Below are 903,179 nucleotides of genomic sequence, written 5' to 3'. Positions count from 1 at the left end.
GCTTGTAGACGATGCGCTCGCCGGTGGACAGCTCGGCGACGGCGACCGAGCGGCCGCCCTGGTGCAGGTCGCCGTGGCCGAAGCGGACGGCGGCGACCTCCCCGCCCACCGCCAGCAGGGCGCGGTCGGCGTGCCAGCGTTCGAAGAACTCGGCGGCGGTCGCGACGGCGCGGCCGGCGCGCTGGGCGAGCAGGCGGGCCAGCACCGGGTACTCGTCGAAGAGCGCCCGGCGCCCGGCCGGGGCGTTGACCGCCTCGATGAACGACCAGAAGCGCTCGGGGCCGTCCTGCCCGCGCAGGTCGCCGCGGACGCGGGCGACGTTGAGCTCCAGCACGAGGACCCGGGCGGCGAGGGAGACCAGGTCGCCGGCGAGGTCGGCGGCGAAGGCGGTCACCACGGCGGCGGACGCGCCCGGGACGCGGCGGGCGAGCTCGGCGGCGGCTTCGCGGGCGAACGGGGCGGTGACGCGGGAGAAGCCGCGCAGCCAGTACGACTTGGCGGGCCCGTCCGGGGTGCCGCCGCCGGCGCCGGTGGCATCGGCGGCGAAGTCCCGCCACCACGGCGGCACCGCGCCGACGCGGGCGGGCGCGCCTCGGGCTCGCCGAGCAGGGCCAGCAGCGCGGGCTCGCCGCCGGGGACGGTGCGCAGCATCGTCTCGTACGCCGGCCCGTGGGCCCGTTTCCAGCGCTGCAGACGGCGCTGGGCGCGGCCCTCCGGCGGATCTGACCGGGCTGGTGGCACTTCCGCTGAGGCGGTCCGTTCGGCCAGGGTCAGCGCCCTGGCCCAGGCGGTTCCGAGGTCCATGCGGACAGAGCCCTCCCGGCGTCAAGTCGAGGACGGCATCAGTGTGCGTCAAATTCGGACCTTGGTCATCACCTGTTGGGCTCTTGTCCAAAGTCATTGATCGATATAAAATTCCGGCAAACAGTTAAGTTTGTTAACTGATTGGGAGTGCACTCGGTTACAGGAGGAGCGAGATGCGCAGACCCGGAAGACTCGCCGTCGGCATCGCGGCCGCCGTGCTGGCCGCCGCCACCGCATGGACGACCGCCACGCTGAACACCGTCTCCGCACAGGCCGCCACCAGCGGAGGCGTGAAGTTCGCGTACTTCACCCAGTGGGGCATCTACGCCAACGGCTTCTACCCCAAGAACCTCGACACCAGCGGCATGGCCGGCAAGCTCGACTTCCTGGTGTACGCGTTCGAGAACATCAACCCCAGCACGCTGAGCTGTTTCGAGAACGACTCGGCCGCCTCGCCGGACGAGAACAACCCCAACGCCGGCGACAACGCCGGCGACTCGTTCGCCGACTACGGCAAGTCCTACGGCGCCGACATCAGCGTCGACGGGGTCGCCGACGTCTACAACCAGCCGATCGTCGGCAACTTCAACCAGCTCAAGAAGCTCAAGGCGAAGTACCCGAACCTGAAGATCCTGGTGTCGATCGGCGGGTGGACGTACTCGAAGTACTTCTCCGACGCCGCCTCGAGCGACGCGAACCGCAAGCGCCTGGTGAGCTCCTGCATCGACATGTTCATCAAGGGCAACCTGCCGTCCCGTAACGGCTACGGCGGCGCGGGCACCGGCGCCGGCGTCTTCGACGGCATCGACATCGACTGGGAGTACCCGGGCGCGCCCGGGCACACCGGCAACCACTACGCCGCGGCCGACAAGCAGAACTACACGCTGCTCATGGCCGAGTTCCGGGCCCAGCTCGACGCGCTGGGCGGCGGCAAGAAGTGGCTGACCGCCGCGGTTCCCGCCGGCCAGGACAAGATCGCGCAGATCGAGACGAACAAGGTCGGGCAGTACCTCGACTACGCCAACGTCATGACGTACGACATGCACGGCGGCTGGGAGGCGACCGGTCCGACGAACCTGCAGGACCCGCTGTACAACTCCCCGAGCGACCCCAGTCCCGTGGTGCCGCCGGGCAACGGGAAGTACAGCATCGACTCGGCCATCAAGGCGTGGACCACCGGTGACTCGGGCTACGGCATCCCGGGCGGGTTCCCGGCCTCGAAGCTGACGCTCGGATACCCGTTCTACTACCGCGGCTGGACCGGCGTCCCGGCGGGCTCGAACCACGGCCTGTACCAGACCGCGTCCGGCCCGGCGACCGGTCACGCACTGTCGGGCAACGTGCCCGGCGTCTCCTTCTACAAGGAGCTCACCGGGTTCGTGAACAACCCGTCGTACACGTACCTCGACCCGGTCACGAAGGGCGCGTACTTCTACGACGGCACCACGTTCTGGGCCGGCGACTCCCCCGCGTCGATCCAGCTGCGGGCCGACTACCAGCACTGCAACGGTCTCGCCGGCGCGATGATGTACTCCCTGGAGGCCCTGGACCCGGCCGCGACGCTGTTCAACGCGGTCGTGAACGCGACCAACGGCGCCACGGCGGGCTGCTCCACGGCCTCGCCGACCGCGACCGCGTCGGTGTCGAAGAGCCCGTCGGCCAGCCCGTCGCCGTCGAAGAGCCCGTCCCCGAGCCCGACCACCGGCACCTGCTCGGCCCCGGCCTGGAACGCGGCAACGGCCTACAACGGCGGCGCGGTGGTCTCCTACGGCGGGCACAGCTGGACCGCGAAGTGGTGGACCCAGGGCGACACCCCGGGCAACAACGGCCAGGGCGTGTGGACCGACAACGGCGCCTGCGGCGGCACGACACCGACGCCGACGGGCGGCACCGGCACCTGCACGGACCTGTCCCCGTGGAACTCGGCGACCGCCTACACCGGCGGCCAGTCGGTGACCTACGGCGGCCACAAGTGGACCGCCAAGTGGTGGACCCAGGGCGACACCCCGGGCAGCAACAGCCAGGGGGTCTGGACCGACAACGGCGCCTGCTGAGCGAACCCGCTGCAAGCGGCGGCCCGGGGTTTCGGCCCCGGGCCGCCGGCCGCGTCCTGGGGCGTTCTCGATGGCGCGGGACTGCGGCTGTGCGAGATCGAGTCGTGGACCGGCCGCAATCTCTGACCGCAGTCAGCTAATGGATGCCGGGCAGGTCATGGTTCGAAAAGGACGTCAGCCCGTGATGCCGCGGATACGCGTGGACAGCGCCGGTGATCTCGACGGTGACGGATGTGCCGATGGCCTGGGTGACGGTGCCGTCAACGCGGGCGTCGACGGTGCTGCTGTCGGCCAGCCGGAGGGTGAGGACGGTGTCGGCGCCGAGGAACTCGGCGGCGGCGACGGTCGCGGGGGTTCCGGTGGCCGCGAGGCGGACCTGGTCGGGGCGGATGAAGATGTGCGCGTCGCCGTCAGGGCGGGGCTGGGCGAGGGGCAGGGCGCCGAGAGCGCACGCCGCCTTGCCCGCGATGACCGTGCCGGGCAGGGTGCTGCCGGGGCCGAGGAGGCGGGCGGTGCCGAGGTCGGCGGGGTGGGCGTACACCTCGCGGGCCGGTCCGGTCTGGGCGAACGTGCCGCGGGCCATGATCGCGATCTGGTCGGCCAGCGCGAGGGCCTCGGCCTGATCGTGGGTGACGAGCAATGTGGTGACGCCGGCGGCTCGCAGCGCGGCGGCGACCGCCGCCCGGGTCACGGCGCGCAGTGCGGTGTCGAGCGAGGAGAACGGCTCGTCGAGCAGGACCAGGGCGGGCCGGCGGGCGAGGGCGCGGGCGAGCGCCACGCGCTGCTGCTGGCCGCCGGAGAGTTCGTGCGGATACCGCCGGGCCAGGGCCTGCTCGAGGCTGACGAGCTCCAGCAGTTCGGCGACGCGGGCGCGGCGGGCCGGGGCGGTCGTCGTGCGCCGGGACAGGCCGTAGGCGATGTTCGCGTGGACGGTGAGGTGCGGGAACAGGGCGCCTTCCTGGGCGACGTAGCCGATGTTGCGCTTGTCGGGGGCGAGGCCGCGGCGACCGGCCGTGACTTCGCGGCCGGCGAGGGCGATGGTGCCGGTGTCGGGGCGGTCGAACCCGGCGACCAGCCGCAGCAGGGTCGTCTTGCCGCAGCCGGACGGGCCGAGGATCGCGGTGGTCGTGCCGTCGGCGACCTCCAGGCCGGCCCCGGCGAGCACGCGGGTCGGGCCGTAGCGCTTGTGCAGGTCCCGTATCGACAGTGCGGTCATGGTGCGGTTCCTTTGGTGGACTGGCGCAGCAACAAATAGGCCGCCGGCACCGACAGCAGGATGAGGCCGACCGCATAGGGCGCGGCCCGCGGGTAGTCGATCTCGGAGGTCGCCGACCAGAACTCGGTGGCGAGGGTGTGGGTGCCGGTGGGGGCCAGCAGCAGCGTGGCGGTCAGCTCGGTGGACACGGCGAGGAAGACCAGGGAAGCGCCGGCCAGGATGCCCGGTGCGGTGAGCGGGACCGTCACCCGCCGGAACGTGGACAGGGCCGAGCTGCCCAGCCCGCGCGAGGCTTCGTCGAGGGTGGCGGGCGCCTGGCCGATCGCGGAGCGCAGGCTCACCATGGCGCGGGGCAGGAACAGCATGACGTAGGCGGCGACCGCGAGGATCGTCGTCTGGTACAGCGGGCGGGCGTAGCGGATCGACACGCTGACGAGGGCGAGCCCGACGACGACGCCGGGGACGGCGCTGGCCAGGTACGTGCTGCGCTCCAGCACGGTGGTCACGCCGCTGCGGTGCCGGACCGCCAGCCAGGCCATCGGAAACCCGGCGAGGACGGCGGCACCGGCGGCGGCGGCGCCGAGCTTCGCCGTGGTCCACAGCGTCGGCAGCAGCACGCCGGGAGCCCAGGCGTCGGCGGTGCTGTACGTGAGCCAGTGCCCGACGCTGTACGCCGGGACGCCGACCGCCAGCCCGAGCAGCCCCAGCAGAGCCAGGATCACCGGTGCGGTCCACATGCCGAGGCGGGCCGGGACCGCTGGGCGGGGTGCGCCGGCGCCGAGCCGGGCGGTGCGGGCGCGGCCGCGCAGCAGCACTTCGAGGGTCACGAACGCCAGGCAGCACAGCACGAGCACGGCAGAGAGGACGTTCGCGGCCGTGGAGGCGAAGGTCGACTGGTACTGCGCGATGATCGCCGTGGCGAAGGTCGGGTACCGCAGCTGCTCAATGGCACCGTACTCGGCGAGCAGGTGCAGCGAGACGAGCAGCGCCCCGCCGAGCAGGGCCGGTCGCAGCCGCGGCAGCACCACCCGGAGGAACACCGCCGCCGGGCCGGAGCCGAGGGCCCGCGCAGACTCCTCGGCCGCGGGGTCCAGGCCGCGCACTGCCGCCGCGACGGGCAGCAGGACGAGCGGGTAGTACGACAGCGTCGCCACGAGCGTCGAGCCGGCCAGCCCGTGCAGGCTCGGCCGGACGGTAATCCAGGCGTAGCTGTTGATGAACGCCGGGATCGTCAGCGGGGCGGACAGCAGCGCCAGCCAGGCCGAGCGCCCGGGCAGCGATGTGCGTTCGACCAGCCACGCCAGGGCGGTGCCGAGCGCCACGCAGCCCGCCGTGGCGGTGCCGCACAGCGCGAGGGTGTTGCCCAGCAGTTCGGCGATGAGCGGGCGGAAGATCAGTGGCCGGATCCCGGACCAGCCGGCCTGGACCGAGTAGAACGCGATGAGCAGCAGCGGGATCGCGGCGAACACCGCGACCGGGGTGCACAGGGCGAGCAGGCGCAGCGGCGGCCGCGACCGGAGCCACCGTGCGGCGGCGCCGGTCGCGGCCTTGATGTGCGGCGTGGTCAACGGCTCAGATGAGTCCGGCGGTCGTCATCAGGTCGACGACCTTCTTGCTGTTGAGCTTCGCCGCGTCGACCTTCGGCGCGTTGAGCTCCGCCAGGGGCTTGAGCGCGGCGTTGGAGGCGACGTCCTTGCCGACCGAGTACTCGAACGAGGTGCCGGCGGCCAGGGCCGTCTGGCCGTCCTTGCTCGTGATGAAGTTGATCAGAGCCTGCGCCTCGGCCGGGTGCTTGCTCGACTTGAGCACGCCGCCGCCGGAGATGCTGACGAAGCCGCCGGGGTCGCCGTTGCCGAAGAAGTGCAGCTTGACGTTGTTGCTGTTCTCCTTCGTCTTGGCCTGGTCGCCGTACCAGTAGTAGTGGTAGATGATCGCGGTGGTGGCGGTGCCGGCGTTGACGGCCTTCATCGCCGCGGTGTTGCCGGTGAACGCCTGCCCGTTGGCTTTCAGCGCGGCCAGCCACGCGCTCGTGGCGGCCTCGCCCTTGAGCTCGAGCATCGCGCTGACGATGGCCTGGAAGTCCGCGCCCTTGGCGGCGGCGCCGTAGCGGTCCTTCCACTTCGGGTCCTGCAGATCCATGATCGATTTCGGCAGGTCCGCCTCGCTCATCTTCCCCGGGTTGTACGCCAGGACGGTCGAGCGCGCCGCGATGCCGATCCACTTGCCGGTGGACGGGGCGTACTCGGCGGGCACCTGCGCCAGCGTCGCCGCGTCGATCGGCGCGAGCAGGCCGGCGTTCTCGACCAGCGTCATCGCCGGCGAGTTCTCCGTGAGGAACACGTCGGCCGGGGAGCCGGCGCCCTCGGCGACGAGCTGGTTGGCGATCTCCAGGTCGCTGCCCTGGCGGATCTGGACCTTGATGCCGGTCTTGGCGGTGAACGCGTCGGCCCAGGCCTTGCCCACGGTGTCGTGCTGCGCGTTGTACAGCGTCAGCGTCACGCCGCTGTCGAGGGTGGCGCCCGGCGGGGCCGAGGCGCCCGCCGGCTCCGGCGTGCTGTCGCCGCACGCGGCGAGGACCGTGAGCACGATCGGCACGGCGAGCGCGGGCAGCAGGCGGCGGCGTACATCGACACGGTTGATCAGCACAGGGGGATCCTTCAGGCAAGGACGGCGCAATAAAGGTTAGGCTTGCCTTATTCACCTTGCCGGTGCTTCCATATGACGCCAACCCCCCAAAATGTGGGGACCTGCGAAGGAGTCGATCTGACCATGCGGTCCGTCGCGCACCGCACGCCCACCAGGGCCGTCCTGCTCGTCGACGACCACCGCGTCTTCGCCGACGCGCTCGCGTTCGCGCTCGACGCCCAGCCGGATCTGCGGTGCGTCGCCGTGGCCGGCTCGGTCCGCGGGGCCCTCGACGCGGCCGCGGCCGGCGACTTCGACGTGGCCATTATCGACCTGAACCTGCCCGACGGCGGCGGCCTCACCGTCGTGGAGCAGCTGCGAGCGCTGCGGCCCGCCGCCCAGCTGATCGTTCTGACCGGTCACGACCAGCCCGGCCTCGCCGAGCGCACCCGCCGGGCCGGAGCCGACGTGTTCCTGCCGAAGGACGACGCCCTGTGCAGCGTGCTCGACGCGATCCGCGGCGGCGACGGACCCGGCGAGCCCGGACCGGACGGCCTGCCCCGGCTCAGCCCGCGCGAGCGGGAGGTGCTCGCGCTGCTCGCCTCCGGCCATGACGCGACGCGCATCGCGGCCGCGCTGGAGCTGTCGGTCCACACCGTTCGGGACTACATCAAGACCCTCCGCGCCAAGCTCGGCGTGCGCTCGCAGCTCGACGCCGTCCTGACCGCCGACCGGTTCGGCCTCGTGGCGCGCGCGGACCGCTTCCGATGACCGAGGTGCCCGTCCGGGCAACGTGGCGCCGGGCCCTGCTGGGGCACGCCGCGCTCGCAGGGATCGCCGCCGTCGTGGTCACGGTCGCGGCGACGGCCGGGGCCTGGCGGACCGGGCGGCAGCAGACCGGCCGCGACGCGACCCAGGTGTCGAAGACCGTCGCGGCCGCGGTGATCGCGGGCCTCGCGGAGTACGACTTCGCCGAGCCGGCCGGGTACAACCGCGCGGCCGTCCTGGACCGCCTCGAGCCGTTCCTGCGCTCCGGCACCCTCCACCGGGTCAAGCTGTGGATCGTCTGCGGCGACAAGGCCCGGATCGTCGTCTCGGACGTCCCCGGTCTGGAGGGCACGACCCGGACCCGGGACGCCGAGCCGCTGCGCTCGATCGGCTCGGGCGGGCTGCGCAGCCGCGACGTGCCCGACGACGGCGAACACCGCTACGAGTCCGACTACCGCCGCGGGCTGCGGGAGGCCTTCGTCGACTTCCGCGACGCCGCCGGCCACACGATGAGCCTCGAGGCGTACGTGCCGGTCAACGCCGGCACCCTCACCGCCCAGGCGGTCGCGACCCAGCTGCCGCCCCTGCTGGCCGGCGTGTTCGGCCTCGCCCTGGCCACCGTGCCGCTCAGCCTGGCCGCGGCCCGCCGGGCGCGGCGCCGCGCCGCGCACGACGCCGCCCTGGCCACCCTGGCGATGACGGCCGCCGAACGGGAGCGGCGCGAGCTCGCCCAGCGCCTGCACGACGGGCCGATCCAGCAGCTGGCGGCGGCCAACGTCGTGCTGTCCGTCGACCCGGCGACCCCGCTGGCCCGCACCATCGTCCGGGACAGCATCCGCGAGCTGCGTACTCTCACCGACGACGTCCTGCCACCGGACCTGACCGCCGCCGAGCTGGCGAGCCGGCTGCCGGTGCTGCTGCGCGCGGCCGTGCCGGAGCCGATCGCGCTCGACGTGCGCGTTGCGGGGGACGAGCACCCGCTGGGCCTGACCGACGCCCATGCGCTGCTCATCGCCCGCAGCGCCCGCGAACTGGTCCGCAACGCCGTCCGGCACGGCGGCCCGGCCACGATCACCGTCACGCTCACCGTCACCGACCGGGTGCGCCTCACCGTCGCCGACGACGGCGTGGGCTTCGACCCGCGGCAGCCGCCCGGACCGGGCCACTTCGGCCTCGCGCTCACCGCGCAGGCGATCGCCGATGCCGGCGGCACGCTCGACATCCGCTCCCGCCCGGACGCCGGCTGCACGGCATCAGTACACCTTCCCTTCACCGCTTAGCGCAGCGACCTCGTTCTACAGGCAGATCCAGCAGTACAGCCGGTCGCCGCGCTCCCGGGCCGCGCGGGCCAGGGCCGCCAGCTCGCGCAGGAAGTCCGCCAGGAACACCGGGTCGGCGTACGGGACGTGCCGCGCCCACGCCTCGGCGACCGATGCGAAACCGTCCGGCGGCGCCTGGGCCAGCGCCCGCTGCAGCTCGTCGGTCACCGCGAGGACGATGTCGTCGCCCTCCGCCGAGCCGGCGCAGTGGCCCGAGCGCGGGCCTTCGACGATCTCGGCGTACGGAACGCCGGTCAGCAGCTCCTCCAGGGTTCCCAGGTGTACGACCGGGTCGATGCCCTTCGCCTCCACGACCGGCAGCGCGAGGCCCGCGTCATACGGCCCGCCGGAGGTGCCCAGCACCGCCGCCGCCCGCTCGTCCGACGCCGCCGCGAAGTAGTCGGTCAGAACGCCCATGGCGGGGAATCATTCCATCACCGATGAGTTCGCGGCGCGGGGGTCGTCTGATCCGGCCGGCCCGGGCTCGCCGTCCTCGGTGCCGGGGCGGCGTCGCGAACGGGGCCGTCAGGCGGCGGTCTGCTGGGGCTCCTCGGCGCGGTGGTGCGGGCCGGTGCGCTCGTCGTAGCGGGTGAAGCCCGGCATCAGTACGGTACACGCGGCGACCGCGCCCACGCACAGCAGGCCGCCGGCGGTGATCGCGGGGCGCAGGCCCACCGCGCCGGCCATCAGCCCGGCGCGCAGCTGGCCCGCGGTCGGGCCGATCGAGTACGACAGCAGCTCGATCCCGGCCAGGCGCCCGCGGAGGTGGTCGGGGATGGTCTGGTTCCAGATCGTGCTGCGGAACAGGCCGCTGACCATGTCGGCGGCGCCGGCCACGACGAGCAGGGCCAGGGCGACGGCGATGTTCGGGGCCAGGCCGAAGCCGGCGACGGCCGCGCCCCAGACGCCGGCGGCGAGGCACACCGCGAGGCCGTGGCGGTGCACGTGGGAGGCCCAGCCGCTGGTGAGCGAGACCAGCATCGCGCCGAACGGCAGGGCCGCGTACAGCAGGCCGAGCGCCCAGCGCGCGTGCAGGGCGTCGGCGACGAACGGGTACAGCGCCATCGGCATCGCCAGGAACATCGCCGCGAGGTCGACGAAGTAGGTGCCGAGCAGCTCCGGGCGCGACCACGCGTAACGGGCGCCGCGCGCGATCGCGGCGAGGCTCGGGCGCTCGGCCCCGGCCGAGGGCGGGACCGGGCGCAGCCGCAGCAGCAGGGCGATGGAGGCCAGGAAGGTGAGCGCGTCCACGGCGTAGGCCGCCGGAACGCCGGCCGTGGTGACCAGCACGCCGCCGGCCGCGGGGCCCGCGATCGCCCCGATCTGGTACCGGATGCCCTGCAGCGCGTTCGCGGCCGTCTGCTCGTCGCGGGGTATCAGCCGTGGGATCATCGCGTCCATGGACGGCCGCTGCAGGCCGTCCAGCGTGGCGACGGCGCCCGCGACGACGAACAGCGGCCAGACCGCCGGGTGCGGCAGCAGCGCGTTGAGCACCAGCCCGCCGGTGCAGGCGGCCATCCCCGCCTCGCACCACAGGATCACCCGGCGCCGGTCGGCCGCGTCGGCGATCGCGCCGCCCCACAGGCCGCTGAGCACCATCGGCACCAGCTCCACCACGCCGACGGCGCCGACCGCGACGTAGGATCCGGTGAGCTGCTTGAGCTGGAACGGCACGGCCACGATGGTGATGTAGCTGCCGAACATCGTGACCACGCCGCTGCCCATGAGCAGCCGGAAGTCCCGGTGCCGCAGCGGCCGGACGTCCATGCGCAGATGCCGCAGCCGTCTCAACACTCCGAGGAGCGTAGCGAGCGCCCGGGAACCGGTCATCCGATTAACCCGTACTCCTCAGCGGTGACGCTGGAGCTCCGGTACGTGCCCTGCGGCGGGCATCGACCATCCCCCGCCGGACGGTGCATACGGCGGCGGGCTCACGGGTACACGGCGGGCATGCTCGCACTGACCGTCGTTCCGCTCAGCGCCGGCTCGGCCGCGGTGAGCGACGTGCCCGACCCGGTTCCCGGGGACGGGCAGCTGCTCGTCGAGGGCGTCACCCTCGGGGTGTGTGGGACCGACCGGGAGATCATCGCCGGCGAGTACGGGTGGGCACCGCCCGGCCGGGACCGCCTCGTGCTCGGCCACGAGTCGCTCGGGCGGGTGCGGTCGGCGCCCGCGGGCTGCGGGTTCGCGGCCGGGGACCTCGTGGTGGGCATCGTGCGGCGGCCGGACCCGCGGCCGTGCCCGGCGTGCGCGCACGGCGAGTTCGACATGTGCCGCAACGGGGAGTACACCGAGCGGGGCATCAAGGAACTGGACGGGTACGGCAGTGAACTGTGGACGGTCGAGCCGGGCTACGCCGTCAAGCTGGACCCGGGCCTGGCCGAGACCGGGGTGCTGCTGGAGCCGACCGCGGTCGTGGCCAAGGCGTGGGACCAGGTCGAGCGGGTCGGGTCGCGGTCCTACTTCGCGCCGCAGCGGGTGCTCGTCACCGGCGCCGGGCCGATCGGGCTGCTCGCCGCGCTGCTGGGGGTGCAGCGCGGGCTCGACGTACACGTGCTGAACCGCACCTCCGGCGGGCCGAAGGCCCGGGCGGCCGCGGCGCTCGGCGCGACCTACCACAGCGACCCGGTCGCCGACGTCGCCCAGCGGCTGCGGCCGGACGTCGTGATCGAGGCGACCGGGGCCGCGTCCGTGGTCTTCGACGCGATCGCCGGCTCCGGGGCGTACGGCGTGGTCTGCCTGACCGGCGTGTCGTCCGCGGGCCGCACCATCTCCGTCGACGTCGGCCAGGCCAACCGCAGCATGGTGCTGGAGAACGACGTCGTGGTCGGCTCGGTCAACGCCAACCCGCGCCACTACACCGCGGCCGCGCGGGCCCTCGCCGCCGCCGACCCGTCCTGGCTGGCGAGCCTCATCACCCGCCGCGTCCCCCTGCGCCGGTTCGCCGAGGCCCTCGAGGCGCGCCCGGACGACATCAAGGTCGTGCTCACCCTGGCGGCCTGAGCCGGCGCGGCTCGATGTCCCGGTCGGGGAACCGGCGCAGGTACTCCGCCTCCAGCTCGGCCGTGCGCTCGTCGTGGTGTACGAGGGCCTGCGGGGGGCCGTGGCGGAACGTGTCGTCGCGGGTCTCGTGCAGGTGGCCGAGCTCGCGCGAGAGGTCCTCGTCGGACAGTTCGGCCGCGGGTATGCCCATGGCCTCGGGCACCGGCCGGCCCAGCTCCGCCAGGGCGTCGATCGCCTCGTCGTGCGCGTACTCCCCCTCCGGCAGCGCGTCGAGCGCCGCGACCGCCTCGGCCGGGGCGTCGGTGGCGACCGCGTGGCGGTAGATCTCGTCGCGGGTGAGCCGCTCGCGACCGGCGTACGCGGCGTCGAGCAGCCGGGAAACCTCGTCCATGGCGGGCCGCTTACCCGCCGATCGCGCCGACCCAACATCTTTCGTCCGGCGCGGCGCCCGTCCGCACCGTCCACGATGGAGGTTCACGGCCCGGCGGCCGTCACCCTGGCGTGAATTCTCGCAGCGCCGGCTCGATGGTCGCGGCGGCGCGGCTCACGTCGGCGCCGACCAGGTCGCGGAGGCGCTGCGGCGGGTGATTCGCGGCGAGGTGCCGGTTGAGGCTCGCCGCCTGCACCCGCCACAGGCCCAGCAGCGCCACCGCGGCGATCTGCGCCTCGGGGGCGCACCGGTCCGCGCCGACGCGGCCGGCGAGCAGTCCGGTCACGGCGTCGGTGAGCCGCTCGACCATGCCGTGCTGGTGCGCGCGCAGCTCCGCCGTGCTCGTGCTGAGCTCCCGGAACCGGCGCAGCGTCGCCGTCGCCCCGGCCGGGTCCGGCTGGGCCGCGAGCCAGGTCGTCAGGCCGGCGAGCTCGTCGTCGAGAACGCCCAGGACGGCCGGCAGCGGCGGGGCGGCCGGGTCGGCCAGGGCCGCGCGCAGGGCGGACAGGGTGTCGTCGAAGCGGTCCAGCAGCAGCGACTCCTTCGTCGGGAAGTGGTTGAAGACCGTCCGCTCCGACACTCCGCAGGCCTCGGCGATCTCGGCGACCCGCACCGCGTCGAAGCCGCGCTCCAGGAACATCCGGGTCGCGGTGGCCGACAGCCGGGCCCGCAGCTCGCGCTTCTTGCGCTCGCGCAGGCCCATCGGGGCGTCGGACCGCCAGGAGACCGCCGTGTCACTCACCTCGCCATCGTACTTCAGTGACTGCAGAATTGCTGGTACCGTGAACTTGCAGCGACTGAAGAAAGTTGGTTACCGCATGACCGGCAGTGTTCTGCTTCAAGCGATCGGTCTCATCCTGGCGGGGATACTTGCCGGGGAGGAGTTCATCGTGCGGTACGGCGTGCAGCCGGCCCTGCGCACGCTGGACGACCGCGCCCACATCCAGGCGCGGGTGGCCCTGGTCCGCACCCTGCGGATCGTCGTGCCGGCCGTCATGCTCCCGACCGTCGCGGCCGCCGTGGCCGTGCTCGCCGTCGCCGACGGCCCCGGCGGGGCGTGGCGGTGGGCGGGGTTCGCCGCGCTGGTCGCGTTCCTCCTCTGCTCGTTCCTGGGCACCGTGCCGATCAACATGAAGGTCATCGACTGGTCGGCCGACGCCCCGCCCGCGGACTGGCGCGCGACCGTCATACGCTGGCAGCGCATCGACGTGCTGCGCTCCTCGGCGGCGATCGCGGGGTTTGCGTGTTTTGCGGCGGCTCTGGCGGTACAACTGGCGTAGTTTGATGTTGCGCTTGGATGGGAACGACCGGAGGAGTTGATCGGCGTGACTGCGGATGCCGATGCACTGCGCGCCGAGATCCTGCGCACCCGCGCGGCCCTGGGCCAGACCGTCGAGGCGCTGGCCGCCAAGGCCGACGTCAAGAGCCGCGCCCGCGCCGCCGCCCGCCGCACCGTCAACCGCGCCGCCGCCCACCGCACCCGGCTGCTCCTGGCCGCGGGCGCCACACTGGCCGTGGGCGCGATCGCTGTACTCGCCAGCCGAATGTTGAGGAGACCATGATGAAGCTGCTACCCATCGCCGCGGGCCTGGCCGTCGGCTACGTGCTCGGAACCCGCGCGGGCCGAGCGAAGTACGAGCAGATCGTGGACAACGCCCGCCGCCTGCGCGAAAACCCAACCATGAGCCAGTTCGGCGAAGCGGCACGCAACCTGACCACTCCCCCGACGACCCCAACCACGCCCAGCCCCACCGCGTAACCCAACCACGCAAACGGCCGGCCCGCCCCCACACGGCGCCGGCCGTCACCTTGCGCAGCCCTACCAGAGCCGACGCGGCCGCCACGCGACACGCTCGGGCCCTCGGCCCCGCTTGACCGCCCGCCGAACAAGTTCCAGAGGGATCTCCGAGCCGGCGGGGAAACCCGCGCATCACCGATCATGAAGTAGCGAGGTGCGGCGCCTCATCCGAGGGATTCCACGTCGCTACATTGAGGTGGTCTCTCCACGAAATGTGCGTAAGTCGGGCCTGTGGCGACACAGGCATGCCGTCCATATAGGACGGTGGTGGAGATTGGGGTGGAGTCCCCGGTGGATGACTTCTCACCACAAGACACCATCTGCCCCATCCCTGCACCAAGCACCCTCACGAAGTGGTTCCGGAGATCGACGCCCCGCCGCTGGGCGGCACGCCACCGAACGGTCTGCCCACCCGCTGATCGCAGCCGAGGATCCGTTGACGCATAGGTCACCGTCCCATCTCGGGAACGGATTCAATGCCTTCTTCTCAGGTCGGGCCATCTGGGCTGGCCCTCCCGGGATCCGACGCAGACAAGTTCGGACGGCGCCCGTACAGCCATGTCAAGCCCCTGCTCTAGAGTTTTGCCTAGCAACCAAATCAGGCCGGACGAGAAGGCGACCATCCTCGCCGAGGCCGTTACATATACGTACGAGTGACTCAACCACCAAGCCACAGGAAACACGTCCTCCTCGACAACCGATTCCACTTCGGCCGCCCCAGAGCGATGCCTCCGCCCCACTCCACCCGGATCAATGAACAATGGCTCCGTGTTGGCGAAATTTGGCCCCTCGCTGTTGATCGGTGCTATCCGCAGACCAGAAAGCGCACTTAAGAAGGCGATCGCCGGCGGATTTCTCCGATAGCCTTCCACGATCAGGTCAGCGATGATCTCACTCACGTCGACCTTCCGGCCCCAGAACCATCCGGATGCCTCAAGAGCAGCGATAACGGGGGACGGAAGCGAGGCGACGTCGAACATTTCACCGCCAGTTGGCACTGATAAGCAGTCCTCTCAAATCCCGGGAACAAACTCCGCAGGGACAAGCAAGGTCACCATGTGCCCCCTCTCGGCCGCGTCACTGACGTGCACCACCGTCATGTGGCCGCCACAGATGGCCGTCCCCCAGAGAGGACTGCTGCACAGACGCCAACCTGTCCGTGCAGCAGTCCCAAGGTCTACCTCTACTTGACCGTCACCACAACTCTTGCGTAGCTAGTCATCGTGATCGGCGCATCGTCGCTCACCTCAAGGATAACATGGATTTTGTCGCCCGGCTTGGCGTCCGCCGGCACGATGATGGAAGCGTTCTTGTCCGTAGAGTTGGCGATTGATACTTCGCCACCCTTGTAGGTGCCCGCCTCGACGTAATTCCACCAAGTGTACTTCAGGTTGTTGCCGTCAGGGTCCTTGGCGGACGCGTTCAGCGGCACCTTCTGCCCCCGCTTCGCAGAGACTGCCGTGGTAGAAACCGACGCTCGCGGGGAGTGGTTCGCGGAACGATATTTCGGCGTCACCGTCCACGCAGCCCGAGCCGCGAAGTCCATCTGGATTGCCACGTTCCATCGGCCTTGTGGCCAGCGGGTGCTGCTTTGATTCACAACATAATCGTTCGCCGCGTGTGCAGCAGATAGGGGCTGGTTGAGGGTGATCGTGAACGGTGCCGCCTCCATCTGAGCACCGACAATTGTGCGCACCTCAGCGGTCGAGCCCACTCCAACGGTCACCACGTTGCCGACGAAGAACATGTTGTAGTTGGCACCGGGCGCCCCGTTTGCCCTATTGGTGTTGAGCGTGAGGGTCGTATCGCCCCGAGCGGCTGCCGCAGCGAGTTGAACGTTCACTAGACCGCCATTCGGCTTCACCGGGCCGACCAGGCTACTGTCGTTTGCAATGTCCATGGCGTTGATCTCAGGGCTGAGGTTCAGGTAGCGCGGTGCATCAACAAACAGGTTGTCGTTGATCTGGACGAATCGTCCACCCCATCCGCCGTACGCGGGGTTGGTGAAGCCATCAAGCCCGTTTGGCACAGCGTGCAGGAATGATGGCGAGTCACCCTCGGAGAACCAGTCGCCCGAGGTGCCGTTTGCCCGCGGATAGCTCGCCATGTATGGCCCAGCCGACAAGTGTGCGTCCAGGAAAGGCTTGCGGAACACGTCGATCTGAGGTGCCGGGTTTCCCGCCCAGCGGTAGGCGAACGCCTCGAACTGATCCTTGTTGACCACCACCGGGAGTTTTGGCCAGTGGACAGCAATGTAATCCTTGTAGGTGGAATCCTGGTCCTGAATGAGGTAGGCCTGCGCCTTTTCAGTAACCTTCTTGTAGATGCTGGCCCATCGCGGGGTGTTCTTATACTGATCCTCGATAGATCTCAGTGCCGCGGCGATGGTGTTGGTCCCACCCCAAGCCTGCAGGCTGACCGGTCGCGGATCATTGTCCAGGAGGATGCTCTTCACCAAGAGCGAGCCCTCCGTGTCTGTGGCCATTTCGCCCACATTGGTGATGTTTCCGTTTTTGTAGACGCTGAGAAGTTGCTCTGGGGTTGGGTACCTGGAATCGTGCACCACTAGATTGGGATACACCGCACGGTAGCCCTCACCAATCAGTTTAGGAACCCATGTCGTTCCCGACCAACTTCTGGTGGCGATGGGCGGATTGGCCGTCGGATCGCCTGCCCAGTGGTACTTGGACGCCGTACTCACGATCGCGGCGATGTCGACGTCGTTGGCATACAAGAGCGCCCGGTGCATCGACGCCTGATCGTCGCCCTCGCCGTCGGTGGTGATCACCCACCGGATTGGCTTCTTATCCGTTGCGGACGCTTTTGCGGTCGAAGCGTTTGAGGACGCATTTGCGGTCGAAAGGGTCGCGGCAGTCATGCCCAACATCAGCGGCATGCCGGCGAAGAGGATCATGCCCCGCCTCACCAGGGGCTTGTGCTTGTCTTTCATTTTCACCTTCCAAGTTCTCGAATGCTGTTGTTCTCAGGGCTTCGACAACGGCCCGAAGCCGCCGTAGCTGTTCCCAACGCACGCCGCTTGCGGCCCGATAGCACCTCCTGACGGATTTGCCAATGCGGCCTGGATAGCCGCCCAGTCGCTGGAGGGGTACTGCTCCTCGGTCGGCTTCAGCGCCCGGGCGATGGTGTTGGTGCCGCCCCACGCGAGTGCGGCAGCGACGAGTGCAGTTACTTTGCGGTTGCACCTCATTCAGAATCTCCGATCGGTGCCGAGTGGGCGGGGACCACCAGCGATGCCCGACTTTCCCGCCCTCGCGGGCGGAAGCGCGTTGCACCCGCTGGCGGCTATCGAAGCCGTGCGGGCTGGAGCAGGAGAGCGGTGATTCTGCGTACGTCGCGCCGCCTGCGGCGGTGAATATCTATTCACCAACGCATATGCATGTCAGGTACGTTACATTACTGCGACGGTGGGATGTCAAGACCCGTACGGCCGGGGCCTTTTGCTGGTAGGTCGACGACGAGCCATCGACTGCGGCTATGCCGAGCCCGGGCAGGGGGCGGGCGGACTGATCGAACTCGGGCAGCGTGATGTCGCCCCGACGATGCGAGGTCGTTCGCCCGTCCAGAGGCGGAGCTTGTACTGTCCGATGTGGAGCGTCAGACGCTGCTGTCGTGGTCTCGTCGGGCGAAGACGGCGCAGGCGTTGGCGTTGCGGGCGCGGATGACCTGTCCAATAGTGAGGTATCGCGGCGGCTCGGGGCGTCGCTTCCGACGGCCGGTAAGTGGCGCAAACGGTTCATCACGCAGCGGTTGGCGGGGTCGCAGGATAAGACCCGTCCAGGCGCCCCACGGAAGATCACCGACACACAGGTCGAGGCGGTCATCGTCATGACCCTCGAAGCGGCGCCGTCCAATCAGGACAGTCACTGGTCGACCCGGTCGATGGCGCGCGCGACCGGGCTCAACCAGACGGCCGTATCACGGATCTGGCGGGCGTCCGGGCTCAAGCCCCACCTGGTGGACACCTGGAAGTTGTCCGCCGACCCGTTGTTCATCGACAAGGTCCGCGACGTGGTCGGGTTGTACCTCGACCCACCGGACAAGGCGATGGTCCTCGCGGTCGATGAAACGTCCCAGATGCAGGCGCTCGACCACACCGCGCCGATGCCGCCCATGATGCCCGGCACACCCGAACGCCGGGGTCGGCAGCGGCCCGAACTGGGAGGCCAGCGGCGTGCGCATCACCTGTACCGTCACCTCCTGCACCGGCACCCGCGGCGGCAACTCGTCCGATCCCCCCAACGGCGCCGGCCGTCGCGATGAAGTAGCGGGAGGCGCCGCTCCCACCCGAAGGATTCCACGTCGCGTAGTTGCGCAGACCCAATGAGGTGATCGCAGCACAGAAATGCGGCGGGTCGGCCCGGTACGAGTATTCCGTCCATAGTGGACCGCGCAGACCGAGCTCCCACCACAAGGACCGATGCGGCAAAGAACTCCACATGATTGCCTACCGTGCATGGTTGACGTGCCCGGGTACCCGCAAGAAGGCCCCGGCATTGACGACCTGGCGGCAGGCGCTGTTCGCGCTGGTCCGGTTCCGCATCACCGTGCTGGCCGCCGGGTTCGAGATCTCCCGGGCTGCGGCTCTGGGTCTCGGTGGTCGAGCCGGGCACCACGGCTATGCCGGCGCCGGCATCGGCGTGCGCACCCCGTTCAAGCAGCCAGTACGTCACCGCCAGTCCGAACCCAACGCGGCCCTGCTGCTCATTCAATTCGAGCACCGCTACGTATGCGGCTGGAGCACCAGGTCGCGCTCGTACCAGGTGCCTGGGTTACCACCGAGGTGGGCCGGGTCGGCCGGGCCGACAGGGACGAACCCGGCTTTGGTCAGCACCCTCTGGGACGCGCCGTTCTGGCGGGCGGTCGCCGCCCGCAGCGTACGCAGCCCATGCTCGGCCACCGCCAGCCGGCACAGCTCCCGGACGGTCGCGGTCGCCACGCCGCGGCCGGAAACATGCTGCGCGACCCGGTAGCCGAGTTCCGCACAGTGCTCTTCGACGTTGTACAGATTGAACCTGCCGAGTACCGAGCCGTCCTCGGCGACGAGCACGTAGAAGGCGCAGATGCCGGCCTCCTGCTCGGCCAGCGAGGCGTTGTACCGATCGGTGAACTGGTCGAAGAAGTCGTCGCCGCGGTCGGAGACCGAGGCAGCGAAGTAGGCGCGGTTCGCCAACTCGAAGGCCAGGACCGCCGGGGCATGACCGGCATGCAGCCGCTTCAGCTCGGGCACTGCCCGACCTTACCCACGTAGTACGCCGAGGCCACCCCGTTTTCCGCCGGCGAAGCACTCGGCGAGCCGCCGGGACTCACCACCGCCGCTGAGACGCCGACCGTCACCGCCCGCCACGGCGCCATCGACATCGCCGGCAACGAGGTGCGCTCCAAGCCGGCCCGACGCAGATCGCCTACGTGCACGACAACACCATGAACGCCGCGGCGGCCTGGCATCAGGTGAGCGATCGGGTCGGTGGCAGCCCGAAGTGGGAGGCTAGCGGCGTGCGGATCACCTGCGCAGCCACCTTCCGCACCGGCACCGGCGGCGGCGATCCGTCCGAGGTCCTGATCGGGACGTTTCGGGAGCGCCAGGCGCGGTACAGATCAAGTCGTGCACGGGTTTGTGGTGGTGGCCAACCGCGTGCCGGTCGACGCGACCCCCGGCGGGCTCGTCAGCGCGCTGGAGCCGATCGCCCGCCGGGCCGGTGGGGCTTGGGTGGGGTGGATCGGCAGCCCGGACGAGCGCGTCGAGCCCTTCGAGCACAACGGCGTGTACATCCGGCCGGTGGCGCTCAGCGACGAGGACGTGGACCGGTACTACGAGGGGCAGTCCAACTCGACGCTCTGGCCGCTGTTTCACGACGGGGTCGAGCCGGCCACGCACCGGCGGGCGTGGCGGGTGGCGTACGAGGCCGTGAACCGGCGCTTCGCCGAGGCGGCCGCGGAGGTCGCCGCCGAGGGGGCGACCGTGTGGGTGCACGACTACCAGCTGCTGCTCGTGCCGGGGATGCTGCGGGCCGCGCGGCCGGATCTGCGGATCGGGTTCTTCCTGCACATCCCGTTTCCGCCGGTGGAGCTGTTCATGCAGCTGCCGCGGCGCGCCGATTTCGTGCGCGGGCTGCTCGGGGCCGACCTGGTCGGGTTCCAGCATCCGCTGGCGGCCCAGAACTTCCTGCGGCTCACCGCGCAGCTGCTCGGGCTGCGGCCGGACGGGGACCGGGTGGAGTACGACGGGCGTACGGTCACGGCCCGGGCGTTTCCGATCTCGATCGACGTGGACGAGATCGACCGGCTGGCCGCCGACCCGAAGGTGCAGGCCGAGTCGCGGCGGCTGCGGGAGGAGCTCGGCGGGGACCGGCGGGCGCTGCTGCTCGGCGTGGACCGGCTCGACTACACCAAGGGCATCGAGCAGCGCATCGAGGCGTACGGCGAGCTGCTCGCCGCCGGCACGATCGGCAACGAGGAGGCCGTCCTCGTGCAGGTCGCCACGCCGAGCCGGGAGCGCGTCGTGCAGTACCAGCAGCTGCGGGAGCGGGTCGAGCGCGAGGTCGGCCGGATCAACGGCGAGTTCGGTGACGTCGGCCGGGCGCCGGTGCACTATCTGTTCCAGTCCCGCTCCCGCGCCGAGCTGGTCGCCCTCTATCTCGCGGCCGACGTCATGCTGGTGACCCCGCTGCGCGACGGGATGAACCTGGTGGCGAAGGAGTACGTCGCCGCCCGGCGCGACGAGCTCGGCGCGCTGGTGCTCAGCGAGTTCACCGGGGCCGCCGCCGAGCTCGACGGTGCGTTCCCGGTGAACCCCTACGACGTCGACGACCTCGAGCGGGCCATCACCTCGGCGATGCGGGCCGAGCCGGTCGAGCTGAGCCGCCGCATGCGCCGGATGCGCGAGTACGTCCGCACGCACGACGTGGGCCGCTGGGCAGCGGACTTCCTCAAGACGCTCAGCGGTTGAGGGCGCCAGCAGGTTGTCGACTCGGGCCGCGACGAGAGCCCCCGGATCTGGGCCCTGCTGCAGCTCGAACTCTGGAACCGCGCCTTCCTGGACAACGGCCCGGCTGCCAGTATATAACTGACTTGTTTTAGAAGGAGTCGGTTATAGATGCAGGCAGACCAGCTGAGCGCGGTGTTCGGGGCCCTCGCCGACCCGACCCGGCGGGCCATCCTCGCGCGGCTCGCCCGGGGCGAGGCGACCGTCGGCGAGCTGGCCCGGCCGTTCGCCATGTCGCAGCCCGCCGTCTCGCGGCACCTCAGGGTGCTCGAGCAGGCCGGTCTCGTCTCGCGGCACGCGCGAGCCACGGCCCGGCTCAGCCGGCTGGAGGCCGCCCCGCTGCGGGAGGCCACGCGCTGGCTGGCGGACTACCGGGAGTACTGGACGCAGAGCCACGCCCGCCTCGACGACCTGCTCGCGGAGGGCGGCGCATGACCAGCACCAGCTTCACCGCCGAGCCCGGCAGCGTGCAGGTCGTCATCGAGCGGCGCTTCGCGGCCGCGCTCGAGCGGGTGTACCGCGCCTGGACCGACCCGGATCTGATCCCGCGCTGGCTCGGCCCGCGCGAGCTGACCACGACGGTCGAGGCGTTCGAGGCCCGCGACGGCGGCCGGTGGCGCATCACGCACCGCGCCGGCGACGGCAGTTCGTTCACCTTCCACGGGCTCTTCCACGGCGACCCGGGCCCACAGCGCATCGTGCGCACCTACGAGTGCGCCGAGCGCCCCGGCCACGTCCAGCTCGACACCGTCACCCTCACCGACCTCGGCGGCGCCACGCTGCTGCGGCAGAACACCGTTTACCAGAGCGTCGAGGAGCGCGACTTCTACCTCGGCGCGGGCGCGGAGACCGGCGTGCGCGACAGCCACGCCCGCCTCGACGCGCTGCTCACCGAGGACTGATTGGAGCACCGTCATGGCCGAGCTCGTGGCCGACCTGTTCGTGAGCGCCGACGGCTTCGCCGCCGGAGAGGATGTCGGGGCCTTCTTCGGCTACGACGGACCCGACCTGCAGGCCTGGATCGCCGAGGAGGCCGCCCGGCCGCAGCACCTGCTGATGGGGCGGGTCACCTACGAGGCGCTGCCGATGCCAGGACCCCGGATCGTGTACTCCAACACCCTCACCGAGGCCGAGCCGGGCGTGCGTATCCTCGGCGGCGACCTCGCCGGGTCCGTCGCGCGGCTCAAGCACGACTCCGACGTCATGATCCGGACCATCGGCAGCCTCCGGCTCGTCGGCGGGCTGCTGCGGGCCGGGCTCGTCGACCGGCTGCGGCTCATGGTCTTCCCGATCACGCTCGGCGCCGACGGCCGGGAACCCGCCTACGCCGGATATCCGCGCTCCGGCTACGACCTCGTCGGGTCCAAGGTCCTCGACGCCCGGATCGTGCTGCTCGACTACCGCCCGGCGAAGTAGGGAACCGACCCCGGCCCGCCCGCGTCCGAGTGGGCATGCGAAGGATTGCGCCGCTCGCCGCCTTGCTCGCCGTGCTCGCCGGATGCGCCCCGAAGCCCGCGGCGGAGGCGCCCGCGGCGCCGGCCGGGCCGGTCGAGGTACGGCAGCGATGGACCGGATGCCCCGCCGACGCCCGGGCCGGCGCCGAGCCCCTGGAGCTGCCCCGGCTGCCCGCGGACTTCACGCCCGCCGAGGTCGTCGTCTGCGCCGACGAACCGCAGAAGCGCGCCGACGGCGGCGAGGACCTGGTGCGCGTCGAGAAGCGCGGGTCCGATGTGGAGGCCCTCACCCGGGCGCTGCGCCTGTCCGACCAGCCCCGCACCACCGGCGCCTGCACCGCCGACCTGCCCGGCGTGCAGTGGTTCGCAGTCCTCGACGCCGCGGGGCGCTGGCTGCGCCCGGGTATCGCCGCGGACGCGTGTGGCAAGCTGCGCATCGAGGCACGCCAGGCGGTCCAGCAGCTGCGGCTGAACACCGTCTCCAGCACCGTGCTGGGCGAGACGATCTCGTCGGCCGCCGCGGCCAGCGGCTGCGAGCAGCACTGGGCCGAGCTGGTGTCGGCCGTCGCGGGCGAGCCCAGCCACACGGAGACCACGTTCGACGCGCCGAAGGGCGAGGTGCGGCTGTGCCTGTACCGTGTGCCGATCCAGGAGCAGGGCACCGGCAAACCGGCCGGCACGTTCGAGCGCGGCGGTGTCCTGGCCCCGCAGCGCTGGTCGGCCCTGCGCGAGGATCTGCTGAAGGTCGAGCCCGCCAAGCCTCCGGCCCCGTGCACGACTCCGGCCGCCCGCTTCGCCCTGATCCGCGCGACGGACGGCGTAGGCGGCGAGATCTACGCCGAGCTCGACGGCTGCCACCGCCTGCTCGCCACCCCGCCCAGCGGCAACGCCCTGCGCCAGGGCGACGCGGCCCTCGCCCAGCGCATCGAGGGTGCCCTCTGACCCCCGGAATCGCTCCGCCGGACCACCGACCCCATGCCGGATGACTTCCGGGCCGCTCGCAGCACCCGCATGGCGGCGGGGCCCAACCGACGCGAGCCCACTGGTAGCCTATGGCCGCATTCCAGCCAGCCAGCCCGCAGCGGCGGAGTGTTAGGAGCACCGCGTGGCCGTCATCCTCCCCGAGGTTTCCCGCACCCTCAACGAGTACCTGCTCGTGCCGAACCTCACCACCGAGGACTGCACACCGGACATCGTCGACCTGTCCGCCCCGATCGTCCGGCATCCCGTCACGGAGCCGTCCCCGCTACGGATCGCGACCCCGCTCGTCAGCGCGATCATGCAGGCGGTCTCCTCGCCCCGACTCGCGATCGCCCTCGCCCAGACCGGCGGGCTGAGTTTCGCCCACCAGAACCAACCGATCGACGAGCAGGCGGCGATGGTCGGCGCTGTGAAGCGGCACAAGGCCGGCTTCCGCCACTCCGACATCAACACCAAACCCACCGCGACGCTCGGCGAGGTCAGCCGGTTGCTGAAGGCCGCCGAGCGCGACATCGCCGTCGTCACCGATGACGGCACCGCCACCGGTGTCTTCGTCGGGCTGATCTCCACCGGCGACTTCCACCCGCAGCGGCACGACCTCAACGACACTGTCGAGTCCCGCATGCGCCCGGCGAGCACGCTCGTCACCGCGCAGCCCACGATCTCGCTGTCGGACGCGAACACCCTGATCTGGGACCGCCGGCTCGATCTGCTCCCGATCGTCACCGGCGACGGACAGCTCGCCTCGATTGTGCTGCGTCGCGACTACGAGCTGCACAAGCAGTTCCGCAACGAGTCCATCGACACCGACAAGCGGTTCCGGGTCGGTGCTGGGATCAACACCCGCGACTACCGCGACCGCATCCCCGCCCTGATCGACGCCGGAGCGGACGTGCTGTGCATCGACTCCTCCGACGGATTCTCCGCCTGGCAGCACAAAACGTTGCGATACGCGGTCGAGGAGCTCGGCGGGACCATCCCGGTCGGTGCCGGCAATGTCGTGGATGGCCGGGCGTTCCGCTACCTCGCCGACGCGGGCGCCGCGTTCGTCAAGGTCGGCATCGGCGGCGGGTCGATCTGCATCACCCGCGACCAGAAGGGCATCGGCCGCGGCCAGGCCTCAGCCCTCATCGACGTCGTCGCCGAACGCGACCGCTACGCCGCAGAGACCGGCGTCTACGTGCCGATCTGCTGCGACGGCGGCCTGCTCGCCGACTACCACATGGCCATCGCCCTCGCCCTCGGCGCCGACTTCATCATGCTCGGCCGATACTTCGCCCGCTTCGACGAAAGCCCGTCCAACCTCGTCAACCTCGACGGGCAGCTGTTCAAGGAGTACTGGGGCGAGGGCTCCCAGCGCGCCCGCAACGTCGCCCGCTACGACCAGGGCGAAACCGAGCTGCCGTTCGAGGAGGGCGTCGACGGATACGTTCCCTACGCCGGCAGCCTGTACGCCAACGTCGCGCGCACCACGGCGAAACTGCGCGCCACCATGGTCAGCTGTGGCGCCACCACCCTGCCGGACTTCCACCGCGACGCGGTCCTCGTGCAGGTCTCGCAGCAAAGCTACGTCCAGAACGGCGCCGAGGTCCGGCTGCGCAGCGGCTCCAGCGGCGGCCAGTAGCCCCGCACGCGGCGGGGGCGTCGTGGGTGACGGCCCCCTCACGCGGTGCTCAGGATCGCGACTCGCGGACGCGGCGGCGCCAGCGGGTGGCGCCGAAGACCAGGACTCCGCTGGGCATCACGGCGCCGGAGCCGGTCAGGGCCACAGGTGGCAGGTTGCCGTCGGCGGTGCCGGTCACCTGCCAGGCCGCCGGAGCCACTCGAGCCGGAGTTCGAGGCGGCCACCACCTGGACGGTACGGGTGAATGTGGAGGCCAAGAACCTGACGCCGCGCCGCGCCGGCCAGCCCCGCGCGGCCGGTTCCCGCCCGGGAGCCCGTGCCTGCCGCCGCGGCCGCGCCAAAGTCCACTGGCCGAAAGATCCACTGACCGGCCGGGCCGCCATTGCGGGGCGTTTGCCGGGGGTGGTCGCCGGGAAGTGCGATGCGGTGACGAGCGACGATGTGGCGCAGGTGAACCGGTGGCGGGCGATGAGCGTGGCGATGGTGGCCGGGTTCATGACGCTGCTGGACGTGAGCATCGTCAACGTCGCGCTGCCGTCGATCCGCGCCGATCTCCACCTTAGCCCCGGCGAACTGCAGTGGGTCCTGTCCGGATACGCGCTGACGTTCGGGCTCGTGCTCGTGCCCGCCGGACGCTTCGGCGACGCGCGCGGGCGGCGGAACGTCTTCATCGCCGGGCTCGCCGGGTTCACGCTGGCCAGCGCCGCCGCGGGCGTGGCGACCGGGCCGATGTGGCTCGTCACGGCGCGGCTGGTGCAGGGCGCGGCCGCCGGCGTGGTCAACCCGCAGGTGTCGGGCCTGATCCAGCAGCTGTTCCAGCCGGCCGAGCGCGGCCGGCCGTTCGGGGTGCTCGGCGCCGTCATCGGCATCTCCACCGCGGTCGGGCCGCTGCTCGGCGGGCTGCTGATCCAGGTCTTCGGCGCCGAGTCCGGCTGGCGGTGGATCTTCTACATCAACGTGCCGATCGGGCTCGTGGCCGTCCTGCTCGGGGCGCGCTGGATTCCCGGGCGCCGGGCCGGGGCGCGCGAGCGGGAGACGCTTGACGCGACCGGCGTCGCGCTGCTCGGGATCGGCGTGTTCCTGCTGCTCCTGCCGCTGGTGCAGGAGCGCGAGTGGCACGGCAACGGCAAGTGGCTGCTCGCCGCCGCGGCGGTGGTCGTGCTGGCCGGATTCGTGGCGTGGGAGCGGCGCTTCGCCGGCCGGGGCACCTCGCTCGTCGACCTGGGGCTGTTCCGGGTCCGCTCCTACGGCCTGGGCGCGCTGGTCGGACTGTTCTACTTCGGCGGCTTCACCTCGATCTTCTTCACGTACACCCTGCTGCTGCAGAGCGGCCTGCAGTACTCGGCGCTGGAGGCCGGCCTGGCCGTGACCCCGTTCGCGCTGGGCTCGGCGGCCGCGGCGGCCCTGGGCGGGCGGGTCGTGAACCGCTTCGGCCGCCCGCTGGTCGTGACCGGCCTGCTCCTCGTGGTCGCCGGGCTGGTCGGCACGATGCTGGCCCTGCACCTGGTCCCCGGGCGCGGCGCCGGCATCGCCACGGTGCTGCCGCTGCTCGTCGCCGGCATCGGCAGCGGCCTGGTCATCACCCCCAACCAGACTCTCACGCTCGCCGAGGTCCCGGTCCGCCGGGCCGGCAGCGCGGGCGCGGTGCTGCAGGTCGGCCAGCGCATCGGCACGGCGCTGGGCATCGCGGCCGTCGGAGCGGTCTTCTTCAACCAGCTCGCCGGCGACGGCAGCTGGGTCCAGGCCTTCCACTCCTCGCTGCTGGTGACGATCGCCTTCGTCGTGGTCGCCTTGGCCGCGGCCGTCACCGACGTCGCCGCCGGCCGGTCGCAGGAGCAGCGACCGACGCGGTAACGGCGCGAGCGGGGGCGCGGGTGTAACGCAACGGCGCCCTCATTCGCCGTTTGCGGGGTGACACCTGTGTTCTTGGATCGTGGGGGGCGCCGGCGGCGGCTGTTCACCGCGCTCGGCGTCGCCTTCGGGCTGCTGTTCACCGCGGGCGCGGCCCTGCTCATCGCCGGTCTGCTGGGCTCATCGCCGGTGCCGATTCCGGGGCTTCCGGGCAATGGGCAGGGCATACTCGAGCCCGGCGGGTTCGGCGGCGCCGGCGTGGCGCCCGCGCCGCCGATGCCGGACACCCGCACGCACACGCCGCGGACCGAGCGGCCGGTCACCGATGGCCCTACTACGCGTGTTCCGGTGCCGGCGACGGCCACGACGACCGAGAAGCCCGGCAACCGCCCCACCGCCAAGCCCGGCAATCCCAGGCCGAGCCGGACCAGGTAGCGCATGAGCCGTCACAAGGCCCGCCGCGAGCCGCGGGCGCACTGGTTGCTGTTCCTGCTCGGCGTCATCCTCGTGATGACCGAGCTGTGCCTGGACGGGTTCACGAGCCACGTGGCCGCCGAGGCGCCGTCCTCGGCGGGATCGCGCATCGCCGCCGCCGATGACGGGCCCGTGCTGCGCTTCGGGGCGGGCGGGGTGCAGGCAGCCCGGCTGCCGGCGGGGACCCTCGCGCTCACCTTCGACGACGGACCGGACCCGCGCTGGACGCCGCAGCTGCTCGACGTCCTGCGGCAGTACCACGCCCATGCCACGTTCTTCGTCATCGGCTCGCAGGTCAACCGGTATCCGGACCTGGTGCGCCGGATGGTCGACGAAGGCCACGAGGTGGGCGTGCACACCTTCACCCATCCCGACCTCGCCGCGCTTCCGGCGTGGCGCCAGCAGCTCGAGCTCGGCCTCACGGCGAACGCGATCGCGGCGGCAACCGGCCGGCGGCCGGTGCTCATGCGGCCGCCGTACCTGTCGATGCCGGACCGCGTCGATGGCTACCTGGCGGTGCTGGCCGACCGCGACACCCGCGACTGGGAGCGGCCCGGAGCGGACACCATCGTCCGCACCGCCCTCGACGGCCAGGCCGGAGCCGGGGCGGTGGTCATGCTGCACGACGGCGGCGGGGACCGGTCGCAGACGGTCGAGGCGACCCGGCGCATCCTGGCCACCAAGGGCAGCCGGTTCGTCACCGTGTCCGAGGGGCTCGGCCTGCCGCCGGCGCCGGCCGCCGGGGCGGGCATGATTGCCCGGGGCACCGCGCTGCGATGGAGTCAGATCGCCGGGCACCTGCTGGCCAAAGCCATCCAGTGGATCGTGGTCGCCGGCACCGGGCTCGCCCTCGTACGGCTCGCGGTCCAGGTCGTAGCGGCGGCCCGGCACGCCCGCCGGGCGCGACGCCTGCGCGGCCGCCGCCGCTACCTCGGCCGGGTGTCGATCATCGTTCCGGCGTACAACGAGGCGGCGAACATCGTCAACACGATCCGGTCGCTGGCCGCGAGCGACTACCCGGACTGCGAGATCATCGTGGTCGACGACGGCTCGACCGACGACACCCCGGCGATCGTGCACGGGCTGACCCGCAGCCTGCCCAATCTGCACCTGCTGCGGCAGGCCAACGCGGGCAAGCCCGCCGCCCTCAACGCGGGGATCGCCGCCGCCCGCGGGGACCTGCTGGTGCTGGTCGACGGCGACACGGTGTTCGAGCCGGACGCCGTCGGGCAGCTCGTGCAGCCCTTCGCCGACCCGGCCGTCGGCGCGGTCAGCGGCAACACCAAGGTGGCCAACCGGGGTGGGCTGCTCGGCCGCTGGCAGCACCTGGAGTACGTGGTCGGCTTCAACCTCGACCGCCGCCTGTTCGACCTGGGCGAGTGCATGCCGACAATTCCGGGCGCGATCGGCGCGTTCCGGCGCGAGGCGCTGCGCGACGCCGGTGGGGTGCCGGGCGACACGCTGGCCGAGGACACCGACCTGACCATGGCGGTGCTCCGGGCCGGGTGGCGCGCCGTCTACGTGGCGGAGGCGGTCGCCTGGACGGAGGCGCCGGGCACGCTCCGGCAGCTGTGGCGGCAGCGGTACCGCTGGTGCTACGGCACGATGCAGGCGGCCTGGAAGCACCGTGGCGCGGTCCGCGAGCGGGGCGGCGGCGGGCGCCTCGGCCGGCGCGGGCTGCTGTACCTCGCGCTGTTCCAGATGCTGCTGCCGCTGGCCGCGCCGCTGGTCGACGTCTACGCGATCTACGGGGCGCTGTTCCTGCCATGGGCCCAGGTCGCCGCGCTGTGGTGCGGATTCACCGCGCTGCAGGTGGCGACGACCGCATACGCGCTGCGGCTGGACGGCGAGCGGCTGGCCCCGCTGTGGAGCGTGCCACTGCAGCAGGTGGTCTACCGGCAGCTGCTGTACCTGGTGGTCGTGCAGGGAACCGTGGCAGCGCTGGTCGGCGGGCGGCAGCGCTGGCAGCCGATGGCGCGGGCGGGCCTGGCCGCGGCGGCGAGATGACCGCGTCGATGCCCCAGTTACGCGATGAAGACCTCACCGACGCGCTGGCGGCCGCCATCGAGGGCGACCCCCGCGGGTTCGCGGTGCTGTGGCGGGCCCTGCACCCGCCGCTGCTGCGCTACCTGCAGGTCGTGTGCGGTGACTTCGCCGAGGACGTCGCCTCGGAGACGTGGCTGCAGGTCTCCCGTGACCTGTCGGGCTTCCGCGGCGGCGCCGTGGCGTTCCGGGTCTGGCTGTTCCGCATCGCCCGGCACCGCGGCATCGACGAGAACCGGCGGGCCTGGCGCCGCCACGAGGAGGCGTACGAGTCCGTCGACCAGCTGTGCACCGCGCGGGTCGAGCGCGACGTCGCCGCCGACGTCGTCGAACTGGACGACACCGACCGCGCCGTGCGGCTCATCGCCACCCTCCCGCGCGAGCAGGCCGAGGCCGTCATGCTCCGGGTCGTGGCCGGGCTGGACGTCGCCGGAACGGCCCGGGTGCTGGGCAAACGCTCCGGCGCGGTGCGGGTCGCCACCATGCGCGGGCTGCGCCGGCTCGCCGATCACCCTCAGGTGCTCGCGCACCGCGACCAGGACGGCGAAGATGGATCTTGACCTGCCGCGCGACCCGCACGTGGGGGCGTTGCTGCACGCGGCGGCCGCGCCGGGCCGTCCGCAGGAGCTCGCCGGGCAGGACGTGGCCGTCGCCCGGTTCCGGTCGGCCTACCGCCCGGCCCGCCGGCGCCGCCGGCTGCTCGTGGTCGCGGCGGCCGCGCTCGCTGCCGCGTCGGTCGGCGGCACGGCGTTCGCGGCCGGCACCGGGCACCTGCCGCCGACCGTCCGCCACTGGCTGACCGGCGGCGGCGAACCGCCGCCGCCGTCGTCGCCGGTCGCCGCGCCGCGCCCGCCGGACCGTCCGCGGGCGACCGCCGCCACCGCGCCGTCCGCTCCCGGCACCAGCGGCGCCGTCAGTCCCTCGGCGGAGTCGGCGGCCGAGGCGTGCCGGGCCTGGACGGCCTTCCGTACCGACCCGCACGCCCGCCCGATCACCGGCGACGAACGCCGTGCCCTGGCCCGGCTCGCGGGCGCGACCAGCGAGCCGGCGATCGACGAGTACTGCCGCCGGCTGCTCGGCGGCGCCACGCCAGCCGCGACGGCGACCGAGAGCAAGGAGCCGCCGAGGCCTTCCCGCACCCACAGCTCCCGGGCGAAGTAACGGCTCGGCCGCCCGCGCCGCCATTTGCTGTATGCGGCGAAGCATCGTGCTCCCGGCGGACATCCGCACCGCGCTCGGCGGCACCCGCGCGAGCACCCTGATCGTCGAGGCGCGGTTCGCCTTCACGGCGGGGATCACGTTCAACGCCGCGGCCCGGTCCACGCTCGACGCCGCCCAGCGGCGCCATGTCTCCGCGGCCGCTCAGGCCACACGTACCGCCTTCACCGCGCGTGGTCTGCGGTAGGTCACGGAAGCCGTCCGGGCCCGGCCCGTGCCAGCCGGGCCCGGACGGGTCTATCACAGCGTCGACGGCCGGCTCAACGCGCGGTGAGCGCGGCCAGGACGGCCCGGGCGTTGGGTTTCAGGACCGGGTCGGCGAGGGTCGCCGTCGCGCGGCCGAGCGGGGTGACGCCCGTGTGGTCGGGGACGTCGGGGTGGGCGCCGTGGGCCAGGAGCCAGCGGATCTGCTCCAGGTGGCTGTCGACCGTGGCCGGCGGGGCGGTGAGCGCGCGGTGCACGGTGTCGTCGAGCGCCGTCTGGCCGTTGATGGCCGGGCGCTCGTTCAGCGCCGCGGCGAAGGCCAGCGGGGGCATGGTGTCCGCGATCTCACGCAGGCACGCGAAGTGGTTGAGCACCGCGGCGCGGATGACCGCGTCCACCGCCATCGGGTGGCGCTCGGGCAGGTCCGGGTCGGCGCCCCGGGCCAGCAGGTCCTTGACGACTCGGACGCGGGCGGCGGCGGTCGTCTCGTCGGGGTCGGTGCCGGTGACCGCGGCGATGATCGGGGTCTGGCCCAGCGGGCCGCCCTGGCGGTTGAGGTCCAGGCCGGGGGCGTTCAGGGCCGCCGCGATCCGGGACTCGTCACGCGGGTCGGCCAGGGCCGCCACGAGCTCGTCGACCGGCGGGTCGGGCTCGCCGGCGATCGAGGCCAGGAGGCGTTCGCGGTACTCGCCCGCGGGCTCCGGCGCCACCGCCGGCGGCAGCAGGGCCAGGATCGGCTCGTTGTGCCACAGCTCCGCCATGGTGCGGGCCGTGTAGCCGCGCACGTTGCAGGCGATCAGCCGCGGGCCGGGGTCGAATGCGGACAGCAGCCACTCGATGAGGTCCCGGTGTCTCGCCGTGCCGAAGAAGACCGCCTGCAGCAGCACGGTGTGGCCGTTGACGCGGCTGATCGCGTCGATGTGCCCGGGGCGGGCGGCCAGCAGGGCGCGGACCGTGTCGACGTCGCCGTGCTGGGCGGCCCAGAAGACGGGCAGGGCGTCGGCGTCGGCGACCCGCTGGTCCGGGTCGGCCCCGGCGTCCAGGAGCATGCGGACCGCCGCCGCCCGGCCGCGCACGGCGGCCGCCGACAGCAGGGTCCAGCCGGCGAGGTCGCGCAGGTTCGGGTCGCCGCCGCTGTGCAGGTGGCGGGCGAGGGTGTCGAGGTCGCCGGTGCGGGCCGCGGCGAAGACCGGGGCGACGAGCCACTCGATAACGCTCAGCCGCTGGTAGGTCTCGTCCGCGGAGCCGTCGACGGACAGGTCCAGCATGAGATCCTGGGGCGGCGGGGTCATCCGCAGCAGGGCGAGGGCGCGCATCGCGCAGTACACGATCCACAGGTCGCCGCCGAGCGCGTGCTCGAGGAGCAGTTTGCCCACAGTGGACGGGTCCCGCAGCGGGGCGCCGGCCCGCAGCAGAGCGCTGACGGCGATCGCGTTCTCCAGCGGGTCCGGGCCGAAGGTGCCGTCGTCGTGTTCGCGCGAGTGGAAGAACGCCACCGACGAGGGCGCGAACGGCGCCCCGCACTCGTCGGCGACGGCGATCGTCATGAAGTGCTCCTCGCGGGTGACGGCCCGCGCCGCCATGTCCGCCAGGCAGGGCCCGAGCCGCTCGGCGAGCGACGCCCGGTCGTCGATCGCCTTGAGTCGCAGCAGCGCACCGGCGAGCGCCGGCACGGGCCCGCCGACCGGCCAGCTGCCGAGGACCTCGTCCCGAACGGCGTCCGGGTGCGGGGTACGGCCGCCGAGCGCCGCCAGGGCCTTGAGCGCGCTGAGCGAATGGTCGCCGGAGAGCGCCTCCAGCAACGAGGAGCGCCGCGAGTCGGAGATCATCGGACGAACTCGAGGGCGGGCTGCCAGCCGTACACCCGCAGGTCCTCCTTGAGCGCCCGCACCATGACCTCGCCGCACAGGTCGCTCTCGCCGACCGATCGGCTGGTCAGGAACGGGTGGTCGAGCACGACCGACAGCTTGTGGCCGACGTTGCCGTGGAAGCGGCCGTGCGGTCCGACGGCGTCGCGCAGGATGTACTCCAGCGCGAACGGCGGCGCCCCGAAGACCAGCGGCGCACCGTTGGCGGTGACCGCCCAGCCGGCGGTGTAGTCGTACTCCATGGTGTGGCCGGTGACGTGCCGGCCCTCGATGATCGGGCGCCGGTCGTCCAGCTCCCGGGCCAGGGCCAGGCAGGTGACGGCGTAGCACTCGGCGGCGATGAGCTTCTCCTCGGTGTGGAAGCCCAGGATCAGGTCGTGCACGCGCGGGTTGTTCACCATGTCGACGATCGGGCCGCTGCCGCCGACGAGGAGCAGGGCGTCGTACCTCGCCACGATCGCGTCCCAGGCGGCCTGCCGCTTGTCGTAGTACTCCTCCATCGCCGCGATGTAGTTGCCGGCGCTGAGGTACGGGCGCACGGGCATCAGGTCGGCGAGGCTCTGACGGTCCTTGAAGTACGTCTCCCAGTCCGTGGTCCGGGCCCGCTCCCCCATCTCCGGCGAGGTGACCGGCCGGCCCAGCGGCGGGTCCACGTAGGAGCTGTCGAGGCTGCCGGCGTCGGGCAGCGGCTGAGCGCCGGTCGGGGTGGCGAAGTGGACGGTGACCCCGGCCGACTCCAGGCGGTCGACGGGCAGCAGCAGCTCCTGGGCCCAGAAGCCGTGCTCCGAGACGACGCACAGCACGTGCTTACTCACGGACGGACCTCCACTGTGGATGCTTCGAACAGGCGGGGGATGAAGATGTCCAGCAGCTGCGGGCAGCGCCGCTGCGGATACGCGGCCAGCAGCGCCTCCCGGAACCCGGCCGGGTCGTCGTGGGCGAGGCGCTGCTCGGCGAAGGCGAGGTAGTCGGCGTTGCGCAGCACCTCGGCGGCGTCGGCGACCGGGCCGTGACCGGCCAGGAACACGTCGGAGCCGGAGGTGGCCAGCACGCGCAGGACCCCGATGGTGTTGGCGGCGGCGCGGGTGACGTACACGTGCGTGCCGCTGTAGACGAGGTCCTGCGCGACCGTGACGCCGTGCCCGGGCAGGCTGATCACCAGCTGCGCGTCGCATTCGGCGTGCGACACGACGTCGAGGCGGTAGTCGACGCCGTCGATGGTGTCGAAGCCGGGCTCGGCGACGTGCTCGGGCAGCACCATCCGTTCGGGGACGAACGGGCCGTACCGCGCGGCCCGCTCGGCCCGCTCGGCCTCCCCGGTGCGGCGCAGCGCCTCGATGGTGGCCGCGGCGGCGTGCACGGGCACGTCGGCGAAGGCGGTGCTGAGCCCGAACCAGTGGTCGACGTGGGCGTGGCTGAGGTACACCTTCCGGATCGGCTTGCCGAGGCCGTCGACGAAGCGGCGGAAGGCGGTCGCGTACGGCGCGACGAACTGCCCGTCGATGACGACGAGCGCGCCGCCGGTCTCCAGCACGTGCGTGGAGTTGGCGAGGAACTCGTCCGGGGCCGTGAACGTGTGCACGGTCAGCCCGTCACGGGTGAACGACGACGTGGAATGCGAAGGAAGATCAGGCATGAGCATTCACCGGCTGCCGGTCGAGGACCTCGACGAGCTTCGCGCCGAACGCCTGCGCCGACTCGACCGACAGGCCGGTGACGAACGGCGGGTCGTAGACGACGCTGGGGTGCTGGCGGGAGGTGGTCGGGTCCGAGGCCACCGAGCCGGCCGGGCCGACCGCGTCCTGCACCATGTACTGCAGCGGGAACACGAACCCGCTGGTCTTCAGGCGCAGGCGCGGGTTGTCGTCGGTGGCCCGCACGACGTCGTACTCCAGGTCCTCGGTGAAGTCCCAGGCGTGCGGGTGCGCGGTGACGTGCCGGCCGTGGATGACGCTGCGCATGCCGTCGTCCGGGTCGCGGGTGAAGGCGAGCGCGGCGACGGCGTAGCACAGGGCGCCGATCGTCTTGCCGGACTTGTAGGCGGCAAGGACGAGCCGGTGCACGAGGCCGTTGCCGGCGACGTCGAGCGCGGAGCCGGCCCCGCCGACGATGACGAGCGCGTCGTAGTCGGCCATGTCGGCGTCGGCGGTGCGGATCGGGTGCGCCCACTCGCCGGTGTCGAGGATCTGGTTGACCCGCGCGAGCAGCTCCGGCGGGTTCATCTTCACCTTCTGCATCGGGTCGACGAACTGCGGGTCCATGCTGATGACGCCGGGCAGCGGGGTCTTGCCGAGGTAGGTGGCGAGGGTCAGGTCGTGCCCGGCCTCCCGCAGCGCGTCCCACGGCCCCTGCAGCTCCTCCGCCCACACGCCGTAGTTCGACGCGATGACGAGGACTCTCACTGTTCCTCCTGCGGTTGGTCGGTGCCCTGCAGCTGGCGGATCGCGGTGCCCCAGTCCTCGAGGTGATGCAGGACCGAGAGCCGCCCGTCGTCGCCGACCTCGTGGACGTCGATGGTCATGATGCTGAACGAGCGTCCGGTGTGCGGCACCATGAAGTCGCCGGCCGGGGTGCCCGACAGCTCGCTGCGCACGGCGATGTAGATGCCGTCCACGCTGAGGTACAGGATCTCGACGTTGATGTCGGGCACGAGATCGAACAGGCCCTCGATGTACGGCCGGGTCGCGGCCTTGGTGCGGTAGCGCCCGTTGGTGTAGTAGGAGCGCCAGTCGTCGGCGAGGACGGCGAACCCGGCGTCCCAGTTGCGGCGTTTGGCGCGGAACAGGTCGTAGAACGGCTCGATCAGCCGCTCGGCGGCGTCGCGCTGCACGGTCACCCCCCGCTCAGACCGGCGCCGGGACGGCGGCGGCGACCCGGTCGATGACGGCGCGGGCGAAGTGGCCGGCCTGCGCGCCGGTCCGCCCGGTGACCAGGTCGCCGTCGACGACGACGTCCCGGTCGACGTAGCGCGCGCCCATGTTGAGCGCGTCGCCGTACAGGTTCGGGTGGCAGGTCACCTCGCGGCCGCGGATCAGCTCCGGGGTCCGCGACAGCAGCCACAGCCCGTGGCAGATGACGCCCTTGACGATCCGCGGCTCGGCGAAGGCCCGCTGCAGCAACCGGGTCGCGGGCGGCAGCTGCGCCAGGTCCTCGCTGTAGCGCAGCCGGTCGGAGACGAAGGCGCTGGGGACGATGACGGCGGAGTACGAGCGCAGCTGCTCGTCGTCGAGGTCCTCGAAGGACCGTTCGCACACGAACGGGGCCTTGTACTCGTGGCCGGTGAACGTGAGCTGTCGCTGGCCCCACAGCCGGGTCAGGAAGTGCACCTCGGCGCCCTCCTCCGGGAAGCGGTAGGAGTAGTACCAGATCTCGTGCTCGTAGAAGTCGCTCTCGATGAGGATCGCGATGCGGTGCCCGGCGAGCTTCACCGGACCAGCTCCTGGTTCAGCTCGCTGTCGCGCAGCTCCCGCTCGACCTGGCCGCCCGCGCCGGTGATGCGCAGCTCGAAGTCGCGCTGCTGCTTGAGCATCGCGAGGTAGCGGGTCGCCTCCGCGTCGAGGTACACCAGCGCGGCCGCGTCGAGCTCGACCCGCCGGCAGCCGTGCTCCAGCGCCCCCTCGACCGCCTCGCGCAGCGTCTGCATCCGGTGCGGGGTGAGGGATCCGGCGAGGCTGATCCTCGCGCTGCCGTCGCCGATGCGCAGCGTGTCCGCGCTGAACGCGACCGCCTTCGCCGCCAGCCGCACCCGGACTGTCTGCGGCTCGGTGCTGTGCGGCAGGTTCACGCTCAGCGCGTCCGCGTCGAAGTCGGCGTGCTCGTGGCCGTCGACCCAGACCTGCAGGATGCGCACCGACCTGGGTGGCAGCAGGTCCGGTGCGACCCGCAGCGTGCCGCCGAACGCGCCCGGGCGCGGCGCGAAGTACAGCTCCAGGGGCTGCTCCTCGGTTTCGAGGTTCTGGTAGACGGCGGAGAGGTAGCACAGCTCGGCGCTGTGGTACATGGCCATCGAGTGCGAGCCCTTGCTGCGCTCGCCGCCGAGCATGAACGGGTTGCCGTCGGCGAGCACGTTGAAGTACACGCCGCCGGCCGTGGTGTCGAGCATCCAGCCGTTGTAGAAGGCCGCGCTCTCCCGGGCATACTTGGCGTAGAGCGGGTGCGCGAAGACCGCGTCGAGGATCTGGTAGGCGAGGATGCCCTGCTCCTGCTGCCACCAGGCCTTGCGGTCGTGCCAGACGAGCCGGTGGAAGCGCTCGCCGCCGCGGGTGTGCCGCTCGACCATGTCGTACCAGCCGCCGCGCTGGCGGTCCATGCCCACGCCGGGCATGACGTCGGCGATGCGCCGGGCGAAGGCGACCCAGCCGGCGTTGGGGCGCAGGTTGTTGACCCGGGTCAGGTTCCAGGCGATCTTCAGGTTGTGCCCGACGATGGCGCGGTCGAGCTGCTGGCCGTACTCGCGGTCCGGGCTCCAGTCCCCGTGGAACTTCTCCTGCACGAACGGGCTGCTGTCGTAGTCCTGGAAGTGCGCGGTGATGATGTCGCACAGCTCGGCGAGCTCGTCGGCGTAGCGCTGCTCGCCGGTGGCGAGGTAGAGGTTGATGAGGTACGCCGGGATGTGGTCGCCGATCGAGTTCCAGTTCTTGCGGTCGCGGTTGGTGCGCGTGCCGTCGTCGAGGGCCGGGCTGTGCGGGTCGAACGTGACCGGGTCGATGTGGGAGTAGTAGCCGCGGCGCTCGTCGTCCTTGAAGTAGTGGTGGAACAGGTTCACCGTCAGGTCGATGATCTCGCGCAGCCGCGGGTCGCCCGTGATGCGGTACACCTGCGTGATGCCGGCGAGCGCGTAGATCTGCTCGTAGCACGGGATCGCGTCGAAGTCGTCGCCGAACTCGGAGGCGAAGACCTTCCGCTCGGTGCCGTCGGGGCTGAGGATCAGCGCGTGGTACCAGTACGCGATCTGCTGCGAGCGGTCGATGCTGCACAGGTGGTCGATCATGTAGTGCGCGCCGTCGGTCGCGGCCCGCAGGTAGCGCTCGCGCCCGGTCATCAGGTAGGCGGTCGCGAGGCCGTACACCAGCCGGGAGATCGTGTCGGTCTCCTGCCGCGCCGCGCCCGCCTTCGTGCCCTCCATCGACAGGTCGGTGCGGTAGCCGCGGTAGTCGAACGTGGTCGCGCCCGGCCCGAACTCGTCGTCGAGGTAGAAGTCGGCGATGCGGGCGATCTGGTCGACCCACCAGCCCGGTGACTCGAACCGGAACTCGTCGGCCTCCTTGCCGAACATGAGGATGTGCTTGGCCTCGAACGCGGTCTCGCCGAGCTCGGTGTCGCCGGGGTAGAAGATGCCGTGCACGTGGACGAGCCGGCCGTGCTGCAGCATCCGGGTCAGCTGGCCGGTCGCGTCGAGGTAGCCGTCGCCGAGGTTGCGCACGAGCTCGGCGGTGGTGGTGTCGGTGAGCCGGATCCGGAACGGGCGGCCGTCGGAGGTGTTGAGCTCGATGGTGCGGCTGCCCTCGTCGTAGCTGATGACGTAGCCGGCGATCAGATCCGAGAAGGTGAAGTCGATGGCGTTCGGCACGGGTCGCTCCCTTTTACGCGTGGGACAGCAGTACGGCGATGCTTCGGCCGGAAAGGGTGTAGTGCGGTCCGGGGACCGGTGGCTCGCCACCCTCGTCGCGCAGGTCGTCGCCGGCCGGCAGGGCGGTGTCGATGGCGCGCACCCAGTGGCGGCCGTCGAGCGGGATCTGGAAGTCCAGCGGCTCCCAGTACATGTTCATCATCAGGTGCAGGTCCGGCCCGCCCGCGTGGCCGCGGATCGTGCAGGCCAGGGCGCGGGCCTGCGGGTCGCCCCAGTTCGGCACGCCGAGCCGCGTGCCGTGCCAGGCGACCTCGTCGGGCGGGTAGAACTCCGCGGCGCGCAGGGTCGCGTGGCGCGCCCGGAAGGCGATCAGGCCGCGCCAGAAGCGCAGCAGGCCGGCGTTGGCCCCGGCCAGGTGCCAGTTCACCCAGCCGATCGGGTTGTCCTGGCAGTACGCGTTGTTGTTGCCCTGCTGGGTGCGCGCGAACTCGTCGCCCGAGAGCACCATCGGCACCCCGCGGGAGAGCATGAGCAGGGTCGCGAGGTTCTTCATCTGCTGTTCACGCAAGGCGAGCACGGCCGGGTCGTCGGTGGGCCCCTCGGCGCCGCAGTTCCAGCTCATGTTGTCGTCGTTACCGTCGCGGTTGCCCTCGCCGTTGGCCTCGTTGTGCTTGTGGTCGTAGGAGACGAGGTCGGCGAGCGTGAAGCCGTCGTGGCAGGTGACGAAGTTGATGCTGTTGGCCGGCGTGTGGCCGCGGGGCTCGTACAGCGACGCGCTGCCGCCGAGCCGGTCGGCCACGTCGCCGACGATCCCGGCGTCGCCGCGCACGAAGCGCCGCATGGTGTCGCGGAACCGCCCGTTCCACTCCGCCCACCGGTAGCCCGGGTATCGCCCGACCTCGTACGCCCCGGCCGCGTCCCACGCCTCGGCGATGATCTTCGTGTCGGCGAGGGTCTCGGACAGCTCGATCTGCCACACCGCGGGCGGCTCGTCGAGGACCGCCCCGCCGGCCCCGCGGGTGAGCACCGCCGCCTCGTCGAAGCGGAAGCCGTCCACGTGCATGTCCCGCACCCAGAACTCGAGGCAGTCCTTGATGAGCTTGGTGACGATGGGGTGGTTGGCCATCAGGGTGTTGCCGCAGCCGGAGTAGTCGTCGTAGTACCGCGGGTCGGCCGGGTCGAGATAGTAGTAGTTGGCGTTGTCCAGGCCGGCGAAGCTGAACAGCGGCCCGAGCTGGTTGCCCTCGTCGGTGTGGTTGAACACCACGTCGAGCAGCACCTCGATGCCGGCCGCGTGCAGGGCCCGCACCATGTCCCGGAACTCGTCGAGGTGCTCGCCGCACTGGGGGCTTCGGCAGTACCCCGCGTGCGGTGCGAAGAAGCCGGCGGTGCTGTACCCCCAGAAATCGCGCCCCGTGTCATCGAAGTCCGCGACCGGCATGAGCTCCACGGCGGTGACCCCGAGCCGCCGCAGGTGCGGGATCTTCTCGACCACTCCGCAGAACGTGCCGGGGCTCGCCACGGCCGCGCTGGGCGAGCGCGTGAAGCCCCCGACGTGCAGCTCGTAGATCACCTGGTCGGCGAGCGGGCGGTTCAGGGGCCGGTCGCCCTTCCAGTCGTACGCGTCCAGGTCGATGGCCACGCAGCGCAGCGACTTCGCGGTGTTGTCGCCCGGCCGGCAGGCCGCGTCGCGGTCCCAGCGGGTGCGGGAGACGCCCCGGGCGTACGGGTCGATGAGCACCTTCTGCGGATCGAACCGGTTGCCGGGGGTGTCGGGGCCTTCGACGCGGTACCCGTAGAAGGCCGGCGCCTTCAGCCCCCGCACATAGGCGTGCCAGGTGGCGAAGGAGCGGTTGGTGCGCGGGTCGAGCCGGAAGGTGTGCGAGGGTTGCTCGGCGTCGTGCGAGTCGAACAGCAGCAGCTCGACCCCGCTGGCATGCTCCGAGAAGAGTGCGAAGTTCACGCCCTCGGCGTCGCATCGCGCCCCGAACGGATGCGCCCGTCCGGGTTCGAGGGTGTAGACGGTCTGGTCAAGCGCCTGCAGGCTCATGGTCCTCCACCTCCGCTTCCCGGACGAACGGTAGCAACATGATCACTCCACGTGATCGGATCGCGCGTTCTCGACCGGGGCCCGCCCGCGGCCGTTACCGTGTGAGCGCGCGGGGCTGTGGCTCGTGCCGCCTATCGCGAGGTGGTCGCCGCACTGTCGTGAAGGTTGCGCATCGCGAGGATCGAGGAGCGCACCTCCTGCAGCAGCTCGGTGGTGCTCAGCGGCCGCCCCCACTCGGTCATCGCCGCGTCGTCGAACCCGACCGTCTCGACGCCGACGCCGTACCGCGCGCCGAGCAGCCGGATCGCGTCGCAGTGCTGATGGCGCACGTAGGGCGAGTTGGTCACCAGCAGCAGCCGCTCCCCCGCCTTCGGCGTCACCACGCGCTGCGCCCAGCCGACGAGCGTGTCGGCGGTGTTGGCCCGCAGCGGCGGCCGCGTGGACGGGGCGGCCAGCACGTGCACGTCGCCGTCCCAGCTGCGGTGCCACCAGCCCGCACCGGCGAGCCTCGTGCTCGGCTCGCCCAGCCCGAGAAACTTGCCGAACGCCTCGGCCATCATGTCGGCCTCGGTGTCGACCGGCCCGAGCCCGAGCCGCGCACCCTCGCGGAACTCCCGGTCGTCGCGCCATCGCAGACTCCCGAGCCCGGTCAGGGTGGCCGTCTTCAGCCCACCGGCGAGCAGCCGCGAGGTGTAGTCGCTGCGCCCCAGCGCGACGCGGATGCCACCGCCGAGCACCAGCACGTGGTCGTACTCCCGGTGCCGCGGCCCGTCGCCGCCGCCGAGCCCGAGCGCGTGGATCAGCCCGCGAATGTGCCGGTCCCGCTCGGGCTCGTAATCGATCCGCGCGGTGTCGAAGCGCTCCTTGGTGCCGCCCCGGAAGTCCCACACCTTGCAGAACTCGACGAGATCGTCGCCGGCCGCCCCGCCGAAGCACACGACCAGCTCGACCATGGCGTCGCAAGCCGCCCACGCCTTGACCGAGTCCACGAGTGCGGCGGGGTCGGGCCCGCCGGGCTCGCACGGGGGCAGGGCGAACGGCTCGATCACCGCCGCAGCCTATCGGGCCGGCGGCGCACAGAAGTGGGCAAGGTCGCACCGCGCCACAGTCGTGAACCCGGGCGCGCTCCAGCAGGCCCGGGGCTGTGACCAGCCTCTCAGGGCGTTTTTCCTATTGACCCGATAGGAAAGGCAGCCTAGCGTGTCGCTTGCGCGTTGAGTATCAAGTTACTTGATTCGGATTGCCACAACTCTCTCTGCCTCCGTAAAGGGATCGCAATGGGCTCCTGCACCTTCCTGACGCTGCGGCGCCGGCTGGCCACCGGCTTCATCTCCGTCGCCTTACTCGGGCTGGCCGCCTGCGACGGCTCCTCCGGCACCTCGGCGACAAGCCCCGGCACCAGCCCGAGCGGCGTGGTCAACCTCGCCACCCAGGCACAGCTCCAACCCTCCTTCACCGCGGACGACAAGTTGCGGGCGCTGCTGCCGCAGGGCGTGCGCGACGCCGGCGTGGTGCGCACGGCCGTCAGCGTCGGCCTGCCCCCGGTCAACTTTCCGGGCGCCACCTCGAGCGAGGTGAAGGGCCTCAACGCCGACCTGATCGCAGCGGTCGAGCAACTGCTGGGCGTGAAGTTCCAGTCGGAGAACTACCCCAGCACCGCATCTCAGCTGCTGGCCCTGGACTCGGGGCGGATCGACCTGACCACGTCCACCAACGGGGACACCAAGGCCCGGCAGGACAAGTACGACTTCGTCGACATCCTGCTGTCCCGCAACGTGCTGATGGTCAAGACGGGCAACCCGGCCGGCCTGAAGTCGGCGCAGGACGTCTGCGGCAAGCGGTTCGGCGAGGTCAAGGGCTCGTTCTCGGTGCTGCCGACGCTGCAGGCGGTATGCCAGAAGGCCGGCCGGAGCAACCCGGAGGTGTCGAGCTTCGAGGACATCCCCTCGATGCAGCTGGCGCTCGTCTCGGGCCGGATCGACACGTACGTGGGCAGCGACTTCAACGTGGTGTGGGACAAGTCCCAGGGCAAGCCGGTGGACTCGGTGGACCTGCCCGAGGCGGGCACGTTGGTGCTCGGCTGGACCGTGCCCAAGGGCAAGGACGGGCTGCGCGACGCCGTCGCCGGCGCGCTGCGGGAACTGCAGCAGGACGGCTACTACGCCAAGGCGTTCGAGCGCTGGGGCGTGGCGGGCAACCGGCTCGACCCCGGGGTGAACATCGGCGCGCAGGGAACGGGATTCAACGGTTGAGCGGCAGCCTGTCCGGTCCGCTCGCCGGCTTCCGGATCATCGACTTCAGCCGCCTGATCGCCGGACCCTGCGCCGGGGACCTGCTCGGGGCCCTGGGCGCCGACGTGATCAAGGTCGAGGACGCCGCCGGCGACCCGATGCGCAACGCGCGGTCGCGCCGTGTCGCACAGGGCCTCACCGCCCCGTCCTTCGCGGCCTACAACGTGCACAAGCGGTCGGTGGCGCTGGATCTGAAGGACCCTGAGGGGCTCGCGGCCGCGTTGCGGCTGTGCGACGAGGCTGACGCCGTGCTGTCGTCGTTCCGCCCCGGGGTGCTGGAGCGGCTGGGGCTCGGTGCCGACGTACTGCTGGCCCGCAACCCGCGGCTGGTGATCGCACGGCTGTCAGCGTTCGGCGAGTCGGGCCCGGACCGCGCCCGGGGCGGGGTCGACATCGTGCTGCAGGCCGAGTCCGGGCTGATGGCCATCACCGGTGCGGCCGACGGGCCGCCGATGAAGGCGGGGGCGCCGCTCATCGACGCCGCCTCGGGCTACGTACTGGCCCTCGGCGTCGTCAGCGCCCTGCTCGGCCGGGAACGCAACGGACCGCTTCGCGAGGTGACGGTGTCGATGCTCGATGTCGCGGTCGCGCTGCAGGCCCAGCCGCTGGCCGAGTACCTGGACTCCCGGCGGGAACCGGAACGGGTCGGCAACCGGGCGCCGTACGCCGCTCCGGCGGACGTGTTCCCGGCGGCGGACGGGACGCTGGTCCTCTCCGCCCACCTCCCGCAGCACTGGATCCGGCTCTGCGAGCTCCTGGACCGTCCACGCTGGATCGACGATCCGCGCTTCGACACGGTCGGCGCACGGGTGGCGAACCGGGAGGCCCTCTCCGCGGCGATCGAGGAGGTGCTCAGCACCAGGCCGGTCGCGCACTGGCTGGAGCTGTTCGCCGCCGCCGGGCTCACCGCCGGGCGGATCCGCGGCTACGGCGAGGTCCTCGGCGAGCGCGGTGCCGACGTCGTCGTCGACGTCGAGGACATCGACGGCAGCACGCTGCAGGTCATCCGCGCGCCGCTGCGCTTCCCGGGCTGGGACGACACCACCCTGCCCCGCCGCATCCCGCGGACCGGCGAGCACACCGGCACGGTGCTCGAGCCAACGCAACCGGTCGAGGCGACGCCGTGACGGAGGATGCCGTGCTGCACCGCGAGGTCATCGACGGTCATGTCGTGGTCCTGGAGATGGCCCGGCCCGAGCGGCTCAACGCGATCTCGCGAGGCCTGGCGGCGGCACTCGTCGCGGCACTGGACGAACTCGCGGCGGCCGGCACCGCCCGCGCGGTCGTCCTCGCCGGGGCCGGCGAACGCGCCTTCGGCGCCGGTATCGACGTCCGCGAACTGGCGCAGCAGACTCCGGCGGAGCGCGACGAGCAGCAGCGGCTCATGCTCCGCCTGCAGCGGACGCTGAGCGACTACCCGCTGCCGACGGTCGCCGCCGTACACGGCATCGCGGCGGGCGCGTCGCTGCAGCTCGCCCTGCACTGCGACCTCCTGCTGGTCGGGCCCCGGGCACGGCTGGGGATGCCGGAGCTCAGCGCCGGGCTGCCCGGAATCCTCGGCGGGTGGCTGCTGCACACCCGCGGCGGCCCGCAGCTGGCCGCCGACCTGCTGCTCGGCGGGCGCTGGCTCGTCGGCGCCGAAGCGGTGGCGGCGGGGCTGGCTGCCCGCGCCGTGCCGCTGGGCGAGGAACGCGCCGCTGCCGTCGAGACCGCGCGGCGCATCGCCGGATACCAGCCGGACGCGCTGGCCGCGACCCACGCGTGGCTGCGCCGCCTCCGGTCGGCGGGGGCCGCCCCGACGTTCGAGGCGGCGATCGAGGCGGCCAACGAAGCCCTGCACGCGGCGAACCGCCGGGACCTGCCCGGAGGGCCGCGATGAGCGGGGCCGCCGGGCTGGACCTGGCCGGAGTGCGGGCCGACCTTCCGGCATTGGGGCGGCTGGTCTACCTCAACACCGGCACCGCCGGTCCGCTGCTGACGCCGGTCCGCGACGCGATGACCGCGGCGCTGGACGCCGACGTGAGTCTGGGGCGCGCGTCGGGCCGCCGGTACGCCCGCATCGGCGAACGGCTCGAGGAGACCCGCACCCTGCTGGCCCGCCTCGTCGGGGCGGACGCCGACGAGATCGCATTGACCACCGGCACCGTCGACGGTATCGCGCGCGTCCTGGCCGCTCAGCGATGGTCGGCCGGGGACCGGCTCCTGATCACCGCGCTCGAGCATCCGGCGGTGCTGGACGCGGCGCGGGCCACCGCGGCCCGCCACGACGTAGCGGTCGTCGTCGTCGCGGGAGAGACGCCCGAGCAGGTCCGGGCGAACCTGGCGCGCGAGCTGACCGGCGGGGCGCGCCTGGTCGTCGTCTCGCACGTGACCTTCGGCGCCGGAAGCGTCCTGCCGATACCGCGGATCGTGGCGGCGGCCCGGCGATTCGGAGCTCGCGTCCTCGTCGACGGTGCCCAGGCGGTCGGCGCGATCGCGGTCGACGTCCGGGCGCTCGGCGCCGACTACTACGCATTCCCCGGGCAGAAGTGGCTGCTCGGGCCCGAAGGGGTCGGCGCGCTGGTCGTCGCCGGCGGCTCGAGCATCCACACCACGTCCGAGTTCGAGCCAGGCACCAAATCGCCGGTGCTCTGGGAGGGCATGCTGGCCGCGCTGCGCTGGCGGGCCGGCCACGGTCATCAGCGGTTGCTCGACGCCGTCGAGGCGGGCGCCGCGCAGTTGCGACGCGACCTGGCCCGGATCCAGCGGATCGAGGTGGTGGATCCAGGCGCGACGGCCGGGCTCGTCGCGTTCCGGCTGCCGGGGATCGAGCCGGCGGGAGTGGCGGCCGCGCTGGGCGCCCGGCGGATCGCCACCCGAGACGTTGCCGAGATCGATGCCGTACGGCTGTCCAACGCGCCGTTCACCACCGACGAGGACCGGCGGGCCGCCGTCACCGCCATCGCCGAGCTGGCGGCTGCGCGATGACGGCAGCCCGTGAACCGCTGCTGCGCGACCGCCTCGGCATCGAGGTGGTTTCGGCGAGCCCGGATCGGGTCACCGCCCGGATGCCGGTATGGGGCAACCGGCAGCCCGCCGGTCTGCTGGCCGGTGGAGCCTCGTGCATGCTGGCCGAGTCCACCGCCTCGCTGGCCGCGAGCCTGCACGCCGCCGAGCTCGGGGGCACCGCGGTCGGCCTGGATCTGAACGCCACCCACCACCGGGCGGTCCGCGACGGGCAGGTCACCGCCGTGGCCACCGCCCTGCGCCGGGGCCGGCGGGTGGCGACCTACGAGGTCGTCATCACCGACGAGGCCGGCGAGCGCGTCTGCACGGCCCGGGTCACCTGCCTGATCGCGAGCGGCGCCGAAGGAGCACCGAATGGCCGTCCCTGACCTGCCCCTCACGCACCACGGCGACCCCGCGCCGCACCCGGACGGCCCGCGCCCGGAAACCCCGGTCCTGACCGGACGGCCATACCGGTGGCGCTGGCTGGCCGGGCTGGCCGCGCTGGCCGTCGTCGCCGCCGGGATCTCCTCGCTGGCCCGCAACCCGGCCATGGGCTGGCCGGCCGTCGCGCAGTACTTCCTGTCGGAGCAGGTACTGCAGGGTCTGTGGCTGACGGTATGGCTCACCGCCGTGGTCACCACACTGGGCTTCCTCGGCGGCATCGGTGTGGCCGCGATGCGCCTGTCCGCCAACCCGGTGCTGGCGGCGATCGGCTGGGCGTACGTGTGGTTCTTCCGATCCGTGCCGGTGCTGGTCCAGCTGCTGTTCTGGTTCAACATCGGTTATCTGTACCCGAGGTTGTCCCTGGGCATCCCGGGCGGGCCGACCTTCGCCTCGGCCAACTCGACCGAGCTGATCAGCGCCACGACGGCCGCGCTGCTCGGCCTCACCCTGCACGAGGCCGCGCACGCCGGCGAGATCGTCCGCGGCGGCATCCTCGGCGTGGACCACGGGCAGCTCGAAGCCGGCGTCGCGCTGGGGCTGCCCCGGTCGCGGATCTTCCGCCGGGTCGTGCTCCCGCAGGCGATGCGCAGCATCGTGCCGGCGACCGGCAACCTGCTCATCGGAACGCTGAAGGGCACCTCGATGGTCAGCGTGATCGCGGTGAACGACCTGCTCTATTCCGTGCAGTACATCTACAACCGCACCTACGAGGTGGTGCCGCTGCTGGCCGTCGCGACCGCCTGGTACCTCGTCCTCACCTCGATCCTCTCGGTCGCGCAGTACTACGTCGAGCGCTACTTCGCGCGGGGCGCGCACCGCACGCTGCCGCCCACACCGTGGCAGCGTCTGCGCGCCCTCGCCGCCGATCGGAGCCGGCCATGACCGTACGCCCCATGGTTCGCGTCGTCGACCTGCACAAGAGCTACGGCGGGCACCGCGTGCTGCGCGGTGTCGACCTGGACGTCGCGCGCGGCGAGGTGATCTGCCTCGTCGGGGCCTCGGGATCCGGCAAGAGCACCCTGCTGCGCTGCGTCAACCACCTGGAGACGCCGGACGCCGGATACGTCGAGGTCGACGGCGAACTCGTCGGCTACCGGCCGGCCGGTCGCTCCCTGCGCGCGCTGCCCGAGCGGCTGATCCGCCAGCAGCGGGCCCACATCGGCATGGTGTTCCAGAGCTTCAACCTGTTTCCCAATCTCACCGTGCTGGAGAACATCGTGGAGGCGCCGCTCGCGGTCCGCCGCCTGTCCCGTGCCGAGGCGACCGCCCAGGCGCGCGACCTGCTCGCCCAGGTCGGGCTGGCCGGCCGCGAGGCCGGCTACCCGCGCCAGCTCTCCGGCGGGCAGCAACAGCGGGTCGCGATCGCCCGGGCACTGGCGATGCGCCCGAAGGTCATGCTCTTCGACGAGCCGACCAGCGCGCTCGACCCGGAGCTCGTCGCCGAGGTGCTCGAGACGATCCAGCAGCTCGCCGAGCAGGGCATGACGATGCTCATCGTGACCCACGAACTCGGCTTCGCCCGGCACGTCGCCGATCGGATCGCCTTCGTCGACGACGGCCGAATCCTCGAACTCGGATCGCCGCGATCCGTCTTCGACGAGCCCCGCCACGAGCGCACCCGCGCCTTCCTGAGCCGCCTGAACCGGACGCACACCCACCGTGAGGAGTCACGATGACCGCCGAACAGCCCGCGGTCTGGTACACCCGATGCCCCGTCCCAACGGCCTCCGGGGTCGCGATCGACATCGGGCAGTTGGCCGCGGCGGGCCTCGTCGCCGCCCCGCTGCACCAGTCCGGGATCACCGAGGCGCACTTCGATCACCGGCTGCCCGCCCTGTTCCGTGAGGGTGGGAACGTGCCCGCGTTGTGGGCCCGGTCCCGCGGTGAACGTACCCGCCTGATCGGGCTCACCTGGGTGCCGGAGATGCAGGTCGTGGTGGCTCGCGCCGACAGCGGGATCACCGGCCCCGAGGACCTGATCGGGCGCCGCCTCGTCCTGCCCACGCACGGCGGCGACCGGGTGGACTTCTTCCGGGCCATGGCGTTGCGCGGATTCGACGCCGCGCTCCGCTCGATCGGGCGGCGGCTCGACGACGTGCGGCTGGTCGATGCGCCGGCACCGCTTCCGCAGACCACCGACGTCGGCGCCGAGGGCTTCTACGGCGCCACCGTTCGCGCGCTGCGCGCCGGCCTCGGCGACGCCGGCTACCTCAAGGGCGCGCCGGGCGCCGACGTGCTTGCCGACCCGGACCTGCGGATCGTCGTGGACCTCGCCGCCCTCCCGGATGCCCGGCTGCAGATCAACAACGGCACGCCCCGCACGCTGACGGTCAGCGAGGAACTCCTGGACCGGCGGCCGGACGTCGTGGCCCGCTATGTGGCCGCGCTCCGCGACGCCGCGGGCTGGGCCGCCCGGCATCCCGAGCAGACCGCGCGGATCGTCGCCGCCGAGACCGGTTCCACCCTCGGCGCGGTCCGGCGGGCGTACGGGCACGGGCTGGCCGCCTGGCTCGAGCCCGAGCTGCGCCCGGAGTGGATCGAACACCTCGAAGAGCAGAAACGGTTCCTCCTCGACCACGGCGTGCTGCCCCACGACTTCTCGATCCACGACTGGATCGACCCCGGGCCGCTCGCCGCGTCCGACGTCCATCGCAGTCCGCACCGTACGGAGGTCAGTTCGTGAGCATCACCATCGGCACCCATCCCAACAATCTCGCCACCTGGATTCTCAGCCACGTCGAGGCGTTGCAGGAGCCGCTGCGCCGGGTTGCCGGTGACGTCCGGTTCCACCGGTACGACGACGGACGGCGCACCACCGGGCTGCTCGTCGACGGCGCCATCGACGTCGGCGCGACCGGCTCCACCCCGCCGATCGTCGCGCAGGCGAACGACCTCGACGTCGTCTACCTGGCCGTCTCCCAGCCGCACCCGGACCCCGGCGGCATCGTCGTCCCCGGGGACTCGCCGATCCAGAGCCTGGCCGACCTGCGCGGTCGCAGTATCGCCTTCACCGTCGGCTCCTGGCAGACCCACGCGCTCGCCGTCGCCGTCGACCGCGCCGGCCTCGCCTGGGACGACGTGACCGTCGTCGACATCGCCGCCACCGCGCAGGGCCGCGACTTCCTGGAGATCGGCACCGACAGCTGGCTCGTCGTCGACCCCGCCTACAGCCAGCTGCGCGACCTCACCGACGTACGCGTCATCGCCCCCACCGAGGAGCTCGTCCGCAACCGCTCGGTGTTCTTCGGCCGCGGCACGTGGGTACGTGAACACCCCGCCGAAGCCGGAGCCTTCGTGGACGCCGTCGCCGCCACCGAGGAGTGGGCCGCGACACACGTCGACGAGGTTGCCGACCTGCTCGCCCACAGCAGCCGGGGCGGAACCCCCCAGACCTGGCTGCCCGCCCTGAACGGACGGCACTGGGGCGTACACGCCGTCGACGAGGAATTCCTGTCCGAGCAGCAGTACGCGGCCGACCTGTTCCACCGCTTCGGCGTGATCCCGCGCGCGATCACCGTCGTCGCGGCGGTGGCGGCACGATGAGCCAGGCGAGGGGACGCGGGCGTTCGCCCGTCCGCGTCCCGTCGCTGTAATCTGCCACCGTGTCGCAGGCCGACGAAACGCAGCTCGACGAGAGCGCGCCTCCGCAGGAGCTTCGGCTGCTGTACGCGATCGGGCGCCTCGACCGGGGAATCACCCGGGAACTGCACCATGGGCTCAAACCGCTCGGGCTCTCGCCGCATCAGTACGCCACGCTGACGGTGCTGCGCGCCCGCAGCGGCCTGAGCAACGCGCAGCTCGCCCGCCGCGCCTACGTCTCGCCGCAGGCCATGATCCAGGTACTTTCGTCGCTGCACGCCGACGGGCTGATCACCCGGAACCCGTCGGACGAGAACCAGCGAATCCTCGAGATCCGCCTCACCGACAAGGGCGTCGCGATCACCGAGGAGTGCGACCGGATCGCCGACGAGATCGAGAACCGGATGCTCACCGGCGTTCCGCCGAAGGAACGCAAGGCACTGCTCGCCGCCGTCCGCGCCTGCGTCCAACGCATCAACGCCGGCCTACCGGGAAACTGAGTGAAGCGACGTCCGTGCCGCGGGTGAGCACGACCGTCTTCACGTCGCCGCGACCGGCGGGAGGAAGATGCCGTTGCTCGCGCTGAGACCGCCGTCGCTGAGCAGGACCTCGCCGGTGATGCAGGACGCGGCCGGCGAGGCCAGGAACCAGATGACCTCGGCCTGCTCGCGCGGGTCGGCCCAGCGGTTGGTCAGCCACGCCTGCTCGACCTGGCCGCCTGCGGCGAGGTGCCCGACGACAACCTTTTCACAACCTCGAGCGGGTTCGGTGACGGCGGCGCGGGCAGGGCCCGGGTGGTCGGATCGGCCGAAGTCGACGCGTAGCGACCCGCGCGGTGCAGCGCGCTGAGCAAAGTATCGTCGATGACCTCACGCTGGGCGTCGCTGCCACCGAGGCGGACCCACTCGCCCGTCCGCCGGGAGATCAGCTCGACCGTGAGCGCGTAGTCCCCGGCGACGTACGCGCTCAACGCCCGGACGAGCACCGCGACAAGGTCGAACGTCGGCTCGGTGCGGCCGGTGGCGTACCGGCGCAGGGCCTCCAGCCGGGCGAGGTCGCCGGCGGCGGCCAGCGCGAGGGCGGCGTGCAGGCCGATGAAGGCGGTCCGCGGTTCGCGCAGGAACTCCTCGGGCACCGCGCCGAGCACCTCGTCGATCGCCACCGGCTGCGGCGATGCGCCGAGCACGTGACACCGCCACAGCAGGGACGCCGAATCGACGAGCGCCCGCACGCCGCTGACCGACCGCGGCGACAGTTGCCCCCGGAGCCGGGCCGACACATCGACCCAGCGTTCGAGGGCGAGCTCGTGCAGCGCGGCATGCCACGAGTAGTGAGCGCTCTGGAACGCGGTACGTCCGGGCCCTTTGATCCAGCCGTCGAGCCATTCGAGCCCGGCGTGGTGCTCGCCGGTCTCGTAGTACACGTGGCTGCGGGCGTGAGCCGCATGCCCGCCGGACGGGTCGGCGACGAGGGCACGGTCGGCGAGGTCGGCGCTCTGCGCCCACCGATGTTGCTCCTGCCGTACGAACGCCAGGAGCCCGAGGTACCACCAGTCCTCGCCGTACACCGGGGCCAGCCGCTCGACGATCGCCCAGGCGTGCTGAGGGACCTGGGTCGCGCCGCCGAACGCGATCGTCGGGACGCAGGCGTTGACCACGAGCGCGTCACGGGGGAACTCGTCGATGTGCCGGAGCAGTCCGGCCGGGTCGTTCGCCCGGACGCGACCGGCGACGGCACGCAGGAGACTGCTGGTGCGGGCGTCGGTGCGCACTCCCGCGGCCCGCTCGGCCTCGGCCAGGGCGGACCACGCGTCGACGCGGATGACCCCCTCGACGGCCAGCAGGGCGCGCACGGTGTGCGCGAGCGCGAAGGACGGGTCCTCGGCGGTCGCCGCGTCCAGCGCCTCCTCCGCGCCCCGTTGCACGCGCAGGACCCGCCGGACCGCGTCGTCGAAGTGCTCGCCGGCCCGCGCGGTGGTGAGGATGGGCAAACCGTACTGGTCCCGGCGCACCCGGTGACCCGGGCCGTGCCGTGGCGACGGCATGTCACGCAAGCGCTCGGCGAGGGCGAGGGCCTGCGCCCGGATTTCCGGCACCGCGGTGGTCTCCAGCAGTTGACCGCGGCGAGTGCTCCCGAGCGTCCAGAGACCCGGCACCGGTTCGCCGTAGGCATCGCGCAGTTGCCCGTCGTCCGTGGTCGCCCAGCCCATGCCCAGTGCACCCGTGGTGACGTAGCCTTCGGCGAACAGCTGCTGGATCAACGGATTCGTCGAGCCGGCCAGGTCCGGGTCGGGCCCGGTGGTGTTGATGATCCAGCTGTCCGGCTCGGCGACGGCGATGGCGACCGACGGGTGCTCGGCGGCGATCGAAAGCTGGCCCGCCGCCCGCAGGCCGTCGATCGCGTCGGCCACCGCGGGCGCCATGCGGTGCCGGGCGTTGTCCCAGCGGCGCAGGTCCCGCCGCAGGAACTCGCGCCGGTCCGCCTCCGCAAGGCCCGACCAGATCGCCTGCGTATGGGGCCGCAGCCCGTCGATCGCGGGGCGCCAGTCACCGGTCGCCGCGATCGACTCGCGCACCCGCTGATGCACCAGATGCCGCAGCTGCTTGACGCTGGCGGGCAGCGCGGTGCCGTCCAGCGGCATGGGCGCGCGAACCTCGGGCGTGTGGGCGAACGGCAGGAGGCCGTTACGCGACGTGGCGATGATCGGTCGCCGGGTCCGCGCCGACAGCGACACGGCGACGTCGACGGCGGTCAGCCCGGTGCCGACGATGAGGACCGGATCGTCAGGCCCGACGCCGTCCAGCGCGCCGGGCCGCCACGGATCGGCGACGAACCGGGGCCGGCCGCGCAGGCGGCGCGGCACCCAGGCCTGGGCCGGCGGCTCGATGCCGATGGCCAGCACGACCTCGGTCGCGAGGACCGGAGCGGCTCCGTCGATGGTGATCGTCCAGCCGTCGAAGCCGCGGTGCACCCCGTTGGCCCGGCCTCGGATCAGGCGCACGTCGGCCTGGTCGCCGTCCGCCGCGTCGTAGACCAGCGAGGCGAGATAGGCACCATAAGCGGCGCGAGGCACGAAATCGTCACCTGTCACACCGCTCCAGCCGTTGGCGGACAGCCAGTGGGTGAAGTGGCCGGGCCGGGCCGGCCAGGCACTCATCGCACCGGCCCGGACGTTGAGCAGGTGCGCCGGGTCCGTAGAACGATACGCGGTGCCACTGCCAAGATCACCCGGCCCGCGGTCGATCAGGGCGACCCGAAGCCGGGTGGCGGCGAGGCGGGTCAGATGCGCAAGGACCAGCGCGCCGGCGGCTCCGCCACCGACGACAGCCACATCGACATCGCTCACAATTCAACCTAGTTTCTCAATCGAGTTACTGGTAACGAGGCTACGGCGCCGGCCCTCCGGGCGCGCAACCAGGGAGTCCACCCTGCCCAGCACACCCACTTCTCCCACTGTAATAGTATGTTTAAGCTCGACCGTCTCCGGGCCGCCCGGACTTCTGATCAGCGGGCGGCGCCACGTCGGCCAGTCGGCGTTCGGCCAGCCCGAGGCGTGCCGCAGGCGCTTGAACTCCCCGCGGAGTCGCGGAAGCTCGGCGCGGGCCGACGCGCCCAGGCGGCCGTCGTGCTCGACACCGGCCGTTGCCAGGCGCAGGACCGTCGCGTCGGCCGCGATCGCCCGCGCGGGGCGACCATGCTCCGCGCTGCGCAGCGGCACGCGGATCGCGAACATCGCCGCCTCGGCACTCCCCCCGTACCAGCATCGTGGGGCCGCCGGGTTCGGCTCCGACCGCGGCACGCTGCCGCGGCCCGCCCGTTTGGCCGTCATCCGGCGCGACGCGTAGGCGCGCAGGTCGGCCAGCCACGGATCGCGGCTCGCCGGGAGCAGGTCGATCGCCCGGAGCAGGGCGGCCTCGTCGCGGCGGATCGGGCCCGCGCGATGCTCCAAGTACGCGAACGTCGCGTGGAAGCCGATCGGCTGGTAGCGCTCGACACAGCCGGCCAGGGCGTTCACCCGGCGGCCGTACGGCAGCGACTCGGCGCGGACCTTGCGGGCCAGCGTGCCGAAGCTCATGCGCCCAGGCTGAGCAGGATCGCCAAACGGCCGTGATGTGGTGGGATGGACCCCATGAACGAGTCGCCCGCCGGGCCGAACGAGGCCGTCTGGTCCGTCGCGCGGGGCGCCGCGCCCGGTGTCAACGCCGTGGAGCCGGCCTCCGCGGGGGTCGTCGTGCCCGAGGCGGTGCGTGCCCGGGGACGGCGGCACGGGCTGGACGGCGGCGGTTCCACGCTACGGCTCCTGGTCACGGGCGCCGATGAGGCCGGGACTGTCGCCGGGGAGATCGCCGGGATGTGGCATCCGCTGCCCGGCGAACAGATTGCCGGCCTGGCCGGGCGCTGAGGTCATCCGATGGAGATCGCATACCTGCTCGTGCACAGCCCGCTGCTCGGCCCGCGCTCGTGGACGCCCGTCGCGCAGCGGCTGCGGGCGGCTGGGGCCGCGGTCGTGGTGCCCTCGCTGGTCGGCATCGGGGCCGGTGGGCCGCCGTTCGGGCCGCCGGTCGGCGAGGCGGTCGGCGCGGCCGCGCGGGAGCTGCCGGCGGGGCAACCGGTGGCGGTCGTCGCGCACAGCAGCGCCGGGCTGTTCGTGCCGGTGGTGGTGGAGGCACTGGCGGGTACCGTCGCCGCGAACGTGTTCGTGGAAGCGGCGCTGCCGGCGCGCTCGGGGCCGACCCGCCCCGCCACCGACGAGCGGCTCGCGGTGCTGCGGGGCATGGCGGAGGACGGCATCCTTCCACAGTGGACGGAATGGTGGGACCCGGCCGGCCTCCCGGCGCTGTTCCCCGACCCGGAAACCTGGCGCGCGGTGTCGGCCGAGCAGCCGCGGCTGCCGCTGAGCTACTACGAGCAGCCGGTGCCAAACCCGCCCGGCTGGGAGCGGCTGCCGTGCGGATACATCCGGTTCAGCCCGGCGTACGAAAAGGTCGCCGCCGAGGCCCGCGACCGCGGCTGGCCCGTGATACACATACCCGGCGCACACCTGCACCAGCTCGTCGACCCGGACGCCGTGGCCGGCGCGATCGTGTCACTCACCGAGGAGCGCCCATGAGAGACCGCCTCGCCGAGGTGCTGCGGGCGGGCGAGGCCGGCCACCTGCACGCCGTCGTCGTGGTGCGCGGCGGGGAGACGGTGCTGGAGCACTACGGGTCCGGCGCGGACTTCTCCTGGGGCGAGTCGCTGGGCGTCGTCGAGTTCGGGCCCGCCACACTGCACGACATCCGGTCGGTCACCAAGAGCGTGACCGCGCTGCTCTATGGCATCGCGCTCGGCGAGGGCCTGGTCCCGCCGCCGGATGAGCCACTGCTGCGGCATTTTCCACAGTATCCCGACCTGGCCGCCGATTCCGGCCGCGCCCGCCTCACCGTCGAGCACGCGCTGACCATGTCGCTGGGACTGCAGTGGCGCGAGGATCTGCCCTACAACAGCCCGGCCAACGCCGAGATCGCGATGGAGCTGGCCCCGGACCGCTATCGATACGTCCTCGAGCGGCCGATCGCCGCGCCGCCCGGCACCGGCTGGAACTACTGCGGCGGCGCGACGGCCCTGCTCGGCAAGCTGATCACCGACGGCACCGGGCGGGCGCTGGCGCAGTACGGCCGCGAAAAGCTCTTCGAGCCGCTCGGCATCGACGACTTCACGTGGATGACCGGCGCGGACGGCGTGGCCTCGGCCGCCTCCGGGCTGCGGCTCACGCCCCGCGACCTGGCCCGGATCGGCTCGCTGGTGCTGGCCGAGGGCGGCCGGATCGTCCCCGGCGACTGGGTCCGGACGATGCTGCGGCCGCGCCTGAGCACCGGCTGGGGCGGGCAGTACGGCTATCAGTGGTACCTCGAGAGCGTCGCCGGCCACCACGTCGTCGCCGGCATGGGCAACGGCGGCCAGCGCCTCTACGTCCTGCCGGACCTCGACACCGTCGTGGCGGTCCTCGCCGGCGACTACGACGGGCCCGAGCAATGGCGCACCCCGCTCACTGTCCTGGAACGGGTGGTCCTGTGATCGTGGAGTTCGAGGCCGAGCTGTGGCTGTGGGACGCGCGCAAGGGTGACAGCTGGACGTTCGTGAGTCTGCCGGCCGAGGCGTCCGACGAGATCCGCGATCGCACGGCCGGGGTGCGGCGCGGCTTCGGGTCGCTGCGTGTGCGCGTGCGGGTCGGCACCAGCCAGTGGGCGACCTCGATCTTCCCCGGCGGTGACGGCGTCTACGTCCTGCCGGTGAAGCGCGCGATCCGCAAGGCCCAGTCCCTCGACGTCGGCGACACGGCCGCGTTCACGGTCGAGCTCGCCGACCTCTGAGCAGCGCACCCCGCCACTGTCGGTTTCCCGCCACGCCACGTACGACGACCCCGCGGCCTGGGTCCGCCGGGTCGCCTGGAAGCTGGCGACCAGCCGGTGGCCGCGCGCCCGGGCGGCCGCCACATTCCTGCAGCGCCAGCGCGAGGAGCACGTCGAGGGTCCGAGCCCGGACCGGGTGGCCCTGACCGCGGCGCTGGCGAAGCTGCCGGCCAACCAGCGCTCGGCGGTCGTCCTGCACCACCTCGCCGACCTGTCGGTCGCCGAGATCGGGCTGCGCGCCGGCAATCTGCTCGGCGGCGATCGGTCGATCGTCGCCGGGTCAGTGCGGCAGTGGCGGGGTTACCGCTGGACCGGCTCCGCCCTCGCCCAGGACGCCGGCCCGACGTCGTTCAAGACCTCGAGCCACGGCGTCACCCTGAACAGCGTCGCGCTGCGCCTGCAGCCCGACTCGGGCAACGGCACGCGCACGGCCCTGCTGACCCTGACCGTCCGCAACGGCGGGAGCGCCGCGGTCCGCGACGTGACCGTGGTCGTGTACATCGACGGCGACACCATGGCGCAGGCCGGCGACTGCCCCGCCGTTGCGGAGGACTGGTTCAGGGTCAACCAATGCACCGCGGGCACGCTCGCACCGGGGGCTTCGAAGACGTTCACGCTGCGGTACACCATCCCCGCCTACATGGCGGCCGAGCTGACCGTTCCGACGGTCACCCCCGCCGGCTACGTCTTCCTCAACCTCGGCGATCAGCACGCCGCCCAGGCCGACCTGCCCCGCGCGACGACCTGAGCGACCGCGGACGGCCGGTCACCCGACCCGGGTGGCCGGCCGTGCGCGCATGTCAGTCGTCGAACTCGAAGCCGCGCTCGGCGGCAAGCGCGACGATCCGGCGCATGCGATCGGCGTCGCCGGCGACCTCGCTCATGGCGGCGCCGAGCTGCTCCAGCGCGGGGCGGTCCGCACCGTACGCGACGAACATCCCGCCCTCGGGGTCGTAGGCGAACCGGCCCTCGAGCTCGGACACCTCGGTCGCGACCAGCAACTGGGCCACACCCTCCCAGAAGTATCCGTTCGGCTCGTGCCCGAGCTCCTCGACGACCTCGTCGACCGCGGTGCTGCCCGCGTTGAGCAGCAGCGAGTAGTTCCCCGGTCGCGTCTCCATGATCTTCAGCGGCTCCACCGGCCCATCATAGAGATCAGAAAGCCAACCAAGCGATTGCTTGCTTCTCGGCGCTCCTCCTGCTAAATCTTTTAAAAGATTTGGTTCTAGTGGAGGTGACGGAAGGTGACTGCTACGACGGACGCCGTCGTCGAAGCGCCGGTCAAGCAAGGTGGCACCGCGGTCTGGTCGCCCCGGGTCACGCCGCCGATCGGCGTCGAGCTCAGCGATGCACAGGCGCTGGCCTGCGCGTTTCGCATCCTGGCGCGGTCGGGGTTCAGCGAGAACATCGCCGGGCACATCACGATGGTCCGCAACGACGACGGGGACATGTGGATCAACCCGTGGGGGCTGTGGTGGGACGAGGTGTCCGCCTCCGACCTCTGCGTGGTCGACCGCGACGGCCACGTCAAGGAGGGCCGCTGGGACGTCACACCGGCGTTCCACATCCACACCGAGCTGCACCGGGTCCGGCCCGACGCGCGGGTCGTGGTGCACAACCACCCGTACTACGTGACCGTGCTCGCCGCCGTCGGCGTGCTGCCCGAGATCGTGCACCAGACCGGGTCGATGTTCGACGGGGATCTCGCGTTCGTGCACGAGTACACCGGCGAGGTCGACGACGCCGAGCTCGGCGCGGACCTGGCCCGGCGCATCGGGGACAAGTCGGTGGTGATCCTGGCCAGCCACGGAATCATCGTCACGGCGCCGACGATCCAGGAGGCGACCTACCGCTCGGCGAGCATCGACCGGGCCTGCCGGCTCGCGTACGACGTCATGCTGCTGGGCCGCGACCCCCTCGCCATCGCGCCGGGGCTGCGGCACGGGATGAAGCAGTCGCTGCTGGAGCGCGGCTCCGACGTGTTCTGGGCCGGCGCGGTCCGCTCCCTGCTGCGCCGCGAGCCCGGCGTACTGGATTAAGAAGCAACGAAAGGACACCCCACCCCAATGGCTTCCATCGACGAACTGCTGCGCAACACCGCCTTCACGACCGCCGAGCGCAACAAGGTGACGTTCCTGCCCGACCCGCCGCGGCAGGAGCGCAAGTACACGTTCATCTCCGTCGACGACCACATCGTCGAGCCGCCCGACGCCTTCGAGGGCCGCATGCCGGCCAAGTTCGCCGAGCAGACCCCGCGCGTCATCGAGAAGGACGGTAGCCACGTCTGGGTGTACGACGGCAAGGAGTTCCCGAACGTCGGGTTCAACGCCGTCGTCGGGCGCCCCGTCGACGAGTACAGCATGGAGCCCAGCCGCTTCGACGACATGCGCCGCGGCTCGTGGGACATCCACGAGCGCATCAAGGACATGGATCTGTCGGGGGTGTACGCCTCCCTGTGCTTCCCCTCGTTCCTGCCGGGGTTCGCCGGGCAGCGCCTGCAGCTGTCCACAACGGACGCCGAGCTGGCGCTGGCCGCCACGCGCGCCTGGAACGACTGGAACATCGAGGCGTGGTCGGGGGCGTACCCGGACCGGATGATCCCGTGCCAGCTGCCGTACTTCATCGACCCCGAGATCGGCGCCCAGGAGATCTACCGCAACGCCGAGCGCGGCTTCAAGGCGGTCACGTTCACCGAGGCGCCGCACATGCTCGGGCTGCCGTCGCTGCACACCGGGCACTGGGACCCCATCATGCGCGCCTGCGCCGAGACCGGCACCGTGGTCAACCTCCACATCGGATCGTCGGGCACCTCGCCGTCGACCGCCGAGGACGCGCCGCCGGACGTGGTCGGCGTGCTGTTCTTCGGGTACTCGATGTTCTCGGCCGTCGACTGGCTGTACTCCCGCATCCCGGTCCGCTTCCCGGACATCAAGATCGTGCTCTCGGAGGGCGGGATCGGCTGGGTGCCGGGCCTGGTCGACCGGCTCAACCACATGCTGAGCTACCACGCGATGTACGGCACCTGGAAGGGCATCGAGCTCACCCCGGCCGAGGTCCTGCTGCGCAACTTCTACTTCTGCGCCGTCGAGGACCCGTCGTCGTTCGCGCTGCGTGACGTCATCGGTGTCGACCACATCCTGCTGGAGCAGGACTACCCGCACTGCGACTCGACGTGGCCGCACACCCAGCGCACCATCGAGGAGGAGATCGGCGGGCTGCCGGCGGCCGACATCCGCAAGATGACGTGGGAGAACGCGTCGGTGCTGTATCGCCACCCGGTGCCGGGCACCGTTCAGCAGGACCCGGACGCCTACTAAGGTCGTCGAGGTGGAGCCCCAGGTGCGCGTCCATCGGCTCGCCGAACAGGTCGCCGACCGCATCCGCGCGCAGATCATCGCCGGCGACCTCGCTGACGGCGACCCGCTGCCGAAGTCCGAGGAGCTGATCCGGCGCTACCCGGTCAGCATGCCGACGCTGCGGGAGGCGATGCGCATCCTGGAGGCCGAGGGCCTCATCACGGTTCGCCGGGGGCGGCTGGGCGGTGCCGTCGTGCACCGGCCGTCCCCGGCGAACCTGGGGTACAACCTCGGCCTGGTCCTCGCCGCCCAGCGCAGCGGCATCGGTGACGTGGCCGTCGCGCTGCGCTACGTCGAGCCGGCCTGCGCCGCGCTGTGCGCGACCCGGCGTGACCGCGCCCGCACGGTGGTGCCGCGGCTGCGCGAGCTGCACGCGGAGTACCTCGAGAGCATCGAGGACCTGCCCACCGTGGTCGGCGTGTCCCGCCGCTTCCACGAGGCCCTGGTCAGCCTGTGCGGGAACCCGCCGCTGATCGTGCTGGCCGGGGCGCTGGAGGCGCTGTGGTCCAGCCACGAGGAGGGCTGGGCGAGCCGCACGGAGCCCCGGGGTGTACCGCTGAGCCAGCGCGAGGCCTCCGGCGAGGTGCACGGGCAGATCCTGGCCCTCATCGAGGCCGGCGAGGCCGAGGCGGTCCACCGCCTGGCCGCCTCGCACCTGGCCGACGCACAGCGTAACCCGAAGCCGGCCGGCGGCCCGTCGATCGACCTCACCCTGCTGCGTGAGCTGATGCGGCCACCGGGCGAGCCGCCGATTCCGGCCTGAGCGCGCCTGCTACGTTCGCGGCATGCCCGAGCTGGTCGCCGATCCCGTGCCGGAAACGCAGCGCGGGTTCCGCTCCCTGGCGCGCAACTCGGCGATCGCCGCCGGCGCCGTCGTCGCCAACGGGCTGCTGAGCGCCGCGATCCTCGCGCTGTGCGCGAAACTCGGGCAGACGGGCGAGATCGCGGCGTACACCGTGATGACCTCGGCCCTGGCGTTCGTCCTCATCTTCGTCAGCGGCGGCTCCACCCTGCTGTACCTCAACGGCACCGAGGAGCAGCGCGCCCTCGTGCGCAGCCAGTGGACGCTCGTGGTCGTGCCCGGGCTGCTGCTCGGGATCGTCGCGGTCGGTGCCTTCTACGCGCACCGGGGCTACGACGTCACCGCCCTCGGCGCGGCCGGCGTGGTGGCGCTGGGCAACGGCCTCGCGCAGCTGCAGATCGCCGACTTCAGCCGCCGGATGCGTTTCCTGGCCAACGCGGTGCTCATCTGCACCAGCAAGGCGTCGTCGCTGGTCATGGTCCTGCTCGGCGTGCCGCTCACGGTGGCGCTGGCCACCGCCGGCCTGGCCCAGCTGCTCGCCGGCGAGCTGGTGCTGGGCAAGCACGGCTCGCTGCGCGGCGACCTGATCCGGGGGCTGTCGTTCAGGCGGGCGCTCTCGGGGTACCGCTCCAGCCGCCAGCTCTTCGGCTTCTCCCTCGGCGATCTGTACGTCGCCCGCTTCGGCACCCTCGTGCTGTCCCTGTTCGCGACCGAGGCGGTGATGGGCAGCTTCGGCGCGATCGTCACCGCGTATCAGGCCATCGGCGGCGTCGTGCAGTCCGCGCTGCAGGTCCCGATGGTCGCCCGCGCCCGCGACCGCCTCGGCATCGAGGCGTCCCGCCACCCGGCCGGTTTCTCGGTCGCGGTCGCCCTCGCCTGCGCCCTGCCGATGGGGGCGACGGTCGCCCTGCTGTCCGGGTGGCTGGCCCGCACCCTGCTGTCCCTGCCGCACCCGCAGGCCGCCACCTGGCTGGCGGTATTCATGCTGGCCCTGCCGTTCATGGCGGTGTCGCGGGCGCTGATGTTCAATTGGATCGGCGACGGGCACTACAGCCGGGCCACGGCCGCGATCGCCGCCGTCGCCGTGGTGCTGACGGTCGCCGTCGCGGTGGCGGTGCCACGCTTCGGCCCGCTGGGCGCGACCGCCGCCGCGGCGGTCGCCGAGGCCGTCGCCCTGGCCGTCATCCTGCTCGTCGCCCGCAGGTTCGCCCGGTAATGCCCGCGCTCACCTTCTACGCCACCGTCGAGGACCGCCCCGCCGTGCTCGAGGCCGTCTTCGGCCTGGGGCTGTTCCGGGTCTTCGAGGCGGACTCGCTGCCCGGCCACGACCTGCGCGAGTTCGCCACCGCCGAGGAGGCCTCCGCCGGCGGCGAGTGGCACCTGGCGCTGCACACCGTCGACGCCGGCCCCGAGCCGCTGGCCGAGCGCATCGACCTCGACGCCGGCGGGTTCCGCTATTCCTGCGAGGGATGGGCGCTGATTCAGCTGTACTTCGGCGACCTCGCCGACGACGGGGGCCTCGCCGCCAGCCGCACCGGCCACAACTCGCAGCAGCGGGCCATGGCATGGGCGGACACGCTGGAGCGGCTGGGCGACCCGGCGGCGTGGGACTTCGCGGCGGTGACGAGCGGGTCGGGCAAGCTGAACCGGCGCATCCGCAGGCTGGCCGTGAGCAACTTCGGCGCCCGGCCGGTGCTGCCCTCGGCCGCCCGTCTGATCGCCGCGAACGGCCTGACGGTCGAGCGCGGCGTGGGCATCTACCCGCCCCGATAGGCGCTACTCGTTCGAGCAGTTTCCGGCGTCCCGCCCGCGACCTACGGTGAGCGATGTGTACGCCTACGTGATCGCCGACGTCTTCACCGGCACCGCACTGGAGGGCAACCCGCTGGCGGTGGTCCCCGACGCCACCGGCCTGTCCCCGGAGCGCATGCAGCGAATCGCCCGCGAGATGAACCTCTCCGAAACGACGTTCGTGCTGCCCCCGACGGCGGGCGGCGACGTTCGGGTCCGAATCTTCACCCCGGTCGGCGAGCTACCGTTCGCGGGCCACCCGACATTCGGCACCGCGGCGGTCCTGGCCGCGACCGCCCATCCGGCGGTCCGCGACGGCGCCCTGCGCATGGAAACCGGCATGGGCATGGTGCCGTTCCACTTCCCCGACGAGGCCACCACCACTCACCCCCGGTCGATCCCGGTGAGGATGCTGCAGCCGATCCCGGTGTGGGAGCCCTACGCGCGGGCCGGCGAGCTGCTCGACGCGCTCGGCGTGCGCGACTCCACCCTACCCGTCGAGGTGTACCGCAACGGCCCCCGGCACGCGTTCGTCGGGCTGCCGTCCGTCGTTGAGCTCTCCGCCCTCCGGCCCGACCTGCGGGCGCTCGCCGAGCACGACGATCTCGCCGCCAACTGCTTCGCGCCCACGGAGGATCCGCTGGTGTGGCGGGCCCGCATGTTCTCGCCCGCCTACGGGGTCACCGAGGACGCCGGGACCGGGTCGGCGGCCGGGCCGCTCGCGCTGCACCTCGGGCGGCACGGGCTGGTGCCGATCGGGGCGACGATCACGGTCCGGCAGGGGGTCGAGATGGGCCGTCCGTCCACGATTCGCGCTTCGGCCTCCATGTGCGGGGGCGCGGTCGAGCGGGTCGAGGTCTCGGGGAGCGCGGTGGTCGTGGCGGACGGCCGTCTCTACGTCTGAGCAACCATCGCGATCGTGCCATCCCGAAATGCCGACTCTCCGTCGGGACGGATCTGTGGCCGGGCCGATGAGTTCGGGATGCCGCGTCGGTCTACCTACCGACACCACCTGACTCGAAGGGACCACCCCGATGGCAAAGGTCATCTCCACCCTGTTCATCTCGGCCGACGGCGTGGCCGAGATCGACCCTGATTGGCACTTCCCGTACTTCGACGAGAACATGGGCCGCGCCGTCGGCGAGGACTATGACACCGCAGACGTGCTGCTCATCGGCCGCGAAACCTACGACAGCTTCGCCGGAGCCTGGCCCGGCCGCGAGGCCGCGGGTGGGGACGACGCACCGTTCGCCAAGCAACTCGGGGACGTGCGCAAGGTGGTCGTCTCGCGCCGGCCACTGGAGTTCTCCTGGCGCAACTCCGAGCTGATCCAGGGCGATCTCCTCGATGCCGTCACCTCACTCAAGGCCGATGCCGACATCAGAGGCATCCTCATCCCCGGGTCGATCTCCGTGGTGCAACAACTGCTCGCCGCGGGGCTGGTCGATGAGCTGCGCCTGCTGGTTCATCCGGTGGCGGCGCGTAAGGGCCGCAGGCTGTTCGACAACGGCGACGCGCCGTACCACCTGAGAATGACGGCGACGGAGGCGTTCCCGACGGGCGTGATCCGCGTGATTTACTCGCCGGCCGCGGCACCCGCCAAGGTCGGCTACGACGAGGTCAAGGACGTGGTACCGGGAGGAAAATAGCCGCCTTCGCAGGGCGGATCGCCGGGACTTTTTCGTCCTGATCCCCCACCTCGGCGTCTGCCGGCTCACCGCGGGCGACAGCTCGCGCCTCGCCCCCGTGTACGACAACAAACGCCACACGCTCAGGGTGGTCCGGCGCTGCGGCCGGGCAGGCGTGTGCCCTGACGAATAGCCCGAGCAGCACCGGGCACCATGCCCGTCGCCGCCCCGTGTAAACCCGGCCGACCACGACGGCCCACCTACGACGTCAGCTCGCTCGATAACCCGGATCTGGCGGCGGCGGCCATGGTACGCAGGACCATACAAGCCGCACGGAACGGATCAATCGTGAGTCTCGATCTCTGGCCCCGGCTGATGGCGCCCGGGCAGCTTCGCTGCGGTGCGCTCGCCGTACTCACCGCCGCCGCTCTGCTGCTGGGGGCGTGTTCTTCCAAGCCCGCACCGAAGAACGAAGACCCCGGCGACCACCACACGCGGGAGGCCATGCCCGGAATGAGTATGCCCGGCATGGCCACGTCCCGGCCGCCCGAGCGTTCGGGCGAGGCTACCGGGCCGGGCGCCGCGCTGCCCGGCATGCCGCCGCTGCTCGACCCGCACGACGTCTACGCCGCGGACCGGCCCGGCGCGCTCGCCGACGTGGTCAGGAACGACCCTGTCCGGGTGTACGTGCCGAACCTCGACAGCGACACCGTATCCGTCATCGACCCGGCGACGTACAAGGTCATCCAGACGGTCAAGGTCGGCAACGCACCGCAGCACGTCGTGCCGGCCTGGGACCTGCGCACGCTGTGGGTGAACAACAACGACGGCAACACGCTGACCCCGATCGATCCGGCGACCGGCGCGTTCGGCACGCCCGTCCCGGTCGAAAACCCGTACAACCTGTACTTCACCCCCGACGGCAAGTTCGCGATGGTCATGGCGGAGCTGCTGCACCGCATCGACTTCCGAGACCCGCACACGATGGCGATCGCGCGATCAGTGCCGGTCAACTGCTCCGGGGTGAACCACGCCGACTTCTCGGCCGACGGCCGCTACTTCATCGCGACCTGCGAGTTCTCCGGCGACCTGATCAAGGTGGACGTTCAGCGTCAGGAGGTGATCGGCCAGCTGCACCTGCCACGCGAGGGGGCGATGCCGCAGGACGTCAAGATCACCCCGGATGGGCGCACCTGGTACGTCGCCGACATGCACACCTCCGGCGTGTGGATCCTCGACGGGGACGCGTTCACCGTGCGGATGTTCCTGCCGACCGGGGCCGGCGCGCACGGGCTGTACGTCAGCCGCGACTCGAAGCGCCTCTACATCGCCAACCGGGGCGAGGGTTCGGTGTCGGTCCTCGACTTCGCCACTGGCACCCTCGTCGCCAAGTGGCAGATCCCCGGCGGTGGCAGCCCGGACATGGGCGGGGTCTCGGCGGACGGCAAGGTCCTGTGGCTCTCCGGCCGGTACAACGGCGAGGTCTACGCCATCTCCACGGACGACGGGCACCTGCTCGCCCGGATCAAGGTCGGCGCCCAGCCGCACGGGCTGTGCTTCTGGCCGCAGCCCGGCCGGTACTCCCTCGGCCACACCGGCATCCTGCGCTGACCACGGCGGCCACCGAGCAGGTGTTTCGGGGTGTACTCAAGCGACGTTGCGGCCCACGCCGGTGCCCGACAACGTCATGGGTTCCTTCCTCCTGGGATGTTCACCGGCAAGGCGGTGGTGCCCGATGATGCGGTCGAGGTGGCGGCAAGTGCGGCGAGATGCGCCTTGACGACCGCCCGGGCGTGTCGGGGGCTTTCGCCGTGCAGCACCATGTGCAGGATGAGCCCGTCGACGAGCGCGTACAGCCGGCGCGCTTCCAAGGGACGGTCGACGTCCGGTCCGGCGATCCGTATGACGAGGCTGGAAAAGGCCCGACGGAGCAGGCGGTGCATCTCGACGCTGAGGGGCCGCAGCGCCGGGTCCACCAGCGACTGCGCGGAGAACGCGAGCCACACCTGACACTCAGCGAGGCGGTCGGCGTCCAGCGGCAACATCTCGGCGATCGAGCGTTCCACGACCCCGAGCTGGTCACCGGTCACGTCGATCGCCTCGATCCGGGCCTGGATCCGTTCGGCGACGAGCCGCATGGCGAACACCGTCAACGCCGTCTGCGACGGGAACGAGTGGCGCAACGATCCGGCGGACAGACCGGCCTCCTGTGCGACGTTGCGGACCGATGCGTGCGCCAGGCCAGCGCGCCGGACGACCCGCCAGACCGCCTCGGCCAGCTCGGCGCGGCGGGCCGCACTGTCGACGATTTTCGGCATGGCTCTTTTTATCACAGTCGTGCTAGCTTGCCGATATGACACAGTCGTACCAGAACACGCTCGGTCAGATCGGCGTCAGCGCGGCCGTGGAGGTCGTGGTGCTCACCGTGATCGTTTGGCTGCTCACCCGGCGCGCCGCCGTCGACGTGGCCGCCCGCGCGCCCACGACACCGATCGCGCGTCGGGAGCTCCTCGGGCTGATGGTGTACGGGTTGATGGCCCAACTGCTCGGCGCGGCGCTCGGCCACGCGCTGGGGTGGCACCCCATCAGCTTTCACCTCGCCGGAACCCTCATCGGCGGCGAGGGCCATCTCGGCCCGGCCGAAGCGCTCGCCTGGGCCGCGTACAACGCCACCGCCTACGCCGCACTGCCGTACCTGTGGTTCCGCCGCCGGTACGACACGACCGCGCTGTGCCTGCGAAGCACGAACCGCCGCCGCGACCTGACCGTTATCGGTGTCGTCCTGGCGATCGAGTCGATCACCCAGCTGCTCGGCCTCAGCTCAGCCATCCTCGCGCTGACCGCGGGACAGGCAGCCTCGGGCGTGCCGTTGACCTTCGTCCTCTACCTGCTGGGCACCGGACTTCCGACACTCGTCTTCGTGCAGGCACTGGTCGTGCCCAGACTCGCCCGGCTCGCCGGACGGGTCGGCGCGGTGGCGCTCGGCGGGCTCGTCTACGCCGCCCTGCACCTCGGCGACGCGTGGACCAGCTACGCGTCTACCGAGGAGACCGCCGCCTCGATCGGCCTGGTGCTGCTCGTGTACACACTGCCGGGAATGTTCAAGGCGTTCCTCACCGTGCAGACCGGCAACGCCTGGGTACACCTGTGGGCCTACCATGCCATCGCGCCGCACACCCTGATCGACACCCCACTCGTCGTACGCGTCTTCCGACTGTGACGGCGAGGCTGCGACCGGCCGGCGTCGCCCAGCCCGCGTCGACTGCGGCGGACGGATCGGCGGCGGACGCGGCAACGAGCAGCCCGGCGCTCCACGAAAGTTTCATTGCGCACCCCCTCGGAGGAAAGCCCCCGCCGACCCTAGCCATACCATGACGATCATCAATGAGGCCGACTGCAACAAACCTGCGAACGCGGAGCCTTGTCGCCAGGAAAACGCTTTCCCTACGATTGGGATCCGTCGACAACAGGCCCCGCCCCGCTCCCCCGCCAGGGAACGCCGCCGAGCGCCTGACCCCGCGCATCCGGGTGCGAACACTCCCGCGCGTGCGCACTCGTCTCTCTCGGAGGATTCATGAATCCAAAGCGCAGGTGGCTGGCCGCGTCGGCCGCCGTAGCGGCGGTGGCCGGCGTGGTGCTCGCCACGCAGGTCGCGTTCGCCGACACGGTGTTCAGCGCGACCTTCGAGGACGGTTCCACCAGCGGCTGGTCGAAGTCGGGCGGCACCTGGAGCGTCGTCACCGACGGCAGCAAGGTCCTGCAGCAGTCCAGCACCGGCAGCGAGAACGCCCGCGAGTTCGCGGGTGACAGCGGCTGGAGCGCCTACACCGTGCAGGCCGGCGTCAAGCCGCTGTCGCTGGGCACGGGCGGCTTCGTCGGCCTGCTCGCCCGCTCGACCAGCGCCACCACGTTCTACCGGCTCGCGCTGCTGCCCGGCAACCAGGTGCAGCTGCAGGCGGTGAACAGCGGCTCGGTCACGGTGCTGGGCACCTCGCCGCGGACCGTGGCGACCGGCACGTGGTACACCTTGGCGCTCACGGTCAACGGCAGCTCCATCACCGGCTCGGTCAACGGCTCCACCGTGGCGAGCGCGACCGACGCGTCGATCTCGAAGGGCCGCATCGGCCTGCAGACTGCGTACTCCAGCGCGAACTTCGACAACGTCACCGTGACGACGGGCGGCACCACCAACCCGACCCCGTCGCAGAGCACCGGCTCACCGACGGCCTCGCCGAGCCCGTCCCGCTCGGCGAGCCCGTCGCCGTCGACGAGCCAGCCGCCGTCCTCGGCGCTGTACGCCTCCCCGACCGGCACCGCGAGCGCGCCCGGCACCCAGGCCAGCCCGACCACGCTCGCCTCGGCGATCACCCGGGTGACGGCCGGCGGGACGATCTATATGCGCGGCGGCACGTACGGCAACTCCTCGACGATCACCATCGCGGTGGGCAACAACGGCACGTCGAGCGCGATGAAGAACATCACGGCGTATCCGGGCGAGACGCCCGTGCTGAACTTCTCCGCGCAGAGCGAGGACCCGGCCAACCGGGGCCTGGCCGTCAACGGCAACTACTGGCACATCACCGGCATCGTGGTCGAGCGGGCCGGGGACAACGGTATCTTCATCGGCGGCAACAACAACGTCATCGAGCGGGTCGTCACGCGCTTCAACCGCGACAGCGGCCTGCAGATCTCGCGGGTCGCCTCCGACACCCCGAAGGCCCAGTGGCCGTCGAACAACCTCGTCATCTCCTCGGAGTCGCACGACAACGCCGACTCCGACGGTGAGGACGCCGACGGTTTCGCCGCCAAGCTCACCATCGGCACCGGCAACGTCTTCCGCTACGACGTGTCGCACAACAACATCGACGACGGCTGGGACCTGTACACCAAGACCGACACGGGCGCGATCGGCCCGGTCACCATCCAGGACTCGCTGTCGTACAACAATGGCACGCTGAGCAACGGCACCGTCAACAACAACGGCGACCGCAACGGCTACAAGCTCGGCGGCGAGGACATCGGCGTGAACCACGTCGTGCAGCGCAGCATCGCCTACCGCAACGGCCACCACGGGTTCACCTACAACAGCAACCCGGGCTCGATGACCATCTCCAACAACCTGTCGATCGACAACGCCGAGCGCAACTTCTCCTTCGACCAGGGCTCCTCGACGTTCCGCAACAACACGTCGTGCCGCTTCGCAAGCGGCGGCTCGAACGACAAGACGATCGGCAACTCCGACAGCTCCAACCAGTTCTGGACCGGCACCAACGGCTCCCGCTGCACCACCTCCAGCGGCGCCCTGGCGTGGTCCTTCGCCTCCGACGGCCACCTCGTGGTCACCCTCGGCGGCCGGACCGTCAGCCTGTAAAACACCGGACCGTCAGCCTGTAAGCAACCGTGAGGGCCGGGGTGATTTCACACCCCGGCCCATTCCCTCGGCAAAAGAGGGTAGAGCCGCGGGATGACGCAGTGCACGATCGGCGACTATCTCCTGGCCCGCCTCAAGGAGGTCGGCATCCGGCACGTCTTCGGCGTGCCCGGCGACTACCAGCTCGAGTTCCTCGACCGGATCGAGGCCACCGACGGCATCGAGTGGGTCGGCAACGGCAACGAGCTCAACGCGGCCTACGCCGCCGACGGTTACGCGCGCCTGGGCGGCATCGGCGCGGTCGTCACCACCTTCGGCGTCGGCGAGCTCAGCGCGCTCAACGGCATCGGCGGCGCCTACGCGGAGTCGGTGCCCGTGGTGTCCATTGTGGGCGCTCCCGCCACGTTCGTGATGCGGGAGCGGCGGGCGGTGCACCACACCGCGGGCGACGGCGACTTCACCCGGGCCGCGCGGTGCGCCGCGGAGTTCACGGTCGCGCAGGCACAGCTGGACCGCGACAACGCGGCGATGGAGATCGACCGCCTGCTCACGCTGTGCTGGCTGCACAAGCGGCCGGTGTACCTCATGCTCCCCTCCGACGTCGCCGGTCAGCGCATCGAGGCGCCCGCGGCGCCGCTGGAACTGCCGGAGCCGACCAGCGACCCGGAGAAGCTGGTGCGGTTCGGCAACGCGGCGCTGGACCGGCTCGGAGCCGCCGCCTCGGTGACGCTGCTCGTGGGGCACGAGGCGGACCGGTACCGGCTCGGGCCGCAGGTCGCCGAGCTGGCCGAGGCGCTCGGGGCGCCGGTGGCCTGCCTCAGCAGCGGCAAGGGCCTGTTCCCGGAGACCCACGACCTGTTCGTCGGCGTCTACGGCGGCGCGCTGAGCGACCCGTACGTCCGCGCGGCCGTCGAGGACGCCGAATGCCTCATCACGGTGGGCGCCCGGTTCACCGACGCGGTCACCGGCGGGTTCACCCAGCGCCTCGACCCCGGGCGGCTCGTCGAGCTGCACCCGTTCGCGGCGACGGCGAGCGGCCACCACTACAGTCACGTCGCGATGCGCGACGCGCTGCGGGTGCTGTCCCGGCCCGGGCAGCGCGCCGGCGACGTGAACCCGCTGCACCGGCGGGCCCGCACGGGCCTGGAGCCGGCGGCGGGCGCACCGCTGGTGCAGGAGCGGCTGTGGCGGCAGATCTGCGGGATCCTGCGCCCCGGTGACGTGGTCGTGGCGGAGCAGGGCACGGCGTACTTCGGCGCCGCCGAGCAGCCCCTGCCGCGCGACTGCGCGTTCGTCGGGCAGCCGCTGTGGGGCTCGATCGGATACACGCTGCCGGCCCTGCTCGGCACCATGCTCGCCGCGCCCGGCCGCCGCCACGTGCTGCTCATCGGCGACGGCTCGTTCCAGCTCACCGCACAGGAGCTCGCCACCGTGCTGCGGCAGGGGCTCAACCCCGTCATCGTGCTGGTGAACAACGACGGGTACACCGTGGAGCGCTGCATCCTGGGCGCCGACGCGGCGTACAACAGCATCACGCCGTGGCGCTACGACCGGCTGGTGCAGGCCTTCGACCCCGACGGCCGCGCGGTGACGACGTCCGTGCGCACCGAGGACGAGCTCGCCGCGGCCCTGAGCAAGGCGCAGGACGACGTACCGGTCTTCATCGAGGCGTTCCTGGACCGCCTCGACGCACCCGAATCCGTCGTGCGGATCGGCAAGGCGTTCGCGGACTCCGACTACCACCACGCGCCCGTTTAGCGCTCGCAGGTGAGGCGATCGGCGCGGCGGCAGCCCACCGTTGGGTTATGACGTCCACGCTTGAGCCGGTGGTCAAGCCCACCGACCCCTCGTTACGGCGGTGGGTGGGCCCGGCCGTCGTCGCGGCCGTCGCCTACGTCGACCCGGGCAACGTGGCCACGAACCTCACCGCGGGCGCCACGAGCGGGTATCTGCTGGTGTGGGTTGTCGTCGCGGCGAGCCTCGTGGCGCTGCTGGTGCAGTTCCAGGCCGCGAAGCTCGGCGTGGCGACCGGCCTGAGCCTGCCCGAGCTGTGCCGCGAGCGGCTGCCGCGGTGGGCGAGCCGGCTGCTGTGGGCACAGGCGGAGCTGGTGGTGCTCGCGACCGACCTGGCCGAGTTCGTCGGCGCGGCGATCGGGCTGCGGCTGCTGTTCGGCATGCCGGTCGCCCCGGCGGCACTGGTGACCGCGGCGGCGTCGATGCTGCTGCTGGAGCTGCGCCGCCGGGGGCGCCGGCGGTTCGAGATCCTGACCGCCGCGGCGCTGCTGCTCATCGGGGCGGGGGTGCTGTACGACGTGTTCGCGGTCGGGCACCAGTCCGCGGCCGGGCTCGCCGGCGGGCTCGCCCCGCGCCTCGACGGCGTCGACAGCGCGCTGCTGGCGATGGGGATCGTCGGCGCGACCGTGATGCCGCACGCCATCTATCTGCACTCCGCGCTGGCCCGCCGCTCCGAGTTCCGGGTCGCGCACGCGGTCGGCGGCCGCACGCCGGGGCTCGTGCGCCGTGCGCTGCGGCTGGACTGCGGCGTGGCGCTGGGCGGGGCCGCGCTCGTCAACGTCGCGATGATCGCGCTCGGGGCCGGCCTCGGCGCGCTCACCGCGGGCGAGTGGACCGGCGACATTCTCGCCGCGCACGGCGAGATCGCCGACCGGGTCGGCGGGGCCGCGGCGCTGGCGTTCGCGGTGGCGCTGCTCGCCTCCGGGGTCTCCTCGTCCGGGATCGGCACGCTGGCCGGCGACTTCGTGATGCAGGGGTTCCTCGGCCGGCGCGTGCCGAGCCGGGTCCGGCGGATGGTGACGATGCTGCCGGCGATCGCCGCGCTGCTGGCCGGGGCGCCGCTGACCGGACTGCTGGTGCTGAGCCAGATCGTGATCTCACTCGGGGTACCGGTGGCGCTGTTCCTGCTCGTGTTCTTCTGCCGGGACCGGGCGCTCATGGGCGGGCTCGTCAACGCCGCGGCCACGACGCGCATCGCGGCGAGCGCCGGGTTCGTGGTGGCCGCGGCCGGCCTTTCGCTGCCGGTACTGCTGCTGCTGTGAAGGTCCTGCCCATGCCCTCCGTCCCGTGCCTGCGCGCGCGGATGCTCGGCTTCGCCGTGGCGTCCGCGCTCGCCCTCGTGTCCGGCGCCGCGCTCACCACCGTGCTGGCGCTGGCCTTCGCCGCGGCCGCGATCCCCGTGGCCGCCGGGATTTCCGATGGTGTACCGCGAGTGCTCGCCCTGTGCGGCCTGCGGTCCCCCGAGCCTTCGAAGGAGCCGACGTGACCAACCCCGAACGGCTGCCCCAGCCCGAGCGCGGGCGCAAGGGCGGCCGCGACACCGGCCCCCGCAACGTGGAGCTGGACCGGCAGAACCCGGACCTGCTCACGCCGCCGGACACCGACAACGGCACCCTGCCCAACCTCAAGTTCTCGATGTCGATGGCGCACACCCGCATCGAGGACGGCGGCTGGACGCGCGAGGTGACCCAGCGGGAGCTGCCGGTCGCCACCGAGCTGGCCGGTGTCGACATGAAGCTCAACCCCGGCGCCTACCGGGAGCTGCACTGGCACAAGCAGTCCGAGTGGGCGTACGTGCTGCAGGGCAGCTGCCGCATCGGCGCCGTCGACCAGGAGGGGCGCAACTTCCTCGAGGACGTGGAGGAGGGCGACCTGTGGTTCTTCCCGCGCGGGGTGCCGCACCACATCCAGGCCCTCGGCGACGGCGTCGAGTTCCTGCTGGTCTTCGACGACGGCGCGTTCTCCGAGAACTCGACCTTCATGATCAGTGACTTCTTCGCCCACACGCCCCGCAGCGTCATCGCGAAGAACTTCGGCTGGACGCCGGAGCAGCTGGACCGGCTGCCGGACGGGGAGAAGTACATCTTCTCCGGGCAGGTCCCCCCGCCGCTGGAAAGCGATCAGGTCATCAGCCCGACCGGCGACGTGCCCCGCACCTTCAAGCACCGCCTGCGCGCGCAGGAGCCGGAGCACTTCAACGGCGGCCACGCCCGCGTCGCCGACTCCACGAACTTCGCCGCCTCCGACACGATCAGCGCCGCGCTGGTCGAGATCGAGCCGGGCGGCCTGCGCGAGCTGCACTGGCACCCGACCGACGACGAGTGGCAGTACTACATCCGCGGCAGCGGCCGCATGGGCGTCTTCGCCAGCTCCGGGCTGAACCGCACCTTCAACTACCAGGCCGGCGACGTCGGCTACGTGCCGTTCGCCTTCGGCCACTACGTCGAGAACACCGGCACCGAGCCACTGGTGTTCCTGGAGATGTTCCGCAACCCGAAGTTCGAGGACATCTCGCTGAGCCAGTGGATGGCGAACACCCCGCCCCAGGTCGCGGCGGACACGCTGAACCTGCCCCGCGACGTGGTGGAGAACATCCCGAAGACCAAGGAGCGCATCACCATCTAGGGCCGCGGTTTCGCGTTGCGCAGCCGGATCCCGCTGAAGCCGAGGGTGCTCGCGATCACCTGGTCCCAGAAGGGCCACAGATTGTCCAGTACCCGCAGCTGGATCCCGGCGGCCGCGTGGCAGTCGAGCAGGTTGCCGACCGGCTCGGGCGGTCCCAGCGGCACGATCGGCTCCTCGGCGACGTGGGCGTGCGGCGCGTCCCCGTCGCCGAACGGGCGGAACGGCTCGGCGGCGAAGCGGTAGGCGTACACCCGCGTCGTGCGCATCGCGTCGAGCCATCCGAACTCGATGGCGTGCACCCGCTCGCCGCAGCCGGCCCCGACGATCCGGTCCCGGTCCGCGCCGGTGGTGCCGGGCCTCACCCAGGCCATCGCACGCGGGCACTGGCGCGGGAACCAGTAGTCGCTCGCCCGGTCGGCGTCGACGGCCCAGACGTAGGCCTCGGGCTGCTGCGCCGTCGCGGCGACGTGCGGCACGAACCGCGTGATCGCCGGGTCCTCGGAGAAGTGCAGGACCTCGCCGAGGCGCGGGCGCATCAGGACGGGTCGCCGTTGACGACGTCGAGGAGGTGCCAGGTCCCGTCGATCCGCGCCGCGGACAGCAGGATCGACCACCCCGGCTGCGCCAGCGCGGCGATCCGCGCCGGCACCCCGACCCGCCGCCCGTCGAACGTGATCGAGCCGTCGCCGACCTCGTCGATGGTGAGGTACTCGTCCTCGATGAGATCCTCGGGGTCCACACCGTCGATCTCGGCGGGGTCGGGCCCGTCGGGGTCGTTCTCGAGATGCTCGCTGAGTTCGTCCACGAACCGCCGCACCGCGCTGCTGCCCTCGACCCGGCTCGCCACGTCCTCGAGCACGTCGGCGCCGGCCCCGGCGGCGATGACCCCCTGCACCTCCAGCCACCCGACCAGCGCGGCGAGCACCGTCCGCGCGTGCTGCAGCTCCCCCGGCGACGCGAACTGCTTGTGCACCATGGTGTTGAAGAACATCCCGAACTTGTCCGGCAGCGAGGCCGCCGGTAGCTCGTCGACGGGCGTGTCGGAGTCCTGCGCGATGCTGTATCGCAGGATCGCCACGACCTCCTCGGTCCGGCCGAACGACCCGGACGCCCGCTGCTCGTCGAGAAACCGTGCGAGCGCCGCGCCCGCCGTCAGCGCCTCGGCCCCGTTCTCCGTGCCCCAGTCCCAGCTGATGTCGTGCCGCCGGACCGCGGCGTCGAGCCGCTGCCAGAGCTCGCCGTCGCCACTGCGGTTGCCGCCCACCCCGCGCCGCACGTACCCGCTGGCGACCCGCACCTCGACCGCCGCCGGCCGCGTGAGCGCCTCGACCCCGTTGACGACGGCGGTGAGCGTCATCCGATCGGCGGACGCACCGGGCTCGGAGCCGTCGAGCTCCCGCCGGTGCCGCCCATGCGTCAGCACGGTGCTCCACACCCCGGGCCCCCCGGTAGCCTGGACAAAGGTCCGCTGAGGTCGATCCACCACGGGGCCATCATCACACACACGGCGCAGGACTCGACCAGGTGCGGGCTGGTCGGGTCGATGCTCCAGTCCCCGCGCTCATCGCCGCGACGCCCAGCTCCACCTCGACCGGGGCCGGCTCGCCGGGTTCCTGCTCGTCCGCGGGCCGGTAGCGCGACGGCGTTAATCGGTGGCCGGGTTCTCGCCGGCGAGGTGGTTTTCGATGGCCTGGGCGATTCCGGCGGCGGCTTCCCGGACGCCACGCGCGTAGCCGATGAACAATCGGTTGGCGAGCGGGACGGCCCAGGCCGCGCGGCGGGCGATGTTGTAGACGCGGTAGGTCACCAGCGTTTCGGCGTCCGACTCGGCCGCGCTGATCTCGCCCCGGTACCACCAATGGCCCTGGAATCCGACGGTGCCGTCCCGGTGGTCGACGTCGACGTAGGCGCGGCCGGTTTCGCCGAGCATCGTCGTGAGCACCCACTCGTCGTCGATGAGCCGCTGGACCTGCGGGAGCGTCGCGCGCACGGGCGCCGACGCCTCGAAGAGCAGCCGCATCACAGGGACCTTCCCGGGTTCTCGGTCATTGCTCGGTGATGAGCTGCTCGATCGCGTGCGCGGAGCGCCGGGACGAGTGCACCCCCGCTACGAGCTCGTGGCCGAATCGCCGCTCGACGACTCGGAGGTGGTGCCGAGCGCGTACACGCACAGCTCCTCGAAGCTGACGTTGTTCTCCCGGGCGATGTCCGCCAGCTTCTGGAACGAGTCCATCACCTCGGACGGGATCGTGCCGCCCCGCTCGCGGGAGAGCCAGCTCGCCTGGTGCTGCAGCGGGTGCTTGCCGTCCGCCGGCTCACCGATATAGATATTGAACGGCGCCTTGGCACCGCCGAAATCGCAGGGAATGGTGAACTTCTTCATCGCTCGACCTCCCGGTGCGGCCAACGGACTACACGGGCAGCATCAGCGTAACCGCCGCGCCGATCGCCGTCCATGCAACGGTCGTCCCGGATGGAGTGGGCGAACGGAGGAGTCCGCGCCATTGTCGTCGCCCGATGCGGCTGGCAGACTGCTGGACGGCGCGATCCACTTGTCATGCTCGACTCGGCCACTGTTGGAATGGTGCGGATGAGCGGTGTGGGGGAACTCGGTCCGAAGGCGATCCGGCTGGGCCGGATCGATCAGGGCAAGGACGGCGCCGGCTTCGTCGCCGCCGACGGCGACCTGCACGTGCTCACGCTCGCGCCGAACCGGTCGGACCGGGTCCGGCACTGCCTGACCCCCAATCTGCTGACCTACCCGGGGCGGATCGCGGTCATCGACCTCGGCGGAGAGGCCTACGCCGCCACCGCGGAGGCCAGACGCCGCATGGGGCACACCGTGGTGCGGCTGGACCCGTTCGGCGTGGCCGGGCCGGGATCGGATGCGCTGGACCCCATCGACCTGCTGCACGACCTGGAAGATCCGGCGCTGTCCTCCGCGTGCCAGGATCTCGCCGACCTGTTCCCGCTGCGCACGCCGTCCGGCGAGGCGGCGGAGTACGAGGCCTTCGGTCTGCTCAGCGGGCTGATCGGCTACCTCGCCGCGATACCGGAAAAGCACTCGTTCGACGAGCTCTACCCGACGATGCACTCCGACGATGTGGTCTACAGCCTCGCGGTGGTTCTGGACACGGCCGGCAAGCTGATTCCGAAGATGTCCTACGCGGAGATCGCGTCATTCCTGGACCAGGACGACCGGGCGCGCAACCGCGTTCTGGCCCGGGTCCGGTCCCAGCTGCCCACGTTCGGCAATCCCGAAGTCCGGGCAACGCTGCGCTCGTCGAGTTTCTCGCTCTCCGGCCTGGCCGCCGGCGATCCGATCACCGTCTATCTCATCCTCCCGGTGGAGCGGCTCGCGCTGCACGCGGCGCTGCTGCGGGTCTGGATCGGCACCCTCCTGCACGGCGTGCTGCGGCAACGCGGCGGCTCCGCGCTGCCGATGCTCTTCCTGCTCGACCACTGCGCGGAGCTCGGCCCGTTTCCGTTGCTCGAGTCGGTTCTGCGCATGGCGCCGCTGGACGCCTGCCGCGTCTGGACCTTCTGGCACGACGCTCATCAGCTGCGCACCACCAACCCGGGCAGCTGGCCGGCGATCGTCTCCGGCTGCGAGGCGGTTCAGGTTTTCGGGACCACCGACACCGCCGCCGCGGCCGAGGCCGACGACCTCCTCGGGCTTCGCTCGAACAAGGTCGGTTCCCTCGGGCCGGGCGAACAGCTGATCCGCCTCGGCGCGGCGGTGCACCGGGCGAGGAAGATCGGTCCGCGCGACACCGACTGACCGGGTCTGTGCCGGCTCACAAGCCGTTCACCTCGAAGATCGCGCGGTAGAGAATCCGGTCGAGACGCTCGACGTGCTGGATCGAATTCAGCCTGTCGCCGTCGCGTTCGTACATCAGGTAGACGTTTCTGGCCCGAAGGGATCGCGTGGCGGTCTCCTGCAGGCCGCGCAGAATCCGGCGGCGGTCGGCGGACGCGCCTTCGCCGCGGGCCAGGCTCACCAGCAGGCGGGCCGTCGACGCGACGACGGCGGCATCCTCGTCATCGAGCAGCCGCAGTAGCTCCTCGGTGAGATCGCCCTCCATGCTGCGGAAATCCTCCACGGAGGCGTAGGCCGCCTGCTGGACCAGGGCGACGTCGTGCATGCACGCGCGCAGGGCGTCGGCGACCCGCCCCGTGACGCGGCGCAGCAGGCCGAGCATGCGCACGGCCGCGAGACGCCCCGGCCAGGAGCCGGCCGTCTCCACGAACTCGGCGAGGATCGGCTCCCAGGTTTCCGGATCGGCGAGCGCCGTGAACGCGTTCGGGGAGACCCGGGCCAGCGCGTCGGCCGCGGTGAGGAGATGGCTGAGGAGGCGGGCGGAGTCCTCCGTGAGGCTCAGGGACTCGATCCACGACAGCAGCAGCCGCAGCGCGTCCTCGTTCTCGGCCAGGTCGGTGGCCGCGTCCTCCGCCTTCCCCCAGTAGCCGTTCGACCCGCGCCGGACGTACAGGCCCTCCCCGATGCTCCTGAGCCGGCCGAGGCACGTCGCCGGGCCGGACAGGCACTCGTCGTCGACCCACAGCGTCGCCGCCTCGATCGACGAGCGCGCGGCGTCCAGGCGGCCCTGGGCGTCGGGCCGGGCGGCCGCCGCCGCCACGGCCGAAAGGCACGTCGCCGGTCCTTCGGGAAGAGACCTCACCTCCCGCCGCACCTGCACCGGAACCGCCGAGACGGCCGTGAGCACCGCGCGTTCGGAACCGTCCAGAACGCCCGCGTAGGCCAGCTGACTGAGCCCGGTGAGCAAGGTCTGCTGCAGCGCCGCGGGGGCGGCCGGCAGGGCGTCCAGCAGCAGCGTCACCAGCGACTCGTCGACCGACTCGATGTTCTTCAAAATCGCGTGCACGGACGAGTCGGGGTCCGCCGCGGCCTCCGCCAGCCACCGCTGCAGCGCGTCGGCGTCGTCATGGTGGATGTCGCACTGCGTCCAGTTCAGCGTGCTGCACACGGAGGGCGCGTAGTCGACCCGGCTCATGTGCCGGCCGATCGCCTCGATCGTCTCGGCGCCCACCCGCGTGGTGGACCAGCGGCGGTTCGGGTTGTCGAGAAAGGGTCTCGGTCCGTGCAGCGCGAGGGCGCCGCGGAGCCGGAGCCGATCGGTGGCGTCGGTGACCAGTTCGACCAGCCGGTCCACGTTCTGCGCGGTCAGGCGTCCGGCCTCCGCCTGCACGAGCGCCTTCCAGCGTTCGGCGTGCTCATCGACCGCCGTCCACCGGGTGGCGATGGCCGTGGTCTGCGCGTCGGCGCTCTCCAGGTAACCCCACAGACGCTCCAGGACCTCGCTGCGTCCCGACTGGACGACCCGGTTGAGCACCGACGCCTCCCGCGCGGTGATGCGCAGCGCGCCGTCGGCCGCGGACTCGATGAGGGCATCCACGCCGTCCTGCCAGTCGGGGCCGAGCAGCAGCTCCCAGTCGGCCGCGTCGCCGGTGGCGGCCGCCCCGAGGGCCCCGACCTCGGCGGCCGTCGCATCCAGATACACCACTGCCCAGGCGAGCCGCCCGGTCGGGTGCGCGTGCCGGTACAGCGCGGCGCCCGTGGAGCCGATCTCCGCCGGGCGCCGCCAGACGAGCGAGCCGAGCCCGTAGTGCGCCTGATGGGTGGCGACGAGACGAGAGCCGCGGCCCAGCGCGAGGTTCGTCAGCCACGCCTCGGGCAGGGATTCGGCGACCGTGTCGAGGGCGGTCGCGAGCTGCGCCGCCCGCCCCATCGCGGACCGGATCTCGCTGATCGTCTCGGCCCGGCGCACGGGATCGGCGATCTGCCCGACGGATTCGGCCACGGCGCCGAGCAGGTCCTCGAGCCGCTCGGGCGCCAGCAGCGCCAGCCGGGACTGGGCCCGCGCGCGATTCTCCGGGTCCTCGATGCACGCGAACAGCCGCACCAACTCGTCGAGGTCGAAGACCTCGCCGACCCCCAGCCCGATCCGCATGTCCGGGATGGTCATCATGAGCCACTCGAGGGCGCGGGCACGGTCGTGGTGGTCGGTGATCATCGCGATCGGATCGGCCAGGTCCAGCCGCACGGCCACGACCGGCTCGTGGTCGGTCCGGCCGGAAAGGCGCCACAGGGCCCGGAACCGCAGGTAGGGATCGGCGATCTGAGCGGCCTGCACCAGCACCGCCACGCTCGCCTTCACCACGACCCCGCCCGCCACCGCGTCCGGGTTGACGCGCCGGCGCAGGATGGCCTCGACGGCGAGGCGCAGGGTCTCGGCCTCCTGCCCGGTCAGGCGGCGGTGGCTCCACCAGCCGACCAGATCGCCGGCCACCGAGGCGTAGGCGGAGCTCAGCACGCGCTCGCCGGTCGCACCGGCGAGGTAGCCCTTGACGAAGTCGGGCCCGCGCAGGCGGCAGACCGCCAGCGTCTCCCAGATCAGCTCGGGATGGCCGCTCAGGAGGGATCCGCACTGGCCGAGCGTGCGGCCCGCGAGAAAGTCGCGCTCCGGGGGCGCCCCCAGGAGCCCGTCGAGCATGGCGAGGTAGTGCTCGACCGGCGTGTCACCCTGGGGGCCCAGCGGTCGCTGCGGCCACGGCAGCCGCCGCCGGGCCAGATGGTTGCGGGCCAGCGAGACCTTGGCCCAGCCGTGACTGAGCCCCCCGGACCGCCCGAGCATCACGGCCATCGGGTCGCCCGCCCCGGCCGGAAGCCCGGAGAAGAGGTACGCCAGGCCCTCGGCATCCACCGCGTCGCGGATCGGCGCCGAGGCCGCGTCCACGAAGCGGAGCGCGGGAATCCAGTCGCTCACCGCGAGCGGGCCGCCGCCGGCCGCGGCCCGGGCCGCGATCACGATCCGCAGCAGGTCGAGCTGGCGCGCCTCGGGGGCCTCGTCGGGCAGCGTGCGGGCGGCCGTCTCCGCGGATCGGATGATCGGCTCCCGCAGCAGCGATCTGAGCCACCGGAACCGGTCCAGCGCCGCACGTGCCGCCGGCCGCCGGTCGCGGTCGGCCAGCGCGGCGCGGACCAGCGGGACGACGTCCTGCCCGAGCGCGGCCAGGCCGACGACCCCGTCCGCGGCGCCGGCCGGGTCCGCACCGCGCTCCCACGCCCGGCGGAAGGCCGCCGCCAGCTCGCCGGACGGCCGGCGCGCGCGGAGCTGGCGCAGCACGGCCCGGCTCAGCTCCGCGTCGGCCAGGTCGTGGACGATGTCGCCCGGGCAGAACTCGATCGGCGGGATCGGCGGCGGCGGACCGGCCGGCTCGTCCACCGGGTCGTCGTCGAGGGACCGTACCTCGTCGATGCGCCGCTTCTGGTATGCCTGGAGCCGCTCCCGGACGCCGACGTGGCCGAGCCCGCCGTACAGCGCGACGAGCAGCCACAGCCAGCCGACGTCCTCGCGCACGAACGCCGTGAGCTCCGGGCTCGACTCGAGCAGCCGGCGCATCGGCAGGTGGGTGGCGACCAGGCGGGAGGTGTTCAGCGCCGGGGCCGGTCGCGGCCACGGCCGGCCACTCGCGGACTGGCCGAGGGCGGCCAGCAGCGCCCAGTGCACCGGCCACCCCAGGTCGGGCTGGTCGCGGTGCACGACCCGCAGCAGCGCGTCGACCGTGCCGGTGGTGAACCAGCCGATGCGCAGCAGGACCTCGGCGGCCGCGCCGGCGTGGTCGCGGGCGGCGCCGTTGCGCTGGATCGCCTCGCCGATCGACTTGGCGACGAGATCGGCCTGCGGCCCGTCGCGCAGCCGCGCGAACACGTCACAGATCTCCTCGCGCAGCCGCTCCGCCTGCGACTGGCGCTGGCTGAACGCGTAACACCCCAGGAGCTGCTCGACGATCCGGGCGACGACGCGGACGGGCACGTCGTCGAGGTTGGGCAGGGCGCTGACCACCAGCATCGCGCCGCGCGGGATCAGCGGGTCGCGATCGTCGCCGACGAGTACGTCCTCCAGCACGCGGGCGCGGGTCTCGGGGCCGCCCCACTCGGGGCTCGCCATCACCAGCCCGACGGCCAGCAGCAGCGGCTCGCGCCACAGCGGGTCGTCCAGCCGCGCCACGATCCTCGCCGCGGCGTGCTCCCGGTCGGACAGCAGGTGGCGCGCGGCGAGGAACTCCTGGAAGGTCCGGTGGAAGAACGCGTAGTTGCCGGAGCTCTGCTCGGCCAGCAGGCCCACGTGGTTGCGGATCGTCGCGAGCAGGGCCTCCAGCACCGGCCGGAACGACCGGTCCGCCGGCCCCGATCGCCGCATGAGGGCCAGCGGCCCCTCGACCAGCTCGGCGATGCGGTCCAGGCCGATCAGGCCATTGGTGCTGCGGTTCTCCTGCATGTCCGCGGCCAGCGGCTCCAGCGCCGCGAGCAACTCCTCCCGCTTGAGCTCCTGGGCCTGGCACTCCGGCCGGTTGAGCCAGATCCGCAGCAGGTTCTCCACGACCCGGTCGTACACGCCGGCGCGCTGGTCGGGCAGGTGTCCGTCGGTCAAGTAGACGGTCGCCAGGATGGTGATGAGCAGCGGGTTGGTCGCGAGCTCCCGGATGGCGGGGCGGGCCTCGTCGTAGATCTCGCCGATGAGCGCCTCGGCGACGGCACCGGCCGGGCGGTCGATGCCCAGCTCCGCGCTGACCGCCCGGGTCCAGGCCCGCGCGAAGTGCTCGACCGCCGGGCGCCGCATCGGCTGGATGCCGAAGTGGGCGCATCCGCTGCGGATGGGCATGAGCTTGTAGCCGACGTACCGGCTGGTGACGACCACCTGGTTACCGCCGGCCCGCCAGGGCACCCAGGCCGCGTCCGCCGCGTTGGGCCGGGTCGCCTTGTCGATGAAGTCCTGGATCTTCAGCGAGACGGTCCGCCGGTTGGCCTCCGGCAGCTCGTCGAGGCCGTCGAGGATGACGACGGCGCCGTCCCGCTCGAGGTGCTGGCGCAGCAGGGCGTTGCGCATCGGCGGGGTGCAGCCGTCGTTGCGGCCGCAGGAGTCGGGGTCGCGGCCGAGGTACTCCTCCAGCGACAGCGCCGGCTTGCGCTCGCGCTCCCGCTCCGCCAGCTCGCGCGCGAAGTGCGCCAGCCGCAGGAAGATCGGCACGCGCGCGGGGCCGAGGTCGACGAGGCGCTCCGGCGCCGGCCCGTCGGAATGATCGGGGTCGATCTGTGAGAGCGGAACGAGAATGTGTACCCCGACGTCGATCACGATCGTGCCGGAGAACGCCGGCGCCGCTGGACCCCCGGCGGTGTATCGCACGTGCGCGTATCGGCCGCCGCACTCATGCCCGGCCGGCGTGAACGTCATCCGGTCGACCTGGTCGAGGGTGACGACCTGGCCGGGGCGGACCGGGCGCCCCGACAGCGCCAGCGTCCCGCGGGCCGGCGGCTCGTCGATGCGGATCGCGCTGATCGCCTCGGCCTGCTCCGGCCCGACGAAGTGGCTGCGGGCGAACGCCGACGTGGTGGCCGCCGGCACGTGGATGCGCGCCTCGTCGGGCAGGGCCGGCCCGGCTTCGGCCTCGACCTCGTGGGGCAGCTGCCGCAGCATCCCCCGGGCCAGCTGCAGCGCGAGCCACCGGCCGAGGGTCGTCTTGCCGCTGCCCGGACCGCCGAGCAGGACCATGCGGCTGTGCTGTTTGAACGCGCCGGCGATCGTCTGCACCTCGGCGATGCCCGCCCGCCGGGCCGCCTCGCGCAGCGGCCGGTAGGTGCGGCGGACGTTCTGCGCGTCCAGCTCCTCCAGCCGGGTCGGCTCGATCAGATCGAGCGCGGTGCCGCCGGCCGCCTCCCGGACCTCCAGGCTGTGCAGGTTCGCCAGATGCCGCAGGTCGTAGTCGCTCTCGGGCTCGGCCGCCAGCGCGACGTACACCTTCTCCAGCTCGATGCGCAGCGATCCGGCCTCGCGGATGCCCTGCAGCTCCAGCCACTGGTAGCTCTCCGCCAGCAGCGTGAGGTATCCGTGCGTGTTGTCCGCGGCCGCCGGCCCGGCGCCGAGCCGCACCGCCCGGTCGCCGGCCGGTCGCCCGGTCACCGTCGCCAGGGCGGCCGGTCCGGCCCCGACCAGCCGGGCGAAGCCCGCGTTGTCCAGCAGGTCCGCGACGGGCACCGCTTCCAGCCGCGAGGGCGCGAAGCCGGTCGGGTCCTCGACGAGCACGCCGAGCACGTGGCTGCCGTCGCCGGTCAGCAGCGCCGCGCCGGACATCCCCGACCACGGCGAGTCGCCGCGGGGCAGGTCGTACGGCAGCGCGCTGGTGACATTGACCGCATAACGCCCGACCCGGTGCGCGGCCGCGGGCATGATGAACCCCGCGATGTGCTCCTCGGCCCGCACACCGTTGCTGGTCTTCTGCACCCGCGGGTAGCCGATGGCGGTGCAGGACACCGGGTGCACGCCGGACAGGATGCCCCACCGCGTGCCGACCCCGTCCCAGCGCCGGGCCGAGGCCCGCACGAGCGCCGCGTCCAGCTCCGGATCGCGCCAGAGCACGGTGCCGCGCAGCTCCTCGTCGCCGGCGATGACCCGCACCTCGGCGTCGTCGGCGACGACATGCGCCGCGGTCAGCACCAGGTCGGCGGCGATCGCGTATCCGGAGCCGCGCCCAGCGCCGTCCCGCAGGACCTCGACCACCCGGGCGTGAACGTCGTAGATCATGCGCCGGTCAGTCGTCGCTCATCTTGAGTTTGCCGCCGGCGCCGCCCAGCTCCGGCTTGAGCACGAGCTTCACGACGTGCGTGGCGCTGGTCGCATGATCGACCCCGCCACCGACCGTGACGACGCTCCACAGCCCGCCCTTGACCTCGCCCTTGCGCGTGTGCGTGACAACCACCTGCAGCTGCACCTCGACGCTTTCGCAGGAGAACGACAGATCCTGCCCCTGCGCCCGCTCGACGGCCACCTTGAGCTGCTCGCGCAGACTCTCCAACGCATCAGCCAGCAGCAGGTCCCCGTGTACGAGTCCGCCCTGGGTCAGCCTCTCAACCGCCTCCACATCGACCTTCATACCGCGTCCGCAACCAGACTTCAGCCACCGTTCGGACAGCTCTGCACCGACCTGCGGCGCGGTATTCAATCAAGCTTTCGTCAGTGGGCGGTGAAGCCGCCGTCGACGGGGAGGGTCACCCCCGTGATGTAGGCGCCCGCATCCGAGACCAGGAGCAGCAGCGCACCCGTCACGTCGGACTCCTCGGCCAGGCGGCCCAGCGGGGTGCGGGCGCGGTAACGCTCGACGAACGACGCCGGCTGGGTGCCGTCGGCCAGCCCGCCCGGCGCCAGGCAGTTGACCCGGATGCCGTGCGGGCCCAGCTGGACGGCCAGGTGGCGGGTCAGGCCGATCATGCCCGCCTTGTCGTACGCGTAGAACAGCGGCATCGTCATGGACGTCCCGGCATACAGGCCGAAGTCGGGCCCGGTGATGCCGTAGATGGACCCGATGTTCAGGATCGCGCCGCCGGCACCGCGCGCGATCATCGCGGCGGCCACCGTCTGGGTCAGCAGGAACAGGCCGCGGGAGTTGGCCGCCGATGTCGCGTCCCAGTCGGCCGCCGACGTCGTGAACAGGTCGCCGCCCTGGCGGTGCACGGCGTTGTTGACCAGGATGTCGACGGCGGTGTCCAGGCGGCCGGACAGGGTCGCGATCGACGACGGATCCGACAGGTCCAGCGCGATGCCCGAGGCCGCGAGGCCAGCCGAGCGCAGGACCGCGGCGGCGGCGTCCGCCTTGGCCGCCGACCGGGAGGTGATGATGACGTGGGCGCCGGCCTCGGCCAGTGTGCGGGCGATCGGCGTGCCGTACAGGCCGGTGCCGCCGGTGACGATCGCCGTCCGGCCGGCGAGCGAGAACGCGTCGAAGACGGTCATGCGAGCAGCTCCGCGAGGCCGGCGGTCCACCGTGGCGGCGGCCCGGGTTCGGTCAGGGCGTGCAGGGCGCCGGTGTCCTTCCAGCCGGCGCCGGTGGCGATGAGCACGGCCCGCGACCCGGCCGGGATACGGCCGGACGAGGCGTCGGCGAGCAGCCCGGCCAGGGCGGTGGCCCCGGCCGGTTCGACGAAGATGCCGGCCCGCACCATCCGGGCGTGCGCGGCGGCAACCTCGTCGTCGCTGACCTCGGTGAGATGCCCGCCGGACCCGGCGACGGCCGCGGGAACGTCGTCGTCGAACAGTGCCGCCACCTGCAGGCCGGAGATGCCGGTGGTGCTCGGCGAGGTCAGGACGCCCGGGCCGCCGGCGAGCGCGTCCCGCACGGTAGGACAACCGCTGGGCTGGACGGCCACCAGCCGAGGCACAGAACCGCCGAGGTCCCGATACCCGCGCCACAGCGACGCATACAGCCCGCCCCCGCCGATCGGCGCATAGACATGGGTCGGTGAGGTCTGCGCGGCCAGCTCATAGGCGATCGTCCGAGCCCCCGTCATGATCTCCGGCGCGTACCGGCCACCGGTCAGGAACGCCAGATACCCCTGCCGCGCGGCGACGTCACGTACCTGCGATGCCAGCGCGAGGGTGGTGCGCGGGTCGTGCCCGAGGCCCTCGACGAGATACACCTCGGCCCCGGCCGCGCGGATCTGCACCAGCTTCTCCGGCGGCGTGGTGGCCAGGGCGAGCAGGATCACCCGGACTCCGGCCCGAGCCCCGTAGGCGGCGACGGCCGCCCCGCCATTGCCCGAGGACGTGCCGACGATGCCGCGCAGCGACCGCTCCCGGACCAGCGAAACCGCCACCGCGGCCACCCGGTCCTTGAACGACCCGGTCGGGTTGAGATGCTCGCACTTGACGTGCACGGTGATGCCGGCCAGGCCGAGGACGTCGGTGACGTCGAGCAGTGGTGTGTCCCCCTCCCCCAGGCTCACCATCAGGCCACCACCCGTTGCGGCGCGGTGGTGCGCGGCAGGGTGGAGACGTCGACCGGGCACACCCCCGGGGTGGCGACCTCGATGGCCAGCGCCGCGTCGGGAAACGCCGAGCGCCACGCGACCGCGCCCTTGGCCACGATGACCGCCACGGTCGCCGGGTCGATGCCCACCGATGTCAGGTGCTCCCGGTGGAACGGCGGGGTCGCGCGCTCGGTGACGACGACCCGCACGCCCCGCTGCCGCAGCACCGCGGTCGTGCCCATGCTGAACGACTGCCCGGTCATCCACGACCCCGCGGTCGTGTAACCGCCATCGGTCACGGCCAGGATCTCGGCCCGCATTTCCACGGGTGTACCGTGCCGATCGTCCGTCTTCCCCCCGACCGCGGCGACGATGCTCGCCCCCGCGCCGAGCGACGCCGCCCGCCGGGCGACCTCGGCATCGGCGATCACGACGACGGCATCCGCGGCGTCGGCGGCGATCAGCGACGCCAGCAACGCCGTCCCGTCGCCGGGGCTCCCGCCGCCGATGTTGTCGGCCACGTCGGCCAGCACGACCGGCCGGACATCGGCACCCAGGGCCTCCCGCACGGCGGCGTCCACGCCGGGCCGGTGAAGGGCGAAATCCGCCGCGTGTACCTCGAAATCGCCGGCGATCTCGTTGGCGACCTCGCGCGCCTCGGCCGCCCGATCGGGATCGGCGACGACGAGGACGCCGATCCCGGCCCGTTCCACGTCGCTGTACGCGAAGCCGGGGGTGAGCGAGACCCGGGCCAGCCCGGCCGCGGCGACCCGGGCCCGCGCCCGCTCGATCAGCCCGCGCATCGGCTCCGCGTCGGTGGACTGGGACAGCGGGCACGTCAGCAGCGGCACCTTGGCCAGGATCGTGGTCAGCGCACGCCCGCCGATCGCCTCCGCCAGCAGCGCGGCCGCCTCGTGCCCGCGCTCGAACATGTCGACGTGCGGATACGTGTCGTAGGCCAGCACGATGTCGCACGCGCCCACGAACGACGGCGACGGGTTGGCGTGCAGGTCGAGCACGGCCGCGATCGGGACGTCGCCGACGATCGCGCGGACCCGCCGCAACAGCACCGCCTCGACGTCGGGCGTCCCGGCCGCGACCATCGCCCCGTGCAGGTTGAGCAGTACCCCGTCGAACGGGGCGGCGGCCGCGAGCGCCGCGGTGAGACGGTCGAGCAGGGTGGCCAGGGTCGCCGCCGGGGCGGGCCCGGACGGCCAGGCGCCGGCGGAGAAGACCGGCACCGGGTCGAGCCCGGGCGCGGCGAGGAACCCGCTGATGACCGACCGGTCGCCGGCGTGGTGCCGGCGGACGTCGTCACCGGCGACGAGTTCGAACGCCTCGAACGCGGCGAGGTCGGCCGGGTTGGGCCCGTACGTGTTCGTCTCGTGCCACAGCCCCAGCACCGCGACCCGGGGCAGCGTCATCGCCGCGACTCCGCGACGTCGGCGGCGAGGGCTCGGTCGAAGCGGTCCAGGGCGTCGGTGAGCTCGGCGGGGCCGTGGGCGGCCGAGACGTACCAGATGCCGCGGCCGGCGACCCAGATGCCGTGCGCGGCGAGGGTTCGGCTGAAGCGGGTGTACCGCGCCAGGTCCAGTGACTGCAGCGAGGCGTGGTCGACCACGTCGGCCGGCGGGGCGCCCTCGGCGCGGAACGAGACGTGGAACGCGGCCGGCAGTCCCTGCACGTGCAGCGGCACGCCGTGACGCTCGCCGATGCCGCGCAGGCCGGTCAAGAGCGCGGCGCCGTGCTCCTCGACGGCGGTGTACGGCTGGGTCTCCCGCAGCACGTCCATCGTCGCCGAGACCGCGGCGGCGGCCATGACCGAGGCGTTGAAGGTGCCCGAGTGGTTGACCTTGCCGGTGCCGAACAGCTCCAGCAGCTCGCGGCGCCCGGCGATGGCCGCGACGGGCCAGCCGCCGGCGACGGCCTTGCCGTAGATGGCGACGTCGGGGGTGACGCCGAAACGCTGGGCGGCGCCGCCGAAGGCGAGCCGGAAGCCGGTGACGACCTCGTCGAAGATGAGCACGGCGCCGTGGGCGGTGCACAGCTCGCGCAGTCGGGCCAGGAACCCGGAGCGCGGCGCGATCGCCCCGCTGTTGCACATCATCGGCTCGAGGATGACCGCGGCGATCTCGCCCGGGTGCTCCTCGAAGCACCGCTGCAGGGCCTCGGCGTCGTTGAACGGGGTGACGAGCCAGTCCGCGAGGTACTGCGGCGGCTGGCCGGCGGAGCCGGGGCCGTGGCGCCCGTCCGGGCCGTGGGCCATGAGGACGGTGTCGAGCCAGCCGTGGTACTGCCCGGCGAACCCGATCATCTTGCGCCGCCCGGTCGCGGCGCGGGCCAGGCGCAGCGCTCCCTGCACAGCCTCGGTGCCGGACACGCCGAGGCGGGCCATGTCGGCCCAGCCGACCGCGGCGAGCAGCTTCTCGACCGCCTCGACCTCCAGGGCGTGCTGGGCGCCGAAGACCATCCCGCGCCCGACGGCGGCGGTGACCGCGCCGTTGACCTGCGGGTGGGCGTGGCCGAGGAACGCGGGGCCCTGGCCGAGCAGATAGTCGACGTACTCGTTGCCGTCGACGTCCCACAGCCGCGGGCCGCTGCCGCGCTCGAAGAAGGTCCGGGCGGTGGCGAGCCGCACGTTGGAGCTGACGCCGCCGGGGAGCACCGCGGCGGCCCGGGCGGCGAGATCGGTGGCGCCGGTGCCGGGGCGCACGGCCTGATCGGCGGTCATCGGGAAGCATCCTCGTCCGCGGGCGGGATCCACAGCACGGCGTCGACCTCGATGTCGAAGCCGGGCAGCGCGACCGGGACGGTGGTGCGGGCCGGGTGCGGCGCGCTGAGGCGCCGCTGGCAGGCCGCATTCCACTCGGCGAAGTGCTCAAGGGTGCTCAGGTAGCAGCCGATCCGGACGGCATGGGCCAGCGATGTGCCCGCCGCGTCGGCGAGGGCGGCGATGTTGTCGAAGACGGTCTCGGCCTGGTCGCGGAAGGCGGGGCCGGCCTGGCTGCCGTCCGGGCGGAACGGGCCCTGCCCGGAGACGAAAAGCAGGTCGCCCACGCGCACGGCGGGGCTGTAGGGGCCGGCCGCCGGACCGATGGCGGGACTTGTCACGGGGGTTGGGTACCGCACGAAGACCACCGTTTCACTAGCTGCAATTGATGTTCCGTTTCGACACCCTAAACGCCGCAGGGCGGGAGCCGTCAACCCCCGCGCGGCGAGAAATGATCACAACGGAACCGGCGGGGGGCTCAGTGCGGCACGTCGCGCACCGCGTCCACGAGCGGCCCCATGTGCTTCTTGAGCAGGTGCGCGACCCGCTGGGCGTCCTCCGAGGCGAAGCGCGAGGCCGGCGCCGACAGGCTCAGCGCGGCCGGGACCGCGATGCCTTCGACGGGCACGGCCACGCACCGCCCGTCGGGCTGGTTCTCGCAGTCGTCGATGCCCCAGCCCCGCTCCAAGGTGAGCTTGACCTCGCCCAGGAACCCGTCCACGGTGGTGATCGTGTCCGCCGTGAACTCGGGCATCCCGGCCTGCTCGAGGATGGTGCGCAGCCGGCTCTCGGGGATCTGGCCGGCCATGACCTTGCCGGTCGCGGTCGAGTGCAGGCAGGCCCGCTCGCCGCGGCTGGCCGCCAGCCGCACCCGCCGCGCGCTCTCGACCACCTCGACGTGCACGACCTCGACGCCGTCGAGCACGGCGAAGTTCATCGTCTCCTCGAACCGGTCGCGCAGCTTGACCAGGTGCGGCAGCACCGCGTCGCGCAGGGCCGCGAGGTAGTCGAAGCGCTGCGGCCGGAACGCCAGGCCCAGCCGATAGGAGCCGTCGCCGGTGTCGCGCTCGACGTAGCTGCGGGCCTCCAGCGCCGAAAGGTACCGCAGCGTGGAGCTCTTCGGCAGCGACACCGCCTCGGCGAGCGCGGCGAGCGACAGCCCGGTCGCGGGCTGTTGCTGCAGGGCGTCCAGCAGGTCGCACACCCGGTCCACGGCGCGGATGTTGTACGCCGCCCCGCCGCCCTGACCTGCGGCGTCGTCAACTTGCATCGTTCCTGGCCTCCGTTCGACGGTCCACTGTCGCCGCGCAGCCCTCTGTGTTCCAAGCCTGTTACGAGGATTGACATGATCCACGCGGACGACTAGAAGGTATACCACGTGCTAAAACGAGAGTTTCATTTCTGTCTCTGCGAGCATACCGACTCGCGGTCGACCGCGGGACGGCCCACTCAGCCGATGTAAGGGAGCCCAATGTGACAGAGGTCGTCCCGCCGCTGATCACCCCCCTCACCGACCGGGGCACGGTCGACCGGCCGTCGCTTGCGCGGCTCGTCCGGCACGTCGTGTCGGAAGGGGCCGACGGCGTGCTGGTGCTCGGCTCGACCGGCGAGGGCGGGCACCTGCTCCCCGACGAGCAGGAGGCCGTCGTGGCCACCGCCGCCGCGGCCACCGACCGCGACGTCATGGCCGGCGTCGCGGCCCTCAACACCCGCCAGGCGGCCCAGCTCGCCGCCCGGTTCGCCGCCGCGGGCGCGCGCAGCCTGCTCGTGCCACCGCCGTCGATGTTTCCGCTCTCGCAGACGGAGCTCGCCCGGCACTTCGCGGCCGTCGCCGAGGCCGGCGGCGTGCCCACGATCGCCTACCACGTCCCGGCGCGCGTCCCGACCCCGGTCGGCGCCGCCCTGCTCGGCGAGCTCGTCGCCAAGGGCGTCCTGGCCGGCGTCAAGGACAGCTCCGGAGACCTCGGCGGCCACCGCGCCGCGGTGCTGGCCACCGGCCGATCGCCTGCGGTGCGCCTGTTGACCGGTTCCGAGACGTGCGTCGACGCCGCCCTGCAGATCGGCTTCACCGGCGCGGTGCCCGGCCTGTCCAACGTCTTCACCGCCGTCCACCGGGCCTTGGCCGACGCGGCGGACGCCGGCGACTGGCGCGCGGCCCGGGATCTGCAGGACCGGCTGACCCACCTGCACCGCATCTACGAGGGCCCGCACGGCGCCGGCTCCTTCACCGCCGGCGCGATCGGCGCGCTCAAGGCCGCCCTGGTCGAACTGGGCGTGATCGAGACCGCGACGCTGAGCGAGCCGTTCACCCCGGTCGGCGAGCAGGCCGTCCGCCACGTCCGCGAGGTCCTCGCCGAGGACCGGCGATGAGCTGGCCCGCCCCGGTCCGGCTCACGGCGCGGGTCACGCTGGTCGGCAGCGGCACACTCGGCTTCGGGCTCACCGACGCGCACGACTCGCACGTGTATCTCGTCGACGGCGGCACCGACGCCGTGCTCGTCGACGCCGGCTGCGGCCTGGCCGCGGACCGGATCGCCGCGAACGTGCGGGCCTGCCTCGGCGCCCGCCCGGTGTCGCGAGTCCTGCTCACCCACGCGCACGCCGACCACGCCGGCGGCGCCGCCGACCTGGCCCGGCTGCTCAGCGCGACCGTCATGGCGCTGCCGGCGGCCGCGGCGATCGTCGCGGCCGGCGACGAGGACGCGTCGGGCCTGCGCACCGCGCGGCGGGCCGGCGTCTACCCGCCCGGGCTGCGCCCGGCGCCGGTGCCGGTGAGCCCCCTGGAAACGGACGAGCTCGCCGTCGGCGCGCTCACGCTCGGGATCCACGCGACGCCGGGCCACGCCGCCGGTCACTGCTGCTTCAGCTTCCGCGACGCCGGGTCGCGCGCCCTGTTCAGCGGCGACCTGGTGTTCGCCCGTGGCCGCGTGGCCGTCCTCGCCACGCCCGACACCGACCTGCGGGAGCTCGGCCAGAGCCTGCGGGACGTGGCGGCGCTGGACCCGGACGTCCTGCTGCCCGGGCACGGCGCACCGGTGCTCAAGGACGCCCACACGCACCTGCGGACCGCGGTCGAACACCTCGACCGGGGCGAACTGCCGCCGGGGCTGCTGCCATGACCGCACACCGTCCGCTGGTGAACAAGGTCGCCGTCGTCACCGGGGGCGCGACCGGGATCGGCGCCGGGATCGTCGAGCGGCTCGCCGACGACGGCGCCGAGGTCGTCCTGGGCGCGCTGAGCGCCGAGGAGGGCCAGGCGGCCGCCGCGCGCCTCACCGGGCCCGCCGGGCGCACGATCGTCGCGGTCGGTGCCGACCTGGCCACCGCGGCCGGATGCCGGGCGCTCGTCGAGGCTGCCGTGCGGCACCGCGGGCGGATCGACATCCTCGTGAACAATGCCGGCGTCACCGGGCCCGCGGCCGCCGCCCCGTTCGGCGAGTACGACGACGCGCGCCTCGACGCCGTCGTCGACGTCAACCTCAAGGCGCCCTTCCGGCTGGCCCGCGACGCGCTGCCGTACATGGCCGCCGGCTCGGTCATCGTCAACGTCACCAGCGTCGCCGCCTTCGCCGCGCAGGCCGACGCCTCCGCGTACGTCGCGGCCAAGGCCGGGCTGGCCGGGCTCACCCGGGCGCTCGGCTTCGAACTGGCCGGGCGCGGCATCCGGGCCGTCCACGTCGCGCCCGGCGACATCCGGGTCCGCCCCGACGGCCCCGCGCCCGGCGACGGCCCCTTCGACCGGGCCACCCCGCTGGGCCGGCGCGGCGTTCCGGGCGACGTCGCCGCGGCCGTCGCCTGGCTGTGCACCCCGGAGGCGTCGTTCGTCACCGGCACCGGCCTGCTCGTCGACGGCGGCTGGACCAGCTACTGATGGGACTACTGATGAGGCTGGCACCATGCTCATCGGCGTGAGCGGGCTCGGCTCAATCGGCCTGCAGCACATCACCGCGTTCGGCCAGGTTCCCGGGGTCCGGCTGGTCGCGTTCGACCCCGATCCCGGCCGGCGGGCCGCGGCGGCCGCCAACCCGGCCGTCGAACGGACCACCGGCGACCTCGGCGAACTGCTGGAGGCCGGCCTCGACGCGTTCGTCGTCGCCGGGCCTGACCACGTCCACCCGGCCCAGATACGAGCCGCAGCCGAGCGGGGCCTGCCGCTGCTGGTCGAGAAGCCGGTCGCGGCGAGTCTGGCCCAGGCGCGGGCGGCGGCCGCCGGCGTCGCGGCGACGGGGACGCCGGCACTGGTGGGGTATGTGCTGCGGCACCGGCTCGCCGTGCAGCGCACGAGACAGGTCCTCGCCGACGGGGAGATCGGCGAGCCGGTGGCGGTCCACGTCATGCTCGGCGCCTACGGGACGATCGAGGCGGCCGTGTCCCGCTTCGGGACGAAAGAGCCGGATCGGCTGTATCGCGACTACTCCCACGAATGGGACTACCTGCGCTGGTACTTCGGCCCGATCGCGCGGGCGTTCGCGGCGGCCCGGACCGTCACCTCCGTCCCCCACGTCGAGAGCCCGAACTGCGTCGACGGCCTGCTGGAGTTCGCCTCCGGCCTGCGCGCCACCTTCCACCTCGACTACCTCGAGCCGCTCGGCACCCGCACCGTGCAGGTCCTCGGCACCGGCGGCACGCTGCTGGCCGACTTCGGCCGCGGCACGGTCGACGTCCGCTCCCGCGCGCACGGCCGCGACCGGACGGTCCGGCACGAACTTCCCGAGCCGGCGGCCGCGGCCCTGGCCCGGCAGGCCGCGCACCTCGTCGCCGTGGCCCGGGGCGAGGCCGAGCCGCTCGTGACCCTCGACGACGGGGTCGCCGCGCTCGCCGCCGCCGAGGCGGTCCGCGCGGCGGCCGAGGCCGCGGCGTGGCGCGACCTGCCGCCACTGCACTGAGACCAAACTGAAACGGCCATGCCGGGCGACGCATGGCCTCCGATCTTGACCGGGCATGACCCACGGTCTAGATTCCCGAGAAATAGAACGCACGACTCACTAGATGAAACGCTGGAGGTTCGGGTGACACAGCTTCGCACCGGCGCCGACGCCGCCTTCGACATCACCGAGACGGGCGTGGTCGTGGACGCCGTCCCGGCGATGTTCCCCGGGCTGACCCGAGCCGGCGGCGAGCTGGTGGCGTCGTTCTCCACCGTTCCCGACGGCTGGCCCGGCGGCACGGTCGGCGTGGTCCGCTCGGCTGACGAGGGCCGCACCTGGTCGGCGCCGCAGATCGTGGCCACCCCCGGCGACGGGCTCGACGCCGTGCTCAACGCGGTCGCCCTGACCACGCTGCGCGACGGGACGCTGCTGCTGCCGTACAACGGCGTGAAATGGACCCCCGGGCAGGGCGTGGCCGGCCGGGTCATCTCCGCCCACCTCCTGCGCTCCACCGACGGCGGCCGCAGCTGGACCGGCGGCGAGCGGCTCGAGCTGGACTTTCACAGCCCCGCCGTCTACGGCGAGATCCTCGAGCTGGCCGACGGCCGCCTGCTGTGGCCGGTCTGGGGCCAGCGCACGAGCGAGGAGCGGTGGCGCTCGGCGCTGCTGGTCTCCGCCGACGCCGGGCGGACCTGGACGGTCGGCTCGACGATCGGCTTCGACCCCGACGCCCGGCTCGCCGGGGCGTACGCCACCCCCGAGGTCGACGGCCTGAGCGCCGACGGCAATCCGGACATCGCCGTCACCAACGACCCCGCGTTCCGCCCGCACAGCCCGATCGACGGGTTCACCGAGACGACCGTGCTCGAACTCGGCGACGGGAAGCTCCTGGCGGTCCTGCGACAGCAGGGCATCGGCGGCGACACGACGATGCGGCTCTTCCGCGCCGAGTCGGCCGACGCCGGGCAGACGTGGAGCCCGTACGGGCCGCTGGGCTTCACCGGCATGTCACCACTGCTGCACCGGGCGGAGGACGGCAGCCTGCTGCTCGCGACCCGCCGGTGCGCGCCCGAGGGAGGCCCCGACGCCCCCGGCGTCGAGGTCCGGCGCAGCCACGACGGGGGCCGGACGTTCTCCGACCCGCTCCCGCTGGCCGACCCGCACGGGTACCGGTACACCGCCGAGTACCAGTGCGGCTACCCCGCCATGGCGAACCTGCCGGGCGGCGACGTCCTGGTCGTCTTCTACAGCTTCGCACCGCATCACGGGCGCTTCGTCGCGTGGAACGAGCTGCGGCTGTCCTAGCCGCACCGCACCCGCCGTGACCTGTGAATTTCCTGTTCTTGTGGCTGATACTGACCCCTGGAAGGCTCATGATCATGCGACGACACACCCGGGCCTTACTCGCAGGCCTGGCCGTGCTCGCCCTGGCCCTCGCCGGCTGCTCCGGCGGCAGCGGCAACGGCAACGGCAGCACCGGCGGCAGCCGCGACGCGACCGTCCAGCTCTACCAGGCCCCGCGCGGCTTCAACCCGCTGCTGGCCTCGATCGGGCCGGACCACCTGATGGAGCAACTGCACTGGGACTCGCTCGTCTCGGCCGGCGCGGACAACACCTACGGCCCGCGGCTGGCCGAGAAGTGGGAGGTCAGCGAGGACGGCAAGACCTGGACGTTCCACCTCGTCCAGGGCGTCAAGTGGAGCGACGGGACGCCGTTCACCGCCCGTGACGTCGTGTTCACGTACAACCTCTACGCCAACGCGAAGAGCGGCAGCGGCTACGCCGGCAAGTTCGCACCCGTCAGCGGCGCGGCGGCGGTCAAGTCCGGCGCCACGACCAGCGTGGCCGGCTTCCAGGCGCCGGACGACAACACCTTCGTCATCCAGCTCGACAAGCCCAACGTCGCGTTCCTCGACGAGCTCGTCCAGCCGATCATGTTCATCCTGCCCGAGCACATCGTCAGCAAGTTCCCGCTCGAGGGGCTGACCGACAACCCGTTCTTCCGCAGCCCGACGGTCGGCCTCGGCCCGTACGTCTTCTCCCGCTGGGTCACCGCGGACCAGGTCGAGTTCAAGGCCAATCCGCAGTACCGCAAGAAGCTCGGCCTGGACCGCGTCTTCGCGCAGTACTTGACCACCGACGCGGCGATGGCCCAGCTGCAGACCGGCAAGCTCGACTACGCCCAGGTCGCGGCCCCGGACGCCAAGCGGATCGAGGGCCTCAAGGGCGTCAAGGTGCAGCGCGCCGAGGGCCCCGGCATCTTCGCCCTGCACACCGCGCACGACTCCGGCAAGCTCGCCAACCCGCTGGTCCGGCAGGCGATCATGTACGCGATCGACCGCGACTCGCTGGTCAAGCAGGTCCTCAACGGCGAGGGCACGGTCGTCGACACGCTGGTGCACGGCCCGTCGTGGGCAGTGCCCAGCGGCCTGACCCATTACGGCTACGACCCGGCGAAGGCCAAGACGCTGCTGGCCCAGGCCGGCTGGAACGCGGCCACCGAGGTGCGCATCGAGCTCACGCCCGGCCAGCGCGACCGCGACACGGCCGCCACGATCATCGCCGGGCAGCTCAAGGACGTCGGGATCAACGCCAAGGTGCAGAATTACCAGGCGGCGGATCTGTCCAAGGCGATCGGCAAGCGCGACTTCGACCTGCTCATCTCCTCCTACGGGTTGTTCACCATCGACCCGGCGTCGATGAACGCGCGGCTGTCGTGCGCGGCGGTCGGCGGCACCAACATCTCCGGCTACTGCGACAAGCAGCTCGACGAGCTGCTGGCCAAGGGCATCGCGACGCGGGACCAGAGCCAGCGGCAGCAGATCTACGCCGACGCGCAGAAGATCGTGAACGAGCGGGTGCCGATCCTCGTGATGTACGTGCCGAACACGATCGCGGCGACCAGCGACCGGCTGAAGGGCTTCAAGCTCAACCCGTCGGTGGTGGACGCGTTCTGGAACGCCGCGGACTGGTCGGTGAGTTGACCCGTCCCGAGATGTCGAGCGGTGCCGCCGCGCCAACCGTGCGGCGGCACCAGCCCGTTGCTCTAGGAGAGTGAGTACTTGATCGCCTTCATCGTCCGGCGCCTGCTGGTGTCCACGGTGGTGCTGATCGGCATCAGCGTGCTGCTGTTCGTCCTGCTGCAGCTCATGCCGGGCGATCCGGCCGAGATGATGATCGATCCGATGTCGTTCTCCGGCGACCGGGACGCGGCCGTCGCGCTGCGGCGCCATCAGCTCGGGCTGGACTCGTCGCTGCCGGTGCAGTACTTCCACTGGGTCGCCGAGCTGCTGCACGGCAACCTCGGCTTCTCGTTCAGCAGCGGCCAGCCGGTCACCGAGGTGATGGCGCAGCGGCTCGGCCCCACGGTGTCGCTCATGGGCACCGCGCTGCTGCTCTCGCTGCTCGTCGGCATCCCGATGGGCGTCGTGGCGGCCCTGCGGCGCAACAGCGCCGTCGACTACGGCACGACCGTGGTGAGCCTGCTGGCCATCTCGGTGCCGAGCTTCTTCGGCGCGCTGCTGGGCATCTACGTCTTCGGCCTCAAGCTGCAGTGGTTCCCGACCAGCGGGATGAACTCGATCGGCGGCGGCGGGTTCGTCGACTCCCTGCACCATCTGGTGCTGCCGGCGTCGATCCTCGGCTTCGCGCTCGCCGGGCCCTACGTGCGCTACGCCCGGGCCGGCATGCTGGAGGTCCTCGGCCAGGACTTCCTGACCACGGCCCGGTCCAAGGGGCTGTCCCAGCGCCGGGTGATCGGCCGCCACGCGCTGCACAACGCGCTGATCCCGCTCGTCACGGTGGTGGCGATCCAGATCCCGACGCTGTTCGCCGGCGCCGTGGTCGTGGAGCAGATCTTCGCCTGGCCGGGCATGGGCCGCATGGCGCTGGACGCCGTCCTCGCCCGCGACTACCCGGTGCTGCTCGGGTTCGTGATGGCGGTCGCGATTCTCGTGCTGCTGTGCAACCTGCTCGCCGACCTGGCGTACGCGCTCATCGACCCCCGGATCCGGCTGTAGGAGGCCCGTACCGATGACTGCCACGGACATCCCGCCGGCCCTCACGGCCGCCGCGCCCGCGGCCGCGGGCGCCGTCTCCCCCGGGCGGCTCGCCGCCCGCCGGTTCTTCCGGCACCGCCTCGCCGTGGCCGGGCTGGTCATGCTCGGCCTGTTCGCCCTCGCCGCGATCGTCCTGCCCTGGTTCCTCGGCACCGACCCCAACCAGGTCGTGCCGACCGCGATCCGTCAGGCGCCCGGCGGCGACCACCCGCTCGGCACCGACTCCGCCGGCCGCGACGTGCTCGCCCGGCTGCTCGTCGGCGGCCGGATCTCGCTGCTCGTCGGGCTCAGCTCGGCGCTGGTCGCGACCGTCATCGGGCTCACGCTCGGCGCGGTCGCCGGCTACTTCGGCCGCTGGGTCGACGGCATCCTCAGCCGCTTCGGCGACGTCGTGCTGGCCTTCCCCAGCCTCATCGTCATCATCGTGGTGGCGGCGTTCGTCGGCCCGAGCCTGCCGACCCTCATCCTGTCCATCGGCCTGTTCGGCTGGCCGACGCCGTTTCGGATCGTGCGCGGCCTGACGCTGTCGCTGCGCGAGCAGGACTCCCTCGTCGCGGTGGCCGGGCTCGGCGCCGGCCCCGCCCGGATCCTGCGCAAACACGTCGTCCCCGTGGTGATCGCGCCGCTCACCGTCGTGGCCACCCTCGCCGTGGCCCAGGCGATCCTGCTGGAGGCCACCGTGTCCTTCCTCGGCCTCGGCGTGCCGCCCCCGACCGCGAGCTGGGGCAACATGCTCAACGACGCCCAGTCGCTGACCATCCTCGAGACGATGCCGTGGCTGTGGCTGCCCCCGGGCATCGCGATCGCCCTGACCGTGCTCGCCGTGAACTTCGTCGGCGACGGACTGCGCGACGCCGCCGATCCGAGGAGGGGCCGATGACCGGCGAACCGCTGCTGCGGGTGGCTGACCTGGTCACCGAGTTCCGCGTGCACGGCGGGCTCGTGCGCGCCGTCAACGGAGTCAGCTTCGACATCCACGCCGGCGAGACGGTCGGCATCGTCGGCGAGTCCGGCTCGGGCAAGAGCGTCACGGTCATGTCCGCGCTCGGCCTGCTGCCGTCGGCCGGTCGGGTCGTCGCCGGGCACGCCCACTTCGCCGGCCGCGACCTGGTCGCGATGCGCGAGCGGGAGCTGCAGAAGGTGCGCGGCAAGGAGATCGGCCTGGTCTTCCAGGACCCGATGACCGCGCTGAACCCGGTGATGACCGTCGGCGCCCAGGTCAGCGAGGGGCTGCGCCAGCACCACCCGGAACTGGGGCGGCGCGCGGCGGCCGGGCGCGCGGTCGAGTTGCTCGCCGAGGTCGGCATCCCCAACCCGAAGAACCGGGCGAAGCAGTACCCGCACGAGTTCTCCGGCGGGATGCGCCAGCGGGCGATGATCGCCATCGCGATGGCCAACCGGCCCCGGCTCATCATCGCCGACGAGCCGACCACCGCCCTGGACGTCACGATCCAGGCGCAGATCCTCGACCTGCTCCGGCGCGTGCAGCAGGAGACGGGAGCCGCCCTCATGATGATCACCCACGATCTCGGGGTCATCGCGGAGATGACGCAGCGGGTCATCGTGATGTACGCCGGCCGCGTCGTGGAGACCGCGGACGTCGACGCCACCTTCCACGACGGCCGCCACCCGTACACCCGGGCGCTGCTGCAGAGCCTGCCGAAGCTGTACCAGCGCGTCGACGAGCTGCCGGCGATCGGCGGGCAGCCGCCGAACCCGCAGCGGCTGCCGGATGGGTGCGCCTTCCGCCCCCGCTGCGCGCGCAGCCACGGCCGCGAGGCCTGCCTCACCCGCCCCGAGCTCGTCGAGACCGGCCCCGGGCACCGAGCCGCGTGCCATTTCCACAACGAGGCCGTGGAGGTGGACGCGTGAGCAGCCCCCTGCTTTCCGTGGACGGCCTGGTGAAGCACTTCCCGATCCGCGGCGGGGTGCTGCAGCGCCGGCGCGGCACCGTGCACGCGGTCAACGGCGTCTCGTTCGCCGTCGAGGCCGGGCAGACCCTGGCCCTGGTCGGCGAGTCCGGCTGCGGCAAGTCGACCGTCGGGCGGACCATCATGCGCTTCCACGCCCCGACCGCCGGGCGGGTCACGTTCGCCGGGCGGGACCTGGGCTCGCTTCCAACCGGGGCGCTGCGCGCCGTGCGGCGCGACCTGCAGTACGTCTTCCAGGACCCCTACGCGTCGCTGCCGGCCCGCATGCCGGTGGGCGAGATCGTCGCGGAGCCGCTGGCCATCCACGGTGTCGGCGACCGCAACAGCCGCCGGGAACGGGTGCGGGAACTCTTCGACCTCGTCGGGCTGCCGGCCGAGGCGATCACGCGGTACCCGCACGAGTTCTCCGGCGGCCAGCGCCAGCGCGTCGGCATCGCCCGCGCGCTCGCCCTGCAGCCGAAGCTGCTCATCCTCGACGAGCCGGTCTCCGCGCTCGACGTGTCCATCCAGGCCCAGGTCGTCAACCTGCTGGCCCGGCTGCAGCGCGAACTCGGCGTCGCGTACCTGTTCATCGCCCACGACCTCGCGGTGGTGCGCCACCTCGCGCACCGGATCGCGGTGATGTACCTCGGCCACATCGTCGAGTACGGCGACGCCGACACGGTCTTCACCCGCCCCTCCCACCCGTACACGCAGGCGCTGCTGTCCGCCGTGCCCGTCCCGGACCCACGACTGCGCGACCCGGACCGGCGCCGGCTGCTCACCGGCGACGTGCCCAACCCGGCCGACCCGCCGACCGGCTGCCCGTTCCGCACCCGCTGCTGGAGGGCCGAGGACCGGTGCGCGAGCGAGCGCCCGCTCCTGCAGGTCCGCACCCCGTCCGGGGCGTCCTCGGCGTGCCACTTCGCCGAGGAGGAGGCGGTGGCGACCCCATGAGTCCACAGTGGATCAGCGAACGGCTGACGGCGGGCGACTGCGGCCCCGGCGTGACCGTGTACGAGCTGGACAGCGGCCGGGCCGGGCCGTCGGTGCTGGTGCTGGGCGGCGTGCACGGCAACGAGGTCGGCGGGATCGTCGGCGCCGGGCGGCTCACCGCCGGGCCGCTGGAGCTTCGGGCCGGGCGGCTGCGGGTGGTACCGGTGACACACGAGGCGGCGTTCGAGGCCGACAGCCGCACCGGGCCCGCCGACGGGGGCAACCTGGCCCGGTCGTTCCCCGGCGACCCGGCCGGCAGCCCGACCGAGCGGCTCGCCGCGCTCGTCGGCGACCGGCTCATCCGCGGCAGCGACGTGCTTGTCGACCTGCACACCTCGACTCCGGCGACCGACATGCCGTTCTTCGCCGGCGGCCTCGACGACGGCGGCCCGGCCGCGACGACCGGTGTCGAGCTGGCCGTCGCGTTCGGCGCGGGCATCGTCTGGACGCACGGCAGCCTCGGCCCCGGCCGGACCCTGACCCTGGCGCGGCAGCTCGGCATCCCGGCGATCTACGTCGAGTCGCCCAGCGGCGGCGTGCTCGACCGCGCCCGGCTGGACGGCTACACCGGCGGCGTGCGCAACGTCCTCGCGCACCTCGGCATGCTCGCCGCCGAGGCCCCGCCCGCCCGGCCGGACCTGTGGCTGCACGGCGACGGCGACACCGACAGCTTCACCGTCACCCCGGCCGCGGGCCTGTTCCTGCCCGAGGTCGCGCTCCTCGACCGCGTCGAGCGCGGCCAGCGGGTCGGCAGCCTGCTCGACCCGCGCGGCCGCGAGCTCGCCGTCGTCGCCGCACCCGAGGCCGGGCACGTGGCCACGCTGCAGCGCTGCGCGGTCGTCGCCGCGGGCACGCCGGTCGTCGGCGTCGCCCCGGCCCGCCCGCCGGTGCTCGACCGGCCGTCCGACGCCGTCCACGCACGGGTGATGGCCGCATGATCGGGGTCGCCGTCCTCGGCACGGGCGCGATCGCCGCCGACCACGTGGCCGCCCTGACCCGGGTCGGCGGCGTCGCGGTCACCCACGTCGCCGGCACCGACCTCGCCCGCGCCCGGAAGATCGCCGCGCTCGCCCCCGGCTGCCGGGCCACCACCGAGATCAGCGACGCGCTCGCCGACCCGGCGGTCACCGGCGTCATCGTCTGCGGCCGCACCGGCGACCACCCCGCCCGGAGCCTGGCCGCGATCGCCGCCGGCAAGCACGTCGTCATCGAGAAGCCCCCGGCGCGCTCCCTCGCCGACTTCGAGGCCGTCGTCGCCGCGGCCCGCCGCGCCGGCGTGCGGGTGATGGTCGGGCAGACGACCCGGTTCCAGCCCGCCGTGCGCACCCTCGCCGCCGCGGCCCGCGCCGGACAGGTCGGCAGTCCGCGCGTGCTGCACCTGGCCTGGTACGTCGGCCACGTCTGGCCCGGTGGCTGGAACAGCTGGCAGCTCGACCCGGCCGCGTCCGGCGGGCACCTCGTCCACAACGGCATGCACCCGCTCGACCTCGCCATCGCCCTTGTCGGCGACCGGCCGGTGCGGGTCTTCACCCGCGGCTGGTGCACCCACGCCCCGGACCTGCCGACGCCGGACAGCTTCCACGTCACGGTCCGCTTCGCCGGCGGCGCGGTGGCCCTCGCCGAGCTCTCCTACGGCCTGCGCCGCCCCGGCGCCATGCTGCGCCGGATGACCCTCGCCGGCGATTCGGGCACGCTCGCCCACGACACGGCCGCCGACGCCACCCTCGGCGGCACGCCCGTCACGGTCCCGCCCGCCTCGATCGCCGACGCCCTCCACCACCAGGCCGTCCACACCGCGGACGTCTTCGCCGGCCGGGCCGAGCCACTCATCAGCCTCGACGATTCCCGCGCCGCGCTCGCCACGGCCCTGGCCGCCCAGCGCTCCCTGGACACCGGCGCCCCGATCGAGGTGACCCTCGATGCCTGACCGCGCCGAGGCGCTGTTTGCCGCCGGAAAGCACGTCCTCGTGCGGCGGCCGTCCCGCGCCGTCGACTGCCGGAGACTGGCCGGCATCGCCGCGGCGCACGGCCGCCTGTGCGCCGTCGTGACGCCTGCCCTCGCCCCGCCCGTCCGCCGCGCCCGCGCGTGGGTCGACGCCGGCCACCTCGGCCTCCCGCGCAGCGTCAACGTCGAGTGCCTCGGCGGCCGTCTCGGTGACGCCGTCGACCTGGCCCGCGCCCTCACCGGCTGCGATCCGATCGAGGTGTACGCCGAGGGCACCGCCACCGCCCTCGTCGCCTCGCTGCGCATGACCCACGGCGTCGTCGCCTCCCTCGTGGTGGCCGACGCGCCGGGCCTGTCCTCGGTCACGGCCCGCCTGATCGGCTCCCACGCCCACACCGAGATCGACCTCGCCGCCCCGGCGGTCCGCCGGCACGGGCCGGACGGCGTGCGCCTGTCACCCGTGGAGGCCACGCCGGAGGCGGCCGCACTCGCCGAACTGCGGGCGGCCGTGCGCACCGGCCGCCCCCTGACCTACACCCTGCACGACGCGGCGGTCGCCGCCCAGACGGCCGCCGCGGCCCACCAGTCGATCGCGACCGGGCAGCCGGTCGCCGTGCCGCGGGAGACGGCCCATGACGCACACCGTCAACGACCTCGTCAACCTCGATGACTACCAGACCCGCGCCCGGGAGTTGCTGGACCCGGCCGCGTACGACTACATCGCCGGCGGCGCCGACGCCGAGGTGAGCCTGGGCCTGCCCCGGCGGGCCCTCGACGCGATCCGCCTGCGGCCCCGGGTGATGACCGACATCACGACCTGCGACCTGTCCACGACGGTGCTCGGGCACCCGGTGCCCGCCCCGATCCTCGTCGCGCCCTCCGGCGACCACGGCATCGCGCACCCCGACGGCGAGCTGGCCACCGCCCGCGGCGCCGCGGGCACCGGCACCGTGATGGTCGTCAGCTCCGGCTCCACGTACCCCCTCGAGGAGATCGCCGCCGCGGCCCCGGGACCGTGCTGGATGCACCTGCCCCTGCTGCGGGACCGCGCCCTCGCCGTTGACCTGCTGCGGCGGGCGGAGCACTCGGGGTACAGCGCCATCTGCCTCACCGTCGATCACAAGGTGATGGCGAAGCGGGAGCGCAACATCCGCAACCGCTGGTCGACCCCGCCGTCGCCGAACTTCCCCGCCGCCGCAGTGCCGCGCGCCGAGTGGGACGTCACCGGCGACGCCATGCGCAAACGCTTCGACGGCCTGCTGGACCGCGCCGCGACCTGGCCCTACGTCGCCTGGCTGGCGGAACGAACGACGCTGCCGATCGTGGCCAAGGGCGTCCTCGCCGGCGCCGACGCGGCCCTGGCGGTCTCCTCCGGCGCGGCCGCCGTCATCGTCTCCGACCACGGCGGCCGGCAGCTCGACACCGCGGTCCCGCCGATCGAAGCACTGCCGGAGGTCGTCGCCGCCGTCGGGGACCGCGCCGAGGTCTACGTCGACGGCGGGTTCCGCCGCGGCACGGACGTGCTCAAGGCGCTGGCACTGGGCGCGCGGGCGGTGCTGCTCGGCCGCCCCGTCATCTGGGGCCTGGCCGTCGACGGTGAGGCCGGGGTTCGTGCGGTACTGCTGATGCTGCGCGACGAGCTGGAGACCGCGATGGCCATGTGTGGCGCGGCCTCGCTGGCCGACATCACGAAGGAGCTGCTCCGATGAGCATCGGCGTCGGGGTTGTCGGATCCGGGTTCATGGGGCGCACCTGGTCGGCGGTGGCCGCGACCTGCCTGCCGGGCGCGCGGCTGGCCGGGATCGCGGGCGGGTCGCGGGCGCCGGAGGTGGCGACGGAGTTCGGGTGCCGGCTCTTTCCCGCGGTACCGGATCTGATCGAGGACCCCGCGGTCGACGTCGTCGTCGTGGCCAGCCCGCCGGCCGCGCACCGCGACCAGGTCGTGGCCGCCGCCCGCGCGGGCAAGCACGTGCTGGTCGAGAAGCCGATGGCGCAGGACCCGCGGGAGTGCGCCGAGATGGTGGCGGCCTGCGACGAGGCCGGCGTGCGGTTGGCGGTCGTGTCGCAGCAGCGGTTCCGGCAGGTGCCCGCCACCGCCAAGCGGCTCGTCGACGAGGGCGCGATCGGACGCGTGACGATGGTCCGGGCGCTCGGCCCCGAGGTCGGCTTCTGGGACACCGCGAAGACCCGCGACGCGTGGAAGCTCGACCCGGCGCAGCAGACCGCCTACGCCTCGTGGGGCGCGCACGCCTGCGACCTGCTGCGCTGGCTCAGCGGAGCCGAGGCGGAGGTGGTGTTCGCGCTGTTCGGCGAGTTCTCGTCCCAGCCGCCGCCGATGCGCAGCGCGATGGTGACGTACGGCCTGACGGGCGGCGCGATGGCCCAGGTGTGGATGAGCTACGACATCCCGCCCCCGGGCCTGGGCAGCGGCCTGCAGTTCCTCGTCGTCGGCGCCACGGGGATGATCGAGTTCGACGCGTACGGCACCCTGCGCCTGGCCCGCGACGGCGCCTGGAGCACGGTGACGCGCCAGCCGGACTTCGACGCGGCGAACCCGCGCGACCCGGTCCGGCTCGGCGCGTACGCCGCCCAGCTCGGCGATCTGCTCGACGCGGTCACGCAGGGCCGTCCGCCGGCGGTGACGGGTTCGGACGGCCTGCTGACCACGCGGATGCTCCACGGCGCCGAGCGGTCGGCTCAGCGCGGCGCGAGCGTGTCGTTGAGGAACCTCAGCGTGTCGGACTCCTGAAAGACCTCGCCGCCCTCGTGCCCGTTGTACGGCCACACGCAGATGTCCTTCGGCCCCGCGTAGTGGTTGTAGGCGGCGAACACCGTCGAGGGCGGGCAGACGTCGTCCATGAGCCCGACCCCGAACTGGCCCGGCGCCGTGGCCCGCGCGGCGAAGTTGACCCCGTCGAAGTAGCTCAGCGTCTCGAAGACCCGCTCGACGTCGGTGCGGCGGGCCTTGAGGTACTGGGCGATCTCCGCGTACGGCGTCTTGTCGGTGATCTCGGTGGCCCGCCGGTAATGGCACAGGAACGGCACGTCGGCGACGATGGCGGCGACGTCGGGCACGAGCGCCCCGGCGGCCAGCGCGAGCCCGCCGCCCTGGCTGCGCCCGTAGACTGCGACCCGTTGCCCGTCGACGCCCGGGTGGGCGCGGACGGCCTCGACGGCGCGGGCGGCGTCGGTCATGATGCGCCGGTAGTAGTACCGCGCGGGGTCGTCGAGGCCGCGGGTCATGAAGCCGGGGTACTGCCCGGTCTGCGGCGCCGGCTCGGGGTCGGGCGTGATTCCGGGCCGCCCCGCCGAGCCCTGCCCACGGCTGTCCATGACGAGGTGGGCGAAGCCGGCCGCGCTCATGAACAGCCGCTGGTGGGCGAGGCTGCGGCCGCTGCCGTACCCGACGTACTCGACGACGGCCGGGACGGGCCGGTCGGCGTTTCGGGGCATGAGCAGCCACGCCGCGATCCGCTCCCCGTTCCACCCGGCGAAGCGCACGTCGAACACGTCGACGGTGCGCAGCCCCGAGTCGACGGCGACGAACTCGGCGGCGATGTCGTGCCGCCGCGCCTCGGCGAGGGTCCGCGCCCAGAACTCGTCGAAGTCCGCCGGCTCGACGCGGTCGGGCCGGTACTCGCGCAGCTCGGACAGCGGCTTGTCGAACATGACCATCGGCGAACCCCGTTCCACTAGATGAAACGCTCTTTCCATTTACGTCTGCGATCTTGCCGCCGCCCGGATGGCGCGTCAAGGGCCGGCTCACCCCCCGCGAGTGTTGAACGGCCCCGGCCGCCGACCGACGCTGAGGCGAACCGCCCTGCGGGCCATCCGATCAGGGCGATGACCGGCGGTCACGCAGCCATGACGCTGGTGCTGGAACGGACGGAACATCGCCGTCCCGGATCACAGGCGGTCCCGCCGAGGCTTCGGTCCGGGGCACTGAACGGAGGGCAGAACATGAGCACGAGCACCGCAGAACGTACGCGCCCGGAGATCGGGGAGCGTGAGGGCGGCGAGGAACAGAGCATCCTTCCCCTGCTGCTGATGATGGGGCGGCGTGAGCGGGGCGAGAACCTGATGGAGCACCCACTGCTCATCGCCGCGCTGATGCGCCGCCGCCGCGAGGAGGAGGGCGAGGAGGGCATCAGCCCGCTGCTGCTCGCCGCGCTCATGCGCCGCCGGCGCGAAGAGGAGGGCGAGGAGGGCATCAGCCCGCTCCTGCTCGCCGCGCTCGCCCGCCGGCGCCGCCAGCGTGGGGAGAACATCTTGGAGCATCCGCTGCTGCTCGCGTTGCTGATGCGACGCCAGCGCGAGGAGGAGGGCGAGGAGGGCATCGCCCACCCGCTGCTGCTCGCGACGATGCTGGCCCGCCGATAACGACACACTCGCGGGCCGCCCCCGGCCGCCGGCCGGGGGCGGCCCACCGGACCCAATGACAAGCGAGGAGGGATCGTGGCCGATCAGGCTTCATCGCACGAACCGCCGAACGACCCGAACGAAGCGTTGATCGACGACCTCATCCGGGACATCTTCGACCAGGCGGGTCAGTCCGCAAGTGCACGGAGCCGCTCTTCGGCGGGCGTGCTCGACGCGGTCATGTCGGCGGTGCCCGCCCGCGGCGCGGCCCACATGCCGATGCTGGAGCGGCTGCTGCTGGCCGAGGCTCTCGCCGCCGCCCTGGCCGACGCGCTGGCACCGGCACTGGCCACGGCGCTCGTACCGAGGATCATGAAGATGCTCGAGCACGAGGGCACCGGCAAGGAGCACGACGAGCACGAGAGCGGCGCCGACACCGCGGGACGGCCGGCGGCCCGGCGCACCCGCAAATCCGACGCCCGGTGACGCCCCGATCGCACGCCACCCAGCGGGTATGACGTGCACCGGCGGCGTCGCGGGCCGGTCTCCCACTCACCTACACGGAGGTGGACACGATGGCGGCCTTCTCGTGGCTTCACCGTCATCCGGCCGGTGCGACGCGCGCCGGCAACGCCGAACCGTTCTGGCACCTTCTGGCGCTCGGGATCGTCACCGTGCTGTTCGGCATCGCCGTGCTCGCCTGGCCGGACGAGACCCTGAACCTGCTCGGCCTGATCGCCGGGGTGTGGCTGATCGTCCTCGGGGTGATGCGGGCGTTCGCCGCGTTCGACCGGCAGCGGCCCACCGCCGCCCGGCTGATGTCGGGCATCACCGCCGTGGTGCTGCTCGCGGCCGGCATCGCCTGCCTCGTCAACGCGGGCACCGGCGTGCTCGTCCTGGCCGTGATCATCGGGCTGGCCTGGCTGCTCAGCGGCTTCGCCGAGCTCGCGGTCGCCCTGCTCGCCACCGGCGCCGTACGGGCATGGCTCACCGTCGTCGCGGTGGTGTCGATCCTCGCCGGCGTGGCGTTCCTCGTGTGGCCCACACCGTCGCTGCGCACGTTGGTACTCCTCACCGGGATCAGCGCACTGCTCATCGGCGCCGCCGAGGTGGCCTCGGCACTACGGATGCGCCGCGGCCGCGAGGTGGCCGCCGCGCACAGCCCGTAACGCGCGGGCGCTGCTGAACCCGATCGCGGGGCTTCTCCCTGGCCGCCACCGCCCTGGCCCTCGCCTCGCCGGCGGTCGCCGCGGCTACTTGATCAGCGGCAGCACCGCAAAGGTGTGGTCCTGCCAGATCAGGCGGGAGTTCTCCTCCGGGTAGGCGGTGGCGACCGAGTGGGTGTCGAAGATCCGCGTGAGGCGCTTCTCGGTGTCGTACGCGGGCCAGCCGGGGTCGCCGTGGGCGGCGAACGTCGTCCAGGCGGTGCGCATCTCGGCGGACAGCGTTTCCGCTTCGGGGGACGGGCTTTCGCCGATGAGCATGGCGGGCTGGCCGCGGTCGAGATTGCCGAACACGAGTGGCACGTCGAGCCCGTGGCAGGCGCCGAACACGCCGCCCATGCCCGGGGCCGGCCAGGTCAGCTCGTAGACGTGAACCCGGCCGCCGCCGGCGATCTGCGCCTGGGCGAGGTGCAGCGTAGGCATGCGGAACAGCCAGTCCGAGTGGACCAGCTCGTACAGTTCGCCGGGGCCGGCGTCCGCGAACGAGTCCCGGTAGCGGCGTTCGCCGTCCGGGCCGGGGGCGAAGACCCGCAGGGCGGCGTCCGCCTGCTCCGGCGTCACCCGGCCGAGCAGGCCGCCGAGGGCGGTGAACAGCCGCTGCTCGTCGCGTGTGTGGCCGACCAGCAGCTCGACGTCCCGGCCGGCGCCGCCGGTCAGTGCCCGCCACGGAGTGACCGGCAGGACGCCACCGTCGACGACCGGGGCGAACAGGATCGAGCGGTGCCCCACCTGGCCCCACCGCGGCGCCCGCTCGGGCATCGTGGCGGTCACCGCTTCGCCGGCGGCGACCAGCTGTGCCGGGTCCACGGTGGCCAGCTCCGCCACCGCGGGGCGCAGTCCCAGCTCGGCGGCGCAGGCGGTGGCGATGTCGGCGGCGAGCTCCGCCGAGAAGAACGTGCCCGGCACGCTCTGTGCGACGGCCCGGCGGAACAGTCCGGCCGCCCGCGGCATCGCCAGCAGCGCGGCGACCGAGCCGGCGCCCGCGGACTCGCCGAAGACGGTGACCCGGCCCGGGTCCCCGCCGAAGACCTGGATGTTGTCGCGCACCCACTCGAGCGCGGCGATCTGGTCGAGCAGGCCCCGGTTGGACGGCGCTCCCGCGATCTGCGCGAAGCCCTCGAAACCGACGCGGTAGTTGAACGTCACCACGACAACGCCGCCGTCCCGCGCGAGGCGGTGACCGTCGAATTCGGGATGGCTGGACGCGCCGATCGTGTAGCCGCCGCCGTGGACCCACACCATGACCGGAAGTTTCGCGCCCGGGCCGGGATCGGGCGACCAGACATTGACCGTCAGCCAGTCGTCCCCCGCGGCCCCCGATTGCCCGTCGCGGCCGAACGCGTCAGGCTGCGGGGGCGGCGGGCCGTACGACACGGCCTCCCGCACGCCGTCCCAGCCTCGCACCGGCCGCGGCGCGGCGAAGCGGAGTTCACCGACCGGCGCCTCGGCGAACGGTATGCCAAGGAACACCGCCACGCCCGTCTCACGCGTGCCGCGCAACGCCCCGGCCGCCGTGCGAACTTCAGACATCGTCACCGTTCCCTCCCGCGCGTCACCAGGGCCCTGCGGGATTGTTCCGCCGCATCGACACGCGTGCCAGCCATTTTCCTGAGGACGGGTGCGAGGATGGCGCCATGTCAATTGGAGAGCCGGATATCCGAACCTGCGGAATGCTGGCGCGAGATCAGTAGCTGGCTCTGCCCGCCGGCCCCACACGGCTCTGCGGACCCCGGCACAGCCGGTCACCGTAGGTAGTCGACGGACCTGCTTGCCCGCGCCGATCGGCGGATGATCGGTCAGGAGGTGGCAACGGCTTTGACCGCAGCGCCCGCGATGACCACCTCGAGACAGTCGCGGAACAGGTCGTCCACGGTGCGCCCGGGTTGAAAGTATTCGGCGACTGCGGCCACCACGGTCGGGTGCTGCTGGGCGAATGTGGCCATGTCGAAGTTTTTCAGCGCCGCCGCGTCCGGGCGGGGGGCCTGTTCCTCGAGGACGTGGCCGACCGTGAAGCGCTCGACGGTCAGGACGATCACGCGGGCCTGTTGTACCGGGATGCCGCGCGCCACGAGGGTGCTCATGGCCAGTTCGGAGATCGCTGCCATGGTGCGGGAGAGCTGGGAGGCGGAGATGACCCGGGCGCCGTCCGGATGGGCGAGCAGCGCTCGGCGCAGCCGCTCGGCCAGGCCGCTCAACCAGTCCTGCCAGTGTTGATCCGGCGCGGGCGGTGACATGTCGCCGAACTCCTGGTCGAGGATCGCGTCGGCGATCGCGGTGACCAGCGCCGCCTTGTTGGGCAGATGCCAGTAGAGGGTCGGTGACTGCACACCTAGCCGCGCGGCGAGTTTGCGGGTCGTCACGCCATCGAGTCCCTCGGCGTCGAGCAGGGCGACGGCCTCGGCGACGATCCGCTGTCGGTCTAGCGCCAACTCGGTACCTCCCATCGGCACTCTACCAGTGCTAGAGTCCCTCTATCACTGGTAGAGAGAGGGAGATGAAGATGACAAACAAACACTCGTTCCGCGGCCTGCTGCGCTGGGCGACACATCGCGTTCCTGGAGTTCCCGCGCATGCCGAGCGGCCGGCCGGGCACCAGGGCACGGCGGTCCACGGCTGCGCGCGGCGCCGGGGCGTCGCCCCTCACCCTTCGCTGAACCACCGGTGGAACCACTCGCCCGCCCGCCCTCCCCGGTTCATGCCGGCCTGGCAGCGCCGGATCGCGGCGTTCTTCAGCTGGGAGCTGTGATGAAGGCGGCGGTGTTGCATGAGATCGGTGGCATCCCTCGCTACGAGGACTTCCCGGACCCCGTGGCCGGCGACGACGAGGTGGTCATTGACGTGAAGGCGGTCGCGGTCGAGAACGTCGACAAGCGCATCGCGGCCGGCACGCACTACGCGAGCCGGCAGTACACCGCACAGTTGCCGGCGATTCCCGCCTTCGACGGCATCGGCGCACTGCCGGACGGCACCCTCGTCGGGTTCGGCAACGCACGTCGACCCTATGGCGCGCTCGCCGAGAAGACCGTGGTGCCCAAGGGCGCATACATGCCGATCGCGGAGGGAATCGATCCGGCGATCGCGACCGTACTCGGCACGGCGATCACCGGCATGTCCATCAAGACTGCCGCCGGCTTCGTGCCCGGCGAGACCGTGCTCGTGCAAGGCGCCACCGGGGTCGCGGGACGACTCGCGGTGAAGGTGGCCCGACTGCTTGGCGCCGGACGGATCATCGCGACCGGCCGCGACAACGACCAACTGCGCGAGGTACAGACCCTTGGCGCCGACGCGGTGATCAACACCGCTGTATCGGACGAAGCGCTGGCACAGGCGTACATCGATGCCAAGGGCGATGGCTACGACGTCGTGCTGGACTACCTCTGGGGCCGACCCACCGAGATCCTGCTGCGATCGCTGGTCCCGCAGACATTCGCGTTCCCGAAGCCGACCCGGCTGATCCAGATCGGCGAGTCCGCCGACGCCGGGCTCGTCCTCGCCGCGGAGAGCCTGCGCACTTCCGGGGTCGAGATCTACGGCGCGGCCAAAGGACTCGACCCACAGACCATGCATGAGGTGTACAGGCAGGTCGTGACGTGGGCGCAGTCCGGCGAGCTGACCTTCGACGTGGTGAAGGTTCCACTGAGCGATATCGAGACCGCCTGGCAACGCACCGATCTACGGGGCAGCAGGCTCGTCATTGTGCCGCGACAGGCAGCTGGTCGACCGGTCCCGATCCGATGCGAACCGGCGACAAGATCAGCCGCATTCTTCTCGGCAGATCAGTGAGGCCCTGCCGTTCAGCGCGCGAACCCTGCATCACATGCACGACCCGCGCGAACCCGCAGGTCAAGCCAAGTCATGATCGGAACGGACGACCTGCGGCCCGGCCGGACGGGTCGAGCGCGACCTGCGACAGGCGTGGAGCGGCCACGAGACCGTCCGGGACTAGGTGGGGCAATGCTGGAGAGCTTTTCGCAGGTCCCCGTACTCCCGCCGGGTGACGGAGGCGGCGACGGTTGCAGCGCCGGCATGCTATCGCCGGTTGTGGTCGTAGCTGGCCCAGCCCTGGTCGAGCAGCCGGAATCCGACGTCGATGGCTGACTCCGGATCGGCCTGTCGGGCCATGAGCGGGATCTGGAGCGCGAATCGCGCGTAGAAGCGGATCTCCTCACTTGGCTCGGCGAGTCCGAATTCGTCGGTGAGCGTTGCGACCAGCGCGTCCTCATGGCGCAGCCACATCTTCTCGGCGTATTCGACCAGGGCCGGGGTGCCTTCCATGAGGACGACGATCCGATTCATGGGCTCGGTCTGCAGTGCGGCGATCTCGGCGAGGTAGTGCGCCTTCAACGCGTCGGAGATCGACGTCCCCGGTGCGCGGCCGCGCACCGCCGCGACGAGCCGGTCATGCCGCTCGCTCTCATCACTGAAGACCAGCGCCTCCTTGCGAGGGAAATGCGCGAAGACCGTCTTGGGCGTCACATCGGCCTTGTCCGCGATCTCGCGCACCGTCACGGCGTCGAAGCCGTGCTCGAGGAACAGCGCGGTCGCCACCTCCAGGATCGCCGTCCGTGTCGCCGTCTTCTTGCGCTCGCGTCGCCCCACGGGCGCATCGTTCACCATCCTCAGACTGTAACCGGAGCGATCACTACATTGACAATATAACTAAACCAGGTATATTAAGAGTCCGGATGGAGTTGGTGGGCCTCGTGCAGGGCGCCGTCCGCGTTGAGGCCCAGGTGCTGACGCCCGCGCTATCGCGCGGCGCGCCACTGATCGTCACCGTCCGCGGGGGAACGCTGCCGCGGACACGGCGGAGGTGGCCAATCTCCGACGGGCTTGTCACGCCAGGCTCACCTCGCACAGCAGAAAGGCAGATAGGCATGACCGAAGAAAAGGAATCGCCGCGGAGCCTCGGCGCCGGCGGGCACTCGCCTGAGCAGCGTCCGAGCGCGGGAGCGCTGCTGATCGCCGGACCGGTGATCTTCCTGCTCGCGGAGTTCGTTGCCGCTATGGCGTGGACGGATCCCGCCTACAGCTACACCCACCACTTCATCAGCAACCTCGGTGTTCATGGGCCCTCGACGCTGTTCGGGCAGTACATGTACTCACCGTTGGCGTGGGTGATGAACACCGGCTTCTTCTTGTTCGGCCTCACAATCCTGGCCGGGACCGTCGCGCTGCGGGATTTGTCGGGGCGGCGCCGCTGGGCCACGCTCGTCCCGGCGGCGATGCTGGCCGTCGGTGGCGTCCTGCTTGCCCTGTATCCCGGATCCGGCGAGGCACTCGACAACGGCACCGGTGAGTACCACAGCATGGGCGCGTTCTTCGGTTTCATCGGCGGCAATGTGTTGGCCATCGTGCTTGGGCGCCGTTGGCAGCGCATCGGCCTCTCCCGGCGCATGGGACGAGCGCTCATCGTGGTGGGTGTGATCGGCCTGCTGTCGATGACTGCCTACCTCGCGCTGATCGTGAGCTCGGGCGACAACGCCATCGGCATCATCGGTCTGGTCGAACGCGGCGCCGTCCATCCGTTCCTGATCGGACTCATCTGCGCCGGAGCAGCGATCAGCAAGCGGCGGGCCGCGAACGCGGCAGCGGACACGCAGCTTTCCAGCAACCGCCTTTCCTGACATACCCCGTCCCGAAAGCAAAGGACGACGAGCATGACCGACAGCTTCGACACCCGTATGGCTGTCGTGGACGCGGTGGGCTGGGTGCGCACCTGGGGCGCCACGGTGTCCTGGACTTCGACGCCGTCTGGCGCGACCCGGCTGACCCCTCCCGCATCCGCGGCGACCTGCACATGGGTGACGACCTGCACGGCAACGACGCCGGCTACGACGCGCCGGCCCGATCCGTCGATCTGTCGCTCTTCGACTGAACCGCTGGCCGGCGTGAGCCGGTCCTGCGGCCCTGTGACGAAAGGAATTGCCGATGCATGACGTGGTGATCGCTGGCGCGGGCCCGGTGGGCCTGTTCCTGGCGAGCGAACTCGCCCTGGCTGGCTGCTCTGTTTTGGTCCTGGAGCGGGACGCTGACCCGCGCCCGCCGCTCAAAGCGCTCCCGCTGGGGTTGCGTGGCCTGAACGCGGGCTCGGTCGAGACGTTCTACCGCCGCGGCATGCTCCAGCCGCTGTTGAAGGCATCCGGCGCCGACGCCGCGAACGTCGGCGCCGACCCCGAAGCCGACGAGGCCCCGGCTCCCCGGAGTTTGAGCCACTTCGCCGGCATCACCCTGGATGCCACCGACATCGACCCGGCCGCTCTGATCTACCGGCTGCCCGGCGCGGCGATGGATGGCTTCATGACGAGCCTGGAGGCGGTCACCGAGGTCCTGGCCGAGCGCGCCGCGACGCTCGGTGTGTCGATCGTGCGCGACGCCCCCGTCACCGCCGTGACCCAGGATGAGGAGACGGTGACGGTGACGGCCGCCGGCCAGGACTACTCGGCCCGGTGGCTGGTGGGATGCGACGGCGGACGCAGCACGGTCCGCGCGCTCGCGGACTTCTCCTTCGTCGGCACCGAACCGCTGTTCACCGGCTATGTCGCCAAGGTCACCTTCGCCGACCCCCACGAGCTGCCTCTCGGGTTCCAGCTGACGCCGACCGGCATGTATCTGCGGACGCCCCTTGCAGGGCACCTGGGCATGATGGACTTCGACGGCGGCGCCTTCGACCGCACCCAGCAGCTGACCCGCGAACACCTCCAGACGGTCCTACGCCGCGTCTCCGGCACCGAGGCGACACTGGAGGAGCTCCATCTCGCCTCCAGCTTCACCGACCGCGCGATGCAGGCCACGACCTACCGCAACGGCCGCGTCCTGCTCGCGGGCGACGCCGCCCACATCCACTCGCCGCTCGGCGGCCAGGGACTCAACCTCGGCATCGGCGATGCGATGAACCTCGGATGGAAGCTGGCAGCGACCGTACGCGGCGACGCTCCCAACGACCTGCTCGACACCTACACCGTCGAACGCCACCCCGTCGGCGCCGCCGTCCTGGACTGGTCGCGCGCCCAGGTCGCGACCATGAACCCCGGCTCCAACGCCCCGGCACTGCAGCAGCTGGTCCGCGACCTGATGGGCACCCCCGACGGAACCACCCACGTCTACCGCAGGACCTCCGGGCTGTTCCATCGCTACGACCTGGGCAGCGAGCAGCCACTCATCGGCTGCACCGCCCCCGACTTCCGCCTCACCGACGACATCAGCCTGGGCGACCTCCTCCAGGAGGGACGCGGCGTCCTGCTCGACTTCAGTCCCCAACAACGCCTGAGCGAGCAGGCCGCGCCATGGAAGAACCGCGTGCGCTACGTCACCGGGCGCCCCAGGAACGACCTGGGCTTCGAGGCCCTCCTCATCCGCCCCGACGGCATCGTCGCCTGGGCCGACACCCCTGCGGCACCGGTCGGCGATGCGCTTGGACACTCACTCGCCCGCTGGTTCGGTCGCTGCTGAAGTCGCGGTCGTACCGGCACCACCTGGCAAGCACCCCCGCCAGCGGGTCGCTGGAGATTTGCTGAAGCTTTTACGGAGGTACGCATGTCCAAGTTGAAGATCATCGTAGGGACGACCCGCCCGAGCCGGAGCGCTGACCGGGTGGTGCCCTGGGCGGAAGCCGCAGCCGCCGCGCACGGGGCGTTCGAGGTGGAAGTGCTGGACCTGCGGGACTGGCCGCTGCCGTTCTTCGCCGAGCACTTCGGCACGGTGGGGGATATCAACGACCCCACCTACTCCCAGCCACTTGTCAAGGCGTGGAACCGGGCCATCCAGGACGCGGACGCCTATCTGGTGGTGACCGGTGAGTACAACCACAGCGTCCCGGGCATCCTGAAAAACGCCATCGACACCGTCTGGCTGTCTCATGCCTTCCGCAACAAGCCGGTCGCCGCCATCGGCTACAGCGCCGGGATCGGCGGCGGGGTCCGGGCGCTGGAGCACCTCGCCCAGATCATGGTGGAGACCGAGGCGGTGCCGCTGCGCAACACCGTGGTGATGCCGTTCATCAACGACGCCTTCGACGGCAGCGGTCAGCCCACCAGCCCGGCAACGAACGCAGCCCTCCAGGTACTCCTGGACGACCTCGCCTGGTGGTCAACGGCCCTGGAACGCGCCCGCGCCGCCGGTGAACTCGTGCCTGGCCGCATCCGCCTGCGAGACCTGACGCTCAAGGCGAAGACCGCCGGCTCCCCCGCAGCCTGACCCCAGCCGCCGCCCTACGGCCGGCGGCCAACATCGCACCATCACGAGAAAGGGCGACACTCATGTCCGACAGCCACTCCCAAGCCTCCGGGCCAGCCGGCGCCGCCGAGCCCGCACCCGCCGAAGCGATGCCCACCCCGCCTTCCGGCCCATTGTTCGTCCAGATCACGTTGCAGGCCCGCCCCGGCAGGACAGAAGCAGCGGAGCAAGCCCTGGCAAAGATCGTCACGCCAACCCGCGCCAACCCGGACTGCCTCGAATTCCGCGTCCTACGGTACCGCGACGACCCACGGGCATTCACGCTGCTGGAGCACTGGACCAGCATGGAGGCCACCGACAAACACGGCGAAAGCGACTACATGGCCGAGTACCTGGCCGCCAGGGACGAGAACTTCGAGGTCCTGTCGGTCGCATTCATCCACGAGCTCCAGCCACCGACCCCTACACCCTGATCCTCCGCCAGGTCCGCTCGAGTGAAGCGTTCGACGGCGTCCTGGACTTCACCGGCCACCTCGGCCTCACGAGATTTCAATGACCTCTCGCTCTTGAACAGGTCCACGACCTGCTCCGACAACGCCGCGGGTATCACCACCGGCGAGCTGCGTCACAGACATGGAACGGAGCATCCATGATCCGCCCCTTCCGCTTCGGCACCGCAGCAAACCCGTTCACGTCGTCCGCTGAGCTCGTCGAACACGCCAAGGCCGCCGAGGACAGCGGATACGACTTGCTGAACCTGTTCGATCTCCGTCCGCTGCCTCGCCGATCGCGACGCTCGCAGCCCTCGCGCAACACACCACGACGTGATGATTCAGCCCGTTCGTGGCGAACGCGGGACTCTGGCGCCCCGATCTCCTCGCGCCTGCATTCCGAACCGCCGATCAGATCTCCACAGGCCGGGTAGAGATCGGCGTGGGCGGTGGCGCGAGCCCCGGCGGCCCGGCCAAGCCGCTGCGCCATCTGCGGGACGCGGTCGCCGCCCTTCGGGCACCGTCGACGCAAGCCACAGGCCAGTCAGGATGGCTGTCAACGCCGCCCTTCCTGATCGCCGGCGCGGGCGACAGGTTCCTACGAGCCGCGGGTGAACTCGCGGACATTGTTGGCATCACGGGACCGTTTCCGCGGCCGACCGAACTCCCGCACGGCCGCATTCCGTTGCTGTCGCCGAGCGCCGCCGAGCAACGGATCGCCGCAATCCGTGCCGGCGCAGGCGACCGATCCGACGACCTCGAACTCAACATCAGCGCAGAGATCCACATCGCCAACGACCGGCGAGCAGCCGGCGAAGCCGCCCAACAGATCCACGTCGCAGCAGCCCAAATGGCGCAAAAGAAAGGTGGAGACAGGCATGAAGTTTGCCAAACTGGCCGTCGTGGTCGCCGTCGGCGCCGGGGTCGCCTGGTGCGCATACCTGAATATCTGGGTAGCGCTGATCGCTCTTGGCTGCATTCTTCTCCTCGGTGTCGCCTACCTGTACTTCGTCTCCTTTGGTCGACCAAGTAAGGTATCAAGCCTTGCGGATATTCGCGACCAGAAATGGCATACAGTCAATCTTACAGGCGCCACGTTGAGCGGAGACGGCTCCGCATTTTCGCTCTTCGTGCGGCGGGGAAAGTCGAACAACCTCCTGATCCAGTTCTCCGGTGGCGGCGCCTGCTGGGACGCCACCACCGCCAGCAAGCCGATCACATTCCTGAGCGTCCTGTGGGGGTACACGAGAGAACTGAAAGCCTACTACTTCAATTCAGTGACCAGGCTGTTCCCGAAGGCTCTTGGCGGCATCGCCGACAGTCACGATGCGGAAAACGCTTTCCGGGACTGGAACATCGTCTTCATCCCCTACAGCACAGGCGACCTGCACATCGGCGACACCACGAACACCTACACCCACCGCGGCAAACCGGTGAGCGTGCACCACAACGGTCGTAACAACTGCCTGGCATCACTGGACTGGGTGTTCGCGAACTTCAACGACATGGACAAGGTGATGGTGTCGGGCGAAAGTTCCGGAGCTTGGGCATCCGCATTCTACGCACCCACTGTAGCCGCCCACTACGCCGGCCAGCGAATCTACTGCCTGTCGGATGGCGTAGGGCTGACATCCGACCGCTGGAGCGAACTGGCGGATACGGTCTGGAAGGCCGACAGCTCAAAGAACCTCGGTTTCACGATCGGAACGGATATCTTCGAAGACGCACTCCTGCGCCGCACGGACTCCGCCTCGTTGAACATCAAGTATCTTCACAGCAATACACTCTACGATGACACGTTAACTCGCTTCAGCGCCGCACTCAACCATTTGCCGATCGACACCACAGCGTTCATCGATGAATGGGCAGCCGGCACCGCGGCTTCCGTGAAGCGACTCGATGGGTCACACTTGGACTACAACTATTTCCTGACCGATTGGGGCCACAATGTCAAAAGGCATACAACGCAGCACACGCTGACCACCAGCGAGTATTACAAGAAATGCACCGCCGATGGATTGTCTTTCGCGGAATGGCTGAAGGTCAACGTGATAGACGACGAGAAGCTGTCGTTGGGAACGAGACTGCTGAGTTGAGAACGTAATTGGCAGCGACACGATGCCGGGGTTCGTGCCGATCGCGAAGCGGTGGGTGGTGGAGCACGTCAACGGCACGTTTGATGCTGCACCGTCGACTGGCCCCGCGAGTACGAGAGCCGACCGGAGTCCTCGGTGTCGCGGACACTGTGGGCCTCGGCGGCCTACCTCGTGCGGCGCCTGACCCGTACCAGCACAGCGTCCTGGCGGGATCCGGCGTGAACACGGCGACCGTTCTTGATCTGATCGCCACCCGTGAAGCTGCCGCGTCCGCTCCCCGCGAGGAGGTACGCGAGCAGATGGCCAAGCTCGCCGACGAGCCGGCCACCATCGAGTCCGAACTCGCCGACCTGGCGACCACCCGCAAGACGCCCAACCTCATTCCTGGGTGTCCGGGAGTTCGCGGCCAGCAGTATCTTCTAGAGGGCCCGGTCGAGGGCTGCGGTCAGTGCGACCGGGGTGACGACGAGGTGGTCGAAGCGCCAGCCGTGCTCGGTGCGGCGCGCCCCGTAGTGGTGGAACCCGGCCGCGACGGCCTCGGTCTTGTCGTCGATGACGAACACGGCGATGTCGTGGGCCCGCACCGTGGCGGTCTCGTCGTCGACCTCGATGACCAGGTTGGACTTGCTGTGCAGGGTGCGGACGTACGTGTCGTGGCCCGAGCGCACGAGTTCGATGAGCGCCTCGATGCCGCGGGCCTCCCCGCGCGGGGACTTGACGACGACATCCTCGGTGAAGAGCCGGCCGGTCTCGCCGTAGCGGCCCTCGTCGACCCACAAGCTGTGGCGGGCGACCAGGTCGGCAAGTTCGGCGCGGTCGGCGAGTGCGCGGATCAGGGTTTCGGTGCTGGTCATGACGCTTCCTCAAGTAGTTGGACAACTAACGTTCGTCTCACTTGATGTGGGTAGTGAAAAACTCGCGGATGTCCTCGGCGAGCAGCTCCGGTACCTCCATTGCGGCGAAGTGGCCGCCGCGCTCGAACTCCGACCAGTGCCTGATGTCGTACAGCCGCTCGGTCAGCGGTCGCACCGACTGCGTGATGTCGTGCGGCAACACCGCCACGCCAACCGGTACCCGGCACGGCTCGATCCGCCCCAGACCCTCGCGGAGCAGCCGCGGTGAGGAAGCTGCGGTGGCGGTCAGCCAGTACAGCGAGATGTTGGTGAGCATCCGCTCGTCACTGATCGGCGAGCGAGGGTCCGTCCACTGTGCGAAGCGCTCGGCGATCCAGACCAGCTGGCCGAGCGGCGAGTCGGTCAGCGCGTAGCCGATGGTCTGCGGGGTGAGGGCCTGCAGAGCCTGGTACGGCGGACGATTCGCCATCAGCTGCCTGACCTTTTCCAGCCGGGCTTCATCCGTTTCGGACAGTTCAATGTCGGCGTCCGGGACCGGCCGGGTCGGCAGGTAGTTGACGTGCACCCCGACGACCTGCTCGGGTGCCACCCCGCCGAGCGCCGTTGAGATACCCGAGCCGAAGTCGCCGCCCTGCGCGCCATAGCGCTCGTACCCGAGACGGTGCATCAGCTCAGCCCAGGCCCGCGCGATCCGGGCGACATCCCAGCCGCGTTCGTGGGTCGGCCCGGAGAAGCCGAAACCCGGGATGGACGGAATCACCAGGTGGAAGTCACGTGACAGCGGCTCGATGACGACTAACGTTTTGTGCCTGAACGATACCGCTATCGTTAGTGGCCCCAACGATTTGTTAGACTTGTCACATGGAGAACCCATCCGAGAAGACGACCGCCAGCTGGGAGGGCCTGCCCAGCTGGCTGCTCACCCAGACCGCCAGCCACGCGCAGCGCCTGGTGGGCGAGGCGTTCTCGTCCGTCCAAGCCCGCGGCTACCACTACCGCCTGCTGGCGACGCTTCAGGAGTTCGGCCCGGCCAGCCAGGCCGCGCTGGGCCGCCGTAGCGGCATCCACCTCAGCGACATGGTCGCGGCGATCAACGAGCTCGCCGATCGCAAACTGGTCGAGCGCGCCCCGGACCCGGCCGATCGGCGGCGCAACATAATCTCACTGACCGCCGCGGGCAAGCGGCAGCTGCGACGGCTGGAGAAGCGGCTGGCCGGATGCCAGGACGAACTGCTGGCTCCGCTGTCACCCGAGGAGCGACAGCGGTTGACCGAGCTGCTGTCCAGGCTGTTGGACCACCACAACCGGCGAACCGGCACCCCCGAAGAGCCATGGCGCTGACTGGGAACGCGCCCAAGAATTCCTCGAAGGCCCGCCGGCAGTAGGGCGGTGGTTTCGTGGCGGGTGCCGGTGAACGCGGTGTACGGGACTTCGGCGACCTGGGCGTCGGAGATCAGCTGCCCGGTGTCCGGGTCGATGACCGCGCCGGGGTAGCGCACGGGTGTGTACTGCTCGTCACCGATGGTGGCGATGGCGGCGTCAACGGCGGGGTTGTGGGTGATCGTGAACGAGAACTGTGCTCCCGCTTTGACGACCGCGGTGACGTTCTTGCCGGAGCAGTATGCGGAGTCGCCGCGGACCAGGATGTTCGCCGGGTCCGCGCCGGCTGATACGGCGGTGTTGAGGGCTTCGGTGACCATGCTCGCCGCGCCCCTGCCGGAGCCGGCGCGTCCGGCTCGTAGCCGGACCGCGGCCAGGACCGGCGCCGCGTTCGGGGTGCTGATGGTGACGGCGAGCGGGGACAGGCCCCGGCGTAGCACGGTTTTGCCCGCGATCTTCGTGTGACCGAACGACGCACCTGTTTGGCGTGACCAGCGCGGTCGACGAGCTGCGCGAGATCGCACGCGGCATCCATCCGGCGATCCTGACCGAGTGCGGCCTCCACCCGGCGCTGCGCGCGCTCGCCCGCCGCTCAACGATCCCGGTCCACCTCGACGTGCGCGCGGAGGGACGGCTGCCCGAACATGTCGAGGTCAGCACGTACTATGTGGTTGCCGAGGCGCTGACCAACGCGGCCAAACGCGCCCACGCCTCGACCGTCACGGTAACCGTCGATACCGCCGACGCCGTCGTGCGCGTCTCGGTCAATGACGACGGCGCCGACTTCACCCGTGGCACCGGCCTGCTCGGCCTCAAAGACCGCGTGCAGGCGCTCGACGGCCGAATCGTGCTCCGCAGCCCGCGCGGGGCGGGGACCAGCCTGCGCGTGGAGCTGCCGCTCACCGCCACGAACGCCGACGCCACCTACGGCTGTCAATAGCGCACCAGTATCGAGGCGGCTGCTGCTGCCGAAATGACGAGTCAGGCGTAAATGGTCTTGAACGTCTGGTAGGCGCCCAACCCTTCGGGACCGAGCTCACGACCGATGCCGCTAGCCTTCACACCCCCGAACGGAGACCCAGGGTCGGGGAAGTACCGGTTCAGACCAACCGTGCCCGTCCGCATGCGTTCTGCGACACTGCGGCCCCGGTCGGGGTCCGTGGTCCAGACGGTACCGCCGAGTCCGTATGAGCAATCGTTGGCGATGCGAACGGCGTCGTCCGTGTCCTCGTAGCGAATGATGGACAAAACCGGACCGAAGATCTCCTCCTGCGCGACCTTGAAGCGGTTGTCCACATCAGCGAGGATGGTCGGCTCCACGAACCAACCCCGATCCCTACCCGCCGGCCGGCCGCCGCCGGCCACGAGCCGTGCGCCATCCCCGAGACTGCTTGCGATGAACCCCTCAACCCGATCGCGATGCTGCTCGCTAACCACAGGTCCGATCTGCGTGCCCGGGTCAAGGGCGTCGCCCACGGCGAGCGAGGACACGAATGCTTCGAACAGGTCAACCACCTCGTCGTAACGAGAACTGGGCGCGAGAATCCGAGTGCACAGATAACACGTTTGACCGTTGTTCAGCAGAGTCGCGGCGAACAGGTTCTCGCCGATGTTTTCAAGGTCCAGGTCGGCGTCGTCAAGAATGATCGCCGCCGACTTGCCACCCAGCTCGAGGGTGACAGGTCGCAGCAACCGCCCGCACACCTCGGCGATCTGCCGCCCCGCAGCGGTGGAACCGGTGAAGGAGACCTTGTCGATCCCAGGATGGCAAACGAGGTACGCGCCAATCTCGCGCCCGGCGGGCACGATGTTTATCACACCAGGCGGGATGTCCGATGCTTCGATCGCTTCGGAAAGCAGAACGGAGTCGAGAACTGTCTCCGGAGACGGTTTGAGCACGATCGTGCACCCTGCGGCGAGAGCAGGAGCGTACTTGAATGCCGCAAGCGACTGTGGGAAATTCCATGGAACGATGGCTGCGACCACGCCGGCCGGCTCCTTTCTGATGATGCTGGTACCGCCCAACAGGTGCGGCCGTTCCTCCTGCAGCGGAGTACTGCGAATCAATTCAGCGAAGTACCGGGTCAGGATCACCGCGAACTGAGATTCGATCTGCTCGGAGATCGTGATTGGCATCCCGTTCTGGGAACTCACCAGATGTGCAAATTCCTTTCCGCGGGCTTCGAACTGAGCGGCCAGGCTCTCCATTGCCGCTGCCCGATCCGCGGGTGACCACGAGGCCCAGCCAGATGGATCATCGAATGCCTTGCGAGCGGCCGCCACCGCGAGGTCGACATCGAGTTCCTTGGCCTCGGGAACGCGCCCCAAGGCGTCCCCGGTGCTGGCCGAAGTGACCGCGATCGTGTGGTCACTGCTGGGTTTCACCCAGCAGCCGCCGATGAATAGATGGTCGTGGTTGAGTGTCATGGTGGGCCTCCACGTCTAGGTCTCGTATGCGCCGATGAAGCACTTGTCGGCACGGCTGCATTTGGCTTGCTGTGGACCAGCCGAACTCGCCACGGTTACGCGACCGGACCGCGGCGCGCCGGAAGTAGGCACCTGGGACCGATGATCAACAGGAGTTGCACTCTGGTCCTGACTCCCGGCCAGCCCATCGCGTTCGAGCCGCACCCGCGGTGCGGGTCGCGAGGCGGGACACGCGGTCCCTTAGTTGTACTGCAGTCTAACTACCTGTGACTTTAGATACGCTCGATCACGCGGTCAAGAGTGATGTTGCAATTACAGCCATGGAGAGCGCGGTTTCCCGCCAAACCCGGAAATTGAGCCGTCACAACGCACTCCACGACAGGCCAGGTCGCAATTTCGAAGGACAAACGTCCGCGCGTCTCAGCTACTGCCCGGTCATGCTGCCGTGATGACATTTCCGGGATTCATGATGCCGCGCGGGTCGAAGGCAGCTTTTACCGCCCGATGCAGTGCCAGCGCGACGGCGTCGCTCTCGCGGGCGAGCCATGCTGTCTTCAGCCGGCCGACGCCGTGCTCACCGGTCACTGTCCCACCGAGCGCCAGCGCCGCGGCCGTGATGTCTGCGAAGGCTCTGACCGCCGCGTTCCGGCTGTCCGCGTCGGCGCGGTCGTAAATGATCGTCGGGTGGAGGTTGCCTTCGCCGGCGTGTCCGAAGACTCCGATCCGGAGCTTGTACGTCGAGGCGATCCGCTGGACCTCGGCGATGAGCGAAGTAATGGACGAGCGAGGTACGGCGACGTCGTCGAGCATCGGATCGCCGAGTCTCTCCAGCGCGGGGAACGCGTTGCGTCGCGCGGCCAGCAACAGGTCGGCCTCGGCCGGATCGGTGCTGGCGAAGGTTTCGGTCGCGTCGCAACTGGAGCAGATCGCGGAAGCTTCACCAAGAATCTCGTCGGCGTCCGGCTCGTCGCTTTGGATGACCAGTAACGCGGCGATGTCCGTGAGGCCCATCCGGGTAAGGGCCTCGACTGCCTGCACCGTCGTGCTGTCCATGATTTCCAGCATGGACAGGCGGAGTCCCGCGCGTCCTAGTGCGACAACTGCGTTTCCTGCCGCTTCCAGCGTGTCGAAGGGTGCGACAAGGGTCGACGGCACCCGGGCTCGGGGCAGGAGTCTGAGCGTGATCTCCGTGATGACGCCAAGAGTCCCTTCCGATCCGACGAACAGCCGGGTCAGGTCATACCCTGCGACACCTTTGACGGTGCGCCTGCCGACCCGGGTCACGCGACCGTCGGCGAGGACCACCTCGAGACCGAGCACGTAGTCTCCGGTGACCCCGTACTTGAGGCAGCACATCCCGCCGGCGTTCGTCGCCACGTTGCCGCCGATCGTGCAGGAGTCGACGCTGCCCGGATCGGGTGGGTAATACAGCCCGGATCCCGCGACGCGCTCGCGAAGGAGCCCAGTCACGACCCCTGGCTGGACGACGGCGAGTCGCTCGATGGCATTGATCTCGAGGATCTTGTTCATCCGGTGCAGGCTGACTACTACTGAACCGTCGGGTGCGTTCGCGCCTCCGCTCAGGCCGGTGCCGGCGCCTCGGGGTACGACGGCGAGGCCGTGGCGGTATGCGACGGTGAGGCAGGCGGAGACCTCGGTCGTCGTGCGCGGCGCGAGCACCATCACCGGTGCGCCGCCGGGGGTGAAGTGTGAGAGATCGCGGGCCCGGCTCGCGACGATGCCCGGATCGAGTTCGACGATGTCAGCCGGGAGCAGGGCAGAGAGATCTTGTAGCGCAGGTGTCGGAGCGGTCATGGGCGCTCCTCCGGAAGGGATGTCTCGTTGCGGATCGCCGACCCGGCTGTGCTGTGCTCAGCTCGGGGCATGGCTGAAAGCGGCGCGCAGTTCGGCGACGAAGGTGTCGGGCACCTCGAGCATCGGGAAGTGACCGCCCTTGTCGAGGACACTCCAATGACGTAGGTCGATGTAGCGATTCTCGACCCATGCGCGGGGGAGCTTTCGCAGCTCTTTCGGGAAGACCGAGACCCCGCAGGGCACGGTGACCGGGGTGGTCATGTCCAGCCCTGGCTGGCTCATCGTCGCACCGCCGGCGTTCTCCCAGTACAGCCGCGCCGAGGAAGCACCCGTTGCGCTGAACCAGTACGTTGCCACGTTGTCGAGAAGCCGACTGCGGGAGACGGCGTTCTCCGGGTGTCCATCGCAGTCGGCCGCATCGTGGAACTTTTCGACGATCCAGGCGAGCAAGGCGACGGGAGAATCCACGAGTCCGTACCCGACCGTCTGCGGACGGGTGGACTGGATAGCGGCATAGCCCATTCCGGTACGGCGGAACTGCTGCTCCTCGTCCAGCCAGCGACGCTCGAGCGGGGTCAGCCGGTCGTCGTCGAATCCGTCCGGGCGAACGGCGTGCGGGACAGTTGTGTGCATCATGGCGACGCGGTCCGGGTGCCGCAGGGCCAGGGTGATGGTGATCATCGCTCCCCAGTCACCGCCCTGTGCCAGGAACCGGGGGTATCCGAGCCGGGTCATCAGTTCCGCCCACGCGTCGGCGATTCGCTCGAGCCCCCAGCCGGTGGACGTGGGCTTGCCGGAGAAGCCGAAGCCGGGCAGCGACGGGAGGACCACGTGGAAGGCGGGTTCGCCGGCGGGCGGATCGACGAGCCCGGGCAGGACGTCGAGGGCCTCGGCGACCGAACCCGGCCAGCCGTGGCTGATCAGCAGTGGACGCGCGTCTTCCCGACGCGATCGGACGTGCAGGAAGTGGATGCTGAGGCCGTCGATCTCGGTGCGGAACTGACCGTGTCCGTTGAGTTCCGCTTCGAGCCGGCGCCAGTCGTGGTCCTCGAGCCACGACCGGCGGAGTTCGCCGACCGTAGTCCAGGGGGATCCCTTGCGCCCACCCTCCGTCGCCGGGCCGGCCGGCGACGGTCTCCGGTTCGGGCAGCCGTGCGCGGAGCAGGCGCTCGCGGAGGTCGTCCAGTTGTTCGTCCGGTAGTGCGAGTACGAACGGTGTCACGACGGCGGTATCGGTCGTCTCGTTGGGGGTTGTCATGTTGTGCTCCTCACTGGGCCGGGTTGCGGCAGCCGGTAGCAGGTGGTGGCCGCGTGGTACAGCAGGTTTTCGATCTCCGAGTCCGTTCGCCCGGCGATGGCGTCGAGGGTGGCGCGGTAGGTGTCCCGGTAGTTTCCGGCGACGAGGGCGACCGGCCAGTTGCCGCCGTACATCACGCGGTGCGAGCCGTACTCGTCCAGGACCAGGTCGATATAGGGCCGGATGTCCGTCGCGAGTGTCCTGCGGACGAAGGTCGCCCAGCCCGAGTACTTGACGTGGACGTTCGGCAAGGCGGCGAGTCGGCGCATCGAAGCGGCCCAGGTCGCGAAGGCCGAACGGTCTCGGAGTCGCGGCTTGCCGAGGTGGTCGATGACGATGGTGAGTTCGGGCAGCCGCTCGGCGATCGCGACCGCGAGGGGAAGTTCGCGGTCGTCCTGGAAATGCAGGTCGAGCGCCAGCCCGCGATCGGAGACGACCCGGCAGGCGTCGATCACACGCGGGTCCGCGAGCACGTCGCCGTCGGGAGTCCAGTGGTGGTTGTTCCGGATGCCCACGAGCCGGTCGGCCCCGGGGATGCCGGCGAAGGAGTCGAGGTCGCGGGCGGTGGCCTGCGGCGAGGTGAGCGTCGCCCAGCCGACCACCCCCCGGACGCTCGGCTCGGTGGCCGCGAGCGCGAGCAGTTGCCGTGTCTCCAGGACATCGGTGCCGGCCTGGACGAGGATCAGCTCCGCCACCCCGGCCTGGTCCAGCTCGGCGCGTAACTCGGCGAAGGAGAAGTCCCTGCGCACGGGTTCCCACCACGGAGGCCGATCGTCGAGCCAGGACATCCACGGGGCGTCGGCCCGCCAGACGTGCAGGTGCGTGTCGATGACCCGGGCGGGCGCGGTCATGCTCGCGCCGGCGGTGCCGAGTGGGTGTGCCCGCATCCCGCGCCGGTGGTCCAGTCTCCGTCGTCATCGGCGAGCACAACTTCAAGGGCCTGCGGAGGTGGGACGGCCGGGAACTGCGGATCCAGCTCCCGGTAGACCGCCAGGATGTTCTGGTAGGCCCGGGAGGCGTGCGGCCATCGGGCGTAGGGGCCCAGGTCGAGCGCCGTGTAGGCCTCGGCAGGCGTCTTCCCGGCTCGGTGCGCGCCGGTCGCGAACTCCAGGAGGTACTCGAAGTAGTTCCGCACGATCATCACGTCCGCCGGCCGCACGACCGGCCCGTGACCGGGCACCACCACACGCGGGTCGCATTCGAGGATGCGGTCGAGCGCTGCGACGCAGCGGGTGACGGGTCCGGCCCAGACGATCGGTGTGGACTCGGTGAAGAGCACGTCGCCGGCGTACACCACGCCGGCTGACGGCACGTGCACGATCGTGTCTCCGCGGGTGTGGGCGGGTCCGACCTCGACGAGTTCGGCCTCCTGGTCGCCGATGACGAGGTGCTCGCTTCCGGAGAACGACTCCGTCGGCAGGACCGGACGCCAGCCGTTGAAGTCGAACGTGGCGATCCGCCAGCCGATGAACCGGCCGAATGCGGTGTCGTCGCGTGCTAGTTCAGCCATACGGTCAGGCTCGAGCCACATCGCCTGCATCTCGCCGACCGTCGCTTCTGACGCGATGATGCGGGCGCCTTCGTACAGCAGGTTGCCGTTCCAGTGGTCACCGTCGGAGTGGGTGTTGACCACGGTCGTCACCGCCCTGTGGCCGGCGACACCGTCAACCGCGGCGCGCAGCGCGGTTCCCAGCGCCATGTCGTTCTGCGTGTCAACGACCAGCACCTCATCCGTGCCCAGGACGACACCGGAGTTGGCGTAGCCCCATCCGCCGGGCGGCTCGAGCCAGGCGTGGCAGCCGCCGCCAAGGTCGTGGAGGCCACGGGTGAAGGGAGGGAGATCGGTCACGCCGTCGCCTCCGGTCCGGGGTACTCGCCCTGGAAACGGACGGTCACCGCCCGCTGGTGGATGAGCCAGCGGCCGTCGACGCGGCGCAGCCCCAGGTCATAGCGGCCGGCGAGGAACGTCGTCCGGACGCGTCCATCCGAGGTCCGGACCGCCACGGCGTGCAGGTCGGCCTGGCACGTGGCCTCGTCGCCGTCGACGTCGATGAGGTGGTTGAACACCATGTGTTGTCCCGCGTCGTATTTCTTCAGCTCGGCGAAGTAGAGGTCGGCGAGCTCCGCGGCCGGGATCTCCTTGGGCTGCCAGCCTTCCAGCACGGCGGACTGGGTGAGCAGGACGGTGTCGGTGAAACAACTGAGGTAGGCCTCGCGATCGAGGTCGTCCTGCGCACGGGCCAGCCGCGCGAGCGTCTTGAGGATATCCAGCTCGTCCCGGGTCCTGCGGAGCTGGGCGAGATCCGCGGCGCCGGGTGCGCCGGTGGGTGATCCGGTCACGGGAGCCTCCTTTCGGTCGGGAGCGGGGTCACGGGAGGTCGTGCTCGCCCAGGAAGCGGATGACGGGTAGGTCGACGCCCATGTCCTCGGCCGACTCCAGGCAGTTGCGACGGTCCTTGCGCGCCATGTCGATCATCGCGGCGGAACTCGGGTCGTCGATGTAACGCTGGGCGTAGCCGCTGTAAATCGGACCGGGGAACAGGGTGTCGATCAGCAGTTCCTTGGCCAGCCGCTCGTCGATGCCGCCGGCCTTCAGGAACTGGAACATCTCCCGCAGCATCTCGACGGTCGTGTGGATCAGGCTGTTGCCGATGGTCTTGACCAGCATCGCCTGTGCGGGCTCGGCCCCGATCCACCGTGGCGTCCCGAGCACGGACAGCAGCGGCTCGACCTCGGCGTAGGCGACGGCCGGGCCCGAACAGTTGATGAGCAGTTCGGCCGCCTCCGCCGCCTCCGGCCTGCCGAAGACCGACGCCGCCAGCAGGTGCTGGCCCCGGGCCTGGTGGGCGGCGGCGAGCTCGCGGGCCAGCGCGGGTGACACGGACGCCATCACGACGTGGATACCGCCAGGTGGAAGCGCTTCGAGAAGCCCGCCGGCGCCGAGGGTGACCTCGCGGGTCCCGTCGTCGTCGAAGACGATACTGATCACGACCCGTGCGGATGCGACCTCGGCCAGGCTCTCCGCGGCCGTGCCGCCGCCGGCGGCCAGCTCTTCGACCGCTTCGGGGCGCCGGTCCCAGCCGACGACTTCCCGGCCGGAGGCCCGGAAATGGCGAGCCATCACCGAGCCCATGTGGCCGAGCCCGACCAGCCCGACGGCCGGCCGCGACTGTGCTGTGCTCACAACGTCTTCCTTCCTTCTGAGATCTACGAGGCCGACGGTTGCCCGGCGACCGGCTGCGTGGTCGGCACTTGTGCCGATGGCGACTCGGCGTCGACAGGGAAGCGTGGTGCGGTGAGCAGCAGCACGGCCGCGACGGCGAGCAGGCCCACGGAGATCACGAGCCCGAGTCGATAGCTGCCCGTCGCGTCGCGAAGCGCACTGATCAGCAGGGGGCTCGCTCCGACGCCGACCATGAACACGGCGTAGAACACGCTGAACATCCGGCTGTAGTGGCGGATCGGGTAGTAGCGCGACGTCAGGTTGCCCGCGAGGTCGACCTCCGCGCCGAGGGCGAGCCCGGCGGCGATCGCGGCGGCGGACCCGAGCTCAGGGCCGCCGAGCAGCAGCGCGAGCAAGCCTGCGGCCGCGAGAGCCAGGACGGCGGCGCCGACCCGTGGCGCGAAGAACCGGTCCACCAGCAGGCCGACTGCGATTCGGCTCACGATCAGGGCCAGCCCGATCAGACCGGCGGTGCGCGCGGCGTCAGCGGCGGAGACGCCGGCGTCTCGCAGGAGTGAGACGAGGAACAGGCCGATCCAGCCCACTGCGATGGACAGCAACAGGAACGCCACCGCCAAGCGCGCGAAAAGCGCCCGGCGCAGCAGGGGAAGGATGCTCGAGCCGGACTTCGCCGGCCGAGCCTGCGGGGGATGCGGCTGCGAGCGCGTCCCGGGTATCAGCACCAGGACCACGAGCGCGCAGACGAGCACAGCCACCCCGATCACCCGGTATCCGACTCGCCAGTGCTGGGCGAGCAGCGTGCCGAGCAGTTCGGGAATGAGGAAGGCGACCACCCCGGCGCCGCTCAGCGAGATCCCCAGCGCGATACCACGGGCCCGGTCGAACCGTTCGTTGACCGCGCGCGTGAACGACACCGCCGTCGAGGGGGAACCCAACAGGTACATCAGTCCGAACAGGATGAAGTACACCGTGAACGACGGCCCGCTTCCCGAGAGCACGAAATAGCTCACACCCAGCACGACCATGCCGAAGACCGACGGCCACCGCACGCCCCAGCGATCGACGAGAAAGCCGACAACCGGGGCGGTCACGATCAGCACGATGGAGGCAAGCAGCTGCAACGACGACAGCTGAGCGCGGCTCCACCCGAACTCGGATCCGAGCGCGGCCACCACGAGCCCGTTCGTGTACGCGGGAACGATGGCGATACCGACACCGATCCCGATCGTGGCAGCGGCCAAGGCGCGCCAACCGCGCCGGAACTCCGTCAGAGCACTCACATTCACCACGCTGTGAACCCCCTTCCCAAAGCGAAATTTGGACCGCAGTCCAACTTTCGTCGGATGGTAGTCCCCTCGGAACTTGCCCAGCAAGACTCGAGTCCAAATTTCTGGCCGCGCGGCGGCAGCCACCGCGCAGCCAGCCCAGGCGCGGCCGGGATCAGGGGGTGCGTGGACGCCCGCGGGACGAGCTGGACCCGGGCGAGATCATTCCGTGAAACACGAGGTCAAGCATGCCCAGCAGGGCCTCGTGCAGGTCAAACGGGGGCGGATCGGTGATCCAGCGCTCCAGGATGGCGAAATAGGAGGTGGCGATGACCAGCCCGGCCTGGGCGGCGTCGATCTCGGCGCGCACTTCGCGGGATCGCTGGGCCCGCTCCACCAGCTCGGTGATCTCCCGGGCAAGGTAGGTGTTACCGAAGGCGTCGGTCGAGCGGATCGCGGATCCGATGAGTGCGACGGTCTCATCACGCGCGCTCTCGCTGCTGTCCGCCAGTTCGATCATGTACCGGGTCAGGACCTCCTTGAGCGAGTGGTCGTCGAGGTGTGCGGCTCGTACCGCGTCCAGGGCGCGCCGGCGCCGGCGCGCGCTCCACTCGTCGAGGAAGGCGGACTTGCGCTGGAAGTGGTTGAAGACGGTCGCCCGGGCAACCGAGGCCCGTTCGGAGATGTCCTCCATCGTCGTACTTTCAAAACCCTGCTCCACGAACAGCTTGATGGCGGTCGCATAGAGGCGCTCCCGCCGAAGGGCGCGGTTGCGGTTCCGGCCATCGCGCAGCGCCTCCGGCGGCTCTGGTTCGGCTTCAACGTGTCGCGGGGTCATAACCGAAGTAAAGCAGCCGCTGGAGCCGCCCCGCTTGACGCGGGTTCCACCGGAGTCCTACAGTCGCGATCTAGTTGGACTGCAATCCAATTACCTGACGCGCTGGGAGGCGCCTTCATGCGGTTGGTCACCTTCGACGCCGGCGCAGGCCCCGAGCTCGGCGTCCTCCACGGCGACCTCGTGGTGCGCCCGGCCGCCGCCCTGCGGGCTCACCAGGTGTACCGCGACGGCCCCGGTACCGTGGCCCGCGCCGCGGAACTGCCCGAGGAGATGGTGGCGTTCTTCCAGACGGGTGCCCACGGACGCGCGCTGGCGGCCGAGGCGGTCGGCCTCGTGGACGAACACGGTGCCCGCGGGGACGAACTGCACGACAGCGGCCGGCCTGTCGCCCATCCGGTCGCACACGTCCGTATCCTCGCCCCGGTGCCCCGGCCACCACGGGTACGGGACTACCTGACCTACAAGGCGCACGCGAGCGGATCCGGTCTCGCGACGCCACCGGCGCTCGCCGCGATGCCGATCTGCTACAAGTGCAACGCCGACTCGATCATCGGCCCGGACGAGCCACTGCTCTGGCCCTCCTACACCGCGCAACTCGACTTCGAGCTCGAGGTGGGCTTCTTCACCTCCCGGGGCGGGCGGGACCTCACTGCGGAGCAGGCGGCCGGCTACATCGCAGGCGTGACGATCTTCAACGACGTCAGCGCCCGCGACATCCAGTTCTTCGAGATGTCGTTGTCGATCGGGCCGTCGAAGGGCAAGGACTTCTGCACGGCGATGGGACCGTGCGTGCTCACGATGGACGAGGTCGACGAATGGGACATCCGGCTCAGCGCCCGCGTCAACGGTGAGACCTGGGCCCGCGGTACCACCGCCGACCGGCAGTTCTCCTTCGCCGAGGTGCTGGCCTGGGCATCGCTCGACGAGGACGTGCGACCCGGAGAGTTCCTCGCGGTCGGGACCGTCGGCGGTGGCTGCGGACTCGAGCTCGACCGGTGGATCCGCCCGGGCGACGTCGTCGAACTCGAGGCGTCCGGCATCGGAACCTTGCGCAATCCGGTGGGTGAACGGCGCGTCCCGCCGCCCGGGGCCGGCCTTCGCACCTATCACGGTGCTCCGCCGGTGCACCTATGAGCCAACTACCCGGAGCGAAACCATCATGCTGCTGAACGGCGACGAGTACCCGGCCGACGCGAACAGCCTGCTCGACCGGCGGGCGGCGGCTTCCCCGACCGCCCCTTTTCTGGTGTTCGAGGACGACGACGGGAACATCACCGAGATCACCTACGCGGAACAGGTACGCCGAGCCGCCGCGACCGCCGAGCTGCTCGCGCGGCTCGGCGTAGGAGCCGGGGACCGGGTCCACCTGATGACCGCCAACTGCCCGGAGTTCCTGGACGTCTGGTTCGGCTGTGGCCGGCTCGGCGCCGTCACCGTCCCCGTAAACCCGCTGTCCACCGTCTCCGAAACCGCGCACCAGCTGCGGGAGTCGCGAGCCGTCCTGTCCGTCGTGGCGCCAGCCCTGCGGGGCACGGCGCTCGCGGCCGGCTCCGTGCCCGTCCTGACCACCGCAGAACTGCACGAGCGGCGCCGGCTGCCGGATTCGGCGGCGCCGCACGCCGCACGGGACGGCCTCGCCGCCATCATGTTCACCTCAGGCACGACCAGCGCACCCAAGGGGGTCCGGGTGACCCACGCGAACTACGTCCGGGTCGGCGCCGCGATGGCCAGGCACCTGGCCATGGACGACAGCGATCGCTGGCTCGTGACGCTGCCGCTGTTCCACGCGAACGCGCAATATTACTGCCTGATGTCCGCCCTGACCGTCGGTGGATCGGTCGCGCTGACCTCGCGGTTCTCCGCGTCCCGATGGCCACGCCAGGCACGGACGCTTTGCCCTACGCTGGCCAGCCTGTTCGCGGCGCCGGTCCGGATGATGCTGGCCCGGACCCGGCCGGCCGCCGCCGACGCCGCGAACAGGCTGCGGCTGGTCCTGTTCGCCCAGAACCTCGCACCGGCGCAGGCCGAGGAGTTCGAGTCCCGGTTCGGCACACTGCTCGTCCAGCTCTACGGCATGACCGAGACCGTGCTGCCTCCCTTCGTCAACCCGCCGGACGGCCGCCGGTCCTGGGACTCGATCGGCCGCCCGCTCCCCCATCTCGGGATCCGCCTTGTCGGCGCGGACGGGCGACCCGTATCACCGGGCACCCCCGGCGAGTTGCAGGTGCGCGGCAATCCCGGGGTGGACATCACCGACGGCTACGACGGGCGCCCGGCCGAGACCGAGGCCCTGCTCTCGGGTGGCTGGCTTCGCACGGGCGATCTGGTCCGCATGGACGCCGACGGTCGCGCCTACTTCGTCGACCGGGCGAAGGACATGGTGAAGCGGGCCGGCGAGAACGTTTCCGCGACGGAGGTCGAGCAGGTGATCGGCACCCATCCCGCGGTACTCGAGGCCGCCGTCCACGGAGTGCCGGACGAGGTCTACGACGAAGCGATCGTCGCGCACGTTGTCCTGAAACCGGGCGAGGAAACCACTCCCGAGGAGCTGATCGCCTGGTGCCGCGGAAACCTCTCGACCTTCAAGATCCCCGACCTTGTGATCGTGCGTGCCGAGCTACCCCGCACCAGTGTCGGGAAGATCCGCAAGGACGTGCTACGCGCAGAGCTCGCGCCCTCACATCATGCGGGCGGCGCCTCGTGAGGTGATCGGTGCCACCAGGCTTGAAGACCGTCTCTCAGAGCATGAATCAGTCCGAAGGCGACGGTGTTGACGGTGACGTTGTAGCGGCCCCACTCCTTGGCCGGCGCTTCGGTCAGGCCGGTGACGCCGGCTTCGGCAACGGCGCAGTTGACCTGCCCGACGTTGCCACCGAGCGCGGTCGCGGGCCGCACGACGCCCCGGACGTGTCAGCGGGCCGCCACGTCGAGCACGTCGGTGGCGAGCAGTGACCAGACCTCGGTGTCGTGGCGGACGCCGTTGTGCGGGTACGACTCGCGCAGCACCCCGTCGAGGCGCATCCCGAGCCGGCGCGCCACGGCGGAGCTGGCGGTGTTGTCGGGCCGGCACTTCCACTCGACGCGGTGCAGCCCCCGGGTGAGCAGCGCCCAGTCGATCAGCACCCGCACCGCCCGGGTGACCAGCCCCTGGCCCTGCCCGTCCGGCTCCAGCCAGACCCCGACCTCGCAGTCGCCGGCCTTGGCGTCGAAGCTCACGAACATGGTCCCACCGACGAGCCGCCCGTCGAGCCAGATCCCGAAGAGCCGCCCGGCGTCGCGGGCGGCCAGGTCGGCGTAGCGCTGCAGCGTGGCCCGGGCCGAGTCCAGGTCGGTGCTCATCGAGGCCCAGCGAATCCACGGATCGACGGTCGCCCGCGCTCGATCGATGTGCGCCAGGAACTCCTCGGCCTGCCACGGCTCCAGGGGCCGCAACTCGGCCCCGCCCCCGAGATCAACGCTGAACATGATTCCGACCCTCTCACACTGGCTGCAGGACCGCCTCCCCGGTGGTCGCTGACGCCGCGGTCGTCACCAGATTGCGGCGGCGGGCCAGCCAGGCGATCGCCGCGGCGTACGCGGGGAGCAGGACCACGTCGATGGCGAGGATCTGCCACGGCGAGTCGGTGGCGGTCCCGTCCGAGCCCAGGTCACCCGTGGCCGCCGACAGGGCGAACGAGACCAGGTTGTTGACCACGTGCAGGGCGATTGCCGCCTCGAGGCCGCCGGTGCGCACCGTGAGCCAGCCGGCCGTGGCGCCGAAGAGCACCAGATCCGCGAAGCCCCACGCGGTGCCCCAGCCGTGGGCCGCGGCGAAGGCCAGGGCCTGAACGGCGATCGGAAGCCAGGGGCGGCGGACGTACGCGCCGACGGCCTGCAGCAGCCAGCCACGGCAGACGTACTCCTCGGCGGCGGACTGCAGCGGCACCAGGAGCAGCAGCGGCAGCATGGTGAGCGCGAACCGGCCGGGGCCGACCCAGTCGCCGCTCAGCCCGTCGCCGGGGATCAGCAGGGCGTCGGCGGCGTACATCAGGGCGAGCGTCGGGGCGGCGGCCAGCCCGCACACGCCCAGCCAGCCCCAGCGCAGCCGAGCCTGCACCGACGACACCGTGCCCGCCGGGCGGCGCTGCACCCAGCGCGCCGCGGCCAGCACGCAGGGGATGAGCAGGGCCAGGGCGAACAGATACACCGCGGTGTCCCCGGCATCGCCCCAGCTGTGCACGCCGTCGGCGTCGGCGGGCCGGCCGGCGATCGCCGCGATGCCCTCCGATGCCGTGTACACCGCCACCATGCCGATCAGGCCGACGACCAGCAGGAGCAGGGTGCCGAGCGGGGGGCGCCACCAGCGGTACGCGTCCGTGCGGGCGAGGCGGTGGAACTCGATGGGCGTCGGCGACATGCGCCATATTGTGCCGCCCCGCCGAGCCGCTCAGAGGGCCAGCTCGCCGGGCCGCGTGACGAGGCCGGACAGCACCGCCACGGCCGCCGCCGGCGTGTTCACGCGGGTCGCACGGCGGCCAGGGACACCAGCAGGCCGGGGTGGTCGGTAGCCTGGGCGAGGTCGAACGGCGTGGTGGCGGTGACGGCGAGGTCGGCGGTGGCGATCACGTACTGCACGGCGCCGTCGTCGGCCCGCGGGTGGCCGCCGGGCACGCACTCCTTCGCCCCTTCGAGCAGGTTGAAGTCCCCGGCGACGACGGTCGGCACGTATCCGGAACGCGCGTGCAGGGACGGCAGCTCGGCCTCGAAGAGGTGGCGGCACTGCGCGTAGGCGACGCCCGGCACGGTGTTGGCCAGGTGGGTGGTGCAGGCCGCGAAGGCGCCCCGCGCGTGGACGCAGAGCCAGGCGCGCTGCTCGGGGTCGCCGGTGTCCTGGTCCGGGTAGAGGCCGCCGCCGGTCACGGGCTCGTCGCGGGGGTCGAGCCGCACGACGAGGCCGATGCCGTACGGCTCCCCGTTCACGCACAGGAAGTCGGTCCCGCTGCGCCGGTCGCCGGCCGCCCGGAACGCGCGCACGACCGTGTCGGTCGGGTACAACTCCTGCATGACGCGCCCGAGGGCCTCGACGTCCCCGGCGCAGATCTCGTTGAGGCTCACGACGTCGGGCCGACCGGCGCGGATCGCGCCCGCGGCGGCCGGGATCGCCCGGCCGGTGTAGCAGCCGGCGAACCCGCTGTCGCACAGGTTCATCTGCAGCACCCGCAGCGGCCGGCGGGTCGCCTCACCGGGTGACGGTGTCGCGCCGAGCACGGCGGCGGCGAGGCAGGCCAGGAACGCCGCCGTGCGCCGCACCCCGCGCCGGGTCATGGCGGGAGTGTACCGTCGCGGGCATGACCATCCGGCGCGGTCCCGCCGGCGCGCTGCTGGTCTTCGGCCGCGGCGTGGTCGCGACCACCGGCGGCTTCGCGCTGACCGAGGACAGCGCCGCCCGGGTCCGGGCCGCCGCCGCGCACGTCGCCCGGTTCGGCGCCCCGTCGCGCATCGTCTTCACCGGCGGCTGGGCCGGCGCCTCGCAGGGCGCGCCGCAGCCGCCGGAGGGCAGCCGCGAGGGCGACCTGATGCTGGCCGCGGCCCGCCGCGACGGCCTGGCCGATCTCGCCCCGCTGCATGCCGAGACCGGCTCGCGCAGCACGCTGGAGAACCTCCTCAACGTCCTCGCCGAGGGCCTGCTCGGCGACGCCCCGTTCACCCCGGCCCGCCCACTGGGCCTGGTGACCCACGCGTGGCACCTGCCGCGGGTGCGCTACCTCGCGGGCAAGGTCCTGCGGCTGCGCGGCGACGCCCTGCTGGACGTCCCCGCCGCCGGCGGGCACCCGCAGTCCGAGCGCCTGCTGCACCTCGGGTCCCGGCTGTGCTTCCTGGGTGCGAGCGGCGACACCACGCTGCGGCGGCGCGAACGCCTGGCGGTCGCCGCGCTGCGGTTCGTCCGCCCGCGCACGGGCCGACCCGCGGCCGGGTATTGACGCCGGACCTGGGCCAGCAGCAGCGCGGCCTCCCGCAGCAGGCGGCGGGCCAGGCGCAGGCGGTCGGGGTCGTCGACGCGGTGCGGGCGGCCGGACCTGAGCTGTTCCGATTGGCCGGGTGGCATAAAGCTGCACTTAGAGTGCCGATTCTTTTGGGACGTTTAGTTCCCGCTTAAGGTTCCCGTGCCGACCTTCCCTGAGCAGCCCAAACAGCGCAAGGCTGGGGGCCGCTAGCGCACGTGATCGGTGTTCGTGGAGGGGTGTTCGGTGGCACGGTTCAAGGTTGTAGGGTCCCGCCGGTTGACGGCGGTCGCGGTGTTGACGGGCGTGATGCTCGTCGGTGGAGTACTGACGGCGCCATTCGCCTCGGCGTCGGTCCGGGGCGGCGACGGGTCCAGCACCAGCCTGTTGCAGCGGTGGTTGTCCTGGTTCGGCGGCGGATCGCAGCTCGCATCCCAGCCGGCCGCCGCGACGATATCCCTGCCGACGTCATGGCCGACCGCGTGGCCCGCCCTGCCGGGCGTGGGCGGCATCGGTACAGCACCCGGCACCGCCGCGCCGGCCACGACGGCCACGGCACCGGCCGCGCCGACCAGCACCGGGGCCCCGGCCGGTAGCGGCAACGGCAACTGTGCCGATGTGGAGATCGTGTTCGCGCGGGGCACCGGTGACCTGCCCGGCCTCGGCGTGCTGGGCACCCCGCTCGTCAGCGCGATCCGCTCCGCACTGCCCGGCCGCACCGTCAACGCGTACGGCGTGAACTACGCCGCCGAGGCATCGCAGGCCAGCGCCGGGCCCGGTGCCACGGACATGAGCCGGCACGTGAACGCCGTCGCGGCGGCGTGCCCGGGCACCAAGTTCGTGATCGGCGGGTACTCCCAGGGCGCGACCGTCACCGACATCGCGATCGGCATCCCGTTCGGCACCACCACCGGCGAGACGATCCCGGCCGGCCTCGCCTCCCGGGTGTCGGCCGTCGTCGTGTTCGGCAACCCGCTGGGCATCCTGCACCAGACCATCGCCCAGCGCAGCTCGGTCTACGGGCCGAAGACCAAGGAGTTCTGCAACGCGGGCGACGCGATCTGCGGCAGCGCCGCCGGCGGCAACGCGCTGGCCCACCTGCAGTACATGAGTAACGGCTCGGTCCAGCAGGCCGCTCAGTTCGTGGCCGGCAAGCTCGCCGGCTCCTGACCGGGTTGGCCGAGACTCTTGGGGTAACGGTGAGCTTTGACCTGTACGTCTGGCACGAGAACCAACCGATCACCGCCGCCGAGGCGCGGGCGAAGCTGGAACGCTGGGGCAACGGCGGACAGGACCTGTTCGCCCCGCATCCCGCCGTCGGCCGGTTCTATGAGGAACTGCTCGATCGCTTCCCGCCGCTGGAGAGTCTCGGCAAGGAGGACATCGACCGGCTCGGAGTGTGGAGCACGACCCCCGAGCGTTCCGACGCGATCGTGGCCGTCTCGTGCGTATGGTCGCGAGCGGACGAGGTCGACACAGCCGTCCTGACGCTCGCCGCCGAGCACGGCCTGGTGTGTTACGAGTCGGGCTACCACGTCGTGAACCCGAACGCGCCGGGCTACGTGGCGCCCTTCACGCTCTCGTCGGAGAACTTGCCGACGATGCCCGACCCCGACGCGCGCCGGCTGGAATGGATCATCGGCCAGGTCGGCAAGGGCAACGGCTACGTGATCCTCGACCGTGCCGACGGATGGTTCGTCCAGGTGGGCTACGGCGACATCGCGGGAGTACCCACCGGGACATACTCGCTGGAGTACCAGGAAGGCTCCCTCGAACGGCACTTCCGCTGTCAGACCGCGGACCGCGAGGCAGCCGTACGACTCCTGCAGGAGTTCCGAGCCGGCGACGAAACCTGGAAACGCCGCCACACGTGGCAACCGCTCTGACCGGTCCCCCAACTGTTCACGTCGGAGCACGCGCGGCAACGGTCCTCTTTGGACGGTTGCCGCGCGTGCTCAGATGCCGAGGGGTGCGCTGATCCGCAGACGCCGGTCCACGGCGGCGATGAGTGGGTCGGCCAGCTCGGGAGCGATGCTCTGCGCCCAGGGACGCAGGGCGGCCAGGAAGCCCACGAGGTCCCCGCGTACGGCAGCCAGAAGTTTCGGCAGCTCGGCACGCGGGACGTCGATGTATTTGTCGGCCGGGCCGGGCAGTTCCCCCGCGAGGAGTTGCCGCTTGTCCTTCCATACGCGCAGCACCGGCCCCCGATGTTCGACCAACACGTCAGGGTCGTGCCCGAGATCGATGACCTCACCGCCGAGCACGCGCAGCCAGTCGCGCCATTCGTCGAGGCCGACGCAGCAGCCCGGGTCGATGACGACGTCGCCGGCGCCGACTCGCAGGCCGCCGGGCGCGAAGTCCTCGTCCTCGCAGGTCAAATACGCCTCGATCGCGTCGGTGGCACCGGCCGCGGTGATGGACAAGTCGTCCGCGGTGACGCTGCGCCCGATCAACGTCCAGACCACCGTTCCCGCCTGCCGCGAAGTCGGCAGACGCGGGACGGCGAAGACGAAGCCGGTCCGGTCGACAGGCCAGAACGGGCAGTCCGCGGACCATCGCTCCAACACCGGCGTCAGCGTGATCATCGCCCGAGGCTAACGGCCAGGAGCGACGCGTGCGACCGCATTGGTCCGTCGCGGGATGCCGTGTACGGTCTGCGATCATGTCACTCAAGCTGCTTCCGGTCGACCAGGTATGGGTGGACCGCATGATCACGCTGGCCGGTGTTCCCTGGGAACGGGCGACGGTCGAGGCGATGTTCGTGGAGTGGGGCCTGGCCCGTCCCGGTGAGGACGTCGAGTGGGAGGGCGGCCCGGGAGCACCGCAGTTCGCCGTCGACGCCGGCGGCGAGCCGTCCGGGTGGTCGGTCGAACTCGGGGCGGCTCCGCCGAGCCCGGACATGTGGGTGCACCTGCCGTGTGCGCTGTACTGGCCGGCGTTCGGAGCGGAGGAGCCGGACGACCCGGACGACGAGGACGAGTACGACGAGGACATGCCGCCGCTGTGGGCTCGGCGGCCGCAGGCAAGGCGGGCCGAGTTCCATGCGGAACGCGATCGCCTCGCCGCACTGATCACCGCCCGTCTCGGAGCGCCGGAGTTCGTGGTGACCGCAGCGTCCGACAGCTACCGGGCGGTGTGGCGACGCGGTGACCGGGCGCTGCTGCTGGAGACGACCGATGACATCCACACATACTCGCACTACGACGTGCTCGGCATCGTGTTGCGACGCTACGATCCGTCGCTCACCGAACTGGACGCCTGAGCTACGGACGGCCGGCCACCGACACGGAGATCACAAGCTCGTGGTTGGAGGAGGAGTCCCGTCCGGCCGATGGCGCGTGACCCCGTTTTCGAAGGTGCGGATGACGGTCGCGGTGATCCCGTGCCGAGGCAGGCGCCCGCTGTCGGCCTCTTCAAGACCGGTGTAGACCATTGCCCAGAGTACGTGGCGGATCCAGACCGGGCTGAGCTCCGGGTCGAATACGCCCTCGTCCTGTCCCCGCCGGACGAGCGAGGTCACCGAGTCCTCCAGCGGTGCGTCGGCCTTGGTCCTCCCGTAGGTCTCCAGCACACGGGGATCGCCGAACAGGAACATCAGCCGGTCGCCGACCTCGACCATGGCCGCCACGAGTCGGCGCATGGCCTCCAGCGGCGGGCCTTGCTCGATCGCGGCTTGCGCGGTGGATGACTCGATCGCCTCGACCGAGTCGTCCACCGCGGCTTTGATCAGCGCTTCGCGGTCCGGGAAGTAGCGGTGCAGAGTAGTGCGGCCGACCTCGGCGGCGTCGGCGATCTCGGCGAGCGTCGCCGAGAAGTTCCGGGCGAGGATGGAGCAGGCCGCGCTCAGGATGGCGCGACGCGTTCGGTTGCGAATTCCCGACTGCGCGCGTGCGGTGCCGCTCATGCCGACCAGCCTACAGTTGCAGGTCCCCTTTTCGAGCTCTAGGCTCCCATGATGGAACATACATGTTCCAAAACAGAAGCCATTAGATCCGAAAGGAGATCCAGTTGATCCACACCGAAGGTCTCACTCGACGTTTCCGGGCGAAGAAGACGACCGTCGAGGCGGTCCGGGGCATTGACCTGGACGTCGGGACCGGTGAACTGGTCGCACTCCTCGGCCCCAACGGCGCAGGGAAGTCCACCTTGCTGCGGATGCTGACCACCCTGCTCCCCCCGACCTCGGGCCGGGCGAGCGTGGCGGGCCGCGATGTTGTGGCCGACCCCATCGGGGTGCGCTCGGCCATCGGCTACGTCGGGCAGCGCAACAGCGCGGGCGCCAACTTCCTGGTCCGGGACGAACTGGTCACCCAGGCTCGCAGCTACGGCTTGAGCAAGGCACAAGCCCGGCGGCGGGCCGACGAGGCGCTCCACCTGCTGGACCTGCAACCGCTGGGTGCCCGCAAGCCGGCAACCCTGTCCGGCGGGCAACGCCGCCGGGTGGACGTGGCCATGGGCCTACTGCACCAGCCCCAGCTGCTGTTCCTGGACGAACCCTCCGCCGGCCTCGATCCACACAGTCGCATTCACCTCTGGGAACACATACTGGGCCTGCGTGAGCAGCACGGCACGACCCTGTTCCTGACCACGCACTACCTCGACGAGGTCGACCGGATGGCCGAGCGGGTGCTGGTCATCGATCACGGCCGGATCATCGCCGACGGTACGGCAGACGGGCTGAAGCGCCGACTCGCCGGCGACCGGGTCGTGGTCACCGTCGCCACCCCCGCGGAGGCCGCCACCGCCGCCGCCATCGCCGAACGGATACCCGCCGCCACCGAGGTGGAGACTGACGCCGCCACGGTTCGGGTGCGGGTGCCGCACGCCGCAGCCGCGCTACCCGAGTACCTGCACACGCTCGACGCCGCCAGCATCAAGGTCGTCACCGCCGAGACCAGACAGTCCACATTGGACGATGTCTTCCTCGCCCTCACCGGCCGCAGCCTGCGCGAAGGCGACGACGCCGACCGGCACGACCAGATCCAGATCGGATAAGGAGAAGCCACAGCATGGTCAAGTTCTTACGGGACACCGCGATCACCTTTTCCCGGGAGTTCACGCCCGAACTGCGCCAGCCGCTCGGCCTGGTCTTCTCGATGACCCAGCCCCTGCTGTTCATGGTCCTGTTCGGCTGGCTGCTGCAAGGAGTGGACAGCTTCGGCACCGCGAACGGTTCCTCCTGGCAGTGGTTCGTACCCGGCATCCTGATCATGATGTGCCTGTTCGGGCCGATGGCCGCCGGGCATGCCTTGCTGGTCGAACTGATCGGCGGGGCAACCGAGCGCATGATGGTCACGCCGCTCAGCCGCACCGCGATGCTGATCGGCCGGACCATGAAGGAGTCGGTGATCCTGCTCGCCCAGGCGACGCTGATCCTCATCCTGGCCCTGCCGCTGGGTTTCCAGCTCTACCCCGCGGGCGCGCTGGCCGGGCTGGCCCTGCTCATGGTGTTCGGCATCGGCCTGGGCGGGCTGTCCTTCGCGCTCGCGATTGCCGCGCAACCCAACGGCACCCTGTTCTGGATCGTCACCCAGATGCTGACGTATCCACTGCTGCTGCTCTCCGGCGTGCTGTTGCCGGTCGAGCACGGCCCGCAGTGGCTCAGGGGCATCGCCGCGCTCAACCCGATCGCCTACCTCGTGGACGCCGAACGCGCCCTCTTCGCCGGCCGGTTCGCCGATCTTCCCGCGCTGTACGGCGTGATCGCCGCCTGCACCATCGCGGCCCTCGGCCTGACGCTCGGCACCCGGGCCATGCGCCGCGGGATCTGACCTCGGCCATTCGTGCGCCCGGACGGGTCAAGCCGGCGCGACGGACGAGGTGCGCCGAGATCGCGCACTTCCGCCCATCACCATGAGTGGAAACCCGCCGGGCGAGATCATGGTCCGGGACGCGCCGCCCGTTGAAAGTTGCAACGTTGCGGGGTCCTGGACCGCGGTGCCGGCCGAGCTAATCGAGCGCTGCTCGCCGGTGAGCAGCACACCCGATGGCACCGCCGTTGCGGTGCGCGCGAAAGGGGTGCCTGGACGTTAGTGAGCCTGGTAGCGTCCTCGGCGAGCCAGGCATGGCAGGTACCGCCGTCGATGCCGCTGTGGCGGGTGTCGCTGCCGTAGCGATCCAGGGAAGTGGATACAGATGGTCTTCGGTGCGGGGCGCGCGGTCGAGGCGAAGCTGCCACACCTGCTGGTCTGCGTCCTGCTGCTGGGCCTTGCCGACTCCATGATCGGGCCGTATCTGGTGCTGTTCGGTGCGGACCGGGCGCACCTGTCTCCGCTTCAGGTAGGTGTATTCCTCTCCGTCATCGCCGTCAGCGGACTGTTCGTAACCCCCTGGCTCGGTCGCCGGTACGACCGCGGTGCCGGCCGGTGGCCGGCGTTGGTCGCCGTGCTGGCTCCGGCCGTCGGGTACCTCGCGCTGAGCACGACCACCAGGTATGCCCTGCTGCTCGTCATCGGGGCGGGACTGCTCGGCGCCGGCCTGGCGGCCTTCTCACAGGTGTTCGCGCTGGCGCGTACCCACCTGGACCGGGCCTCCGGTGACGCGTCGCGACGCGGAACATTGGCGCTGCGGTCGGTGTTCTCGTTGGCCTGGGCCATCGGCCCGATCCTCGGGTCGGCGGCGCTGGCGTGGCGGGGATACAGCGGCCTGCTGCTGCTGACATCCCTGGCGTTCGCGCTGATCACGGCACCACTGCTGCTGTTGGGCGCCACGCCGGTCACACCCCGGACCGCGCCGCCGCCGCGGACGCCACTGCGGTTGCGGCGGCCGGTGCTGTTGGTGGCGGCCAGTTTCACGCTGTTCAACACCGCGATGTGCGCCGGCTCGGTCGCGCTGCCGCTGTACGTCACGCGTACCCTGGCCCGACCCGACCAGGACGTGGGGCTGCTGGCCAGCACGGGCGCACTGGCGGAGATACCGGCGGCGCTGAGCCTGATCCTGCTGCCGGCCCGGGTACGCCAGCAGCGGGTGCTCCTGCTGGGCATGCTGCTGTTCGTGGTGTACTTCGTGCTTGTCCCGGCCAGCTCCAGCCTGCCGCTGCTGATCGCCGCCCAGGTGGCCCGCGGCGTGGCCATCGCCGCGGTCAACGCGCTGGGCATCACCTACATCCAGGACCTGATGCCCGAGGCCACCGGCCGCGCGACCGCGCTGTTCTCCAACGCGTTCATCACCGCATCGCTGGTCTCCGGGCTCGTCGCGGGCGCGACCGCGCAGGCTCTCGGATACCGGGCGGCGCTGCTGCTGTGCGCGCTGATCAGCGCCGCGGGCTGCGTGCTGCTGATCAGCGCCCGGCAAGTGCCGCGCGAACTCCCCGCCACGGCGAACCCGCCGCCGAGACCGGCGGGCGCCCCACAGCGTTCCGGCGAAGAACTGCCGCGAGTGCGGTAACAGCGCAGGCCGTGGCAGCGGCGAAGGGTGACCGCCCCAGACACCCACGCCGCCGACAGTCCCGTGGAACTCACGGCGGCGCGGATCGCCAGGGCGGGAAGCGTGGCAGCGTTGCGAGCACGAGCGCGATCGACAGGCCGGCGGTCCCGCAGATGCCGGCGGCCGAGCCCGCGTAGGCGACGAGGAGCGTCCGGCGGCCGTGCGCGCCCGGAGGTGTCGCCAGGGCCCGCGCGGTCAGCGCCAGCGCCACCGCGCCCGCCGCCAGCAGCACCACGCCCCATGCCGTCAGGATCCGCGTCGCGCGCTGTTCGCCGGGGTCGGCGGGCCGGCCGGGTTCGCCGCTGCGCAGGCAGGCCAGCACCAGGCCCACGGCGGAGGCCCAGCCGGCGACGACGAGGAACGACGCGACCGCGTCGCTCGGCCGGTGCCAGCCGACCGCCACGGTCGCGGCGCCGGTCAGCGCGGCGAATCCGGCACCGAGCAGCGCGGCCGGGCCCCGGGCCCGCGGCGGGAGTACCAGCACGAGCGCCACCGCCACCGACGCGCTGACCGACGTGTGCCCGCTGGGCAGCGTGTTGACCGGCGGCGTCGGTCCGGCCGCCGCGTCGAGCGCCGCGCGGTGGCCGGCGTGCTTGAGCAACTCGGCCGTCGCATTCGCGCCGGCGATGAGAACGACCGCGCCCACGCCCAGGTCGGTTCGGCCGCGCAGCAGCGCGATGCCGGCGACGGCGGCGGTGGCCAGGCCCAGCGACAGTACCGTGATCGCCTCCAGCAGCCCGGTGAGCGGGCCGTCGAGCAGGCCGCGGCCGAGGCGGTTGCCGATGAGCGCCAGCCGGTCGAGCCCCTGGCCGGTGCCCGTACCGACGAAGAACCACCGCACCGCCGCGAACGCGGCGGTCTCGCCGAGCATCGCCAGCAGCGGCCACGCGACGGCCGGACGCATCCACATCTGCCTCAACGTAACCGGGCCGGGGCCGGTGCACCGGCGTTCCGGGCGGCCCTCACCCGGCCGCACCGCGTCGCCCCTCAAGTCACCTCCCGGGGCGCCTTGACCGCCGGTCGCAGGGGTACAGGCGCGCTGCGGACGACGGGAAGGGAACGGTGTTGGTCGACGCGGGGAAACGCAGTGTCATGGGGGTACTCATCGACGTCATCGACTACGACGGGGCGGTCACGAAGGTGTTCGACGCCGCCCGGGAGCGCCGCCCGTTCATCCTGACCGCGCTGGCCGTGCACGGCGTGATGACGGGTGTCTCGGACCGGCGGCACAACGCCCGGCTCAACGCCTTCGACGTGGTCGTACCGGACGGCCAGCCGGTGCGGTGGGCGCTGAACCTGCTGCACGAGACCCACCTTCGGGACTGGGTCAGCGGGCCGGAGCTCACCACGCGGGTGCTGCAGCACGCGGCCCGGGAGTCGCTGCCGGTGTACCTGTACGGGTCGACGCCGCAGCTCGTCGACCGGCTGGTCGCCCGGCTGGCCCGGACGCTGCCGACGCTGCGGATCGCCGGCGTCGAACCGTCGCGGTTCCGTGACGCCGAGCCGGGGGAGATTGCGCGGATCGCCGAGCGGATCAGCGATTCGGGCGCCAGGCTGGTCCTGGTCGGCCTCGGCTGCCCGCGGCAGGAGTCGTTCGTCCACGCGATGCGGCCGCTGCTGTCCATGCCGCTGTTGGCCGTCGGGGCGGCGTTCGACTACCACGCCGGGCGGCTGCGGCCCGCGCCGCGCTGGATGCAGCGGCACGGGCTGGCGTGGCTGTGGCGGTTCGCCCGCGAGCCGCGGCGGCTGTGGCGGCGCTACCTCGTCCTCAGCCCGCGGTACCTGCTGCGCCTCACCACGCAGAAGCTGCGGCTGTGGGAGCCGGTCGTGCCGGTGCCGTCGCACCGGCCGGTGGACCCGGCCCCGGTCTGAGCCATCCCCGGCTCCCCGTTTCCCGATCATCAGGAGGTCACATTGTGCGGCATCGCCGGCATCGCGGTTGCCGACGGGTCACGCGGCGTCGACGAGGAGCGGCTGCGCGCCATGTGCGCCACCCTCACGCACCGCGGCCCGGACGAGGAGGGCTTCTTCCTCAGCGGTACCGCCGGGCTGGCGGTGCGCCGCCTCGCCGTCATCGACGTGCGGCACGGCCGGCAGCCGGTGCGCTCCGAGGACGGCACGGTGCACGCGGTGCTCAACGGCGCGCTCTACAACCATGCGCGGCTGCGCCGCGAACTCGCCGCGCGCGGCCACACGTTCCGCTCCGGCAACGACGCCGAGGTGATCCCGCATCTGTACGAGGAGTACGGCACGGACTTCGCGCGGCATCTGGAGGGCATGTTCGCGATCGCGCTGTACGACGCCGCCCGCCGCCGCCTCGTCCTGTGCCGGGACCGCATCGGCGTGAAGCCGCTGCACTACGCCGATGGTGCCGGGGGCATCGTCTTCGGCTCGGAGATCAAGGCGGTGCTGTGCGCCATCCCCGAGCGCACCCCCGACCTGCAGGCGTTCAGCGCGTACCTGTCGCTCATGTACGTCCCCGCGCCGCGCACGATGTACCGCGAAGTCCGCAAGCTCGAACCGGGCCACACGCTCGTCTGGCAGGACGGCGCCGCCACCGTGCACCGCTACTGGGCGCTCGCCGACGTCCCGCGCCGGCCGGGCCTCACCGCCGACGACGCCACCGAGATGCTGCGCGAGGTGGTGCTCGACAGCGTCCGCCAGCAGCTGGCCGCCGACGTGCCGCTGGGCTGTTTCCTCAGCGGCGGCATCGACTCCGGTACCGTCGTCGCCGCCGCGCGCCAGGCCCGCCCGGACGCCACGCTCAAGACGTTCTCGGTCGGGTTCGCCGACCGCTCCTACGACGAGCGCCGCGAGGCCGCCCTGGTCGCCCGCCAATTCGACACCGACCACACCGACCTGCTCGTCGAGCCGTCCGCGCAGGACGTCGTGGACGGTATGCTGCCCGCGTTCGACGAGCCGTTCGCGGACCCGTCGATGGTGCCGACGTACTACCTGTGCCAGCTCGCCCGCCGGCAGGTCACGGTGGCGCTCAGCGGCGACGGCGGGGACGAGCTCTTCGCCGGCTACCTGACGTATCAGGCCGACAAGTACGCCCGCTACTACCGGCTGCTGCCGCGCGCGGTGACCGACCGGGTCGTGCCGGGCCTGGTGCGGTTCCTGCCGCGCTCCAGCGCCCGGGCGAGCTTCGACTTCAAGGCGCGCCGGTTCGTCGAGAACGCGGTCGAGGACCCGGGCCGCAGCCACTACCTGTGGCGCGTGGTCTTCCGCGAGGCGCGCAAGGCGTGGTTGCTGCAGCCGGACGTGTACGCCGAGCTGTCCGACGCCTACGACACGCACGAGCCGCACTACGGCGCCGGGGCGGGCTTCGACCCGCTGACCCGCTTCCAGTACACCGACGCCCACGTCTACCTGCCCGACGACGTCCTCACGAAGGTCGACCGGGTGAGCATGGCGCACGCGCTGGAGGTACGGGTGCCGCTGCTGGCCACGCCGGTGCTGGAGTTCGCGTTCTCGCTGCCCGGCCGGCTGAAGCTGCCGGGGCTGCGGCCGAAGTGGCTGCTGCGCCGGGCGATGACCGGGGTCCTGCCGCCGCGGACCCTGGCGATGCGCAAGAAGGGGTTCAACGCCCCGCTGCCGCGGTGGCTGCGCGGCGTGTTCCGGCCGCTGGTGCGCGAGTACCTGTCCCGCGACGTCGTGCGCCGCCAGGGGTACCTGCGTTTCGACGCGGTGGACGCGCTCGTCGAGCGCCACCTCAGCGGCGCGGCCGAGCACGCCCGAGAGCTGTGGATCCTGTTGCTCTTCGCCATGTGGGCCGAGCAGGAGAAGGCATATCGCTGACGGCGGTGCCCCGCCCGCCGGCCCTGGAGGTACTTGAATCCGTGAACTACTGGGTGCTGCTCACGTCGAACTACTGGACGCTGCTCACGTCGCTGATCCTGGCGTTCCTGCCCGCCGTCGTCCTCACGTCCTCGGTCCCGCCGCCGGTGCGGGCGTGGGCCTGCCGGGTCGCCTTCCTCGTCACGGTGGCGCTCATCGTCGCGCCGTGGATCTGGTGGCACCTCGGTCACGACGTGCCGCCCCGCGCCGCGCTGATCCTCGTCATCGGGGCGTTCGCCGGCGGGATCGTGCTCAGCGGGGCCACCGCCGGGATCGTGGAGGACAACGCGCCGCCGTCGCGCCCCGTCGAGCTCGCCGTGCAGCGCTACCACGCCGCCGCGGCGACGCGGCCCACCCCGCGCGGCAAGCGGATGCTGGACGTCGCCGGCGCGCTCGCCGGGCTCGCGGTGACGATGCCGCTGTGGCCGGTCATCGGGCTGCTCATCTGGTTCGAGGAGCCGGGCCCGGTGTTCTTCACGAAGAACTCGGTGGGCCGCGGCGGCCGGACGTTCCGGCAGTTCAAGTTCCGCAGCATGCAGCACGGCGCCGAGCGGCTCACCGGCCCGGTCGTGTCGCCCGAGGGGGACCCGCGCACGCTGCGGGTCGGCCGGTGGCTGCGCCGCTGGCACCTCGACGAGCTGCCCGAGCTGATCAACGTGCTCAACGGCACGATGAGCCTGGTCGGGCCGCGGCCGCTGCGCACCGTGCTCGTGCTCACCCACCTGGAGGCCGTCCCCGGCTACGCCGAGCGGCACACCGTCCGGCCCGGCATCGCGTGCATCGCGCAGATCGAGAAGTTCTACATGCCACCGCAGGAGCGGCTGGTGAAGGACCTCGCCTACATCGAGCACCAGAGCGTGCGGCTGGACCTGCGGCTGCTCGCCCGGGCCGTGGTCACGACGGTGCGCAGCGAGCGGTACTACGACGACTCGCTGTTCGCGCCGACCATCCCCGCGCCCACGCCGGCCCCCACGCCGGCCCCCGCGCCGGCACCGGCGCCCGAAACCGCGCCGGCCGGGGAGCCGGACGGGCCGCCGCAGGAGCTCGTGGAGCCGGCGGGGCGCTGAGCGACCGCGTTTCGGGATCAGTCGTAAAACCGTCTCGACGCGATGTCGCGCGGATCGCTGTCGGCACACTGGACGGTATGATCGGGTTTCTGCATGAGCCGGAGCTGTCCGAGGGGGCGCGACGACTCTTCGACGACGACGTGGCCGAGCTCGGATACGTGATGAACGTGTCCCGGCTGTGGGCGTACGCGCCGGAGGTCCTCGAGGGACTCTTCAAGCTCACGGGCGCCGTCGCGGGCGGGCGGCTCGACCTGCGGACCCGCGGGATCCTGGTGACGGCGTTCGCCGGCGCGTTCGGGGACTCCTACTGCGCGCTGTCCTGGGGCGGCAGGCTCGCGGAGAAGAGCGACGCGGCGACGGCCGCCGGGGTCATCGCCGGCACCGACGACACCCTCTCCCCCGCCGAACGGCAGCTCGCCGCCTGGGCCCGCAAGGTCGCCCGCGAGCCCAGCGCCACGCGGCCGGAGGACGTGGAGGCGCTGCGGGAGGCCGGGTTCAGCGACGCCGACATCTTCGCGATCACCGCCTTCGTCGCGCTGCGCATCGCCTTCGCCACGGTCAACGACGCGCTCGGCCTGTCACCCGACGCGGAACTCGCCGAGACCGTTGCGGCACCGGTGCTGAACGCGGTGACCTTCGGGCGCCCGATCGCGGCCGCGCCGAAGGAAACCCAGCCGTAGCGGCGACGGCCGCCCGCGCGGTCCGCGCTCAGCCGTCCAGGGAGGCGGCGGCCTGGCGCAGGCGGGCGGCCGTACGCTGGGCGCCCAGGGCCACCATCGTGTCGTCCAGCGGCGGCGAGACCGGCTTGCCGACCAGCGCCAGCCGGGCCGTCATGAACGAGCGGCGCCGGTTGAGGCCGGACTCGGCGACGACGCGGTCGAGGGTCGCGGTGATCTGGTCCTTCTCGAACGGGTCGAGCTGCTCGAGGTTCTTCGCGAACGCCTCCAGGACGGTGCGGGCGTCCGGGGCCGGCAGGCCGTGCTTGGCGAGGTCGGCCGGGGCGACCGTGACGGTCTCGGCGGCGAGCCAGTCCAGCTGCTCGGCCAGCTCGGAGAGCTTCTTGGTGCGCTCCCGCAGTGGCACGACCAGCGAGCGGACGTCCTGCGGCGAAAGGCCCGCCGGCAGGAACGGGCCGGCCGCGGCCAGGAAGGCCTCGTCGTCCAGGGTGCGCAGGTAGTGCCCGTTGAGCCAGTTCAGCTTGTCGATGTCGAAGACCGGGCCGACGGGGTTGACGCGGGCGAAGTCGAAGGACTCGGTCATCTCCTCGAACGTGAAGATCTCACGGCCGTCGGGCATCGAGTAGCCCATCAGGGCCAGGAAGTTCACCAGCGCCTGGGGGAGGTAGCCCTCCTCCTGGAACCACTTGAGGCGCGCCGCGGGGTTCTTGCGCTTGCTGATCTTCGAGCGGTCGACGTTGCGCAGCAGCGGCATGTGCGCGTAGGCGGGGGCGGTCCAGCCGAGCCAGCCGTACAGCAGCAGGTGCTTGGCGGTGGAGCTGATCCACTCCTCGCCGCGGATGACGTGGGTGACGCCCATCGCGTTGTCGTCGACGACTACGGCCAGGTGATACGTCGGGAAGCCGTCGGCCTTCAGGATGACCTGGTCGTCGGGCTGCGGCGGGGTGATCGAGCCGCGGATAAGGTCGTCGAAGGAGATGCGGGCGTCGTCCGGCACGAGCATGCGGATGACCGGCGTCTCGGTGAAGCCGGGCAGCTCGGCGCGCTCCTCGCGGGTCTTGCCGTAGCACATGCGGTCGTAGCCGGTCGGCATCTTGAGCTGCTGCTGGCGTGTGCGCATCTGGGTGAGCCGCTCGGAGGAGCACCAGCACAGGTAGGCGTGCCCGTCGGCGAGGAGGCGCTCGGCGACCTCCCGGTAGGTGGGTAGGCGCTCGGACTGCCGGTAGGGCGCCGCGGGGCCGCCGACGTCCGGGCCCTGGTCCCAGCTGAACCCGAGCCACCGCAGGGTATCGAAGACCTGCTCCTCGCTGCCCTCGACGTAACGCGTGCGGTCGGTGTCCTCGATGCGCAGGATGAACTCGCCGCCGTGCTTGCGGGCGAACGCCAGGTTGAACAGCGCGGCATACGCCGTCCCCACGTGCGGGTCGCCGGTCGGCGACGGGGCGATGCGGGTGCGGACGGGCGCCGGGGTCCCAGGAGTGCTCACCGACCGACTTTACGACACGCGCGGTGACGGCCCGGCGCGGGGCTCGCCACCGCGCGCCTTGCCGGCAGGGTCACCGCGGTGTGCTCAGCCGATGGTGTACTCGAACCAGACGCGGTGGGTGCCGTCGGCGTCCACGGTCATCCCGCCGCTGCCGGCGATCCCGGCCAGCTCCCCCGTGCCGCTGCCGGCGACGATCGCGAAGAACTCGCCCGTGCGGTCGGCGCCCGACGTCGAGGCCGAGTGCACGAAGTTCAGCGACCCGCTGCGGCCGTCGACGGTGCCCTCGAAGGACTCCATGGCGACATACGTGCCGACGCCGGAGCCCTGGTCGAACGCCGACGTGAACAGGGTGGCGGAGCGGCCGCTGATCGCACCCGCGTATTCCTTCTCCATCTGCGCGATCCCGACCGGCAGCGCGGTCTCGATCGCGGGCTCGGGCGCCACGCTCGTCGGGACGAAGCTCTTCACGCTGAAGGTGCCGTCGGCTCGCATGCCCGCAGCGTACCGCCGGAAATGGGCGTGCGCGGGGAGGCAGGCGGCCGTACCATCGACGGGCCGGGGCGGCTCCCAGGTGCGCTTCCTTCTCTTCCTACTTCGAGGCCGCTCAGCGTTCCGACCTCCCGCCCCGGCCTCTCGACGTCACCCCCCAGCCCAGCGAGGTAGCCGTTTCGGTGACTCCTCCGCCCCGTGAACGGGGCGGCTTCTCGCCCGCTCAGGCGGCCAGAAGGGCCAGTCCGGCCCTGAGTACGTTCGTGGCGCCGACCACGTCCGCGTGTGCGGCGAATCCGCAGGAGACGCAGGCGAAGCCGGCTTGGGTGACGCGGTTCTCCCGCGCGCAATGCCCGCATTCGGGGCAGGTGCGGGAGGTGTTGGCCGGGTTCACCGCAACGACGACACGTCCGGCGCTTGCAGCCTTGGCGTGCAGCACGTTGACGAAGGCCGGGGTCGTCTGGGCCGTACCCTCGGTCCTGAGCTACAACGACGTCCCGTTCGAGTCGCTGGCGGCAGCCTTCGCCGGCTTCTCGCTGCCGCGGCCGCACGACGACGAGCCGTTCAGCGCGGGCCGGGTCATGCAGCACTTCGGCCTGCGCGGCAACGCCAAGGCCCTGACCCCGTTCGTCCTGAACGTGTGCACCGGCGAGGTGATGTGGATCGACACCGCCCTCACCAGCCGCGGCTACGGCCACAACATCGGCTCGGCCGGCCCGCGCCTGGGCCGCATCGCCGCCGACCTGTGGGAGCACTTCGGCGCCGGCAACCGCGCGACGCTGCTGGAACTGGCCGCCTGGCACGCCGCCGCCCGCGCCCGGCTGGTCGTCGTCGCCCACCCGGACGGCACGGCGACGCGGCTCCCGCCCGCACCCCCGGCCGCGACGGTGGCGGCGATCCGGGCGGCGGTAGGTACCGGCGGCACCGTCGAGATCCCGGCGAAGGCGCAGGTCTTCGCGTGCGCGACGGACGCGGCGAGGCTGGCCGCGATCGCGGGCACGGACGTGGCCGACGGCTCGGCGGCCCTGCTCGTCGAGGGCACCGCGGGCGCGCCGTGGACCCCGCTCACCCCGGGCGACCTGCTGTCCGCCCTGGCCCCGGCCGGTTAGTCGCGGCTCGGCGTGGTCGACCACCAGCTCCTGACCCGCGGCGCCGCGGACGTCGACGTGCACGAGATCATCGTGCGGCCGGAGCGTCAGCGGCCGTGAGGTCGTGCGACATGACGTACTCGAGGAGGGACGGGTCACGGGGGTACGGCTGGGACTCGCCGGTCATCGTGAAGCCGTTGCGCAGATACAGTTTCTGAGCCGCGGCGTTGTCGCCGACGACCCAGAGGTCCAAACGGGACAGTCCGGCGGAGCGGGTCCACGCGAGCGCCTCGGTGATCAGCAGATCGCCGACGCCACGACCGCGGTGCGAGGGGTGGACCCACATGCCGAAAAGCTCCGCGGGTCGGTCCTCGGGCATCCACACGCCGACGACGCCGACGGCGCCGACGTCCACAGCGGTCGCCTTGAGGCCCCGGGAAGGTTCCAGCCTCGCGCGCCAATCCGCGTCGGTGTAGGTCTGCTCGCGTTCCAGGGACGAGCCGAAGGCCCGTGGCGCGTCGGCGAGGGCGGCCAGGCGGACGTCGCGCCAGGTCTCCCAGTCGTCGGGGCCGAGGCGTCGCACGGTTGCCGTCACGGGTCCTGACGGTACGTCTACAGCGCCGTGCCCGTCAGCCGGATTCCGGCCGCCTCACCGGGGGCGGGGACGCGAGCGGTCAGCTCCAGCTCGCCGTGCCGGAGCAGGACGAGTCCGTCGTCGCCCTGGAAGCGGATGGACCGCGTGAGCGAACCGGCCGGGACCGCCAGTCCCCGCTGACGCCCGGCTCGAGGCGGGTCTTGCGATCGTACGCCGGGCGGCTACTATGCCCATCATGGCTATAGTCAACCCGGTTGATGTTGCTCCGGTGTGGATCCGGCCGGTTGTCGCGGTGGTGGGCGGGGTAGTCGCGCTTGCCGCCCTGCTGGCCGCCGTCCGCCTGCCGGTGCTGGACACCGTGGCATGGGCGGAGTCCGTCGCGGTTGCCGGCTCGGCGGTCGTGCTTGTCGCGGTGACGTGGTGGCTGGCGGGGAGGGCTCGCGTGCCGGACAGGCGGGTAGTCCTGCGCAGCGGTCTGGGTAGTGGGTTGCTGCTCGGCCTCTTGTGGGTCGCCGAGATCGGTTTCAACAACTTGACTCCGCACACGGTCTCGACAGCGGCCGCCCGCGGCGTTCTGGACAACGTCACCTGGGCTGTCGTGGGGATCCTCACGCTCGTGGTCGCCGCCGCGATCACGGCGCGCACGCGCCGGTGGCGCTCCGGCCTGCGGGCCGGCGTGTGGTCGGGCGTCGGCAGCGGCCTCGGCGCCGCACTGGGCGGCGCCATCCTGCTGGCCTTCCTCCGCGCGTTCGTCGAGGACGATCCGCTGATGCGAGCCGAGTGGCAGCAACGCGGTATGGACGTCGCCCTGCCGGCCTACGTGAGCCGGGAGACCATGGCCGGCGTGGGCGGCCACCTGTGGGTGCTCGGAGTCGGGCAAGGCGCCGTGCTCGGGCTGATCGCATCGTTGCTCACCATTGCGGCGAGCCGGGCCCGCGCCGCCGCGCGGCCGGCGGCGGAGACCGGCAATGGCGCGTAGGACGCCCGCGACTCCAGCGCTCGGTGCGACTGCCTTGCATGTGCTGCTCGCGCTGGCCGACGGACCCCGGCACGGATACGCGATCATGCAGACCGTCGTCGTCGAGTCCGGCGGCGACGTGCGGCTCGGCCCGACCACGCTCTACCGGACGTTACGCACGCTCCACGAAGCGGGTCTCGTGTGTGAGGTGCCGCACGACGACCCGGCAGACGACGCTCGGCGACGCTACTACGACATCACTGCGGCGGGCCGCGCGGCCGCCCGTGAACAGGTGCGCCGCCTGCAGCAGCTCGTCGACACCGCCCGGACCAAGCCGCTGTTCGATCCCGGTCCGGCATGAGTACCGCGCCTGACCCGCCCGCCTCTGACGACTCCGGACGACGCGCGTCCATCGCGATGTACCGCGCGATACTCCGCTGGTATCCGCTCGCCTTCCGCGATCGCTGGGCGGAGGAGACCGCGCTGCTGTTCGCCGAACTGGCCCGGCGACAGCCGCCCGGACCGGCATCCACCGTCGCGTTGTGGACCCGGCATCTGCCCGACCTGACCGGCGGGCTCCTCGCCGAGTGGTGGCGCGAAGCCGGCCGCATGCCAGGCGTCCGGCGCCCCGCCCTGGTCCATGGCGTACCAGCCGGCGCCCTGCTCAGCGTCGCCACGATCGCCGGCAATCTCGGCCATCTCTGGGCAACGCCTCCCGGGTGGGCGGTGTCGTGGCTCACCATCGCGGCGGCGCTGACCGTATCGGCGCTTACCGGGCGGTCTGCCGGCGCCGGTCCGAGCGCGCTGGCGCGAGCCATACGCTCTGGTTTCCTCAGCGGCCTCATCGCCCTCGCCGCCACCAATCTCACCGCCACCGCCGTTGTCGTCATCTTCCTGGACCGGCTCAGCCACGACTCCTTCCAGCTCGCGGCGTTCGCCACGAGCCACGAGACGGATTTCCGGACCTACCAGATGCACGAGCTGCTCGGAGCCTGGACCTACGGAACCGCCGTCGGCGCGTCACTGGCAACGCTGGGGTCCTGCGTCGTCGCAGCCCTGACCCGAACCCGACGCCGCCTTGGGCACGTGGGCCCCGGGTGACGGCCACCGTCGAGATCATCGACGGCCGGGAGAAGGTCAGGTGAGGGCCTGGGCGATGAGGAGGCCGATCGCGGCGGCGCCGAGACCGGCGACGACCGAGGCCAGGACGTTCATCATGGCGTAGAAGCGGGTGCCCGTCTGGGCCAGGCGCAGGGTTTCGTAGCTGAAGGTTGAGTACGTCGTCAGGGCGCCGCAGAAGCCGGTGCCCAGCAGCGCGGTCATCGCCGCATTCGCCGGCAGGCCGGCCACCACGCCCAAAACCAGGGAGCCGAAGACGTTCACCGTCAGCGTGCCCCAGGGGAAGGCCGAGTCGTGGCGGGCCTGGACCGCACGGTCGGTCAGGTAGCGCAGCGGGGCGCCGATCGCCGCGCCCAGCGCGATCAGCAGCACGGTCATCGGGACACCTTCAGGAGCCAGCGGACCACGGCGGAGGCCAGACCGGAGCCCACCCAGACCGCCAGCAACGCACAGATGACCGTCACCGCCAGGTAGGCCAGAGCCGTCCACGGGGAGCCCGCCGAGGCCGTCTGGTGGATCTCCACCGCGTAGGTGGAGAACGTCGTGTAGCCGCCGAGGATGCCCACGCCGGCGAAGGGGCGCAGGAGGCGCCGCTCGGGGGCCACGTCCGTCACGATCACCATCAGCACGCCGATCAGCAGGCAGCCCGTCACGTTGATGAGGAACGTGGACCAGGGGAACCCGCCGCGCGGATGGGGCCAGAGCAGGCCGATGCCGTAGCGGGACAGGGCGCCGATGCCGCCGCCCGCGGAGATGGCGGCCAGGACCGGCAGGGGGCTGGGGCGGAGTTCGACGCGCTCGGCGGGGACGTGGAGATCCACGTCCGGGTCGATCTGGGACACGTCTCGGCTCCTCCCTACCAGGGCGTGCTGCAGCTCACTGGCAGCGCTCGCTGGAAGGGACCGTTGGCGTCGTCGCGGTTCACCCCGGCTCGGACGCGCGGGGTCGGCGGGCCCCACCGCCGTGACCACAGCCTACCAATTCGAGGCCGGCATCCGCACGTCGAGGACGCTCAGGCCTCGATCGCCTCCACGACGACGTCGCCGGCCGGCTGGACCGCGGCCCGCGCCTCGACGAAGGCGAGCGAGCGGGCGGCGCGGCCGCACGGGTAGCCGTACGCCTCCTTCACCCGGTCGCTGGCGATCCCCAGCGCCTGCCGGGTCCGGTCGACGAAGTCGACGACGGGCATCCGCTGCCCGGCGGTGAAGAACTCATCGGCGATCGTCGCCGGTGAGTAGATCCGTTGCGCGGTGCCGTCCGGCCAGCGCACCAACACGTACCGCTCCGCCATGGTGACCTCCACCGGCCCGTTCCACCCGGGAAGGGTGTCCGGCGATGGCGAACAGTCAAGAAAGCCAATGTTTCGGCGAAGATTCATCCGGAACAACTCGGCATGAGATGGTCCTCACGCCCGTCAGCCCCTCCCCTCATGATCCATGGTCGCGGCAAATTTCCCCTGTTGAGAGCGCTCTCTCCAGCTCACGGTACATGAAAGAGAGCGCTCTCCATTGACACGGGTCACATCCCTCCCGGATGATTCGCAAGGACCCGCCCCCCGCCACCTCAACCCGCGGAGTCAATTCATGCGTCTTGCCAGAGGCCGGCCCCTCGCGGCCGGTGCGATCGCCGTCGCGGTCGTCGCCAGCGTCCTGACGTTTCTCGCCCTGCCCAATGCCGAGGCCGCCACGCTCGGCTCCGGAAGCTACGCCACGACCCAGCCGGCCGGGACGACCGGCCCGACCGGGTGCGGCAGCATCGCCACCAACCCGCGCCAGTTCGTGACCAGCAACGCGCCCGCCGGCGCGGTGCCGACCAACGACTGGTGGTCGTCGCTGCTGTTCAAGCGGACCGAATGCAACTACTCGCTGCCCCTGGAAGCGCACCCGATGGCCTTCCAGGCGACCGCCGGCGGGCTGGGGGTGTCGTACACCACCGACGCCGCCATCTCCGGCACGGCGACGGGGGTGGGCGAGTACCACTTCCCGTACACCACCGAGTTCACCCTCGGCGTGACCGGCCTCAACGCCCCGAACACCATGGTCGACGGCTGGACCGACTGGACCGTCACCCCGTCGTGGTCCGACGGTGCCCGCACGCTGAAGACCACCATCGGCCACGGCCTGCCGTTCGTCTACGCGCGCACGTCCGGCGGCAACGCGCAGCTGTCCTTCGGCGGCACCCCCACCGTCTGGTCCAACAGCGCCAACCGCGTCGGCTTCACGGTCCGCGGCCACGACTACATGGCCTACGCCCCGACCGGCGCCACCTGGACCGTCAGCGGTGCGAACATCACCTCGACGCTCGCCGGCAAGGACTACTTCTCGGTGGCGCTGCTGCCGACGACGACGTCCACGTCAGCGGCCGACCGCACGGCCCTGGCCAACACCTACGGCACGTACGCGCACAACCACGTCACCGGCACGAATGTGTCCTGGAGCTACAACCAGTCGGCGAGCACGGTGAACGCCACCTACACGGTGACCACCACGGCCCGCGAGGGCACCGGCTCCGGCACGGTCATGGCGCTCTACCCGCACCAGTGGAAGAACCTGTCCGGCTCGGCGCCGATCAGCCAGACCTACGTCTCCCCGCGGGGCACGATGAAGGTGCTGACCGGCACCGCGGCGTTCACGACGGCCACGAAGTTCCAGGGTGTACTGCCCGAGATCCCCGCCGTCGCGGACTCCGCCGGAGCCGACCTGAGCACCCTCGGCTCCTACCTCGACCAGGTCGCCACCGGCGATCCGCTCGCCGCGTTCGGCAACGACACCTACTGGACCGGCAAGGGCCTCGGCCGCGCCGCCCGCGCCGCCGAGATCGCCGACCAGCTCGGCCGCACCGCCCAGCGCGACACGCTGCTGAATGCGATCCGCACCCGGCTCACCGACTGGTTCACCGCGAGCAGCGGCGAGGCCGAGCGGCTGTTCGTCTACAACCAGGCGTGGGGCACCCTGATCGGCTACCCGGCCTCGTACGGCTCCGACCAGGAGCTCAACGACCACCACTTCCACTACGGCTACTACATCGCCGCGGCCGCGACCCTGGCCAAGTTCGACAAGAACTGGGCGGCGACCAGCGCGTACGGCGGGATGGTGAACCTGCTCATCCGCGACGCCAACAACCCCGACCGCAACGACACGATGTTCCCGTTCCTGCGCGACTTCGACATCTACGCCGGGCACGACTGGGCGTCCGGGCACGCGTCCTTCGGGGCCGGCAACAACCAGGAGTCCTCGTCGGAGGGCATGAACTTCGCCAACGCGCTCATCCAGTGGGGCATCGCCACCGGCAACACCCAGGTGCGCGACGCGGGTCTGTACATCTACTCGACGCAGGCGCAGGCGATCCAGGAGTACTGGTTCGACTCGTCCAACCAGAACTTCCCGGCGAGCTTCGCGCACAACACGGTCGGCATGGTCTGGGGCGACGGCGGGGCGTACGCGACCTGGTTCAGCGCCGAGCCGGAGATGATCCAGGGCATCAACATGCTGCCGGTCACCGGCGGCTCGTTCTACCTCGGCTACCGGCCGGCGTACATCGCCACCAACTACAACGAGATGACGACCAACAACGGCGGCCCGCCGACGGTGTGGCAGGACATCCTGTGGTCGTTCCAGGCGCTGAACAACGGCGACCAGGCCCTCGCCAGCTTCCGCGCGAATTCGGGGTACACCCCGGAGGAGGGCGAGAGCAAGGCGCACACCTTCCACTGGATCCGCAACCTCGCGGCCCTGGGCCAGGTCGACACGTCGGTCACCGCCAACACCCCGCTCTACGCGGTGTTCACGAAGAACGGGGCCCGCACGTACGCGGCGACGAACCTGACGTCCGCATCCGTCACGGTCACGTTCTCCGACGGCCACACGCTGAGCGTGCCGGCCGGTCAGACGGCGACGAACGGGGCGTACACCTGGAGCGGGGGTAACGGCACCAGCAACCCGCCCACCTCCAACCCGCCGTCCTCGCCGCCGCCGACCTCGTCGTCGCCCTCCCCGTCGCCGTCGAACCCGCCGCCGGTGGGCTCGAACAAGTTCTACCTGCGCAGCGGCCCGGCCCTGACCGCGACGGCCGGAAGCGGCGCCACCACGCAGACGGTGACGGCCGCCTACGGCAACTACGACGGCACCCCGCACAACCCGGTCACCTACCAGGTGTGCGGGATCAGCGGCAGCCCGAACGGCGGCGCGACGCAGTTCGCGTTCCACGTCGACGCCGGCACCACGGTCGGGCAGGGCATCCAGGCCCGCGTCTCGTACGACTTCACCAACACCGGCAGCTACGGCCGGGTCGAGACGTACCGCTACTTCGCCACCGATCCGATCGTGGGCACCGAGCAGTACACGCAGGCGGCCGGCCTCGCCTCGTCGTCCGGCACCCTGTCGGCGATGAGCAACGGCTGCGTGCGCCTGGAGCTGTGGAACGCCATCGGCAACGCCCCGACCACGGTCCGGGTCGACGCCACGGCCGCCAACGGCAACCAGTCGACGCTGACCATCCCCTACACCGTCAGCTGACGCCTCAGTCCTGGCGGGGCCCGGCCGCGGGCTCCGCCAGGCGCACGGTCACGGTGACCCGGCCGCGCCCGTCGCGCCGGGCCACCGCGTGCCCGGGCCGCTCCACGCCGTCCAGGTGCAGGGTGAGCGGCCCGCCGTCCCCGGTGAAGTTGCGCCACCAGGACTTCGCGTCGGGAAGCTGCACCCCGATCGTCGCGGTGTCGCCGTCCAGCTTGTACCCCACCGGCGTGCTGAACGTCTTGCCCGAGCGCCGCCCGGTGTAGGTGACGACGGTCAGTCGCCGGCTGACGATCCGGCCCCAGCGCGGGGAGGAGCGCAGCGACAGTACACACGCGTTGACCCGGCCGACCATGCGCCTGGGCAAAGTTCTCTTCACGCGGCAAAGGTACCGCTAAATGGAGAGCCCCGTCCGGTTGACCTTAAAGTGATGGGCATGAGCGCCGCGGCTTCTCAATTGCGCGCCGACGCGCGGCACAACCGGGACCGCATCGTCGAGGTCGCCCGCGAGCTGTTCGCCGCCAAGGGCCTCGGCGTTCCGATGGCGGCGATCGCCCGGCGGGCCCGGGTCGGCGTCGCCACGCTGTACCGCCGCTTCCCGACCAAGGAGTCGCTCGTCACCGAGGTCTTCGCGGACCAGTTCGCGGCCTGCACGTCGCTCGTCGACGACGCCCTGGCCGACCCGGACCCGTGGCACGGCTTCTGCGTCGCGGTCGAGCGGATGTGCGCGATGCAGGCGGTGGACCGCGGCTTCAGCACGGCCGTCATCGCCGCGTTCCCGGACACGGCCGACGTGGAGGCCGGCCGCGCGGTGGAGCTCTTCGCCGAGCTGACCCGCCGCGCCCAGGCGACGGGGCGGTTGCGGGCGGACTTCGTTGCCCAGGACCTCGTCCTGATCGTCATGGCCAACGGCGGCATCGTCGCCGACACCGCCGAGGCGGCGCTGGCCGCGTCCCGCCGTCTGGTCGCGTACTTCCTGGCGGCCTTCAGTTCGGACGCGCCCGGCCCGCCGCTGCCGCCGCCGGCCCCGCTGAGCCTGCGGGACGTGATTCGTCGGGCTCAATGACGCGTTGCCCTGCCGTTTTTTGTCGTACCCCTCGTGCAGAATCCGGGGCGAGGGACTCGAGGCAGGGAGCGTCACATGATCGGCAAGCTGGACATGGTCGTCCTCGACGCCGCCGACGTCACCGGCCTGGCGGCGTTCTACCGCGCGCTGGCCGGCTGGCCGGAGCTGGACACGGACGACGACGGCTGGATCACGCTCGGCACGCCGGACGGCTGGAAGGTCGGCTTCCAGCCGGCCCCCGACCATCGCGCCCCGGCCTGGCCCGGCCAGGAGCGGCCCCAGCAGGCCCACCTGGACCTGCGCGTGCCCGACCTGGAGGCGTGCACCGAGCAGGCGGTGGCCCTGGGCGCGAGAGTGCTGCGCCGCAACGAGGCCTGGCACACGCTGGCCGACCCGGCCGGCCACCCGTTCGACCTGTGCCTGTCCCCCGACGTCCCGGCCGTGACGCTGGACTGCCCGGACGCCGAGTCCCTGGCCGCCTTCTACACGGCCATGATCGGTGCGGATGGCGCCCGGCCGCTGCTGTTCCAGCAGGTGGCGGACTACAACCCGCCGCGCTGGCCCGACCCGGACCGCCCCCAGCAGCTCCACCTGGACATCGAGGTGGCGGACCTGGACGCGGGCGAGGCGGCGACCCTGGCCCTGGGCGCGACCCGCCTCCCGGGCGAGGGCCGGTCCTTCCGGGTCTTCGCCGACCCGGCCGGCAAGCCCTTCTGCCTGGTCGCCGAGCCCGGATCGCCGCAGTGAGGATCGTGTATACGATGTGCCCGTGACGTATCCGGGGGCCCAGCCAGATCCGCAGCAGCCGCACCAGCCTCAGCCGTACGGCCAGCAGCCGGGGCCGCACGGCTACGGGCCGCCGACAGGGGCGCTGCCGTCGGCCGACGGCGGACAGCGCGGCGGCAAGTGGGCGCTCATCGCGTTCGGCGGGCTCCTGCTCGTCGTGCTCATGGTCGTCGGCGGATACTTCACCTTCCAGAAGGTCTTCGTCGACACCCCGACCGAGGTCGTCGAGGCGTACCTGAAGGAGGCCACCAAGGACGATCCGGACCCGGCGCGGCTCGAGCGGTACCTGTGCCGGGACGAGGCGACCAAGCTCCGCAAAGCGCTGTCCAAGGGAGGTTCGTCGAGTTCCTCGGCGGCCAGCACGGTCCTGGACTGGCATGTGACCGGCGAGACGGTCAACGGCAACACCGCGACCGTCTACACCCAGTTCACGATCAAGTCCAGCAGCAGCCGCACCTCCACCAACGACCTGAACCTCACCCTGGTCAAGGAGGAGCGGGCCTGGAAGATCTGCGGCTACGAGGCCTGAGCCCGGTCACCGCGGCGGGCCGCAGAGCGTGGCGCGGGTGCCGGTCGCGTCCAGGATGCGGGCCGGCAGGCCGGTCGGGTTGACCACGCGGAACGCGCAGCCGTGCTCGGCCGCCAGGGCGCGGGCCTCCAGCAGGGCGCGCAGGATGGCCGGGTCGATCAGGGTGACCAGGGCGATGTCGACCTCCACGGCGGCGTGGCCGCCGAGCACGGCCGCGCGCAGGGCGGCGGCCAGCTGCGGGCGGTTGAGGCGTTCGAGGCGCCCTCCGGCGACGACCTGCACGATGCGGGCACGCGGGCGATACCGCGTGGCGATCCATCCGGGCCGGTCATCGACTGCGGTCATGCTCGCTTCCGGGGTGAACGACGGGCGAACGAGGCGGCGCGTGTTCCCCAGCCTGGCCGCGGTCGACGTGAGGCCACTACGCCACAAAGCGAACGATCGCCGCGCATGATTCGCCCGAAAGCGAACTGCGTTTTGCGTACAACGGGTGCCGGGAGTGGATAGCATGCCGCTGCCGGAGGTGTACCGATGCAGACAGCCGCAGCTCGGACGGGCGTCGTGGAGATCCGCACGCGCGAGAAGGAGATGGTCGTCGAAGCGATCAACAACGTCGTCGCGCACCGCGCCCGGATCACGTTGCCGGACCCGGCGCTCGTGGACCTGTCGGTGCGTTCGCGCAGCGGCGGCGGGTTCGGGGCGCTGCACGTGGGGCTGACCGGGGTCGGCTACGCGGCGACGACCGAGCCGTTCGGGACCTACGTCGCCGGGGTCGTCGAGGACGGCGGTGCCGAGATCCGCATCGGGCGGCAGGTCCTCGGGCTCGGCCCCGGCGACGGTTGGCTCTACCCGCTCGGCGTGCCCTCCAGCGGCGAGTACGGGCGCTCGGCGATGGCGTTCCTGAGCCTGCCGGTTCCGTTCGCGGCCGACTTCGCCGCCACGCACACCGGGGTGGACGCCGCCGACCTGCGCTTCGAGGGGCTGCGGCCGATCTCCGAGGCGATGCGTCAGTATTGGGCGGTGACCGCCTCGTTCCTGTCGCGCCGCCTCACCGTGCCCGATGCGGAGCTCCCGCCGCTGATCGCCACACAGCTGTGGCGGGTCGCGGCCGCGGCGATGCTCGCCGTGTTCCCGAACACGACGATGGCCGCGGCGCGGACGCCGTCCGGCGGGCGGGTCGCCCCGGCGGTGGTCCGGCGGGCGGTCGCGTTCATGGACGCGCACCCGGAGCGGCCGCTGACCGTCACCGAGGTCGCCGCCGCGGCCGGGGTCGGGGCGCGGGGGCTGCAGGTCGCGTTCCGCCGGCACCTGGGGCACACGCCGATGGAGTACCTTCGGCGGGTGCGTCTCGAGCGTGTCCACCGCGAGCTGCAGTCCGCCGTCCCCGGCGACGGCGTTACGGTGCGGGAGACCGCACGCCGCTGGGGGTTCGCCAACCCGGGGCGGTTCTCGGCGGAGTATCGCGCCGCCTACGACCAGACGCCGAGCCGCACCCTCCGGACGTGACATGACCACGACGCTGTTCGAGACCACCGATGCCGACGCCACCCGCGACATGCTGGTGCACAACTACGGCGCGATGCGGGTCGCGCTCACCGGCGACCGGGTGCGCGCCCGGGTCGCCCGCAGCCGGCTGGGCCCGCTGGAGCTGCACCACAACGTCTTCACCATGCGGTTCGACATCGACGCCGCCCCGCTGCCGTTCCTCAGCGTCGGCCGGGTGGTGAGCGGCTCGGCGACCTTCTGCACCGCCCGCGAGGACGTCTGCAACGGCCCCGGCGACATCTTCCTCGTCGCCCGGCCCGACGAGCCGTACCGCTCGACGAACGTCGACGTCGAGCTCGATTTCGCGGTCGTCGACCCGGCGCTGCTGGCCCAGGTCACCGACGCCGTGCCGGTCCGCTTCACCGGCTTCCACCCGGTCTCGGCGGCGGCCGCGCGGCTGTGGCTGAGCACGTTCGCGTACATGCGGGACAACGTCGCCGGCGCCCCCTGCGCGCACGAGCCGCTGCTGGCCGGCAACGCCGCCCGGCTGCTGCTCGCCACGGCGCTGTCGACGTTCCCGAGCAACGCGCTGAGCACGCCGACGATCGAGGACCGCCGCGACGCCCACCCGGCGACGCTGCGGCGCGCGGTCGCGTTCATCGACGCCAACGCGCACCGCGACATCGGCCCGGCCGACGTCGCCGAGGCGGCCCACGTCACGATCCGCACGCTGCAGCTGGCGTTCCGGCGCCATCTGGACACCACACCCGGTGCCTACCTGCGCCGGGTCCGCCTCGAGCACGCCCATCGCGACCTGCTGGAGGCGGACCCGGCGACGACGACCGTGAGCGCCGTGGCCGCGCGGTGGGGGTTCGCCAGCCACAGCCGCTTCACCGCCCACTACCACGCGGCCTACGGCCAGGCCCCGTCCGAGACGCTGCGCCGCCGCTGACGGTCAGGGCCGCAGCAGCGCCTTGATCGCCGGCGCACGATCCTTGCCGGAACAGGTAACGCCGGAACCCGTCGGGCGGTCCTGTCGTCTCGACCGGCCTGGCGCATAGGATGGGTGCGTGGCCCGGCTCGTGCTCGGCAAGGCTGACCCGACGGCGGTCGCCGTCGTCGCGGCGATCCACGGCGGTGACCTCGAGGCGCTCGACCGCCTGCTCGCCGCGACTCCCGCCCTGGCCACGGCCCGCATCCGCGACGCGGACGCGCAGCGATCCCTGCTGCACATCGCCGCCGACTGGCCCGGCCATTACCCGAACGGCGCCGCGACGGTGGCGCTGCTGATCGCGGCCGGAGCGGACGTGCACGAGCGCTTCGTCGGCTCCCACGCGGAGACGCCGCTGCACTGGGCGGCCAGCAACGACGACGTGGCGGTCCTCGACGCCCTGCTGGACGCCGGCGCCGACATCGAAGCCGACGGCGCGGTGATCGCCGGCGGCACGCCCCTGGACGACGCGACGGCGTTCGCGCAGTGGCGGGCGGCCCACCGCCTGGTCGAACGCGGCGCGCGGACGACCCTGTGGCACGCGGCTACCCTGGGCCTGCTGGACCGGGTCGAGGAGTACTACCGCGGCCCGGGCCCGGAGGCCGACCGAGCCCTGTGGGGCGCGTGCCACGGCGGCAGCCGAGCCGCGGCGGAGTTCCTGCTGGAGCGCGGCGCCGACCTGAACTGGCTCCCGCCGTGGGAGCGCCTGACCCCGCTGGACGCCGCCGTGCGCTCGGGCGCGACCGACCTGGCGACGTGGCTACGAGCCCGCGGCGCCCGCTCGGCGGCGCTGTGAGTTCACGTCAGGCGGCACGGGCCTGCGCGGCCGCCGTTCCGTTCTCTCCCTGAAGCCTACCCGACCCATCCAAATTCTGGATCATCGACAACACCCGGCGTAACCGGGCAACTACCGCAGACCGCGCGTCAATCGATCCGCACCGACTCGCTGGACCAGTTGCCCAGCGTGCTGCTCTGCAGCAGGGTCTTCGGGGTGCAAACATACGTCGCCGGCTCCAGCTCGAACTGCGAAGGGCCCGAGTTGTTGTACTTCCCGTCGCGGGTCAGCCGCCCGTTGACGCTGGAGGACACCACGGCCTCGTTCAGCTGGCCGTTCTTCACCGCCCAGCGCATCGTCACCTGGCCGCGCTGCACGTCGGTCCACGTCGAGCCCTTGTACACCGCCGTGTTCGGCTCCGACCGGTCGTAGTCGATGATCAGCGTGCCGTCGGCGCGGAACTCGTGCACATGCCCGCCGCCGCCACGGTACTGCACCTTCATCCCGTCGATCAGACCGTAGTTCGCGTTCGACGTCGCCCGCCACCGGCCCAGCAGGCACGGGTCGATCTCGGCCGGATAGCTCGGCGACGGCGAGACCGGCACCGACGGCGCGGCGGACCCCGGTGACGACGACTGCGCCAACGGGCCGGCCAGCGGCGTCGAGGGCCGCTCGGCCAGGGCGACCGCGGCGACGACGCCCGCCAGGACGAGCCCGGTCCCGGCCGCCACCAGCAGCCGGGTGCGCCGCGGCCGGGCCTCGGCGGAGGACCGGATCGGCAGCGGCGTGACGGCGGGCCAGTCGCCGGAAAGGTCCACTGTGGAGGGCTCGGCGCGCAGGCTTCCCTCGGCGACGGCGAGCTCGGGCTGGTCCAGCGTCAGGGGCTCGACGCCGAACGCGCGGTGCAGGGCGGTGGCGACCGCGGGCATCCGGCTGGCCCCGCCGACGAGCAGGATCGTGCTCACCTCGGCGCCCGCCTCGGCCAGGACCGCCCGGGTCGTGTCGACCGAGCGGGCGAGGACGGGCGCGGCCAGCGCGTCGAGTTCCTCCCGCCCGAGCGGTACGTCGGCCTCGACGCCCGGCACGTGAATGAGCGTGCTGCCGGCCCGGGTGAGCGACTCCTTGCCGGTCCGCACGTTGTCCCACAGCTGCGCGCGGGCCCGCCGGTCGGCGGCCGTCTCCGGCGCCTCCAGCCGGGCCCAGGCCGCCGCGTCGGGCAGCGAGGTGCGCAGGTGCGCCACGATCGCGGCGTCGATGTCGAGGCCGCCGGAGTCGGGACGGCCCTGCGTGGCCAGGATCGTGAACGCGTCGCCGTCGCGGCGCACGGCGGTGGCGTCGAAGGTGCCGGCCCCGAAGTCGTACACGACCGTCGTCCCGCCGTCGGGCAGGCGCCCCGCGGCGACCCCGGTGAGGTGGTAGGCGGCGGCGACCGGCTCGGGCACCAGCAGTGCGGCTGACGGGGCCACGGCCTGACGGAGCAATGCCCGCCGTTCGCTGCCCCAGGCGGCCGGATGGGTGACGGCGACCTCGCCGGGCGGCTCGCCGGCGGCGCGCGTCGCCTCGTCGAGCACCCGGCCCAGGACCGCCGCGAACAGCTGGACGACCGTGAGCTCGGTGTCGCCGAGCAGGACGGTCCCGTCGTCGACGCAGCGCTTCGGGTATCGCTCCACGGATCCGGGCGCCGCGATCGCCGCGTGCAGCGCGTCCCGCCCGACGACGAGCCGGCCGGTGGGGTCCAGGCCGACGGCGGAGGGCAGCAGCGGTGAGCCGTCGAACAGCAGCGGGCGCGGGTCCCGCCCGGGCAGCGCGAGGACCGCGACGGTGCTGGAGGTGCCGAAGTCGATGCCCAGCCGGATCGTCCCGCTCGCCACGCGACAAATCTACGCGCCCCGGTCCTTCGATATTCGACGGCCTGAATGCGGCCGCGATACTACGATGCGGCCGTGCTGATTCGGCAGAAGACCGCGATCGATGCCCGCGAGTGCCTCGACCTGCTGCAGCGGATCCACGTCGTCGATCACTACCCGCTGCACATCGGCGCCGACGAGGTGCCGGAGTTCTTCGCGTCCGAGCACGAGGCGGCGGCCTGGGTGGCGCTCGAGGACGGGCGGATCGTCGGGCACGTGGCGCTGCACACGCCCGCCGAGGATCCCACGCTGGAGCTGGCCGCCGGCGCCACCGGGAGCTCCGTGGACCGGCTGGCGCTGCTCGCGCGGCTGTTCGTCGCGCCCGACGTGCGCCGCAGCGGGGTCGGGCGGGCGCTGCTGCGGCACGCCGCGGCGCAGGCCCCGGCCATGGGGCGGCGGGCCGTACTCGATGTCGGGCAGATGCTGCACGCCGCGGTCGCGCTGTACGAGCGGGAGGGCTGGCAGCGCGTCGGGGAGCTGCACCTGCCCCTTGACGATGACATCATCCTGGACCTATGGGTTTACGTGAGTCCGGCCGCGTAGGGGCCACCGTCTTCGCGGTCACGACGTTCGCGGCGGTGGTCGCGGCCGAGTACTTCGCGCAGCCGTGGGCCTGGCGGCTCGGCCCGACGCTGGCCGGCTTCGCGGTCGGGTACGGCTCGTTCCTCCTGGCGGTGGCCGGGCCTTTCCTGCTGTACCTCTGGCTCAACCGCCCGCTGCGGCGGCCCGCCACCTTCCGCCGCGACGGGGGCGCGTTCGTGGCCGGGTACTCCCCGCCGTCGCTGGGCATGATCGCCGTGGTGCTCATGCTCAACGCGACCAGCTGCTTGCCTGCGGAGCGGGTGCCGGACGCGGATCAGGTCCCGCTCACGACCCTGGGCGTCCGGGCGCCGCTGCTCGCCCTGGCCGGCGTCCTGGTGCTGGCCGCCCTGGCCGTGATCTGGGTGCCCCGCGCGCGGCTGGTGCTCACCCCGGCCGGGGTCGAGTTCCGGGGCCGGGCCGTGGCCTGGGGCGACCTGCTGCCGGACGGTCCCTGGCCGCGCCAGTGGTCGATGCCGCTGCTGTACCGCGACGGCGACGGCCGGACCCGGAAGGCGTCGATCCCGACGGCACTGCTCGACATCGACCACGCCTTCGTGGCGGACGCGATCCGGCACTATGCGGAGCACCCGCGGTACCGAAGCGGAATCGGGACCGAGGCGGAGCTGGAGCGTCTGGTCTCAGCCCAGGCGGCGGGCCAGGGCGCGGCGCAGCGGTGGGGTCGCGGCGGTCAGTCGCAGCACCGACCGGAAGGCGGCGCGGCCGGCGCGCGTTGAGGTGGCCGAGCCGCGCGCGTTGCGCAGCGACCGGCGCACCGCGGCGAAGCCGTAGTCGAGCATCTCCCGTTCGTACTCCCCCACCGCCTCCGGCAGCGGCCGGCCCTCGGCGAGCCGGCGGCACAGCAGGGCCGCGTCCCGCAGCGCGGTGTTCGCGCCGATGCCGGCCATCGGCGTCATGTTGTGGATGGCGTCGCCGAGCAGCGTCACGCGCCCGGTCGGCCACGGCGACACGACCGCGGCGCTCCTGACCCGGAACGCGTTGACGGTGCCGGGGTCGCTGCCGGCGACGAGCCGGCGAAACGCGGGCGCCCAGCCGTCGAGCCGCGCCTCGACCAGCCGCTGCAGGGCCTCGCCGGCGAGGGTCTCGACGTCCGGCGGCAGGCGGTCGGCGGCGTCGGAGAAGCCCCACAGCACGTACTCGCCGGGCCAGGGCGCGGTGAACAGCGATCCGCGGCCGCGCGGGACGACGATGTTGGCGCGCCCGGCCAGCAGCGGCGGCAGGTCGGCGCCGGCGAGGGGGTGCTTGCCGGCGATCGCGACGACGCCGGTGTCCTGGCGGTGCGCCCGCGGCAGCAGCTGGGCCCGCACCCGTGAGTTGGCGCCGTCCGCGCCGACCAGCAGATCGGCCTCGGCGGTGCCGCCGTCCTCGAAGTGCGCGACGACACGGTCTTCGCTCACGGTGTACTGCGAGAAGGTGCGACCGTGCCGGACGACGTCGCCGAGCCCGTCCAGCAGGGTCTCGCGCAGCAGGATGCGGCTCACGGCGTAGTGCCGGTCCGTCGGCGCGCCCTCCCGCGGGTTGATCTCGGCCTCGGACAGGCCGAGCAGCTCGGTGCCGCGCTCGGTGAGGAACCCGAAGCCGCCACCGGCCGCCGCGGTATCCAGGAAGCGCCGCCACCCGGCCGGCGGCAGGCATTCGTGCAGTGCCCGCGCGCCGTGGGGGTTGATGTGGATGCGGTACCCCTGCAGCCAGTCGGAGCGCTGGCGCGTGCGCTCGTACACCTCGACGGCGACGCCGGCCCGGCGCAGCCCGTGCGCCAGGGTCAGCCCGCCGATCCCGCCTCCGATGACCATCACCCGGAAATTCGTCATGCACCCACTTTCACTCGAACACATGACACTGTCAACCATTTGTTTGATTGATACAGTCACTGACGTGTCTGACCAGGGAAGATCACGCCGGGCCCCGGCCGGCGACGAACGCCGGCGCGACGCCGACCGCAGCCGCGAGAGCCTGCTCGACGCCGCGCTCGTCGAGTTCGGCGAGCACGGCTACGCGGGCGCGCGCATCTCGGCGATCGCCCGCCGCGCCGGGGTGAACCAGCAGCTGATCTCGTACTACTTCGGCGGCAAGGAGGGCCTCTACCGCGCGCTGACGGCCCGCTGGCGCGAGATGAGCGGCGGCCTGAACCGCGCCGAGGCGCCCCTGTCCGAGGTGGTGGCCGCGTTCACGCACGTCGGGGCGGCCCAGCGGCACTGGGTGCGGCTGCTGCTGTGGCAGGCGCTGGAGGGCGACGGCGAGGAGGAGGGTTCGGCCGAGTACCGGCGGGCGATGGTCGAGGACCTGCGCCACCGCCAGTCCGCCGGTGAGCTCGCAGCCGACCTGGACCCGGCGTTCCTGCAGCTGGCCCTGTTCGGCGCCGCGATCGCGCCGACGCTGCTGTCCGGGTTCGCGGAGGACTTCACGGGGCTGCCCGCGGCCTCGCCGGAGTTCGTGGAGCGATACCGTGAGCAGCTGCGCCGCATCGTCGCCCACCTGGCCGCCGAACTACCGTGACGGTCCGGCTACGGCAAGCGACGCGGGACGCTGAGATCTGGTCGGGCGGCGGTCTCACCGCTGTCAATGGGTCCGGATCTCGGAGAGGTCGGTGCTGCGGCGCAGGAAGATCAGACCCACCCCCGTCGTGAGCAACACCGCCAGCAGCGCCGCGCCGCCGTCGAGGGCCAGCTCCGCCCACGGGAACTCGATCGGGCGGGCGACCTCCGGAAACTGGGTGACGCTCCAGTGCTGCGGATCCGTGCCGGGCGAGCCGGACCGGCAGATGTCCGCCGCGGCCGTGCACGACGTCACCACGGCGCCGCCCGCGCGGACCTCTGCGCCGAACGGCCGCACCAGGCTCACGCCCACGACCAGGGCGAGCAGCACCGCCGGGGCCGCCGGCAGCAGCGCCTGCCACAGGATCGCCCGGCCCAGGGTGGCGCGCGGCACGCCGGCGGCGACGAGCGAGGCGTACTCCCGGCGCCGGCTCACGATCCCCTCCACGACGACGATCAGCATCGCGATCGCGGTCAGCCCGACGCCGGTGAGGATCGCCGCGTTGACGAGGTCCATGGTCCGCACGTAGAACGCGTCGGGCTCGCTCGGCGTGCCCATCTGGGCGTCGGCGAGGCGCTGGGCCTCCTGGAGGGCGACGAACTGGGCGCGGATGCCCGCCGCCCCGGCACCGAAGATCACGCAGATGAGCAGCACCGCGAGGGTACGGCTGCCGCTCCACGGATCGGCCGTGAGCCGGGCGGCGGCGAGAACCGTCGCGGGGCGCCGGGCCCAGCGGGCGGTCAGGCGCCCGGCCGACCAGGTCAGCCAGCCGGTGCCGAGGACCACCCCGAGCCCCGCGCAGGCGACGCCGGCGATCGCCACCACCGGCACCAGCCACTCGGGCGGGAGCGGGTAGTGCAGGTGCCGCCGCAGCCTCGACTCGCTCGCGACCGCGGCCAGGGCCAGGACGCCGGCGAGGATGAACAGGCCCGCCCACGGGCCGGGGCCGCGGGTGCGCCGGACCCGGCGGACGATCCCGAACGGGCTGACCGTGACCCGCCGCATGACCAGCGCCGCCACCAGCGCGGCGAGCACCGGGATGGCGAGCACGGTGACGGCGAGGGACCACACCGGCAGGGAGACGTCGGTCGGCAGCGGCAGCCGCCCGTCGGCGTCGGGCCGGTGCAGCAGGCGGTGCCCCGCGAGGTACACCCCGAGGCCGCCCAGCGACCCCGCCAGGGCCGCGACGCCGGTCTCGGCGGCGGCGATCGCAACGGTCTGGGCGGGGGTGGCGCCGGCCATGCGGATCGCCGCGAGGCGCCGGTCGCGGGCCGGAGCGCCCAGGCGCGTGCACTGTCCGGCCAGCGCGAACACCGGAATGGTCAGCAGCAGCAGGGTGAGCGTCGTGCCGGGGCGCAGACCGGGCTCGCGCAGCAGGGCATTGCTGTACTGCTGCGACCACTCCTCGGAGCTGACGCCGTGCAACATCAGCGGCCCGATGGCCACGACGTTGGCGGCGGCGAGCACCGCGAGGGTCGCCAGAGCGGTGCTCAGGGCCGTGAGGGCGATGCGGACGGTGTCGGTGCGCGAACCGGCGAGGCCGAGGCGCAGCAGGGTGCCGGGCCTCACCGGCCGTGCCGTCCGGTCGGCAGGGCGATGCCCAGGCCGGTCTCGTCGAGCAGGCCGTCGCACAGGACGATCTCGCGGTCGGCGTATCCGGCCACGCGCGCCTCGTGCGTGACGAGCACGACGGTGGTGTGCTGCTCGTGGGCGACCCGCACGAGCTGGGCGAGGACCTGCTCGCCGGTGAGGGTGTCCAGCGCCCCGGTCGGCTCGTCGGCGAAGACGATCCGCGGCTCGGCGACCAGCGCCCGGGCCATCGCGCAGCGCTGCTGCTGCCCGCCGGACATCTCCCCGGGCCGGCTGTCGGCGACCTCGGCGACGCCCACCCGCTCGAGCCAGGTCAGTGCCGCGGTGCGCGCCTCCCTTCGGCCGGCCCCGGCCAGCAGCAGCGGCAGGGCCACGTTCTGGGCGGCGGTCAGGTCGGCGACGAGCTGGCCGAACTGGAACAGCACGCCGAACTCGGTGCGGCGCAGGCGGGACCGGGCCGCCTCGCTCAGGGTGTCGATGCGGCTGCCCCGGTACGCGACCTCGCCGGAGTCCGGGCGCATGATCCCGGCGAGGCAGTGCAGCAGCGTGGACTTGCCGCAGCCGCTCGGCCCGGTGATCGCGAGGATCTCGCCCTCGGCGACGGCGAGCGTGACGCCGCGCAGGGCCGGCGTCGCGCCGTAGGAGCGGACCACCGCCCGCGCCTGCAGGATGTCGGTCATGTCGGTACCCCCGGTGGCAGCGCGGCGACCCGGGCCAGCGTGGTGCGCAGCCAGCCGAGGTCGGCGTCGAGATGGGCGATGGCATAGTCGGCCGCGATGACGTCGGCGAAGCCGGCGGCCGGGTCGGTCTTGACGGCGGTGAGCTCGCGCAGCCGCTCGGTGTGGGCCCGGCGCTGGGCGGCCAGGTAGTCCAGGGCCCGGCCGCTGTCGGGCCACATGAGCGCGACCATCACCTTGGTCAGCAGCGCGCCGGTGACATGTGGGGCGGGCGGCTCGACGGTGGCGACCCACCGCTCCAGCTCGTCGCGCCCGGCGGCGGTGATGGCGAACGCGGTGCGGTCGGGGCCGCCGGCACGGTCCTGGCCGGCCTGGGTGACGAGCCCGTCGCGCTCCAGGCGGCCGAGGGTGGCGTACACCTGACCGAACCCGAGCGGCTTGGCCCGGGGCAGCGCCCGGTCGTAGGCCTGCTTGAGGTCGTACCCGTGCCTCGGCCCACTGCCGAGCAGGCCGAGCAGCACGTGTGGAGCGGACACCGCCTAACTATTCATCGAAGGAATAGTCGCGTCAAGCCCCCGCGCGGGACGGCGGCGGGGCAGGGCCGCGTGCGTCACGCCCCTAACGGCCGGCGAGGAAGGCGTCGGCGAGGCGCTTCGGGGCACGGGAGAGCCAGCCGTCCACGAGGGACTCCTCAAGATCCGGCAGCCGTACCCGCTGCAGCGCGACCAGCACCGCGCAGTATCCGTCGAAGTGCGGGATGGTGAAGAAGCCCGCCCGGCCCTCGGCGAGCACGGCTTCCTTCTCCCCGAGGTCGGCGACCCGGATCGCGAGGATCGTCCCCGGCGGCGGCTGCTCGTCGCCGTACCGCTTGATGTCGGCCTTGCTGAACGGCCGCTCCCACGCGAAGACCTTCCCGCCCACGGCCCAGCTGCGCGAACCGTTCCGGTCGCCCTCGACCACCTCGGGCAGCCGCCCCGCCAGCCGCGACACGTCCTCCAGCCTCACCATGCCCGAACGGTACCGTTCGCCGCCCCGTCAGCGCGCTGGAACCGGCGGCGGGTCGGGCGGCAGGCCCGCCTCGGCCAGCACCGCGCGGCGGCGGCGTTTGCCGAGCCGGTCGACGTACACGAGCCCGTCGAGGTGGTCGCACTCGTGTTGCAGGCACCGGGCGAGGTATCCGGTGCCGGTGACCGCGACCGGCCGCCCGTGCACGTCGAACCCGGTGACGGTGGCGGCGGCGGGCCGGGCGAGCTCGGCGTGCGGCCCGGGCACCGACAGGCACCCCTCGGTGTCCTTGCTGCTCTGCGCCCGCGCGCCGCTCGGCTGCAGCACCGGATTCACGACGTGCCCGCGCTGACGCTTGCCGTCGGCGTCGGGGCAGTCGTACACGAACACCCGCAGCCCGACCCCGATCTGATTGGCGGCCAGCCCAACCCCGTTGGCGGCCCGCATCGAGGCGAACATGTCCTCGACAAGCCGCCCCAGCTCCGCGCCGAACTCGCTGACCTCGGCACAGGGCGCGTGCAGCACCGGATCGCCGTACCGCACGATGCCCCGAGCCCTGCCCTTCGCCATGGGCGCCAATCTTAGGCAACCGCACCGCCGCTCCTCCGGCCGACGGCCCCGTTTGCGTAAGATCGGCGAGTTGACCTCGCACACACGACACAACGCGGCCTGCGACGAGGTCAGGGAGCCATCATGCTGGTCAGCGAAGTACGCATCGAGAACATCAAGGCGTTCCAGGGAGGCGAGCTCGGGGTTTCGCTCAACTTCGAGCGGCCGGACGGCTCGCTGCCCCGGTGGGTCGTCATCGCCGGGCGCAACGGCGCCGGTAAGTCGACGTTTCTGCAGGCGCTCGCGCTGGCCGTGGCCGGACCGTCAGCCGCCCGGACACTTCGCGAGACCTTCGCCGACTGGGTCCGGGACGGCGCCGATGCGGGTGTGGCCGCCGCGCGGCTTCGGTTCTCCGGCGGCGACGGCTCCGCGCCCGAGCGGCCCTCCGATCCGTGGGCCGGCCTGCGCTGGAGGCGGCAGCCGGAGGGTCCGGAACCGGCCATGGAACCCGCCCGGATCGGCACCGAATGGGAGCCGGCCCGCGGGCCCTGGTCGGAGAACCCACGAGGCTGGTTCCTGGTCGGCTACGGGCCGTTCCGGCGGCTCTCGCTCGCCCCGACCGAGGCGCAGCGGCTCATGATGACGCCGGGGCGACCGGCGAGCCTGGCCAGCCTGTTCCGCGACGAGGCCGCACTGTCGGAGTCGATCCTCTGGCTGCAGCAGCTCTATCTGCGGCGGCTGGAGAACGCCCCCGGCGCGGCCGCGATGGAGCGGTCCGTCCTGAGGCTGCTCGACGACGGGCTGCTGCCCGAGGGCATGCGCGTCACCGGGGTCACCTCGGACGGGCTGTGGGTGAGAACGCCCGCGGGCTCGGAACTCCCGCTACGGTCGCTGAGCGACGGATACCGGACGGTCGCGGCGCTCGTGCTCGACCTCGTGCGGCAGCTCTTCAGCGCCTACGGCAACCTGAACCCGATGCCCGGGTCGGACCGCGTCGCGTTCGCGCACGAGGGTGTCGTGCTCATCGACGAGATCGACGTGCACCTGCACGTCTCCTGGCAGCAGCGGATCGGCTTCTGGTTCAAGGAACACTTTCCCAACCTTCAGTTCTTCGTCAGCACGCACAGCCCGTTCATCTGCCAGGCGGCCGACGACCGGGGACTCGTACGCCTCCCGGCCCCGGGCGAGCAGGGCCCAGCCCGAATTCTCGACGGCGAGCTGTTCAACCGCATCGTCACCGACGACACCATCACCGAGCCCGAGAAACAGCGGCTCCGCGAGATCAGGACCGAACTCCCCGCGACCCCATTTCGTCAACCCTTCACGCCCGAGGCGGCTACGCCGCGGACGAAGAAGCGCTGGAAGACGATGAACACGATCGCCACCGGGATGATGGTGAGGATCGAGCCGGCCATCATGACCGGGTAGTCGTAGCTCTGGCCGCCCGCGCCGCCGCGGCCCAGGGTCGACAGGCCGAACGGGAGCGTCCACAGCGACGGGTTGGCGCGGACCACGATGAGCGGGAGCAGGAACTCGTTCCATACGCCCTGGAAGGACAGGATCGTCAGGGTCAGCAGGGCCGGGCGGGCCAGCGGCAGCACGATGTGCCAGTAGGCGCCGAAGATCGAGGCGCCGTCGATGCGGGCCGCCTCCTCCAGCTCGCGGGGCAGCTCCACGAAGAACTGGCGCATCAGGAAGATTCCCATCGCGTCCACGGCCAGGGGCAGGATCAGGCCGGTGTACGAGTTGAGCAGCGTCAGCTCCTTGAGCACCAGGAACCGCGGCACGGTGAGCACGATCGGGGGCACCGCCAGGACGGACACCACGCCGGCGAAGACCAGGCCGCGGCCGCGCCACTGCAGGCGGGCCAGCGCGTAGCCGGCCAGCGAGTCCAGGAATACCCGGGCCAGGGTCGCCACCACGGTCACGAGGATCGAGTTCAGCGTCCACAGTGGAAAGTCGCTGTGCAGCAGGACGTCGGTCCAGGCGCGCAGGTCGACGCTGCGCGGCCACGGGGTGACCGGGTGCGCGGCGACCTCCGGGCGGGACTTGAACGACGTGGCCAGGGACAGGATGAACGGGTAGATGAAGATGACGGCGAAGATCGTCAGCAGCGCCCGGCGGATCATGAGCGCTCCTTTCGCAGCACCAGGCGTTGCAGGCCGGTGAAAACAAGGATGATGACGAACACGATGAAGGCGATCGCCGCCGCCCGGCCCATCGCGGAGTTCTGGAAGCCCTCGCGGTAGACGAGGTACGCCGGGGTCAGCGTCGTCTTCTGGGGCCCGCCCGACGTCATGGCGTACACCTGATCGAAGACCTGCCACGTGCCGATCAGCCCCAGGGTGACGACGAGGAACAGGGTCGGCTTGAGCATCGGCAGCGTCACGCGCCAGAACAGCTGGAACCGGCTCGCGCCGTCGACCGCGGCCGCTTCCTCGACCTCGACCGGGATGTTCTGCAGGCCGGCCAGGAACATCAGCATGAACGTGCCGGTCGTGGTCCAGGTGGCCAGGATCATCACCGAGCTCAGCGCCACGCTCGGCCCCGACAGCCAGTCCCACCACGACAGGTCCATGAACTCGTGCCGCAGCGGGCCCGGCGGCCCGTCGACGCCGACGGCGCGCAGCAGCAGGTGGATGAGGCCGTCGGAGTCGTCGAGCCAGACCAGGCCGACCTTGCCGGGCACGAGCGCCGAGAGCACGGTGTTCACCACGCCGCTGGGGCTGAACAGGAACACGAAGATGAACGCGACCGCGATGGAGCTGGTGACCGACGGGAAGTAGAACGCGGCCCGGAAGAAGGTGCGGCCGCGCAGCAGCTTGGCGTTGACGATGATCGCCAGCACCAGGGCCAGGAACGTCTGGGCGGGCACGACGCCCAGCACGTAGTACGCGTTGTTGCGCAGGCTCTTGGCGAAGTCAGCGCGGACCACGCCGGTGTGGGTGAGCAGGTCCTGGTAGTTGTCCGCGCCGGCGGACGTCGAGCCGGCCAGCGGGGTCAGGCCGCTCCACTCCCGGAAGCTCACCCACAGCGCGAGCAGGATCGGCGCGACCATGAACAGGCCGAGCAGGACGAGCGCGGGCGACACGAACAGCCAACCGGCCAGTCCCTGCCGCCCGCGGATCGGGCTGGGCTTCATCAGCCAAGCACCGACGTGCCGGCCTTCTGCGTGCCGGACACCACCTCGTCGACCTGCTTGTTGCCCTTCGCCAGGCCCTGGATGCCGTCGTTGAACGTGTCGATGACGGTGCTGAAGCCGGGCACGAACACCGACTTCTTCGCGTAGTCACCGCCGGCCACGAACGCCTTGAGCTCCGGCTTGCCGGCCAGCCACTTGTCCGCCAGGGACTTGCGCGACGGCATGACCGGGAACTCCTTGGTCACCGCGAACTGCTCGTCGGGCGAGGTCAGGAACTTCACGAAGTCCAGGGCCGCGGCCTTGTTCTTGGAGGCCTTCGCCACGCCGTAGCAGACCGAGAACGACATGGTGCCCTTGCCGGACGGGCCCGCGGGCAGCTCGGCGACGGCGTACTTGACGTTGGGGAAGTCGTTCTTCATCGCCCCGACGATCCAGTTGCCCTCGACGGTCATCGAGGTCAGGCCCTTGCCGAACGCCTCGCCGCCCCAGCCGGCGCCGACCGCCGCCGGGGTGCCGAAGGTGCCGGCCTTGTGGTTGTCGGTGACGTACTGCAGGGCCGTGCGCATCTGCGACGTGTCCATCGTCATCTTCGTGACGGCGTCGTCGGTCGGCCACGCGCCGGCCGCGGCCATGAACGCGCCCCACCGGTAGAACTCCGGCGCCAGGACCAGCCCGGGGTGGCCGGGCTTGGTGAGCGCCTTCGCGGTGGCGGTCAGCTCGTCCCACGTCGTCGGCGGCTTGAGGCCGGCCGCTTCGAAGTCGGCGGTGTTGTACACCAGCTGCAGCGTCGAGAAGTCCTTGGGCGCGCAGTAGTACGTGCCCTGGTACGTGAACGACTGCTTGAGGGTGTCGTAGAAGTCGCCGGGGTTGTCGACCTTGTCGCCGATCGGCTCCAGGGCGCCGTTCTTGCCCAGGTCCGGCAGCTTGTTGTCGTTGACGTAGAACACGTCCGGCGGCTGCCCGCCGGCCAGCGCCGTGGTCAGCGCGGTGTCGTACTCGGGCAGCACCTTCAGCTCGACGGTGTTGTGGCCCTGCTTGTTGTAGTCCTCGACGGCCTTGCGCAGTACCGAATCCTCGGCCGGCGACGAGGAGAAGGCGAACATGGTCAGCTTGGCGCCGGTCGCGTCGCCCTGCGTGCCGCTGCCGTCGTCGCCGCAGGCGGCGGTGAGGGAGAGCGAGCCGAGGAGTATGAGGGCGAGGGCGGGTCTGAGGTTCAGCATGGCGAGCGCTCCTTGGGGGTCAGGGCGTGGTGCTGGATCCCCGGACGATCAGTTCGGGGGGCAGCAGACGGGCGGCCGGGGGGCCGTCCGGTGGCGGGGGGTTGAGCAGGGCGGCGATGATCGCGTGCCCGGCGGCCTCGATCGGCTGCCGGACACTGGACAGGTCGAGGGCGGCGGCCGTCGGGGTGTCGTCGAAGCCGACGACGGCGAGGCGGGCACCCCGGGCGCGCACGGTGCGCAGCAGCCCGGCGGCGAGCGTGTCGGTCGCGGCGACGACGGCGGTGGGCGGGTCGGGGCGCTCGAGCAGCCGCGCGCCGATCTCGGCCCCCACGGCGAGGGAGTCCTCACCGCGCACGTCGGGGCCGGGGGGCAGGCCGAGGGCGGCGAGGGTGTCCCGCCAGCCCTCGGCCCGCCGGTCGCCGACCGCCGAGCCGGGCGGGTAGCCGGCGAAGGCGATGCGGCGGTGTCCGGCCTCGGTGAGGTGCCGGGTGGCAGCGGCGGTGCCGGCGGCGTTGTCGACGTCGACCCACGGGTGGTCGTCGTCGCCGGTGCGGCCGAACGCGGCGAACGGCACGGCGTTGGCGAGCAGCGCGGGCGGGCGCGGATCGCCGGCGTGCAGCCCGTAGAGCACCAGCGCGTCGATCGCGCCGGCGCGGTGCAGCGCCAGGGCTCCGTCGACCTCGCCCTGCGCGTCGTCGGCGGTGTAGAGCAGCAGGTGGTGGTCCTCGGCGCGGCCGGCGTCGGCGAGGGCGTGCAGGAACCGGTCGTGGATGCTGCCGAGGGCGTGGGGGTGGACGGGCTCGATGCGGTACCCGATCATGCGCGACGTCGAGGCCCGCAGCCCCTGGGCGAGCCGGTTGGGCCGGTAGCCGAGCTTGGCGATGGCCGCCTCGACCCGCTCACGCGTCTCGGGACGGACCCGCTCGGGCGCGTTGAGCACGTTGGAGACGGTCTGCCGGGACACTCCCGCCTCCCGCGCCACGTCCTCGACGGTGGGCTGCACAACTGCTCCTCGATGTCGTATGGTCCTCGTGTTGAACGTTCAAATCTCGCATATCGCGGCGTTTGAACGTTCAACACCGGATGTCCGGACGCTCTCATCCGCTCGTCGGCTTGTCAAGAGGAACGTGATGGCCCAGCCCTACCTGCACGAGCACGTCACCTGTGTCGCGGCCCCCGCGACCTGGCTCTCCAGCCCCTCCGGCGACCTCGCCGCCGACCCGGACGGGATCTACGTCGAGGACCGCCGGGTCCTGTCCAGGCTCGCCGTCACCGTGGCCGGCCGCCCGGCGGTCCCGATCGGCGCGCGGCGCACCGGCGCGGGCACCGCCGAGTTCACCGGCGTCCTGCGCCATCTCGGCGACGACGGGCCGGACCCCACCGTGACGCTGAGCCGCCGGCGCGGCGCCGAACCCGGCGGCGGACACGAGACCCTGGTAATCACCAACGCCTCCCACACCGCGCTGCGGGTGGCCGTCGAGGTGCGCGCCGCGACCGACTTCGCGCGAATGGGCGCGGTGAAGGACGGCCGCACCGCCGAGCTGTCCACTGTGGACCTAGTCGGGCGGGCCGATTCCCCCGACGGCATGCGGGTCGCCGTCACCGCCGAGCCCGCGCCGGACGGGCCGGGGCTGCGCTGGGAGGTGACGCTCGCGCCGAGGGAGACCTGGACGGCGCGGCTGACGTTCACCCGGCTCGATGTAACGCCGTCGGCGGCGGCCTTCGCGCGCAGCGGATTGCGTGTCGAGGCCGACGACCGGCGGCTCGACGCGCTCGTGCGGGCCGGGGTGGAGGACCTCGAGGCGCTGCGCCGCGCGGACGGGCCGGACGTGTACTACACCGCCGGCAGCCCGTGGTATCTCACCCTCTTCGGCCGCGACTCGCTGTGGGCCGCCCGCCTCGGCCTGCCGCTCGGCCCGGAGGTCGCCGCCGGCACCCTGCGCGCCCTCGCCCGCCGCCAGGGCGAGCGCCACGACCCCGACACCGACGAGGAGCCGGGCAAGATCCTGCACGAGGTCCGCCCGGCCGACGCGTCGTACCATCTGCCGCCCGTCTACTACGGCACCGTCGACGCGACCGCGCTGTGGGTGAGCACCCTCGCCGACGCGTGGCGCTGGGGGCTATCGGCGAGCGAGGTGGAGCCGCTGCTGCCCAACGTCGAGCGGGCACTCTCGTGGCTGGCGGGGCACGAGGGCTTCATCGCGTACCGCGCCAACGGCAAGGGCCTGACCAACCACGGCTGGAAGGACTCCGGCGACGGCGTCCAGCACGCCGACGGCCGCATCGCCGAGGGGCCGCTGGCGCTCAGCGAGGTCCAGGCGTACGCGTTCCAGGCCGCGGTCGACGGCGCCGCCCTGCTCGACGCCTTCGGCCGCCGCGGCGACCGCTGGCGCGCCTGGGCCGCCGACCTGGCCGAGCGGTTCCGCACGGCGTTCTGGTGCCCCGGCGGCTACCCGGCGATCGCGCTGGACGGCACCGGCGCGCAGGTCGACAGCATCGCCTCCAACATGGGCCACCTGCTCGGCACCGGCCTGCTCAACGCCGACGAGAGCCGCGCGGTCGCCGAGCACCTGGCGGGCCTGCGCTCCCCGTTCGGCATCCGCACGGTCGCACCGTCCTCGGCCGGTTACAACACGCTGTCGTACCACCTGGGCTCGGTCTGGCCCCACGACACGGCCATCGCCCTGCTGGGCCTGGTCCGCGACGGCCACCGGATTGAGGCGTCCGCGGTCGCCACGGCGCTGCTGAGCGCCGGCGAGCGCTTCGGCTTCCGCCTGCCGGAACTCTTCGCCGGCGACGATGCCGCGACCCCGTACCCGGCGTCGTGCCGCCCGCAGGCCTGGTCCGCCGCGGCCGGCCCGGCCCTGCTCACGGCCCTGCTCGGCCTGAACCCCGACGTCCCCGCCGGCCGCGTCACCCTGGCCCCCCTGTCCCCGTCCCCGGTCGGCGCCTACCGCGTGCGAGGCCTACGCATCGGCCCCGGCGAGCTGGACGTGTCCGTCTCCCCCGACGGCACGCCCACGGTCCACGACGCCCCGGCCAACCTGACGGTGGCGATCGAGCCCCCGCGCACGTCGTGCCGGACACACCAGTAACCGAAGTGGACCGGTGCGTTCGTCAACGGCGGCGGAGCGCCTCCGCGAGCAGCTCGACCAGGTGCTTGCCCTTCTTGGCGGCCAGGTCCTCCGCCTGGGTACGGCAGGAGAAGCCGTCGGCGAGGAACACGTCCTCGGGCGACGCGTCCTTGAGCGCGGGCAGCAGCTGCTGCTCGGCGACGGCGACCGAGACCTCGTAGTGGCCGCGCTCGACGCCGAAGTTGCCCGCCAGGCCGCAGCACCCGCCGAGGCGCCGCACGGTGGCCCCGGCGGCCTTGAGCAGCTTGGCGTCGGCGTCCCAGCCCATCACCGCGTGGTGGTGGCAGTGCGGCTGGGCCACGACCCGGGTGCCCGCAAGCGACGGCGGGGTCCAGTCCGGGGTGCGGGCCAGCAGCTCGGCGACCGTGACCGTGGCCGCGCTGACCTTGCGGGCCGCGTCGGTGTCGATCAGCTCCGGCAGGTCGCCGCGCAGCACGCCGGTGCAGGACGGTTCGAGGCCGACGATCGGCATGCCGCGGTTCACGGCGTCCGTCAGGGCTTCGACGGTACTGCCGAGAATGCGCTTGGCCGCGTCGAGCTGGCCGGTGCTGATCCAGGTGAGGCCGCAGCACGCGGACTTCGGGGTCACCTCGGGCGCGTAGCCGGCCGCGGTGAGCACCTCGACCGCCGCCTTGGCGATGTCCGGGGCGAAGTGGTCGGTGAAGCTGTCGACGAACAGCAGGACGGGCTTCCCGGCGGCCTTCGGGGTGCCGCGGAACCAGCGCCGGAACGTCCGGCTCGCGAACCTCGGGATCGAGCGGCGGGCGTCGACACCGGCCGTGAACAGCGCGAGGTTACGCAGCCCCGGCGCGGCGGTCATGGCATTGGCCAGGCGGGGCATCCGCGACGCCAGGCGCGACCACATCGGCAGCCGGCCCAGCGAGTAGTGCGAGCGGGGCCGGACGCGGCCCTGGTAGCTCTGGTGCAGCACTTCGGCCTTGTACGCGGCCATGTCGATGCCGGTCGGGCAGTCCGACGCGCAGCCCTTGCACGACAGGCACAGGTCGAGCGCGTCGTGGACGGCCGGAGCGCGCCAGTCGGGGGCGAGGTCGCCGTCGAGCATCTCCTGCAGCACCCGGGCGCGGCCGCGGGTCGAGTCCTTCTCGGTCCTCGTGGCCAGGAACGACGGGCACATGACCCCGCCGAGGACCGTGGTGTCGGCGCGGCACTTGCCCACGCCGGTGCAGCGGTGCACGGCCTGGTTGAAGTCGCCGTGGTCGGCGTGGTAGCCGAACGCCAGCTGCCGGGGGACCGGGCGGGCCTGAGCGACGCGGATGGCCGCGTCGACCGGATCGGGGTTGACCAGCACGCCCGGGTTGAGCAGGTCGCCCGGGTCGAAGGCGTGCTTGATCGAGCGGAACAGCTCGATCGCGGCCGGGGAGTACATCCTGGTCAGCAGCTCGCTGCGGGCGCGGCCGTCGCCGTGCTCGCCGGACAGCGACCCGCCGTAGCGCACCACCAGGTCGGCGGCGTCCTCCAGGAACGCGCGGAACTTCCCGGGGCCGCCCGGCTTGTCCAGCGGGAAGTCGAGGCGGACGTGCACGCAGCCGTCGCCGAGGTGGCCGTACGGCATGGCGGACAGCCCGTGCTGCTCGGTGAGCGCGTCGAAGTCGCGCAGGTAGTCGCCGATGCGCGCCGGCGGGACGGCGGCGTCCTCCCAGCCGGCGTGCGCGGGCAGCCCGGACGGGGCCCGCCCGGCCAGGCCCGCGCCGTCCTCGCGGATGCGCCACAGCGGCGCGGCCTTCGCAGTGTCCTCGACAACGAGGGAGTCCACGGCCCCGGCCGCCGCGGCGAGGCGCTGCGCGCGGTCGCGGGCCTCGCCCAGGTCGTCGCCGGCGACCTCGACGAACAGCCACGACGTGCCCCCGGGCAGCGGCGGGACCGCGTCCGGGCCGCGGCGGCTGCGGACCACCTCGACGATGCGCGAGTCGATACCCTCACAGGCGGTCGGGTCGAAGCCGAGAATCGTGGGCACGGCGTCGCCGGCCGTGCCGAAGTCGGGGTAGCCCAGGACCACGAGGATGCGGTACTTCGGATCGACGACGAGCCGAACCGTCGCCTCGGTGACCACGGCCAGGGTGCCCTCGGAGCCGACCAGCAGGCCGGTCAGGTCGAAGCCGCGCTCCGGCAGCAGGTGCTCCACCGCGTATCCGGACACCTGCCGCGGGAAGGTCGCGAACTCGGTGCGGGCGACGGCGAGGTTGGCGCGCACGATCGCCTGGAGGTTCTCGGCGACCGCCTTGGCCCCCTCGATCGTCGGCCGGTCCTTGTCGTCGCGCCCGGTGGACAGCCGCTCCCCGTCGATCGTGAGCGCGTCGAGCCCGACGACGTTGTCCGAGGTCCGCCCGTACCCCAGCGTCCGCGACCCGCACGAGTTGTTGCCGATCATCCCGCCGATCGTGCACCGCGTGTGCGTCGACGGGTCGGGCCCGAACCGCAGCGCATGCGGCTTGGCGGCCGCCTGCAGCCTGGCGTGCACCGTGCCGGCCTGCACCCGCGCGGTCTTCGTGCCGGGGTCGACGTCGAGGACGCGGTCCATGTGCCGGCTGAAGTCGAGCACGACCCCGGGCCCGATGGCGTTCCCGGCGACCGAGGTGCCCGCGCCCCGCGCCGTGACCGGCACACCGAGGGCCCGGCACACCTCCAGGGTCGCCGCGACCTCCTCGTCGGAGCGGGGCCGCACGACAGCGCGGGGGACGACACGATAGAGCGAGGCGTCGCTGGCGTACGCCGCCCGGTGCGCGTCATCGACGAGCACGTCGCCCACGCCCGCCCGCGCGAGCCGGGCCAGTAGATCGTCTGGGGTTTCGCCGGTCATGTCCCTCATGCCAACTCATGCGCTCCCGAGCGGGCCGGCATCGGGCCTCGTCGCCGCCCCGGAACGCTCGCTGGACATCCCCGCCATGGTAGACGCCACCCCACCCGAAGATCCGGACGCCCCCCGGCTACGCCGCCCGCCCGGCATCGCCCTCCACACACGCCAGCGAGACCCGGGCCACGGATTTGTCCGACATATCGCCCCGGATCGGAAACCCTTCAGTGCTTCGGCGTGTTGCCGATGGCAGGCTTGACGGCTACTGGTGCGCTTGAGGACCGGGGGTACGGCGATGGCGCCGAGTTCCATGGGCAGTGCGTTCGACAATCGCTCTCTCGGCACGAAGGTCACCGCCGCGATCCTGATCGCGGCGGTAAGCGGGGTGATCGTCGGCGGGCTGGCCATCGCCGACGTCCGGTCGAACCACCGGGAGGCGTCAGCGGCGCAGCGCACGAGCATCGCCTCGCTCGGCGCGGCCGGGGCGTTCGCCAAGAACATCGAGTCGTTCGGCGGCAACATCTCGGCGCTGCGCCTGTACCCGGCGCTCACCGATCGGATCACCGAGAACCTGGCCGCCAACCAGCGCGCGGTCGAGGACTCCCTCGACAGCATGGCGTCCAGCCTGGCCGGGGCACCCGGCGGACCGGCGACCGTGACCAAGTCGCGCCAGGACTGGAAGGCCTTCACGGACTTCATCGCCGTCGACCGGACCAAGGCCACCCCGGCGGAGTTGGCGACCGCGGTCCAGCAGTACGACACCCTCTACGGCGCGCTCGGCGCGGACCAGACCGCGCTGCAGGACGCCGCGCGGACCCAGGCGGAGGCGAGCATCAAGGCCGCCGCCGACCGCGGCGCGACCGACACCCGCGTCATCGCGGTCGTGCTGGCCGTCGGTGTCGTGCTCAGCCTGGTGATCGGGCTGACGGTCGTACGCCGGGCCCGCCGCGCACTCAACGGGGTGCTGCACATCGCCGACGGGTTGGCCGAGGGCGACCTCACCCGCACCTCCGGGGTGCTCGCGCGGGACGAGGTCGGCCGGATGGCCGCCTCGCTGGACCGGGGCATCTCGCGGCTGCGCGAGGACATGGTGGAACTGGCCGGCAACGCCGCCACCCTCCAGCAGGCGGCGCAGCGGCTCACGTCCGTGTCGCAGGCCGTCGACACCACCGCCGGGCAGGCGTCCGCGGAGGCCTCCAACGTCGCCGCCGCGGCCGGTGAGGTCTCCGGCGATTTGCAGATCGTCTCGGCCGGCTCGGCACAGATGGGCGCCTCGATCCGGGAGATCAGCCGCTCCACCTCGGAAGCCACCACCGTCATCGCCGAGGCCGTCCAGGTCGCCGACACGACCCGCACGACCGTCGCCCGCCTCGGCGAATCCTCGACGGAGATCGCCACCGTGGTCAAGGTCATCACCGCGATCGCCGAGCAGACCAACCTGCTCGCGCTCAACGCGACCATCGAGGCCGCCCGGGCCGGCGCGGCGGGCAAGGGCTTCGCCGTCGTGGCCAGCGAGGTCAAGGACCTCGCCCAGGAGACCGCCAAGGCCACCGAGGACATCGTCGCCCGGGTCGGGGCCATCCAGTCGGACACCACCGGTGCGGTGACGGCCATCGGCGAGATCTCCGCGATCATCGAGCGCATCAACGGCATCCAGGTCACCATCGCGTCCGCGGTCGAGGAGCAGTCGGCCACCACCGACGAGATGAGCCGCACGCTCTCCCGCGCCGCCGACGGCGCGAGCGGCATCGCCGCCACCATCGCCAGCGTCTCGGATGCGACCCGGCGGACCACCGACACCGTCGGCGACACCCGCCAGGCCGCCGATGACCTGGCCGGCATGTCGGCCCGGATGCAGGCGCTGGCGTCCCGGTTCCGATACTGACGCCCGGCGGCCCAGGCCCGCGGGCCCGCGCGCGGCGCCCCGGAACTCAGCCGGCCGCCGGCCGCGTCTCAGCCGAGCAGGCTCTGGCCGATCCAGCCGCCGGGTGGGCAGCCGGGCGGGACGGCGAACACGGCGGAGCCGATCGGGGTGATCCAGTCGTTGAGCAGGTCGGCCTCGTCGAGCTTGCGCTGGATGGGCAGGAACTGCCGGGCGATGTCGCGCTGGAACGACGCGAAGATCAGCCCGGCGTCGGCGGTGCCGTCCGCGGCCGGCGGTTCGTCGTAGTTGTACGGGCGGCGGAAGATGCGCAGGCGGTCGTCGGGCACGTGCGCGCGGGCCGCGTGGGAGAACTCGGAGATGACCGGGAACCCGTTCGGGGTCCTGGCGGCCAGGTCGAGCGGATCGTGCTCCCGGCGGCCGGTGAGCGGGGCGCCGTCGGACAGGCGGCGGCCGACCGCGAACTCCTTGCCGGTCGAGTCGAGGGCATCCCAGGTCTCGAGCTCCGCTCGGATGCGGCGCAGCACCAGCGTCGTGCCGCCGTCGTCGGTCCAGACCGCGTCCGCGAACACGTCGCTGCCGGGCTGCGGGTTCGCCGTGCCGTCGACCTGGCCGAGGAGGTTGCGCTGGGTCACGCCGTCGTCCTGCATGCCGCGGCCCCGCCGGAAGCCGCGCTGTACCCAGCGGACGGTGCCGAACGCGCGGGCATCCTTGACGAGCATCCGCTGCGCGTGCGCGATCGTCACCGGGTCGTCGGCGCACAGCTGCAGCAGCAGGTCTCCCCCGCTCCAGCGCGGCTCCAGCTTGTCGATTCCGAAGCCCGGCAGTGGCTCCGGGCGCCGGTCGGTGCGCCCGGCCGCGTCGAACAGGCCCGGCCCGAACCCGAAGGTCACGGTGAGCCGGGCCGGGACCGCGACCAGCTCCGGCTGACCATCGGCGAGCGGTGCGGTGCCCTGCGTCAGCCGGGCCGCGTCGTCGGTGAGCAGCCGCATGAGCCGCCGCAGCGCGGCCCGGTCGGTGCCGGCCTTCAGGTCGAGGGCGACGAACGCGGCGTGGGCCTGGGCCGGCGTGTCGATGCCGGCCTGGTGCTCGCCGTGGAACGGCACCGCCTGGGTGCCGTAGTCCACTGTGGACAGCTTCGCGGGCTCCGGCCCCGCCGCCGCGGTGACGGCGGCGCCGGCGGCCGCACCACCGACGGCGAGGGCGCCACCGCTCAGCAGGGCTCGCCGGCTCAGGGGTGCGAATGTGCGGTCCGTCATCTCAGCCCATCGTCATCGGGCCGGTGGAGCCGCCGGCGCCCGGCTGGTACGACTCGTTGCCGCCGGCGAAGTCCTTGCCCAGCGCGGTGAACCGGACCGTGCCGCCGTCCTTGAGCGTGAGGGTGACGGTGACCTCGTCGCCGGGCTTCACCGGGGTGGTGACGTCCATGAGCATGAAGTGGTCGCCACCGGGCTTGAACTCGTGGCTGCCCTTGCCGGGAACGGTGAACCCGCCCTCCTTGGGCTTCATGGCCATCTGCCCGTCGACCATCGTGGTCTCGTGCAGCTCCATCTTCGGCGAGGCGGTGGAGGTCGCCGACACCACCACGACGTCCTTGTCGGTGGTGTTCATCAGCGTGCCGTACGCGGCCGACATCCCCGACTCGGCGGTCTTCACCCACGGGTCCTTCATCACCAGCACCGGCTGGGGCGCGGCGGAGGAAGGCGCTGCGGACGGCGTGGCATCGGAGCCGGAGCCGCAACCGGCCAGGGCGAGAACCAGCGCAGCAGACATCGTAAGGCCGCGGGTGCGCAGCGACATCGGACATCCTTCGGTCGAGTGTGGACAGTCATCGGGATAGTCGTCGGCCGCAGGCGGCAAGTTCCCGGCCCGACCCCGATTTCGCGTCGCCGGCCGCAGGGTTCAGGATGGGACGCATGCGACTGTCTGTGACCGTCCGAACGGTGCTGGCCGCGGCCGCCGCCGTGGCGCTGATCGCGCTCCTGCCCGCCGCGCCCGCATGGGCGCACTCCAAGCTGATCAAGACCGACCCGGCCGACGGCGCCACCGTGACAACCACGCTCGCCGCGGTCACGTTCACCTTCAACGAGAACGTCAAGCAGCAGTTCAGCACGATCGTGGTGACGGGCGCGGACGGCGTGTCGTACAGCGACGGCGCGCCGCACGCCGTCGACAAGACGCTGACCCAGGCGGTGAAGCCGCTGCCGCCCGGCCCGGTGAAGGTTTCCTGGCGGACCGTTTCCACCGACGGGCATCCGATCGAGGGCCAGTTCGCGTTCACCAACGCGGCCGCGGCGCCGTCCACCGCCGCCTCGTCCGCCGCACCGGCCGCCGCGGCGGGCACCAGCCCGCCGGCCGCGGCGCCGCCGGGCACCGCGACGACGGCCGCGGCCGACCCGGCCGCCGGCGACGGTGGTTCGAGCGGGCTGCTCTGGGCCGTCGCCGGCGGGGTCGTGCTCGTGCTGCTGGCGGGCAGCGCGGTCGTGTGGCGACGCCGGTCAGGCCCCGGCGGGAGCCGGTGAGGTCGGCACCGGCGGCTTGCGTCGCACCCGGCGCACCGCCGCGACCACGACGTCGAGGAGCAGGAACGCCAGCAGGGTGACGCCGAAGGCGGGCAGCGCCCAGCCGATCGCGGCGGTCACGAGGACGCCGGCGATGAGCAGCGGCAGGCGCAGCCGGCGCCAGGCGCCCCGGGCCGGCGGCGGTCCGGCGAGGGCGCGGCGGCCGGCGCGGGTCGGGCGCCGCTGCCACCACATGCGGTATCCCCAGGTGATGACGCACAGCAGCCCGATCGCGAGCGCGGCGAGCAGGAGCTGGTTGGCCAGGCCGAAGAGGTAACCCATGTGGGCCTGGACGCCGAGCGCGCTCAGCTTGGCCAGCAGCGGCCAGTCGGCGTAGTCGGTCCGGTGCGCCACCGTGCCGGTGCCGGGGTCGACGGCGATCTTGTCGAAATGAACCGGCCAGACGTTGTCGTTCTCGACGACCGACCAGGCCAGGCCCGCCTCGGCCGGCGGCGAGATCTCCATCGGCGCGCTGATGCCGTTGGCCAGGGCGATGCGCAGGACCGCGTCGATCTGGGCCGGGTCCCCGGCGGCCGCGGTGGGGGCCTCGCTGTGGTGTGCGGTCCCGGCGGGAGCGGCTCCGCCCGTCAGGGAGGTCGCAAGCGCTGGCCGGCGGGCGTCCATCTGCTCCAGCGCCGCGCTGAAGTTGCCGCCGGCCCACCGGGACCAGGTCAGGCCGGTGGCGGAGAGGAACAGCAGGCCCACGACGAGCCAGACGCCGGTCGCGGCGTGGAGGCTGCGGGTGCGGCGCACGCCCTTGGCGGCGTTGAGGTCGTACAGCAGCGTGGCCTCGGTGCGGCCGCGGACCCGGCGGGTCTCGGCGCGGCGGCGCCACTGCCGGTTGCACCACAGGATCAGCCCGCCGAGGACGAGGACCCACAGCCAGCTGGCGGCGGTCTCGGAATACGCGCGGCCGACGGCGTCCAGGTGCAGGTTGCGGTGCAGATCGTCCAGCCAGGTCATGAGCGGGGTCTCACCGGCCCACGTCGTCAGCCGGCCGCGGACCTCACCCGTGTACGGGTCGACGAAGACGGTGTGCTGCTTCTCCCCCAGCTCCGGCACGCTGAACACGACCCGGGTCGTGGCGTCCGGCGCCGCCGCGGGGATCACGGTGGCCAGGGTGCCGTCGGGGTGGGCGGCGATCGCGGCGGCGACCTGCTCCGACAGCGGCTTGGGCAGGCCCGGACCGGCCTGGGCGGCGTGGAGCTCCCGGTCGTACACCAGGCTGTCCAGCTGCGGGCTGAAGGCGAACAGCAGCCCGGTGACGGCGGCGACGGCGAGCAGCGGCGCGACGAGGATGCCGGCGTAGAAGTGCAGCCGTGTCAGCAGCGGCACGATCGACCAGGAGCGGTCCGGGCGGGCGGGGCGCTCGGGCAGCTCCTCGGCAGGGGGCGACACGTCGGTGGCGACGGACATGGGAACCTCCGAGGTTTCATTCGCGGACACCGATGGCTGAGGGTGTCAGGGAGTAGTCGGCCCCGGGGGCCGGGAAGTTCCGTCAGACTTTTCCGCCCCGCCCGCTGGCCTCGGCGGCGCGGCGCAGGAACGCGTTGTACCGTGCGAGCTCGTCCTCCTCCCCGGTCGCCTCGGCGCGGTCGGCGGCCCGGTCGAGGCGGCGCTGCTCGCGCTCGTCGGCGCGGATCCAGCGCACGACGAGCAGCAGCAGGATCGCCACGGCCGGGATCTCGCCGAAGCCCCATGCCAGCCCGGCGCCGACGTGCTGGTCGGCGAGCAGTCCGCCGGCCCAGTCCGGATGGACGGAGGTGTACCAGTCCGGCGCGATCAGGCTCCGCGACTGCATGAGCGCGATGCCGAGGAACGCGTGGAACGCCATGCTCGCGAAGTGCACGAGCACCAGGATCGGCGGCGCGACGGCCCGGCGGCCGGGGTCGACGCCGATGAGCACCCAGAAGAACAGATAACCCGACAACACGAAATGCACGAGCATGGCCAGGTGGCCGAGGTGGTACCGCATGAGCACGCCGAGCAGGTCGCTGAAGTACAGCCCGTAGAGGCTGACCACGTAGATCGCGAGGGCCACCACCGGATGCGACAGCACGCGCAGCGCCCGGCTGTGCACGATCAGCAGCAGCCAGTCCCGGGCGCCCCGGACTCGCGGATCGCCCGGCGGCCGCAGGGTGCGCAGCGCGAGGGTGACCGGAGCCCCGCCGACGAGCAGGATCGGCACGAGCATGGCCAGGACCAGGTGCTGGGCCATGTGCGCCGAGAACAGCACGTAGGCGTATCGGGCGAACCCCGCGACGGTGAACGCGGCCAGCAGCATCAGCCCGCCGAGCCAGCTCGCCGTGCGGGCCGGCGGCCAGCGATGCCCGGCGCGGTGCAGCCGCCACACCCCGATCAGGTAGCCCGCCATGCCGAGCGCGACGACGGCGAGGAAGAACCCGTCGAGCAGCGGCGGCCAGAGCACCCGCGCGGCGCTCAGCGGCGCCGGGGCGGTGAACCCGAGCAGATCGGTGACCGGGTCGGTCTCGACCGGATTGGACGGTACGGGCGTCGGCGTCCTCGACAGCGCCACGGCGAGCCCGAGCGTGGCGGCGAACAGCACCAGCTCACCGGCGGCGAGGCGGCGGAACGCCCCGGGCCGGCCCTTGTCGAGCGCCGGCAGGGTCCGCCGCCGGTGCCGGAGCCCGATCGCGCCCGCGGCGAGGAGCGCGGCGGCCTTGCCGAGGACCAGCAGGCCGTACCGCGACTGCCACAGCTCCCCCACCGCCCCGAGCCGGACCGCGGCGTTCGCCACCCCGCTCAGCGCCACCGCGGCCCAGCAGCCCGCCGCGAGGCGGCTGTAGCCGCGCGCGGCGACGGCGAGCGCCCGGTCGCCGCGCAGCGTCAGCAGCGCGGCCAGGCCGCCGACCCACAGCGCCGCGGCGACGATGTGCACCGCCAGGCTCGTCACCGCGAGCTGATGGTCGCCCGCCCCGGCCGAGTGGCCGGTCAGCGCCGGCGGCACCAGGGCGGCGCAGGCCAGCAGCGCGGCAACCGCGGCCCCGGTCCGGGTGAGCACGAGCCGGGACGCGACCGCCACGACCAGGCCGAGCACGGCCTGGGCGAGCGCGGACTGGCCCTGCGCCACCGACCACGCCAGGCTGCGCACGCCGGCGAAGGTGACCTGTGACAGGGGCCGGCCGAGCAGGTCGGACAGGGTCAGCGGCAGCAGGGCCAGCGCGCTGAGCGCCCAGCCGGCGGCCCACCAGCCGGCCCGGCGCAGCATCCGGTAGCCGGCCGGCCCGAGCAGCTGCCCGGCCCCGTTCCGGCCGGTCTCGCCGGTGCCCGGCAGCAGGAACGCGGCGGTCACGGCGAGGCCGACGGTCACGACGCCGCAGACGTCGGCCGCCGCCCGGACCAGCGGCAAGCCCCACGCCGTGACCGGCCCGGGATCCGGCAGGCCGACGATCGCCCGGCCGAGGACACCGCCGCCCCAGCGCAGCGCGACCACCAGGGTCACGACCAGCAGCAACGGCCCGCCGGCGACCAGCAGAAGCCGCCGAACCCCCCATGCCGGAAAAATCATGATTCGTAAGTATTACGCTTCAGCATCACTAAGTTGGTCGGCGCGACCGCCGCCAAAGTTCCCGCGACATGCTCCGAGAGGACCCGAACCGATGCGTCTGACCTCCCCACTACGCGCCGGCGTCGTCGTGCTGGCCGCGACCGCCGCGGCCCTCGCCTTCCCGGCCGCCGCCTCCGCGCACGTCACCGTGAACCCGAACACCGCCACCCAGGGCGGCTACACCAAGATCACCTTCCGGGTACCCAACGAGAAGGACACCGCCTCCACCACCAAGCTCGAGATCGCCATCCCGACCGACAAGCCCATCGCCTCGGTCTCCCTCAAGCCGGTCCAGGGCTGGACCGCCGCCACCGAGACCAGCAAGCTCGCCACCCCGGTCAAGACCGACGACGGGGACATCACCGAGGCCATCTCGAAGATCACCTGGACCGCCGACCCGGGCGCCGAGATCAAGCCGCACCAGTTCCAGGAGTTCGACGTCTCCCTCGGCCCGCTGCCGCAGACCGACCAGATCGTCTTCAAGGCCCTGCAGACGTACTCCGACGGCGATGTCGTGCGCTGGATCGACGAACCGGCCGCCGGCGCCGAGGCCGAGCACCCCGCCCCCGTCCTCAAGCTCACCAAGGCCGGCACCGGGGCCACTCCGGCAGCGGGTGCGAGCGCGGCCGCGCAGGACGCGAAGGCCGTCATGGACAGCGGCGAGGACGGCAGCGACGGCACCGCCGTCACCCTGGCCGTGATCGGCCTGGTGCTGGGCCTGGCCGGCCTGGTCGCCGGACTGCTGGCCTATCGCCGGGCCGGCCGGACCGCCTGAGCACGCCGCCATCCCCCGGGATCCCGGCCCCGACGACCAGGATCCCGGGGCCGGCTCGGTGCGCGCGAGCGTCAGGTGCCGATCGCGGCGGCGCCCAGCAGCGCCTTGAGGTCGCCGTACAGCGCCGGGCCCGGCGTTACGCGGCATGCCTTCAGATCCAGCAGGAGGGCACGCCCGCTGGTGCAGGCCAGCCGGACGTGCACCGGCGCGGTGCCGTGATGGCGGGTGAGGATCTGCTTGAGCTCGTCGACGAGCTGGGCCGTGACCTGGGTGTCGCGCAGCGCCAGCACGATCGGCGCGTCGTCGCCGGTCAGGTCGAGGGGCGTCACGTCTTCGACGTGGATGCTCATGGTCTGGTCGCGGACGTTGATCCGGCCCCGGACGCTCACCACCCGGTCCTGGGCGAGTATCGCTTCGCACCGCTGGTACGTCTTGGGGAAGGCCAGGCATTCCATCGCCGCGTCGTGGTCCTCGAGGGTGAGCACCGCCCACGCGTGCCCCTGTTTGGTGATCTTGCGTTGCAGGTCGGCGATGATGCCGCTCACCTGCACCGGGCCGTCGGTCCGGCCGGAGGTGAGCAGGTCGGCCAGGCCGATGTCGCGGTGCTGGCGCAGGACGTGTTCGGCGCCGTCGAGGGGGTGGCCGGAGACGAACAGGCCGAGCATCTCCCGCTCGTACGCGAGCAGGGTGGACCGGTCCCACTCGCCCTCCGGGACGGCCACCGCGATGCCGGCGCCGCCGAGGTCGCCGAAGAGGGAGTCCTGGCCCAGTGCCTGGTTGCGTTTCACGCCGATGACCGCGTCGATGGCATGCTCGTGCACGGCGACCAGGCTCTTGCGGTGGTGGCCCAGGCCGTCGAACGCCCCGGCTTTGGCGAGGGACTCGATCACCCGTTTCTGGCACACCACCGGCGGGACCTTGCCGAGGAAGTCGGCGAAGTCGGTGAACTTGCCGCGGGCCTCGCGGGCGGCGACGATCGCCTCGACCACGCCGGCGCCGACGTTGCGCACGGCGCCCATGCCGAAGCGGATGCCGGTGCCGACGGCGGCGAAATCGAGGCGGCTCTCGTTGACGTCGGGTGGCATGACGGCGATCCCGAGGCGGCGGCAGTCGGCGAGGTAGACGGCGAGCTTGTCCTTGTCGTCGCCGACCGAGGTGAGCAGCGCGGCGAGGTATTCGCTGGGGTGGTTGGCCTTGAGGTAGGCCGTCCAGTACGACACCAGGCCGTAGCCCGCGGTGTGGGACTTGTTGAACCCGTAGCCGCTGAACGGGACCAGCACGTCCCAGATCGCCCGGGTCGCTGCCGCCGAGAAGCCCCGCTCGCCCATACCGGCGGCGAACCGGTCCCATTCGGCGTCGAGCACCTCCTTCTTCTTCTTGCCCATCGCGCGACGCAGGTTGTCGGCGGCGCCGAGTGAGTAGCCGGCCAGCTGCTGTGCGATCGCCATCACCTGTTCCTGGAAGACGACCAGGTGGTACGTGTCGCCGAGGATCGGTTCGAGGGCCTCGGCGAGTTCGGGATGGATCGGCTCGACCGGCTGCTTGCCGGTCTTGCGCAGCGCGTAGTTGGTGTGCGCGTTCATCTCCATCGGGCCGGGCCGGTAGAGCGCGTTGACGGCAGCGATGTCGGTGAACGTGGTGGGCTGCATCAGCCGCAGCAGCACCCGCATCCCACCGCCGTCGAGCTGGAAAACGCCGAGCGTGTCGCCGCGGGCGAGCAGCTCGTACGTTTTCGCGTCGTCCAGCGGCACCTGCAGGATATCGATGTCGATGCCCTGGTTGGCGCGCACGTTGGCGATGGCGTCCCCGATCACGGTCAGGTTGCGCAGGCCCAGGAAGTCCATCTTGAGCAGGCCCATCTCCTCGGCCTGCGTGAACGGGAACCCGGTGATCACCGGGCCGTCGGCCTTGGGCCGCACCAGCGGGATCACGTCCAGCAGCGGCTCCGCCGAGAGGATCACCCCGGCCGCGTGGATCCCGGTCCCGCGGGTGAGCCCCTCCAGGCCCGCCGCGTTGTCCAGCACGAGCCGGACGTCGGGCTCCTGCTCGTACATGCGCCGCAGTTCGGCGGCCTCGCCGTGGCGGGGATGGCCGCCGTCGTGGATCGCCGCGAGCGGGATCTCCTTGCCACCGGCGGCTGGTGGGAACGCCTTGGTGATCCGGTCGCCCAGCGCGTACGGCAGGCCCAGCACTCGGCAGGCGTCCTTGACCGCCGCCTTGGCCTTGATGGTGCCGAACGTGACGATCTGGCACACCCGGTCGTCGCCGTACCGGCGGGTGACGTACGTGATCATCTCGTCGCGCCGGCGGTCGTCGAAGTCCAGATCGACGTCCGGCATGGAGATCCGCTCGGGGTTGAGGAACCGCTCGAAGAGCAGTTTGTGCTCGATCGGGTCGAGTTGGGTGATGCCGGTGCAGTAGGCGACGATCGAGCCGGTCGCGGAGCCGCGGCCGGGTCCCAGCCCGATGCCCTGGTCCCGGGCGTACTGGCAGATGTCGGCGACCACGAGGAAGTATCCGGGGAAGCCCATCGTATCGATCACGGACAGCTCGTGATCGATCCGGGCGAGTACCTGCGGCGGAGGTGTTTCGCCGTATCGCCGGCGCGCCCCGCGCAGGGTCTCGGCGCGCAGCCAGCTGGACTCGGTCTCGCCCTCGGGCACCGGGAAGCGTGGCGTCAGGTCGCGGTGGGCGAAGATCTCGTCGTAGGCTTCGACCCGCTCGGCCACCAGCAGCGTGTTGTCACACGCGCCGGAGACCTCGTCGTCCCAGAGCGCGCGCATCTGCTCGGCGGACTTCAGGTAGTAACCGCTACCGCCGAACCGGAACCGTTCGGCGTCGGCCAGCTGCTTGCCGGTGCCGACGCACAGCAGCGCGTCGTGCGCGGCCGCCTGATCCTCGGTGACGTAGTGCGAGTCGTTGGTGGCCAGCGGCGGGAGCCCGAGATGCCGGCCGAGGCGGAGCAGGTCGTCGCGGACTCGCCGCTCGATCGGCAGCCCGTGGTCCATCAGCTCCAGGAAGTAGTTGTCCGCGCCGAAGATGTCGCGGTAGCGGGCCGCCGCCGCGACCGCCTGCTGGTACTGGCCGAGCCGCAGCCGGGTCTGCACCTCGCCGGACGGGCACCCGGTGGTGGCGATCAGCCCGGCCCCGTGCTCAGCGAGCAGCTCGTCGTCCATCCGCGGGTACTTCTGCACGTGGCCTTCCAACCAGGCCCGCGACTGCAGCCGGAACAGGTTGGCCAGGCCCCGGGCGTCGGCCGCCCACATGGTCAGATGCGTGTAGAGGCCCCGGCCGGACACGTCACCGCCCGCGCCGGTCTTCTCGTCGGACTTCCGCAACGCCAGGTTGTCGCTGAAGAACACCGGACGGCGATCCTGGCGCGCGCCGGGCGCCAGGTACGCCTCGATGCCGATGATCGGCTTGACGCCCGCCTTGCGCGCGGCGTGGAAGAACTCATGCGCCCCGTGGACGTTGCCGTGGTCAGTCATCGCCACCGCCGGCATCCCCAGCCGCGCTACCTCCTTGGCCAGCGGGCCGACTTTGGCGGCGCCGTCCAGCATGCTGTAGTCCGTGTGCACGTGGAGATGCACGAACGAGGCCACCACACCTCCTGGTTGTAGGCTGTCGAGCGCAGGCATTCGACCAGGTCAGGGGCCAGGGTGTCCAACAATCGACACGCAGAGAACTCACAACCAGAGGTTGTCGAGGCACTCGACTTCGGCTCGGTCAGGGCCTTCCTGGCGGTCGCCGACGACCGCTACTTCGGCGAGGCCGCGACCCGGCTCGGCATCAGCCAGCAGGCCGTCTCCAAACGCATCGCGACGCTGGAGCACGTCCTCGGCGTCCGCCTGTTCACCCGGACACCGAAGGGCGCCACCCTCACCATCGACGGACAGGCGTTCCTGCCCCACGCGCGCGCCATCGTCCAGCTGGCCGAACGCGCGGTCAGCTCCGTGCGGCCCGGCCACCGCGCACTCCGCGTCGACGTGCTGAACCACACGATCGGACCGGCCGGCCTCCTGCGCGACTTCCACCGGGCGCATCCCGGCACCGAACTCGACGTGCTGACGGGCGTCGGATCGAACACGACCGCCGCGATCGCCGCGATCGAAGCCGGCACGATCGACGCCACGTTCCGCGCGGTCACCACGCCGGCGCGGGAACTCCCCCCGGGCATCCAGGCCGCCCGCGTGCTCGACGACCCCCACCAGCTGCTGACCGGCCCCAGGCACCCCCTCGCCGACGCCCGGCGCGTTACCCTGGCCGACCTGCGAGGCCGGCGGATCTGGATCCCCGGCATCGTCCCCGGCACCGAATGGGCCGCCTACTACGACGACCTGAGCGCCGAGTTCCGCCTCACCATCGAGCGCATCGGCCCCAACTTCGGCACCGATCACCTGCTGGACGTGCTCGCCGAATCACCGACCCTGGCCTCCCTGGTCGGCGAGCTCACCCGCATGCTCTGGCCCGCGACCTACGACCTGCGCCGCATCCGGATCCTCGACCCGACCCCGGTCTACCCGCACTTCCTCATCTGGCATCGCGACAACCCGCACCCGGGCCTGACCGAGCTGCGAAGCTATATCCGCTCGGCGCCACATCGCCATCGCCCTGGTGATGTATGGGTCCCGAAATGGGCGGCCCACCCATCGCGGCCCTGACCGATCCAATACCGCACCGGACTGAGGAAGGGCGAGAAGACGCACGTGAAACTACGGTTGACCCCGGACTATCGGCTGCTCACGCTCCGCGACGTTGAGGCCGACGCCACCGACGGCCTGGACCAGGCGGTCGGACGCGCCTCGGCCGACCTGGCCGGCTCGACCGGCTACACACTGCTCGTCAGCGTCGCCCAGGATCTCATGCCCGTCGACGTCCGCCTCGAGGTCCTCGAAACCGAACCCAGGCCCGCATCCGAGGGCGAACGCGAGTTCGACATCGACTTTCCGACAGCAGGCCGCCGAGTCCTCCGGCGACCGCGCCGAGCTGCTGCTGCGGAGTCGACTATCCGGGCTCAGGACTGACTGCGGCCCAAGCGTTCCTCCGTGACCGGTCGCACCTGCCGACCGCGCAATGGCCGGACGAGCTCGCACCGGAGGCAGGGATCGGACACTACCTCTTGTTGCTATGGCGACTCGAAGGCTCGCACCGGAAGACGAATAGATGTCCCGCCACCGGGATCCCGGTCCTGACGACAAGGATCCCGAGTGGTGCACTCACTCGCAGCCGTCGTCCGGATCGACGATCCGCGGCGGGCTCGGCAGCAGGGGCGCCGGGGCGAGGTCGCCGATGTCGAGGCCGTCGCGATGCAGCCGCTCCTGCAACTGGCTGGTGGTGTACCAGTGCTCCATCCCGTACGGGTCGACGGCACGGTTCCACATGCGCTCACCACGGCCGTCCAGGTCGACCCAGCAGGACTCGACCTGCCAGTCCCCGGCGCGCAGCATGGTTCCCACACCCAGCGTCGCCCAGCGTTTCGCCTGGTCAAGGGCGCATGAGCAAGATCACTAACTACGCCCTTGTCATTTCGACCGTTCCTGGACAGTGAGCAAGAGTGAGTCTCGTGGTCACTGCGCCTGCCCCGAACGGTGTTGGGCAGACTGGTCTCCCGCGTTCACGTCTCTGGCGGGTGCACGGATCGTGTCCGTGTTCCGGTCCGGGGCGGGCGGGATTCCTCACGCGCGGGGCCGTCCTGCCGGGCCTGGACACTCCGATGCCGGGCGCCATCACTCTGGTGGCGTGCGGGGGGTGGTGTCCGTCGCCGGGCGGGATTGCCCTGCGCGCGCCGTCCGATCACGAGGCTTGCAGCCTCGTGACGGGTGGTCTTCCGGGTGGGGGTGCTGGTGGGCCTGGCCCAGTGTTCGGCGCCCCAGCGGGAGGTGTAGGCCGGGTCCACGGCGACGATGGTGATACCTGCCTCGGCGGCCATGGAGGCTAGCCGGGACCGCAGCCGCGCGGTCGGGAAGCGGGAGATCAGTCGCCGGAACCGTTTGCGCCGGCCGTGTTGTTCGCGGGTCTTGCTGTCGCCGAAGTCCAGGTTCTCGATGGCGATCGCGTCTACCCCGCATGTCTTCGCCCAACGCAGCAGCCGGGTAGTGGCGTGGCGGATCTGCGCGTCGCGGTGCTCCGCGGTGCCGGACATGGCGTAGTCGAAACGGCGCGGGGCGCCGACCGGATTGCCGTGCGTGTCGAGCTGCCAGGCGGCGTAGTGCTCGTCGTTGGTGTCCACGCCGATCACGCCGGCCGCGAGGGCCGCGTCCAGCCCGATCTGGGTGACGGCCGCAGGCTGCCAGGACGCGGTCAGGTACCAGCGGTCCCGGGCGGGGTCGTGGCGGATCGTGTAAGCGACCGCCTGGTTGGCGTCGATCTGCTGTGCCCATGCCTGGCCGCGGTGAGCGAACACGACGGACCCGGCCAGCGTGTACCGGCCGTGCCGGTCGTTGGCGAGGTGGCCGAGTGGGGCCGGCAGCTTGATGCTGACCTGGCCGTGCGGGCTGACCCGGATCGTCTCATTGCCGTACCTCTTGCCGCCCTCTCCGCCGGCGGACAGGAACATCCGGGCCGCGTCCCACCGGGTGCGCCACTGCTCGCCGTTCAGGCCCGCCTCGTCCAGGTGGTGGCGGGTGTTGGCGAGCCTGCGGCCACCGCGTACCACGTGTACGACCCCGGCCTTCTGGTCGGCGGCGAGCCTGCCCCGCCGGGCCTCCAAGACGGCCAGCCGCCGCGACTTCTGGTGCCACTCCCGAGCCGATCGGTACCCGCCCGGCGCACGTTTGGTGCCCGGCGTGCCGAGTGGCCGAGCCAGCCGCTGCCGGATCGTGCTGATCCCCGCGGTCAGGTTGTCCAGGTGCGCGACCTGTCCGCGGCGGGGGCAACGCCCACTGGTCGTGGGTGGCTTTCGTGATCGACCCGGCCCATCTCGACGACGAGGCGGCGGTCAGCTCCCGCTTGCGGTCCGCCCAGCGGGCGGCGTTGTGGCCCGTGCCATCCGCGCACCGGGCGGCCAGGTCCCGGGCTGCCAGCGAACCCAGATGGGCGCCGGCCTGCCGCAGCACGCTGTCCTCATCGGGAGTAACACGCAGCCGGGTGCGGATCGCCACCCCGGACGGGCCGGGCGCGACGAACGGTTTGTCCAGACAGCGCAGGTCAGCCAAGTTCGGCCGCCGCTAGCGCCTTCGCCGCCCGGTTGCGGGCCGACCCGCGGCCGTACAGCCGGGCGCAGCACGAGGTGAGCACCTCCACCATGTCGCGCACCAGGTCGTCCTGGACCTCACCGCCGTCCAGCACCACCAACCGCCGGCCTGTCGCGGACAGCGCGGCCTCGACCAACTCGGTGTTCATCCGGCCCAGCCGGTCCCGGTGCTCCACCACCACAGCGGTCACATCGGGATCGGCCAGCAGCCGTCGGGCCTTGACCCGGGCGCCGTTCATACCGGATCCGACCTCAGCCTCAATCCGGGCCACCGCCAGCCCCGCCTGCGCCGCCCACGACGACAGCCGGGCCACTTGACGTTCCAGGTCGGCCTTCTGGTCACGCGACGACACCCGGGCGTACAGACCCACCCCGCCCGAGACCTTCGACGCCGCGGCAGCCTCCACGTTCACCAGGATCGTCCGGGGCCCGACCCGGGTCGCCGGAACCGGCAATGTCCCCTCACGGAACCAGCGATAGGCGGTGTGCGGGTGCACGCCCTGCACTTTCGCCCACTCCGTCAAATTCACGCCACGACCGTAGCATGCACTAGCACACACTTACACACACTAGAAGGACGTTAAACGTGAGCAGCACGCGACCCCTCAGCGCTGGACGCGGGCGCTGCCGCCGCGCATCAGTGCCTCCACCTCGGCGAGGCTGGCCATCGAGGTGTCGCCGGGGGTGGTCATCGCCAGCGCGCCGTGCGCGGCGCCGTACTCCACGGCCGTCGCCAGGTCGCCGTCGCGCTCCAGCAGCCCGTAGATCAGGCCCGACGCGAAGCTGTCACCGCCGCCGACCCGATCGAGGATCTCCAGGCCGGGCCGGTGGGTCGCCTCGGCGAACGTGCCGCCGGCCCACGCCACGGCACCCCAGTCGTTCACCGTCGCGCTGTGCACGCCGCGCAGGGTGGTCGCGACGACCTTGAAGTTGGGGTACTGCTGGACCACCGCCTCGATCATCGACTTGAAGTTGCCCGCGTCGAGCGATCCGCCGTGGATATCGGTGTCCGGCACCGCGAAGCCGAGGCACGCGGTGAAGTCCTCCTCGTTGCCGATCATCACGTCGACGAGGCCGGCGAGACGGCGGTTCACCTCCCGCGCACGGTCCTTTCCGCCGACGGCCTTCCACAGGCTGGGCCGGTAGTTGAGGTCGTAGGACACGATCGTGCCGTGCCGGCGGGCGGCCGTCATCGCGGCTTCCACCGTCTCCGCCGCCGTCTGCGACAAGGCCGCGTAGATGCCGCCGGTGTGCAGCCACCGCACGCCCAGCGTGCCGAAGAGATGGTCCCAGTCAACGTCGTCCGGCTTGAGCCGGCTGGCCGCGGAGTGCCCGCGATCCGACGTGCCGACGGCGCCGCGCACGCCGAAGCCGCGCTCGGTGAAGTTCAGCCCGTTGCGCACGCTCCGGCCGATCCCGTCGTACGGCATCCACGTGATGAGGCTCGTGTCGACACCGCCCTGCAGGACGAGATCCTCGAGCAGGCGGCCCACCTCGTTGTCGGCGAACGCGGTGACGACCGCGGTCCGCAGCCCGAAGCAGCGCCGCAGGCCACGCGCGACGTTGTATTCGCCGCCGCCCTCCCAGACCCGGAACTGGCGGGCGGTGCGGACGCGGCCCTCGCCCGGGTCGAGCCGCAGCATGATCTCGCCGAGCGAGACCAGATCGAACCGGCAGTCGGCCTTCGGGCGCGGAGTCAGGCCGCTCATGCCGCACCGCCCGCGATCGCCAACGCCTCGGCCGCGCGGGCGGTGATCTCGTCCCAGCGCTCGCCGGCGATCAGCTCGGCCGGGGCGATCGCGGTCGCGCCGACCGCGAGCACGGCCGGGAGGGCCAGGTACTCCGGCATGAGGGCCGGAGTCACGCCGCCGGTCGGGATGAACCGCACCCCGCGGTACGGCGCCGACAGCGCCTTGATCGTCTGCGCCCCGCCGAGTTGCTGGGCCGGGAAGAACTTGACGATATCGAGGCCGGCATCGACAGCCATCTGGATCTCGGTAGCGGTGGCGACCCCCGGGTACACCGGCACACCGGCGTCCTGGCAGGAGCGGACCACGGCCGGCGCGAAGCCCGGCGTCACGACGAACCGGGCACCGGCCGCGATCGCCGCATCGGCCTGCGCGGCGGTCAGCACCGTGCCCGCGCCGACGACGAGGTCGTCCCGGGCGGCGAGCGACTTGATGGCGTCGAGCCCGGCATCGGTGCGCAGCGTCACCTCGGCCACGGCGAGACCACCGTTGACCAGGGCAGTGCCGAGGGCATCCGCGTGCCGCGCGTCTTCGATGACCACGACGGGCAGCACGCGGCCGACTCGAAGTTGTTCACCCATATGAACGCTAATCATGTACATGACCATACTGGAGGCCTCAGGCGTTCGCTAGAGTTGCGCCGTGCCCACCGCCCACGAGGACTTCCAGCCCGTCAAGTCGGCCGGACGCACGCTCGACCTGCTCGAGCTGCTCGCCGACCAGCCCCAGCCCTGGACGCTGGTGGACCTCGCCCGCGCGCTCGACATCCCGAAGAGCAGCCTGCACGGCCTTCTGCGCACGCTGACCAGCCGCGGCTGGGTGCGGACCGACGACACCGGCACCCGCTTCCGCCTCGGCATGCGCGCCCTGCGGGTCGGGGCCGCCTACCTCGACGGGGACGACACGGTCGGCCTGCTCGGCGGCGTCCTGGACGAGCTGTCACGGCGGTTCGGCGAAACGGTTCACCTCGGACGGCTCGACGGCGACCAGGTCATATACCTCGCCAAGCGCGAGTCGGCCCACCGTCTGCGCCTCTACAGCGCCATCGGCCGCCGCCTGCCGGCCCACGCCACCGCGCTGGGCAAGGCGCTGCTCGCCGAGCATCCGGACCAGGCGGCCGACCGGATGCTGACCTGGCCGCTGCCGCGGCTCACCCCGAACACGGTCACCGACCGCCGCACCTTCCACACCGCCCTGGCCGCGGTGCGCGCGGCCGGCTACGCCGTGGACCGGGAGGAGAACACCGAGGGCATCATGTGTATCGCGATGGCCGTGCCACTGGCGACGCCGGCGGTCGACGCGGTGAGCATCTCCGTGCCGCTGACCCGCCTCCAGCCGGACCTCGAGACGGCGATCGTCGCGGCACTCCGGGAGACGCTCGGCAGCCTCGGCCGGGCCCGCAGCATGCTGACCGCATGACCGCGCGGCCCCCGATGCACTCGAGCACAACGCCGGCCATCGCAGAGCGGCGCCCGCAACTCATGGTAATCCTATGGGATTAATAGACATTCGCCCGCCGGAGTTCTATCGTTGCCTGTGTCAGCCCATCGGCTGACATCACCAACCAGTGTCACGAGCGCCGACGTCCAGCCCCGGCTCGTCGGCCGGCAACCCTCCACCGCGACGGGGTGCCCCGGGTGATGACACGACCACACAACGGCTGTGTGGTAAGGACGCGGCCCGTACCCCGGGCCCCCGGACGAGGGAGTACACCATGCCCACAACCGAGGCACTCGGCGCGACGCGGCTGGAGCACACCGCGCTCTGGCAGCCGGTGGACGGTGAAGGTGCTGCTCGGCGAGCGGCTCGGACAGTTCTCCCCTGGCCGGTTCGCGGCCGGCAGCGGGTTGGCCAGCGGCTTCGCCGCCGCACGGATTCTGGGCTGGGGCGATGACGGACAACGTTGATGTCGTGGTGGTGGGTGGCGGGGCGATGGGCTCCGCGGCGGCGTGGCAGCTGGCCCGCCGGGGCGTGGGCGTGACGCTGCTCGAGCGGTTCGCGGCCGGGCACGCCAACGGGGCCTCGCACGGCGCGTCCCGCATCTTCCGGCTGTCGTACCCCGATGCGGTGCACATCCGCCTCGCGCGCGAGGCCGAGCGGCTGTGGCGGGAGCTCGAGCACGTCACCGGCGCGCGACTGCTCACCGTCACCGGCGGCGTCGACCACGGCGACCACCCGTACCTGCGGGAGCTCGCCGACGGGCTCGCCGCCGCCGGTGTGCCGCACCGCTGGCTCACGCCGCCGGAGGCGGCCGAGCGCTGGCCCGGCATCCGGTTCGACACCCGGGCGCTGTTCCACCCGGACAGCGGACGCCTGCACGCCGACCGGGCGGTCGCCGCGCTGCAGGACGCCGCGGCGGCGCTGGGCGCCACGGTGCGGCACTCGACGCCGGTGACCGCGATCGAGGTGCTCGGCGACGACAAGGTCCTCGTACACACCGACGGCGGCACCTACTCCGCCCGCCGGGTGGTGGCCGCGGTCAGCGCCTGGGCGAGCAAGCTGCTCGGCGGGCTCGTCCCGCTGCCGCCGCTGCGGGTCACCCAGGAGCAGCCCGCCCACTTCGCCGCGCGCGAGCCCGAGGCCGGCTGGCCCAGCTTCGGGCACCGCTTCGCCGAGGGTTCGGCGGCGGCCGCGGAGTTCTACGGCGGCATCTACGGCCTGGCCACGCCGGGCGAGGGCATCAAGGTCGGCTTCCACGGCGTCGGCCCCGAGGCCGACCCGGACCACCGCGACTTCACGCCGGAGCCCGGCCAGCTGGCCGCACTGCGCGAGTACGCCCGCCGCTGGCTGCCCGGCGTCGACCCGGACGAGTTCGCGCCCATCAGCTGCACGTACACCACCACCCCCGACGCGAACTTCGTCCTGGACCGGCACGGGCCGGTGGTCGTGGCCACCGGCTTCTCCGGTCACGGCTTCAAGTTCGTGCCGGCCGTCGGGCGGGTCCTCGCCGACCTCGCCCTCGATGGACCCCGCCCGGACCGGCGATTCGCCTTCGCCCGCTGAGAGGAACCGCATGAGCACCACACCCCTGGCCGTCCTGGATCTGATCCCGCGCAGCAGCGGTGACGACAACGCCACCGCGGTCCGCAACGCCGTCGACCTCGCCCGGCAGGCCGAGCGCTTCGGCTACCAGCGGTACTGGTTCGCCGAGCACCACCTCAATCCCGGCGTGCTCGGCGCGTCCCCGGCCGTCTCGATCGCGCTGGTGGCCGGGGCCACCAGCAGCATCCGCGTCGGCTCGGCCGGGGTGCAGCTCGGCCACCGCCAGCCGCTGGCCACCGTCGAGGAGTTCGGGCTGCTCGACGCGGTGTACCCGGGCCGGCTCGACCTCGGCCTGGGCCGCTCGATCGGGCGGCAGAAGCCGGCCCCCGCGGACGCCAACGGCTCGGGGCAGCCGACGGTCGCCGCGGTGTCCGCGTACACGGCGAACCGCGGCGGCGGGGCGCACGCCACCGAGCAGCGCACCGACAACGGGCTGCTGCTGCCCAAGCAGTACGACTTCAGCCGCCTTCTGGCCTCCTCGCAGGCCAAGGTGGCCACGATGCTGCACCTGCTGCAGCAGCCGGGCGCGTACACCCCCGGCTACGACTCGCAGGTCAGCGACATCCTCGCGTTCCTCGCCGGCACGTACGTCTCCCCCGACGGCGTGGCCGTGCGCGCGTACCCCGGCGAGGGCGCCGCGATCCAGGTGTGGATCCTCGGCGCGTCCGGCGGCTCCAGCGCGACGGTCGCCGGCGAGAAGGGGCTGCGCTTCGCGGCCTCCTACCACCACAGCCCGAGCACCGTCATCGACGCGGTGGAGGCGTACCGGGCCGCGTTCCGGGCCTCGGCGGAGCTGGACCGGCCGCGCATCTCGGTCTCGGCGGACGTGGTCGTCGGCGAGACCGACGAGCAGGCGGCGGTCCTCGCGTCCGGCTACGGCCTGTGGGTGCGCAGCATCCGCGCGGGCTCGGGCGCGATCCCGTTCCCCACGCCCGAGGAGGCGGCCGGGCACGAGTGGAGCGCCGAGGACCGCGACCTCGTCCGGGACCGCGTCGAGACCCAGCTGGTCGGCTCGCCGAAGACCGTCGCGGACAAGCTCGAGCAGCTGCGCGACGCGACCGGCGCCGACGAGCTCGCGATCACCACCATCACCCACGACCACGCCGACCGGGTGCGCTCCTACGAGCTGCTGGCCGCGGAGTGGGCGCGGCGGGGGCACGCGTGAGCACCGTCGACGCGGGGGTCCACGTGCTCGACCAGGCGGCGTGGGCCTCGCTGACCGGCCCGCACGCGCACTTCGCGCTGGGCGCCGGCCGGGCGCGGCGCTACCCCGCCGACGTCTCGCCCATCATGGCGGTGCCGCCCGTGCAGGACGAGCGGGTCTGGGCGGACCTGCACGCGCTGGTCGGCCCGGGCGCGCCCGCGATGCTGGCGGGCGACCTCGCCGACCCGCCCGGCGACTGGGAGGTCGTGTTCCAGGGCCACGGCGTCCAGCTGGTCGCCACGGACGCGCTGGACAGCCGCCCCGGCGACGACCTGGTCAACCTGGGGGCCGCGGACGTGCCGGAGATGCTGGATCTGGTGGCCCGCACGAAACCGGGCCCGCTCGAGCCGCAGACCTACCGGCTGGGGACCTATCTGGGCGTACGCCGCGGCGGCGCCCTCGTCGCGATGGCCGGCGAGCGCCTGCACCCGCCCGGCTGGACCGAGATCAGCGCCGTGTGCACCGACCCGGCGTACCGCGGCCAGGGCCTGGCCACGCGGCTCGTGCGAGCGGTCGCGCACAACATCCGCGCGCGCGGCGAGACCCCGTTCATGCACGCCGCCGGCGAGAACGTCAACGCCATCCGGCTGTACCGGTCGATCGGGTTCGAACTGCGCCGGACCCTGCACTTCTCGCTCCTGCGCAGCCCCGAAAGGACACCACTGTGACCCGGCTTCACCTCGCCGTCGCCCTGGACGGCGCCGGCTGGCACCCGGCCGCGTGGCGCAGCCCGCACGCCCGGCCGCGCGAGCTGTTCTCCCCCGCCTACTGGACCGGCCTGATCGCCGAGGCCCAGCGCGGCCTGCTCGACTTCGCCACGATCGACGACTCGCTCACCATCCAGTCCGCCGACTACTTCGCCCCCGACGAGCGCACCGATCAGGTCCGGGGCCGGCTGGACGCCCTGCTCGTCGCGGCCCGCGTCGCGCCGGGCTCGGCACACATCGGCATCGTGCCGACCGTGACCACGACGCACAGTGAGCCGTTCCACACCTCGAAGAACCTGGCCACCCTCGACTACGTCAGCACCGGCCGGGCGGGCGTGCAGTTCCGGACCGGCGGCATCGGCGGCGAGGCGGCGCTGTTCGGCCGCCGGGACCTGCCACGGCTGAGCCTGGAGCTGCTCGACACGCCCGAGATCCAGCAGGTGGTCGCCGAGCGGTTCGACGAGGCGGCGGATTACATCGACGTGGTCCGGCGGCTGTGGGACAGCTGGGAGGACGACGCCGAGATCCGCGACGTGGCCACGGATCGGTTCATCGATCGCGAAAAGCTGCACCGCATCGACTTCCGGGGCCGCTGGTTCTCGGTGCGCGGGCCCTCGATCACGCCGCGGCCGCCGCAGGGCCAGCCGGTGGTCAGCGTGCTGGCGCACTCGACGGTGCCCTACCGGCTGGCCGCCCGCCAGGCCGACGTGGTCTTCGTGACCCCGCACGACAGCGCGGGCGCGACGCGGATCCTCGACGAGGTCCGCCGGGAGGTCACCGCCGCCGGCCGCGACGGCGAGCTGCAGGTCTACGCCGACCTGCTGGTCTTCCTCGAGCCCGACGCCGCCGCGGCGACCGCCCGCAAGGAGCGGCTCGACGGGCTCGACGGCGCCGAGCTGTTCTCGGACGCACGGATCTTCGCCGGTACGGCCGAATCGCTGGCCGAGCACATCGCGGAGCTGCACGAGCTCGGCTACGACGGGGTCCGGCTGCGGCCGGGAGTGCTGCCGCACGACCTGACCGCCATCGCCGACCGGCTCGTGCCGGTGCTGCAGCGCCGGGGGCTCTTCCGCACCCGGTACGACTCGTCCACCCTGCGCGGCCAGCTGGGCCTCGCCCGTCCCGCCAGCCGCTACCAGACCGCCGCCTGAACGGATCGCCACGATGAGCAGACCCAAGAAGCAGATCATCCTCGGCCACTACCTCGGCGGCGTCAACCACCAGACCGTGTGGTCCGACCCCGCCGCCGGCAGCCAGATCGACTTCGCCTCGTTCCGCCACGCCGCCCAGACCGCCGAACGCGGCAAGTTCGACTTCTTCTTCCTCGCCGAGGGCCTCGCGCTGCGCGAGCGGCAGGGGCAGATCTTCGACCAGGACGTCATCGGCCGGCCCGACGCGATCACGGTACTCACCGCCCTGGCCGCGGTGACCGAGCACCTCGGGCTCGTCGCGACCGTGAACGCCACCTTCAACGAGCCCTACGAGCTGGCCCGGCAGCTGGCCACGCTCGACCACCTGTCGGGCGGACGCGCGGGCTGGAACATCGTCACGTCCTCGGACGCGTTCACCGGCCAGAACTTCCGCCGCGGCGGCTTCCTCAAGCGCGAGGACCGCTACGTGCGGGCCGAGGAGTTCCTGGCCGTCGCCCGGCGGCTGTGGGACTCGTGGAGCACCGGCGACCTCGTGGCCGACCCGGACGCCGGTGCCTTCCTGCGCCGCCCCGACGCCGGCTCGTTCGCCTTCAGCGGCGAGCAGTTCGACATCGGCGGCCGGTTCACCGTGCCCCGCAGCCCGCAGGGACAGCCCGTGATCCTGCAGGCCGGCGTCTCGGCCGAGGGCCGGGAGTTCGCCACCGGCGGCGGCCCCGACGCCATCTTCTCCCCGTTCCACACGCTCGCCGAGGCGCAGGCGTTCTACCGCGACATCCAGCAGCGCTCGGCCCGCCACGGCCGGCCGCCCGGGTCGACGAAGATCCTGCCCGGCGCCGCGTTCGTGCTGGGCGACACCGAGGCCGAGGCGATCGAACGGCACCGCGAGATCACCCGGGCGCAGATCAGCGGCCGCGGCGCGCAGATCCTGCTCGAGACCGTGTGGAACCGCGACCTGTCCGGCTACGACCCGGACGGGCCGCTGCCCGACGTCGACCCGGCGCCGGACGGCCCGCCCGTCATCCAGGGCCGCGCCCGCATCCACCAGAACGCCTTCGAGACCGTCGCCGAGTGGCGGGCGATCGCCGAGGCGAACCGGTACACGCTGCGCGAGCTCGCGATCCACGTCTTCGGCCGCACCGAGTTCATCGGCACGCCGAGCCAGGTGGCCCAGCGCCTCGACGACTTCGTGCAGCAGGACGGCTCCGACGGCTTCATCATCGGCTCCCACCTGACCCCGACCGGGCTGGACGAGTTCGTCGACAAGGTGGTGCCGCTGCTGCAGGAGCGCGGCTCGCTGCGCGCCGGGTACGAGGGCACCACGCTGCGCGACAACCTCGGCCTCGCCGTGCCCGCCGAACGGGTGGCCGTGTAGATATCGGCATTCCCATCGGTTCAGCCGGTTCCTCCGCGGCGCGACCCGAAGGCGCGGCCGCGTTCGCTCAAAGCCGCCCGGATTCGATGATCCGGGCCAGGAACTGGCGGGTCCGCGGCTCCCGCGGCTCGCCGAGGACCTGCTCCGGTGGACCCTGCTCGACCAGTGTGCCGCCGTCGAGGAAGCACACGCGGTCGGCGACCTGCCGGGCGAAGCCCATCTCGTGCGTGGCCAGCAGCATCGTCGTGCCGTCGGCGCGCAGGTCGCGCACGAGCGCCAGCACCTCGCCGACGAGTTGCGGGTCCAGTGCCGAGGTGACCTCGTCGAGCAGCAGCAGCCGCGGGTTGTTCATCAGGGCCCGTACGATCGCGACGCGCTGCTGCTGGCCGCCGGAGAGCCGGTCCGGATACGCGCCGGCGAGGTCGGCCAGGCCGATGCGGGACAGCAGCGCCATCGCCTTGTCGCGGGCTTCGGCGGCCGCGACGCGGTGCACCCGGCGCGGGGCGAGGGTCACGTTGGCCAGCACCGTCATGTGCGGGAACAGGTTGAACGCCTGGAACACCATGCCGATGCGGCGCCGGACACGGTCCGGGTCGGCCCGCGGGTCGGTGATGTCCTCGCCGTCGAGGCGGATCGTGCCGTCGTCGACCGGCTCCAGGAGGTTGATGCAGCGCAGCAGCGTCGACTTGCCGGAGCCGCTGGCGCCGATGAGCGCGACGACCTCGTGCTCGGCGACGTCGAGCGAGACGCCGCGCAGCACGTGGCGGGCGCCGAACACCTTGTGCACGCCGGCGACGGACAGCACCGTGGTCACAGGCTCACCTCCCCGGACTGGCGGCGGGCGGCGCGGACGGTCGCCCAGTCCGTCACCGCGACGAGCGGGATCGCCAGCAGCACGAAGAGCACGCCGGCGACGATGTAGGGGGTGTAGTCGTACGACACCGAGGTCTCGATCTGCGCGGCGCGGATGGCGTCGACCGGCCCCGCGAGGGAGATGAGCCCGACGTCCTTCTGCATCGCGACGAGGTCGTTGAGCAGCGGCGGGGCGACGCGCCGGACGGCCTGGGGCAGCACGACGTGGCGCATGGTCTGGCGGTAGGTCAGCCCGAGCGACCGCGCCGCGGCGCGCTGCGAGGGATGGACCGACTCGATACCGGCGCGGAACACCTCGGCGATGTACGCGCCGTAGGTCAGCACCAGGGCCGCGCCGCCGAGCCACAGCACCGTCGGGGTCCCGCTCAGGCGCAGCCCCGGCACGCCGAAGGCGAAGATATACAGCGTGATGATGAGCGGCAGGCCCCGGAAGGTGTACGTGTAGCCGGTCGCGAGCGCGCGCAGCGGAAAGAACACGGGGCGGCGCAGCGTGCGCATGGTCGCGATGCCGAGCCCGAGCAGCAGGGCCCCGGCCGCGCAGGCCAGCAGCAGTTCGACGTTGAGCCACAGGCCGCGCAGCACCGCCGGGAGTGCCTCGCGGGCCGTGTGCGGGTCGAAGAAGCTCGCCCGCACCCGCCGCCAGCCGGGCGCCCCGGTGACCGCGACGAGCAGGAGCCCGCCGACGACCGCGGTGGAGACGGCGGCGACCGCCACCGACAGGATCGTCTGCCGGCGGCGGTACGCCTCGCGCTCCCGCTGGACCGCGGACCGCTCGAACGGGAAGGCGGCGGCCATCAGGCGAGCGTCGGTGCGCCCTGCGTCGCCGACAGCCACTGCTGCTGCAGCTTGCGCAGCGTGCCGTCGGCCCGCAGCGCGTCGACGGCGCCGCTCACGCAGCCGGTCAGTGCCGAGCCCTGGTCGAGTACGAGCCCGAACTGCTCCGGCGGGCCCGACGTCTGCGGCAGCTGCCCGACGATGACCGCGTCGGTGATCTCCGCGCCGGTGATGTAGAAGGCGGTCGGCAGGTCGACGACGAGACCGTCGATCTGGCCGTTCTGCAGTGCCTTCTTGGCGTCGTCGTTGTTGTTGTACACCGAGGGCTGGGCCGCCGGCTTGACCACCTCGGTGATGGAGCGGTAGCTCGTCGTGCCGACCTGGGCCCCGAGCTTGGCATTCTTGAGGTCCGCGATGCTCTTGGCACCGGCGATCTTCGAGCTCTTCAGCGCGATGACGGTCTGCGTGACGTCGTAGTACGGCGAGGAGAAGTCGACCGCCTTCTTGCGCTCGTCGGTGATGGAGAACTCGTTGATGTCGAAGTCGAACGTCTTCGGGCCGGGCGCGATCGCGTTGTTGAACGTGACCCGTGTCCAGGCCACCTGCTCCTTGGTGTAGCCGAGCTTCTCCGCGACGGCGTACGCCACCGCGGACTCGAAGCCCTGCCCGCTCTCGGGCTTGTTGTCGGCGAACCACGGCGGATACACCGGGTCGTCGGTGCCGACGGTGAGCTTGCCCGCGGCGACGGTCTTGAGCTGGGCCGGGGCGCAGGAGGCCGCGGCGCTCGCCCCGGCGGAGGCGGCGGGTGCCGCGGTGTCGTCGTCGGCGGGTGCGCAGCCGGCGGCGGCAGCCAGGACGGTGGTGAGTCCGGCCGCGACGAGAAGGTTCACGGGACGCATGGCCGCGATCATAGCTACTAACCCGATAGGAATAGCAGGTCTGTGCGGCCGATCACGGGCCGCCGATCCGCCGCCGGCGCGGCCGGCCGGTCGTTGGTGACGTCACGCGGTGCGGGCCTTGGCGAGCATTTCGGCGTGCTGTTGTCGCGTGGCTGGCAGCTGGTACGACTCCGGGCCCCGGGCGGCGGGGTAGCAGCAGCGGACTGGCGAGGATCAGCAGTCCCGCGACCGTGATGGCCGTGCGCGGGCCGGTTGCTTCGGCGAGCAGTCCGCCGAGCGCGCTGAGGACGGCGATGCAGGCGCTGCTGCTGATCGACCAGGCCGATAGAGTACGGGCGATGCAGTCTTCGGGGGTGTGCTCCAGTCGATAGGTCGCCAGCACCGGGTTGAACAGGCTCATGCTGATGATGATCGCGAGTTCGACCGCGATCACCGTCGCGAGACCGGCGACTCCGGGCTGGACGAAGGCGAGGCCGATCAGCCACACCGCGCGCAGCGTGCCGACGATACGAAGGATCCGGTGTTGGCCGTACCTGGCCACGACCCGAGGGGCCAGGCGTGAGCCGATGAGCCCGCCGACGCAGGGCGCGGCGAACGCGAGGCCGTACTGCCAGGGCGCGAAGCCGAGCTCGCCGAGCAGCAGCACGGCCAGCAGCGGCTCGGTGGCCATGATCAGTCCGCCGACGAGCAGCTGGTTGAGGTAGAGCGCGCGCAGGCCGGCATGGCTCAGGAGGTGCCGCCAGCCGTCGAGCAACTCGCCGGCCCGGACCCGGCTCGGGCCGGCGCGCCGCGGATGTTCTTCCCGGCCGCGGATCGCCGTGATGCCCAGCGCGGAGAGAAGGTAGCTGAGGGCGTCGGCCACGACGGTGGTGACCGGCCCGAAGAGGCCGATCGCCGCCCCGCCCAGCGGCGGCCCGACCGCGATGGAGCTCCACGTCGTCGACTCGAACCGCGCGTTGGCCACGAGCAGGTCATCCGGGCGGACAAGGGCCTTGAGGTAGGCGCCGCCGGCCGCGTTGAACGCGATCTTGGCCGCGGCGACCACGGCCGAGACGACCAGCAACTGCACGAAACCGAGCCGGCCGAAGGCGTACGCGATCGGGATGCTCAGCATGACCGCGAACCGGGCCAGGTCCATCGCGATCATCACCGGCCGCTTGCGGCGGAACTCCACCCACGGCCCGAGCGGCAACGCGATCAGTGCGCCGACCGCCGGCCCCACCGCGGACAATGCGGACACCTGAGCGGGGCTGGCCTCCAGCACCAGCACGGCGATCAGCGGCAACGCGCCGAACCCCAGCCCGGAGCCATAGGCGCTGACCGCGTACGCCGCCCACAGCCATCCGAACCGCCGGCCCAGGGATCGTCGCTCCACCAAGCCCCGCACCCCCAGCTTCGACAACTCGCCGTTGACCGCTGCGATCAAAGCAAGGCTGGACAGGGCGGATCAAACAACCGCACCGGCGGCGAGCCACAACCAAATGTTGTGCGAGCGGAACGCGGTGGTGGTGTAGGACAGGTCGGGGTATGCAGGGACGTCGACACATGCGGCGCGCAGAGGGGCCCGCGCATCCGCGAGCCCCTCGACTGCTGGTTGTACGCGCCGATTAGACGTCGGCGTTGCTCGGGCGGCCCCACGGTCCCGTGATCGCCAGGACGTGGCCCGGGCTCTGGATGCCCACGTACAGGATCTTGCCGTCGGCGCTGAAGGTCGGCCCGGCGAACTCGCTGTCGTTGAGCTCGTTGCGGGCCAGTCCGTAGGCCTTGCCCTGCTCGGTGACCCCGACGAGGTGCGAGACGCCGTCACCGTCCTCGGCGAGGATGACGCCACCGTACGGCGAGACCGTGATGTTGTCCGGCCCGTCGAAGTTGTTGGCGTCCGCATCCGGGTCGGGGTTCACACCGAAGATCGTCTTGAGCGTGATCGACTCGGTGGCCGGGTCGTAGAACCACACCTGGCCGTCGTGCTCGTTGACGCTGCCGTCGCTCTCCCGCGCGTAGCTGGCCACGAAGTAGGCGCCGCCATCGGCCCACCAGGCACCCTCCAGCTTGCGGCTGCGGGTCACCTGGTCGTTGGCAAACTGCTTGCGTACGGAGGTGGTGGCCGCGTCGCGGTCCGGCGCGTCGACCCACTGGACCTTGTAGCGGGTGCCGGGCTGCGTCGCCATCGACAGGTCCGGGATGTGCTTGGACCCGAGGTAGGCGGCCATCGCCTGCAGCGTTCCCGCCGTGTCGCCGCCGGGGCTGGTCGCGAGCGAGCGCAGGCTGCCCCGCCCGCCGCTGAAGCCCGCCGGCGGGGTCCACCGGTAGTACAGGCCGTTCGGCCCCGAGGCGTCCTCGGTCTCGTAGATGGCGAAGGTCTGCGGGTCGACGGCGACCGCCTCGTGGGGGTAACGGCCGAGGAACTTCAACGGTACGGGGTTCTGGTTGGCCTGCCGGTCGAACGGGTCGACCTCGAAGACGTACCCGTGGTTCTTCTGCAGCTGGCCACCGGCCCGCGCCTCGGTCTCCTCACAGGTCAGCCAGGTGCCCCAGGGCGTGATGCCGCCGGCGCAGTTGTTGTGCGTACCGGCGAGGCTCACGTATTCACGGATCCGGGTTCCAGCGGCGTCGACGTCGATGTTGGTCGTGCCACCGCGGGCGCCCGGGTCGTACGTCAGGCCGGCCAGCGCCGGCACGCCGAACTTCTCGCTGCCGCCGATCTCGTGGTTGTTGACCAGCGTGGAGCCGGTCGGGCTGGCGAACGCGCCGGTTCCGTCGGTGTCATCCGGAGTCGGCTGTCCCGACTCCAGCACGGTCACGCCGGCCTGCGCGACGATCTTGTACGAGAAGCCCTTGGGCAGCGCGAGGATGCCGGCCGGATCGGGGACGAGCGGGCCGTAGCCGAACGAGGAGCGGGTGGCCGCGGCGGCCGGCCCGGCGATCGCCTCGATGCTGCCGGCGAACACGATGCCGAGACCGCCGGCCGCAGAGGCGCCGAGGAATCCACGTCGGGAAATGGATGACAAGGGGAACACCTTTCGGATTAGTGAGCACGTAGCTCACGCATCCCCCTCCGGTATGGAAGTGTTCCCGCGTGCGTCGACGCCGCTGTGAACCACGGGTGAATATCCGGGGACGCGGCATACGGTGTAACGCCCAGCGGCCGTGCGACGCCCTTTCATTCGGGTGTAGGTGTTCCAGGGATCTCGTCTTTCCCCCTCTGGCGAGATCCCTGGGCCCACTCGGCCCTGGTGTGGTCCCTCCCCCTCCCCCACCAGGGCCGTCGAGTCCCGACAGGAAACGCGGCCCGACGGGTGGCGTGTTCTGTGACGTGCCCGTGGCAACAACCGACGCGGGTTCGTTGCCGTCCCGACACAGTACAAATCAGCGTTTGTTTATAAGGGCTGGTCGTGGTCGCAATTCGATCGCACGCGCATTTCCGACCGATCGGTGTTCATCAATCAGAACCACTCGCGCCCGGACGTCGCGGATCATCCCGGTCATCCGGCTACGCCGTGTGACGGGCGGCTAACCGGGACGCCTGGTCCTGCACGGCCTCCAGGAAGGCGGTCAGGGCGGGGGTCCGCGGGCTGTCGCGGGTGACGACGAACAGGCGACGGCGCAGGTCGGCCTCGGCGACGGCGCGGACGGCGAGGGCCGGGTCGTTCGGGGGCAGGGTCAGCGGCGGCATCAGGGCGACGGCGCCGGTGGCGCGGACGAGTTCGAGCTGGACGTCGGCGTCGTTGGAGCGGTGACGGAGGTCGGGCTCGTAGCCGCCGAGGGAGCGGCAGGTGCCGACGACCATGGCGTGGTGGCCGGTGCCCTCGGCGGCGGCGGCCCAGACGTCGGCGCGCAGGTCGGCGACCGAAACGGGGCCGGCCGGGGCGGCGAGAGGGTGGGCCGCCGGCAGCACCAGCCGCAGCGGCTCCTCGTGCAGCACCTCGAAGCGCAGGCCGTCGGGGCGGGGACGGGGGTGGCCGTCGTACTCGTCGCCGATCACCAGGTCGACCGTGCCCAGGCGCAGGCCGGGGAGTGACTGCTCGAGCTCCAGCTCGTAGATCTCCAGGCGCACCTGCGGGTGCTCGGCCGTCGTGCGGGCCACGGCCGGGATGAGCAGGCGGCGGGCCGCGGACTGCAGGCCGCCGGCCCGGATGGTGCCGCGGACCTCTCCGCTGAGCGCCGCCAGGTCCGCGGTCGCCGCCTCGGCCGCGGCAAGCAGCACCGTCGCGTGCCCGGCGAGCAAGTGCCCGGCTTCGGTGAGCCGCACGCCTCGGCCGGCCTTCTCGAACAGCCGCGCGCCGATCTCCTTCTCCAGGAGGTTCAGCTGTTGAGATACCGCCGACGGGCTGTAGCCGAGCGCCGCGGCGACCGCGCCCAGGGTGCCGCGCTCCTGGAACTCCCGCAGGAAGCGGAGGCGGCGGAGGTCCAGTGCGACCATGCACGAATCCTAACGAATAAGGTCCATGAACCGTCACTGGACCTGATGAGTCGAGTCGCCGATCCTCGACGGCATGGGACCCGCACTGTGTCTGCTCTCGGCGGCGTGCTTCGGCGCGATGGCCATCTTCGGGAAGTTCGCCTACGAGACGGGCGTCACGCCCGCGACGGCGCTGCTGGTCCGGTTCGCCCTGGCGGCGGCGATTCTGGCGGTACTGCTGGCGCTGCGCCCCGGGCTGCGACGGACCGGGACGGCACCGAGCCGCCGTGCGGTGGTCATCGCGCTCGGCCTCGGCGCCGTCGGGTACGCCACACAGGCGGGTCTGTACTTCGCCGCGCTCCAGGTGATGGACGCGTCACCGCTGTCCCTCATCCTCTACACCTACCCCGTGCTCGTCACCGTCGGCGCGGTGCTGCTCGGCCGGGATCGGCTGACGCCTCGGCGCTCGGCGGCGCTGGTGGCCGCGTCCGGCGGCACGCTGCTCGTCCTGCTCGGCGCCGGCGGCGGCAGCTTCCACCCGCTCGGCGCATTGCTGGCCTTCGGCTCCGCGGTCACCTACACGACGTACATCCTCATCGCCGACACCGTCGTGCGCGAGTTGCCACCCCCGGTCATCACCACGCTGGTGATGACCGGTGCGGCCGGCACCTTCGGGGCGCGGGCCCTGGTCACCGGGGATGTCGACCTCGGCTTCCGGGCCGCGGGATGGTGGTGGCTGGCCTGCATCGCGGTCGTCTCCACCGTGCTGGCAGCGCTCGCCTTCTTCGCGGGCCTGCGCCGGAGCGGACCGTCGAGCGCTGCCATCCTCTCGACGTTCGAGCCGGTGGTCACGGCGGGACTGGCCACCCTCACGCTCGGCGAGTCGCTGACCGCCGCCCAACTCGCCGGCGGCGTCCTCGTGCTGGCCTCCGTCGCGGTTCTGCAGACGGGAAGTAGGGACTCCGAGGAGGTCGCGGCACAGACGCCGGGAGATGTGCCCATCGGCGACGGTCATGGCCCACGCGACGCGCGTGGTCGCGTGGGCCATGACCGGCTCGGGCGGCGGTCCGCCGCTGCACGGGGAACTATCGTTCGGGCGCGATCCGAGGAGTTTCGGTGATCGGGACGTGAAGATGGAGCCGCTGCAGCGGGCGGGGCAGCCACCAGTTGCGCCGGCCGAGCAGGGTCATGGTGGCCGGCACCAGCAACATGCGGACCAGCGTGGCGTCCAGCGCCACGGCGGCGAGCAGGCCGACTCCGACCGCCTTGATGGGGGTGAACCCGCCGACGAGGAAGCCGGCGAAGACGACACCGAGGACGAGCGCCGCGGCGGTGACGACGCCGCCGGTGCGCTGCAGGCCCTGGGCGACGGACTCGTGCGGTCCCGCGCCGGCCAGCCAGTGTTCCCGGATGCGGCCGAGCAGGAAGACCTCGTAGTCCATGGCGAGGCCGAACGCGATGGCCCCGGCGAGGACGGGCACGGTCAGGTGGACGTAGCCGAGCCCCTGGTCGCGCAGCAGCCCGGCGAGGTGGCCGTCCTGGAAGACCCAGACGACCACGCCGAGGGCCGCGCCGAGGCTCAGCGCGTTGGTGAGGACGGCCTTGATCGGCAGGAGTACGGAGCCGGTGAACGCGAACAGCAGCAGGAGGGTGGCGGCGACGACGAACGCGACGGCCCAGGGCAACCGGTCGGCGATCATGGTGCGGTAGTCGGAGAGCTGGGCCGGGCCGCCACCGACGGCGAACTCGAACGGCGCGTCCACCGCTCGCAGGGCCGGCACGAGGTCCTCGCCGGTGCCGTCGACGTCGAGCACGGTCACTACCGGCGACACGGGCCGGACGTCGACGGCGACGACACCGGGCAGCGCGGTGACCGTGTCGCGGAGCCGTAGCAGCTGCGGGTCGTCGGCCGCGGCGGAGGCCACGATCTCGGCGCCGCCGGTACGCGCGTGGTCAGGGAAGTGCGTTTCGAGCTGCTCCCACAGCTGGCGGGTCTGGGAGCCGGACGGCATCATCCGCGGGTCGCCCTGCGAGATGGTCATGCCGAGCGCCGGCGCGGCGAGCAGGACCAGCAGGCCGGTCGTCGCGATGAGGACGACGGCGGGCCGGCGCTGCACGAACCGGGCGATGGCCGCGAACACGCCGCGATCGGGCCGGGGCCGCGCAGCGGCGATCCGCCGGCCGGCGAGGGTCAGCAGCGCGGGCAGCAGCGTCACGGCCGCGAGCGCGTCGATCGCCACGACGGTAGCGCCGGCCAGCCCCATGGAACGCAGGAACGGGTTCGGGAAGACGACGAGCCCGGCGAGCGCGACCGCCACGGTGAGACCGGAGCACACAACCGTGCGCCCGGCGGTCGCGACGGTCGCGACGACCGCGCTCGCAACGTCCGGTGCGGTGCGCCGCTCCTCCCGGAACCGGCCCACCATCAGCAGCGCATAGTCGACCGCCAGCCCCACCGCGAGGGTCGTGGTCGTCTGGATCGCGTACAGCGAGACGTCCGTGACGGCGCTGCACAGGTACAGCACGCCGAACGTGGCGCCGACCCCGGCGGCCGCGACGACGAGCGGCAGCCCGGCCGCGACGATCCCGCCGAAGACCAGCAGCAGGAGGATGAGCACGAGCGGGGTGGTCAGCAGCTCGGCCTTGATCACGTCGCGCTGGGCCTGCGCGGTGGTCTCGTGGCCCTGCAGCGGTCCGCCGCCGACCGCGACGCGCACACCAGGCAGCCCGGCGGGGATGCGGTGCAGCCGCGTGGCGGCCGCCTCCGCGACCTCGGAGGCGTCCGTCGCCGGCGTCCCGCCGTCCGGCGCGATCGCGATCCGCACCAGCAGCGCCTGGCCCGTCGCGGTCGCCGGCTCCGGACCGGCGACCGCGGTCACACCCGGCATCGACCGCAGTTCGGCGACCGCCTGGTCCACCTGGCCGCGCAACGCCGGATCGTCGGCCGGTCGCCCGGTAATGACGGCCGCGATCGACTCCGGTTGGCCGCCGGCCGCGTCCACCAACTGAGCCGCGCGGTACGACTCGCTGCCGGGAACCGTCTCGGTGTCGCCGACCAGGCGATCGAACACTCCCAGCCCGAACCCGAAGCCGGCGATGGTCACCGCGACCCACAGGGCGAGCACGGACACGGGTCGCCGTACGGCGAACCGGGACAACTTATGCAACATGACGGCCTCCCCGCCGGCGCGACTACTCGGAACGACACGTATCGTCTCGCATGGACGCCCGTCGGTCAAGACGATCCGTCTCGTCTTAGGTAGACTGGACGCCATGACCGCGGTACACCGTCGCAACGAGCAGGCCAGACAGGCGATCCTGCAAGCCGCCCTCGAGATCTGCCAGGACAAGGGCTACGCCGGCCTGACCATCGAAGGCGTCGCGGCGCGGGCGGGCGTCGGCAAGCAGACGATCTATCGGTGGTGGCCCTCGAAGGGCACCGTCGTGCTCGATGCCTTCCTGAACGCGCTCGGGCCCACCATCGAAGTACCGCGGACCGGCGACCATCTCGCCGACCTCTGCCAGTCCCTGCGCCGCACCGCCGAACTGCTCTCCCATTCCCGATACGGGCCGATGCTGGCCGACCTCGTCGGGGCGCTCCAGCACGACGAGGCACTGGCGAGCGAATTCCAGCGACGCGTGTACGAACCGATCCGCCGGCAGACGATCGACCGTGTCGAACGAGCGCGCGACGCCGGAGCGATCCGCGACATCGACGCCAATCTCGCCGCCGACCTGCTGTTCGGACCGCTGTGGTTCCGCGCGCTGCTGATCCGCCGGCCGCCCGGCACCGACTACGTCGACGACGTCGTCGACGCTCTCATGCGCGGGCTGGCCCGCTGAACGCGGAGCCGGGGGTGACCAGGCCGGTCTCGTAGGCGAGGACGACCGCCTGGGCACGGTCGCGGAGGTCGGCGCAGTGCACGGCCTCAACGCCGTCGCCCTGCTGGCCGCCTCGCTCGTCGCCGCACGCCGGGTGCGGCGTGCCGTCGAGCCGGCGGCCCAGCAACCCCTCGCCGCGGCGACCACGGCCTGAACATGAGACGCAGCGGCGGCTCTGGCCGTACCAGTAGGTGCCGGCGTCCGCCGTCGCGGCGAGGCGCACCCGATGCACCTGCACGGCCATCACGCGGTGGTGCTCAGCGGCAACGGCGTCGCGGCGACCGGCAGTCCATGGTGGACAGACTCACTGGAGGTCGCCGACGGCGAGGCGTACGAGATCGCGTTCGTCGCCGACAACCCCGGCGTGTGGGTCGACCACTGCCACAACCTGTCACACGCGGCGGAGGGACTCCTCGCCCACCTCGCGTACACCGGCGTCGCCACCCCATACCGCATCGGTGGCGGCGGGCACAACCATCCCGAGTGACGGGCCCGCCTATCCCAATATCCGAGTAAGACGATCGGTTAACTATGATAAGGTCCAGGGTATGGAGACCTGGGACGCGCTGTCGGCGCGGCGCAACGTCCGGCAGTACCGTCCGGATCCGATCGCGGAACGAGACCTCGACCGCATCGTCGAGGCCGGGTGGCGCGCCCCGTCGGCGTCCAACCGCCAGCACCGTGACTTCGTCGTGGTCACCGACCGCGATCAGCTGCGAAAGCTGTCGACAGTGTGGCGTGGCGCTCAGCACATCGCCGGCGCGGCGGCCGCCATCGCCCTCGTGGTTCCCGACTCCGACGACGAGCACACGCGGCTGGTCGACCAGTTCGACCTCGGCCAGGCAACGTTCGCGATCCTGCTCGCCGCGGCCGACCTCGGCATCGGCACCGGCCACTCGTCCGTCGGCGAGCAGGACAACGCCCGCGCGATCCTCGGCGTGCCGCCGGGCCACACGGTCTCCTACCTGATCGGCGTCGGCTACCCCGCCGACCGGCCGCTGCGCCCGACCGCGAAGCCCGACCGCCGGCCGTTCGAGGAGGTCGTGCACCGCGGCCATTGGCGCTCGTCATGACCGTCCGGGCCCTGGCGTTCCTGACGCCGGGCAACTTTCCCGACGACGACCCGCACACGGGTCTGGAAGCGACGCTGCAGCTGTTCGAGTACGGCGAGAAGCTGGGCTTCGACGGAGCCTGGATCCGGCAACGTCACCTCGAGCACGGCGTCGGGTCCGCGGCCGTGTTCCTCGCCGCGGCCGGCCAGCGCACGACCCGCCTGCAGCTCGGCACCGCGGTCATCCCGATCGGCTACGAGAGCCCGTTCCGCCTCGCCGAGGACCTGTCGATGGCCGACGTCCTGTCACGAGGGCGGCTCCAGGTCGGTTTCAGCGCCGGCACCCCGCCCCACGCCGACCTCATCGGCGACCTCGTCTTCGACGGGGACTGGCGCTCGTTCGACCTGTCCTACAACCGGATCGCCCGCCTGCGGGACAACCTGCGCGGCGAGTTCATCGGCGGCCCCGGCACCGTCATCCACTCCCCCGGCAACGTTCAGCGCCCCCGCCTGCAGCCGCACAGCAAGGGCCTCGTGGACCGGCTCTGGTATGGCGGCGGCAGCCTCCGATCGGTCCGCTGGGCGGCGTCAGCCGGCCTGAACCTGCTCGCCGGCAACATCGTATCCGGCGAGCACACCGACGACTTCGTGACGGCGCAGCTGGCGCACATCGACGAGTACCGCGCGATCATCGGCAGCCCGGCGCGGATCGCGGTCGGCCGGGTGATCGTCCCGCTGGACAGCGCCGACAGCAATACCCGGCAGCGGTACCTGCGGTACGCCGAGTCGCGCCGCGAACGCACCCGCGGGCCGCACGGCGAGCGTCGCACGCTGTTCGCCCCGGACGTCATCGGCACCAGCGACGAGATCGTGGACCGGCTGCGCGCGGACGCCGCAGTACAGGCGGTCGACGAGCTTCGCCTCGAGCTGCCGTACGAATTCGACCGGGCGGAGTACGAGCAGATCCTGCACGACGTGGTCCACTCGGTGGCGCCGGCGCTCGGCTGGTCGCCCGCGCAGCAGCGGCACGAGTAGCACGCGGCACCGCTCGGCGGCGTCGGCGAGATCGGCGACCTGACCACGGCGGCTACCGGGAGATCTTGTTACGGCTGCAGGGACGGCGGGACGGCGCGGGCCCGGACCCAGACGTCGCGGGCGGGACCGATGCTGCCGTCCGCGCGGAGCTGGACCCCGCGCAGGTGATACCAGGGCTCACCCTTGTCGATGAGGGCCGGGTCGCGGTTGATGCCGTGCACGCGCAGGGTCAGCGGGCCGGTGCCGTAGCGGTAGTCGGCCTCGGTGAGGTGCAGGACAACGGTCTGGGGCGGATCGGCGTTCACGGAGTGCTCGCAGGAGCGCTGTCGCAGTCCAGTTCGAGCACGGCCGGGCAGCCGCTGACGACCGCTCGGAGCGGTTCGACGTACATGAGCATCACCGTTCACGACGGTAGTCGCGGCCTCCCTGCTTCCCCAGAGGCGATCGGTCCGAGCTGGGCAACTGGCGGATGTGGCATCGCCGCCGGTCCGGCTGGCCTTTCGCGGGGCGTCCGTGGTCACCCGCACGGCCCGTCCGCCCGAACGGCCACCGGGACGGTGCTGTGTGGCGGGTCGTCCGGTCCGTTCGGTGCCGGTGCTGTGCCGTCCCTATCGACCGAGAAGGCTGGCCAAGCCGGCCGCGGGTACGGGGCGGGCGAGGAAGCCGCCTCGAGCCCGGTCGCAGCCCAGGTCGTGCAGGGCCTCGTATTGCGCGAGCGTGGTCACGGCAGAGGCGGCGACGGTGTATTCGAGGTCGTGCAGCATGTCGATGATCCAGGCCGTGCGTGTCGTCGCGGAACGGTAGCGTTCGGCGTCCCGGGTCAGGTGCCGGGTGAGCTCCGGGTCGAGATTGACCGTCTGGACGGGTGTGTCGATCAGCATGGCCTGTCCGGCGCCGACGAGGTTGGCGGCCAGGACGACGCCGAGGCGGTGCAGTTGATCGAGGGCGGCCGAGACGTCCCCGGTCGGGCACCGCAGGACTTCGTCGTCGATGGCGAGGTGCAGCCCGCCCGGGGGCAGGGCCGAGGTGTCGAGCAGTGCCGCGACCGAAGGGACGAATCCGGGCTTGCGCAACTGCGCGGAGCTCAGGTCGACGGCGACGAAGCGCGGGGCGGGGCTGTCGTACCAGCGGGCCGCCTGTGTGCAGGCCGTCTGCAGCATGACCGTCTCGACCGCCGGGCGCATGCCGGCCTCGTCCGCCAGGTCGAGCACCGCCCGGCCCTCGATCGTCGTGCCGTCGGGGCTGCGCCAGGCCGGGCTTGCGCTCACCCCGACGATCGTCGAATCGTGCACGCGCAGGATCGGCTGGTAGAGCACATCCACGCTCGTCGCGAGAGCGGCACGCAGTTCGTCGGCCAGTTGCCGGCGGCGTGCGACGCTGTCGCTGCGGGAGGCATCGAACAGCGCCCAGGAACTGGTGTACCGGTCGGTTCGCGCCCAGTGCAGTGCCGTCTTGGCGGCGCGCAGCAACGCCGCGGTCGTAGCGCCGTGCACAGCCTGTTCCACCACGCCGACGAACGCTCTGAACGAGGAACAGCGATGGCCTGCCACGGGTTGCGCAAGGGCCCGCAGCGCGATCTCGGCCGCCTTGATGCCGTCGTCGGCACCGGTCGTGTTCTCGTTGACGAGCACGAACTGTTCGTCGCCGACGTGCGCGACGAAGTAGTCGTGTTCGGTCGCGATTGCCCGCAACCGCGTCGCCGCGTTCCGTACCTCGTGATCGCCGATGGCCGGCGCCTGGCCGCCGGGGCTCGGATGGTCCAGAACGATCCGGCACACCGCGATACGTGAGGCGGGCTTGCCGGCCAGCACCCGGTCCAGGTAGTTCGACAGCAGTACGCGGTTCGGCAGACCCGTCACAGGATCGTGGTGCAGGCTGTACCGGGCCTGGTCCTGCAGTTGTTGCTGATGCTCACGCCATGCTGCTCGTTCGTCGCGGGCGTTGGCCTCCGCCGCGTCACGCACGCGCTCGGTGAGCGCGGCGACGAAGCCCGCCACCATGTCCTCGAGCAGGATCGGCAGCAGCGCGGCCGGGCCGGGTCCCTCGATCCGGAGATCCTGCAGCAGCTGTGATCGCAGGACGCCCATGCTTGCGGTCAGCATCTGCGGGTCGGTCATCGCATGGTGCACGAGCTGCCGCCCGAGCCACTGTCCGACGTCCGGGCGCTCAGTCGTCCCCGTCAGCGCGTCGGCCAGCCGGTCGGTGAACTCGTGCAGGATGCGACGGCGCCGCTCCCGGCCGCCCGCCACGAGCCGGGTACGTGGCAGGGCGTCATCCCAGACACGCGCGAACGCGGCGACAGCCCCGGGGTCTCGTCGCGACGGCCGATCCGGCTCGCCGGCCGTTCCGGGTGGATCTGCTGGCATGTTGTGCCCCGTCCATGCTGGCCGGCGCACAACGTACGACACGCCGCTCCCGGTTGTTCCGACCGCCGACCCGAACACTCCCGGCGCCGCTGCCGGCTGCGGCAGCCAACGCAACTATTGCGAACTCAGTATGCCGTTATCCGAACAGCGGAGGGTCATCCTTGCGGGGGACGCCGAAAAGCCACGGCGGTCAGCCTTTCGGTCAATGCGGCCCGCCGGGGAGCCTCGCATGAACATGCTTCACGTGCCGTACTCGGATCAGATGCCGGCTTGCTTGCGGGCCACCACACCGACGGCGGCCACCGGCCGGCCGCGGCGGTCCTCGGGCTCCGGACGCCAGGAATTGATGGGCACGATTCCGGGTGGCACCAGGTCCCAGCCTTGAAGCCACGTCGCGATTTGTTCCGCCGGCCGGGCCCGGAACGCCGTTGGGGTACGCCGATACATGCGGCTGACCGCGGCCTGACCGGCAGCGGCGCCGACGGCCGGCACACCGTGGGAGATCGCCAGGAAGCTCCCGGAAACCAGCGCATCGGAGAGCTCGCGAATGATCCGCGGAGGTTCTGGGTCCTCCTCGACGAAATGCAGCACCGCGATCATCAGGACGGCAACCGGCTCCGCGAAGTCCAGGACGCCGAGGATGTCGGGATGACTGACGATGTTCTCGGGATCCCGCAGATCGGCGCGCACGGTCACCACACGCGGGTCGTCGTTGAGGATCCGCCGGCCGTGGGCCACCGCGATCGGATCGATGTCGACATACGCGATCCTCGACGTGGGCGCCAACTCGTGGGCGACCTCGTGCACGTTGCCGAGCGTCGGAATCCCCGACCCGAGATCGAGGAACTGCCGCACACCCGCATCCACCAGCCACCGCACCACACGACCGAGATACTCCCGGTTGGTGTACGCCAGTTCGATGACTTCAGGCCACGCGCGCGCCGCCTCCTCCACGAACTTTCGATCGACCTCGAAATTGTGAAAGCCGCCGAGCGCATAGTCGTACGCCCGTGCGGCATTCGGAATCGTGATGTCCACCCCGTCGGAGAACCATTCCGCCAACGCCCCGCACTCCTTCGCCAAACAGGCCCGCCCAGATGTCGCTGCAGCTCGGGCGAGCACCACCTGGACAGTACCCCCGCGTGGCGGCGGCGCCGCTGTCTGCCACGATCTCGGCGACGCCGGGCTGATCGGCGGGGCGAGCCTGCGCGGAGCTCACGTGCATCGACCACGGCTCCGCGCGAGCGAAGCCCGGGTGAGATCGCCTCACCCGGGCTTCGGCCGCTTTCAGTGAAGGATTCTCAGCTCGTTGTTGGTGTCGTCGACGAAGTAGACGCCGCGGTTGTCCGGGGCGACGGCGAGGCCGAACAGGGCGCCCGCGCCGAGGTCGTCGAGGGTGCGGAACGCGACCTGCTTGCCCCGGATCGGGTTGGTCTCGACGATGTTCCCGTCGCCGCCGTTGACGGTGAGCACGTTGCCGTTGGGGGCGATCGCCAGGCCGAGCGGGCCGTTGAGGTGATCGCCCGCGGTGACGGTACGGCCGGTGCCCGCGCTCCTGTTGCGCACGCCCGCGAACGGAATGGCGGCGATGCGGCTGGCGACGGTGTCGGCGACGTACAGCGTGCCGTCCTTGCCCAGGCCGACCCCGGTCGGGCCGATGATCAACGCATCCGGGTCGGTCTGCTCCGTGAAGCCCGAGGCGATGGTGGTGGTCTTGCGCAGGACCGGCGGCTTGCTGCCCTCGATCTTCAGCTCGAGGCGCAGCACGGTTCCCTGGTTGGTGGTGGGAGGCTGGCCGCCGACGATCCCGTTGAGGACGTTCGTGACGAACAGGTTGACCGACTGCCCCCTGTCGTCAGCGGTCATGTCCCACGGGCCGTTGATGCCGTCCCCGGAGAACGTCTCACGGACCGTGCCCGTGCTGTCGAGGACGATCAGGCAGCCCGGCTGGGCCGTCGCGGAGGTACCGTCCGCCGTGGGCAGGCTGCCCACGATCACCCAGCCGGTGCGCAGGGCCACGAGCGCCGTGGTCAGCCCGACGCCGCCCGGGCACGCGCCCGGCAGCTTGGCGGCGTCGATCTGGGCGAACAGGCTGACGTCGCCCCGGGGGCTGATCTGCACGATCGTGGTGCCCTTGCCCTGCTGGTTGTCGGCGTTGTTGAAGTTGCTGACGAGAACGTCGCCCTTGTGCAGCTTGTCCTTGCTGCGCGGGACCACCGCGACGCCGTACGGGTTGACGTCTCCGTTGTCCGGCACCGTCGACGCGACGACGTCGACCTTGTTGAACTGATTGATGAACGGCGCCCCGAACTGCCGTTCGCCCGCCGGGCTGGCACCCGCGCCCGGGGCGAATGCGCCAACCGCCAGCGCGGTCGCTGCCGCGCAGATGCCGGCCTTTGCTAGGAACCTCACGACTTGTGTTTGCCTTCCTACGCTCGTGGATCATGCGACTCGGACGGCCGGAGCCCGCGATGGCACGGTTCTCCGGCCGCCGGGGTCAACCAGGAATGCGCCCGCCTCCGCTCGACATGGAGCGGCTGAGACTTGTGGGTCGCGATGCCGTGTGCTTCCCGGATTCCATCGCCGGAAACACACAATCTTGAGCGTGGATGCGAAATAGGTGGATAGGTCAGAGAATATGCGAGATATTTCTAATGTACGTTTTGTAGCCGCTTCGGCGCTCCAGCCGAGACGCGCTGGTGGCTACCTGGCCCGGATCGCCGCGGCGAGCTGGTCGAACGTGCGCTCCAGGACCGCTCGCCGCTGCGCCTTGTGCTGCGGGGTCGGCTCGAGCCCGTCGATGCTCGCGTCCCACACGGCCAGGAAGGTCGCCTTCCAGGCCTCGACCGTCTCGACCTCGGGCAGCACGACGCCGACCCAGGACTGGCCGGCCAGCAGGTACAGGATCTCAAGATTGCAGGGGACGGCGACGCCCCAGTACTCGTCCGGCTCCAGCTCGACCGGATCGCCGGCCATGGCGTCCTCGACCTCACGCACCAGCCGCTCGGTCAAGATCGACAGGTGGTCCGCAGCCGTGTCGCTGCCGAAGTTGCCACTCCCCCAGGTACCCATGACCACACACTACGGCGGCCGACCTTCATGATCAACAGGTGCGATTACATACCGGCGGCGCTCAGGCCGTAGCCATGCGCTCCCGCGCCCACTCCTCGAACGAGGTGAGCCGGACGCCGAGCGCGCGGGCGAACTCCGGGCGCGCCGGCTGTCCGGCCACGTTCATCAGCTCCATCGACAGGCCCGCGTACGCCGGCATGCCCGCGGCGAGCGCCTCCTCCTCGGTCATGTCGGGCGCGGTGAGCGGGACACCGAGGGCGCGGGACAGGACCTCGGCGATCTCGGTCATCGACAGGTAGTCGCTGGCCAGCTCCAGTTCGACCTCGTGGAACCGCTGCGGCTGGGCCACGGCCGAGGCTACCGTCGCGCCGATGTCGTCGACCGCGACCAGGGACAGCCGCGTCGACGGCCGCAACACGGTCGCGATGCCGCCCTCGGCGCCGCGGGGCAGCAGATACGCCGCGGAGAGCAGGAAGTTCTCCATGAAGAAGGCCGGCTTGACCAGCGTCCAGAGCGGAAAACCCGCTTCCCGCACACGGTTCTCGATGCCGGACTTGGCGGCGTAGTACGGCTCCATGGGCGCCCAGCGACCGGAGGCGTAGCCGGGCGCGGCAGGGAGCCGGTCAGAGCCCGACACCGACGTGTGCACGAACTGCGGCACCCCCGCGGCGCGCGCGGCTTCGACGAGGTTGACCGCCTGGCGCAGTTCGCCGTCGAAGTCGAACGCGCCGTCCTTCACCTCTGGCATCTGGACCGAGAAGACAGCCCGCACGCCACGCACTGCCTCGGCCAGGGAGCCGGGGTCTCGCAGGTCGCCTCGCACGAGGTCCGCACCCAGGGCGGCGACGGACGACGCCCGGTCACTCTCCGGGTCGCGGACCAGTGCCCGTACGGGAATCCCGGCCGCCAGCAGCGCACGGGTGGACGCGCCGCCCTGCTGCCCGGTGGCGCCGACAACGAGAACGGGAGCGGAATCAGCAGACATCAAGGCCCTCCGGGAAGACGGGACAGAAACGGCGACCCCCGCCGTTTCCCCTGCGCTAAGATACGGCGGACCCCGCCACTTATCAAGCGTGTGGAGACCCCATGACCGGCCAGCGCGCGGACGCCCGCCGCAACTACGCGCTTCTGCTGTCCGTGGCCGAGCAGGCGATCGCCGAGCAGGGCGCCGACGCGTCGCTGGAGCAGATCGCCCGCACGGCACGGGTCGGGTCGGGCACCGTACGCCGGCATTTCCCGACTCGCCACGCCCTGCTCGAGGCGGTCTTCCGCAAGCAGGTCGAGGCGCTCACCGACCAGGCGCGGGAACTGGCCGACCGGCCGGACAGCCGCTCCGCGCTCCTGGAATGGCTGGGCGCCCTGCTGTCATTCGCCGCCACCGCCCGCGGCCTGGCCGAGGCCCTCAACCGCGACCCCATCGCCGACCCCGGCGAGGCCCACGAGCACTGCGCCACCGCGCGGCTGACCGAGGCCGGCGACCCCCTGGTACGCCGAGCCGCGGCCGACGGCGTCCTGACCCCGGGCGTGACCATCACCGACCTGCTCAACCTGATCACCGGCATCGCGCTGGCCACCGGGCACCACCCGGACGCCGCCGCGGCGGCGGACCGCCTGCTGCGCCTGACGATCGCCGGCATCAGCCCGGCCTGACGACCTCGCGCACGCGGTGTCAGGTTGCCGGCGGTGCGGTGCTTTGCCGGACCTTGAGCGTCGTTCGTCGCCAGGCCGGGCCCGGTCGTTCAAGCGATCCGCCCTTTCGCGAGGGTCAGGATCTGGTCGGACTGCTTGGCGAGGTGGTGGGAGTGGGTAACGACGATCACGCAAGTGCCGCGCTGGTGGGCCAGTTCCCGGAAGATTTCGATGATCTGCCCGGCGGTGCCGGTATCGAGGTTGCCGGTCGGCTCGTCGGCCAGCAGGATGTCGACGTCACATGCCAGCGCGCGGGCGATGGCGACACGTTGCTGTTGGCCGCCGCTGAGTTGCAGCACGTTGCGACGTGCTTCGTCGGCGGGTATGCCCACCCGCTCCAGCCACTCCAGGGCTCGCGTACGGCCGCCGCGGATTCCGGTGATCTCCATCGCCGCCCGGACGTTCTGGATTCCCGTCAGGTAGGTCAGCAGGTTGTACGACTGGAAGATCGTCGCGGCGTGCCGTCGCCGATAGCGGGACAGGCCCATGTCGCGCAGGTCCTGGCCGCGATAGCGGATGGCTCCTTCGGTGGGTGTGTCCAGGCCGCTGGCGAGGCTGAGCAGCGTCGTCTTCCCGCTGCCGGACGGGCCGAGGATGCTGGTGAACGTTCCGGCTTCGAAGGTGTGGCTCGCCTTCTTCAGGACCCACTTCGGTTTGCGCCGGCCCAGGTAGGCGTGGCTGACGGAGTCGATTTCGAGGACCATCATTCGCCCTTCGTGAGGATGGCGCGGGGTTGCATGCGGACGATCCGGCTGCTCGGGACGGCTACGGCGGCCAGTGCGATGCCGAGCCCGACGAGGCTGATCCTCATGAGGTCACCGGACTGGAGCTGGATGTCCAGGTGGTCGATGGGGGCGAGGGCCGGTGTCTGTTCCGGGCCGGTGCGGCCGGGCGCGGGAGGGGCCGAACTGGGCACCGCGTCGGCCTCTCTGCCCACCAGCGAGTTCGCCACCGTGGGCGAGATCGCCTGGGCCGCCGCGGCGGCGAAGCCGAGCGCCAGCACGGCGACGGCGGTGACCTCGACGATCTGCTGAGCGATCAACTGCCAGCGCCGCGCTCCGATGGCGAGCAGGATACCGAGCTCGCGGCGGCGCTCCCGGGTCCAGAGCGCGATGAGCAGGCTGAGCACGGCGGCTCCGGCCAGTCCGACCATCCACACCGTGGCGGTGGCGAACGAGGCGACGTTCTGGATCGGACCCACCAGCTGCCGGTACTGCTTGTCGTTGACATCGAGCGCGAAGACGTTCATGTCGAGCCCGGCGGCCCGCGCCCGCTTGCGAAAGTCGTCCAAGGTGGACGGATCCTTCAGCAGGTACTTCGCCTCGTTGATCCGCATGCCCCCGTCGAGCCTCTCGTCCGGGCTGAGGCGGCCGATCGCATCGAGCGGAACGATGAGTTTGTTGCCCGGCTCCATCTGTGGCGAGACCCACGACTTGGGCGACTGCGCAGGGTTGCGGTAGACGCCGGCGACCTCGAACTCCCGCGGGTTCTTGCCGTCGGCGGAGGTCAAGGTGATCCTGCCGCCGACGTTCAGGGTGTTGGCGGCGGCGAACCGCTCCTCGACCATCACCACGTCCCGGTCCCGGTCCCGGGCGCTGATCCCACGGCCCGAGAGCATCGTGAAGTGACCGTCGCGGAAGTCTCGCAACTGTTCGGAGTCGAGCACTCCGAGCAGCGGCAGCATCCCGTCGTCGCGCATCTGCTCCGGCAGCCCGGCCGGGGGCGGCGCGGCAGCTACAGCTTTGGCACCCACCGGTACCGTTCCGCCCTCCAGCGTGTAGTTGTAGCCGCTGACCAGGTCGGACCGGCCCAGCTTGTCGGCCGTAACGGTGCTCAGCCGCGCGTTGTCCGGCAGCACCGGCCCGGCGCCACCCTGCGCGAATGCCTTCTCCATGTCCCATTGCAGGGTCGCTTCCGTACCGACCCGCTGCTTGGCACCGTCGGCCGCGGCGTCGGCGGCCCGCTGCACAAGGAAGCCGCCGAGCACCAACGTGCAGATCACGGCGAACAACGCAAGCATGATCAAGGTTCGGCCCTTGCGGGCGACCAGGCTCAGGCCCGCCCTCTTGACGAAGCTCATGACCCCACTGTGACGAAGCCGGCGTACGGCCGGCGTCTGGCGGATTCCATATGCCCGCCATAGGGCAGTTGTGCTGAACTGGCAGCGTGCGGGTGTTGATCGTGGAGGACGAGCCGATGATGGCGCGGGCGATCCAGACCGGACTGCGCCACGAGGCGATGGCCGCCGACGTCGCCGCCGACGGTCGTGAGGCGCTCGACCGGCTCGCGGTCAACGACTACGACGTGGTCGTGCTCGACCGGGACCTGCCGGTCATCCACGGTGACGAGGTGTGCCGGCGCATCGCCGCCGAGCATCCACGGTGCCGGGTGCTCATGCTCACCGCCTCCGGGACACTGAGCGAAAAGGTGACCGGCCTGTCCCTCGGCGCCGACGACTACCTGGTGAAACCCTTCGACTTCCCCGAACTGGTCGCCCGGCTGCGTGCGCTCGGGCGCCGGCTCGCCCCGGCGCTTCCGCCCATCCTTCAGTACGCTGACATCACCGTCGATCCGCATCGCCGGCACGCCTACCGGGCCGGCCGCTACCTCGACCTGACCCGCAAGGAGTTCGCCGTCCTGCTCCTGCTCGTGCAGGCCGACGGAGGCGTCGTGAGCGCCGAGCAGCTGTTGGAGAAGGCGTGGGACGAGCATACCGACCCGTTCACCAACGCCGTCCGCATCACCATCTCGACCCTGCGCCGCAAACTGGGTCAGCCGGGTGTACTGCACACCAGCATCGGGGTCGGCTATTTCCTGCGGGCGCCCCAGTGACCGTCCGAGCCCGGCTGACCCTGATCTACGGGGCGTTTCTGTCCCTGGCCTCGGCCCTGCTGCTCACCATGGTGTACCTGGTGGTGCGGATCGTCCCGCCCTTCGAGGTGCGTCCCGCCGACCCGCCGGACGTCGGACGTTTCCAGGCCGTCGACGTCTCCCGGTCCAACTTCCTCGACGTGCTGCTCTGGGCCTGTGTCGGCGGATTCGTCGTCGTCACCGCATTCGGCCTGATCGCGGCCTGGATCATCGCGGGTCAAGTACTCAGTCCGCTGAGCCGGATCACCGCGGCCGCGAACGCGGCCAGGACCGGCACCCTGCACGAACGCATCGCCCTGTCCGGACCCGATGACGAGCTCAAACGGCTGGCCGACACCCTCGACGGCATGCTGGCCCGGCTGGAGGCCGAGTTCCAAGCCCACCAGCGCTTCGCCGCCAACGCCGCCCACGAACTGCGCACCCCGCTCGCCAGCTCACGCACTCTGCTGCAGGTCGCGCAGGCCAATCCGGCCGCTCATGACGTCTCCACGCTCGTCGAGGAGTTGCTTGCCGCCAACCAGCGCAGCATCGACACCACCGAAGCGCTGCTCGCCCTGGCCAACGCGACCCACGCGCCGCTCGCCCCCGAAGTCGTCGACCTCACCGCCATCGTCGCCGACGAGACCCACTCCGGCATGACCGTCCATCTCGAACCGACCTCAGTGGACGGAGACCCCGTCCTGCTGCGCCGCCTGGTCGCCAACCTCGTCGACAACGCCGTGCGTCACAACGACACCCGCCGGCGGATCGAGGTCACCCTGCACGATGAGACACTGACGATCACCAACACCGGCCCTGTCGTGTCCAACGTGGACCAGCTGTTCGAGCCGTTCTACCGCGAGGCCGGCCGCATCCGAGGCGGCCACGGACTCGGGCTCGCCATTGTCCGCGCCGTCGCCGACGCCCACCAGGCCACCCTCACCGCAACCGCCGACCCGACCGGCGGCCTCGCCATCACCGTCAGCTTCCGTCACGGTCCGGCCGTCTGACGCCGGCCGCCGCTTCCGGCCGAACCCGCATGCGGTGTCCGGCGACGACGGGCCGAGCGACCGGACGTGCGCCACCGTCGAGGAAGCGGTCCCGTTCCTCGATGGTGGCGGTTTCGCCGGCGTGCTGGTCACGGCCCGCGTCGCGGTCACCCGGCCGGCGGCAGGCCGGCGGTGAGCTCGTCGACCCGGCGCCGGTAGCTCACGACGTTGGCGAGCTTGATGTCCTCGTAACCGCGGACCATGTCGGGCAGCGCCGCCAGCTCGACGCATCGCGCGTAGGACTTCTCGCTCAGGCCGGGCAGCAGACCTTCGATCACGCCGCGGTACTCCTCGACGAGTTTGCGTTCGGTGCGCCGCACCGCCGCGAGCCCGAACAGGTCCAGCGGTGTCCCCCGCAGGACCCGCATCGTGCGCAGGGCCGCGAACACCGGACGGAACCAAGGGCCGAGACGCACCTTGCGCTTCATGCCGAGCGCGCGCAGCACGGGCGGATGGAGCCGGTAGGAGACCTTCGCGCCGCCGCCGAACTCCGCGCGCACCGCGGCCTCGAGCTGCGGGTCGAGCGAGAGGCGCGCCACCTCGTACTCGTCCTTGTACGCCATGAGCTTGTACAGGTATCGTGCCACCGCCTCCGACAGGTCCGTGCCGAGTGCGCCGTGCCGCTCGGCCTCGTGAACCCGCGTGACAAACTCGGCGTAACGGCGGGCATAGGCGAGACTTTGATATCCGACCAGGTCGGGAATCCTCGCGCTGACCAGTCGTTCGAGTTCGGAACCCGCCGGAGCGCCGACGGTCTCGACCAGTCCTCGCTCCGCGGCCGTCAGCTCGCGGGCGGGCACCTCGCTCGTCAGCTCGGCAACCGTGGCGGCGAAGGCGTCCGGGTCGGCCACGTACTGCCGCCCGCGCCGCAATGCCTGCAGATTCGGCTCCACCTGCACCCCGTTGAGCCTGATCGCCTCCTCGATCGCGTGCGCCGGCAGCGGCAGGCAACCGGTCTGCAACGCCACCCCCGTCAGGAACATGTTCGCGAACTGGTCGGTGCCGAACAGCGTCACGGACAGCTTGCGCGCATCCACGAAGACCGACTGTGCCGCACGGGTCGCGTCCTTGATCCGCGCGGCGGTGGCATCGACATCCGGGAAGCGGGCGGCGGAGTCGACCACCATCCTTCCGGTCGGGACCTTGGTCGTCGACACGACGGCGACGGTACGGTCCGGGTCGGTGACGGCAAGGTTGCGGGCGTCGGCGGCGACGAGAAGATCGCAGCCCAGGTAGAGGTCACACTCACCCGCGGCGGCCTTGTTGCTCTGCTCGATCGGCGCGGCGCTGATCCGCACGTCGGAGACGACGGCACCCCCCTTCTGGGCCAGACCGGTCTGGTCGAGGGACCGGACCTCGCGGCCGGCGGTCAGGGCCGCTGCGGTGAGGATCTGTGAGAGCGTCACCACACCGCTGCCACCGACGCCGGTGATGCGTGTCGTGTGGGTCGCGGCAGCGAGGTCGAACGTCGATGCCGGTTCGCTGATCGCGTCCGCCGGCAGGGCCGGCGCCCGCCGACGACCGGCGCGCGACTTCAGGTCCGGGACCACCGTCAGGAAGGACGGGCAGTCGCCGGCCAGGCACGAGAAGTCCTTGTTGCACGACGACTGGTCGATCAGGGTCTTGCGGCCGAACTCCGTGTCGACCGGCTGGACGGAGAGGCAGTTCGACTGCTGCCCGCAGTCGCCGCACCCCTCACAGACCCGCTCGTTGATCATGACCCGCTCGGCCGGGTCGGGGGCGAGCCCGCGCTTGCGCTTGCGCCGCAACTCGGTCGCGCATTCCTGATCGTGGATGAGGACCGTGACGCCCCGGACGCGGCTCAGCACCTCCTGGGCTTCCACCAGCCGGTCGCGATGCCAGACCTCCACCGCCGGCGCGAGCCGGACACCGCGGTACCGCCCGGGGTCCTGCGTGGTGACGATGATGCGGCGCACGCCCTCGGCGGTCAGCATCCTCGTCAGCGCCGGGATCGACATCGCGCCGACCGCCTGCTGACCGCCCGTCATCGCCACCGCCGAGTTGTACAGCAGCTTGTAGGTCACGTCGGTCCCGGCGGCCACGGACGCGCGCACGGCCAGGCTGCCGGAGTGGTGGAAGGTACCGTCGCCGATGTTCTGCAGCAGGTGCTTGCGCGTCCGCAGGAACGGGGACATGCCGATCCACTGCGTGCCCTCGCCGCCCATCTGGGTCAGCCCCATGACGTCGCCGACGCTGTCGGGGCCCATCATCAGCACGAGGGTGTGGCAGCCGATGCCGGCGCCGACCAGCGAGCCGTCCGGAACCTTGGTCGAGCGGTTGTGCGGGCATCCCGAGCAGAAGTACGGCGTCCGGGCGGCCAGCGGCAGCGCAACGATCGTGCGCCGCGCCCCACGGCCGGCCGGCCCGGCACCGATCGGGGCGAAGCCCGGCAGGGCACCCAGGCGCCGGGCGAGTCCGGCGGCGACGCCGTCGGCATCGAGTTCGCCGTCCGCGGCGAAGACCGCGACGCCGTCGGGCGCCGTCTTGCCCGTGACCCGGGGGGCGTCAGCGCGCCCGTAGAGGATCTGCTTCACGGCCGACTCGACGAACGGGCGCTTCTCCTCCACCACGATGATCTCGTCCAGGCCGGCGGCGAACTCGGTGATCTCGTCCGGGACCAGCGGATGGATCATGCCCAGCCGGAGCAGCCGGACCCCCCGGGCCCGCAGCGCGGCGTCGTCCAGGCCCAGCATGACCAGCGCCTGGCGCATGTCGAGGTAGGTCTTCCCGGCCGCCACGATGCCGATCGTGGGCCTCGGCCCGAAGTCCTCGATCCGGTTGAGCTTGTTCGCCCGCGCGTAGGTTCGGGCGGCGGTGAGCCGGATGCCGTCGCGGCTCTGCTCCATCTCCGACAGGCCGGGTTGCAGCATCCTGGCGTTGATCCGGTGTTCGAACCGCTCCCCGCGCCACGTCACCTGCGGCAGGACGGGCTCGATGCGGTCACAGTCGACCCGGACCTTGCCGACCCCGTCGGCGACGTTCGTGACGATCTTCAGGGCGACCCAGAGTCCGCAGAAGCGCGACATCGCCACGGCGTGCGTCCCGAGGTCGAGAACGTCCTGCGGGTCGGCCGGGAACAGCACGGGCATCCCCAGATCGGCGAGCAGGGCCTCCGACGCACCCGGCACGGTCGACGACTTCGCCGAGGGGTCGTCACCGACGAGCACCAGCGCGCCGCCACGCGGGTGCGTTCCCATCAGGTTCGCGTGCCGCAAGGCGTCGGTGGCACGGTCCAGGCCCGGGGACTTGCCGTACCAGAATCCGGTGACCCCGCTCACCCTGGCGTCGGCCAGGCCGGCCACGAGCTGGGTGCCCTGCACCGAGGTCGCGGCGAGCTCCTCGTTCACACCCGGACGAAACACCACATCCAGGTCGTCGAGGAGCTGCCCTTGCCGCTGAAGCTCCAGGTCGTATCCGCCCAGCGGCGATCCCTCGTACCCGGAGATGAACACGGCGGTGTCCCGTCCATGGATACGATCGGCGCGCCGGACGTTCATCGGCAGCCGGACCAGCGCCTGGACCCCGGTCATCTGCACGTCACCGGCCTGTGCCGTGTACCTGTCGGTGAGTTCCGCTGTCATTCGCCCTGCCCAGTTCTCGGTCCTGTGAACGTCACCAGACTCGCACGGAGCTGAAGCGCTTCCCTCAGCGCGTCGGAGTTGACGACGTGCGTGGCGAGGACGTCCGGGTCGAGGCGTTCACGCACCGCGAACCCAAGACTTTTTCACGTCGGTCGGCAGCAGACCGGGGCGGTCACCGCATTGAACAGATGTGAGCGACAAGATTCTGCGAGCCGTACGCCGCCCCCGCCGGCTCCTTATGGCCCTCGCCGCATGCGCGGTGCTGGCCGCCACCACGTTGGGGATCGGCGCGGCCACAGCCGGTGAGCGACACGGTTCCGGGCACTGGCCGGGCTGGTCGAGGCCGTCGCGTACGGCTCAGGCGAGCCCCGCCACGAGCGGTCCCGGCTCCTCCCCCGCGTCATCCCGCCCGAGCGCCGCGGCGCCCAGCCCTTCGACGGCCGCGAGCCAGACCCCGGCGTCCACGACGAGCCCGGCGTCCGGGAACGCCCCGCCGCCGAATGCCGGGTTCGACTACCAGATCGGCGGCGGGTACCCGCTGCCCGCCGGCGTCACCGTCGTGTCCCGTGACCACGAGGACACGGTCGCCTCCGGCGCGTACAACGTTTGCTACGTCAACGGCTACCAGGCCCAGACCGAGGCCGCCGGGTGGTGGCGCACCAACCACCCCGACCTGCTCCTGCGCAAGGGCGGCGCGGAGGTGCTCGACCGAGAGTGGAACGAGATCGTCCTTGACATCTCCACGCCGGCCAAGCGCACCGCCCTGGCCGACGTCGTGGGCGGTTGGATCACGGACTGCGCCGCGAAGGGCTTCAAGGGCGTCGAGGTCGACAACTTCGACAGCTTCGCCCGGTCGCAGGGGCTGCTGAGCGCCGACCACGCGATCGCGTACGCCAAGCTCCTCGCCGCGCACGCGCACGGCAAGGGCCTGGCGATCGCCCAGAAGAACGGGTCTGACCTCGCCCGGGCGGGCAAGACGCAGGCCGGGTTCGACTTCGTCGTGGCCGAGGAGTGTGGCGAGTACGATATGGCGCCGGGCGTCTCGGAATGTCAGGCTTACGTCGATGCCTACGGCACCAACGTCATCGTGATCGAGTACGACGCCGACAGCTTCGCCGGCACGTGCGCGAAGTATGGCAGCCGCCTCTCGGTGGTCCTGCGCGACGTTGACGTGAGCAAGCCCGGTTCCCGGTCGTACGTCTACAAAAGCTGCTGATCGCAGGAGTGCCGCGCGATGTCCACCGGGTTCGACGAATTCGTGGTCACCCGCGGTCACGCCCTCCTGCGGTTCGCGCACGTGCTCTGCGGAGACCTGCACCTCGGCGAGGACCTGGTGCAGGAGGTTCTGGCCCGGGCCCACCGCCGGTGGGCCCGGATCGAACAGATGCAGGCGCCCGAGGCGTACCTGCGCAAGGCCATCGTGCGGGAGTTCCTGTCCTGGCGCCGGCGGTTGTCCAGCACCGAGACGCCCGTGTCCAGCATGCCCGAGGGCGTCACCGGCGAGATGGGGGACCCGGCACACCAGCTCGCGGCGCGCGACGAGATGTGGATGTTCCTCGCCCGGCTGCCGCGCGCCCAGCGAGCGGTGATGGTACTGCGGTACTACGCCGACATGACCGACGACGAGATCGCCGCGACGCTCGACTGCGGTGCCTCGACCGTGCGAGCCCACGCCACCCGCGCGTTGTCCCGGCTCCGCACGGTCGTGCCACGGCAGCGGGATCCTCGGCGGGGCGCACCGGCCCCCGCAACCACGGAGGTGAGCGTTGAGCGACCTTGACGCACTCCGGCAGTCCCTGCACGAGCACGCGGAAGCGACGCCGCCCCCGATCGAACTGCTCGCCGCAGTACACCGGCGATCGCGGGGCCAACGCAGACGGCGGGTGGGGGCGATCGTCGGCGCGGCGGCGGCCACCGCGTTCGCGGCGCTGGTTGCCGGCGCCGTGATCCTGCCGGACGCGCCGGTCGGGCGCCCCGCCGGCAGCGGCGCGACCACGACCGGCGGGACCGTTGCCGCGTCCGGCTCCCCGGCGGCCGGCAGCGGCCAGACCAGCGGCGAGGCGTCCGCCAGGCCACCGTCGACGGCGCCGGCCAGGTCCACCACCGGTTCGCCGATCAGCCTGGGCCCCCCGGCCTACACGCTGCCGGCGTTCCCGTTCGAGCCCGGCGTCACACCGGCCGGTGGGCTGGCCCCGCCGGTCGTCACGCTCGACAACGGCCGGCTGACCGCGTACTTCGAGGCGAAGGATCCCCGCAACGGCGCGGACGTCACCATCAGCGTCTCCGCCGAGCAACCCACGTTCACCGGGGCGGCGCACGAGGCGACGACGCGGACCCGCGAGCGGCCCGCGACGCTGCGGACCGTTGCCGTCAAACCGGCCGCGCAGCTGACGTTGTACTGGCGCGAGTCGTCCACCCAGTGGGTACGCATCGACACGGACGACACCTTGACGGCGGAGGAACTGGTCGCCTTCGCCGACGCGCTGCGCCCGGCCGCCGTGCCGGTGCCGATGCCGTTCCGGCTCGAACTCGCGCCGGTCGGGCTGCCGCTGTCCACGGTGTCGAAGTCCACGGTGGCGTTCCGTGGCCCGTCCGGCACGATCAGCTGTACGCTGACCGCCGCCAGTTCGCTGGACGGTGCGACGGTCCGCGTCGGCCCGCACCGCGCCAGGGCCACCCGCACCGCCGCCGGCGTGACGCTGGTCGTACTGCTGGAGGATCGCGGTGAGTCGCTGGTGGTTCAGGTGCCCGCGCCGTACACGATCTCCGACGCCGACCTCGTGCGGTTCGCCGGGGGTGTGAGCCCGGCGGGCAACGCCGAGCCCGCCGGTTGAGCGGACGCCGGGGCTTCCTCGCCGCACTCGTGACAGGACGCTCAGCACACGTGTTCCGTGTCGCCGCACGCGGTGGTGACCGGCCGTCACCGTGTTTCGACCGGGACGCTCATCTCCGTGGGCGAGTCGTCGGCCGTCCGCGTGCGCGGTCCGCGGACCAGGACGAAGACCAGCAGGACGGCCATGACGCCGACGCCGACCCACATGCCCTGCCGCCAGCCGTCGACGAAGGATTCCTTGGCGGCAGTCACCAGCGTCGCGGCCTGAGCGCCGCGCGTGTCGGCCACGGCGAGCGCGTTGGACACACCTTCGCGGGCGGCCGCGGCGGCGTCGGCCGGGATTCCCTCGAGGCGGGGGCCGATCGCCGTGCGGTACCCCGCGGACAGGACCGCGCCCAGCATGGCCACGCCGAGCGCGGTGCCGAACTCTCGCGTGACGTCGTTGAGCGCGGACGCCACACCCTGGCTGGACCGCGGCAGCGAGGAGGTGATGGCCTCGGTGGACGGCGTCATCGCCAAGCCCATACCCAGCCCCATCGTGACAATGCCCGGCAGCACCGACAGGTAACCGCCCTCGACGGACACGAAGCCGGCCATCAACGCCAGCCCGACCGCGCCCAGCGCGATACCCAGCGCCATCGTCACGCGGGCACCGATAGCGGCGGCGATCCTGGGCGCCAGCCCGGAGGTGAGCATCATGAGCAACGCCATGGGCAGGATCGCGACGGTGGCCAGCAACCCGGACCAGCCCAGAACCGCTTGAAGGTACGGGTAGAGCACGACGGCGACGCCCGCCTGGACCCCGAAGACCGCCAGCAACGTCACCGACCCGCCGGCCAGCTCTCGCTGCCGGAACAGGCTGATGTCCAGCAGCGGGCCTTCCCGCCGCAACTCCCAGACCACGAACACCACGGCGCCGAGGACCCCGACGATCAGGCTCACCAGCGTCACCGGGTCGGTCCAGCCGCGTTCGGGCCCCTCGTGCAGCACGAGGATCAGTCCGACGACCGCGACGACGGAGGTGAACGCACCGACGGTGTCGAAACTGTGCGCGAACGCCTCCCGGGAGTTCGGGATCGACCGCACTGCCACCACGACCGCCGCGAGGACGAGGACCACCGGCAGGACGAACAACCACCGCCAGCTCGCGACGTCGACCAGCACCGAAGACAGGAACATGCCGAGCAACCCACCGGCACCGGCGACCCCCGTCCACACCCCGATCGCCTGTGAACGGGCCTGCGCCGGGAAACTCGACGTGATGACGGCGAGCGTCACCGGCATGATCATCGCCGCGCCGACCCCAGCGAGGACTCGCGCGGCCAGCAGGATCTCCGACGACCCGGCCAGACCCGCGGCGACACTGGCGATCCCGAAGATGGCCAAGCCGGTCAGCAGCACCGGTTTCCGGCCCCACCGGTCACCGACCGCACCCAGCGGCAGGAGCAGCGCGGCGAGGGCGACGGTGTAGACGTTGATGATCCACAGCACGGTGCTCTGTGAGATGCCGAACTGGACGGCGATGTCCGGCTGAGCCACGTTCAGCCCCGACACCGAGGCGATGACCGCCATCAGTGCCAGGCACACGCCGAGCATGACCGCGCGTCGCCGCCGCGGATCGTCGATCGTGACCGCACCGGCATCGACCGGCTGCGGGGAGGAGTTGACGTTCAAGACAGTCCTTCGAATGCATGCGTAGGTTCAGGTGTCGGCCACTCCTGGAGGAAAGGAGTTTCTCCAGGTCGTGGGCCATACCGAAATGGTCGGCGGCACGAGCCGGCTGAGCAAGCTGCGTTGCCGAATGGCAAAATGTGGGCATGGACGAGGAGTTCGATCGCACGCTCGACGCCGTGGGGCCGCGGCTCAAACGGCTTCGCCTGCGCACCGAGATGACGCTCGCCGACCTGGCCGCACGGACCGGGATCTCCGTGAGCACGCTGTCACGGCTCGAGGCCGGCCTGCGCCGTCCCACGCTCGAGCAGCTGCTGCCACTCGCCCGAGCTCATGGGGTAACCATCGACGAACTCGTCGACGCCCCGCCCACCGGAGACCCACGCATCCACCTACGGCCCATCGCCTGCACCGACGGGTCGGTGATCATCCCGCTCACCCGGCGCCCCGGCGGCATCCAGGCGTATAAATTCGTGCTCCCCACCCGCAGCGACGACGCCCGGCCCGAGCTGCGGGCCCACGAAGGCCACGACTGGGTCTACGTCCTCAACGGCACCCTTCGCCTGATTCTCGGCGAACATGACCTGCTGCTCGGCGCCGGCGAGGCAGCCGAGTTCGACACCCGCACACCGCATTGGTTCGGCCCCACCGGATCCGGTCCCGTCGAATTCCTCAGCCTCATCGGCAGGCAAGGTGAACGCGCGCACGTCCGCGCCGCACCCAGAGCACAATCGTCCAAGTGAAGCGAGGCGGCAATGCGGCTGGTGCGACCCGTCAGACAGCCGGTGGGCTTCAGGGCTGCTTGGCGGTGTACCGGTAGACCGAGAAGACGTAGTCGGGGCAGACGAGCTGGCAGGCCGTGCAGCCGGTGCAGCCCTCGTGCAGGATCGGGTAGCGGTAGCCCTGCTCGTTCAGCTCGCTCGACATCGTCAGGACGTCGGGCGGGCAGGCGGCGACACACAGCTCGCAGCCCTTGCACTTCTCGGTGTCGATGACCAGCGTGCCGCGGGTGGTCCGGCTCACGCGTCGCTCCCTTCCACGACCCGGGCGGCGTCGTCCCAGCCCGTGTCGTCGTCGTTCTCGGTGCCCTCCGGCGGGAAGACGGCGCCCTCGGGCGGGAAGACGCCGCGGCGGCGCAGGGCGGCGATCGCGTTCGCCGCCGTCACGCGCAGGTGGGACAGGGCCGCCTCGCCGGCCGCGGCCGGGGAACCGGCGCGCAGGGCCTCGTACTCGGCGTGCAGGGCCGCGCGCTCGTCCGGCAGGTTGTCGTCGATGGCGAAGCGGGCGGCGACCGGCACCAGGCCGGAGAAGGTGCGCAGCAGAGCCCGCAGGTGGTTGCCGGCGCCGGCGACGTTGACCACGCGGCGGAACTCGCGGGCCAGGGACTCGTACTCGTCCGGGTCGTCGCAGGCCGACAGCGCCTCGTCGAGCTTGGCGAGGGCCTCCAGCACGGCCGGGTCGCGGCGGCGGGCCACGCGCCGGTTGGTCAGGGCGCTGAGCATGCCGTACAGCTCGAAGGCCTCGCGGACCGTGGCGTCGTCGAACTCGGCGACGAACGCGCGGCGGTAGTGGGCCCGCTCCACCAGGCCGTCGCGCTCCAGCTGGATCAGGCCCTCGCGCACCGGCACGCGGCTCACGCCGAGCTCCTCGGCGATCGCGTCGAGGTCGAGGCGCTGGCCGCTGCGCAACTCGCCCGCGAAGAGTCGGCCCAGCACGTATGCCGCGACGGCCTCGCTCGTGTTGGCCCGTTCGAGTTTCCCCCGCCCGGGCATCACGGCGTGACCAGCTCGCCGAGGCCGTAGGTCTGCTCCATGGTGCTCTGCTGGTAGGTGGGGCCCTCGGCGGTGGGGACGAACCAGCCGGTCGGGCACATGGTGAGGATCTCCACGAGGCTGAACCCGCCGCCGGCGAGCTGGGTCTCGAAGGCGCGCTTGATCATGCGCTTCGTCTGCAGTACCCCACCGGCGGTCGAGACCGCCCCGCGCGCGACGTATCCGACCCCGCGCAGGCCCGCGACCAGGTCCGCGACCGGGATCGGATAGCCGTGCGCGGCGGGGTCGCGCCCGTCGATGCTGGTCTTGGTGCGCTGGCCGAGGACGGTCGTGGCGGTCTGCTGGCCGCCGGTGTCGCCGAAGACGCCGTTGTTGAGCATCACGCAGGTGATGTTCTCGCCCCGGGCGGCCGCGTGCAGCACCTCCTGCAGCCCCTCGTTGGCCATGTCGCCGTCGCCCTGCAGCGTGAACACCGCGACGCCGGGCCGCACCCGCTTGATCCCGGTGGCGCAGGCCGGGGCGCGCCCGTGCAGGCACTGCAGCACGTCGACGTCCATGATGCGCACGAAGCTGCCGTAGCAGCCGTGCCCCACGACGCCGATGCTCTTCTGGACGATGTCGAGCTCCTGCAGTACTTCCAGCAGCACCCGCAGCGCGACGGGCTCGCCGCAGCCGGGGCACAGCGAGTGCTCCCCCAGGATCAGGTTCGGTTTGAAATCGGCGACCTGCCGGGCGTCGCGCACCGGGGGCTGCGAGGTGTCGATGGTCACAATGCCTCCAGGATGCGGCGGCGGATCACGGGCGCGTCCAGCAGCGGGCCGAAGGACAGGCCCGACTCGGCGATGCTGACCCCGCCGATGAACGTGACGGCCTTGCGGTCGTACGCGTGGATGCGCACGTCGTCGAGCATCTGCCCGCCGTTGAGCTCGAACACCAGCACGCGCCGGGCCTTGGCGGTGGCGGCCGCCAGGGCGTCTCCGGGGAACGGCCACAGCGTCACCGGGCGGAACCACCCGATGTCGTGGCCGTCGGCGCGCAGGTCCCCCACGACGTGCTCGACGAACTTGGCGGCCGAGCCGAACGCGACCACGACGGTCTCCGCGCCGGGCTCCCCGGACTGCTCGTGGCGGGCCTCGAGCGCGTCGATGCGGTCGAACTTCTCGGCGATGGCCCGCCAGTGCCCGTCGGGGCCGGGCCCGGGGTCGGTGGCCTTGCCCATCGCCCACGTCCAGACCTGGCGGCTGCGCCCGGTCCCGCCGCCGGTGCCGTCCAGCGCCCAGTCCTTGGCCGGCAGCGGGCCGAAGTCGAGCGGGGCGATCTCGACGCCGACGCGGGTCTGGGCCAGCAGCGGGTCGCCGTAGAGCATCACCGGCGCCCGGTGCTTGTCGGCCAGGTGGAACAGCAGCTGCGTGTGCTCGACCGCCTCCGGGATGTCCTTGGGCGCGAGCGTGATCGTGCGGTAGTCGCCCCAGCCGCCGCCCCGCGTGGCCTGGAAGTAGTCCTGCTGGTTGCGGGCGAGGTTGAACACGACGAACGGCGTCTCGTTGAGGGCGGCCTCGGCGATCGCCTCCTGCATGAGCGCGATCCCCTGCCCGCACGACCCGGTCGCGGCGCGCGCCCCGGCCGCCGCGGCGCCGAGCGTCATGTTGACGCCCTCGATCTCGCTCTCGGCGTTGAGGCTCACCCCGCCGGCCGCGGGCATGCGCCGCGACATCTCCTCCAGCAGGCCGGTGAACGGCGACATCGGGTATCCGGCGAAGAACCGGCATCCGGCGGCGATCGCCGCCTCCGCGATGGCCGCGGATCCCTCCAGCAGCTCCAGCGTCATGCCGGCACTCCTTCCGCAACGGCCGCGCCGGCCGAAAGCGCCCGGGCGTTGGCCGGGGCGTGCTGGCGGCGGTACGGCGGCAGCAGCTCCTCCATCGCCGAGATCAGCGCCGCGGGCGCGACCATCCGGGTCAGCGCGTTGTAGGCGCCCAGCAGCACGAACCCGGACGCGTTGGGCGCCTCGACCCCGCGCGCGACGGCCATCGCGTCCACGGCGAAGACCCGCACGTCGTCACGGAACGCCTCGGCGTCGACCAGCGGCGTGTTGGCCACGACGAGCGCGCCGGGGCGCAACCGCTCCTCGACGCCCTCGCTGTGGCGGTGGTGGGCGAAGATCGCCGACCAGGCGGACGGCAGGATCGGCAGGGCCTTGAGCGGGGCGTCGCCGATGACGACGCCGGCCTTGGACGGCCCGCCGCGCATCTCGCCGCCGTAGTCGGCGGCGAGCATCGCGTATCGCCCCTCCCGGGTGGCGGCCAGCGCCAGCGTCTTGGCCAGCAGCTGGATTCCCTGCCCGCCGATGCCGGTCACGAGCACTTCCCGTTCCACGGCGCCTCCCCTCTTCGCCGCTGTGCGGCGCGCTCCACCGCGCCATGGGCGGGCGGCACCCCGACCTTGACGCGGTTTCAATATTGAATACAAAATCTGATTAGAGCGTCAAGGGAGGTCGCGAATGCGGGCACTGGTTCTGCGCGGTTTCGGCGACGCGGCCGTCGAGGAGGTCCCCGACCCGGTGCCCGGGCCCGGCGAGGTCGTCATCGACGTGGCCTGCGTGCAGCCGAGCGTCACCGAGTGCATGCTGCTGGCCGGGGAGCCGGTCGCCATGCACACCGTGCTGGCCGCGCGGCTCGCGGCCGGGCCGACCCGGTTCGGCGGGCACGAGTTCGCGGGCGTGGTGAGCGCCATCGGACCGGACAATTCGGGTATGTCGCAAAATTTTGCGATCGGTACCCGCGTGACCGCAGTCGAGACCGCCGCGTGCGACCGCTGCGCCGCCTGCCGCCGGTCGCGACCCGACGCCTGCCCCGCACCGCAGGTCCTGGGGTTCACCGGGCCGGGCGCGTTCGCCGAGCGGGTGGTCGTCCCGGCCCAGACGATCGTGCCGGTCCCGGACGGGGTGAGCGCGTCGCACGCCGCTGCGATCCAGCCCCTCGCGGGGGCGATCCACGGACACGCGATCGCGGCCGTGCGGCCCGGCGACAGCGTGCTCATCATCGGTGCCGGGGTCATGGGCGTGCTGCACACCCAGGTCGCCCGGCTCGGCAACGCGGGCCAGATCATCGTCACCGGCCGCAGCGAGGCCAAGCGTGAGCTGGCCAAGCGCTCCGGCGCCGACCTGGTGCCGCACGCCGGCGACGACGTGCCGGCCGCCGTGCTGGAGGCGACCGACGGCATCGGCGCCGACGTGGTGTTCGAGTGCGCCGGCGAGTTCGACCTGGCGTCGCGGTGCGTGCGGCGCGGCGGCACCATCGTCATGGTGTCGGTGCTGCCCGACACCCACCCGGCGCCGCTCGCCCGGCTGCGGGAGCGCTCGGTCGCGCTGCTGCACCCGCGCTCGGGCGCCGGCGGATACGCGCCCGGCCGCAGCGTCTTCGAGCACGCCCTACGCCTAATGGAGCGCGGCGACGTCGACGTCTCGGGACTGATCAGCCACCGCCTGGACGGCATCGAGGCGCTGCCGGAGGCACTGAGGATCACCCGGCACAAGCACCGTTACGGCGCCCTCGGGCCCGCCCAGGTCGACGTCAAGAACTGGAGCCGCGCGTGAGCCTGCTCATCGGGGACATCGTCACGACCGCGGCGCTGACCGTGCCGGACGCGATCGCCGCCACCCTCGGCCCGGCCCAGCTGACGTTCCGCGAGCTCGACCGGGCCGCCGGCCGCACCGCGAACGCCCTCGCGGGGCTCGGCGTCGGCCGCGGCGACACGGTCCTGTGGTGCGTGACGCCGACCCTGCGCTCGGTCGAGGTGTTCGTGGCCTGCGCCCGCGTCGGGGCCGTGTTCGCGCCCGTGAACCCGGGCCTGCCGGGCGAGGAGCGCGACCGCATCCGCGAGTACGTCGACCCGAAGGTCGTCCTGTCCGACGTGGACTTCACCGCCGCGGTGCTGGCACCGACCGTGCTGGACGGCGGCGCGCCGAACTTCGGCAAGGTCCCGCTGGACGACCGGGAGCCGCACATCCTGTACCTCACCAGCGGCAGCACCGGCACCCCCAAGGGCGCCCTGGTGAGCCACCGCGCGAGCTGGCTGCGGGCGGCACCGGGCGGCGGCACGTTCACCAGCGGGCTGCGCGGGGACGGCGGGGTGGTGTGCACCTTCCCGCTGTACCACTATGGGGGCTGGCACTACGTCATGGAGGCGTGGCAGCACCGGACCGCAGTGCACCTGGTGCGCCGGGCCGACGCCGCCGACATGATCGACGTCGTGCAGCGGCGCCACCCCACGGCGCTGTACTGCATCCCGGCCGTCTGGGAGCGCCTGCTGGACCCCGAGCACCGCGGCGCCGACCTGCGCTCGCTGCGCCACGCCGACACCGGCACCTCCAGCGTCGCCGCCGACCTCGTGGAGCGCATCAAGTCGCGCCTGCCGGGCACGACGACCACGGTCCTGTACGGCTCGACGGAGGCCGGGCGCATGGCCGCCCTGCACGACTGGGACCTGGCCGACCGGCCCGGCAGCGTCGGGCGCCCCGCGACCCCCAACGCGCTGTGGCTGGACGAGTCCGGCGAGGTCTGCACCAGCGGCCCGGCACTCATGAACGGCTACCTCGGCGCCGAGCCGCTCACCGGCGGCGTGTACCGCTCCGGCGATGTCGGCCGCTTCGACGAGGACGGTTACCTGTACCTGACCGGCCGCACCCGCGAGGTGATCCGCACCGGCGGCGAGTCGGTCGGCCCGGCCGAGGTCGAGCACGCGCTGCGCGGCCTGCCGGGCGTGCTGGACCTGGCCGTCGTCGGCGTGCCGGACCCGCGCTGGGGCGAGATCGTGTGCGCTGTCGTCGTGGTGCCCCCGGGCGCCGAGCCGCCCACCGTCGCCGCGGTCCGCGCGCACGTCGAGGGCCGCCTGGCCGCGTACAAGCAGCCGCGCCGGGTCGCCGTGGTCGACGCGATCCCGCGCACCCCGGCCACGGGCCAGATCCAGCGCACCCGCCTGCGCGCCCTGCTACCGCACGCCTGAGGTGACGAGCCACTCCTGCAGCTCGGCGGCGTACTGGGCAACGAACTGCGGGTTCCACCGCCCGAAGTAGACGGCGGTGGACAGCGCGTGGATCGCGTTGCCGAGGCGGACGCGCGCCGGCCAGTCGCCGGGCAGCGGCAGGGCGGCGTCGTAGGCGGCCAGGAACCGCTCGCGGCCCGCCGGCCACGCGGCGAAGATGTGCTCGTCGAGCTTGCCGAAGTCAGCGAAGCGGTCCGCGAAACGGCCGTGCTCGAAGTCCAGGACGCAGGCGATGCGACCGTCGCGGAGCAGGAAGTTCGGCCGCCACAGGTCGCCGTGGACGAGCGACGGCGGGGCATCGTCCGGTACGGCATCCACGGCCCGGTGCAGGGCGGCCCCGAGGCGCCGCGAGCCCGCCGTCGTCAGGTCGTCCGGGGCCTTCGCCAGCTGGGCGTCGACGCGGGCGTGCAGGAACGCGCGCGCGTCCGGGTGCCGCTCCCGGCCCAGGACGTCGCCGAACCACGGGCCGGCGCAGGCGTGGATGCGGGCCACCACCGCGCCGAGGTCGGCCGCGAAGGCCAGCCGGGCGGCGTCGTCCAGCCCGTCCCAGACGGCGTCCGCGGGGGTGCCGGCCTGGAACTCCTGGACCAGCAGCGGCCCGCCGAGGCCGGCACTGTGCGGCAGCAGGGCCCGGAAGCGCACAACCGGCACGCCGCCGTCCGCGGCCCGGCGGGTGGCGGCGACGATGCGGCGCAGGTGCTCGGGGTCGCGGTTGCGGATCGGGGCCTTGGCCAGCAGCGGACCCTCGTCGGTGTCGGCGACCCACTGACGGCTGGTGTATCCGGCCTCGAGCGGCCGGACGGCCGCCACCCGCAGGCCCGGGCACGCCTCCACCAGCGCGTCGCGGACGGCATCGAGCCCGAACGTCACGCCCGCCATGGTACCGGTGTGGCTGTCGCGGCGAGGGCAGGGCAGGATTGGCCCGGGATGCCGGGTGATTGGAGACTTACATGAACGTCGGCGATGTGGTCGAGGACTTCACGCTGCCCGACGAGCAGGGCAACCCGCGCTCGCTGAGCGGGCTGCTGGCGGACGGGCCGGTGGTGCTGTTCTTCTACCCGGCCGCGCTGAGCGCCGGCTGCACGAAGGAGGCGTGCCACTTCCGCGACATCGCCGCCGAGCTGCGGGCCGCGGGCGGGCAGCCGGTCGGCGTCAGCGGCGACGAGGTCGAGCGGCAGGCGCAGTTCGCGGCCATGCACAGCCTCGGCTACCCGCTGCTGGCCGACCCGGAGGGCACGGTCCGCGAGCAGTTCGGCGTGAAGCGCGGGATCGGCCTCATCCCGACCCGCCGGCACACGTTCGTCATCGACACCGACCGGCGTGTGCTGGCCGTGGTGAAGAGCGAGATCCGCATGGACGCCCACGCGGACAAGGCCCTGGAGGCCCTGAAGGCCCGCCCGGCCCGCGACTGACCGGCGCGCCGCTACGACCTGACAGCTCGGTGAGCCATGTTCATCGTGGCGCCGAAGGTCATCGACGGTGTGGCAGGCGTATGGATCGAGGTAGGGCTGGAACCTGTCAGGACCGTCGGCCCGCGTCGCCGGTCAGGCGATGGTGTTTCTGGGTCGCTCGACGGACACCGGTTCGCCGTGGTTGGACAGGTTGATCGTCACCAGCGCCACGACGTCCGGGTGACCGTCGGTCAACCAGGCCGACACCCGGTACGTCACCTTGGTGATCAGGTTGCTGGCCTGTGCCACGGTCACCTCGCCGGTCAGTTCGTACGTCGGACCAGCCTCCGGCAACGCGCCCGGCTCGCCGCCCGCCGGGTTGAGTTGTCCTTTGAACCGGTACGTGATCGTGTCGGCGCCTGACGAGGCGGTCTGCTCGACCTTGCCCAGGTCGCGCAGGGTCTGCAGGAACTGGGTCGGGTCGGCCGACAGTGCGATCCGGCCGGTGCTGAGGCTGGCAACGTCGAATCCCGTATGCTCGCCGGGCACCTTCTTCCATACCTTCCCGTTGCCGATGAACAGCGTCCCGTTGATCAGCCGCTGCTCGACGTACGTGCCGTCGGCTTGCGTGGACTTCAGGTAGCCGGTGCGGGCCTTGGGATCGAACGGACCGCTGAGCCGCAGTCGGTCCAGGTGCGAGGCCAGCTTACGTTGCTGCGCGGACAGCTTGGCGAAGTTCTCCACGTTGACCGTGACGTCCTGGGTGAAGCTGCCCCGGCGGTCGCGTCGATCGCGGCGGCCAGTCGCAACTTTGGCGTCTGCGGGTCCGCCACTGCGCCGGTGGCGGCCGGCGGCTTCGGCGTCCCATCCTTCGCGCCGGTCATGGTGGCCACCCAGAGCGATCCGACCACGAGGGCCAGCGCGGTACCGGCGGCCGCGACGGTCAGCGTCCGCCGGTGGCGGGCCCGCCGACCACGGCGCAGCACGGTTTCGGTCGGCGCCACCGGGATCGGCACGTTGCTGCACGAGACCATGCAGGCGGTCACACCGGCGACGATCGACCCTGCGGGCGCCGTGGCGTACGTCGCCGGGAAGACCGACTACATCGGCTCCGCCCACACCGAGAACGGCATCGTCAACCCGGGATTCCACGTCTTTTACCACGACGCCGCGGAGGGCTTTGCCGGGCTGTACACCGTCATCACGGGCAAGATGACGCTGGGGTTCCACGCCAGCAAGGCCGTCGCCGACGCCGTCCTCGGCACCGACCTGCCGCTGATCATGCAGCCCGAGGCCGCACAGGACACACCGTCCGGGCTGCTCGCAGTCGAGCCCTGGGCGTCCCCGGCACGGCTATAGTCGGCACCATGCAAGATCCAGAGCCGCCTATCCTCACCACGGGCGTGACCACGGCGTACGCCAGTCCGTGGATGCGGGTGGAGGAGCACACCGTCATCGACGTGGACGGCAAGCCCGGCATGTACAACGTGCTGCACTGCGGCGACGGCGTCTGCGTGCTCGCCGTCACCGGCGATGACCTGTACCTGATCCGCGAGTACAAGTACGCCATCGGCCGACATATCCTCCAGCTACCCAGCGGCGGCGTCGACAAGGGCGAAGAACCACTCCAAGCGGCCATGCGGGAACTGCTGGAGGAGACCGGACTCACCGCCGACATCTGGACACCGTTGGGGCTGGTCCACCCGTACCCGACCAACATCGCCTCGGCCGTGCACCTGTTCCTCGCACTCGACGCCCGGCCCGTGCAAGCACCCGAGCCGGGCATCGAACTGCTGCCCACGTCGCGTTCGGCGGTGCGGCGGCTCATCGCCGACAACGAGGTCACCCACGCGGCGTCCCTGGTCTGCCTGCTGACCTACCTCACCAACGGCGGGTAGGTCCGCACGACGGGCAGCTGGCCAACGGTCGACTCAGCGGCCGAGGACCTGGTACTTGGCTTCGGTGGCCTCCTTCTGCGGCTTCCACCACCACTCGTTCTGCCGGTACCAGTCGATCGTCGCCGCGAGACCCGCCCGGAAGTCGCCGTATACCGGCTTCCAACCCAACTCGGTGCGAATCTTCGTCGTGTCGTTGGAGTAGCGCAGATCGTGTCCGGGCCGGTCCGGCACATGATCGTAGGCGTCCGGCGCCTGGACCATCAGCTCCAGGATCAGCTCCAGGATCTCCTTGTTGTTGCGCTCATCGCCGGACCCGATGAGATACGTCTCGCCGATCCTGCCCTTCGACAGGATGAGATGCACGGCGGCGTTGTGATCATCCACGTGCGTCCATTCCCGCACGTTCACACCGGCGCCGTACAGCTTCGGCCGGTCGCCGATCAGAAGATTGGTGATCTGGCGCGGGACGAACTTCTCCACATGCTGGAACGAGCCGTAGTTGTTGGCGCAGTTGGACAGTGTCGCGGCCACGCCGAACGACCGCGCCCACGCCCGGACCAGCATGTCCGAACTGGCCTTGCTCGCCGAATACGGACTCGACGGGTCGTACGGCGTACCCTCGGTGAACTGGTCTTTCGTGTCCAACGGCAGATCACCGAACACTTCGTCGGTGGAGATGTGATGGAACCGGCCGCCGTGCCGCCGCACTGCCTCCAGGAGCGTGAACGTACCGATGATGTTGCTGCGGATGAACGGCTCCGGATCATGCAGCGAGTTGTCAACATGGGACTCCGCCGCGAAGTGCACGATCAGGTCCGCCTCGGCAACGAGTCGATCCACGACGGCGGCGTCACAGATGTCACCGTGCACGAACTCCACCCGATCGGCAATCGGCCCCAACGTGGTCCGATCCCCGGCGTAGGTCAACGCATCGAGCACGGAAACCTCGTACTCCGGATGGTTCTTGACCGTGTAGTGAACAAAGTTCGCACCGATGAAACCGGCCCCGCCGGTCACAAGCATCCGTGTCATGTGTATGCATCCTACGGAAGTCCGATCGACGGCGGGCGCGGCCTCAGCCAACCCGTCCGGCAGTGAGGTGGTCTTCGCGAGACGCGCTGCCGTCGAACACGTACCCGAGCGTGTGCAAGAGTGGCGGACGGGTGACCCGCCGCCGGCGGTAGCGCGTCAGTCCTTGCGGCCGAGACCAACCGACTTGGACACCGGCTTCGAGGGTGCCAATCGGGCCGCGCCGGGCACCTGTGGCGACAAGGCGAGCCGACCGTGTGTAATGGTGCCCGACTGGCCCGGGCGATCGCCGGCGCCACCCAGAAGATGCTCACCCAGACGCTGCGGACGCTGCAACGCGACGGCCTGGTGGCGCGATCGGCGACCGATTCGGTGCCGCCTCGCGTCGAGTACCAGCTGACGCCGCTCGGTGAGAGCTTGCTTCCGGTCGTGGACATGGTGACCGAGTGGGCGCAGCGGCACATCGGCGACATCGACACCGCACGCGCGGCGTACGACTCGGCCTGACTCGATCGAGCCGGCTCAGGCGGGCGGGCCGGCCGGCTCGGGGGCGGGGCGCAGGCGCTGGCGGAGCTGGGCCTTGGCGACCTTGCCGCCGGAGCCGCGGGGCAGGTCGTCGACCAGCTCCAGGCGCTCCGGCCAGTTCTCCCGGGACACGCCGCGGGCGTTCAGGTGCGCGCGCAGCCCGTCGAGGTCGAGGGGCGCGCCCTCGCGCAGGACCACGAACGCGCAGACCCGCTCGCCGAACGTCGGGTCGGGCATCGCCACGGCGGCGACCATCGCGACCGCGGGGTGGGTGCCGACCTGGTCCTCGACGGCGGCGGCGCTGATGTTCTTGCCGCCGCGGATGATGAAGTCGGACTTGCGGTCGACCACCCGCAGGAAGCCGTCCTCGTCGATGGTGCAGATGTCGCCGGTGAGCATCCAGCCGTCCGGCGTGAAGAGTTTCTCGTTGGCCTCGGGGTCGGCGAAGTACCCGAGGCAGGTCGCCGGGCCCGCGCACGCCGCCTGGCCCGGCCCGCCGGCGTCGGTCACGTCGGTGCCGTCCTCGGCGAAGAGCCGGACGCGCATCTCGTCGATGACCTTCCCGGCGGTACGCAGCCGCTGCTCGGTGGTGTCGCGGACCGAGGTGCGCGACAGGGCGCCGGTCTCGTTGGAGCCGAAGAACTGCAGCACGCTCGCGCCCGTGCGCCGCTCGAACTCGGCGGCCCGCTCGAACGGCACGGCCTCGCCGCCGGTGAACATGCACCGCAGCGACGACAGGTCGACCTGCTCCAGCACCGGCGAGTTGAGCATCATGATGAACTGCGTGCTGACGCAGCACACGACGGTGACCCGCTCCCGCTCGATGAGCCGCAGCGCCTCGTCTGCGCTGAAGCGCGGCATGACCACGGTGGGCGCCCCGAGCAGCGTGGGCGTGAAGTTCGCGGTCCACTGCGCGAAGCCGTACGGCGCGGGGATGAGCGTCAGGAACACGTCGTCGGTGCGCAGGTCGCCGCAGTCGACGGCGAGCTCGTGGTAGTAGAACCACCGGTTCTGGTTGTGCACGACGCACTTGGGCATCCCGGTGGTCCCCGACGTCGAGTTCAGTAGGTGGATGTCCCCCAGCCCCAGCTGCCGCCCCGCCAACTCGGCCTGCCCGCCATCCGACTTAACCGATAAATCCGACACGCCTTGCATGTCGGATTTATCGCCCGACGCCAGAATAATGTGCTTCTCGATGCCGAGACCCTCGATGAGGGCCGCGACCGGCTCGCCGCGGTGCGCCTCGAAGCTGACCAGCGCCGTCGCCCCGCCGACGGCGAGCAGGTGCCGCACCTCCAGGCGCGCCGCCCGCGGCCCGATCGCGACCACCACCACGCCGGCCTTCATCGCGGCCAGGTACACCACGTGCACCTCGACCCCGTCCGCCAGCAGCACCCCGACCCGCGCGCCCCGATCCAGGCCCGCGGCGACCAGCCGGTGCGCGAACGCCGTCGACCACGCGTCGAACTGCCGCCACGTCATCCGGTCGTCGCCGGCGATGAAGGCCAGGCCGTCCGGGTTCTTCGCGGCGTGCCGGCGCACCACGTCCGGCAGGGTCTGCTCGCCCCACCGGCCGACGTCGGCGAGGCGATCTGCGACGTACCGTTCGTGAACGCTTCCGGCCACGGGCGCCGTACCGGGTGGGAACTGCACGAGCCGACCCCTCTCACATCTACCAAACAAGCGCTTGGTTGTGTCATTCTGTGTCGGTCGGAGAGACCGTGTCAAGGCGGGAGCGCGCGCGTGAAGGACATCTGGCAGGCCCCGGTCGGCGAGCACCTGGACGTGGTGGTGACGGCGGGGCTGCCGCCGGTGCCGCTGCCGGACGACGCCCACGTCGAGCAGCTCATCTGGCACGGCGACCCGTTCACCGGCCGATTGCGGGCCTCGGTCGCGGCCCGCGGCTCGCACACGGTCACCGTGCGCATCGCCGACGGCGAGCGGCTCGTCGCCGACGTGCGCATCCGCCGCGGCCCGGCCCGCACCCCCGGCCCGCACGCCCTGCTGCGCACGGACCTGCGCCCGGGCGCGGCGTACACGCGGCTATTCGCAGTCACCAAGGACGTGACGACCGACCACGTGCCGGGCGCCGAGCCGCTCCTGAGCACCCCGTCGATGATCGCGTTCATGGAAGACACGGCGGCCGACATCCTGCGCGCGCACTTCGCCCCGGCGGCGGCGTCGCTGGGCACCTGGATCGGCGTGCGGCACACGGGCCCGGCCAACATCGGGCAGGCGGTGACGGTCACGGCGGTGCTGGCCGACGTGCGCGGCCGGCGGTACCTCTTCGACATCCTGGCCACGGTCGACGGCCGCGAGATCGGCGACGGCCAGGTCGCCCAGACCCTGATCGGCCGGGCTTAGCCTCCGGCGCGGCCGCCCGGCCTCAGGGGCCGGGGGCGAAGCGCTTCGCGGCGTCGGCGCGCAGGGCGGCCTTGTCCACCTTGCCGCCGGTGCCCAGCGGCAGCGCCGGCAGCTCCACCAGGTGCTCGGGCCAGTTCTGCTTGGTCACCCCGCCCTCGTCCAGGTGCGCCCGCAGGTCGGCGAGGGCGAGCGGGGCCCGGGTGACCACGTAGGCGCAGGCGCGCTCGCCCAGCACCGGGTCCGGCGCCGCGACGACCGCGACCGCCGCCACCGCCGGGTGGGTCGCGACCGCCTCCTCGACGACGAGGGCGCTGACGTTGTGGCCGCCGCGGATGATGAAGTCGGCGATGCGGCCGGTGATGGACAGGTATCCCTCGGCGTCGACGGCCCCGATGTCGCCGGTCAGCAGCCAGCCGTCGGCTCGGAACAGGGCGGCGTTGGCGGCCTCGTCGTCGAGGTAGCCGGGCGTGCAGCCCGGGCCGTTCACGGCGACCTGCCCCTCGTCCGCCTCGGCCCCGTCGGCGAGCAGCCGCAGCCGCATCGCGGGGATGGGGCGCCCGGCGGTGGTGAGGCGCCGCTCGGGCGGGTCGTCCACTGTGGTCACCGAGATCGGGCCGGCCTCGTTGGAGCCGTAGAACTGCAGCACCGCGCAGCCGGTGCGCTCCTCGAACTCGCGGGCTCGCGCGAGGGGGACCCGCTCACCGCCGGTGAACATGACCCGCAGCGAGGACAGGTCGGCCTCGGCGAAGCCGGGGTCGTTGAGCAGCATGATGAACTGGGCGGTGACCGCGCACAGGACGGTGACGCGGTGCCGCTCGACGAGGCGCAGGGTCGCGGCGGCGTCGAACTCGGCGGTGAGGACCGTCGGGTAGCCGTACATGGCGGGGACGACGTGCGCGCTCCACAGGCCGAAGCCGTACGGCGCGGGCAGCACGCTGGCGAAGACCTCGTCGGGGCCGAAGCGGCCGGCGGCGTGGGCGAGCGGGCCGAAGTACTTGCGGTTGTCGAGGGTCTGGCGCACGACCTTCGGCACGCCGGTGGTGCCCGAGGTCGAGTTGAGGAAGAACAGGTCGTCCGGGCCCAGTCCAGCGCCCGCGTACCGTTCGGAGGGCAACGAGTCCAGGTCGAGGACCAGGTGCCGGGGCGCGCCGCAGCGCTCGGCGATCTCGGCGCCCGCCCGGCCGCGGTGCTCGGCCCGGGTGGCCAGCGCCGCGCCGGTCTTGCGCAGCAGGTGGGTGATCTCGGCGTCACCGGCCCGCGGGCCGATGCCGACGGTGACCAGGCCCGCCTTCTGCGCGGCCAGGTAGGCGATGTGGGTCAGCGCGCCGCCGGTGAGCAGCACGGCGAGCCGGTCCCCGGGGCTGAACCCGGCATCCACATAGGACTGTGCCAGGCGGGAGGACAGGTCGTCGTACTCGCCCCAGGTGAACGTCCCCTCCGGCGCGTGGAACGCGACGCCGTCCGGGTCGTTGCGCGCCACGTAGTCGGCGATCGTCTCGGAATTCGGCTCAGACACCGGCCCCTCCGTCCAGGCGTAGCACGGCTCCGGCGGCGAAGCGGGCCTCGGCCGAGCCGAGGTAGGCGATGGCCGCCGCGACCTCGTCCGGTTCCGCGACGGGCGGATCGAGCAGGGCCCCGCCGATCCCGGCGAGTTTCGGATGCGGGTTCGGCACCGGGCTGAGCCCCGCCCGCAGCGGCGTGTCCACGGAGCCGGGGCAGACACAGGTGACCCGGACACCTTCGGGCGCCAGCTCCACGGCGAGGGAGCGGGTCAGCGCGACCACGCCGCCCTTCGCGGCCGAGTAGGCGGCGCTGTACCGCCACCCGCGCACCCCGGCGAGGGAGGCGACGTTGACGATCGCGCCGCGAGCGGCGACCAGGTGCGGCAGGGCGGCCCGGGCGACGAGGAAGGTGCCGGTGAGGTTGATGCCGATGATCCGGTCCCACTCGGCGAGCGTCACGTCGGAGGTGTGCTGGTACGAGGCGACCCCGGCGACGTTGGCGACCAGGTCGAGCCGCCCGCCCCAGGCCGCCGCCTCGGTGACCGCCGCGGCGACCGACGCCTCGTCCCGCACGTCGCACACCAGGGGCAGCACGTCCCCGGTGCGCTCCATCGGGGCCACGTCGAGCGCGGCGACCCGGGCGCCCTCGCGCAGCAGCCGCCGTACCGTCGCCGCGCCGATCCCCGAGGCGGCCCCGGTGACCAGCGCGACGAGGCCCGAATAGCGCTCGCCGGTCACCGCTGCCCGCCGTCGCGCATGGATCGGGCATTGTGACCGGCGAGCGAGTCCTGGCCGACCTCGGCGTTGTGGGCGTGGGCGACGTGGTGCAGGCCGAAGACCGAGTCCATCCCGGCCCGCAGGCCCATGAGGTCCTCGGCCTGGTTGACCGCCTTCTTCGTCAGCGCCAGCCCGAGTCGCGGCATCGCGGCGATCCGGGTGGCGATGTCCATCGTGGACGACTCCAGCTCGGCGCGGGGCACGACCCGGTTGACCATGCCCAGCTGGAGCGCCCGGTCGGCCTTGACGCGCTCGCCGAGGAACAGGAACTCCTTGGCGTAGCGGGGGCCCATGACCCACGGGTGCGCGAAGTACTCGACCCCGGGAATGCCCATGCGCACCACCGGGTCGGCGAAGAACGCGTCGTCGGCGGCGATGACGAGGTCGCAGCACCAGGCGAGCATCAGCCCGCCGGCGATGCAGGCGCCCTGGACCATGGCGATGGTGGGCTTGGGCAGCTCGCGCCAGCGGCGGCACATCCCGAGGTACACCTCGGACTCCCGCGCGTAGCGACTCTCCGCGCCCTCCTTGCCCACGTGGTCCCACCACAGCCCGGCGCGGCGGTCGAACGAGGTGTCGATGTCGCGGCCGGGGGTGCCGATGTCGTGGCCGGCGCAGAAGTGCTCACCGGCCCCGGCCAGCACGATCACCTTGACGTCGTCGTCGGCGGCGGCGCGGTAGAAGGCGTCGTCGAGGGCGTAGGTCATGGCGGAGTTCTGGGCGTTTCGGTACTGCGGGCGGTGCATCGTCACGACGGCGACCGGGCCGTCGGTGCGGTAGAGGACTACGTCGTCACTCATGGGCGGGCCTCCGGGAGGGCGAGGGATGCGGCAAGGCGGTCCAGGCGGGCGCCGGTGCCGGCGAGGGCCTCCAGGGCCCAGGCGCGTTTGACGAACCGGTGCAGCTCGTACTCCACCGTGTAGCCGATGGCGCCGTGGCACTGGATCGCGGTGCGCCCGGCCTCGTGAGCGGCCTCGGCGGCGAGGACGACGGCGGCGTCCACGGCCCGCTCGGCGTCCACGTCGTGCTCGATCGCCCAGGCGGCGGCGAGGGCCTCGGGCGCGGCGAACTCCAGGCCGAGCGTGGCGTCGGCGAGGTGGTGCTTGACGGCCTGGAAGCTGCCGACGGGGACGCCGAACTGGTGGCGCTGCTTGACGTAGGCGACCGTGAGGTCGAGCATCCTGCGCCCCAGGCCGACGAGCTCGGCGGCGAGGGCCAGCCCGGCCCGCAGCCGCGCGGTGCGCACCAGCGCGGGGTCGGTCGTGAGCACGTCGGCACCGGTGGAGACGACCGCGGCGAGCGTGGTGTCCACGGTGGACACCGGCGCCCCGGCGGCGGCCCCGATCCGGGCAACGTCCCCGTCGAGGTGCAGGATCCAGTCGGCGTTCGCCCCGAACGCGGTCAGCCCGTCCGGGCCCGCGAGGGCGATTTTGCAAGAGCCGGCGGCACGCGGGTCGCCGAGCGCGGCCAGCAGCGGGGCGGCGACGAAGGCGGTGGCGGCGAAGGGCTCGGCGATCGCGGCGTACCCGGCCGCCTCCAGCACCCCCACCAGGTCCGTCTCGGCCAGGCCCAGCCCGCCCCGCTCGGCGGGGACGAGGGCGGCGAAGACGTCCATGGCGGCCAGGGCATTCCAGTCGGCGGCGGCGAGCGGTTCGCGGACGGCCTCGGCCAGCTCGATCTGCTCATCCGTCGGTGCGAATCGCACGGCGAGCCCCCTCTCAGGGCTGAATGTCAAGAACGCTGGGATTTTGGCAGGCCGAGCACCCGCTCGGCGACGATGTTGCGCTGGATCTCGTTGGTGCCGGCGTAGATCGGGCCGGCGAGGGAGAATTGGAAGCCGCGGGTCCACGCGCCGTCCAGCAGCGCCTGCGCGCCCAGCAGCTCCAGGGCCACCTCGTGCAGGTCGATGTCCAGCTGCGACCAGTAGAGCTTGTTGAGGCTGGCGCGGGCGCCGGGCGGGCGGCCCTCGACCAGGCCGGTGACCTGGTGCAGGGTGAAGTGGTGGTACGCCCGGGCGCGCAGCCAGGCGCGGGTGACCCGCTCCCGGGTCGCCGGGCGCAGCCGGTCGGGGTTCGCGATCGCCAGGGCGATGAGGCGCTCGGCGGTGTGCAGGAACCGGCCCGGGGAGCGCAGGGTGAGGCCGCGCTCGGAACCGGTGGTCGCCATCGCCACCTTCCAGCCCTGGTTCACACCGCCGAGGACGGCGCCGTCGGGGACGAACACGTCGTCGAAGAACACCTCGGCGAAGCCCTCGTCGCCGTCGAGGCGGCCGAACCCGCGCGCCGTCACGCCGTCGGCGGAAAGGGGGATCAGGAAGTAGGTGAGGCCCTTGTGGCGGGGCGCGTCCGGGTCGGTGCGGAACAGCCCGAAGATGTGGGTGCAGAACGCGCCCCGGGTCGTCCAGGTCTTCTGGCCGCTCAGCCGCCAGCCGCCGTCGGCGCGCACGGCGCGGCTGGCGATGGCGGCGAGGTCGCTGCCGGCGCCGGGCTCGGACCAGCCCTGGCACCACAGGTCCCGCGCGGCGGCCATCCGCGGCAGCAGGGTGTCGCGCTGCTCGTCGGTGCCGAACTCGAACAGGGTCGGGGCGAGCAGGAAGATGCCGTTCTGGGTGACCCGCTGCGGTGCGGCGGCGGCGTAGTACTCCTCCTCGAAGACCAGCCACTCCCACAGCGAGGCATCGCGCCCGCCGTACTCCTTCGGCCACGACACCACCGCCCAGCGGGCGTCGAAGAGGCGCCGCTCCCACTCCAGGTGCGCGGCGAAGCCCTCCCGGGTGTCGCCGGAGGGCAGCGGGGTCGCCGGGACGTTGGCGCGCAGCCACTCGCGCGCCTCGGCCCGCAACGCGGCCTCGGCGGGAGTGTCGGTCAGGTCGACGGCCCCCGTCATCGGCCGAACTCGTCCCGGACGCGGTCGGCGACGCCGGTGAGGTTCAGCTCGAAGGTGAAGCCCTGCTCGTAGCGGTAGCTGCGCTTGGGGTCCCAGGGGTCGATGCCGTTGAGGGACTCCTTGGCGGCCCGGATCACGTTGGGGTCCTTGGCCGCGATGTTCTCGGCGACCTCGAACGCGGCGGCCCGCAGCTCCTCGCGGGGCACGACCCGCAGGACGGAGCCGAACGCGTGCAGCTCGGCGGCGGTCGCGGTGGCGGAGGTGTACATCATGGCGCGCATCTTGTGCTGCGGGACCAGCCGGGACAGGTGCGTGGCGGCGCCGAGCGCGCCCCGGTCGACCTCCGGAAGCCCGAACGTGGCGTCGTCGCTCGCGACGATGATGTCGGCGTTGCCGCACAGGCCGATCCCGCCGCCGAGGCAGAAGCCCTGCACGGCCGCGATCACCGGCACCGGACAGTCGTAGACGGCGGCGAACGCGGCCGCGCAGCCCTTGTTCACCCCGACGAGCGCGCCGAAGTCCTTCGCCGCCTGCAGCTCCTTGATGTCGACGCCGGCGTTGAAGCCGCGCCCCTCGGCCCGCAGGACCACGGCCCGCACGGCCGGGTCGGCGCCGGCCGCGGCGAGCGCGCCGGCGAGGTCGAACCAGCCCTGGACCGGCAGCGCGTTGACGGGCGGGTTGTTCATGACGATCTCGGCCACGCCGCGGTCGTCCACTATGGACTCAATCATCGGTTTCCTCGGTCGCGAAGGTCGCCCAGCCGTACACGGCGACGGTGCCGTCCTGTTTCGTGCAGGTCATCTCGACGTCCAGCAGGGCCTCGCCGTCCTCGCCGGTGCGCCGGCCGGTGACGGTGCCGTCGCAGGCGACGGTGTCGCCGGGGAAGACGCGGGCGGCGAAGCGGACCCGGAAGGCACGCACGTTCTCGGCGCCGAACCGGTCGGTGGCCCAGGTGGCCAGGAACCCGGCCTGCAGCATGCCCAGCGACAGCGGGGCGTCGAGGCCGGCGTCGCGGGCGAAGGTCTCGTCGTGGTGGATCGGTTGGAAGTCGCCCGACGCGCCCTGGTACTTGACCAGGTCGGTGCGGGTCAGCGGGCCGATGACGAGCGCGCTCATCCGGTCTCGACCCCCGTCAGCCTGGCGGTGGCGACGAGCCGCCCGGTCTCGTCGCGGAACTCGGTGACCATGACCGCGAAGGCGAGCGGCCCCGAGCGGCCCTCCTTGCGGGTCACCGACTCGATGCGGGACACCCCGGTGAGGCGGGTGCCGGCGCGCGGCGGCGGGCCGTGGAAGACGAACTCCTGCTCGGCGTGCAGGCCCTTGTGCTGGTCCATCCGCACGGCCTGCCACGGGTCGGCGGGGCCGTGCTGCCAGAAGAACGCGGTGGTGAGGAACGTCGGCGGGACGACCGGGTCCTCGGCGTCCAGATAGGACGGGTTGGCCGAGCGGGTCGCCCGGGCGAACTCGCGGATCTTGCCGCGCTCGACGTCGAGCGTGAACGGCTCACCGACCCGGCCGGCGGCACTGTCGTCAACCATTGCGAACCAACCCCTATGGATGCTGACTGCTGACCGAGACGACCTCGCCGGTCATGTACGAGCTGTAGTCGCTGGCCAGGAAGACGATGACGTTCGCGACCTCCCACGGCTCGGCCGGCCGCCCGAACGCCTCCTGCTTGGACAGCTCCGCGAGCAGCTCCTCGCTGGTGACCTTGGCCAGGTGCGGGTGCATCGCGAGGCTCGGTGCCACCGCGTTGACCCGGACGCCGGCCGCGGCCGCCTCGACGGCGGAGACCCGGGTGAGCGCCATGACCCCGGCCTTGGCCGCGGCGTAGTGCGCCTGCCCCGCCTGGGCGCGCCAGCCGATGACGGAGGCGTTGTTGACCACCACGCCCCGCCCGCGCGGCATCATGTGCCGCAGCGCGGCGCGGGTGCAGCGGAAGGTGCCGGTGAGCGTGACGTCCAGGACGGTGGACCACTGCTCGTCGGTCATGTCGACGATGTTCGCGGTGCCGCCGAGACCGGCGTTGTTCACCAGCACGTCGATGCCGCCGAGGCGGTCGGCGACGGTGTCGAAGAGGTGCTGGACCTGGGCCTCGTCGGTGACGTCACACGGCACCGCGAGCGCGCCACCGAGGCGCTCGGCGGCCTCGGTGAGGCGCCGCTCGTGCCGGTCGCTGATCGCGACCGTCGCGCCCTCCTCGGCGCACCGCTGCGCGGTCGCGAACCCGATGCCGGTCCCGGCGGCGGCGGTGACAAGGACCGTGCGGCCGGACAGCAGGCCGTGACCTGGGGTTTTGCTCACCATTCGATCACTCTACCAAGCGCTTGTTTGGTTCACTGGCCCGGGCCTCGCCCAGCGGTACCGACGTGGAGGCGTCGGTGGACAGCGTCGGCCGGTCCGGCTCGGGCGCGGGCAGCGGCTCGACCTCGCGCAGGCTCGCGCGGCTGCGGGCGGCCAGCTCCTGGTACACCCGCGTGCCGTTGGCCTTCCAGGCGAGTTCCTGCGCGGTCAGGTCGCGCACGACGCGGGCCGGCGACCCGGAGGCGAGCGTGCGTGGCGGGACCACGAAACCGGCCTTGACGAACGCGTGCGCGCCGACGAACGCCTCCTCGCCGATGTCGGCGCCATCCATGACGACCGCGTTCATGCCGACGAGCACCCCGTCGCCGACGCGGCAGCCGTGCAGCACCGCGCCGTGCCCGACGTGGCCGGCGCGGCCCAGCACCGCCTCGGTGCCGGGAAACGTGTGGAACACGCAGGAGTCCTGCAGGTTGGAGCCGTCGAGCATGACGATCCGGCCGAAGTCGCCGCGCAGGCTCGCCAGGGGGCCGACGTAACACCCGGCGCCGACGTGGACGTCGCCGATGAGCACGGCCGTCGGGTGCACGTACGCCTCGGGGTGCACGACGGGGATGACGCCCTCGATGGAGTACGAGGGCATCAGGAAAGCCTTTTCAACGCGGCCTCGGCCTCGGCCATGATGCGCTCGATCAGCTCGGCGCAGCTGGGCAGGTCCTCGATGAGGCCGGCGACCTGGCCGCTGGCCATCACCCCGGCGTCGGGCCGGCCGTCGACCATCGCGTTGCGGATGAGCATCGGGGTGTTGGCGGCGAGCAGCACCTGGTCGTAGCGCAGGCCGTGCCCGCGCATCGCCCGCCCCTCCCGCAGCAGCGACAGCCACGAGCGACCGGACAGCTTGCGAAACGCCCGGGCGCTGCCGAAGGCGCGGGCGAGCCGGCGCCCGGGGACGCTCGGCTTCGCGAGGCTGTCGACGAACGGCGTGCGCAGCACCCGCTGCGGCACGCCGTCCAGCGCGTCGGTGACGACGGTGTCGTTGACCGTGGCGGCCAGGTAGCGGCGCTTGACGTCCTCGGCGATCGGGCTGTCGGTGGTGAGCAGGAACCGGGTGCCCATCGCGATCCCGGCCGCCCCGTAGGCGAGCGCGGCGACGAGACCGCGGCCGTCGTGGTAGCCGCCGGCCGCCACGACCGGGATGTCCACCGCGTCGACGACCTGGGGCAGCAGCAGCGAGATCGGCACCGGGCCGGTGTGCCCGCCGCCCTCGCCGCCCTGCACCACCACGGCGTCGGCGCCCCACGCCGCGACCTTCTCGGCGTGCCGGCGCGCCCCGACGGACGGCACGACCACCACCCCGGCCGACTTCAGCTTGTCGATCAGCTCCGGCTTGGGGGCCAGGGCGAAGGACGCCACCCGTACCCCCTCCCGGATCAACAGCTCCGCGCGGCGCCCGGCGTCGGGGGCGTCGGCGCGCAGGTTGACCCCGAAAGGCTGGTCGGTGCGGGCGTGCACGTCGGCGATCGCGGTGGCCAGCTCGTCGTACGACAGCGTGGCGCTGGCCAGGATGCCCAGGCCCCCGGCGTTGGCGGTGGCGGCGGTGAGGCGAGCGTCGGAGACCCAGCCCATGCCGGTCTGCACGATCGGGTAGCGGACCCCGAACAGCTCGCAGATCGGCGTGCGCAGCGCCGCAGCACTCACCCGGCCACCTCCCGGGCCCGGGCGCCGGCCGGGTCGATCACCTCGCGGATCAGGGTCAGCTCGGCGTCGGTGGGCAGGCGGGTCTCGGGGACGTCGTCCGGTACGACCAAATCGAAAGCGGTCGCGTCCAGCACCTCGGCCACCGTGACGCCCGGATGCACGGAGGCCAGCCGCATGCGGTGGTCCTCGGTGGCGAAGTCGAACACCCCGAGGTTGCTCACGACCCGGCGCAGCTCGTGGAACCGCCCCGCCGCCGGATGCGCGGCCGCCCGGTCGTAGCCGACCCCGCTGACCATGTCGACCGCGGCGACGAACGAGCGCTTGCCGTGCCGCGGCACCCAGTAGCTCGTCGGGTGGCTCACGGTGTTGCCGGGCGCGCCGCGCACGCCGAGCAACTGGCGGGTCGGGCGCGTGAAGTCGCCGATCGCCGAAATGTTGGCGTTGCCGTAGCGGTCGATCTGGCTCGGCATCATCATCACATGCCGGTGACCGCCGTAGAGCAGGTCGAACACGGCCCGGAACGGGAGCCAGCCCTCGACCTCGGGCGGCGCCTCGCCGATCGCCCAGGTGCCCCCGGCGAGCATCGCCTCACCGTCGGACAGCAGCAGGTCCGGGGCGAACGTGGCCCGCGCGAGCCGGGCGGCGATGCTCGGCACCACGCCGGTCGGGCTGGCCAGGATCTCCCCGTCGCCCCGCCACGCCTCCGCGCACGCGACCGCGCAGATCTCGGCCCGTGTGACCTCGCTCATGCCGCCACGCTCCTGGTGTTCACAGCGGCCTGGTAGGTGGCCTCGTCGCCTTCGAGGTATCGCTCGTAGAAGTGCTGCCACCGCTCGGGGTCGGCGGCAGCCTCCGCGTATTCGCGCTGGAACGCCTCGTCGCGGCCGTAGTCCGGCTCACAGGAGGTGAAGTGCGCACCGCCGGGGGCCTCGACCACGCCGTGGACCATCCAGCGCTGCAGCAGCAGACTCTGCACGGGCGCGTCCCGGGTCAGCTCGGCCGTGGGGACGATCCGCTCGACGGAGACGTACGCGCGCTGCGCGGCCGTGCAGAACAGGTCGTCGAAGTACGGGTCCCGGCCGAGGTACTGCGCGTTGCCGTGCACGTCGGCCCGGTTGAGGTGCACCAGGGCCGCGTCGAGGTGCACGGCGGGCATCGCGACGAGTTCCTCGTCGCCGTACGGCGAGGCGACCATCCGCAGCGCCGGGTTGACGGTGAGCACGTCGGAGCCGAGCCCGACGCGGCTGGGCAGGAAGGGCAGCCGGCAGGTGGCGGCGTAGAGCCCCCACCTCAGCATGCCCTCGTCGTACTCGGTCACCTCGACCGCGCCCGCCTGCCGGGCCGCGCGGAAGTGCGGCTCCAGCGGGATCGAGTCGAGCGACACGAACCCGTAGATCAGGTGCTTGACCTTCTTCGCGGCCAGCAGGAGGCCGACGTCGGGCCCGCCGTAGGTCACGACGGTGAGGTCGGTGACCTCGGAGCGCAGGATCGCCCGGACCAGGGCCATCGGCTTGCGCCGCGACCCCCAGCCGCCGATCCCGATGGTCATGCCGGAGCGTAACTCCGCCACGACCTCGTCTGGGGACATCTGTTTGTTCGCCATCGCTGTATTTGGCCGCCTTACTCCCACAGGCTGACTTGCCCCCCGACCGTACCAAGCGCTTGCTTGATTACGCTACACTCGTTTTGTGGCGGGGTCGGTACACTCCCTGCTTGGTTCGGTGGGATATATCTCCTTCTCTGTAAAGGACGACGGGATGGCGCGGGAGTCTGGGGAACGGCGCGAGCGGATTCTCGCCAGCGCCGCGGCGCTGTTCGCCAACAAGGGCGTGGCGGCGACCACGGTGCGTGAGATCGCCGACGAGGTCGGCATCCTCTCCGGCAGCCTGTACCACCACTTCGAGTCGAAAGAGGCCATGGTCGACGAGATCGTGACCTCCTACCTCGAGGACCTGCGGACCCGCTACAAGCGCGTCCTGGCGGCCGACACCGACCCCCGGACCCGCCTGCACGACCTGATCGTGGCCTCCCTCGAGGTGGTCGAGGCGCACCCGCATGCCACCGAGATCTACCAGAACGACGTCAACTACCTGACGCAGATCGAGCGCTTTGGCTACCTGCGCAACGCCGGCAAGGAGGTGCAGGCGGCGTGGCTGCAGGTCATCGAGGCGGGCATCGCCCAGGGCGTGATCCGCTCGGACCTGGACCCCAAGATTCTGTACCGCCTGATGCGTGACGCCGTATGGCTGTCGGTGCGCTGGTTCAAGCCGACGACCGCGTACCCGATCACCCGCCTGGCGGAGGACTGCACCTCGCTGTTCCTGGAGGGCCTGTCCCGCCGCTGATGCGCTCGACACGCGCCCGGACCCGCAACCTGGCAGTCCTGGAACTCCTCAACGCGCCGCTGCTGGGATGGGTGTTCTTCATCGCCCTGCCCACGCCCCGGACCCTCGCGAACGTCCTGGGGCTGGGCCTGGTCGCCCTGCTCCTGGTCGAGGGCGCGGCCTACTGGACCCTGAAGCATCGCCAGCTGACCCTGCGCCACCGCCGCCCGGCGGGAATGGGCGTTTTCCGCGTTCTGGCGCGCCTCAATCCGGTCGCCTTGACGGCGGGCCTGGCGATTATCACGGCCGAGGCAATCCGGAATCCGGCCGCGGAGAGTATCCCGGGTTTGGCGTTCTGGGCATTTGCCGCCCTGGAATACGTGAACTATTTCCACGTCCAACTGATGCACGACACCCGCGCGGACCTGCGCCGCCTGTTCCGCACCCGCCGGCCGCACCGCTCCCACCTCAACGCCGACCTGCGCGCCGCCGCGCGAGTTGCACCTTCCGCGCGTCGCCTTCCGCCCCGCGCACGGTGATCGGTCCCTCCGCACAAGCTCGTGTTCGGACCGCAAGGCGGCGCCGCAACATGCCGAAACCCGGACACAGCGTGGTCAGGGACGCGACCCGGCCGGGGTGTTCGATCGTGACCCGCTGCGCGACCGCCCCGCCCATCGAGGATCCCGTCACGCAATCTGCCGCAAGTCGGGTCGATGCGAGTCAGGGGGTTCGGTGCAGGCCGACCTCGCTCAGGACGCCCACCGCGTCCGCCGCGAAGGCCGCGGCCACCGCCGAGACCGTCCAGGCCGGGTTCAGGGCGCCGTGGCCCTGGACCGTGGGGTGGGCGATCAGTGAAAGCTCGTCGCCGTCGATGCGGACCACCTGGCCGTGCAGGTCCGCGGCGGCGTCCGACAGCAGGTACACCACCGCCGGGGCGTTCTGGGCCGGGGACTTGTTGACGTTCTGGCCCTGGGCCGCCGCGCCCAGGTACGCCTCGTACGTGTCCGCCATCGCGGTGTGCGCGTTCGGGGACACCGCGTTGACCCGCACGCCGCTGCCGGCCAGGTCCGCCGCCCAGCAGTACGTGAGCGACGCCACCGCGCCCTTGCTCGCGCCGTACGCGCCCATGGCCGCCGAGCCCGCGTGCGAGCCCGACGTCACGTTCACGATCGAGCCGGTGCCGCGCGGGAGCATGGCGCGGATGGCGTGCAGGCCGCAGTACGCACTGCCGAGGACATTTACCTCCACGACCGCGCGGAACTCGTCCGGGTCCTGCTCGACCGGGTTGGCCAGGCGGAAGATGCCGGCGTTGTTGACCAGGCCGTCGATCGCGCCGAAGGCCGCCACGCAGGCGTCGATGATGGCGCCGGCGCCCGCCCAGGTCGCGACCGAGCCGGCCGCGGCCTCGGCCCGGCCGCCGGCGGCGCGGATCTCGGTGACCACGGCCGCGGCCGAGGCCGGGTCGACGTCGTTGACGATGACCGACGCGCCCTCGGCGGCGGCGAGGCGGGCATAGGCGGCGCCGAGGCCGCGCCCGGCCCCGGTGACGACGACGGCCTTGCCGGACAGGTGTCCACTCACGACAGACGCTCGAGGATCAGCGCCATGCCCTGGCCGCCCGCCGTGCACATGGTCTCCAGGCCGAACTGCTTGTCGCGGAAGGACAACCCGTTGAGCAGGGTCGTGGCGATCCGGGCGCCGGTCATCCCGAACGGGTGGCCGACGGCGATCGCTCCACCGTGGACGTTGACCTTCTCCGGGTCGGCGCCCATCATGCGGTACGACGGAATCACCTGCGCGGCGAACGCCTCGTTGATCTCGATCAGGTCGATGTCCGAGATGGACATCCCGGCGTTGGCCAGCGCGCGGCGGGTCGCCTCGACCGGGCCCAGCCCCATGATCTCGGGGCTCAGGGCCGACACGCCGGTGGCCACGATCCGCGCGAGCGGGGTGAGGCCGAGCTCGCTGGCGCGGCTCGCGCTCATGACGACCAGGGCCGCCGCGCCGTCGTTGAGCGGGCAGCAGTTGCCGGCGGTGACGGTGCCGTCGGGGCGGAAGACGGGCTGCAGGGTGCTGACCTTCGCCAGTGTCACGCCCGCGCGGGGGCCGTCGTCGCGGGCGAGCTCGGTGCCGCCGGGCAGCGTGACGGGCGTGATGTCGAGGTCCCAGAAGCCGTCGGCCTGGGCCTTCTCGGCGTTGTTCTGGCTGCGCACGCCGAACTCGTCCTGCTCGTGGCGGGTGATGCCGCACAGCGAGGCGACGTTCTCGGCGGTGTCGCCCATCGCGATGTACACGTCCGGCAGCTCCCCGCTCTCGCGCGGATCGCTCCACGGCAGCGTGGATCCGCGCTCCGGCCAGCGGGGGTTGCGGGTGCCGGGCATGCCGTCGGCCTTGCCGGCGGGGTAGTGCGAGACGACCTCGGCCCCGGCCGCGACGAACGCGTGCCCCTCCCCCGCCTTGATGGCGTGGAAGGCCATCCGGATCGCCTGCAGCGACGAGGCGCAGTACCGGTTGACGGTGGTGCCGGGAACCATGTCGAACCCGAGGTGCATGGCGACCTGGCGGCCCAGGTTGTACCCCTGCTCGCCGGCCGGCTGCGCACAGCCCATGATGAGGTCGTCGAGCGTCGCCGGGTCGAGCGCCGGCACCTTCGCGAGGGCCTTGGCGACGATCTGCGCGGCGAGGTCGTCGGCGCGCACGCCGGTCAGGGAGCCCTTGTAGGCGCGGCCGATCGGCGAGCGGACGGCGGAGACGATCACGGCGTCCAATGTGGATCCCCTTTCACTGGGCGACGGTCCAGCCGCCGTCGACGGGCAGCAGGACGCCGTTGACGTACGCGGCGGCGGGTGAGAGCAGGAAGAGGATGGCGGCGGCGACGTCGGCCGGGCGGCCCGCGCGGCCCATGGGGTTACGCTCGATGAGCGACTGTCCGAGCGGGGTGCCGGCGAAGCCGGCCATCCGTGGGGTCTCGATGAAGCCGGGGGCGACGGCGTTCGCGCGCACGTGCGGGGCCGCGCGGGTCGCCAGATGTCTGGTGTACCCCGCGATCGCCGCCTTCCCCGCCGAGTACCACGGCGAGTCGGTGCCGACGAGGTTCCCGGCGACCGAGGCGACGTTGACGACCGCCGCGCCCTCGGGCGGGCCGGTGGAAAGCCACGCGGACGTGACCAGCTCGACGCTGCCGGCGGTGAACGTGAGCCCGTCGGTGAACGGCAGCGGCGGGCCCCCACTGGCGGGTCCGGCATTGTTGACGAGGTAGCGCACCGGCCCGGCCGCGGCGAACGCGGCCTCGACGGCGGCCCGGTCGTAAACGTCCACGATGGACCCGCCGTCGACCGGCGCGATGTCCCAGACCACCACGCGCAACCCGGCCCCGGCGGCCAGCGCGGCGGTCGCGGCGCCGATACCGCTCGCGCCGCCGGTCACCACGACCGTGTCCCCTGTTGAGAATCCGAGCGTCACCGGGCCTCCTCGCGCAGCCTCGTCTTGAGCACCTTGCCGCCGGCGTTGCGCGGCAGGGCCGGCACCAGGACGAACGACCGCGGCAGCTTGTAGTTGGCGAGCCACTCGCGGCAGTACGCGGCCAGCTCCTCGGGTTGCGGCGGCGGCCCGGGGCGGGCCACCACGAACGCGCGCGCGACCTCGCCGAGCCGGGCGTCGGGCACGCCGATGACGGCGACCTCCGCGACCGCCGGGTGCCGGGCGATGACCTGCTCGATCTCGGCGGGGTAGGCGTTGAAGCCGCCGACGATGAACACGTCCTTGAGCCGGTCGGTGATGCGCAGGTATCCGCGCTCGTCGAGCACGCCGACGTCGCCGGTGTGCAGCCAGCCCTCGGGGTCGATGGCGTCGGCCGTCGCGGCGGGGTCCTCGAAGTACCCCCGCATCACGTTGTAACCGCGGACCAGCACCTCGCCGGAGACCTCGTCGACGCGGACCTCGACGCCGGTGACCGGTGCGCCGCAGGTGGTCGAGATCGTCTCGGGGTCGTCGTCGGGCCGGCACATGGTGGCCGTCCCGCACGTCTCGGTGAGACCGTACGCGGTGATCACGGTGTCCAGCTTCAGCTCGGCCCGCAGCCGCTCGATCATCACCACCGGCACGGTCGTCGCGCCGGTGACGGCGACCCGCAGGCTCGACAGGTCGTAGGCGCCGCGCTGGGGATGGTCGAGCATCGAGGTGTACAGCGTCGGGGGGCCCGGCAGGACCGTGATGCGCTCACGCTGGACGAGATCCAGGGTCGCCGGCACGTCGAGGACGGCCTGCGGCACGATCGTCGCGCCCCGCAGCAGGCAGGCGATGACGCCGGCCTTGTAGCCGAAGGTGTGGAAGCAGGGGTTCACCAGCAGGTAGCGGTCGCCCGCGCGCAGGTCGGCGAGCTCGCTCCAGGCGACGTACAGCCGCGTGGTCTGCCGGTGCGTGAGCATCGCGCCCTTGGGCCGCCCGGTGGTGCCGCTGGTGAAGAAGAGGTCGGCGAGGTCGTCGGGGTCCACCACCGCGTCCACGGGCTGCCGGACGGCGAGGAAGGCGTCCCACTCGGCGAAGGTGACGATCTGCTCCAGCGCCGGGGTGGGCGTCTCGGCGGCGGCCGCGGCGAGCGAGTCGACGTAGCGGTTGCCGAGGAAGCCGTCGTCGACGAGCAGCAGCCGGGCGCCGCTGCGGGCCAGGATGTACGCGGCCTCGGGCCCCTTGAACCGCGTGTTCAGCGGCACGAGCACCCCGCCGGCTGAGACGATGCCGAGAGCGGCGACGATCCACCGCCAGCCGTTCGGCGCCCACAGCGCCACCCGGTCGCCCTTGACGACGCCGCGGGCGGCGAGCGCCTCGGCGAACCGGGCGACCTCGGCGGCGAGGTCGGTGTAGGTCAGCCGTACGTCGCCGTCGACGACCGCCTCCCGGTCGCGGTGGTGCGCGGCGCCGGCCCGAACCAGGTCGGGGATCGTGCGGGCGTCCAACGGTTCCATGGATGGCACCTTACCAACCAAGCGCTCGCTTGGTAAGGTCCTGGGCATGACGGAGGCTTATCTGGTCGAGGCGGTTCGCACGCCGGTAGGTCGGCGGGGCGGCGCCCTGTCGGCCATCCACCCGGCCGACCTCGGCGCGCACGTGCTCACCGCGCTGGTCAAGCGCAGCGGCGTCGACCCGGCAGCGGTCGACGACGTGATCTTCGGCTGCGTCGACGCGCTCGGCCCGCAGGCCGGCAACATCGCGCGCACCAGCTGGCTCGCGGCCGGCCTGCCCGAGCACGTGCCGGGCGTCACGGTCGACCGGCAGTGCGGCTCCTCGCAGCAGGCGGTGCACTTCGCCGCGCAGGCGGTCATGTCCGGCACCGCGGACCTGGTCGTGGCCGGCGGTGTGCAGAACATGAGCGCGATCCCGATCTCGGCGGCGATGCTGGCCGGGCAGCAGTACGGCTTCGACGACCCGTTCCGCGGCTCGGCCGGCTGGCACGCGCGCTACGGCACCCAGGAGATCAGCCAGTTCCGGGCGGCCGAGCTGATCGCCGCCGAGTGGGCGCTGACGCGCGAGGAGATGGAGGCGTACGCCTTGCAGAGCCATCGGCGCGCTTTGGCGGCGATCGACTCCGGCCGCTTCGCACGCGAGATCGAGCCGATCGCCGGCGTCGCGGTGGACGAGGGCCCGCGCCGCGACACGACCCTGGAGAAGATGGCCGGCCTGCCGACCCTCAAGCCCGGCGGCGTGGTGACCGCGGCCCTGGCCAGCCAGATCTCCGACGGCGCGGCGGCGCTGCTGGTCGCCTCCGAGCGGGCGGTGCGCGAGCACGGCCTGCGCCCGCGCGCCCGCATCGACCACCTGAGTGTCCTGGCCGACGATCCCGTGTTCATGCTCACGGGCCCGATCCCGGCGACCGCCCACGCCCTGCGCAAGGCGGGCCTCACCATGGACGACATCGATCTCGTGGAGATCAACGAGGCATTCGTACCGGTGGTGCTCGCCTGGCAGCACGAGACGGGCGCCGACCTGGACCGCGTCAACCCCCTCGGCGGCGCGGTGGCGCTCGGCCACCCGCTGGGCGCGACCGGCGCCCGGCTGATGACGACGCTGCTGCACGAGCTGGAGGCCCGGGGCGCGCGCTACGGTCTGCAGACGATGTGCGAGGGCGGGGGAACGGCGAATGTCACCATCATCGAACGTCTCTGACGCTCCCGCCGCGCTCGTCACCGGCGGCACCCGCGGCATCGGGCGCACCATCGCCGCCCGCCTGGCCGGCGCCGGGTATCGCGTGCTGACCTGCGGCCGCAAGGACCCCGGCGACCTGCCCGCCGGGGTCGCGTTCCGCCGCGCCGACGTCCGCGATCCCGACGAGGCATCGACCCTGGTCACGGCGGCCGTCGAGGCGTTCGGGCGCCTCGATCTGGTGGTGAACAACGCCGGTGGCGGCCCGCCCGCGCCGGCCGCCACCGCGCCGCCGAACCTGGTCACCGCGATCGTCCGGCTCAACCTGCTCGCGCCGTTCTTCGTCGCGCAGGCCGCCAACGCGGTGATGCAGGGCCAGGACACGGGCGGCCTGATCGTGAACATCGGCAGCGTGTCGGCCCTGCGCCCGGCGCCGGGCACCGCGGCCTACGCGGCGGCCAAGGGCGGGCTGGAGGTCCTCACCCGGGCGCTGGCCCTGGAGTGGGCCCCGCGGGTCCGCGTGAACACGGTGACGGCCGGCGTCGTGCGCACGGACGACAACGCGGCCCACTACGGCGACGAGGCGGCCCTGGCAGCGGTGGCGGCAACGGTACCGCTGGGCCGCATGGCCACCCCCGACGACGTCGCCGACGCCGTGCTCCTGCTCGCCTCGCCCCTGGCCGGCTACGTCACGGGCACGTCCCTGCTCGTCGACGGCGGCGGCCAGCTCCCCCGCTACTCCGACGTGTCAAAGCCCAAGGAGTAGCACGAACGGCCGGCTCAGGTGCCGTAGCCGCCGTCGACGTCCAATTTCTGGCCCGTGATGAAGCGGGCTCGGTCGCTGGCCAGGAAGCAGACCGCCTCGGCTATGTCCGTGGCGGTGCCGAACGTGCGCAGTGGGATGTTGGCTCGGGTCACCGCCAAGGCGTGTTCGTTCAGGTCGCCGTTCTCCATCAGGCGGGTCGCCATGCCGTCGGTGAGCATGCCGGGGCCGACGCAGTTGGCTCGGACGCCGAAGCGGCCCTCCTCGGCGGCGATGCCGCGCACGAGGGATTCGACCGCTCCCTTCGGTACCGCTGACAGGCCGTCGCGCACCGGGAAGCGTTTCGTCGCCGCGGTCGTCACCGCGACGAGGCTGCCGCGGCTGGCGCGCAGCGCCGGCAGGGCGGCGTGCACGATGTTGAAGCTCGCGAGGACGTCCTGGGCGATCTGTTCGCCGAAGTGCGACGGGGAGACCCGGCTCAGGTGGATCATCGGCACGTGGGGGCCGGCCGCGTGCACGAGCGTGTGCACCTCGCCCGCGGCGTCGATCAGCGCGGCGCACGCCTGCGGGTCGGTCAGGTCCGCGCGGATCGCGGTCGCGCGGGGCAGTTCGGCCGCCAGGGCCGCGGCGGCCGTCGCGTCGGAGCGGTAGGCGAGCACCACGGCACTGCCGCGCGCGGCGAGCATGCGGGCGACGGCGGCGCCGATGCCGCCGGTGGCGCCGGTGACGACCGCGACGCCGGTGCGGGCGGCGAAATCCTGCTGCATGGCGGGTACGTTACCAAGCAAGCGTTTGGTAGAGTACCCGCCGTGGAGCTGAAACTCGGGGTCATGCCGTCCGGCGGCGGTGCCGATCCCGCCACCGTCGCGCGGTTCGTGCGGCTGCTGGAGGAGCTCGGCTGCGAGTCGGTGTGGGCCGTGGAGCACGTGATCGTGCCGGACGCCTACGACAGTTCGTACCCGTACGACCCCAGCGGCCGGATGCCCCTGCGCGGGCACGACGACATCCCGGACCCGCTGCACTGGCTCACGTTCGCCGCCGCCCACACCAGCACACTCAGGCTCGGCACCGCGATGCTCATCCTGCCCGAGCACAACCCGGTCGACCTGGCCAAGCGCCTGGCGACCGTGGACGTGCTCAGCGGCGGGCGGCTGCTGGCCGGCATCGGGGTCGGGTGGCTGCGCGAGGAGTACGACGCGCTCGGGGTGCCCTTCGCCGAGCGTGGGGCGCGCGCCGACGAGTACCTGGCGGCCATGCGCGCGCTGTGGACGCAGGCGCCGGCGCGGTACGACGGGCGGTTCGTGAAGTTCGGGCCCGTGCACTGCCGGCCCCGGCCGACCCGCGGCACGGTGCCGATCGTCGTGGGCGGGCACAGCCTGGCGGCGGTACGGCGGGCGGCGCGCTACGGCGACGGGTGGTACCCGCTCGGCGTACGCGGCGAGGGGTTCGCCCGGCTGCGGGACGCGCTGCGGCGCGAGTGCGAGGCCGCCGGGCGCGGCCCGGACGCGGTCGAGGTCACCGCCCGGGCGCCCGGAGATCGCGGCGAGGTCGAGCGGCTGCGCGCGCTCGGCGTGGCCCGGGTGGTTATTCGTGCGGACCCGAACGATCTGGTCGGGGTACGGGACAGGGTGCGTCGCTACCAGCGGGAGGTTCTCGGGGCATGAGGACGGTCATCATCACCGGCGCCGGGCAGGGGCTCGGCCGCGCGCACGCGCTCGCGTTCGCCGCGACCGGGCACCACGTCGTGCTCAACGACCTCGGCGCGGACCGCCTCGAGGGCGTCGCCGCCGAGTGCGCGGCCGCGGGCGGCAAGGTGACCACCGCGCCGGGCGACGTCGCCGACTGGGAGTTCGCCGCCGCCCTCGTCCAGCGGGCGGTGGACGCGACCGGGCGCCTCGACGCGCTGGTCAACAACGCCGGGCTGGCCCGCGACCGGATGACGACCAACGTCACCGAGGACGAGTGGGACTCGGTCATCCGGGTCAACCTCAAGGGGCACTTCGCCCCGCTGCGGCACGCGTCCGCGTACTGGAAGTCCCTGGCCAAGGCCGGAACCCCGGTCGCGGCGCGGATCGTCAACACCACGTCGGGCGCCGGGCTCATGGGCAGCGCCGGGCAGGTCAGCTACAGCGCCGCGAAGGCCGCCGTGGCCGCCGTGACGCAGGTGGCGGCGGTGGAGCTGCGGCGGTACGGCATCACCGTCAACGCGATCGCGCCCAGCGCCCGCACCCCGATGACCGAGGAGGTCTTCGCCGACGCGATGCGCGCCCCCGAGCAAGGCTTCGACGCGATGGCCCCCGGGAACGTCTCGCCGCTGGTGGTGTGGCTCGCCTCCGCCGACGCCGGGTTCGTCACCGGCCGCGTCTTCGAGGTCTCCGGCGGCACCGTGAGCGTCGCCGACGGCTGGCAGCACGGCCCGGCGACGGACGCCGGCCGCCGTTGGGACCCGAACGAGCTCGGGCCGGTCGTGCGCGACCTGCTCTCCCGCGCGCCTGCCCCGGCGGCCGTGTATGGAGCGTGAGTTCCGCGACGAGGTGCGGGCCTGGCTCGCCGAGCACCTCACCGGCGAGTTCGCGCCGCTGGTCGGCAGCGGCGGGCCCGGCCGCGAGCACGAGCACCTCGAGCTGCGGGCAAGGTGGGAGCGCGAGCTCGGCGCCGGGGGCTGGATCGGGCTGGGGTGGCCGCGTCCGTACGGTCGCGGTGCCTCCATCGCCGAGCAGGTCGTGTTCTTCGAGGAGTACGCCCGCGCCGGCGGCCCCGGGCGGCTGAGCCACATCGGCGAGTACCTGCTCGCCCCGACGCTCATCGCGCACGGCACCGAGGAGCAGAAGGCCCGGTTCCTGCCGCCGATCGCGCGGGCCGAGCAGCTGTGGTGCCAGGGGTACTCCGAGCCGGAGGCCGGCTCCGACCTCGCCGGCGTCCAGACGCGTGCGGCCCTGCAGGACGGCCGCTGGCACGTCACCGGCCAGAAGGTGTGGACGTCGCTGGCGCACATCGCCGACTGGTGCTTCGTGCTGGCCCGCACCGGCGACGGCGTGCGCAAGGCCGGCCTGTCCTACCTGCTGGTACCGATGGACCAGCCCGGCGTCGAGGTCCGCCCGATCGTGCAGCTGACCGGCACCTCGGAGTTCAACGAGGTGTTCTTCGACGGCGCGACCACGGACGCCGACCTCGTCGTCGGCGCACCCGGCGACGGCTGGCGGGTGGCCACCAGCACCCTCGCCTTCGAGCGGGGCGTGGCGACGCTGGGCCAGCAGCTCGGCTTCGCCCGGGAGCTGGCGTCCATCGTGGAGCGGGCACGGGCCACCGGCGCGCTGCACGACCCGCTCGTCGCCGACCGGATCGCGGCCGCGTGGGCGGGGCTGCAGGGCCTGCGCCACCACGCGCTGCGGACGCTGAGCGCGACCGAACCCGACCCGGCCGCCGCGTCGGTCGCCAAGCTGCTGTGGGCGAACTGGCACCGCGACCTCGGCGAGCTGGCGATGGCGGTCGAGGGGGCCGCGGCGACGGTCGCGCGGGCCGCGCCGTACGAGCTGACCGACGCCCAGCGCCTGTTCCTGTTCACCCGCGCCGACACCATCTACGGCGGCTCCAACGAGATCCAGCGCAACATCATCGCCGACCGTCTCCTCGGCCGCGTCCCCCGAGCGTAGGAGTGTCCACAGTGGAGATCGGTACCGCGTTCACCGGCTTCGCGGGCGAGTTCACGCCGGAGCAGGCGGCGCTGCGCGAGTCCGTCCGCGACTTCTTCGCCTCCCCCGGGTACAGCTGGGAGCGCCTCACCGGCGAGCTCGGCCTGACCGCCCTCGCGGTCGCCGAGCAGCACGGCGGCTTCGGCGCGACCGCGGTCGAGGCCGGCATCGTGCTGGAGGAGGCGGGCGCCGCCCTGCTGTGCGCGCCCCTGCTGTCGACCACGGCCGCGATCCTGGCCCTGGAACCGTCGTGCGACCTGCTCGAGTCGCTGGCCGGGGGCGCGTCGATCGGCACCCTGGCCCTCGGCGGCGCCGTCGAGGCCCGGCCCACCGCGCAGGGCCCGGTCCTGGACGGCCGCGTCCACAACGTCCTGGACGGCGCCGCCGCCGACGTGTTCCTGGTCGAGTGCGACGGCGACCTGTACGCGACCGACGCCGCCGTCGTCCAGCCCGTGCCGACCCTGGACACGACCCGCGGCCAGGCCACCGTGATCCTGACCGCCACCCCGGCCCGCCTCGCCGTCCCCGCGGGCGCCGCCCACGCCCGGGCCGTGCTGCAGGCGCTGCTGGCCGCCGAGTCGGTCGGCGTCGCCCGGGCCGCACTGCAGTCCACTGTGGACCACCTGCGCACCCGCCGCCAGTTCGGCGTGCCGCTGGCGACCTTCCAGGCGCTGCGCCACCGCGTCGCCGACCTCTACGTCGCGCTGGAGCAGGCGACGTCCACCGCCCGCTACGCCCTGCGCGTCCACGGCACCGAGGAGTTCGCCGTCGCCGCGACGCTGGCCAAGCTGGCCGCCACCGAGGCCGCGTGGACGGTCACCCGCGAGTCGATCCAGCTGCTCGGCGGGATCGGGTTCACCTGGGAGCATTCCGCGCACCGGTACCTCAAGCGCGCCACCGCCAACCACCTGCTCGCCGGCGACCCGGCGGCCCTGCGCCGCGCGCTGCTGGCGTACGCCCTCTAAAAGGTCCGGCAGTCAGTTGTAGACGAGGTCCATGGTGTCCGTGTGGGCCGGCCAGGTCAGCGTCAGGTGCCAGCAGCCGGCCGCCGGCAGGTCGACGATGGACGGACCCGGGCCACCCGGGACCTGGCGGGTCTGCGACGTCGTGGTGCCGTCCAGACGCGCCTCGATGGTCAGGTCTCCCGGCGGCGGCGCGTCCTTGGCCACCCACAGGATCTTGTTGGCCCGGTCGGGGCGCGGGGTGGCGCTGAGCGGGAAGCCGAACACGGCGCCCACGATCTCGCCGCGGTCGCCCAGCACGTGGGGCATGTCGGTCGGGCCGCTGAAGCCGCCGCGGGCCCACTGCGGCAGCGGGCCGGTGTCCACCGGGGAGCCGCATGCCGTGCGGGTCGGGGCCGGGGTGGGTGCCGGTGACGAGCAGGCGGCCAGGGACAGCACGAGAACGGTCGGCAGCAGTCTCACATCGAGACAGAGTCACCGGCCGCCGGTGACGGTTCCCGGAACAGGCGCAGCCGAGCGGGGACGGCCCACCACTGGTCGGGGCGGTCCACGATCGGGGCCGTCCCGCCGGCGGACTCGACGCGGGCCAGGCGCAGCAGAAACGCGGCGATGCCGGCCGCACCCTGCATCCAGGTCGTGCGCGGCGGCAGCAGCGGCTCCTCGTCGCGGTACTCGATGAACCGCCACCGCGCGCCGGAGTCGTCGCGGATCGCGCGCTCGACCAGGGCGTCGGCCATCGTGCGGGCGCCGTCGAGGTACCGCTGCGAGCCGGTGTCCTGGGCGGCGTCCAGCAGGGCGTCGCCGACGCCGGCGGTGCCGCAGCAGCGGCCGTCGTTGTCCCAGAAGCCGGGGCGCAGCCGCTGCGGCACGCCCGAGGTGAGCACCGAGTGCAGGCAGCGGTCCCGCAGCTGCGCCGGGGAGTATCCGCCGACGGACTCGACGCCGGCGTGGGCCAGGGCGGCGAACAGCAGGGACGTGCCGGTGGGGCCGTGGCACCAGGTGTACGTCACCGGCTCGACCTCCCGCTGCGAGCGCGGGATCGTGTGCTCGAGCACGAACCCGCCGTCGTCGAGCGCGGCGATCGCCAGCAGGTGCTCGGCGCCGCGGCGGGCCGCGTCCAGCAGGTCGGCGCGGCCGAGGGCGGCCCCGGCCAGGGCGAGCGCGGTGGCGACGCCGGCCGTGCCGTGGGAGAAGTTCGGGTTGCTCGAGCGGTACCCGGGCCACATCCGCCAGTCCAGGCCACCCTCGGCGGGCTCGGCCGCCGCGAGCAGCGCCTCACCGCCGGTCCCCAGCAGCCCGGTCCCGCCCGGCGCCCAGGCGGCGGCGAGCATGATCCCGGCGCTGCCGGAGATGACGTCCGACAGCGGGCCCTGGTGACCGAGGTCGAGCGTGGTGTCCCAGCCGGCCGGGGTGGCCAGCTCGGCGAGCCGGCGCAGGGCGACCTCCTCGCGGCCGGGCGCCAGCAGCCGCAGGGCGGTCACGTCCCCGGCGAGCCCGTCGAACAGCGACGGCTCGGTGCGCGCGGCGGCCTGGGCGGCGAGCCGGGAGACGATCCCGTCGGCCAGCGTCCGCTCGGCCGCGGTCAGCTCGCGATACACCCGGATCTCGGCCAGCACCGGCGCGAGCCCGGCGATCCCGGCGTACAAAGAGTCCCGATCCGGCGCGGGAGCGTCCCCGGCCACCTCCGGCACCCACGGGCCGTCCTGTTCCCGGACCTGCCCGAGCACCCAGGCCCAGGCCGCCTCCCCCAGCTCCCGGTAAGTCACCCAGCGACGTTATCGCACCGACGGGACCGCGTCCGGGAAGAGGCGGTCGAAGACCGCCGTGCGTTCGAACGCCATCGCGTAGGCGCGGGCCCGGGACTCCAGCTCGGCGCGCTCGAGCGGGCCCAGCTCCAGCACCACCCGGTCCACGGCCGCGGCGAGGCCCTCGACATCGCCGGGCTCGACGATGACCGCGGTGTCGCCGACGGCCTCGCCGGTGCCGCCGGTCCGGGTCGTGATCACCGGACCGCCGCCGGCCAGCATCTTCTCGGCGAGGGCGATGCCGAACGTCTCGACGAAGTCGGCCTCGGGGCGGGTCGGCAGCGCGTAGGCCGCGCAGCCCCGCATGAGCAGCGGCTTCTCGGCGTCGTCGACGTCGGTGAGGAACACGATCCGCTCGTCGCCGGCGGCCAGGGCGCGCGCGGAGTCCAGGGCCGGGCCGGTGCCGGCGACGACGAGCTTCACCGCGGGGCGGCAGCGCATCCGGGAGTACGCCCGGATCAGGTCGTGGATGCCCTTGGCCTGCGCCACCCGGGACAGGAACAGGATGTAGCCGTCGCGTTCGAGGCCGCGCCGGGCCAGGGCCGCCTCGACGCGGATCGGATCGAGCTCGAGGTAGGCCGATGCGTCGATCGGCGGGTAGCCGATGGTGACGCGGGCGCGGCACTCCTCGGCGAAGCGGGTGCCGCAGCGGGCGTCGACCTGCTCGGCGGCGGCGATGATCTCGTCGCGGGTGTACTCCGAGACGGCGACCAGCTCGTCGTTGCCCAGGAACGTGGTGAACAGGGCGATCGCGGCGCCGAAGCGGTTGTCGCGCAGGCAGGAGCGGATCACGTTGGTCACGTCGGAGCCGACGGCCTTGGCGACGGTGCGCACGTCGGGGTTGAAGCCGGCGGCGCGCACCGCGGCGACCGCGTCGGCGACGACCGTGGTGTGCGGGACGAGGTACATCGACAGGCACGTCGTCGGTACGGGCTCCATGAGCAGCTCGACGAGGCGGCCGGTGAGGCCTGCGAGGTGGCGTCCGTCGGGCACGCGGTAGTCGCCGACCGGCTCGGGCCGCTCCACGGTGATGCCCTCGCTGTAGGGCAGCAGGCGGTCCAGCGGCTTGAGCGGCAGGCCCGCGGCCTGCAGCGCCGGGATCGGCCAGGTCAGCAGCCGCACGTCGTCGAAGCTGCGGGTCAGGGCCACCTCGGCGAGGTTGCGGGCCTCGCCGGAGTGCCCGCAGATGACCGGGTCCGCCCGGACCACGATGACGAGGCGGCGGTGGATGTACGTCACCTGGTCTCCTTCGACGAGCCGAAGTACGGATCGGAGGCGGACGGGGGCCGGACACTGCTCCCCCAGTGCGACGGCCGCGGGCCGAGTGTCACGTGCAGGCGACCGCCGCGGTGCACGTCGGCGGCGCTGATGTGCGTGGCCGCCAGGGGACGGCCGTTGAGGGTCACCGACTGCACGTATTGCGGCGCGGGGTGCTCGTCGAGCCCGTCGGCCCCGATCGGCGTCTGGCGATGGCCGCTGGTCTCGACGACGAACTCGCGGTCATCGACGGTGATCGCACCGCGCTCGAAGGCGGGCGCGTTGACGAGGAACAGGTTCTGCCCGGCGACCGGGAACAGGCCCAGCGACGCCCACACGTACCAGGCGCTCAGGCCACCCGAGTCGTCGTTGCCGGGCAGCCCGCCCGGGCCGGTGCCGAACTGCCAGGTGAGCGCGGCGTGGACGACCTCGGCGGTGCGGTCGGGCCGCCCCGCGTAGTGGTACGCCCACGGCGCCTCCATGTCGGGCTCGTTGTTGAGCCCCTCGAAGCGGTTCAGCGCGTACCCGGCGAGCATCTCGGCGGGCCGGGGCCGGCGCCCGGGCTGGGTGACCGGCTGCGCGCCGAAGCCGAAGAACTGGTCGAGCAGCCCGATGAACGCCTCGTCGCCGCCGCCGAGCGCGATGCGGGCGGTCATGTCGTGCAGCAGCCGGAACGAGTAGTTCCACTTGCCGCCCTCGTAGAACTCCGAGTCGCGCAGCAGCCCGGTGACCGGGTCGAAGGCGTTGATCCAGTGCCGGCTGCGCCGCTCCAGGTCGTCGGCGAGGGACTTGTCGTTGAGCGCCCGGGCGACCTGGGCGGTGCAATGATGGGCGTAGGCGAGGTCGAGGGTGTGGCTGATCGGGTGGACGACGCCGTGCTCGAAGAAGTCCTCGCCGTAGAGCCGGCGCAGGTCGTCGACCATGTGCACGAGTGCCCAGTTCCAGTCCAGCGGCGCGCGACCCAGCGCGTGGGCGTCGGCGAGGACCGTGTGGGCCAGGGCGCTGGCCTGCCGGAAGAACCGGTCGGCGCCGCGGGCCATGCGGTAGCCGATCGGGAAGTTGCCCTCCTCCTCGCAGACCCGGATGAGCGACTCGAGCAGGTCGGCGGCCCGGTCGGGGGCGACGGCCGACAGCAGCGGCAGCTGGGTCTTGTAGATGTCCCACATCGTGCACACGTCGAACGCGAACGGGCCGGAGGCCGGCCAGAACGGGCTCTCGTCGTCGGCGAAGCAGGGCTTGATCAGGGAGTGGTACAGCGCGGTGGCGAACACCGTGCGCCGCGCCGGGGTGCCACCCTCGACCCGCACCCGGCCCAGGTGCTCGCGCCAGCGCTCGGCGGTCGCGGCCCGCACGGTGTCGAACGCCGGCCCGCCGGTGCCGCACTCCCGCTCCAGGTTGTGCCGGGCCTGCTCGCAGCCGCGCAGCGAGAAGCCGAGCCGCACCTCGACGGTCTGGCCGGCGCGGGTCGGGCCCATGAAGAGCATGCCGAACGGGCGCAGCGTGGTGTGCCGGATACTGTCGAAGTCCAGGCGGGTGCCGCCGTCGATGAGGCGGCGGTCGTACCACAGCATCTGCCGCCAGCCGCGACTCTCGACCTCGGCGTGGACGGAGAGCGGTACCCCCTCCATCACCACGGTCCCCTGGACCATGCCGTGGCCGAGGCTCTCGGCGTGGGCGCGCAGCGGCACCGTGCGGCCCAGCTCGATCGCCAGGCCCCCGCACGACAGGTCGATGACGATGCGGGCGTTGCTGTGCTCCGGGAACGTGTACCGGTGCACGGCGACCTTCTCGCCGACGGTGATCTCGCAGCGCACGCCGGTGTCCAGGGTCGCCGCGTAGTATCCGGCCCCGGCCTCCTCGTCGTGCAGCGGCCAGGACTCCCCGAGCGCGTCGAGCTGCTGCACCATCGGGGTGACCCGGATGTAGTTGTAGTACTTGCGGATCGCGCCGGTGCCGGACTGCTGGAAATGCGTGAAGCCGGAGGCCTGGTGGCGCTCGAAGAGCTCCTCGGGCACGCCCTCGGTGTTCTTCGCGTATCGCCCGTAGCCGGTCGGATACGCCCCGGAGTACGCGCACGCGGAGACCATGCCCAGCGGCGAGGTGGCGCCGGGGTGGGTGTTGCCGACCTGGGGCTTCGGCCACCACCACGTGGCGGCCAGACCGTGCGGCGTGGGCAGGTCGGTCGCGGCGGTGCCGATGAAGGGATCAACGTCGTCGAAGATGGCGGGACTCTATCCGGCCTTGATTTCGACCAGATGAAATCCGGGCCGGCCTACCGGTGCGGTGGGCCTGCCCGGTCGGTGCCGCCGGTCAGCCGCCGGTGAACTTCGGCTCGGTGCCGCACTTGGCCTTGGCGTTGAGGCAGATCTTCACGAGCGGGCCGAGGTTCCCGGGCTTCCACGCGTTCATGAAGTCGCCGTGCATCGACGAGGCCAGGCCCGAGGAGAGCGCCAGGCCGTTGCCGCCGAGCGAGTCGTAGTTGACCATGAACGACAGATTCGGGATGGCGACCGGGTACTGGCCCTGGCACTTGCCGTTGACCGCCGGGCCCATGTGCGACTTGTGGTCGGGCGAGTCGATGTGCTTGCCGTCCCAGCAGTCCTGGAAGGTCAGCTGGAAGATGAGGTTGCCGCCGGGGGCGCAGACCGGCCAGTTGCCGTCGGAGCTGCGGCCCGTCTCGGCGCTGCCGGCACACCAGAACTGCCCGCTCGCGCCCTTGGGCGTGGCGACCTGGCGCTTGGCGTCGCCCTGGACCATGACCAGGCCGGGCGGGAAGGGCACGGTCGCCGACGGGTCGGGCAGGCGCGACCCGTAGTACACCCGGAAGCTCTTCATCTTCACCGGCTGACCGTCCTTGAGCAGCTGCGGCACCCAGTAGGCGCTGTTGTCGCCGGGCGCGTTGCAGTTGGTCACGCGGGTGAACAGGTCGGCCGGCTTGGTCTTCGCGTCGACCGGCGGGCCGAAGAAGGTGTGCAGGTGCGAGGCGCCGGGCAGGCCGGGGAAGACGATCGGGTCGTCGGGGGCCTCGCCGGAGACCGAGCAGTCGGTGTGGAACTCGGCGACGCGCGTGGTGCCGGCCGGGACCGGGATCTGCTGGATCTGGTTGAACGCGGCCAGCTCCCGCTGCCAGGCGGCCTGGTCCACGTTCACCCAGCCGGCGGCCGTGTCCTGCGTTCTGGTCGGCGTCGGCGTCGGCGGGGCGACCGTCGCCGTCGCCGGTGGCCGGCCGCCCGAGCCGAGGGTGAACCAGTTGATGTTCACGAAGTCGTACGGCTGGGCGCTCTTCATCACCGCGACGAGCGTCTGCTTGCCGGCCGGGACGGTCGCGGCCGTGGCGGTGACGGTCTTCCACGACTGCCAGTTCCCGGTATGGGCGACCGGGAACGTGGCCAGGAGCTGGCCGGTGGGCGAGCCGAGGTGCAGCTCGATGGAGCCGCCCGCGCGGTTCTGGGCCGCGATGCGGACGCTGAGGTCCGCGCCGTTGAAGGTGACATTGTCGTACCGCATCCAGTCGCCGTTGGCGAGCCAGCCGACGTTCTTGCCCCCGCCGGCGTCCGCGGTGTTCTCGGTCTGCGCGCCGGACTGGGCGGAGTACGACTCGGCCTCGAGCCTGGGCGCGACCTCGTCCGCGCTGGCCGTGGCGATGTAGATGCCGCTGCCCGCGCCGAGCACCGCGACGGCGGCGGCGGCGCCGAGCAACGCGCGGGTCTTGCGCCTTCCAGGGCGGCTCTGGGCGCCGCGCTGAGGTTCACTGCGCATTTCGATCCTTTTCGGGGTCGGGTGCCGCCAGTATTCAAAGCGGCCGTACGCAGGTTCAAGACATCAAAGGAAAACTTAGAGAGCGCTCTCTGGAAGATCGTTGCCAGCCTGGGACAGCCGCTCCGATTACACTTTTGCGAGAGTCCGGTCCTTAAATTTGGCTTTAGCGTGCCCAGCCGGCTCTCTCCACGCCGCGGACAACGCCTCGGCGAGGGTCGTTGTCGGCCACGACGGGCATGTGGCTCCGGTCTCCCGTCACTCGCCGCAGTTTTGTCGGTACTGGACAGGTGGCAGGATGATTCGTGCGATGGGGCTGCCATAGGCCTGGCGGCGGTGCGGTCGCCGGCACCGCGATCCGCGAAGACCGCATCCTCAGCCGCCGCCTCGTCGACCTGTTCGGAATCTGTGTGCAGGCGCCGGCACCCACTACACCGCACCGCCACAAGACCATCACCACATCAGGCCGCAGCTGTGGTTCGCTGCATCCGTGACCCTGCCGAGCAGCGCTCTACGAGCCGCGGACCAGATCGCCTACCTCGACCACGCCGCCGCCAGCGACGCCGGACGCCAGTACAAGCACAAACTCCTCGCGGCACTGGACCCGCGGCCAGGCAACGCGGTGCTCGACGTCGGATGCGGACCAGGAACCGACCTCCCAGCATTGGCCAACGCCGTCGGCGATGCCGGCACCGTCTTCGGCGTCGACCACGACCCCGCGATGGTCGAGCAGGCCCGGCAACGAACCGCGGCATTTCCCGGCGTGGAGGTCCAGGCAGGCGACGCCCACGCATTGCCCCTCGACGACGCCAGCATGGACCGCGCCCGCGCCGACCGCGTACTGCAGCATCTGGCCGACCCGGCGCGGGCCCTGGCCGAACTGCGGCGAGTCGTCCGCCCCGGCGGCCTGGTCGCGCTGGCTGAACCGGACTGGGACACCCTCGCCATCGCCGACACCGACACCACACTCAGCCGGGCCTACACCCGCTACATCACCACCAGCGTCGTCCGGAACGCCACCATCGGCCGGCAGCTTGCCCGGCTCCTCGACGACACCGGGTTCGAGATTGACTCCGTCGACGCCACCGTCATCCTGTTCCGCGACTACCGGAGCGCCGAAACTATCCTGCGGATGCCGTCGGTCGCCCAGCGCGCCTGGCAGGCCGGCGCCCTCGACGAACAAGCCGCACGAGCCTGGCTCGCCCGACTGACCAACTGCCCCTTCCTGGCCGCATTCACATTCTTCACCGCCATCGGCCGCGTTCCTGCCACGGGCGGACTTGTAGCGCCAGGGCTGCCGTCGCCACTACAGGTTGCGGTCCGGGCCGGCGAGCGGGTCCGAGCCGGCGAGCGGGTCCGAGCCGGCGAGCGGGTCCGAGCCGGCGAGCGGGTCCGAGCCGGCGAGCGGGTCCGGCTGGGCGCGGGGTCAGCCGCCGGGGCAGGTGTTGGTGCCGCCGCTGAACGCGACGCACGTGCGTTGCGGCACCGGGTCGTCCGGCACCGACTGTAGCTGCTGCACCCCCGCCAGGCCCAGCAGCACCGCGGGCAGGGCCGTGACGCCCGCCAGCATCAGGTATGCCCGGCGGAAGCCGATCGCGGCGATGAGCAGCGGGCCGGTCACGAGCACGCCGGCGAGGATGAACTCCAGGCGGCCCAGATCGGCGTCGGCGACGGCCGGGTCGCTCGCGAACAGGCGCGCGAGAAGCGCTCGGCCCAGTGCTGCCACGGCGACCAGCCAGGCCGTTGTCAGCAGGCCGCAGATCACGCCGCGCGGTGCGGGCCGCCGTGTCGTTCCTATGCTCCCTACGCTAACCTACCCGACCAAATTCCGCCGCCCCACCTGACGCTGGGCAATCCCACCGTCACGATGCCCGGTCCGGCAGCGACACGACGATCGGGATCGATGCCGCGAGCGGGGCCGTGACCTGGGACGATGCGGGGGCCGGTAGCACCGACAGCTCCAGGGTCGGCGGCAGCGCGGCCACGCCCGGGCCGCCCGCGCGGACCCACTCCACGATGTCGGCGACGATTTCCTCGGCCAGGACCAGGCCGAACCAGACCGGGCGGGCGCCGCGGCGGCGGGCGGCCGGGGAAGGGTGCACGACGAGCACGTTCGACTGGTCACACGTGTCCAGGCACTGGCTCGTGCGCACGCGGTGGGCCGGGGCCAGGGCCGTGCGCAGGCCGTCGAGCTGCGCGGCGTGGTCGACCGCCGGGTGCTTGGCCGGGCTGCCGCAGCAGCAGTCGCGGCAGACGGTCAGCGTGCAGCCCGGGGCCCCGTCGTCGATCACGGCTCCACGGTAGCGGGCCGCCTCGGGTCCGGCCGGGCCGGAGCCTGGGTCAGGGCCGCGTCCAGCACCACGGCCTCGAGGTCGCGGGCGCACCGCTCGATGGTGGCGGGCGCGTAGCGGTGCGTGTCGCCCCACAGGGTGTACGTCATCGTGTCCGGCTCGTCCTCCAGGTGCAGGTAGAACGTGCCGTCGTAGGTGTCCTCGCGGCCGCCCCAGCGCACCGTCGTCAACTCTCGCGCGGCCGCGATCTCGGCCGGCCGCGGTGGCGGGGCGGTATCGTCGCCGGGCGCCTGGCGGCGGCGGTCGTTGAGGAAGCAGCGCAGGTCGACGTCGTCGGGCCGGTCGCGCGCCGCGCCCGCGAGGAGTTCCGCGTGCTGCGCACTGTCGAAATACCCGTGCTTGTACGCCGCGATCGCCGCCGCGAACGCCCGCGCCACGACCTCGTCGAAGGGCACGCCGCCGACGTCGATCACGCAGATGCCGAACTGGCGCAGGCTCGAGACCGACTCGGCGAAGCCGGGGCGGAAGCGGTTGCTGACCACGACCTGCACCACGGCCGTGCCGGCGCCCGTCGCGCGGGCCAGCGCCATGGCGAACGCGGCGAGCAGGATCGGGCCGGAGGCGACCCCGGTGCGGGCGGCGACCGCGCGGACGGCCAGCGCCAGGGCCGGCGAGGAGCACACGACCTCCCAGTGGCGCGGCTCGCCGGAGCCGGGGTCGGCGGTCGCGATCGGCGGGCGGGGCGGGAGGCGCCGCAGCTGCCGCTCCCAGTACCGCAGCGCCTGCTCGCTCTGCCGGCGCGCGGCCGGCGTGCGCTGCCGGGCGGCGAGCTCCAGCGGGCGTACCCCGGCGACGGGCGCGCCCGGGTCGTCGAGATGCGCGAGGTCCCGCACGATCGCGTCGATGCCGAAGCCGTCGACGAGGACGTGGTAGTACATGAGCACCACGTGCGTCGGCGTCCGCCCCGCGCACACGACTCCCATCCGCACCGGCCACTCGCCGTACGGGTCGAAGGGCGTGGTCTGGTAGCGCACGCGCAGCGCCTCCGCGGTGCCGTCCGGGTCGGCGCCCGCCTCGAGAAGCTCCACCGCGATCCGCCCCGCGGCGTGCACCTCCTGTCGCGGCGGCCCGCCCTGGACCGGGCGCAGCCGGGTCCGCAGCGCCTGGTGCCGGCCGACGATGAAGCGCAGCAGCCCCGCGAGGTGCTCGACGGTCTCGCCGGGCGCGGCCGGCACGGTGCCGCCGATGTTCATCGTCCGGCCGGTGCGGCACATGAGATCCCAGACGTCGCGCTGCCCCCAGGTCAGCTCCTCGACGCCGGAGCCCTCCCCCGCGAACTCGACGACGACCCGGCGCGCACTGGTGTCCACGTCGACCGATCATCAGGCCCCGCCGCGGCGATGCTCAACCACCGTGCCCCGGGACGGCGCGGCGGCCCACGTCACGCCGTCCCGGGGACGGAAACTTACACGCCCGGCCCGGCGAGTTGCTCAACCAGCGCGACGAGCGCTCGGACCTGGCGGCGGCTCGCCGGGCGTCGGTCGCGGGCAGCACCCGGGTGAGGCAGCGGGCACGGACACATCACCTCCCAAAGTGGCGCCCTCGTCACCACGCGTGGCGCTTAGCTTCCTCGTGAATTGCCTGCTGGACGAAGCAAACAGGGAGGTTTTATGTCGAGGCTGATGGTTCGGGGGCTGCTGCTCGCCGGCGCCTGCGGAGTGTTGATCACGGCCGGACCCGGCGTGCTGTCGGGGTGGGCGCAGGCGCCAGACCGTCAGGTGACCGCGATGGGCACCGACGAGAGCTGGTGGCATCATCCGACACCGACGAAGACCCACACCCAATCGCCGACACCGACACCGACGAAGACGCACACCACGTCACCGACACCGACCAGGACGCACACCACGTCACCCACCGCCACGGCGCTGCCGGTCACCGGCGGAGCTACGGGCGGCACGCTGACCGGGCTCGTCGTGGGCGGGCTCGCGGTGACGGGGCTGGGCGGCGTGCTGTTCGGAATCGGACGGCGCCGGCGCAACTCCTGAGCCCGGATCCGGCCCGAGGGCGGTGACCCGGGCGAGGCCCGGATCCGGCGGACGTCTAATGGGCGGCGGTCTTCAGGACGCCCATCTTGGACTGGTACACCGCATCCAGTGCCTTGCCGCCGTCCTCGCTCGTGGCGACGACCTCGCCCCGCACCAGGACATAGCCGCCGTCGACCGCGCCGCGGACGGCGCCCAGGGCCGGCTCGGCCATCAGCACCGCCACGCCGTCGCGGGCCAGCTGGGTCACCGTGCGCAGGAGCTCCTGGACGATCAGGGGCGCGAGGCCGGTCATCATCTCGTCGAGCAGGAGGACTCTCGGCGAGCCCATCAGGGCACGGGAGACGACCAGCATCTGCTGTTCGCCGCCCGACAGGACGCCGACGAGGCTGCGCAGCCGGGTCCGCAGGATCGGGAAGCGGTCGATCGCGGTGTCGACGGCGGAGCGGGGCAGCCGCAGCAGCTCCGCCATCACCTGGAGATTGTCGGCGACGTTGAGCTTCGGGAAGAGCTGTCGGCCCTGCGGTACGACCGCGATCCCGGCCCGGGCCCGCGCCGCGGGCTTCAGGCGGCTCACGTCCTCACCGTCGAGGAAGACCTTGCCGGTGGCGGCGACCGAGCCGTACGCGGCGAGCAGGGCGCTGCTCTTGCCGGCGCCGTTGGGGCCGACGAGGGCCGTGACCCTGCCGCCGGGCGCGGTCAGGTCGAGTGCGGTGACGGCACTGGCGTGGCCGTAGCGGACCGTGAGCCCTTCCAGGCGCAGCTCATGAGACGACATGCGGGACGCCCTCCTCGTCGGAGTCGGAGTCGGAATCGGCGGCGACACCGAAGTACACCTGCTGCATTTCGGGGCTTCCGAGGCATGCCTGCGGGTCGCCGTCGAAGACGGACCGGCCCCGGTCGAGCAGCATGATGCGGTCGACGAGGCCGGCGACGAGGTCGACGTTGTGGTCGACGAGGATGACGGCGTGACCGCGGCGCTGGACGGTGCGGATCACCTCGACGATGCCGTGCACGCCGCCGGCGTCGGAGCCGGCGAACGGCTCGTCGAGCAGCAGGACCAGCGGGTCCTGGCCGAGGGCGCGGCCGACCTCGACGAGGCGCTGCTCGCCGAGGGAGAGGTCCCCGGCGGGGCGGTCGAGGCGGTCGATGCCCAGCTCGTCGGCGATCCTGCGCACGGCCTCGGTGTCGGCGCTGGAGTGCGGGCGGAAGGCGCCGGCGAAGCTGCCGGCGACCATCTGCCAGACGGTGCCGTGGCGCCGGGCGGCCCGGCCCAGCAGCAGGTTCTCGGCGACGGTGAGCTCCAGCGCCAGCTGCGGGTACTGGAACGTGCGGGCCAGGCCGGCCTTGGCGCGCCGGGCGGCGGGGCCGGACAGGCGCTGGCCGCGCAGCGTCAGGGCGCCCTCGGTGGCCGGTTGCGCGCCGGAGATGAGGTCGACGAGGGTCGTCTTGCCGGCGCCGTTGGGGCCGACCAGGCCCAGGATCTCGCCTGCGGTCAGCGAGAACGAGACGTCCTGCAGCGCCGTGACCCCGCCGTACCGCTTGGTCAGGCCGGACCCGACCAGCAACGTCTCAGCCACGTCGTCCCCCTACGAGTCGGACCAGCTTGCCGGCGTAGCCGATCACGCCCTGCGGCGCGAGCAGCAGGATGACGAGCACGCCCAGGGCGAGGATCAGCGTGCCGCTGGTCTGCACCGCCGGGAAGTTCAGCGTCAGCTCGACGGCGATGAACGCGCCGAGCACGGCGCCCCACGGGGTCGCGGAGCCGCCGATGAGGGGCATGAAGATGGCCAGGAAGACCAGGTTGAGGGTGAACGTGTCGGGGGTGACGCTGCCCGCGGAGTACGTGAACAGCCCGCCGCCGACGGCCGCGATCGCGGCGCCGATGGCCAGCGACACCAGGTTCATCACCGAGACCCGCACGCCGGCGGCCTCCACGGCGCGGGGCGCGTCGCGCATGGTGCGCACGATGACGCCCCACGGTGACATGCGCAGGCGGTCGAGGAGGAACGCGATGACGCACACGACGACGAGGGAGCCGACGACGATCTGGTAGTGCGAGGGCACCCAGCCGAACACGTTGAGCTTGCGCAGGGAGCCGAGGCCGCCGGAGCCGCCGGAGAGGCCCTCGGCGTCGACCAGCAGGGCGGTGAACGCCATGCCGAACAGCAGGGTCACGGCGGCGAGGAAGAAGCCGGAGAGCCGGCGCGTGGCCAGCCCCAGCAGTACCGCGACGACCGCCGCGACGACGGGGCCGGCGATCCACGCGAGGACCAGCGGCAGGTCCGTGCGCGAGGACAGCAGGCCGACCGCGTAGCCGCCGATGCCGGCGTAGGCGCCGTAGGCCATCGACAGCGAGCCGGCCATGAGGTACGGCACGTACATGCCCAGCGCGACGAGTGCGTAGGTGGCCATGGTGGTGACCAGCGTCTGCTTGTAGCCGTCGGCGCCGACCCACAGCAGGATCAGCGCCGACCCGACGACGCCGCAGACCAGGCCCAGGGAGCCGGGAACGCGTTTCATGGACTGACCTCTCAGGCCCTGATCCGGCGGACGAACAGGCCGCTGGGTTTGAAGGCGAAGAAGAGCAGGGCGACGAGCAGCAGCCCGTACACGTGGGACTGCCCGCCGAAGTAGTACGGGACGAAGACCTCGACGAGGCCGAGCAGCAGGCCGCCGACGAGCGGGGCCCACACCGAGCCGGTGCCGCCGACGACCATCGCCAGGAAGCCCGACAGCGCCCAGCTCAGCCCGGACAGCGAGCTGACGCCGGCCTTGGGGGCGAACAGCAGGCCGGTGATGCCGGCCAGCAGGCCCGAGACGAGGAACGCGATGAGGCGGACCCGGTTGACCGGCAGGCCCAGCAGGCCGGCGGCGTGGGTGCTGTCGCCGACGGCCCGCAGCAGCCGTCCGGTGCGGGTGTAGCGGATCCACAGGGCCGCGAGCACGAACGCGATGGCGGTGAAGGCCAGCAGCAGGACTGTGCTCGGCTGGGCCACGGTGCCACCGATCGGCACCGGGTCGAACGTGAGCAGGGCCTGGCCCGGGAGGGTGGTGTAGCCGAAGAGGTACCCCCCGAGCTGCTGAATCGCGAACAGCACCGCGGCGACGGCGACCAGGGCGGGTAGTTCGCCCCGGCCCGAGCGGCGCTGGACCTGGCGGACGACCGCCAGCTCCGTGACCACCGCCAGGGCCGCGGAGACGAGCACCGCGACCGCGGCGGCGGCCCAGACATTCATGTCCTCGTAGATCACGAGGTAGGACGTGCACAGCCCGCCGACCATCGCATACGGGCCGATGGCGAAGTTGAAGAACCCCGCCCCGACGAGTACGAGGTAGTAGGCCAGCGCGAGCAGGCCGAAGAAGCATCCCATCTCCAGGGCGGACAACCACAGCTGCAACTGGCCCACGACGTCGCCTCCTTGCCTGGTGGGTTACTTGCTACACGGGGGCTGGAAGGTGGCCCAGGGGCCTTTCGGCTTGTTGTCCGAGCCGAACTCGATCAAGGACAGACCGCACGGCCCATCGGCGCCGAGGTGCTTGTCCGCTCCGAAGCTGAGCGTGAAGTTGGCCTGGCCGAACGTGGCCGGGTACCCCTTGATGCCCTGGATCGCCTCGTTGAGCTTCTTGGGATCATCGACCCCGCCGGCCTTCTCGATGGCCTGCTTGAGCACGTGCACGGAGTCCCACGCCTGCGCGTCGTACGCGGTGATGTCGTAGTCCTTGCCGTTCTTCTCCTGCAGGAGCTTGACCAGGTCCTTGGTACGCGGGTTCTCGGTGTTGATCGAGCCCATGAAGATGAGCCCGTTCAGCGCGCCGGGCGAGGCCAGCTTCCACGAGGAGGGCTGGTTGCCGATCGAGGCGAGCGAGAAGCGCTTGGTGCCGGCCATCTGGGAACCCAGGGTGTTCTGGGCGAGCACCTCGAACGCGCCGCCGACGCTGGTCACGAGTACGGCATCGGGCTTGGCGTTCTTCAGCCGCGCCACCTGCGCCGACAGGTCGCTGGCATTCGCCGCGCCCTTCTCCGTGGCCACGAACTCCACGCAGGTCATCTGCGCGAACAGCGCCTTGTCGAGCGCGGCGATCGTCGTGGTGTCGTCGGTGAGGACGCCGAGCTTGGAGATGCCGGCGGCCTTGAAGGCGCCGCAGTACACCTGCGCCCAGTCGTTGGTGGTGTTGGCGAGCATGTAGATGAGCTCGTTGTCCGGCGGCGTCACGAGCGTGGCGGTCACGCCGGTCGGGGCGATCGCCGGCAGGCCGAGCTGGGTCAGCGTCGACTTGGCCTGGAGGATCGCCGCGCTGCCGCTCTGCAGGAACAGCGCCTTGGCGCCCTGGCTGGCGAGCTTCTGCAGCGTCGCCGGCACCTTGGTCGGGTCGGACTCGTCGTTCTCGACGACGAGCTGCAGCGGCCGGCCGAGGACCCCGCCCTTGTTGTTGATGTCCTGGATGGCGAGGCGGATCGTCTTGCCGGCGATGGTGCTGTAGGACGCGCCGGAGCCGGTGCTGTCCTCGTCCAGGCCGATGATGATCGGAGTGCCGGTCGCGGTGCCGTTGCTCGGTTTCTCGTCACCCGCTTTGTCGCCGCAGCCGGCCAGCGCGAGCGCCGTGAGTGCCAGGCAGCCGACGATACGACGAGACCTCGTCGCTAAAACGCCCATGTGTACCCCTGTCGGAATAATACGAATCGTCAGCCTCGGGCGGATTGTCGCTCGATTCGAAACCTAACAAGCGCTTGGTTTTTACATCTTGGCGAGGGTGAACGAGCGTGTCAAGGACACGCTGGACACCTGGACGTAACAGAAGCGTGAAAGTCGGGGCGGCGCTGAGCTGCGATACAGGGCATCATCTCGGTCATGCGGATGCGACTCACCGTGATCGCCGTGATCGTTCTACTGTCGGGCTGCGCCGCTCCGGCCGATGGTTCCGCATCGGTCAGCGACGCCGGGTCGGTCAGCGACGCCGGGCCACTCAGCGACGCCGGGTCGGTCTGGGCCTCGTGCCGTGATGCCTTCGCCCCGGCCGGGCTCCCGTTCACGCCGGCGGACGAGCCGAAGCTGCCGGCCGGCTTCCCCGCCGCGTCGGTCGTGCTCTGCCGCGGCGAGCTTCAGCAGCGGGCCGACGGCGGCACCGACCAGGTCCTCGCCGAGCGCCGCGGCAGCGACATCGGGGCCCTCGTCGACGCGCTGCGCCTGCCCGACGTGCCGCACACGGACCTGCCGTGCACCCTCGACGCGATCAGCGTGCCGTGGTTCGCGCTGCTCGACGCGGCCGGCCACTGGGTGCACCCCGGCGTGCCGGTCGACGCCTGCGCGAAGCCGCGCATCGAGGTCCGCGCGGCGCTGGACACCCTTTCCCTGCAGCCGGTGGCCACGACGATCCTGCGGGAGACGGTCTCGTCGGCCGCCGCGAGCACCGGCTGCGAGATGCGGGCGACCGACATGATCGCCGTGGAGACCGCGCACCCGGGCCTCGGCAGCGCGACGTTCGACCCGCCCAGGAGCGAGGTGCGCCTGTGCCTGTACCACGTGCCGAGCGAGGAACAGGGCAGCGAAAAGCCGGCCGGCACCTTCGAGCGCGGCGCGCGCCTGGACGCGAACCGCTGGACGGACCTGCGCCGCGCGATGCTCCCCACCGGCCCGGCCGTCCCCTGCACCGAGCACGCGAGCCGGTTCGCGCTGTTCCGCAGCGGCGGCGAGCAACTCTATGCCGAGATGGACGGCTGCCACCGCCTGCTGTCCGCGCCCGCGACGGGCGGAGGGGCCCTCCGTCAGGCCGGCGCCGCACTGGCCGACCTCATCGAGAAGGCGGCCTGAGCTGCTACGATCACGCCCCGTGTTGATCCACAATTACAGTTTGGGCGGGTGGGGTACGGTGCATGAAGCGGACGCGGCACCCGGCGCCGCAGTCGTGAGATCGGCGAGCACACGGGCCTGGATGTGGGTGATGAGGCGGAACATGTCAGCGCAGTAGACGGTCGGGTTGCAGAACCCGTCGCCCGCGCGGAAGCGGTGGGCGTAGTGCCCGGCGCCGCAGACGCGATGCACGGCGCAGCCGCGGCACTGCTCGCTCAGCGCGGCCGCGCCCAGCTGGCGCGCAATCACGCCCGGGTGGCGCAGCGCGGCGTCGAGCGGGTCGGCGAGCACGTTGAGGCCGGTGGCGGCGGCGCCCGGGTAGGCTGACTTGAGCGCGTCGACCTGCTCGATCGCCCCGTCGCTCTCCAGCACCACCACGCCGCACGGGCTCAGGCCGGCCTGCTCCGTGCGCCCGCTGCCGCCGCAGATCATGGCGATGATGTCGGAGAAGAGCCGGACGTCGGTCTCCCGCCGCGGCGCCGCGTACCAGCGGTCGAAGATCGCGATCAGCCACTCGGCGTGCCCGGACCGCGCCGGCGGATACGACCAGTTGGCGTGGGGCAGCAGGAAGTCGATCGCGGGCGGGGCGTACGACACCAGCTCCTCGTAGCAGGCCAGCGGGTCCGTCGCCGGGTCGGCGGTGCACAGGATGCCGGCGAAGGCGCCGCGGGCCCGGCCGGAGCCCAGCAGTGCCAGGGCCCGGGCGACGTCCGCGTGGCTGCCCCGGCCGTCGGCGCGGCGGCGGTGCCGGTCGTTGGCCGCCGGCGGGCCGTCCAGGCTCACGCCGACCCGGATGCGGCCCTCGACCAGGCGGTCCAGGACGCCCGCGGTCAGCAGCACGCCGTTGGTCTGCACCCCGAACTCGGCCTCGCACCCGGGCGGGACCGCGGCGCGCACCTCGTCGACCAGGGCCAGCAGGCGGTCGGCGCCCGCGAGCAGGGGCTCGCCGCCGTGCAGGGTGACCCGGATGCCGGGCAGGTCGTGGGCGCGCGCGTGCTCGCCGATCGCCGCGGCGACGGCCCGGACCACTGCGGGCGGCATGACGGCGGGCCGATCGCGCCAGCTGCGGTCCTGCAGCTCGTACACGTAGCAGTAGTCGCACGCGAGGTTGCACCGCTGGTGCACCTTGACCACGAAGTCGCGAAACGGCGTGGGCCGCCAGCCGAGCCGGGCCGCCGCCGGCGCGTCGAGGCCGGCGTAGGGCCACGGGGCGACGGCGGACGCGGGCGGCGGACGCCGTTGACTCACCGGCCCACGATACGACGATCGCGATCATCGCGCCGGTTCGCGGCCCCCGGGGGCGCGACGACGGCCAGGCGGTCGACGGCGGCCTCGATCAGGGCCTCCGTCTCGGCCGGCGTGAAGACGTCCGGCAGGGTCAGGCGCTCCAGGACCAGCCAGTTCACGGCCAGGTACAGCAGCCGCACCGTGGTCGCGTCGCCCGGGTGCGCGGTCTCGCGGTGAAACGCCACGTCGGCGTCCAGGTCCGCCTTGATCATGCCGGTCAGCGTCGAGCGCAGCCGCGGGCGGCGCATCGCCTCCAGACGCAGCTCCACCAGGGCCAGGTATCCGCTCGGGAACGCCAACAGGCGGGCCACCACGTCGCGCGTCAGGGCGACCAGGTCGGCGCGTTCACCGCGAGCCGCGGCCAGCTGGGCGTCGGACGGCCGCAGGCGCTCGTAGACGCGCCCGCCCACCTGGTCGATGAGCTCGTCACGGCCGGCGAAGTAGTTCGACGCGGTGCCCGCCGGGACGCCGGCCTGCGTGTCGACCGCGCGGAAGGTCAGGCCGCGCGAACCCTCCCGCGCCAGCACCTCGATCGCCGCGTCCAGCAGCGCCGCGCGCCGCCCCGGGTTCTGCCGCATGCCCGCTCCCACGTTGAAACCACTACGGACATAGTACTATACCCAAACCACTCCGAACGGAGTGCTATGCGAGCCCTGACCTACTACATCGGCACCACCATCGACGGCTACATCGCCGGGCCCGGCGGCGAGACCGACCTGTTCCCGCTGGAGGAGGACGTGCTGGGGCACATCGCGGCGGAGTACCCGGAGACGTTGCCGACCCACGCCCGCGCCCAGCTCGGGCTCGACGCCCCCAACCGGCACTTCGACACCGTCGTCATGGGGCGCGCCACCTACCAGCCGGCCCTCGACCTGGGCATCGAGCGGCCGTACGCCCACCTGGAGCAGTACGTCGTCTCGACCACGCTCGAGCACGGCGTCGCCGACCCGCTGCCGCTGGTCCGCGAGCTGAAGTCCGGTGACGGCCTCGGCATCTGGCTGTGCGGGGGCGCACGCCTGGCCACCGCCCTGCTGCCGGAGATCGACGAGCTGGTCATCAAGCAGTACCCGGTCGTCGCCGGCGCGGGCATCCCCCTCTTCGCCGGCGGCTATGCCCCGCTGCCGTTCGCGCTGACCGGCGCGAAGACGTTCGGCAGCGGCGCCGCGATCCTCACCTACGCCCGCGCGCGGGCGTAGGTGAGGCGTAGAGCCGGCCGGGTCAGAACTGCCCGTCCGTGTTGCACTTGGCCTTCTGGACGACACAGTCCTTCACGCGCTGCCCCATGGCCGTGTTGTCCCAGGCCAGGAACGAGTCGCCGTGGATGGACGAGGCCAGGCCCGAGGAGAGGGTGAAGCCGTCGGCACTGCCGTGGGTCGGGTAGGCGATGACGAACGACACGTTCGGGATGGCGACCGGGAACTGCCCTCCGCAGCTGCCCGTGTACGTGTAGGCGACGTGCGACTTGTGGTCCGGGCTGTCCAGGTGGATGCCGTCCCAGCAGTCCTGGAAGACCAGCTGGTAGTTCAGCACCGCGGTCTGGGCGCAGATCGGCCAGTTGCCGTCGGCGCTGCGGCCGATCTCGCCGCCCGGACCGGCGCACCAGAACTGGTTCGGCGCGCCGGCCGGCGTCGGCACCTGCAGCTTGGCGTCGCCGGCGATCATCCGGAAGCCCTGCGGGAACGGCTTGGTCTGCGACGGGTCCGGCAGGCGCGAGCCGTAGTACACGGTCACGCCGCTGGGCTCGACGGCCACGCCGCGCTCGTAGAGCGTCGGGATCCAGTACGCCGACAGGTCACCGGACGGCGAGCACGACGACGCGGCGTTGTTGAGCAGGGTGTCCGTGGTCGTGTTCGCGTTGGTGCTGCGGTTGCCCAGGAAGCTGTGCATGTGCGAGGCGCCCGGCAGGCCCGGGAAGACGATCGGGTCGTCCTTGAACGAGTGGCTGTACGTGCACGCCGCGTTGAAATCCGACACGCGCACCGCGTTCGCCGGCGCCGGGTGTGTCGGCAGGGCGTTGAACGCGGCCAGCTGGGCCTGCCATGCGTTCTGGTCCATGTTCACCCAGCCGGCGCCGCTGGAGGCGGTCGGGGTCGGGTTGGTGCCGGCGGCGCCAAAGACCTGGAACTCCCACAGCGACACGCCGTACTGCGTGGCCCGCTTGGTCGTGTTGAGCTTCACGTAACGGCCCGAGCCGCTCACGGTGAGCGTCTGCGTGCCGCCGGTGCCGTTGACCGTGGTGTCGACGGTCGTCCAGGTCGTGCCGTTGGCCGAGGTCTGGATGGTGAAGTCCTTGGCGTAGGCGGCCTCCCAGTTCAGCACGACCTTGGTGATCGTGGCGGTCGAGCCGAGGTCGACCTGCAGCCACTGCGGGTCGCTGAAGCCGCTGGACCAGCGGGTGCCGGTGTCGCCGTCGACGGCGGCGGACGCGGGGGTGCCGCCGTTCTCGGCCGACGAGGCGGTGGCGGGCTTGCCCTGCGACAGAGGGGTCTCGGCCGCGTCGGCGGAGCGCAGCGCGAGGTTGGTCAGGAACGTGCCGACGAGCGCGGTGGCCGCGGCGCCGAGCAGGATCGTGCGCAGCCGTGATCGGCCCGCACGGGCGGATCGGGACATGAAGCATCCTCCGGGGTTGGCGGGTCGGCCGGGGGCGGAGTCCGGTCGATCTTGCCAGAGAGCGCTCTCTGTGGAGGTTCCCACTGTGAACCTCTGGTCGATTCATGTCAATGAGTTCACGAAAATGGGAGAGCGCTCTCCAAGCCAGCTCATGCCCGATGCGATCGCATCCCCCACCTCCATGGATGATGCGAGAGAGCGCTCCCCAGAATCGCCCGGGTTACGGTGGCGCCTGCACGCAGCGCGGCTTCAAGGTCGTCGAGCTGTACGACGACCCGGTCTGGCTCGCCCTGACCGGCGCGACCGGCATCGGCCCGCTGACCGTGGCCCAGGCCGAGCTGGACGGCATGCTCGCGGTCGCCGGAGACGACGCCGCCGCGTGATCTAGGCTCGGACGCGTGCTTGCCGACCTCCTCGACCGTTACCGCCCCGCCGACGCCGCCGAGGAGGGCGACGTCGAGCGGGTGCGCAAGCTGCTGACCGACGCCGAGGACGTGTGGACGCGGGCGATCCCACTGCACGTGACCGCGTCCGCGCTGATCGTGCACCCGCCGACCGGGCGGGTGCTGCTGCGCTGGCACGCGCGGCAGCACGCCTGGCTGCAGGTCGGCGGGCACGGCGACCCGGGCGAGACCGACCCGGTCGCCGTGGCGCTGCGCGAGGGCGCCGAGGAGACCGGCCTTGCGGACCTGGCCCCGTGGCCCGACGCCGCGATCGTCCACGTCGTCATCGTCCCGGTCAACGCCAAGGGGGACGAGCCCGCGCACGAGCACGCCGACGTGCGGTTCGTCCTCGCCACCGCCACGCCGGACGCGGCCCGGCCGGAGAAGCCCGACGCGCCCCTGCGCTGGCTGAGCATCGCCGAGGCGCTCGAGGCGACGAGCGAGCCGAACCTGCGGGAGACGATCTCGCGGGTGGCGCGCCTCATCCCCTGAACGAACGCGAGGCGGATGCCGCCGGCCGCCGTGGCAGAATCATCCAGATGCAGGTCGCGATGCTTGGACCGTTCGAGGTCCGCACGGCCGACGGCATCCCGGCGGACGTGCCGGGTGCCCGCCTGCGCGCCCTGCTGATCGCCCTCGCGCTCGAACCCGGTCGCGTGGTCCCGAAGGCGACGCTGGTCGACTGGATCTGGGGTGAGAATCCGCCCTCCGACGCGGCGAATGCCTTGCAGCGCCTGGCTTCCCGGCTGCGCAAGGCGCTGCCGGAAACGGCGGTCGAGGGGCACCTGGACGGGTACCGGTTGGCGATGGAACCCGACGCCGTCGACGCCTCGCGGTTCGAGCGCCTCGCCGGCCAGGCCCGCAACGAGGAGGAGCCACGGCGGGCTCGGCTGCTGCGCGAGGCCCTCGGGCTGTGGCGCGGCGCGGCCATGCAGGACGTCGGTCTGCAGGACAGTGCGGCGTTCGACGCGGCGGTCACGCGGCTGGAAGGGCTGCGCCTGGCCGCCACGGAGGACCGGTTCGACGCGGAGATCAACCTCGGCCACGGTGCGGAGCTGGTCTCGGAACTGACCGACTGGGTGGCCGCCTACCCCGTGCGGGAGCGGCTCGTCGGCGCGCTGATGCGGGCCCTCGTGGCGGCCGGTCGCGACACCGAGGCGCTGCTGGTGTACCAGCGCACGAAGGAGTCCCTGGCCGACGTGCTGGGCGTCGACCCCGCACCGGAGCTGTCCGCACTGCACGTCGCGCTGCTGCGCGGCGAGCTGCGACGGCGGGACGAGGACCGCAACACCAACCTGCGCGCCGAGCTGACCAGCTTCATCGGCAAGGACGCTGACGTCGCCGCGGTCCGCGAGCTCATCGCCGGGCATCGGCTCACGACCCTGACCGGGCCCGGCGGCGCGGGGAAGACCAGGCTGGCCACGGAGACCGCGCGCACACTGCTCGGCGATCTGCCGGACGGGGCCTGGTTGGTGGAGCTCGCGGCCCTCGACGCGGACGGTGACGTGGCGCGGTCCACGCTCGCCGGGCTCGGCCTGCGCGATGCGCTGCTCGGCGGGGCGCCGCACGCCGAACTGGTCGACCGGCTCGTCGCCGCGATCCGCGAGCGCGAGACGCTGCTGATTCTGGACAACTGCGAGCACGTGATCTCCTCGGCGGCGGCGTTCGCCCACCGGGTGCTCGGAGAGTGCCCGCGGCTGCGAATCCTGGCGACGAGCCGGGAACCACTCGGCATCACCGGTGAGGCGCTGTGGCGGGTCGAGCCGCTGGCCGTGCCGGATGGTGACGCCGGCGCCGAGGAGATCGAGTCCTCGCCGGCCGTACAGCTGCTGCGGGACCGGGCGGGCGCGGTGCGCAACGGGTTCGCGGCCGACGCCCGCACCCTGCCGACCATGGCGCGCGTCTGCCGGGCGCTGGACGGGATCCCGCTGGCGATCGAACTGGCCGCGGCCAGGTTGCGCACCATGTCCCTCGATCAGCTCGCCAACCGGCTCGACGACCGGTTCCGCCTGCTGAGCAGCGGTAGCCGGACCGGGCTGGCGCAGCACAAGACGCTGCGCGCCGTGGTCGACTGGAGCTGGGGGCTGCTCACCGACGCCGAGCGGGTGGTCCTGCGCCGTCTTTCGGTGTTCTCCGGTGGGGCGAGCCTGGAGGCGGCCGAGCGGGTCTGCGCCGGCGCCGGGGTCGAGCGGGAACGGGTGCTCGAGCTGCTCACCTCGCTGGCCGAGAAGTCGCTGCTGCGCACCGGGGGCGGCGGCGCGCTGCGCTACCGGATGCTCGACACGATCAAGGAGTACGCCGGGCACCGGCTCGCGGAGGCGGGTGACTCGGACCTGGCGCGCCGTGCGCATCTGGCCTACTTCACCGAACTCGCCGAGACCGCGGAGCCGCATCTTCGCCGCGCCGAGCAGTTGCAGTGGCTCGCCACGCTCGAGGCCGAGCACGACAACATCGTTTCCGCGATGCGGGGCGCGCTCGCGGCCGGCGAGGCGCAGGCGGCGATGCGGCTCGCGGCGGACGCCGGCTGGTACTGGTGGCTCGGCGGGCACAAGGTCGAGGGCATCGAGCTGATCATCGCGGCCACGAAGACGCCCGGCGAGGTGTCCGACGAGCTCCGGGCCACGGTCCACGGCCTCGTCGTGCCGTTCCTGACCTCCGGGCGGGGCGACGAACGCCAGGCGGCGGAGTGGATCCACAAGGCGTACCGGTACAACGAGCGCAGTGAGCGCCGCCACCCGCTGATGGGGCTCATCGCCCCGCTGGAGCGGCTGTTGCAGGCGCCGGACGCGTTCCTGCCCGCGTTCGAACCGCTGCTGTCCGACGAGGACCCCTGGGTGCGCGCACTGGCCCGGCTGCACCTCGGCAAGATGCGCAGCATGCTCGGCCACGCCGGGCGGGAGGCCGACGCGTATCTCGAGATGGCGCTCGCCGAATTCCGGGCCCTCGGCGAACGGTTCGGGATCTCGTTCGCCCAGACCCAGCTGGCGGACCGGATCGCCGTGCGCGGCGAGTTCGCCGGCGCGTGCGCGCACTACGAACAGGCGATCGCGGCCGTCACCGAACTCGGCGCCATGGACGATGTCGTCCGGCTGCGGGCAAGACAGGCTCAGCTGTACTGGCTGCTCGACGACAAGGAGTCCAGTGCGGCCGCGATGGCCGAGGCGCAACGGTGCGCACAACGGGTCACCTGGCCCGAAGCGCTGGCCGAGCTGGCCCTGGCCCGGGCCGAGCTCGCCCGTTGGAACGGCGACGCCGAGGAGGCGCACCGGCAACTCGGCGTCGCGACCACCATGCTGGGCGACGACGCGCAGCTGGCGCACATCCGCATGGTGACACACGACCTGCTCGGCTACCTCGCCGCGGATCTCGGCGAGGCCCGTGAGCACCACGCGGCGGCCTGCCGGGCGGCCGCCGAGGCAGGGCACGTGCCGCTGATCGCGCAGGCACTCGTCGGGCTCGCGGACCTGGCCCTGCGCCGCGACGAGCACGAGCAGGCCGCGCGGCTGCTCGCGGCGAGCGCCGGCGTGCGCGGACTGCCGGATCGATCCAACCCGGACGTGGCCCGGATCGAGCAGTCCGCGCGGCGCCGCCTCGGCGACACGCGGTTCGCCGAGGCGGCCCGGGAGGGCGCGCGGACCAGCTGGACCCAGCTGGTCGAGGTCACGCTCGCTTCTTGAAGGTGGCGATCGCCCACACGTATCCGACCACGGCGATCCCCACGCACCAGGCGATCGCGGTGATCGCGTCGCTCGCCGACGGTTCGCCGGCCAGCAACCCGCGCAACGTTTCGTTGATCGACGTGAAGGGCTGGTACTCCGCGAATTCCCGCACCCCCGGCCCCATCTTCTCCGCCGGGACGATCGCGCTGCTGAGGAACGGCAGCATGACCAGCGCCACGGTGGACATACCCGCCGATTCCGGGGTCTTCGCCGCCAGTCCCAGCGCGACCGTGAACCAGCCGGCCGCGAAACCGACCAGCACGACGACGCCGGCCACACCGAGCCAGTCCAGGAAGCTCGCCGACGGGCGGAACCCCAGCACGAAGGCCATCCCGATGATGGCCAGAATGGCGATGAGACTGGTGAGCATGCTGGCCACGACGTGAGCGGTCAGAATCGCGCCGCGCGAGACATCCATGACCTTGAACCGGTTGATGACGCCCTTCGTCATGTCGGCGTTCACGCCCATCGCGGTGGCGCTCAACCCGTAGGTGATGGCCAGGATGACCATGCCTGGCGTCGCGTAGTCGACGTAGTCGACGCCGACATTGAACGCGTCGCCGAGCATGTACACGAACATCAGCATGATCACGACCGGGAACAGGATCCCGTTGAACACCGCGGTCGGATTCCGGGCGATGTGCTTGAAGTTGCGGCGCAACATGATTGCCGAGTCCGCCAGCGGTGCTGCGTTCGTGCTCATTTTGCCGTGACCTCCGTGCTCGGGCGACCGGTGAGGGCGAGGAAGACGTCGTTGAGGTCCGGCGTGTGCACGGAGAGCTCCTCGGCGTTGAGCGAATGCGCATCGAGCTGCTGCAGCAGGGCCCGCAGCGAACTGGTCCCGCCGTCGCCGGGGACCCGCAGGATCAGCTCCTCGTCGTCGCGCGTGGAGCCGGCCAGGACCCGCGCGGCCGCGTCGAGCTCGCGGACGTCGGCGAACCGGAGCCGGACGTGGCTGCCGGGGACCTGGCGTTTGAGATCGCTGGGCGTGCCCTCGGCGACCAGGCGGCCCTGGTCGAGCACGGCGACCCGGTCGGCGAGATGATCGGCCTCCTCGAGGTACTGCGTGGTCAGGAAAATGGTCGTGCCGCCGGCCACCAGCTCACGGATGATGTCCCACATCGTGCGCCGGCTGCGCGGATCCAGTCCCGTCGTCGGCTCGTCCAGGAAAATGATCCGCGGGTTGCCGACGAGCGTCATCGCCAGGTCCAGCTTCCGGCGCATGCCCCCGGAATAGGTCGACGCCAGCTTCTGCGCCGCCTCCACCAGATCGAAGCGCTCCAGCAGTTCCGTGATGACCCGCCGGCCCTCGCCGGTGCCCACCCGGTGCAGGTCCACCATCAACTGCAGGTTCTCCTGCCCCGTCAGCAGCTCGTCCACCGCCGCGAACTGACCGGTGACCCCGATGGCCGCGCGCACCGCCTTGGGCTCGGTCGCGATGTCATGCCCGGCGACCCGCACCGTCCCGCCGTCGGCCTTCACCAACGTGGTCAGCACGTTCACCGTCGTGGTCTTCCCCGCCCCGTTCGGACCCAGCAGGGAGTAGACCGTGCCCGCACGAACATCCAGATCGATGCCGTCGAGCACGACCTTGTCCCCGAAAGCCTTTCGCAGCCCCGAGACCGCAATAGCTGAACTCCTCATGCGACGACAATCGGCGCCCGGCCTGACACCTACCTGTCACGCCCCTGACACGGGTACTGACACGGCTTTTCCGCTTCGGCGTGAGCTGCGCTCGACCGCGGCGAACGCCCCGGAGCCCTGCTGCTGCCCTGAATCGCGAGGAAATGCGGCGCCGTCAACCTTGGTTGACGGCGATCGGACTGTCAACTACGGTTGACACATGTCCGCAACGCGCACGCTCATCGCGGCCGCCACCCCGGCCCGGCCGCCGCACCGACCCAACCGCCTGCTGCGCGCCGGTCTGCTCGCAGGGCCGCTGTTCGTCGCGGCGTTGCTCGTGGAGCAGGCGTTCCGCGACGGGTACGACCCGATGCGCCATCCGGTCAGCTCCCTGGCCCTGGGCCCGACGGGCTGGACCCAGATCGTCAACTTTCTCGTCGCAGGCGTCCTCTGCCTGGCCTTCGCGGTGGGCCTGCGCCGCGCCCTGCGCCCCGGCCCCGGCGCGGCCGCCGCCCCGCTCCTGCTGGCGGTGTGGGCCGTGGGCCTGCTCGGCGCCGGCGTCTTCAGCACCGACCCGGTCGGCGGCTACCCGGCCGGCACCCCGCTCGCACCGGCCCCGCCGACCTGGCACGGCCGCCTGCACGACGTGGCGTTCTCCCTGCCCGGCTTCGTCGCCCTCATCGCCGCGATGTTCGTCCTCGCCTACGCCTACGCCCGCCGCCGGACGCGAATCTGGTCCGCGTACTCGGCCCTGAGCGGCATCGCGACACTGACCCTGTTCACGCTCACCACAATCGGCTTCGCCCAGGTGGGTCCGTTCGCGGCCACGGCGGGCCTCCTGCAGCGCCTGACCGTGACGGTAGGCTGGCTCTGGCTGGCCCTGATCGCCGCTCGCGAGACACGAGCCGACCGCTCACCCCAGCGCCCGTAGCGACGCCACACACACGAGCCCGCGCGCCACCGCCCGGCGCGCCGGGTCTGCGGCACCGCTCTCCGTGTTGCCGGCGATCCAGCGACAGCGGCGCCGCGCGTGCGCCGCCGGGGCCGGACTGCTCAGCCGCGGGTGCTCAGCACCACCCGGCGCGCCGGGCCTGTGGCACCGCGCCGCCTGTGTTGCCGGCGATCCAGCGACAGCGGCGCCGCGCGTGCGCCGCCGGGGCCGGACTGCTCAGCCGCGGGTGCTCAGCACCACCCGGCGCGCCGGGTCTGCGGCACCGCGCCGCCTGTGTTGCCGATGATCCAGCGACAGCGGCGCCATGCGTGCGCTGCCGGGGCCGGACTGCTCAGCCGTGGGTGCTCAGCACCACCGCGAACGTCGTCGGTGCGGCCGGGAGGGCATACTGCGGTAGTACGCCGGGGCCGCAGGCGGCGGTGCCCAGACCGTGGTGGGCGTGGTCGAGGTGCAGGTGGATGCGGTCCTCCGCCGCCAGGTCGCTGGTGTGCCGGGCCGCGTCCAGCGCCGCCGTCGACCAGCGGCGCGCGGTGAAGTCGATCCGGGGGCGGGCCTCGACGCGCAGGCCGGTGCCGTCCCGGGCGGTGAGCGTGACCCAGCGGGCGTCGGCGCGGTTGCCGTTCTCCTGCGGGAACACGTACGGCGTGGCCAGGTCGTCCACAGTGGACCGGTAGCGGCCGGTCAGGGCCGCGGTGCGGGAGTCGGGGTAGGCCTCCCCCGGGCCGGCGCCGAACCACTCGACGTCGCCGAGCGTGGCGGGCAGCTCCAGGTGCACGCCGAGCCGTGGCAGCGGCACCGTCCACTCGCCGACCGGCTCGACCTGGACGGTCAGCTCGGTGGCGTCGCCGAGGTCGCGCCACGTGTGCCACGTCAGCAGTGCCAGATCCGACGCCGCCGGCGCCACCCGCGTGGCGACCACCAGGGCCTCCGCGGTGAGCTCGATGCCCAGCAGCCGGTGGGTCATCCGGTGCAGCCCCGTGGCCCGCCACCGGTCCGCGACCGGGTCGGGTCCGAGGCGGTCGTTGTCGATCGGCGCTCGCCAGACGTCCAGCACCGGCCCCCGCAGCGCGAGCCCGCCGAGCCGCACCAGCCGCCCGTGCACCGGCTCGAACAGCGCGTCTCCCAGGCGGATCGCACCGTCCTGCCGTCGCGGCCCGGACATCGCCACCGGGCCCACGGCCTTCAACGGCGCGCCCGCCGCGGCCGGGGACACCGGCGGGGACGGCGGCGCGGAGAACGGCGGCGCCGAGGACAGCGGTGGCGTGGGCTGCGACGGTTCCCGTCCGAACGGGGGCGCCGACGACAGCCGCGATGCCGGGGGCGGCAACAGCGACGAGGGAGTCGCCGCGGCCGGCGGTCGCTCGGACGGATGTGCGGCCGGGGGCGGGCCGGCCAGGACCCAGCCGGGCGCCGGGCGGAGCTGGGATTGGCCGCTGCCCAGCACGTGGCCCGAGGCGTCCACGGCGTGGACGGTGAGGTGGGATTCGCCGGCATCGTGCGGTGCTGACGCGAGGGGAAGGCCGACCACGACGGCCTCGCCCGGGGCCACGGCCGGCACCTGCACGGTGCCCTCGCCCACCGGCGCACCGTCGACCGTCACCGCCCAGCGCAGGCTCACGCCGGCCAGGTCGCGGAACGCGAAGCGGTTGCGGACCGTCGCCTCGCCGGGCCGCACGGCGAGGCGGACCGGGGCGTAGACGGCGGCCAGCTCGGTCAGGCCCGGCGACGGGGTGCGGTCGGGGAAGACGAGGCCGTCGATGACGAAGTTGCCGTCGTGCAGGGGCTCGCCGAAGTCGCCGCCGTAGGCGAAATACTGACGGCCGTCGGCAGCGGTGCGGCGGATGCCGTGGTCGAGCCACTCCCAGACGAAGCCGCCCTGGCAGCGGGGGTGGCGGTCGAACAGCTCCTCGTATTCCATCAGGCCGCCGGGGCCGTTGCCCATCGCGTGGGCGTATTCGCAGAGGATGAACGGCAGGTGCGGGACGTGGTCCTCGCCGCGGCCGATCGCGTCGACCTCGGCGTGGGTGGCATACATGCGGCTGTAGACGTCGACGTGGGCGCAGCTGCGGTCGCCTTCGTAGTGCAGCGGGCGGTCCGGGTCGCGCTCGCGGGCCCAGGTGGCCATCCGGCCGAGGTTGGCGCCGACGCCGGCCTCGTTGCCCAGGGACCACATGATGACGGACGGATGGTTCTTGTCCCGCTCGACCATGCGGCGCATCCGGTCGACGCAGGCGTCGGCGAAGCGCGGGTCGGCGCTGGGGTTGCCGCGCCAGCCGAGCGGCTCGAAGCCGTGTGTCTCGTAGTCGCACTCGTCGATGACCCAGAAGCCGAGCTCGTCGCAGAGGTCGAGCACGGCTGGGTGGGGCGGGTAGTGGCTGGTGCGGATGGCGTTGACGTGGTGGCGCTTCATGAGCTCGAGCTCGGCACGCACGACGTCGGGCGGGACGACGCGGCCGAGGTCGGGGTGGAACTCGTGGCGGTTGACGCCGTGCAGGACGATCCGGCGGCCGTTGACGGTGAGGATGCCGCCGACGATCGCGACGGTGCGGAAGCCCACGCGCAGGGTCGCGGTCTCGGACCCGGTGGTGAGCGTGAGCGTGTAGAGGCGCGGCGTCTCGGCCGTCCACGGCTCGACCGGCCCGGTGTCGTGGGCGACGCCGGTGGGCAGGTCGTGCAGGCCGAGCTCGGGGACGCCGAACCGGGCGCCGGGCGGGGCGTCGACGCGCAGGCGGCCGTGGCCGTCGGGCTCGTATGCGGCGTGGACGAACACGTCGTCGACGCCGCCGGCGGGCCGGCCCAGCAGGGTGACGTCGCGGAAGATGCCGGGCAGCCACCACATGTCCTGGTCCTCGAGGTAGCTGCCGGCCGACCACTGGTGGACGCGGACGGCGAGGACGTTGGGCTCCCCCGGGCGCAGCGCGGCGGTGACGTCGAACTCGTGCGGCAGTCGGCTGCCCTGGGTGACGCCGAGCTCGACGCCGTTGAGCCAGACGCGGCCGCAGGAGTCGACGCCGTCGAAGCGCAGCCGGGCGCCGAGGCCGGTGAACGCGCCGGGGGCGTCGAAGACGAGGCGATGGTCGCCGGTCGGGTTGTCGGTGGGCACGTGCGGCGGGTCGACCGGGAACGGGTAGACGACGTTGGTGTACGCGGGTTGCCCGAAGCCGTGCATCGGCCAGCTCGACGGCACCGGCAGCTCGGCCCAGTCCGAGTCGTCGAACCCGTCCGCCCAGAACCCGTCGGCGGCCTCGGCGGCACTGGGCGCGAGCCGGAAGCGCCAGGTGCCGTTGAGGCTCAGCCGCGGCGCGTCGGTGTCGAACGCGGCGCGCGGCGGGCAGGTTCCGATCGGGCGGCCGAAGCCGGTGAGGTACTCCACGCCGCCACCATAGGCCGGGGGTACGACAAAACACCGGTGTAATTGCTCGACCACTCAATGTGACAACGGACGCCGCAGCGCCTCCGCTGGTTCATCGACAAGGGCGAGATGGATGGCTCGCCGATCCGATGGGGCGGGTGCGGCTACGAGATCGAACCCGACGCGTCCGGTACCTGCTGTTCGCGTATACGTACCGGTACAGGTGCTTCTCCCGTGTTGTGATCGAATCCCGGGCGGGAGGCTGGTGATATCGCGACGGCGTACTCCACGAACCAAGACCATCGAGGTGCGACATGTGTGAGCACGCGCCCTCCTGCCCTCCAGCAACCGCATCCGACCATGCGGCGGCTCGCGTGGTCGCATTCCGCCCCGAACAGGGGTGGAGTCTGCTGTGCAATGGCGTTGTGTTGTTCGACGACACTGGTGAGTTGCTTCCGGACGGCCGAATCATCGGCCCGCACCGGCCGTCCCCGCGCCAGTCCGTGCCGCTCGCCGCCAGGTAGCGAGGTGCGTCGTGTGGGTGCTCACCGGGTCAGGTGTTACACGGGCTATCGGCAGTGGCGTCTCTGAAGCTGGTCCGGGCCGGCTCGGCGTAGGCTGTTGCGTTGGGATAGGTGGCCCAGGCGGGGCCGGTCGATGAGTATCTTGGCGGAACCCTCGATGCGTGAGCGCGGCGGTAACCTTCCGGCCGAGCTGACCAGTTTTTTGGGGCGTCGGCGGGAGATCGCTGAGGTGAAGCGGTTGCTGTCGGAGTTCCGGCTGGTGACGTTGACCGGTGCGGGCGGGGTGGGCAAGACCCGGCTGGCGTTGCGGGTGGCGGCCCAGTTGCGGCGGGACTTTCCCGATGGGGCGTGGTTGGTGTCGCTGGCCGATCTGACGAACCCGGGGTTGCTGCCGCAGACCGTTGCCATGGTGCTGGGCATCCAGGACCGCTCCGCCCAGGGGCTGATGGCCACCCTGGCCGAGTTCCTGCGGGGCAGGCATCTGCTGTTGGTGATGGACAATTGTGACCACCTGGTGGATGCCTGCGCCGGGTTCATCGAAGCGGTGTTGGCGGCGGCGCCGACGGTGCGGGTGCTGGCGACCAGCAGGCAGTCGCTGGGGATGGCTGCCGAGCAGTCCTGGCGGGTGCCGCCGCTGCCGACACCGGAGTTGCCGGAGGGAGCGCCCGATGGGGCCCAGGTCCCGGCGCAGGTGCTGGCCGGTTCGGAAGCGGTGACCCTGTTCGGGGAGCGTGCCCGAGCGGTGCGTCCCGATTTTGCGGTCACGCCGGCCAACGGTATGGCGGTGGCGCGGATCTGCCGGCGGCTGGACGGCATCCCGCTGGCATTGGAGCTGGCGGCAGTACGGCTCCTGGCAATTTCGGAGGAGCAGATCCTGCAGCGGCTGGATGATCGATTCCGCTTGCTGACTCAGGGGAACCGGGCGGCGGTGTCCCGGCAGCAGACGCTGCGGGCGTTGATCGACTGGAGCTACGAGCATTGCACCGCATCGGAGCAGGCACTGTGGGAGCGGGCGTCGGTGTTCTCCGGCGGGTTTGAGCTGGCGGCGGCCGAGCAGGTATGCGCAGGCGGGAACATCGCGTCCGAAGATGTACTGGATCTGGTGGATGCGCTGGTGGACAAGTCGATCCTCAGCGTTGAGCGCGATGGCCGGAATCGGTACTGGATGCTGGAGACCATCCGCCAGTACGCCCAGGACAGGCTCACCGCCTCCGGGCAGCAGAGCGTGCTGCGGCGCCGTCACCGCGACTACTACCAGCGGCTCGCCCGGACAGCCCGCAGCCACTGGTTCGGTCCCGGCCAGATCGACCAGATCGCCTGGCTCGCCCGGCTGCGGGGTGAGCACGCCAACCTGCGGGCGGCGCTGGAGTTCTGCCTGACCGAACCCGGCCAGGCACAGCAGGCCCTGACCATCGCGGCCGATCTGTGGTTCTTCTTCCACAGTGGCCATGTCAGCGAGGGACGCCAATGGTACGAGCGGGCCCTGGCGTTGGCCACCGAACCGGTTCCCGCGCGAGCTGCCGCGTTGTGTGCCAACAGCCTTATGGCGATCAGTCAGATCGACTTTCCCGCGGCCCGGCGCATGCTGGGAGAGTCCCGGGCGTTGGCCGAAGCGCTGGGCGACCGGTCGAGCCTCGCCGTGGCGGGCACCTGGTCCGGCTGGCTGGCTATGAACGAAGGCCATCTACATTCGGCGGTCGCGTATCTCGAGCAGGCGCTCGCCGCGCATCTCGCGCTGGGCGACGTCATGGGCGCGGTCCTTGATCAGCATTTCCTGGCGTTGGCGGCTCTCGAGTCTGATGATGTGGACCGGGCCATGGCGCTGTTCGAGAAGTGCCGGACCGCGTCGGAGGCGCACGGCGATCTCTGGGTGTCGTCGTGGGTCCTGCTCCACATGGGCCGGGCGGCGTGGCGCCTGGGAGATCATCAGCGTGCACGGGCTTCCATCACGGAGTGCCTGCGGATCAAGATCCGACTGGATGAACGTCTGGCCATCGGCCACTGCCTGGAACACCTTGCCTGGCTCACTGCGCCCGACGACCCGGAACGGGCCGCTCGCCTGCTCGGCGCGGCGCACGGCGTGTTGCACGCGATCGGCGCGGCCGTGCTCTCCTATCTGCGTGCTGATCACGACCGGTGCATCGCGGACTTGCGCGCTGCGCTCGGTGAGGAGCGGTTCGCCGCGGTGTTCGAGTGCGCAGCGGCCCTCAGGTTCGATGAGGCCGTCGCTGAGGCGCTGCTGGACGAATCGGTACCGGCGGCGCCGGCGGCATCCCGAGCCGGGCAGCGCAAACCGCCGCCGCTCACCCGGCGCGAGCACGAGGTCGCCGCGCTGATCGCGGAGGGGCTGACCAACAAACGGATCGCCGCCCGGCTGGTGATCAGCCAGCGTACCGCCGAGGCCCATGTCGAACACATCATGACGAAGCTTGGGTTCACCTCCCGCACCCAGATCGCCGCCATGATCAACTGTGGCTCGCACGCGGCGTAGCCGATGCGGCGGCCCATGCGGCGGCGATCTGGCTTCGGCAGGTGAACCCGAGTTTGGTGAGAATATGTTCGACGTGGCCCTCGGCGGTCCGCCGGGAGATCACCAGGCTGGCCGCGATCTCTCGGTTGGACTTACCAGAGGCGACCAGCGCGGCGACCTGAAGTTCCCGTTTGGTCAGCAGCGAGGTGACCGGTGCCTGCGCTGGTGCGCGGGTAGCCGGCGCCGGTGCGGCGCGCTCACCCAACGCGAGGGCGATCACGTCCTGCTGGCTCATCTCCGCGCCCTGCCGGCAGCAGCTGCCGAACCTCTTCTCACCGAGTGCTTCCCGGGCACGCACGCGCGCCTGGTCGCGCCACGCGAGCAGGGTGTGCGTGTCGAACAGTGGTCTGCCGATGAGTTCCCACATCCGCTCCGTGGCGCCCAGAAGCACGGCCGCCCGGTGGGGGTCACCCTCGGCCTCGGCGACCCAGGCCAGCAGTTCGACGCAGCACACGATGCCGAGTCGATCGTCGACTTCCTGCTTCTTGCGCAGCGCGGGGGAAAGGTGAAGCGCTGCCTGGCTGGGCTTGCCTGCCCGCCACCAGCCCAGGCCGACGCCCCATTCCGTCCACGACAGTGCCCAGCGTTCACCGCGCGCGGTGCACAGCGTCTCCGCCTCGCGCAGCAGTGCCATGGCGGTCTCGGTGTCGCCGAGCAGGGCCGCGGACTGCGCCCGCTCCGCGAAGTTCAGCAAGCCGGGAGTGGTCCATCGCCCCGACGCGCGGTGGCGGGCCAACGCCTCGTCCAGCAGCGGCGTGGCCTGGGTGGGCTTGTCGTTCCACTCCAGGGCACACCCGATTGCCTGCAGTGCGTCGGTGAGCGCCGTGTCGTCCCCGAGCTGCGTGGCAAGGCAACGGCTCTGCTCGAGCAGGCTCAGCGCCCCTGCGGCGTCCCCCTGGCAGATGGCGATCCATCCGGCGAGCCACAACGCGCGGGCACGTTCGGGGCCGGCGTCGGTGTCCAGCGCGAGTGCCCGGTCCAGCCAGTGGCGGCCCTCGCGGACGATGCCGCCCGCGATCCAGTAGAACCACAGCGCCGTGCTCAGGCGCAGGCCGGTGCGGATCTCGCCCGGGGTGGCCAGGCAGTAATCGAGTGCGGCCCAGAGGTTCGGGCGTTCCGCGTTCAGCCGTGCGATCCACTCGCCCTGGCGCGGGCCGGTGGATTCGGCGTCGGACCGCTCGGCCAACCCGAGGTAGTAGTCGCGGTGCCGCCGGCGCACGGTGGCATCCTCCCCCGCTTCGGCGAGGCGTTGCCGGCCGTACTGCCGAATGGTGTCCAGCATCCGGTACCGGGCACGCGGCGCGTCCGCCACCCGGGTCAGGATGGACTTGTCGGTCAACCCGGTTATGCCCTGGAACACGTCGTCGCCGGTGAGGCCCTCGCCGACGCAGACGGTCTCGACGGCGTCGAGGTCGAACTCGCCGGCGAAGACCGAGCAGCGTGCCCACAGCAGCCGTTCCGCTTCGGTACACAGCTCGTAGCTCCAGTCCACGGCCGCCCGCAGCGTCTGGTGCCGGGGCACCGCGTCACGCTTACCGGCGCTCAGCAACTGGAACCGATTTTCCAACCGGTTGAGGATCTGCTCCACCGACAGCACGCGCACACGCACCGCCGCCAACTCGATGGCCAGCGGGATGCCGTCCAACCGCCGGCACAACTGGGCCACCGCCGGCCCGTTGGCGGCCTCCAGGGTGAACTCCGGCGACACCATCGCGGCGCGCTGTTCGAACAGCGCCAACGCCTCATACTGCGAGGGCGAGCCCAACGGTTCGTTGGCCGCGGGAACCGATAGCGGCGACACCGGGCAGAGCTGCTCCCCCGGGACGCCCAGGGGTTGCCGGCTGGTGGCCAGGACCCGCAGACCGGGAGCGTTGGTCAGCAGCGTCGTGGCCAGCGCGGCGCAGGCGTCGATCAGGTGTTCGCAGTTGTCCAGTACCAGCAGCAGCTGCCGGTCGGCCAGGTAGTCCACGACTACCGTCGTGGCGTCGCGGACGGTTTGACCGTGGAGGTCGAGTGCGGCCGCGACGGCCTGCGGTACCAGGGCGGGATCCTGTACCTTCGCCAACTCCACCAGGTGCGCACCATCGCGGAAGGCACGCCGCAGCTCCCTGGCGACGTGCAGCGCCAGGCGTGTCTTGCCGACCCCGCCGACCCCGACCAACGTCACCAGCCGCGCTTCGGCGAGCGCCTGCCTCACCCCAGCCCTCGCCTGAAGACGCCCCACGAAGCTGGTCAGTTCGTGCGGCAGATCGCCAGCCCTGTGCACCGGAGCCTGTGTCACGACCTGCTCCCATCGTGCCCACAGCCAATTGTACGAAGCTCACCGGCGCCCAACATCCCACCTGGATGGCGCTGTTCCCGTCTCCGCACGAACGAGAACACGCGTTGCGCTCGCAGTCCTCGAACTCGCGTAGGACATGCAGGAAGCGACGCGGGAGTCAGCGGCCGGTGATGTGCTCTGGCTCGATTGTCAGCAGGAGGCGGACCTGGTCGCGGCCGCCGAACCACGGGTACGGGGTTCCGAGGTAGCGATGGGCCAGGGCCTCGATGTGCTCGGCGGCGCCCTGCTCGGTGACGGCGATGACGCGGCCGCGGACCTGGAAGTAGCGGCGCGGCTGGGCCGGGTCGCCGATCGCCACGGCGACGCGCGGGTCGCGGGCGACGTTGCGGGTCTTCTGGTGGCCGCGGACGGTGTTGACCAGGATGTTCTTGCCGTCGGTGTCGACCCAGACCTGGGTGATCTGCGGCGAGCCGTCGGGCATCAGGGTGGTCAGGTAGCACAGGCCGGCGCCTTCGAGCAGGTCGCGCAGCGGGGTCGGAAGATCCACGCGCCGAAGGCTACTCCGTCAGCGTCCGCAGCAACGCCAGGGCGTACGCGTCCTCGGGGGTGGCGCCGAAGGAGTCCGGGTGGCCGTCCAGCGTCACGCGCCAGCCGTCGCCGGAGCGCTCCAGGGCACGAAACGCCGCCCCGAGCCGGCCGCGCAGCTGGTGCTCGTGCGGCAGCCAGATCGCCTCGTCGCGCTCGATGTCGTCCAGGGCCCACTCGGTGGTGCCGTTGAAGCCGATGACCGAGCCGCCACCGGGCAGGTCGTGCAGCTGGATGATCATGTCGCTGAGCACGAACGCCTGGTCGTCGAGGCCGCGGTCCGGGATCGCGAAGCGGTCGCCCGGCGCAGGGTGCCAGGCCAGGCCGGCCGCGCGAAGCTCGATGGCGAGTTCGATACTGATCACTGCTCCATCGTGCCGCATCGGGGCGGCTGGACTACGGTTGGCCATGGCCCGACCCGAGCCTGTGGACGAACCGCTGAGAGCCACCGACGGGAATCGAACCCGTCACTCCTGCTTGGAAGGCAGGCATGTCACCGTGGACACCCCGATGGCGTGGCGTGCAGCAGGGGTGACAGGACTCGAACCTGCAACCGGTGGTTTTGGAGACCACTGCTCAGCCAATTGAGCTACACCCCTACGAAAACCGTCACGGTCGACGATACGCAGCCGGTTTCCGGCCCGGCAACGCATTAATCGGGCGGGGCGGCGGTCGCGGCGCTCGTGCACCGCGGCGGGGCGGACCAGTGCTCGTCCCGGCCGAACGCCGTCACGGCGCCGGTGAGCGCGTCGAGGCGGGCGAGCACCGCCGCGCCGCCCGGGTCGCCGGCCGCGACGAGTAGCCGCGGGCCGGACGGGGCGCCGATGAAGGACCAGCCGTCGATGCGGCGCACGGTCGCGGCGTCGACGACGAGCTCGCGGACGAGATAGTCGGCGACGCAAAAGCAGGACGTGGAGCCTACATAAGACCTGTAAGGATTGCACCCGCAGGCAGGGCAGCGGGCCGTGAAGCGTCAAGACCGGTTCATCCGGTCAACGTCGCCCGGCAACGGACGACTGCCAATCGTGAGTCACATTTACTCACTGAAAGGTAACGGTCGATGCTGGTGTACCCGTCGAGGCGCCACTGCCGCACCCCGGTGTCGGGTCCAGGGCGCTGATCGCGCCTCCGGTCGCCGTACACAGGACGGGTCCGCACCACCAGATCGGACTGCGGTCCAGGCCGGACTCGCGCCGCCAGCGCAGGGCGCCGGTCGTCAGGTCGTAGACGGCCGCGATGAACTTGCCGGTCTCGTCGACGCCGTCGCCGGAGATGTCGAAGCCGTCGGCCGCGGCGCGGGCTGGGCGAGCCTGCCCGCGCTACGACATCCGCGGTGCCGGCGTCGCGAACCCGCACGGTGCCGTCGGGGTCGAGCTCGGCCACGGCGATGCCGTCCCCGCCGACGGGGACGAAGGAACGGACGGTGCCGGCCGGGACAGTGCGGGTCCATCGCACGTCGCCGGTACGGGTGTCGACGGCGGCGAGGGTATGACCGTCGCCTGTGGACGGTTCGGCGAGAACGAGGCCGGCGGCGCCGGTGCCGACGAGGACGGGCGGGTATCCGGTGCGGCGCCAGGCCTCGGCGCCGGTGGCGGCGTCGAGGCCGAAGAGCGCCTCGGCGGCGGTGCCGTCCGGCTCGGTGACGGCGAGGACGATCCGCCCGGCGCCGGCGGCGACGAGCCGGGCCTGCCGGCCGGCGGGGACGCCGCCACCGTGCATGCGGTACGACTCCAGGACCGTGCGGCCCGCGCGGGTCTGGCGCACCACGTAGACGGTGTCGCCGTCGCCGGGCACGATCACCGGTGGGTCCAGCGGGGGCGGGGCCCGGCGGCCGCGACGACGGCGAGCGTGAGGGTGAGGGTGATCGCGACGGGGCGCAGGCCGCGGTACGGCGGCGGGGCGACGGCTTCCACCCGTCCGACAGATCGACTCGACGACGCGCGAAGCGGCGGCGACGATGCGTCGCAGGTCTGGGGCTCCCCGTCATCGAACCTCGACGTAGCGGGGCCGGTTCACCCGCGCCGCCCGGGCGCCGAGTGCCGCGGTCAGGACCGCCACGGCGGCGAGGAAGATCCGGTCCGGGGCGCTGTGGGCCCGGGCGGCGAGACCGAAGAGCGTGTGCGCGACGAGGGCGCCGGTGCAGGCCGCGATCAGGTGCGAGCGGGTCCAGGCGGGGCCGGCGCTCCAGCGGCTCATGCAGTACACCATGCCGATCACGAGCGCCGTCGCGACCGCCATCGGCAGCAGCGCCCAGGCGCCGTGCGTGAACAGCGGCTGCCGCGCGCCGCCGAAGGGCCAGGTCAGGACGAAGAACAGCAGGGCGGCCGCGCCGGTGGTCACGGCCAGCACGGCCGGTGACGGCGCTCGCATCGCCGCAGCCCGCGGGTGTACCCGCAGTGCCACCGCCACCACCGCCAGCGCCCCGGCCGCGAGGCCCAGCACCGCGCCCAGCGGCATCGTGTAGCCGGGGTCCTCCGACGGCGGCACGCTGACCCGCACGAGCAGGGCGCCGGCCAGCGCGACGAGGCCGGTCACGATGAGCCCGCCGCGGCGCAGGTAGGGTGCCGGGCCGTGCTCGGCGAAGACCAGCTCGACGACGACGATCGGGATCGTGATGCTGAACACCGGGTGGTACACCAGGTTGACCAGCGCGTAGTCGGTGTTGAGGCCGAGCAGGCGCGGGGCCCAGTCCGCGGCGTGGTAGAGGTGCGGGCTGGTCAGGCTCTGCAGCACCAGACCCTCCTCGACCAGGCCGTAGGCGACACCCATCAGCAGCAGGCTCGCCCAGCCGCCGCCGGCGCGCCGGACGACCTCGCGGATGAGCAGGGCGCCGCCGCCGTACAGCGGCGCGAACACGAGCAGGACCCACGCCGTGCGCAGCGGGATCGTGCCCAGCGTGAGCTCGGCGACGACGGGCGCGACGAGCACGAGCAGCCAGGCGGCCCGGCGGTTGCGGGGCCGCTCGTCGGGCACCGCGGGGAAGGCGGCGCGCACGACGGGCCGGTTGACGGCGACGATCAGCGCGGCCAGCAGCGCGAGCTGGACGCCCTGGACGACCCGTAGCCAGGCCGGGTACTCGCCGGACAGCAGCAGCCAGGCCACGGCCACGAACCCGGCGGCCGAGACGATCCGGACCCGCCGGTAGGCGCGGGCCACGCCGGCGAGCAGCTGGCGGGTCACCCAGACGTAGAGCACGGCGACGGCGAGGATCGGGATCGGGCGGGTCCACAGCGTGCGGCGCAGCGCGGCCGGGTCGGCACCGGGGTGCCTGGCCTGCTGGTAGGCGAGCACGTCGTGGCGGAACAGGAGCGTGAGGGCGGCGAAGGCGGCGCTCAGGGCCAGGCCGGCGATGAGCAGCCCGGCGACGAGCCGGATCGCGGTGCGCTGCTGCTGGGTCATGCCTCGACGCTATGGAGTTCGCCGCCCGCTCCTCTTCCGGCGCGGGACGGGTCTTGCGGCTGCGACTTCAGGATGAGGGCCGGGGCCGGACCAGTCCCAGGTCGTAGGCGAGCACGACCGCCTGCACCCGGTCGCGGACCCCGAGCTTGCGCAGGATCGCCGACACGTGGGTCTTCACCGTCGCCTCGGTGACCACCAGCCGGGCCGCGATCTCCGCGTTGGCCGCGCCCCGGGCCAGCAGCCCGAGGACCTCCCGCTCCCGCTCGGTGAGCCGCGCCAGCACGCCGGACGGGGCCGGGGGCGTCAGGTCGGTGGCCATGAACCGCTCGAGCAGCCGCCGGGTGGCGCTCGGCGCGAGCAGCGCCTCGCCGCGGGCGACGACCCGGATCGCCTCGACCAGCTCGGCGGGGCGCACGTCCTTGAGCAGGAATCCGCTGGCCCCGGCCCGCAGCGCGGCGTAGAGCGTCTCGTCGAGGTCGTACGTCGTGAGGATGATGACCCGCGGCCGGGGTCCGCCGGCGGTGAGCCGCGCGGTCGCCGTGACCCCGTCCGTTCCCGGCATGCGCACGTCCATGAGTACCACGTCCGGGTCGGTCCGCGCGGCGAGCCGGACGGCCTCGTCGCCGTCGCCGGCCTCGCCGAGCACCTCGAGATCGTCGCGCGCCTCGAGGATCATCCGGAACCCGGAGCGGACCAGGGCCTGGTCGTCGGCGATCAGCACCTTGATCGTCACGCGTCCGCCCCGATCGGCAGGTGGGCCTCGACCTGGTATCCGCCGCCGCTGCCCGGGCCCGCCCGGAGGGTCCCGCCGAGCAGCGCCGCCCGTTCCCGCATGCCGGCCAGCCCCTGCCCGCTGCCTCGGTTCGCCGACGCCGGCGTTGCCCCGTGCCCGTCGTCGCGCACCCGCACGAGGACCTCCCCGTCGTCGACGCGGACCAGCACCTCGGCCCGCCCGGCCCGCGCGTGCCGCAGCGCGTTGGTGAGGGCCTCCTGCACGATGCGGTACGCCCCGAGCTGCACCGCCATCGGCACCTGCGGTGGATCGTCCGCACTGTCGATGGTGACCGCGACCGGCAGCCCCGCGTCGCTCACCGACCGCCCGAGCCGCGCGATGTCCCCGATCGTCGGCTGCGGCCCGCCGTCGTCGCCGTCGTCGTCCCGCACGGAGCGCAGGAACCACCGCAGCTCGGCGAGCGCCTCCCGCCCGGCCGCCTCGGTGCGCCGCAGCGCCTGCCGGGCCTTGGCGGGGTTGACGTCGAAGACGTCGTCGGCCGCGGCCGCCTGCACCACCATGACCGACACGGTATGCGACAGCACGTCGTGCAGCTCCCGGGCGATGCGCGCCCGCTCCTCCAGCACCGCCTGCCGCTTCTCGGCGGCGTGCCGGGCCCCGCGCGCCCGGGCCAGCGCACCCCAGCTCCAGGCGAGCAGCGCCGCGGCGAGCCAGAGCCCGGCGGGCAGCCACCGCTGCTGCAGCGCGGCAGGCCCGGACACGGCCGCGACGGCGAGCAGCAGCCCGCGCAGCGACTCGGCGGCGGGCCGCAGCCAGGCGTACGTGCACAGCACGACGAAGGCCACGCCGGGCCCGTACACGGGAAACAGCGTCTCGAACCCGGCACTGGCGACCAGCACGGCGACGGTCCCGGCCAGCGGCCGCCGGTCCAGCCACCACAGCGCGACCGCCTGCCCGGCGATCAGCAACCCGGCGACAATCCGCGCGGCGAGATCCCCGAGCACCGCCGGCTGGAGCCAGAGCACCGGCACGGACGCGGCCACCGAGGCGACGACCAGCACGCTGCGCCACCGCGGCGACAGGCGCACCTGGTAGCGGTCCTGCCCCGCCATGGGCCCGCTCACTGCTCCCAGACCGCGACCAGCGGCAGGCCGCGGGCGGTGCGGGCGGCGTCGACCAGGCGCTGGATCACCGCGAACCGCCCGCCCAGGGCGGCGATGGCCCGCGTCGCGTGCGCGGGCCAGGCGGGGTCGTACTCGCTGACCGTGGTCCCCATGTCCGGGGACTGTACCGTCACGAGCGGGCGCGGACCCCGGCGAAGGCGGACCGGGCGTGGATGAGGTTGGCCGACAGCAGCAGGTCGCGGTCGTCGAGCACGGCGGCGGTGGGGGCGTCGGCGATGATGCGGTGGTCCTCGCCGAAGACGACGCAGCGGTCGGCCAGCGACGGCAGGGTGTCCAGGTCGTGGGTGGCCAGGACGATCGTCTTGCCGGCGGCGCGCAGCTGCTCCAGCAGCTCGATCAGCCAGAACTGGGTGCGCGGGTCGAGGGCTGCGGTCGGCTCGTCGAAGAGCAGGACCTCGGGGTTCATGACCAGGACGGAGGCGATCGCGACGCGTTTCTTCTGCCCGCCGGAGAGCTGGAACGGGGCCCGGTCGGCGAGCTCGGCGATGTCGAGCAGCGCCAGGACGTCCTCGACGCGGGCGGTCGCGGTGTCGCGGTCCAGGCCGAGCTGCAGGCAGCCGAAGGCGATCTCCTCGCGGACGGACGGGGAGAACACCTGGGCGTCGGAGTTCTGGAACACGAAGCCGACGCGGGCGCGGAAGCCGTGGTTGAACTGCTCGTCCTCGAGCTTGTCCTCGGTGACCTGTTCGCCGAAGGCGGTGAAGGTGCCGGAGTCGGCGAACAGCAGCCCGTCGAGGAGCTTGAGCAGGGTCGACTTGCCGCAGCCGTTGGCGCCGAGCAAGGCGACGGTCTCGCCGCGCTCGACGGTGAGGCTGACGCCGTCGAGGGCGGTGAAGCGCTCCAGGTACTGATAACGCAGGTCTTCGCACTCGAAGACGGGACTCATCGGGCGTCCGCCAGCAGCAGGGCCGTGGCGAAGGCCGCGACGCACACGACGAACGCGACGTCGCCGGCGCGCACCCGGAAGGCGCTGAGCGTCTGGGCGTTGCCGGTGTAGCCGCGGGCGGTCATCGCCTGGTGCACCTCTTCGGAGAGCTGGTGTGCCTTACCGAAGAGCGTACCGGCGCCGGCGGCCACGAACCGCCGCCCGGCACCCGTCCCGGAGCGGCCGGTGTCGCCGGACAGGGTGCGGGCCTTGCGCGCGGTGTACATGTCGTCGACCGCGTCGAGCAGCAGGAACAGGTAGCGGTAGGCCATGCCGATGATGAGCACGAAGATCTTCGGCACGCCGAACGCGCGCAGCGCGGCGAGCAGCCGCACCCACGGCGTGGTGAGGGTCAGCAGCACGACGAGGGAGATGGAGGTGGCGACGCGGGCCACGATGATCCCGGCGCCGTGCAGGCCCTGCTCGGTGACACCGTGGATGTGGCCGTGCCAGTGCCACAGGGGCAGGATCACGTCGCCGGGGGTCACCACGGACAGGGTGGCGGGCAGCACCACGATCCCGGTGAAGATCGGCACGAACAGCCAGACGCGCTTGATGAAGAAGCCCAGCGACAGGCCGGAGGCGACGGCGAGCGCGACGGTGGCCACGTAGGCGCCGGCCAGCAGCGGCAGCGAGTGCACGAGGGCGACCACGACGAGCAGCCCGACCATCGACAGCAGCTTGACCCGCGGGTCGAGGCGCTGCAGCAGGCCCTTGGCCGCGGCGATGTCCTCGGAGAAGATCGCCTGCCGCATGATCCCGGAGGCGCCGGTGAGGGTCTTGGCGACGTAGCTGCCCTTGCGCCGCTTGCCGATGCACCCGCACGGGCACAGCCCCACCTCGGGGCGCAGCAGCCAGCCCGGTGTCGGCGCGGTCACGACCGCACCGGCGGCGCGTCGAGGTCGGCCGCCTCGCGCTCGCCGCCGCGCAGCCGGCCGATGAGCCAGGTGATGCCGAAGACCAGCGCGGCGACCACCACGATGCCGATCAGGGCGGAGAGGACGTACTGCCACCAGCTGCCGCCGCCGTAGTCGGGCAGCAGGGTACTGCCCCAGAAGTCGGTGTACCGCTGCAGCCCCTCCGGCACCGCCGACAGGTGGTACTTGGCCAGGTCGAGCTCCTCGGGCGCGTCCTCGCCGAACGCGCCGCCGGGCGCGAGCAGGCCGAGCGGGCTGATCACCGCCATGATCCCGAGCGTGACCAGCGCCGCCCGCAGCGGGCTCACCGGCTTGCGCCGCACCTCGGCCTCGGTCAGCGGCACCTCGGGGGCGTTGATGCGCAGCAGCGGCACGTTGGCCCGCTGCAGGTACGCGAGCACGCCGCCGGTCAGCACCGCCTCGACGAAGCCGGCGATGAGCAGGTGGGCGAACATCATCGCGGGGATCGCCTGGGACAGGTGGAACGGCGCGTAGAGCGGGGTGCCGTCGGCCTTGTGGAACAGGTCGGGCTGGATGCCGAACTCGACCGCGGTGGCCAGGGCGGAGGCGTTGAGGCCCACGTAGGCGCCGACCACGGCGGCGAGGACCCGCCGGCGGGCGGTCAGGGCGGTGTTGCGGGTCAGCAGCCGGTAGATCCAGTAGCTGACGAACGGCAGCACCACCGCCATGTTGAACGCGTTGGCCGGGAACGCCAGGACGCCGCCGTCGCCGAAGAACAGCGCCTGGATCAGCAGCGCTATCGACACCGCGATACACGCCGCCCACGGCCCCAGCAGGATCGCGATCAGCCCGCCGCCGACGGCGTGCGCGGTGGTGCCGTCGGGGATCGGGATGTTGAACATCATGACGACGAACGAGAACGCGGCGCCGAGGGCGACCAGCGGCACGTACCGGCTCTTGACGACCTTCTTGACCCGGGCCGCGGACTGCCACCACAGCGGCAGCATCGCGAGGCCGAACACGGCGCTGGTCTGCGGGCTGAGATACCCGTCCGGAATGTGCATGATGCCCCTCCCCTGGCGCGCCTCCCGCGGCATTATCGGCAGTCTGTCGCTATCGCAACTCATATGCAAGAACAAATCAGGTGCGTGAGACGAGATCGTCACCGATGGCCCACTGGACGGCGTCGAGGTCGGCGTAGCAACCCTGCAGGTGGCGGGCCGCGGCGGCGCCGGACGCGGCGAAGGCGGTGCGGGCGTGCAGGACCCGGGTGTTGTCGAAGATCACGCAGTCGCCGGGGCCGAGCCGGAACGTGACCATGCCGCCGGGCCGGTTGAGCACGGCGTCGAAGGCCCGGTAGGCCGCGTAGAACGCGTCCAGCTCGGCGGGCAGGCCCGCGAGGGGCCGCAGGGAGCGGTTGTTGTACCGGATCTCGCGGATCCGGCCGCGCTCGTCGACGCCGATCATCGGCCGCTGCGCCCGCAGCCGCCCCCACGCGAACGTCACCGGCGTCGAGGCCAGCACCGCGAAGTGCTCCGGCTCGGCCTGCCGCAGCAGCGCCGCGGCCCGGAACCCGTCGACCAGCCCCGACTCGCCGCCCCCCGCCCGCCGCGTCGACCAGGCAGTGCAGCAGTTGCAGGGTCGGCACCGGATCGCGGTACGGGTTGTCGGTGTGCGGGGCGATCGCCCGCGCGGTGAACGCCAGGTTGCCGGGGTCGGGCTCCACCCGCACGTCGAACAGCTCGCCGTAGTTGGTGCTCCGCACGTGCCCGAACGCCCGCGCCACGGCAAGCACGGTCCCCGGCTCGACCGGGGTTCCGCGCAGCAGCACGAACCCGGTCCGCCACAGCGCCCGCAGCAGCGGCACGGGATCGGCCCGGAAATCCGCCCACGCCCCCGCCGGCGGCTCGACGCGGTCCCACAGGTCCTTGCCGCACTCGGTGCGCCCGTCGCCCTGCGCGCCGGCGGCCCGGTGCCGGTCGAGCCAGCCCCGCTCGAAGGTGGAGCGGTGCCCGTCGGAGAAGCGGATCTCGACGGTACCCCCGGTGCCTCCCCCGGCCCCGGCGACGCGCACGTCCGCGGGCAGGTCCCCCACCGTGTGCAGCTTCTGGCCACTGCGCGGGTCGAGGCACCCCGCGCACGGACAGTTGTCACGCAGCCACAGCGCCGGAAAGGGCAGCTCCATGGCCGCCGAGCGTGCCACCGCCGCGTGAACGTCACACGGGCCCGACCTGAACAGACGCTCACGCAAACACCGACCGGTGGCGACGCCGCGCCCCGAACCCGGTCACGGCCGGACCCGTCACCGGCGGGGTGGTCGCCGCGTTTCCACGATGAGCGCGACCTTGATCTTCTTCACGGGGGCGGCGGCTGGGCCGGCGTAACGCGGCGACCCGTTCGAGCGCTGATTGATGCACCATGATTCGCACGGGGCACGTGGTATCGGAGGTTCATTTGTCACACCCGGGCTTCTTCGAGGTGCGTACCAGCGACCGCGAGCTGGCCGCCGAGTCGCTGAACCGGGTCATCGCCCACCGGGCGCGGATGCGCTTCGACGATCCCGGCGCCGTCGACGTGTACCTGCGGACCGCGAACTACGACGGGCTCGGCGCCGACGTGATACGCATGGGCGGGCTGCACTACGCCGGCACCGTGGATTCGGCCGACTTCCTGCTGGCCGGGCTGGTCGTCGACGGCACCGGGGTCGTGCACGGCCGCCGCGGCCACAGCAGCCCGGTGCCCCGCCACGGCGGCTTCCTGTACCCGGTCGGGGTCAAGTTCACCGCCGAGTGGGAGGATGCCGCCCTGGCCACCATCCGCCTGCCGATCCCCCCGGTCGCCCAGATCGCCGAGGCCGCCACCGGTGTGCCCGCGGCCGACCTGCGCTTCGAGTCGGTGACGCCGGTGTCGGAGGCGATGCGGCAGTACTGGGCCGCCACCGCCGACTATCTCGTCCGCGAGCTCGCCGCCCCCGACGCCGACCTGCCGCCGCTGGTGCTCGAGCACCTGACCCGCCTCGCCGCCGCGTCGCTGCTGAGCGTCTTTCCCAACACGACGATGACCGCCGCGCGGCTGCCCAGCCCCGGCCGCATCCCGCCGGCCGCCGTGCGCCGCGCCGCCGCCTACATGGAGGCCCACGCGCACGAACCGCTGATCGTGGCCGACGTCGCCGACGCGGCCGGGATCGGGGTGCGCGGGCTGCAGATCGCGTTCAAGCGGCACCTGGAGCAGACGCCGCTTGAGTACCTGCGCCGCATCCGCCTCGACCGCGTCCACCGCGAGCTGCAGGCGGCCGAGCCCGGCTCCGGCACCACCGTGAAGGCCGTCGCCCGCCGGTGGGGCTTCGCCAACCCCGGCCGGTTCACCGCCGAGTACCGTGCCGTCTACGGCCACCTGCCCAGCCACACCCTGCGCACCTGAGCACTCGGCACCAACTTTGTCGATCTTGCCGTCGTTGCTCCCAGGCGGCGGCAGACTGGCGCCATGAGCAGCTCCGTGCTCGCCGAGGACCCCGTACGCGCCCCGGCCATGCTCACCCGGCGCCAGGTGAACGTCGTTTTCACCGCGATCCTGCTCGGCATGCTGCTCGCCGCCCTCGACCAGACGATCGTCTCCACGGCGCTGCCGACAATCGTCGGCGACCTCGGCGGGGCCGGGCACATGTCGTGGGTCGTCACCGCGTACCTGCTCGCCGAGACCGTCGCCACCGTCCTGGCCGGCAAGTTCGGCGACCTGTTCGGCCGCAAGCTCGTGTTCCAGATCAGCGCCGTCGTCTTCGTCGCCGGGTCCGCGCTGTGCGGGGTCGCCCAGGACATGGTCATGCTGATCGGGGCCCGGGCCCTGCAGGGCGTCGGCGGCGGCGGGCTCATGGTCACCGCGATGGCGCTCATCGCCGACGTCATCCCGCTGCGCGACCGGGGCCGCTACCAGGGCGCCCTCGGCGCCGTCTTCGGCGTGACCACCGTCGTCGGCCCCACCCTCGGCGGGCTGTTCACCGACCACCTCAGCTGGCGGTGGGCCTTCTACGTCAACGTGCCCGTCGCCGTGGTGGTCCTGGCGATGTCGGCCCGGGCGCTGCCGTCGGTCCGCGCCGCGGCCAAGCCGATCGTCGACTACGCCGGCATCGCCCTCGTCGCGGCCGGCTCGTCCAGCATGATCCTCGCGCTGTCGTGGGGCGGCAACGAGTACGCCTGGGGCTCCCCCGTCATCATCGGGCTGCTCGCCGCCGCGGTCGTGCTGCTGGCCGCGTTCGTCCGCGTCGAGCTGCGGGTCACCGAGCCGATGCTACCGATGCGGCTGTTCCGCAACTCGGTGTTCACCGTCTGCTCGGCCCTGAGCTTCATCGTCGGCTTCGCCATGCTCGGGGCGATGACGTTCCTGCCGACCTACCTGCAGTACGTCGACGGCGTCTCGGCCACCGCCTCCGGCGTGCGCACCCTACCCATGGTGCTGGGCCTGTTCATCACCTCGATCATGTCCGGCACCCTGATCAGCCGCACCGGCCGCTACCGCGCGTTCCCGATCGCCGGCGGCGCCGTCATGGCCGCCGGCCTGTTCCTCATGTCGACGATGAAGCCCGGCACCAGCCCGTGGCTGGAGTCGCTGTACATGTTCGTCCTCGGCCTCGGCATCGGCCTGTCGATGCAGGTCCTCACGATCGCCGTGCAGAACACCGTCCCCTACCCGGACCTGGGCACCGCCACGTCCGGCGTCACGTTCTTCCGTACCCTGGGCAGCTCGTTCGGCACCGCGATCTTCGGCACCCTGTTCACCAACCACTTCGGCCCCGCCCTGGCCCGCGCCCTGGCCACCGATCCCGGCGTGCCGGCGCCCGCGGCCCAGAACCCCGAACTGCTCGCCAAGCTCCCGCCCGCCCAGGCCGCCCCGATCATCGACGCCTACGCCAGCAGCATCACCGACGTGTTCCGCTGGGTCGTCCCCGTGGCGCTGCTGGCCTTCCTCATCGCCTGGTTCCTGCGCGAGGTCCCGCTGCGCGACAGCGCCCGCGCCGCCGCGACCGACGTCGGCGACGCCTTCTCCGCCCCGCCGGCCGACCGGGTCGGCCAGCTCGAACGCGCGATCAGCGACACGATCCGCAAGACCCGCGGCAGCGACCCGGGCTTCATGAACCGCATCCTGACCGCGGCCGGCGGCGGCCTGAGCCCGTCCCAGGCGTGGGCGGTCGGCCAGACCCACCTGCACACCACGGTCCGCGGCGAGGCGAACCTGACCGCGATCGCCCACCGCCACCGCATGCCGCCCGAGGTCCTGCACCCGACGTTCAACGACCTGTGCACCGCCGGCCTGGCCCGCCTCGACGGCGACACCGTCCAGCTCACCCCGGCCGGCCAGGCCCAGCTCGACCGCGTCCAGGCGGCCTGGAAGCAGTGGCTGGACGCACGGCTGGACGACATCACCCTGGCCGACCCCGACGACCGGGTGCTGCTGGACCGGGCGCTGACGAACATCGCCACCCGCCTCGTCGACGAGCACGGCGAGGTCCAGCCCCAGCCCGCGGCCCGCTAAGCAGCGGCCGTTGACAAGACTTCTTGTGACAAGAAGTCTTGTTACATGAATGAACGACGGGATCTCGCCGGCGATGCCGCCGCGATGCGCGCGCTCGCGCATCCGGTCCGGCTCGCGATCCTGGAGCTCCTGGGTCGAGACGGGCCGTTGACCGCCACCCAGACCTCGCAACGGCTGGCCCAGAGCCCGGGAAACATGTCCTGGCATCTGAAGGTCCTGGCGCGGCACGGCTTCGTGGTGGAGGCACCGGGAGGCAAAGGCAGACGCCGGCCCTGGGCCTTGACCGCACTCGGGCACCGGTTCGAGCCGGAGCCGTCCTCGCAGGACGAACGTCTGGCCGCCGACGCGTTGCTCGCCACCGTCGCGAAGCGCAGCTTCAGCCAGCTGCAGGCCTGGCTCGCGACCCGGCACACGGCCCCACCAGCCTGGAAACGGGCCGCGATGGTCAGCGACTGGACGCTCTATCTCACCGCCGAGGAAACCGAGGAACTCCACAACCAGGTCCACGCCATCTTCGAGGCGTTCACCGACCGGCTCCGCGAACCCGCCAAGCGACCACCAGGAGCACAGCCGGTCAAGGGCATGCTGACCTTGCACCCGCTGCAACTTCCACCGAGCCCGTGAACCGCACCGCGCAACGCATCGACCTGACACTGCTGACGGTGGGGCTCGCCGTGTCAACGGCGGGAGATGCGGCGGCGCTGGTGGCGTTGCTGCTGCGCCTGCGGCCCCACGGCACCGGCTGGGTCACCGGATTACTCGCCGCCGAACTACTGCCGTTCGTCCTCCTCGCCCCCCTCGTCGGCAAGGTCGTGGATCGCCTCGAAACCCGCAGCGTCCTGCTCGTCGCCCTGGCCGGTCAAGCAGCGCTGTGCATGCCACTGGCGTTCGCGAGCTCCCGGTGGATGATCGTGAGCCTGTTCGCCGCGCTCTCGGCGCTGTCCGCTTTCGTCCGCCCGGCCACGGCCGCCCTCATCCCGGCGATCACCGGCGAGGACCGCGCCGAACGCGGATACGCGCTGCTGGCGACCGGCACGAATCTCGGCTGGATCGCCGGGCCCGCCACCGGCGGGATGCTGGCCACCGTATTCGGCGCCACCGCTGCGGTCCTCGCCGATGCCGCGACCTTCGCCGCCCTCGCGCTGGCCTGCACCGCGTTGACGGTCCGCCGGAAACCGACGCACACACCGGCCGACCCCGCAGCGGCGACCCGAGCGGGTGGCCTCCGGCTCCTGCTGGGCGATCCGATCCTCAGAAGCGCGCTCCTGGGCAGCGTGATCGCAGTGTGCAGCGGCGTGATCGACAACGTCGCCGCACCCTTCCGGTTCGTCGACCAACTCGGCGCGAGCGCCACCGGATACGGCACCTACCTCACCCTCTGGGGCGCCGGAGCCCTCGCCGGGGCTCAGATCCTGCCACGCATCAGGCTGCGCCCGCACGCCGCGCTGGCCACCGGAAACCTGCTCGTCGGTGCTGGAATCGCGGGCATCGGCATCGCCCCCAGCCTCACGTGCGCCTTCATCGCATCCGTCGTCGGCGGCGTCGGCAACGGACTCGGTGGCGTCGCCCAGAACACCTTGATCAGTCTGCGCACCTCACCACGTCAGCGCGGCCGAGCCTTCGCCGCCGCGGCTGCCCTCATCCAAACGGCCATCGGGCTCGGCACTGCCGCGGCAGCACCCGTCATCAACGTCCTCGAGGCCGACGGAGCCCTCATCGCCGCCGGCGGGCTCACCGCCGTCACCGCAGCTGGAACCCTCATGCTTGGTCGTGCTCCGTGCTCCCGCCGAAACCGGACAACCGACGGGCACGGCCGTCCAACACCGTTCTTCGCCCGCGACGGAGGGTAGCGACCGTCGTCACCAGTCGTGCAGGGTGCCGTCCGTGAGGCGGTTGACCGGCAGGTACGCGCGGGCGTACGGATACTTGCCGGCCTCGTCCACGTCCAGCGACACACCCAGGCCGGGCTCCGAACCCGGGTGCAGCAGGCCATCCGTGAACGTGAACGACTGGCGGAAGACCTCGTCGGTGCGGGCGCCGTGCGGGTTGTACTCCTGGATGCCGAAGTTGTGCAGCGCCAGCCCCAGGTGCAGCGCCGCCGCCATGCCCACCGGGGAGACGTCCTGCGGGCCGTGCATGCCCGACCTGATCTGGTACTGCGCCGCGAAGTCGAGGATCCTGCGCAGGTGCGTGATGCCGCCCGTGTGCGTCACCGCCGAGCGGACATAGTCGATCAGCTGCTCCCGCACGATCTGCTGATAATCCCACACCGTGTTGAAGACCTCGCCGATCGCCAGCGGCGTCGTCGTGTGCTGCCGGACCAGCCGCAGCGCCTCCTGGTTCTCCGCCGGCGTGCAGTCCTCCAGCCAGAACAGGTCGTACGGCTCCAGGGCCTTGCCCAGCCGCGCCGCCTGGATCGGCGTCAGACGGTGGTGCACGTCGTGCAGCAGCGGCAACTGCGGGCCGAACTCCGACCGGACCGCCTCGAACACCGACGGCAGATGCCGCAGGTACGAACGGCTGTCCCACACCTCCACGTCCCGCGCCGCCGACGCCGTCCCGTAGACCGGCGGCAGCCCGGGCACGCCGCTCTGCACCCGGATCGCCCGGAAGCCCAGCGCCCGGCGCTCGCGGATGCTGTCGAACAGCTCCGGCAGATCCTGCCCCGAGGCGTGGCCGTAGGCCAGCAGACCGTCCCGGCAGGCGCCGCCGAGCAGCTGGTAGAGCGGCATCCCCGCGGCCCGTGCCTTGATGTCCCACAGGGCCGTGTCCACCGCGGCGATCGCCGCCATCGTCACCGGCCCCCGCCGCCAGTACGCCCCGCGGTACAGCAGCTGCCACGTATCCTCGATCCGGTGCGCGTCCCGGCCGATGAGCATCGGCACCACGTGGTCGCGCAGATACGCCACCACGGCCATCTCCCGGCCGTTGAGCGTGGCGTCACCCAGCCCCGACAACCCGTCGTCGGTGGTCAGCTTCAGCGTCACGAAGTTGCGGTCCGGACTCGTGACGACCACTTCGGCCCTGTCGATCAACACAGGACAGAAACCTATCAGCGAGCTCCGCGGCCGGCACCGGGGCGCGCACAGAAGGTCACTGCGCGGGCTCCTCGTCCGGTGCGGCGATGACGTCCGCGAGCAGGTCGGTGCCGTCGAAGTCCTCGGCGCCCGCGTACGGGTCGAAGGTGTCGCGCTCGTCCATGGCCGGGACCGTACCGGGGCCGGCGGCGGCGGTGATCCCGGATTCGTGCCACAACCGCACCGGGCGTCGACCCGGTCACGGCCGCGCGGCGGCGGCTTCGCGGCGGTTGGCGACCAGACTGGTGGCGGTGACGACGCCGAGGGTCAGGATGATCACGACCAGGGACAGCGGGGTCGGGATGTCCGGGACCCAGGACCACACGGTGTGCGCCCAGTGCAGCACCAGTTTGCCGCCGATGAAGGCGAGGATGACCGCGAGGCCGTGGTTGAGGTGGCGCAGCTTCGAAAGGGCGTTGCGCAGCACGAAGTACAGCGCCCGCAGGCCGAGCAGCGCGAACGCGTTGGTGGCGAAGACCAGGTAGGGGTCGCTCGTCACGCCGTACACCGCGGGGACCGAGTCGACGGCGAAGACCACGTCGGTGAGGAACACGGCGGCCACGACCAGGGCCATCGGGGTCAGCGCGCGCCGTCCGGCCCGGCGGACGGTGAGGCGGGTGCCGTCGTAGGCGTCGGTGACCGGCATGACCCGGCGCAGCAGGCGCGTGACGCGCATGTCGCCCGGGTTCACCTCGTGCTCGCCGCCGCGCAGGGCGTCGCGCAGCACCTTGCCGGCGGTGACGATGAGCACGGCGCCGAAGACCAGGAAGGCCCACGTGCCGGCCGACAGCAGCGCGGCACCGGCGGCGATGAAGACGCCTCGCAACATGAGGGCGCCGACGATGCCGTACAGCAGGACGCGCTGGACGAGCTTCGACGGCACCGCGAACGCGCTGATCAGCAGCATGAAGACGAACAGGTTGTCGACGGAGAGCGACTTCTCGACCACATAGCCGGTGAAGTACTCGACGCCGGGCCTGCCGCCGTGGGCCAGCCACACGTAGACGCCGAACGCGGCCGGCAGGGCCAGGTAGAAGACCGTCCAGGCGACCGCCTCGCGCATCGGCACGTCGTGCGGGCGGCGGGTCATGACGAAGTCGAGGGCGAGCAGTCCCAGCAGGACGGCGATGGTCACCGCCCACAACTGGGGCGACGCGATGGACTCGGTCGGCATGGGAACTCCTCGAACGCAGCATTGCTCGTCCGAGGTCTCCCCCACCCGCCGCCGGCGGGTGGCCGCCCGGGAGCCGCGCTGGCGGCTCGTACTGACCGGGGTCGGCCTTGCGGGGTACTCCCCTCAGCCGCCGAGGATACCCGCCCTAGCTGGACGTTTCCTGGAAGCTCGCGGAGGCGGGGTCGGAGGCGACAGCCGGGCCGGACTGCGACGGGGACGGCGAGGCGGTGGAGGCCGACACCGACGGCGAGGGCGAGGCCGACTCCTGTGACGGGGACGGCGACGGCGAGGCCGGCGCGGAGACGGACGCGGACGGGGACGCCGAGGCCGAGTGGGGCACCCGGGGCGAGGTGGTGACCGGCCGGTTCCGGGTGGTGGTCGCGGTCGCCGTGGGGCGCAGCGGCTCGGTGGTGGCCGGGTCGGCGCCGGTCGGCACGACGTCCTGGCCGGTCGGCGGGGCGGCCTCGGCCGGGGCGCCGCCGACCTCCGCGGAGTGGCCGAACCACGGGACCACGCCGGTGACCGCCGAGCCGAGCGCGCCGACGGTCCCGGCCAGCACGACGGCCACGCCGAGGGTCACCGCGGCGGTGCGCAGCGCCCACCGCCGGGGCTGGGTGTGCCGGCGCACCCGGGCCGGCCGGGTGGGCGGGCGCGGGGTCTCGGGGCGGATCGCGGTCAGCACGGCGGTGCGGCGGGACTCGGCGGCCTCGTTGAGCCAGGCCGGCAGGTCGACGGCGGTGCCGGAGACCTCGGCCAGGACCAGGGCGGCCTCGTCGCTGGACGGGCGGGCCTGCGGGTCGGCGCTCAGGCAGCGTTCGACGAGTTCGAGCAGCGCGGCGGGGCGGCCGGCGCCGGCGTGGCCGCCGAGGCAGGCGGCGAGGACGGCGCCGAGCGCGTGCACGTCGGCGGCGGCCGCGGACGGGTCGTAGTCGGCGTCGCCGCGGAATCCGACGATCTTGGCGCCGACGTCGGTGAGCAGGATCTTGGCCGGGGTGAGGGCGCCGTGGGCGACCCACTGGCCGTGCGCGTGGGCCAGGGCCGCGGCGACCTGGGCGCCGGTCCGGGCGGCGTCGCGCCACGGCATCGGGCCGCCGTGCAGGCCGGCCTCGAGCCGGTCGGCCAGGGACGGGCCGTCGGCGAGCTCCATCACCACGTAGGGCGTCGGGCCGCGCCCGGGCAGGTCGGCGACGCCGACGTCGTAGACGGCGGCGATGTTGCCGTGGACGAGCCGGGCGGCGATGCGGCCGCCGGCGAGGAAGCGCTCGGCGTCCACCGGGCCGCCCTCGCGCGGCAGGCGGACCGCGACCGGCCGGTGCAGCAGCCGGTCGGCGCCGTGCCAGATCTCGGCGGTGCCGCCGGCCCCGGCGAGCCGGTCCAGGCGGTAGCGCCCCTCGATCTCCATGATGTTCGGCGATGCCCCCCAGCTCGGCCCGATCGGTGCCACGTGTGCCCCGCCGCAACAGTACCGCTCGCGGACCGGGTCCTGCGTGACGGTTAGGTGTCGATTGGGCCCTCATCATGCAGGTCAGGGGCGTACGACGCCGGTCTCGTAGGCGTGGATGACGGCGTGGACCCGGTCGCGCAGCCCGAGCTTCATGAGCACGTTGGCGACGTGGGTCTTGACGGTGTGCTCGCTGATGAACAGCTCGGCGGCGATCTCGGCGTTGGTCCGGCCGCGGGCCAGGGCCAGCAGGACCTCGTGCTCGCGCGGGGTCAGCACCGCGTTGACGTGCGGTTTCGGCGGCTTCGAGGCGACGAGTCCGTCGATGAGGCGGCGGGTGACGGCCGGGTCGAGCAGGGCGTCACCGCGGGCGGCGACGCGCACGGCGTCGACGAGCTGCTCGCGGCGGATGCCCTTGAGCAGGAAGCCGCTGGCGCCGGCCCGCAGTGCCTCGTACACGTACTCGTCGGCGTCGAATGTGGTCAGGATCACCACCCGGGTCGGCGGGGAGGCGGCCAGGATGCGCGGCAGCGCGGTGAGGCCGTCGTGGCCGGGCATGCGGATGTCGAGCAGCAGCACGTCCGGGCGGTGGTCGCGGGCGGCGGCGACGGCCTCGCGCCCGTCGGCGGCCTCGGCCACGACCTCGATGTCGTCCTGCGCGGCGAGGATGGCCTCGAACCCGGCCCGCACCAGCTCCTGGTCGTCGGCGATGACGACGCTGATCACCGCGGCAGCTCCGCCTCGACGAGCCAGCCGTCGCCGTCGGGTCCGGCGGCGAAGCGGCCCCGCAGCGCGGCGACCCGCTCCCGCATGCCGACGATGCCGTTGCCCGCGCCCGCCGCCCGGAACGATCCGGCGTTGCGCACGCCGACGCGAACGGTGGCGGGCAGGTAGGTCAGCGACACCGACGCCGGTCCGGACGCATGCTTGAGCACGTTGGTCAGCGCCTCCTGGACGATGCGGAACACGGCCCGGTCGACGGCGGCGGGCAGCGGCTCCACCGTACCGGTCACGGTGTGCTCGACCGGCACGCCGGCGGCCCGGACCCCGGCGAGCAGCCCCGGCAGCCCCTCGACGCCGGAGGGAGTCTCCCGCAGCGCGCCGACGAGCTGGCGCAGCTCGGTGAGGACCTGCCGGCCGGCCTCGCTGATCGCGTCGAAGGCGCGCACGGCCGCCTCCGGCGAGCGCGCCAGCAGCGCCGGGCCGGCCTCGGCCTGCACGATGACGAGGCTGACCTGGTGGCCGACGACGTCGTGCATCTCCCGGGCCATCCGCGCCCGCTCGTCGGCGACGGCCCGCTGCTCCAGCAGCACCGCCTGGCGGCGCAGCAGCGCGGAGCGCTCGCCGAGCAGCCACGCGGCGGCGTAGACGACCTCGGAGGCGATGAACCCCTCCGCCGAGGGCCGCTGCGGGTCCAGCAGCATGACCGCCGGCACGACGGCGAGCGCGATGGCCAGGGCGGCGCGGGCGCGGGCGCGGGGGGCGTGCACGGCGATGCTGTACAGCGCGACCAGCGACGCCCACGGCAGGATCGGCTCCGGCACCGGCGACACGCTGTGTACGGCGGTGACGGCCCCGATCAGTAGCCCGGCCGCGAACGGGTGGGTCCGCCGGCCCAGCAGCGGCAGGCACTCGGCGGCGATCAGCGGCCACGCGTACCACGGGAAGGGCCGCGCCCCCGCCAGCGGCGCGACGCTGAGCAGCGCCACGAGCGCGACGAGGGCCGGTTCGCGGGTCCGGCGGGCGAGATCCACGGGCAGCAGTCTCGCCGATGCCGGGGCCGGGCGCCTCCCCCGCGCGAGCGAGTCGCGGCCCGCCCGCGCGCGGGAGGTGCCGGGCTCCCAGCGTCCCTACGTTCGGCGCATGCGATCCGTGCTCGTCCTCGCCCTGCTGCTGGCCACCGTCCTCGCCGCCCCGGCGCCCGCCCGCGCCGGCGACGACTGCCCGGTCGAGGTGCCGCCGGGCACCGTCTGCGGCCGGCTCGACCGGGGCCACGGCGTCGGGGTCCGCTACGCCGTGCACCGCTCGGACTCGCCCGGCCGCCGGCCGGATCCGATCGTGTTCACCAGCGGCGGGCCGGGCTCGCCGTCGCTGGGGCTGCTGTGGTACCTCACGTCGGCCCCCTTCGGCAAGGACCGCGACGTCGTCGTGGTCGAGCAGCGCGGCTCGCGGTACTCCGAGCCGCGGCTTTCCTGCCCGGAGCTGGACCGGGCCCTGCTCGACCGGCTCGCCGGGGCCGGCGAGGCGACGCTGGTCGCGGCCGGGCGCGCCTGCCGCGACCGCCTCGCCCGGGCCGGCATCGACCCGGGCGAGTTCAACACCCGGGCGATCGCCGGGGACGTGGTGGCGCTGCGCCACGCGCTCGGGTACGCCTCCTGGAACCTCTTCGGCGTGAGCTACTCCACGCGCAGCATGCTCGCCGCGGCGGCCGCCGACCCGGGCGGCACCCGCGCCGTGGTCCTGGACTCGTTCCTGCCGGCGAGCACCGCGCAGTACGACGTCGGCACTCTTGATCTTCGCGCCGCCCTGGAGCGCGTCCGCCCGGGGCTCTCCGGCGAGCTCGCCCGGGCCGCCGACCGGCTCGAGCGCCGGCCCGCCCGGGTCGCGGTCACCGACCCACTGACCGGCCGGCCCCTGGTGCTGCGGCTCACCGGGCAGGACGTGGCCGGGCTCGTCGCCGAGGGCATGCAGGACGCCGACTTCGTCACCGCGCTGCCGCCGCTGCTGCGCGCCCTCGCGGCCGGGCACGACGAGCTGCTGCCGGGGCTCGCCCAGGTCGCGGCCGGCAGCCTCGTCTCCCACGACACCGGCGTCTACTACGCGGTGAACTGCCAGGACGAGGTGCCGTTCAACACGTTCGCCGCGGACGCGGGGCCGCGCTCGTTCTTCGCCGCCGTCGACCCCGCCGTGTGCCGCGGCCTCGGCCTGCCGGCCGGCGACGACACCGGCGCGGCCACCGCGGCCCCGGCGCTGGTGCTCGGCGGCGCGTTCGACCCGGCCACGCCGGTCGGGCGGGCCCGGGCCGCGGCCGCGCGGGACCTGCCGGGCGCGACCGTCGTGGAGTTCGCGGGGCTGTCGCACGCGGTGTTCCTGGGCAGCGCGTGCGCCCGCGCCACCATCGCGGCGTTCCTGGACGCTCCGGGCGGGTTCGCGTGGCCGTGCGACCCGGCGGCCTCGCCCTACCGGACCCTCGGCCCGGGCTCGGTCGCGGTCACCAGCCGCGCCTACGACCTCGCCGCCGACCCGTGGCGCCAGGCGCTGCCGGCCGCCGCGCTCGCGCTCGCCGCGCTGGTCACGCTCGGCGCCGGGGCGCTGCGGCGGCGGGCGTGGGCGGCGGGCGCCGGGGCGCCACGGCCGGGCTGCTGGCCGCGGCGGGGCTGCTCGTCCACGGTACGGCGCAGGCCCACCCGGCGAGCCTGCTCGTCGGCGTGCCGTGGCCCGTCGCAGGGTGCGCGGTCGCCGCCGGGCTGATCCTCGGCGGGTACGGCGCCGCGGGCCTGCGCCGCCGGCCGGTCAGCGCGGTGTCGCAGACGGTGATCGCCGCCGTCTACCTGGTGTGGTGGTTCGGTGGCTGACGGGTAAGCTCCGGCGCATGACCGCCCGCGGCGTGTACCGGTGGACGGTGCTGGCGGTCATTGTCGTGTGCGCCGTCGTGTCGTACGCCGTCATCAGCCACCGCCTCGGCGGGCCGGCGGCGCCGAAGCCGGGTCCGCGGCCGGACTTCCAGCTGCCGTTCCCGTGCGGGGAGGTGTGGACGCTCACGACGTACCCAGGCCACGACGACTACGACATCGACTTCTTCGCCGCCTCCGGCCCCACCGGCGGCCGGACGGTGCTCGCCTCGGCCGCCGGAACCGTGCAGTGGGCCGGCTGGAGCGCGACGCTCGTGGACGGCCGGCCGGCGCCGCCGGGCTCCTCGGGGACCCGCGGCGGGCTCGGCTACGGCGTCGTCCTCGACCACGGCGGCGGCTGGTTCAGCGAGTACGGTCACCTCGCCGCCGACCCGCAGGTGCGCACCGGCGAGCACGTGGAGCGCGGCCGGCTCCTCGGCGTGGTCGGCCACACCGGCTCGACGAGCGTCGACCACCTGCACTACGAGCAGCTCGACGACACCCGCGACCCGAAGCGGACCCGAGGCAACGGCGACAAGGTCGAGGCCCTCTTCGACGGGGTGCCGTCCGGCATCACGTCCGACGCGCACTCGCCGGACCAGACCCGCACCAGCCGCAACTGCGCGCTCACATCGGCTCCCCCGCCGGCCTGACGGTCAGCGTCGGCGGGACCCGAAGATGCGGCGCTGGGACTCGGCGATCGGCACGTCGTTGATGCTGGCCTCCCGGCGGGACATGAGCCCCTCGCTGTCGAACTGCCACAGCTCGTTGCCGTAGCTGCGCCACCACTGCCCGGCGGTGTCGTGGCTCTCGTACTGGAAGTGCACCGCGATCCGGTCCCCGCGGAACGTCCACAGCTCCTTGCGCAGCGCGTAGTCGAGCTCCCGCGCCCACTTCGCCCGCAGGAACGCCACGATCTCGGCCCGCCCGGTGAGGAACTGGTCCCGGTTGCGCCACACGGAGTCCTCGGTGTAGGCCGACGCCACCCGCTGCGGGTCGCACGTGTTCCAGGCGTCCTCGGCCGCCTGCACCTTGGCGAGGGCGCCGGCGAGCGTGAACGGCGGCAACGGCGGCATCGAGCTCATACCCGGCCGCTACCCCCGCCACCGCGAACCAACCCTCCTGCGCACCCGCCGGCCCGAGTCCACTGTGGACACGAGGCCGCCTGGTAGCCTTTTACGCTCCAACGCGACGGCAGGGGGTGGGCTCGGGATGCGGTTCGGCGCCCCCGCGCGGTCACTCGCGGCCGGCCTCGCCGTCAGCGTCTGCGCCCTCCTGCTCGGGCTCACCCTCGCCCGCCACGCCGTGCCCGGCGACACCTTCCAGGTCGCGCGGGCCACCCACGCGAGCGTCGCGGCCGGGGCCGACGTCCGGCCCGACACGGCCGCCGTGACGGCCACCGAGGGCATCGCCGAACCGTCGTTCGCCTTCACCGAGAGCACGCCCGTCGCCGGCATCGCCCGGGCCGGGTGGGCCGCCCAGACCCGCGGATGCCGCGGGCCACCCGCCTGCTGAGGAACACCAGGTAACGCTCAGCCGTGGCCCCGAGGGGTCGACGGCCGAGTCCCGTTTGCCCGAAAACCTCAGGAGGTACACCTTGTGAATGCCGTGCTGGCGATCGGAATCTTCACGATCGCGTTCGTGCTCATCGCCACCGAGAAGGTCCATCGCGTCGCTGTCGCGCTCGGGGCGGCCGGGGTCATGGCGCTGCTCGGGCTCGTGCCGGGCAACGACGTCTTCTTCTCCGAGCACGCCGGGATCGACTGGAACGTCATCTTCCTGCTGCTCGGCATGATGATCATCGTCGGGGTCATCAAGCAGACCGGGCTGTTCGAGTTCCTGGCCATCTGGGCGGCGAAACGCTCGCGCGGGCGGCCCTACAAGCTGCTGGTGATGCTCATGGTCATCACCGCGGTGGCGTCGCCGTTCCTGGACAACGTCACCACCATCATGCTCGTGGCGCCGGTGACCGTGCTGGTCTGCCGGCGGCTGGGGATCCCGGCCGCGCCGTACCTCATCGCCGAGGCGCTCGCGTCCAACATCGGCGGGGCGGCGACGCTGATCGGAGACCCGCCGAACATCATCATCGGCAGCCGGGCGGGGCTGAGCTTCAACGACTTCGTCGTGCACATGGCGCCGATCGTCGCGGTGCTGTTCGTGCTCTTCGTGCTGCTGTCGTGGGTGATGTTCCGCAAGCGCTTCGAGTACCACCCGGAGCGCGTCGCGCAGATCATGGCGCTGGACCCGCGGGCCGCGATCACCGACCGGCGGCTGCTGGCGCGCTGCCTCGCGGTGCTGGCGCTGGTCGTGACCGGGTTCGGGCTGCACGCGGTCATCCACGTGGAGCCGGCGATCGTGGCGCTGCTCGGGGCCGGGCTCATGGTGCTCGTCTCCCGGGTGGCGACGGAGAAGTACCTGGCGGAGGTCGAGTGGTCGACGCTGGTGTTCTTCATGGGACTCTTCGTCATGGTCGGCGGGCTGGTGGAGACCGGCGTCATCCACCGCATCGGGGCGTGGGCGACCGGGCAGGTCGGCGACGACCACTTCGCCGCCGCGACCGGGCTGCTGTTCGGCTCGGCGATCCTGGGCGCGTTCTTCGACAACATCCCGTACGTGGCGACGATGGCCCCGATCGTCGAGGACGTCGTCGCCACGACGCCGGACCCGCAGACCGGCCGCTCGCTGTGGTGGGCGTTCGCGCTCGGGGCCGACTTCGGCGGCAACGGCACGGCGGTCGCGGCCAGCGCCAACGTCGTCGTGCTCGGCATCGCCGCCCGGGCCGGGGAGCCGATCAGCTTCTGGCAGTTCACGCGGTACGGCATCGTGACCACCGTCATGACGACCGTCATCGCCTGGGGGTACGTCTGGCTGCGCTATTTCGCGTGACCACCGTCCATTACCACTGAACGGTTTCGGACAGTTCGTCACAAGACTGTCATACCGCCGCGGGACAGCGGTCATATCGATTCGTCAGGGTGGCTGCGGCACTCGCGGGCGGGCAGCGGCACAACGGCTGCCCGCCCGCGTCTTGACCTGTGAAGGAGCGCAACACCGTGGACGTCGAACGCACCGCACTGCCCGGCATCGGCCTGCGACACGAGTTCGTGACCGCCAAGGGCCAGCACGCTGCGGTGGTGTCGCACGTGTCGGGACGGCGGGACGTCGTGCTGTACAGCACCGAGGACCCCGACACCGTGCTCGCGTCGCTGTCGCTCAACACCGACGAGGCCAACGGCGTCGCCGAGTTGCTCGGCACCAGCCGCATCGTGGAGCGCCTCGCCGACCTGCAGCGGCAGGTGACCGGGCTCAAGACGGTGCAGGTGCCGATCACCGCCGGGTCGCCGTACGACGGGCGAACACTCGGCGACACCGCGGCCCGCACCCGCACCGGGGCGTCGATCGTCGCGGTCATCCGGTCCGGGCAGATCCTCGCCAGCCCCCGGCCGGACTTCGTGTTCTTCCCGGGCGACCTGGTCGTCACGGTCGGCACGGCCGAGGGCACCGCCGCCGTCATCGACATCCTCGCCAACGGCTGACCGCCGATGCACGGTGCTGCCGCATTGATCGAGATCGGCGCGGTCCTCCTCGGGCTGGGCCTGCTCGGCGCGGTCTCCACGAAGTTCTCCATCTCGCCGATCCCGCTGTACCTGCTGGCCGGCCTCGCCTTCGGCCAGGGCGGCATCCTGCCCCTGGCCACCAGCGAGGAGTTCACGGCCACCGGCGCGGAGATCGGCGTCATCCTGCTGCTGTTCACGCTCGGCCTGGAGTACACCGCGCCGGAGCTCGTCGGCACGCTGCGGCACAACGCGCTCGCCGGCGTCGTCGACCTGGTGCTCAACGCGGCCCCCGGCGTGGCGACGGCGCTGATCCTCGGCTGGGGGCCGGTCGCGGCGGTGGCGCTGGGCGGCGTGACCTACGTGACCTCGTCCGGCATCACCGCCAAGGTGCTCGCCGACCTTCAGTGGCTGGGCAACCGCGAGGTGCCGGTCGTGCTGTCGCTGCTGGTCTTCGAGGACCTCACGATGGCGGTGTACCTGCCCATCCTCACGGCGATGCTGGCCGGCGTCGGGCTCGTGGCGGGCCTGGGCACGCTCGCGATCGCCGCGGCGACGATCACGGTCATCCTCGTCATCGCGCTGCGCTTCGGCCGCTACGTCGAGATGTTCGTCGCCTCCCCGAACGAGGAGGTGCTGCTGCTCAAGGCGCTGGGCCTGACGGTGCTTGTGGCCGGCGTCGCCCAGCTGCTGCAGGTCTCGGCGGCGGTCGGGGCGTTCCTGGTCGGCATCGCGCTGTCCGGTCCCCTCGCGCACACCGCCCGCGAGCTGCTCAGCCCCCTGCGGGACCTCTTCGCCGCGGTGTTCTTCGTCTTCTTCGGCCTGCACACCGACCCGGCCGCGCTGCCCCCGATGCTCGGCATCGCGCTGGTGCTGGCGTTCGTGAGCATCCTGACGAAGATCGCCACCGGGTGGTGGGCGGCCAAGCGCGCCGGGATCAGCCCGCTGGGCCGGGCCCGGGCCGGCGTCGCGCTCACCCCGCGCGGCGAGTTCAACATCGTCATCGCCGGCCTGGCGGTCTCGGCCGGGCTCAACGACCGCATCGGCCCGCTCGCCGCCGCGTACGTGCTCGTCCTGGCGATCCTCGGCCCGATCCTGGCCCGCTCCCTGGAGCCGCTGAGCCGGCGCATCGCCCGCAAGCGCGGCCTGCCGACGCCCGAGGTGCCGTGATGGCCGCGCCGCTGGACGTGTCGATCGTGCTGCCGTGCTACAACGAGGCGGCCCACGTTCGCATCGAGCTCGACCGGATCTGCAAGGCGATGGACGAGGCCGGGTACCGCTACGAGCTGCTCGCCATCGACGACGCCTCGACCGACGACACCCTGGCGGTGCTGCGCGAGGCCCGGGAGGCGCTGCCGGCCGTGCAGGTGGTGGCGATGCCGCGCAACGGCGGGGCCGGCACCGTGCGGCGGCTGGGCTCGCGGATGGCCCGCGGCGAGATCGTCGTGTGGACGGACGCGGACCTGACGTATCCGAACGAGCGCATCCCCGAGCTGGTGCGGCGCCTGCGCGAGGACCACACCGTCGACCAGGTCGTCGGGGCGCGCACCTCGGAGCAGGGCAGTCACCGGCTGCTGCGGATCCCGGCGAAGTGGGCGATCCGCAAGATCGCCGAGTGGCTGGCCGGGCAGCCGATCCCGGACCTTAACTCGGGGCTGCGGGCGTTCCGGCGCTCGGTTGCCGCGCCCTACCTGCGGCTGCTGCCGGCCGGCTTCTCGTGCGTCACGACGATCACGCTGGCGTTCCTGTCCAACGGGCACGCGGTCGCCTACCTACCGATCGACTACGCGAAGCGGGCCGGGCGCTCGAAGTTCCGGTTCGTCACCGACGCGTACCGGTACCTGCTGCAGGTGCTGCGCATGGTGATGTACTTCAATCCGCTCAAGGCCCTCATGCCGCTGGCCCTGCTGCTGCTCGCCCTCGGCGCGGCCAAGAGCGTGGTCGACGTCGTCGTGCACCCGGTGCGGGTGGCCACGAACACGGTGATGCTGTTCCTGACCGGCCTGATCATCGCCTCCCTCGCGCTGCTCGCCGACCTGATCGTCAGATCCCGCCCGGACGCCTGAACGCCACCGCCACGAGGCCGGGGCCGGTGCCCGGCGCCAGGCGCTGGGCGAGGCGGAACGGCGCGGTGGCCCAGCGGTGGGCGAGGCCGCGCAGCCGCCGCTCGGGCTGCAGCAGCCGCCCGGAGGCCGCCGAGCGCTGCTCGGCCGACGCGGCGTCCACCGTGGCCAGCCGCCGCCGGGCGATCCGGTTGCGGCCGGCCTCCAGCAGGTACCCCAGCGGCATGCCGTAGTGGACGATCTCGATCTCCTCCAGGCCCGCCCCGGCGAGGAGTGCGCGAAGCGCGGCCGGGTCGTAGCGGCGGTAGTGGCCCACGAGTTCGTCGGCCGGCCCGTAGCGGTGCTGGTGGGCCGGCACGGACAGCAGCAGCCGCCCGCCGGGCCGCAGCCGCTCGGCCCACGCGGCGACGGCGGCCGCGTCGTCCTCGAGGTGCTCGAGGACCTCGAAGGCGCAGACGATGTCGTACCGGCCCGGCTCCAGCTCCTCCAGGCGGATGTTGCGCGCCCGGCCGGGGATCCGCCGCGACGCGACCGCGAACGAGGCGGGATCGGGCTCGATGCCGACGTAGTGGTACCGGCGGGCCAGGCGCGCCCCGAACCCGCCCTGCCCGCAGCCGATCTCCAGCACGTCCGCGGGTCCGCCGGGCAGCAGCCGGGCGACGACGTCGAGGCGCAGCCAGGCGTTGAGCGACAGCGGCGGACTCGTGTCCTCACGCACCGCGAATCCTCTCCCACAACGGTCCCACGACCCGCTCGGCGGTGAACTCGCGCTCGGCGAGCGCCCGGGCCGCCGTGCGCAGCCGGGCCAGCCCGGGCCGGTCGCCGGCCAGCCGGTCGAGGGCGGCGGCCAGCGCAGCCGGGTCGCCGGGCGGCACGAACACGGCGGCGTCCCCGAGCGCTCTGCGCTGCGGGGCGGTGTCGGACGTCACCACGGCGCAGCCCGCCGCCGCCCCCTGGAAGACCTTGTTCGGCACGACCCGCACGGCCTTCGGGCCGGTGCCGAAGATGCCCAGGCACACGTCGTGCCCGGCGACCAGCCCCGGCAGCTCCTCCGGCCCCGCCCAGTCGAGCCAGTCGACGGCGGCCCCGGCCGCGGCCCGCCGCGTCTCGGCGCGGTCCTGCCCGGTGCCGACCATCGTGAACCGCACCGGCCGCCCGGCCAGCAGCGCGGCCGCGGCCCCGATCGCCGGCGCCCCCTGCAGCGGCGTGTACAGCCCGAAGAACACCACCCGCAGCGGACCGTCCGCGGTGGACGGCTCGGCCGCGAACCAGGCGTCGGGCGCCCCGACGGCGCACACCACGGCCTTGGCGCGGGCCGCCGGCGGCAGGGCGGCCCGCTGCTCGTCGGTGTCGACGACGAGCACATCCGCCCGCCGCAGCGCGAGATCGTCCACCATGGACAGCACCCGCACTCCCCCGCCCAGGCGCCGGTCGGCGGCCGTGTCCGCGGCGGCGGCCAGGTGGTCCAGCACCAGCGGGGTTCTGCCGAAGAGCAGGCGCGCCAGGTGTACGTCCAGCAGCCCCAGATACCCCACGACCACCGCGTCCGGGGCGGCACCGCGCCGCGCCGAACGGGCGAGGGTCCACCAGCGCCGGGCCAGCCGTCCGGCCAGGGGGATCGCGCGCCACGGCCGCCGTACTGCCGAAACCCGCTCCGCCGTGGAGATCCCCAGCGGCGCGTTGCACTGCGTCACGCTCGCGCCGCGCGCCCGTAGCCCCTGGGCGAGCACGAGCACGCGGGGGTGCGTGCCGGTGTCGTAGGTGCCGAAGAACAGCACGCGCACACCGGCTAGGCTCGGCGGATGCTCCGGGTCCTGCGCGCCGTCCTGGCCGGCCCGTGGGTCCGCTGGGGCTTCCTGGCCGTCGCCGTCATCGGCGGCGCCGCCGCGCTCGCCCCGCACCGGCACGCGATCGCCGCCGCCGCGCGGGACATCGGCGTCGCCGCGGTCCTCGGCGGGGCCGCCGCCGCGCTGGCCGGGCTGGTGGCCACCATGCTGTCGTGGCGGGCAGTGCTGCGCGGCCTCGGCTCCCCGCTGCCGCCGCTCGCCGCCGCGAGGGTCTTCTTCGTCGGGCAGCTCGGCAAGTACGTCCCGGGCTCGCTGTGGCCGATCGTCGCGCAGATGGAGCTGGCGCGGGCCCACGGGGTGCCCCGGCACCGCACCGCCACCGCCGCGCTGCTGACGATGGCCGTCTCCCTCGCCGCCGGGCTCGCCACCGCCGCCGCGACCCTGCCCCTGGCCCTCGACCGGCTCGACGAGCGCTACCGGTGGCTGCTGGCCGCCGCGCCGCTCGCCGCCGCGGCCCTGCACCCGCGAGTCCTCAACGCCGTGCTCGGGCTCGGGCTGCGGGTGACCTGCCGGCCGCCGCTTCCACGGCCGCTGCCGGGCCGGGCCGTGCTGGCCGCGGCCGGGTGGGCGCTGGTGTCGTGGGCGCTGTTCGGGGTGCACGTGTGGGTCCTGCTCGCGCCGTTCGCCCCCGGCCCGGCCGGCGTCGCCGTCGCGGCCGGCGGCTTCGCGCTCGCCTGGTGCGTGGGCTTCCTGCTGGTCGTCGCCCCGGCCGGGGCCGGCGCCCGGGACCTGGTCCTCATCGGCCTGCTGGCGACCCTGGCCGGCTCCGGCCCGGCCGCCGCCGTCGCGCTGCTGTCCCGGGCCGTGCTGACCGGCGCGGACCTGCTCCTCGCCGGGGCCGCCGCGCTCGCCCGGACCGGCGCTCACGGCCGCACCAGCCAGCACTCCAGGCGCCGCGGGTCGGTGCCGGTGGGGCGCCGCACGAGCTGATGCTGGTCCTCGCGCTGGTCTTCGAACACGACGCGGTCCAGCGGCAGGCCGTACGGCAGCAGCGGCAGCGTCGAGGAGGACAGCAGGACGGGGTCGTATCCGGCCTGGCGCACGGCCGCGACGACCATGCGCAGCCGGTCCACGCTCGGGTCCTCGACGGAGGCGACCGGCAGCCCGCACTGGTTGCGCACGGTCGGCGACCACTGGGTGTCGGTGACGATGACCGCGTCGCCGGGGCGCAGGGCCGCGCACACCGCCGCCGCGGCCGCGGGCTCGCCGACCTCGGTGCGCAGCGGCGCGAGCGGCACCGTGACGGCGATCGCCGGCAGCACGGCGAGCGGCACGAGCAGGAGTCGCGGCCACCGGATGCGGATCTTCGCCAGCGCCAGGGTGGCCAGCAGCACGACGGCCGGCAGGACCTCGACGACGAGGCGGCGGTCGGCCCACGGATGGTCGGGGGTGATCGCCGGGCGCAGCAGGGTGGCGGCGCCGGACCCGCCGTACACCAGCAGGATCGGCAGCCAGCGCCAGCCGCGGCCGCGGACCAGCCCGGCGACGGCCACCATCGCCCCGGCCCAGGCGAGGATCAGGGCGGGCCGGCCGAGGTACCAGGCGACCCAGTTCAGGCTCTGCTCGGCGTAGCCGCGGGTGCCGTCGACCGCCAGCCCGAACCGCTGCTGGTGCGAGGCGACGTAGTCCATCGTGCCCGCGGCGGTGATCGAGTGGTCGGTCCAGAACCAGGGCCGAGCGGCGAGCGCGACGCCGAACAGCGCCACGGCGGCGACGGCCGCTCCGGCCGGGATCCGCGCGATCCGCCGCCTGCGCAGGAACACCGCTCCGGCGGCCGTACCCACCACGGCCGCCACCAGCAGCGCCAGCATCAGCCGCACCGACGCCCAGTTCACCTGCAGGTACGGCCACGTGACGAACCGGGCGTCGAGGAAGCCCAGCCCGCCGCCGGCCGCCGCACCGGCGGCGAACGCCCACCCGCCGGGCCGGCGGCGCAGCCACCACCAGCCGAGCGCGGGCAGCACCAGGGCGAAGTCGACGCCCATGTCGAGCCGGACCAGCTCACCGGCGGACAGCACCAGCCCGGCCAGTCCCAGCAGCCGGCGGGTGGCCGCCCCGCGGGCCGACCAGCCGTCCAGCAGCAGGGCCAGGCCGCCGGCGAGCATGAGGGCGGCGAGCGGCTCGGAGTACGTGGTCTGGCTGACCCGCAGCATCGGCCACGCGGCCGCGAGCAGCGCCGCCGCGAACGGGGCCCAGCGCGGCCCGGCCAGCCGCGCGGCGAGCCCGGCGACGGCCAGGATCGCCAGGCCCCCGGCCAGCCCCGGCAGGACGAACATGCCGGTCCAGCCGCCGGCCCAGTACCCGGCCGCGAGCATCGTCGGCCACCCGGTCATGAACTGCGGGACGATCTCGCCGTCGTGCACGTAGAAGCCGGGGTGCGCGAACGCGACCGTGTCCGCGGCGGTGCCGTAGGACTCCGCCGGCACCGGCGTCGTGAGCCCTGAGTGGCCGCTGAGCCACAGGCCGACCTGGGCGTAGGTGCCGGCGTCGCGGTGCAGGACGGCCTGCTCGCTGTGGGTGGCCATCGCGAACGCGGCGAACCCGGCGGCGATGAGCAGCGTGGCCGCCGCCGCCCACCACGGGGCCGGGCGGCTCCGCGCCGCCGCGAGGGCCGGCCACGCCCAGCGCACCAGCAGCACGCCGGCGAGCACCGCCGCGGGCAGCACCGTGAAGCGATGGAAGCCGCCGAGTGCGGCCAGCGGGACGGCGACGAGCAGCCAGGCGGTGACGGCCAGCGCGGGCAGTGCCGATGCCGCGACGAGGATCCGCCCGGCCGTCGCGCTCGGCGGGCGGCGGCGCGGGCCGGCCACGGGTGCCCGCCGGAACGCGCCCACCAGTGCCAGCCCGCCGGGCCGGCGGCCGTCCTGTGCGATCACCGCGGCACGGTACCGCGGCGATATGACAGGGTTTTGACAGTATCTTTCTGCGCCGGCGTGGCGTTGGAGGCGCCGGGCATCAGCTCGTTCCCGCGCGGGCGAAGATCGGCTCCGCCGCTTCCAGTCGCGGTACCGCGACGCCCAGCCGTCGTGCCTCCGCCAGGGTGTCCCGGCAGATCTCCCGCGGCTCCGCGGCCTCGGGGTCGCAGTGCGCCGCGAAGTTCACGCGCGCCGGCGCGAAATGAGCGAGCAGCCAGGCGAGCGCGTGGGCCGTCAGCCAGGTGGGCGCCCGGAACGGCAGCACACCGCCCCGGTGTCGCCGCAGATCGACGCCGCGCGCCTCGAGGAGCGGCAGTAGCTCGCGGCTGGCCAGCAGCGCCTCGCGCAAGTCGCCCGTCGCCCCGGCCAGCTTGGCCAACGAGCCCAGCCTCAGGCCCTGCGAGTGCAGGCCCGCGTCAGACACGAAATGGATCCAGAGCCAGCCGCGGAAGTCGGGCTGCTCCCGGAGCCGGAACCCGGCCTCGCGAAACGCCTGGCGCACGGCCCGCTCACGTTCGGTCGGCGGCCGGCCGAAGGTGCCGAAGACGACCGGCGGCAGCAGTGCCCCGCGCAGCACGCCGTCCTCGCCGAAGCCACCGCCGGCTTGGGGAAAGCCCCAAGCGACCTGGTCGACGGGGAGGGCGCCGATCGCGGCCAGCGGCTCGGCCCAGATGTTGCTGAAGACCAGCACTGTGGCCGTGCCGACGCGCGGCGCCAGGAAGGCCACCGCCTCCGCGACGCGGTAGTGCGGCACGCTCAGCACGATCAGGTCGAAGTTGTGGTCCGGCTCCAGCTCCTCGCGGTAGCGCACCGGCCACTTCTGGACGACGGGCTGCCCCCACACCCGCCGCCGCGCATCGAGCAGGTCGAGGTCGATCGCTTCCCCGTACGTCGCCGCGCGGCCCGGCCGGACGTAGAACTCGACGTCATGCCCGGCCCGTTCCAGGGCCCAGCCGTACATGGTGGCGATCACGCCTCGGCCGAACATCAGGATCTTCAAGCTGCACCTCGTGGGATACAATCGATTTGGAGGTAATCTCCACTTCCGAAAATATGGAGGTAGTTTCCGTTTGTCAACGCGAGATATCGCATGACCGCCGCCAAGCCGCTGCGCGCCGACGCCCAGCGCAACCGCGAGGCCCTGCTCGCCAAAGCCCGGGAGGTCTTCGACACCGGAGACTTCTTCGACCTGCGCTTCGATGACTTCGCCCGCCTGGCCGGGGTGGGCACCGGCACGCTGTACCGCCACTTCCCCACCCGGGAGGCACTGGCCGAGGCGGTCTACCACGAGGAGGTCGCCACGCTGTGCGACCGCGCCCGCCAGCTGCGAACCACGCTGCCCGCGGCGGAGGCCTTGGCGACCTTCCTGCGTGGCATGGTCGACCACATGCATGCCCACCAGGGCCTCGCCCGCACGCTGGCCACGCTCATGGCCACCGGCTCGGGTGCGCTCGCCGAGGGCAGCCGGGCGCTGGAGCAGGCTGTCACCGACCTGGTGGCGGCCGCCGTGCATGACGGCACCGTCCGCGACGACGTGGGTGCCGGTGCCGTCATGATGGCACTGCACGGCATCGGTGCGGCCCATGACCGCCCCGGTTGGCGGGCCGAGGCCGACGATGTCATCACCCTCGTGCTGGACGGGCTGCGCCGGTCGTGCTCGGGCGACAGCCAGCGCGCGCGAGCAGGGTAGTGCGGGCGACTTGAAGTGTTTCTGATCAGGGGCTGTCCCTGGGTCCGTTCGCACTGTCGGTCGGTAGTGACGTCCTCCACCGGCAACCGCGGGTGCCCGCGATAGGCATGCCGGTGGCCCGGGCGGGGTCTTTGGGCCGGTAGCGGCGGGGCTCGGCGGTGGCATCGACGTCCTGCTCCCGGGCCGCCGCGGCGGCCCGATACGGCTTGCTCTCGCCCTGGCCAACGCGCGCAAGGCCGGCGCCACCAACGTTGAGTTGCGCAACGGCACCATCGAAGCGATCCCGTTGCCCGCCAACGCGATCACCACTGGCCTGCCGGTATCCATCAGCCCGACCTGCGAGTCATCGCGCCGAACGCCACCACGAGGACCGCGAGCCGGATCTTCGTCCCGGCCTCGCGATCCCCGACGAGCCCGCGCCGCCGGGGCGATGACTTCGACGGTACGGCTGAGCCAACGTCAAGCCCCGACCTCCACCGAAACGGCCAAACCCGGCTACCGTGCGCCGGCTCAGCCGGCGGGGCCGGTGGCCAGGCGGACAGTGGCGGTGCGGGTCCGCCCGGCGCGGTCGAGCCACGTGATGCGCACCTGGTCACCCGGGCGGCGCTGGTCGATCGCGGCCGTCAGATCGGTGGCCGAGCCGATCGGCGTGCCGTCGACCGCCCGGATCACGTCCCCCGCGGCCAGGCCCGCCCGCTCGGCCGGGCTGCCCTGGACCACGCCGGTCACCGCGGCACCGCCGCCGGAGTCCTTCGCCGAGACGCCGAGCAGGGCCGTGGGTCCGATGTGGACGGTCGCGGAGGCCTCGCCGGCCTGGATGCGCCGGGCGATGGACAGTGCGGTGTTGCTCGGGATCGCGAAGCCCGTCCCGCCGGCCGACTGGACGTCCGGGTCGGAGGAGGCGGCCGTGTTGATGCCGATCAGGCGGCCGGCCGCGTCGACCAGGGGGCCGCCGGAGTCACCGGCGCGGATGTCGGCGCGGACCTGGATCAGGCCGCTGAGGCGCTGGGAGCCGCCGCCTTCGGGGTCCTGGGCGGTGATGGTGCGGTTCAGGGCGGTCACCTCGCCGGTCACGGCGGCCGGGGTGCCGCCCTGGCCGCCCGCGTTGCCGACCGCGACGATCGGATCGCCGACCTTCACACCGCCCGAGTCGGCCACGGCGAGGCGGGGCAGGCCCGACGCGCCCGCGAGCTGGATGACCGCGATGTCGTGGGAGCGGTCGTAGCCCACGACGCTCGCCTGGAACGTGCGGCCGTTGGCGACGGCGACGCCGGTGATCGCGGTGGCGCCCGCGATGACGTGGTTGTTAGTGAGCACCAGGCCGCTGCTGGACAGCAGCACGCCGGTGCCGGCGGAGCGGGCGTTACGCAGGCCCAGGGTGCTGGTGATGTTGACGACGCCGCGGTTGACCGTCGACACGATCGTCGCGGTGTCCAGCGGTGCCGCCGGGGTCGCCGACGGGCCGGCCGAGGGTTCGGTCAGGGCGTCCGTGTCGGTCGCGCCCGGCGGGGCGGCCGGGTTCGCCGCCGGCGGCGCGGCGGCACTCGGGCGCGGGCGCGGCGGCTGCGAGCGGGTCTCGACGATCGCCACGAGCCCGGCCACGCTGACCATCGCGGCCAGGCCCACCAGCATGACGATCCCGACGATCCAGCGCAGCAGCCGCCCGCCACCACCGGTGAACCGGCCGACCGGACGGTCACCGGGCGGAGGGCCGCGCCACTCGGGCGGCCGCGGCGGCGGGACAGGGCCACCGCCCCAGCCGCCCCAGTGTTCGGGCCCCGGCCACGGCTCCCCCTCGCCGGGGACAGCGGTCACCGGGATGGCGGTCACCGGTTCATGCACGTATGCCACGCCTTGGGCGAACCGCGAAGCCGACATCGCAACACCGCCTTCCCGGAGTCTGTCTCCTACCCGCGACTACGCGGACGGCCGGGCGGAGGGTTCAAACGGGTTCGGCCCGAAATGGGTCAGCGGCGCAGCTGCTCGCCGATCCGCCGAGCCGCGGCCGCCTCCTGTGCGCGGCCCAGGCGCTCCAGGGCGGTGGCGCGGTTGAGGTAGTTGTCGGGCGTGTCCGGGCCGTCGTTGATCGCGGCGTCGAGGACGGCCAGGGCCTCCTCGTCGCGGCCGAGCTTGAGCAGGGCCGCGCCCTTCGCGCCGTTGACGTACGCCGTGGCGTGCGGCGTGTGGTCGGCCGAGGAGTCCGCGGCCTCGATGCGCAGCGCCTCCTCGGCCAGCGCCAGCACGTCCGCGGCCCGGTCCAGGTCCAGCAGGGCGACCATCTTGTTGATCATCGCGCCGACGAAGCGGGGCTCGGCTGTCAGGGCCCGGTCGTAGGCGGCGACGGCCCGGGCCTTGTCGCCCAGCGCCGAGCGGACCTTGCCGATGTCGAACAGCGGCTGCGGGTTGCGCGGGTCCAGCGCCGCGGAGCGCTCGAACGCGGCGATCGCCTCCTCGCGGCGGCCCAGGTTGCGCAGCGCCATGCCACGGCTGAAGTGCGCGGCGACGTAGCCGTCGCGCTGGGCGATCGCCCGGTCGAAGCAGGCGAGGGCGGCGTTCATGTCGCCCTCGGCGCCGAGGGCGTACCCCTCGTCGTGCACCCGCACGAACTCGGCCTTCTGCGTGCCGTTGACCTTCTGCCGCTGCCCGCCGTCGACGAGCTTGCCGCCGCACTCGCGGCACTTCGAGGCGCGCAGCATCGCCTTGGGCGCGCACTGGTCGCAGAACGTCTGGTGGCAGTCCGGGCAGATCTGGAACCTGATCGAGAAGTGCTCCGGGTCGTTGCGGGCGACGGGGTTGCCGCCGGGCACGTCGGACACCGAGATCATGCGCTGGCAGCGCCAGCCGGCGCAGGCGAGGAGCATGTCGAGTCGGCCTTCCTTTGTCGAGGGGGCTGTTACAGGTCGTAGTCCCAGTCGAGGCGCCATACGACAGTCCCGGCGTCGCGGGCGGCGGCGTGGGCGGTGTTGCCGTCGGCGGTGACGCCGAGCCGGTCGGGCTCGGCGCCGGCCGGCAGCACGCGCAGGCAGCGGCCGGCGTCGAGGTCCCACACCCGGACGGTGCCGTCGGCGCCGCCGGTGAGGGCGAACCGGTCGCCGGGGACGGCGGCGAGGGTGGTGACCGGCCCGTCGTGGCCGGTGAGCACGGCGGTGGCGGCGCCGGTGGCGAGGTCCCACACGCGCAGCGTGCCGTCGGCGGAGGCGGAGCAGGCGCGGCGGCCGTCGGCGGACATGGTCACCGCACGAACGGGCTCGTCGTGGCCGAGCAGGACGTGGCGCAGCTCGCGGGTGACGACGTCGGCCACCCACAGCGACGCGCCGGTGTGGCTGGGGCAGACCACGCCGCGCCCGTCGGCGCCGATCGCGGTCGCCGCGGCGCGCACGCCCTTGCCCGGCAGCGAGTGCAGGCACCGGCCCCGGTCGGTGTCCAGGACGCAGACCTCACCGTCGTGATGGAACGCGAGCGCCACCGCGCCGTCGGCGCTGAGCGCCAGGTCGCCGATCCAGCCGCCGTGCGGAGTCGCGACCCGGCGGCGCCGGCCCTTCACGAGGTCCCAGACGATGACGGTGCCACGCCGATCGCCGGAGACGGCCGTGCGCCCGTCGGCGGTGATCGCAAGCGACGTCGGCTTCTCCTTGTGGCCGGTCAGCACGTGCCGGGCGGTGCCGGTGGCGAGGTCCCACACGCGCACGGTCCGGTCCTCGCTCACGGTCACGGCGGTGCGCCCATCGGCGGTGAGCCGCAGGGCGAGGACGGCGTCGCCGTGGCCGCGCAGCGTGCCCCGCTGCGCACCGCTCGCGGGGTCCAGCAGCTCCAGGGTGTACTCGAAGTCGCGCCACCGCACCGCCAGCGCCCCGTCGGCGGTGAGCACCGAGCCTTCCGGCAGCCGGCCCGCGACCCAGGCGCCGAGCAGCCCGCTGCGCCGCCCGTGCCGCCCGATGCCGTCCCACAGGGCCAGCAGCGCCGGGTCGCGCTCGAAGCCGGGCACGCCGCGGGCCTCGCGCACCCGGGCGGCGGCCTGCGCGTGTCGCCCACCGCGCAGCAGCGCCGGCGCCTGCTCGATCACCGCCCGCACCATCTCGACGTCGCGGGACAGCTCGACGGCGGCCCGCGGTCGCGCGTAGCTCCACCGGGCGCGCTCGCCGGGCAAGAGCCGCCACACCCGCGCGGTCCCATCGCCGGAGCCGCTGAGCACGAGCGCCCCGCCGGCGAACCCCGCCGCCCGCACCGCGCCCCCGTGCCCCGAAAGCGTGCGCAGGCACCGGCCGCGCTCCACGTCCCAGATCTGCAGCGCGTCGCCCGCGGGGGCGAGCACGAGCCGCCCGTCGTCGCTCGGCACCGCGGCTTCCGTCCACTGTGGACTGTACGACCAGTGCCCCTGCCGCGCCCCGGTGACCGGGTCGACCAGCTCGACGGTGCCGTCGCCGACGAGCAGCGCCGCCCCGGCGGAGGGGCTCAGCAGCACCGTGCGCGCCTCGAGCGGGCCGGAGCGGGTCAGCTCCCCGCCGGCCAGGGACCAGGCGCGCATCCGCCGCGTCCGCGAGGAGTACGCGACCACGTGCCCGCGCCCCACCGCCACCGAGCCGTGCTCGTAGGAGGTGCTCGGGTTCTGCAGGCAGTACAGCTGCGAACCGCTCTCGACGTCCCAGACGAGCAGCCCGGCGGCCTCGGTGAAGCCGGCCAGCACCGCCCCGTCCGGGCTCAGCGCCAGGCCGCGCAGCGCCCCGCCGTGCTCGAGCCGGTGCCGGACCTGCCCGGTCGCGGCGTCCCACACGACCGCCGCGCCGTCCTCGCCGCCGGAGACCACGAAGCGGCCGGCCGGGTCGACCGCGAGCGCCGCGACCCGGCGCCGGTGCGCGGGCAGCACGGCGCGGCAGGCCCCGGTGGCGACGTCCCACAGGCGCACCGCGGCCGGCGGCGCGCCGTCGCCGCCGCAGACCTCGTCGCCGGTGACGACGAGCCGCCCGTCCGGCGTCCCCGCGAGCGCCGTGACCGCCGCCCCGGCCGGCAGCGCGAGCCACCGCGCGGCCCCGCGCTCGGCCTGCACCTGGGCCAGCAGCGCCTCGGCCCCGCGCACCGGCCCGAGCTCGGCGACGACCTCGGCGTCGGTGGCCCGCCCCTGGCGCCAGCGCAACAGCCCGCGGTTGTACGTCGTGTGGCCGTGGTGCGGGTCCGCCAGCAGCGCCTGCTCCCACAGCGCCTCGGCGCGCTCGGGGTGGCCGAGGTCGAGCATCGACAGGGCCTGGTTGGACAACCCGTCGGCGCGAAGCCCCACGGGCTCGGGCCGCCGCCGCGGATACGGCCGCCCGGCGACCTCGGTGTAGACGGCGGCGAGCCGGTCGGCGAGTGCCCCCAGGTCGGCGGGGCGTCGGGCCGGTTCGGGCCGGAAGCACTCGCGCAGCACCGCCACCAGCCCGCCGGGCGGGCGGAGCCCGTCCTGCAGCAGCGCCTCGAACACCTCGCCGGCGATGTGCCCGGCCCGGACCGGCGGTCCGCCGACGAGCATCTCCAGCACGCTGAGCGCCCACGACCACACGTCGGTCGCGGCCGTGAGCCGCACCGGCTCGCCGGCGGCGGCGCGCATCTGCTCGGGCGAGCAGTAGGCCGGCGTGAATCCGCCGCAGGTGACGCCCCGCTCCGCCGCCGGTTGGGCGTCCGGCACGATGACGGCCTTGGCCAGGCCGAAGTCGGTGACCTTGACGGTGCCGTCCCGCTCGCGCATCGCGTTGGCCGGCTTGACGTCCTGGTGCACCATCCCCTGCCGGTGCGCGTGCTCGAGCCCCCAGGCGAACTGGATCGCCGCGTCAAGCACGTCCGGCGGCCGCGCGAGCGTCCCGGCCCGGACCGCCTCGGCGAGGCTGCCGCCGTCGACCCACTCGGCGAACGCGGCCGAGCGCCCGCCGAGCCGCCGCACGTAGGCGCAGCTGACGGTGTTCGGGTGCGCGCCGAGCCGGACCCAGGCCTCCGCCTCGGCCCGGAACAACTCGTCGCCGACGAGCTCGGGCCGCGGCGTCTTCACGGCGAGGTCGATGCCCCATTCGCGGTGGTGGACGCGGTACACCAGCCCCATGCCGCCGCTGCGGACCACCTCGCGGACCTCGTAGGAGTCCAGCATGGTGTCGCCGACGCGGAACACGGAGCGTCACCTCGGAACATTCGGGGCCTTTACCGGCGTCGTGGGCAAGATCACCGCAAGATTAACCGAAACCCGTCAATCGCGCCGCCCCGCCGATCTGCCCTTGTCGCGGGTTTGTCATACCGGCTCCGCGCGGTTGTCGTACTTCGCGTCGAGAATCCACCGGGTGTCCGAGATCGAGCAGTGGCAGTTGGCGCAGGTGGAGCGGGAGATCGCCGGAGACGATCCCGAGCTGGCACGGGCGCTGAGCCGCCTCGAACCGGTGCGTCGGTGGCGGACAAGGCTGTCCACGTGCGCCATGCTCTCGGCCGGGTGCGCGGTGCCGGCCAGCATCCTCGCCCACGACATGCCGCTCGCGGTCATCTCCGCCGGGGCGCTCGGCATCGCCGCCGGGATCTGGCAGCCCCTGGCGTAAGAACCTCAGCGTGCGGTCAGGGCACCTTGCGGAACTCGCTATCGAGCCGGTCCAGGCCGGGGTCCAGGCCCACGGCCTCGTGAAACGGCCCGATCGCGGCGAACACCGCATCGCCTGAGCGCCCCCGCTCAACCGGCGACGATCGCGGCGCGCAGCCGCTCCACCGCATCCTGCCGGGCCCCCGCGTGCGCGGGCTCCTTCGCCTCCGCTTTCCGCAGCGGTACCGCACGAGCCTGCTCCGCCACCGCCGCGCCGATCGCGTCCAGCAGCGCCGGCCCCCACGCCCCGCCGACCACGACCAGCCCGGGGTCGGCGAGCGCGACGATCGCCGCGACGACCCCGGCGACGGCCCGGCCGACCAGGCGCCGGTTCGCCGCCGCGAGGGGCGCGGGGGCGGCGGTGGCGGCCAGCAGCGCGGCGGGATCGATGGCGGTGGAGCCGGGCAGCCGTACCCCCATCCCGGCGAACACCTCGATGAACGGCGTCGTGTGCCCGCGCGGGCCGGCCGTGAGCAGGTGCGCGATCTCGCCCGCGAGGCCCGTCCGGCCGCGGGCGACCTCGCCGCCGCCGACGATCGCGCAGCCGAGGCCCTCGCCGAGGTAGAGGTACGCGAAGTCGTCCCCGGCGTGCTCCCGCTCGGCCCGCGCCGCCCAGTTCACGTCGTTGTCCACGACCACCGGCCCGGCCACGTGCGGTCCCAGCACCGCCACGGGGTCCAGCTCGCCGACGAGGAACGGCGCGTCGGGCAGATGCACGAGCCGCCCCGTGCGCCGGTCGACGGGATCGGCCGCCGACACCACCGCCAGCCGCGGCCGGTCCGGCTGCTCGCGGCCCGCCCCGGCGACCGCGGTCAGCACCGCCGCCACCTCCGGCGGCGCCGCCGGTCGCCCGACCACCCCCGATGCTCGGGCGAGGGTGTCGCCGTAGGCGTCCACGATCTCGGCCGCGATCCCGCCGGGCGCGATCGACACCGCCAGGGCCGTCCCCGCGCGCGGCGACAGCGCGTAGTACGACCCGACGCGCCCCTTGCCGCGGCCTCCGGCCGTGCGCTCGCCGGTGTCGACGACCAGGCCGCGCTCCTGCAGGCGGCGCACGCTCTCCCCCGCGGTGGGCTTGGAGATGCCCGTCTGCGCGGACAGCTCGGCGCGGGTCAGGCGGCGGTGGCGCATCAGGGCGCGCAGCACGTGCTCGTCGGTCACCGAGCGCACGAGCTCCAGGGACGGCCGCGCCGGGTCGGTGTCCATGTGCCAATTCTAGGCAGGAGCCTTGTCTGGAAGCGGGCGGCCTGGGTACCGTCTCCGCATTACAAATAAGGAGACCTTTCTGGAAGGAGTCGCAGTGTCCGCACCCGCCCTGCCGCACTGGGAGGAGACCCCGGCCGACCTGCCGGGGGCGATCCGCGAGATCAAGGCCGCGATCCGGGCCCGCATCGCCGCGTCGGGCCGCTCCGTCGAGGAGGTCTTCGCCGTCGTCGAGCGGCGCGTCGAGGCCGAGGTCGAGCAGGTCGAGGCCGCGCTGAAGCACGGCGAGCAGGTGTGGCCGGTGATCGACTACGCCGACATCGCGGCCGGCACCGTCCCCGCCGAGCAGGCCGAACTGCTCCGGCGGCGCGGCTGCCTGGTGGTGCGCGGGCACTTCGAGCGCGAGCAGGCGCTGGGCTGGGACCGCGGCATCGTGGAGTACGTCGAGGGCAACCGCTTCTTCGAGCAGTATCGCGGCCCCGGCGACGACTTCTTCGGCACGGTCGGCTCGCGGCCGGAGATCTACCCGATCTACTGGTCGCCGGCGCAGATGCAGGCACGGCAGAGCGAGCGCATGGCCAACGTCCAGGCGTTGCTGAACCGGCAGTGGAAGTACGACTCACAGGGCCGGCGCTGGTTCGACCCGGACCGCGACTCGCTCTACCCGGACCGCATCCGGCGCCGGCCCGAGGGCGCGGACTCGGCCGGCCTGAACACCCACCTGGACCCGGGGACGCTGGACCTGTGGATGACGCGGGCCTACCAGCAGGCGTTCCGGCACCTGTTCGACGGCAGCGTCGAGGAGTACGACCCCTGGGACGCGGCCTATCGCACCGACGGCCCGCAGTATCCCGGCACCACCATGTGCTCGGCGTTTCGGACCTTCCAGGGCTGGACGGCCCTGTCCGACATGGACCACGACCAGGGCGTGCTGCACACCGTGCCGATCCCGGCCGCGATGGCCTACCTCATGCTGCGCCCCCTGCTCGCCGACGTGCCCGAGGACGACATGTGCGGCGTCACCGTCAACCGGGTCTTCCCGGCGGGCGAGCGCTGGCACCCGCTGCTCATGCGCGCCCTGGCCGGCATCCCGGACGTGCGCGCCGGCGACTCGGTCTGGTGGCACTGCGACATGATCCACAGCGTCGCCCCGGTGCGGAACCAGCGGGGCTGGGGCAACGTCATGTACATCCCGGCCGCGCCCTGGTGTCCGCGCAACGAGCACTACGCCCCGAGCGTCCGCGCCGCGTTCGAGTCCGGGGTCCAGCCCCGGCGACTTCCCCGAGGAGCACTACGAGCGCACCTGGCCGGACCGCTTCCAGCCCGCGGGGCTCAACGCGACCGGCCGCCGCGGGCTGGGCCTGGACGCTTAGGCGCTCAGCAGTTCCAGGGTGTCGACGACCCGGTTGGAGAAGCCCCACTCGTTGTCGTACCAGGCGACGACCTTCACGTGCCGCCCGGCGACCCTGGTCAGGGCGGCGTCGAAGATCGCCGACGCCGGGTCGCCGACGATGTCGCTTCCGACGATCGGGTCGTCGGTGTAGGACAGGATGCCCGTGAGCGGCCCGTCGGCGGCGGCCCGGTAGGCGGCGAGCACCTCGTCGCGGGTCACCTCGCGCTCGACGGCCGCGTTGAGCTCGACGAGCGAGCCCACCGGCACCGGCACGCGGATCGAGTCGCCGGACAGCCGGCCTTCCAGTCGGGGCAGGACGAGCCCGATCGCCTTGGCCGCCCCGGTCGTCGTGGGCACGATGTTGACCCCGGCGGCCCGGGCCCGCCGCAGGTCGCGGTGCGGGCCGTCCTGCAGGTTCTGCTCCTGGGTGTAGGCGTGCACCGTCGTCATGAACCCCTGCTCGATCCCGGCCAGGTCGTCGAGGACCCCGGCGAGCGGGGCGAGCGCGTTCGTGGTGCAGGAGGCGTTCGACACGACGGTGTGGGCGGCGGGGTCGTACCGGTCGGTGTTGATCCCGTACGCGATGGTCACGTCGGCGCCGGCCGAGGGCGCGCTCACCAGCACCCGCCGCGCGCCGGCGTCGAGGTGGGCGCGGGCGGCCGTGGCGGCGGTGAACCGGCCGGTCGCCTCCAGCACCAGCGTGACGCCGAGCTCGGCCCACGGCAGCTTCCCGGGCTCCCGCTCGGCCAGCACCCGGATACGGTGAGCGCCGACGGCGAGGGTGTCGCCGTCCAAGGTCACGGTCCGTCCGAGGCGGCCGAGGGTGCTGTCGTACCGCAGGAGATGGGCGAGGGTGGCGGGGTCGGCGAGGTCGTTGACGGCGACGACCTCGAGCGGGCTGCCGCGTTGCAGGATCGCGCGCAGCACGCTGCGGCCGATGCGGCCGAATCCGTTGATGGCGATGCGATTCGTCATGCTTCGATGGTCATCGCGGCTTTCGTGCACCGACAGGTGCCGGCGCGCCAGCTCCCGCAAGGATCACGCCAGCTTCGCCGGGCGGGCGAAGGTCCGGCGGTACTCGCTGGGCGAGGTGCCCAGGATCCGCTGGAAGTGCATCCGCAGGTTCGCGCCGGTGCCGAGCCCGACCTGGGCCGCGATCCGCTCGATGGCGAGGTCGCTGGCCTCCAGCAGCTCCCGCGCCCGGTCGACCCGCGCCCGCAGGATCCACTGCGTCGGCGTGTATCCGGTCTCCTCCACGAACCGCCGCGAGAACGTCCGCGCCGAGACGTTGGCGTTGCGGGCCAGGTCGCCCAGCGCCAGCGGCTCGCCGAGCCGCTCCAGGGCCCACTGCCGCGTGGCCGCGAAGTGCTCGCCGACCACCTCGGGGACGCTGTGCGGAATGTACTGCACCTGCCCGCCGCTGCGGTACGGCGCCGCGACGAGCCGGCGCGCCACCCGGTTGGCGAGGGCCACCCCGTGGTCGCGGCGCACGAGGTGCAGGCAGAGGTCGATCCCGCTGGCCGCCCCCGCCGAGGTGAGCACCTCACCCTCGTCGACGAAGAGCACGTCCTCGTCGACGCGGATGCCGGGATGCCGCCGGGCGAGCGCGTGCGTGTAGTGCCAGTGCGTGGTGGCCCGCTTGCCGTGCAGCAGCCCGGTCGCGGCGAGCGCGAACGCCCCGGTCGAGATCGCCGCGAGCCGCACCCCGCGCGCGTGCGCCTTGCGCAGCGCCTCGACAACCTCGCCCGGCGCCTCCTCACGGTCGGGATGCCGGTATCCGGGGATGAAAATCGTGTCGGCGGAGTCGAACGCGCCCAACCCCTCGGCCACGTGGTACGCCAGCCCGTCCCCACCGGCGACCAGCCCAGGCGCGGCGCCGCAGACCCGCACCTCGTACGGCATACCGGCCCGGCTCGTGAACACCTGCGCCGGAATCCCGACATCGAGCGGCTTCGCCCCGTCGAGCACGAGCACCGCCACCCGATGCTTAGCCTCGCCCATCCCCACCCTCCCGTTCCCCCGCCAGCGTCACACCGCCCCCGCCCGCCCAACAGTGGCCAGATCGCCGTGCACCGCAAGTTTCTCGCCAACCCACTCCGCCCCGCACCTCGATAAGTCGCTCTTACATCTTTCGCCAGCCCACGGTTTCCCCTGGTCAGCGGGTTTTGTCGTACCCCTGTTCTAGGTTGTGTCCATGAGCGAGGTGCTGGCCGGGACCGCCGATTCGCAGTGGCGTAGCCGCTTTGACGCGATGCTGGCCGAGAACCGCCGCCGGGTGGCCCACCGCCGTGCGGTCCGCGCCGAGTTCGCCGAGGCCCGCCGCCGCGGCTTGGAGGCCCGCCACGCCGAGCGGCTGGCCCGCCTGGACGCCGAGGCCCGCACCGCCGAAATCACCGCACACTGGGCCGAGCAAGACGCCCGAGCCGCCCGCCGCCGCTCCCTGGCCACGCAGCCCCACCCGGACCGCCCGTCGACTCAATCCAACCCGGGCCGTCCGCCAGCCCAGCCCGACTCCCGCGGTCCGGCCACTCAGCCCGACTCCCGCCGCCCGGCCACCCAGCCCAGTCCCCGCCGCCCGTCACCCCAGCCCGACTCCCACCGTCCGAAGCCCCGACCCGACCCGGCCTATCCGCCACCCCAACCCGCCTCCAGCAACCCGGAGCCCCAGCCCAACCCCCGCCATCCAGTGACTCAGCCCGACTCCCACCGCCCGTCGGATCGGCCCGGCCCGGGCAGTCCACCAAACCGGCCCGACTCCGGCTGTGCGGGGCCTCAGCCCCGCCCCTGCTCCGATCCGTCCGCGCCCACCCTGCCCGGGCCGTCTCGCCCTCAGAACCTTGCCGTCCCACCATTGCAGCCCCCGCCGCCGAAATCTCGTACGCAGTCGCCGAGGCCACCGTCGCCGCCGATATCCCGTTCACCGTCACCAGAGCCTTCGCCAGAGCCGTCGCCAGGGCGTTCGGCAAGGCGCTCGCCGTCGCCGCGCTCCCAGCCCGCACCCGCGTCACCCCGCCTCCAACCGGTCCGGTCACCGGGCTCCCGGTCCGTCCATTCACCGCGTTCCCGGCCAGTCCAGTTGTCGTGCTGTCGATCCGCAGCGTCACCACCACCACCGCAGCGGCCAGGACGTTGCCGTTACGCTGTATCACCGCCGCCGCAGCAACGGCTGAGCCGTGGCGGCGACGCCGCGCCACCGCCTGCCTCCCCCGCCCTGGCACGCGCCGCCGGTCGGCCCGTCGCCGCACCCGTGCATCCCTCGCCGCGCCCCGGCGCGGCCCAGCCGTTGTGTGCTTCTTCCGCGCCGCGTCCACGCACCCGATCTCGCCGGCCGCGGCCTTGGGCTATCAGACGGTCCGATGGCGGTCGCTGGGCGCGCGGCTCGACGACCTCACCATGGCCGACCGCAGGTCTGTCGTTCTCCGCGTTCGGCGTCTTTGGCGGTAGGGGTGGATCAGGAGCACGGTCGCCGCCGACGTGACCGTGGTGTCGTCACCGGGCGGAGCCGCAGCTCCGCTGCTGCCCGGTCACCGGGCGTCACCCGCCGATGCGCGCCGAGACAATGCTGAGCGGGGTGAACTGCCGCGACGCGGGCGCACCGGCGGGCGGGCAAGCTCGTGCACGGGGCCTGTTCGTTGAGCTCCAGGTCGCGACGCGGACCGGCCCAGTCCATTGCGTAAGAGAGCCGTTCATCGGGTAACAGAGCCGTTCCGCGTGGTTCTGGGCATGTCGGGTGCTTCGTGCCCGACTATCCGATTTTTCGGCTGGCGGCGGTTATGCGTGGATGCTGCGGCCGGCGGTGTCCTCAGGCCGCCGCCGTCGCGAGGGCTCGGCGTCGTGCGGTGGTCAGCGGAGCGGGTTACGCTGCCCTCCTCGGCGGAGACCAGGAACATCGGGGTGGAGCATGGCCAGCGACCAGCGATCCGAGCTGCCGCGGGGCGACCGTGGCGCGAGTCTGACGATCGCGGTCGTCGCGGATCCGGGCGGGGTCGCGCTCGAGGTCGCCGGCGCACTCGATTATTCCACCGCGGATCGGCTCAGCACGGCCGTGCTGCACGAGTTCGGGGCCGGGGCCGGGGTGGTGACCGTGGACCTGGGCGGGGTCGGATTCTGCGACTCGTCGGGCGTGGCGGCGCTGGTGCGGGCGCACAAGGCCGCGGTGCGGCAGGGCCGCCGGTTCGTTGTGCGCCGCGCCGACACGACGCTGGATCGGGTGTTCGCGCTGACCGGCCTGGACGCCGTGCTCACGATCGAGGCGTGACGGCCCCGGGCAGCCGGGCGGTGTCGAGCCAGAACTGGTTGATCTGGCGGACCACGCCGACGAACTCATCGTAGCCGGACGGCTTCGTGATGTACGCGTTGCCGTGCGCGCCGTAGCAGGCCACGACGTCCTCGACCGCGCTGGAGGTGGTCAGGACGACGACGGGGATGCTGGCGACGCTGGCGTCGCCCTTGACCTGGCGCAGGACCTGGCGGCCGTCGACCCGCGGCAGGTTGAGGTCGAGCAGGATGAAGTCGGGCCGCGGGGCCTGGGCGTGCTTGCCGCGCCGGAAGAGGAAGTCGAGCGCCTCCTGCCCGTCGCGCGCCACGTGCAGCTCGCTGGACTGTGCGTCGTCCGCGAAGGCCTCCCGGGCCATGAGCTCGTCGCCCGGGTCGTCCTCCACGAGCAGGATCGTGGCGGTGACGCCGGGGTCGGCGTTCGGCATAACGGATTCGCCCCTTTCCGCCGAGCGTCGACGTGCGGCGTACTGTACGCAGATTATTTGCGCGACGGCAAGCACGCAAACCGCCGGCGGGGGCGGGCCGATGGTGTCGAATGCAAGGCATGACCGCACGCCCGCACCTGACCACGCGCGGCCCGGCCGGCCCGGGCGCCCTGGCGCTGCTGCTGCCCGGCGGCCGCGCGCAGAGCCGGGCGAAGGCCACCCCCGCTATGGCATACCTGCGCATGCTGCCGTTCGGGCGGGCGGCGACGGCGGTCGGCGCGGGCATCGGCGTCTGGCGGCTGCGGTACCGCTACCGCGGCTGGAACGAGCCGGAGCGCCACCCGGTGGCCGACGCCCGCTGGGCCCTGGACGAGGCCGCGCGGCGCCACCCCGGCGTCCCGGTGATCCTGATCGGGCACTCGATGGGCGGCCGGGTCGCCCTGCACCTGGCGACCGCGCCGGGCGTGGCGGGCGTCTGCGCGTTGGCCCCGTGGATCGAGCCACCGGACCACGACCTGCCCGCCGACCCGCGGGTGCCGATGCTGCTGGCCCACGGCGCTCGCGACCGGATCACCGACCCGGCGCAGTCGGCCAGGTTCGCCGCCGGCCACGGCGCCCGGTTCGTCCTGTTGCCGGGCGACAACCACGCGATGCTGCGCCGCTACCGCGCCTGGAACCGCCTGGTCACGGACTTCACCCGGGACGTCACCTCCCGCCCGCGGCCCTGACCGGCGCCGCCGACGGCGACCGAAATGCCGGTGAACTGCGGTTTTGTCCACCGGTCGGCAGGGTCCGGCCGGTCGGCACGCATCAAAGACGGCGCATTAGGGTGATCCCGGTCGCCCGGGGAGAAGGCGACACCCCGAGGAGGACTCAGCGTGTTGCGACGGTTGCTGCCCGCACCGGACGGTGGTGAGGGGCGGCTCCGTTTCGGGCTGCGACTGCTCGCCGTCGTGGTGTGCGCGGCGGCGCTGCTGCAGGCGATCCGCCCGGCCGTCTACTCGACCCGGACCGGGGTGCGGACCGTCCGCGACCTCGGCAGCGGACACGAGTTCCGGGAGCAGCTGGAGTACATCGGCGCGGAGCTGGCCCGCCAGGTCCCGGCCGGCACCCGGGTTGTCGTCGCCGACACCACCGACTGGCGCTTCCGCATCACCGAGCTCGCGACCCTGCACGGGATCGTGGTGGTTGCCGGCCTGCCCGCCGCGCTCGAGGTGAGCCTGGCCTGGGACCGGTCCGCCCCGCACGGCGTGCGGGTCGTGACCCGGAAGCCGGCCGCCGCGTGAGCAGCCTCCTCGCCGTCGCCCTGCTCGTCGCCGCCGGGCTGCCGCTGTCGTACTCCCTGACCCGTACGATCCCGCTCGCCCTGGTCTTCGCCCCGGTCGCGGGGGCCGCCGTCGCCACCGCCGCAATCCTGCTCATGCTCGCCGCGGGCGGCCCGCTGCTGGCGTGGTTCGCCCCGGTCTACCTGCTCACCGGGTTTCTCGCCTGGCGGCTGCGGCGGGCCGGACCCGCACCGCACGGGTCCTGGCTCGACGGGGCGCTGCTGACGGTACCGCTGCTGCCGCCCCTGCTGCAGATCTTCCAGCAGCCGCTGCTGTGGGACGCGCACCTCATCTGGTGGCTGCACGCCGGCTACTTCGCCGAGGGCGGCTCGTTCGCCCGCGACTCGGTCGGCAACCCCGCGCTGATCTTCAGCCACCCCGACTACCCGCCGCTCGCCTCCGCCCCGGTGGCGCTGGCCTGGCGGGTGCTGGACCTGCGCGACTTCTACCCGGCGGCGATGGTCAACGGCGCCCTGACCCTGTCCTCGATCGCCGCGGTCGTCTACGCCGTGCGCCGCGTGACCTCGGCCGCCCCGGCGGTGTGGTCCTGGCTCGCCGCGATCGCCGTCGGCTGGTCCGCGTGGAGTCCCCTGTGGATCGTGCCGACCGCGGGCTTCTCCGACGCGATGTGCGCGACCGCGTTCGCCGCCGGCGCCGTGCTGCTGCTGTTCGACCGCGAGCCGTTCGACCGGCGCCGGCTGCCGCTCACCCTGCTTCTGCTGTGCTGCGCCGCCCTGATGAAGAACGAGGGCCAGAGCATGGTGGTCGTACTCGCGGTGGTGGCCACGCTGCGCCACCGCCGGCAGCTGCGCCGGGTCGCGTGGGTGTGGCTGCCGGTCGCCGTGGCGGCGCTGTGGTCCCTGGTCGCCCGGCTGCTCGGCGCCCAGACCGACGTGCTCGCCGGCGGGCACTTCGGCGACCTGCTGCACGGCGACCCCACGATCGCCGGCCGCATCCCGACCGTGTTCTCCACCATGGCCGGCCGCGTCGACCGCGTCGTCGTGCTCGCGCTCGCCGCCGCCGTCCTGGGCGCCGTGCTGCTGCGCCGCCGCCGGGCCGCGTTCGGTCTGGGCGCGGACCCCTGGCTGTGGGCGGTCACCGCGGGCTACTGGCTCGCGGTCGCCCTGATCTACGTCGTCACCCCGAACGACCTGCATTGGCACCTGAGCACCTCCGTCGACCGGGTCATGGTCGCCGTCGTGGTGCTGTCCTGCGCGAGCACCGCCTGCTGGGCGGTGGTGGCCCTGTCCCCCGGTCACTTGTTAGGAGCAAGCCGTGAAGCTGTCCATCCTGATGCCGGTGTTCAATGAGCAGCACCGCCTCGAGGAGGCGCTGAAGCAGGCGCTCGACGTGCGCTACCCCTGCGAGATTGAGCTGGTCGTGGTCGACGACGGCAGCACCGACCGCACCGGCGAGATCCTGCGCGGCGCCACCGACGCCCGCCTGCGCCCGATCTTCCATCCGGCCAACCGCGGCAAGGGCGCCGCGATCAAGACCGCGGTCGCCGAGGCCACCGGCGAGTACATGGTCATCCTCGACGCCGATCTCGAGTACGACCCGAACGACATCCCGCGCCTGCTCGCGCCGGTGCTGGACGGTCAGGCCGAGGTCGTCTACGGCAACCGCGTCTTCGGCTCGCACAGCTCTTTCTCGTTCTGGTACGTGATGGGCAACAAGGGCGTGACGACGGCCGCGAACATGCTGTACAACTGCTACCTCTCCGACCTGGAGACGTGCTTCAAGCTGATGCCGGTCGCGCTGTACCGCTCGCTGGAGATCCGCTCCCGCGGCTTCGGCATGGAGGCCGAGGTCACCGGCAAGCTGCTGCGGCGGCGGGTCCGCCCCTACGAGGTGGCGATCACCTACCACGCGAGAACCCGCGAGGAGGGCAAGAAGATCACCTGGCGCGACGGCGTGCAGGCCCTGTGGATCCTGCTGCGCGAGCGCCTCCGCCGCCCGCCGGCCGCCGCCACCACCACCGCCGTTCCGGCCTGAGCCGCCCCCACGGAAGGCACACTTCTCGATACCATCAGGCAACGGGCCGGCCGGTGCCCGCCACGGGGAGGACCGGACATGCTCAGCATCGTGCGGTGGGTCCTGCTGGGGCTCTGCCTGATCAACCTCATCGCGCTGCTCGCCGTCCGCGGCGGCCTGGGCGAATACGTCCGCGGCGGTTCCCTGACCACCGCACACCTGGGCACCTGCTTCGACGACATCGAGCGGGAGCAGTCCCATGTCACCTGCTCGGCCCGCTGGACCGCCGGCGCCCGCGAGGTGCAGGGCACGGTGACCGAGGCGGATCCGACCGGCGCGGCAGCGGTCGCCGAGGGCAGCAGCGGCAGCCACATCGAGGTCCGGCTCCCCGTGACCGACGTCCGCGTCTTCGCCCACGGCACCAACGCCCGCATGGCCGACCCGGCATCGATGGCCGCCGGCGGTGGCTTCCTGCTCGCGACGCTCGCCCTGCTCGCCTGGGCGGCGGCCGGGCCGGTCCGCCGTTTCACGGCCCGCCGCTGCGTCGCCCGCCCGGAGGCGGTCGCATAGCCGCCCGTGTCAACAGATCGCGCGGCTCGGGACGTTCGTAGGGGGTGACGTTCGAGGAGTACGTGCTCGCCCGGGGGCCGGGGCTGCTGCGGCTCGCGCGGCTGCTGGTCGACGACGCGCACCGGGCCGACGATCTCGTGCAGGACACGCTCGTGCGGGTCTACCCGCGGTGGGAGCGCATCGTCCGGACCGAGCAGCCCGACCTGTACGTGCGGCGTACCCTCGTCAACCTCAACACCTCCTGGTGGCGGCGGCGCTCCAGCCGGGAGGTGCCCGCCGAGATCAGCGCCGACGCGTGGGCGGGCGCGGACGATCCCGGGCCGGCGGCCGACGAGCGGCTGGCGCTGTGGGAGCGGGTCCGGGCCCTGCCGCACCGGCAGCGGGCGGTGATCGCACTGCGCTATTACGAGGACCTCGACGACGAGCGGATCGGGCGGATTCTCGGCTGCTCGCGGGCCACGGTGCGCACCCACGCCATGCGCGCGCTGGCCGCCATGCGCGTCGAGCTGCGCGACCTCGAGGAGACGAGCCGATGACCACGGATCTCAACGCGCTGCGCGACACCCTGCGGGCCCGCGCGGACGCCTACACGGACGCCGGCGAGATACTCGCCCGGGTCGGGCCGGCCTACCGGCGCCGGCGCGCCCGGCGGCGGGCCGGGGCGGGGGCCCTGGCACTCGCGGTGAGCGCGCTGCTGGTGATGGTCGCGCCGCGGCTGGTGACCGGCGGCGGCGGGTACGCGGTGCCCGGGCCGCCGGCGGAGGCGGTCGCCGGGCCGGTCGGCTCGGACCCGCTGGCGGTCCACTTCGACGTGGGCGAGTTCCCGTACCCGGTGAGGAGCACCGAGTGGGCCGTGCTCGACGGCGTCGAACGGCTCACCGTGTGGTCCAATACCGCCGGCACCGGCGGGCGCGACGACACGGCGTTCGTCGCCGAGCTGTCGCTGGCGGCCGACGACGGGTCGCCGGCCCCGTCCTCCACGGCCCTGCCGGTGGCGGGCCCGGGCAATACCACGGCCGCGACCGTGGGCGAGCGGCCGGGGATCGTCGAGGCCGACGCGGGCCGCACCGCCCGCGTCGCCTGGGCGCCGGTGACCGGGGTCCGCGCCGAGCTGCTCCTGCGCGGACCGGCCTCCGTGCCGGCCGAGAAGGCGCTGGCGTTCGCCGGCACGCTCCGGCTGGACCGCGGCCACCGCTGCGAGCTGCTGGTACACCCGACCGTCCTGCCCGAGGGGGCCAGGGTCACCGGCTGTTCGAGCATGGGCGACTCGCGCCGGGGTCAGCTCGTCGTGCGAGGCTCCGGCGGTGCCCTCACCGTCTCCGTGGCCGGCGGCGTCTTCGCCGCCGGCCCGCCCGCCGCGACCCTGCCGACGCTGGCCAACGGCTGGCCCTACCAGGAGCTCGAACCGTCCTCGGGCGCCGAGCCGCAGACCGCGGTCATCCGCGTCCCCGACCCATACCTGTGGATCTCGGCCCAGGGCGGCTACGGCCGGGCGGAGCTGCTGCTGGTCGCGGGCGGCCTGCAACGCTCGTGAACCGCGAGGCGGCTCACGGTGTCGTCGTGCTCGAGCCAGTCGTCGGGGCGCGCCGGAGTGGCCATCCGACCAGTCCTCGGCAGGTATGCATCCCTCCCGCGCGGGCCGCGGGGCGCCGATATAGTCGCGGCATGCTCACGCAGCCCGCACCAGGGATCGCACGCGTGCTCGCCGAGGCGCGGGCCGGGGTCCGGCGCTACACCCCGCACGAGACCGAGGCGGCCCGGCTACGCGGCGCGCTCGTCGTCGACACGCGCACGGAGACGCAGCGGGCCGAGGCCGGTGAGCTGCCGGGGGCGCTGGTCATCGACCGCACCGTGCTGGAGTGGCGCCTCGACCCGGCCGGCGACGCGCGCATCCCCGAGGCGACCGGATACGACCTGGAGATCGTCGTCGTGTGCCGGCAGGGGTACAGCTCCAGCCTCGCCGCGCAGAGCCTGCGGCGGGTCGGCCTGCACCGCGCCACCGACCTGGCCGGCGGCGTCGAGGCCTGGGTCGCGGCCGGGCTGCCCCTGTGGCGATTCGGGAGCTGCCGGGCCGACGTGCGCCGCTGACGGTCACGCGGCCAGGCGGGCCTCGTACTCCTCGACGGCGGCCCGGTGCGCCGGCGCCGGGTGCTCCTCGTCGAGGCGCCGGACGATGGTGAGCGCCTCCTGCCACCGGTGCCGGGCCCGGCCCGGGTGCCCGGCGGCCTCGTCCAGCGCGGCGATGCGCGCGTGCACGGCCGCCTCGGCAAGGCGGGAGGCGAGGTCCTGCGGGTCGAGGGCGGTGCGGCGGCGCCGGCTGGTCAGCGCCTGGCGGCACAGGGCCCGGGCCGCGGCCGGGTCGCCCTGCTCGCGCAGCCAGTCGGCGAGGCGCTCGCGGGCGGCGGCCAGGTCGCGGTGCAGCGCCCCGTTGCGGGGGAAGCGGTGCACGACGAGCTCGGCGACCTCCATGGCCCGTTCGAGGTGGCCGCGGACCTCCTGCGGCTGATCGTTGCCGGCGTGGAACTCGGCGAGCCGGGTCAGGGCGGTGCCCAGGTCCCGCTGCGCGTCGAGGCCGTCGGCGTCGGCGCCGGCCAGGCGCCCGGCCAGCGACAGGGCGCCGGTGAAGTGCCCGGCGGCGCAGGCCGGGTCGCCGGCCGCGACGTCCATCGCGCCGAGGCGCCACTGGGCGGTGAGCATCCGGCGCTGGGCGTCGACGTCGCCGGAGTCGGCATCGGTGAGCCGGTCGGCGATCGTGGCCGCCTCCTTCACCAGCTCCGCGAACGCGTCGGACTTGAGGTCGGCGAGGCTGATGAGGCAGTCGAACTGGTGCTCCAGCAGCGCCCGGTTGTCCCCGTCGTCGGCGGCGAGGCGGCGCCAGATGCCGAGGGCCTGCTCGTGCCGGGGCCGGGCCGCGTCCGCGTCCGCGGTCAGCGCGAAGCAGCGCAGCCCGATCGCCAGGTCCCACTGCAGCCGGGCGTCGCCGGGCTCGCCCTCGGCCAGGGCGCTGCGCAGCCGTAGCGACTCCTCGGCCGCGGATCGGGCGAGGGAGAACTCGGCGTCGTCGAGGGCGACCTCCGCGATCTTCTGGTGGCTCATCGCGAGGTTGCGCCGGTACTGCACGCTTTCGGGCTCCGCCTCGGCGAGCCCCGCGTCGATGGCCAGGGCCCGCTCGTAGGTGCGGCGGGCGTCGGCGAGGCGGCCGAGGCGGTGCAGCAGGCGGCCCTGGTTGTCCAGCGCCGCGCTGAGCCCGATCCGGGCCCCGGTGTCCTGCGGCGCGGCCTTGGCGGCGCGGGCGGCGAGCCGCACGGCCTCCTCGCCCTTCTCGGCGGCCGCGGCGGTGCTGCCGGTCGCCTCCAGCGCGTCGCGCTCCCGCTCGATGAGATCGCCGTACGCCGGGTGCTCGACCGGGAACCCGGGCGTGACCTCGCCCAGGAACGCGGCCACGGCCAGCTCGCCGCCGAGCTTGGGCAGCGTGGCGGTGGCGAACTCGGCGAGATCGTCGACCCGGCCGGCGGCGCGCAGCTGGTACACGGCCTCGGTGACGGTGTCGAAGCCGGCCCGGCCGTCCTCGACGATGCGCCGGCAGGTGGCCGCGGCGAGCAGGTGGCGGCGCACGAGCCCGTCGCCCTGGTGGCGGGCCAGGGCCTCGCGCAGCCACGGCTCGACGACCACGCCGTCCTCGCCGGCCGGGCCGGCCAGGGTCAGGTCGCGCAGCCGGGCCACGTGCCCGGTCATCGCGGCGACGTCCTGCGCCGTGGGGTCCTCGGGGGCGACGGCCCAGGCCAGGTCGGCGGCGGTGACCGGGATCCGGGACACCGCCAGCTGCAGCAGCGCCTCCCGCTCCGCCGGGCTGAGCAGGTCGAGCAGGTCGGTGAGCAGCACGTCGCGGGCGCCCAGCGCGATCGCCTCGCGGGTGGCCGCGGCCGCGTCGGGGAACGTCCGCGCCTCGGTGAGGGTGCGCAGCCGGGCCGTCACCTCCGGCAGCCGGGCACCGCCGTTGAGCAGGGCGTCGACGAACTCGACGAGCCGCGGGTGCCCGCCGACCGCCGCGACGACGGCGTCGCGGTCGGGGATCGGCAGGTCGCGCAGGCCGGGCATGCGGATGAGGAGCCGGCGCAGCTCGGCGTCGGTGAGCGGCGGGACGTCCAGCCGGGACAGGGGTACGGCAACCGGCACCGGGTGGCGGCTGGTGACGAGGAGCTTGCCGCGCTCGGCGGCCGCGCACAGCCCGGCGAAGATCTCGCCGAAGCCGGGGTCGAGGAAGGCGCCGCCGCCGACGGTGAGGTTCTGCTCGAAGTCGTCGAAGACGAGCAGGAGCCGGTCGGTGCGCAGCGCCTCGGCGAGCGCGGCGAGGGCGGCCGCGTCGGCGTCGGGCTCGCCGTCGCCGTCGCGATCCAGCTTCACGCCGGCCGCGGCGAGGTCGGCGAGCAGCCCCGGCGGGTTCCAGGCCCCGGCGTGCACGACGATCGTCCACGGGTCGTCGAGGTCGTCGCGCAGCCGGGTGACGACCCGGCCGGCGAGCGCGGTCTTGCCGATGCCGGCCGGCCCGGTCAGCACGACGCCACCCACCAGCGGGGCGCCGGCGAGCTCGTCGCGCAGGGTCTGGCTGACCACGCGCAGCAGCGGGCGGCGGCCGACGAGGTCGCCGAGCAGCAGCTCCCGCACGCCGTCGCCGCTCGGCAGCTCGGTCGGGTTGGACAGCGGCACCGGCGCGGCGTCGGCGTTCCACAGTGGACCGTCGGAGGCGGCGAAGAGCGCCGGGACCGCGTACTCGGGGCAGCGGGTCTCCCCCGAGCGTACGACCTCCTCGAACAGCCCCGAACGCGCCTCCGCGAGCGCCTCGGCGACGGATGCCTCGCGCTCGGCCAGGGCCCGGTAGACGCGGGTGAGCAGGCGGGTGGCGTACCAGTCGGTGATCGAGGTCTGCATGGCGATGACCCGGTCCGCGCCGTGGCGCAGCAGGGTGACCGCGAGCCCGGCGTCGGCGTCGGCGGCCCCGCCGCAGCTGGAAAGCACGATCAGCGGCAGGGGGCGCCCGCCGCGGCGCAGGGCGCGCACGAGATCCTCGGCGCTGACGTCCACGGCGTTGCCGTCGCGGTCCTCCAGCTCCACGCCGTAGGGCGAGCCGTGCGCCGACAGGTGCAGCACGTGGTACGCGTCGCGGCGCAGCGCGGCGGCGATCTCCGCGGGCCCGGCGACCTCGAGGATGGTGATCTCGGCCCGCCCGACCTCTCCGACGACGGAGACGATCGCCTGCATCTCGGCTTCGACGTCCAGCGGCGGGCTGTCGGTGTGCTCGGGCGCGCCGACCGCGACGAGGATCTTCAGCGGCCCGGGCGCCGCAGGATGCTCAGGTACCCGTACCCCGCCGACCATCCGCGTCGTGCGCACGCCCTCGACGGTGGCGAGGATCCGCTGGTCGGCGAGGCGGATGAGCTCGAACGGCAGCTCGTGCGCGGGCCCGTCACCCTCGAAGACGACGTCGATCACGCAGCCCTCGACAGCCGTGCTCACGAGCGTGGTGAGGTCGTCGAGCGTGTCGTCGTCGAACAGCGCGGCCGACAGCCGCTGGCCGAGCCGGGCCAGGCGGGCCTCGGCGCCGGGCAGGTCGATGAGGTCCCAGACCTCATCGCGGCCGAACGGCAGCGGCTCGTCCCGCTCACACAGCACCGTGCCGGCCAGGGTCACGGTGGCCCGCAGGCGGCTCTTCGCCACCGCGACCGCGATCCGCAGCTCGTGCCGGGGCGCCGCGGCGGCTCCCCACCGCTCGCGCAGGTCCTCGACGAGGCCGGCCGGCCCGCCCGGCGGCGCCTCGGTCAGGTCCCCGCCGGCCGATCCGGTGACGACCGACAGTACCCCGTCCGGGGCGAGGCGGGCGTCGAGGCCGGCCGCGCGCAGCCCGACCCAGACGTCCCGGGCCGCACCGGCGGGGGTGTACGACAGCGTGACACGACCAGACCCGTCAACCATGCGCGACATCATGACAGGACCCGGGCCGGCGGTGGTGGCGGCACTACCCCCTGCGGGATGCAGGGGGATCGATCGGGCGGGCCGGTCTGCGTAGCGTGACGCATGAGAGCACGTTCGATGCTCCGGTCGCCGCTGGGCGCGAGCACCGCCGTGAACCCGGCGACCTGGGACACCGCCGCCACCGTCAGCGCCGGGGCGGGCCTGGTCGCCCTCGGCTGCGTCACCACGCTGCTGAAGCGGTTGCCGCCGAGTTGCTTCCGCGGCGGCCCCGCTCAGGTACTCCCCGCCCCGGCCGATGCGGACCGGGACGAGCAGGGGAGGTGGCATGGCGGGACGGTTCCGGACGGACGGACTCACGCGCGACCCCGTGCTGCGCGGCATGGCCCTGCTCGCGCTCGCCGTGCCCGTGTGGTTCCTCGCCGGGCCGGGCGGCAACGCGCTGTCGTGGGGCATCCAGGCCGGGCTCGACGTCGGCATCGTGTACTTCTCCCGGCGCCTCGCCCGGCTCACCGCCGGCGACCGGCCCGCGCGGCGGTTCTGGCGGGGCATGGCCGTCGCCGGGCTGCTGTGCGCGATCGGCGACGGCGTGCAGACGGCCCTGGTCATCCGCGACGCCGACGCCGAGGTCAGCATCGTGCAGACGATGTGCGTGGTGTGCGCGATGACCACGGTGATGGTGCTGATGCTGCGCCACCCGCTCGGCGACTCCGGGCGGCTGCGGCTGCGCCTGTGGCTGGACGCGGCCACCGTGCTGGCCGGGGTGGCGGTCATCCTGTGGTACTTCTCCATCGGTGCCGAACTGGACAACCCCCGCATCGCCGACCGGGTCGCCTCCGCGGGCAGCTCCGTGGTGATGCTCGTCATCGTCTTGGGCGTGCTGAAGCTCATCCTCAGCGGCACGGCGCCGTTCGGCCGGCTCGCCGGCGTGGCCGGCTGCGTCGGGGTGGCGGGCTCCGCGCTGGGCTCCGCCGCCAGCATCATCGTCACCGGCGGGCCGAACCCGCGTGTGGAGGCGGTGATGTCGCTGCTGTCGTGCATCCTGACTGTGGCGAGCCTGCGGATGCAGGAGGTCCGGGCGCGGCGGCCGCGTGCGGAGAGCGCGGTGGCGCGGCGGCGGTTCAGCCTCATGCCGTACGTCGCCGTGGTCGTCACCGAGCTGCTGCTGTTCTACGCCCTGCGCGGTGCCGGCGCCGACCCGCGCATGTGGGGCGTCGCCGTCGGCCTGCTGGTCATCACCGGCCTGGTGCTCAGCCGCCAGCTGGTCGCCTTCCACGACAACGACCGCCTGCTCACCAGCCTCGACCGCAGCATGCTGGAGCTGCGGCAGCTGCACGAGGAGCTGCGCCACCGGGCGACCCACGACACCCTGACCGGCCTGGCCAACCGGGCCCTGCTCGGCGAGCACCTGGCCGCCCTGGCCGCCGCGGCCCGCCTGAGCATCCTGGTCATCGACCTGGACGGCTTCAAGCAGGTCAACGACGTGTACGGGCACCACGCCGGCGACGAGCTGCTCGTCGCCGCGGCGGAGCGGTTGTGCGCCGGCACCCGACCGGGCGACCTGGCCGTCCGGCTCGGCGGCGACGAGTTCGCGGTGGTGCTGCCGCACACCGACGCCGGAACAGCGCGGCGCCTCGCCGAGACGGTGACGGCCGCCCTCACCGAGCCGTACGAGCTCGGCGGCGGCACCGTGGCGAGGGTCGGCGCCAGCGTCGGCGTGGACACCGGCACCCCGGCGGGCCTCGACGCGCTGCTGCGCAACGCCGACGCGGAGATGTACCGGATCAAGACCGCCCGCAAGGCGGCCCGCACCGCGCCACATTCTTCGATATCCTCATGGACGGAGCCAGCCGCCCACTTGAGGTGAGGTCCGAAGATGCTCGCAGTCGCGCGGTGGGTCCTGATCGGGATCTGCCTGCTCATCGTCATCCCACTGCTCACCAGCCGCGGCGGCCTGGGCGAATACGCCCGCGGCGGCTCGCTGACCACCGCCCACCTGGACACCTGCTTCGAAAACGTCGACCGGCTGGAGCGCCCCCACATCGCGTGCTCGGCCCGGTGGAGCACCGGCGCCCGCGAGGTGCGGGGCGCGGTGACCGAGGTGGACCCGACCGGCGCGAAAGCGGTCACCGGGGGCGGCAGTGGCAGCCACTACGAGGTCCGGGTCCCCGCGACCGACGTCCGCGTCTTCGCCCACGGCACCGACGCCCGCCCGGCCGACGCGACCGCCATGGCCGCGGGCGCCGGCTTCCTGCTCGCGACGCTCGCCCTGCTCGCCTGGGAGACGGTCACGCTGGTCCGCCGTTTCACGGCCCGTCGCAGCCTGCATCACCGTCCCGCCACCCGCACAGACGACCTCGAACCGGCCGTGTAGCCGCCCGCCGCGCGCCGACGCACCCTCCCCGGCGCATGGCCGGTATCGTGCGCCCGTCGCGAGTCGCGGGAAAGGACCGGGCGCCCGCGCTGTGCATGCTGTTGCCGGCGCGCCTCGTGCGCCCGCGATGGTGGCTGCCGGCCGAGTGACTGCACAGCGAAGCCGGCCCGGCCGGGCAAGGCTCGTCGCGGGAGCAGTCAGGCCGGGACCGGCGCGGCGGTCACGCGCAGCAGGTCGTCGGCCGGCATCGGCCGGTGGAACAGGTAGCCCTGGGCGTAGCGGTAGCCCAGCGCGTACAACCGCTCGGCCTGCTCGGCCGTCTCCACCCCCTCGGCCACCGCCATCAGGTGCAGGCCCCGCGCGATCTGCAGCAGCGCCGTCGCGATCACCTGCGGCGGCGCGTCGTCGGCGCAGATCTCGTCGACGAAGCTCTTGTCGACCTTGAGCACGTCGACCGGGCAGATGCGCAGCAGGCCCAGCGACGAGTGTCCGGTGCCGAAGTCGTCCAGGGCGATGCGCACCCCCATCTCGCGCAGCGTGCGCACGGAGGCCAGGGCCAGGTCGTCGTCGAACACGGCGGTCTCGGTGACCTCGATGGTGATCTGGCCGATGTCGGCGCCGGTCTCGGTGAGGATGCGCCGCACCGTCGCCGGGAACTCCGGGTCGCGCAGCTGGCGGGCGGAGACGTTGATGCAGACGCGGACCGGGCCCTCCGGGCGGGGCTCGGCGCGCAGCCGGACCGCCTGCCGGCACGCGCTGCTCAGGATCCACTCGCCGAGCGGGGCGATCAGGCCGGTGCGCTCGGCGACGGGGATGAACACCGACGGCGGCACGAGGCCGCGCTGCGGGTGGTTCCAGCGGATCAGGGCCTCGGCGGCCTCGATGCCGCCGCCGGGGAGGCGGACGATCGGCTGGTACACCATGCTGAGCTCGTCCTGGTCCAGCGCCCGGCGCAGCTCGGCGGCGATGCGCGCGTCCTCGGCCGCGACCTCGTCCAGGTCGCTGGTGAAGCGGGCGACACGGTGCTTGCCACGGTCCTTGGCCGCGTACATGGCCACGTCGGCCCGGCGCAGCAGCTCCCGGGCGTCGGCCCCGCCGGGCCGGTCCCCGTCGCCGCCGAGCGGCGCGGCATCGGTCAGGCCGATGCTGGCCCGGATCATCAGCTCCACGTCGCCGGCGGTCAGCGGCTGCTGCAGCGCCTCGGCGACCCGGGCGACGAGGGCGTCGGCGTCGGCGGGCTCGGCGTCGGCGAGGATCGCGAACTCGTCGCCGCCGAGGCGGACCACGGTGCCGGCCCCGCCGACGACGCCGCCGAGGCAGACGGCGACGGCGCGCAGGAGCTCGTCGCCGACGTTGTGGCCGAGGCGGTCGTTGACCAGCTTGAAGTCGTCGAGGTCGATCAGGATCAGGTGGAGGCGGTGCGGGGGCGTGCCGGCCATCTCCGCCATGCGGCGGCTGAGCATGCGCCGGTTGCCCAGGCCCGTCAGCGCGTCGTGGGCGGCCTGGTTGGCCAGCTGGTCGCGGGCCTCGCGCAGCTGGGCGACGGTCCGGTCGACGGTGGCCAGCAGGCGGGCGTTGTCGCGGAAGGCGTGGACCTGGCGGACCACGACGATCAGGGTGAGCAGGACGGTACCGGCGGTGAGGACCCGGCCGTCGGGGCCCTGGCCGGCGACGAGGAGCAGGCCGTTGGCGACGGCCACGGCGAGGTACGGCAGGACGCTCCACCGCCGCGGTGGCATCGGCGGGGGCGGCGGCAGATCGGCGGCGCGGCGCTGGCGGTCCGCCGCGACGGCGATGAAGGCGCCGGCCAGGGCGACGGTGACGTGCGCGTCGCCGATCTCCGGATAGGGGGCGAAGGCCGGGGCCAGGGCGCCGGCGGCCGCGGCGACGGCGGTCGCCGCCGCGAGGGTCCGCAGCGCGCCACGCTCGATCGCGCCGATGCCGGTCGAGGCGAGCTTCACGAAGACCGCGATCGAGGCGCAGCCGCACACGACCGCGACAACGGCGGGCCACACGGACCCGGCGACCTTGTTCCACGCCTCGGCGTGGCGGAAGGACAAGTGCCAGGCCAGCAGCGCCACGGTGATCATGACGATGCCGGAGTCGAGGGCGAGCTGCAGCGGACCGCCGCGCTGGACCCGGGCGCCCGGCAGCCGCAGCAGGCCCCACTGGGTGATCGCGGACGCGCTCATGAAGCAGCCGAGGGTCAGGGCGCTCAGCCGCTGCGAGGGCACGCTCTGGCCGGCGAGGGCGTCGTGGGCATTGCTGATCGCGCCGAGGCCGAGCATCACGCAGGAGACGGCGACGAAGCGCCAGAAGTTGCGGGCCGGCACCGAGAGCCCGGCCGCCCGCGAGGCCCGCCAGCACTCGGTCGCGGACACCGCGCAGAGCACGAGCAGCGTCAGCCAGCCGACCAGCGGCGCGGACCACCAGCGCAGCAGCACCCCGGTCAGCCAGAGCGCGAGCACCGCCGCGGCCGACGCTCCGGCCAGCAGCCCGGCGGTGGGCCGCAACGGCCGTACCCCGCGGTCGTCGCCAACCACCGAAGTCCTCCCGAAAGACGTGTCGTCCGGTCATCGGCGGGCGGAGCGCCAAGCTGAGCGGTTACCGTACCGCGCGGCCGGTAGCCCGATGCCATGGGACTCCCCGACAGCGACTTCCGCACGACCCACACCGGGCCCGCCGAGCATCACGAGCGCCATACGAACGTCAGGGGTCGGACCGGCCCCTTTCACGTGTCACGAAATCATGAAGTAGCGCGTGGACGTTGACGAACGACCCGAATATCTGCAACCTTGAATTCTCCGTCCGCAAGAAGTTAGCAGAGGTTTGCAACTTCCCGGCAGGCGCACCGCCGACCGCCTGCCACCGACCCCGCACGTGCCTGCAAGACCCGCCCGCACCCGGGCGCGCCTGCCGCCAACGAGCCCGCCCGCCGCGGGCCCGGCCGGCCGGGTCGTGGGGCGGTCCCCGCTGTCGTCCGAAACGGAGCAGAGGACACCCCATGCTGCACAGAAAGCTCCTCGCCGGGGCCGCCGCGGTCGTGCTGACCGCCGCCGGGGCCATCGGCGTCGCCACCGCCACGCCCGCCGTCGCCGCCGGCGGGCCCAACCTCGCGCAGGGCAAGACCGCGACCGCCAGCAGCGCCAACGCGCCGTACGTCGCCGCCAACGTCACCGACGGCAACCAGGGCAGCTACTGGGAGAGCACGAACAACGTGTTCCCGCAGTGGGTGCAGGTCGACCTGGGCGCCGCCACGAGCGTCGACCAGGTCATGCTGAAGCTGCCGACCGCCGGCTGGGGCGCCCGCGCGCAGAACCTCGGCCTGACCGGCAGCACCGACGGCAGCAGCTTCAGCACCCTCTCGGCGCCGGCGTCGCGCACCTTCGACCCGGCCGGCGCCAACACCGTCACGATCGGGTTCACCGCGGCGACGGTACGGTACGTGCGCGCGACCATCACCTCGAACTCCGGCTGGCCCGCGGGGCAGCTGTCCGAGTTCGAGGTGTACGGCTCGGGCGTCCAGCCGCCGCAGCCGCCGACCGCGCCCGGCAACCTCACGCTCACCGAGCCCGGCTCCGGCCAGATCAAGCTGACCTGGAGCGCGTCGACGTCGCCGGTGGGCATCGGCGGGTACACCGTCTACGCCAATGGCACCGCGCGGGCCACGGTCGGCGCGAACGTGCTCACGTACACCGACACCCAGCCCGCCGACGCGACCGTGACGTACTGGGTGCGGGCGCGCGACACCGCCGGTACCGAGTCCGCCGACAGCAACCACGTGACCCGCAACGGCAGCACCCAGCCGCCCGGCGGCACGAACCTGGCGCAGGGCAAGCCGGTCGACGCGTCCTCGTCGGTGTTCTCGTTCGTGGCCGCCAACGCCGTGGACGGCAACGTCGGCACGTACTGGGAGTCGGGCGGCTACCCGGGCACGCTGACCGTGCACCTGGGCGCCAACGCCGACATCAACTCCCTCGTCATCCGGCTCAACCCCGATGCGGTGTGGGGTCCGCGCACGCAGAGCCTCGCGGTCCTGGGCCGGGAGCAGTCCGCGTCCGGCTTCACCACGCTCGTACCGCGGGCCGACTACCCGTTCTGGCCGACCAGCGCCCAGAACAGCATCACGATCCCGGTGACCGCCCGCGTCGCCGACGTGCAGCTGCAGTTCTTCGCCAACTCCGGCGCGCCCGGCGGCCAGGTCGCCGAGTTCCAGGTCTTCGGCACCATGGCGCCGAACCCGGACCTCGTGGTGACCGCCGCGTCCTGGTCGCCGTCGACCGTCACCGAGGCGACCGCGATCACGCTGTCGGCGACGGTGAGCAACAGCGGTACCGCCGCAGCCCCGGCCACGACCGTGAACTTCTCGCTCGGCGGATCGGTCGCGGGCAGTGCCAACGTCCCGGCGCTGGCCGCCGGCGCCTCCGCCACGGTCACGTTCAACGCCGGGACCCGCCCGATCGGCAGCTACCCGCTGACCGTGACCGTCGACCCCACGAACACCGTCGTCGAGCAGAACAACGACAACAACGCCTTCACCACGGCGAGCCCGCTCGTGGTGAGCCAGGCGCCCGGCCCGGACCTGCAGGTGACCGCGATCGCGGCCAACCCGGCGAGCCCCGCCGTCGGCGCCGCGGTCTCCTTCACGGTGTCGGTGCACAACCGCGGCACGAGCGCCGTCAGCGCCACGACGGTCACGCGGGTCGTCGTCGGTACCACGACGCTGAACACCAGCACCGGCGCCATCGCCGCCGGGCAGACCGTCACCGTGGCGGTCGCCGGCACCTGGACCGCCGTCGCGGGCGGGGCCACGATCACCGCCACCGCCGACGCCACCGACGTCGTGGCCGAGACCCACGAGGACAACAACTCGCTGTCGAAGTCCATTGTGGTCGGCCGGGGCGCCGCGGTGCCCTACACCGAGTACGAGGCCGAGGCCGCGAACTACAACGGCACCCTGCTCACCGCCGACCCGCTGCGCACCTTCGGGCACACGAACTTCGCCACCGAGTCCTCCGGCCGCCAGTCGGTGCGGTTGAGCAGCACCGGCCAGTTCGTCGAGTTCACCTCGACCAACCAGGCCAACTCGATCGTGGTGCGCAACTCGGTGCCCGACTCGCCCGCAGGCGGCGGGCAGGACTACACGATCAGCCTGTACGCCAACAACGTCTTCGTGCAGAAGCTGACCCTCTCGTCACACTTCAGCTGGCTGTACGGCAACAGCGACGACACCGAGTCGCTGTCGAACTCCCCCGGCGGCGACGCGCGGCGGCTCTTCGACGAGTCCCACGCGCTGCTGTCGGCGAGCTACCCGCCGGGCACCAAGTTCAAGCTGCAGCGCGACGCGGGCGACACGGCGTCGTTCTACATCATCGACCTCATCGACCTCGAGCAGGTCGCGCCGCAGCTCTCGCAGCCGGCCGGGTGCACGTCGATCACGCAGTACGGTGCGGTGCCCAATGACGGGCTGGACGACACGGCCGCCATCCAGCAGGCCGTGATGGACGACCAGAACGGCGTCATCAGCTGCGTGTGGATCCCGGCCGGGCAGTGGCGGCAGGAGGAGAAGATCCTCACGCCGGACCCGGCCCGCGGGCAGTACAACCAGAAGGGCATCCGCAACGTCGTGATCAAGGGCGCCGGGATGTGGTACTCCCAGCTGTACACCACCACGGAGCCGCAGAACGTCAAGGGCAACATCAACCACCCGCACGAGGGCAACGTCGGCTTCGACATCGACGACAACGCCCAGCTCTCCGACATCGCCATCTTCGGCGGCACCACGAACCGCCGCGACCGCGGCCACGGCCTCAACGGCCGGTTCGGCAAGAACACGAAGATCAGCAACCTGTGGATCGAGCACACCAACGTCGGCGCCTGGGTCGGCCGGGACTACAGCGACACCCCGGCCTACTGGAACCCGGCGGACGGCCTGGAGTTCTCCGGGATGCGCATCCGCGACACGTACGCCGACGGCATCAACTTCGCCAACGGCTCACGCAATTCGAAGGTCTTCAACTCCTCGTTCCGCACCACCGGCGATGATTCCCTGGCGGTCTGGTCGAGCACGTTCGTGAAGGACCAGTCGGTGGACATCGGCCACGACAACCACTTCACGAACAACACGATCCAGCTGCCGTGGCGCGCCAACGGTATCGCCATCTACGGCGGCTACGGCAACGCGGCGGAGAACAACCTCGTCTCCGACACGATGAACTACCCGGGCATCATGCTGGCCACCGACCACTCCCCGATCCCGTTCTCGGGCACGACGACGCTCGCCAACAACGGCCTGTACCGCTGCGGCGGCGTGTTCTGGGGCGAGCAGCAGAAGTTCGGGGCGATCACGCTCTTCGCCCCGCAGGGCGACATCCCGGGCGTGACGATCCGCGACTCGGACATCATCGACTCCACGTACGACGGCATCCAGTTCAAGTCCGCGGGCGGCTCCTACCCGAACGTGGCGATCACGAACGTACGCATCGACAAGTCCAACAACGGCGCGGGCATCCTGGCGCAGGGCAGCGCCCGCGGCAGCGCCACGCTGACCAACGTCACCATCACCAACTCGGCAGCGGGCAGCGTGGTGAAGGACCCCGGCTCGCAGTTCGTCTTCAACGGCGCGCCCAACTGACGTTTCCCTACTGATGGCCCGCCGCCGGTCGACCGGCGGCGGGCCGCCCGGCCGACCCGCGGAGTTGTCCGTTCAGCGTCACGGTTCGCAGGTTTGGCAGCACTGACAGCGGGGTCAGATCCACCGAGTCCGGCAGGGACTGGATGTCGATCTCGGTCAGGCCGGTGCAGCGTTCGATTCCGGCCAGGGAAGTCAGGTCGAATGTCGTGCTTTCGCCGTCCCACTGGGGCCAGCAGGCCCGGACCACCTCGCACGGGATGTGCCAGCGCAGCACCGTCAGCTGCGGGATCAAGCCCGCGTTCGACTCCAGCAAGGTCAGGAGGTCGCCGCGCACGCCGTGGTTCTGGAACTCGTACCCGCAGGCCTCCTGGAAATACTCCTCGCGGTCCTCGTCGCTGTCGAACTCGATGCCCTCGTCCTCGGCGTCCAGCATGATGTCTTCCCAATACAGGTCGCGGTCGTACGGGTTCGCGCGTCTTAGGGCCGCGTAGTCCGGCTCCGGGATCAACCCGGCCGGCCAGATCATCGACTGCAGGACCGCCAGAGCCAGGTTCTCGTCCTCGAAGAGCATCGGCCTACACCATCATGTGGCCGTACTCCTCCGCCAGTGCTCGCAGGTCCGGCTCGCCGTACTCGGCCACCATCTTGGCGAAAAGCTCCGCCTTGTCCGCGCCGAAATCGGATACCGAGGCCGTGTACGTCTCGGCCGTCACGAAACGGGGTGGGGTCGACTTGCTGTGGAACTTGTCGGCGTACATCACCAGGCGCTCGTGCGGGGTCTCCGCCAGGTAGTCTGCCGGCGGGAGCGGCAAGGACTGGCTGTGCACGTCCCCCCGTGTCAGGCCCACACCCGTGTGGTGGGAGCAGAACCTGGCCAGGGTTTCGGGGAAGCCCAGATCCGTCAGCAGTTCGTGGCCGAGCAGGCCGTGGCGGATGTAGGCTTCCGCGGGCCCCAGCCGGTACACCCCGATGTCGTGCAGCAGGCAGCCCGCCCGGACCAGGGCCGGGTCGGCGTCGTGGGCACGCAGCGCCATCAGCTGCCCGGCGATGCGGGCCACGATCTCGCAGTGGGTGTAGACGAGGTCGAAGGCCTCGGGGGTCGGCGCGGCGCGCTCGTGCAGCGCGCGGATCTCGGCGTCCGTCGGGATGCGCATCTCAGGGAAGGTACTGCCTGATCGCCGACGTCACCGAGGTGCGGTTCGCCCCCAGCGTCCGCAGGTCGGCCACCTTCAGCGCCTCGCCGCCGCCGATGACCCGGGCGCGCCAGTCGGGGTGGGCGGCCAGGCCGGTGCCGGGGCGCGGGACGACGAACAGGGTCGGGCGGCGGAAGAAGCCGCGGTTGCGCACCTCCACCCGCTCCAGCTGCGACCAGGCCGCGTGCACCGGGCGGCCGCGGACCGTGATGGTCAGGCCGGCCTCGTCGACGAGCAGGCGGTGGGGCTCGCCGGGCGCGCGGACCATGCGGGTGATCGAGCTGCCGAGCCAGATCAGGATGTACACCCAGATGACGAGCAGCGGGATCATGCCCAGGTTGTCGTTGTCGGTGGTCTCGTACACGATGCCGAAGGCGAAGAAGCTGCCGACGAAGAACAGCAGGCTCCACAGCATCCGGGCGGCGGCGCGGCCGGCGATCGCGCCGGCGGTGGTGCGGAACTCGGCCGGCATCCGGCCGCCGGCGGGGAAGAACGGGCGCAGGGGCGCGGGCGGCGGGGCGACCGGGCCGGCCGCCACGGGCTGCTGCGGGATGATCGGACGCGGCATTGAGCCGGCCGGGCTTACCGGACTTGCCGTAAAAACCGGATTTGTCGGAAATGTCGGGCCACCCGGGGCGCCGGCGAGAAAGCCCGCCGAGGCCGACGCGGGCGAGACGGCGTGCGGCGAGACCGGCGTGAACGGGATCGGGTTTCCCGGAACCGTGTGCGGGGAGACGGGCGTGGGCGAGACCGGGGTCGCGGAGACCGGTACAGATAGGACATGTCCGGAAATATCCGAGACCAGCGCTCCCTCCGCCACCACCAGCTCCGGCTGGTCCAGCACCGTCGGCGTGATGCCCGTGGCCCGGTGCAGTTCGGTCGCGATCAGCGGCATCCGGGTGGAGCCGCCGACCAGGAACAGGCCGGCGATCTGGGACACGGGCACGCGGGAGGCCTGGATCGTCGCGACCGTCACCGCCACCGTCTGGCCGATCAGCGGCAGCGCCCGCCGCTCCAGCTCCTCCCGAGTCACGTGCAGGTCCCGGTCGAGGATCGGCACGAGCAGACCGGCCGCGGACTCGCGCGACAGCCGCTCCTTGAGCATCCGGGCGTCGTCGCGCAGGGTGCGGGCGGCCCGCCGGTCCGGGGTCGTGTGCGGGGCGGTGAGCCGGGACCAGGCAGCCGGGTCGGTGGCGGCGACGACCGCGCCGATCTGCTGGACGACCTGCTCGTCGAGGTCGACGCCGCCGAAGTCGTCCAAGCCGTGGTAAGCCAGGGTCTCGAACCCGGCCGCGGTGCGCCGCACCACCGAGGCGTCGAACGTGCCCGCGCCCAGGTCGTAGACGACGACGCCGGAGCCGGGCGGGACGCCGCGGCCGAGGACGGCGGTGAAGTACTGCCCGGCGGCGACCGGTTCGGGCACGAGCCGCGGCGGCGGGAACCCGGCCCGGCGGGCGGCCTCGACGAGGGTGCTGCGGCGGGCCGAGCCCCACTCCGCCGGGTACGTCATGGCGATCTCCCGCACCGGCCCGCCCGAGACCTTCCGGGCCTCGTCCGCGACCCGGGCCAGGGTGGCGGCGACGGCCCCGACGAGCGGCACGGACGCGTCGCCGAGCAGCAGGTCGGCCTCGTCGACGTGGCGTTTGGGGTTCGGCTCGAAGCGGACCGGGTCGAGGCGGGCACTGTTGATCGCGTCCCGGCCGGTGGCGAGGTGCCCGTCGGGCATCGCGTAGACGGCGGAGGGCAGCAGCGGCGAGCCATCGAACAGCAGCGGCCGCGTCTTGCCGTCGGGCCAGCGCAGAATGGCGACGGTGTTGGAGGTCCCGTAGTCGACGGCCAGCGCGAACTCGCTCACCGCCACGACCCTACGCGACCGCGTCCCGACGCCGAAGGCCATGTCCTACGAGCGGCTCGCGCTGCCGGCCAGCCGGGTGCCCCGAACGAGCGCGGCGGTCCGGGGTGGGCCGAGCGGGCCGCCGCCGCTGCCCGTGCGGCCGGCAGCTCGTGGGCGGAGGTCGGCGCCGCGCTCGGCATGACCAAGCAGTCGGCCCGCGAACGCTTCAGCGGCCGGCGCAAGTAGGGTCGGTCCGGTGCGAGTCATCGTTGCCGAGGACCTGGCGCTGTTGCGCGACGGGATCATCCGCCTGCTGCAGGCCCACGGGTTCGAGGTCGCCGCCGCCGTCGGCACCGGCCCGGACCTGCTGCGCGAGCTGCTCACCCAGCGTCCCGACGTCGCCGTGGTCGACGTACGCCTCCCGCCGACCCTCACCGACGAGGGCCTGCGCGCCGCCCTGGCCGCCCGCGCCGAGATCCCCGGCCTGCCGGTGCTGGTCCTGTCGCAGTACGTCGAGCGCCTCTACGCCCGCGAACTGCTCGCCGACGGCCGGGGCGGCATCGGATACCTGCTCAAGGACCGCGTCTCCGACGTGACCGACTTCGTCGACGCCGTCCGCCGCGTCGCCGCCGGCGGCACCGCCCTCGACCCGACGGTGGTCGCCACCCTGCTCGACAGCCGCGAGCGCACCCTGCCGCTGGACCGCCTGACGCCACGCGAGCGCGAGGTCCTGGCCCACATGGCCCAGGGCCGCTCCAACGCGGCGATCGGCACGGCCCTGTTCATCACCGAGAAGGCCGTAGCCAAGCACACCAACAACATCTTCGCCAAGCTCGGCCTGCAACACTCCGAGGACGACAACCGCCGCGTCCTCGCGGTGCTGGCCTACCTCGAAGGAGCGGGGTAGTAGTACCACCATCGGAGGGGTTCCACTGTCCTCGATGCGAAGGCCGTGGGCGGCGAGGCTGAGGGCATGACACAGACGCTCCCGCGAACGCCCGGGCCGGTGCGCCGGTCGGAGCGGGCCCTCGCCCCCGACCTCGCGCGCGGCGCGATGCTGCTGTTCATCGCGCTCGCCAACGCCGCCAACTTCACCTTCGCCGGCCAGCCCGGCCTCGACCCGGACCCGCACGGGCTTGCGCGGGTCGTGAACTTCTTCATGGCCACGTTCGTCGACAGCCGCGCCTACCCGGTCTTCGCCGTCATGTTCGGCTACGGCCTGGTGCAGCTGGCCCGCCGCAACCCGGACCGGGTGCTGCTGCGCCGCAACACCGCGCTCGTCGCCTTCGGCCTGGTGCACGCCGCGCTGCTGTACTTCGGCGACTTCCTCGGCGCGTACGGCATCGTGGGCATCGTCGCGACCCTGCTGCTGGTGCGCCGCGGCGACCGGGTCCACCGGGTCGTGCTGTGGCTGTGGGGCATCCAAACGGTGTACGCCCTGTTCCTGGCCGGCACCGCGATCGCCGGCGCGCACGGCGGCAGCGCCGGGATCTCCAACAGCCCCAACCCGTCGCTGGCGGCGGACACGTACGGCCGCTCGATCCTGGACCGGCTCGTCGAGTGGCCGGTGCACACCGCGACCGTCCTGCCGTTCATCGTCATCGTCTGGCTCGGCATCTGGGCCGCCCGCCGGCGCGTCCTGGAGGAGCCGGCCGCGCACCGCACCCTGCTGCGCCGCACCGCGATCGTGTCGCTGGGCATCTCGACACTGGGCGCCCTGCCCTACGCCGCGATGTGCGCGGGCCTCGTGCACGCCGACGCCGGTACCGTCGGGGCCATGGCACGAGTCCACGCCGTGACCGGCGAGTACGGCGGCCCAGGATACGTGGCCCTCTTCGGCCTCGTCGCGCTGCGGCTCGCCGGGCGCACGCCCCGCATCCTGGCTCCCGTGGTGGCGCTGGGGCAGCGCTCGCTCAGCGGGTACCTCTGGCAGTCCCTGTGCTGGGTCGCGCTGTTCTCCCCCTGGGCGCTGCACCTCGGCGGCACCTGGGCCGCCGCGCTCGCCGCGCTCGCCGTCTGGGCGGTCTCCGCGCTCGGCGCCCAGGCGATGAGCGCCCGCGGCCACCGCGGCCCGGCCGAAACCCTGCTGCGCAAGTTCGCCTACCGTTGACCCGCCCGCTGATGTGGATCGGCCTGGCCGCGGCGCCCTGCGTCGCGGCCACCGCCGTCTGGGCCGCGCTCGGCCCGTCCTCGCAGTTCTGGCCGCGTTGGGTGTACTTCGCCGTCGCGACCGTCGCCGTGGCGTGGTTCGCCCTGGCCAAGGCCCGGCGGGCGCCCCGGGACCGCCGGCTGCTCGCGGTCGCCGGGGCGTTCTGCGGCTGGCTGGCGGCCGTCGACCTCGCGGTGTGGCTGCTCAGCGGCGGCGGGTACTTCTGGCCGGCCTGGACCATGCTCGGCCTGTCCGCCCTGTTCGGCACGGCCGGGTGGGTCCACCGCCGCGAGCAGAGCCTCGCCGGCCGGGTCGCGGCCCTGACCCGCTCCCGCCGCGGCGCGCTGGAGCGCCAGGCGGCCGAGCTCAAGCGGGTCGAGCGCGACCTGCACGACGGCGCCCAGGCCCGCCTGGTCGCCCTGTCGCTGTCCCTGGGCATCGCCGGCAGCCTGGTGCGCACCGACCCGGACGCCGCGGCGAAGCTCGTCGAGGAGGCCCGCGCCACGGCGGTGGAGGCCCTGGCGGAGCTGCGCGCGGTCATGCACACCATCCACCCGGCGGTCCTGGCCGACCGCGGGCTGCGCGACGCGGTCCGCGCCCTGGCCCTGAACCTGCCGATCCCGGTGACGGTAACCGGCGAGGCGCCGGGCGGGCTGCCGCCGGCGGCGCAGACCGCCGCGTACTTCGCCATCGCCGAGTGCCTCACCAACGTCGTCAAGCACAGCACCGCCACGCGCGCGACGGTCACGTTCGCTCCCTCCCGCACGGCGCTGCGCGTCACGGTCGAGGACGACGGCCGAGGCGGCGCGGACCTCTCTGCCGGCACCGGCCTGCGCGGCATCGCCGAGCGCCTGGACGCCGTCGACGGCACCCTGCGCGTGCACAGCCCGCGGGGCGGCCCGACGACCGCCACGATCACGGTCCCCACCGAGACCCCCGCGAACGCCACCTGACCGATTCGCGACATCAGGCCACAGCGGCGCTGCAATCCGGGCGCAAGTCCGCCCGGCCTTCAATGTCGGTCACCGGTCCGCACGGGCCGGCTCCGATGGATGAAGGGAACGTCATCGTGTTGAAGAAGGCTCCGGGCCGCATCAAGCTCGACCAGCTGGCCCCGGCCGGCGTCGAGCTGCGGGAGGACGACCTGCGTCAGGTCAACGGCGGCATGGCCGGCAGCATGGTCTGCACCAAGACGGCCGGCGGCTGGTCGTGCTCCGGCGACGGCATGAACGACTGACCGAGCGGTAGTCCGTCATGACCGCGCAGATTCTCGTCCTCACGGCCGCCGGCGACGTCACCGCCGACCGGGTCACGGCGCTGCTCACCCCGCGCGGCGCCGACGTGCTGCGGCTCGACCCCGGCTCCATCCCCCTCGGGGCCCAGGTCGAGCTCGCCGCCGGCGGCACGGCTCCGGTGCGCCGGTGGCTGCGCGTCGGCGGCCGGGGCGTGGATCTGGACGGTCTGACGTGCGTGTGGCACCGGCGGCCGGCGGCGCCGGTGCCACCGCACACCGTCACCGACCCGGACGTGCGCGCGCACCTGGCCGCCGAGGTCAAGGGCTACCTCGACGGGGTATGGCGGTCGCTGGCGTGCCGGCAGGTGCCCGCGCCCCGAGACGTGATCGACCGGGCCGAGCGCAAGGCGTACCACCTCACCGTCGCCGTCGGCCTGGGGTTCACGCTGCCGCCGACGCTCATGACCGCCGACCCCGAGCGGATGCTGGACTTCCACGCCGAGCACGACGGGCGGATCATCACCAAGCCGCTGCACCGGGCGGTGCGCGGCACGCCGGAGACGCCAATGGGCCGCTACAGCGATCCGGTCACCAACCGCGATCTCGCGCACGCGGCGACGCTGCGGCACGCGCCGATGATCGTCCAGGCGTACGTGCCCAAGCGCCTCGAGGTCCGCGTGACCGTGGTCGGCGACGCCGTCTTCGCCGCCGAGATCCATTCGCAGGCGACGCAGCACACGCGGTACGACTGGCGCAGATACGACCACGCCGCCACGCCGCTGCACGTCCACCGGCTCCCCGACACCCTCGCCGCGCGCTGCGTGGACCTGGTGCACCGGCTCGGCCTGAGCTTCGGCGCCATCGACCTCATCCTGACCCCGGAGGGGCGTTACGTGTTCCTGGAGATCAACCCTACCGGGCAGTTCGACTGGCTGGAGGCGGCGACCGGGCTGCCGATCACGCAGGCCGTCGCGCGCCTGCTGCTGGACGGGGCCGTCGCATGAACGCGGTACTGCCCGAGGCGGCCACCCTCCTGCGCGCCGCCGTCACCGAGCGGGTCACGCCGGCCCAGGCCCGGCAGCGGGTCGCCGAGCTGCGCCGGCGGCACCCGGGCACGGGGCTACGGCTGCTGTGGCAGCGGGAGGAGTACGACGGCTCCCTGCACTTCGACCTGCTCGTTCGGGCCCCCGGCGACGACGGGGTCGTGTCCGTGGCGTGGTGCCCCGACGACGGGCTGCCGTGGCCGCTGCGGGGTGTGCAGCGCTCCGGCGAGCTGCTGCTGGTCCGGGTCAACGGGGTCGAGCTCGACGTCGCCGACGCGGTCGGCTTCCTCGACCTGCTGTGGCGCTCGGCGCCGCTGCGCGACCGGCTCGTCGACTCCTGCCTCGTGCGGGAGGCGCTGGACGAGGCCGGCATCGACGTCGGCGACGAGGAGCTGCAGGCGGCCGCCGACGCGTTCCGGCGCGCCCGCGGGCTGCTGACCCCGGAGGCGACCCGCGCGTGGATGGCCCGCGAGCGGCTCACCGACTGGCAGTTCGAGGAGCTCGTCGCCCACCAGGCCCGGGTCGCGACGCTGCGGCAGCGGGTCGCCGGCGACGGACCCGGCTTCGACCTGGTGACCCTGGCCCGCGTCGACGGCCTCGACCCCGCCGCGGCCGAGCGGCTGCGCGCGGCGCCGGACCTCGTGGCGGCGGCCGTGGCCGGCTTCGCGGCCGGGACCGGGCCCGCGCCGGCGTTCCAGACCGTGCCGCGCGACGAGGTCGAGGCCGGCCTGCTCGACGGCGGGCCGGTACCGGGCGTCGACGGGCTGTCCGTGGCGGTGGTCCTCGCGACGCGCCCGGCGGACCCGCAGGCCGTGTCACGGCGGCGGTTCGCGCAGTGGCTGGCGGCGCGGCGGGCGGCCGCGCGCGTCGAGTGGAACTGGGGTCCCCGTGGGTGACGGCATCTTCCTGACCGACGCGCTGCGCCGCCACGCCGAGGCCGGCCGGGTCCCGCCCGAGCGCCTCCGGCCGCTGCCGGGCTGGCTGTTCGCGTTGCTGTGGCTCGCCGCCACGCTGCTGCTGGGCGGCCTGGGCTGGGCGCTGTTCGCCCTCGATGTGGAGGCGCGACGGTGAGGCGCCGCGTCCGGGACCTGCGGCAGGTCAAGGCGGCCGACTGCGGGGCCGCGTGCCTGGCCATGGTGCTCACCCACTTCGGCCGGCCCACCGGCGTCCGCGCGATGACCGCCGAGCTCGGCGTTTCCCGCGACGGGCTCAGCGCCCTCGCCCTCGTCGAGGCGGCCGGGCGCCACGGCCTGCGCGCCCGGGCATTCTCCATGACGGCGCAGGAGCTGGCGACGGTACCGCTGCCCGCCGTGCTGTACTGGAACTTCAACCACTACGTCCTGTTGGAGCGCTGGGGCCGCCGCGCGCACCTGATCGACCCGGTCTCCGGCCGCCGCCGCCTCACCCGCGCCGAGTTCGACACCGGCTTCACCGGCGTCGTCATCGCCTTCGAGCCCGGCCCGGACTTCCGCCCCGGCCCGCCCGAGCCCGCCCCGCCGTGGCGGCGCCGCCTGCTCGCCGCGGCCGTGCGCCGCTGCCGCGGGCTGCTCGCCCAGATCGTGCTCGCCTCCGTCCTGCTGCAGGTGCTGGGGCTGGCCGTGCCGGCCCTCTCCGCGGTCCTCGTCGACCGTCTCCTGCCCGGCGGCGCCGCCGGCATGCTCGCCCCGCTCGGCCTCGCCGTCGGGGTCGCCGTCGCCGCCCAGGCGGTGCTCGGGCTGCTGCGCGCGGTGCTGCTGCTCGCCCTGCGCGCCCGCGCCGACCACGACGTCACCGGGGGCGTCGTGCGGCACCTGTTCGCCCTGCCGTACCGCTACTTCGCCGACCGCGGCAGCGGCGACCTCGTCCTGCGCACCCAGAGCGTCGCCGCCCTGCGCGAGCTGCTGTCCGGGCACGTCCTGGCGGCACTGCTCGACGCGCCGCTGATGCTCGGATACCTCGCCCTGGTCGTGTGGCGCGACCCGGCCTTCGGCGCGTGCCTCGCCGGGCTGGCCGCGCTGCAGCTGGCCCTGCTCCTGGCCACCCGCCGGCGCGTCGCCGAGCTCGCCGAGCGCGAGCTGCACGCCACCGCCAAGGCCCAGGCCGAGCTCATCGAGGCCCTCGGCGGCATCGAGACGCTCAAGGCCGCCGGGGCGGAGCAGCGGGCCGTGCGGCGCTGGGAGCACCTGTTCGCCGCCCAGCTCAACGCGGCCACCCGGCACGGGCTGACCCGCGGGGCGCTGGAGACCGGGCTGGGGGCGCTGCAGTACCTCGCCCCGGCCCTGCTGCTGCTCCTCGGCGCCCAGCGGGTCCTCGCCGGAGCCCTGTCGCTGGGCACGATGCTGGCCCTGTGCGCCCTGGCCACCGCCGCCCTCGCCCCGCTGCAGTCCATTGTGGACAACCTGCAGCAGCTGCAGCAGTCCGGCGCCCACCTCGCGCGCCTCGACGACATCCTCGACACCGAGCCCGAGCCGCCGGGCCGCACCCTGCCGCCGCCGGGCGGCCCGATCGCCGTGCGGGGCCTGGGGTTCCGGTTCGACCCGCGCGGGCCGTGGGTGCTGCGCGGCGTCGACTTCACCGTCGAGCCGGGGCAGAAGGTGGCGTTCGTGGGCCGGTCCGGGTCCGGCAAGAGCACCCTGGCCCGGCTCCTGCTCGGCCTCGACCGGCCGACCGAGGGCCGCATCCTGCACGACGGGGTGCCCGCCGACACGCTGGACCCACACGCGCTGCGGCGCCGGTTCGGGGTCGTGACTCAGGACCCGACGCTGTTCACCGGCACCGTCCGGGAGAACATCGCGCTCACCGACCCGGACGCGCCCCTGCACCGGGTCGCCGAGGCGGCGATGACCGCGGGGCTGCACGAGGAGATCGCGGCGATGCCCATGGGGTACGACACCGTGCTCGTCGACGGCGGCGGGCTCTCCGGCGGCCAGCGCCAGCGCCTCGCCCTCGCCCGGGCGCTGCTGCCCGGCCCGTCCGTGCTGCTGCTGGACGAGGCGACCAGCAACCTCGACCCGGCCACCGAGGCCCGCGTCGAGCGGCAGCTCGCCGGGCTGCCCCAGACCCGGATCGTCATCGCCCACCGCCTCAGCACCGTCCGCGACGCCGACGTCATCCACGTCCTCGACGGCGGCCGCATCGCCGAGTCCGGCACCCACGACGAGCTCATCGCCCTCGGCGGGCACTACGCGCGCATGGCGAGCCGGGCGGCCGTACCGACACCATGAGAACCGCGCTCCACGCCGACACCCGCGCGCCGGTCATCGCCTCGAACGGCTCCGCCCGCCGCCGGAACTCGCCGAGACCGGCGGCGCGGCCGGTTCCACCGGCGTGTCGGCGGTGCCGGGACCGGCCGCGAGCGCGACCAGCAAGCGCGTCGCCCGGCATCGCGCGAGCCTTCGCCACGCCTTGCCCGCCGAGCAACGCGGGTACTTGGTGTAACAGTTGCCGTCCAGCCCCAAGGCCCCGTCCGCCGCAGATCCGGGCGCCGGCCGGACCATGGGTGCTGGTCGTGTCCGGCGAGGTGCGACGTCCGGATGCTACGAGTGCTGGGTGCCGCCGGGGCCTGTACGCCGGTAAAGGCCCGCGCCTGGCGGGAGCGGTGGTGCTTCCGGTGCGGGTTCAGGCCGTTGGTGGCCGCAGTCGAGTTCGTTGCCCTCGAGGTCGGTCACCCATCCTTCAGATCCGTTGAAGTGCGCCTGTACTGAGCCGGGGTAGTACTCGACGTCGAAAGGTTCGTCGCGCCTGGTAGTGCCCGGCCAAGGCGACTCAGCGTCAGTCCGAGCCACCGTGTTGATCACGAGCGATTCGCCCGGCTTGAGCCGGTAGTCGCGGCCGTACCACTCGAGGACTACTTCGAGCAGTTCCGTGCTTCGGTTATGAACCGGCAAGCGAGCCAGGGGCACATCCACAACCGCTTCACCGCCTCGAAGAGCACACGTTCCGCCGGACACACTGGACGAAGTGCCCTGGAATTCGGAGGCCGGTACCGCCACCCTCGCCGCGCCCTCGCCGTCAGTGCCGACGAACGTCAGGTGCACTGTCATCGGCGCGACAAGATGCCCTGGAGGCGAGGGGTGCCGGTCACCAGCTGTAGCGCGCGGCGATCGGGCGGTGCACACGGACGGCGGCGTGTGCGTGCACCATTTGACATTATGGCCAGCCGTGCGGGGCAGCGGGTCCGGCTGGATTCTGGGAAAATGAATACATGGGGCAGCTGCAATTGTTGAGCAAGTCTGAATTGGCTGCCATGCGTGACCGGACCAGGTCGCGTCGTTATTCCGCGGCGAATGAGGAGTTCCGCCGGGAGCATGCCCGGCATCGCGCGTGGGGCCTCGCCCAGCGACACGCCGAGAAACTCCGCCGAATACGCGCGAGCACCCCGTCGGCAAGCGTCACCGCCGACGGCCAGGAAGGCTCAGCGAACGAACCGCCCCCGGCCCCGGCCACGCCACCGGCCAAGGCGACCGCCACGGCCTCGGCGCCACGCACGACCACGACCTCCGCACCGCGCACGGCTACGACCTCGGCACCGCGCACGACCTCGGCACCGCGCACGGCCACGACCCCGGCACCGCGCACGGCCACGGCACGGCCGCCAGCCACGACTACGACCACGACCTCGGCGCGGCGGCCGGACACGGCCGCGACGCGACCGCCCGATGCCCCAGCCACGACCTCGGCACCGCCACCGCCCATGGCCACGGCTACGGCGCGGCCGGCTGAGGCCCCAGCCAGGGCCTCGGCACCCCCAGCCAAAGACAGGGCCTCGGCGCCGCCACCGGGCGAAGCACCGCCACCGGCCGAAGCACCGCCACCGGGCGAAGCGCCCGAGCAGCCCGGGCAACCCCGCGACCGATACCGGCCCGGACGACCACGCCACAGTGCCGCACCCGACGCATGGCACCGACCAACCCGGCGCCGCCTCGCAGCGCCGGCCCGCACCCACCGCGTCAGCGCCATCCCACCGGCCCGTCGGCACAGCGCCGACACACCAGCGAGAATCCGCGCCGGCCCACCGACACGGCACCACGAAGAAATACCGGCAAGCACTCCAGAGCTGTTCCCGGGAAATGCCACGCACGCAATCCGTCAAGCCCTATCCAAACGGACCACCGACCAGAAATTCCGAGCGCCACAATAATGACGACGACGCACGAAACACGCGCGCTCATATCAAGCATGAGCGCGGATCGTTGGGTGCGCTCGCTGGCACGCCGTCCGATCCGCCAACGTCGTTCGCCGTAGCCGTAGCCGTCGCCGCTTGGCCGATCCACTCGACGCTCAACGCAACGGTGTTGCCATGCGGCCCGGACCACGACCATCGCGCAAGCCTTCGCCACGCCTGGCCCGCCGAGGAACCGCCTCACCCGCCGAGGAACCGCCTCACCCGCCACAGCGACAAGCCGGCCGAGCGGCGCCACCACGCCCAGCGGCAACAGCTTGAGCGCCGCGGCCCCGGCCGCCGGGCGCCGCGCCCGTCACGCGGCCAGGCCCGCGATCAGGGCGCCGGCCTGGACGCGGTCGAGCTCCAGACCGCGCACGTAGGCGGCCGCGTGGCGGTGGGACGGGGCGCCGTGGCGATTGTGGTGGGCGTTGGCGCGGCCGATGTGCTGGGCGGCGAGGCCCACCCGGCGGCCGATGCCGGTCACCGCGCCCCACAGCAGCGCGCCCGCCTCCCCGTCGCCGGTCAGCGTCAGGGTCCGGGCCAGCGACAGCGTCGTCACCAGCCAGGCGCTCGTCACCGGGGTGTCGGCCAGGCCTCCGGTGAGGGCGAGCGCGGCGCGGCGGGCCTCCTCGTGGCGGGCCCGGTCCAGGGCCACCTCGACGCCGAGCCAGCCGGCGACGATCGTGACCCAGCCGTAGCCGCACTCGCGGGCCATCCGGTAGGCGTCGGCGAGCCGGTCGGCCGCCGAGGGCAGGTCCCCGGCGAGGTAGGCCGCGTTCCCCGCCACCATCGCCGCCTGCGCGCCCAGGTCCGCCCAGCCGCCGGCCTCGGCGGCGCGGTACGCGCGGGCGGCGGCCGCCGCGGCGAACCCGGCGTCGCCGGAGGCGGCGGCGACGAACGACAGGCAGCACAGCGCGTCGGCGCGCAGGAGGTCGTGCCCGGCCTGCTCGGCGGCGCCGAGCGCGGCCCGGGCCCGGGCGACGGCGCCGGGCACGTCCCCGGCGATGGAGCGCAGCGCCGACAGGCCCAGGTGCGCGCGGGCGCGGGCGGCCCGCCCGGCCGCGGAGCGGTCCTGGCCGGGAGCGGCCAGCGCGGCGCCGAGCCACACGGAGCCCTCGGCGGTGGCGCCGTGGTGGAACCAGTACCACGCCACGCCCCCGGCGATGTCGACCGCGGCGGCCCCGTCGTCGCCGTCGAGGGCCCCGCGCAGGGCGGCGCGCACGTTGTCCCGCTCGGCGTCGAGGCGGCGCAGCCACTCGTCGGCGGCGTCGGTGCGCAGCGCCCCGGCCGCCTCCCCGGCGAGCCGCCGCACCCAGTCCCGGTGACGCCGCACGGCCTCGGCGCGTTCGCCGGGGTCGAGCGTCGCCACCGCGTACTGCCGCAGCGCCCCCTCCATCCGCCACCGCGGGCCCGGGGTTTCCGGCATTTCCGAGATGAGCGACCGCCCGGCGAGGCCGTCGAGGCCGTCCAGCCCGGGCGCCACCGAGGCGACCGCGTCGCGCGAGAACCCGCCCTCGAACACCGACAGCCGCCCCAGCAGCGCCACCTCGCCGGTGGTGAGCGGCGCGTCGACCGGCCCGGGGCGCCCCACCGGCGCCGCGGCGGGCGACGGCGTGGCGGGCAGCGACGCGGCGGGGGTTGGCGCGAACGGCAGCACGGGCTCGTGGCGCAGCATCGCCGCCTCGAGCGCCAGCAGCTCCGGCCCCGGGTCGACCCCGAAGCGCCCGGACAGCACGCCCCGGGCCTCCCGCAGCGTGTCCAGCGCCTCGACCTGCCGCCCGGAGCGGTACAGCGCCACGGCGAGCAGTTGCCAGACCCGCTCCCGGGCGGGGTGCTCGTGGGCGAGCCCGGTCAGCTCCGCGACGGCGCTGTCGTGCCGGCCGAGCCCGACCCGCGCGGCGGCCCGGTCGACGAGGGCCTGCACCCGCCGCTCCTCCAGCGGCCGGGCGGCCCGCATGGCGAACGGGGCGTCGGGGAAGTCCGCGTACGCGCAACCGCGCCACCACGCCAGCCCCGCGTCGAGCGCGGCCAGCGCCGCCTCGAACCGGCCGCCGGCGACGTGCTCCTGCCCCTCGGCGGCGAGGGCGGCGAACCGTTCGGCATCCAACGACCCCGGCGCCGGCCGGACCGCGTACCCGGCCCCGGCCCGCACGAGCACCCGGGCCGGCGAGCGCGGCGGCCGGTCGGGCTCCAGCGCGCGCCGCAGCCGGGCGAGGTGGCTGTGGACGGTGCCGAGCGCGCTCGGCGGCGGGTCGGCGCCCCACAGCACCTCGACGATGCGGTGGAACGGCACCTCCCGCCCGCCGGTGCTCAGCAGCAGGGCGAGCAGCATCCGGGGCCGGGGCCCGCCGATGTCGGCGGGGCGCTCGCCGATCGCCACCTCCAGGGGACCGAGCACGCCGAAGCGCGGCGCAGCCATGCACTACCTCCAGATCGGGGACATCGGACAGATGCCCGGCGCCCGCCGGCGGTTGCCCGCGGGAGGTGTCGCATGCCCGACGGCCGGTCTGGTTTGGACGGTGCCGGGCAGGGCCGCACGGCACCAAGATCCGGGACGTCGGACCCTGCCGGCGTGCGCGCGGCGGGGCCACGCTGGAGGCAGGAACGAGCAAGGAGGAACCGATGAACGGCATCGTCGTCGGATACGACGGCTCCCCCGAGTCCCGGCGGGCGGTCGGCTGGGCCGCCGCCGAGGCGCGACGCGCCGGCTGCCGCCTGCAGATCGTCACCACCTACCAGATCACCTGGCCGGGCGCCTACTACGCCGGCACCGCCGAGCAGATCGAGGCGGCCCGGGAGGCGGCCGAGAGCATCCTGGCGGCCGTCACCGAGGAGATCCGGGCCGAGTTCCGTGACGTCGACGTGATCGGCGTCTCCGCGGCCGCCCCGGCCGCGGCGACGCTGCTGGATCTCGGCGAGGCCGGCGCCCGGCTGCTCGTCGTCGGCAGCCGCGGCGTGGGCGGCCTGGCCGGCCTGCTGCTCGGCTCGGTCAGCCAGCAGGTCGCCACCCACGCCCGCGTCCCGGTCGCCGTTGTCCGCGGCCGCCCCGACCCGTCGGTCGGCCCGGTCGTCGTCGGCGTCGACGGCTCCCCGTCCGGCGACGCCGCGCTGGAGCTGGCCTTCGAGGCCGCCCGGGCGCACGGCCGGATGCTGGTCGCGATCCGCGCCGTGGAGGGGCCCGAGCCGCACGAGCACGATCAGGCCGCGCTGGCGGAGTCGCTGGCCCGATGGGTGCAGAAGTACCCGGACGTGCCGGTCGCCAGGCAGGTCGTCGCCGGCCGCGCCGCCGCCGTCCTCGTCGACGCCTCCCGCACCGCGACCCTGGTCGTGGTCGGCAGCCGCGGCCACGGCGGCTTCGCCGGGCTGCTGCTCGGCTCGGTCGGCCAGCACCTCATGCACCACGCGGACTGCCCGGTCCTCATCGCACACCAGCGCGGAACAGGAGCCTGACGATGACCCACACTCACCACGAGGTCGACGTCCACGTGCAGCTGCACCCGGGAATGGAGCCGCGCCTGCAGCGCTACGCCCGCGACAAGGTGACCGCCGTGCTCGGCCACACCGCCCGCCCGGTCCTCTTCGCCCGGGTCCGGCTGGACGCCACGGCCAACCCGGCCGCCGACCGCCCGATCACGGCCCGCGCCGAGATCGACGTCAACGGCCGCGTCCTGCACGCCGAGGCGCACGCCGACACCGGGTACGAGGCCCTCGACCTGCTCCAGGACCGCCTGCAGGCCCAGCTCGACCGCACCTGGGTCACGGCGGCCAGCCGAGCAGCCGGGCACCGAGCACCGCGGTATGCAGGGTGAACCGCTGCGTCGGCTCGCCCGGGTGGTACCCGGTCAGGTCCCTGATCCGCTCCAGCCGGTAGGTCACCGCGCGCACCGACAGGTGCAGCTGCCGCGCGGTGGCGGTGTAGTTGCCCTGCTGCTCGAAGAGCACGGCGAGCGTCTCCAGGTAGGGCCGCGCGCCGCCCCGGGCGGACTCGAGCGGCCCCAGCACCGTCGCCACCAGGTCGGTGATGGCGTCCCGGTCGCGTAGCAGCACCGGGAAGACCAGCAGGTCGGCGGCGTTGAGGACCGGCGCGGTGAAGCCCAGCTTCGCCGCGTGGTCCAGGCAGCCCCGGGCCTCGTCCAGCGAGCGGGCGAGGCCCGGGACGCCCGGGTGGGCGCGGCCGACGGCGACCTGCCACCGGTTCGCGCCCAGCTCGGCCACCAGCAGCCGGGCCAGCTCCGCCGCGATCCCCCGCAGCCCGCCGGCGCTGATGCAGACCAGCTCGCCGTCGCGCAGTGTCGTGAGCGTGTTGCCCTCGCCGAAGCGCGCGGCGAGGGCCGCGTCGACGCGCTGGGCGGCCGCCGGGGTCAGGGCCGCGGCGCGGGCCACCAGCACGACGTGGGTGGCGGAGAGGCGGATGCCGTACCGCTGGGCGCGCCCCGGTTCGACGCGGCCGCTGAGCAGGTCACCGACGAAGGCGGCGCGCTCGGTTTCGTGCCGCGCGAGCTCCGCGTGGTTCGCCCGGGTGTACCCGTCCAGCGCCGCCTCGAGGATCTGCCGCAGCGAGCTGCGGGCCGGCTCGTCCACCGTGGACGCGTCCAGCAGCCCGAGCACGAGGTCCCGCACCGGCAGCCCGTCGTCGGCGGCCCGCGCCCCGAGCCGGGCCGCCTCCCGGGTCCGCCGCCGCGGATCGGGCAGCGCGAACAGCGCCTCCTCGCCGCCCATCAGACCCCGACGTCGCGCCGGTCGAACCACAGCACCCCCGCGGCCGCGGTCACCACGGCCACGGCCACGAGCACCAGCAGCTGCACCGGGTGCCAGCCGGTGTGCAGCGGATCGGTGCCGGAGTAGTAGTGAAACGGCGAGAGCCACCGCAGCCAGTGCCAGCCGTCGAGGAGCCCGGCGAGCGCGTTGAGCATGTAGCCGGCCACCGCGATCCCGCCCCCGATCGCGAGCACCGCCCCGCGCCGCCCGGTCCCGGCCCCGGCGAGGAACGCGACCCCGGTGAAGCACCAGGCGAGCGCGACGAGCCCGGCGCACGCGGCCGAGACGTCGGACAGCGAGATGTCCATGCCCGACGCGGGCACGACCGCCAGCAGCAGCACCCACGGCACGGCCGCGACGGCGGTGACGGCCACGGCGGTGGCGGCGAGGCGCTGAGCGGCGAACGCGGCCCGCGACAGCGGTACCGTCAGCAGCAGCTCGATCCCCCCGTCCTCCTCGGGCCGGGCGATCGGGCGCGCCGACAGCGTGATGGCGCACATCAGCACCAGCAGCGGCCCGAAGAGGCTGAACACGGTCGCCTGCAGGTATCCGGCCGGCGAGGTCAGGTCGGCGATGCCGAGGAAGTCCAGCATGTCCTGCGGCAGCGCGTCCTGCTTGAGCTGCGACGCGCCCTGGAAGTTGCGGTAGAAGGCGGTGTACACCAGCGTGAACACCGCCACGCCGGCCGCCCATCCGGCCAGCGCCCGCCGGTCGTCGGCCCAGCTCTTACGCACCAGTGCGGGCAGCATCGCTGTCTCCCTCGGCGTGGTAGTAGTACGACAGGAACGTCTCCTCGAGATCGGGCTCCGCCGAGAGCAGGTCCACGACCTCGTGCCGCGCGGCCGCCTTGACGAGCGGATCGAGCTTGCCGTCGACGGTGCACCGCAGCACCGGGCCGTCGACGCTGACGTCGCCGACCCCCGGCAGGCCGCGAAACTCGCCGGCGTCCACGGGATCGCCGAAGTGGATCTCGACGGTACGCACGGCCCGCCGCCCCAGCGACTCCACCCGCTCGACCGCGGCCAGCCGCCCGGCCCGCACGATCGCGACCCGGTCCGCGGCCTGCTGTACCTCGGCGAGCACGTGCGAGGACATGAACACGGTCTGCCCGGCGGCCCGCGCGTCGCGTACGAGCCCGAGAAACTCCTGCTGCATGAGCGGGTCCAGCCCGCTCGTGGGCTCGTCCAGCACCAGCAGGTCCGGTTCGTGCATGAACGCCTGGACCAGCCCGACCTTCTGCCGGTTGCCCTTGCTCATGGCGTGCACCGGCCGGGAGAGGTCCAGCTCCAGCCGCTCGGCCAGCTCGGTGACCCGCGCCCGGGCCACGCCCCCGCGCGCCTCCGCAAAGAACCGCAGCAGCTCGCCGGCCCGCCCTCGCCCGCCGGGAAACACCAGCTCGCCCGGCAGGTACCCGATCCGCCGGTGCAGCGCCGCCCGGTCGCGCCGCGGATCGAGCCCGAGCACGACGGCCCGCCCGCCGGTGGGCCGCAGAAAGTCCAGCAACAGCCGGATGGTGGTGGTCTTCCCGGCCCCGTTCGGCCCGAGGAACCCCATCACCTCCCCGCGCCTGACCTCGAGGTCAAGCCCCTCAATGCCGCGATGCGCGCCGTAGAACTTGGTGAGCCCCTCGGCGAGCACAGCGTTTTCGCTCGTCATGGCGTCCATCCTGCGGCCCGTGCCCCGCCGCTCTCCAGGTCGGTTCCCGGACGCGATGACGGCCCTGGATTGCCGGTTCCCGGCAGCGGCGCAAAAATAGACGTCCGGATCCTGCCCGCGGGCGGGATCCGGACGTCGGCGCAGCGTCAGGCGGTGACCTCGATGACCACCTCGGCCGGCAGGCGCGGCGTGTGCGGCGGGCCGGCGTGGTCGGGGTCCGCGGTGCCGAGGCGCAGCACCAGATACGGCCAGCCCGTGTCGCCCAGCATCCGGCGCAGCGCGCTGCGGGTGAAGACCACCTCGACCGGGCTGCTCAGCGGCAGCACGGCCGCGCCGCGGGCCGTCGCGGTCAGCCACAGCTCGCTCAGGGCCTCGCCCGCGGCCAGCCAGTCGGGGCGTTCGTCGCCGTCGCCGTACAGAATCGCGTAGTTGGCGGCGGTGTCGTGGCCCTCCCCGGCGGCGAGGCTGCCGGGGATGCCGAAGTTGCGCTCGGCGACCGTCGTGCGCGGGGTCTCGGCCGGCAGGGCGGTGTCCGGGATGCCGGTGCCCTCCGGGCGCTCGCCGCCGACCCAGTCCGCGGTCTCGTCCCTCATCCGCTCGTCGTGCTGCTGCGCCTCGCCCGAGTGCTCGATCATCACCGCCAGCTGCAGCACCTGGTCGCGGTCGAGCACGTGCAGGCGGGCGCCGGCCCGGCGGGCGCTGGCGGCCAGGGCCTCCAGGGCCTCGGGCGCCACCGGCTCCTCGCTGACCACGCGCCGGTCGGTGCGCCGGACCCGCAGCAGCTGCAGGCGGTGCATGTCGTGCGGATCCGCGGGGTGATGCCCCTCCGCGTGCACGACGGCCAGGGGCGCGTCCGCCGGCGAGTCAGCACCGGCGAGCCGCTCCACCCGGCCCGTCCAGCCGGACGCGGCCAGCGCCACCAGCGCGTGGTGCAGGGCCGCGCCGCAGGACAGGATCATCAGCCGGCCGTCCGGGTCCTGCTCGCGCAGCTGCCGGTCGGGCACGGCGAAGAGCTCCATCCGCTCGCCGCGCACCACCCAGCGCCACGGCTGGGTGTTGTGCACGGACGGCGCCAGCCGGGCGGCGTCCGCCGCGGCGGCGAGGGCTTCGGTGGCGGTGGTCAAGACATGCTCCAGTCCCGCACGTCGGGCATGTCCTCGAGGTGCTCCACGACGTACGTCTCGTGCTCCGCCAGTTTACGCTCGCACCACTGCTTGAGCTCGGTGGCGCCGGGCGGGAGCCGCTTGGCGTTGTTGATGGCGTCCATGACGAGGTGATAGCGGGAGACCCGGTTGCGCACGGTCATGTCGAACGGGGTCGTGGTCGTGCCCTCCTCGACGAAGCCGCGCACCCGGAAGCGGTCCGCGTCCGGGCGGCCGTGCACCAGCTGGTGGATGGCGCCCGGGTAGCCGTGGAAGGCGAACACCACGTCGACGGTGTCGGTGAACAGCTCCGTGAACTGGGTCTCGCTCATCCCGTGCGGGTGGTCCTTGCGCCGCGGCAGGGTCATGAGGTCCACGACGTTGACGACCCGCACACGGAACTTCGGCAGCTGCTCCCGCAGGATCTGCGCGGCCGCGACGGTCTCCATGGTGACCACGTCGCCGGCGCAGGCCAGGACGATGTCGGGGTCGGTGGTGCCGTCGTCGGTGCCGGCCCACTGCCAGATGCCGGCGCCGCGGGCGCAGTGCTCGGCGGCCGCGTCCATCGACAGCCACTGCAGCTGCGGCTGCTTGTCGATGACGATGAGGTTGATGTACGAGCGGGACTTCAGGCAGTGGTCGGCGACCGACAGCAGGCAGTTGGCGTCCGGCGGCAGGTAGACCCGGGCGACGTCGCCGCGCTGGGTCAGCACCACCTGGATCAGGCCGGGGCCCTGGTGGCTGAAGCCGTTGTGGTCGTTGCGCCACGCGGTGGAGGTGAGCAGGACGTTGAGGCTCGGGACCTTGGCCCGCCAGGGCAGGCGCTTGGCCTCCTGCAGCCACTTGCCGTGCTGCACCGTCTGCGAGGCCGAGACCATCGCGAACGCCTCGTAGGTGGCGAACATGCCGTGGCGGCCCGTGAGGGTGTACCCCTCCAGCCATCCGTGGCAGTTGTGCTCCGACAGCACCTCCATGACGCGCCCGTCGCGCCCGATCGCCACGTCGGCGTCGGTGACGTGCTCGGCGAACGCCCGGTCGGAGACCTCGAAGACGGCGCCGAGCCGGTTGCTGTTGGTCTCGTCGGGGCAGAAGAGGCGGAAGCGGTCGGGGTTGTCGCGGTACAGGTCGCGCAGCAGCTCCCCGAGGCGCCGCGTGGACTCGGCGCGTTCGGTGCCGGGCTGGGCGACGTCGACGGCGTACTTGCGGAAGTCGGGGATGTCGAGGTCCCGCGTGAGCAGGCCGCCGTTGGCGTGCGGGCTGGCACTCATGCGCAGCTCGCCCTCGGGCGCGACCTCGCGGATGGCCGCCACCGGCGCGCCGGTTTCGTCGAAGAGCTCCTCGGGCCGGTAGGAGCGCAGCCAGGCCTCCAGCAGCTTGAGGTGCTCGGGGTTCTCCTTGACCCCGGCGAGGGGTACCTGGTGCGAGCGCCACGTCCCGGTCACCTGGACGCCGTCGACCTGCTCGGGGCCGGTCCAGCCCTTCGGGGTACGCATGACGATGAGCGGCCACCGCGGCCGGGAGCCGTCCCAGTCACCGCCGCGCGCGGCCTCCTGGATGTCCCGGATCTTGTTCCAGGCCTCGGCCAGCACCGCCGCGAAGCGGTGGTGCATGCCGGGCAGGTCGGCGCCCTCGATCTCGATGACGTCGTAGCCGTGGCCGGCAAGCAGCGAGCGGACCTCGGCCGGGTCCTTGCGGGCCAGCACGGTCGGACCGGCGATCTTCGCGCCGTTGAGGTGCAGGATCGGCAGCACGGCACCGTCGCGGGCCGGGTTGAGGAAGGAGATGCCCTTCCAGGAGCCTTCGAGCGGGCCGGTCTCGGCCTCGCCGTCGCCGACGACGGCGATGGCGAGCAGGTCCGGGTTGTCCATGACGGCGCCGAAGGCGTGGACGAGCACGTAGCCGAGCTCGCCGCCCTCGTGGATGGAGCCGGGGGTGGTCACCGACACGTGGCTGGGGATGCCGCCGGGCGCGGAGAACTGCCGGAACAGCCGCAGTATGCCCTCCTCGTCCTGCGACACCGCCGGGTACACCTCGCTGTAGGTGCCCTCCAGGTAGCCGGCCGCGACCAGCGCCGGGCCGCCGTGCCCGGGGCCGGCGAGGTAGATCGAGCGCTGCCCGGTCAGCTTGATCAGGCGCGACACGTGCGCGTAGACGAACGAAAGACCCGGGCTGGTCCCCCAGTGCCCGAGCAGCCGCGGCTTGATGTCATCGGCCTCGAGGCCGCGCCGCAGCAGCGGATTGCCCTGCAGGTAGATCTGACCGATCGTGAGGTAGTTGTTCGCCCGCCACCAGGCGTCCAGCTGCGCGATCTCCACGTCGCCGATCTCGGCACGCAGGCGCTGTGTCATGACCCTCTCCCGTCATCGCGGCCTTCAGTCCCACGGTGCCTGCAACGTAACCCGGAACATAGTGCCGGAGGTCCTGAACCGGCCGGGACCTCCGGTGCGACGTGGCCGGTGGACCCTTGGCGCCCACCGCTGACCGGCGAAGAAGGCGTCCGGAGTGGTTCCCGTCACACCCCGGGACGTGGCGGCCGTCAGCTGAGAAGCGCTGCCAGGTCGTCGTACGCCGTGACGAGAATCCCCGCCACGAGCCCCGCCCCGCCGGCCACGAACGCCCCCGCCGGCTCGATCGCCCCGCCCCCGGCCGCGGCGACCAGCCCGGCCAGCGCGATCGCGATCAGGACCGCGTTGCGCACGATGTGCCCGCGCCCCAGCGGCGTGCTCGACGCGCCGAAGCACCGGCACGGCGCCCGGTTCCCGCCGCGCAGGCTGGCCGCGATCGCCGCGGCGAAGACCGCGAACAGCCCGGCCGCGACGACGAACCCGGCCGCGGCCGCCCACCGAAGCGGCAGCGCCAGCAGTACGACCACGGCGACCTCGGCGGCGACAGACCCGGCGGTCGCGGCCGGCACGGCCCGCTCGGGCAGCACCCGCATCTGGCGCAGCGAGGCGGCGAAGGCGTGGTACGCCCGCCCGGAGCTCACCTTCCCGGCCAGCGCCACCACGAACACGGTCCCGACCAGCAGCCGGGCCGCGATCTCCACGTATCCCATCCGCCGCCTCCCCGTCATTCGATCGAGGCAAGCCTATCCGCGGTAGGCTCGCCCGGTGGATCTGCAGGCATACGCACGCGAGATGCTCGACGAGAACCGGTACGTCGTGCTCGGAACCGCCGACGCGAGCGGCGAGCCGTGGGTCTCGCCGGTGTTCTACGCGCTGGACGGATACGCCACCCTGTACTGGCTGTCCGATCCGGCCACCCGCCACTCCCGCAACGTCGCCGCCCGGCCCCGCGTGAGCCTGGTCGTCTACGACTCGCAGGTGCCGATCGGCGCCGCCAAGGCCGTCTACCTGACCGCCCGCGCCGGGGCCGTCGACACCGCGGCCGACCCGGCGGCCCTGGACGCCTACAACCGCGGCTGCCTGGCCAAGGGCGCGTCCGCCTTCGCCCCGGAGTCCACCGCCGACGGCGGCCCGTTCCGGCTGTACCGCGCGAGCGTCGATGCGACCTGGGTCCTCGACCCGACGCTGCCCCGCGACGCCCGCACCGCGGTCACGCTGTAGCCGGCGCGGGCCGCAGCGGCTCGCCGTTGACCTCCAGGTCGTCCGGGGCCGACCACCACAGCTCGCCGTCGCCGGGCAGGAACGGTTTCCAGACCCCGGCGGCGGTGCCGCGCTCCAGCGAGCCGGCGACCGCGGTCAGGTAGGCGCCCAGCGACGGCCACGCCTGGCAGAAGTCGGCGCCGTCGGAGTTCGGCGCGATCCCGACCCGGCCGTGATATCGGCCCGGGCGCAGGTCGATGCCGGTCGCGGGCTGGAACGGCATCCACGGCTCGGACTGCCACGGGTGCACGGCGAACCCGTCGACGTCCGCGGCGACCTCCATCCGGATCGCGCGGAACTCGAGCAGGGACAGCAGCTCCCCCTCGGGCAGCATCGGCCGGCAGGTCCGCCGCCGCGACCGCCGCCGGGTCGGCCGGCGGCGCCAGGGCGGCCGCGCTGACCGGCGCGAACGCCTCCAGCCACCGGTCGATGCGCGCCCCGGCAGACCGTACCGTAGCGCTTGACAGCCGGAGTTTGTTTGTGTGTACTGACTTACATGAGAAGCACCGCCGAGGCCCGCCGGGCCGCACTGCTGGACGCGGCCGTCTCCGTGTTCGCCCGCAACGGGTTCCACGCGACGCCGGTCACGGCCGTGGCGGCGGCCGCCGGGATCTCGGAGGCGTATGCGCTGCGCCTGTTCGCCGGCAAGCTCGGCCTGTTCGTCGCCGCCGTCGAGAGCTGCTACGAGCGGATCATCACCACCATGGAGACGGCCGCCGAGCAGGCGCCCGACCGCGACCCGGAGAAGCTGCTGGAGCACATCGGCGACCGCTACGCCGAGCTCATCGCCGACCGTGACCTGCTCATGCTGCAGGTCCACGCCCAGAGCGTCGCCGACATCCCCGAGGTCGGGGCCGCGGTGCGGGCCGGCTTCCGGCGCCTCGTCGCGTTCCTGCGCACCACCGCGGGCGCCGATGACCGGGCGATCCAGCACTTCATCGCCTACGGGCAGCTGTGCCACCTGATCGTCACCGCCGGGCTCGACCGCGTCGAGGAGTCCTGGGCCGGCGCCATCACCGCCGGCATGTATCACGTGCCGTGACCCGCGCGGCTTTTCCGTGGCCGCAGATGTAAGTGAGTGCACACATACATACAAGGAAGGTGTACGTCATGAGCCTCCACACCACCGAGATCGTCCTGCCCGGCGTCGTCGAGCCCGACGGCCTGCGCATCCGCGACCGCGAGCTGCCCGCGCCCGGCCCCGGCCAGGCCCTGGTCCGCGTCGAGGCCACCGGTGTGTCGTTCGCCGAGCAGCAGATGCGCCGCGGCAGGTACTACGACCAGCCCCCGTTCCCCTTCGTCCCCGGCTACGACCTCGTCGGCCGCGTCGAACGGGTCGGGCCACGCACCGACCCGGCCCTGGTCGGCGCCCGGGTCGCGGCGGTGACCAAGACCGGCGGCTGGGCCACCGCGGCGCTCGTCGACGCGGGCGACCTGGTGGCGGTTCCGGAGGGCGTCGACCCGGCCGGCGCCGAGACGGTCGTCGTCAACGGGGTGACCGCGTGGCAGATGCTGCACCGCATGGCGAAGGTCCGCCGGGGCGGCACGATCCTGGTCCTCGGCGCCAACGGCGGCGTCGGCTCCACGCTCGTCCAGCTCGCCCGGCACGCCGGCATCCGGGTCGTCGGCACCGCCTCGCCGCGCCACCACGACGCCGTGCGGGCACTCGGGGCCGAGCCGCTGGACTACCGCGACCCGCAGCTGCACGCCAAGGCCCGCGCCCTGGCCCCGGACGGCTACGACGGCGTGTTCGACCACGTCGGCGGCGCCGGGATCGTCGAGTCCTGGCGGCTCGTGCGGCGCGGCGGGGCGCTGGTGTCGTACGGTACGGCCGCCACCCGCGACGACGCCGGCAACGCCCGCCTGCCCGTCCTCGCCCTGTTCGCGCGCCTGGCGTGGTGGAACCTGCTGCCCAACGGCCGCCGCGCCGGCTTCTACAACCTGTGGGCCGGTCGCCGCAACCGCGCCGCGTTCCAGGCCCGGCTGCGCGAGGACCTCACGCGGGTGTTCGCGCTGCTCGCCGACGGGTCGCTGAGCGCGCAGGTCGCCGCCCGCATCCCGCTGCGCTCGGCCGCGCAGGCCGTGCGCCTGGCCGAGTCCGGCACCGTCGCCGGCAAGGTCGTCCTCGTCCCCTGATCACGTTCAGCCGTTCCGACGACCGCCGGGCGGTGATGTCCGCGGACATCACCGCCCGGCCCGGCCGGCAGCCTGAGCCCAGCCGCTCGCCCCGTCGTCGCCCATCCACGCCAGGTCAACGCGCAGACGGCGCGGTGTGTAAAATCGTGATCGCCGTGCCAAGGTCGTCCGGCTGCCCACCGCCGCGATGACGCATCGCGGGCGCATCGGTAGCGCTCCGCAGTTCGCCGGCCCGCCTCGTTCCGGCCAACCGGCTGCAACCGCTCGTTCGTCCCGGTGCTCCGGCCGGCGCCACCGGCGTCCACGAGTCCATGAGGGAGACACCAGATATGGCGTTCAAGGCCGAGTACATCTGGATCGACGGCACCCGTCCGACCGCGAAGCTTCGCTCCAAGACGAAGATCGTCGCCGACGGCGCCGAGCTTCCGCTGTGGAGCTTCGACGGGTCGAGCACCAACCAGGCGCCCGGCGACAAGTCCGACTGCGTGCTGAAGCCGGTGTTCACCTGTCCGGACCCGATCCGTGGCGGGGACGACGTGCTGGTCCTGTGCGAGGTGCTCACCATCGACATGGCGCCGCACCCGACGAACACCCGGGCCGCCTGCACCGAGGTCGCGGCGGCGTACGCCGACCAGGAGGCGATCTTCGGCATCGAGCAGGAGTACACGTTCTTCAAGGACGGCCGGCCGTATGGCTTCCCGCCCATCGGCTTCCCCGCTCCGCAGGGCGGGTACTACTGCGGCGTCGGCGCGGACGAGGTCTACGGCCGCGACGTCGTCGAGAAGCACATGGACCTGTGCCTGGCCGCCGGCTTGCACCTGTCCGGCATCAACGCCGAGGTCATGCCCGGCCAGTGGGAGTTCCAGATCGGGCCGGTCGGCGCGCCGCAGGTCGCCGACGAGCTGTGGATCGCCCGCTGGCTGCTGTACCGCATCGCCGAGGACTTCGGTGTCGCCGCCACCCTCGACCCGAAGCCGGTCAAGGGCGACTGGAACGGCGCCGGCGCGCACACCAACTTCTCCACCAACGCGATGCGCGACAACTACGACGCGATCATCACCGCCTGCGAGGCGCTCGGCAAGCGGGTCTCGGAGCACATCGCCGGCTACGGCGCCGAGATCGAGCACCGCCTGACCGGCATGCACGAGACCGCGCCGTGGAACGTCTACAGCTACGGTGTCTCCGACCGGGCCGCCTCGGTCCGCATCCCCTGGCAGGTCAAGGTGGACGGCAAGGGGTACATCGAGGACCGCCGTCCGAACGCGAACTGCGACCCGTACGTGACCACCCGCCTCATCATCGAGACCTGCTGCGGCGCGCTGGCCGGCTGACGTACCGCTGGGGTGGGGTGCTACGCGCGTGGCGGTGCGATTCAGTCCACGACGAAAACGGGATTGGTGAGCGCCGCCACCGCGCCGCCCGGATGGCGTACCTCGACCCAGGTCAGCGCCCCGCCATGCACCCGGACATCGGGCTCGGCCACCCCGCGGACCCGCACCCGCACGCACACCGGCGCCCCGCCGGTCACCAGCCGCTGCCCGGCCCCGGCGACCTTTCCCCCGGCCTCGACGACGACGTCCACCTCGATCCCGGCTCCCCCGGCGATCCAGCTCCGCCCGCCCCGCAGCCCGGCGAGGACCGCCTCCACGGTCAGCGCCTCGGCGAACACGACGGTGTGCGGCACCCCGATCTGCCCGGCGAGGTGCGCGTCGCTCGACCCGACCGCGGGCATCCACCGCCCGGCGGCGAGCCGCTCCCGCCACCGGGTGAGGGCGGCCTCGTTGTCGGCGTTCCACGGCAGGTCGCCGGCCCACCGCCCGTTCCACACCTCGACGAGTTCGAAGTCGTCCCAGGGCCGGCGCAGCGTGCCGGTCGGATAGGGCGCGAACGGGTGCGCGGCGATCCGGACCCCGCCCTCGAGCCCGAGTCAGTGCCCGTCGGGCGTGGTGTGCTCCTGTCCCCGGATCACGAGCAGGTCCCCGGCCGCGGCACGGAACGCCTCGTACGTGTCCTCGGTGTTGTGCTCGGTGACGGCGATGAAGTCGAGCCCGGCCGCCCGGGCCTCGGCGACGACCTGCTCCGGCGTGAGCGCTGCACCGGTGGAGCGGGCGGAGTGCACGTGACAGTCGCCGCGGTACCAGCCCCGCATGCGGGTAGGTTCGAGGGCATGGCTCGCAAAATCGCGACGAACGACCGGGTCGACCGGGCCGCCCTCGTGCAGTTCCTGGGCAAGCGGCATCACGGGATCATCATCACCAGCCGCGCCGACGGCCGCCCGCAGGCCTCGCCGGTGACATGCGGGGTCGACACCGAGGGGCGGATCGTCGTGTCGACCTATCCGGAGCGGGCCAAGGTGACCAACCTGCGCCGCGACCCGCGGGTGTCGATGCTGGTCCTGTCCGACGAGTGGAACGACGCCTGGGTCCAGGTGGACGGCTCGGCCGAGGTACTGGACCTGCCGGAGGCGCTGGAGCCGCTCGTGGAGTACTTCCGCTGCATCTCCGGCGAGCACCCGGACTGGGACGAGTATCGCCGGGCCATGCACGAGCAGGGCAAGTCGCTGATCCGCGTCACGATCGAGCGCTGGGGCCCGGTGGCCACCGGCGGCTTCCCGGCCCGCCTGGCGTGACCGTGCTGCATTGGTTTAGTCGACCCTGACCACGTACTTGCCCCGCACCCCGCCCGCCTCCAGCGCCCGGTGTGCCTGCGCTGTCTCCTCCAACGAGAAGCACCTGTCCACTGCAGGGCGCAGTCCACCCTCCGCCACCTGGCGGGCGAGGTCGTCGAAGAGTGCCCGCTTGGGGTTGCCGCTGAAGAAGCGCACCCGGCCGCCTCCGTGTACGGCGCTGGCGGCGATGTAGCCGAGTGAGGCGGCGGGCCGTGCCGAGTCGAAGGCGATGGTGACCATGCGTCCGCCGGGTGTCAGCAGGCGCCGGAAGGCCCGCAGGTCGGTGCCCGCGGTGTCGAGGACCACGTCGAATCGGCCCAGTTCCCTCGGCGGGACGGTCCGGTGGTCGATGGCGTGGTGGGCGCCGAGCGTGCGGACGAAGTCAAGGTTGGTGGCGCGGGCCAGGGCCGTCACCTCGGCACCATAGGCCTGTCCGAGCTGGACGGCGGCGTTGCCGACGCCGCCCGCAGCGCCGCGTACGAGCAGTCGTTCGCCGGGGCGCAGCCTGGCCTTGTCGCGCAGCGCCGTGATGGCCGTGGTTGCCACCGGCAGTGCGGCGGCTGCCGCCAGATCCAGTCCGTCCGGGACCCGGCCGAGCCGCTCGGCGCGGACTGTCACGTACTCGGCGGCGCTGCCGAATCCGGTACGGCCCACGATGCCCCACACACGGTCGCCGACCGCGAAGTCCGTCACACCGGCGCCGAGTGCGGCGACCTCGCCGGTGAGGTCCAACCCGACGCGCTGCGGGAACTTCCGTCCGGTGACGAGACGGAGGCTGCCGGAGCGGGCCGCCAGTTCGCTGCTGTTGATGCTGAACGCGCGTACCCGCACGAGTACCTCGCCGGGCGCCGGTTCGGGGCGTGGTACCCGGCCCACGTACAGCACCTCGGGGCCGCCGAAGCGGTCGAAAAGTACTGCTCTCATCATGCGGTCGTCCATCGTTCTCACCTTCGCCACCAGTGGCCGTGCGGGGGGATCTGGCCCCGAGCGTAGGCTCTAAATGGACGACATCGTCCGGTTGGACCGGAGGTGAGAAACAGTGGTGGCGGAATCCTCTCGGATCGCGGGCCCGGCCAGGCTGCGGGCCGACGCCCGGCGCAACCAGGAGCGCATCCTCGTCTCCGCCCGCGCGGTCTTCGCCGAGCGCGGGATCGACGCGCCCATGGCGACCGTGGCCCGACGGGCCGGGGTCGGCGTAGCGACGCTGTACCGGCGTTTTCCGACCCGGGATGCGCTGGTGCGGGCCGCGTTCGCGCAGCAGATGGAGACCTGCGCCCGAGCGCTCACCGAGGCGCTGGCCGACCCCGACCCCTGGCGGGGCTTCCAGCGCCTGGTCGAGACGGCCTGCGAGCTTCAGCGGGAGGAACAGGGGTTTCCGGCCGCGTTCGTCGCAGCCTTCCCGGACAGCACGGCGGAACACGCGCAGGCCCGAGAACGGGCCGAGCGGGACCTCCTGACCCTGGTCCGCAGAGCCCAGGCAGCGGGCGCGTTGCGGGCCGACTTCCACCCTTCTGACCTCGCCGTGGCCCTGTTGTCCCACTGCGGTCTGGTCACCGCGCTGCCGCGTGACAGTGCTGCGTCCCGGCGCCTGGTGGCGTACCTGCTCCAGTCGTTCCGCGCTGAGGCGGCTCACGGGGCCCTACCTCCGCCGAGCACTCTGTCGCTGCGCAGTCTCCCGCTCGCGGCCGACAGTTCCCCGGGACAGCGGCCCTCCAGAGCCTGACGCAGAGCGGCGCCTGCCGCATGGCACGCCCTTCGGACGGCAACTCCACTTTCGCAACAGGCCCTCGTGTCCGGAGTCATTGAAAGCTTTATTGATTCGAGTGCAGTTCGGCGGTTTTGGTCCACACAAAGGGTTTCGGGTCTTCGTTCCACGCCGCGATCCAGGCGTTGACGTCGTCTTCGAATTCCTTGACGCTGCGCTGGGTGCAGGTCCAGACCACTCGGCCCGATCGTGCAGGCCCCGGCCCCTCCCGGTCCGGGTCAACGGAGCCCCGAAGGCTCGGCCATTGCCGACTCCGACTTCTCCGTGCGAACATGCATCGATGTATGTAAAACTATTGCATCGCAACAGATCCCGCCTACTGCTGAGCATGGCAGCGGCTGCCATGTCCATCGCATCCCTGGGCTTCGCCACACCGGCATCCGCCGCGGTTCCCGACGGCCACAACTGTTGGTACGTCTCGCCGGACAGCCCGCCGAGCAAGACTGACTCCAAGACCGTCAACTACACCGCGACGGTCCAGTGCGACGGTCCAGTGCGTCGCATCGACCTCACCGTGGAGTTGCTCTATCACGGGCTGGTCGGCGGCCCCGGCCAAACAGTGAACGGCCGTACAGAGGTTTGGCAGAACTCCACCGTGACCCCCCTGTTCGGTCTTGGCGTCGCCAACCCGGGCACGCTCTGCGAGTCGGGCCACTACTCGGGTCGAGCGACCGCCACAGTCCAATACCTTTCGGGGTCTCCGGAGTTCATCACCAGAACGACAGAGTCTCAGCCGGTATCGCTGACCTGCCCGCCACCGGATATTCCCACGCCCCCGCCGAGCGGGGCAGTGACGGTCACCAACCCGGGCACCCAGAGCATGCTCAAGCTGGACAGCGTGGCGCTGCAGATGCGGGCCACCGGCGGGAGCGGGTCGTACACCTGGTCGGCGACCGGCTTGCCTCCTGGGCTGGCCATCCACCCCTCGACCGGCCTGATCAGCGGCTTAGTCCGCCAGATAGGAAGCTACACCGTCACGGTCACGGCCGACGGAGGCGGACAGGGAAGTACCACCTTCAGCTGGCGCGTCAGACAAGAAACCTGCCCGCACTGCTGATCAGCTGCCCCTGCGGGAAAGCTCTGTCAGCAAGGAGACGGCGCGTATCGTCTGCGGTCCCGGGCCAGTCCCCTTCTCCAACCCCGCTCGCTGCGGGTTGGAGAGGAGCAACCCACAGCCGAGGACGGCCGCACCGGCCGGTTCGTCGCGCTGCTGTGCATACCCCGTCGTGCGGCCCTGCCGGGCCGCACGTCGTGGTGTCGATGCCCTTGCCGATCAGGTCGCGGATCGTCGCGTAGTCCCCGTCGTTCCACAGCGGATACGTCCAGCCGATCGAGCACGTGCTCGGCAACTACATCCGCCTGGTCGCCACGCCGGACCTGCCGCCGAGCACCGGAGGGCCGGGAACGCCACGCGCAGCTCGTCACGTTCGGTGGCCGGTCCCGGGGGCGACGCGGCAAGCCCGAACTGGTGAAGCGCGTCCCGGTGTTCCCCAGCACGACATCCGAAACGGATTTCGCCATTCCACGCCAAACCGACGTAACAAAGCCCTACTGGTCGGCTAACGGCTCGCGCTGGGCCAGCCAGGCCGGCGGGATGCCCTCGACGCCGGTGTACGCGGCGACGATCCCGCCCACGATCGCGCCCGTGGTGTCGACGTCGCCGCCGGCCTCGATGCAGGCGCGGATCGCGGCCGGATAGTCGCCGAGGCGGGTCGCCGCCACCCACAGCGCGAACGGCACCGTGTCCTGGGCGAGGACCTGGGAGCCGTTGCCGAGCTCGTACGCGGCCTCGGCGACGCTCGCCCGCAGCAGCCGCCGCGCCCGCCGGACTCCGTCGAGGACCCGGCCGTCGACGAGGTACGCGGCGACCGCGTCGAGCAGCTCCGCCGGCGCCGGCCGGTTGTGCACCAGCCGCGCCCAGCCGGCCTCGGCCGCGGCCACCGCGACGGCGACCGCCCCGAGGATGCCCTCCGCGTGGGCGTGCGTGACCTCGGCGGAGCGCATCGCCTCCAGCGCGGCGGCGCGCGAGTCGCCGGCGTGGAAGGCCCCGAGCGGCGCGACCCGCATGGCGGCGCCGTTGCCCATCGAGCCCTCGCCGCCGAACGCGTCGCGGGCCACGTCCCGCCACGGCTCTCCGTCGCGGATGCGGTGCAGCACGACGACGGCGCCGCCGCCGTATCCCCGATAGGGCTCGAAGCGCTCGGCGAACGCCTTGGCCAGCCGGTCCTGGTCGATGGTGCCGTGGCGGCGCAGCTGCCCAACGAGCGTGCACGCCATCTCGGTGTCGTCGGTCCACGGCCACGACCCCGCCGGGGCCGTGCCGTCGAGAAGGTCCTCAAGTCGCGTGCCGGGAACGAAGAACTGCGCCCCCAGCGCGTCGCCCACGCTCAGCCCGTCCAGGCTGTCACTGCAGCGTCCGATGTCGGTCATGTGTACCCGGGATCTTAGCTGTTGAAAAAATGTCGTACCCGGCCGCTAGCCTGCGGGCGTGAACGTTGTGCAGGAGTTTCGGTATCTGGCCCCGTCGACCGCCGGCGCGTCCGGGGTCGCGCTGCAGACCAGCGGCGGCCCGTCGCCCAACCCGAGCTTCTTCACCGGATTCCTCACCACGCCCCCGGCCGCCGCGGCCGGCCTGCTCGCCGTCGCCGACGTGGCCCGCACCCGCTACTTCCAGCCCCGCGACCCGGCGAGCCTCGACCCGGTCGTCACCGCCGGCACCGACCGCCTGCGCTTCGAGTCGTTCTCCGGCTGCTGCGGCGTCTACGCCCGCCTCGACGCCCTGCCGGAGGCCCTGGACGGCGAGCTGCTGGCCCACGGCACCACCAACGTCGACGTCAACCCGCCGCTGCGCGAGGCGCTGGCCCGCATCGCCGGCCTCGACCCGCTGCACCTGCGCGTCGGCCCCGACGCCCTGACCGCCTCGACGCCGACCGGCACGGTCGTGGAGAAGAAGGTCCCGCTCCCGCCGCGCTGGCTACGCGGCTTCGCCGAGGTCCACGTCCTGTCCTCCGCGTTCGACCTGCGCGCCGAGCTGCCATCGGCGCAGGCGGCCGCGTTCCTGCGCCGGCTGCCGGGTGCGGGCGACCGCTCGGTGCTGTGGGCGGTCCCGGCAGGCCCCTCCCTGCGCCTGACCTCGCGCCCGGTCCCCGGCGCGGTCTGCCTGGCCGGCGCCGGGCGGCTGGCCGCCCTCAACGGGCTGCTGCGCCACGCCACCGCCCTGCGTGTCTACGGCCCGCCGGTCACCGCCGGCTCGCCCCCCGTGGCGAGCGCCTGGGAGCTGACGACGGGCGCCCTGCGGCTGACGCTGACCCTGTCGCCGGAGCCGCACCGGGGCTTCTCCGGGGAGGGCGCCGCCCTGACGGCCCTGGCCGCCGACGAGGTCACCGACGACGCCGACCTGGTCAGCGCCCTGCTGTCCTGGGACCCGGCGATCGACGTCGGAGCGCTGTCGGATGCCGCCGGTCTGCCACCCGCGCGGGTCCGGGCCGCCCTGGCCCAGCTCGGCACCGCGGGCCGGGTCGGCTACGACGTGGGCGAGGCGGCGTATTTCCACCGGGTCATGCCCTACGACGCCGCCCGCGCCGAGCGCGACAACCCCCGCCTGGCCGGGGCCCGGGCCCTGGCCGAGGCCGGCGCCGTCGTGCTCGACTCCCCCACCACGGCCACGGTCCACAGCGGCGAGGAAACCTACCGGGTCCGCCGCCTGCCGGACGATACCCTGACGTGCACCTGCCCCTGGTGGGGAAAGCACCGCGGCACCCGCGGCCCGTGCAAGCACGCCCTCGCCGTCACGATCACCGCAGGGGCCGGCGCATGACCGGTTCCGGAGCGAAGCGGCGCCTTGTCCGGGTCGATCCCCGCGAAGCCTCATCGAGCCGGACTGGGCGGCGCCTTGTCCGGGTCGATCCCCGCGAAGCCTCATCGAGCCGGACTGGGCGGAGGAGGCCGGTCATCATGGGCTCAGTTCGGATGGCATGCGGCCGGAGCGAAGCGGAGGACGCATGACCGGCCTCGACCTCGCCCTGGTCGCGGACGGCAAGGTCAACGACGTCGCCGCCGCGGTCGCGGCCCTGGACGAGCCGGGGCGCCGGGCGGCGGCGAAGGAGCTGGCGGCGTTCGTGAAGGGCCGCCGGCACCACCACTGGCACTACGCGGGCGCGACCGCCCTGGCCGTGGCCACGATCGGCACCGCACCGTCGCCGGCCGCGGCCGCCGCCATCCTGAAGAACCGCTGGATGACCCCGGCCCGCGACACCGCCGCGGCGATGGTGGCCACCGCCGCCGGCCGCGGGGTCACCTGGCTGCCGGAGCTCGTCACCCGCCTGACCGACCGCCGCCCCACCGACCCCGACGACCGGCTGTGGCAGCTGGCCGCCGAGCTGCTGACCGCCACCGGCACACCCCCGCCGACCGGCGACTGGTTCGTGCTGGGCTGGCTGGGGCACCTGAACTTCCCGGTCGAGCAGCGCGAGCGCTCCCGCCCGCTCGCCGAACGCCTGCGCCGCGACCCGTTCCTCGACGACCTGCTCCCGCACCTGTTCACGGTCGAGGGTGCCGGCGAGCGCCTGGTGTTCTGGGAGACGGGCCGCCCGGGCGGGAAGCTGGCCCTGATCGAGGCCCTCGCCGAGCTGGCCGGCGAGTCCCGCCTGGACCGCGCGGCCCTGATCGCCGCCACCCTGTCCCGCCTGCTGCGCGGCGGGCGCCCCAACGCCCAGCGCGGTTACCTGACCCTGCTCACCGCCCTGGCCCCGCGGCCGGACGAGGTGTCGGGGCACGCCGGCGACTACCTGCGCCTGCTGTCCGACGCCCCGGTGTCGGTGGCCACAGCGGCCCAGAGGTCCCTGCGCACCGCCCCGGACCTGGAGCTGGAGGCGATCCTGGAGGCCTCGGCCGCGGTCCTGCGGCGCCCGGACAAGGCCCTGGTCCGCGCCCAGCTCGCCTGGCTCGACGCCCTGACCCGCCGGCATCCGGCCCGCACGGCCGGCATCGCCGCCGTGATCGCCGAGGCCACGACGCACGAGGCGGTGGACATCCGCGACCGCGCCACCGCCCTGCTGGCCAAGCACGGCGCCCCGGTCGCCGCCGCCGCAGCGCCCCCGGCCGCCGTCGCCCTGCCGCCCCGCACGCCGGTCGCCCCGGCGCCCGCGCCGATCGAGGACGCCGACGAGTTGGCCGAGGAGGTCGCCGCCTTCTACAGCGACCGCCCGTTCTCCGCGCTGCTGCCCATGGAGCGCATCCTCGACGCCGTCGTCCGGCTCACCGCCAGCGACGGCGCGGCGCTGCGGGCAGCCCTGCTGCCGGTCCTGAACCGCCACCGCGAGGGCATGGCCGACCACGGCTGGGACCCGTGCTGCCTGTGCGGCACCTTCACCGGGGTGCTGCTGACCGCCACCGACCCCGAGCACGCGCCGCGGCAGCTGTCCGGCTGGGCGGCCCTGCTCACCGCCGCCCGCCGCTTCCTCGCCCTGGGCGAGCCGACCCCCGACCCGCGGGTGCCGGCGATCCACCGCCTGCTGCGCGCCCGCCTCGCCGAGATCGGCCACCACCTCCGCACCGGCGCCGGATCCCGGGCCGGGCTGGTCAGCGCCCCGACGTGGGCCAGCGGCGCGCTCGACACGGCGGTGCTGCTCGACCGCCTCGCCGGCCTCGGCGACCTCGAGCCGTGGGCGTGGGACCTGACCCAGGCCCTGCTGCGCCTGCCGCCCGGCCCCGACGAGCCCGCCGCCGCCCGTGCCGAGGCGCTCGGCACCCCGGCCGGTGCCCTCGTCGCCGCCTGGCTGCGCGGCGGCGGCCTGCCGGCCCCGGCCTGGCAGGTCGAGACGGTGGCCCGGCGCCCGCGCAAGCATCGCGGCGATTACGAACACGACACCCTGCCGCCGGTGCGCGTCCAGGTCACCACGGCGCCGGTCGAGCCGCCCGGCGCCGCACACGGCCTGCTGGGCGCCACGCCGCCACCGCCCGGCCCCGGCAGCGGCGGCTGGCACGTGCTGTGGCCCGGCCTGCTGCCCTGGCACCGCGGCCTGGCCGCCGCCTTCGCCCTCCCCGACGTGGCCGCGACCGCCGACATGGACCAGCGCGGCGGCGCCGCCGTCCTCCCGCTGCTGGCCGAAACAGCGGGCGACCCCGGCCCGGCCCTGCCGATCGCCGTCGCCTACGCCCTGGCTGCCCGCCACGAGCAGGACCGCCTGGCCGCCGTCGACGCCCTGCTGCTCCTGACCGCCGACGACTCCTTCGCCCCCGAAACGGCCGGCCACCACCTGGGCACCCTCGCAGCCACCGGCGCCATAACCCTGACCCGCACGCTCCACCCCTTGCGCGACGCCGCCACCGCCGGCGCCCCACACACCGTGTTCCGCCTGCTGACCGCCGCCCTACCACCCCTGCTGAAGGCCAAAACCCCACCCCGCGGCACCCCCGACCTGCTGACCCTGGCCACCGAGACCGCGCCCAGCATCCCGGCCGCCACCACCCCACCCCGCACCACCGTGACCCCCACCGCTCCGACCAGCACCACCCCAGCCGCCACCACCCTGGCCCCCACCGCCCCGCAGACCCTCGCCCCGCAGAGCTTCCCCCCGGACACCACCGCCCCACAGATGCTCACCCCGACCGCGCAACCCACCACGGCCCCGACCGTGACAGACATCCCCGGCCTGGCCGAACTCGCCGCCCGCTGCGGCTCCTCCCGCCTGATCACCGAAGCCCGCCGCCTGGCCAACACCCTGACCCCCACCACCTGAGCAGACCCTCACCCCGGCCGCCACCGGCCCCGCAGACCCTCACTCCGGACCCACCGCCCCGCAGATACCCACCCAGCCGAGCAACCCGCCACAGCCCTGACCTCGACCGACGTTCCCGGCCCGACCGAACTCGCCGCCCGCCGCAGCTCGTCCCGCCTGATCACCAAAGCCCGCCGCCTGGCCAACACCTGACCCCACCTGAGCAGACCCTCACCCCGGAGCGCCTCACCCGGGACGCCGCCGCCCCGCAGATACCCACCCCAACCGCGCAACCCACCACGGCCCTGACCTCGACCGACAATCCCGGCCCGACCGAACTCGCCACCCGCCGCAACTCCACCCCACCTCATCACCGAAGCCCGCCGCCCAGCCGACACCCCGCCCCCACCACCCGAGCAGACCCTCACCCCGCCCGCGCAACCCACCACGGCCCCTGCCACAACCAACGCTCCCCGCCTGGCCGCATTCACCGCCCGCCGCAGTTACTCCCGCCTGGTCACCCATGGGCCGCCGGCCACACCGATGCCGGGCCTGTCAAGTTAACGGTGGAAATGTTGTTCAGGTCCGAGTTGTAGCGTTGATTGTTGTCTATGCGCCTGGGTTGGAGAGGCGTCCGTCGAAGGTGATGTCGAAGGCGTTGAGTGCGGCTTTCCAGCGGTTGGACCAGCGTTGCCGGCCGCGGCCGGTGGGGTCCAGGCTGATGATGGTGAGGTAGAGGACCTTCATCGCGGCCTGCTCGTTGGGGAAGTGGCCGCGGGCGTTCACGGCCCGGCGGAACCGGGAGTTGAGGCTCTCGATGGCGTTGGTGGTGCAGATGATCGACCGGATGTCGGTGTGGAAGGCCAGGAACGGCACCATCTCCGCCCAGGCGTTGGTCCACAACCGGACGATCGCCGGGTACTTCTTCTCCCAGGCGGCGGCGAACTCGGCGAACCGATCCAGGGCGGCTTGCTCGCTGGGCGCGGTGTAGACCGGCTTGAGCGCCGCAGCGATCGCGGTCCAGTCCTTACGGGCGGCGTACTTGAACGAGTTACGCAGCAGGTGCACGATGCACGTTTGCACCACCGTCTTCGGCCACACCGTGGCGACCGCGTCGGGCAGACCCTTCAGCCCGTCACACACCACGATGCACACGTCCTGGGTGCCGCGGTTGCGGATGTCGGTCAACACCCGCAGCCAAAACTTGGCGCCCTCACCGTCGCCGTGCTCCCCGGCCCACATACCCAGGATGTCCCGATGCCCGTCCACGGTCACGGCCAACGCTACATAGATCGGCCGGTTCGCGACCTGACCATCACGGATCTTCACCTGAATGGCGTCGATGAACACCACCGGATACACCCGATCGAGGGGCCGGGACTGCCACTCACCCATCGAGTCCAGGACCCGATCAGTGATCGTGGAGATCGTCTCCTTCGACACGCTCGCGCCATACACCTCGGCCAGGTGCGCCGACACCTCACCGGTCGTCAATCCCTTCGCGGTCAAGGAGATGACCAGATCGTCCACACCGGACAGTCGACGCTGCCGCTTGCGCACGATCTGCGGCGCGAACGACCCGTCCCGGTCCCGCGGCACGTCCAGCTCGACCGGGCCGGCCTCGGTCAGCACCGTCTTGGTCCGCCGCCCGTTGCGGGCGTTACCCGGCGTGCGACCCTCACGTTCGTGTTTGCCCGAGCCGAGATGCGAGTCCATCTCGCCCTCGAGCGCGGCTTCCAGGACCCGCTTCGTCAACTGCTGCAACAGGCCGCCCTCACCGACCAGGCTCACGCCCTGCGTCCGGGCCTGCCCCGCCAGTCGGGCGATCAACGCGTCGTCGACCACATCGGCCAACCCCGACTCCGCCGCCGGCGCATCGCCCTTCGGTACCGCTGTCATCGTCATCCTGGTGTCCTCTTTGTCCGAGTTACACCGTTTAAATTACAGTCCCCGATGCCGTGACCGATATCGCCTGATCAGGGGCACCTGGCCGTCGGCGTCGGGGGCAGATCGGGAATCGTGAAACCGGGCACTGCGGGGATTCTGCGATTGACGGTGTGCGCTCCGTGGTCGTAGCGTCAGCGCGAACGACGTCGTCAGGAAGCCGGTGCAAGTCCGGCACGGTCGCGCCACTGTGAGCCGCCTGCCCCGCCTGGGGTGGTGGCGAGTCAGACCCTCCGACGTCGGCCGCCGTCACATCTAGAGGGACGCTCGATCCCTGAAGGAGGCTCCACGTGAGCGTGTCGTCCAACCCCGCCACCGGCAGCGTCGCGACGCCCGTCGTCATCCCGCTGTCCCGTTCGCTCGTCTGGCTCGTCGGCACGGCGGCGCTCGCCGTGCTCGTCTACTACTTCGTCGGGGTCGACCAGGGTGCCGTGTCCGTGTTCGGCAACGACTTGCACGTGCACGAGCTGCTGCACGACGGCCGCCACTTCCTCGGCTTCCCCTGCCACTAGGGGGACCGGATGGAGAAGCGGATCATCGCCCGGGGGGCGATCGCCGGGATCGTCGCGGGGCTGGTCGCGTTCGTGTTCGCGCGGATCTTCGCCGAGCCGCGCATCCAGGACGCGATCGACTACGAGTCGGGGCGGGACGAGGCGCAGCACGCGCTGGACCGGGCCGCCGGGATCGTCGTCGGCGAGCACGGGCACGGGCACGAGCTGTTCAGCCGCACGATCCAGGGCAACATCGGCATCGGGATCGGGATGGTCGCGTTCGGCCTCGCGATGGGCGCCCTGTTCGCGGTCGCCTACGCGGTGTGCCTCGGGCGGGTCGGCAACGTGCGGCCGCGGACGCTGGCGCTGCTGCTGGCCGGCGGCGGGTTCCTGGCGATCTACGGGGTGCCGTTCCTGAAGTATCCGGCGAACCCGCCCGCGGTCGGGCACGAGGAGACGATCGGGCAGCGCAGCGCGTACTACCTGATCATGGTGTTGGCATCGGTGCTGTTCATGATCCTGGCGGTCATCCTCGGCCAGCGGCTCCGGGCACGCTTCGGCACCTGGAACGCGAGCCTGCTCGCCGGGGCCGCGTTCGTTGTGGCGACCGGCGTGCTCATGGCGCTGCTGCCGAACTTCGGCGAGCTGTCCTCGAACGTCGCCGAGTACGGCCGCCACGCCACCGAAACGCCGCAGCCGCTGAAGAACGAGGCCGGCAACATCGTGTTCCCGGGCTTCGACGCCGACCTGCTGTACGAGTTCCGGCTCTACGCCCTCGGCGCGCAGCTGCTGCTGTGGACCGTGCTCGGCCTGGTCTTCGCGCCGCTGGCCGAGCGCCTGCTGGGCAACCGCCCGGTTCGCGTCGAGCCGGTCCGCGAGACGACGCCCGCGTAACAGCGAGTCACACCAGACGGCGCGGCGGGGCGACCCGCCGCGCCGTTTGCGCAGCAAAGCTCAGAAGCCGACGCTCGCCACGAATCGGCGCGCCTGTGCAACCGCCCGCGGAACGCAGGTAGTACACCCTCGATGGTCAGGCCACCCGGTGGAGGGAACCGGCTGGCGGCGGGGCGGCGGCGCCGGGGTGGAGCAGCGCGGCGAGCGCCTCGACGCCGTCGACCAGCCGCGGGCCGGGACGCACCACGAGGCCGTCGGCGTCGATCGCCCAGACCGGCACGCCGGGGAACCGCGGGGCCACGAGGGCGGCCTGCTCGGCGGCGCCGTCGAGGTGGTATCCGCACGGCGAGACGACCACGACGTCCGGCCGGGTGCCGGCGAGCGTGCCCCAGTCGGTCGGCACGGACCGCTGCCGAGGCCGCGCCCCGACCGGCTCCCCGCCGGCCGCGGCGACGAGGTCGGGCACCCAGTGCCCGGCGCTGAACGGCGGGTCGACCCACTCGACGACGAGCACCCGCGGCCGGGGCCGGCCGGCGACCCGCGCGGCGACGGCGTCCAGCCGCTCCCGCAGCCGCGCGACGAGCGCCTCGGACCGCTCGGCGACCCCGGCGCGCGAGCCCACGGTGAGGATCGTGCCGAGGACGTCGTCGAGGGAGTGCGGGTCGAGCGAGAGCACGTCGGCGCGGCAGCCGAGGTGCTCGAGGGCCTCCTCGACGTGCCCGGACGGCAGCGCGCAGACCCGGCACAGGTCCTGCGTGAGGATGAGGTCCGGGGCGAGGCCGGCGAGGGCCCCGGCGTGCAGCGTGTAGAGGTCGGCGCCGGCGGCGAACTGCCCGCGCACGTACGCGTCGATCTCGCCGGGTCTCATGCCCCGGGTGTCCTTGCCGCCGACCACGATGACCTTGTCCCGGCGGGCCTCGGCGGGTTCGTCGCACTCGAACGTGACCCCGACGAGCCGCTCGCCGAGCCCGAGCGCGTAGACGATCTCGGTCGCCGAGGGCAGCAGTGACACCAGGCGCATGCATCGACCCTAACTAACCCGCCGACAGCGCCGCCACCCCGTCGCCGCGCAGCCGGTCGAGCGCCACCAGGCGGCCGCAGACGAGTAGCAGCAGCGCGCTCATCGGCCCCTCGACGAGCGGTCCGGTGCCGGTGCCCCAGTCGGTGTCGGTGGCGCGCAGGGTGTAGTGCCGCAGGGTCCGCCGGATCGGGAACGGCCGCGGCCAGTGCATGGTCATCATGCGGGTCGCGGCCGCGGCGGCTGCGTCGGCGGGCATGGCGACGGTGCGCCCGAGCGGGATCGCGATGTCCTGGGTGTGCACGAGGATGTCGGTCAGGGTTTCGTACCTCGTGACGCCGAGGTTGGGCCGCCGGGACCCGATCGAGGCTCGGATCAGCGCGACCAGCTCGGCGTCGCCGGCCTCCCGGGCGCGGGCGACGGCCATGTCGTGGACGGCCCGGTCGAGGTCGCCCTTCGCGCGCAGGATGATCGGCGTGCGGGCGAGCATGTCGCGCAGCCCCATCCGCTGCAGGGTCAGGTGGGCGGCGACCTCGCGGACCGTCCACCGCCCACACAGCGACGGCTGCTGCCAGTCGCCGGGTTCGAGGGAGTCGAGGAGGTCGGCGACGGCGGCGCGCTGGGCGTCCACCGTGGACCAGAGGTTCATCGGGGCTCCTCCGCGGCGATCACGGCCTCGACGAGCGTGCGCAGCTGGCCCGCCGGGTCGAACGCCGGGTCGGGCATGGCCAGCTGGTGCAGGACGATGCCGGTCCAGTGGTTCATGATGACGGGGGCGTCTCGGCCCGGGTCGCGCGAGCCGGCCGCGCGCACCCAGCCGGTGGCCCAGGCGTTGACGCGGGCGCCGGTGGCCAGCAGCTGCTCGCGCAGCGCCGGCCGGATGGCGGCCTCGATCAGGATGGCGTACCTCGCGAGCGTGACCGCCCGCTGCGGCCCCGTGCTCAGGTGCGCGAAGCGGGTCAGCACCTCGGCGAGCTCTTCGGGACTCTCCGGCCGTACCTGCGCGGCGATCCGCTCCCAGTTGACCCGCTCGCGCTCGGCGAACCGCTCGACCACCCCGTCGACGAGCACCTCGCGGGTGCGGAACACGTTGGACGCGGACCCGGCGGGCAGCCCGGCCGCGGCGTCGACGGCCCGGTGCGTGAGCGCCCGGATCCCGCCGCCGCCGATCACCTCGATGGCCGCGTCGAGCAGCCGCTCCCGCCGGGTCTCCACACCGCGAGACTACATCTGTAGTATGCGAACTACAAGTGTAGTTCGCATACCGGAGGTGTTGCTCCGGTACGGCCGGTCGCACGGCCGATACCCGGCATTGCAACAGGTGGCGGACTGTTATCCTCGCCGACCATGACAGCTGCGCGCCTGCGCCTCGGGGTCGACTTCGGCACCTCCACCACCATCGCGATGCTGCAGCGGCCCGACGCGCGCGTGCAGGCGCTGCTCTTCGACGGCTCGCCGCTGCTGTCCTCCGCCGTGCTGCTGGGCCCCGACGGGCAGCTGCACACCGGGCGCGACGCGGCGCACCTGGCCCGCAGCGCGCCCGAGCGGCTGGAGCCGAACCCGAAGCGGCGCATCGACGACACGAGCGTGCTGCTCGGCGACGCCGAGGTGAGCGTGCTCGACCTCATGGTGGCGGTGCTGAGCCGGGTGGCGCGGGAGGCCGGGCGGGTCGCCGGCCCGGTGCGGGACGTGGCGCTCACCCACCCCGCGAACTGGGGCGCCAACCGGCGCGCCCTGCTGACCGAGGCCGCCCGCCGGGCCGGGTTCGCGGGCATCGAGCTGGTCGGCGAGCCCACCGCGGCCGCCACGTACTTCGCGCACACCCGCGGCGGCGGGCTGCCGGTGGGCGCGTGCGTGCTGGTGTACGACCTCGGCGCCGGCACCTGCGACGTCACCCTGCTGCGCCGCACCCCGACCGGCTTCGAGCAGGTCGCCTCCGACGGGCTCAACGACGTCGGCGGCCTCGACGTCGACGCGGCGATCGTCGCCTTCCTGCAGGCCACCTACGGCGAGCTGTGGACGTCCCCGGCCACGCGCCGCCAGCTGTGGGACGACGTGCGCTCGGCCAAGGAGATGCTCTCCCGCGCGAGCCACACCGTGATCGGCGTGCCGGCCCTGGGCCGTGAGGTGCCGCTCGGCCGCGAGCAGCTGGAGGGCCTGACCCGCCCGGTGCTGCGCTCCACGATCTCCATGACCCGCGCCCTGGTCAACGAGTCCGGCGTCGGCACCGCCGCGATCGCCGGACTGTTCCTGGTCGGCGGTTCGAGCCGCATCCCGCTCGTGGCCACGATGCTGCACGAGTCCCTGGGCATCGCGCCGGTCGTCGCCGAGCAGCCCGAGCTGGTGGTGGCGGAGGGCGCGCTGCACGTCAACCGCATGCCCACCGCCGCCGCGGCGACCGCGCCCGCCACGGCACCGATCACCGCCCCGGTCTCGGCGGTCCCGTCCTCGGGCGTGCCGGTGTCCCCGGCCGCCTACCCGGTCACCGGGGCGTTCGCCGCCGCGCCGGTCTCCGCCCCCTCGGTCGCCCCGTCCCCCGTCTCCCCGCCGGTCCCCGGACTCGCTCAGCCGCCGGTGTACCCCCAGCCCCCGGTCATGCCCACCCCGTTCCCGCCCGCCCCGCCACGGCGCGGCCTGTCCCCGCTGGTGCTCGTCGCCGTCGTTCTCGCCGGGGTGCTCGTGATCGGCGCCGGCATCGCGGGCGCGCTGCACTTCCTCGGCGACCAGGACCCCGGCTCGAACCCGACCACGGCCGGCTCCAACGGTGGCACCGGCAACCGGCCGTCCCCGGGCGACCCCGGCAAGTACGACCTGGCGAAGCTGCCCGAGAACGAGTGCACGAAGACCGACGCGACGATGTACTACGACCTCTTCGAGGGCGAGATCACCAAGCCGGCCGCCCAGCGGGTGCCGAACGCGACCGTCAACCAGAGCAGCTGCAGCTATACCCGCTCCCACGCCCTGACCGACGCCGGCAAGTCGCGCACGGCGAGCATCACGTTCAGCGCATCTGCATATAATGACGTGTCGATCGCGTCCTCCGTCCAGAAGTCCGAAGCCGACACCGCCAAGATCGCGGGCCCGAACACCGCGGTGCCGGGCCTGGGCGAGGAGGCCGTCCTCTACGAGACCTCGGACAATGGCGACTCCGCGGCGAAGAAGCTGCAGATCACGCTCGCGGTCCGCGACAGCAACGTGCGCGTGATCGTGTACTTCATCGCCAACCGCAACGACGGCGCCGCCTGGACGCAGAAGGAGAAGGACGACATCCGCGACAAGACCGTCGACGCCGCGAAGTCCGCACTGTCCAAGACGCTGGACGGCATGCGGCGATGACCCGCCGCCGCGCGCTGCTCACCACGGCGGGCCTGCTGGCCCTCCTGGCCCTGTGCGCCGGCGCCGCGGTGGTGACCGATCTGGTCCACTACGCGACGGGCCGCCGCGGCACGATCACGGTCCAGGCGTGCGCCCAGGACCTCGGCGCCCGCAAACCCCGTTACGAGTGCACCGGTGCCTTCGAGTCGGCGGATGGTTCGATCCGCCGCGACGCGGTCGCCTTCACCGAAACCGTCGCCGAGGATCCGGGCGCGAGGGTCCCCGCCACGCTGAACGGCGAAACGGCGAACGAGGTGAGCCCGGCCGCCACGGCCACCGGCATGACGGTGACAACGCTGTCCCTGGCCGGCGTGCTCACCCTGCTGCTGATCCGCCGCCGCCTGCCAAAGCAACCCTGACACGGCGAAGGCCGGCCACCAGGGGTGACCGGCCTTGAGCCAGGGGTGATGGAACGTCAGTTGGCCGCGACGCCGAACTGGCCCTCGCCACCGTGGACCTGGGTGCCCTCGGCGAACGCCGAGTCGAAGCGCGACTGCAGGGCGTCGAGCTCACCGAACTCGGCCTGGTGCGCGTTCTCCGAGCCCTCGGCCACGAACACGTGGTCGTCGACCGACGCGTCGTGCGAGTAGTTGGTGTAGTCGTCGGACTCGAAGTGCACGGCCGCCGGCTGGTCGTACTCGACGTGGTGCCCCTGCGAGAAGTCCGTGGACTCCTGGGCGTGGTGGTCGTTCTCGTACACCCCGTACTGGTTGTTGTAGTCGGCCTCCGAGCCGTGGGCCTGGTGCAGCTGGTCGAGGCCCGCGTGCTCCTGGCCGGCCTCGTAGTGACCGTAGTCCACGTCGTGGCCGCCGTCGTAGCCAGTGTCGATGTCGCTCATGGTCCGTATCCCCCTGGGAAGTCGTTGTCGCTGTTGAGGAAAACGTTACGGGGGTCCGGGACCCGTCGAATCCCGGAAACGTGCCACGAGCCGAACCGGCGCGAGCGGATCGCAGCGTCGCCGGCTGACGGCTTTCCCGCGGGCGAACGGGGGCTGTCCCCCGGGCGAATTCGGGAGCCAACCCTAGTGCCCGGGCGCCCCGCGCCCGGGAGCCTGAATGTATGCGGCTGCTCAAGGCGTTGGTGGTCGGGCTGCTGCTCATCGTCGGCGGCGGGGTCGTCGGCGGCGGGGCGGCCGAAGCGGTACCGCAGGTGCGCGAGTCAGCTCTGCGGGCGGATCCCTCGCTGGTACTTCGCTGGGCCCCGATCCACCACCAGGACGTGGACGCGCACGGCCGCCATTCGGCCGGCGGGCGGGCGGACAAGGTCACCCGGGTCGACTTCGACGGGAACTGGGACGCGCGGGACAACTGGGAGCACGCGGGCGACTTCCCGGCGGCCGCCTACGCGTACGCCTCCGTCGTGCAGACCCGCACGCACTGGTTCCTGACGTACCTGTTCTTCCATTCCCGCGACTGGACGAACCGGCCGTTCTTCGACTCCGAGCACGAGAACGACGCCGAGGGGGTGCTGCTGGTCGTGGCGAGGGACGGCACGCGGTACGGCGAGCTGCGCGCCGCCGTCACCGTCGCGCACGCGGACTTCTTCTCGTACACACCCGCCGGCAGCCCCTGGTCCGGCGGGCGCGAGACGATCGACGGCATCCTGGCGATGCAGCGCTCCACCCGCGACGGGCTCCTGCACCCGGTGACCGCGCAGGAGGCGCACGGGCACGGGCTCAAGGCGTACCGCGGGCGCTCCGGCGGCGTCGTCTACTACCCGGCGGAGGTCGCCGAGATGCCGCGCGGCGCGCACGATCCCGACGTCGGGTACGCGCTGCTCGACATCTTCGCCCCCGGCGGGTTGTGGCAGCGCCGCGGCGACCCGGCGCTGTTCGCGGCGCCGGGGACGTTCGCGGGGGACGCGCCACGGTTCGGGCGCGGCGCGTGCGGGCACGGGACGTTCCGCTGTACGACGAACTCGGCGCACGCGCCGTGGGGCTGGGACGACCACGACGACACACCCGGGCGGGGCGAGATCGCGACCGACCCGGCGAAGGTGGCGGCGGAGTACTTCACGATCCCGGAGCCGTTCGCCCGGGAGTACACCGCGAACGGGTACACGCCGGGCCCGGCCCAGGCGCCGATCGCGGTCGCCCACTCCCCCGGTGCCCAATGAGCCCACAAAGCCGAACGGACGCGGCGCGCCGCCGAAGTCATCGGTTCCGCACGCCGGGCGGAGCGGGCATCATGTGTGCCATGGTCGATCTGCCGCCGGCCCCGTCCGACGACGCCGTGCTGTTCCGCCGCTCGCCCGGGCGCGTAGTGCTGTTCAGTGCCGGGTTCGCCGCGTTCGGCTGGGGGGTGGGCATGGCCGGCGTCGGGCTCGCGATCGGGGCGGTGTTCGGGGCCGGCTGGGCCGCGGTGCGCGTGGCGGCACCGGTCGGCGCCCTCGGGTTCGTGGCGTTCACGCTCCTGTACGCGGGGACCCAGCTGCGGCGCTCGCCGTGGGTGCGGGTCTCGTCGGGCGGCCTCGAGCTCGGCGCGCCGTTCACGCGGGCGGTGCTCGTGCCCTGGGCGGCGGTCGAGGCGGTGCGGGTGAGCCGGACCGTCGGGCTCACCGGGATCGAGGTCGTGCCGAGCGACCCGGCGCTGGTGTCGGTGCAGGACACCGGCGGGCGCGGCGCGATCCTGCGGGTGCGGCCGGGCGGCCTGGGCTACCAGGTCGACACCAGCGCGTTCCCACGCGGCGGGGCGACACTGCTGGCCGCGCTGCGCACCCACGGGGTGGACATCTGAGGCCGCTGCTGTTCCTCGACGTCGACGGACCCCTGATCCCACTGGCGCCCCGCGACACGGGCCGGCACCCGGCGGTCGAGGCGGCGGCCGAGCGCCTCGGCAACCCGCTGCTGGCCCGGCTCGACCCGGCGGACGGGCCGCGGCTGCTCACGCTCGGCTGCGACCTGGTGTGGGCGACCACGTGGGGCGAGGACGCCAACCAGGTGATCGGGCCGCTGCTCGGCCTGCCGCCGCTGCCGGTGGTGGCCTGGGGCGACGAAGTGGACACCGGCGGGCTGCACTGGAAGACGAGGGACCTGGTCGCGTACGCCGCCGGGCGCCCGTTCGTGTGGGTCGACGACGAGATCGGCGACCCGGACCGGGCGTTCGTGGCGGGCGAGGCGCTGCCGCACCGCGTCGACGGGCGGGCCGGCCTCACCGCCGCGGACTTCGCCGCGGTGCGGGCCTGGCTGGCGGCCTACTGCTGATCGGGGCGCAGGCGATCACGGCCGCGCTGCTGACCCGCGCCGCACCGTGCCCGAGCTCGTGGGCGACCGTCGCGACCAGGGCCATCGGCGCGGCGGCCAGGTCGGCGCGGACCGCGCTCACCGCGCGCCCGTCGCGCAGCCGGTAGTGGCCGGCGGCGCCGGACCAGGCCAGGCGGCGGCCCGCGGCGAGGCGCGGGTCGCCGTCGGACTCCTCGTGCTCCAGTTCGATGCTCGCCCGGTCGACGCCCATGTGCCGGCACCGGCGGCGGACCAGCGCCTCGGCGTCGTCGCGGCTGCCCTCGTAGGCGCCGGGGAAGTGCTCGTCGGTCGGGGTGAGCACCTCGCCGAGCAGCCAGTCCAGGGACCGCTCGATCCAGAGGCATCGCGCGCTGCCACCACATCCCCGCATGACACCCGCTCAGGGGCAGCGGCCGGTCAGGACCACCGAGCCGGCGTTGAGGATGTGGTAGGCGTCGCCGGTGACGACGACCTGGGCGTCACCGGTGCAGGAGGCCGGGACCGGGGTGCCGCGGGCGACCGTCATCGTTCGCGGCGGGGCCGCGGGCGCGGTGGCCAGCAGTGCCAGGACCGCCACGACCGCCGAGCGCAGGCCGGGCCGGCGCCGCAGCAGCGCCGGCCCGGACGGTGCGCGCGCGGGGTCGATCTCGGGATAGCGGTCGAGGTCGATCACCCGGCCATGCTACCCGTCCGCGACCCGCCCGGCTCGCTCCACAGTGGAGGGACGCACCGGGTACGGCACGATGGTGGGCGTGCGGAACACGACCCCTACCCCCGGGAGTGAGCGAAGATGCTGAGCCGAGCCGAGCGCGCCGTGCGCGCCGCCTTCCGGGACGGGGCGCGGATCGACGTCGCCGGGGCGAGCGTGCGCGCCGCCGTCATCGCCGAGCTGCTGCTGGCCGGGCCGGCGCCGCGCCCCGGCCGCACCGCCCGGGTCGACCTCGCGGGGGCCCGGATCACCGGGAAGCTGGACCTGACCGGGGCCCGCGTCGACGCGCCGATCCGGCTGCGGCGCTGTGTCTTCGCCGAGCCGGTCGTGCTCGACCACGCCGAGATCGGCTCGGCCAACCTCGACGGCAGCGAACTGCCCGCGATCGACGCCGAGTCGCTGCGGGTGCGACGCTGGTTCGGGATGCGCGAGGCGCGGGTGGCCGGGCCGGCGTGGCTGCACCACGTGCGCGTCGACGGCGGGCTCGACCTGGCCGGCACGCACTTCGGCGGCGCCGTCAACCTGCAGCGGGCCGTGATCGAGGGCGACGCGCGGATCGGGCACGGGGCGCGGTACGGCGCCGGGGTCCGCCTCGACGGCTCCCGCATCGCCGGCGACCTCAACATCGCCCAGCTGACCGCGACCGCCCCGGAGCGCGGGCCGGCGATCGACGCCAACGGGGTGACGGTCGGCGGCGGGGTATGGGTCCACGACAGCGTCTTCGACGGCACGGTCATGTTCATCGGGCTGCGGGCGGCCGCCGCGATCACGCTGCAGCGCACGGTGCTGCGCGCCCCCGGCGACTCCGCGCTGCTGCTCATCGAGGCCGAGACGGCGATGCTGACGCTGCGCCCGGCCGCGAGCTCGGCGGGGACCATCGTGCTGCGCGACGCGCACGTGGGCCGGTTCATGGACAACCCGGTGGAGTGGCCGCAGGCGTGCCGGATCGAGCTGGGCGGGCTGACGTACGACCGGATCAGCCGCCGCTCCGGCGACACGACGCAGTGGTCCGCCCGGCAGCGGCTGGAGTGGATGGCCCGCTTCGACACGTCGTTCGCGCCCGGGCCGTACGACCAGCTCGCCGCCGCCCTGCGCCGCGACGGGCGCGAGCAGGAGGCCCGCGAGGTCCTGCGGGTCCGGGAGCGGCTGCGGCACCGGGCGATGGGGCGCCTCGGGGCGCTGTGGGGCGCGGTGCAGGACGCGACGATCGGGTTCGGCTACCGGCCGGCGCGGGCGCTGCTGTGGCTGGTAGCGGTCCTCGCGGCGGGCAGCGGCTGGTTCGGGTGGAGCGGGCCGCTGGCGGCGGTGAAGCCGGGCGAGGTGCCGACGTGGGACCCGGTGCTGTACACCCTCGACCTGCTCGTCCCGCTCGTCGACCTCGGCCACGAGCACGCCTGGAACCCGGTCGGCGCGGACAAGGCCGTCGCGGTGGCCGTGATGGCGGCTGGCTGGGTGCTCGCCACGACGGTCGTGGCCGGCGCCGGTCGCGCCCTACGGAAATGAAATCGATACAGACAGCAACGTTACTCACCAGTACGATCGGCGCACCCCTGCACTCCTTCGCGAGGAGGATCGATGGCTCGCTCCGGTTACTGGTTACTGGCCATTCCAACGACCGCGCCGCTGCTCACACCCCTGTACGACCGCGCCACCCCCATGCTGTGGGGCATCCCGTTCTTCTACACCTACCAGCTTGCCTGCGTCCTGCTGGCCATGGTGATCGTCGTCGTCGTGCACCTGCGCAACCGCCGGCCGCGGGAGTACGGGCGGTGACCGGCGGGGTCGAGTCCGCCGTCTTCGCCGGGCTCATGGGCGCCATGCTGCTGCTCGGCGTCGGCGCGGCCCGCTGGCGGCGCCCGCAGGACATCCACAACCTGGAGGAGTGGGGCGTCGGCGGCCGCGCGTTCGGCAACTGGACGACCTGGTTCCTGCTCGGCGGCAGCATGTACAGCGCCTACACCTTCGTCGCCGTCCCCGCCCTGACCTACGGCGTCGGCGCGATGGGCTTCTTCGCGGTGCCGTTCGCCACCATCGTCACCCCGCTGTCGTTCATCTTCACCACGCGGGCCTGGTCGGTGGCGCACCGGCACGGGTTCGTGACCCCGTCGGAGTTCACCGCCGCCCGCTTCGGCTCGCGGGGGCTGGGCGCGGTGGTGGCGCTGACCGGGATCGCGGCGACCATGCCGTACATCGCCGTGCAGCTGTCCGCCCTGCAGGCCGTGCTGCAGACGGTCGGCATGGCCGGCGAGTGGCCGCTGCTGGCCGCGGTGACGATCGTGTCGCTGTGCACGTTCCGCTCCGGGCTGCGCGCCCCGGCCCTGCTGTCCATCGCCAAGGACGTCCTGCTCGGCTGGGTCGTCGTCGCCGCGCTGCTGGTCGTGGCCATGTCCGGCGGCTGGGGCACCGCGTTCCGCAAGGCCGGCGAGCACTTCGCGGCGACCCCGTCACCGAGCGACGGGCTGCTGCTCGGCGGCGCGCCCGGGCAGAGCGCGTACGTCACCCTCGTCATCGGCTCGGCGCTGTCCATCTTCGCCTACCCGCACGCGCTGACCACGATGCTCGCCGCCAAGGACCGCTCCACCGTGCAGCGCAACGCCGCCGCGATGCCGATCTACTGCCTGGTGCTCGGGCTCATGGCGATGCTCGGCTTCTTCGCGCTGTCGCAGGGCGTCACGCCGGCCGGCCGCGACCTGAACACGATCATGCCGCAGCTCTTCCACGGCCTCTTCCCGGCCTGGTCGTCCGGCATCGCCCTGGCGGCGTTCGGCATCGCCGCGCTCATCCCGGCCGCGGTCATGTCCATCGCGGCCGCGAACGCGTTCACCCGCTCGATCTACCGCGCCTACCTCCGCCCGGCCGCCACCCCAGCCGAGGAGGCGCGGGTGAGCCGGTGGACGTCGCTGGCCGTGAAGCTCGGCGCGGTGCTGTGCATCCTGCTGCTCAACCCGGCGTTCTCGGTCGACCTGCAGCTCATCGGCGGCGTGATCATCCTGCAGACGATCCCGGCCGGGTTCATCGGGCTGCTGACGAACTGGTTCCACCGCCTGGCGCTGATCGCCGGCCTCGTCGTCGGCCTGGGCGTCGGGGTCGTCATGCTGTACCGCATCCCGCAGCCCGGCCCCGGCGGCAAGGCGCACTTCGGCGGCTCGATCACGACGATCGGCGGCGTCGCGCTCTACGTCGGGGTCATAGCCCTCCTGGTGAACCTCGCCGTCGCCGTCCTCGGCACCATGCTGCTGCGCGCCGCGCGGGTCCGCCCCGGCCGCGACCGCACCCGCCCGGACGACTACGACGCGGACGCCGACGACCCGATGGTCAAGCGCCTCGAGACCCTCCTCGACGGCCTGCCCACCAGCCCCGCCGGCGCCCACGCCGCGACCCGCTACCACCCCCGTCAGTAGGCTCGCAGCTCGTAGATGCGGGTCGCGCCGTCCGCGCCCTGCGTCGGGGTCCCGACGTCGAGCCGGATGTAGCGGCCCGCGACGGCACTGACCGGGTGGGTGGTGTTCGCCGCGGTGTTGTTCGCGACGTTCACCACCCGGGTCCAGCTCGTGCCGTCGTCGGAGACCGAGATCGTGAAGGCCCTGGTGTTGTACGCGGCCGCCTCCCCGCCGGCCTGGGCGTGCGCCACCTCGAACCGGGAGATGCTCTTCGTCGCGCCGAGGTCGACCTGCAGCCAGGCCCCGGCGACCGAGGAGCAGAACTTGTCGGAGTTGCCACCGGCGACGCTGCCGTTGACGGCCTTCTCCGGCCCCTCGGACGCCACGCACGGCGTCGGTCCGGTCGCCGGGCGGCCCTGGGCCAGGTTCGTGCCGGGCCCGGTCGGCGCGCCGATCGCCACGTTGTCGAAGGCGGCCGCGGCGTTGAAGACCCGCACGCCGTCGGCACCGGCGGCATAGGTCGCGTCCGTCACGCTGATCCTCGGGTTGGCCAGGTCGTCGACGTACACCTTGATCGACGAGCCGACCGCCGTGACCCGCAGGTGGTAGGTCGTCCCCACCGCGACGGCCAGGTTCGCGGATCCCAGCTGCGTCCAGTTGTTGGCGGCCCGGCCGAGCACCACCCGGCCGGCGGGGCTGATCCCGGCGTAGTAGCCGTTGTACGCGTCCGTGCCCGTCGCCGCGCCGGTGGCCCGGAACACCAGGCCCGCGTCGCCGCCGCCGGACGTGACGGTGACGTCGGCGTCGTAGCTGAAGTCGCCGAAGTTGGTGTCCAGCAACGCCTTCCCGCCCAGCGAGCTGCCGGCCTCGTAGCGGCCGTTGACGGCGCTCCAGCTGCCGCCGTGGGTCTTCCAGCCCAGCGCGTTGCCGTCGGCGAAGTTGTCCCTGACCCGCATGGTGACGCGCTGGATGGTGCCGTCGGCGTTGAAGTTCATCCGGTCGTAGGCGAGCTGGCGGTGGTTGCCGTCGGTCTCGCTCAGCGGCCGGCGATGATAGAAGATGTACCACGTGTCGGTGCCGGGCACGTTGACCACCGAGTTGTGCCCGGAGCCCTTCGCCACCGCCGGGTCCTGCGCGAGCACCTTGTCCAGCCGGGTGAACGGCCCGGTCGGCGAGGCCGACATGGCGTAGGAGACCGAGTAGTCGGGGCCGGTCCAGCCGCCCTCGGACCACATCAGGTAGTACTTGCCGTTGCGCTTGAACATCTGCGAGCCCTCGACGTAGCCGGCCGGCGTGATCTCCTTGTAGGTGCTGCCGTCCGGGAACGTGCCGATGCTCGTCATGTCGGCGCCCAGGCGGGCGACGTTCGCGTGCCCGTGGCCTCCGTAGTAGATGTAGGCCTGCCCGTCGTCGTCGATGAAGACGTCCTGGTCGATGGGCTGGGCGCCGTTGTAGTACTGCCCGATGAGCGGCTTGCCGAGCGCGTCCTGGTAGGGGCCGGCGGGGTTGTCGGCGACGGCCACGCCGATGCCGCCCAGCGCCGAGTTGTTCTGGATGTCGTTGGCCGCGAAGTACAGGTAGTACTTGCCGTTACGCCGGATCGGGGCGGGCGCCCACATCGCGTACGACGCCCAGGAGACGTTCGCGGTGGTGAGCACGTTGCTGTGCTTGGTCCAGGTGACCAGGTCGGTGGAGGAGAAGGCGTCGAGGTACGTCTGCTCGGAGTAGCCCTTCGAGGTGGTCGGGAAGACCCAGTACGTGTTGTCGTACACGGCGATGTCGGGGTCGGCGTACCACCCGTCGGCGAAGGGGTTCCCCGCCTCCGCCGTGGTGTAGTCGGGGATCGCGGCCGCGGCGGGCAGGGCCGGTGCGAGCGCGGCGATGAGCCCGCCGGCCAGCAGCGCGGCGAGAAGTCGTCTGGACATCGGTGGCGGCTCCGATGGTCGTGTTGGAACGCACAGGTTCCGTAAAGATTGCACACAACTCAACGAACCCGTCAAGGATCGTCGATGCCATCGGAGCCGCCGTTCTGTCGACGAGTCGCCTAACTCGCGGCGGTGTACTGGTTCGAGGTGTAGGTGCGCGCGAGCGTGCCGGGCACGGTGAAGTAGGCCGCGGCGACGCGGGCCGGGTCGGTGGCGAGCTCGCCGCGGGCCGGCACGTCGTTGCCGTCGTCCCAGCCCCACGGGGCGTTGGCCGAGTCGGTGGTGCAGTCCCAGGTGCCGTTGCCGCAGCTGTCGGAGCCCGTGTTGGTGTCGTCGCCGGCGAAGCTGCCGTAGCCGGCGAAGAGGTTGGTGTTGGAGCGCTGGGCCCACAGGCCGCCTGCGGCGAAGATGTCGATCAGCTGGTACTGCACGTCGCGGTCGTTGGCACTGGAGGGCGCCTCGGCGACCGTGGACGGGTAGTACACGACGCCGTCGCCGTTGCCGTTGTTGTCGATGTCGTAGTACGGCCACGCCTTCAGCCCGTGCCCGTGAGTCTCCTGCGCGGTCACCGGGTGCTGGAAGGAGTCGTACGGCGAGGCCTTCAGCTGCACCGAGCCGTCCACCGTCTCCCCGCCGTTGGTCCAGGTGCTCCCCGCCGGGGTGAACGAGTAGAAGTCGCTGTGCGCGACGGTCACCGCGGCGCGCAGCACGCCGTAGGTGGAGCCGTCCTTCTCCACCGCGAACAGCACGCCCTCGGCGTCGTTCTCGTGCTCGGTCTCGAAGAACGGGTGGTCGATCCAGTCCCGCGGGTGGAAGAACATGTACGTCAGGTACCAGTGGGTGCTCGTCTCGACCACCGAGTAGTACACGTAGGCCTTGAGCTGGTAGCTCGGCGCGTGCTCCCAGTTGTTGCGCCCCACCAGGTCGCCGTCGAAGTCCACCTTCGTGATGTAGTCGGCGCGGCCGCCGATCGCGTGCGCGCCGGTCTGGTCGACGTCCTGGTAGTGGATCGGGGCCCAGCGCTGCGCCAGGGCCGCGGGCGTGACCGCCGCGTGCGCCGGGGCCGCCACCGTCAACGCGGCGAGCGTGCCCGCCGCCGCGGTGGCCAGCGCGAGGCCGGCCGCCTTCAGAGAGGTACCGAGCATGGTGCTTGCTCCCACAATGCGTCTTTTGATTGACGTACGCGAATGTAGGAATGATTCGATGAACTTGAATGGCGCCCGGGCGTACGCCGGACGAAGGCTGACTGACGGCTCAGGCGGCCCGGCCCCGTCGATGACGACGAGCTCCCTACCGGGCCAGGCGGGCGGCACCGCGCAGCAACTCGTCGCCGTCAAGCCAGCAGCCGAGGTCGCGGGGCGGGCGGTCGCTGTACGCGTCCGGCTTGCCCGTCACCTCGTGCCCGATGACCGCGTCCCCCCAGGTCACCCACTCGCGGGCCACGTGGTCGCGGGTCGCCGCCGCGCGTAGGCGCCGACGACGTCGTCCGCATGGTCCACGAAGGCGCTGAAGCGGTGCCACTGCTCGGGCAGGAAGCGGGCGACGCCGCGGTAAAGCCAGTCCAGCTCGCCACGGCGCACGGCGTAGGCGAGGATCAGGTGGAGCCTCAGCTCCCGCCGTACAGCAGCCACCGGGCGATCCCGAGATGCTCCCGGAGCCGCTCCATGTCGGCGCCCGGGTCGCTCGCGGGCGGGGTGCTGCGGCCGCAGCCGCGCTGATCGAACTGCACGATGCGGTATCGCGCGGGGTCGAACAGCCGCCGCGCCCCGGCCGAGGAGCCGGAGCCGGGGCCGCCGTGCACGACGAGCGCGGGCGCGCCGTGCGGGTCGCCGCTGACCGCGTCGTACACCTCGTGGCCGTCGCCGACCGCGAGCCGGCCCTCCAGACGGGGCTGGCAGGGTGCGCCCGCCCGGGCCGGTGGCGGCCAGCCCGGGCGGGCACGGGGAGAGCGCTTACACAGTGTTGTACGTCGATATATTACGGATGTCAATGCTGGTCGCCCTCAGTCGAGGACGGCGACCGCGCCCCAGAACCCGCCGATCATGATCAGCAGCCAGACGCCGTAGACGCACCTGAGCGCGATGGTCCACCCGTGCGAGGTGTGCGCGCACGCCTCCAGGCTCGGCTTGTGCGCGCCGGCCGGGTCCGTACGCACCCGGGTGCGGTCGCCACGGCCCGGCCAGGGCTCGGCGTCGCAGCCGATCCAGCCCAGGTCCTGTTCGGTCCGGGCGTCGCTGACCCGGAACTGCCACGAGCAGCCGCTGTCGTTGGCCACACACTTGTTGTCCATCACCACGACGTCCCGCCACTGCCCGGACCGGACCTCGATGTCGACGGTGGTCAGCCAGGTGGTCGCCGCGACCAGGATGAACGCCGGAAAGAGCAGCCCACAGCCGGCCTCCCCGTCGTCGAAGCCGATCAGCGGCACCACCACCGCCAGGGCGACGCACGCGAACATGGCGACCCCGGCCATCAGCGCCGCGCGCCAGAACCCCGCGGCGCCGATGTGCCCGGCCCACACGGCCAGCAGCCCGCAAACCCCGACCGCCGCGGCGGTCAGCACCGCCCGGACGTACCGCATACCCGCTCGCACCTCCCCTCGCCCAGGATATCCACCGGCGGCAATGCTCAGAAGTTGCTCAGCACCGAGACGAACACATCGTCGATGGTGGACGGGTTGCGCGCGTCGTAGGCCGCGGCCCGGGACGCCCGCGCGATGCGGTCCAGCGTCTTGAGGTCCGACTTGTCGCCGAAGGCGATGGCGAAGACCCGCACCGACCGCTCGAGGTCGTCGGCGTTGACGTCGCGCAGGAGCGCGTCGAGGTCGTTGTCGCGCGGATACTCGTTCTTGCCGTCGGTGAGCACGACGACCGCGTTGATCCGGTCGGCCGCGTAGCCCGCCAGCATGCTCTCCTGGGCCGCGCGCACGGTGGTGTACAGCGCGGTGCCGCCCTCCGGGTGCAGCCCCTTGACGGCCGCGGTGAGCGCCGCCCCGTTCGTGCGCATCGGGGCGAAGGGCACGACCTCGGCGTACGGCCGCGGCCCGCCGGCGTCCTCGGTCGAGAACCGCCACAGCGACACCTCGTCGTCCGGATGCAGGCGTTTCAGCCCCTCGGCCACCGCAAGCTTGGCCGCCTCCAGCCGCGTCCGCCCGCCCCCGGCCGACTCGTCCATCGAGCCGGACACGTCGATGACGAGCAGGACGCGGGCCTTCTTGCGCAGGTCGTCCCAGCCCGCCAGCATGCGCGACAGCACGCTCGGGGCCGGCGGGTCGATCAGCGACAGCGGCGGCTGCCCGCCGGGCATGCCGATCGCGGCCGAGAGCGCCGGCCCGGCCTGGCCCCGGTAGTCGCGGAAGCCGACGTCGGCGAAGCGCTGCTGCTGCTCGGGCCGGCGCAGGAAGTCCAGGAAGTCCGCCGCCGCGGCCCGCTGCTGCGCCGTGGCCGAGGCGAGGAGCACGAACGGGTGGTCCATCATCAGCGTGCCGTCCTTCGGGTGTACGGCGACCAGCGGGACCGAGGGCCGGCGCCCCTTGCCGATCCGGGCCGGGTCGCCGTCGGGGGCGCCGCTGTCGTAGAGGTACAGCAGCTGCTCCTGCATGGCGACGGCGCTGACGTAGGAGGTCGCGCGGCCCTGCGCGTCGGCCTCGGCCAGGTTGACGAGGAACTTCACGGCGTCGTCGGCGTAGTGCACGACGCTCGCCTCGACGCCGCGCACGAAGTCGGCCACCCGCGGCCGGCTCAGGTCCGTCTCGGTCAGGTCGCTGGACTTGCCGCTGGCCGCGTAGAACGCCGCCACCGTCGCCGCCAGGCCCGACGTCGACAGGTGCGGGTTGTCCTTGCCGAGCGTGAACCGGCCCCACTCCGGGTGCCCGGCGGCGCCCCAGCCGCGCGGGTCGGACGCCAGCGCCAGCACGTCGGCCCAGCCGAGCGGCTTGTCCGGCCAGCCGAGCGCCTCAGCCATCGGCTTGGGCATGCCGATCGTCAGCGGGCTCTGCGCGATCGAGGGCACGTCGGAGCCGGGGGTGTCGCCCAGCGGCGCGGTGCGGTCGGTGGCCGCGGCCCGCTCGCGCATGAGCCCGAGCCACAGCGACGACGACGGCGTCCACACCTGCGGCGCCGGGGCGCCGTCGCGGGCCGGGTCCCAGCCCGCGACGAGCGACTCCATCGCCGCGCCGGAGGTCTTCTTGTGCACCGCGACGCCCGCGCAGTGCCCGTCGAAGGTCCGGCCCGCGTTGTTGTACCGCGAGGCGAGCTCCGCCAGCAGGTCGCCCTTCTCCGTGGAGGCGCTGACCTCGATCTGCGTGCACTCGCCGCGCCCCCGGTTTCCGTCGGCCTTCTCCGGCCGCAGCCACAGGTAGGTGCCGCCGATGGCGACCAGGCCGGCCACGACCGCGGCCGCCAGCGGCGCCCGGCTTCTCACGCGGGCTGACACCAGTACCTCACATCGTCCATGAGCGAGGCGGTCCAGACGTCCCGTGGCCGCTGGTTCACGCGACCACCTCGGCCATCTCCGGCGCGGCCTGCGGGGCCGGCTCGCGCTCGTCCCGGGCGAAGGCCAGCCCGACGCCGGTCAGCACCAGCGCCCCGGCGACGTAGACGGCCACGCTCGTCGCGGTGCCGGTGGCGGCGACCAGCTTCACGGCGACGATGGGTGCCAGGGCGCCGCCGAAGATGCCCGCGATCTGGTACCCCATCGACGCGCCCGAGTAGCGCAGCCGCGTGGAGAACTGCTCGGCCACGAAGGCGGCCTGGGGGCCGTACATGGCCGCGTGCGCGATCAGCGCGACGGCGACGGCGAGCACGATGGCGGCCCGGTTGCCAGTGTCCAGCAGCGGGAAGAACGCGAACGCCCACACGCCGGCGCCGATCGCCCCCGCGGCGTACACCGGCCGGCGCCCGACGCGGTCCGACAGCGCCCCGAAGAGCGGGATGAGCGCCAGCTGCACACCCGATCCGATCAGTACCGCCGACAGCGCGTAGTCCCGCGGCAGCTTCACGGTGCCGGTGACGTAGGTGAGCACGTAGAGCGTGAACACGTAGAAGGCGACGTCGGTGCCGACCCGCGCGGCCATCGCCACGAGCAGCCCGCGCGGGTGCCTGGTCAGCACCTCGACCAGCGGCATCGGTGACGTCTCGTCCGCTACGGCGCGAAACTGCGGCGACTCCGCGACGGCGAAGCGGATCCACAGCCCGACGAGCACCAGGACGCCGGAGAGCAGGAACGGTACCCGCCATCCCCACGACAGGAAGGCCGCGTCGGGCTGCACCGCGTTGAGCACCCACAGCACGCCGGCCGCGAGCAGGTTCCCCGCCGGCACGCCGACCTGCGGCCACGCCGCGTTGAGCCCGCGCCGCGCCGCCCCGCCGTGCTCCATTGTCATGACCACGGCGCCGCCCCACTCGCCGCCGAGCCCGAGGCCCTGCAGGAATCGCAGCGTCACCAGCACGATCGGGGCCACCGCGCCCCACGTGGCGTAGGTCGGCAGCAGCCCGATCGCGAAGGTCGCGGCGCCCATGAGCACCAGCGTCACGACGAGCACGCCCCGGCGCCCGACGCGGTCGCCGAAGTGGCCGAAGACGATGCCGCCGAGGGGCCGCGCGACGAAGCCGATGGCGTAGGTGGTGAAGGCGAGCAGCGTCGCGGTCACCGGGGCGAAGGTCGGGAAGAAGAGCTTGCCGAAGACGAGCGCCGCGGCGGAGCCGTAGAGGAAGAAGTCGTACCACTCCAGCGAGGTGCCGATCAGGCCGGCGAGAATGACCCGCCGCGGTGCCGAGTGCCGGGATTGTGCCTGGGTTGTCCGCTCTGCCATGGGTGGGCTCCTAACGGATCGTGTGAGCAGGCTCACCGCTCAAGGTAGAGGATTGTTCAACGATTCAGCAATAGATCGGTGCAAGACCATCAATTCCCACTTGACGGAGTGAGTACTCACTCCGTAGCCTCGGGTCCATGACACCGAACCCCGCCGCGGACGCCCCGAGGCGCCGCGCGCCCGGCATGAGCACCGAACAGCGCCGCGAGATGATCCTGCAGACGGCGTTGCCGCTCGTCGCGGAGTACGGCAGCAAGGTCACCACGGCCCAGATCGCCCGCGCCGCGGGCATCGGCGAGGCCACGATCTTCCGCGTCTTCGCCGACAAGGACGAACTGCTGCAGGCGTGCGTCCTGCGCGCTCTGGACCCGACCCACCTGCTGGCACATCTGGAGACGATCTCGCTGGACCAGCCCCTGGCGGACCGCCTGGTGGAGGCGGCCGAGGCCCTGCAGGCCCACCTGAGCAGGATGGGCGCGGTGATCGGCTCCCTGCACGCCACCGGCCACCCGCCGTCGCGCACCGCGCCGGCGTCACCCTCACCCGAAGACCGCTCCGCCGGCCGGGACGCCTCCCAGGCCGCCACGAAGGCCGCGCTCGCCGAGCTCTTCGAGCCCGAGGCCGATCAGCTCCGGCTGCCGGCCGCCACGGCCGCGGACGTCTTCCTGGGCTTCATGTTCGCCCGGGGCCGCTTCCCGGGAACCTCCGACGCCACCGTGGCCGACCTGGTCGACCTGTTCCTGCACGGAGCCCTGCGGTGAGCGCCGCCCGCCGCGCCGCGGCCGTCCTCGGCGCAGTGGCGGCCCCGGCCGCGATCTGGCTGATCGCCGTCCCGGGCCTCGGCCACCGCCTGGTCGTGGCGGACAACCGCGGCGGCCCCCCGCTGGACGTCGGCCTGCCGGTGGTCGTGACGCTGGCCCTGCTCGCGTCGCTGGCCGGCTGGGCCTTGCTGGCTGTCCTGGAGCGCCTGACCCGGCGAGCGCCGGCGATCTGGCCGGCCTGCGCGCTGGTGGTCCTGGCGCTGTCCTTCGCGCCGCTGACGGGTCCGGGCACGCCGATGTCCACCAAGCTTCCGCTGGCCCTGATGCACGTGGCCGTGGCCGCGGTCCTGATCCCGCTGCTGCGCCCGACCGGCCGCCGGCGCCCGGACGTTCAGCGCCCGAAGGCCCCCAGCAGCTGACGCTCGGCCGCGTCGAGATAGACGGCGAGCGCCTTGTCGGCGGCCTTCGCGTTCCCGGCGGCGAGCAGCTCGTAGATCTCACGGTTCGTCTTGAGGTACGGCTCGTGAAACTCCCGGGGCGCCGACATCACCAGGAACACGAGCCGGAGCTCGGCGAGCAGCCGCCGGACGGTCTCGCTGACCCGCCGGCTGCCGGCCAGCCCCGCCACGGCCTGGTGGAACCGCATGTTGGCGGTGCCGACCTCGACCCAGGCACCCCGCGAGGCCGCCTCCTCGGCCGCCTCGACCGCCTCCCGAACCCGCTCGACGGCCCCCGGCGGCGCGAAGTTCACGCCCCGGACCGCGGCCCCTTCGAGAATCCGCCGGATCGCGTAGAGGTCGCGGACGTCGTCGGCGGTGAGCTCGCGGACGAACACGCCGCGGTTGAACTCGTGGGTGAGCAGCCCTTCGTGGGACAGCAGCCGGAACGCTTCGCGAAGCGTGTTCCGCGAGACCCCGAGCGCCTCCCGCAGGGCCTCCTCGCTGAGCCGGGTCCCGGGCGGAAACACCCCTTCGGTGATCCGATCCCGCAGCACGTCGGCGACCCGCTCGCCGTATCCACCCCGATCGAGCTGCGCACGGTCATCGGCCAACCGAAGGGTCCAGTCACCGGTCGCGGCAGCACGAGTCACACCCAGCAGCATCGCACAATGCCGGATCGTTGAACAATCCACCGCCCACCGTCCCGGGCCCGGGGCCAGCGGGGCTCAGGAAGCCGATGTCGATGCGGCATACGCGTTCGGGGCCGGCCAGGACAACGCAGCCCGGGGTGCCTTCCGCGGTGAAGCGGGCCCGCTCGGGGACGTTGGCCGCGTGCCAGGTGGCCGGCGGGCCCGCCGTCGCCAGAGCCGTGTCCAGGACGTCCTGGACCAGGCGTACCGCCAGGCGAGCCAGCTCCAGACCCGGGCGGCCGATGGCGGTGGCGTGGAGGTACGCCGCACGGCACAGGGACTCGTACACCGTGCGTTCGTCGACCTCGTGCAGGCCGGGGACGTCCACCGGGCCCGGGCGGAGCGCGAAGCGGACGCCTCGCGTGGGGGTCACTGGCAGGAGGAACGACAGCAGGTCCGCCACCGCCACCGGGGACGTGGGCGGCGGCTCCTCAGCCCTGATGAAGGAGAAGCGGGTTGTCCGGTCGCCCGTTCGGTGCAGCAGGTGTACGGCCCCGTCCGCCGGGGTCAGCAACAGGATGTCCGGGTCCACCGCGATCCAGGTGACCATCAGGTCGGCGATGCAGGTCAGCAGGTCCCGCACCCGGTGGGAGCCCGGCGGCGGGAGCAGGGTCGCGATCCGCGCGGTCAGCCACTCGGCCAGGGCGTCGACTCTGGCGGGCTGGGTGACGGCGAACCGGTTGGCCTGGTCGCGCGGGAGGACCGTGACCGCCTTCGGCGGAGGGTCGAGGTCGCCGTAGCTCGCGGTCCGCTCCGGGGACGGAACCTCGTCCCACGGGTTGAGCCACTGGATCGGGGCCCGGCCGGCCGCTGCCTCGACATCCAGGGTCGGTGCCCAGCGGCGCAGGACCTCGAGGGCCGCCGGGAGGGGGTGCTGGAGCTCGGCCGGGGTCACACACTGGCCCGCGTTCCATGCCGTTCCATCGAGGCTGCCACGGTACCATCCGAGCGCAGCGTATCGATGACGTTCGGTAGTCGGGATCGGGGAGCCGGGGATGGGTGGGCGCGAGGACGAGGAGCCGTCGCCGTGGGCTCGACCGGCTCGGCACGCGGCCTCTCCCTTCGAGGCGCCGTCGCCGTGGGCATCGCCGCCGGTTCAGCCGGGCGCCGAACCCGATGCCGGCGGGGATGACGAGCCGTTTCCCGATGACGTGTACGCGCCGGCACCGCCTGGGGCGCCCGAGATGTATCCGCCCGAGCCGCGGCTGCCGTTGTGGGGTATGCCGGAGGTTTCGGATCAAGGACCAGGCGCGGGCCAGGACCGGGAGCAAGACCTGGAGCCGGGTCGCGGACGGGGCGCGGCGGGAATCAGCGAGCCGGGCCGGGCGGCGGGCTGGGGGCGAGGCGCCACGGCGGGGCCGGAGCCGGGTCGCGTAACCAGGAGGGAGCCGGGCGGTCGGCGACGGCTGTTGAGCAAAGGGCGGCTCATCGCGGCCGGGATCGTGGTTGCCGTGCTCGCCGCCGGGGGCGTTGTGGCGGTCTTGCGCGGCGGCGGGGAGCGGGACGCCGGCGGTGACTTCGGGGTCGGGGACGCCGTCGCGGGGATCGCGGGCTCGCGCGGTACACATGTGGAATTGACCTTCGGCGATCGTAACGGGACGCTTGTCGATGCCTCGTTCACCGTTGCCGCCTCCGGGCTGGGCAGCGGGACCGTCACCGATCCCGGGGGTGGGCGGGCCGAGGTGCGGACCAACGGGACGCGCACCGTCGTGCGCGGCGACGCCGACTGGTGGTCGCGGCGCGCGCCGGCGCAGGCCTCCGCGCTCGCCGACAAGTGGATTCTGCCCAAGGACGGCACGATCCTGCCGATCGACATCGGGCGGGCGCTGACGCCGAAGGGGCTGGCGGAGTCGGTACGCATCGCCGCGGCCGGGGCGCCGAAGGCCACCGGGAGCCTGCCCTGGCCGGGGCCGGCCGGCGACGTCGACGTGCTCGACAACGGCGACTGGCTGCTCGCCGTGGCGCGGACCAGGCCCGCGAGCGTGGTGTGGTTCGGCGGGCATCTGACCGGGTTCGGCCCGCTGCAGCCGGCGCGGCTGGACGCGAGTCCGGCGTTCGTGGTGGCGCGCCAGCCGAACACGGTGCCGCCGTACGTCGGCGTGGCACTGTCCACACCGGACGACAACGAGCTGGCCCGGGTGACGAAGGCCGTCGACGAGGTGTTCGGCGCGGACCGGCAGCCGGCCACGCAGGCGACGGTGAAGCTGACCGCGCCGAAGTTCTCGGTCCGGTCCGAGGACGGCGGGTGCGGTGGCGGGCAGTGCTCGTGGACCGCGGTGGTCACGAACACCGGCACCGCGCCGTGCGACGTGACGGTCATCGCATCGGTGAACCCGGGCATGGAGCCGCGCTCCGTGCACCTCGGGGAGCTGGCGCCCAACGCGTCGAAGACGACGCCGGTGATGACGTTCCGCACGACGGCGGCCAGGCCGGCCTCCAACGCGCAGGTGTACTGCCCGGCGCTGGACGGCCTCGACCCCGGCGCCCGGCAGCGGGTGGCGGCGCTGCAGTTCGACCCGTCGCTGTCCACAAAGGTCAGTGGGCTCGACCCCGCGCTGCAGGCGGTGATGCTCGACGCGGCCGACGTGCTCACGCGCGGGCGGGCCGGGCTGACGCCCCAGGATCGGGAGCGGTTCCTGGCCGCGCTCGAGCTGACGATCGCCGGGCAGCTGATCCCGGAGGTGCGGGCGATCACCGAGTCCGGGCGCGTGGAGAACCCGGACGCGCTGGTGGAGCTGCTGCGCAACGCGTCCGGCGCCGCCCCGGCCGCGGACCAGCTGGCGTACCGCCGGGAACTGGAGCTCGCCGCGAGCCTGCTGCGCAACGACCCCGGTGCCCGGCTGCGGCTCGACGAGCGCGCCCCCGCGCTCACCGACACGGCGGCCAGGCGCGTCTACCGCCTCGGCTCGGTCGCCGGCGACCGGCTGCTGCCCGACCGGCCGGAGGCGGCGCCCGGTCTGGCCACGGTCCTCATGGTGTACCTCGAGCCGACCCGCCCGGAGCACGACCTGGACCGCCCCGGGTTCGCGCGCCTGCTCCACCAGCCGAAGTACGCGATCTCGGCCTCGACCGTGCTGTGCCCGGGCGGCAAGCCGTCCGTCGACGAGCTGGTGCTGGTCAACCGCCACGGCGAGCAGCGGTGGACCAGCACCCAGTTCCACGAGCTCAGCGACGCCTGCCCGTGATCGGGCCATGAGCTGGGACCTCCTGCGCCCCGCCGGATGAGGGGCCACCGGGCGACCCCCGGATATCCGACAGTGTGGGCCCCGTCGCACTGAGTAGTACGGGAAGCCGACTGCGCCGGGGGCCGCCCGATTCCTACCCTCCTGACGGCTCTACTCAGGAGGACACTTCGCGATGAAACCCATAACTGCTCTGCTCACCCTCACCCTGGCGGCGGGCGCGCTCACCGCCTGCGACGCCGAGATCACCACGACCCCGGGCGGGCAGGCCAAGGCCGTGTCCGCGTCGTCGTCGCCGGTGCCGCCAAAGGAGGCCCTGACCACGGCGGTCAAGGCGCTGGACACCACCGCGTACAACTTCGCCATCAAGCAGGGCGTCATGAGCGGCGGCGGCCGCGTCGACCCGGGCGCCCGCACCGCGGTGCTCGACATCGGCGGCGACGTCGCGGTCGGCGGTGACGTGGGGAGCATCCACGTCTCGGTCGCGTACACGATCATCACCCCCGACATGTGGATCAAGGCCGACTTCGGCGACGCCATCAACAAGCAGTTCAGCATGGACCCGGTCCACTGGATGCACGTCGACCGCAAGAAGATCACCGGGACGCAGATTCCGCTGGACTCGGCGGGCAACCCCGAGGTCGGCATCACCGAACTGCTGGGCGCCCTCGGCGAGGTCAAGCGCACCGACAAGACGCACTTCACCGGCACGGTCGACGTGACCGGCGTCGAGGGCATCATGGCCCCGTCGGACACGGTGCTCAAGAAGGCCGGCGACAAGGCCAGAACGGTCCCGTTCACGGCGACGGTCGACGAGCACGGCCGCCTGACAAACTTCAAGATCGACGGCGCCGCGTTCGACCCGGACCTGGCCATGGAGCTGACCTTCACCGGCTTCGGCTCGGTCCAGCCGGTCACCGCCCCGACCAACGCCATCGAGGCCCCGGACCCGGTCTACGAGCTCATCGGCTGAGCACCACCGCGCCGGAGGAGCCCGGCCGGCTCCTCCGGCCTGGCGGTGAGCACGTTGCGGCTGGTGGGCATGTCGCTCGTAGGCCCGGCCGCCGTGCCGGTCCCCCGGGGTTGCCATGCGGCCAGCCTCGTACAGGGCTTAGGGCGGGCCCGGCAGGGTACAGCCCAGGGTATGGACGACAACACACCGATAATCTCGGGAACCCCGGCCGCGGCGCGCACGGTGGACGCGTTCGGGGACCGCGGCGCCCGCACGGGCGCGGAGCAGGAGTGGACGGCCGAGGACCTGGCGGCGGCCGAGGGGCGCGATCCGACGCCGAGGAACGTGCGCCGGGCCCAGCAGAAGCTCGACGAACTCGGCCCGGCGGCCATCGAGCGGACCGTTCCGTAGCGCCCGGACGGGTAGCGGGCGGCCGGCTCCCTGAACCGGCCGCCCCGGGCGTCAGCAGACCTCCAGGACCTCAGCCGTTCTCCTTTTGCTGTACCCCCATGAGCACCACGCCACGGCGTCACGGATGGCGCAGGTGCCGTCATCGTCGGTGAGCATGAGCAGCTTGAGGCCGGCGCCGAGGGCCGCCCACACGAAGGCATCCGGACCTCGTTGGTCCTCGCCCGCTGGCCGCGTGATCCCGCGTCGGTCGAATCGGTTCGGCGCGGCGGCGCTCAGCGGTGGCGGACCGGGACCAGGCAGTACTGGGCCTCGCCCCGAACGACGAACGGCTGGTTGACGTCCGGGCAGCGCTCCGCCTTCGGGATCTGCTTGGTGATCTCGAACGCGCCGCGGGCGTCGCAGTCGACGACGGTCGCACGGTCGGCGGTCTGGGCGACGCACTGCCCCACCTGAAAGTCCCGCTCGGGCAGCGAGCCGGTCAGTTTCAGGGCGACGACGGTACCGGAGCCGAGCGCGACCAGCGCCACGAACAGCGTGAGCGCCGCGTTCACCGGCGGGCTCAACCGCCGCCGCCGGTGCGTCGAACGCGGGGCCTGCGGCCGCGGCCCGTTCCGGTCGCGCCGCCAGCGGAACGCGCGGGCGCGAGCCTGCTGTCCGGAACGGTCGGCGAGGCTGAGCTTCGGGGCCGGGAACCGCGGAGCCGGCGAGACCGCGACGTCCGACAGCGGCGGCTCGGCCTGCTGCGGATCGCCCCCCTCGGCGTCGGGGTCGAAGGGTTCACGCCCGGCGAGCGGGCCACGACGCGACGACTGCATGTACCGCCGCACGACCCGCACCACCGCCCCGAAGTCCTCCACGTCCGCCTCCGGCTCGACCCGCGTGGCGGTCTTAGGCCGCGCCTCGACAACGGGAGCCTCCCCAGCTTCCGCGACCGACACCGCAACCGGCTCGAGATCGGGCCCTGACTCCGATCCCGGCGCACTGACGGCGCGAAGCCTGGCAAGCAGGTCGGACTCCTCGACAGCCTCACGACCGAAGACGGACGCCCACGGCACGAACCCGGCCTCCTCGGCAACAGACTCCGCCTCCGGTGCTGCCTGTCCGACAGCCTCGGCCTCGACCTGAGGCCCGGGCTCGACCGCCTCGGGATCCTGGAAGAAGCGCGGCTCCTCGACCGCCCTGGGCTCTTCGACCGCCTCAGGCTCCTCGATAACTAAGGGCTCCCCGACGGGCTCAGCCTCATCGAACGAATCCAGCCCTTCGACCGGCCCGGACGCCGACTCCTCCTCGGCATCCGCGGCCGCCTCGCGCTGCTTGACCGGCGCAGGCTCCAGCTCCTTCTCGGCCTCCGTGACCGCCTCGGGCTCCTCGACGGGCTCAGGCTCCAGCACCTCCCCGGACACCGCGAACGCCCCGGACACCTCGACCGGCTCACGCTCCCCGACCGGCCCCGCCCCCAACACCTCCCCGGACACCGCGAACGCCTCGGATGCCTCGACCGATTCACGCTCCCCGACCCGCCCGGCCCCCAACACCTCCCCGGACACCGCGAACGCCCCGGACGCCTCAACCGGCTCACGCTCCCCGACCGGCCCCGCCCCCGACACCTCCCCGGACACCGCGAACGCCTCGGATGCCTCGACCGCCTTGGGTTTGGCGGTTTCGGTTGGGCCGGGTTCGGGCTCTGGTTCGGCCTCGATGACCTCGGGGACGCGGTTCAGGGCCGGGCGGGCCTCCGCCACGCGCAGGGTGCGGAACTTCGTCACCATCAGGTCGAGCTCGGCCTCGAACACGTCCAGCTCGTTGCCGGCCGCCCGCAGGCCGAGGCTCGCGGCCGTCAGGTCGGTCTCGGCCAGGTCCATCTCGCTGTGCAGCGCCGTCAGCTCGTTCGCGACGGAGACGAGGTCGGCCTTGATCGTGCGGTACTGGATCTCGGCCGCCCGGCACTCCGACCGGATGGCCCTGATCTCCTTCTCGAACCGCCACGGCCTGTCCTGCTCCAGCGCCCACAGCTCGGCCCGGATCTCCCACGGCTCCAGCGGCCCGGACCGCACCACCGGCTCGGCGGCGACGGCCGGCGCGGGCGCGGCGAACCGCGTCGACAACCCGCCGCCCGGGACCGGCGCCGCGCCCGGACCCGGAACCGGACCCGCCGGCGTCCCGCCCGCCGGCCCGGCGGACCCGCCCCGCGCCGAGGCGGCGGGGCCGGTGGCGGCCCAGGCGGCCGTGTCGGCCGAGCCGGCCGCCGCCGCGTGGGCGTCGTACAGGACACGGCGCGAGGATCGGGGCGCGGCGGGCGCCTCGCGCTTCAGGGCCGCCCACGAGTCCGGCGGCGCAGCCGGGCGGCGGGCATCGGACGCCTGCAGGGCGGCCCACAGTTCGTTCGGGTCCACACGAGCGGCGGCGGGCGGTGCGGGCTCGACCGGCGGGCGCGGCCGGCGCGGCACCGGTGAGGGATCGGCCAGCAGCGCGCCCTCGGCGACGACCGGGCCCGGCAGCGGTACCGGCGAAATCCCGAGCGTCTCGACCAGCATCTCGGTGGCCAGCGGCGTGTGGGCGAGCCCGCCCGTGAGCAGGACGCCCGCCAGCTGTGGCACCGCGGCGTCGGCGACCAGCGCGGCCAGCGCCTGCATGACGCGTTCCAGCGCCGGGCGGGCCAGGGTCTCGAACTCGGTGCGGGTCAGGGCCATGCCGGACGCGGACCACGGCACGGGGATCGTGGCGGCCTTCGCGGCCGTCAGCTCCTCGCGGCCCTCGCGCGCGCCGTCCAGCAGCGCGCGGTCCGGCTTCCAGCGCCACACCTTGCGGCGGGCGAAGGTCGAGCCGAGGTGGGTCAGGATCGCGGCGTCCAGGGCCAGGCCGCCGGCCTCGGGGACGGTGGCGCAGGACAGCACGCTGACCACCCGGCCGGTGCGCTGGACGATCGCCGCGTCCGCCGAGCCGGCGCCGAGGTCCAGCACGACCGCGGCGGCTCCGTCCGGCAGCGTCAGCAGGCCCAGCTCGTCGGCGTGCAGCGCGGCGGCGGCCGGCTCCGGCACCAGGCGGGCCGGGCGCAGGCCGACCAGGGCGGCGGCCTTGTCCAGCAGCTGCGTCTGCGGGCGGTGCCAGTGGGCCGGGTGGGTCAGGGCGACGCTCGCGACCGGACCGCCGACCACGCGGCGGGCGACGGCGGCGACGTGGGTGAGCACGGCGGCGAAGAGGCTGCGGACCGGGCACTCGACGCCGCCGAGGACGACCGCGCCCTGGTCGAGGCTGCGGCGCGGGTACGGCTCGAAGCGGTCAGGGTTCGCCCCGCCCGCCTCGACCGCCGCGAGGCCCGCGACGAAGTGGGGGGCGTTGTCCAGGCACACCGCCGACGGCTCGAACAGCAGCAGCTCACGCCGGCCGTCCGGCCGGGCCAGCACCGCGGCGGTGCTCGCGGTGCCGAAGTCGATCCCCAGGTGGTATCCCCCCACGCGTACCAGTTAATACGACAAAAGCGGGCTAAAGGCCACAGAACGGTGAGGACCCATACGTGCCCTGCCCGGCAATCGGGCTCCGGTACCGGAACCGGGACAAACCACCGGGTCGTACTTTGGTCGGATCCGCCGCCGCCGGCCTGCCAATACCATGGTGGGGATGCTCGCTCGACTGCGCTCCTTCTGGGATGAGCCGGGCCCCTCCGGCGCCCCCGTCCGGGTGTGGCGTGACTGGGTGCTCGCCGTCGCGTTCTCGCTCGCGGCCGTGGCCGAGGTGCTCGGGCGGCCCGGCCTGCCCTTCCGCTGGTATGCCGGGGTCGTCGCCCTCCTCGTCGTGCCGACGCTGCTGATCCGGCGCACCCGGCCGCTGCTCGCGGTGGCGGTCGCGTTCGGGGCGTGCGGCCTCGCGCCGCTGGCGACCGGGCGCGACCTCGGCCTCAACTCGTTCGTGTTCGTGCTCTTCCTCGGCTACGCCCTGACCCGCTGGGGCTCGGGCCGCCAGGCGGTCATCGGCTCCGCGATCATCGTCGCCAAGCTGCTGTTCGACCTGCTCATGGGGTATGCCGGGTGGAGCGGCACGATCGGCGGCCTCGGGGTGCTGTTCGCGGTCACGGCGCTGGGGGCGGCGGTGCGCTACGGGGCCCGGGCCCGCCATCGCGAGCTGGACCAGGTCAAGCTCCTGGAGCGCGAGCGGCTCGCCCGCGACCTGCACGACACCGTTGCCCACCACGTCTCCGCGATGATCATCCGCGCCCAGGCGGGCCTGGCGACCGCACCGGTCAACCCGGATGCGGCCACCGACGCCCTGCGGATCATCGAGGCCGAGGCGTCCCGGGCCCTGGCGGAGATGCGCGGTATCGTACGCGTCCTGCGCACCGACGAGCCCGCCGAACTGGCCCCGACGCCGGGCCTGGCCGACCTGCGGGGCCTGGCCGGCCGGCACCGGGTCGGCCCCGAGGTCGACGTGCGGATCAGCGGCGACGTCGAGGACCTGCCGGCATCGATCGGCACGGCGCTGTTCCGGCTCGCCCAGGAGTCGGTGACCAACGCCCGCCGGCACGCCCGCAACGCGACCCGGATCGTGGTCAGCATCGTCGCGGACCCGGCCGAGGTACGGCTGCTGGTCACCGACGACGGCGAGACCGCCCCGGCGCGCGGGGCCGGCTCCGGCGGCTTCGGCCTGGTCGGCATGGTGGAGCGGGCGGGGCTGGTCGGCGGCACCTGCGAGGCCGGCCCCGGCCCGGTCGGCGGCTGGACGGTCACGGCCGTTCTGCCCCGGGTCTGACCCTGCGGCCGCCGAAAGTACGGGACAAGCGCGGCCCATGTTCCGATGAAGACGCGCCGCGGTGAGCCGAGCATCGATGGCATGAAGGCGATCGTTCAGGAGCGCTACGGCTCCGCGGAGCAGCTGCGGCTGCGTGACATCGACCCGCCCGCCCCCGGCGACGGCGAGGTCCTGGTCCGGGTGCGGGCCGCGGCGGTCAACGCCCGCGACTGGCACATCATGCGCGGCGACCCGATGCTGGCCCGGCTCATGATGCCCTCGAACTTCGGCCCCAGCGGCCCGCGGCGCACGGTGCGCGGCAGCGACTTCGCAGGCGTCGTCGAGGCCGTCGGGCCGGGGGTGACGAAGTTCGTGCCGGGCGACGAGGTGTACGGCGACCTGCGCGAGGACGACGGCGCGTTCGCCGAGCTGGTCCGGGTACCGCTGGGCTACCTGGAGCGCAAGCCCGCGGGGCTGACGTTCGAGCAGGCGGCCGCGGTACCGCTGGCGGGCACCACGGCCCTCGCCGCGCTGCGCGACGCCGCCCGCGTCGAGCCGGGCCAGCACGTGCTCGTCAACGGCGCCTCCGGGGGTGTGGGCACGTTCGCGGTACAGCTGGCCAAGGTCTTCGGCGCGACCGTCACCGGCGTCTGCAGCACCCGCAACCTGGGCCTGGTCACGGAGCTCGGCGCCGACCACGTCATCGACTACACGCGGGAGGACTTCACCCGCCTCGGCCGCCGCTACGACGTCGTCTTCGACCTCGTCGGCAACCGCTCCCTCGCCGCGTGCCAGCGCGCCCTGACGCCCGAGGGCCGGCTCGTGCTGGCCGGCGGTGGCGTGTCCCGCGGCGGGCGCCCGACGCTCTTCGGCCCCATGGCCCTCGTCATCCGCGCGACCCTGTCCAGCAAGCTCGGCAACCGGCGCATCGTGCCGCTCAACAACGTGCCGCCGAGCGCGGCGAGCCTGGCGACGCTGCGGGAGTACCTCGAGTCCGGCGAGATCGCCCCGGCGGTGGACCGCACGTTTCCGCTGGAGCGGGCGGCGGAGGCGGTGCGGTACCTGGAGATCGAGCACGCCCGCGCGAAGGTCGTCATCACCGTCTGAACCGCCCGGACCTCGGCGCCGGGGTCTTCCCCGCGCCGAGGTCCGCCGGCAGGCTCAGTGCGCGACCGCGACCGCCGCCTCGAGGGGCTCCACCGCGAGCCGCCGGGGCCGCACCACCAGCCAAAACACCAGCGCCGCCGCCGACATCCCGCCGAGCACGACGATCGCCATGGCGACCGCGCCGACGCCGAGGACCCCGACGAGCGGCGCCGCGACCGCACCGGCCCCGAACTGCACGGCCCCGAGCAGCGCCGCCGCCGTCCCGGCCGCCTCGCCGTGCCGGTTCAGCGCCAGCGCCGGAGCGTTCGGCATGGCCAGCCCGACCATGGCCAGCACGATCCACAGCGGGACCAGCACACCGGCCAGGCCACCCACGCCGGTCGCGGCGAGCAGCAGCAGGACCCCGCCGGAGACGACCCCGGCGACCAGGGCGCCGGCGAGGATGCGCTGCGGCGGCCAGCGACGCAGCAGCCGCACGTTGAGCTGCGTGGCCGCGATGAGCCCGACCGCCCCGCCGGCGAAGACGAACGCGAAGCCCTGCTGGCTCATGCCGTACTGGTCCTGGAAGACGAAGCTCGACCCGCTGACGTAGGCGATCAGCGCCGCCATGCCGAGCCCGGCGACGAGGATCAGCCCGACGTACACCCGGTCGGTGAACAGGCGCCCGTAGTCCCGGACGGTCCCGGCCAGCCCGCCCGCGCGCCGCCGCTGCCGCGGCAGGGTCTCGGGCAGCCCGAACGCGGTCACCGCCATGATCGCCAGCCCGGCCGCGAACAGCACGACGAACACCCCGCGCCACTGCGTGAGCCGCAGCACGAACCCGCCGACGGTCGGCGCGAGGATCGGCGCCACCCCGACGACGAGCATCAGCCGCGAGAACAGCCGCGCCGCGGCCAGCCCGGAGAACAGGTCGCGCACGACGGCCATCGCCACGACCGAGGCCGCCGCGGCCCCGAGCCCCTGCAGCACCCGCAGGACCCCGAGCACGGCGAGGTCGGGCGCGAACACGCACAGTGCGGAGGCGACCACGTGCACGCCGATCCCGGCCAGCAGCGGCAGCCGCCGCCCGAGCGCATCCGACAGCGGCCCGGCCACCAGCTGCCCGAGCGCGAGCCCGGCGAGGGTCCCGGTGAGCGTGAGCTGCACCGCCGCCGCCGAGGCGCGCAGGTCGCTGGTGATCGTGGGCAGCGCCGGGAGGTACATGTCGATGGTGAGCGGCCCGAGCGCGGTCAGGAAGCCGAGCAGCAGCACGAGCCGCAGCCGCCGGCCGGCGGGCAGCAGCTGTCCGGGCGTGCGAAGATCGGGATCGGGCGGGGTCAGTGTCACAGTCTCGGCCACGACCGGTGACAAGCCGGCCGCGGCGCGGTTTCTTCCCCGAGGTAACGTCGATCACGCCGGGCGGGAACCCGGGTCCGGCCCGTGGCCCACCGGCCCGGCAGCTCGCCGGGGAGCGGACCGTCGCTGTGAACGCCGGCGACGTGGGCGGCCAGATCCTCGCCGCCGGCCTCGTGGACGAGGTGGCGATGGACGTGGTGCCGGTGGTGTTCGGGTCGGGCAGACGCTACTTCGGCAGCCTCGAAGGGCAGCATTTCCTGGAGGATCCCCATGTGGTCGTCCAGGGCGAAGGGGTGCTGCACCTGAGGTTCAAGGTACGCCCTCAGCGGTAGTCGGCGTGGATGCGCCGCGCGGTGGCGTCGACGGTCATGCGGCCGCCGTGCGGCAGGATCCACTGCGGGCGGGTGTGGCCGAACGGGACGCCGACGCAGATGACCGCCTCCGGGTTGTATCGCTGGACCTGCTCGACCACGCGGTCGCGCTGCTCGTCGCGCAGCCGCGCCCGCTCAGGCGCCGGTGGGCGGCGGGTGCGGTCGCTGACCGGCGGACGGGCCACCAGGACCGCGTCGACCGCGGCGAGCAGGCCCCGCTCGCCCAGGGCACGGACGATCCAGGCCACGTTGCGGGCCGGCAGGAGCTCCTCGGAGGTCTCGAGGAGCAGGATGCCGCCCTGCAGGACCTCGGGCGGGAACGGGAACCGGCCCGCGGTCAGCACCCACTCCAGGACCTCCAGGCAGCCGCCCCAGGTGCGGCCGGTGACCGAGCGGGCCGGGCCGTGCCAGCTCCACGGCTGCGTCGGCTCCCGTTCGCCGTACTGCGTCAGCGCCCGCGGATCCGCCCAGTCGACGCCGACGTCCTCGGACTCGCCGGGGTCGGTGATCTCCAGCCGCTCGCCGGTCAGCAGGGCCGCGCGCAGCGAGCGGGCGTGGATGTCGTCGACGGCCGGACCGGGGCCGAGATGGACCTGGGTCGAGCCGCCGTAGAAGCTCGCGATCCCGTTGGTCCACAGCCACTGGTGCAGGTTGGTGTTGTCGCTGGTACCGAGGAACGGTTTGGGGTCGAGGCGGGCGAGGGCGGGGTCGAGGTGGGGTACGACCGTGATCTGGTCCTCGCCGCCCACCACCGCGAGGATCGCGCGGACGGCAGGGTCGGCGAACGCCGTGTTGAGGTCCTCGGCCCGCGCCCGCGCGGACGCGCCGAGGCGCCGGGTGCTCGGATACTCCACCGGGACCAGGCCGGTCACCTCGCTCAGGCGGCGCAGTGCCTGCTCGTGCACGGCCGGGAACGCGCCGGGCGCGACGAACGACGGCGCGACGACCGCGATACGGTCGCCGGGCCGGGCCTTGCGTGGGTGCACCAGATCAGCCGCCATGGGTCAGATCACAGCACGCCGGGCGTACGGCGTGGGCGGCCTGACCGAATTCGTCGTTGCGGCAGGCCTCAGAAGTTTGAGAGTACGTCGTTGAACACGTTCTGGATGTCGACGGCGTTCTTCGCGTCGTAGCTGCCGCCCCGCGCCGCGCCGGCGATGCGGTCGAGGGCCGCGGCGTCGGCGTCGCTGCCGTACGCGATCGTGAAGACCCGCACGGGCCGTTCGAGGCTGCCGCGGTCCAGCTCGGTGACGAGCCGGCCGAGGTCGTCGTCGGCCGGATACTCGTTCGCGCCGTCGCTGAGCACGACGACCGCGTAGATGCGCCGGTCGGTCTGCGCGTCGCGCATGCGGTTCACGGCCGCGCGGATCGTGGTGTACAGCGCCGTCCCCCCGTGCGCCCGCAGCACCCCGACCGAGTCCTTGTACTTGGTCGCCGACGTCCCCACCGGGCTCAACGGCATGACCTCCCGCCACGGGTCGGCGCTGCGGGTCTGCGGCCCGCTGAACGCCCACAGCCCGATCTCGTCGGTGGCGGCGAGGCTGTCGACGGCGGGCCCGGCGGCCTCCTTCGCCAGCTGCAGCCGACTCTTCCCGCTGTCGCCGGCACCCTGGGACATCGAGCCGGATTCGTCGACGACGATGAGCACGCTCGCCGGCTTGCGGACCTGCCCCCACAGCGCCAGCAGTGCGTCGACGGTCCTGCTGTCCGGCGGCGGGATCGTGGTGTACGCGGGCTCGGCCTTGAGGTTGGCGTCGGCCCGCAGCGGCTCGCCGGCCCGGTCCTCGAAGTCGCGGAACCCGGCGTCGAGGAACAGCTGCGCCTGGGCGGGCTCGTGGACGTACTTGAGGAAATCCTCGGCGGCGGCGGTCTTGTCGGCGCCGACCCAGGGCTCACGCAGTACGGCATAGGGATCGTCGGACGAGATGGTCCCGTCGGCCGGGTAGATCGCCACCAGCGGGGTTCTCGGCGGGGACTGCCGGCCGCCGTCGAGCAGGTTCCCGCGGTTGTACTGGAAGATGACCTGCTCCTCCAGGGCGATCGCGCTCACGTAGTCGAGCCCGCGGCCGTCCCGGTCGGCCTGGTACAGGTTCTTCGTGAAGGTCGACGAGCTGCTGCCGTAGTGCACCGCGGCGAGCTCGAGGCTGTGGACCCGCTCGGCCGCGGCCGGGCCCGGGAATCCCAGCGCCGTGGCGGTGGAGGCGAAGGAGAGCAGCCCGGTCGTCGACGTGTTGGGATTGGTCTTGCCCAGCGTGAACGGCCCCCACTCGGGGTGTCCGCGGGCGCCCCACCCGCGCGGGTCGGCGGCGAGCGCGGCCAGGTCCGACCAGCCGATCTTCGCCTGCGGCCAGCCGAGCGCCTCGGCCATCGGCCGCGGCATGCCGATCACCACCGGCGTGCGCGTCACCGACGGCAGCTCGGCCGCGAGCGCCCCGGGCCGGGCCGCGCGCAGCCGCTCGGTCCACACGCTGGACGACGGCGACCACACGTCGGGCCGCGTGTTCTCGGCGAGCAGGCGGCCCGCGGCGAGCGTGTCGGCGGTGGCGCGGGAGCTCGCCACGATGACGTGCATGTCGACGCAGCGGCCGTTGACCTCGCGGCCGGAGTGGCGGTAGCGATCCGAGAGCTGCCGCAGCACGCCCGCCTTCTCGTCGGAGGTGACCAGGTTCACGTCGAGGCAGTCCCCGATCCCGAAGACGGCCCCGCCGAACCAGCGCGTGTCGGCGTACACGAACGCGGCGGCGGCCACGACGAGCGCGACCAGCACCTTGGGCCAGGTCCGGCGTTTCCTGGGCGGTGGCGGTGCCGCTGTCACCTTCACCGGCCCGGCCGCTTCGACCCTGGGGACGAGCGCGGCTCCCTCGGCGACGACGAGCTCGGGACGCTCCACAGTGGTCGGGGTGATGCCGAGCCGCCGGTGCAGCACGGTCGAGATCAGCGGCAGGCGGGTCCCGCCACCGACGAGCAGCACCGTGCCGAGCCGCTCGGCCGGCACCTTGGCCTGGCGCAGCACGGCCCGGGCCTGGTGCACGGTCCGGTCGACGATCGGCGCCGCGAGCTGGTCGAGCTGCTCGCGCCCCAGCGGCGCGTCCTCGTCGAAGAGCGGCACGTGCACATCGGTGGCGGCGCTGCGCGAGAGCGCCTCCTTCGCCGCACGCGCGTCGTCCCACAGCTGCCGGTGCGCGCGCCGGTCCTCGGCGGTGCGGGGATCGGTGAGCCGCCGCCACGTCGCGGGGTCGCGGCCGGAGTAGACGGCCCCGAGGTACGCGACGATCGCCGCGTCGACCTCGAGCCCACCCGCGTCGTCAAGCCCGGCCTCGGCCCGGACGTCATACCCGTCCTCGCTCCGCCGCACCACGGAGGCGTCGAACGTCCCGGCCCCGAGGTCGAAGACGAGGGCGGTGTCGTCCTGACGGAGTTTTCCGTACCCGTAGGCGGCGGCGACGGGCTCGGCCACGAGCGCGGGATGCCGAATCCCGGCGGCGCGCGCGGCATCGAGCAGCACCCGCCGCCGCTCGGCCCCCCACCCGGCGGGACAGGCGATGGTGACCGCGGAAAGCGCTTCCCCGGCGGCGCGGACGGCCTCGTCGTGGACGCGCCGGAGCACGGCCCCGATGAGCTCGGTGACGGCGACCTCGTGCCCCCCGAGCACCACGGTCCCGTCGTCGATGCACCGTTTCGGACAGGGTTCGAAGGCCCCGGGCTCGGCGCGGGCGGCCCGGATCGCATCCCGCCCGACGAGCAGCGTGCCGTCACCGCCACGGCAGACGGCGGACGGCAGCAACTCGGAGCCGTCGAAGAGCAGTGCCTTACTCGTACCGTCGGCACGCCGCAGAATCGCCGCGGTGTTCGATGTGCCGAAGTCGATTCCCAACCGGTTCCCGGTCACGCCGCCACAGTAGGTCGGCGGCGCAACCGTTCCGCACGCCTAGACCTCGATGTTCACCAATACGTCACCAGGATTTCGGGCCGCTACGGCACGAGCACGTCGACGCTGCGCAGGTCGCGATGCGCGTGGTGCACCGCGATGATGTCGGCCAGCGCGTCGCGGCCCAGCGCCCGATACGCGCCCGTCAGCAACTCGGTGGCTTCGGCCCGGTACCGGTCGTCGTCCAGCCAGTGCAGCTCCCCGCCGGCGAGCAGCGCGGCCGCCGCTCGCCCGGCCGCCAGCTCCGCCCGGGCCGCGGCGATGACCTCGGCGGCCGCGGCGGGATCGCGGTAGGTGTCCAGAGCGGACCGGGCCGAGCCGGCCTCGGCGGGCAGGGCGGGCCCGATGGTGATGGCGGCCCGGATCCGCGGCGCACCGGCCCAGCGCCGCGGCCCGTCAGCCGCCAGCGCCGCCGCGTCCGCCCCGGCGAACGCGTCGAGGGCCGCCGCCAGCGGCTCGAACGGCGGCATCCCCGCGTAGTGCTCCGGGCCGTCGGCCTGCGCGTCGGCGCGGGCGTCGTCCAGCCGGATCCGGATCTGCTGCAGCACGGTGGCGGCCTGGGCCGTCCACGTCTCGGCGGAGTCGCGCGCGTAGTTGTACGCCACGAAGGACGGCAGCTCCGCCGGGTCGTCGTACCACAGGCCGAAGTGCAGCCCGTCGGTGTCGCCGCCCATGACGGTGACGAACTCGGCGGGGTCGCGGCGGAAGCGGCAGTCCAGGCGCTCGTCGAGGCCGTCGCGCGGGGTGCGGTCCAGGCCGCCGTCGGCGAACAGGGTCGTGATGCCCCACGGATACAGGCCCAGGCGCTCGGTCAGGCACGCGGCGGCCGCGGCCGGCAGGGCGTCCCAGAAGGCGGCGAAGACCGCCAGGTGGCGGGGCAGCCTCATGTGGTACACCTGCCGGAAACGCGCCTCGACCGGCCCGAAGCGCTCCATCGCCGTCGCGAGCGACTCGGCCGGGTCCTTGCCCTCGGGCGTGCGGGGACTCCTCATGGGAATCCTTGATAGCAGACGGCCTCGGACCCGGACGCGCCCCATGGCCTGCTGCAGAGCCCCGCCACGGTCTGGTCCACCTCACTCAGCGTGGCCGCGGTGCTACCTGCTGGCGTGGACCGTCGCCACGCGCGCCCCGGCCGGTTGCGGTCAGGGGCGTTCGGTGCGGACCGGGTTGCCGCGGATCAGCTCGTCGTGGATGTGCCAGCGGGCGGTCGTCAGGGCGTCGGCCGCGGCCCGGGCGTCGCGCTCCAGGCGGTCGCGCAGCTGCTGCAGGGCCAGGCGGCGGTTCAGGGCCAGGTGGCGCTCGGTGTCGACCACGACGACCAGGCCGCTCGGGCGGTGGGTGGCGCGGACCGCGGTGCTGACCTTGTTGCGCCGCTGACCGCCCGGGCCGCCGGTGCGGCACGGCACGATGTCCACATCGGACTCCTCGAAGCTCGTGCGCGAGGCCCGCAGGGTGCAGGGCCGGGCGATCACGTACCAGTTCTTACGGCTCGTCCCCGAACGATACGGGCTGGGCGCCTGCCAGCACAGCGTCCCGGTCCAGCCCGCGGCGAAGTCGTCCGCGGCCGAGCCGCCGGGACCGTCCAGGCGCAGCACGACCGAGCGCAGCGTGCCCGGGCGGTCCCCCGGCACGCTTTCCTCGCGGTGTACGGCCACCCCGCGCCGGCCCGCGTCGGCCGTGAGGCGCCGGGTCAGCTCGGCCACGGCCCACGCGCACTCCAGCGGGCCGCGACCGGCCGACAGCATGAGATACACCGTCATCGCCGGCGCCCGCGGTCGGCGGTCTTGTAGGTGACGACCGGGACGGTGACCGCGACCGGCGTGGCGAGGTCGTGCGCGACCAGGTCGGCGATCACCTGCTCGATGCGCTTGTACGCGGTCGGCGCCTCCTCGAACAGCAGCTGCCGGTCGCCGCAGACGACGTAGGACCCGACCGGTGTGCGGCGCAGCTCCTCGACGGTGTGCTTGGCCCGGCCCCGGCGCAGCGCGTCGGCGCGGGACATCTTGCGCCCGGCTCCGTGTGCGACCGAGTGCCCGGCCTGCGCCCCGGCGTGCGCGGCGACCACGTAGGACGGGGTGCCGCGCGTGCCGGCGATGAGCACGTCCCGGCCGTCGCCGGGCGCGGCGCCCTTGCGGTGCAGGTACGCCCCGTCGCGCACCTCGACCAGGTTGTGACACTGGTCGATGATCGGCTCGGCCGGATCAGCGCCGAGGGCGAGCGCGGCCCGGGCGGCGAGCAGGCGCCGGTTGAGCGAGCCCCAGCGCACGGCGTCGTCATGGGCGGCGAGGTACGCGGCCGGGTCCTCGGCGGGGCCGGCTCCGTGGACCTCGGTGTGAGCGCGCAGGATCCGCTCCCCGAGCCCCCGCGATCCACTGTGGACGATCAGTACGTGAGCGCCGGTGTCGAGGCCGAGCCGAAGAGCGTGCGGGGAATCCACAATGGACTGGACTCGGGCCAGCTCGACGAAGTGGTTGCCGCGCCCGACGGTGCCGAGGCCCTCGGTGTGCCCGGCCGGGACGGTGCCGTCCGGCCCGGCGGCGAACGCCCAGGCGGGGTCGTCGGGGTCGGGCTCGAGCGGGACGTCGAGGTCGGGGAAGCGGGCGACGAGCTTCTCGGGCGCCGGCCGCTTGAGGGCGATCGGGAACACGGCGATGCCGCAGCCGATGTCGGAGCCGACGAGGAACGGATACAGCACCGTGGAGCGCATGGCGGCACCGATCGGCGCGCCCTTGCCGGGGTGCAGGTCCGGCATCCCGGCGACGTGCAGCATCCCGTCGAGAGCGGCGACCTGGTGGCACTGGTCGACGGCGCCGGACTCGATCCAGCTGTTCGGGGACGCGAAAACGGAAACGCTGGCAGACAAAAGGAGGGCTTCCTTCGCAGGACGGTACGACGGATGAGGGCGATGGCCTGGGGTGGTCCGTCAGTACGTCATGCCGTCCAGGTTCGCAGCGCCGCCCGCGCGGGGCAACCGATTTTCCTCAGTGCTGGTAGCGCTCGCCCGCGTGCTGCTCCAGCGACTCCCTCACCAGCTGGTCGCCGAAGCCGCTGATGCTGGTCAGGAAGAACACGCTGTAGGGGCGGGACCAGAAGCGCGCCGTGCCGTGGTCGCTGCCCAGCGCGGTGTTGCTGGCCGGGGTGCAGACCAGCCAGCGGCTCGCGCGGTGGGGCCGGATGTACACCGTCGCCATCAGCGACCACGGGAACGTCGTGTCGTGGCCGTCGAGGGTGACCGTGATGCCGTTCGCGTCGATCGTCGTCGGGCGGGTGTCGCGGACGCACAGGGCCCACTGGAACAGCTTCCAGGCCAGGCCCGCACCGCCGCCGAGGATCAGCAGCCAGCTCAGTGCGCTCAGCAGCCAGCCGTCGAACAGGCCCAGGATCAGCCCGAGCGCGAAGACGCCGCCGTAGCGGAAGGTGGCGCCGCTGTGGTGGCGGTACGGGTTGGAGATGAGCTTGCGCTTGTCCTGCGGCCGCCCGTAGGCCGGCGGTGGGGGTGGCGGCGGTGCGAAGACCGTCGCCGGCATCTTGACCGTGACGGACTCCTGGCGGGTCGGCGGCGCGGCCGGTGGCGCGGTGACGACGGGTTCGCGCAGGGTGCTCGGGGTGCCCGGGGTGGAGACCGGCGCCGCGGGCATGGGCACCGTGCGGGCGCGGGGCGGGGGCTCGTTGGCGGCCATCGCGAGGTGCTGCAGCGCGCCCTCGGCCACGACCAGCTCCGGGTGCTCGACCCGTCGCGGCGAGCGCCCCGTCGCCTGCCCCAGCAGCGTCCCGACCAGCGGCGAGCGGGTCGCGCCGCCGACCAGGAACAGCTCGGCGCGCTCGTCGCGGCCGATCCTGGCCCGGCGCAGGACGTGGTCGGTCATCTGCACGGTGCGCTGCAGCAGCGCGCGGGCGTCGCGCTCGAAGTCGCCGCGGGTCACCGACACGTCCTCGTCGACGAGCGGCACCTGGACGCGGGCGACCCGCTCGGTGCTCAGCCGCTCCTTCGCGCCGCGGCAGTCGTCCCACAGCAGCCGGGCCGACCAGCGGTCCATGCCCTCGGGCTCGGTGAGCCGGGCCCACTCGTCCGGGTAACGGTCGCCGACCGAGCGGCCGACCCGCTTGAGCACCACCTCGTCGAGGTCGAGGCCGCCGACGTCGTCCAGGCCGGCCTTGGCCAGCTGCTGGAACGCCTGCCCGGAACCACTGCCGGTGCGCAGGACCGCGGTCACGTCGCAGGTGCCGGCGCCGAGGTCGTAGACGACGAGCGGGTCACCGTCGGCGACCGCCGCGCCGGAGGCGATGAGCTGCGCGGCGGCTGCCTCGGGCTCGCTGACCAGGGACGGCTCGGGCAGCCCGGCATGGCCGGCGGCGGCGCGCAGCACGGCCTGCCGGTCGGCGGACCAGGCGGCCGGGTGGGTGAGCACGACCCGGAGGCGCTCGGTGCCGGCCTGGCGGACCGCCTCGGCGTACACCTGCTGCAGGGTCGCCCCGATGAGCTGGGCGACGTCGAACTCGTCGCCGCCGAGCAGCACGCGCCGCTCGCCGATGCGCCGCTTCGGGTTGGGCTCGTAGCGGCCGGGGTCGAGGCGGGCCGAGCGGACGGCGGCGTTGCCGGTGACCAGGCGGCGCTGCTCGTCGGCCCAGACGGCGGAGGGCAGCAGCGGGTGGCCGTCGAACTGCAGCGCGAACGGCGCCTCGCCGGGGCGCTGCAGGTACGCGACCGTGTTCGTGGTCCCGTAGTCGATGCTCAGCCGGTGTTCGCTCACTGCGTTCCCCCCTGCAGGCTGAAGATGACGACCGCGGCGACGGCCACGATCACGAGCGCGACCCCGGCCAGCACGAGCAGCAGCCGCGGCGGGACCGGCGACACCCGGCCCCGCCCCGGCGGCGGCGCGGCCACCGACCGGGTGACCGTGCCCGCCGAGACGGGGCGCTCGCGCTCGCGCAGCCGGCTACGGCGCTCGGCCAGCAGCAGCTCGGCGCGCTCCGGCCAGATGTCGCCGAGCCCGGCGGCCAGGTAGAAGTCCCGGGCGGCGAGCTGGTCGACCCGGGCCTTGCCCACGATCGTCGGCGGGAACCGGCGCAGGGCGAAGGCCAGCGCCGGCGGCACCTCGGGGGCGTCCTCCCGGGCCAGGAACTTCAGCACGTCGTGGAGCACGCGCCCGTCGTCGGTGGCCAGTTCCGGCCCGAACACGGCCAGCAGCAGCCGGTACCAGCGGTCCTGGGCCACCTGCGGGTCGCCGGGCAGGTACGGGATGCAGTAGATGAGGAAATCGGTGCGCTCCAGCGCCGTCTGGGCCAGGTCGAGCACCCCGGGGTCGAACCGGCGGGCCTCGGCGGCGCTCAGCAGCAGCTCGGTCATCTGCGGGTCGGAGCCGGTGTGCCGGTTGGCCAGTTCGATGAGGTCGGCGAGCGTGATGCGGTCCGTCAGCGCGCGGATGCCGGGCGACTGCAGCGCCGGTGGCACCCCGAACGAGGCGGCCAGCTGGACCAGCTCGACGATCGCGGCCGGGGCGGCGCCCGCGTTGCGCCCGTGCGCGGCCCAGTTGCGCAGGTGGGTGTCGACGAGCCCCGGGTCGAACGCGGAGCGGCGCAGCGTCTCGCGGAGGGTCTTGCTCGCACCGCTGCGCATCGCCCGCTGTACCACCAGCCGGGTGACGACCTGGGCCGCGCCCGGGAACCGGGTGGCCAGCGGCGTGCCGCCCTGCCACGACTGGTACGCCGTGGCAAGGTCGCCGTCGTTGAGCTTGGCCGCCTCCGCCTCGATCTGGCGCACCCCGGCCTCGGTGGTCAGCAGCTCCAGGTGCTCGGGCGCGGCCTGCCCGGAGGTGACCGCCTGCAGCAGGGTCGTGCCCAGGATGCGGCCGCCGACGACCACGTCGCTCTGCCACTGCCGAACGTCCGCGGCCCCGGCGAGGCTGCGCCCGCCGCGCAGCGGGGCGACCTCGGCCGCGCCGCCCTTGCGCCACATGTCGGCCAGCTGCTGGGCGAAGCCCTCGACCCGGTTGCCGGGCTGGCCGGCGTAGAGCCGCTCGCGGGTCGCCGCGTAGCCGCTGCCGCCGCTGACGGCGTCGAGGAACACCAGCCGGGGCAGGTCCGGGTCGGTGTCGTCGTCCTCGTTGGCGGCGAAGGTCAGCTCGCGCGCGTCGCCGAGCACGTCGAGCAGGCCGCGCACCAGCGCGGTGGCGGGCGCGTCGGGCAGCACCACCGTCAGCGGGGCGGCCGGGTTGGCCAGCACCCGGCTGAGCAGCTCGTCGAAGGCCGGGCCGGGGTCGGCGACGCCGCGGGCGTTGACCGCGTCGGCGTGCTCGCGCAGCTCGGCGTAGGCCACGGCGGGCAACCGCCCCGGCGGGTACGCCTCCGGGCCGCTGCGCCCGGCCCAGCCGGGCCAGTGCTCAAGCCCGAGCGCGAGCGGCACGCTGACCAGCTCCGCCGGGCCGATGATGGCGTGCGCGACGGCGGCGCCGGGCCGGCCCTTGTCGTCGCGGGCCGGGACCTTGTGCAGGATCACCCCGTTGCCGTCCACACGCAGGTAGGAAAGCGACGCCCGCTCGTTGCGGCCCGGCGCGCGGGTGATGCGCAGCGCCAGCCGCTCGTCCCACCACGCCACCGCGGACTCCGGCAGCGAGGTGGCGTCGGGGCCGACGCCGTCGTGGCCGCCGGTCGCCGACCGGGCCCGCCAGCGGAAGACGATCTGATCGATGCGAGTGGTCGCCCGGGTCATGTCCCCACCCTTCAGTTGCCCAGCAGCGACCGGTCGAGCACGCCGGTCATGGCGAACAGGGACAGCAGCGGGCGCAGGACCCGCCGCGGGCCGAAGCCCTCGGCCGGGAAGTGCCCGTCCACCGGCGCGACGCCGGCCGCGGAGGCGTAGTGCAGGCTCACGTCGCTGACCCGGTTGACCGGCGGCAGGAAGCGCTCGGCGCCGTTGGTGGCGAGGAACTCGTACACCTCCTCGCTCTCCTCGGCGACGGTGGCCAGGCGCGTGTTGTCGTCGCGGTTGAGCCAGCGCGCCACCTCCGGCCGGCGCGGGGCGAGCAGGTCGGACTTGGCGAGCACCATCGCCGCCGGGATCGGCAGGAACTGGGTGCCGGACTCGCCGCGGACCTCGACGAGCCGGTCCATGACCGCGTTGAACGCCGGGTCGCCGTAGACGGTCGCGGGCTCCCCCAGCGCGGCGGGCAGCGCCTTCTCGGGGTCGACGACGAAGAGGAGGGCGTTGACCGCCGAGAGGAACGACGTGTCGAGGAACCGGTCGCCGGAGCGGCGGCGGCGCAGTTGCTCGCCGGCGACGTCGAAGAACGCCACCGCGAAGTCGCGGCGGGCGTGCGCGCTGTAGACCTTGGCGACATAGCTGAACGCGATCGGGCTGATCTGCGTCAGCGGCAGCTGCTCGCGCCGGTGGCAGAACGGCTCCACGAACCGGGTCATGTAGTTGTGCTCGATCGCCTCGTCGAGCCGCTCGACGCGCAGCCCGAGGTCGGCCAGCTCCAGGTTGTTGCGCAGCGCCTCGACCATCGCGGCCAGCAGCAGCGTCTTGCCGGCGGCGCGGTGCCCGACGAGGCCGATGACGATCGGGTCGCCGTAGTCGCCGTAGCGGTCCGGCAGGTAATGCGTGGTCGCCATGCCGTCGCGCATGAGCGTGCAGGAGCGCTGCGCGCCCAGGCGCCGCTCGGCGAAGGCCTCCCTGGTCTCGTCGGCGCCGCGGGGGCGGAACGGGCGGTGCTGCTGGGTCTCCACGTCGACCTCGACCCGCTGCGCCTTCTTCCAGTGGATCCACTGCAGGCAGATCGGGCACAGCACCCGGCCCAGCAGCCGGCTCGGGCTCGGCAGGCTCATTTCGCTCCTCCCAGGCTCGTCACGACGAGAATGACCAGCAGCAGCGGCACGCCGGCGACCACGACCGCGCCGGCGCCGAGGATGACCTTGCTCTGCAGGTCGTCGCGGCTGTACCACAGCACGTCGAGCAGCTGCCGCAGGTAGCGCCAGGCCTGCTGCTGCGGGACGGCGCGCTCGGCGCGGTATTGCCGCTTGGCCGCCACCAGCCGCCGGAACTCGTCGCGGGCCGGGCTGAGCGGCACCGCCGCCCTCGCCTTGACCAGGGGGCTGAACTGCTGCGGGATCAGCACCGTCGCGGTCGTCGCGTCCGAGGGGTCGCTGCTCTGCCACACCTCCTCGTAGCGGGCGTCCTCGACGCGGCGCAGCAGCTGGTGGGCGTCGGGGCGCTGCTGCGGGTCGTCGGCGAAGACGCCCTCCAGCAGGGCCGAGAGCGCCGAGCCGCCGCCGAGGGCCAGCTCGGCGCGCACCGCCGCGGCGGTGTCCGGGCCGCGCTGCAGGGCGATGCAGAAGATGACCATGCCGGCCTGGTACACGTCATTGGCCTCGGTCGCCAGCCGCAGCCCGTCGGGGCCCGGCGGCGGCTGCCACGCGGGCTCGGCGGCGGCCCGGGCCGGCTCGCCGACCGCGACCGCCTCGCCGAGGTTGACCAGCTGCGCGTGGGTGCCGTCCCAGAGCACGAACTCGGGCTGGATGGCGCCGTGGGTGAGCCCGGCCTTGGCCAGGGTCTGGATCGCGATGAGCAGGTCGGCGAAGATGCGCAGGAGCGTCTCGGGCAGCGGCGCGCCGGGCTGCCCGGCCACCGGCACGCCCCGGTAGGTGCTGGTGACGTGCGGGTCCGGCCCGGTCAGGTCGTGCTCGACGACCCGGCACAGCTGCGCGGGGTACGCCGTGCCGGCCAGGTCGCCCAGCAGCCGTCCGGCGTTGACCTCGGCGTGCACGAGCCGCTGGGCCTCGGCGGTGCGGGCGGTGCGGCGCAGCACCCGCTCGCCGGTCGGCGTGACCCGGCCCCACCGCAGCTCGAAGAGGTCCGTGAAGCGCCGGTCGGGATCGAACTCGATGGGCACTGTCATATGGGCAGTCGCTCCCCGTCGTCGGCGTTGATGGCGAACAAGGTGTATCCGTTGTCGAGGTAGAGCACGCCGTCGCCGAGAACCGGCGCGCGGGTGACGACGATGTCGGGCGCGGACCAGCGGGTGGCGCCGTCGTGGCGCGAGTACGCGTGCAGGATGCCGGCGTCGACCACGTAGACCAGTGTCCTGGTCGCGTGCACGCCCGGCCACACGGCGACCCCGGGCACCCGCCAGTGGAGCTCGCCGTCGCTGCCCAGCGCGGTCAGCCCGCCGGGCTCGGCGACGAAGACGGCGCCGGGGACCGCGTGCGGCACCCCGTCGCCGGGCAGCCGCCAGCGCAGCGCCCCGTCGGCCGGGTCGAGCCCGAGCAGCTCCCCCACCGCCGGCTGTACGACGATCTCGGCGGTCGCGGCCGGCGCCACGCGCGGCGGCAGCCCGGCCCGGCGGAACCGGGTCGCCCCGTCGGTGGCGCCGAGGCCGAGCAACTCCTCGCCGGTGCGGACCAGCACCAGGTCCCCGGCCGCCGACAGCACGCTCGCCGGGGCGGCCAGCTCGCCGTGGCCCCAGCCGCCGGTGCCGTCGGGGCGCCGCTCACGGATCGTGCGGCCCTGCACGACGGCGACCCCGCCCGGGACCGGCACCGGCCGGACCGTGGCCGCCGCGCTGCGCCAGGCCTCGGCGCCGGTGGCGGCGTCCAGCGCGAACAGGTTGCGCTTGCCGGGTCCGAGCACGTGGACGAGGCCGTGGGCGTAGACCGGCTCGCCGTGCGGCGCCACCGGCAGCTCCCAGCGCACGCCCCCGGTGCGCAGGTCGAGCGCGGTGACCGCGGCCCGGGCGGGGCTGACGACGACGTCACCGGCGGCGACGGGCCGGTAGCCGGGCGCGGTCGCGACCGGGTGCCGCCAGCGCACGGTGCCGTCGCCGGCCTCCAGCGCGTGGACGCCGTCGTCGGCGCTGACCAGGACCGCGTCGCCGGCGACCACGGTCTCGCTGCGGGCCATCGCGTGCCCGGCCCGCCACGGCCGGCGCCCGCCCGCCTCGCGCAGCAGCCCGGCGGCGGCCCGGGCCCGGGCGGCGATCGCGGCCAGCAGGGGGCCGGGCAGCCACGCACCGGCCGGCTCGGCAAGCCCGGCGGCGAGGCGTTCGCGGACCTGGCGGGCGGTGGGGCGGTCCTCGGGGGCGGCCTCCAGGCACTTGCGCAGGGTCCAGGTCATGCCGGCGGGGACGCCGACGAGGTTGGGGGCGCTGTAGTGCACGGCGTAGAGGTACTCGGCCATGGTCTTGCCCTCGAACGGCAGCCGGCCGGTGGCGGCGCGCACGAGCACGGCCGCGAGCGCGAACACGTCGGCGGCCGGGGTGCCGGCCTTGCCGGCGAAGCGCTCCGGGGCGATGTAGCCGACGGTGCCGTGGAAGTACTGCGACGCGGTCAGCCGGGGCGCGTCGTCGGGCCGGGCGATGCCGAAGTCGATGATCTTGGTCTGGTCGGTGAGCACGAGCACGTTGCTGGGCTTGAGGTCGCGGTGCACGACCTTGGCGGCGTGGATCGCGGCCAGCCCGTCGGCGAGGGCCGCGCCGAGCCGGCGGACCAGTTCTTCGGGCAGCGCCCCGGCGACCTGCTCGACCTCGGCGAGGGTGAGGCCGGGCAGGTACTCGGTCGCCAGCCACGGCGGCCGCCCGGCCGGGTCGGCGTCCAGCAGTCGCGCGGTGTGCTCGGAGCGGATCTTCGCGGCCAGCTCGACCTCGCGCCGGAACCGCTCGACGAGCTCCTCGTCGTAGCCGGCCGCGAGGTGCAGGGTCTTGACGGCGGCGGCCGCCCCCGAGCCGTCGCGGCCCAGGAAGACCTGGCCCATGCCGCCGGCGCCGAGCCGGCCCAGGATGCGGTACGGCCCGAGCCGGCGCGGGTCCTCCGGCCGTAACGGGTCAACCACCGCTGCTCACGAGTCCATGGTGACCGGCCCGTGCAACCGCCGGATCACCCGCGCCCGGCCCGGGAACGGCTCGGCCCCGTCAGGAAGGTCCCGGACGCGTCAGGGCATCGCGCGCTGGATGGTGATCGTGCCGTACCAGGTGCGGGCGTGGACGCTCACGCGCTCGGCGAAGCCCTCCGGCCCGTCACGGACCTCCAGCAGATTGTGCACCTGGCCCAGCGTCGAGCGGGCATCGACGTGGGCGGCCGTCCCCGCCGCGATGCCGATCTCGACCGAGCCGCGGGCGGTGGTCAGGCGGGCCTCGCCGCGGACCAGCTCGGCGACCCGGATCGAGCCGTTGGCGGTCTTGGCCGAGACGCTGCCGGCCGCCCGCACGATCGTGATCCCGCCGTTGGAGGTCGCCACCTCGACGTCCGCGGCGCACTCCTGCAGCCGCACGCTCGACGTCGCCCCCTGCACGTCGACCGGCCCGGTCACCAGGCCGGCCACGACGTCGGAGCCGGAGGTGGACACCCGCAGGCCGCCGACGTGCTCGAGCTGGATCGGCCCGGTGACGGTGCTGAACCGGCAATCGCCCAGCTCGCCCTCGGTGCGGATGTCGGCGCGGACGGTGTGCACCTCCAGGCCGGAGCCGACCGGCACCTCCAGCTGCACGTCGATGCCGCCGCCGGGCCGCAGGATCGCCCGGTGCGGCGCCTTGATCGTGAGCGCCCCGGCGGCGTGCTCGACGGTGGTCTGCTCGGCGGCGGCCGCGGCGGACGAGCTGCCGCCGGCCGGCAGCACGGCGACCGTGGACTCCTTGCGCTCGGTCGCGACGACCCGCACCCGCCCGGAGTCGAGCACGACGGTGATCGCGACCGGCCCCGGCGTGGCGAACGTCCGCATCCGCACTTCCCCCCTTGGCGCCACTATGGCGCCATCCTAGGCCCACGACCCGCCGGGCGGCCGGGCGGGCCGCCTCCCTCAGTCGGGCGGGTCTTCGATAGCCGGTCGTGTCCCGCTTCGCAGTGCTCGCGGCCGTCGGCGCACGGCTGCAGCGCCTCGTCGAACAGGCCGGCCCAACCGGTGCGTGGTGGCGGTGCCGCTGCCCGAGGACGGGACCGGCCGGCCCATGTGGGCCGGCCGGTGGCCCGGCCGGGCCACCGGCGGGTCCGGGCCCGACGCCGGCCTGATGCGGTGAACTGCACGCGGGCCGCTGTGCCGGGTCGCGGGCGGCGTTTCCGGACTCCGCTCAGGCAGCGTTCCATCCCGTTCCATCAGATCCGCAGTTGCCCGATGGGAGTGATCTTCGCGACCCGGTGACGTGCGTCGCTGACGTACACCGTGCCGGCGCGCTCCACCGCGACCCCCTCGGGCTCGTCGAGCCCCCTCGGCCAGGACCGCTACCGCACCGTCTTGGGCGAGCCGCAGGACCCGGCCCCGGTCCCGGTCGGCGGGGATCAGCAAGAGCGAATGGAGAACAAGGACGGCAGCGACGCCGATGAGGCGCGGCACTCACACAGGGTACGAAATGAATAAAATGGGCAAAAGTCGCTGGCAGGTCACCGACGGCCAGTCGATCACCGTCCGCGAGATCGTCGGCAACGCCTTCGGGCTGGCGTCGGCCCTGTTCGGGCGGCGCCGCAGCGTGTGGGCGTGGCGCCGGCGCGGCAACCAGCGGCGCGACGACGGCCCCGCGGTGCGGCCGCGCTGGGCGAGCGGCCTGGAGCGCACCGCCCTGGTCACGGGCTCGCTCGCCGCCGTGGTCGCGTGCTTCTACGCGTTCCGGGCGGTGGGCGCGGGTTTCCCGGTGCCGTGGTGGTACCACCTCGCCGACTCCTGGATCTTCGTCGGCTCGATCGCGGCGACCTACGCGGTGTACGCGGGCTTCGTGGTCCGGGGTTTCGCGGTGTGGTGGCGCATCTCGCGCCGCGAGCGGCCCCAGCGCCGGCCGGTCGAGCCGGCGCTGGAGCCCGCGTAGGAACTCAGCCGGTCGGGAAGTTGTCCGCGGTGCGGATCCGGCTGCGCACGTACGTCCCGGACTCGCTCAGCGACGAGGGGTTGGTGTACGAGCCGGCGGCACACGTGCCGGGCCTGAACGCCGCGCTGCTCTCGTTCGCGTCGGAGTACGTCCAGTTCGCGTAGCTGATCTTGTTCTGGTCGAGCAGGTCCAGCCAGGCGCCCGTGCTGCCCAGGTCGAGCGCGCCGCCGCCGGTGGCGCTGACGGTGCCGAACTCGGTGACGAACAGCGGCAGCAGCTTCGCGGCACGCGACACGGTGGCGCGGTAGTTGTCCCTGTGCGAGGCCGCGTAGAAGTGGAACGCGTACATGATGTTCGTCGCGTTCACCGGGTTGTTCACGATCTCGGTCTCGCTGGAGCCGTCCGACACGCCCAGCGAGGACCAGCCGCGGGTGCCGACGATGACCACCGCGTCCGGGTCGGCCGCGCGGATGATCGGGATGACCTGCTCGGCGTAGCTCTTGATGCCCTGCCAGCTCACGCCGTTGGGCTCGTTGGCGATCTCGTAGATGACGTTCTTCTTGTTCGCGTTGCGCTGGGCGACTGCGGCGAAGAACGTCTTGGCCCGGTCCAGGTTGTAGTTCGGGTCACCGGGCGTGAGGGTGTGGAAGTCGATGATCGCGTACATGCCGCGCGCCTCGGCCAGGTCGACGTAGTTGTTGACCTGGGCGGTGAAGCCCGACGGGTTCGTCTCGTAGCCCTGCTCCTGCACGTACATCGCGATGCGCAGCAGGTCGGCCTGCCAGTCGTTGGCCAGCGCGTCCAGCGACGAGCCGTTCACACAGGAGGCGAACCACTGGATGCCGTGGGTGCTCATGCCCCGCAGCTGGATCGCCTTGTTGTACTGGTTGCACAGGTTCACGCCACACACGTGCAGCTGCCCGTTGATCGCCAGCGGCGTGGTGTCGGTGGGCGGCGGCGGGGAGCTGGGCGACGTCGACGGGGTCGGGGACTGCGTGGTCGGCGGCGGCGTGCTCACCGAGCCGGTGCAGGTGACGCCGTTGAGCGTGAACGCCGACGGGGTGGGGTTGGCCGACGTCCACGTGCCGTTGAAGCCGATGTTCGTCGACGCGCCGGTGGCCAGCGCGCCGTTGTAGTCGAGGCTCTTCGCGGTCACCGCGGTACCGCTCTGCGTGTACGTCGCCGACCAGCCCTGGCCCACCTTCTGCCCGGCGTCGCCGAACGTCCAGCCGAGCGTCCACGCGCTCACCGGGTCGCCGAGATTGGTGATCGCGATGTTGGCGGTGAAGCCGCCTGGCCACTGGTTCGTGGTGTACGTGACGCGGCAGCCGGCGGACGCCGACGCGCTGACCATCGGGGCAAGGATCAGGCCGCCGGCCACGAGGGCCCCGACCGTGCCGGCCACCCCCAGGGTGCGGCCGCGCGGCAGGCGTTTGAGCAGGCTCATGACGTGGTTCCTCCGATTGCGGGAGTGGGAACGGGATCGTCACGCGCCCGGACTGATCGGCTCAAATGCCACGCGCGCCGATGTCCCGGACATCGGCCCTGACCAGGGGGCTTGCTGCACGGCGCAGATGAAAACTTCAAGATCGAAGCGCTTCGAAAACGTTACGGAGCCGGAACGCGACGGCCTAACCGCCGATGCAACGCCGGGCCCGTTCCTGCACACAATGACGCCGTGCCCGAGCCCGAACTCACCGCCCTGCGCGAGGCCATCCGCTGCCGCGGTCCGGCGGACGTGCCCGCCGCGGCCGCGGTCGTCGGGGAGTGCCTCGGCGGCGTCCTGCACGACGCGGGCGCGGCCGGCAACGAGGCCGCGCTACGCTGGGCGCGCGACCGGCTGCGCCTGTTCATGGTGGTCAGCTGGGGCAACTGGTTCGGGGTGCTGGAGCGGCTGCCGCAGGAGTACCCGCGCCTGCGCGCCGAGTGGCGGGAGCTGACCACCGATCCCGCGCGGTACGGCCCGGAGCACCTGGTGGCCTGGTGGTGGCGGCTGCAGCCGGGGATGTTCCAGCCACTGATCGCCACGCAGCTGCGCGAGATGAGCCCGCCGCTACGCGATGGCGTGGCGAACGTGCTCAAGGAGGGCGGCGACTTCGACACGCGCCTCGTCGACTGGGTGGCCTTCGGAGCGTAGGTCGAAGGTGTACCGCAGCAGGCCGTCCTCGTGGATCGCGGCATGGTTCGGGCCGGCGAGGGCGCGCACCAGGCCCTTGGTCGCCGCATTCGTGCCGGACACGTCGGCCTGAACGGTGCGTACGCCGGCCGCGGCCATCCGCGGGACCAGCGCGCGGATCAGCGTCGTCGCCAGGCCGGTGCGCTGCCACGGGTCGGCGACCAGCACGGCCAGGTCCGCCTCGGGCGCGTCGGCGGGGCGGCGCCCGTACTCGGCCCACCCGCACAGCTGCCCGCCGTCGAGGGCGACCTCGGCATCCCACTCCGGCCGGGGCCCCGCGGCGATGTGGCACAGGTAGAACGCGGGCAGCCGGCCGCCGCTGCCGGCCAGGAACCGCCGATCGATGCTGCGCGCGGACAGGTGCCGCTGGACGGCCTCGACGAGCCGTTCGTCGCCTGCCCGCCAGGGCCGGATGAGCACGTCCTGAGTCTAAGCTTCGAACTCAGCCTCGGTGACCGCGAAGGTGACGGGCCCCACACGCAGCACGCCGTCGTCGAGCGGGACGCAGCGCACGCCGCCGTGCCCGCGCAGCGCCCGCCACGCGCCGGGCCCGACGGTGACGTCCATCCACGCACAGGGGTTGGCGCGCCGCTTGACCCGCAGCCGGACCGGCCCGTCGCCGGAGTCCAGCGTCAGCACCGCGCCGACCAGGTCGTCCACGGCGATGCCGGCGACCAGGATGTTGCGCCGGACCTGAGCCAGGCCGGCGCCGGGCGGCAGGCCCTCGCGAGCGATGACGGTGACACCGGCGTCGCGGTGGGCGGGCCGGGCGAAGTATCGGTCACCGACGATCCCGAGCCCGGCGCGCAGCTCGACGCGCTCGACCAGTTCCCCCGGCGGCGCCGGGGCCGGCCCGTCCTGCGGCCGCCCGACGAGCCGGTGCACCGGCGAGGCCAGCAGCTCGGCAATCGCGCTCACCGGCCCATTGAACACCCACGCGACATCCCCCGGTTGCCGTGGCGTCGACAACCTGAGGTACAACCGCGATCATGCCCGCCGTCGCCCTCGCGGTTCTCGCCGCCGCCATGTTCGCCGCCTCAGCGGCGATGCAACAGCGCGCGGCCCGGCGGGCGGCCCCGGACCTGCACGGGCGCGCACTGCCGGTGCGGGTCTTCCTGCTGGTCCGCCGCCTGATCCGGGACCGCTGGTGGCTGGCCGGCTGGCTGCTGAACGTGGTCGCGTTCGCCGCGCACGCGATCGCGCTGCACCTGGGCTCGCTGACCGTGGTCCAGGCCCTGCTGGTCACCCAGCTGCTCTTCGCGATGCTGACCCTCCGCCGCCCGCCGGTCCGGGCCTGGCTCGGCACCGTTGCCGTCTGCGCGGGCCTGGCACTGCTGGTGGTCGCGCGCCCGGCGGTGCCGCAGAAGCTCCACCGCCAGGACGTCCCGCCCGCGGTGGTCCTCGCCGCCCTGGTGATGATCGCCCTCATCGCCCTGGCCCACCTGCTCCCGGCGCGGACCGAGGCCCGCCTGCGCGGCGCCCTGGCCGGCACCGCGGCGGGCGTGTGCACCTGCCTGACGGCCGTCTTCGTGCTCCTGGTCGCCGACACGCTCGCCACCGACGGCGTGCCCGGCCTGCTGCACGACTGGTCGATCCTGGCGCTGGCCGTCTCGACCACGATGAGCGGCCTGCTGACCCAGGACGCCTTCGCCGCCGGCTCCCTGCCCACGGCCCTGACCGCGATCAGCATCGCGGACCCGCTGTGCAGCGCGGTCTTCGACGCGACCGTCTTCCACGCGGGCTGGCGCAGCGCGACGTGGTGGCCGTGGAGCGCCGTGGCCGTCCTCGCCCTGCTCCTGGTGGGCGTATCCTTCCTGGCATCGGCGCGAGCGGAGACGTCGACCGATCAGCGTGAGCAGCCCATGACGCTGAGCAAGACGGCGGGCTGAAATTTGGACGCATCTGTTAAGGTGGATCAAGCAGCGCGCCACCGCCCGGAATGCCCTCCTGGAGATCGCGCCTCGCAATCAGCGGCTGACAACGGCACGGCAGCGGGGCTGCAGCGGGGCCGTCGCCCGGGATCGCGCCTCGCGATCAGCGGCTGACGACGCCGCGGTGGCGGGGCCGTCGCCCGGAGATCGCGTCCCGCTTCGGGGTCGCGCCTCGCACAGCCAACGATCGCCGCGTCGTGCCCGCCGAGGTGGCGCACGACGGCGGTGACGGCCCGGCCGGCCCGCGTGCGCGAGTGGATCGCCACGTGGGTGAGCCCTGCGGGCCGCTGAGCACGGCGGGGCAGCGGGTCCTACGGGACGCGCTCGCGGCCGGTAGCCTTGGCGAAGACGTCCAGCAGGCCGTCGACCGTCGCCGACCACGGGAACTGCTCACCGACCGCGCGGGCGTCGGCCTGACGGCGCTCCGCCGGCTCGGCCAGCAGCGCCTCGACGCCGTCGGCCAGGCCGTTCGGGGTGCCATCGGTGACGCGGCCCGCGGCCGGGCGCAGGATGAGTTCGCCCGCCGCGCCCTTCGACGGCACCACGACCGGCACGCCGCAGGCCAGGGACTCCAGCGTGGCCAGGCCGAACGTCTCGGCCGGCGACGGCGACAGCGACACGTCCGCCCCGGCGACGAGCTCGGCGAGGCGGCCGCGCTCGGCGACGTGGCCCAGGAAGCGCACCGGCAGGCCCTCGGCGCTCTTGACCAGGCGGCGCTGCAGCGGGCCGGTGCCGATGACGTCGAGGGTGGCGGGGACGCCGCGGCGGCGCAGCTCGCGGAGGGCCTCGACGGACAGTTCGGGGTGCTTCTCCCGGGACAGGCGGCTCACGGTGACGAGGCGGACCTGGTCGCCGCCGGTGCGCGGGGCGGGGCGGAAGGTGTCCAGGTCGACGCCGAGCGGGACCCGGTGGATCTTCGACAGGCCGAACGCGCTGAACTCGGCGGCGGAGAAGGCCGAGGTGAGCACGAGGTGGTCGACGAGGCGGTGCAGGCGGCGGTTGACCGAGGTGGCGGCCGCGTCCAGCGGGAACCAGCGCGGGACCCGGGTGCGCAGGATCGCGTTGATGCGCTCGTGGGAGACCAGCACCAGCGGCACACCCCGGCGACGCGCCCACGGCGACAGCCACCCGATGCTGAGCTTGTCGTTCGCCTCCAGCACGTCCGGCTCGACCCGGTCCAGCAGCTCGCACACCCGGGTCCGCGCGGTGAGCACGCGATAGCCGCCAGTGCCGGGCAGCAGGGGGCTGCGCACGGTGAGGTGGCGCCCGTCCGGCAGCGTGATGTCGCGGTCCTCGGTGCCCGGCACGAGGGTGACACGCTCGTGGCCCGCCGCGATGTACCCACGCCCGGTCTGCTCCACGCAGGTGCGCAGCCCGCCCGAGACCGGCGTGTAGAAGTTCGCGAGCTGCACGATCCTCACGACGCCGCCGCCGCGTCGACGACGGCGCCGTAGGTGGTGGCGCGGGCGCCGGCCTTCAGCGCGCCCTCGATGGCCCGCAGCGTGTCGTCACGCAGGCCGGGGCGGTGCAGGTCGTCGGGGTGCAGGGCGACGCGGACAAGGCCGCGGCGGCGGGCGGCCCAGGCCGCACCCGCGCGCACGACCGCCGCGCCGAGCCGCTCGCCGGTGCCGCCCGGGCGGTGCGACAGCGCGAAGCCGCGGCGCGCGCGGGTGGAGCCGGTCGCGTGGAGGTTCTTCACGCCGAAGTGGTCGGTGGTGTACCGGAACCCGGCCCCCGCCAGCGCCCGCTCGGCGGCCGGCGAGGCGAGCCAGCCCGGCGGCGTGAACCCGGTGGTGCGCAGCCCGAGCCGGTCGAGCACCGACCTGGCCGAGCCGAGGCGGTCGGCCGCCTGCCGCTCGTCGAGCGCCGCGAACTCCGCCGCGCCCCGGGCCACCGCACGGCCGACGGCTCGGCGCAGTGCCCGGCCCTCGGGCCCGGCCTGGTGGCACCAGCCGTGCAGCACCAGCTCGTCGCCCTGCGCCGCGCGAGCGCGCAGCACCTCGGCGTAGTCGGGATGCTCGGCGAGCGCCTGCCCGCGCCACGGACCGGGGATCACCAGCAGCGAGACCGGGATGCCGAGCGAGTCCGCGTCGGCACACCAGCGGGCGGTCTCGCCGGCGGTCGCCGGCGCCACATCGTGCACGCTGACCACCATCAGCGGCGCTCGTTCCACAGGGGTCATCTACGCCTATCACCAGGTCAAGGCGGCGTACCGCATCCACTCGGCTCTGCCTGTCGCCGGACGGTAGCACGTGTCGCCAACCCGCCTGGGACCCTGACCACCCGGCGCCGAGCAATGCGGCGCAGGTCACGATCACATCGATGAACGTCAGCCAACGCCCACATGAACCAGGCGTGTACGAGTATCGGAAATCGGACAAATCGGCGAGCGTCCACGACGGACAATGCCGACGATCCGGGCCGCCGCCGGTACCCCGCGCCGCTCCCCGACACCTTCAGCGCCGTGACGCTGCCGAGCCGTACAATTCGCGATTCGGCCGGACGAACGGACTCCACGGCAGGCACGGGCTTGGGCGAAAACACCGCAGGCGACCGGGGCGCGGGAGCCGGCGACTCGCCCAGCCGGCAGGCGGCCGTCGGGCAGTTCCATGGCAACACCGCCGAGGCCGGGTACGAACTAGACTGCGATGCAGAAATGGCCAGGTCACCTAGTCACCCGAGGAGCGGCATGACCGGCGCGGCGGAGTTCACCCCGGTGCGGCGTTCCTCGGCCGCGACCGAGGCCATGCGCAGCATCCAGGAGATGATCGTCGACGGGCGCCTCGCCCCCGGGCAGCGCCTGCCCGCCGAGCGCGAGCTCAGCGAGATGCTGGGGATCAGCCGTCCCACGCTGCGCGAGACGATCCGGTCCCTGGTCAGCCTGAACATCCTGGAGAGCCGGCACGGCTCGGGGACTTACGTGGCGGCGCTGGACACCGCGACACTGCTGGAGCCGCTGCAGTTCGTGCTGGCCCTGAGCGGCCGGACCGTCGAGGAACTGTTCGAGGCGCGGCTGCTGCTGGAGCCGGCGCTGGCCGCCCTGGCCGCCTCCCGCGCCGACGCCGTCCAGGTCGCGGCGATGCGCGCCGCCCTGGCCGAGCCGGACCGGATCGCCGCCGACGTGACCCTGCACCGGCTCGTCGCCGAGGCCGCCGGCAACCCGCTGCTGTCGACCATGCTGCAGACCCTGGCCACGCTGGGGCGCGCCAGCCGCAGCCTGACCGCGGCCCGCCCCGGCGTCCTGCGCCGCACCGCGACCGAGCACAAGGCGATCGTCGACGCCATCGACCGCCGCGACCCCGACGCCGCCCGCGAGGCCATGACGAGCCATCTGACCCGCATCGCCGCGGCGGCCCGCCGGTCCGTCAGGTAGGGAACGACACCCTGGGATTGGCTTGACCACTTGGCCACATCCCGCTTAACTTGGGCCGCATGAGACTTGCGCGGCTCGGCCCGGCCGGATCCGAGCGACCCGTCGTGGTCGCCGACGACGGCGGATACCTCGACCTGACCGGCCTCACCGACGACATCGACGGCGCCTTCCTCGCCACGGGCGGCCTCGAGCGCGTCCGCGCCGCCGCCGGCGGGCTCCCCCGCCTCGACGTCCCGGACGGCACCCGGATCGGCCCGCCGCTCGCCGGCATCGGCAAGATCGTCTGCATCGGCATGAACTACGCGCGCCACGCGGCCGAGACCGGCGCCCAGCCACCGCCGGAGCCGGTCGTGTTCATGAAGGCGCCGGACACGGTGGTCGGCCCGGACGACGACGTGCTCATCCCGCGGGCCAGCGTCAAGACCGACTGGGAGGTCGAGCTCGCCGTCGTCGTCGGCAAGAAGGCGCGCTACCTCGACAGCCCGGACGAGTCCGCGGCACACATCGCGGGATACGCCATCAGCAACGACGTCTCCGAGCGCGAGTTCCAGCTCGAGCGCGCCGGCCAGTGGGACAAGGGCAAGAACTGCGAGACGTTCAACCCGCTCGGCCCGTGGCTGGTCACCCCCGAGGGCCTCGACGTCCCGGCGCTGCGCCTGCGTTCGTGGGTCAACGGCGAGGAGCGCCAGAACGAGCTCGCCGGCGACATGATCTTCGGGGTACCCCACCTGATCTGGTACCTCAGCCAGTTCATGGTCCTGCACCCCGGCGACGTGATCAATACGGGCACCCCGGCCGGCGTGGCCCTGGGCCTGCCCGACCATCCGTATCTGCGCACCGGCGACGTGGTCGAGCTGGAGATCGACCACCTGGGCCGCCAGCGCCAGCGCTTCGTCTAACTACGGTCTGTTTCGCCAAAATGCGTGCCATCGGATCCGCACTCGTTTACACTAGGGGCCACATGGCCGTATGCCGAAAATCGCCCCGGCACCGCATCATCCCGATGCCGGACCGCGACGGCCGCAGCTCGGCACCAGCCACCGGGCCGGGGCCGGCCCGCTCGGCGAAATGGCCCGGCGCAGCCACTGCGCCGGGCCACACCGGAACGACGAGGTGCACACCCCGAGCTCCAGCACCAACCACGCGCTATGAAGCCGGCCTTAGCGGCGCGGCTTCTGCGCCACGCGCGGCGGACCGCCCATGAACAGGTCGCCCTGGACCGTGCGCAGGGACTTCTTCGGCTGGTAGTTCGCGTCCCACAGGCAGCCGGAGCCCTCGGGCGGGTTCTTGAACCAGCCCGGGATCCACGAGTGCTTGTCGGTGAAGCCCCAGACCGTGAACGACAGGCAGTGCCGGTTCATGAGGCAGGCCTGGAGCAGGACGTGGTAATTGTACGCGGAGGCCTGGTCGCGGGCGTTGAGGTCCTGGCCCGCCGCGGCCGCTGCCGGGTCGGACGCGTTCTTGGTCAGGCTGCGGGCGTCGACCTCGGTGAAGGCGACGGCGAGGCCGAGGTCGGTGAAGCGCTGCAGGGTCTCGGCGACGGCGAGGACGTCGTAGTTGCCGTACTGCGTGCTGAGGTGCCCCTGGCTGCCGACCCCGTCGATCGGCACGCCCTGGGCGCGCAGCTTGCGGACCAGGTCGTAGACGAACTGCGTCTTGTCCCCGGGGCCGCCGTCGCCGAAGGCCTCGATGTTGTAGTCGTTGTAGAACAGCAGGGCCTTCGGGTCGGCGGCGCGGGCCCAGCGGAAGGCGTCGGCGAGGTAGTCCGGGCCGAGCAGGTCGGCGAACTTCTGCTTCAGCGAGCCGGTGTTGCCGCCGAGGTGGATCGCCGACGGGGTCTCCCACGGGTCGGAGACGGCCTCGTTGACCACGTCCCATTGCCAGATCCGGCCGCGGAAGTGCGTCACGACGTCGGTGATGTGCTTGCGAAGCAGCGCGCGCAGCGCCGGCCCGTCGATCGAGCCGTCCTGGATGCCGGTGGACAGCCACCCGGGCAGCTGGCTGTACCAGGCCAGGACGTGGCCACGCACCTGCTGGTGGTTGCGCTCGGCGGCGGCGACGAACGCGTCGGCGCTCGCCCAGTTGTAGGTGCCGCGGGTCGGTTCGAGGCTCTCCCACTTCATGGCGTTCTCGGCGGTGACGGTGGAGAACTGACCGTCCACCATGGACCTGTACTGCGGTTCGGCGGTGTCGGCGTAGGCGGCCGCGTCCACCGCCGTGCCGAAGTACAGGCCCGAGCGTGCGGCGAGGGCGCGCAGGCTCTGGTCCCGCGTCGCCGGCGGGCGGGGTCCGCCGGCGGACGCGGCGACGGCGCCGAGCGTGGCCGCGACCACGGCGGCCAAAAGGCCGGCCGTGGCCATTCTGCGTAATGTCATGAGCGTGGCTCCCGATTGTTTCGAAACAATTCCGGATTCGCCTGGGACATCGACGCTATTCGGCGTGAATCGAGCCGTCAACAATTCCGCGTTATCGAAACATTGCCAATCACTGACCCGAGTTCGCGACCCGCTTGCTCACGATGTCGAAGGCGACCGCGGCGATGAGCACGAGCCCCTTGATGGCCTGCTGCCAGGCCGCGTCGACGCCCTGGATGGACAGGCCCATGTTGAGCACGCCCATGATCAGCGCGCCGATCACGGCCCCGGTGACCTTGCCGATTCCGCCGGTCACGGCCGTGCCGCCGATGAACGCGGCGGCGATCGCGTCCAGCTCGTAGTTGGTGCCCGCCCCCGCCACGCCAGCCCCGGCGCGCGAGGTGGTGACGACCGCGGCGATGCCCGCGAGGACGCCCATGTTGACGAAGATGAGGAAAGTTACACGCTTGGTCTTCACACCGGACAGTTTCGCCGCGGCGAGATTCCCGCCCATCGCGTAGATGTGCCGGCCGAAGACGGTGTTGCCCATGACGTAGGTGTACAGAATGACGAGCGCGCCCACGATGATGAGCACGTTCGGGGTTCCGTCGGTGCTCTCGGCGAGCAGATAGGTGATATACGCGATGAGGGCCGTGAAGACGACCAGCTTGCCGATGAACGCCGCGCGCGGCTCCAGCCGCAGGTCGTAGCGGATCAGCTCGCGCCGGGTGCGCACCTGCATGCCCACGAGGCCGGCGATCGCCACGACGCCGACCAGCAGCGTCATGCCGTCGAGGTTGCCGAGGAAGCCCAGCGCGTTGGGCAGTGAGCGGGCCGCGATCGCGCCGAAGCCCTTGTCCTGCACCGGGACCGTCTGGCTCACCGCGAGCACGGCCAGGCCGCGGAAGAGCAGCATGCCGCCGAGGGTCACGATGAAGGCGGGGATGCCGACGTAGGCGATCCAGAACCCCTGCCAGCAGCCGACGACCACGCCGATGGCGATGGACGCGGCGACCGCCACCGGCCACGGCCAGTTCCAGTCGGTGATCATCAGGGCGCAGTAGCCGCCGATGAACGCCACGATGGAGCCCACCGACAGGTCGATGTGCTGGGCGACGATGACCATGACCATGCCGATCGCGAGGATCAGCACGTAGGCGTTCTGCTGCACCAGGGCGGCGACGTTGTCCGGGTAGAGCAGCCGGCCGTCGGTGAGAATCTGAAAGGTGATGACGATCGCGATCAGGATCGTCAGCATGCCGTACTGCCAAAGGTTCTGCCCCAGGTAGCCGCGCAGCGACGAAGCCTCGGTCGCCTTGGTCTCCGGCTGCGTGGTTTCAATCGTGCTCACCGGGAGACCCCGCTTTTGTCCATGGTCATGTACCGCATCAGGCCCTCCTGGGTCGCCTCGGCGCGGCTCACCTCGCCGGTGATCCGCCCCTGGCTCATCGCGTAGATCCGGTCGCAGATCCCGAGCAGCTCCGGCAGCTCGGAGGAGATCACGACGACCGCCTTGCCGGCGTCGGCCAGCGCATTGATGATTTCGTAGATCTCGTACTTCGCGCCGACGTCGATCCCCCGCGTCGGCTCGTCGAGGATGAGCACCTCGGGCTCGGTGAACAGCCACTTGCTCAGGACGACCTTCTGCTGGTTGCCGCCGGAGAGCTTGCCGGTGAGCACCGCGACGCCGTCGGCCTTGACCCGCATCTCCCGGCGCAGCCGCTCGGCCCGGTGCACCTCCTCGGCGGCGTTGACGATGCCGAGCCGGGACACCGCCGCGAGCTTCGCCGCGGTGATGTTGCGCTTGATGTCCTCGATGAGGTTCAGGCCGTAGCGCTTGCGGTCCTCCGTCGCGTAGGCGATCCCGTGCGCGATCGCCTCGTCGACGCTTCTGACCCGGACCTCCTTGCCGTGCAGGAAGATCCGGCCGGAGATGCCGGTGCCGTAGCTGTGCCCGAACACGCTCATCGCCAGCTCCGTGCGGCCGGCGCCCATGAGCCCGGCGACCCCGACGATCTCGCCGCCGCGCACGCTCAGAGCCGCGCGGTCGACGACGGTCCGGCCGCGGTCGACGGGGTGGTGGACGGTCCAGTCCTCGATGCGCAGCACCTCCTCGCCGATGCGCGGGGTGTGGTCGGGGAAGCGGTGGGCGAGGTCGCGCCCGACCATGGCCCGGATGATCCGGGGCACCAGGTCCGGATCATCCGGGCCATGGTCGCCCCGGATGATCCGGGGCACCAGGTCCGGCTCGATGTGCTTCGCGGGGATCGACCCGGACCTGGCGTCCTCGTCCACCGGCTCGGGGCCGCGCATGTCGAAGGTGGCGACGGTACGGCCGTCGCGGATGACGGTGGTCGTGTCGGCGATCGCCGCGATCTCGTTGAGCTTGTGCGAGATGATGATCGACGTGATCCCCTGGCCCTGAAGCTGGCGGATCAGGCCGAGCAGGTGCGCGGAGTCGGCGTCGTTGAGCGCGGCGGTCGGCTCGTCGAGGATGAGCAGCCGGACCCGCTTCGACAGCGCCTTGGCGATCTCGACGAGCTGCTGCTTGCCGACGCCGATGTCGAGGATCTTCGTGTCCGGCTGCTCGTGCAGGCCCACCCGCGCGAGCAGCTCGGCGGCGCGGCGGTTGGTCCGCGGCCAGTTCACGATGCCGTTCCTCGCCTGCTCGTTGCCGAGGAAGATGTTCTCGGCGATGGACAGGTACGGGCTGAGCGCGAGCTCCTGGTGGATGATGACGATGCCGCGGTGCTCGCTGTCGCGCACGGAACGGAAGTGGCACGGCTCGCCGTCGAAGACGATCTCGCCGTCGTAGGTGCCGTGCGGGTACACCCCGCTGAGGATCTTCATCAGCGTCGACTTGCCGGCGCCGTTCTCGCCGCAGATGGCGTGGACCTCGCCCTCGGCGACGCTCATCGTGACGTCGGCCAGGGCGAGTACGCCGGGAAAGCTCTTGGTGATCCCGGTCATTCGCAGGATGGGGCTGGGCATGGGGCTCCCTATGACGGGTCGCGCGAGGGCCGGGCCCGCGCTGCGGCGGACCCGGCCCCGGCGGGCTGAGCGGTTACAGGCCCAGGTCGGAGGTTTTGAAGAAGCCGGAGTCGACGAGCTTGGACTTCACGTCGTCCTTGGTGACCACGACCGGCGGGAGCAGGTAGGAGGGGACGACCTTGACGCCGTTGTTGTACGTCTTGGTGTCGTTGGTCTCCACCGGCGTGCCCTTGATGATCGCGTCGACCATCTTGGCGACCTGGTCGCCGAGGGTTCGGGTGTCCTTCCAGACCGTCATCGACTGCTTGCCGGCCAGGATGTTCTTGGTGTTGGCGAGGTCGGCGTCCTGGCCGGTGAGGAGCGGCCAGTCGCCGCCCGGCTTGTAGCCGTGCGAGTCGAGCGACTGCGCGATGCCCAGCGCGAGCGAGTCGTTGGGCGAGAGCACGACGTCGACCTTCTTGCCGCCGGTGTAGAAGGAGTTGAGCCGGTTGTCCATCTCGGCCTGGGCCGTCTCCGTCTTCCAGCCGTTGATCGAGACTGTCTTCCAGTCATCGTTGCTGGCCAGCTTCTTGCCGGAGGGGATGACGAGCTTGCCGCTGTCGACGTAGGTCTTGAGCACGTCCCAGGCGCCGGCGAAGAAGAACTTGGCGTTGTTGTCGTCCGAGGAGCCGGCGAACGGCTCGAGGTTGAACGGGCCCTTGCCCGCGTCCAGGCCCAGCTTGGAGACGATGAACTGGCCCTGCAGCTGGCCGACCTTGTAGTTGTCGAAGGTCGCGTAGTAGTCGACGTTGGGGCTTTGGTTGATCAGGCGGTCGTAGGCGATGACCTTGACCTTCTTGTCCGCCGCCTGCTGCAGCACGGGCGCGAGCGCGGTGCCGTCGATCGAGGCGATGACCAGGATCTTCGCCTTGTCGTTGATCATGTTCTGTAGCTGGGTGATCTGCTGGTCGACCTTGTTGTCGGCATATTGCAGCGAGGTCTTGTAGCCGGCCTTCTTGAGCAGGTCCTCGAGGTGCGAGCCGTCGTTGTTCCAGCGCTCCAGGCTGCGGGTCGGCATGGCGATGCCGATCAGGGCGGGGCCGCTGTCGCCGCCACCGCCGGTGTTGTCGTCCGAGCGCGTCTTGCTGCAGGCGGAGGTCGTGGCCAGCAGCGCGGCCAGGGCGGTGGCAGCCAGGAGCCGGAGAGTCTTGGACATCCCCGACGCCTCCTTTCGTATCGGAGGGGGTGTGCGTGCGGGGTTTGTTATGGCCGCGAACATACCTCCCCCGAGAGGTGATCACGTGTAACAGATCGATAACACCACGATCCACTTCCTTGTGGCGCAACGGTTTTCGAAACATTTAGCGATGGACATAATATTAGAGCTAATGTACTTAGTGCTAATGTTCTCTCCGTGAGTGTGGATCTGAGGCAGGTCTTCGACGACCTGGTGCGGTTCGAGACCGACCTGTGGAACGGCATCGACGCGCGGCTGCGCCAGGCGGGCGCCGTCCCGCTCGGCAGCCTCAACGTGCTGCAGGTGGTCGGCCGCACGCCGGCGTGCCGCGTCAACGACATCGCCGACGCGCTGTCCATCACCATCGGCGGGGCGAGTCAGGCGGTCGACCGCCTGGTGGCCCGCGGGCTGTGCGAGCGCCGGCCCAACCCCGGCGACCGGCGATCATCCATTGTGGAGCTCACCGGCACCGGCACGGCGGCGGTCACGGCCGCCGAGGCGGTCTTCGACGAGGAGCTCACCGCGTGGTTCGGCGCCGCGATCCCGGGTAGCGCGCTGCGCAGCCTTGCCCGCACCCTGTCCACCCTGCGCGCGGCAGGGACCGCCCGCCGCCGTTGCACTCCTGGAGACGAGCATGCCTGAGACCGCCCGTGCCGTGCGCTTCGACCGCTTCGGCGGGACCGAGGTGCTCTACGTGACCGACATCCCGATGCCATCACCCGGACCCGGTGAGGTGCTCGTCGCCGTGCGGGCCGCCGGGATCAACCCGGGCGAGAGCGGGATCCGCACCGGGGCCCTCGAGTTTCTGTACAAGACGCACTTCCCCTGCGGCCAGGGCAGCGACCTGGCCGGCGTGGTCACCGCGCTCGGCGACGGCGTGACCGGGTTCGCCGTCGGCGACGAGGTGCTCGGCTTCTCCTGGACCCGCTCCAGCCACGCCACGCACACCGCGGTCCCCGTCACCCAGCTCGTCCCCAAGCCCCCGGCGCTGACGTGGGAGGTCGCCGGCGCCCTCTACGTCGTGGCCTGCACCGCCTACGCCGCAGTGCGCGCCGTCGCGCCGAAGCCCGGCGAGACGGTCGCGGTGTCGGCCGCGGCCGGCGGCGTCGGCACGCTGACCGTCCAGCTACTGCGAGCCATGGGCGTGCGGGTGCTGGGCATCGCCTCACCGTCCAATGAGGACTGGCTGACCGCGCACGGGGTCGAGCGGATATCGTACGGCGAGGGCCTCGCCGACCGGCTCCGCACCGCCGCCCCGGACGGCATCGACGCCTTCATCGACCTCTTCGGCCCACAATACGTCGAGCTCGCGCTGTCACTGGGCATCCCACGCGAACGCGTCAACACCATCATCGCCTTCGAGTCCGCGCAGCGCCTGGGCATCAAGGCAGAGGGCAGCCAGTCAGCGTCCACAGTGGACGTCCTGGCCCACATGACCGCCCTCGTGGCCGACGGCACCGTGGAGATCCCAATCGCGGCGACCTACCCACTGGACGACGTGGCCAAGGCCTACGACGAACTGGACCACCGCCACACACGCGGCAAGATCGTACTCATCCCCTGATCCACTCCGCCCAATCCGCTCCGACCGAGCCGCGCGCGTCCGATCCGAGGCCAACCCGCCACGGCGATCACCCGGCGCAGAGGCGGCCAGCCACAACCATGCCTGGGGCTAAAGGCGTCGACCTCTGCTCACCGAGCTTGACACCTCACCTCGACGCCATTCAGACCTTCCGTCGGAACGGACACCGGGCCGTCGGCCCGGCACGGCGCGACAGCGCTCGGATCGTTGCTCGCGGACGTCGCTGGCGGGACGGCACTCGCCCCGTTCGGCGACATTGACGGGGTCGCGCTTGTTGAGGCTGCCCGGTCAACTCCTGGTGGGCTGCTGGCTCCCAGGTAGGACGGGAATCCCGTGACGTCGTAGCGGCCCGGCGAGATCGTTAGCGTGAACCGGCCGGTCTCGTCGGCAATCGCCTCGAAGACGCCGCCGCCCTCCGCCCGGAACCGCACAACGCCGGAGACGCCTCGAAAGGGTGCCCTGGGAGCGCCCGACGAGAGCCGGAGGCGGCCGCCATCCATCTGGAGCGTGCCGGTAACTGTCACGCTGTCGCCCGCCCCGGCCATCGACGCCGAATGACGCGCGAGCAGCACCGGGACGATAATGGCGCCAGCCGCGAGCACCATGACCCCGGCAACGAGACCGCGCCTCTTGACGATCCGCCGCTGGCGGCGCTCGACGAGCTCGGCAAACGGGGGCAGCTGCGTGGGCTGCTGGCGCACCGCCTCCGCGGCCAGCAGGTCACGAATGTTCGACATGGGGAACCTCCTCCTCCAACAATGTGGTGAGCACTCCACGTGCCCGCCCTAGCCGCGACTTCACGGTGCCGGGCGCAATCTCAAGTGCCAGGGCGATCTCGTTGACACTCAGGCCCAGCAGGTGATGCATGACAATCACCTGTCGCTGCCCAAGCGGCAAGGTCTTCAGCGCCGCTGGCACGTCGATGGAATCGGCGCTGGGCGGCGGCACGTCGGCTACGCGCCCGTGACGCCACGCCGCCTGCACCATGTTGCGCGCCTTACGTCGCCGGTTCGACACCAACCGGAAGGCCACTGTTCGAACCCAGACCTCGGGCGACTCCAGCCGCGACACACGGTCCCACCGACCGAGCAGCCTGACGAACGCCTCCTGGACACACTCCTCGGCATCAGCCCGGCTCCCCGCAACAAGAGCCACGACGCCCACTATCCGGATATAGGACGCCGCATAGAGATCAGCGACGCTGTCGTGCGGCGAAGGCGACTGGTCCATATCTAGTACCACCCCCGAACCGGCACACCGGTTCCCTGGATCCGCACAGTAATTTTCGCGCTTGATCCACTCATGTATGCGAACGTCGCATCAGTCCGGCTGCTTGCTTGTTGCGCCACGCTCCGGGGCTCCTTGCAGGCCGGGGCAACGCTACCGCTCACGCGTGCCCCCAGCTGCTGTTCACGGCGAAGGTCATGATCTCCGCCCCAGAACAACCCCAGCATCATTAACGGCTCGATTGTCGAGCCGGGTTCATCGAGCCGACCGGGCCGCCGCGCCGCGCGGGACGCCGCCGTTGGCCGTGGATCGTCGGCGGCTCAGACCGCATCTCATTTGGGGTTGTTGCTGGGCAGCAAATTCAGCGTGATGGCGCGGCGGTAGCAGATCACAGCGTATGCCAGGCGCAGGAAGCCGAGGAAGTGGGAAGCCTTGCGGTCGTAGCGGCGGACCAGACGCCGGAACCGGCTGGCCCACTCCAGGCAGCGTTCGACGACATACCGATACCGGCCGAGCCGGGTCGAGGACTCGATGCCCTTGCGGGCGGATTCGGTCATCGATCCGCCGCCCGCCACCCTGATGCCGTTTCGGGTGCTCGGGCAGCAACGGCCGCGCGAGGTGCCGCAACGCTTCCGGCAGCACTTCTCTCCGTCACCCATGACCGGACAACGAATGACCTTGCACACCAACAACCCCAAATGAGATGGGATCTAACCCGCCGCGGCGACCGCTCGACGTAGGGCGGCCAGTGACTCATCGACGTCGGCCTCGTCGGTGGACCAGTTGCTCACCGAGACGCGCAGGATCGTCCGGCCGCCCCAGTGCGAGCCGGACATCCAGGCGCGCCCGTCCGCGAGCAGCGCCCCGGTCACCGCGGCCGTGCGCGCGTCGTCGCCGAACGCGGCGCACACCTGGGTGAACACCACGTCGTTGAGCACCTCGGCGCCCTCGATCGCGGCGATGCCGTCCGCGAGCCGGCGCGCGTTGCGCACGAGCCCGTCGACCAGCCCGGCGACCCCGTCCCGGCCGAGCGAGCGCAGCGCGGCCCAGACCGGCACGCCCCGCGCCCGCCGCGACAGCTCCGGCACCTTCTCGAACGGATCGGCCGGGCCGCCGGGGCCTGCGGGTTCGATGAGATAGCTGGCCCGTACACCCATCGCGGCGCGCAGAGCCGAGGGGTCCTTGACGATCGCGATCCCGCAGTCGTACGGCACATTCAGCGTCTTGTGCGCGTCCGTCGCCCACGAATCGGCGCGCTCCAGCCCGGGCAGGAGGTGCCGCAGCCCCGGCGACGCGGCGGCCCACAGCCCGAACGCCCCGTCGACGTGGACCCAGGCGCCGTGCCGGTGCGCTAGCCGGGTGGCCTCGCCGACCGGGTCGAACGCGCCGCTGTGGACGTTCCCGGCCTGCAGGCACACGATGGTCGGCCCGTCGTCGCCGGCCTCCAGCGCCTCGGCGAGCGCGTCGAGGCGGATCCGCCCCTGCTCGTCGGCAGCGACGGGGGTCGGGGCACCGAGCCCGAGGTACCGCAGCGCGAGATCGAGCGTGTCGTGCCGCTCCTCACCGACCAGCACGCGGATCCGCGGCGCCCCGGACAACCCGTCGAGGTCCAGGTTCCACCTGCGCCGCGCCAGCACCTGCCGCCGCGCGGCGGCGAGCCCGGTGAAGTTCGCCATCGTCGCCCCGGTGACGAACCCGACATCGGACCCCGACGGCAGCCCGAGCAGGTCGAGCACCCACTCCCCCGCCGCCTCCTCCAGCGCCGCGGTCGCCGGCGTCGGGTAACGCATCGCGCCGTTCTGGTCCCAGGCGCTCACAAGCCAGTCGGCCCCGAGCGCGGCGGGCAGCGTGCCGCCGATGACCCAGCCGTAGAACCGCCCCGACGGCATCGCCATGAGCCCCGGCTCGGCCGAGCGCGCGAGCAACTCGACCACCTCGGCCGGGTCGGCGCCCTTGTCCGGCAGCGGCCCGCCGACGACCGGGGCGAGCGCGTCGGCGTCGGCGCGGGGCGGCACGGCCCGGCCGGCGAGCGACCCGAGCCAGGCCCGGGCATGGTGGTCGGCCGCGGCCAGCGCCGCGTCGTAGGCATCGTCGTAAGCGCTCATGCCTTCTACTGTGCTGTATGGTCGGGGCAGTGTCGCGGTGCACCCGGCTCGAAGACCGCCGAGGGCATGGAGGCACGGAACCGAACGGGACCCCACCGTTGCACGAGTTCACCCCGCCGCGCCTCGCGGCCCTGGGCAACCAGCTCATCGAGATCCACGACCACCTGCGCGACCTGCTGGACGACGCCGCGGACCTGCCCGCCTTCTCCCGCTCGCTGCGCGCCCACTGCCTGGCTTTCTGCACCGCCCTGGACCGCCACCACACCGGCGAGGAGCGCGGCATGTTCCAGGTCCTCGCCGACCGCTATCCGCAGCTCGGCCCGGTCATCGAGGAACTGCGCCACGACCACGAGCAGATCGCCGAGCTGATCCGCCGCGTCGAGGCCAACCCGACGAAGGACGAGCTGGCGGGGCTCGCGGCCGTCATGGAGTCCCACTTCACCTTCGAGGAGAAACGCCTCGTGGCGGCGCTGAACCAGATCAGTCCGCGAAGCGCTTGAGCAGCACCGCCAGGCGCCGGTCCTGCACCTCGCGCGGCATCCGTCCGCCGCGGGTCAGCGTCACCAGCCCGTGCAGCGCCGCCCACAGCGACTCCGTCACCAGGTCGAGGTCATCGGCTCCGGCGAAGGGCTCGACGGCCTTCGCCAGCGCCCCGAACGCCTCGCGCAGCGGCCCGGGCGTCTCCGCGGACGCGAACGGCAGATCGACGGCACGGGCGAACATCGCGTCATACAGGGCCGGCCGCCGCTCGGCGAACTCCACGTAGGCGGCGGCCACGTTGATCAGCGCGTCGCGCGCGTCCCCGCTCGCGGCGGATCGGGCTGCGGCGGACCGGGCTGCGGCCAGCTCACCGGCCAGTTCCGCGAACCCCTCCACGGCGACGGCCGCCATGATCGCGCCCATGCCCTTGAAGTGGCTGTAGAGCACTGGCTGGCTGTATTCGACCCGCTCGGCCAGCCGCCGGGTCGTCACCGCCTCCCACCCCTCGGCCTCGGCGAGCTCGCGCGCCGCCGTGACGATCAGCCGCTGCCGAGCCGCCCGCTCGCGCTCCCGCCGCCCCTGGTTAGTCACGCTCGAAATTCTAGCACCGCTAGTGCTAGCATCGACCTGATTCCTATCACTGCTAGCAGCAAGGAGTCCCGAGATGACCACCCTCGCCTACGTCCTGGCCACCGTCCTCAACCTGTTCGTCCTGTTCATCGGCGCCCGCTTCCTGCTGCAGCCCCGGGTCGCCGCGGCCGGTTACGGGGTGGCGGCGCGGCCGGACGGCGACCGGGCATACCTCACCGTGAAGGGGCTGCGCGACGCCACCTTCGGCCTGATCGGCCTGGCCGTGCTCGCCGCCGCCGGCACGACCGCCGAGGCCTGGTTCATGCTGGTCGCCGCCCTGGTCCCGCTCGGCGACACCGTGATCGTCCTGCGCAACGGCGGCACGCGCGCGGCGGCGTTCGGCATCCACTTCGCCACCGCGGTGGTCGTCCTGGCCGCCGCCGCACTCCTGTTCGCCGTCTGAGCGGGGCTCACCCCAGGAAGCGCACCTCCGGAAACGCCGGGCTCGGGCCGTCGAGCAGGGGCGCCGGCCGGTGGCGGAGGTGGCGGTCGAAGAACGCGAGCGGGTACGCCTGCTGAATGCGGGTCGCCCGCGCCGCAGGCAGGGTGCCGACCCGCTCGCGCAACTCGTCGCCGCTCATCCCGACCGCCGCGGCCAGCTGCGGGAACAGGATCTGGTAGTCGGTGTAGGACGAGTGCCGCACGCCGTCGGCCCGCACGTCGAGCCGCCGGCCGCGCAAATGGGACCAGAACTGCGCGACGCTCGGCTCGGCAGCGCGGGTGAACTCGGCGGTCATGAGCATGAACGGCCGGTCCAGGTCGGTGGTGATGAGGGGCTGCATGGGTCCGTCGAGGCTCAGCCCCGCTCGGACCCGGCGGTCCGCGAGCATGACCAACGCCGTGGCCGTGCCACCCTTCGACCAGCCGAACATGCCGACGCGTCCGAGATCCAGGTCGAGCTCCGCGAGGTCGCGGACGTGGTCGAGCACGAACCGGATGTCGTCGGCGAAGTCCTTGGGGCCGGCAAAGGGCGGCTCCTCGGACGGCACCACGACCCGCCCGTCCGGGAGCCGGCTGAACGCGTCGCCGATGTGGTCGACGGTGACGACGACATACCCGTGGCTGGCCAACTCCTGCACCGTGATCGTGGTGTCGGCGCGGTGGTCGTGCGCCCCGTGCGAGAACAGCACGACCGGCCACGGGCCGCCCGAGCGCAGCGCCGGCGCCCCGACTCGTCCGGCCGTCAGCGGCGCGGTCACAGCGCCGGCGGGAAACCCGGAGTGGACCAGCAGCTCCCGCGTGACCGCCGCGGACAACCACTGCGCCAGCGGAAACCGCCCGGTTTCCCGCGCCGGGTACCACACGCTCACCATCAGTTCCCGGGGTCGCCGGGCGAGATGCCGCACGACGGTTCCCACGGGATACGGCCCGGTCGGCCCGGGCAGCCGCAGCCGCCGCGGTCCGGACAGGTCGATCGGCGCCGCGACCGCGGCCGCCAGCGCCCCCTGCAGCGCGCCCCGGCGCGTCAGTCGAAAAGCTGCCATGCGCCCACCCTGCCGGTCGCGCCAGGCCGCCGTCGTCAATCCACGGAGCTATATGGAGTGCACGGTGTAGTCCCGCAGATGTACCAGTACCGGACGGGGCCCCGCGGCGAGCAGGGCCCCGTCCGGCAGAACACCGGTCAGGCGATCCGGCGGCGCGGACGGCCGAGCCGGAACAGGCCCGAGCCCGCGATCGCCAGCGCCAGCCCGACGAGGACCTGCTGCGTCACCGCGGCGCCGGTCACCGCCAGGTTGCCGGTGCTCGGGGCCGGAGCCGGGGCCGGGGCCGGGGCCGAGGCCGCGACCGTCAGCGCGAGCGCCATCGAGCGGGTCGTGCCGTCCGGGGCCACGCCCTGTGCGAGGGCGGTGTGCGCGCCGAAGGCCAGGTCCGTCGGGATGGTGATCGGCTTGCTGAAGTTCCCGGCCCCGTCGGTGACGGCGGTGCCGAGGACCTGCGGCGCGGAGTACATCGAGATGACGACGGTCGAGTACGCCGCGAAGCCGGTGCCGACGAACGTGATCGCCTGGCCGGGCTCGGCCTGCGAGATCTGGCCCTGGTCGGTGGTCAGGGTCAGGTTCGTCGACGGCGGCGTGGCCGGCGGCACCGGCGCGGCCGGCGTGACGGCCGAGGACGGGCCGGCCGGCTCCGACTGCGCCTCACCGGCGAGCGCGACCACCGTGACCGTGTAGGTCGTGCCGGCCGTCGCGCCGAGGATGCAGGTCAGCGCCCCGGTCGTGGTGCAGGTCGCCGGGCCCGGGTTCGCGATCGCCTTGTACCCGGTGATGCCCGTCGTGCTCTGCGGCGCCAGCCAGGTCACGGCGATCGACGAGTCCGCCGCCGTGGCCGAGACGCCCGACGGCGCCGGCGGCGTCACCGAGAACGACCGGGCAACGGCCGGCGCGGCCGCGAAGTACCCGTTGCCCGCCTGGTTCGCGGTCAGCGTGCACACGCCCGGCTTGAGCAGCATCACCGGCGTGCCCAGCGTCTCCGGCCGGTGCCCCTCCACGTCGGGCGCGACCGTGCACACGTCGGTCGTGCCGCTGGTGACCGTCACCCACAGTCCGGAGGACGCCGTGGGATTGACGCTGACGCTCGCCGTGCCCGCCGCGACGTCCGCCGGCTGCGCGAACGTGATCGTCTGCGGGTCGGGGATCGCCGGGTACACGTCGATCGTCGACGTCACGATCCCGTTCGTGACGTTGCTCAGCCCGGTGACCGCGTCCGCCCCGGCGATCGTCTTCAGGCCCGGGGTGGCGAACGCCAGCGGTACCGTCATCGTGCAGCCCGCCACGCCGATCGGCAGCTCGCCGGACGCGAGCGACACGCTCGACTGCCCGGCGGTCGCCGTCAGGGTGCCGCCGCACTCGTTGACCGGCGCCCCCGAGCCGACCGTCACGCCGGTCGGCAGCGCCAGGGTGAACGCCATGCCCGACTTCGCGTCGGTCGAGGGCATCCGGTCCAGCGCCAGGCTCAGCGCGGCCGGGTTGCCCGACACGACCGACACGCCGGAGAAGCCGCCGGTGAGCGTGGCGTCGGCCGGCGTCGCCGTCATCGTGGCGCCGAGCGTCGAGCCGCTGAGGTTGGAGCCGTTCCAGAGGTGGGCGCTGACGCCGTACGTGCCCGGCTCGGTGGCGTGCACGTCCGCGGTGAACGTGCAGATCGGGACGATGTTGGACAGTATCGCCTGGCTGACCTGGACCTGGTAGCCGTCCACGATCGTCACGGTCGCGCCGCACGACGTGGTGGTCGGGCCCTCCGGCACGATGCCGGTGGGCAGGTCGATCCAGAACCCGACGCCGTCGGTGGAGCCGGGGATCAGGCCGTCGTACGTCAGCGTCGCCTTCCACTTGAAGGTCTGCCCGACCTTCGCGGTGGCCGGCTCGTACACCGCCGTCAGCGCGGCGTAGTTCGTGTTGATCTCGGCCACGCCCGGACGGCCGGCGACGGTCGCCGTCTGCTTGGCGGCTTTGTCGGTACCGCTGGTGCCGTCCCCGCCCGGCCGAGCCTTCCCGGCCTGATCGTCGGCGTCGACGCCCTGCTTCACCGAGACGTCGGCGCCCTTCCTGCCGACACTCTTGCTGTCCGCGGCCTTCTTGTCCGCGCCTTTGCTGTCGACGCCGTTGCTGTCGGCGGCCTTGTTGTCCGCAGCCCTCGTGTCGGCGGCCTTGTTGTCCGCAGCCCTCGTGTCGGCGGCCTTGTTGTCCGCAGCCCTCGTGTCGGCGACCGTCTTGCCGGCGGCCGTCTTGTCCGCGGCGCGCCCGGCCTTCTTGCCGCCTTGCTTACCTTGCTTACCTTCCTTTCCCTGCTTCCCTTGCTGTTCGCTGTGGCGCTGCACGCCGTCGCCGGCGGGACGCTCGGCGGCGAACGCCGTCGGCGCAGCCAGCCCTGGCCCGGCGACGAGCGCGGCGGCCAGCAGTGCGCCCGCCGTCGCCCACCGGGCGCGGCGGCCCGACCGCCGTAGAACACAAGAACTCACAACACCCCCCGTGGTGTCCGCGGCCCGGAAACCCGGAGCCGTGCACAAAGTACGACAAAACCCACGATGAGGTGATCAAGACCACTAAATTTGCCTTACCGCACATAACCGAAATGTCGGATATGTGCGACGTCCTCAGGTCGGACGGACCGCGAGCAGGGCCAGCTGCAGGGCCAGACGGGCGTCGGGATCGTCGAGCCGCTCGCCGAAGAGCTCGCGCAGCCGGCGGAGCCGGTAGCGGACCGTCTGCGGGTGCGTGTGCAGCGCCGCGGCCGCCGGGATCACCTGGCCCTGGGCGCGCAGCCACGCCAGCAGGGTCGCGGCCAGCGGTCGGCGGGCCGCCGGGGTCAGCGCCCGCAGCGGTTCGAGCACGCGGTCGGCCAGGCGTTCGGCGACGCCCGGCTCCCAGTCCAGCAGCAGGGGCACGAGATGCTCGTCGCAGTCGACGACGCCGTCCGGCAGGCGGGCGGACTGCTGCAGCTGCAGGGCCCGGCGCGAGATGCGGTACGAGCGGCGCGCGTACCGCAGCGGCACCAGCGGACGGACCGCGGCGCGGCGGCCGGACAGGGCCCGGTCCAGGGTGGCCGGGGACGGGCACAGCAGGCGGGTGGCGCCGTCGATGACGGTGGCGATGGCGCCGCCGCCGGCCGCGCGGGCCAGGTGCTCGGCATCGGTGCCCTCGACGCTCACCGCGCGGACCGAGGCCAGCAGCGGCCAGCGGGCGGCCTCGGCGGCGGCGTGCAGGGCCGGCTCGGCGGGCGGGTCGGGCTGGATGAGCAGGGTGATCAGGCGGCGGCGGGCCTGGGCCCAGTCGTGGGCGGCATCGCGCTGCTCGTCGAGGTACCCCTCGGCGGCCGCGCCGGCCAGCGCGTCGACGTAGCCGAAGAGGGCGGCGGCGACGACGTACAGTTCGGCCGGCGGGATCGGGCCCGGCTCGGCGACCAACGCCGCCCAGAACGTCTGGGCGCCGACGGTGAGGATGGAGCGCAGGGCGTCGACGCGGTGGCCCTCGCGGTATTCGGTGCGGCCCAGCTCGGCGAAGACCGCCAGCGTCGGGGCAAGGTCCGCGCCGGAGGTGAACGTGGCGACGGCGGTCTCGACGCCCAGGGTGAGGCCGTGCCCCTGGCCGCCGCTGAGCGAGCGGCCCTGGGCCCGCATCGCGGCGCGGACGGCGGTCAGGACGCGCTCCAGCAGGACCGGATGAAGGTCGCGCAGATGCGGCGGGAGCGCCGAATTTGTCACCGGGGTGACAAGCCCCGCCGGATTTTGTGGTTTGGACACCAACGATTTTGGCACGGTGGTGCCTAGCCTGGTCGGGTGGACGCGGATGTGATCGTTGTCGGGGCGGGGCTGGCCGGGCTGGTGGCCGCGGCCGAGGTGGCGGACGCGGGCAAGCGGGTGATCCTGCTCGACCAGGAGCCGGAGCAGAGCCTCGGCGGGCAGGCGTTCTGGTCGTTCGGCGGGCTGTTCTTCGTCGACTCGCCGCAGCAGCGGCGGATGGGCATCCGCGACTCGGTGGAGCTGGCCTGGCAGGACTGGCTGGGCAGCGCGCAGTTCGATCGCGAGGAGGACCACTGGCCGCGGCGCTGGGCCGAGGCGTACGTCAACTTCGCGGCCGGCGAGAAGCGCGCCTGGCTGCGGTCCATGGGGCACCGGGTCTTCCCGGTCGTCGGGTGGGCCGAGCGCGGCGGCGGACCGGCGGACGGCCACGGCAACTCGGTGCCGCGGTTCCACATCACGTGGGGCACCGGGCCGGGGATCGTGGAGCCGTTCGAGCGCCGGGTCAAGGCCTCCGACCGGGTCCAGCTGCGCTTCCGGCACCGGGTCGACGAACTCGGGCCGGGATCGGTCCGCGGCACGATCCTGGAGCCGAGCACCGTCCTTCGTGGACAGTCGAGCTCGCGCACCGCGGTCGGGGAGTTCGAGCTGTCGGCCTCGGCGGTCATCGTGACCTCCGGCGGCATCGGCGGCGACCACGACCTGGTGCGCAAGGCCTGGCCGGCCCGGCTGGGGGCGCCGCCGAGGCGGATGGTCGCCGGGGTGCCCGCGCACGTCGACGGGCGGATGCTCGCCATCACCGAGGCGGCCGGCGGGCGGATCATCAACCCCGACCGGATGTGGCACTACACCGAGGGCCTGCGCAACTGGGACCCGATCTGGCCTGAGCACGGCATCCGCATCCTGCCCGGGCCGTCGTCGCTGTGGCTGGACGCGACCGGCAAGCGGCTGCCGGCGCCGTGCTTCCCGGGCTTCGACACGCTCAGCACGCTGCGGCACATCACCGCGACCGGGTACGACCACAGCTGGTTCGTCCTGACCCAGAAGATCATCGAGAAGGAGTTCGCGCTCTCCGGCTCCGAGCAGAACCCGGACCTCACCAACCGCAGCGTGCGCCAGGTGCTGCAGCGGGTGAAGAAGGGCGCGCCCGGGCCCGTCGAGGCCTTCAAACAGCACGGCGCCGACTTCGTCGTCGCCGGCACGCTGGACGAGCTGATCGCCGGGATGCAGCGGCTCGAGCCGGACGTGGCGCTGGACGCCGCCGCGATCCGGGGCGCCGTCGAAGCCCGCGACCGCGAGATGGCCAACACCTTCACCAAGGACGCCCAGATCACGGCGATCCGGGGAGCCCGCTCGTACCGTGGCGACAAGCTCATCCGCGTCGCGACCCCGCACCGCCTGCTGGACCCGAAGGCCGGCCCGCTCATCGCCGTGCGCCTGAACATCCTGACCCGCAAGACCCTCGGCGGGCTGGAAACCGACCTGCAGGGCCGGGTCCTGCGCGCCGACGGCACCCCGCTGCCCGGCGTGTACGCGGCCGGCGAGGTCGCGGGCTTCGGGGGCGGGGGGATGCACGGGTACAACTCCCTGGAGGGAACCTTCCTGGGCGGCTGCCTCTTCTCGGGCCGCACGGCCGGGCGGGCGGCGGCCGCGGCCGCCTAGCCTCCCCGCGCCGGGCGCGGGGAGGCGGCGCAGGGAGGCGGGCGGCGGTAGAGTCCGGTCACATGCGACGACCGCCCGTCTCGGGCCTGCTGGCGCTCGCGGCGACCGTCCCCGGCGTGGTCGTCGCCCTCACCGGCCTCGAGCTGCCCGCACCCGTGGCCGCGGTCGTCTACGGCGGCGCGATCGTCGGGGCCGCGTTCGTCCTGGCGTGGGCGGCCGAGGCGGCCCAGGTCGACGTGTCGGCGGGGCTGGCGGTGGCGGTGCTCGCGCTCATCGCGGTCCTGCCCGAGTATTCGGTCGACTTCGTCTTCACCTGGCAGGGCGGGGCGGACACCCGGGAGTACGGCGCCGCCTGCGCGCCCCCGGGCGGCGACGGCACCCCGGCCTGCTCCCTGGCCCTGGCCAACATGACCGGCGCCAACCGGATCCTCGTCGGCCTCGGGTGGGTGCTGGTCGTGCTCATCGCCTGGCGCCGCGGCGGGCGGCGCGGGATCAGGCTCGGGTGCGCCGACGCCGTGCCGCTCGCGTTCCTCACGATCGCGTCGCTGTACTGCCTGATCCTGCCCTTCAAGCGGACCCTCACCCTGTGGGACACCGCCGTGCTCGTGGCGGTCTTCGTCGCCTACAGCTGGCGGGTGTCGCGCGCCCCGGCCGGGGAGCCCGAGCTGATCGGCCCGTCCGCGTGGATCGGCGGCCTGGGCAGGGCGCCGCGGCGGGCCGTCGTCATCGGGCTGTTCGTCGTCGCGGCGGCCGTCATCCTGCTCGCCGCCGAGCCGTTCGCCGAATCCCTCGTCGACACCGGCGAGGACCTCGGCATCAGCCAGTTCCTGCTCGTGCAGTGGGTGGCGCCGCTGGCCTCCGAGGCACCCGAGCTGCTCGTCGCCGGGCTCTACGCGTGGCGGCTGCACACCACGGAGGCGCTCGGCGCGCTGGTCTCCTCGAAGGTCAACCAGTGGACGCTGCTCGTCGGCACGCTGCCGGTCGTCTTCGCCGCCTCCAGCCACGGGTGGTCGGGGCTGCCGATCGCGGCGGCCCAGCGCGGCGAGCTGCTGCTGACCGCGGCCCAGTCGCTGCTGGCGATCGCGCTGCTGCTCGGGCTGACGCTGAGCCTGCGGGCGGCGCTGATGCTGCTGGGTCTGTTCCTGGTGCAGTTCGTCCTCGGCGCGCTGATCCCGCCGCGCTGGCACGACGAGGAGCTGGTCACGCTCAGCGTCGTGTATCTCGCCCTCGCCGTCGTCGCGCTGGTCCGCAAGCGCGACTGCCTGGTGCCGATGCTGCGCGACGGGCTGCTCGCGCGGCACGACCAACTGGGCGACGACCTGCTCTGCACGACCACCGGCGGCGGCCGCCTGCGCCTGCGCACCCGGCTCCGGGCGGTGATGCCAACCCATCCACCCGTTTGAACGGCGGCCGGCAGCGGAGCCGGGCGCTGCTGAGCCGATGCACCGGCTCGGGGACATCGAGCGGCTCCGGACCTCAGGGCCGCCGGGCCTCGCGCGCTGGATCGCTCGCACGAGCGGCGAGCGTGGCCGTCGCCCGCTCCAGCAGCACGAGCGCGGCGAGCTCCAGCCAGCGGCGGCCGCAGGGGCAGCGGCGGTACCGCACGATGCCCTCCGATGTGACGTGCGACGACTCGACGGCGGCCCCCGCCGCCGGCCGCCCGCAGGCGCTGCAGGTTTCCATGTCCACGAGCATGCTGTAATGGCCTTGTGCAATTCAACCATTACGGCGGCTCGGGCACGTTCCTCGCCGCCGACCTGCTCAACACCGGCGAGCTCACCCCCGCGACGCTGCGCCGCCTGCTCGGCGCGCACGAGATGGCGAACCGCGACCTCGACGAGGCCCAGGCGGCGGCGCTGGCGGCGTGGCTCGCCGGCGTCCGCCCGGTCTTCGGCGAGCCCGCCGTCGTCCGCCAGATCGCCCTGGTCAACGAGCTGCTCTGCGGCGCCACGGCCTCGGTGCGCGTGTCGATGCACGACGGCAACGCACCCCACCTGCACTACATCACCGGCACCGACGACCCGGTCGCGCGGATCAGCGCGGCGATCGCCGGCGGGCTCGCGGTCGCGGTGTGCGGGGCGGGCGGCTCGCGGCTCGGGCGGTGCTCGCGCGAGGGCTGCCCCGTCGTGTACGTCGACACGTCCCGCAACGGCCGGCGCCGTTTCTGCTCCACCGCGTGCGCCAACCGGGTCAACGTCGCGGCTCACCGCGCCCGGGAGAAGACCCCGGGGTAACCTCGCCGCCGTGCGGGGCGGGTCAGGCGATCGCGTCGGCCAGGACGTTGGCGACCGCGACGCGGGTCGGGTCCGGGTTGGCCCAGCTCCAGTTCGGGTGGGCGCGGTTGGTCAGCAGCACCAGGACGAGCTTGCGGCGCGGCTCGACCACCAGCTCGCAGCCGGTGAACCCGGTGTGACCGAACGCGCCCGAGCCGGCCAGGCGCCCCATGAACCAGGGCTGGTCCAGCTCCAGGCCCAGGCCGTGGGTGGAGCTGCGGTTCGGGCGGTCGACGTCGGTGGCGGGCAGGCCGGCGTTGTGGTTGGTGAGCATGGTGCGCACGATGGCCTCGGAGAGGAGCCGCTTGCCGTTGTACTGCCCGCCGCCGAGCAGCATCAGCCCGATCACGGACAGGTCGGCGGCGGTGGTGAAGATGCCCGCGGAGCCGGCCACGCCGCCGAGGACGTTGCAGATGTCGTCGTGGACGGTGCCGCGCAGCAGGCCGCGGGAGGTGCGGGCGTCGGTGGCGACGAGCCGGTTGGCCTTGTCCGCGGCGCTGAGCCAGCCCAGCGGCTTGAAGCCGGTGTCGCGCAGCCCGAGCGGGCCGGTGATCTCGGTCTTCACCTGCTGGTCGAGGGGCTTGCCGGTGAGCTTCTCCAGGATCTGCTGGGTGAGCAGCAGGCCGAGGCTGGTGTAGCGGAACAGGGAGCCCGGCGCGACCCCGTCGGCCAGGGGCGTCGAGACGATGTACTCCCACCGCGCCGCCACGTCCGGCTTCTTCGACGTCTCCGGGATCGACGGGCCGACCGGCAGGCCGCTGGTGTGCGTGAGCAGCATCGCGACCGTGACCGCGGACTTGCCCGGGCCGTCGAAGGCCGGCAGGTACTGGGACACGGGCGCGTTGAGGTCGAGCCGGCCGCGGTCGGCCTGCTGGACGGCCAGGATCGTGGTGAACACCTTCGTGACGGAGGCGACGTCGAAGACCGAGTCGGGGCGCATCGCCACGCGCTTGCTCGCCGCCAGCTCAACCGGGCCGGCGCCGTAGCGCAGCGCGTCGCCGACCGCCGCGTGCGTGGTGACCTTGCCGCCGACGTTGACGAGCACGACCGCGCCCGGGTAGCCGGGATGCTTCGGGTTGTCCGACGTCGGCACCAGGTAACGCTTGAGGGTGTCGACGAGCTTGCCGCTGTACGGCGCGGAGAGGATCTGCCCCGCGACCGCCGACGGCGAGGCGCTCGGCGAGCCCGACGCGGCCAGCCCGGCCACGCCCTCCGCCTCGGCGACCGGCGCGTCACCGGCGGCGGAGCCGGCCGGGCCGGACGGGGCGGCCGCGGGGTGGCCGCCGTCGCCGCACCCGGCGAGCGCGGCGGCGGACGCGGCGAACCCCGCGCCGAGCAGCGCGCGCCGCCCGAACCGCCGATCAAGGGACATGCGCCGGATTCTTGCACCTGCGGCGCGGCGTGACCGGCGTCCTACCGGCCGCCTTCCGGCGCCGTTCGGCGGCCCGGCACTGCCAGAATGGCGGAGTGACCAGCGATCGTCCCGGCCTGGCGCGCCGCCTCGGCGCCGGCGCCGTCCTCGCGCTGGCCGGGCCGGCGGTGACGACGGCCGTGCTGGAGCCGCTGCGGGGACACCTGTCGCTGGCGTCGGTCGCGCTGCTGTACCTCGTGCCGGTCGCCGCCGCCGCGATCGCGGGCGGGCTGTGGCCGGCGCTCGCGGCTGCCGTGATCGCCGACGGGTTGGTCAACGTCGGCTTCGTCCCGCCGTTCGGCACGCTCGCCGTGGCCAGCGTCGACAACGCGATCGTCCTGGTGGTGTACCTCCTGGTCGCCGCCGGGGTCGCGATCGCGGTCGACGTGGTGTCCCGCCAGCGCGCCGCGGCCGCCCGGGCCCGGGAACTGGCACAGGTCGACCGGCTGCGCACCGCCCTGCTCGACGCGGTCAGCCACGACCTGCGCACGCCGCTGGCCGGGATCAAGGCGGCCACGTCCAGCCTGCGCAGCCCCGACGTGGAGTTCTCCGCCGCCGACCGCGCCGAACTGCTGGCCACCGTCGAGGAGGCCACCGACCGGATGACGGCCCTGGTGGAGAACCTGCTCTCGCTGAGCCGCCTGCGAGCGGGCGTGCTGTCGGCGACGCCGGAGCCGACGGCCCTCGACGCGGTGGCCGCGGATGTCGTACTGCACGTGCCCGCGACGGAGCACGGCCGCGCCCGGGTCGCGGTGGACGTCCCCGACGACCTGCCCCTGGCGCTGGCCGACCCCGGCCTGCTGGAGCGGGTGGTGGCCAACCTCGTGGCCAACGCGCTCGCGGCCGCCCCGCACGTGCGCGTCACCGGATCGGCGGCCGGCGGCCGGGTGCGCCTGCACGTCGCCGACGACGGCCCCGGCGTCCCGCCCGCCGACTTCGCCGCGCTGTTCGAGCCGTTCCAGCGCCGCGGCGACCGGGGCGGCGCCGGGCTCGGGCTGGGCCTGGCGATCGTGCGCGGGTTCACGGAGGCGATGGGCGGCACGGTCACCCCGTCGCAGACCCCCGGCGGCGGCCTGACGATGACAGTGGAGTTGCCGAGCGCATGACCAGGGTGCTGATTGTCGACGACGACGAGCCGCTGCTGCGGGCGCTGCGGCTGAACTTCGCCGCGCGCGGCTACCAGGTGCAGACGGCGAACACGGCCACGGCCGGCCTGACCGCGGCCGCGCACCACCCGCCGGACCTGGTGATCGTCGACCTGGGCCTGCCCGACCTCGACGGGCTGGACGTGGTCGCGGGCATCCGGGGGTACAGCGGCGTGCCCATCATCGTCCTGTCGGCCCGGCACAGCGGCCCGACCAAGGTCGCCGCGCTGGACGCCGGCGCCGACGACTACGTGACGAAGCCCTTCGGCATGGACGAGCTGCTGGCCCGCATGCGCGCGGCCCTGCGCCGTGCCGCGCCGGAGCCGGCCGCCCCGGTCATCCGGACCGAGGCGTTCCGCCTGGACCTGTCCACGAAGCAGGCCACGGCCCCGGACGGCACGACGATCCGCCTCACCCCGACCGAGTGGCACTTGGTCGAGGTGCTGGCCCGGCACGAGGGCAAGCTGGTCGAGCACAAGCGGCTGCTGCGCGAGGTGTGGGGCCCGCAGTACGAGACCGAGACCAACTACCTGCGGGTGCACTTCGCCAACCTGCGCCGCAAGCTGGAGCCGGACCCGTCCCGCCCCCGCTACTTCGTCACCGAGCCCGGCATCGGCTACCGCCTGGAGGTCACGCCCGCGGGAGGGTGAGGGTCATCGTCAGGCCGCCGCCGGGGGTCGGTTCCGGGGTGAGGGTGCCGTTCATGGCCTCGGCCAGGCCCCGCGAGAGCGCCAGGCCCAGGCCCACGCCGGTCGTGTTGTCGCGGTCGCCGAGGCGCTGGAAGGGCTGGAAGACGCGGTCGTGGTCCTCGGCCGGCAGGCCCGGGCCGTGGTCGACGACGCGGATCTCGACCCGGCCGGCGTGAGCGCTCGCGCCGACGGCCGGCGGGCGGTGCGGCGGGCTGTGGCGCAGGGCGTTGGCGAGCAGGTTGACCAGGATGCGCTCCAGCAGGGCCGGGTCGGCGCTCACCGGCGGCAGGTCCTCGGGCACGCTGATCGTCACCACCGCGTCGAGGTCGTCGGCGGCGCGGGGCAGGGCGTCGGCCAGGTCGACCGGCTCCAGGGTGAGCGCCAGCGCGCCGGCCTGCAGGCGGGACATGTCCAGGAGGTTCTCGACCAGCCGGGTGAGCTTGTCCAGGGACTCCTCGGCCGTCTCCAGCAGCTCGGCCTGGTCCTCGTCGGAAAAGTGCACGTCCGGGCTGCGCAGGCTGCCGACCGCGGCCTTGGCCGAGGCCAGCGGGGTGCGCAGGTCGTGGCTCACCGCGGACAGCAGCGCGGTGCGCAGGCGGTCGACCTCCGCCAGGGTGCCGGCCGCGGCGGCCTGCTCGCCCAGGCGCTGCTGGCGCAGCGCGATCGCGGCGTGGGCGGCGAAGGCCTCGACCAGGCGGCGGTCGGCGGCCGGGAGGGGGTGACCGCGCAGGACCAGGGAGACGTGCTCCTCGATCGACACCTCGGTCTCGCCGTCGCCCGGCGACGTGCACGGGGTGCCGCCGACGGACGCGGCGACGCGCCACGGGGCGTGCTCGCCGTCGCGCTCCAGCAGCGTGACGCAGTCCAGGCCGAAGGACTCGCGGACGCGTTCGAGGAGGGCCCCGAGCGGGTTGTCGCCGTGCATGACGCTGCCGGCCAGGGTGGCCAGGGTCTGGGCCTCGGCGGAGGCGCGGGCGGCGTCGCGGGCGCGGCGGGCGGCCCCGTCGACGACGGTGGCGACGGCGACGGCGACGAAGACGAAGGCCACGAGCGCGAAGAGGTTCTCGCGCTCGTGGATCGTGAAGCGGTTCAGCGGCGGGGTGAAGTACCAGTTGAGCAGCAGAAACCCGCCGACCGCGCAGAGCAGGGCCGGCAGCAGGCCGCCGACCAGGGCGGCGGCGACCGCCAGGACGAGGTAGGCCAGGATGTCGGTCGGCAGGCTCGCGCCGCCGCGCAGGGCATCGAGGGCGATCGTGAGCAGGGGCAGGCCGGCGAGTGACAGGGCGAAGCCGGCGAGGCGGCGCCCGCGGTCGAGACCGCCGGCGCGGCGGGTGCGCCAGGCGAAGCGGCGGGCCTCCTCGTGGGTGACGAGGTGGACGTCGATGGCGCCGGAGCCGGCCGTGGTCGTCACGCCGACGCCCGGGGACAGCATCTGGGCGAGGCGGCCGCGGCGGCTGGCGCCCAGGACGAGCTGGGTGGCGTTGACGCCGCGGGCGAAGTCGAGCAGGGCGCGCGGGACGTCGGCGCCGAGAACCTGATGGTAGGTCCCGCCGAGCGACTCGACCAGCAGCCGCTGGCGGGTCAGGTTGGCCGGGTCGGCGCCGGCCAGGCCGTCGCCGCGCACGACGTGCACGGCGAGCAGATCGGCGCCCTTGGTGCGGGCCGCGACCCGGGCGGCGCGGCGCACGAGAGTGTCGCCCTCGGGGCCGCCGGTCAGCGCCACGACGACCCGTTCGCGGGTCTCCCAGGTCTTGGCGATGCCGTGCTCGGCGCGGTAGCGCTCCAGCTGCTCGTCGACCTTGTCCGCGAGCCACAACAGCGCCAGCTCGCGCAGCGCGGTGAGGTTGCCGACCCGGAAGTAGTTGCCCAGCGCCGCGTCGATCTTCTCCGGCTTGTAGACGTTGCCGTGCGCCATGCGGCGGCGCAGCGCCTCGGGGGTCATGTCCACGAGCTCGATCTGCTCGGCCCGGCGGACCACCGCGTCCGGCACGGTCTCGCGCTGCGGCACCCCGGTGATCGACTCGACCACGTCGTTGAGCGACTCGAGGTGCTGGATGTTGACCGTGGTCAGCACGTCGATGCCGGCCTCCAGGAGCCGCTGGATGTCCTGCCAGCGTTTGGCGTGGGCGCCGCCGGGAACGTTGGTGTGGGCCAGCTCGTCGACGAGCGCGACCTCGGGCCGGCGGGCCAGGACGGCATCCAGGTCGAGCTCGGTGAAGGCCGCGGCGCGATACGTCATCCGCTTGCGCGGCACGACCTCCAGGCCGTCGAGCAGGACCTCGGTGAAGGGGCGGTCGTGGGTCTCGACGAACCCGACGACCACGTCGGTGCCGCGTTCGAGCCGGCGCCGCCCCTCCTCCAGCATCTTGTACGTCTTGCCGACGCCGGGCGCCGCGCCCAGGTACACCCGCAGCGTCCCGCGCGTCGTCATGGCGGTTCAGCTCCGATCGAGGGCGAGGTTGAGTTCCAGGACGTTCACCGCCGGCGCTCCCATGAACCCGAGGGTACGGCCGTCGGTGTGCGCCTCGACCAGCCCGCGCACCCGCTCCGGCGACATCCCGCGGGCCTTCGCGACCCGGGGGACCTGCAGGTTCGCGTAGGCGACGCTGATGTGCGGGTCGAGACCGCTGCCGCTGGCCGTGACCGCGTCGGCCGGCACGGCCGGGTGGTCGGGGGCGCCGCCGCGGATCGGGGTCATCATCGCGGCGCTGTAGTCCTCGCCCTCCTTGGCGCACCGCACCGGCCGGCCCTGGTACTCGCGGACGAACGGGGTGGCGGGGCAGGTCTCGTTGATGCTCACGGCGTGGCCGGGATAGACGGCGAGCACGGCGCCGGCGCCGCCGCGGGTGCAGAAGGGCCGGGAGCCGTCCACGCCCTCGAGCTCCCCGACGGCCTTGCTGCGCCGGCAGACCTGGTTGAGCAGCTTCACGTTCTCCGGGCCCAGGTTGCTCGCCGACGTGGCCTCCGGATCGTAGCCCGCCCCGGCGGCGGAGGGCCGGGACTGGAAGTACTGCTTGAGCGGGTTGCCCTGGGCGTCGGTGAAGGACTGGCCGATGAGGGCGGATCCCCGGCGGCCGATGAGGGAGCCGTCGGCGTTGCCGGCCAGGCCCGGGACGCGGGCGACGGCGACCATGAGCAGCGGGTAGGCCAGGCCGAGCACGATGGTCAGGGCGACCAGGGCGCGCAGGGCGGCGAGGTGCTGGGCGAGCCAGGCTGGGAGTCGCATGTCAGATCCCCGGGATGTTCATGATGATGAGGTCGATGATCTTGATGCCGATGAACGGCACGATCACACCGCCGGCGCCGTAGACGAGCAGGTTGCGGCGCAGCATCGCCGCCGCCGAGCCGGGCCGGTAGCGCACCCCGCGCAGGGCGAGCGGGATGAGGGCGACGATGACGAGCGCGTTGAAGATGACCGCGGACAGGATCGCCGACGTCGGCGAGTGCAGCCGCATGATGTTGATCTTGTCCAGGCCCGGGTACACCGCGGCGAACATCGCCGGGATGATCGCGAAGTACTTGGCGATGTCGTTGGCGATCGAGAACGTCGTCAGCGCGCCCCGGGTGATCAGCAACTGCTTGCCGATCTCGACGATCTCGATGAGCTTCGTCGGGTCGGAGTCCAGGTCGACCATGTTCCCGGCCTCCTTGGCGGCCGAGGTGCCGGTGTTCATGGCCACCCCGACGTCGGCCTGGGCCAGCGCGGGGGCGTCGTTGGTGCCGTCGCCGGTCATCGCGACCAGCTTCCCGCCCTGCTGCTCCCGCTTGATCAGGGCCATCTTGTCCTCGGGGGTTGCCTCGGCGAGGAAGTCGTCGACCCCGGCCTCCTGCGCGATCGCCCTGGCGGTGAGCGGGTTGTCACCCGTGATCATGACCGTGCGGATGCCCATCCGCCGCATCTCGTCGAACCGCGCGCGCATGCCCAGCTTGACGACGTCCTTGAGGTGGATGACGCCGAGGGTGCGGGCCGGCTCGCCGGTGCGGCGGGAGGCGACCACGAGCGGGGTGCCGCCGGAGGAGGAGACGGCGTCCACAATGGACCCGACCTCGCTGATGGGGTGGCCGCCGTTCTCGCGCACCCACTTCATCACGGCCGTGGCCGCGCCTTTGCGGACCTCACGCCCGTCGACGTCCACCCCGGACATCCGCGTCTGGGCGGTGAACGGCACCCACTTGGCGCCGGTGACGTCACGCTCGCGCAACCCGTGATGTTCCTTGGCGTACACCACGATGCTGCGGCCCTCGGGGGTCTCGTCGGCCAGGGAGGAAAGCTGCGCCGCCTCGGCCAGCTCCTGCACGTCCACGCCCTCGACCGGCAGCAGGTCACCCGCCTGCCGGTTGCCCAGCGTGATCGTGCCGGTCTTGTCCAGCAGCAGCGTGTTGACGTCCCCGGCCGCCTCCACCGCCCGGCCCGACATGGCCAGGACGTTGCGCTGCACCAACCGGTCCATGCCGGCGATCCCGATCGCCGACAGCAGCGCCCCGATCGTGGTCGGGATCAGGCAGACCAGCAGCGAAACCAGCACGATACCGGTGACGCCGTCGGCGTTGAGCGCGGCACTGTCCGGGGCGAACGCCTGCACCGCCTTGGAGTAGATCGCCAGCGGCTGCAGGGTCGCCACGGCCAGCAGGAAGATGATCGTCAACGACGCCAGCAGGATGTTCAGCGCGATCTCGTTCGGGGTCTTCTGCCGGTTCGCACCCTCGACCAGGCCGATCATCCGATCGATGAACGACTCCCCCGGCTTCTGGGTGATCTTCACGACGATCCGGTCCGACAACACCTTCGTGCCACCGGTCACCGCACTGCGATCGCCGCCCGACTCGCGGATCACCGGCGCCGACTCACCGGTGATCGCCGACTCGTCGACCGAGGCGATACCCTCGATGACGTCGCCGTCGCCCGGGATGATCTGCCCAGCCTCGACCACGACCACATCGCCCTGCTTGAGCTCGCTCGCCTTGACGGTCCCACCGTCGCGCAGGCACGCCATCGTGTCCTGCTTCGCCCGCCGCAGCGTGTCCGCCTGGGCCTTGCCCCGGCCCTCGGCGACCGCCTCGGCCAGGTTCGCGAACAGCACCGTCAGCCACAGCCACACGGTGATCGCCCACGCGAAGGCGCCGGGGTGCGCAACCGCGAGGACGGTGGTGAAGACCGACCCGATCTCGACGATGAACATGACCGGGTTGCGCCACAGGGTGGCCGGGTTGAGCTTGCGCAGCGCGTCGGGGACCGACTTCCACAGCTGCTTGGGATCCAGCAGACCCGCGGCGATCATGAGCTGCCGAGTCCTTCCGCGAGGGGGCCGAGCGCGACGGCCGGCAGGTAGGTGAGCAGCACGACGATGACCGTGACGGCCACGACCATGCCGATGAAGAGGGGTTGGTACGTCCGCAGCGTCCCCGCCGACGCGGGCGTGGGCTGCTGGCGGGCGAGGGAACCGGCCAGGCCGAGGACGAAGATCATGGGCAGGAACCGGCCCAGCAGCATGCACAGCCCGAGCGCGGTGTTGTAGAACGTCGTGTTGGCGCTGATGCCGGCGAACGCGGAGCCGTTGTTGTTCGACGCGGACGTGAACGCGTACAGCACTTCCGACAGCCCGTGCGGGCCGGGGTTCGCCATCGACGCGCGGGCGGTCCCGGAACCCATCGCGATCGCCGTGCCGACGAGGACGAGGGCCGGGGTCGTCAGCAGGTACAGCGACGCGAACTTGATCTCCCGCGAGCCGATCTTCTTGCCGAGGTACTCCGGTGTCCGCCCGACCATGAGGCCCGCCACGAACACGGTGATCACGGCCAGGATGAGCATGCCGTAGAGGCCCGATCCGACCCCGCCGGGCGCGACCTCGCCGAGCATCATGTTCAGCATCGTGATCATGCCGCCCAGCGCGGTGTAGGAGTCGTGGAACGAGTTCACCGCGCCCGTCGACGTGAGCGTCGTCGCCGCCGCGAACGTCGCCGACTGCGACACCCCGAACCGCGTCTCCGTGCCCTCGCTCGCCGCCCCGACCGCGGTCGGCACCGTCCCGCCGTGGTGCAGCTGCAGCACGTTGATCACGATCACGCTGCCGATCGCCAGGATCGCCATGATCCCGGCGATCGCCAGGCCCTGCCGCTTGTCGCCGACCATCCGGCCGAAGACGCGGGGCAGGCAGAACGGGATCGACAGGATCAGCAGGATCTCGAACCAGTTCGTCCAGCCCGTCGGGTTCTCGAACGGGTGCGCGCTGTTGACGTTGTAGAAGCCGCCGCCGTTCGTGCCCAGCTCCTTGATCACCTCCTGCGAGGCCACGGGGCCGCCGGTGATGTGCTGCGTCGCGCCGGCCAGAGTCGTGACGTCGGTGCCGCCCGAGAGGTTCTGGACCACCCCGCCGGCGATGAGCACCAGCGAGCCCAGCACGGCGATCGGCAGCAGAATCCGCACGCTGATGCGGACCAGGTCGACCCAGAAATTGCCGAGCTGGTCGGTCTTCGACCGCGAGAACCCGCGGACCAGGGCGACCGCCACGGCCACGCCGACCGCCGCCGAGACGAAGTTCTGCACCGCCAGGCCGGACATCTGCACCAGGTGGCCCATGGTCGCCTCACCGGAGTACGACTGCCAGTTCGTGTTCGTCACGAAGCTCACAGCCGTGTTCCACGCCTGGTCCGGTTTCACCGGGGCGAAGCCGAGGCTCAGCCACAGGTGGTTCTGGACGCGCTGGAGCAGGTACAGGAACAGGATCGACACCGCGGAGAAGGCCAGCACGCTGCGGGCATAGACGCCCCACGACTGCTCACCCTCCGGGTTGACCCCTACCGCGCGGTACACGATGCGCTCGCCCCGCAGGTGCCGGACCCCGGTGATCGCGCGGAACATGTAGTCGCCGAACGGGCGGTACAGCAGCACCAGCACGACGATCAGCGAGAGTATGAACAAGGCCCCGGCCATCAGAACCGCTCCGGGAAGAGCAGCGCCGCGACCAGGTATCCGGTCAGCGCGACCGCGAGGACGAGGCCGACGAGGTTCTCGGCGCTCACAGCCGCTCCACCGCCCGCACCGCCAGGCCGAGAACCACGAACGCCGCGATCGTCAGCAGCACGAACACCACATCAGCCACCGGGGATGCCTCCTTCGATATGCCCGACAGCGCCAGTCAAGGCGCGAGTGGAGGCAATGCCCAGAAGCGTTGACGCGATCCCTACGCGGCTCCCGGATTTCTTGACGCGTTCTTAGCTTTAGTTTTAACCTGTGATCTTGGGTTTTGTTGCTGTTGGTTCGTCCGTTGCGGGCTTCTTCTTCCCGACGGGGTAGTGGGTTCGTGGTGGTCGGGTGCTGCCGGTGGGGCGGCCGGGTCCGGGGGCGGTGAATTTTGGTCTACCGGCCGGGGTGCCCAGGTGTCGGCGTAGTTGGCCGAAACCCCGCCGGACCCTGCCCGGGGTGATCGGTGTACCGGTTGGGATCGGTTGCTGCCAGGGCCGGCGCAGATCGGTGGTGAGGGTCCTGGCCAGCCGAAGCTGGGTGTGCGCGGCTATGATCAGCCAGGTCCAGCGCTGCGCCTGCTGCGGGGTGCGGATCTGCGGTGCGGTCCAGCCGAGGGTCTGCTTGAGCAGCCGAAACGTGTGTTCCAGATCGAACCGGCGCAGGTACGTTTTCCACAGCAGGTCCAGGTCGAACCCGGTGCCGGGCGGTGCGGTGTGCCACAGCCACACATCGTCTGGCTTACGGTTGCCGGGGAGGTGCTCGACCTGGATGCGGATGACCGTGCCGGGCACGATCGGTAACACACCGGCGAAGTCGGTCCAGCCGGCCTGCCTGCCCAGCTTCTGGTGCAGTCCATGCCAGGCACTGACCTGCACCTGACCATAGCGTGGACTCTGTGCGGACAACCGCTCATCGGCTGGTGGCAGCGACGCGGGCGTGGACAGTTCGAACCGGTCGCCGTGCCGGCGTGGCCGCCCCGGCCGGCCGTCGACCCGTCCGGCGTAGCCCGGCGCGGCGTAGAACACCCGGTCGCTGCGGACCCGGCCGAGCACCTGCACCCGCGCGCCGCGGGTGCCGAGGAGGTAGCTGATCCTGGTCAGGTCGTAGCCGGAGTCGAACACGAATATCGGGGCGGGCCGCCCCACCAACATGCCGGCCGTGTCCAGCCGCGCGGACACCTCGGCGACCTGCTCGACCGTGACCAGGGTCGGGTCGTCGTGCGGGCCGATCCGTACCGCGTCCAACAGCGTCGTCCACGACGAGGCGCCCCACTGCAGGCCGGCAGCGAACGAGAACGGCCACCCCGGGATCGTCTTACGGGCCCCGTCGCAGCGGCAGGCGGTGTAGCAGTGACACCGTTCCGGGGAAGTTTCCGCGTCCGGACGCGGCCACGACGACACATCCACCGCGATCTTCACCGGCCCGTCGTCCAGACCGTCCCACGAACCGGCAATCAGCTCGCGCAGCGCCGCAACATCGATCACCCCGCAGGCCAGGGCGTCGTACAACGCCCCATGACCCCGCCGGAACGCCTTCTCCAGCGACAGCTCCACCAGCGAACCCACCGGCCCCTGCGCGGTGAGCACCGCATCGACCAGTTCGAACAGGGCATCCGCACGCCTGCCGAAACACCGGTACAGCGCCGCCCGCCACGCGATCAGCCCGGCACGACACACCACCGGCTCAGCCGCGACCACCGCCCGCAAACCTGGCATAGTAGGCCCCACGGCCACCCCACATCCTTCGAAGCTTCAGCACTCCGAATGATCACGGGTGGCCGTACCCATGTCCTTACGACACACCGAAACCGGCCCAAAAGATCAAAGACCTCTGAACCGGCCGGTTAAAACTAAAGCTTAGCGTTTTAGGCTTCGGCAGCGATCAAGGAGGGGCACGACACCCGGGTGCTGTCCCACGGGCGGGCGGCGACCGCGCTCGGTGAGGAGACCGGGATACTCGCTACCTGGCTGGCCGCCCGCCGTCCGTCCGCGGTGCGGCGGCTCGTGGTGCTGGCGCCGCTGTACGCGCCCCACCCCGCGCAGCTTGTCGTCGCTTGACCGATCCACTCGACGCATGACGCCACGGCGTCGGCACCGGGGTTGTGCGGCGGTCATCGGACGCGGAACCCGCTGAGGCCCTCCACCGGCTCGTCGCGCGCCTCGACGCCGGTGACGACCGCGCTGCGGGGGCCCTGACCGACCCAGGCGACCAGGGCGGTGACCGGCTCCTCGACGCCCTCGAACACGGCCTCGACGCGCCCGTCGGGCAGGTTGCGCACCCACCCGGCGACCCCGTGCGCCTCGGCGACGCGCCGGCAGGTGTCGCGGAAGAACACGCCCTGCACCCGGCCCGAGACCAGCACCCGCTTTCGGATCATGCCCCGACCGTACCGCCCGCGCGCCCGGACCCGCCGACGCTACCGCAGGGCGTTCAGGTCGACGGCCGCCATCCGGTCCGGGTCGGCCAGCACGTCGATGGCGACGATCCGCCCGCCGGTCACCGTGAACGCCATGACGAACAGCGGCCGCCGCGGCGAGGAGGCCACCACGACGCCGGCGGCGCCGTTGACCAGGGCCGGGTACACGAACGGCGACAGGCGCGAGGACGCCAGGGCCTGCGTGGCCACCTGCTGCGGGCCGTGCAGGGTGAAGGTGAGCCGCGGGCGGGACGGGCCGCCGTCGCTGCGAAGGATCACGTCCGGGTCGAGCACCTCGACGAGGGCGGCGAAGTCGCCGTCGCGCGAGGCGGCGAAGAACGCCTCGACGACGGCCCGCTGGCGGCTCACGTCCGGGTCCGGCGCGGTCGGGCGGCCCTGGACGCGGCGCCGCGCGCGGCTGGCGAGCTGGCGGGCGGCGGCCGGGGTGCGATCGAGCATGGGGCCGATGTCCTCGAACGGCACGGCGAACATGTCGTGCAGCACGAACGCGAGCCGCTCGGCCGGGCTCAGCGTCTCCAGCACGACGAGCAGCGCCAGCCCGACCGAGTCGGCGAGCAGCGCCTCGTGCTCGGGTTCCACGCCCTGTGCCGGGCTGACGATCGGGTCGGGGACGTGCACCTCGAGCGGGTCCTCGCGCCGCAGGTTGCGCGCGCGCAGCTGGTTGAGGCACACCCGGGCCACGACGGTGGTCAGCCAGGCCGCGGGGTTCTCCACCGGCTCGCCGCCGGCCCGGCTGACCCGCAGCCACGCGTCCTGCATGGCATCATCGGCCTCCGCGGCCGAGCCGAGCATCCGGAACGCCACGGCCCGCAGCCGCGCCCGGTGCTGCTCGAACTGCCCGCTGAGAAACTCGTCCACCCGGCACACCCCTTCTCCGACGAGCAATCCTCCTCCGGCCGACCCGCCGAAGAACACGAACGTGACGGATTCAGTACGCCATGAGCTCCCCGATCTCGACCAGTTCCCCGCCCTGGGGCGCCGCGACCTCGAACCCGCTGCCGTAGGAGAGCCCCCGCCGCACCGCCCCGCCGCCACGGGTCCCCAGCTGCCGGGCGGCCTCGGCCAGCACGATCCCGCTGAGGAACCGATACCGCCCGACGGTCCCCGGCACGTCGACGCGCACCCGCTCGGCCCCGCGCGGCGCCTCCCACCCGTCGTCGGCGATCACGAGCAGCGTCCCGGCCCCGGTGAGGTCGGCCCGGTGGACCGGCGGCCCGTCGGCGCCGGGCGAGCAGACGACGATCCGGGAGTACACCGGATCGGGCCCATCCACCGGCACCACCCGCAGCGGGTTGCGATGGCTGCGCGCCGCGGCCCGCCCCTCCGCCCGCACGGACCGTGGCGTGCCGAACCACACCTTCTCCCGATCCTGCACGGCCACGCTCCCCCACCCGAACGCGGCCGCCGAGCGCAGCGAGCTGCCGGCCTCGACATGGTCCCGCGGCGCGGCGAGCAGCACCCCGGGCCGCCCGGCCCCGCGCCCGCTTCGCCGCCCGCGCGCCCCGAGCAGGTAGTACATCGCCACGGCCGCCGCGGTCGCCACGTTGAGCGTGTTGACCCCGCGCCCCGGCATCGGAATACACACCGTGTGCGCGGCGGCCCGCAGCAGATCGGGCCGGATACCGCGCCGCTCGTTGCCGACCACAATGGACGCTCCACTGTGGACCTTCCGGATCTGGTACACGGACTCGGCCCCGGGCGCGTTCTCGACCGCGACGATCGGCCGGAGGTCCGATATGTCGGGCGCTCCGCGCCGCGACATATCGGAAATTTCGTAAATGCCGGAGTCCTGGCCCGCGCGAGCGCCGCGGAGCAGGCACGCCACGCCGAACATCGCCGCCGCGTCGGCCAGCGCCTCGACGTTGACCGGATTCTCGATCCCGTCCCCGACCAGCCGGTTCACCGCGACTCCCACGCGCGGCGGGCCCGGCGCGCATACGCGTCCGCGCGGCGTTCGTGGTCGGCGGTACGCATGGCCCGCGTACGGTGCCGACGCGCCGCATGCTGCACCACGTGATGCCCCACCTCGTGCATCAGCCCGTCGAACAGCATGAAGTCGCGCAGGGTCGCCCCCGGCCAGTCGACCCGCGTGGCCAGGGCGCCCCGGGACACGGCGGCCCCGGCCCGCTCCAGCCGGAGGACGGCGGCATCGGCGAGCCGGCCGCCGAGCACCCACGGCGGTTCCGGCTGCTCATACAGCAGTACGACCCCGGGAACCCGGAGGGCGGCGACGAGCGGGCGATCGGCGCCCCGCTGCCGCAGCTCGACCCGGCGCAGCCCGTAGGTCGCGGCCGGCCCGAAGAACGTCAGGACCCGAACGATGTCGGCGGGCGCGGCCGGGTGCACGAACCCGGGCCGCGCCGGCCGGGCCCGCACCGGCACCGGGGCGAGGGCCCGGCGAGCAGCGCGCAGCGGGTACGGATCGGTGTGCCGGCTACGACTCAAGAGGCGATCACGCACCGTTGATAACAGCCGGGCCACGCACGCGGCGAGCGGATTTCCGCGCCTTGCGTGGCGGGGCCGCAGTCGTACGACTGAAAATGATCGTGTCCAGCCCACCGCGGTGCACCGGCTCCTGCGCGGCGGCCGGTAGGCCGGGCAGTGACCCGGATCACGTCACATCGCTGCCGGCCCACGGGTCTACAGGGTGAGAAACCCGATGTGAACGGAGAAGGGCCATGACCACACCGATCCTGCTGACCGGCGGCACCGGGACGCTCGGCCGCCTGCTGCTGCCCCACCTGCGCGCGGCGGGCCGCCCGATCCGGATCCTGACCCGGCAGCGGCCCAATGGCGCGCCCGGCGACGTCGAGTACGTCGCCGGCGACCTGGCCACCGGTGCGGGCGTCGCCGCCTCGGTCGAGGGCGCCGCGACGATCGTGCACTGCGCGGGCTCGGCCAAGGGCGACGAGGTCAAGGCGGCCAACCTGCTGCGGGAGGCGGCCCGGGCCGGGGCGAAGCACGTGGTGTACATCTCGGTGGTCGGCGCCGACCGCGTGCCCGTGACGAGCGCGATGGATCGCATGGCGTTCGGCTACTTCGCGGCGAAGCGCGCCGCCGAGGTGCTCGTCGCCGAGTCCGGCATCCCGTGGACCACGCTGCGGGCCAGCCAGTTCCACGAGCTCACCCTGGCCACGATCCGCCGGCTGGCGAAGCTGCCCGTCGTCCCCGTCCCGGCGGGTGCCTGCTTCCAGCCGGTCGACGGCGCCGAGGTCGCCGCCCGGTTCGCGGAGCTGGCGCTCGGCGAGCCGGCCGGGCTCGTGCCGGATGTGGCCGGCCCGCGCGCGTACGGCTTCGACGAGCTCGTCCGCTCCTACCTGCGCGCGGCCGGCAAGCGCCGCCCGATCCTGCCGATGCCGATGGGCGGCGGCGCCTACCGCGCGATCCGGGCCGGGGCCAACCTCGCCCCGGACCGCGCAGTCGGCCGCCGCACCTGGGAGGACTTCCTGGCTGAGAACATCTAGCCGCAGGCCCGCTCACCAGGCGGTGCTGGTCGAGCTGACGCGCACCGGCCGTGTGCAGCCGGCCGGCGGTGCCTGGCGTCGGCCAGCGTCACGAACGGGAGGAAGTTCGGCGCGTCCCGGATCTTCCGGCCGGCTCAGGACTCGAGGACCGCGCGCATCTCCTCGATGGCGCGCTCGACCCGCGCGCGGATGGCCGGCTCGCGGTCGTGGGGCAGCACGTCCGTCACCCACACCAGGCGTGCGTGGCCCCCGTCGTGGGCGATGACCTGGAACGCGGCGTGGTGGTGGGCCAGCGCGAGGCGGCCGGGGCCCTGCACGGAGTACGCCATGCGCATGTGTTCGTGGTCCACCGCCACGATCAGCTCGCGGACCTCGCTCCCGTCGGACATGGTGAGCACGCGCTCGTCGCCCTCCAGACGGGCGGCGGCGACGCGGCCCGGCAGCAGGCGGCGATGCACGTTGCCGACGTCGGCGACCGCGTCCCACACCGCCTCCGGCGCCGCCGCGACGATCGTCTCCACTCGGACCGAAACCACGCCGGCGAGTTTACCAGCGGGCAGCGGGCGGCCGGTGGTGCCGAGATTGTCGGCGCGCTGGCGTGGCTGGGACGCCCGGGGCGCCGACGCGGCCGGGCTGATCGGACGGCTGCGGGCCGCCGGGGCGCCCCCACCGGGCGGGATCGCCGGCCCGGTGAGCTCCGCGAAGAATGCCCCAGCCGAACGGCTGCCTCGAGCCGATTCGCCGGGCCGGCGATGTGCGGGATCCGGTCATGCGCCGCCTACGGCCAGCCGACGTGCCGGGCCGGCGCGGGCACGGCCAGGACCCGGCCGGTTCGTTCGCCGCCGAACGGATTCTGCGGGTTCCACTTCGCCGCCATGATGAACAGGGTGCGGCCGTCGGCGCCGCCGAGCATGAGCGCGAACGGCGCGCGGTCCAGCTCGACGCGGTCGAGGATCTTCCCGCCCTCGGCGACGCGGACGGCCTCGTTGCCGCCGCTGGAGGTCCACACGGCGCCGTCGGCGTCGAGGCAGATGCCGTCCGGGCCGAGGCCCTCGGCGAACGTGCGGCGGCCGGACAGGGTGCCGTCGCCGGCGATGTCGAACGCGGTGAGCCGGCCGGTGAAGGACTCGGAGACGATCAGCGTGCGGTTGTCGGGGGTGATCGCCATGCCGTTGGGGAACGCCAGGTCGTCGTCGAGAACCAGGACCGTGCCGTCGGGGCGGATCAGGGCGATGAAGCCCGGGCGGTAGCCGGGGCGCTCGGTGAGCGGGCGCGGGTCGGCGGGGTCGACGGTGCGGATGAACTCGAGGAAGGGGAAGCCGACGCCGTTGACGTACGCGTTGCCACGCCCGTCGACGACCAGCTCGTTGAGGTCGCCGGGCAGCGAGGCGAGGTCCCCGTGCGGGGCGAGGGTGCCGCCGGGCTCGCGCCGCAGCAACCGCCGGCCCGGTCCGGGATTCTTCGGTACCACGAGCAGCCGCCCGTCGCGCAACCAGCCGATGGTGTGCGGGTCGACGCCCGGGCCGACCGGCATGACCTCGTGGCCGCCGCCGTCCGGGTCGACGGCGATGACTTCGCCGGCGCCCCAGTGGCAGAACCAGAGCCGCCCGTCGTGCCAGCGGGGCGACTCGACCAGGATCAGATCGTCAAGCAATGTCTTCATATCAGTTGTACGAACGGACGCTCCCCCGTTTCGACACCGCTACAGGCCCAGCTCCTCGCCGGCCGGGGACCGCACCAGCACCGCGGTGATGGCGTGACCCATCCGTGCTATCTGCCGGATCTGGCCCGGTTGAGCCAGCGCAGGACCTCGTTGGCGTGCGTGGACGGGGCCGGGATCGGGTGGAAGACGTGTTCGATGCGGCCCTCGGTGACGATCAGCGTGATCCGCTCGTACAGCGTCATGCCGGCCTTGGTGAACGTGGGCAGGCCCGGGGTCGCGGCCAGCGTCAGCCGGGGGTCGGGGATCAGTGGGTACGGCAGGCGGAGGCGGTGGGCGAGCTCTCGCTGGTAGCTCGCCGACTGGGCCGACAGGCCGTAGACGCGGGCGGCTCCGGCGTTGCGCAGCTCGCCGTGGTGGTCGCGGAACCAACGCGCCTGCTCGGTGCCGCCGCGCGCGCCCGGGATCTCCAGCAGGCCGTCGGGCAGATCGACGCCGGGGCGGCCGGTCAGGGGGTACACGAAGAGAATGGTTCTTCCCTGTCCGAAGTTTCGGAAATTTACCGACTCGCCGTTCGTGGCGAAGACCTCCTGGTCCGGGAGGTGTTCTCCGACCAGGCGGTCCGGAGGGGCCTTCGGGGAAATGTCCGGATTTTTCGTGACGTTGACCAGGGCGAGCCGCGCCTACAGGGCGTCCCGCTGGGCCGCGAGCTGGCCGATGCGCGACTGGAGACCGTTGATCGCGCTGCGGTACGTGGCCAGCGCCGCCGCGCACACGTCCTCCTCGTCGGCGCCCGCCGCCAGGCTCTCGACGAACGGCCGCGTCTGCTCGACGCTCAGGCCGAGGGCGGTCAGCTCGCGGATCTGCACGACGAGCCGCTCGGCGATCGGGTCGTACTCCCGGTAGCCGTTGGCGAGGCGGCGCGGGACGACCAGCCCCACCGACTCGTAGTATCGCAGCGCGCGTATGGTGCTCCCCGAGCGCCGCGCGAGTTCCCCGGCCCGCATTCCAGTGACTCTAAACCCGGACCTCAGGGTCCGGGTCAAGGTGAGCGTCATCGCGTCGCCGCGGCCGGGCCGAGCTGCCAGGATCGGCCGCATGACAGCCATCGGAGCCATCGCCGCGCGCCAGATCCTCGACAGCCGCGGCAACCCGACCGTCGAGGTCGACGTACGCCTGCGGGACGGCTCGCTCGGGCGAGCCGCCGTGCCGTCGGGCGCCTCGACCGGCGCGGCCGAGGCGGTCGAGCTGCGCGACGGCGACCCGGCGCGCTTCCACGGCAAGGGCGTCGCCACGGCGGTCGCCAACGCGACCGGGGCGCTGGCGGAGGCGGTCCGCGGCCTCGACGCCGGCGATCAGGCCACGGTCGACGCGGCGCTGATCGCGGCCGACGGGACCGCCGACAAGTCCCGGCTGGGCGCGAATGCCGTCCTCGGCGTCTCCCTGGCCACCGCGAAGGCCGCCGCGGCGTCGCACGGCCTGCCGCTGTACCGTTTCCTGGGCGGCGAGACCGCGACCCGCCTACCCCTGCCGATGATCAACATCGTGAACGGCGGCGCCCACGCCGACAACCCGCTGGACTTCCAGGAGTTCATGATCGCCCCGATCGGCGCCCCGACGTTCTTCGAGGCGGTGCGCATGGGCTCGGAGATCTTCCACACCCTGCGCCGGTCCCTGGCCGCGGCCGGCCACAGCACCAACGTCGGCGACGAGGGCGGCTTCGCCCCGGCGTTCACCACCGCCGACGAGGCCCTGGGCTTCGTGACGGAGGCGATCGCGGCCAGCGGCTACACGCCCGGCACGGACGTGGCCGTCTGCCTCGACCCGGCGGCGTCGGAGTTCTTCGCCGGCGGCAAGTACGACTACACCGGCGAGGGCGTCACCCGCTCCGTCGCCGAGCAGGTCGACCACCTGTCGGGGCTGCTGCGGCGGTACCCGATCATCTCCGTCGAGGACCCCATGGCCCAGGACGACCTGGACGGCTGGCGCCTGCTCACGACCCGCGAGGGCGGCACGACCCAGCTGGTCGGCGACGACGTGTTCTGCACCGACGCGACCCGCCTCCGCGCGGGCATCGAGGCCGGCTACGCCAACGCGATCCTGGTCAAGGTCAACCAGGTCGGCACCCTGACCGAAACCTTGTCCACAGTGGACACCGCCCGCCGGGCCGGCTACCGCGTGGTGATGTCGCACCGCTCCGGCGAGACCGAGGACACGACGATCGCGGACCTGGCGGTGGCAACGGGCTGCGGCCAGATCAAGACCGGCTCGGTGTCCCGCTCGGACCGCACCGCCAAGTACAACCGATTGATCCGCATCGAGGAGGAGCTGGGCGAGCGCGCCGAGTACGAGGGCTGGTAGCGCCATCGCGACAAAATATTGATCCCTCACGACGTCTCGCAACGTACTGCCCGGTGGAGTGCGCCAGCATGCGGAAGGAGACGCCGATGAGCCGACGAGGTGTGGTGCTGTGGGGGACGGCAGTGGTCGCAGCCGGCGCGGCGATCGCCTTGACCGTGCCGGCGATGGCGGACACGCGGCCACCGCCAGGCGGTGCCGGCCAGGTCGGCGGCACCGGTTCCGACAGCGCACCCGAGATGCTCGCCGGCCTGCAGCGTGACCTGCACATCGACGCCAACCAGGCGGGCGCGCGCCTGGCGAAGGAGGCGTGGGCGCGCAGCGCCGAGAGCCACCTCCGGGAGCACCTCGGCGCCGGGTTCGCCGGTGCGTGGCTGACGGCCGACGCCGGGCAGCTCATGGTCGGGGTGACCAGCGACAAAGCGGCCGATGCCGTACGCGCCGCCGGGGCCACTCCCAAGCGCGTCGAGCGCCCCGAGTCCACGCTGAACCTGGTGAAGGACCGGCTGGACCAGGCCGCGGCGAACACCGGTCGGTCGGTGTCCGGCTGGTACGTCGACGTGGCCGACAACCGGGTCGTGATCGTGGCGAAGCGGAGCGGCCAGGCCGCGGCCAACGCGCTCGCCGCCAGGGCCGGCGCGCCGGCCGGCGCGGTCCGGGTCGTGGTCGCCGAGGAGTCGCCGGTGCCGTTGTTCGACGTCCGCGGCGCCGACCCGTTCTTCATCGACAACCGGGCCCGCTGTTCGATCGGCTTCTCCGTGCAGGGCGGATTCGTGACCGCCGGCCACTGCGGGCAGGCCGGCAGCGCCACGACCGGCTTCAACCGGGCCGCGCAGGGCACGTTCAAGGCTTCGTCGTTCCCGGGCAACGACTTCGGCGTCGTCACCGTCAACGGCAACTGGACGCCACGAGCCGAGGTCAACGACTTCAACGGCGGCAACGTGCCGGTGGCCGGTTCGCAGGAGGCACCGGTCGGCGCGTCGGTGTGCCGCAGTGGCTCGACGACCGGTACGCGCTGCGGGGTCATCCAGGCCAAGAACGCGACCGTGAACTACCCCGAGGGCACGGTGACCGGGCTGACCCGGACGAACGTCTGCGCCGAGGCCGGCGACTCCGGCGGCTCGTGGCTCTCCGGCGACCAGGCCCAGGGTGTGACCTCCGGCGGCTCGGGCGACTGCACCCGCGGTGGCACCACGTTCTTCCAGCCGCTGACCGAGATCCTGCAGGTGAACAGGCTGACGCTGATCACGACGGCCGGTCAGGGCCCGAGCCCGAACCCCACCCCGACGCCGTCCGGCTCGGACCGGCCGAACGGGTGCGCCGGTATGACGGCCACCGGCAACGGCTCGCTCGCCGGGACCGGCCGGCAACAGACCCGGCCGAGCAGTGGATTCTTCCGCGCGAAAGCCGGCCGCCAGACCGGCTGCCTCAGCGGCCCGCCCGACGCGAACTTCGACCTGTTCCTCGACCAGTGGAACGGCCAGCGGTGGCGAACCGTGGCCAGGTCGACCGGCCCGCAGTCCCAGGAGCGGCTGACCTTCAACGGCGGTGCCGGCTTCTACCGCTATCGCGTGGTTTCGGTCACCGGCTCCGGCCCGTACACGATCGGAGCCAACGTGCCCTGACCACCGCCCGAGCCGAAACCCATGCCCCGGGTGGTCACAGGGCTCCAACGGCCCACGCATGCGACGATCGCCCGGGTCGGCGACAGCGACCTGAAGGTGTTCCGCACGCGGTTGGAACCGTCGGAGGGCCTGAGAGTCGACTGTGCGGACGCTCCGATCTGGATCGTGGACTCGATGCCGGCTACACCTCGCTGAGGCGCTGACGCAGCGCCGCGGCTCGGGGGTCGTCGAAGTCGGCAAGCAGGCCGAGGGCCTGTTCCCGGTGTGTTCGCGCCTCCTGTGCGGAGCCTGCGTGGTCCAGAGCGTTCGCGAGGTGGTACAGCGTCTGGGCCAGGTTCCACCGGTCGTCCAGGTCGCGGTGGCTGCTGGCGGCGGTGCGGTAGAAGTCCGCGGCTTCTTCGACTCGGCCCATTGCTTCGTATGCCTGGCCGGCGCCGTCGAGCGCGAAGGCTTCCCGGCTGCGGTCGCCGAGCTGCCGCTGGATGGAGGCGGCGCGCTGATAGGAGACGAGCGCTTCGGCGGGTTGCCCGGCGGCACGCTGTACGTTGCCCAGTTCGACCAACCAGTGTGCCTGCCACACCTGGTTTTCCTCGTCCTCCGCGATGCGGAGCGCTTCGTCGATGAAGCTGCGTGCCCTGGCGGTATCGCCGCGTTCGCGCTGCGCCCAGCTCAGCTGAAACAGCGCGTTCCCTTCACTGGCCCGGTCGCCGAGTTCGCGGAACACGGTCAGCGCCTCGCCCAGGATGTCGATCGCTGCCTGCGGTCGTTGTACTTCGCAGAGGGTCTCGGCGAGGTTGCTGCGCATGAGCGCCTCCCAGCGGCCTTCGCCGAGGTCGCGGAACATCACGCCAGCCTGTTCAAAGTACGACCGGGCATCACCGAGCCGGCGGCGGCGCAGACTGATCAGGCCCAGCGTGTTGAGGGAAACGGCCCCCCGAATCGGTTTCCGAGACGTTGGCGGATGGCCAGCGCCGCACGGTGGTTCGCCTCCGCCTCGTCGAGTCGACGGGACTGGAAGTACGCCCGGCCAAGGCTTTCCAGGGCTTCGGCCTGGCCGCTCTGGTCGCTGTCCTGAGCGGCGGAGTCGACGCCGATGCGGCTGGTGGTAAGCCAGTCCTCGAAGGTGTTCTGGTGCATGTAGATGCCGCGCAGGACGGCGGCGAGCCGCCACGCGGTTCCGTGCAGGTTCGCCTCGGCGGCGGCCCGGGTCGCTCCGACAAGATTGGCGCTTTCGATCTGGTACCACCGCAGCGCGGCCTCATACTCATCGAACCCGAGCGGAACCACATCGGCCGGGACCGGATCCGTCAGCTCGTACCGGTCGAACGGGGCGATCCGGGTCTGGGCGGCGTCGGCGGTGTGCAGATACCACGCGAGGACTCGCCGCGACGCCTCGGCGCGGGCTTCGGGGGATTCGAGGTGGCGGACCTGATCCACGGCGTATGCGCGCAGCAGGTCGTGGAATTCGTATCGCTCCGGCGCCGGCTGCTCGAGCAGGTGCGCACCGACCAGGACGTCGAGCTGCTGTCGCGCGTGCACGGCGCTGATCCCGGCGAGTGCGGCGGCCGCATGCCGGCCGAACTCGTTGCCAGGATGCAAACCCAGGAGCCGGAACAGCCGGGCCGCCAGTTCTGGCAGTGCCCGGTAGGACCAGGCGAACACGGTCCGTACTGCGTCGGCGTCGTCGTCCCCCTCCGCGGCGAGGGCATCCCATAGGGCCGATTCATCCCGCAGATCGGCGATCAGCTCGTCGAGCCGCATCATCGGTCGGCTCGCGGCGCGCTCGGCAGCGATACGCAACGCGAGTGGCAGGCGAGCGCAGAGTCTGGCCAGCTCAACCAGTTCGTGACGTTGGTCGCGCCTTCGGTACCGGGCGGTCACGGTCCCCAGTACATCAACGGCATCGTCCTCCGGCAGGATGTCCAGGCCAATCCGGAATGCACCATCGCGCGCCACCAGCCCCGACAGCCGGCTCCGGCTCGTCACCACCACCAGCGAGCTGCCGGTGCCGGGCAGCAGTGGCCGGACCTGCCCGGTGGTCGCGGCGTTGTCCAGGACCACCAGCATCCTGCGGGCAGCCAGCAGCGACCGGTACAGCGACGCCCGGCCCTCGACATGGACGGGAATCGCCGTAGCGGGAACGCCCAAGTCGCGGAGGAACCCGTCAAGGACCTGTTCCGGGAGGACGGGCTGCCCGGGATCGTAGCCGCGGAGATTCACGTACAACTGGCCATCGGGAAAGTGAGCACGGGCGCTGTGCGCCCAATGGAGCGCCAGCGAGGTTTTGCCCACCCCGGCCGTACCCGTGACAACGGTGACGGCGGCAACGAACGGGGCGTCGCGGCTTTCTGCCACCACCCTGGTCAGGGCGGCCAGTTCGGCATGCCGGTTGACGAACCCCCACACGTCACCGGGAAGCTGCGACGGCGTCACCGCGAACCCGGGTCGGACGAATGGAAGTGGATCCCGCCGTGGATGTCCCGGGCCTGGACCACATCGCCTGAGCCGGACGCCTCCAGCCGGTTGACGAGAGGTGTCGTGCCGTCCCGGTGGCCGGGCTCGTCGATCGACATCAGCGTATTCCGGTCAGGCTTCGCGGCGGCTACGGCTGACGGGGCGGCGGAAGCGTCGCCACATGGTCGGCGAAGAACGGCTCCAGGGGCTGAGCGATCTCGTACAGGTCCTCGATGAACCGTTGGCAGCGCACGATGAGGTCGCGGTCGACGAACCGCCGCGCAGACTCCAGCACCCCATCTTGGTCGTAGATGGCCTGGTACATCACCGTGGAGCCGAGGGTGCAGATCTCCGGGAGCGGGCCGTCCGGCTCAAACGCGGCGACCTGGTCCGGGCCTACGATCCGCACGCTGCCGCCACATTGATCCCGGACTCGCAGCGCGTGCAGTTCCCATTGCAGGTACGGAATGATCGGCTCTTCCACGATCCGAACCCGGCGCGCGACAAAACCGTGCTCCTCGACTCGACGGTGATAGTCCGCCATGTCGGCACGGCCGGCCTCAAGGATGCGTAGTGACTCCTCCCACTCGCCTTTCGCGAACGCCTCCCAGCTGTCATATCCGGGCTCTTTGAAGAACTGCTGCCGCTCCAGCTTCCAGAAGCCCAGCTTGCTGATCGCCCAGAAGTTCCGCTCGAAATCGGCGTAGTACGCGTCCAGCTCCATCCGTTCACCGGTGGCGCCGTCGAGCAGGTCACGCATCGGGGATGTCCGCCTTCGCCGCGAGAATGGTCTTCCGCGGGATGACCACCAGCCGTTCACCAGGGCCGACGCTCACGCCGTCGGGGAGCCTGCCATCATACGACGCGGTCAGGTCCGCCCCGATGACCGCGACGTCACCGTTGTCGAGTTCCCAGATATCTGGGCAGCTCGAATTGCCGGACGTTTGCCCAAGTTCATGGGATGACTTTCCCATGCGCCGGAGAAAAGACGCCGAGAAATCTGGTTCCCACTTCCCATTCACGACACTTCTCCCCCGGAAAGCCGCGATCGAAATTTACCCCGAGCGATACTATCATGACTAATAGGCAATACGCAAACACTATTTCATGGGTGAACGCCTATCCCTGCCGATGGCCTCAACACCTGGACGGACTGGCTCCGGCGGATGTCCAGAACATGGGAAGCGGCCGCGGCTGGCAACGATGCCGACGTCGTACTCATCGACGATTGCCGACTGCTCCCGCCACGCGGACAGTAGCAACCCGCAGGATGGCGAACGCCGACCGGTTGTCACATTCCACAGTGATCTGATTTCGGCATGTGCGCGCAGCTGATCGATGAGCTCGTACGACAACAGCTACTGGCAGGACCGCAACGTCATGCGGCTGATGCCGGCGATCGTGGCCAACGAGATCCCGCCCTGGACCGAGGCGGGCTGGTCCGACCTGTTCCCCGGCGGCAACCTCGGTGCCTACGTGGCCGCCCAGAACGCCTACTTCCACCGGCCGCTCAACGCGCCGGTGCGGCCCGGCGACCGGGTCACCGGCCGTTACCAGGCCATCGTCGGCCCGTGGGAGCACCAGGAGAACGTTGACGGCCCCACGCTGCGGGCGATCCGGTTGGCGTGGTTCGACACCTGGCTCAAGGGCGCCCGGACCGGCATGGCCGACACGCGCACGCCCCTGCACCTGTTCGAGAACGGCGCGAACCGCTGGGTCGACCTGGCGGCGTGGCCGCCGTCGCCGAAGACCGGGACCTTCCACCTCGGCGGCGACCACGCGCTGAGCCCACGACGCCCCGCCGGCACCGACACCGACACGCTGAGCTGGGCGCCGGCCAGTCCGACCACCACCCTGACCTACACCGGCGCCCCGCTGGCCCATGCCGCCGTGCTCGACGGACCGAGCGACGTCACCGTCTACGCCAGGTCCAGCAGCACCGACGTCCAGCTGACCGCCACCCTCAACGCGATCGCGCCCGACGGCACGCTCACCAGGTACGCCGAGGGCGTACTGATCGGCAGCCAGCGCCGGCTCGACCCGCGGACCAGCTGGTACGGGGCGGATCACGCGCTGCTGCAGCCGAGCCATCCATTCACCGAGGCCAGCAGGCAACCCGTCACACCCGGCGTCACCACCCGATACGACATCGCGCTGCTGGCCAACTTCGCCCTGCTCCCGGCGGGCACCATCGGACTGTCCGCCAACACACCGTCGTTCATCAACGTGCCGCTGGCCGATCCGGGCATCTTCCGCGCCAGCCGCACGGACTGGGGACCGTCCTCATGAGCGGGAAACCAGCCCACCGCGGTCGAGTGACTGACAAAGATCCTACGGAAAGTCTTCGACTGGGATCAGCGTCCACAGCACAACGCCCCACTGGTCCGCCCACGAGCGCGAACCCGGCGTCCCCGCGCCGGGGTGACCCGACGCGGGGTGGGCCGTGCGGACCGCGTCGGCCGCGCCGTTCGCGGAGATCAGCAGGTAGCGCACGTGGCTGGCGCCCAGGTTGGTGAGGGTGGCCGGGAAGTCGCGGTCCGAGGTGATCACGAACTGCCGGGGGTTCCGGCTGGCGACGATGACGGCGAACGCGTAGGCGGAGTCGGTGATGACGGAGCCCTCGGGTAGCGCCATGGCGTCGAGGTCGCGGGCGACGCGGGTGTTCAGATGGGCCAGTCCCGAGGTACGGGCCGCGCCGGCGTCGGTGAACCACTCCGACTCCTCGCGGGCGAGTCTTGGGCTCTGCAGCGTGGCGACGGTGGACGGCGCCGCGAGCAAGGCGGCGAGGACGGCCGCCGCGGCGGCGACCCGCCGGGCGTGGGTCCGCGCCGGGGTGGCGGTCGTGGTGGCCCGCGCGGCGCCGTCGCGCTGCGCGGAGCGGGTAATCCCGACGAGCAGGGCGGCCAGCGGGGACACGGTGAGGCGCGGGCGCCGTTGCCGGGCCGGGTTGTCCAGCAGTGGAAGACCGGCCAGGGCGGGTGCCGGTCTGTCCGCCGGTGCGGCGAGCAGGATCCCGATGAGCAGGATCGCCAGCGGTACCGCCACGATCTGGAACCGCAGCCAGCCGAACGAGTTCCCGGACAGGAAGGCGAGGTTGCCGAAGGCGAGCACCGCGCCGAGGACCGTGATCGGCGCGAGCATCCGTGGGTCGCGCCGCAGCAGGGCGACTACCGCGGCCACGGCCAGCAGCAGCGGCAGCAGCGGCTGGAGCCCGAGCAACTGCTGGAGGGCGTACACGATCCGGTCGCCGAGCGCGTCGCCGGTGATCGAGTGGATACCGCGCTCGTTGGCCGTGACCTGAGCGGCGTTGCCGTACGCGGAGGAGAATGTGGCGAACCACTGTCCAACGATGATCTTGCTGGCCAGCGCCCAGCCGGCGACGGACAGCGCGACCGGCAGCGCTACCAGTACCGCGTCCGCCTGCGCGGTCGCGTATCGCCATTTCGGCCGGCCGCGGCCACGCCACCAGCTCACCGCGGCCACGACGGCCGGTACCGCCAGGCCGGGGGCGAGCGCCTCGTAGCGGGCCCCGTACGCGAGTCCGAGGCTCAGGCCGAGCGGGACCAGGCGCTCGGCCCGCCCGTCGTCGAACCACCGCAGCAGGGCACGCACCGACAGGACGAGGAAGAACATGAAGCACGCCTCGCTCATGCCGTTGCCCGAGTAGACCAGCATCATCGGGTGCGACGCGAACAGGACGGTCAGCACGATCCGCGGCAGCCGGGAGACCCGCAGGCGGCGGAGGATGTCGTTGCCGGCGGCGACGGTGCCGGCCATGAACAGCGCCGACGAAAGCGCGGCGAGCAGCCCGTCGCGGGTCAGCGCCGGGAGCAGTGACTTCATCGGTAGGACCGGGAGCAACACCAGCGACGGCAGCGGGTTCCACACGAATCCCACCGCGGCCAGGTGCGGGTCCCGGCTGAACAGGATGTAGTAGGCGTTGGCGACCCGGCTGGTCGAGTCGCCGGGAATCAGCCGGCTGTGCCAGAACCACCAGGCGATGGCGAGGTAGCACAGCAGGCTCGCGGCGAAGACGAGCCGGCCTTCGGTGACCCGGATCCTTCGCCGGGTGGCTTCACGAGGCATGGGCCTGCTCCGCGGGCCGGCGCGCGGTGGGCAGGTGCAGACCATGGGTCGTCTTCTCCCAGTACGACGGGTTGAAGACGAGCTGCAGGGCGGCCTTGGCGCCGGCGATGCTCGCCATCGCCCAGTACACCGGCGACAGGAGCGCGGTCAGGAGCAGGTCGGGCCGGCCCATCTGATGGACCGCCAGGACGTTCAGGTAGATCACGACGGCGTTGCCGAACACGAGGCAGACCAGGCCGACGTAGTAGAAGGGCGTGTCGAACAGCAGCTGGACCGTGGGCGGGCGGGCCACGAACCACAGCGCCGTCATGGCCCAGAACACCGTGTTCAGCAACGCGGTGAGGGGGGTGCCGGCGACGAAGAGGTTGAGGCACAGCAGCCCGCGCCAGGTCAGCTGGCGCGCCGACCGCCGCGGCGTGCGCATGTGGATGAGCCAGGTGACCAGGTACCCCTTGTACCACCGGCTGCGCTGCTTGACCCAGTTGATGAAGTCGGAGTTGGCCTCCTCGAGGGTCACCGAGTCGAGCACGCCGACCCGGTGGCCGAGCCGGGCCAGCCGGATGCCGAGGTCGGCGTCCTCGGTGACGTTGTAGGGGTCCCAGGCGCCCAGCTCGCGCAGTGTCCGCATGCGCAGGTGGTTGCTGGTGCCGCCGAGCGGGATCGGCATGCCGAGCGCGACGAGGCCGGGCAGCAGCGACCGGAACCAGGTCGCGTAGTCGAGCGTGAACCACCGGGTGATGCGGTTCTGGTCAGCGTTGAAGTAGCCCAGTTCGGCCTGCAGGCATACGTACTCGGGGCCGAGCCGGTCGAAGGCGACGGCGGCGCGGCGCAGCTGCAGCGGATCCGGCCGGTCCTCGGCGTCGTAGATGGTGACCAGTTCGCCTGTTGCCAGCTGCAGGCCGTAGTTGCATGCCTTCGGCTTGGTCCGCGGGTGAGCCGGCGGCACGGTCACGATCCTGACGTGCGGCCCGGGCAGTACCGCCCGGGCCGCCGCGATGGTTTCCTCGTCGTCGGCCTCGAGCAGCAGCTGGATGTCCAGTTTCTCGACCGGGTACTCCAGCTCGGCGAGGTGCTCCATCAGCATCCCGATCACCTGCGGCTCGTGGTACGCCGGCACGAGCACGGTGTAGACGGGCAGTTCGTGGTCGGGGACCGCGCGGGCGTCCTCGTCGCTCACGCGAACCCGGTGCTCGCGCCGGCTGGCGGCCCAGGTGAGCGCGAGCCGGAAGGTGATCGCCCCCGCGTACAGCACCGTGATGACGGCTATGACGACCTGCAGCGTCACGATCGTCCAGCGCAGCAGCGCCGCGGCCAAGGCGATCGTGACGACGATGAGACAGGTCCGCTGCACCCGTGTCAGCACGATGTGTGCGGACTGGTCCGGCCACAGCTCGCGCAGCCCGTGGATGCTGCGGGTGAGGTGGACGTCGGTCGGTGGCTCTGCTTCGTCGGTGGGGGCGGTCACGGTCGCCCTCCTGCGGTGGTGGCCGGCGTTGGCAAGGAAGTTCTCCGTTTCAGATGGTCGGGTCGCCGGATCAGGCCGGCACGAGGGTCTGGCTGAAGCGGGCCAGCGCGCCGCCGCCGTTTTCGTAGTATTCGACGGTGATGGTGTGCTGGCCGGCCGCGATCGGGATGTCGGCGGTGTAGGTGGTCGGCGAGTGGTCGCTCCATCCGTCGACGATCACGTTCCCGTCGAGCTTGACCCGGATGCCGTCGTCGCCGGTCGCGCTGAACCGGTACGTCCCGGCGCCGAGCTGTGCGGTCCTGGTCCACCGGGCCGAGAAGTGGTCGGCCGGGATGGCCGGGTCCGGTGATCCATCGCCCCAGTCGAAGTCGACCTTCTCGTCCTGGCGGGTCACCGCGGGGACGCCGGCGAGGGTCGGGTTGTCGAAGTACTCGGCGGTGTACCCGTCCTGCGGTATGACGTCGCCGATCCGTTCGTAGTCGAAGCCGACGAGGGCGCCACCGCCGTTCTCGTAGTACTCGATCCGGATGGTGTGGTTGCCGCCGAGCAGGACCTTGTCGACGCTGTACGTCGCGTTCTGGTTCTGCCACATGTCGACCACCGGCACGTTGTCGACGTACACCCGGATGCCGTCGTCGCTGGCGCCGCTGAAGCGGTAGAGGCCCGCGGGCAGGGCATCGGTTCGGGTCCACCGCGCGACGAAGTGGTCGGCGGCGATCACCGGGTCGGGTGAGCCGCCGCCCCAGTCGAAGTTGACGGAGGTGTCCTGGCGCGTCAGGTCGGGCGCGCGGGTGGGGATCGGTGGTGAGTCCGTCGCCGTCGGAGTGTTCCAGAACTCGGCCGTGTAGGCGGAGGGCTGCGGGATGTCGCCGACCTTGAGCCAGGTCAGCCGGGCCACTGCGTCGCCGCCGTTTTCGTAGTAGTCCATCACGATGTTGTGCGGCCCGCTGTCCAGCAGCACGTTCGCGGTGTCGCTCGTCGCGCCCCGGTCGACCCATTTGTCGATGACCCGCACGCCGTCGACGCTGAGCCGCACGCCGTCGTCGGCGGTGGTGGTGAAGTCGTACTCGCCCGCGGTGAAGATCAGGGTGCCCGTCCAGCGCGCGACGAAGTGATCCACGGAGATGCCGTCGGCCGGGGAGCCGGCGCCCCAGTCGTGGTCGATCGTCGTCTCCTGCCGGCTCACGGTCGGCGTGCCGGTCGGCATCGCCGGTGCGGAGCCTGCCCCGGGCGTGTTCCAGTACTGGGCGAGGAACGACTGGGCGGGCTGATCCGTCGTGGTGTCCCAGTCGAGCTTCGCGAGCGCGGCGCCGCCCTCGTCGTAGTACTCCAGCACGATGGTGTGGTTACCCGCGCCGAGGTCGCCGACGTAGTTGTAGGCGGTACCCGACTGGCCGTGCCACTGGTCGATCACGCGCTTGTTGTCGATGTAGAGCCGCACCCCGTCGTCGCTGACCGAGGTGAAGCGGTAGCGTCCCGCGGCGAAGTACTGGGTCTTCGTCCAGCGCACCGAGAAGCCGTCGGCGGGTACCGCGGGGTCCGGCGCGTTTTCGCCCCACACGAAGTTGATCTGCGGGTCCGGCCGGGTGAGCACCGGGGTGCCGGACAGGCTCTTGTTGTCGAAGTACGCGCCGGTGAACGACGGTGAAGGCGCGTACGTCGCGGTGTACGTGGTGTCGGTCTCCGGCGTCGTGATCGTGTGCCGGATGGCTTTGCCGTCCGACCAGCCGGTGAAGTGGTAGACGGTGCCGTCGGCGGCGACCGTGACCGGCGGTGCCGCCAGCTCACGCTGGAAGCCGATCACGCCCTCGACGCTCAGCGGTGTCGCCACCGGGACGCCGTCGAGCATCAGGCCCAGGCCGGCCGGCTCGGTGCGCAGCGTGAGGTGCGACTTGCGGGGATAGATGTTGATCGACTTGCTGGTGGACAGTCCGTTCGTGTCGGTGGCCGTGACGATGATCTCGTACCAGGTGTCGGCCGACGCTTCGCCGGTCGTCGGGATGGTGAACGTCCCCGCCCGGCCCGTCAGCGGCCCGACGAACGGGTGGAAGTGGGTGTGGTGGTGCAGCCGGACCTCGGTCTTGATCGCCGCGTCGTTGAGGTCGAATCCGGCGGCGTCGGTCGCGAACGCGTTGTAGGTGACGGAGTCGCCGGCCCGGTACAGCGCGCCGTCGGCCGGTACCGCGATCGTCACGTTCGGCGGCACGCCGACCTGGATCACGATCGGGTGGGCCGGCACCTGGTCGTGCCCGTCGGAGACGGTCAGCTGGGCCGTGTAGACGCCGATGTTCGAGTACGTCTTGATCGGGTTGGCCTCGGTGCTCGTGGTGCCGTCGCCGAAGTCCCAGTGGTAGGTGAGCGGATCGCCGTCCGGATCGCTGCTGCCCGCGCTGGAGAAGTGCACCTGCAGCGGCTGGAGCCCCTTGGTGACGTCGGAGCCCGCGTTGGCGACCGGCAGGTGCGTGACGGTGTTGTACGTGATGCGCCGCAGCTCGCCCGGGTAGTAGGTGAGGTAGTACAGCGAGCCGTCGGCGGCCTCCTTCAGGTCGACGACGCTGCCGGCAGTGGTGTCGAAGTCGTGCACCGCGGTCACGTTGCCGGCGCCGCCGAGCTCAGCCCGCCGGATGAAGCCCTTCGCGTAGTCGCCGAAGAACAGGTTGCCCTGGTACTCGGCCGGGAACATGGTGCCGTGGTAGATGGGGCCGCCGGTCACCGCGGCGCTCTCGCCGTCATGGTTGTATGCGTAGATCGGGTCGACGAAACCAGCACAGCTGGCGGTGCACATGCCCTCCTTCAACGGCCAGCCGTAGTTGCCGCCCTTGACGATGTGGTTGACCTCCTCCCAGGTGAAGTCACCCACGTCGCCGCCGTAGAGCTGCCCGGTGGCGCTGTCGAACTGGAAGCGCCACGGGTTGCGGAACCCGTACGCCCAGATCGCGTCGAACTTGCCCGGCTGACCGTAGAAAGGATTGTCGGCCGGAATCGAGCCGTCCTTGTTGATCCGCAGGATCTTGCCGTGCGGGTTGGTCAGGTCCTGGGCGTTGCTCGAATACCCGTTGTCACCGACCGCGAAGTACAGCTTGCCGTCCGGCCCGAACCGGATGCTGCCGCCCACGTGCAGGTGCTGCGAGAGCGACTGCGTCTGGAAGATCGTGTACGGCCCGTCCGCACCCACGTCCGTGGACGCGTCGAAACGCACCAGATGGTTCAGCAGGTCCAGCCCCGTGTAATAGAAGTAGACATAGTGGTTGGAAACCCCGAAATCCGGGTCGAAGGCGATGCCGATCAGGCCCCGATCGCCCGTGCCTTCAGACGGAAGATCGGCGAACGGCTGCGCCAGGAGCTGCCCGTTCTTGAAGATTTTGATTTTTCCGGTGCGTTCAAGGATGAAGATCCGGCCGTCCGGCGCGATCTCAAAACCGGACGGGCCGTCCAGACCTGACCCGACGACCAGCGAGGTCTGAAAGCCGGTCGGTGGAGCGGCCTTCGCTGGAGCCGCGACGAGCAGGAAGCCCATCGCAATGCACGCGACGACAAAAAGGGCTCGAGCCTTCACAGTTTTCCGCATAGATGCATGGTCATTGATCAATATGATTCACGCATCACCCGCCCGGGCGACAAGCCGCCGGTCAGCGCCGGCCCAGGATGGAGCCGACGACCGGTGGCGCGGAAGCCGGCAGCGTGAAGCCGCCCAGGCCGACCGCGATCAACGCCAGCGCGGCCACGGCCAGGCGCCCGCGGGGGACGTAGTGGCGTTTGCCGGCTTGCGGCGTGGCGACCGTTCGCGACCACCGCCACACGAAGACCGCGATCGTGGCCGCCAGCACCGCGTCGAGCGCGCCCGTGACGGTAACCGCCCGGAACGCGTCCGGACCGAACAGCCGGCCGACCAACAGTGCGCAGGCGAGGCCGATGATCGCCGTGGCGATCACCGCGGCCACCGCGACCAGCGCCCGGGTCAGCAGGCGCCGGGTCATGCCGAAGCAACACAGCCCGGCCAGCAGCAGGCTCAGCACCGCGCTCAGCAACGCGACCGCCGGGGTCGCCGACGCGGGCAGGACCAGCTGCTGCCCGGCGTACCGGACGGACAGCGACGCCTCGTCGAGCCGGTCGGCGAACGGTGCGCTGACCAGCGCCGCGCCGTTGACCAGCACCCAGTGCCCAGCGTGTTGCATCGCCGGTGTGGGTGTACCGGCCGCCACCAACGGGAGCAACAGCGCCGAGCGCAGCCGGAAGGCGGCCCGGGTGCCCAGCAGCAGCACGACGGCGGCGGCGAGGTAGGCGACCGCGGCCAGGAGCAGCCAGGTCGGTGCGGTCGCGCCGTCCGGCGCGAGCCCGGTCAGGGCCGCCGCCGACACCAGCAGACCCGTCGCGATCAGGCCGTCCACCTGGCGGTCGTGGACGTCCGGCTCCGCGGCGGGCGGCCTGAGCCGGCCCGCCAGCAGCGCAGCGGCCACCGCCAGCGGAACGAACAGCGGCACGTCCGGCCCCCGGCTGCGCAGGTCCGCCCAGACCTGCGCCGCCGTGGCCGGGAACGCCGCCGCGGTGAGCAGGCACGCGAGCACCACCCGGGTCCGCACCGACCGGCGCACGGCGACGACCAGCCGCCCGAGGGCCTCGACGCCCGTCCGGTTCCGCACGCCGTAGATCCAGCGGCTCACGGCGACGTACCGGACGACGAAGACAACGACGATCGCCGCCACGTTGGCGGGCAGGTAGTGCAGGCGCAAGCCCTGCACCAGTACCGCGAGCACCGCGAGATGCACCGGCAGCAGCGCGTTGTTGAGCAGCCAGAAGCGCCCGAGCCGGCGAGCGAAGCCCCGCTCGACGTCCGGCATCACGAGACGGTCGATCAGGGCGAAGTTCCACAGGACGGCGGCCTGCGTGGACAGGATCGCGGCCGCGAGGTACGGCACCGCCAGCCAGGCGGCGAGCAACCACAGCAACGCCGAATTCACGACCATGCCGGATGCTCCCGCCGCAGCGAAGCTCGCCATCCGCGCCAGCCGGGACGACGGACGGGTCGGCATCCGCAGACGCAGCCCGGCCAGATGCCGGGCGAAGCGGACGCCCTCACGCACGGACGCCTTGCTCGCCCCGGCCAGCCGCGGCTGGAAGTCGTACGGGACCTCGACGATCCGCTCGATCCGGCTGCGGACGATGATCTCCAGCAGGATCTTGAATCCGTCCGGACGAAGTTGCGGGTCGACCGCTGCCCGCCGTACGGCGAAGAAACCGCTCATCGGGTCGGTGATCTGCCGCAGCCGGCGCGGGAAGGCCAGCCGGGCGAGATGGCCCGACATCCGCGACACCAGGCGCCGGACGGGGCCGCCGAGGCCGCCGGCATCGCCCGAGCCGTGGTAGCGGGTGGCCACCACGGCATCCGCGTCGCCCGTCTCCGCGGCCTCGATGATCGCGGGCACAGCCTCGGGCGGGTGCTGCAGGTCGCCGTCCATCACGATCACCCAGGGCGCCCGGGCGGCGGCGATGCCGGCCACCACCGCCCCGCCCAGACCGCCGTCGCGCTGCCCGGCCGGGCGGTGCAGGAGGCGGACCCGGTCGCCCCGGCCCGCGCCGGCGGCCCGGACCGCGTCCGGGGTGTCGTCGTCGCTGTCGTCGACGAAGATGCACTCCGCGGGCACGTCGCCCAGCGCCGCGTCGAGCCGGCCGACAATCGGCGCCACGTTGGCTGACTCGTTGCGGGTCGGGATCACGATGGTCAGCCGGGGTACGGGAATCTCAACCGTATCGTTCAGATCATTCGATATTGTGTCCGGCGTCGGCGCCCCGACCTGTGCAGACATGCTCACCAGCCCAGCCGCCGACCAGGACGAAACCGGTGGATCGCTACAAGATTGAAATGCACCATGATGTCGATTTCGAGGATGGTCGCACACGCGTTGCAGCCAAATGACTTGACGTTTTTGATATCAGCCAAGACCGATCTCCGGAGGTAGTGGCACAGCATGGCGAATCGCCGCCAACCGGGCGACGAAGAGGGGTAGGTTCGCGAGTATTTGGTGGAGGCCGGGCAGGATTCTGCTGACGTGCGGTCGTTTCAGCAGTACACCCGCAGCCCGTGATGCCGTTCAGCGGAAACGGTTGTCAAGGCCCGCCAGAGATTCGCCGGCCATGTCCGATTCACGATTGTTCGCCTTGCCCAGAAAGGTAGCCGCAGCCCGAATTGATCAACTCGGCTCGGTCAAATCATGCAATTGAGCCAGGGCTGCCGCGATGAACAATATGTAGCCCTGGCGGGGGTGCCCGGTTCGCTAGAACATCAGGACTGTGATCCACATCACAAAGCTGGCTCTGATGTTTCGTTCGCAATTCCTGTTGTCAGCGAAGGCGATCGGCCCGCGGCGACCGTTTCGCCGGCAGTTGGGGGCGGGCTCCGTACGAGTGACACCCCAGATGACCGTGGCATGGCTCGAGGCCGGCGGCAGGTGGGCCGGTGCCTGGACGGGGCCGATGAGAGCCGGCCATCACCGCAAGCAAGGGCCGAAGGTCATCCGGAACCTCATCTCGCCTCAACGGGCCTGCCGATGACGCCGGTGCTCTGACCCGACTTCGGTTGGTGTACGCCGGGATGCCGGGTACGATCATCGCCGGCGTCCGTCCGCGCCCAACCTCCGCCCGACCCGCCCCAGCCGGGTCGCCCCGGGAGGCAAAGGGAGGCCCACCTCTCGGCCGGGGCCCAATGTTGTCGATCGCGCCCGCCATACCGGTCGCTGGGGATCCGTGGACGGGCCGCGGGAGATGACGATGACCAGGCAGGCTGACTTCAAACGACGGGTCCGCGCCCGGATGGCCAAGACCGGCGAGTCGTATGCGACCGCCCGCAGCCAGCTCCTCGCCGAACGGCCCGGCACGGCGGCCGCCGTCCATGCCGACGATTGGATAACGGCGGCGTTGCACGTGAGCAACGGCGACGCCACGGATGTGCCCGGGACCGGTCTCGCCGAGCGCGTGCTGTACTGGCGCGACGTGCTGCACGAAGGACCGGTGCCCGCGATGGGGGCTGAGGAGCTTGGCCGGATCAGAGCCGACTTCCTCCGTCAGGCCGGCTGTGACGACGCAGCCGAGGGCACCGGGATGTTCGCCGAGCGGGACCGTGTCCTGGCGGCCGGTGCCGACGGTGAGTACGTGCTGTGGTTCGAGGCGGATCTGTACGACCAGCTTCAGATCATCCAGATCCTCGACCGCCTCGCCGGCCTTGGCGTGCCGGCGCAGCGCATCACGTTGATCTGTATCGGCGAGCATGCGGGTATCGCCCGTTTCGGTGGTCTCGGCGAGCTGACGGCAACGCAATTACGCGAACTGCCCGGCACGAATGCGTGTATCCGGCTGACCCCCGCCGCGCTGAAACTCGCCTCCCGGGCCTGGGCCGCCTTCCGGGCGCCAACTCCGGACGGTCTGCGCACCATCGCCGATACCCGCTCCGGTGAGCTGCGATTTCTGGGCGAGGCGTTCGACCGGCTCAGCCGCGAGTATCCAGCCACCCGCGACGGGTTGTCGCTGACCGAACGGCGGATCTTGGCCGCTGTCGCCGACGGCGCGCCCGATGCCGCGACGGCGTTCGTGCGCGCCGGAGCGCGGGAGACACGTCCGTACCTCGGCGACCGCTGGTGCTTCGCGATGATGGACCGCATGGCGCACGCCCGGGTCCCGCTGCTTGACGCAGAGCCGGCGGACCGTCCGGTCGACCGCGGGACCCGTCTGCGCCTGACCGACAGCGGAGTACGGGTGCTCGCCGGTGTGGCCGACCACGTGTCACTCAACGGCATCGACCGGTGGATCGGCGGGGTGCACCTGCGCGGGCGTGACGTGTCCTGGCGCTGGGACGACGGGACCGAAACCCTCGTCGACGTGACCGAGGAGACGCGGGAGCCTCACCAAGCCACGTCATAATCCGACGATCGCGCACGCCAGCCGCGCCGATTTCGACGCCGCGCGGAGCGGCCTGGCGCTGGCCGCCGACCCGGCCCGGTGGCGCTACGGCTACGACCTGGCCACCGAGGTACACCTCAAATCGGGTTCGCTCTACCCGATCCTCGTCCGGCTGGCCGACCGCGGCCTGCTGGAGACGTCCTGGGAGCCGAGCGTCGGCAGCCGGCCGCCCCGGCACCTCTACCGCCTGACCGGCGCCGGCCGCGAATTCGTGGCCGCGCTGACCGCCGCACGCCGCGACCGTGGCGCCGCGCACCCCCGTCGCCGCTTGAGTGAGGCGTGATGCCGTTCTTCATCGTGTTCCTGGTGACGCCGATCGCCGTGGCGATCGCGCTGTACCGCCGCAACCCCCGCCGCTTCCTGGACGGCCCGACCGAGGACGCGCCGCTGCGACTGCTGCGCTGGGCGGTCAGCCTGCTGTCCCCGCAGCGGGCCGAATGGGGCCAGGCCATGCTCGGCGAACTCGCCCACCTCGACGGCCGATGGCGGCGGATGCGCTTCGCGTTCGGCTGCACCGGCGCCGCGCTGACCCTGCCCCCATGGGGCCGAGCCGCCGCCGGCCTCTGGGCGATGATCGGGGTCACCGCGGCCAGCCTCGCCCTCCACGCCGGCCTGACCGTCGACTACCGGCTCGGCGCCGGCGACTGGATCGCGCTCGCGGTCGTCGGGACCATCTGCGTCGGGTACCTGCTCGGTGCCAGCGCGCTGCTGCGCCGGCCCGGTGTCGCGCTGCCCGGCCTGCTGGGCGGCGGGTTCGCGACCCTGGTCGGGCTGGGGCTGTCCGGGTTCACCGCGGTCGACCAGGTCAGCTTCATCCCGAAGCCCTGGCAGCAGTGGGTGACCGTGATCGCCGTGCCCGCCGTCATCGGCGCCGCCGGCACCTTGTGGCGGCGTGACCCGGCCGCGGGCCGCCGCGTCGCCCGCCTGGCCGCTCTCAGCGCCGGGCTGCTGAGACTGCTGTACGCCACCGTCGCGGTCGCCGTCCTCGGCGGCGGCGGACCACCCGATCAGGACGGCGGCTTCACCGTCCGCGGCACGGTCAGCGACCGCCTCACCAACAACATCGTCGACCTCGCGGTCGGCACGCTGATCATCGCGATGGTCGGCTGGGCCGCCGCCGCCCTCGCCGGCTACCTGGTACGCCGTACCCGCACACCGGCCGTCGACCCGGTACAGGAGGTGTGAACCCCATGACCACATCAGACCCGGCAAGCCGGCCGACGCCGGCACCACGCCGACGCCGCGCCGACGCCGCGCCGTACGCCTCACCCTGATTGTCCTCGGCATCGCAGTCCTGACAGCGCTCGCCGCCGGCCTCCAACTCAGCAGCCGCTGAGCCACACACGACATGCCCGGGGGTGGAGTGGGGGGCGTGCCCGCGGGCTACGCCCCCCACTTCGAGGGTTGGTGATTAATGGGATTTGGTGGCGAGGTGGAAGGTGGTTACCACTGCGGCGTGGTCGCTGGGCCAGGAGTTGGCTGACGGGTCGCTCGCCGACGGGCGGCCGACGTAGAGGGTGTCGGAGGAGATCAGTTCCAGGCCGCCGGAGGCGGTGTAGTCGACGTAGTCGATCCGGTCCTGCGGCTCCGGCTTCCCGTTGGCGTTGGTGTTGACGACCGGCGACCAGGTGATGCCGGGCTTGGCGCTCGGGTCCGGGTTCGCGGTCCGGTAGGAGTCCAGCAGGCCCGCCGCGCGGAACACAGCCGGAACCGGCCAGTCGACCGCACCCGCCTTGCAGTGGGACGCCGACGTGGCGGTGGTCCAGTCGGTCCCGGACGGTGACGCCAGGTCGCCGAGCAGGACGAGCGGCGTACCCGACCGGAGGTCGGCGGCCATGGCCTTGGCGACCGCCTGCGCCTGGGCGTACCGGGTCGTCGAGGTCTCCTTGGCGACTACGGACGCGACGTCGGCGCCGTCGAAGCAGGTGCCGTACGGACCGTAGTTCGACTCGTCGAGGTGGACGTCCCAGATCCGTACCGGCTTGCCGCCGACGCTGACCGTCTCCGCGGCAGCCGGAGCCGACGCGGTCGGGAAGACTGTCGTCGTACCGGGCGTCATCGGGTACGACGACACGATGCCGAGATCGCCGATTCCGTGCACGGACCATCCCAGGGCGGCGCTGACGGACTGCGCCATCGCATAGCCGCCGTCCTGGAAGCCGATGACTCCGACACCGCGAGCGGCGATGACAGCGAGGTTCTTGCCAACCGCATCAGTGACCTTGCTGCCCGCGTTCCAGGCGTTCCACGTCGCCGCCTTGAAGTCCGGCGACGTGTTGGGGGCCGCGACCGGCACCTCGACCAGGATCGTCGAGGTCGTACCGCCGCTCGTGGCCGAGACCGTGATCTCCGCGGCATTCTTCTGCTTGCGGTCCGGCGCGGTTCCGGTGACGGTGCCGTCGGCGGTCACGTCGAGCCACGCATCACCCGAGACCTTGGTGAACGAGGTCGGCGCCGCGCCGTTCCACAAGCCCAGCAGCGGCTGGCTGACGGCCCCGAGGGTGGGCACCGCCGGAACCTTGAACGTATCGGTGACGAAGCCCTTGGGCAGGCTCGGCCAGTTGCCGGGCTGAACCGAGAGCTTGACCCACTGGGCGTACAGCGTGACGACTCCGCTGTTCTCGGTGGTCAGGTTCTTCACCGATGCCAGGTCGCCGTACACGACCGCTCCGGTCCGAGTCGTGCTCCAGCCGGCGAAGCGGTAGTTGTCCCGGACGAAACCGTTGGGCGCCAGCGCGGCCTCGGTGTCGTAGGTGAAGGTACCGGCGTCCGTCGTACCGGCCTCAGCGCCGTTGCCGTCGAAGACGACCTTGTACAGGTTGGCGGCGAAACGCGGCACGACCACGACATCGGCCGTCGGCATGGTGAGGCGGCCCGCAGCGTCGACGGTGAGGCCGGACGGCGTCGACACCTGCCAGTCGTTGAAGTGGTAGCCGGTCGCGGCCGATGGCGTGAGCTGGACGGAGTCACCGGGTGCGGCCGAGCGGACCGACGGCGTACCGCTTCCGTGGTCGGCGTCACCGATCGACACGAGGTACTGCCCGTGTGCGCGCCAGCGGGCGTACAGCGTGATCGACGCACCATCGGTCGGGACGCGGTCGGTGAAGTCAGCGCCGTCGGCGTAGACGACCGGCCCGGCGGGGCTGGTGGCCCAGCCGGCGAAGTCGGAGCCGCTCAGGGCGTAGCCGTTGGCCCGCAGCGGCGCGGCGACCTCGTACTGGACCGGCTGGTCGGCCATCGTCCCGCCGTCGGCGCCGTTGCCGTCGAAGTGCACGGTCGCCGAGTCAGGAACGAACTTGGCCTCCACGGCCACCGCCGCGTTCGGCATGGTGAAGGTGCCGTCAGCCGCGATCGTCAGGTCGCTCGGGCTGGTCGCGTGCCAACCGGCGAACTTGTAGCCGCTGTCAGGTGTCGCGGTCAGCGTGACCTTGTCGCCCGGCGTCACCGCGCTGGACGATGCCGAGGCGGTGCCGTGGCCGGAGGACGTCACGCTCACCGTGTTGGTCGCGTAGACGATGTTGATGATGAGGGGCGATCCGATGATCGTGTACCCGTCGTTGTAGAGCAGACAGACAGCGTACGACCCGACGGTCATGCCGGTGAAGGTCAGCGTGCCGCCGGCGACGGGTGACGAACCGGCCGGCGGGTAGTTGTGCGTACCGGTCTGGGTGTACTGCCAGTACGTCGATCCCGCGCCGCAGGACGTCTTGCCGCGGTACCAGCCGACCCAGTTGCTCGTGCTCAGCTGATTGCCGGGCGCCTGGTAGGAAAGGGATACCGGCGTACCCACCACGGCGGTCGTCTGCGCCGTGGCGAGCGGGGAGCTCACCACGGTCATGGTGATCTTCGAGCCGATGACCGTGTAGCCGTCGTTGTAGAGGAAGTAGACCTCGTAGGTTCCCGCAGCCACGCCCGGGAACTGGAGGCTGCCGCTGGCGATCGCCGTACCAGGCACGGTCTGGCTGTTGGTCGCCGTGTAGACCCAGTACGTCGACCCGACCTGGCCCGGCGTCTGACCGGGCTTGTAGAAGCCGATCCAGTTGGTGGGCGAGACCCGGTCGGCGGGCGCGGAGTAGCTGAAGGTGATCGGGGCACCGGCGGCCACAGTCGTGGTCGGGGTGCTCAGGGGTGCCGTGGCGGCCGGCGCGGCCGACGCCGTGACCAGAAGCGTGACGAGGAGCGCGACCAGCGCCGTCATCGCGGCGGCGACGCGGGTGCGAGGCATACGGATCATCGGGACTCAGCCCTTTCTGATCGTCGCGACGCGGCCGGCGTACCGCTGGGTCCAGCCGGTGCCGGTGTCAGCGGTGATGACGAGGTCGTAGTACCCGTCCTTCGTCGGCCAGGGGACGACCTTGGACTTGCCGCCATCGAGGTGAACGACCTGGGTGCCGCCGAGGTAGTCGTGCGCGCTCAGCTCGTAGCGCACCGGCTCGGTGCCGTCGTTGTGCAGCGTGACCTTGACCTTGCCCTCCTGGCCGTTCTCGGCCATCTTCAGCTCGACGTCGACCCGCGGGATGCCGAGGTCCTGCTGTCCCGCGGGCACGAGCTGTCCGGCGAAGGAGCGTACGAATCCGTCGTTGCAGTAGATCGAGAACGCGTACTTGCCGTCGGTGGCCGAGCTGTCCCAGGTGTACTCGCGCGGCGCGCTCGCACTGACGGTGAACGGCGTACTGGAGAACGCCCGGTACTTGTCCGGGAAGGCCTGGAAGCTCACGGCCTTGCCGCCGGGACCGCCGGCCAGCGTCATGGTGGCGGTGACCTTGCCCGTGACCCGGTCCTCGGACAGCGTGGCGTGCGGGTGGAACGAGAGCGGCCGCGGCTTCATGCGGCCGGCCGGGACCGACACCGGCTGCTCGTCGGCCGGATTCGGGAAGGTCACCGGGCCGACCTGCGGGTGTGCGAAGTCGAGCGCGCTGGTCAGGTCGCCGGCGATCGAACGCCGCCACTCGGTGATGTTGGGGCAGGTGAAGGGCTTGCCGAGGTAGGCGGCCCACTTCTCCAGGAACTTGATCGACGAGACGTGGTCGAAGACCTCCGAGGCGACATAGCCGCCGCGGGTCCACGGCGAGACGAGCAGCATCGGCACGCGCGGACCGAGGCCGAGCGGGTAGGAGCCGGCGTACTCGCCCGCCGTGCCCGCCTCAGGCCACGGCGGCAGCACGTGGTCGAACTTCCCGTCGTTCTCGTCGTAGTTGAGGATGAAGAGCGTGTGGTTCCAGATCTCGGGGTTGCCCTGCAGGATGTCCATCACCCGCTTGACGTAGCGCTCGCCGTGCAGGGTGTCGGCGGCCGGGTGCTCACTCCAGCCGTACGGCGCCACGATCCAGGAGACCGCGGGCAGCGGGAACTCCGCACCCGGCTGACACGCGTCATGGAAGTCCTTCAGGACGACGTCGAGGTTCTGCTCGGAGTCGTCGTTCGGCGAGGACATGCCGGAGTAGTACGTGCAGTTGCCGCGCCAGATCAGGCCGGTGCCGGGCCGCAGCTTCGGGTCGTCGGGGCTGAGCCCCTTCGGGTCGAACCCCTTGAAGTACTTCAGCTCGTTGTCGCCGTAGTCGCCGACCCAGCTGCTGACGTAGCCCTGCCGCCCGTTGCCGCTGTTGTCCGAGTAGAGGCGCCAGTCGATACCGACCTCCTGGAGCTGCTCCGGCACGGTGATCCACGGACGGCTGTAGTTGGACTCGTCCGTGTTGCCGGTCTCGCTGTTGGCGGTACCACTCCACAGGTACTTGCGGTTGGGGTCGGTCGGCCCGAACTCGGAGCAGAAGTTCTGGTCGCAGATCGTGTACTGCGCGGCCATCGAGTGGTAGAAGCTCATGTAGCCGCCGGAGTGGTAGTTCATGCAGCTGCCGCCGTTGTGCCGCACCCACAGGTCCCACTTGCGGTGCTCGACGTCACCCCACGCCCCGTGGTCGTTGCCCCAGGGACCGTCGTCGACCTTGGGCGTGACGATCTTCCCGGCGCTGTCCTTCTGCTGGAAGACGTTCGTGCCGTCCTGGAAGGTGAGCGCCTGCTTGTCGCCGAAGCCGCGGACGCCGGGGAACTGGCCGAAGTAGTGGTCGAAGGACCGGTTCTCCTGCATCAGGATCACGACGTGCTTGAGGTCGGACATGTCGCCGTGGAAGCCCGTGGGCAGGACATACTTGTCCGAGGTGTCGGCGAATGCCCGGCTTGCCGGCCTGGCGAGCCCGCCGAGGGCCAGGGCGCCGGCGGCGAAGCCCGCGCCCTGCAGGACACGGCGCCGGGTGACGCCGGTGACGTGCCCGGCGCTGTCGCCTGGCGCAGGCTCAGGTGAAGGGATGGTTCCGCCGGTGGCCATCGATGGGGTCTCCTCTGGACGGACAGAAAGGGATCTTGGCGACGTTCACGCAATCAATCGGACCGAAACACCAGCTGAACACGGTCGGACCGGCTCGTTCACACCCCATGTCACCCCGACGCGGGACCAATCACCCGAAAAGCCTCAGTCGCTCACATACCCGACCCGGATCGGCCGGCTTCCTGTGCTCGCCGGCCGATGCCTTCCTTGCTCCCCGGCCGTACCATCGCTGCTGTTGTCGCGCCCGGAGGTAGCCGGCGTGGGCGTCGCGTCGGGAGGGGCCGATGAGCGATCTGGACCGCTATGTCGAGGCGCTGTTCGGCGACGACGCGGACGCGCCGGTCGGTTTGGGCCAGGTGTGGACGCCGCAGCTGCATGGATCGGTGATGGCCCGGCTGCGGGCCGGGTCTGAGCCGAGAACGCGGACCGTTTGCGAGTACGTCTCCGGTATCCACAAGACGCCCGGGACATATCGGTCGGGTCGGCGGACGGAGCTGCGCAACGATCGGGAGGTCATGGAGGCCACCGATTCGTGGGTCGAGCGCTGGGCGGAGGGGACCGATCCGGAGTTGGCCGTACGCATCCTCGGGCACGGGGTCGAGGCCGCGGTGCGTCAGTACGACCGGGTCCGGGCAGCCGCGTGGTACGAGCGGTGGCGCCGGTGCAAGACCAGCCGGGCGCTTGCGCTTCGCAAGCACCGTGGGTTCTACACGTTCATGGAGGGCGGCGTCGACGACTGTCCGGATTGCGTTCGCGACATGGACCTGCTCGCCGGCGGCGGTTTCGACCGGGCCGCCGCCGAGTTGCTCGCCGCGGGCGGTCCGGCCGCCGACTGGCCGGAGCAGGCGGTCAAGCTGGTCGCGTGGGTCACCGCGCAGCGCCACCCGTCCTTTCGGCTGTTCGCCCAGCGCGCCGCCAACCGCGTCTGGTACATCGACCTGTTTCGCGCCAGCGTGGTCGTGTTCGACGGGCAGTCCATCGCCGCGTCCCCCGTGCCGTTCACACTGAACCCCGCCAGCGACGTCGACTTCGTCGCCGACGCGACCGGATGTGACCAGCAGATAGTGGCCTTCTCCGGCAAGCACAACTACCGGGCGGCGCAGCGTTACGGCCGCCACGTGCTGCTCGTGGAGGGCACCTACTACCCGTCGCGCGGTCAGGCCGAAATGAACTACTCCGTCTGGCTCTCCCCGCCGACCGCTGAGGAAGCAGCCGGACTGGTCGAGGACTTCGCCGCCTCGCTGCCGCGGTCGTTCCGGCGGGCTCCGATCTGGTCAGACCCCAAACGCGGCTCCGTCATGCGCAAGTACAGCGGCGAGTTCGCCGTCGGCGTGTACGGCAGCAACTGGGCGACCGGACTCCAGGGCGCCCAGCTCGACCGCGAGTTCGCCGGCGAGCAGGAAGCGATCGCCGCCCTGCAAGCGCAAGAGCTCGACTGGCTCAAAGCCGGAAAGGTACTCACCAACCTCTACCTGCGAATGCCCAAACCACAGCCCAGCCCGGACGACACCAACGAATCGCACTGATCGCGCCGAGCCGCTGTGCGCAGCGGGCCGGCCCCCTACCGGAGGTCGGTGTGGATCAGCCGCCAGCCCAGCATGCCGTACCAGACCATCACCGGTAGGTGGAGGCTGTAGCCGAGCTGTTCCAGCCTCGCCGACGGGCCGTCGATCCCGGTTGTCCATGGCAGCAGAACCGCGGCGAGGCCGGAGAGCGCAGCGATCACGCCAGCGCGACGAAGCGCGGTGGGCAGCAGTGCGCCGAGCGCGGTCGTCACGGTCGCGGCAACCCAGAGTAGCCCGGCCAGGTTGACCGTCCACTTGGCGGTGACGAGGACCGCCGAGGCCACCATGGCGGCCGCCGGGTCGGTGGGATCAGCGGCCAACTGGGTCAGCGCCAGGTTTCCGGCATCGTGAAGCAGACCCGCCAAGCCGGCGCAGGCCAGCAGCCCGCCGGCGAGCGTTGCCAACTGCGACCTATGCTCGGTAGGGCGGGCGGTCATCACGAGCCCGGCCGCGAGCAGGGCGAGCCAGCCGACGATATCGAGGCCGAGCCCGATCAGATGCGATGCGACCCGGGCGTTCACGACTGTCAACACGGCGGCGGGGTCGGCCGGATTCAGGGTCAGCCCTGATGGCACGACGAGGGCCACACCAGCGAGCATGGCCAACAACGAACTCAACAGCAGCGCGCCCGTCAGCCGGGCCGCCGAGCGATGGTCAGCGGGACTCATGGCGGCACGCTAGAACCCTGCCGCAGGGAGAAGGTCAAGGCAGGAGGAAGGTGTCGTGTGGCGGATCGGGGACCTGGCGCGGATGGTCGGGGTATCCGAACGCACCCTGCGCCACTACGACAAGATCGGGCTATTGGCCCCCGCCGCGGTGGACCGCGCCACCGGCTACCGGTGGTACGGGGTGACCGAACTGGCCCGACTGGAACGCATCCGGGGACTGCAGCACCTTGGCCTGTCACTACGCCAGATCACCGACGTCCTGGACGCCCCCGACGCGCACCTACGGCAGGCCCTGGCCGAAACCGTGGCCGCCCTTCGTCGCGACATCGCAGCCAAGGCCGCAGCCGTGGCCGCCGCAGAGGACCGGCTCGCCACACCGACATCAGTCCTGCCTCAAAGAGCCACGGTCGGCGCGCGCCGATTGCGCGTGCGCCACCTGAGCATCGCCCACCCGTCCGAGCTGGCGGCCCTGTGCCCGCCACCGCCGACGACCCTGCTCACCTGGCTCAGCGGGCAACCGACCGGAAACTTCGCCGCGGCCGTCACCGTCGACCGCGCAGGAGAGTGGCTCGACCTGCCCGCCCGTTCGGTGGTGCGAGCCGTCGTCCCACCGGCAACCGGAGTGGTCCGCGCCGGCCTCGACCTGTTCGATTGGCTGCACCGCCGTGGCCTGACCGTCGCCGGGCCCACTTTGGAGGAGCACCTGGTCGACGCTGACCACGCCGTCGCGACCGTCTTGGAGGTACCCGTGCGGCCCGCGACACCCCTACCCGCCTCGCGCAGCGCGTCCCTCTGATAATGCCGGTCGAGTTTCGCCAGCTTGGTCATCATCTGCGCGGGCATACCTCCGGTCGTACGCGCGCGGGCCGACCGACGGGGGGCTTGATCGGGCTTACTCTCATGCCGTGGTCCGGGCGCGCGGCGATGTGTTGAACTAGGGCATGCAGATGCGTCCCGCAGAACTGGCGGCGATCCGTGCCGGCGATGTCGACGTGGCGTTCCGCCGGTGGGAACGGCCTCGTGTCAGGGTCGGCACCCGGATGCGTACCGCGGTCGGACTGGTCGAGGTCACATCCGTCGACCGCGTGCCGGCGAGGTCGCTGACCGCCGCGGACGCCCGCCGGGCCGGCGCGGCGTCGCTGGCCGCGCTCCGGCAGGGATTGGACCGCCTCCACCCCGACCGGCCGGTGTATCGGATCGGGCTACGGTACGCGGGCGTCGACCCGCGGCACGCGCTGCGCGAGGCGGTGCCCGACGCCGCGGAGATCGACACGATCGTCGCGTGGCTCGACCGCCTCGACCGCGCCTCGCCGACCGGCCCCTGGACCCGGGCAACGCTCCTGCTGATCGACGAACTGCCGGCCACCCGGGCACCCGACCTCGCACAACGGATGGGGCGCGACACCCCAGCGTTCAAACAGAACGTGCGCAAACTCAAGGAGCGCGGCCTGACCGAATCCCTCGACATCGGCTACCGACTCTCGGCACGAGGTGCCGCCGTCCTGGACCACGAGGGTCATCCCCGATCGACCCCCGCTCGGCCGGTCCCGGAGCCGGGCATCCCGCTGCCACACCTCGGCGCAGCCGCGACCCGTGCGCTCACCGCACACGGTGTGGTCCGCCTCGAACAGGTTGCCGAACTCAGCGAGGCCGAGGTGCAGGCACTCCACGGAGTCGGCCCCTACGCCCTACGCCACCTACGAGCCGCGATGGACGTCGCCAGGCTGACCTTCCGCGCCGATCCCGGCACATCACCACAGGTCACCGTCACGCCAGAGACGTCCCGGACATCAGCTCACAAGCCGCCACCGACAACGACCGGACGATCACGCCTACCTTGACACAGCGCGCACATCTGCCGTCGACCGTGCACTCCTCGTCACACCACGTGACAGGCGTCAAACGCCGGCCAGTGCGCGGTTCCGATGACCGGGAACCGCAGCCGGCGCGGTTTTCTTGAAACCGTTCCTCAACCACGGACGATGACCACCGAGTGCATCAAACGCGTCGCGCTCGCAGACTCCTGAAAATACGCTTGCGGCGCCATGTCGTGCTGCCCTGCCTGCGGTCGTGGAGGTAAACGCCGGCCGGGCCCCACGGCAGCCCCCAGGTCCAAGTCAAAAGTAAAAGCAAAGAGCATTCTCAAATTTTTAGGAGGAAAAGCAATAGATTTGGGCTGTCCCCGAAGAGTTTACGAGCGCGACCCGTTTGATGCGCTCGATGGTCAGCGTCCGCCGTTGAGGCACGTTTGAGTATCGGCGGTGGCGGCGAGCGTCGAGTGCGCGGTTTCGTATCCATCGGCGAGGTTCCGGGATCGCGGCAGCGGCGACCGGGATCGCCCGCACGCCACGACACGCGACACGACGTTCAAGAATCGGCAGCAGACGGCGCGGTCAAGAGCAGACTCGGCACACGGATCCGCGGCAATCAGCGCGCTACGGAACGTCATGACGATTGGCCTGCCCAACTCACGGACATGCCGATGAGCGCGCGTGTTTCGTGCGTCGTCGTCATGATTATGGCGCTCGGAATTTCTGGTCGGTGGTCCGTTGGGATAGGGCTTGACGGATTGCGTACGTGGCATTTCCCGGGTACAGCTCTGGAGTGTTTGCCGGTATTTCTTCGTGGTGCCGTGTTGGCGGGCCGGCGCGGATTCTCGCTGGTGTGTCGGCGCTGTGCCGACGGGCCGGCGGGATGGCGCTGACGCGGTGGGTGCGGGCCGGCGCTGCGAGGCGGCGCCGGGTTGGTCGGTGCCATGCGTCGGGTGCGGCACTGTGGCGTGGTCGTCCGGGCCGGTCTCGGTCGCGGGGTTGCCCGGGCCGCGCGGGCGCTTCGCCCGGTGGCGGCGCCGAGGCCCTGTCTTTGGCCGGCAGTGCCGAGGTCGTGGCTGGGGCCTCGGGCGGCCGCGCCGTAGCCGTGGCCATGGCCGGTGGCGGTGCGGCAGCCCTGACTGGGGCTTCAGCCGGCCGCGCCGTGGCCGTGGCCATGGCCGGTGGCGGTGCCGAGGTCGTGGCTGGGGCCTCGGGCGGTCGCGTCGCGGCCATGTCCGGCCGCCGCGCCGAGGTCGTTGTCGTGGCTGGCGGCCGTGCCGTGGCCGTGCGCGGTGCCGAGGCCGTGGCCGTGGCCGTGCGTGGCGCCGAGGCCGTGGCGGTGGCCTTGGCCGGTGGCGTGGCCGGGGCCGGGGCCGAGGCCGGGGGCAGTTCGTTCACTGAGCCTTCCTGGCCGTCGGCAGTGACGCTTGCCGACGGGGTGCTCGCGCGTATTCGGCGGAGTTTCTCGGCGTGTCGCTGGGCGAGGCCCCACGCGCGATGCCGAGCATGCTCCCGACGGAACTCCTCATTCGCCGCGGAATAACGACGCGACCTGGTCCGGTCACGCATGGCAGCCAATTCAGACTTGCTCAACAATTGCAGCTGCCCCATGAATTCATTTTCCCAGAATCCAGCCGGACCCGCTGCCCCGCACGGCTGGCCATAATGTCAAATGGTGCACGCACATGCCGCCGATCACGGACGGTTGCCCAGCTCGGGAGCCTTGGCAGGCTTCCGCTCATACCGCGATACGGGCGGGTCCGGTGGCGATCATCGGGTTGAACGCGAGGATGGCCCCGGGCGGTTCGCCCCAGGGCCATCCTCGATCGCTCAAAGCGCGAAGCTGGCATCCACGATCAGTGACCGACCGAACGCGCTGCGCGTTTGCAGTTCTGTGACGTACCCTCGGCTAGAGACAAACCTGCACGGCTTGACCGTGACGTTGCCTGGGTTGAGCTGCGCCGATGCGGGGGCTGACCGCGTGTTCGAGCTGCCAAGGCGGTTGCAGGTTGGCGGTTCCGAACGGTGCTTCGTGCGCTGACGGCCGGCCCGTTGCCGCGCTCGCACCATGCCCTCCGTGTCGGCCAGGACGCATCAGATCCTGCGGGAGAGTTGTCGGGGTGTCCGCATGTCGGATCGGCGTACGTCTCATGACCGTCTTCGCCGATGCGGTTGGCTGGCCAGGTCTGCGCGGGGACCTTGTGTCTGCCAGCAGCGCGCACCGATGAGGTTTTCGCGCAGCGCCCGTCTGTACGTATGAGATCGACTTACGAGAGGCTGGCATGATGCGGAAACTGACATTCGGCATGAATGTGACCCTGGACGGCTACATCGCCGCGCCCGGGGACGACCTCGGCTGGAGTGGCGGTGAGGGACCGGATTCGTCGCCGAGCGACGAGCTGTTCCAGTGGTGGTCCGACCGGGTGGGGGCGACGGGCCTGGCGCTGTATGGGCGCAAGCTGTGGGAGGCGATGAGTCCCCACTGGCCGACCGCCGACCAGCAGCCCGGCGCCACACCGGCGGAAATCGAGTACGCCCACCGCTGGCGGGACATGCCGAAGGTGGTGTTCTCCTCGACGACCAGCACGGTCGATTGGAACACCCGCCTGGTCACCGGCGACGCGGTCACCGAGATCACCCGGCTCAAGACAGAGGACGCCGGCCCGATGGACATCGGCGGCGCGACGCTCGCCGGGGCGGCCATGCGGGCCGGGCTGATCGACGAGTACGTGCTGGTCACCGTGCCGGTCCTGGTGGGCGGTGGCACGCCGTTCTTCACCGCGCTGGACAGCTGGGTGAACCTGGACCTCGTGGAGACGCGGACATTTCCCGGCGGCGTCCTGCTGACCCGATACGAGACGAGGCGATGAGCACAGGCCAGTTGCTCGGCTCGTGAGGCCGGGTTCGTCGGGCATCGAGATGCCCCGCCGGCAAACGCCGGCGGGGCGGTGGTGTTCGCGTTGTCGCGTCGGTGTTCAGGACGATGGGGACTTGTCTGATCACAGTGTCGGGGGCAGGTCCAGCCATGGTTTGTCGGTGGCGTCGAATCCGGTGAGCTCGGCGATCTTCCCGTCGACGATGTGCAGGACCGCGATGTTGAACAACCGGTACTCCGGGTCGTCAGGGGTGCGGAGGTACAGCGCGGCGGCGGGCATGCGGTTGACCGTCGTGGCGATACAGCGCCAGTCGTCGTAGCCGGGCTGGAAGAGCCCACCGGAGACCCAGCCGTCCACCGCGTCCTTGGCCGTGATGACCGAGGTGCCCGCCTCGGGCAGCATCACGAAGCGCAGGTCGTCGCGCAGCAGGGACATCAGCCCGTCGAGGTCGTTGCGCTCATGGGCGTCGATGTACGACTTCACCACGCCGCGCTCGTCATTCGACAGCTCGTGGGCGGCGGGGCTCCGCCAGTCGAGGCGGCGGCCGGGCAGCTGCTCGCGCATCGTCACGCGCGCCCGCTGCAGCGCGCTGGTCACCGATGCGATGGTCAGATCGAGGGCGTCGGCGGCCTTCGACGCCGGCCAGCCGACGACGTCGCGCAGGATGAACACCGCCCGCTGCCGCGGCGGCAGGTGCTGGACGGCGACGATGAACGCCAGCTCGATCGTCTCCCGCGCCACCACCGATTCCTGCGGGTCCTCGGGGAGCATCCGGTCGGGGTACGGCTGCAGGTACAGCACCTCGGAGTCGGAGTCCGACAGCCCGGACGGTACGGGTGTGCGGTCATTGCGCTTCTCCAGGAAGTCAAGGCAGACGTTCGTCGCGATCCGGTACAGCCAGGTCCGCAGCGCAGCGTGGCCCTTGAACGACTCCCGCTTGTTCCACGCTCGCAGGAACGTCTCCTGCGTCATGTCCTGGGCGTCCTCGTAGTTCGCAAGCATCCGGTAGCAGTGCACCTGCAGCTCACGCCGGTGGCGCTCCGTGATGAGCGCAAACCGCGCCGTATCGCCTGAGCGAACCACCGCGATGAACGAGGCCTCGTCAGCGCCCAGCGGTCTAGCGTCGGTCATGGTCACCAATCCTTCCACCGGTGCGAGGGGGCTACCAGAACCGACGACGTGGCGGAAGAATTCTGATCGGTGAAGCCGCTGACACCGGGCCGTTCGTCAGGGCGGATGCCCTGGTGCGTCAGCTCGCCACCCGCAATGGGCACTCAGCAGCACATATCCGCCGACTGTTCGCCGTGATCAGCGAAGGCGGGACTCGCCGCGTGGCTCTACGTCGGCGTCGAGGACCGGGCGAACGCCCGACGCCACTACCGGCTCGTCGTGCGAGCCGCCGAACGGTCAGGCCACCCGCTGCTCCGGCGTATATGCAGGCCAGCATGAGCCAGTTCGCCGCGAACTGCGGCGACGCCACCGAGAGCGTGCGCCTGGGCGGAATGAGGCTCCAGGCTGCCCAGCCCGCAGTACAGCGACGGCTCGGTTTTGTACCCGGTACACCATTCGGTGGAGATCATCGCGACTGCGGCCACGGCCGGCAGTCCAGCGCCGCCTCAGCCATGATTACATGTCGCGGTACGCATCGATGCACGCTGTAATCGGGAGCTCTTGGTACCGCGTCAGTCTCGACGATCTCCATCCCGCGGCATGGGGTCCGACACGAACATCCTCATCTGCCGGTCACCGTGCGGCCCTGGCGTAGCGGGTGAGGGCAGCGGCACCGGCTGGCTCTGCCGACAGGGTTTCCAGTTGGACGGGCTTGTGGCCGGTGGGGAAGAGCCGTTGCCCGGTGCCGAGGATGGTGGGGAAGGTCAGCAGGCGGTATTCGTCGATCAGGTCTTCGGTCATGAGTGTGTGCACGACGCTGAGGCTGCCGGTGATGATGACGTCGCGCCGTTCGCGCTTGACGGCGTTGACGAGGTCGCCGTCGATGATCTGCGAGTTGGCCCACGCGGAGGCGTCGGTCAGCGTGCGGGAGGCGACCAGTTTGGGTATGGCGTTCATCCGCGCGGAGAACGGGTCGGCGCGTCCGGGCCAGATCCGGGAGAACAGCTGCCAGGTGGTGCGTCCCAGCAGCATGATCCCGTCGTCCAGCAGGCTGCCGAGGCGGAACTTGTCGCCGGCGACGGTCTCGGGGCCGTGCCGGAACGCCCAGCCGCCGGCCGGTGTGCCCCCAGAGCCGTCCGGATCCGACACGATTCCGTCCAGGGTGATGAACTGGATGACGATGACGCTCATGATGGATGTCCCTTCGCTGGATGCTCGCCGGTACATACCGGCGGCACCGGCCGGACTCATCGCCTCCGTCGGAACTCGTCGGGAGAAATCTCGGTGGGCAGGTCGAACGCCGCGAACGAGCCCGGGTCGGCGAACACGACGTTGTGCGCGACTAGGCCGCCAGTGATGGTGAGGACCTGCAGGGTGTGCAGGCGGTGCCCACCGCCCGGCTGGGGGGCGTAGGCGGCGAGCGCCGGCTGCTGGTTCGCGGACAGCCGCGTCATCGTCCAGCCCGGCCCGCGCATCTGGAACACACGGTCCATGAACCGGCCGTAGTCGCGGCTGCCCCGGTACCACAGCGGCACCGGCGGCATCTCGAGGATCGCGTCGTCGGTGAGCAGCCGCACGAGCGCGGGAACGTCGGCTGCTTCGAACGCCCGCACGTAGCGTTCGACCGCGGCGCGGACCTGCGGGTCGCCCGGCTCGGCGACCTCGCCCAGGTCACCCACCTCGGCCAGGGTGGCGCGGGCTCGTTGCAAAGTGCTGTTGACCGCCGGGACCGTGGTCCCGAGCTGTGCCGCGACCTCGGCGGCGCTGAACTGCAGCACCTCGCGGAGCAGGAGCACGGCCCGCTGCCGTGCCGGCAGGGTCTGCATCGCCGCCACCAGAGCCAGCCGCATGTCCGCTCGCGCCTCGACATCGAACCGCGCATCCGGGAATGGCTGCAGCCATGGGATGTCCGGCGCCGGGGTGAGCGGGGCCTCAGGATCATGGCTCGGCGCGCCCAGGCCGGACGGCAACGGCCGTCGCCGGCCGCCGTCGAGCGCGGTCAGGCACACGTTGGTGGCGATGCGGTACAGCCAGGTCCGCACCGACGCGCGGCCGGGTTCGTACCGGTCCCGGGCCTTCCACGCGCGCAGCATCGTCTCCTGCACCAGGTCCTCCGCCTCGTGGAACGAGCCGAGCATCCGGTAGCAGTAGGCGAGCAGTTCGGCGCGGTAGGACTCGAACTCCATCCGTTCATCCTGCACCCACGCCGCCGCGCCGCGGTCGCGGCGGCGTACCCGAGACAGGTTCAGCGAATTCAGCGTGGGACCGGCGCCCCAGAAATGGACTCTGCGGGGGCGACGCTGCTCGAACAGCTATTCCGCCCCGGGGTTCGACCCCCTACAAGGAGGAAGCCGTACACGTTTTACCGCGTGGACGGCGATCATAGCCCAGCCACGTGCTGGACCCGCTCTCCACTCGGATGCCCGAAGGGGCGTGCGTGTTGATCAAACGTGCCCCCCGGCAGGAATCGAACCTGCGGCCTCCGGCCCCGCATGCCGGCGCTCTGTCCAACTGAGCTACGAGGGCGTGGGGTGAACACCGGGAGTCGAACCCGGACCTCCAGAGCCACAATCTGGCGTGCACAACCCGTACACCATGAACACCGTGTCCGTGCCAGGGGTCGAGCCTGGCCTCGTCGGGCTGGCCGGATTCGAACCGGCGGCCTCGCGCACCCGAAGCGCGCGCGCTACCAAGCTGCGCCACAACCCGTTGCATCACTGCGCACCCCGAGCAGGAGTCGAACCTGCAACGCACGGCTTCGTAGGCCGTTGCTCTGTCCATTGAGCTACCGGGGCATGGTCGGAAACCGGGGAGTCGAACCCCGCACTTTCTGACCCCAAATCAGATCCGGTCACCGCGCCGGTCGTTTCCGAAGAATTGCACGGGAAAAGCGGAAATGCGGGAAATGAAAAACCGCCCGGTCCCTGAATGGGGGCGGGGCGGTCGAGGGGAAGCGGGCTGCTACCCTCGCCACCGGCCCACAGGTCGGCGCACTGGCATGACATGGATCACGTGTCGGGTAACGGCGACGGTCGTCATTTCGGGCACCTCCTGCGCTTCATTTCGGGCGGCTTCGACACGAACTACAGTACGCGCCGAATTCAACCCGGGCAACAGATTAATCGCGTCGATGTAAATTCGGGGGCATGTCGACGGATGAGGAGTACCGGTACTTCGCGACCGTGATGGCGCGGGGCAGTTCGCCGCTGTACGAGCGGCTGGCGCTCGCGGTCGCCGGGGACGAGGAGATGCTCGCGATGCTCGACGGGCTGCCGCCGGCCAAGCGGCAGCCCAACCTCCTGTTCGCGGCGGCCCGGCACGTGGGCGGGACGCCGGCGGACTACGCGCAGCTGCGCGACACGGTGTTCGGCCGGCGCGAGGAGGTCGTGGCCACGATGCTGGCCCGGCGTACGCAGACCAACGAGCCCGGGCGGTGCGCGGCGCTCTACCCGGTGCTGGCGTCGCTGCCGCAGCCGGTGGCGCTGCTGGAGGTCGGCGCCTCGGCGGGGCTGTGCCTGCTGGCGGAGCGATACGGGTACGAGTATCGGGGAGACGACGAAACGGTCCGGGGCGGCGCCACGGACAGTGCGCTGCTGCTGCGCTGCCGCGTCGACGGGCCGGTGCCGGCGGTCTCCCCCGGCGCGGTGCGGGTCGCCTGGCGCGCCGGGATCGACCTCAACCCGCTCGACGTGCGCGACGAGGACGACGTGCGGTGGCTGCGCACGCTGGTCTGGCCCGAGCAGACCGACCGCCTGGCCCGCCTGGACGCGGCGCTGGAGCTGGCCCGCCGCGACCCGCCGCGGGTCGTCGCCGGCGACCTCAACGAGCGGCTGGAGGACCTGGCCGCGCAGGCGCCCCCGGACGCGACGCTGGTGGTCATGCACACGGCGGTGCTGGACTACCTGCCCGGGCCGGGCCGGGCCGAGTTCGTGGAGCGGGTGGGGCGACTGCCCGGCCACTGGCTGTCGCAGGAGGCGGCCGCGGTCTTCCCGCACATCGCCGCGCGGCTGCGGGAGCCGGAGCCGCGGACCGCGGCATACGTGCTGGCGCTGGACGGCCGCCCGCTGGCGTACACCGCGATGCACGGCGGGTGGCAGCGCCCGCTGGCCGGCTGACGTCAGGACACGGCGATCCACGTGGCCCGGGCGACGGCCAGCGCGGCACCCGAGGGACCGTACACAGTGGACTGTGTTTCGGCCTTGCGCCCCTCGCCGCCCACGTGGCGGCCCATCACCACGCACACGTCCCCGGGGGCCGGGAGGGCGTCGATCCAGGCGGACTGGCGCCCCAGGACGTAGGGGCGGCCCGGCGCCAGCACCGCCCAGCCGCCGGGGCAGTCCAGCGCCGCCCACATCATCACCTCGTCGACGTCGCCGGGGACGTGCCACGGGGTGGCGGTGCGGGCGTCCGGCAGCGGGCCCGGGCGCAGCCCGAGTCCGTCGTCGCGGCCGGTGCCGCACACGAAGCAGGTCGGGAACGGGTGGTCGAGCAGGCCGGCGTATGCGGTGGCGGCGGCCTCGGCGTCGGCGAGCGGCACCGGTGGCACGGCATCCGGGCGCCCCGCCGCCGCGCGGGCCTCCGCGACGAGGTCGTCGCCGTGCATCGCCCGGCCCATGCCGGCCACTGCGTCGCGGACCAGGGTCAGGTCGGTCTCCAGCGGGGGCGGGCGGCGCAGGGTCACCTCGGCGGGGGCGAGGCCCAGCGCCGTCGCGAGCAGGCCGGCGCTGTAGCCGCCGTTGCCCGAGCCGGGTGGTCCGTTGTACCGCGCCGCGATGCGCATGCCGACCCCTCCTTCACCGTGCTGCGAGCATACCCTAGCCATGAACATTGTGTTGAAAACGTTGCGTTGAAGTGGCAGGCTCTCGGGCATGGCCGAACTGCTGAACCGTCCGGACCCCGCGGCCCGGCGCGCGGAGCGCGTGTACGCCGCGCTCGCCCACCTGACCGACCGCCACGCCGGGTCGCCCGAGCTTCGTCAGCGGCACGTGCACGCCGACGTGCCCGCGCCCCACGAGGTCGTCCGCATCGCCGCGGCGATGGCGGCCGGGTCGGTGCCGCCCGCGCCCGGGGAGCCGGCGCTGGACGAGTCCGACCTGGTCGCGGCGCTGACCCTGCTGCCGGACGTGCGGGCGGAGCTGGACGCCACCGAGCGATACCTGCTCGGCACCGCCCGCGAGCGCGGGATGACCTGGCAGGACATCGCGCTGAGCCTGGGGCTGGGCACGCCGCAGGCCGCCCGCCAGCGTTACGAACGCCTGGAAGCCCGCACCGTGGACCGCTGACGTCGCGCCCTGCGGGCGGGCAGATCGCTGGTGGCGGGCACAATCGGTCGCGTGACGCGAGCGACGACGACGATCGTGCTGGCCGCCGCCCTGCTGCTCGCCGGCTGCGGGGAGCCGAAGACCGCGCAGCTGCCTCCCGGGGCGACGCCGCCGTCCGGGCCCGTCGTGCGGATCCTGCCGCTCGGCGACTCGATCACCGACGGGCGGAAGGTGCCCGGGGCGTACCGGATCGAGCTGTGGAAGCTCCTGCGCTCCGCCGGGGTCCGGGTCGACTTCGTCGGGTCGAAGCAGTCCGGGCCCGGCAGCCTGCCAGACCGCGACCACGAGGGGCACTCCGGCTACCGCATCGACCAGATCGACGCCGACGTCACCCGGTGGGTCAACGCGACCGACCCGCGGATCGTGCTCGTGCACCTCGGCACCAACGACGTGCTGCAGGACTACCAGACGGCCGACGCGGCGGCGCGGATGTCGAGACTGCTCGACCACATCATCGTCGCCGCGCCGGACGCGGACGTCTTCGTCGGCTCGCTGCTGCCGCTGGAGGGCGCCGCGCGGGAGGCGGCCGGCACGGCGTACAGCGGCCAACTCTCCGCCGTCGTGGCGGCCAAGGGGCCGAAGGTGCACTTCGTCGACATGCACTCGGCGCTCACGCTGCGGGACCTCGACGACGGGATCCACCCGACCGCGGGCGGGTTCGTGAAGATGGCCGACGCCTGGGCGAAGGCCGTGCTCCCGGTCCTCAGGGGGCCGTCGGCTGCGGCAACGTGATCGACACGATCGTGCCGCCGCCGGGGTTGTCGTCGATGTCGATGCCGCCGCCGTGGCGGTCGACGACCCGCTGACAGATCGCCAGGCCCAGACCGGTGCCGGCGTAGCCCTGGCCGGCGTGCGCGCGGTGGAACGACGACAGCACGCTGCGGCGCTCGTCGGGCGGGATGCCGATGCCCCGGTCGGCGACGCTGATGCGGGCCGCCGCGCCGGTGCGCTCGGCCGTGACGCGCACGTACGGGCGGGTCCCCGGCGCCGTGTACTTCACCGCGTTGCCGACGAGGTTGTCCAGTACCTGCCGGAGCATGCTCGGGTCGGCCCAGACGGCCGGCAGCTCGCCGGCGACGATGTCGGGGCGCTCCGGCGCGGGCAGGTGCCCCGTGCGCACGGTGACGATGTGCGCCATCATCGCGGCCAGGTCCGTCCAGGCCGGGCGCAGCGGCGCGTCGCGGGCGGTGGCGAAGGCCAGCAGGTCGTCGATGAGCTGGTCCATGTGCCGGGCGTTGTGCTTGGCCCGCTCGACGTACTCCGCCGCCTTGGCGTGCCCCGCGCCGGCCAGCAGGTCGCCGGCCATCTCGGTGAAGCCGATGATGCCCGTCAGCGGGTTCTTCAGGTCGTGCGCGACGACGCCCGCGAACGCGGCCAGCTCCGCCTCCCGGTCGCGCAGCGCCGTGACGTCGAAGGCGGTGCAGATCGCACCGGCCGGGGCGCCGCCGGGGTCCTGCAGCGGGCGGGCGTCGACGATGACCGCGCGGTCGCGGCCCCGGTCGCCGGCCAGCACCATCTCCGCCGCCTCGATCACCTCGCCGCACAGCGCCCGGGCGAGCGGATGGCGGCCGTCCCCCTCGCCGGGCGGGGCGACGCGGGGCAGGTCCTCGACGTGGGCGCCGGCGGCGGCCTCACGCACGGCCCGGTTGAGGTGCACGAGACCGCCGCGGTTGTCGCACGTCATGACGTACACGTTGATCATGTCGAGGATCTCGTTGAGGTAGGCGCGCTGCGCCGCGAGCTCGACGTTGCGCTGCGCGAGCTGCCCCGCGGCGGCGTCGCGGGCGCGCTCGGCGTTGCGCCGGTCGGTGATGTCGGTGACGACGACGATGAGGTACAGCGGGTGCCCGGCCGCGTCCCGCACGGCCGAGATGGTGCTGTGGTAGTCCAGCCAGCCGCCGTCGAGCCGCTGCAGGCGCCCCTCGCTGCGCACCGACTCGCGCTCCCCGGCCAGCAGCGCGGCCACGCCGGCCCGGCTGGCGGGCAGGTCGTCGGGGTGCATCAGGTCCTCGACGTTGACGCCGACGAGCTTGCCGGGGGTCGTACCCAGCATCGCCGCGAAGGCGGGGTTGACCTCCAGCCACGTGCCGTCCGGCGCGCGCAGCACCTGACCGGCCGCGGAGCACGTGAACTGGGCCCGCAGCCGCTGCTCGCTCGCGCTCACGGCCTGCTCGGCGGCGCGCAGGGCGGTGATGTCCGTGTTGATCTCCAGCACCGTGGCGCGGTCGCCGCGGTGGTCGGGCTCGTCCAGGCCGTGGTGCACGACCTGGCGGCTGAGCACGATGATCTGCCGGCCGTCGGCGCCGCGGTGGGTGAGCTCGCCGGTCCAGTGCCCGTCGCGGCGCAGCGCCTCGGTGAACCCGGGCGGTCCGATGCCGTCGCCCTCGGTGGACAGCAGCTCGTGCACGTTCAGGCCGACGACCGCCGCGGCCGGGTAGCCGTACGTGCTCTCGGCACCGCCGTTCCAGCCGCGGATCGTCCCGTCGAGGTCGCGCACGATCACCGGGGCCGGGATGAGCTGCAGCACCCGCGCCTGCTGCTCCAGCCGGGCCTGGGCCAGGCGGTGCTCGGTGATGTCCTCGACCTGGGCGACGAGGTACAGCGGGCGGCCGGCCCCGTCCTGGATGACCCCGGCGCGCACGTCGACCCAGACGGTGTGGCCGTCGGCGTGGCGGTACCGGCGCTCGACCGCCACCGTCTCCAGCGCGCCGGAGATAAGCTTGTCCAGCGTCGAATCGGCCTCGGCCAGGTCGTCGGGGTGCGTGAGGCCATGATGTGTCATCGCGGTCAGCTCGTCGCGGCGGTACCCTGTGATCTGCTCCATCATCGGGTTCACCTGCAGGAACCGTCCCACGCTGCCGGGCCGCAGGTCGACCAGGAGCATGCCCACGGGGCTGTTGTCGAAGCTCAGCCGGAACCGCCGCTCGCTGACCTCCAGCGCCGCCAGCGCCTCGGTGCGCTCCCGCAGCAGCGTCGCGTTGTACGCGTAGTCCTCGGCGTGGCGCAGCGCCGCGCTCAGGCTCGCGGCGAGCAGCTCCAGCTGGTGCGCGTCGCCGTCGTCGAACGCGCCCGGGACACTGCTGGCGACCTTGAGCACGCCGATCGTGCGCTGTGCGGCGTACAGCGGCGCGATGCACATCGAGCCGATCCCGAGGCTGCGCACCGCCGCGGCGTTGACCCGCGGGTCGGTCGCGGTGTCGGCGCTGCGCACGGTGGTGCGGGTGGACATGGCCAGGCCGGACAGCGAACCGGACACCGGCAGCCGCACGCCCAGGTGCGGGCCGAGGGTTCCGGCGGCGGCGACGTAGTGCAGTACACCGTCGTCGTGCAGCAGCTCCACGACGGCGCCCTCGGCGGCGGGGACGGCGGCCACCGCCCGCCCGGCGACGACCCGCAGCACCTCGTCGCGGTCGCGCACGGCCGCGGTCACGGCCCGCTGCGATTCGATGGTGGCGACCAGGGCGCCCATGTGCCGCTCGACCCGTTCCTGCGCCGCGACCTGCTCGCTGACGTCCCGCATCGAGACCACGGCGCCGAGCACGTTGCCGGCCGCGTCGCGCAGCTGCCGCCCACTGGCCAGCACCGTGCGGACGGGCTGGCCGCGCGGGGCGATGAGCAGCCGCTCACCGGCGACGGTCTCGCCGCGCAGGGCCCGGTACAGCGGAACGTCCTGCACGCGCATGGGCGTGCCGTCGGGGTTGAGCAGGTCGCAGCGCCCGGCCCACGCGTGCGGCGGGAACGGCTCGACGGGCAGGCCGTGCAGCCGTTCGGCGGCGGGGTTGAAGACCGTGAGCGCACCGGTACGGTCACAGGCGACGACGGCGTCGGACAGGTTCTCCAGCACGGCACGCAGGAAGTCGCCCTGCTGCTGCAACCGCTCGGCCAGTTCGGCCTCGGTGTGCGAGTCCCCCGCCTGGGACTGTTGCACCACGATGCGCTCCATGCGTTGGTCCACCCTACGCCGAACCAATCGGCGCCCGCGCCCCGCAGCTGAGACTTCCCGCCCGCCGCCACCGATCAGGATGCCACCCCTTGACGCCCGGTTTCCCCTGCTCAGCGATTTTTGTCGTACCCCTGTTCTAGGTTGTGCTCATGGGTGAGGTGCTGACCGGGACTGCCGATTCGGAGTGGCGTATTCGGTTGGATGCGATGCTGGCCGAGAACCGTCGTCGGGTGGCCCGTCGCCGTGCGGTCCGGGCCGAGTTCGCCGAGGCCCGCCGCCGTGGTTTGGAGGCGCGCCATGCCGAGCGCCTGGCCCGCCTGGACGCCGAGGCCCGCACCGCCGAGATCATCGCCCACTGGGCAGAGCAGGATGCCCGAGCCGCCCGCCGCCGTTCCCTGACGACCCAGCCCAACCCGGGCAGTCCGTCGACTCAGCCCAACCCGGGCTGTCCGCCGCCCCAGCCCGATTCCCGCCGTCTCGGACCCCAGCCCAACTCCGACTGTCCGCCGCCCCAGGCCGACTCCCGCCATCCGGCACCCCAGCGGGCGGGGGAGCTACATGCTGGGGGTGGACGCCTTGTGCCCAACCCGCGCCGTCCGGTGACCCAGCCCGACTCCCGCCGACCGGTGAACCCGCCTGATTCCCGCAGACCGGCCACCCAGCTCAACCCGCGCTCCGATCCGTCCGCGCCCGCCCCGCTCGAGCCGCGGCGCGCTCACGGACCTGCCATCCCACCATCGCAGCCCCCGCCGCCGCCATCGCCGCCGCAGTCGCCGACGCCACCGTCGCCACCGAAGTCCAGGGCACCATCGCCAGAGCCTTCGCCAAGGCCTTCACCGTCGCCGCGTTCCCAGCCCGCACCGACGTCACCGCCCTCCCGACCGATCGAGTCACCGCGCTCCCGACCGACCCAGTCGTCGCGCTCCCGGCCGGTCCAGTCGTCGTGGTCTCGTTCGTTAGCGCCACCCCCGCCGCAACGGCCAAGCCCATCCGACGACACCGCGCCACCACCACCGCTCCGGCAGCGGCCAAGCCCTTCCGGCCACGCTGCACCACCACCGCAGCGGCCAAGCAATTCCTACCACGCCGCACCACCACGACCGCCCCAGCAGCGGCCAAGCCCATCCGGCCACGCTGCACCGCCACCACCACAGCGGCTTCTTTCAGACAGCGCGGCGCCACCGTCAACCCTCTCTGCGCCCGCCACCCATCGGCCCGTCGCGCCATGGGCGCATCCTTCGTCATCGCCGAATCCCCGTTCGACCAGGCCACCACGCTCCTCTCCCGGGCCGCGTCCGCCTTGGCATCCACGCGCTCAAACTCACCGGACGCCGCCTTCGGCCAGCAGGTGGCCTCAACGCAGTCGCTGGACGCCCGGCACGACGGCGTCGCCACGGTCGAGCCGCTGTCCGTCGCACCCCGCGTTCACTGGCTGGGGTGGCTGGGCTCGTGTGGAAGCGGGAGCACGGTCGCCGCCGACGTGACCGTGGTGTCGTCACCGGGCCGGGCCGACGCTCCGCTGGGCCCTGATCGCGAGCCGGCCATCCGATTTCACCGGCCGATGCGAGCCCAGACCATGCTGAGCGGCTCGCACCTCCGCGCGGCGGGCGAGCGGCGGGCGAGCGGCGGGCGAGCGGCGGGCGAGCGGCGGGCGAGCGGGCAAACAGACAGACAGACAAGCGCACGCAGGGGCCTCGACGCCCTCATCCCCGCTGGCCGCGAGCGCCGAATCGGACTTATGACTTGACAGGAGAAAAGTCCGAAAAGTCGTGGAACGGCGTGCCCGACGATGCCGCCATCAGGGGCGGTGGCCGCAGACCCAGTCCTTGGAGGAGCAGGATGACATCGCCCCCGCCGGCGTTGTGTTGAGGCTGCGTCGCGGCTGGGCCGCCGCCGCGTCCCGTCGTCCTCGCCCCGCGGCGGCGGGGCGAGGACGAACGAGCCGGCCGCCAGCACCAGCCGAGGATCATGGCGTGTCTGAGCAGCCTCCATGCCCACGGACGCTATGGCCAGCAGTGATCGAACTCGATCCGGCTGCCCGGTGTGCCGACGGCGGGGCAGGCCGCCGTCACGGGGTGAAGGCCTTCACCTCCAGCAGGCCCACCGAGTTGGTGCCGTTGGACTGCAGGACGACCCGTAGGCGGGTGGTGCTCACCGCGGTGAAGGTGACGGTGTTGTACGCGTTCGCGTTGGTCGTGTAGCCCGATGCGCCCGGTACGTCCACGTAGGCGGTGCCGTTCCAGTACTGGAGCTTCCACGAAGACGGCAGGTCGATGCCCTGGTTGTCGTCGAAAAGGTACACCTGCGCCTTGTTCAGCGACTGCGCCGACGACCACTGTAGCTCGGCCCACTGCTGCCCGCTGTTCGGCCATGTCCCCCAGCGCGGGTTGACGGTGTCGTTCGACGACGGTGGGTCGATGCCGTCGTTGATGGCGTTCACCGACTCCCACGCCGACGTGTACGACGCCGACGGGGTCGCCTGGCCGGCCACGTTCACGCCGCCGGTCGGGGGCGGGGTCGTGGTGCCGCCGATGGCCAGATCGGCGCTGTTGAACGTGTTGAAGGACGGGTTGACGTCCGTCTCGCCTCCGGCGCCGTCGCACTTGCGGTCGGGGTTGAAGGCCAGGTACGTGCCGGAGCCGCAGGCTATCGCGAACTCGGCGTCGCCGCCGACCACGATGTTGCCCGACAGGTTGGCGCCCGCCTGGATCAGGGCGTTGTCCTTCACGACCGCGTTGCCGCCGACCGTGCCGCCGTTGACCCAGCCGAGGCCCTCGATGCGGGCGTTGCCGGTGACGGTGCCGGCGTAGACCGCGGCCTTCGGGCCGACGTAGGCGCTCGACGCGACGCTGGCGTTGGCCGCGACCCAGCCGCCGCCGTTGGAGTGCCAGTGCCCGCCGTTCGTCGCGGCCGGCTTCACGTAGCCGGGCTCGAAGCCCGACGGGGTGGCACCGGAGACGCGGAACTCGTACGGGAACCGCCGCGCCTTGTTGTAGCCGTCCAGGAACGCGTAGTGCGGCACGGTGTTCGGGGTCGCGGTGACGACGAGCCACACCTCCTTCTCGCCGGACTGCAGCTGGAAGTCGATCTGGCCGTCGGTGCCGGTGAACAGCGTGGAGTATCGCGGCGTGCCGTTCTTCACCGCGACGAGGCCGAACGTCCAGCCGGTCGCGCCGGTCTCGGCGTGGCCCTTCAGGCGCAGCTTCACCAGGCCGCCGTCGGTCGCCGACACCAGCTTGATCTTGTTGAAGCCGTAGTCGGACGGGGCGACCCGGGCGTTGATGCGGTAGTGGCCGAGGGACGCATCGACCGCCTCGACGTTGCCGCCGTTGTAGGCGTTGTTGAGGAAGCCGGCGCCGTACACGTTGTTGATGAACGGCATCAGCGTCGACTTGTTGCCGAAGTCGTGCGTCACCGTGCGGGTCGCGTACTCCCCGACCCGGCGGTTCAGCTCGGCCTGGGTGATGCCGGTGATCCTGCGGTACGTCTCCAGGGGATGCTCGTTGCTCTTCGCCTCGTTCCAGATGCGGTTGAACATCGCCAGGCCGTCACGGTCCTTGATGTACTGCATCAGCATCCAGTTGCCGTAGTGGTGGCGGCTGGAGCTGTAGTAGAGGTTCTCCGAGCGCAGCCAGCGGCTCAGGTCGCCGGCGGCGGTGGTGGGCAGCGCCTGCATGGCCATGAACTCGGCGCTGGTCTCCCAGAAGGTGCCCGCGCTCGGGTCGGTGAAACCGTAGCCGGAGCGGCCCAGGAACGTGTAGTTCTGGAACACGTGGCCGAGCTCGTGGGCCAGCCCCCACGAGCCGGGCAGGGCCGCCTTGGGGTCGATGTTGATCACGCCGACCTTGCCGTCGACCGAGCCACCGCTCGCCCAGGCGTTGAGCTCGGTGCGGTTCCACGTGTTCGTGATGATGACGATGATTTTGTACTGTGCGAGCAGCCCCTGCTCCGGCGTGAACTGCATCGTGTTGACGTAGAAGGAGTACAGGTTCTCCAGCTGCGTGACGATGCTGTTCGGGTCGAAGTTGTACGGCGAGGGCGCCGACGTCGGGCTGGTCCCGGACTTCTCGCCCCAGAGCAGGATGAAGTTGGTCGACTCCTTGGTGCGGTTCTGCGCCCAGGGCACCTCGCCGGTCTGGGTCCAGCGGGCCGGGATGTAGAGGGACTTCGTGGCGGCGGCGGCCGGACGGCTCTGCAGTGTGACGAACGCGCCGGCGACCACGATGAGCGCGATCAGCGGCGCCAGCCACCCGCGGCGCAACCGGGTATTGATGGGGGTCATGGCCGTAAAATCTGCTCCGAAAACCTTTTCGGGGCAACCAAAGCCAGCATTGGCGAAAGCTTTTCGAAGGGTTAAGCCGCACCCTGAGGCGCCCAAACCGGGCGCCCCAGGGTGCGAAAATTACATCAGCTGTACGACGCGGTGAACTGCGCCGTCACCGTCTGCCCGTCGACCGTGCCGGTGGCCTTGACCGTCACGGTGCCGGCCGGGATCGACGCGGCGCGGGAGTTGAACGACTGGTACGCCGACTTGCCGGGCTCCACCCCGGCGACCGTCCGCGACCCGTACGCCGTGATGAGCTCGATCGTGAGCGGCACACTGTCGTCGTTGCGCGCGCTGACCGAGACGTACATCGTGGTGCCGATCTTCTGCGTGCGCGCCTCGACCGCCACGTCGAGCTCCACGCCCGTCGACAGCTCCTGGGCGGCCGCGACCGCCTTGGCCACCACCGTGTCCTTCTCCGCCGCCGTGAACACGCCCGCCGTGACGAACGCGTTCGCGAGGTTGGTGACCGCGGTGACGAACTGGCCGTGACTGGCGAAGGGCGCGGAGTCCCACAGCAGGTCCAGGAACGTCGGGCCGTCCGTGCCGGGGGACGTGATGCCGGTGACCGGGACGTCGTACTTCGGCAGCCCGTCGTTGCGCTTGCGGTTGGGCACGCCGGTGTCGATGGTGCCGAACACGATCGTCGGCTCGACCCGGCGGAAGTACGACGAGGCGGGCTCCCTGTCGCTGATGTAGTACGGCCGCAGGGTGAACCCGCCGGCGGTGAACGTCTGGTCGCCGGCCGCCGTGACCGCCCCGGCCGTGACCGCCGCCCGGGCGTAGTCGCCGTCGCGCTTCAGGAAGCGGTACAGCGACAGCTCACGCCAGTTGTTGGTGCCCGGGTTGCCCATGATCTGCAGCACGACCGGGCCCCAGAAGAGCGCCTGGGTGTCGGGGCGGTCGATGGCCCGCTCGATGTGGATGCTGAACGGCATCTTGATCTCGACCACGTCGCCGCGGTTCCAGGTGCGGCTCAGCGTCACGTACGTGCCCGGCTGCGCGTTCAGGTTCTGCGCGACGCCGTTGACGGTCACGATGAAGCCGCGCTTCGCCCAGCCCGGCACCCGCAGCTTGACATCGAGCGGGCCGGTGCCGTCGATGGTCAGCTTGGTGTGGTCCTCCCGCGGGTACGCCGTCTGCTGCGTGACCGTGAACCCCTTCTCGGCCCAGGTCAGCGTCGAGGGCGCGTAGAGGTTGACCCACAGCGTGTTGCCGTCGTCGGACTTGAGGTAGATCGTCTCCTGGTACTTCGTGTGGGTCTCCACCCCGGTGCCGCCGCAGCAGGTGCCGGTGTTGCCGTAGCTGCGCACGGTGCCCGGGGCGAGGGGCTGGAAGTAGGTCACCTGCGGGTCGCCGGTGGAGGTGGTGTCGGCCCGCGAACCGGTGATCATGTTGAACAGGGCGCGCTCGTAGTAGTCCATGTACGCCGGGTCGTGCTCGTGCAGGAACAGGTTGAGGGCCAGCTTCATGACGTTGTACGTCGTGCAGGTCTCGGCACCGCTGGTCGGCACCGAGTTGGCGATGTTGTCGCGGTTCTGGAACACCTCGAGGTTGTTGTTGGAGCCGGGGTAGTTGCCGCTCGTGCCGCCGTGGGCGAACATGCGGTGCGGCACGACCATGCCGTAGAAGTTCTTCGCGGCGGTGAAGTACTCCTGGTCCCCGCCGTGCTCGAAGATGCGCATGTAGCCGATGAACTGCGGCACGTGGGTGTTGGCGTGCAGCCGCTCGGGGCGGCGGCGGCCGGGCCGGTTCGCCGGGGTGACGACGAGGATGTCCCGGTTCTCCACGCAGGCACCGAAGAGCGACTCGCGGTTGTCGAAGGTCTTGGCGGTCACCAGGTGCTTCGAGTCGCCGGTCAGCGCGGCGATCTCCGGGAAGACCTCGTTGGCGCCACCGAACTCGCCGCCGATGTAGAGGTCCCACATGTAGTTGAGGTCGTCGCGGGTCAGCGGGCCCTTGTAGTCCGGGTGGTTCTTGTCGCCGATCGTCAGCGCCTGGTAGGCCCAGTCGGCCATCTTCGTGACGACCTGGAGGGCCTGGGCGTTGTCGGTGTTGTAGTACGCGTCGAGCAGGCCGCGCATGATCTTGTGCTGGGTGTACCACGGCGCCCAGGTGTTGGTCTGCGCGTTGCCGCCGTAGACCGCCCAGCGCGGCGGCCCGAGGCGCAGCACCGCGTCCTCCGGGATGGCGCCGAGGTAGCCCGGGTACGTCGGGATCCAGTCCGCGGCCCCGGCCGTGGAGGCGGCCACGATGCCGGCGTCGCGGCCGTTGGGCGAGGCGTCCTTGAGCGCCGTGCCGTCGGCCTCGTCGAACTTGTACCACGCGATGTTGCCGCCCCCGGTGCTGCCGGCCGGGGAGTCCAGCATGGACAGCAGCTCGGTCTGGGTGAGCGCCCGGTCGAAGATGTGGAACTCGTCGATCGTGGCGTCCAGGAACGGGTCGCCGTACTGCGACCGCCCGATCCACCGGTTGCCGGGGTTGCCGAGGTTGGACGGGTTGAGCGTCATGTTGGTGTTGGTGCCGACCGGCTGCGCGTTGACGTACATCGTGCCGGTCTTGCCCGACAGGGTGACCGCGATGTGCACCCACTGGTTGGTGGGCAGCGCCGCGGAGCCGTTGATCTGCTGCTCCCCGCCCGTGCCGCCGACGGTGATGGCGAAGCGCGGCACGTTGCCGGTCGCGCCCGACCGCGGGGTCAGGAACATGTTGATGGAGGTGGACTGGCCGAAGTCGAACAGCCGGCTCCAGGTGCCCGTGGAGGCGAGGTTGATCCAGGTGGCGATCGTGAAGTCGGTGAGCTGGTTGATCGCCTCCTGGGGCAGGGTGCAGTACTGCGCCTTGCTGGTGCCGTTGAGCTTCAGCGCGTTGCCGAACCGGCCCTGCACCCGGCCGATCTGCGGGCCGGTCCCGCCGCCGCCCGGGGTGGTGCCGATCCGGGCCGTGATGGCGGCCTGGCACGCGGCGAGCTCGTTGACCATCCAGTCAAGCTTGGTCTTGTAGACGGCCTCGCCCTGGTCGGCGTAGGCCTGGGCGAGGCCGGTCATGTAGTGGCCGGCCCAGTGGCCGCTGAGCAGCCCGCCGTCCTCCCAGCCACCGGGCACCGAGACGCCCGACGGGTTCGGCCGGCCGGCCTGGTTGTTGAACAGCACGAGGAAACGGCGCTCGTCGTAGGCGCGCAGGAACGCCTTGGTCCGGTCCCGCTTCTCCTGCAGCAGGCCGCTGCCGAGCCGCACGTCGCGCAGCTGGAACGGGCGGACGGGCGCGGCGCCGCCCGGGCCGGGCTGGGGCGGGGCGGCGGCGGGGGCTGCCGCGGTGACGGCCGCGGCGGCGGAGGCTGGGTCGAGCAGGCCCGCGCCGGCGACGGTCGCGGCGCCGAGCGCGGAGGCCTGCAGAAACTGACGTCGATTGGCCACTGAAGGTCATCCCTTCCCGAGGGGTGTACTGACTCCAATTGTTAGCGCTCACTTTCCATCGGGTCAACAATGGATTTGAGGTGTTGGAATCCGATTTGTTAGCGCTAACAACAATTACTGTGCCGCGACCGCCGAGGCCCGTCCTTCGCGCCGGGCCTCGTCCAGCAGCCGGGTGAGGCGGCGGCGGCGCGCGCGGCGCACCGTGCGCAGGACGAAGAAGAGGGCCACCAGCAGTACCAGCAACACGAGCTGCGGCCAGGGCACGATCCAGGCCGTCACCTCGGCCGTCGCCGGGCTCGCCCGCGTGCCCGCCCCGGCCTCGCCGAGCACGGACGGGGTGAGCGCCACCGTGGTCTTCACGTGGCCCAGGCCCCACACGCCGCGGATGCGGGTGTCGGCCGCGCGGCTGCCGCCGGGCAGCAACTCCCCCGCGTCCACCCCGCCGTCGCGGCGGCGGGCGCCGAACAGCTCGGCGACGGAGGCGCCGGCGCGGGCGTCGACCCGCACGTTGCCGGTGTTGACGAGCGTGTACGTGACGTGGACCGAGCCGGGGCGCAGCGGGTTCCACGAGCGCTCGTAGCGCGCGGTGAGCCCGTGCGCGGCCAGCGTGGCCTGCACGTTGCCACTGGCGCGCAGCATCACCCGGAAGCCGACCCGGCTGTCGACCTGGACGGTGCCGTTGGTGCTGAGCACCGAGGCGGCGATGCCGGCCGGGTGGTCGCCCGGGGCGGCGTCGCGCGGGACGGTGATGGTGAACGGCACGACCTTCGTCTCGTTCGCGCCGACGGTGACCTGCTTCTCGACCGCGATCCAGGTGCCGCCGTCCTTGGAGGGCTGGTCGGCGGGGAGCATGTTGAAGCGGCCCTTGTCGGTGAGGTATCCGTCGGCGGCCGACAGGGCGAAGACCGCGGGGGTCTTGCCGAGGTTGCGCACCGCGATGTGCTCGGTGACGACCTGGCCCGGGTCGAGGGTGCGCTCGACCCAGCGCCGGCCGTCCGGCCCGCTCTCGGTGGCGGGCTGGACGGTCCAGGTGAGCTTGCCGGCCGGGCTGGGGCTGGGGTCCGCACCGGCCGCCGTGGGGGCGAGGGGGACGGCCAGGACCGCGGTGAGCACCACCACCGCGGTCCCGGCCGAGCGGGACAGGATCATTACTCGAAGAGCGAGATCGTCAGGGTGGCGTGGTAGGAGCCGGCCGCGACGTCCCCGGGGGTGCGCAGGTAGAGGTCGGCGTTCACGTCGTACGAGCCGCCGGTCACCGCCGCCGAGTCGTACGTGGAGACCAGCAGCTCCTGGTCCTTGAGGCCGACGTTGTTCCCCGGCTGCGTCGGGTCGTCCAGGACGGTCACGACCTCCTCACCCTCGGTCACCTGGCCGGTCTCGCCGCCGTCGATCAGGCGCGGCTTCCAGCCGAGGTGACCGGCGGTGATCGCGGGCTGCCCGGCGGTGCCGGTGAAGTCGCTGGACGTGCCCAGCACCGCCCAGCTCGCCCCGGCCGGGATCTCCTGCGTGGTGCGGGTGTCGGTGACGGTGACCGTCGGCAGGGTGCCGGTGAACTGGCGCACCAGGGCGGTGGAGCCGTTCTCCGCCAGGTTGACCGCGTTGGCGGCGACGCTGAGGGCCAGGACGCCGGGCTGGTGGATCACGGGGATGTCGACGGTCACCTGGACGTCGCTTGAGTCCCCGGGGTCGGCGGCCGCGACGCCCGCGAAGGCGGTGCTGCCGGCCAGCACGGCCGTGGCGGTGGCCAGGTGGAGTCGAGCGCGTGCGTTCATGCGTACTCCTAACAGGTGAGGGTGCCGTAGTCGGCGGTGATGGGGGTGGTGACCTTCTTGCCGCCGACAGTCCCGGTCGCGCGGACGGTGACGGTGCCGGCCGGGACCGACGCGGCGCGGACCGCGAAGGCCTGGTAGGCGTTGGCGCCCGGGGCGACGGCCGCGAAGGACCGCTCGCCGTAGGCGGTCTCGACGGCCACGTCGATCGCCGAGTCGTGGTCGTTGCGGGCCTGCACGGCGAGGTACGCCTTGCCGGCGATGCAGCGCGGCTGGACCGTCACGGTGACGGGGACCGTGACCGGGGCCGTGCCGGGGTCGTCGGCGAAGACGCGCCACTCGGTGATCGCGACCGCCGAGTAGGTGGTGCCGTTGCCGTTGGCGCTGATCGTGGCGCGCAGCCGCGAGGTCGTCACCGGGGTGAAGCTCACGGTGTTGAACGCCGTCGTGGAGGTGCCGTAGGCGGTCGCGCCGGACACGTCCTGCCACGCGGTTCCGTCCCAGTACTGCAGCTTCCAGCCGTCGGGCTCGGCCACGCCGTCGCCGGTGCCCCGGTTGGAGTCCTTCCAGAACTTGAGCTCGGCGCCGGTGAGCCGGATCGGCCGCGCCCAGTCGTACTGCACCCACTGCGTCGCCGGCCGGCTGCCGGACCAGGTGCCCCAGATCTGGGCCTGGGCCGGGTTGGCGGGGTCGGCATTGTCGTTGAGCGCGGTGATGCTGTTCCAGCCGGCCGTGTACGACGCCGTCGGCACCCCGATCGGCGCGACGTTGCCCGACAGCGGCCCGGACAGGTCGGCCGGGATCGTCGCCGTCTTCGCCGTCTCGGCGTTGCCGGCGTTGTCGGTCGCGCGGAACGACACCGTGTGCTTGTTCGAGTCCGGCGCCGCGATCGGCCCGGTGTAGGCGGTCCACGCGCCCGTGTCCACCGCGTACTCGATGCGGGCGACGCCGGAGGTGGCATCGGTCGCGGCGAGCGTAACGGCCCGGGCGCCGTTCAGCGTAGCGGTGCTGACGGGCGGGGTGGCGTCGATGCGCACCGGCAGGCTCGCGGCCGCCGAGACGTTGCCGGCCCGGTCCGTGGCCGTCGCGGTCACGGTGTGCTGGCCGTCGCCGGTCACGGTGACGTCGGTGTAGCGCACCGGCGACGCGCTGGCCGCGCTGCCACCGTCCACCTTGGACTCGATCGTCATCCGCCCGCCGCGGTCGTCCACGGCCCCGATCCGCACCTTGACCGCGGAGCGGAACCAGCCCCCGGTGCCGGCGCTGCCGCTCGGGGTGAGCGTCAGGGTCGGGGCGGTCACGTCGCCGGCGGTGTCACCGGGCGAGACCACGCTCACCGGGGCCGAGACCTGGCCGGCCGCGTAGCCGAGCACGGAGCCCTTGACGGTGAACTGGCGCGGCTCGGCGACGTCGGCGGCGGTGACCGGGTCCCAGTAGACCGGCACCTGCAGCGTCTCGGCGCCGAACGTCACCGGCAGGGTGCCGGGCAGCTCGGTCTCGCCGACCTCGACGGTGATCGCCGGGGCGGTGACGGCCGCCGGCTGGGCGGCGAGGACCTTCCACTCCTCGACGGCGACGGCGGAGTACGTGCTGCCGTTGGTCGAGGCGTCGAAGACCGCGCGGACCTGCGTGGTGGTGACCGGGTCGAACGTGGTGTTCTGCAAGCCCGAGGTCGAGGTCGGGTAGCCGCTGGGGTTGGGCACGTCGGCCCACTGCCCGGTGGCGAGGTTCCAGTACTGGATCCGCCACTTCGCCGGCGCGGCGACGCCGATGCCGGTGCCCTGCGCCTGGTCGTTCCAGAAGTCGATCTGCGAGCCCGCGATCCGCATCGGGGAGTCCCAGGTGTACTGGACCCACTGCTGCGGTGGGTTGCTGCCGGTCCACGTGCCCCACATGTCCGGCGGGAGCGGGTTGGCGCGCACGATCTCGTCGTTGAGGGCCTTCACCCAGTACTGCGTCGGCACCGGGTCGTTGGAGACGGTGACCTTGGCCTCCTGGGCGATGTTCGCCCGCGGGGTGCGGTCGCGCTGCTTCACCGGCGTCTGGACGACCATCTTCATCCGCGGCGGCGACTGGGTGTCGTCCCACTCCACCTTGTCGATCGCGACCGACCGGCGGAAGTGCCCGCCGCCGACCGCGTCGGCGGTGTGGTAGGTGATGTACCACTGCCCGTTGAACTGGATGATGCCCGGGTGGCTCGTGGTCGACGACACCGGTGCGAGCACCGTGCCGCGGTAGGTCCACGGGCCGGTCGGCGAGGACGCGGTCGCGTAGGCGATGCAGGCGTGGTAGTTCGCCGGGGTGCACGACGAGGTCGGGCCGGCGTTGTTGCCGGCGTAGGCGAGGTAGTACGTGCCGTTGCGGGAGAAGATCCAGGGCGCCTCGAAGAAGCCGGTGAGGCCCGTGACGGACTTCTGGGTGCCGACCGGCGTCTTCATGTCGGAGGCGTACTCCAGCACCCGCAGCTGCCCGAAGGTGCCCCAGTAGACGTAAATGTGACCGCTCTCAACGAGGATGGTCGGGTCGATGTTCTGGATGTCGTTCGCCGTCGGCACCCGCTGGGAGATCAGCGGACCCCCGATGTAGTCGGTCCACGGCCCGGTCGGGCTGTCGGACACGGCCAGGCCGATGGCGAACTTGTCGGCGGCGGTGCTGCTGCGCTCGCTGACCGGCAGATACCAGTAGTAGCGCCCGTCGGGGCCCTGGACCACCTGGCCGGCGTAGGCGCGCCCGGCCGTGGCCCAGCTGAACAGGGTTTCGGGGCGGGCCAGCGACGGGAAGTGGGTCCACTGCCCGCTCTGGACGTCACCGGTGCGAAACGCGCCCCACTCGTTCATCTGGAAGTCGTTGGTGGTGGGGCCGGCCTGGTCGTGGCCGGTGTAGATGTAGAGCTGGTCGCCGGCGACGAGCGGGGCCGGGTCGGCCGAGTAGTAGCTGCCGTCGGCGAGGATCGGGTTGCCCTGGTGCGTGAAGGTGTACGAATCCGCGGCGTGGGCCGGGCCGGCCGGGCTGACGAGCAGCCCGGCCAGCACCAGACCGGCAACCGCGATCATGCGGAGCGGTCTCAAGTTTTGCCTTCCTAGCAGCTGGACGCGGTGTAGGGGGCCTTGATCTGCATGGATCCGTTCGGACCGGTGACCTTGACCGTGGCCGTGCCCGCCGGCACCGAGGCGGTGCGGGCGTTGAACGACTGGTAGGCGGTCTTGCCGGGGGCGACACCGGTGACCGTCCGCGACCCGTACGGCGTGACCAGCTCGATGGTGAGCGTCTGGTCGTCGGCGTTGCGGGCGTTGACGGACACGTAGGCGCTGCCGCCGATGCACTGCGTCTTGGCCTGAACCTCGACGTCGAACTGCGGCGCCGGGTTGCCGGGCACGTCGTAGACCTCCCACTCCTGCACGCCGGGCGCGCCCTTGCCCTCCTCGGTCCCGCTCGCGGTGAGCAGGGCCCGCAGCTTCGTGGTCGTGACCGCCTTGAAGGTCACGGTGTTCCACTCGGTGGCGGAGGTGCCGTAGGCCGCCGGCTGCTCGACGTCGGCCCAGGTGCCGGCGCTGGTCCAGTACTGCAGCTTCCAGGTCTTCGGCGGCGCGACCCCGGCCCCGGAGTCGTCGAGGTCCTGGGTGAACCAGATCCGGCTGCGCTCGACGGTGACCGGCGAGGCCCAGTCGAGCTGGATCCACTGCTCGCCCACCTGCGGCCAGGTGTTCCACACGTCGGTGTTCGGCCCGACCGGCCCGGTCGGCTGGACGCCGTCGTTGATGTTGTCGGCGGTGACCCAGCCCGGGGTGTAGGACGCGGAGGCGGTGGCCGTGCGGGCCACGTTCACCGGCGCCTGACCCGCCGCGACCTGCAGCGAGCCGGTGGCGGAGGTGTTGCCGGCCCTGTCCACGGCCCGGTAGTCGACCGTGGTCGCCTGCGAGCCGATCAGCACTGCCCCGGACGCGTTCGTCCAGTCCTGTGTCACGACGCCACCGACGGTGAGCCGGTACTGCACGGCCCCGATACCGGACAGCGCGTCGGTGCCGGTGATGGTCACCGAGCGGCTGGCCGCGTCGAGGGCCGCGGTGGCCGTCGGCGCGGTGCGGTCGATGCCGATGCTCCGCTCGGTCACCGGCGAGACGTTGCCCGCCTTGTCGGTGGCCCGGGCCTTCACGGTTGTCGAGCCCTCCGCGGAGACCGTGACCGGCCCGGTGTACGCCTGGAAGGCCCCCGACCCGACCGCGATCTCGATCTTCGGCGCCGGGTCGGCGTTGTCGGTCGCCGTCGCGGTGACGGTGACGTTCGACGTCGTCCAGCCGCCGGCCGGGTCCGGGTCGGCCGCCAGCACCGCGACCGGCGGGGCGGTGTCGCTCGGGCCGCCGTCGCCGACGGTGACCGTCGCGGTGGCCGTCTTGTCGGTGCCGGCCACCTGACCGCTCACCTCGAAGGTGGCCGCCGCCGCGTACTTGGCCGGGTCGATCGCCGCCCAGGTGACCGCGATGCCGCTCTGCCGCGAGCCGTCGTTGTACCCGACGGTGACGCCGGTGGGCAGCTTCGGCGCGACGCCCACCTTGGTGGTGACCGCCACCGGATCGATGGTGTTGATCTGCACCGGGTCGCTGCCGCGGACCCAGACGTGGGCCGTGGCCGTCAGCGTGGTGCCGGTGACGAAGCCGGTGACCGTGAAGTCGCCGATCGCCGCCACCTTGGCCGGGTCGATCGCGCCCCACGCCACCGCGACCGGCAGCGTGGTGCCGTCGGCGTAGGTGACGTCCACGGTGGACGGCAGCGTCGGCACGACGCCGAGCTGGGTGCGCGCGTCCACGCCCTTGACGGAGCCGGCCGCGGCGGCCAGGACCCGCCACTCGGAGACGCCGACCGCCGAGTAGGCGGTGCCGGCCGCGTTGGGCAGGGCGTTGAACGTGGCCCGCAGGCGGGTGGTGGTGACCGGGGAGAACGACACCTGGTTGGTGCGCCCGCGCACGGCCGGGTCGAAGCCGACGGGGTTGGTCACGTCCTGCCAGGCCGCACCGTCCCAATACTGCAGCTTCCACGACTTGGGAACCGCGACGCCGCTGCCTCCCGTGGTGCTGTCCGACCAGAAGTCGATCGAGGCGCGGTCCACGCGCACGGCCGACGGGAAGTCGTACTGCAGCCACCGGGTCGCCGGCTCGCTGCCGGTCCAGGTGCCCCACAGGTCGGTCTGCGCGCCGCCGCTGAACAGCGAGGGCTTGCCGTCGTTGACCGCGTTGACGTTGTTCCAGCCGGCGGTGAAGCTCGCCGACGGCGTCGCCGTGCTCGCCACGTTGATCTCGCCCTCGGCCAGCGCGGTCGCGTTGACCACGAGGTCCTTGGTGGAGGTCGCCTGGCCGTTCGCGACGCTCAGGCGCAGGGTGTACCGGCCGGACTTGGTGAACCGGGCCACCGTGCTCGGCGCGTTGGCCGGGTCGAAGGCCGCCGAGCCGCCGTCGGGCGCGTCAACGACCGTCCAGGCCGAGGTGAGCGCCGTGCCCGGGTCGCCGTCGTCCTGGGCGAGCCCGATGATGCGGGCCGAGCCGGCCTGGCTGTAGGACGAGTCGAGCCACGCGTCGGCCAGCGGCGGGTTGTTCACGGCCGCGGGGGCCGCGACGCCGGTGCCGAAGGCCTGGACCTCCTTGATGCCGGTCTTCGCGCCCGGGCTGTGCTGCACGGTGATGCGCAGCTTCTTGGCCTTGACGGAGGGGAACCGGACCTGGTTCAGGTTGCCGCGCGGGTAGGCGGGCGAGCGGAACTCGTTCGGCACCAGCCTCCAATTGGAACCGGAGCCGTCGTCGTAGGAGACCGTGAACTGGGCCGGGGGTGCGTAGCCCTGGACCGTCGCGGTCGTGGTGGTGTTGTAGAAGTACACGCGCACGTCGTCGATCGAGCGCTCGCCCTGCAGGTCGATGTCGATCGAGTCGGAGGCGTTCGGCGATCCCGCCGTACCCCAGAAGGGCTCGTTGATCGTCGTGCCGTTCACGGCCCCGGCCGGGCCGCGGCCCGAGGCGGAGAAGGTCGCGGTGGCCGGGCGGCCCTGGGCGAAGTTCGCAGAGCCCGTGCTGGCCGGCTGGATGTCGGCGCCCGCCTTGGCCATGACGTCGACGATGCGCGCGTCGGCGGCGTAGGTGACGTCCTGCGGCGCCTTGACGGCGATCGCGTTGTGGGTGAGCACCTGCACGCCGGCGGCCGCCTCGACGGTGCCGGTGGCCGGGTCGTAGACGAGTTTGCCGAGCTTGTCCGCGGTGAAGGCGAGCTGCCCGTCGAGGTAGACGGAGTAGCCCTCCGGGACGTCGTTGCCGTAGTACCGCGTGCCGCCGGGCGCGTCCCACACGATGGTGAGGTCGCGGTCGCGGTAGCGGATGTTGTTGGCGGTGAAGTGGTCCCAGCCGATGTTGATCGGGTCGAGCTCCACCTTGGCGTCCGAGCGCGGGCGCAGGCCCATCGCGTCCTCGATGACGGTGAAGTTCGTGGCGCCCAGGATCGTGTGGTGGATCCAGGAGCGGTAGCCGATCGTCCCGGCGGTCGCGGAGCCGTCGGCCCAGAACTCGTTCTGGTCCGGGTAGCGGTTGTCGCCGTTGTTCTGGTACTGCGCCCAGGCGTTCCAGTACAGCAGCTTCTTGTACCACTCGGCGTCGATGTAGTTCGTCGGGTAGTTGCGCAGCGCCGAGGAGAGCATGCGGAACGTCACCGTCGAGTTGATGATCGAGAAGTTGTTGCTGCCCGGCTCCCCGGCCGCCGCGGCCGCGGCCTTGTCGGCCTGGTTGGCGGTGGTGAACGGGAAGATGGGGTACTGCGCGTTGTCGGCGAAGAGCCGCAGTGCCTCGACGTAGGGCTGCGTGTAGTCGGGGTCACCGGGCTTGGGCATCAGCCCGACCGAGTACGGGTAGTAGTTGTTGATCTCCTTCCACGGCACGAGCTGGTTGCCGGAGACCAGGCGGTGCTTGAGCAGGTTGCCGTAGAGGCCCATCTGGTCCGGCGTCGTGCGGGCGGGCTCCCACAGGTACTGCAGCACCGCCGCCTTGATGCGCTCGGCGAACGCGTCCATCTCCTCGGCCTTGGCGGTGTCGCCGGCGACGCGGTAGGCGGCCGCGGCGGCCTTGGCGTTGGAGTACAGGTAGGCGTTCTCGGCCCGGTCCATGTAGCCGGACTTCCAGTGGAACGACACCGCGTCGGCGTCGTTGCCCGTCATGGCGCCCCAGTTGTACTCGATGAGGCCGTTGCCGTCGAAGTCGTACGCCTGCTGCAGGCCCTTGACGTCGTACTCGGCGTACTCGGCGAGGTTCTGCGCGATGGGCGCGGGCCCGCCGTGCAGCTGGTAGGAGCGCCAGGCGGCCTCGGAGATGTACTCCGTGTACGAGTTCGACCAGTTGGCCGGGTCGCCGGGGTTGTCGACGTACTTCGAGCTCTTGGACACCTCGCCGGCCGAGACCCACGGGCCGTAGGAGTAGACCGGGTCGCGGAAGTACTTGAGGTCGTCGACGAACATGCCGACGGTCAGCACGATGGCGTTGTTGTAGCCGAGCACGCCCTCCATCGACGTCGGGAACTGGTAGTCGTTGCCCGGCAGGTCGGCGTCGAGGAAGTTGTACCGCATGAGCCACCAGCGGTAGAACAGCGTCTTGTCGATGTTGTTCTCGGGCGTGTCCAGGTAGGGCACGTTGTCGGCCCACCACTGGTTGTACGCGCGCACCTGCTCGGTGTAGGCCGCCGCCGGGGACAGGCCGCGGTAGCGCGCGTACTCGGTGGCAGAGGCCGGCTGCTCCTTGGTGGTGAAGCCCAGCTGCACCTTGGTCTTCACCGAGCCCGACGCCGGCACGGACACGGTCTGCTTGAGCGTGCCGTCCACCGGCGCGAACCCGTCGCCGGAGAAGCGCGGGAAGATCGTGGTGAGCTGGTTGAAGGCGCGCACCGCGCCGGTCAGCTCGCCGTTGTCGCTCGCGGTGGTCTTGGCGAACGCGGAGCTGGCGGTGAGCACGACGCTCTTGGCCGCGCCGTTGGTGCTCGCGACGTCGAGGTTCGTCACGGCGACGTTGGCGTCGGTGATGAACTTCGTCTCGGTGATGCGCAGCCCGTTCGCGGTGTTGTTGAAGACCGTGCGGAAGTAGCTCGGGGCCTGCTTGCGCTGGGCGACGTCCTCGGTCAGCGCCACGTCGGCGCCGCCCACCGAGGCGGTGATGGTGTACGCGCCCTGCCCGCCCGCGATCGACTCGATGTAGGCGACCTCGCCGCCGAAGCCGAGCACGCCGGGCGAGTGCGTCTTCATGAACACGGCGCGGCCGCGGCTGAACAGGTAGCCGTTCGCGTCGCCGTTGGAGCCGCCCGGCTGGTTGCCGGTCCGCGCGAGCATGCGGTCGATCCAGAAGTCGTTGTCCGGGCTCGATCCGGCCCCGGCGGCGACGTCGGTGTCGAAGATCGCCTGGAGCTGGTTGCGGACGTGGTACCCGGTGCGCTCGTCCGGCACCGGGTTGGCGCTGCCGGTGAACGTCGGGTAGGGCGTGGCGGAGTTGGGGGCGGCGTGCGCGGGTTGGGATACGAGGGTGGTCAGCAGCAGGCCGGCGACCGCGGCGGCGGCCGCGACGCGTGGCCGGACTGTTCTCACGAACGGGCACCTTTCTGGGCGGTTGTGAATTCGTTCGTCTTCAGGTCGGCCCGCGCGACCTCGTCCCCGTTACGGGCCAGCACCTGGACCTGCGCCTCCTCGGAGAGCAGCCAGGCGATGAAGTTCCAGGCCTGGTCGGCCTTCTTGGAATCGCGGGTGATGCCGATGCCGTCGCCGCCCTCGGGGTTCACGACGAACGGCAGCGCGTGCCGGGCACCGTCCTTCGTCCCGGCCCCCACGGAGGCCGGGTCGAGCTGCGCGGCGAAGGGCAGGCGCTCGACCCGCGCGGTGACGTCCTGGTAGAGCCCGCGCCCGGTCCAGCCGGGCACCTCGGCGAGCCCGCCGGCGAGCAGGTCGGGCAGCGATCCGGCCTGGGCGGCGGTGTCGATGCGGGCGCCGAGGTCGTCGCCGGCCACGAGGGTCAGTTCGACCTGGTTGGTGTGCGTGGCGTTGTACGCGTCGACGAGCAGGGTCGCCTGCACCTCAAGCTGGGAGCGCGACCACAGCACGATCCGTCCGCCGCTGTCGGCGCCGTCGACCGGCGGCGGCCCGGGCCTGGGGTGCGGCGAGGCGCTGCACGCGGTGAGCACCGCCACGGCGGCGAGCAGAGCCAGCATCCGACGGATCATGGGGGCCACCACCCTTCAAGGTCACTCTCGAAAACCTTTTCGGAATGGTGGCAACACGTTACGGCCGTGTCAACGGCCTATTTCCGCCGTTCGAAGTGTTGTTACGGTTGTGACAGTCATCGCACGGTCATCGTTCGACCCCTTACCGGTCGAAATGCTTTCAGCCCAACCCGCTGACATGCACGGAAGCGCTCCCACCTGCGCGATCGGGTCCAGCAAGGCACCGACGTGCACGAATATGTGCCAGCCGACCGGCGATTGTCATGAAAACCGACATTTCCCCTGTCGCCCTGATGCCCGCCTATGTCAGCTTTAGCGCGGACTAGTGCGGTGCTCGGCGCCGGATTTATCGGTTATGACCGGCACGGGTCAATCGAGCGCTTGTTCAGATCGAGAGGGCGAGCGAGACCGCGAAGTCCGGGTCCTCGGCGGGGCGGCCGAAGCGGTAGCCCTGGACGTAGCGGTAGCCCATGCGGTATAGCGCGTCGGCCTGCTCCGCCGTCTCCACGCCCTCGGCGACCGCCGTCAGGCCGAGGTGGTTCGACACGTCGATCAGGGCCGTCGCGATCACCGAGCGCCCCCCGCCGGCCAGGTCGTCCACGAAGGACTTGTCGACCTTCAGCACGTCGACCGGGGCCGTACGCAGCAGGCCCAGCGAGGAGTGCCCGGTGCCGAAGTCGTCCAGGGCGATCCGCACACCCAGCGCCTTCACGGCGCGCAGCGCGTCCAGGGCCGTCGAACTGTCGAAGACCGCGGTCTCGGTGACCTCGATGGTCAGCGCGGCCGGCGGCAGGGCCGTCTCGTGCAGCACCGCGGCGACGAAATCCGGGAATCCGGGCTCGGACAGCTGGCGGGCCGAGACGTTCACCGAGACGTAGTCGGGGGCCACCTCGCCCTGGGTGCGGCGCCAGGACTCGGCCCGGGCGCAGGCGGCGCGCAGGATCCAGCGGCCCAGCTCGACGATCAGGCCGTTGTGCTCGGCGACGGGGACGAAGTCGGCGGGGCCGACGACGCCGCGCTGCGGGTGGCGCCAGCGCACCAGCGCCTCCACCGCGCTCACGCGCCCCTCGGGAAGCGCCACGATCGGCTGGTACACCAGGAAGAACTGCTCCTCGTCGAGGGCCGTGCGCAGCTCGGCGCCGAGCTGGGCGTGCTCGGTGGCGCGCTCGTCGAGCCCCGGCTCGTAGCGCACGTGGCGGCCGCCGGTGACCTTGGCGGCGTACATGGCGACGTCGGCGCGGCGCAGGGGCTCGAACGGGTCGTCCGTGGCGTGGTCGTCGGCGACGCCGATGCTGGCGCGCATGAGCAGGCGGTACGGGCCGGCGGACAGCGGCTCGGACAGGGCGGCGGCGATGCCGGCGACGATGCGGTCGGCGACGTCGGCGGGGGTGCGGGGCATCAGCACCGCGAACTCGTCGCCGCCGAGGCGGGCCACGGTGTCGCCGGGGCGCACGAGCGTGCCGAGGCGCCCGGCGACCGCCGCCAGGAGCCGGTCGCCGACGCCGTGGCCGAGCCGGTCGTTGACCGCCTTGAAGTCGTCGAGGTCGATGAGGACGACGTGGGAACGGCCCCCGGCGGCGAGCTCCGCGCGGATCGCGGCCTCGAGCGCCCGCCGGTTGGCCAGGCCCGTGAGCTCGTCGCGCATGGCGAGGGTGCGCACCTGCTCGACCAGGCCGGCCATGCGCACCAGCACGAGCAGGAACAGCGCCGCCGCGCTGACGCCGATCGCGAGCCACGCGATGCGGCGCGGTTCCATGACCCCCTGCAGCACCAGGACCGCGGGCGCCAGCAGCGACGAGGCGGCGAGCACCGCCAGGCGGGCGCCGCCGGGCATGGGGTCGTCACGGGCCGGGCCCGCGGCGGCGCGGACCGAGGGGTGCAGGGCCGCGGCCGCCCACAGCACGTACGACAGCAGCCAGCCCGCGTCGAACAGCCCGGATTCGTAGCTGGTGCGGGAGCTGACGACGGAGTACGCGATGTCGGAGGTCAGCAGCACGCTCAGCGCCGCGACGAGCAGCCGGGTGCTGGCATCGCGCGAGGCGCCCGAGACGACCAGGCGCGCGACCAGCACGAGCAGCAGCACGTCGGCGGCCGGGTACGCGAGCGCGATGACCCGCGCGCCGAGGCTCACGGTGCCGTCGCGCGCGATCGGGTCCATGACGACGGACCAGAGCACGAGACCGGTGCCGGTGGCGAAGATCAGCGCGTCGACGATCGCCGTCCAGCCCAGCTCCCGGGCGCGGCGCCGGCCGAGGATGAGCAGCGAGCCGAGCAGGAAGGGGTACGAGCTGAGGTAGAACACGTCCGCCGAGGAGGGGAAGGGCTCGACGTGGACGCCGAACTCCAGGTACGTGTAGATCCAGTCGCCCGTGGACCACAGCAGGGTGCCGGCCGCGGCCAGGCGCCACGCGAGCCGCCGCGGCCGGTCCGTGCGCCGGGCCCCGGCCAGCATCACGAACGCGGAGAGCGTGCCGATGGCGTCGTAGGCGACGTCTCGGGCGAGGGAGTGGGCGGGCAGCGCGAAATACGCCCCGATCGCCGCCGTCCCGGCAAGGAGCCACCACAGCCACCGTCTGTCCCGCACCTGCCCGACATCGGCAGCGCCCGGGTGCGGCTTAGCGTGACCGATACGATCGCCACCATGGCGCTCCCGTGCCGCGCGGAACTGCACCCCGGCAAGCGGTCGGCGTGGACCCGACCGTGACCTGTCCCTGGCCGTGGTCCGCACCTCCTGAGCGCCGCGGGTAATGCGGCACCTTGCTTGCGACGTGGACGAACGATAGCGGCTCGCCGCCCCTCTCGCATACCCGAATCCGTCACTCGCCCTCGCTTCGCACGCATCCACGCAGGTAAGGTCTTGATCCATGCCGTTGCTGTTCTCCTACGGGACCCTCCGCGACCCAGACGTGCAGCAGGCCAACTTCGGCCGCCACCTCACCGGGCGGCCCGACCGCATCCTCGGCTACCGGCTGGACCGCCTCGAGATCACCGACCCGCGCGTCGTCGCGGTCAGCGGCCAGACCCACCAGCCGGTGCTGGTTGCGACCGGTGACCTCGCCGACTCCGTCAACGGCTCGGTGCTCGAGCTGACCGACGAGGAGCTTCGGCGCGCGGACGAGTACGAGGTCAACGACTACCGACGGGTCGAGGCGCGGCTGGCCACCGGCGACACGGCCTGGGTCTACGTCGGCGGCTGACGCTCACGGCGTCCCCGGCACGACGAAGACACCGCCGCGAACGCATGGATACACCGCCGCGAGCCCGCGGAGGCACGGCCCGGGGCTCGCGGAGGTTCAGCCGGCCAGGTGGCCCCAGCGGGCCTCGAGCTCGCGCCAGGTGCCCTGGGCTGCGGCCTTGCCCGCCTGGAGGACCACCACGCGGTCGGCCTGGGTCAGCGCCGCTCGTTTCGACGTGGAGCCGATGACCGTCACGCCGTGGTCGCGCAGAGCCTGCCACAGGGCCAGTTCTGTCGTCACGTCCAGGGCCGACGAGACGTCGTCGGCGATCAGCAGTTCTGTTCTCGGGGCCAGGGCTCGGGCCAGGGCCAGGCGTTGGAGCTGGCCGCCCGACAGGCGGGTGCCCTTGTGGCCGATCAGCAGGCCCAGGCCGGCGCCCGCGGCGTTGAGGTCGTGGTCCAGCTGGGCCGTCGACACGGCGGTGTCGGCGTCCACCTCGTGGCCCAGGGCGATGTTGTCGGCGACCGTTCCGGACAGGACCCGCGGAACCTGGGCCACGTAGCCGATCTGGTTCGGGCGCAGGAACATCTCCGGCTCGGTGACCGGCTCGCCGTTCCAGCGCAGCTTGCCCGTGTGGTGCACGATCCCGGCCAGCGCCCGCAGCAGCGACGACTTGCCGGAGCCGACCGGCCCCACGACCAGGACCAGCTGGCCGCGCTCCACCGACAGGTCCAGGTCCCGGACCGCGACCGTGCCGTCCTCGTGGACCGCGGCGAAGCCCTTCAGCTCCAGGCGGCGCAGGGGGTGCCGCGGCGCGGTCGGCGGGGCGGGGGCGGTGCCGGCGGAGAGGTCGACGCCGGGGACGGCGGCGGCGTACTCGCCGGTGCCGACCATCTCCACCGTGCGCCGGGTCCAGACCCGGGCCGACGGCAGCTGGGAGATCAGCGACGCCGTGGTCCAGGCGAACCAGCGGGCCGAGCCCAAGGTGGAGACCGCGACCAGGGCGGCGCCGGGCGAGAGGTGGCCGGCCAGCAGCAGGGCCCAGGCGCCGATCGGCAGCAGGCCGCTGGCGAGGGCGGGCGTGGAGCGGGCCCAGACCTGCACGGCGATCTCCCGGCGGACACGGTCGCTGCGGACGCGGTCGAGGCCGGCCAGGTGGGCCAGGACGGGCGTGGTGGCGCCGGCCAGCTTGACTGTGCGCGCCGCCGACAGCGACGAGACCAGGGCGGTGGCGAAGGCGGCGCGGGCGGTGACCGTCTTCTGGGCCGAGCGCTTCAGGGCCGGGCCGAACAGGGTGGCGGCCAGGCCGGAGAGGACGATCGTGGCCGCCATGAACGAGGCGGGCACGAACGAGCCGGCGACGACCGTCATCGAGACCAGGACCCACAGGCAGATCCATTGGTCGACGAGGTTGTCGGCCAGCACGACCACGCGCTCGGTGTCGCCGCCCTGGGCGACGACCTCGGCGGGGGTGTGCTTGCTGACCCGGCGGGCACCGGTCTGGCCGTGCACGAGGCGGAGGCTGATGCGCAGCAGCTGGCGTACCCACCACTCGGGGAACCAGCGGCCCGTGTAGTACGGCAGCGCCAGCGGGACCAGCAGCGCCGCGGTGATGCCCAGCGCCGGCCACCACGCCGCGCCCGCGCCGTCGACGAGGTCGGCCCACAGCCACGGCAGGATGGAGCCGTCGAGGCTGACGAGGGACATGACGGCGAACATGACCACGGAGACGATGCCGAAGCGCCAGTCGTTGGTCGCGAGCTTGAAGATGTTCCACAGCGTGCGGGGCTTCGGCGTGGCGGGCAGCGGCGGCGGGTCGGCCTTGGCCGCGGCGCTGGTCACCACCGGGCGGATCGCGCGCGGGGAGGCGACCTCGACGGCGGAGGCGGCCAGCAGCTCGGCGAAGCGCCGCGAGGCGGCGAGGGGGCCGGCCTCCACCACGGCGCCGTCGGCGAGCAGGACGACCTCGTCGCACTGCTGCACCGAGGAGAGCCGGTGGGCCACGATGATGCCGATGCGGCCGGCCAGCAGGCGCTCCGTGGCCCGCTGCACCTGCGCCTCGGTCACCGGGTCGAGCCGGGCGGTCGCCTCGTCGAGGATGACGACCTGCGGGTCGCGGACCACGATGCGGGCGAACGCGACCAGTTGCTCCTGGCCGGCGGACAGGACGTGCCCGCCGTCGCCGAGGCGGGTGTCGAGGCCGTCGGGCAGCTCGGCGACCCAGCCGGACAGGCCGAGCTCCTCGATGGCGCGGGCGGCCGCCGGCAGCAGGCCGGGGTCGAAGAGCGCGATGTTCTCGGCGAGGGTGCCGGCGAGGATCTCGGTGCGCTGCGGCACGACGGCGATCCAGCGGCGCAGCAGCTCCAGGTCGAGGTCGAGCAGGTCGGTGCCGCCGAGGAACACCGTGCCGCGGGGCAGGTCCACGGCACGGGTGAGGACCTTGGCGAGGGTGGACTTGCCGGAGCCGGTGCGGCCGATCAGCGCATAGGAACGGCCCCGGGCGAACGTGAGGCTCACGTCGCGCAGGGCCGGTTTGCGGGCCGTGTCGGAGTACCGGAAGGTCAGGTCCCGGACCTGCAGATCACCGGCGACGGGCGTTCGGCCGCCGGTGGGCTCCTGTATGGCCTCCCGCAGCAGCTGCACCCGGGCCCAGGCGCCGAGCGCGTACTGCAGGTCGGGCACCATCCGGCTGGTGTGCTCGACGGTCGCGCCGAAGCCCAGCGCGAGCAGCCAGACCGCGGAGAGCCGGGCCACGTCGATGTGGCCGGTCGCGAGCGCCCACACGCCGCCGAGGACGATGAGGGCGATGGTGAGCCGGACGAAGCCGGAGGCGACGGAGGTGACGGCGGCGGAGCGGTTCCAGACCTTGCGGCCGCGTTCGAGCACGACGGCGGCGCGGCGGGCGAAGAGGCGCAGCACGTACGGCCGGGCGAGTGTGGTGCGCACGTCGTCCTGGCCGTGGATGCTCTCCTCCATCACGGCGGCGAGATCGCTCCAGGCCTCCTCCTCGCCCATGCGGCTGACGGCGATCTTCGCCGTCGGCTTGCGCAGGGCCAGGGTCAGACCCACGGTGATGACGATCATCGCGATGCCCGCGGGCCACCACACGAACAGGGCGGTCGCCACGGACAGCACGGTGTAGCAGGCCGACTGGGCGATGCGAACGCCCGCGTTGCGCAGCTCACCGGCGACCTGGTAGACATCGCCGTCGATGCGATCGAGCAGCTCGCCGACCGGCGTGGTCTCCAGCGTCGGCAGGTCCTGGCCGAACGCGACCCGGCACAGGCGACGGCGCACGTCGGCGGCCCAGTCGGCGGTGAGACGGGCCATGATGAGCCCGACGGCGAGGTCGGTGAGCACGGCCGCGGCGAGGGCCGCCGCGAGCACCGCGAACATGGTCCACGACCGGTGGATGAGCACCGAGCCGCCGACCGCGGACGCCGCGGCCTGCCCGGCCGCGCCGAGCACGACCAGGAAGGCCACGACCGCGGTCCGGCGCGGTGACGTGGCCCAGAGGTCACGGATCAGGCGCATGGTGAACGGTCCCCCGGGATTGATGCTGCTGGCTGCTGCGGCTATCCAGCCTGCGCCAGGAGGCCGGGGACGTTCAACGCAATTTCTCGGCGACGAGGTCGATGACGTTCTCGACGGTGGCCTTGCGGCCCTCATCGACCGCGGCCTCCCGCTGCTGCGGGCTCAGGGCGGCGCGCGCGGACTCGCACACGAGCTCGATCCACGGGCAGGTCTCGTCCCCGGCGCCGCGGATGGTCTCGGCCGCGCTCATCAGCACCATCGCGCCGGCCGGGTCGCCGGCCAGCGACGCGACCTCGGCGCCGTGGGCGAGCGCGTTGGCGAGCATCGGCGTGTCATAGGCGCTGCGGCCGTGGGCGATCGCGGCGCGGATCGCCTCGCGGGCCGCGGCGTGCTCGCCGTCGTGGGCAAGGACGACGGCACGGCCGCTGTGCAGCAGGCCCAGCATCTGCGGAGAGACCCGGTTGTCGCCGACGAGCTCGAGCGCCCGGGTGAAGCGGTCGCGGGCCTCGTCGAGGCGGCCGGCGCGCAGGGCCCGGTCGGCGAACGCGTACTCCACGAAGGCGATGCTGTCGGGCACGCCCGAGCGCAGGGCGGTGCGGCGCGCCTCGGCCAGGGCCGCGTCGGCGCGCGCCTCGTCGCCGATCAGGTGGTACTCCAGCGCCAGCCGCACCTCGGTCACCGGCCGGTCCTCGGTCGCGCCGAGCGAGCGCAGATACGTCAGCGCCTCCTCGTAGTGCGCGATCGCCTCGCGGTGCCGGCCCTGCTGGGCCTTGCCCTCGGCCAGCGCGGCCAGTGCGAACGACATCCCCCAGCGCTCGCCGATGCCCTGGAACGCGGTCAGCGACGACTCGAACGCAGCCAGCGCCTCGCCGCGGCGGCCGCCGGTGTTGAGCAGGGCGTGCCCCACGAGGAGACGGCCGAGGCCCGCGATCCACAGGTCGGGGTCGTCGGCGAGCGCGGAGATGCGCTCCAGCACCACCCCGACCGGGCCCTCGCGGTAGAGGCCGGCGACGGCCTGGAAGAGCCGGACCACGGAGTGCTCGCCCCGGAAGCTCGCCGCCTCGGCGAACCACTCGTCGAGCATCTCGGTGTCGCCGAGGCCGTCGAAGCCGTTGACCGCGGCGACCCCGCAGGCCAGGGCCCGGGCGTTGGGGTCGGACGGGCCGGGCATCGCCAGGGCCGCGGCGGCGAGCGTCGCGCCCTCGACCCGGTGGCCGCCGAGCCACCAGTACCAGCCGGCGACGGCGACGATCCGCACGGCGAGATCGCTGTCCCCGGCCGCGACCGCCCGCCGCAGCGCGCCGTGCAGGTTGTCGTGCTCGGCGGCGAGCGCGGCCAGCGCCTCCAGCTGCCGCCGGCCGCGCAGCTCGGGCTCGAGGCGCTCGGCGAGCGCCAGGAACCAGGCGCCGTGCCGGCGCCGCAGCGCCTCGGTCTCGCCCTGCTCGTCGAGGCGCTGCAGGCCGTAGGCGCGGATGGTCTCCAGCATGCGGTATCGCAGGTCGTCGCCGGCGATCAGCAGCGACTTCTCGGCCAGGGTCGTGAGCAGCTCGTCGGGGTCGCCGAGGCGGGCGTCCGGGTCGCACACGGCGGCTGCGGCCTCCAGCGTCGCGCCGCCGGGGAAGATCGCGAGGCGGCGCAGCATCGCGCGCTCGGGCTCGGTGAGCAGGTCCCAGCTCCAGTCGACCGCGGCGCGCAGGGTCTGGTGGCGCGGCAGCGCGGTGCGGCTGCCCCGGGTGAGCAGCCGGAACCGGTCGTCGAGCCGGTCGGCGATGTGGGCGGGGGTGAGCGAGCGGCAGCGGGCGGCGGCGAGCTCGATCGCCAGCGGCATCCCGTCGAGGGACCGGCAGATGCGCGCGGCGGCGTCGGGGTCCGGGGCGAGCCCGGGGCGTACGGCCGCGGCTCGCTCCTGGAACAGCCGGACCGACGCGAACCGCTCGGGGTCGGCGGCCCCGGGCGGGGGCAGCGCCAGCGGCTCCACGCTGTAGAGCGTCTCGCCGGTGATGCCGAGCGGTTCGCGGCTCGTCGCCACGATGCGCAGGTGCGGCGACTCCCCCAGCAGCCGCTCGGCCAGCGCCGCGGCAGGCGCGACGACGTGCTCGCAGTTGTCGAGGATGATCAGCAGCCGGCGGTGGGCGAGCGCGCCGGCCAGGCGCCGGGTCGCGTCGGGGGCGTCGGGGCGGCGGCCCGACCCCGGGGTGCCGGCCAGGTCGCGCAGGCCGAGCGCGCCCCAGACGGCCTGGATGACGTCCGCGGGGTCGCTGACCGGCGCCAGCTCCACCAGCCAGACGCCGTCGGCCGGACCGTCGAACGCGGGCTCGTCGCGCAGTGTGCGCCCGGCCTCGACCGCCAGCCGGGTCTTGCCGGCGCCGCCCGGCCCCACGAGGGTGACCAGCCGGCCCGCGGCCACCAGCCGGTGCACGGCGGCGATGTCGGCGTCGCGGCCGACGAAGCTCGTCAGGGCGGCGCGCAGGTTGCCGGGGGCGGGGTCGCGGGACTCGGGCCCGGCCTCGCCCCGCAGGATCTGCCGGTGTACTTCGAGCAGCGCCGCCGACGGGTCGGCCCCCAGCTCGTCGGCGAGCCGTGCCCGGCACCGCTCGAACGCCGCCAGGGCCTCGGCCCCGCGCCCGGCACCGGCGAGCGCGCGCATCAGCAGCGCGACGAGCCGCTCCCGCAGCGGGTGGGCGGCCACGAGCGCCTCCAGCTCGGCCACGACCCGCTCCCCCAGGCCGAGCTCGGCCTCGAGGCGGTCCTCGGTCGCGGCGATGCGCAGCTCGCCGAGGCGCGCCCGCCACGGCCCGGCGAACGGCGCGTCCCCGGCGTCGGCCAGCGCCGGCCCCCGCCACAGCGCCTCGGCCTGCCGGAACAGCGTGACCGCGGCGGCCGGCTCGCCGGGCGCCCGGGCCCGCGCGACGAGCCGCTCGAACTCGACGTGGTCGACGTCGCCGGGCTCGACGTCGAGGGTGTACCCGGTCGGGCGGGCCTGCAACACCCCGTCGGGCAGCGCCCGCCGCAGCCGCGACACCAGCGACTGCAGGGCGTTGCCGGCGCCGGCGGGCGGTTGTTCGCCCCAGACCCCGTCGACCAGGCGCGCGGCGGGGACGACCCGGCCGGGCTCCAGCGCCAGGAGCGTGACGAGCACTCGCAGGCGCGCGCCACCGACCTCGACGACCGAACCGTCACCGGCACGCACCTCGAGGGGGCCGAGCAGCCCGATCCGCACCCCGCCGATGGTGTTCTCCCCGTCCGTTCCCGCCCGCCGGCCGTGGTCTAGGGTGCCGGTCGTGGCCCTCCAGCCGATCCACACGGAACGGCTCGTGCTCCGCGAGCCTACCGTTGCCGACGCCGGCGACGTGCTCGTGTTCCGCGGCGACCCCGAGGTCCAGCGGTACAACGACGAGCCCCTGCGCACGAGCGCGGAGGCGGAGGCGTTCATCGAGCACCTGCTGGCCGAGACCGCCGCGGACCTGCGCCGGCACTGGGCCCTGCAGCTCGACGGGCGGGTGGTGGGGCTGATGGGCCTGCACAGCTGGCGCCCGGCGCACCGGCGGGCGGAGCTGGGCTACGACCTGGCCCAGGCGCACTGGGGCCGCGGCTACGCCGGTGAGGCGGCCCGGGCGGTGCTGCGCTTCGGGTTCACGGCGATGCGGCTGCACCGCGTCGAGGCGCGCACGATCGCCGACAACCATCGTTCGGTACGGCTGCTGCGCTCGCTGGGGTTCACCCCCGAGGGAACGATGCGCGAGTGTTCGCTGGAGCGCGACGGCCGCTTCCACGACAGCGCGTTCTTCGGCCTGCTGCGCACCGAGTGGGCGGCAGCGCTCTGAGCGGTACGAAATCCTGCCCGGCGCTCGTCGCCCGCCGTCGAGGGTCGCGACTCGGGTCCGCTCGCATTGACAGACATCATTGATACTCGGATGCTGGCCGCACCCCCACGAAGGGAAATCCACCGATGAGCATCCGGCTCCTGACCGCGTTCACCGCCGCGGTCACCACCGCCACCGCCGTCGCCGTCGTGGTCCTCGCCCCGGCCGCGAACGCCGCGATCGACACCACCCGGACCCCGGGCCTGGCGAAGTACACCGTCACACTGAACAGCGACAGCACCGGCGCCTCGTGGACCGGCCACGAGTCCGTCACGTTCACCAACACCTCGCCGACGGCGCTCGCCGAGGTGTACCTGCGGCTGTGGGACAACTACCACGGCGCCTGCCCGTCGAGCACGCCGATCACGGTCACCAACGTGACCGGCGGCACCGCGGGCGCGCTCACCGTCGACTGCACGGCCCTGAAGGTCACGCTCCCCGCGCCCCTGGCCCAGAACGCCACCGGCACGATCGGGTTCGATCTCGGGATCGTCGTGCCCGCCGGGGCCGACCGGTTCGGCCGCGACGGGGCGTACAACTTCATCGGCAACGCCCTGCCGGTCCTGGCGGTGCGCGACGGCGCCGGCTGGCACCTCTCGCCGTACACGAACAACGGCGAGAGCTTCTACAGCCTCATCAGCGACTTCGACGTCACCCTGGAGCACCCGGCGGCGCTGCTGGTCCCCGCGACCGGCACGTCGAGCGACACGCCGGGCGCGAGCGGCCGCACGGTGACCCACGCGGTGGCCACCAACGTGCGGGACTTCGCCTGGGCGGCGGGCCCGTTCACGAAGACCACCGGCGTCTCGGCCGGCGGTTACCGCGTCAACGTGTACCGCACGAGCGCCATCAGCTCCAGCAGCGCCGCCTCGATGCTCACCACGGCGCAGAACGCGCTGGACGCGCACTCGTCCCGCTTCGGCGCCTACCCGTACGCCGAGGCGGACGTGGTGCTGGACAACAACTTCTGGTTCGGCGGCATGGAGTACCCTGGCTTCGTCCTGGACGTGGTCTCCAGCACCGCCCTGGCCCACGAGCTTGCGCACCAGTGGTTCTACGGGATCGTGGGCGACGACGAGTACACGACGCCGTGGCTCGACGAGGCGTTCACCGACTACGCGACCGACCTCTACTTCGGCAAGACTGGCACGAACTGCTGGAACTCGGTGACGTGGCAGTCCTCGAGCGAACGGCTGACCAGCCCGATGTCGTACTGGGACGCCCACTCCAGCCGCTACTCCACGGTCGTCTACGGGTACGGCAAGTGCGCCCTGCACGACCTGCGCCGCACCCTGGGCACGACGACGATGCAGACCATGCTGTACAACTACGCACAGTCCCACTGGTACGGCGTCTCGACCGTGCCGGACTTCAAGGCCGCGGCGCAGTCGGCAGCCGGCTCGACGAGCCTCAGCTCCTTCTGGACCACCCACCGCATCGACGGCTAGGCTGACACGCCGCCCGGACCCGTCGGCCGGGCGGCGTGGCGGCGGGCCCGCTGCTCACGCCCCGGCGTCGTCAAGAAAATCCTCGATCAGCCCGGGCAGCGACGGCGCCGCGGTGATGTCGTAGTGGGTGCGCCCGGGCACGATCGCGAGCCGGTTCGCCACCCGCTTCGACGCGTCCCACTCCGCGTCACGCAGCCCGCCGCCGAGCAGCGCGTAGAACTCCCCCATGTGACTGATCGGGATCGAGTCGGCGTCGGCGTACACCAGCATGGTCCTCGCCTGAATCCGGGCCGCCTCGGGCGACCAGTCGTAGTCGCGCCGCAGCATCTCCCCCATCTTGGTGGCCAGCACCGGCCAGTCCTCGACCCGCGGGGCGACCCGGGCGTAGTTCGCGTACAGCGGCGAGGCCTTCATCCCCTCGGCCACCTCGGGCCCGAGCTGCACCATTCCCGCCAGCACCTCGGGAAACCACCCCGAACGCCGCACCGCCATCGAGATCACCACGAGCCGCCGCACCACGTCAGGGTGCTGGATCGCGACCCGCAGTGAGGTCCCGGCCCCGAGCGAGTACCCGACCACGTCCACCGGCCCCGTCCCCAGCTGCCGGATCAGCGCACTGACGTCGTCCGCCATCGTCTCGTACCGCAGCGGCCGCCCGACATCGGCGGTATGCCCGTGCCCCTGCAGCTCAACGGCGATGACCCGCCGCCGGGCGGCCAGCGCGGTGAGGAGCCCACCGAACATCTCGATGGTCCAGAACCCGCCGTGCAACAGCACGAGCGGTTCCCCGGCGCCGTGCTCCTCATACCAGAGCGAGACCCCATTCACCTCGGCATACGTCATGGCCCTGACGATAGCGGCCGGTGGGGCTTCGGCTAGGCTGAACGATGGAGGCGTACAGGCGGCTGGTGCCCCTCCCAGTCTTCAAAACTGGTGTGGTCCGGAACCCGGGCCAGGCGGGTTCGATTCCCGTCCGTCTCCGCCAACCAGCTCGGACCCGCCTGAACTCTCGTCTCACTCGATCGCACCGGTGCCGAGCTGCGACTGCTGGTCCCCGTCATGGTCAGCTCATCCCGTCTCGGCAAACGCCCATTTCGTGACACGACCCGACAATGCCGACAGTGGCATGGCGGGTCATCGGGCTGGTGTCGGGTCAGGGCGCCGCCGAAATGCGGTGACCGGTCTGGCGGTTCGGCGGGTGGGCGGGCACGATGGTCGCCGTGACCGCGACCGGCGCCTCCACCCGTCCGTCGGGGGCTGCGCTCGAGGCGGTGCTGGAGCGGCTGACATACGTCAACGAGAAACCGGCTACACCGTGGCCCGGGTCGCGACCAGCCGCGGCGGGGACGAGCTGTTGACCGCGGTCGGGGCACTGCTCGGCGCCCAGCCCGGCGAGAGTCTGCGTCTGGTCGGTCGCTAGTCGAGCCACCCGAAGTACGGGCGGCAGTTCGACGTCGAGTCCCACACCAGGGCACGGACGCGTGGGTGGCGGCGATCGCGGCCTGCAGGCCGTAGGGGCCGAGGCCGCGAGTCGATGCCATGCCGAGCGCGGCCAGCCCACGGCGAATCGCCGAGAAGTCCCACCGCCGCCGGTCCTGGTCCTCGAGCAGGATCGGCGAACCGTCCGGGCCGGGAAGCGCGCGGCCGTCAGCTCGCACAGCGCGATTAGGCCGTGCACCTCGGGCTCGGCCGGCTGCAGCGCGGCGAGCGTGCGGGCCAGCCGGATCGCCTCGTACGCGAGGTCTGGGCGCAGCAGCCGGTCGCCCGACGTGGCTGTCGACCCCGACACCCGTGACACCGGGGGCACGTATCAACGTGCTCGGTGGCGAGGAGTGCCGACAACGACAACCGAGCCATCGCCTGCAACCTTCAGATGCCCGTCTCCGTGCCCGATGAACGCCGCATCGCCTGGCGCAAGGGACACGGTATCCATCTTGGTGTGAAGCTCGACTCGCCCCGTGAGGCCCAGGGCGATTCGGGGACCATTGAGGTGATCTCAACAAGGAATCGGCAGGTAGCGGTGCTCGAAATGGGTGAGCGCGAGTGCCGCTTTGACGAAGTCGCCGATTCTGGTTGGGCTGGCGGTGGTGTGTTGCAGGGCGTGCCAGCGGGTGGTGAGGAGTGCGAAGCCGCGTTCGCCGCGGCAGCGCATCGATCGCAGCAGGAGGTTGTAGGCGCGGTTGTCGATGGCCAGGGCGCTGCCGTCGGTGGGCTGTTTGACCGGAGTGTGGACGCCGCGGCCTGCGCCTTCGTAGCCCGAGTCGGCCAGGGTGGGCAAGTCCAGTTGCGATGCCGCCCAATACAGGGCAGCGAGGACGTCGTGATCGTGGGCGACGGTCAGGTCGTGCAAATGCCCCGGTGACACTGGTGCGGTCCAGATCGGCAGGCCGTCCGGGCGCATGATCGCTTGGATGTTCCCGCCGAAGTCGCGGTGCTTGCCGGAATACCAGGCGTCGATGGTTTTGCCTTTGACACTGGTGGTGGTTTGGGCGCAGCGGTCGGTGGTGAACACTTTGCCGTCCAGGATCACATGGGACCAGCCGTCCTCGGCCACGCGGCGCAGCGCGTCGTGGAGGTCCGGGGCGGTCGCGGCGAGCAGGGCGGTGACCTCGTCGCGGTAGCGGTAGGCGGTGGCGCGTGACACGCCGAACCCGGCTGCGAGGAGGGTCAGGTCCTCGCGTTTGCGGTACCAGACCAGGACCAGCAGGGCGTGATACCAGCAGGTCAACGCTCGTGTTCCGCGTCGTGTTCCGCGTCTGCGGCGGTCGGCGCGTAGGAGCCCGGCGACGTGGTGGACCAGTTCCCTGGGAACGTCGAGCATGGCACGATAGGCGATCACTGGGGTCCTCACCGTGGGCGGGTGTTCTTGTGGTGAGAACTGCCTACCGAGGGCCCCAGCCCTCTTCCAGCACCGTCCACATTGGACGTAATGTCCGTGTCGTCCAAATCAGCCAGCATTCCTCGCTGAGATCACCTCACTGAGCGGGCAATCGACGTGGGTGTTGGTGGCCTCCGCGTTCCAAAGCACGAACTCTTCGGCTTCGGGTACGAATAGTCGGCCTTCGGATTCGATTGGCACTTCCAAGGTTGCCTCGGCGTCAAAATCCACCGAACGCAACAGCGCGTCGATGTCGACGAGCTTTCTCGTCAGGCCTGCGCGCAGTACGGTGTCCGAATTTGCCATGACTTCGACCGCGAGCCCGTCCGAGTATGCATGGATCATTCCAGCGGGAACGAAGATCGCCTCACCGGGCGCAAGTACAACACGCTTCAGCAAGATCGCTGCCGCTACTCCCGGATCGCCCGGATACTGCGCTGCGAGTTCTGCGAGCCAAGTGACCCCGGCGTCCTTGAGCGCCGCGGATCGGACGCTTGCCGCGAACTCGTCGACCTCGGCCGGCGACGCATAGAGTGCGGCTGCTAGAGCGTGCCGGCGTCGGTCCGGCGCCGTGACGTTCGATTGCTTGAGGGTTTCGCTCATGTTGCTTGCCAGCGTCGATCTCAAGGAGCTGAGGTCATCGAGTACGTCTTCAACGTTTCTAAAGCCGACCAGACCCGTGAAGCGCGTTAATGCGAACACCATCTCCGGCTTGTGGAAGGGGTCTTTGAACCGGCGTGAGGGATCGGTTCGTGCGATGCCGGCAGATTCGTCCTCGGCGTAGCCGGCCTGCGCCACCTCCGGCGCCGGATGAACCTGCAGTGAGACCGAGCGGCTCGGTGCCAGCACTTTCAGCAAGAACGGGAGCGACCCGAACTGGCCAAGAGCGTCTTGGGAGTCCTCTTCGAGCAGGTCCAACAGGGTGCGAGTCTCGTTCGCAACCCGACTCGGCAGATCGGGATGCGCTCCGTACCAAACCTCGGCAATCGGCTCGCCGTCCACAGCGACGCCCATGAAGCGCTGAATTCGTTCTGTTGAGCCCCAGTCGTACCCACGCGCCGCGCCGACAATCGGTTTCATTCTGCCTTGATCTCCTAACGGCGCCGAATTACGTTGAACGCGATCTCGCTGCTTCTGTGGTAATCGACGGCGTAGAGCACCCGTAGCCCCTCCCGCGTAATGCAGGTCTCTTCCACGACGAGCCAGGGGTTGTACTGAGTGAGCTCGTGCTTCTGGGCATACTCGGCCGGCAGGTCCGCCGCACTGATGCGCGCAACCGACGAGACGATCGAGTGACCGTGTCCTTCGAGCGCCTTGGTGACGGACATTCCCCAGTCGCGGAAGGCGACGGGCCCCGGGAGGCTGTCCCGTCTCAGGACGTTGATACTGAACACCATCGGCTCGTCACCGCCAAGTCTGAGCCGGACCAGTCGGATGACGGGGGCACCTTCCTCGATCCCGAGTTCCTTGGCAACATGGGCGTCGGCCACGTCCTCGTCGACGCTGAGAACCACGTTCGTGACCGTGTAGCCGAGCCCCTGGAGCATCTCTGTGATGCTTTCGTAAATGGTGACGGGCCGCTCGATGCGCAGCGAGCCGAGAGCCGAGAGGAACCGGCCGCGCCCCTGGATTGCGTTTACGAGTCCGTCCTGCTCGAGCAACTTCAACGCTTCTCGGATGGTGGATCGGGACACGCCGAAGCGCTCGGACAGCTCCGGCTCCGTGGGGAGCTGGTCACCTGGTCGCAATCCCTCTTGGGAGATCATCAGGAGGATCTCCTCCTTGAGCCGAGGGGCCATTGCCGACCGTTTCGGCTGCCGGGACGTGTCCAGTGCGCTCACCGCTGTTCCTCCCCTCACCCCCGAGGTCGAGGGCGACGCTGTCTACACTCTACGCGCTGCTCATCAGGCGAATGTGAATGTGTTCATACGTTTAGTTGGTTCCACACCAGCTCAAAGCGGTGCGTGCGATCAGCCTGGCCGCTGCGGTGATGTTCTCCAGCGCGACGCGCTCGTTTGCGGCATGTGCGTTTCGGACGTCCCCGGGTCCGCAGACGAGGGCCGGGATGCCAAATGCCTCGTAGAAGTTCGCGTCGGATTGGGCCGCCGCTGTGATTGGCGCGTCCAACGGAGTCACGCGACCGTCGATGCCGGCGAGTTCTGTGCGTGCACTCATCACTGTTTGAACGAAGTCTTCACTCGGGTCCGTATACGCCGGCGGCCAGGTATCGGTCCAGATGAACTCGACGGGATGCTCCCGAAGCCAGGGATCCATCTGTGATGCGAGCCGGATGTGCTCTTCGACCTCCGCGCGGATCTGCTCCGCGGTGTTTCCCGGCGGGAACGACAGCAGGTAGTCGATCCGCGCCCGGTCCGGGAAGAAAGGAGCGGCTTCTACACCGATGTCGGCCCGGAGCACGCCCGGATGGATGATGAACGCGCCGGGCGCAAAACTAGGGTGCTTCTTGGTGAAAGCCCACTGTTCCTCGAGCTGCCGCATCGCGTTGTAGACGTAAACGGCCTTGTCGATTGCGTTCACACCGATTGCGTCTCCGGCCCCACCTGCACGGATGGCAAGATTACGGGCTGCCCAATGCGCCGATTTCCCACGAATCGTCAGCGAGAACAAGTAGTTTCCGGCGGCCGCGTTGGACACGTTCAGCAGCTGTGGGGCAGGGGATGTGGGCTCTGCGATCAGAGCGCCGTCGACGGCGTACCCAGCCTCGAGGATCGCGGTGGTTCCGATCTCGTGACTCATCGTCTCCTCGCCGACGACGGAGTGCACGTGCAGATCGCCTTTCAAGCTCACGCCGGCGTTGCGTAGTCCAGCGGCGGCGAGCCACATCGCGGCATGCCCGGCCTTCATGTCCGCAGCCCCGAGACCGTACAGGTATCCGTCCTCGATGACCGCCGTCCACGGGTCGGCGAAGCGGCCCGCTTGCGGCGCGACCGTGTCGATGTGCCCGTTGAGCGCCAGCGAACGTCCTCCGCCCGTTCCTGGCAGCACCCCCACCAGGTTGGGACGCCCTTGCGCGACCTCGATCCAATTGATCTCGAAACCGAGTGGAGTGAGTGCCGCCGCAAGCGCTTCGTTCGCTCGACGTTCCTCCCCTTCATAATCTGCACCGTTCACCCCGGGCTGGAGCGGGTTCACGCTGCGGAACGACACAAGGTCGACGAGTAGCCGTTCAGCCTGTGCGGCGTTACCAGCGATCTCAGCGTCGATCGACTCGAGAACTGCGTTCGCGATGTGGCGCGCGGATTCGTGCGTCATCGTGGGTCCTGTTCGTGTGTTGTGGTGTGCGGCCACCCGGCCCGATGCCCGCATGTGGCCGAAGCGAGGCGCGCCCCGGATTCCAGCGCCTCCTGCAGGGTTGCGCCGTCGAGCCGCGCCGCGATGAAACCGGCTATGAAACTGTCGCCCGCACCGGTGGTGTCGACGACCTTCGCGGGCAGAGCCTGCTGCACAAAGGTGTGCGAGTCATCGCGTGCAAGCGCCCCGTCAGCACCACGAGTGACAACGACAAGGGGAACGCCGGCCTCTCGGACCTCGATGGCGATCGCCTCCGCGTCAGCGTTCTCGCCGGCGGAGAGAAAGGCGACGTCGAGCCCATCGAAGCCGTCGGCGACGGCACAGTCCTGGCTGATGACGCCGTGCTCGACGCCCCCGAGGGCCGACCGCAGTCCGTCTGCCCGCGGAAGCATCCCGATGTGCACCCAGTCGGCGTTCGCTATCGCGTCAAGATCGGCCCCGGAGGGAAAGTAGTCTGCGGTGACTCCGAAATCCTCTCGTTCGAAGACGCGGTCGCCGTCCGGTGTGACACGGATGTCGGTAACCGCGGTGACGCCCGGGAGTGCCACGAGATCGGTTGCCCGAACCCCGTTTGCGTGCAGACCCGCGCGAATGATGTCCGCGTCTGCGTCGTCACCGACGGCACCGAAGTACCGCACGGCCACGCCGGCTCGGGACAACTGCACGGCGACATTGAACGCGTTCCCGCCGGAGAAGCTGACGTTCTCCTCACCGACGTATCGGTCTACCGTGTTGTCGCCGACGACGGCGACCCACCGCCTCTCGCTCATGCGGCCCGGGCCCCGGTCATGATCGCGACGGCGTCCGTCATCGAATGCGAGGTCGGTGTGATGGTCGCCGCACACTTGCCGAGACGTTGAATGTGGATCCGGTCCGCGACCTCGAACACCTGCGGCATGTTGTGACTGATCAAGATCACCGCGACATTTCGATCTCGAAGGGTGCGGACCAGTTCAAGAACCTGATTCGACTCACGCACGCCAAGGGCGGCGGTCGGCTCGTCGAGGACGACGACCTTGGAGCCGAACGCGGCGGCACGCGCGACGGCGACCGCCTGCCGCTGACCGCCAGACAGGTTCTCCACCGGTACGGTCACGTCCTGGAGCGTGGAGATGCCGAGCTCGGTCAGCTCCTTCTTCGCCTTCTCGCGCATGCCTTTCGTGTCGAGGACGCGGAACAGTTTGCCGGCGATTCCATTGCGTCGTTCCTCGCGGCCGAGGAAGAGGTTGGACGCGACGTCCAACGCAGGAGACACAGCGAGGTTCTGGTAGACGGTCTCGATGCCGGCGGCCCGAGCGTCCTGGGGCCGCTTGAACGAGACGAGCTTGCCGTCAAGGAAGATCTCTCCGCCGTCAGGGACCTCCGCGCCCGTGAGGCACTTGATCAACGTCGACTTGCCGGCGCCGTTGTCTCCGATGATGGCGAGGATCTCCCCGCTGAACAGCTGCAGTCCGACGCCATCCAGGCCGACTACGCGACCATAGGTCTTGACGAGTTTCCGTGCCTCGAGAACCGCGGTGGCGGTGGGCTTGGTTGTCATGGCCGGGCCTTCCTGATCCACTGGTCGACGGCGACGGCAACGATGACGAGGATTCCGACGGCGAGCGTCTGGTAGAGGACGTCAAGTTTTGCCAGAGCCAGGCCGTTGCGGAAGACACCGACGATCAGAGCGCCGAGAAGCGTGCCCCAGATGGCGCCGCGTCCTCCGAAGAGGCTTGTTCCGCCGATGACGACGGCGGTGATGGAGTCGAGGTTGAGATCAACCCCGGCGTTCGGACTGGCGGCGTTGGTGCGCCCGATCTGGATCCACGCGGTGAGCGCGACGATCACACCGGCGACGAGGTACACCGAGAGCAAGACGCGGTCCACTCGGATACCGGCGAGTCGCGCGGCCTCCTTGTCGTCACCGACCGCGTAAACGTGGCGGCCCCACGCTGTCTTGTTGAGAACCAATGCGATGAGGACGTACAGGACCAGCATGATTATCACGCCGAGCGTGATGCGAATCTTCCCTAGCGCAAGGATGACGCCGGTGAGGGTGAGCGGATCTGGAAGTTCCGACCCACGGACTGTTGCACCGCCGGTGTACAGCAGGGTGAGCGCGGTGAAAATGCTCAATGTTCCCAGCGTCACGATGAACGGCGGGAGCTTCAGTTGAGTCACGAGCAGGCCGTTCAGTCCCCCGGCAGCGAACCCCGCGACCAGTCCCAGGAGGAGGCAGAGGATCGGGGGGATTCCGGTCGACGCGGCGGTCTGCGCCATCACCATCGCGGCAAGAATCATCGACGCGCCGACCGAGAGATCGATCCCAGCGGTGAGGACCACGAGGGTCTGTGCGATCGCCAGTGTTCCTACTACAGCGACCTGCTGGGTAATCAGCGAGAGATTCTCCGGCCGGAGGAAGCGGTCGTTGAGGAGACCGAAGGCGATGACAGACAAGACAAGGACCACTGCGGGGCTGATGGCCGGATGCCTGTGCAGGAGTCCCCGGAGCCGGGTGGCGAAGGTGGAACGGTCGAGAAACTCTTCGGCGAGGTCGACGGATCCCGTCGCGGGCGAGGTGGGGGCGGGGTTGTTCACGGTTGTCTCCAGAAACTGATCGGGCGAGCGGTGGGCCCTCCGTCGGGGAGGGCCCACCCGGGTGTCGTTAGAAGCAGCCCTTCGCGCCCTCGGCAGTGTCGATGCTCGGTACGCTCTCCTGGGGGTCGTTCGTGATCAGGTTGACGCCGGTACTGACGAAGTCCTTGCCGGCTTCGGGCTTCGGGGTCTTGTGCTCCTTTGCCAGGTCGTAGATGGCCTGGACGCCGAGTTCGGCCATCTTCAGGGGGTACTGCTGAGCGGTTGCCTGCAGGATTCCCTGGTCGACATACTTGACGCCGTCGCAGGAGCCGTCGATCGAGACCGTGATGAGGTCCTTGGTCTTGCCTGCCGCTTTCAGCGCCTCGTAGCCGCCGTAAGAGGCGGGCTCGTTGATACCGTAGATGACGTTGATGTTCGGGTTCTTGCTGAGCAGCGTCTCCGCCGCGGTGCGGCCGCCCTCCTCGGTTCCCTTGGTGGGCAGATTGCCGACGATGGTGTACTTGCCGCCCTTTCCACCTTTGTAGGTGCCCGTCTTGGCTTCATCGCCGTTGACTTTCGGGTTGTTCAGCTCGATTCCCATACCAGCGAGGAACCCCTGGTCGCGGTCATAATCGACCGTCAACACCTTGTCCCCGAAAAGATCAAGCAGAGCGATGGTGGCATCTTTGCCGTCCAGCTTCTTTGCGGTCCACTCGCCGACAAGCTTGCCGGCCTGGAAGTTGTCGGTGGCGTACGTGGTGTCCACGAGAGAGGCCGGGTCGGGCACGGTGTCCAGGGCGATCACGTATAGCCCCGCATTGCGGGCACGCTTGATCGCGTCGAAGACGCTGGGACCGTTCGGGGTGATCAGGATTCCCTGGTCGCCCCGGGAGATCGCATTCTCGATCGCCTGGATCTGGGTGTCCTCGTCGCCGTCGACCTTGCCGGCCGCGACGGTGAGGTCGACGCCGAGCTTTTCAGCGGCCTTCTTCGCGCCGTCGGCCATCTTCTGGAAGTACGAGGTGCCCTGCGTTTTGATGATGAGCGAGACGGCGACATGACTTCCGTTGGTCCCGGAGTCGCTCGGGGTGGAGGAGCAGCCGGCGACGCCGAGCATTGCGAGGGCGGCAGTCGCGGCCGCGGTCAGGCGTAAGCGTCGGGCCGTGGCCGTCTTGGTGACAGTGGGCATGCGGGTTCCTTACCTGGCGGCCACAGCCGCACGGTTGTGTCTGATGAATCGCACGTTGGTTGGACACATCTCTGGTGAGTCTTTCGGTCGTACTCGTTGTTTCGGTTCGGCTCGGCGGGCCAGAAGGGGCGGGTTGCGCGGCACCCGCCCCTTGGTGTTCGGTGACTCAGTAGTCGAGTCGGCGGTAGTAGCGGCGTGTTGTGAGCGGGTGGTCGCGAACCACCTCAAGGTGCGCGCTGAAACGCTCGAGCAACGTGGCGTGAAGGACATGGCTGACGAGGGCGCGTACGTCCTCGCTCACACCGCGGAGTTCGAAGTCTGCGGTGTCGATGACGGTGAAGGTGTCGGTGACCGTGGGGGTGAACCGCTCGACTCGCTCGGCGAGAGCGCGAGTCGGGCCCTCCCCCTTGAGCAGTACGACACTGACGCCCCCCTCGACGAGTTCGAGGGTCCCGTGAAAGTAGTCGGACGCGTGGACCGGGCGGGTACGGATCCACTGCATCTCCTCAAGAATGCAGGTCGCGAAGTACCACGCCTCGGTCCAGGACGCGCCGGCGCCGGTGAAGATGTGGTAGCTCTCGTCTTTGAACTGCTGCGCGAGCGATGCGGCCCGGCCTTCAAACGCTCGCTTGACCTCCAGCAGCTGCGCGGGAAGGAGCTCGAGCTCGGACACGACACGGTCGTAGTCGGCGAGCTCACCGCGGTGGCGGAGGATCGACAGGCTCAACAGAAGCGACTGCAGGTAGAACGATTCGGATGAGGTGTCGTCGGCAGCGGCGTTGGTGAAGTTGACGTCGACGGCCCGGGCAAGAGGGGACTCCTCGTTGCCGGTGAGACCGATGACGGTGGCTCCCTTCGCCTGAGCGAACGCGTTGACCTCCAAGGCCTCCTTGGTGGTTCCCGACAGCGAAGGGATCACCACGATCGAGTCCGCGCCCAGGTTGCTGGAGTCCACGGCCATCAACTCGGCTGCGTTCTCCAGGAATGCAGGGAACGCCGAGTTCCGCTGCAGCAGCTGAGCTGCGGGCTGCATGAGCACCCCGGCTCCGCCTGCGCCCAGGAAGAAGAGATTCGTGGCTCCCTTCTTGAGAAGGTCGGCGATCGCGGCGTCGAGCGGTTCGGCCAGAGCGACCGCGCCGGCCTGGATCCCGACGAATCGACTTTCATCGAAGTTCAGCATGGGTGCGCTTTCTTGTGCGGCGCACGTCGTGCGCGGCTGTCGTTGACAGTCATACAGATGAGCTGTCCTGTTGTCTGATGACTCGGTGAATCATTGGCCATGAGTATGTGATCGCGTACGACAGCGTGTCAATAGTCCGACAAGTCGCAGCACCGCGGCGGGGGTTCGCTGCCTCGGCGATCCGGCCGACGGCTTCGATGGCAGCGGGCTGGGACCTGGCGGGGGTGCTGAGCGCATCGCGGGCCGCGGGCCGCGGAAACAGGGGATCTGCAGGCCGAACCACCCGGCGGGATCCGCGAGGAACCGGCCGGCCACGCGCCGGGCGGGTCCCGTGGCGGGCCGACCACAAAGATCCGTCTGTGCCGCGAGCAGGGCCAGAAGGTGCCGTCGGTCCTGCTGACCGCCGGTCGTCCCGGTGCTGGACGGCATCCGGGTACCGCGCAGTGGCGACCCGGTTCGACAAGGTCGCGGTGCGCTAGGAGGCCACCGAGCCGGCCGAGCTTGATGCGAGCCCAGCGGTCAGCAGGCCGAGGCGCCAGGGCAGGCTGTTGTACTCGCCGCCGCGGGCCGTCTCGCCGCGGCCGATGTCGGTCGTCCAGGACGAGCCGCCGAAGGTGACGTTCGCGGCGTCGGCGAACTGTTCTCGCTCGCGGCGAGCGGGGTCCAGCTGCCGCCGATCGCCGACGAGGTCCAGGACCGGAGGTGGCGGCCGCGTGCCGATCGCGTCGAGCCGGGTCTGGTAGCACGTTGTCATGTCGGCGGCGTGCTGCATGGATGTCCATCGGGGACGGTGGCGCCAGAGCGGATCGAGCGGGTGCGCGTGCGGTGGCCACCGTGCGCAGCCCGCCCGGCCGGTATCGTCAGGCTCGCGGCGCCGATGGTCCCGGTGCCGCCGACGATCAACAATGCGGCAGCGGGGATGCGGTTTGGTGCTCGTCCACGCGAGCATGGGGCATCCTAGCGTCGCTAGGCGATCGGCGGTTGTGCACGCGATGCCGTGCCGAGAGGGCTCAGGCCGTCCTCCATCACGCGATCGGCAGCAGCGTACCGGCGAACACCGGCAGTGCGGGCCTACGACATCACGTCCAGCTCGAGCCAGGACGCCAGGGCCTTGATCTCGCGGTGGACCGCGGTGGTCACCGCCTTCGTGAACGGCGCGTCCTCGTGGATCGCGTCCACGCGCAGTACGCCGGCGCGGTGGTCGGTGGCCGCGTCGAGCTTGCCGACCAGCCGGTCGCCGTGCAGGATCGGCAGCGCCCAGTATCCCCAGCGGCGCTTCGCGGCCGGCTTGTACATCTCCAGCTGGTAGTCGAACTCGAACAGCTCCGTCATCCGCTTGCGGTCGTAGACCAGGCGGTCCAGGGGTGACAGCAGGGCGGTACGGCCGGAGAATCCGTGGTCGAGCAGCTCCGGATCCACGCGCCACTCGCCCCTGACCCCCTCGACGACGGCCGGCTCGCCGGCGTCGCCGCCGCGGGCGATGCCCAGCGAGCGGAGCCGGCGCTCGTCGCGGATGTGCTGCGCCTCCGCCGGCGGCACGACCCCGTCCGGGTAGACCCGCTCGGCGAGGTCCCACAGGCGTTCGGCCCCGCGCCGGCCGGCCGCCGCGACCTCGCCGCGCTGCACCATCGCCTGGAGCATCCTGCCGACGTTGCGGTTGTTCGACCAGCCGGAGGAGCGCCACGACACCACGCACGTGTCCGGCAGGTCACGCACGGTCAGCGGCCCGTCGGCGCGCAGCCGGGCGAGGATGTCCAGGCGGCAGCCGGTGTTCGCCTCGACCCAGGCGCTCAGCCCCTCCTGCCGGTCGTGCACCGGCCAGGCGTCCATCTCCGCGCGGTACAGCGCCACGTCCTCCGGCACGAGGATCATGCCCTGCACCTCCAGCAGCGCCTGCTCGTCGAGCGCGTCGCGCAGCCGAGCCGGGTCGTAGGACGAGCCGAGGCGGCTCCACAACACCAGGTCGGCGCTGCGGGCCACGTACGCGGTCGGGTCGTTCTGCACCTCCCAGAGCCGCCGCACGGCGTCGAACAGCCCGGCGGGGCGCTCGGCGCCGAGCAGCTGGGCGCGGACCGCGAGGCGGCGGGCGTCGGCGCGGGACAGCGTGTGCACGGTCACCCGCCGAACGTAGGCGACGGTGCCGGCTGTGCCCGGCTACCAGGAGCCGCCGCTTCCGCCGTCTCCTCCACCGCCGCTGAAGTCGGATGCGTCGCTGTACGTCGCGTTCTCGGCGATCGCTGCCGAGTATCGGTCCGATTGCGACGCATCGTCGCTGCGGCCTTGGTACGGATGCTTGCGTTGCCGGCGGTTGGCCGACCGCAGGTCCTTCATCGCGGCCTGGGCCGCGCGCAGCTTCTCCGCCTTGGTGCGGGGCCGGCGGCGGCGCCGGACGATCAAGGTTCCACCGACGGCGGCCGTCGCCGCGAGGACCGCTGCCGTGACGACCACCAGGAGCGCCATGAACCCAGGATAGGCACGTACGTCAATGGCGGCGATCCGCCACAATCGACGGCCGTGGGTGAGCATCATCCCCTTGCCCGATCGCCGACCGCACGGCGATCGGCGGCTAGGCCGGGGACAGGCCGGTGCACCGGCGCAGGTCCGTGAACCGCTTGGTGAGGGCGGTCGCGGCGGCGCCGGTGAGCGGCTCGGGCTGGCCGGTGCCCGACACCACCGCCGGGACGAGTTCGGCCTTCGTCACCGTCCGGCCGTGGACGTCGACCCGCAGCACGCCGGTGTCCGCCGAGCCGACGTACCACACGAAGTTGCCCAGGCCGTAGGCGACGTACGTGTGGCCCAGCCAGCCGTCGCCCTGCAGCACGTGGGCATGGGCGCCGATGATCAGGTCGGCGCCCGCGTCCGCGAGGGCCGCGGCGAACGTCTTCTGGTTGACGTTCGGGCACTTGTCGGTCTCGGTGCCCCAGTGGTTGAACACGATCACCAGGTCCGCCCGCTCGCGCGCCGACTTCACCGCCGCCACCGCGCGGGGCACGTCCCACGCCATCGCGATGCCGGGGGTGGACGGGCCGGCCTTCCAGCTCTCGGCGAGGGTGTGGATCTGGCTGAAGCCGAGGATCGCCACGCGGACGCCGCGCACCGGCAGGATCAGCGGGGCGTACGCCTCGTCGATCGTGCGGCCACCGCCGAACACCGGCAGACCGGCGGCGCCCGCCGCGTCGAGGGTGTCGGCGAAGCCGACGCGGCCATAGTCGAGGGCGTGGTTGTTGGCGATCGACACGGCATCGACGCCGGCCGCCTTCAGCGCCTCGTACACCGACGCCGGCGCCCGGAAGTGGTACTCCTTCGGCTCCGGCGTCCCGCGCGTGGTCACCGCCGTCTCCAGGTTCACCACGGCCAGGTCGGCGGCCGACAGCATACCCGCCATCGGGCCGACCGCCGTCGCCGGGTCCTTGAGCAGCCCGGCGGTCCGCCCGGTGAAGTGCACGTCACCGCCGAACGCGAGCGTGAGGTCGGCGGCCACCGGCGAGGCCGGCGGCGCGGGCGAAGGGGAAGCGGCCGCGGGCATCGGCGAGGGCCGCGGTGCAGGCGCCGCCGTGCAGCCGGTCAGCAGCGCGGCCACCGCCATCCCCGCCCACCGCACAGCGCCCATGGCGCCGATCCTAAATAGGTCCGCAACTCGCGCCACCCGGAACCGCTACGCTGCTGGACTGGCCGGAGGCGCTCACCGGCCGGTGGGCGCGGGCGAGCGCCGCTTACTGCTGGCTGCCCTGACGTTCGACCCGGTGGCGGCCGTCGGGCAGGCGCCGGGTGGCACCCTGGCGATGCAGGAACTCCAGCAGCGGTACCGCGACCCGCCTGGTCGTCCCCAGCGTCTGCCGGGCCTCACTCAGCGTGAACGGCTGGGGCAGGCCCGCGAGGCGCTCGGCCGCGGCCCGGGGGGCGCCGGGCAGCAGCACGATGCCGTCGGCGACGCGCAGCAGCAGGCCGGCCTTGGCCGCGGCGCCGAGCTCCTTCGGGCCCAGGCCCAGCTCGGCCAGGCGGTCGGCCTCCGGGGCGGCGAACGGGCTGGTGGCGAGGTCGGCACGGACGGTGTCGACGGCGCGCTGGAGGCGTTCGGGCAGGCGGGATCCGGTGCCGATGCGTCCGTTGTGGATCGTCAGCGGCGGGGTGAGGAGGCGCTCGACGAGCGAGCGGTCCGGCAGGGCCAGGCGTTGGCGGATCGCGTCGAGCGGCGGGTCGGGGTCGAGGGGGTGCTGCTCGGCGTACGCCCTGACCTCGCCCCGCAGGCGGCTGCGCAGCTCGGCCTCGTAGTCCGGGTCGAGCAGCCAGCCGGGGCCGGGCGCCGGGACGCCCATGCGGGCCAGGTCGTCGGCGTGGACGAGGCTGCGCCGGCGCAGCTCGGCGGCGGGGTCCGGGCGGCCGTCCATGGTGGACAGTTCGACGGCGCGGGCGGCGGCCGCGCCGCGGCGGCGCAGCTCGGGCGGGGCGACGTCGAGGACGGTCACGCCGCCGGGGACGCGGTGGCGGCCCGGGTCGCGCAGCAGCGCCCGGTCACCGGTGTGCAGGGGCAGGGCGCGGTCGAGGCGGAGGCGGGCGGTGTCGGTGCCGAGGGGGCGGACCCGGACCGGGACCGCCGCGGAGCCGATGTGCAGCACGGTCGTGGCCGGCAGGTCGGCGACCGGGTCGCCGTGGACGCGCACGTCGATGAGGTCGGTGAAGACGAACCGGCCGGGCGTGACGAGCGCGTCGCCGCGCGCCACCGCCGAGCGCTCCACGCCCCGCAGGTTCACGGCGACCCGCGCCACGGCGTCGACCGTGGACACCGGTTCGCCGAGGGACTGCAGGGCTCGTACACGTACGGACGCGGAGTTGAGCTCGAGGTCCGTCTGGGCGGTCAGGCGCCCGGCCCCGAGGGTGCCCGTGACCACGGTGCCGCTGCCGCGGATGGTGAAGGCCCGGTCGATCCACAGCCGGACCGGGGTGTCCACGACGGGCGGCGGGAGCGCGGCCCCGAGCCGGTCGAGGGCGGCGCGCAGCTCGGGCAGGCCCGCCCCGGTGACGGCGCTGAACGCGACCGCCTCGACGTCGCCGGCCGAGGTCTTCGCCAGCTCCGCCCGGGCCTGCCGGATCGCGGGCTGCGGGTCGGCGAGGTCGGCGCGGCTGACGACGAGCAGCGCGTGGCGCACGCCGAGCGCGTCCAGGGCCGCCAGGTGCTCCGCGGACTGCGGCTTCCACCCCTCGTCGGCGGCCACGACGAGCATCGCGGCCGGCACCGGCCCGACCCCGGCGAGCATGTTGGGCACGAAGCGCTCGTGCCCGGGCACGTCGACGAACGCGACGGTGCCGCCGGAGGGCAGCCGGGTCCAGGCGAAGCCGAGGTCGATGGTCATGCCGCGGCGGCGCTCCTCGGCCCAGCGGTCGGGCTCCATGCCGGTCAGCGCCCGCACGAGGGTGGACTTGCCGTGGTCGACGTGGCCCGCGGTGGCGATCACCCACATGGCGCTCAGCGGCCCGCCGCGCGCAGGATCGCCGCGGCCACCGTCTTGTCCGCGTCCTCGGGCACGCACCGCAGGTCGAGCAGCAGCCGGTCGCGCTCGACCCGCCCGACGACGGCCGGTTCTCCGAGGCGCAGCGGCGCGGCCAGGCCGGCCGGCAGCGCGAGCGCGGCGGAGGGCAGCTCGACGTCCGGCGCCCCGCCACCCCCGACGACGGCCACGGTGTCCACCACCACGGCGTCGAGCCCGTCCAGGGCCTGGCGCAGCGCCTCGCTGCGCCGCCGCAGGTCCGCTGGCTCGGCCCGCAGCCCGCGCCAGGTCGGCGTCTCGGGCCCGAGCAGGGTGGCCTCCAGGGCGGCGAGGGTGAGCTTGTCGACCCGCAGCGCCCGGGCGAGCGGGTGCCGCCGCAGCGCCTCGACCAGGTCGGCCCGGCCGAGCAGCAGCCCGGCCTGGGGCCCGCCGAGCAGCTTGTCGCCGCTGGCGGTGACGAGGCCGGCCCCGGCGCGCAGGGCGGTGGCCGCGTCGGGCTCGCCGGGCAGCAGCGGATCGGGCCGCAGCAGCCCGGAGCCGATGTCCACGACGAGCGGCACGCCCAGGTCCGCGAGCTCGTCGACCGGCACCGACGAGACGAATCCGCGCTGGTAGAAGTTGGACGGGTGCACCTTGAGGATGAACCCGGTCCGCTCCCCGACGGCCCGCCGGTAGTCCTCCGGCGAGGTCCGGTTGGTGGTGCCCACCTCCCGCAGCCGGGCCCCGGTCGACGCCAGCAGGTCCGGCAGCCGGAACCCGTCGCCGATCTCGACCAGCTCGCCGCGGCTGACGACGATCTCCCGCCCGGCGGCCAGGCCGGTCGCGGCGAGCACGAGCGCGGCGGCGCCGTTGTTGAGCACGTGCACGGCCTGGGCGTCCGGCACCGCGTCGGCGAGGGCCCGCAGCGCGCCGCGCCCGCGCCGCGCCCGCCGCCCGGTGCCGAGGTCCAGCTCGACGTCGGTGTGCCCGGCGGCGGCGACGATCGCCTCGACGGCCGCGGCGCACAGCGCGGCGCGGCCGAGGTTGGTGTGCAGCACGACGCCGGTGGCGTTGAGGACGGGCCGCAGCCCGGGGCGGCGCTCCAGCCGGGCCACGACGGCGTCGAGGACGCCGCCGGGCGGCAGTTCGCCGCGGCGGACCCGGTCGAGCTCCTCGCGGACCACGGTCCGGGCGCGGTCGCGGGGGAACGGCGCCAGGCGCGGGTCGTCGAGCACCGTGTCGGTCCGGGGCACCGCTCGTCGCGGATCCAAGCCTGCCTCACTCTCAGCGTTCCGGCCTTCAACGCTAACAGCGCGTACGCTCGGGTGACGCCCGGACCGAAAGCGAGCACCCGCTGCGCGTGGACGCGATGCGGATGCTGCGGCTGTGCGCCGAGGAGGGGGTCGGCGTCATCGTGTACAGCCTGTTCGCCCGCCCGTGGAGCGCCGAGGCCACGCCCCGGTGGGCGCTGGACGGCCCGGCCGCCGAGCGGCTGCTCTGCACCCCGGCCACCGCGGACAGCGACCGGGCGATCGTCGAGGCAGTCGGCGCGATCGCGCGGCGGCGCGGGGCGAGCGCGGCGCGGCAGATCGACGACGCTGTCGCCTCGCTCGAACTCAACCTGACCGCCGAGGAGATCCGGGCGCTGCAGGAGCCGTACACGCCGCGCGACGCGGCCGAGATCCGCCGCCGGATGGCCCTGACCTCGAGCCCCGGGGCCGAACGGCTACGGGCCGCTCCAGACGCACAGGGCCAGCACGATCAGCACGACGGCGACCATGAGCAGGATGCCGTACAGCGGGGGCAGCCCGGCCCGCTCGCCCCGCGCCTCGGCTGCGGCCGCCTTCCAGCGGCGGCGCTCGCGGGCCGACGGTGGCGTCGCGACCTGCTCGGCGCCCGGGCCGCCGGCCAGTTCGGCCAGCCGGGCGTCGACGGCCTCGGCGGTGGCGCCGCGCTCGGCGAGCCACGCCACCGTGTCCGCCGGGGCGGTGCGCACCAGGGCGGCCAGCAGGTGCTCGGTGCCGATGTGCTCCGCGCGCTCGGCCGCGGCGATGCGGAACGACCGCTCCAGCACCGCCTTCGTGGCCTTGTCGAGCGGGACGCTGCCGGTGGCCGGCTTCGGGGGCGGCGGCGGATCGCCGCTCCACAGCGCGGCGGTATTGCCCGACCGGTGGGTGGCGAGCGCCGCGGCCAGGTCGGCGGGGCTCACCCGCGGATGACCGGCGGCCTCGGCGAGACCGGGCAGCAGTTGGAGGGCCTGGAGGGCCTCGGCGGTGAAGTGCGAGAACACGAATGATCGTTCTACCCGACGGGCCGGACCCGATCGAGCCCGGGTGGTACCCGGCCGGTGAACACCCTGGTGGTGGCGTAACGCGGGTCACATCGCGCCATGCCACGCCCCGGCGATCCGCGGTGTCCTGAGGGCTATGACCGACCACGGCACACCGCACAAGGTCGTGGTCATCGGTGGCGGCTACGCCGGAACGCTAGCGGCCAACCGTCTGCGGATGCGCGACGACGTCGGCATCACGCTGGTCAAACCGGCTGCACCAGTTCGTGGTCCGTACCGGCGACGCCACGATCGACTACGGCACGCTGCTCGGCGAGGGCGCCCAGCTGGCCGTCGACAGCGCCACGCGCATCGACGCCACCGCCCGCACCGTGCGCCTGGCGTCGGGTCGTGACCTGGACTACGACTACGTCATCTACGCGGTCGGCAGCACCGCGGCGACACCGTCATCGGTGCCCGGCGCGGCCGAATACGCCTTGTCCATCGCCGAGTTCGAGTCCGCGCAGCGGCTGCGCGCCAGGCTGGACGGGTTGCCCCTCGATGCAGCGATCACGGTGGTCGGCGGCGGATTGACCGGCATCGAGACGGCGGCCGAACTGGCCGAACAGGGACGCACGGTCACGCTGGTGTGTGGCCGGACCCTGGCACCCTACCTGAGCACGGCGGGGCGCCGATACGTCGCCAGGTGGCTCACCCGGCACGGTGTTGCCGTGCTCGAGGCCGGCGTGGTGAGCGAGGTCCGGCCGGGTGCGGTCGTCCTTGCCGGCGGTGCGGTGCGGGCGAGCGCGCTGACCATCTGGACGGCCGGTTTCGGTGTGCCGCGGCTGGCGGCGGCGAGCGGGCTGCGCACCGACGCCACCGAGCAGTTCCTGACCGCGGCGGCCACCGGTGACCTGGAAGGGCTGCTCTCGCTGCTCGCTCCGGACGTCACCTGGACCGCCGACAGCGACGGCAAGAGCATCGCGGTGCGCCGGCCGGTGGTGGGCGCGCGGAAGGTGGCCGCGGTCCTCATGACCCTGTTCCGCCTGGAGCGGCTGGCGGACCTGCGGATCGGCACTCCCCATGACCGCCGGTGCGCGGCCGGACCTGGACGCGCTGCGGACCGCCCGCGCGACGTGGCCCGGCCGGCCGGCTCGCGGCGCGGACGCGACCCCCGGCCGGTCGCGCCCGCGCCGACGAACCGATCAGGCCGCCTCGAACGCGATGCGTTGCCTGGCGGCGTCAAGGGCCTTCACGCGCACCGGCAGGGCGCTGCCCACCGGCGGGCGCCGCTCGGTCACGAGCAGGCCGGGGATGTCGCCCTGCACGGTCAGCAGGGCGCCGAACGGCGTGAGCTTCGTGACGCGGCCGTCGACGACGTCGCCGACACCGTGCCGGGCGACGAAGTCGTCCCAGTTCGAAACGCGGGTCATGCACAATCACCTCCCCTCCACGCAGACCCGGCTGAGGGTGTTGCGTGCGGGAGGGGCGGGCCGCGTGCCCGCGGCGGGCTCAAACCGTGGCCGGGCGCAGCTTCCACGCACGGCTTCGCGCCGACCCGGCAGTCATGGCGCAATCGTACAACCGGCGCATGGCGCCCGGGCAAGGCCTTTCGTACGCTACGGCGAACGCCGATGCGTCCTGCTGCGACCCGCCACGTTGTGCAGGCCGCCTCTGCCCGCCGTGCGCCGTGGCCGGCCGGGTCGGGAGGCCGAGCACTGCCGTCACGAGGATGGGAGGGCCGGCGGATGCCTGCTGCGCCGGATCGGATCAGCGTCGAGTTTCTGGGTGACAGCGCGGGTGAGGGCCCGCTGTCGTGGGGTCAGCTGGAGAACTTCTCGGCGATCGTCAAGCAGCGAACGTGGCTGCCGTTGGGCGGGGTGAAGCCGCTGGAGCCGGGGACGACCCTGGACGAGGTCGCGGGCGAGCTGCGATACCTCATGAGCCGCTACGAGCCGATGCGCACCCTGCTGCGCTTCGCCGCCGACGGCACGCCGACGCAGGTGGTGTACCGCGGCGGCGAGATCGACCTGGAGATCGTCGATGCCGGCGCGGCTGATCCGGGGCGGGTGGCCGAGGAGCTCTGCGACGCCTGGCGGGGCAAGCAGCTGGACTTCGCCACCGAGTGGCCGCTGCGGATGGCGGTCGTGCGCAGCCACGGCGCGCTCACGCACATGGCGGTGCTGGTCTCGCACTTCGTGACCGACGCGGCCGGGGCATTGACGATGCTCGCCGAGGTCGCCGAGCGGACCGCGGCACCGGTGGCGGGCCTGCAGCCGCTCGCCCAGGCGCACTGGCAGACCTCGCCGGCGGGGCAGCGGCACAACGCGGCGGCCCAGCGGTACTGGGAGGGGATCCTGCGCACCGTGGACCCCGACCGCTTCCCGCGCCCGGCGGCCGTGGAGTCGCCGCGGTACTGGCACGGGGAGTACACCTCCCCCGCTCTCGGCATCGCCGCGCGCTCCTGGGCGGCGAGCACCGGGCTGGACAGCTCGACGGTGCTGCTGGCCGCGTTCGCGGGGGCGCTGACCCGGGTGAGCGGGATCGACCCGGTGGTGATCCGGCCGATGGTGAGCAACCGGTTCCGGCCCGGCCTCGCGGGCGTGGTGTGCACGCTCGCGCAGGCGGGGCTGCTGAGCATCCCGGCCGCGGGCGCGGACTTCGCCGAGTTGCTCGGGCGGGCGCGGCGGGTGACGACGGCGGCGTACAAGTACGCCTACTTCCACCATGGCGGCATGGAGCGCCTCGTGGCCCGGGTCGCCGCCGAGCGCGGGGTGGCGCTGGAGCTCGGGTGCTACTTCAACGACCGCCGCGGCCCGTCGCGGGACGAGCCGATCGAGCCGGGCGAGTCGTCGTTGCGGTGGGTGGCCGCCCAGGACGCGCCGTCGTTCGAGCCGCTGTTCGTGCACGTCGACGACGTGCCGGGGACGCTGCGGCTGAGCGTGTACGTCGACGCCGCCCACCTGTCCCCGGCCGCGGCCGAGGAGGTCATGCGCGGGATGGAGCGCCTGGCGACGTCCTGACCCCGTGGACGTGACCGGCCGTGGCCTCCTGCGCGGGAGGCCACGGCCGAGCGCCGGGCTCAGCCGCCGAGCCAGTCCGTCGAGGCGCCCAGGCCCGTGTCGACCCCCTCGGCGATCCGCGCCGCCTCGGCCGGCTCGACCGGCGGCCGGATGGTCACGGTGAGCGCATAGGGGCTGTCGGGCAGCTGCTGCACGACGACGTCCTCGCCGGTGCCCTCGACGAGGTCGGCCGGGGGCGCGACATACGGCCCGATGCCGGCCGTGACGACCCCCGCGCGCCCGGCGTCGGCGGTGACGCTCGCCGTCCAGTGCGTCGGGTCGTGGCCGCCGAGGGTGTACCGCATGAGCGGCCGCCGCCCGCCCGGCGCCCACGACAGCAGGATCGGCTTGACGAACGCAGCGATGAGCTGGTGCACAGAGTCACCTCTCGGTTCTCAGTCGACGTTGGATCTCGCCCGGATCGCGGGCAGCGCAGTCTTGTGGATGAACACCACGCGGTCGTCGCCGCGGTTGCCGTTCCACAGCACCTGATAGCCGATGACCTCGATGCATCCGGCCATGATCTGGGCCCGGGGCACTGGGCCACACGTAGGCGGATCGCCCCCGCGCCGTACATGTAGTCCTGTTCGGCGAGGCTGAGGATTTCACCGGCCGCGATGGGAGCCTGCATATCGCTCACTTCACGGCCCCATACAGCTCGCGCCGGTCCCAGTCCTCTTCGGTGCCCATGAGTGCGTGCGCTGCGGCGAGGGTGTCGAATGCTGCCGTCCAATCCCGGCACCCGCGTTGGCGGCAGATGCCGCACCGTCCCGCCGCACCCTGATTTGCGTGAGCGCTGAGCATCTTGCGGTAGTGAGCGACCTCCTCATCCGCGAGGTCGAGTCGTTCCCCGTCCATGACGTTCGCGTACATGCCTCACCTCGCCGGCCCTGGCAGTCTCGCGGGCACAGAGTGCCCGCCTCCCACTGCGTTCGTTGTTGGAACCGGCCGCCAGGGAGCCGGTGCAACTGCCTGCGGCGAGGAAGGCAGCACAGCTCCCGGCGGTCCCCGGTGGCCGGTGGCTCGACGGCCGGAAGCAGCGTCACAACCGTCTCACCAGTGATTTAGACGGTATGAGCGATGACGATTGCATCGGAATGATGTTTCTCGAAGTTGCTGGCAGATCAGGTGTCGAGCGCTGCGATCGCGTCGGTGATGATTCGGCGGGCGGGCTGTCCGACGACAGCCATCGACGACAGTTCCGCGAACCAACGCGCGTAAACGGCGACCTCGCGCGGCTGTGTAATCGTGAGCTGGGCTGAGGGCGTCTCGACGATGACTCGTTCGTCGTCGTAGATCCAAAATCCGGGACTTGCCCACATGGTCCGGTCGATGTTGCGCGGAATGATGCCGAGGCTCACGTTCGGAAGCACCGCCACGGAGATGAGGTGCGCGAGTTGGGCCGCCATCATGTCCGTGTCGCCGATGCGGGCGTGCAGCACGTTCTCTTCGAGCACTGCGGCGAACGTGTGGTCTCCGGCGTGCACAACGCGTTGCCGGTCCATTCGCGCCTGTACGGCGTGCTCCAGGTCGTCAGGGATGCCGTTGAACTCGATGATGCGCCGCATGCGTGCCCTGGCGTACGCAGGCGTTTGGAACAGGCCGGGAACGACGCCTGCTCGTAGATGCGGAATTGCCGCGTCCGCTCCCAGAGCGGCACGAAGGAGTCCTGGAAGCGGCGCAGGCCGGTGCGTTGAAGCCGTCGAAGCTCGATCCACATGCCTTCGACGGCGTGTCGAGTGGCGATGAGGTCGGCTGCTTGGTCGTCGGCGCCGATGTGGCGGCACCACACCCGGATGTCGTCGGCTGTCGGCGTCTGGCGGGCGTGCTCGATCTTGCTCACCTTTGAGCGCGGCCACCCCGCACGCCTGGCGAGATCGATCGCCGACACGTCAGCGTCGACTCGGATCTCGCGCAGGCGAGCGGCGAGTGCAGCGCGAGCTTCGCCGATTGCGGGGGTTGGTTCGATGGGCAAGGCGGCGGCTCAGGCGGGACGGTAGTTGCTGTGGTCGACCGCGCGAGCCCACGCCGTTTCGAACGAGTCGGCGCAGAAGGCGATCACGTGCGGGTCGTCGTTCGGCTGCACGCCGAGCCACTCGCCGTCACCGCCGGAGAGGTTGAACAACAGGGCATCGTCGACCAGCCAAAAGTCATTGCCCGGAAGCCTGAGATCGGACGCTTGATCGCGCGGCAGCCATCGCACGACCTCGCCCGCGGCGAGGTTGGCTAGCGGGGTGACATCGTACTCGTAACGGACGTACTCGGTGATGGGCTCCGAGACGATGCGCAGCCGTCGGATGTCCGCGCCGTGCTCCACGAGCGGCGCAAGCAGCGCGCGCCATTCCGTGTCCGCGTCCCCTCGCTCCGACATGCGGCCGGCCTTCCAAGCGTCGAAGCGTGGCGTGCGGGCGTAGGTGTCGCGCATCTCCAGGTGCAGCGCGCGACGCTTGCCGGACAACAACAGGTCAGCCAGCTTCGGCAGCGCCATGACCACCGCGTACCTCCGGGAAGATGTTCATCAGCCGCTTGGGGATGCGGATCAGGGTCTCATGGGGCGGGACGTCGCCGACCTCGGCAAGTGTCGCGGGGTCATCGACTCTCCACCCCTGGACGACATAGGTCTCACCGTCATCCCAGACAGTCGGCGATTGCCCGCCATCAGAAGCGGGGTCTTTTCCGAGGTAACGAAGTCCCATGGCGGTCTCCCTTGCGGATGGGTGTCGACCTTGTAGCCCGAGTGTGCGCGGAGGTCGGATCAGCGGAAGGCTTGTTTCTCGAAGTTTCTCGTGGGTTCTGCAAGGCGGCGACAGAAAGCGCGGTGCCGCGCCGCCACCCGAGGCGGCACCTGACGCGTGATGATGGTTCCGAACCCGAGTGCCAGCAATTAGAATCCGTTCACCATGGTCATCGCCAGCCCGCTACCCACGAACGTGCAGCTCGCAGTGATCAATGTCTGCCGAGATGCCTACCACTGGCGTGATGGAGAATTCACGTCAAGTCTTTGAGGGCATTCTCATAGGTAGAGTAACTATGCTTGACAAGACAGGTCCGCCTAGAAGTGCAGCGGGATCACCGCCTTCTGCCGGGCCGGCAGCGCGCCGATCGCCCGGATGACGGCGTCGCGGTCGTCGTAGCGGCCGGTCGGGTCGCACTGCGGGGCCAGCAGCCCCTCCAGCCCCTCGCCGACGTGGACGGTGCGGGACGCCCGCCGCCGGCGCCACGAGAGGAACTCGTTGACGACCATGCGGTGGACGGATCGCTCCGGCGCGTCCAGCCGCGCGATCCGCCCCCAGCGCGCCTGCGCCCGCACCAGCACGTTCTGCACGATGTCCTCGGCGAGGTCGGGGTCCCAGGTGACCACGGCGGCGTAGCGCACCAGGGCGCCGAGCCGCGCGGTCACGAACTCCTCGAACGTCACACCGTCACAACGCCTTGACATCGACGGGACTGCTACCTGCCGCTAGAAAATCTTCGCCGCCTCGACCGCGTCGGCGTGGGCACGGGCGCGCCGGGCCTCGACCTCGGTGGTGGCCAGGTTCGGCCGGAACTCGACCGAGGCGATGTCGGTGATGCCGGCCCAGCGTAGCCACCCGTCGAAGAACGGGGCCTGGAAGTCGGCGCCGAAGGCGGGCCCGCGCCCCTCGCCGTAGACGGCGCCGGTATAGAGCACGGCGGCCTTGCGGCCGGTGACCAGCCCGCGGTAGCCGAGCTCCGGGTCGAAGCCGAAGACCATGCCGGGCTGGCTGACCACGTCGATGAACTGCTTGAGAACGTACGGGATCCCGGCGTTCCACATCGGCACCGAGAAGAGGTACTTGTCGGCGCCGGCGAACCGCCGGAACGCCGCCGCGGCCGCCTCCCAGGCCGCGACGCCCGCGCCACTGGGCTCGAGCCCCGCGAACACGTCCATCTTCGCGGCCACGGCCGCCGGCCCGAACTCGGGCAGCGACCCGTCCCACAGGTCCCACTCCTCGACCTCGTCGCCGGGATGCAGCTCCCGGTACACCTCCAGGAACGTGCGCGCGAGCGCCAGCGACTCCGACCGCTCCCCGCGCGGCGACGCCGAGATGTGCAGCAGCTTTGCCATGTCTCTCTCCTACTCTGTGTGCGTGCGCACGCACTTTTGTAGCGCAAGTGCGTGCGCGCGCACAAGACTGGTACGGTGTGACCATGGACTCCACGGCCGCCTGGGCGGCGCTGCTGCGCGTGCACGCGGCCCTGACCCCGCTGCTCGACCAGGAGCTGCAGGCCACCCACGGCCTCCCCCTGACGTGGTACGACGTGCTGCTGGAGCTCAACGCCGCCCCCGGCCGCCGCCTGACCATGTCCGCCCTGGGCGCCGCCGCGGTCGTGAGCCGCAGCCGGGTGAGCCGCGTCGTCGACGAGCTCACCCGGGCCGGCCTGGTCGAGCGCTGCGCCAACCCCGACGACAAGCGCTCAGCCTTCGCCAGGCTGACCCCGGCCGGCCGCGCCCGCCTGAAGGCCGCCGCCCCCACGTACGTGGCCGGCATCGAGCGTCACTTCACCGGGCAGATGACCCGCACCGAGGCCCAGGCGGTGGCGTCCGCGCTGCAGAAGGTCCTCCGCGCCTACGACGCATCGCAGGTTGTAGCGGTGGGCCCGGCCCGGTAACGGGGTCGTGCGGCGGGCCGCCACACGGTAGGGTCACGGCTCGTGATGCGCGTGTTGCCGCCCCTGCTGGTCATCGGCGGCCCGGCGGGGTCGGGCAAGAGCAGTATCGCCGCCGCCGTGGCCGAGCTGGTGGACGCCCCGGTGGTGGGCCTGGCCGACAGCGCGGGCGAGGACCAGCACTGCGTCGACCTGCCGGCCCTGCAGCTCGAGCTGGACGAGCACGAGGAGGCCGCGATGGTGGTGATCGAGGGCGTCTTCCCGCTGGCCCTGAACCCGATCCGCTGGGCGGCCCGCTGGACGGTCTACGTCGACACGCCCCTGGACATCAGCCTGGCCCGCCGCGCCCTGAGCCAGGACGACCCGCGCTCGGTGCTGCGCGCCTACCTGGAGGGCGGCCGCGAGGCCCAGGCCCGCTGGGTCGCCCCCTGCCGCCAGCTGGCGGACCTGGTCGTGGACGGCGCCGACCCGCTGCCCGAGACCGCGGCCAGAATCCACAAGTTCATCCTCCAGCGCTCCTGAGCCTTCGACAAAGCCACCGGGCGAAGCGGCCCGGTGAACACGGCCGCGCTGCGCTGCCACCTCACCGGGCTGGGGCCAAGATCGAGCGGGTCGAGATGACAGCCTTCTCGCGGACGCCGCACCGAAGGCTGCCAGTGGACGCCCGTAGTGAGGGTCAGGGTCAGGGTTCGGCGCTTCTGCTGCGAGAACAACTCGTGCGCGGGCACGGACCTTCGTCGAGCAGGCCGACGGGTTGACCGTTCGACATGTCCGTCGTAGCCCGCCGCCGCGGAGGATGCTACGGCCCTACCGGACCCGAGGGTGCCGCCGACCCAGGTCCTCGGGGTGGACGACCACACCCTCGAACGCGGCCACGTCTACGGCACGGTCCTCATCGACTGCGACATAACCCGCTTGCGGAGGGCGTGAGTATCCGGCGAATCGCCGGACACCTGGGCCGGGGCCGACACACCATTCATCCGAGCGAACCCGGCAGCCTTGCCGACAGCGACGCGGCCGCGCTCGCCGCGATCAGTGCCCACAACTACCTCGTTCGCGGCTTCGCCGACATGCCCGCCCAGGGGCGCGGTACCACTGAGCCGTCAACCGGATCAAAATGAGGGCGTGAATGCGGAGCAGCGGCTCGCCGGGGGCAACACCGGTGGAGCGGTCCGGATCGGCGACACCGTCCGGCGCACGCCCGGAGCGTGGACACCGTCGGTGCACGCGGTGCTGCGGCACCTGGAAACCGTCGGCTTCGGCAGGGCACCCCGGGCGCTCGGCTTCGACGACCAAGGCCGGGAAGTCCTGTCGTTCCTGCCCGGAAACGTCGTGGGCGACACACGACCGTGGCCGGGCTGGGTCCACAGCGACCAGGCGCTGCACCAGGTCGCCGGCTGGCTTCGGGAACTGCACAGCGCCATGGCGGGCTTCACGCCGGCCGGCGATGCGATCTGGCGTGAGGGCGGGACCTGGCGGCCCGGAATGATCATCGGGCACAACGATGCCGCGCCCTACAATGCGGCTTGGGCGGACGGGCAGCTGGCGGGCTTCTTCGACTGGGACTTCGCCGCACCGGTCACCCCCGAGTGGGATCTGGCCTTCACGGCCTTCGCCTGGGTGCCGCTGCATGCTCGCCACGTCGTGGCGGCGGAAGGATTCACCGAGTTCGCACAGCGACCCAGCAGGCTACGGCTGTTCCTCGACACCTACGGTTGGGACGGCCCCCTCGGGCCGTTCGTGCAGATCGTGCGCGAACGAGTCAGCGCCTCCGCCCAGGGCATCCGCCGGACTGCCGCAGCCGGTGATCCCGCCTACCAGCGCATGATCGATCAAAGGGTCGACAAGGCCTTGGAGACGGCCGTGCGAGAGCTTGCCGAGTTCCCGCACCAATAGCCAGGATCACGGAAACGGGCCGGACCCAAAAGCTGGTCAGCGACGCGGACGCACGGTGGTCAGCACCGCGACCACGGCGAGGACCGTCAACGCCGCCGCCAGGGACAGGGCCGGCGGTCCCAGCGGTGGCACGCCCCGCAGCTCGGGAGGGGCCGCCGCGGCCCAGGCCGCCGCGCCGGCCGGGATCGCGATGACCCCCGCGAACGCCACCAGCAGGACGGCGGCCAGGGGCTCGACCAGGCGGGTGCGGCGGGCGGCCAGGCCCTGCGTGCGCAGGGCTGCCAGGTCGCCGGTCGTGGCCTCCACCGTGCCGCTGAGCAGGGCCGCGGCCGCCAGCACGATGGCCAGGACGCCGGCCACCAGGTAGAAGCGCAGGCCCAGCGCGCTGCCCTCGTTGGCCAGCGCCGTACGGGCGTCGGCGACCGTGCGCCGGGCGTCGATCGTCACGCCCTTCGCGGCGATAGTGTCCACCACGGACTGCGGGGCGTCCGCCGACAGCCAGACCTCGGCGCCCGCCGCGCTGCTGCCGACCGCGAGCCGGTCCGCGTACTCGAGGTCGACCAGCATCCCGGTGGTGCCCAGGCGCGGCAGCGAGGGCACGGTGGCGACCACGCGGGCGGGCAGCGGGCGCTGCTTGTCGAAGCCGTTGAGCTGGCCGTCCGGCGGCAGCGGCCCGGTCGACACCACGGGCAGGACGGCGGGTCCGTCGTCGGGGCGCAGGACACCGGTGCCCGAAGCCGAGCCGGGCGGCAGCTTCAGCACCAGATCCGGGCCCTGCGCGGTCACGGTGGCGCCCGCCGGGGCCTGCCACGTCGTGGACGGTGCATTGTGGACGGTCAGCTCCAGGGCCGGTCCGTCGTACGGGGCCGGCCGGACCGACAGCTGCGCCAGCCGGCAGCCGTCCGCGCACGGAACCGCCGCCGTGTAGATGTGCGGCCCGGCGACCAGCGCCCCGAACTCCACCGGGCGCTGGCGGCGCCGTTGAGCGGGGCCACGACCGCCGACAGCGCGTCGTCGGGCCGGTCCAGGCGGGTGACGGTGATGTCGAGGCTGAGGCTGGTGCCCGTGACGGTCGGCGCGGAGCCGGCGGAGGCGGGGTGCAGCAGGGAGGCCACGCCGGCGGGTGCGCCGGGCCACAGCGCCGTGGCGGCCAGGCGTGCGGAGTCGACGGCCAGCATTCCGGGCAGCGCTACGACCGCCATCGCGTATCGGGCATCGGGATCGGCGGCCCGCACCGCGTCGAGGAGCTGGCGGCGGCTGGCCGCGCCCACTGACAGTACCGTCGAAGCCCCGGTCTCGGCCTCGGCCCGCTCCTGCTGACGCACCTGTGCGGTCGCGGTCGCCGCCGCCGCGAAGGCCAGCGACGCCAGCGCGACGACGAGCACCGCGAGCAGCCGCGCCGCGGACGGCCGCCGGGCCAGCCACAGCCCGGCGAGCCCGCCCGTGAGCCGCCCCGGCGCAGCGCGAACGCCCCGAGCCGGCCGGCGAGCGGCGGCCCGGCGACGGCGGTCAGCAGGGCGGCCGCGAGCAGCACCAGCGCGGGCGCCAGACCCGCCACGCCACCGCCCGATCCGCGGACCTGGAACGTGGCCGCCGCCGCGGCGACGGCCACGAAGAGGGCGATCCGGGTCCCCCAGCGCCCGCCGCGGACATCGACCCGCCGCAGGAGGGCGGCGACGGGCCCGGACACCGTACGGATGCCGACGACCACCCCGGCCACCAGCGCCCCGACGACGGCCACGGCCGCGTAGAGCGGGGCGCCGGGCGTGGCCCAGCCGCCGGCGGCGCTGAACCCGGCGCCGGCGCCGGCGAGCATCGGGATCAGGGTCTCCCCCGTCGCCAGCCACCAGCGGCCGGGGCGGGCGACCCCGCGCAGTGCGACGACCCCGTGCTCGAAGCGGCGCGCCCGGGTGGCGGCCGCGACGGCCAGGATGATGACGGCCCAGGCCAGGACGAGAACCGGGGCGACGGCGAACGGCACGGTCCGGCGTACCTCGGCCCGCCGCTCGTCGATCCGGTCGAGCAGCGCGCCGAGGTCCGTGGTGAGCCGCGCGGTGCCGTTGGAGCGCCGGTCGGACTCGTCCAGCCAGCCGCGCAGCTCGCCCAGGTGCTCCACGCCGATGGCACCGGGCCGCGGATACGCGTCGTACGTCTGCAGGTCCGCCGGCCGCGAGAAGGTCGCGAGGGTACGCCGGTCCACCGCGAACGCCGGCCCCTTCCCGCCGGTCAGCGCGCCCCCGGAGCCCCAGTACGGCTCGGTCCCGTCCCGCGGGCGGACGATCCCGACGACGGTCAGCGGCGACGGCGCCCCGTAGGCGAGGTAGCGGTTGTTGGTGGAGTCGAACATCGACCCGGTCAGCGAGACCGCGTCGCCGGGCGCGAGCTTGAGGTGCTCGGCCGCGTTCACGCCGAGGACCGCGTCGCCGGTGCCCATCAGGCAGCGGCCGGCGACGACCACGACGTGCCCGCACAGGCCCTCCCGGTAGACGACCCGGCTGAGCTGCTCGGGGTCGGCGACCGGCCGGTCGGCCGGCTGGGCGGCGAACTGCGCGGAGAAGACCGCGGTGTAGCCGGGCGCGTCGAGCCAGCCGGACGCGAGACGCTCGAACGTCGGCGGGATCGAGCCGTCGCCGGCCGCCTCGACGGTGCCGCTCACCAGGATGTTGCGCTCCTTGAGACCCGCCTCGGCGACCTCGGTGGCCACGATGCGCCGGTCGGTGCGCTCGACGTAGACGGGCGCGGCGACGGCAGCGGCCGTGGCGAGGGCGGTGAGCAGCGCGACGGTGACGGCCCGGGCCGGCCGCGAGCGCAGCATCGCCAGGACGAGGGCGGTCATCGGCGGCCCGCCCGCACCAGGGCGACAGCCCCGAAGACGCCGAGCGCGGCGAGGCCGGCAAGAGCCAGACCCAGCGGTTGTACGGCATGTGCCGGCACCGGCCACGGATCCGTGAACGCGCGCACCGGCGACGGGGTCAGCAGCCGCAGCAGCAGCGCGGCGGCCGTGCCGAGCAGCACGGCGACGACCACGGGGGCGAGGGCGGCGCGGCGCCCGACCCGCCGCACGGTGCGCTCGGCGACGCCCTGGCGGCGCAGGGCCCGCAGCTCCGCGTCGCGGTCGCGGCGGTCGACGGCGGCGACGACGAACGCGGCGACGGCGGCCAGCAGCACCACCACGGCGGCGCCCGCGAGGCCGCCGAGCAGCGTCACGGCCGGGGCCAGGCGGTCCGCGCGGGCGGTGGCCGCGGTGACGCTGTCGCTGCCGGTGATGTCGAGGCCGGCCGCGCGGAGACGGGCGACGACGGCGTCGCCGGCGCTCGCCGACAGCCACACCTCGGGGCGCTCGGCGGTGGGGAGGGCGCCGACGGCCACGGCGGCGATCCGCGACGCGTACTCGAGGTCGACGAGGACACCGGCGCCGCCGCCCCGGGGCACCAGCGCGCGGGGGCGGGGCACCAGCGGTACCGACACCCCGAAAATCCCGGCGACGGGCTGGTCGTGGCCGTCCCCGCCGGGCAGGCCGCCGGCCACCAGGGCGGGCAGCGGCACCGGGGTGTCCACCACGTAGACGCGGCTGTCGACCGGCCGCGACGAGCGGGGCCGCACGTCGGTGAGGCGCAGGCGGCCGGCCGACTGGCTGACCTGGACGCCGGCGTTGGCCTGGGCGACGGTGGTACGCCAGCGGGCCGGGTCGGCGAAGACCGCGCCCGGCACCACGGCGGTGCCGCCGACGGCCAGCTCGCGCAGCTAGTACGAAAACCACAGCAACCCGGACGCGCGGTAGCGGTCCCGCGTAGCGCAGCGGAGCGGGACGGGTCTTGTTACTGGCGGGTTGTGTGTCGGTTATGCGGCGGTGGGCAGGGCGCGGGTGGCGGTGACGTCGAAGCCGAGCGCTTGGAGTTGGCGGATGTGGTGCCGGGCTCGGCGTTCGGGGTTGATGCGGGTGTCGTAGAACGTGACGCCGAGGTCCTGGTAGGTGGCTTCGGGGTTGGACAGCAGGTGCCAGAGGATGACGAGCGCGGAGCGGCCGACCGCGACGATGGCCCGTTGTGGCCCGCGCCGTCGGCGGATGCGCCGGAACCGTTCGCCGAGGAATGTCTGGGTCCGGCCGGCGCTGGCGGCGACGTGGCCGAGGGTTCGGGACAGGTAGGGGTTGCCGTGCCCGGTGGCGCTGGTGCCTTTCGTGCGGCCGGCGGACTCTTTGACCTTGGGCGAGAACCGGGCCCAGGACGACAGGTGTGCGGCGGTCGGGAATCGGGTCATGTCCACCCCGATCTCGGCGATGATCGCGCGGGCGGCGACCCGGCCGATGCCGGGGATCTGCTCAAGCCTCGCCGCCGTGTGGGCGAAAGGGGCGATGTGGACCTCGATCTGAGCGTCCACGTCGTCGATGTCGGTCTGGATGGCGTCGATACGGCCCAGCATCTTTGCCAGCAGGAACGCGTGATGCTGATCGAATCGGCCGGTCAGCGCCTCTTGCAGGTCGTCGAGCTTGCGGCGAAGCGTGGCCCTGGCCAACTGTGCGAGGGTCATCGGATCGCGTTCGCCGGCGATCAGCGCCGCCATCATCGCCCGCCCGGACACCCCGAAGATGTCCGAGGCCACCACGGAGAGCTTGATCTGGGCGTCCTCGAGCAGCTTCTCCACCCGGTTCTTCTCCGACGACTGTGTGATGACCAGGTCGACCCGGTAGCGGGTCGGGTCCCGCAGCCGGCGGATCTCGACCGGGGGCACGAAGCTGGGGCGCAGCATCTGCCGCTCGGCGAGCTTGCACAACCAGACCGCGTCGATGCGGTCGGTCTTGGGCCGGCCGGGCAGGTGCTTGACGTCGTGGGCGTTGACCAGCCACGTCTCGAACCCGGCCGCCTCCAGCAGGTAAAACACCGGCTTCCAGTAATCGCTGGTCGCCTCCATCACGACCCGGGTCACGCCCAGCTCGTACAGCCGGGCGGCCAGCCGCCCGAGGTCGCGGGTCATGGTCCGGTGGGTAGTCACCTCCTGCATGCGCCGCCCCGGCTTGTCGGGGTTGGGCACCCGGGTGCAACACACCAACGTGGCCTTGCCGATGTCCAGCGCGGCGACCCGCTCGACGATGTCCTGCCTGTCTTCCGATTCCTCCAGCACGTCTCCTCCTCTGCCACTCGACCCGCGAACGATGCGGGGGGTGTCGTCCGCGGTGGCCACAGTGGAAGGGGGAATCTAGAACGCGTGCTCGAGGCAACAGTGAAGGGCCCATCAGCGTGGCCACCCGCATCCGACTAGCTAACGGCCTCGATGGAACCAAGCAGCGCCGACGTCTGCGGACGACATCAACCACCGTTGCCGCAACCACCACGGCGCGCAAGGGCCCCACGGTTTTCAGCCCGGAACGGGCCGCCCACAGGGGGAAGGAAGCCTAGCTAACCGAGGCGGTCGCGACGCGCGGTACCCGAGTGACGACGCGCGGTTCGCGTGAGTCAGCTGAAGACGGCGACCAGGAAGTCCGACTCGGGGGTGAACGGGCGCAGGTCCCAGGTGGCCAGCAGCATGTCCGCCCGCAGCCCGGCCGCGGCGGCGTCGGCGAGGAAGTCGTCGAAGGCGTATCCGCGGCCGGCGCCGAAGCCGGTCACCAGCCGGCCGCCCGTGCCGAGGTGGGCGCGCAGCCGGCGCAGGATCTCCACCCGGGTGGCGGGCGCGACGAAGGTCATGACGTTGCCGGCGCAGACGATCGCGTCGAAGTCGGCCTTCACCCCGGCGGCGGGCAGGTCCAGCTCGGCGAGGTCGCCGACCAGCCATTTCGGGCCCGGGTGGTCCTGCTCGGCGACGGCGACCAGCTCCGGGTCCAGGTCGACGCCGACGACCTCGTGACCGGCCGCGGCCAGGAACGCCCCGACCCGGCCGGTGCCGCTGCCGGCGTCGAGGATCCGCGCGCCGCGGGGCACCATCGTGTCGATCAGCCGCGCCTCGCCGGCCAGGTCCTCGCCCTTGGCGGCGAGGTCGCGGAAGCGCTGGACATACCACCGCGTGTGCCCGGGCTCCTCGGCCTTGCGCCGCAGCCAGGCGTTCTCCTCCTGGGTCACCGGCCGCCTCCTTCCTGAAAAGTTACGCCGTCAAACCCTACTCAAAGCCTCAACCGGGCGGCTCGGGGGCCGATGAGCCGACTGCCGAACAAGCCGTCGACGACGCGTCCGTGCGAAGGGAGCCGACCCATGCGGGCTGAACTCGACGGCGGGTCGGTCACCGCCGATGCCCTGCAGGGCATCGTCTGGCAGGTGTGGACCGCGTACCTCGGGGGCACCCCGCCCGCCGAACCGCTGCCGGCCGCCTCGTACGTGCAGCCGTTCGACGTCATCGCCGGCGTCGCGATCGCCGGCGCCTGGCACGGCCACGTGGTCCTGCGCTGCCGGCTCGACGCGGCCGCCGCGATGGCCGCGGCGATGCTCGAGCTGCAGCCGGGCAACGTCCGCCTCGAGGACATCGTCGACGCGGCCGGCGAGCTGATGAACATCATCGCCGGCAACGTGAAGAGCCTGCTGCCCCAGCCGTCGGTCGTGGCCCTGCCGCAGGTCGTGCTGGGCGAGGCGGAGGTACTCTGGCCGGGCGCGTCCGCGGTGTGCGAGCTGCGGACCGGCTTCGGCGACTGGGCCGTGCTGCTGTCGGTGATGCAGGTCGACAGCGGCGGGCCGGCGTGGTGACCCCGGGCTGCGCGGCTGCAGTTTCGCGTACCTGACCTTGCTCGTACGCGGGCGTTGCGCTCGAGACCGGCGACGGTCACACCATCGGCAGGCACTACGCGCTCGCGGCCGAGCGCGACGCCTACGACGCCGGCACCATCGCGGCGCTGGAGGCCGCTGCGGACCGGATCATGCACGAGCTGGACCAGCGCCGCTCGCCCGCGGACCGGCACTGAGGTAGTTGACCACGTCGACGACGCCGTCGACCCGCTCGATGCGCCGCACGAACACCGGGATCGCCTCCTCGCGGCCGACCTCGCCCAGCAGCGTCACCACGCCGTCGTCGACCTCGACCCGCAACCGGTCCAGGTCGACGAACTCCAGGATCTCGCGGCGGATCTCGGCGTCGCTGCGCAAGAACACCTTGAGCAGGTCGTGGCGGGTCACCATGCCGACCAGCCGCCCGGCGGAGTCCACGACCGGCAGCCGCTTGAGCCCGGCCGCCTCCATGATCCGCGCCGCCTTGGGCAGGGACGCACGTCCGCTGACCGTGATCGCCGGGGCACTCATCAGCTCGCCGGCCGCGGTGGCGTGCACCTTGGCCCGGGCCCGGCGCGTCTCGCGCCCCTCGAACGGGTGCGCCCGCTCGTCGTCGCCCGCGAACTCGATCTTGGGCAGCAGGTCGGCGGAGGACACCACGCCGATCACCCGGTCCGAGCCGTCGACCACCGGCACGGCGTTGACCCCGTGCGCCTCGAGCAGATCGACGATCTCCTTGAACGGGGTGTCCTCCTGCACCGACACCGCCCCGAAGGTCATCACGTCCGCGACGTTCCACCGGCTCATCTCGGCCTCCTTGATCGCTGTGAGCCGACCGTACGGCCGCGCCCTCCCCCGTGGGCAGGGCCACAGGACCCGGGCTGGGGTGCCACCGGGCCTGTGCGGTAGGCTCTTGGGCGTGAAGCTGGGTTATCGCGCGTTTACCGTGGCTCCGGGTGGAGCCGGCGGTCACGTGTGCTGACCTAGTTCACCCGGAGCCAGCAAGGGCAGAGACGAAGGGCAGAGACCTTCGTCTCTGCCCTTCGTCGTGTCAGACGGCGGGCTGGTTCACCGGGCCCGCCTCCCTGGAAGGAATCGAGACGGGTCATGGAAACCAGCAACCTCCGCGTCACCGGCTACCGCCCGCTGTTCACGCCGCGGGAGCTGACCGCCGAGCTACCGATGGACGACGAGCGCGCCGCCGTCGTGCAACGCGGCCGCGACGACGTGCACCGCATCGTCACCGGTGCCGACGACCGCCTGCTCGTGGTCGTCGGCCCGTGCTCGGTCCACGATCCGGTGGCAGCGGTGGACTACGCGAAACGCCTGGCCGCCACGGCCGAACGACTGTCCGCCGACCTCGCCGTTGTCATGCGGGTGTACTTCGAGAAGCCCCGCACCACGGTCGGCTGGAAGGGCCTCATCAACGACCCCGGCCTGGACGAGACCTTCGACGTGCCCCGCGGCCTGCGCCTGGCCCGCACCCTCCTGCTGGACGTGCTCGGCCTCGGCCTGCCCGTCGGCTGCGAGTTCCTGGAGCCGACCAGCCCGCAGTACATCGCCGACGCGGTATCCTGGGGCGCGATCGGCGCTCGCACGCCCGAGAGCCAGGTGCACCGCCAGCTCGCCTCGGGCCTGTCGATGCCGGTAGGGTTCAAGAACGGCACCGACGGCGACGTCCAGGTCGCCATCGACGGCTGCCGCACCGCCGCGAGCCGTCACGTCTTCTTCGGCGTCGACGAGGACGGCCGCGCCGCCGTCGTCTCCACCGCCGGCAACCCCGACTGCCACATCATCCTGCGCGGCGCCCGCTCCGGCCCGAACTACGGCCCCGGCGACGTGGCCGACGCCCTGGCCCGCCTGGAGAAGGCCCAGATGCACCGCAAACTGATCGTGGACGCGAGCCACGGCAACAGCGGCAAGGACCACGTCCGCCAGGCGTCCGTCGCCCGCGAGGTGGCGGAGCAGATCGCGGCCGGCCAGGACGGGATCGCCGGCATCATGCTGGAGAGCTTCCTGGTAGCCGGCCGCCAGGACATCGCAACGCCCCTGACCTACGGCCAGAGCGTCACGGACGCCTGCATGTCCTGGGACACAACCGAAACCCTGCTGAACGACCTGGCCACCGCCGTCCGATCCCGCCGAAGCGCAACGGCGTAATTACACTCCGAAGCGCGTTTTTGGGGCCATGGTACGGTCAAGGAATCCGGAACGCCGCCGCCGAGGTGCGCACGTCCGCTAGTGCTTCAGCCCGCCTGTAGCGATCCGCTGTCTTCTCCGAGTGGCCGGCTCTGTCGGGCCGCCCCGGGCCGTCCCCGGCGCTTCGGCGTCTTGGGGCCCGTCCTGGGGCGGCCCGGGTTCCGGCTCCGGGTTCGTCCTGGGCCGGGCGGGCCGGGATTCGGATCCAGCGCCTCGGCGTCCCGGGGCAGATCCGAGATTTGGGTCCGGCCCTTCGGCGTCCCGAGGGAGCGGTCCGGGGTTCGCTTCCGACTCTTGGTTCGGGCGCTTGGTTCCGGCGTCCGGTTCGGGGCTTGGTTCGGATGTTCGGTTCGGGCGCTTGATTCGGGCCCTTGATTTCCCTGAGCGCCGCATCCGGGTCTCGCCTTGGCGTTCGCTTCCGGGCACCTCGTCCGGCGCGCGGCCCTGGCGGCATCGTCGGTTACGCGAAGACGGGCGGCTGGCCGGTAGCCTCGAGGACGGACAGCCACAGGTCGCCGTCCGGATCGACGAGGTTGCGCGAGCTGATCGCGAGGGCGATGGGCACATGCACGAAGCGCCCCCGCCAGCGCCCGACGACCATCTCGGTGCGCCCGGCCATCGCCGCGTGGACGGCGGCGTGGGCGAGCCGGATGCAATACACGCTGTCGTACGGGTCGGCGGGAACGCTGCGGATGGTGTAGCTCGGATCGATGTACTTGAGGTTCGCCTCGACCCCGGCGGCGGCGAAGTGCTCGGCGATCCGGCCGCGTAGGTAGCGCCCGAAGTCCTGCAGGCGCACGTTGCCCGAGGCGTCCCGGCCCGCCGCGGCGCCGGTCCCGGACGCGTCGCGGGCGGGGACATCCGCGCGGGCGGGGACGTCGGCTTGGGCGGGCGCGGAGAGGTACTCCTGGCCGGCGCCCTCCGCGACGACGACCATCGCGTGACCGCGCTCGACCACGCGGCGGCGCAGGTGCTCCAGGAAGCCGCCTGGGCCGTCCAGCGCGAACGGCACCTCGGGGATCAGTACGTAGTCGGCGTCGTTGTTGGCCAGGGCCGCATAGCAGGCGATGAAACCCGAGTGGCGGCCCATCAGCTGGACCAGGCCGATGCCGTTGGGAAACGCGGTCGCCTCGACGTGGGCGGCGCGGATCGCCTCGGTCGCCTTGCCGAAGGCGGTCTGGAAGCCGAAGGAGCGCTCGATGTACGGGATGTCGTTGTCGATCGTCTTGGGCACTCCGACCACGGCGATGCGCAGCCCGCGCTCCGCCACCACCTCGGCGATGCGCAGCGCCCCGCGCATCGAGCCGTCGCCGCCGATGATGAACAGCACGTTGACGCTGAGCTGCTCCAGGCAGTCTACGATCTCGTTCGGGTCCTGATTGCCGCGGGACGTGCCGAGGATCGTTCCCCCGTACTCGTTGATGCCCGCCACCACCTCGGGGTTCAGGTCCACGACCGGCCGGCCGTAGCGCGCCGTCAGCCCCTGGTAACCATTGCGGAACCCGAAGATCCGCCGCACCCCGTAGTGGTTGGTGAGTTCGAGGACCAGCGCCCGGATCACGTCGTTGAGGCCCGGGCACAGACCGCCGCAGGTCACGATCCCGACGCGGGTCTTCGACGGGTCGAAGTAGATCTTCGAGCGCGGGCCGCCGGGCTCGAACCCGGGCAGTTCCGCCACCGGCACACCGCGGGACGCGACCAGCGACACGGTGTCGTCCAGCAGCACCCGGTCGGCCTCGTCGACATAATGCTGCGTGGTGCCCTGCCGCCGCAGCAGCGCCGACAGCGGCGAGTCGATCCGGCACTCCCCCAGCGTCGCGACCTCGAGCTGCGCGCGTTCGTCGACCATGCGATCCATGGTCCGGCAGCGTCATTTCGCCCTGGTAAATCGCTGGAGCCCGCAGGTAGAACCCGAAACGCGTCGGCGGCCGGCGGCAGCGTGGTCAAGGAAACGACCGCGCAGCGCAGGCAGCCGCCGAACGCGAGCGCCGCCCAGGGCCACCGCCAAACCCGAGCACGGAACAGGCAACCACCCATCCCGCCGTGCAACCGACCCAGGCCGCCGCCGAACCTCAGCACGGACAGGCAACCACCTATCCCAAGCGCCGAGCAGTGCCACCGCCAGCCCGCACACAAAGTGGAACCCGCGCGGGCAAAGATCCCCGAAGGCCGTGGGAAGGCGGGAAGCAGAGCCACCGCCAACCCGCGCGGGCAAAGGTCGCCGAAGGCCGCGGGAAGGCGGAAAACCGTTTAATCGGTTGCTCGACACGACGAGGCCGGATCAAGGTGAGAGCATGCGGGTCACGTTCATCCGGTTTGCCGACCACGAGCGCGCGCACGTGGTCGTGGAGCGCGACGACGGCGTCGTCTACCGGCTGGACTCCGGACCGGCCGGGCCCGCCACGCCGCACGACCTGGTCCACTACACCGTCGAGGACGCGCTCGGCATGGCCGACGGCATCTGGGGCGCTATCGCCGGCGGTGTCGTCTTCCGCAGCATGCGGCACGTCGAAGGGCGCCGGCCGCCGCACGCGGGCGAGCGCTCCAAGGACATGCTCCGCGAGCACCGCGACCTGCTGCAGCGCGCCGAGATCATCGGCGGCCTGTGCGAGCGGGCCGCCGCGGTGCCGGACGCGCAGCTGCCGCGCTTCGCCGCGACGACACCCGGCAACCCGCTCACGCTCGATCAGTTGCGGACCGCCGCGGCCGCCCTGCACCGGGCCGAGGCGGCCTGGTCGGCGCTGCGGGTCGGCGAGGAACTGCAGCTGGACTGGCCGGGCTGGCGAAACCTCAAGCGAACCAACGCTCTCAAGCGAGAGCGAGAACGAGAACGAGAACGAGAACGAGAACGAGAACGAGAACGAGGCGAAACGATCAGCCGAGCGCGAGCCGAGACGCCTCCGCGGAGGCAACCACCGGCACGACCTCGAACTCGACGAGGTCGCTCCAGCGCGTGACCCAGGCCGTCAGCGGGGCGGTGTGGCGCGCCGCTGTTAGCGTTGCCGCGGTGCAGACCTACGGCTCGGAGGCGTTCCGTTCTCTGACCCGCTCCACCCGGTCGGCGTTCGCGGACGACGGCCGGACCCTGCTGCTCTGCGGCCTGTTGTCGGCGGAACCCACCGACGTCCTGCAGGCCATGGACGCCGGCAACGGCGCGGTCGTGGGCGGGGATCGGGTCATCGGTTTCGTGCCGGTCGGCGATCTGGTCGTGGCCGCGCTCACCGATGACCGCTCGACGCTCGGCGTGTACCGCATCCGCGACCTGGCGCCGGTGCGGACCGTGCCGGTCGGCGTGCCGGCCGACGACGCAGGCCCGTCCTGCCTGGCTGCCGGTGGCGGCACGGTGGCGATGCGGTGTGGTGAGCCTGCCACGGTCGTCCTGCTCGACACCGGCACCTGGCAGGCCCGGCCCGTCGACCTGCCGGCGCGGCCCACCTGCTTGACGGTCGGCGACGACGGTGCCCTGGTCGTCGTCGGCGCCGCGCAGGGCCGGACCGGCAGAGTGGTGGTCGTCGACGCCGTGACCGGCACTGTCCGGCACGTCCTGACCGGTCCCCGGACCGCGGTGGGTTCGGTCGCGGTGCGCGGTGATCTCGTGGTGGCGAGCGCCGGCAACCGGGTCCTCGCCTGGACGCTGCCGCCGGCGACCGGCACCCGGCGACCGGCGGCCGCGCCGAAGGCGAAACTGCTGCACACCGTCGAGAGGGTCGAGGCCACCGTTGTCGGAATCACACCCGGCGGCCTCGTCCTCGTCCACGACCGCAGCGTGATCGCCGCCGTCGACCCGGTGGCGGGGCAGGTGGTGTGGTCCGCGGATCGGACCGACTCGGTACGCCTGGCCGGGGAACGGTTGATCTGCGCACAGTACGGGGAGGTCCGCGACCGGGACCCGGAGTCCGGCACGGTCCGCCAGAGCTGGCCCGTGTGGCACACGGTGGAGGTCCGGGGTGTGACGCCGCGGCTCGTGGCGGTCGGCTGGCACGCGCGCGTCGAACTGCTGCCGAGGCAGGGCGACCACCCGGCCGGCCACGACAGCCCGGTGCGGGACGTCTCCTTCGACGGCGAGCGCTTCGCCACCGCCGCCGACGACCGCTGGGTGTTCGTGTGGTCCCGCGGCCGGGCCGAGCCGGTCGCCGTCGTCGACGGGTTCGATCGCAGCGGGGCGAGCCGGGCCGTCCATCTCACCGGCGCCGAGCTCTACACCAGCTACGGCGGCAGCCTTCAGCGGTGGTCGCTCGACGGTCCGGCGAGGACCGCCACCCTGTCGGCCGAGAGCGGGTGGCTTCGGGCGAGGGGTGCTGTGACGCTGATCCGGCCCCTTCCCGGCAGCGGCCTGGTGCTGGTGGCGACCGAGGCGCCCCGGCGGAGCCTCGGCGAGCTGATCCTGCTCGACGCCACGACGTTGTCCACCGTGGACAGTTCCCCGCTGGACTGGACCCTTTACGCCGCCGACCCGCTCGACGAGCGCCGGCTGCTGCTGCGCGGCGACCATCACACCGTCGAGTACGACACCGTCGCCCGCCGCCGCATCGCCCAGAAGACCTACACCGGGCGGTCCTACGCCCGCCTCCATCACCTGTACCCGGACCGGTCCCTGCTGGTGGAGGCGTGCCGGGGCTGGCTCGCCGTGACCGACCTGAGCGACGGTAGTGTCCGGCACGACCGCATCGAGACGGAGCAGTTCACCGGGCGCGGTGACCTGTCCGGAGACGGCAGGTTCGCGACCCCCCATCCCGACGCGATTCGCCTGTGGGACCTCGACGCGGGCAAGGTGGTGCACGAGTTGCCGGCCCCGCCGTCGATCAACCGGGTGTGGTGGTTCCCGGACGGCGAGACGCTGCTCGTCTGCACCGACACCGGCGCGCTCCACGAGGTGGCCGGCCCGCGGCGTGAAGGACCATGACGGGCAGCGACCGGGTCCCGGACGACCACCCCACCGTCGCCGTCCGGGACCCGGGCGTTCATCAGGCGGGCAGCGTCCAGCGCTGGTTCGCGCCCGCGAAACAGGTCCAGATCTGCAGCCGCGCCCCGTCCGCCGTGGAGTTGTCGGTGGCGTCGAGGCACTTGCCGAGGGCCCGCAGCGTGCCGTCGGCGTTGGCGGTCCATGTCTGGGCGGCCGAGCCGTTGCAGTCGTACAGCTGCACCTTCGTCCCGTCCGCGGAGTTCGCCCCCGTCACGTCCAGGCACTTGCCCAGGGCGCGGAGGGTCCCGTCGGTGCCGACCGTCCACTGCTGCGCGCCGGTGCCGTTGCAGGTGTACAGCTGCACGGCCGTGCCGTTGGCGGAGCCGGCGCCGGCCACGTCGACGCACTTGCCACCGAGGCCGGTGATCTGCCCGGTCCGGGAGCCGCCACCGGAGGAGACGCCGGACTTCCAGGTGAAGGTCGCCGAGGTCCGGGCCGGCAGGCTGTAGGTGAAGTGCTGGCCGCTCCAGTTGACGGTCACCTGCTGGGTGCTGCCGGTGTTGTTGTACGCGATCAGCGCGCGGGTGCCGTCAGTGTTGAGGTACGCGATGTTCGGCACGCTCGCGTTCGCCGTGGAGTCCACGCGCCACGCGCCGGGCTGCACGAACTTGGTGAGGTGCCCCATCGTGTAGTACTCGATGGTGTAATCGACCTGGCCCGAGCGTGAGTCTCCATTGTGGACCGTGATGAGGCCGGTGCAGGTGCCGCAGCCGCCGTTGTGCGGGCCCATGCTCTGGTCGACCGCGAGGCTCCACTTGGTGAAGCTCTTGCTCCAGTTCCGGCCGTAGTCGATCATGTTGAGCATGTCTTCCTGCTGCTGGTTGCCGATCCAGGTGCCGCCGGAGTGCTCGGTGCTGTAGGCGTTGACGTTCGGATACTGGTTGTGCACCGACGTCTGCTTGGTGACGTCCCCGCCGTAGCCGTGCCAGGCGATGCCACCGAAGAGGGAGTCGTTGCGGATGGCCGCGTCGTTGACGGACTGGGCCGCGTAGGAGTCGTACACGTCCCAGTTCCAGTCGTGCACGAGCACCTTGGTCGACAGCCCCGCCGCGTGGAAGGCGGGCAGCAGGTTGGTGCCGACGAAGTAGTCCAGCCCGCTGGCGTTCCAGCTCATCGACGGGTACCCGGCGCAGCAGGTCGGCTCGTTCTGCGGGGTCACGAAGTCGACCTTGACGCCCTGGGCCTGGTACGCCTGGACGTACTTGACGAAGTACTGCGCATAGGCCGCGTAGTACTGCGCCTGCAGCCAGCCGCCGTTGAGGCTGCCGCTGTCCTTCATCCAGCCCGGCGCCGTCCACGGGCTCGCCATGGTGGTCAGCTGCGGGTTGAGCTGCTGGGCCTGCTTGGTCAGCGGCACCACGTCGGCCAGGTCGTGAGCGATGCTGAAGTTCGCCAGGCTGGGGTCGGCCTGCCCGGCGGGGCGGTCGTCGTAGCTGTAGCCGAAGCGCGCCAGGTCCGAGGCGCCCATCGGGTTGCGCAGGAAGCTCAGGCCGATGCCGTTCACCGGGTCGAAGAGCTTCTGCATGACGGCCGTACGCGTGCTCGCCGACAACGCGCCGGAGCTGTTCATCAGCCAGGCCGCGGTGTCGGTGAACGACGCGCCGCCGCCGGCGAAGGTCTGGTAGCGGGTGGCGTCGTTGACGGTGATGTTCTGCCCGGCGCCGCCGGTGCCGGAGCCGAAGCTCACGGCGGCCTGCTGGGCCAGGCCGCGGGTGACAGTGCGGCCGCCGCCGTCACTGGTGGTGGTCAGCCAGACGTTGACGGTCTCGCCGGCGGCGAGCGCGTTCGGCGCGGCGATGAAGCCGACGACGCCGAGGGTGACCGCCGCGAACGCGGCGATCCCGGTGCGCAGCCTGATGCGGGGGCGGTGCATGCGGCCTCCTAGGCCATGCGGTGTGGCGGGTGCGGACGCCAACGGCGATGTAACGAATGAAACATCCTGTAACATCGCAGAGCATCAGGAAACCGCTGCCGGGATTGACTGTCAAGAGTCCTTAACGAACCTCTATGCTTTGGATCATGGAACGGGGGGTGTAACGATGGCCGGCCACCGGCGGGTCACGGTGCGCGACATCGCCGCCGAGACCGGCATGTCGATCGCCACCGTCTCGCGCGCGCTCAACGACCACCACGCGGTCACGCCGGCCACCCGGGCGCTGGTCCGCGAGGCGGCGGAGCGGCTGCGGGCGCGCATCGGGCTGAGCGGCAAGACCAAGGGCGGCGCCGTGTTCGTGCGCTGCCCGTACGTGCTGACCGACTACTTCGGCCTGATCGTCTCCTCGATCGCCGAGACCCTCACCCTGCACGGCCGCCAGCTGGTGCTCACCGCCGGCGAGGCCGCCCAGCACACCGCCCTGCTCGCCGACCTCGACGGCCGGGAGCACGTCACCGGCGTCATCGTGATCCTGCCGCCGGAGCCCGGCGAGGACCTGGTCGAGCTGCAGCGGCGCCGGATGCCGTTCGTCGTCGTCGACCCGCGCACCACCCTGCCCCGCGACATCGTCTCGGTCTCCGCCGCCCACTTCGCCGGCGCCCGCCGCCTCACCGCGCACCTGGTCGAGCTCGGCCACCGCCGCATCGGCGTGATCGGCGGCCCGACGCAGTGGCTGGCCAGCGACGCCCGCCTCGCCGGGCACAACGCCGCCCTCGCCGACGTCGGCGTGCTGCAGAGCGGCGAGCTGCTGCGCAGTGTCGAGCCGACCACCGAGCACGGCCATCGCGCCGCGGGCGAGCTGCTGGACACCCCGCAGCGCCCGACGGCGCTGGTGTGCTTCAACGACAAGGCCGCGGTGGGCGCGCTGCGTGCGGCCGCGGAGCGCGATTTGTCAGTACCGCGTGATCTCTCCGTCACCGGCTTCGACGACCTCGACCTGGCCCGGGCGACCGGCCTGACCACGGTGCGCCAGCCGCTGCGGGAGATGGGCCGGATGGCGGTGTCGCTGCTGGTCCGCCTGCTGGAGCAGCACGAGCTCGACGCGCTGCACGTGGAGCTGGCCACCGAGCTGGTGGTCCGCTCGTCAACGGCTCCGCCACCCTCCTGACGCCGCCCGGCCAAGTCTTCGTCACCCGGTTCGTCATCATCCGGCCCGGCAGATCGTTTTCATCCGGCAGGACAGGTCCTTCTCGTCCGGACGGACGGGCAGTGCGATCCTGGTCTGCATGACTCGACCGCGCACCTGGTACGTCCTGCAGCACCGCCCCGGCCCCGCTGCCACCCCGGGCGTCCGCATCACCGACCAGCCGGGCTTCGAGCAACACCTGGCGTTCCTGCACCGCCGGGCCGAGGACGGCACGCTGGTCGCCGCGGGGCCCTACGACGACGACCTCGGCGACGAGGGCGACGGCATGACGGTGCTGGCCGCCGCGTCCTACGACGACGCCCGGCGCCTCGCCGAGCAGGACGACGAGGCCGTCCGCGCCGGCCTGCTCGCCGTCACCGTGCGCACCTGGTCCGTGGTGATGATGCCCGCCCTCGGCGAGGACTGAGCGGCGACGCAACCATCCGGTTCGCCCACCCTCGGGCCGTTGTTCCGGGCGCTGCCCTCCGGGTTGCCCCGCGACTCCCCGGGGCCGGCCGGATGCATCGCTGCGGGACCCGGCCGTGCGGTGGGCGTCACGGCACCGGGGCCGGATCCCGGGTCAGGTCGGCGGCCAGCCGTTCGAGGGTCTGGCGCATCGCGTGCGGCATCGCCGCCGGGCGGCGGCTGACCTTCTCGAAGAGCATCACCGGCGCGCTCGCGGCCAGGTCGTACGACTGGATGAGCAGCGTCCCGCCGTCGACCGGGCGCAGCCGGAAGCGCCACAGGGTCGAGTCGGGCCGGGTCGTGGTGCGGATCGTGCGGTAGGCGAACTCCTCGCCCGGCCGCGCGGTGACGATTTCGCACAGCCGGTCCCAGGTCATGCCCTTGAACCGGTTCCAGCCGCGGAAGCGGGCGCCCGGCAGCGGCTCCGGTCCGCCGTCGACCCACGCGCAGCGGTAGCACTCCGGCGAGTGGGACGCCATGGCGATCGGGTCACTGATCCTGCGGTACACCTCCATCGGGCCGGCGGGGATGAAGACCTCGACCTCGGCGCGGAGGTCGACCACGACGGGCGCCGCGGCCTCGACGCCGTAAGCGGCGCGCACCCGGTCGAAGTAGCGCCGGCGCGACGTCACGGCCGAGATGAGGCGCAGCGGCAGCCCGCCGTGGCGCAGCAGGTCGGCGAAGCGGCCCGGGTCGGCCTCCCGCACCCACGACAGGATGAAGCCGATCGGCATCTTCTGGCCCTTCCGCATGTCGCGTTCCATGCGGGCGTGCCGCTCGTCCGGCACCAGGTCGGTGAGCGCCGGGACGACGACGGCCTCCTCGATCTCGAGATGGTGGCGCATCAGCGCGTCGAGCTCCCCGGCGGTGGTGGCGAGCTCGGCGCGGGCGGCCCGGTCGCCGCTGTCCACCACGAACGCGTCCAGTGCGGCGCTGATGCGCGCCATCAGCGGGTCGAGCAGCTCGTGCTCGGCGGCCAGCTCGTCGAGCTCGGTGACGCCGGCCTCGGCCAGCATCGGCCACAGCAGGTCGTCCTCGCCCACATGGTGGTGGTGGATCACCTGGAACACCAGGTCGATGTGCTCGCGCAGGGCGGTGGCCGAGCCGGCCGTGGCGTGCCGCCGGCCGGCGTGCAGCTCGGCGGTGTGCCGCGCGAGGCGGGCCAGCTCGTGGCGGATGGCGGCGTGCATGAGCAGGTAGTTGCCGGGGTCGGCCATGGTCTCGTTCCCTCCGGTACGATTTCGTTGTAGCCATCCTGCATTCGTTTAAGTCAGACTGGAGTGAATTCGACGTGAAGCCGACAACGCCCCGCCCGTACCGCTCACCGCGACGGGCCGCGCAGGCTCGCGCCACGCGGGAGGCGATCCTGGTGGCGGCCGGGCACTGCTTCGCGGAGCGCGGCTACGCCGGCACGACGATGCAGGCCATCGCCACGGCCGCCGAGGTGGCGGTCGAATCGGTCTACGGCCTGGCACCGAAGGCGCAGTTGCTGAAGCTGGCGTTCGAGCGCGCGCTCGCCGGCGACGACGAGCCCGTTCCGCTCGCCGGCCGCGACGGGTGGCTGACCGCGGTGGCCCTCGACGACCAGCGGGCGATGATCGCCGAGATGGCGCGATACGGCGCGCCGCTGCTGCTGCGCGGCGCCCCGCTCGCGCGGGCGTTCCTGGAGGCGGCCAGCGGCGACGAGAAGCTCGGGGAGCACTGGCGGCAACTGGAGGACGACCGGCTCACGGACACGCGCAAGTTCGTCGCGGCGGTCGCCTCCCGCGGTCCGCTGCGGCCGGGCGTGACGCAGGAGACCGGGGCGATCGCCGCGTGGGCGACGCTCAACTGGTTCAGCGTGCTGTGCCTCATCGACCAGATCGGCACGGACGAGCAGCGTCACACCCGATGGCAGGCCGACATCCTCGAGGCGCTGCTGCTGCGCTGAGGCCGGACCCGGGTCAGGGCGCCGAGCCGGAAGCCCGGGGCCGAGCGCCGTGACGTTCCGCCAGGTCGTCGAGCATGGCCGCGGTCGTCGTCGCGCCGAACCTGGTCGCCCCGGCGTCCACCATGGACAGCAGGACGTCCAGGGTGCGCACGCCACCCGCGGCCTTCACCCCGACGTGGGCCGGCACGCTGGCCCGCATGAGCCGCACGTCGGCGAGCGTCGCCCCGCCGCCGGCGAAACCGGTCGACGTCTTGACGAACCCGGCCCCGGCCCGCTCGGCGATGCCGCAGGCGCGGCGTTTCTCGTCGTCGTCGAGGTACGCCGTCTCCAGGATGACCTTGACCACGGCCGGGCCCGCCGCCTCGACCACGGCCGCGACGTCCGCGGCCACCTCGTCGTCGCGCCCCGCGCGCAGCCGTCCGATGTTGATGACCATGTCCACCTCGGCCGCGCCGTCGCGAAGCGCCGCGAGCGTCTCGGCCACCTTGACCCGGGTGGCGTGCGAGCCGTGCGGGAACCCGGCCACGGTCCCGACCAGCACGCCGGTCCCGGCCAGCCGCGCGGCGGCGAAGGCGACGTCGCAGGGCTTCACGCAGACGGAGGCCACGTCGTAACGCACCGCCAGGTCACACCCGGCGGCGACGTCGTCGAGCGTGAGCTCCGGCCGCAGCAACGAGTGGTCGATCATCTTGGCAACCTGCTGGACGCTGAGCATGTCCTACCTCACTGTTCCTCGACGGTGAACGCGACGAGCAGCCCGTAGCGCTCGCCGGCATACCGGGACTCGGTGAACTCGACGGCCTGCCCGTCCCGGTCGACGATGACGCGCGATTCGACGAGCAGCGCGGCCCCGGCCGCCAGGTCGAGCAGCCGCCACTCGGTCTCGTCGGCCGCCCGCGCCGCGACCGTGGCGTGCCCGCGCGCCGGCGCCCGCCCGAGCCGCCCGAGCACCTCGTGCAGCGACTCGCGGGCCAGGTCGGCGTCGAGCAGCCCCTGCAGCCGCCCGGGGAACACGGCCCGCTCGAGCGCGACCGGCACATCGTCGGCGAGCCGCAGCCGCTCGACGGCCACGACGTCCTCGCCCGCACCGACCCCCAGCCGCGCCGCCTCGGCCCCGCGGGCCGGCCGCAGGCCGGCCGACAGCACCCGCGACGAGGGCCGCCGCCCCTGCCGCCGCATCTCGGCGCTGAACCGCACGAGCGCGTCCGCCCGCCGCACCACGGCGGGCGGCGCCACGAACGACCCGCGCCCGACCTGCCGGTAGACCAGCCCGTCGGCGACGAGCCGCTGCAGCACCCCGCGCGCGGTCATGCGACTGACCTCGAACTCCTCGCACAACGCGGCCTCGGACGGCACCGGGTCGTGCGGCAGCGCGGCGGCGACCCGCTCGCGCAGCGCCCGCTCGATCCGCCCGGCCTTCGTCACCAGCCAAATGTATATACATTTCCGCGACGCGACAAGCCGGACCAGCCCACAGCCGGCGCGCGGGCGGTCCGCGACCATGACCCGGCCGACCGCCAGGGCATGCGCCCGATTTGCCCGCCGGCCGAGGAGCCACCGTGTCCCGTCCGGATGCCTTCACGCTTGCGGTACCGACTGGGGCGTGGGCAACCCGTGGGAGTGGGGCCGATGCGGCGCAGCACACCGGTACGTCAACGACCCGGACATGATGATCGCCGGCATGCCGGGGCTGAGCGCCGCGCAGAACCGCACGCACCTCAACCTGGGGGCGGTCTCGGGGGGCCGCTGCTCCTCGGCGCCGATCTGTCCACACTGGACGCGCTGAAGAACGCCGACGTGCTCGCCGCCGCCCAGGACCCGCGGGGACTGCAGGGCGTGAAGGTCGCCGAGGACACGGGCGCACGTGTATGGCAAGGCGCTCGCCGGCTCCGGCCGCCGCGCGGTGGTGCTGCTCAACCGCACCGGCTCGGCCGCGACGATGCCGGTCCGCCGGGCCGGCCTGGGGCTGAGCCCGGCCGCAGGGACCGTCCGCAACGCGTGGACCGGGCCGAGCACCACCGGCGTCGCCACCTCGTACGGCGTCTCGGTGCCGGCCGGCGCCTCGGTGTTCCTGACCGTCACGGGCACCGAGAACGCGGCGGGCACCTACGAGGCCGAGGCGTCCGGGAACACGCGCGGCGGCTCGGCACCGGCTGCTCGGCCGGGGCGAAGGTCGGCAACGTCGGCAACGGCGCAACCCTGCGGTTCAACGGGATCGCCTCGGCCGGCGGCGGCTGGGCGGTGGCGATGATCGCGTACGTCAACGGCGATCGTCATCTGGGACTGCGGCGGCCAGGCCAACCAGCAGTGGACGGGGCTTGGCGTCGGGGCTGTGCCTGGACGCGTACGGCAACGGCACCGGGCTGGTGCTGTGGTCCGGCAACGGCCAGGCGAACCAGCGCTGGACGATCGGTTAGGCGCCCGGCGAGCGGACGGCCTCGTAGACGGCCGCCATGTCGTCGGCCGCGAAGCCCCGGGCCGCCGCCTCCTCCAGCAGGGCGCGGGCCGCGTCGACCACCGACGAGTCCACGCCGACCTGGGCGGCCAGCTCGGCGACCAGCCGGGCGTCCTTCGCGGCACCCCCGGCCGGGAACGCCGCCGGGTAGTCGCGCCGGCGCATGAGCGGGGCCTTGAGGTGGGCGTAGCCCTGGTCGAGGGGGCCGCCGGCGATCAGGGAAAGAAAGTCGACGTCCAGCGCGTCGGCCAGGGCGACGCTCTGGGCCAGGGCGGCGACGCTGGTGAGGACCCAGCTGTTGACGACCAGCTTCACGCGGCTGCCCCGGCCCGCCTCACCCAGCCAGGTGACCTTGGCGGCGATCGGGCCGGCGAGCTGCTCGACGCGGGCGCGCGCCTCGGCCGGGCCGGAGGCGAGAACGGTGAGCTTGCCCTGCTCGGCCGGGCCGCGGGTGCCCAGGACCGGGGCGTCGACGTAGACCAGGCCCAACTCCCCCGCGAGGGCGGCCAGCTCGTCGGCGCCGGTCGCGCCGACCGTGCTCAGCTGCAGCCACAGCGTGCCCGGGGCCAGGCCCGGCGCGGCGGCGCGCATCACGTCGGCGACCGCGGCGGCGTCGAACAGCATCGTCACCACCGGGTCGGCGCCGCGCACGGCGTCGGCCGGGGTCTCGGCCACGACGGCGCCGTCGGCGGCGAGCGGCTCGGCACTGGCGCGGGTCCGGTTCCACACCCGCACCTGCTGGCCGGCCCTGAGCCAGTTTCGGGCGATCGCCGCCCCCATGATCCCGGTCCCCAGCACCGCCAGCGTCATACCCCGATCCTGCCATGCCGCCGGGCCGCGCGTGCCCCGGCCGCGGGTCGCCTGGGCGTCGTTGAACGGGATGCAGATGGCCTGCGCGACGCTTCGGCGACCCCACCCTGCACGCGGCCTCGACCGGTTCCGGCCGACGAGCACCGCGTGCTGGCCGTCGACCCGCTCGTCGTCGAACGGGTCATGCGCTGCCCGCGCTGTCGCAGCGGGAGCGCGGGATCCTCGCCCTGACGGCCGCGGGACTGTCCAATGTGGCCGTCTCCGGGCGGCTGCGGTTCCCGGCGGAGCGGACCGTCGAGGCCCGCGTCCGCGGCATCTTCGTGCAGCTCGGCCTCCCGGCACTTCCGGACCTGTACCGCCGCGTGCCGGCGGTACTGACGCTGCTTCGTTGCGAGGCTCTTGCTACAGGTCGATGTCCACCCAGACGGCGGCGTGGTCACTGGCGCCGTGCCGGGCCGCCGTGAGCTGCGGGTAGACGCTCCACAGCTTCGGGGGGTTCTTGTTCTCCGGGCTGCCCCAGAGCCCTTTGCGGAACACGCCGCCGCCGGTCACCTTCGCCGCGAGCTCGGGCGAGAGCAGGATGTAGTCGAGCCGGTTGGAGATCGTGCACGACTGGAAGCTGCCGGGCCGCTCGCGGGCGGTGTCCCGGGCGTCGAACAGCTCCCCGAACGCCTCCAGGTCGTAGCAGCTGACCAGCGGCGTCCCGGCGCCGAGCAGAGGCTCCAGGGTCGGGTGCAACGTGGGGTCGCGCCGGTCCGGGCCCTTGTTGAAGTCGCCGAGGACCGCGACGTGCTCCGCGCCGGCCGCCCGCAGCCGGTCGTAGATCGCCCGCACCTCGGCGCTCTGGCGGGTGCGCAGCGGGTCCGGGTCGCCGGCGGCGAACGACTGGCTCTTGAGATGGTTGAGCAGCAGGTAGAGGTCCGCGCCGCCCGGCAGCTTCAGCTTGTACACCGGGCAGTCCCGGCTGAACAGCCGCTTGCCGGCCACGGCCGGGTCGGGGGTGTCGACGTGGCTGCGGACCCAGTCGATGGTGACCGCCTCCGTGCACAGCAGCCCGACGTCGATCCCGCGCGGGTCATTGCCGTCGACGAGCATCGCGTGCGCGTATCGCCCGCCGAGCAGCTCGTCGTTGAAGCGCACCAGCGCCGGGCGGTCCTCGGCCTCCACGAGGCAGAGCACGTCGGCGGCAACGTCGCCGATCACCCGGGCCGTCATCCGCGTGGCGGTCTCGTCGACGGGCTCGACGATCAGCTCGACCCACCCGGTCCAGTCCGCGCGCCCGCGCGCGACGATGTGCGGCTCCCGGTCCGCGGGCGCGGCGAGGAAGTCGCCGCGGTTCTCCCGCAGCAGCGCCCAGGCGGTGTCGAACTGCCGCGGGTTGAGCCGCCGCCCCTCCCGGGTCTGCACGAGCACGCCGAGCGTGACGAGGGCGTCGAGCATCGCCGCCTTGTCCTCGTCGCTGTACACGTCGTGCGAGGCGATCCGGTTGAACGCCTCGAACGCGGCGAGCGCCGGCTGCCCGGTCTCCCGCACGGTGTTGTCCATCGCCTTGGCCCGGGCGAAGAGATTTTCGACATTGAACGTGGCGAGCCGCATGTCACGCAACGTAGCAATCTGGCACACTGCGTCAGGTCAGGTAGCCGACAGGCCAACCCCTTCGCAAGCTCCGCCCGCGGGACCCCGGCGAGCTGCCGCAGGGCGGTGTACCCGGCGCCGTGGGGGCCCGGATCTTCGGCAGCGCGTCGAACGGCCGCTCCACATCGGACGGCGGCACGGTGGGGGGACGACATGTCGGGCGCTACGCGCCGCGACATGTCGGATTTATAACCCGGCAGGTGAAATACCGTCATTGGCCGTACTCATCACGAGTTTCACGCACGGGTGATTGCGCCCCGAACTCGCGTCGACCAGCCACGGCCGCGCGATGATGGGGGTGCGGGCACGGGCATTGCCGACCGGCCGCGGAGCATCGAGAACCTCTGTAGCCGAGATGCCCGAGCCCGCGCCAAATCCGACGTGCACGCTGCGGCCCCGGCCCGGTGAACCCGGGCCGGGCCGCGACTGCGAGAGCCTCGCCGCACTGACGGCGCCCTTGTCATGGGCGGCAGCGGACGCTGGTCAGGCGGTCCGGCCGAGAGCGGCGCGGCGGCGGGCGATCGCGGCGTCGAGGCGGCCGGCGAGGCCGGGCAGCGGGCCCAGGCCGCGCAGCCGCTGCAGTTCGTCGAGGGCGGCCCCGGTGCCGATGCGCTCCAGGGCGTACACGGCGGCGTAGGCCACGATCTGGCTGCGCGGGCCGTGGCCGGGGACCTTCTCCGCGGCGTGCCCGGCGAGGCGGCCGATGGCGGCCGGGTCGCCGGGGTGGTGCGGGGTTCGCGCGGCCAGTAGGAACAGCAGGCCGCGCAGGGCCAGGGCGTTGTAGGGATCGAGGATCTCGTTGGCGTCGTAGATCCCGTGGTTGCGCAGCCGGACGGTCCGCGGCCGCGGCACGAGCGCGAACCAGCGGTGCACGAGCTGCGCCCCGTCCTCGCCGCAGAGCCCAACCGCGGTGCGCGCCCAGCCCGGGGCCGGACGCGCCCCCTTGGCCCCGAGGGCGTGGACGAGCAGCTGCGGGTCGGGCGCCTCGGCGTTGGCGGCCTCGGCCCACGCCTCGCCGGCGTTGAGCGGAGCGGTGGCCTTGGACAGCCACGGGCCCAGCGGCGCCGAGCGGGTCGGCATCCACTTCGCGGAGCGGCGCATCACGGCCAGCAGGGCGGGCGGGACGTCGCCGGTCTCGCGCACGGCCACGTCGGCGAGGACGCGCAGCTCCTCGGGGATGGCGACCTCGCAGGCCTCGGCGGCGGCGATGAGCCGCCGCGCGGCCCGCCACGACAGGTCGTCCGGGCCGAGGCCGCCGGCGAGCCAGCGCACCAGCGAGTCGATCGCGACCGTCTCGCCGGCCCGCTCGATGACGTCGATGATGAGCGCGTGCCGGCGGGGCGGCGGCAGGGTCTCGACCGCCCGGCGCACCTCGGCGCCGTCGAAGCGCCACGTGTCGCCGTTGTGCGCGGCGAGGTCGACGAGCTGCGTCCCGAGGGCCGCGAGGTCCCCGGCGGCGACGAGCTGCCGGACCAGGGCGACGCGCTGCGGGTACCGATCCGTGGCCAGCATGGCGGACAGCATACGATCGCCGTCCCCGGCCCCGGTGACAGGTCAGGCCGCCACCCGGACGCTCGCCGCGACCGGCGCGTCGAAGTCGATGGGGTGGTCGAACTGCCAGGCGTACTTGGCGGGGTTCGCGAGGTACTTCATCGCCAGCGGCATCAGCACGTCGCGCAGCACCCGGGCGACCGGCCCGGCGGCCTTGTCGCTGTTGGTGCGCTCGGCCATCTTGATGATCCGTTCGACCCGTTCCCGGCGCAGCCGCTCGTACGCCGCGAACGCCGCCGGCACCGGCAGATCGCGCAGGCACCGGGCCAGCTGCACGCCGCTCTCGATGGCCAGCGACGCGCCCTGCCCCGAGCTCGGGGACGTGGCGTGGGCGGCGTCTCCCAGCAGTACGACATGATCCTGATGCCACACGGGAACCGTCGGGATGTCCTCCAGCCCGCCGGTGATCACCAGGTCCTCGGGCGCGGTGCGGCGCACCATCTCCACGGCCGGCGTGCGGTCGTCGCGGAACGCCTCGGCGATGCGGCGCAGCCACTCGGCGGCGCCGGTGGCACGGGCCTCGGCGGCGCTCATCGGCTTCGGGTGCGGCAGGTTGGCGAACCAGCCCGCCTCGTCGGGCTCGATCTGGTAGCCGAAGAACGCCCGCTTGCCGAAGACCATGTGCATCTTGGCGCCGGTCGGGGCGAGCCCGCCGGGGGCGCAGCGCGCGCCGAAGCCGAGCAGGCCGGCGTACCGCGGTGCGGGTGCCTGCGGGTCGATGGCGCGGCGGACCGTGGAGCGGATGCCGTCGGCGCCGATGAGAACGTCCCCGGTCGCGGTGCTGCCGTCGGCGAAGGTCGCGACCGAGTCGTCGAGGGAGACCAGGCGCTTGCCGTGCTCGATGCGGATCCCGCGGCGGGCGGCTTCGGCGTAGAGGACGCGGTACAGCTCCGAGCGCCAGATCAGCAGCTGCTCGGGCAGCCCCTCGGGCGTGCCGAACTCGGCCAGGCGCTTGCCCGTCCAGCTCTGCATGACCATCGCGCGCATCGGCCGCCCCGCCGCGGCGACGGCCTCGTCCGCGCCGATCGCCGCGAGCGCCTGCCGCCCGTTCGGGGCGAGGGCGAGCGCACCGCCGACGCCGGCCGCCGTGCCGTCGTACGCCTCGTAGACCGTCGCCTCGATGCCCGCTTTCTGCAGCGCCATCGCCGCGACCGGGCCGCCGATGCCGCCGCCGATGATGATCGCGTTGCCGATTCCGGCCATGACCAGCCCCCGCTCTCTGGATTAGTTGATTCCAACTATCCAGGAGTGACTAGTCAGTGTCAACTATTCAGGATTGAACTCCATCCCGTGCGCGGCCGCCCACATCGGGCCCCAGCCCTCCGCCGGATCGGCGATCTTGGCGATGAGCTCGGTGACGAAGGCGCACTCGGCGTCGAGCTGGTTCACGCGGTACGCCTCCTCGACCAGGAACAGCGGGTGCAGGCCGTCGGCCTCGGCCTTGTCGATCGCGCCCGCCGCCTCCTCGCGCAACACCGCCAGGCCCTCCAGCCGCCCGCGCAGCAGCGCCAGAACCTCGTTCGGAGTGAGCGCCGAGAACAGCGACAGCGCCGAGACGAAGGCCGGGTACTCGTGCTGCGGCTGCCCCACCAGCTCCCGCAGCCAGTCGCGCAGCTCGGCGCGGCCGGCGTCGGTGATGCCATAGACGGTCCGCTCCGGGCGCGCGCCCTCGCGGTTGACCTCCTGCTCCGCGACGAAGCCGGCCTTGGCCAGCTGCTGCACGACCATGTACAGCGAGCCGTGGTTGAACTTGATGCTGCGCGCGTCGCCGTGGCTGCGCAGCGTCTTGGCCAGCTCGTAGGGGTGCATCGGCTGCCGGCTCAGATACGACAGCACCGCGAGCGCGAGGAGGTTGCCGACCTGGCGGCGCTTCATGTCGTACCCGCAATGCCCAGCGCCGCCCGCGCGTCCCCGTCGAGCTCGATCCGCCCGGCCGCCAGGTTCTGCTCCAGGTGCGGAAGCGACGCGGTGCCGGGGATGAGCAGCGTGTTGGGCGCGACGGCGAGCACCCAGGCGAGCGCGACCTGGGCCGGGGTGGCGTCCAGCCGCTCGGCGACCGCCTTGACCTGCGGGTGGCCCAGCACCCGATCGCGGCCGAACGCGGCACCGAGCGGGAAGAACGGCACGAACGCGATCCCGCGCTGCGCGCACAGCTCGAGCACCGGCCGCGACTGCTGGTCGACGAGGTTGAACGGATTCTGCACGCAGACGATCTCGGTGCGCTCCAGGGCCTGCCGCAGCTGCTCGGCGTCGACGTTGCTCATCCCGATGCCCTCGATCAGCCCCTCGTCGCGCATCGCGACCATGGCGTCGAGCTGGGCGTCGAGGACCTCCGGCGCCGACTTGGCGTGCAGGCGCAGGTTGACCGCGGCGAGCCGGTCGACACCGAGCGCCCGCAGGTTGTCCAGGACCCCGGCCCGCAGCTCCTCGGGCTTGTCGGCCGGCAGCCAGGCACCCTTGTCGTCGCGGCGGGCGCCGACCTTGCTCACGATCGCGAGGTTGGCCGGGTACGGATACAGGGCGCTACGCAGGATCTCGTTGGCGACGTCGGGCCCGTAGTATTGGGCCGTGTCGATGTGGTCGACACCCAGGTCCACCGCCCGGCGCACCACCGCGAGGGCCTCGGCCCGGTCCCGGGGCGGCCCGAAGGCACCGCGCCCGGGCAGCTGCATGGCGCCGAACCCGACGCGGTGGACGTTACGCTTGCCCAGCGGGAAGGTGTTCACGCCCTTACCCTACTTTTCTTACACGACGAGGTTCAGGTGTCGGCCCGCGACACCGATCGCGACCCGCTGCCCCCATGCCAGCTCCAGCCGGTCGCCCTCCAGCCCGTCGGCGAAGACCACCATCCGCTCGCCCTCGCAGGTGAGCTCGAGCCGCTCCGCCGCCTCCAGCCGCCCGCTGGTGAGCCCCACGCCGGTCGCCGGCGACGGCCACGCCTCACGCACGAACCAGCACACCGCCGCCTCACGCGGCCCCGGCAGCCCGGGCGCGTCCGCCCGCTCGCGGGCGATCGACGAGCACCAGCCGGTCGCGCCGGTGCCGGTGCCGACGACCACGCCGGAGGACGACTGCCGCTCGCGCCCGCCGCCCGGGGTCTGGATGCCGTACCGCGCGGACTGGTGGCCGACGTGGCCGAAGTACACCTCGTTGAGCCCCAGCAGCTCCTGCCCGTCGTCGAGGCGGGCCGACACCATCGTGCGCTCCTCCACGGTCCACTGCTTCAGGACTCGCCGCAGTTGCGCCGGCGCGTGGCGGACCAGCACCCCCGGGTTGCGGCCCGGCTCCGGATCGAGGCCGATCACCGGCTGCCCGTCCAGGTACTTCGCGACGTTGGCCACCAGCCCGTCCTGCCCGACCGCGACGACCACGTCCTGCGGCTCGAACAGGAACCGGGGAAGGTCGTCGCGGTCGATGCTCCCGCGCCGCCAGTCGGCCGGGATCGCAGCCTTCGCCGTGGTCAGCGCAGCCTGCAGCGCCTGGTGCCGGGCCGCGACCTCGCCGAGATCGCGGCCCCGCTGCCGCAGGTAGTAGTCGGCCGCCGCGCGGGTGCCGTGCCGGGCCAGCAGCTCGTCGAGTTCGCTGCGCCGCGACACGAGCACCACCCGGGGCGCGAGCGTGCTCATCTGCCCAGCCGGTTCAACAGGCCGGTCACCACGTCCGGGGTCACAGTGAGCTGCCCGATCTGCGGCAGCTGCCCGGCGAGCTCCCGAAGGGCCAGCGCCTGCAGTACCGCGGGAGGCAGGTCGCGATACGCCGCCAGCTTCGCCGCCTCCGCCTCGCCCTCCGCGAGCCCGATCGCCCGCACCGCCGTCGCGCGCGCCTCGGCCCGCAGCCGGTCCGCCTCCGCCTCGACCACCGCCGCGACTCGCGACCGCTCAGCCTCGGCCTGCGCCGCGACCAGCGCCGCGGCCGCGTCGAGCTCGGCCTGCCGCTGCGTGTTCGCCCCGTGCTGCTCGACGAGCTGCTGCTCCCGCCGGGCGAGCTCGATCTTGTTCTGCAGCTCGTTCTCGGCGATCGCCCGCTCCTGCTCCACCGCCCGCGCCCGCCGCGCATACGTGGCCCGGTCGGCCTCCTGCTGCACCGCCTCCCGGGTCGGCGTCTGCAGCGCCCGCTCCAGATCGGGCTCCGGCCGGATCGCCACCACCCGCGCACTCACCACGCTCACCCCGGTGTCGGTGAGCCGCGGATCGCTGCCCAGCGCCGCCGACACCGCCTCCCGCACCGGCGCGATGCCGGCCGTGAGCGCCTCGGTCAGCGGCAGCCGCGCGAGCAGATCGAGCGCGGGCTGCTGCGCGAGCTCGGCCAGCAGCGTCGCCACCTGGTCCAGCGGCTGCGCCCGCCACTGCCCGCCCCTGGGGTCGACGGAGAAGTCGAGCCGCTCGGCCGCGGTGGCCGGAGCGCTGATGCGATAGGTGACGGTCGCCTGCACGGTGACGTCGGCGAAGTCACTGGTCCGCGCGTGGAACAGCAGCGGCAGCTCCCGGTCGTCGACCGGAACCTCGGACAGCACGGCGGTGAGCGGCCGATACCAGAACGACTGCCCGATCCCCTCGTGCTTGACCTTGCCCTTGGCCAGGTGCCGAACCCAGCTGGTCGGCGCCCCGCGCAGGTGGCGCAGGAACAACCGCCGTGTCACATCCGCCATGACGACCCTCCCCATAAGTTATCGTCACGAAGACGATATAAGTCGTCACCGTTTCTCGTCAACGTGGTGATAAATACATGTCCTTCGCCGTGACCGTCGACCTCGTGATGCTGACCGTCCGCCAGGGCGCCCTGTCGGTCCTGCTGATCCGCCGGGCGATAGACCCGTTCCGGGGCGCCCACGCCCTGCCCGGCGGCTTCGTCCACGAGGACGAGGACCTGGACGAGGCCGCGTCCCGCGAGCTGGCGGAGGAGACCGGCATCGACAGCGCCGGCCACCTGGAACAGCTCGGCTCGTACGGCACCCCGGGCCGCGACCCGAGAGCCCGGGTGGTGACGATCGCGTATCTGGCCCTGCTCCCGCACGCCCCCACCCCGACGGCCGGCACCGACGCAGCCGACGCGGCCTGGCTGCCGGTGTCGAACCTCCCGCCCCTGGCCTTCGACCACGCGAAGATCCTGACCGACGGCATCGAGCGGGCCAGAGCGAAGCTGGAATACTCCCCGCTGGCGACCGCCTTCTGCCCCGAGGAGTTCACGATCGCGGACCTTCGCCAGGTATACGAGGCCGTCTGGTCCGCCCCCCTCGACCCCCGCAACTTCCACCGCAAGGCCACCTCGACTCCCGGCTTCGTAATCCCCACGGGCCGCTCCACAACCGGCGACCGAGGCCGCCCGGCACAGTTGTTCACCCGAGGCCCGGCCACAGTCCTCCATCCCCCGCTCCTGCGTGCCCTCCCCCCGTCGCCACCTGCCTAGACATCGGCGCGAACTCTCAGGCCCGTCAGCCGAAACCCGCCCACCACTGACGCCGCCCGCCCGCCCACCACCGGCCGGAGCACATACGGGGCGACCGCCGCCCGTCTGCCACTGCCCCCGCCCATCCATCACCGGCCCCCGCCCATCACCACCGGCCGACTCGCGCATGGGGCGACCACCGCCGCCCGTCCGCCCACCGGCCGGCTCGCGCCTGAGGCGGCCGCCGCGCGTCTGCCACCGACCCCGCCCGTCCACCACTGTCGCCGCCCGTCCAGCGCAGCGCCGTCGGCAACCCTCACTGCGGCGTCACCAAGTCGGCGAGCGGCGTCGGCCCCGCTGGACGCTGCAGGACCGCGCCCGTCGGGATGACTGGTGAACGACATCCGAGGATTCCCTTCTCTATCCTGAATAGTTCTGTGCTGCGAATGATTCGTCGTGGTGTACGATAGCCGCATGAAGCGAAGCAGGCAACCCAGGACTCCACGAGGTGCGGCCTTCCTGCTGGCCCAGGTCGGCGCACACGCGTCGGAGCGGTTCGCGGATCGCGTGCAGGAGATCGGCCTCTCGCCGACCGAGGTCGGACTGCTGCGCATGATCTCCGGGCAGCCGGGCCGCAGCCAGCAGTCGGTCGCCGTCGACCTGGGCGTGGTGCCGAGCCGCGTGGTGGTGCTGATCGACAACCTCGGACACAAGGGGCTGGTCGAGCGACGGCCGGGCAGCACGGACCGTCGCCATCACGAGCTGTATCTGACCGTCGACGGGGAACGGGTCATGATGGACATGCGATCGATCGCCACCGCACACGACGACGAACTGCTGACGGCACTGGACCCCGAAGAGCGCGCGCAGCTCACCGGGCTGCTGCAGCGGATCGCCGACCAGCAGGGACTCGCGCCAGGGGTTCACCCGGGATATCGGCAGACCGGTGGCCGCCGAAAACCCGTCGGCCAGAGCGGGGAGACTCGCTGAATCCCGCTACAGGAGGCGCCGCCAGCGGACCCGGGTCGGGCGAGCCGCCGCATTGGCCACCAGGCCGGCGCGAACGCGGGACGGACCGCCGTCGAGGAGGGCGCCTACCGCGTCGACGCCCCGGCACACGGCGAGCGAGAAGCGTCAGCGGGACCGCCGGCGAGAGCATCGGCGCGGTCGCACGAACAGATCGACGGAGGCCGAAGCCTGATGATGGCCGCCCGGCCCAGCGCCCGAGCTCGGGTGATCGTGGCGGCCGAGGAAGGCAATTGCGATGACAGGAAGGACCGACACCGCGGCCGCAGCCGCTACCGGGCACCAAGGCAGCCGGCGGGTCCGGGATGAATCGTGACTTCAGGCGTCAGTCGTCCACATCGAGAGGATCGATCGGCCCTGCTGCCTGGAACTGCAGGGACCAGTTGACCTTGACTGCGGGGACACGCTGGCCCAAACCCGTCGATGGGCAAAGGTTCTTGGCGTTGCGAACGAGCAGACCCGGCAGCGCAGGTCGGCACGAATGAATGTCCGACCGCGACCGCATTCGATATCATCGCGCCTGCGACGGCCGGACCACCTGCCGCTGCACGGCGCTCCGCCACACCGTCCGCGAACTCGCCCACTCCATCGACCTCGCGACTGACGAACCCACCTTCGTCGATGCCAGCTCGGCAGGCACTTGCGATGATCAGCTAGGTTGTAGCCAGACGGTCGGCGCCAGGCGGGAGGCACGATGAGACGACGATGGTCGCTGGTCGTCGTGCTCACGGCCGTCGCGCTGATGGTCTACCTGATCTCCACCGACCACCTGCCCCCGCACGGGCCCGCTCCGCTCAGCGTGGCCGCTCATATCGCGGAGTCCGACGGCGCCCGCGACCCGTCGGGACAGACCCAGTTGCGCTCCGACGACGTCACCATCATCCCCCGGACCGCGATCTTCGCGGCCGTCATTCACCGCGACATCCCCTCCCTCACGGTCTCGACGGCGGCCACCGCCGGCCGTGTCGAGCGGCAACGCGCCCGCGCAGGCGCCGGGCCCATCCTCGTCGGGCTGCGGCCCGATCTGACTGCCTTGCGAATACTCCGCTGCTGATCGCCGCCGGAGCGCGGCTCGCCGCCCACGGCCCAGGTCCGGGACCTGGGCGCAGCTATGGCTTGCCTGATGCCGCGCACCCCAGCGTCCGCGTCCGATCGAAGACCTTGAGGTTGATCATGCAGCCATGTCCCGGCGACCGCTCGCCCGGCACCGCCACGGAGGCGGCCCACCGATGACCCTCAGCATTATCGGCCAGGCCGCCGGCCTGTTCGCCGTCACCAACATCGACGACATCGTCGTCCTCGCCCTGTTCTTCGCCCAGGGCGCCGGCCACCGCCACGCGGCCCGGGCCGTCGCCCTCGGCCAATACCTCGGCTTCGCCGCCATCCTGGCCGTCGCCGTGGCCGCCGCGTTCGGCGCCACCTTCCTGCCCGAACAGATCATCCCGTACCTCGGCCTGCTGCCGCTCGCCCTCGGCATCAAGGCCGCGGTCCAGACGTGGCGACACCGCCGCGACAAGGAGGACCTCGACCCCGAAGCAAAGCAGAACGGACCTCGGGTCCTCGAGGTCGCCTCGGTCACCTTCGCCAACGGCGGCGACAACATCGGCGTCTACGTGCCCGTGTTCGCCACCGCGGGCGTCGGCGGCATGAGCGTGTACGTGGTCGTCTTCCTCGCCCTGCTCGCGCTGTGGATCGCCGCGGGCCGATACTTCGCCACCCGCCCGGTCATCGCCCGAGCCCTCAGCCGGTGGGGACACATCCTGCTGCCCGTCGTCCTCATCGGCATCGGTGTGCTCATCCTGGTCGAGGGCGGCGCCTTCGGCCTGTAGCACGGGCACGCGACGGCGGCGGCATCCATGCCGAGCGCCGCCGTCGTCGTCGTGCGTACCAGGCGGACGTCGGCGAGCCAAGGATCGGCCAGCCGTGGGCAGCTGCAGCAGATCGGCGGCGGCCGAGTTCATCCGCGCCCCGACCACGGAAGCGCGGCGGCCACGTAAGCGCCGTGCGACAGACACCGCCCAATCCGCAGCCGCGGGTCGGAACGGGGAAAGGGTTGCGGCTCGGGGAGGCGGAAAGCTGACGGGTTGGGGCGAGTGACGGGGGCCGGTGGCGCCGACTACGGTCTACGGGCATGACGTCACCGCATGAGGAGGCTGCCGAGGCATCCGAGGTTGCGCCGCCGCCGGAGCCGACGGTCGCTGGGATCGGCAGTCGCGTCGTGGCGCTCGTCGGCGCGGTGGCGGCTCTGCTGGCGCTGGCGTTGCCGTGGGCTCGAGAGGAAAACACGGTCACGGTGGCGACCGACCTTGGCGGGACGGCCACGCTGCTGCAGCGGGGTGGCGACATGTGGACCGGGTGGGCGCTGCACGGGGCCAGCCGGCTCGACGGGCACCGGCCGGTCACGGTGGCGATGGCGATGCTGCTGATCACCGCCACGGTGGCGTTGGCGTTGGCGGCGTGGGCGACGTTCGAGCGGCCGCGGTCGATCTGGCTGGCGCCGACGGTGGCGGCGGTGGCGGTGCTGACGTTGATCGTCAGCATTCCGGGGCTCGACGGGGTGGCTGGGCGGTTCGGGGCGGGGCACGTCACGACCGTCGAGTTCGGGGTCGTGGTGTGGCGGGTCTCGCTCATCGTTGTGGCGGTGGGGGCCACGCGGCTGGCGTTGCTGCAGGAGGCCAGCCGGCGACGGATGCGGTAGAGCGTCGCGTGCCCCGCGTGCAGGGCGATGCGAGGTCGACGGAGGCGCGTGTCGCGCCGGTCCCCATGGTCATCACGACGGCGAGGTCGGCGACCAGCGCCTCGGCGACCGGGCGCAGCTCGTCCAGCGCCGGGAGCCGACCGGCCGGGGATGGTGAACGAGCGGCGATCGTTGGCCGGACCCTGTCGCCACGGGTCGCGCGATCCGGGTGTGACGACGCCGCATCGAGGCGGACCCGGAGCGCTTGCCGGGGCGGGTTGAGCGCCTCCCGGATGCGACGACGAGCGCTGCAGTGCGGGGCCACCGGCCAGGGTCAGGCCGCTTCCTGCTCCTGGGCTCGGCGGGCCTCCTCGGCGGCGCGCTTCTGGTTGGCGCACATCTGCTTGTACTGGGCCTGGGCCTGCGGGCTCCAGCCCTGCATCGCGCCCTCCACTGTGGCGGGACCGAAGATCTTGAACAGGAAGTCTCCCAGGCGGTCCTTCTTCTCGCGGCGCTTGCTCAAGCCGAACATCGGGACTCACTCCTTGGTGGACTAATCATTGGGGTACCAATCATTGGGGTACCGCTACTAGATGATCGATTCCAAGGGGTCAGTGATCGTAGGCGACCAGGGATCGCAGGACCGGTTGGCCGGTGTGCCAGTTGTGCCAGATCGCGGCGGTCAGGGCGAGGACGCGTTGTAGGACCCGGACAGCAACGCCGGTGATCGTTCGGCCGCCGTGTTGTTCGAGGTCGAGTTGGCCTTTGAAGGTCTGGTTGACCGATTCGATGCTCTGCCGGACTGCCCGCAGCAGGCTGCGGCCGGGTCGCGCCGGTTCTTTGCGGTATGCGGGTCGTATGACGGTGATGCCGTTGTCGTTGAGCCAGGTTTCGGTGGCGCGGTCGCGGTAGCCCTTGTCTACGACCAGGATCAGCCCGTCCGGGTGGTGGAACATGTTCGGCTGCAAGGTGACCAGGTCGACGAGGACCTCACGTTCGTCGGTCTTGGCGTTGGTCAGGGCGAACGCCACGGGCAGGCCGTGCACGGTGGTGACCAGGTGCAGCCGCAGGCCCCAGAACAGCCGGGAGTGGGAGGCGCAGTAGCCGTAACCGGCCCAGCTGTCCAGGTTGGAGCGTTGGGCCGTTTCGCGGGACATGCCGCACGGCACCGGGGTGGAGTCGGCGATGCGGATCGGGTGTTGCCACAGGTCGGTGTCGGTGACCAGCACCGCGATGCAGTGCTTGATCTGGGTGGTGAGACCGCGGAGCCGTTTGTTGTAGCCGGGCTGTTTGGGCAGGTGGGGGAACAGGTGGCGGATCGACTTGCGGGCGTAGCGGATCCACTGGCTCTCGTTGTGATAGCCCAGCAGGACCTGCATGGCCGACACGGTGATCAGCTCGGCGTCGGTGATCTTCGGGGTGATCCCGACCGGCGGCCGCCACCGGTTGAGCTGCGGGGACGCCTTCAGCTCGTCGTCGATCCTGCAGTACAGTGCGGTCGCGAGGGTGTCCAGATCGACGTGCACGTGGCCTCCATGGTCTCGTTGCCTAGGCAACGTCGATCATGGATGCCCTCGCGTCTGTTCGCTATCCCGTATCCCTTGGAATCGATCATCTAGTCCTCAAGTAAGCGAGGTTCGGTGGTGAGGGCGCCTGTCGGCGTCGTGGCGTGCGGATGATCTCTATGCGAGGGCCCGCTGCGGCTGTTGGCGGCTTGGGAGGTCGGCTGGGAGCCTGTGCCTGTGTCCGTTTTGGTGTAGTTCTTTGCGGGGGTTGTCGATGCTGGGCGTGTGGGAGCGCCGCCGCGGCGCGGCGGGTCGGTGGTGACGCGGTCGGTTCCGTGTCAGCCGTAGCCGAAGCGGATGCGTTCGGTGGTGGTCCAGGCGCTGAAGAACCGGTCGATGTTGACGGTGTAGGCGATCAGGCGCACGACGATGGCCCGGGCCCGGACGATGACCATGGCCGGGATGCGGATGACGGTGTCGAGGAACCGCTTGAACTCGATGCGGATGAAGCTGTGCAGGTCGTGCTTGCGGTGCGTCATCATCGCGTGCCAGGACTTGATGTTCCATGTGAGGGCGGCGATGAGCATGTACGCCCAGTTGCTGTGCAGGTCGTCGACGGGCGCGTGCAGGGCGTTGAGGCCGGACTTGAGCTGGCCGTGGATGTTCTCCTGGTCGCAGCGGTCGTTGGCCAGCTCCACGATCTGCGCCGGGGTGTGCGTGGCGGCGGGGTAGGTGGTGAAGGAGAAGAAGTAGCGGACCTCATCGATGAGAGCTTGCTCGCCCTTGATGCGGCTGATGTTCTTGCGCAGCACCACGACGCGGTAGTCGCGACCGCATTTGCCGGGCCGGTAGGTGAACTCGGCGACGTCCTCGTGGTTGAGCCGCAGGTTGACGAACCCGCGCTCGGCGACGACCTGCTGCTTGCGGTTGTGGCGCCGCGCCCGGGTTGTGCCGGTCTTGCTCGCATAGGGCGCCGGGCGCTGCAGTCGCTGCCACGCCGACGCGTCGAGGGCTTCGGCCCGGCGGCGCAGGGCGGCGATGTTGTCCGTGCCCAGCACGAAGTCGACCTGCTGCGCCCACCGGTCGAAGTTGGCGGTCAGGGCGAAGTCGGTGTCACCACGCACACACACCCGCGGCGCGTAGGGTGTCATAAGGGCGATCGCCTTGTCGATCCAGGTCGCGGCGTCCAGATGGCTGGGCGCGTTGCCCGGCCGGTTGACCAGGTAGAGCACCTCCCGGGTGTTCGCGAGGGTGACCAGCAGCGGCGCGTAGCCCCAGATCCCCTTGTAGGAGATGTCCATGCCCTGCTTGAGCTGACCGGTGGTCGGCACGATCGTGCCGTCCACGTCCAGGTAGGCCACCTCGCCCAGCAGGTCGGCGCCCCGGCCCCGCCACAACTGCGGCCGCACCGCGTTGATCGTGTCCATCAGCGCCACGATGTCGGTCTCGGTGAAGCGGCGCAGGAAGTCCCCGATCGTGGTCGGGTCCGGCAACAGCCTGGCGCCAAGACCGTTCAGCAACGGCACATCGTTGCGCAGCCGGTCCGCATCCTGCAGCCGGGTGCCGCCCGTCAGCACGCTGTACGCGAGGGTGAGCACATGATCCGACTCGTGATACGGCAGGTGGATCTTCAGCAACTCCAGGCCCGCATCGATCGCCTTGGCCAGCCCGAGCCGGGTGACCAGACGGTGCATAGCGAACAGACCACCGTACGGTGTTGCCTCGACGTTGCCGCCGATCTCGTAGCTGATCTTCCCCGACGTCAGCATCGGCTCCGGACGCTGACCCCAATGCCCCGCCTGCCGCTGCCGGGCCACCACCCGTCGCCGTCGGCGTGCCGAGTTCAGCCGGCTCTGCTCGTGCGTTATCTTCTTCACCACAAGGGTCTTTCCTGACTGGACTGCGTTGGCGCGCAAACCCAAGCAGGATAAGACCCTTGATCCATCTCCAGGCAGATCTACCACCCGACACGCTTACTGAAGGACTAGTATGGCAGGCGGCTTGCCTAAGGCCTGTTTCATAGCTCGTGGTTAGTGCTGGAGCTATGGAACAGTCCGGGGTGTGCGCCTCGTCGTTCCGGTGCGGTCCGGTGCAGTGGCTGCGCCGGGCTCATCCCGGGGTTGTCGAGGGCACCGTTTCCGGTATTTCGCCGAGCACGCCGGCCCCAGCCGGCGTGGCTGGTGCTGCGCTGCGGCCGCCGCGGATCGGCATCTGGATGATGCGGTACCCGGGGCGGTGGTGTCCGGTTGACTCGACAGGGCCCCTTGCGGCCCTTGGTGGTGCGTCGAACACCTTCAGAATACAGCCATGTGGCCTCAAGTCAATCGGCCGTGGATCCGATGGCGCGCCGCTACATCGTCAGCCGAATTCGAACCACGGATTTTGTGAAACAGGCCCCAGGCGGGAAGGGCTGGGAGCAGTGAGCGAGGACGCACGCGCGGTAGATCCGCTCGCCCTGGAGCATCAGGTCTGTTCGCGCTGGCCGTTGCCTCGCGCAACGTCACGAGGTCGAGGCTGTCGGACAGGCAGCACCGGAGGCGGAGTCTGTTGCCGAGGACGCCGGGTTCGTGCCGTGGGCGTCCGTCTTCGGTCGTGAGGCTGTCGAGGAGTCCGACCTGCTTGCCAGGCTTCGCGCTGTCAGTGCGCCGGGATCGGAGTCCGAGCCCGATTTCGAGTCGGTTGCGGTGTCGGTCGCGGAGGCTGGGGAGGCTCCCGTCGTCGAGGCGCGGCCGAAGACCGCCACGCGGGTCGAGCCGGAGGGTGCTGGCCAGGATGATCGAGGTGCTCGAGTTCTCCACCCACCAGCACTACGAGCACGCGAAGGTGATCAACGAGCGGCCCTGAGGCCCCGGCACCACAAAACGGCAAGGTAATCAGCAAGCGACCTTGACGTCCCGGCACCACGAAACGCCAAGGTAATCAGCAAGCGGCCCTGAGGCCCGGGACCACGAAACAGCAAGGTAATCAGCGAGCGACCTTGACGTGCAGGGTGCGTGACCTCGATGCCGGCGATGACCCGGGGGTCCGACAGGCGCACCGGCGACTTGTGCAGGTTTGCGAACCATGGGACGCTCCGGCCCAGCAGCACCGGCGCGAACGCGACCCGGATCTCGTCGAGCAGGCCGAGGTCGAGGCACTGCCGGCGATCATGGTGCCGGCTACGCCGACCCAGCGCTCCTCCCCCGCGATCGCCGACGCCCAGCTGATCGCGGCCTCGACGCCGACGGTGACGAAACGTGAACGGGGCGTCGTCGGTGAAGGCCCGGTCCTGGGGCGCGGCGCGGGTCACCACGACCGCGGGAACGCCCATGGGGTGCCGGCCGTGCCAGCCGTTGGTGAGGTCGAACAGCCGCCGGCCCAGGACCAGCGCGCCGACGTTGGCGTAGCCGTCGCGCAGGTGCTGGGCGCTGCCCTCGGACAACTGGAAGGCGCTGCCTCGGACACCTGGAAGCTGAAGTCGGCCGAGGCGCCGGGGACGGCGACGGGGCCGGGGCCGGGGCCGGTGAAGTGCCACCCGGACAGCTGGTCGATGCGGTCGTCGGGTCGGCGACGAAGCCGTCCAGGGACATGGTCATCCCGGCGATCGCGGTGCTCATGGCGGGCTCCCCCATCCGGTCGGTGCAGCGGTGCAACGCCGGCCGGATGGGGGAAACTCATCGGTCCGGCGCGAAACTGTCGAGCAGATGCGTGGCCGCGCGGAACGCCGTGCCGCCCAGCGACTCGGCCCGCATGACGGCACGGACCGCCGCGCCGTCGAAGAGCATGGTGAGCTGGGCGGCCAGGAACGCGGGGTCGGGGGCGCCGAGGATCTCGGCGTGGCGCAGGAAGTACGACTCCAGCTGCTCTTTGAACCTGAGGGCGACCCGGGACGCCTCGTGGCTCGCGTCGTGCAGTTCCACGGCCGTGTTCACGAACGGGCAGCCGTGGAATGAGGGGCGGCCCGACTGCTCCTCCAGGCGGGCGAAGACGTGCAGGATGCGATCGCGCGGCAGCATGGCGGCGTCCGGCGGGGGGAAGTATCCCGCCACGGTGGCCGGCCCGTGCACGCGCAGGCTTTCCGCGATGACCTTGTCCTTCGAGTCGAAGAGCTGATACATCGAGCGCTTCGACACGCCGGCGGCCTTGCACAGCCGCTCGACGCCGACGGCGCTGCCTTCGGCGTAGAAGAGTTCGGCGGCGGCACGCAGGAGGCGTTCGCGGGGCGGGGCGATCGAGGTCACAACGGCGAGCGTAGCGCGAATCTCGACAGTGGAAACCGATCGGTATACGTTGGAAACCGATCGGTTTTCAGAAGGAGTGAAGATGGAACTGCAGAACGCGGTAGTACTGGTCACCGGCGGAAACCGGGGCCTCGGCAAGGCGTTCGTGGAGGAGGCGCTCACCCGTGGAGCCCGCAAGGTCTACGCGGCGGCCCGCGACCCGCGGTCGGTGAGCACGCCGGGCGCGACGGCGCTGGCCCTCGACGTGACGGACCCGGATTCGGCCCGCCGCGCCGCGGCCGGGGCCACCGACGTCACCCTGGTGGTGAACAACGCCGGTGTCTCGGCGCGGGCCAGCCTGCTCACCGGCGTCCTGGATGACATCCGCCGCGAGTTCGAGACCAACTTCTACGGCCCGATCCACGTCACCCGCGCCTTCGCCCCCGTCCTCGCGGCCAACGGCGGCGGCCACCTGCTCAACGTGCACAGCGTGCTGTCGTGGATCTCACAGGGCACCTCGTACAGCGCGACGAAGGCGGCCCTGTGGCAGGCCACGAACGCGTTCCGCCTCGAGCTCGCGCCGCAGGGCACCGGCGTGACCGGGCTGCACGTCGGCTACATCGACACCGACATGACCGCCGGCATCGACGGGCCCAAGGTCTCCGCCGCGGACGTCGCCCGGCAGGCGTACGACGGCGTCGAGATGGGCGCCTTCGAGGTGCTCGCCGACGAGGTCACCCGCACCGTGAAGCGGGGGCTGTCCGCGGACCCGGCAGCGCTGTACCCGCAGCTGGTGTAATGGGACGGTGAGCGCATACCAGGCCGAGGGCGAGTACAAGCGCGACGCGCAGTACATCAGCGATCGCATCACCGCCGACGGGCGCGACGGTTACCCCGTGGAGCCCGGCCGCTACCGCCTGGTGGTGAGCCGCGCGTGCCCGTGGGCGAGCCGGGCGATCATCGTGCGCCGGCTGCTCGGCCTGCAGGACGTGCTGTCGATGGGCGTGTGCGGCCCGACGCACGACCAACGGAGCTGGACGTTCGACCTCGACCCGGGCGGCCGCGACCCCGTGCTCGGCATCGAGCGCCTCCAGGAGGCGTACTTCAAGCGCTTTCCCGGCTACGACCGCGGCATCACGGTGCCCGCGATCGTGGACACCACCACTGGTGAGGTCGTCACCAACGACTACGCCCAGATCACGCTCGACCTGTCCACACAGTGGACCGCCCTGCACCGCGCCGGCGCCCCGCAGCTCTACCCCGAAGCCCTGCGCGACGAGATCGACGAGGTCAACGAGGTCATCTTCGAAGACGTCAACAATGGGGTGTACCGCGCGGGCTTCGCCGGTTCCCAGGAGGCCTACGAGGCCGCCTACGTGCGCCTGTTCGACCGCCTCGACTGGCTCGAGCGGCGGCTCTCCACGCGGCGGTACCTCATGGGCGGCACGATCACCGAGGCAGACGTGCGCCTGTTCACCACGCTGGTCCGCTTCGACGCGGTGTACCACGGCCACTTCAAGTGCAACCGGAGCAAGCTCACCGAGATGCCGGTGCTATGGGCGTACGCGCGCGATCTGTTCCAGACCCCCGGCTTCGGCGACACGGTGAACTTCGAGCACATCAAGCGCCACTACTACGTGGTCCACCGCGACATCAACCCGTCCGGCATCGTGCCGGCCGGCCCGGACCCGAGCGCCTGGTCGCAACCGCACGGCCGTGACGCGCTGTAACTTGTCAGCCGTGGACAACGTCACGGTCGTGACCGGCGGCAGCCGGAGCATCGGCGCGGCCACCTGCGTGCGCCTGGCACGCGACGGCCACCGGGTCGCGGTCGGCTATCACACCAACGCCGGCGCCGCCGCCCAGGTCGTCGACGCCGTCACCGACCTGGGCGGCGAGGCGGTCGCGGTGCGCGCCGACACCTCCCACGAGGAGGACGTGGTTGCCCTGTTCAGCACCGCCGCGGAGCGTCTGGGCCCGGTCACCGGTCTGGTCAACAACGCCGGCATCGCCTCGACCCTGGGCCGCCTCGCCGACCTGAAGACCGACGAGCTGCGCCGCGTGATGGACGTCAACGTCATCGGCGCCTTCCTGTGCGCCCGCCAGGCCGCCCGCAGGATGACCGCCGGCGGCGCGATCGTCAACGTGTCCTCGACGGCGGCGACGCTGGGCAGCCCCGGCAACTACATCCACTACGCGGCGAGCAAGGCCGCGATCGACGCCCTGACCCTGGGCCTGGCCAAGGAGCTGGCGACCGACGGCATCCGCGTCAACGGCGTGGCGCCGGGCTTCGTCGACACCGAGATCCACGACCAGACCGGCGACCCGAACCGCGCGGCGAACGTGGTGTCCGGCATCCCGGTGGGCCGCCTGGGCACCCCGGAGGAGATCGCCGAGGCGATCGCGTGGCTACTGAGCCCGGCGGCCTCCTACACGACCGGCACCACGCTACGAGTAGCCGGCGGCCTGTAACTCAAACCGCAGGCATCAGCCCAGCGACTCGACGCGGGCTCCGCACGACCCCGGCCCGCGCGTCCGCCCGCCGAAAGAAACTGCTGCGGCGACGGCCGCCGTGACCGGTCAGCCCAGCGACTCGAGGCGGGTCCGCACCGCCTCGGCCGTGGCTGAATCGCCGAGGGACTCGGCGAGTTCCGCGCGGTACGCGAGAGCCTCCCGGAGCACGGGCACGTCCGCGGTCGCGTCCTCGCGGGCCAGGGCCGAGTCGAGGATGCGGGCCGCCTGCGCCTGGTCACCGCGTGAGTCGGCCAGCACGACCGCGTTCTCCAGGGTGACGGCGAGCTTACCCTCCGCGCTCGTGGCCGGTGGCCGGCCGCCGTCGATCGCCGTGACGCGGATCCAGTTCCCGCCCGGGTCGACGACGCTGAACCCTGTGACGCCGCCCGCGTTCTTGCGCGCCCGCGGGCGGGTCATGCGCGGGATGCCGGCGACCGGCACGCGGCCGTAGCGGGCGCGCAGGCCCTCGGCGAACGCCCGGTGCAGGGCCTCGATGTCGGGGACCAGCACCAGGCACGAGCCGTAGGAGTCGGCGGGGACGAAGCCGGGCATCGCGAAGAAGTGCAGGTGCAGGTCCTCGCGGCGCAGGGCGGCATACGGGTTGGGGCGGCTTTGGCGATACGTCACCTCGAAGCCGAGCGCCCCGTAGAACTCGAGCATCTCGTCGATGGACGCGCACGGCAGCAGCGGAACGGTTCGCTCGTTCGCCATCGAACCTTTCTACCGCACCGACGCCCCGGCGTGCCCATGACCGATGAGGTCCGGGCCTTCGAGGGCGCGCCGGCCCAGCGAAACCGCCTCGTCGCGCAGCTTCGGCAGGTCCAGCCCGATCAGGCGGCCGTCGCGCTTGACGATGTGTCCATCCACGATCACCGTGTGTACGTCGGCCGGGCCGAGCGCCGTCACCATGGCCCCCGTCGCGTCGCCGGTCAGGTGGGACAGGCCCGAGAGCAGGACGAGATCGGCGCGCCGGCCGGCGGCCAGGGTGCCGGTCACCGAGCCGAGACCGATCGCGGCGGCGCTGTCGGCGGTCGCGGCCGGCAGTACCGTCGCGGCGGGCGCCATCGTGCCCGTCTCCGCGCGGTGGCGGCGCAGGGTCTCGCGCAGCGGCTCGAACAGGTCCGGCGGGGCGTTCACGGCCACGTCGGTGCCCAGGCCGCAGCGGCCGCCGGCGGCGGCGAAGCGGGTGTACGGCGACGCGCCGTGCCCCATCGTGGCCTCCACGACCGGGGTCACGGTCACGCCGGTGCCCGTGGCGGCCAGGCGCCGCGCGTCCTCGGCCGTCATGGCGTTGACGTGCACGAGCTGCACCTGCGGGCCGAGCAGCCCCGCAGCCTCCATCCGGGCCAGCGGCGCGTCCGGGCCGCCGCCGAAGTGCATCGACGCCAGCAGGCCCAGCTCGCGGGCGACGCGGAGCTGGTCGACCGCGGTTTCCCAGGAGTCGTACTGCGGGCCGAGCAGCGCCAGCGCCCCGGTCACCCGGCCCCGCAGCTCGGCCACGCGCCGCAGCGTTGCGGTGTCGGACAGTGATCCGCCGTACGCGACGACCGCCCGGACCCCGGCCGTCGCGTAGGCGTCGAGGACGGCGTCCACGTACTGCGGGGTAAGTGCCGCGTTGCACCAGTCGAAGACGGTAGTGATGCCGGCGTCGAGGGCCTCGGCGGCGCCGAGCAGCGTGGCCAGGTGCGCGTCCGCCGGGCCGAACACGCTCAGTGCCCGGTCCAGCACGGCGTCGAAGTAGTCGGGCAGGGTCATGTCCGCGCCCGCGCCGCGCAGGGGTGCCTGCCACACGTGGCGATGGCCGTCGACGAACCCGGGCGCCACGCGCAGCCCGGCGGCGTCGACGACCTCGACCGCCGCGAGTTCCGCGATGTCGACGTCACCCAGAGCGACGATCGCACCGCCGTCGATGAGTACGTCGGCGCGCTCGCCGGTCAGCAGCCGCCCGCCCTTGATGAAGATCTTCACTAACCTGCCTCCAGATAGCTTTTGTAAAAGCTATCTAGAAAGCTTTATGAAATGCAAGCCGCACGGGTCGCGTCAGAGGCAGGCCTCCAGGGCGTCGTACATCGCATCGCTGCGGTCGTGGCCGGCGAGATGCCTGGTCACATACGCCATGCGATAGCCGGCCGGGTCGTCGAGGAGCCCGCCGGCCGACGAGCCGCCGATCCCGCCCATGCCGACCCAACCCTCGTCGCGGCGCCAGCCGAGCGTCCAGGTCGCGTCCTGCTCCAGGAGGCGGTCGAAGCCCTGGTACTGCGGGGCGAGCGCCTCGGCGAGCAGATCCGCCGGCAGCAGACGGGGCAGCGCCTGGTAGAGCCCGGCCAGCCCGGCCGCGGTGGCGTGCCCGTTCACGGCCGGCAGTTCGCCGGTCCGCCACGCGGGGCCGTTGAGCACCGCGGTGCCGAGCAGCCCGGCGGGGTTGCCGAGCGCGCGCGCCCACAACTCCCCGTGATCGCGCACGGCGCGCTCGGGCCAGTCCGCGTCGCGGTGCTCGACCTCGGCACACCGCGTGAGGTCACCGTCACCGAGTCCGAAGTGGACGTCGAAGCCGAGGCCGCGGACCACCTCGCCGACGGTCTCGCCCGTCGCGCCGCGCAGGATGGCGCCGAGAATGTTGCCGTACGTCACCGCGTGCTCACCCGCCGCCGTCCCCGGCTCCCACGCAAGCGGCGACGCGGCGATCGCGGCCGTGCAGCGCCCCCAGTCCAGGCTCTCTTGCACGGTCAGCGGCTCGGCGACGGCGGGCAGCCCGAGCTGGTGCGACAGCGCGTGCCGGACGGTGCCGCGCCCGTGGCCGAACGCGGGCCAGTAGGTCCGGACCGGTTCGTCGAGCCCGATGCGCCCGTCGGCGACGCGGGTCAGGACGGCGAGGGCCGCGACGGGCTTGCTGACGGAGAAGACCGTGGCGAGGGTGTCGCGCCGCCAGGGCCGGGTGCGGGCGGCGTCGGCCCAGCCGCCCCAGAGGTCGACGACGAGCTCGCCGCCGGCGTAGGCGGCCACGCTCGCCCCGGTCTCGGCCCCGGACTCGAAGAGCTGACGAAAGGCCGCGGCGACGGGCTCGAACCCGGCCGCGACGGTGCCATTGACGACGTCGTTCACGCTGGCGGACAGTACCGCCCGGGCGACGCCGGGTCGCGCGCATTTGCGGACCAGGACCGACCGGCGCACAGGACCACCCGGACAGCGCCGGGCCGCACGCATCTGCGCACCAGGACCGACCGGCGGACAGGACCACCCGCACAGCGCCGGGTCGCGCGCCTTTGCGGATCGTCGGCTGCCGGTGGCGACGATGACGGCCCTGCACTTGCCGAACGTGGGGCTCGGGCGGGGTGGAGGCGACGCACGTGCTGTACAAACGCGGAATGAACAGCGCTGTCGACGCCGGGGTGCCGTCCCACGGGCGGATCCCCAAGCATTATGCGGTCAAGGCCGAGCTGCTCAGCCTGCTCGCCGAGCTCGGTGTCGGGGCGCTGCTGCCCGCCGAGCGGGAGCTCGCCGCGACCTACGGGGTCGCCCGCTCGACCGTCCGGCAGGCGCTGCAGGAGCTCACCATCGAGGGGCGGCTCAAGGCGTTCCGCGGGCGGGGGACGTTCGTCGCCGCGCCGAAGCTGATCCAGCCGCTCGGGCTCGTCAGCTACACCGAGGCCGTCCGTGAGCAGGGGCGGCGGCCCGGGCGGCAGGTCGTCACCATCGAGTCGGTGCCGGCCGGCTCCGCGCACGCGGCCGAGCTGCGCATCCCCGCGCAGACGCACGTGTACCACCTCGAGCGTATCCTCCTCGCCGACGACGAGCCGCTCGGGCTGGAGAGCACCTACCTGCCCGTGCGGCGCTTCCCGGACCTCCTCGACGGCTTCGACCCGACCACCTCGCTGTACCGGCACGTCAGCACCCGCTACGGCCTCGTCTACACCGAGGCCCGGGAGCGCATCGAGACCGTCCTTTCCACCCCGCGCGACGCCCAGCTGCTCGGCATCAACCCCGCCGTGCCGATGCTGCTGATCCAGCGCCTCTCCTTCGACCAGCGCGGCGAGCCGATCGAACGCGTTCGTTCGCTGTACCGCGGCGACCGCATTGGCTTCGAGACCGTGCTGCGCGTAGATTAAAGGTCCGAACCTTTAATGTTTTGGGGGCCGGCTCGTGAAGGTAGCGATCGTCGGCGGCGGGGTGCTCGGCACCATGCACGCCTGGCACGCCGTCCGGCGCGGCCACGAGGTCGTCCACCTCGAGCGCGAGACTGAGGCCCGCGGGGCTTCGGTGCGCAACTTCGGCCTGGTCTGGGTCTCCGGCCGCGCCGCCGGGCCCGAGCTCGCGACCGCACTGCGCGCCCGGGAGCTGTGGGAGCGGATCGGCGCGGAGGTGCCCGGCGTCGGGTTCCGCGCCAACGGCTCGATGACCCTGGTCCGGACCGAGGCGGAGTGGGCGGTCGCCGAGACGGCCGCGGCGCGACCGGACGCCGCCGAGCGAGGGTGGCGACTGCTCGACGCCGAGGCGGTACGCTCCGTCAACCCGGCGCTGCGGGGCGAGTTCCTGGGCGGGCTGCACTGCGCCCGCGACGGTGCGGTGGAGTCGCGCGTGGCGCTGCCGGCGCTGCGGGCCGCACTCGAGCCGAGCGGCCGTTATCGATGGGTTCCGGGACGCGAGGCCAGAGACGTGCGCGAGGGCGCGGTGCGCGACGACACCGGCGAGGTCCACGGCGCCGACCACGTCGTGCTGGCCACCGGCGCGGCGCTCGGCGGGCTCGTGCGCGAGCTCGCCGGCCCGCTGCCGCTGCGCCGGGTCTGGCTGCAGATGGCCCAGACCGCGCCGCTGGGCGAGCCGCTGTCCACCTCGGTCGCCGACGCGGACAGCTTCCGTTACTACCCGGCGTACGAACCGGCCTCGCTCGCCGAGCACCAGCCACAGCCGCCGGTCGCCGCCGAGCACAAGATGCAGCTGCTCATGGTGCAGCGCCTCGACGGCGGCCTGACCATCGGCGACACCCACGCCTACGCGGAGCCGTTCCCGTTCGACGAGGTCGAGGCGCCGTACGACCACCTGACCGAGGTCGCCTCGGCGCTGCTGGGCCGCCCGCTGCCGCGCATCGAACGCCGCTGGAACGGCGTGTATGCGCAGTGCCTCGACCCCGCCGCCGTCGCCTACCACGCCACCGTGACGCCCGGTGTCCGGCTCGTCACCGGCCCGGGCGGGCGCGGCATGACCTGTTCGCCCGCCATCGCCGAGCAGACCGCCGAGGAGCTTTCGTGGTAGACGTGGTTGTCCTTGACATGGCCGGCACGACCGTACAGGACGGCGGCCTCGTGGAGCGGGCGTTCACGGTGGCCATGGCGGCCCAGGGAGTACACCCCGGGGAAGGCGAGTTCGAGGACATGCTGGCGCACGTGCGCGCCACCATGGGCGAGTCGAAGATCAGCGTCTTCCGGCATCTGCTGCGCGGCGACGAGGCCCGCGCCCGGGCGGCGAACGCGGCGTTCGAGCACGCGTACGCCGAGCTGGTCGACGGCGGCCACTGCGCCGCGATCCCGGGCGCCGCCGAGGTCATCGACCGCCTGCGCACGGCGGGTGTGAAGGTCGCGCTGACCACGGGCTTCTCCCGCGACACCGCCGACCGCATCCTGTCGGCCCTGGGCTGGACGGACATCGCCGACCTGACCCTGGTCCCGGCGGAGGCGGGCCGCGGCCGGCCGTATCCGGATCTGGTCCTCACGGCCGTGCTGCGCCTGGAGATCGACGACGTACGGTCGGTGGCGACGGCGGGCGACACGACGTACGACGTGCTGTGCGGCCTGCGCTCCGGCGCCCGGTTCGCCGCGGGCGTGCTGACCGGCGCCCACGACGAGCCGGCCCTGCGCGCGGCGGGCGCGACGCACGTCCTGCCATCGGTGCGCGACCTGCCGGCGGCGCTGGACATCTGACGCGAGGTCACGGGCCGGCCGGGAAAGGCGTGGACTAATCCCGGCTTTGCCACGTCGTGATGCAGGCCTCGTTGCCCTCCGCGTCCGCCAGCACCCAGAACGCCGGGGCGTGGGTGTCCGAGACCAGGATGCCGCCCGCGGCCAGGGCGGCGGCTACTCGGGATTCGGCCTCTTCATGCGGTACCGATATATCCAAATGAATCCGATTACGCTGCGGGCGCGGGACGTCCATGTGCTGAAACCACACGGCCGGGGTCACGCCGAGCGGGTCCAGCAGGGCGGCGCCGTATTCGTCCGGGCCGCCGGGGGTGTCGACGTACGCCAGGACCGCCCGCCAGAATGGGCGGAGCCGGGCGATGTCCAGCGCGTCGATGGCGATTTCGAGTTGCTGCGTCCGGGACGGCACCGTCGTCAGGCCGGCCGCTCGCAGTGCCTCCGTCACCCGGCGGGCCAGGTCCACGCCGGCGGTGCCGACGTCGTGGATGCTCAACAGGACCCGGTCGCGGCGTAGATCCAGGGAAATCGGGCCGTCCGGGCAGTGGGCGGCGACCGCGGCGGCCTCGGGCAGGGAGCGCACCGCCACCGTCGATCGCAGGGTGCCGAGGATGTAGCGCCAGCCCAGGGCGGCCACCGCCGCCTGGGCCTCGGCTCGTGTCAGGTTACTCACCGATCTACATATACAGGTCGACGCCCTTGCCGTCGGAGACCTTCGCGGCCACCTGGACGTTGTGCTTGGCGCCCAGCAGCCGGCTGAGGGTGTCGGCCTGGGCGTTGACCTGGGCCTGGCGGGTTGCCGGGTCCACCTGGGTGCCCGCGGCGGGAACGCTGAAGGTCACGGCGTCGCCGATACGCATGTGCAATGCCTCCCGAGCCTGAGTGACGAACGCGGACTGGTCCCCCTGCCATCGGCACGGGGACCAGGGTTCGTAGGAGTTCAGCGGGCCAGTCTGAGCTGCGCGGCCAGGGCGGCCAGCGCGGCGGCGATGATCGCGGCGCCGTACCACAGGACGGTCGTGAGCAGGCCCAGGGGCGCCACGAGCTGGCCGGCGACGATCGCGGGGACGCCGAAGGAGAGGTACGCCACGAGGAAAACCGCGGCGAACAACCCCGCGCGCTGGTGGGCCTCGGCGAGCGGGCCGACCGCGCGCAGCGCCCCGGAGAAGGTGGCGCCGAAGCCGGCGCCGCCGATCAGGCCGCCGATCCACAGCAGCGGCAGGGTCACCGTGGCGATGCCGGCGAGGACGATCGCGGCGCCGAGCAGCACGCCGACGGTGCCGAGGCGGACCACGTGGCGGGCGGGGTGGCGGCTGAGCAGGTACGCGGCGGTCGCGGCGGTGGCCGGTGGGACGAACGCGGTGACGCCGTTGAGCAGGCCGCTGCTGTGGTGGAACACGTCGCGCAGGATGCTCGGGGACAGGCCCATGAACAGGCCGGCCAGCATCCACGAGGCCAGGTGCGCGGGGGCGGCGGCCACGAAGTCCGGGCGGGCCGGGCGCGGCACGAAGACCCGCGGGCGCAGCGACGCCAGGGCGCCGGGGCGGCGGGTGACGGTCTCGGCGGACAGGATCGCGGTCGCGGTGCCGAGGGCCACGATGACGGCGAGGGCGGTGAAGACGATGAGGTTCGCCCGGTGCGTGAACTGCACGGCGGCGCCGGTGAGCAGGGCACCCAGGCCCAGGCCGCCCGCGGGGGCGACGGCGCCGAGGATGCCGCCGAGGCGCTTGTGCCGCTCGGGGGCGAGCTCGACCAGGGCGGCGGTGAAGGCGCTGCTGGCCGCGCCGGTGGCGACGCCCTGCACGACGCGGGCGGCGATCACCCAGCCGATGTTCGGGGCGAAGACGAACATCAGCATCGCGGCGAGCTCGACGGCGAGCGAGGCGATCAGGACCGGGCGGCGGCCGACGTGGTCCGACAGGGCGCCGACGACGACCAGGGAGGCGAGCAGGCCGAACGCGTACGCCGCGAACGCCACCGTCAGCACCCAGGGCGCGAAGCCCCACTCGTGCTCGAAGAGCACCAGCAGCGGGGTGGGGGCGCCGGCGGCGAGGTACAGCGACGCGAAGGCCAGCGCAGCGCCGGTGAACGCCACGGCCGGCGGCAGGGTCCGTCGCCGGGCGGGGGCGGTGACCGGGCGGTCGAGTGTTGCGGTTGACATCGCGCAGCTCCTAAAAGCAACGATCCTTGCGTTACGCTGAAGATACGCCTCGACGGGCCGGTTAAAGCAAAGATTTTTGCCTTAGTAAGGAGGGTCACACCATGTCTGCCCCTGTGCGCCGCACCGGCGGGCGCAGCGCCGCCGTGCTGTCCGCGATCCGGTACGCCGTGGAGGACCTCGTCCGCGAGCGCGGGGCGGAGAAGGTGACGATCCCGCTGGTCGCCGAGCGCGCCGGGGTCAACCCGACCAGCGTGTACCGGCGCTGGGGCGACGCGGCGACGCTGCTCAACGACATCGCGACGTACCGGCTCGACCCGGACCGGGAGCTGCCCCACTCCGGTGACCTGCGCGCCGACCTCATCGCCTGGGCGAGCGAGATCGTCGAGCACTACCGCAAGCCGCTCAACGCCGCGATCCTGCGCGGCGGCAGCGCGTCGGCCGGCGAGCAGGAGACCGAATGCCTGCGCAACCGCCGCGCCGAGGCGCTCGTCATCGTGGGCGACGCCGGGCCGGCCGCCGACGAGATCATCGACGGCATCATCGGCCCCATCGTGTACCGCGCGATCTTCCTCCCGTGGACGCTGGACGAGGATCTGGCGGTCCGCCTGGTCGACAGGTTGGTCCCGGCCTAGCGTTGGCCGTATGAGTCGTCCACACCTGATTCCCGGTCCCGACCACCCGATCACCGTCACGCCGGCCGACGTGCGGGTCGTGGTCCGCTCCGGCGAGCACGTCGTCGCGGACACCACGAACGCCCTGGCCCTGCAGGAGTCGACGTACCCCGTCGCGTACTACGTGCCGCTCGACGACGTGAACCAGCAACTGCTGCAGCGCACGGACCACAGCACGTACTGCCCGTACAAGGGCGACGCCTCCTACTACTCCGTCGTCACCCCGGAGGGCACCCTGGACAACGCGGTGTGGAGCTACGAGACGCCGTACGAGGCCGTCTCCCCCATCGCCAAGCGGGTCGCCTTCTACACCGACCGGCTTGAGGTGACGGTGGTCTCAGAATCCTGAATCGCTCGATAAATCCGGCGACTTCGTCGCCGGATTTATCGGTTATTTCGTATATGCACTTTTCTTGCGGCACAACCTTTCCCGCCCCTGCGTACGTCTATGGTTCGGACCGCCCGGAGGGTTTTGCGGAACGGCTCCGGGTGGGTACCGTTCGCGGACGGGGAGGGCACATTCATGTTGAGTCGTCGCAAGATGCTGGCCACCGGCGCCGGAGTCGCCGCGGCCGCCGCGCTCGCAGCGTGTGACAACGGCAGCACGGGCAAGAGCACCTGGACCTCCGGCGGGGCCTCCTCCGGCGCCGAGGGCGGGGGCGACGGCGGCGGTGCGGCCGAGCCGGCGAAGCTCACCATCACGCCCGCGGCCGACACCAAGGACGTCTCGCCGACCAGCCAGGTCACCGTCGCGATCGACAACGGCACGCTGAGCACGGTCACCGTCTCCGCCAACGGCAAGAACCTCGACGGCAAGCTCTCCGGCGACAAGAAGTCCTGGACGTCCAGCGGCACCCTGGCGTATGGGCAGACCTACACGGTCGCCGTCGCCGGCGCGGACGCGGCCGGCAAGGACGTCAGCCAGAACAGCACGTTCACGACGCTCAAGCCCAACGCGGTGGCGTCGATCACGCTGCAGGCCAACCCGATGCTCGCGCTGAAGAACGGCGGCACCTACGGCGTCGGCCAGCCCGTCATCGTGTTCTTCAACAAGGCCGTGAAGAACCAGGACGCCGCCGAGCAGGGGATGAAGGTGACCACCTCCCCGCAGGTCGAGGGCAAGTGGCACTGGGTCACCAACCAGAGCGCGCACTGGCGGCCGGAGAAATACTGGGCGAAGGGCACCACCGTCAAGGTCAGCGTCAACCTCCTCGGCGTGGACCTGGGCAACGGGGTGTACGGCGGGGGCAATTCCAGCGCCAATTTCTCCATCGGCCCGTCCCGCATCGCCATCGCCGACTCCAACACGAAGCAGATGGAGTGCTACGTCGACGGCCAGATGGTGAAGAAGATCCCGGTCAGCATGGGCAAGGGCGGCACGACCACCGGCTCCAAGGGCGAGACGATCGACTTCTTCACCCGCTCCGGCGTGCACGTGCTGATGACCAAGGAGCCGCTCGTCACGATGAGCTCCGCCAGCTACGGCATCACGGACAAGAACAACCCGAACTACTACGAAGAGAAGATCAAGCTGGCCTGCCGGATCTCGCTCTCCGGCGAATACGTGCACATGGCCGACTGGAACATCCCGCAGCAGGGCAAGGCCAACACCTCGCACGGCTGCATCAACGTGGCCCCGGCCAACGCGCAGTGGTTCTACGACACGTTCGACGTCGGCGACGTCGTCGAGGTCCGCAACACGCCGAAGAACCTGCCGCTCGTCGACGGTCTCGGCGACTGGAACGTGGCCTGGGGTCAGTGGTAGCCGGCGGTCAGCAGCTCCCGCAGCTTCCGCGCGAACGCCTTCGGGCGCAGCACGTGGGCGTTGTGCCCACCTTGGAACTCGGCGGGCTCGCGGCCCAGTAGCCGGGCCAGGGCCTCGGCTGGGGCGCCGTGCGGGCGGCCCTTCGAGCTGGTGCCGAGCGCCGGGACGACGGCGGGCGGGGCGTCCTTGAGCAGCGGGTCGAGGTAGAGGCGGAACCGGCGCGCGGCCGGGGCGTCGTGGGTCAGGAAGAACGCCAGGTTCCGTCCCCGCTCCGGCTTCGGCCGCGGTATCGCCACGTCCGGCTCGCGGTCCTCGAAGTCGACGCCGGTCAGCTCCAGGAACTGGCGCATCGCCGCCTGCATGTCGCCGGCGGCGAACGCGGCCTCGGCGGCCTCCTGGCGCGCGACGAACGGCTCCGGGTCGTCGAGGACCTGGGTCAGCGGCGGCTCGTACGCGACCAGGGTGCGGACCAGCCCCGGGTATCGCGCCGCGAGGTCGAGCCCGATCAGCGCGCCGATGCTGACGCCGAGCACGTCGACCGGGGCCTTGGCCTGGATGGCGAGCAGCAGCGCGAGGTCGTCGGTAAGCGACTCGACGGTGACCGGCCCCTCCCCCACCGGACTGCGCGACAGCCCGCGCCGGTCGTAGGTCAGCACGGTGAACGTGTCGTCGCCGGTCAGTTCGTCGACGAGGGCGGCGCTCGCGTCCGCGTCGCCGTCACCGCCCTGCACGATGACGAGCAGGCGCTCGCCGTTGCCGTGTTTCGTGGAGTACATGCGAGCGACCGTAATACATCATTTCTGATGCATCAAGTCTGCTGTATTGTCGTCGGCGTGAACGGTCTCGAACTCCTCGTCCTCGGCCGCACCCTGATGAAGCTGGGCAGCGTGGCGATGCCGGCCCTGGGCGACGAGAGCCTGCCGGCCAGCGTGCGCTCGGTACTGATCGACGTGACCCAGCACCCGGACAGCTCGGTCGGCGAGATCGCGGCCCGGACGGGGTTCCCGCAGAGCCACGTCTCGGCGTCGATCGCCCGCCTGCAGGAGCACGGGTCCGTGGTTTCCTCGCCGGATCCGCGCGACCGGCGGCGCACCCTGGTCCGGCCCAACCCCGACGCCAAGCCCGCCTTCGTGGTGGTCACCGGCGAGCCGGCCGACGACGTGCTGCTGCAGGCGCTCCGCGATCCGCGGGCGCTGCCGGAGGTCCGGACGGCACTGCAGACGTTGTACCGGCACCTGCTTCCGCCCCCCTCCCCTGCTGACTGACAGCGTCCGAGCGATCCGTCAACCGGCCGCAGGCTGATGCCGGCGAGTTCGGCCATGCCCCGTAGGACCGCGATCGCCCGGCCGACCTTCTCGCGTCGCGATGACGACTGCGCCGGCCGCGGCGGCGCTGATACGGTCCGCCGATTGCCCAGGGTGCAGGAGGTTCCGCGGGTGTCGAAGGAGAAGGTCGCGGTGGCGGTGGCGGCCGCACTCTGCCTCGGGGTGCCGGTCGCGGTCCTGCTGTGCGCGCCGGCGGTGGCCGTGCGGATCGCGGTCACCGGGCGGGACCTCGACGCGCGGGTGGTGTTCGAATGGGGCTCGGTCGCGGCGGCGGCGCTCGCCCTGCTGCTGGTCCGGCTCACCGCGGCGCGCGACGGGCGGCTGCGCGGCGGCCGGGCGCCGTGGCTGCGCCTGCCGCTCGCCGCCGGGCTGGTGCTCGTTGCGGCCAACGCCACCGCGTACCTGTTGATGGTCCGCGGTGACCACCCGGGCGTTGTCGTGCCCGGATTCCTGTCCGTGTACGGGCCCGCGGCGCTGGCCGCGGCCGCCGCACTGGCCGCGGTGCGCCTCTGGGACCGGCACGGCGGCGGGTCATCAGGCGGCGCGGAACGCGGCCCGGTACGTCTGGGGCGGGACGCCGGCCACGCGCCGGAAGTGCGGCCGTAGCGCAACGCCGCCGGCGACGCCGCACGCCCGGCGGCCGCGTCGGTGCTCGGCAGCAGGTGCTATCGGGTGCGTCATTTGTGGTCAGGGCACTTGCGAATCGGCCGCGGCTGCGACGACCGCGCCCGGACGGGCGGCCTGGGGCGGGAACGCAAGACCCCTGCGGGATGAATGAGCCGTGTCGGTCACCGTGTCCGGAATTATCATGATTTAGCGTCTTTATCATCGCGAACGGGGCTACATACGGGGAGGCGTCGTGAGGAGGCCGTACACCGCGGCTGGGTTGCTGGTCGTGCCGGCGGCGGTGCTCACCGCCAGCGTGGCCGCGCATCCGCAGCCCGTCGCCGCGCCGTCGCTCGAGACCGCGACCGCCGACGCCGGGGGGCGCCCGGGGGATCTCGTGCGCGGGGCGTCGTTCGAGATGGCGATGCGGGACCTCGTCGGGTACGACCCCACGGCCGGCACGATCGTCGCGCAGGCGGACGCGGGCGCCGAGCTCGCCGGCATCGATGCGCACACCGGCGCGGTGCGGTGGCGGCGGCAGCTGGACGACTCCGGGGAGTACGGCACGGTGCTGTGGTCACAGAACGACCTCGGGGCCGGGTCCGTGCTCGTCAACAGCCTCGCCAAGAACTCCCGGGCGGCCGAGCTCACGGCGCTGTCGACGCGCACCGGGGAGGTGCGGTGGCGGATGCCGCTGACTGCCCGGACCGAGGCGATGGCGGCCGGCCCCGCGCTGCTCGTCGGCGAGCCGGCGCCGGACTCGTCCAGCATGCGCTGGGCGAATCCCCGCGACGCGCCCAGGGACGATCCGGGCGCGACGCCCACCAGGAACGCCGAGAACGGCGGAAAGCCGACAAAATCGCCGTCCACCGCGACCTGGGGTCCCCGCGCGGCCAGGACCCCGGGCACGAAGACGAGCGCGACCAGCGGCGCGGCGCGCAAGACCCGCGTGAACGCGAGCCCCACCGCGGGCCCGGGCCTGGGTCCGTCGCCGAGCCCGAGCCCGAGCCCGAGCAAGGCAGCGGGCAACGGTAAGGATCAGGGGCGGTCGCGGATCGGGCACGCCGACGAGGACGCCGGGTCCGTGGTGACGCGGAACGCGCCGGAGCCGGGGACGTTCAGCGCCGTCGCGGCCGGGGACGGGGGGCGGCTGTGGACCGCCGAGCTGGCCGAGGGGTGTGAGCTGCGGGCGGCTGCCGGGGACGGGAAGACGACCGCGGTGCGGCTGGCCTGCGGCGAGCACGATCGGCTGGAGATCCGCGACGCGCGGACCGGGGCGCTGCGGTCGCGGACCGAGCTCGATCCGGTCGCCGATGACGGCGGACTGGGGCTGCTCGTGCGCGACGGGGCGACGCTGGTGCGCGGGGCGCGGACGTTCCAGGTGTTCGGGCCGGACGGGGCGCGGCTCGTCGCGCGCGACGGTGACGGGTGCGCCGAGTTCTGCGACCTGGCCGTCGAGGGCGATGTGGCGATCGTGGCGCAGTCCGGGGGCAGCACCGACCGTGCCGACGGGGCGCTGGAGGCGTTCGCGCTCGCGGACGGGGCCGAGCGGTGGCGGGCGGAGCGGACCGTGCGGGCGCTCGTGCGGGAGGGCGGGCGACTGTACGCCATCGGGCCCGCCCCGCAACCGGTGCCGTTCCTCGCGGTGTCCGGGGTGGGCGAGCGCGGGGTCTCGGCGCCGGTCGCCACCGCGCTGCCGGCCGGCGCGATCCCCCAGCGCGGGTCGGCGGTGCTCGTCGCCGACGACCGGAGCCGGTCAGGCAAGGCCGACGGCCGGACCCGATCCGGCTCGGGCAAGGGCGATGTGGGTCTCGCGTGGTATCGCATCCGGGCCGTCGACACGCCCGCCGGGTATCTCGGCGGGGCCGTCCAGCGGCCCGATCCGTGCCGGGTCGTGCCGCCCGGAGACCTGGCGAAGCGGCTCGGCAAGCAGCGGGTCACAGCACATCGGGACGACGCGGCGACGTGCACGTTCACGAACGGCAAGGACGCGGTGCGAGTGCGGGTGCTGTGGGCGGGGACCGACGAGGACTCGGCGAAGCAGCGGTTCGACGTGGTCAAGGGCGACAGCGTCCAGCGATACGGCTCAGTGGTCGTGGGCATCGAGAAGGCCTAAAACACCGCAACCGTTGAGCAGGGCTGAAACACCGCAAACGTCGAGTAGGGCTTGAAGGACCGCGGACGTCGAGTAGGGCTTGAACACGCGCCCGGGCGCCCCGCTCGCTATCCATCCCTCACGCTACCCGACCCATCCAAATCGCGATCACGCAGCGTGATTCGCCGTCACGAGAAGTCGTCAGAAGTCGTCGTCGATCAGGCCGTAGGGGGGCTGGTCGGGGCGGCGGGAGTAGCGCACGATCACGTCGTCGGCGGCGAACGGGGGCGGGGCGTTGTCCGCCACGATGATCTGGGCGCCGACGCCGCGGCCGCCCAGCCAGGTCTCGACGTGGCGGTAAATGCGCTCGATCGTGCGGCCGTCCTCCAGATCGCCCAGGGCGCCGAGGTTCTTCTGGGGGCTGTCCAGCAGCAGGAAGCCGGGGTGGGAGGAGCGGCTCTCCCAGGCGGTCTCGAACATCGCCAGCTGCCAGGCCAGCGCGATCAGGGTGCGGCCGCCGGAGGAGGCGGCGGTGTAGGGCTCGCCGCGCACATACGGCGTGAGGTCCTCGGCCAGGTAGGCGTCGGCGAGCTTCGGGTAGCGGAACTCGGCGAGGACCTCACGATAGCGCTCGCTCACGCGGCGGACCGCGGCGGAGCGGTCGGCGCGGCGGGACGGGGCGCCGGACGAGCCGAGCTCGTCGCGGTCGGTGTCGAGCTGGTCCATCATCTGCAGGATGCCGTTGGCGCGGCGTTCGAGGCCCTGCACGAGCCGCAGACCGTCGGCGGCGCGTTGCAGGGTCGCGGCGGCCTCCTCGCGGCGGCGGGCGATCGCGTCGCGCTCGGCGAGGAACGGGGTGACGGCGTGCGCGGTGGCGGCGTCGACCTCGGCGGCGGCGCGGGACTCGGCGTCCTGGGCCCGGGACGCGGCCGCGCGCAGCTGCGGGATTTCGCGTTCGAGGTCCTCGAGGTGCCGGTTGAGCTCGGCTAAGCGGGTCTTGGCCGAGCGTAGCTCCCCGGAGACGTCGACCGGGGCGACCGGGAAGCGGCAGGCGGGGCAGCGCTCGTCGGCGGCGGTGAGGGCCGCGCCGCAGGAGGCGCAGGCGCCGGCGCCGGTCTCGAAGAGGCGGTCGGCCTCGGCGAGCATGGTCCACTTGCTGACGTCGTCGGCGTAGCTGCCGCGCAGCGGGATGAGCCGCTGCAGCTGGGTCTCGCGGTCGCGCAGCTCGGTGTAGGCGGCCAGGGCGGCGCGGGCGGCCTCGCGGTGCCGCTCGCGCAGGTCGGCGGCGAATCCGGTGGCGGCTCGGGCGCCGGCGTCGAGTCCGGCGAGGGTCTGGGCGCAGGCGGCGAGCTCGTCCTTGGCGGTCTGCTCCAGGGCCTCCAGGTCGAGGCGGGTGCCGACGTGCTGGTCCTCGACGAGCTGCTCGGCGGCCCGGTAGGCGGTGCGGGCCGCGGCCAGCTCGGCCTCGACGCTGCGGATGCGCCGGCCGATCTCGACGGCGTGGTCGTCGTGGACGTCGAAGATCACGTCGACGACCTGGCGGAGCTTGAGGTGTTTCATCGGGACGCTCTCGAAGAGCAGGTCCTTGCCGTCGAGGCGCTCGTTGGGCAGCAGGCACAGCCACATGACGTCGCGGAAGCTCAGGGGGTCGTCCGACTCATGCGCCGCGTCGAAGGACAGGCGGACTCCTTGAAGTTTGCAGTGCGACAGCAGCAGGCTGGAGAGGCTGTCGGGGTGGCCGGCGGGGCGCAGGGTGCGGCGCACGCGCGCGGCGTTGCCGGGCTTGTCGAGGCGTCCGGCGCACACGTAGGCGAACATCGACGGCTCGCCGACGGCACGCTCGATGAGATACGGCGAACCGGAGAGCTCGACCTCCAGCGTCGCGGACTTGACCTTGGGGGTGATCTCCGGATGCCGGGGATGGTCGTTGGCCCCGAGGCAGTAGTCGACGAACTCCAGGATCGTGGTCTTGCCGGTGCTGAACGCGCCGGCCAGCACCGACAGGGGGCGCGGGGTGTCGTCGGGGGCGCGGAAGTCGACGTCGTAGTCGCGGTCGTCGCCGTGCAGGCGCAGCCGCCTGATCCGGATGCCCTGAGTGCGCAGACCGATCATGGCACGTCCTTGACTGGGACGGGGAGGAGCCACTGCCGCAAGCCCTCTCGAAGCTTACGACCACTGAGGCGCTTGAGCCGCCTGACGACGATACGAACCGCTGTGATGTATGACTGAGCATACATTGCCGTGAATCGCCGGGCCATGCTCGATCCTTCGTCCGTGAGGCGGTACGTCACGCGTCCGGCGGCCGTGACCCCGACCAGGCCCTGCGCGACGAGCGTCGCGAGGTCCCGGCCGAGGTGCAGCTGGGCGGTGGCGAAGCGCTGGGCGGGGCTGGCGTAGGCGACGGTGCGGTCGTCGAAGCCGGCCAGCCGCAGCGCCGTGCGGTCCGGGTCGTCGTCGGACCGGGCGAGCAGCAGCGGCTGCCCGGCCAGGAACTCGTACACGCCGAGCCGCTCGGCGTCGATGCCCTCCCCCGCCACGGCGAGCACCAGCAGCAGCCGGGCCCGGCGGAAGGCGCTCAGCTCGTCGGGTGTCATACCATCTCCCGCCAATGTCGCACCCAGCCCGCGCGGCGCTGCTCGACGACGCGGTGCATGAGCCCGCAGCGGTGGACCGCGCCCAGGTGGAACACCGAGGGGAAGGCGGCGGACTCGCGGATCTCGCGCATCACGGAGGCGTGCAGCCCGGGCAGCAGCGTGTCCTGCGGCTGCCGGGCGACGAACGCGTTGAAGTCGGCCTCCCAGATGCCGTGGACGAGCCCGTCGGCCTCGTCGAGGGCGTCGAGCTCGGCGGGGACGCGTTTGTCGAAGATCTCGCGGGCGAGCAGGTCGGCGTTGAAGTACTCCCGCTTGGCCGCCCCGACCTCGGCGTGCCCGGCGGCGCGCAACTGCCGGACGAAGAGCGCGTGCTCGAGCGCCGTGTCGTCCTCCGGACGCAGATCGTGCAGCGGTACCCGCGGTCCCCGCACAACCCCGGCCGGCGCCGCGTAGGGGTCGTAGAAGTGCCGGCGCACGTGCGCGCAGTCGGGCTTGACGAGCAGGTTGCGCAGCGCGTTCTCGTGCCACAGCTCGATCTGCACGCCGGTCTCGCGCTGCCGCCGGGCCCGCCAGTTGTCCCACCACTGGGCGGTGGGCGCGTCCATGCTGGCCGGCACGCACAGCACCCACTGCGCGAGGCGATAGCCGTTGCGCGCGGCGGCGGCGACCGCGGAGTCGAACGACTCGCGGATCTGCCCCTGGTGGGAGCGGGTGACGATGGGCCAGAAGTACTTCGACTGCCAGATCACGACGAGGCCCGAGAGCTCGCCGAGCAGGATGTCGATGCCCCAGTCGCCGGGGTTGGCGCTGATCGCGCGGGCACCCGGATACACGGCGGCGAGCAGCATCGCGAGCATCTGCTCGAAGTCGTCACGTGCCCCGGCAAGATTGCCGGCCCGCAGCTGGTGCGCGGCGAAGTTGATCGGGGGCTCGCCGGAGGCGAGGCTGGTCGAAGCGGCGGTCGCAGTCATCCTCCCTCGCCCTCTGACCCCCGACAGACGCGATCATCCGATCCCAAGGGTTCCACGGACGGCGATATCACCGCTACTGTGAGCGTAAATTTCACCGAATGTGTGATCCCAGTTTGTCGAGATCGATATCCGCGAAGATGGCCGCGTGGTCGGAGCCGGCGTGCACCGCCCTCGTCATGGTGTCGTAGACGGGCCATAGCACCCCGTTGCGCCCGCCCCACACGCCCTTGCGCAGGATGCCGCCGCCGGTCACGGCCGCCCACAGCGCCGGGGACAGCAGCACGTAGTCGAGCTTGTTGCGGGCGGTGCAGGAGCCGTAGGTGCCGGGCCGGCCGGCGTCGTCGAACGCCGGGTGCTCGCCGATGTCGCGCAGGTCGGTGCCGCGCAGCAGCGGTTCGAGGGGCTCGCTGCCCGGGGTGTCGTTGAGGTCGCCGACGACGGCGACGAACGGGGTGGCCTGGGCGCGGTAGATCTCGGCGACGCGGGCGGCCTGGCGGCGGCGGGTGGCGTCGGAGGCGACCTTCCCGCCGTACCCCTTGCTCTTGAGGTGGTTCACCAGCACGACGAGGCGCTCGGCGCGGCCGGGGAGCGCGAAGTGGTACTCGGGGCAGTCCCGGCTGAACACCCGTCCGCGCTCGTCCTCGTCGTCGACGTGGGTGCGCTGGCCGGTGAGGGGGAAGTCCTCGGTGGACATCACGCCGACGTCGATGCCTCGCTCGTCGTTGCCGTCCATGACCATGATGTGCCGGTACAGCCCCCGCAGGCCGCCCTCGGTGAACCGCTTGAGCGCGTGGCGGCTCTCGGCCTCGATCACGCCGAGCACGTCGGCGCGCAGGTCGAGGATGACCCGCGCGGTGTTGAGCAGCGCCTGTTCGTCGCAGCGGTCGGTGGTCAGCTCCACCCAGCCGATCCAGTCGGCGCGGCCGCCGGCGACGACCTCGACCCGCCCGTCGCGGGCCCGGCGCAGCAGCCGCCCGCGGTTCTGCCGCAGCCGCGCGAACTTCGCCAGGTCCCCGCCCCGCAGCCCGAGCCGCGCGAGCTCGCGCAGGATGTCGCGCTTGATCTCGTCGGTGTAGACGGGCTCCTCGAGCAACTCCCCGGCGCGCGCGAACGCCTCCAGCACCGGCCGGCCGGCCGCCCACGTGCGCTGGTCCAGCGCCTTGGCCCGGTTGAACAGGTTCTCGACGTTGTAGCTCGCGATGCGCATCGTCCACGAGAGTAGGGTGAGATCGTCATCTGCGGATGACACCGTCCCCCGGATGGTCGCCGAGTTCATCCTGGTGTTCTTCGTACTTCCCGTGCTGTTCGCCTTCGTCAAGATCCCCGGCGGCCCGATCCCGATCCTGCTCGTGCTGACCATCGTCGTGGCGTTCTACTTCCGCCGCGCCCGGGACTTCGAGCGCCGCGACCTGTGGCGCGCCGAGGCCCTGCGCCCGGCCCTGCCGAGGATCCTGCGGCTGTGGGCGCTCGCCGCCGTCCTGGCGGTGGCGGCGGTCTGGCTCTTCGATCGCGAGCACCTGTTCGACCTGCCGCGGCACAACCCGGGACTGTGGGCGCTGATCGTGCTCGCGTACCCGATCGTCTCGGTTTACCCGCAGGAGCTGCTCTTCCGCGCGTTCATGCTGCACCGGTACGCGAAGCTGCTGCGCACCGAGAAGGTCGCCGCCGGGTTCAGCGCGGTCTCGTTCGGCCTGGCCCACCTGCTCTTCGGCAACCCGGTCGCCGTGGTCCTGACACTGCTCGGCGGCTGGCTGTTCGCGCGCCGCTACCAGCAGACCCGTTCGCTGCTGACGGTCTGCGCCGAGCACGCCGCCTACGGGCTGCTGATCTTCACCGTGGGCCTGGGCCGGTACTTCTACCACGGGACGAACTTCGGCGGCTCGTGAGCACGCCCCCTGACCCACGGGTGTTGCGCGGCTGGGCCGTTTCTCAGGACGCGGACACCGGCAGGGCCGAGGCGATCGCCACGAGATACCCGGCGGCCCCGGCGAACAGCGCGACCCGCACGTCGGCCCCGGCCAGCAGCGCCCCGAGCGCGGCGATCCCGAGCGCGCTGCCGACCTGCCGGGAGGCGTTGAACAGCCCGGTCGCCAGCCCCGCCCGCCCGGCCGGTGCGGCCTCGACGACGGCGGAGGTGGCCGCGACCATGCTCATGGAGATCCCGAGGCCGCCGAGGACGAGGGCGGGCACCAGCCCCGCGTACGGCACCCGCCCCGCCAGCACCGCCAGCCCGGCGCCTTAAACCGCGAAATGTCCGAAAAATCTGGCGCTTGCGCCGGATTTTTCGCATCCGCCGGGACATAGCGGCGCGCGAGCCACAGGGCCAGCAGGGTCACCGGCACGTTGACCCAGAAGATCGAGCGCCAGCCGAAGGCCGCGGTCAGCACGCCGCCGGCGAGCGGGCCGATCGCACCCGCGAAGCCGCCGATCAGCGCCCAGCCGGCGACGGCGCGGCCGCGCTGGCCGCGGTCGGTGTACGTGCTCTGCACCAGGGCCAGCGAGGATGGGACCAGCAGGGCGGCCGCCGCGCCCTGGACCGCGCGGGCGGTGAGCAGTGGCGGCAGGGCCGGGGAGACGGCGCAGGCGGCCGAGGCGGCCCCGAACAGGGCCAGCCCGGCCAGGAAGGCGCGGCGGGAGCCTAGGCGGTCGCCCAGCCAGCCGCCGGACAGCAGCAGGCCGGCGAAGGCGACCGTGTACCCGTCGACGACCCACTGCAGGCCGCTCACCGAGGCGTTCAGGTCGCGGCCGAGCGCGGGCAGGGCCACGTTGACGATCATCATGTCGATGACGACCATGAACCAGCCGAGGCACAGGGCGGCGAGCGGGCGGCGGTCGTAGGGCATGACCGACGTGTACCCGGACACAACACGGCTACGCGGATGCCTGGTTCCCGACTGACGGGCGGCGGCTCGTACGGTGAAAATAGATCTGGCGCGGCTTCCCGACAACTTGTGGGATTCACCCAGGTTGAGTTGCTAGGGTCTGCGACGCTCGATGATCCGAACGCTAGGGGGACCGACTGTGGGACTGTGGGACAAGGTCAAGGGCGAGTTCATCGATATCATCGAGTGGCTCGACGACAGCCGGGACACGATCGTCTGGCGGTTCCCGCGCTACCAGAACGAGATCAAGATGGGCGCCAAGCTCGTCGTGCGCGAGTCGCAGGTCGCGGTCTTCGTCAACGAGGGCCAGATCGCCGACGTGTTCGTGCCGGGCACCTACACGCTGCAGACGCAGAACCTGCCCATCCTCTCGACGCTCAAGGGCTGGAAGTACGGCTTCGACTCGCCGTGGAAGGCCGAGGTGTACTACGTCAACACCCGGCAGTTCACCGACTTCAAGTGGGGCACCCAGAACCCGGTCATGATGCGTGACCCGGAGTTCGGGATGGTGCGGCTGCGGGCGTTCGGCGCCTACTCGCTGCGCGTCGTGCACCCGGAGAAGCTGCTCAAGGAGCTCGTCGGCACCGACCCGCAGTTCCGCACCGAGGAAGTCTCGGAGTTCCTGCGCCAGCTCATCGTGGGCCACCTCGGCCCCTCCCTGGCCGCCGCGCAGGTGCCGGTGCTCGACCTCGTCTCGCAGCAGCTGCTCATCGGCCAGAAGCTCGCCGGCGTGCTGACGCAGGAGCTGGAGCAGTACGGCATCCAGATCCCCAAGTTCATCATCGAGAACATCTCCCTGCCGCCGGAGGTCGAGGAGGCGCTGGACAAGCGCACCTCGATGGGCGTGCTGGGCAACCTGGACCAGTACTCGAAGTTCCAGGCGGCCAACGCCATGGAGGCGGCCGCCAACAACCAGGGTGGCGCCGGCGAGGGCTTCGGCCTGGGCCTGGGCATGGCGGCCGCGCAGCAGGTCGCGAACGCGATGCGCCCGCAGCAGGCCCCGCCCGGCTACGGCCCGCCGCAGGGCTACGCGCCGCAGGCCCCGCAGGGGTACCCGCAGCAGGGCTACGCCCCGCAGGGCGCCCCCGGCTACCCGCCCCAGCCGGCCCCGCCGCAGTCCGCGCCGCCGATGGCCCCGCCGCCGCCGTTGCCGCCGCAGGAGCAGTGGTACGCCGCCATCAACGGCGCGCAGGCCGGCCCGTTCGACGCGGGCGCGCTCGCGCAGCAGGTCCAGGCCGGCGCGGTCAACCGGGCCACGCTCGTGTGGAAGAACGGCATGGCCGCCTGGACGCCCGCCGAGCAGGTCCCCGAGCTCGCCGGCATCTTCGGCTCCGTTCCCCCGCCGCTCCCCCCGATGGGCTGATCAGAACATGTCACAGACCCAGTACCCGTGCGCCGGGTGCGGCGCCAACGTGGAGTTCGCACCCGGCACCAACGTGCTCAAGTGCCCGTACTGCGGCCACGAGACCGTGCTGCAGCAGACCGGCGCGCGGGTCCGCGAGCACGACTTCCTGCAGTTCACCAGCCTGCCGCGCAAGCCGGTGGCGACGCTGGCCAAGCACGTGTTCGTGTGCCGCAACTGCGGTGCGCAGACCGAGAGCGAGTCGATCTCGGACCGCTGCCGGTTCTGCACCGCCCCCGTGGTGGCGGAGCTCAACGCGCAGGAGCTGGTGGTGCCCGAGGCCGTGCTGCCTTTCGTGCTGGACAAGCGGGCGCTGCGCGAGGCGCTGGGCGAGTGGGCGAAGTCGCGCTGGTTCGCCCCGTCGGGCCTGAAGAAGGTCAGCGAGGCCGAGACCGCCAAGAGCATGTACCTGCCGCACTGGACGTACGACTCGCGGACGGTCACGGACTACCAGGGTCAGCGCGGCGAGCACTACTGGGTCACCGAGACCTACACGGAGAACGGCGAGACGAAGACCCGTGAGGTGCAGAAGACGCGCTGGTTCCACGCCAGCGGCACCGTCTACTACGACTTCGACGACGTGCTGGTGACCGGCACGACCAAGGTGACCCAGAAGCACCTCGACGAGCTGGAGCCGTGGCCGCTGCCGGACTCGCAGGCGTACCGGCCGGAGTACCTCGCCGGCCACGAGACGCTGCGCTACGACGTCGAGCCCGAGACCGGCCTGGAGAACGCCAAGGGCAAGATGCGCCCGGTCATCGAGGCCGAGTGCCGCCACGACATCGGCGGCGACGAGCAGCGGGTCGACAACATGCACACGCAGTACAACGACGTGACCTTCAAGCTCATGCTGCTGCCGGTGTGGATCGCCTGCTACCTCTACGCGGGCAAGACCTACAACATCCAGGTCAACGGCGTGACCGGCGAGGTCGCCGGCGAGCGGCCGTACAGCGCCTTGAAGATCGCCATGGCGATCCTCGGCGCCCTGCTGGCGATCGCCGTCATCGTCGGCATCTACGTCGCGACCAAACGCTGACCCCTGCCGGACCGCCGCCCGCGGCGCGCGACCCCGACGAGGGCTCGCGCGCCGCGCGCTTCGACCGGGTCGCGCCGCGGCTGGCCACCCTCCGGCTTCCCGCTGCTGTACCACTGGCGGGTCCTGCCCCGCCGTGAGCGCACCGAGATCGACGTCGAGGCGTCCACCCGGTATTGGAACGGCGACGGGGCGGTCCGGCGCCGGCTCACGGAGCTCAACGCGGCCACCGCCGCGCTGACGCTGCTGCTGGAGCACATCCCGTACGACATCGCGAGCCTGCGCCACGAGGGACCCTGGACCGACGTCGAGGCCCAGCTCACCGCGGGCATCGCCGCGATGATCGCGGCCGGCCTGACGCACTTCGACGCGTACGTGGGCAACCTGCGCACCGACGGCCGCCGCGTGTACCTCACCGACCTCGGCCTGGCCATGCACCGCCGCTTCGCGACGACCGCCGCGGAAATCGCGTTCCTGGACGCCCACGAGGGCTACGACCACCGCCTCGCGGCCGGGCACCTCGCCACCTGACTCGCGTTCACCTACGCCGGCCGGGGCGGCTGGGAGGAGGGCAAGCGGCTGGTCGCCGCGGCCGCCGGCGGCACGCTCCCGCCGCAGCTCGCGGCCGCGCCCCGGGACGCGCGGGCGCGCGCCGCGCGCGCGGGTGATCCGCCGGCACGCCGCGACCGCCGCGCGCGCCTCGAAGCTGACGCCGTATCCGTACGCACTGCCGAGGCGCGAACCCGGGGTACGATAACGTTTACGCCGTGCAGGCGAGCGACTCTCCCCTTCCTCCCGTGCGGGTTCTCGAGATCGGTGGGAGTCATGTGACCGCCGGTAGTGTCGAGGTGGCCGGGCACCGCATTCTCGACCGGCAGCGGCACTCGCTCGACCCGTCCCGGGACGCGCTGAGCATCGTCGGCGCGCTCGCGGACGCGGCCAAGCGGCTGCTGCCCGGGCCCGAGGACCGGTGGGCGGTCGCGATGCCCGGCCCGTTCGACTACGTCAACGGGGTGTCGCTGCACGAGGGCGTCGGCAAGTTCGACCAGCTGCACGGCGTCAACCTGCGCGAGGCACTCGCCGCGGCGATCCCGGCCGACCCGGCCGCGTTCACGTTCGTCAACGACGCGGACGCGTTCCTGCTCGGCGAGTGGGTCGACGGCGCCGCGACCGGGGCCGGCCGCTGCGTGGCCGTCACGCTCGGCACCGGCATCGGCTCGTCCTGGCTCGCCGACGGGGTCGTGGTCTCCTCCGGCCCCGACGTGCCCCCGGACGGCGAGATCCACTTCTGCGACGTCGACGGCGTGAACATCGAGGACCTGGTGTCGGACCGGGCGCTCGTGCGCGGCTACCACGCCCGCACCGGCACCGCCGTCGACGGCATGCGCGGGCTGGCGGAACTGGCCCGCGGCGGCGACCAGGACGCCCGCGTGGTCGTCGGCACCGCGTTCGGGCACCTGGGGCGGCTGCTCACCGAGTGGCTTTCGCGCTTCGGCGCCGAGGTGGTCGTCGTCGGCGGGTCGATGACCGGCGCCTGGGACCTCATCGAGCCGGCCCTGGGCCTCACGGTTCCGGCCCGCCCGGTCGCCGACACCGAGCGCTCCGCGCTGCTGGGCGCGGCCTACGCGGGCAGCGCCGGGCGCTGACAAACGCGCGGTCAGGTGCTACGAACGGTGGATGTCCTTACCGCTGATCTCCGCACCCGTCCAGGGCGTCTGGGTGCTGCGCACGCCGCGCAGCGCGTACGTGCTCTCCCTCGGCGGCCAGGACGTTCCGCTCGCCGCGCACTGGGGCGCGCCGGTCGACGACGAGGCCGCGATCGCCCTGGCGAAGGTGCCGTTCGACGCGCCGCGGGGCAGCTGGGAGAGCCACCTCGACGGGCGGGAGGAGTACCCGTCGGACTCCGGGATGCGCTTCACCGAGCCGGCCCTGGCGCTGCGCTTCCCCGACGACGGGCGGACCGTGCGCTGGGTCTTCGGCACGGCGGAGATCGACGGCGGGCATCTGCGGCTACGGTACACCGAGCAGACCCGCCCGCTGCGCCTCACCCTGCACTACCGGGTCGGCGAGCGCCACGACGTCGTCGAGCGCTGGGCCGAGCTGCGCACCGACGTGCCCGTCGAGGTCGTGCGGGCCGACAGCGCCGCCTGGTGCCTGCCCCCGCGCGAGGGCACCCGGCTGAGCACCCTGCACGGCCGCTGGGGCGCCGACAGCCGCCTGGAGCGCACCGCGCTGCCCGACGGCACGCTCCGCCTCGGCAGCCGGCGCACCACGACGAGCCCGATGCACAACCCGTGGTTCGCCGTCGACGACGGGGCCGCGACCGAGACGCACGGCGAGGTGTGGAGCGCGGCGCTGGCCTGGTCCGGCACCTGGCGCGCCGACGTGCAGCGGCTGCCGAACGGCCGGGTGGTGGCCAACCTGGGCGCCGGGCACGAGTCGCCGGTGGCGCGGCTTCGCGCCGGTACGACCTATGAGGCTCCGAAGAGCTGCGGACTGTGGACCGACGGCGGCTTCGGGGCGGCCAGCCGGGCCTGGCACGACTACGTGCGCGGCGCGGTGCTCCCGCACGGCGAGGAGCTTCGCCCGGTGCTGTACAACTCGTGGGAGGCGACCGGCTTCCGGCTCGACGAGGCCAACCAGATGGCGCTCGCGGAGCGGGCCGCGGCGCTGGGCTGCGAGCTGTTCGTGATGGACGACGGCTGGTTCGGCAACCGGGTCAGCGACAACGCGGGCCTCGGCGACTGGCAGCCCAACACCGATCGGTTTCCCGACGGCCTCGGCCCGCTCGTCAAGCGCGTCCACGAACTCGGCATGCGCTTCGGCATCTGGGTCGAGCCGGAGATGGTCAACCCGGACAGCGACCTGTACCGCGCCCACCCCGACTGGGTCTACCACTCCCCCGGCTACCCCCGCGACGAACTGCGCAACCAGCTCGTCCTCGACGTCGGCCGGCCCGAGGTGGCAGCCTGGATGCACGGCTGGCTCGACCGGCTGCTGAGCGAGTACGACATCGCGTTCGTGAAGTGGGACATGAACCGCCCGGTGACCGACCCCGGCCCGTACGGCGACCTGCTGTGGTCCTCGCGGCACGCGCTGAACCTGTACGCCGTGCTGGACCGCCTGCGCCACGACCACCCGCACGTGCGCTTCGAGTCCTGCGCCTCCGGCGGCGGCCGCGTCGACCTGGGCATTCTGGCCCGCACGGACCAGGTCTGGCCGAGCGACAACACGGACGCGAGCGACCGCCTGCACATCCAGGAGGGCTTTTCGCAGCTGTACCCGTCCCGCGCCATGACCGCCTGGGTGACCGACGCGCCGAACTTCCTGACCGGCAACCGGCTGCCGCTGCGGTTCCGCTTCCACGTGGCGATGGCCGGTGTCCTCGGCATCGGCGGCGACCTGCCCCGGTGGACGCTGGAGGACCAGACCGAGGCGGCGGCGCTGATCGCGCAGTACAAGCGCATCCGCCCGATCGTGCAGCAGGGCAGCCTGCACCGCCTGCGCTCCCCGCGCACCTCGCCGGCCCCGGCCCTGGCCTATCTGTCGGCCGACGGCACCGAGGCGGCCGTGTTCCAGTTCCTCGACGGCCACCGCTACGGCGAGCCCGCCCCGCCGGCCCGCCTGCCGTTCCTGCCGCCGGGCACCTGGCAGGACGCCGACACCGGCACGGGGTACGCCTCCGCGTTCCTGGCGGCCCACGGCCTGGACGCGGGCCTGTTCCGCAACCACGACAGCGCCGTCACCCACCTGCGCCGCGTCGCCTGAGGCCGCTGCTGCTCACGCGTAGACGCGCGCTGCCGATGTGCGCCCGTCTGTCGCTGTAGCGTGACGGTGGTGGGCCATGCCGGGGATTCTGGGAGTAGTTCGCATCGGGTTGGCGAGTCCGACGTGGTGGAGTTGTTGGTGGCGGCGCGGGCGGGTGACGGTGATGCCTTCGGCCGTTTGGTCGGGCCGTTGCGGGATGAGCTTCGCGCGCACTGCTACCGGATGCTCGGGTCGGTTCATGACGCGGAGGACGCGGTCCAGGAGACCTTGGATCGGGCGTGGCGCAGCCTGGACCGGTTCGAGGATCGCGGTTCGATCCGGCCGTGGCTGTACAAGATCGCGACGAACCGGTCGCTGACGATTATCGAGCGTCGGGGGCGTCGCGAGTTGCCCACCGATCTGAGCCCGGACGGCGTTGCGCTGGTGGAGGCGGCGTGGCTGGAGCCGTACCCGGATCGGCTGATGGGTTGGACGGCGCGGCTGGGTCCGGAAGCCCGCGTCGTCGCGCGGGAGAGCGTGGAGTTGGCGTTCGTCGCCGCCTTGCAGCACCTGTCCGCTCGGCAACGAGCCGTCCTGCTGCTGCGCGATGTCCTCGGTTACGCCACCAGCGAGGCCGCCGACCTGTTGGACACCACGGTCCCCGCGGTCAACAGCGCATTGCAGCGGGCCCGCAAGGTGCTTGCTGGTCTGCTCCCGGACACCAGCCAGTGCCAGACTCTCGACGCGCTGGGCGAGGCTGCGCAGCGGGAGCTGGCGAAGCGCTACATGAGCGCGTGGGAGGCCGGTGACGTCGACGCCATTGTGGCGATGTTGACCGAGGACGCACGATACTCCATGCCGCCGCTGAGGGTCTGGTACGAAGGCCACGACGGGATCCGCGGGTTCCTCGTCGACGCCGTGCTGCGGCACCGGTGGCGCTTCCTGCCGGCGCGGGCGAACGGGCAGCTCGCGTTCGGCACATACCTGTGGAACGACGAGCAGGGCGTGTACGCCCCGGCCGGCCTGGACCTGGTGGTGCTCCGCGGCCGGCGGATGGCCGAGGTGGTCTCGTTCCTCGACGCCGACTTCCCGGCCTTTGGCCTGCCGGCCCGGCTGACCGGGAAATGAATCGTCGGGCGAGCGATGATTTTGCCGACCGGCCCGGGTTGTAGTCCTGACGGACGCATCAACCCGCGCGAACGGAGCCGAGCATGTCCACCAACGAGGAACAGATCCGTACCCTGATCGAGCGCTGGGCCGAGGCGGTTCACGGCGGGGACCTCACTGCAGTCCTTGCCGAGCACGCCGAGGACATCGTGATGTTCGACGTGCCGCCACCGCATCAGGGCGTGCGTGGCCTCGACGCATACCGTCAGACCTGGCCGCCGTTCCTGCGGTGGCAGGCCCAGGGTGCCTCGTTCGAGATCGAGTCGCTGGTCATCACCGCCGGCGACGATGTCGCCTTCGCGTACGCCCTGCTGCGCTGTGGCACCGAGCACGACTTCGCCGACAATCCTGACAACCGGCTGCGGCTGACGTTCGGCCTGCGCAAGCAGGACGGCCGGTGGGTCGTCGCCCATGAGCACCACTCCTTTGCGCTCACCGACGGAGCCACCGCGGCGGACCCCACCCCCGACCGGGGCCAGGACCAGGACACCGTCGCGCAGGACCTGCGCGGGCTACACCAACGCTGGTTCGACAGCACGGCCGCGAAAGACCTCGACGGTCTGATGGCCCCCATCGCCGACGACGTCATCTCGTACGAACACGAGGAGCCGCTGCAGTACACCGGTGTCCAAGCCGTGCGCGAGGTCTGCAAGGCCGGACTCGACGCGTCCGGCGACGGCACCGTCACATGGACCGTTCCCGACCTGAAGATCCTGGTCGACGGCGATCTCGCCGTCGCGTGGGGCCTCAATCAGATGCAGCTGAACCCGACCGACGCTCAGGCGAGCGAGAGCTGGTCCCGGGGGACCCGAATCTTCCAGCGCAGAAACGGCACCTGGCTGCTGATCCATCAGCACCTCTCGTACCCCTACGACCCAGCCACCGGCGCCACCAAGACCGACCTGCGCCCCGATCCGGAACACTGACAGTCGCCTACGGTGCGGTGGTACCGAATGCGGCAACTCGCACACCTTGGCCGGAACGCTCTCGCCTCAGGACCGACTCACCGTAACGCTTCGGGACCGCCATGGAGATCATTCAACCCGCAGACACGTCAACCGCGCAGGCCCAGCACGTCGAAGGTGCCGAACTTCCCGGCATCCGCCTTTCCGCGCATGCTGTCACCCTCGACGGTGACCGTGAACGCGGCCGTCACTTTCGCCCGCAGCGGCATCCTCAGCGTCTTGACGACGCTCCACCGGGCCTCGTCACCCGAGACCACCCCGTCGGCGATCTCCAGCATGGCCGCCCGGTAGTCGAGCGACCCGGTCAGCCGATCGCCGTCACGATGCAGAACCAGTACGGCCTTCTGCTCACCGATCGGCGTATCGATCGACAACGCCCAGGTTCCCTCGACGGCCACCAAGCGCCCCTGCCCGCCGTCCGGCACCGCCAAACCGGTGACCCCGCACATCACCCACCGGCGCCGTCGGTCCGGAAGTGCTGCGACCGGCCTTCCAGTGAGTCCGCTCAGTCTTCCCGGCGGCCGTGGACGGTCAGTCGAGCAGCCCGTACGACGGCGCCATCGCCCCCGGCGGCCCGTCCGGCGGTCCGGTAGGTCTCGAACACACGGCCGTCCCGGCGCAGGTAGCACGCCTCATCCCGAACGCGCGCCCGGCGACGAGGGTGCCGAGCGACTCCGCGGGTACCGAGCACCAGGGTGCCGGTCGGCCTCGAAGTGCCATACTATGAGGTTAATAGCGAGTGCTATGATCGGGCAAGGATTTGGGGAAGGGTTGTCCATGCCGGCTCAGCGGGGCTATCGACAGGCCTGCGGCATCGCCCGCGGCCTCGACATCGTGGGCGAGCGCTGGTCGCTGCTCGTGGTGCGTGAGCTGCTGCTCGGGCCGAAACGCTTCACCGACCTGCAGCAGGCGCTCCCGACCGCCAGCCCCAACGCGCTGTCGGACCGGCTGCGCGAGCTGACCGACGCGGGCGTCGTACACCGCCGGCAGCTGCCCCCGCCCGGCGGTGCGCGGGTCTACGAGCTGACCGCGTGGGGCCACGGCCTCGAGCCGATCGTGATCGCGCTCGGCACGTGGGCACTGGCCGCTGCGCCGACCGCGGAGCAGCGCTTCGTGAGCGCGGACAGCGCCATGCTGACCATCCGGACCTACTACACGCCGGCGCCGGGGCGGCCCGGGGCGGCACTGCGGATCGAACTACGCGACCACGGCCCCGCCGGGGTGTTCGGCGTCCGCCTCACGCCGGCCGGCGCGCAGATCACCCACGAGCCGCCCGCAGAGCCGGACGCCGTCCTGGTCACCACGACGGACGCCCTCCTCGCCGCGTTCGGCGAGGACGACCTGACCGGGCTCACCGCCGCCGGCGCCGTCATCACCGGTGATCCCCAGGCCCTGCGGGATCTCCTCGCGGCCGTACACGTGCCGGCCGGTCAGCCCGCGGACAGACCGGCCGGAAACCCGTAGTCGCCCCAGTTGGTCCCGGCCACGACCACCACGGCGACCCGCATCCACCCGCCGCAGGTGGAACACCCTGCCGTCGCTGCGCGCGGCGTTTGCCGCCAAGATCGACGTCCAGCTCACCAGCGACGGCCGGCTCGCTGTCTTCCACGACGCCACCCTGCAGTGCCGCACGGACGGCACCGGCACCGTCGGCGAGCACACCCTGACCGAGTTGCGCGAGCTCGACCTCCGCTGGTCCTGGTCCGCTACGAAGGCGGCTGGTCGGCCGGCTTCGACACCCCCGCCGACGTCGCCACCCTCCCGAAGGGCTACACCAGCGCGTGGACCAACCGCGCCGACGTCGTCGCGCCCCTATTGCACCCGTGAGCCCGGCAGAGGTATGTACTGACCCTTGGCCTCCAGCTCCTGCGCCGCCCATCGTTGAACGGGTCCCGGCCAGTCCCTCCAGGAGATGAGCGTCAGCAAGACACGGGAGTTGGACTTGTCGATCGCAGCCAGCGCGCGGATGCATCGCCGGGCGTCGGCCAGATCCCCGGTCGCGAACACGAACTGCCCGACCAGGCTCTCCAGCAGCTCGGCGGCGTCGTCGTACCTGAGCCGTCCCAGCGCGTCCACGAGGTGTCCGGGGCGGGGCGGCCTGGCATCCGATTCGAGCACCTCGCACAGCACCGCGGCGACGTCGACAAGCTCGGCGGCCGCGGCCAGGTCAACGATCGCGTCGAGCGCATCCCACCGCGCCTCGGCCGCGAGCCGGCGCACCATGGGACGGGCCGCATCAGCGAACTCCGGCACCCGAGCGAGCACCGCCGATGCGGCCTGCGTGTCCACCGGACCGGCCGGCAGGACGCGCAGGACGCCGTCGGCCAAACGGTCCAACCGCTGCGGATTCGGCACCGATCGGTCGAGGGAGCGCGGCCCGCATACCTCACAGGGCGGCTCGCCCCAGTTGTCGACGTCCCACGCAACGTCCCGCCACGGCGACTCGATCTTCCCGGCCGCGATCATGGCGCGCGACTCGCGATCGTTGCGGTACGCCAGCGGAATCACCGTCAGCGCAAGCGCTTCCCCCGTCGATCGAGACCGTGCAGACTCCGGCCTCCTGCCGTGCCGGGGACCGGGGCCCGTCGCCATCCACTCACGCAGCGCGGACTCGTAGTCGCCCCAATTGGTGCCGACCACGACCAGCACGTCGTCGGAGTCCCACTCGCCACCGGTCACAGCAGGCCGCGCTCGCGCAGCCGGGCGAGCCGGTCCGGCGGCAGGCAGTCCGCCAGATTCTGCCGCAGGTCGACCAGCTCGAGGTCGGCCGCGTACACCACGAAGTCGTCGGTGACCGGTAGCGCGTCCGAGAAGTCGCGGAGGTTCAGCCGGGCCGCCACCGTGCACAGCAGCCGGCGGCCGATCGCCGCGCCGGCGCGGGTGTCGTGGTCGTCGGCGTCGAGCAGGGCGAGCTCCTGCCGTACGAGCCGCGCCCGGCCGGCGTCGTCGGGGTCGAGCTCGACGTCGGTGACGGCGTCGAAGTCCGCCGGCGACCATGCGGCCTCGGCGTCGCCCGCCGACAGGTCGGCGCGCTCGTCCGCCGTGGCCGCGTGGACCTCGATCGTCAGCGGGTCAGCCCGGTAGTAGCTCAGCGCCACACAGTCCGCGGGCCCGTCGAGCGCCAGGCGCGCCGCCGCGTGCGGAATCCGCGCGACGAGGGCGTCCTCGACGGCCCGGGTCGCCGCGTCGAGGTCGAACCCGACCGGCGGCCGCTCGTAGCGGACCTCCGACTGCTGTCGCGGACCCCATGTCCCGATGATGCGGACCAGGCCCCGGTCGTCGTGCTCGGCCGTCAGCACCGAATGCGGTCTTGCGTCGTGCTCGATCTCGACGCGGCTGATCCTCGCGCCGGTGTACGCGTACGACTCCCGGCCCGAGCCGGCCCGCGCGACCATGTCGGCCGAGCGCATCAGTCCGCCCGCGAAACGGTACTCGTGCAGGAATACGGGCCCGTCAGTGTGGAAGCACGCCGCCTCGACCACGTCGCCGTCGTGGCGGGCGAACGTCTCGTCGGTCCGGCGCCCACCGAGGAAGCCGCTGTACTCCTCGATCACGACCACCCGGCCGCCGGCGTCGAACCCGATACGCAGGACGTCCCGGTCCGCCGCCGGCCGCACGTCCAGCCGCCGGCCCGGCTTGAGCAGGTCACGCTCGAACCGCAACGGACGAAGATCAAGACCCGGCCAGCTGTACCAGTCCCAGCGCACGACGGCCGCGGTCGCCGCCGCCTTCCGGGCCTCGTACTCCCCGGCGAGCCGGGCGAACCGCACAGCAAGGTCGGACACGCCCGCGATCCTACGGCCGCCAGGCCACTCAGGCGCCGCCTGCCGCATGGGCTACCGGGTCGCGATGCGAGAATTTCCTTGCCGGTCGGGCTTACCCGGCCAACGATCGGGTGCCGTGACGATCGTGGGTATGGACGCCGAGATCCCGGGCGGGCGGGTCGTTGTCGTCATCGATGTCATCCGTGCCTTTACGACGGCCGCGGTCGCCTTCGAGCGGGGCGTGGCGGAGATCGCCTGCGCGCCGTCGGTCGAGGTCGGGCGGGAGCTGCGGCGGCGGCAGCCGGACCGGCTCCTGGCCGGGGAGGCGGGCGGGCTCAAGCCCGCGGATTTCGACTACGGCAACTCGCCGTCGGAGATGTCGGCGGCGCCGGTCGACGGACGGCGTCTAATCCTGGCGACGTCCAACGGCACGCTCGGGCTCGCCCGGTGTCCGGACCCGGCGGCGCTGCTCGCGGTGTCGGCGCCGAACGTCGGGGCCACCGCCCGATGGATCGCGAGCCACCACGCCGGCACTGCGTGGACGCTCGTCTGCACCGGGCGGACCGCCGAGGACTGGGCCTGTGCGAGGTACCTGGGTGGACTTCTGGACGGGTCAACCCCGGCGCGGGCGGACCTGGTGGCGGGCATCGCGGACGGCGCCGCCGAGCATGCGCGTGCCTATGCGCGACTGCCCGCGTCCGAGCGCGTCGACCTGTCCGGAGACCTCCCCTTCTGCCGCGATGTCGACCGGTCCGGATTCGCCATGGTCGGTGAGGTCCGCGAGGATCACGTCGTCCTCGGCAGGGTGCCGTGCTGAATATCGCCGCGGCGGGCGGCGACGACGAGGAAATTCGGCAGGTGGACGTAGGCGTCGATGCCGTCGGGGCCGTCCGCGGCGAGCTGGGGCGCCAGGCCGGGCTCGGCGATCTCGGTCAGGTGGCAGCCCAGGCCGGCGAGCTGGTTGAGGTAGGTCGAGAGGGTGCGGTGGAAGTCGACGCCGCTGGGCCCGGGGATCTCGTACTCCCCGAGGTAGCGGTCGGTGCGGTACGCACCGTGCCGGCGCCACGACGACCACAGCTGCTCGAAGCAGGGGTGGTTGACGGTGAACACGAACAGCCCGCCGGGCTTGAGCGCGTGCACGCAGGCCCGCATGGCGCCGGTCCAGTCCGGGATCGCGGGCAGGACCATGCTGGCGACCACGGCGTCGAACGGGCCGCCGAGGTCCGGCAGGGCGCACAGGTCGGCCTGCACGTACTGGATGCCTTGCGGCGCAACGGTTTCCCGCTCCACGGCGAAGTCGAACAGCGACTGGCCGGGCTCGACGCCGACGACCTCGGCGCCCTGCCCGGCCAGGGCGCGGCTGAGGTAGCCGTTGCCGCAGCCGGCATCGAGCACCCGCTGCCCGGCCGGGTCGCCGAGCATGCGCAGCAGGACGGGGTTGATCAGGTGGCGCTTGGCGAAGTCGCCGTCGTGGGCCATCTCCTCCAACAGGGTGCGGGGCATCGTCCCCCACTGTTGGATGGCCATGTCGTTGGTCCACTCGGTCACGGTGCGCGGCCTCCAACGTCCGGCGATGTCAGGCGGTGGCGGTGACGGTCCAGGCCGACGCGGTGACCTCGAACGGGCCGTCCGGCGGGAGCAGGGCCGCGCACCGGGTCCGGAGCTTCTCGCGGCCGGCCGGGTCCAGGGACTGCATGTGGTCGCCCGCCGTGCCGACGCCCAGCGTGTACGGCTCCCACCACTCGTCGAAGTTCGCGAACGTCGAGCGGACGCTCAGCACCGCCGGCTCGATGTCGCGCAGGCCGGCCGCCGCGAACAGCTCCGCCAGGTGCCCCTCCCGCACGCCGGCCAGGCCGGACTCGTCGCGGGCGGACGGGTCGAGGTCCAGGACCGCGCGCCAGAATGTCGACAGCGGGCCGGTACCGCCGCTGGAGTGGTCCCAGACGCAGGCGCCGACCATGCCGCCGGGGCGGGTGACGCGGGCCATCTCGCGCAGGCCGGCCACCGGGTCGGTCATGAAGAGCACGACCAGCTGGGCCAGCGTGACGTCGAAGGTCGCGGCGCCGAACGGCAGGGACTCGGCGGAGGCCTGGCGGACGTCGAGGCCGGGGAAGCGGGACCGAGTCGCCGCGACAAAGGGCGGGGACGGGTCGACGGCGCAGACCGCGGCCGTGCCCAGGCGGGTGACCAGCTGCGCGGTCAGGGCGCCGGGGCCGCAGCCGACGTCCAGGGCGCGCCGGCCCGGCGAGGGGTCGGCCAGGGCCGCGAACTGCGCGGCGAGGGGTTCGGAGTAGCGGCCCATGAATCGGCCGTACGCGTCCGCGCGAACCTCGAAGCTCACACCTTGAGACTGTACGGCTTGGCAAGCCCGGCCGGGCGGACCATGTTCCGGGCGGCCGCGGCGGGTGTATGAACGGCTGATGCTGCCCGGTGGGATGATGCCCGTCACACAGCTGGTCGCGATGATCCGCAGCTCACCGCCCAAGTCGGCGGCAGGGCTGCTCATGGCCATGCCCGCCGAGCGGCTGCCGGTGGTCACCGCCGCGATGCGGCCGGCCGACCTGGTCCGGATCGTGCCGGCGCTCAGGCCGGAGGCGCGGCGCGGGCTGATCCGGGCGCTCGGGCCGGAGCACCTGTTCGAGGTCATCCGCGGGGTGCCGCTGGACGAGGCCGCCGGCCTGGTGCCGATGGTGCCGACCGATCGGCTCGCCCCGGTGGTGGCGGGGCTGTCCGACTCGGCGCTGGCGGCGCTGCTCGGCGGGCTGCCGCAGGACCAGCGGCAGCGGGTGGAGTCGGTCGCCGACCCGCGGCGGGAGCGGCGGGTGCTGGGCCTCGCCTACGAGGACTCGGTGAGCCGGGCGCTGGCCCGCGGCAACCTGCAGGTCGGGCGGCAGGACGACGTGATGGTTGTGACGAAGGGGCGGTGGCGGATCGTGGTCGCCGCCCGGCACGACGACGACGGGCGGGTCGCGGTGCTGGCGGCCGAGGACGCCGCGTACACGGTGCGCGCCGACGGGGTGCTGGCGGTGACGGACCAGCCGACGGCCGGCGAGGTCCTGCAGTACTGCCAGGGCGCCCGGGACGCGGGCCGGCCCCTGGAGACGGCGACGTGGGTCGACGAGCGCCACGACGGGCACCTCATCCGCACGCTGGTGAGCCTGTTCCGCTGACTGCTTGCCGATGGCACCCACATCGTGCTGACGGTCGTGAACAACCCGGGCGAGTGGTTCGCCGGCCACGACGGCGGCGCCTACACCAAGCCGGCGCCGGTGCGCGGGCTGGAGCAGATCGACGACCTGCGCCAGCCGGTCCGGGTCACCGCGCCCGGCGTGTACACCGCCTTCGACCGCACGGCGGTGTACACGTCAACGGACGGGCTGCGCTTCACCCGTCACGAGCTCAGCCCGAGCTGACCCTTCACGTACGCGAGGTTGTCGCGGGTACGCTCGGCCAGGGGCAGCGCCGTGGAGAAGTCCTCCAGGGTGACCCAGCCGTCGTACCCGTGCTCGCGCAGGGCCCGCAGGTAGGCGCCGACGTCGGCCTGGCCGTCCCGCAGCGTCGCCCAGGCGGGCCGCCACGAAACGGTCCCGTCGGGGCCGGTGCCGGCCCGGTGCCAGGCGACGTTCTTGACGTGGACGTGCTGCAGATACGGCCCGAGCAGCTGGAACGCGGCCCGGTGGTCCTCGTGGCCCTCGATGACGAGGTTGCCGAGGTCGTGGATGACCCCGACGGCCGCCGGGTCGAGGCCGTCGACGAGGCGCAGCGCCGCCGACGCCGACGAGGCGATCGTCTCGTGGTGCAGTTCGACGAGGACGGCGACGCCGAGGCGGGCCGCCTCGGCGGTGGCCCACTCGAGGTCCTTGCGGGCCCCGGCGAACAGGTCGCGGTAGTCGCCGGTGGCCAGCAGCGGCATGGTGACCCGGACCCGGCCGGCGCCGAGGGTGGCGGTGGCGGCCAGCAGCCGGGCGACGTCGGTGCGTTCGAAGCAGCGCGCGTATCCGCCGAGGCCCGAGTAGGCAAGGCCGGCGCCGCGGGTCAGGGTGCCGATGTCGGCGAGGCGCTCCTCGAGCCCGCTCAGCGGCCACGTGGCCCGGTTGCCGGCCCAGAAGCCGGGGACCTCGGTGTGCTCCTGGTCGGTGATGCGCCACTCGACGCCGTCCCAGCCCTGCGCGGCCAGCTCGGCGACCGCCTGCTGCGGGGTCCAGTCCGGTGTCGAGGCGGTGAAGACCGAAAACCTCACGGCGTCACTCCCTGGGTGTGCGGCTCGACGTCGTCCAGGGCGCCGTCGAGAACCTCGTCGAAAACCACGGCACGGCCCAGCGCCGCGGAGACGTAGACGGCCCGCACCAGGCCGAGGGCGAGCAGCCCGTCCCGCACCGGTACCCCCGGTGCCCGGCCGGTCTCGATGGCCTCGACGATGTCGGCGTACTGGCGCAGGTGGCCGGTCACGAACCCGTCGGGCGCCTTCGCGGCCCCGTACAGCTCCTCCGGCGGCACCAGATCGGCGGCGGTGAGGGCGGGGTCGGCGGCGGTGTGGAAGTACTCCAGCTGGTCGTCGTGCAGGATCGCCGAACCCTCGGTGCCGTGCACGGCGAGGCGGACCGGCAGCCCGGGCCGGGCGGACGTGGTGGCGTGCAGCACCGCCAGGGCCCCGGACTCGAAGCGGATCGTGGCGGCGGCGAGGTCCTCGACCTCGATCCGCTCGTGGCTGACCAGGGCGGTGCGGGCGTAGACCTCGGCGGGCCGGCCGAGCAGGGCCAGCAGCTGGTCGACGAGGTGGATGCCCTGGTTGGCCAGGGCCCCGCCGCCGTCGAACGCCCACGTGCCACGCCAGTCCGCGGAGTCGTAGTACGCCTGGTCGCGCCACCACGGCATCGACGCCACGGCCGAGGTGAGCTTCCCGAGCCGCCCGGCGCGGACCGCCCGCAGGACGGCGGCGATCGCCGGGTCGAAGCGGTGCTGGCTGACCACGGCGCTGACCAGGCCGCGGCCGGCCGCCTCCGCGGCGACCTTCGCGAACGCCCGCGCCTTGGCCAGGTCGGTGTCGAGGGGCTTCTCGACGAGCAGGTGCGCGCCGGCGGCCAGGGACTCCTGCGCCGCGGCGATGTGCAGGCCACTGGGCGTACAGATGGAAACGATGTCGATTTTCGCTGTTGCCAGGGCCTCGGTGAGGGTCAGGTGGGCCGACGGGCGCGGGTCGAGCCGCGCGGCGAGGGCCTCGGCGGCCTCGATCCGCGCGTCGACGAGCGCGGCCACCCGCAGCCGCGGATGGCGGGCGATCGCCTCGGCATGGTTGGCGCCGATGATCCCGCTGCCGACGATCGCCACGTTGAGCACGGTCATTTCACCCCTCCGGCCGTGAGGCCACCGACGAGGAACCGCTGGAACGCCAGGTACAGCACCACCACCGGCAGCGCGCACACGAGTGCGGAGGCCATCAGCTGCCCGTAGAGCGGGATCGCCCCGCCCTCCTGGGTCGCCCCGAACACCTGCAGCGCCACCGCGGCGGTGCGGGTGTCGGCGTCGGTGATGACGGAGGCGAACAGCACGTCGTTCCAGCCGAGCAGGAACGCGAAGATGGCCGACACGACGAGGCCGGGCCAGCTCAGCGGGATGACGATGGAGGCGAGGATCCGCCAGGAGGAGGCGCCGTCGAGGCGGGCGGCCTCGTCGAGCTCGTGGGGCAGGCCGCGCAGGTACGTCACCATCACCCAGGTCGAGAACGGCAGCGCGAACGTCAGGTAGGTGACGAACAGCGCCCACCGGGTGCCGATGACGTCGATGCCCAGCACCCGGGCCAGGTTCGCGAACAGCACGAACACCGGCAGCAGCAGGAGCGTGCCGGGGATGCTCTGCAGTGCCAGCAGCCCGCGCAGGACCAGGCCCCGCCCGAAGAAGGTGAACCGGACCAGGACGTACGCGGTCGCGACCGACACCAGCGCGGAGACGACGGCGACGCTGCCGGCGACGAGGACGCTGTTGACGAGGCCGTCGCCGAGCGCGACGGTGTCCCAGATGCCGGCGTAGTTGCCGGGGTGGAAGGCGCTGGGCCAGAAGTCGCCGCGGGCCACCGCGAGGTCGTCGTTGACGCTGGCGAACAGCATGTACAGCACGGGCGTGAGCGCGAACACCAGCAGCCCGGCGATCACCACGGCCTGCAGCCAGCGGGGCAGGAGCCGCTGCACGTCAGTCTTCATGTCAGCCCTCGCTCCGGTTGAGCCGCACCGCTCGCAGGTACACCGACAGCGGGACCGCGACCAGGATCAGCGACAGCACCGCCATCGCCGCGCTGAGCCCGAACTTGAAGTTCTGGAAGCTCTCCACGTAGGTCAGCACCGGCAGCACCTCGACGTCGTGCGGGGCGGGGACGCCGAAGAGCACGTACGGCAGCGTGAAGCTGTTGAGGGTGTGCAGGAACTCGATGACCATGCCCAGGCCCAGCACCCCGCGCAGGTGCGGCAGGACGACGTGGGTGAGCTTCGCCCACCAGCCGGCGCCGTCGAGCGCGGCGGCCTCGTACACGTCGTCGTCGATACCCTGCAGGCCGGACAGCGCGAGCAGATACAGCAGCGGCCACGACGTCCACAGCTGCACCGCGACGAGGGCCCAGTAGCTGCGGGGGCCGTTGAGCCACAGGTAGTCCTCGCCGAGCAGGTGCCCGGCCGGGCCACCCGGCGCCAGGATCGTGCGCCACACCGTGCCCACCACGAACGCCGGCAGCACGTACGGGATCAGCAACGCCGAGCGCACCAGTGCCCGGCCGGCGAAGCGCTGCTGGGTGGCCAGCGCCGCGGCCAGGCCGATCGGCACCGCGGCGAGGGTGACGATGACCGCGTAGCCGGCGGTGACCCGGATCGCGTGCGGCAGCGCGGTGCCGGTCCACGCCTCGACGTAGTTGCCGATGCCCACGCCGGGGGCATCGGTCCACTGCCGCAGCGTGTACTGGTTCAGGTCCAGTGTGGACACCAGCAGCGCCACCGCGAGCGGCACCAGGATGACCACGACCATCAGCACGCCGCCCGGCGCCAGCATCCACAGTGGACGCCGGCGCCGGGAGACGGCCTTGCTCATCTGGCCTCGTCCACGGCGCTCTGCGCGTCCTTCTGGGCGGCGCTGACCAGGGATCTGAGCTTGCCGTCGTCGACCTTGCCGGCCTTGAGGTCGGGGATCGACTGCACGACGACGTTGAGCAGGGCCAGCTGCACCTTGCTCCAGCCGCCGTTGAACGGCGTGCCGGCCGATTTCGACGCCGAGTCCACGATCGCCGCCAGGGCCGGGTCGGCCTGCAGCTCCTTGGCCGCGGCCGCATTCGTGGGCAGCTCGCCGAACGTCCTGTAGTACGACTTCTGCTGCTCGGCGCTGGTCAGCAGCTTGACCAGGGCGAGCGCCAGGTCCTTGTGCTTGCTGTACTTCGCCACGACCAGGTTGTCGCCCGACAGGATGCTCGTCGCCCCGACCCCGCCGCCCGGCCGGCTCGTGGCGCCGGGCGGGACCGTGGGCATGACCGCGTACGCGTACTTGCCGGCGACCTGCGACTTGTCCAGGGTGACCTTGGACGTCGCCGACACCATCGGCAGGAACGCGGCCTTGCCGGCGCCGAACTCGGCGATCGCCTGGGCGTTCTTCCAGCCGACCGCGGCCGGGTCGACGACCTTGTCGGTGGCCAGCCAGCCGAGGTACGTCTGGTAGGCCTTCAGCGTCGCGGGGTCGTCCAGCGACGCCTTCCGGCCGGCCACGAGCGGGTTGCCGGCCTGCACCGACATCGCCCAGATGAACTTCCACGGGTCGAAGCCGTCGGCGTAGGCGATCGCCATGCCGTGGGTGCCGCCGGCGGTGAGCTTCCTGGCCTGCTCGCGCAGCCCGTCCCAGCTGTCGGCGGGCCTGTCGATGCCGGCGGCCTTGAGCAGCTCGGTGTTGTACGCCATGACGAACGGCCGGCTGGTGAACGGGATGCCGACCTGGTGCTGGGCGTCGGGCCCGGAGACGCCCAGCGCCGCCGGGACGAAGTTCTCCTTGCCGCCGGCCTTGGCCCAGTCGGCGTCCCGCAGTTCCAGGAACGCGCCGGTCGCGTAGGCGGTCGGGGTGAACGTCGTGCCGAGCGAGTACACGTCCGGCCCCTGCCCCGACACCACCGACGTCTGGATCTTCGTCAGCTCCTCGTTGGCGGAGGCGAACGTCTCGAACTTGACCTCGGCGCCGGTCTGGGCCTTGAACGCGTCGCTGGTGTCGCTGAACCACTGCCTCTGCTGCTGCGGGTAGATCGTGTTGGCCTGCACCAGCACGTTGATCGTCTTGCCCGCCCCGTCCGGTCCGGTGCTCGCGCTGTCCTCGCCGCAGGCGGTGAGGACCAGCGCCACGGCCGCACCGACGGCGATGATCTTCAATCGGTTCATGGGGTGTCCACTCCTGCGTGAGCGGGCGTCGCCGGGTCTTGCCGGGGGTGTCGGCGGCGCATTGAAGCTGATTGACGGCCGATCGGTTGCGGACGCTATCAGCGCAGCTGAACGGGTGGCAATCGGTTGCCATCGTTTGCCAAATCTGCTTGCATGTCGCGCATGCCCCGCGCCGATCGGGAACGCCCGGTCACCATCAACGACATCGCCGCGGCCGCCGGCGTGGCGGCCTCCACGGTCTCCAGAGCCCTGAACAACCCCGGCCGCGTCAACGCCGCCACCCGCGAACGCATCGAGGCCGCCGCCCGCGAACTGCGCTACGTGCCCAGCTCCCCCGCCCGCGCCCTGTCCTCCGGCCGCACCCGCGCCATCGCCGTGCTCGTCTCCGACGTGACGAACCCGTTCTACTTCGGCGTGATCCGCGGCACCCAGCAGCAGCTCAAGGCGGCCGGCTACGCCCAGCTGCTCATCGACACCGAGGACTCCGGCGAGTTGGAGGCCGAGATGCTGCACAAGATGCGCCGCTCCCTGGACGGCGCCATCCTCGCCGCGTCCCGCCTCCCCGACCGCGAACTGTCCCGCCTGGCCGGCGAGATCCCCCTGGTCACCATCAACCGCAACGTCCGCGGCGTGCCCAGCGCCATCATCGACACGCCCGCCGGCATCCACCAGGCCGCCGAGCACCTGCTGTCACTGGGTCACCGCGACATCGCCTACGTGTCGGGCCCCCAGCGCTCCTGGCCCAACGAGGCCCGCTGGCACGCGATGCAGGACGTGGCCGCCCGCCACCACCTGACCTTCACCCGGGTCGGCCCGTTCCCCTCCGGCCGCGGCTCCGGCCCCGCAGCCGCCGACGCGGTCCTCAACACCGGCGCGACGGCCTGCATCGTCTTCAACGACCTGCTGGCGATCGGCATCCTGCAACGCCTGCGCGAACGCCACGTCCGCGTGCCGGCGGACCTGAGCGTGGTGGGCTGCGACGACATCTTCGGCGCCGACTTCTGCCACCCCCCGCTGACCACCCTGGCCGCCCCGATCGAACAGGCCGGCCGCGTGGCGGTCTCGATGCTGCTGTCCCGCCTGGACCGCACGACCGCCCCGCCGCCAACCACCCGCCAGCAGGTCATGCTGCCGGTCCACCTGACCGTCCGCGGCTCGACCGGCCCCGCGGCCGCCGCGTCGCACCCGCGTGGGACGGTCCAGCCTCACCCTCGATAGCGATCACGTTCGTGGACGCGGGCCCCGGCGTTGCGGGGCGTTGAGTACCACCCGGTCGCGTCCGATCGCGCCCGATGCGCCCGGTAGCGTGTTCCCGCGCCGGGCAACCCCAGCCGTGGTCAGGACGTCACGGAACGCGGGCGACCACGCCGTATATCGCGGTGTCGACCAGCGGTGGGCGCTGCTCCTCCGGAACCGGGTTGCGCCAGGCCGTGACCGGCACGATGCCCGGTTCGACGATCTCCAGGCCGGTGAAGAACGCCGCTACCTCGTCCTTGGTGCGGGGGACGGCGTCGACCTTCAGGCGGCCGGCTCGGATCTCGCGCTCGGCGAACTCGCGGGCCGCGGGGTCACTGAGGTCGACGGTGCCGTGGGTCATGACGACGTAGCTGCCTGACGGGAGCGCATCGACGAGCGTCCTCACCACCTCATACGGCTTGTGCTCGTCGAACAGGAAGTGCACGATCGCGATGAGCATGAGGGCGATCGGCCGGTTGAAGTCCAGCGTCTTGCGCAGGCTCTCGTCGGCCAGGATGTCCTCGGGGTCGCGCAGGTCCGCGTCGATATACGCGGTCGCGCCCTCGGGAGTGCTGCTCAGCAGGGCCCGCGCGTGCGTGAGCACGATCGGGTCGTTGTCGACGTAGACGATCCGGGAGTCGGGCGCGACGGACTGGGCCACCTCGTGGGTGTTGTCCGCCGTCGGGATGCCGGTGCCGATGTCGAGGAACTGCCGCACGCCCGCCTCACCGGCCAGGAAACGCACCGCCCGCTGCAGAAAGTAGCGGTTCTCCAGCGCCGTCGTGCGGATCGCGGGATAGACCCGGGCGATCGCCTCGCCGGACTCGCGGTCGGCGGCGAAGTTGTCCTTGCCGCCCAGCCAGTAGTTGTATCGCCGGGCGGGATGCGCCGTGGTCGTGTCGATCCGCTCCGACCAGCCGGGCAGCTCGTCGGCCCCGACACCATCCGTCATGGGTACGCATCGTAGGCCATCACCGGCTTGTGATGACAGCGCGTGTGGATCACCCTTCTGTGACAACGACTTCTCAGCGGGTGAGCCGGCCCAGAATCCCCGAGGCCGTGAACACGGCGACCGCCACCGCGGCGATCAGGACGCCGAAGTCGAGCAGCAGCCGCGCGGGCGTGCCGATCAGCAGGCCCCGCAGCGCGTCGACCTCGTAGCTGAGCGGGTTGACGTGGTTGAGCACGCGCAGCCAGCCCGGCATCACCGAGACCGGATAGAGCGCGTTCGACGCGAAGAACAGCGGCATCATGATCGCCTGACCGATACCCATCATCCGGTCCCGCTTCAGGACCAGGCCGGCCAGGGTGATCGACAGGCAGCAGAAGAACGCCGAGCCCAGGACCAGCACCACCGCGGTGCCGAGCAGCCGCAGCGGGTTGGTCGTCAGCGCGACGCCCAGGACGGCGGCCAGCACGATCACGACCACCGCCTGCACGAGCGACCGGATCCCGGCCGCGAACGCCTTCCCGGTGACCAGCGCCGCCCGCGGCGTCGGCGTCACCATCAGCTTCGCCAACACGCCGGCGTCGCGCTCCCAGATGATGTGGATGCCGTAGAAGATCGATACGAACAGCGCCGACTGGGCCAGGATGCCCGGGGCCAGGAAGTCCAGATACGGGATGCCGCCGGTCGGGATCGCCCGCAGATGGGTGAACGTCTGCCCGAAAATGATCAGCCACAGGGCCGGCTGGATCGCCCGGGTGATGACCTCGGTCCGGTCCCGTCGCAGCTTCTGCAGCTCCACCAGGCACATGGCGAAGACGCGGGTGAACAGGACCCGCACCGGGTTGGCCGGCCGCAGGTCAGCCGAGGCGGCGTGCGGCGCGGCGAGCTGCGCGGACATCGCTGATCCCTCCTGAATCGAGGTCGTCCCCCGTGTACTCGCGAAAGACGTCGTCGAGGCTCTCCCCCTGCGCCGACGCGATCAGCTCCGCGGGCGTGCCGAGGGCCCGGACCCGGCCGCGGTGCATCAGCGCCACCCGGTCGCAGTACTCCTCGGCCTCCTCCATGTAGTGCGTCGTGACCAGCACCGTCATGCCCGTCTCGGCGCGCACCCGGGTGATCCGCTCCCACACCCCCGCCCGCGCCACCGGGTCGAGCCCGATCGTCGGCTCGTCGAGCACCAGCAGCCGCGGAGCGCTCACCAGCGCCTGCGCGAGCTCCAGGCGGCGGATCATCCCGCCGGAGTACGTCGCGGCCGGACGGTCGGCGGCCTCGGCCAGGCCCATCGCCTCGATCGCGGCCGCGGCGCGGGTCTTGCGCTCGGCCCGGGGCACGTCGAAGAGGCGGGCGAAGAGGGCAACGTTCTCGCGGCCGCTGAGGGCCGCGTCGGCGGACAGGGCCTGCGGGACGTACCCGATCAGGCGCCGCACCGCCATCCGGTTGCGCCGCACGTCCAGCCCGAACACCGCGACCTGCCCCGCCTGCGGCGGCAGCAGCGTGGTCAGGACCCGGATCGTGGTGGTCTTGCCGGCGCCGTTCGGCCCGAGCAGCCCGAAGATCTCGGCCGGCCGCACGCTGAGCGAAAGGTCGTCGACGGCCAGGGTCTCCTTGAACCGGTGCCGCAGCCCGCGAATCTCAACGGCCGGCGTCATCGGCACCTCCCTCCGTATCGCGTCCTAGGATACTAGGCAAGGACTTGTCGTCGGCCAGCAGGCCGGCGAGGCGCGCCAGCACCGGTACCGCCGAAGCCAGTGCCTGCCGTTCGTCCGCATCGAGACCGTCCAGCGCGCCCGCCAGCAGCGAGACGCGCGCCTCGCGCCAGGCCTTGAGGCGGGCGGCCGCGGACTCGGTGAGGAACAGCCGCGCCGAGCGGCGGTCGGCCGGGTCCCGCTCGCGGCGCAGCAGGCCGGCCTCGGTGAGCTGGTTGACCAGGGTGCTGACCGAGTTGCCGGCGAGGTGCAGCTGCGCCGCCGCGGCCGAGACCCCGGTCCCCGGCTCGGCCTCGACCAGCCGCAGCAGCTCGACCTGGCTGCCGGTCAGCGCCGGGACCGCGAATCCGGCCCGCACCCGCCGCCGCAGCACCCGGCGCACGCCGTTGAGCTCGGCGGACAGCGCCTCGGCCAGGTCCTCGTTCTCCACCCGGCGAATAATACCTCGTTAGCAGAGCTAATGAGAAGCCAGGTCCAGCTCGTACCGGTCCCCGCTCGGCCGGAACCCCAGGCGCGCGTAGTACGGGGCGACCATGCCCGGCGGTGTGAGCACCCGGCGGAACCCGTGCGCGGTGAGCTGGCCGCTGCGGCGGAAGACGAACTCGCCCGGGCTCAGGTCGCGGTAGCGCCGGGTGACGTAGTCGAGGTCGACCTGCGCCACCCCGGGGTCGGCGGGGTCCGGCCGGAGCATGAGCACGCCGACGATCTCGTCGCCGTTGAGGGTCAGAAACGCCAGGCGCCGCTCGTCGTCGAAGCGGAAGTGCGGGTTGAACCGGGCGATGTCGGCCCAGTGCACGCGCAGCACGTGGGCGAGGAAGTTGTCGTCGGTGGCGACCTCCACCACCTGGTAGATGCGCTCGTCGTGGCGGGTGCGCAACAGGGAGTACAGCTGCCAGACGTTGACGATGGCGAGCGTGAGGTTGAGTCCCACCATCGGCCAGACGCGGACCCCCGTGTTGTAGCCGACCAGCACGACGGACCCGACCAGGTTGAGCACCCGCAGGCGCAGCAGCCGCCGCTGCAGCAGCGACCAGACCAGCAGCGCGGAGCCGGCCCACCCGACGATCTCCAGCCAGCTCACGGCGCCTCCCGCCAACCGCGGGAGTACACGACGCCGAGCTTCGCCGCGACCGCCCGCTCCAGGTCGATGCCCATGGTGTGCGCGGTGACGAACGCGGTGATCACCACGTCGGCGAGCTCGGCCTCGACGTCGGCGAAGGAGCCGGAGCGGCGGGCCAGGCCGTAGTGGCGGCGTACCGCGCCGACGAACTCGCCGGCCTCCTCGGCCAGGGCGAGCGTCTGGCGCAGGTGCGGCGCCTCGGCGAACCCGGCCGCGGTCAACTGTTCGGCGATGTCGGCGGCGACGCCGGGCAGTTCGGCGAGCCTGAAGGAGGGGGAGGTGTCCACGATGCACAGCATGCCGGAGTTCCTGACGCCTCCGGCAAACCGCCTCGCCGCCGTAGGGGTGTGACCGGGCCCGCGGCCGGTGGGAGGCGGACTTCGCCGTCCGGATCACCGGGCGCCGGCGACGACCGCCAGGCCAGCAGAATCAGCGCCGCCCCGATGAGCCCGTAGAGCGGCTCGAGCCAGGAGAACTCGGGCAGGTACGCGACCTCGAGCCCGATCCAGACCACCAGCCCGGCCCGAGCGCCGCGGCCGCTGCGCTTGCCCACCGTTGCCCGATGCGCAGGGCGGTGATCAGCGACCCGGCACCGAACCCGAGACCGAGCACCAGGCCGGGCAGCAGCCAGGAGTCGACGAGCGGGATGCCGTCCAGCCACGCGCCGGGCAACGCCCCGAACGCCATCGCGACCGCGCCGCCGACCGCCGTCACCCCGACGAAGCCGAGCAGAACCACGAGCAGCCTTCGCACGCCTCGATGGTGTCCCCGCCGCCGCCCTACGCCCCAGAGGCGTTCGCCCCGTCGTCCCGGGCCGGCCGGTCCCAGAGGTCGGCGACCGACGGAGCTGGGCACCGCGGCGGTCGGGTGACGCGTTGCGGGTCGTTGGGTTCGCGGCTACCGGGTCGCCTTGACGACCCAGGAGTCGCGGCGCGGGTGGTTCGGCAGCGCGATTCGGCCCGTTGCCCAGAGCAGGGTGCGGCCCGCGTGCGGGTCGGCGTCGTGGGGTACGGCCGGGAAGAGACGCCGCAGGACCGCGGACGCCAGGTTCGCCGGCGGGGTCCAGGACGAACCCAGGCCCTGCGCGATGTCCCAAGTGTGGACCAGGATCTCGTTGACCGCCAGGGCCGCGAAGCCCGTGGGATCGGTCGGGCCCCAGTGCCAGGCGCGCGCCTCCGGGCCCGCCGCGTCCAGTTCCAGGCGGAGCAGGCGGGCGCACGCGGCCGTGATCCGCAGGACCGTGCGGGCGTCGGTGCCGGGGCGCACGACGAGGTCCAGGGGGAGGTACCGCTCGTCCGCGCGGGCCGCGAGCTGGGTCGCGTACGCGGTCAGGTCGTGGGCCAGGTGCTCGGCGGTCTGCCGGCAGGTCCAGGTCAGCTCGCCGGCCGGCGCCGACCAGTCACGAGTGACGAGTGGCGACAGGAGGGTCAGGGACTCGTCGAGGGCGCGCCCGACATCTCGGCTGTCCATTGTGGAACCTTATCGGCGGGTGGCAGGGGGCGCACGTCGTCGGCGGTCAGCGGGATCGGGCCCTGGAACTGGCGGGCGAGCGCGGTGAACCAGCCCAGGTGGATCTCGTCGCGGTCGGCGGCGAACGCGGCGCGCAGCTCGTGCCAGCGCAGGCCGGGGTGGCGGTGGTGGACGTTGTGCAGGTTGAACGCCAGAACGAAGAACTCCAGCGGGCGCGGCAGGGCCAGGTTCATCGCGTCCAGGGGGCGCTCCAGGCGGGTCCGGTAGTGGTACGCGTTGTCCGCCAGCGACACGATCAGCGCCCGCGCGCCGACCGCGCTCCACAGCAGCCAGGCGTGGCGTCCGTAGGCCAGGGTGCTTCCCGTGTACGTCACGACGATCGCGATCGCCTCGAGGCGGAACCTGCGCAGGTTGTCGCGGCGGGCCACGCGCTCCAGGAGCAGGCCGGTCACCGAGTCCAGCGAGTCGGTCCGGCGCACCAGCATGCGCCAGCCGGGGCGGGGCAGCACGACCAGCAGGACCGAGAGCAGCTCGGCGAGGTACAGCCCGCCGAGCAGCCGCGGGTAGTACGTACGCGCGGCCGCGAGCCAGCTCGTCTTCCGCGGATCGTAGACCTCGGTGCGCTCGCGCTGGGTGCGGCTGTAGCGGTGATGCAGCAAATGGCCGGCCTTGAGCAGGGTGAACGGGCCGCCGTAGCCGACCGCGAGCGCGCGGCCGAGCCGGTCGTTCCAGCCGCGCTCGCGCAGCAGGGTGCCGTGGATCGCCTCGTGGATGAGCGACCACAGCGGGACGGTGGTCAGGGCGGCCGGGACGAGCAGCCACGCCCAGCGCGGGTCGAGCGGCAGCAGCAGGAGGGGCAGCGCGAACAGTTGCAGCAGCAGCACGGCGAACGCGGCTCCCACCAGTGCGATCGCCAGCGCGGACGGACGGCGGACCATAGATCGACGTTAGCCCCGGCTTGGCGAAGACCGAGTGACTTCCTCGCGAAGCCTTCTCGACCGGGTGCCACCATGGGGGTGTGCTCCTGGAGATCATCGTGCTGGACGCCGCCGACGCCCGCAACGCCGAGGCCGGCGGCGCGGACCGGGTCGAGCTCGTGCGCGACATGACGGCCGGCGGCCTGAGCCCGTCCCCGGCGACCGTCGAGTCGGTGCTCGCCGCGGTGTCGATCCCGGTTCGCGTCATGCTACGGCTGACGCCGGACTTCGCACCGGACGTACCGTCGCTGCTGCGAACCCTCGATGAACTGCGCGGTGCCGGCGCGGCGCAGTTCGTGCTCGGTTTCCTCGACGCCGGGCGAGGCGTGGACCCGGCTGTGCTGGACGCCCTCGGCGGGGCGCCCTGGACCTTCCACCGGGCCGTCGATCACGCCGCCGACCGCGCCACGGCCTGGAAGGCGCTCGCCGGGCTGCCCGGGCTGACGTCGGTGCTCACCGCCGGCTCCCCGCACGGCATCGGCGCCGGGCTGTCCACGCTGCTCGACGAGGCCGCGGCACACCCCGGGCTCATCCTGGCCGGCGGCGGCCTGCGGGAGCCGCACCTGGGGCCGCTGGCCGCCGCCGGGGTGCGCGCCTTCCACTCGGGCAGCGCGGTGCGCCCCGGCGGCGCCTGGACCTCCCCGGTCGACCCGGCCCTGGTCCGCCGCCTGCGGCGGCGGCTTCAGGCGGACGGGCCGGCGACCTGACCGACGGTGAACTCGCCGGTCCGGGGCGGTATTTTCGCAATGGTTACGGGAGCGTCCAGTTCTGGTTCGAGCCGCCGGAGCAGGACCAGATCTGCAGGCGGGTGCCGTTGGCCGAGCTGGGGCCGGCCGCGTCCAGGCACTTGCCCGAGCCCGGGTTGACCAGCGTCTGACCCGTGCGCGTCCACTTCTGGGCGTTGGTGCCGTTGCAGTCGTACAGCTGGACCTTGGTCCCGTCCGCGGTGCCGGCCGCCGTCACGTCCATGCACTTGCCCAGGGCGCGCAGGGTGCCGTCCGAGCCGCGGGTCCACTTCTGGGCGATCGTGGCGTTGCAGTCGTAGAGCTGCACGGCGGTGCCGTTGGCGGAGCTGGCCCCGGCGACGTCGACGCACTTGCCGCCGTAGCCGACGATCTGCCCTGCGGCACCGGTCGGGCCGGTGGTCGGGCCGCTCGTCGGGTTGCTGGCGACCCATGCACCGGCGGCCGCCGAGCCGGTGTTGTCGATGGCGGTGTTGCTCTCCACCGGGCTGGGCACGCTGGACGGGAACACGATGAAGGTGACCGGGCCGGCCGTGCCGCCGGACGCGGGGTTCGGGTCGATGCCCAGCGCCGTGGCCAGCGCGTAGGAGCCCTCGCCGATGATGTTGTCCGGCCCCTCGTCGGCGAAGACGGCGTAGGCGACCTGGTTGTTGTAGACCACCGCGGCGACCGCCCCGGGCCGGATGCCACTGGCGCCGTAGTCGAAGCGGGAGCTGGGCAGCGGGATCACGTAGTACCGCGTGACGTCCGAGGTGAAGTAGGAGCCGGTCGACGTGGCGAACGAGGTCTGCGCCTGGTACCAGGGATCGGTGCTCGCGTTGCAGCGCGAGGTGCCGATGCCGTCGCAGTCGATGTCCATGTCGGCGGTCCAGAAGTACGCCGAGCCGCTCTTGCAGATCGCCACGGTGGCCGCGCCGCCGTCGTCGGTGGCGTACTTGCCGTTGGAGACCTGGTTGCAGGTCGAGGTCCTGGCCAGCAGCTGGCTCGCGGTCGGGCCGGCGGCGAGCGCGGCGTTGCTGGTCTGGGCGAGGGCGTACGCGGTGGTCGCGGTGAACGACAGCACGACGGCCGCGATCGCGATCGCGATGAGGGGTACACGGTACCGCTTCACGGGCAGGCTCCTTGGAAGGAAGACTGACGGGTCTCCCCCACCGGCGAGCGGACGGTACCGCCGAGGGTTGGTAGACAGGAAACCTGACTGACAGACGTCTGTCAATGCGGGTACTCGCGCTCGGGCGGCAGCAGCGCCCGGGCCGCGTCGAGGTCGCGCGCCCGCACCAGCTCGTGGATCCGGTGCGCGAGAGCGGTGACGTCGGTGATGCGCACGGTCCACTCGTCGACGTACCGCCGGACCGCCTCGCCGCTGAGCCCCAGCTGCAGCGACCGGCACCCCGGCACCGGGCTCAGGTGCAGGTCCCGCTCCGGGTCCCACTGCACGCGCACCGGGCTCTCGCGCAGCTGCCGCTTCCAGTCGGCGACACTGGCGTGCAGGTCCCGGTCGTAGTGGCTCAGGCACGCACGCCCGAGCGCCCACTCGAAGCCGTCGCGCCGGATCTCGACCGCGAGGACGTGCTCCTGCCCCGGCTTGGTGGCCCAGCCGCTGCGGTACATCATCCAGAGGAACGAGGGTTTGATCCACGTCATCCGGTCCCGCTCGAAGGGCGCGACGAACCGCCCGGCCGCCGCGGCGGCGAGCGCTATCCCGGCACCGTACGCCTGATAAACGGTGATCGTCTCGGCGCAGTACACGGCCCGGATCTCCCGTGTCGACACTCCGCCATCCTGGGCGCCCCACCGGCACCGCGCCACCCAATATGGCGGCGCCGTCCCGCGGTCACGCCGGTCTCGGGGCGGTGGCCGTCTCGGCGATCAGGTTCACCAGGCGGTCGATGACGCCCGGGGACAGGTGGTGCGACATGCCGGGGATCTCGACGTGGCGGGCGCCCGGGATCGCGGCCGCCGTGGCCCGGCCGCCGCTGGGGTGCACCATGCGGTCCACGTCGCCGTGGACGACCAGGGCCGGGGCCGTGATCGAGCGCAGCGCGGCCGTGCGGTCGCCGGAGGCCTGGATCGCGCCGATCTGCCGCGCCACGCCGGCCGCCCGGGCCGGGCCGTCGCCGCGTTCCCAGGCCCGCGCCGCCCAGGCGCGCTCCACCGGCGCGTCGTACGGGAACACCCGGGAACCGATGTGGTCGAGCATCGACAGGTGGCGGATCACCCACTCGTCGCGGGTCCGGGCCGGGCGGCGGGCCATGCGCAGCAGCGTCGAGCGGGCCGGCCGGCCCACCCGGCGCGCGCCCGTCGTCGAGAAGATCGAGGTCAGGGTGGCTACCCGGGACGGGTGGCTCGCGGCCAGGGTCTGGGCGATCATGCCGCCCATCGACATGCCGACGACGTGGGCCCTCGGGATGCCCAGGTGCTCGAGCAGGCCGGCGGCGTCCCCGGCCATGTCCTCCAGCCGGTACGCGCCGGCCGGCGGGCGGGCGAACAGCTGGCGCAGCAGGCCCGGCGGGCGGGCCGCGACGCGCGTGGAGCGGCCGGCGTCGCGGTTGTCGAAGCGGACCAGGCGGAAGCCGCGACCGGTCAGGCCGTCCAGCAGCGGCTGCGGCCACGACGTCAGGTCCAGGCCCAGACCGGCGACCAGCAGCAGCGGCGGGCCGTCCGGGTCGCCCGACGTGCGGTAGCACAGGCTCACGCCGCCGGGGAGGGTGCAGTGCTCGTCCTCGCTCACCCGGACACCGTCGCACGGCCCGGCGTCCGGCGCGACCGCGGGTCGGGGCCGCCCCATCTCGTGGCATTGGTCCGGAATGTCGGGACCACGGCCCGGAACCCTGGCCCTGGAACCCGCCCGTCCATAGTGGGTCCAGATTCAGCCGCCGTTGACACGGGATCAGCCCGGGGAGCGGATCACCTCGCCTCGAGACGCTCGTCTCGCTGGCGTTCTCGTCCGCTTGGGATAGCCGCACAGCCCTCAGGCGTCTGTAACGGGTGAACGAGGAAACGAGGGTGGTGGGGTGGAAGAGGACGAACGGGCACGCTTGGCGGAGTTCGTGGCTGACCGTGCGCCAGCGCTGATGCGGGTCGCCTACCTGCTCACCGGTGACCGCAGCAGCGCGGAGGACTTGTTCCAGTCGGCACTGGCAAACACGATCCCGAAATGGCGGAGCATTCGCCACTCCGATCCGGAGGGGTACCTGCGGGCAGTCATGTACCGAGAGCAGGTGAGCTGGTGGCGGCGTTTGCGTCGGCGCCGATCGGCACCGACATGGCTGACTGAATCCGCAGTAGTCGATCCGCGCGCGGGAACGGATCTCCGGTTGGCGTTACGGGCCGCGCTGTGGCAGTTGCCGCCAGCGCAGCGAGCCGTGGTGGTCCTCCGCTACTACGAGGACCTGCCGGAGGCCAAGGTCGCCGAGCTGCTGGGCTGCTCCATCGGGACGGTACGCAGCCGGACTCACCGCTCGGTCACTCGCCTGCGTCAGCTTCTGCCGAGCATGGACCTTCTGGAGCTGTAGCGATGACCGATCCGTTCGAACACCTTCTCCGCTCCACCCTCTCCGAAATTGCCGAGGAGGCACCACCTGTGCAGGACGCATTGAGCAGGGCGGAGCGGCGGGCGCGTAACCGCCGCCGGAGCACCACGGCGGCGAGTGCTGTGGGCGCGCTGACCGCCCTTGTCATCGCCGCGCCGTTTGCATTTGCTGACAGCGACAGCGACGATGGCCGGCCGTCACAGCCGGCGAACATCGCCCCAACACCCAGCCCGAGCAATCCGGGCGGGCCGATCCCGAGCCCCAGCCCGAGCAAGCCCGGCGGGCCGATCCCCAGCCCCAGCCCGAGCAAGCCCGGCCAGCCGATCCCCAGCCCCAGCCCGAGCAAGCCCGGCCAGCCGATCCCCAGCCCGAGTTCGCGCTGATCCAGTCGGCCCTTGGGAGAAATTCTGGGAGAGGATCTTCGGGCGAACCCTCTCTACATTGCCGAAAACTGATGGCAACCAACACCGTGGCCGGCGCGTGAGACCGACAGCCACGACACCAGCGAATGGGGCGCACATGAGTATCTGCTGTCACCCCTCACCGCGTCGATGCCGCCCCAGAGCCTGGACCTGCCTACGCGAGGCGTGCTGGTGACCGCCTGAGAAACCCGCCCGAGAAGCCCAGGAGCCTCGACCCGCCCTGCGGTCGGGGCTCCTGGGCCAGCGCCTACAGCCACGTTAGGCGCAGAACCGGCCGCCATCTCCCCTGCAGGCCCTCTGACCTCGTTGGCAGCCCGCAAGGTACGCACCGCCTGTAGTCGAACTCCCGAGGAGAGTCGCCGCCGATGCTGCGGGTGCACACCCCCACCGAGGTCGCTGTTGCGCGTGCTGGATGCGTTCCGGTCGTGCTTCACCACCCCTACCTTCGCCACGTTCGTGACCCTGTCGGCCGGGATGGCGGCCCGGCCTGCGCATCGCACGGTGTGCGGCATGCTGACCGGGGCCGGCCTGGCCGGGTGTGGCGTCACAGCCGGGCGCACCAGTTCTTCGCCGGCTACGACGGCTCACTGAAAGTGAGCCAAAGGCGCCCAGAAACAGTCCCGGGCAACACCTTCGTGATCGCGGCGGTCGTGGTCTGACCATCCCGATCACCGGCATCGTGGAACGCTACGCCGCCCGCTGGGCCATCGAGGTCGCCTTCCACGACGCCAAGAACACCACCGGCGTCGGCGAAGCCGGCAACCGCACCCGCAACGCCATCGCCGCCCAATATCAGCCCGAAGTACCTGACCTGCCAACCGGCGAAGGAATCCGCACGGTGCAGACGACCTGGGCGGCGCAGGCAGTCGCATAACCGCGAAAGCCGAGGGGTCCGTACGGGGGTGAATTAGAACTGGTGTTCGAGTATCGTGGAGTCGGCTTCGATCGTTGCCTCACGGTGAGGGGTGGTGGCGATGGCGTCGATCGGCATGGACAGCGACGGGCATGGCGACGGATATGCGGTGCGCCTCGACTGGCCGGTGGCCCGGCACGGCGGGGTGCGGCACGAGTTCACACAGTTCACGACCAGCCTGCGCAAGGCGCTGCGGCGGGCGGTGGGGACGCAGCGATACTGGGCGACCGGGCCGGCGCGGCCGCTCGCGGTGACGGTGGTGCCGATCGGGCGCGGCGAGTATGCGGCGCACGGGCGGGAGTGCGCGGCGCTGACCTGCCCGACGATGGCGCCGCTGCTGGGAATGGACGCGATCCGGGTCGACGGGTTGGCGCTGCCACCGGGCGCTTAGGTGCACTCGGTCATGACGTTGGCGGCGGCGGGGCTGCACCGGGTCAGTTCCGGCAGCCCGCGGTCGCGCTGCGGACGGTGCTGAAGAAGTCCCAGATCACCTGGGCGGCCGACGGGGTGGCGTCGTCGCCCTGCGGCCAGTCGTGGCTGCCGCCGTGGTAGAGGGCGAGCCGCACGCACCGCCCGGTGCCGCACGGCGCCCACGTGCTGGTGCTCAGGCTGCCCTGCGCGTGGGTGATCGGGGCACCGGGGCAGCGGTTCGCCCGCCGATACTGGTCCACCTGCGCGTCGACGGTGGGTTGGGTGTAGCCGCCGAGGGTGTGCGGGGCTCCGCCGGCGCCGATGGTCAGTTCCGGGTCGCCGGTGGCGGCGATCTCCAGCAGTGACGCCGGCGCCGGGTTCGGGCACGGCATGGAGCTGACGGCCCCGTACGACGCGACGGCCGCGAAGCGTCGAGGCGCCGCGCAGGCCATGCGCAGGGCCATCTTTCCGCCGTTGCTGTACCCGACCAGGAACACCCGGCCGGAGGCGGCGTCGGGCTGGGTGTCGAGCACCTGGTCGACGACGGCGGTGAGGAAGGCGACGTCGTCGACCGCGGCGGCCTGGGCCTGGCCGCAGCAGTAGCCCGCGTTCCAGGACTGGCCGACCCCGGCGGGGTACACCAGGATCGCCGGCCCGGTCACGTCGGCGAACCCGCTGCGCTGCCGCTCGTACTCCGGCGTGACGCAGCAGCCGTGCAGGCTGACCAGCACCGGCAGCCGGGCCGCACCGGCCGGCCACGGACGGACCAGCAGATAGCTGCGGGTCAGGCCGGTAACGACGATCGGGACGCTCGCCTGGGTCCACCGCACGGGCGGTCCCGGCGGCGTTCGCACCGACGGCGAGCGTGAAGCGGTCAGGGCCAGGCACACGACCACGACGAGCGCCGACGCGGTCGGCACCGGTCGCCTGCGGCCGCAGCGACGATCCGGGCCGGCGGGCATCGGTGGCGGCCCGGTGCTCAGTACTGCAGCCTCGGGTCGTCGTACTGCTTGAACTCCAGCACGTTGTTGGACGGGTCGACGAGGAAGATGGTGCGGTGCTGCTCGGCGGTGCCCTCGAACCGGGTCGCGGGGCCGGACAGGACTCGCAGCTTGCGGTGCTCGACCAGTTGCAGCAGCCGGTCGAAGTCCTCGGCGTGGGCGAACGTGACGCCGAAGTGCCGTGGGTACTCGACGGGTTCGGCGGCCACGGCGGCGGCGTCGAGGTGGCAGACGAGCTGGTCGCCGAAGAAGTCGAACGTGACGCGGTCGTCGTAGCGGCGGGCCAGCTTGGCGCCGAGGCCGAAGACGTAGAACCGGACCGCCTCGTCGAGGTCGTGGGTGGGCACCGCGACGTGGAAGGCGTCGTGCGTGGATCGCATGCTGGTCTCCTCGACAGGGTCAGGGAAGGGTCAGGTGCCGGAGGGAAGGCTCGACGCGACGCGTTCGCTGTCGCCCATGTCACCGACGCCGGTGGCGACGTGCAGCAGGGTGTCGCCCCGCAGCCCGCGGCGCAGCGTCTCCGCCCCGAGGACGTCGGCGGCGGCGACGTTGCCGAGGTTGACGCCCGGGCCCAGGGCGTTGATGAGCTCCACCTGCAGCGTCTTGGTCGGCGCCTCGAACATCACCCGCTCGGTGTCGACGTTGTCGATCACCGCGTCCAGGACGTCCCGGCGCAGGTGCCCGTCGGCCCGGGCGATGCCGCTGCGGCCGCTCTCACGAGCCTCGGTGACGACCATGTGGGCGCCGGCGTCGAGGTCCTCGCGCATCGCGTCGACCCACTGGGCCGGGGTGAGCCGCGCCGAGCGGTCGGCATCCTTGTAGCCGACCTCGGACAGGACGGGGCGGTACTGCGCCATGCGCCGCACGTGTTCGGCCTTGCCGCGCTGGTCCAGCGGGATGGTGCCGTTGGACACCTCGATGTGGGTGGCGCCGGTGCGCCGGACCAGCTGGAGGTACTCGTCCAGCCGGCCGGTCCACAGGTGGTGCTCGAAGAGCGTGCCGCCGAAATAGAACCCGATGGCGGCGTCCCGCAGCACCCCGACCTTGCGATCGAGGTCCCGGGTGACCAGGGCCGTGCCCCAGCCGAACTTGACCAGGTCGATGTAGTGGCCGTGGCTGGTGATGAGATCGGTGAAGGCACCGGTGGGCAGCCCGCCGTCGATCACCATCGTCATGCCGGGTGACGTTCGCATCGCATCCTCCTCAAGGGTCATCCCCGGGTACCGCGCCGGGGGCGGCCGGTCAGCGCCAGGCTCAGCGGCGTGCGCAGCGCCACCGCCACCGCCGCCCAGCACGCCAGATAGACCAATGGGACGACGGCCATCGCGACCGCGGTGACGAGCGGGCCCGGCTGCCGCTGCGCCACGGCGGTCAGGCCGGTGGCCGCGCACACCGCCAGCAGACCCTGCAGCAGCAACGGGTGAGCCAGGTAGACCCCGAACGAGGCGTCCGAGGCGGAGCGCACCAGACGCCGGCCCGGTGCGCGCCGGCGCTGCCAGGCCACGCCGCAGGCCAGGAACGCCCACGCGACGGCGACACTCTCCACCACGACGACGGGCTGGAACACGGCGCTGGCGAGCACCGGGGGCTGCCCCAGTTCCGATGCCCGCACGAAGAAGACCGCGACGCCCGCGGCGACGGCGAGCGCGCATCCGGCGAACACCCACCACATCCGCTCGAGGGTCCACCGCATGAGCGTCTCCGCGTGCCACGCCGCCACGCCACCCGCCACGACGAACCCCAGGTAGCTGGGCAGGTACGCGCTGGGGTCGCCGAGCCCGGGCACCGATGCGCGCTGTACGGCGGTGTAGCAGCCGACCTGGTAGACCGCGGCGCCGGCCAGCAGCCATCCGTGCCGGCCGCGGGTGGCCGTCAACAGCCGGCGCAGCAGCGGGAACACGAGGTACACCTGCATGGTCACCAGCAGGAAATACAGGTGGTAGCGGGCGGCGCCGCTCAGCAGGTCTGCGGCGAACCCGGAAAGCGCCTCGCCGACCGGGTGCAGCGGCTCGCCGCCGGCGAGGAAGTACACCGCGCTCCACAACAGGTACGGCGCGCCGACCAGCAGGTAACGCCGGCGCCAGAACGCCCACCAGCGCGACGGCGCGCGATCGCGATGACTGTAGACGAGCACGAACGCGGTGAGCAGGAAGAAGACCTCGCGGCTGACGTGCAGCACGATGAGTGGCGCACCGTTGGACAGCGTCACGCCGCCGGGCTGCTGGGCGAGCACGTGGACGGCGATGACGAGGGCGACGGTCAGCACCCGCACGACGTCGAGCGAGTCGAGGCGGGCGGGTGCTCGTGGCTGCTCGTGCGGCGTCCACGCCTGGGCGGCCGGTCCGCCGCCGGGTGCCGTGCGCGCACCGGCGAGCGGCCGCGGCGACCCGCTCACCGGCCACCGCCCGGGACCGGCCCGCCGGCCAGGGCCGCCACGTCGGCGCGCAGGGCCCGGCGAAGCACCTTGCCCGTGGGGCTGGTCGGCAGCTCGGCGGTGACGGTGATGGCGGCCGGCCACTTGTGGCGGGGCAGCCGCTGGGCGCACAGCCGGTCCAGTTCCTCGACCAGACCCGCTTCCGTGCGGTGCGGCCGGAGCATGACGAACGCGACCGGTACCTGGCCGAGCCGCTCGTGCGGCGCGGCGACCACGGCGGCCGAGCCGACCGCGGGATGGCCGAGCAGGACGTGCTCCACCTCCTGCGGGTGGAGCTTCTCCCCGCCCCGGTTGATCACGTCGTCGGCGCGGCCGACCAGGTACACGTAGCCGTCCTCGTCACGCCACCCCAGATCGCCGGTGGGCAGCCACCCGTGCGCGTCGCGGGCCGACCGGCTCGCCTCCGCCCCGTGCCCGGTCAGCTCCAGATACCGGTCGGTCACCCGCCGGCCGCGCAGGACGACCATGCCCTGCGAACCCGGCGGGACGGGCCGGCCGTCCGGGCCGGCGACCGCCAGCTCGACGCCGACCGGCAGCCCGACGGAGCCGGCGCGCCGGGCGGAGACGTCGAGCGGATCGGCGGTGATCTGACCGGCCGCCTCGGTCATCCCGTACGTGTTCAGCACCGCGACGCCGGTGTGCGCGGTGAAGGCATCCCGCGTCGGGACGGGCAGCGGCGCCGATGCGGAACGGGCGAAGCGCAGCCGCGCGACGGTCGCCTCGGGTGGCGCGGGCTGTGCGGCCAGAGCACCCAGGATCGCCGGTACGGTGTTGAGCCAGGTGGGTGACCACTGCGCCACCCGCGACCAGTACGCGTCGGGCTCGAAGCGGCGGTCCAGCACCAGCGACGCGCCGCTGACCAGCGCCGCGAGCAACCCCATCACCTGCGCGTTCACGTGGAACAGCGGCAGCGGGCTGTACCCGCGCTGGCCCGGCCCGAACCGGTGGTGCCCGGCGACCCGCCGCGCGGCGTGCAGCAGTTGCGCCTGCGACAGGGGGACGCCCTTCGGCTCACCCGTCGTGCCGGACGTCGCCAGCAACACGGCCGGGCGCGACACGGCACCGGCGCTCGGCCGCACGCCGGTCGGCGCCGCGCCCACCGGCACCGGCGCGGCGTGCTCGGCCACCCAGATCTCCACCCCCGCCACCGGCGAGCTCAGCGGCGCGTCGGTGACCACGACGTCGGCCCGCAGCCGGGTGAGGAAATCGTCCAGCGCCGGCGCCGGCAGCCGGGGGTCGGCGGGGACCACCGTGAGACCGGCGGCCAGCCCCCCGAGGTAGGCGGCGGCGAAGTCCAGCGGGTCGGCGACGACCAGAGCGATCCGCGCGCCCGGCGGCAACCGGCGCGCGGCGGCCAGTTCCCGGAGCCGTTCGGCGTACGCGCCCAGCGCCGGCCATGAGATCGCGTGACCGTCCGCGCCGGCGATGAACGCCGGCTCCTCCGGTTGCTCCTGCGCTCGTGCGGCCAGCAGCCGAGATACCACCGCCATGCGTCTGCCTTCCTGTACGAACGCTTCGTCACCTTCGGGTGAGCTCGGCCCCCGGGTCGTCTTTTCTGTTGGTGTACAAGGGTTTGCGATCCAGCCGCAGCCATACCCAGCGACGGGCGGAGCAATCGCCGGCCGCCGCCCGAGCAACTTCACGGCCGGCGGCGGCGGTGCGGACAGGCCGGTTGGCTACCGTTGAGCGATGTCCACGGCACTGCCGCCGGTCGACGAGACATCTCGAGGCGTGCGTGAGCGACAGCGTCCGGATCGCCGGCCGGGTGCAGCACAACTACCCGGCCGTCACCATCTACGACCTGTCGAGGCCGATCCCGCCGCCTTCCTTGTGCGATTCGTCCTCACGCGTGGCCGGGTCTTCCGCGCCGCGCACTGACGAGGCGGTGATCCATGAACTGGTTGAAGCGCAGCACCATCTGCGCCGTGGTCGCGGTCGCGGTGCTCGCCGGCCTGGTCCTCGCCACCGGCGCCGGGCTCTTCGACGGCGTACCGCTGCTGAACCCGGCCGCGGCCACCGCGATCGAACTGCTCGCCGTCGCCGCCCTGGTCGGCTCGTGGGCACGCCGGGACCCGCGCTGGCTGACGCGCACACTGCCGCTGCTGTGGGGCTCGGCGCTGGTGCTCACCGTCGCGACCGTGGTCACATTGCGGGTGACCGCGACGATCCGCGACCGCTACCCGCCGATCTTCGCCGTCTGGTTCGCCCTCGCGGTGGCGGCCATCGCCGGCGTGCCGCTCGCGCTGTCCCGCCCGGGCCTCGCCCGCCGGATCGCCGCCGTGTGCGCGGTGCCGCTGACGCTCGCCGGCGGACTGCTGGTCGTCAATCAGGTGTACGCCACCTGGCCGACTGCCGGCGACCTCCTCGGCCACACGCACGCGCTGGGCGGGGGCGCACTCGACCGGGCGCTGCGCTCGCCACCGCCGTCGGTACGCCAGAAGGGCCTGCTCGGTGCGTACGACATGCCGGCGACGGTCGCACACTTCCCGCACCGGCCCGGATACGTGTACCTGCCGCCGGCCTACTTCACCGCCGACCGCCCGAACCTGCCCGTCGTGGTGGTGCTGGCCGGCGTGCCGGGCTGGACCAGCCAGTGGCCGCAGGCGGGCGGGGCGGTGACCACCGCCGCCGGCTACGCCGCCGGTCACCACGGAGTCGCGCCGGTACTCGTCTTCGCCGACCAGAACGGCGGGACGTACCGGGACACGGAGTGCGTCGACGGGCCGCTCGGCAATGCCGAGACCTTCCTCACCGTCGACATCCCCGCGTTCGTCACCGGCACGCTCCACGTCCGGCACGACGCCAGCGCGTGGGCCGTCGTCGGCTTCTCCGAGGGCGGTACCTGCGCGACCGATCTCGTGCTGCGCCACCCCGGCGTATTCCGGCACCTCGTCGACCTGGGCGGCGAGCCGCGGCCGACGCTGCGCGGCCCGCGCACGACCCTGCTCACACTGTTCGACGGCTCCGCCGCCGCCGAGCGCGCCCACGACCCCGCGCACCTGCTCGCCACCCGCCGGTACGACCAGGTCAGCGCCTGGTTCGCCGCGGGCGCCGACGATTCCAGCGGGATCGTCACCGCCCATCAGCTCGCGCAGGCGGCGGCCGCGGCGGGTGCCACATGCCACGAGTTCACCGGCGACGGCGGGCACAACTGGCGATTCGCCCGCACGGCCTTCGCCCAGGTCCTGCCACCGCTCGCCCAGGACCTGGGAATCCACTGAGCATTCCCGCAACGATAACCCTGACCATCGACCGCCTCACGCACTGAGCTAGCCGCAGGCTGTCCGTTCGGGGATTCGAACCTCGGCGATGAGACCGCCTGCTGCTCCGGGGTCGCCGGTGTTGGCGACACGAAGAACGAATTCGTGCCCTTCAGCACGGAGGTCCAGTTCGACCCGGCCACCGCGACGGTTGTGCCGTATCGCGTTGTCGAGCAGGTTGCGGACCATGAGCCGGACCAGGGTCGAATCTCCCCCGATAACGGCGGCATCGAGATCGGCGCACAACGTCACGTCGTGTTCCAGGGCGGCTGCCTGATGACTCTGGGCTTCCTGGCGCACGATGAGCGTCAGGTCGATATCCTCGAGAAGGCCCGCGCCTGCTTGGGTTTCCGCCAGATCCAGCAGTGTGCGTACGGTTTGCACGCTGCGACTGTTCAGGCTGCGCAAATCCTGCAGAAGATCACGCGTCAATCCCTGCGGGGCGTCGGCCAGCGCATCATCGAGGACCGCCTGCGTGACGGCCAGGGGCGTCTGCAGTTCGTGGGAGGCGTTCGCCGCGAAACGGCGTTGGGCCTCGAAAGCGTCGTCCAGCCTCGCCAGCATGATGTTGAAGCTGACGGCCAGGTCGGTGACTTCGTTCCGGACGCGGCCGACGGGTACCCGAGCCCGAAGATTCGTTTGCGCGGCCTGGCGTGCCGCGTCGGTCATCGAACGCAAGGGTGCCAGTGAGCGCCGCACTATCCAGCGCACGACAACCGCTCCCGCGATGACCACGACGGCGAAAGCCATTGCCGAGAAGACCAGCAGACGTTCGACCTCTCGCCGAGGCAGCACCGGCCCTGACACGCCCGCCGGCGGCGCAACGGCACTGCCGGTTCGGCCGGGCGAGACCCCGGGTGCCGCGCCGACGATGCCGTTCGGGACGTAGGTCATCAACAGTGTGATGGTCGCCGCCATCACCAATGCCAACGCGGCCGATGACAGCGATCAGGCTCCCGATGATGTGAGCGCTGATGGACCCGCGGCGGCCGAATCGCGCGGTCCTGCCCTCATCAGGTGCGGACAACGCGGTACCCGACACCGGGAACGGTCTCGATCGGCCACGGCTTGCCGAGCTTCTTGCGCAACGTGGAGACGGAACGCCTGATGCGTGAAGGGATCGAGCCGAAGTTGCGATGATGTACTTGCACACCTCATCGCCGGACAGCAGCGGCAGGTCGCGATCAAGAACGACCGCTTCGTACTCCTCGGACTGCAGGCGGTCAATCGCGGCCCTGCCGTCATGGACCACGTCGACCGTCAGACCTGCGCGGTGCAACCCGTTGCGGATGGTACGGGCGAGGATCTGCTCATCCTCCGCCAGCAGGACTCTCACGCAGGTTTTCCTTCGACGTCTTGCACCCTACGCTCCGATCGCACCGAGGCGAGGCGGCGGCGGGCTGGACAGCGGACGCCCAGCCCGCCAGCGCCGGTACTACTTGGCCGGCGTCGCAGCCTCCGCCTTCTCGAGCGTCACGCCGGCGGGGGGCTTGTCTCCCGTCTGGCCCACCCGGCCGATCTCCGGGGCGTCCGTGGCCGTGGTGGAACCCGCTGGGGAAGTGTTGGTGGAGGTGTCCGCGCTGGCCATCGACGCCGCGACGGCCATCCCGCCACCGGCCAGACCAAGGACGAGCACGGCCCCGGCGAGAGATTTCTTGATCTTCATGACGTGGACCTCTCTACCGCGCCGTCCCTCGGCGTCGGCAGCATCAGTCAAGGCGGTCCACTGTTGCGGGATCATCAAGAGCCTGCGGGCCGGGCGACCAGCGTCAGTACCTCGGTCTCCCGGCCGGTGAGGCCCCGTCCAGGGCTGCGGGGGCGACGGCAGGAGCCCGTGTGCCGGGTTCGGGAACCCGCACTGCCTTGACCAGCAGCCACGCGATGAACGACAGTTCCGCGACCGCCGCGGGGGTCATGGCGAACGGTGAGATGCTTTCACCGAAGGCGGGGGCAAGGAAGCGTGCGAACACGTCCACGAGGTGGCCGAAGCATCCGATCACCAGCAGGACGCCCAGCACTTTGGGAAAGTAGCCCGACTTGACGACCAGGTAGCCCAGCGGCAGCAGCCACAGGCCGAAGTACGTCTGGGCAATGAGGTATCCATCGCGTTGGATGTCGGCAAACAGCATGGTCAGCTGGTCGGAATCGGCCGGAGCGAAGGCGCCGGTGTGGCCCCGGCCGGTGGCGATCGTCAGCGCCGCTTTCTGGTTGAGCAGGTTCAGGCTTTGGATCGCGACGCTGACCGCGACGAAGGTGACCATCGCGGCGGCGGCCATCTGGTTGACGTGCCTGAGCAGCAGATACAGGGCCATGCCCGTCAACAGAAAAGCCGTGGCCCCCGCCAACTCGCTGACGAAGCCGATCCGAAACAGGGTGGCCGAGGTGTCGATGTTGTCGGCCGTGGACGCTGCGTCCCCCGACTCGACGATGCGCGTGTTCACCAGACCGGCGAAGATGGTGAACACGGCCACGATCAGATATAGGGACCCCGCGATCCTCGCGAGCGTCTTCGGTGCGGTCACGGTTTGGGCCTTCCTTCGTTTGCCGGACCGGCCAGCCGAATCTGACCGTGGTGGGATCGCGAGGTGGATTCGGGGACCCAGCCGGACGCTCACGCCGGGCCGTCGGCGTGGGCGAGGGCCGATGGGCTCAGCCGGCCGACGATGGCCGGGGCCTCGTGGACGAGGGCGTCGTTCTCCACCGCCTCGACCATGAAACGGGCGTAGTCCACGCGACGGGTCAGGTTGCTCGCGAGGACAGGGTCACCCACGTGCCGGCTCCACACCGGCAGGCCCTGGCTCTCGCCCTCCTCCAGGTCGCTGCCACGCACGACCGTCCAGCTGGTGTCACTGGCGAAGATCCTGCGACACGCCTCCACCTGGTCGTCCACGTCCACGACCCGGGCAAGCTTCGCCAGCCGCCCGAGCACGGCCGCGTACATCTTGAACTTCCGGGTGTACACGTCCTTCCCGTCGCGGGTGATGTGCCAGCCGCAGGAGAAGATCAAACGGGCGCCTGGACGTGCGTGGTCGAGCACGGCCTGGGCCGTACCGGAGGCGTACTGCTTCACTCCCCACGGCACCAGCACCGTGAGTACGGCGTCACATCCGTTCACCGCCTGCGCGATGACCGTATGGTCGTCGGTCGCTCCGGGGATCACCCTGATCCGTCCCTCGAACTCCGCGAGCTTGCTTACGCTCTGCTCCCGGCACACGCCCACGACCTCGTACCCGCGGTCCAACGCGTGCTGCACCATGTAGCGCCCGAGCTTCCCGGAGGCGCCGACAACGCACACCCTCTTGCCGGTGCCCGGCTTCCTGACCCCGTCCGAACCGATCGACTCCACGACCCTCTCCTCAGCTCGCCACCACCGCTGTCCTTACACCGTAAGGTACAGCCTTGCAGTGTAAGGTTGTCAAGCCGTCCAATCCCCTCAGACAGGAGAACCTCGTGGCCACGGAGCCAGCCGACACCCCTCGCCGCACCTCACTCAGCAAGGAGATGGTGCTTCGCGAAGCGGTCGCGCTGGCGGACGAGACCGGCACCGGCGCGCCGAGCATGCGCACGCTCGCCAAGCGGCTCGGCGTCGAGGCCATGTCGCTCTACCACCACTTCCGCAACAAGGACATGATCCTCGACGGCATGCTCGACCTCGTCTTCGGCGAGATCGAGCTCCCGTCGGACGTCGACTGGCGAACCGCGATGCGACGGCGGGCAGTCTCGATGCGCGGCACACTGATCCGCCACCCGTGGGCGATCAGCCTGATGGACTCGCGGACAAACCCGGGCCACGCGACGCTGCGCCACCACAACGCGGTCATCGGCTGTCTACGGTCAGGAGGCTTCTCGATCGCCGGTGCGGCACACGCGTTCTCCGTGCTGGACAGCTACATCTACGGGTGCACGCTCCAGGAGCTCAGCCTGCCCTTCACATCATCCGTCGACCTCGAGGACGTGGCGGGCTCGATCCTGAACCAGATGCCCCGCGACGAATTCCCGCACCTCACCGAGATGATCCTCGACCGCGCCCTGAAACCTGGTTACGCGTACACCGAGGAGTTCGACATCGGACTCGACCTGATCCTCGACGGACTGCGGCGAGAACGCGAAAGCTGGCTGTAACCTGCGAGCAAACCTCGGCCGGGACTTACTGGAATGACAACGGACGGACTTCACTGGCAACTGAACTGTGCCCGCGATGGCGGGCCGCCGCCTACTCGGCTGGCGGCGCCGGGGCGGCGGGTGTAGGTCGGTGAGAGCCGGTCAAGCCCGTGACGATCAGCAGGTACGCGGCCAGCTCCACCGCGGCCGTGATCGCCGGGACGGGCTGCGGCAGGGACAGCGTGGGTGTGATGGCGTCCCAGGTGAACAGTGCGGTGCGGTCCCCGGCGTAGAAGGGCAGCGGCACGGCGCCGATGCTCGCGTCCAGTTGCGGCAGCGCGACCACGGCCAGCAACGCCGCGCCGGTCGAGGCCAGCCGCCGGCCGTGCCCGGCCAGCGCCGCGGCGAGCGCCAGCGCGGTCAGTCCGAGCGCCAGCGGCGGCAGCACAGCGAGGCCCGCGGCGCTCACCGCGTCAGCGGAATCGTTGCCTCCTGGGTACCGCCGGTGCTCGGCGCGGACATCGAGCCAGATGTCGACGACACGCACGACCGCATACCCGGCAACCAGCGCGGCCGCCACCGCCGCGGCGGCCACCGTGCGCCGGCGCAAGCCGCCGCGGCGCCACGCCACGAGCAACAGCACGACCGCGGTCAACGACGCCCAGCAGACGGTGAGCGACGCCCAGGAGGCGGTGAGACCTGACTCGAAGCCGGACGGTATGTCGTTGCCGGGCTGGAGCACCTGCCAGCCGTAGCCTGCAGCGTCCGGGTCCGCCGGCATCGTCCGGACCGCGTCCACGAAGAGCACCGCGAGGGCTGCCGGCACCGCCCAGCGGGGGCTCGGCAGCCCGCCGGCCACGGCCTGAGCCAGGAGCAGGCCGATGCTCACCACCTCGGCGTAGCGCCACATCGGATGAGCTATCAGGATGCCCGCGACATGCACGACGGCGCACGCCGCCGCAAGAGACAGGAGAAGTGGCCTGGGACGCACGAGGCGCATCGTGTCACGAACCCTTGGCGACCGCCGCCCCATGGCAACGAAGCCGGGCGGAGATCCTGGCCGAAGTGACACCCTCGGCATCCCCTCACGTAAAGCCGGGAGCCCACGCGGAATCTGCGGCGAGCTGCGCGGTCTGCAGCAACGGTCCTGTACTCGACCACGCTGCATACTGCTGGGCGTGGCTCATTTCAGTAGGCTCTACGCGATCTGCATCGACGTCCCCCGCCCCGGCCACGACGCCTCGGTGGCGTTCTGGTCCGGGGCGGCCGGGGCGGACCTGCCGGTCGTCGGCAGATATCCCGAGTTCAACGGCGCGCGGCTGCCCCACCACGACATGCTGCTGCTGACCCAGCGGCTCGGCGACGGGCCGGCCCGGATGCACCTGGACTTCCACACCGACGACCTCGACGCCGAGGTCGCCCGGCTGGAGGCGCTCGGCGCCTGCAAGGTCGATCGCGCCGAGAACTGGCAGGTCATGCGGGACCCGGCGGGGCTGCTGTTCTGCGTGGTGCTGGACGGTCCCGGCGTGCTGTCGGAGGCCAACGCCACCCGCTGGGAGGACTGAACGATCCCGGAAACGTGCCAGGCCGCACCGGCCGTACGCCGCGGCGGGCGGTGAGCGCGCACCTTGGTCGTACCACCACGACCGAGGAGGCCACCGTGTCACGTCGAATCCTTGTCCTCGCCGCGGCCGCCCTCGGGGCGCTGGGCCTGGCCGGCTGTACCCAGGACGCCGGGACCGCCACCGCGAAGCCGTCCGCACCCGCCGCCGCCCCGTCGTCGGCGGCGCCCGCCGCGTCCGCACCGACCTCGGCCGGCGCGAAGAGCGCGTCGGCCAAGCCGTCCGGTTCGAAGCCGGCCGGCGCGGTCCCGGACATCTGCAAGCTCATGTCCAAGACCGAGGTCGGCATGCTCACCGGCGAGCAGGTGACGCTCATGACCGACGACGGCGGGGCGTCCAGCGGGGCGCGGTACTGCCAATGGCAGCTCTCCCAGGGCCAGCTCACGGTGTCCGTGAGCCTGGAGACCCGGGAGAACTTCGACGTGCGCAACAAGCAGGCGGTCCCTGTGCCCGGGATCGGGACCACCGCCTACTCGCTCGCCGGGCACCTCTACGTCTGGGAGGACGGCCGGGACGTGGACGTATACGTCTCATCGGAATCCAGCGACCAGGCGAACCTGTCGGTGGCGCGGCGCACGGCCCAGCAGCTGCTGCCGCGGCTGGCGGCGGCGGCGAAGTAGCCGCCCGGTTCCGCCGGCTCGGGCCGGTCCGACCGGGTGCCTGGCCGAGGCATGGAGAAACCCCGGCCCCGGCGCGGGGTTGGGCGCGCCGGCCCGGGGCTTTCCGAGAGGGTGGGTCAGGCGACCGTGTTGCGCCAGGCTCGGCCGCTGCGTTCGATCAGGCGGTTGGCGTCCGTCGGGCCCCAGGAGGCGGCCTCGTACGTCGGGATCGGGCTCGTGTCCTCGGCCCAGCGCTCGATGATCGGGTCCACGATCCGCCAGCACTGCTCGACCTCGTCGGAGCGGATGAACAGCGTCGTGTCGCCGATCAGGGCGTCGAGCAGCAGGCGCTCGTAGGCCTCCGGGGACTCCTCGCGGAAGGTCTTGTCGTAGGAGAAGTCCATGCTCGCCGAGCGGACCCGGAACGAGTGGCCCGGGACCTTCGCGCCGAAGCGCAGGGCGATGCCCTCGTCCGGCTGGATGCGCAGGATCAGGGCGTCCGGCTGCAGCTCGGTCAGCTGCGAGTCCGGGATCGGCAGGTGCGGCGGGCGCTGGAACTGCAGCGCCACCTCGGTGACCCGGCTCGGCAGACGCTTCCCCGTGCGAACGTAGAACGGGACGCCCGCCCAGCGCCAGTTGTCCACGTCCAGGCGCAGGGCCGCGTAGGTCTCGGTGCGCGAGAGCGGGTCGACGCCGGGCTCCTCGCGGTAGCCGGGCATGAGCTCCTCGCGGGTGCCGCCGCGGGTGTACTGCCCCCGCACCGCGATGTCGTCGATGTCGCGGCCGCGGGGCAGGCGGATCGCCTGCAGCAGCTTCACCTTCTCGTTGCGCACCGCCTCGGCGGCGAAGGAGGCCGGCGGCTCCATGAGGGCGAGGGCGAGCACCTGCAGCACGTGGTTCTGCACGATGTCGCGCATCGCGCCGGCGTGCTCGTAGAAGCTGCCGCGGGTGCCCACGCCGAGGGTCTCGGCGACGGTGATCTGCACGTGGTCGACCCAGGTGCGGTTCCAGATCGGCTGGAAGATCGAGTTGGCGAAGCGCAGCGCGAGCACGTTCTGGACGGTGTCCTTGCCCAGGTAGTGGTCGATCCGGAAGACCTGCGACTCGTCGAAGGCGGCGTGCACGGTCTGGTCGAGCTGCTTGGCGCTGCGCTCGTCGTGCCCATACGGCTTCTCGATGACCAGGCGGGCGAAGGAGCCCTCCCGCGCCTGGTTCAGCCCGGCGCCGGCCAGGCCGTTGACGACCAGCGGGAACGCCTCGGCGGGGGTGGAGAGGTAGAAGATCCGGTTGCCGCTGGTGCCACGCTGCTCGTCGAGCTCGTCGAGCAGGGTGGAGAGGTTCTTGTACGTCTCCGGGTCGTCGTAGCCGCCGGCGATGTAGCGCACGCCGCCGGCCAGCTGCCCCATGCCGGACAGGCCGCGCTCGCCGAGCACGTTGTGGATGAACCGCTCGTCGTCCATCGGGGTGCGGGCCACGCCCACGACCGCGAACCGCTCGGTGAGCCGGTTGTGGCGGGCGAGGCTCTCGATCGCCGGGATCAGCTTGCGGCGGGTGAGGTCACCGGACGCGCCGAAGATCACCACCGTCGCCGGCGGGGCGTGCCGGTTGTCGGACTCCTGCAGGACCGTCTCGCTGGACATGGGATGCCTCTCCGTCGGACTGCCGCCGTGACCTTACGAGGCAACGGATGCGGGCAGCAACGATTCCGAACGTGACCGGCGTCTCTGCGCGGCCCGTTCCCAGCGTAGTCAGTACGTCGGGGGGCATGGGACGCCCCGCACGGCATGACTCGGACAGCCTCCTGGACGCCGGCGTCCGCCTCGTCGCCGACGGCGGGTGCGAAGGCGCTCACGGTCGCGGCGGTCGCGCGGGAGGCGGGCGGGCCGAGCGGGGCCGCACTCGCCTCGGGCCCCCGCCGCCGCGGCGCGGCACGTGGTGGCGTGGTGCCGGGCCCGAGATCCCGGACCGGGCCGAGGACCTCGCCGAGGAGACGGCGGTCCGAATGTTCGAGAAATGTCGCTAAAAGCGTGAGGCGTCCGGCGGCGACCTGGTCACGATGCCGCGCCGGCCGCTCAACCTCGCGGAGCTGGCCGAGCGGGGTTTGCCATCACCCGATCGTGGTAACTTTGAGTAGTCGCGATCATGCAAGAAGCAACGAGGCAAGCAGTAATGAGGTTGGAATGTCGATCACTCCGATAGCGCCGGCCACACCGACCACGCTGACCACGGCGACGGCCACCGGCGCCGCTGGGACGCCGACCGCGCGGGACATGCAGCAGCGGCTGCAGGACGAGCGCTCCCAGCAGGAGCGGCTGGCCCAGCAGCACCTCGACGACCAGCGGGTGCAGCAGCAGCGCACCGACGAGCTGCACCAGGCCGACCAGCAGACCGCGCTCCAGCAGCACGACCAGCGCACACAGGACGTGCAGCAGTACAGCGACCAGCACAACCAGCTGCAGCAGCAGCGCCTGGCCGACCAGCGCCTCGACGACCAGCGCGCCGCGCAGCAGCAGCGCCTCGACGACCAGCAGCGCATCCAGCAGCAGCTGCAGCTGGAGGACCAGCTGCGGCAGCGGGCCGAGGAGTCCCGGGCCAACTTCGACGCCATCGCGCAGCGGCGGCTGCAGACCACGGCGTTGTTCAGCGGCCGTTTGGACGTCTATCTCTGACCCTTTCGGTGACCCGTCGGCACGATATGTTGTCTGCTCAGCCTGAGCAGGGAGCGTGTGCGGGGTGGAGCTGTCGATCAGCGTCCTGGGCGACCTCACCGCCACACTGGGCGGCGACCTCGTCGACCTCGGCGGGCGCCGGCAACGCGCGGTCCTGGCGGTGCTGGTCCTGCACCGCGGCGACATCGTGCCGACCGACCGGCTCATCGACTGCGTCTGGGGTGACCGGCCGCCCGGCGACGCCCCGGGCGCCCTGCAGGCCTACATCTCGCACCTGCGGCGGCGGCTCGAGCCCGGCGCCACCGCGCGGTCGCGCGGCAACGTCATCGCCAGCCGCCCGCCCGGCTACACGGTGGTGCTCGACCCCGACGCGGTCGACGCGTGGTGCTTCGACGCCGCCGTGGCCGAGGCCTCGCGGCTCCCCCGGCGTTACGCCGAGCGGCGCGACCTGCTCAGCGACGCGCTGCGGCTGTGGCAGGGGCCGGCATACGCGGAGTACGCCGACGAGCCCTGGGCGCAGGCGGAGGCGGCGCGCCTCGGTGAGCTGCGCGAGGTCGCCCGCGAGGAGGTGCTGGCCGCCCGGCTCGCGCTGGGCGAGAGTGCCGTGCTCGTTCCCGAGCTGGAGGCGCTCGTCGCCGATCAGCCGCTGCGGGAGAAGCGGTGGCGGCTGCTGGTGCTGGCGCTGTACCGGGCGCATCGGCAGGGCGACGCGCTCGGCGCGCTGCGGCGGGCCCGGCAGACGCTCTCGGAGCAGCTGGGAGTCGATCCGGGGCCGGCGCTGCGGGCGCTGGAGCAGGAGGTGCTCGCGCAGGCGCCGAGCCTGGAGCAGCTCGAGCCCGGCGAATCCGTGGACGTCGGCGACGAGGCATCCGGTGGGGGATCCCCGGCCCAGCCGCGCCCGGGGGCCTCGCCATACGGGGGCGAGCCGGGGCCGGAGGGCACGCTGAGCGTCGGGGCTTCTCGCGGTACAACTTCGTCCGCTTTGAAAAACGGCGGCCGGGAACAGCTCGTCGACCGCGCACGGGAGGTCGGCACGCTGCGGGACGCCGTGCGCGAGGCGTTCGACGGGACCGCCCGGTTCGTGCTGATCGAGGGGCCGGCCGGGATCGGCAAGAGCCGGCTGCTCACCGAGGCGCGGCGGATCACCGCCGGGCACGGGGCGCTCACGCTCACCGCCCGCGGCAGCCAGCTGGAGAAGGAGTTCGGCTTCGGCGCGGCGCGGCAGCTGTTCGAGGAGCTGCTCATCGACCCCGCGCGGCGCGAGCGGCTGCTGGCCGGCGCCGCCGCCTCGGCGACCGCGGTCTTCGACCTCACCCACGAGGCGCACACCCGCGGCGACCACACGTTCGCGGCGCTGCACGGGCTGTTCTGGCTCACCGCCAATGCCGCCGCCGCGCAGCCGGTCGCGATCGTCGTCGACGACCTGCAGTGGTGCGACACCGGGTCGCTGCGCTTCCTCGCCTACCTCGTGCGCCGCCTGGAGGGGCTGCCCGTGCTCGTGGTCGCGACGCTGCGCACCGGCGAGGCGTACGACGACGAGGCCCTGGTGGCCGAGCTGCAGCTCGACCCGGCCACGGTCACCGTGCAGCCCGGCCCGCTGACCCGCGCCGGCGTCGCCGACCTGGTGCGCGACGGGCTCGGCGACGGGGCCGAGGCCGCGTTCGTCGACGCCTGCCACCGCACCACCTCGGGCAACCCGCTGCTGCTGCGCCAGCTGCTGCGGGCGCTGGAGGCCGGCGGCGTCCGCCCGACCGGGGTGCACGCCGGGACGGTCACCGCGATCGGGTCCCGGGCCGTGTCCAGCATGGTGCTGTTCCGGCTGCGGCAGATGCCGGCCGACAGCACCGCGGTCGCCCGGGCCATCGCGGTCCTCGGCGACGGCGCCGGGCTGCCCACCGTCGCCGCGCTCGCCGGGGTGGCCGAGCCGGCGGCGGCGCTCGCGGTGGCGGCGCTGGCCCGGGCCGAGGTGATCCGGCACGAGTACCCGATCGGCTTCGTGCACCCCCTCGTGCGCGACGCGGTGTACCAGGACCTGCCGCCCGGCGAGCGGCAGCTGCAGCACGAGCGGGCCGCCCGGGCACTGGCCGGCGCCGCGCCGGAGCAGATCGCCGCGCACCTGCTGCAGATCCCCGAGCGCGGCGAGGCTTGGGTCGTCGAGGTGCTGCGCGCCGCGGCCGGCACCGCGATGCGCCGCGGCGCGCCCGACGGAGCCGCCACCTACCTGCGCCGCGCCCTCGCCGAGCCGCCGCAGGCCGAGCTGCGCCCCGCCGTGCTCGTCGCGCTCGGCCAGGTCGAGCTGCTGCTGGACGGGCGGGCGGCGATCGCGCACCTGCGCGAGGCCTACGACGACCCGGCCACGGACCCGGCGACCTTCGCGGCCGTGGCCCGGATGCTGCTGCACACGCTGATCTTCGCCGGGCCGGAGGGCAACGCGCCCGCGTTCGCCCGGCAGGCCTCGGCCCGCCTCGCCGACGGGTTCGTCGACGAACGCCAGGCGCTGACGGCGCTGGAGCGGATGGCGGCGTACATGTACAGCGGCGACGCCTTCGTGGCGGGCGAGCTCACCACCGAGATCACCGGCGACGGGCTCGGGGCGCGGATGCTCGCCGCGTGCCGGGCGTGGGAGCTGTGCGCGCGGGGCGAGGACCTCGCCGAGGCCGTGCGGCTGGCCCGGTTCTCCCTCGACGCGGGAGTGCTGCTGGACGGCGACCCGGGCCTGTTCTGGGTCGTCTCCGCCGTGATGCTGGAGAACGCCGACGCCGACGCCGGGACGATCTGGGACGACAGCCTCGCCCTGGGCCACACCCGCGGCTCGCTGTTCACCGTGCTCGCCGCGCACCTGTGGACCGGCTGGCGGGACTGGCAGCGCGGGGACCTGCCCGAGGCCGCGTACCGCCTGGCCACCGCCAACGACCAGAACCTGGCCTGGGGCGGGGTGCCGACCCTGGGCATCGCCTACGGCGAGGCCTGCCTCATCCGCACCCTCGTCGACCAGGGCCGCCTGGCCGAGGCCCGCGCCTACTACGACGAGCACGCCGCCCGGCCGCGGGTCGGCGACGGGATCCGGCTGTTCGGCCAGGCGCACGCGTACCTGCTCATGGCTGAGGGCCACCCCGCCGAGGCTCTGGCCGTGCTGCCGGCCGGGGGCCCGCGGGGCAACCCGCAGTGGTTCGAGGAGCGCAGCCTGCGCGCGATGGCCCTGGCGGGCCTCGGCCGCACGGCGGAGGCGCTGGCCGAGGCCGAGGCCGACCTGGCCGGCATGCGCCGCTGGGGCAGCCGGCGGGCGGTGGGCCGGGCGCTGCGCCTGGCCGGCGAGCTCGGGCGGGACGAGGCGCGGCTGCGCGAGGCGGTCGAGCTGCTCGCCGGCACCGAGGCCCGGCTGGAGCACGCGCGGGCGCTGCTCGCGCTCGGCCGGGTGACCGGCGAGGACGCCGACCTGCTCCACGAGGCGCTCAAGCGGGCCGAGGAGTGCGGGGCGCTCGGCCTGCGCGCCGAGGTCGCCGCCGAGTTGACCGCGCGGGGCGAGCACGTGCCGGCCGAGCCGCCGGTCCAGCTCACCACCGGCGAGCGGCGGGTGCTCGCGCTCGCCGACGGCGGGGCCGACGAGCGGGAGATCGCGCAGGCGCTGTTCGTCACCCCGCACGCGATCCGCGCCACCCTGGCCGCGGCCCGGCGCAAACTGACGCCCGGCTGACAGTTGGGCTCAGGTCGCACGCAAGTGCGCCCCAACCGGGTCCGGGCATCGTCTTGGCATGACCACGATCGAATCCTCACTGCGCGGCCTGTGCGGCGGCGCTGTACACCTTCCCGGTGACCCCGGCTACGACGCCGCCCGCACGCCCTGGAACGTCGCCGTCGACCTGCGCCCGGCCGCCGTCGCCTACCCGGGCGACGCCGCCGAGGTCGCGGGCCTCGTGCGCGCCGCCTCGGCCGCCGGCCTGCGCATCGCCCCGCAGGGCACCGGCCACAACGCGGCCCCGCTCGGTCCGCTCGACGACGTGGTGCTGCTGCGCACCTCGGCGATGACCGGCGTCACGATCGACCCGGTGCGCCGCACCGCCCGCGCGGAGGCCGGCGCCCTGTGGATCGACGTCGTCGAGGCCGCCGCGCCGCACGGGCTCGCCGCGCTGCACGGCTCCTCCCCCGACGTCGGCGTCGTCGGGTACTCCCTCGGCGGCGGCATCGGCTGGTACTCGCGCGAGCACGGCCTGCAGACCAACAGCGTGACCGCGTTCGAGCTGGTCACCGCGGCCGGGGAGCTGGTGCGCGCCGACGAGCGGCACGAGCCGGACCTGTTCTGGGCCCTGCGCGGCGGCGGCGGCAACTTCGGCGTCGTCACGGCCGTGGAGTTCGACCTGCTCCCCATCAGCACCGTCCACGCCGGCTGGCTGGTGTGGGACTGGCGCGAGGCCGCCCGGGTTCTGCCGGTCTGGGCCGACTGGGCGCTCTCGGCCCCCGACCACGTCACCACCTCGGCGCGGCTGCTGCAGCTCCCGCCGCTGCCGGTGATCCCGGAGGTCTTCCGCAACCGCCAGCTGCTCGTCGTCGACGGCGCCGTCCTCGGCGACCCGGGCGTGCTCGCGCCGCTGCAGGCGCTGCGCCCGGAGCTCGACACGTTCGCCCAGGTCCCCGCGGCAACCCTGGGCCGCCTGCACATGGACCCGGAGGGCCCGACCCCCGCGATCGACCGGGCCGCCATGCTGTCCTCGCTGTCCAGCGCGTCCATCGACGCGCTGCTCAGCGTGGCCGGCCCGGACTCCGGCACCTCGCTGCTGGTCGCCGCGGAGCTGCGCCAGCTCGGCGGCGCCCTGGGCCGCCCGGCCCCGCGCCACGGCGCCCTGCCGCAGCTCGACGCCGACTTCGCCCTGTTCACCTGCGGCATCGCCGCGACCCCGGAGATGGGCGCGGCCGCGCTCGCCGACACGACCCGCGTCGTGGACGCGATGCGGCCGTGGGCGAGCGGGCGGGAGTACCTCAACTTCGCCGGGACGAAGGTCGACACCAGCACCGCGTTCTCCGCCGCCGCCTGGCAGCGCCTGCGCGCGATCCGGCAGGCGTTCGACCCGGCCGGGGCGTTCCTGGCGAATCACGTCATCTGAACGTCGTGGGCTGGCATCCTGCTCGCGGGGTGCCAGCCATGACCGTCGTCTACGGTGCGGCCATGACCACGGCGGTGAAGCCCCTGATCGGCCGCAAGCGCCCCATCCCGGCGCACGTCGCGGTCTACGCGTTCGTCATCATCCCGTTCCTCGCGCTGCTCGCGGCCGTCCCGATCGCCTGGGGCTGGGGCCTGGCGTGGCTGGACGTCATCCTGGCCGCCGCGTTCTACACGGTGACGTGCCTCGGCGCGACGGTCGGATTTCACCGGTACTTCACCCACGGCGCCTTCAAGGCCAAGCGCGCCCTGCGCATCGCCCTGGCGGTGGTCGGCAGCATGGCCGTACAGGGCCCGATCCTGCACTGGGTCGCCGACCACCGCCGCCATCACGCGTTCGCCGACAAGGAGGGCGACCCGCACTCCCCCTGGCTGTTCGGCACCGGCCCGGTGGCGCTGGTCCGCGGCTTCTGGCACGCCCACCTGGGCTGGGTCCTGGACCGCGACCTGACCAACCAGGAGCGCTTCGTCCCGGACCTGCTGGCCGACCGCGACATCCGCGTGATCCACCGCCTCTTCGGCCCGCTGACCATCGTCACCCTGGCCGCCCCGGCCGTGCTGGGCGGCCTGATCTCCTGGTCCTGGCAGGGCGCCGTGACCGCGTTCTTCTGGGCCGGGCTCGTCCGCGTGACGGCCCTGCACCACGTGACCTGGTCGGTGAACTCGGTCTGCCACATGATCGGCGACCGCCCCTTCACGGCCCGCGACCGCTCGGCGAACTTCTGGCCGCTGGCGATCCTGAGCATGGGCGAGTCCTGGCACAACCTGCACCACGCCGACCCGACCTCCGCCCGCCACGGGGTGCTGCGCGGCCAGATCGACATCTCGGCGCGCACGATCTGGCTGTTCGAGAAGCTGGGCTGGGCGTGGGACGTCCGCTGGCCCACGCCCCAGCGCCTGGCCCGCATCACCGCCGCCGCGGCCTGACCGCCCGCCCGGCCGCTACGAGGCGGCCCGGGCCATCGCGGCGCTGCCCAGGCCGTTGAGCGTGGTCAGGTCCGCGGCGCCGTACAGCGAGTCGGACATCATCACCACCACGACGTAGCAGCCGGCCGCGGCGGCGAAGTACCCGACGTAGCGGTCGCCCTCGTCGTACGTGCCGAGGAACAGCACCATGTCCGGGCCCATGTGGTCCTCGGCCACCGGGTCGAAGCCCTCCTGGTCGCCGCCCACGCCGCAGCGGGCCAGCTGCGCCTTGAGCTCGTCGATGTAGGCGCGGGCGCCACCGGCCCCGCGGTAGCGGGCCACGTTCTCGTAGACGCGCAACCGTGTCCCGAGGTCGCCCGCCTGCGTGCGGCTCGCCACCGGCCGCGGCACCGGCGCGTCCGCGCACGGCTGCGGCAGCAGCGGCCAGGTCAGTCCGTCCTCCACGGGGCCCGGGACCGAGCCGCCGAGATCCTCGGGCTGCAGCATGAGCCGGTCCGCGATGCCCCGTGGCCGGGTCTGCGCCGACGCCGGCGCGGCCGCCGACACCAGCACTGTGAGCACGGCCGTCAACACCATCAGTGTCCTTCGCATGGGCATCATCCTGCCCATCGCCCGCAGCCGATGGATGCGCCGAGATACCCGGCTGCGGCTGAGTATCCTCACCCGGTGGAGCTTGAGTGTGTGTGGGAGGGCGCCGCCCGGCTGGACGGCCGCGACGTCGAGGTCGGCCTCTGGTCCGCCGGGGCGACGGGGCCGCCGCCGCTGGCCGTGGTCGAGCACTTCATCGCCGGTGTGGCCGGGTTCGACCGGATCGCGCGGGCGGCCATGCTCGAGGAGTCCCACGGCGAGGAGTCCGCGATGCGCGACTACCTCGACCACCACCGCGAGGACCTCGACCCGGAGGCGATGACCGCCGCCATCGGCACCGCGACGACCGACGCGGCGTCGCTGCTCACGCGGATGCGCCTGGTGTCGATCGGGCTGTACCCGGGCGACCCCGTCCACCGCGCGGTGTTCGACTACACCACCGGCCGCGAGTTCACCGACAACCTCATCGCGGTCCGGTTCGACGCCCACGACGCCGTCACCGGGATCGCCATGGAGAGCTGATCGCGATGTTTGGGCAGCGTGTGGCACTATTCTTCGGGTGCGCCACGTGTCCGACGACGAACGCCGAGCCCGGCTCGCCGTCCGGCACGCCCTCGCCCCGGCGGCCCGCGCGGGCTCCCCGGAGGGCGTGGCCCGGGCGCTGACGGCGCTGCACGCCACCGAGCCCGCGACGGTGCACCTCGCCTGCCTTGCCCGCGGGGACTCGCTCACCGTCGCCGACGTCGACCGCGCGCTGTACGCCGACCGCAGCCTGGTCAAGCAGCTGGCGATGCGCCGAACATTGTTCGTGTTCCCGCGCGACCTGCTGCCCGCCGTGTGGCCCAGCGCCTCGGCCCGGGTCGCGGCGAACGAGCGGGCCCGCATGGCCAAGGACCTCGTCCGGGCGGGCCTGGCCACCGACGGCGGCGCGTGGCTGGACCGCGCCCGCGCCGAGGTGCTCACGGCGCTGGCCGGCGCGCCGGACGGGCTCACGGCGGGCGAGATCCGCCGGGCCGTGCCACTGATCGACGTGAAGGTCACCGTCACGCCGACCGACCCCTGGTCGGCGTCGCGGGTGCTCACGCTGCTCGGCGCGAACGCGGACATCATGCGGAGCGTGAACACCGCCCGCTGGTTCACCGCCCGTCCCCGGTGGACGCTGACGCGGCACTGGCTGGGCCCGGCCGGCGATCTGCCGCCGGCCGCCGAGGGCTACCGCGAGATCGTGCGGCGCTGGCTGCGCTCGTTCGGGCCCGGCACCGAGGACGACCTCACGTGGTGGCTGGGCGCGACGAAGACGGTCGTGCGCAAGTCCCTCGCGGACCTCGGCGCGGTCCCGGTGGCCCTGGACGGCGGGAGCACCGGCTGGCTGCTGCCCGACGACCTCGACGAGGTGCCCGACCCCGGCCCGTGGGCGGCGCTGCTGCCGGTGCTCGACCCGACGGTGATGGGCTGGCAGGGCCGCGACTTCTACCTCGGCGGGCACCGCGACGCGATCATCGACCGCCGCGGCAACGCCGGCACCACCGCGTGGGCCGACGGCCGGGTGGTGGGCGCCTGGGTCCAGGACGAGACCGGGGTCGTCCGGGTTCGTTTGCTCGCAGCGGTACCACCGGATGCCCGCCGCCGCGTCGAGTCCGAGGCCGAGCGGCTCACGGCCCGGCTGGCCGGCGAGCGGGTGCCGACGGCCTACCTGTCCCCCGCGATGAGAGGTGACGCGTGAAGACCCTCCGCTTCGCCCTGCGGCGCGCCTTCATCGACGGCGGCCGGTGCAGCGTGCCGGCCGAGTGCACCGGCCCCCGCGTCACGGTGGTGCTGGAGCACCGCGACCGCGGCACGTCGCCCGAGCACCGGACGTTCGAGGCGGAGCTTGAGGGTTCGCAGGTAACCGGCATCGAGTGGCCGCCCGACGTCCGCCCCGGCATCCTGGTCACCGTCGCCTGGCACCCGGTCCGGCGTGAGCTCGTCGTGCGCACCACGCCCCTCGACGAGCCGCTGCGGGTCGACGGCGTGGACTACTTCCACGAGTACGACCCGAAGGTCGCCACCCACGAGGCCGCCCCCGGCAACTCCAACCGCGGCAAGGTCCTGCACGCCGTGCGCCGCCTGGGCCGCCTCTTCGACGACGGCAGCGCCCTGTTCCCCGAGGCGGACCTGGCCGGCCGCGGCGGCCTGGGCCGGGGCACGCGCGGGGCGTTCCTGCTGCGCAACGCCGTCGACCAGCTCATCCGCGAAGGCTTCGTGACCCGCGTGCCCGGCAGCGTCGACGCCGGCGGCCGCCCGTCCTACCCGGCGGTGCCGGGCGAGGAGCCGGCGGAGATGCTGCTCTACGCCCCCCTGGTCGAACCGGCCCCGCTCGGCGACGACGACCACGATCCGTCCGACCGGCGCGAGCACTGGGTCAACGGCTTCATCCGCAAGCTGCCGCCCGGCGCCCAGCCGTCGGAGCGCCAGCTTTCCATGTACCAGCAGGCCGTCGACAACGAACTGATCGACGAGGGCCAACTGGCACCGGGGTACACCTACGTCAAGAAGCACCACCGCAACGGCTGAACCGTGACGTCAGGGCGGGCGTCTGAACCGCCGCTTCACGCGGTGACCCGAGGCCGGATCACCACACCCGGGCGCGGACGCCGTCGAGTTCGGCGACGGCACCGTCGTCGTGGTGACGGTGGGCGGCATCGGCAAGGGCACCCGGATCGAGTACGACAAGCTGCAGACCTACACGCTGCGCGAGCGCGACGGCCGCTACGAGTGCGTCGCGTTCCAGAACACCGAAATGAGCCGCCGCGCGCGCAAGGCCTACAACGGCTGAGCGTGTGGCGAAGGTGGGGAGGTTCGGGGCGGGTCGCGTGCAACCCGTCGACCTCGCGTCGCGGCGCACCTAGCTTCGAGGGCGTGCTGAATGTCGATGTGCTGGTGGTGGGGGCAGGGCTGGCCGGGCTGCAGACCGCGCGGCTGCTCGCGCGGCGCGGGCTGGACGTCGTGGTCGTGGACCGGCGGCGGGAGCTGACCGCCGGGATTCGCACGACCGGGATCTTCGTGCGGCGCACGCTCCAGGATTTCGCGCTTCCCGGACACCTGCTGGGGCCCGGGGTCCGGGACGTGATGCTGTACCCGCCGTCGCGGCGCAACCCGGTCCGGCTGCGCAGCGAGCGGGACGAGTACCGCGTCGCCGACATGCCGGGCGTGTACGAGCACGCGCGGCGGATCGCCGAGGCCGCCGGGGCACGGGTCCTGCTCGGGGTGCGGTACCCGGAGCAGACCCGGCACATCAGGGCACGGTTCGTCGTCGGGGCGGACGGGGCGCGCTCGCGGGTGGCGCGGGAGCTCGGGCTCGGCGTGAACCGGCGGATGCTGGTCGGGGCCGAGCTCGTGCACCCGATCGCGTCCGGCACCACCGAGCCCGCGTTCCACTGCGTGCTCGATCCGCGGGTCGCGCCCGGATACCTCGCCTGGGTCATCGACGACGGCCGGCACGCGCACGTCGGGGTGGCCGGGTACCCGGAGGCGATGCGGGCCGGGGTCCGGCACCTGCTCGACGAGTTCGCGCCCGGCGCGCCCGGCCGGGCCGTGCCGACCGGCCCGGTCGAGCGGCGCGGCGGGCCGATCCCGGTCGGCGGGGTGCTGCGGGACCTGGCCTGCCCGCGGGGGCTGCTCGTCGGGGACGCCGCCGGGGCGGTCTCGCCGCTGACCGCCGGCGGGCTCGACCCGTGCCTGCGCATGTCGGAGCTGGCGGCGGCGGTGACGGAGGCGTACCTGCGCACCGGGGACGTGCGGGCGCTGCGGCGCTACGACGGCGGGGCGCTGCGGGCGCGCTTCCGCGGGCGGCTGCTGCTACGCGGGCTGTTCGCCGGGGTCCGCTCGCCCGCGGCCGCCGAGGGCGCGGTGGCGCTGCTGCGCCGGGGTCCGGGCCGCAAAGCGGCCGCCCGGGTGCTGTTCGGGGACGGGTCCTTTCCGGATGTACCGCTGCGGCACGGCCCAGAGCTTGGGTCCCCGGCTGGGTCCTTGGGCCCAGGATCCGGGTACGCGGCGTGATTAGTGTCGGGGTCGCGTGCAGACCGACCCACAGGAGAACTGATGACCCTGTCCCTCCGACGCCTGCCCCGGTCCCGGCTGTTCATGCTGGCCGGCATCGCGGCGGCGCTCGCCGGCTTCCTCGGCTGGTTCGCCACCGGCGCGCTGCGCTCGGCCAGCGCCGACGCGGCCCCGCTGTCGCAGGGCAAGCCCGCCACGGCGTCCTCCAGCGAAGGGCGGGCCTTCCCCGCCTCGGCCGCGGTCGACGGCGACCCGAACAGCCGCTGGTCCAGCGCGTTCAGCGACCCGCAATGGCTGCAGGTCGACCTCGGCTCCCCGGCGTCGCTCAGCCGCGTGGTGCTCAACTGGGAGCGGGCCTACGCCACGGCCTACCAGATCCAGATCTCGACCGACGCCACCAACTGGACGACGGTGTACAGCACGACGACCTCGACCGGCGGCAAGCAGACGCTCACGGTGAGCGGCCTGGCGCGTTACGTGCGGATGTACGGCACCGCGCGGGCGAGCGGGTACGGCTACTCGCTGTACGAGTTCCAGGTCTTCGCCGGCAGCTCCGCCCCGGCGACGGCGACGGTGAACCCGCCCGGGAGCGCCGCGCCGTCAAGCGCTGGGCCGATTCCGACCGCAACGGGAACCACCGGAACCGGGCCCGGATCCGGCGGGACGGGCGGCTGGATCGACGCGCCCAACCCGGTGACGAACGTGAAGCCCTCGCACGAGGTACCGCCGAACAAGGGCGGTTTCCACGAGTTCCAGGCGAACTGCTCGGTCAGCCGGAGCAACCTCGGCGACGACCCGATCGTGTTCCCCGGCCTGCCGGGCGCGTCGCACATGCACACGTTCATGGGCAACACGACCACGAACGCGGCCTCGAGCATCGACTCGCTCGCCAAGGGGCAGACGACCTGCAAGGCCAAGGGTGACCTCTCGGCGTACTGGATGCCGACGCTCTACAACGGCGACGCCGCGGTGAACCCCGAGGGCCCGCAGGTCATCTACTACAAGACCGGCGTGACCGACTACCGCAGCGTGCGGCCGTTCCCGAAGGGCCTGCGCTTCGTCGTGGGCAACGCCAAGAACCTCGACGCGGACAAGTTCCTGGCCGCGACCGAGAAGGGCTTCGAGTGCGGCGACAGCTACGAGAACAAGAACATCCCGCTGAGCTGCCCGAGCGACCGCAGCGTCAAGCTCAACATCCGCTACCAGGCGCCCAGTGGCTGGGACGGGCGGCACCTGGACTCGCCGGACCACCAGAGCCACATGGCGTATCCGGTCGACTCGCACTCGGCCGCGGGCATGGTGTGCCCGGACGACCACCCGGTCGCCGTGCCGAAGCTCGAGTTCAAGATGGCGTGGCCGGTCAACGGTGACATGTCGAAGGTGCACTTCGCCTCCGGCGCCGGGCCGACGTTCCACTACGACTTCGTCAACGTGTGGGACGACCGGACCCTGGCCGCGATGATCAGCGGCTGCATCGTGGCGGCGCGGCAGTGCGACGCGCGGGGCCACGACGGGCGCGACGACCAGCAGCCGGCGCCGTACGTGCTCAACAACGACTACGTCCTGCCGTAACCCGCAACACCTCGCCGCAGCGCCGCCGTCGAACGTGACGGCGGCGCTTTGGCGTATTGTCGAGCGCGATCCGAGGGAGGGCGGCAGCGCACGTGACTGACGGCAGCCGGCCGGACCTGCTCCGCGCCTCGCCCGGGCCGCGGCGGCGCCGATCCGGGCAGTGGATCGGGGTGGCGGTGGTCGCCGTCGGCATCGCGGGCGCGGCCGTGGTCGTACCGCCGCTGATCACCCCAGATCGCGACAGAGCAGCGCCAGAACCGTCGAAGTCCCCCTCGGCCCGCACCACACGGCCGATCGTGAGCCAGGCGGCCCCGAGCCTCAGCGCCTCGTTCGCGCCGATCAGCATCCAGGCCGAGGACCCGAAGAACCAGATCACCGGCGGCGCGTCCGCGGTGGCGTGCAGGACGTGCCGGGGCGGGCAGCGGGTGCGGTACATGTGCGCCGAGTGCAGCCTCGTCGTCCACGCCACGCTGCCGGTCGCCGGGACCCGGACGATCACCGTGTACTACGAGGCCGACGGCGACCGCTCGCTCAAGGTGCGCATCAACGCGGCGGCGCCGCGGACCTTCCTCGTCAACGGGCCGCAGTGGACCGTGCCGCAGTCGCTCCGCTTCACCGCCGAGCTGCCGGCGGGGCCGGTGCAGCTCACGCTGTACAACGACCAGTCCCCCGCCCCGGACCTCGACGAGATCGCGATCGGCTGAATTAGGTCCTGATCAGCGCCGGCTCAAATCATGATTAAGGGGCAGGCCGGGCAGCCGCCGCCCGGTACCCTGCCACGGTGGTGAGTACCGACCGCGAGGTGGCCGCGGCCGCGCTGGCCCGCGCCGTGCTCATCGGCCGCGCGGTGGCCACGATGATCGCGGCGGCGGCCGGGCTGCTGCTGGTGGAGAACCGGTGGCGGGTCGTCGAGGTGCTGGCGCTGGTCGCCGCCGGCACGCTCGCCCAGCTCGGGGCGCTCGCCCGCTGGCCGCGGCTGGCCGCGCTGCCGGTCGCCGCGATCGCCGCCGACAGCGTCCTCGTCCTGGCGGTGCTGGCCCTGAGCCGGGGCGGCATCGCGTACTTCTGCTTCGCCGCCGGCGCGGGCGCGCTCGCCGGGGTGCTGCTCGGGCTGCGGGCGGTGCCGGTCTGGGTGGCGCACGCCGCGCTGAGCTTCGCCGTCGTCGCCGGGCTGCTGCGCCGCACCGACCCGCCGGCCGAGCTCACCGCGTTCGTCGTCGCCTTCCCCGTCGCCGGCGCCCTGGCCGGCCTGGGCATGTTCGTCGCGACCTCGGCGCTGACCCGCTACCTGGAGCTGTCCCGGCGGCTGGTCGCCTCGGCGCAGCGCTCGGCGGCCGCCTCCGAGCGGGCCCGGCTCGCCCGGGAGCTGCACGACTCGGTGACGAAGACGCTGCGGGGCGTGTCCCTGGCCGCGCTCGCGCTGCCGTCGTCCCTGCGCCGCCAGCCGGCCCTGGCCGAGCAGCTGGCGGGGACCGTCGCCGCCGGCGCCACCGCCGCCGCCCGGCAGGCCCGCGAGCTGCTGGAGGAGATGCGCCTGGACGCGCCGGACCGCGACTTCACCGCCGGCGTGCACGAGCTGCTGCAGGCCTGGAGCGGCTCGACGGGAATCCCGGTCCGGGCCGCGCTGGAGCCGGTGGACCCGCCGATCCACGTGGGGTACGAGCTGAACCGCATCATCCGCGAGGCGCTGTCGAACATCGCGAACCACTCCGGCGCCCGGCGGGTCTTCGTGCGCCTCGCCCAGACCCGGCGCGGGGCGCGGCTGGAGATCGCCGACGACGGCCGCGGCTTCGCGGTGCCGCGCGACCTGTCCCGGCTGCAGAGCGCCGGCCACTTCGGCATCGTCGGGATGGGCGAGCGGGCCCGCAACGCCGGCGGCGACCTGCGGGTCGAGTCGGCACCCGGCGCGGGGACGACCGTCACGGTCACCGTCGCGCTGGAGCACCACGCCGATCTCGTACCGCGGGTGCCCGCGTCGTGACCTGGCCCGCGGCCCCCGGGATCGGGGTGCTCATCGTCGATGACAACCCGATCGTCCGCGCCGCCCTGCGCGGCATCCTCGAAGGCGACGACGGCCTGCGGGTCCTCGCCGAGGCCGCCAACGGCCGCGAGGCGATCGCCGCCGCGCGCCGGCTGGGCCCGGCCGTGACGCTGCTGGATCACCGGATGCCGATCGCCGATGGGCTGTCGGTCATCGCCACGATCGCGCAGCACTCCGCGGTGCTCGTGCTGACCAGCGACGACGACGCGCAGCTGATCGCCGGGATGCTGCACCAGGGCGCGCGCGGGTACCTCGTGCACGGCGAGTTCGCCCCGCCGGAGCTGCTGCGGGCCGTGCGCGAGGTGGCCGGCGGGCGCGGCTGGCTCTCCCCCGTCGCGGCGTCGGTGGCCGCGTCGATGCTGCGCGACCAGAGCGCCCGCGACCGCGACGCCGAGCGCCGCCGCCGGGCCCGCACGCAGTTCGGGCTGACCGAGCGGGAGGAGGACGTGATGCACCTGCTGTGCCAGGGGCTGTCCAACGCCTCCATCGCCCGGCGGCTGATGCTCACCGAGAAGACGGTGAAGAACCACCTCAACCACGTCTTCGCCAAGCTGCAGGTGCGCAGCCGCACCGAGGCCGTCGTCCGGTGGAGCGACAACGGCCTGCGCTGAAACCGTCCGGCTACCGGCAGTGCGTGCGCCGCGCTCCACCCCGCTCCGTCACGCGACGATCTCCCGAATGTTCTTGACGGCGCGGCTGAAGTAGCGATGGCCGACGGGCCGGGTCAGCAGGTCGGCGAGCGAGTACAGATCCAGCGCCCGGCTCAGGCGCCTCCAGTTGCCGGGCAGCTCCCCGCCACCGTCCCGGAACCCGCCGATGAACCGCTCCTCGAACCCGCCGGGCCGCGGATCGCGCAGCATGTTGCCGACATCGAACAGCGGCGAGCCGCTGAACGCGAACTCCCAGTCGAGCACAGCCACGACCGCGTTCCCCGCGGACAGGAGGTTCTTCGGGTTGAAGTCGCCGTGAACCAGCCGCCGGCTTCCCCGCAGGACCTCCAGCTCGGGCTCGGCCTCCTCCGCGTGCTTGCGCAGCGCCCGCTGCTCGCCTGCGGTCAAGTGCCCGTCGGCGTTACCCCGCTCCAGGCACTGCTCGACGAACCGGGCGAGCCCGCTCACCGGCTCCATGCCGGGCGGTCCGGGTTCGAGCCACCCGTCACCGAAGAACCCCGGCCGCTCGAACTCCACGCTGCCGATCCTGGCGAGCGCGAGGCCGACCTCACGCGCCTCGCCGCCGGGCCGCCCTTCGACGTATGTCGACAGCAGCACCGGTTCGCCCGCGATCACCCCTGTCTCGTCGGCCGCGACCACCGCGGGGACCGGCACCGTCCCGGCGAGCCGGCGCGCGAGGGCCACCTCGACGGCACAGGAGCTCCTGCGCAGGTACCGCCGCAGCACGAACCGCCCGCCGTCGCTCATCCCGAGCACGACATTGTGGTTGCTGTACCCGCCTTCGAGCACCCGGGCGTGCCGAATCCGCGCGCCCGGCAACGCGACGCTCTCAACCCATTCCCGGATCGACGGTTCGAGGTCCAAGTCCTCAGTCCAGCCCGGTCTCGGCGGGCCGATGCACCAGGGGATGCTAAGCCACCCGCCGCACCGTCGGCCAGCGCTACACGGGCTCGATGAGCAGGACGATGCGCTCCTCGGCGCGGGAGTACGGGGCGCCGAGGTACTTCTGCGCGAGCTGGTCCACCACTGCCCAGGCCGGGTCGCCCTCCAGCCACTCGGTCACGCGGCCGCGGAGGATGATCGGCTGGAGCGGGTTGTCCGGTGGGGTCAGGGAGATCGCCACGCGCGGGTCGCGGCGCAGGTTGCGGGCCTTGCGGGACGCCGGGCCGGTCAGGATCGCGATGCGGTCCTCGTGCGTGCCGATCCACACCGGGACCGAGTGCGGGGCGCCGTCGGGCAGGACCGTGGCCAGGTGGGCGATCGGGGTGCCGTCGAGCACCTCGCGGACGTCCGGTTCCAGCATGACAACCTCCGTCGGAGTTCCTTCAAGAGACTCCGTGACCGTACCATCGTGCGTTCCTTGAGGGAACCCCGGGCGCTAGACTCGACCGCATGCAACGCACGGACTTCGGGGCCATGGCCTGCTCCATCGCGCGGACCCTCGACGTCGTCGGGGAGCCCTGGTCGCCGCTCATCCTGCGCGACGTCTGGGTCGGCATCCGGCAGTTCGAGCAGATCCAGGCCGACCTCGGCATCTCGCGCAAGGTGCTCACCGAGCGGCTGCACCACCTCGTCGAGCGGGGCGTCCTCGCGCGGCGGCCCTACGACTCGCGGCCGCGATACGAGTACGTGCTCACCGACAAGGGCACCGAGCTCGTCGACGTGCTCATCGTCATGGCCGGATGGGGCGACCGCTGGCTCGCCGGCGAGGCCGGGCCGCCGGTGCTGCACCGCCACCACGCCTGCGGGCAGGTCAGCACGGCGGAGCTCCGGTGCGCGCACTGCGGCGAGCCGATGCGTGCCGGGGACGTCGACGTGCTCCCCGGACCCGGTACCGTCAGTGAATGACCAACACCTATGCGAGCCCGGGGGCGCTCGACGGCAAGGCGTGCATCGTCACGGGGGCGGCTCAGGGCATCGGGCGCGGCATCGCGCAGGCGCTGACCGAACGCGGGGCCGCCGTACTGCTCGTGGACCACAACGCCGAGAAGCTCGAAGCGACCGCGAGTGAACTCAAGGCGACAGCGCTGGCGGCCGACATTCGCGAAGCGGACCAGCCGGAGCGGATCGTCGCCGCCGCGGTCGAGCACTTCGGGCGCCTCGACGTGCTCGTGAACAACGCGATCGCCACCCGCGCGGCGGCGAGCTTCCTCGAGCACAGCGACGAGGACTACGACCTGGTGTTCGACACCGGGCCGCGGGCCACGTTCCGGCTCATGAAGGCCGCGTTCCCGCACCTCGCGGCGAGCGGGAGCGGCTCGGTCGTCAACCTGGGATCGAGCGCGGGCACCGAGGGGCAGGCGGGCTGGGCCACGTACGCGGCGGCCAAGGAGGCCATCCGCGGCTTCTCCAAGGTCGCCGCGACCGAGTGGGGCGCCGCGAACGTGCGGGTCAACGTCGTGTGCCCGTTCGCGAACTCCGAGGGTGCACAGCTGTGGGAGCGCTTCGACCCCGACGGGTTCAACGCGGCGCTGGCCAAGGTGCCGCTGGGGCGGATCGGGGACACCCGCACCGACATCGGGGCGCTCGTGGCGTTCCTGGCCGGTGACGACGCGACGTACATCACCGGCCAGACCATCATGATCGACGGTGGTTGGGGCATGCACCGCATCTAGGAGACATAGAACTCCGACGGATCCTTGGCCAGGGACGCCTTCACCTGGGCGCTCCAGGTATCCGCCAGGACCTCCCAACGGCCGGCCTCGAGGCCGTCGAGGCCGGCCCGGACCACCTCGGCCGGGTCGGCCTTCTCGCCCTCGTAACCGGCCATCATGTCCGTGTCGGCGGCGCCCAGGTGCAGGCCGGTGACCTGGGTGCCCTGCCCGGCCAGCTCCAGCCGCACGCCGTTGGTCAGGCTCCACTCGGCGGCCTTCGCCACACCGTACGCGTTCGCGCCGTCGTAGGAGAACCACGACAGCGCCGAGAGGACGTTGAGGATCGCGCCGCCGCCGTGGGCGCCGAGGATCGGGGCGAAGGCGCGGGTCACGGCCAGCGTGCCGTAGAAGTGGGTGTCGAGCTCGCGGCGGATCTGGGTCATGTCGCCGCTGATGAGATTGGTGTACGTCGCGATGCCCGCGTTGTTCACCAGCAGCGTGACGTCGGATGCCCGTGCGGCCGCCGCGGCCACTTGCGAGGGGTCGGTGATGTCCAGGCGGAGGCGCTCGACGCCGGCGAGGTCGATGCGCTGCGGGTCGCGCGCGGTGGCGTACACCTTGGCGGCGCCGCGGGCGAGCAACTGCTGGGCGAAGTGGCGGCCGAGGCCGCGGTTGGCGCCGGTGACCAGCGCGACAGAGCCGTTGATCTGCATGCCGGCTACGCTAAAACCTGACGTTGACGTGAGGGGCAAGTGTGATGCGCATCGGTGAGGTGGCGGCGAGGACCGGGGTGTCGGTCCGCGCGCTGCGCTACTACGAGGAGCAGCACCTGCTGGTGCCGCAGCGCAGCGGCAGCGGCCAGCGGCACTACCCGGACGCGGCGGTCGACCGGGTGCAGCTCATCCAGATGCTCTACGCCGCCGGGCTGTCCAGCCGCTCGATCCTCGACCTGCTGCCGTGCGTGGACGCGCGGGCCAGCACGCCCGAGTCGCGGGCGCTGCTGCGGGCCGAGCGCGAGCGCATCGACGCCCAGATCGCGCGGCTGGCGCTGGCCCGGGACCGCCTCGACGAGGTGATCGCCTACAGCGAGGGCCCGGCGAACCAGTGCCCGGCTTTCGCCGTGCCCGTGGCTGGGTAGGACGCATCAAGCGCGGCCGGCGGAAGATCGTCACCACCTCCGGTGAGCAGGAGCTGGCCGCCGCGCTCAACGACGTCCGCGACGACCTGCGGCACCGGCGCGGGCGGCCCGAGCCGCAGGACGACGGCGAGCCGCGGTAACCGGCTCAGGCGGCTCCGCTTCCCGGCAGTCGCGCGGCGATGCCGTCCAGCAGCATTTCCAGGCCCAGCTCGAACTGCTCGCCGGGCGGGCCGGGCTCGGGGGCGGCCAGCCAGCTCGTCAGCAGCGGCACCGAGCCGTCCGCGGCGGCCAGCGCGTGCACGGTGGCGAAGAAGCCCGGCGCGCCCAGGTCCTCGAAGCGCGCCTCCTGGGCCTCCTGCATCCCGCTGCCGATGATGTGCCGGTCCAGCAGCGCGGCGAAGGTCAGCGCCCGGCCGACCGGGACCCCGCGGGCGCTGAGCACCCGCAGCATGAACTCCAGCCGGCGCATGGTGTGCGGGCCGGCCGGCGGGCGGGTGTGGACCAGCTCGGCGTACCAGCCGTGGCGCTCGGTCATCGCCCTCGTCCCCGCGGCGATGTACCGCAGGTCGTCCCGCCAGTGCGGCCCGGGTGCCGGCGGGACCGGGATCTCCGCGACCGCCGCGTCGAGCATGAGGTCGACGAGGCCGTCCTTGCCGTGGACGTACCGGTAGAGGGCCATCGGCGTGTAGGGCCCCAGGCGCGCGGCGACGGCCTTCATCGTCACGGCGGCCGGCCCGCCCTCGTCGGCGAGCTCAATCGCGGCGGCGACGACCTCCTCGCGGCCGAGGCGGCGCTGGCGGGCGGGCGGGGCGGGCAGCGCCCAGACGGGGGGATTCGCTGGTGGCATCCGCAAACTATATGCTGTACACCTGAGTATATGAACGATACTTTCCGGCTCGGCGTCGTCCGCGGGATCAGCTACGGGCTCTTCGGGCCGCCGGGCGAGTTCGTGCCGCAGGCGCGGGCGCTCGGGGCCGGGCTCGTGCGGGCGTATCTCTACTGGTCGCAGATCGAGCCGGAGCCGGGGCGCCTGGACTGGACGGCCACGGACGCGCTACTGGCCCAGCTCGAAGCCGAGCCGGGCGTCGAGGCCTGGGTGACGGTCTGCTCCAGCTCACCGTGGGCGACCCGGCAGGCCACGACGTTCCTGCCGCCGTCGCCGGCGAAGGACCCGGCCGCCTACGAGCGCTTCGCCGAGGCGCTGGTGCGACGCCTGCGGGGCCGGATTCGATACCTGCAGTGCGACAACGAGCCCAGCAACGCCGGGCTGCTGTGGGCCGGCAGCGCCGATGAGTACGTGACGCAGCTGCGCGCCCTGCACCGGGCGGCCCAAGCCTTCGACCCGGACCTGCTGGTGGTGCTCGGCGGGTGCGGGTACGACGTGCTGAGCAGCCCGCCGGACAGCGAGGCGCGCGCGTTCTTCGACCGCGTCCTGGATACCGGCCGGGACGCCTTCGACGTGTTCGACGTGCACCTGTACGGCCCGCCCGGCAACGTCCCGGACTACGTCGCCCAGGCGCGGGAGATGATGCGCCGGCACGGGTATGACCGGCCGGTGGTCGCCGGCGAGCAGGCCGGCCCGGTGCTGTTCGAGTTCCCGGAGCTCGACCCGGTGCTCACCGAAGCCTTCCAGTCGATGCCCGCCGACGCCACCGACCTCGTGGAGCTCGCCGGGCAGGACACGCCGGAGCGGCGGGCGATGGCGTCGCTGTACCGCCGCATCGACGAACTCCCGCCCCGCCTGCAGATGCTGATGGAGGGCTGCCCGGGCGAGCTGTCGGCCAAGCGCGACCGGATCGCGGGCCGGCAACTGGTGGTCCGCACGGTCCTCGCCCTCGCGGCCGGCGTGGACCGGATCGCGTACTGGAACCTGGCGCCCGAGGTGGCCGGCTACCACGACCGGTACCAGATGATGGATCTGCTCTTCGGCCGCCTCCCCCTGCTGGACTTCGCCGCGACCGGCGCCCTGACCCGCCGCAACGCGGCCGCCGGCACCTTCGCGCTGCTGGCCGGCGAGCTGGCCGGCGCGACGGCGGTCCAGCGCCGCGGCGCCGGCTACCGCGTGGAGCGCCCCGAGCGCGGTCCACTGTGGATCGTCTGGGCGGACGGCGACACCTTCGACGGCGAGGACGACGCCCCGGTGCCGGTGACCCTACCCTGGGACTCAGCGGCTGCGTCCGCCATCGACGCCTTCGGCGCCCCGGTCCCCGTGCGGTGCGACGGCGGCTCGCTCACCGTGGCGGCGACCGTGACGCCCGTCTTCATCAGCTGAGGGCGCACCCGGACGGCGGGGCGGTGGACTCGCGCACGACCAGGTGGGTGGCGAGCTGGACGTGCAGGGAGTCCGGGGTGCCGCCGCGGGCCAGGGTGTGCAGGGTGCGCAGGGCGACGCGGCCCATGTCCGCGATCGGCTGGTGGACCGTGGTCAGCGGCGGGGAGGAGAGCTTCGCGGGCTCGACGTCGTCGAAGCCGACGATCGACAGGTCCTGCGGGACGCGGCGGCCCAGCCGGCGGGCGGCCTCGAAGACGCCGAACGCGGAGCCGTCGCAGGCGGCGAAGATGGCGGTCGGCGGGTCGGGCAGCGACAGCAGGTGCAGGGCCATGCGGCAGCCGTCCGCGGCGGTGAAGCCGCCGTGCACGACCAGCGCCGGGTCGGCGTCGATGCCCGCGAGCTCCAGGGCGTTGCGGTAGCCGTGCAGGCGCTCCCGCGAGGCGGCGATCTCGGCGGGCAGGCCGGCGAAGCCGATGCGGCGGTGGCCGAGCGCGACGAGGTGCTCGGTGGCCTGGGTGCCGCCGGCGAAGTTGGTCGCCGCGACGGTGGCCAGGCCGGTGCCGTACGCCCCGGTGAGGTCGACGGACACCAGCGGCAGGCCCAGCTCGTCGACGACGCGGACCTGGCCCGCGGTGAGCGCCAGGGACACGACGACGACGCCGAGCCGGCGGCGGGTCGCGGCGCGGACCAGCCACGGCTCGCTGAGCGGGTGGCCGGGGCGGCCCTCGCGGTCGAGCACGTCGACGGAGACCTCGACGCCCAGCTCCCGGGCGGCGGTCAGGATGCCGTTGAGGACCTGCAGGGAGTACATGCTCACCATGGAGTCGAACACGACCTCGACGACGGCGTCGGCGTGCGGATCGCGCGGCCCGGTGCTGGGCACGTAGCCCAGCGCGCTGATGGTCTGCTCGACCTTGGCCCGGGTGCGCGGGTCCACGTTCGGGCGCTTGTTCAGCACCTTCGACGCGGTCGCCTTCGACACCCCGGCGGCCTGGGCGACGTCGGTGAGGGTGACGCGCGCAGGCTGCTCGCTCATGCACCCTCCAGAAACAGTTTCGCGCGTTGACAGCAGCCTAGGTTACCCATAACGTCGCTATCAACAAGAAACTCCAGGAAAAAGTTTCTTGGACCCTTCCCGGACCCCCAGAGGACGACGGATCGTGACGATCGTGACCGAGAGACTGCCGTACCAGGACGCCGCGCTGTCCGTCTCCGAACGCGTCGAGGACCTCGTCGCCCGCATGACCCTGCCGGAGAAGGTCGGCCAGATGCTGCAGCTGGACGCCCGGCTCGACCTGGCCGAGGCGGTCCTGGGCAAGACGGCCGGCTCGATGCTGCACGCCTCCCCCACCCGCATCCGCGAGGCGATGGCCATGGCCGCCAAGACCCGGCTGCGCATCCCGCTGCTCATGGCCGACGACTGCATCCACGGCCACGGGTTCTGGCCCGGCGCCACGGTCTTGCCGACCCAGCTCGCCATGGCCTGCTCGTGGGACCCGGAGCTGCTCGAGCGGGCCGCGCGGGTCGCGGCGACCGAGATCTCCACGACCGGCCTGCACTGGACCTTCTCCCCCGTGCTGTGCATCGCCCGCGACCTGCGCTGGGGCCGCGTGGACGAGACCTTCGGCGAGGACCCGTATCTCATCGGGGAGCTGGGGGCGGCCATGATCAGGGGGTACCAGGGCGAGGGCCTCGCCGACACCACCGCGGTCCTGGCCACCGCCAAGCACTTCGCCGGCTACTCCGAGACCCAGGGCGGCCGCGACGCCACCGAGGCCGACCTCACCCCGCGCAAGCTGCGCGCCTGGTTCCTGCCGCCGTTCCAGCGCGCCGCCGAGGCCGGCTGCGCCACGTTCATGCTCGGCTACCAGGCCATCGACGGCGTGCCGGTGACCGCCAACCGCTGGCTGCTCGACGGCGTGCTCAAGCGCGAGTGGGGCTTCCCCGGCACGCTGGTCACCGACTGGGACAACGTCGGGCGCATGGTGTGGGAGCAGCAGGTCTGCGCCGATGACGTCGAGGCCGCGGTGGTGGCCGTCGAGAGCGGCAACGACCTCATCATGACCACCCCGCAGTTCTTCGAGGCGGCCCAGCGAGCGGTCTCGGAGGGCCGCCTCGACGAGGTGAAGATCGACGATGCCGTACGCCGCATTCTCCGCCTGAAGTTCGAGCTGGGCCTGTTCGAGAACCCCCGCGCCGCCGACCCGCAGCGCCAGTCGGCCGTCATCGGCTGCGGCCCGCACACCGCCCTCAACCTCGAGGTCACCCGCCGCAGCCTGGTCCTGCTGCGCAACGACGGCACCCTGCCGCTGTCGGGCGAGGCCCGCCGCATCGCGGTCGTCGGCCCCAACGCCGACAACCCGCACAACCAGCTCGGCGACTGGGCCGGCGCCTCCGGCCAGGTCGACTGGATGCCCGACGGCCACCCGCGCGAGAGCATCGTCACGGTGCTGGACGGCCTGCGGGAGCTGGTCCCGGCCGGCTGGGAGGTCACCTACGCCGAGGGCGCGCGGATCGGCAGCCTCCAGCCCGACCCCGCCGGCGCGCACTTCCCCGACGGCCAGCCCCGCCCGCCGCTGTTCCAGCCGGCCCCGGCCGACCCGGCCGCGATCGCCGAGGCGGTGGCCCTGGCCGAGGCGAGCGACGCGGTCGTCGCCGTGCTCGGCGACAACGTGGCGCTCACGGGCGAGGGCAAGTCCACGGCGACCCTGGACCTGCAGGGCGGCCAGGCCGCGCTGCTGGACGCCCTGATCGCCACCGGCAAGCCGGTCGTCGTGGTCCTCATCCAGGGCAAGCCGTCCACGCTGCCGCCGTCGGCCGGGCGCGCCGCCGCGATCGTCGCGGCCTTCAACCCGGGCATGCAGGGCGGCCGGGCCCTCGCCGAACTCCTGCTCGGCCACATCGAGCCGGCGGGGCGCCTGCCGATCTCCTTCGCCCGCCACGCCGGTCAGCTCCCGGTGTACTACAACCAGATCCGCGGCCAGCACGGCGAGCGCTACGCGGACCTGACCCAGGAGCCGCTCTTCGCCTTCGGCGAGGGCCTGTCGTACTCCACCGTCGAGTACTCCGGCCTGTGCGTCGACACCGACCGGCTCACGGCCGCCGAGGTGGTCCGGGCCCGGGTCACCATCGCCAACACCGGCCCGCGGCCGTCCCTGGAGACCGTGCAGATCTACGTGAGCGACCTGGTCACGAGCGTGACGTGGGCCGAGCGCGAGCTGAAGGGCTTCCGCCAGGTCCTCGTCGAGCCGGGCGCCACGGTCGAGGTCGAGCTGGAGCTGCCGGCGTCGGCCTGCTCCCTGGTCGGCGCCGACGGCCGCCGCGTGGTGGAGCCGGGCCGTTTCGAGCTGCAGGTCGGACGCAGCTCCAAGCCGTCGGACCTGCTGCGCGCCGCCTTCGAGATCATCCCCGGCTGACCCCCGTAGACCACAGACGCCCGCGGCGGGGCATCCGGTTGCGTCGATGACGTGTCGGATTTGTCATCTTGCATCACCGTTGTCGGGCTCTTAGCGTGCCCGGATGAGCCGACTCAGGCTCCGACGACGGGAGGGCACGTGTCCATGGGGATGAGCCGCCGGGCCGCGCTGGCGGCCGGAGCGGGAGCGACCGCCGCGCTGGTCGCCGGGGGCACCGCGGCGGCCGCGCCGGCGGGGGACGCCGATCTGGCCGGGCTCGCGCCCGCGGAGCGCATCCGGCGCACGTACGCGCGGCAGAAGGCCAAGGCCGGCGGCGTCTGGTACTCGCACGTCACGCGGGTCGACGACGCCGGCGTCATGCGCGACGTGATCGCGGAGGACGCCGATCACCTCGTCAACGGGTACAGCGTGCAGAAGCTCGCGGTCGCCACCGCCGTCATGGACAAGATCGACCGGGGGCAGCTGCAGCTCGGGCAGAAGCTCGACCTGCCGGCCGACATCATCCTCGGCGGCAGCGGGATCTACTTCCTGCACACCGTCTGGGGCGACGACATCACCATCGCCAACTTCCTCACCGCGATGCTGCTCGTGTCCGACAACACGGCGGTGCGCATGTGCGGCCGGGTGGTACCAGCGCTGGAGATCAACGACATCCTCGCCGCCAAGGGGTTCGTCCACACCCGGGTCGAGCCGGTGGCCAACCCGAACCGGTTCTACCTCGGCACCACCACGCCGCACGAGATCACCGACCTGCTGACCCGCCTGGCGAACAAGACGCTGCTGAGCCCGGGCTCGTGCACGTTCCTGCTGAGCGTCCTGCGGTGGATCAACGGGTACCACGACGGCATCCGCCGCGGCATGTCCTCCGAGGAGCGCAGCCGCGTCGCCACGAAGTACGGCGCCGACTTCAACACGCTCGGCGCCGCCCGGCACGAGGCGGGCATCATGTTCGGCTCCGACGGCGCCCCGGCGCTGGTGTACGGCTTCTTCGCCGAGGGCCTGGGCGACCTCGACAACTACGGCGCGACCCACCCGGCGGTCGAGGCCCACGCGGTGCTCGGCCGCACCATGTTCGACACCGTCAAGAACACGACGATCCCGGGCGCCCGCGCCAGGACGGTCGTGCCGAAGTTCCAGCCCAGCAACGGCGGCTGAGGTAGGGACAGCCCCAGGTCCGATCCGGGGGTGCGCGGGGCTGATTCGCACCGCCGCACGCGGGATGGTCGACGCATGTCGAACTCCCCGTCTCTCGCCGGCCGATGGCATCGGCCGCTGGTGTGGATCGCCGGGGCCATGGGCGTGCTCGCGCTCGTGGCCCTCGCCGGACTCGTCCTCGACGACCGGACCGTCGGCGGGAGCCCCGCCTGGCTCAAGCCGTTCAAGTTCGCCGTCTCTCTCGGGGTGTACGCGCTCACGATCGCCTGGCTGCTACGCCACACCCGGCGGGCCCGGCGGACGGGGTGGTGGGCGGCGAGCGTCGTCGGCCTCGCCTCGGTGGCCGAGATGGCCGCGATCGTCGTGCAGGCCGTGCGCGGGCGGCCCAGCCACTTCAACCACGCCACGTCGTTCGACGAGACGGTGTGGAGCCTCATGGGCTCCACGGTCGTGGTGCTGTGGACGGCCAGCCTCGTCGTGGCGATCGTGGTCGCGCTCCAGCGCGACACCGACCCCGTGGTGCGCTCCGCGGCGCGGCTGGGCTTCGCCGTGTCGCTCGCCGGCATGCTCGTCGCGTTTCTCATGACGATGCCGACCGCGGCACAGCAGGCCGAGCTCGACCGCGGCGGCGCGCCCGCGATGATCGGGGCGCACAGCGTCGGGGTCGCCGACGGCGGGCCGTCGATGCCGCTCACCGGATGGTCGACGACCGGCGGGGACCTGCGCATCGCGCACTTCGCCGGGATTCACGCGCTGCAGGCGCTGCCGCTGCTGGCGCTGGCGCTTTCGTACCTCGCCGGGCGCTACCCGGTCCGGGCGCGGGTGCGGGTGGTGCGGGTGGCGGCGGCCGGGTTCGCCGGCCTGGTCGCGCTGCTGACGTGGCAGGCGCTGCGCGGGCAGCCGCTGCTCGAGCCGGACGCGGTGACGCTCGCGGCCAGCGCCGGGCTCGCCGTGGCCGTGCTGGCGGGAGTCGTACTCGCGCTGCGCCCCGGCACCGCTCAGCCCGCGGCCGCGTCCGGGGCGCCGAGCCAGGCGCGCACGGTGGCCTCGTCCTCGTCGGTCAGCGGGATCTGAGCCGCCTCCGCACGGCTGAGGACGTTGTTGACGAACGCGGTGCCGATCTCGGCGGGCGTGGGCGGGGGCTGGCGGTGCAGCGGGGAGCCGCCGAACGAGGTGCCGCGCACCACGAAGGCGACGGCGCCCCGGCTCACCGGGACGCCGGCCTCGCGCAGGCGGTCGCGGGACCAGCTGGTGCACTGGGTCAGGTTGAAGCGGTTCGCGCCGGCGTACCGCGACAGCGTCTCGTAGATCGAGGGCCACCACGGCTGCGGCAGGCGGGGCAGGCTCAGCTGGTCGGCGAGGCGCTCGACGGGGTCGGGCAGCGCGGCCCGCGGCGCACCGGGGGTGGCCGGGTCCGGGGCCTGGTGGCGGCGCTCGTCCCACAGCAGGTGCTGGGACATGTGCAGGCCGGGCAGTTCCAGGCTCTCCAGGGCCCGGGCGAAGGAGCCGAATCCGAACCAGTTGCTGGTGCCGACGACCGGGCCGAGCTCGTCGCGCAGGCGGTACGCCAGCGACGCCATGTTCAGCGGCGACGCCGCGGCCTCGTACTCCGCCGTGACGATCGAGCGGAACTGCGCGTAGGCGGCGTCGGCCGGGAACTCGGTGCCCACCTGGCCGGCGTCGTCGTCGAGGTCCAGGTCGACCGGCTCGCCCTGGACCAACGCGAGCAGCCGCTGGCTGTCCAGCAGCTGGTCGGCGATCGCGGTGAACGCCTCCGCCGCGTCGGCCGGGGACACGACCATCGTGCGGCGGTCGGCGCGGCGCAGGCGCTGCAGCAGCGGGGTCATGTCGGAGTCGCCGGAGGCGATGACGAACTCCTCGTAGCGGGTGTCGTCGGCCAGCGCGTCCAGGGCGTCGACGACGATACGGATGTCGGCCGCGTTCTTCGTGGCGTTGTACCGCGGGCAGTCGATCACCTCGAAGCCGGCCCGCACGAAGGACGGGCGGAAGCGGGAGAAGTACTGCCGGCTGGTCTCCCCCGCCCCGTCGCGCTGGTTCACCCAGCCGGAGGGATTGAGGTAACAGCGCTGGATGAGGAAGCGGCGCGGGGCGTCGGACAGCGCGGTCGTCAGCCGCTGCAGCCACACGCCGGGCTCGGTCGCGAACAGGACGGCGACCTCGGGGTCGAGCTTGAACAATCCGCTGTAGACGTTGTCGAAGTCGAGGAAGAACGCCGCCCGAACGTGATGCATGCTCGCAACGTACCAATCCGGCGGCCCGGCTTCGCTACGTCGCCGCGGCGGCCGGCCATCGATCGAGATCATCGTCGTTGAGGTGGTCGCCGGCGCCGACCCAGCCGCGCGGGCGCCCGGAACGGCCGCACCCCGGCCGCCTCGGCCTCCCCCGCGGCGAGGCGCACCAGCAGGTCATCCTTGATCACGCCGACGGTCATGTCGCCGCGCCCGAGAACCGCGACGCCGCCGGACATGCGCTTCTCGGCCACGCCGGCTCGGTCCCGCAGCCGGCCGGCGAGCACCTCGTCGTGCGCCACCCAGGTTCCGCGGCGCGCGGCGGGCCGGGGGCAGTGTGGGGTTGCTCACGGGCACCCCGAGACTGAGTGAACGGTCGTGAATGGCCGCTCAGTGTGTTGCTATCGTCATGCCGCATTGCATGGAGCAACTTCACTGAGCGTCATTCAACGGCTACGCTGAATGCCCGGCATCCGGATGGGGAGGGAAAAACGACCATGGTCAAGAAGATCCTCAGATGGGGCGGCCTGGCGTTCCTGGTGTTCTTCGTCGCGTACCGCCCACAGTCGGCGGCCAACGTGGTCACCTCCATCGGCGGTAGCCTCCTGGACATCGCCAACGGCTTCGGCGACTTCTTCGCCAACCTGGGCGGCTGACGGTCCGCAACTGCCGAACCACGCTGCGAGGCCACGATTTGGCCGGGTGCTGTAGCGTGGAGGAAGGACTGAGCGGCGCCGACGAGCCCGTTCCGCACGGTTTCGCGATTGGCGCACACGGCTCTATCCCAGCAGACGCACGGCCATCGCCACCCCTCGCGCGCATTGGCATTGGACGCCTTCGCACGGACGACGGCCTTCGCACGGACGACGCCTTCGCGCGGATACGGAAGCCGGAGCCGGCGCGGCGATTGCGATGCCGCCGGCTCGGGCCCGTCGCGGCTCGCCGCGGCGGCGCGGACAGGGCTCACGGCGACGCGCGCATCAGCGGGCGCCGGTCGAGGCTGACACTGAAGCCCGGCAGGCTTGTTCTGTTGCCGGGCTGACGCTGAAGCCCGGCAGGCTTGTTCTCTTGCCGGCGGCACGCGCCGCCAGGGCCCGCGCCAGCGCGATCGCTGCCCGCGGGGACGTCGCCGCCAGGCAGGCCCGCGGCCGAGCCACCGTCGCCCCGCTCCGCGTCACCGCGAACGTGGCGTGGTAGCACTCGACGCGACGGCCCGGGCCGGCGGGGATGTGCGGGGTCAGCGTGCGCCGGTCGACGCTGACGCCGACGCCTGCGGGCAGCCGAACAAGCGCCGCGGCGGCGACGGTGCGCCCATCACGCCCAGGCCGCAGCGCCCGCAGAATCCGGGCGAAGGCCGTCCCATTCCCCACAATCGCCGCGCACCGCCCACATCGCCAGGGCCGGACGGGCATCGATCTTCGCCATTCGACTATCGAGCCTCGTAGGGCAACACGGTGGACGTGATCAATGTACAGTGACGGCGTGGTCACCGCGCCGACAACTACGGGGAAACCCCAGGCGGATGACTACTGCCACAAACGCGGGCCCGGCGAGGTCCGGTGCTTTTACGTCATCAACCCCGCGTCGCCGCACGGTGAGTGGACGCTGCGGGCGATCGTCAAGCCCGCGTTTCTCGCTCTGGGTGCCGATTATGGACTTTCGGTCGAACCACTCGCCTTCGGCGAGCTGCCGCCGCCCCGGCCCGATCTCATCACCTACGTCGTCTACGGGCCGACGGACCCGCTGCTCATGAGCAACGGGGAGCGACGATATCTGGCGGCGCTCGCGGGCGCCGGGTTCCGCACGAACATCATCTCGGCGTACGAGCTGGCCGCGGACGGGCGGGACCGGCCCGGATACGAGCAGGCGGCCGACGCCGTGCCCGAGCTGTGCGACGAGCTCGACGTCAACGCGATCTACCCCGACGAGATCGACCGGGTTCGGCGGATCCGGACGAACACGTGGCAGGACGTCTACGTCAACGCGATCGGCGAGACCATCCGGGTGAAGTACCGGCCGACGCGCAGCCTCGACCTCGGGGACCTCGCGGTGCGGCAGCGGCTGGTGTCCGAGCACGCCGCGGAGGTCGCCGAGCTGGCCCGGCTGCACCGGGAACACCGGCTCTGGCAGCGTAAGCCCTGGACCGACGGCTCCATCATGTTCACGCACGACGGCTACTGGTTCACGTCGCAGACGGTCATCGACAAGACGCTCATGACGTCGGCCGACTTCGATCTCATCACGTCGTACGACGAGGGGGCGCGGGCGCTGACCTACGCGGGGCCGCGGCTGCCGAGCTCCGACGCGCCGGAGTTCCTGACGCTCAGCTCGATGCTGGGCATGCACGGACGGCGGCCGCGGCTCATCGTGCACTTCCACCACCGCGAGCTGACCCGCGGGGAGCGGTTCCGGGAGCTGGTCACCCCCGCGACCGTCGAGAGCGGGCAGTTCGCGGCCGGGCGCCGGTTCTTCGCGCAGCTGCGGACCCGCAACACGGACTGGTTCATCATCCGCGAGCACGGCATGGTCTGGATCGGCGACTCCGTCGCGCAGTTCGCGGCCTACGTGCGGCGCGTCCTGCCCGGCTGAGCGTCACAGCGGCCGGGACGGCTCGGGCTCAGGCTCGGCCGGCTCGGCCGCCGTCACCTCGGGCCGCAGCGGGTCGGGCGCGGCCTCGTGGCGGCGGGCCAGCAGCAGGAACGGCAGCGCCACCACCTGCAGCAGGCCGGCGAGCACGAACGGCGTCGAGTAGCCCCACACGTCGGCCGCGCGGCCCAGCGTCGGCTGCAGCACCACGCCGCCGCTGGAGGCGACGAGCGAGTCGAACGACAGCACGGTGGCGCGCTGCCGGGTGGGGACGAGCTCGTTGAGGTACGCCTGGCGCGCGGGCTGCATCCCGGCGGTGACGAGGCCGTACGCGCACAGCATCGCGATCGCGGACGGCACGTCGCCCGCCATGCCGAAGCCGGCCAGGATCGCGCCGTTGAGCAGGACGCCGGTGATGAGCGCCGACATCCGCCACCGGAACAGCGAGCGGAACGCCGAGGCCAGCAGCCCGCCGAGCATCTGGGCGGCGGCCTGCAGCGCTGCGGCGACGCCGAGCAGGCCGTAGGCGTGCTGGTCGCCGGCGAGCTGCAGCAGGTACGGCTTCATCGTGAAGGCCACGAAATAGCCGACGCCGGAGGCCACCCAGGCGCCGAGCATGACCCAGCGGATCGCGGGGCGGCGCCAGCCGTACCGCACCGACGCGGCCAGCACCCGCCGCAGCTGCGCGGTGAGCGGCCCGGCGCGCCTGGGCGTGAAGCCGACGTCGTGCATGAGCCGCCAGGCGACGCAGGTGAGCGTCAGCAGCAGCCCGGCGCGCACGAGCACGGGCACGCCGATGTCGGTCAGCTGCGCGATGAACGCGCCGGACAGGGAGCCGGTGAGCGTGCCGATGCCGCCGTAGACCTGGGCGCGGGCGAACACCGACTCGAGCGTGCCGTCGAAGTCCAGGAACCGCAGCGCGTCGACGAGCCACGCATCGGTCGCGCCGGAGAAGAACGTGAACCCGATGGCGAGCAGGACCGAGACGACCGCCCAGCTCCCGACGCCGGCGTGCAGGCGCCAGGCGAGCCAGTACAGCAGCGTCGTGACGAACAGGGTGACCCCGCCGAGCAGGTAGGCGGCGCGGCGGCCCCAGGTGTCGGCGATCGTGCCGGTCGGCACCTCGAACAGCGCGTAGCCGAGCGTGAAGCACGCGTTGGCGGCCAGCGCCTCGGTGTTGGACAGACCCGCCTGGAACATCAGCAGCGAGTTGATGCCCCAGATGAACGAGACCGCGAGCGCGTTGAGCAGCACCAGCACGAGGTAGGTGCGCCGCACCTGGCGGATCGCCATATTCATGGACGTCAGTCTATGGCAGCTCGGGGCCGCGGAAGGCCCCCGGCGAGGAGCCGGTCGTCGGCCCGGGCGTGCGCCGCGCACAGCGCACGAGCACGGAGACCACCGCCACGTCGGCGAGCCGAAGCCTGGTCACGTCGACCGAGCACGTCCTCGCAGTTTCGCGGCCGTCCAGGCCATGTCCGCGATGACGCGCAGGCCCGGATAGCCCTCGCCGCGCACGCGCTCGATCATGGCCCGCCACCCGCCGGCCAGCTACGTCCGGCCGGCGGGCTGGACCGTCAGCTGCCGGCTGTGCAGGGCGGCCCGCGCCCGGGGCCTTCTTGGCTGGTGCGTATCAGTTGGTTGCGTTGAGGCGCTGGAACGCCAAAGCGGTGGGCACCACGGTCATCATCGCCACACGACCCAGCCGCCGCGGAGCGCTACGGCGTCGTCCACCACGTCCGCGACGGCTGGACTACACCCGGTCGGAGACGGCAGGTCCTTGACGGCCCGGTTCCGTCACCTGTTGCCGATCGAGGACAATGGGATGCCGAAGACGCTGCGGCGGCCGTCGTACTCGGTGAGCGTCCACACCCGGCTGCCCTGCGGCTGGTAGGTCAGGTCCTCGGGACCGCCCAGTCGGACGCTCGTGTACCGGCTCGACGTGCCGACCGTGGCGCGGTGGATCCACGCGGGCCGGCGGTTGAACTCGCTGCTGGTCAGCACGAACTCGGGCTTGTCGCCGTGTGTGATCGCGCCGTTGACGTTGGCCCGGGACGTCACGTATGCGGCGCTGGAGGTCACGGCCGGTTTGCCGTCCTTGCCGAGGTTCCACCGCACGATCCGTGCGTTGGCCGGCCTTGGGGAGTGGACCCCGTCGCGGTCCTCCTTGTACTCCGCGGTGACGAGCGAGTTCGGCGAACTGGTGCGGTCCAGGCTGATCGACGAGATGCGAAGCGAACGATCGGGCGTGTAGTAGCCGATCTGCGGGATCGCGTACCGGTAGTCCGCCGCGTACGCCTTCCCGTCGTCCATGCCGATCTTCCTGTGTGAGCTGTCGGCCCGGGTGCGCCAGATGTTGTGCAGGTCGAAGACCCGGATCGCGTCGGTGTCGGCGACGTACAGCCGGTAGCCGACCCACGCGATGCCGCCGACGTGGGACTTCGCCGCGTGGAAGCTGCCGTCGCGGTCCGGGACGACGAGTAGCACGTGCCGGTACTCCGGCTTCCCCGGCTCGTCGTAGTTGACGAAGGTGATCCGGCTGCCCCGGTTGGTTCCGTCGACGCCGCGATCGTCGTACCAGGTGGTGGCGATGACCTGGTGGCCGTTCCACCGGCCGTCGGCGTCGGCGTCCCAGGAGCCGGTGAGTCCCTGCGGGATCCAGGTGGTGCCGGCGTTGTCCTCGTCGTTCCAGCAGAACTGGACCGAGTCGGCCGTCGGTGGCACCCCGCACGGCGCCTTGGCGCTGTGGTTCACGTCCTGGATGACGTCCGTGCGGTGCACGTTGGGGATCTTCCCGTTGAGATCGGCAACGGCGTCGGCGAACGTGTCCGAACGGTCCTCCAGCCTGTAGGTCTGTACCGATCCGGAGATCTCGGTCGGCTGGAAGTCCACCCGGTCGTCGACGGTAGCGGTGTGTCGCACGAGTTCCCTCCCGGATGCGGGCGATGGCCCGGCCGTCACTGCGGCGGCGCTGAACGCGGCGACTGCCGTCAGGCTGGCCGCCGCAGTGGGCGAAACGACGTGATACATGAGACTGCTCCGATGCGTTCTACTGCTTTCCACTGCGGCGGCTGACGTTGAGCGCGATCGCCGCGACGATCACAATGGCGATAACGGAGATGATCCATCCAGCTTTGTCCATGGCGACCCTTCCCGTCGGGGGCGGCTTCAACCCCGCCCATTACCCAGGCCGCGCGGAGCCATGCACAGATCCCTCGATTGAAACTTCACGTCGCGATCACCTTCCTCGCGAGGTACTCAGGCCATGGGCATCACGCGCGCGACGCGGATCGACGTGCTGTTCGCGCCGGCGGCCGGGTAGGCGGCGCTGCCGTCGGCGTAGGACTTGAACGCCTGGTAGTTGTGGTCCTTCACGCCGATCGTGAACTGCGCGCCGACGCCGGCCCCGCTGCCTGCGTCGTACACCTGCGCCGCCATCGACGAGCCGGACTCCCACGCCAGCAGCATGCGGCCGGAGCCGTACGTCACCAGGTGCGGATGCGCCGTCTTCGCCGCGGTTTTCACCGTCGAGTCCGAGGCGCCGGTGCCGAAGTGCTCGAGCCGGGCCTGACCGCCCTGGCTCCACGCGGTCCAGTAGCCGGAGCTCTTCGCCAGCACCAGGTCACCGCCGAACAGGGTGCCGTCGCAGGTGCCGGCGGCGACGGTGCGGTACGGGTGCGGCTGCGCGATGCGGCAGTTGTTGTCGGTCGCGCAGACCATCGCGAAGCGCCCGGCGCGCGGGTCCCACACGATGCGGGTGCCCCAGCTGTGGCTGCAGCCGACCTCGAAGCTGTCCTTGTGCCCGGCGACCAGGCCACCGCTTGCGTTGACGACCTGCATGCGGTCGCCCTCGTGGATGTCGACGCACGATCCGTTCGCCACGGTGATGGCGACGCCGAAGTACGCCGCGTAGTTGCTGCCGTCGGAGGCGAGCCGCCCGTGGTGCTGGTACCACCACACGAACCGGGCCCCGTTGTCGTAGCCGCCGAGGTTCGAGCCGAGGTTCGTGACCTGCCGCTCCCACACCTGCTTGCCGTTGTTGTCGAACCGGATCATGTGCATCGTGTTGCAGGGACTGGAGGATCCGCCGCACAGCGGGCCGTCGTGGCACTCGCCCTTGCGGGTCAGCAGGAGCACGCCGCCATTGGCGTCGGCGGAGACGTCCTGCAGGTCGATGCCGTCGAAGCTGCTCGGCGTGCCGGCGAGCTTGTCGTCGCAGCCGAGCTTGCCGAGGTACACCTTCCCGTTCGTGCCCAGCCACGCCAGCCACGAGCCGCCGTTCGGCGTCGCCGCGATCGCCATCGGCAGCGGGTCGGTGTCGCCCTCGCGGGCGTAGCCGGTGACCGTGGTGCCCACGTTCACGTCGGTCACCCGCACCACCGGCGCGGCGGAGGCGGCCCGGCCGCACGGGCCGGTCGGCTTCGCCGAGGCGCTGGCCGACGCCGAGCCGCTCGGCATTGCCGAGGCGCCGGCCAGGCCCGCCGCGAAGTCACCGTCCGACCGGCTTGCGGCCGCTTGTTCGGCCGCGGTACCGCTGGTGCCCGCCGGAGGTCCGGCGGAGCATGCGGCGACGGCGCCGATGGTCGCGGCGAGAGCAACACCCGCGACGGCGGCGATGACGACCCGCCGCCGGGAGAACAGACCTGGGTTCACGCGAGCGAATGTTAGGAGCAGCCGGCCGCCGGAAATCGCTCTCCGGCGGCGGCAAAGTGAAACTTAAAGGAGTCCAAAGTTGTGAACTGTCACAACTGAAAGTTTCATTGGTTCCAGACCTGAAACTCCGCGAGCTGCCCGGCCGGCCAGCCCGTGTTCGCCGTGACCGTGACCCGCCAGTACCGCTGCGTCGTCGCGGGGAACGTCAGCGTCACGGTGTTGTTCGACGACGGGTTGAACGGGTAGCTGTTCGCGCCGGCCACGGTGGTGAACGACGAGCCGTCGCTCGACGCGCTCAGGGTCAGCGTCTGGCTGCGGGCGCCCCACGACGGGGGCAGTTGCAGCACGACCTTCGACGCCGAGCGGGCCGAGCCGAGATCGACCTGGACCCACTGCGGGAACGCGTTGTTCGCGCTCTCCCAGTAGCTGCCCTGGTTGCCGTCGGTCACGTTGCCCGAGCCGTACACCTGGGTGTGCGACGACTCCGACGTGGGCCGGCCGGCGGCCAGGTTCGTCGGCGTCGGGTTGGCGCCGCCGGCGGTGAACTGCAGGCTGTTGAGGTTCCAGCCGCCGGTGTCCTGCGCGAGCGTGAACACCTGCTGCCCGGCCGGCAGGGTCAGCGTCGCGGTGGCCGTCGACCACGCCTGCCAGTCGCCGGTCGCCGGGATGTTCACCGCGCCGGTGAGGTTCGCGCCGGAGGCGCCCGCCAGGTGCAGCGCCCCGGTCACGGCGCTCGGCGCGGCGACGCGCAGGCTCAGCGTGTACTGCCCGGCGGTGGCGACGTCGACGGTGTACTTGAACCACTGCCCGCCGCTGGTCCAGCCGAGGTTGTACCCGCCACCGGTGTCCGATGTGGACTCCAGGTCGACGCCGTCGGCGCGGTAGCCGTTGGCGCTGCCGTTGACCGAGGTGACGTTGTACGCCAGGCCCGGCCCGCCGGTGTCGTAGTTCTCCGCCTGCACCGTGCCGGGGATCGCGGCCGGGGTGCCGCCGTAGGGTGCCTGGACCGGGCCGCCGCCGCCCTGCCAGCTGTTGCCGCTCAGCGTGGCGGCGAAGCCCGCGGAGTTGTTGAGGTACGCGCTCGCCCCGGCCTTGAGTCCGCTCACCGTGTTGCCGGTGATGCTCGCCGAGCCGCTCGGCGCCGGGTAGAACGGCGGCGCCACCACGACCCCGTTGCGCCCGGGGTCGGTCACGGTGTTGTTCTGCAGCAGCGTGTTCGTCGACGTGGAGAACCCGATGCCGTCGTAGAGCGCGCCGGCGACGGTGTTGTTGCTGACCGTCACCCGGTCCACGACGCCGACGTTCTGCCCGTCGCCGCCGTTGCCCACGTGCAGCGCCGGCTGGCCCTGGCTGTAGCCGTTGCCTCCGGAGCGGGTCACGACGTTGTTGGCGACGGTCGCGCCGAGCAGGTCGTTGCCGTTGACGCCGAACCGGCCGGCGCCGAGGCCGATGTAGCGGGCGGTGTCGGCGATGGCGTTGTACTGCACGTCGTGGCCGCTGCCGCCGTAGATTCCGATGCCCTTGCCGCCCCACGGGGCGATGATCGTGTTGTGGGTGAACGTCACGTTCGCCATCGGGGTGTAGTACGTGCGGTTACCGTTGTCGTCGGTGTTGTAGTTGACCGAGTTGATGGCCATGGCGTCGTCGCCGGTGCCGCGCACGAAGTTGTTCGTCGCGCTCAGGTTGTTGCCGACGGAGTTGTTCAGCGAGACGTTGTTGAGGTTGATGCCGTCGGCCCAGATGCTTGTCAGGCGGCTGTTGCGCACGGTGCCGCCGGTGCCGGAGGCCCAGAAGCCCGACAGCGTGTGCTGGGTCCAGATGTTGTCCGCGACCCAGTTCGTGCCGGTGGTGTCCATCGCGCCGCCGGCGCCGTCCGCGGTGGCCCGGCTGGTGGCGTTGGAGTCGATGTGGAAGTCCTTGACGGTGCAGGAGGTGAGGTCGAAGACCGCGCCGAGGGGCGTGGGGTTCGGCAGCGGCACGGCGCGGTAGATGGTGCTGTACCAGGGCCCGGCGCCCGCGATCGTGATGCCGGTCGCGTGCAGGTTGGTGGTGCTCTTCAGGTAGAAGGTCCCGGACGGGATCCACAGCGTCCGGCCCTGCGACTGCGCCTGGTTGATGCAGTTCTGGATCGCGCCCGTGCTGTCCACGCTCGCGTTGTCGGCGACGGCGCCGCAGGAGGTGACGGAGATGGAGTTCGCCGGCTGGGCGATCGGCGCCGGGTTCTCCACGTCGACGACGTCGATGTCGTAGTACGCGGCCGTGTTCGCCGCGTCCTTCTGCAGCGCGAACGTCGCCCCGGGCGCGATCGGCGCCCCGGTGACGAACGCCCGCACCTCGTCGAAGAACACCCGCGGGTTGCCGTCGGCCGGGTTCTGGTCGGCGCTGTCGTTGTAGTGGTTGTTGCCCTCGTACACCCACGTCTGGTCCGAGCGCAGGTTCAGCGCCTGCCGGTAGGCGCCGTCGACGTAGAGGTTCAGCGAGGCGGTGATCCCGCCGCCGCCCGGGGCGTCGGGGATGCTCTCGCGCACCACGATCGCGCTGATCGGGCGCCCGGTCGTATTGGTCCACTGCACCTTCTGCCCGGTGGCGGCCAGGTGCACGTAGGCGTGTCCGGACGCCTCCAGGGCGGCGCTGGAGTACTGCGTCGTCGGCGCCGCGGTCAGCGACACCGTCGTCGCACCTCCGCCCGGCGTGCCGGCCTCGGCCTCGTAGCTGGTGAACGGCGTGGTCGCCCCGGCGGTGACGGTGGCGGCGGGGGCGGGCGGCGCGGCGGCGAGCCAGGCCCCGGCGAGCACGGCGACGGCCACCGGCCCCACCGCGAGACGCACCGCACGCATCGATGATCGCGCCATGACAGTCCTCTCTAGACTCGCGGACGTAGCGGCGTACGCAAGCATTTGCATACAACGCTCAAAAATCCGACGAGTCAAGAGTCAGAACATGCAGGATCATGTCTGTTCATGATGGGTGCTCGCGCTCGTACGAGAATATGATCATGTCCCGCATGCGAATGCCGTGCTCGTGGACCGGCGGGTCGATGTAGTCGAAGAAGTCGCGGCGCACGGCCAGCATCCGGAACCCGCAGCGCTGGTAGAACGCGATGTTGTCCAGCGAGGAGTTCGCGGTGCCGACGACGAGCGGCCCCCGGCGCTGCAGCGCGGCGAGGATGCGCCGGCCGTGGCCGCGGCGGCGGTGCTCGGCGTCGACGGCGAGGTACACGATCTCGCTCGGCTCCTGCGGGACGTGCCGGACGACCGCCGCGCCGACGAGCCGCCCGTCGTCCCGGGCCGCATAGGCGCGGCAGCGGGGATCGTCGAGCACGGCCCGGATGCGCTCGTCCCCCTCCTCGGCGTCGCGCAGCACCGGCACGAGCCCCTCAGCGGCGGCCCGGTCCACCGCGACCAGCTCAAACGACACGCTCCGCAGCCTGGCACCGCGCACCGGAGCGGGGCAACCGCAATTCGGGCCATCCACAGTGGTCATGACGGGGGAAGCGAGCTGCGCCGGAGATCCGGCAGCTCGATCACCATCGCGCCGATCGCGGCCGCCAGCGCCAGCGCCGCGTCCACCGTCGGCGCGGACGCGAGCGTGTCGCGCTCCACGACGTCGTCGACGGGGTCGCGCAGCCGCCCGCGCCGCGACGGCCCGGCCCGAACCAGCCGAGCCCGACGCGACAGAGCTCGACGGGGCCGAGTCCCGTGCGGCCGGGCCGACGTGCGCGAGTCCGGCACCCGGAAACTCGATCTGGCCGGGTTCGATGTGGGCGAGTCCGGCGCCCGAGGAGGCGCCGGACTCGCGGTCGTCGGTCGGCCGGTGGCGTTCCGCTTGATTCACCGTACAGGAGCCGCCCAAATCAGCTGACGGTCTCCACACGGTGTGTAGTTATACCAGCAGGCGGGCCTTGATCGCGGCGATGTCGGCGTCGCTGAGCATCAGGCCGTTGTGCAGGTACGCGCTGAAACTGCCGTAGATGTGGTACAGCTCCGCGAACCCCGCGCGCAGCCACGCTACCTGCACCGCGTCCGAGCGGCCCAGGTAGGTGTTGCTGGCCAGGAAGTCCGCCTCGACCGTGGCCATCGGCACTCCCAGCGTGGTCAGCAGGACGGCGGTCGCCCAGCCGGTGCGGTCCTTGCCGGCCGAGCAGTGGTACACCACGCCGCCCGAAGTGTTGCGGGCGACGGCCAGCAGCGTGTCGCGGAAGGCGTAGTCGGCGCCGACGAAGTTCACCATGAAGGGGTAGCCGATCGACTGGCCGAGGTCCGAGGAGCCCGACAGCAGCCCGGCCGCGAGCGCCGCGACGAGGGTCAGCGCCGCGTTGTCGTGGAAGCGGATGCCGTGGCTGAGCGAGGCCACGTCGGCGACCTGGTAGGCCACGCCGGCGGGGGCGTGGTCCGGCTCGTCGCTGCGCTCGATGGCGTTGCGCAGGTCGACGTCGCGGTTGATGCCGTGCGCGATGACGACCTGCCACTCGGCGGCGGTGAGGTTGGACAGCTTGTTGGAGCGGAACACCACGCCGGTGCGCACGGCGTGCCCGTCGCTGGTGGTGTAGCCGCCCACGTCGCGGAAGTTCGTCGCGTTGGCCAGCCCGAGCGAACGTTCCCAGGTCGCTGCGGGCGCCGCCTGCGCGGGGGTGGCGACGGCGGCGCCGGCCAGCAGCGCCGCCGCGAGGACCAGTCCGGCCCTGCGAGTAATATTCATGTTGCCGATCTAGCCGGGTGACAGTGAGCGGCATCTATCAACTGACCGACAACCGGATGAACAGACGCCAGCCGCCGCTGCCGTATGGAACAGCACCGAGGTGCGGGACGCGTTTGAAGGGCCGTACGGGTAAGGATCGTGCGGGCGTGTGCGGACGGGCTGCGCGACGAACCGCGACCGGGCGCGCCGCGCAAGATCGGCGACGCGCAGGGCAAGGCCGTGATCACGAAAACGCTCGAAAGCGCTGCCGTCCAATCAGGACGGTCACCGGCCGACCCGGTCGACGGACAAGGCGGTGGGGCTGAACCGGACGGCGGTGTCGCGGATCTGGCGGGCGGAGTCAGGAGTCGACAGCCGGTTCCATCCTCTTGTCGGACGGCTCGACCCGGGCTGGAAGCGGCCAACGGCGCCGGACGAGGAAGCTGAGCACCGCCAAGACAGCGGCGATCCCAAGTGCGTTCTCGGCCCCGAGCTTCGCCACAACGCCCCACACAGCGCTCGCCGCAGCGACGACCGCCCCCGACGTCACAACGTAGGTGGCCATCGCGCGTGCCCGCATCGGCTCTTCGACCACTCTCTGGGCGGCCACAACGGCGCTGGTGCTGCCGAGCGTGAACGCGATCCCGGCCGCCAGCAACGCGGCGGCGACGATCACCGGCTGCGTGACGACCGCGCTGACAGCGAGCGCTACAGCCAGCAGGACGGTCGATGCCGCGATTCCCCACTCTTCGCCGCGGCGCTCGACCGCAGGCCAGATCACCACAGACAGCGCTGCGCCGGCACCGAACATCGCCATCAAGGCCCCGAAGCCTCCGCCGGCGAGGCGCAGGCGGTCTGAGGCGAGCACCGGCGTCAGTGCCATCACCGATGCTGCCGGGATGAAGAAGATCGCGAACCGCGTCAGGATCTGGCGCTGTGGAGCAGTACCCATGAAACGGGTCCCGGCGCGGAATGCCGCCATGAACGACTCCGCCGGACGCTGCGTCGCGACAGGAGACTTCCATGCCAGCAGCGCCACGACGGTGCAGGACAGCGTGGTGGCATTGATCGCGAAGACCCACTCGGTACCGAGTGCCACGATGACCACGCCGGCAAGAGCAGGGCCAAGAGCTTGTGCAACGTTGAACGTGAGCCCGTTCAGGGCGATCGCGCGGCCGATCAGGTGCGGTGGAACCAACGCGGGCTGCATTGCCGCCCACGTCGGCGCGGCCAGTGCAGTGCCGAGGCCGATCGCGAAGGTAAGAGCGAGGACGACGGCCGGGTCGGACCATCCGGCCAGCGAAACAGCGAACAGGGCAGTGGCGCTCAGCGCCATCCACGCCTGACAAGCCAGGAGAAGCAGGCGGCGATCCAGGCGGTCGGCGAGCGTACCGGCCACGAGGCCCAGCACCACCAGCGGCGTGTACGTGGCCGTCTGGACGAGTGACACCTGCAGTGCGGAGCCACCATGCTCCTCGATGCTCCATGCGGATCCCGCCGCTTGCATCAACCGTCCGACGTTGGCCACCAGCTGGGCGACGAACAGAACTCTGAACGCCGTGTGAGCGAAGGGTGCCCACGTCGACACACGGCCGACAGGTACCGATTCGTCCAGCGGGTCGGCGACCGTCCGGCGCCGGTTCGGTCGGCGTTCGCTCATGTCGTGCGTCTCCTCGTTCCTGGGTTGGCCACGTCGGGGGCTGCTACGAGGCGGCGTCGGGACGGCGAGGTGTCCCGACCGCGCTGATGTCGAGTACCACCCCGGTCACGGTCCTTGACTCGTTGCGCGCGGCAAGAAGGACGTACGGGTCGACGTAGTCCTCGGCACGGGGTGCGACGTCCAGGGCGGAGAACTGCCTGATCTGGTCCTCAACGGGCAGGATGTCGGTGATGGACTGCTCGCCGAGCCCCATCGCGCGGGGACCCCGAAGGTCGGTCGCCATGCCCCCCGGCGCTACGGCGTTGACGCGCACGTGCGGCGCGAGCTCATAGGCCAGTTGGGAAACCACCCCGACGCCGGCGTGCTTCGAAGCGGTGTACAGGACTCCGCCACCCCTGGGGAAGAGGGCGGCGTTCGACAGGGTGAAGATCATCGAGCCACGCCGCTCGGTGAGCGCCCCGGCAGCAGCGCGCGCCCCGACGATGTATCCCTTGACGTTCACGTCGAACAGTTCGCGGTATCCCTGCTCGAGGTCGTTCATGCTCATGCGCAGCAGTGGCGTCCCGAAGTCCCACAAGCCGGCGTTTCCCACGAAGGTATCGAGTCCCCCGAAGGCCTTCAGAGCCGCCTCGACGGCGGCGATGTTGTCGTCGCCGGAAGTGACGTCGCCCTGCACTGGGCAGACGCTGTCACCGTACGATGCGACCAGATCGCGCAGCTTGCCGGGCGAGCGTTCAAGCACGGTCACAACAGCGCCCTCAGCGATGTAGCGCTCGACGATGGCGCGGCCGAGACCGGACCCGCCCCCCGTGACCAGAGTGGAGAGTCCCGCGAGGCGACCGGATTTGGTACTGGTGGTGCCGGGTGCCTCCGTCGCGCGCGACGATGACATCAGTGGCGCTCCAGGAAGTGCTTGACCATGGCGTTGAACTCGGTTGCGTGTTCGAGCTGGGCCCAGTGACCGCAGCGGTTGAACATGAGGAGCCTGGAATCAGGGATGACGGCGTGGGCCCGAAGGCTGATTTCGTAGTGCACAGTGCGGTCGTCGCGGCCATGGATGATCAACGTGGGGACTTGCGACCGTGCCATCTTCTGGCCGGCCTCCAGGAAGCCGGTGGCGCCCACGCCGGCTCTCATCACCTCAAGCCAGTTCTGCAAGTGCTCCGGCTTGCTCAGCGCCGTCCGCGACCGCTCTTCGGCGAGTTCCCTCGTCGCGAACGAGGAGTCGAAGCACATGATCTTCACAAGCCGCTGGAAGTTCTCGGGAGACGGATCCTCGTAGGCGTTGAAGATCGCCTGCATCCCCTCCGACACACCTGCCGGCGTCAGCACATTCACGCCCCAGATCCCGGAACCCATGGTGACCAGGTGTGAGACCCGCTGTGGATGCTCGGTCGCCATCACCATGCCGATGGCGCCGCCCATGGAGTTTCCGACGAAAGCGGCCCGGTCGATCCCCATGGCGTCCATCAGCTGCACGACCGCACGGCCTTGGTCCCGTCCGGTCTTCACGCTCTGCGGGTTGGAGTCACCCCAACCCGGCATCGTGACCGCGATGCAACGGAAGGAGGACGACAGTTCGCGGATGTTCGGTTCGAAGTTGGACCAGCCCGTGGCACCTGGTCCGGTGCCATGGATCAGGAGGACCGGGTGTCCCTCGCCCGCCTCGTTCACCTGGATCTGATAGTCCACGGTGTCGATGAGGCGGTAGGTCGAGTCGTACGTGATCTCTGTGGTCATTGAAGCTGCCTTCCGATGGGCGCACTGGGACACGGGCCGAGCCGGAGTGCCAAGTGACGCGTGATCATGTCTTCGTCATCTGATCGGGACGTGTCGTAGCGCGGACTTCTGTTCGGGCTGGTGCGACTAACCGGCTGGTTCGGATCCAGCGGTCGCCCGGACACCCTTCTGGTGCCGCTTGAGGAGTCCGCGCAGATCAAGGTCGCGACCCGCCAGGTCCGCGCGGTCGACCGGGACCCGAGCAGCCATCAGCCTTTTCACGACGCCGACGTCACGGGACGCCTTCATGCCGGCGACTGCCCCGACGTATCCATCACGAATCCAGAAGGCCAGGAACTCGCTCGGCGACGCTCCGTCGCGCAGCACCAGGTCATCATCGGGTCGGGGACGCCCAACAATCTGCAGGGTGGCTCCGTACTGATCGGACCAGGCATAAGGTGCTTCCCGGTACCTGGCGGGAACGCCGGCGATGGTGGCTCCGACCGCCGCGCCGTGCCGCTGCGCCGCATCCCAGTGCTCGATACGACCGCGACGAGCCAGCTCGGGGTGCGGCTGACTGGCTACATCGCCGGTCGCGTAGATCCAGGCCCGGCTCGTCTGACCGAACTCGTTCACCGGGATACCGTGTGCATCCACCTCGATGCGGGCCGAGACGGTCAGCTCGTTGCGCGGCTCCACCCCCACACCCACGACTACGGTCGATGCCGGCAGGCGGCGTCCGTCGGTGAGCCGGACCTCTTCGACACGCCCCGCCGAGCCGGCGAACGCTGCGACGGTGGCGCTGGTCAAGAGCTTGACGCCGTGACGGCGGTGCAGCTGCGTCAGGAGGCACGCGACGTCAGCGCCGACGGCGTTGTTCAGCGGCTGAGCCTGCGCCTCGACTACCGTGACGTCGATGCCGTCTTCGCGGGCCACGGCCGCCAGCTCCAACCCGATGAAACCGGCACCGATGATCACCAGCGGTCCCCCGCTCGCCAGCTCTTCGGCAATCCGGCTCGCGTCGGAGGCGTCCCTCAGCGAGAGCACGTTCTCGGCGTCGGCCCCGGCGACCTGCAGCCGCCGAGGCGACAGCCCCGTAGCCAGCACGACGCGGCCCGCGGGAAGGACCTCACCTCCGCTGAGATGCACCGTAAGCGCCGTGGGGTCGACTGCTGTCGCCTTCTCGCCCAGGCGCAGCTCGATGTCAAGGTCGCGATACGTGTGGGCAGGTTGGATCGGAACCAGTCCCCGGGAGCCGGCGCCAAGGAGGGTCTTGGACAGGGGCGGTCTCTCGTAGGGAATGTTCGGGTCGGCGTCGAGCAGCGTGACTGCTCCCGGGTATCCGCGCCTGCGCAGCTCGACGGCGGTCGCGACACCAGCGGCACTAGCGCCGATGATGACGCAGGTCGGCTTGTCCATCACTCACCTCGATCATCAGTCCCTGTCGGGCATCTCGACCATGACGTCGGAGCCTTCGACGCGGACCTTGTACGTGCACAGCGGGATGGTGGCCGGCGGCGTGAGCACCGCGCCGGTCCGGATGTCGAACTTTGCGAAGTGCCATGCGCACTCGATCTGATCCCCATCGACGTAGCCGTCGGCGAGTGACGACTGACCATGGGTGCACGTGTCGTTCAGGGCGAAGAACTCGCCTTCGACGTTGAACACGGCGATCGGGGGCGTCGTGTTGAGTTGAAGCGCGTCGCCGTCATCGAGTTCCGCAACGGAACATGCGCGGATCCAAGGCATCGGTGGACTGACTCTCGTTCGTGGCTTGTCGGAAGGTGCGGCTTAGAAGAAGTTGCTCAGGTTGGCCGACTGGAGAATCGTCTGGTCGAGGTAGATGCAGCGCTTGGCGATCGCCAACCCGGCCTCGGTCCGGCGCAGCGTGTCCTCCCGCCGCCCGACCCACTGGTCGACGTCCTCCTTGAGACGGGTTCGGTACAGCATGAAGTTGCTGTGCACGACCAGCTCGGCACCTGACTGCTCAGCGATCCGAACGTTCGTGATCAGGTGCCGGGTCCGCGACGGCGGATCCTCCGCCCAGGACGTCCCGGTAGCGAACTTCCGGGCGCGGATCTCAAGGAACTGCTTGTTCTCGTCGAAGTAGGCCATGTCACCGGGCTGCGTGAACTCCAGGTGCAGCTGGCGTCTGGTCATCGTCCGCCGCAGTGGCATGAAGTAGTGGGTGTCGTCGGTGAACAGCCGTACCCAGTCCTCGTATCGGTGGCTGTCGAGCAGCGCAGCCTCGTGGTAGTAGAACTGCTCGACCTCGTGCTGCAGCAGCATTTCCTCCAGAGCCTGGTTCACGGCCGGGGCGGCTGCCTCTGTAGTCATCGATCTCTCCCTTTCAGAGCCGGTCGCCCGGAATCGTGCGCTGGCGCAGCTCCTCCCACGTCGGGTTGCGGAGCCATTCACGCCACGCGTGGTACGTCCAGAGCTGGGCGTGTTCGTTGATCGGCGCGTCGATGATCGCGAGACCGTCGTCCTTGATGATCTCCGAAGTCCCCAGGCCCATCTTGAGCAGCTGGGGTACTTCGCGACTGACCGTGCCGCGGGTTTGCAGGGTCGACTGGGCCCAGTTCTCCCCGTCTTCCTGCTCAAGCAGTCCGGCCGGCCCGAAGAAGTGAATCTGTGCGCTCAGCGTCGCAGCGTTCTGCTCGGGCGAGGCATTCTTGTCCCGGAAGGAGAACCACCAGATCTCGGTGACACCGGGGCTGCGCGGCACGCGAAGGCTCAGCTGCCCACCCGCATTGACCCACGTGGTCGGAAAGATGTGCGGGTGACCCGCCACCCGGCTACCGTGGCGCCCGAGCTTCTCCTGCGTCTCGGGCTTGTACCGCCAGGCGAACGGCTCCCGGCCGCCGGCGGTCACCTCCAAGGAGTCCTGGTCCGGTCCCGAGATGGCGTGGCCGTACTCGCCCACCATGACCACGTTGTGCAGATCCGTGGGCAGGAACGGGACCTCGAGATTCGCGCCGGTCTCCGTCATCGCTCCGCCCTCGACGAAGTCGTCGGGCGGCGCCGGGATAAGGCCGACCGCGAACGCCGACATGTGGGTGATCTGCGGGTGGTAGTAGTCGAAGACGTTGTCCACCGTGAACTTCCAGTTCGTCTTGACAACGAACTTCTGGACACCGGGGACCGCCTCGATGTCCCCGCGTTCCGCGAGGAGGTCGAGCCCGAGCCGTCCGGTCGGGCCGAGGTATTCCTCGAGGGGCGGCGCGGTCTCGTCGAACGTCGCGAAGACGAACCCCCGGTAGGAGTCGAGCTGCGCGACCTTCCGCAGTGGATACCTGGACAGGTCGAGCTTGTCCTTGTAGAAGATGGACTTGCCCGGCACGCCGATGAGTTCGCCGTCGAGGCCGAACGTCCAGCCGTGGTACGTGCACATGAAGTTTCGGACGTTGCCTTCCTCCGCGCGACACACCGCGTTTCCCCGATGCGAGCACGTGTTGAGGAAGGCCTTGATGCTGCCGTCCTTCTGCCGGACGACAAGGACGTTGTCCGATCCCATCGGCGCTTCGAAGAAGTCACCGCGCTTGGGGATCTGGGTCTCGTGGCACAGGAAGAGCCAGGCACGACCGAAGATGTGCTTCATCTCCATGTCGAAGATCTCCTGGTCGCTGAAGATGCGCCTGTCGATCTCTCCACGCTCGACCGAGACGAGCTCGTCGAGCTGATCCGCCAGGCTCGTGGTTTCCTTCACGTTCGTTCCCTTCAATGAGCAGGTCCGATCAGCTGCGGCATGCGGGCAGGACCGCTGTCGAGTACGGGCGCCGCACTCAATGGGTGTGGCTGCGGTCGTGGCCCCAGAACTGGGCCGCGTCCCAGTTGGTGACGGTCCAGGTCTCGTCGTCGATCAACTTGCCGGATGTCCCGTACTCGACGCCGATCCCGGAGGGCGAGCGCATGTAGAACGACAGCATCTCGTCGTTCGTGTGCCGGCCCAGGCTCGCCGTCAGCGAGATCTCACGTGCCCGCACCCGGTCGAGAGCCCGACCGACCCCATCGAGGTCGTCGACTTCAAGCATGAAGTGGTTGATGAACGGCTTGCGCCCCTCCGGGGCGGGGCCGAAGGCCAGCGAGTGGTGGCGGGGGTTGACGTGCGTGAAGGTCAGGACGATCGGCTTGAAGGTGATGTAGTCACTCACCTTGAAGTCGAGGACTCGAAGATAGAAGTCGAGCATCTCGTCGAGGTTCGGCGCCACGAGGACGATGTGTCCGAGGCCCAGGTCGTTGCCCTTGGGATCCTCGGTCACGAACCGGACGCCGGTGGGCGAGACGAAGGCTGCTGACACGACGGCTGCGCTGTAGAACAGTTCGAGCTGGAAACCGGCCGGATCCTGCAACCGGACCAGCCGGCCGACGCCTCGCAGCTCAGCGAGCCGGGGGTCCTCCGTGACCGCGACACCCGCCGCTTCCAGGTCCCGGACCTGGGCGTCCAGGTCAGCCTCGCTGGCGACCTCCCACCCCACATAGGTCAGTTCGTCGTCTCCGGGACGCACAGCGATTCGATGGTGCCGGGAGTCCACACGGAGGAACAGCGTCTCGACGTTCTGCAGGTCCGCTCCGCGCACGACCTGCAGACCGAGGATCTCCGTGGCGAACTCCTGCCACGCGTCAAGATCCTTCGCCCCAATTCCGATATAGCCGAGAGCTTTGATGTACCCCACGAAAATCCTCCTGCGGATGAAAGACGCTGACTCCTGAAAAGTTCGCCAGAAAAAGCGCGACCTGCAGAACGCCGATATCGTTTACGCACCGGTGGAGCTGCGCAACGAAGTTGTTCCATCAGGCAGAATCAGGACGCTTTTCCAGGAGGCCGGCGAGTCACCGGAGCCCTGCGGCAGAAAGTCGCGGACCGAGTGGCGGCCGGTGCCGTAGGCCAAGATGCTCCACGACCCGTCGCCTGACAGGAAATCTCGATTTCGATTTCGGCCGGATGTGTTCCCCGAAGAACAGACGGTCCCGAACCACGTCCACGAGGACCTCGGCCCGGCTCGGTCGAACTCGGCGACTCAGCCTTGGCTCAACGCCGCGGAGAGCTGGTCCGCCGTCCCCATCAGCGCGGTCTTGAACCGGCTTGGCGAATGGCCCGCCACCGGGCATGACAATGAGATCGCCGCCACGGCCCGGGTCCCGTCCGGCGACCAGATGGGCGCGGCAAGGCAGGTGACACCGAGGAATGACTCCTCGTTGTCGGTGGCGAAGCCGGTCTCCCGAACCCTTGCCATCGACTGCAGCATTCTCTGCGCGTCCGGAACCGTGTACGCGGTGAACCGCCGGAATTTTCCTTCAAGGTTCCGCTTTACCTCGGCCGCAGGCGCAAAGGCAACGAGAACCTTCCCGAGCCCTGTTGCATAGGCGGGGCGCCTTCCGCCGATCCGGGTCGCCATTTTCGGCGCGCCCACTCCGGAAATCTTGTCGATGTAGAGGATTTCGGTGCCGCTGAGAACGGCGAGATGGATGGTCTGTCGAGTGGCGGCGAACAGGTCGGCGACATATGGTGCGGCAAACTCTCGCAACCCTTTTGCTGGACCCACCTGCACGCGATGCCCAAGTTCGAAGACCCGTTCGGCGAGCAAGTACCGCTCACCTTCTTTTGAGACGTAGCCGTGCACAATCATCGCGTTCAAAAGTCGATGAACGGTGGACTTCGCCATGCCGGTTCGAGACGCGATGTCCGAGACCCCCAGCGGCAGGCGCGAGCGCGACAACGCGTCCAGGACCGTCAGACCCTTACCAACCGAGGTGTCCGGCGAGTGCCCGTTGACTTCGTTACTGGACATCGCTCCTCCTTGTCAGCGCTAGACTCCCACGTAACTGATAGTTAACTCTCATTTAGTGTAGAGTAGAGCAGTGTAGGGTGGCGTCAGTCACAAGCGCAAGCGGGACGGAGAAGTTTGGTGGCGGAGAGCGCCGCAGCGCCGACACGGCGGCGACGCCCGCGCGCCGATGCGCAGCGCAGCGTTGAACAGATCCTCCGCGCGGCCGAACTGCTCATCGCGCGGGACGGCCCCTCAGTGGTGCTGGAGGAAGTAGCTCGCGAGGCGGGCGTCGGACCTGCGACGCTCTATCGGCACTTCCCCAGCCGCATGCACCTGTTCGAACGGGTCTATCGCGACCGCACAGCCCGCTCCGCCGAGCACGCCTTCGCGCTCGCAGACGCCGAGGAGCCAACGGAGGCGTTGTTCGAGTGGCTCCGCGAGTTTGTCGCCTTGAGCGTCGAAGCGCGTGGAGTCTTGGCGACCCTGATGTCACAGGGTCTACGGGAGACCGATCCCGCCGCTAACGCCGAGTGGGGTAACGCGGTCGTGGTCAAGGCGGCAGGAAGGCTCCTCGAAGCGGCACAAGCGGCCGGCTCCGTTCGCCGGGACATCGGCGCCGAGGACCTCGTCACCCTCATCAGCGGTGTGATCGTCGCCCTCGAGTCCCGCGCCGATGTCGATGCAGCACACCAGCATGCGCGTGCCGAGCGCGCGCTTCGCGTCATTTTCGACGGGCTGATCGAGCGCTGAGGCTCAGGCCGGTCAAAGCCCCGTCGCCGCCAGGCGGAACGGGCACAATCCACAATGGACCTTCGGGCGCCGCTCCGGCCGACCACCGCGTTTCGGCTTCGGCGGCAGCGGTTCGACCAGCGTCCACCGCTTGTCGGCCACGTCCCAGGGTGCGGACGTAACGACCCTCCACCCGCGGCGCCTCAGCAACTCGCCGCGCTGTTCCTCCTGCTGGAACGCATTGCTCGCCCGTCGAGTGGCGCCGATCACATACTACGTCCGCCGGCCGGAGCCGGGGAACGGCCGGCCCGTCGAGCGCGCGTCGGGATCAGCTGACGCGACACCGGGGGTGACGCCGCAAGGCAGTCACACGACCAGAAGGACCGAGCAATGACCGATGATGCCATTCGTACGACCGCGCCCCGACCTGAGACGCACAGCCAGACGCGAGGGCGGGGTCCGTTGATCGCCGTCACAGCGCTCATCGGCTTCAGCGCGAGCGCGGTGATGTTCATGCTCACGCCGCTCCTGCCCGTCCTCCAGCAGGAATTCGACCTGTCGGTCGGCGACGTCGCATGGGTCCTGACACTCCTGCTCCTCGGCGGCGGCGTCAGCACGATCCTGCTGCCGCGGTCTGCGGATGTCCTCGGGGATCGCGGTGCGGCGACGCTCGGCGCCGCAATCCTGGCCCTCGGCACGGCCATCCCGGGAGTCTTCGGAACCTATCCCGCGCTCCTCGCCGGGGCGGCCACCATGGGACTCGGCGCTGCGACCGGCCAAGTCGGCGTCGGGACACTGCGTCGGCACCTACGCGGGGCCGCCACCCGGACTGCGGTAACCGTCAGCCAGGTGGCGCAGGCACTCGGAGCCGGCGCGGGTCTCGTAGCCGGTGGCCTGTCCCTGAGTCACATCTCGATGCAGGAGTTCTTCCTCGGGGCGACCGGGGTGTACGCAGTCGTCGCACTTCTTGCCTGGGCCGTCATCCCCGGCAGCGAGCGTGATCGCAGCGCGAGGTTCGCAATTGTGAACCTGACCGGCCTCGTCGCCTGGATCGTGGCGCTGCTGTACGGGATCAAGAGTGCCGCCGCCGAGGGACTCACCGAGCCGAAGGCGATCGGGTTTGCCGCTCTGGGCATCGCGGGCGCCGTGGCCTGGACGTTCCTGGAGTCGCGCGCCGCCTCACCGGTGTTCAATCTTGCGCTCCTCAGGTCCGGGACGGTTGCGCGAACCGTGCTCGCCGGCTTCACCATTGGGATGGCGATTCAGTCCGTCACGTTCCTGATCCCGTTCTACGTGCAGATGCCTGCCACGGCCGGGTACGGGTTCGGCTATGACGCGCTCGACACCGGGCTGCTGCTCCTGCCGTACTCGATCCTCGGCGCACTTGGAGGAATCGTCGGTGGACTGCTGGCAGCACGTACCCGCCCGCTGCTCGTCGCCGGCGTCGGGGCGATCTGTCACGCCACGGCTGCGGCTTTCCTGATCACCGGCATTTCCGGCGGATCATCCTTCGTCCTCGCAGCATCGATCTACGGCATCGGCGGCGGACTGGTCGGGGTCGGTCTCTTCGGTTCGATCCAGAACGCAGTGCCGCGGGAGCTGGCAGGTATGGGTACGAGCATGATCGGCATCATTCTCACCATCTCGGGCGCGCTCGGACCGGCCGTGTACTCGAGCATCCTTCAGTCGAAGAGTGTCGCGGGCCTCCCCGGCGTACCGACGGAGAATCGGTTCCTCATCTGCTTTGCGGTCGCTGGCATCTGCGACCTGGTGGTTGCCGTTGTCTGCATGACGGCCCGCCGCGGCTCGGTCCTCGCCGCCCAACCTGCGGTCAATTAACGGCGACACATGCGCCCGGCGACACGGCCGGCTGCGCCGCGATCCGCGGCGCAGCCGGCCGTGCCTCGAACGAGATCGCCTGATCAGCCGGCGGCGAGGGTAAGCGCGATGTCGATGATCATGTCCTCCTGGCCGCCGACGAGACTTCTGGCGCCGCACTCCATGAGGATGTCCCGGACGTCGACCCCGTACTGGCGGGAGGCGTTCTCGGCGTGGCGGAGGAAGGAGGAGTAGACGCCGGCGTAGCCCAGCGTCAGGGTCTCGCGGTCCACTCGCACTGGGCGGTCCTGCAGCGGCCGGACGATGTCGTCGGCCGCGTCCTGCAGCTTGAACAGGTCGCACCCGTGCTTGATGCCGGACAGGTTGGCGACCGCGATGAACGCCTCGATCGGGCAGTTGCCCGCGCCCGCCCCGTGCCCGGCGAGCGACGCGTCGACCCGGTAGACCCCGTTCTCGACGGCGACGACCGAGTTCGCGACGGAGAGCGAGAGGTTCTCATGCGCGTGGATGCCGATTTCCGTGGTTGGTTCGAGCACGTCGCGGTAGGCGCGCACGCGCGCGACGACGTCGTTCATCGTGAGCCGGCCGCCGGAGTCTGTGATGTAGACGCAGTGGGCGCCGTACGACTCCATCAGCTTCGCCTGCCTGGCCAGCTCCTCCGGCGGTGCCATGTGCGACAGCATGAGGAATCCGGAGACGTCCATCCCGATCTCGCGGGCCGCCGCGATGTGCTGGGCGGAGATGTCGGCCTCGGTGCAGTGTGTGGCCACCCGGACCGAGCGGACACCGAGGTCCCACGCGGTCTTCAGCTCGTGGATCGTGCCCACGCCGGGCAGCAGCAACGTGGTGAGGCGGGCGTTGCGCAGCACGTCGGCGGCCGCCTCGATCCATGCCCAGTCGGTGTGGGATCCGGGCCCGTAGTTGATCGAGGAGCCGGCCAGCCCGTCTCCGTGGGCGACCTCGATGGCGTCGACGCCTGCCGCGTCGAGCGCGGTGACGATGCGTCGCACGTCGTCGAGGCCGATTCGGTGGCGTACGGCATGCATTCCATCGCGAAGGGTGACGTCTTGGATGAAGGTCGAGGTGCTCACGCGGCTGCCTCCTGGGCATGACGAGCGGCGATCTGCTCGGCCACCTGCAGGCCGGCGGACGTCATGATGTCGAGGTTGCCGGCATAGGCCGGCAGGTAGTGCGCAGCGCCCTCGACCTCGAGGAACACCGACACCTGGTGCGTCGGCCGCCGCGCATCGGGCTCGAGGAGGGTTTCGAGCGGCATGTCGTGCGGGATCTCGGAAATCTGCACCTGCTGCTTGAGCCGGTAACCAGGCACATAGGCCGCCACGTCGGCGACCATCTTCTCGACGGAGCGCCGGATCTCGGCGTGCACGTGCTTGTCGGCCGCGTCGACCAGGGCGAAGACCGTGTCCCGCATGATCAGCGGCGGCTCGGCGGGGTTGAGAATGATGATCGCTTTGCCTCGCCGAGCCCCGCCGACCGCCATGACCGCCGCCGCGGTGGTCTCGGTGAACTCGTCGACGTTGGCTCGTGTGCCCGGACCGGCGCTCTTCGACGCGATCGAGGCGACGATCTCGGCGTACGGCACCGGGACGACTCGGCTGATGGCCGCGACCATCGGGATCGTTGCCTGGCCGCCGCAGGTCACCATGTTGACATTCGGCGCGTCGAGGTGCTCGGCGAGGTTGACCGCCGGAACGACGTAGGGCCCGATCGCGGCCGGCGTGAGGTCGATGAGTCGCTTGCCCAGGGGCTGCAGCTTGCCGGCGTTGTACTTGTGCGCCTTGGCCGACGTCGCGTCGAAGACGATCTCGATGTCGTCGAACTCGGGGAGTTCGATGAGTCCGTCGACGCCCTCGTGCGTCGTGGCGAACCCGAACCGCTTTGCTCTCGCGAGCCCGTCGGAGTTGGGGTCGATCCCGACCATCGCGCCCATCTCGAGATGCCGGCTGGTCCGCATCACTTTGATCATCAGGTCCGTCCCGATGTTGCCCGACCCGATGATGGCGACCTTCTTCTTGATCATGGATGTCCTCACTGGCTGCCGCGTACGCAGCCCTACTGGCCGAACGTGACCGAGACCTTGCCGAGTCCCGTGATCGTGGCGGTGACGCGGTCGCCGGGTCCGACCGGCCGCATCGGCCCCAGCGCCCCGGACAGGATCACCTGTCCCGCTCGCAGCGGTTCGCCGAGTTCGCGAGCCTGACGCGCCAGCCATACGACCGCATCGATCGGGTCACCCAAGCAGGCCGCGCCGTTGCCGGTCGAGACCACGTTTCCGTTGATGGCCATCTGCATGTCGACCGACCTTGGCTCGACCTGATCGAGCTTCTTGCGCAGCGGGCCGAGCACGAACGCCCCGGCCGAGGCGTTGTCGGCGACGGTGTCGCCGAAGGTGATGTCCCAGTCCTGGATGCGGCTGCCGCAGACCTCGAGCGCGGGTGAGGCGTAGTCGATCGCTGCGCGAATCTGCGCGGCGTCAAGCGGGCCGCCGGCCAAGTCTTCCTTGAGCGCGAACGCGATCTCGGCCTCGACGCGCGGCTGCAGCACAGCATCGTAGGGCACCGTGTCGCCGCCGTCGTAGGCCATGTCGTCGAAGAGCAGGCCGAAGTCCGGGCGATCCACACCGAGCTGTCGCTGGACCGCCTCGGAGGTCAGCCCGATCTTGCGGCCGACGACGCTTGCGCCGGCGGCAACGCGTTCGGCCGCCAGTCTGCGTTGAACGGCGTAGGCCGCGACGATGTCATCGGATCCGATCAGGTCCCGCACGGGCCGGGTGGGCCGGCGTTCCATGGCAGCGTCCCGGAGGCGGTCGGCAGCCGCGGTGACGGCGGCCGAGTCGATGCGACTCTGGGGAGACTCACTCATGAGCACAAGGGTCGAGTGTTTCGACAACGGCAGCAATCGGATCGTTCCACCCAGCGGTACGCTGACGCCGTGGCCACAGACCCGCATTGCCGAAGGGCACGGTCCACCGCCATCGTCCACTTCGGACGGTGATGCGCAGGATCCGCGCGGTCAGATCCCCAGCCCGCCCAGGACGGTGATCTCCTGGCTGGAGAACTCCCCGGTGAGCATCGGCATGGCCCGGGCGATGGCCTCACGGGTCTCCGGCAACTGCAGCGAGGCGTCGTGGGCGGCCTTGCTCTGCCACACCTCGTACACGCTGATCGTGTCCTCGTCGACGACCCCGACGACGTAGAGCAGGCACCCGACCCGCCGCAGCCCGTCGACGCCGCTGAGCAGGATGTCGACGACGTCCTGGCGGTGCCCCGCCTTCGTCCTCATGGACCCGATGTACCCGTACGCCACGTCCGCTCTCCCTGCCATCATGATCCTGTGCCGCGGACCGCAACGCTACTCCTGACCAAGGCCCTCCACCTGCTCGACCGCGGCGCCCTGCCGCGCGCTGAGGCGGTGCTGCGGGAGGCGGTCGCGGCGGCGGAGGCAGCCGTCGACCCGGTGACCCGGGTGCGCGCCCTGTGCTGCCTGGGCGAGCTGCTGACGGCCCAGAACCGGCCCGTGGAGGCGGAGGCGGCCCTGACCGCCTGCCTGCGGGTGCCCCTGCCCGACGACCTGGACGACGCCTGCGAGGCCGAGCGGGAGCGGGCGCGCGCGTTGCTGGGGCGGGTCAGCCCTTGATCGCGCCGCTGGTCATGTCGGCCACGATGTAGCAGCGCTCGGTGCTGCCGTCCGGCTCCCCCACGCTCGTGCCGCGGCCGCGCCCGGCCTCAGCCCGTGACGGGGGCCGCCGGGTCCGTCACCGGCGGCAGGCTCGACCAGGGGAAGTTGATCCAGCGGTCGGTGTGGCGCCAGACGTATTCGCACGTGACGGTCGAGTGCGGCTTCTCGTAGAGCACCGCGCACCGCACCTCGGCGACCCGCCCGGCGCAGAAGTCGCGCACGACTTCCAGCGTGGCGCCGGTGTCGGCGACGTCGTCGGCGATGAGCACCCGGGCCGCCGACAGCTCGCTGAGGTCCGGCCGTGGGTCGAGGATGAGCGGCGCGTCGAGGCGCTGGTCGACGCCGGTGTAGTACAACACGTTGAGCATGTGGATGCTCTTGACGTCCAGCGCGTAGCTCAGCGCGCCCGCCACGAGCAGCCCGCCGCGCGCCACGCTGAGCACGAGGTCGGGCCGGAAGCCGTCGTCGGCGATGCACTGGGCCAGCTCGCGGGCCGCGGCGCCGAACGTCTGCCAGTCCAGCACTTCGCGTTCCCGCTGTCGCATGTGCCCGCCCGTCTGTGCGCGTTCTTCCGGGAACGGCAGCATACAAGGCGCGGGTGGCGGGAACCCTTACGCGTGGGGCGGGCGGGACGCGGCGTCGGGGTGGGTCGCGGGCCGGCGCTGGTGCTGCACCACCGCGTCCGCCGAGGGGGCGGGGACGACGGCGGTCTGCAGCCGGGCCGACTCGGCGGCGGGCACCGGGGCGAGGCTCTGCCGCTCCTCGCCGGGGCGCAGGCTGACCACGGTGGTGGCCAGGGCGACCAGCAGGGCGCCCCAGGCGAGGGCCGGGCCCCGGCGACGGGCGGGTCGTCGCCGGGGCGGCCGGGGCGGGGGCGCAATGAAGTCGGCGTGGTGGCGCGGGCGGTAGACGGCCGGGACCGGCCGCGGCGGCACGGTGGAGCGCCGCGGCGCGGCCGGCGGGATGTAGGCGATGGGGATCACCCGCACGTACGGACGGACGAGTTCCGGAGGCATGCCACGACCGTAAGCCTCATCGGCCCCCGCCGATCCCGCCGCTACCGGGTGAACCGGGGAATCACCCTCCGGTCTCACCCGAATACCCGCAGTTCGTGGATGCGCGTCTGGGTCGGCGTGCCCACCGTGAGCTTGACGTAGCGGCCCGGGGCGTTCACCGGGTGCGTGGTGTTCGCGCCGAGGTCGAGGCAGCTAGGCCCCGGAGCATGTTGCCGCCGGTGACGCTGCCGTTGACGGCCTTGTCCGGGCCCTCTGTCGCGGCGCAGGAGGTTCCCGCGAATAAGCGGGATCTGTCAATACTTGACGATTCCTCGTTCAGTGGGGATACGCGCGGGGGATGCGGGCGCTGTGCAGTTCGTCGCGGAACGCCTGGATGCGCCCGATGACCTGCCGCCGGCCGACGGTGTTCTCGATGCGGTCGAGGTACAGGCATCGGGCGGCGAGCTTGTCCAGGTCGACGGTGAAGTAGATCGCCATCAGCGGGTTGACGAACAGGTCGCCGCGGCCGGAGCGCCGGGTGAACCGGACGTCTCCGAACGCGCCGCTGGTGGCGGCGGCGATCTGCCCCTGCACGATGCTCGGCCGGTCCAGGGTGGCGGCCTGGGCGTCGGCGACGGCGTCGCGGTACAGCGCCGCCTCCCGGCTGGATCCCGGGATGGACAGGGCGCCGAGGTAGCCGCCGTCGCGGTCGAGCGCGGCAAGGTTCTCCAGCACCTGGACGTGGTTGACGCCGTCGTGGGCGTCGATGCCGAAGCCGAGGCTGGTCACCAGCTTGACCGGCACGTCCAGCGCGGCCACGGCGGCGAGGCTGGTGATGTCCTCCACCGGGGTGCCGAGATCGCTCTCGTCGCCGCGCAGCAGGACGTCGGTGCCGCCGTCGACCAGCACCACCGCGTCGATGTTCAGCCGTTCGACCAGGTGCCGGTACGCCTCCCGCAACGGCTGGACGCCCAGCGGCGGGAAGGCGTACACGGTCGAGGGCAGCTCGTGAGCCGCGAGCCACCGGGCGAGCGTTCGTTCGGGGAAGTACCAGTCCGGGCTGGCCGTGTCCGGCCGCACCGCCGCGACGTGCTCCGCCTCCCACGCGCCCCGGTCGATCAGTTCGAGCTCGGAGAAGGACAGGCTGGCCAGGTGCACCTGCGCACCGCCGGGCCACAGCGCGAACGCCAGCGGCAGGCCGGCGTACACGTCGAACCCCCCGCCCGCTCCGGCGATGAGGATGCTGCGCGCCGGGGCCAGCGCGGCGAACAGCGGCGGAACGGCCAACGAGAACGCCCCGGAGTTCATCACCGCTCAATGATCGGCCATGTCAGACGGCGCCGGTCGGGCAGAGCAGCGCACCCGGGGCGGCGTCGACGAGGCGACCGCCGAGGCGCGGCCGTCGAGGATCACGGGCTCGCTTTTCCGTCCGTGCCGCGGCCGGGAGGCGATCAGCGCACGGCTACGACGCCGGCCTGGTTCAGGTGCTGCAGTGCCTGGCACCGCGGGCACCACGATGACGTCACCGCGCATACTCGGCGGCTCCCGCCGCCGCCACGATCAGGACGACGGCGTTGAAGCCGAGCACGACCCAGCCGAGGCGCCAGTCGAGCTGCGACTCAGCGAGGTCGGTCAGCACCTGGGCGGCGATGAACGCCGCGTTGACCACGCAGAACGCCGGCATCAGCACTCGGAACCCGAAGCGCCGGAACCGCAGCAGACCTTGCACGCGGGCCGCCACCCGCCCGTCGAGCGGCAGGTCGACCACGCCGTCCAGCCCGCGCACCGGCACCGCGACGCGGACCGGGTCGGGACTACCGTCGGTAAGAGCGACGGGCGGGCAGCGCAAGCCCGCAACGTCGGCCGCGCGAACGGTGAACTCGACGGTCCGGCTCATCGGCGGCCTCCCCCACGCATCGGTATGCAGATTGTGCGCCTTCCAACCGCCAATGTCGATCTTTCCGGCGAAGCCGGGAAGGACTACACCGTTGCGCCGCGTGCAAGGCCGGCCTGGCGGTGGGGTTTACCCCCGGCGACTTCGGGGTGCCATCCGGTCGAGCTTTTCGGGGGTCGGCGCTACCGACATCGGCGGCGGAGTTTTCGACGATTACTGGCATGGTTGTCGCTACCGTCCGGTCGGTTCGCGACCCGTTCATCGATCTGCTGCGGGTTGCTTCGATGGCCGTCGTGGTGCTCATGCACTGGCTCACGCCGCTGATCACCACCCGCGACGGCGATATCCGGGTCGAGATCCTGCCCAGCGGTCCGGTCGCCTGGGTGGCGAGCTGGTTCATCCAGGTCATGCCGGTGATCTTTCTCGCCGGTGGCGTGGCCAACACCGCGGTCGCCACCGCGTACCGCGGCCGCTACGCGCAGTACCTCGCGGTTCGCGGTGGGCGGCTGGTCGTGCCGGCGGCCGTGCTGGTGGCTGTCGTCGCACTGGTCGCGACGTCGGCCGGCGCGCTGGGCTACCCGCAGATCGGCCAAGCGGTGAGCCTGTCGGCGGTGAAGCCGCTGTGGTTTCTCGCCGTGTACCTGGTCGTACTCGCGCTCGCCCCCGCGATGGTCGCGGCGCAGCGACGCTTCGGTGCGGCCGTGCCGGTGGCGTTCGCCGCCGCGGCGCTGACCGTCGACGCGCTGCGCTTCGCCGGACACGAGTGGGTCGTCGTGCTCAACTACGCGTTCGTCTGGCTCTTCGCCCACCAGCTCGGCATCGGATACGCGCTCGGCGTGCTGCGCCGCGCGCGGTCCCTGACGTTGGCGGCGCTCGGACTGGCCGCCGTGGCCGCCTGCGTGTTCATGGTGGCGGCCGGACCGTACCCGCCCTCGATGATCGGGCTCAGCGACGTACCGGTATCGAACCTCGCGCCACCGACGGGCGCGCTGGTAGCGCTGGCGGTCGCCCAGTTCGCCGCGATCACCTGGCTCGGCCGGCGGTTCACCCCGGCACTGGCCACCGACCGTTGGCGGCGCTTCCTGGACGACGCCAACACCCCGTTGATGACCGTCTACCTCTGGCACCTGCCGGCCATGGTGCTGCTCGTCGGCGCCGGGCTCCTGCTGCCCGACCTGACGCTGCCCAGCGCCGGCATCCACTGGTGGCTCATCCGCCCGCTGTGGCTGGCCAACTGCGCGCTCATCCTGATCGTGCTGACCCGGCTCTGGCACCGGTTCGAGACGGTCCGCCTGCCCGCCCTCGGCACCCGGACCGGGCCGGCGACCGCCCTCGCCGGCACCGCACTGGCCGCAGCCGCGATCTGCTACGTCTGGCAGCACGGCGTGGCACTCAACGGCGCCGGATCGGCCGGGCGGATCACGGCCGTGCTCGCGCTGGGCTGCTCGCTGGTGCTGCTCGCGTACGGCCAGCCCCGCCCGGCGGAATCCACCGGTGAACCGCGGGACCCCGACGTTCGGGGCCGGCGCGGTCGCACCGCCCCGGCCCCGAACTCGTCTCATGGTGCCGCTAGTGTTCGCCGCCGAGGTACAGCGAGTTGAACAGGAGCTTGAACGTGCCGTGCGCCTCCGCCCGGTGCTGGACGCTCATGCCGAGCAGCACGACGTCCCCGGATCCGACCTTGGCGTCGACCACCGTGCTGCGGTTGGCGATCACGTTCTCGCCCAGCAGCCAGCCGCTGCGCAGCAGCCCGCCGGCCGGGTAGCTCACCGGGGCCGTGACGTTCTGCGCGCCTGCCTGCACGGCGAACGCCGGGCTGCCGTCGGAGTACACGTCCAGGTTGGCCGGCAGTCCGTAGGTCAGCGGGTGGCCGGCCTGCACAGTGTTGGCCACCACCGAACCGGGCGAGTAGTAGCTGGTGTTGGGCACGCCGCTGGTGACGTCGGTGACCGGCAGCCCGAAGGCACGGATGCCCAGCTCCGTGGCATCGTTGACGGTCACCAGCTTGCCGCCGGCCTGCACGAATTTGACCAGGTTGTCCACGCCGGCCTGGGTCATGCCGCCGGTGTACTCCGGTGGCAGTGAACCGGCGCGTGCGCCGTTGAGCATGCTGTTGTAGCTGGCGTCGGGCAGCACGATCACGTCGTACTTGTCGCGCAGGTTGCCTGTCCGGACGTCCTTGTCGTGCACCCGCTGGTAGGGGAACTGGAAGTTCTCCAGCACGAGACGGGTCCAGCCCTCATCGGCGTTGCCGGGGTAGCCGTGGTACAGACCGACGCGCGGCAGGGACACCGACATCGTCGAAGCGGGCGCGGTGTCGACCGCGGCGACGGTGATCCCGAGCTTGAGGGCCTGCTGCTTGACCGCCGCGTCCGTGCCCGTACGGCTCTGGATCAGGAAGGTGCCGGCCGGCCACTCGCCCAGGCTGGTCTTCACCGCCTGCGTGGTGCGGGTGACCTTCTGACCCGCCTGCAGCAGGTTGTTCACCGCGGTGAACGAGTCGTTCTGCCGGGCGTCGAGGGCGTAGGCGTACCCCGCCTTCGCCGGGATCGTGCTCTGCGGTACCGCGGCGGTGTCAACCGCAGCGGTCTTGACATTGAGCTTGGTGTTCACCTTGTCGACGGTGACGCCCATCTGGTACTGCAGCGTCCAGCCGGCCATGTCGTAGGGCCGCTCGGGGGAGCCGTCGGGGTTGCGCCGGTCGGGGTAGGTCTGCGGGTTGAGCAGGTCCACGACATCGGGACGGTAGGGCTGCGCCTCGCGGACGATGAAGCTGCCGCTCGGGTACTGCCGGTTGCCGACGGTGAACGAGGACTTGGCGACCTCCACCCGGATATTGCCCTTCCGCAGGACATTGACCATCTTGGTGGCGGTGGGGAAGTCCGCCTGGTCGGCCGGGATGACGTAGGCGGTGTCGCCGCCCGCCGCGATGGCTTGCTTGCCCATCCGGTAGGAGCCGTACAGCCACTGTTCGCGGTCGAGGTCCGCCGCGCGCAGCAGGGCCCACTCGGTGGTCTCGATGTAGGCGCAGCTCTGCGACAGGTGCCACTCCCCGCCCTTGTAGGGGCTCGGGTAGAACGCCGAGGGTTCCTTTGTGGAGACACCCTGGTAGGGGAAGGTCGCCGGGAACTTCGCCGGGTCGTTGAAGGCGGGCGTCGCCGACGCGTGCGCGGTTTCGGTCAGGATGCCGACCTGGTTGTGGAAGGCGGGCGCCGAGCGCAGGCCACCGTTCCACCAGCCGTCGTACTGCTGGCGCGACACCGCGCCTTCCTTACCCTCGCGGTCCAGCCGCAGGGTCATGTCGCCGCCGATCGAGTTGATGCCCCGGATGATCTCCGGCGGGATGTTCGGGTTCGACGGGTCCTTGAACGGCGGGATGAAGATCCGGGCCGGGTAGCTCGCGGTCTGGTGGGCGTTGTAGACGAGCTGGGGCAGCCAGTCGTGGAACAGCACCTGGCCAAGATTGCGCGTCTCGGGCAGATTGAACATGAACCAGTCACGGTTGTTGTCGTGACCGGAGTACTTCTGGTACAGCTCGGGGTAGGTGGAGTCCTGGTAGGGCCCGCCGACGTGGTCCATGTACCACTTCGGGACCGAGGTGCCGCCGTCCGGGTTGACGTTGGGCACCAGCAGGGTGATGACGTTGTCGCGGATCGACTTCGCCTCCGGCGTCTCGCTGGTCACCAGGTCGTAGGCGAACTGGGGGGCAACCTGCTGCGGGCCCACCTCAGTGGCGTGGATGCCGAAGTCGACCCAGGCGATGGTCTTGCCGTCCTTGGCGAGCTGCTGGGCCTTGCCGTCATTCACGCTGACCTGGGACAGATCGCGGGAGATCTGTGCGTACTTCTTCAGCTTCTCCGGCTTGAGGTTCTCCGGTGAGGACACGATCGCCATGATCTGGGTACGTCCCTCGGACGTCTTCCCGAGGTCGACGATCTTCATGCGATCACTGACCTTGTCGACCGCGCGCAGGTAGTCGGTGATCTGCTCGTAGGTCGACAGCTTGTAGTCGGCGCAAGGCTTCCATCCGAGCACGGACTCGGGCTTGGGTACCGACTTCGGCGACTGGCCCAGCCAGCCGGTAAGTGACGATGCCATCGCCAGCGCGATGATGACGGGGGCGGCGGCTGCCGCCCGGTGCCGGTGGATCATCGGCGTCCTCCGATGATTGCGAATGGATGGGGTGTCGCACCGCCTGCGTTGCGGCGGGCGGCGGTGCGTCGTGACGTTATCTATGGAATAGCGCGTCTGGGCTGGACCGGGCCCGGACTTGACGATCACTTGAGTTGCGATGCTGTCGGCGGATGGCCAGCGAAAGCTGGACATACCTGCATGTATGCGGAATTGACGTAGTTGACAACATCTACGTCTGCCCGGCGGTAAGCGGTCCGTGCGCGCAGTCCGGGTGCGGGAGCGGCGCGCACGGGCGGCTGCGAGCAGCTGTGAACCCAGATCTGACGCGCCGGCATCCGCAAGCCTTCCTCAAGAACCGGCGGCGGCCGCTCGTCTGCGTTGATGCTGCATCTAGGTTCACCACACTGACATGGCCGTACCGCGGTGGAGGAGTTCAAATGTTCCAAGTCATCGCTGGAATCCAGCCGGGCCTGGCCACCGCCGAACGTTCGGCGGCCGCGATGGTGTTCGAGGCCGCCGTCATGTACCGGTACGTCACCGCAGCTCGCGCCGGAATCCGCCGGGACCGGCGCTCAGGCCGGCACAAGCGCGGCGCCGGCGTGGTGGCCGATTTCGACTCGCAGGTCGCGGCCGAACGGTTCGGCTCGGCCCTGGCCGCCCCCGGTCGTGAGGTCGCCGTCGTGCCGGTGACCGGCGGAATCCGCCACCGGCACCTGATCCACCGGGTGACGGTGGATCCCGCGGCGCTTTCGCCGGTCCTCGACGACCTCACCGCGGTCTGGCGGGCGGGCGTGCGGCGGCTGGTCGATCCGGCCCCGCTCGGCCCGACGGAGCCCCGATGGCTGCGCCGGCAGGAGTACGCGGTCTCGGCGTGGCGGGGCGTGCTGCTCGCCGGCCGGCCAGTGCGCAACCCCAGCGCCCTGCTGATCCGCACGCCGGACCTGGAGCTCTCCATGGTGCTCGTGCGGGCCGGCCGGCTGCTCGGCGCGCCGGCCGTGACCGACCGGGATGGGGGCGGCCAATTCGTGCGGCTTGAGGCCGGCGACACCGTCGCCCGGCTGCTCCGGGCGATCGTCGAGCGCCTGCCCGCCGGGTGGGAGCAGAGGACCAGACGGCACGCGATCGGCCAGGGGTGAAAACCCCTAAGTGATCATCCCTATGTCTCCGCGGTGCCACGATGACGTGGTGACAGTTGAACGGACCGTGCGGTTGTGCCTCGGCGAGCGGTCGCGGGCGGCGACCACGCATACGAACCTCTCGGCGGTGCGCGGCGACGGGCGCGTGCTGTGGGTGGCCGGGGACGAGACCGCCACCGTGGAGCGGCTCGTGGCCGACGACGAGCACGAGCCCACACGCTACGCCGACGAGACCAGCTTCCGCCTCGCCGACCTCGTGCCGCTGCCCGGCGCCGACGAGGACGAGGAGGCCGACATCGAGGGGCTGGCCCGCTCCGGGCCCTACCTGTGGGCCGTCGGCTCGCACAGCCTGCGCCGCAAGCAGATCAAGCCGCACCACGACGGGGCCAAGCCACTCAAGCGGCTGGCGCGGGTCGAGGGGCAGGACAACCGGCAGATCCTGGTGCGGCTGCCGATCGCCGACGCCGGCGGGCTGCCGGCACCGGTGCGCAGCATGGAGTACGGCGGCGAGACCCGGCACGCCGCGGTCCTCAGCGGGCCGGACAACCTGCGTGCCCTCCTGGCCGGCGACGCGCACCTGGCGCCGTTCCTGGCCATCCCGGGCAAGGACAACGGGCTGGACATCGAGGGCATCGCCGTGCACGGCGATCGGGTGTACCTCGGGCTGCGCGGGCCGGTGCTGCGCGGCTGGGCGATCGTGCTGGAGCTGCGGCCGTACACCGACCCCGCCGAGCCCGCGCGGCTGCGGCTGCGCGCGTTCGACGACGGCGGGCCGTACCGCAAACACGTGCTCGCCCTCGACGGCCTCGGCATCCGCGACATGTGCCCCGACGGCGACGACCTGCTGGTGCTGGCCGGCCCCTCGATGGACCTCGACGGGCCGGTGCGGGTCTACCGCTGGCACCACGCCGCCCGCGCCGCCGCCCCGCAGGTGGTGCGGGGCGACGCCGTGCACCGGGAGCTCGACCTGCCCTACGGTGACGGCGACGACCACGCCGAGGGCATCGCGCTCGTCGGGCCGCCGGAGCACCGCCGCCTGCTCGTGGTGTACGACAGCCCGGCCCCGCCGCGGTTGACGCCGGACGGGGCCGTGCTCGCCGACCTGGTCAAGCTGCCTGGCTGACCGAGCCGTCGGCGGCGATGCGGATCTGCGCCTGCGGGGTGGGCTCGGCGCACCCGGTCGCGGCGCCGGGGCAGATCGGCCGGGGCCGGACGGTGAGCTGCGCGTCGATCGCCAGCGGCGCGCCGGGCGGGGTCGTCACGGTCACGGTCACGGGGTCCATCGTCAGCGACGGCACCGGGGCGTAACCGTGGGCGGGGCCGGGGCCGGGCAGTTGCACCGCGCCGCAGGCGGTGTCCGGGGCGGCGTCCGAGGGGCACGGGCCGGCGCTCACCGGGCCGGCGACCTGCAGCGGCACGTCCTGCTCGTGGCAGCCCCACGGGCCGCAGGTGCGCAGGTGGACCTGCGGCACCCGGGCGGACACCGCCGCGTCGACGTCGACCCCGAACCCGCGCAGGGCGGCCGGGCCGCCTTGGCCCTCGGAGGGCGTGTTGGCGGCGGCGCACCCGGCCAGCAGCATGCTCGCGGCGACCGCGATCGTCAGCATTCTCACGTCAGCATCGACGCGGCCGGGCCGCCCGGGGTTCCCGTCACGGCAGGTCGTACACGTAAAGGTTGTACTTCGCCATGAGGCCGGTCAGCTTCACCGTGTACTGCGGGTCGGTCGCGTAGCCGGCCTTGTGCATCTCGGCGACGAAGCGGTTCGGATCGCCGGTGTACTGGAACGCGACGCTGTAGCGCGGGGTCGTGGCCAGGAACGCGCCGTGGTCGCGGAAGGAGTCCGCGGCGCTGCCGTAGGCGCGGAACGACGCCGTCGTCGGGAAGCACTGCCCCGCCGGCGTGCACTCGCTGGTCGAGTGCGAGCGGCACGCGATCGCGTACGGACCCTGGCCGTTGCACTTCATGCCGAAGAAGTTCTTGTCCACCGTCGACAGCGCGCTCTTGCCCCAGCCGGACTCGAGGATCGCCTGGGCGATCGTCACCGACACCGGCACGCCGTGCTCGCGGCGGCTCTGCTGGGCGCCCGCCACCGAGGCGCCGATGAACTCGTCCTGGCTCATGGTCCCGTTCGGCTCCGGCAGGCCCGACACGGGCGGCTGCCCCGGCTGGCGGCAGTCGCCACCCTTGGCGCGGCACGAGAACATCGGGCCGTCAGCGGGCGCGGCGGAGGCGACGCCGGCGCCGGCGGCCAGCGCGATGAACGTCGCCGCGAGGGCGGTGGCGAGCGTACGCCGGATTCTGGGCATCGGGATCTCCTGTCGGCCGGTCGGCGGTTGGACTCACCAACCGTCCGACGCGCCCGGCGCACCCCGGTGCCCGCGCAGGTGCGACCCGGTTGCAGGCAGTCCGGGACCGATTCCTCGCGCTGCGCATCCGCACCACCGGGGCCCGCCGGCACCTCCGGCCCCACGTCGTACACCGGCGAGTCGAATACGATCACTCGGTGCGAATCGGTGTCCTGATGCTCCCGACCGACCCCTGGCGCCAGACCGTGGAGAGGGCCAGGCACCTGGAGTCGCTCGGCTACGCGCACCTGTGGACGTATGATCATCTCTCCTGGCGCCGCTACCGCGACCGGCCCTGGCACGCCGCCATCCCCTGGCTGACCGGCCTCGCCGGCGCGACCGAGCGGGTCCGCCTCGGCACGATGGTCACCTCGCCCAACTTCCGCCACCCGGTCACCCTGGCCAAGGAGGCGATGACGCTCGACCACGTCAGCGACGGCCGGCTCACGCTCGGCATCGGCGCGGGCGGCACCGGCTTCGACGCGACCGTCCTCGGCGGGCCGGCGCCGACGCCGCGCGAGCGCACCGCGCGGTTCACCGAGTTCGTCGAGGTCCTCGACGAACTGCTCCGCGAGCCGGCGACCACGCACCGGGGCGAGCACTACGCCGCCGAGGAGGCGCGGATGATCCCCGGCTGCGTGCAGCGGCCCCGGCTGCCGCTGGCGATCGCCGCCGCCGGGCCGAGGGGCCTGGCGCTGGCCGCGCGGATCGGGGACGCGTGGATCACGTACGGCGAACCGAACGCCGCCGACCAGTCGGCCGCCGCGACCGAGGCGGCGGTCCGTAAACAGGCCGCGATGCTGGACGAGCGCTGCACCGAGGCGGGCCGGGATCCGGCGGCGCTGGACCGCTTCTTCCTCGTCGGCAACACGCAGGAGCAGCCGCTGGCGAGTGTCGCGGCGTTCGAGGACTTCGTCGGGCGGTACGAGCGGCTGGGCTTCACCGACATCGTCTTCCACGACCCGCGCCGCGACGACCCGGCGTGGACGGACGACCCGGGGATCGCCGACGCCATCGCGGAGCGACTCAACAAGGATTGACGTCCATGACGTGTCGTGACGGGGTGGTCCCCTGATCGAGCAGCGTCCCGCCCGGCACCGCCCCTGGCAGCGCCGTGAAGCTGTTCCCGTGCAACGGGCAGAGCAATCAGAAGTGGTACTGGAAGTAGGTTGCCGCAGTTCTGGCAAACCTATTCTTAACAACCTTGACAATTATGACGCCCGCAGCGTTCAGTGATTGACAGTTTCTGATGGCCGCCAACCGATGCTGTCCACTGCGAGGTACTCCTGTGCCCAGACGCCGCCAACTCCTGCCCTACGCCTCCGCCCTCGCCCTCGTCGCCGGCACCGTGGTCGCGCTCGGCGCCGCCGCCCCCGCCCAGGCCGCGACCAACGTCGTCACCGACGGTAACGCCCGCTTCGCGGTGCTCACCCCGACGCTGATCCGCCTCGAGTACGCCGGCGACGGCGCCTTCCAGGACGCGACCACGTTCAACGCGGTCAACCGGAACTTCCCGGTGCCCTCCTACACGACCACGGCCACCTCCGACGGGTACCGCGAGATCCGCACCGGCTCGCTGACCCTGCGGTACAAGCAGAACAGCGGCCCGTTCACGGCGAGCAACCTCTCCGTGGCGCTGTCCACCGGCGTCACCGCCGCGCCCGCGTTCCCCTCCTACTGCGAGTACAACACCGCCTGCGAGGCCGAGAACGCGCTGCTCACCGGGTATGCCACGCCGGCCTACGACCACACCGGCTACACCGGTTCGGCGTTCGTGGCCGGCTACGAGACGACCGGCTCCTCGCTCGCCGTCGACGTCAGCGGCGTCCCGGCCGCGGGCAGCTACCGGCTGCAGGTCCGCTACGCCAACGCCACCGGCGGCGACGGGCAGAACACCACGCGGACGCTGTCCACGAAGGTGAACAGCACGGCCGGACCGGCCCTGAGCCTGCCGAGCACCGGCAGCTGGGAAACCTGGGGCACCGCGTCAGCCACCGTCAACCTTCCGGCCGGCACGAGCACCGTCACGGTGCTGCGCAACGCCTCCGACTCCGGCCGCGTCAACATCGACAGCATCGCGCTCACGCCCACCTCCACCACCGCGTTCCCGGCCGCCTCGACGGCGCTGCTCACCACCGGCTACGGGGCCGGGCCGAAGGACGCCCTCGGCGGCTGGTCGCGCTCGCTGGACAACCCGCGGACCGTGCCGGTGCCGGAGCACCCGGGCATCCTCAGCCGCTCCGGGTGGTACCTGCTCGACGACTCCCGCACCGCGCTGTTCAGCTCCGCGCACGTGCTCGCCGACCGGCCCTCGCACGGCAGCCAGCCGTACCAGGACGGGTACTTCTTCGGCTACGGGCAGAACTACAAGCAGGGCCTGGGCGACCTCAACGCCCTCACCGGCGGATCGGCGCTGCTGCCCCAGTCGGCGTACGGCGTGTGGTACTCCCGCTACTACGGCTACAGCACCGCCGACTACCAGAACTCGCTGCTGCCGGCGTTCCGCAACACGTTCACCCCGATCGACTGGCTCGTCATCGACACCGACTGGAAGTCGCCGAGCCAGTGGAACGGCTGGAACTGGAACTCGGCCCTCTTCCCCGATCCGGCGTCGTTCATGAACTGGACGAAGGCGCAGGGGCTCGACGTCTCGCTGAACGTCCACACCAGCATCGCCGGCAACGACCCGAAGTTCGCCACCGCCAACAGCCAGGCCGGCGGGCTCGCCGCGGACGGCGGCAACTACGTGTTCGACTGGTCGAAGCCGGCGCAGCTCACCGCGTACATGAACCTGCACAAGCCCTTCGAGCAGCAGGGCGTGCGCACCTGGTGGCTGGACTACTGCAGCGGCTGCGGCGCCTCGACCGCGTCCAACCCGCACGTCTCCCCCGACACCTGGATCAACCAGGCCTACGCGGACGCCGCGGCGGCCCGGGGCCTGCGCGGCTACTCCTTCGGCCGCATCGGCGGCTCCGAGATGGGCAACGACGACTCGAACTTCGCCGTCGGCCCGTGGGCGGAGCGGCGCAACACCCTGCAGTTCACCGGCGACACCCCGGCGACGTGGGACATGCTCGCCTTCGAGGCCCGGTTCACCCCGGACGAGGCCGCGGCCGGCTTCTCCAACGTCAGCCACGACATCGGCAGTTTCCACGGCGGCCACCTCGCCGACGACCTGTACGCCCGGTGGGTGCAGCTGGGCACGTTCCAGCCGATCGACCGGCTGCACTCCGACCACGGCGACCGGCTGCCGTGGAACTACACGGGCGCGGCGGCGGCGAGCGCGACGTCCTTCCTGCGGTTGCGGGAGGCGCTCGTGCCGTACACCTACACCCTGGCCCAGCAGGCGAACACGACCGGGGTGCCGATCGTGCGGCCGCTGTACCTCAACTACCCGGCCAGCAACGAGGCGTACACGAACCCGACCGAGTACCTCTACGGCGACAACGTCCTCGTCGCCCCGATCACCAGCCCGAACGACGGGAACGGCAACGGCTCGCGCAGCGTGTGGGTGCCGCCGGGCACGTGGACGGACTACTTCACCGGCCGCAGCTACACCGGACCCTCGACGGTGACGTTCACGTCGTCGCTGGCGCAGATGCCGGTGCTCATCAAGTCCGGCGGGATCATGCCGACCCGCACCGACTACGTCGACAACGCCGCCCAGCGCCCGCTCAACCAGCTGACGGTCAACGTGGCCGCCGGCGCCGACGGGTCGTTCGCGCTCTACTCCGACGCCGGCGAGGGCGCCCCGACCGCCTCGACCACGGCCCCGCTGTCCTGGAGCGAGGCGTCGCGCACGCTGAGCATCGGCGCGCAGACGGGCTCCTTCCCGGGGGCGCCGACCTCCCGGCAGTACACCTTGCGGCTTTGGAACTCCAACGCCCCGACGGCGGTCAGCATCGACGGTGTGCAGGTGCCCGAGACCGCGTGGTCGTGGAACGCCAACACCCGCACGGTGACGGTCACGACCGCGTCGCTGCCGCTCAACGCCGCCCACACCGTCACGCTGTCCGGCTCCGCCACCGCGAACCCGACGGCAGGCGAGGTCATCGGCGCCGGCGGGCTGTGCCTGGACGTGCGCGGCGGGGTGTCCGCGGACGGCACGGCGATGCAGCTGTACGGCTGCAACCACACGGCCGCCCAGACGTTCGCCTACGGCGCCGACAACACCGTCCGCACCCTCGGCAAGTGCCTCACCGCCGGGGCGGGCGTCACGATCAGCACCTGCTCGGGCGCGGCGAGCCAGCAGTGGTCGCACCAGTCCAACGGCGCCCTGGTCTCGGGCGGGCAGTGCCTGGACGTCCCGAACTCGAACACGACGCCGGGTGCGGTGCAGCTGCAGATGAACACCTGCAACGCCGGCGCCGCGCAGGTCTGGAAGCTGCCGCCGGGCCCGGTCACCGGCCCGGGCGGGCTGTGCGTCGACGTGTCGAACGCCTCGCCGGCCTCCGGCACGGCGATCCAGCTGTACGGCTGCAACAGCAGCGACGCCCAGCGCTGGTCGGCCCCGGGCGACCAGACCCTGCGCACGCTGGGCAAGTGCCTGGACGTGGTGCACGGCGGGACGTCGAACGGCACCGCGGTCCAGCTGTGGGACTGCAACGGCACGGGCTCCCAGACCTGGGTGACCCGCGCGGACGGCACGCTGTTCAACCCTCCGTCGGGCCGCTGCCTGGACGACCCGGACAACAACCAGCACGCCGGCGACCTGCTGCGCATCTGGGACTGCAACCCCACGACGGCCCAGAAGTTCCGCCTGGGCTGAACGCTGCCCAGCTCGATTGTTGCAACTTAGTGGCAAATGCAGGAGAGTGGCAATCGGCCGCTCTTCACGCGTCCGCGCTCGCCCGGTGGCCGTGCCGGGCGGGCCGGGCGGCGCCCAGTGCGATGGTCCTCAGCCTGTCTGGGCGCCGCCCCGTGGCGATTCCGCACCCCGCGCACGCCCGGGCCGGACGGGGCCGGGCGTGCGCCGCGGCCTTCAGGCGACCGCGGCCTTCAGGCGACCGCGGCCTTCAGGCGACCGCGGCCTTCAGGCGACCGCGGCGAGATGCACCGCGGCGACGGTGACCAGGCCGATGCCGAACAACATGATGCCGCCGGCGGCCAGGACCGGCGTCATCCGGCTGGCGCGCCGCAGCACCGCGACCGAGCGGGTGTTGCGGGTGACCAGGGAGGTGCCGGCGATGGCGAGGAGACCGACGGCGAAGAGCACGACCGCCATGCCGATGCCGAACGTCAGCACCAGCAGCAGGGCGAAGCCGGCGCGGCCCAGGAACAGGCCGGTCGCGAGCACCAGGAACGCCGACGGGGACGGCGTCAGACCGCCGGAGATGCCCAGCAGCAGCAGGCCGGGCCGCTTGTCGGGGTCGTGATGGTGGTGGTGATGGTGGCCGTGCCCGTGGTCGTGGTCATGCCCGTGGTCGTGGTCATCCCCGTGGTCGTGGTCATCCCCGTGGTCGTCGTCGTGGCTGTGACCGTGGTCGTGGCTGTGACCGTGGTCGTGATGGTGCCCGCGCAGGTGGCGGCGGAGCATCCAGACGCCGGTGGCCAGGACGAGTACGCCCGCCGCGATCTGCAGCCACGTCGTGAGCTGCTCCATGCCGATCACGCCGGAGAGGGACAGGAAGGTCCAGGCGACGCCGATCACGAGGACCGACAGGGTATGCATGACGGCGACCGAGCCGCCCAGGAACGCGGCGTCGCGGATGCGGCCGCGGGAGCCCGCCAGGTACGCCGCGGCCAGGGTCTTGCCGTGGCCCGGCGTGACCGCGTGCCCGGCGCCGGCGACGAAGGCGAGCAGGAACGCCAGCGGCGTGATGCCCGGGGTGTGGATGAGGTCCTGCAGCCGGTCCGATGCCGACGTGGCCCAGGCGGTGAACGCGTTCACGCCGCCACCGCCCGCCGGCGCAGGCGCCGCGCCACGAGCACGGCGGCGGCCGCCACGAGCAGCAGGCCGCCGGCGACGACGGCGATCTGCACGGCGGCGCGGCGGCCGAGGCCCGCGCCGCCCGGGGCCGGCGCGCCGGTCAGCGCCCAGTCGTGGGTGTCGCTGCCGTCGCCGTACACGGCGCGCTGCCCGGCGGGGCCGGTCGCCAGCGTCCGGTACGCCGGATTGAGGTCGGTGAGCATCCGCACGGCGACGGTGGCCGTGGCCACCGGACCGGGGCAGGTGTACTCGGCGGTGGCACCCCTCAGGGCCAGCGCCTCGACCGGCTGGACGGTGCCGCCGCACGGCCGTTCGCCGTGGGCGACGGTGATGTGCTCCAGCAGGTAGGCGGTGAAGGCGGCGGACCCGCCGATGACGCCGGGATCGGTGTACTGCACATCGACGCTGCCGTCGGCGCGGACCCGCTCGCGGGGCAGCAGGCCCAGCGACACCCCCAGCAGCGTGAGGTCGTCCGGCCCGCCGACCCGCCACTTCACGTGGACGACATCGGGCCGCTGCCCGTCGAGCGCGACGGTCACCGTCTGCGGATCACCGAACGGATGCGCCACCGCCGGAGCGGGCACCATCGCGGCGGCCACGACACCGGCGGAGATCGCCGCGCCCGCCACCCATTTCTGCCTTCGCACGGCCGCCCAGTCTGCCGAGCGCCCCGGACGAGCACAGGGGTCGGCCGGTGATCAACAAGGGTCGCCTAGGTGAATTTCGTGACGCCCGCCGGACCCCAGCCGGCGCTCGCCGGCGAGGGCGCGCGGATACGATCCACTCCATCGAGATGAGCCGGTGAAGGAGGCCTGCCGATGAGCACTGACCCGACGATGGCCCGCATCAGCGAAGGGGTGGAGCTGCACCACCATCAAGGCCGGCGTGAGGCTGCCCGCGACCTGTTCGCGCAGATCTGGGACGAGATCGGCGGGGAGCAAGGGGATCCCTTGCACGTTTGCGTGCTCGCGCACTCGATGGCCGATGTGCAGGACGATGTCCACCAGGAGCTGCTCTGGGACCAGCGGGCGCTGGCGGCGGCCGACCTGCTCACCGATGCCCGGGTGGCGCGGGCCGGGGTCGCGCTGCCCGTGGCCGGCTTGTATCCGTCGCTGCACCTCAACCTAGGTGACTGCTACCGCAAGCTCGGCGATCTCGGCCGCGCCCGCGAGCACCTCCAGCAGGCGCAGGCCGGGATCGGCGCGCTCGGCGACGACGAGTACGGGCGGCTGATCAAGGACGGCCTGGATCGGCTGACGCAGCAGCTGACCTCCGGGTAGCCGCGCGCTGGGGTATGACCGCCTCGACCGGGGCGACCGTGGCCGCGTCTGGTGGCGGTCGGCTGGTGCCGCTGCGCCGTCATCGAGCCCCGCCCGAGCCGAACCCGGGCGGGCGGCGCCGGCGATCCTTCACCGCGACGCCGCGGGCCTCCAGGCGGGGCAGGACGTCCGGATCGTCGACGCGGGCCATGCTGGTGTCGAGGCTCCGCAGCGCCGGCAGCGTCTGCAGCACCCCGCTCGCCAGGCAGTCGCCGGTCAGCACCAGCTCCTCCAGCCGGGGGTGGCCGGCGAGCGGGGTCAGGTCCAGCGGTTGCCGACGGTAGCCGTGGCCGTTCAGGTCGAGCGAGCGCAGGGCCGCCAGCGCGTGGATGCCCGCCAGGGAGCCGAGGTTGTAGTCGTCGCTCTCCCCGCCGGTGTCCCAGTCCAGCGCGTCCTCGATCGCCATGTAGATGTCGTTGCCGCCGTCGAAGTCGATCGACTCGATCCCGGCGACCGCGTCCGCCGGCAGTGGCCGGGCGTGCAGCCGCCGCGCGGCGGCGTCGACGCGGGCGTAGCCGTCGCCGGGGAGCTCGTCGAAACCGGCGACGAGCTCCCCGGCGCTGACGACGCCGCAGTTGAGCAGGGCATCGAGCACGGCCAGGTGGAGGCCGCGGTCCGGGAACGTGACGAAGTCGCTCACGATCCGACAGTACGGCCTGCCGGGCCCAGCACTCGGCCCGGGCGCGTCAGGCTCCCCGCGCACGGTCGCCTGGCACCCGGGCGGGTGGCCCGCTGCCGCTGATCGCGCCGGCGACCTACCTGGCCGGCGGCGGTGCAGGCGCCCGTGACCCCGGCGATCGCCGGCCGCCGAGGCGTTTCGCCGACCCACGGGCGGGCAGTCGGGCGGCGGGAGGTGGTCGCGATGCGCATCGTCGTGGTCGGAGCCTCGGGCAACGCCGGCACCGCGCTGCTGCGCCGGCTGCGCGCCGACGGCGGGCACAGCGTCAGCGGGGTGGCGCGGCGGCTGCCGGACGGGCCGGAGTACGCCTGGGTGCGGTGGCACTCGTGTGACGTCGGGGCGCCCGGCGCCGAGGACGAGCTGCCCGGCATCTTCGAGGGCGCGGACGCCGTGGTGCACCTGGCCTGGCAGATCCAGCCCAGCCACGACCGGGCCGTGCTGCGGCGCACCAACGTCGAGGGCAGCCGGGCGGTCGTCGACACGGCCGTGCGGGCCGGCGTCGGCACCCTCGTCGCGGCGTCGTCCGTCGGGGTCTACGCGCCCGGGCCGAAAGACGGGCTCGTCGGCGAGGACTGGCCGGCCACCGGTGTCGCCGCGTCGTCGTACAGCCGGGACAAGGTGGCGCTGGAGGGCATGCTCGACGCCGTCGAGGGGCGCCTGCGGGTCGTGCGGCTGCGGCCCGGGCTGATCTTCCAGCGCGACGCCGGTACGGAGATCTCCCGCTACTTCCTCGGGCCGCTCGCGCCCGTGGGGCTGCTGCGCTTCGGCCGCGTGCCGCTGGTTCCCGACCATCCCCGGCTGCGCCTGCAGGCCGTGCACGCCGACGACGTCGCCGACGCCTACGTGCGGGCGCTGACCACGGACGTGCGCGGGGCGTTCAACGTCGCCGCCGAGCCGGTGCTCACGCCGAGCCTGGCGGCGGAGATGTTCCACGGCCGCACGATCGGAGTCTCCGCGGGTGTACTGCGCGCCGCGGCCGCCGCGACCTGGCGGCTTCGCCTGCAGCCCGTCGACGCCGGCTGGGTCCGGCTCGCCCTCGCCGCCCCGCTGCTGGCCACCACCCGGGCCACCACCGAGCTGGGCTGGCGGCCCACGATCGACGCCACCGAGGCCCTGCGCGACCTCGCCGCCGGGATGGCCGCCCACGCCCACGCCGGCAGCCCGCCGCTGTCCGGCAGCTCCAGCAGCCCGGGCCGCCTCGGCGCGCTGCTGCACGGCCGGCTGCCCGGCACCGGCAACCCGTACTGAGCCGCGGACGTTTTCACGAAGGCCGATCGGGTAGGCGCAGGACATGGTCGACATCGATTCCCGCAACGCCCGCGAGTACGCCGCGAAGGCCTCCGACGAGCGGCCGCTGCGCGGCTACGCCGTCGCAGTCGGCGCGTTCGCGGCCGCGGCCGGCGCCGTGGCCGGGCTGGCGCGGCTCGCCGGCCGGCCGCTGCCCACCCGCCCCGCCGCGGCGGACCTCGCACTGCTCACGCTGGCTACGCACAAGATCTCGCGGCTGCTCACCAAGGACGCCGTCACCAGCCCGCTGCGGGCGCCCTTCGCGCGGTTCGAGGCGCCGGCCGGCGAGGCGGAGCTCATCGAGAGCCCGCGCGGGCACGGCGTGCGGCACGCGGTCGGCGAGCTCGTCACGTGCCCGTTCTGCACCGACGTGTGGGTCGCGAGCGGGCTCGCCGCGGGGCTGGTGTTCGCGCCGCGGGTCACCCGCTTCGGCATGGGCGTCGCGGCCGCCGTCGCCGGATCGGACTTCCTGCACCTGGCCTACGACGCCGCCAAGAAGGCCGCCTCGGGCTGAGCGCCACGGCCGCGGCGTTGCGCTCGGTCACGGTACTCCCACCTGTCGAGCCGCGGCCCCGGCCTAACGCGAATGGGCGACTGCCGCCGGGGACTGCTCCAGCTCGCCGGGCATGCATGCACAAATGCAGATATGCCAACAGTTTTGCGTATGCACACATCGGCGCCGCGGTGTCGTAACGTGTGGCGGTGCAGGACAGCCAGGCGTTGAAGCGGCGCCCGTTCGGGCTCGAGGTGCTCGCCGTCGCGCTGGTCGTGGCGATCGTGGCCCGCGGCTGGATCGGCGACGTATTCGCCTCGCCGCGGGCGCGGGAGTGGGTCACCGTCTTCGTCGCGATCGTCGTACAGGCGATGCCGTTCGTGGTGCTCGGCACCCTGCTGTCCGCGGCGATCGCGACGCTGGTGCCGCAGCGGTTCTTCGCCCGTGCCCTGCCCCGCCGCCCGGCCCTCGCCGTGCCGGTCGCCGGGGTGGCCGGGCTGGCGCTGCCCGGCTGCGAGTGCGCATCGGTGCCGGTGGCCGGCGCGCTCGTGCGCCGCGGCGTGACCCCGGCGGCGGCCCTCACGTTCCTGCTCGCCGCGCCCGCGATCAACCCGGTGGTGCTGGCCGCGACGGCGGTCGCGTTCCCCGGCCGGCCGATGATGGTCGTGGCCCGGCTCGTCGCGAGCCTGGCGACCAGCCTGGCGATGGGGTGGCTGTGGCTGCGCCTGGGGCGCGACGACTGGCTGCGCACGCCGCACCGGGCCCCCGTGACCGGGAGCCGGGCGATGGCCTATTTCGCGGCCGTACGCCAGGACGCCGCCGAGGCCGCCGGCTTCCTGGCGATCGGGGCCGCCGCGGCCGCCTGCCTCAACGTGCTGGTCCCGCCGCGGTGGCTGCACACCGTCGCCGAGCACCCGGTCCTCGCCGTCGTGGCCCTCGCGGGGCTCGCGGTCCTGCTGTCGATCTGCTCCGAGGCCGACGCGTTCGTGGCCGCGTCGCTGTCGCAGTTCTCGCTCACCGCGCGCCTGGCGTTCCTCGTCGTCGGGCCGATGGTCGACCTGAAGCTCTTCGCCATGCAGGCCGGCACGTTCGGCCGCCGTTTCGCACTGCGCTTCGCCCCGGCCACGTTCGCCGTCGGCGTCGCCGCCGCCGTCGTCACCGGCAGCGTGCTGCTGTGAGCACGCGCTCCGGGGTGCAGTCGGTGGTCCTGCTGCTGATCGGCGGCGCGCTGGTGCGTACGGCGTCGACCGGCACCTACGTGCGTTACGTGAAGCCGGGGCTGCGGTGGTACCTCGTGGCCGCCGGCGCCGTGCTCGTCGTGGTCGCGCTCGTCAACCTCGCCGCGTTGCTGCTTCGCAGGAGCGCGGAGCACGCCGAGCACCACGACCACGCGCACGGGCGGTTCGAGCCGTCCTGGCTCGTGGTCGCGCCGGTGTTCGCGCTGCTGCTCGTCGCGCCGCCGGCGCTGGGCTCCTACGCGGCCTCCCGCGGCGGCAGCGCGCTCGAGGCGGCGGCGGGCTCGGACTTCCCGCCGCTGCCGGCCGGCGACCCGGTGCGGGTGTCGCTGCTGGAGTACGCCTCCCGGGCCGTCTTCGACCAGGGTCGCAGCCTGCGGGGGCGCGACGTCACGCTGTCGGGGTTCATCGTGGCGGACGGCGACCGGCGATACCTCACCCGGATGATCATCACCTGCTGCGCCGCCGACGCCCGCCCGGTCAAGGTCGGCCTCGCCGGCGACGTCCCGCCCGGGACCGCCGCGGACTCGTGGCTGGAGGTCACCGGCACGTACACGGACCGCACCGACCCCGACCCGGTCGACGGCCAGCCGATCCCCTACGTGACCGTCACCGCCGCGCACGCGATCCCGGCGCCGAAGCAGCCCTACGAATCATGAGCGACCGGCGCCTCCGGGTGGCCGCCGCGGCCGCCGTCGTCGCCGCCGGGGCCCTGCTGTTGCTGCCGTCACCGCCCGCCGTCACCGCGCCGGGCCCCGGCGGGGGCGGCGAGGTCCTGAACGCGCCGACGATCGACCTGCCGGCCACGCTGCCCGACGGCACGACGTTCACGCCCGCAGCGGTGCTCGACCCGCACAGCGTCGTCGTCCAGATCGCCGACGCCGACCCGGCCACGGCGACCCTGGCCCTGCTCGACCCGGCCGATCCGGCGAGCCCGCGGCCGCTGGAGCGGATCCCGATCGCGGGCGGGGGCTCGTTCGACGCCGTGCGGGTCGACGGCGCCGCCGTGTACTGGATGTCGAGCGTCGCCGACGACCAGGGCTTCGCCCGCAGCACCCTGCACCGCGCCGACGCGTCCGGGCGGGTGGTCACGCTGACCACCGACACCGGCCACGCCACGTTCACGGGCGGCATGCACGACCTGGAGATCGCCGACGGGCGCGTGTGGTGGACGGCCACCCGCGGCACCACGGTGCCGACCACCGATCTGCGCTCGATCCCGGTCGGCGGCGGCGCCGTCACCGTCCGCCCGCTGGAGGGCACCTACCACCTCACCGGCTGGCCGTGGGCGACCGACGACGGGATCGCCGGCCAGCCCGTCGTCCAGCTCGACCTGGTGAGCGGGCAGCGGCGGACGTTCGCCGAGCCGCCGGGGCAGGACGTGTACTGCGGCGCGCTGTGGTGCCGCAGCGTCGTGACGACGCAGCAGAGCGCGGTGGTCACGCTGCGCCGCGCCGACGGCACCGGGCAGACGGGCCGGATCAACACCGACGGTGAGGTCTCGCTGTTTCTCGACATCGCCGTGCTGGACCGCTTCGAGTTCCTCGCCGCGCCGATCTCCACGCAGGCGGCGACGATGAGCGAGCGGCTCACGATGTACGATCTGCGCGCCGGCCGGCGCATCGGCCTCGCGGTCGCCACGAGCGAGGGTCTGTCAGGCTCGTGGGTGTGGTGGGCGACCGGCGACAACGAGACCATGACCTGGCACCTGCTCGACCTGTCCGCCGTGCCGTAGGCGGCCGGGTCCCGGTGTGGCTGCTCGACGTCGACGGCGTCGTCAACACCCGGCGGCCGGTCTGGGGGCCGCAACTGGGTCGCGGCACCGCCCGGGCCGGCGGCGTCGATTGGCCGATCCGCTGGGCGCCGCCGCTGATCGACCGGATCCGGCGGCTGCACGGCGACGGGGTGGTCGAGGTGCGCTGGTGCTCGACCTGGTGCAGCGACGCCGAGGAGCTCGAGCGGCTCTTCGGGCTGCCGCCGCTGCGGCGGGCCCTCGGCGGGGACGACCTGGCCTCGCCCGGCGGGACCGACCTGCCGAAGCTCGCCGCGGCCGGGCGGGTGCTCGCGGCCGGGCGACGGCTGGTGTGGACCGACGACACCGCGGTGCCGCTGCCGGGTCCGCTCTTCGACAAGCTGACCGAGGGCGGCCGGGCGCTGCTGATCCGCCCGCACCCGCGCCGGGGCCTGCGGCCGCGGGACCTCGACCGGATCGAGGCGTTCGCCCGGATGCGGCGGGCGCCGGCGCGTTGATCGGGCCGGGCGGCGGCAGGATGACCTGCGCATGCGGGCGCATCCCGCACTGGCAACAGCGGTGCGACAACTGCCCACTGCGACTCGGTCGGCGATGACGGATATGCCGGGTTGCCGACACAACGACACAGACGTGATCTTCGCCGACACGCTCAACGAAGATCACGTCGAGGTATCACCGCGCTCTCAGGCGACCACGGCCACCCCCGACTGAGACTCGCCGAACTCCCAACCCGCCAGCAGCTTGCGTCGGCCGTCGAGGACCGAGGTGCCGGTCGGCCACTCGTCCGCGCCCAGGTAGCGGGCGCCCGCGTCCCGCGACCAGAACGGCTCCAGGCAGTGCAGGCGCAGGTGGCCACGCAGATCCGGCGGCTCGACCGCGGCCAGCGCCGCCTCCCAGCCCTCCTCGACCCGCCGCGGGCTTTCCGAGCCGAACGAGGCCAGCGCCGGCAGGCGGTGCGTGAAGGTCGCCATGCGCATGGCGTCGTGCAGGGTGCCGTCCGTGGCCAGGCGCAGCAGCGCCGAGATGCGATAGTTCAGCCGCTTCGCCGGCTCGGCCGTCAGGTCGAGGCCGTGGCGGGCGAGCAGCACGCCCAGGTCGGCGCCGCGCACGAGCATGTCGGCATCGGCCGCCCGCACGTCGGCGAGGAACGCCGCCGGCAGCACGTCGTCGGCCCACTCGACCGCGAACAGCGAATTGGCCAGGTCGAACTCCCAGGCGAGGGCCTGATGGTCGTCGTCGAGGTAGCAGTCGTCGACGGCTGGTAACCCGACCGGGGCGGACGACGCGAGGGCGGCCGGGGTGAGCCAGGGGGCCGGGAGCAGGAACTCGTCGAGGGTGTCGCCGCCGTAGTAGGCGTCGTAGGAGCCGGCCGGGAAGTCGGACCGCCCGAGCAGGGCGGCGAACGCAAACGTCAAATCCACGCCACGCAGTCTGCACCATGGGTACGACAAAAACGGCCGGAGATCCACGACGATCCCGGTCCCGGGTGTCATGCACGGATTCCGGTCGGTGCCGCGCCGCTCTGATGCACCTTACACCACGCCATCTAATCGACCTTGCCGATGTGGCTCAGCGCGATCTCACCGTCACGGAACGGGAAGACTATCTCGATGGTCAGGCCGCCGCCGTGGCGGGCTCGGGCCAGCACGCGGGCGCCGTGGGCCTGGGCTATCGCGCGGACGATCGACAGGCCCAGGCCGTGATGGCCGTCGTCGGACACGCGGCGCAGGCGCTGGAACGGCTCGAACAGCCGGTCGACCTGGTCGGGCGGGACCTCGGGGCCAGTGTTGGCGATGACCAGGCGGGCGTGGCCGTCGCTGACGCGGGCGGTGACCTCGACGACGCCGCCGGGCTCGTTGTAGTGGATGGCGTTGTCGCACAGGTTGGCGATCAGGCGCGCGATCAGGGTGGGGTCGCCGGTGATGCGGGCCGGGCGGATCGTCGCCTCGACGCGCAGGGCGTTGCGCGTGAGCTCCGCGGCGCGCTCGGCCAGGGCCAGGCGCACCAGCGCGTCCAGGTCGACCGGCTCGCCGCCCTCGCGGGCGGACTCGCTGCCGGCCAGGGTCAGCAGCGACTCCAGCAGCCGTCCGCGGGCACGGTTGACCGCCAGAAGCTGCTCGAAGTTGGCGCGGTACTCCCCCACTGTGGCGGCGGGGTCGATGAGCGGCTCCTCGAGCAGGGCGTGCTCGACGGTGAGCGGGGTGCGCAGCTCATGCGCGGCGTTGGCGACGAAGCGCTTGTGGCCGTCCAGCGCCGTCTCCAGGCGCCCGAGCAGGCCGTCGATGGTGTCGGCCAGGTCCTTGAACTCGTCGCGGGGGCCGGTGACCGCCAGGCGCTCGTGGACGTTGCGGCCGGAGATGCGCTGCAGGGAGCCGGTCATGGTGCGGACCGGGCGGAGCACGCGGCCGGCGAAGAACCAGCCGAAGCCCAGGGAGATGGGGACCATGATGAGCAACGCGAGGCCGGGGACGAGGAGCATCTGGCGGGTGTACCGATCCGAGGCGTCCTGACCGAGGTGGATCAGGCCGCCGTCGCGGGGCGGCGGGACCGGGCGGGCCAACCGGATCTCGGCGCCGGGCACGGCCGTGTCGGCCGTCGGGAGGCCGCGGGCCACGGCGACGACGAGCAGCAGCAGGACGGCGCCGGAGATGACGGTGGCGACGCAGTACAGCAGCGTCAGCCGCCACCGCAGGCGGTTCGCGGGGCGCACGGGGCTCAGATCCGGTACCCGGCGCGGGCGACCGTCTCGATGAGCGGCGGGTCGCCGAGCTTGGCCCGCAGCCGGTTGATGGTCGCCTTGACGGTCGTGGTGAACGGGTCGGCGGCCTCGTCCCAGACGCGGTCGAGCAGTTCCTCGGCCGAGACGACCCGGCCACGGCCGGCGAGCAGGTATTCGAGCACGGCGAACTCCTTCGGGCTCAGCGGCAGCCGGGCGCCGGCCCGGGTGGCGACCCGCTGGGCCGGGTCGAGCCGCAGGTCGCCGTGGGTGAGCACGGGCGGGGCGGCCGGGCGGGTCCGGCGGCCGACGGCGCGGATGCGCGCGACGAGCTCCGCATAGGCGAACGGCTTGGGCAGGTAGTCGTCGGCGCCGAGGCCGAGGCCCTCGACCCGCTGGGCGACGGTGCCGGAGGCGGTCAGCATGAGGACGCGGGTGGGCGCCTCGCGGGCGACGAGGGCGCGGCACACGTCGTCGCCGTGCACGCCGGGCAGGTCGCGGTCGAGCACGACCACGTCGTACTCCACCACGTCGGTGCGTTCCAGCGCGGCCGCGCCGTCGTAGGCGACGTCGACCGCCATGCCCTCACGGCGCAGGACCCGCGCGACGGAGTCGGCGAGCTGGCGCTGATCCTCCACCACGAGCACCCTCATCCCGCCGAGCGTAGCCGCGCGGCGGTCACACGCCGGTCACAACGGCGCGGACCGTGCTGTGACCGCCCGCGGGCTAGAACTGCCGGCATGACTTCCATGACAGCGGTCATCGAGACGGCGGGGCTCGGCAAGCGGTACCGCCGCCGAACCGCCCTCGCCGACTGCACCATCAGCGTGCCGGCGGGGCGGATCGCCGGCCTCGTCGGGCCCAACGGCGCCGGCAAGTCCACGCTGCTCGCGCTCACGTGCGGGCTGCTCGCGCCGACGACCGGGCGCATCGAGGTGCTGGGCGCCGCGCCGGCCGCGAGCGCCGCCCAGCTGGCCCGGGTCGGGTTCGTGGCCCAGGACGCGCCGGTGTACGCGGGCCTGTCGGTCGCCGACCACCTGCGCCTCGGCGCGCGGCTCAACCCCCGCTGGGACGCGGCCCTGGCCCGGCGGCGGGTCGAGCGGCTGGGCCTCGATCCGGCGCAGAAGGCCGGGCAGCTCTCCGGCGGCCAGCGGGCCCAGCTCGCCCTGACCGTCGCGGCGGCCAAGCGCGGCGAGCTGCTCATCCTCGACGAGCCGGTGGCCTCGCTCGACCCGATCGCGCGGCGGGCGTTCCTCAACGACGTGCTGGAGTTCGCCGGCGAGCTCGGGGTGAGCGTCGTGCTGTCCTCGCACCTGCTGGGCGACCTGGCGCACGTGTGCGATCACCTGATCGTGCTGGCGGGCGGCCGTGTCCAGCTCGCCGGCGACGTGAGCGAGCTGCTCGCCGTACATTATCGGCTGCCCGAGCGAAGTGACCTGCCGGCGGGGGCCCGGGTGGTGCACGCGGAGCGCGGCGCGGCCGTCGTGCGCAGCGGCGAGCCGATCCCCGGCGCCGAGCGGGCGGACCTCGAGGACGTCGGGCTGGCGTACATGATGGCGCAGGGGGTCCCGTCGTGATCTGGCTGACCTGGCGGCAGCTGCGGGTCCAGGCGCTCGTCGCCGCGGCCGGGCTCGTGGCGGTGGCGGCCTACCTGGTGTACCTCGGGGTGGGAATCCGCCACGACTACACCACCGACGTCGTCAACTGCCTGCCGTCGGACTGCGCCACCACGCGGCGGTTGTTCACCGACCGGTACGAGGTGCCGCTCACCCTGCTGGGCATGCTGCTCATCGCCGTGCCGGGCCTGATCGGCGCGTTCTGGGGCGCCCCGCTCGTCGCCCGCGAGCTGGAGACGAAGACCGACCGGCTGGTGTGGAACCAGAGCGTGACCCGCGGGCGCTGGCTCGCGGTGAAGCTGGCCGTGGTGGGTGCCGTGGCCGTCTCGGTCACCGGTCTGTTCAGCCTGCTGCTCACGTGGAGCGCGAGCCGCTACGACTCCTACGCCGGCAACCGCTTCGCCGCGCTGAACTTCGCCGCCCGCAACGTGGTCCCGCTCGGGTACGCCGCGTTCGCGTTCGTCCTCGGCGTCGTCGTCGGGCTGCTGGCGCGCCGCACCGTGGCGAGCATGGCGATCGTCGTCGGGGTCTTCGCGGTGTTGCAGATCGTGGTGCCGACGGTGGTCCGCGTCCACCTCCTGCCGCCGCTGACGACCACGGTGGCGCTGACCCCGGAGGTGATGGCGCACGCGCACGGCTTCGGCGCGAACCCGTCGGCGGCCCGCGTGATCGGCTACACGCTGCCGGGCGCCTGGTCGATGGACTCGGTCAACCAGGTGTTCAACGCCGACGGCACGCCCTACACGGGCACGCAGGCCCGCGCTTGCATGACCGGCGAATTCGACCAGGACATGGCGTGCATAGGCAAGCAGAACCTGCATATCCAGTACACGTACCAGCCCGGCAGCCGCTACTGGCCGTTCCAGTGGATCGAGCTGTCGGCGTATCTGGTCCTGGCGGCCCTGCTGGGCGGGTTGGCGTTCTGGCGAATCCGCCGCCGGTGATCGAATTGGCAACTTTTGGCAAGCCGCCCGGCGCCCGCGATCCCGGGGCGCCACCGTCCTCAGTGGACGGTGCTGGGCATGCCGCCATGCTCTCCTGGGAGATGCCATGCCAACCCACCCTTCCGCCGGCGCGTTCCCGCGGCCGTGCTCGCGGTGTTCGCCGCGGGCCGGCCTACGCGCTGGTCGCGCTCACTGCGCCGGCGAGCGCCGCCACCGCCTCGCCGGTCGAGTCGGGCTCGCTCTCGCCGGCCAAGGCCGTCGAGGCAGCGCCACCATGGTCCATGCCCTGGCTGGCGTACGAGGCGACCGGGCCGCTGGCCCAGCGCGCACGGCGCCGATCCACAGTGGATCCGGGTCGACCTCGGCGCGACGACGCCGCTGTGCCAGGTGGTCCTGCAGTGGCAGCGGTCCTGCGCGAAGGCGTACCGCGTCGACGTCTCCGCCGACGGCGTGAACGGCTGGACGCACAACGTGATCAGTTACCCGTAAAACCGACATTCACTGAGGCTAGGCTTACCTTATCCAGGAATGGACATGGCTCGCTGCACGCTCCCCCTTAACCAGGCGTTCTCCCTCGGTTCAAATGGGACTCGGAGGCTCCTCAAGTCAGTGATGCACAGAATCTCAGCCGCCCAGAGGAGCGTTCAAGGATGACCATTTCTCGTCGTCAGGTGCTGACCGGCGGGGCCGCCGCCGGCGTCGGGCTCACCGTCGCCGGCGCGCTGCCGACCCTCGCCGAGCCGGCGGCCGCCGCGGCCGGCAACAACGGCAACGGCAACGACGTCAAGGCCGCGACCGGCCGCCCGTTCCCACCGCTGCAGGATGACCCCAAGGGGATCCTGGCGCTGCCGGCCGGGTTCTCGTACACGATCGTGACCCGCGAGGGCGAGACCGAGATGTCGGGCGGCCAGGGCAAGACCCCGGCGTACCACGACGGCACCGGTGTCGTGGGCTCGACCAAGAACAACCTGACCATCATCCAGAACCACGAGCTGACCCCGCACATGTCGACCTACGGCGTGCCGCACATCGAGGGCACCGTCTACGACCCGGGCGCGGAGAACGCGGGCGGCTGCACGGTCATCCTCACCGACCGCAGCGGACGCCCGATCGAGGAGTGGGTCGGCATCGCCGGAACCGTGCGCAACTGCGCCGGCGGCGTGACGCCTTGGGGCACCTGGCTCACGTGCGAGGAGACGTTCATCAACGCCGGCGCCACCTGGTCGGCGAACGGGCACACGGGGACGTACCAGAAGAACCACGGGTACGTCTTCGAGGTGCTGCCGAACGACTCGAAGTACCAGCTGCCCAAGCCGATCAAGGCGTTCGGCCGCTTCGAGCACGAGGCCCTCGCGGTCGAGCCGAACGGCAAGCACGTGTACATCTCCGAGGACGCGAGCGGCCCCAACGGCCTGTTCTACCGCTGGAGCAACACCGAGAACATCAAGCTGCAGTCGGGCCTGGCCAACCGCCTCGACGAGACGGTCGGCAAGCTCGAGGCGATGCAGATCCGCCTCGACGACGGCAGCGTCCTGCCCGACGTCGCGTACCTCACCTCGGCGCAGCTGGGCCGCCCGTTCAAGGTCAGCTGGATCGAGGTCCCCGACCGCGACGCCGTCACCAAGACGACCCGCACCCAGTTCGCCGACGGCCAGGTCACCCGCGGCAAGAAGTTCGAGGGCGTCTGGAGCACCTCGAAGGGCTGCTACATCGTCAACAGCTTCGCCTTCGGCGCCAACGACCTGCCGGCCGACGCGACCAAGCACGACGGCATGGTCTGGTTCTACAACTACGCCGACGAGACGATCACGCTGGTGACGTACTTCCCGCACAACCCGGCCGCCGAGACCGAGGGCGCCAGCCCGAAGTACGCCGACCTGACCTTCGACGGCCCCGACAACGTGACCGTCACCCCGTGGGGCACGCTGGTGCTGGCCGAGGACGGCGTGCGCGCCTCCCACGTGCTCAGCTCCGTGCCGGGCGGCCCGACCTACGCGATCGCCCGCAACATGCTCAGCATCGGCACCTCCAACGGCTCGCCGACCTACTCGGAGTTCACCGGCCCGACGTTCTCCCCCGACGGCAAGGTGCTCTTCGTCAACATCCAGGCCCCCGGTATCACGCTGGCGATCACCGGGCCCTGGGAGAAGTACCTCGGCTGATTCGCCCGCCCGAAACGCTGTCGCAACACCTGGGCCCCGCGGCGTTCACGCCGCGGGGCCCGGCCGGATTCCGAGTCAGGCCGAAGCCGGATTCGGGCTTGGTGAAACGGATTGCCTCGTTGATGATTGACGGCGTGGCACAGGTCCCACCCGGGCGCCCGGCCGACACGGTGGGGCCGCTTGCCCGGCCGATCGCCGCGGTCGAGGCCACCATGCGCTGCGGCGAACTCGACCTCATCTTCCGCGCCGATCCGGCGCTGCCGTGCGTCGCCGTGATGTATCTCGACGGCGGCATCGGCCTCATCAGCCGGGACCGGTTCGCCCAGCTGATGTCCGGCCCGTTCGGCTACGGGCGCGCGCTGTGGGAGAAGACCCCGGCGGGGAGCACCGCGGACCCCGCGCCGATGATCGTCGACGAGACCGCGCTCGTGGTCGACGTGTGCGAGCAGGTCAGCCGGCGCGACCGGGTCCGCCGCTACGACGACGTGCTCATCCGCCGCCCCGACGGCCGCCTGGCCCGGGTCTCGGCCGCTCGGCTCTACGAGGCGCTCGCCGACCTCATGACGATGCAGGCCGTGAGCGATCCGCTCAGCGGGCTGGCCAACCGGGCGCGCTTCCTCAACCGGCTCGCCGCCGCCTGCCGCGACGCCGGGCAGCCCGGTGTCGCCGTGGTCTTCATCGACCTCGACCGGATGAAGCAGGTCAACGACTCTCTCGGGCACGCCGTCGGCGACCGGCTCATCGTCTCCGCCGCGCAGCGGCTCACCACGGCGGCCGACGACGGCGATCTCGTCGCCCGGCTCGGCGGCGACGAGTTCGCGGTGCTGACCCGCATCGCCGGGGGCCGCACGCCGGAGCTGTCCGCGGCCGCGCTCGGCGAGCGGTTCCGGCTGGCGATCGCGACGCCCGACCCGCAGCTGCCGGCGGCCGCGCACAGCGGGGCGAGCATCGGCGTCGCGATCGGCGCGGCCGGGGCCGATCCGGAGACGCTGCTGCGCGAAGCCGACGCGGCGATGTACCGCGCGAAGCAGGCCGGCGGCGACAAGGTCCGCGTCACCGTCGACGTGCCCGCGCACGCCGCGCCCCGGCCCGGCGTCGGCGACAGCGTCCTCGCCGCCATGTCGGCCGGCGATCTGCGCCTGTTCTACCAGCCGATCGTCGGCGTCGACGACGGGCGGGTCTGGGCCGTCGAGGCGCTCATCCGGTGGCAGCATCCGCAGCACGGCCTGCTGACCCCCGACCGCTTCCTGCCCGACGCGGCCCGGGCCAAGCAGATGCCGGCCGTCGACCGCTGGGTCCTCGAGCGGGCCTGCGCCGACCTCGCCGGCTGGGACGCCGTGCTGGGCGAGCGCGCGCCGCGGTGCGTCAACGTCAACCTCACCGTCGAGACGCTGAGCACCCCCGGCCTGACCGATCAGCTGCTCGCCACGGTGCGCCACGCCGGGCTCGGCCCCGAGCGCATCCGCGTCGAGCTGCCCGAGTCCGCCGACCTCGCCCAGCTGGAGGGCGTCGTGCGCCAGCTGCACGAGCTGCGCGCCCAGGGCGTCGGCATCGTGCTGGACGACATGGGCGCGGGCTCGGCGACCCTGCGCCACCTCTCAGCCCTGCCGGTCACCGGCATCAAGATCGACCGCTCGTTCGTCGCCCGCATGCTCGACAGCCGCGGCGACCACGCCGTCGTGAAGCTGCTCGGCGACCTCGGCCGCAGCGTCGGCGTCGACGTCACCGCCGAGGGCATCGAGGACGACGAGCAACTCGACTCGCTGCGGCGGCTGCGGGTGCCATACGCGCAGGGCTACCTGCTCGGCCTGCCCGCCCCCGCCGACCACCTCACCGCCCTGCTGCGCACCGGGCGGCCGCGCGGCGTGGCCAGCGTGCCGTTGCAGACCCTGGACCGCCCGCCGATCAAGGCCGGCCGGCACCGCGGCTGAGCCGGGCAACGGTTTTCCGGGATCCGAGGATTGGTTCACAACGGCCGGGCGGACCCGGTTCGCGTTCGTGCCGTCAATCGCCGTGCGCACCACGGCGAAGCTGATCGCGGCGTGCCGTCGCGGCAGACCGGTGTTGGCCGCAGCCGGCTGTGTCCAGCGTCCCCCGCAACGCCGTCTGCTGGACGACGTCCGGGAACAACCGGACCTGCACGACGATCTTCACCAGAAGTTCCCACGATCAGCGTCGTGCTCCTCGGCGGCCATCGACCTCGGCCACCGCCGCCACGCGGCGCGGTCGGCTTCGCCCTCGGAACAGCGCGTCTCGCTCATCAGGTGGATCCGGGCGCCGTCGATGTAGAGGAGCGCCTGGTCCAGTGTGCCGAGGTCCGGGGCGTCGTAACCGAGCCGCTCGAACGCCGCTACCAGTTCCGCGGTTCTGGCCTCGGCCGCCTCCTGCTTCCGGACGGAGTGACGACGACGTGCTTCGGTCAGCCACTCGGGTTTACTGTCGCGCAGCGCCCGGACGTCGCCTTTCGTCCAGGGCCGGCCAAGGTTCGGCAGGTCCCCGTAGTCGATGCCGAGCACCTTGGCGGCCCAGCTCGACTGCGCGGCCTTGCCGGGCTTGGCGGCAGTCATGGTCTCCACCGTATACGACGCCAGCGCACGGCGGCCTCCTCGTGTCGGGGTCGAGCTGCTCTTGCCCGTTCGCCCGAATCCCCGGACACCTCGGCGGAGGCCGCCGCGCGACCCGGCTACGGGCTGGAGCAGGTGACCGGCGACGGGACGGCGTTGGTGCCGTTCCAGCCGGCGAGGAAGCCGAACGTCGTCGTGGCACCCGCCGGGATCGTCACGTTGTACGTCACGTTGCGCACCGTCACGTTGGCGCCGCTCGTCGTCGGGGTGCCGTTCCACAGTTGGGTGATCGTCTGGCCGCTGGCGAACGCCCAGCGGACCGACCAGCCGTTGACCGGTGCCGGGCCCGCCTTCACGGTCACCTCGCCCTGGAACCCGCCGGGCCATTGGCTGATGACGCGGTAGGTCGCGGTACAGGCGCCGGCCGGCGGCGGGCTCGACGACGAGGGGCCGGCGGTGAGGGCGAAGGAGTAGAACTTGGTGCTCGCGGTACCGCCGCGGGAGTAGCCGTTGCCCCAGTACAGCCGGCCGCCGACGATCGCCGGGCCCGCGTTGGACGAGCCCGCGCCCTGGTACTCCCACAGCGTCCGGCCGCTGCTCGCGTCCAGCGCGTACATGGAGTTGTTCATCGAGCCGGTGTAGACCACGCCGCCCGCGTACGTGACCGGGCTGATCGAGCGGCCGCCGTGCGGCTCCGGGACCTGCCACAGCACCCGGCCGGTCGCCGCGTCCAAGGCGCCGAACGAACTGTAGGCGATCCGCTGGCCGTTCGGCAGCGTGTACTGCACCCCGTCGGCGTCACTCTCGGTGAAGAACACGCGCCGGCCGTCGGTCGCGGTGCCCCACTGTATGCCGCCCTGCGTCGAGCCGGGCCCGACCGCCGCGCTCCAGATGATCTGCCGTTCTGAGAATCTCAGGGATTCTCTGCCTGCTTCATCGGGCGCTGCCGCCGGCTTTCGCTGGTGGTCTTACGTGTCCTCCGCCGAGGCGTTTTGGGTCTTCCCGGAACTGCGGGCCGACGATTGATGATCACGTTGGGTGCATCGCGGCGAGGAGATTGCGGGCCGCGTTGTGGTCCCGGTCGTGGGTGGTGCCGCACTGGCATGTCCACGACCGGTCCGCGAGGGTGAGCCCGGCGTTGACGACACCGCACGCTGAGCAGGTTTTCGAGCTGGGATACCAGCGGTCGGCGGCCCACAGTTTCGCCCCGTACCAGCCTGTCTTGTATTCGAGTTGCCGGATGAACTCGCCGAACCCGGCGTCGGACACAGCGCGGGCCAAGCGCCGGTTGCGGACCATCCCGGCCACGTTGAGCGACTCGACCGCGATGGCGCGTTTGGTTCTCGCGAGCCTCGTGGTGAGCTGATGCAAGAAATCGCTGCGCCGGTGCGCAACCTGCAGGTGCAGCGCGGCGACCTTCCGCCGGGCCTTGTCTCGGTTGTTGCTGCCGTTCTGTGCGCGGGCCAGGGCCTTGTTCGCCCGACGAAGCTTGCGCTGCGCGGCCTTGAGCGCGCGCGGTGCTTGCACCTGTTCGACGGTGCCGGTGTCGTCGGCGATCACCGCGAACGTGCGCAACCCGAGGTCGATCCCGCACGCCGGCGCGTCCTGGGCGACCTGACGGGCCGTGTTGATGCCGGACCGGTCGATGTCGAGCTGGAACGTCACCCACCAGCGCCCGGCCCGCTCCCGGACGGTGGCACCGATGATCCGGGCGCGGCCGTCACCGAGCCGGACAGTCAGCCACGACAGATCTTCGCGGGTGGCGACCTTACCCGGGATACCCGGCAGGCTGACCGTGGCGTCAGTGGCGGGCCGGACCCGGTCGGCGTCGTACCGGAACCGGGAACCATGCTTGCGTTTGCGCAGCTTCGGAAAGCCGACCTTGCGGCCCCGACGCTTCCCGGTCTTCGACGCCCACCAGTTGCGCAAGCCGGCCGCCCGCACCCGGCATGCCTCCTTCGGGACGCGCGAGGACAGACCGGACCCGGCGAACCACGGCGCGACCGCCGGATGCTCGGCGCGCCACAGCTTTTCCAGATCGATCGCCGTCCACGGCGCCCGGGTCAACCGCTCGTCCGGGACACCGTAAGTGCGCTCGGCGGCTCGCTGCGCGAACGCGGCCCGGATCTTGTCCAGGGCGTAGTTCTCGACGAACCGCGACAGCCCGGCGTGGCGGCCCATCGCCTCGACCTGCCCGGGCGTGGGCGCCAACTCGACCCGGAAACCCTGCTTGACCCGGCTCACCCGGCCACCTCAGCCGCGCTCAACACCGGCGCAGCCTTGCCCCGGCCCTGCCCCGGGCCGACCGCCGTCGCGGCGGTGACAACCCGGCCAGCCCGCCGGCCCAGGCCGTCGCGCCGACCGGCTGACGACACCCGACAGAATGCGACCGTACGCCCAATCGCACTGCCCGCGGCTTCCAAGACCAGACACCGGCCTGTGCCGGTCCTGACCACCAGAACAGGCATCCGCCCGCTCTTCACCCACAACCGGGCGGTCCCATGGTCCACGCCGTTACGACGCGCCCACCCGGACCACTTCACACATCGATACTAACCGAGCGTCGCTGACGAACGCTGACAACATGCCGATCAGTTAGCAACCCCGTGGCCGCGTCGAGCATCCAGAACTCGCCGCTCTTCTGCCCCGCGCCGACCGCGCGGCGGGTCGTGCCGTCGGGGTTGGTGAGCGTGAACAGGTGGGTGCCGTCGCCGGTGTCGTGGTCCGGACCCGGGTTCGGGCAGTTGTTGGGCGGGTTGCCCGGCAGGCAGGCGAAGTTCCACTCGTCGAACGCCTGGTCTGGGTCGATCAGCGCGAAGCCTCATCGAGCCAGACTGGGCGCCGGGCCGGTGCTCCACTTGATCGCGCCGGTCGTGAGGTCCATCGCCACGATCGAGTCCTTGGCGTTCCACGCCGGCATGCACTGCTGCGGAGTACCGCCGGCGTTCTGGCAGTCCGTCGCGCTGCGCGGGATCGAGTAGTTCTGCCCGGTACCGATGAAGACGCTGTTGGTGGCCGGATCGATGCTCGGCGTCGTGCCCCACACCGAGGCCCCGCTGTAGATGTCGCCGCCCGGCCCCTGGTCCGGCAGCGTGTAGGACTTCCAGCGCTGCGCGCCCGTCGCCGCGTCGAGCGCGACCAGGCTGCCCCGGAACGTGCAGCAGTCGTAGGCGGTGTTGCTCGCCAGGGAGAACTCGTCGGAGGAGACGCCCTGGTAGAGCACGCCGTCGTAGTAGACGGCACCGCCGGTGAGCACGGCCCGCGGGTGCGGGTCGGCCGCCACGTTCCAGCGCAGGTTGCCGGTGGCGGTGTCGATCGCGAGCACCCGCGCGCCGGCCTGCGTGCCGATGTAGACGGTGTCGCCGGCGACCACGGGGCTGGTGCGCGACACGACGGTGCCGCTGCCGCCGACGTACGACGAGACGGCCCGGGACCAGATCACCGCCCCGCTGGCCGCGTCGACCTTGTGAAAGTACCCGCCCCAATCCGGAAAGTAGACGGCTCCCCCGGCCACCGCGGGCGTCGCCGACACGTCGCCGCGGGTGGTGTACGACCAGGCGAGCCCCAGCCGCCCGACCGTCCCCGGCCCGAGGATCGTCTCCGCCGGATTGCTCCGGCTGTTCCCGATGTCCTGCCCGCCCATCGTCCACTGTGGATCGTCCGCGGCCCCGGCGGACTCCGCCGCGCCGACTGTCAGGGCCGCCGCGACGCACACCGCCGCCAGTGCGATCAAAGGTCTCATATCGCCCCCTCGCGCCATCGATTGACGGCCATCAACGTACGCGGGCGGCCGGAACTTTCAAAGAATTTCCGGAACAGTCGGGGCGCACTCCGGGTCACGGGGCATGCACACCGTGAAAGGTTCAGGCGCCCATCCGCCGGCTCATGAGCCGTCCTTGAGCGGGAAGGGGATGAAGGTGCTGCGGTTCTCGTCCAGGTCGAGCTGGCGGCTGATCGGGGCGGCGGCCCGCTGCGGGCAGTTCGCGCGCTCGCAGGTCTTGCAGCCGGGGCCGATCGGCATCGCGGCGTCCGCGTCGTGCAGGTCCATGCCGGTGGAGTAGACCAGGCGCGGGGCGTGGCGGATCTCGCAGCCCAGGCCGATCGCGTAGACCTTGCCCGGCTGGCCGTAGCCGCCGTTGTGGCGGGTGATCGTGCGGGCGATCCAGAGGTACCGCTGCCCGTCCGGCATCGCCGCGATTTGGGTCACCGGGCGGCCCGGGGAGCTGAAGGCCTCGTACACGTTCCACAGTGGACAGGTGCCGCCGGTGCGGGAGAACGGGAAGCCGGTCGCCGACTGGCGCTTGGACATGTTGCCGGCGCGGTCGACGCGGACGAAGGAGAACGGCACGCCGCGGGCGCGCGGGCGCTGCAGGGTGCTCAGCCGGTGGCAGACCGTCTCCCAGCCCATCGCGAAGTGCTCGGTGAGCAGGTCGATGTCGTAGCGGCGGGCCTCGGCGGCGGCCAGGAACTGCTCGTACGGCAGGATCAGCGCCGCGGCGAAGTAGTTGGCCAGCCCGACGCGGGTGAGAATCTGGGTCTGCACGTCGTCGAAGCGCTCCTCCTCGACGATCTCGTCGATCACGTCCGCGTACTCCATCAGCGCCAGCTGCGCCGCCATCCGCATCGCCTCCTGGCCGGCGCGCAGCGACCTGGACAGGTGCAGGGTGCGGGTGTGCGGGCGGAAGCGGTGCAGCTCGCCGCCGAAGGAATCCTCGTGCTCGATGCGCACGTCGTGACGCTCGGCGAGCCGGTCCCGCAGCACCGGGCGGACCTCGCCGCGGCGCAGGCGCATGCGGGCGGCGAGCAGTTCGGCGGCCTCGTCCAGCTGCGGCACGTAGTTCTGGCGGCGGTAGAAGAACTCGGTCACCTGGTCGTGCGGGCTGCGCCCGAGCTGCCCGCGATCGCCGACGAGCTCCGTAAGCTGGTCGGCGACGTGCCGGTAGCGGCGGTGCAGCTCGATCACCGACTCGGCCACCTCCGGCAGGCGGGAGGCGAGCTCGGTGAGGTCGGCGACCCCGCCGGCGCCGCCGAGCGCCTCACGCAGGGCGGCGACCAGCTGCGGGGTGTCGTGCGGCGCGAAGACCGCCGGGTCGACGCCGAACAGCTCGGTGGCCCGGATGAGCACTGGCGCGGTCAGCGGCCGCACGTCGTGCTCGATCTGGTTGAGGTAGCTCGGCGAGATGCTCAGGTGCCGAGCGAGATCGGTCTGGCTCAGCCCGCGCTCCTCGCGGAGCCGCCGCAGCCGGGCACCGGCGAAGATCCTGGCCATCATCCACCTATAGCACCGATGTCAAACGTGGATTTCGCAAGTTGGCAAAATCGCCCGGAAACTTGGCAGGACTTGGCTCCTTCCGTACCTCGACCGGCCCTGATCCCCCGTGTCACCGTCGGGAAGTAGGAGCGATCAAGGGAGCGGAAGCGATGGACGCAGTCGAACAAATGCGGCAGGAATGGGACAGCGACCCGCGCTGGAAAGGCGTGCGGCGCGACTACACCCCGCAGGATGTCGTGCAGCTGCGGGGGCCGGTGCGGGAGGAGCACACGCTCGCCCGCCTCGGCGCCGAGCGGCTGTGGCAGCTGCTGCATGACGAAGACTACATCCACGCCCTCGGCGCACTCACCGGCAACCAGGCTGTCCAGCAGGTGCGCGCCGGGCTCAAGGCGATCTACCTGTCCGGCTGGCAGGTCGCCGCCGACGCCAACCTGGCCGGCCAGACGTACCCGGACCAGAGCCTCTACCCGGCCAACTCGGTGCCCGCCGTCGTGCGCCGCATCAACAACGCGCTGCTGCGCGCCGGGCAGGTCGAGGGCACCGACTTCATGGCCCCGATCGTCGCCGACGCCGAGGCCGGCTTCGGCGGTGTGCTCAACGCCTACGAGCTGATGAGCGCGATGATCGCCGCCGGCGCGGCCGGGGTGCACTGGGAGGACCAGCTCGCCTCCGAGAAGAAGTGCGGCCACCTGGGCGGCAAGGTGCTCATCCCGACCGCGCAGCACATCCGCACGCTGCAGGCGGCCCGGCTCGCCGCCGACGTGGCCGGGGTGCCGTCGATCGTCGTCGCGCGGACCGACGCGCAGGCCGCGACGCTGCTCACCACCGACGTCGACGAGCGTGACCGGCCGTTCGTGACCGGCGAGCGCACAGCCGAGGGCTTCTACCGGTTCCGCAGCGGCGTCGAGGCCTGCATCGCGCGGGGCCTGGCCTACGCGCCCTACTCCGACCTGCTGTGGATGGAGACCAGCACGCCGGACCTGGAGGTCGCGCGGCGCTTCGCCACCGCGATCCGCGAGGTGTACCCCGACCAGATGCTCGCCTACAACTGCTCGCCGTCGTTCAACTGGCGCAAGCACCTCGACGAGGCGACGATCGCCAAGTTCCAGCGCGAGCTCGGGCACATGGGGTACCGCTTCCAGTTCATCACCCTGGCCGGCTTCCACGCGCTGAACTACTCGATGTTCGACCTGGCCCGTGGTTATGCGGCCGAGGGCATGCCGGCCTACGTGTCGCTGCAGGAGCGCGAGTTCGCCGCCGAGGCCGAGGGCTACACCGCCGTCAAGCACCAGCGCGAGGTCGGCACGGGCTACTTCGACCGGATCAGCACGGTGCTGAACCCGGCCGGCGAGACCACCGCGCTGCGCGGCTCGACAGAAGTGGAGCAGTTCGCATGAGGTACAAAGTCATCGGCCCCATCGCCGAGCGCTATGACGAGGTCCTCACGCCCGGGGCACTGCAGTTCCTGGTCGCGCTCGACGACCGTTTCGCGGCCCGCCGCGTGGCACTGCTGGACACCCGCCGCGCCCGCCGCGCGCGCTTCGCGACCGGCCAGATGCCCGACTTCCTGCCCGAGACCGCCCGGGTGCGCCAGGACCCGGCGTGGCGGGTGGCGCCGCCCGCGCCCGGCCTGGCCGACCGCCGGGTCGAGATCACCGGCCCGCCCGAGCGCAAGATGACCGTCAACGCGCTCAACTCCGGCGCGAAGGTCTGGCTCGCCGACTTCGAGGACGCGACCGCCCCGACGTGGGACAACGTCATCGGCGGGCAGCTCAATCTCATCGACGCGCTCGACCGGCGCCTCGACTTCACCGACGAGCGCGGCAAGCGGTACACCCTGGGCCCGGAGATCGCCACCATCGTGGTGCGCCCGCGGGGCTGGCACCTGGTCGAGAAGTGGATCGTCGTCGACGGCCGCCCGATCTCGGCGAGCCTGGTCGACTTCGGCCTGTACCTCTACCACTGCGCCCGCCGCCAGCTCGACGCCGGCTCCGGCCCCTACTTCTACCTGCCGAAGCTGGAGGACCACCGCGAGGCGCGGCTGTGGAACGACGTGTTCGTCTTCGCGCAGCAGTACCTCGGGCTGCCCCAGGGCACCATCCGCGCCACGACGCTCATCGAGACGATCACCGCCGCCTTCGAGATGGAGGAGATCCTCTACGAGCTGCGCGAACACTCGGCAGGCCTGAACGCGGGCCGGTGGGACTACATCTTCAGCATCATCAAGAACTTCGGCCAGTGGTCGGACTTCGTCCTGCCCGACCGCTCCGAGGTGACGATGACGGTGCCGTTCATGCGGGCGTACACCGAACTGCTGGTGCGCACCTGCCACCAGCGCGGCGCCCACGCGATCGGCGGGATGGCCGCGTTCATCCCCAGCCGCTCACCCGACGTCAACGAGGCCGCGATCGCGAAGGTCCGCGCCGACAAGGAGCGCGAGGCCGGCGACGGGTTCGACGGCTCGTGGGTCGCGCACCCGGGCCTGGTCGACACGTGCCGCGAGGTGTTCGACACCGTGCTGGGCGTGCGCCCGAACCAGCTCGACCGGCTCCGCGACGACGTCGACGTGACCGCCACGGACCTGCTCGCCGTCGACAAGACCCCCGGCCAGGTCACCGCCGCGGGGCTGCGGGCCAACATCGTGGTGGCACTGCGGTACATCGACGCCTGGCTCGGCGGCACCGGCGCCGTCGCGCTGCAGAATCTCATGGAGGACGCGGCCACCGCGGAGATCGCCCGCTGCCAGGTCTGGCAGTGGCTGCACCACCGCACCCCGCTGGCCGGCGGCGGCACCGTCACCGAAGACCTGGTCCGCGCCCTGCTGGCCGGCGCCCTGGCCGAACTGCTCGACGGCCGCGAGGGCCCGGACCGGGTCCGCGCCGTGGAGGCGGCCGGCGTGGTGGAGCGCGCCGCGCTGGAGGAGCACCTGCCGCCGTTCTTCACCACCGACGCGTACTGCCACCTGGCCCCGTCCGCATCCCACTGAGCCCGCCCGGGCCACGCTGTTCATCGGCGCGGCCCGGGAATCGCCTCAGCCGCGGCGGTCAGGACGCGGCCGTCGCGGCACAGCAGCGCGCCCAGCCGTACCCCCACGACGACGCCCTCCTCGGTGAGCGTCTCGACGTCCGGACAGCCGGTGGTCACAGGCCCCCACCGGCCGTCACGGCCGCGCACGGCGGAGAACGCGCAGTGCGGCTGGTCGGCCCAGCCCCAGGCGCGCAGGACCTCCCACCCGGCGTATCGGTACGATCCGAGCGACGCCGTCCGGCCCCGCTCCGCCCGGTGGTAGAACCGGACCGACAACCCGGGCACCGTGGCGCCCTCGAACCCGGCCGGCGCCACCGCCCGCCGCAGACGCATCCCCCCGAGAAACGGCACCCGCGCCGCAACCACGCTCATGAGCGCATCGTAATCAATCGGTCACGAAAAGCGACGCTCCCGCGCCGACGGGCAGCACGATGACATCGGGTTCCGCCTGGCTTCAGCGGCGGGTCACGGACAGCAGCGGGATCCGGCGGCTCGTCTTGGTCTGATAGTCGGCGAAGCCGGGCATCCTGGCGACCAGGCGCTGCCAGGTTGCCGTGTAGTCGTCGCCGAGGATCTCCTCGACGCGGACGTCGAGCTCGTCGGTGCCGACCTCGGCGGTGGTGTCGGGGTTGGCCTTGAGGTTGTGGTACCAGTCCGGGTTCTTGTCGGCGCCGCCGGCCGAGGCGACGATGACCATGCGGTCGCCGTCGGGCAGGTAGGCCACCGGGTTGACGCGCTCGGTGCCGGTCCGGGCGCCGTGGTGGTGGATGAGCAGCAGCGTGCCGCCCTCGAACGGGCCCCCGACCTTGCCGTCGTTGGCGCGGAACTCCTCGATGATCTTCACATTCCAGTCGCTCACGCCATCCATCACACCACAGGCGCGGGTCAGACAGAACTCGTTGCCGGCCGAGTCCTGCAGCAGGGGCCCAGCCGTAACAGTGCCGCGCGGCGCCGGGGACGCCCTGCACAGCATGGCTGTCATGACCATCTATTGATTAACAAAGTTTCCATCTTCGATAATCGGGTCTCCCCAAGCCGTGGAGGTGCCCGTGTTCCGACGTCTCCTCACCATCGCCGCCGGTGCGACCCTGGCCGGCGCGGCCACCCTGGCCTTCGCCGCCCCCGCACACGCCGCCACCGTGGACGTGCCCTTCGGCCCGCTGTCCATCGGCGACTACTGCCACTCGAAGTACTCCGCCGCGTGGATCGGCTTCTACGAGGCCTCCGGCCTGCGCTGCTACAACGCGTCGGTGACCCCGATGCAGTACGTCGGCTCCGGCGACCCGTACCTGGCGTGCAAGTACCTCACCCCGGACGTGGTGATGAGCGCCTTCCGCGGCAGCGCCGACGCTTTGGTCTGCCGCGTGATCCGCTGACGCCTCCACTGCACAGCGGTGATCGGGGCGGCCGGGTCGATCGACCCGGCCGCCCCGATCATCCACTCAGGACACCGGCATGTCCCGGCGGCGCAGGCCGGCCAGGCCCGCGGCGCCCAGCGCCACGGCGACGAGCGTCAGCCACAGCACCGGGGCCACGGTGAACGCGGAGCCGGGCAGCTTCGGCACGTGCGCGAACGGGGTGACGTCGAGCACCCGCTGGTTGAGGCCGAACAGCGCGCCCAGCTCGACGAGCAGGACCGACCCGATCAGTGCGGCCCACGTCAGGGTGCTCAGCCGCGGGGCCAGGCCGACCAGCGCCATGCCGAGGCCGGCCAGCACCCACGCGGCGGGGAGCTGAACCATCGCGGCGGCGAGCAGCCGGCCGGTCTGGCCGCCGACGTCGTGGACCTGGGCGCCGTACGACAGCCCGCCCGCGACGCCGGCCACGGCCAGCAGCAGGGCGGTGCCCAGCAGGGCGATGGCGAGGTGACTCGCGGCCCAGCGCAGGCGCCCGACGCGGGTGGCGAGGATCGACTCGACGTGGCCGGTGCTCTCCTCCTGGCGCAGCCGCAGCGTCGCCTGGATCGTGTACACCGCGGCGACCATCCCGATGATGCCGTAGATGGCGCCGAGGAACGCGTCGGCGAGCCCGGCGGTGCCGCCCATCCGGGCCAGGATGTCGGTGAGCTGCTGGTTCGGCGAGTCGAGGTTGCCGATGCCGACGGCCGCGCCGCCCATCACCGCGCCGGTGAGCAGCATCGCGACCGCCCAGCCCACCAGCAGGCCGCGGTGCAGGCGCCAGGCCAGCGCGAGCGGGCTGCGCAGGGCGGGCGCCGCCGCGGCCGGTCCGGGGCGCTCCGGCAGCAGGCCGGCGCCGACGTCGCGGCGGCCCGCCAGCGCGTATCCGGCCACCGCGAACACGGCCGCGAAGACCACGAGCAGACCGGCGACCCACCAGCGCTCCCCCGCGAACGGTCGCACGTGCAAGGCCCAGCCGGTCGGCGACAGCCAACTCAGCCACGTGGGCCCGGTGTCGCCGAGGGCACGCAGGAGATAGCTGCCGCCGAGCACGGCGCCGGCGATGCCATTGGCGGCCCGGGCGCTCTGGGTGAGCTGGGCGGCAACGGCCGCGACGGCGGCGAACAGCAGGCCGAACAGGCCGATGGCGAGGCCGAACGCGACCGAGCCGGCCGGTGCCAGACCGGTGGCCATCAGCCCGAGCGCGGCCAGGACCGCGATCGCCAGGTTGGCCAGCGAGGTCACCAGCAGCGCGGCGGTCAGCGGCGCGTGCCGGCCGATGACCGTGGCGCGCAGCAGCTCCAGGCGCCCGGTCTCCTCCTCGGTGCGGGTGTGCCGCACGACCGTCAGCATGCTCATGAGGCCGACGAGGATGAACTCGCTGACGCCGACCTTCCACACGCTCAGGCCGCCGATCGTCACGCTGTACAGCGGGCCGCTGAGCGCCACCAGGGACGGGTTGGCGAGCACGCCGCTCACCGCACGCAGGTCGGCGTCGGTCGGGTACAACTTGAAGTAGTTGGCAGCGGTCGCCATCGGCATGACCGCGAGGCCGAGCACCCACACGGTGAGGCGGACGCGGTCGAGGCGCAGGGCGAGCCGGGTCAGGGCACGCGTGCCGGTGAGTGAGTTCATCGGGCCGCCCCCGTGCGCGGCTTGGCCTCGGCGGCGCGGCTACGGTCGTAGTGGCGCAGGAAGAGCTCCTCCAGCGTGGGCGGCTGGCTGGTGAGGCTGCGCACGCCGACGGCGGTGAGCTGGCGCAGCACCGCGTCCAGTTCGGCGTTGTCGACGTTGAAGCGCACGGTGCCGTTGTGGGTCTGCAGATCGTGTACGCCGGGCAGCGCGCCGAGCCCGTTCAGCGGACCGGCGAGGTCGGCCTGGATCGACGTGCGGGTCAGGTGGCGCAGCTCGTTGAGCGTGCCGGTCTCCACCGTGCGGCCGTCGCGGATGATGGTGACCCGGTCGCAGAGCGCCTCGACCTCGGCGAGGATGTGGCTGGAGAGCAGGACCGTGCGCCCGTCGCGCTGCTGCTCCTCGCGGACCACCTGGCGGAAGACCTCCTCCATGAGCGGGTCGAGGCCGGAGGTAGGCTCGTCGAGCACGATCAGCTCGACGTCGGAGGCGAGCGCGGCGACGAGCGCGACCTTCTGCCGGTTACCCTTCGAGTAGGTGCGGCCCTTCTTGGTCGGGTCGAGGTCGAAGCGCTCCAGCAGCTCGGCGCGGCGACTCTTGTCGATCCCGCCGCGCAGACGGCCAAGCAGGTCGATGACCTCCCCGCCGGAGAGGTTCGGCCAGAGCGTGACGTCACCGGGCACGTACGCCAGCCGCTTGTGCAGCGCCGCGGCGTCGCGCCACGGATCGCCGCCGAGCAGCCGGGCGGTGCCCGAGTCGGCGCGCAGCAGCCCGAGCAGGACCCGGATGGTGGTGGACTTCCCGGCGCCGTTGGGCCCGAGGAAGCCGTGCACCTCCCCGGTCTGCACGACGAGATCGAGCCCGTCGAGCGCGCGGGTATGCCCGTACGTCTTGACCAGTGCGCCTGTGTGGATCGCCTCGGTCATGGTCCTCATGCTCCTTCGTCCGCGGTGGGCGGATTCACGGCCCGCAGGGCGTCCACCGCCTGGTGGGCCTGGGCAAGGAATTCGGCGTCGATAAGCGGGTGCGAGTAGAAGTCGACCATCACACCGACCAGGCGGGTGTGCCCCGGGGCGGTGAAGATGTCGACGCCGAGGGCGCGGTTCATGTGCTCGAACATCGCGAGCATGCCGGTGTGCATGCCGACCATCAGCGCCGCATAGCCCCGGTAGTCGTCGGTGACGTCCGGCGCGTTCTTGCTGATCCACTCCTCGGTCAGCACCACGATGTCGTCGAACATGGCCGCCGCGCTGGACGAGCCGCCGAGCAGTGCCCGGGTGAGATACTTGTAGTACAGCACGATGGTCGGATGGACCGAGGGCAGGTAGCCCGGGGTGGCGACCCCGCCCTCGTAGACCAGCTTCTCCTTGATCTTCATGATGCGCTCGAGCACGTACGCGTCGCACGCCTCGCGCAGCTCGTCCTTGGACCCGAAGTGGTGCCGCAGCAGCCCCGGCGACACCCCGGCCGCCTGAGCGATGTCCCGCACCGTCGTGGACTCGGCGCCCCGCTCGGCGAACAGCCGAATCGCGGCGTCACGAATCCGGGCCCGGGCCGTGAGGTCCTCGAAAGCCGTCTCGCCCGCTGGATGCCTCATGCCCCCACCCCCTATCCGGCCGTATGGCCGACTACTCGCTCCGACAGCTGACTATACGCACGTATAGCCGCGGCGCAAGGTGGCCCGCGCCACCACTGAATCGGACTTATGCCCCGTCGGGGGATAAATACTGAAATGACAGACCGCCGGTAGGTCAAGAACGCGCGGCACCCCTTGACGCCGGCCGGGCCGTCGGCCGCCGCGTTTGCGCTGCTCACGGGTTTTTGTCGTACCCCTGTTCTAGGTTGAGTCCATGAGCGAGGTGCTGGCCGGGACCGCCGATTCGCAGTGGCGTAGCCGCTTTGACGCGATGCTGGCCGAGAACCGCCGCCGGGTGGCCCAACGCCGTGCGGTCCGCGCCGAGTTCGCCGAGGCCCGCCGCCGCGGCTTGGAGGCGCGCCACGCCGAGCGCCTGGCCCGCCTGGACGCCGAGGCCCGCACCGCCGAGATCACCGCCCACTGGGCCGAACAGGACGCCCGAGCCGCCCGCCGCCGCTCTCTGGCCACCCAACCCAACCCAGACCGTCCGTCGCCTCAACCCACCCCAGGCTGTCCGCCAACCCAGACCGACTCCCGCCGCCCGGCCAGCCAGCCCAACTCCCGCCGCCCGGCCAGCCAGCCCAACCCCCACGATCCAGCCACCCAGCCGCACTCCCGCCGCCCGGCCAGCCAGCCCAACCCCCGCCGCCCGACCAGCCAGCCCAACCCCCGAGGTCCAGCGAGTCAGCCCGGCTCCCGCGGTCCGGCCAGCCAGCCGAATCCCGCTCCGATCCGTCGGCGCCCGCCCCGTCCGGACCGCCTCGCCCTCGCGGCCTTGCCGCCCCACCGTCACAGCCCCTGCCGCCGACATCACGTACGCAGTCGCCGAGGCCAGCGTCGCCGATGTCCCGTGCACCATCGCCAAGGCCCTCGCCGTCGCCGTGTTCCCGGCCCGCACCGGCGTCATCGCGCACCCAGCCGGTCCAATCACCGCGCTCCAGGCCCGTCCAGTCGTGCTGTCGATCCGTAGCGTCACCACCGCCGCAGCAACGGCCAGGCCCTCGCCACGGCGACGCCGTGCAGCAGCAACGGTCGAGCCGTTCCGGCGACGCCGCGCCACCGCCCACCTCTCCGGCGCCCGCTACCCGCCGGCCCGCCGCCACACTCGCGCATCCCTTGCCACCACCGAGTCCCTCTCCGGCCAGGTCGCCCTCGACGGCCAGGTCGCCCTCGACGGCCAGGTCGCCCTCTCCGGCCAGGCGGCCATGTCCTGCTCGCGGGCCGCGTACATCTCGCCAGCCACGCCCCCGATCTCGCCGGTCGTCGCCTTCGACCACCAGACAGCCTGCAGGCAGCCGCCGGGCGCGCGGCTCGACAACATCGCTGCGGCCGGCGCCGGGTCTGTCGCTCCCTGTGTTCACCGCATCGCGTGGCCATGATCGGTCGGGAACGGGGGAACGGTCGCCGCCGGTGTGACCGTGGTGTCGTCACCACGCGGAGCTGAGACTCCGCGTCGCGCGCGTCGGCCACCCGGCGTCACCGACGGATGTGTGCCCAGACCGCGGCCGAGCAGCTTGCACTGCGGCGACTCGGGCGCACCGGCAGGCTGGCAAACGCGTGCACCACGGAACCGGTGGCACCCCAACGACGACGTGTCCGTATCGCTCGAAACGGGCCTATTGTCGGGGTTTCTCGTCGCGGCGCGGACCGGTCGGGCTTGTCGCTGATCGTGACGCTACAGACGCGGGGAGGTAAGGCCATAGGGTGAATCGCGACCGGCGGGGGCGTCGCTACCATTCCTCGGTGCTCATGGACGAGGGCCCGTACCGGGGCGCGGTGCTGTTCGATCTCGACGGGACGTTGATCGACAGCGAACCGGTCTGGGCCGCCGCGAACAGCCGGCTGCTGCGCTCCCGCCACGCCGAGATGACCGACGAGATTCTGCACAATCTCAGCGGTCTCGACTCGACGCTGGCGATGCGCTACCTGCACGACCGGTTCGGCTGGGTGGATCTTGACGTTACCGGCGACGTGGCGTGGGTCGAGAACCAGGTGCGGCAAGAGTACGCCGAAGGGGTGAACTGGCTGCCCGGCGCGCGTGAGCTGCTCGCCGCCGTGCGCCGCGAAGGGCTCGCGATCGGGCTGGTCACCTCAACGTATCGCACGCTGGTCAGCTACGTCCTGGCCGACGCGGGGCCGGACTGCTTCGACGTGGTCGTCTGCGGCGACGACGAGGGGCTGGCCCCGAAGCCGGCCCCGGCGCCGTACCGTCGCGCGATGCAGTTGCTGGACCTGCCCGCGTCGGCCTGCATCGCCGTGGAGGACTCGGCCCGCGGCGTGGCCAGCGCCCTGGCGGCCGGCTGCCGGGTGGTCCACGTGTCGCGGCACGGATTCTCGCCGCGGGCCCATCGCCACGCGCGGCGGCTGGCCGACATCACCGCCGCCGACCTGCTCCAACTGCTCGGTGTCCCCCGGGCGAGCTACTCCGCACTGCCCACTGGACGGTGACGCCCGGCGATGGGTCGCGGCCATAGCGTCGATGCGTGGCGCGGCGAGGACGACCGCGCATCGATGGGAGGAGATGGCGATGGTGGAGACTCAGGCCGTGCCGCGGCGGCGGATCGGGCTGCGGCTGCTGCTCATGCTCGTGACGTTCGGCGTGGTGCTCGTGGTGTCCGCGGCCGTCAACTCGGCCGCGGCCGGCAACGCGGTCACGGCGCTCGTCTTCGGGGCGCTGACGGCGTCGGCCGGGCTCATGGTGTACCGCATGATGGTCCGGCGCCTGGAGAAGCGCCCGGTCGACGAGGCGGCCGGCGCCACCCTGCTGCCGGGGGTGCTGCGCGGGGCAGCGGCGGGCGTGGGCCTGTTCGCGGTCACCATCGCGCTCATCGCCGTGTGCGGCGGGTACCGGATCACCGGCTGGGGCTCGGTCTGGGGCATGCTCGCCTCGCTCGGCACGATGACCGGGGCCGCGGTCGCCGAGGAGCTGCTGTTCCGCGGCGTGCTGTTCCGGCTGGTCGAGCAGTGGGCGGGCACGCTGGTCGCGCTCGTCGTCTCCGGCGTGCTCTTCGGCGCCCTGCACCTGCTCAACCCCGGCGCCACGCTCTGGGGCGCGATCGCGATCGCGGCCGAGGCCGGCGTGATGCTCGGCGCCGCGTACACGGCCACCCGCTCGCTGTGGGTGCCGATCGGCCTGCACCTGGGCTGGAACTTCGCCGAGTCGGGGCTGTTCGGCACGATCGTGTCCGGCACCGGCACGGCCCCGCACGGGCTGCTGCGCAGTGTCACCGAGGGCCCGGCGGCGATCAGCGGCGGTGGGTTCGGGCCGGAGGGCAGCGTCTTCGCGATCCTGGTCGGCGGGGTGACGGCGGCGGTCCTGCTGCGCCACGCCCACCGGCGCGGCCGGATCGTGCGGGCCGGTCGCCGGTGAGGCGCTCCCGGCCCGGCGGCTACGCTGCGGGCGTGTCGCGGTGGTGGCGATCGTGCAGCGTGCTGTTGCGCGACGGGACGGCCGGGGTCGCGCTGGCCCTGCTCGCCTTCCTGCCGCCGCTGGCCGCCAACGGCACCCGCCTCGGCGAGCTGCCCCACCGCCCGATCGACGCCCTCGCCGTCGCCGCGGCCCTCGCGCAGTCGCTGACGCTGGCCGGGCGGCGCCGGTGGCCGGCCGCGGGCCTGGCGATCGTGGCGGCGGGGTTCGCGGTGCAGGAGCTGCGCGGCTACCCGACGTTCGCCGGTGCCGGGCTGCTGCTCGCCCTGTACAGCGTCGCCGCCCACCAGGACCGCTTCCGCCGCCCGGTCGCCACGGCGGCGGTCGTGGCCTACATCGGCCTCGCGGTTGCCCTGCACGCGGCCGGATCGCCGACCCGGCCCCAGGACTACGTCATCTTCTTCTGCCTCATCTCCTCGTGCTGGCTCGCCGGGGCGTGGGTGCGGCGCGGGCGGCTGGCCGAGGCCGAGCGGCGGCGGGCGGCGGCCGCGGCGGCCCGGGCCGAGGAGCGTTCGCGGATCGCGCGGGAGCTGCACGACGTCATCACCCATCACGTGACGGCGATGGTCGTACAGGCGGACGCGGCGCCGTACCTCGCCACGGCGCCGGACAGGCTGGCGGCGAGCCTGACGGCGATCAGCGGCACCGGGCGGCGGGCCCTCGGCGAGCTGCGGGAGCTGCTCGGCGTCCTCGACCCGGACCGGGTGGCCCCGCGCGGCGACACGCCCTCGCTCGACGCCCTCGGCGACCTGCTGGCCCGCACGAGGGCCGCGGGGCAGCCGGTGGAGCTGGTCGAGGAGGGCGGCCGGCGCGACCTCGGCTCCGGCCGCGAGCTGGCCGCCTACCGGGTCGTGCAGGAGGCGCTGACCAACGCGCTGAAGTACGCGGCCGGCCGCGCGACGGTCGTACGCCTGGCGTATCGTGCGGACGGCCTGCACATCGACGTCACCAACGCACCGGCGGACACCTCGGCGCGCCCCGCCGGCAGCGCGGTCGGCGGATCCGGCCGCGGCCTGCAAGGGCTGCGCGACCGGGTCGAGGTCTTCGGCGGCGAGCTGTCCGCCGGCCCCAGCCCCGACGGCGGCTTCACCGTCGCCGCCCGCATCCCGGTTGGAGAGCCCGCATGATCCGGCTGCTCGTCTGCGACGACCAGGCGCTGGTGCGCACCGGCTTCGTCACCATCCTCGACGCCCAGCCGGACCTGGCGGTCGTCGGCGAGGCGAGCGACGGGCGGGCCGCCGTCGACCTGGCCCGGCGCCTGCGCCCGGACGTGGTGGTGATGGACATCCGCATGCCGGTGCTGGACGGCATCGAGGCGACCCGGCAGCTGGCCGGCCCCGGCGTCGCCGAGCCGATCAAGACGCTCGTGGTGACGACGTTCAACCTCGACGAGTACGTGTACCAGGCCCTGCGCGCGGGCGCGAGCGGCTTCCTGCTCAAGGACGCCACCCCGCCGCAGCTCATCGCGGCCGTGCGCACGGTCGCGAACGGCGACGCGCTGCTGGCACCGGAGGTCACCCGCCGCCTGATCGGCCGCTTCGGCACCCGCGTCCGCCCGGCCGACCCCGAGACGGCCGCCGAGAGCGTCCTGACGCCCCGGGAGCTGGAGGTGCTGCGCCTCATCGCGACCGGGCAGTCCAACGCGGAGATCGCGGCGACGCTCGTCATCAGCGCCGAGACCGTCAAGACGTACGTCTCGCGCATCCTGAGCAAGCTCGACCTGCGCGACCGGGTCCAGGCGGTGGTCTACGCCTTCCGCACCGGCATCGCGGACCCCGACGCCTGAGCGGCGGCGAAGCGCGCGGACGGGGCCCAGCCGGGACGGCCGCGCGGCGGTGTCCATAGTGGACATCCTGACCGTGGGCCCGGCCGTCCGGCCCCGCGCAAACCGGACCATTTCCGAACCGGTGTGCATTATCGCGAGAACCCGGAATCGGCGAACATCTCAACGGCGGCCAACCCTCGGCGGACCCCTTCCACAACCCTCGCTTACCCATGGGTCACCATAAATACTTTGGACATTCGCAGCAATTGACGCCATTCGAATCCTTACGTCGTTCCGAGCGGGTTCGGACGGGACTAGTGTCGGCGCATCGACCCACGTGGTGCGGAAGGAGGTCGGCACATGAAGGGCGTTCGTAACCTCAAGGGCGTTCGTAACCTCTAGGGGGCACGGGTTCACCTCGACGCCGCACCGGCGACGCGCGGGCTCGCCGCCGCCGGTGCAGGCCCCATTTGCCAGACCTCAGGCAAAGGACTCAGGAATGTCACTGACGCATTGCCTCACCGTGCCCTTCGAAGGCGACGGGGAGGGGATCGAGGAGCTGACCTGGGCCCAGTTCGCGGCCTGGCGGTCGATGCTGCTCGTCAAGGCCACCGAATGGACCGGCGGCACCATGCCGCTCGCCGAGGGCACCACCGTGGCGGGCATCGCGCAGCTGCTCGGCTTCATCATGAGCCGGCACCAGTCGCTGCGCACGCGGCTGCTGCCCGGCGACGGCGACGCCCCGCCGAAGCAGTGCCTCGCCCCGTCCGGCGAGATCACGCTCGAGGTGTACGCGGCCGCCGGCGACCCGGCGGCGCAGGCGGCGAAGATCCGGGCGCGGTACGAGGTCGCGCCGTGGGACCCGGCGACCGACTGGCCGGTGCGCATGGCGGTCATCGCCGACGGGGACCGGGCCGTGCACCTCGTCGCGCTCTACTGCCACATGGTCATCGACGGGTACGGCTTCGAGGCGCTCACCGCGGACCTCGCCAACCTCGACCCCGCCACCGGCCGGGCGCTCGCCCCCGTCGAGGGCATCCAGCCGCTCGAGCTCGCCCGCGCCCAGCGGGGCCGGGCCGCGCGGCGGCACCACGAGGCGTCGCTGCGGTACTGGGAGCGCAACCTGCGCGCCATCGAGCCCCGGCGCCTGCCCCGCGCGCTGGAGCCGGCGCCGCAGCGGTGGTGGGAGGCGACCCTCACCACGCCCGCGACCGCGCTCGGGCTCACCACCGTGGCCGACCGCACCCGGGTCCACTCCGGCACCGTGCTGCTCGCCGCGTACGCGGTCATGCTCGCGGAGCTGTCCGGCCAGCCCGTCGGCGCGTTCCGGATCGTGGTCAGCAACCGGTTCCGGCCCGGCTTCGCGGCGTCGGTGAGCAACCTCGCCATGGCCGGGCTCGCGGTCGTGGACACCGCCGGCGCCGGCTTCGACGAGGTCGTCGCCCGCGCCTGGCGCGGTCAGCTCGCGGCGGGCCTGCACGCGTACTACCAACCGCGCGACCTGTGGGCGCTCGTCGAGCGGGTCGGCGCCGAGCGCGGCACGCCGCTGGACACCCTGTGCTACTTCAACGACCGCCGCCGCTCGGCCGCCCAGGCCACCGAGGCGACGGCACCGCCGGGGCCGGGCCCGATCACCGAGGCGCTGAAGTTCACCCGCATCGCCTGGGGCCCGCGCTCCAACGAGTTCGACGCCACCAGCTACCTGCACGTCGACGCGGTGGCGGACAGCATCGAGCTGACCTGGCGGGTCGACACCGCGGCGGTCTCACCCGCGATGCTTGCGTCGGGCCTGCGCCGGATCGAGTCCCTCATCGTCGATGCCGCGCTGAGCGGGGCAAGCCTGGCCGGTACCACGGCGGCCTGAGTTCGCGCCTAAACTCGGCCGGTGACCGAGACGGAGACCGTTCCCGAGATCGTCCGGCGGCGGCTCGCGGGACCCGGGCGATTCCCGGCCGGGTTCTGGCTCGCCGCGATCATCGTCACCGGCGTGGCGCTGGTGCTGCGGCTGATCAACCTCGCCAAGCCCCGGGGCGTCATCTTCGACGAGCTGTACTACGCCAACGAGGCGCAGGACCTGCTCAACCACGGCGTCGAGTGGAACCCCGAGGACAACACGCCGCAGTATGTCGTGCACCCGCCCCTGGGCAAGTGGATGATCGGGCTCGGGGAGGAGCTCTTCGGGTACAACTCCTTCGGCTGGCGCATCATGGCCGTCGTGGCCGGGGTCGCCGCGATCCTGCTCATGATGCTGGCGACCTGGCGGCTGTTGCGCTCGACCGTCCTCGCCGCCGCGGCGGGCCTGCTCATGACGCTCGACGGCATGCACTTCGTGATGTCGCGGGTGGCGCTGCTCGACATCTACCTGACGTTCTGGATCGTGGTCGCGTTCCTGTTCCTGGTCCTGGACCGCGAGCAGCGCCGCGCCCGCTGGCTGCGCCTGCTGGAGGCCGGCGCCGATCCGGACCGCCTGCAGAAGCTCGGCATCCCGTGGTACCGCATCGCCTGCGCGGTCTCGCTCGGGCTGGCCTGCGGGGTCAAGTGGAGCGGCCTGTGGTATCTCGTGCTGTTCGCGGCCGCCGCCGTCGTGTGCGACCTCGCCGCCCGGCGCAGCGCCGGTGCCACGCACTGGATCCGCGACGGTCTCCCGGCCGCCCTCGCGTGGCCGGCGGCGTTCGCCGGCCTGGCCCTGGTCGCGTACCTGGTGACGTGGACCGGCTGGTTCGCCACCGGCGACGGCTATTTCCGGCACTGGTACGCCGAGAGCCACGGCCTGCCCCACGACCGGCTCATCGACCCGCTGGTGAACCTGCTGCACTACCACCAGGAGGCGTACGGCTTCCACACCACGCTGGACAAGTACCACCCGTACCAGTCGTGGCCGTGGCAGTGGCTGCTGCTGGGCCGCCCGGTGCTCTTCGACTTTACGGGCACCGGCCCGTGCGGGGCGGACAACTGCGCGTCGGTGATCGTGCTGCTCGGCACGCCGCTGCTGTGGTGGTCGTTCCTGCCCGCGCTGGCCGGGCTCGGCTGGCTGGCGACCGCCCGGCGCGACGGGCGGGCCTGGCTGATCATGGCGTGCGCACTGGCCGGCATCCTGCCGTGGTTCGCCTCCATGCCGGAGCACCGCACGATGTTCTACTTCTACGCCCTGCCGGCCGAGCCGTTCCTGGTCCTAGCGGTGGTCTACGTGCTCGGCGCGATCATCGGCCCGCCGCGCAGCGCCCGGCCGGACAGCGACCGGCGGCTGATCGGCGCGATCATCGCCGGGACGTACGTGCTGCTGGTCGCCGCCTGTTTCGCGTACTTCTACCCGATCTACAGCGACACCCCGATACCGTACGCGGACTGGCTGGCTCGCATGTGGCTCGGCCCGCGCTGGATCTGATAGCCTGACATTCATCGATCTGGAAAGCGCCCTTACAGTCGAGTCGCGGGAGGCTTTCGCATGAGGTTCAGGCTGGTCGCCGCCGCGCTCATCACCGCGGGCGCCTCCGTCTTCGCCGTCGCCACGCCGACCGCGGCGGCCGGCACCGCCTACACCGGCATCCTCCCCGCCCCCGTCTCCGTGCGGGTCGAGCGGGGCGCGTTCACCATCGACCGGCACACCACGATCTCGGCCGGGCCGGGCGCGGACGGCGTCGCCGGTTACCTCGCCGGGCTGCTGCGCCGCTCGACCGGCTACCCGCTGCCGATCGTGCGCGGGCCCGGCGACATCGCGCTCACGGTCACCGGCGGGAGCTCCGAGGGGTACCAGCTGGACGTGTCGTCCCGCGCGGTGACGATCAGCGCCGAGCGGGCCGCCGGGCTGTTCGCCGGCGTGCAGACGCTGCGGCAGCTCGTCCCGGTCACGCGCCCGTGGACCGTGCCCGCCGGGCACGTGAGCGACGCGCCGCGCTTCGGCCACCGCGGGGCGATGCTCGACGTGGCGCGGCACTTCTTCACGGTGGCGCAGGTCGAGCGGTACATCGACCAGCTCGCGCAGTACAAGATCAATGTTCTGCATCTGCACCTGGCCGATGACCAGGGCTGGCGCATCATGATCAACAGCTGGCCCCGGCTGGCGACCTACGGCGGCAGCACGGCCGTCGGCGGCGACCCGGGCGGCTACTACACCCAGGCGCAGTACCGCGAGATCGTCGCCTACGCCGCGAGCCGCTACATCACCGTCGTCCCCGAGATCGACATGCCCGGGCACGTCAACGCCGCGCTCGCCTCCTACCCGGAGCTCAACTGCGACGGGGTGGCGCCGCCGCTGTACACCGGCACCGACGTCGGCTTCAGCTCGCTGTGCGTCGGCAAGGAGGTGACGTACCGCTTCCTCGACGACGTCATCCGCGAGCTCGCCGCACTCACCCTCGGCCCATACCTGCACATCGGCGGCGACGAGGCCCACGCCACGAGCCAGGCCGACTACGTCGCGTTCATGAACCGGGTCCAGGGCATCGTGGCCGCGCACGGCAAGCGCGTCCTGGCCTGGCACCAGGTCGTCTCGGCCACGCCGCGGCCGACGACGCTCGCGCAGTACTGGGACACGACGAACGACAACCCGCAGGTCGCCGCGGCGGCCGCGAACGGCACCGGGGTGGTGCTGTCGCCGGCGAACCTCGCGTACCTCGACATGAAGTACGACCCCGCCACCCCGCTCGGCCAGGACTGGGCCGGCCTCGTCGAGGTGAGCGACGCGTACGGCTGGGACCCGGGGACCTACCTCGTGGGCGCACCGCCCGCGGCGATCCGGGGCGTCGAAGCTCCACTCTGGACGGAGACGATCCGGACGTCGGCGGACATCGAGTACATGGCGTTCCCGCGGTTGCCGGCGATCGCGGAGCTGGGCTGGTCCCCGGCCGCGACGCACGACTGGCCCGCGTTCCGCCGGCGACTCGCCGCGCAGGCTCCGCGCTGGCGCGCCCAGGGCATCAACTTCTACCCGTCCCCGCAGATCCCCTGGCCCGCGTAGCACGGCATCGCGTCGGCCTCCGGCGGGGTGATTCACCCGGCGCCGGTCAGGGTTTGGACTCCGGCTGCAGGTAGATGTGGCGGGCCGTCGGGACGAAGTCCTGGATGTGCGCGCGGGCGCGGTGCAGGGCCGCGGGGACGTCGGCGTCCGCGGGCAGGCCGACGCGGGCGGTCACCATGAGCTCGTCGTGGGCCAGGTGAACGACGTGCAGTTGGTCGACCGAGCGGATGTCGGCCGCCAGCAGGGCCAGCTCGATGCCTTCGGTGTCGGCGCGGACCGCCGGGGCGAGCACGGCCAGGCCGACGAGCCGGGCGGCGAGCAGGAGGTCCACGCCGGTGATGGCGGCCGCGACCGTGCCGGCGACGAGCGTGTCGATCAGCCGCGTCCGGCTCAGTGAGCAGGCGGTGGCGCCGGCCAGGGTCGCGGCGGTGGCGGCCGGGGCGGCGACGTGCAGCACGACCGCGAGGGAGTTTCGGATGCGGGGACTGTGCCGGAGGTACGCCCGCCACGAGGCGACGCCGCGGTCGCGGTCCGCGGCCCGGATGACGACGACCGCGGCGATCACCTGGGCCCCGAACGCGGCGAGGATCTCCAGCCGGGCGTGCGTCGACGGATCGACGCACGGGACCGGGCCCTCGGGGGTGACCGCCGCCCAGACGACGGTCAGCGCCGCGACGGTTGACGCGGCCACGCTCGCCAGCAGCGGAAACAGCAGCCGGTCGCGCCTGGGACGCCGGTGCGGCCCGAAGCCCGGCGGGCCGGCCGGGTGAGGCACCTGGGTGATCAGGCCGGCGACCACCAGCGCCGTCACGGCGATGATCATCGTTGCGGCCGTGGTCGCGTAGGCGGCGCTGAGCAGGCCGGCCGCGGCCATGCCGCACACCGTGCCGACGCGCCGAGCCGTCGATGTCGTGCCCACACCGCCATCTTGCCCGACCGGGGTCGTGCGCCGCTGCCGGCCCAAACGGGAGCGCGGCGAGGCTACAGTGATTCGGTGACGATCCCGGCCCGCTCCAAGGACCCGCTCTGGGCGCGGCTGCTGATCGCCGGGGGCATCGCGCTGGTGCTGCTCGCGGCCGGCGCGCTGGCCGGAAAGCAGGCCCTGTTCTCCTACGCCACCCGCAGCGTCGCCCAGGAGAAGCTGCTCGGCGGCAGCGGCAAGCAGGCCCAGCAGCGCGGTCATGTCGACATCACCGGGGCCAAGACCATCCTGCTCATCGGCGTCGACGCGCGGCCCGGACAGGACCCGGCCGAGCCGGTGCGGGCCGACTCGATCATCATGCTGCACATCCCGGCGAGCCACGACTCCGCGTTTCTCGTGTCCATTCCGCGCGACACGTGGGTGAAGATCCCGCCGTACGACAACGGCGCCCGGCAGTACGAGGGCGGCCATGACAAGATCAACGGGGCCTACGCGCGCGGGGGCGAGGGGCTGACCGGGGCCGAGCAGCGCGCCCACGCGGTCGAGCTGCTGGCGCTGACCATCAAGTCGCTGTGGGGCATCGCGTTCGACGGCGCCGCGATCGTCGACTTCTCCGGGTTCCAGCAGGTCGTCGAGGTGCTGGGCGGCGTGGACATGTACGTCGACGAGGAGACGACCTCGATCCACATCGGGCACGACGCCAAGGGTGAGACCAAGGTGCCCTTCCGGCAGTACACCCGCGCGGACGGCGGCCAGGGGCTCTCCGCGGTGCCGGGCGTGACGCCGGTCGTGTACCATGTCGGCCTCCAGCACCTGGAGCCGTGGCAGGCGCTGGACTTCGTCCGCCAGCGCGAGCTGCTGCCCAACAGCGACTACGACCGGCAGCGCCACCAGCAGCAGTTCCTCAAGGCGCTGTTCGGCAAGATGCTCAGCCGTGACGTGCTGAGCAGCCCCAAGCAGCTCAATCAGGTGCTGCAGGTCGCGGGCAAGGCGATGACGATCGACAGCGGCGGGATCGATCTGGCCGACTGGGCGTACGCGATGCGCGGCATCGGCGGCGACGACCTCATCACCGTGAAGACCAACAACGGCACCTTCAACAACTCGCCGGACAACCGCCAGGCCGAGGCGCTGGACGACACCACCCTGGACCTGTTCGACGCGGTGCGCACCGAGACGCTCCCGGCGTTCCTCACCGCCCACCCGGAGCTGATCGCGAAGAGTTGACGAATCCAGGTCAGCCGAGTCGGGCGGCGGCGGTCGGGCGGCTCGCCGGCGACTGCCTGAGCGCCCCGCTCAGGTCTGAACCACGACGTTGGCCGGGTCGAGACCGGCCGACAGCCGCTCGATCTGGGTGCGCACGACCCGGCGCACGCGCGGGCCCATCGCGGCGGTGTGCCCGCCCACGTGCGGGGTGATGACGACGTTCGGGGCCGTCCACAGTGGATGGCCGGTCGGCAGCGGCTCGGGGTCGGTGACGTCCAGGGCCACGTGCAGGCGGCCCGACGCGGTGTGGGCGAGCAGCGCGTCGGTGTCCGCGACCGGGCCGCGGGAGACGTTGACCAGCAGCGCGCCGTCGCGCATGGCGGCGAGGAAGGCGTCGCAGATCAGGCCGCGGGTGCCGGGGCCGAGGGGGACGGCCACCACGACCACGTCAGCGCTCGGCAGCAGCCGCGGCAGGTCGCCGGTGGCGTGCACCGGACCGTACGCGTCCACCCGCGCGGTCTGCCCGACGCGCACCAGCTCCACCTCGAACGGCTCGAGCTTGTGCCGCAGTTGCTCGCCGACCCCGCCGACGCCGACCAGCAGCACCCGCGAGCCGGCCAGCCCCGGCTGCGCGCGGTGCGCCCAGCGCCGCTCGCGCTGGGCGGCGCCGAACTCGGCGAAGCCGCGCCGGTCGGCGACGATGAGCCCGACCGCGAGCTCGGCGGTGGAGGCCTCGTGGACGCCGGGCGCGTTGCAGTACACGAATCCGGGCGGCAGCCGCCCGGCGACCCCGTCGAAGCCCAGCGTCTGGCTCTGCACCACCCGCGCGATACCGGCGGGCAGCCGGCGCAGCTCGTCGGCCGGGATCATGTAGGGCAGCACCAGCAGGTCGAACGGCTCGGCCGGCACCTCGTCGCCGATGTTCCACACCGACCAGTCGGTGCCCGTCAAAGCCTCGGCCAGCTCCGGCCCGGGCACGGCAACGCGCAGCACGCCCCACAGGTTAGCGCCCCGTTCACGCTGTTCAGCGGCGGGTGTGTCAATGGCTGTTCAAGGAGTTCCAGGCCGCCCAGGGCCGCCGGCACCCAAGGCGAAGGTCGCGCGGCAGATCCTCGGGAGCTGCTGCGAGGCCTGCTCGAAGTGCTTCGGGGACGGCGGCTCCCGGGACAGCTCGCCCGGCAGGCCGGAGCTGAGCCACCGGCGGTGTGCGGTGGCGACCGCCTCGATCTCGGTCTCGGCCCGGCCAGCCTTGAAGCCGCCCTCCACGCCGGCCTCGCGGATGCCCTTCACCAGGAGATAGCCGTCGGCGATGCGGCCGGCCGGCTCATCCCTCACCCGGCGGCCTCGCCTTGAACAGCGGCTGATCTCCAGCGCCGGACCGGCCTCGGCCGAGTCGACGAACCGGACCGCGGACACGTCCACGAGCAGCACCCAGCCGGGGCTCGTGGCGACGGCCTGGCGCAGCTCGCCGGCGACGCTGAGCGTCACGGTTCCGTCCCGTTCGGCCCACGCGATGGCGTTCATGCCCCACCTCTCGCGGTACGCCCGCGGGCATAGTTCACACCGGCGGGGGTAAGCAGTCCGGTATGGCTGCACGCAAACAACGCAATGAACTGGACGCCGCGGAGCGCAACGCCATGCCGGAGCGCGCCTTCGCGTTCCCCCGGCTGCGCAAGGAGCCGCTCAACGACGCCTCGCACGTCCGCAACGCGATCGCCCGCTTCGACCAGGTCCGCGACGCCTCCGACGACGAGCGCGCCGAGGCCTTCCGGCGCATCAAGCGGGCCGCGAAGCGCTTCGGCGTGGAGATGACCGAACGGAACTGGCGGGAGCTGGGCAAGCCGAGCCGGACGATGAAGTCCTCGGACAAGCCGCGGACCCCGACGAAGGCCGTGCGTAACATGCCCCGCGCCGAGCGCTCCCGCGACGATCTCTACGCGGAGGCCAAGCAGCGCAACATCAAGGGGCGCTCGGCGATGACGAAGGCCGATCTGCTGCACGCGCTCGAAGGCCGCTGATGGCCCGGCCGCGGATCGTCATCGTCGGGGCGGGGTTCGCGGGTTACGAGGCGGCCCGGTCGCTGCTGCGCCGCTCCCGCGGCGCCGCCGAGGTCGTGGTCGTCAACCCCACGGACTACTTCCTGTACGTCCCGCTGCTGCCCGAGGTCGCCGGCGGTGTCCTGGACCCGCGCACGATCAGCGTGCCGCTGCAGGACACGCTCCCGGGTGTGCGACTGGTCCTGGGCGAGGCCGGCGAGATCGACCCGCAGCGACGCACGGTGTTCTACACCGGGCCCGAGGGCGAGGGCGGCACCCTGGAGTACGACCGCCTCGTCCTCGCCGCCGGGAGCGTCACGAAGCTGCTGCCGATCCCGGGCGTCGCCGACCACGCGCACGGCTTCCGCAGCATCCCGGAGGCGCTGTACCTGCGCGACCACCTCATCCGCCAGATCGAGCTCGCCGACGCCGCCGAGGACCCGGCCGAGCGCGCGGCGCGGATGACGTTCGTGGTCGTCGGCGCCGGTTACACCGGCACTGAGGTGACCGCCCAGGGCCAGCTGCTGACCGCCGACATCGCCGCCCGCCACCCGCGCCTGCGCGACACCCCGCCGCGCTGGCTCCTGCTGGACACCGCCGAGCAGGTCCTGCCGGGCATGGACCGGCGGATGGCGGCCGGCGCGGCGCGGGTGCTGCGGGGCCGGGGCGTCGAGATCCGGCTCGGCACGTCGGTCAAGGAGGCCACCGCCGACGGCGTCCACCTCACCGACGAGCACTTCGTGCCCTCCCGGACGCTGGTGTGGTGCGTCGGCGTGCGCCCCGACCCGCTCGTCGAGCGCTCCGGGCTGCCGGTCGAGCAGGGCCGTGTCCGCGTCGACGCGCATCTGGCGGTCCCGGAGCACCCCGGCGTCTTCGCGTGCGGGGACGGGGCCGCGGTGGCGGACCTGTACAACCCGGGGAAGCTCACGGCGATGACGGCCCAGCACGCGGTGCGGCAGGGGCGGCTCGTGGCGCACAACGTCGGGGCGTCCTTCGGCATCGGCGAGGCGCGCCGGTACCGCCACCGCGACCTCGGCTTCGTGGTCGACCTCGGCGGCTGGCAGGCGACCGCCAACCCGCTGCACGTGCCGCTGTCGGGGCCGCCGGCCCGGGCCGTGACCCGCGGCTACCACCTCGCGGCGCTGCCCGCCCACCGGATGCGCACCGCGACCGGCTGGCTGTTCACCGCGATCGGCTCGCGCCCGAGCGTCCAGCTCGGCCTGGTCCGCGGCGGGGCCGTGCCGCTTTCCACCGAGGCTCCCGAGCTCGCCCGGCGCTGATACCCGGCGTCTACAGTGACGCGATGGGCATGAGCGGGGAGTGGTTGCGGGTCACGCCGGCGGAGCTGGAGCGGGCGAAGGGCGACCTCGGGTGGCTGCGGGAGTTCTCCGACGCGATGGCCGAGCGCGACCGGGTGCAGGCCCGGCCGGTCGGGCTGCGGCGGTTCCTCGGCACCGGCAAGACGTTCCACGCGCTGGACTTCCTGCTCACGCGGTACGGCTTCCCGGTCGGCCTCGTCTTCGGCGAGCACGACCTCGGCGACGAGGTCGACGGCCGCCGTTACCTGGCCCCGGACCAGGTCCGCACGGCCGCGGCGGCGCTGACGGACGTCACCCACGACGGGCTGGTGGACGGCGTCGACCAGGCCGAGCTCTCCGCGGCCGGGATCTACCCGGCGGTGTGGGACCGGCCGGACGAGCTGTGGTGGGCGGTCTCGTCCCTGGCCGACACGAAGGTGTACTTCGCCGCGGCGGCCCGCTCCGGCGACGCGGTGATCTGCTGGGCCGTCTGAACGCCGCCGCGCGTGAGCGGTCCCGACCGGCGGTCGGGGGCCGGCTGATGCCTCGCTGCTGGGCGCGGCCATGGTCGACCCGGCATCGAAGGCCTGGGACGAGATCCGGGGACGCGCCCACGCCGGCCTGCTGCCCTGGTTCGCCCGCACCTGCGCCCCGTTGCGGCCCGAGGACCGGGAGAAGGCGCTGATCCCGGCGACCGCGAGCACCACGCCGCCGACATCGCCGCGCGGGAAAACCCGCAACAACCGCAGCGGTGCGCCGATGGGTCGGGCATGCGGGGGCGAACGGGGCGGAGCTGGCTACTCGGTGCGCTGATCACGATCGTGCCGCTCGCGAGGTCGAACTGCGCCGCCTGGCCCTGCACGACCAGCTGACCGGGCTGGCGAACCGGATGCTGTTCTACGAGCGGGTCGCGCACGCGTACGACACCCACCAGTCGACGGGTTCGAGCAGGTCAACGACCGGCTCGGGCACGACGCCGGGGACGCGGTGCTGTGCCAGGTCGCCGCGCGGCTGCGGCGCAGGGTGCGGGCGGCCGACACGCTCGCCCGCCTCGGCGGTGACGAGTTCGCGGTCCTCGTCGAGCGGCTGGCCGACCCCGGCAGCGCCCAGGTGACGGCGCAGCGCGTCATCCGCGAGATCGACCGGCCGATCGTGGTGCCGGTCGTCGCCGACGACGAGGACCCGGTCCCGGACGCCGACGCCACCGCGACGGTGCGGGTGACGGCGAGCATCGGCATCGTGTTCAGCCGCGACGACCCCGACGCCGACGCGCCGCTGCGGCAGGCCGACGCTGCGTGTCACTGTGACGGGTCACGGGAGAGCTCGTGGCGATACCAGGCGTTGGCCTCGACGTAGACGGCGACGCCGCGCTGCGGGTCGCACAGCACCGGGGCCAGGCCGCCGGGCACGAGGACCGGGCCGGGCGCGTCGAAGGGCAGGCCGGTCCACTCCCGCCAGCGCGGCAGCGGCGCGGTGATGGTCATCGAGTGGGGCGCGACGGCCACGAACCGGCCGCCGGCCCGCTCGTGCACCCGCAGCCACGGGTCCGTGGACGTGCCGTCCGGGCGGCGCTCGGCGACGTAGGACTCCAGGGGCAGGTGGGGCCGCAGGTGCTTGTGGGTCGGGCGGACCGGGGCGACGAGCGCGTCGTGGCCGAGCCGGGCCGCGTTGCGCCGGGCGAGCGCGACCATGTGGTCGGAGATGCCGCGGCCGCGCAGGTCGGGCCGGACGGTGGCGAAGAGCGCGGACACGTCCGGCCCGGTCCGGCCGGCGAGCGTGTCGGCGGCGGCGCTGAGCAGGACCGCGTCATAGCCCCCGGCCGGCAGCTCGCCGCCGGAGGTGAACGGCAGCGTGCAGAGCATCGCCGCGGGCCGCCCGCCGTCGCGCTCCACCGCGAGCAGCGTGTATTGCGGGTGGCTGGCCACCAACTCGGGGAACAGCGCCGCGGAGACCGGGTCCTGGTAGAGGAAGGGCGCCACCGATGGGTCGTCGAACGCGGCGGTGAGCGGCAGGCGGTCGGGCCGCTCCGCCAGATCGGTCACGTCAAGCCAGCTGAAGTCCATGCCGCACCTCGCCAAATCCCGTCGCATCCGGACAGAACCTTCATCTGCCGGACCTTCGCGCCGAATTTGAGATGGATCATAGGTTGCCCGCCTCCGGCCGGCACGACACAGTAGCTCTTGGCAGGCGGGAAGGAGCGGCCTTGACGAGGCGGATGGCCTGGGCATATGCGCTCGGTGCGCTCATGCTTGCCGTCTGTTACGTGCTGATGCCGGCGGCCGGTCTGGTGTGGTTCGCGGGCATCGTCGGCGGCACGATCGCGGCGATGGCGTACGGCATCCGGGTCCACCGCCCCCGCCGCCGCTCCCCCTGGTGGCTGTGGGCGGCCGGCACGTTCGCCCTGTCGGTGGGCACCTGCACCGGCGTCATGCAGACCGACGTGCTGCACTCGACCGCGTTCCCGTCCGTGACCGACGCGGTCGGGCTGGGGGCGACGTTCCCGCTGCTGCTGCTGGGCCTGCTGCGGCTGAGCCGCTCGGGCGCGGCGGCCCGGGACTGGGCGACGGTCATCGACTCGCTCATCTTCACCGCCGGCGCCGGGCTGCTCGCCTGGGTGTTCCTGATCGACCCGTCGCTGAGCGACCCGGACCTCAACACGGCCCAGAAGGCCGTCTCGGTCGCCTACCCGCTCTGCGACGTGCTGCTGCTGGCCATCATGGCCCACCTGGTGCTGGCGGCCCGCCGGTCCTGGAGCGTGGCGCTGCTGCTCACCTCCGCCGCGGCGCTGCTGTTCTCCGACGTCATGTACAGCCTGCACCGGCTCAACGGCGGCTGGGCCCTGGGCAGCTTCACCGACGTCGGCTGGATCATCTTCTACGCCGCCGGCGGCCTGGCGATGCTGCACCCGTCGATGGTGCTGCTCACCGAGCCGCGCGTGGTCGGCTCGACCGAACTCAAGCCCCGCCGCGCCGCGCTGGGCATCGCGTCGCTGGTCGCGCCGGGCCTGCTGTTCGCCGAGGCGCTGTCCGGGCCGGTCCGCAACGGCCTCGTCATCGCCGTCGGCTCGGCCACGCTGGTCGCGCTGTCGCTGAGCCGGGTGTGGCTCGCCGCCCGCAGCGTCGGAAGGACCCTGATCCGCGAGCGGGAACTACGCCGGGCGTGCGAGGCGCTGCTGTCGGTAGCCGAGGTGCCCGAGGTGGACGCGGTGGTGCGCGGCGCCGTCAGCGCACTGCTGCGGGCCGGGACCGCGCACCGCGCGGTCCTGCAGGTGCACGCCCGGCGGATGCCGGACCCCGGCGCCGGCCCCGCGATGGAGATGCGCTACGTCACGCAGCTGCCCGCCGGCCTCGCCGCCGAGCTGGTCGGCTTCGAGCTGGCGCTGCACTGCCCGCTGTCGATCGGCGGCGCCCGCATCGGCGAGCTGTGGGTCGCCGCGGAGGAGCGGGCCCTGGTCGAGCTGCAGGAGTCCGCGCGGGTGCTGGCCGGGCAGGCGACCAGCATGATCGACCACATCACGCTGAACCGCGAGATCACCAAGCGCAACAGCGAGGCGTACTTCCGCACGCTGGTCCTCAACGCCACCGACGTGATCCTCATCGTCGGCACCGACGGCGCCGTCACCTACGCCAGCCCGTCCGCGCGCCAGGTCTTCGGCGCCACCGGCATCGTCGGCCGCCCCGTCGCCGAGCTGATCGGGCCCGCAGGTGAGGGAAACAGCCTGCACCTGGCCACGCGCGCCGACGGCAGCATCGCGGAGCTGGAGGTCACGGTCCGCGACCTGACCGGCGAGCCGACCGTCGCCGGGCACGTGCTGACCCTGCACGACGTGACCGAGCGCCGCCGGCTGGAGCGGGAGCTGCTGGAGCGCGCGTACCTCGACCCGCTCACCGGCCTCGGCAACCGCCTGCGGTTCCAGGACAGCGTCCAGTCCGCCGCCGCCGGCGCGGGCACCGCCCCCGGCACGACCGCGGTGCTGCTCGTCGACATCGACGGGTTCCGGACCGTCAACGACACCATGGGTCAGGACGTCGGCGACGAGCTGCTGCGGGCCTTCGGGTCCCGCCTCGTCGAGGTGTGCCCGGCGGAGGCGACGGTGGCCCGGCTCGGCGCCGACGAGTTCGGCGTCCTCGTCGCCGCCGATGGCGTCGACGACGCCGAGAAGCTCGCCCGGCGCATCGTCGAGGAGTTCCGCTCCCCCTTCGTGGTCGGCGGTAGCGTCGTGACCGCCCAGCCGACGATCGGCATGGCCACCACCGCGGGCGACCCGGCCGACGGCCCGCAGCTGCTCGGCGAGGCCGACGTGGCCCTCGACAGCGCGAAGCGCGACGGGGAGCGCTGGCGGCGCTACGAGGCGGCGATGCACGCCGGCACCGTGCGCCGGATGCGGCTGCGCACCGACCTCGACCAGGCCCTCGCCGACGACGCGTTCGTGCTGCACTACCAGCCGATCGTAGACCTGGCCACGGGCCGCCCGCACGGCTTCGAGGCGCTGGTGCGCTGGCAGCACCCGCAGCTGGGGCTGGTGCCGCCGCTGGAGTTCATCGAGGTGGCCGAGGAGTGCGGCCTCATCGTCGAGCTCGGCGACTGGGTGATGCACCACGCGATCGCCGCCGCTGTGCGGTTCCGGCGGCTGTACCCGGGCGAGTCGCTCACCATGAGCGTCAACGTCTCCGTGCGCCAGTTCCGCTCCCCCGGCTTCGTGCAGCGCGTCCTGACCGAGCTCGCGCAGGTCGACCTGCCGGCCGACGCGCTCTACATCGAGATCACCGAGAGCCTGCTGCTCGGCGAGGACGAGCACATCCACTCTGACCTGGCCACCCTGCGCGGCGCCGGGGTCAGGGTGTCCATCGACGACTTCGGCACCGGCTACTCGTCGCTGAGCTACCTGCACCGCGTCGCCGTCGACACGCTCAAGCTCGACAAGTCGTTCGTGGACACCATCAGCACCTCGCAGCGCCAGCACGATCTGGTCAGCGGCATCGTGCAGCTGGCCGGCACCCTGGACCTGAAGGTGGTCGCCGAGGGCATCGAGACCGACGCGCACCGGCGGCTGCTGGTCGGCATCGGGTGCGAGTACGGCCAGGGGTACCTCTTCGCCCGCCCCCTGCCCGAGGCCGACATGCCCGCCTGGCTGGAGGCGGTGTACCCGCCGCTAGCGCAGATCTAGGACCCAGTGCTCGCACCGGATCGGCACGCCCTCGTAGTCCACGTCGCAGGGCCCGGCGGCCACGAACCCGGTCCGCCGCGCGACGACCCCGGCCGCGGCGTTGTCCAGCCCGATGAACGCGTGGATGTGCGGGACCGACCCGGCGGCGCGCACCTCCTCGACGATGAGCCGCACGGCCCCGGCGGCGAGCCCGTGCCGCTGCCGCACGCCGGGCAGCAGCATGATGCCCAGCTCCGCGATCTCCGCGCCGCCCCACTCGCTGCGAAACACCGCGACCACCCCCGCCGGGGCGTCGTCGGGGGCGCTCACAATGGTGCGGTACCACTCCCCGCCGCCGGGCGCGAGGCGGCGCTCGTGCACCTTCGGCACGCGCGCGAGCGGGGCGGCCCCGCCGAGATGCCGCATGACCTCAGGGTCGGTCTCGAGCGCCTCGGTCAGCCACCGGTCCGCGTCGGTGTAGGGCCGCAGCCTCATACCCGGAAAGGGTACCGCCCTCGATCAACTTTCGCGCGTCCGTGCGGCGCGTGTCACCGGCCGGGGAGGCGGTACTTCGCCCCGGTGGACCGGACGAATGCGCGACGCGTCACCAGACGAAGCTGAACTTTGTTCGGCTGCGGGCGGTCCCCAGCGGCGTCGTCACCGTGATGTAGCCGGTCTTCGCGTCGGGCTGCGCCACGAACGTGATGGTCGTGCTCGACACCACGGTGAAGTTCGTCATCTCCACGCCCCCCAGCGTGACCGAGGTGGCGCCCTGGAAGTCGGTGCCGGTGACCGTCACGACCTGCCCCTCGTAGCCGCCGTACGGCGTGAACTCGGTGATCGTCGGCGCGGTGGCGGCCACCGTCACCAGCGTGGATGCGACGATCGGGGTCGCGGTGTCGTCCTCCTTGTAGGAGGCGGTGACCGTGACCGCGCCGGCCCCGACGCCCTTGACCACGCCGAGCTCCGTCACGGTGGCCAGCGCCGGATCGTTCGTGGTCCAGGTGACCTTCGCGGCGGTGGCGGTCTTCGTCGTGCCGTCGGTGAGGCTCAGCACCGCGGTGAGCCGGACGGTCTTGCCGTTGAGGACCGTCGGCGCGGCGGGCGTGAGCGACAGGCCCGTCGCCGCGGCCGGATTCACCGTGACGGTGGCCGTCGCCTTCAGCGCCGGGTCGGACGTGAGCGTCACGGTCACGGTGGTACTGCCCCGGGCGGCGCCGGTGACCTTCAGCGTGGCCGGGTCGATCGTGGCGATCGCCGGGTTCTTCACCGACGCGGTGACGAGCCGCGTGGCGTCGCGGGTGGAGCCGTCGCTGTAGTTCGCGGTGACGTACAGCTGCCGCGTCTCGCCCTTCGCCAGCGTCACCGGCGCCGCGCTGAGGCCGGTGACGTGCGGGGCGGAGCCGCTGATGTTGCCCAGGATGGCGTCGGCGTACAGCTGCGCGCCGGCCACGTTCGGGTGACCCATCGACGCGATGGGGCAGTGGGGCCGCAAGCCGCCGGCGGCGACACAGGCGCCGAACCGCTCCAGCCGGACCTCGTCGTTGAGGCCGTTGAAGAGCTTGCTGTTCGGCTGGAACAGCCCGTCGCCGGGGCGGAATCCCGGGTCGGCGAAGTGCAGCCAGGTGTGCTGCGGGTCGAGGGTGGCCACGTGCTGCAGGGCCAGGTTGCGAAAGCCGGTGTCGAACACGGCGGACTGCTGGCCGAAGGTGGCGTTGGCCATGGCGACGAACGCCTGGCGGGGCAGGCCCAGCAGGTCGGCCAGGGTGAGGCGCTGATCGTGGTCCGGCTCGCGGTCGAAGATCGGGTAGTAGCCGGTGAGCACGATCGTGGCCGTGGGGTGGTCGTTGTGCAGGGTGCGCAGCAGGTTCTCGACCGGCTGGCCGCACTTCGCCTCGACCCGGGCGCGCAGGGCGTCGAGGTCGGCGAAGGGCTTGGCGATCTCCCTGATGTCGACGTCGTTGATGCAGCCGTCGACCAGGATCAGGTCGGCCTCCCGGTCGCGGACGGACTGCGCCTGGCAGGTCGCGATGTCGGGCTCGCCGTTGGGGACCTCGCCGCCCCAGTACCCGACCGTCTGGCGCAGGCCCGCGGAGCACGTCCCCCCGGTGACGGCCGCGCCGGAGTGGGCGGTGCTCATCTTCGCCTCGGTGTACTCCACCGGCCGGCCGCTCGAGCGCTGCAGGGCGTCCTTGACCAGCTCCGGGTACTTGTGCTTGGGCGCGAGGCCCTGGCCCCAGGCGATGGAGTCGCCGACGACGAGCATCCGGATCGGGTCGCAGCCGGAGCCGACGGTCGTCGAGAACTCGGGGCCGGTGCCGGGGGCGTCGTCGGTGGCGGTGATGCGCAGCCGGGAGCCGGCGGCGGTGAGGTCGACGACGGGGATCGTGAACGTCGCGTCGGCCGCGTGGCCGGTGAGCGGGCCCCCGCCGACCGGGGTCGGGACGCCGTCGAGCGTGGCCGTGTACGACGTGAGGTTGAAGAACTCGTCGGTGGCGTGGACGGTGACGGTGATGTCCTGGTTGCAGGAGGCGGTACTGGAAACCTTCGCCTCGACGACCGGCGCGGTCGGCAGCTCGCTGGTCTGCGCCTGCTGGATCGGGTGGAACATGACGCGCTTGCCGTCGACGATCGCGCTGATCGCGAACCAGCCGGAGCCGCCCTTGGCCAGCGGGACGAAGGCCTTGGTGGCGCCGGCGGGCAGCTCGGCGACCGGGACCGCAGGGAACTCGGTGGCCAGGTCCGGGGTCTGGTACACCTCGTAGCCCGTCGCCCCGGCGATGGCCGTCCACTTGAGACCGACGCCGGTGCCGAGGCCGAAGGTTTCCAGGTCCGGGCCGTGGTCGGGGTCGGACGCCGCCGGATGCTGCCGTATCACGCCGCGCGGGCCGTGGGCGCCGGCCGCGGAGCCGACGAAGGAGTCCTGCAGGCTCAGGTCGCCCTCGATGTCGGCGGCGAAGATGTAGTCGTCGGTCCAGAACGTCTCGCCGGGCTTGATCTCCGCCGTGTCGTACCCCATCACCTGCCCCGGCTGGCGCAGCAGGTGCGGGCTGTGCGCGTCGGACAGGGCCACGGCCGCGTTGTAGATCGGCACGTCCGCGACGTTCGTCAGGCCCACTTTGACCCGATAGGGATAGCGGTTGTACGCGTCCTGCTCGGCGTCGATCACGATGCTCACCGCGCCGGCGCCCCACACCTTGAGCGGTTTGGCGATGCGGGCATCGACGGTGACCGGCGCCCCGAACGGGCTCAGCGTCGCCGCGTAGGTGGCGGCGATGCTGTCGTAGTCGCCCGCCCGGTCGCCGCGCACGACCCACGCGGCGGTGGCGCTGTGCCCGCCGGAGACGTTCGGCACGGCGACGGTGGCCTGCTGCGGGATGAGCGTCGGGGCCAGGGACAGCCCGGCCGGCAGGGTGAGGGTGGCGACGCCGTCGTCGAGCGAGAAGTCCTCGCCGGCGAGGTTCGTCACCGCGAGTTGCACGGTGAAGAACTGCTTGAGCCAGCTCGCCGTGGCGGGTATGACGAGCCACACCAGCTGCGGCACGTCGTGCGTGTAGGACACGGCGGCGGTGACGTCGTTGTCGCCGACCCGGAACGTCGTCGAGCGGCGGTCGCAGGTGGCGCCGGCCCCGTCGACCTGCGGGCACAGCGGGAAGCCGCCGGGCGAGGCGAAGCCGTCGACCACCACCTCCTTGTCGTTGATGGCGAGGTTGATGCGGAACTCGTACACCTGCTGGTTGCCGGGGTCGTCGGGGTCGATGCCGGCCGCGACGATCTCGTCCTTGGTCAGCGGCTGCGAGGTCAGCGACGTCTCGGCGACCTGCCCGGCGTTCAGCTCCAGGGTCAGGGCGCCGCTGCCACCGGTGACCGTGCCGGTGCCGGTGCCCGGCAGGAAGCCGGCCTGGTAGCCGTAGACGGTGTAGGTGCCGTCGCCGAGGGCGTCGAGGTGGGCCTGACCGTCGGGGCCGGTGCTCGCGGTCACCGTGGTGCCGTCCGGCTCGACGACGACCAGGCGGGCCCCGGCCTGCGGGCCGCCGTTGCCGGTGACGGTGACGAGCAGGCCCGGCTCGGCGGGCTTCTCCTTCACCGTCACCGCGACGGTGTCGACGCTGGTCTGGATGCCGGCGCGGATGGTCAGGGTCGCGGTGTACGTGCCCTTGGTGGTGTAGGTGTGGTCCGCGGCGGCGCCGGTCGCACTGGCTCCGTCGCCGAAGTCCCAGCGGTACGACTCGATGCCGAGGCTCGGGCGGGACGCACCGGCGTCGAAGTGCACCGCGCCGTCGACGACCGCGGCCATGTCGTCGCCGGCCGCGGCGGCCAGGGGCTCGGCCGGGGCCACCACGATCGTGGCGGTCCGGTAGGTGCTGAGCCGGCCGTCGCTGACCTCGAGGCGCACGACGTACGTGCCGGCGCGGGCGTAGCCGTGCGCCAGCGCCGCGTGCGGCAGGCTGCCGTGGTCGTTCGTGCCGTCGCCGAAGTCGACGGCGTACGTCAGCGGGTCGTTCTCGCGGTCGGTGGCCGACGGCGCGATCTGGACGGTGAACGGGGCGACGCCGCGGGTGCGGTCGAGCGTGAGCGTCGCGGCGGGCGCGGTGTTGGCCGTGCCGGTCGCGACGACCTCCACGGTGCGGGACGCGGCCGCGCCCGACGGGCTGGTCACGGTGACGTAGGGGCGGAACACGCCGGCCTGCGTGTAGGTGTGCGGCAGGGCGACGGTGGTGTAGGGGGCGGTGATCTCGCCGCTGGCGGTGGCGCCGTCGCCGAACTGCACGGTGTACTGCAGGGTGCGCCCGCCGGGGTCGGAGGCGGTCAGCCGCAGCGTGGTGGCGAACGGGGCGGGGCCGGTCGCGGGGTCGGCGACGACGCTCAGCGGCACGGCGAGCGCGTCGACGACGACCGGGACGGGGCCCGGGTACCAGTAATGTCTGGCCCCGAACGCGTCCCGGTAGGTCACGGAGACGTCGAGCGTGGCCGGGCCGCTGGGCAGCCCGCCGGTGGCGATGCCGGTGCGCCAGACGCCGTCCGGTGAGGCGTTGAACGCCGTCCCGTGGCCGGCGCCGGCCAGCTGGAAGTCGACGCGCTCGACCGCGAGGCCGGCCGCCGGGGTGAACGCGAGCGTGGCGATCCCGGCCAGGACCGCCCCGGGCGCGGGGGCGGTGACGCCGCCGACCCGGCGGTTGTCGACGCCGACGTCGACGTGCTCCTCGGTGCTGCGGCCGCCGGCCGTGGTGGCCTTGACCGTCACCGTGTAGACGCCGTCGGGCACGACCGTGCCGGCGTCGTCCTTGCCGTCCCAGGTGATGAAGGTGGCGAAGGTGCTGTAGCAGACCGGGTAGCCGGTCTGGGTCGTCTCGATGGTGCGGCGCACGGTGCCGGCCGCGTCGGCGATGCTCGCGCGGACGGTGGCGTCGGTGGACAGGCAGTACGACACCGCGATCGTGTCGTCGACGGTGTCGCCGTTGGGGCTGAAGTACGCGTGCGAGGCCGAGTTGATGCTCAGGCGGGGCCCGTTGTCGACGGTGATCGGCAGCTCGGGGCTGTACCAGGCCTGGAACGCGCCGAACGGGTCGCGCCAGGTGGCAGTGGCGTAGAGCGTGTTGGGCCCGTCGAGGCACTTCGTGGTGTCGATGAAGCCGTGGAAGGCGCCGTCGTCGCCCGGCCGGTTCACCTCGACGTAGCTCGTGCCGTCGCAGCGGACCTGGACCTCGATGAGGGTGAAGCCGGGGTTGGGCGCGAACGCGAACTCCAGCACCCCCTCGGCGGTGGTGTTCGGGGCGGGCGCGGTGAGCGTGCCGGGCACGCGCGGGTCGAGCCCGACGCTCACGCTGTCCTCGGCGGTGCGCCCGGCGGCGTCGACGGCGCGCAGGTGCACGGTGTAGACGCCGGGGGCGGCCACGGCGCCGCCGTCGGTGCGGCCGTCCCACGAGAGCTGGCCGTTGGACGGGCCGGTGCACGCCGCACCGGAGAACGGCGGGCCGGCGATGGTGCGGATCGTCGTGCCCGCGCCGTCGGTGACGGTGGCGGTCACGGTCGCGGGCTTCGACAGGCAGTAGTAGACGATCGCGTCGTCGTCGCTGGTGTCGCCGTTCGGGCTGAAGTACCGGTGCGACACCTCCTGCCAGATCGCCAGTGACGGGGCGTTGTCGACGGTGACGCGGGTCGGCGGCGACGTCCAGTACTGCTGCGCGCCGAACGGGTCCGTCCACAGCACGTTGGCGGTCACCGTGTTCGGGCCGCCGACGCACTGGGTGGTGTCCAGGGTGCCGGTCAGGCCGCTGCCGGAGCCGGCGGCGCCGGTGCAGTACACCTCGACGGAGTCCACGCTGTGGCCCGGCGCGGGTGTGAAGGTCCAGTCGACGACGCCCGCGACGGTCGCTCCCTCGGCCGGGGCCGTGATGCGGCCGGGGCCGTGCCGGTCGAGGCCCACGGTCACGCTGTCCTCGGCGGAGCGGTCACGCTCGTCGGCGGTGCGCAGCCGGATCGTGTACTCGCCGTCGGCCGCCGGCGCCCCGCCGTCGTCGCGGCCGTCCCACTCCGCGGTGGTGTTCCAGCCGTAGCACTCGGGGCTACCCTCGCCGGTGAGCGTCTCGGTGCGGATGAGCGACCCGGCCGCGTTGGCGACGGTCATCGTGACGGGGCCGCTGCGCGAGAGGCAGTAGTACACGATCGCCGTGTCCTGCTGGCCGTCGCCGTCGGGGGTGAAGTATCGGTGCGAGTCCTCCTGGGAGATGGACAGCCGCGGCGGGTTGGCGACGGTGACCGGGACGGCGGGCGCGACCCAGAACTGCGGGTTGCCGAACGGGTCGGTCCAGCCGACGGAGGCGCCGACCGCGTTCGCGCCCGCGGCGCACCCGGTGGTGTCGAGGGTGCCGGTGAGGCCGGTGCCGGTGCCGGCGGCGCCCGTGCAGTACACCTCGATGGTCTGCACCTGGAATCCGCCGGTCGGCGTGAACGTCCACGGGATCGTTCCCTCCACGGCGGTGCCCGGGGCCGGGGCGGTGATCGCGCCGGGCGTGCGGGCGTCGACGCCGACCTCGACGGCGTCGTCACCGGTGCGGCCGGAGCCGTCGACGGCGTGGATTCTCACCGTGTACGCTCCGTCGCCGACGACGTTCCCGCCGTCGCCGCGGCCGTCCCAGATCGCGGCGGTGTTCCAGCCGTAGCAGGGCGCGCCGCCCGGGTGCGAGACGCCGCTCTCGAGCGTGCGCACGGTGCCGCCGCTCGCGTTCTCGACGGTGACGGTGACGTTGGCCGGGGAGGCGAGACAGTACAGCACCGCGACGTCGTCGGCCTGGGTGTCGCCGTTGGGGCTGAAGTAGCGGTGCGAGGCCCCCTGGTCGATGACCACCGCGGGCGGGGAGTCGGCGGCCGCCGCCGAGGCGACGACGATCCCGAACAGCCCGCCGAAGAACGCCGCCAGCAACCACCGTCTCATGCGCCGGACTCTAGAGACATCGGACCCGGCACCGAATCGCTTGTCGGGCCGCGGTGCTCGACCGATCGGCAGTCTTTTGCGCCGAACGAGCGCTGCATTCCGGATCGCCGCGCCGGTAGCGTGCCGCGAATGAGGACCCGCCGCGCCCTGGCCGCGCTCACCCTGGCGCCGCTGCTGACCGCCTGCGGCGGCGACCCGCCGAGGCCGGCGCCGAGCGCCCCGGCCCCGGACACGCAGATCGTCCGGCTCACCGCCGACGGCGCGCGCGCCTTCACACCGTCGGCGATCACGGTCCACCCGGGCAAGGTCCGCATCGTGCTCACCACATCCGGGGGCATGGCGCACGAGTTCGTGTCCCCGACCCTGGGCGTAAACTCGGGCCGGATCGCGGCGGGCGAGTCGGCGACACTCGACTTCAACGCCCCGAAACCGGGCGAATACCAGTTCTACTGCGCGTATCACCAGACCCCGGCGATGACGGGCACGATCACCGTCAAGGCGTAACGGGCGCGGGCCCTGGCCGTGCTCGCGGGGCGCTGGGCAGCGATGCGCTCGCCCGGGCGGCGGAGACGGCCACGCGGGAGGCCGCCGAGCCGCAGGAGCGGCCCGGGCGCGCGACGCGGTCGCGGGGGTGCTGGGCAGCGATGCGCCAGTCCGGGCGGGGAGACGGCCCCGCGGGCGGTCGCCGAACAGCGGCCCTGGCGCTCGCCGCGGTCGAACCGGGGGCCGCGCCGATCCTCGCCGACGCGCTGCGGCTCGGTGGCTGGGAGATCACGCTGGCCGCCCGGTGCCCGGCCGCCGCCGTCGCCGCCACCGCCGCCGTCGCCGCCGCTGCCACCACCGCCGCCACCGCCGCCGTCACCCCCGCCGTCGGCACCACCACCGCCGCCGTCGCCGAGGAGCGGCTGTGGGTCGTCGTGTGAGAGTGGCTCAGAAGTCGACGCGCATGACCGCGCGGCGCGGGGTCGGGCGGCTCACCTCGGTGAAGCCGGCGTCTGTGAAGGTGGTGTGCGTGCCGACGTAGAGCTCGGCGGCCCACGCCACGGCCTCGCCGGGCGGCTTGACTAGCGGGTAGCCCTCGATCGCACGGGCGCCGCGCTCGCGGGCGAAGTCCACCGCGGCGCGGGCGAGGGCGCGGCTGACGCCCCGGCGGCGGTAGCCTGTCCGGGTGACGAAGCAGACGACCGCCCACACGCCGGCGTCGGTCTTGTCCTCGTCGCGGCCGGCCCACGGCACGCGGGCCGAGCGCAGGCGCTCGTAGGCGGTGCGGGGCTCGACGGCGCACCAGCCGGCCGGCTCGCCGTCGAGGTAGGCGACCAGACCACTGGTCGGCTCGGCACCGGGGTTGTCGCAGCCGGTCTGCTCGCGCAGCCGCCCGGCGCGCGCGTCCACCGGGTCCCTGGCCCAGTTGCCGCCGGTCGTCTTGAAGTACTGGCATTGGCAGCGATACGCATCGCCGCGCGGCCCGAAGATCGCCCGCAGGTCGGCCCAGCTCGCCTCGTTGGCGGGCACCACCGAGATCATGCCGGCTCCCCGCGCGCCCAGGCCTCGGCGACCAGCACGACGCGGAAGCCGTCGGGGTCTTCGACCGTGACGCCGCAGCGGTCCCAGTACGGATTGGCGCTGGGCACGGGTTCGGTGCCGGAGCGGGCCAGGAGCGCGTCGACGGCCGGGCGGTCGCCGAGGTAGAGCACGATGAGGTCCTCGGGGTGGGGCCGCGGCGGGTCGAGGTGCGCGGTGGCGGTGAACTCCAGGTGCGTGCCGGTGCCGGGCAGGCCGAGCATCACCCCGTCGTAGCCGTCGTGGCCCGCGAAGCGGCCGATCTCGGGCAGCCCGAGGCGGTCGCGGTAAAACTCCACGACGGCGTCGAGCCGGGCGGTCTGGCGGGCGATGCGGACCTGCATGCCGCCCACGCTACCGCCGCCGCTCAGCCCGGCGGCAGGCCGGGCTTGCGGGCGACGGCGGCGTAGATGCCCAGGTCGCGGCTGACCGGGCGGGGCGCGGCGGGGTCGTCGGGGCGCCAGTCGGCGACGGGGACGATGCCGGGGGCGACGAGGTCGAGGCCGTCGAGGTAACCCTGCAGGGTCGCCCCGGACCGGGCGCGCACGTCGGTGCCGCCGGAGGCGAACATCTTCTCGTACGCCGCGACGCCGTCGGAGTCGGAGAAGTCCATCGTGCCGTGGCTGAGCATCACGTAGCTGCCCGGGGCCAGGGCGCCCGTCAACCGGCGAACGACGGCCGCGACCTGCTCGTCATCGTGGAGGAAGTGCAGCACGGCGACGAGCAGCAGGCCGACCGGCTCGCGCAGGTCGAGCGTATCCCGCAGCTCCCGGCGCCGCAGGAGGCCGCCGGCGTCGCGCACGTCGGCCTCGAGGTAGCTGGTGCGGCCACGCGGGTCGCCGACCAGCAGGGCCTGGGCGTGGGCCATCACGATAGGGTCGTTGTCGGCGTACACCACCCGCGAGCTCGGCTCGACGCGCTGGGCCACCTCGTGGGTGTTGTCCGGGGCCGGCAGGCCGGTGCCGATGTCGAGGAACTGGCGGATGCCGGACTCGGCGAGGAACCGCACGCCGCGGCGCAGGAACGCCCGGTTGGCCCGGGCCAGCTCGACGACGGCCGGGAACGCCCGGGCGATCGCGTCGCCGGACTCGCGGTCAGCCGCGAAGTGGTCCTTGCCGCCGAGCCAGTAGCTGTAGCGCCGGGCCGGGTGCGGCACGGACGTGTCGATGCGGACGTGTCCCCCGTCGAATCCCCCGTTGCCCATCCCCGACCCTCTCACCTTGATCCAGGGGTTGACCCTACATTAAGACATCTACATTCTTCGCTCACTTCGCGGACGCCTCGGCCGACTGGCCGCAGTCCTCTAGCCCGGCGACGGCTGCTACACCTGGAGCGGCATCCCGTCCCAGGGATCGTCCGGCGAGGCGGTGTGCCGGCTGCAGATCCGGGTCGCCGACTCCCCCGGCGCCGGCGGCGTGCCGGCGCTCGTCGGCGGCCTGGACCCGCTCGGCGACGACTCAGCGGATGGTGACGGCGCACCCGCTGGCCGCCGGGTCCGGGTGAGCCGGCGCAGGCCCGAGCGGTGCCACGATTGCGCCGTGCGGATCGACCCGGCCGGGAACACGGCGCTCGTCACCGGATCCACCCGCGGCATCGGCCGGGCCATCGCCGCCGGGCTCGCGACGGCCGGCGTCCGGGTCGGGGTCAACGGGCGGGTGCGTCGACGCCATCCCACCGTAGGCCAACGAGCCATCTGTCCGCATTTATCAGTACACAAGGCGGTTTTTGGGGCTATCCCGGTATTCGCGATAGGTTCGCCGCATGCGACGCCGACAGCTTCTCGCGTTTGCCGCGATCGGTGCGGTCGTGCCACGTCTCTCCGCGATGCTCCCTTCGGCGATGCATTCGTCGGAGACGCGGCAGGACGCGGCGCGGCTGACGTTCCCCGCCGGGTTCGGGTGGGGCGCGGCCACCTCCGCGTACCAGATCGAGGGGGCGGCCAAGGAGGATGGGCGCGGGCCGTCGGTCTGGGACGTTTTCAGCCACGAGCCGGGGCGGGTGCGCAACGGCGACACCGGCGACGTGGCCGCCGACCACTACCATCGCCTCGGCGAGGACCTCGACCTCATGCGGGATCTGGGGCTGACGTCGTACCGGTTCTCGATCGCCTGGCCACGGGTGCTGCCGACCGGGCGCGGCGCGGTCAACGCCAAGGGGCTCGACTTCTACCAGCGGCTCGTCGACGGGCTGCTCAAGCGCGGGATCGCGCCCGTCGCCACGCTGTTTCACTGGGACACGCCGCAGGCACTGCAGGACCTGGGCGGGTGGGAGAACCGCGACTGCGCGAACTGGTTCGCCGACTACGCGCACACGATGTTCACCGCGCTCGGCGACCGGGTGCCGACCTGGCTGACGCTCAACGAGCCGAAGACCGTCGTCGACGTCGGCTACACGGCCGGCACCCACGCGCCGGGCAAGCAGGATCGGCAACTGGCCAACGTCGTCGGGCACCACCTGCTGCTCGGGCACGGGCTGGCGGTGCAGGCACTGCGTGGTACCGCCGCCAAAGGCCGCATCGGCGCGGCCCTGAGCCTCTCGCCCACCTATCCCGCCGACGACACCGAGGCGGCCCGCCGCCAGGCGGAGATCGCCGACGGCGAGGAGAACCGCCGCTGGCTCGATCCGCTGTTCAAGGGCCGTTACCCGCAGGACTGGCTGGCCGCGCAGGCGCCCGACGCCCCGGTCCGCACGGCGATCCGCGACGGCGACCTGGCGATCATCAGCGCGCAGAACGACGTGCTCGGCGTCAACTACTACGGCACCACGCACGTCACCGGCACCGGCGCCCGGGTCATGCTCCACCCCACGTCGCAGGCGACCTGGCAGGAGATCTCCCCCGACGGGCTCCACGACCTGCTGACCCGCATCAAGCGCGACCACGGCGACATCCCGCTCACGATCACCGAGAACGGCTTGCCGACCACGAACCCGCTGAAGGACACCGACCGGATCACGTTCCTGCGCGACCACCTCACCGCCGCGCACCGGGCGATTCAGGACGGCGTGAAGCTCGAGAGCTACCACCTGTGGTCGCTGCTGGACAACTTCGAGTGGGCCGAGGGCTACACGCAGCGGTGGGGCATCGTGAACGTCGACTTCGCCACGCAGCAGCGCAAGCGCAAGGCGAGCGCGGACTGGTACCGCGGCGTGATCGCCGCCAACGGGCTCTGACGCCCCTCCCCCGCCTCGAACTCGTCGCCCGCCGCCAGTGAACCCCACGTGACCTGTACGTATACGGGCGTGTACGCTGGTTGCGTGGGGTTCGAGTGGATGCCGGGACTGCAGGCGTTCCTTCGTGACGTGGACCCCGACGAAGTGCGGGAGGCGCTGGACTACCCGCGGCGGTGGCCGCGGCCGGTGCGCGGCCCGCAAGGGCTCACCTACATCGCGATCCACTCGCGCACCCGGGCCGGCCGGGCCGTCACCGTCGTCGTGCGCCACCTCGGCGGACACGACGCGGTGATCGTCGGGGCGCGCACCATGAGCGCCGACGACGTCGCCCTCTTCAAGGAGTGGGAGCAGGACCATGAGTGACGCACTCGACCCGCGGCAACTCGCCGCCGACCAGGAGTTCGCGGCCGCGATCGCCGGCGGGGCGGCGCTGGACTACGACGACACCGCGGCCGTGCCCGAGCTGCCGCGGGCCGGGGCGCCGGTCATGGTGGTACGACCGGTGCGGCTACCCTACGACGTGGACGCCGCCGTCAAGCAGATGGCGGCCCGGCTCGGGGTGACGCCGTCGGCCCTGATCCGCAGCTGGGTCGAGGCCGCCGTCGACGACAGCGAGGCAGCCGACCCGGTCACGGAGCTACGCCGCAGCCTCGACACGGCCCAACGCGCCGCCGCCGCCCTGGCCGCCGACCGCCACCGAAGCCACGCCGCCTGAAGGCCACAGTCCCCGGCGGCGCCAAGGACGTGGCAGCGGCAACATCCTCATGCCGCCGAACGATCAGTACCTGTGCATCGTGCCGGCCCGGACCACGAAACCGGCGCCGTCCGGTGGTCCACCGGTCTGCGGCGGAATCGGGGACTCCAGCGCTGAGCCGCCCGGATGTGTCTGGTGGCGAGGTCTCGGTAGTTTGTCGCCAGCACAACGCCTGCCGTCATCATCAAGCTCGTAAAGCCGAGGAGTAACCACGGGGCGACCATGCCGGCCAAGGATCACCCCGGTGCTTCCGTGTCACTGTCTGAGCCTGTCGTGCCTGCGAGTTCCGTCAGCCGGCGTTCGAGGAAGCGTCGTTCGGCACCGTCGTCGGTGAGTTCCCTCGCACGTCGATAGGCGGCGCGCGCCTCATCGGTCCGCCCGAGCCGGCGCAGCAGTTCGGCCCTGGTTGAGTGCAGGTAGCGAAAGTCGTCCAGACCGAGTCCGTCGACGATACGCAGACCGGCCTGCGATCCTTCGGTCTCGGCGACGGCGATGGCACGGTTCAGCTCGACGACCGGCGAGGCGGTCAGGCGGGTGAGCTCACCATACAGGGCGGCGATCTGCGCCCAGTCGCACGGCGTCTCGGCGTGTAGCGAGGCGATCGCGGCCTGCAGGACGTAGGGCCCGCGGCCGCCCAGGGCGATCGCCCGGTCGAGCTCGGCGCGTCCACGGTCGATCTGCGTGGTGTTCCACCGTGCCGGGTCCTGATCTGCGAGCAGTACCACCTCGCCGTCGCTGAACCGTGTCTCGCGGCGGGAGTCGTGCAAGAGCATCATCGCCAGGAGCCCGCGAACCTCGGGGTCATCAGGAAGCAGCTCGCTCAGTGCACCTCCCAACCAGATCGCCTCGGCCGCGAGTTCGTCGCGACCACCGTAGCCCTCGTTGAAGATCAGGTACACGACGGCGAGAACGGCGTCGAGACGCTCGTGGAGCAGGTGATCCGGTGGGACTCGAAACGGGATCCCCGCCGCCTTGATCTTGCGCTTGGCCCGCACCAGTCGCTGCGCCATGGTGCGTTCCGGGACGAGAAAGGCGCGGGCGATCTCGTCGGTGGTCAAGCCGCCCAGGGCACGCAGCGTGAGCGCCACCTGCGCCTCAATCGCGAGCGCCGGGTGGCAGCAGGTGAAGATGAGTTCCAGGCGCTCGTCGGGAAACGTGGTGGTGTTCATGGGCACCTCGACACGATGGGTACCGGCGAGCAGACCCAACCTGGTGGCGAGGACCCGGTCGCGGCGGATACGGTCGGTGGCGCGGTTACGCGCCGTCCTCATCAGCCAGGCGCGCGGGTTGGCCGGCACCCCGTCGCGGGGCCAGTGATCGGCGGCGATGGCGAACGCTTCCTGCGCGGCCTCCTCGGCGAGGTCGAAGTCGCCGAGGACGCCGATCAGGGTGGCCAGGACGCGGCCCCACTCCGCACGGAAGATCTCGCCGACCGTTGTTACCAATACACTTCCGAGGGCCGGATCTCGACGGCTCCGCCATGGCGTGCCGCCGGGACGCGGGCGGCCACCTCGATGGCCGCGTCGATGTCGTCGGCCTCGAGGATGAACAAACCGCCGACGGCCTCCTTCATCCCGACGAACGGGCCATCGGTCGTCAGGACCTTGCCGCCTTCGACCCGCACGGTGGTCGCATTCTCGGGGAGACCCATCGGCGGCACGGGGGTGACGCCCGGTGTCTGGTTGATTCCTTGGTAGTCGGCGTAGACCTGCCTCTGCTCCTCCTCGGTGAGCGCGGCCTGTCGTTCGAGCGCCGTGCCTTGATAGACCAGCATGATGTATTTCATCGCTACCTCCTCGTCGGTACCGGATTCGTCGCGGTAAGACGAACGACACGCCGAGAAATCGACAGCCCGACACCGGAAAGTTTTGATCGGCCCCCGATCAGACAGCGGGGCCGTTCCGCGCGATCGAGCGCATGACCGCACCGTAACGCGCCGACGCGACCGGCAGCGTGGCGGGATCCGCTCGAGAGCCGCGTCGTCCGGCACGCCGGCTGTCCGATTGGAGGGAGGAGTGCCTGCGTGCGTGTTTAACGTCCTAGGAACCTAGGTATGACCGACCGACCGAAGCCGGCAAGGTCTCGTCGAGCCCGAGCCCGAGCCGCAGCCGCAGCCGCAGCCGCAGCCGCAGCCGGACGGTGACACGCAGGGCTGGTGCGTCGAGCCGGTCGCGATCGCGCGACGGCCGGGGCGGCACCATGACCGCTTCGACGACCAGCCCAGTAGCGCGTCCTATATCTGCATATCGAAATACTTGTAGACCGCCTGGTCGGCTTCGATCGCGCCGGCCGGCTTCTCGACCGTGACGGCCTTGCCCCAGTCGCTGAAGGTGTACGTGACCGGCGCCGGCGCGTCACCGTCGGTGCCGGGAATCTCGAAGGCCAGACCGGTCAACCGGCCGCTTCCGTCCAGCGTGGCCTGGAACGGCACCGTCTTGGCCTTGTCGCCGAGGGCCGTCACGTCGGTCGGGTCCAGGTACAGCACCTCGCCGCTGATCCGGCCGAGGTCGAGGGTGCCCTTGATCTTGCCGTCCGCGGTCTTCTCCGTGGCGGTCAGCGCTGGGGCCACCTGCTGGATTCTGGCGGGATCCTTCACGTCCTGGAAGCCCAGTCCGGTCGGGTCCTTCAGCTTGGCGGGGTCCAGGTGCAGCCACTTACCCTGGAACGCTTCCGGACCGGGGTCCACCTTGGCATACCAGTCCTTGCCGTCGATCCGGCCCTCGATCGTCATTTTCACGCCGACGAAGTCCAGAGAGCCGTCGAGCAGCACCTTGCCGTTCGCGGGGTCGGCCGATCCGCCGTAGGTGAACATGTCGTTCTTCACGGAGTAGGCATACGGCGTGGCGCTGAAGCCCTTCACCGATGCGGCCAGCGCATCGGTCGGCGACAGCGAGGGTGCCGTCGACGCCTTGCCGCTGGCGGCCGTCGACGCCTCGTCCTTGCTTGCGTCGCCGCATGCCCCCGTGAGCGCGAGCGTGGTGATCGCGACGACCACCGTCCCGAGCCTGGCGATGCTGTGCAAAACCGGTTCCTCCCGCGAATAGGTCTGTGGACACCGAGGTCCGGTCGGGAGCATAACCGTACAGCACGACGCGATGGTGCCCGGTTCTGCCAGGCGCCTGGACGAAAGGCCGCAAAGCGGAAGATTGGCCACCCGCCCGGTTTTCACCCTACGCATGGAGGTTTGCGAGGACCGGCCTGGGCAGGTGGCCGTTCGCCGCACGGAGGCGCTTCGCGTCGCCGAGCCGGCCCCCGGACGAGACCCGACCACTGGAAGAGACGTGGCCGTGCCCCAGCAGGAGCTTCGTAATGGCTGACAGCGACCCCACGCGGGCCGTGCGGCTCGACACCTCAGTACCCGCCCTCCTCGTCAAGATCGGCCGATATCCGGTACACGCCGGTGCGCTCGGTGTGGTTCGCTCACTGGGCCGGCTCGGAGTCCCGGTGTACGTGATCACCGAGGACCGCCTCACCCCGGTCGCGCTCTCGCGCTACGTCGCCGGCCGCTTCGTGTGGTCGGGCAGCGAGTGGCACGACACTGGCCGGCTGGTCGAGAACCTGTGCGCGATCGGCCGCTCACTGGGTCGGCCCGTCGTTGCGGTGGCCACCGACGACGAAGCCGCGGTACTGCTGGCCGAGCACGCCGCCACGCTCGGAGAGCACTTCCTGCTGCCGCGGGTGGCACCGAGCCTGCCGAGGCGGCTGGCGAGCAAGCGCGGTCTGTTCGAGCTGTGCACGGCCCACGATGTCCCGACACCGCACACCGTCTTTCCCACCGGCCGCGAGGACCTGCTGAGGCTCGCGGGCGAACTCACCTTCCCGGTGGTCGCCAAGAACGTGGCGCCGTGGACGCGTCTGCGAGCCCCGGCGGTGCCGACGACGACCATTCTGTCCAGCAGACGTGCGCTGCTGGACCGTTTCGCGGGACTCGACGACCTCTCGGGCCTGCTGCTGCAGGAGTACATCCCGCACGAGCAGGCCGAGGACTGGTTCGTGCACGCCTACTGCGACGAGGGATCGTCGCCGGCGCTGAGCTTCGTCGGCCGCAAGGCGTACGCATGGCCGCCGGGACGCGGGTGCACCGCCGATGCGCGCGCGGCCCGCAACCCGGCGCTGAGCGACCTGACCGAGCGGTTCTGCAAGGAGATCGGCTACCGGGGGATCAACGACCTCGACTGGCGCTACGACCGGCGCGACGGGCGCCTCAAACTGGTGGACTTCAACCCTCGCGTCGGCGCGCAGTTCAGGTTCGGCCAGACCGAGAACGGCATCGACGTGGTGCGCGCACTACACCTGGCGATGACCGGCCGCGCCGTCCCGGCGGGCGATCAGGACTACTCGCGCCGGCTGATCGTCGAGAACCTGTACGTGCCGGCCAGGGTGCTGCACCGGCTGGCCCGGCTGCCGACGGCTCCGCTGCCGCCGGACCTGCGCAGCCATGGCGCCTGGCTGGAGGCGAGCGGGACGGATCCGCTGCCGGTGCCCGCGATGGTGCTCCGCTTCGGCGGGCAGGCCGTCGCCTCGGCGCTGCGCGCGGCCTACCGCCGCGTGCGGCGGCGGCTGGCCGGATCCGCGCGGTCCCGCAGCCGCCTCCCCCAGCGTGGGAGTCGTCCCGGCGGTGGCCGGTGACCTCACCCCGGGCCCCACGGGTCTCCATCGGCATTCCCGCGTACAACGAGGCCGCCAACATCGGGCGCCTCCTGCGCGATCTCCTCGCGCAGGACGAGACCGGCTACGAGCTCGTCGAGATCGTCGTCGCCTCCGACGGCTCGTCCGACGACACGGCGGCCATCGTGCGAGCAGTTCCCGACCGGCGCGTCAAGCTTCGCGACTCGCGGGAGCGGCTGGGCAAGACGACCCGGATGAACGAGCTCCTGTCGAGCTTCGACGGTGACATCCTCATCCTCCTCGACGCCGACGTGGCGCTCGACGCGCCGGACTTCCTCTCGCGCGCCGCCCGTGACTTCCGGCCCGGGTACGGGGTGATGGCCGTCAACGCCGTGCCACTTCCCGGCCGCACTCTGGTGGAGAAGTGCGTGATCGCCGGCTCGTCGGCGGTCGAGTCCGCCGCCACGCGCTGGGACGGTGGCTCGAACTGTCTGGCGTTCCGGGGGGCGTGCCTGGTCCTGGGGCAGGAGTTCGCCCGCCGGCTCGAGCTGCCGGCATCGGTCGTCGCCAACGACGCCTACGTCTACTTCCGCGCCCGTCAGCTCGGTTACGAGCCGAAGTACGACCGCGAGGTCCGGGTGCGTTTCCGGGTTCCCGGCACCCTTCGCGACCACCTGCGCCAGTCGGAGCGCTTCCGGCATTCCGGCGCCGAGCTGGCTCGCGAGCTCGGCGACCTCAGCATCCCCGCGTCCTACCGCGCCCCCCGGGGCATCCTGGTCCGCGCCTTTCTGGCGCAGCTGCGCAGACGACCCCTCGCGCTGAGCGGATACGTCGCGCTGACCGTCTACACCCGCGCGCGCATCGGCCGGAAACCCGACGTCACCTGGGACATCGCCACGTCGACCAAGGAGCTTGGTATTCCGTCATGCACGAGCGAGTAGTGAACACGACCATCTTCTTCGATTACGAGAGCACCTGGGGCATGCCCGCCGCGATGCCCTACGACCTGGCCGCCGCCACCACCGCCCTGCTCGGCGTGCTCGGCCGCCACGACGCCCGAGCGGTGTTCAACACCACCGGCAAAATCGTGGAGGAGCAGCCGGAACTGATCACCCGCATCGCGGGTGCCGGGCACGAGATCGCCATCCACGGGTACGAGCACACCAACCCGGCACACATGAGCGCCGCCGACAACCAGCGGTTCGAGGCCGACCTGGCCGGCGTGGAGGAAAGGATCGTCGAGCTCACCGGCACCCGTCCGGTCGGGTTCCGCTCGCCGCACCTCGGCGCACCGAGATTCTTCGACGCCGCGACGTACGACATCTTCGAGCGCCGCGGCTACGCCTGGGCCTCCAACCGGGAGATCCGCTTCGTCGACGAGGCCACCTCGCCCCACGTCATCGGCCGCGGCGACGTCGTCGGCCTGGCCGGCAAGCTCATCGGCCGCCTCGGTCTGGACCGGGTCCGGCTGCTGCGCCGGACCGGGCTGGTCCTGCTCAACCTGGACCTCGTCTGGCGTGAGCAGACAAGGCGCCCCGCGAGCCGCGTCGCCAACCTCGTCTGGCTCACGCGGCCGGTCCCGTTCCAGCGCCGGCAGCTGACCGAGATTCCCGTGCTGTCGCCGCTGGACGTGGACTTCCTCAGCGCTCGCGTCGACCCCGCACAGCCGTCGTCGCAGCGACAGGTCGACCACATGGTGAACAGCCTCTGCCGCCTCTTCGACGAAGCCCGGGAGCACTTCAACCTCAACTTCCACGACTGGGTCATCGGCACGTCGAACCGCATCGAGGTGCTCGACCGGACGGTCGCGCACATCGCCGCCAGTGGCCGCGCCCGGTGGGTGCTGGCCCGCGAAGGAGCGACCCGGCGCCGTGCTTAGTCTCACCCGGCAACGCTCAGCCGCGGCCAGCGGCGTCATCCTCGTGCTCCGCTTCGGGGTCGGTGCCGTCCTCAACTACAGCCTCGGCGTCATCCTGGCCTGGATGCTGACGCCGGCGCAGTTCGGGTCCGTCAGCGTGCTGCAGAACGTGCAGTTCCTCTGCGCCGCGCTGCTGTCCGCCGGCTTCCCCTGGGCACTCACCGGCATCATCGCGCAGGCGGACGCCCGGCTCGGCGTCGACGCGGCGTATCGGGCCGCTCTGGTCGGCAACATCGCCTTCGGCGCCGTGCTCGCCCTCGCCTTCACGGGCGTGCAGATCACTCGCGGCGTGGTGCCCGGCATCTCCGTCATGACGGTCGCGGTGATAGCGGCGACGATCGCGATCACCTCGGTGAGCACGACCCTGCAGGGGGCGTTGCACGGAGAGCGGCGCTTCGACGGCCTGAGTTTCATGCAGACGACGAGCATCGGCGCGAAGGTCGCATTGACGCTGATGCTCGCCGTCGTCGTGCAGCTGCGGATCGGCGCGGCGGCGGTCGGATTCCTGGGTGGCGCGATCGCGGCGACGGTCGTCGGCGCCTGGGCACTGCGGGACCGGCTGCCCCGGCCCGGCCCGATGGCCTGGCGCGCCACCACGTCCCGGGCACTGTCGATGGCCGTGGCCACCTCCGCGGTCAGTCTCATCCTGACAACCGATGTCGTCGCGCTGAGCCTCATCGGCCAGCGGCACGGCGTGAGCGCGGAGGACATGGCGGTCTACCAGGCGGCGGCGGTCCTCGCCCGGGCGCCGTACTTCATGGCCGAGACCCTCAGCAGCGCCGTGTTCCCCTTCATCGCGAAAGCGGAGACCGCGGCCTCGGTGAGATCCTGGTTTCTCGCCGCCTACCGATGGGTGCCGCTCGCGCTGGTGCCGTTGCAGCTGGTCCTGCTGGTCGCCCCGGAGACCGCGCTGGCGCTGTTCTTTCCCGCGCCGTACGGAGGCGGCGCCGACCTGCTGCGCATCCTCGCCGTCGGCGCCCTGGGACTGCTGACCGCCGACATGCTGCTCAAGACGCTGTACGCGCGCGGCATGACGGCGCCGTTGGCGCGGCGCGTCCCCATCGCGCTGCTGGTCGAGGCGGTCGCCCTCGTCATCGCCGTGCCCCGGTGGGGAACGACGGGGGCCGCTGCCGCGTTCGCCCTGGGGAGCTGGACCGGGGCGATCGTGCTCGGCCATCTCTTCGTCAGCCGATACGGCGCGTACTGGCCGAGCCGGCGGGCCGTCATGCGATACCCGCTGGCCCTCGCGCCATTGGTGATCCTGCTGGCGACGGCCGACGTCGTGCCGGAGCTGCCCGCCCTGGCGGTGATCGCGGTCGGCCTCGCCCTCTATGCGGTCACCGCCGTTCGGGCCCGGCTCGTGCGGGACGAGGACGTGGCCCGCGTCTGGACGTTCCTGCGGCGGTTGCGACCGAAGCGACGGGCCGCCCAGGCATGAAGAGACGTGCAACGACGGTGCGATGGATTCCGTACACATTCGTCGCGACCGTGCTGCTGGGCTACACCCTGTTCGTACACGCCACGGGTACCGGTCGCACCGCCGTGGATCTCGAGGCGGAGTCGATGACGGTCACGTCCGGTTCGGCCGGCACCTACCGCGATCCCGCGGCCTCGGGCGGACGAGCCCTGCAGATGTGGACGGACGCGACCGCGAGCGCGGAACTGACCACGCCGGCGGGGGCCCGGCTCGTCGTACGCGCTCGCGGCGACCAGTGCGCCGGTGCCCCGGCCATGCAGGTGCAGGTGGACGGCCGGGTGGTCGAAACGGTCGGTGTCCACGCGTCCACCTGGGCCGACTACGTCATCGCGGGCACCTGGGCAGCAGGTGTACACAAGCTGTCCCTGAGCTTCACCAACGACTCCGTCTCCGAGTCGTGTGACCGCAACCTGCACCTCGACCGCGCGGTCTTCGACGCGGCGACGCCGGCCTCCTCGCCGGGACCGCAGGCCCGTGTGCTCTGGGGCCTCGGTCCCGGGATCGCGGACGCCGTTGATGCCCCGGTCTACCGCGATGCCGGCATGGGCATGGTCACGACGTGGTACAACGGCCCCGCCGATCTGGCGTGGATCAGCGGGTACGAAAGGCCGTCGACGATCTCCGATCTCTACGGCTCCGGCAAGGCGATCGAGCTGGTGGTGTGGCTCGCGGATCACCCGCAGTACGCGGTCAGTGAACAGTTTCAACACGACATCAAGGCGGTAATCTCGGCGTTGAAGGGCAGCGGGCCGCACTACGGGCCGCTCTACGTCGTCCTGTTCACCGAGTGGGAGACCTACTCGTCCGACCCCGGATACCCCGGGCTCCTGAAGGCGGCATACCTCAAGGCGGCGGCGGCCATCCACGCCGAATACGCCGAGGCGCGGGTCGCACTGGGCTTCGGCGGCTACCTGTGGGGCAGCTCGGGCAACCGCGACCTGTCGTTCTGGTCCGACACGATCGCCGCGAGCGACTTCACCGCGGTCCAGCAGATGCAAGCCTGCGACAACGAGCACGACGGGCAGAGCGCGCTGGTCGCCCAGATCCGCGATTCCGTGCGGCAGCTGGGCTCGTACGGCAAACCGGTCATGATCTCGCATTTCAAGCTGTGGGGTGGCCCCGAATGCCAGGTGCGCGCGTTCGACAAGTTCACCAAGGCGATGCTGAACGATTCCTCGATGGCGGAGCTGACAAACGACGGGCTGTTCGCGTGGAACTTCATGCTGGATCACTATATCGACGACCCGGGCCCGGTCCGCGATGCGTCGGCGGCCCTTATCGGCAGGTATTCGGCATCGCTTCCGCCGGCGCTGCACACTCCGACGGCCGGCCTTCCCGGCTAGCCGCCGACTCTTTCATTCTTCAGCCGGCCGACAAAGGGACTGATAGGCTCGGCGACAAAGCCACTGCACGGTGCGTCGACCCTGCCCGGATGCGGGCCGCGCCAGAAGCCGGCAGCGCGGGATTCAGCCCATTCTTCGGCTGGCGACAGCCGCACCGACCATCAATCAACTTCCGCTTAGGTGAGGTTGTGAAATTGCGTCTGCAACAACGGGGAAGTCAGGAAAATTCTGGACCTACTTTCAGGGCCGGTGGCGTCGGCGGACCGCTCATCTCCGACGTCGCACGACCCGCGGTGGACCTCGAGGTGATCATCCCGGCATACAACGAGGAGGCCCGCATCGCCGCGACGCTGCGGGAGCTGGCGAACAGCACGGCCCGGCTGCCGTGCAGCGTCGGCATCGTGGTCGTCGACAACGGCAGCACGGATCGGACCGCGGACGTCGCCGACCACGCCTGCGGCGATCGGCACGTCCACCTGATCGGCTGCTCCCGCCAGGGGAAGGGGGCGGCCGTGCGGCGTGGAATCCTGACCTCGCGGGCGCGGTGGGTCGGGTTCTTCGACGCCGACTCGTCGACACCGGCCGACCTGATCCCAGGCGTCGTCGAGCTCCTGTCCGCCGGTCACCGGATCGTCATCGGATCCCGGTACTGCAGCGGCAGCCGGCTCCTGGTCCGTCAGCCCCTGATCCGGCGCATCGGCAGCATCGGATTCCGCAGGCTGAGCCGGGGCATGGTCGGTGACCTGTCCGACACGCAGTGCGGCTTCAAGTTCTTCGAAGCGGCACTCGCCCGGCAACTCTTCATGCAATCGCGCCTCTCGGGCTTCGCGTTCGACCTCGAATTGCTCGCCCTGGCGCACCGGTCGAACATTCCGATCACCGAATTGCCGGTCGACTGGACGGAGCACGGCGGCTCGACGTTACGGCTGGTGAGGGACGGCGCCCGGGCCTATCTGGAATTGATCAGTCTCCGCATGCTGGGCACCGGTCCGGGCGACCCGCTGGCACTGCGACCGGCAATCATCACCCAGTCCCGGGAGCGGGAAAGAATGCTTCTCGAAACGTAATCTCGTCCACCGACAGAAAACCATTCATACGACCCTGGGGAGGAACCGCGGTGACAGTTCAGCACGTCGCGGTGCTCAATTGGCGGGACAGAAGTCACCCGCGCGCCGGCGGCGCCGAACTTTACTGCGAGCAGGTCGCGCAACACCTTGTGCGGCAGGGTGTCGCGGTCACATACCTGACGGCCCGAATAGCCGGTCGCCCGGCCGTCGAGCAGCGGCAAGGCTTTCGCGTCGTCCGCATGGGTGGAACGTTCACGGTCTACCTCGCGGTGCTGGTGTGGCTCTGGCGGCATCGCAAGCACATCGACGGCGTCGTCGATTCGCAGAACGGGATTCCCTTCTTCGCTCCGCTTGCCGTGGGGCGGCGGGTTTCCGTCGTTCTGCTGATCCACCACGTCCACCAGCGACAGTTCGCGGAGTACTTCGGCTGGCCGATGCGGTGGATCGGCCGCTGGCTGGAGAAGACCGCCACGAGACTGGTCTACGGTCACCGGCCGATCGTGACCGTCTCGCCCTCCTCCCGCAACGCGATCCGCCGGGAGCTGCGGCTCAAGGGAAGGGTCTTCGTCGTGCCGTGCGGGATGGACGGCCCCGACGTGCCGGACGTCGCACGCCGGGCGGCCCGGCCGCGCATCGTCTGCGTCACTCGCCTCGTGCCGCACAAGCGGATGGACCTCGTGCTCGAGGCCGTCGCCAAGGCCCGGACCGTGGCGGGCGACCTGGAACTGCACCTGGTCGGCGACGGCCCCGAGCTCGACGGCGTTCGCGCGCACGTCAAGCGGCTCGGGCTCGAAGCGTCCGTCGTCGTACACGGGCGTGTCACCGATGCCGAGCGGACGGCGGTTCTGCAGACGGCGTGGATCACCGTCAGCGCGTCCACCGGTGAAGGATGGGGACTGAGCATCCTGGAGGCGGCTGCCCTCGGCGTGCCGGCGGTGGCGTTGCGGGTGGCCGGAGTGCAGGACGCGGTCCTCGACGGCCGGACCGGCGTGCTGGTCGACGACGAGTCGCAGCTCGCCGACGCGATCGTCGAGCTCGTCGAACGCCTGCGCCACCCGGCGGAAGCGACGGCCTGGGCATCGCGGGCCTGGGCCTGGTCCGCGCGGTTCACCTGGGAGCGCACGGCGACGCGGATCCGGTTCGTGCTGGACGCCGAAGCGGCTCGGCTCGCGCTCCACCGGCCCGAGCACCGGGCGGCGGGTGACGTCGTGACGGTCGTCGAGCTGACCGGATCGGCACTGCCCGACGCCAAGGATCTGCGAATGCGGTGCCGGCATACCGACATCTGGTCGGCGCGCGGCGACCGGCTCGTCGGACTCATCCACGGCGCTGACGAGGTCGACGCGCTCACCGTCCTGCAGCGTGCCGGGGTGCAGCCCAGCGAACAGGTCTGCGTCCGCCTCCGGGTCGGCCGGCCGCACGACCTGCTGGAGTACGCGTGAGCAACGCCACGACGCAAGTACTACCGCTGATCCCCCATGAATCCTCCACCCAGCAGCTCGCGACGCCGGCGGCACCGGCGGACCGGCAGCGCGTGGACAAACCCCGATCGCTGCGTGTGCCGGCGGCCCTGGCCGTCATCGTCGCGGTCGGGGTGCTGCTGCGTGTGGTCCCGCTCAGAAGTGTCTGGCTCGACGAGGCGATCAGCATCGGACAGGCGCGCCTGCCGTACCTCAGAATGCTGCACGACCTGCGCTCCGCCGACGTCCATCCGCCGCTGTGGGGCAGCGTTCTGTGGCTGGACGTCCGCCTGCTCGGCGACGGTCCGCTCGCCGTCCGCGTCCCGTCCTTGATCATCGGCATCCTCTCCATTCCGCTGATGTACCTGGTCGCCCGGGAGCTCTACGACCGGCGCGCCGGCGTCGCGGCGGCACTGCTCATGGCGGTGTCGCCCATCGCCGTCTGGTACTCCGCGGAGGCGCGGATGTACCCGTTCTACATCTTCTGGTCGCTGCTGGCCGTGCTCGGACAGGCCCGGGCGCTGCGGCGCGGGGGATGGCTGGACTGGGGCCTGTTCGCGTTCGCCTCGGCCGGCCTCGTCTATACCCACTACTTCTCGATGCTGCAGTTGTGCGCACAGCACCTGCTGTTCGCCGCCATCCTGGTGCGGCGCCGGCTCAAACGGCAGCGGTCGGCCCGCCGCCTGCTCGCCGGGTGGTTGACGGCCATCGCGGTGACGCTCGCGCTGTTGCTGCCGCTGGTTCCGTACGCGGCGGAGCAGGTCGGGAACTTCATCGGGTCCAGCGCCGGCGCGTCCGGCGGCGGCGCCCCGGCCGGCGACGCCGGTCAGCGCTTCCTCTCCCTGTACGTGATCCTGGCCAACCTCGTCTGGGCGATGTGGGGCTACCACTCCGACGCCGCCATGGAGCAGCTGGTCGCGCTGTGGCCCGTCGGCATGCTCGCGATCCTGCTCCTGCTCGGCCGGGGTCGCTCCCGCTCCACGACCTTGCTGGTGTCGCTCGTCATCGTTCCCTTCGCACTCGCGTACCTGCTCGGCGCGAAGCAGCGGACCTTCTTCGAGCTGCGCTACTTCATCTCGGTGCTGCCACCGCTGCTCATCCTCACCGCCCGTGCGGCGACCAGCTGGCTGCGAACTACGTCCGCGAGGGCGACGGCGGTCGCCGCGATCGCGCTGAGCATGCTCCTCGGCCTCGGGGACCAGCAGCTGAACCCGGCCAATCCCCGCCTCTACGACTACAACGGAGCCTTTCGTCTCGTGAACCAGGAAGCCGCCACCGGCGACCTCATCCTGTTCGCCCCCGCGTACCTCGAAGTCGTGGTGAGCTACTACCACCCCGCCGTCACCGCCGCGCCGATCAGGGGCGGCGTCCCGGTGCCGCAGCAGCCCGGTGGCCGCACGTTTCTCATGGCCAGCTACCTCGACAACCCGGACAACGCGAGCCTGGTGGGTCAGGCACTGGCCCAGCTGGAGAACGCGGGCCGGACGGTACAGCGGATCGAGCACCGGGAGAACGTCACGATCTGGATCCTGCGATGACCACGACCGAGACGAGAGTCGAGCGGCCGGCCGACCCGAGAACCACCGAGCCGCGCTGGCAGCCCAGACACCCCAGCCGGCGGGAGGCGACGGCGTTCCGGCTGCTCGTCATCCTGAGCCTGACGGCATCCGTCTGGTACTTCGGATGGCTGCTGCAGCCCGGCCGGGTGGGCGACCCGATCCTGTACTGGGTGCTGGTACTGGCCGAGGCGTTCAACCTCGTGCAGGCGCTCGGGTTCTGGTGGACCTGCGCGCACAACCGGACGTCACCACAGCCCAGGCTGCGCCGAGCCGCGAACGTGAACGTGGACGTGCTGATCCCCGTCTACAACGAACCCGTCGAGATCATCGAACCCGTCGTGGAGGCCGCGGTCGGGCTCAAGGGGGCACGACCCCGGGTGGCGATCCTGGACGACGGCAACAACCCCGAGGTGCGGGATCTCGCGAAACGGCACGGGGCGCGATACCTGCGCCGCGGGTCGAACCGGGGCGCGAAGGCCGGCAACATCAACGACGCCCTGAAGCGCACGCAATCGCCGCTGGTGGCGGTCCTCGACTGCGACCACGTGCCCGGCCCGCAGTTCCTCGAGGCCACCGTCGGGCACTTCAGGAAACGGGACGTGGCGTTCGTGCAGTCGCCGCAGTACTACGCGAACGCGGCCGACAACGCGGTGGCGCGGGCCGCCTGGTCGCAGCAGGCGCTGTTCTTCGGCAGCATCGCCAACGGCAAGGCCGGGCTCAACTCGATGTTCTGCTGCGGCACCAACATCGTCTTCCGCCGCACCGCACTCGAGTCGGCGGGCGGCTTTCCCGAGGACACGGTGACGGAGGACTTCGAGCTGTCCGTGCGACTGCACGCGGACGGCTGGAAATCGGTGTACGTACCCACGGTGCTGGCCCAGGGGCTCGGACCCGAGGACATGTCGTCGTACGCGAGCCAGCAGCTGCGCTGGTCCCGCGGATGCATCTCGGCGATCCCGCTCGTGCTGCGCTCGCGGCTGCCGTTGCGACTGCGGCTGCAGTACCTGCTGTCCGCCTCGTACTTCCTCTACGGCTGGACCCTGCTCATCTACATGCTGATGCCGTTGGCGCGCATCGCGTTCGGCTGGCAGCCGTTGGCGTCCGCGAGCGCGGCCGACTTCCTGATCCACTTCGCGCCGTACTTCCTGCTCTCCATCGCCAGCGTCGCGGCCGCCGGGTTCGGTACCTACACCTACAACGCCTTCGCCCTGGCGGCGACGAGTTTCTGGATAGGCATCGTGTGCACGGTCCGCGCGCTGTTACGGCGTCCGGCGAGATTCGTGGTGACGCCCAAGCGCGGAAGCGGCGGGTGGCAGCCCGCCGCCGTCGCGCCCTCCCTCGTCACGACCGGCGTGCTCATCGCCGTGTCCGTCTGGGGACTGCTACGCGATCCCACGCCGGGAATCCTGAACGCCGTCGCCTTCGCGGTCGTACATTCGGCCATCCTGTTGCGGGGCGCCGCGCCGGCGCTGCGGTGGCCGCGGCGCAGCGTCGCCCCGGCCGCGACGGCTCCCGAACGCCCCGGCGTTCCCGCCCCGCAGCCGGTGTTCGCCGAGCCCCCGGCATCCTCCGAGCAGCCGGCGACGGGCCGCGCCGTCGAGGGGATCGCCAAACCCCGCGTGCCGCTGGACAGGCTGGTCCCGTCGGGCGACGCCGCGACGACGCCGAGCGAGACGAACGTCGGCGCATGATCCGCAGCATCCACGTCACCGTACGGCGCGGCGCTCGCGATGCGGTCGCCGCGCCGTGGGCCGGGCCACGAGTTCGGCCAGCAGGCCGGTCCAGCCGGTCTGGTGCGACGCGCCGAGACCGGCGCCGTTGTCGGCGTGGAAGTACTCGTAGAACAGCAGGTTGTCGCGCCAGTGCGGGTCCTGCTGCAGACGTTGGACCCATCCGTGGGCGGGTCTGCGTCCGTCGGGGCCGCGGCGGTACAGCGAGAGCATCCGCTGGCGCAGGTCCTCGGCGACCTCGCCGGCGGTGAGCTGCCGCCCGGATCCGGTCGGGTACTCGATCTTCATCGTCTCGCCCAGGTGCGAGTGGTAGTCCTCCAGTGTCCGCAGCACGAGGTAGTTCAGCGGCACCCACAGCGGCCCGCGCCAGTTCGAGTTGCCGCCGAACATGCCGGTGCTCGACTCCGCCGGCTCGTAGCCGACGCTCGCGGTGTAGCCGGGCAGGTCCACGCTGAACGGGTGCTGCTCGTGCCACCGTGACAGCGCGCGCAGGCCGTACGGTGAAAGGAAGTTGTCCTCGTCGAACAGGTGCGTGAGGATGCGGCGCACCCGGCCCTGCGCCGCCACGCCGACGCTGACGAACCGCTCGCCGCCGGCGGTGCTGAGCACCTGCCGTTCGGGTATGTCGGTGAAGCTCTTGCAACGGGCTCGCACCCGCAGGAAGTCCTCGTGGCGCAGGACCTTGGTGGAGAAGAGCGGGATGATACCCACCATCGACCGGACCCGCAGCGGCACGGCGGAGCCGTCGGCGCCGCGCAGGACGTCGTAGTAGAAGCCGTCGCCGTCGTCCCACAGATCCTTGTCGCGCATCGCCTCCGAGATCAGCGCGAAGTGCTCCATGAACTTGACGGCGAGGTCGTCCAGCGCCGGGTTGTGCCGGGCCAGCTCGTAGGCCATCTCCAGCAGGTTGATGCAGTAGAAGGCCATCCAGGCCGTCGCGTCGGACTGCTCGAGGGTGAAGCCGGCGGGCAGGTGGGAGCGGTCGATCGGGCCGATGTTGTCCAGGCCCAGGAACCCGCCCTCGAACAGGTTGTTGCCCTCGGCGTCCTCCCGGTTGACCCACCAGGTGAAGTTCAGCAGCAGCTTGGAGAAGACCCGGGTCAAAAAGGCGGTGTCGCGCCGCCCGTCGATCTCGTACACCTGCAGCGCCGCCCACGCCTGCACCGGCGGGTTGAGGTCCTCGAACGCCCACTCGTAGGCGGGGATCGCGCCGTTGGGGTGCTGGAACCACTCGCGGCAGAGCAGGATCAGCTGGTACTTCGCGAAGGCCGGGTCCAGGTGGGCGAGCGCGACGGCGTGGAAGGCCGAGTCCCACGCGGCGAACCACGGGTACTCCCACGGATCGGGCATGGACATGATGTCGAAGGCATCCAAGTGGCGCCAGCCGGCGTTGCGTCCGAGCCGGCGGCCGGGCGGCGGTGGCGGCTGGGCGGGGTCGCCGGTGAGCCAGCGGTCGACGTCGTAGTGGTAGAACTGCTTGCCCCAGATCATGCCGGCGAATCCCTGCCGCATGATCATCCCGTCCTCGGCGCTGGTGCCGGGCGGTGTCAGCGCCGCGTAGAACGCGTCGGCCTCCTCCCGCCGCCGGGTGAGTACCTCCTCGAAGGCGGGGTCGAACGCGTCCGGGTCGGCGTCCGGCGCCAGCCGCAGGGACAGCTGCACCGTCTCGCCGGGCGGCACGGTGAGCCGGTACCAGAACGCCGCCTTCGTGCCCTCCAGCGCCGGGTTGACGGTGGCGGCGCCGTGCACGACGTGGTCGTTGATGCCGTCCTTCGGGTACGGCGTGACCGGCGGGCTGCCGAACAGCCGTTGCGTGTTGGTCTCGTTCTCGCAGTACAACTGCGCGGGAGGCGTTCCGTCCGGCGCCGTCGCGGCCTGCAGCACCAGCGGGCCCAGGCCCTCGTGCTCGATGCCGATCGCGGACCCATCGGCGAAACCCGCGCGGGCCAGGCGCGGCTTCGGTGCGTCCGCCTCCCAGGACCACGTGTTGCGATACCACAGCGTCGGCAGCACGTGGATCGTCGCCGCCTCGGGTCCGGCGTTGGTCAGCCGGACCCGGACTCGCACGTCGGCCGGGTCCGCCTTCGCGTAGTCGGCCTCGACGATCCAGTATCGGTCGTCGTCGAAGACGCCGGTGTCGAGCAGCTCGAACTCCGGCTCCTGGCGGGACCGGCGGCGGTTCTCGGCGACGAGCCGATCGTACGGGAAGGCCCGCTGCGGGTAGTGGTAGCGCCAGCGCAGCCAGGCGTGGCTCGGGACCGCGTCGAGGTTCCACCAGTACTCCTTGGCGTCCTCGCCGTGGTTGCCCTCGTTGCCGGTCAGCCCGAAGATCCGTTCCTTGAGGATCGGGTCGTGGCCGTTCCACAGCGCGAAAGCGAAACACAGCCGCTGGTGCGCGTCGCAGATGCCGCCGAGGCCGTCCTCGCTCCAGCGGTACGCGCGGGAGCGCGCGTGGTCGTGCGGAAACGCCTCCCAGGCCGAACCGTCGCCGCTGTAGTCCTCACGGACGGTGCCCCACGCCCGCTCGCTCAGGTACGGGCCCCACAGGTACCAGGGGCTCGCCTCGAGCAGCCCGTCCTGCGGGCGCCCGAACGACGCCACCCGCTGCCGCTCCGGATCAGTCATGTCGCAAGGTGATCATCCCGGGCACGCGAACGCGTCACTCCGGCCGTGTGAGAGCGGGCCGCGGGAGTGCCTGATCCGTCCGGTGGCGGACCGTCGGCGCCCTGCCCGGCACCCATACCGGTGGCCTAGCGTCTGATGGTATGGAACGTGTGACGGTCGGCGGGCGGGTGGTCGTCCTGGTGCTGCCGGAGGTGAACCTGCTCGACCTGGGTGGTCCGGTGCAGGTCTTCGACGCCGCGGCGACGCTCGGGGCCGGCCTCGGGCTGCAGTTCGTGGCCGAGGCCGAGCGGGTGCGCTCGGCGCAGGGGCTGGCCCTGGCCGGGATCGCGCCGTTGCCGCCGGTCGGCCCGGGCGATCTCGTCCTGGTGCCCGGACCGCGGCTGCGCGAGCCGGACCCGGGGCAGGGCCTGGTGTCGGAGCCGGTGGTGGAGTGGCTGCGGGCGGCGTACGACTGCGGCGCCCGGATCGCGGCCGTGTGCACCGGCGCGGTCGCCCTGGGCGAGGCCGGGCTGCTGGATGGCCGGCGGTGCACCACGCACTGGGCGTTGACCGAGCACATGCGCCGCCGCTATCCGGCCGCGCGGGTCCAGGACGGCGTGCTGTACGTCCACGACGGGCCGATCAGCACGAGCGCCGGCATCTCCGCCGGTGTCGATCTGGCGCTGTCGCTGATCGAGCGGGACCACGGGCCGGCCCTGACCGCCGCCGTGGCCCGCGAGCTGGTGGTGTACCTGCGCCGGGACGGCTCCCACACCCAGATCAGCCCGTTCCTGCGCTTCCGCGACCACCTGCACCAGGGCGTGCATCGGGTGCAGGACCACATCGCCGCGCGCCTGGACACCCCGTACACCCTGGCGGAGCTGGCCGCCGTGGCGCACCTCTCCCCGCGCGGGCTCAGCCGCGCGTTCACCACGGCGACCGGTATCACCCCGCTGGCGTACCAGCAGCGGCTGCGCCTGGAGCACGCCGAGACCCTGCTGGCCGAGACCGACCTGACCATCGAGACCGTCGCCGCGCGCTGCGGCTTCCGCGACGCCCGGCAATTCCGCCGGCTGTACTCCGCCCGCCACGGCAAACCCCCGTCGGCGGCCCGCGCCGCGAGCAGCTGACCCGGTTCCAGTCCTCCCCCGGCCCTACGGAGAAAACCACATGCGACACGTGTTGCTTCGCCATGCCCGGATTCTGGCCCGCGTCCTGCTCGGCGTCGTGCTGTTCGCCCTCACGCTGGCCGGCATCGGGCTGGCCGGGGTCACCGCCACGATGCACGACAGCTACCCGTCGGCGGCGCCGGCCGCCCCGGCGGGAGGATGGCCGCAGCCGGCGCAGGCTCCGCCCGGACGTACCGTCGTCGCGGTCGTCATCGGCTCCACCGGATCGGTCGTCACCGACGTGCTGGCGCCGTACGAGGTCTTCGCCCGGTCCCAGCACTTCTTCGTCTACACCGTCTCCGCCCGCCGCGACGCCGTGGCACTCTCCGGCGGCCTGCAGGTCGTCCCCGACCACGCCGTCGCCGACATCGACAGCGGCGCCGTACCCGCACCCGACGTCGTCGTCGTGCCCGCCGTGGTGCAGCCGACCGGGCCGGCCGAGGCGACCCTGCGGACCTGGATCACCCGCCAGGCCGGCCGCGGGGCACGCATCCTGGGGGTGTGCGCCGGATCGCAGTTCCTCGCCACCACCGGCCTGCTGGACGGCCGCCAGGCCACGTCATTCTGGGCCAACCTCGACGACCTGCGCGGAAGCTATCCGCGCACCGACTGGATCGCCGGCCGGCGCTACGTCGAGGACGGCCCGATCACCACCACCGCCGGCGTCACCTCCGGGGTCGTCGGCGCGCTGCGGCTGGTCGAGGAGATCGCGGGCACCGACGAAGCCGCCCGCATCGGCCACGACATCGCGTACCCGGGCTGGAAGCTCGACGGCCCGACGAGCATCGCCACGCACCGGCTCGCCCCGTCGGACCTGCCCTACGGCCTCAACGCCGCCTTCCCGTGGCTGCGCCCGACGGTCGGCATCGGGCTGGTCGACGGCCTCGACGAGATCGACGTCGCCGCCGCGTTCGAGCTGTACTCCGGCACCTCCTTCGCCGCCCGCGCGCTCCCGCTCGCCGCGCGGCCCGTCGTCACCACCCGGCACGGTCTCGTCCTGCTCGCCAGCCCCACCGCCACCGCGACCGCCCACGTCGACCGGCTCGTCGTACCCGGCCTGCGCACCCTCGAGCAGGTCGACCCCGCCGTGCGGCAGTGGGCCGGCGAGCGGCACCTCGGCATCGACCTGCCCCACGCGACCCGCGCCGACGCGGAGTTCAGCTTCGACCCGGTCCTGCGTGACCTCGCCCGCCACACCGACCGGGCCACCGCGACGGCCACGGCCAAGTTCACCGAGTACCCCGCCGCCCGGCTGAAGCTCGCCGGCGCCGCCTGGCCCTGGCGATCCACCGTTCTCGCCGCGCTGGCCGTCGTCGTCGCGACCGCCGTGGCCCTGCTGCCGACGGCGGTCGCGCGACTCGTATCCCGGCTTCGGCGCGCTCAGGTCGCCGACATCGCCCGGCGATGACTCGGCGGCGTCGGTGGCGTCCACTCGAGCACGTCGCGCGGCCAGTGCTGCAGCCGGGCACCCGACTCGTACGTGCTCTGCGCGAAGTCGAGGATCGCCCCGCGCGGATCGTCCGCGCGCCGGACGTCGTCGTAGCTCAGCACGAACTCGCCGAGGCTGGCGTCGAAGCGCGCCGCCGCCGGGCTGACCGGCTGGTCGCGGACGCCCGACGGCTCCGGATAGGTGTAGGAGTAGAAGATCGGCTGCTCGACGCGCATGCCGTTGATCCAGGTGCCGCCGGGCCAGAAGCCGAGCGAGCTCTGCTCGGCGGTGTAGCTGAACCGGGTGATCGTGTCGGCGTCCGGCGGCGGATCGGTGGGCCGGCCCGAGTAGCGGGTGGTGGCGAGGTCGAACGAGCCCCAGTAGAACTGGACCGGGCTGGCCTTGCCGGTGAAGCGGGACCGGAACTCGTCCAGCACCCCCTCGACCTGGCACAGGACGTGCCAGCACCGCTCGGCCTGGGCCGGGTCGTACGTCGAGTGCACCGTGTCCTCGTCGAAGGGGATCGGGTCGACCACCTCCACCGGGTGGGTCCAGATCGCCACGGGCAGCCCCAGCTCGTCGAGCACCGTCATCGTGTCGGTGTAGAAGTCGCGAACCGGCCGGCCCAGCGCGACGGTGCGCCGCTCGCCGCGCTCGGTGTCGATGTGCAGCACGTGGTCGACGAGGTCGAGCTCCATCTCGAAGGTGCGATCACCGTGCGGAAGGGCCGCGGTCCGCAGTCCCCGGGCGGAAAGTTCCAGGGCGACCTGCCACCAGTGGTTCGTCATGGGTCGCAACGCCAGCGAGATCTTGCCCAGGATCTGGGTGTACATGTGCAGCGTGTCGTACGTGGGTTCCCAGTCGCTGACCGGAAGCGCCGGCCAGCGCTGCCGCTGATTGGTCATCGGTGCGTGCTGCCCGCAACGGTCCCGATCATGCCGCCGGCCGCGGATGGCGGCGCCGGGCCCTTCTACACTCGGCCGGTGCTGACGATGGACCGGCTCAAGGTCGGATACGGGGACCGGGTCGTCATCGAGGAGCTGACCCTCACGGTCGAGGCGGGCGAGGGTGTGGCCCTGCGCGGCCCCAACGGCATCGGCAAGTCGACGGTGCTGCGCTGTGTGGCGGGCCTGCTCGAGCCGACCGGCGGCACGGTCCGGGTCGGCGGCGAGCGGGTCGACGAGCGCGGCGCCGGGTTCCGCCGGGCCGTCGCGGCGCTGCTGGAACCGCCCGCCTGGTATCCCGGGCTGTCGGCGCGCGAGCACCTGAGCCTGGTACGGCTGGCCAACGCCCCGGTCGGCGACGACTGGTTCGCCGACGGCGAGCTCGCCGAGCGCCTCGGCGTGGACGGGTTCGCCGACGCCTCGCCGGGCAGCCTGTCGTCCGGGCAGCGCCAGCGTCTCGCGCTCGCCATGGTGTTGGACCGCCCGAGCCGCCTGCTGCTGCTCGACGAGCCCGAGCGCCACCTCGACCAGGAGGGCCGCGCGAGCGTCGCGGCGCTCCTCGACGAGTACCTCGGCCGGGGCGGTGCCGCCCTGCTGGCCTCGCACGACCCGACCGTCACCGGCGGCTGTGCGGTCGTCGAGCTCGGCCACGACTGGTACGACGAGGCGCAGGAGTGAAGGCCGGGCAGGTCCGGCGGTGGATCCGGCGCCGGCAGCGGGCCGCCGGTGACGCGTCCGACCGGTTCGAGACCGTCTACACGCTCGCGCTGCTGGCGGCGATGGTCGGGTACATGATCTGGGCCCAGGTGCGCTCGGTCCTCAGCGGAGCGACGTCGGCCCCGGCCGGGGTCCGCGAGGGCGTCGTGCTCGCCGCCGGGCTGGCCTGGGCCGCGGCGCTGCTGGCCGCGGCCGCCGCGCTCGGCCCGGTGTCGACCTCGGCGCCCGCCCTGCAATGGCTGTTCACCGCCCCGCTGGACCGCCGGCCGCTGCTGGCCCCGGCAGCCGCGCAGGTGCTCGGCCTGGGGCTGCTGGCCGGGCTGGCGCAGGGCCTGCTGACCCTGACGCTGTCCACGACCGGCGCCGGCGCGGTCCTCGTCGCCGCGGTGGCCGGCGGGGTGCTGCTCATCGGGGCCGCGGCCGTCGTGCAGTCCGCGAGCCGCCGCCCGGCCCGGCGGCTCTCCGGCGCCGCCACCGTCCTCGCGCTCGTGGCCGCCACGGTCGGGGTCCTCACGGCCGCCGGCACCCCGGTCGGCGCGCTCGCCGCGACCGGCCCGTGGGGCTGGCCGCTGCTGGCCGGCCGGCACGCCTGGGTGGCGGTGCTCGTCGCCGCCGCCGCGCTCGTGGTGCCGTTCCTGCTGTGGTACCGCCTGCGCTCGTACACGCTGGCCAACCTCGCCGACGCCGCGCAGAGCAGCGGCGCCGCCACCGCCGTGTTCGTCACCCTGGACCCGGGCCTGGCCTCGCGCGCGGCCGAGGAGCGGCGCTGGCGCGGCCGGCGGGTCGGCCCCGACCGCCTGCCGCGCCTGACCGGCCGGCTCGCCGCGACCGGCCAGGACGCGCTGCTGCTGGCCCGTTCGCCGGTGCGGGTACTGCTGGCGGGAGCCCTCACCACCGTGCCGGTGCTCGCGACCGGCCTGCCGGTGTCACGCTGGGTGATCGCCGCGGCGTGGCTGCTGTCCGGGGTGGTCGCGGCCGCCGCCGGCACCGCGAACGCCCGCCGCGACCGCGACGACCCGACCCTCGCGCGGCTGCTGGGCCTCACCGACGCGCAGCTGTTCACCGGCCGCGTCGCCGTGCCCGTCGCGCTGTGCACCGGGTGGTCCACGGTCGCGATGACGGCCGTCGGCGCCCAGGCGAGCGGCGGCGGGCTCGGCCCGTGGGCGCTGCTCGGGTTGTGCGCCGGCCCGGGCCTGGCCGCCGGGGCGCTGCGCTCGGCCCGCCGCCGCCAGGTCCGCCACGACATCGCCCCGCTGGTCTCGCCGGCCGGGACGATGCCGACGGGCCTGCTCGTGTGGCTCGCCGGCGGCTTCGACGTCGCGGTGCTGGCGCTGTGGCCGGCGCTGCTGGCGATCGTGACCCAGCACCCGCAGGCGGCGCTGGCCAACCAGGCGCTGTTCTCGGCCGGCGCGCTGACCGGCATGATCGTCGCCGCCCGGCGCGGCTGACGCTCGCCGGGCCCCTCGCACCGGCGCGGCGAAGAGCTCTTTCCGCGCCGCTTCAGCACTGTTTCAACGCGCCCGGTCACGCTCCTGGGCACGTACCCAACCACGGGACGTACCGATCAAGGGAGCGAGCACGATGAACAAGATGTGGCGAACGCTGGTCGTGGTGGCGGCGGCCGGGCTGATGCTGGCCGGCCTGTCCGGCACGGCGAGCGCGAGCAAGCCCGAGGCGCCGCGCGGCCTGGTCCTGCAGGCCCAGACGAGCCGGCTGGTGATCATCTCGCAGGGCGGCGGACCGCTGCTGCTCGACGCGCACGAGATCTCGTCGATGGACTTCCAGGTGGTGACCCGCCCGCCGCAGAACGACAACACGCAGAAGTGGTGGCTCACCAACGTCGGCGGCGGGCTGTACACGCTGGTGCAGGCCAGCAGCGGGCGGTACCTCGACGCCCACGAGATCGCCGAGCTCGACTACCGGGTCGTCACCCGGCCGCAGCAGAACAACGACACGCAGCTGTGGCGGTTGCAGGACTACGGCGGCGCGTTCTACACGATCCAGCAGGCCAGCAGCGGGCGGTACCTCGACGCCTACCAGTCCCCGGCGCAGGACTTCCGGGCCGTCACGCGGCCCTGGAGCGGGGCCAACTCGCAGGTCTGGCGGATCGTCGGCGCTTGATCACACCGTGGCCCGCGGGATGTCCGGTCCCCGACCGGACGCCCCGCGGGCCGCGGCGGCGCCGATAGCCTGTGGCGGTGCAGGTCAGGCTGCTGGGACCGATCGACGTCACGGTGGGCGGCGAGGTCCGGCCGGTTCCCGGCCTGCGCCGCAAGGCCGTGCTCGCCGCGCTCGCGGTGTCGCACGGCGAGGTGGTGAGCACCGACCGGCTCATCGACGTCGTCTGGGGCGACGACCCGCCGGCGACGGCGCTCAACACCCTGCAGCGGCACGTGTCGTACCTGCGCGAGGTGCTCGGCCGCGACGCGATCCGCGCCCGCCCGCCGGGCTACGCGCTGGAGCTGGACGGCGCCGATGCCACCGACGCGATTCACGCCGAACGGCTGATCCAGCAGGCGGACGGCGCGGACGGCCCCCGCGAGCGGGTCAGGCTCCTGCACGATGCCCTCGCACTGTGGCGGGGACGGCCGCTGGACGACGTCGTCGGCCGGGCCGGGCTGGACATCGAGGCCGAGCGGCTGGAGCACCTGCGGCTGCGCGCCCAGACGGCACTCGCGCAGGAGCGGCTGGCGCTCGGTGAGCACGCCGCGGTCGCACCCGACCTGGAGCGGATGGCCCGCGACCATCCCCTGGACGAGCGGATCCACGGGCAGCTCATGCTCGCGCAGTACCGCTGCGGGCGCCCGGCCGACGCCCTGGCCACCTACCAGCGGCTGCGCCGCACGTTCGGCGCCGACCTCGGCCTCGACCCCGGTCAGGCACTGCGCGACCTCGAGGCCGCCATCCTGCGTCAGGACCTGGGACTCGACCTCGCCGCGCCGCCGGCCGACGCCCGGCCCACGGCGGTCCCGGCCCAGCTGCCGCTGGCGGTGCGCGGCTTCACCGGGCGCCAGGACGAGATCGCCCGGTTCGGCACCCTGCTCGACGCGGCCGCGCTGGTCATCTGCGCGATCACCGGCCCGCCGGGCGTGGGCAAGACCAGCCTCGCCGTGCACTGGGCGCACGCGGTCGCGGCACGGTTCCCGGACGGGCAGCTGTACGCGAGCCTGCGCGGGTTCGACCCGGGCGGCCCGGCGACGGACCCGGCCGAGACCCAGCGCGGGTTCCTGGTCGCGCTCGGCGTGGCGGCCGAGCGGCTTCCGGGCGACCCGAACGAGCTGGCGACGCTCTTGCGCAGCACACTGGCCGGCAAGCGGGTCCTGATCATCCTGGACAACGCCCGCGACGCCGCGCAGGTCCGCCCGCTGCTGCCCGGCACACCCGGCTGCCTGGTCCTGGTGACCAGCCGCGACCGGCTCACGCCGCTGGTCGCGGCCGAGGGCGCGCACCCGTTCGCGCTGGACCTGCTCAGCGCCGGCGAGGCGCGCGAGTTGCTCGCCCGGCGCCTCGGCACCGACCGGGTCACCGCCGAGCCCGACGCGGTCGAGGAGATCATCGCCCGGTGCGCGCGGCTACCCCTGGCCCTGGCCGTCGCCGCCGCGCACGCCGCCACCCGGCCCGGCTCGCCGCTGGCCGTGCAGGCGGCGCAGCTGCGCGACACGGCCGGCGCGCTGGAGGCGCTGGACGGCGGCGATGCGGCCACCCAGGTCCGAGCCGTGTTCTCCTGGTCGTACCGCGCGTTGAGCCCGGCCGCCGCGCGGCTGTTCCGGCTGCTGGGGCTGCACCCGGGCCCCGACTGCACGGCGCCGGGCGCGGCCAGCCTCGCGGGCCTGCCGCTGCCGGAGGTCCGGGGCTGCTGCGCCGGCTGGTGGAGGGCAACCTGCTCGCCGAGCGCGTGCCGGGCCGCTACGGCCTGCACGACCTGCTGCGCGCGTACGCCGTCACCGAGGCCGCGGCGAGCGACCCGCCGGCCGAGCGGCGCGCCGCGGTGCACCGCGTCCTCGATCACCACCTGCAAACCGCTCACGCCGCCGCGATCCTCGTCGACCCGGGCCGCCGGGCGGACGGCCCCGGCGAGCCGCTGCCCGAGATCACCGTTGCGGGGCTGGGCGACGCCGGGCAGGCCCTGGACTGGTTCGCCGCCAACCACCAGGTGCTGACGGCGGCGGTACGGCTGGCCGCCGACGAGGGCTTCGACGCCCACGCGTGGCAGCTGGCCTGGACGCTGACCACCTACTTCGACTGGCTGGGCCACTGGGACGACCTGATCGCGACCCAGAGCGCCGCCCTGGACGCGCTGCTGCGCCTCGGGGAGCTGCCCGGCCGCGCGCACGTGCACCGCGACATGGGCCGGACGTTCGCGCGGCTCGGCCGGTACGAGGAGGCGGAGACCCACCTGCGCCAGGCGCTGGAGCTCTACGACCGGCTCGGCGACAAGGTCGGGCTGGGCCGCACCCACCACAGCGTCGGCTGGATGCTGCTGCAGCGGCGGCGCCTGCGCGAGGCCCTCGCCGAGAGCGAGCGGGCCGTGGCCCTGTTCCGGGAGGCCGGTGACCTGCTGTGGCAGGCCCGCACGCTCGGCGCGGCCGGCTGGGTGCACTCGCAGCTCGGCGACCACGCGCACAGCCTCGGGCTGTGCCTGGAGGCGCTGGCCCTGCAACAGAAGGTCGGCGACCGGCACGCCGAGGCGGGCAACTGGGACAGCATCGGCTTCGCCCAGCACCACCTCGGCGACCTCGACGAGGCCGACCGCAGCTATCTGCAGGCGGTCCGGCTGTTCGAGGAGCTCGGCGACCGTGCCTCCCTCGGCGAGGTGCTCATCCACCGGGGCGACACCCGCCACGCCGCCGGGGAGGGCGACGCCGCGCTCGAGGACTGGCGGCGCGCCCTCGCGATGCTCGACGAGCTCGGCCACCCGGCCGCCGCCGAGGCCCGCTCGCGCCTCGGCGGGGTCAGCCGGTGATCCGCTCCGGCTCGCCCCGGGCCGGCCGGTCCGCGCCCCGACGCGTTCGCGGCCCGGGTCAGCCGCCGGTGGACGGGGACGGCTCGGCTGTAGCGGACGGACTCGGGTCGGCGGACGTTCTGTCGTCGCTCGGCGACGGCGACGCCGACGGGGCCGGGATGGTGACGAGCGGGGCCGAGGTCACGGCCGGTGCGGGCGGGGTGACGACGGCTGCCGCCGTGGTCGAGCCGGGCCGTGGCGAGGCCGTGTGCGGCCGTGCCGGCGCCCCGGTGCGCTTCGGCGTGGCTGACGCGGGCGCTGGCACCGGTGCTGGCACGGGTTGCGTGTCGGGCAGCGCCGCCGGCGGCCGGCTCGGCTCGTCGCCCCCGCGCGCGGCGGCGCCGGAGGCGGAACCCTCTACCAGCGCCGTCCGGCCCGCGTGGCCGGCCGGCTCCGGTGCGGCCTGCGCGAGCGAGCCCGGCGAACCGGCGGGCGACTCGGACCCGTACAGCGTGCCGAGCACCGCGGCCGCCAGGACGGCGGCGGCGACGTACAGTCCGACGCCCCGGCGGCCCGACGCGTGCCGGCCGCGGCCGGCGGGCCGCCGGTGGCGTGCGGACCGCCCGCGGCCCGCGCGGTGCTGCTCGTGGTTCATCGCAAACGCCTATGCAACGACGGGGTCGGGCGGAGGACCCGCCCGAGTGGACCATAACGCGTGCGCGCGGCCGGGTGAAGCCGCCGGCGACGTCCGCCAGCAGGCATGCCGGCGCCAGGCGATCCGCTCGTGCTCCGTGGCGTTGTCCGATCCGGTACAGCTGCCTTGATCGCTGCGCCGCCCGCTCGGCAGAATGCGCCGCGTGGACGAGGCGGAGGCCGCGCCGAGGCGGCGATGGTGGCAGGGCTGGTCGAACTGTGACCTCAGCGGCTGCGACCTCGACTTCTGCAATGGCTGCGACGGGTGCGACGGCTGCGACTGCAACCCGTTCATGCTCTCGTCGCTGCTGACGCTGATGGCGATCGCGGCGCCGGCCCGGCCGCCGCGCGCCACCGCCAGCCGTCCGGGCCGTGCGGGCATGGCGGCCATCCGCGGCTACCAGCGCTGGCTGTCGCCGCACCTGCCCGTCCGCTGCCGGCAGACTCCCTCGTGCAGCAACTACGGGCTGGAGGCGGTGCGCCGCTACGGCCTCGTCGCCGGCTCCCGCCTGACCGCGGCCCGCATCAAGCGCTGCAACTCCTCGACCCCGCGCGGCACCCACGACCCCGTGCCGTAGACCGTTCACGTCATCGGTGTTCATGCAGCCGGACAACGCTTCGCCGTCTTCGGGTGTCGATGCCGGGGCATCCCGCCGGGCATGGAGATGCGCAGCGGATGGCGGGCGAGCTCGCTTCCGCGGGCGTACGCCGCCCTCGTCGTCGGGCTGCGCCGGCGGGTGGTGTCCGGCGCACCTCCGTCCGTAATAACCGATTTTTCGGACATATGCACTTAGGAGGTATATGTCCGGTACGGTCACGACGGCGGTGGGCTTCCACCGTCAGGGTCGTACAGACGGGGGATTTGTGTGATCAAGTTGTCCAGACGGCGCCAGCACCCCGGAAGACGCGGATCGTCGTGGCCGAACATTGCGCTGGGCGTGCTGGTGCTCGGAGCCTTCACCTTGGCCACGGCCGGCCCGGGCGGGCCGGCCGCCGAGCACGAGAGCGGGTCGCCGGCGCTCGCCGGCGCCGTGACCCAGCCGGTCGTGTCGGGCGTCAACCCGAGCTCCGGGTTCACCACCGGCGGCACGACGGTGACGATCACGGGCACCGGGTTCACCGGCGCGACGGCCGTGACCTTCAACGGCACCGACGCCACGTCGTTCACGGTGGTCAGCCCGACCGAGATCACCGCGGTGACGCCCGCGGGCGCGATGGGACCGGCGCTCGTGCAGGTCGCCATCGGCACGTGCATCTCATCGGTCAGCGGCGGAACGTTCACGTACCTTCCGCAGATCACGCCGCCGCTCGTATCGTCGATGTCGCCGACGAGCGGGCCGACCGTGGGCGGCACGACCGTCACCATCTCCGGCACCAACCTGTCGGGCGCGATGAGCGTGACCTTCGGCGGCGTCGCGGGCACGGTGAGCAACAGCACCGCGACCTCGATCACGGCAGTCACGCCCGCGCACGCCGCGGGCAACGTCGCGGTCGGCGTCACCACGCTGATGGGCGCGACGACCGTGCCGGGCGGCTACACGTACGTGGCCGGTCCGGGCGTGTCGTCGCTGTCGCCGACGTCGGGCCCGACGGCCGGCGGGACGTCGGTGGCGATCACCGGGGCGGGCTTCACCGGCGCTACGGCGGTGGACTTCGGCACCGACCCGGCCGCCTCGTTCACCGTGAACAGCGACACGTCGATCACCGCCGTGGCGCCGGCACACTCGGCCGGCGCGGTCGACGTCGCCGTCACCACACCAAGCGGCACGGCGAACGCGACGGGCGCCTACACCTACACGCCCCCGCCGTCCGTGACCTCGCTGTCGCCGACCTCGGGCGCAACGGCCGGCGGCACATCGGTCACGATCACTGGGGCGGGCTTCACCGGCACCACCGCGGTGGACTTCGGCACCGACCCGGCCGCCTCGTTCACCGTGAACAGCGACACGTCGATCACCGCCGTGGCGCCGGCACACTCGGCCGGCGCGGTCGACGTCGCCGTCACCACACCAAGCGGCACGGCGAACGCGACGGGCGCCTACACCTACATGCCCCCGCCGTCCGTGACCTCGCTGTCACCGACATCGGGCCTGACCGCCGGCGGCACGTCGGTCACGATCACGGGCACGGGCTTCACCGGCACCACCGCGGTGGACTTCGGCACCGACCCGGCCGCCTCGTTCACCGTCGACAGCGACACGTCGATCACCGCCATCACGCCGGCGGAGGCGGCCGGTGCGGTGGACGTCCAGGTCACCACGCCGGGCGGCACGGCCACCGCGGTGGGCGCGTACACGTACATGCCCGCGGCCACCGCGACGTCGATATTCCCGACGTCGGGCCCCGACCTGGGCGGCACCCTCGTCGCGATCACGGGCACCGGCTTCACCGGCACCACCGCG

849 protein-coding genes, 8 tRNA genes, 13 pseudogenes and 1 riboswitch (2 of these 871 cut by a window edge) are annotated in these 903,179 nt (G+C 72.3%); of the genes and pseudogenes, 396 read left to right on the top strand and 474 right to left on the bottom strand.

The window, feature by feature from the left end:
* Positions 1 to 568, bottom strand: partial view of a type 2 lanthipeptide synthetase LanM family protein gene (locus ACQPY0_RS27410; protein ID WP_432994161.1) — the 5' portion only. Its footprint begins 2,249 nt before the window's first position; the window shows 568 of its 2,817 coding nt (coding positions 1-568); its start codon is at positions 566 to 568; its stop codon lies beyond the left edge, outside the window.
* Between the two features lie 409 nt (positions 569 to 977).
* Here ACQPY0_RS27410 and ACQPY0_RS27405 point away from each other — a divergent pair, with 409 nt between their 5' ends.
* Positions 978 to 2,858, top strand: a complete 1,881-nt coding sequence (locus ACQPY0_RS27405) for a glycosyl hydrolase family 18 protein (protein WP_432994159.1) — start codon at positions 978 to 980, stop codon at positions 2,856 to 2,858.
* Positions 2,859 to 2,994: 136 nt separating this feature from the next.
* Here ACQPY0_RS27405 and ACQPY0_RS27400 read toward each other — a convergent pair whose 3' ends face one another.
* The 3 genes from ACQPY0_RS27400 to ACQPY0_RS27390 are packed head-to-tail and all read right to left on the bottom strand — an operon-like array spanning position 2,995 to position 6,720.
* Positions 2,995 to 4,074: an ABC transporter ATP-binding protein gene (locus ACQPY0_RS27400; protein ID WP_432994157.1), complete on the bottom strand. Its 1,080-nt coding sequence runs from the start codon at positions 4,072 to 4,074 to the stop codon at positions 2,995 to 2,997.
* Entirely contained in the window at positions 4,071 to 5,642 is a 1,572-nt protein-coding gene (locus ACQPY0_RS27395; RefSeq protein ID WP_432994155.1) for an ABC transporter permease, read from the bottom strand. The genes ACQPY0_RS27400 and ACQPY0_RS27395 overlap by 4 nt, the downstream gene beginning before the upstream one ends.
* 4 nt (positions 5,643 to 5,646) lie before the next feature.
* Entirely contained in the window at positions 5,647 to 6,720 is a 1,074-nt protein-coding gene (locus tag ACQPY0_RS27390; RefSeq protein ID WP_432994153.1) for an iron ABC transporter substrate-binding protein, read from the bottom strand.
* A gap of 123 nt (positions 6,721 to 6,843) precedes the next feature.
* Between ACQPY0_RS27390 and ACQPY0_RS27385 the strand changes: the two genes are divergently transcribed.
* A complete protein-coding gene (locus tag ACQPY0_RS27385; RefSeq protein ID WP_432994151.1) occupies positions 6,844 to 7,470 on the top strand; it encodes a response regulator in 627 nt (208 codons plus the stop codon).
* Positions 7,467 to 8,747 carry a sensor histidine kinase gene (locus tag ACQPY0_RS27380; protein WP_432994149.1) on the top strand — a complete coding sequence of 427 codons (1,281 nt, stop codon included), beginning with the start codon at positions 7,467 to 7,469 and terminating at the stop codon, positions 8,745 to 8,747. Before ACQPY0_RS27385 ends, ACQPY0_RS27380 begins: the two co-directional genes overlap by 4 nt.
* A gap of 15 nt (positions 8,748 to 8,762) precedes the next feature.
* Here ACQPY0_RS27380 and ACQPY0_RS27375 read toward each other — a convergent pair whose 3' ends face one another.
* Both ACQPY0_RS27375 and ACQPY0_RS27370 read right to left on the bottom strand, forming a co-directional pair.
* A complete protein-coding gene (locus ACQPY0_RS27375) occupies positions 8,763 to 9,203 on the bottom strand; it encodes a hypothetical protein (protein ID WP_432994147.1) in 441 nt (146 codons plus the stop codon).
* A gap of 108 nt (positions 9,204 to 9,311) precedes the next feature.
* Entirely contained in the window at positions 9,312 to 10,580 is a 1,269-nt protein-coding gene (locus tag ACQPY0_RS27370) for an MFS transporter (protein WP_432994145.1), read from the bottom strand.
* A gap of 156 nt (positions 10,581 to 10,736) precedes the next feature.
* Between ACQPY0_RS27370 and ACQPY0_RS27365 the strand changes: the two genes are divergently transcribed.
* The gene (locus tag ACQPY0_RS27365) at positions 10,737 to 11,789 is read left to right on the top strand and encodes a glucose 1-dehydrogenase (protein WP_432994143.1); all 1,053 of its coding nucleotides are present in this window, start codon (positions 10,737 to 10,739) and stop codon (positions 11,787 to 11,789) included.
* On the opposite strand, the gene ACQPY0_RS27360 is transcribed toward ACQPY0_RS27365, so the two are convergent.
* Both ACQPY0_RS27360 and ACQPY0_RS27355 read right to left on the bottom strand, forming a co-directional pair.
* Entirely contained in the window at positions 11,773 to 12,180 is a 408-nt protein-coding gene (locus ACQPY0_RS27360; protein ID WP_432994141.1) for a DUF6158 family protein, read from the bottom strand. The genes ACQPY0_RS27365 and ACQPY0_RS27360 overlap by 17 nt on opposite strands.
* 100 nt (positions 12,181 to 12,280) lie before the next feature.
* Positions 12,281 to 12,961 (bottom strand): TetR/AcrR family transcriptional regulator, encoded by a 681-nt coding sequence (locus ACQPY0_RS27355; protein WP_432994139.1) that lies wholly within the window; start codon positions 12,959 to 12,961, stop codon positions 12,281 to 12,283.
* Positions 12,962 to 13,037: 76 nt separating this feature from the next.
* Between ACQPY0_RS27355 and ACQPY0_RS27350 the strand changes: the two genes are divergently transcribed.
* Genes ACQPY0_RS27350 through ACQPY0_RS27340 form a run of 3 tightly spaced genes read left to right on the top strand, consistent with a single transcriptional unit; the run spans position 13,038 to position 13,978 of the window.
* Positions 13,038 to 13,499, top strand: coding sequence for an anthrone oxygenase family protein (locus ACQPY0_RS27350; RefSeq protein WP_432994137.1), 462 nt, complete (start codon positions 13,038 to 13,040; stop codon positions 13,497 to 13,499).
* A gap of 45 nt (positions 13,500 to 13,544) precedes the next feature.
* The gene (locus tag ACQPY0_RS27345; RefSeq protein ID WP_432994135.1) at positions 13,545 to 13,781 is read left to right on the top strand and encodes a DUF3618 domain-containing protein; all 237 of its coding nucleotides are present in this window, start codon (positions 13,545 to 13,547) and stop codon (positions 13,779 to 13,781) included.
* Positions 13,781 to 13,978, top strand: coding sequence for a hypothetical protein (locus ACQPY0_RS27340; RefSeq protein ID WP_432994133.1), 198 nt, complete (start codon positions 13,781 to 13,783; stop codon positions 13,976 to 13,978). Before ACQPY0_RS27345 ends, ACQPY0_RS27340 begins: the two co-directional genes overlap by 1 nt.
* A gap of 512 nt (positions 13,979 to 14,490) precedes the next feature.
* Here the strand turns inward: ACQPY0_RS27340 and ACQPY0_RS27335 are convergent.
* Both ACQPY0_RS27335 and ACQPY0_RS27330 read right to left on the bottom strand, forming a co-directional pair.
* Positions 14,491 to 14,997, bottom strand: a complete 507-nt coding sequence (locus tag ACQPY0_RS27335) for an SUKH-3 domain-containing protein (protein ID WP_432994131.1) — start codon at positions 14,995 to 14,997, stop codon at positions 14,491 to 14,493.
* Between the two features lie 203 nt (positions 14,998 to 15,200).
* A complete protein-coding gene (locus ACQPY0_RS27330) occupies positions 15,201 to 16,967 on the bottom strand; it encodes a nucleoside hydrolase-like domain-containing protein (protein WP_432994129.1) in 1,767 nt (588 codons plus the stop codon).
* A gap of 680 nt (positions 16,968 to 17,647) precedes the next feature.
* On the opposite strand from ACQPY0_RS27330, the gene ACQPY0_RS27325 reads away from it, so the two are divergent.
* Positions 17,648 to 18,298, top strand: a complete 651-nt coding sequence (locus tag ACQPY0_RS27325) for an IS630 family transposase (RefSeq protein ID WP_432994127.1) — start codon at positions 17,648 to 17,650, stop codon at positions 18,296 to 18,298.
* 460 nt (positions 18,299 to 18,758) lie between these two features.
* Here the strand turns inward: ACQPY0_RS27325 and ACQPY0_RS27320 are convergent, their stop codons facing one another.
* Both ACQPY0_RS27320 and ACQPY0_RS27315 read right to left on the bottom strand, forming a co-directional pair.
* Positions 18,759 to 19,265 (bottom strand): GNAT family N-acetyltransferase, encoded by a 507-nt coding sequence (locus tag ACQPY0_RS27320; RefSeq protein WP_432994125.1) that lies wholly within the window; start codon positions 19,263 to 19,265, stop codon positions 18,759 to 18,761.
* The gene (locus tag ACQPY0_RS27315) at positions 19,253 to 19,450 is read right to left on the bottom strand and encodes a hypothetical protein (protein ID WP_432994123.1); all 198 of its coding nucleotides are present in this window, start codon (positions 19,448 to 19,450) and stop codon (positions 19,253 to 19,255) included. The genes ACQPY0_RS27320 and ACQPY0_RS27315 overlap by 13 nt, the downstream gene beginning before the upstream one ends.
* Positions 19,451 to 19,640: 190 nt before the next feature.
* Between ACQPY0_RS27315 and ACQPY0_RS27310 the strand changes: the two genes are divergently transcribed.
* The 6 genes from ACQPY0_RS27310 (at position 19,641) to ACQPY0_RS27285 (ending at position 25,079) form a co-directional block, all read left to right on the top strand.
* Positions 19,641 to 20,984, top strand: a complete 1,344-nt coding sequence (locus ACQPY0_RS27310) for an alpha,alpha-trehalose-phosphate synthase (UDP-forming) (RefSeq protein ID WP_432994121.1) — start codon at positions 19,641 to 19,643, stop codon at positions 20,982 to 20,984.
* 147 nt (positions 20,985 to 21,131) lie between these two features.
* Positions 21,132 to 21,455, top strand: a complete 324-nt coding sequence (locus tag ACQPY0_RS27305; RefSeq protein ID WP_432994119.1) for an ArsR/SmtB family transcription factor — start codon at positions 21,132 to 21,134, stop codon at positions 21,453 to 21,455.
* Positions 21,452 to 21,922: an SRPBCC domain-containing protein gene (locus ACQPY0_RS27300; protein ID WP_432994117.1), complete on the top strand. Its 471-nt coding sequence runs from the start codon at positions 21,452 to 21,454 to the stop codon at positions 21,920 to 21,922. The genes ACQPY0_RS27305 and ACQPY0_RS27300 overlap by 4 nt, the downstream gene beginning before the upstream one ends.
* A 13-nt stretch (positions 21,923 to 21,935) precedes the next feature.
* Positions 21,936 to 22,436, top strand: a complete 501-nt coding sequence (locus ACQPY0_RS27295) for a dihydrofolate reductase family protein (RefSeq protein WP_432994115.1) — start codon at positions 21,936 to 21,938, stop codon at positions 22,434 to 22,436.
* A gap of 35 nt (positions 22,437 to 22,471) precedes the next feature.
* Complete coding sequence (locus ACQPY0_RS27290; protein WP_432994113.1) at positions 22,472 to 23,416, top strand: hypothetical protein; 945 nt, start codon at positions 22,472 to 22,474, stop codon at positions 23,414 to 23,416.
* Positions 23,417 to 23,579: 163 nt separating this feature from the next.
* The gene (locus ACQPY0_RS27285; RefSeq protein ID WP_432994111.1) at positions 23,580 to 25,079 is read left to right on the top strand and encodes an IMP dehydrogenase; all 1,500 of its coding nucleotides are present in this window, start codon (positions 23,580 to 23,582) and stop codon (positions 25,077 to 25,079) included.
* A gap of 49 nt (positions 25,080 to 25,128) precedes the next feature.
* Here ACQPY0_RS27285 and ACQPY0_RS27280 read toward each other — a convergent pair whose 3' ends face one another.
* Positions 25,129 to 25,278, bottom strand: a complete 150-nt coding sequence (locus ACQPY0_RS27280) for a hypothetical protein (protein WP_432994109.1) — start codon at positions 25,276 to 25,278, stop codon at positions 25,129 to 25,131.
* 269 nt (positions 25,279 to 25,547) lie between these two features.
* Here ACQPY0_RS27280 and ACQPY0_RS27275 point away from each other — a divergent pair, with 269 nt between their 5' ends.
* The 6 genes from ACQPY0_RS27275 (at position 25,548) to ACQPY0_RS27250 (ending at position 30,852) form a co-directional block, all read left to right on the top strand.
* Positions 25,548 to 26,933 carry an MFS transporter gene (locus tag ACQPY0_RS27275; RefSeq protein WP_432995409.1) on the top strand — a complete coding sequence of 462 codons (1,386 nt, stop codon included), beginning with the start codon at positions 25,548 to 25,550 and terminating at the stop codon, positions 26,931 to 26,933.
* Between the two features lie 66 nt (positions 26,934 to 26,999).
* Entirely contained in the window at positions 27,000 to 27,365 is a 366-nt protein-coding gene (locus ACQPY0_RS27270) for a hypothetical protein (RefSeq protein ID WP_432994107.1), read from the top strand.
* A 3-nt stretch (positions 27,366 to 27,368) separates the two neighbouring features.
* On the top strand, positions 27,369 to 29,411 hold the full coding sequence (locus tag ACQPY0_RS27265; RefSeq protein WP_432994105.1) for a bifunctional polysaccharide deacetylase/glycosyltransferase family 2 protein: 2,043 nt from the start codon (positions 27,369 to 27,371) through the stop codon (positions 29,409 to 29,411).
* Between the two features lie 8 nt (positions 29,412 to 29,419).
* The gene (locus ACQPY0_RS27260) at positions 29,420 to 30,007 is read left to right on the top strand and encodes an RNA polymerase sigma factor (RefSeq protein WP_432994103.1); all 588 of its coding nucleotides are present in this window, start codon (positions 29,420 to 29,422) and stop codon (positions 30,005 to 30,007) included.
* Complete coding sequence (locus ACQPY0_RS27255) at positions 29,997 to 30,608, top strand: hypothetical protein (RefSeq protein WP_432994101.1); 612 nt, start codon at positions 29,997 to 29,999, stop codon at positions 30,606 to 30,608. Before ACQPY0_RS27260 ends, ACQPY0_RS27255 begins: the two co-directional genes overlap by 11 nt.
* 31 nt (positions 30,609 to 30,639) lie before the next feature.
* Positions 30,640 to 30,852: a hypothetical protein gene (locus tag ACQPY0_RS27250; protein WP_432994099.1), complete on the top strand. Its 213-nt coding sequence runs from the start codon at positions 30,640 to 30,642 to the stop codon at positions 30,850 to 30,852.
* A gap of 73 nt (positions 30,853 to 30,925) precedes the next feature.
* Here the strand turns inward: ACQPY0_RS27250 and ACQPY0_RS27245 are convergent, their stop codons facing one another.
* The 9 genes from ACQPY0_RS27245 to ACQPY0_RS27205 form a co-directional block, all read right to left on the bottom strand.
* Positions 30,926 to 32,698: an ankyrin repeat domain-containing protein gene (locus ACQPY0_RS27245; protein WP_432994097.1), complete on the bottom strand. Its 1,773-nt coding sequence runs from the start codon at positions 32,696 to 32,698 to the stop codon at positions 30,926 to 30,928.
* Positions 32,695 to 33,552 (bottom strand): type 1 glutamine amidotransferase domain-containing protein, encoded by an 858-nt coding sequence (locus ACQPY0_RS27240; RefSeq protein WP_432994095.1) that lies wholly within the window; start codon positions 33,550 to 33,552, stop codon positions 32,695 to 32,697. Before ACQPY0_RS27240 ends, ACQPY0_RS27245 begins: the two co-directional genes overlap by 4 nt.
* Positions 33,549 to 34,373, bottom strand: a complete 825-nt coding sequence (locus ACQPY0_RS27235) for an MBL fold metallo-hydrolase (RefSeq protein ID WP_432994093.1) — start codon at positions 34,371 to 34,373, stop codon at positions 33,549 to 33,551. Before ACQPY0_RS27235 ends, ACQPY0_RS27240 begins: the two co-directional genes overlap by 4 nt.
* Positions 34,366 to 35,139 carry a DJ-1/PfpI family protein gene (locus ACQPY0_RS27230; protein ID WP_432994091.1) on the bottom strand — a complete coding sequence of 258 codons (774 nt, stop codon included), beginning with the start codon at positions 35,137 to 35,139 and terminating at the stop codon, positions 34,366 to 34,368. The genes ACQPY0_RS27235 and ACQPY0_RS27230 overlap by 8 nt, the downstream gene beginning before the upstream one ends.
* Complete coding sequence (locus ACQPY0_RS27225; protein WP_432994089.1) at positions 35,136 to 35,573, bottom strand: ester cyclase; 438 nt, start codon at positions 35,571 to 35,573, stop codon at positions 35,136 to 35,138. The genes ACQPY0_RS27230 and ACQPY0_RS27225 overlap by 4 nt, the downstream gene beginning before the upstream one ends.
* A gap of 7 nt (positions 35,574 to 35,580) precedes the next feature.
* Entirely contained in the window at positions 35,581 to 36,165 is a 585-nt protein-coding gene (locus ACQPY0_RS27220; RefSeq protein ID WP_432994087.1) for a DJ-1/PfpI family protein, read from the bottom strand.
* Positions 36,162 to 38,306, bottom strand: a complete 2,145-nt coding sequence (locus tag ACQPY0_RS27215; RefSeq protein WP_432994085.1) for an AGE family epimerase/isomerase — start codon at positions 38,304 to 38,306, stop codon at positions 36,162 to 36,164. The genes ACQPY0_RS27220 and ACQPY0_RS27215 overlap by 4 nt, the downstream gene beginning before the upstream one ends.
* Positions 38,307 to 38,319: 13 nt before the next feature.
* Entirely contained in the window at positions 38,320 to 40,356 is a 2,037-nt protein-coding gene (gene glgX / locus ACQPY0_RS27210; RefSeq protein ID WP_432994083.1) for a glycogen debranching protein GlgX, read from the bottom strand.
* Between the two features lie 131 nt (positions 40,357 to 40,487).
* The gene (locus ACQPY0_RS27205; protein ID WP_432994081.1) at positions 40,488 to 41,405 is read right to left on the bottom strand and encodes a hypothetical protein; all 918 of its coding nucleotides are present in this window, start codon (positions 41,403 to 41,405) and stop codon (positions 40,488 to 40,490) included.
* Positions 41,406 to 41,633: 228 nt separating this feature from the next.
* On the opposite strand from ACQPY0_RS27205, the gene ACQPY0_RS27200 reads away from it, so the two are divergent.
* From ACQPY0_RS27200 to ACQPY0_RS27155, 10 genes are read left to right on the top strand one after another with little or no spacing between them, the layout of a single operon-like run.
* Complete coding sequence (locus tag ACQPY0_RS27200) at positions 41,634 to 42,608, top strand: transporter substrate-binding domain-containing protein (protein ID WP_432994079.1); 975 nt, start codon at positions 41,634 to 41,636, stop codon at positions 42,606 to 42,608.
* Positions 42,605 to 43,774 carry a CaiB/BaiF CoA transferase family protein gene (locus tag ACQPY0_RS27195; RefSeq protein WP_432994077.1) on the top strand — a complete coding sequence of 390 codons (1,170 nt, stop codon included), beginning with the start codon at positions 42,605 to 42,607 and terminating at the stop codon, positions 43,772 to 43,774. Before ACQPY0_RS27200 ends, ACQPY0_RS27195 begins: the two co-directional genes overlap by 4 nt.
* A complete protein-coding gene (locus ACQPY0_RS27190) occupies positions 43,771 to 44,526 on the top strand; it encodes an enoyl-CoA hydratase/isomerase family protein (protein WP_432994075.1) in 756 nt (251 codons plus the stop codon). Before ACQPY0_RS27195 ends, ACQPY0_RS27190 begins: the two co-directional genes overlap by 4 nt.
* Positions 44,523 to 45,614 (top strand): aminotransferase class V-fold PLP-dependent enzyme, encoded by a 1,092-nt coding sequence (locus tag ACQPY0_RS27185; protein WP_432994073.1) that lies wholly within the window; start codon positions 44,523 to 44,525, stop codon positions 45,612 to 45,614. The genes ACQPY0_RS27190 and ACQPY0_RS27185 overlap by 4 nt, the downstream gene beginning before the upstream one ends.
* The gene (locus ACQPY0_RS27180) at positions 45,611 to 46,021 is read left to right on the top strand and encodes a PaaI family thioesterase (protein ID WP_432994071.1); all 411 of its coding nucleotides are present in this window, start codon (positions 45,611 to 45,613) and stop codon (positions 46,019 to 46,021) included. The genes ACQPY0_RS27185 and ACQPY0_RS27180 overlap by 4 nt, the downstream gene beginning before the upstream one ends.
* Positions 46,008 to 46,961, top strand: coding sequence for an amino acid ABC transporter permease (locus tag ACQPY0_RS27175; RefSeq protein WP_432994069.1), 954 nt, complete (start codon positions 46,008 to 46,010; stop codon positions 46,959 to 46,961). The genes ACQPY0_RS27180 and ACQPY0_RS27175 overlap by 14 nt, the downstream gene beginning before the upstream one ends.
* The gene (locus ACQPY0_RS27170; protein WP_432994067.1) at positions 46,958 to 47,755 is read left to right on the top strand and encodes an amino acid ABC transporter ATP-binding protein; all 798 of its coding nucleotides are present in this window, start codon (positions 46,958 to 46,960) and stop codon (positions 47,753 to 47,755) included. Before ACQPY0_RS27175 ends, ACQPY0_RS27170 begins: the two co-directional genes overlap by 4 nt.
* Entirely contained in the window at positions 47,752 to 48,762 is a 1,011-nt protein-coding gene (locus tag ACQPY0_RS27165; protein ID WP_432994065.1) for an ABC transporter substrate-binding protein, read from the top strand. The genes ACQPY0_RS27170 and ACQPY0_RS27165 overlap by 4 nt, the downstream gene beginning before the upstream one ends.
* A complete protein-coding gene (locus ACQPY0_RS27160) occupies positions 48,759 to 49,622 on the top strand; it encodes an ABC transporter substrate-binding protein (protein WP_432994063.1) in 864 nt (287 codons plus the stop codon). The genes ACQPY0_RS27165 and ACQPY0_RS27160 overlap by 4 nt, the downstream gene beginning before the upstream one ends.
* Before the next feature lie 59 nt (positions 49,623 to 49,681).
* Positions 49,682 to 50,158 carry a MarR family winged helix-turn-helix transcriptional regulator gene (locus tag ACQPY0_RS27155; protein WP_432994061.1) on the top strand — a complete coding sequence of 159 codons (477 nt, stop codon included), beginning with the start codon at positions 49,682 to 49,684 and terminating at the stop codon, positions 50,156 to 50,158.
* A 39-nt stretch (positions 50,159 to 50,197) separates the two neighbouring features.
* Here the strand turns inward: ACQPY0_RS27155 and ACQPY0_RS27150 are convergent, their stop codons facing one another.
* The 3 genes from ACQPY0_RS27150 to ACQPY0_RS27140 are packed head-to-tail and all read right to left on the bottom strand — an operon-like array spanning position 50,198 to position 53,733.
* Positions 50,198 to 50,311, bottom strand: a complete 114-nt coding sequence (locus tag ACQPY0_RS27150; protein ID WP_432995407.1) for a hypothetical protein — start codon at positions 50,309 to 50,311, stop codon at positions 50,198 to 50,200.
* Positions 50,312 to 50,349: 38 nt separating this feature from the next.
* Entirely contained in the window at positions 50,350 to 53,004 is a 2,655-nt protein-coding gene (locus ACQPY0_RS27145; RefSeq protein WP_432994059.1) for an FAD/NAD(P)-binding protein, read from the bottom strand.
* A gap of 3 nt (positions 53,005 to 53,007) precedes the next feature.
* Complete coding sequence (locus ACQPY0_RS27140) at positions 53,008 to 53,733, bottom strand: hypothetical protein (RefSeq protein ID WP_432994057.1); 726 nt, start codon at positions 53,731 to 53,733, stop codon at positions 53,008 to 53,010.
* 54 nt (positions 53,734 to 53,787) lie between these two features.
* Here ACQPY0_RS27140 and ACQPY0_RS27135 point away from each other — a divergent pair, with 54 nt between their 5' ends.
* From ACQPY0_RS27135 to ACQPY0_RS27110, 6 genes and pseudogenes are all read left to right on the top strand, one after another.
* Complete coding sequence (locus ACQPY0_RS27135; protein ID WP_432994055.1) at positions 53,788 to 54,060, top strand: hypothetical protein; 273 nt, start codon at positions 53,788 to 53,790, stop codon at positions 54,058 to 54,060.
* Positions 54,061 to 54,069: 9 nt separating this feature from the next.
* Positions 54,070 to 54,768 (top strand): alpha/beta fold hydrolase, encoded by a 699-nt coding sequence (locus ACQPY0_RS27130; protein WP_432994053.1) that lies wholly within the window; start codon positions 54,070 to 54,072, stop codon positions 54,766 to 54,768.
* On the top strand, positions 54,765 to 55,715 hold the full coding sequence (locus ACQPY0_RS27125) for a serine hydrolase domain-containing protein (RefSeq protein ID WP_432994051.1): 951 nt from the start codon (positions 54,765 to 54,767) through the stop codon (positions 55,713 to 55,715). The genes ACQPY0_RS27130 and ACQPY0_RS27125 overlap by 4 nt, the downstream gene beginning before the upstream one ends.
* Positions 55,712 to 56,011 (top strand): DUF1905 domain-containing protein, encoded by a 300-nt coding sequence (locus ACQPY0_RS27120; protein ID WP_432994049.1) that lies wholly within the window; start codon positions 55,712 to 55,714, stop codon positions 56,009 to 56,011. The genes ACQPY0_RS27125 and ACQPY0_RS27120 overlap by 4 nt, the downstream gene beginning before the upstream one ends.
* Before the next feature lie 25 nt (positions 56,012 to 56,036).
* Positions 56,037 to 56,279 (top strand): annotated as a pseudogene (locus tag ACQPY0_RS27115) (sigma factor-like helix-turn-helix DNA-binding protein); the annotation flags it as partial.
* Positions 56,280 to 56,333: 54 nt separating this feature from the next.
* On the top strand, positions 56,334 to 56,798 hold the full coding sequence (locus tag ACQPY0_RS27110; RefSeq protein ID WP_432995405.1) for a CARDB domain-containing protein: 465 nt from the start codon (positions 56,334 to 56,336) through the stop codon (positions 56,796 to 56,798).
* A gap of 52 nt (positions 56,799 to 56,850) precedes the next feature.
* On the opposite strand, the gene ACQPY0_RS27105 is transcribed toward ACQPY0_RS27110, so the two are convergent.
* Positions 56,851 to 57,189 carry an Imm51 family immunity protein gene (locus tag ACQPY0_RS27105; RefSeq protein ID WP_432994047.1) on the bottom strand — a complete coding sequence of 113 codons (339 nt, stop codon included), beginning with the start codon at positions 57,187 to 57,189 and terminating at the stop codon, positions 56,851 to 56,853.
* Between the two features lie 105 nt (positions 57,190 to 57,294).
* Between ACQPY0_RS27105 and ACQPY0_RS27100 the strand changes: the two genes are divergently transcribed.
* From ACQPY0_RS27100 to ACQPY0_RS27065, 8 genes are all read left to right on the top strand, one after another.
* Positions 57,295 to 58,089 (top strand): class II aldolase/adducin family protein, encoded by a 795-nt coding sequence (locus ACQPY0_RS27100; protein ID WP_432994045.1) that lies wholly within the window; start codon positions 57,295 to 57,297, stop codon positions 58,087 to 58,089.
* A gap of 27 nt (positions 58,090 to 58,116) precedes the next feature.
* Positions 58,117 to 59,367 (top strand): amidohydrolase family protein, encoded by a 1,251-nt coding sequence (locus ACQPY0_RS27095; RefSeq protein ID WP_432994043.1) that lies wholly within the window; start codon positions 58,117 to 58,119, stop codon positions 59,365 to 59,367.
* Between the two features lie 10 nt (positions 59,368 to 59,377).
* The gene (locus ACQPY0_RS27090; protein ID WP_432994041.1) at positions 59,378 to 60,169 is read left to right on the top strand and encodes a FadR/GntR family transcriptional regulator; all 792 of its coding nucleotides are present in this window, start codon (positions 59,378 to 59,380) and stop codon (positions 60,167 to 60,169) included.
* Positions 60,170 to 60,191: 22 nt separating this feature from the next.
* Entirely contained in the window at positions 60,192 to 61,424 is a 1,233-nt protein-coding gene (locus ACQPY0_RS27085; protein WP_432994039.1) for a lipopolysaccharide biosynthesis protein, read from the top strand.
* Complete coding sequence (locus tag ACQPY0_RS27080; protein WP_432994037.1) at positions 61,424 to 61,981, top strand: hypothetical protein; 558 nt, start codon at positions 61,424 to 61,426, stop codon at positions 61,979 to 61,981. The genes ACQPY0_RS27085 and ACQPY0_RS27080 overlap by 1 nt, the downstream gene beginning before the upstream one ends.
* A gap of 55 nt (positions 61,982 to 62,036) precedes the next feature.
* Complete coding sequence (locus ACQPY0_RS27075) at positions 62,037 to 62,903, top strand: PhzF family phenazine biosynthesis protein (RefSeq protein WP_432994035.1); 867 nt, start codon at positions 62,037 to 62,039, stop codon at positions 62,901 to 62,903.
* A 130-nt stretch (positions 62,904 to 63,033) separates the two neighbouring features.
* Positions 63,034 to 63,648 (top strand): dihydrofolate reductase family protein, encoded by a 615-nt coding sequence (locus tag ACQPY0_RS27070; RefSeq protein WP_432994033.1) that lies wholly within the window; start codon positions 63,034 to 63,036, stop codon positions 63,646 to 63,648.
* A gap of 327 nt (positions 63,649 to 63,975) precedes the next feature.
* Positions 63,976 to 65,238 carry a hypothetical protein gene (locus ACQPY0_RS27065; protein ID WP_432994031.1) on the top strand — a complete coding sequence of 421 codons (1,263 nt, stop codon included), beginning with the start codon at positions 63,976 to 63,978 and terminating at the stop codon, positions 65,236 to 65,238.
* A 74-nt stretch (positions 65,239 to 65,312) separates the two neighbouring features.
* On the opposite strand, the gene ACQPY0_RS27060 is transcribed toward ACQPY0_RS27065, so the two are convergent.
* Complete coding sequence (locus tag ACQPY0_RS27060; protein ID WP_432994029.1) at positions 65,313 to 65,987, bottom strand: TetR/AcrR family transcriptional regulator; 675 nt, start codon at positions 65,985 to 65,987, stop codon at positions 65,313 to 65,315.
* Here ACQPY0_RS27060 and ACQPY0_RS27055 point away from each other — a divergent pair.
* The 6 genes from ACQPY0_RS27055 to ACQPY0_RS27030 all read left to right on the top strand — a co-directional run bounded on the left by ACQPY0_RS27055 (position 65,981) and on the right by ACQPY0_RS27030 (position 73,417).
* A complete protein-coding gene (locus ACQPY0_RS27055; protein WP_432994027.1) occupies positions 65,981 to 66,847 on the top strand; it encodes a hypothetical protein in 867 nt (288 codons plus the stop codon). The genes ACQPY0_RS27060 and ACQPY0_RS27055 overlap by 7 nt on opposite strands.
* 354 nt (positions 66,848 to 67,201) lie before the next feature.
* The gene (locus tag ACQPY0_RS27050; RefSeq protein ID WP_432994025.1) at positions 67,202 to 68,998 is read left to right on the top strand and encodes a family 16 glycoside hydrolase; all 1,797 of its coding nucleotides are present in this window, start codon (positions 67,202 to 67,204) and stop codon (positions 68,996 to 68,998) included.
* A 93-nt stretch (positions 68,999 to 69,091) separates the two neighbouring features.
* Positions 69,092 to 70,756 (top strand): alpha-keto acid decarboxylase family protein, encoded by a 1,665-nt coding sequence (locus tag ACQPY0_RS27045; RefSeq protein ID WP_432994023.1) that lies wholly within the window; start codon positions 69,092 to 69,094, stop codon positions 70,754 to 70,756.
* Positions 70,757 to 70,803: 47 nt separating this feature from the next.
* Complete coding sequence (locus ACQPY0_RS27040) at positions 70,804 to 72,054, top strand: Nramp family divalent metal transporter (RefSeq protein WP_432994021.1); 1,251 nt, start codon at positions 70,804 to 70,806, stop codon at positions 72,052 to 72,054.
* A gap of 11 nt (positions 72,055 to 72,065) precedes the next feature.
* Positions 72,066 to 72,278, top strand: coding sequence for a hypothetical protein (locus tag ACQPY0_RS27035; RefSeq protein WP_432994019.1), 213 nt, complete (start codon positions 72,066 to 72,068; stop codon positions 72,276 to 72,278).
* Positions 72,275 to 73,417, top strand: coding sequence for an oxalate decarboxylase family bicupin (locus ACQPY0_RS27030; protein ID WP_432994017.1), 1,143 nt, complete (start codon positions 72,275 to 72,277; stop codon positions 73,415 to 73,417). Before ACQPY0_RS27035 ends, ACQPY0_RS27030 begins: the two co-directional genes overlap by 4 nt.
* Here ACQPY0_RS27030 and ACQPY0_RS27025 read toward each other — a convergent pair.
* From ACQPY0_RS27025 to ACQPY0_RS27010, 4 genes are all read right to left on the bottom strand, one after another.
* The gene (locus tag ACQPY0_RS27025; protein ID WP_432994015.1) at positions 73,414 to 73,953 is read right to left on the bottom strand and encodes a DUF6886 family protein; all 540 of its coding nucleotides are present in this window, start codon (positions 73,951 to 73,953) and stop codon (positions 73,414 to 73,416) included. The two genes, ACQPY0_RS27030 and ACQPY0_RS27025, sit on opposite strands and share 4 nt — an antisense overlap.
* Positions 73,953 to 74,840 carry a hypothetical protein gene (locus tag ACQPY0_RS27020; RefSeq protein ID WP_432994013.1) on the bottom strand — a complete coding sequence of 296 codons (888 nt, stop codon included), beginning with the start codon at positions 74,838 to 74,840 and terminating at the stop codon, positions 73,953 to 73,955. Before ACQPY0_RS27020 ends, ACQPY0_RS27025 begins: the two co-directional genes overlap by 1 nt.
* A 222-nt stretch (positions 74,841 to 75,062) precedes the next feature.
* Positions 75,063 to 75,437 carry a hypothetical protein gene (locus ACQPY0_RS27015; RefSeq protein ID WP_432994011.1) on the bottom strand — a complete coding sequence of 125 codons (375 nt, stop codon included), beginning with the start codon at positions 75,435 to 75,437 and terminating at the stop codon, positions 75,063 to 75,065.
* 87 nt (positions 75,438 to 75,524) lie between these two features.
* Positions 75,525 to 75,800 (bottom strand): DUF2610 domain-containing protein, encoded by a 276-nt coding sequence (locus ACQPY0_RS27010; protein WP_432994009.1) that lies wholly within the window; start codon positions 75,798 to 75,800, stop codon positions 75,525 to 75,527.
* Positions 75,801 to 76,007: 207 nt separating this feature from the next.
* Between ACQPY0_RS27010 and ACQPY0_RS27005 the strand changes: the two genes are divergently transcribed.
* Positions 76,008 to 77,198 (top strand): type IV secretory system conjugative DNA transfer family protein, encoded by a 1,191-nt coding sequence (locus tag ACQPY0_RS27005; RefSeq protein ID WP_432994007.1) that lies wholly within the window; start codon positions 76,008 to 76,010, stop codon positions 77,196 to 77,198.
* A gap of 16 nt (positions 77,199 to 77,214) precedes the next feature.
* Here the strand turns inward: ACQPY0_RS27005 and ACQPY0_RS27000 are convergent, their stop codons facing one another.
* From ACQPY0_RS27000 to ACQPY0_RS26965, 8 genes are all read right to left on the bottom strand, one after another.
* Positions 77,215 to 84,021 carry a trypsin-like peptidase domain-containing protein gene (locus ACQPY0_RS27000; protein WP_432994005.1) on the bottom strand — a complete coding sequence of 2,269 codons (6,807 nt, stop codon included), beginning with the start codon at positions 84,019 to 84,021 and terminating at the stop codon, positions 77,215 to 77,217.
* A gap of 7 nt (positions 84,022 to 84,028) precedes the next feature.
* Positions 84,029 to 84,370 carry a trypco2 family protein gene (locus ACQPY0_RS26995; protein ID WP_432994003.1) on the bottom strand — a complete coding sequence of 114 codons (342 nt, stop codon included), beginning with the start codon at positions 84,368 to 84,370 and terminating at the stop codon, positions 84,029 to 84,031.
* Positions 84,371 to 84,450: 80 nt separating this feature from the next.
* Positions 84,451 to 85,227, bottom strand: a complete 777-nt coding sequence (locus ACQPY0_RS26990; protein ID WP_432994001.1) for an SDR family oxidoreductase — start codon at positions 85,225 to 85,227, stop codon at positions 84,451 to 84,453.
* Positions 85,224 to 86,219: a pyridoxal-phosphate dependent enzyme gene (locus ACQPY0_RS26985; RefSeq protein WP_432993999.1), complete on the bottom strand. Its 996-nt coding sequence runs from the start codon at positions 86,217 to 86,219 to the stop codon at positions 85,224 to 85,226. The genes ACQPY0_RS26990 and ACQPY0_RS26985 overlap by 4 nt, the downstream gene beginning before the upstream one ends.
* On the bottom strand, positions 86,219 to 87,664 hold the full coding sequence (locus ACQPY0_RS26980; protein WP_432993997.1) for a M81 family metallopeptidase: 1,446 nt from the start codon (positions 87,662 to 87,664) through the stop codon (positions 86,219 to 86,221). The genes ACQPY0_RS26985 and ACQPY0_RS26980 overlap by 1 nt, the downstream gene beginning before the upstream one ends.
* Positions 87,661 to 88,971 carry an aspartate aminotransferase family protein gene (locus ACQPY0_RS26975; RefSeq protein WP_432993995.1) on the bottom strand — a complete coding sequence of 437 codons (1,311 nt, stop codon included), beginning with the start codon at positions 88,969 to 88,971 and terminating at the stop codon, positions 87,661 to 87,663. The genes ACQPY0_RS26980 and ACQPY0_RS26975 overlap by 4 nt, the downstream gene beginning before the upstream one ends.
* Positions 88,968 to 89,351, bottom strand: a complete 384-nt coding sequence (locus tag ACQPY0_RS26970; RefSeq protein ID WP_432993993.1) for a RidA family protein — start codon at positions 89,349 to 89,351, stop codon at positions 88,968 to 88,970. Before ACQPY0_RS26970 ends, ACQPY0_RS26975 begins: the two co-directional genes overlap by 4 nt.
* A 137-nt stretch (positions 89,352 to 89,488) precedes the next feature.
* Complete coding sequence (locus ACQPY0_RS26965; RefSeq protein WP_432993991.1) at positions 89,489 to 90,280, bottom strand: IclR family transcriptional regulator; 792 nt, start codon at positions 90,278 to 90,280, stop codon at positions 89,489 to 89,491.
* Between the two features lie 203 nt (positions 90,281 to 90,483).
* Between ACQPY0_RS26965 and ACQPY0_RS26960 the strand changes: the two genes are divergently transcribed.
* The 15 genes from ACQPY0_RS26960 to ACQPY0_RS26890 all read left to right on the top strand — a co-directional run bounded on the left by ACQPY0_RS26960 (position 90,484) and on the right by ACQPY0_RS26890 (position 105,536).
* On the top strand, positions 90,484 to 91,380 hold the full coding sequence (locus tag ACQPY0_RS26960) for a dihydrodipicolinate synthase family protein (protein WP_432993989.1): 897 nt from the start codon (positions 90,484 to 90,486) through the stop codon (positions 91,378 to 91,380).
* A complete protein-coding gene (locus ACQPY0_RS26955; RefSeq protein WP_432993987.1) occupies positions 91,377 to 92,129 on the top strand; it encodes an MBL fold metallo-hydrolase in 753 nt (250 codons plus the stop codon). Before ACQPY0_RS26960 ends, ACQPY0_RS26955 begins: the two co-directional genes overlap by 4 nt.
* Positions 92,126 to 92,881, top strand: a complete 756-nt coding sequence (locus tag ACQPY0_RS26950; RefSeq protein ID WP_432993985.1) for an SDR family NAD(P)-dependent oxidoreductase — start codon at positions 92,126 to 92,128, stop codon at positions 92,879 to 92,881. The genes ACQPY0_RS26955 and ACQPY0_RS26950 overlap by 4 nt, the downstream gene beginning before the upstream one ends.
* Positions 92,882 to 92,906: 25 nt before the next feature.
* Positions 92,907 to 93,896, top strand: a complete 990-nt coding sequence (locus ACQPY0_RS26945; RefSeq protein ID WP_432993983.1) for a Gfo/Idh/MocA family protein — start codon at positions 92,907 to 92,909, stop codon at positions 93,894 to 93,896.
* Between the two features lie 123 nt (positions 93,897 to 94,019).
* Positions 94,020 to 95,183, top strand: a complete 1,164-nt coding sequence (locus ACQPY0_RS26940) for a sialidase family protein (RefSeq protein WP_432993981.1) — start codon at positions 94,020 to 94,022, stop codon at positions 95,181 to 95,183.
* 74 nt (positions 95,184 to 95,257) lie between these two features.
* Positions 95,258 to 96,862 carry an ABC transporter substrate-binding protein gene (locus ACQPY0_RS26935; RefSeq protein ID WP_432993979.1) on the top strand — a complete coding sequence of 535 codons (1,605 nt, stop codon included), beginning with the start codon at positions 95,258 to 95,260 and terminating at the stop codon, positions 96,860 to 96,862.
* A 78-nt stretch (positions 96,863 to 96,940) separates the two neighbouring features.
* Entirely contained in the window at positions 96,941 to 97,897 is a 957-nt protein-coding gene (locus ACQPY0_RS26930; protein ID WP_432993977.1) for an ABC transporter permease, read from the top strand.
* A 13-nt stretch (positions 97,898 to 97,910) separates the two neighbouring features.
* Positions 97,911 to 98,816, top strand: a complete 906-nt coding sequence (locus tag ACQPY0_RS26925; RefSeq protein WP_432993973.1) for an ABC transporter permease — start codon at positions 97,911 to 97,913, stop codon at positions 98,814 to 98,816.
* Positions 98,813 to 99,808 carry an ABC transporter ATP-binding protein gene (locus ACQPY0_RS26920; RefSeq protein WP_432993971.1) on the top strand — a complete coding sequence of 332 codons (996 nt, stop codon included), beginning with the start codon at positions 98,813 to 98,815 and terminating at the stop codon, positions 99,806 to 99,808. The genes ACQPY0_RS26925 and ACQPY0_RS26920 overlap by 4 nt, the downstream gene beginning before the upstream one ends.
* On the top strand, positions 99,805 to 100,803 hold the full coding sequence (locus ACQPY0_RS26915) for an ABC transporter ATP-binding protein (protein WP_432993969.1): 999 nt from the start codon (positions 99,805 to 99,807) through the stop codon (positions 100,801 to 100,803). Before ACQPY0_RS26920 ends, ACQPY0_RS26915 begins: the two co-directional genes overlap by 4 nt.
* The gene (locus tag ACQPY0_RS26910; protein ID WP_432993967.1) at positions 100,800 to 101,780 is read left to right on the top strand and encodes a succinylglutamate desuccinylase/aspartoacylase family protein; all 981 of its coding nucleotides are present in this window, start codon (positions 100,800 to 100,802) and stop codon (positions 101,778 to 101,780) included. Before ACQPY0_RS26915 ends, ACQPY0_RS26910 begins: the two co-directional genes overlap by 4 nt.
* Positions 101,777 to 102,769: a Gfo/Idh/MocA family protein gene (locus ACQPY0_RS26905; RefSeq protein ID WP_432993965.1), complete on the top strand. Its 993-nt coding sequence runs from the start codon at positions 101,777 to 101,779 to the stop codon at positions 102,767 to 102,769. The genes ACQPY0_RS26910 and ACQPY0_RS26905 overlap by 4 nt, the downstream gene beginning before the upstream one ends.
* The gene (locus ACQPY0_RS26900) at positions 102,762 to 103,457 is read left to right on the top strand and encodes a hypothetical protein (RefSeq protein WP_432993963.1); all 696 of its coding nucleotides are present in this window, start codon (positions 102,762 to 102,764) and stop codon (positions 103,455 to 103,457) included. The genes ACQPY0_RS26905 and ACQPY0_RS26900 overlap by 8 nt, the downstream gene beginning before the upstream one ends.
* A complete protein-coding gene (locus ACQPY0_RS26895; protein ID WP_432993961.1) occupies positions 103,420 to 104,496 on the top strand; it encodes an alpha-hydroxy acid oxidase in 1,077 nt (358 codons plus the stop codon). The genes ACQPY0_RS26900 and ACQPY0_RS26895 overlap by 38 nt, the downstream gene beginning before the upstream one ends.
* On the top strand, positions 104,493 to 105,536 hold the full coding sequence (locus ACQPY0_RS26890) for a Gfo/Idh/MocA family protein (protein WP_432993959.1): 1,044 nt from the start codon (positions 104,493 to 104,495) through the stop codon (positions 105,534 to 105,536). Before ACQPY0_RS26895 ends, ACQPY0_RS26890 begins: the two co-directional genes overlap by 4 nt.
* On the opposite strand, the gene ACQPY0_RS26885 is transcribed toward ACQPY0_RS26890, so the two are convergent.
* Positions 105,485 to 106,462, bottom strand: coding sequence for an acetylxylan esterase (locus ACQPY0_RS26885; RefSeq protein WP_432993957.1), 978 nt, complete (start codon positions 106,460 to 106,462; stop codon positions 105,485 to 105,487). The two genes, ACQPY0_RS26890 and ACQPY0_RS26885, sit on opposite strands and share 52 nt — an antisense overlap.
* 285 nt (positions 106,463 to 106,747) lie before the next feature.
* On the opposite strand from ACQPY0_RS26885, the gene ACQPY0_RS26880 reads away from it, so the two are divergent.
* The 3 genes from ACQPY0_RS26880 to ACQPY0_RS26870 all read left to right on the top strand — a co-directional run bounded on the left by ACQPY0_RS26880 (position 106,748) and on the right by ACQPY0_RS26870 (position 108,315).
* Entirely contained in the window at positions 106,748 to 107,167 is a 420-nt protein-coding gene (locus tag ACQPY0_RS26880; RefSeq protein ID WP_432993955.1) for a hypothetical protein, read from the top strand.
* A gap of 75 nt (positions 107,168 to 107,242) precedes the next feature.
* Complete coding sequence (locus tag ACQPY0_RS26875) at positions 107,243 to 107,632, top strand: hypothetical protein (protein WP_432993953.1); 390 nt, start codon at positions 107,243 to 107,245, stop codon at positions 107,630 to 107,632.
* A gap of 89 nt (positions 107,633 to 107,721) precedes the next feature.
* Positions 107,722 to 108,315 (top strand): HdeD family acid-resistance protein, encoded by a 594-nt coding sequence (locus ACQPY0_RS26870; protein WP_432993951.1) that lies wholly within the window; start codon positions 107,722 to 107,724, stop codon positions 108,313 to 108,315.
* A gap of 84 nt (positions 108,316 to 108,399) precedes the next feature.
* Here ACQPY0_RS26870 and ACQPY0_RS26865 read toward each other — a convergent pair whose 3' ends face one another.
* On the bottom strand, positions 108,400 to 109,899 hold the full coding sequence (locus ACQPY0_RS26865; protein ID WP_432993949.1) for a carboxylesterase/lipase family protein: 1,500 nt from the start codon (positions 109,897 to 109,899) through the stop codon (positions 108,400 to 108,402).
* Between the two features lie 266 nt (positions 109,900 to 110,165).
* The gene (locus ACQPY0_RS26860) at positions 110,166 to 110,798 is read right to left on the bottom strand and encodes a TetR/AcrR family transcriptional regulator C-terminal domain-containing protein (RefSeq protein WP_432993947.1); all 633 of its coding nucleotides are present in this window, start codon (positions 110,796 to 110,798) and stop codon (positions 110,166 to 110,168) included.
* Positions 110,799 to 110,869: 71 nt separating this feature from the next.
* Between ACQPY0_RS26860 and ACQPY0_RS26855 the strand changes: the two genes are divergently transcribed.
* Positions 110,870 to 111,115, top strand: coding sequence for a hypothetical protein (locus tag ACQPY0_RS26855; RefSeq protein ID WP_432993945.1), 246 nt, complete (start codon positions 110,870 to 110,872; stop codon positions 111,113 to 111,115).
* The gene (locus ACQPY0_RS26850; RefSeq protein ID WP_432993943.1) at positions 111,115 to 112,152 is read left to right on the top strand and encodes a quinone oxidoreductase family protein; all 1,038 of its coding nucleotides are present in this window, start codon (positions 111,115 to 111,117) and stop codon (positions 112,150 to 112,152) included. The genes ACQPY0_RS26855 and ACQPY0_RS26850 overlap by 1 nt, the downstream gene beginning before the upstream one ends.
* 246 nt (positions 112,153 to 112,398) lie before the next feature.
* Here ACQPY0_RS26850 and ACQPY0_RS26845 read toward each other — a convergent pair whose 3' ends face one another.
* Positions 112,399 to 112,986 carry a TetR/AcrR family transcriptional regulator gene (locus ACQPY0_RS26845; protein ID WP_432993941.1) on the bottom strand — a complete coding sequence of 196 codons (588 nt, stop codon included), beginning with the start codon at positions 112,984 to 112,986 and terminating at the stop codon, positions 112,399 to 112,401.
* A 260-nt stretch (positions 112,987 to 113,246) separates the two neighbouring features.
* On the opposite strand from ACQPY0_RS26845, the gene ACQPY0_RS26840 reads away from it, so the two are divergent.
* The 7 genes and pseudogenes from ACQPY0_RS26840 to ACQPY0_RS26810 all read left to right on the top strand — a co-directional run.
* Positions 113,247 to 113,996 (top strand): DUF998 domain-containing protein, encoded by a 750-nt coding sequence (locus ACQPY0_RS26840; RefSeq protein ID WP_432993939.1) that lies wholly within the window; start codon positions 113,247 to 113,249, stop codon positions 113,994 to 113,996.
* Between the two features lie 304 nt (positions 113,997 to 114,300).
* A complete protein-coding gene (locus ACQPY0_RS26835; protein ID WP_432993937.1) occupies positions 114,301 to 115,821 on the top strand; it encodes an FAD-dependent oxidoreductase in 1,521 nt (506 codons plus the stop codon).
* Positions 115,822 to 115,905: 84 nt separating this feature from the next.
* Complete coding sequence (locus ACQPY0_RS26830) at positions 115,906 to 116,565, top strand: NADPH-dependent FMN reductase (RefSeq protein WP_432993935.1); 660 nt, start codon at positions 115,906 to 115,908, stop codon at positions 116,563 to 116,565.
* 62 nt (positions 116,566 to 116,627) lie between these two features.
* Complete coding sequence (locus ACQPY0_RS26825) at positions 116,628 to 117,017, top strand: putative quinol monooxygenase (RefSeq protein WP_432993933.1); 390 nt, start codon at positions 116,628 to 116,630, stop codon at positions 117,015 to 117,017.
* Positions 117,018 to 117,387: 370 nt separating this feature from the next.
* Positions 117,388 to 118,068 carry an LLM class flavin-dependent oxidoreductase gene (locus ACQPY0_RS26820; RefSeq protein WP_432993931.1) on the top strand — a complete coding sequence of 227 codons (681 nt, stop codon included), beginning with the start codon at positions 117,388 to 117,390 and terminating at the stop codon, positions 118,066 to 118,068.
* Positions 118,069 to 118,165: 97 nt separating this feature from the next.
* A complete protein-coding gene (locus tag ACQPY0_RS26815; RefSeq protein ID WP_432995403.1) occupies positions 118,166 to 119,131 on the top strand; it encodes a pectin acetylesterase-family hydrolase in 966 nt (321 codons plus the stop codon).
* Positions 119,127 to 119,353 (top strand): annotated as a pseudogene (locus ACQPY0_RS26810) (IS5 family transposase); the annotation flags it as partial. The gene ACQPY0_RS26815 and the pseudogene ACQPY0_RS26810, both read left to right, overlap by 5 nt.
* 197 nt (positions 119,354 to 119,550) lie before the next feature.
* Here the strand turns inward: ACQPY0_RS26810 and ACQPY0_RS26805 are convergent.
* Positions 119,551 to 119,985 (bottom strand): nuclear transport factor 2 family protein, encoded by a 435-nt coding sequence (locus ACQPY0_RS26805; protein ID WP_432993929.1) that lies wholly within the window; start codon positions 119,983 to 119,985, stop codon positions 119,551 to 119,553.
* A gap of 37 nt (positions 119,986 to 120,022) precedes the next feature.
* Positions 120,023 to 120,826, bottom strand: a complete 804-nt coding sequence (locus ACQPY0_RS26800; RefSeq protein ID WP_432993927.1) for an alpha/beta fold hydrolase — start codon at positions 120,824 to 120,826, stop codon at positions 120,023 to 120,025.
* 20 nt (positions 120,827 to 120,846) lie between these two features.
* Between ACQPY0_RS26800 and ACQPY0_RS26795 the strand changes: the two genes are divergently transcribed.
* Positions 120,847 to 121,326 (top strand): MarR family winged helix-turn-helix transcriptional regulator, encoded by a 480-nt coding sequence (locus tag ACQPY0_RS26795; RefSeq protein WP_432993925.1) that lies wholly within the window; start codon positions 120,847 to 120,849, stop codon positions 121,324 to 121,326.
* Positions 121,327 to 121,852: 526 nt separating this feature from the next.
* On the top strand, positions 121,853 to 122,305 hold the full coding sequence (locus tag ACQPY0_RS26790; RefSeq protein WP_432993924.1) for a sensor histidine kinase: 453 nt from the start codon (positions 121,853 to 121,855) through the stop codon (positions 122,303 to 122,305).
* A gap of 41 nt (positions 122,306 to 122,346) precedes the next feature.
* Here ACQPY0_RS26790 and ACQPY0_RS26785 read toward each other — a convergent pair whose 3' ends face one another.
* The 10 genes and pseudogenes from ACQPY0_RS26785 to ACQPY0_RS26740 form a co-directional block, all read right to left on the bottom strand.
* Complete coding sequence (locus ACQPY0_RS26785) at positions 122,347 to 123,792, bottom strand: aldehyde dehydrogenase (RefSeq protein ID WP_432993922.1); 1,446 nt, start codon at positions 123,790 to 123,792, stop codon at positions 122,347 to 122,349.
* Between the two features lie 435 nt (positions 123,793 to 124,227).
* On the bottom strand, positions 124,228 to 125,607 hold the full coding sequence (locus tag ACQPY0_RS26780) for an FAD-binding oxidoreductase (RefSeq protein ID WP_432993920.1): 1,380 nt from the start codon (positions 125,605 to 125,607) through the stop codon (positions 124,228 to 124,230).
* A 57-nt stretch (positions 125,608 to 125,664) separates the two neighbouring features.
* Positions 125,665 to 126,531, bottom strand: coding sequence for an alpha/beta fold hydrolase (locus tag ACQPY0_RS26775; protein WP_432995402.1), 867 nt, complete (start codon positions 126,529 to 126,531; stop codon positions 125,665 to 125,667).
* A 24-nt stretch (positions 126,532 to 126,555) separates the two neighbouring features.
* Positions 126,556 to 126,654, bottom strand: a pseudogene (locus tag ACQPY0_RS26770) (epoxide hydrolase N-terminal domain-containing protein); the annotation flags it as partial.
* A 207-nt stretch (positions 126,655 to 126,861) separates the two neighbouring features.
* Complete coding sequence (locus tag ACQPY0_RS26765; RefSeq protein WP_432993918.1) at positions 126,862 to 127,791, bottom strand: amidohydrolase family protein; 930 nt, start codon at positions 127,789 to 127,791, stop codon at positions 126,862 to 126,864.
* Positions 127,752 to 128,753: an MBL fold metallo-hydrolase gene (locus ACQPY0_RS26760; protein ID WP_432993916.1), complete on the bottom strand. Its 1,002-nt coding sequence runs from the start codon at positions 128,751 to 128,753 to the stop codon at positions 127,752 to 127,754. The genes ACQPY0_RS26765 and ACQPY0_RS26760 overlap by 40 nt, the downstream gene beginning before the upstream one ends.
* On the bottom strand, positions 128,750 to 129,244 hold the full coding sequence (locus ACQPY0_RS26755; RefSeq protein WP_432993914.1) for a nuclear transport factor 2 family protein: 495 nt from the start codon (positions 129,242 to 129,244) through the stop codon (positions 128,750 to 128,752). Before ACQPY0_RS26755 ends, ACQPY0_RS26760 begins: the two co-directional genes overlap by 4 nt.
* Before the next feature lie 28 nt (positions 129,245 to 129,272).
* On the bottom strand, positions 129,273 to 130,088 hold the full coding sequence (locus ACQPY0_RS26750) for an NAD(P)-dependent oxidoreductase (protein WP_432993912.1): 816 nt from the start codon (positions 130,086 to 130,088) through the stop codon (positions 129,273 to 129,275).
* A gap of 23 nt (positions 130,089 to 130,111) precedes the next feature.
* A complete protein-coding gene (locus ACQPY0_RS26745) occupies positions 130,112 to 131,461 on the bottom strand; it encodes an MFS transporter (protein ID WP_432993910.1) in 1,350 nt (449 codons plus the stop codon).
* A gap of 67 nt (positions 131,462 to 131,528) precedes the next feature.
* Entirely contained in the window at positions 131,529 to 132,191 is a 663-nt protein-coding gene (locus tag ACQPY0_RS26740) for a TetR/AcrR family transcriptional regulator (RefSeq protein WP_432993908.1), read from the bottom strand.
* A 117-nt stretch (positions 132,192 to 132,308) separates the two neighbouring features.
* Here ACQPY0_RS26740 and ACQPY0_RS26735 point away from each other — a divergent pair, with 117 nt between their 5' ends.
* Positions 132,309 to 133,325 (top strand): fumarylacetoacetate hydrolase family protein, encoded by a 1,017-nt coding sequence (locus tag ACQPY0_RS26735; RefSeq protein ID WP_432993906.1) that lies wholly within the window; start codon positions 132,309 to 132,311, stop codon positions 133,323 to 133,325.
* Between the two features lie 25 nt (positions 133,326 to 133,350).
* Positions 133,351 to 134,895, top strand: a complete 1,545-nt coding sequence (locus ACQPY0_RS26730) for a class I adenylate-forming enzyme family protein (protein WP_432993904.1) — start codon at positions 133,351 to 133,353, stop codon at positions 134,893 to 134,895.
* Here the strand turns inward: ACQPY0_RS26730 and ACQPY0_RS26725 are convergent.
* The 4 genes from ACQPY0_RS26725 to ACQPY0_RS26710 all read right to left on the bottom strand — a co-directional run bounded on the left by ACQPY0_RS26725 (position 134,874) and on the right by ACQPY0_RS26710 (position 137,495).
* Positions 134,874 to 135,086 (bottom strand): hypothetical protein, encoded by a 213-nt coding sequence (locus ACQPY0_RS26725; RefSeq protein WP_432993902.1) that lies wholly within the window; start codon positions 135,084 to 135,086, stop codon positions 134,874 to 134,876. The genes ACQPY0_RS26730 and ACQPY0_RS26725 overlap by 22 nt on opposite strands.
* Before the next feature lie 15 nt (positions 135,087 to 135,101).
* The gene (locus ACQPY0_RS26720) at positions 135,102 to 135,656 is read right to left on the bottom strand and encodes a GNAT family N-acetyltransferase (protein ID WP_432993900.1); all 555 of its coding nucleotides are present in this window, start codon (positions 135,654 to 135,656) and stop codon (positions 135,102 to 135,104) included.
* A 13-nt stretch (positions 135,657 to 135,669) separates the two neighbouring features.
* Positions 135,670 to 136,587: a lysostaphin resistance A-like protein gene (locus ACQPY0_RS26715; RefSeq protein ID WP_432993898.1), complete on the bottom strand. Its 918-nt coding sequence runs from the start codon at positions 136,585 to 136,587 to the stop codon at positions 135,670 to 135,672.
* 98 nt (positions 136,588 to 136,685) lie between these two features.
* Positions 136,686 to 137,495, bottom strand: coding sequence for an endonuclease/exonuclease/phosphatase family protein (locus ACQPY0_RS26710; RefSeq protein WP_432993896.1), 810 nt, complete (start codon positions 137,493 to 137,495; stop codon positions 136,686 to 136,688).
* 23 nt (positions 137,496 to 137,518) lie between these two features.
* Here ACQPY0_RS26710 and ACQPY0_RS26705 point away from each other — a divergent pair, with 23 nt between their 5' ends.
* The 3 genes from ACQPY0_RS26705 (at position 137,519) to ACQPY0_RS26695 (ending at position 140,058) form a co-directional block, all read left to right on the top strand.
* On the top strand, positions 137,519 to 138,151 hold the full coding sequence (locus ACQPY0_RS26705; protein WP_432993894.1) for a YdcF family protein: 633 nt from the start codon (positions 137,519 to 137,521) through the stop codon (positions 138,149 to 138,151).
* Positions 138,152 to 138,451: 300 nt separating this feature from the next.
* On the top strand, positions 138,452 to 139,342 hold the full coding sequence (locus ACQPY0_RS26700; protein ID WP_432993892.1) for a cutinase family protein: 891 nt from the start codon (positions 138,452 to 138,454) through the stop codon (positions 139,340 to 139,342).
* Positions 139,343 to 139,371: 29 nt separating this feature from the next.
* A complete protein-coding gene (locus ACQPY0_RS26695) occupies positions 139,372 to 140,058 on the top strand; it encodes a hypothetical protein (RefSeq protein ID WP_432993890.1) in 687 nt (228 codons plus the stop codon).
* Between the two features lie 69 nt (positions 140,059 to 140,127).
* Here ACQPY0_RS26695 and ACQPY0_RS26690 read toward each other — a convergent pair whose 3' ends face one another.
* Positions 140,128 to 140,757, bottom strand: a complete 630-nt coding sequence (locus ACQPY0_RS26690; protein ID WP_432993888.1) for a hypothetical protein — start codon at positions 140,755 to 140,757, stop codon at positions 140,128 to 140,130.
* Between the two features lie 77 nt (positions 140,758 to 140,834).
* Here ACQPY0_RS26690 and ACQPY0_RS26685 point away from each other — a divergent pair, with 77 nt between their 5' ends.
* A complete protein-coding gene (locus ACQPY0_RS26685) occupies positions 140,835 to 141,434 on the top strand; it encodes a hypothetical protein (RefSeq protein ID WP_432993886.1) in 600 nt (199 codons plus the stop codon).
* A 30-nt stretch (positions 141,435 to 141,464) separates the two neighbouring features.
* Here the strand turns inward: ACQPY0_RS26685 and ACQPY0_RS26680 are convergent, their stop codons facing one another.
* Positions 141,465 to 142,076, bottom strand: a complete 612-nt coding sequence (locus ACQPY0_RS26680; protein ID WP_432993884.1) for a TetR/AcrR family transcriptional regulator — start codon at positions 142,074 to 142,076, stop codon at positions 141,465 to 141,467.
* A 104-nt stretch (positions 142,077 to 142,180) separates the two neighbouring features.
* On the opposite strand from ACQPY0_RS26680, the gene ACQPY0_RS26675 reads away from it, so the two are divergent.
* The 3 genes from ACQPY0_RS26675 (at position 142,181) to ACQPY0_RS26665 (ending at position 145,558) form a co-directional block, all read left to right on the top strand.
* Positions 142,181 to 143,167, top strand: a complete 987-nt coding sequence (locus ACQPY0_RS26675; RefSeq protein WP_432993882.1) for an ABC transporter ATP-binding protein — start codon at positions 142,181 to 142,183, stop codon at positions 143,165 to 143,167.
* Positions 143,168 to 143,181: 14 nt separating this feature from the next.
* The gene (locus ACQPY0_RS26670; RefSeq protein ID WP_432993880.1) at positions 143,182 to 143,943 is read left to right on the top strand and encodes an ABC transporter permease; all 762 of its coding nucleotides are present in this window, start codon (positions 143,182 to 143,184) and stop codon (positions 143,941 to 143,943) included.
* 364 nt (positions 143,944 to 144,307) lie between these two features.
* Complete coding sequence (locus tag ACQPY0_RS26665; RefSeq protein WP_432993878.1) at positions 144,308 to 145,558, top strand: sugar efflux transporter; 1,251 nt, start codon at positions 144,308 to 144,310, stop codon at positions 145,556 to 145,558.
* Positions 145,559 to 145,628: 70 nt separating this feature from the next.
* Here the strand turns inward: ACQPY0_RS26665 and ACQPY0_RS26660 are convergent, their stop codons facing one another.
* A complete protein-coding gene (locus tag ACQPY0_RS26660) occupies positions 145,629 to 146,507 on the bottom strand; it encodes a phosphatase PAP2 family protein (RefSeq protein ID WP_432993876.1) in 879 nt (292 codons plus the stop codon).
* Between the two features lie 182 nt (positions 146,508 to 146,689).
* Between ACQPY0_RS26660 and ACQPY0_RS26655 the strand changes: the two genes are divergently transcribed.
* The 4 genes from ACQPY0_RS26655 (at position 146,690) to ACQPY0_RS26640 (ending at position 151,184) form a co-directional block, all read left to right on the top strand.
* Complete coding sequence (locus ACQPY0_RS26655) at positions 146,690 to 147,469, top strand: WecB/TagA/CpsF family glycosyltransferase (RefSeq protein WP_432993875.1); 780 nt, start codon at positions 146,690 to 146,692, stop codon at positions 147,467 to 147,469.
* Positions 147,470 to 147,511: 42 nt separating this feature from the next.
* Positions 147,512 to 149,398, top strand: a complete 1,887-nt coding sequence (asnB, locus tag ACQPY0_RS26650; RefSeq protein WP_432993874.1) for an asparagine synthase (glutamine-hydrolyzing) — start codon at positions 147,512 to 147,514, stop codon at positions 149,396 to 149,398.
* Positions 149,399 to 149,439: 41 nt separating this feature from the next.
* Entirely contained in the window at positions 149,440 to 150,504 is a 1,065-nt protein-coding gene (locus ACQPY0_RS26645) for a sugar transferase (protein ID WP_432993873.1), read from the top strand.
* Positions 150,505 to 150,581: 77 nt separating this feature from the next.
* The gene (locus ACQPY0_RS26640) at positions 150,582 to 151,184 is read left to right on the top strand and encodes a carboxymuconolactone decarboxylase family protein (RefSeq protein ID WP_432993872.1); all 603 of its coding nucleotides are present in this window, start codon (positions 150,582 to 150,584) and stop codon (positions 151,182 to 151,184) included.
* 28 nt (positions 151,185 to 151,212) lie between these two features.
* Here ACQPY0_RS26640 and gltX read toward each other — a convergent pair whose 3' ends face one another.
* From gltX to ACQPY0_RS26625, 3 genes are all read right to left on the bottom strand, one after another.
* Positions 151,213 to 152,667 (bottom strand): glutamate--tRNA ligase, encoded by a 1,455-nt coding sequence (gltX, locus tag ACQPY0_RS26635; RefSeq protein ID WP_432993871.1) that lies wholly within the window; start codon positions 152,665 to 152,667, stop codon positions 151,213 to 151,215.
* 84 nt (positions 152,668 to 152,751) lie between these two features.
* Positions 152,752 to 153,159, bottom strand: a complete 408-nt coding sequence (locus ACQPY0_RS26630) for a DUF3224 domain-containing protein (RefSeq protein ID WP_432993869.1) — start codon at positions 153,157 to 153,159, stop codon at positions 152,752 to 152,754.
* A gap of 220 nt (positions 153,160 to 153,379) precedes the next feature.
* Positions 153,380 to 153,595, bottom strand: a complete 216-nt coding sequence (locus ACQPY0_RS26625; RefSeq protein ID WP_432993867.1) for a zinc ribbon domain-containing protein — start codon at positions 153,593 to 153,595, stop codon at positions 153,380 to 153,382.
* A 1-nt stretch (position 153,596) separates the two neighbouring features.
* On the opposite strand from ACQPY0_RS26625, the gene ACQPY0_RS26620 reads away from it, so the two are divergent.
* Positions 153,597 to 154,265 (top strand): hypothetical protein, encoded by a 669-nt coding sequence (locus tag ACQPY0_RS26620; RefSeq protein WP_432993865.1) that lies wholly within the window; start codon positions 153,597 to 153,599, stop codon positions 154,263 to 154,265.
* A 67-nt stretch (positions 154,266 to 154,332) separates the two neighbouring features.
* On the opposite strand, the gene ACQPY0_RS26615 is transcribed toward ACQPY0_RS26620, so the two are convergent.
* Positions 154,333 to 154,839 (bottom strand): GNAT family N-acetyltransferase, encoded by a 507-nt coding sequence (locus ACQPY0_RS26615; RefSeq protein WP_432993863.1) that lies wholly within the window; start codon positions 154,837 to 154,839, stop codon positions 154,333 to 154,335.
* Positions 154,840 to 155,074: 235 nt separating this feature from the next.
* On the opposite strand from ACQPY0_RS26615, the gene ACQPY0_RS26610 reads away from it, so the two are divergent.
* Genes ACQPY0_RS26610 through ACQPY0_RS26600 form a run of 3 tightly spaced genes read left to right on the top strand, consistent with a single transcriptional unit; the run spans position 155,075 to position 156,898 of the window.
* Positions 155,075 to 155,818 carry a hypothetical protein gene (locus ACQPY0_RS26610; protein WP_432993861.1) on the top strand — a complete coding sequence of 248 codons (744 nt, stop codon included), beginning with the start codon at positions 155,075 to 155,077 and terminating at the stop codon, positions 155,816 to 155,818.
* 40 nt (positions 155,819 to 155,858) lie between these two features.
* Positions 155,859 to 156,158, top strand: a complete 300-nt coding sequence (locus ACQPY0_RS26605) for a PadR family transcriptional regulator (protein WP_432993859.1) — start codon at positions 155,859 to 155,861, stop codon at positions 156,156 to 156,158.
* A complete protein-coding gene (locus ACQPY0_RS26600; protein ID WP_432993857.1) occupies positions 156,155 to 156,898 on the top strand; it encodes a hypothetical protein in 744 nt (247 codons plus the stop codon). Before ACQPY0_RS26605 ends, ACQPY0_RS26600 begins: the two co-directional genes overlap by 4 nt.
* A gap of 36 nt (positions 156,899 to 156,934) precedes the next feature.
* Here ACQPY0_RS26600 and crcB read toward each other — a convergent pair whose 3' ends face one another.
* The 3 genes from crcB to ACQPY0_RS26585 form a co-directional block, all read right to left on the bottom strand.
* A complete protein-coding gene (gene crcB / locus ACQPY0_RS26595; protein ID WP_432993855.1) occupies positions 156,935 to 157,294 on the bottom strand; it encodes a fluoride efflux transporter CrcB in 360 nt (119 codons plus the stop codon).
* Positions 157,291 to 157,758 carry a fluoride efflux transporter FluC gene (locus tag ACQPY0_RS26590; protein ID WP_432993853.1) on the bottom strand — a complete coding sequence of 156 codons (468 nt, stop codon included), beginning with the start codon at positions 157,756 to 157,758 and terminating at the stop codon, positions 157,291 to 157,293. Before ACQPY0_RS26590 ends, crcB begins: the two co-directional genes overlap by 4 nt.
* 170 nt (positions 157,759 to 157,928) lie before the next feature.
* The gene (locus tag ACQPY0_RS26585; protein ID WP_432993851.1) at positions 157,929 to 158,207 is read right to left on the bottom strand and encodes an MSMEG_0570 family nitrogen starvation response protein; all 279 of its coding nucleotides are present in this window, start codon (positions 158,205 to 158,207) and stop codon (positions 157,929 to 157,931) included.
* Positions 158,208 to 158,499: 292 nt separating this feature from the next.
* Here ACQPY0_RS26585 and ACQPY0_RS26580 point away from each other — a divergent pair, with 292 nt between their 5' ends.
* Positions 158,500 to 161,430, top strand: a complete 2,931-nt coding sequence (locus ACQPY0_RS26580) for a glycosyl hydrolase (RefSeq protein WP_432993849.1) — start codon at positions 158,500 to 158,502, stop codon at positions 161,428 to 161,430.
* Positions 161,431 to 161,434: 4 nt separating this feature from the next.
* On the opposite strand, the gene ACQPY0_RS26575 is transcribed toward ACQPY0_RS26580, so the two are convergent.
* Positions 161,435 to 161,806 carry a hypothetical protein gene (locus tag ACQPY0_RS26575; RefSeq protein ID WP_432993847.1) on the bottom strand — a complete coding sequence of 124 codons (372 nt, stop codon included), beginning with the start codon at positions 161,804 to 161,806 and terminating at the stop codon, positions 161,435 to 161,437.
* Between the two features lie 57 nt (positions 161,807 to 161,863).
* Between ACQPY0_RS26575 and ACQPY0_RS26570 the strand changes: the two genes are divergently transcribed.
* From ACQPY0_RS26570 to ACQPY0_RS26560, 3 genes are all read left to right on the top strand, one after another.
* Positions 161,864 to 162,493, top strand: coding sequence for a TetR/AcrR family transcriptional regulator (locus ACQPY0_RS26570; protein WP_432993845.1), 630 nt, complete (start codon positions 161,864 to 161,866; stop codon positions 162,491 to 162,493).
* 75 nt (positions 162,494 to 162,568) lie between these two features.
* On the top strand, positions 162,569 to 163,240 hold the full coding sequence (locus ACQPY0_RS26565) for a VOC family protein (RefSeq protein WP_432993843.1): 672 nt from the start codon (positions 162,569 to 162,571) through the stop codon (positions 163,238 to 163,240).
* 22 nt (positions 163,241 to 163,262) lie between these two features.
* Positions 163,263 to 163,808, top strand: coding sequence for a hypothetical protein (locus tag ACQPY0_RS26560; RefSeq protein ID WP_432993841.1), 546 nt, complete (start codon positions 163,263 to 163,265; stop codon positions 163,806 to 163,808).
* A gap of 6 nt (positions 163,809 to 163,814) precedes the next feature.
* Here the strand turns inward: ACQPY0_RS26560 and ACQPY0_RS26555 are convergent, their stop codons facing one another.
* Positions 163,815 to 164,153: an STAS domain-containing protein gene (locus ACQPY0_RS26555; RefSeq protein ID WP_432993839.1), complete on the bottom strand. Its 339-nt coding sequence runs from the start codon at positions 164,151 to 164,153 to the stop codon at positions 163,815 to 163,817.
* Positions 164,154 to 164,339: 186 nt separating this feature from the next.
* Between ACQPY0_RS26555 and ACQPY0_RS26550 the strand changes: the two genes are divergently transcribed.
* The 3 genes from ACQPY0_RS26550 to ACQPY0_RS26540 all read left to right on the top strand — a co-directional run bounded on the left by ACQPY0_RS26550 (position 164,340) and on the right by ACQPY0_RS26540 (position 167,080).
* Positions 164,340 to 165,314 carry a helix-turn-helix domain-containing protein gene (locus ACQPY0_RS26550; protein ID WP_432993837.1) on the top strand — a complete coding sequence of 325 codons (975 nt, stop codon included), beginning with the start codon at positions 164,340 to 164,342 and terminating at the stop codon, positions 165,312 to 165,314.
* Between the two features lies 1 nt (position 165,315).
* Positions 165,316 to 166,245, top strand: coding sequence for a helix-turn-helix transcriptional regulator (locus ACQPY0_RS26545; RefSeq protein ID WP_432993835.1), 930 nt, complete (start codon positions 165,316 to 165,318; stop codon positions 166,243 to 166,245).
* Positions 166,246 to 166,363: 118 nt separating this feature from the next.
* Positions 166,364 to 167,080, top strand: a complete 717-nt coding sequence (locus ACQPY0_RS26540) for an ankyrin repeat domain-containing protein (protein ID WP_432993833.1) — start codon at positions 166,364 to 166,366, stop codon at positions 167,078 to 167,080.
* Positions 167,081 to 167,208: 128 nt separating this feature from the next.
* Here the strand turns inward: ACQPY0_RS26540 and ACQPY0_RS26535 are convergent, their stop codons facing one another.
* A complete protein-coding gene (locus tag ACQPY0_RS26535) occupies positions 167,209 to 168,930 on the bottom strand; it encodes an Hsp70 family protein (RefSeq protein WP_432993831.1) in 1,722 nt (573 codons plus the stop codon).
* 72 nt (positions 168,931 to 169,002) lie between these two features.
* Here ACQPY0_RS26535 and ACQPY0_RS26530 point away from each other — a divergent pair, with 72 nt between their 5' ends.
* Together ACQPY0_RS26530 and ACQPY0_RS26525 are read left to right on the top strand one after the other, a co-directional pair.
* On the top strand, positions 169,003 to 169,509 hold the full coding sequence (locus ACQPY0_RS26530; RefSeq protein WP_432993829.1) for a GNAT family N-acetyltransferase: 507 nt from the start codon (positions 169,003 to 169,005) through the stop codon (positions 169,507 to 169,509).
* A complete protein-coding gene (locus tag ACQPY0_RS26525; RefSeq protein ID WP_432993827.1) occupies positions 169,482 to 170,282 on the top strand; it encodes a hypothetical protein in 801 nt (266 codons plus the stop codon). Before ACQPY0_RS26530 ends, ACQPY0_RS26525 begins: the two co-directional genes overlap by 28 nt.
* Here ACQPY0_RS26525 and ACQPY0_RS26520 read toward each other — a convergent pair.
* On the bottom strand, positions 170,187 to 171,377 hold the full coding sequence (locus tag ACQPY0_RS26520; protein ID WP_432993825.1) for an FAD-dependent oxidoreductase: 1,191 nt from the start codon (positions 171,375 to 171,377) through the stop codon (positions 170,187 to 170,189). The genes ACQPY0_RS26525 and ACQPY0_RS26520 overlap by 96 nt on opposite strands.
* A 64-nt stretch (positions 171,378 to 171,441) precedes the next feature.
* Here ACQPY0_RS26520 and ACQPY0_RS26515 point away from each other — a divergent pair, with 64 nt between their 5' ends.
* Positions 171,442 to 172,062: a TetR/AcrR family transcriptional regulator gene (locus tag ACQPY0_RS26515; protein ID WP_432993823.1), complete on the top strand. Its 621-nt coding sequence runs from the start codon at positions 171,442 to 171,444 to the stop codon at positions 172,060 to 172,062.
* A 63-nt stretch (positions 172,063 to 172,125) separates the two neighbouring features.
* Here the strand turns inward: ACQPY0_RS26515 and ACQPY0_RS26510 are convergent, their stop codons facing one another.
* From ACQPY0_RS26510 to def, 5 genes are all read right to left on the bottom strand, one after another.
* The gene (locus ACQPY0_RS26510) at positions 172,126 to 173,670 is read right to left on the bottom strand and encodes an ABC transporter permease (protein ID WP_432993821.1); all 1,545 of its coding nucleotides are present in this window, start codon (positions 173,668 to 173,670) and stop codon (positions 172,126 to 172,128) included.
* Positions 173,667 to 174,371 carry an ABC transporter ATP-binding protein gene (locus ACQPY0_RS26505; RefSeq protein ID WP_432993819.1) on the bottom strand — a complete coding sequence of 235 codons (705 nt, stop codon included), beginning with the start codon at positions 174,369 to 174,371 and terminating at the stop codon, positions 173,667 to 173,669. Before ACQPY0_RS26505 ends, ACQPY0_RS26510 begins: the two co-directional genes overlap by 4 nt.
* Positions 174,368 to 174,904 (bottom strand): PadR family transcriptional regulator, encoded by a 537-nt coding sequence (locus tag ACQPY0_RS26500; protein ID WP_432993817.1) that lies wholly within the window; start codon positions 174,902 to 174,904, stop codon positions 174,368 to 174,370. Before ACQPY0_RS26500 ends, ACQPY0_RS26505 begins: the two co-directional genes overlap by 4 nt.
* A gap of 82 nt (positions 174,905 to 174,986) precedes the next feature.
* Positions 174,987 to 175,376, bottom strand: coding sequence for an MmcQ/YjbR family DNA-binding protein (locus tag ACQPY0_RS26495; RefSeq protein ID WP_432993815.1), 390 nt, complete (start codon positions 175,374 to 175,376; stop codon positions 174,987 to 174,989).
* Positions 175,377 to 175,403: 27 nt separating this feature from the next.
* The gene (gene def, locus ACQPY0_RS26490) at positions 175,404 to 175,943 is read right to left on the bottom strand and encodes a peptide deformylase (protein ID WP_432993813.1); all 540 of its coding nucleotides are present in this window, start codon (positions 175,941 to 175,943) and stop codon (positions 175,404 to 175,406) included.
* A gap of 123 nt (positions 175,944 to 176,066) precedes the next feature.
* Here def and ACQPY0_RS26485 point away from each other — a divergent pair, with 123 nt between their 5' ends.
* The gene (locus ACQPY0_RS26485; protein WP_432993811.1) at positions 176,067 to 177,350 is read left to right on the top strand and encodes an AAA family ATPase; all 1,284 of its coding nucleotides are present in this window, start codon (positions 176,067 to 176,069) and stop codon (positions 177,348 to 177,350) included.
* On the opposite strand, the gene ACQPY0_RS26480 is transcribed toward ACQPY0_RS26485, so the two are convergent.
* From ACQPY0_RS26480 to ACQPY0_RS26465, 4 genes are read right to left on the bottom strand one after another with little or no spacing between them, the layout of a single operon-like run.
* Complete coding sequence (locus ACQPY0_RS26480; protein WP_432993809.1) at positions 177,236 to 178,051, bottom strand: carbohydrate ABC transporter permease; 816 nt, start codon at positions 178,049 to 178,051, stop codon at positions 177,236 to 177,238. The genes ACQPY0_RS26485 and ACQPY0_RS26480 overlap by 115 nt on opposite strands.
* A complete protein-coding gene (locus tag ACQPY0_RS26475) occupies positions 178,048 to 179,064 on the bottom strand; it encodes a carbohydrate ABC transporter permease (protein ID WP_432993807.1) in 1,017 nt (338 codons plus the stop codon). The genes ACQPY0_RS26480 and ACQPY0_RS26475 overlap by 4 nt, the downstream gene beginning before the upstream one ends.
* Positions 179,064 to 180,284, bottom strand: a complete 1,221-nt coding sequence (locus tag ACQPY0_RS26470) for a sugar ABC transporter substrate-binding protein (RefSeq protein ID WP_432993805.1) — start codon at positions 180,282 to 180,284, stop codon at positions 179,064 to 179,066. Before ACQPY0_RS26470 ends, ACQPY0_RS26475 begins: the two co-directional genes overlap by 1 nt.
* A gap of 19 nt (positions 180,285 to 180,303) precedes the next feature.
* Entirely contained in the window at positions 180,304 to 181,287 is a 984-nt protein-coding gene (locus tag ACQPY0_RS26465) for a LacI family DNA-binding transcriptional regulator (RefSeq protein WP_432993803.1), read from the bottom strand.
* Between the two features lie 127 nt (positions 181,288 to 181,414).
* Here ACQPY0_RS26465 and ACQPY0_RS26460 point away from each other — a divergent pair, with 127 nt between their 5' ends.
* Entirely contained in the window at positions 181,415 to 183,379 is a 1,965-nt protein-coding gene (locus tag ACQPY0_RS26460) for an amylo-alpha-1,6-glucosidase (RefSeq protein ID WP_432993801.1), read from the top strand.
* Between the two features lie 22 nt (positions 183,380 to 183,401).
* Here ACQPY0_RS26460 and ACQPY0_RS26455 read toward each other — a convergent pair whose 3' ends face one another.
* Positions 183,402 to 186,245 (bottom strand): FAD-binding and (Fe-S)-binding domain-containing protein, encoded by a 2,844-nt coding sequence (locus ACQPY0_RS26455; RefSeq protein ID WP_432993799.1) that lies wholly within the window; start codon positions 186,243 to 186,245, stop codon positions 183,402 to 183,404.
* Positions 186,246 to 186,525: 280 nt separating this feature from the next.
* Here ACQPY0_RS26455 and ACQPY0_RS26450 point away from each other — a divergent pair, with 280 nt between their 5' ends.
* A complete protein-coding gene (locus ACQPY0_RS26450) occupies positions 186,526 to 188,115 on the top strand; it encodes a methyl-accepting chemotaxis protein (RefSeq protein WP_432993797.1) in 1,590 nt (529 codons plus the stop codon).
* Between the two features lie 68 nt (positions 188,116 to 188,183).
* Here ACQPY0_RS26450 and ACQPY0_RS26445 read toward each other — a convergent pair whose 3' ends face one another.
* The gene (locus ACQPY0_RS26445) at positions 188,184 to 189,371 is read right to left on the bottom strand and encodes a Dyp-type peroxidase (protein WP_432993795.1); all 1,188 of its coding nucleotides are present in this window, start codon (positions 189,369 to 189,371) and stop codon (positions 188,184 to 188,186) included.
* A gap of 1 nt (position 189,372) precedes the next feature.
* Positions 189,373 to 189,912 (bottom strand): copper chaperone PCu(A)C, encoded by a 540-nt coding sequence (locus ACQPY0_RS26440; protein ID WP_432993793.1) that lies wholly within the window; start codon positions 189,910 to 189,912, stop codon positions 189,373 to 189,375.
* Between the two features lie 116 nt (positions 189,913 to 190,028).
* On the opposite strand from ACQPY0_RS26440, the gene ACQPY0_RS26435 reads away from it, so the two are divergent.
* Positions 190,029 to 190,634, top strand: coding sequence for a copper resistance CopC family protein (locus ACQPY0_RS26435; protein ID WP_432993791.1), 606 nt, complete (start codon positions 190,029 to 190,031; stop codon positions 190,632 to 190,634).
* Here the strand turns inward: ACQPY0_RS26435 and ACQPY0_RS26430 are convergent.
* Together ACQPY0_RS26430 and ACQPY0_RS26425 are read right to left on the bottom strand one after the other, a co-directional pair.
* A complete protein-coding gene (locus ACQPY0_RS26430) occupies positions 190,611 to 192,089 on the bottom strand; it encodes a PepSY-associated TM helix domain-containing protein (RefSeq protein WP_432993789.1) in 1,479 nt (492 codons plus the stop codon). The two genes, ACQPY0_RS26435 and ACQPY0_RS26430, sit on opposite strands and share 24 nt — an antisense overlap.
* Positions 192,090 to 192,171: 82 nt before the next feature.
* On the bottom strand, positions 192,172 to 194,202 hold the full coding sequence (locus tag ACQPY0_RS26425; protein ID WP_432993787.1) for a cytochrome c oxidase assembly protein: 2,031 nt from the start codon (positions 194,200 to 194,202) through the stop codon (positions 192,172 to 192,174).
* A 91-nt stretch (positions 194,203 to 194,293) separates the two neighbouring features.
* Here ACQPY0_RS26425 and ACQPY0_RS26420 point away from each other — a divergent pair, with 91 nt between their 5' ends.
* Positions 194,294 to 195,016, top strand: coding sequence for a YcnI family protein (locus tag ACQPY0_RS26420; protein WP_432993785.1), 723 nt, complete (start codon positions 194,294 to 194,296; stop codon positions 195,014 to 195,016).
* A 71-nt stretch (positions 195,017 to 195,087) separates the two neighbouring features.
* On the opposite strand, the gene dnaE is transcribed toward ACQPY0_RS26420, so the two are convergent.
* Entirely contained in the window at positions 195,088 to 198,654 is a 3,567-nt protein-coding gene (gene dnaE / locus ACQPY0_RS26415) for a DNA polymerase III subunit alpha (RefSeq protein WP_432993783.1), read from the bottom strand.
* Positions 198,655 to 198,675: 21 nt separating this feature from the next.
* On the opposite strand from dnaE, the gene ACQPY0_RS26410 reads away from it, so the two are divergent.
* Positions 198,676 to 199,677 (top strand): LysR family transcriptional regulator, encoded by a 1,002-nt coding sequence (locus ACQPY0_RS26410; RefSeq protein ID WP_432993781.1) that lies wholly within the window; start codon positions 198,676 to 198,678, stop codon positions 199,675 to 199,677.
* A 45-nt stretch (positions 199,678 to 199,722) separates the two neighbouring features.
* The gene (locus ACQPY0_RS26405) at positions 199,723 to 200,040 is read left to right on the top strand and encodes a hypothetical protein (protein ID WP_432993779.1); all 318 of its coding nucleotides are present in this window, start codon (positions 199,723 to 199,725) and stop codon (positions 200,038 to 200,040) included.
* A gap of 192 nt (positions 200,041 to 200,232) precedes the next feature.
* On the opposite strand, the gene ACQPY0_RS26400 is transcribed toward ACQPY0_RS26405, so the two are convergent.
* The 5 genes from ACQPY0_RS26400 to eda form a co-directional block, all read right to left on the bottom strand.
* Entirely contained in the window at positions 200,233 to 200,463 is a 231-nt protein-coding gene (locus ACQPY0_RS26400) for a hypothetical protein (protein WP_432993777.1), read from the bottom strand.
* Positions 200,464 to 200,630: 167 nt separating this feature from the next.
* The gene (locus tag ACQPY0_RS26395) at positions 200,631 to 201,725 is read right to left on the bottom strand and encodes an IS200/IS605 family accessory protein TnpB-related protein (protein ID WP_432993775.1); all 1,095 of its coding nucleotides are present in this window, start codon (positions 201,723 to 201,725) and stop codon (positions 200,631 to 200,633) included.
* Between the two features lie 437 nt (positions 201,726 to 202,162).
* On the bottom strand, positions 202,163 to 202,738 hold the full coding sequence (locus ACQPY0_RS26390) for an IS607 family transposase (protein ID WP_432993773.1): 576 nt from the start codon (positions 202,736 to 202,738) through the stop codon (positions 202,163 to 202,165).
* A gap of 75 nt (positions 202,739 to 202,813) precedes the next feature.
* Positions 202,814 to 203,917, bottom strand: a complete 1,104-nt coding sequence (locus ACQPY0_RS26385) for a sugar kinase (RefSeq protein WP_432993771.1) — start codon at positions 203,915 to 203,917, stop codon at positions 202,814 to 202,816.
* The gene (gene eda, locus ACQPY0_RS26380; protein WP_432993769.1) at positions 203,914 to 204,552 is read right to left on the bottom strand and encodes a bifunctional 4-hydroxy-2-oxoglutarate aldolase/2-dehydro-3-deoxy-phosphogluconate aldolase; all 639 of its coding nucleotides are present in this window, start codon (positions 204,550 to 204,552) and stop codon (positions 203,914 to 203,916) included. The genes ACQPY0_RS26385 and eda overlap by 4 nt, the downstream gene beginning before the upstream one ends.
* A gap of 46 nt (positions 204,553 to 204,598) precedes the next feature.
* Between eda and ACQPY0_RS26375 the strand changes: the two genes are divergently transcribed.
* From ACQPY0_RS26375 to ACQPY0_RS26345, 7 genes are all read left to right on the top strand, one after another.
* Positions 204,599 to 205,375, top strand: coding sequence for an IclR family transcriptional regulator (locus ACQPY0_RS26375; protein WP_432993767.1), 777 nt, complete (start codon positions 204,599 to 204,601; stop codon positions 205,373 to 205,375).
* 149 nt (positions 205,376 to 205,524) lie between these two features.
* Positions 205,525 to 205,636, top strand: a riboswitch (SAM riboswitch).
* Between the two features lie 101 nt (positions 205,637 to 205,737).
* A complete protein-coding gene (locus ACQPY0_RS26370) occupies positions 205,738 to 205,863 on the top strand; it encodes a hypothetical protein (RefSeq protein WP_432993765.1) in 126 nt (41 codons plus the stop codon).
* On the top strand, positions 205,847 to 206,959 hold the full coding sequence (locus ACQPY0_RS26365; RefSeq protein ID WP_432993763.1) for an FAD-dependent oxidoreductase: 1,113 nt from the start codon (positions 205,847 to 205,849) through the stop codon (positions 206,957 to 206,959). The genes ACQPY0_RS26370 and ACQPY0_RS26365 overlap by 17 nt, the downstream gene beginning before the upstream one ends.
* 10 nt (positions 206,960 to 206,969) lie before the next feature.
* Positions 206,970 to 208,163 (top strand): LLM class flavin-dependent oxidoreductase, encoded by a 1,194-nt coding sequence (locus ACQPY0_RS26360; RefSeq protein WP_432993761.1) that lies wholly within the window; start codon positions 206,970 to 206,972, stop codon positions 208,161 to 208,163.
* Positions 208,160 to 208,870, top strand: coding sequence for a GNAT family N-acetyltransferase (locus tag ACQPY0_RS26355; RefSeq protein ID WP_432993759.1), 711 nt, complete (start codon positions 208,160 to 208,162; stop codon positions 208,868 to 208,870). The genes ACQPY0_RS26360 and ACQPY0_RS26355 overlap by 4 nt, the downstream gene beginning before the upstream one ends.
* Complete coding sequence (locus ACQPY0_RS26350; RefSeq protein WP_432993757.1) at positions 208,867 to 210,060, top strand: LLM class flavin-dependent oxidoreductase; 1,194 nt, start codon at positions 208,867 to 208,869, stop codon at positions 210,058 to 210,060. The genes ACQPY0_RS26355 and ACQPY0_RS26350 overlap by 4 nt, the downstream gene beginning before the upstream one ends.
* A 13-nt stretch (positions 210,061 to 210,073) precedes the next feature.
* Positions 210,074 to 211,432, top strand: coding sequence for an NtaA/DmoA family FMN-dependent monooxygenase (locus tag ACQPY0_RS26345; protein ID WP_432993755.1), 1,359 nt, complete (start codon positions 210,074 to 210,076; stop codon positions 211,430 to 211,432).
* A gap of 67 nt (positions 211,433 to 211,499) precedes the next feature.
* Here the strand turns inward: ACQPY0_RS26345 and ACQPY0_RS26340 are convergent, their stop codons facing one another.
* The 6 genes from ACQPY0_RS26340 to ACQPY0_RS26315 all read right to left on the bottom strand — a co-directional run bounded on the left by ACQPY0_RS26340 (position 211,500) and on the right by ACQPY0_RS26315 (position 218,398).
* Entirely contained in the window at positions 211,500 to 212,246 is a 747-nt protein-coding gene (locus ACQPY0_RS26340) for an amino acid ABC transporter ATP-binding protein (protein ID WP_432993753.1), read from the bottom strand.
* The gene (locus tag ACQPY0_RS26335) at positions 212,243 to 213,100 is read right to left on the bottom strand and encodes an amino acid ABC transporter permease (RefSeq protein ID WP_432993751.1); all 858 of its coding nucleotides are present in this window, start codon (positions 213,098 to 213,100) and stop codon (positions 212,243 to 212,245) included. Before ACQPY0_RS26335 ends, ACQPY0_RS26340 begins: the two co-directional genes overlap by 4 nt.
* Complete coding sequence (locus ACQPY0_RS26330; RefSeq protein WP_432993749.1) at positions 213,100 to 213,978, bottom strand: ABC transporter substrate-binding protein; 879 nt, start codon at positions 213,976 to 213,978, stop codon at positions 213,100 to 213,102. Before ACQPY0_RS26330 ends, ACQPY0_RS26335 begins: the two co-directional genes overlap by 1 nt.
* A gap of 52 nt (positions 213,979 to 214,030) precedes the next feature.
* The gene (locus tag ACQPY0_RS26325) at positions 214,031 to 215,353 is read right to left on the bottom strand and encodes an MFS transporter (protein ID WP_432993747.1); all 1,323 of its coding nucleotides are present in this window, start codon (positions 215,351 to 215,353) and stop codon (positions 214,031 to 214,033) included.
* A 232-nt stretch (positions 215,354 to 215,585) separates the two neighbouring features.
* A complete protein-coding gene (locus ACQPY0_RS26320; RefSeq protein ID WP_432993745.1) occupies positions 215,586 to 216,986 on the bottom strand; it encodes an alkaline phosphatase PhoX in 1,401 nt (466 codons plus the stop codon).
* A 482-nt stretch (positions 216,987 to 217,468) separates the two neighbouring features.
* Complete coding sequence (locus tag ACQPY0_RS26315) at positions 217,469 to 218,398, bottom strand: LysR family transcriptional regulator (RefSeq protein ID WP_432993743.1); 930 nt, start codon at positions 218,396 to 218,398, stop codon at positions 217,469 to 217,471.
* Between the two features lie 73 nt (positions 218,399 to 218,471).
* On the opposite strand from ACQPY0_RS26315, the gene ACQPY0_RS26310 reads away from it, so the two are divergent.
* Positions 218,472 to 219,497: a DMT family transporter gene (locus ACQPY0_RS26310; RefSeq protein WP_432993741.1), complete on the top strand. Its 1,026-nt coding sequence runs from the start codon at positions 218,472 to 218,474 to the stop codon at positions 219,495 to 219,497.
* On the opposite strand, the gene ACQPY0_RS26305 is transcribed toward ACQPY0_RS26310, so the two are convergent.
* Positions 219,463 to 221,547, bottom strand: coding sequence for an MMPL family transporter (locus ACQPY0_RS26305; protein ID WP_432993739.1), 2,085 nt, complete (start codon positions 221,545 to 221,547; stop codon positions 219,463 to 219,465). The genes ACQPY0_RS26310 and ACQPY0_RS26305 overlap by 35 nt on opposite strands.
* A gap of 103 nt (positions 221,548 to 221,650) precedes the next feature.
* Between ACQPY0_RS26305 and ACQPY0_RS26300 the strand changes: the two genes are divergently transcribed.
* Positions 221,651 to 222,220: a TetR/AcrR family transcriptional regulator gene (locus ACQPY0_RS26300; RefSeq protein WP_432993737.1), complete on the top strand. Its 570-nt coding sequence runs from the start codon at positions 221,651 to 221,653 to the stop codon at positions 222,218 to 222,220.
* Here the strand turns inward: ACQPY0_RS26300 and ACQPY0_RS26295 are convergent.
* Complete coding sequence (locus ACQPY0_RS26295; protein WP_432993735.1) at positions 222,198 to 222,503, bottom strand: hypothetical protein; 306 nt, start codon at positions 222,501 to 222,503, stop codon at positions 222,198 to 222,200. The two genes, ACQPY0_RS26300 and ACQPY0_RS26295, sit on opposite strands and share 23 nt — an antisense overlap.
* Between ACQPY0_RS26295 and ACQPY0_RS26290 the strand changes: the two genes are divergently transcribed.
* The 3 genes from ACQPY0_RS26290 to ACQPY0_RS26280 all read left to right on the top strand — a co-directional run bounded on the left by ACQPY0_RS26290 (position 222,486) and on the right by ACQPY0_RS26280 (position 224,345).
* Positions 222,486 to 222,746, top strand: a complete 261-nt coding sequence (locus ACQPY0_RS26290; RefSeq protein ID WP_432993733.1) for a multicopper oxidase domain-containing protein — start codon at positions 222,486 to 222,488, stop codon at positions 222,744 to 222,746. The two genes, ACQPY0_RS26295 and ACQPY0_RS26290, sit on opposite strands and share 18 nt — an antisense overlap.
* A 61-nt stretch (positions 222,747 to 222,807) precedes the next feature.
* Positions 222,808 to 223,332, top strand: coding sequence for a nitroreductase family protein (locus tag ACQPY0_RS26285; RefSeq protein ID WP_432993731.1), 525 nt, complete (start codon positions 222,808 to 222,810; stop codon positions 223,330 to 223,332).
* Complete coding sequence (locus ACQPY0_RS26280; protein ID WP_432993729.1) at positions 223,329 to 224,345, top strand: LLM class flavin-dependent oxidoreductase; 1,017 nt, start codon at positions 223,329 to 223,331, stop codon at positions 224,343 to 224,345. Before ACQPY0_RS26285 ends, ACQPY0_RS26280 begins: the two co-directional genes overlap by 4 nt.
* 68 nt (positions 224,346 to 224,413) lie before the next feature.
* Here the strand turns inward: ACQPY0_RS26280 and ACQPY0_RS26275 are convergent, their stop codons facing one another.
* The 6 genes from ACQPY0_RS26275 to ACQPY0_RS26250 all read right to left on the bottom strand — a co-directional run bounded on the left by ACQPY0_RS26275 (position 224,414) and on the right by ACQPY0_RS26250 (position 230,768).
* Positions 224,414 to 224,650 carry a hypothetical protein gene (locus tag ACQPY0_RS26275; RefSeq protein WP_432993727.1) on the bottom strand — a complete coding sequence of 79 codons (237 nt, stop codon included), beginning with the start codon at positions 224,648 to 224,650 and terminating at the stop codon, positions 224,414 to 224,416.
* Between the two features lie 303 nt (positions 224,651 to 224,953).
* Complete coding sequence (locus ACQPY0_RS26270) at positions 224,954 to 226,711, bottom strand: EAL domain-containing protein (protein WP_432993725.1); 1,758 nt, start codon at positions 226,709 to 226,711, stop codon at positions 224,954 to 224,956.
* A 258-nt stretch (positions 226,712 to 226,969) separates the two neighbouring features.
* A complete protein-coding gene (locus ACQPY0_RS26265) occupies positions 226,970 to 227,773 on the bottom strand; it encodes an SAM-dependent methyltransferase (protein ID WP_432993723.1) in 804 nt (267 codons plus the stop codon).
* A 225-nt stretch (positions 227,774 to 227,998) separates the two neighbouring features.
* A complete protein-coding gene (locus tag ACQPY0_RS26260) occupies positions 227,999 to 229,123 on the bottom strand; it encodes a hypothetical protein (protein ID WP_432993721.1) in 1,125 nt (374 codons plus the stop codon).
* A gap of 291 nt (positions 229,124 to 229,414) precedes the next feature.
* Positions 229,415 to 229,783 (bottom strand): DUF4259 domain-containing protein, encoded by a 369-nt coding sequence (locus tag ACQPY0_RS26255; RefSeq protein WP_432993719.1) that lies wholly within the window; start codon positions 229,781 to 229,783, stop codon positions 229,415 to 229,417.
* A gap of 61 nt (positions 229,784 to 229,844) precedes the next feature.
* Positions 229,845 to 230,768 carry an NmrA/HSCARG family protein gene (locus ACQPY0_RS26250; RefSeq protein ID WP_432993717.1) on the bottom strand — a complete coding sequence of 308 codons (924 nt, stop codon included), beginning with the start codon at positions 230,766 to 230,768 and terminating at the stop codon, positions 229,845 to 229,847.
* A 101-nt stretch (positions 230,769 to 230,869) separates the two neighbouring features.
* On the opposite strand from ACQPY0_RS26250, the gene ACQPY0_RS26245 reads away from it, so the two are divergent.
* Positions 230,870 to 231,433, top strand: a complete 564-nt coding sequence (locus ACQPY0_RS26245; protein WP_432993715.1) for a TetR/AcrR family transcriptional regulator — start codon at positions 230,870 to 230,872, stop codon at positions 231,431 to 231,433.
* Positions 231,434 to 231,522: 89 nt separating this feature from the next.
* On the opposite strand, the gene ACQPY0_RS26240 is transcribed toward ACQPY0_RS26245, so the two are convergent.
* Together ACQPY0_RS26240 and ACQPY0_RS26235 are read right to left on the bottom strand one after the other, a co-directional pair.
* Positions 231,523 to 232,179, bottom strand: a complete 657-nt coding sequence (locus ACQPY0_RS26240; RefSeq protein WP_432993713.1) for an ABC transporter ATP-binding protein — start codon at positions 232,177 to 232,179, stop codon at positions 231,523 to 231,525.
* On the bottom strand, positions 232,176 to 233,552 hold the full coding sequence (locus ACQPY0_RS26235; protein ID WP_432993711.1) for an ABC transporter permease: 1,377 nt from the start codon (positions 233,550 to 233,552) through the stop codon (positions 232,176 to 232,178). Before ACQPY0_RS26235 ends, ACQPY0_RS26240 begins: the two co-directional genes overlap by 4 nt.
* Positions 233,553 to 233,638: 86 nt before the next feature.
* On the opposite strand from ACQPY0_RS26235, the gene ACQPY0_RS26230 reads away from it, so the two are divergent.
* Together ACQPY0_RS26230 and ACQPY0_RS26225 are read left to right on the top strand one after the other, a co-directional pair.
* Complete coding sequence (locus ACQPY0_RS26230) at positions 233,639 to 234,304, top strand: response regulator transcription factor (protein WP_432993709.1); 666 nt, start codon at positions 233,639 to 233,641, stop codon at positions 234,302 to 234,304.
* Positions 234,301 to 235,332, top strand: a complete 1,032-nt coding sequence (locus ACQPY0_RS26225; RefSeq protein WP_432993707.1) for a sensor histidine kinase — start codon at positions 234,301 to 234,303, stop codon at positions 235,330 to 235,332. The genes ACQPY0_RS26230 and ACQPY0_RS26225 overlap by 4 nt, the downstream gene beginning before the upstream one ends.
* A 146-nt stretch (positions 235,333 to 235,478) precedes the next feature.
* Here ACQPY0_RS26225 and ACQPY0_RS26220 read toward each other — a convergent pair whose 3' ends face one another.
* On the bottom strand, positions 235,479 to 238,973 hold the full coding sequence (locus ACQPY0_RS26220; RefSeq protein WP_432993705.1) for an indolepyruvate ferredoxin oxidoreductase family protein: 3,495 nt from the start codon (positions 238,971 to 238,973) through the stop codon (positions 235,479 to 235,481).
* Positions 238,974 to 239,163: 190 nt separating this feature from the next.
* Here ACQPY0_RS26220 and ACQPY0_RS26215 point away from each other — a divergent pair, with 190 nt between their 5' ends.
* The 3 genes from ACQPY0_RS26215 to ACQPY0_RS26205 are packed head-to-tail and all read left to right on the top strand — an operon-like array spanning position 239,164 to position 241,807.
* Complete coding sequence (locus ACQPY0_RS26215) at positions 239,164 to 240,189, top strand: endo alpha-1,4 polygalactosaminidase (protein ID WP_432993703.1); 1,026 nt, start codon at positions 239,164 to 239,166, stop codon at positions 240,187 to 240,189.
* Positions 240,190 to 240,207: 18 nt separating this feature from the next.
* A complete protein-coding gene (locus ACQPY0_RS26210) occupies positions 240,208 to 240,753 on the top strand; it encodes a SigE family RNA polymerase sigma factor (RefSeq protein WP_432993701.1) in 546 nt (181 codons plus the stop codon).
* Positions 240,740 to 241,807, top strand: a complete 1,068-nt coding sequence (locus tag ACQPY0_RS26205) for a hypothetical protein (RefSeq protein WP_432993699.1) — start codon at positions 240,740 to 240,742, stop codon at positions 241,805 to 241,807. Before ACQPY0_RS26210 ends, ACQPY0_RS26205 begins: the two co-directional genes overlap by 14 nt.
* A gap of 86 nt (positions 241,808 to 241,893) precedes the next feature.
* Here ACQPY0_RS26205 and ACQPY0_RS26200 read toward each other — a convergent pair whose 3' ends face one another.
* Positions 241,894 to 243,480 (bottom strand): MFS transporter, encoded by a 1,587-nt coding sequence (locus tag ACQPY0_RS26200; protein WP_432993697.1) that lies wholly within the window; start codon positions 243,478 to 243,480, stop codon positions 241,894 to 241,896.
* A 143-nt stretch (positions 243,481 to 243,623) separates the two neighbouring features.
* Here ACQPY0_RS26200 and ACQPY0_RS26195 point away from each other — a divergent pair, with 143 nt between their 5' ends.
* A complete protein-coding gene (locus tag ACQPY0_RS26195) occupies positions 243,624 to 244,220 on the top strand; it encodes a helix-turn-helix domain-containing protein (RefSeq protein ID WP_432993695.1) in 597 nt (198 codons plus the stop codon).
* A gap of 49 nt (positions 244,221 to 244,269) precedes the next feature.
* On the opposite strand, the gene ACQPY0_RS26190 is transcribed toward ACQPY0_RS26195, so the two are convergent.
* From ACQPY0_RS26190 to ACQPY0_RS26170, 5 genes are read right to left on the bottom strand one after another with little or no spacing between them, the layout of a single operon-like run.
* Complete coding sequence (locus tag ACQPY0_RS26190; protein WP_432993693.1) at positions 244,270 to 244,500, bottom strand: 4Fe-4S dicluster domain-containing protein; 231 nt, start codon at positions 244,498 to 244,500, stop codon at positions 244,270 to 244,272.
* Positions 244,497 to 245,249, bottom strand: coding sequence for a GntR family transcriptional regulator (locus ACQPY0_RS26185; RefSeq protein WP_432995400.1), 753 nt, complete (start codon positions 245,247 to 245,249; stop codon positions 244,497 to 244,499). Before ACQPY0_RS26185 ends, ACQPY0_RS26190 begins: the two co-directional genes overlap by 4 nt.
* Positions 245,249 to 246,019 (bottom strand): thiamine pyrophosphate-dependent enzyme, encoded by a 771-nt coding sequence (locus tag ACQPY0_RS26180; protein ID WP_432993691.1) that lies wholly within the window; start codon positions 246,017 to 246,019, stop codon positions 245,249 to 245,251. The genes ACQPY0_RS26185 and ACQPY0_RS26180 overlap by 1 nt, the downstream gene beginning before the upstream one ends.
* A complete protein-coding gene (locus tag ACQPY0_RS26175) occupies positions 246,016 to 247,077 on the bottom strand; it encodes a hypothetical protein (protein ID WP_432993689.1) in 1,062 nt (353 codons plus the stop codon). The genes ACQPY0_RS26180 and ACQPY0_RS26175 overlap by 4 nt, the downstream gene beginning before the upstream one ends.
* Positions 247,074 to 247,625: a 2-oxoacid:acceptor oxidoreductase family protein gene (locus ACQPY0_RS26170; RefSeq protein WP_432993687.1), complete on the bottom strand. Its 552-nt coding sequence runs from the start codon at positions 247,623 to 247,625 to the stop codon at positions 247,074 to 247,076. The genes ACQPY0_RS26175 and ACQPY0_RS26170 overlap by 4 nt, the downstream gene beginning before the upstream one ends.
* Before the next feature lie 124 nt (positions 247,626 to 247,749).
* Here ACQPY0_RS26170 and ACQPY0_RS26165 point away from each other — a divergent pair, with 124 nt between their 5' ends.
* Positions 247,750 to 248,844, top strand: coding sequence for a zinc-dependent alcohol dehydrogenase (locus ACQPY0_RS26165; RefSeq protein ID WP_432993685.1), 1,095 nt, complete (start codon positions 247,750 to 247,752; stop codon positions 248,842 to 248,844).
* Positions 248,841 to 250,253: a class I adenylate-forming enzyme family protein gene (locus ACQPY0_RS26160; RefSeq protein ID WP_432993683.1), complete on the top strand. Its 1,413-nt coding sequence runs from the start codon at positions 248,841 to 248,843 to the stop codon at positions 250,251 to 250,253. The genes ACQPY0_RS26165 and ACQPY0_RS26160 overlap by 4 nt, the downstream gene beginning before the upstream one ends.
* Here the strand turns inward: ACQPY0_RS26160 and ACQPY0_RS26155 are convergent.
* A complete protein-coding gene (locus ACQPY0_RS26155) occupies positions 250,239 to 251,162 on the bottom strand; it encodes a phosphotransferase family protein (protein WP_432993681.1) in 924 nt (307 codons plus the stop codon). The two genes, ACQPY0_RS26160 and ACQPY0_RS26155, sit on opposite strands and share 15 nt — an antisense overlap.
* 80 nt (positions 251,163 to 251,242) lie before the next feature.
* Here ACQPY0_RS26155 and ACQPY0_RS26150 point away from each other — a divergent pair, with 80 nt between their 5' ends.
* Positions 251,243 to 251,704, top strand: a complete 462-nt coding sequence (locus tag ACQPY0_RS26150) for a peroxiredoxin (protein WP_432993679.1) — start codon at positions 251,243 to 251,245, stop codon at positions 251,702 to 251,704.
* A gap of 132 nt (positions 251,705 to 251,836) precedes the next feature.
* Here ACQPY0_RS26150 and ACQPY0_RS26145 read toward each other — a convergent pair whose 3' ends face one another.
* Positions 251,837 to 252,427 (bottom strand): hypothetical protein, encoded by a 591-nt coding sequence (locus ACQPY0_RS26145; protein WP_432993677.1) that lies wholly within the window; start codon positions 252,425 to 252,427, stop codon positions 251,837 to 251,839.
* Between the two features lie 96 nt (positions 252,428 to 252,523).
* Between ACQPY0_RS26145 and ACQPY0_RS26140 the strand changes: the two genes are divergently transcribed.
* Positions 252,524 to 253,042: a hypothetical protein gene (locus ACQPY0_RS26140; RefSeq protein ID WP_432993675.1), complete on the top strand. Its 519-nt coding sequence runs from the start codon at positions 252,524 to 252,526 to the stop codon at positions 253,040 to 253,042.
* Positions 253,043 to 253,050: 8 nt separating this feature from the next.
* Complete coding sequence (locus tag ACQPY0_RS26135) at positions 253,051 to 253,581, top strand: NUDIX hydrolase (protein ID WP_432993673.1); 531 nt, start codon at positions 253,051 to 253,053, stop codon at positions 253,579 to 253,581.
* A 33-nt stretch (positions 253,582 to 253,614) separates the two neighbouring features.
* Here ACQPY0_RS26135 and rfbB read toward each other — a convergent pair whose 3' ends face one another.
* Positions 253,615 to 254,604 (bottom strand): dTDP-glucose 4,6-dehydratase, encoded by a 990-nt coding sequence (gene rfbB, locus ACQPY0_RS26130; protein ID WP_432995398.1) that lies wholly within the window; start codon positions 254,602 to 254,604, stop codon positions 253,615 to 253,617.
* A gap of 261 nt (positions 254,605 to 254,865) precedes the next feature.
* Between rfbB and ACQPY0_RS26125 the strand changes: the two genes are divergently transcribed.
* Positions 254,866 to 255,117, top strand: coding sequence for a winged helix-turn-helix transcriptional regulator (locus ACQPY0_RS26125; protein ID WP_432993671.1), 252 nt, complete (start codon positions 254,866 to 254,868; stop codon positions 255,115 to 255,117).
* Between the two features lie 15 nt (positions 255,118 to 255,132).
* On the opposite strand, the gene ACQPY0_RS26120 is transcribed toward ACQPY0_RS26125, so the two are convergent.
* Positions 255,133 to 256,788, bottom strand: coding sequence for a class I adenylate-forming enzyme family protein (locus ACQPY0_RS26120; protein ID WP_432993669.1), 1,656 nt, complete (start codon positions 256,786 to 256,788; stop codon positions 255,133 to 255,135).
* Between the two features lie 90 nt (positions 256,789 to 256,878).
* Between ACQPY0_RS26120 and ACQPY0_RS26115 the strand changes: the two genes are divergently transcribed.
* Entirely contained in the window at positions 256,879 to 257,499 is a 621-nt protein-coding gene (locus ACQPY0_RS26115; protein WP_432993667.1) for a thioesterase family protein, read from the top strand.
* A gap of 22 nt (positions 257,500 to 257,521) precedes the next feature.
* On the opposite strand, the gene ACQPY0_RS26110 is transcribed toward ACQPY0_RS26115, so the two are convergent.
* From ACQPY0_RS26110 to ACQPY0_RS26050, 13 genes are read right to left on the bottom strand one after another with little or no spacing between them, the layout of a single operon-like run.
* Positions 257,522 to 259,015 (bottom strand): class I adenylate-forming enzyme family protein, encoded by a 1,494-nt coding sequence (locus tag ACQPY0_RS26110; protein WP_432993665.1) that lies wholly within the window; start codon positions 259,013 to 259,015, stop codon positions 257,522 to 257,524.
* A complete protein-coding gene (locus ACQPY0_RS26105; RefSeq protein WP_432993663.1) occupies positions 259,008 to 259,739 on the bottom strand; it encodes an SDR family NAD(P)-dependent oxidoreductase in 732 nt (243 codons plus the stop codon). Before ACQPY0_RS26105 ends, ACQPY0_RS26110 begins: the two co-directional genes overlap by 8 nt.
* Entirely contained in the window at positions 259,736 to 260,578 is an 843-nt protein-coding gene (locus ACQPY0_RS26100; protein ID WP_432993661.1) for an enoyl-CoA hydratase, read from the bottom strand. Before ACQPY0_RS26100 ends, ACQPY0_RS26105 begins: the two co-directional genes overlap by 4 nt.
* The gene (locus tag ACQPY0_RS26095; RefSeq protein ID WP_432993659.1) at positions 260,575 to 261,483 is read right to left on the bottom strand and encodes an acyl-CoA dehydrogenase family protein; all 909 of its coding nucleotides are present in this window, start codon (positions 261,481 to 261,483) and stop codon (positions 260,575 to 260,577) included. Before ACQPY0_RS26095 ends, ACQPY0_RS26100 begins: the two co-directional genes overlap by 4 nt.
* Before the next feature lie 26 nt (positions 261,484 to 261,509).
* Positions 261,510 to 262,664 carry an acyl-CoA dehydrogenase family protein gene (locus ACQPY0_RS26090; protein WP_432993657.1) on the bottom strand — a complete coding sequence of 385 codons (1,155 nt, stop codon included), beginning with the start codon at positions 262,662 to 262,664 and terminating at the stop codon, positions 261,510 to 261,512.
* On the bottom strand, positions 262,661 to 263,395 hold the full coding sequence (locus ACQPY0_RS26085) for an enoyl-CoA hydratase family protein (protein WP_432993655.1): 735 nt from the start codon (positions 263,393 to 263,395) through the stop codon (positions 262,661 to 262,663). The genes ACQPY0_RS26090 and ACQPY0_RS26085 overlap by 4 nt, the downstream gene beginning before the upstream one ends.
* The gene (locus ACQPY0_RS26080; protein WP_432993653.1) at positions 263,388 to 263,780 is read right to left on the bottom strand and encodes a MaoC/PaaZ C-terminal domain-containing protein; all 393 of its coding nucleotides are present in this window, start codon (positions 263,778 to 263,780) and stop codon (positions 263,388 to 263,390) included. The genes ACQPY0_RS26085 and ACQPY0_RS26080 overlap by 8 nt, the downstream gene beginning before the upstream one ends.
* Complete coding sequence (locus ACQPY0_RS26075) at positions 263,777 to 264,202, bottom strand: FAS1-like dehydratase domain-containing protein (protein WP_432993651.1); 426 nt, start codon at positions 264,200 to 264,202, stop codon at positions 263,777 to 263,779. Before ACQPY0_RS26075 ends, ACQPY0_RS26080 begins: the two co-directional genes overlap by 4 nt.
* 13 nt (positions 264,203 to 264,215) lie before the next feature.
* On the bottom strand, positions 264,216 to 264,971 hold the full coding sequence (locus tag ACQPY0_RS26070) for an SDR family oxidoreductase (protein ID WP_432993649.1): 756 nt from the start codon (positions 264,969 to 264,971) through the stop codon (positions 264,216 to 264,218).
* A 4-nt stretch (positions 264,972 to 264,975) separates the two neighbouring features.
* Positions 264,976 to 265,608 (bottom strand): hypothetical protein, encoded by a 633-nt coding sequence (locus ACQPY0_RS26065; RefSeq protein ID WP_432993647.1) that lies wholly within the window; start codon positions 265,606 to 265,608, stop codon positions 264,976 to 264,978.
* Positions 265,608 to 266,663: an NAD(P)H-dependent flavin oxidoreductase gene (locus tag ACQPY0_RS26060; protein ID WP_432993645.1), complete on the bottom strand. Its 1,056-nt coding sequence runs from the start codon at positions 266,661 to 266,663 to the stop codon at positions 265,608 to 265,610. The genes ACQPY0_RS26065 and ACQPY0_RS26060 overlap by 1 nt, the downstream gene beginning before the upstream one ends.
* On the bottom strand, positions 266,660 to 267,412 hold the full coding sequence (locus tag ACQPY0_RS26055) for a CoA-transferase subunit beta (RefSeq protein ID WP_432993643.1): 753 nt from the start codon (positions 267,410 to 267,412) through the stop codon (positions 266,660 to 266,662). The genes ACQPY0_RS26060 and ACQPY0_RS26055 overlap by 4 nt, the downstream gene beginning before the upstream one ends.
* Entirely contained in the window at positions 267,409 to 268,266 is an 858-nt protein-coding gene (locus ACQPY0_RS26050) for a CoA transferase subunit A (RefSeq protein ID WP_432993641.1), read from the bottom strand. Before ACQPY0_RS26050 ends, ACQPY0_RS26055 begins: the two co-directional genes overlap by 4 nt.
* A 154-nt stretch (positions 268,267 to 268,420) precedes the next feature.
* Between ACQPY0_RS26050 and ACQPY0_RS26045 the strand changes: the two genes are divergently transcribed.
* A complete protein-coding gene (locus ACQPY0_RS26045; RefSeq protein WP_432993639.1) occupies positions 268,421 to 269,008 on the top strand; it encodes a TetR/AcrR family transcriptional regulator in 588 nt (195 codons plus the stop codon).
* Positions 269,008 to 269,526: a hypothetical protein gene (locus tag ACQPY0_RS26040; protein ID WP_432993637.1), complete on the top strand. Its 519-nt coding sequence runs from the start codon at positions 269,008 to 269,010 to the stop codon at positions 269,524 to 269,526. Before ACQPY0_RS26045 ends, ACQPY0_RS26040 begins: the two co-directional genes overlap by 1 nt.
* Positions 269,527 to 269,707: 181 nt before the next feature.
* Here ACQPY0_RS26040 and ACQPY0_RS26035 read toward each other — a convergent pair whose 3' ends face one another.
* The 4 genes from ACQPY0_RS26035 to ACQPY0_RS26020 are packed head-to-tail and all read right to left on the bottom strand — an operon-like array spanning position 269,708 to position 273,951.
* Positions 269,708 to 270,568, bottom strand: coding sequence for an SDR family NAD(P)-dependent oxidoreductase (locus ACQPY0_RS26035; RefSeq protein ID WP_432993635.1), 861 nt, complete (start codon positions 270,566 to 270,568; stop codon positions 269,708 to 269,710).
* The gene (locus ACQPY0_RS26030; protein ID WP_432993633.1) at positions 270,565 to 271,755 is read right to left on the bottom strand and encodes an acetyl-CoA C-acetyltransferase; all 1,191 of its coding nucleotides are present in this window, start codon (positions 271,753 to 271,755) and stop codon (positions 270,565 to 270,567) included. Before ACQPY0_RS26030 ends, ACQPY0_RS26035 begins: the two co-directional genes overlap by 4 nt.
* 13 nt (positions 271,756 to 271,768) lie before the next feature.
* On the bottom strand, positions 271,769 to 272,449 hold the full coding sequence (locus tag ACQPY0_RS26025; RefSeq protein ID WP_432993631.1) for an SDR family NAD(P)-dependent oxidoreductase: 681 nt from the start codon (positions 272,447 to 272,449) through the stop codon (positions 271,769 to 271,771).
* Positions 272,446 to 273,951, bottom strand: coding sequence for a FadD3 family acyl-CoA ligase (locus tag ACQPY0_RS26020; RefSeq protein WP_432993629.1), 1,506 nt, complete (start codon positions 273,949 to 273,951; stop codon positions 272,446 to 272,448). The genes ACQPY0_RS26025 and ACQPY0_RS26020 overlap by 4 nt, the downstream gene beginning before the upstream one ends.
* 46 nt (positions 273,952 to 273,997) lie before the next feature.
* Between ACQPY0_RS26020 and ACQPY0_RS26015 the strand changes: the two genes are divergently transcribed.
* Together ACQPY0_RS26015 and ACQPY0_RS26010 are read left to right on the top strand one after the other, a co-directional pair.
* Positions 273,998 to 275,149 (top strand): acetyl-CoA C-acetyltransferase, encoded by a 1,152-nt coding sequence (locus tag ACQPY0_RS26015; protein ID WP_432993627.1) that lies wholly within the window; start codon positions 273,998 to 274,000, stop codon positions 275,147 to 275,149.
* Positions 275,124 to 275,891 carry an SDR family oxidoreductase gene (locus ACQPY0_RS26010; protein ID WP_432993625.1) on the top strand — a complete coding sequence of 256 codons (768 nt, stop codon included), beginning with the start codon at positions 275,124 to 275,126 and terminating at the stop codon, positions 275,889 to 275,891. Before ACQPY0_RS26015 ends, ACQPY0_RS26010 begins: the two co-directional genes overlap by 26 nt.
* Positions 275,892 to 275,905: 14 nt before the next feature.
* On the opposite strand, the gene ACQPY0_RS26005 is transcribed toward ACQPY0_RS26010, so the two are convergent.
* On the bottom strand, positions 275,906 to 276,655 hold the full coding sequence (locus tag ACQPY0_RS26005; protein WP_432993623.1) for an SDR family NAD(P)-dependent oxidoreductase: 750 nt from the start codon (positions 276,653 to 276,655) through the stop codon (positions 275,906 to 275,908).
* Between the two features lie 42 nt (positions 276,656 to 276,697).
* Between ACQPY0_RS26005 and ACQPY0_RS26000 the strand changes: the two genes are divergently transcribed.
* From ACQPY0_RS26000 to ACQPY0_RS25985, 4 genes are read left to right on the top strand one after another with little or no spacing between them, the layout of a single operon-like run.
* Positions 276,698 to 277,552, top strand: a complete 855-nt coding sequence (locus tag ACQPY0_RS26000) for an LLM class F420-dependent oxidoreductase (RefSeq protein WP_432993621.1) — start codon at positions 276,698 to 276,700, stop codon at positions 277,550 to 277,552.
* A complete protein-coding gene (locus tag ACQPY0_RS25995) occupies positions 277,549 to 278,409 on the top strand; it encodes an SDR family oxidoreductase (RefSeq protein ID WP_432993619.1) in 861 nt (286 codons plus the stop codon). The genes ACQPY0_RS26000 and ACQPY0_RS25995 overlap by 4 nt, the downstream gene beginning before the upstream one ends.
* Positions 278,399 to 279,541, top strand: a complete 1,143-nt coding sequence (locus ACQPY0_RS25990) for an acyl-CoA dehydrogenase family protein (protein WP_432993617.1) — start codon at positions 278,399 to 278,401, stop codon at positions 279,539 to 279,541. Before ACQPY0_RS25995 ends, ACQPY0_RS25990 begins: the two co-directional genes overlap by 11 nt.
* 11 nt (positions 279,542 to 279,552) lie before the next feature.
* Positions 279,553 to 280,545, top strand: a complete 993-nt coding sequence (locus ACQPY0_RS25985; protein ID WP_432993615.1) for an acyl-CoA dehydrogenase family protein — start codon at positions 279,553 to 279,555, stop codon at positions 280,543 to 280,545.
* Positions 280,546 to 280,557: 12 nt separating this feature from the next.
* Here the strand turns inward: ACQPY0_RS25985 and ACQPY0_RS25980 are convergent, their stop codons facing one another.
* The 5 genes from ACQPY0_RS25980 to ACQPY0_RS25960 form a co-directional block, all read right to left on the bottom strand.
* A complete protein-coding gene (locus ACQPY0_RS25980; protein ID WP_432993613.1) occupies positions 280,558 to 281,004 on the bottom strand; it encodes a hypothetical protein in 447 nt (148 codons plus the stop codon).
* Positions 281,001 to 282,308 (bottom strand): lanthionine synthetase LanC family protein, encoded by a 1,308-nt coding sequence (locus ACQPY0_RS25975; RefSeq protein ID WP_432993611.1) that lies wholly within the window; start codon positions 282,306 to 282,308, stop codon positions 281,001 to 281,003. Before ACQPY0_RS25975 ends, ACQPY0_RS25980 begins: the two co-directional genes overlap by 4 nt.
* Positions 282,309 to 282,317: 9 nt before the next feature.
* Complete coding sequence (locus ACQPY0_RS25970) at positions 282,318 to 283,586, bottom strand: glycosyltransferase (RefSeq protein ID WP_432993609.1); 1,269 nt, start codon at positions 283,584 to 283,586, stop codon at positions 282,318 to 282,320.
* Positions 283,583 to 285,763 carry a glycoside hydrolase domain-containing protein gene (locus tag ACQPY0_RS25965; protein WP_432995396.1) on the bottom strand — a complete coding sequence of 727 codons (2,181 nt, stop codon included), beginning with the start codon at positions 285,761 to 285,763 and terminating at the stop codon, positions 283,583 to 283,585. Before ACQPY0_RS25965 ends, ACQPY0_RS25970 begins: the two co-directional genes overlap by 4 nt.
* Positions 285,764 to 285,914: 151 nt before the next feature.
* Positions 285,915 to 287,363 (bottom strand): DUF1996 domain-containing protein, encoded by a 1,449-nt coding sequence (locus ACQPY0_RS25960; protein WP_432993607.1) that lies wholly within the window; start codon positions 287,361 to 287,363, stop codon positions 285,915 to 285,917.
* Between the two features lie 487 nt (positions 287,364 to 287,850).
* Between ACQPY0_RS25960 and ACQPY0_RS25955 the strand changes: the two genes are divergently transcribed.
* A complete protein-coding gene (locus tag ACQPY0_RS25955; RefSeq protein WP_432993605.1) occupies positions 287,851 to 288,870 on the top strand; it encodes a methyltransferase domain-containing protein in 1,020 nt (339 codons plus the stop codon).
* Here ACQPY0_RS25955 and ACQPY0_RS25950 read toward each other — a convergent pair.
* From ACQPY0_RS25950 to ACQPY0_RS25940, 3 genes are all read right to left on the bottom strand, one after another.
* Positions 288,787 to 289,125 (bottom strand): hypothetical protein, encoded by a 339-nt coding sequence (locus tag ACQPY0_RS25950; RefSeq protein ID WP_432993603.1) that lies wholly within the window; start codon positions 289,123 to 289,125, stop codon positions 288,787 to 288,789. The genes ACQPY0_RS25955 and ACQPY0_RS25950 overlap by 84 nt on opposite strands.
* A gap of 97 nt (positions 289,126 to 289,222) precedes the next feature.
* The gene (locus ACQPY0_RS25945) at positions 289,223 to 289,621 is read right to left on the bottom strand and encodes a hypothetical protein (RefSeq protein WP_432995394.1); all 399 of its coding nucleotides are present in this window, start codon (positions 289,619 to 289,621) and stop codon (positions 289,223 to 289,225) included.
* Between the two features lie 26 nt (positions 289,622 to 289,647).
* Complete coding sequence (locus ACQPY0_RS25940; protein WP_432993601.1) at positions 289,648 to 291,021, bottom strand: condensation domain-containing protein; 1,374 nt, start codon at positions 291,019 to 291,021, stop codon at positions 289,648 to 289,650.
* A gap of 300 nt (positions 291,022 to 291,321) precedes the next feature.
* Between ACQPY0_RS25940 and ACQPY0_RS25935 the strand changes: the two genes are divergently transcribed.
* Complete coding sequence (locus ACQPY0_RS25935; protein WP_432993599.1) at positions 291,322 to 291,699, top strand: hypothetical protein; 378 nt, start codon at positions 291,322 to 291,324, stop codon at positions 291,697 to 291,699.
* Positions 291,700 to 291,754: 55 nt separating this feature from the next.
* Here ACQPY0_RS25935 and ACQPY0_RS25930 read toward each other — a convergent pair whose 3' ends face one another.
* The 5 genes from ACQPY0_RS25930 to ACQPY0_RS25910 are packed head-to-tail and all read right to left on the bottom strand — an operon-like array spanning position 291,755 to position 296,354.
* The gene (locus tag ACQPY0_RS25930) at positions 291,755 to 292,474 is read right to left on the bottom strand and encodes an ABC transporter ATP-binding protein (protein ID WP_432993597.1); all 720 of its coding nucleotides are present in this window, start codon (positions 292,472 to 292,474) and stop codon (positions 291,755 to 291,757) included.
* Positions 292,461 to 293,276: an ABC transporter ATP-binding protein gene (locus ACQPY0_RS25925; RefSeq protein ID WP_432993595.1), complete on the bottom strand. Its 816-nt coding sequence runs from the start codon at positions 293,274 to 293,276 to the stop codon at positions 292,461 to 292,463. The genes ACQPY0_RS25930 and ACQPY0_RS25925 overlap by 14 nt, the downstream gene beginning before the upstream one ends.
* On the bottom strand, positions 293,269 to 294,219 hold the full coding sequence (locus ACQPY0_RS25920; protein ID WP_432993593.1) for a branched-chain amino acid ABC transporter permease: 951 nt from the start codon (positions 294,217 to 294,219) through the stop codon (positions 293,269 to 293,271). Before ACQPY0_RS25920 ends, ACQPY0_RS25925 begins: the two co-directional genes overlap by 8 nt.
* Positions 294,220 to 294,230: 11 nt before the next feature.
* On the bottom strand, positions 294,231 to 295,106 hold the full coding sequence (locus tag ACQPY0_RS25915; protein ID WP_432993591.1) for a branched-chain amino acid ABC transporter permease: 876 nt from the start codon (positions 295,104 to 295,106) through the stop codon (positions 294,231 to 294,233).
* 24 nt (positions 295,107 to 295,130) lie between these two features.
* Positions 295,131 to 296,354, bottom strand: coding sequence for an ABC transporter substrate-binding protein (locus ACQPY0_RS25910; RefSeq protein ID WP_432993589.1), 1,224 nt, complete (start codon positions 296,352 to 296,354; stop codon positions 295,131 to 295,133).
* A gap of 195 nt (positions 296,355 to 296,549) precedes the next feature.
* On the opposite strand from ACQPY0_RS25910, the gene ACQPY0_RS25905 reads away from it, so the two are divergent.
* Positions 296,550 to 297,509, top strand: a complete 960-nt coding sequence (locus ACQPY0_RS25905; RefSeq protein ID WP_432993587.1) for a hypothetical protein — start codon at positions 296,550 to 296,552, stop codon at positions 297,507 to 297,509.
* A gap of 33 nt (positions 297,510 to 297,542) precedes the next feature.
* Here ACQPY0_RS25905 and ACQPY0_RS25900 read toward each other — a convergent pair whose 3' ends face one another.
* Positions 297,543 to 298,796, bottom strand: coding sequence for an FxsB family cyclophane-forming radical SAM/SPASM peptide maturase (locus ACQPY0_RS25900; RefSeq protein WP_432993585.1), 1,254 nt, complete (start codon positions 298,794 to 298,796; stop codon positions 297,543 to 297,545).
* Positions 298,793 to 299,413: a TetR/AcrR family transcriptional regulator gene (locus tag ACQPY0_RS25895; RefSeq protein WP_432993583.1), complete on the bottom strand. Its 621-nt coding sequence runs from the start codon at positions 299,411 to 299,413 to the stop codon at positions 298,793 to 298,795. The genes ACQPY0_RS25900 and ACQPY0_RS25895 overlap by 4 nt, the downstream gene beginning before the upstream one ends.
* Positions 299,414 to 299,479: 66 nt before the next feature.
* Here ACQPY0_RS25895 and ACQPY0_RS25890 point away from each other — a divergent pair, with 66 nt between their 5' ends.
* Positions 299,480 to 300,031 carry a dihydrofolate reductase family protein gene (locus tag ACQPY0_RS25890; protein ID WP_432993581.1) on the top strand — a complete coding sequence of 184 codons (552 nt, stop codon included), beginning with the start codon at positions 299,480 to 299,482 and terminating at the stop codon, positions 300,029 to 300,031.
* A gap of 22 nt (positions 300,032 to 300,053) precedes the next feature.
* Here the strand turns inward: ACQPY0_RS25890 and ACQPY0_RS25885 are convergent, their stop codons facing one another.
* On the bottom strand, positions 300,054 to 301,445 hold the full coding sequence (locus tag ACQPY0_RS25885; protein ID WP_432993579.1) for a DUF1996 domain-containing protein: 1,392 nt from the start codon (positions 301,443 to 301,445) through the stop codon (positions 300,054 to 300,056).
* A 185-nt stretch (positions 301,446 to 301,630) separates the two neighbouring features.
* Here ACQPY0_RS25885 and ACQPY0_RS25880 point away from each other — a divergent pair, with 185 nt between their 5' ends.
* Genes ACQPY0_RS25880 through ACQPY0_RS25870 form a run of 3 tightly spaced genes read left to right on the top strand, consistent with a single transcriptional unit; the run spans position 301,631 to position 305,565 of the window.
* Complete coding sequence (locus ACQPY0_RS25880) at positions 301,631 to 301,828, top strand: hypothetical protein (protein ID WP_432993577.1); 198 nt, start codon at positions 301,631 to 301,633, stop codon at positions 301,826 to 301,828.
* A 15-nt stretch (positions 301,829 to 301,843) separates the two neighbouring features.
* Positions 301,844 to 302,380 (top strand): NUDIX hydrolase, encoded by a 537-nt coding sequence (locus tag ACQPY0_RS25875; RefSeq protein WP_432993575.1) that lies wholly within the window; start codon positions 301,844 to 301,846, stop codon positions 302,378 to 302,380.
* A gap of 47 nt (positions 302,381 to 302,427) precedes the next feature.
* A complete protein-coding gene (locus ACQPY0_RS25870; protein ID WP_432993573.1) occupies positions 302,428 to 305,565 on the top strand; it encodes a BTAD domain-containing putative transcriptional regulator in 3,138 nt (1,045 codons plus the stop codon).
* Here ACQPY0_RS25870 and ACQPY0_RS25865 read toward each other — a convergent pair.
* Positions 305,549 to 306,310 (bottom strand): ABC transporter permease, encoded by a 762-nt coding sequence (locus ACQPY0_RS25865; RefSeq protein ID WP_432993571.1) that lies wholly within the window; start codon positions 306,308 to 306,310, stop codon positions 305,549 to 305,551. The two genes, ACQPY0_RS25870 and ACQPY0_RS25865, sit on opposite strands and share 17 nt — an antisense overlap.
* The gene (locus ACQPY0_RS25860; RefSeq protein WP_432993569.1) at positions 306,307 to 307,251 is read right to left on the bottom strand and encodes an ATP-binding cassette domain-containing protein; all 945 of its coding nucleotides are present in this window, start codon (positions 307,249 to 307,251) and stop codon (positions 306,307 to 306,309) included. The genes ACQPY0_RS25865 and ACQPY0_RS25860 overlap by 4 nt, the downstream gene beginning before the upstream one ends.
* Before the next feature lie 199 nt (positions 307,252 to 307,450).
* Between ACQPY0_RS25860 and ACQPY0_RS25855 the strand changes: the two genes are divergently transcribed.
* Entirely contained in the window at positions 307,451 to 308,161 is a 711-nt protein-coding gene (locus ACQPY0_RS25855; protein ID WP_432993567.1) for a DUF998 domain-containing protein, read from the top strand.
* Positions 308,162 to 308,513: 352 nt separating this feature from the next.
* Here the strand turns inward: ACQPY0_RS25855 and ACQPY0_RS25850 are convergent, their stop codons facing one another.
* Complete coding sequence (locus ACQPY0_RS25850) at positions 308,514 to 311,555, bottom strand: glycoside hydrolase family 2 TIM barrel-domain containing protein (protein ID WP_432993565.1); 3,042 nt, start codon at positions 311,553 to 311,555, stop codon at positions 308,514 to 308,516.
* 293 nt (positions 311,556 to 311,848) lie between these two features.
* Here ACQPY0_RS25850 and ACQPY0_RS25845 point away from each other — a divergent pair, with 293 nt between their 5' ends.
* Positions 311,849 to 312,058, top strand: a complete 210-nt coding sequence (locus tag ACQPY0_RS25845) for a DUF5999 family protein (RefSeq protein WP_432993563.1) — start codon at positions 311,849 to 311,851, stop codon at positions 312,056 to 312,058.
* 157 nt (positions 312,059 to 312,215) lie between these two features.
* Entirely contained in the window at positions 312,216 to 314,549 is a 2,334-nt protein-coding gene (locus tag ACQPY0_RS25840) for an ATP-binding protein (protein ID WP_432993561.1), read from the top strand.
* On the opposite strand, the gene ACQPY0_RS25835 is transcribed toward ACQPY0_RS25840, so the two are convergent.
* The 16 genes and pseudogenes from ACQPY0_RS25835 to ACQPY0_RS25760 form a co-directional block, all read right to left on the bottom strand.
* Positions 314,524 to 316,785, bottom strand: a complete 2,262-nt coding sequence (locus ACQPY0_RS25835; protein ID WP_432993559.1) for an ATP-binding protein — start codon at positions 316,783 to 316,785, stop codon at positions 314,524 to 314,526. The two genes, ACQPY0_RS25840 and ACQPY0_RS25835, sit on opposite strands and share 26 nt — an antisense overlap.
* A gap of 241 nt (positions 316,786 to 317,026) precedes the next feature.
* Entirely contained in the window at positions 317,027 to 317,416 is a 390-nt protein-coding gene (locus ACQPY0_RS25830; protein ID WP_432993557.1) for a PPOX class F420-dependent oxidoreductase, read from the bottom strand.
* Between the two features lie 10 nt (positions 317,417 to 317,426).
* Entirely contained in the window at positions 317,427 to 317,819 is a 393-nt protein-coding gene (locus tag ACQPY0_RS25825) for a pilus assembly protein CpaE (protein ID WP_432993555.1), read from the bottom strand.
* A gap of 78 nt (positions 317,820 to 317,897) precedes the next feature.
* Positions 317,898 to 317,969, bottom strand: a tRNA-Gly gene (locus ACQPY0_RS25820).
* Between the two features lie 11 nt (positions 317,970 to 317,980).
* Positions 317,981 to 318,053 (bottom strand) — tRNA-Trp (locus tag ACQPY0_RS25815).
* 53 nt (positions 318,054 to 318,106) lie between these two features.
* Positions 318,107 to 318,307: a hypothetical protein gene (locus ACQPY0_RS25810; RefSeq protein ID WP_432993554.1), complete on the bottom strand. Its 201-nt coding sequence runs from the start codon at positions 318,305 to 318,307 to the stop codon at positions 318,107 to 318,109.
* Positions 318,308 to 318,438: 131 nt separating this feature from the next.
* Positions 318,439 to 319,254: a hypothetical protein gene (locus tag ACQPY0_RS25805; RefSeq protein WP_432993552.1), complete on the bottom strand. Its 816-nt coding sequence runs from the start codon at positions 319,252 to 319,254 to the stop codon at positions 318,439 to 318,441.
* Between the two features lie 183 nt (positions 319,255 to 319,437).
* Positions 319,438 to 320,853: a hypothetical protein gene (locus ACQPY0_RS25800; RefSeq protein WP_432993550.1), complete on the bottom strand. Its 1,416-nt coding sequence runs from the start codon at positions 320,851 to 320,853 to the stop codon at positions 319,438 to 319,440.
* A gap of 67 nt (positions 320,854 to 320,920) precedes the next feature.
* On the bottom strand, positions 320,921 to 321,586 hold the full coding sequence (locus tag ACQPY0_RS25795) for a response regulator (RefSeq protein ID WP_432993548.1): 666 nt from the start codon (positions 321,584 to 321,586) through the stop codon (positions 320,921 to 320,923).
* A complete protein-coding gene (locus ACQPY0_RS25790) occupies positions 321,583 to 322,698 on the bottom strand; it encodes a sensor histidine kinase (protein ID WP_432993546.1) in 1,116 nt (371 codons plus the stop codon). Before ACQPY0_RS25790 ends, ACQPY0_RS25795 begins: the two co-directional genes overlap by 4 nt.
* A gap of 8 nt (positions 322,699 to 322,706) precedes the next feature.
* Complete coding sequence (locus ACQPY0_RS25785; RefSeq protein WP_432993544.1) at positions 322,707 to 322,862, bottom strand: hypothetical protein; 156 nt, start codon at positions 322,860 to 322,862, stop codon at positions 322,707 to 322,709.
* A 17-nt stretch (positions 322,863 to 322,879) separates the two neighbouring features.
* A complete protein-coding gene (locus tag ACQPY0_RS25780; RefSeq protein WP_432993542.1) occupies positions 322,880 to 323,656 on the bottom strand; it encodes an energy-coupling factor ABC transporter ATP-binding protein in 777 nt (258 codons plus the stop codon).
* On the bottom strand, positions 323,653 to 324,573 hold the full coding sequence (cbiQ, locus tag ACQPY0_RS25775; protein WP_432993540.1) for a cobalt ECF transporter T component CbiQ: 921 nt from the start codon (positions 324,571 to 324,573) through the stop codon (positions 323,653 to 323,655). Before cbiQ ends, ACQPY0_RS25780 begins: the two co-directional genes overlap by 4 nt.
* On the bottom strand, positions 324,570 to 325,637 hold the full coding sequence (cbiM, locus tag ACQPY0_RS25770; RefSeq protein ID WP_432993538.1) for a cobalt transporter CbiM: 1,068 nt from the start codon (positions 325,635 to 325,637) through the stop codon (positions 324,570 to 324,572). Before cbiM ends, cbiQ begins: the two co-directional genes overlap by 4 nt.
* A gap of 76 nt (positions 325,638 to 325,713) precedes the next feature.
* Entirely contained in the window at positions 325,714 to 326,127 is a 414-nt protein-coding gene (locus tag ACQPY0_RS25765) for a TauD/TfdA family dioxygenase (RefSeq protein WP_432995392.1), read from the bottom strand.
* Positions 326,128 to 326,239: 112 nt separating this feature from the next.
* Positions 326,240 to 326,758 (bottom strand): annotated as a pseudogene (locus ACQPY0_RS25760) (gamma-butyrobetaine hydroxylase-like domain-containing protein); the annotation flags it as partial.
* 269 nt (positions 326,759 to 327,027) lie between these two features.
* On the opposite strand from ACQPY0_RS25760, the gene ACQPY0_RS25755 reads away from it, so the two are divergent.
* The 4 genes from ACQPY0_RS25755 (at position 327,028) to ACQPY0_RS25740 (ending at position 331,949) form a co-directional block, all read left to right on the top strand.
* On the top strand, positions 327,028 to 327,993 hold the full coding sequence (locus ACQPY0_RS25755) for an AraC family transcriptional regulator (RefSeq protein WP_432993536.1): 966 nt from the start codon (positions 327,028 to 327,030) through the stop codon (positions 327,991 to 327,993).
* A 63-nt stretch (positions 327,994 to 328,056) separates the two neighbouring features.
* Positions 328,057 to 330,099, top strand: a complete 2,043-nt coding sequence (locus ACQPY0_RS25750) for a DHA2 family efflux MFS transporter permease subunit (protein WP_432993534.1) — start codon at positions 328,057 to 328,059, stop codon at positions 330,097 to 330,099.
* A gap of 45 nt (positions 330,100 to 330,144) precedes the next feature.
* Positions 330,145 to 330,723: an ArsR/SmtB family transcription factor gene (locus ACQPY0_RS25745; RefSeq protein WP_432993532.1), complete on the top strand. Its 579-nt coding sequence runs from the start codon at positions 330,145 to 330,147 to the stop codon at positions 330,721 to 330,723.
* Entirely contained in the window at positions 330,720 to 331,949 is a 1,230-nt protein-coding gene (locus ACQPY0_RS25740; protein WP_432993530.1) for an MFS transporter, read from the top strand. The genes ACQPY0_RS25745 and ACQPY0_RS25740 overlap by 4 nt, the downstream gene beginning before the upstream one ends.
* A 9-nt stretch (positions 331,950 to 331,958) precedes the next feature.
* Here the strand turns inward: ACQPY0_RS25740 and manD are convergent, their stop codons facing one another.
* The 5 genes from manD to ACQPY0_RS25715 all read right to left on the bottom strand — a co-directional run bounded on the left by manD (position 331,959) and on the right by ACQPY0_RS25715 (position 337,545).
* Positions 331,959 to 333,137: a D-mannonate dehydratase ManD gene (manD, locus tag ACQPY0_RS25735; RefSeq protein ID WP_432993528.1), complete on the bottom strand. Its 1,179-nt coding sequence runs from the start codon at positions 333,135 to 333,137 to the stop codon at positions 331,959 to 331,961.
* Between the two features lie 238 nt (positions 333,138 to 333,375).
* Positions 333,376 to 334,350, bottom strand: a complete 975-nt coding sequence (locus tag ACQPY0_RS25730) for a TerC/Alx family metal homeostasis membrane protein (protein WP_432993526.1) — start codon at positions 334,348 to 334,350, stop codon at positions 333,376 to 333,378.
* A 145-nt stretch (positions 334,351 to 334,495) separates the two neighbouring features.
* Positions 334,496 to 335,752, bottom strand: a complete 1,257-nt coding sequence (locus ACQPY0_RS25725) for a protein kinase (protein ID WP_432993524.1) — start codon at positions 335,750 to 335,752, stop codon at positions 334,496 to 334,498.
* A 123-nt stretch (positions 335,753 to 335,875) separates the two neighbouring features.
* On the bottom strand, positions 335,876 to 336,517 hold the full coding sequence (locus ACQPY0_RS25720) for a response regulator (RefSeq protein ID WP_432993522.1): 642 nt from the start codon (positions 336,515 to 336,517) through the stop codon (positions 335,876 to 335,878).
* Positions 336,514 to 337,545 (bottom strand): sensor histidine kinase, encoded by a 1,032-nt coding sequence (locus ACQPY0_RS25715; protein ID WP_432993520.1) that lies wholly within the window; start codon positions 337,543 to 337,545, stop codon positions 336,514 to 336,516. The genes ACQPY0_RS25720 and ACQPY0_RS25715 overlap by 4 nt, the downstream gene beginning before the upstream one ends.
* Positions 337,546 to 337,654: 109 nt before the next feature.
* On the opposite strand from ACQPY0_RS25715, the gene ACQPY0_RS25710 reads away from it, so the two are divergent.
* The 3 genes from ACQPY0_RS25710 to ACQPY0_RS25700 are packed head-to-tail and all read left to right on the top strand — an operon-like array spanning position 337,655 to position 340,055.
* Positions 337,655 to 339,262 carry an alpha/beta fold hydrolase gene (locus tag ACQPY0_RS25710; RefSeq protein ID WP_432993518.1) on the top strand — a complete coding sequence of 536 codons (1,608 nt, stop codon included), beginning with the start codon at positions 337,655 to 337,657 and terminating at the stop codon, positions 339,260 to 339,262.
* On the top strand, positions 339,220 to 339,366 hold the full coding sequence (locus ACQPY0_RS25705; RefSeq protein ID WP_432993516.1) for a hypothetical protein: 147 nt from the start codon (positions 339,220 to 339,222) through the stop codon (positions 339,364 to 339,366). The genes ACQPY0_RS25710 and ACQPY0_RS25705 overlap by 43 nt, the downstream gene beginning before the upstream one ends.
* A 17-nt stretch (positions 339,367 to 339,383) precedes the next feature.
* A complete protein-coding gene (locus ACQPY0_RS25700) occupies positions 339,384 to 340,055 on the top strand; it encodes a M23 family metallopeptidase (RefSeq protein WP_432993514.1) in 672 nt (223 codons plus the stop codon).
* A gap of 3 nt (positions 340,056 to 340,058) precedes the next feature.
* On the opposite strand, the gene ACQPY0_RS25695 is transcribed toward ACQPY0_RS25700, so the two are convergent.
* On the bottom strand, positions 340,059 to 340,487 hold the full coding sequence (locus ACQPY0_RS25695; RefSeq protein WP_432993512.1) for a nuclear transport factor 2 family protein: 429 nt from the start codon (positions 340,485 to 340,487) through the stop codon (positions 340,059 to 340,061).
* A gap of 127 nt (positions 340,488 to 340,614) precedes the next feature.
* Between ACQPY0_RS25695 and ACQPY0_RS25690 the strand changes: the two genes are divergently transcribed.
* The 5 genes from ACQPY0_RS25690 to ACQPY0_RS25670 all read left to right on the top strand — a co-directional run bounded on the left by ACQPY0_RS25690 (position 340,615) and on the right by ACQPY0_RS25670 (position 345,022).
* A complete protein-coding gene (locus tag ACQPY0_RS25690) occupies positions 340,615 to 340,917 on the top strand; it encodes a hypothetical protein (protein WP_432993510.1) in 303 nt (100 codons plus the stop codon).
* An 84-nt stretch (positions 340,918 to 341,001) separates the two neighbouring features.
* Positions 341,002 to 342,288, top strand: coding sequence for an SLC13 family permease (locus ACQPY0_RS25685; RefSeq protein WP_432993508.1), 1,287 nt, complete (start codon positions 341,002 to 341,004; stop codon positions 342,286 to 342,288).
* Positions 342,289 to 342,455: 167 nt separating this feature from the next.
* Complete coding sequence (locus ACQPY0_RS25680) at positions 342,456 to 342,938, top strand: cation:proton antiporter regulatory subunit (RefSeq protein WP_432993506.1); 483 nt, start codon at positions 342,456 to 342,458, stop codon at positions 342,936 to 342,938.
* A gap of 6 nt (positions 342,939 to 342,944) precedes the next feature.
* Positions 342,945 to 344,126, top strand: coding sequence for a cation:proton antiporter (locus tag ACQPY0_RS25675; RefSeq protein WP_432993504.1), 1,182 nt, complete (start codon positions 342,945 to 342,947; stop codon positions 344,124 to 344,126).
* Positions 344,126 to 345,022, top strand: a complete 897-nt coding sequence (locus ACQPY0_RS25670) for a glycosyltransferase family 2 protein (protein WP_432993502.1) — start codon at positions 344,126 to 344,128, stop codon at positions 345,020 to 345,022. The genes ACQPY0_RS25675 and ACQPY0_RS25670 overlap by 1 nt, the downstream gene beginning before the upstream one ends.
* On the opposite strand, the gene ACQPY0_RS25665 is transcribed toward ACQPY0_RS25670, so the two are convergent.
* On the bottom strand, positions 345,000 to 345,737 hold the full coding sequence (locus ACQPY0_RS25665) for a class I SAM-dependent methyltransferase (RefSeq protein WP_432993500.1): 738 nt from the start codon (positions 345,735 to 345,737) through the stop codon (positions 345,000 to 345,002). The genes ACQPY0_RS25670 and ACQPY0_RS25665 overlap by 23 nt on opposite strands.
* A complete protein-coding gene (locus tag ACQPY0_RS25660) occupies positions 345,730 to 346,803 on the bottom strand; it encodes a glycosyltransferase (protein WP_432993498.1) in 1,074 nt (357 codons plus the stop codon). The genes ACQPY0_RS25665 and ACQPY0_RS25660 overlap by 8 nt, the downstream gene beginning before the upstream one ends.
* 18 nt (positions 346,804 to 346,821) lie before the next feature.
* Here ACQPY0_RS25660 and ACQPY0_RS25655 point away from each other — a divergent pair, with 18 nt between their 5' ends.
* Complete coding sequence (locus ACQPY0_RS25655) at positions 346,822 to 347,796, top strand: lysylphosphatidylglycerol synthase domain-containing protein (RefSeq protein WP_432993496.1); 975 nt, start codon at positions 346,822 to 346,824, stop codon at positions 347,794 to 347,796.
* Here the strand turns inward: ACQPY0_RS25655 and ACQPY0_RS25650 are convergent.
* Together ACQPY0_RS25650 and ACQPY0_RS25645 are read right to left on the bottom strand one after the other, a co-directional pair.
* Positions 347,730 to 349,742 (bottom strand): hypothetical protein, encoded by a 2,013-nt coding sequence (locus tag ACQPY0_RS25650; RefSeq protein ID WP_432993494.1) that lies wholly within the window; start codon positions 349,740 to 349,742, stop codon positions 347,730 to 347,732. The two genes, ACQPY0_RS25655 and ACQPY0_RS25650, sit on opposite strands and share 67 nt — an antisense overlap.
* Positions 349,743 to 349,821: 79 nt before the next feature.
* Complete coding sequence (locus tag ACQPY0_RS25645) at positions 349,822 to 350,781, bottom strand: ketopantoate reductase family protein (protein WP_432993492.1); 960 nt, start codon at positions 350,779 to 350,781, stop codon at positions 349,822 to 349,824.
* A gap of 90 nt (positions 350,782 to 350,871) precedes the next feature.
* Between ACQPY0_RS25645 and ACQPY0_RS25640 the strand changes: the two genes are divergently transcribed.
* On the top strand, positions 350,872 to 351,471 hold the full coding sequence (locus ACQPY0_RS25640) for a TetR/AcrR family transcriptional regulator (protein ID WP_432993490.1): 600 nt from the start codon (positions 350,872 to 350,874) through the stop codon (positions 351,469 to 351,471).
* Between the two features lie 510 nt (positions 351,472 to 351,981).
* On the opposite strand, the gene ACQPY0_RS25635 is transcribed toward ACQPY0_RS25640, so the two are convergent.
* From ACQPY0_RS25635 to ACQPY0_RS25625, 3 genes are all read right to left on the bottom strand, one after another.
* Positions 351,982 to 353,313, bottom strand: a complete 1,332-nt coding sequence (locus tag ACQPY0_RS25635) for a S1C family serine protease (RefSeq protein WP_432993488.1) — start codon at positions 353,311 to 353,313, stop codon at positions 351,982 to 351,984.
* Positions 353,314 to 353,438: 125 nt separating this feature from the next.
* Positions 353,439 to 354,332, bottom strand: a complete 894-nt coding sequence (locus tag ACQPY0_RS25630; RefSeq protein WP_432993486.1) for a tetratricopeptide repeat protein — start codon at positions 354,330 to 354,332, stop codon at positions 353,439 to 353,441.
* 32 nt (positions 354,333 to 354,364) lie between these two features.
* On the bottom strand, positions 354,365 to 357,604 hold the full coding sequence (locus ACQPY0_RS25625) for a protein kinase domain-containing protein (RefSeq protein ID WP_432993484.1): 3,240 nt from the start codon (positions 357,602 to 357,604) through the stop codon (positions 354,365 to 354,367).
* Here ACQPY0_RS25625 and ACQPY0_RS25620 point away from each other — a divergent pair.
* Positions 357,582 to 358,019, top strand: coding sequence for a DUF3040 domain-containing protein (locus ACQPY0_RS25620; protein WP_432993482.1), 438 nt, complete (start codon positions 357,582 to 357,584; stop codon positions 358,017 to 358,019). The genes ACQPY0_RS25625 and ACQPY0_RS25620 overlap by 23 nt on opposite strands.
* Before the next feature lie 128 nt (positions 358,020 to 358,147).
* Here ACQPY0_RS25620 and ACQPY0_RS25615 read toward each other — a convergent pair whose 3' ends face one another.
* A complete protein-coding gene (locus ACQPY0_RS25615) occupies positions 358,148 to 359,263 on the bottom strand; it encodes an ROK family protein (protein WP_432993480.1) in 1,116 nt (371 codons plus the stop codon).
* Between the two features lie 94 nt (positions 359,264 to 359,357).
* Here ACQPY0_RS25615 and ACQPY0_RS25610 point away from each other — a divergent pair.
* A pseudogene (locus ACQPY0_RS25610) lies at positions 359,358 to 360,476 on the top strand (YbiU family protein); the annotation flags it as partial.
* Between the two features lie 153 nt (positions 360,477 to 360,629).
* Here the strand turns inward: ACQPY0_RS25610 and gap are convergent.
* Both gap and ACQPY0_RS25600 read right to left on the bottom strand, forming a co-directional pair.
* On the bottom strand, positions 360,630 to 361,628 hold the full coding sequence (gene gap / locus ACQPY0_RS25605; protein WP_432993478.1) for a type I glyceraldehyde-3-phosphate dehydrogenase: 999 nt from the start codon (positions 361,626 to 361,628) through the stop codon (positions 360,630 to 360,632).
* A 63-nt stretch (positions 361,629 to 361,691) separates the two neighbouring features.
* Complete coding sequence (locus tag ACQPY0_RS25600) at positions 361,692 to 362,654, bottom strand: GlxA family transcriptional regulator (RefSeq protein WP_432993476.1); 963 nt, start codon at positions 362,652 to 362,654, stop codon at positions 361,692 to 361,694.
* A 1,900-nt stretch (positions 362,655 to 364,554) separates the two neighbouring features.
* Here ACQPY0_RS25600 and ACQPY0_RS25595 point away from each other — a divergent pair.
* Entirely contained in the window at positions 364,555 to 364,911 is a 357-nt protein-coding gene (locus tag ACQPY0_RS25595; protein ID WP_432993474.1) for an STAS domain-containing protein, read from the top strand.
* On the opposite strand, the gene ACQPY0_RS25590 is transcribed toward ACQPY0_RS25595, so the two are convergent.
* Positions 364,895 to 365,356 (bottom strand): response regulator, encoded by a 462-nt coding sequence (locus tag ACQPY0_RS25590; protein ID WP_432993472.1) that lies wholly within the window; start codon positions 365,354 to 365,356, stop codon positions 364,895 to 364,897. The genes ACQPY0_RS25595 and ACQPY0_RS25590 overlap by 17 nt on opposite strands.
* 119 nt (positions 365,357 to 365,475) lie before the next feature.
* On the opposite strand from ACQPY0_RS25590, the gene ACQPY0_RS25585 reads away from it, so the two are divergent.
* The 8 genes from ACQPY0_RS25585 (at position 365,476) to ACQPY0_RS25550 (ending at position 371,313) form a co-directional block, all read left to right on the top strand.
* Positions 365,476 to 366,084 carry an alpha/beta hydrolase gene (locus tag ACQPY0_RS25585; RefSeq protein ID WP_432993471.1) on the top strand — a complete coding sequence of 203 codons (609 nt, stop codon included), beginning with the start codon at positions 365,476 to 365,478 and terminating at the stop codon, positions 366,082 to 366,084.
* A 150-nt stretch (positions 366,085 to 366,234) separates the two neighbouring features.
* Complete coding sequence (locus ACQPY0_RS25580; protein ID WP_432993469.1) at positions 366,235 to 366,642, top strand: hypothetical protein; 408 nt, start codon at positions 366,235 to 366,237, stop codon at positions 366,640 to 366,642.
* Positions 366,639 to 367,991 carry a hypothetical protein gene (locus tag ACQPY0_RS25575; RefSeq protein ID WP_432993467.1) on the top strand — a complete coding sequence of 451 codons (1,353 nt, stop codon included), beginning with the start codon at positions 366,639 to 366,641 and terminating at the stop codon, positions 367,989 to 367,991. Before ACQPY0_RS25580 ends, ACQPY0_RS25575 begins: the two co-directional genes overlap by 4 nt.
* The gene (locus ACQPY0_RS25570) at positions 367,957 to 368,676 is read left to right on the top strand and encodes a glycosyltransferase family 2 protein (RefSeq protein WP_432993465.1); all 720 of its coding nucleotides are present in this window, start codon (positions 367,957 to 367,959) and stop codon (positions 368,674 to 368,676) included. The genes ACQPY0_RS25575 and ACQPY0_RS25570 overlap by 35 nt, the downstream gene beginning before the upstream one ends.
* Before the next feature lie 78 nt (positions 368,677 to 368,754).
* Positions 368,755 to 369,225, top strand: a complete 471-nt coding sequence (locus tag ACQPY0_RS25565) for a hypothetical protein (RefSeq protein ID WP_432993463.1) — start codon at positions 368,755 to 368,757, stop codon at positions 369,223 to 369,225.
* A 44-nt stretch (positions 369,226 to 369,269) separates the two neighbouring features.
* Positions 369,270 to 369,761 (top strand): SigE family RNA polymerase sigma factor, encoded by a 492-nt coding sequence (locus ACQPY0_RS25560; protein WP_432993461.1) that lies wholly within the window; start codon positions 369,270 to 369,272, stop codon positions 369,759 to 369,761.
* A complete protein-coding gene (locus tag ACQPY0_RS25555) occupies positions 369,758 to 370,759 on the top strand; it encodes a hypothetical protein (RefSeq protein ID WP_432993459.1) in 1,002 nt (333 codons plus the stop codon). The genes ACQPY0_RS25560 and ACQPY0_RS25555 overlap by 4 nt, the downstream gene beginning before the upstream one ends.
* Positions 370,760 to 370,890: 131 nt before the next feature.
* Positions 370,891 to 371,313, top strand: a complete 423-nt coding sequence (locus ACQPY0_RS25550; RefSeq protein WP_432993457.1) for a rhodanese-like domain-containing protein — start codon at positions 370,891 to 370,893, stop codon at positions 371,311 to 371,313.
* 3 nt (positions 371,314 to 371,316) lie between these two features.
* Here ACQPY0_RS25550 and ACQPY0_RS25545 read toward each other — a convergent pair whose 3' ends face one another.
* Positions 371,317 to 375,195 (bottom strand): CHAT domain-containing protein, encoded by a 3,879-nt coding sequence (locus tag ACQPY0_RS25545; protein WP_432993455.1) that lies wholly within the window; start codon positions 375,193 to 375,195, stop codon positions 371,317 to 371,319.
* Positions 375,196 to 375,520: 325 nt separating this feature from the next.
* Here ACQPY0_RS25545 and ACQPY0_RS25540 point away from each other — a divergent pair, with 325 nt between their 5' ends.
* Positions 375,521 to 377,059 carry a diguanylate cyclase gene (locus ACQPY0_RS25540; RefSeq protein ID WP_432993453.1) on the top strand — a complete coding sequence of 513 codons (1,539 nt, stop codon included), beginning with the start codon at positions 375,521 to 375,523 and terminating at the stop codon, positions 377,057 to 377,059.
* Positions 377,060 to 377,068: 9 nt separating this feature from the next.
* Positions 377,069 to 377,566, top strand: coding sequence for a hypothetical protein (locus ACQPY0_RS25535; RefSeq protein ID WP_432993451.1), 498 nt, complete (start codon positions 377,069 to 377,071; stop codon positions 377,564 to 377,566).
* A gap of 197 nt (positions 377,567 to 377,763) precedes the next feature.
* On the opposite strand, the gene ACQPY0_RS25530 is transcribed toward ACQPY0_RS25535, so the two are convergent.
* Complete coding sequence (locus tag ACQPY0_RS25530) at positions 377,764 to 380,109, bottom strand: putative bifunctional diguanylate cyclase/phosphodiesterase (protein WP_432993449.1); 2,346 nt, start codon at positions 380,107 to 380,109, stop codon at positions 377,764 to 377,766.
* A gap of 461 nt (positions 380,110 to 380,570) precedes the next feature.
* Here ACQPY0_RS25530 and ACQPY0_RS25525 point away from each other — a divergent pair, with 461 nt between their 5' ends.
* Positions 380,571 to 384,200 carry a CARDB domain-containing protein gene (locus ACQPY0_RS25525; RefSeq protein WP_432993447.1) on the top strand — a complete coding sequence of 1,210 codons (3,630 nt, stop codon included), beginning with the start codon at positions 380,571 to 380,573 and terminating at the stop codon, positions 384,198 to 384,200.
* Positions 384,201 to 384,207: 7 nt separating this feature from the next.
* On the opposite strand, the gene ACQPY0_RS25520 is transcribed toward ACQPY0_RS25525, so the two are convergent.
* The 3 genes from ACQPY0_RS25520 to ACQPY0_RS25510 are packed head-to-tail and all read right to left on the bottom strand — an operon-like array spanning position 384,208 to position 387,248.
* Entirely contained in the window at positions 384,208 to 384,771 is a 564-nt protein-coding gene (locus tag ACQPY0_RS25520) for a DUF6892 domain-containing protein (RefSeq protein ID WP_432993445.1), read from the bottom strand.
* A gap of 4 nt (positions 384,772 to 384,775) precedes the next feature.
* Complete coding sequence (locus ACQPY0_RS25515; protein ID WP_432993443.1) at positions 384,776 to 385,354, bottom strand: HD domain-containing protein; 579 nt, start codon at positions 385,352 to 385,354, stop codon at positions 384,776 to 384,778.
* Position 385,355: 1 nt separating this feature from the next.
* Positions 385,356 to 387,248, bottom strand: coding sequence for an Hsp70 family protein (locus ACQPY0_RS25510; protein WP_432993441.1), 1,893 nt, complete (start codon positions 387,246 to 387,248; stop codon positions 385,356 to 385,358).
* Positions 387,249 to 387,483: 235 nt separating this feature from the next.
* On the opposite strand from ACQPY0_RS25510, the gene ACQPY0_RS25505 reads away from it, so the two are divergent.
* The 9 genes from ACQPY0_RS25505 to ACQPY0_RS25465 all read left to right on the top strand — a co-directional run bounded on the left by ACQPY0_RS25505 (position 387,484) and on the right by ACQPY0_RS25465 (position 396,354).
* Positions 387,484 to 388,134: a response regulator transcription factor gene (locus tag ACQPY0_RS25505; RefSeq protein ID WP_432993439.1), complete on the top strand. Its 651-nt coding sequence runs from the start codon at positions 387,484 to 387,486 to the stop codon at positions 388,132 to 388,134.
* 66 nt (positions 388,135 to 388,200) lie between these two features.
* Positions 388,201 to 389,337: a DUF418 domain-containing protein gene (locus ACQPY0_RS25500; protein ID WP_432993437.1), complete on the top strand. Its 1,137-nt coding sequence runs from the start codon at positions 388,201 to 388,203 to the stop codon at positions 389,335 to 389,337.
* An 11-nt stretch (positions 389,338 to 389,348) separates the two neighbouring features.
* The gene (locus ACQPY0_RS25495; protein ID WP_432993435.1) at positions 389,349 to 390,329 is read left to right on the top strand and encodes a sensor histidine kinase; all 981 of its coding nucleotides are present in this window, start codon (positions 389,349 to 389,351) and stop codon (positions 390,327 to 390,329) included.
* Positions 390,330 to 390,445: 116 nt separating this feature from the next.
* Positions 390,446 to 390,613: a hypothetical protein gene (locus ACQPY0_RS25490; protein WP_432993433.1), complete on the top strand. Its 168-nt coding sequence runs from the start codon at positions 390,446 to 390,448 to the stop codon at positions 390,611 to 390,613.
* Positions 390,614 to 390,630: 17 nt separating this feature from the next.
* Complete coding sequence (locus ACQPY0_RS25485; RefSeq protein WP_432993431.1) at positions 390,631 to 391,614, top strand: MvdC/MvdD family ATP grasp protein; 984 nt, start codon at positions 390,631 to 390,633, stop codon at positions 391,612 to 391,614.
* On the top strand, positions 391,611 to 392,549 hold the full coding sequence (locus tag ACQPY0_RS25480) for a TIGR04500 family putative peptide maturation system protein (protein WP_432993429.1): 939 nt from the start codon (positions 391,611 to 391,613) through the stop codon (positions 392,547 to 392,549). The genes ACQPY0_RS25485 and ACQPY0_RS25480 overlap by 4 nt, the downstream gene beginning before the upstream one ends.
* On the top strand, positions 392,542 to 392,724 hold the full coding sequence (locus ACQPY0_RS25475; RefSeq protein ID WP_432993427.1) for a hypothetical protein: 183 nt from the start codon (positions 392,542 to 392,544) through the stop codon (positions 392,722 to 392,724). Before ACQPY0_RS25480 ends, ACQPY0_RS25475 begins: the two co-directional genes overlap by 8 nt.
* Positions 392,721 to 394,856: a peptidase domain-containing ABC transporter gene (locus tag ACQPY0_RS25470; RefSeq protein ID WP_432993425.1), complete on the top strand. Its 2,136-nt coding sequence runs from the start codon at positions 392,721 to 392,723 to the stop codon at positions 394,854 to 394,856. Before ACQPY0_RS25475 ends, ACQPY0_RS25470 begins: the two co-directional genes overlap by 4 nt.
* 1,099 nt (positions 394,857 to 395,955) lie before the next feature.
* On the top strand, positions 395,956 to 396,354 hold the full coding sequence (locus ACQPY0_RS25465; protein WP_432993423.1) for a hypothetical protein: 399 nt from the start codon (positions 395,956 to 395,958) through the stop codon (positions 396,352 to 396,354).
* A 755-nt stretch (positions 396,355 to 397,109) separates the two neighbouring features.
* On the opposite strand, the gene ACQPY0_RS25460 is transcribed toward ACQPY0_RS25465, so the two are convergent.
* Positions 397,110 to 399,215 carry a BTAD domain-containing putative transcriptional regulator gene (locus ACQPY0_RS25460; RefSeq protein WP_432993421.1) on the bottom strand — a complete coding sequence of 702 codons (2,106 nt, stop codon included), beginning with the start codon at positions 399,213 to 399,215 and terminating at the stop codon, positions 397,110 to 397,112.
* A 203-nt stretch (positions 399,216 to 399,418) separates the two neighbouring features.
* Here ACQPY0_RS25460 and ACQPY0_RS25455 point away from each other — a divergent pair, with 203 nt between their 5' ends.
* Positions 399,419 to 400,246, top strand: a complete 828-nt coding sequence (locus ACQPY0_RS25455; RefSeq protein ID WP_432993419.1) for a universal stress protein — start codon at positions 399,419 to 399,421, stop codon at positions 400,244 to 400,246.
* A gap of 2 nt (positions 400,247 to 400,248) precedes the next feature.
* Positions 400,249 to 400,605, top strand: a complete 357-nt coding sequence (locus ACQPY0_RS25450) for an HPF/RaiA family ribosome-associated protein (RefSeq protein ID WP_432993417.1) — start codon at positions 400,249 to 400,251, stop codon at positions 400,603 to 400,605.
* Here ACQPY0_RS25450 and ACQPY0_RS25445 read toward each other — a convergent pair.
* The 6 genes from ACQPY0_RS25445 to ACQPY0_RS25420 form a co-directional block, all read right to left on the bottom strand.
* A complete protein-coding gene (locus tag ACQPY0_RS25445; protein ID WP_432993415.1) occupies positions 400,553 to 401,515 on the bottom strand; it encodes a PucR family transcriptional regulator in 963 nt (320 codons plus the stop codon). The two genes, ACQPY0_RS25450 and ACQPY0_RS25445, sit on opposite strands and share 53 nt — an antisense overlap.
* Entirely contained in the window at positions 401,515 to 402,303 is a 789-nt protein-coding gene (locus ACQPY0_RS25440) for an ABC transporter permease subunit (protein WP_432993413.1), read from the bottom strand. The genes ACQPY0_RS25445 and ACQPY0_RS25440 overlap by 1 nt, the downstream gene beginning before the upstream one ends.
* A complete protein-coding gene (locus ACQPY0_RS25435) occupies positions 402,281 to 403,210 on the bottom strand; it encodes an ABC transporter ATP-binding protein (RefSeq protein ID WP_432993411.1) in 930 nt (309 codons plus the stop codon). The genes ACQPY0_RS25440 and ACQPY0_RS25435 overlap by 23 nt, the downstream gene beginning before the upstream one ends.
* A 146-nt stretch (positions 403,211 to 403,356) precedes the next feature.
* Positions 403,357 to 404,334, bottom strand: coding sequence for an Acg family FMN-binding oxidoreductase (locus ACQPY0_RS25430; protein WP_432993409.1), 978 nt, complete (start codon positions 404,332 to 404,334; stop codon positions 403,357 to 403,359).
* A complete protein-coding gene (locus ACQPY0_RS25425) occupies positions 404,331 to 406,700 on the bottom strand; it encodes a phosphoketolase family protein (RefSeq protein ID WP_432993407.1) in 2,370 nt (789 codons plus the stop codon). The genes ACQPY0_RS25430 and ACQPY0_RS25425 overlap by 4 nt, the downstream gene beginning before the upstream one ends.
* Positions 406,701 to 406,888: 188 nt before the next feature.
* The gene (locus tag ACQPY0_RS25420) at positions 406,889 to 407,407 is read right to left on the bottom strand and encodes a MauE/DoxX family redox-associated membrane protein (protein WP_432993405.1); all 519 of its coding nucleotides are present in this window, start codon (positions 407,405 to 407,407) and stop codon (positions 406,889 to 406,891) included.
* A gap of 55 nt (positions 407,408 to 407,462) precedes the next feature.
* Here ACQPY0_RS25420 and ACQPY0_RS25415 point away from each other — a divergent pair, with 55 nt between their 5' ends.
* Positions 407,463 to 407,918, top strand: a complete 456-nt coding sequence (locus ACQPY0_RS25415) for a pyridoxamine 5'-phosphate oxidase family protein (RefSeq protein WP_432993403.1) — start codon at positions 407,463 to 407,465, stop codon at positions 407,916 to 407,918.
* Here ACQPY0_RS25415 and ACQPY0_RS25410 read toward each other — a convergent pair.
* The gene (locus ACQPY0_RS25410; RefSeq protein ID WP_432993402.1) at positions 407,908 to 408,291 is read right to left on the bottom strand and encodes a hypothetical protein; all 384 of its coding nucleotides are present in this window, start codon (positions 408,289 to 408,291) and stop codon (positions 407,908 to 407,910) included. The genes ACQPY0_RS25415 and ACQPY0_RS25410 overlap by 11 nt on opposite strands.
* A gap of 162 nt (positions 408,292 to 408,453) precedes the next feature.
* Between ACQPY0_RS25410 and ACQPY0_RS25405 the strand changes: the two genes are divergently transcribed.
* The 3 genes from ACQPY0_RS25405 (at position 408,454) to glnII (ending at position 411,424) form a co-directional block, all read left to right on the top strand.
* On the top strand, positions 408,454 to 408,999 hold the full coding sequence (locus ACQPY0_RS25405) for a TetR family transcriptional regulator (protein WP_432993400.1): 546 nt from the start codon (positions 408,454 to 408,456) through the stop codon (positions 408,997 to 408,999).
* A 68-nt stretch (positions 409,000 to 409,067) separates the two neighbouring features.
* Positions 409,068 to 410,093, top strand: coding sequence for a medium chain dehydrogenase/reductase family protein (locus ACQPY0_RS25400; protein WP_432993398.1), 1,026 nt, complete (start codon positions 409,068 to 409,070; stop codon positions 410,091 to 410,093).
* Between the two features lie 329 nt (positions 410,094 to 410,422).
* Positions 410,423 to 411,424, top strand: coding sequence for a glutamine synthetase (glnII, locus tag ACQPY0_RS25395; RefSeq protein WP_432993396.1), 1,002 nt, complete (start codon positions 410,423 to 410,425; stop codon positions 411,422 to 411,424).
* 41 nt (positions 411,425 to 411,465) lie between these two features.
* Here the strand turns inward: glnII and ACQPY0_RS25390 are convergent, their stop codons facing one another.
* Both ACQPY0_RS25390 and ACQPY0_RS25385 read right to left on the bottom strand, forming a co-directional pair.
* The gene (locus tag ACQPY0_RS25390; RefSeq protein ID WP_432993394.1) at positions 411,466 to 411,921 is read right to left on the bottom strand and encodes a PHP-associated domain-containing protein; all 456 of its coding nucleotides are present in this window, start codon (positions 411,919 to 411,921) and stop codon (positions 411,466 to 411,468) included.
* A gap of 99 nt (positions 411,922 to 412,020) precedes the next feature.
* Entirely contained in the window at positions 412,021 to 412,242 is a 222-nt protein-coding gene (locus ACQPY0_RS25385; RefSeq protein WP_432993392.1) for a PHP domain-containing protein, read from the bottom strand.
* Positions 412,243 to 412,260: 18 nt separating this feature from the next.
* Between ACQPY0_RS25385 and ACQPY0_RS25380 the strand changes: the two genes are divergently transcribed.
* A complete protein-coding gene (locus tag ACQPY0_RS25380) occupies positions 412,261 to 412,722 on the top strand; it encodes a PPOX class F420-dependent oxidoreductase (protein WP_432993390.1) in 462 nt (153 codons plus the stop codon).
* A gap of 15 nt (positions 412,723 to 412,737) precedes the next feature.
* Here ACQPY0_RS25380 and ACQPY0_RS25375 read toward each other — a convergent pair whose 3' ends face one another.
* A complete protein-coding gene (locus ACQPY0_RS25375; RefSeq protein WP_432993388.1) occupies positions 412,738 to 413,700 on the bottom strand; it encodes an NAD(P)-dependent alcohol dehydrogenase in 963 nt (320 codons plus the stop codon).
* Positions 413,701 to 413,803: 103 nt separating this feature from the next.
* Here ACQPY0_RS25375 and ACQPY0_RS25370 point away from each other — a divergent pair, with 103 nt between their 5' ends.
* The gene (locus ACQPY0_RS25370) at positions 413,804 to 414,484 is read left to right on the top strand and encodes a TetR/AcrR family transcriptional regulator (protein ID WP_432993386.1); all 681 of its coding nucleotides are present in this window, start codon (positions 413,804 to 413,806) and stop codon (positions 414,482 to 414,484) included.
* Positions 414,485 to 414,869: 385 nt separating this feature from the next.
* On the top strand, positions 414,870 to 415,583 hold the full coding sequence (locus ACQPY0_RS25365; RefSeq protein ID WP_432993384.1) for an Ig domain-containing protein: 714 nt from the start codon (positions 414,870 to 414,872) through the stop codon (positions 415,581 to 415,583).
* A gap of 491 nt (positions 415,584 to 416,074) precedes the next feature.
* Here ACQPY0_RS25365 and ACQPY0_RS25360 read toward each other — a convergent pair whose 3' ends face one another.
* A complete protein-coding gene (locus ACQPY0_RS25360) occupies positions 416,075 to 416,956 on the bottom strand; it encodes an ADP-ribosylglycohydrolase family protein (protein ID WP_432993382.1) in 882 nt (293 codons plus the stop codon).
* Between the two features lie 58 nt (positions 416,957 to 417,014).
* Between ACQPY0_RS25360 and ACQPY0_RS25355 the strand changes: the two genes are divergently transcribed.
* Entirely contained in the window at positions 417,015 to 418,343 is a 1,329-nt protein-coding gene (locus ACQPY0_RS25355; RefSeq protein ID WP_432993380.1) for an SWIM zinc finger family protein, read from the top strand.
* A 184-nt stretch (positions 418,344 to 418,527) separates the two neighbouring features.
* Positions 418,528 to 421,266 (top strand): DUF6493 family protein, encoded by a 2,739-nt coding sequence (locus ACQPY0_RS25350; RefSeq protein ID WP_432993378.1) that lies wholly within the window; start codon positions 418,528 to 418,530, stop codon positions 421,264 to 421,266.
* A 588-nt stretch (positions 421,267 to 421,854) separates the two neighbouring features.
* Here the strand turns inward: ACQPY0_RS25350 and ACQPY0_RS25345 are convergent.
* The gene (locus ACQPY0_RS25345; RefSeq protein ID WP_432995390.1) at positions 421,855 to 423,144 is read right to left on the bottom strand and encodes an IS256 family transposase; all 1,290 of its coding nucleotides are present in this window, start codon (positions 423,142 to 423,144) and stop codon (positions 421,855 to 421,857) included.
* Between the two features lie 335 nt (positions 423,145 to 423,479).
* On the opposite strand from ACQPY0_RS25345, the gene ACQPY0_RS25340 reads away from it, so the two are divergent.
* Together ACQPY0_RS25340 and ACQPY0_RS25335 are read left to right on the top strand one after the other, a co-directional pair.
* Positions 423,480 to 423,701 (top strand): CbtB domain-containing protein, encoded by a 222-nt coding sequence (locus ACQPY0_RS25340; protein ID WP_432993376.1) that lies wholly within the window; start codon positions 423,480 to 423,482, stop codon positions 423,699 to 423,701.
* Positions 423,702 to 423,710: 9 nt separating this feature from the next.
* Positions 423,711 to 424,574 (top strand): CbtA family protein, encoded by an 864-nt coding sequence (locus tag ACQPY0_RS25335; RefSeq protein ID WP_432993374.1) that lies wholly within the window; start codon positions 423,711 to 423,713, stop codon positions 424,572 to 424,574.
* 136 nt (positions 424,575 to 424,710) lie between these two features.
* Here ACQPY0_RS25335 and ACQPY0_RS25330 read toward each other — a convergent pair whose 3' ends face one another.
* Genes ACQPY0_RS25330 through ACQPY0_RS25320 form a run of 3 tightly spaced genes read right to left on the bottom strand, consistent with a single transcriptional unit; the run spans position 424,711 to position 426,807 of the window.
* A complete protein-coding gene (locus ACQPY0_RS25330) occupies positions 424,711 to 425,595 on the bottom strand; it encodes an ABC transporter substrate-binding protein (RefSeq protein ID WP_432993372.1) in 885 nt (294 codons plus the stop codon).
* 13 nt (positions 425,596 to 425,608) lie between these two features.
* Positions 425,609 to 426,241: a maleylpyruvate isomerase family mycothiol-dependent enzyme gene (locus ACQPY0_RS25325; RefSeq protein ID WP_432993370.1), complete on the bottom strand. Its 633-nt coding sequence runs from the start codon at positions 426,239 to 426,241 to the stop codon at positions 425,609 to 425,611.
* Positions 426,238 to 426,807, bottom strand: coding sequence for a TetR/AcrR family transcriptional regulator (locus ACQPY0_RS25320; protein ID WP_432993368.1), 570 nt, complete (start codon positions 426,805 to 426,807; stop codon positions 426,238 to 426,240). Before ACQPY0_RS25320 ends, ACQPY0_RS25325 begins: the two co-directional genes overlap by 4 nt.
* A gap of 132 nt (positions 426,808 to 426,939) precedes the next feature.
* Here ACQPY0_RS25320 and ACQPY0_RS25315 point away from each other — a divergent pair, with 132 nt between their 5' ends.
* Together ACQPY0_RS25315 and ACQPY0_RS25310 are read left to right on the top strand one after the other, a co-directional pair.
* A complete protein-coding gene (locus ACQPY0_RS25315; RefSeq protein WP_432993366.1) occupies positions 426,940 to 428,928 on the top strand; it encodes an Hsp70 family protein in 1,989 nt (662 codons plus the stop codon).
* Positions 428,925 to 429,326, top strand: coding sequence for a hypothetical protein (locus tag ACQPY0_RS25310; protein WP_432993364.1), 402 nt, complete (start codon positions 428,925 to 428,927; stop codon positions 429,324 to 429,326). Before ACQPY0_RS25315 ends, ACQPY0_RS25310 begins: the two co-directional genes overlap by 4 nt.
* 56 nt (positions 429,327 to 429,382) lie before the next feature.
* Here ACQPY0_RS25310 and ACQPY0_RS25305 read toward each other — a convergent pair whose 3' ends face one another.
* Positions 429,383 to 429,805, bottom strand: coding sequence for a hypothetical protein (locus tag ACQPY0_RS25305; protein WP_432993362.1), 423 nt, complete (start codon positions 429,803 to 429,805; stop codon positions 429,383 to 429,385).
* 221 nt (positions 429,806 to 430,026) lie between these two features.
* Between ACQPY0_RS25305 and ACQPY0_RS25300 the strand changes: the two genes are divergently transcribed.
* The 3 genes from ACQPY0_RS25300 to ACQPY0_RS25290 all read left to right on the top strand — a co-directional run bounded on the left by ACQPY0_RS25300 (position 430,027) and on the right by ACQPY0_RS25290 (position 432,169).
* Positions 430,027 to 431,082 carry a hypothetical protein gene (locus ACQPY0_RS25300; protein ID WP_432993360.1) on the top strand — a complete coding sequence of 352 codons (1,056 nt, stop codon included), beginning with the start codon at positions 430,027 to 430,029 and terminating at the stop codon, positions 431,080 to 431,082.
* Positions 431,083 to 431,162: 80 nt separating this feature from the next.
* Positions 431,163 to 431,702: a hypothetical protein gene (locus tag ACQPY0_RS25295; RefSeq protein WP_432993358.1), complete on the top strand. Its 540-nt coding sequence runs from the start codon at positions 431,163 to 431,165 to the stop codon at positions 431,700 to 431,702.
* A gap of 5 nt (positions 431,703 to 431,707) precedes the next feature.
* Positions 431,708 to 432,169, top strand: coding sequence for an HAD domain-containing protein (locus tag ACQPY0_RS25290; protein ID WP_432995387.1), 462 nt, complete (start codon positions 431,708 to 431,710; stop codon positions 432,167 to 432,169).
* Here the strand turns inward: ACQPY0_RS25290 and ACQPY0_RS25285 are convergent.
* Entirely contained in the window at positions 432,117 to 432,578 is a 462-nt protein-coding gene (locus tag ACQPY0_RS25285; protein WP_432993356.1) for a hypothetical protein, read from the bottom strand. The genes ACQPY0_RS25290 and ACQPY0_RS25285 overlap by 53 nt on opposite strands.
* Before the next feature lie 9 nt (positions 432,579 to 432,587).
* On the bottom strand, positions 432,588 to 432,860 hold the full coding sequence (locus ACQPY0_RS25280) for a hypothetical protein (RefSeq protein ID WP_432993354.1): 273 nt from the start codon (positions 432,858 to 432,860) through the stop codon (positions 432,588 to 432,590).
* Between the two features lie 117 nt (positions 432,861 to 432,977).
* On the opposite strand from ACQPY0_RS25280, the gene ACQPY0_RS25275 reads away from it, so the two are divergent.
* From ACQPY0_RS25275 to ACQPY0_RS25265, 3 genes are all read left to right on the top strand, one after another.
* On the top strand, positions 432,978 to 434,399 hold the full coding sequence (locus tag ACQPY0_RS25275; protein ID WP_432993352.1) for a hypothetical protein: 1,422 nt from the start codon (positions 432,978 to 432,980) through the stop codon (positions 434,397 to 434,399).
* A gap of 72 nt (positions 434,400 to 434,471) precedes the next feature.
* Positions 434,472 to 434,669 carry a DUF3311 domain-containing protein gene (locus ACQPY0_RS25270; RefSeq protein WP_432993350.1) on the top strand — a complete coding sequence of 66 codons (198 nt, stop codon included), beginning with the start codon at positions 434,472 to 434,474 and terminating at the stop codon, positions 434,667 to 434,669.
* Positions 434,670 to 434,704: 35 nt separating this feature from the next.
* On the top strand, positions 434,705 to 436,297 hold the full coding sequence (locus ACQPY0_RS25265; protein ID WP_432995385.1) for a sodium:solute symporter family protein: 1,593 nt from the start codon (positions 434,705 to 434,707) through the stop codon (positions 436,295 to 436,297).
* Here the strand turns inward: ACQPY0_RS25265 and ACQPY0_RS25260 are convergent.
* From ACQPY0_RS25260 to ACQPY0_RS25230, 7 genes and pseudogenes are all read right to left on the bottom strand, one after another.
* Positions 436,291 to 438,201, bottom strand: a complete 1,911-nt coding sequence (locus ACQPY0_RS25260) for a family 43 glycosylhydrolase (protein WP_432993348.1) — start codon at positions 438,199 to 438,201, stop codon at positions 436,291 to 436,293. The genes ACQPY0_RS25265 and ACQPY0_RS25260 overlap by 7 nt on opposite strands.
* A gap of 119 nt (positions 438,202 to 438,320) precedes the next feature.
* A complete protein-coding gene (locus ACQPY0_RS25255; protein WP_432993346.1) occupies positions 438,321 to 439,346 on the bottom strand; it encodes a hypothetical protein in 1,026 nt (341 codons plus the stop codon).
* Positions 439,347 to 439,491: 145 nt separating this feature from the next.
* Positions 439,492 to 439,644, bottom strand: a complete 153-nt coding sequence (locus tag ACQPY0_RS25250) for a hypothetical protein (RefSeq protein ID WP_432993344.1) — start codon at positions 439,642 to 439,644, stop codon at positions 439,492 to 439,494.
* 17 nt (positions 439,645 to 439,661) lie between these two features.
* Positions 439,662 to 440,086 (bottom strand): annotated as a pseudogene (locus tag ACQPY0_RS25245) (alpha/beta fold hydrolase); the annotation flags it as partial.
* Between the two features lie 117 nt (positions 440,087 to 440,203).
* Positions 440,204 to 440,782, bottom strand: coding sequence for a hypothetical protein (locus ACQPY0_RS25240; RefSeq protein ID WP_432993342.1), 579 nt, complete (start codon positions 440,780 to 440,782; stop codon positions 440,204 to 440,206).
* 47 nt (positions 440,783 to 440,829) lie between these two features.
* A complete protein-coding gene (locus ACQPY0_RS25235; protein ID WP_432993340.1) occupies positions 440,830 to 442,623 on the bottom strand; it encodes an extracellular solute-binding protein in 1,794 nt (597 codons plus the stop codon).
* Between the two features lie 67 nt (positions 442,624 to 442,690).
* Positions 442,691 to 444,013, bottom strand: coding sequence for an MFS transporter (locus ACQPY0_RS25230; RefSeq protein ID WP_432993338.1), 1,323 nt, complete (start codon positions 444,011 to 444,013; stop codon positions 442,691 to 442,693).
* A 137-nt stretch (positions 444,014 to 444,150) separates the two neighbouring features.
* On the opposite strand from ACQPY0_RS25230, the gene ACQPY0_RS25225 reads away from it, so the two are divergent.
* Both ACQPY0_RS25225 and ACQPY0_RS25220 read left to right on the top strand, forming a co-directional pair.
* A complete protein-coding gene (locus ACQPY0_RS25225; protein WP_432993336.1) occupies positions 444,151 to 444,774 on the top strand; it encodes a TetR/AcrR family transcriptional regulator in 624 nt (207 codons plus the stop codon).
* Positions 444,771 to 445,193, top strand: a complete 423-nt coding sequence (locus ACQPY0_RS25220) for a DUF6069 family protein (protein WP_432993334.1) — start codon at positions 444,771 to 444,773, stop codon at positions 445,191 to 445,193. The genes ACQPY0_RS25225 and ACQPY0_RS25220 overlap by 4 nt, the downstream gene beginning before the upstream one ends.
* On the opposite strand, the gene ACQPY0_RS25215 is transcribed toward ACQPY0_RS25220, so the two are convergent.
* Together ACQPY0_RS25215 and ACQPY0_RS25210 are read right to left on the bottom strand one after the other, a co-directional pair.
* Positions 445,166 to 445,825, bottom strand: coding sequence for a GntR family transcriptional regulator (locus ACQPY0_RS25215; RefSeq protein WP_432993332.1), 660 nt, complete (start codon positions 445,823 to 445,825; stop codon positions 445,166 to 445,168). The two genes, ACQPY0_RS25220 and ACQPY0_RS25215, sit on opposite strands and share 28 nt — an antisense overlap.
* A 13-nt stretch (positions 445,826 to 445,838) precedes the next feature.
* A complete protein-coding gene (locus tag ACQPY0_RS25210; RefSeq protein WP_432993330.1) occupies positions 445,839 to 446,798 on the bottom strand; it encodes a hypothetical protein in 960 nt (319 codons plus the stop codon).
* Between the two features lie 514 nt (positions 446,799 to 447,312).
* Between ACQPY0_RS25210 and ACQPY0_RS25205 the strand changes: the two genes are divergently transcribed.
* The 3 genes from ACQPY0_RS25205 (at position 447,313) to ACQPY0_RS25195 (ending at position 450,448) form a co-directional block, all read left to right on the top strand.
* Positions 447,313 to 449,088 (top strand): hypothetical protein, encoded by a 1,776-nt coding sequence (locus ACQPY0_RS25205; RefSeq protein WP_432993328.1) that lies wholly within the window; start codon positions 447,313 to 447,315, stop codon positions 449,086 to 449,088.
* A gap of 172 nt (positions 449,089 to 449,260) precedes the next feature.
* On the top strand, positions 449,261 to 450,058 hold the full coding sequence (locus ACQPY0_RS25200) for a hypothetical protein (protein ID WP_432993326.1): 798 nt from the start codon (positions 449,261 to 449,263) through the stop codon (positions 450,056 to 450,058).
* Positions 450,059 to 450,229: 171 nt separating this feature from the next.
* Entirely contained in the window at positions 450,230 to 450,448 is a 219-nt protein-coding gene (locus tag ACQPY0_RS25195; protein ID WP_432993324.1) for a hypothetical protein, read from the top strand.
* 51 nt (positions 450,449 to 450,499) lie between these two features.
* Here the strand turns inward: ACQPY0_RS25195 and ACQPY0_RS25190 are convergent, their stop codons facing one another.
* Together ACQPY0_RS25190 and ACQPY0_RS25185 are read right to left on the bottom strand one after the other, a co-directional pair.
* Positions 450,500 to 450,640, bottom strand: coding sequence for a hypothetical protein (locus ACQPY0_RS25190; protein WP_432993322.1), 141 nt, complete (start codon positions 450,638 to 450,640; stop codon positions 450,500 to 450,502).
* An 80-nt stretch (positions 450,641 to 450,720) separates the two neighbouring features.
* Complete coding sequence (locus tag ACQPY0_RS25185) at positions 450,721 to 453,903, bottom strand: Hsp70 family protein (RefSeq protein ID WP_432993320.1); 3,183 nt, start codon at positions 453,901 to 453,903, stop codon at positions 450,721 to 450,723.
* Between the two features lie 163 nt (positions 453,904 to 454,066).
* Here ACQPY0_RS25185 and ACQPY0_RS25180 point away from each other — a divergent pair, with 163 nt between their 5' ends.
* Both ACQPY0_RS25180 and ACQPY0_RS25175 read left to right on the top strand, forming a co-directional pair.
* Positions 454,067 to 455,191 carry a sensor histidine kinase gene (locus ACQPY0_RS25180; protein ID WP_432993318.1) on the top strand — a complete coding sequence of 375 codons (1,125 nt, stop codon included), beginning with the start codon at positions 454,067 to 454,069 and terminating at the stop codon, positions 455,189 to 455,191.
* Between the two features lie 81 nt (positions 455,192 to 455,272).
* Positions 455,273 to 456,277: an NAD(P)-dependent alcohol dehydrogenase gene (locus tag ACQPY0_RS25175; RefSeq protein ID WP_432993316.1), complete on the top strand. Its 1,005-nt coding sequence runs from the start codon at positions 455,273 to 455,275 to the stop codon at positions 456,275 to 456,277.
* Positions 456,278 to 456,331: 54 nt separating this feature from the next.
* Here ACQPY0_RS25175 and ACQPY0_RS25170 read toward each other — a convergent pair whose 3' ends face one another.
* Positions 456,332 to 457,615, bottom strand: coding sequence for a multidrug effflux MFS transporter (locus ACQPY0_RS25170; RefSeq protein ID WP_432993314.1), 1,284 nt, complete (start codon positions 457,613 to 457,615; stop codon positions 456,332 to 456,334).
* 92 nt (positions 457,616 to 457,707) lie between these two features.
* Between ACQPY0_RS25170 and ACQPY0_RS25165 the strand changes: the two are divergent.
* A pseudogene (locus ACQPY0_RS25165) lies at positions 457,708 to 457,944 on the top strand (dihydrofolate reductase family protein); the annotation flags it as partial.
* Here the strand turns inward: ACQPY0_RS25165 and ACQPY0_RS25160 are convergent.
* The 11 genes from ACQPY0_RS25160 to ACQPY0_RS25110 form a co-directional block, all read right to left on the bottom strand.
* On the bottom strand, positions 457,935 to 458,984 hold the full coding sequence (locus tag ACQPY0_RS25160) for an LD-carboxypeptidase (protein WP_432993312.1): 1,050 nt from the start codon (positions 458,982 to 458,984) through the stop codon (positions 457,935 to 457,937). The pseudogene ACQPY0_RS25165 and the gene ACQPY0_RS25160 sit on opposite strands and share 10 nt — an antisense overlap.
* A 68-nt stretch (positions 458,985 to 459,052) precedes the next feature.
* Entirely contained in the window at positions 459,053 to 461,872 is a 2,820-nt protein-coding gene (locus ACQPY0_RS25155; RefSeq protein WP_432993310.1) for an Hsp70 family protein, read from the bottom strand.
* Positions 461,873 to 461,955: 83 nt separating this feature from the next.
* Entirely contained in the window at positions 461,956 to 462,903 is a 948-nt protein-coding gene (locus ACQPY0_RS25150; protein WP_432993308.1) for an ADP-ribosylation family protein, read from the bottom strand.
* A gap of 150 nt (positions 462,904 to 463,053) precedes the next feature.
* Positions 463,054 to 463,671 (bottom strand): peptide chain release factor H, encoded by a 618-nt coding sequence (prfH, locus tag ACQPY0_RS25145; RefSeq protein WP_432993306.1) that lies wholly within the window; start codon positions 463,669 to 463,671, stop codon positions 463,054 to 463,056.
* Complete coding sequence (locus ACQPY0_RS25140) at positions 463,668 to 464,774, bottom strand: RNA ligase RtcB family protein (RefSeq protein WP_432993304.1); 1,107 nt, start codon at positions 464,772 to 464,774, stop codon at positions 463,668 to 463,670. Before ACQPY0_RS25140 ends, prfH begins: the two co-directional genes overlap by 4 nt.
* 118 nt (positions 464,775 to 464,892) lie before the next feature.
* Positions 464,893 to 466,662, bottom strand: coding sequence for an Hsp70 family protein (locus ACQPY0_RS25135; RefSeq protein ID WP_432993302.1), 1,770 nt, complete (start codon positions 466,660 to 466,662; stop codon positions 464,893 to 464,895).
* Entirely contained in the window at positions 466,659 to 468,620 is a 1,962-nt protein-coding gene (locus ACQPY0_RS25130) for a hypothetical protein (protein WP_432993300.1), read from the bottom strand. Before ACQPY0_RS25130 ends, ACQPY0_RS25135 begins: the two co-directional genes overlap by 4 nt.
* Positions 468,621 to 468,631: 11 nt before the next feature.
* Entirely contained in the window at positions 468,632 to 469,735 is a 1,104-nt protein-coding gene (locus ACQPY0_RS25125; protein WP_432993298.1) for a hypothetical protein, read from the bottom strand.
* Complete coding sequence (locus tag ACQPY0_RS25120; RefSeq protein ID WP_432993296.1) at positions 469,732 to 470,805, bottom strand: hypothetical protein; 1,074 nt, start codon at positions 470,803 to 470,805, stop codon at positions 469,732 to 469,734. Before ACQPY0_RS25120 ends, ACQPY0_RS25125 begins: the two co-directional genes overlap by 4 nt.
* The gene (locus ACQPY0_RS25115) at positions 470,802 to 472,733 is read right to left on the bottom strand and encodes a protein kinase domain-containing protein (protein WP_432993294.1); all 1,932 of its coding nucleotides are present in this window, start codon (positions 472,731 to 472,733) and stop codon (positions 470,802 to 470,804) included. The genes ACQPY0_RS25120 and ACQPY0_RS25115 overlap by 4 nt, the downstream gene beginning before the upstream one ends.
* A gap of 99 nt (positions 472,734 to 472,832) precedes the next feature.
* Positions 472,833 to 473,618 (bottom strand): DUF4097 family beta strand repeat-containing protein, encoded by a 786-nt coding sequence (locus ACQPY0_RS25110; protein ID WP_432993292.1) that lies wholly within the window; start codon positions 473,616 to 473,618, stop codon positions 472,833 to 472,835.
* 634 nt (positions 473,619 to 474,252) lie between these two features.
* Between ACQPY0_RS25110 and ACQPY0_RS25105 the strand changes: the two genes are divergently transcribed.
* On the top strand, positions 474,253 to 474,693 hold the full coding sequence (locus ACQPY0_RS25105; protein ID WP_432993290.1) for a hypothetical protein: 441 nt from the start codon (positions 474,253 to 474,255) through the stop codon (positions 474,691 to 474,693).
* A 4-nt stretch (positions 474,694 to 474,697) separates the two neighbouring features.
* Here the strand turns inward: ACQPY0_RS25105 and ACQPY0_RS25100 are convergent, their stop codons facing one another.
* The gene (locus tag ACQPY0_RS25100) at positions 474,698 to 476,140 is read right to left on the bottom strand and encodes a cellulase family glycosylhydrolase (protein WP_432993288.1); all 1,443 of its coding nucleotides are present in this window, start codon (positions 476,138 to 476,140) and stop codon (positions 474,698 to 474,700) included.
* 231 nt (positions 476,141 to 476,371) lie between these two features.
* On the opposite strand from ACQPY0_RS25100, the gene ACQPY0_RS25095 reads away from it, so the two are divergent.
* Positions 476,372 to 476,830, top strand: a complete 459-nt coding sequence (locus ACQPY0_RS25095) for a hypothetical protein (RefSeq protein ID WP_432993286.1) — start codon at positions 476,372 to 476,374, stop codon at positions 476,828 to 476,830.
* On the opposite strand, the gene ACQPY0_RS25090 is transcribed toward ACQPY0_RS25095, so the two are convergent.
* Together ACQPY0_RS25090 and ACQPY0_RS25085 are read right to left on the bottom strand one after the other, a co-directional pair.
* Positions 476,747 to 477,289, bottom strand: coding sequence for an N-acetyltransferase family protein (locus ACQPY0_RS25090; protein WP_432993284.1), 543 nt, complete (start codon positions 477,287 to 477,289; stop codon positions 476,747 to 476,749). The genes ACQPY0_RS25095 and ACQPY0_RS25090 overlap by 84 nt on opposite strands.
* A gap of 9 nt (positions 477,290 to 477,298) precedes the next feature.
* Positions 477,299 to 477,787, bottom strand: a complete 489-nt coding sequence (locus tag ACQPY0_RS25085) for a molybdenum cofactor biosysynthesis protein (RefSeq protein ID WP_432993283.1) — start codon at positions 477,785 to 477,787, stop codon at positions 477,299 to 477,301.
* Between the two features lie 71 nt (positions 477,788 to 477,858).
* On the opposite strand from ACQPY0_RS25085, the gene ACQPY0_RS25080 reads away from it, so the two are divergent.
* Positions 477,859 to 478,758 carry a DMT family transporter gene (locus ACQPY0_RS25080; RefSeq protein ID WP_432993281.1) on the top strand — a complete coding sequence of 300 codons (900 nt, stop codon included), beginning with the start codon at positions 477,859 to 477,861 and terminating at the stop codon, positions 478,756 to 478,758.
* 353 nt (positions 478,759 to 479,111) lie between these two features.
* Here the strand turns inward: ACQPY0_RS25080 and ACQPY0_RS25075 are convergent, their stop codons facing one another.
* Together ACQPY0_RS25075 and ACQPY0_RS25070 are read right to left on the bottom strand one after the other, a co-directional pair.
* A complete protein-coding gene (locus ACQPY0_RS25075) occupies positions 479,112 to 480,221 on the bottom strand; it encodes a glycosyltransferase (RefSeq protein ID WP_432993279.1) in 1,110 nt (369 codons plus the stop codon).
* Complete coding sequence (locus ACQPY0_RS25070) at positions 480,218 to 480,943, bottom strand: DUF2334 domain-containing protein (protein ID WP_432993277.1); 726 nt, start codon at positions 480,941 to 480,943, stop codon at positions 480,218 to 480,220. Before ACQPY0_RS25070 ends, ACQPY0_RS25075 begins: the two co-directional genes overlap by 4 nt.
* A 546-nt stretch (positions 480,944 to 481,489) precedes the next feature.
* On the opposite strand from ACQPY0_RS25070, the gene ACQPY0_RS25065 reads away from it, so the two are divergent.
* Together ACQPY0_RS25065 and ACQPY0_RS25060 are read left to right on the top strand one after the other, a co-directional pair.
* A complete protein-coding gene (locus ACQPY0_RS25065; protein ID WP_432993275.1) occupies positions 481,490 to 482,173 on the top strand; it encodes a FadR/GntR family transcriptional regulator in 684 nt (227 codons plus the stop codon).
* A gap of 59 nt (positions 482,174 to 482,232) precedes the next feature.
* A complete protein-coding gene (locus ACQPY0_RS25060) occupies positions 482,233 to 483,072 on the top strand; it encodes a fumarylacetoacetate hydrolase family protein (RefSeq protein ID WP_432993273.1) in 840 nt (279 codons plus the stop codon).
* Positions 483,073 to 483,333: 261 nt separating this feature from the next.
* Here the strand turns inward: ACQPY0_RS25060 and ACQPY0_RS25055 are convergent, their stop codons facing one another.
* The 4 genes from ACQPY0_RS25055 to chvE form a co-directional block, all read right to left on the bottom strand.
* Positions 483,334 to 484,548, bottom strand: a complete 1,215-nt coding sequence (locus ACQPY0_RS25055; RefSeq protein ID WP_432993271.1) for an endo-1,4-beta-xylanase — start codon at positions 484,546 to 484,548, stop codon at positions 483,334 to 483,336.
* 109 nt (positions 484,549 to 484,657) lie between these two features.
* Positions 484,658 to 485,878: a multiple monosaccharide ABC transporter permease gene (gene mmsB / locus ACQPY0_RS25050; protein ID WP_432993269.1), complete on the bottom strand. Its 1,221-nt coding sequence runs from the start codon at positions 485,876 to 485,878 to the stop codon at positions 484,658 to 484,660.
* Positions 485,875 to 487,518, bottom strand: coding sequence for an ATP-binding cassette domain-containing protein (locus tag ACQPY0_RS25045; RefSeq protein ID WP_432993267.1), 1,644 nt, complete (start codon positions 487,516 to 487,518; stop codon positions 485,875 to 485,877). The genes mmsB and ACQPY0_RS25045 overlap by 4 nt, the downstream gene beginning before the upstream one ends.
* Before the next feature lie 73 nt (positions 487,519 to 487,591).
* Complete coding sequence (gene chvE / locus ACQPY0_RS25040) at positions 487,592 to 488,713, bottom strand: multiple monosaccharide ABC transporter substrate-binding protein (RefSeq protein WP_432993265.1); 1,122 nt, start codon at positions 488,711 to 488,713, stop codon at positions 487,592 to 487,594.
* A gap of 198 nt (positions 488,714 to 488,911) precedes the next feature.
* Here chvE and ACQPY0_RS25035 point away from each other — a divergent pair, with 198 nt between their 5' ends.
* A complete protein-coding gene (locus tag ACQPY0_RS25035; protein ID WP_432993263.1) occupies positions 488,912 to 489,376 on the top strand; it encodes a MarR family winged helix-turn-helix transcriptional regulator in 465 nt (154 codons plus the stop codon).
* Positions 489,369 to 490,298, top strand: a complete 930-nt coding sequence (locus ACQPY0_RS25030; RefSeq protein ID WP_432993261.1) for an NADP-dependent oxidoreductase — start codon at positions 489,369 to 489,371, stop codon at positions 490,296 to 490,298. Before ACQPY0_RS25035 ends, ACQPY0_RS25030 begins: the two co-directional genes overlap by 8 nt.
* A 128-nt stretch (positions 490,299 to 490,426) precedes the next feature.
* Here the strand turns inward: ACQPY0_RS25030 and ACQPY0_RS25025 are convergent, their stop codons facing one another.
* From ACQPY0_RS25025 to ACQPY0_RS25010, 4 genes and pseudogenes are all read right to left on the bottom strand, one after another.
* Complete coding sequence (locus tag ACQPY0_RS25025) at positions 490,427 to 491,053, bottom strand: hypothetical protein (RefSeq protein WP_432993259.1); 627 nt, start codon at positions 491,051 to 491,053, stop codon at positions 490,427 to 490,429.
* Positions 491,037 to 491,546, bottom strand: a complete 510-nt coding sequence (locus ACQPY0_RS25020) for a sigma-70 family RNA polymerase sigma factor (protein WP_432993257.1) — start codon at positions 491,544 to 491,546, stop codon at positions 491,037 to 491,039. The genes ACQPY0_RS25025 and ACQPY0_RS25020 overlap by 17 nt, the downstream gene beginning before the upstream one ends.
* A gap of 329 nt (positions 491,547 to 491,875) precedes the next feature.
* Positions 491,876 to 492,088, bottom strand: a pseudogene (locus tag ACQPY0_RS25015) (hypothetical protein); the annotation flags it as partial.
* Positions 492,089 to 492,253: 165 nt separating this feature from the next.
* Positions 492,254 to 493,648 (bottom strand): pyridoxal phosphate-dependent decarboxylase family protein, encoded by a 1,395-nt coding sequence (locus tag ACQPY0_RS25010; protein WP_432993255.1) that lies wholly within the window; start codon positions 493,646 to 493,648, stop codon positions 492,254 to 492,256.
* A 98-nt stretch (positions 493,649 to 493,746) separates the two neighbouring features.
* On the opposite strand from ACQPY0_RS25010, the gene ACQPY0_RS25005 reads away from it, so the two are divergent.
* Positions 493,747 to 494,148: a hemerythrin domain-containing protein gene (locus ACQPY0_RS25005; RefSeq protein WP_432993253.1), complete on the top strand. Its 402-nt coding sequence runs from the start codon at positions 493,747 to 493,749 to the stop codon at positions 494,146 to 494,148.
* On the opposite strand, the gene ACQPY0_RS25000 is transcribed toward ACQPY0_RS25005, so the two are convergent.
* The gene (locus ACQPY0_RS25000) at positions 494,129 to 494,719 is read right to left on the bottom strand and encodes a TetR/AcrR family transcriptional regulator (RefSeq protein WP_432993251.1); all 591 of its coding nucleotides are present in this window, start codon (positions 494,717 to 494,719) and stop codon (positions 494,129 to 494,131) included. The two genes, ACQPY0_RS25005 and ACQPY0_RS25000, sit on opposite strands and share 20 nt — an antisense overlap.
* A gap of 73 nt (positions 494,720 to 494,792) precedes the next feature.
* Here ACQPY0_RS25000 and ACQPY0_RS24995 point away from each other — a divergent pair, with 73 nt between their 5' ends.
* On the top strand, positions 494,793 to 495,161 hold the full coding sequence (locus ACQPY0_RS24995; protein ID WP_432993249.1) for a DUF4267 domain-containing protein: 369 nt from the start codon (positions 494,793 to 494,795) through the stop codon (positions 495,159 to 495,161).
* Between the two features lie 7 nt (positions 495,162 to 495,168).
* On the opposite strand, the gene ACQPY0_RS24990 is transcribed toward ACQPY0_RS24995, so the two are convergent.
* The 3 genes from ACQPY0_RS24990 to ACQPY0_RS24980 form a co-directional block, all read right to left on the bottom strand.
* The gene (locus ACQPY0_RS24990) at positions 495,169 to 496,242 is read right to left on the bottom strand and encodes an alpha/beta hydrolase family protein (RefSeq protein WP_432993247.1); all 1,074 of its coding nucleotides are present in this window, start codon (positions 496,240 to 496,242) and stop codon (positions 495,169 to 495,171) included.
* A gap of 137 nt (positions 496,243 to 496,379) precedes the next feature.
* Complete coding sequence (locus ACQPY0_RS24985; protein WP_432993245.1) at positions 496,380 to 498,716, bottom strand: hypothetical protein; 2,337 nt, start codon at positions 498,714 to 498,716, stop codon at positions 496,380 to 496,382.
* A gap of 135 nt (positions 498,717 to 498,851) precedes the next feature.
* Positions 498,852 to 499,958, bottom strand: a complete 1,107-nt coding sequence (locus ACQPY0_RS24980; RefSeq protein WP_432993243.1) for a helix-turn-helix domain-containing protein — start codon at positions 499,956 to 499,958, stop codon at positions 498,852 to 498,854.
* Positions 499,959 to 500,033: 75 nt separating this feature from the next.
* Here ACQPY0_RS24980 and ACQPY0_RS24975 point away from each other — a divergent pair, with 75 nt between their 5' ends.
* Entirely contained in the window at positions 500,034 to 501,656 is a 1,623-nt protein-coding gene (locus ACQPY0_RS24975) for an FAD-binding dehydrogenase (RefSeq protein ID WP_432993241.1), read from the top strand.
* 62 nt (positions 501,657 to 501,718) lie between these two features.
* Positions 501,719 to 503,059 carry a sodium:proton exchanger gene (locus ACQPY0_RS24970; protein WP_432993239.1) on the top strand — a complete coding sequence of 447 codons (1,341 nt, stop codon included), beginning with the start codon at positions 501,719 to 501,721 and terminating at the stop codon, positions 503,057 to 503,059.
* A gap of 73 nt (positions 503,060 to 503,132) precedes the next feature.
* Here the strand turns inward: ACQPY0_RS24970 and ACQPY0_RS24965 are convergent, their stop codons facing one another.
* Positions 503,133 to 503,339: a hypothetical protein gene (locus ACQPY0_RS24965; protein ID WP_432993237.1), complete on the bottom strand. Its 207-nt coding sequence runs from the start codon at positions 503,337 to 503,339 to the stop codon at positions 503,133 to 503,135.
* A gap of 26 nt (positions 503,340 to 503,365) precedes the next feature.
* Here ACQPY0_RS24965 and ACQPY0_RS24960 point away from each other — a divergent pair, with 26 nt between their 5' ends.
* Positions 503,366 to 503,890, top strand: a complete 525-nt coding sequence (locus ACQPY0_RS24960; protein WP_432993235.1) for a CGNR zinc finger domain-containing protein — start codon at positions 503,366 to 503,368, stop codon at positions 503,888 to 503,890.
* A 22-nt stretch (positions 503,891 to 503,912) separates the two neighbouring features.
* Here the strand turns inward: ACQPY0_RS24960 and ACQPY0_RS24955 are convergent, their stop codons facing one another.
* Positions 503,913 to 505,301 carry a serine hydrolase domain-containing protein gene (locus ACQPY0_RS24955; RefSeq protein WP_432993233.1) on the bottom strand — a complete coding sequence of 463 codons (1,389 nt, stop codon included), beginning with the start codon at positions 505,299 to 505,301 and terminating at the stop codon, positions 503,913 to 503,915.
* 95 nt (positions 505,302 to 505,396) lie between these two features.
* On the opposite strand from ACQPY0_RS24955, the gene ACQPY0_RS24950 reads away from it, so the two are divergent.
* Positions 505,397 to 506,446 carry a sensor histidine kinase gene (locus ACQPY0_RS24950; protein WP_432993231.1) on the top strand — a complete coding sequence of 350 codons (1,050 nt, stop codon included), beginning with the start codon at positions 505,397 to 505,399 and terminating at the stop codon, positions 506,444 to 506,446.
* Positions 506,443 to 507,135 (top strand): response regulator, encoded by a 693-nt coding sequence (locus tag ACQPY0_RS24945; protein WP_432993229.1) that lies wholly within the window; start codon positions 506,443 to 506,445, stop codon positions 507,133 to 507,135. Before ACQPY0_RS24950 ends, ACQPY0_RS24945 begins: the two co-directional genes overlap by 4 nt.
* On the opposite strand, the gene ACQPY0_RS24940 is transcribed toward ACQPY0_RS24945, so the two are convergent.
* From ACQPY0_RS24940 to ACQPY0_RS24915, 6 genes are all read right to left on the bottom strand, one after another.
* Entirely contained in the window at positions 507,116 to 509,605 is a 2,490-nt protein-coding gene (locus ACQPY0_RS24940) for an ATP-binding protein (protein ID WP_432993227.1), read from the bottom strand. The genes ACQPY0_RS24945 and ACQPY0_RS24940 overlap by 20 nt on opposite strands.
* A gap of 6 nt (positions 509,606 to 509,611) precedes the next feature.
* Positions 509,612 to 510,400: a potassium-transporting ATPase subunit C gene (locus tag ACQPY0_RS24935; protein ID WP_432993225.1), complete on the bottom strand. Its 789-nt coding sequence runs from the start codon at positions 510,398 to 510,400 to the stop codon at positions 509,612 to 509,614.
* Position 510,401: 1 nt separating this feature from the next.
* Positions 510,402 to 512,453 carry a potassium-transporting ATPase subunit KdpB gene (gene kdpB, locus ACQPY0_RS24930; RefSeq protein WP_432993223.1) on the bottom strand — a complete coding sequence of 684 codons (2,052 nt, stop codon included), beginning with the start codon at positions 512,451 to 512,453 and terminating at the stop codon, positions 510,402 to 510,404.
* Entirely contained in the window at positions 512,450 to 514,105 is a 1,656-nt protein-coding gene (gene kdpA, locus ACQPY0_RS24925; protein ID WP_432993221.1) for a potassium-transporting ATPase subunit KdpA, read from the bottom strand. Before kdpA ends, kdpB begins: the two co-directional genes overlap by 4 nt.
* Positions 514,105 to 514,194 carry a K(+)-transporting ATPase subunit F gene (kdpF, locus tag ACQPY0_RS24920; protein WP_432993219.1) on the bottom strand — a complete coding sequence of 30 codons (90 nt, stop codon included), beginning with the start codon at positions 514,192 to 514,194 and terminating at the stop codon, positions 514,105 to 514,107. The genes kdpA and kdpF overlap by 1 nt, the downstream gene beginning before the upstream one ends.
* A gap of 204 nt (positions 514,195 to 514,398) precedes the next feature.
* A complete protein-coding gene (locus ACQPY0_RS24915; RefSeq protein ID WP_432995309.1) occupies positions 514,399 to 515,835 on the bottom strand; it encodes an NF041680 family putative transposase in 1,437 nt (478 codons plus the stop codon).
* Positions 515,836 to 516,042: 207 nt separating this feature from the next.
* On the opposite strand from ACQPY0_RS24915, the gene ACQPY0_RS24910 reads away from it, so the two are divergent.
* Positions 516,043 to 516,195, top strand: coding sequence for a hypothetical protein (locus ACQPY0_RS24910; RefSeq protein WP_432993217.1), 153 nt, complete (start codon positions 516,043 to 516,045; stop codon positions 516,193 to 516,195).
* 53 nt (positions 516,196 to 516,248) lie between these two features.
* On the opposite strand, the gene ACQPY0_RS24905 is transcribed toward ACQPY0_RS24910, so the two are convergent.
* The 4 genes from ACQPY0_RS24905 to ACQPY0_RS24890 all read right to left on the bottom strand — a co-directional run bounded on the left by ACQPY0_RS24905 (position 516,249) and on the right by ACQPY0_RS24890 (position 519,020).
* Complete coding sequence (locus ACQPY0_RS24905) at positions 516,249 to 516,515, bottom strand: acylphosphatase (protein WP_432993214.1); 267 nt, start codon at positions 516,513 to 516,515, stop codon at positions 516,249 to 516,251.
* 39 nt (positions 516,516 to 516,554) lie between these two features.
* On the bottom strand, positions 516,555 to 517,367 hold the full coding sequence (locus tag ACQPY0_RS24900) for a sigma factor (protein WP_432995382.1): 813 nt from the start codon (positions 517,365 to 517,367) through the stop codon (positions 516,555 to 516,557).
* Positions 517,368 to 517,503: 136 nt separating this feature from the next.
* A complete protein-coding gene (locus tag ACQPY0_RS24895) occupies positions 517,504 to 518,478 on the bottom strand; it encodes a TrmH family RNA methyltransferase (RefSeq protein ID WP_432993211.1) in 975 nt (324 codons plus the stop codon).
* Positions 518,475 to 519,020, bottom strand: coding sequence for a hypothetical protein (locus ACQPY0_RS24890; RefSeq protein WP_432993208.1), 546 nt, complete (start codon positions 519,018 to 519,020; stop codon positions 518,475 to 518,477). Before ACQPY0_RS24890 ends, ACQPY0_RS24895 begins: the two co-directional genes overlap by 4 nt.
* A gap of 233 nt (positions 519,021 to 519,253) precedes the next feature.
* Between ACQPY0_RS24890 and ACQPY0_RS24885 the strand changes: the two genes are divergently transcribed.
* Positions 519,254 to 520,039 (top strand): SDR family oxidoreductase, encoded by a 786-nt coding sequence (locus tag ACQPY0_RS24885; protein WP_432993205.1) that lies wholly within the window; start codon positions 519,254 to 519,256, stop codon positions 520,037 to 520,039.
* A 134-nt stretch (positions 520,040 to 520,173) separates the two neighbouring features.
* Here the strand turns inward: ACQPY0_RS24885 and ACQPY0_RS24880 are convergent, their stop codons facing one another.
* The 4 genes from ACQPY0_RS24880 to ACQPY0_RS24865 all read right to left on the bottom strand — a co-directional run bounded on the left by ACQPY0_RS24880 (position 520,174) and on the right by ACQPY0_RS24865 (position 522,706).
* Positions 520,174 to 520,575: an SRPBCC family protein gene (locus ACQPY0_RS24880; protein ID WP_432993202.1), complete on the bottom strand. Its 402-nt coding sequence runs from the start codon at positions 520,573 to 520,575 to the stop codon at positions 520,174 to 520,176.
* Positions 520,576 to 520,817: 242 nt separating this feature from the next.
* Positions 520,818 to 521,702, bottom strand: coding sequence for an SMP-30/gluconolactonase/LRE family protein (locus ACQPY0_RS24875; protein WP_432993199.1), 885 nt, complete (start codon positions 521,700 to 521,702; stop codon positions 520,818 to 520,820).
* 107 nt (positions 521,703 to 521,809) lie between these two features.
* Positions 521,810 to 522,220, bottom strand: coding sequence for a hypothetical protein (locus ACQPY0_RS24870; RefSeq protein WP_432993196.1), 411 nt, complete (start codon positions 522,218 to 522,220; stop codon positions 521,810 to 521,812).
* A gap of 162 nt (positions 522,221 to 522,382) precedes the next feature.
* Positions 522,383 to 522,706, bottom strand: coding sequence for a MerR family transcriptional regulator (locus tag ACQPY0_RS24865; protein WP_432993193.1), 324 nt, complete (start codon positions 522,704 to 522,706; stop codon positions 522,383 to 522,385).
* A gap of 91 nt (positions 522,707 to 522,797) precedes the next feature.
* On the opposite strand from ACQPY0_RS24865, the gene eno reads away from it, so the two are divergent.
* Positions 522,798 to 524,060: a phosphopyruvate hydratase gene (eno, locus tag ACQPY0_RS24860; protein ID WP_432993190.1), complete on the top strand. Its 1,263-nt coding sequence runs from the start codon at positions 522,798 to 522,800 to the stop codon at positions 524,058 to 524,060.
* 86 nt (positions 524,061 to 524,146) lie between these two features.
* The gene (locus ACQPY0_RS24855) at positions 524,147 to 525,682 is read left to right on the top strand and encodes a S1 family peptidase (protein ID WP_432993187.1); all 1,536 of its coding nucleotides are present in this window, start codon (positions 524,147 to 524,149) and stop codon (positions 525,680 to 525,682) included.
* A gap of 181 nt (positions 525,683 to 525,863) precedes the next feature.
* On the opposite strand, the gene ACQPY0_RS24850 is transcribed toward ACQPY0_RS24855, so the two are convergent.
* Genes ACQPY0_RS24850 through ACQPY0_RS24830 form a run of 5 tightly spaced genes read right to left on the bottom strand, consistent with a single transcriptional unit; the run spans position 525,864 to position 529,110 of the window.
* Positions 525,864 to 526,526 carry a tetratricopeptide repeat protein gene (locus ACQPY0_RS24850; protein WP_432993184.1) on the bottom strand — a complete coding sequence of 221 codons (663 nt, stop codon included), beginning with the start codon at positions 526,524 to 526,526 and terminating at the stop codon, positions 525,864 to 525,866.
* 59 nt (positions 526,527 to 526,585) lie between these two features.
* A complete protein-coding gene (locus ACQPY0_RS24845; RefSeq protein WP_432993181.1) occupies positions 526,586 to 528,115 on the bottom strand; it encodes an NB-ARC domain-containing protein in 1,530 nt (509 codons plus the stop codon).
* Entirely contained in the window at positions 528,112 to 528,255 is a 144-nt protein-coding gene (locus tag ACQPY0_RS24840) for a hypothetical protein (RefSeq protein ID WP_432993178.1), read from the bottom strand. The genes ACQPY0_RS24845 and ACQPY0_RS24840 overlap by 4 nt, the downstream gene beginning before the upstream one ends.
* Before the next feature lie 29 nt (positions 528,256 to 528,284).
* Positions 528,285 to 528,896: a DUF6879 family protein gene (locus ACQPY0_RS24835; RefSeq protein ID WP_432993175.1), complete on the bottom strand. Its 612-nt coding sequence runs from the start codon at positions 528,894 to 528,896 to the stop codon at positions 528,285 to 528,287.
* Positions 528,889 to 529,110: a hypothetical protein gene (locus ACQPY0_RS24830; protein ID WP_432993172.1), complete on the bottom strand. Its 222-nt coding sequence runs from the start codon at positions 529,108 to 529,110 to the stop codon at positions 528,889 to 528,891. The genes ACQPY0_RS24835 and ACQPY0_RS24830 overlap by 8 nt, the downstream gene beginning before the upstream one ends.
* 364 nt (positions 529,111 to 529,474) lie before the next feature.
* Between ACQPY0_RS24830 and ACQPY0_RS24825 the strand changes: the two genes are divergently transcribed.
* Positions 529,475 to 530,425 (top strand): CocE/NonD family hydrolase C-terminal non-catalytic domain-containing protein, encoded by a 951-nt coding sequence (locus tag ACQPY0_RS24825; RefSeq protein WP_432993169.1) that lies wholly within the window; start codon positions 529,475 to 529,477, stop codon positions 530,423 to 530,425.
* A gap of 42 nt (positions 530,426 to 530,467) precedes the next feature.
* Here ACQPY0_RS24825 and ACQPY0_RS24820 read toward each other — a convergent pair whose 3' ends face one another.
* The 4 genes from ACQPY0_RS24820 to ACQPY0_RS24805 all read right to left on the bottom strand — a co-directional run bounded on the left by ACQPY0_RS24820 (position 530,468) and on the right by ACQPY0_RS24805 (position 539,371).
* Positions 530,468 to 532,222, bottom strand: coding sequence for a phospholipid carrier-dependent glycosyltransferase (locus ACQPY0_RS24820; RefSeq protein ID WP_432993166.1), 1,755 nt, complete (start codon positions 532,220 to 532,222; stop codon positions 530,468 to 530,470).
* Positions 532,212 to 533,687, bottom strand: a complete 1,476-nt coding sequence (locus ACQPY0_RS24815) for a glycosyltransferase family 2 protein (protein ID WP_432993163.1) — start codon at positions 533,685 to 533,687, stop codon at positions 532,212 to 532,214. The genes ACQPY0_RS24820 and ACQPY0_RS24815 overlap by 11 nt, the downstream gene beginning before the upstream one ends.
* Positions 533,688 to 533,757: 70 nt before the next feature.
* Entirely contained in the window at positions 533,758 to 537,255 is a 3,498-nt protein-coding gene (locus tag ACQPY0_RS24810) for a PA14 domain-containing protein (protein WP_432993160.1), read from the bottom strand.
* A gap of 61 nt (positions 537,256 to 537,316) precedes the next feature.
* Entirely contained in the window at positions 537,317 to 539,371 is a 2,055-nt protein-coding gene (locus ACQPY0_RS24805) for a glycosyltransferase (protein ID WP_432993157.1), read from the bottom strand.
* A 1,081-nt stretch (positions 539,372 to 540,452) separates the two neighbouring features.
* Between ACQPY0_RS24805 and ACQPY0_RS24800 the strand changes: the two genes are divergently transcribed.
* From ACQPY0_RS24800 to ACQPY0_RS24790, 3 genes are read left to right on the top strand one after another with little or no spacing between them, the layout of a single operon-like run.
* The gene (locus ACQPY0_RS24800; protein WP_432993154.1) at positions 540,453 to 541,598 is read left to right on the top strand and encodes a hypothetical protein; all 1,146 of its coding nucleotides are present in this window, start codon (positions 540,453 to 540,455) and stop codon (positions 541,596 to 541,598) included.
* Between the two features lie 7 nt (positions 541,599 to 541,605).
* On the top strand, positions 541,606 to 541,920 hold the full coding sequence (locus ACQPY0_RS24795; protein WP_432995380.1) for a PadR family transcriptional regulator: 315 nt from the start codon (positions 541,606 to 541,608) through the stop codon (positions 541,918 to 541,920).
* Positions 541,920 to 542,822, top strand: coding sequence for a hypothetical protein (locus ACQPY0_RS24790; protein ID WP_432993151.1), 903 nt, complete (start codon positions 541,920 to 541,922; stop codon positions 542,820 to 542,822). The genes ACQPY0_RS24795 and ACQPY0_RS24790 overlap by 1 nt, the downstream gene beginning before the upstream one ends.
* 226 nt (positions 542,823 to 543,048) lie before the next feature.
* Here the strand turns inward: ACQPY0_RS24790 and ACQPY0_RS24785 are convergent, their stop codons facing one another.
* Complete coding sequence (locus ACQPY0_RS24785; protein WP_432993148.1) at positions 543,049 to 545,871, bottom strand: InlB B-repeat-containing protein; 2,823 nt, start codon at positions 545,869 to 545,871, stop codon at positions 543,049 to 543,051.
* A 6-nt stretch (positions 545,872 to 545,877) separates the two neighbouring features.
* Complete coding sequence (locus ACQPY0_RS24780; RefSeq protein ID WP_432993145.1) at positions 545,878 to 547,959, bottom strand: alkaline phosphatase family protein; 2,082 nt, start codon at positions 547,957 to 547,959, stop codon at positions 545,878 to 545,880.
* Between the two features lie 284 nt (positions 547,960 to 548,243).
* Between ACQPY0_RS24780 and ACQPY0_RS24775 the strand changes: the two genes are divergently transcribed.
* Complete coding sequence (locus tag ACQPY0_RS24775) at positions 548,244 to 549,485, top strand: hypothetical protein (protein ID WP_432993142.1); 1,242 nt, start codon at positions 548,244 to 548,246, stop codon at positions 549,483 to 549,485.
* Between the two features lie 35 nt (positions 549,486 to 549,520).
* Here the strand turns inward: ACQPY0_RS24775 and ACQPY0_RS24770 are convergent, their stop codons facing one another.
* Positions 549,521 to 550,192 carry a hypothetical protein gene (locus tag ACQPY0_RS24770; RefSeq protein WP_432993139.1) on the bottom strand — a complete coding sequence of 224 codons (672 nt, stop codon included), beginning with the start codon at positions 550,190 to 550,192 and terminating at the stop codon, positions 549,521 to 549,523.
* 55 nt (positions 550,193 to 550,247) lie between these two features.
* Between ACQPY0_RS24770 and ACQPY0_RS24765 the strand changes: the two genes are divergently transcribed.
* The 3 genes from ACQPY0_RS24765 to ACQPY0_RS24755 all read left to right on the top strand — a co-directional run bounded on the left by ACQPY0_RS24765 (position 550,248) and on the right by ACQPY0_RS24755 (position 554,873).
* The gene (locus ACQPY0_RS24765; RefSeq protein ID WP_432993136.1) at positions 550,248 to 550,988 is read left to right on the top strand and encodes a MerR family transcriptional regulator; all 741 of its coding nucleotides are present in this window, start codon (positions 550,248 to 550,250) and stop codon (positions 550,986 to 550,988) included.
* Between the two features lie 151 nt (positions 550,989 to 551,139).
* Positions 551,140 to 552,033: a hypothetical protein gene (locus ACQPY0_RS24760; protein WP_432993133.1), complete on the top strand. Its 894-nt coding sequence runs from the start codon at positions 551,140 to 551,142 to the stop codon at positions 552,031 to 552,033.
* Positions 552,034 to 554,309: 2,276 nt separating this feature from the next.
* Entirely contained in the window at positions 554,310 to 554,873 is a 564-nt protein-coding gene (locus ACQPY0_RS24755; protein ID WP_432993130.1) for a dihydrofolate reductase family protein, read from the top strand.
* 129 nt (positions 554,874 to 555,002) lie between these two features.
* Here the strand turns inward: ACQPY0_RS24755 and ACQPY0_RS24750 are convergent, their stop codons facing one another.
* From ACQPY0_RS24750 to ACQPY0_RS24715, 8 genes are all read right to left on the bottom strand, one after another.
* A complete protein-coding gene (locus ACQPY0_RS24750) occupies positions 555,003 to 556,010 on the bottom strand; it encodes an RNA polymerase subunit sigma-70 (protein WP_432993127.1) in 1,008 nt (335 codons plus the stop codon).
* Positions 556,011 to 556,622: 612 nt separating this feature from the next.
* Complete coding sequence (locus tag ACQPY0_RS24745; protein WP_432993124.1) at positions 556,623 to 557,180, bottom strand: dihydrofolate reductase family protein; 558 nt, start codon at positions 557,178 to 557,180, stop codon at positions 556,623 to 556,625.
* Positions 557,181 to 557,236: 56 nt separating this feature from the next.
* Positions 557,237 to 558,175 (bottom strand): sigma-70 family RNA polymerase sigma factor, encoded by a 939-nt coding sequence (locus ACQPY0_RS24740; RefSeq protein WP_432993121.1) that lies wholly within the window; start codon positions 558,173 to 558,175, stop codon positions 557,237 to 557,239.
* A 265-nt stretch (positions 558,176 to 558,440) separates the two neighbouring features.
* Positions 558,441 to 558,515 (bottom strand) — tRNA-Arg (locus ACQPY0_RS24735).
* 1 nt (position 558,516) lies between these two features.
* A tRNA-His gene (locus tag ACQPY0_RS24730) sits at positions 558,517 to 558,592 on the bottom strand.
* A gap of 32 nt (positions 558,593 to 558,624) precedes the next feature.
* Positions 558,625 to 558,698, bottom strand: a tRNA-Pro gene (locus ACQPY0_RS24725).
* Positions 558,699 to 558,711: 13 nt separating this feature from the next.
* Positions 558,712 to 558,784 (bottom strand) — tRNA-Arg (locus ACQPY0_RS24720).
* Between the two features lies 1 nt (position 558,785).
* Positions 558,786 to 558,861: transfer RNA gene (locus ACQPY0_RS24715), tRNA-Pro, on the bottom strand.
* Between the two features lie 274 nt (positions 558,862 to 559,135).
* Here ACQPY0_RS24715 and ACQPY0_RS24710 point away from each other — a divergent pair.
* On the top strand, positions 559,136 to 560,104 hold the full coding sequence (locus tag ACQPY0_RS24710; RefSeq protein ID WP_432993118.1) for a DUF2332 domain-containing protein: 969 nt from the start codon (positions 559,136 to 559,138) through the stop codon (positions 560,102 to 560,104).
* 2 nt (positions 560,105 to 560,106) lie between these two features.
* Here ACQPY0_RS24710 and ACQPY0_RS24705 read toward each other — a convergent pair whose 3' ends face one another.
* Positions 560,107 to 560,769 carry a hypothetical protein gene (locus ACQPY0_RS24705; RefSeq protein ID WP_432993115.1) on the bottom strand — a complete coding sequence of 221 codons (663 nt, stop codon included), beginning with the start codon at positions 560,767 to 560,769 and terminating at the stop codon, positions 560,107 to 560,109.
* An 88-nt stretch (positions 560,770 to 560,857) separates the two neighbouring features.
* On the opposite strand from ACQPY0_RS24705, the gene ACQPY0_RS24700 reads away from it, so the two are divergent.
* Both ACQPY0_RS24700 and ACQPY0_RS24695 read left to right on the top strand, forming a co-directional pair.
* Positions 560,858 to 561,271: a DNA-binding protein gene (locus ACQPY0_RS24700; protein WP_432993112.1), complete on the top strand. Its 414-nt coding sequence runs from the start codon at positions 560,858 to 560,860 to the stop codon at positions 561,269 to 561,271.
* A gap of 51 nt (positions 561,272 to 561,322) precedes the next feature.
* Positions 561,323 to 562,042: an SGNH/GDSL hydrolase family protein gene (locus tag ACQPY0_RS24695; protein WP_432993109.1), complete on the top strand. Its 720-nt coding sequence runs from the start codon at positions 561,323 to 561,325 to the stop codon at positions 562,040 to 562,042.
* Here the strand turns inward: ACQPY0_RS24695 and ACQPY0_RS24690 are convergent.
* The 10 genes from ACQPY0_RS24690 to ACQPY0_RS24645 form a co-directional block, all read right to left on the bottom strand.
* A complete protein-coding gene (locus ACQPY0_RS24690) occupies positions 562,014 to 565,253 on the bottom strand; it encodes a PAS domain S-box protein (protein ID WP_432993106.1) in 3,240 nt (1,079 codons plus the stop codon). The genes ACQPY0_RS24695 and ACQPY0_RS24690 overlap by 29 nt on opposite strands.
* Before the next feature lie 110 nt (positions 565,254 to 565,363).
* Complete coding sequence (locus tag ACQPY0_RS24685) at positions 565,364 to 565,609, bottom strand: hypothetical protein (protein WP_432993103.1); 246 nt, start codon at positions 565,607 to 565,609, stop codon at positions 565,364 to 565,366.
* A 1,712-nt stretch (positions 565,610 to 567,321) separates the two neighbouring features.
* The gene (locus ACQPY0_RS24680) at positions 567,322 to 569,535 is read right to left on the bottom strand and encodes a DUF6055 domain-containing protein (RefSeq protein WP_432993100.1); all 2,214 of its coding nucleotides are present in this window, start codon (positions 569,533 to 569,535) and stop codon (positions 567,322 to 567,324) included.
* A gap of 125 nt (positions 569,536 to 569,660) precedes the next feature.
* The gene (locus tag ACQPY0_RS24675) at positions 569,661 to 572,993 is read right to left on the bottom strand and encodes a beta-L-arabinofuranosidase domain-containing protein (RefSeq protein ID WP_432993097.1); all 3,333 of its coding nucleotides are present in this window, start codon (positions 572,991 to 572,993) and stop codon (positions 569,661 to 569,663) included.
* 114 nt (positions 572,994 to 573,107) lie between these two features.
* Positions 573,108 to 574,142, bottom strand: a complete 1,035-nt coding sequence (locus tag ACQPY0_RS24670; protein WP_432993094.1) for a hypothetical protein — start codon at positions 574,140 to 574,142, stop codon at positions 573,108 to 573,110.
* A complete protein-coding gene (locus ACQPY0_RS24665; protein ID WP_432993091.1) occupies positions 574,142 to 574,765 on the bottom strand; it encodes a hypothetical protein in 624 nt (207 codons plus the stop codon). Before ACQPY0_RS24665 ends, ACQPY0_RS24670 begins: the two co-directional genes overlap by 1 nt.
* A gap of 8 nt (positions 574,766 to 574,773) precedes the next feature.
* Complete coding sequence (locus tag ACQPY0_RS24660; RefSeq protein WP_432993088.1) at positions 574,774 to 577,815, bottom strand: OmpL47-type beta-barrel domain-containing protein; 3,042 nt, start codon at positions 577,813 to 577,815, stop codon at positions 574,774 to 574,776.
* 26 nt (positions 577,816 to 577,841) lie between these two features.
* Positions 577,842 to 583,358, bottom strand: a complete 5,517-nt coding sequence (locus ACQPY0_RS24655) for a galactose-binding domain-containing protein (RefSeq protein ID WP_432993085.1) — start codon at positions 583,356 to 583,358, stop codon at positions 577,842 to 577,844.
* A complete protein-coding gene (locus ACQPY0_RS24650; protein ID WP_432993082.1) occupies positions 583,355 to 583,975 on the bottom strand; it encodes a hypothetical protein in 621 nt (206 codons plus the stop codon). Before ACQPY0_RS24650 ends, ACQPY0_RS24655 begins: the two co-directional genes overlap by 4 nt.
* A gap of 397 nt (positions 583,976 to 584,372) precedes the next feature.
* Positions 584,373 to 586,571, bottom strand: a complete 2,199-nt coding sequence (locus ACQPY0_RS24645; protein WP_432993079.1) for a putative bifunctional diguanylate cyclase/phosphodiesterase — start codon at positions 586,569 to 586,571, stop codon at positions 584,373 to 584,375.
* Between the two features lie 280 nt (positions 586,572 to 586,851).
* Between ACQPY0_RS24645 and ACQPY0_RS24640 the strand changes: the two genes are divergently transcribed.
* Positions 586,852 to 587,184, top strand: a complete 333-nt coding sequence (locus ACQPY0_RS24640; RefSeq protein WP_432993076.1) for a gamma-glutamylcyclotransferase family protein — start codon at positions 586,852 to 586,854, stop codon at positions 587,182 to 587,184.
* Positions 587,185 to 587,280: 96 nt separating this feature from the next.
* On the opposite strand, the gene ACQPY0_RS24635 is transcribed toward ACQPY0_RS24640, so the two are convergent.
* Positions 587,281 to 590,697: an ATP-binding cassette domain-containing protein gene (locus tag ACQPY0_RS24635; protein ID WP_432993073.1), complete on the bottom strand. Its 3,417-nt coding sequence runs from the start codon at positions 590,695 to 590,697 to the stop codon at positions 587,281 to 587,283.
* Between the two features lie 73 nt (positions 590,698 to 590,770).
* Positions 590,771 to 593,917 carry a BTAD domain-containing putative transcriptional regulator gene (locus ACQPY0_RS24630; RefSeq protein WP_432993070.1) on the bottom strand — a complete coding sequence of 1,049 codons (3,147 nt, stop codon included), beginning with the start codon at positions 593,915 to 593,917 and terminating at the stop codon, positions 590,771 to 590,773.
* 61 nt (positions 593,918 to 593,978) lie between these two features.
* On the opposite strand from ACQPY0_RS24630, the gene ACQPY0_RS24625 reads away from it, so the two are divergent.
* Both ACQPY0_RS24625 and ACQPY0_RS24620 read left to right on the top strand, forming a co-directional pair.
* A complete protein-coding gene (locus tag ACQPY0_RS24625) occupies positions 593,979 to 594,521 on the top strand; it encodes a GNAT family N-acetyltransferase (protein ID WP_432993067.1) in 543 nt (180 codons plus the stop codon).
* 125 nt (positions 594,522 to 594,646) lie between these two features.
* A complete protein-coding gene (locus tag ACQPY0_RS24620) occupies positions 594,647 to 596,008 on the top strand; it encodes a M1 family metallopeptidase (protein ID WP_432993064.1) in 1,362 nt (453 codons plus the stop codon).
* 54 nt (positions 596,009 to 596,062) lie between these two features.
* Here the strand turns inward: ACQPY0_RS24620 and ACQPY0_RS24615 are convergent, their stop codons facing one another.
* Entirely contained in the window at positions 596,063 to 596,851 is a 789-nt protein-coding gene (locus tag ACQPY0_RS24615) for an alpha/beta fold hydrolase (protein ID WP_432993061.1), read from the bottom strand.
* 46 nt (positions 596,852 to 596,897) lie between these two features.
* Here ACQPY0_RS24615 and ACQPY0_RS24610 point away from each other — a divergent pair.
* Together ACQPY0_RS24610 and ACQPY0_RS24605 are read left to right on the top strand one after the other, a co-directional pair.
* Positions 596,898 to 596,993 (top strand) — tRNA-Sec (locus ACQPY0_RS24610).
* Between the two features lie 226 nt (positions 596,994 to 597,219).
* A pseudogene (locus tag ACQPY0_RS24605) lies at positions 597,220 to 597,425 on the top strand (YrrC family ATP-dependent DNA helicase); the annotation flags it as partial.
* A gap of 261 nt (positions 597,426 to 597,686) precedes the next feature.
* Here the strand turns inward: ACQPY0_RS24605 and ACQPY0_RS24600 are convergent.
* The 17 genes and pseudogenes from ACQPY0_RS24600 to ACQPY0_RS24520 form a co-directional block, all read right to left on the bottom strand.
* Positions 597,687 to 597,797: pseudogene (locus tag ACQPY0_RS24600) on the bottom strand (hypothetical protein); the annotation flags it as partial.
* 207 nt (positions 597,798 to 598,004) lie between these two features.
* Positions 598,005 to 598,829 carry a transposase family protein gene (locus ACQPY0_RS24595; RefSeq protein ID WP_432995377.1) on the bottom strand — a complete coding sequence of 275 codons (825 nt, stop codon included), beginning with the start codon at positions 598,827 to 598,829 and terminating at the stop codon, positions 598,005 to 598,007.
* A 126-nt stretch (positions 598,830 to 598,955) separates the two neighbouring features.
* Positions 598,956 to 599,966: a mannose-6-phosphate isomerase, class I gene (manA, locus tag ACQPY0_RS24590; protein ID WP_432993058.1), complete on the bottom strand. Its 1,011-nt coding sequence runs from the start codon at positions 599,964 to 599,966 to the stop codon at positions 598,956 to 598,958.
* Between the two features lie 14 nt (positions 599,967 to 599,980).
* Entirely contained in the window at positions 599,981 to 600,727 is a 747-nt protein-coding gene (locus ACQPY0_RS24585; protein WP_432993055.1) for a GntR family transcriptional regulator, read from the bottom strand.
* A gap of 91 nt (positions 600,728 to 600,818) precedes the next feature.
* Positions 600,819 to 602,159, bottom strand: a complete 1,341-nt coding sequence (locus tag ACQPY0_RS24580; protein WP_432993052.1) for a M20 family metallopeptidase — start codon at positions 602,157 to 602,159, stop codon at positions 600,819 to 600,821.
* Positions 602,156 to 602,968: a PfkB family carbohydrate kinase gene (locus tag ACQPY0_RS24575; RefSeq protein WP_432993049.1), complete on the bottom strand. Its 813-nt coding sequence runs from the start codon at positions 602,966 to 602,968 to the stop codon at positions 602,156 to 602,158. Before ACQPY0_RS24575 ends, ACQPY0_RS24580 begins: the two co-directional genes overlap by 4 nt.
* Positions 602,965 to 603,738: an ATP-binding cassette domain-containing protein gene (locus ACQPY0_RS24570; RefSeq protein ID WP_432993046.1), complete on the bottom strand. Its 774-nt coding sequence runs from the start codon at positions 603,736 to 603,738 to the stop codon at positions 602,965 to 602,967. Before ACQPY0_RS24570 ends, ACQPY0_RS24575 begins: the two co-directional genes overlap by 4 nt.
* Positions 603,735 to 604,778, bottom strand: coding sequence for an ABC transporter permease (locus ACQPY0_RS24565; protein WP_432993043.1), 1,044 nt, complete (start codon positions 604,776 to 604,778; stop codon positions 603,735 to 603,737). Before ACQPY0_RS24565 ends, ACQPY0_RS24570 begins: the two co-directional genes overlap by 4 nt.
* A gap of 67 nt (positions 604,779 to 604,845) precedes the next feature.
* Positions 604,846 to 605,946, bottom strand: coding sequence for a substrate-binding domain-containing protein (locus tag ACQPY0_RS24560; RefSeq protein WP_432993040.1), 1,101 nt, complete (start codon positions 605,944 to 605,946; stop codon positions 604,846 to 604,848).
* A 166-nt stretch (positions 605,947 to 606,112) separates the two neighbouring features.
* Positions 606,113 to 607,126, bottom strand: coding sequence for an SIS domain-containing protein (locus ACQPY0_RS24555; RefSeq protein WP_432993038.1), 1,014 nt, complete (start codon positions 607,124 to 607,126; stop codon positions 606,113 to 606,115).
* 475 nt (positions 607,127 to 607,601) lie between these two features.
* The gene (locus ACQPY0_RS24550) at positions 607,602 to 607,898 is read right to left on the bottom strand and encodes a hypothetical protein (RefSeq protein ID WP_432993035.1); all 297 of its coding nucleotides are present in this window, start codon (positions 607,896 to 607,898) and stop codon (positions 607,602 to 607,604) included.
* A 299-nt stretch (positions 607,899 to 608,197) separates the two neighbouring features.
* Complete coding sequence (locus ACQPY0_RS24545) at positions 608,198 to 609,244, bottom strand: DNA glycosylase AlkZ-like family protein (RefSeq protein ID WP_432993032.1); 1,047 nt, start codon at positions 609,242 to 609,244, stop codon at positions 608,198 to 608,200.
* Positions 609,245 to 609,280: 36 nt separating this feature from the next.
* Positions 609,281 to 609,586, bottom strand: coding sequence for a hypothetical protein (locus tag ACQPY0_RS24540; RefSeq protein ID WP_432993029.1), 306 nt, complete (start codon positions 609,584 to 609,586; stop codon positions 609,281 to 609,283).
* Positions 609,587 to 609,692: 106 nt separating this feature from the next.
* Positions 609,693 to 610,736, bottom strand: a complete 1,044-nt coding sequence (locus ACQPY0_RS24535) for a CapA family protein (protein ID WP_432993026.1) — start codon at positions 610,734 to 610,736, stop codon at positions 609,693 to 609,695.
* 103 nt (positions 610,737 to 610,839) lie between these two features.
* On the bottom strand, positions 610,840 to 612,585 hold the full coding sequence (gene selB, locus ACQPY0_RS24530) for a selenocysteine-specific translation elongation factor (RefSeq protein ID WP_432993023.1): 1,746 nt from the start codon (positions 612,583 to 612,585) through the stop codon (positions 610,840 to 610,842).
* A gap of 5 nt (positions 612,586 to 612,590) precedes the next feature.
* The gene (selA, locus tag ACQPY0_RS24525) at positions 612,591 to 613,862 is read right to left on the bottom strand and encodes an L-seryl-tRNA(Sec) selenium transferase (protein WP_432993020.1); all 1,272 of its coding nucleotides are present in this window, start codon (positions 613,860 to 613,862) and stop codon (positions 612,591 to 612,593) included.
* 455 nt (positions 613,863 to 614,317) lie between these two features.
* On the bottom strand, positions 614,318 to 614,881 hold the full coding sequence (locus ACQPY0_RS24520) for a hypothetical protein (RefSeq protein ID WP_432993017.1): 564 nt from the start codon (positions 614,879 to 614,881) through the stop codon (positions 614,318 to 614,320).
* A gap of 266 nt (positions 614,882 to 615,147) precedes the next feature.
* Between ACQPY0_RS24520 and ACQPY0_RS24515 the strand changes: the two genes are divergently transcribed.
* Positions 615,148 to 617,883 carry an FAD-dependent oxidoreductase gene (locus ACQPY0_RS24515; RefSeq protein ID WP_432993014.1) on the top strand — a complete coding sequence of 912 codons (2,736 nt, stop codon included), beginning with the start codon at positions 615,148 to 615,150 and terminating at the stop codon, positions 617,881 to 617,883.
* A 59-nt stretch (positions 617,884 to 617,942) separates the two neighbouring features.
* Here the strand turns inward: ACQPY0_RS24515 and ACQPY0_RS24510 are convergent, their stop codons facing one another.
* The 4 genes from ACQPY0_RS24510 to ACQPY0_RS24495 all read right to left on the bottom strand — a co-directional run bounded on the left by ACQPY0_RS24510 (position 617,943) and on the right by ACQPY0_RS24495 (position 619,640).
* Positions 617,943 to 618,299, bottom strand: a complete 357-nt coding sequence (locus tag ACQPY0_RS24510) for a hypothetical protein (RefSeq protein WP_432993011.1) — start codon at positions 618,297 to 618,299, stop codon at positions 617,943 to 617,945.
* A gap of 18 nt (positions 618,300 to 618,317) precedes the next feature.
* Positions 618,318 to 618,461, bottom strand: a complete 144-nt coding sequence (locus ACQPY0_RS24505) for a hypothetical protein (RefSeq protein ID WP_432993008.1) — start codon at positions 618,459 to 618,461, stop codon at positions 618,318 to 618,320.
* A gap of 97 nt (positions 618,462 to 618,558) precedes the next feature.
* The gene (locus ACQPY0_RS24500; protein ID WP_432993005.1) at positions 618,559 to 618,795 is read right to left on the bottom strand and encodes a hypothetical protein; all 237 of its coding nucleotides are present in this window, start codon (positions 618,793 to 618,795) and stop codon (positions 618,559 to 618,561) included.
* A gap of 251 nt (positions 618,796 to 619,046) precedes the next feature.
* Entirely contained in the window at positions 619,047 to 619,640 is a 594-nt protein-coding gene (locus tag ACQPY0_RS24495; RefSeq protein WP_432993002.1) for a DUF5753 domain-containing protein, read from the bottom strand.
* Here ACQPY0_RS24495 and ACQPY0_RS24490 point away from each other — a divergent pair.
* Positions 619,616 to 619,771: a hypothetical protein gene (locus ACQPY0_RS24490; RefSeq protein WP_432995968.1), complete on the top strand. Its 156-nt coding sequence runs from the start codon at positions 619,616 to 619,618 to the stop codon at positions 619,769 to 619,771. The two genes, ACQPY0_RS24495 and ACQPY0_RS24490, sit on opposite strands and share 25 nt — an antisense overlap.
* Here the strand turns inward: ACQPY0_RS24490 and ACQPY0_RS24485 are convergent.
* The 5 genes and pseudogenes from ACQPY0_RS24485 to ACQPY0_RS24465 form a co-directional block, all read right to left on the bottom strand.
* Positions 619,739 to 619,813: pseudogene (locus ACQPY0_RS24485) on the bottom strand (hypothetical protein); the annotation flags it as partial. The gene ACQPY0_RS24490 and the pseudogene ACQPY0_RS24485 sit on opposite strands and share 33 nt — an antisense overlap.
* A 93-nt stretch (positions 619,814 to 619,906) precedes the next feature.
* Complete coding sequence (locus ACQPY0_RS24480; RefSeq protein WP_432992999.1) at positions 619,907 to 620,410, bottom strand: DUF6879 family protein; 504 nt, start codon at positions 620,408 to 620,410, stop codon at positions 619,907 to 619,909.
* Positions 620,388 to 620,618: a hypothetical protein gene (locus tag ACQPY0_RS24475; RefSeq protein ID WP_432992996.1), complete on the bottom strand. Its 231-nt coding sequence runs from the start codon at positions 620,616 to 620,618 to the stop codon at positions 620,388 to 620,390. The genes ACQPY0_RS24480 and ACQPY0_RS24475 overlap by 23 nt, the downstream gene beginning before the upstream one ends.
* Positions 620,619 to 620,974: 356 nt before the next feature.
* Positions 620,975 to 621,340, bottom strand: a complete 366-nt coding sequence (locus ACQPY0_RS24470) for a SigE family RNA polymerase sigma factor (RefSeq protein ID WP_432992993.1) — start codon at positions 621,338 to 621,340, stop codon at positions 620,975 to 620,977.
* 42 nt (positions 621,341 to 621,382) lie between these two features.
* Entirely contained in the window at positions 621,383 to 622,009 is a 627-nt protein-coding gene (locus tag ACQPY0_RS24465) for an FMN-dependent NADH-azoreductase (protein ID WP_432992990.1), read from the bottom strand.
* Between the two features lie 83 nt (positions 622,010 to 622,092).
* On the opposite strand from ACQPY0_RS24465, the gene ACQPY0_RS24460 reads away from it, so the two are divergent.
* The 3 genes from ACQPY0_RS24460 to ACQPY0_RS24450 all read left to right on the top strand — a co-directional run bounded on the left by ACQPY0_RS24460 (position 622,093) and on the right by ACQPY0_RS24450 (position 624,447).
* Entirely contained in the window at positions 622,093 to 622,554 is a 462-nt protein-coding gene (locus ACQPY0_RS24460) for a MarR family winged helix-turn-helix transcriptional regulator (RefSeq protein ID WP_432992987.1), read from the top strand.
* A gap of 42 nt (positions 622,555 to 622,596) precedes the next feature.
* Positions 622,597 to 623,073 (top strand): hypothetical protein, encoded by a 477-nt coding sequence (locus ACQPY0_RS24455; protein ID WP_432992984.1) that lies wholly within the window; start codon positions 622,597 to 622,599, stop codon positions 623,071 to 623,073.
* Between the two features lie 603 nt (positions 623,074 to 623,676).
* Positions 623,677 to 624,447 carry a phosphotransferase gene (locus ACQPY0_RS24450; RefSeq protein WP_432992981.1) on the top strand — a complete coding sequence of 257 codons (771 nt, stop codon included), beginning with the start codon at positions 623,677 to 623,679 and terminating at the stop codon, positions 624,445 to 624,447.
* 36 nt (positions 624,448 to 624,483) lie between these two features.
* On the opposite strand, the gene ACQPY0_RS24445 is transcribed toward ACQPY0_RS24450, so the two are convergent.
* The 5 genes from ACQPY0_RS24445 to ACQPY0_RS24425 form a co-directional block, all read right to left on the bottom strand.
* Entirely contained in the window at positions 624,484 to 625,410 is a 927-nt protein-coding gene (locus ACQPY0_RS24445) for a hypothetical protein (RefSeq protein ID WP_432992978.1), read from the bottom strand.
* 226 nt (positions 625,411 to 625,636) lie between these two features.
* Positions 625,637 to 627,283 (bottom strand): hypothetical protein, encoded by a 1,647-nt coding sequence (locus ACQPY0_RS24440; RefSeq protein WP_432992976.1) that lies wholly within the window; start codon positions 627,281 to 627,283, stop codon positions 625,637 to 625,639.
* Complete coding sequence (locus ACQPY0_RS24435; protein ID WP_432992973.1) at positions 627,280 to 628,161, bottom strand: hypothetical protein; 882 nt, start codon at positions 628,159 to 628,161, stop codon at positions 627,280 to 627,282. The genes ACQPY0_RS24440 and ACQPY0_RS24435 overlap by 4 nt, the downstream gene beginning before the upstream one ends.
* Positions 628,162 to 628,287: 126 nt before the next feature.
* Positions 628,288 to 629,568 carry an IS110 family transposase gene (locus ACQPY0_RS24430; RefSeq protein WP_432992970.1) on the bottom strand — a complete coding sequence of 427 codons (1,281 nt, stop codon included), beginning with the start codon at positions 629,566 to 629,568 and terminating at the stop codon, positions 628,288 to 628,290.
* Positions 629,569 to 629,900: 332 nt separating this feature from the next.
* Positions 629,901 to 630,503 carry a class I SAM-dependent methyltransferase gene (locus tag ACQPY0_RS24425; RefSeq protein ID WP_432992967.1) on the bottom strand — a complete coding sequence of 201 codons (603 nt, stop codon included), beginning with the start codon at positions 630,501 to 630,503 and terminating at the stop codon, positions 629,901 to 629,903.
* A 129-nt stretch (positions 630,504 to 630,632) separates the two neighbouring features.
* On the opposite strand from ACQPY0_RS24425, the gene ACQPY0_RS24420 reads away from it, so the two are divergent.
* Positions 630,633 to 631,118, top strand: coding sequence for a chemotaxis protein CheX (locus tag ACQPY0_RS24420; RefSeq protein WP_432992964.1), 486 nt, complete (start codon positions 630,633 to 630,635; stop codon positions 631,116 to 631,118).
* Between the two features lie 168 nt (positions 631,119 to 631,286).
* On the opposite strand, the gene ACQPY0_RS24415 is transcribed toward ACQPY0_RS24420, so the two are convergent.
* Positions 631,287 to 631,943, bottom strand: a complete 657-nt coding sequence (locus tag ACQPY0_RS24415) for a CBS domain-containing protein (RefSeq protein ID WP_432992961.1) — start codon at positions 631,941 to 631,943, stop codon at positions 631,287 to 631,289.
* A 300-nt stretch (positions 631,944 to 632,243) separates the two neighbouring features.
* Here ACQPY0_RS24415 and ACQPY0_RS24410 point away from each other — a divergent pair, with 300 nt between their 5' ends.
* Positions 632,244 to 633,296 carry a 3-deoxy-7-phosphoheptulonate synthase gene (locus tag ACQPY0_RS24410; RefSeq protein ID WP_432992958.1) on the top strand — a complete coding sequence of 351 codons (1,053 nt, stop codon included), beginning with the start codon at positions 632,244 to 632,246 and terminating at the stop codon, positions 633,294 to 633,296.
* Positions 633,297 to 633,795: 499 nt separating this feature from the next.
* On the opposite strand, the gene ACQPY0_RS24405 is transcribed toward ACQPY0_RS24410, so the two are convergent.
* Together ACQPY0_RS24405 and ACQPY0_RS24400 are read right to left on the bottom strand one after the other, a co-directional pair.
* Complete coding sequence (locus tag ACQPY0_RS24405; protein ID WP_432992955.1) at positions 633,796 to 635,184, bottom strand: ATP-dependent 6-phosphofructokinase; 1,389 nt, start codon at positions 635,182 to 635,184, stop codon at positions 633,796 to 633,798.
* A gap of 1,025 nt (positions 635,185 to 636,209) precedes the next feature.
* Complete coding sequence (locus tag ACQPY0_RS24400; protein ID WP_432995374.1) at positions 636,210 to 636,305, bottom strand: DUF3303 domain-containing protein; 96 nt, start codon at positions 636,303 to 636,305, stop codon at positions 636,210 to 636,212.
* Between ACQPY0_RS24400 and ACQPY0_RS24395 the strand changes: the two genes are divergently transcribed.
* Positions 636,289 to 638,238, top strand: a complete 1,950-nt coding sequence (locus ACQPY0_RS24395; RefSeq protein WP_432992952.1) for a WD40 repeat domain-containing protein — start codon at positions 636,289 to 636,291, stop codon at positions 638,236 to 638,238. The two genes, ACQPY0_RS24400 and ACQPY0_RS24395, sit on opposite strands and share 17 nt — an antisense overlap.
* Positions 638,239 to 638,299: 61 nt before the next feature.
* Here ACQPY0_RS24395 and ACQPY0_RS24390 read toward each other — a convergent pair whose 3' ends face one another.
* Positions 638,300 to 640,171, bottom strand: a complete 1,872-nt coding sequence (locus tag ACQPY0_RS24390) for a ricin-type beta-trefoil lectin domain protein (RefSeq protein ID WP_432992949.1) — start codon at positions 640,169 to 640,171, stop codon at positions 638,300 to 638,302.
* Between the two features lie 166 nt (positions 640,172 to 640,337).
* Between ACQPY0_RS24390 and ACQPY0_RS24385 the strand changes: the two genes are divergently transcribed.
* Together ACQPY0_RS24385 and ACQPY0_RS24380 are read left to right on the top strand one after the other, a co-directional pair.
* Entirely contained in the window at positions 640,338 to 641,339 is a 1,002-nt protein-coding gene (locus ACQPY0_RS24385) for a LacI family DNA-binding transcriptional regulator (RefSeq protein ID WP_432992946.1), read from the top strand.
* A 118-nt stretch (positions 641,340 to 641,457) separates the two neighbouring features.
* The gene (locus ACQPY0_RS24380) at positions 641,458 to 641,784 is read left to right on the top strand and encodes a YciI family protein (protein WP_432992943.1); all 327 of its coding nucleotides are present in this window, start codon (positions 641,458 to 641,460) and stop codon (positions 641,782 to 641,784) included.
* Positions 641,785 to 641,911: 127 nt separating this feature from the next.
* On the opposite strand, the gene ACQPY0_RS24375 is transcribed toward ACQPY0_RS24380, so the two are convergent.
* On the bottom strand, positions 641,912 to 643,039 hold the full coding sequence (locus ACQPY0_RS24375; RefSeq protein WP_432992940.1) for a hemerythrin domain-containing protein: 1,128 nt from the start codon (positions 643,037 to 643,039) through the stop codon (positions 641,912 to 641,914).
* A 74-nt stretch (positions 643,040 to 643,113) separates the two neighbouring features.
* On the opposite strand from ACQPY0_RS24375, the gene ACQPY0_RS24370 reads away from it, so the two are divergent.
* Positions 643,114 to 643,752 carry a TetR/AcrR family transcriptional regulator gene (locus ACQPY0_RS24370; protein ID WP_432992937.1) on the top strand — a complete coding sequence of 213 codons (639 nt, stop codon included), beginning with the start codon at positions 643,114 to 643,116 and terminating at the stop codon, positions 643,750 to 643,752.
* 13 nt (positions 643,753 to 643,765) lie between these two features.
* Here ACQPY0_RS24370 and deoC read toward each other — a convergent pair whose 3' ends face one another.
* Together deoC and ACQPY0_RS24360 are read right to left on the bottom strand one after the other, a co-directional pair.
* A complete protein-coding gene (gene deoC, locus ACQPY0_RS24365) occupies positions 643,766 to 644,467 on the bottom strand; it encodes a deoxyribose-phosphate aldolase (RefSeq protein ID WP_432992934.1) in 702 nt (233 codons plus the stop codon).
* Between the two features lie 8 nt (positions 644,468 to 644,475).
* Positions 644,476 to 645,177 (bottom strand): GntR family transcriptional regulator, encoded by a 702-nt coding sequence (locus ACQPY0_RS24360; RefSeq protein WP_432992931.1) that lies wholly within the window; start codon positions 645,175 to 645,177, stop codon positions 644,476 to 644,478.
* 178 nt (positions 645,178 to 645,355) lie between these two features.
* On the opposite strand from ACQPY0_RS24360, the gene ACQPY0_RS24355 reads away from it, so the two are divergent.
* Positions 645,356 to 645,538: a hypothetical protein gene (locus ACQPY0_RS24355; RefSeq protein ID WP_432992928.1), complete on the top strand. Its 183-nt coding sequence runs from the start codon at positions 645,356 to 645,358 to the stop codon at positions 645,536 to 645,538.
* Between the two features lie 78 nt (positions 645,539 to 645,616).
* Positions 645,617 to 646,003, top strand: a complete 387-nt coding sequence (locus tag ACQPY0_RS24350; protein ID WP_432992925.1) for a hypothetical protein — start codon at positions 645,617 to 645,619, stop codon at positions 646,001 to 646,003.
* Positions 646,004 to 646,165: 162 nt separating this feature from the next.
* On the opposite strand, the gene ACQPY0_RS24345 is transcribed toward ACQPY0_RS24350, so the two are convergent.
* A complete protein-coding gene (locus ACQPY0_RS24345; protein ID WP_432992922.1) occupies positions 646,166 to 647,017 on the bottom strand; it encodes an NAD(P)-dependent oxidoreductase in 852 nt (283 codons plus the stop codon).
* Positions 647,018 to 647,268: 251 nt separating this feature from the next.
* On the opposite strand from ACQPY0_RS24345, the gene ACQPY0_RS24340 reads away from it, so the two are divergent.
* On the top strand, positions 647,269 to 647,481 hold the full coding sequence (locus ACQPY0_RS24340) for a hypothetical protein (RefSeq protein ID WP_432992919.1): 213 nt from the start codon (positions 647,269 to 647,271) through the stop codon (positions 647,479 to 647,481).
* Here ACQPY0_RS24340 and ACQPY0_RS24335 read toward each other — a convergent pair.
* The 7 genes from ACQPY0_RS24335 to ACQPY0_RS24305 form a co-directional block, all read right to left on the bottom strand.
* Entirely contained in the window at positions 647,420 to 648,613 is a 1,194-nt protein-coding gene (locus ACQPY0_RS24335) for an endonuclease/exonuclease/phosphatase family protein (protein ID WP_432992917.1), read from the bottom strand. The two genes, ACQPY0_RS24340 and ACQPY0_RS24335, sit on opposite strands and share 62 nt — an antisense overlap.
* 522 nt (positions 648,614 to 649,135) lie before the next feature.
* Complete coding sequence (locus ACQPY0_RS24330) at positions 649,136 to 650,164, bottom strand: hypothetical protein (protein WP_432992914.1); 1,029 nt, start codon at positions 650,162 to 650,164, stop codon at positions 649,136 to 649,138.
* Positions 650,165 to 650,206: 42 nt separating this feature from the next.
* Positions 650,207 to 651,406, bottom strand: coding sequence for an FAD-dependent oxidoreductase (locus ACQPY0_RS24325; protein WP_432992911.1), 1,200 nt, complete (start codon positions 651,404 to 651,406; stop codon positions 650,207 to 650,209).
* Between the two features lie 63 nt (positions 651,407 to 651,469).
* Positions 651,470 to 652,078: a PadR family transcriptional regulator gene (locus ACQPY0_RS24320; protein WP_432992908.1), complete on the bottom strand. Its 609-nt coding sequence runs from the start codon at positions 652,076 to 652,078 to the stop codon at positions 651,470 to 651,472.
* Entirely contained in the window at positions 652,075 to 652,929 is an 855-nt protein-coding gene (locus ACQPY0_RS24315; protein WP_432992905.1) for an oxidoreductase, read from the bottom strand. Before ACQPY0_RS24315 ends, ACQPY0_RS24320 begins: the two co-directional genes overlap by 4 nt.
* Positions 652,930 to 652,947: 18 nt before the next feature.
* Positions 652,948 to 653,829 (bottom strand): hypothetical protein, encoded by an 882-nt coding sequence (locus ACQPY0_RS24310; protein ID WP_432992902.1) that lies wholly within the window; start codon positions 653,827 to 653,829, stop codon positions 652,948 to 652,950.
* Positions 653,826 to 654,851: an SPFH domain-containing protein gene (locus ACQPY0_RS24305; RefSeq protein WP_432992899.1), complete on the bottom strand. Its 1,026-nt coding sequence runs from the start codon at positions 654,849 to 654,851 to the stop codon at positions 653,826 to 653,828. Before ACQPY0_RS24305 ends, ACQPY0_RS24310 begins: the two co-directional genes overlap by 4 nt.
* 77 nt (positions 654,852 to 654,928) lie before the next feature.
* Between ACQPY0_RS24305 and ACQPY0_RS24300 the strand changes: the two genes are divergently transcribed.
* The 5 genes from ACQPY0_RS24300 (at position 654,929) to ACQPY0_RS24280 (ending at position 659,312) form a co-directional block, all read left to right on the top strand.
* Complete coding sequence (locus ACQPY0_RS24300) at positions 654,929 to 655,609, top strand: NUDIX hydrolase (RefSeq protein WP_432992896.1); 681 nt, start codon at positions 654,929 to 654,931, stop codon at positions 655,607 to 655,609.
* 453 nt (positions 655,610 to 656,062) lie between these two features.
* Positions 656,063 to 656,578 (top strand): MarR family winged helix-turn-helix transcriptional regulator, encoded by a 516-nt coding sequence (locus tag ACQPY0_RS24295; RefSeq protein ID WP_432992893.1) that lies wholly within the window; start codon positions 656,063 to 656,065, stop codon positions 656,576 to 656,578.
* 730 nt (positions 656,579 to 657,308) lie between these two features.
* Positions 657,309 to 657,668, top strand: a complete 360-nt coding sequence (locus tag ACQPY0_RS24290; protein ID WP_432992890.1) for a hypothetical protein — start codon at positions 657,309 to 657,311, stop codon at positions 657,666 to 657,668.
* A 175-nt stretch (positions 657,669 to 657,843) separates the two neighbouring features.
* The gene (locus ACQPY0_RS24285; RefSeq protein WP_432992887.1) at positions 657,844 to 658,443 is read left to right on the top strand and encodes a cadmium resistance transporter; all 600 of its coding nucleotides are present in this window, start codon (positions 657,844 to 657,846) and stop codon (positions 658,441 to 658,443) included.
* Positions 658,444 to 658,745: 302 nt separating this feature from the next.
* On the top strand, positions 658,746 to 659,312 hold the full coding sequence (locus ACQPY0_RS24280) for a hypothetical protein (protein ID WP_432992884.1): 567 nt from the start codon (positions 658,746 to 658,748) through the stop codon (positions 659,310 to 659,312).
* Between the two features lie 313 nt (positions 659,313 to 659,625).
* Here ACQPY0_RS24280 and ACQPY0_RS24275 read toward each other — a convergent pair whose 3' ends face one another.
* The 5 genes from ACQPY0_RS24275 to ACQPY0_RS24255 all read right to left on the bottom strand — a co-directional run bounded on the left by ACQPY0_RS24275 (position 659,626) and on the right by ACQPY0_RS24255 (position 665,016).
* Positions 659,626 to 659,823, bottom strand: coding sequence for a hypothetical protein (locus tag ACQPY0_RS24275; protein ID WP_432992881.1), 198 nt, complete (start codon positions 659,821 to 659,823; stop codon positions 659,626 to 659,628).
* A gap of 79 nt (positions 659,824 to 659,902) precedes the next feature.
* Positions 659,903 to 660,817, bottom strand: coding sequence for an IS982 family transposase (locus ACQPY0_RS24270; protein ID WP_432992878.1), 915 nt, complete (start codon positions 660,815 to 660,817; stop codon positions 659,903 to 659,905).
* Positions 660,818 to 661,134: 317 nt separating this feature from the next.
* Positions 661,135 to 662,664: an IS1380 family transposase gene (locus tag ACQPY0_RS24265; protein ID WP_432995372.1), complete on the bottom strand. Its 1,530-nt coding sequence runs from the start codon at positions 662,662 to 662,664 to the stop codon at positions 661,135 to 661,137.
* 959 nt (positions 662,665 to 663,623) lie between these two features.
* Positions 663,624 to 664,217: a dihydrofolate reductase family protein gene (locus ACQPY0_RS24260; RefSeq protein WP_432992875.1), complete on the bottom strand. Its 594-nt coding sequence runs from the start codon at positions 664,215 to 664,217 to the stop codon at positions 663,624 to 663,626.
* A gap of 232 nt (positions 664,218 to 664,449) precedes the next feature.
* Positions 664,450 to 665,016, bottom strand: coding sequence for a TetR/AcrR family transcriptional regulator (locus ACQPY0_RS24255; protein ID WP_432992872.1), 567 nt, complete (start codon positions 665,014 to 665,016; stop codon positions 664,450 to 664,452).
* 82 nt (positions 665,017 to 665,098) lie between these two features.
* Between ACQPY0_RS24255 and ACQPY0_RS24250 the strand changes: the two genes are divergently transcribed.
* Genes ACQPY0_RS24250 through ACQPY0_RS24240 form a run of 3 tightly spaced genes read left to right on the top strand, consistent with a single transcriptional unit; the run spans position 665,099 to position 667,467 of the window.
* Positions 665,099 to 665,794 carry an SDR family oxidoreductase gene (locus ACQPY0_RS24250; RefSeq protein WP_432992869.1) on the top strand — a complete coding sequence of 232 codons (696 nt, stop codon included), beginning with the start codon at positions 665,099 to 665,101 and terminating at the stop codon, positions 665,792 to 665,794.
* A gap of 7 nt (positions 665,795 to 665,801) precedes the next feature.
* Positions 665,802 to 666,725, top strand: coding sequence for a glutathione S-transferase family protein (locus ACQPY0_RS24245; protein ID WP_432992866.1), 924 nt, complete (start codon positions 665,802 to 665,804; stop codon positions 666,723 to 666,725).
* Between the two features lie 10 nt (positions 666,726 to 666,735).
* Positions 666,736 to 667,467, top strand: coding sequence for an SDR family oxidoreductase (locus tag ACQPY0_RS24240; protein ID WP_432992864.1), 732 nt, complete (start codon positions 666,736 to 666,738; stop codon positions 667,465 to 667,467).
* Between the two features lie 108 nt (positions 667,468 to 667,575).
* Here the strand turns inward: ACQPY0_RS24240 and ACQPY0_RS24235 are convergent, their stop codons facing one another.
* The 3 genes from ACQPY0_RS24235 to ACQPY0_RS24225 all read right to left on the bottom strand — a co-directional run bounded on the left by ACQPY0_RS24235 (position 667,576) and on the right by ACQPY0_RS24225 (position 670,611).
* A complete protein-coding gene (locus ACQPY0_RS24235; RefSeq protein ID WP_432992861.1) occupies positions 667,576 to 668,220 on the bottom strand; it encodes a bleomycin resistance protein in 645 nt (214 codons plus the stop codon).
* Positions 668,221 to 668,229: 9 nt separating this feature from the next.
* Positions 668,230 to 669,477, bottom strand: coding sequence for an amidohydrolase family protein (locus ACQPY0_RS24230; RefSeq protein WP_432992858.1), 1,248 nt, complete (start codon positions 669,475 to 669,477; stop codon positions 668,230 to 668,232).
* A 72-nt stretch (positions 669,478 to 669,549) separates the two neighbouring features.
* Positions 669,550 to 670,611, bottom strand: a complete 1,062-nt coding sequence (locus ACQPY0_RS24225; RefSeq protein ID WP_432992855.1) for a serine hydrolase domain-containing protein — start codon at positions 670,609 to 670,611, stop codon at positions 669,550 to 669,552.
* Positions 670,612 to 670,874: 263 nt separating this feature from the next.
* On the opposite strand from ACQPY0_RS24225, the gene ACQPY0_RS24220 reads away from it, so the two are divergent.
* The 3 genes from ACQPY0_RS24220 to ACQPY0_RS24210 are packed head-to-tail and all read left to right on the top strand — an operon-like array spanning position 670,875 to position 673,424.
* A complete protein-coding gene (locus ACQPY0_RS24220; protein WP_432992852.1) occupies positions 670,875 to 671,615 on the top strand; it encodes a GntR family transcriptional regulator in 741 nt (246 codons plus the stop codon).
* Positions 671,616 to 671,649: 34 nt separating this feature from the next.
* The gene (locus ACQPY0_RS24215; RefSeq protein ID WP_432992849.1) at positions 671,650 to 672,759 is read left to right on the top strand and encodes a TIGR03364 family FAD-dependent oxidoreductase; all 1,110 of its coding nucleotides are present in this window, start codon (positions 671,650 to 671,652) and stop codon (positions 672,757 to 672,759) included.
* A 17-nt stretch (positions 672,760 to 672,776) separates the two neighbouring features.
* Positions 672,777 to 673,424, top strand: coding sequence for a phosphonatase-like hydrolase (locus tag ACQPY0_RS24210; protein ID WP_432995370.1), 648 nt, complete (start codon positions 672,777 to 672,779; stop codon positions 673,422 to 673,424).
* Positions 673,425 to 673,458: 34 nt separating this feature from the next.
* Here ACQPY0_RS24210 and ACQPY0_RS24205 read toward each other — a convergent pair whose 3' ends face one another.
* The 3 genes from ACQPY0_RS24205 to ACQPY0_RS24195 form a co-directional block, all read right to left on the bottom strand.
* Positions 673,459 to 674,091: a VOC family protein gene (locus ACQPY0_RS24205; protein WP_432992846.1), complete on the bottom strand. Its 633-nt coding sequence runs from the start codon at positions 674,089 to 674,091 to the stop codon at positions 673,459 to 673,461.
* Positions 674,092 to 674,095: 4 nt separating this feature from the next.
* Positions 674,096 to 674,278 carry a hypothetical protein gene (locus tag ACQPY0_RS24200; protein ID WP_432992843.1) on the bottom strand — a complete coding sequence of 61 codons (183 nt, stop codon included), beginning with the start codon at positions 674,276 to 674,278 and terminating at the stop codon, positions 674,096 to 674,098.
* Positions 674,279 to 674,358: 80 nt separating this feature from the next.
* Positions 674,359 to 675,579, bottom strand: coding sequence for an MFS transporter (locus tag ACQPY0_RS24195; protein ID WP_432992840.1), 1,221 nt, complete (start codon positions 675,577 to 675,579; stop codon positions 674,359 to 674,361).
* A 101-nt stretch (positions 675,580 to 675,680) separates the two neighbouring features.
* On the opposite strand from ACQPY0_RS24195, the gene ACQPY0_RS24190 reads away from it, so the two are divergent.
* From ACQPY0_RS24190 to ACQPY0_RS24180, 3 genes are all read left to right on the top strand, one after another.
* The gene (locus ACQPY0_RS24190; protein ID WP_432992837.1) at positions 675,681 to 676,211 is read left to right on the top strand and encodes a TetR/AcrR family transcriptional regulator C-terminal ligand-binding domain-containing protein; all 531 of its coding nucleotides are present in this window, start codon (positions 675,681 to 675,683) and stop codon (positions 676,209 to 676,211) included.
* 10 nt (positions 676,212 to 676,221) lie between these two features.
* Positions 676,222 to 676,599: a DUF427 domain-containing protein gene (locus tag ACQPY0_RS24185; protein ID WP_432992834.1), complete on the top strand. Its 378-nt coding sequence runs from the start codon at positions 676,222 to 676,224 to the stop codon at positions 676,597 to 676,599.
* Between the two features lie 174 nt (positions 676,600 to 676,773).
* A complete protein-coding gene (locus tag ACQPY0_RS24180) occupies positions 676,774 to 678,015 on the top strand; it encodes a L,D-transpeptidase (protein WP_432992831.1) in 1,242 nt (413 codons plus the stop codon).
* Here ACQPY0_RS24180 and ACQPY0_RS24175 read toward each other — a convergent pair.
* Positions 678,006 to 678,791 carry an alpha/beta fold hydrolase gene (locus tag ACQPY0_RS24175; RefSeq protein ID WP_432992828.1) on the bottom strand — a complete coding sequence of 262 codons (786 nt, stop codon included), beginning with the start codon at positions 678,789 to 678,791 and terminating at the stop codon, positions 678,006 to 678,008. The genes ACQPY0_RS24180 and ACQPY0_RS24175 overlap by 10 nt on opposite strands.
* Before the next feature lie 57 nt (positions 678,792 to 678,848).
* Here ACQPY0_RS24175 and ACQPY0_RS24170 point away from each other — a divergent pair, with 57 nt between their 5' ends.
* The 3 genes from ACQPY0_RS24170 (at position 678,849) to ACQPY0_RS24160 (ending at position 682,062) form a co-directional block, all read left to right on the top strand.
* Positions 678,849 to 679,280: a MarR family transcriptional regulator gene (locus tag ACQPY0_RS24170; RefSeq protein ID WP_432992825.1), complete on the top strand. Its 432-nt coding sequence runs from the start codon at positions 678,849 to 678,851 to the stop codon at positions 679,278 to 679,280.
* Positions 679,281 to 679,424: 144 nt separating this feature from the next.
* Positions 679,425 to 679,946 (top strand): hypothetical protein, encoded by a 522-nt coding sequence (locus ACQPY0_RS24165; protein WP_432992822.1) that lies wholly within the window; start codon positions 679,425 to 679,427, stop codon positions 679,944 to 679,946.
* A 253-nt stretch (positions 679,947 to 680,199) separates the two neighbouring features.
* Positions 680,200 to 682,062, top strand: coding sequence for a PQQ-binding-like beta-propeller repeat protein (locus ACQPY0_RS24160; RefSeq protein ID WP_432992819.1), 1,863 nt, complete (start codon positions 680,200 to 680,202; stop codon positions 682,060 to 682,062).
* Between the two features lie 180 nt (positions 682,063 to 682,242).
* On the opposite strand, the gene ACQPY0_RS24155 is transcribed toward ACQPY0_RS24160, so the two are convergent.
* The 4 genes from ACQPY0_RS24155 to ACQPY0_RS24140 form a co-directional block, all read right to left on the bottom strand.
* Positions 682,243 to 684,153 carry a DNA recombination protein RecN gene (locus ACQPY0_RS24155; protein WP_432992816.1) on the bottom strand — a complete coding sequence of 637 codons (1,911 nt, stop codon included), beginning with the start codon at positions 684,151 to 684,153 and terminating at the stop codon, positions 682,243 to 682,245.
* Positions 684,150 to 684,635 (bottom strand): hypothetical protein, encoded by a 486-nt coding sequence (locus ACQPY0_RS24150; protein WP_432992813.1) that lies wholly within the window; start codon positions 684,633 to 684,635, stop codon positions 684,150 to 684,152. Before ACQPY0_RS24150 ends, ACQPY0_RS24155 begins: the two co-directional genes overlap by 4 nt.
* Positions 684,632 to 685,606, bottom strand: coding sequence for a hypothetical protein (locus ACQPY0_RS24145; RefSeq protein ID WP_432992810.1), 975 nt, complete (start codon positions 685,604 to 685,606; stop codon positions 684,632 to 684,634). The genes ACQPY0_RS24150 and ACQPY0_RS24145 overlap by 4 nt, the downstream gene beginning before the upstream one ends.
* Before the next feature lie 91 nt (positions 685,607 to 685,697).
* The gene (locus ACQPY0_RS24140) at positions 685,698 to 686,813 is read right to left on the bottom strand and encodes an endonuclease/exonuclease/phosphatase family protein (RefSeq protein ID WP_432992807.1); all 1,116 of its coding nucleotides are present in this window, start codon (positions 686,811 to 686,813) and stop codon (positions 685,698 to 685,700) included.
* Positions 686,814 to 686,865: 52 nt separating this feature from the next.
* Between ACQPY0_RS24140 and ACQPY0_RS24135 the strand changes: the two genes are divergently transcribed.
* The gene (locus tag ACQPY0_RS24135) at positions 686,866 to 687,492 is read left to right on the top strand and encodes a CPBP family intramembrane glutamic endopeptidase (protein ID WP_432992804.1); all 627 of its coding nucleotides are present in this window, start codon (positions 686,866 to 686,868) and stop codon (positions 687,490 to 687,492) included.
* A 43-nt stretch (positions 687,493 to 687,535) separates the two neighbouring features.
* Here the strand turns inward: ACQPY0_RS24135 and ACQPY0_RS24130 are convergent, their stop codons facing one another.
* Together ACQPY0_RS24130 and ACQPY0_RS24125 are read right to left on the bottom strand one after the other, a co-directional pair.
* Entirely contained in the window at positions 687,536 to 687,760 is a 225-nt protein-coding gene (locus ACQPY0_RS24130; RefSeq protein ID WP_432992802.1) for a hypothetical protein, read from the bottom strand.
* Positions 687,757 to 688,449: an MFS transporter gene (locus ACQPY0_RS24125; RefSeq protein ID WP_432992799.1), complete on the bottom strand. Its 693-nt coding sequence runs from the start codon at positions 688,447 to 688,449 to the stop codon at positions 687,757 to 687,759. Before ACQPY0_RS24125 ends, ACQPY0_RS24130 begins: the two co-directional genes overlap by 4 nt.
* A gap of 178 nt (positions 688,450 to 688,627) precedes the next feature.
* On the opposite strand from ACQPY0_RS24125, the gene ACQPY0_RS24120 reads away from it, so the two are divergent.
* The 7 genes from ACQPY0_RS24120 (at position 688,628) to ACQPY0_RS24090 (ending at position 696,763) form a co-directional block, all read left to right on the top strand.
* Positions 688,628 to 689,851 (top strand): SPFH domain-containing protein, encoded by a 1,224-nt coding sequence (locus ACQPY0_RS24120; RefSeq protein WP_432992796.1) that lies wholly within the window; start codon positions 688,628 to 688,630, stop codon positions 689,849 to 689,851.
* Positions 689,852 to 689,858: 7 nt separating this feature from the next.
* A complete protein-coding gene (locus ACQPY0_RS24115) occupies positions 689,859 to 690,926 on the top strand; it encodes a hypothetical protein (RefSeq protein WP_432992793.1) in 1,068 nt (355 codons plus the stop codon).
* A gap of 336 nt (positions 690,927 to 691,262) precedes the next feature.
* The gene (locus ACQPY0_RS24110) at positions 691,263 to 691,454 is read left to right on the top strand and encodes a hypothetical protein (protein WP_432992791.1); all 192 of its coding nucleotides are present in this window, start codon (positions 691,263 to 691,265) and stop codon (positions 691,452 to 691,454) included.
* A gap of 266 nt (positions 691,455 to 691,720) precedes the next feature.
* Positions 691,721 to 692,569 (top strand): ROK family protein, encoded by an 849-nt coding sequence (locus ACQPY0_RS24105; RefSeq protein WP_432992788.1) that lies wholly within the window; start codon positions 691,721 to 691,723, stop codon positions 692,567 to 692,569.
* Between the two features lie 31 nt (positions 692,570 to 692,600).
* Positions 692,601 to 694,691 (top strand): alpha-galactosidase, encoded by a 2,091-nt coding sequence (locus ACQPY0_RS24100; protein WP_432992786.1) that lies wholly within the window; start codon positions 692,601 to 692,603, stop codon positions 694,689 to 694,691.
* A gap of 138 nt (positions 694,692 to 694,829) precedes the next feature.
* On the top strand, positions 694,830 to 695,798 hold the full coding sequence (locus tag ACQPY0_RS24095; RefSeq protein ID WP_432995368.1) for a sigma-70 family RNA polymerase sigma factor: 969 nt from the start codon (positions 694,830 to 694,832) through the stop codon (positions 695,796 to 695,798).
* Positions 695,799 to 695,881: 83 nt separating this feature from the next.
* Complete coding sequence (locus ACQPY0_RS24090) at positions 695,882 to 696,763, top strand: YybH family protein (protein WP_432992783.1); 882 nt, start codon at positions 695,882 to 695,884, stop codon at positions 696,761 to 696,763.
* A 128-nt stretch (positions 696,764 to 696,891) separates the two neighbouring features.
* On the opposite strand, the gene ACQPY0_RS24085 is transcribed toward ACQPY0_RS24090, so the two are convergent.
* A complete protein-coding gene (locus ACQPY0_RS24085; protein ID WP_432992780.1) occupies positions 696,892 to 697,233 on the bottom strand; it encodes a hypothetical protein in 342 nt (113 codons plus the stop codon).
* Between the two features lie 346 nt (positions 697,234 to 697,579).
* Between ACQPY0_RS24085 and ACQPY0_RS24080 the strand changes: the two genes are divergently transcribed.
* Together ACQPY0_RS24080 and ACQPY0_RS24075 are read left to right on the top strand one after the other, a co-directional pair.
* A complete protein-coding gene (locus ACQPY0_RS24080) occupies positions 697,580 to 698,266 on the top strand; it encodes a winged helix-turn-helix transcriptional regulator (protein WP_432992777.1) in 687 nt (228 codons plus the stop codon).
* Positions 698,181 to 698,651, top strand: coding sequence for a glycerophosphodiester phosphodiesterase family protein (locus ACQPY0_RS24075; RefSeq protein WP_432992774.1), 471 nt, complete (start codon positions 698,181 to 698,183; stop codon positions 698,649 to 698,651). The genes ACQPY0_RS24080 and ACQPY0_RS24075 overlap by 86 nt, the downstream gene beginning before the upstream one ends.
* Here ACQPY0_RS24075 and ACQPY0_RS24070 read toward each other — a convergent pair.
* Both ACQPY0_RS24070 and ACQPY0_RS24065 read right to left on the bottom strand, forming a co-directional pair.
* Positions 698,615 to 699,481, bottom strand: coding sequence for a hypothetical protein (locus tag ACQPY0_RS24070; protein ID WP_432992771.1), 867 nt, complete (start codon positions 699,479 to 699,481; stop codon positions 698,615 to 698,617). The genes ACQPY0_RS24075 and ACQPY0_RS24070 overlap by 37 nt on opposite strands.
* Positions 699,478 to 700,587 carry a hypothetical protein gene (locus ACQPY0_RS24065; RefSeq protein ID WP_432992769.1) on the bottom strand — a complete coding sequence of 370 codons (1,110 nt, stop codon included), beginning with the start codon at positions 700,585 to 700,587 and terminating at the stop codon, positions 699,478 to 699,480. The genes ACQPY0_RS24070 and ACQPY0_RS24065 overlap by 4 nt, the downstream gene beginning before the upstream one ends.
* A gap of 130 nt (positions 700,588 to 700,717) precedes the next feature.
* On the opposite strand from ACQPY0_RS24065, the gene ACQPY0_RS24060 reads away from it, so the two are divergent.
* Positions 700,718 to 701,383, top strand: coding sequence for a 2-phosphosulfolactate phosphatase (locus ACQPY0_RS24060; protein WP_432992766.1), 666 nt, complete (start codon positions 700,718 to 700,720; stop codon positions 701,381 to 701,383).
* Here ACQPY0_RS24060 and ACQPY0_RS24055 read toward each other — a convergent pair.
* Together ACQPY0_RS24055 and ACQPY0_RS24050 are read right to left on the bottom strand one after the other, a co-directional pair.
* Complete coding sequence (locus ACQPY0_RS24055) at positions 701,353 to 702,114, bottom strand: class I SAM-dependent methyltransferase (RefSeq protein WP_432992763.1); 762 nt, start codon at positions 702,112 to 702,114, stop codon at positions 701,353 to 701,355. The genes ACQPY0_RS24060 and ACQPY0_RS24055 overlap by 31 nt on opposite strands.
* A 28-nt stretch (positions 702,115 to 702,142) precedes the next feature.
* A complete protein-coding gene (locus tag ACQPY0_RS24050) occupies positions 702,143 to 702,907 on the bottom strand; it encodes a class I SAM-dependent methyltransferase (RefSeq protein ID WP_432992760.1) in 765 nt (254 codons plus the stop codon).
* A 79-nt stretch (positions 702,908 to 702,986) separates the two neighbouring features.
* On the opposite strand from ACQPY0_RS24050, the gene ACQPY0_RS24045 reads away from it, so the two are divergent.
* Both ACQPY0_RS24045 and ACQPY0_RS24040 read left to right on the top strand, forming a co-directional pair.
* Entirely contained in the window at positions 702,987 to 703,736 is a 750-nt protein-coding gene (locus ACQPY0_RS24045; protein WP_432992757.1) for a magnesium transporter MgtE N-terminal domain-containing protein, read from the top strand.
* A 24-nt stretch (positions 703,737 to 703,760) separates the two neighbouring features.
* Complete coding sequence (locus ACQPY0_RS24040; RefSeq protein ID WP_432992754.1) at positions 703,761 to 703,979, top strand: hypothetical protein; 219 nt, start codon at positions 703,761 to 703,763, stop codon at positions 703,977 to 703,979.
* Here ACQPY0_RS24040 and ACQPY0_RS24035 read toward each other — a convergent pair.
* Genes ACQPY0_RS24035 through ACQPY0_RS24015 form a run of 5 tightly spaced genes read right to left on the bottom strand, consistent with a single transcriptional unit; the run spans position 703,958 to position 708,959 of the window.
* Positions 703,958 to 704,806, bottom strand: coding sequence for a sugar phosphate isomerase/epimerase family protein (locus ACQPY0_RS24035; protein ID WP_432992751.1), 849 nt, complete (start codon positions 704,804 to 704,806; stop codon positions 703,958 to 703,960). The two genes, ACQPY0_RS24040 and ACQPY0_RS24035, sit on opposite strands and share 22 nt — an antisense overlap.
* Positions 704,803 to 705,909 carry a Gfo/Idh/MocA family protein gene (locus ACQPY0_RS24030; protein ID WP_432992748.1) on the bottom strand — a complete coding sequence of 369 codons (1,107 nt, stop codon included), beginning with the start codon at positions 705,907 to 705,909 and terminating at the stop codon, positions 704,803 to 704,805. Before ACQPY0_RS24030 ends, ACQPY0_RS24035 begins: the two co-directional genes overlap by 4 nt.
* Positions 705,906 to 706,763, bottom strand: coding sequence for a carbohydrate ABC transporter permease (locus tag ACQPY0_RS24025; protein ID WP_432992745.1), 858 nt, complete (start codon positions 706,761 to 706,763; stop codon positions 705,906 to 705,908). The genes ACQPY0_RS24030 and ACQPY0_RS24025 overlap by 4 nt, the downstream gene beginning before the upstream one ends.
* Position 706,764: 1 nt before the next feature.
* The gene (locus ACQPY0_RS24020; protein ID WP_432992742.1) at positions 706,765 to 707,637 is read right to left on the bottom strand and encodes a carbohydrate ABC transporter permease; all 873 of its coding nucleotides are present in this window, start codon (positions 707,635 to 707,637) and stop codon (positions 706,765 to 706,767) included.
* Positions 707,634 to 708,959, bottom strand: a complete 1,326-nt coding sequence (locus tag ACQPY0_RS24015) for an ABC transporter substrate-binding protein (RefSeq protein ID WP_432992739.1) — start codon at positions 708,957 to 708,959, stop codon at positions 707,634 to 707,636. Before ACQPY0_RS24015 ends, ACQPY0_RS24020 begins: the two co-directional genes overlap by 4 nt.
* 162 nt (positions 708,960 to 709,121) lie before the next feature.
* On the opposite strand from ACQPY0_RS24015, the gene ACQPY0_RS24010 reads away from it, so the two are divergent.
* On the top strand, positions 709,122 to 710,177 hold the full coding sequence (locus ACQPY0_RS24010; RefSeq protein WP_432992736.1) for a LacI family DNA-binding transcriptional regulator: 1,056 nt from the start codon (positions 709,122 to 709,124) through the stop codon (positions 710,175 to 710,177).
* A 127-nt stretch (positions 710,178 to 710,304) separates the two neighbouring features.
* On the opposite strand, the gene ACQPY0_RS24005 is transcribed toward ACQPY0_RS24010, so the two are convergent.
* The 9 genes from ACQPY0_RS24005 to ACQPY0_RS23965 all read right to left on the bottom strand — a co-directional run bounded on the left by ACQPY0_RS24005 (position 710,305) and on the right by ACQPY0_RS23965 (position 716,378).
* Entirely contained in the window at positions 710,305 to 711,147 is an 843-nt protein-coding gene (locus ACQPY0_RS24005) for an SAM-dependent methyltransferase (RefSeq protein WP_432992733.1), read from the bottom strand.
* Between the two features lie 73 nt (positions 711,148 to 711,220).
* Entirely contained in the window at positions 711,221 to 712,042 is an 822-nt protein-coding gene (locus ACQPY0_RS24000) for an ABC transporter permease (protein WP_432992730.1), read from the bottom strand.
* Entirely contained in the window at positions 712,002 to 712,793 is a 792-nt protein-coding gene (locus ACQPY0_RS23995) for an ABC transporter ATP-binding protein (protein ID WP_432992727.1), read from the bottom strand. The genes ACQPY0_RS24000 and ACQPY0_RS23995 overlap by 41 nt, the downstream gene beginning before the upstream one ends.
* Positions 712,777 to 713,280 (bottom strand): MarR family winged helix-turn-helix transcriptional regulator, encoded by a 504-nt coding sequence (locus ACQPY0_RS23990; protein WP_432992724.1) that lies wholly within the window; start codon positions 713,278 to 713,280, stop codon positions 712,777 to 712,779. Before ACQPY0_RS23990 ends, ACQPY0_RS23995 begins: the two co-directional genes overlap by 17 nt.
* Before the next feature lie 27 nt (positions 713,281 to 713,307).
* Entirely contained in the window at positions 713,308 to 713,931 is a 624-nt protein-coding gene (locus ACQPY0_RS23985; protein ID WP_432992721.1) for a hypothetical protein, read from the bottom strand.
* Positions 713,928 to 714,269, bottom strand: a complete 342-nt coding sequence (locus ACQPY0_RS23980; protein WP_432992718.1) for a MazG nucleotide pyrophosphohydrolase domain-containing protein — start codon at positions 714,267 to 714,269, stop codon at positions 713,928 to 713,930. Before ACQPY0_RS23980 ends, ACQPY0_RS23985 begins: the two co-directional genes overlap by 4 nt.
* 130 nt (positions 714,270 to 714,399) lie before the next feature.
* Positions 714,400 to 714,723 (bottom strand): hypothetical protein, encoded by a 324-nt coding sequence (locus ACQPY0_RS23975; RefSeq protein WP_432992715.1) that lies wholly within the window; start codon positions 714,721 to 714,723, stop codon positions 714,400 to 714,402.
* A gap of 144 nt (positions 714,724 to 714,867) precedes the next feature.
* A complete protein-coding gene (locus tag ACQPY0_RS23970; RefSeq protein WP_432992712.1) occupies positions 714,868 to 715,440 on the bottom strand; it encodes a maleylpyruvate isomerase N-terminal domain-containing protein in 573 nt (190 codons plus the stop codon).
* Complete coding sequence (locus ACQPY0_RS23965) at positions 715,398 to 716,378, bottom strand: fatty acid desaturase family protein (RefSeq protein WP_432992709.1); 981 nt, start codon at positions 716,376 to 716,378, stop codon at positions 715,398 to 715,400. The genes ACQPY0_RS23970 and ACQPY0_RS23965 overlap by 43 nt, the downstream gene beginning before the upstream one ends.
* Before the next feature lie 80 nt (positions 716,379 to 716,458).
* Between ACQPY0_RS23965 and ACQPY0_RS23960 the strand changes: the two genes are divergently transcribed.
* Positions 716,459 to 717,124: a copper homeostasis protein CutC gene (locus ACQPY0_RS23960; protein WP_432992706.1), complete on the top strand. Its 666-nt coding sequence runs from the start codon at positions 716,459 to 716,461 to the stop codon at positions 717,122 to 717,124.
* Positions 717,125 to 717,167: 43 nt separating this feature from the next.
* Here the strand turns inward: ACQPY0_RS23960 and ACQPY0_RS23955 are convergent, their stop codons facing one another.
* The 3 genes from ACQPY0_RS23955 to ACQPY0_RS23945 form a co-directional block, all read right to left on the bottom strand.
* Entirely contained in the window at positions 717,168 to 718,271 is a 1,104-nt protein-coding gene (locus tag ACQPY0_RS23955; protein WP_432992703.1) for a ricin-type beta-trefoil lectin domain protein, read from the bottom strand.
* Positions 718,272 to 718,372: 101 nt separating this feature from the next.
* Positions 718,373 to 718,933 carry a DUF4291 domain-containing protein gene (locus ACQPY0_RS23950; protein WP_432992700.1) on the bottom strand — a complete coding sequence of 187 codons (561 nt, stop codon included), beginning with the start codon at positions 718,931 to 718,933 and terminating at the stop codon, positions 718,373 to 718,375.
* Between the two features lie 61 nt (positions 718,934 to 718,994).
* Positions 718,995 to 719,891 carry an alpha/beta fold hydrolase gene (locus ACQPY0_RS23945; protein ID WP_432992697.1) on the bottom strand — a complete coding sequence of 299 codons (897 nt, stop codon included), beginning with the start codon at positions 719,889 to 719,891 and terminating at the stop codon, positions 718,995 to 718,997.
* Between the two features lie 283 nt (positions 719,892 to 720,174).
* Here ACQPY0_RS23945 and ACQPY0_RS23940 point away from each other — a divergent pair, with 283 nt between their 5' ends.
* The 4 genes from ACQPY0_RS23940 (at position 720,175) to ACQPY0_RS23925 (ending at position 722,419) form a co-directional block, all read left to right on the top strand.
* Positions 720,175 to 720,675 (top strand): SigE family RNA polymerase sigma factor, encoded by a 501-nt coding sequence (locus ACQPY0_RS23940; RefSeq protein WP_432992694.1) that lies wholly within the window; start codon positions 720,175 to 720,177, stop codon positions 720,673 to 720,675.
* A 2-nt stretch (positions 720,676 to 720,677) separates the two neighbouring features.
* Positions 720,678 to 721,076 (top strand): hypothetical protein, encoded by a 399-nt coding sequence (locus ACQPY0_RS23935; RefSeq protein WP_432992691.1) that lies wholly within the window; start codon positions 720,678 to 720,680, stop codon positions 721,074 to 721,076.
* Between the two features lie 718 nt (positions 721,077 to 721,794).
* A complete protein-coding gene (locus tag ACQPY0_RS23930; protein ID WP_432992689.1) occupies positions 721,795 to 721,989 on the top strand; it encodes a hypothetical protein in 195 nt (64 codons plus the stop codon).
* A 100-nt stretch (positions 721,990 to 722,089) separates the two neighbouring features.
* Entirely contained in the window at positions 722,090 to 722,419 is a 330-nt protein-coding gene (locus ACQPY0_RS23925) for a hypothetical protein (RefSeq protein ID WP_432992686.1), read from the top strand.
* Positions 722,420 to 722,462: 43 nt separating this feature from the next.
* Here the strand turns inward: ACQPY0_RS23925 and ACQPY0_RS23920 are convergent, their stop codons facing one another.
* The 5 genes from ACQPY0_RS23920 to ACQPY0_RS23900 are packed head-to-tail and all read right to left on the bottom strand — an operon-like array spanning position 722,463 to position 727,364.
* Entirely contained in the window at positions 722,463 to 723,359 is an 897-nt protein-coding gene (locus tag ACQPY0_RS23920) for an alpha/beta hydrolase family esterase (RefSeq protein WP_432992683.1), read from the bottom strand.
* A 59-nt stretch (positions 723,360 to 723,418) separates the two neighbouring features.
* Positions 723,419 to 723,820, bottom strand: a complete 402-nt coding sequence (locus ACQPY0_RS23915) for a VOC family protein (RefSeq protein ID WP_432992680.1) — start codon at positions 723,818 to 723,820, stop codon at positions 723,419 to 723,421.
* 30 nt (positions 723,821 to 723,850) lie between these two features.
* Positions 723,851 to 724,633 (bottom strand): phosphosulfolactate synthase, encoded by a 783-nt coding sequence (locus ACQPY0_RS23910; RefSeq protein ID WP_432992677.1) that lies wholly within the window; start codon positions 724,631 to 724,633, stop codon positions 723,851 to 723,853.
* Between the two features lie 17 nt (positions 724,634 to 724,650).
* The gene (locus ACQPY0_RS23905) at positions 724,651 to 725,835 is read right to left on the bottom strand and encodes an acyltransferase (protein WP_432992674.1); all 1,185 of its coding nucleotides are present in this window, start codon (positions 725,833 to 725,835) and stop codon (positions 724,651 to 724,653) included.
* Positions 725,832 to 727,364, bottom strand: coding sequence for a class I adenylate-forming enzyme family protein (locus ACQPY0_RS23900; RefSeq protein ID WP_432992671.1), 1,533 nt, complete (start codon positions 727,362 to 727,364; stop codon positions 725,832 to 725,834). Before ACQPY0_RS23900 ends, ACQPY0_RS23905 begins: the two co-directional genes overlap by 4 nt.
* Before the next feature lie 402 nt (positions 727,365 to 727,766).
* Here ACQPY0_RS23900 and ACQPY0_RS23895 point away from each other — a divergent pair, with 402 nt between their 5' ends.
* Positions 727,767 to 729,095 (top strand): alpha/beta hydrolase, encoded by a 1,329-nt coding sequence (locus ACQPY0_RS23895; RefSeq protein ID WP_432992668.1) that lies wholly within the window; start codon positions 727,767 to 727,769, stop codon positions 729,093 to 729,095.
* Positions 729,096 to 729,143: 48 nt separating this feature from the next.
* On the opposite strand, the gene ACQPY0_RS23890 is transcribed toward ACQPY0_RS23895, so the two are convergent.
* The 5 genes and pseudogenes from ACQPY0_RS23890 to ACQPY0_RS23870 form a co-directional block, all read right to left on the bottom strand.
* Positions 729,144 to 730,055 carry a sensor histidine kinase gene (locus ACQPY0_RS23890; RefSeq protein WP_432995365.1) on the bottom strand — a complete coding sequence of 304 codons (912 nt, stop codon included), beginning with the start codon at positions 730,053 to 730,055 and terminating at the stop codon, positions 729,144 to 729,146.
* A gap of 271 nt (positions 730,056 to 730,326) precedes the next feature.
* A pseudogene (locus tag ACQPY0_RS23885) lies at positions 730,327 to 730,470 on the bottom strand (response regulator transcription factor); the annotation flags it as partial.
* A gap of 99 nt (positions 730,471 to 730,569) precedes the next feature.
* Complete coding sequence (locus ACQPY0_RS23880; RefSeq protein ID WP_432992665.1) at positions 730,570 to 730,800, bottom strand: hypothetical protein; 231 nt, start codon at positions 730,798 to 730,800, stop codon at positions 730,570 to 730,572.
* A 103-nt stretch (positions 730,801 to 730,903) separates the two neighbouring features.
* A complete protein-coding gene (locus tag ACQPY0_RS23875) occupies positions 730,904 to 731,656 on the bottom strand; it encodes a DUF4386 domain-containing protein (protein ID WP_432992662.1) in 753 nt (250 codons plus the stop codon).
* Positions 731,657 to 731,745: 89 nt separating this feature from the next.
* Complete coding sequence (locus tag ACQPY0_RS23870; RefSeq protein ID WP_432995363.1) at positions 731,746 to 732,471, bottom strand: NAD(P)-dependent oxidoreductase; 726 nt, start codon at positions 732,469 to 732,471, stop codon at positions 731,746 to 731,748.
* 113 nt (positions 732,472 to 732,584) lie between these two features.
* Here ACQPY0_RS23870 and ACQPY0_RS23865 point away from each other — a divergent pair, with 113 nt between their 5' ends.
* Positions 732,585 to 733,256, top strand: a complete 672-nt coding sequence (locus ACQPY0_RS23865) for a TetR/AcrR family transcriptional regulator (RefSeq protein ID WP_432992659.1) — start codon at positions 732,585 to 732,587, stop codon at positions 733,254 to 733,256.
* 91 nt (positions 733,257 to 733,347) lie between these two features.
* On the opposite strand, the gene ACQPY0_RS23860 is transcribed toward ACQPY0_RS23865, so the two are convergent.
* Positions 733,348 to 734,145, bottom strand: coding sequence for a hypothetical protein (locus ACQPY0_RS23860; RefSeq protein WP_432992656.1), 798 nt, complete (start codon positions 734,143 to 734,145; stop codon positions 733,348 to 733,350).
* Between the two features lie 268 nt (positions 734,146 to 734,413).
* On the opposite strand from ACQPY0_RS23860, the gene ACQPY0_RS23855 reads away from it, so the two are divergent.
* Together ACQPY0_RS23855 and ACQPY0_RS23850 are read left to right on the top strand one after the other, a co-directional pair.
* Positions 734,414 to 734,800 (top strand): VOC family protein, encoded by a 387-nt coding sequence (locus ACQPY0_RS23855; RefSeq protein WP_432992653.1) that lies wholly within the window; start codon positions 734,414 to 734,416, stop codon positions 734,798 to 734,800.
* 95 nt (positions 734,801 to 734,895) lie between these two features.
* Positions 734,896 to 735,477, top strand: coding sequence for a DUF3558 family protein (locus ACQPY0_RS23850; protein WP_432992650.1), 582 nt, complete (start codon positions 734,896 to 734,898; stop codon positions 735,475 to 735,477).
* 116 nt (positions 735,478 to 735,593) lie between these two features.
* On the opposite strand, the gene zwf is transcribed toward ACQPY0_RS23850, so the two are convergent.
* Entirely contained in the window at positions 735,594 to 737,096 is a 1,503-nt protein-coding gene (gene zwf, locus ACQPY0_RS23845; protein ID WP_432992647.1) for a glucose-6-phosphate dehydrogenase, read from the bottom strand.
* A gap of 540 nt (positions 737,097 to 737,636) precedes the next feature.
* On the opposite strand from zwf, the gene ACQPY0_RS23840 reads away from it, so the two are divergent.
* The 4 genes from ACQPY0_RS23840 (at position 737,637) to ACQPY0_RS23825 (ending at position 744,207) form a co-directional block, all read left to right on the top strand.
* On the top strand, positions 737,637 to 738,125 hold the full coding sequence (locus ACQPY0_RS23840) for a hypothetical protein (RefSeq protein ID WP_432992644.1): 489 nt from the start codon (positions 737,637 to 737,639) through the stop codon (positions 738,123 to 738,125).
* A 64-nt stretch (positions 738,126 to 738,189) separates the two neighbouring features.
* Positions 738,190 to 741,819: a BTAD domain-containing putative transcriptional regulator gene (locus tag ACQPY0_RS23835; RefSeq protein WP_432992641.1), complete on the top strand. Its 3,630-nt coding sequence runs from the start codon at positions 738,190 to 738,192 to the stop codon at positions 741,817 to 741,819.
* A 58-nt stretch (positions 741,820 to 741,877) separates the two neighbouring features.
* Positions 741,878 to 743,224, top strand: coding sequence for an FAD-binding oxidoreductase (locus ACQPY0_RS23830; protein ID WP_432992638.1), 1,347 nt, complete (start codon positions 741,878 to 741,880; stop codon positions 743,222 to 743,224).
* Between the two features lie 38 nt (positions 743,225 to 743,262).
* Positions 743,263 to 744,207, top strand: coding sequence for an acyl-CoA desaturase (locus ACQPY0_RS23825; RefSeq protein ID WP_432992635.1), 945 nt, complete (start codon positions 743,263 to 743,265; stop codon positions 744,205 to 744,207).
* 15 nt (positions 744,208 to 744,222) lie between these two features.
* On the opposite strand, the gene ACQPY0_RS23820 is transcribed toward ACQPY0_RS23825, so the two are convergent.
* The gene (locus tag ACQPY0_RS23820; RefSeq protein ID WP_432992632.1) at positions 744,223 to 744,798 is read right to left on the bottom strand and encodes a hypothetical protein; all 576 of its coding nucleotides are present in this window, start codon (positions 744,796 to 744,798) and stop codon (positions 744,223 to 744,225) included.
* Positions 744,799 to 744,873: 75 nt separating this feature from the next.
* Here ACQPY0_RS23820 and ACQPY0_RS23815 point away from each other — a divergent pair, with 75 nt between their 5' ends.
* From ACQPY0_RS23815 to ACQPY0_RS23775, 9 genes are all read left to right on the top strand, one after another.
* Entirely contained in the window at positions 744,874 to 745,317 is a 444-nt protein-coding gene (locus tag ACQPY0_RS23815) for a DUF2004 domain-containing protein (RefSeq protein WP_432992629.1), read from the top strand.
* 46 nt (positions 745,318 to 745,363) lie between these two features.
* Positions 745,364 to 746,518 carry a winged helix DNA-binding domain-containing protein gene (locus ACQPY0_RS23810; RefSeq protein ID WP_432992626.1) on the top strand — a complete coding sequence of 385 codons (1,155 nt, stop codon included), beginning with the start codon at positions 745,364 to 745,366 and terminating at the stop codon, positions 746,516 to 746,518.
* Positions 746,515 to 747,348 (top strand): hypothetical protein, encoded by an 834-nt coding sequence (locus tag ACQPY0_RS23805; RefSeq protein WP_432992623.1) that lies wholly within the window; start codon positions 746,515 to 746,517, stop codon positions 747,346 to 747,348. The genes ACQPY0_RS23810 and ACQPY0_RS23805 overlap by 4 nt, the downstream gene beginning before the upstream one ends.
* A gap of 112 nt (positions 747,349 to 747,460) precedes the next feature.
* Positions 747,461 to 747,610, top strand: a complete 150-nt coding sequence (locus ACQPY0_RS23800; RefSeq protein ID WP_432992620.1) for a hypothetical protein — start codon at positions 747,461 to 747,463, stop codon at positions 747,608 to 747,610.
* Between the two features lie 83 nt (positions 747,611 to 747,693).
* A complete protein-coding gene (locus ACQPY0_RS23795; protein WP_432992617.1) occupies positions 747,694 to 748,833 on the top strand; it encodes an NAD(P)/FAD-dependent oxidoreductase in 1,140 nt (379 codons plus the stop codon).
* A gap of 42 nt (positions 748,834 to 748,875) precedes the next feature.
* Positions 748,876 to 750,405, top strand: a complete 1,530-nt coding sequence (locus ACQPY0_RS23790) for a DUF1996 domain-containing protein (protein WP_432992614.1) — start codon at positions 748,876 to 748,878, stop codon at positions 750,403 to 750,405.
* A gap of 92 nt (positions 750,406 to 750,497) precedes the next feature.
* Positions 750,498 to 751,109 (top strand): hypothetical protein, encoded by a 612-nt coding sequence (locus tag ACQPY0_RS23785; RefSeq protein WP_432992611.1) that lies wholly within the window; start codon positions 750,498 to 750,500, stop codon positions 751,107 to 751,109.
* Between the two features lie 77 nt (positions 751,110 to 751,186).
* A complete protein-coding gene (locus tag ACQPY0_RS23780) occupies positions 751,187 to 752,386 on the top strand; it encodes a sensor histidine kinase (protein ID WP_432992608.1) in 1,200 nt (399 codons plus the stop codon).
* Positions 752,383 to 753,057: a response regulator gene (locus ACQPY0_RS23775; protein WP_432992605.1), complete on the top strand. Its 675-nt coding sequence runs from the start codon at positions 752,383 to 752,385 to the stop codon at positions 753,055 to 753,057. Before ACQPY0_RS23780 ends, ACQPY0_RS23775 begins: the two co-directional genes overlap by 4 nt.
* A 48-nt stretch (positions 753,058 to 753,105) precedes the next feature.
* Here ACQPY0_RS23775 and ACQPY0_RS23770 read toward each other — a convergent pair whose 3' ends face one another.
* Together ACQPY0_RS23770 and ACQPY0_RS23765 are read right to left on the bottom strand one after the other, a co-directional pair.
* Positions 753,106 to 753,981, bottom strand: a complete 876-nt coding sequence (locus ACQPY0_RS23770) for a phosphotransferase family protein (protein ID WP_432992602.1) — start codon at positions 753,979 to 753,981, stop codon at positions 753,106 to 753,108.
* Between the two features lie 76 nt (positions 753,982 to 754,057).
* Positions 754,058 to 754,420 carry a PPOX class F420-dependent oxidoreductase gene (locus ACQPY0_RS23765; RefSeq protein WP_432992599.1) on the bottom strand — a complete coding sequence of 121 codons (363 nt, stop codon included), beginning with the start codon at positions 754,418 to 754,420 and terminating at the stop codon, positions 754,058 to 754,060.
* An 89-nt stretch (positions 754,421 to 754,509) separates the two neighbouring features.
* Between ACQPY0_RS23765 and ACQPY0_RS23760 the strand changes: the two genes are divergently transcribed.
* Together ACQPY0_RS23760 and ACQPY0_RS23755 are read left to right on the top strand one after the other, a co-directional pair.
* Positions 754,510 to 754,965, top strand: a complete 456-nt coding sequence (locus ACQPY0_RS23760) for a winged helix-turn-helix transcriptional regulator (protein ID WP_432992596.1) — start codon at positions 754,510 to 754,512, stop codon at positions 754,963 to 754,965.
* Positions 754,962 to 755,732 carry an SDR family NAD(P)-dependent oxidoreductase gene (locus ACQPY0_RS23755; RefSeq protein WP_432992593.1) on the top strand — a complete coding sequence of 257 codons (771 nt, stop codon included), beginning with the start codon at positions 754,962 to 754,964 and terminating at the stop codon, positions 755,730 to 755,732. The genes ACQPY0_RS23760 and ACQPY0_RS23755 overlap by 4 nt, the downstream gene beginning before the upstream one ends.
* On the opposite strand, the gene ACQPY0_RS23750 is transcribed toward ACQPY0_RS23755, so the two are convergent.
* Positions 755,729 to 756,424 carry an SDR family oxidoreductase gene (locus ACQPY0_RS23750; RefSeq protein ID WP_432992590.1) on the bottom strand — a complete coding sequence of 232 codons (696 nt, stop codon included), beginning with the start codon at positions 756,422 to 756,424 and terminating at the stop codon, positions 755,729 to 755,731. The genes ACQPY0_RS23755 and ACQPY0_RS23750 overlap by 4 nt on opposite strands.
* Positions 756,425 to 756,468: 44 nt before the next feature.
* On the opposite strand from ACQPY0_RS23750, the gene ACQPY0_RS23745 reads away from it, so the two are divergent.
* Together ACQPY0_RS23745 and ACQPY0_RS23740 are read left to right on the top strand one after the other, a co-directional pair.
* Positions 756,469 to 756,849, top strand: coding sequence for a MerR family transcriptional regulator (locus ACQPY0_RS23745; protein WP_432992587.1), 381 nt, complete (start codon positions 756,469 to 756,471; stop codon positions 756,847 to 756,849).
* Positions 756,850 to 756,863: 14 nt separating this feature from the next.
* Positions 756,864 to 756,989, top strand: a pseudogene (locus ACQPY0_RS23740) (HPF/RaiA family ribosome-associated protein); the annotation flags it as partial.
* A 5-nt stretch (positions 756,990 to 756,994) separates the two neighbouring features.
* Here ACQPY0_RS23740 and ACQPY0_RS23735 read toward each other — a convergent pair.
* A complete protein-coding gene (locus tag ACQPY0_RS23735) occupies positions 756,995 to 757,696 on the bottom strand; it encodes a TetR/AcrR family transcriptional regulator (protein WP_432992584.1) in 702 nt (233 codons plus the stop codon).
* A gap of 30 nt (positions 757,697 to 757,726) precedes the next feature.
* Here ACQPY0_RS23735 and ACQPY0_RS23730 point away from each other — a divergent pair, with 30 nt between their 5' ends.
* Positions 757,727 to 759,121 carry a hypothetical protein gene (locus ACQPY0_RS23730; RefSeq protein WP_432992581.1) on the top strand — a complete coding sequence of 465 codons (1,395 nt, stop codon included), beginning with the start codon at positions 757,727 to 757,729 and terminating at the stop codon, positions 759,119 to 759,121.
* Here ACQPY0_RS23730 and ACQPY0_RS23725 read toward each other — a convergent pair.
* A complete protein-coding gene (locus tag ACQPY0_RS23725; RefSeq protein ID WP_432992578.1) occupies positions 759,114 to 760,157 on the bottom strand; it encodes a LacI family DNA-binding transcriptional regulator in 1,044 nt (347 codons plus the stop codon). The two genes, ACQPY0_RS23730 and ACQPY0_RS23725, sit on opposite strands and share 8 nt — an antisense overlap.
* 133 nt (positions 760,158 to 760,290) lie before the next feature.
* On the opposite strand from ACQPY0_RS23725, the gene ACQPY0_RS23720 reads away from it, so the two are divergent.
* From ACQPY0_RS23720 to ACQPY0_RS23710, 3 genes are all read left to right on the top strand, one after another.
* Positions 760,291 to 762,537, top strand: a complete 2,247-nt coding sequence (locus tag ACQPY0_RS23720; RefSeq protein WP_432992575.1) for a glycoside hydrolase family 3 N-terminal domain-containing protein — start codon at positions 760,291 to 760,293, stop codon at positions 762,535 to 762,537.
* Between the two features lie 144 nt (positions 762,538 to 762,681).
* A complete protein-coding gene (locus ACQPY0_RS23715) occupies positions 762,682 to 763,692 on the top strand; it encodes a serine hydrolase (RefSeq protein ID WP_432995362.1) in 1,011 nt (336 codons plus the stop codon).
* Between the two features lie 75 nt (positions 763,693 to 763,767).
* Positions 763,768 to 764,766 (top strand): hypothetical protein, encoded by a 999-nt coding sequence (locus ACQPY0_RS23710; RefSeq protein WP_432992572.1) that lies wholly within the window; start codon positions 763,768 to 763,770, stop codon positions 764,764 to 764,766.
* Here ACQPY0_RS23710 and ACQPY0_RS23705 read toward each other — a convergent pair.
* Complete coding sequence (locus ACQPY0_RS23705) at positions 764,691 to 765,944, bottom strand: NYN domain-containing protein (RefSeq protein WP_432992569.1); 1,254 nt, start codon at positions 765,942 to 765,944, stop codon at positions 764,691 to 764,693. The two genes, ACQPY0_RS23710 and ACQPY0_RS23705, sit on opposite strands and share 76 nt — an antisense overlap.
* A 68-nt stretch (positions 765,945 to 766,012) precedes the next feature.
* Entirely contained in the window at positions 766,013 to 766,243 is a 231-nt protein-coding gene (locus tag ACQPY0_RS23700; RefSeq protein ID WP_432992566.1) for a hypothetical protein, read from the bottom strand.
* A gap of 195 nt (positions 766,244 to 766,438) precedes the next feature.
* Here ACQPY0_RS23700 and ACQPY0_RS23695 point away from each other — a divergent pair, with 195 nt between their 5' ends.
* Complete coding sequence (locus ACQPY0_RS23695; protein ID WP_432992564.1) at positions 766,439 to 766,597, top strand: hypothetical protein; 159 nt, start codon at positions 766,439 to 766,441, stop codon at positions 766,595 to 766,597.
* Positions 766,598 to 766,921: 324 nt separating this feature from the next.
* Here ACQPY0_RS23695 and ACQPY0_RS23690 read toward each other — a convergent pair whose 3' ends face one another.
* On the bottom strand, positions 766,922 to 767,311 hold the full coding sequence (locus ACQPY0_RS23690; RefSeq protein ID WP_432992561.1) for a hypothetical protein: 390 nt from the start codon (positions 767,309 to 767,311) through the stop codon (positions 766,922 to 766,924).
* 112 nt (positions 767,312 to 767,423) lie between these two features.
* Between ACQPY0_RS23690 and ACQPY0_RS23685 the strand changes: the two genes are divergently transcribed.
* Complete coding sequence (locus ACQPY0_RS23685; protein ID WP_432992558.1) at positions 767,424 to 768,530, top strand: hypothetical protein; 1,107 nt, start codon at positions 767,424 to 767,426, stop codon at positions 768,528 to 768,530.
* Positions 768,531 to 768,533: 3 nt separating this feature from the next.
* Here the strand turns inward: ACQPY0_RS23685 and ACQPY0_RS23680 are convergent, their stop codons facing one another.
* The 17 genes from ACQPY0_RS23680 to ACQPY0_RS23600 all read right to left on the bottom strand — a co-directional run bounded on the left by ACQPY0_RS23680 (position 768,534) and on the right by ACQPY0_RS23600 (position 787,028).
* Complete coding sequence (locus tag ACQPY0_RS23680; protein ID WP_432992555.1) at positions 768,534 to 769,826, bottom strand: MFS transporter; 1,293 nt, start codon at positions 769,824 to 769,826, stop codon at positions 768,534 to 768,536.
* Positions 769,827 to 769,836: 10 nt separating this feature from the next.
* Positions 769,837 to 769,959 carry a hypothetical protein gene (locus tag ACQPY0_RS23675; RefSeq protein WP_432992552.1) on the bottom strand — a complete coding sequence of 41 codons (123 nt, stop codon included), beginning with the start codon at positions 769,957 to 769,959 and terminating at the stop codon, positions 769,837 to 769,839.
* Between the two features lie 365 nt (positions 769,960 to 770,324).
* Positions 770,325 to 771,449 (bottom strand): hypothetical protein, encoded by a 1,125-nt coding sequence (locus ACQPY0_RS23670; protein ID WP_432992549.1) that lies wholly within the window; start codon positions 771,447 to 771,449, stop codon positions 770,325 to 770,327.
* 336 nt (positions 771,450 to 771,785) lie between these two features.
* Complete coding sequence (locus ACQPY0_RS23665) at positions 771,786 to 773,180, bottom strand: hypothetical protein (protein WP_432992546.1); 1,395 nt, start codon at positions 773,178 to 773,180, stop codon at positions 771,786 to 771,788.
* Positions 773,181 to 773,284: 104 nt separating this feature from the next.
* Entirely contained in the window at positions 773,285 to 776,017 is a 2,733-nt protein-coding gene (locus ACQPY0_RS23660) for a galactose-binding domain-containing protein (RefSeq protein ID WP_432992543.1), read from the bottom strand.
* A gap of 121 nt (positions 776,018 to 776,138) precedes the next feature.
* Positions 776,139 to 776,597, bottom strand: coding sequence for a GNAT family N-acetyltransferase (locus ACQPY0_RS23655; protein WP_432992540.1), 459 nt, complete (start codon positions 776,595 to 776,597; stop codon positions 776,139 to 776,141).
* A 62-nt stretch (positions 776,598 to 776,659) separates the two neighbouring features.
* Entirely contained in the window at positions 776,660 to 776,782 is a 123-nt protein-coding gene (locus ACQPY0_RS23650; RefSeq protein WP_432992537.1) for a hypothetical protein, read from the bottom strand.
* Between the two features lie 280 nt (positions 776,783 to 777,062).
* Entirely contained in the window at positions 777,063 to 777,878 is an 816-nt protein-coding gene (locus tag ACQPY0_RS23645) for a tyrosine-protein phosphatase (protein ID WP_432992534.1), read from the bottom strand.
* A gap of 340 nt (positions 777,879 to 778,218) precedes the next feature.
* Positions 778,219 to 779,517, bottom strand: coding sequence for an MFS transporter (locus tag ACQPY0_RS23640; RefSeq protein ID WP_432992531.1), 1,299 nt, complete (start codon positions 779,515 to 779,517; stop codon positions 778,219 to 778,221).
* A 43-nt stretch (positions 779,518 to 779,560) separates the two neighbouring features.
* Positions 779,561 to 780,409 carry a 3-(cis-5,6-dihydroxycyclohexa-1,3-dien-1-yl)propanoate dehydrogenase gene (gene hcaB / locus ACQPY0_RS23635; protein WP_432992528.1) on the bottom strand — a complete coding sequence of 283 codons (849 nt, stop codon included), beginning with the start codon at positions 780,407 to 780,409 and terminating at the stop codon, positions 779,561 to 779,563.
* Entirely contained in the window at positions 780,409 to 781,257 is an 849-nt protein-coding gene (locus ACQPY0_RS23630) for an alpha/beta fold hydrolase (RefSeq protein ID WP_432992525.1), read from the bottom strand. The genes hcaB and ACQPY0_RS23630 overlap by 1 nt, the downstream gene beginning before the upstream one ends.
* A gap of 126 nt (positions 781,258 to 781,383) precedes the next feature.
* The gene (locus tag ACQPY0_RS23625; RefSeq protein WP_432992522.1) at positions 781,384 to 782,655 is read right to left on the bottom strand and encodes an NAD(P)/FAD-dependent oxidoreductase; all 1,272 of its coding nucleotides are present in this window, start codon (positions 782,653 to 782,655) and stop codon (positions 781,384 to 781,386) included.
* 15 nt (positions 782,656 to 782,670) lie between these two features.
* Positions 782,671 to 782,985: a bifunctional 3-phenylpropionate/cinnamic acid dioxygenase ferredoxin subunit gene (locus ACQPY0_RS23620; RefSeq protein ID WP_432992519.1), complete on the bottom strand. Its 315-nt coding sequence runs from the start codon at positions 782,983 to 782,985 to the stop codon at positions 782,671 to 782,673.
* 42 nt (positions 782,986 to 783,027) lie between these two features.
* Positions 783,028 to 783,573, bottom strand: a complete 546-nt coding sequence (locus ACQPY0_RS23615; protein WP_432992516.1) for an aromatic-ring-hydroxylating dioxygenase subunit beta — start codon at positions 783,571 to 783,573, stop codon at positions 783,028 to 783,030.
* A gap of 13 nt (positions 783,574 to 783,586) precedes the next feature.
* Positions 783,587 to 784,945, bottom strand: a complete 1,359-nt coding sequence (locus ACQPY0_RS23610; protein WP_432992513.1) for an aromatic ring-hydroxylating oxygenase subunit alpha — start codon at positions 784,943 to 784,945, stop codon at positions 783,587 to 783,589.
* Positions 784,946 to 785,021: 76 nt separating this feature from the next.
* A complete protein-coding gene (locus tag ACQPY0_RS23605) occupies positions 785,022 to 785,912 on the bottom strand; it encodes a VOC family protein (RefSeq protein WP_432992510.1) in 891 nt (296 codons plus the stop codon).
* Between the two features lie 345 nt (positions 785,913 to 786,257).
* Positions 786,258 to 787,028: an IclR family transcriptional regulator gene (locus ACQPY0_RS23600; protein ID WP_432992507.1), complete on the bottom strand. Its 771-nt coding sequence runs from the start codon at positions 787,026 to 787,028 to the stop codon at positions 786,258 to 786,260.
* Between the two features lie 117 nt (positions 787,029 to 787,145).
* On the opposite strand from ACQPY0_RS23600, the gene ACQPY0_RS23595 reads away from it, so the two are divergent.
* Together ACQPY0_RS23595 and ACQPY0_RS23590 are read left to right on the top strand one after the other, a co-directional pair.
* Complete coding sequence (locus ACQPY0_RS23595) at positions 787,146 to 787,757, top strand: TetR/AcrR family transcriptional regulator (RefSeq protein ID WP_432992504.1); 612 nt, start codon at positions 787,146 to 787,148, stop codon at positions 787,755 to 787,757.
* 369 nt (positions 787,758 to 788,126) lie between these two features.
* Complete coding sequence (locus tag ACQPY0_RS23590; protein ID WP_432992501.1) at positions 788,127 to 789,575, top strand: MFS transporter; 1,449 nt, start codon at positions 788,127 to 788,129, stop codon at positions 789,573 to 789,575.
* Between the two features lie 83 nt (positions 789,576 to 789,658).
* Here the strand turns inward: ACQPY0_RS23590 and dmpG are convergent, their stop codons facing one another.
* The 4 genes from dmpG to ACQPY0_RS23570 all read right to left on the bottom strand — a co-directional run bounded on the left by dmpG (position 789,659) and on the right by ACQPY0_RS23570 (position 792,878).
* On the bottom strand, positions 789,659 to 790,621 hold the full coding sequence (gene dmpG / locus ACQPY0_RS23585) for a 4-hydroxy-2-oxovalerate aldolase (RefSeq protein ID WP_432995360.1): 963 nt from the start codon (positions 790,619 to 790,621) through the stop codon (positions 789,659 to 789,661).
* Between the two features lie 41 nt (positions 790,622 to 790,662).
* Positions 790,663 to 791,613, bottom strand: a complete 951-nt coding sequence (locus ACQPY0_RS23580; protein WP_432995358.1) for an acetaldehyde dehydrogenase (acetylating) — start codon at positions 791,611 to 791,613, stop codon at positions 790,663 to 790,665.
* Positions 791,614 to 791,648: 35 nt separating this feature from the next.
* Entirely contained in the window at positions 791,649 to 792,359 is a 711-nt protein-coding gene (locus tag ACQPY0_RS23575; RefSeq protein ID WP_432992498.1) for a 2-keto-4-pentenoate hydratase, read from the bottom strand.
* 249 nt (positions 792,360 to 792,608) lie between these two features.
* A complete protein-coding gene (locus ACQPY0_RS23570; RefSeq protein ID WP_432992495.1) occupies positions 792,609 to 792,878 on the bottom strand; it encodes a putative quinol monooxygenase in 270 nt (89 codons plus the stop codon).
* Positions 792,879 to 792,929: 51 nt separating this feature from the next.
* On the opposite strand from ACQPY0_RS23570, the gene ACQPY0_RS23565 reads away from it, so the two are divergent.
* Complete coding sequence (locus ACQPY0_RS23565) at positions 792,930 to 793,232, top strand: hypothetical protein (RefSeq protein ID WP_432992492.1); 303 nt, start codon at positions 792,930 to 792,932, stop codon at positions 793,230 to 793,232.
* An 89-nt stretch (positions 793,233 to 793,321) separates the two neighbouring features.
* On the opposite strand, the gene ACQPY0_RS23560 is transcribed toward ACQPY0_RS23565, so the two are convergent.
* The 4 genes from ACQPY0_RS23560 to ACQPY0_RS23545 form a co-directional block, all read right to left on the bottom strand.
* Positions 793,322 to 793,819: a phosphoribosyltransferase gene (locus tag ACQPY0_RS23560; protein ID WP_432992489.1), complete on the bottom strand. Its 498-nt coding sequence runs from the start codon at positions 793,817 to 793,819 to the stop codon at positions 793,322 to 793,324.
* Between the two features lie 66 nt (positions 793,820 to 793,885).
* Complete coding sequence (locus ACQPY0_RS23555; protein ID WP_432992487.1) at positions 793,886 to 794,290, bottom strand: hypothetical protein; 405 nt, start codon at positions 794,288 to 794,290, stop codon at positions 793,886 to 793,888.
* A gap of 315 nt (positions 794,291 to 794,605) precedes the next feature.
* The gene (locus ACQPY0_RS23550) at positions 794,606 to 795,577 is read right to left on the bottom strand and encodes a DUF1152 domain-containing protein (protein ID WP_432995356.1); all 972 of its coding nucleotides are present in this window, start codon (positions 795,575 to 795,577) and stop codon (positions 794,606 to 794,608) included.
* A gap of 214 nt (positions 795,578 to 795,791) precedes the next feature.
* Positions 795,792 to 796,166 carry a hypothetical protein gene (locus ACQPY0_RS23545; RefSeq protein ID WP_432992484.1) on the bottom strand — a complete coding sequence of 125 codons (375 nt, stop codon included), beginning with the start codon at positions 796,164 to 796,166 and terminating at the stop codon, positions 795,792 to 795,794.
* Between the two features lie 218 nt (positions 796,167 to 796,384).
* Between ACQPY0_RS23545 and ACQPY0_RS23540 the strand changes: the two genes are divergently transcribed.
* Positions 796,385 to 797,764, top strand: a complete 1,380-nt coding sequence (locus ACQPY0_RS23540) for an acyltransferase family protein (RefSeq protein ID WP_432992481.1) — start codon at positions 796,385 to 796,387, stop codon at positions 797,762 to 797,764.
* On the opposite strand, the gene ACQPY0_RS23535 is transcribed toward ACQPY0_RS23540, so the two are convergent.
* Positions 797,733 to 800,315 (bottom strand): M14 family metallopeptidase, encoded by a 2,583-nt coding sequence (locus ACQPY0_RS23535; protein WP_432992478.1) that lies wholly within the window; start codon positions 800,313 to 800,315, stop codon positions 797,733 to 797,735. The genes ACQPY0_RS23540 and ACQPY0_RS23535 overlap by 32 nt on opposite strands.
* 419 nt (positions 800,316 to 800,734) lie before the next feature.
* Here ACQPY0_RS23535 and ACQPY0_RS23530 point away from each other — a divergent pair, with 419 nt between their 5' ends.
* A complete protein-coding gene (locus tag ACQPY0_RS23530; RefSeq protein WP_432992475.1) occupies positions 800,735 to 801,433 on the top strand; it encodes a hypothetical protein in 699 nt (232 codons plus the stop codon).
* Between the two features lie 49 nt (positions 801,434 to 801,482).
* Positions 801,483 to 802,556 (top strand): DUF3616 domain-containing protein, encoded by a 1,074-nt coding sequence (locus ACQPY0_RS23525; protein ID WP_432992472.1) that lies wholly within the window; start codon positions 801,483 to 801,485, stop codon positions 802,554 to 802,556.
* On the opposite strand, the gene ACQPY0_RS23520 is transcribed toward ACQPY0_RS23525, so the two are convergent.
* Together ACQPY0_RS23520 and gsmA are read right to left on the bottom strand one after the other, a co-directional pair.
* The gene (locus ACQPY0_RS23520) at positions 802,540 to 803,046 is read right to left on the bottom strand and encodes a hypothetical protein (protein ID WP_432992469.1); all 507 of its coding nucleotides are present in this window, start codon (positions 803,044 to 803,046) and stop codon (positions 802,540 to 802,542) included. The two genes, ACQPY0_RS23525 and ACQPY0_RS23520, sit on opposite strands and share 17 nt — an antisense overlap.
* 37 nt (positions 803,047 to 803,083) lie before the next feature.
* Positions 803,084 to 803,740 (bottom strand): sporangiospore maturation cell wall hydrolase GsmA, encoded by a 657-nt coding sequence (gene gsmA / locus ACQPY0_RS23515; protein WP_432992466.1) that lies wholly within the window; start codon positions 803,738 to 803,740, stop codon positions 803,084 to 803,086.
* A 197-nt stretch (positions 803,741 to 803,937) separates the two neighbouring features.
* Between gsmA and ACQPY0_RS23510 the strand changes: the two genes are divergently transcribed.
* Together ACQPY0_RS23510 and ACQPY0_RS23505 are read left to right on the top strand one after the other, a co-directional pair.
* The gene (locus ACQPY0_RS23510) at positions 803,938 to 804,819 is read left to right on the top strand and encodes an LLM class flavin-dependent oxidoreductase (protein WP_432992463.1); all 882 of its coding nucleotides are present in this window, start codon (positions 803,938 to 803,940) and stop codon (positions 804,817 to 804,819) included.
* Positions 804,820 to 805,067: 248 nt separating this feature from the next.
* The gene (locus ACQPY0_RS23505) at positions 805,068 to 808,547 is read left to right on the top strand and encodes a ricin-type beta-trefoil lectin domain protein (protein ID WP_432992460.1); all 3,480 of its coding nucleotides are present in this window, start codon (positions 805,068 to 805,070) and stop codon (positions 808,545 to 808,547) included.
* Positions 808,548 to 808,811: 264 nt separating this feature from the next.
* Here ACQPY0_RS23505 and ACQPY0_RS23500 read toward each other — a convergent pair whose 3' ends face one another.
* Complete coding sequence (locus ACQPY0_RS23500; protein WP_432992457.1) at positions 808,812 to 809,669, bottom strand: cobalt transporter; 858 nt, start codon at positions 809,667 to 809,669, stop codon at positions 808,812 to 808,814.
* On the bottom strand, positions 809,666 to 810,355 hold the full coding sequence (locus tag ACQPY0_RS23495; protein ID WP_432992454.1) for a hypothetical protein: 690 nt from the start codon (positions 810,353 to 810,355) through the stop codon (positions 809,666 to 809,668). The genes ACQPY0_RS23500 and ACQPY0_RS23495 overlap by 4 nt, the downstream gene beginning before the upstream one ends.
* A gap of 171 nt (positions 810,356 to 810,526) precedes the next feature.
* On the opposite strand from ACQPY0_RS23495, the gene ACQPY0_RS23490 reads away from it, so the two are divergent.
* A complete protein-coding gene (locus ACQPY0_RS23490; RefSeq protein WP_432992451.1) occupies positions 810,527 to 810,988 on the top strand; it encodes a hypothetical protein in 462 nt (153 codons plus the stop codon).
* Positions 810,989 to 811,067: 79 nt separating this feature from the next.
* Here the strand turns inward: ACQPY0_RS23490 and ACQPY0_RS23485 are convergent, their stop codons facing one another.
* Positions 811,068 to 811,667 (bottom strand): DUF6892 domain-containing protein, encoded by a 600-nt coding sequence (locus ACQPY0_RS23485; RefSeq protein ID WP_432992448.1) that lies wholly within the window; start codon positions 811,665 to 811,667, stop codon positions 811,068 to 811,070.
* 222 nt (positions 811,668 to 811,889) lie between these two features.
* On the opposite strand from ACQPY0_RS23485, the gene ACQPY0_RS23480 reads away from it, so the two are divergent.
* The 6 genes from ACQPY0_RS23480 to ACQPY0_RS23455 all read left to right on the top strand — a co-directional run bounded on the left by ACQPY0_RS23480 (position 811,890) and on the right by ACQPY0_RS23455 (position 816,971).
* Positions 811,890 to 812,954, top strand: coding sequence for an NAD-dependent epimerase/dehydratase family protein (locus ACQPY0_RS23480; protein WP_432992445.1), 1,065 nt, complete (start codon positions 811,890 to 811,892; stop codon positions 812,952 to 812,954).
* Between the two features lie 43 nt (positions 812,955 to 812,997).
* Positions 812,998 to 813,507, top strand: coding sequence for a DUF1360 domain-containing protein (locus tag ACQPY0_RS23475; protein ID WP_432992442.1), 510 nt, complete (start codon positions 812,998 to 813,000; stop codon positions 813,505 to 813,507).
* A 188-nt stretch (positions 813,508 to 813,695) separates the two neighbouring features.
* The gene (locus ACQPY0_RS23470; protein ID WP_432992439.1) at positions 813,696 to 814,664 is read left to right on the top strand and encodes a permease; all 969 of its coding nucleotides are present in this window, start codon (positions 813,696 to 813,698) and stop codon (positions 814,662 to 814,664) included.
* Positions 814,661 to 815,380, top strand: a complete 720-nt coding sequence (locus ACQPY0_RS23465) for a TIGR03943 family putative permease subunit (protein ID WP_432992432.1) — start codon at positions 814,661 to 814,663, stop codon at positions 815,378 to 815,380. The genes ACQPY0_RS23470 and ACQPY0_RS23465 overlap by 4 nt, the downstream gene beginning before the upstream one ends.
* The gene (locus ACQPY0_RS23460) at positions 815,377 to 816,456 is read left to right on the top strand and encodes a hypothetical protein (protein WP_432992429.1); all 1,080 of its coding nucleotides are present in this window, start codon (positions 815,377 to 815,379) and stop codon (positions 816,454 to 816,456) included. Before ACQPY0_RS23465 ends, ACQPY0_RS23460 begins: the two co-directional genes overlap by 4 nt.
* Before the next feature lie 14 nt (positions 816,457 to 816,470).
* Positions 816,471 to 816,971: a hypothetical protein gene (locus ACQPY0_RS23455; protein WP_432992426.1), complete on the top strand. Its 501-nt coding sequence runs from the start codon at positions 816,471 to 816,473 to the stop codon at positions 816,969 to 816,971.
* A gap of 186 nt (positions 816,972 to 817,157) precedes the next feature.
* Here ACQPY0_RS23455 and ACQPY0_RS23450 read toward each other — a convergent pair whose 3' ends face one another.
* The 3 genes from ACQPY0_RS23450 to ACQPY0_RS23440 form a co-directional block, all read right to left on the bottom strand.
* A complete protein-coding gene (locus ACQPY0_RS23450) occupies positions 817,158 to 817,895 on the bottom strand; it encodes a hypothetical protein (RefSeq protein WP_432992423.1) in 738 nt (245 codons plus the stop codon).
* Between the two features lie 125 nt (positions 817,896 to 818,020).
* Entirely contained in the window at positions 818,021 to 819,184 is a 1,164-nt protein-coding gene (locus ACQPY0_RS23445) for a sensor histidine kinase (protein WP_432992420.1), read from the bottom strand.
* Between the two features lie 5 nt (positions 819,185 to 819,189).
* Positions 819,190 to 819,843, bottom strand: a complete 654-nt coding sequence (locus ACQPY0_RS23440; RefSeq protein ID WP_432992417.1) for a response regulator transcription factor — start codon at positions 819,841 to 819,843, stop codon at positions 819,190 to 819,192.
* A 96-nt stretch (positions 819,844 to 819,939) separates the two neighbouring features.
* On the opposite strand from ACQPY0_RS23440, the gene ACQPY0_RS23435 reads away from it, so the two are divergent.
* Together ACQPY0_RS23435 and ACQPY0_RS23430 are read left to right on the top strand one after the other, a co-directional pair.
* Positions 819,940 to 820,767 (top strand): ABC transporter ATP-binding protein, encoded by an 828-nt coding sequence (locus tag ACQPY0_RS23435; protein WP_432995354.1) that lies wholly within the window; start codon positions 819,940 to 819,942, stop codon positions 820,765 to 820,767.
* Complete coding sequence (locus ACQPY0_RS23430; protein ID WP_432992414.1) at positions 820,764 to 821,750, top strand: ABC transporter permease subunit; 987 nt, start codon at positions 820,764 to 820,766, stop codon at positions 821,748 to 821,750. Before ACQPY0_RS23435 ends, ACQPY0_RS23430 begins: the two co-directional genes overlap by 4 nt.
* 172 nt (positions 821,751 to 821,922) lie before the next feature.
* Here the strand turns inward: ACQPY0_RS23430 and ACQPY0_RS23425 are convergent, their stop codons facing one another.
* Positions 821,923 to 822,093, bottom strand: coding sequence for a hypothetical protein (locus ACQPY0_RS23425; RefSeq protein WP_432995966.1), 171 nt, complete (start codon positions 822,091 to 822,093; stop codon positions 821,923 to 821,925).
* A gap of 5 nt (positions 822,094 to 822,098) precedes the next feature.
* Here ACQPY0_RS23425 and ACQPY0_RS23420 point away from each other — a divergent pair, with 5 nt between their 5' ends.
* The 3 genes from ACQPY0_RS23420 to ACQPY0_RS23410 all read left to right on the top strand — a co-directional run bounded on the left by ACQPY0_RS23420 (position 822,099) and on the right by ACQPY0_RS23410 (position 825,843).
* Positions 822,099 to 822,239, top strand: coding sequence for a hypothetical protein (locus tag ACQPY0_RS23420; protein WP_432995352.1), 141 nt, complete (start codon positions 822,099 to 822,101; stop codon positions 822,237 to 822,239).
* Positions 822,240 to 822,400: 161 nt separating this feature from the next.
* A complete protein-coding gene (locus ACQPY0_RS23415) occupies positions 822,401 to 823,912 on the top strand; it encodes an alkaline phosphatase PhoX (protein WP_432992411.1) in 1,512 nt (503 codons plus the stop codon).
* Positions 823,913 to 824,046: 134 nt separating this feature from the next.
* On the top strand, positions 824,047 to 825,843 hold the full coding sequence (locus ACQPY0_RS23410) for an EAL domain-containing protein (protein ID WP_432992408.1): 1,797 nt from the start codon (positions 824,047 to 824,049) through the stop codon (positions 825,841 to 825,843).
* Between the two features lie 73 nt (positions 825,844 to 825,916).
* Here the strand turns inward: ACQPY0_RS23410 and ACQPY0_RS23405 are convergent, their stop codons facing one another.
* The 7 genes from ACQPY0_RS23405 to ACQPY0_RS23375 form a co-directional block, all read right to left on the bottom strand.
* Entirely contained in the window at positions 825,917 to 826,066 is a 150-nt protein-coding gene (locus tag ACQPY0_RS23405; RefSeq protein WP_432992405.1) for a hypothetical protein, read from the bottom strand.
* On the bottom strand, positions 826,063 to 826,479 hold the full coding sequence (locus tag ACQPY0_RS23400) for a hypothetical protein (protein ID WP_432992402.1): 417 nt from the start codon (positions 826,477 to 826,479) through the stop codon (positions 826,063 to 826,065). The genes ACQPY0_RS23405 and ACQPY0_RS23400 overlap by 4 nt, the downstream gene beginning before the upstream one ends.
* Positions 826,480 to 826,595: 116 nt before the next feature.
* Entirely contained in the window at positions 826,596 to 827,327 is a 732-nt protein-coding gene (locus ACQPY0_RS23395; protein ID WP_432995350.1) for a cellulose binding domain-containing protein, read from the bottom strand.
* 178 nt (positions 827,328 to 827,505) lie between these two features.
* On the bottom strand, positions 827,506 to 828,720 hold the full coding sequence (locus tag ACQPY0_RS23390; RefSeq protein WP_432992399.1) for an RNA-guided endonuclease TnpB family protein: 1,215 nt from the start codon (positions 828,718 to 828,720) through the stop codon (positions 827,506 to 827,508).
* Positions 828,721 to 829,015: 295 nt separating this feature from the next.
* Positions 829,016 to 829,174: a hypothetical protein gene (locus ACQPY0_RS23385; RefSeq protein ID WP_432995347.1), complete on the bottom strand. Its 159-nt coding sequence runs from the start codon at positions 829,172 to 829,174 to the stop codon at positions 829,016 to 829,018.
* Positions 829,175 to 829,297: 123 nt separating this feature from the next.
* A complete protein-coding gene (locus tag ACQPY0_RS23380; protein ID WP_432992396.1) occupies positions 829,298 to 830,218 on the bottom strand; it encodes a PQQ-binding-like beta-propeller repeat protein in 921 nt (306 codons plus the stop codon).
* 141 nt (positions 830,219 to 830,359) lie between these two features.
* A complete protein-coding gene (locus tag ACQPY0_RS23375; protein WP_432992393.1) occupies positions 830,360 to 831,748 on the bottom strand; it encodes a short-chain fatty acyl-CoA regulator family protein in 1,389 nt (462 codons plus the stop codon).
* Positions 831,749 to 831,897: 149 nt separating this feature from the next.
* On the opposite strand from ACQPY0_RS23375, the gene aceA reads away from it, so the two are divergent.
* Both aceA and aceB read left to right on the top strand, forming a co-directional pair.
* Positions 831,898 to 833,145 (top strand): isocitrate lyase, encoded by a 1,248-nt coding sequence (aceA, locus tag ACQPY0_RS23370; protein ID WP_432992390.1) that lies wholly within the window; start codon positions 831,898 to 831,900, stop codon positions 833,143 to 833,145.
* Positions 833,142 to 834,734, top strand: a complete 1,593-nt coding sequence (gene aceB, locus ACQPY0_RS23365; protein WP_432992387.1) for a malate synthase A — start codon at positions 833,142 to 833,144, stop codon at positions 834,732 to 834,734. The genes aceA and aceB overlap by 4 nt, the downstream gene beginning before the upstream one ends.
* A gap of 20 nt (positions 834,735 to 834,754) precedes the next feature.
* Here aceB and ACQPY0_RS23360 read toward each other — a convergent pair whose 3' ends face one another.
* Complete coding sequence (locus tag ACQPY0_RS23360) at positions 834,755 to 835,147, bottom strand: hypothetical protein (RefSeq protein WP_432992384.1); 393 nt, start codon at positions 835,145 to 835,147, stop codon at positions 834,755 to 834,757.
* Positions 835,148 to 835,229: 82 nt separating this feature from the next.
* Complete coding sequence (locus ACQPY0_RS23355) at positions 835,230 to 835,634, bottom strand: nitroreductase family deazaflavin-dependent oxidoreductase (protein ID WP_432992381.1); 405 nt, start codon at positions 835,632 to 835,634, stop codon at positions 835,230 to 835,232.
* A 190-nt stretch (positions 835,635 to 835,824) separates the two neighbouring features.
* On the opposite strand from ACQPY0_RS23355, the gene ACQPY0_RS23350 reads away from it, so the two are divergent.
* Positions 835,825 to 836,151: a hypothetical protein gene (locus ACQPY0_RS23350; RefSeq protein ID WP_432992378.1), complete on the top strand. Its 327-nt coding sequence runs from the start codon at positions 835,825 to 835,827 to the stop codon at positions 836,149 to 836,151.
* Between the two features lie 66 nt (positions 836,152 to 836,217).
* Here the strand turns inward: ACQPY0_RS23350 and ACQPY0_RS23345 are convergent, their stop codons facing one another.
* The 4 genes from ACQPY0_RS23345 to ACQPY0_RS23330 all read right to left on the bottom strand — a co-directional run bounded on the left by ACQPY0_RS23345 (position 836,218) and on the right by ACQPY0_RS23330 (position 839,861).
* The gene (locus ACQPY0_RS23345; protein WP_432992375.1) at positions 836,218 to 837,807 is read right to left on the bottom strand and encodes an ABC transporter permease; all 1,590 of its coding nucleotides are present in this window, start codon (positions 837,805 to 837,807) and stop codon (positions 836,218 to 836,220) included.
* Positions 837,804 to 838,730, bottom strand: a complete 927-nt coding sequence (locus ACQPY0_RS23340; RefSeq protein ID WP_432992372.1) for an ABC transporter ATP-binding protein — start codon at positions 838,728 to 838,730, stop codon at positions 837,804 to 837,806. Before ACQPY0_RS23340 ends, ACQPY0_RS23345 begins: the two co-directional genes overlap by 4 nt.
* Before the next feature lie 5 nt (positions 838,731 to 838,735).
* Complete coding sequence (locus tag ACQPY0_RS23335) at positions 838,736 to 839,401, bottom strand: TetR/AcrR family transcriptional regulator (protein WP_432992369.1); 666 nt, start codon at positions 839,399 to 839,401, stop codon at positions 838,736 to 838,738.
* 214 nt (positions 839,402 to 839,615) lie between these two features.
* On the bottom strand, positions 839,616 to 839,861 hold the full coding sequence (locus ACQPY0_RS23330) for a hypothetical protein (RefSeq protein WP_432992366.1): 246 nt from the start codon (positions 839,859 to 839,861) through the stop codon (positions 839,616 to 839,618).
* 532 nt (positions 839,862 to 840,393) lie between these two features.
* On the opposite strand from ACQPY0_RS23330, the gene ACQPY0_RS23325 reads away from it, so the two are divergent.
* The 8 genes from ACQPY0_RS23325 to ACQPY0_RS23290 all read left to right on the top strand — a co-directional run bounded on the left by ACQPY0_RS23325 (position 840,394) and on the right by ACQPY0_RS23290 (position 849,589).
* Entirely contained in the window at positions 840,394 to 840,819 is a 426-nt protein-coding gene (locus ACQPY0_RS23325; RefSeq protein WP_432992363.1) for a hypothetical protein, read from the top strand.
* 370 nt (positions 840,820 to 841,189) lie between these two features.
* Entirely contained in the window at positions 841,190 to 841,888 is a 699-nt protein-coding gene (locus ACQPY0_RS23320) for an HAD family hydrolase (RefSeq protein WP_432995345.1), read from the top strand.
* Between the two features lie 118 nt (positions 841,889 to 842,006).
* Positions 842,007 to 842,810: a lysostaphin resistance A-like protein gene (locus ACQPY0_RS23315; protein WP_432995342.1), complete on the top strand. Its 804-nt coding sequence runs from the start codon at positions 842,007 to 842,009 to the stop codon at positions 842,808 to 842,810.
* Between the two features lie 32 nt (positions 842,811 to 842,842).
* Positions 842,843 to 843,994, top strand: a complete 1,152-nt coding sequence (locus tag ACQPY0_RS23310) for a sensor histidine kinase (RefSeq protein WP_432992360.1) — start codon at positions 842,843 to 842,845, stop codon at positions 843,992 to 843,994.
* Positions 843,991 to 844,653: a response regulator gene (locus tag ACQPY0_RS23305; protein WP_432992357.1), complete on the top strand. Its 663-nt coding sequence runs from the start codon at positions 843,991 to 843,993 to the stop codon at positions 844,651 to 844,653. The genes ACQPY0_RS23310 and ACQPY0_RS23305 overlap by 4 nt, the downstream gene beginning before the upstream one ends.
* 478 nt (positions 844,654 to 845,131) lie before the next feature.
* Positions 845,132 to 846,496 (top strand): condensation domain-containing protein, encoded by a 1,365-nt coding sequence (locus ACQPY0_RS23300; RefSeq protein WP_432992355.1) that lies wholly within the window; start codon positions 845,132 to 845,134, stop codon positions 846,494 to 846,496.
* 21 nt (positions 846,497 to 846,517) lie between these two features.
* Positions 846,518 to 848,017 (top strand): dolichyl-phosphate-mannose--protein mannosyltransferase, encoded by a 1,500-nt coding sequence (locus ACQPY0_RS23295; RefSeq protein WP_432992352.1) that lies wholly within the window; start codon positions 846,518 to 846,520, stop codon positions 848,015 to 848,017.
* Between the two features lie 60 nt (positions 848,018 to 848,077).
* Positions 848,078 to 849,589: a beta-N-acetylhexosaminidase gene (locus tag ACQPY0_RS23290; protein ID WP_432992349.1), complete on the top strand. Its 1,512-nt coding sequence runs from the start codon at positions 848,078 to 848,080 to the stop codon at positions 849,587 to 849,589.
* 46 nt (positions 849,590 to 849,635) lie between these two features.
* Here the strand turns inward: ACQPY0_RS23290 and ACQPY0_RS23285 are convergent, their stop codons facing one another.
* Positions 849,636 to 850,508 (bottom strand): hypothetical protein, encoded by an 873-nt coding sequence (locus ACQPY0_RS23285; protein ID WP_432992346.1) that lies wholly within the window; start codon positions 850,506 to 850,508, stop codon positions 849,636 to 849,638.
* A 75-nt stretch (positions 850,509 to 850,583) separates the two neighbouring features.
* Between ACQPY0_RS23285 and ACQPY0_RS23280 the strand changes: the two genes are divergently transcribed.
* Positions 850,584 to 851,738 carry an LCP family protein gene (locus tag ACQPY0_RS23280; protein ID WP_432992343.1) on the top strand — a complete coding sequence of 385 codons (1,155 nt, stop codon included), beginning with the start codon at positions 850,584 to 850,586 and terminating at the stop codon, positions 851,736 to 851,738.
* 69 nt (positions 851,739 to 851,807) lie between these two features.
* On the opposite strand, the gene ACQPY0_RS23275 is transcribed toward ACQPY0_RS23280, so the two are convergent.
* Both ACQPY0_RS23275 and ACQPY0_RS23270 read right to left on the bottom strand, forming a co-directional pair.
* Positions 851,808 to 852,710, bottom strand: a complete 903-nt coding sequence (locus ACQPY0_RS23275) for an NAD(P)-dependent oxidoreductase (RefSeq protein WP_432992340.1) — start codon at positions 852,708 to 852,710, stop codon at positions 851,808 to 851,810.
* A gap of 57 nt (positions 852,711 to 852,767) precedes the next feature.
* On the bottom strand, positions 852,768 to 853,241 hold the full coding sequence (locus ACQPY0_RS23270) for a hypothetical protein (RefSeq protein WP_432992337.1): 474 nt from the start codon (positions 853,239 to 853,241) through the stop codon (positions 852,768 to 852,770).
* 62 nt (positions 853,242 to 853,303) lie between these two features.
* Between ACQPY0_RS23270 and ACQPY0_RS23265 the strand changes: the two genes are divergently transcribed.
* The 5 genes from ACQPY0_RS23265 to ACQPY0_RS23245 all read left to right on the top strand — a co-directional run bounded on the left by ACQPY0_RS23265 (position 853,304) and on the right by ACQPY0_RS23245 (position 856,407).
* Entirely contained in the window at positions 853,304 to 853,735 is a 432-nt protein-coding gene (locus ACQPY0_RS23265) for a DUF6582 domain-containing protein (RefSeq protein ID WP_432992334.1), read from the top strand.
* Positions 853,735 to 855,033: an NAD(P)/FAD-dependent oxidoreductase gene (locus tag ACQPY0_RS23260; protein WP_432992331.1), complete on the top strand. Its 1,299-nt coding sequence runs from the start codon at positions 853,735 to 853,737 to the stop codon at positions 855,031 to 855,033. The genes ACQPY0_RS23265 and ACQPY0_RS23260 overlap by 1 nt, the downstream gene beginning before the upstream one ends.
* A gap of 23 nt (positions 855,034 to 855,056) precedes the next feature.
* Positions 855,057 to 855,545: a YfbM family protein gene (locus ACQPY0_RS23255; protein ID WP_432992328.1), complete on the top strand. Its 489-nt coding sequence runs from the start codon at positions 855,057 to 855,059 to the stop codon at positions 855,543 to 855,545.
* 70 nt (positions 855,546 to 855,615) lie between these two features.
* Positions 855,616 to 855,864 carry a hypothetical protein gene (locus ACQPY0_RS23250; RefSeq protein WP_432992325.1) on the top strand — a complete coding sequence of 83 codons (249 nt, stop codon included), beginning with the start codon at positions 855,616 to 855,618 and terminating at the stop codon, positions 855,862 to 855,864.
* A 174-nt stretch (positions 855,865 to 856,038) separates the two neighbouring features.
* Positions 856,039 to 856,407 (top strand): diguanylate cyclase domain-containing protein, encoded by a 369-nt coding sequence (locus ACQPY0_RS23245; protein ID WP_432992322.1) that lies wholly within the window; start codon positions 856,039 to 856,041, stop codon positions 856,405 to 856,407.
* On the opposite strand, the gene ACQPY0_RS23240 is transcribed toward ACQPY0_RS23245, so the two are convergent.
* Complete coding sequence (locus ACQPY0_RS23240; protein ID WP_432992319.1) at positions 856,350 to 857,114, bottom strand: N-acetyltransferase; 765 nt, start codon at positions 857,112 to 857,114, stop codon at positions 856,350 to 856,352. The genes ACQPY0_RS23245 and ACQPY0_RS23240 overlap by 58 nt on opposite strands.
* Before the next feature lie 140 nt (positions 857,115 to 857,254).
* Between ACQPY0_RS23240 and ACQPY0_RS23235 the strand changes: the two genes are divergently transcribed.
* Positions 857,255 to 860,218: a putative bifunctional diguanylate cyclase/phosphodiesterase gene (locus tag ACQPY0_RS23235; RefSeq protein ID WP_432992316.1), complete on the top strand. Its 2,964-nt coding sequence runs from the start codon at positions 857,255 to 857,257 to the stop codon at positions 860,216 to 860,218.
* Here the strand turns inward: ACQPY0_RS23235 and ACQPY0_RS23230 are convergent.
* Both ACQPY0_RS23230 and ACQPY0_RS23225 read right to left on the bottom strand, forming a co-directional pair.
* A complete protein-coding gene (locus tag ACQPY0_RS23230) occupies positions 860,204 to 860,692 on the bottom strand; it encodes a GNAT family N-acetyltransferase (RefSeq protein ID WP_432992313.1) in 489 nt (162 codons plus the stop codon). The genes ACQPY0_RS23235 and ACQPY0_RS23230 overlap by 15 nt on opposite strands.
* A 109-nt stretch (positions 860,693 to 860,801) precedes the next feature.
* Positions 860,802 to 867,632, bottom strand: a complete 6,831-nt coding sequence (locus ACQPY0_RS23225) for a PKD domain-containing protein (RefSeq protein WP_432992310.1) — start codon at positions 867,630 to 867,632, stop codon at positions 860,802 to 860,804.
* A 129-nt stretch (positions 867,633 to 867,761) separates the two neighbouring features.
* Here ACQPY0_RS23225 and ACQPY0_RS23220 point away from each other — a divergent pair, with 129 nt between their 5' ends.
* Both ACQPY0_RS23220 and ACQPY0_RS23215 read left to right on the top strand, forming a co-directional pair.
* Positions 867,762 to 868,136 (top strand): cupredoxin domain-containing protein, encoded by a 375-nt coding sequence (locus tag ACQPY0_RS23220; RefSeq protein WP_432992307.1) that lies wholly within the window; start codon positions 867,762 to 867,764, stop codon positions 868,134 to 868,136.
* A gap of 140 nt (positions 868,137 to 868,276) precedes the next feature.
* On the top strand, positions 868,277 to 868,555 hold the full coding sequence (locus ACQPY0_RS23215; RefSeq protein ID WP_432992304.1) for a hypothetical protein: 279 nt from the start codon (positions 868,277 to 868,279) through the stop codon (positions 868,553 to 868,555).
* Positions 868,556 to 868,562: 7 nt separating this feature from the next.
* Here ACQPY0_RS23215 and ACQPY0_RS23210 read toward each other — a convergent pair whose 3' ends face one another.
* Genes ACQPY0_RS23210 through ACQPY0_RS23200 form a run of 3 tightly spaced genes read right to left on the bottom strand, consistent with a single transcriptional unit; the run spans position 868,563 to position 870,396 of the window.
* Positions 868,563 to 869,156 (bottom strand): GNAT family N-acetyltransferase, encoded by a 594-nt coding sequence (locus tag ACQPY0_RS23210; protein ID WP_432992301.1) that lies wholly within the window; start codon positions 869,154 to 869,156, stop codon positions 868,563 to 868,565.
* Complete coding sequence (locus tag ACQPY0_RS23205) at positions 869,153 to 869,536, bottom strand: VOC family protein (protein ID WP_432992298.1); 384 nt, start codon at positions 869,534 to 869,536, stop codon at positions 869,153 to 869,155. The genes ACQPY0_RS23210 and ACQPY0_RS23205 overlap by 4 nt, the downstream gene beginning before the upstream one ends.
* Before the next feature lie 23 nt (positions 869,537 to 869,559).
* The gene (locus ACQPY0_RS23200; protein ID WP_432992295.1) at positions 869,560 to 870,396 is read right to left on the bottom strand and encodes an SAM-dependent methyltransferase; all 837 of its coding nucleotides are present in this window, start codon (positions 870,394 to 870,396) and stop codon (positions 869,560 to 869,562) included.
* 620 nt (positions 870,397 to 871,016) lie between these two features.
* On the opposite strand from ACQPY0_RS23200, the gene ACQPY0_RS23195 reads away from it, so the two are divergent.
* From ACQPY0_RS23195 to ACQPY0_RS23185, 3 genes are all read left to right on the top strand, one after another.
* Positions 871,017 to 872,363, top strand: a complete 1,347-nt coding sequence (locus ACQPY0_RS23195; RefSeq protein WP_432995340.1) for a GH1 family beta-glucosidase — start codon at positions 871,017 to 871,019, stop codon at positions 872,361 to 872,363.
* 84 nt (positions 872,364 to 872,447) lie between these two features.
* Entirely contained in the window at positions 872,448 to 872,726 is a 279-nt protein-coding gene (locus ACQPY0_RS23190) for a hypothetical protein (RefSeq protein ID WP_432992293.1), read from the top strand.
* Positions 872,719 to 873,078: a hypothetical protein gene (locus tag ACQPY0_RS23185; RefSeq protein ID WP_432992291.1), complete on the top strand. Its 360-nt coding sequence runs from the start codon at positions 872,719 to 872,721 to the stop codon at positions 873,076 to 873,078. The genes ACQPY0_RS23190 and ACQPY0_RS23185 overlap by 8 nt, the downstream gene beginning before the upstream one ends.
* A 275-nt stretch (positions 873,079 to 873,353) precedes the next feature.
* Here ACQPY0_RS23185 and ACQPY0_RS23180 read toward each other — a convergent pair whose 3' ends face one another.
* The 3 genes from ACQPY0_RS23180 to ACQPY0_RS23170 form a co-directional block, all read right to left on the bottom strand.
* Positions 873,354 to 874,562 carry an RNA polymerase sigma factor gene (locus ACQPY0_RS23180; RefSeq protein ID WP_432992288.1) on the bottom strand — a complete coding sequence of 403 codons (1,209 nt, stop codon included), beginning with the start codon at positions 874,560 to 874,562 and terminating at the stop codon, positions 873,354 to 873,356.
* A complete protein-coding gene (locus tag ACQPY0_RS23175; RefSeq protein ID WP_432992285.1) occupies positions 874,556 to 874,903 on the bottom strand; it encodes a YciI family protein in 348 nt (115 codons plus the stop codon). Before ACQPY0_RS23175 ends, ACQPY0_RS23180 begins: the two co-directional genes overlap by 7 nt.
* Positions 874,904 to 875,350: 447 nt before the next feature.
* Entirely contained in the window at positions 875,351 to 876,112 is a 762-nt protein-coding gene (locus tag ACQPY0_RS23170) for a hypothetical protein (RefSeq protein ID WP_432992282.1), read from the bottom strand.
* A gap of 314 nt (positions 876,113 to 876,426) precedes the next feature.
* On the opposite strand from ACQPY0_RS23170, the gene ACQPY0_RS23165 reads away from it, so the two are divergent.
* The 9 genes from ACQPY0_RS23165 (at position 876,427) to ACQPY0_RS23125 (ending at position 888,240) form a co-directional block, all read left to right on the top strand.
* Entirely contained in the window at positions 876,427 to 877,746 is a 1,320-nt protein-coding gene (locus ACQPY0_RS23165) for a hypothetical protein (protein ID WP_432992279.1), read from the top strand.
* Positions 877,743 to 878,666 (top strand): glycosyltransferase, encoded by a 924-nt coding sequence (locus tag ACQPY0_RS23160; RefSeq protein ID WP_432992276.1) that lies wholly within the window; start codon positions 877,743 to 877,745, stop codon positions 878,664 to 878,666. The genes ACQPY0_RS23165 and ACQPY0_RS23160 overlap by 4 nt, the downstream gene beginning before the upstream one ends.
* Positions 878,651 to 879,604 carry a polysaccharide deacetylase family protein gene (locus ACQPY0_RS23155; RefSeq protein ID WP_432992273.1) on the top strand — a complete coding sequence of 318 codons (954 nt, stop codon included), beginning with the start codon at positions 878,651 to 878,653 and terminating at the stop codon, positions 879,602 to 879,604. Before ACQPY0_RS23160 ends, ACQPY0_RS23155 begins: the two co-directional genes overlap by 16 nt.
* Complete coding sequence (locus tag ACQPY0_RS23150; protein ID WP_432992270.1) at positions 879,597 to 881,081, top strand: polysaccharide biosynthesis C-terminal domain-containing protein; 1,485 nt, start codon at positions 879,597 to 879,599, stop codon at positions 881,079 to 881,081. Before ACQPY0_RS23155 ends, ACQPY0_RS23150 begins: the two co-directional genes overlap by 8 nt.
* A gap of 17 nt (positions 881,082 to 881,098) precedes the next feature.
* Positions 881,099 to 882,463, top strand: a complete 1,365-nt coding sequence (locus ACQPY0_RS23145) for a carbohydrate-binding domain-containing protein (protein WP_432992267.1) — start codon at positions 881,099 to 881,101, stop codon at positions 882,461 to 882,463.
* An 89-nt stretch (positions 882,464 to 882,552) separates the two neighbouring features.
* Complete coding sequence (locus ACQPY0_RS23140; protein WP_432992264.1) at positions 882,553 to 883,530, top strand: glycosyltransferase; 978 nt, start codon at positions 882,553 to 882,555, stop codon at positions 883,528 to 883,530.
* A gap of 50 nt (positions 883,531 to 883,580) precedes the next feature.
* On the top strand, positions 883,581 to 884,972 hold the full coding sequence (locus ACQPY0_RS23135; RefSeq protein ID WP_432992261.1) for a glycosyltransferase family 4 protein: 1,392 nt from the start codon (positions 883,581 to 883,583) through the stop codon (positions 884,970 to 884,972).
* Positions 884,969 to 886,528 (top strand): glycosyltransferase family 39 protein, encoded by a 1,560-nt coding sequence (locus tag ACQPY0_RS23130; RefSeq protein ID WP_432992258.1) that lies wholly within the window; start codon positions 884,969 to 884,971, stop codon positions 886,526 to 886,528. Before ACQPY0_RS23135 ends, ACQPY0_RS23130 begins: the two co-directional genes overlap by 4 nt.
* Entirely contained in the window at positions 886,525 to 888,240 is a 1,716-nt protein-coding gene (locus ACQPY0_RS23125) for a glycosyltransferase family 2 protein (RefSeq protein ID WP_432992255.1), read from the top strand. The genes ACQPY0_RS23130 and ACQPY0_RS23125 overlap by 4 nt, the downstream gene beginning before the upstream one ends.
* A 15-nt stretch (positions 888,241 to 888,255) precedes the next feature.
* On the opposite strand, the gene ACQPY0_RS23120 is transcribed toward ACQPY0_RS23125, so the two are convergent.
* On the bottom strand, positions 888,256 to 890,904 hold the full coding sequence (locus ACQPY0_RS23120) for an MGH1-like glycoside hydrolase domain-containing protein (protein ID WP_432992252.1): 2,649 nt from the start codon (positions 890,902 to 890,904) through the stop codon (positions 888,256 to 888,258).
* A 140-nt stretch (positions 890,905 to 891,044) separates the two neighbouring features.
* Between ACQPY0_RS23120 and ACQPY0_RS23115 the strand changes: the two genes are divergently transcribed.
* Together ACQPY0_RS23115 and ACQPY0_RS23110 are read left to right on the top strand one after the other, a co-directional pair.
* On the top strand, positions 891,045 to 892,013 hold the full coding sequence (locus tag ACQPY0_RS23115; RefSeq protein ID WP_432992249.1) for a GlxA family transcriptional regulator: 969 nt from the start codon (positions 891,045 to 891,047) through the stop codon (positions 892,011 to 892,013).
* Positions 892,014 to 892,053: 40 nt separating this feature from the next.
* The gene (locus tag ACQPY0_RS23110; RefSeq protein ID WP_432992246.1) at positions 892,054 to 893,460 is read left to right on the top strand and encodes a DJ-1/PfpI family protein; all 1,407 of its coding nucleotides are present in this window, start codon (positions 892,054 to 892,056) and stop codon (positions 893,458 to 893,460) included.
* Here ACQPY0_RS23110 and ACQPY0_RS23105 read toward each other — a convergent pair.
* Positions 893,433 to 894,386, bottom strand: coding sequence for a DUF5996 family protein (locus ACQPY0_RS23105; protein WP_432992243.1), 954 nt, complete (start codon positions 894,384 to 894,386; stop codon positions 893,433 to 893,435). The two genes, ACQPY0_RS23110 and ACQPY0_RS23105, sit on opposite strands and share 28 nt — an antisense overlap.
* A gap of 87 nt (positions 894,387 to 894,473) precedes the next feature.
* Here ACQPY0_RS23105 and ACQPY0_RS23100 point away from each other — a divergent pair, with 87 nt between their 5' ends.
* The 5 genes from ACQPY0_RS23100 to ACQPY0_RS23080 all read left to right on the top strand — a co-directional run bounded on the left by ACQPY0_RS23100 (position 894,474) and on the right by ACQPY0_RS23080 (position 900,105).
* A complete protein-coding gene (locus ACQPY0_RS23100; protein ID WP_432995338.1) occupies positions 894,474 to 895,103 on the top strand; it encodes an ABC transporter ATP-binding protein in 630 nt (209 codons plus the stop codon).
* A complete protein-coding gene (locus ACQPY0_RS23095) occupies positions 895,100 to 896,590 on the top strand; it encodes a DUF6297 family protein (protein ID WP_432992240.1) in 1,491 nt (496 codons plus the stop codon). Before ACQPY0_RS23100 ends, ACQPY0_RS23095 begins: the two co-directional genes overlap by 4 nt.
* A gap of 133 nt (positions 896,591 to 896,723) precedes the next feature.
* Positions 896,724 to 897,263, top strand: a complete 540-nt coding sequence (locus ACQPY0_RS23090; RefSeq protein ID WP_432992237.1) for an RICIN domain-containing protein — start codon at positions 896,724 to 896,726, stop codon at positions 897,261 to 897,263.
* A gap of 77 nt (positions 897,264 to 897,340) precedes the next feature.
* A complete protein-coding gene (locus ACQPY0_RS23085; RefSeq protein ID WP_432992234.1) occupies positions 897,341 to 899,302 on the top strand; it encodes a BTAD domain-containing putative transcriptional regulator in 1,962 nt (653 codons plus the stop codon).
* Complete coding sequence (locus tag ACQPY0_RS23080; protein ID WP_432995336.1) at positions 899,296 to 900,105, top strand: tetratricopeptide repeat protein; 810 nt, start codon at positions 899,296 to 899,298, stop codon at positions 900,103 to 900,105. Before ACQPY0_RS23085 ends, ACQPY0_RS23080 begins: the two co-directional genes overlap by 7 nt.
* A 58-nt stretch (positions 900,106 to 900,163) precedes the next feature.
* Here ACQPY0_RS23080 and ACQPY0_RS23075 read toward each other — a convergent pair whose 3' ends face one another.
* Positions 900,164 to 900,739 carry a hypothetical protein gene (locus ACQPY0_RS23075; RefSeq protein ID WP_432992231.1) on the bottom strand — a complete coding sequence of 192 codons (576 nt, stop codon included), beginning with the start codon at positions 900,737 to 900,739 and terminating at the stop codon, positions 900,164 to 900,166.
* Positions 900,740 to 900,941: 202 nt separating this feature from the next.
* Between ACQPY0_RS23075 and yidD the strand changes: the two genes are divergently transcribed.
* Together yidD and ACQPY0_RS23065 are read left to right on the top strand one after the other, a co-directional pair.
* Positions 900,942 to 901,355, top strand: a complete 414-nt coding sequence (yidD, locus tag ACQPY0_RS23070; protein ID WP_432992228.1) for a membrane protein insertion efficiency factor YidD — start codon at positions 900,942 to 900,944, stop codon at positions 901,353 to 901,355.
* A 360-nt stretch (positions 901,356 to 901,715) separates the two neighbouring features.
* Positions 901,716 to 903,179: the 5' portion of an IPT/TIG domain-containing protein gene (locus ACQPY0_RS23065; RefSeq protein WP_432992225.1), read on the top strand. The gene runs 1,095 nt beyond the window's last position; the window shows 1,464 of its 2,559 coding nt (coding positions 1-1,464); the start codon lies at positions 901,716 to 901,718; its stop codon lies off the right edge, out of view.

It is taken from the genome of Dactylosporangium sp. CA-233914 (assembly GCF_050942935.1).
Classification (GTDB): Bacteria; Actinomycetota; Actinomycetes; order Mycobacteriales; family Micromonosporaceae; genus Dactylosporangium.
Note: the sequence above shows the minus strand (reverse complement) of the source record. Positions and strands in the feature narration are given on the sequence as shown.

Bases quoted from the DNA above. Each gene is read 5' to 3' on its own strand.
- ACQPY0_RS26910 (WP_432993967.1), top strand. From the start codon at position 100,800: ATGAGTCCACAGTGGATCAGCGAACGGCTGACGGCGGGCGACTGCGGC.
- dmpG (WP_432995360.1), bottom strand. From the start codon at position 790,621: ATGCATGCCGTACGCCACCGAATCGGCCTCGACGACGTGCGACGCATC.
- ACQPY0_RS24955 (WP_432993233.1), bottom strand. From the start codon at position 505,301: ATGTCCCTTGATCGGCGGTTCGGGCGGCGCGCGCTGCTCGGCGCGGGG.
- ACQPY0_RS26710 (WP_432993896.1), bottom strand. From the start codon at position 137,495: ATGACCCGGCGCGGGGTGCGGCGCACGGCGGCGTTCCTGGCCTGCCTC.
- ACQPY0_RS27330 (WP_432994129.1), bottom strand. From the start codon at position 16,967: ATGAAAGACAAGCACAAGCCCCTGGTGAGGCGGGGCATGATCCTCTTC.
- ACQPY0_RS23730 (WP_432992581.1), top strand. From the start codon at position 757,727: ATGAACGATACTTTCCGGCTCGGCGTCGTCCGCGGGATCAGCTACGGG.
- ACQPY0_RS23735 (WP_432992584.1), bottom strand. From the start codon at position 757,696: ATGCCACCAGCGAATCCCCCCGTCTGGGCGCTGCCCGCCCCGCCCGCC.
- ACQPY0_RS25865 (WP_432993571.1), bottom strand. From the start codon at position 306,310: ATGAGCACGAACGCAGCACCGCTGGCGGACTCGGCAATCATGTTGCGC.
- ACQPY0_RS25325 (WP_432993370.1), bottom strand. From the start codon at position 426,241: ATGAACCTCTGGTCCACGGTGGACGCCCAGCGCGCCGCCGTCGCCGAC.
- gsmA (WP_432992466.1), bottom strand. From the start codon at position 803,740: ATGCCCAGAATCCGGCGTACGCTCGCCACCGCCCTCGCGGCGACGTTC.
- ACQPY0_RS24030 (WP_432992748.1), bottom strand. From the start codon at position 705,909: ATGACCGTGCTCAACGTGGCGATCGTCGGCAGCGGGATCATCGGCGCC.
- ACQPY0_RS25375 (WP_432993388.1), bottom strand. From the start codon at position 413,700: ATGGACGACCGCATGATGAGAGCAGTACTTTTCGACCGCTTCGGCGGC.
- ACQPY0_RS25150 (WP_432993308.1), bottom strand. From the start codon at position 462,903: ATGAGGAGTCCCCGCACGCCCGAGGGCAAGGACCCGGCCGAGTCGCTC.
- ACQPY0_RS25750 (WP_432993534.1), top strand. From the start codon at position 328,057: ATGAGCAGCTCCGTGCTCGCCGAGGACCCCGTACGCGCCCCGGCCATG.
- ACQPY0_RS24440 (WP_432992976.1), bottom strand. From the start codon at position 627,283: ATGACCGCCCTCGTCCTGGCGATGCTGCGCTCGCGGCCGGCCCGGGCC.
- ACQPY0_RS23475 (WP_432992442.1), top strand. From the start codon at position 812,998: ATGGTCGACATCGATTCCCGCAACGCCCGCGAGTACGCCGCGAAGGCC.
- ACQPY0_RS24275 (WP_432992881.1), bottom strand. From the start codon at position 659,823: ATGTTCGGCTTGAGCAAGCGCCGCGAGAAGAAGGACCGCCTGGGAGAC.
- ACQPY0_RS23645 (WP_432992534.1), bottom strand. From the start codon at position 777,878: ATGAATATTACTCGCAGGGCCGGACTGGTCCTCGCGGCGGCGCTGCTG.
- ACQPY0_RS25845 (WP_432993563.1), top strand. From the start codon at position 311,849: ATGTGTGAGCACGCGCCCTCCTGCCCTCCAGCAACCGCATCCGACCAT.
- ACQPY0_RS25420 (WP_432993405.1), bottom strand. From the start codon at position 407,407: ATGGGATACGTGGAGATCGCGGCCCGGCTGCTGGTCGGGACCGTGTTC.
- ACQPY0_RS24465 (WP_432992990.1), bottom strand. From the start codon at position 622,009: ATGGCAAAGCTGCTGCACATCTCGGCGTCGCCGCGCGGGGAGCGGTCG.
- ACQPY0_RS26665 (WP_432993878.1), top strand. From the start codon at position 144,308: ATGGTCTTCGGTGCGGGGCGCGCGGTCGAGGCGAAGCTGCCACACCTG.
- ACQPY0_RS24810 (WP_432993160.1), bottom strand. From the start codon at position 537,255: ATGCGGAAAACTGTGAAGGCTCGAGCCCTTTTTGTCGTCGCGTGCATT.
- ACQPY0_RS26890 (WP_432993959.1), top strand. From the start codon at position 104,493: ATGAGCATCGGCGTCGGGGTTGTCGGATCCGGGTTCATGGGGCGCACC.
- ACQPY0_RS25655 (WP_432993496.1), top strand. From the start codon at position 346,822: ATGCTCCGGGTCCTGCGCGCCGTCCTGGCCGGCCCGTGGGTCCGCTGG.
- ACQPY0_RS23270 (WP_432992337.1), bottom strand. From the start codon at position 853,241: ATGAACGCCATCGCGTGGGCCGAACGGGACGGAACCGTGACGCTCAGC.
- ACQPY0_RS26345 (WP_432993755.1), top strand. From the start codon at position 210,074: ATGAGCAGACCCAAGAAGCAGATCATCCTCGGCCACTACCTCGGCGGC.
- ACQPY0_RS23970 (WP_432992712.1), bottom strand. From the start codon at position 715,440: ATGGACAGCCGAGATGTCGGGCGCGCCCTCGACGAGTCCCTGACCCTC.
- ACQPY0_RS24295 (WP_432992893.1), top strand. From the start codon at position 656,063: ATGAAGCGAAGCAGGCAACCCAGGACTCCACGAGGTGCGGCCTTCCTG.
- ACQPY0_RS25300 (WP_432993360.1), top strand. From the start codon at position 430,027: ATGCGGCTGCTCAAGGCGTTGGTGGTCGGGCTGCTGCTCATCGTCGGC.
- ACQPY0_RS24875 (WP_432993199.1), bottom strand. From the start codon at position 521,702: ATGAAGACATTGCTTGACGATCTGATCCTGGTCGAGTCGCCCCGCTGG.
- ACQPY0_RS27260 (WP_432994103.1), top strand. From the start codon at position 29,420: ATGCCCCAGTTACGCGATGAAGACCTCACCGACGCGCTGGCGGCCGCC.
- prfH (WP_432993306.1), bottom strand. From the start codon at position 463,671: ATGACGGTGTATCTCATGCTGTCGGCCGGTCGCGGCCCGCTGGAGTGC.
- ACQPY0_RS26980 (WP_432993997.1), bottom strand. From the start codon at position 87,664: ATGACGCTGCCCCGGGTCGCGGTGCTGGGGCTGTGGCACGAGACGAAC.
- ACQPY0_RS24820 (WP_432993166.1), bottom strand. From the start codon at position 532,222: ATGCCTCGTGAAGCCACCCGGCGAAGGATCCGGGTCACCGAAGGCCGG.
- eda (WP_432993769.1), bottom strand. From the start codon at position 204,552: ATGATTAGCGTTCATATGGGTGAACAACTTCGAGTCGGCCGCGTGCTG.
- ACQPY0_RS23535 (WP_432992478.1), bottom strand. From the start codon at position 800,315: ATGATCCACCGGCACCGGGCGGCAGCCGCCGCCCCCGTCATCATCGCG.
- ACQPY0_RS27185 (WP_432994073.1), top strand. From the start codon at position 44,523: ATGAGCGGGGCCGCCGGGCTGGACCTGGCCGGAGTGCGGGCCGACCTT.
- ACQPY0_RS26545 (WP_432993835.1), top strand. From the start codon at position 165,316: ATGACCACGACGCTGTTCGAGACCACCGATGCCGACGCCACCCGCGAC.
- ACQPY0_RS25565 (WP_432993463.1), top strand. From the start codon at position 368,755: ATGCTCAGCATCGTGCGGTGGGTCCTGCTGGGGCTCTGCCTGATCAAC.
- ACQPY0_RS26235 (WP_432993711.1), bottom strand. From the start codon at position 233,552: ATGAGCTTCGTCAAGAGGGCGGGCCTGAGCCTGGTCGCCCGCAAGGGC.
- ACQPY0_RS26295 (WP_432993735.1), bottom strand. From the start codon at position 222,503: ATGGCCGTGCAGGTGCATCGGGTGCGCCTCGCCGCGACGGCGGACGCC.
- ACQPY0_RS25520 (WP_432993445.1), bottom strand. From the start codon at position 384,771: ATGCTCTTCGAGGACGAGAACCTGGCTCTGGCGGTCCTGCAGTCGATG.
- ACQPY0_RS23110 (WP_432992246.1), top strand. From the start codon at position 892,054: ATGCGACACGTGTTGCTTCGCCATGCCCGGATTCTGGCCCGCGTCCTG.
- ACQPY0_RS26855 (WP_432993945.1), top strand. From the start codon at position 110,870: ATGACAAACAAACACTCGTTCCGCGGCCTGCTGCGCTGGGCGACACAT.
- ACQPY0_RS25585 (WP_432993471.1), top strand. From the start codon at position 365,476: ATGACCGCACGCCCGCACCTGACCACGCGCGGCCCGGCCGGCCCGGGC.
- ACQPY0_RS27245 (WP_432994097.1), bottom strand. From the start codon at position 32,698: ATGATCTCCGACTCGCGGCGCTCCTCGTTGCTGGAGGCGCTCTCCGGC.
- ACQPY0_RS26445 (WP_432993795.1), bottom strand. From the start codon at position 189,371: ATGACGGACCGCACATTCGCACCCCTGAGCCGGCGAGCCCTGCTGAGC.
- ACQPY0_RS23935 (WP_432992691.1), top strand. From the start codon at position 720,678: ATGACCGATCCGTTCGAACACCTTCTCCGCTCCACCCTCTCCGAAATT.
- ACQPY0_RS23340 (WP_432992372.1), bottom strand. From the start codon at position 838,730: ATGACCGAGGCGATCCACACAGGCGCACTGGTCAAGACGTACGGGCAT.
- ACQPY0_RS25180 (WP_432993318.1), top strand. From the start codon at position 454,067: ATGCTCGCTCGACTGCGCTCCTTCTGGGATGAGCCGGGCCCCTCCGGC.
- ACQPY0_RS27375 (WP_432994147.1), bottom strand. From the start codon at position 9,203: ATGGGCGTTCTGACCGACTACTTCGCGGCGGCGTCGGACGAGCGGGCG.
- ACQPY0_RS23540 (WP_432992481.1), top strand. From the start codon at position 796,385: ATGGTTGTCGCTACCGTCCGGTCGGTTCGCGACCCGTTCATCGATCTG.
- ACQPY0_RS24905 (WP_432993214.1), bottom strand. From the start codon at position 516,515: ATGATCCGAAAGCGGGTGCTGGTCTCGGGCCGGGTGCAGGGCGTGTTC.
- ACQPY0_RS26015 (WP_432993627.1), top strand. From the start codon at position 273,998: ATGACGGAGGCTTATCTGGTCGAGGCGGTTCGCACGCCGGTAGGTCGG.
- ACQPY0_RS23155 (WP_432992273.1), top strand. From the start codon at position 878,651: ATGCACGAGCGAGTAGTGAACACGACCATCTTCTTCGATTACGAGAGC.
- ACQPY0_RS23210 (WP_432992301.1), bottom strand. From the start codon at position 869,156: ATGATCTCGGTGGTGCCCGCCAACGAGGCGAGCTGGGCCGACCTGCGG.
- ACQPY0_RS27055 (WP_432994027.1), top strand. From the start codon at position 65,981: ATGACACAGTCGTACCAGAACACGCTCGGTCAGATCGGCGTCAGCGCG.
- ACQPY0_RS26730 (WP_432993904.1), top strand. From the start codon at position 133,351: ATGCTGCTGAACGGCGACGAGTACCCGGCCGACGCGAACAGCCTGCTC.
- ACQPY0_RS26945 (WP_432993983.1), top strand. From the start codon at position 92,907: ATGCTCATCGGCGTGAGCGGGCTCGGCTCAATCGGCCTGCAGCACATC.
- ACQPY0_RS23965 (WP_432992709.1), bottom strand. From the start codon at position 716,378: ATGGTCCGCCGTCCGTCCGCGCTGGCGATCGCACTGGTGGGAGCCGCG.
- ACQPY0_RS26935 (WP_432993979.1), top strand. From the start codon at position 95,258: ATGCGACGACACACCCGGGCCTTACTCGCAGGCCTGGCCGTGCTCGCC.
- ACQPY0_RS24285 (WP_432992887.1), top strand. From the start codon at position 657,844: ATGACCCTCAGCATTATCGGCCAGGCCGCCGGCCTGTTCGCCGTCACC.
- ACQPY0_RS27015 (WP_432994011.1), bottom strand. From the start codon at position 75,437: ATGCGGCTGCTCTTCGAGGCGTCGGCGCCCGTGCGCGCGACGCTCCCG.
- ACQPY0_RS23175 (WP_432992285.1), bottom strand. From the start codon at position 874,903: ATGAAATACATCATGCTGGTCTATCAAGGCACGGCGCTCGAACGACAG.
- ACQPY0_RS23250 (WP_432992325.1), top strand. From the start codon at position 855,616: ATGGTCGACCCGGCATCGAAGGCCTGGGACGAGATCCGGGGACGCGCC.
- ACQPY0_RS25060 (WP_432993273.1), top strand. From the start codon at position 482,233: ATGAGACTTGCGCGGCTCGGCCCGGCCGGATCCGAGCGACCCGTCGTG.
- ACQPY0_RS25310 (WP_432993364.1), top strand. From the start codon at position 428,925: ATGACCCGCCGCCGCGCGCTGCTCACCACGGCGGGCCTGCTGGCCCTC.
- ACQPY0_RS25515 (WP_432993443.1), bottom strand. From the start codon at position 385,354: ATGCGCATCCCGACGGACGCCGAGATCCGCGCGCTGCACGAGCGCGCC.
- ACQPY0_RS25240 (WP_432993342.1), bottom strand. From the start codon at position 440,782: ATGCGGTACGTCCGGGCGGTGCTGACCGCCGCGGCGGTCGGGGTTTGC.
- ACQPY0_RS24385 (WP_432992946.1), top strand. From the start codon at position 640,338: ATGGCCGGCCACCGGCGGGTCACGGTGCGCGACATCGCCGCCGAGACC.
- ACQPY0_RS24235 (WP_432992861.1), bottom strand. From the start codon at position 668,220: ATGGCGAACGAGCGAACCGTTCCGCTGCTGCCGTGCGCGTCCATCGAC.
- ACQPY0_RS26865 (WP_432993949.1), bottom strand. From the start codon at position 109,899: ATGTCTGAAGTTCGCACGGCGGCCGGGGCGTTGCGCGGCACGCGTGAG.
- ACQPY0_RS24825 (WP_432993169.1), top strand. From the start codon at position 529,475: ATGAGCTCGTACGACAACAGCTACTGGCAGGACCGCAACGTCATGCGG.
- ACQPY0_RS23360 (WP_432992384.1), bottom strand. From the start codon at position 835,147: ATGAGCGTGGTTGCGGCGCGGGTGCCGTTTCTCGGGGGGATGCGTCTG.
- ACQPY0_RS25450 (WP_432993417.1), top strand. From the start codon at position 400,249: ATGACCCACACTCACCACGAGGTCGACGTCCACGTGCAGCTGCACCCG.
- ACQPY0_RS24000 (WP_432992730.1), bottom strand. From the start codon at position 712,042: ATGTCCGCGCAGCTCGCCGCGCCGCACGCCGCCTCGGCTGACCTGCGG.
- ACQPY0_RS24595 (WP_432995377.1), bottom strand. From the start codon at position 598,829: ATGCTCGACGTTCCCAGGGAACTGGTCCACCACGTCGCCGGGCTCCTA.
- ACQPY0_RS25525 (WP_432993447.1), top strand. From the start codon at position 380,571: ATGCTGCACAGAAAGCTCCTCGCCGGGGCCGCCGCGGTCGTGCTGACC.
- ACQPY0_RS23215 (WP_432992304.1), top strand. From the start codon at position 868,277: ATGCGCCAGTCCGGGCGGGGAGACGGCCCCGCGGGCGGTCGCCGAACA.
- ACQPY0_RS25745 (WP_432993532.1), top strand. From the start codon at position 330,145: ATGAATGAACGACGGGATCTCGCCGGCGATGCCGCCGCGATGCGCGCG.
- ACQPY0_RS25030 (WP_432993261.1), top strand. From the start codon at position 489,369: ATGCCTGAGACCGCCCGTGCCGTGCGCTTCGACCGCTTCGGCGGGACC.
- ACQPY0_RS24575 (WP_432993049.1), bottom strand. From the start codon at position 602,968: ATGAGCGAGAGGCGGTGGGTCGCCGTCGTCGGCGACAACACGGTAGAC.
- ACQPY0_RS25445 (WP_432993415.1), bottom strand. From the start codon at position 401,515: ATGGGCGGCGAGGAGGCGCTGTTCGCGCTGCCCGATCCGCGGCGGCGG.
- ACQPY0_RS23400 (WP_432992402.1), bottom strand. From the start codon at position 826,479: ATGACTGCCGCCAAGCCCGGCAAGGCCGCGCAGTCGAGCTGGGCCGCC.
- ACQPY0_RS26985 (WP_432993999.1), bottom strand. From the start codon at position 86,219: ATGGTGAGCCTGGGGGAGGGGGACACACCACTGCTCGACGTCACCGAC.
- ACQPY0_RS26895 (WP_432993961.1), top strand. From the start codon at position 103,420: ATGACGCACACCGTCAACGACCTCGTCAACCTCGATGACTACCAGACC.
- ACQPY0_RS25995 (WP_432993619.1), top strand. From the start codon at position 277,549: ATGAGGACGGTCATCATCACCGGCGCCGGGCAGGGGCTCGGCCGCGCG.
- ACQPY0_RS24110 (WP_432992791.1), top strand. From the start codon at position 691,263: ATGATCGCGGCCGGCCTGACGCACTTCGACGCGTACGTGGGCAACCTG.
- ACQPY0_RS24320 (WP_432992908.1), bottom strand. From the start codon at position 652,078: ATGAAGCGCCGCCAGGTCGGCAACCTCCTCGCGCTCGCGGTGCTGTCG.
- ACQPY0_RS26505 (WP_432993819.1), bottom strand. From the start codon at position 174,371: ATGACCGACATCCTGCAGGCGCGGGCGGTGGTCCGCTCCTACGGCGCG.
- ACQPY0_RS27335 (WP_432994131.1), bottom strand. From the start codon at position 14,997: ATGTTCGACGTCGCCTCGCTTCCGTCCCCCGTTATCGCTGCTCTTGAG.
- ACQPY0_RS26315 (WP_432993743.1), bottom strand. From the start codon at position 218,398: ATGGTCGCACTGGACCTCCGCCGCCTCCGCTTCCTGCGGGAGTTCCAG.
- hcaB (WP_432992528.1), bottom strand. From the start codon at position 780,409: ATGTCATCGTCGCGCGCGACGGAGGCACCCGGCACCACCAGTACCAAA.
- ACQPY0_RS25175 (WP_432993316.1), top strand. From the start codon at position 455,273: ATGAAGGCGATCGTTCAGGAGCGCTACGGCTCCGCGGAGCAGCTGCGG.
- ACQPY0_RS24330 (WP_432992914.1), bottom strand. From the start codon at position 650,164: ATGCTGGCCACGGATCGGTACCCGCAGCGCGTCGCCCTGGTCCGGCAG.
- ACQPY0_RS26835 (WP_432993937.1), top strand. From the start codon at position 114,301: ATGCATGACGTGGTGATCGCTGGCGCGGGCCCGGTGGGCCTGTTCCTG.
- ACQPY0_RS24380 (WP_432992943.1), top strand. From the start codon at position 641,458: ATGACTCGACCGCGCACCTGGTACGTCCTGCAGCACCGCCCCGGCCCC.
- ACQPY0_RS25670 (WP_432993502.1), top strand. From the start codon at position 344,126: ATGGCCGCGCCGCTGGACGTGTCGATCGTGCTGCCGTGCTACAACGAG.
- ACQPY0_RS25800 (WP_432993550.1), bottom strand. From the start codon at position 320,853: ATGACCCAGCAGCAGCGCACCGCGATCCGGCTCGTCGCCGGGCTGCTC.
- ACQPY0_RS23790 (WP_432992614.1), top strand. From the start codon at position 748,876: ATGACCCTGTCCCTCCGACGCCTGCCCCGGTCCCGGCTGTTCATGCTG.
- ACQPY0_RS25400 (WP_432993398.1), top strand. From the start codon at position 409,068: ATGAGCCTCCACACCACCGAGATCGTCCTGCCCGGCGTCGTCGAGCCC.
- manA (WP_432993058.1), bottom strand. From the start codon at position 599,966: ATGAAACCGATTGTCGGCGCGGCGCGTGGGTACGACTGGGGCTCAACA.
- ACQPY0_RS24990 (WP_432993247.1), bottom strand. From the start codon at position 496,242: ATGGCAGCTTTTCGACTGACGCGCCGGGGCGCGCTGCAGGGGGCGCTG.
- ACQPY0_RS23625 (WP_432992522.1), bottom strand. From the start codon at position 782,655: ATGGACAAGCCGACCTGCGTCATCATCGGCGCTAGTGCCGCTGGTGTC.
- ACQPY0_RS27140 (WP_432994057.1), bottom strand. From the start codon at position 53,733: ATGAGCTTCGGCACGCTGGCCCGCAAGGTCCGCGCCGAGTCGCTGCCG.
- ACQPY0_RS23745 (WP_432992587.1), top strand. From the start codon at position 756,469: ATGCGCATCGGTGAGGTGGCGGCGAGGACCGGGGTGTCGGTCCGCGCG.
- ACQPY0_RS25405 (WP_432993400.1), top strand. From the start codon at position 408,454: ATGAGAAGCACCGCCGAGGCCCGCCGGGCCGCACTGCTGGACGCGGCC.
- ACQPY0_RS26735 (WP_432993906.1), top strand. From the start codon at position 132,309: ATGCGGTTGGTCACCTTCGACGCCGGCGCAGGCCCCGAGCTCGGCGTC.
- ACQPY0_RS26005 (WP_432993623.1), bottom strand. From the start codon at position 276,655: ATGCAGCAGGATTTCGCCGCCCGCACCGGCGTCGCGGTCGTCACCGGC.
- ACQPY0_RS23545 (WP_432992484.1), bottom strand. From the start codon at position 796,166: ATGAGCCGGACCGTCGAGTTCACCGTTCGCGCGGCCGACGTTGCGGGC.
- ACQPY0_RS26300 (WP_432993737.1), top strand. From the start codon at position 221,651: ATGACCGCGGTACACCGTCGCAACGAGCAGGCCAGACAGGCGATCCTG.
- ACQPY0_RS24640 (WP_432993076.1), top strand. From the start codon at position 586,852: ATGCCGTTGCTGTTCTCCTACGGGACCCTCCGCGACCCAGACGTGCAG.
- ACQPY0_RS23300 (WP_432992355.1), top strand. From the start codon at position 845,132: ATGTCACTGACGCATTGCCTCACCGTGCCCTTCGAAGGCGACGGGGAG.
- ACQPY0_RS26010 (WP_432993625.1), top strand. From the start codon at position 275,124: ATGTCACCATCATCGAACGTCTCTGACGCTCCCGCCGCGCTCGTCACC.
- ACQPY0_RS25455 (WP_432993419.1), top strand. From the start codon at position 399,419: ATGAACGGCATCGTCGTCGGATACGACGGCTCCCCCGAGTCCCGGCGG.
- ACQPY0_RS24885 (WP_432993205.1), top strand. From the start codon at position 519,254: ATGACCACACCGATCCTGCTGACCGGCGGCACCGGGACGCTCGGCCGC.
- ACQPY0_RS25600 (WP_432993476.1), bottom strand. From the start codon at position 362,654: ATGGGCGAGGCTAAGCATCGGGTGGCGGTGCTCGTGCTCGACGGGGCG.
- ACQPY0_RS23825 (WP_432992635.1), top strand. From the start codon at position 743,263: ATGACCGTCGTCTACGGTGCGGCCATGACCACGGCGGTGAAGCCCCTG.
- ACQPY0_RS26360 (WP_432993761.1), top strand. From the start codon at position 206,970: ATGAGCACCACACCCCTGGCCGTCCTGGATCTGATCCCGCGCAGCAGC.
- ACQPY0_RS24010 (WP_432992736.1), top strand. From the start codon at position 709,122: ATGCCCCGCGCCGATCGGGAACGCCCGGTCACCATCAACGACATCGCC.
- ACQPY0_RS25485 (WP_432993431.1), top strand. From the start codon at position 390,631: ATGACCGCGCAGATTCTCGTCCTCACGGCCGCCGGCGACGTCACCGCC.
- ACQPY0_RS26135 (WP_432993673.1), top strand. From the start codon at position 253,051: ATGCAAGATCCAGAGCCGCCTATCCTCACCACGGGCGTGACCACGGCG.
- ACQPY0_RS23660 (WP_432992543.1), bottom strand. From the start codon at position 776,017: ATGCGTGCGGTGCGTCTCGCGGTGGGGCCGGTGGCCGTCGCCGTGCTC.
- ACQPY0_RS25055 (WP_432993271.1), bottom strand. From the start codon at position 484,548: ATGACATTACGCAGAATGGCCACGGCCGGCCTTTTGGCCGCCGTGGTC.
- ACQPY0_RS26220 (WP_432993705.1), bottom strand. From the start codon at position 238,973: ATGACAGCGGAACTCACCGACAGGTACACGGCACAGGCCGGTGACGTG.
- def (WP_432993813.1), bottom strand. From the start codon at position 175,943: ATGGCGAAGGGCAGGGCTCGGGGCATCGTGCGGTACGGCGATCCGGTG.
- ACQPY0_RS26680 (WP_432993884.1), bottom strand. From the start codon at position 142,076: ATGAGCGGCACCGCACGCGCGCAGTCGGGAATTCGCAACCGAACGCGT.
- ACQPY0_RS24710 (WP_432993118.1), top strand. From the start codon at position 559,136: ATGTCGACGGATGAGGAGTACCGGTACTTCGCGACCGTGATGGCGCGG.
- ACQPY0_RS23570 (WP_432992495.1), bottom strand. From the start codon at position 792,878: ATGAGGACGAAGGCGGGGCACCGCCAGGACGTCGTCGACATCCTGCTC.
- ACQPY0_RS23820 (WP_432992632.1), bottom strand. From the start codon at position 744,798: ATGCGAAGGACACTGATGGTGTTGACGGCCGTGCTCACAGTGCTGGTG.
- ACQPY0_RS24670 (WP_432993094.1), bottom strand. From the start codon at position 574,142: ATGATCCTGTCCCGCTCGGCCGGGACCGCGGTGGTGGTGCTCACCGCG.
- ACQPY0_RS25780 (WP_432993542.1), bottom strand. From the start codon at position 323,656: ATGAGTCCCGTCTTCGAGTGCGAAGACCTGCGTTATCAGTACCTGGAG.
- ACQPY0_RS26045 (WP_432993639.1), top strand. From the start codon at position 268,421: ATGGCGCGGGAGTCTGGGGAACGGCGCGAGCGGATTCTCGCCAGCGCC.
- ACQPY0_RS24180 (WP_432992831.1), top strand. From the start codon at position 676,774: ATGTTGAGTCGTCGCAAGATGCTGGCCACCGGCGCCGGAGTCGCCGCG.
- ACQPY0_RS23120 (WP_432992252.1), bottom strand. From the start codon at position 890,904: ATGACTGATCCGGAGCGGCAGCGGGTGGCGTCGTTCGGGCGCCCGCAG.
- ACQPY0_RS25690 (WP_432993510.1), top strand. From the start codon at position 340,615: ATGCGGTTCGGCGCCCCCGCGCGGTCACTCGCGGCCGGCCTCGCCGTC.
- ACQPY0_RS24130 (WP_432992802.1), bottom strand. From the start codon at position 687,760: ATGAGCATGGTCGCGGCCACCTCCGCCGTCGTCGAGGCCGCACCGGCC.
- ACQPY0_RS25275 (WP_432993352.1), top strand. From the start codon at position 432,978: ATGCTGAGCCGAGCCGAGCGCGCCGTGCGCGCCGCCTTCCGGGACGGG.
- ACQPY0_RS25110 (WP_432993292.1), bottom strand. From the start codon at position 473,618: ATGCGGACGTTCGCCACGCCGGGGCCGGTCGCGATCACCGTCGTGCTC.
- ACQPY0_RS27050 (WP_432994025.1), top strand. From the start codon at position 67,202: ATGAATCCAAAGCGCAGGTGGCTGGCCGCGTCGGCCGCCGTAGCGGCG.
- ACQPY0_RS24680 (WP_432993100.1), bottom strand. From the start codon at position 569,535: ATGACCCCCATCAATACCCGGTTGCGCCGCGGGTGGCTGGCGCCGCTG.
- ACQPY0_RS25890 (WP_432993581.1), top strand. From the start codon at position 299,480: ATGCGAGCCCTGACCTACTACATCGGCACCACCATCGACGGCTACATC.
- ACQPY0_RS26365 (WP_432993763.1), top strand. From the start codon at position 205,847: ATGACGGACAACGTTGATGTCGTGGTGGTGGGTGGCGGGGCGATGGGC.
- ACQPY0_RS26795 (WP_432993925.1), top strand. From the start codon at position 120,847: ATGGAGAACCCATCCGAGAAGACGACCGCCAGCTGGGAGGGCCTGCCC.
- ACQPY0_RS23140 (WP_432992264.1), top strand. From the start codon at position 882,553: ATGCGGGCCGCGCCAGAAGCCGGCAGCGCGGGATTCAGCCCATTCTTC.
- ACQPY0_RS23590 (WP_432992501.1), top strand. From the start codon at position 788,127: ATGACCGATGATGCCATTCGTACGACCGCGCCCCGACCTGAGACGCAC.
- ACQPY0_RS25100 (WP_432993288.1), bottom strand. From the start codon at position 476,140: ATGAGCCTGCTCAAACGCCTGCCGCGCGGCCGCACCCTGGGGGTGGCC.
- ACQPY0_RS26920 (WP_432993971.1), top strand. From the start codon at position 98,813: ATGACCGGCGAACCGCTGCTGCGGGTGGCTGACCTGGTCACCGAGTTC.
- ACQPY0_RS26050 (WP_432993641.1), bottom strand. From the start codon at position 268,266: ATGGCGAACAAACAGATGTCCCCAGACGAGGTCGTGGCGGAGTTACGC.
- ACQPY0_RS27045 (WP_432994023.1), top strand. From the start codon at position 69,092: ATGACGCAGTGCACGATCGGCGACTATCTCCTGGCCCGCCTCAAGGAG.
- ACQPY0_RS27265 (WP_432994105.1), top strand. From the start codon at position 27,369: ATGAGCCGTCACAAGGCCCGCCGCGAGCCGCGGGCGCACTGGTTGCTG.
- ACQPY0_RS25425 (WP_432993407.1), bottom strand. From the start codon at position 406,700: ATGACACAGCGCCTGCGTGCCGAGATCGGCGACGTGGAGATCGCGCAG.
- ACQPY0_RS25020 (WP_432993257.1), bottom strand. From the start codon at position 491,546: ATGGACCAGTCGCCTTCGCCGCACGACAGCGTCGCTGATCTCTATGCG.
- ACQPY0_RS25615 (WP_432993480.1), bottom strand. From the start codon at position 359,263: ATGGACACCGACCCGGCGCGGCCGTCCCTGGAGCTCGTGCGCTCGGTG.
- ACQPY0_RS26655 (WP_432993875.1), top strand. From the start codon at position 146,690: ATGGGGGTACTCATCGACGTCATCGACTACGACGGGGCGGTCACGAAG.
- ACQPY0_RS25895 (WP_432993583.1), bottom strand. From the start codon at position 299,413: ATGCGGCAGAACCCGGGGCGGCGCGCGGCGCTGCTGGACGCGGCGATC.
- ACQPY0_RS27130 (WP_432994053.1), top strand. From the start codon at position 54,070: ATGGAGATCGCATACCTGCTCGTGCACAGCCCGCTGCTCGGCCCGCGC.
- ACQPY0_RS24080 (WP_432992777.1), top strand. From the start codon at position 697,580: ATGCCGGCTCAGCGGGGCTATCGACAGGCCTGCGGCATCGCCCGCGGC.
- ACQPY0_RS23550 (WP_432995356.1), bottom strand. From the start codon at position 795,577: ATGAACTCCGGGGCGTTCTCGTTGGCCGTTCCGCCGCTGTTCGCCGCG.
- ACQPY0_RS23490 (WP_432992451.1), top strand. From the start codon at position 810,527: ATGAGCACTGACCCGACGATGGCCCGCATCAGCGAAGGGGTGGAGCTG.
- ACQPY0_RS26660 (WP_432993876.1), bottom strand. From the start codon at position 146,507: ATGTGGATGCGTCCGGCCGTCGCGTGGCCGCTGCTGGCGATGCTCGGC.
- ACQPY0_RS24190 (WP_432992837.1), top strand. From the start codon at position 675,681: ATGTCTGCCCCTGTGCGCCGCACCGGCGGGCGCAGCGCCGCCGTGCTG.
- ACQPY0_RS23075 (WP_432992231.1), bottom strand. From the start codon at position 900,739: ATGAACCACGAGCAGCACCGCGCGGGCCGCGGGCGGTCCGCACGCCAC.
- ACQPY0_RS25730 (WP_432993526.1), bottom strand. From the start codon at position 334,350: ATGCCGACCGAGTCCATCGCGTCGCCCCAGTTGTGGGCGGTGACCATC.
- ACQPY0_RS26670 (WP_432993880.1), top strand. From the start codon at position 143,182: ATGGTCAAGTTCTTACGGGACACCGCGATCACCTTTTCCCGGGAGTTC.
- ACQPY0_RS26565 (WP_432993843.1), top strand. From the start codon at position 162,569: ATGATCGGCAAGCTGGACATGGTCGTCCTCGACGCCGCCGACGTCACC.
- ACQPY0_RS24175 (WP_432992828.1), bottom strand. From the start codon at position 678,791: ATGTACTCCACGAAACACGGCAACGGCGAGCGCCTGCTCGTCATCGTG.
- ACQPY0_RS27085 (WP_432994039.1), top strand. From the start codon at position 60,192: ATGCCCGAGCTGGTCGCCGATCCCGTGCCGGAAACGCAGCGCGGGTTC.
- ACQPY0_RS26630 (WP_432993869.1), bottom strand. From the start codon at position 153,159: ATGCGAGCCGACGGCACCTTCAGCGTGAAGAGCTTCGTCCCGACGAGC.
- ACQPY0_RS24045 (WP_432992757.1), top strand. From the start codon at position 702,987: ATGCTGCCCGGTGGGATGATGCCCGTCACACAGCTGGTCGCGATGATC.
- ACQPY0_RS26640 (WP_432993872.1), top strand. From the start codon at position 150,582: ATGATCGGGTTTCTGCATGAGCCGGAGCTGTCCGAGGGGGCGCGACGA.
- ACQPY0_RS26470 (WP_432993805.1), bottom strand. From the start codon at position 180,284: ATGCTGAACCTCAGACCCGCCCTCGCCCTCATACTCCTCGGCTCGCTC.
- ACQPY0_RS24060 (WP_432992766.1), top strand. From the start codon at position 700,718: ATGGACGCCGAGATCCCGGGCGGGCGGGTCGTTGTCGTCATCGATGTC.
- ACQPY0_RS24965 (WP_432993237.1), bottom strand. From the start codon at position 503,339: ATGGAAACCTGCAGCGCCTGCGGGCGGCCGGCGGCGGGGGCCGCCGTC.
- ACQPY0_RS25385 (WP_432993392.1), bottom strand. From the start codon at position 412,242: ATGCGGGGCTGGTACCGCGGCGACTGTCACGTGCACTCCGCCCGCTCC.
- ACQPY0_RS24115 (WP_432992793.1), top strand. From the start codon at position 689,859: ATGTCACAGACCCAGTACCCGTGCGCCGGGTGCGGCGCCAACGTGGAG.
- ACQPY0_RS24335 (WP_432992917.1), bottom strand. From the start codon at position 648,613: ATGCGGCTCGCCACGTTCAATGTCGAAAATCTCTTCGCCCGGGCCAAG.
- ACQPY0_RS24865 (WP_432993193.1), bottom strand. From the start codon at position 522,706: ATGCGGGCCGGGGAACTCGCGCGGCGCTCGGGGAGCACCATACGCGCG.
- ACQPY0_RS26585 (WP_432993851.1), bottom strand. From the start codon at position 158,207: ATGGCGGAGCGGTACGTGTTGGTGCGCTGGCCGGACGGCACCGCGCAA.
- ACQPY0_RS24700 (WP_432993112.1), top strand. From the start codon at position 560,858: ATGGCCGAACTGCTGAACCGTCCGGACCCCGCGGCCCGGCGCGCGGAG.
- ACQPY0_RS27405 (WP_432994159.1), top strand. From the start codon at position 978: ATGCGCAGACCCGGAAGACTCGCCGTCGGCATCGCGGCCGCCGTGCTG.
- ACQPY0_RS24415 (WP_432992961.1), bottom strand. From the start codon at position 631,943: ATGAGCCGGTGGAACGTCGCGGACGTGATGACCTTCGGGGCGGTGTCG.
- ACQPY0_RS27350 (WP_432994137.1), top strand. From the start codon at position 13,038: ATGACCGGCAGTGTTCTGCTTCAAGCGATCGGTCTCATCCTGGCGGGG.
- ACQPY0_RS27340 (WP_432994133.1), top strand. From the start codon at position 13,781: ATGAAGCTGCTACCCATCGCCGCGGGCCTGGCCGTCGGCTACGTGCTC.
- ACQPY0_RS24250 (WP_432992869.1), top strand. From the start codon at position 665,099: ATGGAACTGCAGAACGCGGTAGTACTGGTCACCGGCGGAAACCGGGGC.
- ACQPY0_RS25640 (WP_432993490.1), top strand. From the start codon at position 350,872: ATGACCGCCGCCAAGCCGCTGCGCGCCGACGCCCAGCGCAACCGCGAG.
- ACQPY0_RS26040 (WP_432993637.1), top strand. From the start codon at position 269,008: ATGCGCTCGACACGCGCCCGGACCCGCAACCTGGCAGTCCTGGAACTC.
- ACQPY0_RS23900 (WP_432992671.1), bottom strand. From the start codon at position 727,364: ATGGCGGTGGTATCTCGGCTGCTGGCCGCACGAGCGCAGGAGCAACCG.
- ACQPY0_RS26100 (WP_432993661.1), bottom strand. From the start codon at position 260,578: ATGAGTGACGACGTAGTCCTCTACCGCACCGACGGCCCGGTCGCCGTC.
- gap (WP_432993478.1), bottom strand. From the start codon at position 361,628: ATGACGAATCGCATCGCCATCAACGGATTCGGCCGCATCGGCCGCAGC.
- ACQPY0_RS27275 (WP_432995409.1), top strand. From the start codon at position 25,548: ATGAGCGTGGCGATGGTGGCCGGGTTCATGACGCTGCTGGACGTGAGC.
- ACQPY0_RS25230 (WP_432993338.1), bottom strand. From the start codon at position 444,013: ATGGCAGAGCGGACAACCCAGGCACAATCCCGGCACTCGGCACCGCGG.
- ACQPY0_RS23220 (WP_432992307.1), top strand. From the start codon at position 867,762: ATGAGGACCCGCCGCGCCCTGGCCGCGCTCACCCTGGCGCCGCTGCTG.
- ACQPY0_RS26925 (WP_432993973.1), top strand. From the start codon at position 97,911: ATGACTGCCACGGACATCCCGCCGGCCCTCACGGCCGCCGCGCCCGCG.
- ACQPY0_RS24840 (WP_432993178.1), bottom strand. From the start codon at position 528,255: ATGTCGATCGACGAGCCCGGCCACCGGGACGGCACGACACCTCTCGTC.
- ACQPY0_RS24650 (WP_432993082.1), bottom strand. From the start codon at position 583,975: ATGCTGGCTCTGCTCGCCGCCGTGGCGGTGCTCACCGCGTGCAGCGCC.
- ACQPY0_RS27000 (WP_432994005.1), bottom strand. From the start codon at position 84,021: ATGATCTACGACGTTCACGCCCGGGTGGTCGAGGTCCTGCGGGACGGC.
- ACQPY0_RS26245 (WP_432993715.1), top strand. From the start codon at position 230,870: ATGACCGGCCAGCGCGCGGACGCCCGCCGCAACTACGCGCTTCTGCTG.
- ACQPY0_RS24690 (WP_432993106.1), bottom strand. From the start codon at position 565,253: ATGGAGCGCATCGTGGTGCAACAGTCCCAGGCGGGGGACTCGCACACC.
- ACQPY0_RS23980 (WP_432992718.1), bottom strand. From the start codon at position 714,269: ATGCTGTGCATCGTGGACACCTCCCCCTCCTTCAGGCTCGCCGAACTG.
- ACQPY0_RS27070 (WP_432994033.1), top strand. From the start codon at position 63,034: ATGGCAAAGGTCATCTCCACCCTGTTCATCTCGGCCGACGGCGTGGCC.
- ACQPY0_RS24940 (WP_432993227.1), bottom strand. From the start codon at position 509,605: ATGACGACGCGCGGGACGCTGCGGGTGTACCTGGGCGCGGCGCCCGGC.
- ACQPY0_RS26885 (WP_432993957.1), bottom strand. From the start codon at position 106,462: ATGGTCATGTTCGACAAGCCGCTGTCCGAGCTGCGCGAGTACCGGCCC.
- ACQPY0_RS26240 (WP_432993713.1), bottom strand. From the start codon at position 232,179: ATGATGGTCCTCGAAATCGACTCCGTCAGCCACGCCTACCTGGGCCGG.
- ACQPY0_RS25675 (WP_432993504.1), top strand. From the start codon at position 342,945: ATGCACGGTGCTGCCGCATTGATCGAGATCGGCGCGGTCCTCCTCGGG.
- ACQPY0_RS24410 (WP_432992958.1), top strand. From the start codon at position 632,244: ATGGAAACCAGCAACCTCCGCGTCACCGGCTACCGCCCGCTGTTCACG.
- chvE (WP_432993265.1), bottom strand. From the start codon at position 488,713: ATGTCCAAGACTCTCCGGCTCCTGGCTGCCACCGCCCTGGCCGCGCTG.
- ACQPY0_RS27175 (WP_432994069.1), top strand. From the start codon at position 46,008: ATGGCCGTCCCTGACCTGCCCCTCACGCACCACGGCGACCCCGCGCCG.
- ACQPY0_RS23860 (WP_432992656.1), bottom strand. From the start codon at position 734,145: ATGTGGCGCTACGCCGAGGTGGTGAGCATCGGCCTGCTCCTGGCTCAG.
- ACQPY0_RS27300 (WP_432994117.1), top strand. From the start codon at position 21,452: ATGACCAGCACCAGCTTCACCGCCGAGCCCGGCAGCGTGCAGGTCGTC.
- ACQPY0_RS26425 (WP_432993787.1), bottom strand. From the start codon at position 194,202: ATGATTTTTCCGGCATGGGGGGTTCGGCGGCTTCTGCTGGTCGCCGGC.
- ACQPY0_RS27200 (WP_432994079.1), top strand. From the start codon at position 41,634: ATGGGCTCCTGCACCTTCCTGACGCTGCGGCGCCGGCTGGCCACCGGC.
- ACQPY0_RS24300 (WP_432992896.1), top strand. From the start codon at position 654,929: ATGTCCTTCGCCGTGACCGTCGACCTCGTGATGCTGACCGTCCGCCAG.
- ACQPY0_RS24535 (WP_432993026.1), bottom strand. From the start codon at position 610,736: ATGGGCGCTGTGCGGTGGGCGGGGATGGCGGTGGCCGCGCTGCTGACC.
- ACQPY0_RS24020 (WP_432992742.1), bottom strand. From the start codon at position 707,637: ATGAGCAAGGCCGTCTCCCGGCGCCGGCGTCCACTGTGGATGCTGGCG.
- ACQPY0_RS26330 (WP_432993749.1), bottom strand. From the start codon at position 213,978: ATGCGTCCCGTGAACCTTCTCGTCGCGGCCGGACTCACCACCGTCCTG.
- ACQPY0_RS23750 (WP_432992590.1), bottom strand. From the start codon at position 756,424: ATGCAGATCAACGGCTCTGTCGCGCTGGTCACCGGCGCCAACCGCGGC.
- ACQPY0_RS27040 (WP_432994021.1), top strand. From the start codon at position 70,804: ATGACGTCCACGCTTGAGCCGGTGGTCAAGCCCACCGACCCCTCGTTA.
- ACQPY0_RS27135 (WP_432994055.1), top strand. From the start codon at position 53,788: ATGAACGAGTCGCCCGCCGGGCCGAACGAGGCCGTCTGGTCCGTCGCG.
- ACQPY0_RS26455 (WP_432993799.1), bottom strand. From the start codon at position 186,245: ATGAGGGACATGACCGGCGAAACCCCAGACGATCTACTGGCCCGGCTC.
- ACQPY0_RS23165 (WP_432992279.1), top strand. From the start codon at position 876,427: ATGGCTGACAGCGACCCCACGCGGGCCGTGCGGCTCGACACCTCAGTA.
- ACQPY0_RS25335 (WP_432993374.1), top strand. From the start codon at position 423,711: ATGGAGAAGCGGATCATCGCCCGGGGGGCGATCGCCGGGATCGTCGCG.
- ACQPY0_RS26065 (WP_432993647.1), bottom strand. From the start codon at position 265,608: ATGCCCTCGTACTCCATCGAGGGCGTCATCCCCGTCGTGCACCCCGAG.
- ACQPY0_RS26785 (WP_432993922.1), bottom strand. From the start codon at position 123,792: ATGACACTCAACCACGACCATCTATTCATCGGCGGCTGCTGGGTGAAA.
- ACQPY0_RS27025 (WP_432994015.1), bottom strand. From the start codon at position 73,953: ATGCGCCCGCGCCTCGGCGAGGTCCTGCACTTCTCCGAGGACCCGGCG.
- ACQPY0_RS24835 (WP_432993175.1), bottom strand. From the start codon at position 528,896: ATGCGTGACCTGCTCGACGGCGCCACCGGTGAACGGATGGAGCTGGAC.
- ACQPY0_RS25710 (WP_432993518.1), top strand. From the start codon at position 337,655: ATGCGATCCGTGCTCGTCCTCGCCCTGCTGCTGGCCACCGTCCTCGCC.
- ACQPY0_RS27125 (WP_432994051.1), top strand. From the start codon at position 54,765: ATGAGAGACCGCCTCGCCGAGGTGCTGCGGGCGGGCGAGGCCGGCCAC.
- ACQPY0_RS23320 (WP_432995345.1), top strand. From the start codon at position 841,190: ATGGACGAGGGCCCGTACCGGGGCGCGGTGCTGTTCGATCTCGACGGG.
- ACQPY0_RS27250 (WP_432994099.1), top strand. From the start codon at position 30,640: ATGCGGCGAAGCATCGTGCTCCCGGCGGACATCCGCACCGCGCTCGGC.
- ACQPY0_RS26520 (WP_432993825.1), bottom strand. From the start codon at position 171,377: ATGACGAATTTCCGGGTGATGGTCATCGGAGGCGGGATCGGCGGGCTG.
- ACQPY0_RS25905 (WP_432993587.1), top strand. From the start codon at position 296,550: ATGCGGATGCGACTCACCGTGATCGCCGTGATCGTTCTACTGTCGGGC.
- ACQPY0_RS23765 (WP_432992599.1), bottom strand. From the start codon at position 754,420: ATGCTGGAACCGGACGTCCGCGAGGTGCTCGACGGCACCCCGATCGCC.
- ACQPY0_RS26705 (WP_432993894.1), top strand. From the start codon at position 137,519: ATGACCATCCGGCGCGGTCCCGCCGGCGCGCTGCTGGTCTTCGGCCGC.
- ACQPY0_RS25590 (WP_432993472.1), bottom strand. From the start codon at position 365,356: ATGCCGAACGCCGACCCCGGCGTCACCGCCACGATCCTGCTCGTGGAG.
- ACQPY0_RS25285 (WP_432993356.1), bottom strand. From the start codon at position 432,578: ATGCGGGGATGTGGTGGCAGCGCGCGATGCCTCTGGATCGAGCGGTCC.
- ACQPY0_RS27305 (WP_432994119.1), top strand. From the start codon at position 21,132: ATGCAGGCAGACCAGCTGAGCGCGGTGTTCGGGGCCCTCGCCGACCCG.
- ACQPY0_RS25360 (WP_432993382.1), bottom strand. From the start codon at position 416,956: ATGACCGACATCGGACGCTGCAGTGACAGCCTGGACGGGCTGAGCGTG.
- ACQPY0_RS26685 (WP_432993886.1), top strand. From the start codon at position 140,835: ATGTCACTCAAGCTGCTTCCGGTCGACCAGGTATGGGTGGACCGCATG.
- ACQPY0_RS24755 (WP_432993130.1), top strand. From the start codon at position 554,310: ATGAATGTGACCCTGGACGGCTACATCGCCGCGCCCGGGGACGACCTC.
- ACQPY0_RS26165 (WP_432993685.1), top strand. From the start codon at position 247,750: ATGCGGGCACTGGTTCTGCGCGGTTTCGGCGACGCGGCCGTCGAGGAG.
- ACQPY0_RS27005 (WP_432994007.1), top strand. From the start codon at position 76,008: ATGAGCGGTGTGGGGGAACTCGGTCCGAAGGCGATCCGGCTGGGCCGG.
- ACQPY0_RS23380 (WP_432992396.1), bottom strand. From the start codon at position 830,218: ATGAGACCTTTGATCGCACTGGCGGCGGTGTGCGTCGCGGCGGCCCTG.
- ACQPY0_RS24345 (WP_432992922.1), bottom strand. From the start codon at position 647,017: ATGACGCTGGCGGTGCTGGGGACCGGGATCATGGGGGCGGCGATCGCC.
- ACQPY0_RS24125 (WP_432992799.1), bottom strand. From the start codon at position 688,449: ATGCCCTACGACCGCCGCCCGCTCGCCGCCCTGTGCCTCGGCTGGTTC.
- ACQPY0_RS23895 (WP_432992668.1), top strand. From the start codon at position 727,767: ATGAACTGGTTGAAGCGCAGCACCATCTGCGCCGTGGTCGCGGTCGCG.
- ACQPY0_RS23640 (WP_432992531.1), bottom strand. From the start codon at position 779,517: ATGAGCGAACGCCGACCGAACCGGCGCCGGACGGTCGCCGACCCGCTG.
- ACQPY0_RS26435 (WP_432993791.1), top strand. From the start codon at position 190,029: ATGCGACTGTCTGTGACCGTCCGAACGGTGCTGGCCGCGGCCGCCGCC.
- ACQPY0_RS23615 (WP_432992516.1), bottom strand. From the start codon at position 783,573: ATGACTACAGAGGCAGCCGCCCCGGCCGTGAACCAGGCTCTGGAGGAA.
- ACQPY0_RS24220 (WP_432992852.1), top strand. From the start codon at position 670,875: ATGAACAGCGCTGTCGACGCCGGGGTGCCGTCCCACGGGCGGATCCCC.
- ACQPY0_RS23195 (WP_432995340.1), top strand. From the start codon at position 871,017: ATGCTCCCTTCGGCGATGCATTCGTCGGAGACGCGGCAGGACGCGGCG.
- ACQPY0_RS27400 (WP_432994157.1), bottom strand. From the start codon at position 4,074: ATGACCGCACTGTCGATACGGGACCTGCACAAGCGCTACGGCCCGACC.
- ACQPY0_RS25345 (WP_432995390.1), bottom strand. From the start codon at position 423,144: ATGACAGCGGTACCGAAGGGCGATGCGCCGGCGGCGGAGTCGGGGTTG.
- ACQPY0_RS23710 (WP_432992572.1), top strand. From the start codon at position 763,768: ATGTCGAACTCCCCGTCTCTCGCCGGCCGATGGCATCGGCCGCTGGTG.
- ACQPY0_RS24775 (WP_432993142.1), top strand. From the start codon at position 548,244: ATGAGCGATCTGGACCGCTATGTCGAGGCGCTGTTCGGCGACGACGCG.
- ACQPY0_RS24305 (WP_432992899.1), bottom strand. From the start codon at position 654,851: ATGGCGGATGTGACACGGCGGTTGTTCCTGCGCCACCTGCGCGGGGCG.
- glnII (WP_432993396.1), top strand. From the start codon at position 410,423: ATGGCGTTCAAGGCCGAGTACATCTGGATCGACGGCACCCGTCCGACC.
- ACQPY0_RS27290 (WP_432994113.1), top strand. From the start codon at position 22,472: ATGCGAAGGATTGCGCCGCTCGCCGCCTTGCTCGCCGTGCTCGCCGGA.
- ACQPY0_RS27170 (WP_432994067.1), top strand. From the start codon at position 46,958: ATGACCGTACGCCCCATGGTTCGCGTCGTCGACCTGCACAAGAGCTAC.
- ACQPY0_RS25550 (WP_432993457.1), top strand. From the start codon at position 370,891: ATGCTCACGCAGCCCGCACCAGGGATCGCACGCGTGCTCGCCGAGGCG.
- ACQPY0_RS24500 (WP_432993005.1), bottom strand. From the start codon at position 618,795: ATGTACGCGAACGTCATGGACGGGGAACGACTCGACCTCGCGGATGAG.
- ACQPY0_RS23335 (WP_432992369.1), bottom strand. From the start codon at position 839,401: ATGAGGCATCCAGCGGGCGAGACGGCTTTCGAGGACCTCACGGCCCGG.
- ACQPY0_RS27165 (WP_432994065.1), top strand. From the start codon at position 47,752: ATGACCGCCGAACAGCCCGCGGTCTGGTACACCCGATGCCCCGTCCCA.
- ACQPY0_RS24790 (WP_432993151.1), top strand. From the start codon at position 541,920: ATGCCGTTCTTCATCGTGTTCCTGGTGACGCCGATCGCCGTGGCGATC.
- ACQPY0_RS25885 (WP_432993579.1), bottom strand. From the start codon at position 301,445: ATGTCCCGATCCGCCCGTGCGGGCCGATCACGGCTGCGCACGATCCTG.
- ACQPY0_RS25725 (WP_432993524.1), bottom strand. From the start codon at position 335,752: ATGGAGATCGAGGGGCGCTACCGCCTGGACCGGCTCGCCGGGGCCGGC.
- ACQPY0_RS26600 (WP_432993857.1), top strand. From the start codon at position 156,155: ATGAGTACCGCGCCTGACCCGCCCGCCTCTGACGACTCCGGACGACGC.
- kdpB (WP_432993223.1), bottom strand. From the start codon at position 512,453: ATGATCGCCGCGGGTCTGCTGGATCCCAAGCAGCTGTGGAAGTCGGTC.
- ACQPY0_RS25695 (WP_432993512.1), bottom strand. From the start codon at position 340,487: ATGAGCTCGATGCCGCCGTTGCCGCCGTTCACGCTCGCCGGCGCCCTC.
- ACQPY0_RS24740 (WP_432993121.1), bottom strand. From the start codon at position 558,175: ATGGAGTTCGAGTCCTACCGCGCCGAACTGCTCGCCTACTGCTACCGG.
- ACQPY0_RS26870 (WP_432993951.1), top strand. From the start codon at position 107,722: ATGGCGGCCTTCTCGTGGCTTCACCGTCATCCGGCCGGTGCGACGCGC.
- ACQPY0_RS25435 (WP_432993411.1), bottom strand. From the start codon at position 403,210: ATGACGAGCGAAAACGCTGTGCTCGCCGAGGGGCTCACCAAGTTCTAC.
- ACQPY0_RS23090 (WP_432992237.1), top strand. From the start codon at position 896,724: ATGAACAAGATGTGGCGAACGCTGGTCGTGGTGGCGGCGGCCGGGCTG.
- ACQPY0_RS27255 (WP_432994101.1), top strand. From the start codon at position 29,997: ATGGATCTTGACCTGCCGCGCGACCCGCACGTGGGGGCGTTGCTGCAC.
- glgX (WP_432994083.1), bottom strand. From the start codon at position 40,356: ATGAGCCTGCAGGCGCTTGACCAGACCGTCTACACCCTCGAACCCGGA.
- ACQPY0_RS26290 (WP_432993733.1), top strand. From the start codon at position 222,486: ATGCACCTGCACGGCCATCACGCGGTGGTGCTCAGCGGCAACGGCGTC.
- ACQPY0_RS26150 (WP_432993679.1), top strand. From the start codon at position 251,243: ATGAACGTCGGCGATGTGGTCGAGGACTTCACGCTGCCCGACGAGCAG.
- ACQPY0_RS23435 (WP_432995354.1), top strand. From the start codon at position 819,940: ATGACAGCGGTCATCGAGACGGCGGGGCTCGGCAAGCGGTACCGCCGC.
- ACQPY0_RS25105 (WP_432993290.1), top strand. From the start codon at position 474,253: ATGGGCAAAAGTCGCTGGCAGGTCACCGACGGCCAGTCGATCACCGTC.
- ACQPY0_RS26385 (WP_432993771.1), bottom strand. From the start codon at position 203,917: ATGAGCGGCCTGACTCCGCGCCCGAAGGCCGACTGCCGGTTCGATCTG.
- ACQPY0_RS25260 (WP_432993348.1), bottom strand. From the start codon at position 438,201: ATGTCCAGACGACTTCTCGCCGCGCTGCTGGCCGGCGGGCTCATCGCC.
- ACQPY0_RS24420 (WP_432992964.1), top strand. From the start codon at position 630,633: ATGCGGGCTGAACTCGACGGCGGGTCGGTCACCGCCGATGCCCTGCAG.
- ACQPY0_RS26525 (WP_432993827.1), top strand. From the start codon at position 169,482: ATGGGTTTACGTGAGTCCGGCCGCGTAGGGGCCACCGTCTTCGCGGTC.
- ACQPY0_RS24145 (WP_432992810.1), bottom strand. From the start codon at position 685,606: ATGACTGCGACCGCCGCTTCGACCAGCCTCGCCTCCGGCGAGCCCCCG.
- ACQPY0_RS26900 (WP_432993963.1), top strand. From the start codon at position 102,762: ATGCCTGACCGCGCCGAGGCGCTGTTTGCCGCCGGAAAGCACGTCCTC.
- ACQPY0_RS26080 (WP_432993653.1), bottom strand. From the start codon at position 263,780: ATGAGCGCGCTCGTCATCGGCCCGCTGACCCGCACCGACCTGGTCAAG.
- ACQPY0_RS26740 (WP_432993908.1), bottom strand. From the start codon at position 132,191: ATGACCCCGCGACACGTTGAAGCCGAACCAGAGCCGCCGGAGGCGCTG.
- ACQPY0_RS24760 (WP_432993133.1), top strand. From the start codon at position 551,140: ATGCGTCCCGCAGAACTGGCGGCGATCCGTGCCGGCGATGTCGACGTG.
- ACQPY0_RS26830 (WP_432993935.1), top strand. From the start codon at position 115,906: ATGTCCAAGTTGAAGATCATCGTAGGGACGACCCGCCCGAGCCGGAGC.
- ACQPY0_RS26580 (WP_432993849.1), top strand. From the start codon at position 158,500: ATGCGTCTTGCCAGAGGCCGGCCCCTCGCGGCCGGTGCGATCGCCGTC.
- ACQPY0_RS23260 (WP_432992331.1), top strand. From the start codon at position 853,735: ATGGCCCGGCCGCGGATCGTCATCGTCGGGGCGGGGTTCGCGGGTTAC.
- ACQPY0_RS23560 (WP_432992489.1), bottom strand. From the start codon at position 793,819: ATGCGACAGCGGGAACGCGAAGTGCTGGACTGGCAGACGTTCGGCGCC.
- ACQPY0_RS26475 (WP_432993807.1), bottom strand. From the start codon at position 179,064: ATGAAGCCCAGCCCGATCCGCGGGCGGCAGGGACTGGCCGGTTGGCTG.
- aceB (WP_432992387.1), top strand. From the start codon at position 833,142: ATGAGGTACAAAGTCATCGGCCCCATCGCCGAGCGCTATGACGAGGTC.
- ACQPY0_RS26965 (WP_432993991.1), bottom strand. From the start codon at position 90,280: ATGCAAGTTGACGACGCCGCAGGTCAGGGCGGCGGGGCGGCGTACAAC.
- ACQPY0_RS25840 (WP_432993561.1), top strand. From the start codon at position 312,216: ATGCGTGAGCGCGGCGGTAACCTTCCGGCCGAGCTGACCAGTTTTTTG.
- ACQPY0_RS23995 (WP_432992727.1), bottom strand. From the start codon at position 712,793: ATGACGCCGGCCGTTGAGATTCGCGGGCTGCGGCACCGGTTCAAGGAG.
- ACQPY0_RS26850 (WP_432993943.1), top strand. From the start codon at position 111,115: ATGAAGGCGGCGGTGTTGCATGAGATCGGTGGCATCCCTCGCTACGAG.
- ACQPY0_RS23415 (WP_432992411.1), top strand. From the start codon at position 822,401: ATGACCATTTCTCGTCGTCAGGTGCTGACCGGCGGGGCCGCCGCCGGC.
- ACQPY0_RS26480 (WP_432993809.1), bottom strand. From the start codon at position 178,051: ATGATCCGCCGGGCGCTGCTGACGATCTTCGCCGTCATCTTCATCTAC.
- ACQPY0_RS24290 (WP_432992890.1), top strand. From the start codon at position 657,309: ATGAGACGACGATGGTCGCTGGTCGTCGTGCTCACGGCCGTCGCGCTG.
- ACQPY0_RS26715 (WP_432993898.1), bottom strand. From the start codon at position 136,587: ATGTCGCCGACGCCCATCGAGTTCCACCGCCTCGCCCGCACGGACGCG.
- ACQPY0_RS25365 (WP_432993384.1), top strand. From the start codon at position 414,870: ATGTCCATCGCATCCCTGGGCTTCGCCACACCGGCATCCGCCGCGGTT.
- ACQPY0_RS26400 (WP_432993777.1), bottom strand. From the start codon at position 200,463: ATGCTGCGCGCCGGGGACTGGCAGGTCGAGTCCTGCTGGGTCGACCTG.
- ACQPY0_RS23755 (WP_432992593.1), top strand. From the start codon at position 754,962: ATGACCAACACCTATGCGAGCCCGGGGGCGCTCGACGGCAAGGCGTGC.
- ACQPY0_RS25495 (WP_432993435.1), top strand. From the start codon at position 389,349: ATGTGGATCGGCCTGGCCGCGGCGCCCTGCGTCGCGGCCACCGCCGTC.
- ACQPY0_RS24620 (WP_432993064.1), top strand. From the start codon at position 594,647: ATGAGCATCCGGCTCCTGACCGCGTTCACCGCCGCGGTCACCACCGCC.
- ACQPY0_RS24855 (WP_432993187.1), top strand. From the start codon at position 524,147: ATGAGCCGACGAGGTGTGGTGCTGTGGGGGACGGCAGTGGTCGCAGCC.
- ACQPY0_RS26185 (WP_432995400.1), bottom strand. From the start codon at position 245,249: ATGCCCGGGCGGGGGAAACTCGAACGGGCCAACACGAGCGAGGCCGTC.
- ACQPY0_RS26285 (WP_432993731.1), top strand. From the start codon at position 222,808: ATGGAGACCTGGGACGCGCTGTCGGCGCGGCGCAACGTCCGGCAGTAC.
- ACQPY0_RS24970 (WP_432993239.1), top strand. From the start codon at position 501,719: ATGCGACGACCGCCCGTCTCGGGCCTGCTGGCGCTCGCGGCGACCGTC.
- ACQPY0_RS24995 (WP_432993249.1), top strand. From the start codon at position 494,793: ATGACCACCCTCGCCTACGTCCTGGCCACCGTCCTCAACCTGTTCGTC.
- ACQPY0_RS25440 (WP_432993413.1), bottom strand. From the start codon at position 402,303: ATGCTGCCCGCACTGGTGCGTAAGAGCTGGGCCGACGACCGGCGGGCG.
- ACQPY0_RS23530 (WP_432992475.1), top strand. From the start codon at position 800,735: ATGTTCCAAGTCATCGCTGGAATCCAGCCGGGCCTGGCCACCGCCGAA.
- ACQPY0_RS23620 (WP_432992519.1), bottom strand. From the start codon at position 782,985: ATGCCTTGGATCCGCGCATGTTCCGTTGCGGAACTCGATGACGGCGAC.
- ACQPY0_RS23725 (WP_432992578.1), bottom strand. From the start codon at position 760,157: ATGAGCGAGCAGCCTGCGCGCGTCACCCTCACCGACGTCGCCCAGGCC.
- ACQPY0_RS26610 (WP_432993861.1), top strand. From the start codon at position 155,075: ATGGCTATAGTCAACCCGGTTGATGTTGCTCCGGTGTGGATCCGGCCG.
- ACQPY0_RS23680 (WP_432992555.1), bottom strand. From the start codon at position 769,826: ATGAATATGGCGATCCGCCAGGTGCGGCGCACCTACCTCGTGCTGGTG.
- ACQPY0_RS23705 (WP_432992569.1), bottom strand. From the start codon at position 765,944: ATGCATCACGTTCGGGCGGCGTTCTTCCTCGACTTCGACAACGTCTAC.
- ACQPY0_RS27035 (WP_432994019.1), top strand. From the start codon at position 72,066: ATGCCCTCCGTCCCGTGCCTGCGCGCGCGGATGCTCGGCTTCGCCGTG.
- ACQPY0_RS24090 (WP_432992783.1), top strand. From the start codon at position 695,882: ATGTCCACCAACGAGGAACAGATCCGTACCCTGATCGAGCGCTGGGCC.
- ACQPY0_RS24900 (WP_432995382.1), bottom strand. From the start codon at position 517,367: ATGCTCGGCTCGGCCGCGGAGGCCGATGATGCCATGCAGGACGCGTGG.
- ACQPY0_RS26085 (WP_432993655.1), bottom strand. From the start codon at position 263,395: ATGATTGAGTCCATAGTGGACGACCGCGGCGTGGCCGAGATCGTCATG.
- ACQPY0_RS23115 (WP_432992249.1), top strand. From the start codon at position 891,045: ATGGAACGTGTGACGGTCGGCGGGCGGGTGGTCGTCCTGGTGCTGCCG.
- ACQPY0_RS23880 (WP_432992665.1), bottom strand. From the start codon at position 730,800: ATGAAGATCAAGAAATCTCTCGCCGGGGCCGTGCTCGTCCTTGGTCTG.
- ACQPY0_RS23440 (WP_432992417.1), bottom strand. From the start codon at position 819,843: ATGAGGGTGCTCGTGGTGGAGGATCAGCGCCAGCTCGCCGACTCCGTC.
- ACQPY0_RS26570 (WP_432993845.1), top strand. From the start codon at position 161,864: ATGAGCGCCGCGGCTTCTCAATTGCGCGCCGACGCGCGGCACAACCGG.
- ACQPY0_RS24580 (WP_432993052.1), bottom strand. From the start codon at position 602,159: ATGACGCACGAATCCGCGCGCCACATCGCGAACGCAGTTCTCGAGTCG.
- ACQPY0_RS24185 (WP_432992834.1), top strand. From the start codon at position 676,222: ATGAGTCGTCCACACCTGATTCCCGGTCCCGACCACCCGATCACCGTC.
- ACQPY0_RS24140 (WP_432992807.1), bottom strand. From the start codon at position 686,813: ATGCGCATCGCGAGCTACAACGTCGAGAACCTGTTCAACCGGGCCAAG.
- ACQPY0_RS23715 (WP_432995362.1), top strand. From the start codon at position 762,682: ATGGGGATGAGCCGCCGGGCCGCGCTGGCGGCCGGAGCGGGAGCGACC.
- ACQPY0_RS25855 (WP_432993567.1), top strand. From the start codon at position 307,451: ATGTCCGCAACGCGCACGCTCATCGCGGCCGCCACCCCGGCCCGGCCG.
- ACQPY0_RS24945 (WP_432993229.1), top strand. From the start codon at position 506,443: ATGACCAGGGTGCTGATTGTCGACGACGACGAGCCGCTGCTGCGGGCG.
- ACQPY0_RS25410 (WP_432993402.1), bottom strand. From the start codon at position 408,291: ATGCTGCCCGAGGGGGAGCTGCTGTCCCTGCTCGAGTTCCGCGCGATC.
- ACQPY0_RS24005 (WP_432992733.1), bottom strand. From the start codon at position 711,147: ATGACGGATGGTGTCGGGGCCGACGAGCTGCCCGGCTGGTCGGAGCGG.
- ACQPY0_RS25225 (WP_432993336.1), top strand. From the start codon at position 444,151: ATGACACCGAACCCCGCCGCGGACGCCCCGAGGCGCCGCGCGCCCGGC.
- ACQPY0_RS24550 (WP_432993035.1), bottom strand. From the start codon at position 607,898: ATGCAGCACGCCGCCGACATGACAACGTGCTACCAGACCCGGCTCGAC.
- ACQPY0_RS26280 (WP_432993729.1), top strand. From the start codon at position 223,329: ATGACCGTCCGGGCCCTGGCGTTCCTGACGCCGGGCAACTTTCCCGAC.
- ACQPY0_RS26995 (WP_432994003.1), bottom strand. From the start codon at position 84,370: ATGAAGGTCGATGTGGAGGCGGTTGAGAGGCTGACCCAGGGCGGACTC.
- ACQPY0_RS23345 (WP_432992375.1), bottom strand. From the start codon at position 837,807: ATGAACTCACTCACCGGCACGCGTGCCCTGACCCGGCTCGCCCTGCGC.
- ACQPY0_RS25125 (WP_432993298.1), bottom strand. From the start codon at position 469,735: ATGAGCCTGCCGAGCCCGAGCCGGCTGCTGGGCCGGGTGCTGTGCCCG.
- ACQPY0_RS26075 (WP_432993651.1), bottom strand. From the start codon at position 264,202: ATGGTTGACGACAGTGCCGCCGGCCGGGTCGGTGAGCCGTTCACGCTC.
- ACQPY0_RS25120 (WP_432993296.1), bottom strand. From the start codon at position 470,805: ATGACAGTGCCCATCGAGTTCGATCCCGACCGGCGCTTCACGGACCTC.
- ACQPY0_RS25255 (WP_432993346.1), bottom strand. From the start codon at position 439,346: ATGCTCGGTACCTCTCTGAAGGCGGCCGGCCTCGCGCTGGCCACCGCG.
- ACQPY0_RS24745 (WP_432993124.1), bottom strand. From the start codon at position 557,180: ATGAGCGTCATCGTCATCCAGTTCATCACCCTGGACGGAATCGTGTCG.
- ACQPY0_RS26495 (WP_432993815.1), bottom strand. From the start codon at position 175,376: ATGGTGAGGCTGGAGGACGTGTCGCGGCTGGCGGGGCGGCTGCCCGAG.
- ACQPY0_RS24780 (WP_432993145.1), bottom strand. From the start codon at position 547,959: ATGGCCACCGGCGGAACCATCCCTTCACCTGAGCCTGCGCCAGGCGAC.
- ACQPY0_RS24460 (WP_432992987.1), top strand. From the start codon at position 622,093: ATGGACTCCACGGCCGCCTGGGCGGCGCTGCTGCGCGTGCACGCGGCC.
- ACQPY0_RS26335 (WP_432993751.1), bottom strand. From the start codon at position 213,100: ATGGCCGCCGCCTTCCCGTTCGAGCGGTCCGCGGTCCAGCGGGAGCGC.
- ACQPY0_RS23480 (WP_432992445.1), top strand. From the start codon at position 811,890: ATGCGCATCGTCGTGGTCGGAGCCTCGGGCAACGCCGGCACCGCGCTG.
- ACQPY0_RS24210 (WP_432995370.1), top strand. From the start codon at position 672,777: ATGGCCGGCACGACCGTACAGGACGGCGGCCTCGTGGAGCGGGCGTTC.
- ACQPY0_RS26090 (WP_432993657.1), bottom strand. From the start codon at position 262,664: ATGACGGGGGCCGTCGACCTGACCGACACTCCCGCCGAGGCCGCGTTG.
- ACQPY0_RS25380 (WP_432993390.1), top strand. From the start codon at position 412,261: ATGGCTCGCAAAATCGCGACGAACGACCGGGTCGACCGGGCCGCCCTC.
- ACQPY0_RS27365 (WP_432994143.1), top strand. From the start codon at position 10,737: ATGCTCGCACTGACCGTCGTTCCGCTCAGCGCCGGCTCGGCCGCGGTG.
- ACQPY0_RS24705 (WP_432993115.1), bottom strand. From the start codon at position 560,769: ATGCGCATCGCGGCGCGGTACAACGGACCACCCGGCTCGGGCAACGGC.
- ACQPY0_RS23185 (WP_432992291.1), top strand. From the start codon at position 872,719: ATGAGTGACGCACTCGACCCGCGGCAACTCGCCGCCGACCAGGAGTTC.
- ACQPY0_RS25630 (WP_432993486.1), bottom strand. From the start codon at position 354,332: ATGCTCCTCGCCTGCGCCGGCTGGCGCTGCCAGCGCATGATCTCGGTG.
- ACQPY0_RS25870 (WP_432993573.1), top strand. From the start codon at position 302,428: ATGCAGGTCGCGATGCTTGGACCGTTCGAGGTCCGCACGGCCGACGGC.
- ACQPY0_RS24100 (WP_432992786.1), top strand. From the start codon at position 692,601: ATGTCCTTACCGCTGATCTCCGCACCCGTCCAGGGCGTCTGGGTGCTG.
- ACQPY0_RS25080 (WP_432993281.1), top strand. From the start codon at position 477,859: ATGCCCGCCGTCGCCCTCGCGGTTCTCGCCGCCGCCATGTTCGCCGCC.
- aceA (WP_432992390.1), top strand. From the start codon at position 831,898: ATGGACGCAGTCGAACAAATGCGGCAGGAATGGGACAGCGACCCGCGC.
- ACQPY0_RS23255 (WP_432992328.1), top strand. From the start codon at position 855,057: ATGGGCATGAGCGGGGAGTGGTTGCGGGTCACGCCGGCGGAGCTGGAG.
- ACQPY0_RS26880 (WP_432993955.1), top strand. From the start codon at position 106,748: ATGAGCACGAGCACCGCAGAACGTACGCGCCCGGAGATCGGGGAGCGT.
- ACQPY0_RS23305 (WP_432992357.1), top strand. From the start codon at position 843,991: ATGATCCGGCTGCTCGTCTGCGACGACCAGGCGCTGGTGCGCACCGGC.
- ACQPY0_RS26485 (WP_432993811.1), top strand. From the start codon at position 176,067: ATGCTGGTCAGCGAAGTACGCATCGAGAACATCAAGGCGTTCCAGGGA.
- ACQPY0_RS26195 (WP_432993695.1), top strand. From the start codon at position 243,624: ATGGACGAGGAGTTCGATCGCACGCTCGACGCCGTGGGGCCGCGGCTC.
- ACQPY0_RS26555 (WP_432993839.1), bottom strand. From the start codon at position 164,153: ATGACCGCAGTCGATGACCGGCCCGGATGGATCGCCACGCGGTATCGC.
- ACQPY0_RS26255 (WP_432993719.1), bottom strand. From the start codon at position 229,783: ATGGGTACCTGGGGGAGTGGCAACTTCGGCAGCGACACGGCTGCGGAC.
- ACQPY0_RS24785 (WP_432993148.1), bottom strand. From the start codon at position 545,871: ATGATCCGTATGCCTCGCACCCGCGTCGCCGCCGCGATGACGGCGCTG.
- ACQPY0_RS26905 (WP_432993965.1), top strand. From the start codon at position 101,777: ATGATCGGGGTCGCCGTCCTCGGCACGGGCGCGATCGCCGCCGACCAC.
- ACQPY0_RS23830 (WP_432992638.1), top strand. From the start codon at position 741,878: ATGACCACGATCGAATCCTCACTGCGCGGCCTGTGCGGCGGCGCTGTA.
- ACQPY0_RS26550 (WP_432993837.1), top strand. From the start codon at position 164,340: ATGCAGACAGCCGCAGCTCGGACGGGCGTCGTGGAGATCCGCACGCGC.
- ACQPY0_RS27380 (WP_432994149.1), top strand. From the start codon at position 7,467: ATGACCGAGGTGCCCGTCCGGGCAACGTGGCGCCGGGCCCTGCTGGGG.
- ACQPY0_RS24155 (WP_432992816.1), bottom strand. From the start codon at position 684,153: ATGATCGGTCTGCGCACTCAGGGCATCCGGATCAGGCGGCTGCGCCTG.
- ACQPY0_RS24850 (WP_432993184.1), bottom strand. From the start codon at position 526,526: ATGTTCCGCGACCTCGGCGAAGGCCGCTGGGAGGCGCTCATGCGCAGC.
- ACQPY0_RS26055 (WP_432993643.1), bottom strand. From the start codon at position 267,412: ATGAGCGAGGTCACACGGGCCGAGATCTGCGCGGTCGCGTGCGCGGAG.
- ACQPY0_RS25960 (WP_432993607.1), bottom strand. From the start codon at position 287,363: ATGCGCAGTGAACCTCAGCGCGGCGCCCAGAGCCGCCCTGGAAGGCGC.
- selB (WP_432993023.1), bottom strand. From the start codon at position 612,585: ATGTGGGTGATCGCCACCGCGGGCCACGTCGACCACGGCAAGTCCACC.
- ACQPY0_RS23695 (WP_432992564.1), top strand. From the start codon at position 766,439: ATGGTCAAGAAGATCCTCAGATGGGGCGGCCTGGCGTTCCTGGTGTTC.
- ACQPY0_RS24770 (WP_432993139.1), bottom strand. From the start codon at position 550,192: ATGAGTCCCGCTGACCATCGCTCGGCGGCCCGGCTGACGGGCGCGCTG.
- ACQPY0_RS26765 (WP_432993918.1), bottom strand. From the start codon at position 127,791: ATGCGGGCACACCCACTCGGCACCGCCGGCGCGAGCATGACCGCGCCC.
- ACQPY0_RS25065 (WP_432993275.1), top strand. From the start codon at position 481,490: ATGACCGGCGCGGCGGAGTTCACCCCGGTGCGGCGTTCCTCGGCCGCG.
- ACQPY0_RS24405 (WP_432992955.1), bottom strand. From the start codon at position 635,184: ATGGTCGACGAACGCGCGCAGCTCGAGGTCGCGACGCTGGGGGAGTGC.
- ACQPY0_RS24800 (WP_432993154.1), top strand. From the start codon at position 540,453: ATGACCAGGCAGGCTGACTTCAAACGACGGGTCCGCGCCCGGATGGCC.
- ACQPY0_RS25540 (WP_432993453.1), top strand. From the start codon at position 375,521: ATGGCGGGACGGTTCCGGACGGACGGACTCACGCGCGACCCCGTGCTG.
- ACQPY0_RS26250 (WP_432993717.1), bottom strand. From the start codon at position 230,768: ATGTCTGCTGATTCCGCTCCCGTTCTCGTTGTCGGCGCCACCGGGCAG.
- ACQPY0_RS23230 (WP_432992313.1), bottom strand. From the start codon at position 860,692: ATGAGGCTGCGGCCCTACACCGACGCGGACCGGTGGCTGACCGAGGCG.
- ACQPY0_RS25130 (WP_432993300.1), bottom strand. From the start codon at position 468,620: ATGACCCGGGCGACCACTCGCATCGATCAGATCGTCTTCCGCTGGCGG.
- ACQPY0_RS27295 (WP_432994115.1), top strand. From the start codon at position 21,936: ATGGCCGAGCTCGTGGCCGACCTGTTCGTGAGCGCCGACGGCTTCGCC.
- dnaE (WP_432993783.1), bottom strand. From the start codon at position 198,654: ATGCCTGCGCTCGACAGCCTACAACCAGGAGGTGTGGTGGCCTCGTTC.
- ACQPY0_RS24540 (WP_432993029.1), bottom strand. From the start codon at position 609,586: ATGGCGCTCCTGGTGGTCGTCACGGCAGCGGTCCTCGCGGCGACGGCC.
- ACQPY0_RS24280 (WP_432992884.1), top strand. From the start codon at position 658,746: ATGACGTCACCGCATGAGGAGGCTGCCGAGGCATCCGAGGTTGCGCCG.
- ACQPY0_RS26305 (WP_432993739.1), bottom strand. From the start codon at position 221,547: ATGTTGCATAAGTTGTCCCGGTTCGCCGTACGGCGACCCGTGTCCGTG.
- ACQPY0_RS25265 (WP_432995385.1), top strand. From the start codon at position 434,705: ATGGGCGCCATGCTGCTGCTCGGCGTCGGCGCGGCCCGCTGGCGGCGC.
- ACQPY0_RS25270 (WP_432993350.1), top strand. From the start codon at position 434,472: ATGGCTCGCTCCGGTTACTGGTTACTGGCCATTCCAACGACCGCGCCG.
- ACQPY0_RS23205 (WP_432992298.1), bottom strand. From the start codon at position 869,536: ATGCAGGTCCGCATCGCCCGCCAGACCGCCCGGCTCGACGCCGTCGTG.
- ACQPY0_RS24555 (WP_432993038.1), bottom strand. From the start codon at position 607,126: ATGCTGAACTTCGATGAAAGTCGATTCGTCGGGATCCAGGCCGGCGCG.
- ACQPY0_RS26845 (WP_432993941.1), bottom strand. From the start codon at position 112,986: ATGGTGAACGATGCGCCCGTGGGGCGACGCGAGCGCAAGAAGACGGCG.
- ACQPY0_RS23630 (WP_432992525.1), bottom strand. From the start codon at position 781,257: ATGACCACAGAGATCACGTACGACTCGACCTACCGCCTCATCGACACC.
- ACQPY0_RS24375 (WP_432992940.1), bottom strand. From the start codon at position 643,039: ATGGCCGACCCCGGCAACTACCTGCTCATGCACGCCGCCATCCGCCAC.
- ACQPY0_RS25620 (WP_432993482.1), top strand. From the start codon at position 357,582: ATGGTGTCGCCGACGCGGAACACGGAGCGTCACCTCGGAACATTCGGG.
- ACQPY0_RS24015 (WP_432992739.1), bottom strand. From the start codon at position 708,959: ATGAACCGATTGAAGATCATCGCCGTCGGTGCGGCCGTGGCGCTGGTC.
- ACQPY0_RS26175 (WP_432993689.1), bottom strand. From the start codon at position 247,077: ATGACGCTGGAGCTGCTGGAGGGATCCGCGGCCATCGCGGAGGCGGCG.
- ACQPY0_RS25990 (WP_432993617.1), top strand. From the start codon at position 278,399: ATGGAGCGTGAGTTCCGCGACGAGGTGCGGGCCTGGCTCGCCGAGCAC.
- ACQPY0_RS26690 (WP_432993888.1), bottom strand. From the start codon at position 140,757: ATGATCACGCTGACGCCGGTGTTGGAGCGATGGTCCGCGGACTGCCCG.
- ACQPY0_RS25930 (WP_432993597.1), bottom strand. From the start codon at position 292,474: ATGTCGTCTCATGAGCTGCGCCTGGAAGGGCTCACGGTCCGCTACGGC.
- ACQPY0_RS25330 (WP_432993372.1), bottom strand. From the start codon at position 425,595: ATGCGCCTGGTGTCACTGCTGCCCTCGGCGACCGAGATCGTCTACGCG.
- ACQPY0_RS27180 (WP_432994071.1), top strand. From the start codon at position 45,611: ATGACGGCAGCCCGTGAACCGCTGCTGCGCGACCGCCTCGGCATCGAG.
- ACQPY0_RS23100 (WP_432995338.1), top strand. From the start codon at position 894,474: ATGGACCGGCTCAAGGTCGGATACGGGGACCGGGTCGTCATCGAGGAG.
- ACQPY0_RS24615 (WP_432993061.1), bottom strand. From the start codon at position 596,851: ATGACGTATGCCGAGGTGAATGGGGTCTCGCTCTGGTATGAGGAGCAC.
- rfbB (WP_432995398.1), bottom strand. From the start codon at position 254,604: ATGCTTGTGACCGGCGGGGCCGGTTTCATCGGTGCGAACTTTGTTCAC.
- ACQPY0_RS26720 (WP_432993900.1), bottom strand. From the start codon at position 135,656: ATGTTCAGCGTTGATCTCGGGGGCGGGGCCGAGTTGCGGCCCCTGGAG.
- ACQPY0_RS24635 (WP_432993073.1), bottom strand. From the start codon at position 590,697: ATGCGCCTGATCCGTGACCTCTGGGCCACGTCACCGCGCCGGACCGCG.
- ACQPY0_RS26805 (WP_432993929.1), bottom strand. From the start codon at position 119,985: ATGACCAGCACCGAAACCCTGATCCGCGCACTCGCCGACCGCGCCGAA.
- ACQPY0_RS25880 (WP_432993577.1), top strand. From the start codon at position 301,631: ATGATGCGAGAGAGCGCTCCCCAGAATCGCCCGGGTTACGGTGGCGCC.
- ACQPY0_RS25785 (WP_432993544.1), bottom strand. From the start codon at position 322,862: ATGGGGACCACGGTCAGCGAGTACGACCCCGCCTGGCCCGCGCACGCG.
- cbiM (WP_432993538.1), bottom strand. From the start codon at position 325,637: ATGCACATTCCGGACGGGTATCTCAGCCCGCAGACCAGCGCCGTGTTC.
- ACQPY0_RS25700 (WP_432993514.1), top strand. From the start codon at position 339,384: ATGACCGCCCGCGGCGTGTACCGGTGGACGGTGCTGGCGGTCATTGTC.
- ACQPY0_RS23910 (WP_432992677.1), bottom strand. From the start codon at position 724,633: ATGCGAACGTCACCCGGCATGACGATGGTGATCGACGGCGGGCTGCCC.
- ACQPY0_RS23555 (WP_432992487.1), bottom strand. From the start codon at position 794,290: ATGCCTCCGGAACTCGTCCGTCCGTACGTGCGGGTGATCCCCATCGCC.
- ACQPY0_RS26950 (WP_432993985.1), top strand. From the start codon at position 92,126: ATGACCGCACACCGTCCGCTGGTGAACAAGGTCGCCGTCGTCACCGGG.
- ACQPY0_RS26825 (WP_432993933.1), top strand. From the start codon at position 116,628: ATGTCCGACAGCCACTCCCAAGCCTCCGGGCCAGCCGGCGCCGCCGAG.
- eno (WP_432993190.1), top strand. From the start codon at position 522,798: ATGACAGCCATCGGAGCCATCGCCGCGCGCCAGATCCTCGACAGCCGC.
- ACQPY0_RS26440 (WP_432993793.1), bottom strand. From the start codon at position 189,912: ATGTCGCTGCGCACCCGCGGCCTTACGATGTCTGCTGCGCTGGTTCTC.
- ACQPY0_RS23600 (WP_432992507.1), bottom strand. From the start codon at position 787,028: ATGTCCAGTAACGAAGTCAACGGGCACTCGCCGGACACCTCGGTTGGT.
- ACQPY0_RS23375 (WP_432992393.1), bottom strand. From the start codon at position 831,748: ATGATGGCCAGGATCTTCGCCGGTGCCCGGCTGCGGCGGCTCCGCGAG.
- ACQPY0_RS26310 (WP_432993741.1), top strand. From the start codon at position 218,472: ATGGGACCCGCACTGTGTCTGCTCTCGGCGGCGTGCTTCGGCGCGATG.
- ACQPY0_RS25305 (WP_432993362.1), bottom strand. From the start codon at position 429,805: ATGAGCGACATCGACACTGGCTACGACGGCGGCCACGACGTGGACTAC.
- ACQPY0_RS24390 (WP_432992949.1), bottom strand. From the start codon at position 640,171: ATGCACCGCCCCCGCATCAGGCTGCGCACCGGGATCGCCGCGTTCGCG.
- ACQPY0_RS23125 (WP_432992255.1), top strand. From the start codon at position 886,525: ATGACCACGACCGAGACGAGAGTCGAGCGGCCGGCCGACCCGAGAACC.
- ACQPY0_RS27360 (WP_432994141.1), bottom strand. From the start codon at position 12,180: ATGGACGAGGTTTCCCGGCTGCTCGACGCCGCGTACGCCGGTCGCGAG.
- ACQPY0_RS26780 (WP_432993920.1), bottom strand. From the start codon at position 125,607: ATGACCGCTCCGACACCTGCGCTACAAGATCTCTCTGCCCTGCTCCCG.
- ACQPY0_RS25480 (WP_432993429.1), top strand. From the start codon at position 391,611: ATGAACGCGGTACTGCCCGAGGCGGCCACCCTCCTGCGCGCCGCCGTC.
- deoC (WP_432992934.1), bottom strand. From the start codon at position 644,467: ATGCTCAGCGTCCAGCAGGTTGCCAAGATGATCGACCACTCGTTGCTG.
- ACQPY0_RS23760 (WP_432992596.1), top strand. From the start codon at position 754,510: ATGCAACGCACGGACTTCGGGGCCATGGCCTGCTCCATCGCGCGGACC.
- ACQPY0_RS24935 (WP_432993225.1), bottom strand. From the start codon at position 510,400: ATGCGACTCCCAGCCTGGCTCGCCCAGCACCTCGCCGCCCTGCGCGCC.
- ACQPY0_RS24560 (WP_432993040.1), bottom strand. From the start codon at position 605,946: ATGCCCACTGTCACCAAGACGGCCACGGCCCGACGCTTACGCCTGACC.
- ACQPY0_RS25595 (WP_432993474.1), top strand. From the start codon at position 364,555: ATGGCCAGCGACCAGCGATCCGAGCTGCCGCGGGGCGACCGTGGCGCG.
- ACQPY0_RS24135 (WP_432992804.1), top strand. From the start codon at position 686,866: ATGGTCGCCGAGTTCATCCTGGTGTTCTTCGTACTTCCCGTGCTGTTC.
- ACQPY0_RS24570 (WP_432993046.1), bottom strand. From the start codon at position 603,738: ATGACAACCAAGCCCACCGCCACCGCGGTTCTCGAGGCACGGAAACTC.
- ACQPY0_RS23200 (WP_432992295.1), bottom strand. From the start codon at position 870,396: ATGGGCAACGGGGGATTCGACGGGGGACACGTCCGCATCGACACGTCC.
- ACQPY0_RS23915 (WP_432992680.1), bottom strand. From the start codon at position 723,820: ATGCGATCCACGCACGACGCCTTCCACGTCGCGGTGCCCACCCACGAC.
- ACQPY0_RS25200 (WP_432993326.1), top strand. From the start codon at position 449,261: ATGAAACCCATAACTGCTCTGCTCACCCTCACCCTGGCGGCGGGCGCG.
- ACQPY0_RS23925 (WP_432992686.1), top strand. From the start codon at position 722,090: ATGGCGTCGATCGGCATGGACAGCGACGGGCATGGCGACGGATATGCG.
- ACQPY0_RS27080 (WP_432994037.1), top strand. From the start codon at position 61,424: ATGCCCGCGCTCACCTTCTACGCCACCGTCGAGGACCGCCCCGCCGTG.
- ACQPY0_RS26460 (WP_432993801.1), top strand. From the start codon at position 181,415: ATGGCCCAGCCCTACCTGCACGAGCACGTCACCTGTGTCGCGGCCCCC.
- ACQPY0_RS26450 (WP_432993797.1), top strand. From the start codon at position 186,526: ATGGCGCCGAGTTCCATGGGCAGTGCGTTCGACAATCGCTCTCTCGGC.
- zwf (WP_432992647.1), bottom strand. From the start codon at position 737,096: ATGTCCAGCGAGACGGTCCTGCAGGAGTCCGACAACCGGCACGCCCCG.
- ACQPY0_RS23105 (WP_432992243.1), bottom strand. From the start codon at position 894,386: ATGACCAATCAGCGGCAGCGCTGGCCGGCGCTTCCGGTCAGCGACTGG.
- ACQPY0_RS26070 (WP_432993649.1), bottom strand. From the start codon at position 264,971: ATGGTGAGCAAAACCCCAGGTCACGGCCTGCTGTCCGGCCGCACGGTC.
- ACQPY0_RS26430 (WP_432993789.1), bottom strand. From the start codon at position 192,089: ATGTCCGTCGCCACCGACGTGTCGCCCCCTGCCGAGGAGCTGCCCGAG.
- ACQPY0_RS27010 (WP_432994009.1), bottom strand. From the start codon at position 75,800: ATGAAGAAGTTCACCATTCCCTGCGATTTCGGCGGTGCCAAGGCGCCG.
- ACQPY0_RS24150 (WP_432992813.1), bottom strand. From the start codon at position 684,635: ATGACACCCGACGAGCTGAGCGCCTTCCGCCGGGCCCGGCTGCTGCTG.
- crcB (WP_432993855.1), bottom strand. From the start codon at position 157,294: ATGACCGTGCTGCTGATCGCGCTGGGCGCGGCGATCGGCGCCCCGCTG.
- ACQPY0_RS23290 (WP_432992349.1), top strand. From the start codon at position 848,078: ATGAGGTTCAGGCTGGTCGCCGCCGCGCTCATCACCGCGGGCGCCTCC.
- ACQPY0_RS26210 (WP_432993701.1), top strand. From the start codon at position 240,208: ATGTCCACCGGGTTCGACGAATTCGTGGTCACCCGCGGTCACGCCCTC.
- kdpA (WP_432993221.1), bottom strand. From the start codon at position 514,105: ATGGCCGGGGCCTTGTTCATACTCTCGCTGATCGTCGTGCTGGTGCTG.
- ACQPY0_RS25545 (WP_432993455.1), bottom strand. From the start codon at position 375,195: ATGGTTGACGGGTCTGGTCGTGTCACGCTGTCGTACACCCCCGCCGGT.
- ACQPY0_RS27385 (WP_432994151.1), top strand. From the start codon at position 6,844: ATGCGGTCCGTCGCGCACCGCACGCCCACCAGGGCCGTCCTGCTCGTC.
- ACQPY0_RS24660 (WP_432993088.1), bottom strand. From the start codon at position 577,815: ATGATCGCGGTTGCCGGTCTGGTGCTGGCCGGGCTGCTCGTCAGCCCG.
- ACQPY0_RS23460 (WP_432992429.1), top strand. From the start codon at position 815,377: ATGAGCGACCGGCGCCTCCGGGTGGCCGCCGCGGCCGCCGTCGTCGCC.
- ACQPY0_RS24310 (WP_432992902.1), bottom strand. From the start codon at position 653,829: ATGAGCACGCTCGCGCCCCGGGTGGTGCTCGTGTCGCGGCGCAGCGAA.
- ACQPY0_RS23225 (WP_432992310.1), bottom strand. From the start codon at position 867,632: ATGAGACGGTGGTTGCTGGCGGCGTTCTTCGGCGGGCTGTTCGGGATC.
- ACQPY0_RS25025 (WP_432993259.1), bottom strand. From the start codon at position 491,053: ATGTCGAACATTCGTGACCTGCTGGCCGCGGAGGCGGTGCGCCAGCAG.
- ACQPY0_RS26020 (WP_432993629.1), bottom strand. From the start codon at position 273,951: ATGGAACCGTTGGACGCCCGCACGATCCCCGACCTGGTTCGGGCCGGC.
- ACQPY0_RS25045 (WP_432993267.1), bottom strand. From the start codon at position 487,518: ATGCCCAGCCCCATCCTGCGAATGACCGGGATCACCAAGAGCTTTCCC.
- ACQPY0_RS25500 (WP_432993437.1), top strand. From the start codon at position 388,201: ATGACACAGACGCTCCCGCGAACGCCCGGGCCGGTGCGCCGGTCGGAG.
- ACQPY0_RS24830 (WP_432993172.1), bottom strand. From the start codon at position 529,110: ATGGGAAAGTCATCCCATGAACTTGGGCAAACGTCCGGCAATTCGAGC.
- ACQPY0_RS23840 (WP_432992644.1), top strand. From the start codon at position 737,637: ATGTCGATCACTCCGATAGCGCCGGCCACACCGACCACGCTGACCACG.
- ACQPY0_RS27235 (WP_432994093.1), bottom strand. From the start codon at position 34,373: ATGCCTGATCTTCCTTCGCATTCCACGTCGTCGTTCACCCGTGACGGG.
- ACQPY0_RS25790 (WP_432993546.1), bottom strand. From the start codon at position 322,698: ATGGCGGGGCAGGACCGCTACCAGGTGCGCCTGTCGCCGCGGTGGCGC.
- ACQPY0_RS25935 (WP_432993599.1), top strand. From the start codon at position 291,322: ATGTCGAGGCTGATGGTTCGGGGGCTGCTGCTCGCCGGCGCCTGCGGA.
- ACQPY0_RS24475 (WP_432992996.1), bottom strand. From the start codon at position 620,618: ATGGGACTTCGTTACCTCGGAAAAGACCCCGCTTCTGATGGCGGGCAA.
- ACQPY0_RS25315 (WP_432993366.1), top strand. From the start codon at position 426,940: ATGACAGCTGCGCGCCTGCGCCTCGGGGTCGACTTCGGCACCTCCACC.
- ACQPY0_RS26955 (WP_432993987.1), top strand. From the start codon at position 91,377: ATGAGCTGGCCCGCCCCGGTCCGGCTCACGGCGCGGGTCACGCTGGTC.
- ACQPY0_RS24665 (WP_432993091.1), bottom strand. From the start codon at position 574,765: ATGAACGCACGCGCTCGACTCCACCTGGCCACCGCCACGGCCGTGCTG.
- ACQPY0_RS27095 (WP_432994043.1), top strand. From the start codon at position 58,117: ATGGCTTCCATCGACGAACTGCTGCGCAACACCGCCTTCACGACCGCC.
- ACQPY0_RS25910 (WP_432993589.1), bottom strand. From the start codon at position 296,354: ATGGGCGTTTTAGCGACGAGGTCTCGTCGTATCGTCGGCTGCCTGGCA.
- ACQPY0_RS25920 (WP_432993593.1), bottom strand. From the start codon at position 294,219: ATGAAACGCGTTCCCGGCTCCCTGGGCCTGGTCTGCGGCGTCGTCGGG.
- ACQPY0_RS25160 (WP_432993312.1), bottom strand. From the start codon at position 458,984: ATGGCGGCTGATCTGGTGCACCCACGCAAGGCCCGGCCCGGCGACCGT.
- ACQPY0_RS26990 (WP_432994001.1), bottom strand. From the start codon at position 85,227: ATGACCGTCTTCGACGCGTTCTCGCTCGCCGGCCGGACGGCGATCGTC.
- ACQPY0_RS23240 (WP_432992319.1), bottom strand. From the start codon at position 857,114: ATGGACTTCAGCTGGCTTGACGTGACCGATCTGGCGGAGCGGCCCGAC.
- ACQPY0_RS24025 (WP_432992745.1), bottom strand. From the start codon at position 706,763: ATGAAGACTGACGTGCAGCGGCTCCTGCCCCGCTGGCTGCAGGCCGTG.
- ACQPY0_RS25295 (WP_432993358.1), top strand. From the start codon at position 431,163: ATGGTCGATCTGCCGCCGGCCCCGTCCGACGACGCCGTGCTGTTCCGC.
- ACQPY0_RS25195 (WP_432993324.1), top strand. From the start codon at position 450,230: ATGGACGACAACACACCGATAATCTCGGGAACCCCGGCCGCGGCGCGC.
- ACQPY0_RS26420 (WP_432993785.1), top strand. From the start codon at position 194,294: ATGCGTCTGACCTCCCCACTACGCGCCGGCGTCGTCGTGCTGGCCGCG.
- ACQPY0_RS25460 (WP_432993421.1), bottom strand. From the start codon at position 399,215: ATGGCTGCGCCGCGCTTCGGCGTGCTCGGTCCCCTGGAGGTGGCGATC.
- ACQPY0_RS25350 (WP_432993378.1), top strand. From the start codon at position 418,528: ATGACCGGCCTCGACCTCGCCCTGGTCGCGGACGGCAAGGTCAACGAC.
- ACQPY0_RS26270 (WP_432993725.1), bottom strand. From the start codon at position 226,711: ATGCCAGCAGATCCACCCGGAACGGCCGGCGAGCCGGATCGGCCGTCG.
- ACQPY0_RS24480 (WP_432992999.1), bottom strand. From the start codon at position 620,410: ATGGCGCTGCCGAAGCTGGCTGACCTGTTGTTGTCCGGCAAGCGTCGC.
- ACQPY0_RS24195 (WP_432992840.1), bottom strand. From the start codon at position 675,579: ATGTCAACCGCAACACTCGACCGCCCGGTCACCGCCCCCGCCCGGCGA.
- ACQPY0_RS25010 (WP_432993255.1), bottom strand. From the start codon at position 493,648: ATGAGCGCTTACGACGATGCCTACGACGCGGCGCTGGCCGCGGCCGAC.
- ACQPY0_RS25555 (WP_432993459.1), top strand. From the start codon at position 369,758: ATGACCACGGATCTCAACGCGCTGCGCGACACCCTGCGGGCCCGCGCG.
- ACQPY0_RS25860 (WP_432993569.1), bottom strand. From the start codon at position 307,251: ATGAGGAGTTCAGCTATTGCGGTCTCGGGGCTGCGAAAGGCTTTCGGG.
- ACQPY0_RS24200 (WP_432992843.1), bottom strand. From the start codon at position 674,278: ATGCGTATCGGCGACGCCGTGACCTTCAGCGTTCCCGCCGCGGGCACC.
- ACQPY0_RS24325 (WP_432992911.1), bottom strand. From the start codon at position 651,406: ATGGCCGGAATCGGCAACGCGATCATCATCGGCGGCGGCATCGGCGGC.
- ACQPY0_RS24750 (WP_432993127.1), bottom strand. From the start codon at position 556,010: ATGACCGACGCTAGACCGCTGGGCGCTGACGAGGCCTCGTTCATCGCG.
- ACQPY0_RS25535 (WP_432993451.1), top strand. From the start codon at position 377,069: ATGCTCGCAGTCGCGCGGTGGGTCCTGATCGGGATCTGCCTGCTCATC.
- ACQPY0_RS23265 (WP_432992334.1), top strand. From the start codon at position 853,304: ATGGCTGCACGCAAACAACGCAATGAACTGGACGCCGCGGAGCGCAAC.
- ACQPY0_RS26840 (WP_432993939.1), top strand. From the start codon at position 113,247: ATGACCGAAGAAAAGGAATCGCCGCGGAGCCTCGGCGCCGGCGGGCAC.
- ACQPY0_RS26975 (WP_432993995.1), bottom strand. From the start codon at position 88,971: ATGACCGCCGATCAGGCCGTGCGCCCCGGCACCGGCGCCACCGATCTC.